We start from the raw sequence: 922,746 nt of genomic DNA, 5'->3' as shown, positions 1-922,746 counted from the left end.
TAAGAACAGGCTCTAATGTCAATCATAGATCCAAAAGAGGCGGATAGGCTTCGTGCAAAATTTTTTGGTCGCAAAAACTCCTTTTTCTTCCGGGATGCAGGCGTAATTATGCTTTTTTTCTTTGCTTTTTTTCTTCCCCTATATACAGTCGCCAGTAATTTCTTTTTGATCGTTTTCATGGTTGTTATGGTATACGGTATAATTGAGGGTGGAGTAAGAAACAGAAGTGACAATGTAGGCTGGAAGATGCTAGTCTTCACTCCTTTTACGTTTTTTATACTGCATATAATAGGTCTTGGCTATTCAGAAAGCCCTGTTCTTGGACTCTCTTACCTTGAGAGAAGCCTGTCATTTTTATTGGTGCCGCTTATATTGCTTTTCGCAACCCCAAAGGAGATATCATTTTTAAGAGTAGTTTTTTTAAAAGGGCTGATTTTAGGTACGTCTATTTCTTTATTAGTTTTAATTACTACAAACTTGTATCGTTACTTTAGTGCCCAGGAATCCTTTCATATAGGTCTTGATTTGTTTGATTACTATCATACATATCTCAAGTTTACCCAACCCCTTAATCAACACCCTACATATTTGGGTGTATATTATTTAACGGCAATAATTTTTGCTGATGAAATCTTACATAATAGACAACTTAAATATATGGTGGTAGGGTTGTTTGGTCTAGGCTTTCTGTTTTTGAATTCACGTATAATTTTTATAATGCTTTTGTTGTTGCTTTTTTTCTGTTTGGCAAGAGCAGTAAAGAAGATGATTTTAGGTAGGAAGCTTTTAAAGCTGATTGTTTTGTCTTTTGCTTTTTTACTTGGAATTACAATGAGTATTGACCTTATTTCTAAAAGTTATATTGGTTCTCGGATAAGAAGTATTTTTAAGTTTGAAATGTCTTCGCAGACTGAAGTCAAATTTAATTCTCATTCTAAATCGAACCCTCGCATGGCGCGATATATTTCAGCAACAGAATTAATCAAAAACAGACCTTTTTTTGGATACGGTACAACCGGAGAGAGAATCAACCTGAAAAGGCAGTTTACAAAGGATGGACTTAATTTTGCCGTGGATCAAAACTATAATAGCCATAATCAATTTTTAGGTTATGCTGTGCGTTATGGAGTTATAGGTTTGGGTGCTCTTTTTTTCTTTTTCGGCGGTAATTTTTATTTGGCTTGGTCGAAAAGAAACAAACACTATTTATTCGTAGTTCTCCTAATTGCCTACGTTTGTCTTGTTGAGAATTATTTTGACCGTAATTTTGGTATAACTTTTAGCGCCGTTTTTTTTACAATCTTTTCCTATCAAAGTTTAATAGGAAAAAGAGCAATATAGTGCTTTAATATAGTTTAGTGTCTATGGGTCTTTTCCTTGTTTCCAACATGTATCCTTCCGAATCGGGTTTGAGGTATGGTATTTTTGTAAAAAGATTTGAAGAGGCTGTTCAAGAAGACTTTGAAATTAAGCTAATTGTCCTCACGAAAAAATATACTTTGATCAACAAGGTATTTGGTTACATGAAGCTTTTTTTTGGAATAGTCAGGCTATATTTTGTCGCAAATGGGAAAGATGTTGTTTACGTTCATTTCCCAACTTATGTAGCTCCCCTTTTATACCCGTTTATATGGAAAGGGATACCCTTGGTTATTAATTTTCACGGCAGTGACGCCGTACCCGATTCATTTCTCAAGAAATTTTTAATTGCGATATTGGGGCCGATAGTCAGAAAATGCCCGCAAGTAGTAGTGCCCTCCGAATCGTACCGGACCAAGATATGTCGTATGTTTAGAGTTGCGGAAGTTAAGGTTTTTGTCTACCCATCAGGGGGTGTTGATGCACAGGTTTTCCATCCTTTGGAAAAAGGAACTGATAATTTTACCATTGGTTTTGTCTCCAATTTTATAGAACAAAAAGGGTGGTTAGTTTTTCTTGAGGCTCTTAGTATCTTAAATAATCATTACAAACAAGTTAATTACGAAGTTGTAATGGTTGGTGATGGTCCGGATTTACAGAAAATTAAAGAAGAAATCGCCCGAAGAGGCTTGAAGGTTAATCTAATGGAAGGAATGAATCAATTTGAACTCGTTAGAATTTATAATTCATTAGATGTTTTTATTTTTCCGACTTATAGAGAAAGTTTGGGTTTGGTTGGCCTTGAAGCAATGATGTGTGCCGTACCCGTGATAGCAAGTGATGTTCAAGGGCCTTCGGAATACGTTATCGATGGTTACAATGGTTTTCTTTTTAAGAAAGGTAATGGTGAGGAATTGGCAAGTAAGCTATATCGATTTTATTCGTTATCGTCATCTGAAATAACAAGAATGAAAGAAAATTGTATAGTTACTTCTATGAAATTTGAAAGAAATAATATTAACAGAGAACTATTAAGGCATCTAAACAAGTTGACAGACTAAATAGTTCCAATGTTATATGATAACTTTATCGATACTTTGGAGTGGTTGTATATTCATGTTTAAGCAAAAGAGGCTCAACATCCAATTGTGGAATATTTAAGTTTGTTTGTTCTTTAAAGCGAGTTTTTGATAAATTCTTTTGTTTGGTTGTTAATAGGGAGTATCGGAACAGGATTTTGTTCTAACTACCTAAAGAGTAAGAGTCTTGAGAGCATACGTTTTCCTTATATAATGTGAATTCACCCATTTATTAAGATAGTCTCATTTTTAATTACCTTTAGTGCTTAAAAATGTTATTTAAACAATAGAAGTTGTATTTTCTTGAAACTGCCATATTGATTTTTATAGGTTCATTCTTGCTTACCTATTTTACTATGCCGAAGATAATTTGGGTAGTTGAGCGCAAGCGGCTAATGGATAGTCCTGACGAGAGAAGCTCTCATAGTCTAAAGACTCCTACAATGGGAGGGGTTGCATTTTTCTATACCTTGATTTTTGCACTTTTTTTTATACGGGGTAGAGATGTATTCGATGAAGCTATGTATCTTATACCTGGCATCACCATTATGTTTATCATAGGGCTTAAAGATGATTTAATTGTCATAACCCCCGGGGCTAAAATGTTGGCCCAGGTTGCTGCCATCTCATTCATTTTAGTAAACCCTAGCTTTACCATTCATTCGCTCAACGGCTTTTTGAATATAAATGAAATACCCTATTATCTATATTTGACAATAGGCGGGTTTATGATGTTGACGATTATCAATTCATACAATCTTATTGATGGCATTGATGGTTTAGCCTCAGTAGTTGGTATGGTTATCATGGTAATTTATACAACCATTTTTTACTTGACTGAGGAGTACTTTTTTGCGCTATTAAGCATTACAATGAATGCTAGTTTAATGGCTTTTTTGGGCTTTAATCTTTCTTCCGATAAAAAGATATTTATGGGAGATACAGGTTCTTTGATAGTAGGGTTTACGATTAGTGTTCTTACACTCAAGTTTTTAGCTTTGAGGCCTGTTGTCTATACCGACTTACCTTTTCTATTGGAAAATGCACCATTGATCGCTATAAGTATTCTTATAGTACCCTTATTTGATACAGCTAGGGTATTTGCTATTAGAATAGCCAATAAAAAAGGGCCTTTTTCCCCTGACCGCAATCATACCCATCATGTCTTAATTGATTACTGGGGTCTTTCTCATAAGCAGGCAAGCTTTATAATTGGTTGCTTTAATCTACTCTTTGTAATGCTCTTCATTGTATTGGGCAGCACTGCCAAGAACTTAGGTATGGTTATCATGCTAGTATCAGTAGTTATTGCGCTCGGATATATTTTCTTTAAGTACAATTATAATTTTGCAACTCTAAAGCAAAAAATCCTTTTGAGGAGAAAAGTAGAGCGGATAAAATCAAGGGTCGAGGATAAAAGTGGTAAGAAAAAGAAAGTTAAACCAAATGGCTCTTTTGTGCCTTCTGAAAATAGAAAGTCAATAGAAGAAGATCAACCGTTGGAGTCTCGAAAAAATGAAGATATTACTTACTAGCGTATTACACGCGGCACTACACTTCATTCCGGTTAAAGAATACTAATCAGAAAGTGCTCAAGTCGCCTTTAGCTATTTAATATTTATTCTGTTTCTTTCCTTTAATCCTTTGTCAAAACGTATTTTTGCGAAAACCAAAAAAGATTATGAATATCCTCATTTTGGGCTCAGGTGGCCGTGAACATACCATTACTTGGAAGTTAAGTCAATCTACAAAAGATATTGAATTATTCGTGGCTCCGGGTAATGCGGGTACAGCCCAAATCGCCAAAAACATACCGATTGGTGTAAATGATTTCGAAGGAATAAAAAAGATAGTTCTTGATAATAAAATCGATTTGGTAGTCGTAGGTCCGGAAGATCCTTTGGTCAATGGTGTTCATGATTATTTTTTGAATAACCAAGAAATCAGTCACATACCTGTCATTGGCCCACAAAAAGCCGCGGCGGAGTTAGAGGGCAGCAAAGATTTTGCCAAGCAGTTTATGATGCGCCACAACATTCCGACTGCGGAATACAAAAGCTTTACAAAAGAGAGCCTGAATGAAGGTTTAAGTTTTTTAGAAAGCTTGAATCCACCTTATGTTCTAAAGGCGGATGGATTGGCAGCTGGAAAAGGAGTTCTAATCTTGAATGATTTAGATGAAGCTAAGTCAGAGTTGACCAAAATGATGGTTGATCACAAGTTTGGTGCTGCCTCAAGTACCGTAGTCATTGAGGAGTTTCTTTCAGGTATCGAACTGAGCGTCTTTGTTCTTACCGATGGTTCGGGATATAAAGTACTTCCGACAGCAAAAGACTATAAAAGAATTGGAGAAGGAGACACTGGTTTGAACACGGGCGGTATGGGGGCCATATCCCCGGTTCCTTTTGCTGATAAATCTTTTATGGCTAAGATACATGACAGAATAGTAAAACCGACCGTAGAGGGCCTTAAAAAGGATAATCTACCCTATAAGGGGTTTATATTTATTGGGTTGATTAAAGTTGGCGAAGATCCCAAAGTAATAGAGTACAATGTAAGAATGGGCGATCCGGAAACCGAAGTCGTCATTCCAAGGATTAAAAACGACTTGGTCGATGTCTTGAATGCGGTAGCTGAAGAGAGGCTTGATGAAATAGAACTAGAAATTGATAATCGCTCGGCGACTACGGTAATGTTGGTTTCCGGTGGTTATCCGGAGGCATATGAAAAGGGAAAAATAATGTCGGGTTATGATTCAATTGAGGACTCCCTAGTATTTCATGCGGGCACCAAACTGGAGAATGGACAAGTAGTAACCAGCGGCGGTAGGGTAATGGCCGTAACCTCCTTTGGAAAAGACTTTAAGGAGGCCCTGAATCAATCTTACAAAAACGTCGAAAAGATTTCCTTTGAAGGAATGAACTATAGAAAGGACCTAGGGTTCGACCTATAAAACCATTATCTAAAGAAAATCAGATAAGGCGGATTCTATCTTGGAAATCCGTTTTTTATAGATAGGAATGAGAACTGATAGACTTATCTTCCTCGTTATTGTCGTTGTAATTCTTTAGCTGCATCATCCAATAAGCGAATCCTGCAAAACCGACCAACATAAATATCCAATTTAAGAAGTTGGCACCCCACCAACTTTCCATAAAACGAAGTTGGTCTAAAGGGTAAAACAGATAGTTTACGAACAAATCCTCTATTCCTCTAAAAAATGAAGTCATCTTATTACCTATATTTACCTGCAAAAATATAAAAAGTCAGGATGATTTCCATCATTTTTGGCAAAACAAAGCCAATTAATTACATCATTGTGCTTTCGTTTTTGTTCGTTTTTTATTGGTCAGTTCATTTTGCCCTTTTCAATAAATTTTATGTGGCCGAAGAACTAGTGGGTCAGGTTTTAATACTTGCTTTATTGCTGTTCAGCATTTTTGTGGTCAATTTTATTGTCAAGAGAAACAAGATTACGGGCACCAACTCATTTCCCTTAATGTACTATGCGTTATTGACGGTAATCTTTCCTGAAACGTTAGCAGACTCGAACGCCATTTTTTCAAGCTTTTTTCTTCTGCTTGCGTCTAGGCGATTGTTGAGTATGCGCTCGCTCAAGAACATCAAGTTTAAGATATTTGATTCGACCTTATGGATATTGGTATCTACCCTGTTTTATGATTGGGCCGTATTGTTCTTACTATTGGTTTTCGCCGCCATCTATTTTTATCAGCCAAAGATCAAAAAAAACTGGTTGGTGCCCTTTGCCGCTGGATTCACTTTTTTCATGATTACCGAATGCGTCTTGGTTTTGGCCAACAGTCAAGATTTTCTGGCCAACCACTACCAATTTAAGTTCTACCCCAATATGGTCTATTTTTCATATTGGGGGCACAGTACAAAGTTGATATGCTATGTATTGGGTACATTTCTTGCGGGGCTCATTGCTTTTTTAAAATTGGGCAAGGGTAGTGTCGGCCAAGTGGTAACTATGAGATTGATAGCACTGTCGTTTATCATAGGAATTGTTTTAAATGTGCTTAAACTATCGGATAATGTTTATCCGATTATGGTCACATTTTTTCCCGCGGTAGTGTTTTTCACCAAATATATCGAATCGATCAGAAGGCCGAACATCAAAGAAATTATCTTAATGGTCAGTATAGCATTGCCATTTCTGGTGTTTGCAAGTAGCATGGCATTAAAATAACCGGTTCAACTTCATGAGCCAACAAGGTACAATTGATACCTTTGCAAAAATTATGAGTTATGTTCAGTGATTTAGCATTTAAGATTTTCGAAGAAAGTATTCAAAAATATCATATAAAAGATACTGTTGACCAACCCTTTGTGAACCCTTATGCCAAAGACGATATCGCCCGTTTGCTCTATCGAAAAAATTGGATAGATACCGTGCAGTGGCATTATGAAGATTTGATTCGAGACCCTGAAATCAATCCTAAGGAGGCGTTGGTATTGAAGAGAAAAATCGATGCAAGCAATCAAGACCGTACCGATTTGGTCGAGTATATCGACAGCTATTTTCTTGAGAAATACAAATCGGTAGAAGCAGATGATGACGCCACTATTAATACAGAAAGCCCTGCATGGGCTGTAGACCGACTGTCTATTTTGGCATTGAAAATCTACCACATGCAAGAAGAGGTGTCGCGCATAGATGCTTCGCCAGAGCATATTCAAAAATGTACTCAAAAATTGAGTGTATTGCTTGAGCAAAGAAAAGATCTTTCAACGGCCATTGATCAGCTAATAGCTGATATTGAATCTGGAAAAAAGTACATGAAGGTGTATCGCCAAATGAAAATGTACAATGACGATGAACTGAATCCCGTTCTTCGTGCCCAAAAATAAGAAACATCTTCTGGTCATAAGGCTTTCAGCCATGGGCGACGTTGCAATGACAGTGCCCGTACTAAAGGCGCTTCAGCAACGTTATCCTGATTTGGTGCTTACGGTATTGACCAGAAAATTCTTCGCTCCGATGTTTTTTCAACTATCAAATTTGAAGGTGTTTGAAGCTGATGTCAAAGGAAGACACAAAGGAGTCTTGGGTCTTTGGAAGCTGTACAAAGAGCTGAAATCGCAAAACCTTGACGGGGTGGCGGATCTACATAATGTTCTTAGAAGTAATATTCTAAAGAAATACTTTACTCTGACAACAATTCCTTTTAAGCAAATTAACAAAGGGAGAAGCGAAAAGAAGGCACTTACTTCGGGAGGAAAAGGAGCTTTTGTGCCTTTAAAAAGTACGCACGCAAGATATGCCAATGTATTTGCAAAGCTCGGCTATCCTTTCGAGTTGGAAGGAGATTTTTCTTTGGCCAGGGAAAAGTACCCTGAAGCAGCCACAAAAATAATAGGAGTAGAGGCCAAACCCTGGATTGGCATTGCCCCGTTCGCGGCATTTGAAGGGAAGATGTATCCTAAAGAACTGATGGAGCAAGTGATTCAACAATTGAGTTCAACCAATCGGTATAAAATTTTGTTGTTTGGTGGTGGCCAACATGAAAAGGAGATTTTGGCGCAATGGCAATTGAGATTTGATGATGTTTTTAGTATGGTGGGAATTCTTTCCTTTCAAGAAGAATTGGCACTTATATCAAATCTTGATATTATGTTGTCTATGGATAGTGGAAACGGGCACTTGGCGGCCATGTATGGTGTACCCGTAGTAACGTTGTGGGGCGTAACTCACCCCTATGCCGGTTTTGCCCCTTTTGGGCAAAATGAGGAAAACTCAATTCTTTCCGATAGAGAGAAATACCCTCTTATCCCAACCTCGGTTTATGGCAACAAAATGCCCGATGGTTATGATAAGGCCATGGAAAGTATTTCTCCCTCAAAAGTTGTCAATAAAGTAGAACAGATACTCTCAAAAGAGTAACTTTTTTAATTCGCAGACCCGTAAACAGTTTGATGGTTTAAGCTATTGTCCCTTTTCGGTTCCAAAGATTTAAAATACTGTCGTAGTTGCGACATGAACCTATATTTTCTTGCACTTGGGGCAATTTCGACCATCAGGGTTCTTACGCCAATATATGCGCTCATTAAGTAGACCGCTACACCTTCGCTATCTACATGCCTATCGATATATCCGTTAAATTTGCCGCGTTGAATGGCCGAAACAAGGTTGGCTTCCCAAATTCGTAGAATATCATTCAAATGCTTCATGATGCGCTCATTCTTTCCGTTGAATTCGTTGACGAAATTACTTAGCACGAAACCAAAATCCAATTCGTTATGAACAGCGGTTTCCAACGCTTCTTCAAAACAACTTGTAATAAGGTCTAAGGTATTTTCGTGTCCTTCAATGGGTTCAATCAGCATACTATACATCTTTCGAACCAATAGGTTCTCTATAATTTGAATAAAAAAATCTTCCTTTGATTCAAAGTGGTAATAGAAGGCTCCTTTTGATAGCGATAATTCTTTGAGAATATCGTCGACACTTGTATTGTAATAACCGTTTTTATAGAAAAGTTCCAATCCGGTTACTTGCATTCTTTGCATGGTCGCCATGCGTTTTAAAGTCTTGTCCATTTTAGTAAGATTTGGGTCTAACAGACTGCTAAGTCTCTAACAAAGAACCCAAGGAAAACGTTTTCGCTCAATCTAAATGGATAAACGGACCTATATTTTCGGTTAAATAACCAAACACCGACGAACTACACAATTTCTAAAAAAATAAACCGACTTGATAGTCGGTTTAAATGATACTATTGTAGGGTGAATAACCTTTAAGAATAGACGGACGGAACTATATTAGTTTAGGTGACCGTGCCTTGGCAGCTACTACCTGCTCCAGCAGTACAACCGTAGCAGTGCTGAGAAATAATAATATTGCGGTCATTTAAAACTTCCTCGTTATAATCTTTAATATGGTTGACCTTGCTGGCCACCTTAAGACCTAACATTTGATTAAAATCACAATCGAACAGCCAACCATCCCAACTAACGGAGATGGTATTGGTACACATAACGTTCGCTACCGCTGCCGGATTATAGGCTTCTACTAAAGAGTACATGTAATCTTCGTAATTGTCAGAAGCGATCAAGTAGTCTAAAAATCTAGATATGGGCAAGTTGGTAATCGCAAAGAGATTGTGAAATTCAATATTAAAATCTTCTTTTAGGGCTTTTTTAAAGTCACGTTCCATGGCAGCTTGGTCACTAGGTAGAAAGGCGCCTGATGGGTTGTAGACTAAGTCGAGTTTTAAAGGACTATCCGGCATTCCGTAACCCACTTCATTCAATTTTTTCAATGCCTGTATCGATTTGTCGAAAACTCCATCTCCACGTTGTTTATCGGTTTTTCCCCTAGTATAGTGAGGCATGGAAGATACTACATGAATATTGTACTCTTTAAAGAAGTCTGGCAGGTCATTATACTTCTTGTTGGCCATGATAATGGTCAAATTAGACCTAACGATAAAATCTTTTATACCGACCTTGGCGGCTTCTTCAACAAACCATCTAAAATTAGGATTCATTTCCGGCGCACCGCCGGTAAGGTCCAAGGTATGTGCACCTGTGTGTGAAATGACATCGAGACATTGTTGCATAGTTTCTTTGGTCATAATTTCCTTTCTATCAGGGCCGGCATCAACATGGCAGTGCTCACAGACCTGGTTGCACATATAGCCCACATTGATTTGGAAAATTTCTAATTTTTTAGGGCGTAAGGGATACTGCCCAATATTTGAGAGCTTATCCTTAAAACGGGGAAGTTCACCATCGGCGAACACGCCTCCACTAAGAATGTCTAATTGTTTATTTGTTTCAGCAAGTTCATTATGCCTTGCCTTGAGGGATTTTGTTGCCATAATAATGGTTTCGTTTTAGCCCAAAAAGAGCATTTTAGTGCAAACAAAGTTTTACATACTCAACTTGTTGTACTTGTTCATCATCTGTACGCCATGTACCAAAGTAGCCCCACTTTCAATGGCGGCACCGGCATGAACGGCCTCCATCATTTCTTCTTTGGTAATACCGCGCTGTAAGCCATCTTTAGTATAAGCATCTATACAGTAGGGGCATTTGACCACGTGGGCTACTGCAAGCGCTATGAGTGATTTTTCGCGGGCCGATAGTGCTCCTTCCTCAAATACTTTGCCATAGTAGTCGAAAAATTTTTCTCCTAACTCTTCGCTCCACTCGCTAATTTTTCCAAATTTTCTTAAATCCGCCGGGTCATAATAATTATTAGCCATCTTATTTTTTCTTTTTAGTGTTTGTGATTAATCCTATTATTCAATTAGTCTGTTTTTTGCTTGTGACCATACATTCGTATACGATTGTTCATCGTTTTTTCTCGTGCATTTAAAAGCAAGACTGATATTTTTTGTAAGAACTAAATGTCGCCAAAGTCTCTTCAAATTCTAACATGTTAATAAAGTTTACAAAATGTATAGGAAACACACGCATTTTTATAGATTTTTTAGCAAAAACACTCAACGTTTTGGCATAAGAATTGTTCAAATTGAAATCGTAATCAAGACTTATATAAATTGAATTTACTATGGATAATTTAACAGCTTTATTAATGATTGGGTGGCTTTTCGGAATCTTTGGTCTTATATATACAATTGGTCTGGCAAGAAAGAAGTCTACTAACGACAGGCCTGTTTTTGTACCTATTAAAGTGCAGAAAAGTTCCCGTCAAATTTTCAAGAGTAAAAATTAAAATTGATTTTCTCGACCCGTAAGTCGATTCTTAACTGAAAGTTTAATTAATATTCAAATCAAAATGACAAATAGAGCAAACACAACTTCGAGTTGGAAGGTTTACCTGTTTTCAGCCCTGATTGCCTTAGCGGTAAGTTTTGCCGTTATAAAAGGGTATCAAATGACTCAGAACGATGAAATTAAAATCACCCAAGTAAGTGGGGTTGATGGAAAACATGTACTGTACACGGCAGATGATGAAGGTAATATCAAGCCGCTTGACTTTACTGAGACCAGTGAGAAGGTATTAGATGCAGTAGTACATATTAAATCAATTCAAACCCGCCCTCAGAACAACATGAGCGGTGCCAGAGAATTGCCAGATCCTTTTAAAGAGTTTTTCGGTGATATGTTCAAAAACCAAATGCCAGAAGGTGGTATGCAGTCACAACCATTGATAGGTACCGGTTCCGGGGTTATCATAAATGAGAAGGGTTATATCGTTACCAACAATCATGTAATTGATAATGCTGACGAGGTAGAGGTGACCCTTTATAATAATGAATCTTATAAGGCAAAAGTAATTGGTGTTGACCCGACCACTGATTTGGCACTTTTACAAATAGACGCCGATGATTTGCGAACCATGGCGCTGGTAAATTCTGATGATGTAGAGGTAGGTGAATGGGTGTTGGCAGTTGGTAACCCACTGGGTCTGAATTCAACCGTAACGGCCGGCATCGTTAGTGCGAAAGCACGTAGTATCAATATAAATAAAGAAAAGTTTGCTGTTGAAAGCTTTATCCAGACCGATGCGGCCATTAACCCAGGAAACAGTGGTGGAGCTTTGGTCAATCTTGAAGGAAACCTAGTAGGTATTAATACGGCAATAGCCAGTAGAACGGGAAGTTATACCGGTTATGGTTTTGCGGTGCCTAGTAATATAGTTACCAAAGTTGTTGAAGACTTACTAAAATATGGTAGTGTACAGCGAGGTATGCTTGGTGTGAGCATTAGAACTATGGATGGATCTTTGGCCAAGGAGAAAAATGTAAGCTTCTCAAAAGGCGTTTGGGTAGAAAATGTGGGCGATCAGAGCGCTGCTGACAAAGCCGGTATTGAATCAGGTGATATTATTACGAAGGTTGATGGTGTGCTAGTTGGCACTTCCCCAAGACTACAAGAGATTATTGCCAGTAAAAGACCGGGTGACAAAGTGGCCGTTACCGTTAGACGTGATGGAAAAGAGAAGGAATTTGATGTGATTCTAGAGAACGCGAACGGAACAACTGAGATTGTAAAACACGAGAAAAAAGAGGTTCTTAATTTATTGGGTGCAGATTTTGAGACTTTAGATGCCAAAATGGCCGAAAAGCTGAACATTGAAAGTGGTGTTCAGGTCACAAGGCTTTACCCTGGTAAAATACGTAAGCAAACCCAAATGCGTGAAGGGTTTATTATTACCCGAATCGATGGAAAACGTATAAAGGAGGTTGAAGATGTAGCAAAAGCCCTTGAAAACAAGTCAGGCGGCGTTATGATAGAAGGTGTTTACGAGGGTTCATCGGAGAAATATTATTACGCTTTTGGAATGGATTCTTAATATATCCGTTTCATTTTAAGTAATTTTAATGCCGCGGTGCCTTTCACGCACCGCGGCATTATTTTTTCACCAAAATGAGAGATTTAAGAGATGTTGCATCATTAGGTCTAATTCTGTCGGGCGGTGGTGTTCGGGGTATGGCCCATATAGGTGTAATTAAGGCATTAAATGAATATGGCATATCGGCAAACATTGTAAGCGGAAGTAGTGTCGGTGCGTTGGTGGGTGCTCTTTATGCTAACGGTAATACGGTTTCTGAAATGCTTTCTTTCTTTAAAGAAACCCCTCTCTTTAAATATAACTTCTTGACTATAGTAAAGCCAGGCTTTATTGATACCGATAGGTATTTTGATGTTTTTCGCGTCTATTTTCCAGACGATAATTTCGAATCTTTGCAAAGAGAGTTGCATGTAGTGGCTACGAATTTGCAAAATGGTGATTTAGGATATTTTTCTTCTGGAGAGCTCATCGCGCCTCTTTTGGCCTCCGCTGCTCTTCCACCGGTATTTAGTCCTGTTGAAATAGGGGGTGAACTCTTTGCCGATGGCGGTATAATGAACAATTTTCCTTTGGAACCAATTGAAGGTAAGGTCGACTTTATACTAGGAAGCAATGTTTCTGTGATAGGGCATCTGGAGAAAAACGCGTTAAAGAATTCCATACAGCTGACAGGTAGGGTAACAGGACTAATGATTTACGCCATCAATAGGCAAAAATTGGAAGCATGCGACCTGTTGTTGGAGTTCAAAGATTTGGAGCATATTGGCGTACTTGACAGAAAAGGAATTGAAAAGGCATATGCCATAGGTTATGACCACACCCGAGAAATTCTTGACATAGTACTTTCAAATTAGAACATACTGCTTAAAAGAAGGGTGGCGACTATCCATAGAACTACTGAGATAATACCCCCAATGACCAAGAAATGTTTAAAGCGATAGATACCCATACTAAAAATGAGCGCATTGGTCTGATAGCCCAGCGGTGTGAAAAAGCTGAAGTTAGCCGCAAACATCACTGATAAAATAAAGGGCTTGACATCAAGTTCCAGCCCATTGGCCAGCGAAATACCTATAGGGGCCATAATTATGGCCGTCGCATTATTAGAAACAACACTGCTTAATAACATGGTGGTCAAAAATAGAATTCCAATAACGATCATAGGTTGTTGTCCGCTCATATATTCAAGCAAGACTTGGGTTATCCACTTATCGGCCTCGGCATTGCTCATGGCAATTCCTAAGGGAATCATTCCTGCCAACAGAAATATAATCTGCCAGTTGATTTTTTCATAGATTCGGTTGAGTTCAACACATTTGAACAAAAGCATTGCAAGCGTTCCCGTTATAACGCTGGTCATTACCTCAAACACGCCTGTAGCAGCCAAAGCAACTGTACCGAGTAGTATTAAAATTGACAGGTTACGTTTTATAACAGTTGAGGGCGGTCGACCTTCAAACTGATTGAGTACCGCTAGATTATTACTGTTCTCAAAATTCGGAACATAATCGGGGTCGGTCTGTATCAAAAGCCTATCACCAACGCGAAGCCTAGTAAACTCTCGATTGCTCTGATAAAGCCTTCTCTGAAGACTTGTTAATTTTTTTCGTTTGTTGACGGCCAAAGGTATGGCCCTCGGTACAATCATTCTTTTAAGCTCTGCTAACGTGCGGCCAACAAAACGTGAACCAGGTAACAGTAGTAGTTCGAGCAATACGGCATCCTTTTCTTTTTCAGTTTCTTGGGTATCCGGATCATCTTTCTTTTTTCGCTTTCCGCCCACCCTCTTTATTTGGGTGCTTGAACCAGGCTTGATTTGGTCTAAATGCTCGACATCAACTTCAAAATAACCTTGGCCGCGCATCCATTGAAGGTTTTCAAGACTACAATGAAGAAGTATCACATCATTGGCATGAATTTCCATCTCTTTATTGAGCAGATTTTGATCTAATCGATTTCTCGTAATTCTTAGAACGGTAATATCCGACTCTTTGAACATGAAAGAATCCCCTAGCTTTTTACCGACCAACGAAGATTCTGGGTCAACGGTTAAGGTCAATAAATAGCGGTCGAGATCATACTTATCCGATAATCCGGCGGCATTTTTTGGCAAAAAGCGGTAAAATAAGGCGATTATTAGTACAGAAATACCCAAGAAGGTGATACCCATTAAACTGAATTCGAAAAAACCTAAACGTTCACCTGTATACCGAGAAGAGATGTTGTTGACCAAAAGGTTGGTCGATGTACCCATCAATGTACAGCTTCCACCTAAAATACTGGCAAAAGAGATGGGTAATAACAATTTGCCGGGCGGCATTTGATACTTCTGTTTGAGCTCGGCGACTATTTTGATGAATACGATAACGACAGCTGTAGAGCTGACAAATGCTGAAATACTGCCAGCAATGAGCATTACCGCGACCATGGCCAAGACCATCGGCCAACTTTTCAAGACCTTTAAACCTTTGGCCAACCATGAAATAGCACCGTTTTCCTCAAGACCTATAGCCAATATCATCAGACAGAGTATGGTGATGACCGCCTTATTCGAAAAACCACTGACCGCTTCCTCAGGTGTCACAAGACCGGTCAGCAAAAGAGCGGCAATTATGCAGAATGAAATTTTATCGATGGGAAACACCTCAAAGGCGAACAAGACAATGGTTGCGCCAATGATGAGAAAAACCAGAATGATTTCCCATGTCATATCGAAGAGCATTAGATATTCTTGCAAAGGTATTCTAAGCCTTGGCAGGTTGTACCCCAATCGCAATAATTGCGAGTGCTAATGCTTTTACAATATACTCGCCAAAAAATATACCGATATATATTTTTAACTGTTGTTTCTATACATCGTCGTAATCAACGGTAAGGCTAGGGGTAATCGGCAGCGCTTGGCAAGTTAGAATAAAGCCTTCTTCAATTTCACCGTCGGTCAAAATCTGATTTTTGACCATTTCCGCTTTACCTTCGGTAACTCTGGCGATGCAGCTACTGCAAACCCCACCTTGACATGAATATGGGGCATCGATATTTTCTTTGAGAACCGCATCAAGTACGCGGTCTTTCTTATCCATAGTCAAAGAAAACTCCTCATCGTCCAGAATAATCTTTAGTTGGGTCTGACCTTCGGCATCAACGGGCATATCATCAAGAATTTCAGTAGTGGTGAAAAGTTCAAAGTGTATTTTGTCTTTAGGTATGTCGTTTTCTTGAAGCATATCTGATACAAGATTAATCATACCTTCAGGTCCGCAAAGATAAAAGGCATCAAATTCAGTGTCTTTGTGCTTGTTCTTTAAAGCGTAATTGACCGTTGAGCTATCGATTCTACCAAACAACGAATTGTCTTCCTGTGTTTGACTGGTAATGAAGTAGGCAAAAAACCTGTCAGGATAATCAAGCTCTAATTTGGCCAATTCAGTATAGAACATGGTCTCTTTGTGAGACTTGTTACCATATACAAGAACAAATTTATTTTTCGAATTGCTAGAAAGCACGGTCTTAACAATGCTCATTATAGGTGTTATACCGCTACCTGCGGCAAAGGCAGCAATATTTTTCTGCTTTTCGGAAGGAGAAAAAGTAAAGCGCCCCTCTGGTGGCATAACCTCTAAAACATCACCAACGGAAAGTTTGGTGTTGGCAAAATCAGAAAAACCGCCGCGGTCTACTTTTTTTACACCGATGGTGAAACAATCACTTTTCGGTGAAGAACAGATCGAGTAAGCCCTTCTCAACTCTTTTCCCTTCAATTCTTTTTTGACGGTTATGTATTGACCAGGGGTAAAATCAAAAGTTTGAATTAGTTCTTTTGGCACAGCAAATGTGATGGCTACTGAACTTGGTGTCAAGGGTTTGATGTGTTTTACCGTAAGCGGATGAAATTGGGCCATGTTAATCTGTTTAGTACAAATGGAAAGGCAAAATTAAGCATTGGCCCTACTATTTGAAACGTATTGGCAAAAAAATAGTTTCTAGGTGTAACAATTAGTATCTTTCGTACACTCATTCTTCATAGCAATAGTTCTTTTGATGATCAAGCACTTCACTAACCTTCAATGGAAATCTTTCTTTCGCTCTTCTTCATTCGGAAAAGGGTTGGCAATGAAGATTTTTATGGGTTTTTTGGGTGTTTATCTATTGGTTTCGTTGGCAATGGCCGGTGTGGGCATGTATTTTGCCCTAGAGAAAATTTTCCCGGATGATGACCCTTTTTTGATGGTCAACCGATTCATCATTTATTCATTTCTTTTAGAAATTTTTGTCCGTTATTTTTTTCAGAAGCTTCCAGTGATGGATGTAAAGCCCTTTCTGACCCTGCCGGTCAAGAAAAGTGCCATTACCCATTATATTTTAGGGCGTTCCGCTTTGTCGTTTTACAACTTCATGTCCCTCATTTTTTTTCTTCCCTTTTGCGTAGTTCTCATAACGAAAGGCTATGACAGGCTCAATGTGATTGTTTGGCTGCTGGCGATATTGGCTATCGTTCTTCTTATTAACTACATAAATTTTCTTGTAAATAAGAGTGACAAGGTGCTTCTGGTAGTAGCAAGTATCTTGATAGGCTGTTTTGCTTTTGAGTATTTTGATGTACTGCCCTTAACGGTCTATTTCGGTCAACTTTTTTATTCTTTATATGAGCAACCTTATTGGCTGTTCGTGCCAGTGCTATTATTGGTGTTTGCTTATTACGCTAACTACAGTTTTTTAAAAAGAAAATTGTTTTTAGACACCACCTTGCGCAAGAAAACCAAACACGTGGTGACATCAGACATGACATGGACACGTCATTTTGGCCACATTGCGCCCTTCTTGAAACTTGACTTAAAGCTTATATGGCGTAACAAGCGTACTAAAACACAGGTCTTTATTTCTTTGGCCATGATTTTCTATGGCTTGATATTTTATACCATGGGTGATTTTGGCCCTAATTCACCCATGATGGTCTTTGTAGGCATTTTTATGACCGGTGTTTTTTTGATGAACTTTGGCCAATTCATACCATCTTGGGATAGTGAGTATTACAGCATGATGATGTCGCAGAATATTCCCTTGCGGAATTACTTAGAGTCAAAGGCCAAGCTTATTTACGTAAGTGTAGCCGTTATGTTTCTGTTGTCCATTCCGTACATTTATTTTGGTTGGGAAGCCTTGGCCATCAATTTGGCGTGCGCACTTTATAATTTGGGTGTTAATACGCCAGTGGTTTTGCTCTTTGGGTCGCTGAACAAAAAGAGAATTGATTTGGCGAAAAGTGCAGTGGGCAATATGCAAGGCGTAAGTGCAGCACAATTTCTTGTGGGTATACCCCTATTCGGGCTGCCGATGGTTCTCTACAGCGTATTGTATTATTCGGCCTCGTTTCAGGTGGCAATTGTGGCCATGGGTTTGGTCGGTCTGATTGGTTTTTTATGCAGAAAGCAATTGATCGATATGACCACCAAAGCATATCGCAATAAAAAATATAGAATGATTGCCGGTTTCAAAGAAAAGAACAGTTAATCCAATAGTTCCAATTTATGATTGAAGTAGAAAACCTTAGCAAGACGTACAACGGAAAGACTGTTTTGAATATTCCTCAATTGAATATCACCAAGGGACAAAGTTTTGGTTTAGTAGGTAACAATGGCGCAGGTAAAACTACATTTTTTAGCCTTTTGCTAGATTTGATCCAGCCAACCACAGGTCATATTGTTACAAATAATGTTCGGGTAGATCAAAGCGAAGATTGGAAACCTTTTACATCATCTTTCATTGATGAATCTTTTTTGATAGGATACCTTACCCCTGAAGAATATTTCTATTTTATCGGGGAACTTCGTCATCAGAACACAGCCGATGTCGATGCATTATTGGCCAACTTCCAAGAATTTTTTCACGGAGAAATATTGGGTCAGAACAAATATTTAAGAGACCTTTCTAAGGGTAATCAGAAAAAGGCGGGTATTGTTGCCAGCTTTATCGGTCAGCCAGAAGTGGTGATTTTAGATGAACCCTTCGCTAATTTAGACCCATCCACCCAAATCAGGCTCAAGGGAATCATAAAAGAATTGGCTGCGCAAAAGGGGGTAACCGTTTTGGTTTCCAGCCACGATTTAATTCATGTAACTGAAGTTTGTGAACGAATAGTTGTATTGAATAAGGGTGAGGTGGTGAAAGATATTGAGACCTCCGCTGAAACTTTAAGAGAATTAGAAGCGTTTTTCTCTGGATCTTCTTTTTCGGCCCCTGGCGAAACCATCATTTCTTAGTGGGTGAATGGTATATTCTTTTTGAAATGAAATTTATGAAAACCGACCATTGGGTCGGTATCAGCGTTGGGGTTTAAGAGGCCTTGTACCTGATTCATCGATAAACTACTCCTTCTTTTCTTTAAACTGTATAAAAACAGCCATAAAATGTTCCGGCCACTTATTCACTGACCTGTCGGTCGGTTAAGTTCAGTTCTTTTTTTAATGTAGGGGGCTTGTTTCGAAAGGTTTTATTGGTATTAAAGTCGCTATTTTAGAGATTATTTATGTTCTAAAGTCCTGCTGGTACAATTTCCGAGGCTTTATCGCTTCAACGGCTTTGATTAAAATATTTTATCGATGAAATACATAATAATCCCGTTCTTTTTTAGTTAGAGTTACGTACACAGATTTACAATTTTGAAGCTATATAAAAAACTGGTCTTGATTTCGGTTCTGGGGGGCATCGCGATATCGTCTTGCTCTACCAAGAAAGATACGTTCGTAAACCGAAATTGGCATGCGCTCAACACCAAATACAACACTCTGTATAATGGCAATATTGCCTTTGAAGAGGGGCGCACAGAGCTAAACAATACTTACCATGATGATTACTGGGAGGTGCTTCCGGTAGAGCGCCTAGAGGTTACCGACGAAATCAAACTAGACTCTGAAGATAACAACCCTAACTTCATAATTGCTGAAGAGAAGGCCACGAAAGCCATACAAAAACATAGTATGGATATTAAAGATGTCGAGCGAAACCCACAAACTGATGAAGCTTTTTTATTGTTGGGCAAGGCCAGGTATTTTGACCAAAGGTATATTCCCGCATTAGAGGCTTTTAACTACATCATCAACAAATATGATTTTAGCGACAAGATTGCTGAGGCACGTATCTGGCGTGAGAAGGTAAATATTAGACTTGAGAATGAAGAGTTGGCCATTAAAAATTTGAAGTGGCTAATGAAATACGAAGATTTGAAAGAGCAAGAATATGCCGATGCACGCGCTATGATGGCTCAGGCATATATTAATCTTGGGGTTATCGATACAGCTGTTCAGCAACTGAAGATTGCATCTTATTATACCAAGAAAAACTCTGAGAAGGGTCGTTATTATTACATAATAGGCCAGCTATTTAACCAATTAGGGCATAAAGACAGCGCCAACTACGCGTTTGATAAGGTAATTGACCTAAATCGAAAATCACCAAGGGTTTATATGGTGAATGCAGAAATAGAGAAGATTAAGAATACCGATGTTACTTCTGAAAATCAGGAGCTGATGCTTGAGTATCTCACCAAAATGGAGGAGAATCGTGAAAACAGACCCTTTTTACATCTAATTTATCGTCAAGTCGCCGAGTATCACTTGAATCAAGAGAACGATAGCTTGGCATTGCTATACTTCAACAAGTCGCTAAGGGCCACCCAAAATGAGCCTAAATTAAATGCTCTGAATTATGAGAACCTGGCAGTTTATAATTTTGATAGAAACATATATAAGTTGGCAGGTGCCTATTATGACAGTGTTCTGACCAACTTAAATGAGAATACTAAAAAATACCGCTCTACCAAGAAGAAACTTGATAACCTTGAAGATGTAATCAAATATGAAGACATCGTTCATCACGCCGATAGTGTAATCACTGTATACGAAATGCCCCAAGAAAAAAAGGTGGCCTATTTTGAAGAGCACATTGCTAGTTTGAAAAAGGCACAGGAAGCGGCGGCGAAAAAAGAAGAGAACAGAATGAATGCGGGCTTTGCTCAATTTGCCCAAAGCAAAGGGGGTAAAGAGAATAAAGGCAAGTTCTATTTTTATAATTTGACCAGTTTAGGTTACGGCAAAAATGATTTCGCCCAACGATGGGGCAAAAGAGAACTGGCAGATAACTGGCGTTGGAGCGATAAAAGTCGTTCTTTGCCGGCAGAAGCGACTAACGCTGTTGCGGCAAACGACCAACAAGGTTTGGGTGAAGAAGCTGCTGATGACCGCATGTCCGTCGATTTTTATCTTAACCAGATTCCTCAGGAAGAGAGTACTATTGATAGCCTCCGCACTGAAAAAAACTTTGCCAACTATCAGCTGGGGTTGATTTATAAAGAGAAATTCAAAGAGAACGTTTTGGCTGCCGAAAAGCTTGAAGATGTTCTTGCCTCCAATCCTGAAGAAAGACTGGTATTGCCTTCTAAGTATAATTTGTATAAGATATATGAAGAAGAGGGTAGTCCGTTATTGGCTTCGATGAAGGCCGATATACTTAAAAACCATGGTGATTCTCGTTACGCCGAAATCATTTTGAACCCTAGGGCCGTTCTTGAGGGCGATGAAGATAGCCCGGCTGCACGTTATGCCGCCCTCTACAGACTTTACGAGCAGCAAGAGTTCTTGCGCACGATTACTGGTGCTGAAGAGAACATTGAAAAATTCACGGGTGACCCAATCGTTCCGAAATTCGAGATGTTAAAAGCGAACGCCATAGGCAGGCTCAATGGTTTTGAACCGTTCGAAGAGGCCTTGAACTACGTCGCACTTACCTACCCTAATTCCCCCGAAGGCAAAAAGGCAGAACAAATAGTGTCAGAGGAATTACCAAAATTGGCCGTTACCGAATTCTCTGCAGAAGAAGGCTCTACAGGTACCGATAACTGGAAAGTTGTTTTTCCTTTCAGAAGAAGCAATAATCAGATTGCTTTGAGAGTTATGAAAGAGCTAGAAGACGCAATCATAGATTTAAGATACAAGAATAGGGTGTCAAAAGACATTTATACGCTGGAAGAGCAATTCGTAGTAGTACACGGTTTTAAATCGAAGGACTACGCTCTAGGGTTCGCAGAACTTATAAAATTTAACAAGGATTACCTTATTGACAATGAGAATTTTGTAATTTTATCTAGCAACTACAAGACGGTACAAGTTCATAAAAACCTACAAGATTATAAGAATCAGATTTTAACCCCAAAACCATAACAAATGTTTTCCGATAACAAAAAACCTAGAACTATGAACGAAATAGGAGCACAACCGAACAGAATTTCTAAGCACACTAAAATCAAAGGAGATATCATCTCAGAAGCCGATTTTAGAATCGATGGTAAATTAGATGGAAATGTAAAAACCACCGGTAAGGTAGTTATCGGTAAAGACGGCTACATTCACGGAAAGGTAGAATGCGTCAACGCAGATATCGAAGGAAGCTTCAACGGTGAGCTTTTAGTTTCTGATTTATTGTCGTTAAAATCTTCAGCGGTAATCGAGGGTACGGTTTCCGTATCTAAATTGGCGGTAGAGCCAGGGGCCACTTTTAATGCTTCTTGTACTATGAAGGGCAAAGGTGCTTCGTCAAGCAGTAGCAGCAATTTTAAAACAACTATAGGTACAGCTGCCAATGAGCCAGCAAAAGCCTCGTGATAATTCGCGCTTGATCCGAAACGCGGCTAGCCTGTCGGGCATAGCCATACAAATGGGGGCGACCATTTATTTGGGGAATCTTCTAGGGGCGTGGTTGGATGAAAAGTTTGAAAAAACATATTTAGAGGATACAATTACCCTTATTGCTGTATTTTTGTCGATGTACCTAGTCATAAAAAAGGTCATCAACTTGAACAAATAATAGGGTCTAGTGGTAAAAACAATTTTGTTATACATAGTCGTGTTCACTTTTGTGGGCGCGACTTCTTTCTTTCTGCACGAATGGTTTTTGGGTGAAGAATATGATGAGCTGAAAGTTTTACTGAAGAAGGCCTATGTTTTTCATGGCATTTTCTCTTTATCGATTATAATTGTCTTTCGACTGGTGGCCAAAATCAAGTCGGTTTTCCCGCAACTGGGTTTTATTTATATGGGCCTTTTGGTTTTTAAAATCATGGTTTTCACGATGATGTTTTATCCCCAACTCATGGGAGATCAGATTATATCGAGGTTTTACAGGGGATCTATTTTAATACCCATTGCTATTTTTCTAATATTGGAAGTTGTTTTTGTTACAAAAATATTGCGCGGTAAATAATCCCAGAATTTTATATAAAAAATATGGTTTGATTTACGTTAAGAATAACTACTTTTGCGCCAAATTTTAGGAGCTTAATTTTTTGATAAAGAACCCATGAAGGAAGTATCAAGATCGGTCGGAACTCTATTACTACTTTTTGCACTTTGCTTTTCACTCCAAGGTTTTGCGTCTTCAGAATCAGACGATAAGGCTGATGGCGCTGTAAGTACTAAAGAAGAAGTCGAGGCGTATATTCAACACCATATTAAAGACTCACACGATTTTCATTTGTTCTCTTACACTAACGGTGCTGGTGAGCGAAAGCATGTCGGTTTTCCACTTCCGGTCATTGTTTGGTCAAGTAATGGTTTGGCCAGTTTTATGTCATCTGCTTTTCATCATGATGATTCAGGCGAGGTAATCGTTGAAAAAAATGGTTCTCGGTTTGTTAAGCTTCATAGTAAAATTTATGAATTGGATGGTGGTGCTAATGAGGTGAAGTTCGATGAGGCGCATCACCCTACAAACGCCCATAAGGTTTTAGATTTTTCTATGACTAAAAGTGTTGTCGGTATTCTTTTGGTCGGTCTATTGATGCTTTGGGGCTTTTCTAGTTTGGCCAAACAATACAAGACAAAAAAGGTGCCAACGGGTTTTGGTCGTGTGCTTGAGCCTTTGGTAATCTATGTTAGAGATGAGATTGCCAAACCGAACATCGGTGAAAAGAAGTATAGAAAATTTACAGGCTATCTATTAACCGTTTTCTTTTTTATATGGATTTTGAATCTTTTAGGTCTTACTCCTTTAGGTTTCAACGTAACCGGGCAATTGGCCGTAACTGCGGCATTGGCTATTTTCACCTTGATTATTTATACGGTTAGCGGAAATAAAGATTATTGGATGCACATGCTCTGGATGCCAGGTGTGCCGGTTCTTATTCGTCCCGTTTTGGCCATCATCGAATTGGCAGGAGCGTTTTTGATTAAGCCTTTCTCGTTATTGGTTCGTTTGTTTGCGAATATTTCAGCAGGTCATATTGTTGTCATGAGTCTTATCGCTATCATGTTTACCCTAAAGAATAGTTTGGGTGTAGCGGGCGCTACTGGGTTGTCATTGGTTTTATCATTTTTTATCACTTTGATCGAAGTTTTGGTGGCTTTTCTACAAGCATATATTTTCACAATGCTTTCTGCTTTGTTTATTGGAATGGCAGTAGCGGAACACGATCATGAGCATGAACATGACGCACATGGTCATGAGGTGGCCGACGCAGAAGACGTTCGAGAGAATTTTATTTAGAATTGAGTTTTTTATTTAATATATAAATCATTTACTATGTACAACTTAATTGGAGCAGGTTTAATCGTAATCGGAGCCGGTATCGGACTTGGTCAAATCGGTGGTAAAGCAATGGAAGGTATTGCTCGTCAACCAGAAGCGACTGGAAAAATCCAAACTGCAATGATTATCATCGCTGCACTTTTAGAAGGTTTGGCATTTGGTGCCTTGTTCTTAGGAAAATAAGAATAGAAAAACCTAAAAGCATTTTCCTGTAACGGTTGGTTGCAGGAAATGCTTTTCATCAAACATTAGCTATTAAGATATTATATATGGACATTTTAATAAACGATTTTTCACCAGGCCTTTTTATTGTACAGACCATTCTTTTGTTAGGTCTGATTTTTCTATTGGTGAAGTTTGCATGGAAACCTATATTAACGTCTCTTAATGAAAGAGAAGAAGGTATTCAGGGCGCTTTAGAGGCAGCCGAACAGGCCAGAAAAGAAATGCAAAATCTTCAGGCCGACAATGACAAGCTTTTGAAAGAAGCTCGTGCCGAGCGTGAGGCTATGTTGAAAGAAGCTAGAGAGATAAAAGATAAGATGATTGCCGACTCAAAAGAGCAGGCTCAAGTAGAGGCAGACAAATTGATTAAACAAGCTCAGGCAGCCATCGAGAGCGAAAAGAAGGCCGCTGTTGCTGATATCAAGAATCAAGTAGCCGAACTTTCGGTAGAAATAGCTGAAAAAGTGCTTAAAGAGCAATTGGCCAACAAAGACAAGCAACTAAAGTTGGTTGAAAGTATGTTGGGCGACGTTAAGTTGAATTAATCGATATTCTTTAAGTTAACTACCAAATAAGAAACAAATGAGCGATTCTAGAGCAGCCTTAAGATATGCAAAAGCCGTTTTAAACTTTGCAGTTGAAAAAAAAGCGGCAAATGCGGTCGAAGATGATATGCGTTCTATAGTAGCTACCATTTCAGAAAGCAAAGAGCTTCGCAATATGTTGCAGAGCCCTGTTATCAAAGAGGAAACAAAAAAAGAATCCTTGGCGGCCATATTTGCAGGTAGCAACGAAATAACTTTAGGTCTTTTAGGTACTTTGGCAGGTAATAAGAGAGTATCTCTTTTAAACGAAGTTGCCTTAAAGTATATTATTTTAAACGAAGATTTAAAAGGTGAAGGTGTGGCATATGTAACCACAGCCGTTCCATTGACGCCAGAGCTTGAAAAGAAAGTTTTGAAGCAAGTGGCCCAGCTTACCGGTAACGAGGTAAGCATTCAGAATAAAATCGATGAGAGTATCATCGGAGGTTTTATTCTAAGGGTCGGCGATTTGCAGTACGATGCGAGTATTGCGAATAAATTGAATAATTTAAAAAGAGAATTTACCAATAGTCTATAAATAACAACAACCTTTGAAATTAGAGGTCTCGTTCTATTTTCGCAGGTATAATGTCTAAACAAATGGCAGGAGTAAAAGCCGCTGAAGTATCAGCAATATTAAAGAAACAGTTATCAGGATTTGAAGCTACCGCTACTTTGGATGAAGTAGGAACCGTATTGCAGGTTGGTGATGGTATCGCCCGTGTTTACGGACTTTCCAATGCTCAATATGGAGAATTGGTGGAGTTTGAAGGTGGATTGGAAGGTATTGTTCTTAACCTCGAGGAAGACAACGTTGGTGTCGTACTTTTAGGCCCTTCTAAAGAAGTTCTTGAAGGTGCTACCGTAAAACGTACCCAAAGAATTGCTTCCATTAAGGTAGGTGAAGGTATTGTTGGGCGTGTGGTTGATACTTTGGGTAACCCTATCGATGGTAAGGGTCCTATCGCCGGTGATACCTACGAAATGCCATTGGAGCGAAAGGCGCCTGGTGTTATTTATAGAGAGCCCGTAACCGAACCTATGCAATCAGGTATTAAGGCTATTGATGCTATGATTCCTGTAGGTAGAGGTCAAAGGGAGTTGGTTATCGGTGACCGTCAAACAGGTAAGACAACTGTTTGTATCGATACCATTTTGAATCAAAAGGAATTCTACGATGCCGGTGAGCCAGTTTACTGTATCTACGTTGCCGTAGGTCAGAAAGCTTCTACCGTTGCCGCAATTGCCAAGACCTTGGAAGAAAAAGGCGCTTTGGCCTATACAACCATTGTAGCGGCCAACGCATCAGATCCTGCGCCAATGCAGGTATATGCTCCATTTGCTGGGGCTTCTATCGGTGAATATTTCCGTGATACAGGTCGCCCTGCATTGATTATCTACGATGATTTATCAAAGCAGGCGGTAGCTTATCGTGAGGTGTCTCTTCTTTTAAGAAGACCACCAGGACGTGAGGCCTACCCTGGAGACGTTTTCTACCTTCACTCAAGATTGTTGGAGCGTGCCGCAAAAGTGATAAACGATGATAAGATTGCGCAAAGCATGAACGATTTACCAGAGGTATTAAAACCAATGGTAAAAGGTGGAGGTTCTCTAACGGCTCTTCCGATTATTGAGACACAAGCAGGTGACGTTTCCGCTTATATTCCTACCAACGTAATCTCCATTACCGATGGTCAGATATTCTTAGAGCAAGATTTGTTCAACCAAGGGGTGCGTCCTGCGATTAACGTTGGTATTTCGGTATCGCGTGTGGGGGGTAGTGCGCAGATTAAATCGATGAAGAAAGTTGCCGGTACCTTAAAACTAGATCAGGCACAGTTCCGTGAATTGGAAGCTTTTGCCAAGTTCGGTTCCGATCTAGATGCAGCTACTTTGAACGTAATTGAAAAAGGTCGTCGTAACGTTGAAATCTTGAAGCAGGCACAGAATGACCCTTACACTGTAGAAGATCAGGTAGCTATTATCTACGCAGGTTCTAAAAACTTGTTGAGAGATGTTCCGGTAGAAAAGGTAAAGGAGTTTGAAAGAGATTACTTAGAATTCTTGAATGCGAAACACAGAGGTGTACTTGATACGCTAAAAGCGGGTAAATTAACCGATGAGGTAATCGATACGCTAACAACGGTAGCTAAAGAACTTTCAAGCAAGTACAGAGGTTAAGAGTACTAGGTATGGAGGTTAGGTTATACTATTAACCAACCACTATTAACTAATTACTATAAGAAAAATGGCCAATTTAAAGGAAATACGAAATAGGATTTCATCGGTGTCTTCAACCATGCAGATTACGAGTGCCATGAAAATGGTATCCGCTGCAAAATTGAAAAAAGCCCAAGACGCCATTACGGCAATGCGCCCATATTCAGATAAACTTACCGAGCTTTTACAAAGCTTAAGTGCAAGTTTAGATGGTGATTCCGGTAGCAAGTATGCCGATAACCGTGAAGTGAAGAAGGTGTTGATAGTGGCAATAACTTCGAACAGAGGTTTGGCAGGTGCATTTAATTCGAATATTCTTAAGCAAGTCACTTTATTGGCCAATGAAACCTATGCTGGTAAGCAAGTAGATTACATTGCTTTAGGTAAGAAGGCCAATGATTTCTTATCAAAAAAGTCTACGGTGGTCAGCAATCATAGCCCAGTGTTTGATGATTTGACTTTCGACAACGTATCTACTATTGCTGAAGAGCTTATGGAATTGTTCGTAGAAGGCAAGTACGATAAAATCGATATCGTATATAACAAATTCAAGAATGCCGCCACTCAATTGGTTATTACCGAGCAATTTTTGCCGATAGTTCCAGCTGAGGAAGGAGAGACTGCCGCAGCTGATTATAAATTCGAGCCATCAAAGGCTGAGATTGTTGAGCAATTAATCCCTAAGTCTTTAAAGACGCAGCTTTATAAAGCCGTAAGAGATTCTTTTGCCAGTGAGCACGGTGCTCGTATGACTGCAATGCACAAGGCAACCGATAATGCCAAAGAATTGAGAGATCAGTTGAAATTGACCTATAATAAGGCGCGACAAGCGGCAATTACCAATGAAATATTGGAAATTGTGGGTGGTGCTGAAGCTTTGAACGGCTAAATTCAATAGCAACAAAATCATACAAACCCCACAATTGTGGGGTTTTTTATTGCTCTAATTTATATTGCCGCTATCGCTAGGCGCTCACTAAATTTTATTCGACTTTTGTCGGCATTATGAAGTCAAAAAAAACCGCCCTTCTTTTCATCTTTGTAACCATTCTAGTGGATGTAATTGGTATTGGTATTATCATTCCGATTATTCCTGATTTGATTATGGAATTGACGGGAGAGGGCACTCACATGGCCGTTATATACGGTATGTGGTTGACTACCGCCTTTGCTGGCATGCAATTTCTTTTTTCCCCAGTTCTAGGAGAAATTTCGGATCAATATGGGCGCCGCCCCATTCTTTTATTGGCTCTTTTAGGGCTTAGCGTTGATTATTTGATCCATGCTTGGGCACCATCTATTTCATGGTTGTTTCTGGGTCGTTTTCTCGCTGGGGTTACAGGTGCCAGCTTTACCGTGGCATCGGCCTACATAGCGGATGTCAGTACAAAGGAGAATAAGGCTAAAAATTTTGGTTTGATCGGTGCCGCTTTTGGTCTGGGCTTTATAATTGGCCCCGGAGTGGGAGGTTTTTTCGGTGAAATAGATATACGACTCCCATTTTACATTGCAGCAGGCCTCACCTTTGCCAATTTTATTTTCGGATGGCTTTTCGTGCCCGAATCCCTTCAGAAAGAAAATAGAAGGCCTATAGAGGTAAAAAAAATGATACCAGGGGTTTCATTGATAAGCTTGCGAAATTATAAGGGCGTACTTGCGTTGATATTTGCTTTTTTCTTGGCTAACCTGGCAGGTCAGGCGCTTCCCGCTACATGGTCTTACTATGGTATTGAACGTTACGAATGGAGCCCCAAAGAGATTGGGGTTTCTTTAATGGTTGTGGGGCTTTTAGTGGCATTGGTACAAGGTGTTTTGGTAGGTGTGCTCGTTAAGAAATTCGGCCGTCAAAAAGTGGTGGTGATAGGTTTTTTATTATGGACCCTCGGCATGTTTTTATTTGCATTGGCTACCGAACCTTGGATGTTGTATGCCTTTCTAATACCCTATGCTCTTGGTGGAGTCGCCGGCCCTACGGTACAAGGGGTGATTTCTAATCAGGTCTCTGAAAAAGAGCAGGGCAATCTCCAGGGGGCTATCACCGGGCTTCTAAGTATTACGTCAATTCTTGGCCAACTCATTTTCTCCCCTGTTTTTTACTTTTTCATACGGCCAGAAGGCGCCATTTACTTTCCAGGGGCTCCATATACCTTGGCAGCCTGTTTTCTCCTTACAGCCCTACTTTTTGCCTCATGGGCCATGAAGGGTATTGATATGGAAGAAGCCTAAGATTGCTGTAAATAGTCCCTATAGTCAATTCGCTCGTATCTAAGGTGTAAAATAATAGACCGAGAAAGATATGAGATTTTTGACAGGAGCAATATTGGTTATAGGTTTTATAATTTCAGGATGTTCTTCAACCAAAAAAATTGAAACAACCGCCCCATTTAGTCTGGGAGAACCGTATGCGCAAAAGTGGACTCTAGAAAATGATTCTGCAAAAGAGGGTCATGAGGTAGTGATACCCATCTTGAGCCTCGAGAAAGACAGGGCCGAGCTGAAAAATTTATACTATATGGGCAAGCGTGCACCACTTCAAATTAAGTTGACTTCTATAGGTAATGTGGCAGTGGCGGAATTCGGAGATATCGCAAATGAATTAGTTGAGACCAGTCAAGAAGATGAGCCCTTCCCTTTTCAATTGTCCGAAACTCAGGCAGTAGTGAGTTATGTGAACAATGAAAAAGTGAAGTATTTTCAGATTAATGGAATTCAGAGGAATTTGGCCATCATCTATCCCAATTTAGAAGCCAAAAATTCACAATAACCCGTTAAAAACGAGGTAGGGGCCTATTTCATCTCTTTGTTACATCCCTTTAAATAGGTACTTTTGAGCACTAAACCACGCTATTGAATCCGCTTAAAAAACTATTTCAACAAACAGCGATATATGGGCTCGCTACGGTACTTCCGCGGATGATGTCTTTCTTGCTGTTGCCACTGTATACCGGGGTGTTGGCGACTTCTGGCTACGGAGAGGTTTCCGTAATTTTTGCGTGGTTTGCCATATTCAATGTGCTTTTGGCTTATGGTATGGAAACTGCATTCTTTCGGTTTTACAACGGTGCCGACGACAAACGAACCGTAGTTTCGACTTCGCTAATTTCTATTTTGGCGAGCACCACCTGTTTTACCATACTGGCTCTTTTGATGCAGGGTAGTCTTGCCTCAGCCACAGGTATCGATACCGATTTTATACGCTATACCATTTTTATTATTGCGTTAGATGCGCTCGTGATTATTCCTTTTGCATGGCTCAGGGCGAATGAGAAGCCTATGCGATATGCAGTGATCAAGATTTTAAATGTTGGGGTCAATCTGGGTTTGAACGTTTTCTTTTTAGTGATGCTACCAAAAATGGCTGCCGATGGTACGGAAGGTTTGGGCTGGTTGTACCGACCGAATTTTGAGATATCCTATATTTTTATTTCTAATTTGGTTTCTAGCGGACTAACCCTTCTTTTGATGTTAGGCCTTTATCTCAGAAGAGACTATACCTTTGATTTTGAACTGTGGAAACGAATGATGCGGTATGCTTGGCCCGTACTGGTAGCCGGTATCGCATTTACCATTAACGAGGTTTTTGATAGAATTTTATTGGAGCAATTACTTCCGGCAGAAATAGCGAAGAGTGAAGTGGGTAAGTATTCGGCCTGTTATAAGTTAGGCATGTTCATGACCCTATTCGCTACCGCTTTCAGAATGGGTATTGAGCCTTTTTTCTTTAGTCATGCGGGTACCGAAAATCCTCAGAAAGCATACGCACAGATTACCAATTACTTTGTTGTATTAGGAAGTATTATATTATTGGCCGTTATCGTATTTTCAGATTGGCTTAAGGTTCTTTTTGTTCAAGATGAAGCTTATTGGGAAGCTATGAATATTGTACCGCTGATAATTTTGGCCAGTTTTTTTCTGGGTATCTATCACAATCTTTCGGTCTGGTACAAAGTTACCGACCGCACCCGATACGGAGCATTTATATCACTGATCGGCGCTTTTGTAACAATCGGTATAAACTATTTTTTCATTCCGGCAATCGGCTATATGGCTTCTGCTATCGCTACGGTTCTGGCCTATGGCACCATGATGTGCTTGTCGTATTATTTAGGAAAATCAAGATACCCCGTTCCATATAACTTCAGAAAGATTATATTCTATTTGGGTATATCCATTTTATTCTCGGCATTGTCATTCTATGTTTTCAATAGAAATATTTTAATCGGTAGTGTATTGCTGATATTATTTTTGGGCTTGGTTTACAGGTTGGAGAACGATAAATTGAAGCAAATTTTCCTAAAAAAATCCTCGAAAGCATAGTCGAATTTTTTGGCCGTAGCTAGCAAGTAATAGATATAAATAACAAATACTATAATGCAGATAAAGATAATCAACAAATCATCGCACCAACTACCACACTATGAGACCGAAGCATCGGCAGGAATGGATTTAAGAGCCAATATTTCTGAACCGATTACGTTAAAACCTTTAGAGCGTTCCATTGTTAAAACAGGACTTTTTATCGAGCTTCCTGTTGGGTACGAGGCCCAAGTTAGGCCTAGAAGTGGGTTGGCTGCCAAAAAGGGAATTACCGTATTAAATGCACCGGGCACAATTGATGCGGACTATCGTGGTGAAATAGGCGTAATACTTGTTAACTTATCTAACGAGTCATTTACAGTTGAAAATGGCGAGCGTGTTGCGCAATTGGTAATTGCAAAGCATGAAAGGGCCGAATGGAATGAAGTAGAAGAATTATCGGAAACCGACCGTGGGGCTGGGGGTTTTGGAAGTACGGGTGTAAAATAGCCTGATATATTTTGATTGAAAGGTATGAACGGATTGATAAAGATAGCAGCGTATAGTATGGCCATTGGCCTACTTGTGAATCCGTTATATGCCCAAGAGCCGGAAGAAGAATTTAATGAGCAAAAGAGTGCAGAGCTTTTTCTTGAAAACTATTCTGACGAGTTTCAAGAGAATTTTTTTGAGGCGCTGAAACAAAAGGGAATCGAGAACTATGATAAGGCAATCAACCTACTTCTTAAATGTAAGAATATAGATCCCGGTAAATTGGTGGTCGACCATGAGTTGGCCAAAGTATATTTAAAAGAAAAGGAATATCCCCTTGCGGAAGACTATGCTTTTGAAGCCCTACAAAACGAGCCCGATAACCTTTGGTATGCCGATACCTTTGTTGAAGCATTGAGAAAGCAAGGAAAGGAATTTGATAACGCAAAGAATCAGCTACCTAACCATCAAAAGCTGAATGAGAATTTGGCTTTGGCTTATTTCAAAAAGAGGGATTATGAAACTGCTTTAAGCATTCTTAAAAATGCCGATAAATCGGATTTTGCGGCAGCGCTAGCCGTAAAAATAAATGACTCTTTAGAGAAAAGAAAAGACGAAATAACAAGCACTTCGTTCTCGGTTTCAAGCGAGAACAATGCCGAGGTCAACACATTCAACCAGTATAAGGTTCAAATCGACAATTTTCTCAGAACAGATAACCTTATCATGTTAGAAAAGATTTCAAGTGAGGCCCTAGAGAGTTTTCCTTCTCAACCCTTGCTGTATTACGCCCAAGGGCGTGCCCTAAATAAAAAAGGCAAGCACCGAGAGGCGATAGAACTACTTGAAACGGGTCTAGATTATTTGATTGGCGATATTTCCCTAGGTAATAAGTTCTATCAAGAACTTTCCGATGCTTATAATTCCATTAACAATTCAGTCAGGGCAAATATGTATCTTCGTAAGATAAAACCTGGTTTTTAGAGCCTTAAAGGCGGCTAAATGCTAGCTTTTAATTGTTGCTTTTATGAAGAAGATTTTTTTTAGGTCTGCATCAAGACTTAGCTCTCTATTGATATTGGCCGTATTGGCTTTTTCCTGTAAATCTAAGCAAGCCTTGGGCGATACCAACGTAAAGCCGGGTATCACAGCCAAGTCGGTCATTAGAAACCATTACCAAAATGCCTTGGATTTCAAGACACTTAGTGGAAAAATGAGAATCGATTATTCTGATGGCGAATCTTCACAAGGTGTTTCTGTTACCTTAAGAATGGAAAAGGATAAAGCTATTTGGATAAGTGCACCTTTTGGCATGGTGAAGGCCTACATTACACCGGGAAGGGTTTCTTTCTACAACAAACTTCAGAACGAATATTTTGATGGTGATTTTGCCTACCTGAGCGAGTTTTTGGGTACCGAATTAGACTTTGAACAGGTTCAGAACCTGCTTCTGGGAGAGGCTATTTTCGACTTGAACAATGCTAAGTACGATGTAGAGCTTGTCAACAAGAGCTACCAGCTTAAACCAAAAAAGCCTATGGAGCTCTTCAAGGTGCTTTTTATGGTAGACCCTACCAATTTCAAGATGGCTTCACAGCAACTTTCGCAACCTTTGAAAAAGCGTCTGCTTCAAATCAATTATAACAGTTACCAGAGTATCAACAAATGGGTGTTACCGAACGATATTGCCATTGCGGCTATCGATGGTAACGAGAGAAATACTGTGGATATCGAATATCGAAATATGGAGTTCAATCAGCCGTTGAACTTCCCCTATAATATACCAAAAGGTTTTAAAGAGATTGTTTTAGAGGATGAGGCCAAATAGAAGCCGCTTTGTTTTACTACTTATTTTTCTTTTCTTCTCGTTAGCGCCTGTAATGACCTTTGCCCAAGGTGGCGAACAGGAAGAGCTGGAGGCAAAAAGGGAGCAATTGCAGAAGGAAATTGAGCAAATCAACCATCTGTTGTTCGCCCAAAAGGAGAAGAAGGGCTCAGTGCTTGACCGTATGGAAGCTCTGGATCAAAAAATTAAAGTAAGGCAACGATTGATTAATGTTACCAACGAACAATCAAATTTGCTCAGCCGAAAAATCAATACGAACATTAATGCTATATCAGATTTGAAAAAGGAGCTGAACGAGCTTAAAGATGATTACGCCACTATGATTCAGAAGGGGTATCAAAGCAAGATCCAGCAAAGCAAACTGATGTTTTTATTGTCTTCCGAAAATTTCTTTCAAGCATTTAAACGTGTACAGTATATCAAGCAGTATACTGATTTTCGCCGCCAACAAGGTGAAAAGATTGTGGTAAAGACCAATGAATTGACAGAGCTGAACCAAAAGCTCACAGTCCAACGAAAAGAAAAGGACCGATTGGTTGCGGCCAATGTCAAAGAAAAGAATTCGTTGACTTCAGAAAAGAAAGCACAACAAGATTTACTTCTGTCCATTAGAAAAGATGAGACCAAGTATGCTGCCGAGATTCGCGACAAACAGAATCAAGCCAAGCAAATCGATAGGGAGATAGAACGGTTGGTGAAAGAGGCCATTGCCAATGCCAACAGAGAGGCGGGTAAAGCAGATGATGACCCCAGTAAGTTTTTATTGACCCCTGAGGCCGCTATTATAGCCAATAGCTTTTCTGCCAATAAGGGCCGCTTGATTTGGCCCGTAGAGAAGGGTTTTAAAAGCCAAGGGTTTGGTGTTTACAGCGATGCCATCTATCCTGGAATCAAACATCAAAGCAATGGTGTGATTATCACTACGGATGAAGGTGCAAAGGCGAGAGCTATTTTTAGGGGCGAAGTAATTGCTATTCTTTCGATTCCCGGGGGTAATAAAGCGGTGCAGTTAAAACATGGTAACTATATCAGCACCTACTATAATCTCACGAACCTCTATGTGAAAAAGGGTGATCAGGTGGAGGCAAAAACGGAACTTGGCGATATTTATACCAATCGGTCTAACGGTCAGACAAGACTAAAGTTTTATCTGCACCAGAACACCGCAAAACTTAATCCTGAAGAATGGGTTTACCAACTTTAGGTCATTTTAAGAACCGAATAAAACATATACGATTATGAGTAAAATCACGGATATACAAGGAACCTTTAAACTGCACAATGGTGTTGATATGCCTTATTTTGGCTTAGGTACCTATTTAGCTGATAATGACGAAGAGGTAATCGATGCTGTCAAATTTGCATTACAAAGTGGTTATCGCCATATAGATACCGCAGCGGCATATAAGAATGAAGAAGGCGTGGGTAAGGGAATTGTCGATTCTGGCGTAGCAAGAGAAGATGTTTTTCTTACTACGAAGGTGTGGAATAGTGATCAAGGTTATGAAAGCACCTTGAAGGCGTTCGAGGCTAGCGTAAAAAGGCTAGGAACTGATTACGTTGATTTGTATTTGGTTCATTGGCCAGTCGCCGGTAAATACAAAGATACCTGGCGCGCTTTGGAAAAATTATATAAAGAAGGCCGTATCAAAGCGATAGGGGTAAGCAATTTTCTAAAGCACCACCTTGAAGATTTATTGGGTTCGGCTGAGATAGTGCCTATGGTCAATCAAATGGAATTTCACCCGCATTTGGTACAGCAAGAACTACTTGATTTTTGCAATACCAATAAAATACAGTACGAGGCCTGGTCTCCATTCATGCAGGGTAAGCTTTTTGAGCTTGATATCACCAAAGAGCTTGAAGATAAGTATGGTAAATCGACGGCACAGATTGTTCTGCGATGGAATTTACAAAAAGGCGTAGTCACCATACCTAAATCAGTGCACAAAAACAGAATAGTATCGAACTCTGAAATTTTTGATTTTGAGCTGGCACCGAACGAAGTAGCGTATCTAGATAGTTTGCATAAGGGCGAACGAAGTGGCCCGGATCCGGACAACTTCGATTTCTAAACCTGATTGCCCAAGAAAAGCGCCTTTAATTCAGTGGCGTCGTTAGGTTTCATTTTACCTGCAAGAACCAAGCTTAACTGCTTGCGGCGCAGGGCGCCATCAAAACGCTGTGTTTCTAGTTCCGTTTCAGGAATAAGAGGCGGAACTTCGGTTGGGCGGCCCGTATCGTCAACAGCTACGAATGTATAAATAGCTTCGTTGGCCTTGGTGCGTTCGCCGCTGAAACGGTCTTCCATCCAAACGTCGATATAGACTTCCATAGAGGTGTTGAAAGCTCTGGAAACCGCTGCTTCTACAGTTAGAACGCTTCCTACAGGCACCGATTGGTTGAAGGCTACATGGTTAACAGATGCGGTTACGGTTATTCTACGACTATGTCTTCTAGCGGCAATACTGGCCGCACGGTCCATCCGAGCTAAAAGTTCACCGCCAAAAAGATTATTCAGTGGGTTGGTCTCGCTAGGGAGAACCATGTCGGTCATGGTCGTTCTAGAATCTTTCGGGTTTTTGCCCTGCATATCTTAATTTTTCGGCAAAGATACGTTCTTAAGCCGTAAGAAGGCCGGGCAAATCAAAATCTCGATGGTGAAAGGTAATTTACTTTACCGATTTTAACCAAGCGTCTTTTTGGGTGCGCTTAATTTGATGCAGTGCATTAAGGGCCTCATCGGCATCGGTATAACTGTCATAAGCCACCATATAAAGTCCGAAAGGATTGGTGCCTATATACGATGGGTTGTAACCTTGCTTTTTCAGCTGAGTGATTTTTCTATCGGCATTGGTGCGATATCTAAAGGCTCCGGCTATAATATGATGAACTTTTTGCCCCTTTTCGGCAATAGGTTGTTCCTCTATATTTTTAGAAGTTTTCAAGGTAATGGCGGGTAGCTCTAAAGGTGCCGTGTCGAAGAAAGTAGCCTCTTGAATACGCTTTGATACCTGTTCTTGGGCATCTTCACGGGCCAGTTGCAAATTGGCCTCGTTGGTTTGATAGTACTTGTAACCGGCAAACCCAGCTGTAAGGGCAACTAAGACGACCGCAGCATACTTCAAATAAGGCCTTACTGTAAGAGTCTCCCTTTTCTCAGGCGTAAAAGCGATAGGAATGCGCTCTTCCATTTGAGAGACTTCCGTTTTTATTGTTTCCCTGGTAATAGGGGAAGAAACAAAAGAATTCATTCCAAAGGAAGAAGTTAGATAATTCACGCTAGAAGCGGGTTGAAATTGCATCTTTCCTTCGGGGCCGTTCCATAGTGAACCTATGTCTGACAACCTTAAATGTTCTCCACCGTTCAATTTCTTTTGCCATTGGGCCACCTCTTCATTGACCTGTTTTAACATCTCTTCAAATGAAATTTTCTGTGCTTCGGCTGCGTAAGAAACCAATAAGCCATCATTTGAAACCAGTTGCTGATTAAAAGAAACGGTCTTTGTAGGAGGATAAAAAGTATTGGTGCTATCTTGTATGATGGCAGATTTCTCTTGGGTGAGAAACGCGCCAAAACCAGGAATTACCACACAGTTGTAACGATAGAGTAAGTCTTTTATATAGTGTTCTAAGCCCATACACCGCAAATTTTATAAAAAATTGAGTGCTTATCCAAGGCTGCCATAACTTTTTATTAACATTATATTTTGTGTATTTTGTGGATAACTTTGATTCGGTTTTAAATGACTACGAATGAATTACTTGCCCTTTTAAGGCTTCAGCATGTACCAAATGTTGGTGATGTAACCGCTAAAAAGTTAATTGCTTTTTGTAAGAGTCCTGAAGAAATCTTCAAGACCAAAAGGCAACATTTGCTCTCCATCGAAGGTATTGGCACCCATGCGATCAAATCACTTTATGATATAGAGCATCTAGAAGCAGCTGAGGCCGAACTCAATACGATAACGAAAAATGATTGGGAATATTCCTATTTTATGGATGAGGACTACCCCAATTACTTAAAGCACTGTATTGACGGCCCGATACTTCTATTCAAAAAGGGAAATATTGATTTAAGTAGTAGAAGGGTTATAAGTGTTGTGGGCACGCGTAATATTACCAGCTATGGGCAGGCCTTTTGTGAAAAATTCATTGAAGATTTAGCTCCACTCGACCCTATAATTGTAAGTGGGTTCGCCTACGGAGTCGACATTACGGTGCAGCGGGCTGCCTTGAAGAATAAATTACAGACTATCGGATGCTTGGCACACGGCCTGAATCAAATTTACCCCAAGGTTCATTCAAAGTATGTGATGGAAGTGGAAAAGAATGGAGGCTTCTACACTGAATTTTGGAGCACAAGCAAGCCGGACCGTGAGAATTTTTTGAAGCGCAATCGCATTATTGCCGGTATGAGCGAGGCCACTATTGTCATTGAATCTGCCGAGAGGGGCGGAAGTTTGGTTACGGCAGATATAGCAAATAGCTACCATCGTGATGTTTTTGCCGTACCCGGCCGTACCGACGATAAATATAGCAGCGGATGCAATAACCTTATCAAACAGCAAAAGGCACATATGCTCACTTCTGCCGCAGATTTAGTTTACCTGCTGAATTGGGAAATAGCTAAAAAAGCGCAACCGGTTCAAAAGCAACTTTTCGTAGAATTAGACGGCATTGAAAAAGCGATTTATGATTATCTTCAAAAAGAAGGCAAACAAATGCTAGACAGTATTGCCCTTGAATGCAAGCAACCGGTATTCAAGATATCGTCTACCCTTTTGAATATGGAAATGAAAGGTGTCATTCGCCCCTTGCCGGGCAAACTTTTTGAGGCCATTTAGTCAAATGAATGGGGGATTATGATTAGATAGTTGACTACAAAACCAACTGTACGGTCGGTAATTATAAGTATCTTCCTTGAAATATTGCATTTGGTGCGGTTCATCGATAAATTACCGATAGCTGTCAGAGATACATTCGTTTTATTTCTAACGTAGTAAAAGGTGAACCGACCGACTAGTTTAAAACCAATTTTTCACCACAGAAGCGCATGCAAGCTTTTTCATCTATCAAAAATCTGTACCTACCTGTTCAGCCAACGGTAAAACAGTCGGGTACGAATGTGCTTTATAGAGAGGTGGTGCCTGCCGATTTGTTGCGTAACTGTATTTATTGCTATTGGGAGCTAAAAACCATAAAACGGCTTCAAGAGAATTTTGTCTATAGGGTGGTTTCAGATGGTTGTATCGATATATTTTTCGAGTTGACCATGCCTTCTGAAAGCTTTGTAGTGGGCTTTTGCAAAAAGTTTACTGAATTCACTCTTGATACGACTTTTCACTATGTGGGTATTCGCTTTCTTCCGACGATGTTTCCGCAGGTCTTTAAAATTGATGCTTCTGAACTTAGCAATAGATATGTTGACCTAGATGATATTCACCGTCATACCTCGGCATTTTTGAGGGATAGAATGGAAGATAATTTGAGTTTCGAACAGATAAAAGAACTGTTCGATTCTTATTTCTTTGACTTGGTTAATAACTCTGATTTCAACGCGGATCCTAGGTTGTATAGGTCTCTTGACATGATTTTAAAAAAGAGAGGAGTACTGCAAGTAAATGAAGAACTTGATTTTGGTATAAGTCAAAGACAATTAAGGCGGTTGTTTAATTATTATATAGGTGATACTCCTAAAACCTTCAGTAAAGTCGTTCGGTTTCAAAATATTCTTCGTGCAAAACCGTCGGTACAGAGCCTAAAGAAAAATAAACTTTTTTACGATGTGGGGTATTACGACCAAGCACATTTCATAAAGGAGTTTAGAAACCATTATGGGGTCACCCCGACCAAAGCCTTTGGCCGATAACTTTGGCCGTTTTTTACAATTGTTTCCAATCTGTTAGCTGCAAATTTGTAATAGAATAGAAGCGTATGAAAACTATTGTAAATTGGATATGTCTGATGGGTACGATGGCAACTATTTCTGCACAAACCCCAGTAATCATAAAAGAAATTGTTACTATGAAACTAAACGCAGGTATCGTTACCGAAAAAATGGCTGAAAGCAAAGAGTTTTATTCAGGCCTCTTGGGGTTCGGTGTTACTTTTGAAAATGAATTTTATCTTTTGATGCATACCCCGAATAAAAGTGCCGAGTTGGCTTTTCTATTGCCCAATCATCCTTCGCAACAACCGCTTTTTCACCATAAATTCGAAGGTAGAGGTATGTTTTTGACCATTGAGGTAGACAACGTTGATCAATTGTACGAAGTAGTCAAAAACAAAGGGGTGGAAATAAAAATACCTATTCGAGATGAACCTTGGGGAGACAGACATTTTGCCATAGAAGACCCTAATGGTATCGGAATCGATGTTGTAACGTATTCCGCTCCTGAAGAATGATTCTTAATCCTGAGGAATAAACCCCATAGGATAGTCTTTCGAGGCTATTTTGAAAAGGGTATCGAAAATGTAATCACAGACCTTTTTTTCACCTTCTAGATTGATCAGTTCAATTGTATCCTCAGGCGTGTGGTATTGATCATGACCTCCTGTATGCATGCCGAGAACGGAGATATTCTTTTTGTAAAAAGAGACATGGTCTGAGCCGCCGATCGATCCCGCATGTACTACGGGGTTCAAACCTGCTTTCTTGCCTAGCGTCGCCATTAATTCTTGACCTCCCGGGAAGGTACCAGCGCCTCCCATATAGACTTGCTTCTGCTAATTCAACCGGCCCACCATATCCATATTGATCATGAGTTTGATCTGTTCCAAAAAAACAGGCGGGTTATTGACAAAATAGGTGCTTCCCAATAGACCCTGTTCTTCAGCACCAAAGGCAATGACAATGACGCTTCTTTTCAATTCACTTTGGTGAGCTGCCAATCGCTCTGATATTTCAAGTAGAGCCGAGGTGCCGCTAGCGTTATCATCGGCACCGGGGTGAACGGTATTCAACTTATCTGACTTGGAACTCGGTCCGCCATGGCCCAAATGGTCATAATGGGCTCCGAGAACAAGGTATTCATTCTTTAAAACAGGGTGATTCCCTTCTAAAACAGCGACTACGTTGTACGTTTTTACCTTAGGCTTCTTTTTAGTTTTATCGGAAACCCTTAGTTCTGCCTTGAACTTCTGAAGATAGTTTTTTGACAATGGTTTTAGTCCTGAATTCTCGAAATCGGAAGCGATATAGTCTACTAAAACCTGATTGATCTTCCCTCCAGGATATCTTCCTTGATTTTCTTTTGAGGTCAAAAATTCAATATGGTCATGAAGTTCTTCGGTGGTCACTTCTGCCTGCGAATAACCGCTTGCGGAAATGAGAAGAAGAAGAAAAGCCCAAAAATAGTCTTGCATAGATTAGTACCCTACTTTTGTTCGAACACGAGCCAATACTTCATCGGCCACTTTTTTGGCTTTTTCCGCGCCTTTATAGAGCGCCTCGTCAACCTCGTCAAAATGATTGATGTAATAATCGTACTTTTCCCTTGCTTCCCCGAATTTTTGTACAATTACTTCATATAGGGCTTGCTTGGCATGGCCATAGCCATAGTTTCCGGCGAGATAATTAGCGCTCATTTCCTCTATTTGTTCTTGCGACGCCAAAAGTTTATATAGGGCAAAAACATTGTCGGTAGCCGGATCTTTCGGGTCTTCCATGGGAGTGCTATCCGTCTTGATTCCCATGATCTGTTTTCTTAGTTTTTTATCGGGTTGAAACAGATTGATGAGGTTTCCACGACTTTTGCTCATTTTTTCTCCATCGGTACCGGGCACATACATGGTCTGCTCTTGAACCTTAGCTTCTGGCATAACAAAAGTCTCCCCCATTTTGGTATGAAACCTTGAGGCAACATCACGGGTCATTTCTATATGCTGAAGCTGATCTTTGCCAACGGGCACGATATGGGCATCGTAAAGCAATATATCGGCGGCCATAAGCATAGGGTAGGTAAATAGGCCGGCATTTACGTCTTCCAGTCTGTCTGCCTTATCCTTAAAAGAATGTGCCAGGGTCAAACGTTGATAAGGAAAGAAACAACTTAAATACCAAGAAAGCTCAGTCACTTGAGGAACATCACTTTGCCTGTAAAAAACCGTTTTTTCGATGTCAAGGCCAAAAGCAAGCCAAGTTGAGGCTATGGCATAAGTGTTTTGCCTTAAGATTGCGGCATCTTTTATCTGGGTAAGCGAATGCATATCCGCTATAAATAGAAACGATTCGTTTTTGGGATCTTGTGCCATGCGAATGGCCGGCATTATTGCCCCTAAAATATTACCAAGGTGGGGGGTTCCTGTACTTTGAATTCCTGTTAGTATTCTTGCCATGTGTACTGTTTCAAAGAGGCCAAAGATAAAGAAATCAGTAAAAGCAGGGGTAATTTGTTACTTTTGATTTCATGTTTGTAATCCTTAAAAAAGCGGGTTATACGGTTTACCGCATTTGGTTCTATATTTTGGTAACTGTGCCGATTCTCGTTTTTTTTCCGCTGTTATTGGTAACTACATTTTCGGAAAAATGGTATCCTCAATTTTTTTGGCTGGCCAGAAACTTGTGGGCGAGACCAATTTTATACGGTATGGGCTGCCCGCCTCGGGTCGTATGGGAAGAGCGTTTGGCAAAGGGCAAAAGTTATATGCTGGTGGCCAATCATACCAGTATGCTTGATATCATGCTGATGCTTCATATTAGCAAAAACCCTTTTGTATTTGTTGGTAAGAAAGAATTAGTGAAAATACCCATTTTCGGTTTCTTTTATAAAAGGGTTTGTATCATGGTCGACCGCTCAGACACAAAGAGTAGAACCGGGGTTTACCGCCGGGCCCAGAAAAGACTCAATCAAGGCCTTAGCATATGCATCTTTCCAGAGGGTGGTGTTCCGGACGATGAATCGGTCGTTCTAGATGAATTTAAAGACGGGGCTTTTAAAATGGCCATAGCGCACAAGATACCTGTAGTGCCAATGTCGTTTCTTGACAATAAGAAGAGATTCTCTTTTTCATTTTTCAGTGGTCGCCCGGGGCCTATTCGAGCGAAGGTACATTCATTTTTTTCAACCTGTCATTTAAAGGAAGAAGATAAGTCGACACTGCGTGATGCCGTACGACTGATTATTCTTAGAGATTTAGAGAATCAATAATTTAGGCCTTAAGAATTGATTTTTTCAACTGTAGCTAACAGGTTCTATAGAGATTATCGATACCAGAATAATTTAAATCAAAACTATAGGGGTTACAAGCCATGTCGATTTTTGGTACTTTTAAAGGAACCTTAAAACGATAAACATCATGGATAGTAATTCAAGTTCTCACGGAGAAGCGTGGGACGTAAACGAGTCGAACGCTGGCCAGTGTCCTTTTTTGAACGGAAGCCTCAATCAAGTAGCTGGCGGCGGTACAACGAACAAAGATTGGTGGCCCAATCAACTCAATTTGAACATTCTAAGGCAACACTCTTCTTTATCGGATCCGATGGATAAAGATTTTAACTATGCCGAAGAATTTAAAAAATTAGACTTACAGGCAGTCAAACAAGACTTATATGATTTAATGACCGATAGTAAAGAATGGTGGCCTGCCGATTATGGGCATTATGGCCCGTTTTTTATTAGAATGGCCTGGCACAGTGCTGGCACCTATCGTATTGCCGATGGTAGAGGCGGCGGAGGTTCGGGATCTCAACGTTTTGCTCCTTTAAATAGCTGGCCCGATAATGCCAATTTAGACAAAGCTAGATTGTTGCTATGGCCTATAAAAAAGAAATACGGTAAGAAATTGTCATGGGCCGATCTTTTGATTTTGGCAGGCAACTGTGCCCATGAATCGATGGGTTTAAAAATGTTCGGTTTTGGTGGAGGCCGTGAAGATATTTGGCAGCCAGAAGAAGATATTTACTGGGGTTCTGAAGGCGAATGGTTGGGTAATAAAGAACGCTATGCAAATGACAACCAATTAGAAAACCCTCTTGGTGCCGCTCACATGGGATTAATCTATGTGAACCCTGAAGGGCATAATGCTAATCCTGACCCTGTTGAAGCGGCCCACTATATTCGTGAGACCTTTGGTCGTATGGCAATGAACGATTATGAAACGGTCGCTTTGATTGCCGGAGGCCACACCTTTGGTAAAACCCACGGCGCAGCCAGCCCTGATGATTATGTAGAGGCCGAACCGGCCGGTGCAGGAATTTTGGAGCAAAGTATGGGATGGAAAAACAACTTCGAAAGCGGTAAAGGTGAACATACGATTACCAGCGGTCTTGAAGGAGCTTGGACTAATACGCCTACCCAATGGAGCCATAAGTATTTTGAGAATCTTTTCGGCTATGAATGGGAGTTAACGAAAAGTCCGGCAGGTGCATGGCAGTTTAAACCGAAAGACGGTGCGGGTGCAGATACAGTGCCTGATGCGCACAATCCGGATAAAAAGCATGCTCCTTTTATGTTGGTAACCGATATGTCTTTGCGTATGGATCCTACATATGAAAAGATTTCAAGGCACTTTTTAGAGAATCCTGAAGAGTTTCAAGATGCCTATGCCCGTGCTTGGTTCAAACTTACACATAGAGACATGGGCCCAGTTGATCGTTACCTGGGTCCTGAAGTACCTAATGAAGAGTTGATTTGGCAAGACCCCGTACCTGCAGTTGACCATGATTTAGTTGACGAGGGTGATATTGAAGCGTTAAAGTCAAATATTTTGGCCTCGGGCCTTTCGGTTTCCGAATTGGTTTCAGCTGCTTGGGCTTCAGCCTCGACATTTAGAGGTTCCGATAAAAGAGGAGGTGCCAATGGTGCTCGCGTTAGGCTAGCTCCGCAAAATGGTTGGGAAGTAAATAATCCCGAGCAATTGGCCAAGGTATTGGATACTTTAGGCAGAATTCAAAAGGAATTTAATGATGGTCAATCAGGAAACAAAAAGGTTTCATTGGCCGATTTAATTGTACTTGGTGGATCGGCTGCCATTGAAAAAGCCGCTGAAAAGGCAGGTAAAAATGTAAAAATACCCTTCTCACCGGGCAGAACCGATGCTTCCGAAGAACAAACCGATGCAGAAGCATTTGATGCATTGCAGCCAAGAGGAGACGGTTTTAGAAATTATGTTAGGGATAAATACAATGTTTCCGCTGAAGAATTATTGGTAGACAAGGCACAACTAATGACCTTGACTGCGCCCGAAATGACTGTATTGTTAGGAGGTATGCGGGTTTTAGGAACCAATTATAATGGTTCGAACCATGGTGTATTAACCGATAAGCCGGGAGAATTGACCAATGATTTCTTTGCGAATTTATTGGATTTGGATATCGTATGGAGCTCTGCTTCAGAAAATGAAACCGTATTCGAGGCTAAAAAACGCGGTTCCGATGAAGTAGTTTGGACAGGAACAAGGGTAGACCTTATTTTTGGATCTAACACAGAACTAAGAGCGATTGCCGAGGTTTATGCCTCTGAAGACGCCCATGATAAGTTTGTGAGCGACTTTGTTGCTGCATGGACGAAGGTGATGAATTTAGATCGGTATGATTTGGTATAGCCGTAAAGAGTGATTTCTTATGGTGTAAAAAAGGGGTGGCACTGCAAAGTGCCGCCCCTTTAATTTTATCGCTCTAAATAATTAGTCGTTAAAACTTAAAGTTAAGACCGCTATAAATACCTACACTATAAGGCCTAAAATCACCGGAAACTTCTGAAAAAGTGTTCAATTGATATTTAAACATGGGTTCAATATTCATTTGAATCATGGGAGTGAACTTATAGTTGACACCAAAACCGATATTGGTGCTAAAGTTAAGGTCATTAATGTTATTTGCTTCCCCGACTTCGGTAATCAATGATCCCGAAGTGAGCGTCACCGAATTATCCAATAAGAACAACGAACTGATGCCACCTACGATGTTGAGGCCAAACTTTCGGTCTATAACGGCATAATCGACCTCTAAAGGAACCTCAATATAGCCCAGTTGCTGACCCATAGCACCTGTACGTGCATTTTCGTCAACCCCTCCCACTTCAAGGGCCAATTCGTTTAATGGTGATGATAAGCTTGAGAAAGTTGCAGTTTCACTATCAACAATAAGGTTTTTGGCCGTAGGGGTATAGTTAATGTTCTTGATTTTTTCGGATGAAGACACATCTAATGTTGAGGTAAAAGCAACATCATCGGTCTCATAACCATAATTGACCTTATGAACACCGGAACGCACTTTAAATTTTTTGTTGACTTGATAGGCAACTGAAAGGCCATAACTCAAACTGGTGTTTCCTGATTTCGTGTTTTGGTTGAATGCTGAATGAATCGGTGACCCCTGACCTACTGCATCAAAATAAACCGGAGCAATGTTCGGGCCTAAAGACCAACGACCTTCGTAAGAATCGGCGACTACTTCCTCTTCTTCATTTTGTTCATCGATGGCATCATAAATAGAAATTTTATTGTCGTTCTCATCCTTGGTTTTGTTTTCCTCCGTTTGAGTTTGTGCCAAGGCAGAGTTTTGACCATCACCTGTATTTATGTCATCACTGAAATCTGAGCGGGTTTTGGTAGGGTCAACCTCTTCCTTTTGCTGGTTACCTGCCAAAGCAGTGTTAGAAAAATTTGGTTGATTTCTATCTTCGCTCGTTAGAGAGTCATTGCCATCGATACGCTCGGTCACCTCGTTGTTACGGGTGATTTGTGAATCAGTTTTGTCGTTTCGTGTAGCTAAACCTTGGTTTAAACTTTTTGTGGCGTCTTGTCCCTTTTTAGTTTGAAACGCTTCTTTTGAATTGGTAATCTCAGTATCATTTTGATGACCACTTTCGTTGCCGCTGCTCTCTACAAGCCCGTTTTCTTGACCACCAATTTGCTTTTTATTTAATTGATCGGAGGCACTATTGTCTGACCGGGTAATGCTATTATCCGTGTCTTTTTCAAAAGAATTGTTATTCTCTGTTTCGTTTTCTAATCGACGTAAACCTTCAGAGTCTTCACTATTTGTAACACTTGGTATATTATCTTCAAAACCGTTAGATGATGGACCAAATACCAATAGTGCCAATGCTAAAACAGCGGCAGCCCCGCCTACCTTCCACCAAAGTGGAATGACTCGCTTTTTTTGTCTCTTGTTCAAAGAAGCTTCAATAGCCTGCCAGACTCGTTGGTCTGGAACCTCTTCAAAGTCCTTGAACTTCTCTTGAAAGAGCTTATCCAGGTTGTTTTTACTCATTTTAAATGTCTTTGGTATCTTATTTTGCTTTTGATGTTTTTCATCATACCCATAGTTCTATAAAAAAGAACAAGAGTACTCCGATGATGGCCTTGTTTTGTGTTGTTTCAATCCTTTCTTTTAGAATTTGCCTTGCCCTTGCCAAATTTGATTTTGACGTTCCAGGTGACGTACCTAATAATTCTCCAATTTCTTTATGCGTATGGCCATCGAGCACATAAAGGTTGAAGGTCATTCGGTACTTGTTCGGCAAATCTTGAATATAAGATAGCAATGTGCTCAGACCAATATCGGCATAACCGCTATCTACCTCAGTTTCCTCTTCGGTATTTTCGGAAACCACCGTCATATATTCCTCCTTACGGTATTTTTGTAATACTGTATTAATGGTCACTCTTTTCAGCCAACCCTCAAAAGAACCTTTTGATTTGAATTGACCTATTTTGTCATATATGACCATAAAACTATCGTGCAGATTGTCTTCTGCTTCCGACTTGTTGCGGGAGTACTTCAGACAAATGCCGAACAGGGTCTTCGAATAGGTTTTATACAACTGTTCTTGTGCCTGTCTATTACCCTTTTTACAGTTTTTTATGAGTTCTTCTAGACTCAAAATTTTGGTTAGATTTATGTTTGGGAATGCTAATAACTATTTGACGGGTACTTGTACTTCTATAAATTCGGCATCACCGTTTTCATTGTTCCCAGAATAAAATTTAAAAATATAAGGTTCGGTATAAATTACTTCAAATTGAAATGAATCACTAATTTCTTCCGCCACTTCGGCACATTCATCTTTTTCCAAAACAATACCAATGTGCGATACGGTTCTGATATTGGTAGAATCGGTAGCTGAGCGTCTGACATCAAACCTATCTGCCAAGGTACAATTGTCGGGCCTCAAAAGGTCGACATTAATGGTATAAACCCTTCCGAATTCAAAAGTATCAGGTACTTGTGCATTCACTATCTGTAAGGGGGTGTAGTGAAAATTGGCACCATCGTCATCTAAACTACATGATTCAAAACCAAGTACGATAGCTACCGAAGATACTAGATAAAACAATCGTTTCATAATTACATCAATTTTTTACATAAGATGAAAAAAAGGCGTAAGGGTTGCGTTTATCTATCGGCAATGGTTATAAAATAAACACCCTCGAACAGGGCGTTCGAGGGTGTAAATAACAAATATCTTTTACGGTAATCTATTCTGACAATACTTTTATGGCATCGCGAATTTTACCATCAAGTTCTTCGAAAAGTTCAGGGTTGTCCAATAATAGAGATTTAACCGCATCGCGACCTTGCCCCAACTTGGTGTCACCATAGCTGAACCATGAACCGCTCTTTTTGACAATTTCGTATTGTACGCCCAAATCGATAATCTCGCCAACCTTTGAAATTCCTTCACCATACATGATGTCGAACTCTGTGGTTCTAAATGGAGGCGCTACTTTGTTTTTAACGACTTTTACACGGGTCTTGTTACCCTGTACGTCACCATCGGTATTTTTTATCTGCGTAGACCTTCTGATATCAAGTCTTACCGATGCATAAAATTTAAGGGCATTACCTCCGGTAGTTGTTTCCGGGTTTCCGAACATGACCCCGATTTTTTCACGAAGTTGGTTGATAAATATAACGGTACAATGAGTTTTGCTAATAGAACCGGTTAGCTTACGAAGAGCTTGGGACATCAATCGGGCATGAAGACCCACTTTTGAATCACCCATCTCACCTTCAATCTCGCTTTTCGGTGTCAAAGCTGCAACAGAGTCAATAACGACAATATCGATGGCACCCGAACGAATTAGGTTATCTGCAATTTCTAAGGCCTGTTCACCATTGTCGGGCTGTGAGATAATCAGGTTATCGATGTCTACCCCCAACTTTTGGGCATAAAAACGGTCGAAGGCATGCTCGGCATCAATAAATGCGGCAATACCACCTTGTTTTTGAGCTTCGGCCATTGCATGTAACGTCAGGGTTGTTTTACCTGAAGATTCTGGCCCATAAATTTCAATGATACGCCCACGAGGATAGCCTCCAACACCTAAGGCGATGTCAAGACCCAACGACCCTGAAGGTATGACCTCAACATCTTCAACTACGCTGTCGCCCATTTTCATGACCGCACCTTTACCGTAGGTCTTGTCCAGTTTATCAAGTGTTAATTTTAATGCCTTTAGTTTGGCGTCTTTCTCCGAGCTCATAATGATTAAAAATTAGGAATGCTAAATTACCATTTCTTTTGTACAATACCAGTTGCCTTTTGCAAATTGTAACAAGGTGTTATGAACAGTCTTTAGTTCTTAAATATGGCATGCTGTTACCTTTGGTCGAATTTTACGATTAACAAAAAATGAAAAATTTAATCTCGCACGCAACCCTTTTTAAATAATCGCATCTAACGTACAAAGCACTATTCCGATTTATCGGGAACTAACTCAAACATTATTCTCTGCTGAGGTGGAGAGCTATAACGGCCATTCCTTTTAGTGTTTTCGAAAGAATGCTATGAAGAAGATCAATCGGAAGGGCCACTGAAGAGCCTTGATTTATTGTCGAGGCTCTTTTTTATTGCCCTGAACGCCGATTTTCTTTAATTTTGCCCTCCAGAAATAAATCCTTTTAACTTAAAGCGTTGGTATAGCATGCAACTGTACAATACATTAAGTGCAAAGGAAAGAGCCGCCCTTATTGAAGAGGCCGGGCAAGAGCGCCTGACCATCTCTTTCTATCAATATGCACACATCGGTAATCCGAAAATTTTAAGAAACCATCTTTTCTTGGCTTGGAACGAGTTAGATGTTCTAGGTAGAATCTATGTGGCCTACGAAGGCATAAACGCCCAACTTTCAGTACCAGCTGAGAACTTTGTGGCGTTTAAAGAACATTTAGACAGCATTTCGTTTTTAGAAAATGTTCGGTTGAACATAGCCATTGAGCAAGACAACCTTTCGTTCTTAAAGTTGAAGGTGAAGGTGCGTAACAAGATTGTTGCCGATGGCCTTCACGACCATACTTTCGATGTTACGAACAAAGGTGTTCATGTGAGCGCCGAAGAATTCAATGCATTAATTGAAGACCCCGATACCGTGTTGGTAGACATGCGTAACCACTACGAAAGTGAAATCGGCCATTTTAAAAATGCCATCACCCCCGATGTCGATACGTTTCGTGATTCACTCGACATTATCGAAAATGACCTCAAAGAACATAAAGAGGATAAAAAACTGGTAATGTACTGTACGGGAGGTATTCGTTGTGAAAAAGCCAGTGCATACTATAAGCACAAAGGTTTTAAGAATGTTTACCAATTAGAAGGCGGTATTATTGACTATACCCGTCAAGTGCAGAATAAAAATCTTGAAAATAAATTTATTGGTAAGAACTTTGTTTTTGACCATCGCCGAAGTGAGCGCATTTCTGATGATGTCATTGCCCAGTGCCACCAGTGCGGTCAACCTTGCGATACGCATGTGAACTGTGCCAACGAGGCATGCCATTTACTATTTATTCAATGTGATGAATGCGCCGCTAAGATGAAAAATTGCTGTTCGGATCATTGTAAGAACATCAATGCTTTGCCTTTTGAAGAGCAAAAAAAGCTTAGAAAAGGTAAAGGGGCTAGCAACAAAATTTTCAAGAAGGGCCGCTCCGAGGTTTTAAAGTTTAAGCGTTAACGCTATATCAGTAGCTTTACATCGCATTAAAATTTCATTACCTTTACGATTAAGATTAATATGAACCCCATCCCCATTGAGCTTTAGGTTGAATGAGGGACCAAGATATAAAATATGGGCTGTAGCAGTTGTTCGACCGCTAAGGACGGACAACCTCGAGGATGCAAGAACAACGGAACTTGTGGTACCGATGGTTGTAATAAATTAACGGTCTTTGATTGGCTTTCCAATATGTCGCTTCCGAGCGGTGAAAAACCATTCGATTGTGTGGAAGTCCGTTTCAAGAACAGTAGAAAAGAATTTTTTAGAAATACCGAAAACCTTTCCCTTTCCATTGGTGATGTAGTGGCCACTCAGGCACAATCAGGGCATGATATAGGCATGGTAACCCTGGTCGGTGAGTTGGTCAAAGTGCAGATGAAGCGCAAAAAAGTTGATGCTCAAGATAAATCACTCGCCAAGGTCTATAGAAAAGCTACTCAGAACGACATTGATAAATGGCAAAAATGTCGTGACCGCGAAGAAGAAATAAAGAAAAGGGCGCGGGAAATCGCCATTATACTGAAGCTTCAAATGAAGATTTCAGATGTCGAGTTTCAAGGTGATGGGTCAAAAGCGACCTTTTACTATACGGCAGAAGAACGGGTAGATTTCAGACAACTTATTAAAGACATGGCCAAAGCCTTTGGCATTCGTATAGAAATGCGTCAAATAGGCTACAGGCAAGAAGCGCAGAGATTGGGAGGCATCGGTTCTTGCGGACGAGAATTGTGTTGCTCGACCTGGTTGACAGATTTTAGATCGGTTTCTACTTCTGCAGCACGTTACCAACAATTGTCGCTTAATCCACAGAAATTGGCAGGGCAATGTGGTAAGTTGAAATGTTGCCTGAATTATGAGTTGGACATGTATTTGGAAGCCTTAAAAGATTTTCCATCAACAGACACCAAACTCTTTACCGAAAAAGGATTGGCTTACTGCCAAAAGACCGATATTTTCAAAGAACTTCTATGGTTTTCTTATAAAGAAGACCCCTCTAACTGGCATGTTCTAACTAAAGAGCAGGTACACGAAATTCTTGAAAAGAATAAAAAGAAAGAAAAAGTTTCGAGCTTAGAGGAATATACCGCTGATAACTTCGTTAAAGAAGAGAAGGTTTTTGAGAACGTGGTGGGGCAAGATAGTCTTACTAGGTTCGATAGGCCTAAAAAATCTAGAAACCGTAAGCGTAACCGTAATCGCAAGAACAAATCAGGTAACGCCAAGGTGCAGACACAGCCTAATAACCAGAACAACCAAAATAAAGGCAACCAAACCAAAAACAAACGCAGAAACAATAAAAAAAGGCGACAGAAAAATGGTTAAATATTGGGGCCTCCCTTGCTTGATTGCCTTGCTCTTCTCGTGCAACGATAATTTGGTAAAATCAGAGTTTCAGGCGACTAAAAATGGCGCTTGGAATAAAGACAGTACATTTCAGTTTACCTTTTCTGAGATAGATACATTACAAAAGCACGATATGTTCATTAATGTGCGTAATGACGCCTCCTTTCCTTACAATAATTTATTTCTAATCGCTGAACTTGAATTTCCTAGCGGAGAAACGGTTAAAGATACTTTGGAGTATGAAATGGCTTTGCCAGACGGTACTTGGCTAGGCAAAGGTTATGGCAGCATTAAAGAAAATAAATTGTGGTACAAAGAGAACATCGTTTTTCCCGAATCGGGCGTATATAATCTAAGTTTATCGCATGCGATGAGAAAAAACGGCAGTGTCGATGGTGTTGTAAGCCTAAAGGGCATTACCGATGTTGGTTTTGAAATAGAAAAAAGTAATCCATAAGATATGGCCAAGGTTACAAAAAAGAAGAAGCCCAATACTACAGGGTTTTTTAAATATGTTAAATGGTTTTGGATCCTGTTTGCTTCCGGGGTACTATGTGTAGCCTTGATTTTCTTGTTGGCATCATGGGGCCTTTTGGGTATCGATATGCCCGAGTATGAGTATCTCGAAAACCCTCAGACGAATTTGGCTACCGAAATCATTTCTTCCGATGGCAAGACCTTAGGTAAATTTTATCTAGATGATAACCGTACTCCGGTACCATATGACAGCTTGCCCAGTAATTTGGTCAATGCCCTTATCGCAACCGAAGATGCCCGGTTTTATGACCATTCAGGCATTGATGCTTTTGGTTTTATGCGGGCACTTGCTTATTTAGGTAAAAAAGGAGGGGCGAGTACTATAACCCAGCAATTGGCAAGGCAGTTATTTGTAGGGGTGCGTTCTAAGAACAAAGTAGAGGCGATTCGCCAAAAAATAATGGAGTGGGTTCTCGCAACCCGATTGGAAAGGCAGTATACCAAAGAAGAAATTATTGCCATGTACCTTAACCAATATGATTTCTTGAACAATGCCGATGGCATTCGTTCGGCATCGAAGATTTACTTTGGTAAAGAACCTCAAGAGCTGAAGACCGAAGAATCAGCTGTTTTGGTGGGGATGCTTAAAAATTCATCCTATTTCAACCCGATTCGAAGAGAAGAATTGGTGACTAATAGAAGAAATACCGTTTTGGGCCAAATGGCAAAATATGGATATATCTCTGAAAAGGAGAAAGATTCTTTGCAGGCCTTAAAGATGGATATTAATTATAACCCTGAGTCTCATAAAGAAGGTTTGGCCACCTACTTTCGAATGTATTTACAGGGCTTTATGAACGATTGGATTCAAAAGAACCCAAAACCTGCAATCGATGGGGCTAGGGATAAATGGAGCCTTTGGTTAGATGGCCTTAAGATTTATACAACCATCGATTCGAGAATGCAGGCAAATGCCGAAGACGCTGTACGGCAACACATGGCCAAGTTACAGGCCGAGTTTTTTCATCAGAATACTCCTGACAGAAACCCTACAGCACCCTTTCTAGATTTAGACAAGACCGAAATCGACCGAATCATGGAGAGAGCGATGCGTACTTCTGATAGGTGGCGAATAATGAAAGATGAGGGAAAATCAGAAAAACAGATAAGAGAGTCCTTTACCAAAAAAACGGAAATGACGGTTTTTGACTGGAATAGCGACGGCCGAGAACGGGATACCATTATGACTCCTTTGGACTCTATTAGATATTATAAGACTTTTTTGAGAGCAGCTATGATGTCTATGGAGCCTCAAACGGGCCACGTAAAGGCTTGGGTAGGGGGTATAGATTATAGGCATTTTCAGTATGATAATGTGTATCAAGGTTCTAGGCAAGCAGGCTCTACATTTAAACCATTTGTATATGCAGCTGCCATTGATCAGCTGAGGTTGTCTCCCTGTGATGAATATCCGGATATATTGTATTGTATCGAGGCCAACAAACATGGAAATTTAGAGCCTTGGTGTCCTAAAAATGCAGATGGCAAGTATTCCGGTAAAGATTTTACGCTTAAGGCGGCCTTGGCCAATTCGGTTAATACGGTAACGGCCCAATTAATTGATAGGGTAGGCCCACGTTCGGTTGTGTCTATCGTCAAGAACTTAGGATTGGACAAAGAAATTCTCGAAGTACCGGCAATTGCCTTGGGTACTCCTGAATTCAACGTTTACGAAATGGTGGGGGCCTATGGCACATTCGCCAATCAAGGGGTTTATGTAAAGCCTGTAATGGTTACCCGCATTGAGGATAAAAACGGAACCGTATTATTTGAATACGTGCCAGAAACCAAAGATGTGCTTAGTAAAGATGTGGCCTACACAATGGTGAATTTAATGGAAGGGGTGACCCAAGGTGGTTCAGGTACTAGGTTACGCCATAGCTATAAAAAGAACGCCACCGAGTACAAAGAAATTATCACAGGATACCCTTATGGCTTTACCAATCCCATAGCCGGTAAGACAGGAACCACCCAGAACCAAAGTGATGGTTGGTTTATGGGTATGGTGCCGAATTTAGTGACCGGTGTTTGGGTCGGCGGTGAAGAAAGGTCGGTTCATTTTAAAAGTATCACATATGGCCAAGGTGCCGCTATGGCGCTACCCATTTGGGGGATGTATATGAAGAAAAATTACGATAATAAAGATTTAGGTATCTCCGATGGCGAATTCGAGAAACCTGAAAACCTATCGATTCGGGTCGATTGTTCAGAACCCGCTGAAGAACAACAAGACGATTTAGAAATTGAAGAAGATTTAGAAGACCTCGACTTTTAAAACAATCTTTTTAACACACATAAATACCCTTGCCTTTTAACGAAAGGCCAAGGGTTTTTTTATTGATAAAGTTGTAAATTGAACAATACGCAAAATAATAACTTATAATTATATGATTCTTAAAAAAGTGTCCGATGTGAGACAAGCTCTTAAAGGGGTAGAAAATGATATGACCTTCATGTTGGGCGGTTTTGGGCTTTGTGGTATACCGGAAAACGCCATTTCTGAACTAGTAAGGTTGGGTGTAAAAGACATTACCTGTATATCGAATAATGCCGGGGTCGATGATTTCGGTTTGGGACTTCTTTTACAGAAACATCAAATAAAAAAAATGATTTCGTCGTATGTTGGCGAAAATGATGAGTTTGAGCGGCAGATGTTAAGTGGCGAGCTTGAGGTAGAACTGACCCCCCAAGGTACCCTGGCAGAAAAGTGTCGTGCGGCCCAGGCAGGTTTCCCAGCGTTTTATACACCTGCTGGTTATGGTACGGAAGTCGCTATGGGTAAAGAGACTAGAGAGTTCAATGGTAAGATGTATGTGTTGGAAGAAGCGTATAAAGCAGACTTTGCTTTTGTAAAAGCGTGGAAAGGAGACGAAGCTGGCAACTTGATTTTCAAGGGTACCGCTAGAAATTTTAATCCGTGTATGTGTGGGGCGGCGAAAATAACCGTTGCCGAAGTAGAAGAACTGGTACCTGCAGGCGAGTTAGACCCTAATCAAATTCACGTGCCCGGAATATTTGTACAGCGCATATTTCAAGGAAAGGAATATGAGAAAAGAATTGAACAACGTACGATAAGAAAAAAGTAGTCTACAATTTTAAATCTTCACATCTTCAAATTAATAAGAATGCTAGATAAAAACGGAATCGCAAAACGAATTGCCAAAGAGGTAAAAGACGGTTATTATGTCAATTTGGGGATTGGTATTCCCACCCTTGTGGCCAATTTTGTGAGAGATGATATAAGTGTTGAGTTTCAAAGTGAAAACGGCGTTTTGGGTATGGGTCCTTTTCCTTTTGAAGGCGAAGAAGATGCCGATGTCATCAACGCGGGAAAACAAACGATAACCACCTTGCCAGGGGCTTCATTTTTTGATTCGGCTACGAGTTTTGGCATGATTCGGGGCCAACACGTCGACCTCACTATTTTGGGCGCCATGGAGGTAGCCGAAAACGGAGATATAGCCAATTGGAAAATACCGGGTAAAATGGTAAAAGGCATGGGCGGCGCTATGGATTTGGTCGCATCGGCAGAAAATATCATTGTGGCCATGATGCATACTAATCGTGCCGGCGAATCGAAGCTTTTAAAAAAATGTACGTTACCATTAACGGGCGTTGGCTGTGTTACTAAAATAGTTACGAATCTCGCGGTGCTAGAAGTTACTGAGGAGGGCTTCAGCTTATTAGAAAGGGCACCTGGGGTTTCCGTAGAAGAAATAAAGAAAGCTACGGAGGGTACTTTAAAAATAGAAGGAGAAATTCCTGAAATGGCTGTTTAAGAGATGGTTTAAAGTGGTCCTTTCCGCTTCAAGGGAGAATGCATTTCATCGAACTTTTTGAACCTTGCTTTTTTTCACAACATTTTACGGTAGGTTCACAACATCTATTTTTTAAACTTATAATGGTAAGCTACATTTACATTGTTATTAATTGCAAGTGTTGCTAATACCAAAACCCTTACCAAGTCTTAATTTTTTTGAACTAAACCTACAGTCTATGGAAGCCCAAATGAACCAAACCCGTGAAGACATTCAAGTCTACAAATATGAATTCTTGAGTGGTATCGTACTTCTAACCAAAAAGTTGTTTATGCTATAAGACTTTTTGAATAAAAAATTTAAAAGAGCAACTTCCCCAAAGGTTGCTCTTTTTTTTATGCATTTTTTTAAATTAGTGAAATGGACGCAAACAATTCACTAGCTATTCAAAAGTGCGAAGAGCATGATCTTGAATTACTCATCTCTATTTCAAGACAAACATTTAAAGACGCCTTCGAACATCAAAATAATCCTGAAGATTTTAAGACGTATCTTAATTCTTCTTTTTCAAAGGAAAAGCTCTCCCTAGAGCTACAGAACCCCGATTCAGAGTTCTATTTTGTGTTTGTAAATGATAAAATCGCAGGGTATTTTAAAGTTAATCAACATGGGGCGCAAACCGATGTGAAGGACGCGGACACCATAGAACTGGAGCGTATCTATGTTCTCAATGAGTTTCAAGGAAAAGGAATAGGAAAAGAACTCATGAATGCAGTTAAGGAGATTGCTTTGGAAGCAGAGAAGAAATTTCTGTGGCTGGGTGTTTGGGAGAAGAATGAAGGTGCCATACGTTTTTATCAAAAAAATGGGTTTTCAAAGTTCGGAACCCATCCTTACCCCATAGGAGACGATGTACAGACCGATTGGCTCATGCGGTTCGATTTGTCGTAGTCGAATTTCCAAAAGATTATTAGAGTCCACATAAGATTTCCGCAGCTTTCTCTAGGGTCTCATTCTTTTTTGCAAAGCAAAAACGCAGCACACCGTCTTGTCTCCGATTTAGGTTGAACGAGGAGATTGGTATACAGGCGATACCAAATTCTATGATAAGTCTACGGGCGAAAGCTTCATCATTTTCATTGGTAATTTGAGAGTAATTCAAGAGTTGAAAGTAGGTTCCTTCGCATGGTGAATAAGTAAACCTAGAAGAATTTAAAGCGTTAAGAAAGAAATCTCTCTTTTTCTGATAAAAACTCTTTAGTCCCAGATAGAGTGACTCATCCTGCAAATATGTGTTCATGGCCTTTTGCGTAGGGTGGTCGACACAGAAAACAGCGAATTGATGAACTTTTCTAAATTCTTTCATTAATTCGCTCGGGGCTGCACAATAGCCCACTTTCCAACCGGTTACATGAAAAGTCTTACCGAAAGAAGCACAAATAAAGCTCCTGTTTGCCAATCCTTCAATTTGAGAAAGGCTAATATGTTCGTTTTCATCAAAGACAATATGCTCGTAGACTTCATCACTTACCACAATGATATCCGTCGGCTCTAAAATAGTCTCAAGCTTTTGTAATTCGTTTTTACTGAACACCTTTCCACTTGGGTTATGAGGTGTGTTGAGCACAAGCATTTTCGTCTTCGGGGTTATGGCATTTTTCAGCGCATCCCAATCGATAGCATAGTCATTTAAGCCCATTTGAATAGGTACGGGTATACCCCCGTTCAACTCGATAGCCGGTTCATAACAATCATAGGCAGGTTTGAGAATAATAACTTCGTCTCCGGGCGAAATAAAGGCCGCAATAGCTGTGAATATGGCCTGCGTTGCACCGACCGTAACCGTTATTTCCATTTCAGGATGATAGACCGTACCATGTAACTTCTCTATTTTATTTGCAATGGTTTCCCTAAGAGAATAGTCTCCTTGCATCGGTGCATACTGATTGTACCCTTCATGCATTACCTTGTTTACCAGTTCGAAAAGTCTAGGATCAGCTTCAAAATTTGGAAAGCCTTGTGAAAGATCAATAGCTCGATGCTGTTTGGCCAAAATACCAACGGTAGTGAAAATGGTAGTGCCAACATTTGGCAGTTTTGAACGGCCTGGGTTCTTAAAAGCTTGCATAGTCAAGAATGAATTTTGCACTAAAATAGCAGATACTTTTCATCGCAAAGACAATCTTTAATTGAATCGATTATATTTATGGGACAAAATATAATCATGGGAACACTTGGGAAATTTTGGGTGCTATTAGCCGCTCTGATGATAGGCGTTACTGCGACCTCTCAATCCAAATCGGATATGAAAACCAAAGAAATAAGAACATTAATAGTAGATGGGCAAAACAACCATGAGCATTGGCCCAAAATAAGCTATATGTTAAAGACCGAGATGGAAAAGACGGGGCTTTTCACAGTAGATGTTGCCCGTTCGGCTTTTACTTGGCAAGGTGATGATTTGATAAGCGAGTATAAAATTGAAGGACTGCCGGAAACGCAGGCCTTGAAAGAACCCAAGGCAGACCCTAATTATAATCCCGATTTCTCAAAGTACGATTTAGTGGTCTGTAATTTTGGTTGGAATGCCGCCCCATGGCCTGAGAAAACTAAAAAAGCCTTTGAAAAGTTTATAAAAAAAGGGGGCGGATTAGTTGTATTTCACGCTGCCGATAATAGCTTTCCCGATTGGGAGGCCTATAATCAAATGATTGGAATAGGTGGTTGGGGAGACCGAACAGAGAAAGACGGCCCTTATGTCTATTATAATGATGCAGGTGAACTTATCAGGGATACTTCACCAGGAAAAGCGGGGGCCCATGGCCCGCAGCATGAGTATACTATTGAAATTCGCAATACGGAACATCCGATTACTAAAGGACTGCCAGCAAAATGGTTGCATGTAAAAGACGAACTTTATGATCGGTTGCGGGGCCCGGCAGAAAATATGGAGGTACTCGCAACAGCCTACTCATCGGCTGAATTTAAAGGAACCGAACGTCACGAGCCCGCCCTTATGGTTTTGGAGTATGGCAAAGGAAGAATATTTCATAATATAATGGGGCATGCCGATTACTCGGTTGAAGGCGTCGGGTTTCTAACTAGCATGCTTCGTGGGGCCGAATGGGCGGCTACCGGTGAAGTAACCCAAAAGATTCCTGAAAATTTCCCAAGCGAGAACGAGACCAGCTCTGAAAAGTTTCAAAGATAAATGGAGTTGACATTAAGTATTCCGGCATTATTATTCCCGGCCATTTCGTTGACTATGTTGGCCTATAATGCGAGATATTTGGCAATTGCGGCCTTGATAAGACAACTACATCAAAAATACCAAGAAACAGAATCGGCTGCGTTGGCACTGCAGGTAAAACAATTGCGTAAACGATTGGGCATTATCAAGAATATGCAGGCCACTGCGATTTTCAGTTTTTTGCTGGCGGTTATAACTATGTCGATGATATATATTGAACAACCCATATGGGCCAACCTGATTTTTGGCGTTAGCCTCTTAGCTCTAATGATAAGTTTAATTCTTTCCCTGATTGAAGTGCAACTTTCTACGAAAGCACTGTCCATACAATTAGAAAATATGGAAAAATAAAATTAGCGACACGGTTTTGGAGGATTAGACTGCCTAGTCCGTTTTCATTTGAACATTCTACTTTTCTTTTGAGTTCAATGCGGTTGTATTACAAAATGCAGCGGTCAATGATTCATTGATGACCGCTATTTCTTCTTTCTGCAATGTTCACCGACCAAACGGTCGTTTTTTAGGCCTAATAAAAGTGATGTTACATATGTCCTATAAGCTGTTACACCTGTGGTATTCATTGTAAAATGGCAATTCTAACTTTGGCAGTATCACCCACTAATGCATTGCCATGAATCTATTAAGTATAATTATCCCTATATGTGTACTTGTGTTTATAATGGTCTTAATTCTTTTGCTTTTCAAGAAAGCAAATCGATTTAAAACCATTAAAAATCAAACTAGCAACGAAGTACAGGCGATTGGTGAAGAGGGTAGGTTTTTTGTGGAGGGATTAAAAGATATTTTTCAGGCCACTGAGTTGGTAAAGGATAAGAACAATTATGAACTTGCCTCTGTTCTCGGTTATTTCGCTACCTCTCTATTCGACAAGAATAGTTCAGAAGCGGTTCTTTGGGATATTTCCCAAAACTGTATTTCTCAATTAGGGTTAGAAGACTGTGTCATCTATCTTTTAAATGAAAAAGACCAATCGCTAGAACAGAAAGCAGCCTTTGGCAATAAGCATAAGGGGCAAAAACAAATTTTGAGTCCTATCAAAATCCCCATGGGAAAAGGGATAGTTGGGGAAGTAGCTGCAAGTGAACAACCCATTATGGTATCTGACACTTCTTTGGACAAAAGATACATTCTTGATGACAAAAGGAGGTATTCAGAATTGGCCGTTCCAATTATAGATGATGGGGTCATGTTAGGGGTACTTGATTCTGAGCATAGCACCAAAGGGTTCTTTACCTCTAGGCACTTGGCCCTATTTAGGTTAATTGCCAAATTAACAGCGATTAAACTTCAAAGAATCGAGAAAAAAAGCAACCTACCCTTGACCAATGGCAATGCCTATTATAAAGAGTTCAGGCGCCTTTTGATTGTAGAAAAAATATATCGCAATCCCGATGTCAGTCTTACCTCGGTATCTGAAGTATTGAACATCAGCGCTACTTATCTATCACAATTGGTTAATAAGCTCGAAAATCAAAGTTTTACCGATTCAATCAACCGTTTTAGGGTTTCCGATGCCGAAGACATGCTAGCTGATAGTGATTTTAATGGCTACACCGTCGTGTCGGTGGGGCTTGAGGCCGGTTTTAACTCTAAATCCTCCTTTTATTTGGCCTTTAAAAAATACTGTGGTATGACCCCAACCGAGTTTCGCAAACAGGCTCGTTCTAGAAAAGTGGCTTTTTCCTAAAGCTAACGATTTCCTTTCCTTTCTCTTTCAATATTAACGAGTAGAACTTTTACTCTAAACTACTAAAAAAATAGAATTTTCTTGCTTTTTGTATAGATGGTAGAATTAGCTGTACGCTTTGTAGGTCTTGTTGTATAAAGTTACATTTTTAATATGTAAATAATTGATAATCAGTGTTTTGAAATAGTCCTAATTTTTTTAACCTTAATGATTTCGGACATTTTGAATTTTCAACCAAGCTAGTTTTGGTCATTATTAATTCTAAAATATTTGACTATGAAAACTAGATTGAAAAGTAACTTATTGATTGTTCTGTTAGCAGTTATAAGTGTAGTAGCATGTTCTAAAGATGGTGAAGATGGTGCCGTCGGTCCTCAAGGCCCACAAGGAGAACAAGGTCCGACAGGGCCGCAGGGCGATGCAGGAGCGGATGGAGCCCAAGGAGAACAAGGTGTTGAAGGCGAACAAGGCGAGCAAGGAGACCCTGGAACCGCTAATGTGATTTATTCCGATTGGATAGAATCTCCAATTGTCGATAATGATAACAATATTGAAGCACCAACAGCCAATGGTTCACTAAATGTTGCCGGTCTAAGTCAAGACATTGTCGAAATGGGCAACGTATTGGTCTTTGGTAAAATAGAGTCAAATGGTAATGTTTACGCCTTACCGTATATGGGTAATCAAGGTGTTTCTTACTACTACTACTTCAACATTGAAGAAATTAATATAAGGTTGACCACTACAGATGGATCGAACATAGGTACTCCTCTTTTTACCACCTATCGATACGTGCTTATTCCTGGAGGGGTTGAAGCTAGTAATGGAATCGGAGGCGTGTCATCTAAAGCAGGTTCTCAAGATTTTTCTAAAATGTCTTATGAAGAGGTGGTAGACTACTTCAATATTCCCCATTAATTCTATGGCAGTGAGGTTGAAAGCGGCCTAGTGATTCTTTCACGGGCCGTATTCTCTTACTAAAAAAGTAGATAAGACATTTATAATGAAAGCAAAAAACAAAACAATGCCCTATTCGCCGTATTGACCAGTTGTCTAATTGCATGCTCAAAAGGCATTGCAGATGGAGAGATTGGCCCAAAAGGTGAACAAGGTATTAAGTAGAAAATGACCTACTGGACTATCGATGACCTTCAGCTATTGAACAATTGAACTTTTGATTAGATGCTCCAAATTATTTCAGCGATTACCGGCGATTAGGGTCAGTACTCTTATATAATTTCAAGTAAAGATTTTTCGCACTAATAAAATTATCATGATAAAAATGAAGAACATTTCTTTCGTTTTAAAGGCAGCATTGCTGGTATTATTAATTGGTTGTTCGAATGATGATAATCAAGGTCAGATTGAACAGCAACCAGAAGAAGAGGTGTCAAATTTACCGAAACAAATTCAAATAAATTTCAGCGAAGTACATAATGCTAGCTACGAGTTTGCCTATAATGCAAATAAACAGATAAGAAGCATTGACTTGCAACGTAATTCAGATGGAGATTTATATCATGTATTTTCTGAATTTCTGTATTCTACCGATGACAATCTTACAGCAGTGTCTACTGATGATGTTTTGAATGGGGTTGGTAGAAATGTCTTTTTTACTTATTTGAGTAATGGCGACCTGGCTGATGTCGCTATGGTTTCAAATGGATCAAAGAAAGATTCTGAACTAAGCTATGATGTGCCCAATCGAACCTATTATCTGGATTATCAAACAGGACCTTTAACCGAAATACTTTTTGATTCCGATGGTAATTTAGAAGAAATAGATTTCAATGGTACTAGATGGCAACTAGCACACGATAATTTCGAAAAAGGCCTTTTTCACGAGGCCAAAATACCTTCTCCGATGCTATTGTGGTTCGGAATGAATTATTATTACAACCCTAGTGAGATTTACTTTTTAAGCATGAAAAATATAGGCTCTTTTTCTTCAGCAGGTGCTAACTTTTCAATTGATGAGGTTCAAAGATCGGAATCTGGACACCTTGAAAAGTTCACTATTTCAAGTGATGATGCTAGTTATTCTGCTGATTATACTATAACCTATTAATGTGTAATCAAAATCAACTATAAAATCAATTACCGACCTATGAGTTGGTTTTCGGTTGTCTTGAAATAGGGATTACACATAGAAAAGCAGATAATCGTAAACAATCCATCGGTCACCGGTAAGAACGGTGTATATTCGACTAGGCTTAAAAATGATGAATGAACTATTCGGTCTGTTATTTTTTGGCACCTACATGAAAAAGAGCATCCCCTTGGTTGACTACAGCTTGGTGGTTGATGCAGAAAACGAGTCCGTCATAGGGGGCTTTGATTTTCTTGGTGCGTTTGGCAAAAGTGTCGGAAACCGTGCCAATTACTTGCCCTTTAATAAAATCTTTTCCATTGGAAATTTTTGGTATGAACATTCCCGCTGTGGGTGCCCTTAACCATTTTCTGTTTTCAAGTTCTACGGAAGGTTCCTTTGAGTTTTCAGGAATTTCTTTAGAAGAAATGAGGCCATAATGATGTAGAATATTTAATACGCCCTTAATTCCTGTGGAAATCGAAAAATCATCGAACCGCATACTTTCGCCTGCTTCATATACAACCATTGGTTTTTTGAGATTAAATGCAGTATTTCTAAAAGAACCTTTGATCAAGCTCGACGGGAAACTGATAGGGGCGTTGAAAATAGCTGCAAGGCGGGCACTGGCAGTATCATTTTCCGTAAAGCGCACTTGGGGGTAATTATGGCGTTGGCCACCACCTGTATGTAAATCGATGCCTAAATCGATATGGGGTAATATTTCTTTTGTATAGTAGTAAGCAATACGGCTGGCCATTGATCCCGATTTGGTTCCAGGAAAGCTACGATTCACATCCTTGCCATCAGGGACATCTCTAGAGAAATGAATAAAACCGAAGATATTGAGAATTGGCACGGCTATGACCGCTCCTTTCAAAAGATTGAACTGCTTTTCGGCAATCATGCGTCTAACCACCTCTATACCGTTTATTTCATCGCCATGTAAACCGGCCTGAATTAATACGGTAGGCCCAGGTGCTCTTGAATTGAAAACATAAACAGGAATATCAATAAGAGTTCCTGTAGGCAATCGGTCAATATTAATGTGAACAAGCTTGTTTTGACCAGGTTTAACAGTTGTGCCACCGATGGTAATATTCTTATTCTTTTTTATCTCCATTTGTTGTTCCTAAAGTTCTTTTCGACATATAAAATGATTTCTTTCGCTACATTAATTCCGGTAACTGCCTCGATGCCACGTAAACCAGGAGATGCATTTACCTCTAATAATAGCGGGCCTCTTTTAGACCTGATAAGGTCTATGCCGGCTACACCTAGACCTAAATGTTTAGCGGCATCGATGGCCATGCTTTCTTCCTTTTTTGAGAGCTTCACCTTTTCGGTTTGACCACCTCTATGAACATTCGACCGAAAATCTTCAAGAGTGCTCATTCGTTTCATGCTCGCCACTACCTTATGGCCAACAACAAATATGCGCAAATCTTCTCCGTTGCTCTCCTCGATATATTCTTGCAGTAATATGCCCGAATCCATTTTGTAGAAAGTATCGATTATCGATTTTGCCGATTTAAGGCTTTCTGCCAAAATGACCCCTAGACCATGGGTGCCCTCTTGAATTTTAATGATTAAAGGTGGCCCGCCCAACATTTGTATCTGTTGCTCGATATTTTCCGGGTCAATGGCGAAAAGAGTCTGGGGTATAGCAATTTGGTTCTGCGAAAGTAATTGCAGGGTTCTCACCTTATTTCTCGCTCTGGCAATACTTAGCGAGCGTGCCGCACTGAAAACCCTGTTTAATTCGAATTGTTTAACGATAGCGACCCCATGGTTTGTAACCTTTGTACCTATTCTTGGAATAATAGCATCAAACTCATCTATGATGTCTTCTTCTTGATAGAGAACCTGTGGCTTTGAACCTCCTAATTTTACGGTACACTTAGTGTGGTCGATTTGTTCAATATAATGACCCAAGTATCTGGCCTCTTCGGCAATACGCTGTGTTGAATACACATTATTGCTCACTGAGAGCAGGCCAATATCCATAGAAATCGCTTTAAACAATTTGAATATAAAAATACAATTTGAAACGTAGTCACATCCACTTGTGGTAAAACGAAAAATATCCATGTACATAATTCAGTGGTATAGATGGGTACAATTGCTTCATCTTTTGGTTAAGTTTTAGAGGTTTTAAGCCACATTATCGAACAGCTTGAAAGGCTTGATTATAATGGGTCTAAATAACATTGGTATAGGCTTGCAAAGTTTGTTAAAGCCGCGTCTATGACCTACTTTTGTAGACGGTCTAAAAACTAATTGAAACTTTATAATGAGCGGATTGGTAAAATCTTCGATAGCCCGAAAAGTCGTCATGGCCTTATCGGGTCTTTTTTTGGTCTTCTTTTTGGCCCAGCACTTTACAATTAACATTACTTCGGTCTTGGCACCGGACACTTTTAATGAGTGGTCTCACTTTATGGGATACAATGGTGTCGTACAATTTATTCTGCAACCTATTCTTATTGCAGGGGTAATCGTCCACTTTGTGATGGGTATCGGGCTTGAGATAAGAAACAATAAAGCAAGAGCGGTCAAGTATAAAAAGTATAATGGGGGTGCCAATGCTTCGTGGATGTCTAGAAACATGATTATTACCGGCTTGGTAGTATTGGCCTTTTTAGGACTTCATTTCTATGATTTCTGGATTCATGAAATGGACTATAAATACATTGCAGGAAATGCTGAAGATCCTACTCGATATTACGCCGAGACAGTTGAGAAGTTCGAACCCTTCTGGCGTACGGTCATTTACGTAATATCATTTGTTCTTTTAGCCCTTCACCTGTGGCATGGTTTTGCCTCATCGTTTCAGAGTATGGGGGTAAATAACAAGTACTCTCCGGCCATTCAAACGTTCACCAAAATATACGCGATAGTAATTCCGCTAGGTTTTATTTTTATAGCACTTTACCATCATTTTAACCCAATAACACATTAAACATGGGCATATTGGATTCTAAAGTTCCATCAGGGCCTTTGGCCGATAAATGGACTGAACATAAAAACAAAATTAATCTGGTCAACCCGGCCAACAAACGTAATATAGACGTTATTGTTGTAGGTACCGGATTGGCAGGTGGTTCTGCTGCGGCAACGCTGGCAGAGCTCGGTTATAACGTAAAGACATTCTGTTATCAAGATTCACCGCGCAGGGCACACTCCATTGCCGCCCAAGGCGGTATTAATGCCGCTAAGAACTATCAAGGTGATGGTGACAGCGCCTACCGTCTTTTTTATGACACGATTAAAGGAGGTGATTACCGTTCTCGTGAGGCCAATGTTTATCGATTGGCAGAAGAATCTGCAAATATAATAGACCAGTGTGTGGCCCAAGGTGTACCTTTTGCCCGTGACTATGGTGGGTTATTAGACAACCGATCTTTTGGTGGGGTATTGGTTTCAAGAACTTTCTATGCCAAAGGGCAGACAGGCCAACAATTGCTTCTAGGTGCGTATTCGGCGATGAACCGTCAAATCAATAGGGGTAAGATAAAGCCTTTTAACCGTCATGAGATGATGGATTTGGTCTTGGTAAACGGTAAAGCCAGAGGAATCATTGCCAGAGACCTTAAAACGGGAGAGATTGAGCGTCACTCGGCTCATGCGGTAGTTTTGGCTACCGGGGGTTACGGAAATGTTTTCTTTCTTTCTACCAATGCCATGGGCAGTAATGTTATGGCCGCTTGGAGGGCACACAGAAGAGGTGCTTTCTTTGCCAACCCTTGTTTTACCCAAATTCACCCGACCTGTATTCCAGTATCTGGTGACCATCAATCGAAACTGACCTTGATGTCAGAGTCGTTGAGAAATGACGGTCGTATTTGGGTTCCTAAAAGAATCGAAGATGCCCAAGCAATACGTGAAGGCAAGATGAAGCCGACACAACTTAAAGAAGAAGATAGAGATTACTACTTAGAGAGAAGATACCCTGCGTTTGGTAACCTTGTACCTAGAGACGTGGCTTCAAGAGCGGCAAAAGAACGTTGCGATGCCGGTTTCGGTGTCAATAAAACAGGTGAGGCCGTTTATCTTGATTTTGCTTCAGCAATCCAACGCTACGGAAAAGAAGCTGCTCTGACCAGTGGTATGAAAGATGCCGATGATAAAACCATTACCCAACTGGGTAAAGATGTTATCGAGGCCAAGTACGGTAACTTGTTTCAGATGTACGAGAAAATCGTAGATGAGAATCCGTATGAGACTCCTATGATGATTTATCCTGCAGTTCACTACACAATGGGTGGCCTTTGGGTAGATTATAACTTGCAGACGACCATTGAAGGTTGCTACTGCGCGGGCGAAGCCAACTTTAGTGATCATGGCGCCAACAGATTAGGTGCTTCAGCCTTGATGCAAGGGCTTGCAGATGGTTATTTCGTACTGCCTTATACCATCGGTGATTACCTTTCCCACGACATTAGAACCGGAAAAATACCGACGGATAGCCCAGAGTTTGACAAGGCAGAGTCCGAGGTTAAAGATCGTATCAATAAACTAATGTCAGGTACAGGTGAGCATTCCGTAGATTACTACCATAAGAAATTGGGTAAAATCATGTGGAACAAATGCGGTATGGCCCGTAACGAACAAGGTTTAAAAGAAGCGATCGAAGAAATTTCTGCCTTACGAACCGATTTCTGGAAGAACGTGAAAGTGACCGGAGTTGCTGACGGCATGAACGCTGAGCTTGAAAAGGCAGGTCGAGTTGCTGATTTCTTAGAGCTTGGCGAGCTTTTTGCCAAAGACGCATTGACCAGAAATGAATCTTGTGGAGGTCATTTCCGTGAAGAGTATCAGACCGAAGAAGGTGAAGCTTTAAGGGATGATGAAAACTTTAAGTTCGTTTCTGCATGGGAATATAAGGGTGAGCCTAAAGATGCCGTTCTTCACAAAGAAGATTTGGTCTACGAAAATATTGAATTGAAAACAAGAAGTTATAAATAGTTTATAGTTGAGAGCTGACGGGATTAATGTCCGAAGGCAATCAACCCCAAGGTAAAACAAATACTATGAGGTTAAACTTAAAAATATGGCGTCAAAAAGATGCCAACTCTAAAGGGCAAATGGTAGACTATACCATTAAAGGTGTAGAAGGCGATATGTCGTTTTTAGAGATGTTAGATGTGCTCAATGAAGAATTGATCAACAAAGGTGAAGAGCCAGTTCATTTTGACCACGATTGCCGTGAAGGTATTTGTGGCGCCTGCTCTTTGCAGATCAATGGTGAGCCCCACGGCCCCGATCGATTGGTAACTACTTGCCAATTGCACATGAGAAAGTTCAATGATGGTGATACCATCGTTATTGAACCTTTTAGGGCTACAGCTTTTCCGGTCATCAAAGATTTGGTCGTAGACCGTTCAGCTTTCGATAGAATTCAACAGGCAGGTGGCTATATATCTGTAAATACTTCGGGTAACACGGTAGATGCCAATGCTACACCAATTGAAAAGGAAAAGGCCGATGATTCTTTCTATGCCGCTACCTGTATCGGATGTGGGGCATGCGTTGCCGCTTGTAAAAATGCGAGCGCCATGCTATTTACTTCTGCCAAGGTTTCTCAGTTCGCTTTATTGCCCCAAGGTAGAGTAGAAGCTACCGAAAGGGTACAGAACATGGTGCGACAAATGGATTTGGAAGGTTTTGGTAACTGTACCAATACAGGAGCATGCGAGGTTGAGTGCCCCAAAGGAATTTCTTTGGAGAACATTGCCCGCATGAACCGAGAGTATCTTAACGCCACAGTAAAAGGATAATCTATTTCTGTTGAACGCAGTTTAAAGCAGTCAACTTTTTTAGAAATCAAGATAAAATGAATCCCAAGCTTCAATCATTGGAGTTTGGGATTTTTGTATTTTGATAAAATGTCAAAAGACTATCCTGAAGAACGTATCAAAGTACCTCGCTTTAATGAGGAGTCTGGTTTTTACACCACCCCAAAACGCTCAAAAATAATGAGCAAGATTAGGGGGAAGAATACAAAGCCCGAACTTGCCTTTAGAAAAGCTCTTTACGCTGCAGGTTATCGCTATAGGGTAGATTATAAAAAGTTGATAGGTAAGCCTGACATCCTTTTAAAAAAATATAAAACAGCCATATTTATCGACGGTGAATACTGGCATGGGCATAACTGGCAAGAGCGCAAGCCTAAAATTAAGACCAATCGAGATTTTTGGGTTGCCAAAATTGAACGGAACATGCAACGTGACCGCGAGGTCAATCAAGAATTAGAGCGATTGGGCTACAAAGTATTCCGGTTTTGGGAAACCGAAATCAAAAAAGAATTAGATAGATGTCTAACGGAAGTACTATTGCATTTAGCGGCTCAGTAATAGAGCAAAAAACATCTCTTTTCCCGTCAACCACCTTAGGTTATTGCCTGTATATTGTAAGTGAAATTAATTAATAATCTAAAACAATATACACATGAAGAGGATAGCCATATTAGCTACTAATGGATTTGAAGAAAGTGAATTGAAATCACCTAAAGAAGCCATGGAGAAAGCAGGGTTTACGGTAGAAATCGTGAGTCCCGAATCGGGTGAGATTAAAGGTTGGTCAGGCGGTAACTGGTCAAACAGTTACAAGGTAGATAAAACATTGAATCAGGTAAAAGCATCAGATTATAATGCTCTTATGCTGCCAGGTGGAGTTATCAACCCAGACCAATTGAGAAGAAACGAAGACGCCCTAGTTTTTGTTCGTGATTTCTTTAAGCAAGAAAAACCGGTTGCGGCCATTTGCCATGCACCACAGATTTTGATTAGTGCAGATGTCGTGAAAGGTAGAAAATTGACTTCTTTCATTTCAATTAAAGATGATCTGATCAATGCCGGAGCCAATTGGGTAGACCAAGAGGTGGTCGTTGACCAAGGGTTTGTAACGAGTAGAAACCCAAATGATTTACCTGCCTTCAACAATAAGTTGATTGAGGAGATCAAAGAAGGTAAGCATGAAGAACAACATGCATAATAAGTAAATTTCCAAATCTGATAAATCCCGGCCCCCCGCCGGGATTTTTTTATGTCTTTAAGAGTCAAAAGCCAACCGTTTATCGAAGAAATTGACAGTTGATTGTTTTCACAACAACTAGGGGCTACTTCACAACAATAATTTAGAAACCCGAATTAAGCGCCGTAGATTTACATTGTAATTAAGTGATAGTGTTGACCCCAAATCGCCCCTTGAACTTAACCGAAATAGTTACGATCCCCAATCGAAACTAGAACCTACAAAAAATTATCCGACCCCAATCGGAAAACCAAAAAACAGTGTACCTACTTAACAAAAAGAGCCCTTTTCGAAGGGCTTTTTTGTTTTTAACCGGTTTGCGAAACAGCTTCTATTTAATCTGAAAGACCTGTTCACTATCAGAAGCTATCTTTTTTAGAATGACCTTATAAGACCCTTTGGGCAGATAGGTTTTGCCATTTTTTGCTTCTGTGAGCTTAGTTTTGTTCTTCTTTAAAAATGCTTTCTTACCCTCTTCGGTGAAGGCGACATCAAACGACAGAATGTTCAGACCTTTATCGGCTATGAATTCAGTTGAACTGATGCTGACACTCTTTAAAGTTTGAATTTCTGCTTTAACAGTGCCTTCAGACTTGCTATAAAAGGCGATATCTAGGCCGGGGGTTGATGCCCTGCTCCATGGGCTTGGTGAATTACCCCAATCTGAGGAATGCGAAATAGTATCCAAATCAAAAACAAAGAGGTCTTTAGACAGAACTTCTGGCGTCATTTGTTGAATGTGTCCGATGTCGGCCAGATAGATGCTTCTGCCATGTGTGCCGACCAATAAATGTTTAGCTTTCGGCTGAATCACCAAATCATGAATTGCGACGGGAGGCAGACCTTTTTGTAATGCTTCCCATCGATTACCTTGGTCAAACGAAATGTAAAGACCATTATCAGATCCTGCATAAACAATAGAATCGTTGATAGGGTCTTCAATAATAACATTCATGGGCGCATCGGGTATATTTGATGAAATATCTTCCCAAGTCGCACCGTAATCATCACTTTTATAAAGATATGCGGTAAAGTCATCCCACCTATAGCCATTCAATGCTACATAAACGCGGTCTTTTTGGTGTTGCGATGCTATGACCCTACTTACCCATAAATCTTTTGTTAACTTGTCGGAAATCTGAAGCCAATCTCCTCCGCCATTTTTACTGACATGTATAAGTCCATCATCACTCCCCGTGTAAATGAGTCCGAACTGTAAGGGCGACTCGGAAATAGTAGTAAGTGTGCCATATGCGACATTACCTTTTTTTCCGCCTTGCGTTAAGTCTCCAGAAATAGTTTCCCAATTATCGCCTTGATCAAGCGAACGGTGCAGTTTATTGCTTCCTAAATACAAGATATCTTGGTTATGGGCAGAAAGTTGAATGGGGGTCTGCCAGTTGAAGCGATAGGGCGATTCTCCTAATTCATGCTTAGGTTGTATGTAGGTTCGCTTATCATTTTTTCGGTCGATGCGGTAATAATTTCCGAATTGGTACCCGGTGTAGACTATATCAGAATTTCTTTTATCAATTTCTATCTGCATTCCGTCGCCACCCATAAGCGATTGCCAGGCATAACGACCCGATTGATGCCAGCCGGTATCTTCTTTAGCATTATGTGGCCCGGCCCATACCCCGTTGTCCTGTAATCCTCCATAGACGTAATAAGGCTCTTGATTGTCTACATTTATGGCATAGAACTGACCTACACTAGCTGAGTTGTTTTTGATCCAGTTTTCACCATCATCGTAGGTGATGTTGACGCCCCCATCATTACCATTGATCAAATGGCCCGGTTGTTTTGGGTCGACCCATAATGCTTGGTGATCCGCGTGTACATTTTCTTTGCTAATCGATGAAAAGGTTTTTCCGCCATCGGATGATTTTAAAAGCGGTACGCCGCCGATATAAATTTTATTGAGGTCGTTTGGGTCGACCCTAATTTCACCGAAATAGTAGCCATAACTGTAATAGAAATCATCAATATAGTCTTCATTTTGCTTTTTCCAGCTGCGCCCACCGTCATCACTTCGGTAGACTTCGGCGCCAATGACAGGAGTGTCAAACATCATGGCATTGGCATTTTCAAGATATTTGGTCAAATCTTTAGGTTGGGCAACACCGCTTCGAACAAGTTGCTTTACGTTTTCGGCACGGTACTTTTCTTGAAAGCCATTGGCTTTTAAAAAGGCATTGAGTTTTTTGTCGCCGAGCTCTAAAAAGGCCTCTTTTGACATGCCCTTAAAATCAGTTGCCGTTAGTTTGTCGGCATCTGGCTTTTCAGAATCAGATTTTTCTCGGTGCCCTTGATTATCCAAAAGGGCGTAAATGGTATTTTGGTCAAAAACCGCCAGGCCGATTCGGCCCACATTCATATCGGTTGGAAATCCGCTGCCTTCCACAGAAATCTTCTGCCAAGTGTCGCCGGCATCAGTACTTTTATAAATGCCAGAATTTGATCCGTTACCCAAAAAATCCCACGCTTTTCGGTCTTTTTCCCAAGCTGCGGCATATAAAACATTAGAATTGCCTGGCACTTGTTCCAAATCAATTATACCAGTTTGATCGTTGAGATACAAAGTTTGAGACCAAGTCTTACCAGCATCTTTGGTTTTATAAACACCTCGCTCTTTATTCGGCGAGTATAGATGGCCCAATACTCCCACGGTTACTTCATTTGGATTTTCAGGATTCAAAAGAATTCTACCAATGTGATGGGCGTCGGAGAAACCCATATGATGCCAAGTTTTCCCCTTATCGGTTGATTTTAATATGCCTATTCCTGCATAAGAAGACCGAGAAGAATTGTTTTCGCCTGTGCCGGCCCATATAGTTCCTGTTTTCCAGTCGACAGCAATATCGCCTAGGTTTTGGGTTTCGGCATTGTCCATCACTGGCGTAAACGATGTACCATTGTTGTTGGTGTACCAAAGTCCGCCAGAGGCATATGCCACATAAAATTCAATGGAATTTTTAGGGTTGACATCTAAGTCTACCACACGGCCACTCATTACAGTGGGACCAATATTTTTTAATGGCAGGTTTTTCACCAATGATTCTTTCTGCAAAATTTGTCTATTCTCAATAGACTCAATAATAAGCTCTGCAGATGTTGCAGGAACTTGAGCCATGGCAGAGCAGAAAAAGAAGGATAATAGAAAAATTAGTAAGCTTTTCATAAGTATTTGATAACGAGTTATTTTAGAAACAACAGATTTAATTTGTCAATGTTTGCCGCTTAAAATTAACAGCGACAGAATTGCGCAACAACTTAATATTTTGTTAATTTATGCCAAACTAGCATTAAACTCACTCAAACTAGAAGAATAACATAACCAACTTTAATTGAAGAAGAGGCCTATGAATTAGGTCTCTTTTTTTATGCACTTAAGCTCTGTAATGAGCTACTTGTCTCAATAAAAACACCAGACATTATAAACTTCTTAACTGCCCAATCGTTGTCAATTTGCTACTTTTGAAAAATTGATAAAAAGCGAGTTAAATGTATCCAGATATACCTCTGACAGTAGGGGATATTTTCTAAGGACAAATTACATCTAACCGATTAAAAAATTAAAATTACGCCAATGAAATACGAACAAATCAGTAATTCATTATTCATCAAAAATCGAAAGAAATTCATGGCCGAAATGCGCCCAAAAAGCATTGCGGTCTTTAATTCAAATGATATTTATCCTATAGGTGCCGACAGCGTGCTACCTTTTGAACAACATAGAGACCTTTTCTATTTATGTGGTGCAGACCAAGAAGAAACCAAGTTGTTGCTTTTTCCCGATGCTATGGATAAAAGTCACAGGGAAATTCTGTTTGTTCGTGAGACCAATGCGCACATTGCTGTTTGGGAAGGTGAAAAATTAACCAAGGAAAAGGCGACCGAAGTATCAGGTATCGAAACCGTTTACTGGCTTCAAGATTTTGATCGGGTATTTTTTGATTTGATGACGGAGGCCGATACTATTTACTTTAATACCAATGAGCATTACCGCCAGGCCGTTGAGACCGAGACCCGAGAGGATCGTTTTATTCAAGAATGTAAAAGAAAGTTTCCGGCGCATCAAGTGGCGAAGAGCAACCCGATACTTCAAAAGATTAGAGGCGTTAAAGAACCGGAAGAAATCGAACTCATGCAAACGGCCTGTAATATTACCGAAAAAGGTTTTCGCCGTGTATTGCAGTTTGTCGAGCCAGGTGTTTGGGAGTATGAGATTGAGGCCGAGCTTTTACATGAATTCGTTCGAAACCGTTCTAAAGGGTTTGCCTATCCGCCTATAATTGCGGCTGGAAATAATGCAAACGTACTTCATTACCTTGAGAATAATAAAAGATGTCTGTCGGGCGATATGATTTTGATGGATACGGCGGCCGAGTACGCCAATTATTCAAGTGATTTGACCAGAACCATACCTGTCGACGGTAAATTTACCAAACGCCAAAAAGAGGTGTATGAGGCGGTACTGCGGGTTAAGAACGAGGCTACTAAAATGTTGGTGCCGGGCACAATTTGGAAGGATTATCATGTTGAATGCGGAAAACTCATGACTTCTGAGCTGTTAGGCCTCGGTTTGTTGGATAAGGCCGATGTACAGAACGAGAACCCACAATGGCCGGCTTACAAGAAATATTTCATGCACGGTACGAGCCATCATATCGGGTTGAACACCCATGATTATGGTGAACTGAAAACTCCCATGCAGGCCAATATGGTGTTTACCGTCGAGCCCGGTATTTATATTCCCGATGAGAAGCTGGGGGTTCGCCTTGAAGATGACGTCGTCATTCAAGAAAACGGAGAGCCGTTCAATTTAATGGCCGGTATTCCTATTGAAGTAGAGGAAATTGAAGATTTGATGAACAAATAGTATTGGTAGAAATTAGCTAAAAACAAGGTAAATGAAAATAGTTTCTTGGAATGTAAACGGAATACGAGCCTCGATGAAAAAAGGCTTTGATGAAGTGGTCTCTAATTTTGATGCAGATGTTTTTTGTATTCAAGAGACCAAGGCGCAAGACGACCAAGTATCCGAAGCATTAAAAGAAATTTCCGGGTATAAGCTATTTAGTAATAGTGCCGAAAGAAAGGGGTATTCAGGAACGGGTATTCTATCTAAAGAAAAACCCCTTTCATTTTTACCCAACATAGGTGCTGAAGTACATGATCTTGAAGGAAGGGTTACGTGCGCGGAATACGAGTCATTTTATTTGATAAACGTGTATGTGCCCAATAGCGGTAACGGACTCAAACGATTGGATTATCGTTCGGAATGGGATAGAGATTTCACCCAGTACCTTATGAACCTTCAACAAAAGAAACCGATCATTGTTACTGGAGATTTTAATGTGGCCCATACGGCCAATGATTTGGCGAACCCAAAATCTAACTACAACAAGACTTCAGGTTTTACACAGGTAGAGATCGATGGTTTTGACCATATGCTCGGTACCCTGAAATTGGTCGATAGTTACAGAACCCTACACCCGAATACGTATGATAAGTACACTTTTTGGAGTCAAAGAGGAGGGGCGAGAAGTAGAAACGTTGGGTGGCGTATCGATTACTTCTTAGTGAGTGAATCGCTTTGGCCAAAAGTCAATTCTTGCGAAATTCATGACCAAATCATGGGTAGCGATCACTGCCCAATTAGTTTAGATATCAACCTCTAAAGGGATGAATTATTTATGGGATGCTTTTTCCTCGTGAGATTGAATAGAACAAAAACAATCATCGCAGGTAAAATCCATCCCATACTATACCGGCTTAAGGGAATTATTTCCTGAAGGGCACTAATTGAAGCTCCCCAACCTAAGCTGCCGATAAAATCCGGTATACTAAAAATTATGGTAGTTGTTACAACTGCCCTGAATACCTTTGGCGATGCCCACTTATTGGGTATGGCATTTAACAAAATCAAAACGATGGTAATGGGGTATATAAACATTAGGGCAGGTAGGGCCACTGCAATAATATAGGCCACATTGAACTGCCCGATTAAAACACCTAAAAGGCAACCTGCAATAACTGTAATCAAATAGGCCTTTTTACTGTTTTTGAAGCGTGATTGTATAAAGTCAGATGTGCCGGTAACAATACCAACCGCTGTGGTAAAGCAGGCAAGACTCACCAAAACGCTGAGAAATACTTGTCCGTTTCTTCCTAAGGTCAAATGGCTTATGCCATTTAAAAGAGCGGTACGGGTTATTTCGGTATCAAAATCTGCCTGTACCAAAGCCCCGGTATAAATAAGCCCGGTATATAAAAGAAGTAAGGCAGAACCGGCCAAAATGCCGGCACGACGGATCAAGGTTTTCTTCTCTTGATACGAAGCTTCTTTTTTCTTCAAGTTAACTGAAATGATGATTACGCCACCAACGACGACCGCTCCAATAGCATCAAAGGTCTGGTACCCTTCCAAGATGCCATTGGCAAAAGGGGAGCTTAGGGTAATGGGCCCAACAGGCTGGTCGGTAGAAAATAGAGAGATACCTATAATCAACAATAAAATGATAATGATAGTTGGGGTCAATATTTTACCAAGAACATTCAACAATTTAGACCGGTTGACCACAAACAGGAAAACGAGTGAAAAGTAAACGGTGCCAGTTAGCCAAGAGGGAACATCAAAAAATGGCTGTATAGCCATTTCATGGGTTACAGAGGCCGTTCTTGGGGAAGGTAAACTTATAGAGATGACATAAATCAAAAAAGAATATACTAATGAAAAGCCCTTAGAAACCTTCTTGCCGAAATCAAAAATAGTTCCCTGCAACTTGGCGTGTGCCATAATGCCTAGAATAGGAACTAAAACAGCCGAGAGACAAAACCCCAGAGAGACCAACCACCATAAATGGCCCGAAGTAAAACCCAAGAGAGGCGGAAGTATCAAGTTACCTGCTCCAAAAAACAATGAGAACAGGGCAAAGGCGGTAACTAAAGTTTCTTTGGCCGTATGTAACTTGACGGAGTTCATTTTTTGAAAGACACCTGTGGTTTTAACAGGCTGCAAGATACCCTAATATTGGCTGACGGCAAGCAGTGCAGTATGTCGGAAAAATCTTTCTATTTTAAATAGAATGGTGTATTTCATCGAAAAATCGGACAATCTCAAGGCTATTGTCCAATAAAAAAAGAAAGGAGGGCGTTGAGATAGAAAGTGTTTGAACGCACTGAAAATTTCACCCAAATTTTGAACTAGCACCTGGCGGTTTGCCCCAATGAACCAACGATGCGTTTTTTAAACCTACGACCATGAAACGATTTTTTTGCAGCCTTTTTGGCCACCATTACTCAGTATCGAAAAAAGTGACATTACATATTAAGGAATATAAATGCATTCATTGTGGTAAACAGGTAACTACCGATGTAAGCGGTAATCTTTCGACCCTTACACCAGAGCTAGAAGATATTAATAAGACCTTGGAAAATATTTTTCAGAAAAGACATAGGGCAGCAAAACACGCTGCCTAACCTGAACTTGATTCAGCGTTACCTATGCTTTGGCACCCAAATCCTGAGCCTTAAGGTTTCAGGATTTTTATAAAATATTCCCGAAAAAATAGTAGCAACCTCGTTCTCCACTGTCGTTCGCCCCACAACAGTATGTTAGGTTTGCCTTTTTCGGGAATTCTTTTTTTATAGTTATTCCTCCTCAGAATTAGAGAACGAGTTCCAGCCCTGTGCGGTCAGCGGTATTTTATGATTACCCCTTGTAACTAAATGAGTCCCTTCATTGGCCTCCGTCATATAGCCGATAACCGTAAGGTTTGGGTTGCCTTTGATCTTTTCGTAGTCTTCTTGTTTTACCGTGAACAATAGCTCATAATCCTCACCTCCGCTTAAAGCGACCAACGTGCTATCCATTTTGAATTCTTCGCAGGCCGAAATAACGGTTGGGTCTAAGGGAATTTTATCTTCAAAAAGATTGCACCCTACCCCACTACTTTTACTCAAGTGCATTATTTCTGAAGAAAGGCCATCGCTTATATCGATCATTGAAGTTGGTTTCACTTCAAGTTTGGCCAACAATTCAACAATATCTTTTCTTGCCTCAGGTTTTAATTGACGTTCAACAATGTATGAGTAGGGTGAAAGGTCGGGTTGGCTGTTCGGGTTTACTTTGTAGACCTCTTTTTCACGCTCCAGAACTTGCAGCCCCATGTAAGCTCCGCCCAAATCTCCGCTCACGACCAAAAGGTCGTTTGGCCGGGCCCCATTGCGGTAAGAAATTTGCTCTTCGTTAACTTGCCCCAAAGCGGTAACGCTAATTAACATTCCTTTTTGCGATGAAGTGGTATCACCTCCTATCAAATCAACATTGTACATTTTACAGGCAAGGGCGATTCCGTCGTAAAGCTCCTCCAAAGCTTCTAGGGGAAACCGATTTGATACGGCCAGTGAAACCGTAATCTGTGTCGCCTTTGCATTCATGGCGTAAACATCTGAAAGGTTCACCATAACGGCTTTATAACCCAAGTGTTTTAGTGGCATGTAGCTGAGGTCGAAATGAACACCTTCAACCAATAAATCAGTAGTTAAAACCGTTTTGTATTCAGTACTATCGAGCACTGCGGCATCATCACCAATACCCTTGATGCTTGATGCATGGTTGAGCTCAAAATTCTGTGTCAAATGTTCAATTAGGCCGAATTCACCCAACCGCTCAAGAGATGTCCTTTTTTGTTCTTTGTCTTCTAGCATGTGGCAAAAATAAGGGTAAATTATGGTATTGATAAAGGGGAATGATTATTGCTTTCATTTAGTATGGCAACAAATAGCAAGAAGAGCTAAAACAATAGGGCGTTAAATAATATATTTATATAAAAATGAACGGTTTATGAAAAATTGGGCAAGGTGTTTTATGCTTATATCTACCCTAGGCCTCTTGGGGTCGGGTTGTTCTTCAGATGACAATAATGAGCCTACGGCGGATGTACCTATGAATTACGAACCCTGTTCAAACGGTATGGCAGGTCAATACCCATGCAATGGCTATGATTTACTAGCGACGAAGTCATTATCTTTTTTTAGTGCACAATCGGCCAATGACATTTGGGGTTGGGAAGACCCCGACACGGGTAAAGAATATGCGCTATTGGGTTTGGATAACGGTACGGCCTTCATTGATATTTCAGACACTGAGAACTTGGTCTACGTTGGTAAACTGCCCACCGCTACAGAACCGAGCCTATGGCGTGATATCAAGGTATATCAAAACCATGCCTTTATCGTTTCTGAGGCTGCGGGGCATGGCATGCAGGTATTTGACCTTACGAATCTTCGTGAAGCATCTGAGCAACCGAAGGTATTTGAAGCGGATGTACTTTATACCGGCTTTGGTAATGCGCATAATGTCGTTATCAATGAAGAAACGGGTATGGCCTATGCTGTGGGTACGGCTCGAAATGATGAATATGCTGGGGGTGCCCATTTTATTGATATTTCAGAGCCCAAGAACCCCAAAGGAGTTGGCGGTTATGCCGATAACGGATATTCACATGACGCACAAGTGGTGACCTATTCAGGGCCTGATGTCGATTATCAGGGGAGGGAAATTTTTATTGGCGCTAATGAATCACAAGTGGTAATAGTTGATGTGACCGACAAAAATGCATCTTTTGAAATTAGTACGGTATTATACCCGAACATAGCTTATACGCACCAAGGTTGGTTTACCGATGATCAGCGATTCTTTATTTTAGGCGATGAGCTAGACGAACAGAATTTGGGCTTTAAATCAAGAACCTTGATTTTTGATTTCAATGATTTAGATAATCCTGAATTATATGACACTTATTTAGGGCCGACCGATGCCATCGATCATAATGGCTATGTCAACGGGAATGAATATTTTCTCTCAAACTACACCGCAGGCTTGAGAGTTCTGGATATAACGAATATTGAAAATCAAAACTTGGTAGAGTCTGGTTATTTTGACACCTACCCGAATAATGATAATGCTGCATTTGATGGGGTGTGGAGCAACTACCCTTATTTTCAAAGTGGTAAAGTCTTGGTAAGCGATATGAGCTCAGGGTTGTTTGTCATCCAAAAAAGTAATTGATATTTTACGCAAGGGGGATGTTTTAATGAGGATGGTAGACTACATTTTTGGTTCGGTCAAAAGGCGATTGTTCGTTACAGTATTGAGTGTTTTGGTTGGTGCCTGTTCAAAGAACGATGACGACAAACCCAGTCCGTTACCGGAACCAGCGGAAATTCAAGTGGAAACAGCAACCTTTGGTGGAAGTTTGAATGATAGCGGAAAGGCTCTCGTAAAGACTACTGACAGGGGGTTTGCGATTTTGGGGCATACCCAAAGTAATGATGGTGATGTATCAGATAAAGATGCCGAAGATTTTGATTTTTGGTTAATGAAATTTGATGCTCAATCTAGCTTAGAATGGACAAAAAGTTACGGGGGTTCTGAAAATGATCGCGGTAGCGATTTGGTTCAAACCGCCGATGGCGGTTTTGCTTTATTGGGCTTCAGTGAAAGTTCGAACGGAGATGTCTCCGAAAATGGAGGCTCTCTTGATTATTGGTTGGCTAAAACCGATTCTAATGGAAATTTGCTTTGGCAGAAAAGCTTTGGTTACAAAGGCAGGGATGAGGGCATCTCGTTGATAGAGACTAAAGACCAAGGTTACCTTCTAGTGGGCGTTCTTGATGTAACGGCATCCGAGGGGCAGGGCAATCAAACAGCAAGAAATCACGCAGGTGGAGATTATTGGGCCGTTAAGATAAATTCTAGTGGTGATATTGAATGGAGTCAATATTATGGAGGCACATTTACCGACACGGCCTATGACGTAGTAGAACTGAATAAAGGTGGGTATTTGATTGTGGGTTCATCCGATAGTTTTGATGTAGACATTTCAGATAACAAGGGCACTTACGATTTCTGGGTAGTTCGCATAACCGATGTAGGAGAACTACTTTGGGAAAAGAATTTTGGCGGAAGCGAAATAGACGAGGCAAAGGCTATTGTTCCCACGGCCGATGGTAATTTTTTAATTGTGGGAGATACGCGTAGCAACGACCAAGATGTAAGTACCAATAAAGGGGCGGCTGATATTTGGGTCGTTAAGATAGATGGTGCGGGCGAATTGGTTTGGGAGCGGACGTACGGAGGTAGTGGTTTTGATGCCGCCTCATCTGTAGTAGCGACATCTGACGGAGGGTATTTGATAGCCGGCAACTCACGTTCTGGTGATGGTGATTTACAAAGTAACCAAGGTCAGAACGATGCTTGGGTTTTAAAAATTAATGATGAAGGTATCATAGTCTGGCAGCGAAGTGTAGGAGGTTCTCAAATTGATTTGGCAGCTGCAGTTATTGAACTTAACGGCGAAAAAGTGTTTGCTGTCGGAGAATCAGCAAGCGATGATTTTGATGTAAATCAGAATAAAGGCTTTACAGATGTATTTTTGTTAGCGTTTTCATTTTAAAATATACTGAATGTTATATAAAATTGTGAGTAAACTTTTTCTATGGATAGGTGCTGTCTGTATTGTGGTTATTTCCGGTTGTAGCACTGATCAAGAAATAGACCGTAATCCAGAAACAACCTCTCTCAAACTTAGATTTTCACATAGTTGGGATGCTCAGCAGGTGTCAAAAGATGATTTCAATAGTTTAAAATACACAAATGCCCATCAAGAAGAAATGAGCATTGAACTGTTAAGGTACTTGATAAGTAACGTAAGCCTTGAGAACGAAGAAGGAGAGGTCATAACAATTGAAGATTATCATCTAATCGATTTACAAGACGATTCGAGCCTTATGTATCGTTCCGCGGATAGTATTCCCATAGGCACCTACAAAAACCTAAGGTTTACTTTTGGCTTTGACAATGATGACAATCGGAGTGGTGTCTATGCCGATTTAAATACCGCCCTTTGGAATGTACCAGAAATGATGGGCGGTGGTTATCATTACATGCAATTGGAAGGTAAGTTTCTTGATTCTACACAAACGGAGACAGGTTATCAATTTCACGCCATACGTGCCGTTGACAATTCTAGCGACAATCCAGTTTTTGAAGACACTTTTTTTAAGGTGAGCTTAGGTCGGGTCACCATTGATAAATCTTCGGAGTTACAAATTGATATGAATATTGCCGAATGGTTCAAGAACCCTAATGAATGGAACTTAAATGATTTGCATTCGATGCTAATGCCCAATTTTGATGCACAGGTAATGATGTATGAAAACGGGAAAGATGTTTTTAAGCTGAAAAGTGATTAAAATTCAAGGCTTCATAAGAGAGTTTAGGTTCGTCGTATGGGTTTTGCTATTGGCTGCCTGTTCTAATGATGAGCCAACTAGTGTATTGGATGATGAAACATACCAACCTACACCGGTAGAGTTGAATATCCCTGCTTTTTTTAAAAGTTCGATTATTGATCCTGTTATTCCTATTTCGAACCCGTTGACAGAAGAGGGGATTGTATTGGGTAAGAAATTGTTCTTTGATCCCGTGTTATCTGTAGACCATTCCATATCCTGCGCTGACTGCCATATGCCCCATTCTGCGTTTACAGATACCAATGTATTGAGCGAAGGTGTGAATGGTGCTTTAGGTAGCAGAAATGCTATGCCGCTGTTCAATTTGGCTTGGAATTTCGATGAGCTATTTTTTTGGGATGGTTCGGCCAGCAGTTTGGAAAACCAAGTTTTTCATCCCGTTCCCGATAGTTCTGAAATGGCGAATACTTGGGAAAAAGTAGTGAGCGACCTTGAGTCAGATAGCGAATATCCCGATTTATTTTTTGCCGCTTTTGCTGAAGAAGGTATCGATAGTTTAAAAGTGGCAAAAGCGATTGCCCAGTTTGAAAGAACACTTATTTCCGGAAGTTCAAAGTTTGACAAATACTTGGCAAATGAAGTTGAATTGACCGATGAAGAGCAAAACGGGTTAGCTGTTTTTCTTGATGAGACTCGGGGCGACTGTTTTCATTGCCACGGAAATCCTAATAATCCGTTATGGACGGATAATATTTTTCATAACAATGGTTTGGACAGTTCTTTTGCAGATTTGGGTCTGGGTAAAATTACCGGAGACCCAGCTGACAATGGTAAGTTCAAGACTCCATCTTTACGAAATTTGGCTTTCACAGCACCGTATATGCACGACGGACGCTTCTCTACCTTAGAAGAGGTTATAGATCACTACAGTGAAGGATTGCAAAATTCTGCTACCATTGACCCGCTTATGAAAAAAGTAGCTGATGGCGGCGTTAGATTGACAGATAAAGACAAGGCTAATTTGAAGGCTTTTTTATTGACATTGTCCGACGAAGACTTTGTGAATGACCCAAGTTTTCGATAGTAACTATTGAAAACGAAGATAATTCTCTTGCCCAGAAAGCTGAGCATATTTCTCCAACACCAAAAAGCAGATAAGGTCCTCCATCTTTTTGTTTTTGAAAGATGCAATATGTTCATGTGCGTTCTTGATAATCTCCTTGGCCTGACTAGGATTCTTTGAATAATACTCCATTTTTTCCTCCATATCCGAGAAATCGGCCTCCACTTCTACATAATGTACCCTAGCCTTTAATGTTCCTTCCATGAACCAGGTCTCACAAGTCGGTTTTGGCATGATGCAAAGCGAATTGCTGCTCATGGCCCATTTTAGGTTCGTGGCCACATCATAACCTTCGATGCAGGCAATGAATTGATGTTCTAGTTGAGCGTTAATATCCATAAACCCGCGATGCAATGGTAAGTCGTTTTGTTTGGGTGTGATTAAGCCAACATCAAATGATGGGTGGTTCCAAAACTTCTCCACAAAATCTCTACGTTGCTTTTGATGGGCCCTGCCACGCCAAACTACTTTTTTCTTTTTGTCCTCAAATCCAAGGGCATCTTTGACCCATTTAAAATGCCTTCTTTTGTTTAGTTTGAACAAAACAGAGTTGGCATTATCCACATAAAGCGGTCGTGCTTTAAAAAGGGTCGGCTGAGGGTTGATGTGTGTTTCATCTCCAAAATGGTAAGCAAAGCGAACGTGCGGCGAAAAGTAATGCAAGAACTCTTTTAGGTCTAGATAGTAGCCTGTTCCCTTTGTGCGCTTGAAGTCTTTTACGGCGACAGAGTTTTGGGGTAGCTCAAAAGGTTGATTGTGTTTTAGGTAGTAGTCGACCCTGTAATTCAAATAGGTGGGGTCACAAGTTTTCTTAAAGTTCATTAATTGACGGTAACGATGCCTAAAATAAAATTTCGGGAGAGCGTTCTTTCCGAAATTTTTGGCATAATAAAAGGCATTGATATCGTCGAAATCCATATTCAGAGACCCTTGGCCAGGTTGTAAAATTTAACTGATGCACCCAAAGTTAATGAATCCGTGTCTTTCCGAAGCGCACTTTGAATAGGCATATGATTTGTGAGGGGTTCTATAGAAATGGGCTATCGGGGCATTCGTTATAATAATGTTAGTTCTTATGGTAAAACCCTACTAATGACGTATATTTGTGAACTATTTAGAATAAAGTAAAATGCAATGATACAGGTATCTGAATCAGCCAGAAAAAAGGTTATTGACCTAATGTCTGAAGGAGGGTTTGACTCTTCTAAAGATTATGTGCGTGTGGGTGTTAAGAGTGGCGGTTGTAGCGGACTTTCCTATGAATTAGATTTTGATAATAAAGTCGGCGATACCGATAAGGTTTTTGAAGATAACAACGTACGCATCATTGTAGATAAAAAAAGCTTTCTTTATCTAGTTGGTACGACTCTGGAGTATTCCGGTGGACTTAACGGAAAGGGGTTTGTTTTCAACAACCCGAACGCACAGCGAACCTGCGGTTGCGGAGAGAGTTTTTCATTGTAAAAAGAAACTATGGCATATACTGAGGAAGAGTTAAAAAAAGAGCTCGAGACCAAAGAGTATGAGTACGGGTTTTATACCGATATAGAATCTGACACGCTGCCCGTTGGTCTGAACGAGGATATTATTATCGCTATCTCCAAGAAGAAGGAAGAGCCGGAGTGGATGACCCTTTGGCGTTTAGAGGCCTTCAAATATTGGAAGGAAATGGAAGAGCCGGAGTGGGCGAACGTACATTATAAGAAACCCGATTTCCAATCTATTTCATACTACTCGGCTCCTAATAAAAAACCCAAATACAATAGTTTGGATGAGGTGGATCCTGAATTATTGGAAACCTTTAAAAAACTGGGTATTTCTGTTGATGAACAGAAGAAATTGGCTGGCGTAGCGGTAGATATTGTTATGGACTCCGTGTCGGTAGCCACTACTTTTAAAAAGACCTTGGCAGAAAAGGGAATTATTTTCTGTTCAATATCCGAAGCGATAAAAGAACATCCGGAGCTGGTTAAAAAATACATCGGTTCTGTAGTTCCGAAAAGAGATAACTTTTACGCAGCATTAAATTCCGCTGTTTTTTCAGATGGGTCGTTCTGTTATATACCGAAAGGTGTAAAATGCCCTATGGAGCTTTCTACTTATTTCAGGATCAACCAAGCAGGTACAGGTCAGTTCGAACGTACGCTTGTTATTGCCGATGAAGGTAGTTATGTGAGTTATCTAGAAGGGTGTACGGCGCCATCTCGTGATGAGAATCAGTTACATGCTGCCGTTGTAGAGTTGATTGCTCTGGATGACGCAGAAATAAAATACTCTACGGTACAAAACTGGTTTCCCGGTGATAAAGAAGGAAAAGGAGGTGTTTATAATTTCGTTACCAAAAGAGGTTTGTGCGAGAAAAACGCCAAAATTTCTTGGACGCAGGTAGAGACTGGTTCTGCCGTTACTTGGAAATATCCTTCCTGTATTCTAAAAGGCGATAATTCTATTGGCGAATTCTATTCCATCGCCGTAACCAATAATTTTCAGCAGGCCGATACGGGTACCAAAATGATTCATTTGGGTAAGAACACTCGTAGTACCATTATTTCCAAGGGTATCTCTGCCGGAAAATCACAGAACAGTTATCGAGGCTTGGTACAAGTGAACAGTCGCGCAGAAAATGCCCGTAACTTTTCACAGTGCGACTCCCTTTTAATGGGTAATGAATGCGGCGCGCACACTTTCCCCTATATCGAGGCAAAAAACAAGACCGCTCAAATCGAACATGAGGCGACAACCAGTAAAATTGGTGAAGACCAAATATTCTATTGCAACCAAAGGGGTATTGATACCGAAAAGGCGATAGCGCTGATTGTTAACGGTTTTAGCAAAGAGGTGTTGAACAAGTTGCCAATGGAGTTTGCAGTTGAAGCGCAAAAACTTTTGGAAATAAGTTTAGAGGGCTCGGTAGGATAAGCGATACAATCAAAAAATACTTTAAGGAGGCGAAAGGCCTTTAATCTTAGAAGTTAAGAAGAGAATTTATGTTAAAGATTACAGATTTACATGCCGGTATTGAGGATAAAGAAATATTAAAAGGCATTAACCTTGAGGTAAATGCTGGCGAGGTTCACGCAATTATGGGCCCCAATGGCTCCGGAAAGAGTACACTTTCTGCGGTTATTGCCGGTAAAGAAGAATTTGAGGTAACCAAAGGTTCGGTAGAGTTGAACGGTGAGGATTTAGATGAGGTTTCCCCTGAGGAAAGAGCTCATAAAGGGGTTTTCCTTTCTTTCCAATATCCGGTAGAAATTCCTGGGGTTTCCGTTACCAACTTCATTAAGACTGCTATCAATGAGTCTAGAAAAGCACGCGGTCTAGAGGAAATGCCAGCAAACAAAATGTTGAAGCTGATCAGAGAAAAATCTGAGCTTCTTGATATTGACCGAAGATTTCTTTCCCGCTCTTTGAACGAAGGTTTTTCAGGAGGTGAAAAGAAGCGAAACGAAATTTTTCAGATGGCCATGCTTGAGCCTAAATTGGCCATTTTAGATGAGACAGATTCCGGTTTGGATATCGACGCTCTTCGTATCGTTGCCAATGGGGTGAATAAATTGAAGAGTAAAGACAATGCCGTCATCGTAATTACCCACTACCAAAGACTTTTGGAATATATCGTACCTGATTTTGTGCATGTATTGCACAATGGTAAGATTGTAAAATCTGGTGGAAAAGAATTGGCGTTAGAGCTAGAGGAAAAAGGATACGATTGGTTGAAGAATGAAGCAGTAGTCTAAACCGCCTCAGGTTTCGCTCAGTAGTGAAGCCATTATTGCAATTACATTACACTATGGATTTAAAAGATAAACTGATATCATCTTTCATGGCCTTTGAGAGTAACGTAGATATTGAGCACCCCGTGCACGATCTTCGTACAGAGGCAATGAAAAATTTTGAATTGAAAGGTTTTCCCAGTAAAAAGGAGGAAGCTTGGAAATACACTTCGTTAAACAGTCTTCAAAAGATTGATTTTAGCATTTTTCCTAAAGAGGAGAATGCCCTCGAGTATAAAGAGGTTAAGAAGTATTTCTTGCATGAGATAGATTCTTATAAGATTGTTTTCATTGATGGTATTTACTCTTCTTATCTTTCCGAAACTACGCACGATGGGGTCGACATCTGTTTGATGAGCTCGGCGCTAACCAAGCCCATGTACCGCCCTGTAATTGATGTATATTTCAACAAAATTGCATCGAAAGATGAGTCGTTAACTACCCTGAATACGGCGTTTAGTAGAGAAGGAGCCTATATCTACATTCCTAAGAACAAGATGCCTAAAAAGCCGGTGGAAATTATCCACTTCTCAACGGGTAACGAGGCTTCTTTGCTATTGCAACCAAGAAATTTGATTATTGCCGAAGAAAACGCTGAATTACAGGTAATCGAGCGTCATCAGAGCTTGACTTCAAACGAGGTCTTGACGAACAGTGTTACCGAAATTTTCGCTGCCGATAACGCTATTGTCGATTACTATAAGATTCAAAATGATGCCGAAAATGCATCACTGATCGACAATACCTATATAGATCAGAAAAGTAAGAGTGCCGTTAGCGTGCACACCTTTTCGTTTGGGGGCAAATTGACTCGAAACAATCTTAACTTCTATCAGAACGGTCAGCATGTCGACTCTACTATGAAGGGTGTGACCATTTTGGGTAACAAACAACATGTCGACCATCATACGTTAGTGCACCATATTGAGCCGAATTGTGAGAGCCACCAAGATTATAAAGGTATTTATGGTGAAAACGCGACGGGTGTTTTTAACGGTAAGATTATAGTAGATAAGATTGCCCAAAAAACCAATGCCTTTCAGCAGAACAATAACCTTTTGGTAAGCGATAAGGCAACTATAAACACCAAGCCTCAATTAGAAATCTTTGCTGATGACGTGAAGTGTTCGCACGGCTGTACTATTGGTCAACTAGACGAAGATGCCCTTTTCTATCTTCAATCGCGAGGAATTCCTAAGAAAGAAGCCCGAGCATTATTGATGTATGCTTTTGCCAATAACGTTCTGGCCAGTGTTCGTATACCTGAGGTGAAGGCGCGAATCAATAAGTTGATTGCTAAGAAATTAGGAGTTAACCTAGGGTTTGACCTCTAAAAATCCACTTTAAGTTTTTTGTGAATTGCCGATATTTTTTGGCAGTTTGTTGGCTATGTATTAACAAGTCGTTAGATTTTCCTACATCTGAATTCATCTAATTTGGTCGAAAACAATTTCAACCTAAAACATTTCAGATGAATTCAAAATTACTTTTTTGCGCCCTATTTTTTGCTTCGATCGGTCTTTGTGCCCAAGATAAAAAATGGAGTGTAGAGGCCAATTATCCAATCATAGACGAAGACGGATTAAACGGGGTTATCGACTTAGGTGTCAAATACAGATTTGTGAATCTTGGTATTATTCAGCTCGGTGCAGGCTTAAACGGTTCTTTTTTTGCCGACCGCCAGCACTTTTATTTTGATGACAATTTGGAATTCGATAACAAATGGAAACGTTTGTTGCTTCAGCCAACTGTTTTTGGTGAATTAAACTTGCCAGGAATAAGCAGGTTAAAACCGAGCGTTGGTGTTGGTTATTCCGTTCTTTTAGATGAATACGACCGTAAGATAGTTGATTCAGGATATAACGAATCGGACAGCTGGGGTGCTTTTAATGCTAATCTGGGGTTGAGTTATGATTTGACTAATAGGTTCTTTGTAAAAATTCAATACGACTACCTCAATCATCGTCAAAAATGGTTGGCAGAAGCAGATTATGAAAACAATGTCTACCGATACGAGACTAGAGGTAAAAGTTTAAATGTTTTTAAGGCCGGTATTGGGTTCAGGTTCTGAATCATTTGCCAGGCTCAAAAGAAGTGTTTGAAGCTGTATTTCCTTCTGAAACCAATATCTTTGCAGTTCAATAAGAATGCTATGTTAAATGCGCAAAAAATCCGTAAGGATTTCCCCATATTAAGTAGAGAAGTCAACGGAAAACCATTGGTTTATCTTGATAATGCGGCTACTTCCCAAACGCCACAGCAGGTAATCGAGGTGATTGTGGATTACTACTCTTCCTACAATGCGAACATTCATCGCGGAGTGCATTTTTTATCGCAGGAAGCAACGGACAAATACGAACAGGCGAGACAAAAGATTCAAAGGCATTTCAACGCCTCGAAGGCAAAAGAAATCATCTTTACGTCGGGTACGACCCACGGTATTAATTTGGTGGCCAACGGTTTTTCATCATTGCTTCAAAAAGGAGATGAAATTTTGGTTTCTGCGATGGAGCACCACAGTAATATTGTGCCTTGGCAGATGCTGGCAGAAAGAACGGGAGCGATTCTTAAGGTGATTCCAATGAACGAACAGGGAGAGCTCATGATGAATGAATATAGAAATCTGTTGAGTAGCAATACTAAACTGGTTTTCTGCAATCACGTTTCGAATGCTTTGGGTACCATCAATCCGATAGCTACTATTATCGATGAGGCTCATAAAGTTGGTGCTGCTGTGCTAATCGACGGTGCTCAGGCGGCACCGCATATCAAAGCTGACGTACAGGCATTAAATGTTGATTTTTACACGGTGTCGGCACATAAGATGTGTGGTCCTACCGGGGTGGGTGTACTTTATGGTAAGGAAGAATGGTTGAATAAGTTACCACCTTATCAAGGTGGCGGTGAAATGATTGCCGAAGTTACCTTTGAAAAAACGACCTATGCCGATTTGCCACATAAGTTTGAGGCTGGTACGCCCAACATCTGTGGTGGTATTGCTTTTGGTGCGGCTTTGGATTATTTGAATTCTATTGGTTTTAGTGAGATGGAGGCCTATGAGCATGAACTTCTTGATTACGCTACCAATAAATTGCTCGAGATTGAAGGCTTAAAGATTTACGGTACCGCTCAAGAAAAGACGTCGGTCATCTCTTTTAATATTGAAGGAGTCCATCCCTATGACATCGGAACAATTCTTGACAAACTGGGTATTGCTGTAAGAACGGGGCATCACTGCGCCCAGCCCATTATGGATTTTTATAAAATACCGGGCACTGTAAGGGCAAGCTTTAGTTTTTACAATACGAAGGAAGAGGTCGATATTTTGGTCGAAGGTGTCAAACGGGCAAAAAACATGCTTTTATAGGCCAATATTCATCTTTGTGCCAAAGAATTGATAGGCATTGATACTTATCGTATTTTTACATAAAATTCATTGAATGGATATTAAAGAGATTCAAGAAGAGATAGTTGACGAGTTTTCTATGTTCGATGACTGGATGCAGCGATATGAATATATGATCGAACTGGGCAAGTCGCTTCCGTTGATTGACGAGAAATACAAAACAGAGGATAATATTATAAAAGGTTGTCAGAGCAAAGTATGGGTACATGCTGAACTAGAAGAAGATAAGCTAGTTTTTACGGCCGATAGTGATGCAATTATAACAAAAGGTATAATTGCTATTTTAATCAGGGCTTTTAGCAACCAGAAGCCGCAAGACATTATTGATGCGGATACGGAGTTTATTGATGAAATTGGTCTAAAGGAGCATCTCTCGCCTACAAGGGCCAATGGTCTGGTAAGTATGATCAAGCAGCTGAAATTGTATGCGGTGGCCTATCAAACTCAATTGAATTAGAAGGCATTTCTAGTTTCTAAAAAAGTTAAAAATGAGCGAAGAAATAACTACAGTAGACACAGGTGAATTAGGTGAAAAAATAGTGAAGGTTCTTAAAACCATCTATGATCCCGAGATACCTGTTGATATATATGAACTAGGACTTATTTATGATGTTCTGGTCAACGAAGATAATGAGGTTCGTATTCTTATGACCTTAACCTCACCCAATTGCCCTGTGGCGGAATCTTTGCCTGTAGAGGTCGAGGAGAAAATCAAGTCTTTAGATTTGGTTAAGGATGCCGAGGTTGAAATTACCTTTGACCCACCATGGACTCAGGACCTTATGAGCGAGGAAGCCAAATTAGAATTAGGCCTACTATAGAAAATTGAATCAAATGTCCGATAACGCTGAACCTATTTTAAACAGGGTCGCCCAGAGTAAGTTGATTACATTCGACCTAGAGGATTATTACCCGAAAGGTACGCGAATAGCATTGGATATTTCTGATTGGCTTTTCGAGGGAATTATCCTTAGGGAAAAAGATTTTAGAGCTGCTATCGAGTCTCATGATTGGTCTCAATACCAAGATGCTTTTGTAGCGGTACACTGTTCGACCGATGCCATTGTGCCCGGTTGGGCCTTTATGCTTTTGGCGGCCAAACTGGCTCCCTTTGCGAAAAAAGTCGTTCAGGGCGATTTAGAATTACTGGAGACCTCTCTCTACGAATCGGTTATAGAAAATTTAGATCTGAGTACTTTTAAAGACCAATTGGTTATCGTTAAGGGCTGTAGCAGAAAGCCTGTTCCTCCAAACGCTTACTTGTTGATAACCCAGCGCTTACAGCCTATCGTAAAGTCCCTCATGTACGGTGAGGCTTGCTCTTCAGTACCTCTGTTCAAGAGAAAATAATCGTTGATAAACTTGTTTATTAAATGTTGGCATCGTTAACTTTGTTGTTAATAAACACGTATTCACTAACATTAACATTATGAAGAGATTAGTAATTTCTTGTATCGCAATTCTGGCTTTTTCGGCGGGTTTTGCGCAAACAATCGATGAGTTGAAGGCCGAGCAAGCGGTCAAGAAAGACTCCATCAAAGCTATTCAGGGTAGGGTCAATGCCCTACAGTCTAAAATCGATGCTTTTCCTGGTTGGAAGACGGGAGCTTTCGGTACCATTGGTGCCAATCTTTCAAAATTCAATAACTGGTATTCGCAAGGTGTGCCTAACAACTCATCAGGTAATATCGGTGTTACCGTTAACGGTTTTGCCAATTTGGATAAGGAAAAATTCTTCTGGAGAAACTCAGGGGTAGTTAACCTACAATGGGTAAAAATCGACGATAAAGATGATCCGACCGATGAAGAAGGCTTTACTGGTACTACCGATGTATTTACGATCACATCACTGTACGGTTATAAACTGAACTCAAAATTTGCCATCTCGGCTTTGGGCGAATACCGTACCTCAATCATCAATAATTTTAACGACCCTGGTTACCTTGACCTTGGTGTTGGTGCTACTTGGACGCCGATTAAAGACATGGTAGTGGTTATTCATCCGTTGAACTATAACTTTGTGTTTGCCGATAATGATACCGCTTACGAATCTTCTGCTGGTGCCAAAATCGTAGTCGACTATACAAAACAGTTAGGTGCCATTAGCTTTAAGACCAACTTCTCTACTTTTCAAAGTTATAAGGATGGTGACCTGTCTAATTGGACCTGGATCAACTCATTTGGTTATACCCTTTGGAAAAATATTGGTGTAGGTTTTGAATTCGGATTAAGAGGCAACAAGCAAGAGGCTTTGGCCAATGCATTGTCAGTTGAGCCCCTACCGACCCCAACCCCTACATTTGAGAATATTGACAACGACTTACAGAGTTATTACCTGTTAGGTCTTAACTATTCGTTCTAAGATAACGCGATACAAAAAGAAATGCCGCAACCATTGGTTGCGGCATTTTTTGTTAAGTAGGGTCGGTAATTTGGTACAGTCAATAAAAAATCAAACCTAGGTCAAGTGTTTTAATTTGGGACGTAACACTAAATTTCAAATACATTACGAATTTACCATTAGTGCTTTTCTTTTAGAAAGTTTTGTTGCGAACAGCTCTTATCCTGTGGTGAAATACGTTAAAGCGTTCATTTTTTCGATGAACGGATACAATAAACTGTTTTTCATGAAACGAAATGTAAAATTGAGACATAAAAAAACCCTCTAAAAGAGGGTGATTTTATTGTAGGTATGAGTAGGTAGTTTAAGTTCCGATTTGGGATTCGTTACTTCATAATCTAGGTTAAGTTCAAGGTGCGATTTGGGGTTGCTCTATCACTTAATTACAATGTAAAACTACGGCTGTCTTACCTGTTTTCTAAATTATTGTTGTGTAGCTAGGTAGTTGTGTTGTGAAAAATACCACCTGCTTTGTTTGATCGATGAACGACCTCAAACATCGAACTTTAACCAGACTAATACTCGTCTAAATTCTCAGGATACAAGAAATTGTTATAAGGAAACCTGGTTACATGAATGTCCCTCACTTCATTGTAAACCCTCTTTCTGAACTCGTCAAGGTTTTCTTTGTTTAGGGCGGAAATAAAGAGTGCCTTATCGCCGACACGTTGCATCCACGTTCTTTTCCATTCTTCAATGGTAAAGTGTCTTTCAGTTCTTTCCGTAACTAGGTCGTCTTCATCGATTTCGGCATGTTTGTATTGGTCGATTTTGTTGAAGACCATAATGGTATTTTTATCGGCACTATCAATTTCATCTAAAATTTGATTGACCGATTCAATGTGTTCTTCAAATTGAGGGTGAGAGATATCCACAACGTGTAAAAGCAAGTCTGCTTCTCTAACCTCATCAAGTGTGCTTTTAAAGCTTTCTACCAATTGGGTAGGCAGTTTGCGAATAAAACCGACGGTATCACTTAAAAGAAACGGTAGATTGCCTATGACTACCTTTCTCACGGTAGTGTCCAAGGTGGCGAATAACTTGTTTTCTGCAAAGACTTCACTCTTGCTTATAACGTTCATTAGCGTCGACTTACCTACATTGGTGTAACCGACCAAAGCAACACGAACCAAGGCACCTCTATTGCCGCGCTGCGTTTCCATTTGCTTGTCTATTTTTTCAAGCTTCTTTTTGAGCAATGTGATGCGATCCCTAACAATTCGCCTATCCGTTTCAATTTCAGTTTCTCCAGGTCCGCGCATACCGATACCCCCGCGTTGTCTCTCTAAGTGCGTCCATAAACCTGTAAGTCTTGGCAATAAATACTCATATTGTGCGAGTTCTACCTGAGTTCGAGCATAACTGGTTTGGGCCCTTTGCGCAAAGATGTCCAGAATGAGACTGGTTCGATCTACAATTTTACAGCGAAGTTGCTTTTCGATATTACGTTGCTGTGCCGGTGTCAGCTCGTCATCAAAGATGACCGACCCTACCTTATTTTCTTTTACGAACGACTCGACCTCTTCCATTTTACCACTACCAATAAGTGTTTTGGGGTTGGGCACGTCTACTCGCTGTACAAATCTCTTAACAACTTCTCCACCGGCCGTGTAGGTCAGAAATTCTAGCTCATCTAAGAACTCGGTTACTTTTTCTTCGTTTTGCTCACGGTTGATTACCCCGATCAAAACGGCCTTTTCATGTTCAATGGTATTCTTTTCTATCATACATGTTGCAAAATGCAAATTTAAAAAATACTTGCCGACCTATTTTCGTTATTTTAATAGACCAATAAGGTAGTACTATGAATTTTTCATTGACGAAAAGACCGAAAAACAAACACTTATACACCATTGCCTTCTATAATCTGGAGAATTTGTTCGATACCGCTGATGATATTCGAACCTTAGATGATGACTTCACACCGAAAGGTTTTAAAAAGTGGACTCATAAACGATATAAAAAGAAACTGAACAAATTATCTAAGACCATTGCCAAACTGGGGCATTACGAAACTGATTTACCCCCGACCCTAGTAGGTGTTTCGGAGGTCGAAAACCATCATGTTGTAAAGGATTTGTTGGCCAGCGGGCCGCTAAGGAATTTTGATTATAGCTATGTACATTTTAATTCGCCAGATGAAAGAGGTATAGATTGTGCGCTTATATATGATCGGAAGCACTTTGAAGTTGAATTTTCAGAACCTATTCAGGTACTGGTCTTTGAAGAGAACGGCATTAGGGACACAACCCGTGATATTCTTTATGTAAAGGGAAAGTTGAAAAATGAAACCGTTCACATTTTTGTCAACCATTGGCCTTCCCGAAGGGATGGAGATTCAAAAACCGCCCATAAAAGGATAACGGCTGCCAAAACCATCAATGACTTTATGATGGGTATCGAAACTTCTGAAGCGAACCCTAATTATATAGTTATGGGTGATTTTAACGATGACCCGCAGTCAGAAAGTGTGAAGTTTTTGACGGAGACCAAGGGTCTCTATAATCCGATGGAAAAATTGATTACCCCGACCCGAGGCAGTGCGAGCTACCGACTTTCATGGATGCTTTTTGATCAAATAATCGTATCCCATACTTTTTTAAATTATGAAAAGGGCACCCATAGTTTTGCGCATGCCAATATATTCGACAAGCATTTCTTGAAAGAGTTTAAGGGAAAATACAAGGGTTCACCTTTTCGAACCTATGTTGGGCGCAAGTATTTAGGTGGGTATAGCGACCATTTTCCGGTGTACATTCAGTTGAAGTACAATTCTTAGTTTAGGCCTTAATTGGTACTGATCAAATTCACATCAAAAATCAATACCGAGCCTCCTGGAATTCCCAAATAATCGTAGCTGCCATAAGCGAGATGCGAGGGTACCAATAACATGCCGCTACCACCTTCTTTGAAATAGGCAATACCTTCCGTCCAACCCGGGATCACTTGCTGTAGGTTAAAGGTTGCCCCTTCTTCGCCACTTTCGTCAAATACCGAACCATTCAAAAAATAACCCTTGTAAGCTACCGTAACATCTGACGTTGCGGTAGGCTGGTTGCCATCACCCGGTTCTTCAATGATATAATAAAGGCCGGTTTCACTTCTTTGCGCGGTCAACTCGTTTTCTTCAATATAAAGTTTGATATCTTCTTCGTTTTGAGCCCTGTAATCAATAGGTTCGGGTGCAGGGTTTGAAGAGTTGTCATCTAAACACGAGGCTAGACTTAAGAACAAAAGGGGGAGTAGTAGGTATTTCATGATTCTGTTTGGCCGTAAAAATATAGAAAAGAAGCTAAATCGGCTATACTTTTTTGATTTCACTTTCCTCTAATAAATCATCGCCCCTAAGCCGTAAGAACACCTGTGCAGTGGTCACTACATCCAATTCACAGTAATTAATAATTCGGTCGATATCTTTTTCTTCGTAATACACCTGTCGAACCATACTACCGTCGATATCTTGTTTTGGTGAGGGAATACCTAGTATATGGGCTAGTAGTTTTAAGGATGTAAAATGTTTGTAGTCTCCAAATTTCCATAACTCCATAGTGTCGAGGTGCGGAACCTCCCATGGTTTTTTGCCAAAAAGATTCAGCTTATACGGAAGTTCAATTCGATGAATAATCATTCTACGGGCGATGTAAGGAAAATCAAACTCCTTGGCATTGTGGCCACACAAAAGGTATTTCGAGGCGCTAAAATGGCCATTCAATAAATTCTTGAATTCTTTTAGAAGCGCTGCTTCCTCACCGTGAAATGTAGTAGTGCGAAAGGTTCGGTTTTCGCCCTTAAGATGAAAATATCCTACCGAGATACAAATGATTTTTCCGAACTCTGCCCATATACCCGCACGCTCGTAGAATTCTTCAGCCGTAAAATCCTCTTTTCGTTGGTATTGAGATTTTTGTTCCCATAGCTCTTTCTTATCATCGGTTATAGATGAATAGTCTTCATATTCCGGAACGGTTTCAATATCTAAAAAGAGAATATGTTCTAAACTAATCTTGTTGAGCATTTTCGTTCGTTTTTATGAGCAGATAAGCAGAAGCATTATGAATATTTAATGAGTCTTTTGGAAAAACAGTATAGGATAAATTGGTAAAAATCACTTTTGCTTTTAATTCTTCGTTTTCTAAAAATAAGCTCCTTTTTTCAATGGGCATACCGCTTAAATCTGTACCGTTTTTGCCTATATCCTTTAGAAAATCACTTAGCTTAAACTCTACCATACTACTGTCGTTCTTCTTGTTCAGAAGTTTTAAAGAATGGTCTTCGGTTTGATAATCTAGCTCAAACCTTTCCGTCAAAAGCTGTTTATGGAGGTAATCGCCAAAATGAATCTCTGAAAAATAAGAAAATTCTGAAATATCATGCAGTTGAAGTTGCTCTTGGTTCTGGTACAAAGAATAATGGACACCATAGCTCGACGGACTTTTATTTGAATCAGGGTCCACCGTAATGTCTAGGGAGTCCATAACGGCGCGGGTGTCTACATAGGTATATTTTTTCCATCTGCTGTGAACGGTGTCTTGCATCGCTTCTTTCATTGCGATTCCTGTAATTTCATCCAATTCAGAAATGGCATTTCGTTTTTCGAGATAGTCGATGATAGAGGTCAACTGATCAAATTCATCGGCCGTCGCCATTTTTCCGTTTAAACTGACTTGGTCATAAACTTTTTTGAATTGGTTGGTTTGGCTCGTTTTCGAAACGTAGAAGGCACTCCAAGGGCCGAAAGATGATAGTATGGCCAACCCGAATAAAGACAGCGGTAGTACGATTAATTTGTTGTTTCTGCTGATGAGTAGGTAAAGCGCCATGCCCAAAATCCAAAAAGCAATGACGAGAACGAAATACCGGTTTTCGGTAATTCCATAGTCCGCCACTCTTCTAAAAATGGCTACAAAAAGTAATACAATCAATGGCAGAAGGGCGTAATAAAACCAAGGGTAAAAGTTTCGAATGGTCCATGCCTTTGCATTTTTCTGAATGGGGTTGATAATCACTTGTACTAAAAAGCCCAATAGTGCCAAAGCCGTAACCAAGTAGGAAACCCACCCTTTTGGTAACTGCCATTGTAATAATATTTTGCCGCCGTATGCGTACAGAATAACCACATACAAAATGACCAATGGTATTAATATGAATTTGACAAAAACCTCTAACGCTCTCTCAAAGTATATTTCTCTTTGATGGCGTACCTGTTTAGGGAAATCTGATAAATAGATCCATGTGTTCACAACGCCCAAACAGAAAACGAACAGTTGACCGTACCTCTCACCTTTAATATTGGCCTCGAAAAGCGCATCTATTGCCAATAAGGCAAGTACAAGGCCTAGGTAGAGCACTCCAGAGAAAAGAGCGCTGCGTACAATTGCCAGCCCAACTGATTTGAGGTAGTTCCAAAAAGCGGTTTTGTTCCAGAATTTTATGAAGGGGGCAAACAGCACAAAAAGATGACCGCCAATGAAGTATAAAAAAAAGCGGATGGAATATACAGGGTTGTTGTCTAGGTCTTTGGTACCGGGCAAATGCCAGTAGAACAAAAAGAGCAGCACAATGATTAGCCCCTTAAGCCAAAGCCATTTATTAGGTTGCCTTTGCTGTTCTATAAAAAATTGGCTTCCGATATGCCAGCATATACCTAAAATTAGGGTCAATATGATATCGAGTTTTTCCTCTAGTTTATTACCACTATCGAAATCTATAAGATACATGATGTAAAAGCTGCCAATAATGGCCCAAGTAAGCGTAACCGGAAATCGCTTAAAAGCATTCTGGGCCTTGTCGGTTATCTCTTTGATGGATGGTAGTTGCATGAAAGTGGTATTAACATTCAAACAAATGTATACTTAAACGGAGCTATTTTAATCCCTGAAAATAGTGATTTCTGTCAAGTGTCGATAAACACTATGATATAGGTGAAAACCGACTCATCGGTTGGTATCAAGCAAAATAGATTTTTTATAACCTCTATGAACGGATAGTTTCTATCTGCGAATAGGCATTATTGTCATTCTGGGGGAAGGATTATTCAAGAAAAAGACCGTACAGTCTGTAAATTTTAAAACAGACTTTGTTGTTTAACCGGGCTCTCATGCTCTAAAAGCCACTTTTTTCGATGTAGACCCCCGGCGTAACCGGTCAATGAACCATCGCTGCCAATAACCCGGTGGCAAGGAACGACAATCCACAATGGGTTTTTTCCGTTGGCGGAGGCAACGGCCCTAATCGCTTTTACATCACCAAGTTCTTTTGAAAGATCGAGATAGGATACCGTTTTTCCAAAAGGGATTTCGACCAATGCATTCCACACTTTCTTTTGAAAATCTGTTCCTTTGGGGTTCAAAAGTAGGCTGAATTGATAGCGGTCACCATTAAAATATTCATTTAGCTGATTGGCGGCCTCCTTCAAAGAGTCGGGCAAGATACCTGTAGGAGAAACCTCTTCATCAAGCACCGTTATTGAAGAAATTCCGTTTCCGTCACCTTCTAGTTTCGCAGGCCCTAAAGGAGTTGCTATGTAGGCCGTATCCACGTTATTTTTTATTGAGCTTACTCTCTAGAATTCCGGCACGCTGTGCCCTGTTTTCCCAGTTTTTTCGCGCCAAATCTTGCAAATCGGCCACGTTATCACTTTCGTCCATAATTTCAAGACCTAAAAGAGTCTCTATAACATCTTCCATAGTGACCAGACCGCTTACCGAACCATATTCATCGACTACGAGTGCAATGTGTTCTCTTTTGGCAATCAAGGTCTCGAATAGTTTGGGTATAGGCGTTCTTCTCTCGGTAACAAGTATTTCCCTTTTTATTTCCGAAAGAGGAATGTCGCCATTTTCGTTGACCATTTCTTCCAGAATATTGTCCTTAAGAACAAAACCATCAATATGGTCCATTTTTTCCCCGTAAACGGGTATTCTCGAAAACCTCATTTTCGGGTTATCCTCAAAAAACTCTCGAATCGTTTTCTTTTCGGAAGCAATTTTCATAACGGCCCGTGGTGTCATAATATCTTTGACAAAGACTTCATCAAAGCGAAGTAAGTTCTTTATGATAGTCGATTCAGATTTCTCAAATACGCCCTCTTCTTGCGCAATGTCGGTCATGGCCGTAAAATCTTCTCGACTCAATACGCTGCCTTCGTGCCCTTTACCGCCCACCAATCGGGTGAAAAGCTGTAATAACCATAACAACCCAGTGTATTTTAGAGCCAGAACCATTATTCTCAAGGTCTTTGAGGTAAAATTGGCGAGCGACTTCCAGTAGGTAGCGCCGATAGTTTTCGGAATAATCTCAGAAGCCACCAAAATCAAAATAGTCATGAGGGTAGAAACCACCCCTACCATTAAATCTTCGGTAAATGGTACACCAAAAACAGTTCTTTGGGCGCTGCCATACATTTGGGCATAGGCTGCTTTCGCCTGAACACCTACCAAGATCGCACCCACGGTATGGGCCACGGTGTTGAGTGTAAGAATGGCAATTAGAGGCTTATCAACATCTTGCTTTAACTGCTCAAGCTCTAATGCATAAGCCTTGCCCTCTTTCTTTTTAACGTTGATGAACGTAGGGGTTATACTTAATAGAACCGCTTCGAGTACCGAGCAGAGAAACGAGAAAAAAATGGATATTAGCGCGTAGAATATCAGCAGACCCATAGTTAGATTGTTTGCCGACGAAGATACCAATATTTATGTAACCTTATGCTCTTAATCGGTTGATAGAGTGGCTTGATAGAATACTTGTTGAACCGCCGAGCGAATGTTTAAACTGTACAGGTTTCGATGGTCTCTTGAAGGATTTACTCGATTGCTTAGAAAAATATATACCAATTGGTTTTCTGGGTCGGCCCAAACGAACGTTCCGGTGAAGCCCGAGTGACCAAAACTGCTTTTGTCTACTTCAGGGGCCGGATAAGCATCATCTAGACTTAATTCGGAGTTATTGAGCAGAGGCTTGTCAAAACCAAGTCCTCTTCGGTTATCATTTTCAGGATATTGCACTTTGATGAATTCCTTCACGGTTGCTTCCGAAAAGTACCTTTTTCCATCATAAACACCGTATTGCATGTACATCTGCATGAGTTTGGCCAAATCGGTAGCCTTGGCAAAAAGGCCGGCATTACCCGATACACCGCCCAAGAGTGAGGCATTTTCGTCATGTACCCAACCTTGGGTGAGGGTGTGGCGAAACAGGGTGTCAACTTCCGTGGGCACAATGGCATTTGAGAAACCTTTCTTTTTGGGTGTAAAGCCCATTGTAGGGGTATTTAGTGGTAAATAGAAGTTTTTCTCTAGATAATAATCATATGAGCTGTCGGTGATTTGCTGTATAAGTTCTGGGAAAATGAGAAAGGTCAACCCGGAATAGACATATTTTTTATCGGTGGACACCTCAGATTTGTCTATTAGACGATACATCTTTTTATTGAAGTTGTTTTTGATGAAAATGTCATCATAAACTTGATTGGAGAATCTTTTGTTGGAGTTCTGGTGGATGTATTTAGACTTGATACCGCCCTTGTCATCTATCACTTCGTTCAAGAAAATGATATAGGGTACTAGACCCGCTTGATGTGATAAAATTTCTCTTAGGGTTATGTCTTTCTTGTTGTCCTCTTTTTTCCAACGGGTCCAATAATCACTAAAGGGCTTGTCAAGTTCTAATTTTCCTTCATCTACCAATTTCATGACGGCCGGTAATGCCGCCGTAATCTTGGTAACCGAAGCTAGGTCATAAATATCATTGGTTTTGACGGGCTGGTTTTTGTTGTAAGTATGGTAACCATATGCTTCGTGAAAAATGATTTTACCGTTTTTGGCGACTAACACCTGTGCCCCAGGAAAAGCCTCTTGTTCGATTCCGTTTGTGATAATAGAATCCACCCGTTGGTGAATCAGTTCAGAATCGAGCCCCACTTCTTCAGGAGTGCCATAACTTAATACGTCACTATTCTGGGAAAGACCAGTAACGCTATAGAACACAAGTATTATTCCGAGTAGTATATTTTTTTTCATTGGTGGATGGTTGGGTTGGTATAAAGGTTTAGCTTAGCAGTTTCACCGCATCTTTGGCAAAATACGAGGCGATAATATTGGCACCGGCTCTTTTGATGGCATAGAGTTGTTCTAACATAACGGCATCATGGTCTAGCCACCCTTTTTCTGCAGCGGCCTTTAGCATGGCGTACTCACCAGAAACTTGGTAAACAGCTACAGGAACATCAACGTCGTTTCGAATTTCCCTTACGATATCTAGATAACAAAGCCCTGGTTTGACCATAACAATATCTGCCCCCTCATCAATATCCATTTCGGTTTCCTTAATGGCTTCGTACCGATTGGCATAATCCATTTGATAAGTCTTTTTATCCTTCGGAATATCTTGAATATCAACGGGAGCCGAGTCAAGCGCATCCCTAAAAGGACCGTAAAAGGCACTTGCATATTTAGCGCTGTAACTCATAATGGCCGTATTATAAAAGCCCTCGTCTTCAAGAGCCTCTCGAATAGTCAAAATACGACCATCCATCATATCGCTCGGGGCCACCACATCGGCACCGGCTTCGGCGTGGGAGACGCTCATTTCAGCTAAAACCTCAGAAGTTTTGTCATTCAAAACTCTGCCGTTTTCAATAATTCCATCATGTCCGAAAGATGAAAAGGGGTCTAAAGCTACATCGGTCATTACCAACATTTCAGGGCATACATCTTTTACGGTTTTAATGGCTCTTTGCATAAGCCCGTTGGGATTCAAGGCTTCTGTTCCTTTATTATCTTTTAAATCATCGGCCACTTTTACGAAAAGTAAAACGGACTTTAACCCCATTCCCCATAATTCCTTCACTTCTATTGCCAAGTTATCTAAGCTCAAACGATAATAATCGGGCATCGAAGCTATTTCTTCCTTTATGTTTTTACCTTCAACCACAAAAAGGGGCACCAAAAAGTCATTGGGAGACAAAACGGTTTCGCGCACTAAATGACGCATGCTTTCCGATACTCTTAATCTGCGATTTCTTCGAAGTGGGTACATATATTGGTATTTTAAAAAAGCTATTTTTAGGATTCGAAAATTACCCTGACTGTCGGTAATATCAAAGTTTTAAGGGCTAAAAGTGAAGCAATAAACCTATGGAGAGTCTTCTTTGCACCTAAGTATTCTTTTAAAGGAGTCGCAATAACCATATGCTGCCCAAAGTGCCGAATCTTTTTTGATTTCAAGTACATTCTGTCCTGAATCTATGTACTCTTTTGTCGACTCGACCAAAGGATGGTCATAATCTCCTATCTTAATAATCGATTTGTCCCCTGGTATGGTGACTTTGTTTTCATAGTCATAGCAAAAAACGAGAACCTTATCACTAACTTTCAGGTCTAGTTGATGAAAACTGTCCATAGTTACATAGCGCTGGGATGCATACTTACCTTCAATTTCGTCATTTATGTAAAGTACCTTTTCAAGTTGAATGACTCCTTTTTGAGAGGTATAAAGCGGACCTGCCTTTTCATCTGCAGCTTCGAGATGTGTAAGAACCCCGGTAAAGACCAAGCTGTAGGGTTCGCCGCAATAACCAATAAAGGGTCCGGCTTCATCCCACCAATACGTATAAGGGATTTGTAGTGTGTCTTGGGTAAACACAATTTCAATATCACTTTTGGCCGTCTTCTTTTTACATGAAAATATGTATGCCACAGCAAGTAGGCAAAAGACATATTTGCACTTTATGCCCACTCTTGAGGGTTTTGGAGAACTTGCAACAACTTTTCTTCTTCACTGTCCTTCGTTGGGTGATGGTCATACCTCCACTGCACATGAGGTGGCAAACTCATCAGAATGCTTTCTATTCTCCCATTGGTTCTAAGGCCGAAAAGCGTACCCTTGTCGTGTACTAGATTGAATTCTACATAGCGTCCTCTACGTATTTCTTGCCAATCACGCTGCTCTTTGGTGTAGTGCAAATCTTTTCGTTTTATAACGATTGGTATGTAGGAGTTTAAAAAGCTATTACCTACACCGGTAACAAAGTTGTACCAGTCCTCCATAGTAAAATCCTCCTGTGCTTTACAGTAGTCGAAAAAGAGTCCGCCAACCCCACGGGCCTCGTTTCTATGGGCATTCCAGAAATATTCGTCACATTTCTTCTTGTAGGTGGAATAGAATTCTGGTTGATGCGCATCGCATACCTGCTTGCAGACTTCATGAAAATGCCGAGCATCCTCTTCAAAAAGATAATAGGGCGTAAGATCTTGACCGCCTCCGAACCATTGATCTACAATGTCCCCATTTTGATCGTACATCTCAAAATAACGCCAATTTGCGTGAACCGTTGGTACCATGGGATTCTTGGGGTGCAATACCAAACTCAATCCGCAGGCAAAGAAATCGGCATCTTTTACCCCAAAATATTTTTGCATGCTATCAGGTAGCTTGCCGTGAACTTTTGAAATGTTGACACCGCCCTTTTCAAATACCTCTCCATCTTCAATGACCCTGGTGCGACCACCGCCGCCTTCTTCTCGAATCCATTGATCTTCATGAAATTTGCCAACGCCATCAACCTCCTCTAATTTCGAGGTAATGGTATCTTGAAGATTTTGAATGTAGTTGAAAAACGTTTCTTTCATGAAGTTATCGACTTTGAGCTTGTTTTAGGGGCAAAAGTACGCTTTAAAAGTAAAGCCTCGATAAGGGCCAGACCGCAATAGTAGAACACGCCAAATGCCATAGCGGAGTGGGGCAGGTCGACAAATGCGCCTTCATACTTTAAATCTTTACCATAGCCGCTTAAACGTATAAATTCTTCGGTAAGGCCTAGCTTCGGAATATAATCAGCGCCGAAAACAAAGATAAAAATCATAAAAAAGTACATCATAGCTGCCATCACCGACTTATAAAAAGCCCTGTTTCTAATTTCTATAGAAACATCTGAAAAGGCAAATCGCATTCGGTTGAAAACAACCATGAGATAAATGTACATGACCGTATTGTCGTCTAGGGCATTATTCATAGCCCAAGCAAAGACGCCATAGAAAGGTATGAGTACAAAAAGAGATATTTTTTTGGGCATAACGGCCATAAAGACCCCTGAATGTACCATGATGAACTCAAATATCATGAGTAAAGAAAGGGTGCCCAACTGAGGAAGGTCATCCATAGTCGGGTGATGCCAAATAGAGAAAAATTGATAGGCGATGACTACATCCATTAGTACACCGGCATATTCAAACTGCCTATCGTATCTTTCAATAATCCTCATCATCGATTAGCGTAGAGTTCGAATAACATCATATCCAATGCATTTTCATTTGGCGGAGTATGAGCCTCTTTGAGAATCTTTACGTAACTAAAACCACAATTCATGGCTACCCCGATGCTGGCCTTATTCGTATGATGAACAATTATTTGCAAGGTTTTGAGTCCGACCTTCGTAAAAGCAAAGTTTACCGTTTGCTTGATGGCTTGGCTCGTCCAACCCCTGCCTTCATATTCACTATCAATACAATAAGCGAGCTCACCTTGCCAAAGGTCTCTGTCGATATTTTTCAGAATGACCAGCCCAATTACCGATTTAGTCTCTTGCTCCCTGATGGCAAAAGTGAATTCAGATTGATAGTCGAATTCAACGTTTTTCAGCAAAATAAATGCTTTTGAAGCCTCTTCTGTTAAGTTTTGGGCCAATGTCATTGGAAAAAACCTTTCAAACCTCTCACTATTCTTCACCATAAGTCGTGATAGTGCCGCTGCATCATCGGCAGAGAGTTGATCTAATAAAAAGCCAAGGTTTTTGTGGTTCATATTAAACGGCAATATCGTCTCTTAAAGCCTTTTTTTCATCGGTTTGCAGCTGTTTTGCCCAAAGGGCAAGACCAAAAGTAAGTACCCCTAACCGACCGATAAACATAAGAACGATGATAATAAGCTTACCTAAGCTGCCCAAATCACCCGTAATACCTGTGCTGAGCCCCACGGTTCCTAAGGCCGAGGCGACTTCAAATAACAAGTCTTCAAATCTAAAATCTTCAATGAATGAGAGTGCAAAGGTTCCTAGAGCAATTATACTAGTGTAAAAAATAAAAGAGGAGGTGGCTACGTACAATCGTTCGTAAGGTATGGCCCTACCGAAGAACGTAATTCTAGTATGGTTTCGAAGCCTACTTTTCATAATGGCGATCACTGCTGTCAGGGTGGTTATTTTCATACCTCCGGCCGTACCGGAAGGAGATGCACCCACGTACATCAGAAATATGGTCACTAAAAGCATGGGAAGTACAAAAGCCCCATAATCAACCGTGTTGAAACCCACGGTGGTCATGGCAGACATACTTTGGAAGAATGCCGCCCAAATACGTTCGCTACCATTCAACTCACTAATGGTCGGTTCGTAGATGTAGAAAAAGAGAAAGCCCATGGTCAGTAAGGTCAAAGATCCCATGAGAATAATTTTGGTCGTAAAGCTGAGCTGATGGTTTTTTTCCTTAAGAAAAAGCACGAAATCGGTAACTACGATAAACCCTAAAGAACCAGCAATCGCTAAGAAAGAAGTGGTGCTATTGACCAGTAAATGGTCGGTATAAGTGGTTAAACCCGATTCAAAAAGACTAAAACCGGCGGTGCAAAAAGCGCTTATACTGTGAAAAAGTGCATTCCAGAAGGTCTGCCAGAAACCTAGGCCTAAGGGATTGAAAGAAATATAGTAGAGAACCGTTCCGATAGCTTCCATTATCAAGGTAAAAAAGATGACCGACTTAAGAAAATCACTTATCTGGATAGTTCTGGGAAGTGTAAATTCCGTCTTAAGAATATTTTGATGCCATCGGGTCATCTTTCTAGAGGTGGAAAGAATCATAAAGGTGGTAAAGGTAAGATACCCTATGCCCCCAAGTTGGATCAAGCCCAAAATGACCAGTTGGCCAAAAAAATTATAAGAATGGATGACCGATACCGTTGCGAGACCCGTTGTAGAAACTGCAGAGGTAGCAACAAACAAGTTGTCAAGAAATGACACGGGCACTTTTTGAAGCCAAGGTATGCACAAGAAGAGCGTGCCAAAGACGACATAACTCAAAAAGCCATAAAAGAGGTTTTGCTGCGGACTCAGACCTAGCTTAAACCTTAAGTACCTTCCTGAAATTACCTTTAAAAGGCTCATGTACAGCTCTAGTTAGCTTATTGGCCGTATTCTTTCACGGCGTCTATAAATGCCTTGGCATTGTCCAATGGTATGTTCGGTAAAATGCCGTGACCGAGATTAACAATGTATTTGTTCTTACCAAATTCGTTGATCATCTGGGTCACCATTTTTTTGATTTCCGAGGGAGGTGATAACAATCTGGCTGGGTCAAAATTGCCTTGTAAAGTGATGTTGCCACCACTGAGGTAACGTGCATTTTTGGCAGAACAGGTCCAGTCGACCCCAAGGGCAGAAGCACCCGATTTTGCCATTTCTCCCAAAGCGAACCAACAACCTTTTCCGAAAACGATTACGGGAGCCTCTTCTTTTAGGGCATCGATAATCTGTTGTATGTATTGCCAGGAAAACTCTTGATAGTCGACAGGAGAAAGCATTCCTCCCCAAGAATCAAAAACCTGTACGGCATTTACGCCAGCCTTCACTTTTGCTTTCAGATACGCTATAGTAGTGTCGGTAATTTTCTGAAGCATGGCATGTGCAGCATGCGGTTGGGTAAAGCAGAATTCCTTCGCTTTGTCAAAACTTTTGCTGCCCTGGCCTTGTACACAATAGCAAAGGATGGTCCAAGGTGAGCCGGCAAAACCGATTAACGGAATTTCATCGTTTAGTTTCTCTTTGGTAGCCTTGATAGCTTGCATCACATAATTCAAAGCATCGTTTACATCAGGAACGATTACTTCATCAACATCTTTCGGGGTGCGAACCGGGTTTGGTAAGTAGGGACCAAAATTGGTCTTCATCTGTACCTCGATATTCATGGCTTGAGGGATTACCAAGATATCTGAAAATAGAATGGCCGCATCCATACCGTATCTACGAATGGGCTGTACCGTTATTTCAGAGGCTAGTTCGGGAGTTTGGCAACGAGTGAAAAAATCATATTTTTTCTTTATTTCCATGAACTCGGGCAAATACCTGCCGGCCTGCCTCATCATCCATACCGGTGGTCTCTCGACCGTTTCTCCGTTCAGGGCCCGTAGGAATAAATCGTTTTTTATCATTTTCTTAATTCAATGTTCTTAGTAATCAGTTAGAATTTGATGACTATTTGATGAAAGTTATTTGTTGTTGATTGCCGCCATATCAAAAGTCGCGAATGTTACTTTAACTTTCGGCTAATAATCGCCATTCACCAATTCAATTACACTTTCAGCCGTCGGTATCTTCGCTACCTTCACCTCCTTAAAATGTTTTCTCGCTTCTTGCGCTGTAGATTCCCCAATGCAATAAGCTATTTTATCTGAACTGTTCTTTAATATGTAGCTTTCGACCGTACTTGGGCTGAAGAACATAACGCCCTCTACCTCTTCACCAATTTCAGATGGAGATAATTTGGTCGCGTAGGTTTCCACCTCGTTCACCGTTATATTGTTTTTGCCCAAAATCTTCGGTAATTCATCCATTCGAATGTTGCTACAGAAGTAGGTAACTTCTAAACCCTCCATATACTCCACCAAATATTCCGCCAACTGTTGGGCATTTTTGGCTTGATGCTTGACAGGACCTATACGGTTTTCGATGAGCCGTTTGGTCTTTCGGCCCACACAATAGATATTTTTAAATTTTAATTCGCCGGAACTTTGGGTAAATAAGGTTTCTACGGCATTTTTGCTCGTAATGATTACATTTTCATGTGGTTGATTGAGCAATGTTTTTGGCAAACGGTTGGGGCTGATTTTGATAAAATCTTCACTTTTGACCGTTAGACCTTCCTTGAATAATTGTTGTTGGTCTTGTGAGAGATTTTTGGTCGAAAAGACCTGTGTCTTGAGGACTCCTACGCTTGATTGGTTGACTAGCACCTTTCCGCCGCGGGCTAGAATGCTATTGGCACAATCCTTTGCCAAATTTTGATGCTTTCCTAACGGAGCTGAAAAGTCTGCCTCCAGCTTTTTTTGTCCGTCATAAGAGAGCAATACCCCTTTTAACGTTACCTGCTCATTTTTGTCTATTGATGCGTGTGCGCCGATAGGGGCCGTACATCCACCTTCCAAAATTCTTAGAAATTCTCGTTCAAGCTGGGTGCATAGAGCAGTAGGTTCATGATTCAGAGCGGCACAGGCTTCTCTAATTTCTGGGTCGTTTTCCATAGCCACTACTACAATGGCACCTTGGGCAGGTGCGGGCACCATCCATGTCAAGCCGATGGTGTTTTCTGGCTTCAGCCCAATTCTTTGGAGACCTGCACCGGCAAATATGGCGCCGTTCCAATCATTGGTCTTGAGTTTTTCAAGCCTGCTGTTCACATTGCCCCGCAAATCGACTACCGTGTGAGTTGGGTAACGATTGAGCCACTGTGCTTTTCTACGTAAACTGCCTGTTGCTATTGTGGCATCGCGCTCGGCCAAGAATTCTTCGTTATTCTTATAGGCTAGAATATCGTAGTGGTTGCCTCTTTCTAGAACGGCCGCCTGAACAATACCCTTTGGTAACGCCGTAGGAACATCTTTCATGCTATGAACCGCAATATCGATATCGCCATTGAGCATTGCAATGTCTAACGTTTTGGTGAAAATTCCGGTAATGCCAAGTTCGTAGAGAGGTTTGTCAAGTACAAGGTCGCCGGTCGATTTTACGGGTACTAACCTTGTTTCATGACCCAGCGCCTCAAGCTTGTCCTTTACGGTATTTGCCTGCCATAACGCCAATTCGCTATCGCGGGTACCGATTCGGATGACTTTGCTCATGGGGTTTCTATTTCGAGTTGAAAAACTTTTTGAATAAGTTCAAGACTGATATCCGCATCGACATCATCGTCTTTTAGATGGTTGGCGAACTGCTTGGTGATTTTTTGAATAATTCGGTTAGAGATGACATCGGCATGGTGCTCATTGAAATCGTTGAGCTTTTTTGATTGGTAATCCATCTCTTCATCTTTCATGGTCTTAAGCTTCTTTTTAAGTGCTTTGATGACCGGTGCGAATTTGCGGGTCTCTAACCATTGAATGAAATCATGCTTTACCTCTTCGATGATTTCCTCGGCATGCGGAATGTACTTCTTTCTGCGTTCGAGCGTATCATCGGTAATCTGCGAAAGATGATCTAAATGAACCAAGGTGACATTGTCCAAATCCGTAACATTATCCGACACATTTTTTGGAATCGATAGGTCAAGAATGAGCAATGGTTTTTTGGTGTAGATCAGTTCTTTTGAAATGGTAGGTGATTGAGCACTGGTAGCAACTATCAATACATCGGTATTTCTAATTTCGGTCTGCAGGTCACCGTAATCTTTTACCAGAAGATTGAACTTTCCAGCTATTTTTTCAGCCTTATCTTTGGTTCTATTGATAAGGGTTATGTGATTGTTTTTGGTGTGCTTGATAAGGTTTTCACAAGTATTTCGGCCAATTTTGCCTGTACCGAAAAGCAAAATGTTCTTCTCCGATACTTCAGGAACATTTTCAATTATATAGCGTACCGAAGCAAAAGCTACAGAGGTAGCCCCTGAAGAAATCTCTGTTTCGTTCTTAATACGTTTGCTCGCCTGAATTACCGAATTGCACAAGCGCTCAATAAAAGGGTTCGCAATACCAAACTTTTTCGAACGGGCGAAGCTCTGCTTGATTTGGCTAATGATTTCAAAATCACCCAATATCTGACTATCCAGACCGGTACCCACCCTGAAAAGGTGCCCAATTGCCTCGTTGTTTTTGTAAACATAGGCCACATCTTGAAATTCTTCAACAGAACCCATGGTGTTGTCACAAAGCAATTTGATAAGCTGAAAAGGGTGTTGGGCAAAGCCGTGTAGTTCGGTGCGGTTACAAGTAGAGGTCACCAATAGCCCATCGATACCCTGTGCCTTGGCCTGCATTAAAATGCGGTCAATAGAACTAGGGTCTAAACTGAATTTGCCCCGAACCTCTGCATCTGCCTTCTGGTAACTCAGCCCTATGGTGTAAAACGAACTATGTCTTGAAATATGGTAATCTTTCATGAATGCTTACAAAGCGGCAACAAAAATAAGGGGCTATCTTCTATAAAAATAACGCTAGAGGTACAATAAGTGTCGATTCGGGTTTTTTTGGTCAAAATGAAAGGTAAATACGCTGAAAACCAATATTTTTGTAGTAAATACACTGTCTGGCAATCATTCTATTTAGAACGTTTCTAAATAGACGGGAATTAAATTCATGATTTTAATATGGAAAAAAATGTCGCTGTAGGTTCGTTTCAAGAGGTACTTATCGAAGATGGATTTTACGTTCTAAAAATTCAGAACGATGGTCTTGATATGCAAAAGGTAACCCGAGATATCAAAAGTAGTTTTATACAGTTTCACTTTTGTTTGAAGGGCAGTGCCAAGTTTATATTTAATGATGGGCGGTATGCCCTAGAGGTTTCCGAAGAAAATTCATTATTGCTTTACAACACGCAAATGGATTTGCCCATGAACCTGGAATTGAACCCTAATTCGTGGATGGTATCGGTGGTGATGACCATACGTAAATTCCATTCCTTGTTTTCAAAAGAGGCCGATTATATACCTTTTTTAAGTGCAGAGAATAAAGATAAAAAGTATTATTCTCAAGAGGGCGTAAGCCCGGCCATTGCCGTTGTCTTGAGCCAGATAATGAACTACAACCTACACCCGTCTGTAAAGGAACTTTATATCAAAGGCAAGGTGTACGAGCTCATTTCGCTCTATTTCAACAAGAGCGATGATGCCGATATTGAACAATGTCCGTTTTTGGTCGATGAAGACAATGTTCGACGCATAAGAAAGGCGAAAGAAATTATAATTTCAAGAATGGCCGAACCCCCGACCTTAAATGAGCTGTCAGATGAAATCGGACTCTCATTAAAAAAGTTGAAGGAAGGTTTTAAGCAGATTTATGGAGATTCGGTTTATAGTTTTCTATTTGACTACAAAATGGAGTACGCTCGCAAAATGCTGGAAACTGGTCAGCACAATGTTAATGAGGTAGGCCTAAAAGTAGGTTACAGCACGGCCAGTCACTTTATAGCCGCTTTTAAAAAGAAGTATGGCACTACGCCTAAAAAGTATTTAATGGCTTTGGCCACGAATTAATCATAAATTCACATTTTGCTGTTTATAAATAGGGGTTAAAATTATAATCATCAAACTTTAAGACGAAAAAATAAGTTTTTTTCAAAAAAAATGCGGAAGGGTTAATTTTTTTCAATCAAATTTAGAACTTTGTATTCCGAGAAACTATAGCTTGGTATTTACCCTAAATCCTTCCCTCGAAAATGAAAGAAAGACCACTGTTTGGCCTGCTTTCCCTTACAATTATTTTATTATCCCTTATTATTGTCGCTTGTCAAAAAGACGAAGAGCAACCTACTGAGGAAATGATATTACCGGATATAGCACTTCCGGAGCCTCCTAAAAGATTGACCGCAAACACAGTTACAGATTCTTCGGCCGTTGTGACGTGGGAGAAGTCTTCGAACCACGAAAAGGTCGCCTATTATGTGGTCTATCAAGATAGTATTGAGGTCTTTAGAGATACTGTTACCCAATATTGGGCCAAAAGTTTAAAACCCGAGACTTCCTATCAATTTTTAGTTAGAACAACCGACAAAACTGGTAACCAGTCTACCTTCAGTGAGGAATTACTAGTAGTAACCAAAGCTATGGATTCTGTGCCTCGTGATTCTGTCAATATAGATAGCCTTAATCCTTTCAGTGTTTTGTTGTTGACGCCGAAGCTGAAAATAGATAGTATAATGCCTACGAGCGTTCAACTAAGTTGGAGCACAGATTCTAACCTTTCATCAGTAAAAGAGTTTAAACTGTTTCAAGATTCTACTGAGGTCATTGCCTTAAAAGAAACGAAGTATACCGTTCGGGATTTATTGCCTGAAAGCGAGTACTCTTACTATGTAGTGGCCATAGATGGGCAAGAAAAAAGCACAAGGCCTAGTAACATAGTTGAAATAATTACCAAGCCAGCAGAGGCAGTGGTAGATACTTTACCTCCACCTGCGCCTGTAGGTTTGCGAAGCACCAATACAACTTCTAATTCGATTGATTTGTCATGGAATTCTATGGCGGATAGTCTACAAATTACCGCATTTAGGGTTTATCAAGACTCGATATTGCTAGGTGTTGTAAAAGATAATCTTTATCAAGTAAAAGATTTACAGCCCCAAAATGCCTATGGTTTTGCAGTAACTGCTTGGGATAACGAAGAAAGAGAATCGCCTTTTTCAGAAATTTTGCGTGTAACAACTTTGGAGGATGAGGTAAAGGATAGTGTTTCAACCTTGCCTTTACCACCTGACAATTTACGAGTCATTGAAGTAGGCTCTGAATCTCTCTCTTTTGAATGGAGCCAACCTTCCGATACTTTGTCGGTGCAAGAATTTCGCGTGTTTCAAGATGATGTACTCATTGGGTCTACATCAAACACTTCTTTTGAGGTAAATTCCCTTTCTCCAAAAACTACTTACAGCTTTACCGTATCGTTAGTGGTTGAAGATGGACGAGAGTCCCCCAAAAGTGAAAATTTATCCCTGACCACAGAAGAAGAAAGTAGCTCGCCAGAAGAAAGTGCACCGCCTGTTCCAACCAGTTTATCGATTTCCAATATTTCTAGCAGTTCAATGGAATTGCACTGGGAAATTACAAAGGACAGCGCGATTAGTGTATTTAAGGTGTATCAAGACGGTATATTCAAAGCAAATACAGAGAAAAGCCCCCTGAACATTATAGATTTAGAAGCTGAGACCACCTACAGATTTTCGGTCACTTCCATTGGTGAAAATGAGCAAGAATCGGATCAAAGTGTTACCGTAGAGGCCACTACTTTGGCTGAGGTAACTTCACCCAATGATGAAGAGCCTCCGACAGCACCTGCCAATTTATCTTCGGGCCAAATTTCTGAAAATTCGATTACTCTAACTTGGGAAGCTTCATCCGATAATACAACTGTAGCGAGTTATCTGGTCTATCAAAATGGCACTAATATTACTTCGGTTACTTCGACATCTTATCAAGTTACCAATCTAGAAGCTGGTACAGAGTATGGTTTTCAAATAAGGGCAATGGATGAGGCCGAAAACATGTCTGAACCCAGTGCCGAATTGAGGGTGTCGACCCAACCTACAGTAGTAGAAGACACTACTCCGCCTTCTGTACCCCAGAATTTAACAGCTACAGAAACAGCAACAACCACCGTTGATTTATCGTGGGGAAGCTCAAGCGATGATACTGAGGTGATGGGCTATTACATTTATCAAGACAACGAACAAGTAACCTCTGCGACCACTACATCTACTAAAATTACCGGTCTAACACCTTCCACTACATATAGGTTTGAAATTTCCGCCTACGATGCAAAAGGCAATGAATCGGGAAAAAGTTTAGGTATTTCGGTTTTAACCCTTCAGGAGGAAGAGCCTGAGACAGATAAAGTTTTGATTTTTACGAAGACTGTTGAGTTTAGACATTCATCCATTGAAAAAGGGGTAGCCACTTTTCAAGCGTTGGGGCAATCCAATGATTTTGAAGTAGTACAGACCGAAAATAGTGGAGATTTCAATACGACCAATCTGGCACAATATAAAGTAGTGGTTTTTCTTAATACCACGGGGGATGTTCTAAATAGTACCCAACAGACCGCCTTTGAAAACTATATTCGATCAGGAGGTAGTTTTATGGGCGTACACGCTGCTACCGACACCGAGTACGATTGGTCTTGGTACGGGCAATTGGTAGGTGCTTATTTTAATGGCCACCCCAATATTCAGGAGGCCAATTTAGAAGTAGTGAACTCAAGTCATTCTTCGACTGTGCATTTACCCAGTATTTGGACGCGCACTGAAGAATGGTATAATTTTAAAGATATCTACTCAGGAATCAACCCCTTGATTATGCTCGATGAGAGCTCTTACCAGGGTGGAACCAACGGAAATTACCATCCGTTTTCGTGGTATCAAGAATATGATGGTGGTCGAGTGTTTTATACTGCTGGTGGGCACTCCAATGCGGCTTACGATGAGCCTAATTTTAGGCAACATCTTCTAGGTGGCCTTTTTTATTGTTTGGAGAGGTAATTTGGTTAATGATTTTATAAAACCGACCATTGGGTTGGTTTTGTAATTTTAGTAATAGGAAGATTGACTTCAATACTCAGACTAAATACCTTATGAAGCCGGTAAGCCACTAATACTATAGCTTATTCAGTAGTTGTTTTACGTGTTAAAGACTGACTGGTTTGTTGAATAGCTCTTATTGCGGTCGGGCAACCATAATACCCGTGTTTTTTTTGATGCCTTTTAAATATTCCGCTAATGGTTTTTTAGAAACTTTTACTTCCATAGACCCTGTAGAGGCATGTAACAAATGAATGCGTCCATCCTTTTCTCTGGTGGCAAAACCGGTATGGGTAATATCCAACCCGTTAATAGAGGTAGTAAGCGCGATAATATCTCCGCTTTTGATAAGATGTTCGTTTGCTTCAATTTGGTCTTGAGGCAGCATACAAATGCTCTGGTTATTTAAATAATTTTCGGAGGCCTTTATCTTTTCAAAGTTGGTGTCGTCGGATAGAAATGGATATAGGCCTCTATGGGTACTCATAAAGTTGATATCCTTTTTAATTTCTGTTCCTCCTATTTCAGAGGTGATATCCTTGATGATGCCTTTTTTTTCGTTGTTGGCGATCCATTCTGAAAAGTAATGAAGTCGGGAAGCATACCCTGTCAACTCTCCGTCTTTATACCGAATGGTTTCAAGGGTTTCTGTAAAGTCATCAAAATTCGATTTGCCTTGTTTTAAGAGTGTTCCAAATGCCAATACGTTTTCTACGTAAGTGGTACAGTCCAACCCCTGTAAGTTAACGACTAAAGTTTCGGTATCACCTATTTCGAGAGTTTTGGCAACGTAGGGCGTCTTTAGAAAGGTCTTTCCGATATTAATGAGGGTCTTGCCAAAATCGTCTTCCAGAAGGCCCTCAATTTCGACCAATTTATCTTCTACAGCTTGTTTATCCGCTGGGGAGCATGTGATTTGTTGACAATTGGCCAAATTCCAACAGAAAAATAAATAGACGGCTAAGAGGCTTTGGTTAATCTTCATTCAACCAAAGTTAAGAATTACATCTTATTTGTCTGCATACATTGTAATGTGCTGGTACATTGGTTTTGTTTCGTATTCCTCCATATCAAACAAGTGTTTGACTCTTTCAGAATAAGTAGCTCCTTGAGTAGTCAAAGTTGTTTGACTGTAGTTTAATTTTTCTAATTCTAGATTAGGGTGTTTGGCTAATATTTCTTCAGGTAAATGACCAATAATTGGTTTTTCTTTATTTGATCCTTCTATGGTCCAGGCAGTAATGTAATAGGGCTGATTTAATTCATCAACCTCATGTTTCCAATAAGAAGTATAAGCTATATAAGAAATATCTGTCGTGTATTCTAGATGATGAAGGTCATTGTTTACCATTTCGAAATTTGGTTTGGAAATGAAAGGTAAATCTTGCTCTTGTGGAATAGAGTTAAAGTTACCCGTTATGCCATACCCCCATGTATCATCTACCTTTAAGCTTAAAATTGCTCTATAGTCTGGCATTCCTTCTATGAAGCCGAATCGAGCAGTAGATTTTTCACCATAGCTTGTTACTCTTCCCGTGGTCATGTAGCCATTAGGGCTGTTAAGGTCTTCTCTAAATTTGACGAGATAACGTAATTCTTGATGTTCAGGAAGATTTATATCCACGAATTGATCAAATTTGCTAAAATCATTAAAGTCTAAAATAATATCTGAGTCTAGTTGTGGGGTTTTGAAATAGGTGTACCTATAATTTCCAGAGAAATCTTCAATGTAAATAAAGTATTCTTCGTCTCTCTTGAAATTTCTATTTGCTAATACATAAGTATCCGTATCAATATCGAGGTCAAATACGCCATAATCTCCGTGGTTATTGGAAACAGCCATTTGAGATACTCCATCAACATTGTGAACATATATACTATAATTGCCTCGTTCACTATTGTTCTTAGAAACTCTTTGGTAGAGCTTATCCCCTGACTTTATCTCTAGGCTGTTAGTTTCCTCGCTTGAGTCTTTCTCGTTCGTATTAGTATGTAGAATCAGACCTTTTTCTATTCCTGTGAAGCTGTTGATTACGTTAAAGGTCCCATATTCCTGATTCGAATTCATTCTTGCTAATGTGACGGTTATGCTGCTTACATCTACAAGAGCAGAATCCAGTTTTTCAAAGACAAAGGTTTCATTGTTCTCAAAAGCTTTGTAATCAAGTAGTTTTCCGTTCTGATCATGCAATATTATATAATTGTCATTATCTTCTGAACTATACATTTCACCAGAATTAAAAGTCAAATAAGTAATCAGTTCGGGTTCGATTGCTTCTTCCGGTTCTTCAGTTTCTTGTTCTTCTTCTATTTCTTCACTAGGTTCTTGAACCTGTTCGAAATCTGTGACTTCTTCGATAACCTCCGGTTCCTCACAATTAATAAATACCAATAAGGAAAAAAATAATAGGCAACAGTGTCTAATATTCATGAGCTAGGGTTTAAGCTTGGTGAAAGTAGACAATCTCGAAAACGTTGTAGGAAAAATTCGTTTAAAAGCTTTTAAACGGGTCAAATATTCATCTTTTCGCCAAAGCCTAATCTTTGCTATTTAATTGTTCAACGGCCAAAGAACTTTCAAAACTGACCCGGGTACGGGCCAAACTTTCCGGATAGTTTTCCTGTAAAAAGAGAATCAATTTTTCCCTGACATGTACTCGTAAATCCCAAGCGGTAGGTGAATTTTTAGCGCTCATCAAGGCCCTTGTCTCCACATAATTGGCCTTTGAATCGGTTACCTGAAGTACATTTACCTCTCCATCCCACAAATCGGTATTGTTGAGAACTCTGGTTAGCTCTTTTCGAAGTGCATCTATTGGAACTTTATAGTCGGTATACAGAAATACGGTGCCTAGAATATCAGCAGAAGACTTCGTCCAATTTTGAAAGGGTTTTTCTATAAAATAAGTGGTCGGTACAATGAGCCGTCGCTTGTCCCAAATCTTAACGACTACATAAGTGAGCATAATTTTCTCTATCCAGCCCCATTCACCTTCAACGATGACTACATCATCAATTTTAATTGGCTGGGCGATTGCGATTTGAATTCCGGCCAAAATGGTGCCTATCATTTTTTGGGCTGAAAAGCCGATGATGATACCTGCTACACCTGCGGAGGCAAAAATACTCACCCCGATTTCACGTATGCCCTCAAAACTCATAAGGGCAATACCGACGGCGAGAATAATAATGATGAAAACTACGATACGTTCTAAAATATTAAACTGGGTAGTTACTTTTCGGGCGCGGTAATTGTCGGTCGCCTGCATATCGTATTTACCCACAATATGATGCTTGACAATTTTAATGGCACTTAAAATTAGCCATGTAAAAGCCAGTATAAAGAGTAGGGTGCTTGCTTTTCTAAAGTAGTACGCGTAATCTTCTAATTGAAGAATTTTTCTTAGTGATTCCAATCGAAGAAATATAGAAAATAAGATCAGCCCTATGGGTGCACTAACTTTTTTTACCGTTTCAAGAGGTAATAAGTACTTAGGGTCATTGCCCAACCTTCGAATGATAAAAAGTAAGATAAAATAGGCGATAAAAAGTGCCGCTAGCGCACCTAAGAGAATGAAGAAAGAACGACTGTTCAAATCGATGAATTCATTGATCATAGCAATAGATTTTAGTATTCTTATGATACTAAAAACCGACTGAGTAGGGTGTGCAAATGGTGCTAAAATTGATGTAAACTATAGTATTATCAAAAAGTATTTCTTTAAACTGACAATATGCTCAAAATCAACCCTTATTTTTGCATCTGAAAATCTACGGCCCAAGAGAAATCTCTTTATAAAATGAAAATAAGGCCGATAATGAAAATTTGAATGAAAGGAGTTTTACTCGTTAATCTAGGTTCGCCAGATAGCCCTACCCCGAAGGATGTTAAGCCCTACTTAGATGAATTTTTGATGGATGAGCGTGTTATTGATGTCAATAAAGTATGGCGCAATATCTTGGTTAGGGGCATTATACTACAGACCAGACCTAAAAAATCAGCGGAAGCCTATTCAAAAATTTGGTGGGAAGAAGGGTCTCCGCTTATAGTTATTTCCGAAAGGTTTGCCGAAAAATTGAAGAAGCAAACTAAAATGCCGGTGGCACTCGGTATGCGTTACGGATCAATGACCATTAAAAAAGCGATGGATGAGTTGAGGCAACAGGGTGTCGATGAGGTACTCTTGGTGCCCCTTTATCCGCATTACGCTATGTCTTCGTTTGAAACGGTAGTGGTAAAGGTTATGGAAGTTCAAAAAGAGTTTTTCCCCAATGTCAAACTGACCACATTACCCGCATTTTATAAAAATCCTGATTATATCAAAGTCCTATCTGCCTCAATAGCAGATTCATTAAAAGATTTTGAGTACGATCATATCCTGTTTTCATATCACGGTATTCCTGAAAGGCATGTAAAGAAGTCTGATCCTACCAAATACCATTGTAAGATTGATGGTAGCTGCTGTTTTACCAATTCCGTAGCACACAATACATGCTACAGACATCAGGTTTACGATACGACCGAATTGGTGAAGGCAGAGCTGAATTTACCGGAAGAGAAAGTAAGCTCGTCTTTTCAATCAAGATTGGCGGGCGACCCATGGTTAAAGCCTTATACCGATTACGAATTTGAGCGATTCCCAAAAGAAGGCAAAAAGCGTTTGGCGGTTATAACCCCCGCTTTTGTAGCCGATTGCCTGGAAACGCTTGAGGAGATTGCCATGGAAGGTAAAAATCAATTTCTAGAAGCGGGTGGAACCGATTACAAGCACATACCTTGCTTGAACGATGATGATGCTTGGGTGTCTCTAATGGCTCAATGGGCCAATAATTGGGAAGAAACGGGCAATTTGCCCCATTAAATGAATAGGTCTTAAAGGGCCTGAAAGCATAAGATTTTGTTTTTAAATGACTAAAGTTTCAGCGGAACAGCTTGGCTCGGAACCCATCGGAACACTACTGGTGAAACAAGCGGTACCGGCTTCCATCGGAATTTTGGTCATGTCACTCAATATTCTGGTCGATTCCATTTTTGTAGGAAATTGGATTGGGGCCATTGCCATTGCTGCCATCAATGTAGTATTGCCAGTATCCTTTTTTATTGGGGCTTTAGGTATGGCCATCGGTATAGGAGGCTCGAGCATAATCTCTAGAGCTCTCGGGGCCAATAACCACAAGAAAGCTGTTCAAACTTTTGGTAACCAGATAACCCTTACTTTTTTTATTACGGTTAGCATGGCTCTTTTAGGGCTGTACTATGTTGATGAACTGATACCGGCATTTGGTGGAAAGGGCGCCATTTTCGAACCTGCCAAGGTGTATTATATCATTGTTCTCTACGGTATACCGTTTTTGGCATTCAGTATGATGGGCAATACCGTTATACGTGCGGAGGGTAAACCTAAGTTCGCTATGATAGCGATGATTATTCCCTCCATTGCCAATTTGGTTTTTGATTACGTTTTCATCTATATTTTTGACTGGGGAATGCACGGTGCAGCATGGGCGACGACGGCAGGCTATATCTTTTGCTTTCTCTATATCACCTACTTTTTTATATCTAAAAATTCAGAACTGCGACTCACATGGTCCAGTTTGGTGCCCGACCCAATGATTATTAAAGAAATTGGTTCTTTAGGGGTGGTGACCTTGGCGAGACAGGCGACAACAAGTATTGTTTATCTTTTAATGAATAATATTCTATTCGGTTTTGGAGGGGAGCCATTGGTGGCCGTTTACGGTATAATAGGGCGAATGCAAATGTTCGCCTTGTTCCCAGTTTTCGGGGTGACACAAGGCTTCTTGCCAATTGCTGGATTCAACTACGGTGCTAAAAAATACCAAAGGGTACGAGAGTCGATTAATACTGCCATTCGATATGCTTCTCTCTTGGCAGCACTGGTATTCATCTTTTTAATGGTATTTCCACAAGAAATCGCATCGATGTTTCTGAGTGATCGACCGGATCAGTCCGCAGAAAGTCTGGCTGCCAATTCATTTGTTTTAGAAAACATTACCCTGGCCATGCGATTGGTTTTCGGCGCTACCCCGATTATCGCGTTACAACTCATTGGCGCGGCCTACTTTCAAGCTATAGGTAAGGCCATTCCTGCTCTGTTGCTGACTTTAACACGGCAAGGCTTCTTTTTTATACCGCTCATTTTAATTTTGCCATTATATCTTGATGAGCTCGGGGTTTGGCTATCCTTTTTATTCGCTGATGTTTTGGCTACTGTGGTTACGGGTATCTATCTACGAAGAGAAATAAAGAGCACTTTGGTAATTCAGTAAACTGGCATTTCAAAAGCCAGCCAATTTTTAACTGGCTAATTTGGCTAAGGTGAATATAGAATGCTTTAATCTATATAGTTAGACCTTCGTAGCTTTTACGAACAAGCGATTCGCCATATTTTCTTTCTAGTCTGCGAATACTAAAATGGGCCTGGGCCATATTCTGAAAGTGTTGAATAAAAGCGAGGTTGATAGAGGCACCACCTACCGCTCCGACAACGGGAATTGCTTGGGCCACAAATTTTTCTGAAACCTGAATGCTAAATCTCGAGGCCACAATTGATATAAGTTTAAGAAGTGGACTGCTAGAAGTGACCAACAGGCTTTCAATTAGTTTGGTCGAAGACCCTTTAACAGCTGCGTTTAAGGCAATTCTTGTAGCAAAATACCCCGTATCGAGGCTATTATCATGTTTCGTTTTTCCGCCTAGGGCGAAAACTTGTAGGCAAGCAAGTTGCGTGTCCAATTCACCAAGGTTCTCACCTTCACTCCGGGCAATATCCATTATCGAACGCATCATCAACTTGGTAGTAAGACCTAAGTCCACGGCAAATGCTGTTATTCCAAAAGCACCCCCCACAGCTCCCGAAGTGGTGACCATAGCTTTGTAAGCCATATTTAGCGGCACTTTCTTAGGTTGGTCATTCTTCATAGACAGAAGGTTGGCCCTTACCACATTGTAAAGAACTTTGTACGACACCTTTTGCAGCCACTGCTGTTGTTTTTTTGGAAGCAATTCAAGTCGTTTCTCGATTAAATTTCCCACTTGGTTGAGACCTTGCATGGCCCAGCCGACCTGTTCCATTCTTTGTTTGGCAAGCAACAGGGTCGCTTGGTCTTCGGCAGTAATCTTGTCTGAATGTATTTTACTTTCTGCAATTGTCATGGCACAACTATTTTCTTATTGGTAAGATAGCAAGGGCTTTTGTTACGGTCATGTTTTGCAGGTCTTTTTTTTAACTCCATCAAATAGTTCGAATTAGATGTCGGAGGTAATGTATGGTACTGACTACCAAAACAAAAAATTATGTACTTTTAAAAAACTTGAGGTATTGATTTTGAACGCATGAAAGCCTTAAAATTCTTCTTCGTTTTTCTCTCTTTTTCGGTAACCCACCTAATTGTGGGTCAGAAATATTTTCAAATCGATGACGCTTTGGTTGATGAGCCTACATTTAACCGAGGTTTGGCGCAAATTGCGCAAGAATATAATCCTCAAATAGTCACTTATAAAACCTTCGAGCGTTTCATTGCCAAAGATTCCGTTATTGAGAACATTGCTATAGTGGTCATGCAAGAAGAGGAAGATAACGAGGTATACCGAGTGTTTGATTTTTTGGAAAAGCCTTTGCCCGATTTTGAATTTGAAGATGGTAGTGGCAGAAAGGTGTCTAAACAAGGTATCTTAGGTAAATATAGCTTAGTCGGCCTTTATAAAGATGTTTCGCAGGTAAAGGGTAACCACCTAAAAGCCATGAACAAATTGGTCAAAAGCGGCAATTACAATGCGCTGGCGTTGATAGCGAAACAAGGCAATACCACAGTAGTTGCAAAAAAGGCAGAATTTCCGGTGCTGAATGAGTGTATCTCGTGGTATATCAAGAATATTTCGGTTCCCGAAGACCCAAAGTTCTTAGTGTTGGATAAAAATGGAAATTTGAAGTACATCTTTCAGCAATTTCCTGATAAGAAAAGTACAACCTTGCCATTGGATCCGGTCAATTATCAGATTTATGAAATGCTCAAGTGATGTCAGTTTAAAATAGCATCGTTTCGCTACCTTTGGGCGAAAATTGGTCCAAACGATTTGAATTATTACAATTATATAAAGGCGCTTCACCTCATTTTCGTAATCACTTGGTTTGCGGGGCTTTTCTATATTCCCAGACTGTTTATCTATCACATCGAGGCATCTAAAAAAGGCTCTCCCGAAAAAGAGATACTTACCAAACAATTTCAACTAATGACGAAACGGCTTTGGTATATTATAACATGGCCCTCCGCCGTACTCGCCATTTTATTCGCCATCTGGTTATTAATACTTTCCCCAGTGCTTCTTCAGCAGGGCTGGATGCACATTAAATTGGGGTTTGTTCTTCTGCTGATCGGTTATCATTTAAGAAACCACGTTATTTTTAAACAGCTACAGCGAAACGAGATTCGTTATTCCTCTAACTACATGCGTGTTTGGAACGAAGGGGCGACCCTCATTCTTTTTGCGATTGTCTTTTTGGTTATCTTGAAAAGTACCATCAACTGGATTTTTGGGGTGGTCGGCATCATCGTGCTAGGAGTTTTGTTGATGTTGGGAATCAAGCTCTACAAGCGAATTCGGCAGAAGAATCCGGACGCTTAGTTCTTATCCATTTATTTCTAGGTCAATTGCTTTTGGGCGTTGGTCATGCTTACATCAGACCTTATTTTTTGGTTTGATATTTGCTACCTTTGATAGCAAACCCTAGCCTTTTGCTCACTAAATTATCGTTAAGGTCACGTATATTCTTTTCTATGATCCTATTGGTGGTCATAGCTTCTGTATTGATTGCCGGTGTTACGGTATTTCAGTATAACGAGCAATCAAAAGATTATCATGTGGGTCGGTTAGAGCGAAAAGAAGAACAGGTTCGGCAAAGTGTCGACTATGTGCTTAGGGAAACTACCTATCCCGTTACTACTGAAAATTTGCACCTTATTTTTCAAATGGAAATTTATCGCATTGCAAATGTTCAAAACCAACGTCTCAATATTTATGATTTGGAGGGCCAGCTTCTAAAAAGTTCACGGCCCAAATTCGAGGTAGATTCGGTCTCCAATTGTCTCGATGCACAAGTATTGAACAGTCTTGAGGCCAGCCCTACCAAAAGATACGTAGAAGAAAAGGCATTGGCAGGCGATAATTATCAAGCCTCCTATACCTATATAAATGACAAAAGTTTCAAACCGATTGGTATATTGAACTTGCCCTACTATGAAGATGATTCCTTTAATAATATGGAGTTAAGGGAGTTCTTGGGTCGTTTGGGCGCGGTCTACTTACTAATGCTTTTTATAGCCATTGGTTTGGCATATTTCATTTCTACCTTCATTACCAGGTCTTTGCAGACGGTTTCAGATATGTTGGGCCGTACCCATTTGACCAAACGAAATGAAAAGATTTTGATAGAAAACCCTAGTGAAGAAATCAAAAAATTGATTACCTCTTACAATGCGATGATCGATGAATTGGAGCAAAGTGCGGTAAAATTGGCACGTAGTGAGAGAGAGCAGGCGTGGAGGGAAATGGCCAAACAGGTAGCGCATGAGATTAAAAACCCGTTGACACCCATGCGATTGACCGTACAAAGTTTTGAAAGAAAGTTTGACCCGAACGATGCTGAAATTGGCAAAAAAGTTGAAGAGTTTTCGAAAACCTTGATTCAACAAATCGACACCATGAGCAGCATCGCTTCGGCATTTTCAAATTTTGCCGAAATGCCCGCTCAACAGAACGAAACCCTTAATGTGGTCAAAATCGTTAAGCTGGCCCTCGATATATTTAATGAAGAATACATTCACTTCATATCAGATGAAGATGAGATTATAGCCAAGATGGACCGAACACAATTGATTCGTGTGGTGACCAATTTGGTGAAGAATGCCATTCAGGCAGTACCTGAAGTAGAATCTCCAAAAATACTGGTGTCGGTTACAGCGGATAATGATTTCGTGAAAATATGTGTTGCTGATAATGGTGTCGGTATTGAAGACGAGAACCGCGATAAAATCTTTGAACCGAAATTTACCACAAAGACCAGCGGAATGGGTCTTGGTTTGGGTATGGTCAAGAATATTGTTGAAACCTATAAGGGAACCATTGAGTTTACATCGCAGATTGGAAAGGGCACGGTTTTCAGCGTAAAACTACCGAAGGCCGGCGCATAACATTAATACACTTAATATAGATATATGAACTTCAATAATCTTTTAATTACTTATAACGGGGCTATTGGTCAAGTGGTCATTAACAGACCGAAAAAATTAAATGCCCTTAATAAAGAAACACTGCAAGAACTTCACGAGGCATTTTCTGCCTTAGAGGAAGATGACGAGGTCAAAACAATTATTCTTACCGGAAGCGGAGAGAAGGCTTTTGTGGCCGGTGCCGACATCTCTGAATTTGCACATTTTTCGGAAGAGGAGGGTGGCCGATTGGCCGCTGAAGGTCAAGAAACGGTCTTTAACTACATCGAAAATTTACGAAAGCCTGTCATTGCAGCAATTAATGGCTTTGCTTTGGGGGGTGGTCTTGAATTGGCCATGGCCTGCCATTTTAGGGTAGCAAGCCACAATGCCAGAATGGGTTTGCCCGAGGTTTCTCTAGGTGTTATCCCCGGTTATGGGGGTACCCAGCGCCTTCCGCAATTAATCGGTAAGGGCAGGGCATTAGAGTTGATTATGACAGCTAGTATGATCGATGTCGACCGTGCTTTGAGTTACGGTTTGGTCAATCATGTGGTATCTCAAGAAGAATTGATCGAGTTTTGTGAGAAGTTGGCCGACAAGATATCGAATAATTCCTCCGTGGCCATTAGCCATGCAATAAAAGCGGTAAATGCTGGTTTTAAGAATAGTAACGGATATGCTGCCGAAATCGAAGCCTTCGGCGCCTGCTTTGGCACAGAAGACTTTAAAGAAGGAACCACTGCATTTTTAGAAAAAAGAAAAGCAGATTTTCCCGGTAGGTAGCGTAAAGCGAAAAACCTACTTATGCGCACAAAAATTATATTGTCGACCTTCCTTTTCTGGTCGGCTTTGACTGCTTTTGCTCAAGAAATCCCCGTAAATTATCAACTTGGCGAAAATTATTCCGACAGGTATAAATATTCGACGGTTTTATCAATCGAAAGCTCCACAGCCGGTGAAACCGTTTTGGTGCGCACGTATTATGGTGGTTTTCCACTTAGGCCCAAAGGTTACTTTATCGAGGTTTATGACGAAAACCTTAATCTAAAGGTCGATTTTAACTATAAACATTCAGGTGCCCATATGGTCGACGGTTTTGTAAAAAACGGGCAGCTTTATTTATTGGAACTCACTTACGATATTGATGCCGAAGCATACACTTACATGGTGCATCAAACACCCTTGAGTGATTTTTACTTTACAGAACGTAAATTATTGTCCGTTCCCTCTAAAGAAGTTATCAATCCGCTAGCGGTAAATAAATACAATAGAAATTTTGGTAACGGTTTTTCCACAGCTACCCATTTCAATGATGAGCGTTCGGCTTTTGCTATCACGGTGCACTATAGGGAAGGCCGTGACCAGAAATATAAAATATTGTTGTACGGTACCGATTTGAACAAAAGATTGGAGTACGACTTCACTCAGGCAATCGAAGAGAAGAATTATGCTTTTGAGAACATTGAGGTCTCTAAAGACCTTTCGTCACTTTATATGATGGGAAAGGCCTACTTCAAGAAAAGAAGATCCGACTTAAAAGAACGCCGTTTTCAGTATGAGCTGGTAAAGGTCTCCGCTGCGGGTCATACCGTTCAAGAGTTTACCGATGCCGGTAGGTTTCCTGAATCGTTAAAGCCAATTCTAGTCGATAATGAATTGAAAGTGGTAGGTTTTTATGCAGATAGAAAAGACAATCGCTACAATGGACTGGTCTATTTTAATTTGGACAAAGGTTCATTGAACATTTCTTCGAAGCAATACAATCCGTTTTCCGAACAATTTATGATCGATAAGTTCGGTCGCGAAGTTGACGCCGAAATAAAGAACCTCATCTTTAAAAGTGTGCATATCACTCCAGAGAAAAATATTCTTTTCAGTGCAGAGGAATATTTTGTGACGAAAGGAGAAGATATCAGCTCAGGAGGTACCCAAATTACCGAGCGCTATCATTACAACGATATTGTATTGGCAAAACTTGACGCTAACGGTAAGATGCTTTGGGCCAGAAATATCAACAAGGCCGAAGTAACCCAGGGCGATGCTTCTTATGCCTCATATACGGCTTATGGGCATGGTGAGGATATGTACTTCTTTATCAACTCTGGTGAGAACCCCCAAAAAATAAGTAAAGAACGAATTTTGTTTAAACAAGGTTTTAGTAGAAACCCGAATATGTTCGTGATCAAAGTAGATGCTTCCGGAGACCTTTCCTATAAAAAACTGGTTGATGATAAAGAGGTTCGCCTTCCTATTATGGTATCGAGACCACTGATCAATAACGGTACCGATACCCTACTATTTTATGCTAAAAGAGGTTCTAAAAAACAAATGGTTCAAGTAACTGTTAATTGATTTAATTCATTTATTGAAATTGGATTTATTCCATAAATTTGGAATAAATCCTAAATAAGTGAATGATAAGAATTACGTTAAAGGCAGGGGGGCTCAAAAGAAAATGCCTAACCGCTTTCTTGAACATATATATGAAACCCGAGACGATTTTCTTGAGTTTTGCCGTATAGAAGGGGAAGAAGCCGATAAGAATAAGACCAGTTATATTCCCATATTTCCGAAAACTATAGTCAATAAAGTCACCAGTCCTGATGTGGGAATGACCTTTTCAATGAACCCTTACCAAGGTTGTGAGCACGGATGTATTTATTGCTACGCCCGTAATTCGCATGAGTTCTGGGGTTACGGTGCCGGTCTAGATTTTGAGCGTAATATTCTTATCAAAAAAGCGGCTGCCTCTTTATTGGAACAAAAACTAAAAACCAAGTCGTGGAGGGCCCAAACTATTGTTCTTTCCGGCAATACAGATTGCTACCAGCCGGCCGAGAAGAAATTTAAATTGACAAGGGCCTGTTTGGGCATCTTTCTGAAATACCGTCATCCGGTCGGTATCATTACCAAGAATGCCTTGGTGCTTAGAGACCTTGATTTACTAAAAGAATTGGCCCACCATAATCTAATAGGCGTAAACGTATCAGTAACCTCTCTTCAAGAAGAAACCAGAAGAATTCTAGAGCCTAGAACGACCACTATAAAAAAAAGATTGGAAACTATTCGCGTTCTGTCGGAGAATGGCATTCCCGTCAATGCCATGCTGGCTCCTATTATACCGGGCATCAATAGCCATGAGATTATGAAATTGGCAAAAGCCGTTTCAGATAATGGGGCACTTTCTTTTGGTTTTACGGTAGTTCGATTGAACGGGGCAATCGGTCAGATTTTTGAAGATTGGATTAAAAAGGCCCTGCCGGATAGGGCCGATAAAGTCTTACACCAAATTCAAGAGTGCCACGGAGGTACCTTGAACGATAGCCGCTTTGGAATTAGGAATAGAGGGGAAGGTACGATTGCAACGCAGATTCATGATTTGGTCAATCTCGCTAAACGAACCTATTTTAAAAATAAGGCTTTTCCGAAACTGAACACTGATCTGCATGAACAGTTCAAAGAGGGGCAGTTAAAACTTTTTTAGGAATTTTTTTCATGTGAACGTTAACCTTTTGGTTAGAAAGTCACCAATAGGAAACAATCAAATACTATTTACACATGAAAAATCTATTATTCGTATTCTTTCTAACAATTGGTTCCTTTTGTTCAAGTGCCCAAGATTTTGGTTTTGGGGTGAAGGCCGGAGTCAATATTTCTAATCTCGGGGGCGACTATTATGTAGGTGTAGGAAATTTGGGGTCTAGAGTTGCCTTTCATTTAGGAGGTGTTGTAGAGGTGCCCATCACCGATAAAATCTCTGTGCAGCCCGAACTATTATATTCCTCGCAGGGTAGCAACTGGGATTATGGGAGTAATGGTGATAATCTAAAGCTGGATTATGTTAACCTGCCCATTTTAGGTAAGTACCATATTCTACAGGGATTGAGCGCGGAAGCAGGTCCTGTGGTAGGTTTTTTGGTGTCTTCTAACGCAGATGACGACCAATTCAAAAATCTAGATATCGGTTTTGGTATTGGCGCATCCTACAAGCTAGCCAACAATATTTTCTTCAGTCTACGGTATAACAAGGGTATTGCTAATGTCAAGGGAGAAAACTATTCCGGTAGCAGCCAGAATAATATTATTCAAATCTCTGCGGGCTACGCATTTTAAAAAAGTTAGTGTTGGTGAAAGCTAAAGGCGGCGAAGAGCTTTAAAGTTCATAAGCCGCCTTTGGTATTTTGAAGTGGTATGTTTTATTAAGATAGTTCCCAACCTATACGTGGAATGATTTAATCAGAATTAATGTTTTCTACGAACACTCGAGTACAGTTTTGGGATTACGTTTAGATATGCTCATTACTGTTCAAAGTCAAGGTAATAATCAAAGAAAGGTAGCATCTGTTGCGGAATTCGACCATCTTTGGTATAGATATTATTGGTATGTGTGCCAATATATTCTTCGGAAAAATGAGTAATACCAACATTTTCCAATCGTTGACTGAACATTTTACATTGTATGGTGAAACGTTCGCCGGCATTTCGTCCCCAATCTAATTTGATGGCCCTAAGTTTCTTCAGGTTTTCCAAATAAACATCAATCATATGAACGGGCATTTGAGCGTACCATTTTTCAAGTACCTCTGGATTGGCAACAAGTTCTTGATTCTTATATTCAAAGGGCAGGTCAAAATAAAAAGGAGGTTTGCTAGGGTTGGGCGACCAAGACCTGCCAAAAGCCATGATTACCTTCCCGAAATAAGATTTAGATAGGTCTTCGATGGTTTTCATTTTAGAAAATTCTACATAAGTATCACTGTTCGGCCCATATTCCCTAACTATTGTCAGGGCACCGGGACTTAAGGCATATACGGTTTCAAAAATGTCAGGGTGTTTCATGGCTATTTTTAATGCTCCATACCCTCCCATGCTATGTCCCGTAATGCCACGGCTTCCAGCTTTGGCCAAAGTTCTATAGTTCTTGTCCATATGAGAGACCAGATCTAAGGCCGTAAAATCTTCCCAGTTGCCAAACACACCGGTATTGGAATAAAAGCTACCATCATAGGTGGTTTTTTGATCAGGCACTACCAAAATAAAAGGATTTATTTTTTTCTCGGCAATGGCATAATCAAACAGGTCTTTCATGTAATTCATGAGGCTGTTGTCATTTAAAAAGCCATGCAAGAAATAAATAACAGGATACCGGGTATCTGACTGGTCGTAATTTGGTGGCAGATATATAGATACTGCTCTTGTCGGGTTTTCGTTGAAATCATTCTCCAAATTTTTGGAGTAAATAGAGTCGATGAGAACTTTTCCTTGTATTACCTCTTGGGCAATAAGGTTTCCTGTAACGACAAAGCAAAGAAGTATTAAAGTCTTTTTCATGAGCATATTTTTTAAAGAGGGATATCTAATAAGTAGGCGCCCAATGTTTTTCCGTGTTTATCCAATGCCGTTGATGAGGTGACGCCACCACTAAGCGCATCATGCATTACAAAGTTAAAGGCTCCAAGTTGCGGTAAATCATATCTTTTCACTTCACCTAAAACTTGAGCTCCGTACCAATTTTTAACGAATTCCGGAGTTAATTTATCGCGTACCAAATTAAAATCTTTTGTATCATATACGGTGACCGATACATTACTGATATTCCCTTTGTCGCCCGTTCTAACATGGGCAATTTGCCATAACTTCATAACTATATTTTTATGTAGTGAACATCGATTTTAAAATCTTCTTTTGGAATTAAAATGGATGCGATGGATATAATCTCATCTACCTTTTTGGTCGCTCCACCACCACCATAGGGCCCATTGGTGTACAAGGTTTCAACTTCATTGGCAATCTGTTGAGCTTCTTCTTTTGTTTGGGTTTTCCCGGCTACACGAAGACGAACCTCATTGAGTTGGTCGGGCATTTTATTTTGATTCAATAGAGAATTAATGCCAATCAACTCACACCGCAATTCCGAAATATCAAAAGGTAATTTTTCTAATCGTTTTTCAACAATTTCTTTGGCAAGAAGTGCTCTTGCGATACAATTTGGGCCACCGTAACTCATCTGGCCCTCGCCTATAAATCCGTTGAGGTAACCCACACTGACTTTATAGGTATGGGAGGCCTTTTTTCCCGATGCGCCTTCAAATTTAACTTTGTCTTGCGCTATTTCCTTAAAAATTACTTTTGAAAAATTCGCAATACAATCTGGAGTGATATAATTTTCGGGGGCGTGAATTTCATAGAGTAATTGTTCCGTACAGGTGGCCGTTGTCACCATTCCACCACTTTCCTTCAATTTGGTAATAAAACCTTCCCCTAGTGCATCGACCTCTACATATGGAAAACCAAGATTCCATAGGTTTGGCACATCCTTTATTCCAGGGTCGGCATAATACCCGCCAGTTACCTGTCCGGCACATTCCAATAAATGCCCGATCAATGTGCCTTTGCCTTTTTTTTCCCAATCCGATTTTTCCCAGCCAAACTCGTAAACCATCGGGGCTAAAAAAAGCGAAGGATCGGCAACCCTTCCTGTAATTATGATATCGGCGTCATTTTTTAAAGCTTCTACAATACCTTCAATCCCCAAATAGGCATTTGCCGAAAGCAACTCTTTTTTTATTTCGTATAAAGGCTCACCGGTTTCAATTACATTTTCGCCATTATACTCCTCAATTTTGTGTGAAATGTCATCCCCTAAAACCGCGGCAATTTTTAAGTTTTCCAGCACCAGATGTTTCGCTAATTTGGCAATGTCTTCCATAGCTGCCTTGGGGTTGGCGGCTCCCATATTGGTAATTACCTTAGTTTTGTTCTGATGAAGTAGGGGTAAAATCTTTTCCATGCGATATAGAAGCAGCTCGTTATATCCTTTTTTTGGGTCCGCTTTCTTGTTCTTTTGAGCCAACGCAATGGTTCTTTCGGCAAGTCCTTCAAAGCATATATAATCCAGGTTAGCATACTTTAATAAATCCAAAGCAGGCTCTAGGCGATCACCTGCATATCCTGCTCCACTACCTATTCTGATTGTTTTCATTTTACCAACTTATTGCTCCTATGAATAACGATAACACTAAGATTACTATCGTGACCAAAAAGGCCAAGGGAATTGTCTTTTTTTGATGGTCGCCCAATTCAATTCCCGTCAAACCGATAAGTAGATAGGTAGAACCCGTGAGTGGACTTACAGGAAAACCGGTTGTCATTTGGCCCATTATCGCTGCTCTCCCCACTTCAATTGCATCCACATCAAAATGAGAAGCCGTGGTTGATAGTAATGGCAAGATTCCAAAATAAAAAGAATCCGGGTCAAACAACAGACTTGCTGGCATGGACAATACGCCTGTAATTATCGCCAAGTGATTTCCTATGGAGTCGGGAATATAGGCAACTGCACCTTCGGCCATAGCATTAATCATTCCTGAACCTTTTAGAATTCCTGTAAAACATCCTGCGGCAAAAAGTATGCTAGCCATTAAAAGTGCTGCCTTGGCATGCGCGTTGATGCGTTCGCCCTGATCTTTTGGATTTGGATAGTTTATCATTAGGGAAATAGCAAATGCTACCATAAAAATGAGATGTGGTGGAGCAATGCCACTAATCAAGGTTGCTACCGCTATCAAAACTAGGGCAATATTGAAATAATAGAGTTTTGGTCTTTCTAAGTCGGTGTTTGGCTGTTCACTTTGAACCTCTATTTCTACTTGTGAAGTTTTAAACTTTTTTTCTTTTCTTCCTAATAAATAGGCTATGACCAATACCGTTAAAAGTCCACCAATTACTGGAATCAATAAAGGATTAAACAATTCCGTTACATTAACCTCCAAAGCCGTAGCCGCCCGAATTGTAGGTCCTCCCCAAGGTAGAATGTTCATTGTACCCGCGGACAGCGCCGCAATGGTAGCCAATGTTGTTCTTTTCATTTGAAGCGAATCGTACAAGGGCAAAAGAGCTGGGATGGTGACCAAGAATGTTACGGCTCCGGAGCCATCCAAATGGACTGCCATGGCCAGTAATGCAGTCGCAACGGCCACGCGCGATGGGTCGTTTCCGGCAAAACTAAGCAAGCTTCTTATCAGAGGTTTAAAGGTTCCGGCATCGGTCAGTATTCCAAAAAATAAAATGGCAAAAATGAACATGACACCTGTGGGAGCAATGGATTTTAATCCGTCGGTCACAAAAGTTATGATTTCAGTGGTAAAGCCACCTAGAAGAGCGGTTACTATGGGAACTAGTATTAAGGCGACCACAGCGGCCATCTTTTTGCTCATGACCAAAAATAGCAATGCGCAAATGGTCAATAGTCCGAGCCAAGCTAACATTTTATAGCAGTATTATAGTTATTTGAGCTTTTTAAAGATAAGAATATGATATAAATGCAAAAAGCCGAAAAATCATTCCGGCTTTTTCTTTTGTGATGCAATTATGGGTTAGCTAAGCTCCCAACCTTTGCGGTAGCTACCTTTTACCCACTCATTGGCAAGATCCCAATTGGTGACCTTCATGTTTTCACCATCCCAAAGAATCTTTCTTCTTCCGGGGTATTCAAAAGGCTCCCAATCACCTAGTTTTTTTCCTGGTTTAAGTTTTTTGTACTGAAATGCCTTAATGGCCAGGTTGCCCATAAGAACGGCTTCGGTCAACGGACCTGATCTCTGAAAATCTGAAGAAGTCTCGACCCCGTTCAAACAGCCCTCTACAAAGTTTGCCTGATGACCTTCTACATCACCATCGATCCTTTTTAGGTAGGGTTCGGGAGCATTGAACATTTTCATGTTTTTGCTCGGCAACAATCGGGCGTTTCGGCTATAGGTGTCAGCCACCAAAATTCCTTTGGTACCGTAGAAGACAGAACCGCCACCACCATCGCCAATGGTTTCGCCATCGGCAAGTTCGTCCGGTAGGTCGGGCATAAGTCCACCATCATACCAGTTCAAGGCAATATCGCCATGTTCTTCTGTGTTGAATTTTAATCGAACGATAGATGAAGCAGGGCACGATTCGCTATAATCCGCTTCCACAAAATCACCCACCCAGTTGGTAGTACAACTTGCTTCCGCCTCGGTTGGGTAACCAAGACCTAGAACGCTAAAAGGTGTTTCCATGATATGGCATCCCATATCGCCGAGCGCGCCTGTTCCGAAATCCCAAAATCCCCTCCATTTAAACGGTAGGTAAGCATCGTTGTAGTCTCTCATTGCAGCGGTTCCCAACCATAAATCCCAATCAAGACCTTTTGGGATACGGTCCTTTTCCGTTGGTACCGGAACACCTTGAGGCCATACCGGTCTGTTGGTCCAGCAATCAACTTTTTGCACCTTTCCAATAATTCCGGAATCGATCCACTCTTTAGCTTCTCGGCTACCGTCACTAGATGCCCCTTGGTTGCCCATTTGAGTGACGATGCCATTTTCTTTGGCCACTTGAGTCATCAATCGGGCTTCGTTAATATTATGTGTTAAGGGCTTTTCGACATAGGCATGTTTTTTCGCCCTCATAAAAGGCAATGCTATCGATGCGTGCATATGGTCTGGGGTAGCCACCATAATAGCGTCGATTTCTTTAAGATGCTTATCATAAACCTCTCTAAAATCTTTGTATCGTTTGGCCTTTGGGTATTTTTTATACGTATCTGCGGCCCTTCGGTCGTCTACATCGCAGAGGGTAACAAATTTGACCTTGCCTGTATCGTTAAGGCCGTTCATGACCCCGGCACCTCTGCCTCCTACTCCAAAAGCACCGATATAAAGAGTGTCGCTGGGGGCGACATGGTTTTTGCCCATTACAAAACTGGGTACGATGGAAAAGGCGGTAGATGCGGCGGCCGCATTCTTGATAAACTTTCGTCTTTGCATAGTTTTAAGTGAGTTTAGATTGAGCTATGGAAGGTACGAAAATTATTAACTTACCTGATATCTACTAAGGGTTAGATGTATTGATGGATGCAGGCACGAGCGGATTCCATTCTTTATAAAACTGCTCTAAATAACCCAACATGTAGTCATGTCGTTCTTCTGCCAATCGCTTGCCTGTTTGCGTATTCATTCGGTCTTTAAGCAAAAGGAGCTTTTCGTAGAAGTGGTTAATGGTAGGGGCCTTCGATTTCTTATATTGCTCTTTGGTCATGCGTAGATCTGGGGCAATTTCCGGATTATAGAGTTCTCTGTTCTTGAACCCGCCATAATTAAAAGCCCTGGCAATGCCTATGGCCCCAAGGGCATCTAAACGGTCGGCGTCTTGCACCACTTGTAGTTCTTTAGAATTGAAAGGCCTACCACGCTTCTTCTTTAGGCTATTTTTAAAAGAGATATTTTCAATGATTTTAATAACGTGATTGATGGTCTTTTTTTTGACCTTCAGCTCGTCCAAGAAAGTAGATGCCATTTGAGGGCCTATACTTTCATCACCACCATGAAACTTGGCGTCTGCAATATCGTGGAGCAATGCACCTAAACTTACTACAAGAATGTCTACCTTTTCTTCTTTGGCTATCAGCAGGGTATTTTTGAATACACGCTGAATATGAAACCAATCATGACCTCCTTCGGCACCTTGCAAGGTCTCTTTTACAAAGGCAATGGTCTGTTCTACAATTTCGGCGTCGTTCATTCTATTTCTTGAAAAGAGGTGAGGGCCGATGTTACGGCTTTTTCTGTTTCGGCCAAAACCTCATCGAAATTATCTTTGACTTCAATGGGCCTATGAACGGTAAAAGTGATGTGGTTTCCCAAACCGTTCGGAAATTTACCGTACCTGAGCATTTTCCACGAGTTATCGATGGTAAGGGGTACAATTAGCGCCGAAGGTGAATTTCTCATCAATATTTTGAGTCCGGTCGCCTTGAATGGCTTGGCGTGGCCGGTTCTGCTGCGTGTTCCTTCCGGAAATATTACCGCACTTCGATGATGCTTCTCGATATATTTACCGAGTTTGCCGATTTCTAAAAGCGATTGACGGCTATCTTTTCTGTCGATGAGCACCGAGCCACCGTGTCTTAGGTTGTACGAAACACTGGGTATGCCTTTTCCCAATTCTTTTTTACTCACGAATTTTGGGTGGTACTTTCGCATAAACCATATAATCGGCGGAATGTCGTGCATGCTCTGATGATTGGGTACGATAATCAGTGGTCTATCGGTGGGTATGTCATGCTCGTTTTTGAATGAGTAGGTCGTTCCCAAGATATGGGTGCAACGCATCAACGATAGGTTGAGAAAGCTGACACTCGCCTTATGGGCCCGATACCCGAAAATATTTAAACAGACCCATTGTATCGGATGAAACACCAACAGGGTCAAGCCGAAAAATAGCTGATAGAGAATGGTAAGTGGGTATGCCAATAGCTTTTGCATGCAGCAAAAATAAAGGTAAAAGTAGATAATGCATAAGAAAACGGACCCCCTAATTTTAGGAGATCCGTTTTAAATCTTGTTGTTTCAGTGGTTTTAAGACCCTTTTTTAGCAGAACTCTTCGTAAGCACCGATCAAGTTTTCGGCAATTAGCTCAGCTGGTCTACCTTCAATATGGTGGCGTTCGATCATATGAACCAACTCTCCGTTTTTGAACAGTGCCATGCTTGGTGAAGACGGTGGAAAAGGAATCATCAAATTTCTTGCAGCGTTGACCGCCTCGGTGTCTACACCGGCGAAAACGGTAACGGCATGGTCTGGCTTTTTGGTATTTTGAAGACTCAGTTTAGCAGCCGGTCTGGCGTTGGCAGCCGCACAGCCACAGACCGAATTTACCACCACTAAAGTGGTACCTTCTTGGTTGATGGCCTTTTCAACTGCTTCGGCCGTATATAGTTCTTCAAACCCGGCAGAAGCCAAGTCTTGTCTCATAGGTTTTACCAATTCTTCAGGATACATAAATATCAATTTAATTTAGGTGAACAAAGATACTTAATTTGTCGCATTTTGTTGACGGACTTAACATTACCTTATGCCCAGATTTTAAAGTGGAGTTACTATCTTGTAAAGAATAATGGAAGGTTGAAAAGGAAAAAGGCTTCCCTAAGGTTACTTTTAATCATGAATGCGAATAATCTCAAAGAAATATTTGATAAAAGTGAACTAACTCAAAAAGAGTTCGCAGATAAAATAGGAAAGAGCGTTAGAACCTTTCAAAATTATTTAAGCGGTGAAACTTCTCCTACATCAAAAGTTGTTGAAGATATTATTGCTATTGCCAATGAATTGAATATTGATTTTGATGGCACCAATAAAAAAGGGTTAGATAACCTTTCTGACTTCTCAGATCTTGAAATAACCGAATATATCGCTCAAAACTTAGGTCGTTTTAAGGCCTTGGCAACGTTCAGAAAAGTAGTGGGCCTTAAAGATTGAGCGATGTGCCTAAAACATATAGTACTACCCAACTTTTCTAAGACCTTTTAATATCTTTGCCAAAATTTTTTCAAAGACATGATCAAGTGGTTTGCTGCCATTTTGGGGTATTATCTTTATCGATTTCCAGGAGCCATTCTAGGTTTTCTTTTGGGCAGTTTTATAGATAATTTGAGTGGTGGAGGCAAAAATGCCCAAACCATATTTCAAGACATGACCCGGCAAAATGTGTCCCCTGCCGATTTTGAGTTGAATCTTTTATCATTATGTTCAATAGTAATCAAGGCCGATGGTAGCGTAAGTCAGCGTGAACTGGATTATGTCAGACAATATTTTGTAAGTACCTACGGTAAAGACAGGGCCAATGCTATTTTTAGAACCTTTAATGAAATCAATAAGAAGCATGAGATATCGGCACAGCGCATCTGTAGTTATCTGAATCAACGTACCCGTTACGAGGTTCGGTTACAATTGCTTCACTTTTTGTTCGGTATCGCACAGGCCGATGGTTCGGTTAGTACCCCAGAAGTAAATAAAATTAGGGAGATAGCCGGTTATTTACGGGTAGCTCTACGAGATTTTGAAAGCATCAAGGCCATGTTCATAAAATCGGCCGATAATGCTTACAAGATTCTTGAAATCGACAAATCGGCCACCAATGATGAAGTGAAAAAGGCCTATAGGGCCATGGCCAAGAAGTATCACCCTGATAGGGTCAATACCGAAAACGAGGCCATTAAAAAAGGTGCCGAAGAAAAGTTTAAGCAGGTACAAAAGGCATATGAAGAAATACAGGCTGAAAGAGGTATCGCCTAAACAGCTTTAAGGCCCTTTTGGGAAGATAATAATTTAACGAACTATCATGCAAGATTTTCTATTTTATCTGGAACTAGGGCTCGGCCATGTGTTGGATATCAATGCTTATGACCATATACTTTTTTTAACGGCTTTGGCATTGCCCTTTACCTTTAAAAGTTGGAAGAACGTGGTTCTTTTGGCTACGGTATTTACTATCACTCACTGCCTTTCTTTGGCATTAAGCACCTACGAGGTTTTAACGGTCGATGTGGGGCTCATCGAATTCTTGATACCTGTTACCATTGCCTTCACGGCAGTTTTCAACCTTCTATTTACCAATATGCCAACAGGTCGAAAGAACATAGGCCTTCATGCATTGGCCACTGCTTTTTTCGGTCTTATTCATGGTTTTGGGTTTAGCAATTACTTTAAAATGCTCATGGCAGAACAAGATAATAAAGTGGTGCCTCTTTTGGGCTTTGCTGCCGGTATTGAGGTATCGCAGGTGTTAATTGTACTGACCGTATTGCTGTTGGCCTATTTGTTGTTGAATATTCTTAAAGTAGAACAAAAATGGTTCATCAGGGTGGGTTCTATTTTGATTATATTGATTACAATACCCATGCTTATTGATACGTTTCCTTTATAACACAGAGGGCTTTCACTTAAAATTAACCACCAAAAATTGTTGAGGTTGGTGAAAGCAGGTATCTTAGTGGTTTTCTAAATTGATGAAAGACAGCAAACAAGAAAAATATGATAGGGCTTATTTGAGAATGGCCCAAGAGTGGGGAAAGCTTTCTTACTGCAAGCGCAAACAGGTGGGCGCCATCATCGTTAAAGACCGAATGATTATAAGCGATGGTTACAATGGTACTCCGACCGGATTCGAAAATTTCTGTGAAGACGAAGAGGGTTATACAAAATGGTATGTTCTGCATGCCGAGGCGAACGCCATTTTAAAAGTGGCCTCTTCTACACAGTCGTGCGAAGATGCTACGCTCTATATTACCTTGTCTCCGTGTCGTGAGTGCAGTAAGCTCATTCATCAATCTGGCATAAAACGTGTAGTGTACCAAACTGCATACAAAGATGATTCAGGGTTGCAATTTCTTGATCGCGCAGGCGTTGAGCTTATTCACATGCCTGTGATCGAAGAACTCGTTTGAAATCGTATGAGGGGAAAATACAGTTATATATGGCCGACCATAATTGCCGCAGCACTAGCGCTGGGTATTTTTGTTGGTGGCAAGCTGCATTTTGATGATACCCCCGAAAAACTTTTCTCTACCAATTCAAAAAAGGACAAGCTCAACCGACTGATCGATTACATCGATTACGAATATGTTGACGAGATAGATACCGACAGTATCGTTGATGTAACGGTCAATCAAATACTCGAGAAATTAGACCCTCACTCCGTTTATATTCCCAAGAACGAAATGGAACGTGTTTCAGAAAACATGAAAGGTGATTTTGTGGGTATTGGTATTAATTTTTATGCCTACAACGATACAATTGCCGTTATTAAAACCATTCCTGATGGGCCAAGTGATATAAAGGGTATCAAGGCTGGTGATCGAATATTAATGGCCGGAGGTGATACATTGTTCGGTAAATCCCTTAGAAACGATGCCATAGTTCAGAAGTTGAAGGGAGAAGAAGGTAGCACGGTCAACCTTAAAGTATATCGAAAGGAAGAGGATAAAACCTTTAATGTAAACGTCAAACGCGACATCATCCCCATAAAAAGCGTCGAGGCGTACTACATGCTTACGAACGATTTGGGTTACATTAAGGTCAATCGCTTTGCCGAAACCACTTTTAAAGAATTCAAGAAGGCCTTGAAAGATTTGAAAAAGCAAGGTGCCACAAAGTTGGCGCTCGATCTTCGTGACAACCCTGGGGGTTATTTAGGGGTAGCAGAGCAGATGGCTGATGAGTTTCTTGAAGATGGCAAGCTGATTCTTTTCACCAAGAATAAAAAGGGCAAAATAGACAAGACTTTCGCAACTAGCAAGGGTACTTTTGAAGATAAGCAAGTGTACGTTCTGATCAATGAGCGATCGGCATCCGCCAGTGAAATCGTTGCGGGGGCTTTGCAAGATAATGACATTGGTACCATTGTAGGGAGGCGTTCTTTCGGAAAGGGATTGGTACAACGAGAAATGGCCTTGGGCGATGGTTCGGCCGTTCGCCTGACCGTATCAAGATATTACACGCCGACCGGTAGAAGCATTCAAAAGACCTATGCCAACGGCACTAAAGATTACTATAAGAAATTTACCGAGCGCTACCATAGCGGTGAATTGGTTTCGGTCGATAGCATTAAAGTAGCCGATTCGTTAAAGTTCACCACCCCGAAGGGAAAAGTGGTTTATGGTGGCGGGGGTATTATTCCTGATGTTTTTGTACCCATTGGTACCAATGAAGAAGAAGCTGTTAAAAGTATGGATAGCTACGGATGGCTTTCCTATTTTATATTCGAACATCTCGATGCCGACAGAAAAAAATACAAAGAATATAGTGTAGAAGATTTTGTAAAGAACTTCAGGGTAGATGATATACTTTTTCAAGAATTCGTTGATTACTCACTTTCACGAAGCTTGAAAATGGATTTTTACGCACATGAAAATAGTATTAAGACGTATTTAAAGGCCGCATTGGCAGAACAACTCTTTGGAGCCAACCTTCATGCAAAAATAAAGAGTGTTGAAGATACAATGCTACAGGAAGTAATCGAACTTGACAGCCCTTTGGTCAAACAGGGCGAAGAAGAACAGATTCAGGGCCAAAATTAACGCCCCTTGACCTTCTCTTGAATTTTTTTACTGGTACGATAGATGAGAATCAATAAAATAGCGCATAATGGAGCTATGATTCCGATAACCGCCACACTACTATCATCCTTTAGCGGGTTTTCAAAATCGATCATGGTAGCGTTGTAGGCCATAAGGGCCACTGCGATTACTAATAATATGATGGTGACTGCTTTGTTCATAATCTATTTTTTTAGAATAATTGGTTCACGTTGGCTGCAAATAGCTTCACGGCAATGGCCAAAAGAATGACCCCAAAAACCTTACGTATTATGTTGAGTCCGTTTTTACCAAGTACCTTCTCTATTTTTTTTGATGACTTAAGTACAAGGTATACAAAAATAGTATTTATGAGAATGGCCACAATAATGTTCTCAACGTAGTACTCGGCCCTTAAAGATAGAAGTGCTGTGAGCGTACCGGCACCAGCAATCAAAGGAAAAGCAATGGGCACTATCGATGCACTCTCCGGTTCATCTTCGCGATAAAGGGTAATGCCCAAAATCATTTCTAAAGCCAAAAAGAAAATGATGAACGAACCGGCAACGGCAAACGAATAAACATCGATACCGATGAGGTTCAAAATTTCCTCACCAACGAATAAAAAAGCAACCATAATGGCCGATGATACAATCGATGCCTTTTCAGATTCGATGTGCCCCACCTTTTTACGTAAACCTATGATAATAGGTACGCTACCGAGTATATCGATTACTGCAAAAAGTACCATAGTGGCCGTTGCTATTTCCCTAAAATCGAAGTTGAATTCCATGGGTCCAAATTTTCGGCAAAAGTACATTTAATCGTACACCTTGACATATAGATTTTATGAAAATTACTGTTAAATCATAGCTAATTGAAGGTATCTTTGCGCTCATAAATTGATGCCATGTTTCAGCTAGGTAAAACCATAGTATCCGAAGAAATCATCGAGAATGATTTTGTCTGCAACCTTACCGCTTGTAAGGGGGCTTGTTGTGTTGATGGTAATGCAGGAGCTCCTGTAGAAGATGAAGAGACTGAGATCTTGGTAGACATCTACAGCAAGGTTAAGCCCTTTCTTAGGCCAGAAGGCATTCAGGCGATTGAAGAACAAGGCGCTTTCGTTAAAGGTGATGACGGAGATTGGGAAACACCATTAGTGAACGGAAGCGAATGTGCCTATGTTATTTTTTCCAAAAACGGAACTGCCATGTGCGGAATAGAGGAGGCGTACAATCAAGGGGCGGTTGATTGGAAAAAGCCGGTTTCATGCCATATGTATCCGGTTAGGGTTCGTGAGTATACTCAATTGACGGCTGTCAACTACCATAGATGGGAGATTTGCGACCCAGCATGCTCTTTGGGAGAAGAATTGAAAGTACCTATTTATAAATTTGTCAAGGAAGCCTTGATTCGAAAGTTCGGCGAAAAATGGTATAAAGAACTAGAAGAGGTCGCTCAACAACACCTTAAGCAGTAGGTATGTGTAAGATGACACGGGTACCCATAGAATTTCCCTCGTCATCGTAGAGGTCGACCATTTCAACTTCAAAGGTGTTCAAATAGTCTTTTGAAAAGTTAGCAAGTCTTTCCTTGGTAATTTCTATCCCTACCGATTTACGTTTTAATACTTTGTTCTCCTTTATTTTTTCGGCAGCTTGTCGGCCTATTCCGTTATCGGTTATTGAGATGTCTATAAAGTCTTTAACGTTTTTCGTTATGTGTAAATCTATTTTTTTCTCACCTAACTTTGATGAAAGACCGTGCCAAAGGGCATTTTCTAAAAAGGGCTGTAATATCAAAGAGGGTATGCGAACCGTATGGGTGTCAATATTCTCATCTACACGAATTTGAAAATCGATTTCATTAGAGAATCGAATATTTTCGATATTCATATAGAGTTCAACAGTTTCAAGCTCCTCGGCAAGCGGAATCTCACGCATTGAAGACGACTCCAATATCTTGCGAACAAGTTTCGAGAATTTGTTCAAATAATGAACAGCGTTTTTCTGCTCATTATTGATGATATAAAGCTTAATCGAATTCAATGAGTTGAAAAGAAAATGAGGGTTCATTTGACTTCTGAGCATGCTCTGTTCAAGGGTCAAAAGCTTTTTATCGTTCTTTAATTGGTATTGCCTGTAGAGTATGTAGAAGATACCGGATAGAAGTGCCAATACGATACCGGAGACCAAGAGACGAGTGTTGTTCTTTCGTAGCTGTTGGTTAATGCTTGAAACCCGTTCTTCATTGTCTTTTTTAATGATTGAACTATAAACATAGCGAACGTTTTTGTCGTTCTTGGTTTGGGCCTCTACAGAAAGCGACGTCTTAAAATATTTTAAAGCTTTTTGGTAATCTCCTTTTTTGGCCCATAGGTCTGAAAGAAGGTCATAAGCGTCAGACCTTAATCGTAAGAAATTATAGGCGCTGGCCATCTCTAGACCTTGGCGAAGATGGTTTTCGGCTTCGTCGAAATTTTCCATTTCGGCATAGGCCCAACCCAAGGTAAGTTCAACTGCGGCAATCAGTGCATGTTCCCCCAAGTTATTGGCATCTTCCAAAGATTTGGTGAGCATTTCTTTCGCTTCCAAAGCTTTACCTTGATGAACGTACACGTGTGCAATACCGTTTTCACAAAGTATCTTTCCTCGAGGGTTGTTCAATACAAGGTTGATTTCCATTGCTTTGTCGTAAGCTTCAAGGGCGTCGACGAGCCTGCCCTGAGCTTCAAGACATTCCCCTATGTTTTGATAATTGACGGCAAGGCCTAGCTTATTATCCAGTTCTTTTTCGAGCTCCATAGCCTTCTTGAACTGCTCGATGGCAAGATCATACTGCCCCAGAATTCTATTGATCTGACCAATGTTGTTATAGGAAAGGTTAATCGATTGTTGAAGGGCAATACTAGGGTTTTTCACCGCCTGAGCCTTTTCAATTGCCAAATAAGTATGGTCTAAAGCGGCGGTAATAGCATCTATGCGACGATAGAGAACACCCAACATATTGAGCGTGTATACTTCGAGTTCTACATTTTCTAAAGCACTGGCCATTTCTAGTGCCTCTTTCTGCCGTTCTAATGCCAAGTTGAATTTTGATAGTTGACGGTAGCGTATGGCCAATTTGTTCAAGGCCATTACTTGCCCCTCTCTAAAATTCTTTTTCGCTGCTGATTTCAGAAAATAATCGAGTTGAAGGGTGTCTTGGTCAAATAGCTCGATGACAGATTCCATTTCGACCAGACTTTTGGGTTTGGCCGCAATCAGGCTATCAATGGTTTCTTTAAAATCAATGGTTGCAGTTTGCGCCGAGCTTAGTGAGATACTAAAAAAGAAAAGTAAGGATATGTTGAAACGCACCGAGCACCAGAAAGGCGTAAGTGGGAAACATTTAATGTATGTAATTCGGGACTGCATTTAAAGCTTAGAGCATATCCAAAAAGTCGGATTTTTTCTGACGTGATACAGGAATTTTGTGATTAGACTCTAGTATGACGTACCCGTCAGTCTTCAAAAACTCCTTGATTTTATTTAGGTTGATAATGTACGAATTGTGTATTCTAAAAAAAGAATTGCTCGGTAAAAGTTCGTTTACTTCCTTTAATTTTTTTGTTAGAACAATTTTCTGCCCATCGGTTAGAAATATTGTACTGTAGTTACCGTCAGACTCGGCATAGAGAATTTCTTCACTATTTAAAAAAACTAGTTTACCGTCGGTGTTGAAGGTTATTTTTTTGTGATTGGCCTTATCGTTAAAGCTCAGCAATATTTTTTCTAACCTCTCGGCCGTATAATTCTTGGCGTTGAATTTTCTGATCTTGACGATGGTGTCTTTTAGATCATCGGTGTCGATAGGTTTTAAAAGGTAGTCTATGGCTTCGTTTTTCAATGCCTTAATGGCGTATTGATTGTAAGCGGTGGTAATAACAACCGGAAAGTTTTTATTGGTAAGCTTTTGAATGAATTGAAAACCATCCATCGTAGGCATTTCAATATCAAGAAAAAGACAGTCTGGGGTGTTTTTCTCTAAATAGGTCAATGCCTCAAAGGGATCCGTAAACGATGCATTCACATTGATCTCATCACTAAAGTTGGTCAATTCCCAAGATAGGCTTTGCAACGCCTTGATTTCATCATCAACTATAACTGCGTCTAACATAACGATAAGCTTTAATGTAAATTAATCAAATTTAGGGCTATACATATTAAAGGTATAAAAAAGATGTGCCGATGGACTGATTTACCGTGTAAATGGTAAAAAATGCTTCAATTTTGATTTTGAAAGTAAAAGACTAAATTAAAAATAAGAAAAATATTACAAAAATTAAGTATTTCTTTCGAACCCAATAATTACCTCAGCTTTACCTCTGCCGATTATACAAAAAAAGGAACCATTTATACATATGGCCCAAGAGGTGGCCCTTTCTGCCATTACTTTAGATTTGAATTTATTGATTGCGCTACGCGAATTTTACCATTAACTAGAATGCGTCACTATTAGAGTAGAACTAAAAATTTAATGATGAAAAAGTGTGCTTTTATGTTCGGTTTGTTGGTTCTGACCATGGCTCTTGAAGTTTTAACGAACGAGCAGGAACCTCTTGAAATGGTTAACGACTTCATTCTAACAAATGAGAGTGAAGACAACATGGCTTTTAGCAGCGATATGAAAATAGATTCTTTGAGCGTAGCTCAGATAACTGAATAGGAAATATGGATCTACTAATAAAAACGGCCAAAATCGGTATCTGGCTTATTTTGCCTCTCTTCATCTTGAATGGCAAAGGATACGATGTACGCTCAGCTTACGTGCCACTAGTTGAAAAGGGGGCGTATGCATTCAAGACTTCGGGCTTCTTGCCTAGCCATATAAAGGGTGCAGCCAACTGTCATTTGGTTCCAGGCAGTCAAAAATCTAAAGGAAAATATTCAACTATTGAATTAAGTTTTGATCAGGTAGATAACAATCTTATCTACAAAATGGGATTAGTTCTCTCTTCCCTTGGTCCGGATAAGGAAACCGCTTTGGGCGTCTATAGGGTTAGCAATCAAACTCTTGGCTTCGAACCGAGTAAAGAAGGTGTTTTTGGTTATGCCGATGTGAACGTTTTAGGAGAACAACCCTTTTATACACATAAAGGAAAGGTCAAGATAACCCGTGAAGAGGCCAACTATTTATATGGTGATGTTGATCTTGAACTTAAAAATTTTATGGGCAAAACAATTCATATTGAAGGTAAGTTTAGTGCAAGCAGAACGGATTTTGACCGTAAATCAAGAAAAAAGGGGCACTGATTAAATGAACTTTGCACATAAATTTTAATAGTAAGCCTATTTAATATTGATAGTGAGAGTGGTCGTTTTCAAGAAAATAATTATTTTTACGGCCCCCCGAACGGTTCTGGCGAAGTTGAAGAGCCTTAACCGATTAGCTGAACATTTTAAGTAGCGTAAAATTAAATATTGTTAGCATCCCATGGGGATCATATCTAAAATCTTATGAAACTGCCAACCCATTAGGTACGGCTCTTGGCAATGTGCTTCTAAGCTACGTTGCCTGTTCGATGTAACCTTGAGGGCACCTTACCGACTCGTTCGAATTTGGTGAATTGCTCGATTGCTAGGTTTCGGGGGAACTACCTAAATCAGCATCCTTCTGGTAAAATCGATTTTGATACATCGAGAGTCGTACGGTTTGGCGGTATCATAGTTAATTCTAAATGTGGGATTACGCCGGAAGTTATCTTCCGGCTTTTTCTTTGATATTCGTAACTTTTACTATTGAAAATTAGCCCAACTTTTTAATGAGCCTTATGTGAAAGTCAACTATTTCACTTCCTATTTCACCCTGCTTTATTTTGTCGGATGTTTGGTTTCGACCGCCCACCTGTACGCTCAATCTCAAATTAGTTTTAGACAGCTTTCGGTCAAAGAAGGTCTCTCGCAGAATAGTGCCATAGCCATTGGGCAAGATAGTACAGGGTATTTATATGTTGCCACGCAAGACGGTCTTAATAAGTATGATGGTCGTTCTTTTGAGGTTTTTCCCTATAACTTTATAGATGTTACCAAACCTGACTATAGTCATTTGGGCAAGGTTTATAGAGACCGACAAGAGAACCTCTGGATTATCCCAATCGATGGCATTCCACGAAAATTGAATTATAAAACAGGCGGTTTTGAAAGGCAAATGGGGGTTGAAAATGCCAGTGTCGTATTCCAAGATGTAAATCAAAATGTATGGTTCGGTACCTTCTCTGACGGCCTCTATAAATTAGATGGTCAAAACCAATCAATTTCACATGCAGTAGACTCGGCACGGTTAAAAGGCACCATCTATAATATAGCTGAAGATAACTCAGGTCATTTATTGATAGCCACCGATTCTAGTTTGGTTGAATATCATATTCAAGAAGATAGAATGGCAAAAGTTCAACCGACAGATGCTGATGGTCAAACGGTTGAGGTCAATATTAGTGATGTGGTCATTGATAGAGATAAAAAGCAGTGGGTCGGCACCTTCGGTAAAGGGCTGTTTCACAGAAAAACTACAGGTGCCCCACTGGTAAGTGCTTCAAATACTTCTTTTCCGGGCAATTTGCCCAACGACTTGAATATTACCGATTTGTTTCTAGATAGTAAAGATAGACTTTGGGTCGCTACCTATGGTGATGGGGTTTATCTTGTTGATATTCCATCAAAAAGAATAAATCATTTTAAAGCTCAAAAGCATGATCCGAAAGCGCTCCATTACGATGATATCTTAAATATTTACGAAGATGCTAGCGGTACCATTTGGTTCGGCACCGATGGTGCAGGTCTAAGTTTTTATGATGAGTTTCTAGAAAAGTTCAACTCTATCACCAACCTTCAAACGCCCGACAACGTTAATGTTGATGTAGTGCGTGCTCTTGCCGTATCAAAAGATAGTACGGTTTTTATAGGTACCTCCGGAAAGGGTCTAACAGAATATCGCCCTAAAACCGGTCTATGGAGAACCTATGAAGTTGGAAATTTCGTTTCCGATCAGTTAAGCTCTGACAGAATTATGAGTTTGTATACGGATGCTGATGATGATTTATGGATTGGCACCCAGGGTGGCGGGCTTACTATTCTCGACAAAAGGGGCGAGTTCAAAATTTTTGATAAAAACAGTCAGCCGGCTCTCTCCGTCAATACGATATGGTGCATTTTTGAAGATAGCAAACGAAATGTGTGGTTAGGTACTCGTGAACAAGGTTTGATTCTTTTCGATAAAAAGGAAGGCGTAAAAAAAAGGTATACTTCTGAAAATTTTAAAATTTCAAGCAATAACATTCGGGCTATTACTTCTGATGCTAATGATAATTTATGGATAGGCACAGAATCTGATGGTGTGATCTTTTATGACAGCGCCAAAGATGACTTTAAATCGTATCAATCAAGTAATAGCGACTTATCCAACGATAATATTAAGTCGCTTTATTTTGATCCAAAAGGAATATTATGGATTGGAACCAATGGAGGGGGCTTAAATGCATTGGATATTGATACGGCAGATTTCACCCAATTTACGGTCTCAGATGGCCTTGCCAACAACGTTATTTATGGTATTCTTCCGGACGAAGAAAACAATCTTTGGTTGAGTTCAAACAAGGGCATCACCCGATTCGCTCCTAGTGAGAATTTAAACCAGTCTCCTGAAATCATCAATTATACGAATTACGATGGTTTAGCAACCGAGTTCAATACAGGTGCTTATTATAAGCATGCTGATGGCACTCTTTATTTTGGAGGTCTCGATGGTTTCTACTGGTTCAAGCCTAGTGAAATCACCCTAAATCAAGTTTTGCCCAAAACAACGATTACCCAGCTAGAAGTATTGGATGAGTATCACCCGATGAGTACAGACAATGAATTTGCATACGATCAAAATACGTTTTCCTTTACTTTTTCAAGTTTACAGTTTTCACTTCCTGAAAAGAACCAATACCGTTATCGATTGCTGAATTTTGACGAAGATTGGGTCGAATCAAAAAGCAAGAATTTTGCAAGATACACGCGTCTTCCTCCGGGCAAATATACTTTTCAGGTAGTTTCAAGTAATTATGACGGTCTTTGGAACGATGATCCGGCGAGTTTCGACTTTACCATTTTATCACCTTGGTACCTCACCTCTTTTGCTAAGTTTATTTACATTCTGTTCATTATCATTTCTATTATAACTGTTTATAAGTATATGGCGTGGCGGTTACGAATGAAAATGAATCTTCAAAGAAAGGAAGAAGAGGCTGATTATTTGAAAAAGTTGAACGAGTTAAAGTCTAAACTGTATACCGATATCTCTCATGAGTTCAGAACACCTCTGACCCTTATTGCGGGTCCTGTTGATGAGAAGCTAGACCAAGAAGGTTTGTCACCTACCGACCATGCCCGCTTCTCTATGATTAAAAGAAATGCCAATCGAATGCTGCAATTGGTAGAGCAGCTGTTGCAATTATCAAAAATAGAAGAGGGAAACTTAAAACTGGTGCATAAAAAGGGTGAGCTTTCCCCATTTCTAAATATGGTTGCATCTTCTTTCGAATATCAAGCAGATAAAAAGGGAATGGATTATAAAATAGAAATTGATCAGTTGGGCGCGGTTTATTATGACGAGGATGCCTTGGAGAAAATTGTCACCAACTTACTCTCCAATGCGTTCAAATATGGTGAATCTGAAGGTGTTTGCATATTTAAGGCCACTAAGAAATCGACTAATTTGCACCTTCAAGTTCGTAATTCGATTACAAAAGAGTTGGTGTTAGAAACCGATAAGTGGTTTGAGCGCTTTTTTCAAAAAGATCATTTTTCCGAAGGTGCTGGTGTCGGTCTTTCACTTGTTAAAGAATTGGTGAATCTGTATAAGGGAGATATAACAGTTAATCGACCTGATGAAGATATGATTGAGTTTGAAGTTGCGTTACCAATTTTCTCTTCAGAAATCGAGAAAAGCGATACTGCCGAGCTGTCAAATACTCAAAAAATAGGACAAGAGTTACAATGCGGCATAGAGCAAATGCAAGCTGAAAGCCCCGTACTTCTAATCGCTGAAGACCAAAATGAGGTAAGGCGTTATATCGCTTCTTTATTCGAAAATGATTTCAACGTCTATGAGGCCAATAATGGTGATCAAGCCTTTGAATTATCATTGAAGTATATTCCGGATATTATAATTTCTGATGTGAGAATGCCTGTTGCCAGTGGGCTGGAATTGTGTAATCGAATCAAAGCAGATGAAAGAACAAGCCATATTCCTATTGTACTTCTAACGGCGGGGGTCAGTGAAGAGGAGGAATTAAGAGGACTAGGGTCTGGTGCAGATGATTTCATCTCGAAACCCTTCAATTATAAGATTTTAAACAGACGGGTTTTGAACTTGATTCAATCAAGAAGGTTGGTGCAAGAAAAATTCAAAAGGCAAAATTCTTTGGATGTCAAAGGATTGGCCCTTACCAGTACCGATGAAAATTTCTTAAAAAAAGCTCATGAACTTTTGAAAGAGCTGATTTCCGACCCGGAATTTAATGCGGGTAAGTTTGCGCAAGAAATGGGAATGAGTCGCATGCAGCTGCACCGAAAGTTACAGACTTACACAGGCTTTAGTACTACAGAGTTTATTCGCTCTCAGCGATTGCGCATGGCCGCTCAACTATTAACAGATTATAAAGTAACGGTGAACGAAGTTGCCTACTCTGTCGGGTTTAATACACCTTCTTATTTTATCAAATGCTTTAAAGATGCCTATGGCAAAACGCCTGCCGAATACCTTTCCTAATACCACAATAGAACTACTTGTAGATCCAATACCTACAACATTTTTTCAAAATTATTACAATCAAATGTTTACCTCTCTCTTTAATAGGTACTAACCTGTATAAAGGTAAAGAGCTTAAATCATGGGTGTTACATACCTTTTATAAAAGGTTACATATGTGGCATCAACTGATTGGGCAAAAAATTAAATTCAAAGTGAATAACAACCATTAAAGTGTAAGGTCATGAAAACTAAAGTTTTAAAATTGGTAGCTGCTTATTTATTTATCAGCTTTTGCTTAAATGCATGTTCTAAAGAGCAGGAATTATTTGTTGATTGCCTGTATGGATTAGATTGTCCATACGAGGATGAAGATTCCATCAAAGGAGAAAATTCTATTGAGGATACCACTAGTACCGATTTTGATCAATCGAAAGAGAACGGTCAGTGATTTATCAAAAGGTTTAGAGATGATAAAAGAGACCGATTTTCAGGAAGAAGTGTATATCGCCTTGATATTACTGGCCATGTTTTTAGTAGCGTCAAATCTGGTCGTAGCGGCCATTATATATTAAAAACACGGAATACTTAGAAGCACATTAGCCTTCTATACAGCATACGAAGCATTTTATACAAGAAATATTGTATGGTAGGCTTTATAAATCGAATTTCAATATTTATGCACAATCTAACCTTAAATACAACCTGTCCAATAAAATGAAAATGATGAAAACTATGACTATATCTGTAATTGTAATATTTCTGACTTTCGCCATCGCCTGTTCGAAAGATGATGTTGCCGAAGTAGCCAATGATGAGTTGGTCGCTGTCAATTTGACTTATAGCTCTGTTCAAGAAACCAATTATTTAAATGGAGCAGAATTATTTAAACATGCTGCCATTGCTGAACAGCTAAAGGTTCGTAATCAAATTGCCTCATTGACCGAGGCTATTCGCGCTGGCAAAAAGCATCTTTTGCCACAATTAGAGGCGGCCCAAAAGAAAGAGGCATCAATTGAAGCTTCTAAAGAAGGCATTAGTATGATCAGACTTCCCAAAGTTCCGTATCCTCCAAGACCACCAAGAGGCTGTTTTGAAGACCCTCAAACGAATTGTGGAGTTCCTAAAATAAACCTTTCGGAATACGGGGGCATTCAAATAACCGATGAAATGGAATCTACTCGAATAGAGATTTTAGATAGTAAGAACAAAATCGTTGGGAAGAGTGCGGGTATTTCCTCTACAAAAGGAGGAATGAAGGTCTTATTACTAAAATCTGAATTGAAGGGTAAAGGAACACTTCGAATAAGACCCGATGGACGAATTGCCGATAAAAGTCTATATTTAGATTTGCCGGTTTTCAAAGAGTAATTGTTTAACCACACCAAAAAACTGGAAGTCCTGAAGAGCATATCTTCAGGACTTTTGTGCATGAGAAAAATTAAGTTCGCCATATTACTTCTTTCGGTTCTGACCATGGCCCTATCTCAAGCTCAAAGTCTTGAAAAGGCTTTTGAGAAGGCCCTTCAATTTCATTATACCCAAAAAGATAGTGCCTATCATTACTATGAAATCGTCATAGCCTTGGCCAAACAGCAAAATGACAAAGAAGCCGAAATTTTGGGTCTCACCTATTTGCTAAATGCCAATAACAATTATTATGATTTGGAAGGTCAAAGCCAAAACATACGCCGTGCCGATTCGTTGGTCAAGAATACTCCAGATATCGATAGCATTTCTATGGGGCCCTATTTTAAAGACAATTTGTTTTTCGAAAAAGGCTCATACCAATATAAGTTGAAAAACTATGGTCTGGCTGAAAGCAACTTTTACGATTATTACGAGAAACTAAAGTCTATACCCGATGCTGAACTAACTCGAGTTGAAATCGATATGATATCGGCATTATTAAGCTATTTGGGCCTTTGTTATCGCCATTCGGGCAAGTATGAAGAGGCCGAAATTTATTTTAAAAAAGATATCGATTGGGTGCGAACATACCAAGACAGTATTCCCGAATGGCAATCGACGGTTTTCAATACCAAAAAACTATTGTCTCAGGTTTATGAAGTGCAGGGGAGGTATGAATGGGCCAATCAATTATTAAAAGAGGCTTTAAAGTTCTACCGTTCTAGATTAGAAGACCCGCAACAGAAGAATAATTTTACTTCCACTTTTATACTGCTTTCCGAAAATTTGATAGAGCAACATCAATATGCGGAGGCTCTTGAAGTGTTGAATTCAAATCAAGGCTTAATAGAAGGCGAAAATACTTTTTCAAAAGAAGTAAGTGTACTTTATGGGGATGTCTACACAGGATTGAAAGACTACAATAAAGCTGAGGAATTTTACCAAAAGGCCTTAAATGGTTTCAAAACTTATCGGAGTAACAAACCCCATGAAGACGTCGCCGGTGTGCTGGCAAAAATGGCAAAAATGGCCTTAAAGCAGGGTGATTATGAACAAGGTTTGAATATAATCGTTGATGCCTATAAGTCTGCAGGCAGCCATCTTCAAGATTTGGACCCGAATGCTAATCCGGATCCGACATTGGTTTTCAATAAAATTCAGTACTTAGAACTTCTCGATATAAAACTTCAATTATTGAACTTAGGGTACAAAATCTCTAATGATGATGTTTATTTAGAGTTGGCCTTGAGAACGAATTACAAAATATTGGAAACCTTTGATTTACTGAAGAATGAATTTGATAGCAAACTTGACAAACAGCTGTTGATCGAAAGGGTTTATCCCATGTTTGATAGAATGCTTGAGGTCACTTATGGGGCTTATTCGATTAGCCCATCACCTGAATATTTTGAACTGGCACTGACCATTACTGAAAAGAATAAAGATTTTGTACTGCTGGAAGCTCTTAGAGGGGCCCAAGCTACCGCCTATGGTGAAGTGCCAAAAAATATTATTGAAAAGGAAACCAGGTTGAGAGCAGAGATAGGTCAAATTGAGAAAAATTTCTTTGAGACTAATGATGAATCGGTTTATTCAGAACGTTTGTTTCAGGCAAAACAAGAGTACTTCCGTTTCTTAGATTCATTAAAAATCAAACATCCTAAATACCATCGTTTAAAATACAATAATGAAACGACTACCCTGAAAGATATTAGAGAGCGATTATATAAAGGTCATCAAACCCTTATTTCGTATACCCTTGCCGAAGATTTCGCATATATACTGATTTTCACAAAGAATGAAGAGCGGTTTTTAAAACTTCCATTTACGCAAGAGAGCAGAAGCAAGGTGCTGGAGTTCTATGAGCTTATTTCAAAACCTGAGCTGAACAGTGGCCTAAAGGATATTAAGGTTCTCGGGGAGCACTTATATCAGTCGTTGCTTGAAAAGCCGCTTCAAGATATTACTTCTACCGACCTAACGGTTATCCGCGATGCAGAATTACATTATTTACCATTTGATTTACTCGTGAAAAATGGGGAGTATTTGGTATATGAAAAAAGCATCTCTTATGGCAATTCGATAACGTCTTTGATAGAGTTAGAGGCAAAGAGTGGAGAGGTTAAAAACGAGCTTTTGGCTTTTGCACCTTCTTTTGAAACTGATGGCGAGCCTACTGATAGCAGACAATTTGGTCAATTGCTCTACAATGATGATGAGGTTCATAAAATACAAACTTATTTTAAGGCCAATGCCGTAACGAACGAATCCGCTACGTTAAATAATTTCATATCTCAAGCCTCAGACTATCGTTTCATACATTTGGCTACCCACGCCTCTGCCAATGATGCTTACCCTGATTATTCCTATTTGGCTTTCACACAAAATGACACGCTGAACAGTAACATATTGTACGTCAAAGACCTTTATGATGCCCATATTCCGGCAGAAATGGTAACGTTAAGTGCTTGCCAAACAGGTATTGGGAAACTTCAAAAAGGGCAAGGTATGTTGAGCTTATCAAAAGGGTTCTACTATGCCGGAGCGAAATCACTAGTGAATACCTTATGGAAAATCAATGACCGAAGCAGCATAGCGATTATGGGCGCTTTTTATGAGGAATTAAGTGAAGGCAAATCAAAGAGTGAGGCGTTGCGGCAGGCCAAAGTCAAATATTTAAAATCTCTTGATGATGATTACCTAAAACACCCCTATTATTGGGGAGCTTTCACTGTTTCGGGCAATAATTCACCAGTTGTCAATCCTATCAATTATTGGGTATGGGCTGTAATGGCAGTATTGATAGTTTTTGGTACTTTCTTGGTACTCAAAAAAACGAGGAAGTCATGATAGTTTAATTGCCTCAGTGGATTATTCAAGTTCGGCGATTAACTTTTTGGCCGTTTTAGCTTTAAAACCACCCTTCGTAATTAGTTCTTTTAAAAGCAACTTGCTTTTCGCGGTTTCGTTCAAACGTAGATAGCACAATGCCAAATACCACTGGGCACGGTCTTTCAGTTCTCCGTTCGTTGAAATATAATTTGAGAATAAATCGGCGGCCTCTTCATGTTTCTCAAGTTTCATTAACGAAATGGCTTCGTAGAAATTTAGGTAGGTGTCATTGCTTTTGTCATGTAATTCTTTAAAAAGCATCAGGGCCTTTTCGTAGTCTTGATTTTCATAGGCAATGAAAGCCTGGGTTCTTAGGTCTTCTAACTGTTGGCCGCGTTCAATGGGGTGAACCACATTTTCATAAGGGGCAAAATAGTCTTGATATAATTCGTCATGGTTTCTGCTCCCATTGTTGAAAATGACCAACCATGAACTAATACCGACTAATAACGCAACGGATGCGGCCATTAGCCAAGGTCGCATTTTTATGGTCTTTGATTCTTTGGTCGAAAGAGGGTTTTCATCCGATAATTCAGAAAAAAGTGACTTCAGTTCTTGTCGTTCTTCTTTTTTAAGAGACAATTTCAATTCCTTTTCAAAATCGAACTGTTCGGCAAATTCCTTGTTGGATGAATACAATTGTTCCAATTCCGAAAGTTCTTCCGGGGTGAGCGAATTTTCAAAATAACGGTTGATCAGTTCTTCCTTATCCATCTTTACGCTGAATTAAGTCTTTCAAAGATTTGAGGCACCTTGATTTCTGACTTTTTACGACATTTTTATTTTCATATCCCTGCACGGCCATGATTTCTTCAATCTTGAGCCCTTGTAAATAAAACAGTTCTAGAATCCGCCTACATTTTTCACCTAGCTTTTTAAAATTGGCGACTAGCCACTTTTGCCTATCATTGGGCCCTTCATCTTCTAAAATTTCCTGCATGACTGACTTTTCTCTTTGATCAAAAACATAGTCGTCGTCTACATTAATTTCTTTAGAATCCCTGAATTTTTTAAAAAGCATAAACTTACCGATACTGAACAAGTATGTTTTCAAACTGCTTTTAATCGTGTCAAGTTTTCCGTTCTGTGCGTTTTCATAAAGTGCAATCAGTGCATCTTGAAAAATATCTTCGAGCGTACTCTGGTCAGTTTCGTAGCGATTGGCAAACTTAAAGAACTCCCTTCTATAGTCATTATATACTTCCTTCAAAGCATTCCTGTCCCGATTCTTTAACTGTTTGATTAGTTGCTTATCGCTCATTAGTACCTTGGTATTCAATAGGTAAACATCTTAAATGTAAAAAAATTTATGGGCCAGATGTTTACCTCTTTCAAATTTCGGAACAAAAGAGTGTAAAACCTTTAAAAACATAAGATTATGAAAACGAAAAATGTAATGTATATCTCACTTGTTACGCTATTGATAATGGCTTGTTCTAAAAGTGAACTTGAGAACCAGACCCCAATTGATATGGAGAGTACACCTCAGGAAGAGGAAACGGTAGAACTAATCTCTATTGACAGTTTGATTGGCACCTGGGTAAGAATTGCAAGCAATAACCCTACAAATGACGGCATGTTGATAGAAGTTGATGGCAACAAGGGTACCATAATTGATAAACGCGGAACTGATTTTGAAAATGGTGAGGTGAAATGGAATGAAATTACTCCGTATGATTTTGAAAGTTATAACTATGAAGAGCTTGGTAGCGATAGAAACTATTACAACGCAGTAATCACATTTAAACAAGATGATACTCTGCGTATAAATGTAGGTTCGTCTGGCGCCGGTAATGAACAAAAATGGGTTCGTGAGGGTCAATATAAGCCCGAAGAGCCGGGGGTCAGTGAAAAAACCCAGGTTTTGGCATGCGATATAACCGAAACAACTACTTTAGTAAATGGCCCAGCTGAAATTGATTACCTAGTAGAATGTGTGGTAGATATTACCGCTGCTCTTACCATTGAACCGGGCGTGGTTATCGCCTTTAAAGAAAATGCAGGTTTAGGGGTCTATGATGAAGGAATTATAACGGCGGTAGGTAGAGATACCAACCCGATTACCTTTACAGGCACAAGCCATATTCAGGGTTGGTGGCGTGGAGTACATATTGAAACCCGCTCCGTTAACAATAAGTTAGAATACATTAACATTGAAGATGCCGCTTCCAATTACGTTTACTGCTGCAATCAAGCGGCCAGTATATTTCTGAAAGGGGCAAAAGTGTCTTTAAAAAACCTTCAACTTTCAAACGGGGGCGGTTCGGGTATTTATATAAATTCTAGTACGGTACTAGACGCATATAGTAATATAAGAATTGAAGGTCATCTAGATTATCCCGTAAAGTTGGCTCCAGAATCCGTAGGGTATTTAGATAGTACGGGTTCCGATTACAGTGGCAATACAAATGATTTTGTTTTTATAGAAAATGGAGATTTAAAGACAAATACCATATGGCAAAAACTAAATGTTCCTTATTTAATTGAGAATGGTGTTTTAGATGTGACTGCTGGCCTGACCATTGAACCGGGAGTAGAAATTGCCTTTGAAGAAGGTAGTGGTATTGGGGTTTACGATAGTGGGTGGTTAAAAGTAAGTGGACTGGATAACAACCCAGTAATTATGAGAGGTTTGTCTTCGGTACGTGGGTCTTGGAGGGGCCTTCATTTAGAAACGTACAGTGAGAATAATCAAATCAATTACTTAAACATTTCCGATGCTGGTGGTGATTATGTTTACTGCTGCAATGAAAAAGCCTCCATTCTATTAAAGTCAGGCAATGCCAGTTTTACGAATACCAACATAAGCAATGGAAAAGGCTTTGGTATTGTTGCCCTACAAAATTTCACTTTTGATGCTTTTCATGCCAATACAATAACCACTCATTCAGAGGCTCCGGTCAAAATTAGCTCGAAGTTTTTAAATGATTTCGATGGTGAAAACTCCTCTTATACAGGTAACGATAAGGATTACGTGTTGTTGGTTTCTGATGGAATTACTGAAACTACCACGGTCAGGGCTCTAGATGTACCGTATAGAATAGAATCTAACAAAGTGCTTGACATTACCGCTCCATTGAACATTTTGGCCGGTACCGTCTTCGAATTCGAGAGTAACGCAGGGCTCGGGGTTTATGATAATGGTTATTTAAATGCCACAGGCACCTCCGAAAAAAAGATTCTTTTTATGGGGCTAGACGATTCAGCAGGAACTTGGCGGGGTATTCATGTAGAGACCAACAGTTCGAATAACCGATTGATATATAATGAAGTAAGTGGCGCAGGATCCAACTATGTGTATTGCTGTAGTGATAAAACTGCCGTTTACCTCAAATCAGGAAAACTCAGGGTTGAAAACAGCCTCATTGAAAAGAGTGGAGGTTGTGGTATCTCAGTCAGAGCTGGTGCTGATCTTACTCAGAATAATATAGCCTTTAATGAAAATACAGAGGGAAATATCTGTGAATAAAACAGCACAAATCTTAAATGAAATAATATGAAAACGCTACTAATTAAAAACCAACTACTGGTTGCATGTGTATTAATGAGCCTTGTCTTTTTATTTTCTTGTGATAAAGACAGCCCACTGAACCCTGCAGGTGCCTGTTTCGGTGGCAATTGGTCACTTCAATATGCCGATGAGCTGGAGACATGGTCGAATGCCGCCCAAGCATATGCCGATGACCCAACACCATCCAATTGTGCCAATTATAAAAGCGCAGCTAAAGATTATTATGATGCGCTGAACGATGTTTATGATTGCGTTCCTACCGCTAGTAGACAAGAAATCGATCAAGCTATTAAAGAGGCCAAGGCTGAAATTGATGCGCAAGATTGTAATCAGCAATAAAAAAGCTAAGAAAATGAGACAAATAGCAATACCGCTTATACTGGCCATTTTGAGCATTTCATGTATGGGTGAGGCCAAAGAAAAACTACAGAAGGCCAAAACAGGCTTTTCGAATGCCACATCAATAGTTAAAGATGTGAGTAGTATGGAATCTAAAATAGAAGAACTAAAAGAGGCCACACCTTTGACCCATGAGCAACTAAAGAGTTGGTTGCCGCATGAACTGGATGATATGAAAAGAACGGCCTTTAAAACGGGGCAAGCAGGTATGTACAAGGTCAATTCTGTAGAAGGTGTTTATAAGAACGAAGATAATGGTCGAGAGGTCAAGATTACCATTGTTGATGGTGCTGGACCTACAGGAAGTATGATGGCAGCAGGATATGGAATGTTGGGCAATCTTGATATGGAGGAGGAAGATGAACAAAAGCACCGGAAAGTTGTTGAGGTTGGAGGTGTTAAGGCCCAGCAGACCCACTATAAAAAAAGGAATAATACTCAACTGATGTTCTCGTACAGAAATCGATTTCTGGCAACTTTTTTTGGTAATGAAATAGGCCCGGAGGAATCTTGGAAGCTAGTGAAACAATTAAAACTAGAAGCTTTAGTAGAACTGGCAGAGTAAAAAATTTGAAATAATATAAATGATAAAAAATGGAAACAATAGAAACAGAATTCAACGAAGAAAAAGCAAGTGATAGGGTGAATGAAGATGCCAAAAGAATAGCAATTATAAGTTACATCACTGTAATCGGTCTAGTGATAGCCTTTGTAATGAACAATGAGAAAAAGCATTCTTATGCTCATTACCACATACGACAGTCCATCGGTCTTTGCCTTACCGGATTTGCCTTGGCCATTGTCGGTGTCATACCTATTATCGGGTGGCTTATCAACATTGTCGGCATATTTTTTCTTTTTTATATGTGGGTTATTGCCTTGGTGAATGCCATAAGCGGTAAAGAAAACCCCGCTCCTCTCTTAGGGAGGAAATATGAAGAATGGTTCAAGACCATTTAAGATAGTGGTTTAAAAAAACCTAAGGCGCTCATTAAATGAGCGCCTTTTTCTTTTGTTGTGGAAGGTGGCGATGCATAAAGGGCGAAAAATGTAATCCCTACAAGAAGTACGCCCAGCTATACAAATTTACTTCGCTAATTGCCAACTTAGACTAACTTAATGTCGATATAAAAATCTTATAATCAGCATTATAAGTAAGTACTACCTCTTTGCTTTTTATAAGGTGTCCAATGGCATCCTTTGATGTGCAAAGAATTTTTTGTCTAACAATAACTTTAAAACCAACTATATGAAAACTTCGTTAGTTCTAATGCTCGCTATTTTTTTGAATACGGCATTCATTTTTGCCGAGCCCGTTTTAGCCTTTGTTCAAACTTTCAATCCTGTAGTACTTTTTATTCTTGAAGGTATTTTGATTTTGGGGTACAGCATCAACAGATTTTTAGGAGACTTTTCAAAAGCGGTAGAGATAAGCTTTGATTCTATTGAATTGTTCGTCTATAAAAAGAAAAGGTCTCACCGACGTTAACCTATATCGATTTTCGCCATTAAAGATAAAACATGATAAAGATGAAAGCACTTATTACATGCATGGCTCTTACTGTTTCAGTATTTCACTTCATATGTGCCCAGTCTATAGAAAGAAGTGTCATAGGCAGCGCGGGAGAACTTCTTTCGTTTGGCGGTCAAAGTCTTAATTACACCCTGGGCGAAAGCGTTGTAGGCTATATAGCTGGCCCCACGTCTATCGACCAAGGTTTTTGGGTCGGTAAGGGTATTTTGGTTATTCCCCTTCCAGTCGAAAATGAAGAAAATATACAGATACGTGTATATCCAAATCCGGTAATCGATCATATAACAATCTATACTGGAGAAGAAGAAATTCTTGCCATGCAGGTTTTTGGGGTTAACGCGCAAAGGGTACTACATCAATCTGTAGAGAGTCGGCAAGTAGAACAAAAGCTTGATTTGAGTCACCTTTCAAAGGGGGTCTATATACTTCAATTATTGGTAAAGGGTAAAAGTTTAAAGGAATACAAAATTATAAAGAACTGAAGATTATGAAAAAGAATTACTTCTTGTGGTTGGTGGCCATTTTTCTTTTTGTTTCAATGAAATCGTATGGCCAAGAGATTCAAAAAAATTACATCAATTATCAAGGTATTGCTAGAGGTGCAGATGGTAATCTTTTGGAAGAAGAAAATATTGAGATTGGAATCGCCCTTCGTTTCGGTAGTTCGGCGGCAACGGTGGTTTATGAAGAGGCACACCAATTAGAGACCGATGCTAACGGGGTCTTTAATCTTCAAATTGGAGATGGAAACCTAATTAATGGAAGTTACGCCAGTCTACCTTGGGGCAATGCGGCCTTTATGACAGTGTCGATGAACGGAGTAGAGGTAGGTACAACCGAACTGATGGCTGTGCCCTATGCCATTGCTTCGGGTGACAAGCAATGGGTGGTCAATGGTTCTGATATTGAAAACAAGAACGAAGGGGAGGTTGCCATTCAGAATAATTTGCGGGTCAAAGGAGGGTTTAACCTGAGCACCGGTAATCAAGTAAACGAGATTTCAGATAATGGAACTCTTTCAGAGAACAGCAATGGTATACTGCCAACACAAAGAGCGGTAAAGACCTATGTAGACAATCGATTCTTTGCCGGTGGGGGAGTTGAACAGAATGCGGGTGAAGTACCCTATGACAACACAGTATCTGGATTGACCGCTGTTAATGCTCAAGATGCGATAGATGAATTGGCTTCGGCAGGGGGAGGAGCCGATGCGGATGCAGACCCAACAAATGAACTACAGAATTTAACTCTTACCGGTACGAACTTAGAGATATCAGACGGTACCGGTGTTGACCTTTCAGGAATCATTCCTCCAGGAGGAACCGATGACCAAACGGCAGCAGAGGTTCCTTTCAACAATACAGGTACGGGTCTGGTGGCTACCGATACGCAATCGGCCTTGGAAGAGCTTGCTGCGGGGGGCTTGGTAGACACCGATAATCAAGATTTATCGCTTTCAGGAACTGTTTTGAATATTACAGACGGTACCGGCGTTGACCTTTCAGGGATTATCCCTCCAGGGGGAACCGATGACCAAACAGCAGCAGAGGTTCCTTTCAACAATACAGGTACGGGTTTGGCGGCAACTGATGCGCAGGCGGCTTTGGAAGAACTGGCAGCGGGAGGTCTGGTAGATACCGATGATCAAGGTTTGATTTTGATTGGTGATGTACTGAGCATCGAAGATGGTGCTGGTTCAGTTGATTTAAGTAATTACATAGATGTTACCGGAGAAAGCGGACTGCTAGTGGGAGATGGCGCTAATATTTCCGGTTTGGAAGGAACTGCTGATGGCCAGGTGGCCAAGTGGAATGCTGCTTTGGGCCAGTGGATTGCTGGAACCGATGAAATTAGTGGAGGAGGTAGTTCTCTTTGGGAAGAAAATGGCAGTGATATTTATTTTGATAGCGGAAGTGTTGGTGTCGGAAATAGTGCTCCAGGAGTAGAGAGTGGAGCAAGTACTTATTTAACGGTTGCTACCGGTACTAGCCCTGGAGATAACGCCTTGGCTTCCGTCGAAATACAGGGCGGGCAAGGTTCTACCAACCAACCCATAGGAAGGCTAGATTTTATTTCTAATTCTTCCCCAGGAAATTCTGCTATAACAAGAATTGAGACCAAAACGGCCGGCGGCGCTCAGTTTAGGGGTGATTTAGGCTTTTTTACCAAAGATGGCGCCGCATACGGAAGTAGCACCTTGCAGGAAAGATTGACTATAAAATATAATGGTAATATAGGTGTCGGGGTTACGAACCCAACAGAAAAACTAGATGTTGATGGTACCATCAAGTCAAGAGATTTGGCGGGTGCTGGTCAAAGAAACGTGGTAGCCGACGCCAATGGAAATCTTGTAATCGGGGGTTCGGGTGCAGGCAGTTCTTTGTGGTCTGTGAACGGTACTAATATTCACTTTAATACCGGAAATGTAGGTATCGGTACAGCGACGCCAAGTTCGCCAATTGAAATAGTATCCATTAATGATAGTCCCATCTTAATTGAATCAACGCGCGCTGATGGCAATGGTTGGATCCGCTTTAACAAGCCATCCGGTAGAATCGGATATGTAGGCATGTATAGTAATAACGGGGTAAATGATATTGAAATGGGTACTACGGGAAATAATACCTCCGGTAGGTTGCACCTAACCTCAAGAGGTAATCCAAGACTTACTGTAGATGATAACAATGTTGGTGTAGGTACAACTTCACCTTCTGCCAAACTACATATTAATCAAGGTGGACAAGCAGTTGGTACAGGCCTGCGGTTTAGTGACGGAATCAATGATGACTGGGATATAACCCATGGTTTTGGATTAAGGTTTCATTATGGAGGAGTTTTGCGTGGGTTTATAAATGCAAACAATGGAGCTTACGTTCAAAGTTCTGATAAACGTTTAAAATCAGAAATTGAACCTTTAGAGAACGTTTTGGGCAAAGTCAAAGAATTAAGGCCCAGTACCTATTATTACAAATCCGATATCAATAGAAATAGAACTATAGGTCTTATAGCACAAGAAGTACAGGGTCTTTTTCCTGAACTCGTATCTTCTAACAATGAAGATGGCATGCTGGGGTTAGACTATAGTGTCTTTGCGGTTATTGCGATTAAGGCCATTCAAGAACAGCAAACCTTAATTGAGACTCAATCCGAACGTATAATGGCCTTAGAGGCAAGACTCGTAAGATTAGAAAAAAATCTGTCAAAATAGGGTTAGTTGAGTTTAGTTGCTTATAAACCAAAAAGTATGTTTTCAATATACTTTTTGGTTTAATTTTTTATTCGACTTTTATCTAGTGAACCCCCGTATTCTCTAAGGGCAATGTATATCACCTGTCAAGGTACATTTCAACAATTTGTGTTAAAAACTTTATAAGAGAAATAGCCGCCAGCGCCCTTGAAAGCAGCGGTTTTTTTTCATCTTTGTTAACCCATCACGAGGGAAACCGTTCATCCCATCACACAATTTTTTTAAAAAATTTAAATATGTCCACCGCTGTAGAGCCTATTCTGGAAGAAAATGACGACCGCTTTGTAATCTTTCCTATTCAACATCATGATCTTTGGGAATGGTACAAAAAATGTGAGGCCTGTTTTTGGACAGCGGAAGAAATCGATCTTCATGAAGATTTGAACGACTGGAACAATAAGTTAAATGAAGATGAACATTATTTCATTAAACATATCTTGGCGTTTTTTGCTGCCTCAGATGGTATAGTGAACGAAAATTTGGCCGAAAACTTCGTAAGCGAGGTGCAGTATCCCGAAGCCAAATTTTTCTACGGCTTTCAGATTATGATGGAGAATATTCATTCTGAAACGTATTCACTCTTAATCGATACTTATGTAAAGGATGAGAAAGAAAAGAATGTGTTGTTCAAGGCCATTGAAAACTTTCCCGCTATCAAGAAAAAAGCCGATTGGGCGTTGAACTGGATAGAGTCTCCAAGCTTTGCAGAGCGCTTAATAGCTTTTGCTGCCGTTGAAGGTATTTTCTTTTCTGGGGCTTTTTGCTCTATTTTCTGGTTGAAAAAGAGAGGCTTGATGCCAGGTCTTACCTTTTCGAACGAATTGATTTCAAGAGATGAGGGTATGCACTGTGATTTTGCCGTACATCTTCATAACAAGCACCTGATCAATAAGGTTCCTAAAGAGCGAATTACTCAGATTCTAACGAATGCTTTGACCATAGAAAGAGAGTTTATTACCGAATCTTTGCCAGTGAGCTTAATCGGTATGAACGCAAAATTGATGACTCAATATTTAGAATTTGTTACCGATAGGTTGTTGGTCGAACTGGGTTGCGATAAGGTGTATAATGTCACCAACCCTTTTGATTTTATGGATATGATTTCCCTACAGGGAAAGACCAACTTCTTTGAAAAAAGGGTTTCAGAGTACCAGAAGGCAGGTGTTCTTAACAAAGACAAAGACGAAGATTCTCAAAAAATCAGCTTCGACGCAGATTTTTAGACCCATTATAAAATTATTGCATGCGCCCCTTTGAGAAAAGGGGTTTTTGCGCCCGAAATATAAATTGTTAAAAAATTTAACAGAAAAAGACCCATTAATTTAGTTTCATCTTTAAAAAGTAGCCAAAATGTACGTAGTTAAAAGAGACGGAAGAAAAGAAATGGTCATGTTCGATAAGATCACGGCCAGAGTTAGAAAATTGTGTTATGGCCTTAACAGCCTTGTCGACCCCTTGAAGGTCGCGATGCGGGTAATCGAAGGTCTGTATGATGGTGTAACCACTTCTGAATTAGATAATTTAGCGGCTGAGATCGCTGCTACGATGACTACGACGCACCCTGATTATGCCAAATTGGCTGCGAGAATCTCTGTGTCTAACTTGCATAAGAATACCAAGAAATCTTTCTCGGCTACCATGAAAGATTTGTACGAGTATGTCAATCCGCGTACGAATAGAAAGGCACCGTTACTTTCCGATGAGGTGTACAATGTTATTTCAGAGCATAGCGACAGACTAGATTCAACGATTATTTACAACCGAGATTTTGGCTACGACTATTTTGGTTTTAAGACTTTAGAAAGATCGTACCTGTTAAAGATAAACGGTAAAATCGCCGAACGCCCTCAACATATGTTGATGAGGGTTTCTGTGGGTATTCACCTGAACGATATTGAAGCGGCCATCGAGACCTATGAGTTGATGTCTAAAAAATACTTCACCCATGCTACGCCCACTTTGTTCAATTCAGGAACGCCAAAACCACAAATGTCTTCCTGTTTTTTATTGGCAATGCAAGATGACAGTATCGATGGCATCTACGACACATTAAAGCAAACAGCTAAAATTAGCCAATCTGCCGGGGGCATCGGTCTCTCTATACACAATATTAGAGCTACGGGTTCTTATATAGCCGGCACAAACGGTACTTCGAACGGTATTGTGCCCATGCTAAAAGTTTTCAACGATACCGCCCGTTACGTGGATCAGGGTGGTGGAAAAAGAAAAGGAAGCTTTGCTATTTATATGGAGCCTTGGCATGCTGATATCTATGATTTTCTTGATTTGAAGAAAAATCATGGTAAGGAAGAAATGAGGGCTAGAGACCTTTTTTATGCAATGTGGATTTCCGACCTGTTCATGAAAAGGGTAGAGGCCAATGAAGAGTGGACGTTGATGTGCCCCAATGAATGCCCCGGTCTTTTTACTACACACAGTGAAGAATTCGAAGCGCTTTATACCCAATATGAGAAAGAGGGCAAAGGGCGTAAAACGGTGAAGGCCCGTGATTTGTGGGAAAAGATTCTTGAGTCTCAAATTGAGACCGGTACCCCTTACATGTTGTACAAAGATGCGGCCAACCGAAAAAGCAATCAGAAGAATTTAGGTACCATTCGTTCTTCCAACCTATGTACAGAAATTTTAGAATATACAGCGCCGGATGAGGTAGCCGTATGCAACTTGGCTTCCATAGCCTTACCTATGTTCGTTAAGAACGGTGCCTTTGATCATAAAGAACTGTTTAAAGTAACCAAAAGGGTGACCAGGAACTTGAACAGGGTAATCGATAGAAATTATTATCCGGTTCCGGAGGCTAAAAACTCGAACATGCGTCATCGTCCTGTAGGGCTTGGGGTTCAAGGTTTGGCCGATACCTTTATTATGCTCCGTTTGCCTTTTACAAGCGATGAAGCCAAAAATTTGAACCAAGAAATATTTGAAACGCTATACTATGCGTCGGTTACTGCTTCTATGGAGTTGGCAAAAGAAGAGGGCACGTACTCTTCATACGAAGGGTCGCCCATTTCCCAGGGTGAGTTTCAGCACAATCTATGGGGTATAAAAGACGAAGAACTATCCGGAAGATGGGATTGGGCAAAACTTAGAAAAGACGTTCAGAAGAACGGTGTTCGTAACTCTTTGTTGGTGGCACCGATGCCTACCGCTTCCACATCTCAAATTTTAGGAAACAATGAGTGCTTCGAACCATATACCTCGAATATTTATACCAGAAGGGTACTTTCTGGTGAGTTTATCGTAGTCAACAAGCACCTTCTTGAAGACCTTGTTGAGTTGGGCTTATGGAATGAGAACATGAAGCAAGAGCTAATGCGTGCCAACGGATCGATTCAGCATATTGAGACCATTCCTCAAGAAATAAGAGATCTTTATAAAACAGTATGGGAGCTGAGCATGAAAGATATCATTGATATGAGCCGTCAAAGAGGTTATTTCATTGATCAAAGCCAATCATTGAACCTGTTCATGGAAAATGCCAACTATGCTAAGCTTACATCAATGCATTTTTATGCGTGGAAAAGCGGATTGAAAACAGGTATGTACTACCTGCGTACAAAAGCTGCGGTAGATGCCATTAAATTTACTTTGGATAATAGTAAGAAGAAAGCCGCTCCGGTCAGTGTAGCGGCCGCAGCAGAAGCAGAAGCGGTGGCTCCATCGGCGGAGGCAGCCGTTGCAATGGAAGTCAAATCAACACCTGAGCCTCAGCAAGAAGTTGATGTACAACCTTTGACACCTGAAGAAATGAGAGAAATGATAGCTAGGGCTAAAGAAGGGCAGGCCGATGACGACTGCTTAATGTGTGGTTCTTGATTAACAAACTGTAAAAGCATTCAAACCCTAGATTAAGTTCTAGGGTTTTTTTGTGCATTATGCTCTTGTTTTTATCTGGTAAGGGGGAAGGTGTATGAGTTATTCCTATTTTTCAATATACGGTCGCGCTATGGCAGAAAAGAGATATGCCAATATATAAATGATCAGTATTGTTACGTATTTATCCATCGCCCCGAATTGTATCGTATATACGTGACAAATATACCTAAAGGATGATGTCAAGTATCTTAAAATGAACATTTTGACATAATTTTAGCACAATGTGACGCTGTTCGCTCTTGCTCAATCATTTATTTAGATTTTTTTCACAAAAAACTTCTCTTTTTTAATCCAATAACTAAGAACTTGCTGTCATCCGATGCAGTTGTTTTATATCTTTAAAGAGATACATCAATTCTGCACTTCATGAAGACAAGAAAATTCACCCTTTCCGAAAACGAAATACCCGAAAATTGGTACAATATTGTGGCAGATATGCCCAATAAACCATTGCCTCCTTTGCATCCCGGAACATTGCAGCCGATTGGTCCCGATGCATTGGCCCCACTTTTTCCAATGGCGCTGATCGAACAAGAGGTAAGCACCGAAAAATGGATTACCATTCCCGATGAAGTAAGAAATATTTATTCCCTATGGAGACCAACACCTCTGTATCGGGCGTATGGTTTAGAAAAAGCGCTGGATACCCCTGCCAAGATTTATTACAAGTACGAAGGTGTAAGCCCTTCAGGCTCGCATAAACCGAACACGGCCGTTCCGCAAGCCTACTATAACAAGTTAGAAGGTGTAAAACGCATTACCACCGAGACGGGTGCTGGGCAATGGGGAAGCGCTCTTAGTTTTGCCTGCCAGCACTTCAATATTGAGTGCGATGTCTATATGGTTAAGCTATCATATCATCACAAGCCCTATAGAAAATCAATGATGAATGCTTGGGGAGCCAATGTGTTTGCATCGCCGACCGACTTGACCGAGGCGGGTAGAAAAATCTTGGCAGAGAATCCTGATAGTCCGGGTTCACTGGGTATCGCCATTAGTGAAGCGGTAGAGATGGCCGCACAACGCGATGATACCAAATATGCCTTGGGAAGTGTTCTTAATCATGTGAAACTGCACCAAACCGTAATAGGCCAGGAAGCCATCAAACAAATGGAAAAGGCTGGCGATATGCCAGATATAGTGGTGGCCCCATTTGGAGGAGGGTCTAATTTCGCCGGATTGGCTTTTCCATTTTTACGGCTGAATCTAGAGGAGGGCAAAAAGATTCGCTGCATCGCTAGCGAACCCACGTCATGCCCTAAATTGACCAGAGGTGTGTTTCGTTATGATTTTGGTGATACAGGAGGGATGACACCCTTGCTGCCCATGTATACATTGGGTCATGATTTCGTTCCGGCACCGATCCATGCAGGTGGATTAAGATATCATGGCGCGGGGGTCATTGTAAGCCAATTGCTAAAGGATAATTTAATCGAGGCTGTGGCCCATGATAATATAGAAGTTTTTGAAGCCGGTGTTCTTTTTGCAAGAACAGAAGGTATTATACCTGCACCTGAAGCCACTCACGGTATTGCCACAGTAGTGGCAGAGGCCAAAAAATGTAAAGAAGAAGGGGTTTCTAAAACCATTCTCTTTAATCTGTGCGGTCATGGTAATTTTGATATGAAGGCTTATGATGATTATTTTGAGGGAAAGATTGTTCGTCACGAACTTTCCCAAGAAGAAATAAATGCTTCTATTGCCCGATTGAATACGCCCGAGATTCCGGCATAATTAAAAAATCAATGGTCTACGACCTTAACCAATGCTGTTGAGGTCGTTGCTTTTTGATTCCTGCTTAGATACTAGTTGACACTAAACTTCTCCCTATACTCTTTTGGGCTTATCCCTTCTTTCTTTTTAAAGATACGAGAGAAATATTGAGGATATTCAAACCCAAGTTTATAAGCGGTTTCTGAAATGCTCATGTTCGGTGATAAAAGCAGGTTCTTTGCCCGATCCACCAAAAAGAGGTTGATTTGGTCAATGGCTGTTTTTCCGGTCTCCGCCTTAATCGTATCGCTCATGTACCGATGGCTTACCCCTAATTGCTCGGCCAGAAATTCTACGGATGGAATGCCCTTTTTCTCAAAATGATTATCATCGTAGTAAGTCTCAAGAATATAGGTGAAACGGCTAAATAGAGCCTTATTAATATCTTCTCGGTTTAAAAACTGTCTTTTGTAAAACCGGTCGGCATACTTTAAAAGTGTATCTAAATGCGACAGAATTATTTCTTTACTGAATTCGTCTTGATTATTATGGTACTCTAACTGAATGCTCTTGAAAATTGATTTCATCAATTCCTCCTCCTTGGGTGAAAGATGAAGCGCTTCGTTTACATAGTAATTGAAATAATTGTACTGCTTAATTTTGTCTAAGAGTACGCTACCGTTCAAATAGTCTTTATGAAATGCAATGTGATAACTTTCTGAACTTGCCACCAAATCTTTATAAGTAATAGTTTGTTCCGGGGCGGTGAACAGTAAAGTGCCTTTACTACAATCGTATTTGGTGCGGCCGTAGATGAGTTCGCCAGAAATGATATTTTTAAGTCCGATGGTATAAAAGTTGGCTGTTATACTTACGGGTTCTTCCAGTGGGGCGGTGTCGCAGTTGACCGTTTCGTTTGAGAACACTCTGTGCGCAATACTAAATAGCGGGTTTTCTGGTTCTGGTAGGCCAAAATGATTGTGAAACCCAGAAATACTATTAAAGGTATGATGAGTCATATTCTTAATTGAGACGACCTAAAGTTACCGATTCGCTGTTTGCCACCAAGTATTTAAGATAGGCTGGTTTTGAGGGACAACGGTTGGCACCCCAATTTGCGGTGTTATGATGGATACATTCAATTCTTTAGCCTTTTTGACTGCCCTTTCTACAGGGTCTACCCAAGAGTGTTGTGCCAACTTAAAAGCACCCCAATGAATGGGCATAATCGTTTTGGCATTAATATCTAGGCCTACTTGGGCCGTTTGCTCGGGAAACATATGTATTTCTGACCAAAGCTCGTTGTATTGCCCACATTCAATCATTGCAAAATCAAAACCGCCAAATTTTTCGCCGATGGTTTTAAAATGCGGTCCGTAGCCGCTATCGCCGCTAAAGAAGATTTTCTCGCCTTTGGCTTGAATTACCCAAGAACTCCAAAGGGTTTTATCTCTATCGGAAAAACCTCTTCCAGAGAAGTGTTGTGCAGGAGTACTGGTGAAGGTGAATTCTTGGGTCGTAACCTCTTGCCACCAATCCAGCTCGGTAATATTATCTTCGGTAACGCCCCATTTCTTTAGATGGTTGCCTACGCCCAATGGGGTATAAAAGTGCCCCACCTTATCTTTCAATTTTCTGATGGACCCATAATCGAGATGGTCATAATGGTCGTGTGAAAGTATGACCACATCTATTTTAGGGAGTTTTTCTATGGCTATAGGAAGTCCATCGCTAAATCTTTTAGTACCTAGCAAAGGATGTGGAGAAGGAACATCACCGAACATAGGGTCTAACAATATATTCTTGCCGTTCATCTGTAATAAAAAGGCGGAGTGACCAAACCAAATGAATCGAGTTTCACCCTTGTAGTTGACAATAGCGCTAGAGTCTATTGGTTTTACAGGAAGCGGTTTTGCCGGCAGGGCATTGGGTATCTTTTTGAACATGCCGCCTATCGCTTTGGCCATATCGCCCGCACTCATATCGGTCTTTACATTGCCCAAGTTGAAAAACTTGCCCTCTTTATAGTTCGCAGATTTGGCATATTTTGCCAATTGCGCTTCAGTAGGTTTACCGCCGAATTCAGGGCTCAAATTCATAAAGAGAACACCGATTAATACTATTATACCCACGAGTATGCCTAAGATTGCCAACATTCTTTTTATTATTTTAAAAATTCTTTTCATCCAATTAAAAACGGGTCAACTAAGAGTTAGAAATGGTTGAATTTTTCTCTCATAACTCTACTTTTTGCCGATGGAATATTTATCCCAACTAAAAACACAAAATTAATGGAATGCCCTCTCTTCAGGTTTAAACAAAATCACATAATACGTATACATTTTGGTAATACTTGAAATCAAATAAAAAGAGCGACCTAGAAAGGGTCGCTCTTATATAACATATGTAAATAATAGTTACATAAAACTATCTACTTCTTTGTAGGCATCGATAACGGCTTGTTCACCTGCTTTTCCAGATTTTGAGTTGCCATGTTCCATACCTAGAACACCATCGAATCCCTTTTCGTGAATCCACTTGAAGACATTTTTATAGTTAATTTCTCCTGTGGTGGGTTCTTTTCGCCCTGGGTTATCACCGATTTGAATGTAGGCGATTTCATCCCAAGTTAAATCCATGTTGTGAATCAAATGACCTTCGGTCTTTTGAAGATGGTATATGTCATATAGTATTTTGCACGAAGGGCTATCGACGCCTTTACAAATCATATAGGTCTGATCCGAGTTTTGTAAATAGAGGTCGGGAGAATCGCTTAAGGGTTCTAAGACCATCACTAGGCCATGAGGTTCTAATATTTCAGCACCGCGTTTAAGGGCCTCTATGACATTGCCATCCTGTACGCCAATAGGTAATCTTCTTTCGTACCCACCAGGCACCACGGTCATCCATTTAGCATTGACCCTTTTGGCCACTTCTACGGCTCTTTTACAACCATCTAAGAAAATATCGAGATGTTCTTGTTTGCCAGCGGCCAAAGTGTTGGCCATGTTGCCGCCTTTATCAACAACAAAAACGCCCATGGTCATACCTCTTTTGGCCAAGGTTTCGCCCATTTTGGTCTGCATGGCCACATCTCTGCCCATCATTCCGTTGTCTTCAAACGCGGTAAAGCCTTGGTCGGCCATAAAATTGATTTGATCGATGATGTCTTCCCCGGCCAGTTCCTTAAACATACCCAAGTGAGGGGCATATTTAAGATTGAATTTATGAGGGGCGGCATTTTCGACGAGGCTATTGCTAGCGTATGCCAACGAGCTTCCCATGGTAAGTGCGCTTCCCGTCAATGCTGTTTTTTGAATAAAATTTCTTCTTTTCATTTAAGTATAAGTTTGGTTCTCTTGTTGAATTAAGTTGTTGTTAAAAAGGGTCAAGGATATTGATTGCAACACCCTTGACCCTTGTGATATCTATCTAATTAAAATTTATAAAGACCATGCCTTGCCGCCGGTCAATTCCTGTACATCTCCACAGGCAATGTATTCCCCGGGTACCGGTAGATAAGCCATTAACTGCTCGCCTACATATTCGGAAGTTTTATAGGCCATAATAGTAAGCCCCCTTAAATTATTGGCAAAGGCAAATCTGGAAATGCCATCATCTAACAAAGGTTCCTTTCCTTCGGCAATGGCCTCATGGTATTGCTGAATGGCCTTAAAATTTTGAGCTTCATCGGCCTTCGTAACTTTGAGGGCTTCCGCAAGTACCGGCTCTAATTCTTCAGCTGTCAACTCACCTGCCTTTTCTTTTCCAGAGTCGGCAAGCGCTTTTTCCATAAACCGGCCCATCGACATTTTTATGAAATTTTGCTGCTTCTCGTCCATCACCTCTACCGCAAAACGGTCAATAAATAGATGAACTTGGTTTTCAGAGGCAGAAGGGGTATCGGTTTTAGGCAAAATGATATCTACCAATTTGGTAAGTACCGCACCTTCATCTTTTGCAAAGAAATCAGGAGTCCATTCGAAAACTGTCTCTTGTTTACAGCTTTGTACGATACTGATCAATGTAGGAGTGGCAACGGTATAACCGAGTGCCAAACCCATATTTTTGAGTGCTTTTCTCCTATCCATTATATATTTCCTTTTTTAAGTTCTTTAACCGCATGGTCTACCGCTCTAGCAGTAAAGGCCATGTAGGTCAATGATGGGTTGACACAACTTGCAGAAGTCATGAAAGAACCATCGGTTACATAAACATTGGGTACATCGTGAATCTGGTTGTTACCGTTCAGAACAGATGTTTTTTTGCTTCTTCCCATTCGGGCCGTTCCCATTTCGTGAATTCCAAGACCTAGAGCGCCAGGGTTGTCATAAGCCTCGACATCTCTCATGCCCGCTGCTTCTAACATATCTACGGCTGATTGCTTCATGTCTTCACGCATTTTCCATTCGTTTTCTTTGAATTCGGCATCAAAGGTGACTGTAGGTAAGCCCCATTGGTCAAGCTTTTCGTAGTCAAGCGTAAACCTGTTATCCTCATAAGGTAGAACTTCGCCAAAACCGGTCATTCCAAACGACCAGCCACCTGGTTTTAAGATAGCATCTTTTAAGTCGGCACCATAAGAAAGCTCTGCTACTGTATCTTCCCAATTACCTCTAGAGGCACCACCTTGATAGCCAAAGCCACGTTTGTATTCGCGATTTGAATCACCTCCTAAGTTTCTGAACCTAGGAATGTAAAAGCCACTTGGTTTTCTTCCTTTATAATATTTGTTTTCAAAACCGTCAAAATTTCCACGTGCACCTACACCTAAATGGTGGTCCATAATATTTCTACCCAATTGGTCGGAGTCATTACCCAATCCGTTAGGAAAGCGATCCGACTTCGATTGCATCAAAATAGAGGTAGAGGCGATTGCCGATGCACAAAGGAATATGACTTTGGCCTTGAACTCGTAATGCTCTTTGGTAACCCTATCGATTATTTTTACTCCAGTGGCACGCTTCGTATCCGGGTCGTAAATTACTTCGTGAACTATAGAATCTGGCCTTAGCGTTAAATTACCAGTGGCCTCGGCCGCAGGCAGCGTTGATGAAAGGCTGCTGAAATAGGCGCCAAAAGGACACCCTCTGATACAGCGGTTTCTAAATTGACATTTGGTTCTTCCTTCAAAAGCCTTGTCGCCTGTTATGTGCGCGGTTCTACCAGGGGTAACGACACGACCGCCGAATTTGTCGGCTACCTGCTCACGAAAATGTTGCTCAACACAGTTCAGCTCCATCGGAGGCAAAAAGTTACTGTCAGGAAGTTGCTCAAGGTTCAACGCCTCACCACTTACTCCGATAAAATCTTCGACCTTGGCGTACCAAGGCGCGATATCTTTATATCGCACGGGCCAATCGATTGAAACTCCTTCTCTGGCATTGGCTCCGAAATCAATATCACTCCAACGATAGCTTTGTCTACCCCATTGAAGAGAACGACCACCTACATGGTAACCACGCATCCAGTCGAAACGCTTGGTCTCGTTATATGGGTGTTCTAAATCGTTTACGAACCACATGTGGCTGGCCTGGCTTGTAGTATAGCCAGTTCTGTGCTGTTTCGGCTGTTGTTCGATAATCTCTTTGGTGGCGACACCGCCATTGGGGAAATCCCAGGGGTCTTTATTGGCGGTCTCATAATCTTCAACGTGTTTTACCATTCTCCCACGTTCTAGAACCAACGTTTTGAGTCCGCTCTCGCAAAGTTCTTTTGCGGCCCAGCCTCCACTGATTCCAGTACCTACTACAATGGCATCGTAAGATTCTTGCTCTTCGTTGTAATAAAATTTGCTCATTTACGAAATTGTTTAGTCCCTAAATTTATTAAATATTAAATTAATTTTCTACATTTATTCGCTGTATACCTTAATAGTTTCGCATATTCGATGGCGAACAAGCTCCAAATCCTTCAAATACAATTATCTAATCCTAACAAATGAAAAGACGTAAGTTTATCTTAAACAGCTCAAGGGCTGGTGCAGCACTTTCTATCATGGGCATTTATGCTTGTAAAGAAACCAAGAAAAAAGAAGAGGGCACCGAAGAAGCCATTACTACCGAGAATGAGGCGGCTGCACCGTTTTTTAAACTGTCATTGGCACAATGGTCAATACATAAAATGATTCGTGAAGACAAGGTGGATCCGTACACATTTGCCGAAAAGGCTAAGAACTGGGGCTTTACCGGTTTAGAATACGTGAGCCAATTGTATAATCCTGAACTTGAAGAAGCAGGATATTCAGAAGAGGCCATGGCGGCTTTCGTTGAAAAATCGAATGCAGAGGCAGAAAAATACGGGCTCGAGAACGTACTTATCATGATAGATGGGCAAGGTAATTTGGCCGTGAGCGATGAGAATGAGCGAAACGAGACCATAGAAAAACATAAAAAATGGGTCGATGCTGCTGCTGCGATGGGCTGCCATGCGGTTAGGGTAAACTTGAACGGTAGTAATGACCCAGATGAGTGGATTCAGAACTCAGTAGATGGTCTTACCAAATTGAGCACTTATGCAAAAACAAAAAACATCAATGTTCTGGTCGAAAACCATGGTGGACTATCATCTAATGGAGCACTGCATGCCGAGGTGATGAAAAAGGTGGATATGGACAATTGTGGAACGCTGCCTGATTTTGGCAATTTCTGTATCAAGCGCAAAGAAGGCACTTGGGATTGTGAAGAGATGTACGACATTTATAAAGGTGTTGAAGAATTAATGCCATATGCAAAGGCCGTAAGCGCAAAATCACATAACTTTGATGAAGACGGCAATGAGACCGAAATAGATTATGCCAAGATGTTGAAAATTGTAAAAGATCATGGCTATACAGGTTTTATCGGTGTTGAATATGAAGGCAGCGAACTAGATGAAGAGGCAGGTATCTTGGCTACCAAAGAGCTGCTTTTAGAGGCTGCCAAAAAATTAGGTTAAAAAGCAGAAAACCAATCGACCATACCTAAGTGAAATCATTTTTTAACCAGCTTTTCGATTACAATTACTTTTGTAACAAGAAGTTAATTGAATATTGCGATACTCTAGATACAGTACCGGAGAAGAGTATCGGTCTATTCAGTCATGTGCTTAACGCCCACCATATTTGGAACGCAAGATTGCGCCAAGAGAAAAGTCTGTATACCGTTTTTCAAGTGCACGAAATTTCGAATTGGAGCGAAATTCACTATGAGAACCAACGTGCATCTTTCGATATAACCTCTGAAACAGAGAATTTCGAAAAGCGAATTGACTATGAGAATTCAGAAGGCAGGTTGTTCACCAATACCATTCAAGACGTTCTTTTTCACATTATAAATCATTCGGCACATCATAGAGGGCAGATAGCCATGGATTTTAGGCAGAACGGAATCGAGCCCTTGGTATCTGATTATATTTTTTACAAACGATAATTGATGGGTACGAAAATTCGAGTTCAACTTTCGGTAATGATGTTTCTTGAATTTTTCGTTTGGGGCAGTTGGTTCGTTACCCTAGGTATTTATTTGCCCAACACATTGGGCTCTAATGGCGGTGAGATTGCTATGGCCTATTCGACACAATCGTGGGGCGCTATACTTTCACCGTTTATTATAGGTTTGATAGCCGATAGGTTTTTTAATGCTGAGCGAATTCTGGGCTTTCTACACTTATTGGGCGCCGTTTTAATGTACTTGCTTTACCAGGCCACTGATTTTGGAAGTTTTTTTCCCTACTTATTGGCCTACATGGTTATGTATATGTCAACCTTGGCTTTGGTCAATTCGGTATCGTTCGGGCAAATGAAAGACCCGGCGAAAGAGTTTTCTTTCGTTCGTGTATTCGGTACTGCCGGATGGATAGTCGCAGGTATTCTGATCAGTATTCTAAATTGGGATTCACAAACTGGTATTTCAGAGGGGCTTTTGAGAAATACATTTTTAATGGCTTCTATTTCATCCGCCATCTTGGGTGTTTTTAGTTTTACATTGCCTAAAACACCACCGAAGGCGAACAAATCGGAAAAAGTCTCCGTGACACAAATGTTGGGGTTGGATGCACTTTCGTTATTAAAAGATAGAAACTTTCTTGTTTTCTTTTTGGCATCGGTTCTTATATGCATACCCTTGGCTTTTTATTACCAGCATGCCGGTCAGTTTTTAGGGGAGATAGGTGTTTCGAATCCTGCGGGTAAAATGACGGTAGGCCAAGTATCGGAAGTCTTGTTTTTACTGCTGTTACCCTATTTCTTCAAACGATTTGGCTTCAAGATGACCATAATGGTCGCTATGCTTGCCTGGGCATTGCGGTACATGTTTTTTGCTATCGCAAGCGGAGGGGAGGAAACCTATATTCTTTTATTAGGCATTGCCCTGCACGGTATTTGTTATGATTTCTTCTTTGTTTCTGGCCAAATTTACACTGATAGTAAAGCTGGGGCAGCCTACAAAAGTGCTGCGCAAGGTCTCATTACCCTGGCCACTTATGGTTGTGGAATGCTTATTGGTTTTTGGGTAGCCGGAAAGATAACCGATTTCTTTATTCTTGAGGAAACCGGTCACGATTGGCAAACCATTTGGACCTACCCTGCGGCATTCGCTTTCTTGGTCATGGTTTTGTTTCTTTTGCTGTTCAAAAATGAAAAAATAGCCTATAAATCGTAGCTATTTTAGTAAATTGTTACCCTTAATTCAAAATTCACTTTTCAATTATTTAAATAGGATTACAATGCCAAAGAAAATCAGATTAGGAATACTTGGAGGCGGCGGTGATTCCCTTATCGGGGTTTTACACCGTGTAGCTTCTCACATAAATGACAACTACCAAATTGTAGGGGCAGTTTTTAACCCCGACTTTGAACAGAATATGGCCTTTGCCAAAGAAATTGATGTTCCTACCGACCGTATCTACAAAGATTTTGATACGATGGTGGAAGAAGAATTGAAATTGCCTGAGGATGAGAGAATACAGGTCTGTTCGGTTCTTACGCCCAATTTCTTGCATTTTCCTATGGCTAAAAAATTGTTGGACAATGGTTTTCATGTGATTTGCGAGAAGCCGATGACTACCACGCTAGAAGAAGCGAAAGTCTTGCAAGAGGCGCATCAAAAATCAGGGGCAGTTTTTGCTTTGACCCATACCTATACTGGCTACCCAATGGTTCGTCAGATGAGAGAAATGATAAAGGCGGGTGCTTTGGGTAAAATACACAAGGTAGATGCTCGCTATTACCAAGGTTGGATCAATCCAATCATTCATGACAAAGAAAAAAGATCTAGTGTATGGCGACTTGACCCTAAGAAAGCTGGTATCAGTTCTTGTATGGGCGACATAGGGGTTCACGCCTTCAACTTAGTAGAATACACTACTGGTCTAGAGGTTAAATCGTTATTATGCGATTTCAACTACTTGTATGAAGACAATCAAATGGATGTTGATGGTACTGTTCTTATTAGAATGGGAGACCATGTAAAAGGTGTGATCAGAGGTAGTCAAGTTGCAACCGGAGAAGAGAATGGCCTTGCCATTGCCATTTATGGTGAAAAGGCATCTTTTAGATGGGAGCAAGAGAAGCCAAATTTCCTTTACATGATGAGCGATACCGAGCCTACCAAGATATATAAGCCAGGGCATGCCTATAATAGTGAGTTTTCGCTAGACGGCACTAAGTTGCCGGCAGGTCACCCAGAAGGTATCTTTGATTCGATGGCCAATATCTACTTAGGTGTGGCACGTGCCATTCGTGGGGAAGAGCAAAACAATGGTGGTTACCCAACCATGAAAGATGGTGTTAGGGGTATGAACTTCATTGAGGCTACCGTAGAATCGAATAAAAATGGCAATACTTGGGTAGAACTTGAGAACTAGTTTTTACTCTTAAAAATTTGAAATTTGTAAATCCCTGAAACCGAAAGGTTTTGGGGATTTTTTCTTGGCACACTCCTACTTCCTTAAATTCTTGGCAAAATATTACAAGGTTCTCGGCCGTTATGTTACCCTAATATTTCATTATGCGTAAACTTCCCCTGCTTCTTGTTCTAGCCGTATTTTTCGTTTCATGTTCTAAAGATGATGCACCTTCCGGTAATGAAAACCCAAAGGAACAACATGACCCCGATCCGGTTGTAGAAGAAGAACCGCAAATTGGCCTTCAATTCTTCGGTAATGAGAAAGAGTACGATATGGGGGTCAGTCTACATACTACCAGTGAAGGTTTTATAGGCTTTGAGAAGATTAATGAAACCATCGACCGTCTCGAAAACGACCTGGCCATACGCAAGTTGAGCCCTGAACTCGAATTAATAGAGGAGATAATAGTTGAAATTGAAGGAGGGTTCGACGTATCTCAGGTGGTATCCTTGCCTGATGGTACCTTTTTATTGGTCGGTAGGCGTTTCGTGATGGGAGGTTCTTTTCCTGTTATTCAAAACATGAATGATAAGGGAGAGGTGTTGAAAAGTTACCTTTTTGGCGGCTATATGGAGATTCTCGATTTAAATGGCAGAGCGACCTCTGTTACGGTCACTGATGCCGCCCTTTATGTTACCATCGATTTTTTTGGCAATCAAACCACTATAGCGGCGATAGATTACAATTTTGAAGAAATTTGGCACCGAACGTTCAACTCTTCACGTAATTCGAAGGGGTATTGGAGTGGTGATAGCCTGTATTTCACCAACACTACTAAAGAGGGTGATAGTAACTTACACGATACTTTAAATGTATTCAATCTTGGTGCCGAGAATGGGCAGACTCTATGGGAACAGAAATTTGAAAACATAAAAGCAGATTTTTCAGCGAATCATTACATTAATAAAATGATGCATGTAGGTGATGAACTGCTTCTATTCGGTTGTATAGGAAGGGAAGAAAGTGCTAGTACTGGTCAAGTACCCCAAGGGCTATTTATGAAATTGAAACAGGAAGACGGAGAGCAAGTAGAGCGATTGCTGTTCGATGATTATTGGGCCGTCGTAGATGCCATTGTAGTAGATAACGATATCATCATCGGTGGCTACAGTGTTAGAAGTGAATTGGCAATATCAAGAGTAAATAGTGATGATACTATGAACTGGGATTATTTCTACGGGCCAAGAAGCAACGAAAATTTGACCAGCTTTCAAATGGTTAACGGCCAGATAGTTTTTATAGGTAGCGTTCAGGCTACTCCGGAAAATGATGATAGAGATGCGGTTTATGGAATTTTAGATGCAGAAACGGGCCAACTTCAATAACTAACGGTCGAAAACCTTCTCGAATTCTTGGCATACCACAATCATGCTCTCATTTGGCTTTCTGCCATATTCCGATAACTCTTTGGTATAGTAATCCCAATGAACCTTGCGCCAATACGCTAGACTTTGATCACCCTCACCTTCAATACGGGCATAGGCTTCATCAATACTAAAGAATGGTCTAAGGCGTACAGAAGTGGTTCTCACAAGACATTGAGCTTGACCTTCCCAATCGGTTACAATCATAAAATCGCCAATTTTAGGTAAGGCTTCCTTTCTATATTGAAGGCCTAAAAGAGAGGGCGATGTCGCTTTCTTAATTCCTTTTTTCACTAAAGATGCACATTCATTGGCATCTAATTGGTTATGGCAGAAGTGTACCACCTTGGGGGCTTCGTTGAAGGCGTACTCCAAATGCTTGTCTAAATAATCGCCCCAAAGATTTCGTGCCGAAGCATTTTCCATAGAATGCAAAATTAAATATAACCGTGTAAGGCTATCAAAACAATTTACGTTTTAAAGCTTAATAAATATCGGTTTATAGATGAATCGAAAGTTTTTTTAGTTACGTGGCCCAAAGGGCTTTATTTGAGGCGTATGTAAACAACTCATATAAAGACTTTTATTTTACCACCTCTTATCATGGCTTGTAAGCCCTAATTGACATTAGACCATTCATAGGCATAATTCTATGTATATACTCTCGGATTCCCTATATTTATAACTTCCCAATTTTTGTAAAAAAATAGGCGAAATACAGAATTAAATATAGGGCTTATTATCAAACTTTCAATGGGTTGAGGTAAGTCGACAGAATAGAACAAATACACTAGAAAATGAAAACAATCAAAGGACCGGCCGTGTTTTTGGCCCAATTCGTAGACAGTAAGGCACCGTTCAATACGTTGGATGGTATGTGCAAGTGGGCCTCAGATTTAGGCTATAAAGGTATACAGATACCTACTTGGGAGAAATTTCTTATCGATATCGATAAGGCAGCAGAAAGCCAAGATTACTGTGATGAACTAAAGGGAAAAGTAAACTCTTACGGTCTTGAGATTACAGAACTTTCAACACACTTACAAGGTCAGTTGGTTGCCGTTCATCCGGCGTACGACCTTATGTTCGATAATTTTGCACCTGATTCGGTAAAGAACAACCCTAAGGCGAGAACAGAATGGGCGGTTGACGTGGTCAAAAAGGCGGCGACTGCAAGTAGAAGATTGGGCCTTAAGGCGCACGCCACCTTTTCTGGAGCATTACTTTGGCATACATGGCACCCATGGCCGCAGCGACCTGCCGGTTTGGTAGAAATGGGTTTTGAAGAACTTGCCAAAAGATGGATGCCCATATTGAACCATTTTGATGAAGAAGGTGTTGATGTTTGTTATGAAATACACCCAGGTGAAGATTTACATGATGGCGATACTTTTGAGCGGTTTTTAGAGGCCACGGGTAATCACAAAAGAGTGAACATTCTTTATGATCCAAGTCACTTCGTACTTCAGCAGCTAGATTATATTACTTATATCGACCATTATCACGAGTTCATTAAATCTTTTCATGTAAAGGATTCAGAATTCAACCCAACGGGTAAAAAAGGTGCATTCGGTGGCTATAACGATTGGGGGCAGAGAGCCGGTAGATATCGTTCGCTTGGCGACGGCCAGATAGACTTTAAGACTATATTTTCAAAGTTGACCCAATATGGCTGCGATGTTTGGGCCGTAATGGAATGGGAATGTTGTATTAAGAGCCCGGAGCAAGGGGCGAGGGAAGGCGCAAAATTCATACAAGATCATATCATCGAAGCGACCGAAAAGACTTTTGATGATTTTGCGGGTGCCGAAATCGACAAAGGCATGCTCAAAAAAATATTGGGATCGTAAAGTTGGGGGCTGCTAAAGCCCCTTAATTATTCAAGTATATTCAAACAACAAATAAATCCAAAAACTCTAATGAGAAAACTAACCCTAATGGCATGTTGTGCATTAATGGCATTTGCATGTAAAGAAAAAGCCGAGAAAACTGTCGCAGAAGAAACACCGACCATGGCAGAGGCAAAAACAGAGACTTCAGAATCAGAATGGACTGTTCTATTCGATGGAAAGTCATTCGACGGATGGAAAGAATACATGAAAGATGATATTTCAGACAACTGGAAGATCGAAGATGGTGCTATGGTGTTTTATCCACCAGAAAAAAGGGAACGAGGCCAAATATTCGACTTGGTTACCGAAAAGGAATACACCGATTTTGTTCTTTCTTTAGATTGGAAAATTTCTGAAGGAGGCAATAGCGGCGTTTTCTGGGGAATCAATGAAGAAGCAGGATTAGGGAAGCCCTATGAGTCAGGTCCTGAGGTTCAGGTAATCGATAATGAGAAGCACCCAGATGCTAAGAACGGGCTTTCTCATCAAGCAGGAGCTTTGTACGATATGGTCGATCCAACCGAAGATGTAACAAACCCTGCGGGAGAATGGAATACGATGGTGATTACCGTAAACCATAAAGAACAAAAAGGTAGCGTTGAGCTTAACGGTAAGAAAACAGTCGAGTTTCCTGTTGGAAACGAAATGTGGAATGTAATGGTTTCTAAATCGAAATTCGCGAATTGGGAACATTTCGGGAAATACGTTTCAGGAAAAATTGGCGTTCAAGACCATGGTAACCAGGTTGCCTTTAAAAATATTAAGATACGCGAACTTTAAAAATTAGGTTCGAGAAAAGCCGCTGAATATTCAGCGGCTTTTTTTATGTAAAAATGTTTCCTAAATCTTCTTTCTGGGCTCATTCTTTCACATATGGGCGACTTCCCGTATTTTCAGTTACCTTTGGCAAAATTTTATATTTCCTATGATTCAATCGATGACCGGTTTTGGTAAGCATGTAATCCAACTTCCAACCAAGAAAATTACGGTAGAATTAAAATCGCTGAACAGCAAAAGTCTTGACCTTAACGCCCGAATGCCATCCGCATATCGAGAAAAGGAACTAGAGCTACGAAAAACGATTGCCAGTTCGCTTTCAAGGGGTAAGGTCGATTTTGGTTTGTATGTTGAGTTTACAGGTGATGAAACATCTGCTGAAGTCAATGAGCTGGCCGTTATAAACTACATGAACCAATTAAGGTCGATTGCCGGGGGAGACGAGCTTAAATTATTGGATATGGCGCTACGAATGCCCGATGCCCTAAAAACCGAAAGAGAAGATATCGATGAAGAAGAGTTCGGTCATATTCAGACGGCAGTTTCAGAAGCTTTAAAGGAAATCAATAAATTTAGAACCGAAGAAGGTGGGGTTCTTGAGCGTGATTTTTTGATGAGAATCGAAAACTTACAAAACCTTTTGAAAAGAGTTGAGACCATGGACCCAGATCGCCAAAAAGAGGTCAGGGAAAGGTTGAACAAAGCTGTTTCTGACATCAAGGCCGATGTCGATGCGAATAGATTCGAGCAAGAATTGATCTATTATCTTGAAAAGTACGATATAACTGAAGAAAAGGTGCGCTTAGCGAACCACTTGAAATATTTCTCGGAAACGTTAGGGTCTTCTGATTCAAACGGAAAAAAATTAGGGTTCATTTCTCAAGAGATAGGAAGGGAAATCAATACCATAGGCTCAAAGGCCAACTATGCGCCTATGCAGCAATTGGTGGTGCAAATGAAAGACGAGCTCGAAAAAATCAAAGAACAAATGCTTAACGTACTGTAGGTACACCAACTTATTGACTGATGGAAGGAGGTAAACTAATTATTTTCTCGGCACCTTCGGGTAGTGGTAAAACAACAATAGTAAGGCACTTGCTGGGCAAGCCGGAACTTAACCTTGCGTTTTCGGTATCGGCGACCTCAAGGCCGCGAAGGGTGAAAGAGAAGCATGGCGAGCATTATTATTTCATGTCTATCTCCGAATTTAAAAACCATATCAGAAATGATGATTTTTTAGAGTGGGAAGAGGTGTATCGTGATAATTTTTATGGCACCCTTAAAACAGAAATCGAACGATTGTGGGCCGAAGGTAAAAATGTGATTTTTGATATCGACGTGGCAGGTGGGTTACGCATCAAAAGAAAGTTTCCTGAGGTTACCTTAGCGGTTTTTGTAAAACCTCCGAGTGTTGATGAACTAAAGATTCGCCTAAAGAAAAGAAGTACTGAGAGCGATGACAAAATCAACATGAGAATAGCCAAAGCGTCGGTAGAGTTGGCGACGGCGCCGCAGTTCGATAAAATCATAAAAAACTATGATTTAGATACCGCGTTGCAAGAGGCGTATGAATTAGTGACTGATTTTATCAAAGATCAACCAGAATAACATATTCAATGAAAAAGGTTGGCCTCTACTTCGGAACATTCAACCCTATTCATATCGGGCATTTGGTTATTGCCAACCATATGGCAGAATATAGCGACCTCGACGAGATTTGGTTTGTGGTAACTCCTGTGAGTCCATTTAAAAAGAAAAAGAACCTACTTGCCAATAACCATCGGTATGAGATGGTTTACCTCGCAACAAAAGATTATCCGAAGTTGCAACCTAGCAAGATTGAGTTTGATTTGCCCGAACCAAATTATACGATTAATACACTAGTTCATTTAGACGAGAAGTACGGTGATGGGTACTCCTTTAGTTTAATAATGGGAGAAGATAACCTTAAGGGATTTCACAAGTGGAAAAACTACGAGGTTATTCTTGAGAACCATGAAATATTTGTTTACCCACGCCTATCGGAAGGTAAGATAGAGCACCAGTTTGAGAGTCACCCTAAAATACATAGGGTGAACGCACCTATCATGGAAATTTCTTCAACCTTTATTAGAAAAGCGCATAACGAGGGTAAAAATATAAGACCTATGTTACCCGAACCGGTTTGGGTTTATTTAGACGAAATGAATTTTTACCGTTAGTTAGCTGTTGGGTCGAATAAGATGACTTCATAATCGAAATCTTGATTCACCCCATTGATTCCAACAGAACGCACAGTAACTTCAACAACCGTATCTTCCACTAAAGTGTTGGTGTTGATGTTGGGTACCCAAACAATAGTTGCATCCCCATAATTACTATCTAATTCTTCTTGTTGTACACTAATTGATTCGCCATTTTTGTACCTCATGCTTATCTCGGTATTATTAAAATCAGCGGAAGCAATAGAAAACGACCATCTTGGGTAAACGACCTGCTTGGGTATAAAACCTTCTGGAGGCCATGCAATAAACTCTGGGGTGTCTTGTGGCCTTGGCCCTGGGTTTCCAATGACCCAAAGAGCATTGTATTGACTGGTATTGCCAATGCCTATTTCGTTAAGCCTTGGCCATAGCAGCCATCTTCTATGGCCGACCGGGCCGTTCGCCGCGCCGTGGTCTCTTATATAGGATACAACCGCCGCCGCCCCTTGTGCAGAGGTAAGCAAAGAGTTGGCCGCTGCCGTGCTACCGTCTTCGGTATAGCAGCTCCAATTAGAAGGTGGAAAATGGTTTAAAGAGTTATTGGCATGCATCATTAATGCCGCCTGTTGGGCCTGGCCGCTTTTATCGGTATTTACATTCTCTAAAGGAGGTAACCCTACCGCATGTCGGTAATAGTTGATTCGCTGAAGAATTTTAGTTTGGGTCTCTTGTGGTACCGTGCCAGGAGTACATGATGACACATTTCCTGTCCACGCAACATCGTTGGTATCGTTCGTGGAAGCCACATAAAAATCATTGTACAACTGTAGTGCACCACTTTTGGCACTACTATCTAAGTTTGTAGAAAGTTCTTCGTTTTCCGGTTCGGGCTGGTCTTTTTCACATGCCGAAAAGATGAGTATACATCCAGTAAATAGGATGCTACAGATTGAATTACGCATTACGGTAAGATTTTGGTCTTACTTTGTAACGTTTGTCAAGCTGTAAAACTTGTATTTTTTTCGACGAACGGTTCTGGAGTTAAAAAAATTACTACTTATATGAATTTCATCGAGTAGTTAGCTGAAATTTAAACCTTTACATTGGCATGTTGATCGTACGTTTCCAAAAGATTCATGGTAGCCACTAATAAATCTTTGGTTTCTAGCAGCAGACTGAAGTAAAGAGCAGTGTTTTTCGGACTCGATTCATCGGCTCTCGTTCTCTCTACCTGCTTTTGAATCTTAAGATCCAACTTTTGAAAAAGCTCTTGCTTGGTAACGATGAGCTCGGTAAGCTTTAAAAAATCTTTGGTTTCAAAAATCTTTTTGATTTCACTAAAAAGGTCTTCGATGTAACCATCGGTTTCCTTTAGGTCTTTGATTTGATTGAAACGTAGTTTCTTATGGTTGTTATGAACGTGTTTATACCCGGCCTTCGCAATGTACTCTAACGACTGGGTCATATCTTGTAAATAGCTTAGTACGGTGATGTAGAAGTTACTGGTGCCAACACTTGACTCATCTAAATTTTTGATAAAATAGAATATGTTGTCACGTAGGCCTTCAACTTCTTTGTCCAATTTGGCAATGCCTTTCTTGCTCTTCTTTAGGGTGTCGATATCATGCTTCGCCAGACCATCGATACTTTGAGTGTATATTTTATTGGCTCTGTTAATGGCCAAAGCTATATTGGTCGAGCTTTCTTCAATAACGCCGATAATGGAATTACTTTCAGCTTTTTCAAGCTTTTCTTCCAATTTGGTTTCCTTCATCTTTTTGGAATGGGAGAGGTAGTTTTTCCCAATCAATAAGAATGCTATAATCAGAAGAGCTCCTGTTGCCCAAATACCACCAAGATGAATAATGTAGGCAATTAAGGCGGCGGCCGTAAAGGCGCTAATAGCGGTGAAAAACCATCCTCCTATAACATTTAGAACGCCAGCGACCCTATAAACGGCACTTTCGGGGCCCCAAGCCCGGTCGGCCAAAGAGCTTCCCATAGCAACCATAAAGGTTACGTATGTAGTAGAAAGCGGCAATTTCATTGATGTGGCCATCGATATCAATACACTGGCAACCATAAGGTTTACCGCTGCACGAACATAATCGAACGCAGGCAAGTCTTGAATACGGCTCTTGGGTACGTACACATATGGTTTTTCAAACTGAGTGTCCATTTTCTTTAAAACAGAAGCAGGAATTAGGGAAACCACGTTTTCGGATGCTTTAATGGTAAACTTCACGATTTGGCGCGATAGAAAGTTCGGTTGAAATCGTTCATCACCCTCATCTTGTCTAGAAAGGTCGACGCTGGTTTTAACCACATTTCTGGCTTTTGAAGAAAACCAAAGCGTTACTACCATTACGATACCCGAAAAGAGTAAAAGATAGGTTGGTGTCTGCACGGCGGTGGCAAGACCTTCCATAGTATATTCAGAGGCAGGAATACCACTTTCGCTCCATGATTTGTAAGAGGCCAATGCAGCCAATGGAACACCAATGAAATTCACCAAATCGTTTCCTGCAAAAGCCATGGCAAGAGCAAAGGTTCCAAGAACGATAACAATCACATAAATATTCCAGTTGAACAACGACGATACTATCAACGACAAGACCGTCCATACCACAAAGTTCATGGCTAGAAATAGTTCAGGATTTTGTCCTATAAAGGCCAATGTTTCAGGGCTAAAAATGGCAGCACTTTTTAAGCCTTTAACCAGTATGAAGTATATAATCGAGGTAATGGCAAATCCGCCAAATATCGCGCCTACCCACTTCGGTTTTTTGTCAAATTTAAAAGATATCAGCAATCTGGTGATAAACTGAACCAAAGCACCAATAGAAAAGGCAATCACTACAGATAATAGTATGCCCAGAATTATTTCGGTGGCTTTTTCAGTATTGATATAAGAACCAAGTGCAGAAAGCGAGTTATCGTTTTGGAAGATTTTAATGACCGATATGGCAACGGCGGCTCCCAAAAGTTCAAATACTATGGATACCGTAGTAGAAGTAGGCATGCCCAACGTATTGAAAAAATCGAGTAACAAGATATCGGTAATCATGACTGCCATAAAGACAATCATAATCTCGGCGAAAACGAACTCCGAAGGATTAAAAATACCTTTTCGGGCTACCTCCATCATGCCACTTGAAGACATGGCCCCGAAGGCTATTCCCACACTGGCGACAATCATAATCGTTCTGAAAGAAATAGCCTTAGAACCGATTGCCGAATTCAAAAAGTTAACAGCATCATTACTAACTCCAACCACCAAATCTGTAATGGCGAGCACAGCAAGTGCCACAATCATAAACAGGTATAAATTCTCGCCCATCAATTTTAAATAAGCACAAAAATGCGGTTATAATTTATGAATTAAGTTAATATAAGGTTATGAAGTCATTATTTAGGTATGTTAAGGTAATTTATGGCTAAAAATGAACCTCTTGTCGAGAGTCGGAAAAAGTTAACTGATGACAGTGATAAGATGTTTTTAAATTTATGGTGTATATGAATGAAAATCAACGTTATATAATTCGAAATTCCTAATTATCTACTATCGGTCGCAATATTTTTTTTGGCTAGATGAACAATATTATCTACTCAAATTCGTTTTCAATGTAAATTTAATGTTAAGTAATCGTGTTTTAAACGTAAATTTTTTGTAATTTTGATAACATAAAACGTTGAGACTATGAAAAATATAATGCTATTAGCGGTTTTAGCGCTAACTTTTAACTTAGGGTATGGGCAAAAAGAAAAGGAAGTTAAGTTAAACAAAGAGACCAACCTTATTGAAGCCACTTATTTTCACGATAATGGTGCAATCAGCCAACAAGGTACATTTGACCTAGATGGAAAATTACATGGTGATTGGCTTAAATATAATGAGCAAGGTGATTTGATTTCTGAAGGTACCTATACCAAAGGAGTAAGAACAGGTAAGTGGAAATTTATAAGTGACGGTGTTGTTAAAGAAGTAGAATTCGACAACAATGTCATTGCCAGTGTTACCGATAAAGGAAACAAGTCTTCTTTGGTTTCTAAAGACTAGATTTTTAAAAACAGTATTAGAAGGGCCGCACAATTAATTGTGCGGCCCTTTTTCTTTTTCTATAATTCTATTGTCCGGTAAAAGCCGTAGACTTATGTAAGGTGGTTACCGGCACATCTTCAAGACTTATTGTCTTTGCATGAAGGCCTTTCTCAACTTGTACTATATTATTTGCCGTGACCTCTACTGAAACCGTTAAGGTCTCATACCCCAAGGATTCTATTTTTAGAACGTATGATCCGGGAATGATATGAGGTAATTCAAAATTGCCGTGAAAGTTTGTTTCTGTATGCCAAGCAGTATCTTCCAATGAAACTTGTGCAAACATCATTGGCTCGCCGCCCATCTCCATATCGGTAATGGTACCTTTGACGATACCTTCTGATTGCGCACTCAATCGTACCAATGAAAACAAGCACAATAAGAGAAGTAGATTTTTCATTTTTTTTCTTTGCGCAAAGAAAAAAACACAATGTTAAGTTTTGGTTACGTGGACATTAAAACAAGGTGTTCTAAAGGTTAAATTATTCAAGCTGGCGACCGATGATTGAGTTGCTTTCTAAATGATGTATCTTGGTCGGGCAAATATCAATGTGACTATGGATTGGGAAAATCTTCTTTCTTTAAAACGGCAGGGAGACAAGCTGAAAAGATTACGTAAAGAACAAGATGAAACCCGCCTGGGTTTTGAAGTCGATTATGACCGGATAATATTTTCAAGTGCTTTTCGAAGTCTGCAAGACAAGACACAGGTAATTCCGTTATCAAATACCGATTTTGTTCACACAAGACTTACCCATAGTCTGGAGGTTTCGGTAGTAGGCCGTAGTTTGGGCCGGGTGGCCGGTAAAAAAATTATAGAGAAGCACCCGTACCTTAAAGAAGTACATGGTTATCAATACAATGATTTTGGTGCTATTGTGGCAGGTGCGGCCCTTGCCCATGATATCGGTAACCCACCTTTTGGCCACAGCGGTGAAAAGGCCATAGGAGAGTTTTTTGTCAATGGCATGGGTTCAAAATACCAATCGGTTTTAACTGAGAAAGAATTTCAAGATTTGGTCGATTTTGAGGGTAATGCCAATGGATTTAGGCTTCTCAGCAAATCAAAAGAAGGGGTAGAAGGTGGTCTAAGGTTAAGTTATGCGACCTTAGGGGCTTTTATGAAATACCCCAAAGAATCATTGCCTAAGAAGCCAAGTAAGCATATTGCCGATAAAAAGTTCGGCTTTTTTCAATCTGATAAAGAAAACTTTGTAGAAATCGCCGAGGAATTAGGACTTATATCTACAGGTAAAGGTGGTGCGGTATCTTTTTCAAGACATCCGTTAACATATCTGGTCGAAGCCGCTGACGATATTTGCTACACGATTATCGACTTTGAAGACGGGATCAACTTAGGGCTGATATCTGAAGATTATGCCCTTGAATACTTAATCAAACTGGTTAAGGACAATATAAATACCAAAAAGTATAATTCTTTGGCCTTTAAAGAAGACCGCTTGAGTTATCTACGCGCATTGGCCATCAGCACTTTGATAACGGATGCAGTAGATGTGTTCGTTCAAAATGAAGAAGCCATTCTTAACGGTAATTTTGGCGTTTCGCTTTTAGACAAAAGTAAATACGAAGCACAGGTCACCGATATTATTTCGCTGAGCGTAGATAAGGTTTACCGCTCCCAAGAGGTAATAGAGAAAGAGATAGCTGGCTACAAGATAATCTCGGATATTCTTGAGGTATATACCCAGGCGCTTTTAAGACATCGCGAAGGTAAAGCTTCCAATTATGATAAACTGATGATTCGAACCTTGCCCCAACTATACAGAAATACGGAAGCATCCGTTTATGAGATACTGTTGAATACCTGTTGCTATGTGGCCAGTCTTTCAGACCGATCGGCGGTTCACATTCATAACAAGATTATGGGCAAGCAATTATAATCCCGTGCTTTATTAAAATTCGTACGAAACACCTACACCCAGCAGTTGTTTGAATTGAATTCGGGGTTCACCGGCGTCGGTTACCACCCCCTGTTCGTTTGTTTGCTCATCAAAGAGAATATCATCATCGTAAATGACATGGGTTCCTATAGAGGTTAGAATGTATTTATTAACACGCAGGTCAATGTTCAATTCCCAGTCAACATCTACATTACCGAACTGCCGTAGGTAGTCTGTATACAAACTCAGTCGCTGTTTTAGAACTGTATTGGTCATCAGTACCGTTTCCCATTGATTCGTGACCAAGAAACCAAATTCAAGAAAGACATTTTTTCCTTCTTCTATAATATTTCCTTCGGTATCATAAACAGCTTTCTGTACCCCAAAGGCACCGCGGTTTGCCAAATCATCGTCTAGAACAAAAGTTACCTTTTGCGTTATAGGTGAAATGTACAAGTTGAATTTTTGGTCTTTGGTAATGTAAGATGTTCCCGCACCCAAGAATGAGTATCCTGGTGCCATGAATCTTGATATCGGGTTTTCCCTATCTGGGTATTTATAACCGTTCGAGAATTGAGTATTGAAGTTGGCTCTTGCCGAATAGTACCAGTTGCTGATGGTGTCTCTTTGAAAACCAAAAGTTGAACTTACCCGGAAAGAATCATCGGTTTTACGTAGCTTTTGGTTCTCTTGCACGTTGAGGCCATAGCTCATTTCCATGTAATTATCCCATTGAATATACCGAAACTTATAATTTCTTTCAAAACGGGCTTTTCCTAGGGCAGATATTGAATTGTTACCACCTGCGTTCCAGTTAACAAAAGCAACTTCGCTAAAATTCACTCCCAATTTATTGATGTTGGTCCAAAAGGAAGGAACCTTGAAATTGTTCGGCTTGTCTCCCAACGCTTTTGTACGCTTGAAGGAAACGACCGGGTTCATCAAATCAACGCTACGCGGTACGTTCTTGATTTTTTCCTGGGTTTTTCGAATGACTACGGTGTCTACAACTGTGGTATCAATAACAATGCTATCAACTTCTTGCGTTGGAGGGATGGTATCTCTTACTTGGGCTTTGGAGCCCAGTGAGTAAAAACAACAAAGTAAACAACAAATGGCAATTTTAAGAAGATGGTTGTTGTGCATGAATTAAACTATTTATTTGGTTTTTAATGGTGGTTACGTCTATTTCGGCTTTTTGTTTTAACTGCTCTACCGTACCATGCCCGATAATGGTATCATCGACCCCTAGAATTTTTACTCTTTTTGAAAACCCCTTCTCATTCGCATATTCAAGAACAGCACTACCAAAACCTCCCATTTTACAACCATCTTCCACGGTTAGAATATGGGGGTATTCTTCAAAGATTTTTGTAAGAAGAGAGTGGTCAAGGGGTTTTACGAATCGCATGTTAAAATGCCCAACCTTATTCGGTTGATCAATTTCTTTAATGGCCTCAACTACTGAATTTCCAATATGACCTATAGACAGCACAGCAACATCTGTGCCTTCTTGAAGGGTTTCGGAAGACCCGATTTCTATTTGCTCGAAAGGCTGCCTCCATTCGGTAAGAACCCCTCGACCGCGGGGGTATCTTATGGCTATGGGATGAGACAACCCAAACTGGGCAGTGTACATTATGTTTCGTAACTCTTGCTCATTCATGGGCGCGAAGATAATAAGGTTCGGAATGCACCTTAAATATGCTATATCATACAGCCCATGATGTGTCGCCCCATCTTCTCCTACCAGACCTGAACGATCCAAGCAAAAAATAACAGGAAGGTTTTGCAGAGCTACGTCGTGTATTACTTGATCGTAGGCTCTTTGGAGAAAAGTGGAATAAATATTACAAAATACGCTGAAACCCTCAATGGTCATACCTGCCGCTAGCGTGACCGCATGCTGCTCGGCAATACCGACATCGAATGCACGCTGGGGCAACTCTTTCATCATATATTTCAGGGAACTGCCTGTTGGCATGGCCGGGGTAATACCCACAATTTTATCATTGTTCTTGGCAAGTTCAACAATGGTATGCCCAAATACATCTTGATATTTTGCCGGGAACTGTTCAGCTGAATTTTTTTCCCTTTCTCCGGTCAGTTTATTAAACCTTCCAGGGGCGTGATAGGTTACCTGATCTTCCTCCGCCTTTTTTAAACCCTTTCCTTTAGTGGTTATCACATGAAGCAATTTAGGGCCAGAATGTTCTTTAAGGCTGTTGAGTTCAGTTACCAGCGCAGGTAAATCGTGACCGTCGATAGGCCCGGAATACTTGAAATTTAAACATTCAAAAATATTCTCCTCTTTTGCGGTGCCTTTTTTAACATTGGTCAAGTACTTTTTGAGCGCTCCGACACTTGGGTCAATGCCGATAGCGTTGTCGTTAAGTACAATCAAAATATTACAATCGGTAACTCCGCCATGGTTAAGGCCTTCAAACGCCATTCCGCTGGCAATTGAAGCATCGCCGATAACAGCAATGTGATGGCGATCGGGCATATTTTTTAATTGAGCGGCAATCGCCATGCCCAAAATGGCCGATATGGAAGTAGAACTATGGCCTGTGCCAAAGTCATCATACTTACTTTCATCACGTTTGGGGAAACCGCTGACACCACCTAGCTGCCGATTGGTATGAAAATTCCCTTTCCGTCCCGTTAGAATCTTATGACCATAGGCTTGGTGGCCGACATCCCAAATCAATTTATCTTCAGGGGTGTTAAAAACATAGTGAAGGGCCAAGGTAAGTTCTACTACACCGAGACTTGCCCCTAGATGCCCCTCTTTTGTAGAAACAACATCAATTATGAATTCACGTAATTCACGAGCAACCTCAGGTAAGTCGTCAACTTTGAGTTGACGTAGATCGTGGGGATATTTAATTCGGTCTAGTTGGCTCATGTTCGGGCGTAAAAGTACATCAAAACAGTTTTCGGTTTCCTTAAACAAATGTCAAAAATTGTACATTTGGCCCATGCTGCAACCTTTTGATGATAACTACTTTATGAAAAAGGCACTTCAGGAGGCTGAAATGGCCTTTGAGAAGGGTGAAGTTCCGGTCGGTGCGGTAATTGTGGTGAAGAACAGAATTATTGCAAGGGCCCATAATCTAACTGAAAAATTACATGACGTTACGGCCCATGCCGAAATGCAGGCCATAACTGCCGCAGCAAATTTCATTGGCGGTAAGTATTTGAAAGATTGTACGCTTTATGTTACCCTTGAACCATGTCAAATGTGTGCTGGGGCTCTGTATTGGAGCCAAATTTCAAGAATAGTTTACGGAGCCTCCGATCCGCAAAGGGGCTACGTTGCGTTAGGCACACAAATACACCCGAAAACAGTGGTGGAAAAAGGAGTTCTTGAGAACGAGGCGGGCGAATTATTGAAAAGATTCTTTATTCAAAAAAGAAACCTGAATTAGTTGAAAATTAAAAACCCCTGCAATTTTGCAAGGGTTCATGGTTTCATAGGGGGCGATAGGTTATCCCACAACGTGTATTTGGGCGGCCACCATGCCTTTTCTACCTTCTTCTTCCACATATTCAACTTTGTCGCCTTCATTGAGGGCCATTCCTTTGAGGGCGGTTGCGTGAACGAAAATGTCTTTTCCCGTATTGTCGTTGGTTATGAACCCGTATCCTTTGGATTCATTAAAAAATTTTACAGTACCAGTCATGCCAATAATATTAGTTGATAAATTGTTTGTTCCCTCTAAAGTATGAATTTTTTGAACAGTCTGTACTTAAAATTGGCTTTTAATTGAATTGAATTTTATTGATTTTCAGGCTTTTCGGAAGAATCCATTCGCATTTTTTTGATATTTTCCTCCGTTAGCATATAATCTTTCATTTTTTTGCCTCTGCTATGCTTTATCAAAAAGAGGGGCATGGCTACCAGAAATAACCCAACGGTTCCAAAACCGATACATTTATTTCCCATTACCAAATCTTCTTCTTGTACATAGAAGCCATAGCCTATCAAAGCGAAGGACAGAAGCGTTATCAGGATTATTACATATTTCATATTTGATTTTTTTGAATTTGAGGCTAGAAAAAGATTATCGGGTAAAGTTAATCAACTCCCTACGATAGGCTGTGAGCAATTTTGACTTCGAAACAAACCCGATGTACTTTCCATCTTTAATTACAGGAAGATTCCATGCGCCACTATTTTGAAATTTCTGCATGACCGTTTTCATGCTATCCTTTCCATAAAATATATGTTCGGGAGCATTGTGCATAAAGGTTTCGACCTTGGTATTCTCGTAAAGAGAGGTGTCGAACATAAACTCCCTTATATCGTCGAGAAGTACGATACCCACCAAGGCTTGATCTTTGTTTACTACGGGAAAAATATTTCTGGTAGATTTGGCTACCGAGCGATGTAGCATTTCACCCAAAGTCATGCTTGGTTGTACGACCTTAAAATTGGTCTCCAGTACATCGTCAAGGCGCATCAAAGTTAATACCGATTGGTCCTTATTGTGGGTCAAAAGTGCTCCGCTTTTGGCTAACTCTCTGGTATATATGGTGTAATCAATGGCGTTTCTTGTGATTAAAAAAGAGATGGATGCAGTAATCATCAATGGTACAAACAGCTCGTAGCCTCCGGTAATCTCAGCAATCAAGAATATGGCCGTCAACGGAGCATGAAGTACGCCGGCTATAAGACCTGCCATACCGATAAGGGTAAAATTACTTTCTGATACCGCAAAACCCAACCCTGAATTATTAATGACCTTAGCCATAACATTGCCCAGTGCACTGCCCATTACCATTGTAGGAATAAATATGCCACCGGCACCACCAGCTGCCAAGGTTGTGGTCATTGCGACTGCCTTAAAAATGGTGATGCCGAACAAGAGGGCAATAACCACCCAAATGTTTGAAATAAACTTGTCAAACGGTGTTTTACCCAAGGCTTTTATATGATTTCCTTCCAAAAGATTATTTATGAAACCAAAACCTTCCCCGTATAAAGGGGGAATGAAATAAAGCATAATGCCTATTGCCAGACCGCCAACCAAGAGTTTATATTTTGGGCTTTTCAGGGGTTCAAAAAGCTTTAAGATGCCGAAATACATTTTGGTAAAGTAGATAGAGGCAAAAGCCGTACCTACACCAAGAACAATATAAAATACAGTATCCTTTACTTCGAAATTTTGTGTGATAGTGAATTTAAAAAGTACCTCGTTCCCTAAAAAAAAATAGGAGGTAAGCACCCCAGAAATAGATGCCAATAATAGCGGCAATGCCGATAGCATGGTGAAATCAAGGCTAAATACCTCTAATGCGAAGACTATTGCCGCAATCGGCGATTGAAAGATAGAGGCTATGGCACCGGCAGATGCACATGCGATCAGAAGTGACCTAGTCTTCGAATTGATATGAAATAACCTTCCCAAGTTAGAACTTATCGCTGCACCCGAGGCCACAGCAGGACCTAAAAGCCCTGTCGAGCCCCCAAAACCAATAGTCAAAGGGGCCGCAATCAACTGTGTGTAAATGTGCTTTGGTTCAATGACTCCCTTTTTCTTGCTCAGGGAAAAGAGAATAGAGCTTACCGCATGGTTCAGTTTTTCTTTATGAATGAATTTTACATAGAGAAACACTAGAGTGAGCCCAATTATAGGAAGGATAAAGTAGATGCCGTTATTGGAAATAAGCACTCCCTTTTCAAGAGAGGTCTCTATAAAATAAACGATGTTTTTAAGGGTTACCGATGCCAGACCTGCCAACAGACCTACCAAAACGCTCATTATGTGCGTAAAGGTTTTGTTGGAGATGTTTTTATATCGCCATTTTAAAAATTTGGTTGAAAGATGTTTTAACTGGCTGGGCATTTAAACTATTGACCTAATTAAAGGTATGAAAATCCCCGAATGAACCATCTATTCGGTTACCTCAATATTGTTGAGCTTTAAGTTCAATTCATCTAATTGTTCTTGGTCGATAGGGGCGGGAGCATCAATCATTACATCGCGACCGCTATTATTTTTAGGAAACGCGATAAAATCGCGAATGGTTTCCTGTCCGCCAAGAATCGCTACCAATCGGTCTAGTCCGAAAGCGATACCTCCATGGGGCGGGGCGCCATATTGAAAGGCATCCATTAGAAAACCGAATTGGGCCTTTGCTTCTTCCGGGGTGAACCCTAAATGTTTGAACATAGTTTCTTGTACGCCCTTATCATGTATACGTATAGAACCACCGCCAATCTCGTTTCCATTGAGTACCAAGTCGTATGCATTGGCTCTTACCGCACCGGGGTCAGTATCCAATAACTCTAGTTGGCCGGGTTTGGGTGAGGTAAAAGGGTGGTGCATGGCGTGGTAATTACCTGTTTCTTCATCAAGTTCCAGTAAAGGGAAATCAACCACCCATAAAGGGGCGAATTCATTTGGTTTTCTTAGGCCCAAACGCGAGGCTAGCTCCATTCTTAGTGCACTAAGTTGAGTTCTGGTCTTGTTCATTTCACCTGAGAGAACGCAAATTAAGTCGCCGGGCTTGGCTTCCGTTGCTTCTGCCCATTTGGCCAAATCTTCTTGGTCATAAAACTTATCTACTGAAGACTTATAGCTGCCATCCTCATTATATTTAACATACACCATGCCTTTGGCACCGATTTGAGGCCGTTTGACCCAATCAATTAGTGCATCAATTTCTTTTCGGGTGTAAGAAGCTGCACCAGGAACGGCTATCGCTACGACCAGTTCGGAAGAATTAAAAACATTGAAATCTTTGTGTTGAGCGACATCGTTAAGTTCAGCGAATTCCATTCCGAAACGAATGTCAGGCTTGTCATTACCATAGATGCGCATGGCATCGTCGTAGGTAATTCTAGGAAAAGCTGATATCTCTACCCCATTGATTTCTTTCAGTAGGTGGCGGGTCAAACCTTCAAATACATTGAGAATGTCCTCTTGTTCAACAAAGGCCATTTCACAATCGATTTGGGTAAATTCAGGCTGTCTATCGGCCCGTAGGTCTTCATCCCTAAAGCATTTGACAATCTGAAAATACTTATCCATGCCAGCTACCATGAGTAACTGTTTAAATGTCTGAGGTGACTGCGGAAGGGCATAAAACTGTCCTTCGTTCATACGGCTCGGAACTACGAAATCTCTGGCCCCTTCTGGTGTAGATTTTATAAGATAAGGTGTTTCTACCTCGATGAAGCTTTTTTCGGCTAAATATTTCCTTACTTCCATGGTTACCTTACTTCGAAAAATAAGGTTGTTCTTGACCGGATTTCTTCGAATGTCCAAGTATCGGAATTTCATTCGTAAATCTTCACCGCCATCAGTTTCGTTCTCTATGGTAAAAGGCGGTGTCTTTGAACTATTAAGTACCGTTAGGTTTTCGACAAGAACTTCAATGTTGCCTGTGGGGATGTTGGCATTTTTAGAAGCTCTCTCAATAACCTCGCCCTCTACTTGAACTACGAATTCTCGTCCGAGCGATCGAGCTTGGTCCAACAACGCCGAAGCAGTACGGTCTTCATCAAATACCAATTGGGTTATTCCGTACCTGTCCCGTAAATCTACCCAGACTACAAATCCTTTATCACGGGTTTTTTGTACCCACCCAGATAGGGTTACCTTCTGATTTATATGTGATTCACGTAATTCTCCGCAAGTATGGCTTCTAAACATCTACTGTCAAATTAAAGCCACAAATGTAAGAAGATATCAGCGTTTCGTCTAACGATTTGACTGTATTCATATATCTCATAATTAGTTAAAAATAATTAATGGAAATATCAAAATTTAACAATAAATTCACCTTTGTGATATTTGTTGTGTAACTTGTCTTACAATTAGCTAAATAATCAACTCATGAAAATGAAACAAACATTGTTTAGAGGGGCCCTTCTTTTGGCGTTTCTCACAGTTCCGATTTTTGCTTTCTCACAAGAAGTGGTTCAGGGCACCATTACCGATGATAATAATCTTCCGGTGCCAGGTGCGAACATAGTTGTGAAAGGCACTACGAACGGAACAACTTCAGATTTTGACGGTAATTATCAGATAACCGTAGATGATTTTCCCGCCACATTGGTGTTTTCTTCTTTAGGCTACGCCTCGAAGGAATTGCAAGTGAACGGGGGCTCTAATTTAGACGTAACCCTTGAAGAATCTGTGATGGGTCTTGAAGAGGTAGTCGTATCGGGTCTCGCTTCTTCGGTAAAGAGAAGGAACCTGGCAAATGCCGTTGCAACGGTATCGGCCGCAGAGCTAGCAGGTGTTACACCGCCAAAAACACTTGACGGAGCATTGGCCGGTAAATTCACTGGGGCGGTAGTTAGTGCCAACTCGGGAGCACCCGGTGGAGGTATGTCAATTAAATTCAGGGGGGTGACCTCCATTAACGGTAACTCTCAACCATTATATATAGTTGATGGTGTCTATGTTGATAACAGTAGTATTTCCTCTGGAGGACTCAACGCCGTTTCACAGGCATCTGGAGGGGGTAATGCCTCGACACAGGATAATGCCACCAATAGAATTGCCGATATCAACCCAGACGATATTGCGAACATTGAAATACTCAAAGGAGCATCCGCTGCAGCCATATATGGTTCTAGGGGTGCTGCGGGGGTTGTGATTATTACTACTAAAAAGGGTAAAGCCGGTAAAACAAAGGTTAATCTTTCGCAGGGTTTTGGGTTCAATCAAATCATTCGACTACAGGGCCAACGTAATTGGAGCGAGGCACTTGCCGAAAGTCAATTTGGGGAAGGAGACCTTTATGCCGCAGCGCTTGAGGCCGGTCGTCTACGCGATTATGAAGAGGAGATATTTGGAGAGGAAGGCCTTATCAGTAATACCAATTTGAGCGCCTCAGGAGGTAATGAAAAAACAACCTTTTTTGCGGGAATCACAAATAACGATGAAAACGGTATTGTGAAAAATACCGGATATAAAAAGACGTCTTTTCGATTGAATGTTGAACATAATTTCAATACGAATATCAAGCTTTCCCTTAATTCAAATTATATCAGTTCTTCTGCTGATAGGGGGTTCTTCAACAATGATAATAGTGGTACTACCATTGGGGTGGCATTGACCAGTACAAGGCCTTGGGATTATTTGCTGCCTGACGCAAACGGCAACTACCCTGATCACCCTAATAACTCATCGAACCCTTTGCAAACAAGAGATTTGATGACCAATAATGAAAGGGTCAACCGCTTCATTTTAGGAGGAACCTTAGATGTCAACCTTTACAGCAACCAGAACTCTAATCTTAAATTAGTAGCAAGGTCCGGTGTTGATACTTATAATATGGAGGCGAAGGTCATCTTTCCTAAAGAACTACAGTTTCAAAGAGAAGACCAAGGTGGTGTAAACGGTGTTTCGGCCATTACCAACACCAATAATAAAAATGCCAACTACTCCGCTTTCTTGGTACACAACTATTTTACCGACAATGAAATCTCTTTTAATACACAGGTGGGTGCTACCAACGAACAATTCAGTAGAAATACGGTCAGCGTAGTTGCTTCTGATTTGATCGCTTCTGAAACCAATGTAGATCAAGGCGCCAACCAGAATGTAAATCAAAATCGATTAGAGCAAGAAGACATGGGCTTTTTTGTTCAAGAGACCGTCAACTATCAAGACAAGCTAATCGGTACTTTAGGTCTTCGAGGAGATAAGTCGACCAATAACGGTGATATCAACCAATTCTTTTACTACCCAAAAGCTTCTTTGGCCGCCAATCTTAACAATTTTGATTTTTGGAATGAAGAAAGCTTCTTAAACCGACTCAAGTTGAGAGCAGCGTATGGTGAGGCCGGTACGTTTGCAGCCTTCGGATCACTTTACACGGTATACCAGAGTACATTGGTCGATGGCAGTGTAGGTATTGTTGTGCCTATTACCCAAGGTAATCCGGAAATTACTCCCGAACGTCAGAAAGAACTGGAGGTCGGTTTTGATCTTGGTATACTAGATGAACGTTTAGGCCTTGAATTTACATGGTACCAAAAAAGGGTAGATGATTTACTTTTATTGGCAAATACCGAGCCATCGTCAGGGTTTACCACCAAATGGGAGAATGCCGGAGAATTACAAAATAGAGGGGTCGAGATAGCTTTGAACGCTGCCATAATCAATAAAGAAGATTTTTCTTGGGATGCTACCCTGAACTGGTGGAAAAACACCTCTGAAATGTTACGAATGGATATTCCTGCGTACAACACCGGTGGTTTTGGTACTAGTTTAGGAACCTTCCGAATTGAAGAAGGAAAAAGTGTTACCCAAATAGTCGGAAATAATGTGGATGGTGATTTAGTTCAATTGGGTGATGCAGAACCAGACTTTCAGACATCATTAATGAACAATATCAATTATAAAGATTTCTCACTTTCATTTCTTTGGCATTGGAAAAAAGGGGGTGATAACGTCAATTTGACCAAGTTGCTTTCTGATTTCGGAGGAACCAGTGCAGATTATGATGAAATTTCAATTGACCCCGATGGACAAATTCCGAATGGGGAGTATCGTGTTAACAACGGTATTTTTGCCGGTAACGCCACCCCTTTTGTAGAAGATGCTTCTTATCTGAGGTTGCGTGAAATCGGTTTGTACTACACAGTACCATCTAAACATTTGACTGATTGGTTCGGCAACGTTATTTCCGATGTAAAGGTGGGCTTTTCAGGTAATAACATAATCAATGTTTTTGATTACAATAGTTACGACCCTGAGGTTTCGAATTTCGGGGGTAACGGTCTTTCGACCGGTGTTGAGGTAACTCCATTTCCATCATCCAAAAGATACATGATGCACATATCAGTGCAGTTCTAACCATAAAAACTTGCAAAATGAAAATGATTAAAAGCATAAAGATCATATTAGTGATGCTCGCCCTCATTCTCGCTTCTTGCGAATTGGACGGTGGAGAAAGTTTGAACGGGGCCAGTACCTCGTCAATTTCCGATGATATATCTCGAGGTGAGCTGACCCAAGCTATTTCTGGGGTGCTTTCAGATATGAGGGTCGGTATATCGACCCATACCGATGTGCAAAGCATATTTGGTAGAGAGTATTATTACTTTACATCTTCTGATCCTCGTTATGAAGGTGATGTTGTGGTAGGTAATTTAGATAACAATACTTTTTACGTGACAACCCCATGGGGGGCTAGATATGCTACGATAAAAGATATAAATCTTATTCTTGAAGGACTCGATAATACTACAGCAGATTTTTCTCCTGCGGAAATAGCCGCAGCCAGAGGTGTGTTGAATACCTTAAAGGCCCATGAGTTATTGATGCTTACCGACAATCAGTACGACAATGGTATTCGTGTCGATGTTGCAGATTCTGAAAACTTAGGTGCTTTTGTAGATAACTCAGCTGCTTTAACGGCTATCGCCGATTTACTGAATACGGCGGCCGGTGAGCTTGGTAATGGAGGTGGAGCATTTTCTTTTGGCCTAACTGTCGGTTACGCAGGTTTTGATACTCCGCAGACATTTTTACAGTTCAATAGGGCCCTATTGGCCAGGGTTGAAGCCTATCGTGGAAACTATGATGCTGTTTTGACCGCTTTAGACGCTTCGTTTTTTGATTTGAACGGAGATTTGAATGCTGGAATTTACCATACATTTTCTTTAAGTGGTCAAGATATTGCCAACCCTTTGTTCATCGCTTTGAACCAAACAGCGAATGTTCGCGTAGCGCACTCCAGTTTCGTTACTGATGTACAAGATGGTGACAACCGTTTAAATAAGGTAGTTTTAAGAGACGAACCTCGAGAGGCAACTGGCTTGGTAGGTACCCACGACGTAGCGTTGTATTCGACGAACATTGATAATGTGCCGGTAATGCGTAATGAAGAACTTATTCTTCTTTATGCAGAGGCAAACATGCAATCAAACCCTACAGAGGCGGTCGCCGCGCTAGATGTATTACGAACCGCAGCTGGGCTGCCGGCATATGGTGGTGCAACCACCCCTGCTGCCTTAGAGGATGAATTGCTGTACAACCGCAGGTATTCCCTGTTTGGTGAAGGACATCGATGGATCGATATGCGGCGTTTCGACAGGTTAAGCGAATTGCCAAACGATAGGTCGACCGATAACGTGCCATCGGCCATACCGGTACCTGCAAATGAAAATAAGTAGTTAATTCACAATGTGTTAAATTAGATGAAAGGCCTGATGTTATTATCAGGCCTTTCTAATTTTTTAAAGGAAATCATAACAAAGCGGGGCATTTCATAAGAAATGCTAAAAAATAAATAAAACATAACATTTACGGCATTTGTTTCGTTGTCTTATATGAAGGATTCCATTTAATTTTGATTCCTGATTAAAAAAACGCTATGCCATTTACTGGTTCACATCCGGCTTTGATCATTCCTTTGTTGAAAAGTAGATACTTTTCGGCTTCGGGGCTCATTATGGGCAGTATGGTGCCCGACTTTGAGTTCATTCTTCTTATGAAGGCCCATGTGATTTTCGGACATAGTCTTTTGCCCATGCTCTGGCTGAATTTACCACTGTCAATTGTCTTGATATTTCTATATCACAATGTTATACGAAAAGCCCTGATATTGAACCTGCCACCTTATTTTGAAAAGAGGTTAAGACCATTTTTGAACTTTGATTGGAACGATTACTTTAAACGTAATGTCTTGAAGGTGATTATTTCTATAATTCTTGGCAATTTGGGTCATTTGTTTTGGGATGCCTTTACGCACAAGCACGGTATTTTTGTTGAATGGATGCCTTTCTTGGAAATTCCTTTTAAAGGCATGCCTTTGTACTTCGTACTTCAATATGGTTTTAGTCTTCTTGGGGCTTTAGCTTTGTTACTATTTTTTCACAAGCTACCTTTTAGAAAATATTTTCCCTCAAACCGAAGAAAGGAGATTTATTGGCTATGCATTATGATGGTCGCTTCCGGAATTATGTATTTAAGGTTTAATGGAGCGACCCGAATAAGCTTTGATGATTGGATAGTTTCTTCTCTTTGCGCCTTTATGGGCGGATTATTATTAGCTTCTATTTTTGACTGGCTATACTACCCGAACGAGCCTCGATTAAATCGAATGAAACCTATTAATGTGGAAGTTGACCGTTCTTCCAAACAACAACGAAAGAAATAAAAAAAGCCCCGGATAATTAATCTAGGGCTTTTTAAAACTTGGGGTTAAGTTTATGCAATAACTTCTGCCGTTGGTGTTTCTACCTTTTCAGTTTTCTTATTAGTTCCCCTTACCCAGATCTTTATTCTATATACAATATTGAATAAAACAGGTACAATTATTAATGTAAGAAAGGTTGCTACCAATAATCCGAAGATAACTGTCCATGCCAGTGGACCCCAGAATACCACGTTGTCACCGCCCACATAGATTTTCGGGTTGAATTCTGAGAACAATGAGAAGAAATCTATGTTCAGACCAATGGCCAACGGTATAAGACCAAGTACGGTGGTGATTGCTGTAAGTATTACAGGTCTCAACCTCGCTTTTCCACCTTGAACTATGGCTGAGGTAGCATCTTTTAAAGTTAACAAGTCACTATCGTCCATACCCAATTTCACCTTTTTCCGGTCTACTAAAATTTGAGTGTAATCCAAGAGTACCACCCCGTTGTTGACCACAATACCTGCAAGCGAGATAATACCCATCATGGTCATCATTATTACGAATGACCATCCTGTAAGCATCAATCCACCAAACACCCCGATAAAGCTTAAGAATATGGCAATCATGATAATCAAAGGCTTGGAGATACCGCCAAACTGGAAAATCAAAATAAGCATGATCAGCCCGAGTCCGGAGAAGAAAGCCCCGATCAAAAACATTTGTTGCTTGTTCTGCTCTTCAAGTTGCCCAGTGTAATCAATTTTGATATCCTCAGGCACACCTTTGAAATCTTCCATTTCTTTTTGAATCTCGGCAACAATGGCACCGGCATCTGTAAACCCTGGTTTAAGACCTGAGTAAACAGTTACCACCCTTTCACCATCTCTGTGCTTAATGGCGCTAAATGCAGAGGTATTCTTTTCTTTTGCTACTGCAGAGATAGGTATTTCTTTGATTTGCCCGCTTGCAGCATCCCTAAAAATGATATTTTGATTAAACAGAGCACTTTTGTTATACCGTAAATCTTCGTTGAAGCGCACATTGATATCATAATCTTCACCTTCTTCTTTGAAAACTCCTGCTTTCTCTCCGAACAGCGACCTTCTCAACTGATTACCTACTTGACCTACGGCAACACCTAGTTCACCGGCTTTTTCCCTATCTACAATAACCTGCATTGAGGGTTTGCCCTTGTTTACATCAATCTTTAGCTCTTCAATACCACCGATATTCTTGGTGTTGATAAAGTTTCTAATGTCTTCGGCTGTATTGATTAATTGGTCATAATCCTTCCCTTCAAGTTCGATGTTGATAGGGTAGCCTGCTGGTGGGCCATTGGCATCTTTTTCAACGGAAATAGCAACACCGGGGTAGATGCCTTCAAGAGCAGATTGAACCCTTGCCCTAATATCTTCGGTGTTAATACCGTTTCTGAACTTGTATTCGCTAAAGTTAACGGTTACCTTACCTTTATGAGGCATTTCGGCAGATGATCCACCATCCGTGAGCGGGTTTCCTGCTCCTTCGCCAACAACCGATACTGCAGAGGCAACCATAAAATTTTCACCGTCTTTCTTGTATTCCGAATTGTCCAATACCTCGTAGACCCTATTCTCTATATCTTGGGTAATTTCATTGGTCTTTTCTATGGCGGTTCCTTGCGGATATTCTATGTACACATAGATTTCGTTAGGCTTATTGTCAGGGAAGAACTCTACTTTCGTTCTGCCACTGCCCAATGAAGCGCCGAATAGCATAAATACACCAATTAACATCAAAAAGGTAATGCTGAAGTACCAATATACATTGCGGCCCCTTAAAGCATGCTTTAACCTCTTTTCATACCAATTCTCGAAGCGTGACATGGTTTTCTTCTGAAAATTGACCGCTGCTCCTTTAATGGCATATTTATATACCCAGAACATAAGAGCTGTTAAAATCAATACCGACCCTAGACCTCTCAGCGCACCACCGAATATCAGGAATAGAAGTCCGAAGCCACCTAAAATCAAGGTGAGTCTGATCAGCTGTTTTCTTGTCAATTCTTTTTCATCGGTACTCATAAATTGTGATACCAACATAGAGTTCATGAATATGGCCACGAAGAGCGAAGAACCCAATACCACCGATAACGTAATCGGGAAGTAAATCATAAACTGGCCAAAGATACCTGGCCAAAGACCTAACGGAACAAACGCTGCCACGGTGGTCGCTGTTGATATGATAATAGGAAAAGCGATCTCACCAATACCCTTTTTCGCAGCTTCGGTGCGAGACATGCCCTCATCCATTAAGCGATAAACGTTTTCAACCACCACAATACCGTTGTCAACCAGCATACCAAGGCCCATGATCATACCGAACAGTATCATTGTGTTCAAGGTGTAGCCAAGCAGGTTTAAGATGACGAATGACATAAACATTGACATAGGTATCGCAAAGCCTACGAAAAGCGCATTTCTAAAGCCCAAGAAGAACATCAGTACGGTTACTACTAAGATAATTCCGAAGATGATATTGTTAACCAAATCATCTACTTGGTTCAATGTTCTGGTAGATGAATCGTTCGCGATAGAAATGTGTAAGTCCGGCGGATAGTAATTAGCCAACTCTTCTTTAACTATTTCCTTGATCTGGTCGGCCGCTGAAATGGCATTTCTACCGGCACGTTTCTTTACATCCAACATAACCACATTATCACCGAACTCACGAGCAAATGTGGTTTTGTCTTGCTCCTCAAAACTTATGGCTGCAATATCCTTTAAGTAAACGGCACCGTTTTCTGATTTTACTACAAAATTCTCCAGTTCTTTGGGCTTGTCGATTTCCCCAAGGATTCTGATGGTTCTACGTTGGCCGCTCGTTTTGAGGTTACCGGCAGACATGGTCATGTTACCGTTAGAAATGGCATTAAGTACATCTTGAAAGCTCACCTTCGCAGCCATCATTTTATAAATATCAACGGCCACCTCTACCTCTTTCTCTTGTGCACCTCTAATATCGGCCTTCTTTATTTCAGGAAGGTCTTCAATTTCATCTTGTAGGTGCTCTGCGAACTCCTTAAGTTTTTCTACGGTATAATCACCTGTGAAATTGATGTTCATTATGGGTACTTCTTCAGAGAAGTTCAGGTCGAACACATTCGGTTCTACTTTGGCGCCGTTAAAAGTAGGCCAATCTTCACTCGCCTTTTCCCCGTCTACTTCATCTTTGACCTTTTGCTTGGCCTGTTCAACGGTGATTTCCTCATCAAATTCAACCGTTATGATTGCATAATCTTCTTGTGAGGTCGAGGTAATTTCAACTACGTTACTGACGTTTTTTAATCGATCTTCAAGAGGGTCGGTAATCAGTCTTTCAATATCCTCTGCCGTGTTCCCAGGGTAGGGAGTACTAATGTAGATTTTGGTCTCAACGATTTCAGGGAAATCTTCCCTGGGCATAGCCATATAGGCCGAAAACCCTAGCCAAAGGAAAATACCGATCATTACATAGATAACCGAAGGATTATCGATGGCCCATGACGATAATTTAAATTCCTTATCGGCGTTCTTTTTTATTTTGCTCATCGATGTCTAGTTTTTGATTTTTACTTTCTGACCATCTTTAACGCTTCTGGCGCCTTCTTTGATAATATGGTCTCCGTTATTTAGACCGGTAAGAACTTCTACCTGTCCGTTCTGGGTTTTACCGGTAGTAATGATAGTTCTGCTTACCACGGCCTCTTCATCTTCGTTTGGCTCAGCAGCTACGTAAACATACTGCTCACCTTCAGCGTTCTCCGATATTATACTGGATGGTATAAGAATCGCTCCTTCGCTTGTATAATCGTTTAAACTAACCTTTGCCGTGAGGTTGGGCTTGATGGTTCCGTTTTTGTTCGGTACGGGAATTTCGACACTAAATGAACGGTTCGAAGGGTTGATGAAATTACCAGTTTGACGCACCTTAGTGGTTATGCTGTCACCGAGAACCGGAAAATAGACCAGTGCTTGCTTACCTTCAGATACAGCGCCTAAATAGGTCTCAGGAACATCAACTTTGATGTACATGTCTGAAAGGTTAACAATTCTAAACACCTCTGAACCTGGGCCGGGAGTAACAACCGTACCTTGGTCTTTGATGACATCGTCAATAATACCTGAGAAAGGAGCTCTTATCGTTGATTTACCTAATTGGCTCTCCGATTGTTTAATGGCATCTTGGGCCGCTTCGTATTCTGTTTTGGCTGACAGGTACTCAATTTCTGAACCTATTTTTTGATCCCAAAGTCTTTTTCTTCTTTCGTATGTGGTCTTGGCCAATTCGGCTTGGGTTTTAAGTTGAGACAACTGGCTTCCCATACCGCCGTCATCGATAACAGCCAAGGTTTGACCTTTGTTGACTCTCTGGCCTTCTTTTACATAAACTCTTTGAAGCGTTCCGGACATTTCAGGATAGATGAGCACATTTTGCTTGGTGCTAACATCACCTTGAAGTTCTAAATAATGATTGAACTTCTGTGCTTCCGCTTCAATGGTATTCACCAACGGAAGCTTTTCACTGCCAGATTTGAGGGCAATGGCGGAATCCAATCTTCTTATTTGAGATTCGATTTGCTTTTGCTGCTCAGAAATTTCTGATTTTTTAGCCCTTAGGGCGGCAAGGTCACCTTGCGAAATAAGACTCTCTAAAGATTGTTCTTTGCTGCCACATGCAACCGCGACTAGCAGAATGGTTAATAAGTATATTGCTTTTTTCATCTTAAAAAGGGTTGTTGTTTTTAGAGTTGTTTTTCTGGGTCATTCAAGATGAGCTCCAATTCAGTTTTTTTGTTGATTACTTCGACCATTGACTGCAAGTAACCTGATTGAGCATCATAAAGTTGGGTTTGTGCTTGCCTCAAATCGAAACTGCTTGCCAAGCCCTCGGTATATTTTATTTGGTTCTTGTTTTCAATACGTTCGGCAAGACCTAAGTTTTCTTTGGCCGTGTTATACTCCTCAATGGAAAGTATGTAATTACTTTTGGCTTGTTCGAGTTGAAGACGTATTTGCTCTTCGGCCTCTGAAAGCTGGGTTTTTGCTTTTTCTAGAGCAATTTTCGCCCTTGCGGTACTCGCGCTTCTTTTTCCTGAACTGAACAAGGGTATGCTTAAATCAAACCCTAGAACCGAAGAGTCGAACCAATCTTGATCACTACTGAAAAAATCAAATTTATCGGCAAACGAAGAGCTTCCATAATTTACAAATGAACTTAGCGTGGGCAGAGCACGGCTACGGGCCAATTTCCACTCAAAGAAGCGCTGCTCAGTCAAATTTATGGCCATCTTGTAATCAACATTGTTTTCAATGTTGAATTCAGTTTCCATCAATTCAAAATCGATTTGTTTTACAGCAAGGGCATCAAGGTCTTCCTCTAATTGAGTAGGGGCGTCGATAGCGATACCCATTACGAGGTTGAGCATCTGAAGGGTAATATTCTCTAATCTTACTGCATTTTTCAATTGGTTGTCTACAGATGATAATGTTATCTGCAGTTGTTCAACACTCTCTTCATCGCTAAGCCCGTTTTCGAAAAGTTTTTGCGTTTCAAAAAGATTGTTCTCTAGAGTACCTTTGTTCTTTTCGAAAATCGCAACACTTTCTTTTGCCAGAAGCACGTTGCCATAAGCCTCAACAACGGCCTTGCGAACATCTTGGTCAGTTTTTTCATTATTATTGGCGCTATAACTCAAAAATGACTTGGTGGCCTGTACGCCAACGATGTACGAGCCGTCAAATATTTTTTGTGTGAGGGTCGCTGTGGCCGTCATTTGTTGGGGTTGACCAAAAACCACGGGAATAAAAGTTCCGGGTTCGCCGCCCGCCAGTTCGGCAGGTAGTAACGAAACAGGCTGCTTTAGCTGGTTTTGATAACTGACCGAACCATTGATCTGTGGTAAACCGTCAGCAATAGTTTCCCATTTTTGTTTACGGGCGTCAACCAAATCTCTATCTGAATTGATGGCGCTGTAATTGTTTTCTAAGGCAAACTCGATAGCCTCTTCCAGAGTGAAGCTATAAGTCTTTAATTCTGGTTCTTGGGCCAAAGCCGTCACCGATAAGAAAAGTATGAATAGGTTTAGAATATACTTTTGCATTCTATTCTTGATTAGAGTTGATTATTGTATTTAGTATCTTTCTTCCTTTAGGTGTTACAATTCCGCGTAAATGATATTCCAAAAAATCATCCATAAGTTGTGCATGCGAGAACTTATCGGGTGGAAAAAGCGCGTGATCCTTAATGATTACACCACCTGCATAATAGATTCGTGAGATAAATTCAACGTTAAGGTTTTCCCTATAAAAACCCTGGTCTAAACCTCTCTGAATATTGTCTACCACGCAAGTTTTCATTTTGCAGTATTGGTTCTCTCGCATTTCAGAATAAATCTTGGGATAATATTTTTGCAATTGGTACTGCGGTGATGATTTTTCATCTTTCAAGAATTGCATTACATATTTTTTGATCTCATAAAGTTCTTCTATGGGATTTTTATTAAGGGCGCAAATACCATCGATGCCACCAGAAATAACTTCGAAGAGGTGGTGGGTACAGGCCGCAACCAATTTGGTCTTATTTTCAAAATGGGTATAAATCGTCTTTTTAGATATGCCCATTTGTTGAGCAAGGTCATCCATCGTAACGCTCTTGAAACCAAGTGTCAAGAACATATCTCCCGCTTTTTCTAGAATCTTTTCTTTCATAATGAGCGGCAAATATACTCTAGGAAACTTTAAAAACATAAAAAGTTTCTTAGGTTTTACAATTTTTTAACGCGAACGCTCAGTTGGTGTCGTTATTCTCTTGGGTTTTACGGGCTACAAAGTCGTTGTAAGCCTGTTCGCCCTCTTCTTGCCAAAAGCTGTCATAGTGTTTCCATTTAGAGAAATCGCTCTTTAACTTCATTTTTCGTCCCGGGCCACATTTTTTTCTAGATGGTTTGCCCTTTCCTGATTTGCGTCCGCTAAAACCACCGAACAATATTTTGGCCAAGACCAAAATACCGACTGCCTGCCAATAGGTTATAGTCTTAAGGCCGAATATATCTGGCATGAGCCAATTCCATAGGTACATAAACCCGTACCCGAACAATAAAAGAAAGAGAAAGACCAAGATGCAGATACATATGATCTTGAAAACCTTTTTTACTACCCTTTCAAACTTTGACTTTACTTGATGTTCAACATAATCTTTCATGATTTTATATTTAATAAGTTCTGTTCTTTTTATTTTCAAGTGCTCGGTACAGCAATGACAGGGCCCTGTGCCTTCTTGACATCAAGGTGCCTTCAGGTATACCTGTCTGCGCAGCTATTTCTCTATAACTATAATCTTCGAAATCAATGGCGATAATAATATCTCGGTAAGGTTCTTTAAGCTCCTGAATGGCTTTTTTGAGATCGGAAGTCATTTCTTCTGAAAACAATTCGTCACTCTCGCCATATAATTCTTCACCAAGTTGGTTCAGTTGGCGTTCTGCCTCATCTTCATCTTCTAAGCTTATTTTTCTAGTTCGCATAATGTCGACAATCTTATTTCGTATTGACCGGTACACAAAACCGGCAATATTTTCAATGGGTACCGAGCTATCGGCACGCGAAAATATGTTCAACGCCACATCTTGAACAATGTCCTCGGCATCTCTATCGGTCGTATTGTCTATACGAGATTGCGCATACGCCCTTAGCGAACGATATTCTTCGCTAAAAAAAGTGGTCAATTTGTTATAACTGTCTACTTCGGTACTCATTGAGGGCATATCATCATGCTATCTTCATCTCTATAGACGAAGCTTTTCAAATCTATTGCATTTTTAGACCGATTTTTTTCTATGGAAGTGCAAAGTCGTACCCAGTTTCGGTAAAATGGACTTATTTTTGGCAAAAAATCACTGCATGCAGTCTATCGAGTTTTATCGTTCAGAGTTCTTAAGTTATTTAAAGGAATATACCATCGATAAAGAGCCGGTCAATCTTTATGAGCCGGTCAACTATATATTGAACTTAGGCGGTAAAAGGCTTCGCCCCGTTCTTACATTGCTTTCAGCGGAATTATTTGGTGGAGACTATAGAAAAGCTCTTAATGCTGCATTGGCAATAGAGGTATTTCATAATTTCTCTTTGGTTCATGACGATATTATGGATGATGCACCCTTGCGCAGGGGCAAGACCACGGTACATGAAAAGTGGAATGTAAATACGGGTATTCTTTCTGGAGATGCCATGTTGATAAGTGCCTATCGGGTTTTGGAAGGTTATGAACCCTTAATTTTTCAGAAATTGTCTAGACTGTTCAGTGAAACGGCCTTAAAAGTCTGTGAGGGGCAGCAATACGACATCGATTTTGAAACTAGGGAAGATGTAACCATTCCCGAATATTTACAAATGATTGAATATAAAACGGCGGTATTAATTGGTGCTGCACTTCAGATGGGCGCTATTACGGCAGGCCAACCGGAAAATGTTCAGTCTGATATATATCGGTTTGGCCTTCATTTGGGAATAGCATTTCAATTGCAAGACGATTATTTAGATGCTTTTGGCAATCCTGAAACTTTCGGGAAGCAGATTGGGGGCGATATCATAGAAAATAAAAAAACCTATTTATATCTTAAAACGCTTGAAGGCGGTACCGATATTCAGAAGAAAGAACTACTGGATCTCTATTCTATTCAGCCAGTCGACCCTACCGCCAAAATTCAGACCATAAAAGAACTGTTTGTTGAGTGCGGTTCGGCCGATGCCACATCTGAAGCAATTAGAGAGTATTCTAATAGTGCGTTTGCTATTTTAGAAAAGCTGCCTGTTTCTAAGGAAAAGAAAGATGTACTTAGACAATTTGGAGAGAGTTTGATGGTTAGAAAGGTCTAACGAATACCGAAAATCTCTAAAGCATCATCGTTTTTGGCAAATACCACCTTTTTGTCTCCATTTACCCTTATCAGTTGAACGCCCTTGACGGTTCCTTTTGTCATTAATCCGCTATCTCCTGCTGCTAATGGTTCAAATTGGCCATTTCCTAGACCTTTCAAAAATAAAGATAATAGTGCATCGTTTCTAGGTGTTTCTACCTCGGAAGCATAAAGGTTACCGGCCATTAATAGGTCTAAGTGACCGTCATCGTCAAAGTCATCGGCTATTATTTCATTTACCGACGATAGTTGGGTCTCTACTGGCATCTTACTGACCTCAAATTTTCCTCCATTGTTCCCAAGATAAGAGGTTGCAAAGGTATAAGCCTTTAGGTTGAGTGAACTTTCCAATTGATTTTTATTGAAAATGTCATCTATCGCAGCTTTTCCAAAGGAATCATACGTTGGAAATTTCTTTTTTATGAAGGGCATTTGGTTCGAAGAACATTCGCGACCACGCAATGGTACTAAATTCTCATCGTCGTAATAACTTAGTACGATGTCATTGGAACCTGATGTGTCGAAATCATCGGCAAAAACTTCAAAAGGAGCCTTGTTGGTGGCTTTGTATTTATAATTAAGACCAAGGTTGCCACCAATAATGTCTATATCACCATCTTTATCAAAATCTTTTGCTATCAGACTGTACCACCAACCATTGGTATTGGTAAGGCCATATTGATCGGTCTTTTCCTCAAGGTTCTTACCTTGAATGTTCTCAAAAATTCGAATGGGCATCCATTCGCCACACACAACCAAATCAGAAAAGCCATCTCCATTTATATCGGTCCAAACGGCATCGGTCACCATGCCTAAAACATTCCATACCTCATTTTCCGTAAAATCACTTACCGTGAATTTAATATAATCTTTAGAACTTTGGTTGATTAATACGTAACTCTTCGCCGGAGCTGGGTATTTCCCCGGAATTTGTCGGCCTCCAATAAAAAGATCAAGGTCACCATCTTTATCGAAATCAACAGGCTTAACACAGGAGTTACTATTTGAGATAACTGGTAGGGCATTTTTATTTAATTTGAATTGACCCTTGCCGTCGTTTATGTACAACCTGTCTTCAAGATAGGGTGAGCCTTCTGAATATTCATTACCTCCGCTAGTAACATACAGGTCAAGATCTCCGTCTTGATCGGCATCGAAAAGTAACGAAGAAACATCTTCATACATAGAGGTGTCTTCAAAGACTGTAGTTAAGGCTTTGGTAAAACTGCCATCGGAATTTTGCTTGAAAAGTGCACTAGCCTGACCTATCGCCCCACCGACGAAAACATCTTCCAGACCGTCGCCATTGATATCTCCTACTGACAGAGCAGGCCCTTCATTTGACATTTTGTGAGGAAGCAAGCTCTCTCGTTTAAAATCATCGAATGAATTTTCTACGTGGTTGTATTCAAGGCCTTCTATGTTTTGTTTGGTAAAGAGTGTTGAGTCGGCCGATTTTTCTTCAGAGCCTGTCTGGGCTGTCGAATTTTTATAATCAACTACCAATGTTTCGTCAATCTTGACATTTGGGTATACCTGTTTGGTATTATCTGGCCAAAGAATTTCTACTGATGCCGTTTCATCGATTCCAAGTCCAAAATGAAGCTCTCTATCCTTTGCCGACATAAAACCTTTTGAAAAATATAATTCCTGGGTTTGCTTTCCTGCCGAGGAATGAACGGTTACCCTGGTGCCAATTCCATCTCGATTACCATCTGGCCCATTGAAGGCAATAGTCAAATAGTGCGCAAGGCCAAGCTCTCTTGAATTGTTTTTAAGAATATAGGCCGGGTCATCTGTATTGTTGACGATGAGTTCTAAATCGCCATCATTGTCAAGGTCAGCATATATTGTACCATTGGAACTGGTCTCTACACTGTCGCCCCATACCTTGTTCATTTGGGTAAACTCTAAATTGCCTGAGTTTCTAAAAAAATAGTTCTCTTTTTTTCTAGTAGGCATTTTTAGCATCACATCGGAGATATAATCTTTAACATCCATGCTTTTGGCTTGGCGTATAGAGTCTTGCTTTTTGTTGACGTAGTTTACAAAATCGTTGTTTCTAAAGTCTCTTTTGATACCGTTCGAGACAAAAAGGTCTTTATGTCCATCATTATCCATATCAAAAAACAGGGGAGCCCAGCTCCAATCTGTATTCGATACCCCAGTCAATTGAGCAATGTCTGAGAAAATTGGCACCCCATTTTCTTGAAGGTAGCCCGAGTTAAGTTGTAGGGTGTTGTACATGTATTGATAATGTTGCCCTGAATTTACCGTTTCGTAGAAACGTGCGGGGTTCATACCGCTCATACTGGTTTTAATGTCATAATTGTTAGCGCCCATCATGTCTACCACCATCATATCCATCCAACCATCATTATTGATGTCGGCAATATCATTACCCATTGAGAAAAAGGATATATGATTTGTGGCCTCGTTTATTCTTTCGACAAAAGTGCCATCTTGATTATTTATGTAGAGCAAGTCTTTACCCGTAAAATCATTGGCTATATAAATGTCTGGCCAGGTGTCGTTGTTGATGTCGCCTATTGAGATTCCTAACCCGTAAGACAAGCGGTTCTGTATGATGCCTGCTTCATGGCTAATATCTGTAAAACGTCCGTTATCGTTTCTGTAGAGGCGGTTGTTGGCGACTCCTCCATCTGTTTGAGATAACTCAAGCAAAGATTTATCTTCTGGGTAAGGGCTGGGGCTGTGGTTGAGAAGAAACATGTCAAGGTCACCATCTTTATCATAATCAAAAAAAGAGGCTTGGGTAGAACAATCTGAACTGTCAAGGCCGTAATTTTTAGCTTCCTCTTTAAAAACAGGTATCCCTTCATTATTCTTGGCCCCTGTATTTATGAATAGCCTATTTCTTCTGGTTTCTGGATTTTTAAATTTTCCCGAATTGGATAAGTAGATATCCATCCAACCATCATTATTGATGTCAACAACAGTGACGCCTGTGGAGAAGTGCTGTTGATTAAGAATGCCGGTCATGTGGGATACATCTTCAAATTTTAAATCCCCTTTATTCAAGAACAATTTATGCTGGTTAATGGTCGAAACAAAGAATATATCTTTTAACCCATCATTATTGAAATCAGACACGGCTACACCCCCACCATTATAAAAATATTCATACTGTAGGCCATTATATCGAATGTCTTCGTCTAAAAGATTTGAAAAATCAATTCCTGTCTCGTTTGAATTAAGCTTGGTAAAAATTCGTTCAGAAGAAGCATTTTTTCCAGAGAGCTCATAAGTTTTCTCACAACTAGTCATTAAAAAGATTAGTAAAAAAGAGATGTAGAGGGTGAATCGATATGATTCACAAATTTTAGATATGTTTCGATTAATTGACTTCATCAACAGGTGCTCTTGAAAGTAATAAGGTAAATCTACAAAAAGAGAAGAGGCATTAAAAAAACGACCCTATGTTCAATGAACTAGGGCCGTAATTATATACTATTAACTAAAATTAATCATAACCAGGATTCTGAATCAAAGCGGTATTGGCATTTAATTCGGCTATTCTGATTGGTACGTAATATGTTTTATCTAACCACAAGCGATTTTCAAAACCTGGGTCAACAGTTGTTGGCACGTATGAGTAGTCATAGTTCGCTGGGTCGTATTTATAGATTGATACCGTAGCCCCGGGCTTTAGTTCTCCAGTAATTTGAATACCAACTGCAGGTGCACCTAAAGTGCTTTCGGCAATCATCCATCTTCTTGCATCGTGATACCTATGTTCTTCGTAGGCCAGTTCTACTCTTCTTTCGTTTCTATAAACATCTACAAGCTCGTCTCCGGTAGCTGTTATTGCAGGAAGCCCGACTCTGAATCTGATTTTATTTAACCAATTTGTTGCTTCTGCTTCATCACCAGTTTCCAAAAGGGTTTCAACATAATTTAAGACTAACTCAGTTTCTCTAAAGAAGGGCCAAGGAATTGTCTGAAAATCAGTTTGGTCGACAAAAGCAGGATCTGGGTTGATAAACTTTTTGGTATAGTAACCGGTACGGGTACCGTTCCAGTCTTCAACCGGACTTTGACGGGTGTCTAGACCGAAATGCGTTTCAACACTTCCTGATCCATTGATCTCATATTGACCAGTTTGAATTTGATCGGCCGGGTCTCTTTCGGTAACATCAGAAGGTCTAGGCTTCCAATCGGCACCATCATAAAGTATGGTAGCATAAAACCTAGCCTCTCTGTTTTCATAAGGAGCACTGGCATGATCTGGATTGTCCCAATCAAATTCGGAACCATCGCTCATGGCATAATCATCGACCAAGTTTTGTAAGGGAGCATTTCCTGCCCAGTTATGGTAGCCATTTGGGCCATTAAACAGACCGATTTGTCTACCGGGACCACTAATTTCAACATATTGCCGCTCCCAAATAATATCATTTTCACCACCATTGCTGGCCAGATAGATATCAGTATAATTTTGTTGGCCTTCCTCTAATGAAACAGGTGAGGTCAAATCTAATTTATACCCGGTGGTTGAGTAATCCAATGCTTCCTTAACGGCATCCCTTGCCTGGATCCATCTTTGCTGCTGGTCACCTGAAGTATATGCGATAAGTTCAGGATTAGAATAACCTGATAACAAAGATGAGTTTGCTGATGCAGTTGAATAATCATGAAGGTCGCTGGCGGCATAGAGTAAAATACGAGCCTTCAGGGCCAAAGCCACTGTAGGGTTAGCTCTTCCTGACTCCATTTCACGACCATCAAGTAAGTCAAATGCTCTTTCGCAGTCAGCTACAATGAAGTTCACACATTCTTCAAAAGAATTTCTAGGAATATCATAATCAGAATCTAATTGCAGGGGCTCGTCTATTAAAGGTACGCCGCCATAAAATCGAAGTAGTTGGTGGTAGTAATAAGCCCTAAGAAAATAGGACTCACCTAATAGTCTATTTACCAAATCATTATCTTCAATTTGACCGGTGCTTAGATTAGTGATAGCTAGATTTGTATCTCTAATGTAGCCGTACATGTTATTCCAATCCCATGTATTATTTACCCATCCAGGATCGGCAGAATTCGTACGCGATTCGTTTATAGTGTTGATGCTTCTTCCTGTGTGGGTAAATATGGCCTCATCTGTCAATGACGCTAACATCTGTTCATCCAAACCCCCTGCACCAAGGCCATTATAGGCTCCGGTGACAGTAGCTTCGGCCAAACCGGCATCAGACCAAACACTTTGTTCTGAGACTTCGCTTAAAGGAGTGATACTCGTAAAATCATCGTTACAGCCAAGTGTAACAATGGCCAAAGGTAAAACCACTCTCCATCCTTTGATTGCATTTATAATTTTCATAGTATAATTTTTTAGAATGAAATGGAAAAACCTGCACTTAATATTTTTGAAACTGGGTAGTCTCTACCACTTGTGTTCAAACCTTCTGGATCAAAAATGGCATCCGTCCATGTGAATAAGTTAGAACCATTTAGATAAAATCTCAAATTGCTTAGACCAATTTGACCAATAATTTCTTGAGGAAAATTGTACCCAAGTTCAAAATTCTTAAGTCGCATGTAGTCAGTGTCTTGTCTCCAATAGGTATTGCCATTACTATAGTACTGATCAGCGCGGTTGGTGATACGTGGGTGTACAGTACTCGGGTTGTTGACCGACCATCTATTGTTATAGTCTCTTTCCAGATAATTACCGATGGTACCTGCTTCACTGAAGTTAAAGAACAATTCTCCGCCCCATGCACCTTGAAATAGCATGCTGATATCAAAATTCTTATAGCTAGCGGTTAAATTGACACCCCCTTGTAGGGTAGGGTAGATGTTTCGATCAGTTCGGTAACGATCATCGGGGGTTATTCTACCATCCCCGTCATAATCGACTAACTTCATGTCACCAGGTCTTAGGTTGTTTACTAATGCTGAATAATCTAAAGTTTCTGAATCGATATCTGCTTGAGTGGCGAAAATTCCGTCATATCCATAGACTAGCTGAGCACCAATCGTACGCCCTGTAACTCGTTGCCATTCAGGGGAACCTTCTGCTTCATCGTTAAATAGAATTTTGTTTTTGGCATACCCAGCATTAATGGTGATACCATAACTGAAATCTTCACCTACATAGTCGTTCCAACCCAAGATAAAGTCAAAACCTTTGTTTTCAACCTCCCCGAAATTTTGACGTGGTGGCGAAATACCTGATAAGGCTGGTAGAGAAGCCGAAGGAGTGGTAAGGATGTCGGTACGTTTGTTTAAGAACCAATCAAATTCTAGATTCAACTTATTCTTTATGAAACGAGCATCAAGACCTACGTTTATGTTGGTTGCAACCTCCCAAGTTATTCCAGTATTAGGAACTCTCGATTCGCTAAGGGTTGTGACCAATGAGTTGTTGACCACATAATTACCAAACCCGTAAGTTGCCAAAAACTGATTGGCCGGAAATTCGCTATCGTCAAATTTATCATTACCTAACTGACCCCAAGAAGCCCTCAATTTTAGATGGTTGAAATAAGAGTCGCTGGTCATATTCTCGAACCATTTTTCTTTGGTTACCACCCAGCCTGCGGTAAAACCAGGGAAGAAACCATATCTTGTTTCCTCAGGGAAAAGGTACGACCCGTCATATCTCCATAAAAACTCCATCAGGTATTTCTCCTGAAAATCATAGGATACCCTACCGAAATAGTTTAACCTAGAAGCTCGGTCAGATGAGCCATTAATATTCTGCTCATTGGTGCCTCCTGCAAAAAGATCTTGAATCACAGGTGAGATAAAATATCTTCTAAATGCATCGAAGCCTTCATATGTTTTGGTCTCTTTGTTGGTACCTGCAAGAACTAAAAGATTGTGGTCGCCAAAAGCCTTTTGGTACTGAAGATTGGCACCCAAAAGAATATTTAACCTATTTTGAGCATATTGGGTTAATCTAGGCTCGGCAGGACCCCTTTGAACGGGTGTTAATCCTGATTCATTTTCGTTTACTCCATCCCAAGTGTAAAGTTGCCAAGGAGTTCTCCATACTTTTCTGTTGTTAAAGCTTTTGTCAATTGCAGCAGTTGTTTGAAGTTTTAAACCTTCCACCCAAGGAATATCGATATCTAAAGTAGCATTTGACTGAAAGAAATCTCGAGTGTCTCGGTCATAACCGGTAGCATTGGTTGTAATAACCACTGGTTGTTGACCGTTTTCAATGTCAGGACCAGGGAAACCGTTTGGCCAGTAAGCCGGTTCGGTAGGGCGACCTCGGGTCAACATTCTAAAAATGGCCCCAGCTGATTCAGTAGGGAAATACCTTTTTTCCTCTCTGCCTAATACCCCTATTTTAAACTGAATGCCTTCACTTATTTTAGCGTCCAAATTGATACGTAAATCATATTGCTCATAGCCAGTAGCCGATTGCTTATAGTATGCATCTTGTTTTAAGTATCCTAGCGAACTAAAGTAATTGAAGTTTTCGCTACCGCCAGTAAGTTGCATTGTGTGTTTTTCTTGTGAAGCTCCCCTCTTAAAGGTTTCACCGAACCAGTCAGTGTCGGGATGCCCCCATTGATCCGTACCGTTTCTGAACAATTCAATATCTTCAGGTGTATAAATGGCATCTCTTTGAGAACCGTCTGGCCTTGTATAGGTGCCGGTCGAGTTGAAAGCGTTGGTAGCGGCTTGCCATTCTTCAACAGGCAAATTATAGACCTCAAGCTCATTTCTTAGTTCGGCATATTGCGGTGAATTGGCCATGTCCGGAATGACTGTTGGCGTAGCCCAGCCTTGCATTGAAGAATAAGTTATTTTAGGTTTTCCTGATTTCCCGCGTTTAGTGGTTACAAGAATAACTCCGTTCGCAGCCCTTGCCCCATATATAGCGGCGGAGGCATCTTTCAAAACAGATATACTTTCGATATCAGCCGGGTTGATACGAGCTAAACCTCCATCTCTATCGGGAATTCCATCAACAACTACAAGTGCCCCTGTATTGTTGTAAGTATTTGTTCCCCGAATTCTTATGGTAGCATTGTCATAACCTGGTTCTGCACTTGGCTGGTTGACAAATAAACCTGCTACTCGACCAGAAAGGGAGTTGGTCAGGTTAACGGTAGGAGATTTAGTTAGTTCTTCACCTTTTACAGAGGCGACAGATCCGGACACGGTAGCTCTTTTTTGAGTACCGTAACCAACAACGACAACTTCTTCAAGATTTGAAACGTCTTCTTGCATTTGAATGTCGATGCTTGAGCGGCCATCGGTCGAAATCGTTTGAGAAACAAACCCGATGTATGAGAAAATCAAGACTGCATCTGAGCTTTCTACATCAATTGAATAGTTTCCGTCAAAATCTGTTGATACACCTTGTGTAGTGCCATCGATTACAACACTCACACCGGGCAAAGGGGTTCCTGCTGCATCTGTAACAGTACCTTCGATGGTTGATTGAGCTAGGGCGATGGAGAATTTTGTTCCTCCAAGAAATAATAGGAGGGTGAAAAAGTGGCGTAAAAAACGCACATACCTTTCCCTACTAAGGTTAGGTTGGTAGTTCATATTAGTTAAGTTTCTAGAGTTAAATCGATGCTAAAAGTAGCCAATATTCGTTAAAAACAATAAATTTTTGTTAAAAACTGTATTTAACCCTTGTGATTTTGGCTTGATTGATTTTAGCTATGATTTTTTACTAATATGCTATTCTCTTTATTAAAGTTCTGATAAATTGATATTTAGGGCAACTGAAAATTAGGTATATCTCTTCTGGAAATGAGGTTTTTTCGCTTAGAAATTTAAACAACAATTGGGGGTCTCTTTTCTCAAAAATAGACTGAAAGAGGTAATGTCCGAGATGGTTTTTCTGGGCTAAAACGTCTAGCAAAAGCAAATCATAGTACCAAAATCTGTTTTTACGGTTAAGGTTTGAAAGAGGTATATTCGCTTTCAAATGATGGACCAGTTTCGGAATCATATTAGCAGTACTCATAAAGGCATAACCAGTACTAGGTTTGGCCCAGCCACCGGCGGTACCAATATTAAATATATGCCTACTGTTATTTTTTGAAAAATCATAGCAGGTCATAGGTATGCTACCATACTCTTTTTCGACTATGGTATAGCTTTTCAGTCCAAAATTTTCCTTTAGGTATTCTTCCAGGGCGTCTGAGTATTCTTTTTCGGGTAATTTATTTTGGCTGAATAGGGTATACTCGATTAAAGCTTCGCGTTCGGAAAATGGCAAAACATACATAAACCTTGTATTCCCCTTTTGAGGAATGGAAAAGTCCATATAAGTGGCTCTTTTCGGATTAAATACCGATTGGTCTGTTTTAATGTGCCATCCCAAGAAATGCTGCTCTAAAACTGGATATTTCGATTGTTTTTTCGCCTGTTCGTACGAGAAAATACTATTAAATACTTGCTTGCTTTCATACTGACAATTCAGGGTATTTATGACTGCACCATCTTCTTTTTCGATGATTTGGACTACTTCCTCGATTTTAAAATGAATATTTTCTTTTGAAGATAAAAGGGTGAGAGAATCCTTATAAAAATCCAGACCTTTAACCATCTTATAGGTGTATGGATTGATATTATAGTCCTTAGAAAATTGCTTTCCGGTGAAATTTATTTGACTCCATTCATAACTTACGATATGGTCGAACTGTCCATCACCTTTTTCCCAAAAGCACCAGGTTCTATCGTTTACATTTTTTGGATCCTTATCTAGAACCAGAATTTTTGAGTGGTCAAAAAAGGAGTCTTGTGCCATGGCCGTTGCAAGCATTAGGCCGGCCGCTCCGGCCCCCACAATAATATAGTCGTAATGGTTATTGGTCTCAGTCATTAATCATAAGTAACGACCTTAAAAATAAATATATAATTAGAATGTATTTGCTTAATCGAGTCTATACCTTAATCCGAAAAATGCTCTAATACCTTGGTTGGGTCCATACACATAGGAGGGGTCAAAGGTTAGCGCATAGGGATTATCATCGGTAGCTGCCACATTACCGTTTGCCTCATAAGTAACATTTCTGTCAAAAGGGTCGTTTGCACGTGCAATAAGAAACGGGACACCATTATTAGGGGTCCAATTCAACAGATTTTTAATCCCCCCATAGAATTCAAAATTTTCAAGCCCTTTATAGGTGAACTGTATGTTTTGAATACTCCAAGTTGGGCTGTACTCCGGTCTGGGGTCTTGTTCGCCCAAAATAGGCAGTCGCATGGGGCCGTAAATGTTTCCTGTATAATCGATGCTCAGCTTAGGGGACCTAATATCATAGGATAAACCCCAAGTTCCCGTAAATCTCTCTGTAAGAATTTGTCTTTGCTTAGAACCGTCTTCGGTTTGACTTACATCTTGAAACGTGGCTCCGACCATTATTTTAAAGCTACTCGGAAAGACCAAATCGACATTCGCACTTACCCCTTGAGAGACGGAAGTTCCGTCTAAATTGTCATAAATAATTTGGTTGGGGTCTGAATCGTAGTCAGGCAAAATGGCGTTGCTGAAAGAGGTGTAGAATGCGGAAGCATCTAAACTCATAAACGTACCATTGTCGCTATAGATTTTTTTAAGGTAATTGAGATTGAAATTGATCGACCTTTCGGGCTTGAGCTCTTCGGTAACCAAAACGTCTCTTGCTCCTGTAAGGGCAGCATGTTCCTCGGTGAATAAATTAACCACTCGAAAGCCGGTACCTGCGTTAAACCTAAAAATATCATTGTCGCCCAATTTCCAGCGGTAAGCAAGTCTAGGCGTCAAAATGTTTCCGTGCCTTTTATCATAGTCATAGCGCATGCCCAACAAAAGGGAGTGTTTCTGTGCTAATTGCATTTCATCTTGCAAAAAAAGACTAGGTATGGTCACTTCATCAGCCGTTACCGTAGCCGTCGTATTATCATCGTAGTACTTATATCTGACGGCAGTACCAAACAAGAGGTCGTGCCACTCAATTTTTTTGTCCCACGTCAATTGGGCAAAACCAATTCGTTGATCAGCAATGTAGGGGGTATCGCCATAGACCGAATTCTGTTTGTGGTCATTATAGGAAAAGGAAAGCAACATTTTTTCATGTATAGGTAACTGATATTTCCCCAATATCTCCCATCTGGTTGTGTAAATACTCTCACCATAAATTTCATTACCGCCCCTAAATTCGGGGGTCCATTGTAATTCACCTCCCCAGCGGTCTTCGTAAAAGAACCTTCCTGCCAAAGAAAAAATACGGGATTTCTCTCTTTTAAAATTCCATTTCTGAAAAATAGAAATCCGATTCTGTAAAGTAAGGTCGGTGAAATTGTCGTCGTTATTGTCAATCAATTGGTCATAGTTAAAGTAGTTAACACCTAATAGCATATCGGTCTTTTTACCGACAGAAATTTTAGCCCCAATATCCAAGTTATATTCTCCCCAACCTGTTGCAAAGGCATCTGCAAAGAAATCAGGGGCTTCTAGACTATTTTTGGTAATAATGTTGATCAGACCTCCAACGGCTTCGCTTCCGTACAGTGAAGAAGCAGGCCCTTTTACAATTTCAATTTGTTCGATCAATGAGTTGGGTATACCGGATAGCCCGTATACCGAACCCAATCCGCTTACAATCGGCATTCCATCTATCAAAACCAAGGTATAGGGGCCTTCCAGACCATTGATATGAATATCACCAGTATTGCAAACATTGCAATTGATTTGGGGTCGAACCCCGTTGACATTTTGAAGCGCCTCGAAAATATTGGCCGTGGGGTTCTTTTTTAGGAAAGTAGGGCTATAAACTTCCACGGGAACGGGGCTTTCAGACCGGCTAACGGCTTTTAAGGTGCCCGTTACCACGGTTTCTTCTAATTGTTCAGATGATTCTTGTAGAACGATATCAAGTTTAGTCGATTTTCCCGAGACGACCTTGATGGGGGTTGAAAAAGATTGATAGCCCAGCACTTTGACCTTTAAATGGTAACTTCCTTCCGGAACATCGGTAATTGCGAAATTACCATTCTCGTCAGAAGCAGTGCCAATATCACTTCCGTTTAGAAAAACATTGGCATAAGCCACTCCGTAATCACCATCCGTAACTGTTCCTTCAATAGTTCCTTGTTGTGCATAAACAGAATGCATTAGAAAGAAAAGACTTAAGAATTTGATATATGTAGTTATATGGTTTGTCGAAATAATTATTTAATTGTGTATAAATTTAAATTTAGACAAAACTAAAAATTTGTTTTTAGTAATAAAAATGTATTTTTACATAATTAAAAATAAAGATGACCCTTTCAGAGGAAGATTACATAAAGGCGATATATCATTTAGGAAAAGGGGAAAACACCACCGTTTCAACAAATGCGGTCGCGGAGCAAATGGATACCAAGCCGTCTTCGGTCACCGATATGGTCAAGAAACTGTCGGAAAAAGGGCTGCTGAACTATCGACCTTATAAGGGGGTCAGTTTAACGGAACATGGCCAGAAAACTGCTTTGACCTTGGTTCGAAAGCATCGTCTTTGGGAGGTTTTTTTGGTTGAGAAGCTGGGTTTTTCTTGGGATGAAGTTCATGAAGTCGCCGAACAACTGGAACATATTAAAAGTGAAAAGCTGATAGATAGCTTAGACAAACTTCTGGATTACCCTGAAGTGGATCCCCACGGCGACCCTATTCCTTCTAAAAAAGGCGAGTTTAAAAAAGCGATTAAAAAATTATTGAGCGAAGTACCTATTGGTAAAAGCGGTATTTGTGTGGGAGTGAAAGATTCTTCGGCCCCTTTCTTAAAGTTTCTTGACAAGAACAATATTGCTTTGGGCGATTCGGTGAAGGTTTTGGACAAAGAGGAATTCGATGGTTCGCTGCATGTTAGAATTTCAAATAAAGACATTCATATCTCTCAGCAAATTGCATCGAACCTATATTTAAAAATTACGGAATAATGATTCGACAGGTTATTGATTATTTTGAGTCTATAGACCCCGTTCTGGCAGCATTTTATGCTACCGTTTTTACTTGGGGTCTAACCGCTTTGGGGGCATCATTGGTCTTTTTGTTCAAGACCATGAACCGGGCGGTTCTTGATGGCATGTTAGGTTTTACCGGTGGGGTAATGGTAGCTGCCAGTTTTTGGAGTCTTTTGGCCCCGGGTATCGAAATGAGCCCTGGCGAGGGTTTTGTAAAAGTAATTCCTGCAGCAGTGGGCTTCTTGTTGGGTGCCGCCTTTATTTTCGGGCTTGACAAAATCTTACCGCATTTACACATCAACTTCAAGGAAAGCGAGGCGGAAGGTGTCAAAACACCGTGGAGGCGTACCACCCTTTTAACGTTGGCCATTACGCTACATAACATTCCCGAGGGGTTGGCCGTAGGTGTACTTTTTGGTGGTGTCGCAGCTGGTTTTGAAGGTGCTTCCATTGGTGGGGCAGTTGCCTTGGCTTTGGGCATTGGTTTACAAAATTTTCCGGAAGGTTTTGCGGTAGCCATGCCATTGCGCAGACATGGTCTAAGCCGTACCAAAAGCTTTATGTACGGTCAGGCCTCCGCAATCGTGGAGCCATTGGCAGGCGTATTGGGTGCGTGGGCAGTCCTGACTTTTGAACCAATTTTACCTTATGCCCTCTCTTTTGCGGCAGGGGCCATGCTTTTTGTAGTAGTAGAAGAAGTGATACCCGAAACACAGCAAGATAAATATACCGATATTGCCACAATGGGCTTCGTAGGCGGATTTATCATTATGATGACCCTAGATGTTGGTTTAGGTTAAAGCGACACCCAAAGGGAACTCACAATTTTTTTATTTCATTCCCCTATCAAATTAAAAGCACCGCTTATTAAATATTGTGATGAGGTGTCTATTTTTTGCTCTTCTTCTAAAGAAATGAAGTTATCAAATACATCTCCAGTTTTCAATTCAATCTGCTTAAAGTAATAAATGTCTTCTTCCTTTTTTTCAAGAGCTAGAGCGTACTCTTTTGTGTCAAAAAGCACTAAGGCCGGCGAAGGAAGGGCTTTTTTTTCAACAGTGCCCACAACAATTTTGGCATTAACGAACATACCGGTCAAAAATTGATGTTTTGCTTCATTCTTAAGGTGTGCGTGAACCTTTATAGTTCTATTCTCATTTATTGAAGTTCCGATAAGGTAGACTTGAGCGTAGAATATAGAATCGGATGCTTCTGGTATCTTAAATTGAATTTCTTGTCCCTTTTTAATTTTCATGATATCTTTTTCAAATACAGAAAGTTCAAGATGAATGTGATTGTTGTCTATAATCTCTAGAATTGACGACGCAGGAGATACATAAGAGCCCTTGCTTACATGGATATCGGTAATACTACCGCTAATCGGGGCAAATATCGAAGTGACACTTGAAATATTTCCTTTTTCGACTTCTGAAGGAGAAATATGAATCATCACCAATTGCTTTCGAAGACTGGCGTAGCGGGCATGGGTGGTTTTGTACTCACTTTCAGCTCGTAGAAAGTTCTTCTGAGAAGTAATGTTTTCCTTTTTCATCAAAATTTGCCTTTCGTATTCTGATTTTAAATAAGTCAATTGTTCTTTGGCTTCTAAGTATTCTTGTTGGAGGGTGATAAATTCAGGGTTTTCAATGGTCACCAATAATTGGCCTTTTTTAACTTGATCACCTACCAATAGAGGTGTACTCATTATATAGCCGCCCATGGTGGCGTTTACGATAGCCTTTTTTTCTGGTGGAACATCGATACTACCATTGGTATCTATGGTTTCAAGAAAAGCTTTGTTTTCAATGCTTCCCAGACGCATTTCTCCCTTTTCAAACTGATTTTTGGTAACGGCAATCAAATCGTTAGAAAAGCTTTTGTCTTTCTGGCTGTTATCATAGGTATTTACAGTGTTGTCTCCGCAAGATGCTAGTATAATGACTATGAGTATGTGATATAAATTTTTCATAATAAATATTCTTTTTACTAAAGGTTTAGGTAGTTGATTTCAAGTATAACTTGATTATAAAGGTTCAGGTTCTCTAAATACTCTAATTGTATTTCATAAGCATTTTCCAAGCTTTGTATGTACTGAAAAAAGTCGATTTCGCCATTTTTGAAGGAAATAATAGCAGTCTTTAAAATCTGATCTGAAAGGTGGGTTCCTTCTTCTTGAAAGTAAGCTAGCGTCTTGCTATATTTTTTCTGTTCTTTCAGAAGCTGACTGTACTTGATCGAAAGGTTCTTTTGATATTCTTTTGATTCTTCCAGTATTTTTAATTCAGAAATTTTTAGAGCTTTAATTCTTGATGAATTACCTGAAAAAAATAGCGGAATCTTAACTCCCACTTGATAGCCAAAAAGATTGCCGTTGACTGCACTGTTGGTGCCCTGAAAGTAATTGAGGGTTATATCAGGTAGCATTTTGTGGGTTTCGAGTAGTTTTTCTGCATGAGCCACGCCAATCAGCGATTCATAATAGCCCGCCTCTATAGTTTCTCTGGGATTGACTTCATTTAAGCTTAGCTCTTTTAAAGGAATGATATCTATTCTTACCGAATCGGATAATTGAATAAGGCCAAGAATTTCTGAATAGGCTAGAGATACATCATTTTTAGCTTTATCAAGAGCTATCTGAATGCGCCTGTGTTTAGAGGATGCCGTTATTTTCTCTAAATAATTGGTTTCGCCAAGTTCAAATCGTCGTTGTGCTATTCGGGCAAAGTCTGTATATAGGCTATCCAGTGTTTCATAGATTTCTTCTTTCTTCATTTGGTGAAGAAATGTGAAATATGCTGATGAAACTTCTTTGGTCAAAAGCTTTTTCTTTATTTCATAATTTTTTTCGGAAACCTTCAAATGCTTTTGGTTTACAGATTTTTTACTGAAGTAGACTGTCGGAAATAAAAAGTCTTGTTGAATTCCCCAAACGTTTAGTGGTAAATCACCCCTACTTAGATTGTTTTGATCGTATTGGTAATAAACTTGGGTTTTGTCGAAGTTAAAGGCATTGCCTACAAGTGCCGCCGCTTTATTTTTTTCCAATTCGGCTGATTTCAGGCCAGAATTGTTCTTAACAGCTGTATTGATTAGATTTTCTAAATTCATTGAAGTTTCCTGCGAATAAGACGATAAAGCTGAAACTAAACATAATAGAAGAAAACCGATTTTACTCTTGAATGTAGTTTTAAAATGGATTTTCTTTCCGCTAATTAAGATCGAATAAAGAACAGGAAGTACCAAAAGGGTCAAGAGTGTAGAACTAACAAGGCCACCTATAACTACTGTGGCTAAGGGTCTTTGCACCTCTGCCCCGGCGTTTGTAGATACTGCCATTGGCAAAAAGCCCAAGGCAGCAGCAGCAGCGGTAAGCAGTACTGCCCGTAGCCGGTCTTGCGCACCCTTTTTAATTATTGTTTCAATATTCTCAGCGCTTTGCTTCTGCAGTTCTTTAAAATGCTCTATCAAAACAATGCCATTCAGTACGGCAATACCAAAGAGTGCGATAAAGCCGACCGCGGCCGAAATACTGAAAGGCATACCCCTCATCCATAAAAATAGAATTCCGCCAACTGCTGCAAGTGGAATCGCTGAATAAATTAAAAGGGCTTCTTTGACCGATTTAAATGCAAAGTAGAGCAGAATGAAAATGAGTACAAGGGCGATAGGCACGGCAATCAGTAATCTCGACTTGGCACTTTGAAGATTTTCAAACTGACCGCCGTACGTTATATAATAGCCTGTTGGTAGTTCAAGATTGTTTTCGATAAGTGTTTGAACATCATCGACCACAGATTGAAGATCTCTGTCCCTAACATTGATGCCTACTACAATTCTTCTTCGAGTATTATCACGAGAAATTTTTGCCGCCCCTTTTTGATAGCTGATATCCGCTAATTCGCTTAAAGGCACCTTATTACCACTTGGGGTGTCTACATAGAGGTTTCTTAAGTTATTTAAGCCGGTTCTTTTTTCGGCATCAAGACGTACTACCAAGTCGAACATTTTTTCACCCTCGAACATATTTCCTACGATTCTTCCGGCAAAGCCCATTGATATCATATTATTAAGGTCTTCGATATTAAGGCCGTAGCGAGCAATTTTTCTTCGATTGTATTTGACGTTCATTTGTGGTAGGCCTACTATTTTCTCAACAGTAATATCGGCCGCACCCCTAACGTCTTTTATGAGGTTTTTGATTTCATTGCCCTTTTTGCTTAACAGATCAAGATTTTCTCCAAAGATTTTGACTGCTATATCAGAACGTACACCCGTTATTAACTCATTAAAGCGCATTTCAATGGGTTGGGTAAATTCAACACCTATTCCGGGAATCACTGAAAGTGCTTGCTTGAATTTATCGGCTAATTCATCTTTAGTTTCGGCAGACGTCCATTCTCCTTTAGGTTTTAAAGTGATAATTACATCGCTTTCCTCCATAGACATTGGGTCTGTAGGAACTTCCGCCGCCCCGATCCGTGTGACCACCTGCTTAACTTCTGGGAATTTTTCCAGTAGTATACCTTCCATTTGAGTAGTCGTTTCTATGGTTTTCCCAAGAGAGGTTCCCGTTTTAAGAACGGGTTGTATAACAAAGTCTCCCTCATCAAGGGTCGGAACGAACTCACCTCCCATTTTTGAGAAAATGAAAATACTGAATACTAATAGAATCAATGCTAAGGCAAGCACCAGCTTTTTACTCTTTAATGCCCAGTCTATTATTGGTTCGTATGTTCTGTTTAACCAACCGACCAATCTAGAGGAAATGCCTTTCTTACGATGTGGGATACCCTCCGATAAACGTTTGGAAGGTTTTAGAATAAGGGATGCCACAGCTGGAACATATGTGAAACAGAAGACCATGGCCCCAAGAAGTGCAAAGCTAAAAGTGAGTGCCATTGGCTTGAACATTTTACCTTCTACACCGCTTAACGATAGAATTGGAATGAAAACTATGAGAATGATGAGCTGACCAAAAATGGCCGAGTTCATCATTTTTGCTGCACTTTGAATAGTAATAGCATCTTTGCGGGCTTTAAGTTCATTTTTAGATAGTTTCGACAATTCCGAACTTTTAGAGGCAATCTGAAAGGCAATGAACTCGACTATTATCACTGCTCCGTCAATGATAATACCAAAATCGATGGCCCCTAAGCTCATTAGGTTAGCGTCTACACCAAAAATATACATTAAGGAAAGTGCGAAGAGTAAGCATAGCGGAATTACCGAAGCCACTACCAGCCCTGACCTAAAATTCCCTAGAAGCAAGACCACTATGAAAATAACAATGAGAAAACCAAGTACTAGGTTTTCAGTTATGGTAAAAGTTGTTTTTGCAATAAGCTCACTTCTATCTAAAACAGGATTGATATAAACCCCCTTAGGCAAAAGTTCTGAAATTTCTTCTACCCTTTGGTTTACGGCGTCTATTACTTTCTTAGAGTTCGCATTTTTTAGCATCATAATTTGACCTAACACCTTTTCTCCCTCACCATTGCCTGTTATGGCGCCGAAACGGGTGGCACTACCATAACCTACCTTTGCCACATCTTTGATATAAACAGGAAGACCATCTTTAACCGTTACCACAATATTTCGAATATCTTCAAGATTCTCGGTGAGACCTTCCCCCCTTATAAAGTAGGCTTGGTTCTCTTTTTCAATGTAGCCGCCGCCTGCCACATTGTTGTTTTTCTCCAGAGCCATGAAAACGTCTTGAGTAGAAATGTTCATGGCATTCAATTTTTCGGTTTTAATGGCCACCTCGTATTGTTTTAAAAAACCTCCCCAAGTATTGACCTCAATGACTCCTGGTATACCGGATAGTTGTCTCCTTACCACCCAATCTTGAATAGTTCTTAGTTCAGTGACATCATACTCGTCTTTATAAGCCGAGTCAACATCTAAAACATATTGGTATATTTCACCTAAACCGGTAGTGATTGGGCCCATGTCCGGTGTTCCGAAACCATTTGGTATCTTTTCTGAAGCAGATTTTATTTTCTCGGCAATGAGTTGTCTAGGCAGAAAAGTGCCCATGTCTTCTTCAAATACGATGGTCACAACAGAAAGTCCGAATTTGGTAACTGATCGTATTTCTTCAACTCCGGGTAGATTAGACATTTCAAGTTCTACGGGATAGGTAATGAACTGTTCCATATCTTGAGTAGAAAGATTTCTGGAGGTGGTTATTACCTGAACTTGGTTGTTAGTTATATCGGGCACTGCTCCGATAGGTATTTTGGTTAGTGCATAAATTCCGTAGCCGGCTATGAAAAAGGTGAATAGTATCACAATAAGTTTATTGCGAACACTAAAATTTACTATTGATGTAAGCATAATTAAGCATAATCCGATTAATAAAAATAGGTCAAGAACCCATGGGGCAATTGAACAATTTGATGTCAGAATGGAATTATGCTAAGCGAGGCGGTTGAAAAGGTGCGCCGAGGGTTAGTGAATGATAAGAGTTGATGTAGAAAAAATTATCATCTTCCCCTGCAATAGGTTGCTGTTCTCGAGCGTCATAATTTTCAAAATCGGCAGTGATAACAGAGGGTAAGTTGTTGAATTGACTGTGCTGTTGAAAAGGAAGCTTTTCGTGGTCTTTTTGTTCTTCTTGATGTTTTTGACTGTGCTCACTTTTTAATTCGCCATAATGCTTGGAGAGGAACACGAAAAAGTTGTCACCATACGCTTCCGCATGGAATTTAGCATGGGTGATTAATTCATCTAATACCACAAGATCATTGGCGTGAAAGCCGAAACTCTGGATTAGAACCAGGGCAGAAATCGTTATGGATACAAACTTGGCCATACTTGGCACTAAAGTTACTACATTTTAAAATGGTCGAATGTAAATTTATTGAGAGTAATGCAGTTGCACACATAATTTAGAGCAAATCTAAATTTTATCAAGGAGTTATAATCGATACAAAATATAATTAGGTAATGCCACAAATAAAGGTATATACCACAAACTTTTAACGATTAATCTCTTCAATTAAATTGGCTACAAGGGCAGTCCACCCGGTTTGATGAGATGCGCCTACCCCTCGGCCATTATTGCCGTCAAAGTATTCATAGAACAAAATCAAGTCTTTAAAATACTTATCAGTATATATCTTATCATATAAGGCGTTCACCGGCCTTTTACCATCTTCGTTGGTCTTAAAAATTGCAATGAGCCTTTTACTGATTTCAAAAGCAATTTCCTTTAGATTCAAATAATTATCACTGCCCGATGGGTATGCAAATTTTAAATTATCATCAAAGTGGTTGTGGTATTCTTTAAAGGTACTTATGAACAAATAGTTCATAGGCATCCAGATAGGTCCACGCCAATTTGAATTTCCTCCAAACAAATCTGTGGTCGATTCTGCGCATTCGTAATTAATACTATAGTTGGCCCCATTAATGTTCACGTTATAAGGTTCTTCGTGTAGTTTAGATAATGACCGTATGCCGAATTCCCCCAAAAACTCCGATTCATCTAAAACACTTTCCATCAAAACGTTCAAGCGTTCTCTGGGCACAAGCGATAATAGTACGTCTTTATCAGGTTCATATTCCTCTATCACCTGATATTTATTATTTTCCATACGGTATTTGCGGTACCATGCCATACTCGACTTAAACCTTGGTAGTTGATCCAGAGATTCTTTTCGAATGTTCAGTACGGCAGCTAACGATAACAAACCTGAAATAGAGCGCACCTTAATGGGTATGCGTTCAGTGTTCGGTAGAATAAGGGTGTCGTAAAAGAAACCATCTTGCTCGTCCCAAGAGCCTGCAGACCCTTCCGAGATTTTGTTCAGCGCCTCGGTGATAAAGCAAAAGTGGCCGAAATACTTGATGCACATATCTTCAAAACTGTGGTCTACCTTCGCTATTTCAATGGCCATTTCCAACATATTGAGGCAATAAAGTGCCATCCAAGAAGTACCGTCTACTTGTTCTAGAACGCCTCCACCGGGCACACCGTTGCTACGGTCAAAAACCCCGATATTGTCCAATCCCAAAAAACCGCCTTCAAATACATTATTATTAAGGCTGTCTTCTCGGTTGACCCACCATGTGAAGTTCAAAGCGAGTTTATTGAACATGCGTTTTAAAAAATCGATGTCACGATTTCCCGTTTTTCGCTGTTCCATTTGATAGATTTGAATGGCTGCCCAAGCCTGCACCGGGGGGTTTACATCGCTAAAATTCCATTCGTAGGCAGGTATTTGTCCGTTAGCGGCCATGTACCATTCTTTGGTGAAAAGCAATAGCTGTTTCTTGGCAAACTCGTGGTCGACCATTGAGAACGTTACACAGTGAAAGGCAGAATCCCAAGCCGCGAACCAAGGGTATTCCCAAGCATCGGGCATTGAAAGTATATCGTGGTTACGAAAAGTTTTCCAACTACTGTTGCGCCCATACTTTCGCTCATGAGGTGGTGAACTTTCAGGGTCGCCGTTTATCCACTGTTCTACCTCATAATTATAATATTGCTTTGTCCATAGTAGGCCAGCAAAAGCCTGCTTTTGAATTTCTCGTTGCTCAGGGGTGGAATTCTCGGTTAAATCGTTTAAAAACTCACTTGATTCATTGATTCTCGAATTGAAAATATCATCAAAAGAATTGTCAAAAGGCGATTCAATAGGTGAGCTTGACAAACGCAGTTTAAGTGTTACGGTTTCGCCGGCACCGATTTCCAACTGATATAAAGGCGAAAACTTTGTACCGTGGTTACGTTCAATGGCCTTCGAAAAATCATGCGTTGTCACCGCCTGATGAAAAAGGTCTTTTTTATAGGGGTGATCATTTTTATCGTTGTAGACCAATTCACGATTGGTTTCGTTTTCGGTAAAAAGGCATTGGTTGGGTTCTTCAAAATAAAGATGGTATTTGCCAACGTATTCATGTTCAATAAAAACGGAATTGGCGTCTTTTTCATCTTTTTTGATAATTGGTTTTTGTTGCATGCCCGTGAAACTCCAAAAGTTGCGGATCCATAGTGTGGGTAATACGGCGATGGCCGATTTTTTTGGGCCTCGGTTGCTTACGGATATTTTTATCAACAGGTCTTCTTCATCGCCTTTGGCATATTCGGTGTAGACATCGAAATACTCATTGTTGTCAAAAATACCTGTATCTAAAAGTTCATACTCCTTATCAGTTTTTGACTTTTTCCTGTTTTCCGCGACCAATTTATCATAAGGATATTCGTTTTGGGGGTATTTGTACAAATGCTTCATGTACGAATGTGAAGGGGTATTTTCGAGGTAGTAGTACAATTCTTTTACATCTTCACCATGATTGCCTTCCGGGCCGGTAAGCCCGAACATTCGTTCTTTTAGTATGGGGTCTTTACCATTCCAGAGAGCGACGGCAAAGCAGATATTGCAATACCTGTCAGATATTCCGGCTATGCCGTCTTCGCCCCATCGGTAAGTGCGACTTCTTGAGTGGTCATGGGGGAAATAGTTCCAGGCGTCACCATTTGCGCTATAATCTTCACGAACCGTTCCCCATTGGCGCTCACTAAGGTACGGCCCCCATTTAAGCCAATCTTTTTTCTTGGTGTAGTGCTCTTCAAGTCTATTATTTTCCGCATTGTTCATGTCCTTCTTACCTTTTATAAATGGTACGCTGAAGATAAAGAATGATTTTCGGGCTATTCGTATGTTTTAACTTTAATAAATGCCCCGATTGGTTCTATTTTCAACCAGAGGTAATATTTGTTTGACGGTGAAAAATTTTAAGTGCTTTTGTACGTTTGTATTAATAGAATCGAGAATACAAGAAAGTAAAGAGTTATGGAGAAAAACCGAGGCTGGTTTTGGAATGTTTTGGCCATTATAACTGTTATCATATGCCTTTTCACGTTCGTTTTACATTTCAAAAACTGGACTTCAACTGACAGTGAGGGTTTTAGAGTAGTTTCGGGCTTCTACTACCAAAAGATTAAATACTCTGAATTGGATAGCGTAATAATGGAGGAAAGAATTCCGCCGATGGAACGTTTAAATGGTTTCTCCGCCTTGGAAAAAGAGAAAGGCGTCTTTCGTGAGTTTAAAGACTCTCTCACGGATAAAAAGGTATATGTATTCGCTGATAATATTGAGCATTCAAAAATAAAACTCGTCCATCACGATTCAATAAAGCTGTTTGTCAACCTTAAAGACTCGCTAGAAACAGACCAATTGTTTCAGTTACTTTCTTCAAAAATACCTGTTGAACCCAACTGATTGCGTCAGCCCCGATTTTCCATTTTAAAATAACTTTAAATTTGGTGTTACAGTGTTGTGCCTAAATAGGGTATAGCGTAACTTGTTGTGGCAACTAATTAAATAATGTTATATGAAAACGAGTGAGATTGCCTCAAAACTGGTTTCTTGGTGTAAAGAAGGAGATTTTGTAAAACCTTATGAAGAATTATACAGCGATAAAATCGTAAGTATTGAAAACGACGGAAAAGGAGAAGGCGGGTATGTTGAAGGTCTTGAAGGAATCAAAAAGAAAGGCGAATGGTGGGAAGCCAACTTTGAAGTTCATGATAGCGAAGTATCAGACCCTCTCGTGGCAGATAATTGGTTCTCGGTAAAGTTTGATCTAGACACTACCCATAAGCCATCAGGGCAACGTTCTAAAATGTCTGAAATTGCAGTTTACGAAGTAAAGGACGGTAAGATCATAAAAGAGCAATTTTTCTACGACGAGTAAGAAGCTGTTCAAAAATTAAAGGCCACCTAGAAAACAAGGTGGCCTTACCAATAGGTTGTTATCTTTGCCAAAAAAGATGGTTCTATTCGCGCAGGTTTTTGGTTCACTATTTGGTTTGTTAGCTGTTGTTTTCGGTGCTTTTGGTGCCCATGCCCTAAAGAAAACCTTTACCGATGACCAATTGAAAAGTTTTGAAACAGGTGTGAAATACCAAATGTACCATGCTTTGGTATTACTTATGCTGGGGTTCAATTTCAACCTTGATACCGGCTATCAAAAAGCAATGATCTATTGCTTTGTAATAGGTGTATTTTTATTCTCTTTTAGTATTTACGGATTGACCTTAACGGGGTCTAGAGGCAACAAATGGAAGTTTTTGGGGCCTATTACTCCACTTGGCGGACTTCTATTGGTAGGCGGTTGGGCACTTCTAATTTATAATTTAGTAGGTAATTTCATTTAATCGCCCAACTCTACTTCTGATGTGAATTCTTTGATAGCCTTGTTGGGCTCGATAATATTATAACCTTTCCAAAACTCAGGGTCGTAGTTGGGCATATATTCGGGCAGTACATTATTATTCTCCTTGAAATAATCAAATTGTTCAGAATTGATCGGATTCTCGTCAAAAACAACTAGCTCATAACTATTGATGTTGCCAAAAGAAGCATCTATCTTCAGCTTTAATTCATTTTGTTTTCTTCTGCCCTTTACATTTTTGTTTTTTTCAATGATGGCTAAAGGTCTATTGAACCCGGCTTGCACCCCTTTGATTATATTATAATATCTCAAATGGTATTTTTGGTCGATTCCCTTAGCGAAAATAATGCTTCCTTTTGCCAAGTATTCTTTGAAAGACACCCCTAGTAAACTAAAGTCTCTAAGTGGTTCTGTGTTTTCAAAATCCATACGAATAAGAGCAAAATCGTCTGAATTGATATATAACGTTCCTTGAAATTCAGGTGAACCATCGGGTTCAAAGTTGATAACATATACCGATTGGTCTCCGATATAGGTGAAGTTCTCAAGCGACAAGTTATACCTTCGAGGCTTGAATAAGACATTGTAATCGGTATCATCGAAAATAGGGAGATTGGCGAATAGGTTTCCTAGAGTTTCCCGTTTGTATTTCAAGAAAAATTTTCGGCGGTCTTCTTTCTGTTTTCTTTCTTGCTCGAGCTTTTCGTTAAGTGCCGCAGCATCTGACGAATCGATTTCTTCCTCAAAAAGGTCGCCCATATCTTCCGGGTCTATTTTCGTGCCAAAGAGACCGGATTTCACTTTGAAATAAGAATCAGTCTTTATATTCTTTTTGACAATCTGATTGAATTTTTCCTCCAGTTTTTCTAAATCAATATCCTTGTTTTTGTCATAAAGCTCTGAAGCTTTGATCAGGTCTAGTTTTTGCTCATCGGCATCATCACCTCCGTATAAATCGCCCAACATTTCGGTGTAGTACGTATTCTCTTTGGGCACGGTGCTTACAACGCTATCCAGAAAATTACGGTTAAAGGCATCTATAGATGATTTCTTTATCTCATAGTTGGTCTTTAGAACCCTATTTTGATAGGTCTCGCGAAGAAATACGCGTTTCTTGGTGAGCTGGGTATAGTAGTTTTTTTTCAAGTTATCTTCGACCAGTTCAATTATTTCTTTTGGCGTATAGTTTTTGTTCGATACGATAACCTCTTTTAATTCAATAGCCTTAGGTTTTATGAAGATAAGACTGTCGGTAAACTGTTCAAGTGGTTTGCCAATGCTTTCATACCCGATACAGGAAATAAACAGAGAATCGGTAGGTTTTATGCTCTCATCCAAAGAAAATTTGAAACGACCTTCTTCGTTGGTTATCATGCCCCGGTTGTTCAATTGTACCGTTACGTAGGGGATGGGTTTAAGGGTAGAAGAATCGACGACTACAGAAGAAAGTGATTGCGCATTTGAACAGGCAATCGCCAGTAAAATAAAAAGCGTAAATAGTTGCTTCACAGTTCGCTTTGCGGTTTTGGTCATTCAAAAGAAATAATTGACCACGAACCTACCGCCTTTTTTTGATTTCGTTAATAGCGATTTATTCTTTTTTTAACTCATAAACTACTAACGCTGTGGTGTTCATTGGCAGTATAGACGTCTGTCAATCACAACCACAATCTGTAGAGCCACAAGCTTTTTTCTTCTTTTTACCGCTTAAAAAAGAAATGGGATAGATGAATTTATGAACCAAGTAAAGTACGGCGAAGCCTAGAATAATAAAGGCGATTATCTCTTGTATCATATTATTTCAATGTTTGATAGGCTACCAAAGCCATGAGGTAGGCGATGATACTCATAGAAATTAACTGATATGCAGGCCATTTCCAAGAATTTGTCTCCCTTTTAACAATTGCCAAAGTGCTCATACATTGCATTGCAAAGGCATAGAACAACATAAGCGATATTCCCGTTGCTAGATTAAAGACCGGTTTTCCACTAGGTCTTACTTCAGCGGCCATTCTATTCTTGATTGTTTCTTCTTCATCGCTTCCTACACTATAAATGGTGGCCAAAGTACCAACAAATACTTCTCTGGCTGCGAAAGAAGTGATAACGCCTATACCTATTTTCCAATCATAGCCCAGAGGGGCCACAATGGGTTCAATGGCTTTTCCGGCATAACCAATAAATGAATTTTCAAGTTGAAAACTGGCTATTTCCTGCTCAACGGCAGTATTGTATAAATCTTCGTTTTCGTCTTTGATAAGTTGTCGGGTCGACTTTAAATCAAAATTCAAATCAATAGCCTCTCCCTCCCCACTTTCTTCACTATTTAGGTTCTTGGCGATAAACGTTTTGGTAAACGGAGTGAACCCTTCTTCTTCGATTCTGTTGGTTACAATTTCTTCCGCATTATAAAACTCTTTGGTAAAACCGTAGGAACCCAAAAACCATAACACAATTGAAATTGCCAGTATGATTTTACCTGCACCTAAAACGAAACTTTTGGTTTTCTCAACAACGGTATAAAGAACGTTTTTAAAGAGAGGCCAACGATAAACAGGCATTTCTACCATAAAAATCGATTTACCTTTGATCTTTAAAAACTTGTTCAGAACCATGGCCGAAAGCACGGAAGCTGCGAAGCCAATCAAGTAAAGCGACATAAGGGTCAGGGCCTGATAGCTAAAACCCAAAACAGCCCCTTCTGGAATGACCAGCGCAATCAAGATCAGATACACCGGTAACCTAGCGGAGCAGGTGGTAAAGGGCACCACCAGAATGGTAATCAACCTTTCTTTCCAGCTATCAATGGTTCTGGCTGCCATTACAGCAGGAATGGCACAGGCCGTACCCGACATAAGCGGCACTACACTCTTACCGGTAAGACCGAAAGGTCGCATAACCCTATCCATCAAGAATACAACACGGCTCATATACCCGGACTCTTCCAAAAGAGCCATAAAAAGGAAGAGAAAGGCAATTTGAGGAATGAAAATAACGACACCCCCTATGCCCGCGATAATTCCCTCTGCAAGCAAATCGGTCAATATGCCGGGGGGAAGGTTGTTGGATGTCCATTCCGCCATAGCGGCAAAACTTTCGTCAATCAGATCCATAGGGTAACCGCTCCACTCATAAATAGCTTGAAAAATAAGCATGAGTATCGCTATGAAAATAACATAGCCCCATATCTTATGGGTAAGGATTTTGTCGAGGTCGGCCCGAGGCCCTTTGGCGTTTCTAAAATCTATCTTATAGCTCTCTTTAAGCGTACCATTGATAAATTGATATCTAAGAACCGTTTCTTTGTGCTGAAGGCGCTTCAGGTCTGCCTTTGATTTTGACTTTAGGTTATCAAACTCGCTTGGATCTTTCTTGGTTAAAGGCGAGAAATTCACATCTTGAGTCACCAGCAGCCATAGTTTGTAGGCCTCATAGTCGGGAAACAACTTCTCTAAATGCGAAAAATAGGTCGGTTCAATAATCCTGCAATCTATACTCGGCTCATCTGAGAGCTCTTTGTAATTGTGAATGAGTTCTTTTAACCTCTCAATACCCTCTTTTTTTCTTGTGCTTACCAAAGCTACTTTGGTATTCAATTTTTCCTCCATAAGGGGAATGTCCAATGTAATGCCCTTTCGAGACATTCGATCCGACATATTGATTACCAATATGGTGGGTATTTGTAAATCTTTGATTTGGGTGAAGAGGAGCAGGTTTCTTTTAAGATTTTCTACATCGCACACCACTACGGCCACATCAGGATAATCTTTATTGGTATTATCCATCAAAATTTCAGCAACAACACTTTCGTCGGCGGAAGTAGTATTGAGACTATAGGTGCCCGGTAAATCTAAAATATGAGCTTTCGTGCCGCGAGGCAATTTGCAAATACCTTCTTTTTTCTCGACAGTGATGCCAGGGTAATTACCAACTTTCTGATTAAGGCCGGTTAATTGATTGAAAACGGAAGTTTTTCCGGTATTAGGATTGCCGATGAGGGCAACGTTAATGTTTTTACTCATTGTTGGTGGTCCGCTTCAATAAGGTCTAGCTCAATCTTTTGGGCCAAATCTGTTCTAATGGCAATGTGCGAACCGTTAACATTAATATAGATGGGGTCGTTCAAGGGTGCTCGCTGCACCAGTTCTACCGTATTGCCCGGCAAACAGCCAAGCTCGAGAAGTTTAATGGGCAGGTCGTTATCGGTAAAATCTTTGATGACTCCTTTTTGTCCTTTCTTTAATGTGGCTACAGTAATTGACAAACCTTATTTAGATTTATTAAAAGTAAGAGCAAAAATAAGGTAATTTATCTATCTGCACGTGCGAATTAGTTATTATATGAATTCTTTAGTATCCTTAGGTCATTCATTAGCTCGTCAACATCCTCACTCTTAGTGCCATCGTAGAAGCCCCTGATGCGTTTTTCCTTATCTACCAGAATAAAATTCTCAGTATGTATCATGTCGTAGGGTCCGCCATCACCATCGGTCTTTACTGCGAGGTACGATTTTCTGGCAAGCTCATAGATTTGTTTTTTATCTCCTGTAACCAAGTTCCACTTCGAATCATCGACCCCTTTTTCCAAAGCATATTTCTTCAGTTGTGCCACCGAATCTATTTGGGGGGTTACCGAATGAGATAAGAGCATTACATCACCTTGGTCTTTGATCCGCCTTTGTATATCGGCCATATTTTTGGTCATAATGGGGCATATGGTAGGGCATGTGGTAAAGAAAAAATCGGCAATGTAGATTTTCTGGTCGTAGTCTCTTTGCGTAATGGTATCACCATTTTGGTTGATGAGTTCAAAATCGGAGATGGTATGGTACTTTTTTCTGAATTGAACGGTACTGTCGACCAATTCTGAGTTGACCATTGATGGTTGATAGATGGTCAACATTTTTTTAGGCTGTAATGCGTCATAAAAAAGATAAATAATAACGGCAGATAGTATCACTAGAACGATACCGAACAGTTTAAACTGTGCCAAAAACGAACGCATAATCTTTTTGACAAAGATACGTTAGTACAGTGAAGCATTCAAGGTATGAACACTATAGGCGTACTAAATGTTTCTTAAAAACTATTTGCACATCAACTTTCCTTTTTTTTTAGAGGTGGTAAAACCTTACTTTTGTGCGTTTAATTTTAGAAAATATAGATGGATCCCATATTGATCAAGACCATTCAATTCTTTTTAAGTCTTTCGCTTTTAATCGTACTTCATGAATTGGGTCATTTTATTCCAGCTAAGCTTTTCAAGACCAGAGTAGAGAAATTCTACTTGTTTTTCGATATCAAGTTTTCCCTTTTTAAAAAGAAAATAGGAGAGACCGTTTACGGTATTGGGTGGCTACCTTTAGGTGGTTATGTGAAAATCGCGGGTATGATCGATGAGAGCATGGATACCGAAGCTCTTAAAGAAGAACCGAAAGAATGGGAGTTCAGGAGTAAACCGGCTTGGCAGCGCCTAATTATTATGATTGGCGGGGTTACCGTTAATTTTATACTGGCCTTTATTATTTATATAGGATTGGCCTATACGTATGGTGAGCAAATCATACCGGCCGATAGCCTTAAAGATGGGGTAAGGGTCGTTGAGCAAGAGATTGGCGACCAATTGGGTATAAAGACAGGCGATAAGATTTTAGCGGTCGATGGTAACAAGATTGAGGATTTCAATACTGTTTTCATGGAAATCATCAACGGTAACTCCATTACTATTGAGCGTGACGGTCAAGTGATGGAAAAAGAGATACCCGTAGATTTTATTTCTACATTGATAGATGATAAGGATAAGGCCAGGTTTCTTAGCTTTCGTCAGCCCTTTATCGTTCAGGAAATAGCTCCTGATTCGCCCAATAAAGGTGCTGACCTTCAAAAGAATGATGTGCTGGTGGCCATAAATTCGCAACCAGCCACTTATATGGATGAGGTCGTTCCTATTTTGGAGGCCAATAAAGGAAAAAAAGTTACCCTTACCATTAAAAGAGAGAATGGTGCGACCAAAAAGGTCGATGCCCAAGTTAGCGACGATGCCAAAATAGGCGTAGCTATTGCTACGACCATGAAAGAGTATGAGCGTATGGGTTATTTCAGAATCGAGACCCGTAAGTATTCTTTTATGCAGGCTATTCCTGCTGGTATCGATCGTGGTGTAGGTACCGTAACGGGGTATCTGAAGCAATTAAAGAAAATTTTCAACCCAGATACCGGTGCTTATAAGGGAGTAGGTGGTTTTGCGGCTATTGGCGGACTTTTTCCTGATTCTTGGGATTGGGAGATTTTTTGGAGTACCACAGCCTTCTTATCAATTATGTTGGCCGTTTTAAACCTTTTGCCGATACCAGCTTTGGATGGTGGACATGTCATGTTCCTTCTTTATGAAATAGTTACAGGCCGTAAACCGAGCGATAAATTTTTAGAGTACGCGCAAATGATCGGGTTCTTTTTATTGTTAGCGCTTATTCTCTTCGCCAATGGTAATGATTTGTATCGTTGGTTGACCGATAAATAGATTAAAAAATTTGTTGGGCACAAATAAAAAAACATTTATATTTGCACCCGCTTTAAGAGATTAAAGCATCATATTTTCCTCCTTAGCTCAGTTGGTTAGAGCATCTGACTGTTAATCAGAGGGTCCTTGGTTCGAGCCCAAGAGGGGGAGCTTAATTATAGAAAGCCTTTCGAGAAATCGAGAGGCTTTTTTTTACTAACTAAGTCTATAAAGCCCATGAACTGAAACTATTATATTTCATATCTTCCATACGCAATAAAACCAAGGTTATAATCCTTCACAATTTTTTCCATGCGTATACTTCTATTAATAGTGCTATCAGGGTTTATCTTTCTTTCATGCAATTCCGGTAAAAAAAATCGCGACGCTCAAAACCAAGAAAAAGTGGAACGAGTTGAAAAGCCAAACGTTATTTACATTCTAGCCGATGATTTGGGTTACGGAGATTTGGGTTGCTACGGCCAAACAAAGTTCGCTACTCCGAATATTGATAAATTGGCCCAGAAAGGAATGCTATTTACCCAACACTATTCGGGTAGTACCGTTTGCGCCCCTTCTAGATCGGCTTTGATGACCGGTATGCACACAGGCCATACCGTTGTTAGGGGCAATAAAGAGGTAAGGCCCGAGGGGCAACATCCGATTCCTGATAGCACCTACACCTTGGCTGAAGCATTTAAAAGCGCGGGGTATCAAACGGGAGCCTTTGGTAAGTGGGGTTTGGGGTATCCCGGATCGGAAGGTGACCCGACAAAACAAGGTTTTGATACTTTTTTCGGATACAATTGTCAACGTTTAGGCCATAATTATTATCCGAGACATTTATGGTCTAATAATGATTCCTTAATTCTGGAGGGCAACCACGGTACCAAAAAGGAGGTCTACGCCCCTAATTTGATTCATGAAAAGACCCTTGCTTTTATAGATGAGAATAAAGAGAATCCATTTTTTCTATATGTTCCGTCTATAATTCCACATGCAGAGTTAGTGGCCCCTGATAGTATTATGAACGCTTTTCGGGGTAAATACGACCCTGAACATCAATTTCAGGGAGTTGATGAAGGACCGGATTATAGAAATGGGCCGTACGGAAGTCAAAAGGAAAGCCATGCCGCCTTTGCCGCTATGGTTTCGTTGTTAGATTTGCAAGTAGGGGAAATTATGGATAAGGTAGAAGAACTTGGTTTGACAGATAATACCATCATTGTCTTTACATCCGATAACGGGCCGCATCAAGAAGGTGGTGCTGACCCTGATTATTTTGACAGTAACGGGCCTCTAAAAGGGTATAAGAGAGATTTATACGAAGGTGGTATTCGGGTGCCTATGATTGTCAGTTGGCCGGGCGTGATTGATGAAGGAAGCAAAACCGATCACATTTCAGCTTTTTGGGATGTTTTTCCAACCTTGACCGAGATCTTGAAAATTGACTCCCCTAATAATATCGACGGAATTTCCTTTTTGTCTACCCTAAATGGGGATAGTGAAAGCCAGAAAGAACATGAATACCTGTATTGGGAGTTTCATGAAAAAGGAGGTAGACAGGCCGTTCGTATGGGAACTTGGAAAGCCGTTAAATACGATGTTTTCAAGGGAAAGGAATCTAAAATTGAACTTTACGATCTGGAAAACGATTTACAAGAAGAGAATAATGTGGCTGCTGATCATCCGGAAATTATAAAAGAGATGCAAATGATTTTAGACTCAGCCAGAACCCCATCTTCAGTGTATCAGTTTTCGCAAACGGGTTATTTAAATCCTTAGTAATTTCTTTCTTTATCCTATGAATATTTAGAGAAGATTTTCTTGCCAATGAGTATCACTCCCTCCCCAACTTTTCCACAACACTTTGAGGTACTTTTAAAACGGTGCCGTGGCGGGTACCTTCCGGAAAGCTGATTTGGTCGCTGATATCTTCCCATTCTTTTAAATCTTTAGAGCGTACCGCACCGTATTGGTGGTCTATGTATTTGTCAAAATACACTACCCAATGCCCGTCTACCATGGCAGCGGTGGGGCCTTCTGCCCAATAATTTCCAGTTATGGGTTTGCTAGCAGCACTATAAGGGCCTGTAAGCTTATTGGCATAGGCAATTTTTATGTTCTTTTCCGCAGGCTCTCGGGTTTCATCCTTTAAAAACATCACGAATTGGTCCCCATGCTTTTTAATGCTGGAATCAATGACATTAAAACCGGGTTCATACAGGAGTTGGGTATCGCTAAAATTTTTAAAATCTTTTGTGGTTACATAGTACATGCGATGGTTATAGCCGCTTTCTTCTTTTGATTGGGTTTCCGGAAATTTCCCTTCAATGGTACTGGCCCAATAAATCATATATGTTTTGGTGTCGGAATCATAAGTAATTTCCGGAGCCCATGTATTTCTGGCTTTAGGTTCATGGGCCATCACGGGAATGAACTGCTGCTCAGACCAATTGATCAAATCATCTGAATGAGCATAGCCAATTCCACGGTCCGTCCAACTAACTGTCCAGACCATGTGGTACTTATTGTCCCCTCCTTTAATTATACAAGGATCTCGCATTAGGGAATCTTTACCTACTAAAGGTGTTAAGAACGATTGGTCGTTCTTTAGCGTTTTCCACTTAAGGCCGTCGTCACTTTGCGCAAAATGGAGACCGTCTTCTCCATTTCCCTTAAAATAAGAGAATAGGTAGATTTCCTTTTTGACAATATATTCATGGGCCCGAAGCCAATGCTCCAAATCGTCAGGCCAATACTGGTTGGTACCCACAACGCCAAGACCCATACCGTGCCTTCCTTTTTCATATAGGTGCATTTCGGCATCCACTTCATTGTTTTTAAGAGCCAAATAGTAGTTAATACTGTTCTCTACCGGCACCGCTTTATCGACCGTGGTATGAATTAGAAATGTGGGTGGTGTTTGTTTATTTACCTGTTTCTCGTTCGAATACTTCTGAAGGTCTTCTGCATTGGCATTTTCTCCCAATAGATTGGTACGAGAACCCATGTGGGTGATGTTCTCATCCATGGAAATGACAGGGTAAACCAAGATAGAGAAGTCAGGTCGGGCACTTGCCGTATAGTTTGAAGTATATACCTGGTCGTTGTAGTGGGTGGATAGAGTGGAAGCCAAATGACCTCCTGCAGAAAAGCCCATAATGCCTATTCTATCTGGCTTGATTTTCCATTCTTTTTCTTTCGAACGTACCATTCTCATAGCTTCTTGTGCATCTTGCAGCGGACCGACCGATTTATTTTTCATCGTTCGATCGTTAGGCATGCGGTATTTAAGAACAAATGCCGAAATACCTAAGGTATTGAACCAACGTGCTACTTTATGACCTTCTTTTTCGATGGCCAAATGTGAATAGCCACCACCGGGGCAGATAATGACAGCTGTACCAGAATTATTTTGCTCATCTGCCAGATAGATACTTAACTCGGGTTTAGAAATTTTGCTGTAACCCCGAATCTTACCTTGACTATCGTACTGCACTTCTTCTTTAAAGGAAGTGTCTTCAATAGCGTCAGGTGCTCCTTTAGGCCAAAGATTAATAGTCTCTTGGGCTTTGACGTTTAACAAAAGGAGTATCGCTAAGAAGGGTAATGTGTGACGGAGCTTTTTCATAGTTCTCGGTTCAAGTTTGTGGTATAGGTGGAAATGAGAGCGGAAACTCATACAGTTCTAAATCGAAAAATGGCAGTGCAGACATCAAATGATCAAAAATATCGGCCATAATGTATTCATAATTCTCCCAGCGTTTGTCGCTGCTAAAGACATATATTTCTAAAGGAATACCCTGTGTCGTAGGTGCCAATTGGCGCACCATAAGGGTCATGCCTTTGTTGACCGCCGGGTGGTTTTGAAGATAGTCATTTACATACTTTCTAAAAACACCAATGTTGGTAAGAGTTCTTCCGTTGATTGCCAAGCTTTTGTCGATGTTGTTCGAATCGTTGTGCGCGTTTATCTGTTCACTTCGGGTGTTGAGGTAGGGTTCTATAAGTTGAATCTTCTTCAAGGCTTCTATGTCTTCACTAGTTAAGAAGCGAATGCTTTTCTGGCTGATGATCAGGGCCCTCTTAATTCGCCTGCCTCCCGATTCTTGCATGCCGCGCCAATTTTTGAACGAATCCGATATCAATGAATAGGTAGGAATGGTGGTTATAGTCTTGTCGAAATTTTGAACCTTTACCGTAGCAAGGGTTATTTCAATTACATCTCCGTCGGCCCCATATTTTTCAAAAGTAATCCAGTCGCCGATTCGAACCATATCATTGATACTAACTTGTATACTCGCCACCAAACCAAGAATGGAATCTTTAAAAATTAAAAGTATAACAGCAGAACCCGCACCCAATGCGGTGAAGAATTTGATAAACTCTACTTCTGTTATAATGGCTATAATGGTGAGCACACCTACAAACCAGGCGAAAATCATAAAAACCTGTATGTAGCTATCCATCGGTTTATCACGAAACCTAGGCTTTGTTTTCAAGTAGTCGTTGATACTTCTAAATATGCTTTTGACGGTAAAGAGTGTTAGAAATACAAAGAGTATGCGCAACAATTTGAAGACGATAGTGCCTGCATATTCAAAATCGACCATAGCAAAAGGCACGATTTCAAATAGTATGGCCAAGGGTAAAATATGTGCTACATATCTGGGTACTTTATTGGCGACTAAAAAGTTATCGAAATTGGTCTTTGATTTTCGGGCCAACCTTAAAGAAACGGAACGCAGAAGCTTCCAGATAACCATGTCTAAAAACCATGCAAGAATCAGGGCCGCCAATAATAACACGAACATGTTCAGGTAGGCGGCAGAACTTTCGTTCATACCCATTTCCAAAAAATACTTATAAAGCAAACGCGGTAATCCGTTATCCATCAGGAAAATTTTAATCTTGAGGGAACAAAAATACATCTAGAAAAGCAATGCAAGTTTTTTAAGGGCGGGTATAACAAAAATTTAAATATTCGAATCGGACAAAGATTCTACTTCATTTTATAGATTTCACTACCGGCCAAAAGAAAACACCCGAGACCGTAATCTTCAAAATCGGGTACCTTGTCATAAGATAGTGGCTGACCATCTTTGGGCTCTTTTCCGGTGGACTGTAAATAACCCAGAAAGCCGTTGTTGTGAAGCCCGTCTTTTATCATGGCCTCCCATGCTTTTTTAATGACCGGCAGGTAGGTGTCCCTATCCAGAATTTCATTATTTACGCCGTAGGCCATGGCAAAGGTGAAAAGTGCCGTGCCCGACAGTTCTTTGCCACCAAAGTTTTTAGGGTCATGCAAGCTTACGTTCCAAAAACCGTCTTTTCTTTGAATGGGAATCAGTGCCTTGGCCATAGTTTTAAAGTCATCGATGTACTGGTCTCTATGAGGAGCGCTTTCCGGTATAATGCTCAATACCTTTGCTAAAGCGCCAATTACCCATCCGTTACCGCGGCTCCAATACGAATCTTCACCGTTAGGTTCGGTATAAGGTGGGTCAAAATCTGCATCACGCCACCATAGACCGTCCTCAGCATTAAAAAGCCCTTTCTCGCCATGCTCGTTTCTCGTGAACATATACATTTCATACATTTTTTCATAGTACCGCTCGTCGTTCTCAAGAACACCCATTTTGGCAAATACGGGCATACCCATTTGTATGGCATCTATCCACCACCAATCATCAACTTGCGGGGTGTTTAAAAGCATATTTAGCGTGGATCTGGTGGCCTTTAATTTTTTCGAATCGGGCTCTAGGTTATAGAGGTCTATGTAGGTTTGGGCGGCGCAGTAATCATCGGCATTTCGGTTGGCCGTGCCATAGCGAAAGCTCCAGTTATGAAATTCGGCCCAGTCGTATGCGTATTGGTAATACTCTTCCTTTGGCCAGATTCCGTAAAGTGCCATTAGCCCTTCGTAGTAAACGGCGCGCGTCCATATATTACTCGGACGTTCTTTGTTCGTAACAATGGTCTTGCCCACATCTGGCCATTTTTGCATGAAATAGGCATTGGCCAATTCCATGTTTTTAAGAACTTGTTCACGGTCAAAAGTTTGTGCTTGAACCATTGCTAATGCAAATAAGGCCAGTAGTGATGATAATACTCTTTTCATTATGCTATAGTTAGTTGTTATCGAGTTGTAAGGGTTGTAAGGTTGGTGTGTTCAAAAGGCCCGACGGCATTGGTTGCCACTTTGTGGCATCGAACTCTTTATAATCTTTGTTGACCATGTTGATTTCGTGAAAAATTTTCCATTCTTCTCCTCGAAGTTCCTTTGCACGAATTCTATTTGCCGGAAGATTGGTCACTTCTATCTTAATGGAATTTCTCCCTTTTTTAAGAGTGTCAATATCTATTTGAAAGGGGTTAGACCAAAGCGCGCCCAAATATTCTTCATTGAGCCAAACTTTGGCACTTTCCCGAACATCGCCGAGATGAAGTCTCCAATGATTTATCTGTTCGTCGGGGTTTTCAAAATCTATCTCATATTTCGCGGTACCAGAAAAGTACTCGGCTTCCTTTGAGAGTACTGTCCATGATTTCAATTGATTAATTTTCGTTGTCTTGGGCAGCTGCGGTCCTCCGCTAATAAATGACAAAGTCCATTCGCCTTCTAACGGATATTCAGTTTCGATGGGTTTCGAATAATTCCACGTGGGCATATTACTTTCCTTCCCCGATTTTAAAAATAGCGACCCCCCTGACGGTATCTGAACTTTTACCAAGGTCTGTTCACCTTGCTTTTGAGTGGCTGCTTTTCCAAAAGTCTTTGTAAGTGGGTCTAGAATAATGACTTCTTTTGCCTCCGCTGTAATGGGAATGTAGTCATCAATATTTTGGGCAGTATGGTTCACCAAAAAGTACAGTTGCTCACCCTCAACTTTTCGTTTGATAAATTTGAGTCCTGATTTTACCAAGTTTTCGTGTTTGACCCCTGCCATTTTTAAATCTTCCCAAAGATCGGTGGTTGGTTTCAGTTTATTTTCGGACATCAAGGCTTTTAGCATTTCACATCTTTTTTCAAACTCGAAAAAACCCGGAACGGTCGACGGCAAATCTTGAAAAATAATCGAGGCCCCTTCTTCTTTTAGCGAAATCAACTTTTCGAGTGTAGCAAAAGGCATATGTTCAATAGGAGGTACCACAAGGCTCTTATAGGTTCCTCCTGGAAGCACGATTTCTCCATTTATGACTTTAGCTTCTTCTATAAATCGATCGCTGATAAAATCGGTTGAAATCCCTTTTTTTATAAACTCTTGATTGGTTTGGTAAAATGGGGTTTTCAATAACCATTCATCTAACGAGTGTATTTTGAATTGAAAAAAGAGGGACCCGTTGTGGAACTCATGCCAAACATCATGTATCGGCCAATAAAGCAAAACATCATTATCAGGTTGCCCCGATTGTAAAAGACTTTGGCAGTTCGCGATATAAGAGAATAATTCAGAAGCGTCTTGCCAAATAGTATTATTCGGGTTAAAGTTGACCGAGGCATAGAATTTCCAACCGGGCCATTCGGCTCGATCTGGTGAATAAGTAGCACCGTGAAGAAAGATATGGTTGATACCATTTAAAAGTAAATCTTCGGCTTCTGGTTTAGTTTGTGATAAAGCAGTTTTAAAATGGTCTCGTAACCAGGTAAATGTTTCTGACGAGGTTAGCTGTTTACCTGAAATGTGGGCGGCTGAAGAAGAAAATTTGAGCATGACCGCATCAGCATCGCCCTGCCTTATATCTTCTTCCTCCCTTCGTAAACCCTCAATTTCATAGGGCATTGAACCAAAAGTTTCACATTCGGGTATATCGGCCGACGCGTACATGTCGATGAGATTGCCCGGAGAGCCATGAGCCTGTAAACGCGTAAGAAAACCTTTTTCATTGGCCCATTCGGTCCATGGCCGGTCAAATTGCGTCAATAGTAAGTCTGATAATGTCTCTCGGTAATCGCTACGCAGTCTATTCGCGGTTTCGTTATTACCACTCAAAAGTTGCTGAATATAAGGTCTTAAATCGTAGCCTCTACGTTCTTGAAACTCCTTAAAAAATCTAGGAGTAAAATCGGTACCATACACCTCATAACTATCATTGAAAATGGTGCGAAGGTTTTTGCCATGCGTTGAGAAAGCTTCATTAAAAGGTTTCACATAATTTTGAAAGGCCAATTTTGAGTAGTGGTCTACGGTCAAGCCAGCTCCACCAGGGGCGGCACGCTTTACTTGTTGCCCCGTTTTTGCTTCGTAGAACAGGTAAAGCTTGTAATCCTTGCGTTTGGTTTTCCATTTCAAATGGCCGTCTTTAGCCAAGGATGTCAGATTTTCATAATGGCCCGAATTATCAAAAGCTAAGATTTCAATGGGACGAGAGGCACCTCTATCTTTTTCATTTTTGGGAAGAAGTTCCATATCGATTTTTTCACCTTTAGAAAGATGCAAGGTGTCGATAATTAATTTGGTCGCTGCGTCTTCTTGCGTTACTTGAGGGCCGCCATAGGGCCATCCAGTACCAAGCGTCATATCCACTCCCATGTTGTTCTCTCCTGCAGTTTTGATGGTGTAATCCAGGGCGTTTAACCATTCGGAAGACAGATACTTCAAATAGTTTTTTTCTTCCCCTTTGACTCCGTAAATAGGCTGAATTTCCACCCCGCCTAGCCCGGCCTTTGACATTTCTTCGAGTTGGGCTTTAATATTGGGTTCATCAACTGCATTGCCCATCCACCACCAGCGAGTCCAAGGTTTGTGTGTTCGGGTAAGCTCGGGCCACGGTTCTGTAGATTGATTTTGGGCAATGGCGGAGGAAGACATGAATAGTATACATCCAAATAAAGTAATCGATTGCGCAAATAATCTGTTCAATTTATGTTCTTGCATGGTGTTTTCCCGCTATTTGATAAATGAGAGTGCCCTAAAATAAGACCGGTATTTTTCACCACCATCCTGTGCTGTACTGCAAGCCCCTAAAATAGGGCAGTATACTACAGGATGCCGCACCCTTGTTCTATTGCTATTTTTGAATTTCGATTTGAAAATATACAAAGGATTTCTACAAGACTACAAATTTGATGAGCTCGGTTTTTGAGCTTTTTAGATTTCAATGAAGATGCGGGAACATCGGTAATGTAGTAAAACAGTTATATGAGAATGTTACGATTGGGTCTTTTTATGGCCCTTTTAATGAACATCGTTCAAGCCCACGCCCAAACGGGCTTGGGGAATTTTCAGAAGGTTGATTCCGAAAATGGGAATAAGATAGTCTTCGCCACGGATGAAGCTAAAGTACAGTTAGAATTTTGTACCCCAAGTTTGGTCAGAATAAGGTCAAGTTGGGATGGTGATTTCTCCGAGAATGAACCATGGATGGTGGTGAAGTACGACTGGCCCGAAGTCATATATACTGCCAAAGAATCAGAAGCGACTATCAGTTATAGCACTGATAGTTTAAACATTTTAGTACATAAAACCCCCTTTTTCGTAACTATTAGTGACAAAGAAGGCAAGGTTTTGACCAGCGAAGCGGAACAAGACAAAATCTTCGGTTCCTCTAAGAATAAAGACACGGTGAACGTCACAAAAAAGCTTTTTCCTGATGAGCACTTCTTCGGTTTTGGAGAACGGATGGATTTTTTGGATAGACGGGGTAAAGCGCTGCGACTGAATGTTGGCCGCGGTCAAGGTAGGCCTCATATTGTGGGCGCCTATGATGTGTTACAGGCCAATTATTCACCCGTACCCTTTTTTATGAGTACCCGTGGTTACGGCATTTTTCTTCATAATGCCAACCCTACAAATTGGAATATGGGCCATAGTAACCCAGAAACCTACTCCTTTTCAGCTGAAGGGGGCGAGCTAGACTACTATTTTATGTACGGGCCAGACTTCAGTTCTATTTTAGATGCGTATACAGACATCACTGGTAAAGCCCCAATGTTACCCAAGTTTGCGATGGGGCTGCATGTGGGTACTTATAGTGGGGGCACATGGGGTCATGAAGAAGAAACCTCTACCGATTATGTGGTTGCTTTGGCTCAAAAATTTAGGGATTTGAACATACCGCTAGACGTATTACATCTAGATTCAACTTGGCGAATTTTCGGAGAAAATGGAGGTACGGGCGCTACATCATTCGAATGGAGGGAAACGTTTAAAAATCCGGAGGAAATGTTCAATGACCTCTATGCGCTAAATCTTAATATGGTAGGTCTTCATTTACGACCGAGATTTGACAATGGTAAGGAATTAAGGTTGCTCGATGAGGCCCGGCGTAAAGGGTACGTTTATCCTGAGCCGAACAACCTAGGCGAGTTCGTTAATTTCTTTGATGAGAAATCAGTTGATTGGTGGTGGAAGAACGGCGTGAAAAGAGTGGCCGATCAAGGTGCGATGTTCTTGAAGACCGATGAAGGCAGTGCTTTTGGGCATAAGGCAAATGAAAGCGAAAAAACTGGTCCGCAAGGGAAGGAGATAAATGCGCTGCATAATCTTTTTCCTATTGCTTATGCAAAGGCACCCTATGAAAAATTTGCCGAACATAACAAGATGAGGGGCATGAACCAAACACGCGAAGGTTATGCCGGTATTCAGCGTTACCCCTACATTTTCGCTGGTGATTGGCCTAGTGAATGGCAATATTTTGAACCCGTAATTAAGGCTGGCTTGAATATTGGTCTTTCAGGAGTGGGTAATTGGGCCCATTGTATGGGAGGTTTTGAACATGTCGCCGACCCTGAACTTTATATTCGTTGGTGCCAATTCGGTTTAATGAGCCCCATCGCGCATTTGTTCGGTATGGAGCACCCCAACTATAAAGAACCATGGAACTACGGGGAAGAAGCGCAAAGCATATTTAAGAAATACGATGAACTCAGGTATGAGTTGATGCCTTATTTATATAGTACTTTGTATCAAAATCATTCAACAGGCCAACCCCTCATGAGGGCCTTGGTTCTAGATTACCAAAAGGACCCCAATGTCTACGAAATTACCGACCAGTATATGCTTGGTGACAATCTTATGGTCTGCCCTGTAACTACTAAGGGAGCGCAAACTAGAACGGTCTATTTGCCCGAAGGCAATTGGGTCGATTATTGGACAGGGAACACCTTTTCGGGCAAAAAGTTTATAAGCGTTCTCTGCCCTTTGGATAAAATGCCTCTCTTTGTTAAAGCTGGTGGAATATTGCCAAAACAAGAACTGATAAATTATGTAGGGGAAAAAGAAATCAACTCTTATGATTTGGAAGTTTTTATCGGAGGTGATAGTGCTTTCGAGCTTTATCATGACGATGGAAAAAGCATGAAATATACCGAAGGTGATTTTGCCACTACTTTAATTAAAGCAGAAAGTAAGCAAGACCGTACAGTTATTCAAATTGACCCTTCCGAAGGTAAGTTTGATACAAGTGACATCACCTATAATGTAAAGGTACATTTGAATGAAAAGCCAAAAACGGTGATGGTGAATAATGAAAAATTAGTGGTTTCCGATACAGAAAATGAAAATAACCCATATTATTGTAATCGATTACTCTACATTCCTAATTTGGACAATTCACATACTTTGAATGTAGAGGTTATCCAATAAAAATTTTCTCAACAAAACTCACTACTGCAATTCATGAAAAATTACATTGAATCCTGCTTTAAGGGCCCAAAGATTAGAACGTGCTTATCAATATTAGCAATGGGCACCATTTTATTAATATCTCAAGAGGTAAGCGCACAGCAGCCCGCCAATGATATGACGGCTCCTTTACATTTAATGCAACCAGACTATGAAACCCCGTACGATGTGCCGTCCAAAGAAGGGATAGTTGAAGTCATCGACCGAATTTATGATTATCTGAATTCGGTTACCCCGCCGGCCCTGATCGATAAGAATAGCGGAGAGGTAATAACCAACTATAAAAAAATAAAGAAGGATCAAGAAACCGCTTTTCAAACAGGTGATTTTCGCTTAACGAGTTATGAGTGGGGGGTTACCTATGCGGGTATGTTATTGGCAAGTGAGGTTACCGAAGAATCTAAATATGCCGATTATACCAATGAACGTCTTAAGTTTTTGGCTGACATACGGCCCTTTTTTGAAGATTTAGAAACTAAGAACGCCGAGTTAAAACATCCCATGAAGCGAGTTTTACACCCGCACGCGTTAGATGATTCTGGTGCCGTATGCGCGGCCATGATCAAAGCCAAAACCAATGGCTCGGAGGCGAATTTAGACCCTTTGATCCGAAATTTTATGGATTACATTTCTAATGGTCAATATAGATTGTCAGACGGTACATTGGCACGAAATAGACCTATGAAAAACTCCCTTTGGCTCGATGATCTTTTTATGAGCGTGCCGGCCTTGGCGCAAATGGGCAGTTATTCGAAAGACCCAAAATACTTTGATGATGCCGTTAAACAAGTGCTACAATTCGCTCAACGCATGTTCAATGAAGAAAAAGGGTTGTTTATGCATGCCTATATCGTAGACTCTGAGCAGCACCCAGAGTTTTATTGGGGCCGCGCCAATGGGTGGGCCATTATGACCATGGTCGAACTTTTAGAGGTTCTGCCAGAAAACCATAAGGGTAGGTCTGAGGTTCTCGATTTGCTGAAAAAACATATCGAAGGGTTGACCCGATTACAATCAGGTAAAGGGTTGTGGCATCAGTTGCTCGACCGCAATGATTCATATCTTGAAACTTCGGCAAGCGCTATTTATACCTATGCCATTGCCAGATCTATCAATAGAGGTTATGTTGATGGTAAAGCTTATGGGCCTTCGGTAACGTTGGCCTGGAATGCAATTACTGAAAAAGTGAACGGTAAGGGGCAGGTTGAAGGTACTTGTGTTGGTACCGGTATGGGCTTTGATCCCGCTTTTTATTATTATAGGCCGGTAAACGTTTATGCGGCCCATGGCTACGGGCCGGTTCTGTTAGCAGGAGCCGAAATGATTGCGCTTCTTCAAAACAGTTATCCTAAATTGAATGATAGTGCCATTCAATTTTATGACAGCGAAATCAAAACTGATGGACCCATATTCGGGGAGAAGTAAGAGTCGATTTTAGTTTTTTAAAACATCAAGGCAAGAGTACTTGATCATAGCTGTTGGGTGCTTTTGCCTTCATTTTTTAATATAAAAAAGGTGTCAAATGATTAGAAACGCTTTTACCATGAAATTGAAGCCAGGGTTCGAGGCCGAATACAAAAAAAGACATGACGAGATTTGGCCTGAGTTATCAAAGTTATTGTCAGATTCGGGTATTCATGAATACTCGATATTTCTTGATGAACAGACCTTGACTTTGTTCGCCTTTCAAAAATTGGAAGATGGTTTCGAGCCGTCGAAAATTCCTAACGACCCCATTGTTAAAAAATGGTGGGCTTATATGGCAGATATTATGGAGACCAATGATGACAATTCTCCTGTGGAAACCTCGTTAAGGGAAGTCTTTTTTATGGAGTAATCCTGAGTCTTTATCCTAATAAAAAATATAATCTCTGAGACCTGAACCCTTATAATTCTTTAAGGCCTCTGCCGCGACCTGGGCATTGAAAAGGGCGCCATCTAAATTCGTATGGGTGTGGTCTTTAGGAAAGAACTTCTGAACATTTTCCTCACCGAGTTCTTCATATTTCTTCGCAATCTGATTACTAAGGTCTATAAAGGGTACTTCTTCTTCAGTAGCTATTTCTTCAGACCATTTAATGTAGGTTTCTTGTCTTTGTTCTACTTGCCCATCGGGCCATTCATTTCTAGGGGTCAGGCTTAGAATAATTGGTAATGCACCTTTTTCTTTTGTTTCAATAACCATTTTTCTCAGATATTGGCCGAATGTATGCACCGTTTCGGTTAGGGTATCGTTACGAACGACGTCTTGGGTTTCAAACCCTGTTCCGCTAAGTGAGCCACGGTATTTTTCTTTATCGATATTTCCGGCATCATTGTGCCCGAACTGAATGAGTACGTAATCTTCAGGCTGAAGTTTTTGAAGTATCTCGTTCCAGTGTCCTTCGGTAATAAAAGTTCGGCTGCTTCTTCCGCCAAGGGCACTATTAAAATAGTTCAATCTTGTAGTGTCGATAAACCTAGTAAAAGGTATGCCCCAACCTACGGCATTTTCATTGCCATTATCGGCCATGGTCGAATCACCGATAAGAAAAAGGTTTTTCTTTTTGGGAAGTGTTATTTGGGGGTAGTCGATTAGATAATCTTCAAGACCTGAATCTTCATTTCTTATTTCATTGACTATAATCGAAGCAGCCAGAACTGCACCTCTGGCCGAGGTATGGGTATGGTCCCTTTCGAAAAAATGGTTGCCAGTGGTGCCTTGCTCCCCAATTTCTTCCATTTTTAGGGCCATTTGGTCGTTCAAGTCGATAAATGTAGCGCCTTCCTGTTCGGCCACCTGCTTGGCCCAAAGGCCATACGATTGGTCGTTTCTAAGTACTTTTTGGTTTTCCCACTTATTTCTGGGAATAGGAGAAAGCACAATCGGCACGGCCCCTTTGCTTTTGGCATCTTTGATCAATCGACGAATGTACCATCCATAGCTGCGAACGGTTTCATGCTTTCCTGTGAGAATATTATCGATTTCCTCAGATTCTTCACCAATACCTTTGATGGTGCCCCGTGCCCTAAAGTCGTCATTGATAGGGCCATTATCGTTGTGGCCAAATTGTATAAGAACAAAGTCACCTTTGTTCAATTTGTTGTAAACCGAATCCCAAAGGCCTTTGTCTTGATATGTTCTGCTACTTGTGCCACCCAAGGCGTGATTTTCAACCTTTATTTTGGTACTGTCCAAAAATTGATTAATAAATTCTCCCCATCCCCAAAGCCCTCCGGCTCCATCGCCTTGGCCATTTTTTACCGTAGAATCTCCCACGGCATATAGAACAGGTTTTTTATTCGAATTGGTAGAACAGGAAAAGGTAAATAGTCCGGCAAGCAGAATTACCGGAAGTATGCGTAATCTCATTGTGTGGGGTTAGGAGTGCTAAAAATACAATGTTCTCCTTAACGGACAAGCGTGACAATCAATTTTTTACACCGAATTTCGTTCTATGTAACGAAACACATTTTTAACCCGCTCTTTCTTATTTTTTAGCACCATATATGCGGCAGTTTCTCCCATTGCATTAAAATCGGTACTAATGACCGTTATACCAAGAAGTTCTTTTAAAGGGGTTTCATTGTAGGATATGATGCCAATATCTTCACCTAGGGTTAGGTTTTTCTTTCGCACCTGCCGAACCAAATTTACTAAGTCAGACTCTTCGATGATCACGTAGGCATCTCGACTTTGAAGCTCCATGTCTTCATAGATTTCTCCTAAGATTTCAAATTCGAAACCTTGTTCGCCACAGAACTTTTGAAAGCCCCTTAGAATTCTACGCGGATACGGGTATACCTTTTTTTCAGGGTACACCAATATCAGTTTATCATATTTCTTTAGACGCTCTCTCCCTTCCAACAAGGCTTCATAAATGTCATTTTCAAAGTCTTGATAAAGAGCAGCGTATTCACCCTTGATTTCAATCTGTGAATTGTCTAAAACAATCAGTTTGTTCTTAGGAATTTTATTTAAAACATCCTTGACTTTATCGGTGGCCGAGGCGTGGTTCAGATTTTCATCTTTAAAATGGGGCATTATTACATAATAATCATAAGCCCCTAGGTTACGCTCTATGTAATGGGTGAAAAGTGATTCTTCGCAATGGTAAATGAACAGATTCACATGGCCATTCACCCCGAGGCCGTTTACAAAAGAATTGTAGATACGCATTTTATAAGAACTGGGCTTATTCACCAGAAAGAAGACATTGATCTTCGAGATTAAATCGGTCTTTGCAATGTAATAGCCCTTGCCCTTAACGGCGGTAATGGTCTTTTGAACCTTGAGTTGGCGGTAGGCCTTTTCAATGGTGTCCCTCGATAAAAGAAGGTCTTCACTAAGTTCGTTGATAGATGGTATTTTACTGCCAATGGGAAGATCGCCCATAGCAATATTATCCATTATCGAATCGACTACCTGCATGTATTTCGGTATACGTGAGGCTTCGTTTATTTTTATGTTCAGGGTTTTTGACATCGGGTCTTCAAAAACTAAGTTTATAGGCGAGGGTTCAACGTTTTAAACCCCCTGAATGTTTATAAACGGCTTTCATTTTTGTAGGTTCTAAAAGTAATCAAAATTTGAGGCAAGGCCATAAGTTTATGGCCTCTTTTAATTTTTTTGAAGCTAACAGGGCAGCACAGGATACTCACAGGAAATGTAATATGTATTTTTGGTCAAAGTGTTAAAACAATAAGTAACTACAAGACACACGATATGCAAAAGACATTTCAACACGTAAACTATCTATGGGACGAAAAAAAGGCTATAGAGCTGGGCGATGATCAAGTGGCCCTTTTTCTTTACAGATCCAACATTCTTGGTGCCGATTTGCGCATTACGAATTATGGGGGCGGTAACACCAGTTGTAAGACCATAGAGAAAGACCCGTTGACCAACGAAGAGGTCGAGGTTATGTGGATCAAAGGATCTGGTGGCGACATCGGTACCTTAACAAGAGCCGGTATCGCAGGCCTTTATACAGAGAGGCTGCGTAACCTTAAAAATGTCTATGAAGGTTTGCACGATGAAGATCGTATGGTCGGTCTTTTTAACCATTGTATCTACGACCTTGATAGTAGGGCTCCCTCCATCGACACTCCTTTGCACGGTTTATTGCCATTCAAGCATATCGACCACTTGCATCCTGATGCACTTATTGCAGTAGCAGCTGCGAAGGATAGTGAAAAGGTGACCAAAGAAATTTGGGGAGATACCATGGGCTGGGTGCCATGGCAAAGACCTGGGTTTGATTTAGGTCTTCAGTTGGAGAAATGTTTGAACGATAATCCAGGTATTCGCGGTATTGTCTTAGGAAGCCACGGTCTTTTTACTTGGGGCGATACCTCGTATGAGTGCTACATCAATAGCTTGGAAGTAATTGAGAAGGCATCGGATTACATTGCCAAAAAAATTAAGGAACAAGGTCAGGTTTTTGGTGGGCAGAAGGTAGAAAGTCTTCCTGCCGATGAACGTAAAGAAAAGGCTGCACGGTTAATGCCTTTATTGAGGGGCTTGTGTTCTTCTGAAAATAGAATGATAGGTCACTTTAGTGATACCGATGTGGTAATGGAATATATTAATAGTAATGATTTGGAAAGGTTGGCACCTATGGGCACATCTTGCCCTGACCATTTCTTGCGTACAAAAATTCAGCCATTGGTACTTACGCTTGATACCTCTGAAGACCTTTCCGATTCGGAAGCGGTTCTTAAAAAGTTAGAACCTGCCTTTGAACAATATAGAAAAGAATATGCCGACTATTATGAGTCTTGTAAAAGGGACAATAGTCCGGCTATGAGAGACCCCAACCCTGTAATTATAATCTACCCAGGTGTCGGTATGTTCAGCTTTGCCAAAAACAAGCAGACCACTAGGGTGGCCAGCGAATTTTATATCAACGCCATCAATGTAATGAGAGGTGCCGAAGCAATTACGGAATATACCTCGCTGCCAAGACAAGAGGCTTTCGATATTGAATACTGGTTACTGGAGGAAGCAAAATTGCAACGTATGCCGAAAGAGCAGCCCCTTTCAAGAAAAGTAGCCTTGGTTACCGGAGGCGGCGGAGGTATCGGAAAAGCGATTGCCGACAAGTTGGCTGCGGAAGGTGCCAATGTTGTTTTGACAGACATTGCCGAAGAACGCTTGAAAGAAGGGGTAGCAACTTATAAATCCGATACGGCCGCCTATGCTGTTTGCGATGTTACCAAATCAGAGTCGATTGAAGAAGCGTATAAAAAGGCTTGTTTAGAATTCGGAGGTGTTGATATCGTGGTTCATAGTGCCGGATTGGCTATTTCAAAACCATTGACCGAAACCACGGAAAAAGATTGGGACATTCTTCAAGACGTATTGGTCAAAGGGCAATTCGAACTGGCCAAACAAGCCGTGAAAATTATGCGTACTCAAGGTTTGGGCGGTGATTTCATTAGTATCGCCAGTAAAAATGGTTTGGTATCCGGTCCGAACAACGTAGGTTATGGTACCGCTAAGGCGGCACAGCAACACATGTCTCGATTATTGGCCGCTGAACTCGGTGGTGAAAAAATTAGGGTGAATACCGTAAACCCTGACGGGGTAATCGTTGGTAGTAAGATTTGGGAAGGTGATTGGGCCGAAGGTCGTGCCAAAGCCTATGGTATTTCTGTAGAAGAACTACCGGCCCATTATGCCAAAAGAAACCTGATGAACGAAATTATCTATCCTTCCGACATCGCAGATGGTGTTTTTGCTTTCGTTGGTTTGTTGAACAAGAGTACAGGGAACATTATCAATGTAGATGGCGGAATGGCCAATGCCTTTGTTAGATAAAATAGAAGTGCGAAAATGAAGATCAATAAAGAAAACATAGAATCGGTCAATAAGAAGGTTGCCGAAAATCACCTGAACCAGTTTGATTTTCTCGCCAATAGTCTTGATCAAAAGAATATTGATGTTGACAAATTGGTCAGTGAACTGTCCGACTTTCAGGTAGCGATACCCAGTTGGGCACTTGGTGCGGGCGGAACGCGTTTTGGCAGGTTTTCGTTTTATGGTGAACCTTCTTCATTGGAGCAGAAAATCGAAGATGTTGGGGTCATTCATAGTTTGACCCAAACGGCCGGTGCAATTTCGCTTCATATTCCGTGGGATGTTCCTGAGGACTATAATGCTATTAAAGAGCTGGCTGCAGAAAACGACCTTATATTCGACGCGGTAAATTCAAATACTTTTCAAGACCAGAAGAATGCGAAAGAGAGCTATAAGTTCGGTTCTTTAAGCAATGTAAATAAACCTCCTCGAGAGCAAGCAATTGCCCATAACATAGAGGTTGTCGAAATTGGAAAGAAACTCGGTTCTAAAAGTTTGACCGTTTGGTTGGCCGATGGGTCGAACTTTCCGGGCCAAAATAATTTTCAGACAGCGCTTAAGCATACAGAAGATAGTCTCAAGGAGATTTATAAAAATCTGCCCGAAGACTGGAAGATGTTCATAGAATACAAACCCTATGAACCTAATTTTTACAGTACGGTCATACAAGATTGGGGCACTTCTTTTATGCTTGCCAATGCTTGTGGTGAAAAAGCATACACCTTGGTCGACTTGGGCCATCATTTGCCCAACACTAATATTGAGCAGATAGTTTCGACCTTGATGTTAAAGGGTAAGTTAGGAGGTTTCCATTTTAACGATAGTAAGTACGGCGATGACGATAGTACCGTAGGTAGCGTGAAACCTTACTCACTTTTCTTGATTTTCAATGAATTGGTCTATGGCATGAGAAATAATCCTCAGAACCCATATCCAGCTTGGATGATCGATGCGAGCCACAATGTGAAAGATCCACTTGAAGATTTGGTTCAATCACTAGAGGCTATTCAAGAAGCCTATGCCAAAGCACTATTGGTGAACCAAGACGAATTGAAACAAGCACAGCTGAACAACGATGTGGTGTTGGCTCAAGAACTATTGCAAGATGCCTACCGTACCGATGTGAGGCCTCTATTGGCGCAAGCTCGGCTAGCTAGAGGTGGGGCCTTGAACCCTATTCAGGCATATAGGTCATTAGATGTTAGAAGAAGTTTGATAGAAGAAAGAGGCAGGCATACCGTAGCTTCTGGTTTGTAGTAAATTCAAGTAAGTAGATGAGTATTAAGGTAACCGCAATATTTGATATTGGTAGAACCAATAAGAAGTTTTTTCTCTTCAACGAAGACTTTAAAGAGATCTATAGGGAATATGCCCGATTTGATGAGATAGAAGATGAGGATGGATATCCTACCGAAGACTTAAAAGCTTTGGAAAATTGGGCAAAGGAAACCTTTGACAAAATGCTTGCCAACCCTGAGTACGACATTCGTTCATTGAACTTCTCGTGTTATGGGGCCAGTTTGGTGCATATGAATAGTGAGGGAAGGGTAATTGCTCCCCTTTATAACTACATGAAACCCATCAAAGAGCAGATTATCGAGGAGTTCTATGGTAAGTATGGGCCTATAGATGAATTCTCGAGGGTATCGGGCTCTTTGAGTATGGGAATGCTCAATACCGGAATGCACCTTTATTGGTTAAAAAAAGAACGGCCGGAGGTTTTTAAAGAAATCAAGTATTCCCTTCATTTACCGCAATATTTAAGTTATCTGTTTACGGGTATACCTGTTAGTGAATACACCAGCATAGGATGCCATACCAATTTATGGGATTTTGAACGTAACGAATACCACCATTGGGTACTCAAAGAGAAGGTAGACAAACTTTTACCTCCATTAGTGGCAAGTAACAAGACAGTTTCGGTCGATTTTGATGGGCAGAAAATTTTGGTAGGTCCTGGTATTCACGATAGCTCTTCGGCCCTTTTGCCCTATGTAAGAAGCTTGACCAATCCTTTTTTGTTGGTCTCAACCGGTACTTGGAGCATATCTATCAATCCGTTTGTAGAAGGGGCGCTAACTATGGCGGATATCGAACGAGAAAGTTTGTACAATATGAGAATAGACGGTAGCCCGGTTAAAGTGGCACGCCTGTTCTTGGGCAATGAATACAAACTTCAGGTAAAAGAGCTTACAGAATATTTTGGGGTAGCTGCCGATTTTCACAGAACTGTCAAGTTTGATGAAGAGACCTTTTTTGAAATCAACAAAGATTTCGAGCCTATGTTCAAATGGAAGAGCATCGTGGGCAAGAATGAACCCAATACTACCTCAATACCATACGATCAATTTGAACATGCCTATCATCAATTGATGCTGGAATTGGTCTTGCTACAAGTCGATAGCATTGCCTCTGCAATTGGTGAACAAAATATCGAAGACCTTTATATAGACGGCGGGTTTAGCGATAATGATGTGTACATAAAACTATTATCTTATTACCTTCGAAGCATGAAATTACGAACTACCGATGCCTCGTTGGGTTCCGCTCTAGGAGCGGCCATCGTTATCTCACAAACTGAATTAGACCCTGCATTTTTGGCCCATAATTATGGGTTGAAAGATTTTAGTCCCGTTAAATCCGAATCTTATGAAAAGTGAAATCAATTCTGAGTACCCATCAGTAGAGGCTTTGCGTGAAAAAGCCAAGGAAAGGGTTCCGAATTTTGCCTTTGAATATTTGGATGGAGGTTGCAATGAAGATGTAAATATCGTAAGAAATACCGCGGAGATTCGTGATGTTCAATTACAGCCACGATACCTTCAGAACTATGGTGTGAGCTCGACCAAGACCAAGGTTTTAGGTATGGAGTTCGACGCTCCTTTTGGTATTTCCCCAGTTGGTCTTCAAGGACTCATGTGGCCCAATTCCCCTGAAATTTTGGCCAGGGCCGCTCACAAACATAACGTTCCTTTTATATTAAGCACGGTTACCACCATGAATATTGAGCGGGCAAGTGAGCTTACCGAAGGTAAGGCTTGGTTTCAGCTCTATAATCCGGTTGAAGATCATGTGAGAAACGATATTATCGATCGCGCACATGCGGCCGGGTGTCCTGTTTTGGTCTTGCTTTGCGATGTGCCCACATTTGGGTATCGGCCTAGGGACATTCGTAACGGACTTGCCTTACCACCGAAAATGTCGGCTAGAAATATTATGCAGATTTTGGGTAAGCCGTCTTGGGCCTTTAATACCTTGAAACATGGTCAACCAACCTTCGAGACATTAAAACCTTATACTCCCGAGGGGCTTAATCTAAAGCAATTGGGCCAGTTCATGGATAAGACCTTCTCAGGAAAATTGAATGCTGAAAAGATAAAGCCCATTCGAGACAGGTGGAAAGGTAAATTGGTCTTAAAAGGTGTTGCCAGTCAACAAGATACCGAAGATGCCATTAAAATGGGATTTGACGGAATTATCGTTTCTAACCACGGTGGGCGGCAATTAGACGCCGGTCAATCAACGATTGCATCTCTGCAAGATATCGTTCCTGATTATGGTGACAAAATTGAGGTTATGATCGATAGCGGATTACGATCAGGGCCAGATATTGCGCGTGCGATGGCCAGTGGTGCAAAATTTACATTTATGGGGCGATCTTTTATGTACGGTGCTGCTGCTTTGGGTAATAATGGTGGCAATCATACAATCGCTATGTTGAAGCGCCAGTTTCAACAGGTGATGGATCAGCTTTGTTGCGAAAAAGTAGAAGACCTTCCCCAGCATTTGATAACCAACCAAACCTAGTTTTTATGACACTTTACAGTCAAGAAGAGGAAGCGATAGAGGAGATTGTCGGGGAAGAATTCGAGAGACAACCGGTACCTCAATCAAGACTTAAAAGCTGGAAAAGCTTTTTAGGTATGTATGCCGGCGAGCATGCTGCGGGTACCGAATTCGTTATCGGACCTCTTTTTTTAACGACTGGTGTAAGTGCTTTTGATTTGATTATCGGGCTTTTGATAGGCAACTTGTTGGCGGTTTTAAGCTGGCGGTTTTTAACCGCTGAGATAGCTGTTAAGTATAGATTGACGCTGTATTATCAATTGGAGAAAATCTGTGGTAAAAAGCTGGTAATTGCCTATAACCTCGCCAACGGAATACTTTTTTGTTTTCTGGCAGGATCAATGATTACTATTTCGGCTACGGCTGTGGGTATACCTTTCGATATGGAAATGCCTAAGCTGACCGATACCATGCCCAATGGAATTACTTGGGTAGTTATAGTTATTGCCATCGGTGCAGTTATCTCCGTGATTGCCGCAAGGGGTTTCAACACTGTATCCAAGGCTGCCAATTGGATGTCTCCCGTAATTGTATTGGCATTTTTGGCCTGTGCCGTGGTTTCTTTACAAGAATTGAACGTATCTAGTTTTTCAGATTTTTGGAATATATGGGGCAATGGTTCCGAACCTTTTCCTGGGCAAATTAAATATACTTTCTGGCACATAGTATTGTGGTCATGGTTTGCCAATGCGGCTATGCACGTGGGTATGTCCGATCTTTCGGTTTTTAGGTTTGCCAAAAAAGCCAGCTCTGGGTGGACGACTGCTGCAGGCATGTATGTAGGTCACTATATGGCTTGGATCGCGGCCGCACTTTTGTATGCGGTCTATCTTCAGACTCCGGAGGCGCAAGTTTTATTAGGTAATGGGGAAGCACCACCTGTTGCTCCCGGTCCATTGGCCTACAGGGCGTTGGGCTTTTTCGGTATTCTTGCGGTGGTATTGGCCGGGTGGACGACCGCTAACCCGACCATCTATCGGGCAGGCTTGGCCTTTCAGGCGGTATTGCCCAAGACCTCTACCTTTTGGGTGACCATAATTGCAGGGGCCGTTGCGACGATAGCGGGTCTATTTCCTGCTTTTGCCATGAAATTACTTGATTTTGTGGCCCTTTACGGGTTCATTCTGGCACCTGTGGGCGCAGTAATTGTTTTTGAGCACTTTTTTGCGGAGAAAATGGGTGTGATTACGAACTATGCCGAGAAGAGTAATATCAGCTTTAATCGGGCCGTATTGTTTGCCTGGGCCATCAGCTTTGGCCTGTTTTACTTTATCTCTTTGCAGTTTGATGTCTTTCTATCATTCGTAACACTTCCTGCATGGCTTTTATGCGGTGTTCTATTTTTGGTAATTAGTAAATCCATTCAAAAAAAGGCTTTGGCCTAACTGCAGATTAAGTAGATTATTGGTCGATGACTACCTTTTCTAAGGTATCAATGATCTAATAGCTTTAAATTTTGCATTCTTAGGTAAAAACCTGTAATATGCAAATGGATTATTAATAAATGTTTAAAATCAAAAGATTATCCTTGCGGATTCATAAAAATCCTTAATTTCGCGTAATCGATTACATAATATTTTAAATAATGACAAACTACGAGTTTAGATATGCCTCTCACCCCGAGGATGCCAAAAAATACGGGACCGATGAATTAAGAGACCATTTTCTGATAGACACCTTATTTCAAGATGATACCATCAACTTGACTTATTCTATGTACGATCGGTATATAGTAGGTGGCGCAAAGCCAGTTGGTAAAGATTTGGTACTAGAGACCATACCCTATTTGAAGTCGGAGAATTTTTTAGACCGTCGGGAGCTAGGTATCGTAAATGTAGGCGACAAAGGTCAGGTATCGGTTGACGGTACCCTTTATGATTTAGATAAAAAGGAAGCCCTATATGTAGGTAAAGGTGCTAAAGAGGTTGTTTTTAAATCTGGCGGTTCTCCTCTTTTCTATATCAATTCAGCTCCTGCCCATCAAAGTTTTCCAACGAAGAAAGTGGGTAAGGAGAATGCAGAGGTGATACAATTGGGAGATAGCAAATATGCAAATAAGCGGGTTCTCAATAAATTGATAGTAAATAGTATTGTTGAAACTTGCCAATTACAAATGGGAATTACCGAATTGGTAGAGGGTAATGTTTGGAATACCATGCCGGCCCACACCCATGAGCGACGTATGGAGGCTTATTTTTATTTTGATTTGGAAGAAGGCCAAACCGTATGCCATTTTATGGGCCAACCCCAGCATACGAGACATATCTTCATGAAAGGTAACCAAGCTGTACTATCGCCTGAATGGTCGATTCACTCTGGATCAGGCACAAGTAACTACTCTTTTATATGGGGTATGGCAGGTGAGAATTTAGACTACGGCGATATGGACGTTTGTCCGCCGGACGAACTCAAGTAAGCCTAGCGATTTCGATTAGCATGCTCTTTCCCAGGCATTTGAAACTTATTTTAACAGTGCACAAAAATATCAACTCAATTAATCAATGAAAAAAGTAGTAACCTTCGGTGAGATAATGTTGCGTTTGGCACCTCCCGGATTTTTAAGATTTTCTCAAGCGAATAGCTTTGATGTGGTTTATGGTGGTGGCGAATCGAATGTAGCCGTGTCATTGGCCAATTACGGCGTGCCGGTAGATTTTGTAACCCGATTGCCCAAAAATGATATTGGTGATTGCGCCATGATGGAGATGCGAAAAAGAGGGGTAGGGGTAGACAAGATAATCTACGGTGGTGATCGTTTAGGTATTTACTTTTTAGAAACGGGTGCCGTTAGCCGAGGTAGTAAAGTGGTCTATGACCGTTCACATTCGGCTATTGCTGAAATCAAGCCAGGTATGATTGATTGGAACGATGTTTTTAAAGATTGTCAATGGTTTCACTGGACGGGCATAACTCCTGCAATCTCACAAGGTGCAGCCGATGCCTGTTTGGAAGCGGTGAAAGCTGCCAGTGAGAAGGGAATCACCATATCGACCGATTTAAATTACCGAGCTAAGTTATGGCAATATGGTGGCAATAGAGATGCTATTATGACTGAACTGACCTCGTATTGCGATATTATTTTGGGTAATGAGGAAGATGCAGAAAAACACTTCGGTATTCATCCTGAAGGTCTTGACGTGCATAAACATGGTCACGACGTAAAGGCCGAGGCCTTCTTGTCGGTATGTAAGCAAATGATGAAGAAATTTCCAAAAGCGAAAAAAGTCATTACCACTTTGAGAGGGTCTATCAGTGCCTCGCACAATACGTGGGCAGGAGTTTTATACGATGGGTCTGATATGTACGAATCTCCACAGTATCAAATTACCGACATTGTTGATCGCGTAGGCGGTGGCGATTCTTTTATGGGTGGGTTGATATATGGGTTGCTTAAGTATCCGGAAGATGATCAAAATGCCTTGAATTTCGCAGTGGCCGCCTCTTGTTTGAAACATACGATTATGGGTGATGCCAACCTTGTTTCCGTAGATGAGGTTGAAAAGTTGATGGGTGGCGATGCCTCAGGTAGGGTTGCCAGGTAATCAAGTGGCTAGCTGCTATCGCTTGCTTAAAACAAACCCGTAGTAGATACCTATAAAAAGAATCAACTTGCCTTTTTCGCCTGAAAAGTAGGCCTTATTAAATACGAACAAATGAGAAAGTTAAATAGAACCAATCTATCACTGACCGAGACATTACCCATCAAAGTAGTGCAATTCGGTGAGGGTAATTTTTTAAGAGCCTTTGTGGCCTTGGCGTTTCAAAGACTGAATCAAGAAGCCAATTTCAACGGTGGTATTGCCGTGGTTCAACCGATTTCGAGGGGAATGGTTTCTATGCTTAATGAGCAAGAGGGGCTGTATACATTGTTCACCAAAGGGATTAAAGAAGGTAAAGAGGTAGAGGAAAACGAATTGATTAGCAACATTGTTCGCGGAATCAACCCTTATGAGCACTTTGAAGATTTTTTAAGGCTTGCTGAAGAAGAAGAACTACAGTTTATTATTTCAAACACTACTGAAGCGGGTATAGCATACGAAGAGAGTGATACGCTCGATATGACGCCTCCATCCTCTTTTCCGGCTAAGCTGACAGCTTTGTTGTATCATAGATATTCCCATTTTGAGGGCGATAAGAAGAAAGGTCTGACCATAATACCATGCGAGCTAATTAATTACAATGCCGATACATTAAAGAAAGTTGTATTGAGCTATGTGGACATATGGAACCTTCCTGAAGGATTTGAAACTTGGCTTACCGAATCTTGTTCATGGCACAACACCTTGGTCGACCGTATTGTGCCAGGGTATCCTAAAGACGAAATAGAGGCGTACAACAAGCAGCTTGATTATGCCGATAATCTCATTGTAAGTGCAGAAACCTTCTTTTTATGGGTAATCGAGGGCGATGAAGAGCTTAAGCAAAAGCTGCCTTTTCAAAAAACAGACCTTGATGTGAAGATAGTTGCCGATATGCAACCTTTTAGAACCCGAAAAGTGCGCATATTGAACGGGGCACATACCGCAATGGTTCCCTTTTCTCTTCTTTATGGCAATGAAACGGTGAAAGAGAGCGTTGATGAAAGTTTCACGGGCCCCTTTATTCGTTCGGTTGTTTTTGAGGAAATCATTCCTACGTTGGATATGGAACTTAATGAACTCGAAGCCTTTGCCGAGGCTGTATTCGACCGGTTTAGAAACCCGTTTATTAAGCACAAATTGGCCAGTATCGCCTTAAATACTGTCTCTAAGTTTAAAGTGCGGGTATTGCCGAGTTTGCTGGAGTATGTCTCTAGAAAAGAGAGCTTGCCGATTCATATGGTGTTCTCCTTTGCCTGCCTCATCCGATTCTATAAAGGAACTTTTGAGGGTAGGGATATGCCTGTAAATGATGATGAGGCCATAGTTTCTGACTTTGCTCGTATTTGGCAATCTTCACCGGTTGAAGAAGTCAGTAAGCAGGTACTTGCAAAATCGAATTATTGGGGTAGCGATTTAAACGAAATTCCTAATTTGACTTCAGCTATCACGGTTGCTTTAAAATCTATTGAAGAAAAGGGCATCAAAGAAGGTTTTGCTAAATTTGAAAGTGAACTAAAGGCTAAAAGTTATGCAAACTAAACTGATCAAAGTACAGCCAGACGATAATGTGGCCATTGCGCTAGTAGATTTGGTGCAGGGTGATAGGACTTCTTTAGATAATGAAGAGCTTATTATATTATCTGACGTAAAGGCAAAGCATAAAATTACTTTGACAGACTTGAATGTTGATGATGAAATTATCATGTACGGCGTTCTAGTAGGAAAAGCTGTTACCGAAATCAAAAAGGGCGATGCCTTAACAGTTGATAATGTAAGACACGAAAGTAGTCCCGTAGAAAAAAGAACAGCAAGGTTCACCTGGTCGCCACCGGATATTTCTAAATGGAAAGACCGCACGTTTATGGGCTATCATAGACCTGATGGCCAGGTAGGCACGACGAACGTATGGTTATTTTTTCCCTTGGTTTTTTGTGAAAACAGAAATATCGAAATTCTAAAGGATGTTTTCGAGAAAGAACTCTCCATTGGCAAAGTAAGCAGACAAAGGCGACTACTTCGAAATCTAATCAGCGGTAACCCTTCTTCCGTAGCGGATGGCGAGGAAGAAGAGGGCCAACAGACATTCGATAACGTTGAGGTCAGGTTCATAACACACCAAGGCGGTTGCGGGGGCATAAGGCAAGATTCCGAGACCTTGGCACGACTGCTGGCGGGTTATATAAAAAATCCCAATGTTGCCGGTGCTACCGTACTCAGTTTAGGTTGTCAAAATTTACAGATAGAGATATTAAAGAATGCCATCAATACTATAGACCCCAATTTAGAGAAGCCGGTTCTTATTTATGAGCAGCAGCAAATGGGTACAGTTGATGACATGCTCAATACTATTATCAAAGAATCTTTTGATGGTATTAAAAAAGCGAACCAAATTCAACGTCAACCGGCCCCGATTTCTAAATTGAAACTCGGATTGGAATGTGGGGGGTCTGACGGATTTTCGGGTATTTCGGCCAACCCTTCTTTGGGGTATGCCTCCGACCTATTGGCAGCGGTAGGGGGTTCACCAATTTTATCAGAATTTCCTGAGCTTTGCGGTGTGGAACAAGAGTTGGTCAATCGTTGCGTGAATGACGAAGATGCCGAACGTTTCATGCAATTGATGAAAGCCTACGAGCTGGCGGCAGAAGCTGCTGGATCAGGATTTGATATGAATCCTTCACCGGGTAATATCAAAGACGGACTGATAACCGATGCTATGAAGTCTGCAGGTGCGGCCAAGAAGGGAGGCACCTCGCCAATCGAGGCCATTTTAGATTATGGCGAGTATGTAGTAAAACCTGGTCTCAATCTTCTTTGTACCCCGGGGAACGATGTCGAAAGTACAACGGGTATGGTAGGCTCTGGCGCTAACATAGTTGTATTTACTACAGGATTGGGTACACCCACGGGAAACCCGATAGCACCAGTTCTAAAAGTTTCGTCTAATACTGCATTGGCCCAAAGAATGTCAGACATCATCGATATCGATACAGGTGCAGTGATAAGGGGAGAAAAGTCAATACCTGAGATGGGCGAAGAAATATTGGACTATGTAATCAAAGTCGCCAGTGGTGAAATTACCGCTAAAGCTGACGCCCTTAATCAGAATGATTTTATTCCTTGGAAAAGAGGGGTGTCGCTTTAGCAAAAGCAACTATTTGCCTTTTTTCAGTGATGATTTTCTTATCTCTAAAGTAGGATTGAGAACCACGTTCTTTTCAATCTTCACTCCTTCTGAATCCATTTGCTCCAAGAACACCTTTGCGGCAGTTTTGCCCATGGTCAAAGGGGCTTGATCAACTGAGGTAATGGGTAGTTCCATAAATTGGGTAAAGGGTTCGTTACTGAAGCCGACTACACAGAAATCATCGGGAATTTTTAATCCTATTTCCTTCAGATATTGAATGGCACCTAAAGCCCCAAGATCGGTTGAAGAAAAAATTGCATCTGGCGGTTCTGGCAATTCCATCAGTTTTTGCGCGGCATCTTTACCGGCCACTATCTCGCTCTGCAAGCCTATTACATATTCCGGCTTGAATGTCATGCCATGGTCGGTAAGGGCCTTTTTATAACCCGCCAAACGGTTTTGGTAAATTAATAGTGAAAGGTCAATGGTCATGTGGGCTATCTTCTGGCAACCTTGCTCTATTAAATGCTTGGTCGCTTGATAGGCACCATCAAAGTCGTCTAAAGTCACCGAGCTACCACCTTTGATTTCCTTTTTTCTATCAAAAAATATTAAGGGAACATTCTTTTCCAGAACCTGAACAAAATGTTCATCGCTACTGGTCTGCCTTGATATAGATATGAGAATACCATCTACTTGGGCATTTAGTAGATTCTGGACAATATCAATTTCTTTATTGGCTTTCTCATGCGTTTGTGAAATGATTACATGATACCCCTTCGGATTGAGCTCTTCTTCGATTCCACGAATGATATTCGAAAAAAAGTTTCTATTGATGTAAGGTACAACCACCCCCACATTGTTGCTCTTGCCGCTCTTTAAGGCTTGAGCGACACGGTTTTGTTTATAGTTCAGCCGTTGGGCCGTTTCTTGCACTAATTTCTTGGTATCTTCACTTATTCTTGGGTTGTTATTTAGGGCCCGAGAAACTGTTGCCGCAGTTATGTTTAGTTCTTTGGCAATGTCATAGATTGTAGTTTTTTTCATCTACACTGGTTTATGGGTAGAAAGCGGTTTGGCTGAAAATTCACAAATTCTGTATTGTTGGTTTGGCCATTAAAACTGATTATTACGCCATTTTAAGCTTCACTAAAGGCAAAAATGCAACAACTAAAACAATTTTAGGGTGTATTTGTGAAAATCCGTTCAATTTAAGTAAAAAGAATTTAATTGGCGAAACCCTCAAGGTCAATCGCCTTTACTCAAATTATTTGGTCAAAAACTGTACGGTAAATTGGTCTTAGTCTAGAAAATTACGAAGGGCAACCCAATCTCTGCTCGACTAAACTAAATACGGGAACATCTAATTTATTTTTTGAGATTATGCTGGTTGCCCTTCGAATCCAAACTAACTTAAAACTAATCCTAAAGAATCAATCCCTATCAAATCTTAGATTCCAACTCTAAAAAAGAAAAGAAATCAAATTCAATATGTAATCGATTGCATAAATTTAGAATAAAATTTAATAATATCAAGACTTTCATAGAAAAATCTGACAAACTTATAATTGATGATGGAATCGAATTGTGAATTTAGGTCGTAAAAACTTCTCTCACTCACAAAAAGTATAATCAATATTTAGGAAGTTGTTATTATATTTTTATTTTCGTAATCGATTACATTTAAGATAAAAGGTGATTTGATGCGCCTAATTAATTGAAGTTAAAGTCCTTGAAAATTTCCTATCTAGTAAACATTATTGATATTTTTAAAATATGAAGTTATTTGTGCCCTTAGCAGCCCTATTGTTGGTTGCCGTCAGTTCATGCAAAGAAAGCCCTAAGAAGCAATCTGATTCTATTGAAGCGTCTGCCGAAGTTTCAGAAAACGCTTCAAAGACATATGCCGAAATCTCTGTCAAGGAAGGAGGCGAGTGGCAGGGAACCAAATATGTAGGAGATAATCTCACATTCAAGAATGTTGAATTTTTGCAGGCCCCCGATAGTTTAACGGATCATTCATATTACATCCGTTATGAAGGGCCAGGTTGGGAGAGTAATAAGGTGGGGTACCGTTTGTATTTCGACTGGAGAAATGCCATCGATATTTTTGGTAAAAAGGTAGATACCATGGTGCTGTCAAAAGTCGGTGTAAATAATTATGACTCTTACCACGAAGATAGTTCTTGGGGTATGGATGTGCTTAAAGCCGGTAGCTCTCTTGGGATCGGTTCTTATGGCAGGTTTGATGGCGAATCGACCGTAGAACATTTTAAAAATGTTGAGGCACGCGATGTAGCTGTCAGCAATTCTGAGGCAGGTTCTGGAGTGACCCTGAACTATAAAGGCTGGACAGCCTTTGACGAAAAGGTAGATTTAAAGACCGAACTTTTTATCGAACCAGATTCGCGCATTACCAAAGCGACTTTAACCCCTTCGAAGGCCATTGATGGCCTATGTACCGGTATCGTAAAGTTTGAGGGTATTGAACTAATGGAAAAGGTCAGTGAGGATGGTGAATGGGCTTATATAGCTACCTATGGTGAGCAAACATTGGTTCCCGATCAGTTGGGAATGGTCCTTTTTTATAAAAAAGACGACGTTGCAATGGTCACCGAAGCAACCGATGATCATTTGGTTGTTTTCAAACCGACCGAAACACCGATTACCTATCATTTTGCCGCCGCTTGGGAAAAAGAAAAAGACGGTATCAAAACGAAAGAAGGTTTTGTAACATATATTGATGAGGTGCTGAATCAACTTTAAATTGCCTCGATAAACTCAACTACTACAAATGAAGACCGTTATAACATCAATAGTTGGTATTGCAATGCTAACATTGACTCTTGTGAACTGCAAGTCTGAAAAAAAGAAGGAAGAAGTTCCTACAACAAAAACAGAACAAAAGGTAGTTCCGGAGAATCTTAAATGGTCGGAACGTATGGCCCTTTCCGAGGTTCATCGTTTTCCTGACCCGACGCTTCTCGATTTTCAAGATAAATCAAGATGGAGCTATACGAACGGATTGGTGCTTCAAGGCATGAGTCGTATTCAAGGTAGCACTCCACATGATGAGCTTGCCGATTATATCTATGAGTATGCAGATAGAATGGTCAACAAAGATGGCAGTATCGAAACATATGACATAAGCAATTACAACCTTGACATGATCAAGTCAGGTGATGTGCTTTTCTATCTCTATCAACAAGAAAAAGAACCAAGATTTAAAATGGCTATGGATACCCTGCACCAGCAATTGGTAGACCAGCCTACTGTTTCAGAAGGGGGCTACTGGCACAAACAACGGTATCCCTATCAAATGTGGTTGGATGGGGTGTATATGGCAGAGCCTTTTCATGCCAAGTACGCCAGCACTTTTATGGAAGGAGAAGCGGCCAAGAAAACTTTCGATAAAATCGTATTGCAGTTCGACCTGATTGAAAAGCACAGCCGTGACCCAAAAACGGGATTGTATTTTCATGGTTGGGATGAAAGTAAAGAGCAACGTTGGGCAAATAAAGATACCGGACTGTCACAACATTTTTGGTCGCGAGGTATGGGTTGGTACGGTATGGCCTTGGTTGATATCATCGAGCTTTTACCGGAAGGCCATTCCGGTAGGCAAAAAATAAAGGGCTATCTAAATCGATATGCGGAAGCCATTGTGAAATATCAAGACGCTACCGGTGCCTGGTACCAAGTATTGGATTTGCCGGAAAGAGAGGGTAATTATCTAGAAGCCACGGGCACTTGCATGTTCACCTATACTTTGGCCAAAGGAGTGAACAAAGGTTATCTTCCCGAAAAATTCATGGAGAACGCAAAAAAAGGTTACGAAGGTATATTGACCGAATTTATCACTGTAGAAGATAATGGCGTGGTCAACCTTAACAGATGCTGTGGTGTGGCAGGTTTAGGCGGTGATCCATACCGAGACGGCTCTTTTGACTACTATGTAAACGAAATTATTCGATCTAATGATCCCAAGGGAACCGGACCTTTTATGATGGCTTCTTTAGAAATGGGAAAATAAAAATTCTTGATGGATTCGCTGCTCATTATTTTAATAGGTACCGCAACAGTTCTGTTCTGTATCGTTAGATTAAAATTGCATGCGGCGGTTTCATTGCTTCTTGCGGCGCTGGTTACCGCACTTTTAACATCGCCCGAACAGATTGCACAATTTGCCGCAAGTCAAGGTATGGCAGAAAGCCAAGTAAATTCCTTGGTAAATATGAGCTTGGGAAAACGTTTGGCGACCGCTTTTGGTAACACGAGTGGTAAAATTGGTATTCTTATAGCTTTAGCTTCCATTATAGGTACGGCCTTAATGAGAAGTGGTGGCGCAGAAAGAATTATTAGGGCGCTGTTGTCGCTTTTTGGAAAAAAAAGAACATCCATTGCTTTATTATCGGGTAGTTTCACATTGGCCATTCCTGTTTTTTTTGATACCGTTTTCTATCTGATGATTCCTTTGGTCAAATCCATTGGTGTGCGTAATCCCAAGCAATTTTCACTTTATCTAATGACCATTATTGCCGGGGGTGTTATGGCGCATTCTTTAATTCCGCCCACACCCGGTCCTCTTTTTGTAGCTGAGGAAATGGGAATAGATTTAGGAGCCATGATTATTGGCGGATTGGTGGTAGGGTTGGTAACCATTATTTGCGGTTATTTTTATGCCCTGTGGGCGAATAAAAAATGGGATTTGCCCATGCGCGATACGCCTGATATTTCCATTAACGATTTAAAGCAATTTTCTGAAAAGGAGGTAGCAGAATTACCTTCACTTTGGCTATCGCTTCTGCCAGTTGTACTGCCCATTATTTTAATAACCGGGAATACCTTTTCACAAATGGCACTAGAGTCCACAGGTGAAAACGCTTCGGTTTTTCAGGTAAAGTTGGCACAGTTTTTTGCTGCGGTAGGCGATGCGAACATTGCATTAATGATATCGACCCTCATTGTCATGTATCTTTTGTGGGTACGTCTTAAAAATGTGGAAACCTTTAAAAAGTTCATTTTTGAAGCATTGAGCAGTGCGGGAATGATTATTCTTATTACTTCTTGTGGAGGGGCATTCGGTCAGATGTTGCAACAAACGGGCATTGGTATTCGGGTTGGTGAAATGGCCGCCAACTACCAAATGGCCATTCTTCCTTTGGCGTTTTTTATTTCAGCCGGGGTGCGAACGGCCCAAGGCTCTGCTACGGTAGCGATGGTCACCGCTATTGGGGTAATAGGTGGTATGGCACAGGCAGATTTGGCATTTCATCCCGTTTATATTGCTTTGGCCATCGGTTGCGGCTCCAAAGTTTTTGCATGGATGAACGATAGTGCCTTTTGGATCATTACTAAAATGAGCGGGATGGAAGAAAAAGAGACCATAAGGCATTTTAGTCTCTTATTATTGGTTATGGGCTTTTCGGGGCTTTTGGCAGTGATGGTTTTATCTAAATTGGCACCCTTTGTCTGATGAAAACGGAATATGAAATCCTCATAAAGACTTCAGAGAATGACAATGTAGGTATTGTTATCAATCCCGCTGGAATAAAAACGGGAAGCGTAACCCAAAATGGCATTGAATTAAATGAGTTTGTACCTATGGGCCATAAGGTGGCGTTGACCGATTTAAAAGAAGGAGATGCGGTTATCAGGTACGGACAAACCATCGGCTATGCTTCTAAGACAATATCCCTAGGTTCTTGGGTAAACGAGACCAATATTACGCTGCCGGAACCACCCAAACTGGATTTGATAACTATAAAGGAGAATCATCTTCCTGAACCAGAAAAACTGGAGGGCTACACTTTTGAGGGTTATGTAAACGCTGATGGCACTGTGGGTACCAAAAACGTTTTGGCCATCACCACCAGCGTACAATGTGTGTCCGGAATGGTAGATTTTGTAGTAAAGCGAATAAAGTCAGAGCTTCTACCTAATTTTCCCAATGTAGATGATGTGGTAGGGCTTAACCATACCTATGGGTGTGGCGTGGCCATTAATGCACCAACTGCTATTGTTCCTATCAGAACCATTCAGAACATTACCAAAAACCCCAATTTTGGGGGAGAAGTGATGGTAATTGGTCTTGGATGCGAAAAATTACGCCCAGAAGTACTTGTTCCCGAAAACGGGGAAGAGAGCGATATACTCTACTTGCAAGACCCAAAGTTCAAGGGCTTTTCTGAAATGGTAGAAGGGGCTTTGAATTTGGCCGAAAAGCACCTAAGAAAATTAAATGCGAGAAAACGAAGCGTTTGCCCGGCTTCGGAATTGGTGGTGGGGATGCAGTGCGGCGGCAGCGACGCTTTTTCGGGTATTACGGCGAACCCTGTGGCAGGTTATGCCTCCGACTTAATTGTAAGGGCAGGTGGCAGTGTGTTTTTTTCGGAAGTAACCGAAGTGCGTGATGCCGTTCATTTGCTAATGCCCCGTACGGCCTCTGAACAGGTGGGTAAAGATTTGCTGAACGAGATGGAATGGTATGATGCTTATTTGGAGACCGGAAAAGTAGACCGTAGTGAAAATACGTCACCAGGAAACAAAAAGGGCGGATTGAGTACTATTGTGGAGAAATCGTTGGGTTCCATTGCCAAATCGGGCACAAGCCCTATTGTAGGCGTTATTCCCCCGGGAGAACGGATCAAGAAAAAGGGACTCCATTTTGCCGCCACTCCTGCGGGCGATTTCGTATGCGGAACATTGCAATTGGCAGCTGGAATGAACGTGCATATTTTTATGACGGGTAGGGGTACGCCCTACGGCTTGTCGATGGTGCCGGTTATAAAGGTGTCCAGCAATACTGAGTTAAGCAACCGCTGGCATGATTTAATAGATTTTGACGCCGGTAGGGTGGCGACGGGAAATGCAACGGTGGAAGAATTGGGTTGGGAACTGTTTCATCTTATTTTAGAAGTGGCCAGTGGTAAAACCAAAGTGGCCTGTGACCAATTAGGTATTCATAATGACCTGGTACTATTTAATCCAGGGCCATTGACATAATTTTAAAACACGACACTATGCAATTTGAAAGAGTAAAAAAAGCCTTGGGAGACGGCCTCTTATCATTTCCCATTACCGATATGGATGCTGATGGGCGTTTTAATGCCGATAGCTATGCCCAACGAATCGATTGGTTTTTAGAGCATGATATTTCCTCCATTTTTGTAGCGGGTGGTACGGGAGAATTCTTTTCCCTTTCAAAGGAAGAATATCAACAGATTATACAAATTGCAGTAAAGGAAAATAAGGGAAGGGTACCTGTTATTTCCAGTGTGGGGCGGAGTATTCCCGAAGCCTTGGAATTTGCGAAAATGGCTGAGGAGGCAGGTGTAGATGGGTTGCTTTTAATGCCGCCCTATCTAACAGGTTGTCCGCAAGATGGACTCATTGAATACGCAAAGACCATTATCAATGGCACCAAGCTTCCGGTAGTGTATTACAATCGTTCCAACGGAATTTTATCTGCCAATGCCATACTTCAATTGGCAAATGAGTGCCCTAATCTAGTAGGTTTAAAAGATGGAACGGGAAATATGCAAGATTTGAACGACACTATTAAAACGGTAGGGGATAGATTGACCTATATTGGAGGTGTGCCCACGGCAGAAATTATTTCAGAAGCTTACCTTTCCATAGGGGTAAATACCTACTCTTCGGCGGTTTTCAATTTTGTACCCGAGTTGGCACTAGCCTACTACAAAGCTTTAAGAAAAGGCGATTCAGATAAAGTAAAGTCTATTTTAAAGGAGTTCTTTATCCCTTTTGTGCGCCTCAGGAGTAAAAAGGCGGGTTATGCCGTAAGTCTCATTAAGTCAGGTGCCGATATCATTGGAAAACCGGCCGGGTCGGTTAGGGCGCCGTTGGTAATGCCTTCGGAAGAAGAAAAGAATGAGCTTCAATTTTTAATTGATAAGGCGAAAACTTTGATGGTATGAACAGTTTCGTGAAGTCTATTGTATGTAGCCTATTTTGCTTTCTGTTTCTTATTCTCGGCTCGGAGGTCACCGCCCAGAATAATCCCGAGAAAAAAGTTGACATCTATAATATGACCGTGGCCCAAGACGGGTCGGGAGATTTTACATCGATTCAAGAAGCAATCAATAGTGCCAAAGGCTTCCCTGATAAAAGGGTGATCATCAAAATAAAAAACGGGATTTATCGAGAGAAGATTGAAGTTTATGAATGGAACAATCGCATGAGCCTTATTGGTGAAGACCGCGAAAAGACCATAATTACTTATGACGATTATTTCAATAAACTGAATTTGGGTAGAAATAGCACCTTTCATACCCCAACAGTTTTGGTTCAGGGCAATGATTTCTATGCGGCGAACCTTACCATAGAAAATACGGCAGGTGAAGTGGGCCAAGCGGTGGCGCTGGCAGTGAATGCTGATCGAGTGTTGGTTGAAAACTGTACCATTACTGGAAATCAGGATACGCTGTATGTTACAGGTGAAGGTTTTCAGCAGTACTTCAAAAATTGCTACATAGAAGGTACTACGGATTTTATTTTCGGTCAGGCAACGGTGTTGTTTCAAGATTGTACCATCCACAGTAAATCAAATTCTTTTATCACTGCGGCTTCTACCCCAAAAGGAGAACCTTTCGGTTATGTATTTAAGAACTGTAATTTGACCGCCGCTGAAGAAGCGAATGAAGTATATCTTGGTCGACCTTGGCGTACCTACGCCAAGACCGTTTTTATACAATGTTCGATGGGTGACCATATATTGCCAAAAGGATGGGATAATTGGTCTAATAAAGAAGCTGAAAAGGAAGCTCTTTATGCCGAATACGAGTGTAACGGCCCAGGTTTTAATCCAAAGGAACGAGTGGCTTGGGCCAAGCAATTAACCGCTGCCGAGGCGTCTGAATATACAATCGAAAATATTTTAGGAAACGAGAAACATCCTTCGTGGTATGAAAAATTTTAAAATGTCAAAATCGGTTTTGGCCGGTATAATGTTTATGGTGGGCCTAATGGTCAATGCGCAAGAGGTTACTGTGTATTGTATTGGCGACTCGACGATGGCCGATAAGAAAGAACCGGAAAAAAATCCTGAACATGGTTGGGCGCAGGTGCTGCAAACTTTTTTTACAGATGAGGTTAAGGTCGATAATAGAGCTGTTAACGGCAGAAGTTCAAAAAGTTTTATTTCCGAGAATAGGTGGGACTCTGTTTTGACCACCTTAAAAAGTGGTGATTATGTGTTTATCCAATTTGGGCACAACGACCAAAAATTTAAAGACTCCAGCAGGTTTACCAATCCGCATACTACGTATAGGCATAATTTAATGCGCTTTGTAAAGGAAACCAGGGCAAAAGGAGCTACTCCCATACTTTTTACCAGTATCGTGAGAAGGAATTTTAATGAGTTCGGTTCTCTGATTGATACCCACGGCGAATACCCGGTTGTAACTAGAATGGTTTCTAATGAAATGAGCGTTCCGCTTATCGATTTGCAATATCTGACGGAAGTTCTCGAAACGACTTACGGCCCAGAGAACTCAAAAAAATTACACTTACATTTCAAACCTGGTGAAGAGCCTTATTATCCCGAAGGTATTGCAGATAATACCCATCTCTCTGAAAAAGGGGCATTATTGGTGGCCGGCTTGGCAGTTGAAGAAATGCAATCGTTACAACTTCCGCTTACCAATTTTTTACAAAAATGAGAAACGGTCCATTGATATTCTTTTTTCTCTTTTTGGCCACCAATATAGGGTTGGCACAAATTAAAATTGATCAAGATTCGGCCATTGCGGCCATTGAGAACAGAATTCGATTACCTAAAATTCCTGATTATTCGGTTTCAGTGGTCAAATTCGGGGCGAAAGGTGATGGCGTTTTTGATTGCAGAAGGGCGTTTGAGAAAGCTATCAGGCATTTAAGCCGAAAAAAAGGTGGACAGTTGGTTGTTCCATCGGGTATTTACCTTTTAAACGGTCCCATACATTTAGAAAGCAACATCAATTTACATCTAGAAAAAGGAGCGGTACTCAGGTTCAATGACCGGCCCGAAAGTTATTTGCCAGTGGTAGAGACCAGCTGGGAAGGTACTATGCTTTATAATTACAGTCCGCTTGTATATGCCAACGGTAAGACCAATATTTCTATAACTGGCGAAGGCGTTATCGATGGCGAAGGTCATGGCGAGTGGGCAACATGGAAAGCCAAAGAAAATGAAGACAAACAGCTTAGCAGGAAGATGAACCATGAACAAATTCCTGTTAAAGAGCGAACGTTCGGTAGTGGGCATTTCTTAAGGCCTCAGTTGGTTCAATTTCTTGATTGCGAAAATATATTGGTAGAAGGCGTCAAGTTTGAAGACGCCCCCTTCTGGTGTGTTCACTTTCTCAAATCTAAAAATATTACGGTGAGGGGCATTTCCTATGACGCGCACAATAAGAACAATGATGGTATAGATTTGGAATATGCCAGTGATGTTCTAATTGAAAATGTACAGTTCAATAATGCCGATGATAATATCGTCATCAAGGCGGGTAGAGACGTAGAAGGAAGATCTAACAGCCATATACCTTCAGAAAATATTATCGCCCGAAACAACTTTTTTAAAGGTTTGCATGCGGTGGTAATCGGAAGTGAAATGTCTGCTGGCGTAAAAAACGTTTTTATAGAAAACAATAAGGCCAGTGGCTATTTAAAACGTGGAATTTATTTTAAGACGAATTCCGACAGGGGAGGGTATATCAAGAATATTTATATCTCTAACCTTACTTTGGGTGAAACGGAGGACACTATTTTTATGACGGCCAATTATCATGGGGAGGGAAGTGGTGAACATCCCTCTAAAATATCTGATGTGACCATCAAAAATGTCTACTGCAAGAGCGCTAGTAATACGGGCATTGTAATCGAGGGCTTTCCGACCAAGAAAGTAGAAAATGTGGTTCTTGACCAGATAACGATTGAAAAGGCGACCAACGGACTGACCCTTACCAATACAAAAAATGTGAGTATGAACGAAGTGGTTATCGGTGAAAAGGCGGGAACCCCTAGTTCGGTCAAATAGCTGAAAAATGATTCTAAAAAAACTAGTTCCGGTTGTTCTTTTTTTGCTTGTTGCCTGTAACGGATGGTGCCAATCGATGAAGGGCGTTACGGGTTTTAAAGACACTTCGTATACTACTTCTTTTGCTTATCAAAACGATGTAAAGAACTATCCGCAGATTGAGGTCGTTATAGAGATTAAGAATGTAGGTATTAAAGAAAAAAGAGATGTTGTCTACCGGGAAATGGGCGATAGAAAGCTTTTGTTAGATGTTTTTCAACCCGCCGACTCGAAGAGTAAAAACGGAATGGCCGTCATTGTTATCCACGGGGGCGGATGGAGGTCTGGTGACCGTTCGCAACATTATCCTATGGCCCAAAAGCTGGCCGGGTTGGGCTATGTTTGTTTTACCCCTGAGTATCGATTATCTACGGAAGCCTTATTTCCCGCAGCCGTATATGATTTAAAGGAAACTATAAGGTGGGTTCGCTCCAGAGCACGAGAATTCGGTTTTGATTCCGATAAAATTGCGGTGGCAGGTTTTTCTGCCGGAGGAGAACTGGCTGCATTTTTAGGAGTTACCCAAAATATGCCTTTGTTTGAAGGTCGTGCAAATTCAACAAAGGTGAATACATCGGTCAATGCCATCATTGATATGGATGGAACTTTGTCTTTCGTGCATCCGGAAAGTGGAGAAGGAGATGATAGCAATGGTACTTCAGCAGCGACCTATTGGTTTGGTTATGCCAAGAAAGAGAATCCGATGCTTTGGGAGGCTGCATCCCCACTAGGTTATGCCAGTTCAGATACACCGCCAACGTTATTTATAAATAGTTCAGTAGAGCGAATGCATGCCGGGAGAGATGATTTTCGAAAGGCGCTGTTCTTAAATGATATTTATAGCGAAGTAGTGGCATTTGATGATGCCCCACACTCCTTTGTGTTGTACCACCCATGGTTTGAGCCTACCGTTAAGGCTATGGATAGTTTTCTAAAAAAGGTTTTGAAATAGGAAGGCCATTATTCAAACCACTTCCACCTTTCGGCCCAGTCCATTAAAAAAGCTTTCCGATGTTTGGCCACCGTTTTGGCTCCCTGTTGCACATCGATAAACTGCTCGGGGTCCTTTTTATCACCGTACCAGTTGGGCCCCAGTTGAAAATCGGTTTTAGAAGGTCTGTGCGGCCAAGGCGTTATACTGGTGTACGAACCTGTGAGACCATCCAGTTCAGAAATGTTACTTGTGGTTCTAAAAGTGCCTGTTTCTGGCTTTTTTGGTGAATATCGGGCTCCGTAAGTACCATTGCCCAAATAGTATCCATTCCAAACTTGTTCCCAAATTTCAAATTGAAAACAAACGGAATCTTGAGGAACTTCCTTCTCAGGGCCTTTAAAGTGCCATTCAATAATATCGTAGGCAGCTATCGTATCGGTTTTCGCACTTATTTCGTTAAAAACAGCTCTTGAACTGCGATTAATGGGCTCAAAACTTCCGCCCCAGCTCTCACCTGTTGGGTCATTGGGATCCCCGTTCAGAATATAGGCCAAAGAAGGTGTGTCTCCCATCTTTATTTCTCCGTTGTAGTAATTCACAAAGTCTTTGCCCATGTGGCCTTTGCCCTTGATATAGTTTTTATAGAAATTTTTAGAACTAATGTCTTCAGGAGAGTCCTCGTCCATAAACCAACCGCGATAGGTAGCATTGGCTTCTATCATCCAGAGATCCGGATGGTTTTCAGCAATGTAGGAATAGGCATAGGCACCCCATTTTTTGTTGGGCCCACCAATCCAATATACTTTTATTCTTTCCTTTATTTCCGGGGCGTCATGTAAGGCTTGCGCCACATCTTCCAAGCCGCCCCATACCAATACCCATAAGGGTTGGTCATCATCCTTTTTTGCACATTTAATAATCCAATCCGAGCCTTCGGTAGCCTCACGGAATCCTTTAAAAGGAGCAAGTTCTGTTTCCCCTTGTTTGGTGATATTACGCAGCGAATCCGGGTGAGGAAAGCTTTCGGAGTGTTTCTTGAGTTTGGGCAGGTCTTTTTCATATAGGTCGATGATATCCAAAAAATCCTTTTTTCTCCCCGGTCCATAAGGGGAAGAAACCAGCCCTTCTATGGAAACCTCATTGGCATACATCAACAAGTGAATCATCGATTGAAAATCGTCCGGGTCGGTACCGCCAATATCGCTGCTGATTAAAATTCTAGGCAACTCCTTTTTTGTTGGTGGTTCGGTGCAACCTTGAAATGAAATTATTGGGAAACAAATGGCCACATAAAAAATGAAAAGGGGTGATTTGATAAAGGTCTGTACAGTTCGTAAAAGCAAGGGTAGGCTCATTGGGTTAATGGTAAGGCAGATTACCCAAAAGTTTAATTCTTTGGGCAAACAATTTTTAGTAATTTTTAAAAGCGAATAAAAGATAAGAATAACTCACCAGAATACACCTTTATGGCAACATTAGGCATTGGAATGGTAGGTGCGCGATACGGTGCGCGCATGCATTATGAAAATTATAGTAAGCTAGCCCATGGGCTAGTTGAAATTAGAGGGGTTTGTGCATTGACCAAAGAGAGTGCCCAAAACTATGCAGCCGCTTATCAAGTTCCTATGGCGACCGATAGTTTGGAAGAACTTCTGGCCAATCCCGCCATTGACATTATCGATATATGTACCCCTCCGGCTTCTCACCATGAAATAGCGATTAAGGCAGCGAATGCGGGTAAGCATATTATCATGGAAAAACCATTAACGGGTTATTTTGGCGAGCCCGATGATGAGCAACCTATCGGTAAGCATGTTTCTCGTGATAAAATGAGAAGGGGCGCTTCAAAAAATGCCGAAGCTGTTCGTGAAGCCGTTACGTCTAACAGGGTGAAGTTTTGTTATGCCGAGAACTGGGTATACTCCCCGCCTATTCTTAAAATGCAGAAATTAATCAGAGCTTCAAAAGGTTCTATATTGGAGTTGAGGGCTGAGGAAAACCATTCAGGTTCAAATTCTTTTTTCTCAAAGGAATGGAGGTTTATGGGCGGAGGGTCTTTATTGCGTATGGGCGCCCATTCGGTAGGTGCCTGTATCTATTTAAAACAATTTGAAGGCTATGAGCGGTTAGGTCGGCCCATAAGGCCCATCTCGGTCATTGCCGATACTGCCGATTTAATGCATTCCGATGCATCTAACCGTGCCAAGGTGGTCAATGCACACGAATGGATAAGTTCAAATCCAGTTGATGTAGAAAATTGGGCAAATGTGGTAATCCGTTTTGAAGATGGGTCCAGGGCCACGGTAATGGTCAGCGATGTGGGTCTTGGGGGGCTGAACACCAGGGTGACCGCATACATGACCGATGGCGTTATCAAGGCCAATATGACGCTGAACGATGCTGTTGAGACCTATTCGGTAGACCCCAACACTTTTGCAAATGAATATTATACCGAAAAACTGGAGACCAAAGCGGGTTGGAACCGCCCTAGCTGCGATGAAGATTGGTTCAGGGGTTTTTCTCAAGAAATTTCAGATTTCATTTATGCAATAAAAGAAGATAGACAGCCTCTCTCGGGTATCGATTTGGCGGTAGATTGTGTACACGTGATTTATGCCGCTTACCAATCTGCAGAAGAAGGGCGAAGAATTGATTTGTAAAATCACAGGGTCTAAAGAATATGAACAGGAAAAAATTTATAACCGCATCTGGCTTAGTAGCTATGGCTTTCTTTTTTCCTTCTCAAATAAGAGCTATGCAAAAGACACCAAAAAAGTTACTTTTTAAAGATGATGGTCAAATACCGAACAGTAAATTTCCGCTATTGATTTACAAAAATGCTTTTGAAGAACGCAACAGTGCGGGAGCAGAATGGATCGAATCAAGATTTTTAAAGAACGGATGGAGCAATTCGTGGCGTAATGGTATTTATTCCTTCCACCATTACCACAGTACATCACATGAAGTACTCGGCGTTTATTCCGGTAAGGCATTGGTCCATCTAGGCGGTGAGGACGGCGAAAAAGTTCAAATAGATGCTGGTGATGTGATTATCATTCCCGCGGGGGTAGGTCATAAAAATTTGAAAAGTGAAAATTTAGGTATTGTAGGCGCATATCCTGAAGGTCGCTCTTGGGATTTATTGAAAGGAGAACCGGGCGAAAGGCCTGAAGCGGACAAAAACATTGCTGCCCTTCCCATACCAAAAGCAGATCCACTTCTTGGAGAAACAGAGGGCCTGATTCAACTATGGGTCTAAGAATGTAATTTCTTGCTCTTCGCCTTACTTCATCGACTGGCCGTTGATTGTTACATTTTCGAATTGAATAGGCTCTGAGTTTTCCACTAATATAGGCGTTTCCGCACCTTTGATTTCTACATTTTTCAAAGTGATGTTCTTGACGGGCCGTTCTTCTCGTCCTTGAACTAGAATGCCGTATTTTCCACCTTTGGCAACCGTTACGTTTTCTAGGTGAATGTTCTGTATGGTCGGTATATGTTCGCCTTCTTGGTTATCATAAATACCATAGTAAGTGTTGATTTTCAATACGGCCTCCTTCACTTGGCCTACTTGAATGTTCTTTACAAACACATTCTCAACAAAACCACCTCGAAGTGTATTTGTCTTTATGCGAATAGCCCTATCGAGTTCAGGGCTATCCATACGACAGTTTCTAACGAATACGTTACGAACTCCGGCCGATATTTCACTTCCCATGACCACCCCGCCATGCCCGTCTTTCATTCGGCAATCTTCTACCACGATATTTTCACTGGGAATGTTGACCCGCCGCCCCTCATCGTTTCTACCTGATTTGATGGCAATACAGTCGTCACCAGTATCAAAAACACAGTTTTTAATGTGTACATTTTTCGAATATTCGGGGTCGCAACCGTCATTATTTGGCCCGTGGCTACTAACGATAACACCATCAACGGTTACATTCGTTGATTTAATCGGATGCATTACCCAAAACGGGGCATTCGTGAAAGTAACCCCTTGTACGAGCACATTTTCACATCCGAAAGGTTGAAAGAAAGCAGGTCGTAATTGATGTCCTTCCCCAAAAACACGATCTTGATAGGGTACAGCTTCTTCGTTCATTTTTCGCAATCGGGGCAAGTTGTGGTCGTCTCTTTGTTGAGCCTCTCCTTTTTTGTGACCATAACGTTCAGCTCCACACCATGGCCACCAATTGGTCTCGTTTGCTTGACCGTTCAAGGTACCCCTGCCGGTAAGCGCAATGTTCTTTTTCTGGTAGGCATATACCAAGGGAGAATAATTCATAAGTTCTACACCTTCATAAGAAGTGTGAACTACTGGTAAATACTCAGACTTGTTGGTGGAAAATAGAATTTCAGAACCTTCTGAAAGATGCAGGTTTACATTATCTAACAGGTGAATTGGGCCTGTTAGAAATGTGCCTGAGGGCACCAACACCTTACCGCCACCAGCTTGGTTGCAGGCTTCAATCGCTTTTTTAAAAGCCTCTGTGCTATTGGTTTCTCCGTCATTAATGGCACCGAAATCGGTAATATCAAATGTTTTGTCGGGAAATGTGGGTACCTTGATAGACCTGATGATAGAATCGGCTTGGGCAAATGGATCAGCAGTAGCTATATCTTTCTTCGTTTGTTTTGTCTCGTCTTTACATGAAGTAATAAGTAGGAGAAAAACTAAAAATAAATTACTGTATAGGGTTGGGTTGAGTTTCATAACAGCTAATAAAGTAATCGATTACATTTTGAGGATAAAGATAGACATTTATCTTCTTATCCTCAGGAAAGGCTATTTTATAAGTGCCATTTCATCCATCGTTAAAACCTTCTTTTTCATTATATTAGTAAGGGTGCTAGAGATAGGGCCTCAAATCAACTTAACTATACAATCATGAAAACATTGGTAACTGGCATGCTCATACTATTCTCTTTAATATCAAATGCTCAAATGGAACCTATAAAAGAAGGACTTTACGCGTGGGACGAATTTCCGGTAAAAAAATCTGATTTAAAGGAAGGTCGCGCCATTCTTGAGGGCACTTCACCACATTTAGAATACATTGAAATGCATGCAACCACCCAGAAACCGGGCGCAACTCCTGGCCCTGCACATGCAAATGAAGATATTGAGGAATGTATTATCGTTCGAGAAGGCACCATGAAAATTACCATTGAGGGCGAAAGTAAAATTTTAGGTCCTGAGGGTGTTATTTTACTGATGCCCCAACAGATGCACCAAATGGAAAACGTGGGCGATACCGATTTGACCTATTATGTGATTCGGTACCGATCTAAAAAGCCGATGAATATTGAGCGGGGTACAAAAGCGGGAGGCTCTTTAATGATCAATGCCGATTCGCTCACCTATAAGCCAAGTTCGAGAGGGGGAGGTGTACCCTATTTCGATAGGGAAACGGCCATGTGCGAGCGTTACGAAATGCATGTAACCCAACTGGATAAATTAGGCCCCAGTCACGAGCCGCATACCCACAATGAAACGGAAATTATTTTAATGATGGCCGGTAATACCGAGATGACCATTGCAGGTAAAACGTATCAGGCAGGCCCCGGTGATTTTTACTTGGCGAAATCAGGCTCTTTACACGGCATCAAAAATCTTGGGGAAGGTTCTTGTCGTTACTTCGCCTTTAAATGGAACTAATCTTTTTTTAACTCGAATGGAGAAACGGGCAAACCTTCTTTTGAAAACAGATTGGCTTTTGCGGGGTTGTTAGACCATGCATAGCGTACTGCAACCGGGTTTTTGATTCCTTTTTGGTGTACAATTACCTTGTCACCTTCAAGCCTTGCTTGTGCCATTTGAAATGTTTTGCCATCGCCGGAAACCTCAAAAGTTTGCAAGGGCTTTTCATTCTTCGACATTAATCCTTCTTTCAAATAATTGAATTCTATTTCAACACGATTGGTTAGAAAATCAGCGTTCTTGGGTACCGGGCTGGTCAATGCATTTTCATCTTTGTACGCTAATCCAAAAGAAAGTTGGGCCAAACGTTTACCTACATCTCTTTTATTCAAAGGGTGGATGTCATTCCACTCACCAATATCTGTAATGACTGCCATTCCGGTATTCGGAAGGTCTAAAGTTTGTAACTGGGCCTGCCTTAATTGTGCCCAATCACTTTCTACCGGTTCGTGGGTTTCCTCCATAAAATTGGCCAATTGAACAAATAGAAAAGGGAAATCGCCCATATCCCATTTAGCCCTCCAGTTTTTAATAAGTGCCGGAAAGGTTTTAAAATAACTATTGGGGTCATTGGTGTTAGACTCCCCTTGATACCAGATGGCACCCTTGATTTTATAGTTTAACAAAGGCGCAATCATCTTGTTGTAGAGTCCGCCAGGTTTCCAACGTATAAAAGTAGGCCCTTGTAAAGGTTCCATTTTAGTGCCCAATCTATACTTCCAATCTCCTTTCAAATCGAGGGTGTCCTTCCCGTTAGTTAGAAAATAAGGCTTGTCTTTGATAAAACCTCCTTTTCCGCTTTCGCTGATGAGTCTAACGGTAATTACATTGTCACCTTCGTTTAATAGGGAGTCAGGGACCTTATATTTTCTGGGCGGATATTGGTAACCTGTAGTACCAACAAAATGTCCATTAACATAGACATGGTCTTGATCCACCATTCTGCCCAGCCACAGTTTATTATTTTCGGCAGACCATTTTTTTGGTAGATTGATGTGCTTCCTAAACCAAACTACGCCGTTGGTATTTTTTAATCCTAGCTCATCCCAGAAATTGGGCAATTTCATGGTTTTCCATGGGGAGTCATCTAGATTTTTTTGAAACCATTCTTTTCCGGTTTGAAAGCCTTGGTCCTCCGTGTTTAATTTCTGATACCATGCCTTTTGACGGGATTGGTCTTTTTCTTCAGTAGAGGCAATAAGGTCATCATTTTTATACCTTTGCATTTCTTCATAGGCTTTAGGGAATTCTCTTAGGGCATCTTCGCTCATCCATGCTTCTACGGGTGAGCCGCCCAAAGCGGAATTAATCAAGCCTACCGGAACATCGTATTTTTCGTAAATATCTTTGGCAAAGAAGTAGGCAACTCCGGAAAAATTCATAAGACTTTCAGGGTTGGCTTCCTTCCATTCGCCTGAATCAAAATCGGAATGCGCCTCTTTAAAATCGTATTTATCGGCCACCAAAAACTGCCTGATCTGTGAATTTTTAGAGTTGGCTATAACTTCCGGATAAGTGTCACGTAACCGGTTCATGGTCAGTTCCATGTTCGATTGTCCTGAACATACCCAAACCTCCCCGAACAGGATGTTGCTTAGGGTAATTTCATTGCTTCCCTTAAATATAAATTGATGAGGCCCACCTGCTTTTTGAGGGGGTAGTATAAGCTCCCATTCCCCTTGACTGTTAGTGGTGGCGGTAAAAATATCGCCTTTAAATGTTAATTCTATTTTTTCTTGCGGAGAGGCCCATCCCCAAATTTTAAGTTCAGTATCCCGCTGAAAGATGGCACCATTACTTATTAACTTGGGTAGCTTAATCTGAGCAAAAAGACTGCTGCTACCAACAAAGAGAAAGAGGGTACTTAAATAAAATGAGCGCCAGGTGAAATACTTCATTACAAGGTGGTTTATTGAACTTTAAATTGGATGACCGACTTCGCTGGTATTTCTATCTCTAACTTAGCTTTTTTCTTTTTGAATGCATCGAAGGAAGCAATCTTCACCTGCTCTTCTTTGCCAAAATCATTAAAGGAGTTCATTTTGTCCGCTGAAATAATGGAGGCCGAAACGTTGTTCAGTTTATCCAACCCCTGTAGGTCCAAGGTGGTTTTTAAATCGGCACGAGGATGTACATTTGCAATGGAAATGTGAATTTCACCTTTGCCGTTCTTGGATGCCGAAACCGATACCGAAGGAATTTCCCCTTGCTCTGTTTTATACGTTTTTCCTTGAAAATCACTTGGTAGTTGCACCGCATCTTGGTGCTCTTTATACATTTTGAACAGATAAAATGTAGGTGTTTTTACCATTTGCTCTTTTTTGGTAAGAATCATGGCCTGAAGTACATTTACAGTCTGTGCTATATTGGCCATTTTTATTCGCCGGGCATTATTATTAAAAATGTTGAGGCCCAAGGCTGCCACCAAGGCATCCCTCAGCGTGTTTTGTTGGTATAGAAAACCAGGATTGGTACCTTCTTCCACATCATACCAAGTTCCCCACTCATCCGCAATAAGTGCAATTTTGTTGTCAGGGTCATGCTCGTCCATAATGGCGATATGGTCTTTGAGGTTGTCTTCCATTTTCATGGTCTGGTCCATACTTCTAAACCATTCCTCTTCAACAAAATTTGTAGCAGATCCTTTCACCGCCCAATCATTAGCGATGGTATAGTAGTGGTACGACATTCCATGGGCAATATCAATAAAATTGGGTACTTCTTTTATTTTGGTCATGAAGGTTCGGGTCCAGTCAAGGTCGTCCCACTCACCTCCGCTTGCAATTTTATATTCGGCATTGCAATAGGTACTGTACCGTTTAAAAACGTTGGTGTAATAATTGGCATCCATACTGCCGCCACAGCCCCAATTTTCATTCCCTATTCCCCAAAACTTTACATCCCAAGGTTCTTCTCGACCGTTTTGCTTCCGCAATCTGGTTACTTCACTATCCTTATCAGAGGTTACATATTCAATCCACTGGCTGGCATCTTTTACGGTTCCACTAGCAATATTTACAGCAATGTAAGGTTCGGTATCGAGCATTTCACAGAGTTCCAAAAACTCATGTGTGCCAAAGGAATTATCCTCGGTAACGCCTCCCCAAAAAGTATTGACCACCAAGGGGCGTTCATCTACAGGGCCAATTCCGTCTCGCCATTGGTACTGCTCGGCAAAACATCCACCGGGCCAACGCAAAACCGGAATTTGTAGCTCTCTAAGCGCTTCTACCACATCGGTTCTAATTCCATTGGTATTGGGAATTTTCGAATCCTTTCCCACATAAAAACCATCATAGATTCCTCGGCCCAAGTGCTCTGCAAAATGGCCATAAATATGTTTGCTTATGGTGTCTTGGGGTTCGTTTACCTTAACGGTTATAATATTTTCCTGGGCTTGTATGTTAACGCAGAAGAAAAGAAAAGTTAAGGAGGTGTATAGATATTTCATGTATAATAGGATGATTATAAGTTGTCTTTACCAGCGCGGCCTAATACCAGGTGCAAAAGGAAATTTTAAAGATTTGTAGTATTCTAAGTCGTGCTCCGGTTTTTCTACACCTACGGGCAATTCTTGTTTGGAAAAGGTCTGGAAATAGAGCAAACAGGCATCGCGCCACCATTTAGCTTCTTTATGCTGAATAGTGAGCAGCATGTTAACTTCTTTGTGTTGCTCTGCACTCACATAAGGTTTGATTTGGTTCCAAGTTTTTTGCATTTTAGCCACTTGGTTCACGCCTTCTTGATACTTCCTTGCCAATCCGTTCCAGAGTGTCTCCCCGTTCTTTAGTTGATAATCCCAAGGCAGGTGATGGAACCAAAGTAAATACTCCTCGGGGCAGGTCTTGGGGTCGTTGAACATTTCTGCCACAGGCTGGGCATATTGAGCGGTTGCATTACTCCCTGAAGGAGTACGGTCAAAACCAATTCCGTTTTCATCTGCTTGATGGTAATAAACAGGATTCCATTCCGGTCTGCTGAGTTCACTTACCCAAGGCCCGGGGCCATAGTGGTGGCCCGTATCAAAAATGTGATGGAGACCCAGAGGATTCATGTAATTGACTACCGCTTCTCGGGAAGTAACCATCATCTCTTTGATAGGTTCTACAAACTTTTCATCGTTGCTAAAGGTCATTCGCAGCCATTCGTCGGCAATCTTTTCGGAGTCTAGATAAGGATTCCATGCCTGCCTACCAAAGCCATACCAATCTGCTTGCCCAAAAGGATGCCCCGTCCAGTTAAGGTCATTTCCTATATTGGCCACCCCTGCCATTCCCGTAATTTGTTGACCTTGCAACGAACCGTCCAAGACCTTGGCTACTGTAGACCCTTTCCCTTCTTGATAGGTGTCGGCTTCCAATACTTCTTCGTACAATTTGGGTAGGTATACCAAATGTGTGCTAAACCCCAGATACTCTTTGGTAATCTGAAACTCCATCATAATGGGCGTTTTGGACATGGCGCCGAACATGGGGTGAAAAGGCTCCCGAGGCTGAAAGTCGATGGCTCCATTTTTAACCTGAACCAAAACATTGGGAAGAAATTGACCGTCGTAGGGTACGAACTCTGAATAAGCTTGTTTAGCTCGGTCATCGGCATCGTGTTCGGAATACACAAAAGCCCTCCAGATAACATTCCCTTTGTGGGGGGCGAGCGCTTTCGCCATCATATTGGCGCCGTCTACATGGTTACGGTCATAATTTTGCGGTCCTGGTTGTCCCTCGGAATTAGCCTTCACTAGAAATCCGCCAAAATCAGGTATCAAATCATAAATTTCATCCGCTTTGGCCTGCCACCATTCAATCACCTTTTGATTAAGTGGATCCGCCGATTCCAATCCGCCAATTTCAATGGGAGCGGAAAACCGTGCTGTTAAATAAACTTTTATGCCGTAAGGGCGAAAGGTTTCGGCCAAGGCCTTTACCTTTTCTAAATACATGGGAGTTAAAATAAGGGCATTTGCGTTCACATTGGTGAGTGAAACGGCATTGATGCCTACCGATGCATTGGCACGTGCATAATCGACATAGCGCTGGTCTATAAATTCAGGTAGTTTTTGCCAATTCCAAAGCGAAAATCCGGCGTAGCCCCTCTCAACGGTACGGTCTAGATTATCCCAATGATTAAGCATACGAATATCTATTTTAGGGGTGTCCACTAGATTTATATTAGTAAGGTCGCTGTGCTGTTGCATCAGTGCCAACAACCTAAAAGTGCCGTAAAGCAGGCCGATTTCGGAATTGGCAGTCACTATTACTTTTTGTGCTTTTTTTGTGTTTAAAGACTTAAGGGTAAAACCTTCATTGCCAAAACTTTCATCATCAAGCTCAATTTGTTTTTTAATGTTTTGAGGCAGCTGGGCCCAAGTGGCAATTATCATACTTGATTTTTCACCGACCTCTTTTTTGATTTCAAATTGGCTTCCCAACATTTGCGGCAGGGCCAATAGTAATTCATTCTTAATCACTTGAATGGTTTCCCCTTCACCTAAAACAGTTACTTCGTTGGCGATGTTTGAATATTGCGAAGACAAACTAGGCATTTCGACTTTTTTATAATCCATCCATAGTTCATAACCGGCTGGGGTTTGTGAAAGCAGAAGATTATAGGCGAAAAAGACTAGAACAAGAAAGAATCTGTTTAGAAGCATTTTGAGTTGGAGTTAGTTGAGATAAGCCATGAACTTTACCTCTAAAAATACGAATTCACCAATACATTAAGTGTTCAATGTACATGAATTAACGTATGCAAATTTTAAAAAAGGGTCACCTCTTTACTAAAAACTATGTGTCCATTTATACAACATTTGAAGCATGCCTACTTTTAATGATTGTTACAAGTGATTTATATTGAGGCAAATAAGTTCTTCGTGTTTCAACCAAGAAAACTGTTAATGAAGGCTCTAATGCGAGATTGTTAACTCTAAATAACTATTTTTAAGGCTCAGCAAAATTTACGCAATCGAATTAAAAGAACCTTAGGTTCAAAGCGGGATTATAATGAAATCGTTAAAGTGGCTTTTCAAATTAACAGCTCTATTTTTGGGCCTTGTTCAAGTTGGTTATTCCCAAAATAACGAAGTTGAATATTCATTTGTTGATATTGATAAAAACATTACTCAAAAGGCAATATCTACCATTGTTCAAGATCAGAATGGTATAATATGGATAGGAGCCTACGGGGCGGGTATATATAAGAATTATAGCGCTGACCTAATTTCGTATCGTCAAGAATTTCAAAACCCGAATTCGCTGAACAGTTCTTTGGTTCAAAAGGCGTTCGTTGATAGTAATAACAGGGTTTGGGTAGGAACCGAAGTGGGACTCAATGTTTATGATGAAAACCATGATCATTTTAATAGGGTCATTTTTTATGAAGGGGAAAAGGCACTTGAAAAAGTGGTTGTACGGGCTATTGCGGAGACAGATGGCGGTAAAATTTTGGTCGGAACCAGTTCTCATGGGCTATATGAAGTCGATCCCAAAAATCTGACCGGAAAATCGGTTGCCATTGATCCCCGACCATCTGATCCCATTCGAATTCGATGCCTAACAAAAAGACCCGATGGTAAAATACTTATGGGCACCAGTAATGGTTTGTATGAATACGACGGTAATCAGGCTAAATCAGTGGTTTTAAAAGGCGCAGTCACGGACAATGGTGCACCCTTTGGTATTGAGACTATATTAATCGATGACTCAGGATCATTATGGATGGGGACTTTCTCCGATGGCTTACTAAAAGTAGAGTCGGGGGCGATGAATACCTATTCTGCTACTAGGTTTCGAATTACCGATGTTCGAATCTTCACTATGGTGCAGGCTCCCGATGGAAAAATTTTGTGTGGTACCGAGAACGATGGGCTATTCGTTCTTGCTAAAGACGGCTCAGTCGTAAAAAATTACCGTTATGATAAGTTTGAGGTAAACGGTATACAGTCGAATTCGATTTGGTCTTTGTTTGTAGATGATCAAGATAGAATATGGATGGGCTCGTATAATGCTGGTGTAAGTGTCTATGATAAGCAGTACGATAAGTTCAAAGATTTAGAGAGCATACAGAACGTTCATAATTCGTTGCAATCTTCTTCTGTTACGAGTATAATCAAAGACAAGAAAAATAGATTGTGGATCGGTATGGATGGTGGTGGTATCGATGTATATGATCTTGAAAGAAAAAAATTTCATCATCTGATTGACCCGAACAACCAAATTGCCCAAGGGTTGACCGGGCTTGATGTACAGAACTTATTTCTTGATAGCGGGGGTAACTTATGGGTGGCCACTTGGAATTCAGGAATGTACTACTTGCCCCAAGGAAGCAAGACCTTTAAGCATTTTGAAATAACGAATGTCGAAGGAAGGTTACGGTCGTATCGGGTTATGTCTTTTGCCGAAGACATTGACGGGGTAGTCTGGATAGGTACAAGCTCAAGTGGTTTGCATTATTTTGACACAAAAACAGATGAATTCGGGTATGTTCCGGATAATTTGTTCAAATGTGAGGCTGAAATTAGAAAAGTACTGGTTGATAGAGAGAATACTGTTTGGGTAGCAACCAATAGGGGGCTTCTAAAAAGAGAGCATAACTCCAATAAGCCGTTCTCAAAGCTTGATTTGGTAGCCGAAGAGAAAGGTATTCCTGCGGAGAAGGCCATGATCGATATGATTGTTTCTTTATTTGAAGATCGGTACGGCAATTTGTGGATTGGTACCGATGGGGCCGGATTGTGGAAATATGATACCAGAAGCCATAAAATAGATTGGTATAACAGTTCTTCGGCCAACCTGAAGCAAGAAACGATTTCTAACATTATCGAAAGTGACGATGGCACCTTATGGGTCGGCGGTAATAATGGCTTGTCTTATTTGGATAAAGACAGTGGGCGATTTGTGAATTTTGACACCAATGATGGGTTGCTTTCAGATGATTTCAATTTTAATGCCGCCTTTAAAGATGAAGGTGGCACTTTGTATTTTGGAAACTATAAGGGTATCAACATTGTTGAACCTGACCAAATAGCAATCAATGAGAGTCGTCCGCCCATATATTTTACAAACTTTAAAGTTTATAATAAGGCTTCAAACGATATCAACGAGACGTCTCCGTTCAAAGAAGCCATTGGTAAGTCGCAACATGTAACCTTGAACCACAAACAGTCGGTTTTTACAGTTGAATATGCGGGGGTTAATTATACAAGGCCCGAAAAAAATCAATACGCTTATTACTTAGAGGGGCTTGAAGAAACCTGGAATTTTGTCGGAAATACTACCAGTGCCCATTATACCAATCTTTCACCGGGTGATTATACCTTTATGGTCAAGGCTTCGAATAATGACGGGGTGTGGAACGAAGATGTGAAGGCCTTAAAAATAACCGTACTGCCCCCTTGGTGGAAAACCAACTGGGCTATATGCACTTATATCTTATTACTTGGGTTGTTCTCATTTCTTGGTTATCGTTTGATTCGAGAAAGAGTTCGAGAAAAAAGAATGATTCAGTTCGAAAGGGCAAAAAGACTTCAAGAAGAGGAATTGAATAATAGAAAGATTCAATTTTTCACCAATATCTCGCATGAGTTTAGAACACCACTGACCTTGATTTTGAATCCATTGGAGTCGATTATGACGAGTAATGAGATTAAACTTCCGAAGAATATTAAAGAGAAGTTGCATACGGTACGAAAGAATACTGGTAGGCTTAAGCGATTAATTGATGAATTAATGGATTTCAGGAAGCTGCAACTAAATAAATTTTCTTTGAAAGTTTCTAAGTTCGACGGTGTGGCTTTTACTAAAGAGATTACCGACCATTTTAATGAAGAGGCGGCCTTAAAAAATATTGCCTTGCTCTTTGATACCGAGGAAACGGATATAGAACTATGGAGCGATCAAGGTATGCTCGAAAAAGTATTGTTCAACATTCTATCCAACGCTTTTAAAATAACTCCTGATAATGGTACTATCACCGTGGGTGTAACCATTTGTAAAGATGGAAAAAAGTTTCCCTTAATTGATGAAAACCAGGTAATCAAGGCAATCGAAATCAGTATTGAAGATACGGGTAGTGGCATAAGTCAAGAAGAGGTAAAAAGTGTTTTTGAGCGCTTTTATCAGGTTAAGAATATGAATAGTCAATATTATGGCGGAACAGGAATTGGCTTAGAGGTGGTAAAAAGTTTTGTTGACCTGCTAAAAGGTATTGTTGTTGTTGAAAGTGAAGAAACCGTTGGCACCAAATTCAGGGTGTTTTTGCCTTTGGGTAAAGATCATTTCAATGATGATGAGTTTATGCGCAGAGAAAGTGTAGCAACTAATGGAGAATTTTCAGTACCAGAGGCTGCTACAGAATTATTAGGTACGTTTAAAGATGTAGGTAGTAAAAAGACAGTTTTGGTAGTTGAAGACAATACCGAACTTAGGGCTTATCTTAAACAAGAACTAAAGTCTGACTATCATATAATAGAGGCCGCAAACGGGCAAATGGGTCTAGATGCGGCAAACAAGCGCCTACCCGACTTAATAATAACCGATGTCGTAATGCCGGAAATGAATGGTTTCGAGTTTTCTGAAGCATTAAAGTCCGATTTGAAAACGAGTCACATTCCCCTATTAATGTTAACTGCCAAAACCATGAACGAAGATTGGGTTATGGGTATCGACTCAGGTGCGGATGTCTATTTAAGCAAGCCTTTTGATATGACCGTGCTGCGCTCGCAGCTCAAGAGGTTATTGAAAAGTAGACAAATACTTCTGGATAAGTTGGGTAATGACACCAATAACGTGAAGATACCTGAAAACACGACTACACTGGACAAAAACTTCATCGCAAGGGTCATTGATTATATAGTTGAGAATGTGGCGGATGAAAACCTCAATGTAGAGCTATTGGCTGAGGAATTAAATTTGAGCCGTAGTCAACTATACAGAAAAATCAAGGCTTTGACCGGATTTACTGCGAATGAATTTTTAAGAAAAATTCGATTGGAAAAAGCGAAGGAAATGATTGAAAATGGGGATGCATCTATAAGTGAAGTGTGTTTTAAAGTAGGCTTTTCATCCCCATCGTATTTTACTAAATGCTTTAAAACTCACTTCGGTATGCTTCCTACCGAGCTCAAACAAGGCTAATTAAAGCCATAATGTTCCTATTCTTAAACATTGTGGGCGCATGCCACATCTGTACTATTTGTTGCTTCAAAACTAATAGGCAATCCACTTCATAAGAGCGATTTTTACATAGTTGCTAAAATACAGGTCTGTTGTTTGTCGATTTCGAAATTGAGCAAACAGGGTGCCTACTTTCTAATCAAGAATTAATTATCACAAAAGCGGCATTATGATACAACTGTCAAGGTTTCTTATATTCTTTTTTATCATAGTTTTTTGGTTACTGCTTGGTTGTAAAAATTCAGAAAAAGTAAATGCTGAGGTTGACGAGAGTAAAGCAATGGGTCTTTCAGATGCGTTCGTCGATGATTTTTACATGGGTGTTGCTGTCAACGGTCGACTGATTGATGGAGTTGATTCGCTAGGCACGAGCCTGCTCAAACGTGAATTTAATAGCATAACTCCTGAAAACATAATGAAGTGGATGTACATTCATCCGGAAGAAGATGGTTTTGACTTTCAAATGAGCGACAAGTATGTTGCTATGGGCCAGAGAGACAGCTCGTTTATTGTGGGGCACACGTTGGTTTGGCATAGTCAATTGGCCGATTGGGTGGAAGAGGTAAGCGACAGTACAGAAATGGTCGAGGTTTTAAGACACCATATCAATGCCATCATGGGAAGATATAAAGGGAAAATACAATCTTGGGATGTTGTTAATGAAGCACTAAATGAAGACGGAACACTTCGCGAATCCGTCTTTCTGAAAACGATAGGTCCGCAATATTTGGATTTAGCGTTTCGGTTGGCATCGGAGGTCGACCCTGACGCCCAACTAACTTACAATGATTATAACCTTACAGCCGCCGATAAGCGAAAAGGAGCAATTTCAATTGTAAAAAATTTAAAATCTAGGGGAATCAAAATAGATGTTGTGGGTATGCAGGGGCATTGGAACCTGAAGGGGCCTACTTTAGAAGAAATAGAACAAAGTATAGTCGATTATTACAATGCCGGTGTAAAGGTAGCCATAACAGAACTGGACATTACGGTTTTACCGAACCCTTGGGATTTAGAAGGTGCCGAAGTAAGCCAAAATTTTGAAGGTGATGAAAAGATGAACCCTTTTCCGCAATCGCTGCCCGATTCAGTAGAGCAACAGCTTGCTTCTCGTTATAAAAGCATTTTCCAATTATTTCTAAAGCACCGTGAAAAAATCGACAGGGTAACTTTTTGGGGAATACAAGATGGGGCTTCATGGCTCAACGGTTGGCCCATCAGAAACAGAACCAACTACCCGCTGCTATTTGATAGAAATTATAGTCCAAAAGCTGCTTATCATGAGGTTATGGGGCTGAAGAAATAGTATTGGAATAACTCAACTCAACTATGACAACCAAAACTCAGAAACTTTCCGTAAAGGAAAAAATTGGCTATAGCCTAGGAGATCTAGCGGCCAATTTGGTCTTTCAGACGCTCATAACCTATTTGGCTTTTTTCTACACCGATATTTATGGTCTTTCCCCCAAAGATTCATCGGCCATAATGCTTACCGTGGGCCTTATAGCCGCTTTCGTGTTTAACCCCTTGATTGGGGCGCTGGCCGATAGAACACATACTAAATGGGGTAAATTTAGGCCTTGGGTTATTTTTACCGCGATACCTTTAGGGGCCGTTGCTCTTTTCGCCTTTACCACTCCCGATTTCTCGTATAAGGGAAAAGTGGTTTACGCCATAGTAACCTATACCTTACTTCTTCTATTGTATGCCGCTAATAACTTGCCTTATTCTGCATTAAGTGGGGTAATTACCGGTGATATGGGCGAACGAAACAGTCTTTCTTCCTATCGTTTTGTAGCGGTGATGTTCGCACAATTCTTTGTTCAGGTCTTTATGTTGGGAATTATCAAAAGTGCTGGTGGCGGAGACATGTCCGTAGGTATTGAAAAGGTAATGACCGCTTTGGCCATTGTAGGCACCTTAATGCTTATTATCACTTTTTTTACCACTAAAGAAAGAATAGTGCCCAAGCCGGAGCAGAAATCAAGCCTGAAAGATGATTTGAGCGATTTGGTCAAAAACAGGCCGTGGGTGATCATGCTTACTTTGACTACGCTGGTATTCATAACCCTGGCAATGAAAGGGGGGGCTTATGTATATTACTTCGAAAATTATGTAGAAGAAACACGCCTGGCCGAATTTATAGCCCCCATTCTTCATGCTTTATCGGCCATCGGGTTGAACCAGTTCGGTCAAGATCCAGTGTCGGCAGGTTTTGGGCTATTTAATGCTGGGGGCATTATTTTTATGATAGTCGGTATTACACTTTCAAAAAGTTTGGCCGATAAATTTGGTAAACGTGATGTCTTTGGTCTCTTTTTGTTCATATCGGCGCTGTTCATATTGTTTTTTTATCTACTTCCGCCCGATGCCGTCGGCCTAATGTTTCTAGCTCAAATATTACATGGTTTCTTTTACGGTATAACCATACCTATTCTTTGGGCAATGATTGCCGATGTGGCCGATTATTCCGATTGGAAGAACAATCGCAGAGCTACAGCTATTATCTTTTCTGCCATGATGGTCGGTCTAAAGGCCGGACTCAGTATTGGTGGAGCCATAACCACTTGGGTGTTGGGGGTTTTTGATTATGTGCCGAATGCAGAATTACAAACCGATAGTGCCGTAGAGGGCATCAAACTACTGGTGAGTATCTTCCCCGCCATTCCCTTTGTTGTAGGCGCCGCTCTATTGTTTCTCTATGAAATAAATAAAGCTATGGAAGTACAGATTGAAGCTGATCTAAATAAAAGGCGTATTAATCCTTAAAAAATAAAAAATTAATAAAGATGCCTGAAGATTCTATTGATCATATAGATTTTGAACACCTTAACAAAGTAGCCCTGTCCCAGCCGTTGGTAAGCCACATCTACACGGCAGACCCATCCGCACACGTATTCAATGGTAAAATATATATTTATCCTTCACATGATATTGATGCAGGCGAGGCCTTTGATGACTTAGGAAGTCATTTTGCTATGGAAGATTATCATGTCATATCTATGGAGGGAGTTGATTCTGAAGCTATAGACAATGGCGTTGCCTTGCATGTTGATGATGTACCGTGGGCGGAAAGGCAAATGTGGGCACCCGATGCAGCCTATAAGAACGGAAAGTATTATCTCTATTTTCCTGCAAAAGATTACAATGGCGTATTTCGCATCGGTGTAGCGGTAGCCGATTCACCGGTTGGGCCATTTAAGGCCCAACCTAATGCCATCAAGAATAGCTTTAGTATTGATCCTGCGGTCTTTGAAGATGAAGACGGTAGTTATTATATGTATTTCGGGGGATTATGGGGAGGTCAATTGCAGCGATGGCGTACAGGTCATTTCAATCCGGATTTTCCTGAAAGCCCAACAGCACATATTCCGAATGATGAAGAACCGGCCTTACTACCTTTCGTCGCTAAACTAACCGATAACATGTTAGAGTTTGCCGAGAAGCCCAAAGAGATTGAAATTGTAGACGAAAAAGGAAATTTATTGCTCTCGGGAGACAATGAGAGGCGGTTTTTTGAAGCTGCCTGGATGCACAAATATAACGGTAAGTATTACTTTTCATACTCTACAGGAGATACCCATTTTATATGCTATGCCATTGGAGATAACCCGTACGGCCCATTTACCTACTCTGGCAGAATATTAAACCCTGTTGTAGGGTGGACGTCGCATCATTCTATTTGCGAGGTAAATGGCAAATGGTACCTTTTCTATCATGACTCAAGCCTATCGAAAGGCGTTACGCATTTGAGGTCGATTAAAGTCGCGCAAATCAATTACCGGGCAGATAGTACTATTGAAACCTTAAACCCATACGGGGCCTAATTTAGCTTAATGGCCTGCAGAAAATCATTGTTCTTTGCTGCCAAAATATAGTCGCCGTTCTTTGTTTTGATGGGTTGCATATCCTTCACGTCCCCGGGTACAAAAAAGCCACTTTTAGAGGCGCTAACGCTTTGGAAATTGCCTTGGCCATCACCCTTTAGAAGCAAACCATGACCTGCATCATTTCTGGGGGTTTCAATTTCAGAAGCAAAGAGGTTTCCGGCGATTAATACATCGAGATTGCCATCATTGTCATAATCATCGACCAAGAATTGATTGATACTCGATAATTGCGCCTCTACGGGCAACTTTCTGGCAACCAACTTCCCATTTTGATTTTCAAGATAAATACTTGCAAAAGATTTGATCTGGTAGTGTAGGGCGGTATTCAATGATTCTTCTGTATAGACATCGGCTAGAGTAGCATCTGCAAAGCTGGCATAGTTTTCAAATTTCTGCTTAATACCCGGAATCTGTTGGGAAGAGCACTCTCTACCCCTTAAAGGATATTGCTTTCCTTCGTTGTAATAGCTAAGAACGATATCTTGCCTATTGTTTTCGTCAAAATCGTTTACGTAAATATCAAAAGTCTCCTCTTCTGACGCCTTATACTTATAATTAAGTCCGTTGTTGCCTACCACATAGTCCATATCGCCGTCATTGTCAAAATCACCTTGGGCTATGCTCCACCACCAACCTGTGGTATTTTTATCTAGACCTAGATTGGTTGATGCTTCCTTGAATCCATTTGCGTTATTCTCAAAGGCCCTGATGGGCATCCATTCGCCAACGACTATAATATCAGGTCGTTTGTCATTGTTAAGGTCGGTAATGACCGCACTAGTGGCCATTCCTAAATCACCAAACTCCTCTGGTTGAAGGCTTGTGTCAATTTCAAACCGGACCTGGCCGTTGGTGCTATTATTCGATAAAATGAAAGAACTGGCAGGCGATGGATATTTACCGGGAACCTGCCTCCCCAAAACCAATAAATCGTCATCTCCATCAAGATCAAAATCAGAAGTGTACACCTTTGAACCGCTTACCCACATTTTAGGAAGCGAGTTTTGTGCTTTGGCGAAATGGCCTTTTCCATCATTCAAATAGAGACGATCTTGCATCAACTCAGAATCCGATGGAAACTCATATCCGCCACTAACCACATACAGGTCTAAATCATCATCACCGTCGGCATCAAAAAATAGGGCGCCCACGTCTTCGCTTCTTGCATCATCCTTTAAAAAGGAGCTGTCTACTGCTTGAAAACCTTCATCGTTTTGAACAAAAAGTCGGCCTAAATTATTGGCGGCACCCCCTACAAAATAGTCGTCTAAACCGTCTTTATTAATATCTCCTATGGCCAAAGCAGGGCCAAATGACGACATTTTGTGGGGTAACAATACCTGCTTGTCAAAATCATCGTAATCGTTCTCTTTGTGTTTGAAAGATGGAAATGGAGTTGTGTTGGTCGAAGTAAAAAGGGTTTTGTCAATCAATTCAGATTCGTTGCTGTCGGTTGCATCGGAGTAGTTTAAAACTAACTTTTGGTTAACATCAACATTTTCAAGTTGTTGAACTTTTCCATCGGGCCATACTACCTTTAGTTGTTCTACTTTTTCAAGTTGGTCCAAACCAAAGTGCATTTCAGGTGCGACCGAAGACTGAAAACCTCGGGTCATTGTTAATTCTTGTAGTTGTTGCATGCCGTTATTGGTTAGATAAACCCGGCTACCCAAACCTAGACGATTGCCTTCTTTACCCTTAAAAGCAACCTGCAAAAAGTTCTTGTTGTCAGAACTGGAATTTTTAAAAATGGAGGCAACATCGTCGATATTATTGGTCACTACCTCAAGGTCACCATCATTATCGAGATCGGCATATACCACACCATTTGAAAATCCTTCAAATTCAATTCCCCATTCTTTATTCGTTCTTTCAAAGCCCAAATCACCTTTGTTTTTGAACATGAAATTGTCGATTTTTTCGGAAGGAATCTGCAAACTTAGCAGCAATAAGGTGTCCGATTCTAGCTCAACCTTTTTCAACCGGTTGAAATAATCGTTGTTATTGATTTCTCGCCGCGTGCCATTGCTTACGAATAAATCTTTATGGCCGTCGTTATCAAAATCTGCGAAAAGAGGCCCCCAGCTCCAATCGGTCGATGAGGTTCCGGTAATTCGGGAAACATTCGAAAAATGAGGTATGCCTTCAGGGCCAAAAACGCCAGAATTCAATTGCATGCAATTGTGCATGTATTGGTAGTGAAAACCAGCATTGACCACATCCCAAAAGAGTTGGGGGTTCATACTGGCCATATTGGCCTTTTTTCTGCGGTTGGTTTTGGCATCCATATCCACTTGAAAAATATCAAGAAAACCATCGTTGTTCATATCGGCGATATCGGTGCCCATACCATAGAAGGCCGTATGTGAGGTGGCCTGTTTGACTACCTCCTTGAATGTTCCGTCTTGATTGTTCAGGTAAAGAAAATCGGGGGAGTTGAAATCACTTGACACATAAATGTCGGGCCAACCATCGTTATTTAAGTCACCAACGGTGGCGCTTAGAGAAAGACCATAAACCAAAAGCCCGGCTTCTTCTGTCACATCGGTAAAACTACCGCCATCATTTCGGTATAGGTGATCGCTCTCTTCGGGTTTGACATTTTGCATTTTATAGGTATACACGAAAGTAGGGGAGTCGAATTTGGTAGGCGGGTAATTCGCTACGTATAAATCAAGGTCACCATCTTTGTCGTAATCGAAAAAGGTGGCTTGCACACTGTTTCCAATATCGTTCAAGCCATATTCCTTCGCTTTTTCCGAAAATGTGCCATCGCCATTGTTGACGAACAGTTGATTTTCACGTGGCTCAAACTTACCTCCAACAGAGCAATAAATATCCAATAGGCCATCCCCATTAATATCGCCCATCGTCACGCCTGTATACCACCTGTAGTCGCCAGCTACACCCGCCTTGTCGCTTACATCTTCGAATTGCAGGTTGCCTTTGTTCAGATATAACTTATTGGGTACTTGGTTACCTGTGAAATAAAGGTCTAAAAGTCCGTCGCCGTTCACATCACCAGTAGCTACCCCACCACCCATGTATAGGTATGAGTAAGTGAAGTAATTAAGGCTATCATTTTCGGTCAAGGTATTTTCAAAATGAACACCACTTTTTGCAGCACTCAAGGCAGAAAATATCTTTTGTTCCTCTGTTGGGGCGGGTCTCGTTTCTTTTTGACAACCTATTATAAAAAGGCTACCTAGAATTAACAATGAGCATATGTTGATAACCTTCTTTTTCACCTGTTTGATTTTACTTCGATTGCACTGTAAAAATGATAGTAAAAAAACAGCGTGCTACCTACACGCTGTTTTCTGAAAAAACTAAACTAACTTAAAGAAACTATTCTGAAAAAATAACTAATATCCTGGGTTTTGATCAGCAGAAGTCAAGTTGATGTTAGCATCAATTTCTGCTTGTGGAATGGGTAATAATTCATGTTTGCCCGCTTGAAAATTGGTTCCTGCCAATTCGGTATCAGACACGCCCCAGCGTATAATGTCATTAAATCTACACTGCTCACCGGCCAATTCCACTTTTCGCTCATGAATCAAGGCATCGAATACTTGGGTTTGAGATAAACCGGTTGGTAAAGGGTCTAGACCTGCCCGTTCACGAACTTGGTTGATGAGCCCTACTGCGGTATCTTGGTCACCCCCCGGTCTCATGCTCTCACATTCGGCCATCATCAATAGAACGTCGGCATATCTCATGTATTTAAAGTTGATACCCGAAGTTTGATCCTCGTTGGCATCTTTGTAGTAGTTATTGTATTTTGACCAACCCGCGTTACCTCCGGCGTTACTCGGAAAGTGGTCGACGGTCAAAGTGCTGTCAGGGCCAAAAGTATCACCGTTGACATAGAACGATTGCTCAAAGCGAATATCACCTTCTTCGTATTCGTTCAAAAGATCGTCAGACGGAAAAACGTTAAACCAATCATTAAAACCGTATTCTTGACCTCTAAAAGTGGCCTCGTTAGGTCCTTCACCTGAACGGTCTGAATTCCATTGGGCACTAAAACCAAGGTCGTCATCGTATTGAATTTCGAAAATAGACTCTGGCCCGAATTCTGTCTCTTCCTTAAAGTTGTTGAAGTAGTCGTCTTCCAATGAATAACCATTAAGGGCATTAAATTGGGTTAGGGCATCGTCATAGCGCTCTAAGAAAAGATATACTTTGCCTAACAATCCTTGGGCAGCACCCTTGGTGGCACGACCATTTTCTTCTTCACCTTTTAATTTTAGAGTCGGAATAGCTTCTTGCAGGTCTTGAATGATTTGAGCATAAATTTCTTCTGCACTACTCTTGGGAAAACCAACTCCGTCATCAGGAGGCAAAGTGGTAATCAAGGGAGCATCACCAAATCGGGTCACTATTAGAAAATAGAACAGCGCTCTTAAAAACTTCGCTTCGCCCATCGCCTTTTGCTTGTCTTCGGTGCTCATGACCGATGGCAAAATAGCGTTGATGGTCTCTGCATTTTCGATTACAAAATTGGCCTTATTAATACCTCGGTAGCAACTTTCCCAATACGCACCAATAGCACCGTGACTCGAATCGAAAGAGAAATCGAGATATTGCCTTTTATCGGCCTCCAATTGGGTGTTTCCTCCGTTTTCATGGGCCATGTTATCCATCATAAAGAACATGTGCCTACTATAAAGACCTTGTGTTTGAAGGTTCGAATACACTGCATTGACTGCCGATTGCACCTGTACAGGGTTTTGAAAGAAGGTATCCGGTGACAGTTCATTGGGGTTGGTCAGCTCTAAGGAATCTTCATTACAGCTAAATACCAAGCCTAAACTGGCAAGAATCGTTAAGATGATCTTATTGTTTTTCATGGTAATTTTTTTTAGAATGATAATTGTACTCCGAGTAAGATTGATTTTGGCTGAGGATAGTTACCTCTATCAATACCCAATTCATACTGTCTGCCACCACCATCATTGGTCAATGGGTTACCCACTTCGGGGTCTAATCCGGAATAGTCGGTTAGGGTAATCAAGTTCTGCCCGCTCACATATATTCTACATTTAGAGAAATATTGGTCAAGTGCCGAACTACCTTGCAAGGTGTACCCTAGGGTTATATTTTTCAAACGTGTATAAGAACCGTCTTCGACAAAACGATCTGAAATCGAATTGAAGTTCTGTGGGCTACCATCGGCTCGTGGTACCGAGTTGGAAGTATTAGGTCCTGTCCATCGGTTGAGCACATTGGTGCCAGCGTTGAAGAGACGGGGCATTCCTTCCAAATCATAAATATTGGTATTGTAAACGTCAACACCGGCAACCCCTGAAATGAATAGATTTAGGTCGAGTTGTTTGTAGTTGGCATTCAGATTGAGACCGTATGTTAAATCTGGATACGGATTACCAATTTTCATCCTGTCATCAGCATTGATTTGTTGATCACCATTTTGGTCTACGAAACGTATGTCACCCGGCAACTTGTCTGAATCTGCACCTAAATGTGCCGTTACTTCTTGTTCTGATTGATAGAGGCCATCGGTTTCTAGACCAAAGAAGAAGAACAGAGGTTCACCGACTTCTACACGTGAAATATCCTGGGCCTCGAAGGTACCACCCGAGAGCGATTCATTGGCACCCAAAGATTTTACTTCGTTTTTCGAGGTGCCCAGGTTCAGGTTGGCCGACCATGTAAAGTCGCCTTCAAAATCGTTGTAGCCTAGGCTTACTTCAAAACCACTGGTTTCGACACTACCCACGTTTTCAGTTACCGAACCGGAATGAATACCAAGCGAACCTGGCAGAGGCCTGCTCATCAAGAGGTCATCGCTAGTGTTGTTATAGTACTCAATGGCACCGGTAAACTGACCTCCAAAAAGGCCAAAATCCAACCCGATATTTTTCATGGTAGTTTCCTCCCATTTCAAATCAGGATTGGCAAGACCACCAGCTGTGGTTCCTGTGGCCAGGCCATTTCCGATAGGGTAGAAAAAGTTCGCCAATAAAGTGGCACTGTATTGGTAATCACCGATTCTGTCATTACCGGTAACACCCCAGCTGCCTCTTAATTTTAAGGTGCTTATAGAGGTGTCGGCCAAGAAGTTCTCTTTCGCGATATTCCAACCCAAGGCTACCGACGGAAAGGTACCCCATCTATTATTGGAACCGAAACGGGAAGAAGCATCACGCCTTACAGAGGCCGCGAAAATGTACTTTTGGTCAAAGTTGTAGTTCAACCTTGCCAAATAACCGATACGATTATACTCAAATGATTGTGATTGTAAAAATGACTGTTCGTTAGATACTTGATTGAGGTCGTCAGTGATCGGGTTCTGACTATTGGAGTTGAGTAAGTCGTCAGTTCTATCTTGTTTTTCCGCCAATAGCAACACCTCGAAGTTATGAACGTCGTTGAACGACTTCGTGTAGTTTAAACTATTGGTCAAAATAATCGATTTTCTTAGGCTCGAGTTTTTTGTTATGGCGGCGAAGTTAGAGGCATGGGTAGCACCTTCGCTATCATCGTTATATGAAGGCCTAAAAATGTCGGTATTCGAGTTACGGTATTCAAGACCTGCTTGGCTTTTGAAGGTCAAACCATTCAGAATCTCAAATTCACCAAAAATACTTCCGATAATGGCCGAAGATTTGTTTACGTGTTCGCCCAAGGTCTGTACCCTAACCGGGTTTTCGGCATCTTGCCCATCCAACCCAGAGCTTGGCCCTTGAAAACCTCCAAGGTTGTTAGGGTTGTAAACGGGCAGATACGGTGGAATTTTTATAGCATGTTCCAATAAAGAACGTGCACCGAGGTTTCTTTCAGGGTTTTGGGTGTTAAATGAAACCGACATAGTTTCCCCAAACTTAAATTTACCTATGCTAAAATTACTGTTGGCGCGAAAAGAGAAACGTTCGAAACCTGTTTCAATGATGGCACCTTCTTGGTCCATATATCCTGCGGAAAACCTAAAATCACCATTTTCCGTTCCTCCCGAAATACCCAAATCAACCTTTTGCATAACGCCGGTTCTAAAAATGGCATCTTGAAAGTCGGTGTCGTTATTAGACTGTGATAGAGGTGATGTCGGTGTAAAACCAAAACCTTCTTGTGCAAATTGTCTGTATTGCTCGGCATCAAGTATATCGTAACGCTGGTCGGAGTATTGAATACCGGTATAAGAGTCAAGGTTAATTACCGTCTTACCGGTTCTACGCCCTTTTTTGGTAGTGACCATTACAACGCCGTTCGACCCTAGCGAACCATAAATAGCAGTTGTAGAAGCATCTTTTAAGACGTTGATCGATTCGATGTCATTAGGGTTCAAATCACCTAGACCTCCAGCAATAACTCCGTCTATTACATATAACGGGTCGTTGTTGTTCATCGTTCCTAAACCACGGATACGAACTACCGGAGCGGTTCCGGGGGAACCTGTGTTCAAGACCGTTACCCCAGCTGCTCTACCTTGTAAAGCTTGGTCGGCCGTAGCGACCGGCAAGGCGGTCAGCTCTTCTGAGCCAACGGTAGTAATGGCACCGGTGACCTCAGCCCTTGATTGAGTGCCGTATCCCACAACCACAACCTCATCCAAGGTCTGAAGGTCTTCTGCCAATGTTACGTTAATGGTCGTTCTACTGTTGACCGGTACCTGCTGGGTTAAATAACCGATATAACTTACGGTCAAGTTTCCATTGGGCGGTACATCTGAAATGGTATAATTACCGTCAAAATCGGTTTGGGTACCGTTGGTCGTACCAGCCACCACAATTGAGGCTCCGGGCAAGGGTACCCCGGATTCGTCAGACACTACACCGCTCACTGTAGTTTGCGAAAAGGCAAAGTGCCCGAACATTACAAAAAGAGTAATGCACGCTAATTTGAGTTTGATCATAATGTTGAGTTTAAGTTAAGTTGTCTCGGCCTCTTCAAACTTATAAGGCAATCGAGCAAGACAAATATATTTTTGAGGTAGGCGATACGATAAAACTCTTGAAGCGTATGCTAGTATATTTGTTGCATCATTTGTAAATATGGGGTTTCAGCCGGCTTTATATTAGCAATTCAACAACTTTTAATGCGCTTAGGTATGCTATTCTTAGGAAGAAAAGGCATTAGTTGTCAGAACTATAATTTAAAAAAGAAGTTAAGGGGCCTTTACGCTAAGAGAGGAAATAGACCGGAATTTTTTATGTTCCGGTCTATTTTATAGAGAATTAAAGATGAACAATGCCTTCATTGTTACTGAACCTGGCGATAACGCCCCAACCATAGAAATAATTGGTAAGGCCGATAAGAATTTCGTTTTCTCCTTCTTGTAAAGGAATGTCTATTGAAGAATTTTCTAGCGTACATCTTCCTTTGGGCTCTTTCATGCCGGGAGAACCGTAATAATTTTTGTCAATGTAAAGGGGTTGGCCGTTAATAAAAAGCCACACTTCGTCGCTAAAACCAAAGTCTAAACGTTTGCTTATGGCTGTTTTGGCATTTATGGTTGTTTTAAGCCAAGTGAGTCTTCTTGAACCACTTTCGGTCTGCCCGAAATTGTAGGTCAGGTTGACCAGCCCTCGTCTGGAAGCTTTCACATCTTGCCATGTCGCAGTACTGTCCCATAAATCGTCACGTATGGCAACACCTGGGCTGTAGGGTATACCTTTAAGAAGGTCTTCCCCAAAAGGAAAGTCAATGGGTTCGGTCACTTGCCAATTGCGAAGATATCGAGAATCACTGGCAGTAGGGTCGTAGCCTTCATCGGCCGGGATACCTTCGGTAGCATCTGGGGTAATCTGCATATTGGCAAAGACTACGTTACCCGATAACGAAATGGCGCCCGATGAGGTGATTCCTTCCATAGCGGGAATATAAAGGGAAGGCTTTTTCATATTGTTTACATAAACCCGCATCTGTTTGCCGTTGATAACCATTTTAATATGGTTCCATTGGTTTTCCAATAAGCTCGATGCCGCTTGGTATTCATCGGTAAGGTCCCATAGGTTTACTTTGTCGACTATTGCCGCATATTGCATGGTAGTTCGTAGCATAGGGTCAGGATCTCCAAAATGTCGCAGATAGAAGATTTCACCATTTAGACTGTCTTTGTCAATTCGAAAGGTGATTCCCGGAAACCCCATTCCCTTTAATTCGACATCAAATTCGATGATGCCATTGGCGAACTCAACATCTTTGAGCATAATTTGAAAGGGTTTGTCATTGGTGCTGCTAGCTGCGGACACTCCTTTATAATCGTCAAAACTGACATTGTCGGTCAGGGTAGCCCAATTCTTTGAGTTCAATGCATAATTAATAGGTTTTTGCTTCTTACCCTGACCCCAAAGAGTCGAAAAGCATAATAAGCTCAAAAGCAGAAACGGTGATAGAGGTGTTCTCGATTTCATAGTTGTACAGATTTTATATTAAAAAGGTAAATTTGATAGTGTTAAAGGTATTTGTGCTCCGGTACCCAAGGCCTGTTCAATCTGTTCAATCATGTTTAATCCTGTTCATGGCTTAAAATAGACCTGTGACTGAGTAGTTTTATGGAAAATTCAAACACATATATGATCCGACTTTTGGTCACCCAAATCGAAACCCATTTGGGTTGGGGTAGTGGCAGCACATGGAGTAATAGTGATTTTGAGGCCTTGAGCGAACGAATATTGGAAGCGACCAAAAAACGGCTGAGCGTCACAACACTCAAACGCATTTGGGGCCGTGCCGAAAGAGTTGCCAACCCGAGCGCTGCAACACTGAACATTCTTTCACAATTTATCGGGTTTACCGACTGGCGAGAATTTAAAAAGACTCAAACCGCGGTAGATAGTAAAGAGTTTAAGAGAGAGGTTCCTTGGCAAAAAATTTTAGCCGTGATAGGGGTGTTAACAATTGCCATCGCCATACTATCACTCAATTGGCCGCAAAAGGAGGATGTACACACAAGTTCGGTTAGCTATAACGAGACTGATTTTTATTTGAAGAGTAGAACGATAGCGAAAGGGCTTCCTAATTCGGTAGTATTTGAATACAAAGCTTCCGCAGCTAATGATGGGGCCGAAATAGAAATTCAACAAGATTGGGACCCCGGAAAGCGTATTGAGGTCGAAAGAGGCGACAGTGTGGCAACCTGTATCTACCATCGACCTGGGTTCTTTAATGCCAAATTAATGGTCGATGAATCAGTAGTAGCACGAGAAGATGTATTTATACCTACCGATGGTTGGTTGGGGGTGATTGAACGTGATTCAATCCCGCTGTATTTAGACGAGAATGTTATTCTAAAGGATGGACTTCTTGGGGTCGATAGTACAGTTTTGAAGAGCTATCGGTTAGACCCAAGAACGAGCGATGTTTCGATTGGTTTTTATCAAATGAATGATTTCGGACCCATCAGTATCCAAGACTTTAATTTTTCAATAGATTTACAAAATACCACGCCACAGAATTCGAGCGGTTGTCACCGTGCTCAAGTCTATTTAATTTATGAAGGTGGGGCCGTGGGGGTTCCGTTATCTAACCAAGGTTGTGTGGCTACATTGAACATGATGGCCTTTGGGCAATACATCGATGGTAAGAAGACTGACCTTTCAGGTTTTGGGGTCGATTTTGAACGTCCTGTCAATTTAGGGTTACAATCAAGAAACGGACGAATGCAGATTCTGGTAAATGGGCAAATGGCCTATCAAATGCCCGTGCCCGATGAATCTGCTCTCATAAAAGGTTTTTCCATCCATTTTGAGGGAACTGGGGTCGTTCAAAGAGTGCAGCTACGGGACAATGACCAAACTTCTTTTCTCTTTCCTTGATAAAATTTTTTTCTGATTTTTTGAGGCAAGGTAAAATTCTTTTTAGGCAACCTTAGATTGGGGCATTTGCTAAGTTGCGCCGCATTAGTGTCTTCTAGACAGCCAAAACCAATTTTCATGCGAGCATTTTTTTGTATAGGTATTACTTTCTTCCTGTTTCAATCGCTATTCTCACAAACAAGTGATGAACTAGACAAAGAAGTTTCCCATACCTTTTATATCACTTCCCATTTGGGCGATGTATCCTTTCAAGACGCGAAAGGGATGCTGGAAGCTATCAACACGGCCTCCAAAAAAGATGAGAATGCTACGCTGCTACTTCTAGGCAATGTTGTTGATAAAAATGGGTTTCCTTCTAAAGAAGAAAAGCAAGAAAGCGCAAAGGCCTATTTAAAACCTTTAATGCAGGTTTGGGACGATTTTAACGGTAATGTCATCTTAACCCCAGGCAAAAATGAATGGTTGACCGATGCACCCCAGAGTATTGATGACCTTGAATCTTATTTGCAAGATAATAGCAAGGCCAAGTTTTGGCCCAATGATGGGTGTCCGCTAGAACGTGAAGACATCAACGATGAGGTGGTTTTAGAGATGGTAGATTCGCAATGGTTTTTAGAAGATTGGGATGAACACCCCTACATTAATGAAAAGTGTGAATACAAGACCAGAAGTGAATTCTGGGCAGAGTTCAAAGACGATTTAAAAGATAGCCAAGGCAAAACGGTAATTGTGGCCGTGTACCAGCCTGTCATGAGCAATTCAAAAATTTCAGCAATTGACAAAATGGGGGGCTTTACGTCGCAATCTTATCAGAACGCACAAAATAGACAACTACGCGGTCGAATGGAAACTCTAGCCAGTCAGTTTGAAGATGTCATATTCGTGTCGGGAAAAGATAGAAACCTTCAATACCTAGAAGATGATGGTATTCCGCAAATTATCAGTGGTGCTATAGGTAAAACGGAAAAAGCTCGGGCACGTAAAGAAGAACATTTTGAAAGCGATAAGCAAGGGTATGCTAAGCTGACCGTTTTTAAGAATGGAAGTTCTAAAGTAGATTTCTTTGAAATCGAAAACGAGGATGCAAAACCAAAATTTACCCAACAAATTAAAAGAGACCGTCTTTACGAAGATGAGATATCTTATGCTGACAAAAATATTGGGTCGTCGGTAAAGGCATCAATTTATACCAAAGAAGAAACCGAAAAAGGGGGCTTCTATAAATGGTTATGGGGAGACCATTACAGAAGTATCTACAGTAAAAAAATTGAAGCGCCTGTATTGCAAATAGACCGGTTACCGCATAATGTCAGACCAATTTCAGAGGGCGGAGGTAACCAATCGAGGTCGCTTAGGCTTATTGATGATAATGAGAACGAATATACCTTACGGGCCTTACGAAAAAGTGCACTTAGATTCTTGCAGACCAATGCCATTACTACGCACTACGTCATCGATTATTTAGATAACACAGTAGCCGAGAGATATGTGCTTGACTTTTACACTACCGCGCACCCTTATGCGCCTTTTGCGATGAATGAGTTGTCAGAGACCTTAGAAGTACTTCATGCCAACCCCGAAATTTATTATGTACCCAAACAAAGGGGATTGGGAATTTTTAATGAAGATTACGGCGATGCCCTTTTTATGTTAGAGGAACATGCCGGCGACGAAAACAAAAATTTTGAAACCTTCGGTAAACCAGATGATATTCTAAGCACGCACGACCTGCGCTTCAAATTGAGGGAATCTAAAGATGCTTTTGTCGATGAAGCTAGTTTTATTCGTGCCCGTTTATTCGATATGTTGGTGGGCAATTGGGATCGGCATCAAGATCAATGGCGCTGGGCAGAATTTGAGACTGAAGATGGTAGAAAGCGCTATGAAGCGATTCCTAGAGATTGGGATCAGGCTTTTCCTAAGTATGACGGACCTATTATCTCCCTTTTAAAATTTTCATTTCCAAGACTTCGTAGAATGGAAAGCTATGATGTTGATGTTAAAAGTGAAAAGTGGTTCAATCTTTCGGGATACCCTATGGATAAAACTTTTATAAAGCTCGCCACATGGGAAGATTGGAAAGTCCAGGTCGATTTTATTCAACAACAACTGACTGACGAGGAAATTGAAAAAGCCTTTGTGTCATTGCCCCAAGAGGCGCAAGACGAAAGTATTGACACCATTAAGAAATACTTGAAGGCCCGACGTGATGGTTTGGCCACTATTGCCCAATCTTATTATGACTATTTGAAACGGTTTGAGGTGGTTATTGGTACCGAAGAAGATGATGGATTTTTGATTGCCAGAAAGCCCAATGGCGAAACACATATTACCATAACCCAAGATTCGGTTGTTTTTGAGAATTCGTACTATGCCGACCAGACCAAAGAAATTTGGGTCTACGGTTTAGATGGTAATGATACGTTCGAGGTTACAGGTGATGGCAACAAGCCTATTAATATCAAAGTAATTGGTGGAAAGAAAAATGATACCTACGACTTTAAATCCGTCAAAAAAGTAAAGCTCTACGATTATGAGAGCAAAGACAATACGATTGTCAACCCTAAGTCGAGAAAATGGTTGACAGATTCTTATTCGGTCAATACCTATGATTATCTTAAGAGAAAATACCATGAGAATATTCTGTACCCTAGCGGCGGTTATGATGGCGATACAGGTTTTAGAATAGGGCTAAAAGACCGTTTTACGACCTACGGCTTGGCTAACAATCCGTTTCAGGCGCAACATACCCTGGGTGCAGAATACTATTTTGCCACCAACGGATTTTCGGTCGATTACAATGGTGAATTCGCAAACGTATTTCATGAATGGAACCTAGGGCTCGACCTGCGATATACCAGCCCTAACTTCACCATGAATTACTTTGGTGCGGGCAATAACAGCCCGTACGATACCAGTTTAGATCGCGATTACAATCGGGTGCGTATACGTCAATGGCAAATTTCGCCTTATTTATTGCATGGTAGTGGCGGCAGCCAACTATACCTTCGACCCGGTCTGGAATCTTATGACGTATCAAATGATGACGACCGATATGTAGGTCAGGTATTTGCTTCTGATAATGATGTTTACGAACCGCAATTATATGCCTCTGCAGAGGCCGGTTATTCTTATAAAAATATGAACGACCCTGCATTTCCTAACAGGGCCATGAATTTTGATATGGCTATCGGATATAAATCGAATATCAGCGGGCAAGACAACCATTTTGGGTATGTTAAACCTTCTTTGTCACTTATCTACCCCTTACACCCCAGCGGTATCGCAGTCATTGCTACCAAAGTAGCAGGTGAGACCGTTTTAGGCGATAACTATGAGTTTTACCACGGTGCTCTTTTAGGGGGCAACAAAAGTCTGAGGGCTTACAGAAACGAACGTTTTAACGGTAAATCGGCCTTTTATCAGTCGACCGATTTAAGAGTGGGCGTTTCGAGGTTCCGTACTGATTTTGTGCCTTTACAAATCGGTGTAAGCGCCGGTTTTGACTATGGCCGCGTATGGTTGGCCGACGATGGTTCTTCCAAATGGAAAAACAATTTCGGCGGTTCCGTGTGGGTAACGGGCTTTAGTGCCTTTACAGGCAACCTCGGTTTATACCATGGTGATGAAGGCAGCCGACTGTTGTTTAGCTTTGGGTTTAATTTCTAACTACTTCTCTTTACCCTACCACCTGTTTTTCGGTTATAAAAGGTTGGTGATAGTGTCTCGTACCGGTAGCTTTATACAGAGCGTTGGCCAATGCGCCCATAATGGGAGGGAAAGGCGGTTCGCCCAGTCCCGTAGGATCGATGCCGTTTTCAACAAAATAAGTTTCTATTTCTTTAGGTGCCTCACTATGACGAATCAATCGGTATTTGTCAAAATTACTCTGTTCGGGCGCTCCGTCTTTAAAGGTCAGTCCGCTGTACATGGCATGGCCAATACCATCAACCGCACCGCCTTCGGCCAAATTTTTTGCCGCATCGGGGTTGACGACTATTCCGCAATCGATGGCAGCGGTAACTTTTTCAACGGTTGGCTTATCATCCTTCATAGTTATATCCAGTACTTGGGCTACATACGAGTTATGACAGAAATAGGCAGAAACCCCGCGGTGCATACCGGCTTTCTCCTGGCCCCAATTGGCTTTGTCACGAACCAGTTCTAACACTCCGGCGTAGCGATCGGCCTCGTAATCGTTGTTTTCACCCACGGGCTTTTCTTGTGCTTTTTTCAATAGCTCCAATCGAAAATCGATAGGGTCTTTTCCGGCAGCTTCGGCCACCTCGTCTAAAAATGATTGTTCTGCGCCGGCGATAAAGTTTGATCGCGGCGCTCTGAACGCCCCTACCGTAATATTGGAATCGACTGTCCAGTTCTCTGCAAGATAGTGGTCTACAGCTCCGGCAGGAAAACGGTTGGCTGCTAATGGGCTTTCCGGAATACCACCGGCCCGAACATGAAACGCAATTAGATTGTTGTTGGCATCTAAAGCTGCGCGGTAATAGGCGTGATAGGCCGGGCGATAGACCCCCATACTCATATCATCTTCGCGTGTATAGACCAATTTAATGGGCGATTTCATCTTTTGTGAAATTACTCCGGCCTCGGTCAAAAAGTGTCCGTACAGTCTACGTCCAAAACCACCGCCCATACGGGTCATCTGAATATCTATTTTTTCTAGGGGGAGACCCAATCGCGCAGAAACGCTTTGCTCCATAATTTCTGGAGTTTGAATGGGGCCAATAAGGGTAGCCTCATCAGCTTTTACATCTGCAAAGAAGTTCATGGGCTCCATACAGTTGTGTGCCAAAAACGGACAAGAATAACTGCGCTCGATAATCTTGGCAGCTTTCTTGAACATGGCTTCTGGGTCGCCATCTTTACGGGCTACTTCCTGCGTAATTTTACCTTGTTGGGCCAAAGTTTCGTTATGACCTTCGGTGCCTTCTAGACCTTCTGGAAAACGAACGTTCATTTCACGACCGAAAATCTGCATTTTTGCTTCCTGGGTAGGAGATTGTTCCCACTCAACTTTCAGTGCTTTTTTAGCCTGCATCACCTGCCAAGTAGTTTCCCCGACAACAACGACCAAATTTTTGAACGCGGTATTGTCAAAGGCGCTCATGTTATAGTCGTCTTCAAAGGTTTTCATCTGAAAAACATCTTTGATACCGGGCATTGATTTGGCCTCTTCTGCATCGAACGATTTTAATTGCATGCCAAAAGCGGGCGGATGCGCTATCATGGCGATAAGCATTCCCTCTTTTTGAACATCAAGACCGTATAAAGGTTGGCCGGTAACTATCTTTTTGCCGTCAACATTCTTTCTTGACGTACCGATAATGGTAAAGTCTTTATGTTCTTTCAATTTGACTTCCTCAGGTACGGTCAATTGAGCGGCTGCGGAAGCCATCTCGCCAAAATGGGCCCTTTTTCCAGAAGCCTTATGTGAAATTTCGCCATTGCTAACGGTTATTTCACTGGCCGGAACTTGCCACTCTTGCGCTGCGGCCGCGACCAGCATATGCTTTGCGGTAGCACCTGCCATTCGAAGGCTTTCCCATCCTTGGCGGATACTCTGGCTACCTCCTGCCAACTGACGTGAAAAAATTTCGGTGTTCAGTGGTGCTTGTTTAACAATAACATCTTTCCAGTCAACATCAAGTTCTTCGGCAACTATCATAGGCATCGATGTCTTTACATTTTGCCCAATTTCCGGGTTAGGAGACATGATGGTGACCATGCCATTATCGCCGATTTTCAGATAGCCGTTCAGGTCGAACCATTCTTTGGGCATTTCAGCAACTTGTTGCTGTTGTACTTCTGGTTTGCACGAGGCCAGCCAACTAAAACCTAATACCAATCCGCCACCTGCCATGGTGGTCGTTTTTAAAAATGAACGTCTGTTATAAGATGTTTTTACCAGTGTCATGATGTTGCTTTTAGGGAGTTTGAAGGATTAGGATTGGTCAGGATTCGCAGCCATTTTTACGGCTTTCTTAATCCGTGTGTAAGTACCGCAACGGCAAATGTTTCCGTTCATAGCCGATTCGATCTCTGCATCGCTCGGGTTCGGATTGGATTTCAAAAAGGCCGAAGCTGTCATGATCTGACCCGCTTGGCAATAACCACATTGGGGTACATCTACCTCTAACCAAGCCTTTTGAACCGGATGGTCGCCGTTCTCTGACAATCCCTCGATTGTTGTTACTTCCTGTTCACCTACTGCAGATACGGGCAATTGACAAGAACGAACCGCATTATCGCCCAAGTGAATGGTACAAGCACCGCATTGTGCTATACCGCAACCGTATTTGGTACCTACCAATTGAAAATGGTCGCGCAAGACCCATAGCATTGGTGTGCTGGGATCTACCTCGATCTCTTGGGTTTTTCCATTGATTTTTAAGTTGAATGTAGCCATGATAGTAAAGATTTGTTTGAAATTATGAATTTTTGATGGTATGTGACTTACAAAAATCAAATAGTATTTTTACTTCACTGTTAAAATTTGATTAATTATAAGAATTGATAATCAGAATTTTAGGTCCATATTAGAATCCATCTACTATAACTGGTCATTTTCTAAGATGAAGGGCTGTTTAGGAACAAAAGGGGGCGCTAATATATGTTCTTGCTCAAATAATTGTTTTTGAACTTGCCATTAGGGTCGTAGCTTTTGGCCAAAACGAGAAAATCGGCATGCTTTTGATATCTACCTTGTAATGTCTTTGGGTCGATGGTAAAAAGCTTTCCCCAGTGTGGTTTGGCATTGAAAGGCGCTAAGGCTTCCTCTATTTTGGGCAATAGGGCCATGACTTCTTTTGGTTTTTGCTGCCATGTAGTGTGTATGGTGATACAGTCTTGTTGAAAGCAAGGACTTATCCAGTAACCGTCGGCGGCAATAGACCTGATTTCAGAGATTAGAATGTGGGGGAAAATCTCGTCTTTCATTTTTTCAATGGCCAAAATGGCATCAACCGCATGTTCTCGCGGTACAAAATATTCCGATTGTAATTCTTCACCGGCACTTGGGGTAAAACCCATCTTAAAATGTGGAAGTCTATCGTACCATGGCCCTGGAACCCCCATTTGATCGGTACAGTTGATTGCATCTAGCGCGACTATCGGGTGAATATTCTTTGTGGCAGGTGTGGCACCGTAAAAGTGGGTTCCCAAATCGGTCATTTCTTTGCTCACTTTTCGCTTCACCCAGACTTCGCTCACTTTTTTATCCATCCAATCAGTGAAGAGACTTACGCTATAACCGCTCGACATAATATCATCAAAGTTCGATTTGACCGATTCTAGGGGTAAATCTAAAAACACATCTTGCCGAACATCAAAAGTATCCTGAAGCATCAAGGTGACCTTAGTGATAATACCAAAGGCGCCTAGGCCTACGACTACGGCACCAAAGTCTGGATGTTCCCTATTCAAGGTGACAAGGCTGCCATCCGGTTTGACCAATTCTAAGGAAACAACTTGCCCTGCTAAGTTCTTATTGTTGACACCTGAGCCATGTGTGGCCGTGGCACATGCGCCGGCAACCGATATATGCGGTAATGAAGCCAAATTGTGCAATGCAAAGCCTTCTTTGTGCAGCATTTCGGCAAAATCGCCATATCGGGCTCCTGCTTCTACCGTCAAGGTTTTATTCTCTTTATTGAGTTGAACTACTTTGTTCAGTTTTTTGGTCGAAATCTGGTTTTTTGGGCTATCGGCAATATCATTGAAACAATGGGTAGAACCCAATGCTTTCTGCGAATCTAGTTTTTTAACGAGTTGTTGAACTTCTTCCACAGAGCTAGGTTCATAAATATTTTCGGCTTGATAGGTATAATTACCGGCCCAGTTTTTTCTATCGGGCACTGGTTCAGCCTCAATTGGCGCCTTTTTTTCAGTTTTACAAGAAGATAATGGGTTCAGCATGGTGCCTACCACCGCGACAGAGGTGGTCTGAATGAAATGTTTGCGTTTCATGGTGGTTACTTTAAGTTGAGTTTCAAGACAAGATACTAAACTCATTTGAAAAGTGCCCATCTTTAAATAAATGCTCAAATAGCACTTATCATGGTGAGGTAGAGATTGGCCGAATAACCGCAATAAATGAGAAGTTCTGCTAGCTCGATATTAAAATTGGGCCGTACTGATTCTATGGAGTAATCATAACTTGTTTTCAACCATTTATTGCTTGAAACCATGGTCAACAACCGCTTGTCATCTTGATTGAATAATTCAAACTTTAGATGAAACACTCCTTTATTTCGTAAAATATAAAAATGTTCTTTTTGAGTTTTGTCTCTAATACAGATAACTATTTCTGCCTTCAGATTAAAGGTAATATCGCCAATAATCGCCCCGTCTTTGGTAATAATCACTTTGCTCGTCCATATATTTTTAGGGCTTAACTCAATGGTGTGACCTTTGAAAACCGTAGTGGCCTTGCTAGAAAACCAGTTTTGATAGGTTACTTCACAAACCTCTTTTTGGGCGTCTGTTACCTTATAGTTTCCTTTGCTAGAACTTGAGATTATTTTCATTTTTCGTCTAATTGAGTTGATCAATCTTCTTCATCTTGTACGCTGGATTTGACAAAACTCAGGTAAGCTAGTATAATGCCCACCAATAGAAACCCAGTAGACATGAGCCAAGGTATTTGAGCGGGGTTGTCACCGGACTGCAAGATGAGTTCAGGAATGGTTATCAAGAAAATTCCCTTCAAGAGAAACAGACAACCCAATAATGAAACTGCAATTTCGAGAAAAGACTTCCAAACGAAATGATAAGCGATAATGGTCATACCGATAAAGAAATGCACCATTCCGGACAAATTAATAAGAATCGGGTCTGTTCCTGTATGGGCTATCAACTGAGTATAAAAATCAGGTGATATACCAAACCCTGCCCCGGTAATAATTAGGTAGACAGACAGTATTCTGGCTATGCGAACGGTAGTGTTCATTTACCTTATTGTGTTGAGTTCTCCTATAAAGTTAAACTAATTACCTCATAATAAGGTACATTCAAAAGGGTTTAATAAGCCGTTTGATATGATTATCTTCGTAACGGTGAAAACGACAACAGGTATTATCGCCTAGCATTCTTGATCGGATAAACATATGCAAATTCAGAACAAAGTTTTTTTGATTACCGGTGGGGCTTCGGGCCTTGGTCTGGCAGTGGCCAAAATGATTTTAAAAAATGGAGGCCAAGCCGTTCTGGCCGATATCAATGAGGGAGCAGGTGAAAAAGTAGTAAATGAACTAGGTGCTGATGCCTTGTTTTGCAAGACAGACGTCACCGATGAGGAGGTCGTCAAGTTGGCCCTTGAGAAGGCGCTGAATAAATTCGGCAGGCTCAATGGGGTAATCAATTGTGCGGGTATAGGCCCCGGAGAGCGGGTTTTAGGTAGAAGTGGGATCCATCAACTTGCTACTTTTAAAAAAGTTGTTGAAATCAACCTGATCGGAACATTTAATGTGTTGCGATTGGCGGCAGATGTTATGCACCAGAATGTACCGGAAGACGATGGCGAGCGTGGTATTATCATCAACACCGCATCGGTAGCGGCTTATGAAGGACAAATAGGCCAAGCCGCTTATTCGGCCTCAAAAGGAGGCATCATTTCAATGATGCTGCCCATAGCTCGAGAATTGGCCCGTTTTGGTATTCGTGTGATGACCATTGCCCCTGGAACTTTCGAGACTCCTTTGCTTATGGGTTTTTCCGAAGAAGTTAAAGAATCATTGGGGCAACAGGTACCATTCCCTTCCCGATTGGGTAAACCAGAAGAATTCGCTCAATTGGCACAGCATATAATAGAGAACCAAATGCTCAACGGTGAGACCATTCGTTTAGATGGTGCCATTAGAATGGCCGCAAAATAAATTAAACTAAAACTGTTGACGCAACAAGACACTCCGTATTTAGAGGTTCCGACCATATCCATTGACATTGATAGGCAAATGCGTGCCGATGGCACTATTTTGCTCCGCTCGAAAATTGCTTTGGAAGATTTCCCGCAGAAGGTCACCGAACGCCTTCGTTATTGGTATGAACAAACGCCAGATAGTGTCTTACTTGCCCAAAGAAACAAAAGTGGTGACTGGCTGAAATTTACCTATGCTGAAGTATGGCACAAAATTCAGAACATCGGTCAGTTCTTGCTTAACAATAAGAATGGCGAGGCGAAACCAATTGTTGTGCTCTCGGGTAACAGTTGGCAACATGGCTTATTGGCCCTTGCTGCACAACATGTAGGTGTCGTTTTTTCGGCAATTAGTCCGGCCTATTCCCTAAAATCCACCGATTTTAGAAAGCTTAAGCATTGTATTGAATTGCTTGACCCAGGTCTAATTTTTGTTCAGGATGGCCAACAATATGCAAGTGCCTTGAATAGTCTAGAAACTTCTGCTACACTTGTGGTAGTGGAAAACCCTGTGCAAAATGCCCTATTGTTTCAAGATGTTTTGGAAACGCCAGTGACAAAAGCTGTTTTACAGGCGCATCAAAAAATTAAAGGGAATTCAATTGCAAAAATTCTTTTTACTTCCGGCTCTACCGGAATGCCTAAAGGGGTTATGAATACCCAAGCCAACCTAACGAGTAATTTACAACAGATTACCCAGACCTATCCGTTTATGAAAAATGGCGGACTTACCTTAATCGATTGGCTTCCTTGGAGCCATACTTTTGGGGGTAACCATAATTTCGGTCTCGCTTTTTATAATGGCGGTACACTTTATATAGATGAAGGAAACCCTACTCCTGAAGGTACTCTGGTGACGATAAAAAATCTAAGGGAGATCCCGCCTACGGTCTATTTCAATGTTCCCAAGGGGTTTGAAGAATTGGTCGGGGTGTTGCAGAAAGATAACAATCTTTGCGAAACATTTTTTAGCCAACTTAAAATGCTCTTTTTCGGTGGTGCCAGTTTATCCCAGCATGTTCGTGATTGTTTAGATGCTTTGGCCTTAAGAACTACCGGAAAACGTGTGTTGATTTCTTCCGGATATGGTATGACCGAAGCTTGCCCATCGACCATGTTCAATACAAGTTATGAGCAAAGGGCCGGAAATTTAGGAGTTCCTGTTCCAGGAATGACAACAAAATTAGTGCCCTTTGGTGATGCCTTTGAAGTACGCTTTAAGGGCCCTAATCTTACACCTGGTTATTGGAACGATGATTGGCAGACATCCAATGCTTTTGATGAAGAAGGTTTTTTTAAAAGTGGAGATGCGTTAAAATTTGAAGATGTCGACAACCCGAGTGCAGGATTGATTTACGACGGAAGAATTACCGAGAACTTTAAGCTTAATTCCGGTACTTGGGTCAATGTAGGGCTTCTTCGGGCCCAGTTGATTGCCGAAAGTAACGGGCTTATTCGAGATGCAGTGCTTACAGGGCATGATAAAGATTTTGTCGGAGCCCTGCTATTTTTAAATCCTGATCATTCGTTCGATCATCTGAAAAAAGTTGTTGTGGAGCATGATAGGAAGCAAAAAATAGAGGAGAGCATTCTAGGGGCACTTAGAAATTTAGCCAAAAAAAACACGGGCGCCACAACTGTGGTAAGACGAGCGATGATTGCTAGGTTCGAGTTGAGTATCAAAAATGGAGAGGTTACCGACAAGGGGTCCATTAACCAGCGAGCCGTACTTTTGAATAGGAAAGAATGGATAAGCCTGTTGCATGACAGCAATTTAGGTGAAGATGTCTTGGAGATATAGGAATTCGATTTTCATGTCATTCTTTTGTCTGACATCAGACCTACATTATTTTTTACCGCTTGGCTTTATTTTTATCTTGAGGATATATGTAAAATCGATACTTTTATAAGGTGTTGATAAATAGTTTAGTAGCTATATTCTATTTGTGGTAATTCATTAATTGCATTTTAAGTTGGGCAAATACATCGCGGCAGCATTCATTTTCATTTATTCATTCTCAATGGCACAGACCGATACGGAACAAAAATCTATAGTTGTAAAGCAAATTGTACTTGAGGAAGAAGCTGATCTTGAAACCGTTTCAAGATTATTGGAAGCGGAAACAGAGATTAATAATATTTCACTTTTGAACTGGGATGTCTACTCTTATTTGCCAAAGGTTCATTTTAGAATTGCCAGAAACAAGAATGATATTTGGCTGAAGTTCTATGTTTCCGAAGAGAACGTGCTTGCCCAATTTAGCGAACCGAACTCTTCAACACATCGCGATAGCTGCGTCGAGTTTTTTATCGATCCCCTGCAAGATGGTAATTATTACAATTTTGAATTCAATTGTATTGGCACTACGCATTTGGCCTATGGCCCAGGTAGAGGTAAGCGTACCTTTATTGACAAGGATATCATAAAACAATATATAAAAGTAAGGTCAAGTCTGGGGAATATTCCTTTTGAAGAAAAGGGTGGAGGACATGACTGGGAGATGACCGTTGTGATATCTGAGGAAGTTTGGACGTATTCCAAAGATTTCGAATTAAAAGGATTAAAGTCAAAAGCGAATTTCTACAAATGTGGTGATGATACGTCTAAGCCGCACTACGTTTCGTGGAATGCCATCGATACCGAAAGGCCTGATTTTCATCGTCCAGAATTTTTCGGAAGCTTGACTTTCGAATAGAAAATTCGCAACGTTTCTTTGAGATTACTGTAAATAGAACAATCTTTTTATATCATTCTTGAAAAAATTGGTGTGCTCGAGCACATTTTATGTTTAATTTTTTGGCGGGTATGTAAAAGTGCACTACTTTAAGACTGTTATTTACCAAGAATAACAAAATACCAAACCAAACTAACCTGAAATTATGTATCCCAATTTCCCTCGAAAGAGTCCTTTACTAGTACTCGGGGCCACTGCCATTATGTTGCAGTGTGCCCCCGAGGAAAAGGGGGGAGATCTCTATCTTCCCGATGGTTTCACTTCATCTGTGGTTATCGAACAGGTCGACGAGACCGTAAGACACCTAGCAGTTTCAGACGAGCATGTGGTCTATGCCAAATTAAGAAATGCAGAGCCCGATAAGGCCGTAATGGCATTACTCGATACCAATGGTGATGACTATGCCGATGAGACCGCCAAATTTGGGGGCACTGAAAAAGGTTCACGTTGGAGCTATGCAACGGCAATGAGGGTTTATAACGGCTATATATATTATAGTTCGGATCTTGTTGTTTATAGACAAAAATTAAAGCCAGGTTCGCTTACCCCTGAGGGAGAGGTGCAGGTAGTCGTGACCGACGACCATGAACATGGTAAGCACGAACATATAGGTAAGCCCATTGCTTTTGATGATGAAGGGTATATGTACGTTCCTTTTGGGGCTCCCTCTAACGCTTGCCAAGAACCAAAGCGTACACCAGGCGCACCGGGTCTCGACCCATGTCCGCAACTTGAAGATCATGCCGGGGTTTGGCGTTTTGATGCCAACAAATTAGGACAAACGCAAAAAGACGGATATAAATATGCATCGGGTATTAGAAGCTTGGTCGCTATGAACTGGAATCCGGTAGATGGAGAACTGTACGGTGTTGTTCACGGCCGCGATGATCTTTTGAGGTTATGGCCCAACTTATATGATTCACATCAAAGTGCTTTATTGCCTTCGGAAGAATTTATCAAAATCGAGGAAGGTACCCATTTCGGATGGCCCTATTGCTATTACGATCAAATGCAAGGTAAAAAGGTGCTGGCCCCTGAATATGGGGGTGATGGTAAGATAGTAGGTCGTTGCGATCAATACGATGATCCGATAATAGGTTTCCCGGGTCATTGGGCCCCTAACGATTTGGTTTTTTACGAGGGTGATCAATTTCCCGAAAGGTACAAGCATGGCGCTTTTATTACCTTTCACGGTTCTACCAATAGAGCACCTTATCCGCAGTCAGGTTATTTCGTGGGCTTCGTACCTTTCAAAGACGGCAAGCCTAGTGGAGAATTTGAGGTTTTTGCAGATGGCTTTGCCAAGGTAGACCCTATAGTCAATACCAAAGATGCTGCCCATAGGCCCATGGGTTTAGCGATAGGCCCCGATGGAGAGCTATATATCTCCGACTCGGTAAAAGGGAAAATATGGAAGGTGGTCTATAACGGCGATAAGAACGATTTTGGTGCGGAGCAATTGGCTTCGATGGAAGAGCACAAAAAATTATCCCATATAAGAACCCCAGATTTTGAGAAAGATAACCTAATGCCTAAAAATTTGGTGGGCGGGGCAAAAATCTATCAGCAGTATTGCAGCGCTTGCCATCAAATGAACGGTAGAGGAGCTTCTGGGCGCTTTCCACCATTGGTGGAGACCGATTGGGTTACTGGTGATCAAGAGCGGTTGGTGAAAGTTTTGCTAAACGGTATGGAAGGTAGCCTTAAAGTTGGTGATGAGGTATATAACGGGGTTATGCCACAACATCGTTTTCTAAGCGACAAAGAAATTGCCCAAGTGTTGACTTTCGTACGCTCCAGCTTCGGTAACGAGGCGTCTGAGATTGAAGAAACACTGGTGGCTGACCTAAGAAAAGAGCAAGAAGAGAGTGGCGAGCCTATCGAGCCTATAAAAGTCGTTACCGAGTAAAACCAAACCATTGAAAATGAAAAAGAAAAAGTTATACCGATTATGGCACTTAGCCGCCTTAATGTTCGGCACGTTCGTAGTAAGCGCCCAAGAATATGACATTTTAATTGACAACGGGCATGTTGTCGATGCTAAAAACAAAATAGATAAGGTGATGGATGTGGCCATCAAAGATGGAAAAATTGCCAAGGTCGCTTCTTCTATTTCCAGTAAATCCGCTACCGTTGTTATCGATGCCAAGGATTTATACGTAAGCCCTGGACTTATAGATATTCATAGCCATAATTTTCACGGTACCGAACCACATTCCTATTTGAGCAATAGCTTCACGGCCCTACCACCTGACGGATTCAGTTTTCGTACCGGGGTAACGACGGTCGTTGATGCCGGGGGAGCAGGATGGCGTAATTTTCAATTGTTTAAAGAACAAGTAATCGATCGTTCAAAAACAAGGGTGCTGGCTTTTATGAACATTGTAGGTTCGGGTATGAAAGGGGGCGCCATAGAGCAAAATTTGGCCGATATGGATGCCAAGCTAACTGCTATGGTGGCAAGGCAGAACAAAGAGCATGTGGTGGGCATCAAATTGGCTCACTTTAGTGGTTTTGATTGGAAACCGGCAGAAAGTGCTGTTGAAGCGGGAAAGTTGGCCGATATTCCTGTGATGATCGATTTCGGGGGTAGTGAGCCAGAGCTTTCGCTGAACACTTTGTTTATGGAAAAATTACGTCCCGGAGATATATTTACCCACGCTTATGCCCATGTGAATGGAAGAACGCCGTTGGTTGGCCCTGATGGAAAAGTGGCCGATTTTGCTTGGAAGGCCCAAGAGCGCGGAATCATTTTTGACGTTGGTCATGGTGGTGGCAGTTTTCTTTTTGAACAAGTTGTTCCGGCGATGAAACAAAATTTCAAGCCCAATACGATCAGTACCGATTTGCACACGGGTAGCATGAATGCGGGCATGAAAGACGTAGTAAATATTATGTCGAAGTTTTTGAATTTAGAAATGCCGGTGGCCGAGGTTATTGAGGCTACCACATGGAATTCGGCAAAGGCCATTAAAAGAGAAGAGTTGGGCCATTTGTCTGAAGGTGCCGTTGCCGACGTAACCATCTTAAACCTTCACAACGGCAATTTTGGTTTTATAGACTCAAAAGGAAAGAAAATGAGCGGCGAGCAGAAGCTTGAGTGCGAGGTGACCATAAGAGAAGGTAAGGTAGTCTATGACTTGAATGGATTGGCCGCAACATTTTGGAACGAATAGCAAACAATTTAAACACTTAATAATAAATCAATTCAATTTTACTATGGAAGATAAAACAACAAGAAGGGCATCCTTTAAAAAGCTTGGAATGGGCCTTGCGGCCATTTTTGGTGTAGGTACGGTAAATGCCATGTCTAAAAAATCGGAAGAAAAATCAGCGAAGCCTAAAAAAGAGGTCGTTGGCGAAATCGTTACCGATCAAGATATTCCGCTTTTCTCGGGAGCCGTAAAGCACGGCAACACGCTATACATTGCCGGTAAAGGGGCGCATACTGAACCTTTTGAGATTAAGGCGCACACCGAAATTGTACTAAAAGAATTGGAAAGAGAGCTAAAGGCAAATGGTTCATCGATGGAACAGGTTCTTAAAGTGAACGTATATTTGGCCGATTTGGGTGATTATAAAGCCATGAACGAGGTGTTTAGAGGCCGGTTTGGTAAGAATCCTCCTGTACGTACTACCGTGGCAACATATGGTGGTGTACCCGGCGATTCTTTGGTGGAAATGGATTGTATAGCCGCATTGGATTAATAAACTAATAAAAAGAAATAATTATGAGCAGCAGAAGAAAAGTACTAAAATCAATAACGGCCCTCCCGCTAGTAGGGGGAATCATGGGGCCGAGTTTAATAAGTGCCAAAGCCACCGAAGAGTTAGTGCTAAAGCCTGCTGCTCGTGATTATTTCAAAGAGCTAGGTTTGCGTACGTTTATCAATGCGGCCGGCACCTATACTTCGATGACGGGCTCATTGATGCAGAAAGAAGTGACCGAGGCCATTACGTATGGCGCCACTGAATACGTTAATCTAGACGAATTGCACGACAAAGTGGGCGAGCGCATAGCTGAACTTTTAGAATGTGAATACGCCACCGTATCTTCAGGTGCTTTTGGTGCCATGACCATTGGTTTGGCCGGTGTCATTTGTGGTATGGATACTAAAAAAGTTAGTCAATTACCTGACACGACCGGGCTAAAGAATGAGGTTATAGTGCAAGAGGCCCATGATATTGCCTATACCCATGCCCTAATTAATACTGGGGCTAAGATAGTTAGTGTGAAAAGTGCCAAAGATTTGGAAAAGGCTATTAATAAGAATACTGCCATGTTGTGGTATTTAAATGCCAATACCGATCTGGGCGAGATTTCAAGAGAGGACTTTGTCGCACTGGGGAAAAAGCACGGCATACCCACATTTATCGATTGTGCCGCTGATGTTCCACCGGTTGAAAACCTATTTAAGTTTACCAAAATGGGCTTTGACTTAGTAGCTTTTTCAGGTGGAAAAGGTATTCGCGGACCTCAGAGTGCCGGACTTCTTTTAGGGAAACGAAAATACATAGAAGCTGCCCGTTTACATACACCGCCTAGGGGTACCACCATTGCCCGGGGTATGAAAGTAAATAAGGAAGAAGTTTTGGGTATGTTGGTAGCCTTGGAACTGTACCTTGGCCGAGACCACGAAAAAGAATGGGAGCTTTGGGAAAATCAAATCAAATTGATCAGTGATAGTGCCAAATCGGTAAAAGGTGTCGAAACTGAAATACATGTACCTCCGCACGCGAACCATGTGCCTAGTTTAAAGATTAAGTGGGATGAAAGTATAGTCAAAATATCAAAAGATGATATGCGAAAGGCACTTAGAGATGGGCATCCATCCATAGAAACAGTGGGCAACAAAGAAGAGGTCGGTATCACCACTTGGATGATGGATCCGGGTCAGGAGCGAATTGTTGCGAGACGCGTAAAAGAAATACTTGAAAACGCATAATCAACCTATATTTCCTTACATGAAAAACTATTTGATAGCCTTAGGGTTTCTATGTTTCATCGCTTGTAACACTGAAAAAGAACCTACAACTATAGAGCAAAAACCTCAAAGTGCTGTAATAGATCCAGATTACGATCCCGAAGCCAAACTAAAAGAATTGGGTATAGAATTAACAGCACCTTCATCCCCTGTGGCGAACTACGTAAATGCAGTGCGCACCGGCAATTTGATTTTTTTGGCCGGTAAAGGTCCATTAAAGGCAGATGGTGAAAACATAACAGGAAAAGTAGGTTCAGACCTTACTATTGAAGAGGGCTATGAGGCAGCCCGGGTAACCGGTATTAACCAATTATCTGTTCTAAAGGCCGAATTGGGCAATCTAAATAAGGTCAAGAGAGTGGTAAAGGTAAAGGGCATGGTCAATTGTGACCCTGATTTCGGAGACCAACCCAAAGTGGTCAATGGCTATTCCGATTTAATGGTAGCCGTTTTCGGCGAAAGGGGAAAGCACGCCCGAGCGGCCGTTGGTATGGGCTCTTTACCTGATAATATCGCTATCGAGGTAGAAATGGTTGTGGAGGTTTACGAATAGCATTCGCTTTTACATTTCATAAGGCCTATCATATTTAGGTATTTTCGTAGTTTCACCGTAGAAACTAATAGAACATGGCCGATATGAAATTATGGTTGTTTATTTTGCTGCTGAGTGTTAGTAGTGGTTTTGCCCAAATCACCTACGAGCTAAAAGAAAATATACCTTACTACGATACTGAATCTCAAAAATCAGACGCCTATTTAAAAGAGCGCTGCAAACTCGATGTCTATTTTCCAAAAGATACCTCCAATGTGGTCACAGTAGTTTGGTTTCATGGCGGTGGACTTGAAGGAGGCAATAAACATATTCCGGAAGGATTGTTGGAACAGGGGGTGGCTGTTGTGACCGTTAATTACCGCTTGCACCCAAAGGTAAAACACCCTGTTTATATAGAAGATGCAGCCGCCGCCGTTGCGTGGACGTTCAATCATATAAAGGAATATGGGGGAAGCCCCGACAAAATTTTTGTTACGGGGCATAGTGCTGGCGGCTATCTTGCCAGTATGGTAGGCCTAGATAAAGAATACCTGAAGAAATTCAATATAGATGCCGATAAAATTGCGGGATTGATTCCGCTTAGCGGCCATAGCATCACGCACTTTACCATACGCAAAGAAATGGGTATTGCGGGTACGCAGCCCATCGTTGATAAATATGCTCCTTTATTTCATGTTAGAAAAGATGCTCCTCCCATTTTATTGATAACGGGCAATCGTGAAAAGGAAATGTTAGGACGATATGAAGAAGTTGCCTATTTATACCGAATGTTCAAAGTAGTGGGGCACGAAGATGTCGAGTTGATGGAGATGGATGGCTACGGGCATAACATGGTATACCCTGCGATACCTCCATTGCTTGATTTTGTTCGGGCAAGAATAGAATAGATTTCCGTCGATTTAAGATAAATAAAAAGGCCCTGTTTCGCAGGGCCTTTCTTTATTTGCTGGAATTACCAGCTACTTATTTCCTCTTTCAATTCTTCTTTCGTTTTACCGGTACGTTCTTGTAAACGGCCTAACATCTCGTCAAATTTACCTTCGGCAAATGTGGTGTCGTCATCGGTGACGGTACCGTACTTCTGTTTGAACTTACCTTTTATTTGTTTCCATTTGCCTTCTAACTGATCTTTATTCATAATGCTCATTTTTAAGTTAATAATAGACTCTCCTTTCAAAAGTTGAAAGCCATACATCTAAGTTAGAACGACGGCATTAGTGGTCTTGACTTGAAAGCACCTAAAAATAGCCGAATTGATACTTAAGAAAATTCCACTATTCCCTAAATTTTATATCCTTCAGATAAAAAATCGATAAACGGAATCGGTTTACGATGAATATACTCTATTGATCGATGAGATAATCAGTTAGAATCCATTACCTCAATTTCATCGAATAATCTACAGATTGACAGCATGTTAATGCTTATTTTGAGTAAGTTTGAAGAAAATACCTACTTATGGATAACTACATTGTCCTTTTTTGTTTTTTTGCAATTTGCTTTGTGATAGCTTGCTTGTTTATAGTTTTTTCAACTGGGAAACACTAATAATTAGTACATCAAGATTGCATTTCATTTCTGATAGGTTTGGGGAAGTCTTTACCCTTACGCTAGTAAGGTTACTTCTTGCTATTATTCATAAATAGCTGCAAAAAACTACGAAAAACCCCTATACAGGTTAATATTCTTTAGCAATTCGATAAATTTTTAGAAAAAGATATTCTATTAATTGTTAACTTACGAAGCCTTAAGTCGGCTCTTTTTGCGTATTCGATTGCACAACATTGAAAAAGCATAAAGAGATAGACTGAAATACAACTTTACTAAAACCAAATAGATTGAAAATGAAATCATCAAGAAGATCCTTTATCAAAAAAACAGCAGTAGCCGGAACAGGCGTGATTGCAGCTCCTACCATTGTTTCCGCAAACGTTTTCGGCGCAAATGATCGAATTAACGCAGCAGTTCTCGGAGTGAACGGAAGGGGGAAATCTCACATTCAAGGCTTCATGGCCCAGGACAATGTTCGCGTTACTACTTTGTGCGACCCTGATATGAACGTGCTTAAAGAGCGCCAAGCCGAGTTTAAGGAAAAATATGACCAAAAGGTATCTCTTGAACAAGATTTGAGAAACGTATTCGATGATAAAGATATTGATGTAGTCAGTATAGCAACACCGAACCATTGGCACGCCCTCTCAGTGATTTGGGCTTGTCAGGCGGGTAAAGATGTTTATGTTGAAAAACCAGGTTCCCATAACATTTGGGAAGGGCGAAAGATGGTCGAGGCCGCCAATAAATACGACCGAATAGTACAGCATGGGGTTCAGTTAAGAAGTTCCCCGGCAATTAATGAGGCCATTCAATTAATGAGAGACGGTTATATCGGTAGGGTTTATATGTCTCGAGGCTTGGTATTCAGATGGAGGCCCGATATAGGTGACAAAGGTCAATCTTCAGTGCCTCAAGGCCTGGATTATGATTTATGGACAGGCCCTGCTCAAAAGGTACCTTTTACTGAAAACCTGGTTCACTACAACTGGCATTGGCACTGGGATTATGGTAATGGAGATGTCGGTAATCAAGGTATTCACGAAACCGATCTTTGTATGTGGGGCCTAGATGTTGGGCTACCATCAAAAATTACGGCCATGGGAGGTAAGTTTCTTTGGGATGATAGCAAAGAAACACCAGAGGTGCTTACATCGGTTTACCATTATCCAGAAGAAAATAAAATTATACAGTTTGAAGTACGCCCATGGTGTACCAATACCGAAGACGGTGCTACCGTAGGTAATATATTCTATGGGGATAAGGGCATTCTTGTCGTGGATGGCTACGATAAATACAAAACGTATTTGGGTAAAGATAGAACCCCTGGAAAATCAGGAAGTGACGGTGGAGATTCCGGTACTGGTATGGATCGTGGAGCTGGTGGAACCGATGGTCACTTTGCGAACTTTATTGAGGCGGTAAGAAAGCACGACAAATCAATTTTGAACGGACCCGTAGAAACTGCACATCTTTCATCTGGTTTGGCCCATTTAGGTAATATAGCCTATAGAACCGGACGTGTCTTAGACTTTGACCCAAAAACGGAACGTTTCATCAATGATCCTGAGGCTGATAAATATTTAACTAGGGATTATCGTCAAGGTTTTGAAGTGCCTGAGAACGTATAAACCTAAATAATCAACGGCTTTTTATTATGTTTCGCATGGGTCTTTTGGCCCATGCTTTTTTTATCCCTAGGTTTTTGATGCTTTTTAAAGAACATTATTTTTCTATTGAAGTAGAGAATATGACCATTGCCCTGAAAATAGAGAGGTACATAAAACGAATGAAGAGTAGAGTCTATATTCAGAATTTGATTAAATATCCTGAGATTAGTATGAAACTACTTGAAAAGTATTCTTAATTTTGCACCCTTTGGCCCCGTAGTTCAATGGATAGCCTCGATAGCTATCGGGGGAAGTTTCCTAAATTTACCACATGCCTTTCGTTTATGTGGTTCAATCCAAGACAACCGATAGATTTTATGTAGGAGTTACCGCCGATTTGAAAGAGCGGTTAATTTGGCATATCGACTATAATAAGAATGAAGGTTTTACCAAAAAAGGAATTCCATGGGAATATTATTTTACTCTTGAAGTAGAGAATATGACTATTGCCCTGAAAATAGAGAGGCACATAAAACGAATGAAGAGTAGGGTCTATATTCAGAATTTGGTTAAATATCCTGAGATTAGTATGAAACTACTTGAAAAGTATTCTTAATTTTGCACCCTTTGGCCCCGTAGTTCAATGGATAGAATAGAAGTTTCCTAAACTTTAGATGCAAGTTCGATTCTTGCCGGGGCTACTTTCTTTTTTATCATGCGATTCATTTATTTAGTATTATTTACTTGCAATAAAAGAATCCTAGCTTTTACTTATCTGTGATAGACGGGGGTTTTGGGGACATTTCTAGTTTAAGAACGCCACCTCTGGTTAGATTTTCATGACTTAAGAGGAAGTCCTCAACCACTTGACCATTAAACTGGGCTTTTTTAATATAAACGTTCTGATCATTACTATTGTTTGCCTTAATAACCAGTTTCCCACCTTTATAGAAGTCTTTATTTAATTCAATTTCAATTTGGTCGAAGAGTGGACCCGTAATCTGATAGGTCGGATTGAGCTCTACACCACCTGTCATTTGAAACAACCCTATTTTCATAAGTACAGCTAGGGATCCCATTAAGCCTTGGTCTTCATCCCCATTATAACCGCGGGCAGGAGTTAATCCTTGGTACACGGTGTTTACAACTTCCCTTGTCCAATATTGTGTAAGATCAGGCCTACCCAAATGTTGAAAAATGTAAGCCGTCTGTATTGAAGGTTGGTTTCCGTAGTTTATTGGTATTCGTGAATACTCCGGGTGTTCTTCTTGCGAATGTGAATTACCTGAAGTAAACCCTAATTTTTTGGCTTCTTCGAACTGGCCATTAAGTTTGGCAACCGCCTTAGCATTTCCCCCCATTAATTCCGCAAGTCCCTTTAAATCATGAGGCACAAACCAAGTATTCTGAGCTCCATTCGCTTCAGAAAACCCCTTTCCATGATAATAAGGGTCATAAGGTTCTAACCATTCACCCCCATAGTTTTTTGGACGCATCCAACCTGAACTTGAGTCAAAAACGTTTTCATAATTTTTAGACCGCCCCATAAAGTGAGTATAATCTTCTGATTGGTCAAGCACTTTTGCAAACTGGGCAAGACACCAATCTTGATAGGCATATTCCATAGTAAGCGATGGTCCGTTCTGATGGTATCCAAATTCTCCTTCCGGTACTGGATAGGGCACAAAACCTTCTTTGATATAGTAGTTCAAGCCACCACCAGAGAAAGTGCTGTGTTCATATCCGGCCTTGGTCATAATTCCGCCAGGCATATGGTTTTTTTTAAGTGCTTGGTAGGCCAAATTGAAATCGAAACCACGAATGCCCTTCTGATAGGCACCCACAATAAATGGAGTACTGCTGGCCCCCGTCATAACATAGGTGTAGTTTCCGCCTGCAGGACCTCTAGGCACCATGCCACCATCCTTATAATATTGAAGAAGTGAGTTAACAAAAGATTCCGCTATTTCTGGATAGACCAGCTGCCATAGGGTATTGATTGTCCATTGTGCTCCCCAAAATGAATCAGAATTAAAATGGTTGAACAAAGGTTTCCCTTCTTTGGAAAGTGGAAGTCGCTTTACTTTAAAGCTATCACCCGTATGGTCAGGGTAGTAGCCATTGGCATCGTTTATTATTCTACGCCCCTGTAGTGCATGCCATAAATCGGTATAAAATCTGCGTTGCTGTTGATCTGAACCACCCTTAACCTTTATCCTGCCCAATAGTTGATTCCATTCCATTCGAGAATCTTCCACTATTTTCTGAAAATTCCAGTGGGGTAATTCATAATCAAGATTAAATTTTGCATTCTCCAAGGAAGTATATGATAGAGCGACTTTCATTTTTGCTTCCTTTTCTCCGTTCTTAATCTTCAATAAATATTTACCGAAATCGGTGGAACCTGAAACCTTTTCGACATCTCGGTCTAAAACAATTCTGAAATATACTTTGAATGGTTTTGGCCTTCGTATTGTTGGTGCGTTGGTAAGTTCTCCTTCAAAATCCCTTGGCCCAACCTGCTTTAATGAACCATTTGTAATGGTAGAAGGACCTAGTTGACCGCTTAGATTAATCAATATGGCACTGTTGTTTGTTTTAAAACGATATTGATGAAACCCTACTCTTTTGGTGCTCGTCAATTCTACCTCAATGCCATATCTTTCTAGATAAAGTTTGTGATAGCCAGGTACGATAGTCTCTTTCTCATGATTAAATGATGAAGATGCGTCTTCAAAAACCGATTTTTCATTTGTTGAAAGCAGGTCTATTGGAAGAACGGAAGGTCCTGAAAGTTGCCAAGCATGAATATGGCTGAGGCCCCTAACCGTATCATTTTTATAGCGATAACCACTGCCCCAAGCACCATCAACCTCCGTGTCCGGACTCAAGTTGACCATTCCAAAAGGTCTACTGGCAGAAGAGAAGAAAAACCATCTTGAATTCTCGGTGTCAAGCTGGGGGTAGACCAAATCAACTAGCGATTTCTCCTCATTATTTTGACCTTTAAGACTGAGAACAGAAATAAGAAAACAGCTTAGAATAAAAATTCTCGCAGCCGATTTGAAAATACCCAAAATATACATTTTAAAAAACAGATTTTGTAATCACAACTTCAATTGAGGAAGTTGTAAAATAATGATTCGTGTGAGTAGTCAAGCGCCTCCGTACCAACTAAATACGTTTTTAGCTTCCCATTTACCCATTTAGTAGGTTGGTAGTGCCTTTTATTTAATTCGTTATTTGTCTGAGTAAAACCCTTGACCAAAATTAGAATGCTATTGAAAGATAAAGACAAACTTTGTTTCTTCAAATCGTTTATTTGAACATTCACTTTTTAGGCCACCACCCACCCTGCTTTTTTATATAAATAATTTGTTTTGTGTGATAAGTAGTACGGGCTTGGATATTAGCAATTTATTTACTCCATTCTGTAATTGTTTTTGGAACCAGATCAATAATATTTTGTCTAATTAGGCTTAAGCTAACTAACAAATTTTCAAGACCTTTTATGAAACTTAAATCAAAAACTAAGTTTGATAAGATCCACTTGCTAAATTCGGGAAAAGATTTGTGGGAAGGCCTTTTGATTCGCTGTTTGGATAAGTTATGGCTTGGAGGGAAATATGAAATATTTTTCTTCAAATATATCGGATCATATGCTTTACTTTTTGCTTTCGAATTATTAGGTCGTTTAGGTGTATAAATTTAAACCATAAAAAATTTATCTTCTCAAATCAACTCTTTAGCCAGTGCAATTGATTTTTAAAGGATTAGTTAATTGAATGTATTCAATTAATTGTTTGTATGACTATGTGGTTAAGACATTCAAATATTTTTCAGCAATACCCTTTTTATTCAATTCCTATTCAAACCAAAATTTCAAGTCTTTATGAAAAAAGGTCTCTTTTCTTGATCGATAATTTACCGGAAATAAACCAGGGCGGAATATTTTCCGCCCTTTCTTAACTAACTAACAACTCAACAATTAAGCTATAACTATTTATTCATTTCATCTCTTACCGATTTAAGCCACACGTCGTGCAATTGTAAGAGTTCGTTTAATTTTTGTGGATTAGTTTCGGCTAGATTATTTTGCTCTCCTATATCCTCATCTAAATTCACCAAAAAGAGTTCGGGGATTTGCTTTTGTTTCATTTCTCCTAGTGGTTCATTTACGTTGCCAATAAGTTTCCAAGGTCCTTTCCGTACAACCCATTGTGCGGTGGTATCATCATAACCGCCCAACTGCCAGTAAACTGTTTCATGTTGCGAACCATCTTTAGCATTTTTAATAATAGGCATTAAGCTTTTTCCGTCCACTTTTAATCCGGTGATGTCAATGTTGGCCAAGTCGGCAACTGTACTGAACCAATCCGTTTCCATGGCCAGTTGCTCACGTACCTCATTGGCAGGAATTTCTTTAGGATATCTAATAATGGCCGGAACTCGAATCCCACCTTCGAACATGCTGAATTTACTTCCACGATATGGGCCTGCATTTCCACCACCATAGAAAGCTCTAGCTTCCTTCGAGTGGCCATGATCTGATTGAAAAATCACGATGGTATTTTCAGTAAGACCATTTTCATCTAGGTAAGTCAAAACTTTACCAATCTGTTCGTCTGTATTCGATAAAAATGATGCGTACTCCTTTCTCGGAGTTGGAAGGTCTTTATAATGATCTAGCCATTTTGGAGTGCCCTGATATGGATAATGTGGGGCATTAAATGCCCAATAGATAAAAAATGGTTTTTCGCTTTGATTATTTATAAAGCCCTTTATCTCATCAACCATTAAATCTGAAAAATGCTCCCCAGGATAATAGACTTCCTCCTCATTTCTGTATAAGTCATGTTTATTGGGGCCATCCCAAAAAAAGAAATGTGAATAATTGTCAATACACCCTCGTTGATGTCCAAAAAAATAATCAAAACCTTGACCATTTGGTAGGTTTTGAGGGCGATGCCCTAGATGCCATTTTCCAATTAATGCGGTGCTATAACCATTATCCTTTAACATCTCCGCCATAGTGATTTCCTCTGTTGGAAGTCCGTATTGACCTGTCTCCTCAGCCCTTTCTGGAATAGGTACGTTATTGGGGAGTCCTGCCCTTAAGTTGGTTTTGCCTGTCAACAGTACGGCCCTTGATGGAGAGCAAACAGGAGCTCCGGCATAGAATTGGGTAAATCTTACGCCTTCTTTTGCCAACCTGTCCATGTTTGGCGTATATAAATCAGTAGCTCCATATGCGTTCAAGTCAATCGAGCCCTGGTCATCCGTAAGTATTACAATTACATTAGGTGCCTTTTTTGAATTTTGTTGAGACCAAGCTAAAAAAGGAGCTATCAGCCAGCATAAATAAATTAAATGGTTGTTACTTATTTTCATATGCTTATTTTATATTTTCTAGTACCCTGGGTTTTGCTCTAAATTTGAGTTTAACAAGATTTCCCTATCGGGTAATGGCCATAGGTAATCCCTGTCAGGGTTGAAACTTCTACTTTCAATTACATTACCATTTTGGTCTAGGCCATCTTCGTTCATTACTACTTCAGCAGTACGCCATCTTACTATGTCCTTGTAGTAAAGCCCTTCTCCGGCGAATTCCACTCTTCGTTCTAAACGTAATGCTTCCCTAAACTCTGCTTGTGAAAGTCCGGCCATAACGTTGGGCATGTCTACTGATGGCCTGTTCCTAACTTCGTTTATGGCATCATATGCTCTAGAAGTTGGGCCATTCAATTCATTTTCTGCTTCTGCGATGGTCAATAATATTTCGGCATATCTAAATAGAATCGGGTTAATCTCCGATTGGTTCGGCTGTGGAGCCGTTCTTGATTCATTATCAGTAAAGTAGGTGTACTTTTTATAGGCATAACCCGTTAAATCGGCGAACAGCTCATCTCCTGTGACTAATTGACCATTGAACATCGATCCAATAGTGATTAAGGTTTGGTTTAAACGTGGGTCTCTATTTTCAAAAGGGCTTTCCGGATTATAAAGATTCGATTCTTCAATGCTTTGACCGTCTGTCATTAAATATGCATCGACCAAACTTTTAAAAACATTCCCCTGTTGGAAAAGTTCATGATAGTTATTGGTGATTTCAGGAAACTGAAATCCCACATCAAAGATTACCTCACTATTTCGTTCATTTTCTAACAAGAATAGTCCTCGGTAGTCTGGAAAGAGGCCGTACTCATTCAAATCAACTACGGCTTGCGCAGCCTCAAGAGCTTCCGACCATCTTTCATTATATAAGGCCGACCTTGCCTTTAATGCTAATGCAGTACCTCGAGTGGCTCTTCCTTGGTCTGTACTGGAATACGATACGGGTAATATATTGATTGCGGCATCTAGATCAGAATAGATAACCTCCAGAATTTCCTGTTTTGAGTTTCTAGGTAATTGACCTTGAGTGTTATTATTGGGAGGGTCCAAAATCAAAGGTACCCCACCGTAGTACTCTATGAGATTGTGATAGTAAAAAGCTCTTAAGAAGCGAGCCTCTCCGATGTATCTTGCTCTAAGGTTTTCATCCATAGGAACCGCATCAATATTTGCCAAAAAAGTATTGGTTCTTCCGATGCCTTCGTAGGCAATTTGGTATCTGGAATTAATCAGGGGTAGTGTCGGATTATTGTCTCCACGAGCTATGGAGGAGGCGCCACTTCCATCATCAATTTCAAAGGCATTTGGGGTGATATCCTCCAACTTTAGCAACCATGATCCTTCGCCATAGTAAGGCCCTAATAAGGGCTCATAGCAACCAGTGAGGGCTGCAGCTGCATTATCTTCGGAATTCCAATAGGTTTCAATCGAACTTTGATCGGCTGGTTCAAGTTCTAAGAGTTCCTTGGAACAACTGATAGACATTGAAATACAGATAAAGAATATATATAGGGATTTAAATCTTTTCATGATATTTTTATTAGAATGAGACGTTAAGACCAATGGTGTAAATTTTGGTCGAAGGGTAATCAAAGAAGTTGTTCCCAATTAAATCGGTCTCAGGGTCAAAATCCTTTAATGGGGTAAATGTCAAAAGATTCTGGGCGTTGCAGAATATTGACAATTTTGTCATTCCAATGCTTTCAAGCACCTCGGCATTAAAATCATAGGCCAATTGGATATTTTTCAACCTTAAATAGGAAGCATCTAGCAACCAATAGTCACTTGGTCTAAATAAGGTTGCTTGAGTATCTTGGTATCTGGTCAGAATAGGAAAACTTGCATCCCTGTTTTCAGGAGTCCAAGAATCATTCGCCCAACCCACAGGTAACGAGGTTCCGAACCAAAATGGCACCCCGGAAACATGTTTGTTATAAGTCTGCACTCCCTCAACACCTTGCCAAAAAGTATTTAAGGAAAAGTTTTTATAACCAAAATTGAGATTGAAGGAATAGGTGTATTTTGGAATGGTATTACCTTCGGCCTGTCTGTCATTTAAATCGATAACGCCATTGTTATCAAGGTCTTTATATTTAATATAGCCAGGTTGAGTATCTGTACCTTGAAATGCATGAGCATCAATTTCTTCTTGAGATTGAAACAGTCCATCGGCCTGATACAGTAAGAATTGGTTTATTGGATTTCCCTCTTGCGTAATATTGAAAGGTCCCCTACCGTCGGTTGAATTGTCCTCCAATATGATTTCACCATTAAGGTCGACCACTTTATTGGTAATATATGTTACACTTCCTGAAAGATTGTATCTGAAATTTCCAAAATACTCTCTATGTCCGAGTGAAAATTCTATCCCGTCGTTTTCTATAGCACCAATGTTGCGAATGGGTCCTCCTAGGGAACCTACCTGAGAAGGGATGCCGACAGGTCTTAAAACGTCTTCGGTAGTTTTATCAAAGTATTCAAAACTAGTGGTAAGTTTTCCGCCGAAAAAACTTGCATCAACACCAATGTTGGAAATCGTTGTGGTTTCCCAAGAAATTCCATCATCATTATCAACTAATACTGCTGTACCTGGATTAATGACATTGCCAAAGGTGTAATCCTGTCCAGGGGAAATTAAATCAAGATATCTAAAAAATCCGATTCTTTCATTACCCAATTGTCCCCAAGAGGCTCTTACTTTTAGTTGACCTAGCCAATCAATATCTTTTAGAAAGTTTTCTTCATTAATTCTCCAGCCGGCAGACATAGACGGGAAAAACCCCCACTTGTTACCTGGAGCAAATCTAGATGAGCCGTCATATCTAAAATTGGCCTCAAACAAATATTTACTATTTAAAACAAAATTTGCCCGACCAAAGTAGGATACAAGACTGGACTCAGTGGATGTGCCACTTACGATAGGGTTGGTGCTCCCCGCATTGAGTTCGTAAAGATTATTACTTAAGTACCCTTCGTTGGAGGCCGTGAAAAAACTGTCATCAAATTTTTCGTAACTCGTACCTAATAAAATACTTAAATCAGTTCTGTCCGTGAAAGATTTATCCCATTTAAGGGTGTTGAAAACGGTCCAGTTGAAAGATTTATCATCCCTTTGATCAACGCCGCGTTGCTGTCCGGCAAAAGTTACGTATGGGTTACCACCCGCTTGTATTTGTGTAGGTTCTTTGGTTTTAGCATCGTAAAGTGTTATTTGAGGTGTAAAGATTTTACGACGTTCATTTTCACTGGTCAAACCAATGTTCAATTTGTAAACAATGTTGAGGGGTAATTTGATTTCCGCAAAAGTATTTAGGAATAGTTTTATGTTGCGGATATCCGTGTCTCCCTCGTCCGTTAAGGCTAGTGGACTACGAAATCGACGGTGACCTGGGATGTCGAAAAAGTTCATTCCATAATTTCCGTCTTCCAATTTTGTAGGATGATAAGACTGTGCCTTGAAAATCATTTCCATGACTTCTGGTATGCCTACCACTGGTTCATCTCTCGTCTTATACGAGAAGTTGAAAGTACCTCCAATGGAAACAAATTTGTTCAAGTCTGAATTGACCGTGAAATTAGTGTTGTATCGTTCAGAATCGGTGCTTCTCAAAACACCATTTTGATCAAGAATTCCCAAAGAAAGTGCATAGGTCGATTTAGAACTGCCTCCCGTAAACCTTAAATTGTGCTGTTGTATAAAAGCAGGGTCGAACATGATATCATACCAATCATTATTAGGATAAGTAAATGGATCGGTCTGCATACCTTGACGATATTCTTCAATTAGGCTTTGTGGAAATACTAACGCATCCTCGCTAGTACCAAAATTCAATTGAGCTTGGGAATATAACTCCATCCATCGAATCGGGTCTTTCACTACTCGAGGTAAAGAGATAACCTCTTGTAGACCGACCGAGTTGCTATAGGATATTTGAGATTGTTCGGAACCTTTTTTTGTTGTTACGAGTACAACACCGTTCGCAGCTCTCGAACCATATATAGCGGCTGAAGCGGCATCCTTTAAAACCGTTACACTTTCAATATCGTTAGGATTTAAATCGTTGATGGGGAACTCGATACCATTGACAAGAACTAAGGGGTTATTGTTGTTTAAAGTACCCACGCCTCTAATTCTGATGGTGGCTCCATCATTTCCGGGTTGTCCGCCCACTTGATTGATATACACCCCTTGAATACCCTGTAAGGCCTGACTTGAACTGGTAATAGGTCTGTTCTGCAAATCTTCACTATCAATGGCACTTACGGCGCCTGTCAAGTTCAGTTTTTTTTGCGTGCCAAAACCAACCACTACTACCTCTTCCAACCCGGCAGCACTTTCTTCCAGGGTAATGTTGACCGAATTTTGACCATTCACAGGAACTTCTTTTGTGGCAAAACCGATATACGAAATGACTAAAGTAGCGCTAGATGAAGAAAGACTTAGGGAGAAGTTTCCGTCAAAATCTGTTTGTGTACCATTGGTTGTTCCTTGTTCAAGGACATTTGCACCTGGGAGGGGTTCTCCGTTGGAATCTATAATCGTTCCTGAAATTAAAAAGCTTTGAGGCTTTATGCCATTGTTTATTTTTAATAATGGAGTATCTGACAATTTAATAATTGTCACCTGTCTGTCGTTGACATTAAAGCCAAGATTAAATCTATTTAAAACTGGTTTTAAAATAGATTCCAATGTAGCATCTTCTTTGGCTACCGATACCTTTTCTCCTTTCGGTAATATATCATCCCTATAGAAAAAGATGAATTTGCTGTTTCTCTGTATCTCATTGAGCAAGTTTTCAAGTGAAACTTGTTCCACTTTAATATTCATTCGAGTTTGGGAAAAGGTATCATTTGCCATCACCGTAGTCAACCCGAACGTTAAAAGTAGTACGATGGTTCTCATAACTGATTTGATAATGTGCTTCGCAGTAATATTACCCGATTGAGAGGCACATCTTGGGTATTTATTCATAATTTTGTTATTCAATTAGTTAATTATTGTTAGTAGCGATAATTCTAATATCAGCCAGTAAGTGTTGGCGCACTTGCTGGTTTTTTATTTGACTATTACTTCATAAGCATTTGAGTATTTGGTTTATCTGGTTAATATAATTTTATCCTTTTCTATATTGACCTTCACTTTGGTGGTCATCTTAATATTCTCAAGTACCTTGCTGATATTGTCCTTTAAATCCAACTTCCCTGAAAAGGTCTCCTTAGATAATTGCTCATCGGCAATTAGTATTTCTACGTTGTAGTATCTAGATAATTTTGAAACAATGTGGTCCAACGGTTCCCGTTTAAGACTTAAATAACCCTCTCTCCATCCAAAATAATCATCAACATCAACTTGATATTTGTCAATCTGAAAAGTTGTAACATTTAGGCTTGACAGTGTTCCAGGTTGAATTACAAATGATTTTGATTCATCCTTCAGATAAGTAAGCTTGATTCTTCCACTTTTTAGAACAGTCTCTAAATGTTCGTCTTCCAAGTATGCGGAAACATTGAAAACAGTACCAAGAACCTCGATTTCTTGATTTTCAGAAAGCACCTTAAATGGTTTTTGGGTATTATGAGCTACATCAAAAATCGCCTCTCCTTCCAAATAAACTTCTCTATACCTATCGTTTTCATTAAATTGAGCAGGATAAATTAATTTAGAACCGGAATTGATCCATACATGAGTGCCATCCGATAAAATCACATCTAAACGTTCTCCATACGGAACTAGGATTGTATTATAAATAGATTTTTTATTAACTACAGCTCTTTGATTATAAACCTTTCCCTTTCCAAAATCTACATAAGAACCATTGGGCGAATATTGAACCGTACTCGTACTATCGATAGCAATATTCTCACCTGCCCCTAAGACGACAGTTGTTTTATCAAGCGATTTTATATCAACTCTGGGAGTTTTATCCACAAAATCTTGTAAACCTTTTTCTGCCTTATTGTGGTTGCCTAAAAACAATCCTAAGAGAAGTATAACACTTGCTGCGGTACCGAAAAGAATGTAATATCGATTACGTTTTCTTTTCCTATTCAAATTCGTTGCTGAATTCATTAAACGGCGACGCAATGCTCTTTTTTCCTTGTCAGTTAGTGAATTGTCTTTGTCAGTTTTCATCTATATAAGTTCCTTATAATCTGCCCTATTTGCAGAATCAAGTTGACCGGTCTATTAATAAGAGTCTAAAACTCTATCGTTATAGACACATAAATGAAAAAAAATTAAAAGAGCAGAGATAGAGAAGTGTTGCGGAGGGTTTTTATTGCCCTATATAATAAAGTGCGGGCCGAAGAGACCGATAAATTTAATAATTTGGCAATTTCCTCATACGACCTATTTTCTTGGAAGCGCATTTCTAGAACACTTTTTTGATGGTCTGTTAGTTTGGAAAACTTTCGCTCTAATTTGTAATTGCGCTCTATCTGTAGTTCAGAATTGATAATATTTTCCTCATGGGAGGAAACTAACTTCAAGTCGTTGGCAATTTTATTGGCTTTACTGTCCCAGATAACATTTACATGTTTGACCTTTAAATTATTGTGTTTGTAAAGTCGCCTTTTAAAACAAGTGATTACATAGCCCTGCACATTGGTAACATCTGAGAGGTTCTCATGAGATTTATAAAAGTCTAAAAACAAATCGTGAATTTGATCTTGTACGATATTTCGATCGTTAATAATCTTGATCCCTATATAAAAAAGTTTGTCGACATATAAATCATATAGCTCACCCAAAGAATTCAAATCGCCTTGCTGCAAACCCTTCCAGGCCTCTTGGTCAGCTAAACTTTCGTAGTGATTTATTTGCTCAATTTTAACCATATGAGGAATCAATGTTGCAATTCTAAATAATTCTGATTGTTAATTAACTATTTTAACCATTGATTTTTTACAACAAAGACATCAAATATATGATTTTTTTATATATGTAATAATTTAGGGTTTGTGTGATATGCCTTTTCAATAAGAAGAATTTCTACCTGTGCGTACTAAAAAGAACCTTCTTTTTTTATTCATAGGAGCCAAAGACTATTTTGGGTAGCAGTAATTATTTGTAAAACTAGGATGGCAATTGACGAGAAATATGTCTCAAATTAAAATGAATGAGAATGGTTCTTGATTTCAATCGTTGTTTCTATAACTTATAATTCTTCAAGCCTTTTTTGGAGTTATTACGTTTTCCATTTTTGTTTCAATTCATTTGAATAGCACTCACTATTTGCAGACGAATTATTACATTATTGCGGTTAATGACTTTTAACTATGGCTCTTATTTCTTTTTGAAAAATCTCGTTCTCCAAACCAATTGAAAAAAGTGAATTTTTAGTGATTATACGTGTTTTTATAGCTTTTTCCATTATTGGAATGGTGCATGAATTTGTCATGGAGTATAAAAATTAGTGCAATACCAAACCACATTAAAATTACCTACATTAGTAGGTCTAAGGATACACCTATGAAGTTAAACTATTTAATTCTCTTAACGGGTATTTCAATTAGTCTTAGCTCCTGCAAAGATGCAGTTGAAAAAAAGGAAATACCGGCGAAGCCCAATATCATTTTTATTATGAGTGATGACCATGCCTATCAAGCAATAAGTGCTTATGGTGGGCCTATGGCTAAATTGGCACCCACACCCAATATAGACCGTATTGTCGAAGCAGGTATGCGATTTAACAATTGCTTGGTGACGAACTCTATATGCGGACCATCTAGGGCCACCATTCTTACCGGAAAATACAGTCACCTAAATGGATTTATTGACAACACGATTGGTTCGCAGTTTGATTTCGATCAGCAATCGTATGCCAAGGTTCTTCAGAAAACTGGCTATAAAACAGCTACAATTGGAAAACTGCATTTGGGAGGGACGCCCACTGGTTTCGACTACTATGACATTTTACCCGGACAAGGGCTATACTACAATCCAGTTTTTATAAATCAGGAAGGGGAATATACCGAAGAGGGCTATGCTACGGAAATCATAACCGAGAAGTCATTGGATTGGCTTGATTCGGTCAAAAATGACGAACAACCGTTTATGCTGATGATGTGGCATAAAGCACCCCACCGTGGATGGCAGCCGGGCCCCAACGAACTTGGTATGTACGAAGATGTGACCTTCCCCGAACCGCCCACCCTCTTTGATGAATACGAAGGCCGAAGAGAAGCGGCCGCAGCGAATTATATGTCCATTGCCGATGCGATGAGATTGGAGGACGATTTGAAGCTAAGTGAAAATCCTCCTGGCAATATGAATGAAGCACAGAAGGCACAATGGAAAGAAATATATGATCCGATTCTTGAAGATTTCAGAAAAACCAATCCGCAAGGAAAAGAACTCGTTAGCTATAAGTATCAGCGATACATGCGTGATTATATGGCCTGTATATCGGCAGTAGATAAGAGTGTTGGTGCATTGCTTGACTACTTGAAGGAGTCAGGTTTGGATAAGAACACGATAGTCGTATATTCTTCCGATCAAGGATTTTATTTAGGCGAGCATGGTTGGTTCGATAAACGATGGATGTACGACCAGTCTCTGAAAACCCCGTTGTTGGTTAGCTGGCCGGGAGTTACGGAAGCCGGTTCGGTCAATAATGAATTAGTATCGAATCTGGATTTTGCTGAGACTTTTATTGATATAGCCGGAGGGGAATTTCCGTCTGAGATGCAGGGGAGAAGTCTGGTGCCTGTATTGAAGGGTGAAACACCAGATGATTGGAGGGAAGCTCATTATTACCACTATTACGAGCACCCATCGGAGCACGTCGTACAAAGACATTATGGAATAACCACCGACCGATATAAGCTTATCCATTTCTACTATGAGATGGACCTTTGGGAATTGTATGATTTAAAGAAAGATCCTCAAGAAATGAACAATGTGTATGATCAAAAGGCCTATGCCGATGTACAGGCCAAGTTGCATAAAGAACTCGAAACCCTCCGAGGTCAATACGGCGACAGTGATTCTCTAAATCAACAATTCATTGAGGAGTACCATAAAAAGGTAGAGAAGAACCCCTATATCGAGTATTGGAAGTTTCCTAGGGAAGAATTGATGAAAATATTTGGGAGCCAGTCAGAAGAAAAGAATGAATCAAAAGAATAGCGATTGCTATTTTCAATTTATCTGGAATGATAAAAATCGATTGACTTAATTCAACGCTTTATTTTTCAAAAATGATCTCTAAGATTTTGAGTATGAATTATACAAGACGCTTTTTCCATATGAATTGCAGATTTCGATTCGTTTAATTGGTGCCACCGTGATTTGTTGGTGGAATAATTTAGTGAAGCTATGAGACCAACAGCTACATTTTTAGCAAAATTACGGGATAATGAGTTTGAAGAACGTTAATGATGTTTTAGCCCATTTTAATTTTGCTAATTATATTTAAGATCTCTAATCTTTTTTCCGCTAACCTTTTTGATAAATTTATATAGGTGGCTTTCATCAACAAATCCAAAATCGTATGCCAGTTGCTTATTGTTGGATTGCCCATTTTCCAACCGCTGTTTTAGTAAAGCATATCTATACTCCTGGGTATATTTTTTAAGGGATGTTTCCATTTTTTCTTTAAAATATATCCCCACGTAGTTAGGGGAAAGGTTGAAATACTCTGCAATCTTTTTATGCGTTAGCATTTTTGGGTCGTAAATGTTCAACTCGATATATTCCAGAATCTTTTCTATTTTACTCCCCATATTATCTCTAACACGTTTAGATTCAAATTCAACTAGATTTCTTTTCAGGATAACCACTAAAGCCTTAAAGAATTGAAAAATGATTTTACGGCTTAGTATAACATTCCTATTATACTCCGAAACGATCAGATATAATAGATTTTGAATAAGGTTTTCATCTTCTGGGTGTTTAATTAGATTTCCTTTATTACGTTGTTCGGAATTTAATAATATATCGACATCCTTATTCCATAAGGCTGGGTTATCAACATCATCAGTATCCAGATAAAACTTCGTGAATTTAAAATAGATGAACCTTGTTTTTTCATGTACCTTAAATTCATGTTCGTCCTCTGGCCCCAAGAGATATAAGTGCCCAGTTTTATAAGGTATCGCTTTATGGTTTAGATAATGCACTCCAGTACCTTTTGCTATAAATATTATTTCGAAATGGTTGTGGTTGTGAGCGGGATGGTTCCATACATCGGTATAGAAATCATTGACTACTAATTTGTTAAATTGTTTATAACGTTTCATGATTGAAAAGTACAATAAATCAATAGAAAAGTACAATCGAGGTAACTTGATAAATGGTTTACTTTGAAAAAAGAATAAAGTGCAAAAAGAGACGACAGCTTACACTTTGGCTCGTTTACCAATAGCGGTAAGTTTTATAGGGCATGGAATTGTGAGAATACCAAAAATCAATCAATTTTCAGAAGGGATGGTTCAAGGGTTTTCTGAAACTGTACTACCCTTATATATTGTTGAACCATTTTCGATTGTTCTGCCTTTTATTGAATTCTTACTTGGGTTGACTTTACTTTTAGGATTACGGATCAAGCTCATTTCAATGGCAGGAACGATCCTAATATGTATACTCATTTTTGGTTCTTCGTTACAGGGAAATTGGTCGGCAGTGGGTACACAAATGTTCTATGGACTTTACCTTACGGGTTTGTTTCTTTTTGCTGATTATAATAATTCATTTCTTGAAAAGATAAATCGACCATTAAGTAATATTAAGGGCTTGTAGGGTACTAATTGCAGAACATAATCTAGGCAATAACTGAATCGTTAGCCATGAAAGATTGCTTTGATATTGTAAAGGAAGAAAAAGCAAAAATCTTGGAAATGGATATTTTCAAAAAGAGTGTAGGTGTAAATGTTCTGGTTCTGGTAAAATTGAGCAATCTATCTATAGGATAATTATTTTAGCCTCATTTATATCTGGTGACTCGCTGAGAGTTAATAGGGGTGTACAAATGAAATTGATTAACCATTTTTGATGATATGAAAAAGTTGGTATTTCTACTGGTATTGGTTTCCGGAATTCTAGAAGCGCAAGTGTACAATACTGTTAAGGTGAATGATGACTTATATATGGTTGGTGACAGGACATTTTCAGTATTTTATGTCACAGATTCTTCCGTAGTGGTGATAGATCCCATCAATAAAAATCATGCTGAGGCGACCCAGAAGGCTATTCGTGAGATTACAGATTTACCTATAAGTCACGTGTTCTATAGCCATAATCACTGGGACCATATAAGTGGGGCGGCTATATTCAAATCGGCAGGTACGAAGATTATTAGTCATGAAATGGCAGCTAAGAATATTACTCCAAATTCGGTAGTATTAAAACCCGATGAAACCTGGACCGGAATGAAAAATGAAATTATAATCGGAAATAAAGAATTGGAACTTTATTTCTATGGAAGAAATCATGGTGACGGAATGACGGTTTTCAGATTTGCAGAAGAAAATATTGTTTTTACCATAGATCTTGTTGTTCCAGACAGAGTGCTCTACGCCTATTTACCTGATGCTGATCCTCAAAATTGGGTATCCTCTCTTGAAAAAATTGATGAATTGGAGTTTGATAAATTGCTTATGTCTCATGTTAGAGCTATAGGTACCAGAAAGGATCTGCATTTGGTCCAAGAATATTTTAAAGATCTATATGAGGCTGTTCAGCTGGAATTGGATAAAGGAACAGCTTTTTTTGAAATACCGGAAACCGTTAAACTTCCAAAATATAAAGAATGGAAGAACTATGATGAATGGCTGCCTATGAATGTTTGGCGCATCCTAATGGAAAAATCAATTGGAAAATAATAAAAGATATGGCTATGAAAAAGTTACAAATTGGAAATACTGACCTTCATGTTGCACCAATTAATTTGGGAGGAAACGTTTTTGGATGGACTTTGGATGAGAAAGAATCCTTTAAAATTTTAGATGCATTTGTAGAAAGAGGATACAACTTTTTAGACACCGCGGATATGTATTCGTATTGGGTTAAAAATGACGAAGGGGGTCAGTCTGAGACCATAATTGGTAAATGGATGAAAGAAAGAGGGAATAGAGAAAATATTGTGCTTGCTACGAAAGTAGGTGGTGAAACTGGAATACACCCAGTGGATACTAGCAAAAAACATATTTTAAAGTCAGTAGATAAGTCTTTGGAGCGTTTAAAGACAGATTATATAGACCTTTACTATACACATTTTGATGATGAAGAAACGCCAGTCGTTGATACACTGGAGGCCTATGACGAACTGGTAAAGGCAGGTAAGGTCAGATATATTGCGGCTTCAAACCTATCTCCTCAAAGACTTGAGGAGTCTTTAAAATCCTCAGAAGAACATGAATTACCTCGATATCAAGCATTACAACCACATTATAATCTTTTGGAGAGAGAAAATTATGAAACGAAATATGCACCCTTAGCAGAAAAATATGGTTTGAGCGTATTTCCATACTGGTCTTTGGCCTCGGGATTTTTAACAGGAAAATATCGATCAGAAAAGGATTTGGGCAAAAGTGTTCGAGGGGAAAGTGTCAGGAAATATCTTAATCCGAAAGGATTTAAGACATTAAGGGCTCTAGATGAAGTTTCTCAAAAACATAATACTTCGCAAGCCACTGTTTCACTTGCTTGGTTATTAGCACAACCCAATCTTGGAGCTCCAGTGGCTAGCGCTACTAAAAAGAGCCATTTAGAAACATTATTTGCGGCTTCAGATATTCAATTAACAAATGAAGATTTGCAATTATTAAATGATGCTAGCACATATTAAATAGATAGTTATTAGCACTAGGAGTGCGTATCATAAAAAACCTGTTCAGAGCTTTTAATGAAGTAACGTGAGAGCTATGGACAGGTTTTTTATTATATCCAACCAACAATCTTTTTCCATTCCTCGATTTCTTTTTTTCTTCGTTTAAAATCTGTAGGTGGCGATTGCTGGTTCTTTTTAGCCTGTTTCCTGATGAGTTCAGTTTGTTCTTCAATTGAATTAAGACCGATAGATTTTCGCCTTTGATTCACCATTTTCAAGTCATCAAAAAGATTAGGGCTCAATTCTCCATTTTCGTCCCAATCAAATTGAGTTCCATAAAGTTGTGGTTTATTCGCACAAACCGCTATTCGGTCGGTCAAGTAAGCCAAATTTTTAGAATTGGCTTTATTTTGTTTAACCGCTATATCCAATAGTTGTACGCACTTTTTCATAAAGTTAGGTTGGCCAATAGAATGTTGTATTATTAACCAAGCTGCTTCATTTGCTTCTTTGCCAACTTTGTCAACTGTAGGATAGCCTATTTTGTCAATTATTTCATTGAGAGTTTTTGCATTTTTGTTGTGGATTTCAGCCATTTCTTGATTATAGCCATCGCCAAGTTTTCCACTTTCAATTAGCTTTTCACGAAATTCCAAATCAGAATTTTTCAGTTCGATTATATTTTCTGCAATCTCGTTGTAATTCACATTTATTATAGGCTTTCCAAAGAATATCAGAGTGCTTTACGGAATTTTCCGATTTCAAAATATCGCATGGAACATAAATCCTTTTCTTAATTACATTTTGTTTTTCAGCAAATTCCATTTTCCAACAGCCGTATAAATCAAATTCCGAAAAAGTATGGTTCTGTCCGAAAATAGAACTTACGGCTAATAGTAAAATGGCTAGCAAGTGGTATATACTTTTCATATTGGTCTTAGCCTCAAATATTGCTCCAAAATTACGATCAACGTTTGCGTAAAACCGTCAGTTACGGGTAATTATTCGTTGGTTTTCGATTTAGAACTGCCATTAGCAATTCCGAGAGGATTTGGACTTAGTCGAATCCGCCTAATTGCGGTTATACAATCTTTTGCATAGTGCTTCTTTCTATTTTCTTAAAGAACGATTTTAAGTCGGATGCCAAAAGTTCAGGTTGTTCCAAAGCGGCAAAATGTCCACCTTTTGGCATATCCGTCCAATGTACGATGTTCAGTCCCTTTTCTATATACTTTCTCGGTGGAACAGGTAATTCTTTTGGGAATTTCGCAAAACCTATCGGAACATTTACATAATCTTTTTCTTTAAAAACCAAAGGACTTAAACTTATGCCATGATAAATTTTCATCGAGGAATAGATTGTCTTCGTAAACCAATAGAGACTGATATTTGCAATCAATTCATCCTTTGAAAAACAGTTTTCGATGTTTCCATTATGATCACTCCAAGCATTGAACTTTTCGACTATCCATGCACAGAGTCCAATAGGTGAATCGTTAAGTCCGTATGACAATGTCAAAGGTTTTGTACTTTGCATAATTGCATATGCCCCTTCTTTTTCATTCCAGTTTTTCAAGTATTCCTGATACTCTTTGACTTCATTGTCCTTTTCGTCTACTGAATAGGGTTTGTAGGAGTCGGAAATATAGTTAAGGTGCAGCCCTATGATATTTTCAGGGTGTTTCTGTGCCAATCGGATACTAATTCCAGCTCCCAAATCCCCGCCTTGCAATCCGTAGTTTTGATAGCCGAGTTCAAGCATTAATTTATGCCAAATTTCGGCTACAAAACCATAGTCGACATCATTTTTTATTTTGTTTTCTGAAAATCCAAATCCGATGATTGACGGAATGACCAAATCAAATTCGTCTGTTAAAAACGGTATTATTTTTAGCATTTCTAAAAACGAACCGGGCCACCCGTGGGTAATCAAAAGAGGTATTGCATTTTCTCGGTTACTTTTGATATGAAGAAAATGAACTTTTAAATGGTCAATTTCGATTATAAAATTTGGGAAGGAATTGATGTTGTTCTCGATTTGTCTCCAATCAAATTTTTGTTCCCAGTAATCGGAAAGTTCTTTGAGATAAGTCGTTTCAGTTCCTAATGCCCAGTTGGAACTTTCGGTTTCCTCTGACCATCTCGTTTTCCTAATCCTTTCCTTTAAATCGTCTATTTCGGATTGCGGTATGTTTACTTTAAATTCTTTTTTCATCTTTGCTTTTCCGCATTATGCACAACATTGTAATATAAATCATATGATCTATATATCATTTATATTTGGAACTTAATAGTAATTCTTCCCATCATCGCAAAGAACTATGGCTAGTTGGCCAAACAAATCTTTTTATAATTTAAGATAGTGTTTAATCGCTTTATAATAAGTGTTTTACAAAAGTATAATGCTTACATTTAGCTATGGTTAAAAGACTTTTCGCAATAATGCTGTTTGTTTCGGTTTTTGGCCATTCACAGTCAAAAATCGATAGTCTACAACAACGGCTAGGTTCTGAAAAAGTAGATTCCACCAAGGTGACCTTGCTCTTGGCCCTTTCAAGTGCTTATCGATATGAAAACCCAGAAAAGTCAGAAGAATACCTTCAAAGTGCACTTACCCTCGCTTCCCGCATTCGTGATAAAAAATACGAGGTTAGGGCCTTAAATGCTTACGCCGGTTTACTAAACGGTCGCTCCCAAAACGATTCTTCCATCACGTTTTACAAAAAAGCCTTGTCACTAGCCGAAGATATTGAAGACAATTCTGGAAAAGGCATTGCATTGATAGGATTGGGCACTACCTATACGGCTAAAGGTGATTTGGAGCTGGGCGAACAGTACCATGTTCAAAATCTTACTTTTTCTAAAAAGCTAGAGGATTTGGAGGGAATTGCCAGCTCGTATAACAATTTGGGTAATATTCATAATGAAAAGGGGGAATACAAAAAGGCCATGCAAGCCTATACCGATGCCGCCAAAATCAATACCGAAATTGGTAATGTAAAAAATGCAGGAATCAACATGGCGAACATCGCGATGATCAGTCAAAAACTGAATGACAGTGAAAAGGCCATCAACTATTATGAGCAAAGTGATAGCATTTTTAAAAAAGTGGATTTTCTTCCTGGTCGGGCCTTTGTTCTAAAGGGCATGGGAATGATATATCGAAATCAAGAGAATCACGATAAAGCACTTGACAAGTACCAGCAGGCACTGGAAAGTTATAAAACGATGGACCTGAAACGAGAAATGTGTCAAGTCTATCAAAACATTGGAAACATTTTTTCCGACCAAAAAAAATCGCAACTCGCCATACATAATTATCATAGATCATTGACTATTGCCCATGCCATTGCAGACTCTATAAACATAGCTATGACCAGTCAGTCTTTGGGTCAAGAATTTTTTTACGAAAAGCAGTTGGATAGTGCAGCATTATATTCAGGGAGCGCGGTAAAGTTGGCCCAAGCCTTGGGAATTGATCTTACGGTAATGGATGGCTACAAAACGCTTTCTGAGGTAAAATATGCCGATGCGGATTATAAAGGGGCTTACGACTACAGAATTCAATATCAAACCATGCGAGATAGCCTTTACAATATTGAAAAGCGAGACCTTGCCGCTGATATTGAGGCCAATTATCAAAATGAACAAAAGACCAAAGAAATTGCCTTGTTGGCATCGGAAAAAGAGGTGCAGACCTTACAATTGGGCAAAAGAAAAAACGAGCGCAATGGCTTGATAGTATTGGCCCTATTTATTTTGCTTTTGGCTGCTTTGTTGTACAATCAATTTCGCATCAAACAAAAAGCCAACAAAGAACTACAGCAACTTGACCAATTGAAGTCCAATTTTTTTGCCAACATTTCACACGAATTCAGAACGCCGCTTACCTTAATCAAAGGTCCGATTGAGAGGTTGGAGCAAAACCCCGATGAAAATCTTGATCGGGAAGAAGTAAAAATGATTCGAAGAAACACCAATAAAGTTTTAGGACTGGTGAATCAGCTGTTGGACCTTTCGAAGATTGACGAAGGAAAATCCAAAATAAAATCTACCGAAGGCGATGTTTTTAAGTGCTTGCGAACAGCAGCCAGTTCATTTAATTCGCATGCTGCGCAACGTAAAATTGATTATCGGGTGAACGTTCCAAACGAAACCTTCTGGGCATCTTTCGATAGAGATAAACTAGAAAAGATAGTGTACAATCTTTTAAGCAATGCCTTCAAGTTCAGTGAATATGGCGAGCATGTTTCTTTCAAGGCTTTTTATGCCAATAATGAGTTGATTATACAGGTTTCGGATTCGGGTCGTGGTATTTCTGAGGAGAAACTTCCGTTTATCTTTGACCGTTTTTACCAAGTGGATAACAGTCTTACCAAAGAGACGGAAGGTTCGGGCATAGGTTTGTCCCTTTCCAAAGATTTGGTAGAGCTGATGGACGGAACCATTACGGTTTCAAGCGAGGTGGGAAAGGGCACTTTTTTTACGGTTCATATTCCCATGGAAAAAATTAAGGCACCGCAACCTTCAACTAGTCCACCCATTAAAGACGTGAGGTTGACGACCGATTTGCCTACATCTTTTGAATTGCCAAATAAAGATGCACGTAATCTTCCTGAAATATTACTTATTGAAGATAACGACGATATGCGGCATTACATCAAGAACCAACTTCTAAATGACTATCGTGTCGTTGAAGCGACAAATGGCGATTTAGGACTTAAAAAGGCATCTTCAAGTTCTCCCGACTTAATCATTACAGATTTGATGATGCCAAAAATGGATGGAATGGCACTCTGTAAAAAATTGAAGACCAATATTGAAACAAGCCATATTCCTATTATTATGTTGACCGCCAGAGCTGGTGTGGAAAACAAGATTGAGGGTTTGGAAACGGGGGCCGACGATTACCTTACCAAACCATTTGAAGCCAAGGAATTGATGGCGAGGGTCAAGAATTTAATTGGGCAGCGGCAGCGTTTACGATCTTATTATCGGGAAAATGAAAATACCGTTCATCCTGAAAAGATTACCACAACTTCGTTGGATAGAAAATTTCTTGAAAAGGTTTTGAACCTTTTACAAAAGGAATATGCCAATCCAGATTTCGGAGTACCTCAAATGCAACAAGCCCTTGCAATGAGCAAAACGCAGTTGCACCGAAAAATTAAAGTACTTACCAATGAATCTCCAGGGGAGTTGCTGCGTAATTTTAGATTGAAACGTGCAGCCCAATTATTATCACAAAAGGCAGATACTGTAACTCAGGTTGCCTATCAAGTTGGCTTTAACAACTTATCTTATTTCGCTAAATGCTTCAAGGCGCTCTACGGTGTCTCCCCATCTTCGTATTAATTATTGAAAGTTAGAACAGTATTTGGAACCATAGTGTCACTTTTTGGTCTTATGCTGTCAGTATCGATTCACGACGCAACCTAGTTTTGGTGTCATTCCAAACGTTTCCCCACTGTTTTTAAAAAGGACTCAATTATGGAAAAATCAAACGTAAAAGCGCAAAGTAGTTTAATACTGCAAATCGTAAGCTGCATTATCCTATTTGTGGTAATAGGATGTAGTAAAAGTGGTGACGATAACTCTGGGGATGATGACCCACAAGTGATGGTGCCTACGATATCAAGCATCTCACCAACATCAGGTACAATTGGTACAGAGGTGACGATTTCTGGTAACAATTTTAGTGGAACCAGCAATGAAAATGAGGTTTCTTTTAATGGAACGGCTGCCAATGTAAAATCGGCTACAAGTACCCAATTGGTAGTTAATGTTCCGGATAATGCAACCTCAGGTGCGGTTTCATTAGTGGTTGATGGTGAGACCGCCACTGGGCCTTCATTTACCGTTATTGAAGCCAATGCTTCTTTATGTGACACTAATGAAATCTTTGATAATACAACTTGGCCAGATATCGCTCCGGGCAATGAAATTGACTATGTGGTGCAATGTGCCATTTCGGTGAAGGGCAATGCGCTTTTGACCATTGAACCAGGGGTAATAATAGCTTTTGAAGGTGAAGAAAGTGGAATTTACACTAGTGAGGGGGGTGGATTAAAGGCCATTGGAACTTCAAATGACCCTATTATATTTAAGGGTACTTCAGAAAACAAGGGTGTCTGGAAGGGTGTTTACTTTGGTTCCAACCATCCTGAAAATCGTTTGGAATATGTATCTGTGATGCATGCTGGACGAACAGCCTCTGGCCAATCGGGTGAAAAAGGCGCCGTCCAACTTTCGAGGGATGAGGACTCAAGTGCCGAAATAGTCAATTGTACCATTGAAAATAATGACGGATATGGATTATTTATAACTGATGAGAGTGAACTAAAAGAATTTTCAGAAAATACCATAACGAATAATGAAGATGCTCCGGTAGGCTTGTTCTTCAATCAATTGGGTGCTTTGGATGGCGCTTCTGATTATCAAGGCAACGGCAAGGATTATATTGAGGTTTGGGAAAATGTAATCGAAGATGATGAAGTGAGCATGGCATTAGTAAATGTACCGTATCGATTTGTTCAAAGTACACGCTATGATATCAAGAATAATTTGAATATCGAGCCAGGGAATATTTTAGAGTTTACTTCGGGTGCAGGATTCAGATTGGGAGAAGCAGCTTCGGATTGTTCAAACGCTTCTGGTTCCCTTAATGCTACAGGAAACATGGCAAACCCAATAACTTTTAGGGGAGTAACATCAGGTATTGGCACATGGTTGGGTATTGGGTTCAATTCGTCAAGCCCAAACAACAAACTCATCTATTGCCAAATCTCAGGGGGTGGCAGCGATGGCATCTATAATGCCTCTACTTTCGCAGCTAATATCACTTTGCAATGCGATAGCCGAGTAACCATTCAAAACACTACAATTTCGGAAAGTGGCGAATTTGGTATTTATGTTTTAGATGATGATGCCGAGCTCGAAGATTTTCAAGAAAATACCTTGTCCGATAACGAATTGGCCCCTGTTTGGCTGCATTTGCCGCAAGTAAATCAGTTAGATCCCGCAACCTCTTATGCCAATGGCAACGGTAGAACCTATATTCAAGTGGAAGGTGATGCTGTGACCGATGCCGATTTGGTCATTAAAAAACTGGATGTTCCCTATCGAATAGATACAGACCTATCAGGTCGCGAAACCTATGTGGAAAAAGCAATTACTATTGAAGCGGGTACAATCTTAGAGTTTGAAACAGGTGCCGGATTGGTTTTGGGAAGTCCCGGAGTGGACTGTATTCCAACCACAGGGTCATTGAATGCTCAGGGCACTATGGAAGAGTCTATCATATTTCGAGGAGCTTCAGAAGGTCAAGGTACGTGGCTAGGTATAGGAATCAATTCCAGTAGCAGTGAAAACCTTTTTACCTATTGCGAAATAATTGGAGGAGGAGCAGAACAAATGTACAATGCTGGGGGGCAGGGTAACATTGTAATGACATGCGGTGCAAATTTGACGCTACAAAACAGTTCTGTTAAAGACAGTGGTGGCTGGGGTATTGATTTTGTTCAGGGTAGCAATAATCTATCCCAATCGGGCAATACATATGCCAACAATGCATCGGGTAATATTGCGTCGAACTAGACAAGCGTGGTCGAGACGGAGATATTGAAGTCTCTCTTTCGGTATTTCTTCTTGACCTTTACTAATAGTTTCGAGCTATATGTATAAATTCAGCGTTGGTGCTGATTGAACAGTTTTTCTATGACGGCACAGAAATTATTGGTGATTTTTGTGGTCAGTTCCCTTATGACCGGAATTTCCCGCTTTTTGACTCATGCTTGTTTACGTTTGCATAGGGTGCTGTTATTCGCTGGTCAAATTATCTTCTTTTGTTTCTTTTGAACATGACTTTAGGGTGGCTTACCATAAAGATTAAAAAAAACTTGTTATAACTAACGTGAAAAGTAAATCAGAACATATTTTTTTCAAGGTTTCAGCCATCTGTTATGCACTGATTGTATTTTGGGGTTTTGCCCCGTCTTTTTATCTATCCAGGTTTTTTGATGATTTTGAACCATTGCCGTTACCGTTGATACTTCATGGTATTGTATTTACCATTTGGATGATGCTGTATATAGTTCAGGTAATTCTGATTGGTTCCAAAAAATATACACTGCACAAACGTTTAGGGATTTTTGGTGTTTTCGTGATGATTTTGATGATTCCAACTGGGCTATTTCCAGTTTTATATAAATACGAAGCTGGACTGAATGATATTACTCTTACGGGACATAATGTTTTCAGATTGTTTAGCGGTTATGCCCTATTTGTATTGGCCGTCTGGCATCGTAAAAATAGCTTTTTCCATAAGCGTTTGATGCTAGGTTGTATGGTCATGCTTATGAGTGCGGCCATTTTCAGAATATCTATGGATCTTGGTCTGGGATCCAGCCAAATTTTCAATAAGGGAATTCAGGTTTTACCGGCCATATGCCTTTTAATTTTAGATATGGTCAATTACAAAAGAGTGGTTTGCGTAGATTTGATTTCCGTTGTAGCTGTTTTTGCCATTTTCTTCTTAGCTGATTATTTTTGGCTAATGCCTTTTGGTGAGGTATTTGCAAACTTTTTGCTTTCCATTTTTGTCGAACCTTTTATATGAAAATTATGCTATCAAAATTCATTAGTCTTGGACCATATGATAGAAATTAAAACACCATTACTTCAACTTTAAAAAAAGTCATTACCTGTGATGTCCTTATATACATACTCGTTTCGCCAGTCATAATCAACAAGATTTAATAATTCCCATACACAATTCCAGAGAAGTCATGGAAATAATAGAGCAAATTTATCAAATGATAGCTCTGAAAAGAGAAAGGTTTTCAAATTTTGAAATAATATAAGGTTATCGGATAGACGGGTTGTTAGAAATTGTTTGGTTCGAGTCCAAGAGCTGGATGTTAATAATCAAATAGTTATGAAAAGAGTATTTGCCTTTTTTGTTTAGTTGTGCCTTTTTTTATTGATATTAAATCCATCTGTAACCTTCTAAATCTCTAGAGGATTGAATTCTGAGAACAGGGCATTAGCCTCTTCAACCGACCCGATAGGAATATATTGGCACACTTCGGCATACGCTGACCACATTTTATTCATTGTTGGATTGGAATGAGCCTCCTCCATAGCTTGTTTTGATTTCCAACCAAAAACCTCGATAACAGTTTTGTCTTTCGCTTGCATGAGAATTGGTCTTCGGTCTGAGACCAAACCCAAATCATGTAGTGTTTTCCAATGTGATGTGGAGAGCTCCATCAATTGATTTTCCTTGCCTTTAAAGGGTTTATATGCGACTATTACGATTCTTTCCATGTTGCCCTATATTCACTTTCCAGTATTGACATCACAATCAAGTTTACATATTTACCATCAACCCAAACACTTTCCCTTAAAATTCCTTCCTCTACAAAACCTTCGGATTTATACAATTGTCTTGCCCTTTCATTGGTTTCAAGAACATCCAGCCACAGCCTGTGACAATTGTGTTCCTTAAAGCAACGCTTTCTTATTTGTTTAATCGTTTTTCTTCCGAAGCCTTTTCCTTTTTGATTGATAACAATTCTTCGTAGCTCAATACTGCGGTTTCGATTCTCTAGACCTGCTAGGATAACATAGCCTACGATGTTATTGACGTTAGTTTTTAAGGTTAAATGGGCAAAATCGTTATTGCTTATAAGGCCTATATGTTCTGTTTTTGAATTAGGGAATATAAATTGAGAATTTTCAGTATTGTTTTCGATAGCAATAATCAGGTCAATTTCTGATTTTGAAGTACTATGGATGGTCAACTTTTCCAAAGGAGTTCTTAGCTTTTTTAGAGTCACAATTTAATAAGAATCAAGTGGTTGCTATAGAAAGATTGGCGTTTATTATTCAATTATTTCATCTTCTTTATGAGAAAGTAACCTTTCGGACATAATGATGCAAAGCTTTTTGTTTACGCTTGAAAGCTCTTCACGTTCTTTGATGCCATAAACCAAGTTTGGAAAGTTGGCCTCTTTTTGAATGGCCCATATTTTATCATGTTCCGAAGAGGGGAATTTTTGCATGGGGTCACCTACCGCTACCCAACCAATCGGCAATACGCCATTCTTTGGAAAGACGGTTTTTAAGTGCACCACGCCATTAATTTGAACTTCGGCACCTTCTTTAATAAGTGCTCTATGAAAAATGGAAGCTCCTGTGGCAATGAATACGTTGTTTTCCAACATGCAACTTACCAAATGCGAATTGGGGCCAATAAGGCAATTATCCCCAATGCTAACATTGGATGCCTGTGCTCCCCTTATTACGGCATTTTCAAGCACAATGCAATTGTCTCCAATTACGATTGGGTTGCTTTCTGCGATGAGTTGTGCTCCGAACATGATTCGTGTGTTGGCACCGATGGTAACATCTCCGCAAATGGTTGCATTGGGTGCGACATATGCCGATTCGTGTATTGTTGGTCTTTTGCCCAAATGTTCAAGTATCATGGTCTATTCTTTATCGATTAATCGTCTATGATAATTTATTTGCCCTAAGTGATAGTTTAAATGCGAGAGAAGGTGAACAAGTGTCCATTCCATTTCAGTTGGCTTCTCCCAAATCAATACAGGAAAATCATCTTTCATTTTTTCCATAGTTAAGCTATCCAACCCTTTTTCAATGACTTGAATGGTGGCCTCAATCTTTTCTAGCAATTCTCTTTTTGGTACGTTTTTCAACGAAAATTCTAAATCTCGTTGGCGTTTGTATCCCGTTTTTGCCAGTCCCACACCAATATAGGCGTTTAGATTGCCTATGAGATGAAGACAAAGATTCCCTCCTGAATTGGCTATGTTTTTGTCTATTATCCAAAGGTTTTTTTCGTCTTGGTAGAGCTCTATTTCGGTATGTAGGTTCTGTAAGTCCCTTTTATATAAATGTTTAAATGTTTCAGTGATCATGGATGAAATTTTAAATGTTGATTTGTCCTTCCAATACAATCTGTGCGCGGCTCTTGACCTCTAAAGTTCTGTCTTCTATAATGTTCAAGTGTAGGTAACCCCCACGTTCAGAGGCCTGAAATGCTTTCATAGTGGTTTTTCGCAGTTTTTTGCCCCAGTATTTGGCCAAAATGGAATGTGCTGCACCTGTTACGGGGTCTTCGTTTATGCCTATCCATGGGCAGAAGCACCTGGAATAGAAATCATATTCTTCGTCACTCGATTTCGTAGTGACAATTACATTGTTCAATAAATTAGTTGTAGCTACAGCTTTTGAAAAATCAGGGGCTAAGCTTTTTAAGGTGTTTAAACTGTCAACTTCAACCAGCAACATTTTTAGCTCTTTGCAAAAGGCAACATATAGTGAATCACGAATACCAAAAGCTTCAAGCAGATCTGGAATTGGTCGAATCTCAACTGTATCGTACAATGGAAACCTCATAGCTATATAATCCTCCTTTGTTTCGGCGTAGAGGCTTAATCCGTTTTCTGTGGAAAAACTGACATTGTTCTGGCGAAGATGGTTCAAAACAAGTGTCGAGGCGGCCAAGGTAGCGTGCCCGCAAAACGGTATTTCCACAGTGGGCGTGAAATACCGAATAAAAAAATTATAGTCTGAACTCCCTTTTCTCAAAATGAAGGCTGTTTCGGACAGGTTTAACTCATTGGCAATAGACTGCATGATACTTTTGTCAATTTCGGTAGCGAGCAAACAGACTCCAGCTGGATTACCCTTAAATTTGCTGTTGGTAAAAGCGTCAATTATAAATGTTTTAATTTTCATCATATGTTAGGTTGTGCCTAAGATAGCCTAAGAATCAGAGTCTTAAAAGGAATTGGCTTATTATGAGTAACTAATAAAAAAGTGAGTATGGGATTACGTAAGGAAAGCTCTAGTAATTTTTTGAATGAAGCTTATTTGGAGGAAAAGTGTACCCTTAACAAGGTACTTAAACTTATGGGCAAAAGATAGGTGTCTGAAATTCTATTTCTTATTGAAAAAGACATTTGCCGATTCAGTGAAATAAAAGAAAACCTAGAGGGCATTTCAGACAATGTGCTTTCAAAAAACCTGAACATACTTTCCGCTGCAGGGATATTGGATAAGAAAATATTCAACCAAGTGCCACTAAAAGTTGAGTATTCGCTTACTCAAAGTGGAGAACAACTTGTGGAATTACTACATGAACTTTGCAGTTGGGGAAAATTGAACGGCCTAAAGAACAAATTGAATTTTAAATAGGAATCTACAATGTAAATTAAACTTAGAAGATTTTTATAAAAAGATAATTTTTTACGATATAATTTCTGAATCTCAGTATTTAAATAAAATAAAATCACCTTCCTCAGATTGCCCCTCCGAAATAGATTCCCAACCATTCTTGAGGTAAAAATTTAGGGCTCCGTGATTGTTTTTTAGACATTTCAAGGTTAAGTCAGCGCTGGAATTTTCAATAATGTGATTTAATAATCGTGTTCCGATACCCAAGCCTTGAAATTTATTTGAAACATACAAGTGGTGAAGAAAGTTGTCTTGTGACCAAATGGAAGCAAAACCCACAATTTCATTGTTCACTTTGGCCACCAAAATAGATTCCCCTTCAGTGTCTTTGTCAAATGATGACAGCTTTAAAAACTCCTCTGGCAACCACGTAAAATTGGTTTTTCGAACCTCATAGTAAATATGTCTTAGTGGTTCTCGGTCTTCTTCTGAAAAATCGGTGATTTCTATTTTCACATTTCTGGCGGATTGTCAAAACCCGCTTCTCTGATAAAACTATAGCCGTATCTCATAATTGTTTCAATTCTAAAGCTAGCGGACATTTCCAACGGAAAATGCCCGCCTGGGATTAAAGATAATCGATTGCAGGAATTTACATGCGGAAATCCGACTGCAATTAATCATACACCGTGTTGTGCTTAGGTTTTTTTTACTGCGAAGGAGTTTCGACCTACCCAAATTAGATTCCAACTAGTGGGTAATCCATCTGTGTTACTTTTTAACTTTACTTTTTTCAGATTTGAGTCCCAAGAAAAAGTTCCGCTGATATTTTTCGGTCTCCACCTTCGATTCTCATTTCCACATCTTTTGATAGTGCCCCGATTTTCTTTTAAATTAAACAGTCCATTTGATTTAAACTGTATAACAGTTCCTTTTTGATTGAAGGTACAGCGCTTATAAATTTTTGTTTCATTATCTGCTCCCGGGTGGAATCGGTCAATTGCCCAATATCCAACTAAGTCCGACTTAGAGATTTTGTTTTCCTGACTAAGAACTATTGAAACAAAAAAGAATAAAGAAATTGAGATTATTTTTTTCATATGAAAGTTGAAACAAGAATCATTCCGACTTAAGCCCAACGGTTAGTGTATGATTAGTTGCGGACTTTTCCAACGGAAAATGTCCGCCTGGTTTTAAAGATAATTGATTGCAGGATTCTCCCTCTAGGAAATCCGCAAGCAATGAACTTTAAGTATTGTTGTACACAGGCTTTTTATACCTTATTATTCAGTACCATATATTTCTTCATTGTAAAATGGCTGAATAAGCGTATCAACATTTTTCCATTCTCCAAATATGACCTTTCTTCGTCTATACCGGATATTCGAGAATCCTCCATTAGTTCATAATTGGTTTCTTCAAGCTTAGCTTCAAAAAGCTTGGTCTGTTTTCCATTTGTGAGCATGGCCATAATCGAATTGTACCATACATTTTTATCATTAGTGGATCCGGAGGAAAATTGATCTATCAAAGTGTCCTTTTCGTATTGGTTGTATTCAAGAAATAGGAATTGAATATCATTGAAGTTCAGGTTTTTCCTGCCAAATGGCGTTTTTATATCCATTAGTTTTTTATCCTTGCTTAAATGTAGGATCACGTTATTTTTAAAGAATACATCAATGCTTTTTTCATTGATGCTAATACGCTTATCCAAAAAGTTCAATTTTCTTGGATAATCTAAATCCGTCGGCACGTCCTCAAGTCTTGCCTTTTGTAGAATTTTTTTCCTTTCGATGACTTTCTTGATATGTTTGATTAAATCATAACAGAAATAGATAAATAATCCTACTAGAAGCCACTCTAACAAACTAAATTTTTCGAGGATATTGTCAAGGGTAATTTTATTGTAATGGGCTATAAAAATGAAGAGTCCAACTATTGGTACAAAGCGGAATAGAAGTCGATTTATTATTACTCTAGTTATGTTCATTTAGCTTGTGTACAACGGTTTGGCTATGGTGCGTGTCCCGCAGGGCATGCACTATAGCCGTTGTTGCCGCATCGTTTTTTTTCAATTTATCATTTTCACTTTTCGAGCCAAGGACTCATTATCTGTGACGATCAAGTTGTCCAATAGTCCCATAACTTCCTTGTCATCTTCATTTAGAAATCCTGCTGCACTCATAAAGATTGACTTATCATTTGAAAAATCAATTCTCAAATCCTGAGGATAGGTGAACTTGTCTGACTTACCCGTCTTGTCTTCATACATAATTACTTCTTCCCAAGTCAGCTTAACATTCGCAATCTTTTGTTCAATAAATTTCCCCCATAAGTCATCGGTTGAAACATCCCATTTTTGTCCTGTCGCAGTTTCAGTTTTTTCATTAAATCTTACTCCAATTCCATACTGGTAAAATTGTCCGTCCCAATAAAATTCAATTTTGCCCTTGTCGGTGTGCAATATTATTGAGAAGTCAATCGAGTCGATTTCGTGAAATTTCGATTTGTAATATGGTTTTGGGTGATCTGATTCATAGTTAATCTCAAGGTATTGAACTTTAAGAAGTGTCAGTCCAACTATTCGCTGGATTTTGTTTTCAAAGTCCATATGTTCCTGGCTCAGATTCATTTTTTAAATGTGCGGTAACAATTGAATATAGATCATATGGTCTATATATGTTTTATGTGCAGAACTAAGATAAGAGATTCCTTATGTTACTTACTAAGGTTTCTACCACATGGGCAGACATTTTCGTTTTTGGGGTAGAGCCATGTACAATAAAAGTTGAATACGTCTAATATTGAAGCCATCTTTCAAAAGACGAGTAGCGAAACTACGCTTGGGCAGACGTGATTTAGATAACAACTGAATGTTCATCTTTTAAGACTCTCTGAAAATACTTTCTGGTCTGATATTCACTAATATTTTTTTGGCTCTGAATTTTTTTTGGGTTAATAAAGCAATCGAATATTTGCTCAAAAGTCTTGTTGGTGTTTTCCTGAACATTTTTTAATACTTAGAATTTTAATGGTTCAGTTTTAGACTTGGCTAAAATCGAATTTTAAGTAGGAGATTTTTCTATTTCTCCAATACCATTGACAACATATAGTTCGATTTGAGTACATTCGCATTGACTGAAGAAAAATCATCAAAAAAGTTCACAAATCGTCAACATTTCAAATTAGTAATCTCTTGAAGCCTGTTATGACGGGGCTTCGGTAAAAATGTTCGATTCTTGCCGGGGCTACTTTCTTTTTTATCATGCGATTCGTTTATTTAGTATTATTTACCTGTTTCTCCAATTTTCTTGTAGCACAAGAAGCATTCACCTTTTTTGACCAAGTAATCAATCCGGGCACCAAAAAGGAAGTCATTATTCCGATAAACGATGGGAGGGATAGTACATATATACCGGTTACCGTTCTGCATGGCGCGCGTAAAGGCCCTGTATTGGGTGTCACAGCGGGGGTGCATGGTTATGAATATCCACCGATTTTGGCAGCACAAAAAATAGCTTCAAAAGTGGACGTTGCTCAACTTAAAGGAACTATTATATTGGTGCAATTGGCGAACGTTGCCGGTTTTTTGGGTAGAAGTCCGTTTGTAAACCCAATCGACGGGAAGAATTTAAATCGTTCGTTTCCGGGTAAGAAAGATGGTACGATTACCGAGAAGATTGCTCATGCGATTACGAAACATGTAATTTCGAAATCTGACTTTTTCGTTGATATGCATGCCGGTGATTCTCCTGAAGACCTAATGCCCTATAATGCTTGGTACAGTTCTGAGGCCTTTCCTGAGGCTTCGCGAAAAGGAAAAGAAATGGCATTATCTATGGGCTATGATTACGCTGTGATTTTTCAAATTCCTGAAGAACGCATTTCCAAACCAAGTATTTACTGTTCGCAAGAAGCTTTCCATAGAAAAATTCCGACCATAGATATTGAATGCGGTCGGCTAGGTATACCCGGCACTGAGGAGACCGATAAAATAGTTTCATCTATTTTCAGGTTATTGTCTCATCTAAATATGACGTCCAAAACAATTGCAAACGAACCGAAAGCACCTGTCATTATCGAAAAGCGGGCGAGCATTAAAAGTAACCATTCTGGAATCTTTTATTCTTCATACAAGTCGGGAGATAGGGTTAAGAATAAAGAGGTTTTAGGTTATATAACAGATTTTTTTGGAAACAAACTGGAAGATATAGTGGCCCCTGAAAGTGGCATACTTCTTTACAAAATAGGTACCCCGCCGATTAATAAAGGAGAAACACTTTTCAGTATAGGTATTATAGAAGACTAAGGCCTGTTTGAAAATGAGATAAGCTCACCTATCTCTTGGCCCAAATCTCGTACATGGGTTCTCCCTTGCTATTTTTGCCGGTATGGTGCCAGTCGTTACCTTTTAGTTCGTAATTGAATTCGAGGGTGGCCCCTACGCGGGAGTTGTCTCTTGAGAAATATTCTATATTCTCTGTGTATATTCCGTCTTTAGAGGTGTATGCTCCGCCACCAGTACCATGAAATTCAAAACTGTCGGTATTGTAGGCTATCCATTGAAATCGACCATCTAGCAAAAATTTTAAGGTTTTTCGCGGGTTTTCATCGCCCCTTCGTTCTTGACCGGTATCTGGACCTCTGGTGGCGAATAACCACAGGCCGTCTAGTTCTTGTGTTTTGTCATCGGCTTTCTGAAATGTGAGTTTTTCGTTGATAATAATTTGATTCATCGAAAAACGAACGGGGTGCGAAACTTCTTTAACCCCATCTAACGCATAATCGGAGTTGAATTCTAAATTAACGAATAATTTTTCGCCGTCTACCGTATAAAAACCACCTAAAGTCTTGATAAACTTTGCTGGAGATTCTGCGTAAACGGACCAAGTGAGATAATCTCCACTTATCTTCAGCTCATGCTTTTGACCATCAGAGTTTGCCAAATAGACCCCATCTTCGATTTGTGCCGATAAGGCTTGAGGGTTGTAAGTGCCTATGGCAATTGTTAACAGTATAATAATGTAGTTTACAGAAGGGTATAAGTTCATTGGGAAAAATATTTTATTTAAAATATGAAAATAAATACTTTGAAATGAGATGTTTATGATAATTTTAGATTATTGGTCGACCTAGTGAAATCTAATTTTTACTATTTATCGTAATTTCAGCCTTAACGCTTGTTTTTTGAGATATTTTGTTTTCATTTGTCAAACTGTTTTAACACAGGTAAACTTTATTTTATATTGTAGGGATTGAACAAACTATCGTGCTTTTTGTGTTACTCATTTTTTGGTAATCCCCCTATTTTCCACTCGCTAATGCAATCATCATTTAAATGAACACTAAATACATTGATCTTATCGATCAAACCTATTATTTTCCTCAAGAAGAATTTAATCTTGATGGCGAATTTTTACAGTTTCACGGCATTCCTCTCAATGATTTGGTAGAGAAGTACGGCAGCCCTTTGAAATTTACGTATTTGCCAAAAATTTCGCAGAACATAAACTTGGCAAAAAAGTGGTTCGCCTCGGCAATTGATAAACACGGTTACAAGGGTAAATATCACTACTGCTATTGTACCAAAAGCTCACACTTTAATCACGTTTTGAACGAGGTGCTGAACAATGAGGTGCATATTGAAACTTCATCGGCTTTCGACATCAATATTGTCGAAAAACTGAAGAAATCAGGAAAAATAAAAAACAACACCTACGTTATCTGCAACGGCTTTAAACGTGAGCAGTATATTGAAAACATAGGTAGGTTGATCAATGAGGGGCACCAAAACTGCATACCCATTATCGATAATTATGAAGAGCTTGATTTGCTGTCAGATGTTATCAATGACGATTTTCAGGTTGGTATACGTATCGCATCTGAAGAAGAACCTAAATTCGAGTTCTATACCTCTCGATTAGGTATCGGTTATAAAAACATTGTTCCCTTTTATGAAAACCAGATAAAGGATAATGACAAGGTAGAGTTAAAAATGCTCCACTTTTTTATCAATACCGGTATTAGGGACAACTCATATTATTGGAACGAACTTCTCAAATGCTTAAAGGTGTACGTGCGACTTCGAAAAATATGTCCGTCGTTAGATAGCCTTAATATTGGAGGAGGTTTCCCTATTAAAAACTCATTGGCTTTTGATTATGATTATCAATATATGATCGATGAGATTATCAACCAGATCAATATCGCTTGTAAAGAAGCCGATGTGCCAGTGCCCAATATTTTTACCGAGTTCGGTAGTTTTACCGTTGGGGAAAGTGGGGGCGCCATATATGAAATTCTATATCAAAAGCAACAGAACGATAGAGAGAAGTGGAATATGATCGATTCGTCGTTCATCACTACGCTGCCCGATACATGGGCTATTAACAAACGGTTTATTCTGTTACCCATCAACCGATGGAAAGATGAGTATGAGCGTGTGCTATTGGGGGGTCTCACCTGCGACAGCGATGATTATTACAATAGCGAGCAGAACATGAACGCGATTTACCTGCCAAAATTTAAGAGAGATAGACCTTTGTATATAGGCTTCTTTAATACAGGTGCCTATCAAGAAACGATCGGTGGTTTTGGAGGTCTGCAACACTGTTTGATTCCGCAGCCCAAACATATTCTTATTGATAGGGATGCCAATGGAGAATTGACCTATGAACTTTTCAGCGACCAGCAAACAGCCGATGACCTTCTGGGTATTTTAGGTTACAATGGCTCAGAACAGGCTTCGAAAAAAACAAAGAAAAAAGTGACTTTAGACCAAGAGTAGCTAAAGACATTATATTTATAATTGATTATTAAAACAACAGATTTAATTTAATACTAATGAGTGCAAAAAAGAATTACGCCGGTATTTCCGACGAATTCGCCCAATTGGAAACGGCCAAAATTATTTTGATACCTGTGCCGTATGACGGAACCAGTACTTGGGGTAAAGGTGCCGATAAAGGCCCCCAAGCTTTCTTAGAAGCTTCTGATAATATGGAGCTTTATGACATCGAGACAGATACCGAAGCTTTCGAGCAAGGTATATACCTGTCTGAACCTATTAAAGAAAATAGTTCTCCTGAGGCAATGGTGAACGCCGTTCACAAGGTTACCAAAGATTTTATCAAACGTAACAAATTTGTGACTTTGGTCGGTGGTGAGCATTCCATTTCAATTGGTACCATTCGTGCCTTTAACGAATGTTTCGACAACCTCAGTGTGCTTCATATCGATGCCCATGCCGATTTGCGACAATCGTATAACGGCAGTAATTACAACCATGCTTGTGCAGTGCATGAGGCAAGTCAAACAACCAACTTGGTTCAAGTCGGTATTCGTTCTATGGATGTTATCGAAAAGACATTTCTAGATGAAGAAAAGACGTTTTTTGCGCATGATATGGCCAATGATGAGTATTGGACGGATAAAGTGGTCGATTTGTTGACCGATAACGTGTTTATCACTTTCGACCTTGATGCCCTTGACCCATCGATTATGCCTTCTACCGGTACGCCGGAGCCAGGAGGTCTGTTTTGGTACGAAACCCTTGATTTCTTAAAACAGGTCTTTGAAGAAAAGAACGTAGTCGGTTTTGACTTGGTTGAATTGTGCCCGAACCCGAACGATAAAACTTCCGATTTTCTAGCTGCAAAATTGTATTACAAAATGTTATCCTATAAATTTATGGGTGAGGCGGCTGATGACGATTATGACAATACTTATGATGTCGACCGCAAAGCGGGAGGCGGCAACTTAAAATTTGATGATGACGAAGACTAAAGGAGAAATATCAAAATTTATTGAAAAATATTATTTGCATTTTAATGCCGCTGCTCTAGTTGATGCCGCGAAAGGTTATGAAGATCAACTGAATGGCGGGGCCAAGATGTTGGTTTCTTTGGCTGGCGCTATGAGTACGGCTGAATTAGGAAAGATTTTTGCCGAAATCATTCGCCAAGATAAGGTTCATATTATTTCATGTACAGGTGCCAACCTAGAAGAAGACATTATGAACTTGGTGGCCCATTCGCATTACAAAAGAGTACCGAATTATCGTGATTTGACCCCACAACAAGAGTGGGATTTGCTTGAAAAAGGATTGAACCGGGTTACCGATACTTGTATTCCTGAAGAAGAAGCTTTTAGAAGGTTGCAAGAGCATATTTTTAAGATTTGGAAGGATGCCGAAGAAAAGGGTGAGCGCTATTTTCCTCATGAGTTCATGTACAAAATGCTTTTATCCGGTGTTTTGGAAGAACATTATGAAATCGACTTAAAAGACTCGTGGATGTATGCCGCTGCCGAAAAGAACTTGCCGATTGTCTGCCCTGGTTGGGAAGACAGTACTATGGGCAATATTTTCGCTTCATACGTCTTGAAAGGTGAATTGAAAGCGAGCACCATGAAATCGGGTATAGAGTACATGACCTTTTTGGCCGATTGGTACACCGATAATTCAGAGAACGGTATCGGGTTCTTTCAAATTGGTGGAGGTATTGCAGGCGATTTTCCTATCTGTGTAGTGCCGATGCTGTACCAAGATATGGAGCGAACCGACACGCCTTTTTGGAGCTATTTCTGCCAAATAAGCGACTCAACGACCAGTTACGGTTCTTATTCGGGGGCCGTGCCCAACGAAAAGATCACATGGGGAAAACTTGATATAGACACCCCGAAATTTATCATTGAAAGTGATGCGACCATTGTTGCACCCTTAATTTTTGCCTATCTTTTAGACCTATGAGCAACAGAAAAGACCAGTCGAACCTAAAACGCGTAATCGTAGACTTTAAAAAGCTTACGCCAGAAGTTCTAAAGCTTTTGGTAGAGCGATATCCAGATGGTTACGATGACCGTAATATCATTTCATTCAAGAATGCCCAAGGTGAGCGTATCGAGGCAGTCGAAGTTCTTACCGAAGACACGAAGTATTTGGTGAAGATCAGTGCCAAGCTTGAATATACCATGGAGAATTACGATGAAGATGATTACGAAGATTACGATGATGATGATCCAGATGCTATAGCAGACCCAGACCCAGAGGCAATGGGCGATGTTGACGACGATGACGATTAATGGATCTAACTTTATCAAAATTGCTATAAGTGCCTAGCTTATCCTCAAGCTATTAGTGCCATATGATTTCAAAAGACATAGAAAATGTTGAGCTTAAGTTTTTAGGCCTGAAAGATTATCAGGAGCTAAAAATGGCCATGAAAGAGGTATATCAAAATATGCCCGATTCTTATTGGAACGAAAAACAGATCAGGTCCCTGATTAAGCTTTTTCCCGAGGGTCAGGTGGTCATTAAGGTCAACGGTCAATTGGCGGGGTGCTCCCTTTCAATTATCGTTGACTACGATAACTTCGAAGATAACCATACTTTTCAAGAAATTACGGGTCAAGAAACCTTTAGTACCCATACCGAAGATGGCGATATTCTATATGGTATCGATGTTTTTATAAAACCCGAATTTCGTGGTCTTCGATTAGGAAGACGCCTTTACGATTATCGAAAAGAGTTGTGCGAAAAACTGAACCTGAAAGGAATTGCCTTTGGGGGGCGTATACCGAATTACCATCAGTTTGCCACCAAAATGACTCCGAAAGAGTATATCGATAAGGTTCGTCGTAAAGAAATTCATGATCCGGTATTAAGCTTTCAGATCAATAACGATTTTCATCCTGCTAAAATCTTAAAAGGCTATTTGGAAGGTGATCAGGCTTCAAAAGAGTTTGCCGTTTTGATGGAGTGGGACAATATCTATTACGAAAAGCCCACGAAAAAGGCGGCCACTAAGAAAAAAGTAGTTCGCCTAGGCCTCATTCAATGGCAAATGCGACCCTATGATGGTCTAGAAGACCTTTTGCAGCAAGCCGAGTTCTTTATTGATTCGGTGTCGGGTTATCGATCCGATTTTGCCCTTTTTCCCGAATTTTTCAATGCTCCTTTGATGGCAGAGAACAATCATCTGTCTGAACCGGAAGCAATTCGAGAACTTGCCAAGCATACCGATGCCATAGTGCAGAAGTTCTCCGAGTATTCGATATCCTACAACATCAATATCATTACGGGCAGTATGCCCGAAATCAAAGAAGACCGGCTTTACAATGTTGGTTATTTGTGCAAAAGGGATGGTTCTATCGAACGTTACGAAAAGCTGCATGTTACCCCCGACGAATCAAAAGTTTGGGGTATGCAAGGGGGCAGTCGTTTAAAGACTTTCGATACCGATTGTGGTAAAATAGGTATTCTTATATGCTATGATGTCGAGTTCCCGGAATTAGGAAGACTTTTGGCCGATGAGGGAATGGATATTCTTTTTGTTCCTTTTTTGACCGATACGCAAAACGGATTTTCAAGGGTAAGAAACTGTGCGCAATCGAGAGCGATTGAGAACGAATGTTATGTAGCAATTGCCGGGAGTGTGGGTAATTTGCCAAAGGTTCATAATATGGATATTCAGTTTGCGCAAAGTATGGTGTTCACGCCGTGCGACTTCTCCTTTCCTACTAACGGAATCAAGGCAGAAGCGACACCTAACGCAGAAATGATATTGATTGCCGATGTAGATATCGACCTTTTAAGGGAGCTTAACCAATTCGGGGCGGTAAGAAATTTGAAGGATAGAAGAACTGACATATTTAAACTCACAAAAAAGAGAAATTGACAGACTTAAAAATTATTGGAAGCGAAGAATGGTGCGTATTTGAATCTTTGGGCATACCGGCCATCAAGGCTAGGGTAGACTCAGGGGCCAAAACGTCATCGATTCAAGCGACGAATATAAAAGTAGTGAACCGAGGTGCCCAAGAATGGGTGAAGTTTGAGGTGAATCCGCTTCAAGAGAATCGAAGTATCACCATACCGTGCGAGGCCAAACTGGTCGATCGTCGTATGGTCAAAAGTTCATCAGGAATTTCGGAAGAACGCTTGGTGGTCAAAACTTCTGTCGTCATGGGTGACGAAAAGTTCGATATCGAACTGACCTTGGCCAATCGCGATACCATGGAGTTTCGAATGCTATTGGGCCGAGAAGCGATTATTGACCGTTTTGTGGTCAACCCGGCGGTCAGCTTTCAAGTGCAGTCTTTCTCCGAAGAGGAAATTAACCAAAAGTATGCACCGTATTATAAGGAAAAGAGCGGACTTAAAATTGCATTGCTGGCCAGCAATCCGCAATTGTATAGCAACAAACGTATTATTGAGGCGGCAGAGGCGAGAGGGCATGAGATTGTTTTTTTGAATGTCGAGCTTGCCTATATGAAGTTAGACGCCCATTCCCCGGAAATCCGCTATCGTGGGGGTAATATTTTAAAAGAGTTTGATGCCGTTATACCAAGAATAAAGCCGTCCGTTACTTTTTACGGTTGTGCTTTAATCCGTCAATTCAATAACCTTGGGGTTTATTGTCAGAATTCGGCCGAGGCTATCTCTCAATCTAGAGATAAACTCTTCGCATCGCAATTGTTCTCAAAAAATGACATTCATATACCGATAACAGGCTTTGCCAAGTCTCCGATGGATACCAAAGATCTGATAAAAATGGTAAACGGTGCGCCGTTGATTATAAAACTGTTGGAAAGCACACAAGGTAAAGGGGTGGTACTTGCCGAAACCAATAAGGCAGCAGAGAGTGTAATCAATGCCTTTAAAAGCGTGAATACCAATATCTTGGTGCAAGAATTTATCAAAGAGGCCAATGGGCAAGATATACGCTGCTTTGTCATCAATGGAAAGGTAGTGGCGTCTATGCAACGACAGGCCGAAAAAGGTGAATTCAGAGCCAATATTCACCAAGGGGGCAAGGCATCCATAATAAAGATTACTTCTGAGGAACGTAAATTGGCCCAGAAGGCGGCTAAGGTACTTAACTTGGCGGTTGCCGGTGTTGACATCATACGTTCCAACAAAGGTCCGTTATTGCTGGAAGTGAACTCTTCCCCAGGTCTTGAGGGAATTGAAAATGCAACAGGTAAAGATTTGGCCAATGCCATGATTATGGCCATTGAGCGCAAGTTACGATTTCATAAGTAGCGGCTAATTATTTCTAGCCAAGCTTTTCTAGCATTTCAGAAGTAGTTCTTTCTAGGTCGAATTCTGGCTGCCAGCCCCATTCGGTTTGGGCAGATGAATCATCGATACTGCTTGGCCAAGTGTCGGCTATCGCTTGCCTAAAGTCAGGTTCATAGCTAATTTCAAATTCTGGAATGTGAGACTTTATGCTATCTGCAATTTGGGCGGGGGTAAAGCTCATGGCAGAAAGGTTATATGCAGAACGTACTTTTATATCTTCCGCCGGAGCATCCATCAATTCCAAGGTGGCCCTAATGGCATCATCCATAAACATCATGGGCAACTCGGTATCTTCCCGAAGAAAACAGGTATATTTTTTCTCTGAAAGCGCCTTATGATATATTTCTACGGCATAATCGGTCGTTCCGCCACCTGGCATGGTTTTCCAGCTTATGAGTCCAGGGTATCTAATACTGCGAACATCTACATGAAACTTGTTATGGTAGTAGTTGCACCACCGTTCACCGGACTGCTTGCTTATGCCATAAACTGTAGACGGCTCCATAATGGTACTTTGCGGAGTTAAAGTATCGGGTGTATTCGCTCCAAAAACCGCTATGCTTGACGGCCAAAAAACTTTGTCGATCTTCTTTTCTTTCGCCAAGTTCAAAACATTGAACAAAGAATTCATGTTAAGGTTCCAGGCACGCATAGGAAATTTTTCTGCCGTTGCGCTCAACATGGCCGCCATGAGATACACCTCACTGATTTCGTAATAGGCAACCACTTCTTCCAAAGCGTCATAATCGGTAGCGTCAAGAATTTCGAACGGACCGGATTCCATAAGGCTCTCGTTTCCTTCGCGTATGTCACTGGCAATCACTTTGTCGTTGCCATATCTTTGACGAAGCGTCAAGGTCAATTCGGTTCCTATCTGGCCACAAGCGCCAATAATGAGTATGTATTTTTGCATTAAATGGAAGTTAAAATGGGGTTTGGCGCAAATATAACTGTTTGCAAAATTTGTACATTCGCCATATGAAAAGAATGTTCTTTTTTGCTTTCGTTGCTTTCTCCCTTTTTTCATGTAAAAATGAAAACAACAATGAGGAAACTTCAAGTGCCTCAAGCTACGAACTTAATGTTGAAAGTTGGCCTAAGAAATTGGTCATCAATCAAACGGCTTTAGATATTTTACAGGATTGGACAGCCTATCAAGCCTTAGAGACCGCTTTTGATGCGCTTTATAAAGTTGAGAATAAAGAAGATTTGGCACTCACCATTGACGACCTGATTGAAAAGCAAAAGGAATTGGTCGCATCGGAATACCCTGAAAAATTTGATATTCCGCAGATTAAGAGCAGACAAAAGGTTTTCAGAACCTATATTCTAAAGATTAAAGGTGATCTTTACTATTATCAAAACCCTGAAGAGTCGATAATGCAAATGTTTGAGGCATATAATGCATTTCGCAATCAGTTCAACGTGGTAGTCAACAATACGTTGGATACCAATTTGATATTGGAATAAAAAAAACGGCACTCTGTAAATAAAGCGCCGTCTATCAAATTCTTTGTAAGAAACTATTCTTTTTTCTCTTCTGCGGCTGCCGCAGGAGGGTTCTTTCTAGACTCTAAAGCCTGTTTGCTCAAACTGGCAAGATTGAAATTAGGATCTAAGGCCAATGCTTGGTCTATCAGAGCAATCGCACCATCGATATCATCTTTGTTCTTGTTATACTGAGTAAGTGCCTTTAGATGTAGAAATGCAGCTTTTAAGGGCACTTCGTATGGTTGTTGTCTCTCGTAAAAGGCATATTTCATATCATCTTTAGCATTCGCTACGCCATATTCGATATTTGATATAGCCCCGTCGTTATCTCCCGTTTGTATTTTAAGATCGGCAATTTCGTACGCGAGATAAGGATTTTCGTTTCTTTTGAAAAGCTCTTCAAAATGTTCTAAAGCTCTTTTAGGTTGATTGAGGGCTTTTAATGAAATCGCTTTCACCTGAACCGCCATATCAGAATCGTTTTCCTCTTTTTCAATACCAATGGTATTCAAGGCTTGCATGTGCTGATTGTTGTTGGCATAAACATACGCCAAGGTATCTCTACGCTCTTTAGAGGGTGCAAGTACATTCAAGTGGGTAAGGGCATTGATGACACCTGTAACGTCACCCTGTAACCTCATTTCTTGGTAAAATTCTTCGTAGTGCTTTTGAAGTTCACTTTTTGTTTGTGCCTGGGCGGTAAAGCCGAACCCAAGAAGCACCAAAAAGGCCATTTTTCTCATGAAATCGTGTTTAGTGATTGAAAATCTTCTGGTTTTGGTGGGCAAAAATACTAATATTATTGCTATCGTTCTGTTAATAAGACAATAATAGAAATGGGTAAATGTAAAAAGGATGCCAAAAGACATCCTTTTTAAAAATGTTAGTCTGGGTAATGCGTTATTGAAGCGCCATTCTTTTTTCGTTACCTTGGTAGGCCCTGAGCAAAGTGGCATAGAAGGCAATGCTTTTAGGATCTTTTTCCAGGCACGATTTCATAAAATCATACAAGTTTCTAAACCAGAGATTGGTGTGAAGGGTAGGTAAAGTAAGGTTGATCTTTTTCGGGTCGTAATCGCCATCGTTCATCACAATGGCCAGTTCTACTCTTCTTCTATGGTAATCTATTGAAACTTCTGCTGCGTTATAATGTTTTTTTAAAAGGTCTTTATGTAAGTTTTCTAATTTCTGGGGAACTTTTTGCTTGGGTACTTCACGGGCGAGTAAATTTTCCATCTCCATCAAAATACGCCCGCGTAATTTTGAATTTTCCATGGCAAATAGTTTTTATTTACCTCAAAGTTAGACCTTAATCGATGAAATGCAGCCTATCTTAACAACTATCGCCCAACTTTGTTGTGAACCTGCCCTTTAGTGTTGTGAAAACAAACTATAACGTTGTAGTGAATTCGAATCCTTTAACAGTTATTAAATTATAGGATATAATTGTTTTACCTTCCTCTTTTTTAGAAGGTTCATAATCAGGTTTTTGCAAGTTTCTTCTTTCAGCTTCTCCCGTGTAGTAGTCTTCCTTAGATGGGTGATAGGGGTAAACCGCATTGAAAATCATATTCCACCAACCTTGCTGTAAGATTTCTTCAATAACTCTGATGCAATCGGTAAGATGAATAAGATTAATGGGATGATGCCCATTCTTTAAATTCTTTCTTTTCGAAAGCATGGTAACGGGATGCCTATTTGGGCCTATTAACCCCCCGAAACGAATAACGGTAGTCTCATAATTTTTTTCTACCCTAAAAATATTTTCAGAAAGTAACAATTGCTTACCTGATTCGGTGCTGGGAAGGGTAGGGGTCTCCTCGGTAACATCGCCAGAAGCGTCCCCATAAACAGAAGTGCTGCTGACAAAAATGACCTTAGGTATTTTTGCTTCTAAAATAGCGGTATTTAAAAACGACATTTTAACTACATAATTCTCTCGTGAACCCCCTCGTAATTTCGGGGGTACGTTGATGATAACTACAGCTGCGTTATTTAATAGCGTTTCAATGTTTCCGTCAATGCCTTCTTCTGAAAGTGTTATTAGAAAAGGAGAAATACCGTTTTCTCTTAATTGGGATAGTTTTTCTACAGAGGTAGTGCTACCTGCTACTTGATAGCCCTTTTTGAGTAGAGACTTTGCTAAGGGCAATCCGAGCCATCCGCATCCTATAAGGGCAATTTTGTTATTCATAACTAACGGTGGTAATATTTATAATGGCATCATTTACAACAAAGGGCATTGGCATTTGGTGTTCAGGTCTTTCTTCGATATTTAATTCTTGATTAGTTAATAGGTCGTTAGAAGACTCAAAAAATGTCAATTTTGGCTTTTGATTTTTGGCCATGCTCAATTGCAGTTCTGTATACTCATCGGGGGTTAAATAATGGGTAAAAAGCCTACCGGAAGAGTTTTTGGGTAAATCGTATGTAGATAGTTCTTGTCCGTTAACATTGGCGGTCAGCAAATCGGCTCCATCTAAATACACATCCAATCGGTTCACAACGCGCTGCGGGGTCAAACATACTTCAATGATTCTTTTTTCGCCAATTATCGTGTCTTTTAAAGTTTCAATTTTAGGTTTTTCCAGATTTATTTTTGGGGCCTCCGATACCTGTTGAAAGGCTGTGCCATATTTACTGGACAGTATTTTAGATTTCAACCTCAGGGGCATACTGTCTTGATTGATGAAATAATCCTCGTTCCATTCGGTCAAAACGTTATCATAGCTTCCCCAATATGCTTTTTTTGAATCATTATCCGATACATAAACCAAGCTGCTGGGTCTTTTTCTGTCCTCATCAAACCCCGAATCAATATGGGCGACTATCAGACAAATGAAAAATCCTGTGAAAAACACTTTCGACCATCCTTTAGAAAATCGATAAGAAGCCAAAACAGGTGAAATCAGAAAAAATGTCAACGTAAGCATAAGTGTCGATGCTACTAGCATTTTTAACCCTAGACCTACCGCAAAACCTTTGATAAATGGGGTGTAAAGCCAAAGGGCAGGTAGCGCTAAAAACAGCAACAAAAGGGTATGTGGGTCTTTCTGATTGATTAGCGTTAGCCACATGGCCAGTAAGCAGAAAACCGGAACTATAAAGAAGCTTGCTCCTGGCAAATAAATCGCGACAAGGGTACAGATAACAAGCCATAGCACCAGAGGTGCCACTAACAGATTACGTATACCAATTTCATGATAACGGTGGTAGACGAACATGCAAATGGCGAGAGAAAATAGGGCGAAGGCCAATATGTAGAGGTAGCCATTATATGTAAAACCATGCAAGATGTCGTTATAAGACGGGTATACCCACTTTAAAAAAGGCCATGCGAAATAGCCTACTAAACCATTCAATAAAAGTGTCACTAATAGGGGTATGAAACCTAAGAGCGATTTTTTTAAACTAAGCGATTTCTTCTGTATTCCACGGATCAATAGGGCAACGAAGAATAGTATGGCTATAAAAAGCAAAGGCATGATCCAATCAAAAGGGTAGGTAACCACATGAAAAAAGGGCATGTTGAAATACACATGGTCATTTAAACTTTTCAACTGATTGAGATTGGCTTGGCTAAAATGTTCCAATAACGGCATCAGATAACTACCTTGGTGCGCTAAACTTGTTCGGTCTAATCTTTCAAAAGAATCTTGAGCTGTGTGATAATCGAAATGGTCATCAATAAAAGCGAAATTAAAACCATCGATATCAAGATTCTCTCGAAATACCGTAAGGTCTGTATCGTTGGGCAACATTTTGTAAATGCTGTAATAAAGTGAGTTGGCCATGGGATGCTCGGGACGAGCAGCTATAAATTCGGAAATCAGGTTTTGGTTTCCCCTGTTCGTTTCAATAAACGTATAGCTGGGCCCACCACTACCGCGTGCTTCAAAGTTTAACACTAAACCGATATTCTTGGCCCAAGGGTGTTGGTTGGCAAACAGTTCTGCACCATTGAGCCCGAGTTCTTCAGAATCGGTAAAGAGAATAATAATATCATTGGTTGGTCGAATTTTTTTGGATAAAAACGCCCTAACTCCCTCTAAAATAGTTGCCACTCCACTGGCCGCGTCGCTGGCACCAAGAGACGAATGCGGATTACTGTCATAATGGCTCAAGACTAAAAGTGACTTACCTTGTTCGGTACCCTCGATTTTAGCTATGATGTTAGTCGGTTTACTAAGGTTGTTGCCTTTGCCCAAAGCATAGCCGGTTTGTGTAACGGGCGAAAGCCCCATTTTATTCAACTGGTCAAAAACATACATTTTTGCAGATTGGTGAGCCGGAAAACCTAGCGCATGAGGTTCTTTAGACAATTGCTGAACATGTGCCAGCGCCCTGTCTACCGAAAACTCATTTAGGGTCGATTCTGTATCGGGATCATAACTTGGGGTCGATGTGTAGAACCCCCAATAAATGGCTGCGGCCATTAAAATTATAATGATATAGGAAGGAGTTTTTTTCATGGGGGCGATTGCTGAAATAAAAATATAAATTTCCCCAAATAATGAAGACAAATATTATAGCCGATGCTTAAAAAGATTGATTGTTTTTTAAGGGGTTTGTTGCGAATTCAACAGTCAACAAGCTGAAAAATAGCAGAATGTATTGTTTTTTTAAGTATCTTTAGTAATTAACCTTCTGCAATACCTTGCAGAATTAAACCAAATCGTTATGGGAATTAAGAGTTTTATGGGCCCTAGGGCCAAGGCTGTAGCAAAGAAGGAGTACGATGCCCCTATTTTGGTGTCGGACTATATGACCCAGAACCTGATTACGTTCAGAACGGATCAGTCGATTCTAGAGGTTATGGAATTATTTACCAAACACAATATCTCTGGGGGGCCTGTTTTGGATGACAATGGGTTTTTGGTAGGAATCATATCGGAAGCGGATTGTATGAAGCAGATTTCTGAAAGTAGATATTTCAATCAACCGATTTTAGATAAGAGTGTCGAGAAATTTATGACCAAGGAAGTTGAAACGATACCGCACGACATTTCTATTTTTGATGCTGCCGGTATTTTCGATAAGCACAACCGTAGAAGGCTACCCGTTATGCGAGACGGCATACTTGTAGGCCAGATTAGTAGAAAGGATATTGTAGTTGCTGCGCTGAAATTGAACGGCCACAACTGGAAGTAACTCTTTTATCTGAATTATATGAATTTGAAAAGCACCCTGAGGTGCTTTTTTCATTTAGGAGGCTTTTGCGTCATTCGCGCTTAACAATCATGATGAAATCGTTGTCTAGAGGTAGATACCCTAAGTCGTATACAAAATAGTAAACGGTGCCTTTTTTGGTCGTGTAGATACTAGTTATATGCTCGAAATCGAAGCCTTTATCAGTCAGTTTGGTTTTTGGGGTAGTCGTCTTACCATCCTTCAGCGAAAAGCTTTCCAAAATTCGGTAGTTTTTTCGTAGTCTGTTATTTGTGTTTCGAATAAGATTGTTGGTGTCTTTGTTAAGTTTGTTATGATATGCGTTTCGACAGTAATCGGAACAGAACTTTTTGTCTGTTCTGCCAATAATTTCCCGACCGCACTCCTCACACTTTTTCTTCAAACTACAAAGGCTTAAAATTAAACTGAACTTCTTCGCTTCCGCCTTCTTCATTTCCTATGGCCGCGTAGATGTTCACTTCTTTATCACTTATTTTCTCAAAAGTAAAACCTTCAAAATACACCCTGTTCTTCTCAAGTTTTAACAATCGAAATTGCTGAACCTCGTCTTTCGTTTCCCATCCTTTTAAATCAGAATTGAAATGTTTGAGTTCGTATATCAAAGTTCCATCAACTTCTCTAATGTGGCCTAGTTCGTAGAAAGAAACGGTGCCATCAACGATTAACCGAAAAGAGAACATCATCGAACCGCCCAAAGGGGGAGCCCAAATTTCTTCTGTAACACCTCCAAAAGCGGTGCCCCGCCAATGGCCTGCCATCCATTCTATAGAATTTAATGATGCTTTTGGCGAACTGGCATTATCGGGCATAGTGAGGGTGTTTTGCCCAAGAGCAGCATATGATATTAAAAGCGTAATGAAAAGAAGGTGGCGCATAGAAGTTATATACACACCAATATACAAAATATCATAATCAGTAAGTCTTAAGAAGAAAGGGCCCTAAACAATAGTAATCTCGTATTTGTGCAGCAGGCCCTTTATTTCGTTTAGAGAAAACTTGGCTTTTTTTAGTTTGTTTCTTTCGGGGTCGATTGAGTAGTTCTTCGCGCTTGTAAAGTCAGATTTTTCCAAATCTGTATTGTTGAATACTGCATTTAGCATATTACAATTTTGAAAGCTGACTTCTTTTAATTGGGCGGATGAAAAGTCAGTGCTAGTGAGATTACAGTTTAAGAATTTCTGTTTGTTCAGAGTCATCTCATAAAACGAAGAATAGCTGAGGTCACATCCCGAAAAGAGGAATTCGATTAGAAACGTATTACAGGTCTCGAACCTAAGCCCCATCATTTTGCAGAGATTAAAATCTACTTCTTTAAACGTGGTGTTGACAATATTGGCATTGCTCAAATTGCATTCAACAAATTGACACTCCATGAAATTTTGGTTGTCTAGAAAGCCACGAGAAAAATTACAGCCTTCGAACCTACAGTTCTCATATTCGCCTTGAGGTAGCCTTGTTACGCTAAAATCCTGTCCTTTAAAAGTTTTATCGGCAATAAACGGTTTTTGCATGTTTCGTTCAATAGATTGATGAGCCAATAAATTTAAAGAATCTAGTGAAACATAGGTTTCGTTTGTCAACCGAAGTATCGACTATAGCTGGTTAAGCCAAGATGATTAACTTCAAAAATAATCCGTCTTATTGATGATTAGAGTCGGCCGATAGAGAAATTGACCAGCTCTAATGAAATCATCGTTTATAGTCAAAAGAAATATAATCGGCATGACCGATGTTATTCAGTGGCTTATCAGTGTTTTTATAAACTAAGTAAATATTAGCCTTTTCAGATTGGGTCAAAATAGGTATATCAAAATAGGACGTTTTCTCCGGTCCGAAATAATCTATTTTTTGCGTTCCGATTATGGGGCCGTCGATAGCTCCTTCGTGAATTTCGAGAAGACCTTTGAACTCATAGTCTGAATTAAAGAAGGTGGCATATTTGAGAGTTTTAAGATTTTTCAAGATGATATTATCAAATCTCAAAAAGCTTTTGTCGACCATACCGCCGACTACCCTTGAATAATTGGTTCTCCAGCTATTGATTCCTTCACTTATTTCGTTGGCCTCTTCGGCTTGTATTTTTTGGCTATTGAAAACGAATTGCTCGGTGGCCGTCAATTCTGATTCAGGCTGGTCTGGGTTGCCCTTATCGCGGTAAGAGGCCATTAATATATAGCTTCCTTCTCCCGGGGAACCTTCATGTTGGTCGAACGTCAAAGTACCCTCTAATGGTAAGTATTTTTGTTCTGACTCATCACTGGGCTTCAACGATAAAATATAATCGACGATTTTTGTAACCTCTTCTACATTCAGTTGCGGGTGGGCCGACATGGATCCTTCTCCCCATACGCCACCACCGCCTTTGATGATTTTTGAGACCAGATAACCAGTATCTTCCGCATTGTATTTTTTGGCAACCTCCAAATAGCTAGGGCCATTCACTTTCTCGTCAATGGCATGACAGGCTTTGCAATCGGAGTTGTCTATTATTTTTCTTCCTTCAGGAACTATGTTTCTTTGGTGGCCAATAGTAGCCTTTACCATGTCTTTTCCTTCGGGTATATAATCAAAAGTAACTTTTACATCTTTTGAATCTAGGGTGCCTTCTTCAGTGCTCCCATCTTGTCTGTCCTTGACCAGAATACGGTAGTTGACTTTTTTGTTCGTCCAATAAATAGAATCATTGTTCTCGATTTCCATAATCAATTCAGGAGGGTCGTTGCCCACCATGATCTTCGAATTGGCTATTGAAGTATTGCCTTTTTCATCGGTCACTTTTAATTTGACATCATAAATGCCCTCTTTTTCAAAAGTGTGTACGGGGTTCTTTTCGTTGGATTGTGAATTGCTTCCTTCAAAAAACCATTCGTAAGATAGAGGGTCATTGTCATAATCTAGCGAAGAATCTGCTGAGAAATTAATGGTTAAAGGAGCGGCCCCTACCGATTTGTCGTGAACGAATTTGGCGATCGGGGCTCTATTTCCTGGCAGGTAGCTGATGCTACTGAGCCTTGCATCCAGATTTTGGGCGTTCCATTTTTGGCCATATTCGAGAACGTACATTTTACCATCCGAGCCAAAAATCATATCCATAGGATGCGAAAATTCAGTATTTGGCATAAACGCGTCTGCCTTTACATAATCTTGGTTTTCGTCTAGGGTAATGACATAGATCCAGTCGCGCATCCACTCGTATAAGAATAATTTGTTCTCAAAGTATTCGGAAGGAAAGGCGTTTTCAGCATCTGGGTAGTCACTAGCATGATAGACAGGTCCGGCCATTGGGTTGATGCCGCCAGCGCCCATCCAAGGAAACTCTTCAGATCTATAATAGGTCATCGGAATCATTGAGGGTTGCGCCGGGGGCAATTCTTGTAGGCCTGTATTGTGGCGAGAGTCGTTGATGATATTTTCTGGGTCGAATTTCGGGCCCGAGGTGTTGCTCTCAAAATCGTAATCATTGTAAGGTTCGTTGTAGCCACGCGTATATGGCCAGCCCCAGAAACCGGCTTTGCGTGCTTGGTCGTATTCGCCCATGCCGCTGGGCCCCCTGTCTGGATCGGCTTTTCCGGCGTCAGGCCCGATGTCGCCCCAATATAGATAGCCTGTTTTGCTATCGATTGAAGGACGAAAGGGGTTTCTATTACCCATTATGTAGATTTCGGGTCTAGTTTTTTCAGTGCCTTCTGGAAATAGGTTTCCTTCGGGGATGGAGTACGAGCCATCATCCTCAGGTTTTATTCTTAGTATTTTACCGCGCAGGTCATTGGTGTTGGAAGCGGATTTCTGAGCGTCCCATGCCTCACGACCTTCGCGCTCATCAATAGGTGCAAAACCGGAAGATTCAAACGGATTCGTATTATCCCCGACAGCGATAAATAAATTTCCGTTAGGTCCGAATTCCAACGCCCCACCACTATGACAGCATTGTCTTGACGTAGGTATTTCAAGAAGAATTTTTTCGGTACTTAGGTCTACTTTCTTATCTGAAACCATAAACCTAGAGATACGTTGCTTAGATACTTCGCCGGGGGCGGTGTAAAACAGATAAATCCAGTGGTTTTTCATATAGTTTGGGTCAACGGCAATACCTAAAAGACCATCTTCATTACCATAGAAGAGATCTAACTGGGCCATAAGTTCTGTTTTTTCCTTATCGAAATCAAAGAGTTTGACAGCGCCTCTGCGCTCAACGAAAATGATGCCCTCTCCTGGCAATTCGTCAAGTTCCATAGGTTCGTTCAAATTGAAATCGAGTATTTTTTTTGCAAAACGGTCTTCGGGCGGTACCCTTTGTGTCTTCGCCTTATCGTAATCGAGACTATTTTTTCCTACGGCATAATTGATTCCCCCGAGCAGGTGACTTAAAAATTGAGGATTTGAATAGGTCTCATCTGTATGCCCCAATTCGGTGTAGAAGGCCCTTCCTCCGTCATATTCATGAAACCAAGAAATGGGGTGTTCATCTCCATTGGTGCCCCCTTCGTAGCTGGTTTCATCGACGCTTACCAAAACCTGAATGTCCGGATTAATGTTTACAAAATTGTACCACTCGTCACTTTTCGTCCAAATCGAATCTGTGAACATGTTGGTGGCATTGTGCTCTTTGTTCTCAATTCTTAGAGTGGCTTCTTGAATTTTAGGGTGGCTGTCAAAAACAGCACCGACCAGTTTATTGTACCAAGGCCAATCATATTCGGTATCGGTTGCCGCATGTATACCGACAAAGCCGCCACCAGCTTGAATATATCGTTCAAAATCGGCTTGTTGAACATCGTTCAGTATATCTCTGGTAGTGTTTAGGAAAACGACCGCGGAATAATTTTGTAGGGAATCTTCATTAAAGTATGCCGAGTCTTCGGTGGTAGTAATCTTATAACCGTTTTCTTCTCCCAATTTCTTGAGTGCTTGTGCCCCCGTCTCTATCGAACCATGACGGAAGCCCTCCGTTTTACTAAAAACCAATAGTTCTTTTGGCTGGGGCTGGCATGCCGAAAGGGCTATGGTCAACACCAAAATAATGAAGTGACAACTCTTGAAAGAAGGTAACAAGTGAATGCTTTTGTTAAAGACTGTATGGGTACTCATGGTCGTTGGTTTTGGTAATATGGTCAGGCGCCGAAAACAGATATGGTCGACCTTTAGGTCGACCATTGCTGAACTCAACTAATCATGAAACTAACATAATTATTTTAATCTATATCCCAGAATATTTTAGCATCTAAATTATCGTCTGCGCTAACCGCACTATAATTGTCTGCATTAAATGTTCTTTCTGCCGACGGGTATATAAATCTATTCGGGGGAGTGGTTTGAGCGGAAGAATTATCGTTGACAAACTCTAGGTCTGGTAAATCTAAACGGCGTATTTCGGCCCAATTCTCGTACATCTGTACCATATTTAAATGAACCCATTTTTGTTTTGCTAGCAAACCTAGTTTTTCTTGATCGCTAGTGGCTGAATCCCAAGAGATTTCTCCTTCCAATAGATAGTTATCTATTTCGGACGGATTAAGAGCTTCAATTTCTGGTGAATCATCAAAGTTGATTGCCAAATCTCTCGCTGAATAATAAAAGTTTACAGACTCTCTTATGCCTTTCTCATAGTGTTCTTTAGCCATCGCGTCATTTGAACCCAAGTAATATTCAGCGAGATAAAAGTCAACATCGGAGGCTGAAATTAACAAGCCAGGAAAATTACGATTGTTCTTGAAAGTCCAATTATTGTAGATGCTTACAACCCCAGAGTTGACTAGAGCTGTTTGCGCACTTTCGGCCATATTGGGGTCAAGACCTAGATATTCATTTTCTTCAGCTTCGCTGCCGGGTTGAAACATGCAACGCAATCTCGGGTCAGTGTTTTCTACCATGTAATCAATCATAGCCTTACTAGCAACGTTAGAGTTCCATCCATCACCTTCTACGAAGGTACTCTGGAAATTAGCCTCTAGACCCATTCCTTCTCCCAAAGATTCTATTTGAATATTTTCCTCATTGCTATTTACAATAGGGTAGGTTGAAGGATTGCTTAAAATTTCGCCTATTTGGCTTTGTGCAATACCTGAAAATTCGCTGTTTAAAGAAGCTCTGGTCAACAACCGGAGTCTTAAAGAATTACAGTACTTTTTCCAAGTATTGATATCACCTCCATTAACAAAATCTTGAACTGTAAAGTAATCTTTTACTGCCGTTGTGAGATTGATAGTATTTAATTCTAAGGCAATAGACTGTAATTCATCTATCATCATGGTATAAAGACTTTCAGCAGAGTCAAAAGAAGCGTAAGAAGATTCGTAGTCACCTTCATTCTGACTTATTTTACCAGCCTCGGTAAAAGGTATATCTCCAAAAAGGTCTATCATTTTTTGGGTGTAATCATATAGATAGATTTTACCTGTTATGATAAAAATGCGGTATTCATTTTGTTCTTCAGGTGTCAACTGGTCGTAAATCCTCTCCATTTCACGAAACTGGAATAGAGTGGCGTAAAACCTGTTGTAAATTGGGTCGATAGGAGCATCACCAGGCGTATATCTACCAATACTATTTTCGAATCCTCGAGTTTGTGTATATACCATTAAAGTGGGCCGACCCGTTACAAAGTATGTAGAGTAAGATGGCATGATATCTTCTTTATTGCTTTGCAAGAAGCCCGCATACTGCTTTTCAACTGTTGTTTCTGCAATGGTTGAAGGGTCGGAGTAGTAATCTTTGAAATCATCATCCTGACAGGAGACCAACAAAATGGCCATGGTCAGAAAGGTTGTTACGAATATTTTTAAATTCTTCATGAATATGATTATAACGTTAAACGAAATACTTAAAATCTAGCTCTAAGTTGTAATCCAACGGTTTTGCTGGTCCAACCATTAGCACCGTTGTACCAGTTTTCTTGCCAGTCTGTTCCCACAGTTACACCTTCGCCGTCAACTTCTTTAATGCTTCTGTATAAATAGAATAGGTTTCTGCCAAACACAGATAAATTGATTGAGGATAAGCCTGTTTTTTCAACTACCTCTTTTGGTATACTATAGCCAATCGATATTTCACGCATTTTTAGGTAGTTGTTCTCTCTTACAAAAAGATCGTATCTAGTATTAGGGCTGTATGCTGGACCACCCCAGTTATAAACGGTCCAAAAATATTCTGGGTTTGAAACCACTATATCGTTAGGAGTTCCATCGGCCTTTACACCATCTAAAATGATACCGTCGTTATAGACCCTTTCTCCAGCCGGTCCTTGTGCTGCGTTGGTCTGTATCAATTGTACGTTATCGCCATCTTGAGATGGGTAATAACTTAAACCTCCTCTAGCCGAATCGCTCCAAGCTAAACTTTCTTCTGTTAAGCCACGTCCGACCATCCAATAGTATCCCTTAGGCATGATGTCTCCTCCCCAGCTATAATCTATACTGAAATCTAATGTGAAGTTTTTAATGGAGAGATTAGACCAAATACCCCCAATAAAATCAGGATTGACATTACCTGCTTTGACCCATTGATCAGCATCTACCAGATAAAGACCGTTATCGGATACAACATTGTTACCGTTCGCATCGGTTAATAATGGGTGAACCATAATATCGCCCATTGCCTCGCCGACTTGTGAAACCAATTGTACAGCGCTACCATCTTGGTCTTTATGAACCAATTTGTCTGAATCACCTGTTAGCTTTTTAACGGTATTTTTGTTTCTCGAGAAGTTAATTCCGACATTCCAATCGATATCTGACGTTCTTATGGGAGTTCCGTTCAATCCTACTTCTAGACCTTTATTCCCCAAGACACCTATATTGGCAAGAACAGACTGTGCACCAGTACTTCGAGGTAAAGTATATTGTAGAATTTGATCTCTAATTTCTGCATCATAGTATGATACATCTAAACCTAATCTGTTTTTGAACATTCTCAATTCAAGACCGAATTCAATCTCATGCTTCTCTTCAGGTCTAATTTTATCATTACCATACTGAGTGGGCAGTGTGGTATATATGGTTTCAGAACCACTAAGACCAAGTTGGGTATAGGCAATATTTGCTTGGTATAACCCAGGAGCGTTACCTACTACACCCCAAGAGCCCCTAACCTTGAACAAATCAATTGATTGAGGCAGTTCAAAAGCTTCTGATACAACAAAACTACCATTTACCGAAGGATACGTAAAGCCATTGTATTCGGCAGGTACGGTTGAAATTCTATCTTTTCTAATAGTACCTTCAAGATATAGCATGCCCTTATAATCGAGATTTAGAGTTCCGAAAACACCGTCTCTTAAATAGTTATCGCGATTGTTCCAGTTTTTTAGGTCAGCAATAGTAGGCTGCAATCTTGAGGCGCTCATATCGTACCAATTTTCAACGGTAAGACCGCCCACCGTCTGTAACTGGGTCAACCTATTGGTTCTTTCTTCGGCATTGTATCCAAGTCGAGCGAGAACTGAAAAATCATCATTAATGGCTTTGTTGTAGGTTAAAAGAAGTTCACCGTATTTTACATTGTCCTTTTTTTGACGCATTCTGAACATACCTGTAGTATTGTTGTATACCAATGGTATTTCAGTGGGGTTTTTGTCTTCTGTATATTCGGAAGTGAAATCATGTGATGCTCTTGCCCTGAAATTAAAATCTTTCAAAAAGTCATACTCTAAGGTTACAGCTGCAATAACACGGTCAGAAGCTTCTTCGTACTGATGTCTATTGATTCTCCAGTAATAGTCTAAAATATCACCTCTATACCCTGGAATGGTAAGATTTTCATTAGGCGTAAAACTCTGGGCAGAACCCAATACGTAACGATAGCCCAAACTGGTCTGATAGTGATCGGTGTACCAATCGGCATTGTCGAAACGGTTCATCATTCCGCCAAAATTGTTTACAATCCTGTCAATCTTATAAGGTCGGTTGTAAACTTTTTTGTTGTAGTAGTCTACAACAACCTGAGTTCTAAAGTTATCGGTCCAATCGATATTTGAATTCAAACTAAAAGTGTTGTTGTAATTACTAGAATTTGGAGTTACCGCCTGATTGTCCAGTCTTGTGAAAGAAAATCTAGTATTTGCCTTTTCTCCAACATGAGAAAGGCCAAAGTTAAATCGGGTGTTGTGGGCGGTTTTGAATAAACCTTCATAGCTGTTCTGAGCGGTATAAGGTCTAACATTACCATCCCAAGCAAGAATAGGTTGGCCGTCAAATCTTGGCCCATAGTTGAGGTTAGTTCCAATTACCCCTTTTGTATCAGGAGTTCCATCCCCATTAGTATCATAATATTGAAAACCATCTGCATCGACATCATCTCCCCAAGCCGAAACAAACCAAGGATATCCTGGGCCTCTTTCGTTTTGCCATTTAGGCATATACGCAACATTATCGAAGCTGTAGACTGAATTGAATTCTCCACTCCATCCTTTGCCTTTACCCTTTTTAGTAGTAATCAGTAATACCCCGTTAACAGCTTCCGAACCGTAGAGGGCAGCTGCTGAGGCTCCTTTCAAGATTGAAATGTTTTCTATATCTTCTGGGTTAATGTCTAATAGACCATTTCCTTCTACACGTTGGTTGCTCCAATAATCGGCGTTAGAAACATCTTGGTTTCTGATTGGAACACCGTCTTTTATTATTAATGGTTGATTGCTTCCGTTAATAGAGTTTAAACCTCTAATATTAATATTTACAGCACTAGTGTTTCCACCAGGAGTGGCCGCTATCTGTACACCAGGGGCTTTACCATAAAGAGCGGTAGCAAAATTGGTAGGGGCCGCGTCTACTAATGCATCAGCCTCTACAGTGGCAACGGCATAACCCAGTGCTTTTTTCGCACGAGTAATACCTAGACCGGTAACAACAACTTCTTCTAGTTCACTAGCATTTTCCGCTAAAACTACATTGATTGTGGTTTGCCCGTTCACGGAAACTCTTTTTGTGGCATACCCCATATATGATATTTCCAAAATGGGATTATCTCCTGTAATGGTAATGGAATAGTTCCCATCAAAATCGGTCGATACTCCATTGGAGGTGCCAACTTCTACTACGGTAGCTCCGGGAAGCGGAAAACCGGTTTCGTCACTAACCGTGCCCGTAATAGTTTCTTGAGTGCTTAATATATCAGTGGTTACGAGCACACTTGAAAAAGCTGAAGACCTATTTAAAGTGATAATCATCAAGAACAGTAGAAGGACTGTCTTAAAGTCAAATTTGGGAATTATCCCTTCGGAAATCCCCAATTTCTGTCGTTTTTGCATAATTGCTGAGAGTGTTAGTTAAACTTAGTTTTGAGTTTGTTAGTTACTGTTCTAATTCTTTGAAGGTTATATCAGAATTACAAATTGATGCCTACACCTATTTTTAATTAAGATTTAACAATTTGCTAAACTTTGGGCTCAAAATTATATGGCCTATATGTTAATATCTACTAAAAATTATGCTTATAAATGTATTTTTTTTGCCGTATTGATGTAAAATTGCTTTTTTTGAATGTAATTGTATCTAAATGTGTTAAATCTATGTTTAGAAAACCCTAACTGATGAAATTACATTTAATAGACAGAGCAAGCGCTCAGCATAGCTCTTTTACTGTAAGTAGACATCATTATGCGCATTTTTTGAAAATTTGGCACCATCACCCCGAATTGGAGTTAGTGGCTATTAAAAAAAGCACCGGCACCCGTTTTATAGGTGATAGTATCGAAAAGTTCGAAGAGGGTGAAGTAGTACTTATAGGTAAGCATCTGCCTCATATGTGGTTGAACGATGATAGTTATTTTGAAGATGGTTCGCAGAAAGTGGCCGAGGCGCTGGCGGTTCATTTTACCCAAGATTTTTTGGGACAGGGGTGGTTGTCAAAACCTGAAATGCAGTCGATATCCAAACTTTTCGACTTGGCCGAACAGGGTGTGAAATTTATTGGCTTACCCCCTAGAACTATCGATGAGATAGAAGGTTTATTGGACCTGAACGGTTTTGATAAAGCGCTTGGGTTCCTCAAGATTCTCAATAGACTGTCCAGACATCCTTCGTATAGGCTGCTTTCGAGTTCCGGATTCGTGAACTCTTTTCGAAAGTCCGATAATGAGAATCTTGATCGTATTTATGAATATATCTTCAAGAATTTTAATACACCCATACATTCTAAAGATGTGGCTGAAGTAGCCCACATGAACGCCTCTGCTTTTAGCCGTTTTTTTAAACGCGTTCACAGAAAGACCTTTACCCGCTACTTGAATGAAATTAGGGTAGGTTATGCTTGCAAGCTTCTTATGGAGAACAAAAATTCGGTTTCTTCAGTTTGCTACGAATCTGGGTTTAATAACATCTCAAATTTTAACCGTCAATTCAAGTCCATTGTTGGCATGTCTCCCAGTGATTATGTTAGATTGCATACTTGAATTATGGTTTTTACAAATTTTGGGCAAAAAAAGTATTGTCAAAGGTCATTTTTGAGGTAGTTTTCACCGCGTTCAAGAATTAGATTTGTTTACTAATTTTTCTTTTTAATGAACGAGAATGTGATTATCACAGGAATAGAGGTAAAAGATGTACGCTTTCCGACGAGCAAATCTTTAGATGGTTCCGATGCGATGAACCCAGACCCCGACTATTCCGCCGCATATGTAATTTTGAAATCCAATCACACTCAAGGTTTAGAGGGTCACGGACTCACATTTACAATTGGCAGGGGAAATGAGCTTTGCGTGGCTGCCATTCAGTCGTTGGCTCCTTTGGTAGTTGGTAAAAGCCTAAAATCCTTTACGGATAAAATGTCCGGTTTCTATAAAATGATAACCGGAGATAGCCAGTTACGTTGGCTTGGTCCCGAGAAGGGCGTGATTCATTTGGCCACGGGCGCTTTGGTAAATGCCGTTTGGGACCTGTATGCGAAAACTGAAGGGAAGCCTTTATGGAAGTTGTTGGCAGACATGTCTCCTGAAGAACTGGTTGACTGTATCGATTTTACTTACATTACTGACGCCATTACTCCTTCAGAAGCACTGGAAATACTTAAAAAGCAAGAATCTACTAAGCAAAAAAGAACTGATGATTTGCTTAAAAAAGGATACCCCGCTTACACTACTTCAGCCGGTTGGTTAGGCTACTCCGATGAGAAAATGCGAAAGTTATGTCGCGAAGCCAAGGCCAAAGGTTTCGACCATATAAAAATCAAAGTCGGTTCAGACCTTAATGATGATATGAGGCGTGCCGGTATCATTCGGGAAGAAATAGGTCCCGATTTAAGGTTGATGATGGATGCCAATCAAAAGTGGGATGTTGATGAAGCAATAGCAAACATGGCCGAGTTGGCTAAATACAATCCGTATTGGATTGAAGAGCCTACCAGCCCTGATGACGTATTGGGCCATGCAAAAATTGCAGAGGCAGTGGCGCCCATAAAAGTCGCTACCGGAGAGCATTGCCAGAACCGTGTTGTATTCAAGCAACTGATGCAAGCCAATGCAATCGGAATCTGTCAAATTGATAGTTGCAGGGTCGGTGGAGTGAACGAAATACTGGCTATTTTATTGATGGCTGCCAAATTTAACGTACCGGTTTGCCCCCATGCAGGTGGTGTTGGGCTTTGTGAATATGTTCAACATCTCTCTATGATTGACTATATTGCAATCAGTGGTTCAATGGAGAATCGCATTATTGAATACGTTGATCATTTGCACGAACATTTTCATGATCCGGTCATAATTAAGAACGGTGCCTATCAGGCACCGCAACTTCCAGGTTTTAGTATTACGATGAAAGATGAGTCTATTCGAGACCATCTTTTTCCTAACGGACCGGTATGGCAAGAAATAAATAAAGCAGTTTAGTGTGCGTGTTTAATGTTTTCATCATTTACACAACTTAAAACTATAGTAAGAAAATGAAACTACTACGTTACGGAATCGCAGGGGAAGAAACACCAGGCGTTCAGCTTGAAGACGGAACTAAAATTGATGTTTCTGCCTTTGGCGAAGATTTCAATGAAGATTTTTTTGGTGATGGCGGTATCGAAAGACTCGAAAATTGGTTGAAAATCAATCAGGAAAAATGCGAAAAGATAGCTGATGATGTTCGGTTAGGACCTCCTTTGACCAGACCTTCAAAATTGGTTTGTGTAGGCCTGAACTACGCCAAGCATGCGGCTGAAGGGGGTATGGCGGTGCCTAAAGAACCCGTGTTGTTCTTTAAAGCGACCTCTGCCATTGTAGGCCCCAATGATGATGTTATCATTCCGAAAGGAAGCAAAAAAACTGATTGGGAAGTTGAGCTTGCCATAGTTATCGGTAAGAAAGCATCGTATGTTTCTGAAGAAAATGCTTTTGACCATATAGCCGGTTATGTTCTTCATAATGACTATAGCGAACGTGCTTTTCAAATAGAGAAAGAAGGGCAGTGGTGCAAGGGAAAAGGGTGCGATACTTTTGCTCCTCTCGGCCCTTTCATTGCTACTAAAGATGAAATAGAGAATCCTAATAACCTGAACCTGTGGTTAAAGCTAAATGGTGAAAAAATACAGGACAGTTCTACCTCCGATTTTATTTTCAATGTTCAGCAAGTGGTAAGTTATATCAGTCAGTTTATGACCTTGCTTCCCGGTGATGTGATTTCTACGGGAACCCCTTCGGGTGTCGGTTTAGGCTTTAAGCCACCTAAGTACTTGAAGCCGGGTGACGTGGTAGAATTGGGTATTGAAGGCTTAGGAAAGTCTCAGCAGACGGCAAAAGCCTATAAAGAATAACAAATTGAGTATATGAGATTGATTGCCCCCCTAGCATTAGGCATATTTTTTCTGGTGCAGTTATCAGCGGCCCAAGCTATTTATGAAGACGAGAGATATGTGCCCGAAACCGACCAGTTGGTATTGGATAAACTGGATAAATGGCAAGACATAAAATTCGGACTTTTAATGCACTGGGGGCCCTATTCTCAATGGGGGGTGGTAGAATCGTGGTCTATTTGTCCTGAAGAATACGGTTGGTGTGAACGTAAGAAGGGCTCTAATCCTCAAAACTATAACGCCTATAAACAGGAATATGAAGGTTTACAGACTACTTTCAATCCGGTGGAATTTAACCCTGAAAAATGGGCCAAAGCGGCCAAAAATGCCGGGATGAAGTATGTGGTGTTTACAACAAAACATCATGATGGTTTCTCAATGTTCGATACCGAGTACACCGATTATAAGATAACCGACGCTAAAACGCCTTTTAGCTCGAACCCTAAGGCAAATATTACAAAAGAGATTTTTGATGCTTTTAGAAGTGAGGGGCTTTGGGCAGGCGCCTATTTTTCAAAACCTGATTGGCATGTTGATTCATATTGGGATCCCTATTACCCGCCTAGAGACCGTAATGTAAATTATAGTCCAGAAGAAAACCCTGAGAAATGGCAAGAGTTTACCGATTTTACGCATAATCAAATTCTAGAATTGCTTACCGACTACGGTAAAGTAGATATTCTTTGGCTGGATGGTGGCTGGGTGGCGAAAACCCCTAAATCTGAAATTACAAGTTGGTATGATGCCCAGTTAAAGGACAATGAAAGCGGTTACCTCAAGAACCGAATTGTCAATCAAGATATAAAAATGGACGAGCTGGTCGATAAGGCCAGAGAAAAGCAACCAGGTTTGATAGTGGTCGACAGGGCCGTTCATGGTAAAAATCAAAATTATCTTACACCTGAAAACCGGGTGCCCGAAAAGCCATTGCCTTACCCATGGGAATCATGCATCATAGCTGGTGGCGGATGGTCGTATTCACCAAATGCCAAATACATGAGTGGGCGAGAGGCAGTTCATACCTTGGTCGATATTGTGGCAAAAGGGGGCAATCTCTTACTGAACATCGCCCCAAGCCCTAAGGGTGAATGGGATGAAGGCGCGTATCGCCTGCTTGAAGAGATAGGCGCATGGATGAAAGTGAACGACGAGGCCATTTATGGCACCGAAGCCATGGCACCCTATAAGTATGAGAATATTTGCGTAACCTCTAAACCATCAGGGGAGGTCTACCTTATTTATATGGTCGATAAAGACCAAAAAGAAGTTCCCTCTGAAATCTATTTTGAAGGTTTAGCTCCTAAAGGAGGTAAGGCTCAGCTTTTAGGCTCAAAAAAGAGGTTGAAATGGAAAAAGAAGGAGAAAGGAATCTCGATTGAAATTCCTGAGGAAGTAAAAGCGGAGCTATTAAAAACAGAAGCTTTCACCATTAAGTTCGGATAAGGGCATGAGATGTAAAAATACATGTCAGGTATTATTAGCGATTATGGTGCTCTTTGCTTGTAGAAGTGCTTATGGTCAGGATTCCATAGCCGATAAAAGCACAAAAATGCAGTGGTTCAAAGATGCCAAACTAGGGGTCTTTATTCATTGGGGGCTTTATTCCGTAAACGGTATCGATGAGTCTTGGTCATTCTATAATGGGTATATTTCCCATAATAACTATGTGAAGCAAACGAAGGGCTTTACGGCAAAGAATTACCATCCTGAAAAGTGGGTCGAACTGATTAAGAATTCGGGAGCTAAATACACGGTCATAACTTCAAAACACCATGAGGGTTTTGCGCTCTGGAACAGTAAATACGGCAACTTTAATTCGGTTGAAAGTGCTGCAGCCAAAAAAGATGTATTGACACTTTTCGTTGAAGAAGTTCGAAAAGAAGGGTTGAAACTGGGTATCTATTATTCATTGCCAGATTGGTCATACCCAGATTATACTCATTTTACACGTGACTCGGTAAGGTATAAGGCGAACGATGAGCCCAAAAGATGGAACAAGTTCTTAAACCTATATCAAGGTCAGTTAAAAGAGTTGTCAGATAACTATAACCCCGACCTTTATTGGTTTGATGGTGATTGGGAGCATAGCTCGGAAGAATGGCAAGTGCCAAAGGTGAAATCAATGCTTCAAGAAAGAAACCCTAACGCCATTATCAATTCGCGTTTAAAGGAAGATGGTGATTATGATACTCCCGAACAGGGCATGCCAATTACAAGGCCTACCAACCCGTATTGGGAGCTGTGCATGACCATGAACAATTCATGGGGCTATCAGAAGAATGACCATGATTATAAGACTGCCGATCAAATTATCGGCATTTTTACCGATGTCATCTCCAATGGAGGAAACTTGCTTTTAGATATAGGCCCTAAAGGTGATGGTACTATTCCCCAAGAACAAGTTGAAATCTTAGAGGGACTAGGTAGGTGGACGAACAAGCATAAAGAGGCCATTTACGAAACGGTTGCAGGCATACCGAAAGAGCATTTCTATGGGGCCACCACATTGTCAAAAGATAGAAGAACTTTATACCTTTTCGTCAAGAGCAACGCAAACGGTGAAATCGTTCTAAGAGGTCTCAAAAACAATATCAATCGCATCTATGTGGTAGGCGAAGGAACCAAACTTAGCCATCAAGAAGTTGGTAAGGTGTACTGGAGCCACTATCCCGGTATAAAATACATTAAGCTTCCCGAGCATGTTTTAGACCAAAATATGACTGTATTGGCAGTGATGCTAGATGGTGAAGTAGACCTGTATAGAGAAAAAGGGTCGGTAATAGAAAGCAATTAACTCTAACCAAATGACAAAAACCAAACTATTCCTAATCGCAATTATTTGTTTGTTATCTTCCTGTAAAGAGGTGGCACCACCAAAGCCGGTAGGTCCTTTGCCTTCTGAAAGGCAGTTGGCGTGGCACGAGCTTGAGTACTATGCTTTTATCCATTTCAACATGAATACGTTTACCGATATGGAGTGGGGTTTGGGTGGAGAGTCTCCTGATACTTTCAATCCGTCGGAGTTGGACACCCGTCAATGGGCTAAAGTAGCTAAGGATGCCGGAATGAAGGGAATTATTATCACCGCCAAACATCATGATGGGTTTTGCCTTTGGCCAACAAAAACAACTGAGCATTCAGTGAAAAACTCGCCTTGGAAAGATGGCAACGGCGATTTGATAAAAGATCTTTCGGAAGCCTGTAAAGAATTCGGATTGAAATTTGGGGTATACCTTTCTCCTTGGGATAGAAATGATGCCGATTATGGTAAACCGGCCTATGTAGCGCGATACCACGAACAGCTTCGAGAACTCCTTACCAATTACGGTGAAGTCTTTGAAGTTTGGTTCGATGGGGCCAATGGTGGTACCGGTTACTATGGTGGGGCCAATGAAGAACGTAAAATTGATAATAAAACCTATTATGAATGGGATAGGGTGACCGAAATCGTTCGTGAGCTTCAGCCTAATGCGGTCATTTTCAGTGATGGCGGCCCTGATATAAGATGGGTAGGTACAGAAGAAGGTTTTGCCAATGAGACCAACTGGAGCATTATGCGTAGAGATGAAATTTACCCAGGATGGCCGAGATACAAAGAGCTTCGCTCGGGGCATCAAGATGGTACACACTGGTTACCTGCCGAAGTAAATACATCTATCAGACCGGGTTGGTATTATCACCCCCGTGAAGATCACCAAGTTAAAAGTTTGGCTCGATTGGTTCAAACGTATTACGAATCTATAGGGCGAAATGGCAATTTTTTACTGAACCTTCCGGTAGATACTAGGGGCTTGGTTCATGAAACCGACGTAAAGCAGTTGTTGGCACTAAAAAACCAAATCGATAAAGATTTTGCCCATGAATTGGCAGAAGGCATTAAGGTGCAAGCTTCAAACGTGCGCGGTGAAAATGGCCAATATGCTGCCAATCAAGTCAACGATGGTGATGTCGAAACCTATTGGGCAACAGATGATAAGGTTACTACGGCTTCGTTAACCTTTGAATTTGATAAGCCGACTGAAGTGAACCGGATTTTATTGCAAGAGTACATTCCGTTGGGGCAGAGGGTAATCAGATTCTCTGTAGAAGCGGAGGTAGATGGCAGTTGGAAAAAAATTGATGAGCAAACCACAATTGGCAATAAAAGAATTTTAAGGTTCGAAACCGTTAAGGCTTCAAAGGTTCGGGTCAATTTTCTAGAATCAAAAGGTCCGTTGGTAATTTCGAATATAGAGCTTTATAGGGCACCTAATTTTCTTACGACCCCATTCGTTAGTAGAGCCCGTAACGGCGAGGTGACTTTAACGGTAGCCGATGATGAGGTCGATATATATTATACTTTGGATGGAAGCGAACCTACCAACAAAAGCGACAAGTACGAAAAGCCTTTTTTAGTTTCGGAGGCCACTACCTTAAAATCAATCGGCTACGATGCGGAAACTGGAGAGCAATCGGAAACCCAATTGACCTATATTGATATACCAAAGTCAGATTGGAAGGTGGTAAAAGTATCATCAGGAAAAATAGAGGATGCCGGTAAAATGATAGACGAAAACCCTGATTCCTCTTGGGCTACCGAAAGAGGGGTTAAATCACCTCAAGAAGTAACGATAGATTTAGGTAAGAAGCATATGTTAACAGGCTTTACCTATTTGCCCATACAAGATCGATATCCTTTTGGTATCATTACCGACTATGAATTTTCGGTAAGTGTTGATGGTAAGAGTTTTAGAACGGTCTCCAAGGGTGAATTTGGCAACGTTGTCAATAATCGAATTCTACAGACGGTCAATTTTAAGCCGGTTAGCGCTCGGTATATTCGGCTCAAGGGAAGTATGGTCGATGGTGATGATCATACCACTTCGTTTGCTGAGGTAGGCGTTATTACAAAACAATGATGAGCTAGGGGTTTAGCGCATTGCTTGACCCCTTAATTTTTTAAATTGTTCGTATGCCTTTTCTACCTTATCGGGTGCGGCTGTTTCAAATTCTTTTTCGGTCACGGAATAGGCCTTTTGAACGCTAACCAGTTTTTGTTTCATATGGGCTATAATCGATTGGTAACCCCTATCATTGATTAAGTTCTTTACTTCTAATGAATCTTTCTTAAGGTCATAAAATTCCCATTCGTCAATATCATCGTAGAAGTGCATGAGCTTATAGCGCTTGGTTCTGATGCCATAATGTTTTTTGACCATATGAAAGGCAGGGTAGTCGTAATAATGGTAGTAGATAACATCTCTAAAATCATCATCTGATGTAGTACCATTTAGAAGTCCTCTAAAGGAACGGCCTTGCATATGCTTGGCCATTTGTTCGTTTCCCGTCAAGTCTAAAATGGTTGGCGCAAAATCTAAGTTCTGTACGAGTCCTTCAATTTTTTTACCGGCTTCTATTTCGGTGGGCAATTGCATTAAAAGGGGAGTGCCAAATGATTCTTCGTACATGAAACGTTTGTCGAACCAGCCTTTTTCACCCAGATAGAAACCTTGATCTGAGGTGTAGACCACTAAAGTATTTTCTGTTAGATTGTGTTCATCTAGATAATCCAGTAATTTGCCTACTCCTTCATCTACCGCTGCGATGGTGGCCATATAATCTTGTAGGTACCGTTGTCCCTTCCATTCGGCCAAGTCTTGACCGTGAAGGTCTGCCTCGTGAAAAGAATTGTTTTTGGGGAGGTAGGCGGCGTCCCAAGTGTCGCGCTGTTCAGGGCTCATTCTTTCAAAATCGGTTGTCCAAGGGTTGTGGGCCAATTCGGTCGAACCATACTCCTTACTTATTTTTAGGTCGTGCCCTTCATACATATCTTCGTAAATGGTCTGCAATTGTTCTTTTGCCGCTTGTTGTTCCTTAAAGTTGGGGCAGTACGTTTCAGGCAACGGAAAGTTGACCGAATCATACTTGTTTACGTGACGCAAGGCGGGCATCCAATTACGATGCGGAGCCTTATGATGAACCATCAGAAAAAACGGAAGCGAATCGTTTCTTTTGTTTTCCAAGAAATCAAGTGCGTCATTGGTGATTAGGTCGGTAGCATACCCTTCAATTCGTGTTGTATCTCCATTTTCGATAAAATCGGGGTTGTAATAATTACCTTGATCTACAATTATTTTCCAATGGTCAAACCCTTGTGGGTAACCGTGTAAATGCCATTTGCCCACAATGGCAGTTTCATACCCCGCTTGTTTAAGCATTTTGGGCAAGGTAGGCTGGCTACCGTCAAAATGGTCGCCATTTTGCCTAAAACCGTTTATGTGGCTATGCTTTCCCGTGAGAATAACGGCCCGGCTTGGTCCGCAAATGGAATTGGTCACATAGCTATGTGTGAATAAAGCTCCTTTTTTTGCCAAGCGGTCTATGTTAGGTGTTGGTGCCAATTGGCTCACTGGGTGGCCATAAGCACTTATCGCTTGAATGGCGTGGTCGTCTGCCATAATAAAAACGATGTTCGGTCTTTTGCTTTCGGCTTGAATCTTTTCGGCCTGCTGTTTGCAACTAATCAGGGAGAAGAAAGCTATTAGGGCTAGCAACGAAACATTTTTCAAAATAGAATAAATTATGGGTTGTTGGTGATCCATTTTTTGCATTCTTCAGTTTAGATAATTATTCTAACTCGAATTCAGCTTTTAATGAGGCGTTGGAATCGGTACCTACAAAGACTTCAAAATCTCCGGGTTCGGCAACATGTTGCAGTTCGCTATTATAAAATTTGAGGTCGTCGGTATGCAGGGTTATCTGAACAGTTCTGGTCTCACCCTTCTTTAAATATACTTTTTTAAAGCCCTTCAGTTGTCTTTTTGGCGGTGTAATGGTTCGCACCACATCTCGTAAATACAATTGAACGGTTTCTTCTCCATCAAATTCGCCTGTATTCGACACATCTACCGATACCTCCACCGATTCGTCACTTTTGATCTTTGTTTTGTGGAGGTGTAGATTTTTGTATTCAAACGAGGTATAACTCAACCCATATCCGAAAGGAAAAAGAGGACTGTTATCAACGTCTAGATAGTTCGATTTGAACTTTTGATAATTGTTCTCTTTCGGAGCTGGCCTTCCTGTAAACTTAGTGCTGTGGTAAATGGGTATCTGTCCCACATTGCGAGGCCAGGTAGCGGTGAGTTTTCCGGATGGGTTATAATCACCATAAATGACCTCGGCTACAGCATTTCCAGCTTCGATACCAGAGTGCCATACCTGTAAAATACTTGCAGGTAGTTCATTTTCCTCTTCTAGGGTCATAGGTCTACCGCTCATAAGTACTATGACCATTGGCTTGCCCAGTTTTGCCAATTCCCTCAATAAGTTTTTTTGGCTTTTAGGAAGTGAGATATCTGTTCTGCTTGCGGCTTCGCCACTAAACTCACTAGCTTCACCCACGACCGCAACAATAACTTCTGCCGATTTTGCCGTTTTTAGGGCCTCATCTAAAAGGGTTTCGGGGGAACTAGGGTCTATTTCTACACGAGTGCCGAAAACATTGGCAAGGGTTGCCAATTCTTTGTCGTCGGTAATATTGGCACCTTTTGAATAAGTTATGGCGCCAGATGCGATATTTTTAAAGCCATCTAAGACCGGAATAGATAATTGGGGGTCTCCCGTGGGCGCCCATGTACCGAGCATGTTGTTTTTGTTGTTTGCCAAAGGCCCTATTAAAGCTATTTTGGCCGACTTTTTTAAGGGCAGTGTCTGTTGGTGGTTTTTAAGCAGAACAAACGATTTTTTAGCGGCTTCCCTAGCTAAAAGCTTATTTTCTTCGGTAAGGATGTCTTTTTTTGGCCTTTCATCATCCGAATATCTGTAAGGGTCATTAAGCAGGCCGAGTTGATACTTGGTCGTTAGAACTCTTCGACAGGCATTTGTTATCTGTTCTTCACTTACCTTACCTTCCTCCACCGATTTTTTTAGGGTAGCTAGAAAACCCTCTCCGACCATATCCATATCAAGTCCGGCGTTAATGGCCAGGGCCGAAACATCTTGTAGGTTTCCCAGACCATGGGCCGTCATTTCATTCACGGAAGTATAATCGGAAACAACCATGCCCTTAAAACCCCATTGTTTTCTCAAAAGATCGGTAATCAACCATTTGTTTCCCGAGGCGGGAATACCATCAATATCATTAAACGATGTCATAGCTGTGCCTACCCCAGCGTCTACGGCAGCTTTGTAAACGGGCAGGTATTGATTATACATTTTTGTTCGGCTCATGTCTACCGAATTGTAGTCTTTGCCCGCTTCGACAGCACCGTAAAGTGCCAAATGTTTTACACAAGCCATCATGGTCGCTGAATTTGTTAGATCATTGCCTTGATAACCTTCAATCATGGCTTTTGCAATGGCGCTGCCAAGAAAAGGGTCTTCACCAGCACTTTCGGCAATACGACCCCATCGCGGGTCTCTCGAAATATCGACCATGGGCGAAAAATTCCAATTGATACCATCGGCCGTGGCCTCTTTGGCAGCAGTCTGTGCCATTCTTTTAATAAGTTCCATATCCCAACTGGAGGATGTACCCAGAGGAATGGGGAAAGTAGTTTTATAACCGTGAATTATGTCCGAACCTATCAACAAGGGTATTTTCAATCGCGAATGATTTAGGGCGATTTCTTGCGCTTTTCTGACCTTATCAGGGCCAGATACCCCGAACAGCCCGCCTACTTGACCTGCTTTGATTTTCGCCTCGACATTCTCACTGACTACCGAGCCGGTTGCGATACCACCACCTGGTGTTAAAAGATTGAGTTGGCCTATTTTCTCATCTAGGGTCATTTTGGACAATAACGCTTCAACCTCTGGAATCTTCGTTTGTGCCGTAGCCTGAAAAAGAATGAAAAATATTAGATACTTTAAGTTCTTCGCTATTAAATTCATCCTTCAGTTTTATTCGACCAATTGCACTTTTGATTTCTCTCCCACCCCGTTCTCATTGAATGCCTCAACAGCAAAATAGTAGGCTTGATCGGTATTCAAAGATTTCAATTCGAGAGAATCAATATCGTAAACCAACCACGAGCTATAGAGTTTATCCGGGGCAATTCCCCATAAAACATTGTATCCTTGGGCTTCCTTTACGGCATTCCATTTGACAATGGCACCTCTTCGCTTATCATTACGCTCGATGGTCATCTTTCCGACCTTTTTAGGTTCTTTTCCGTAGCCTTTACCGAATATGCGTAGGTCTGAGATGGATAGGTAGGGTGTGGGTACATGAATATTCTTAAATCTCACGTATCTCGCCTTTGAAGGTTCGTTCAATACTGCATAATCGTTGGGCACATCTTTTTTGTTAGTACTTCGGTCGACTATGGTGTTCCAATTTTTACCATCGATGGAAGCTTCTATTACATATTGATGATATAGTCCGGGTATTTTACCGTACATATCAGATTTATAGTCGTTGTAGTTGACCTGAACGGCCCGAATTTCAGAAGGCTTCATTAAATCAATTTCAATCCATTGGTTTTCGTCGTTCTTCTCCGCAAGCCAAAATGTTTTGACGTTTTCGTCTACCAAATGATCGGCACCGTACTCTTCTTTTATGGAAGAAGTTTTTACTGGTTTTTTATAGGATAGTAGCATCCATCCGGTAAAGCCTCCTTCTTTATCGGTTTCCGATGGTGCGAAATGAGGATAATCGCCGAAACGGGTGTTGCTGTATAGCAATCCCTCATCATCTATAAAAGTGGGGAAGATACCAATGCGTCTTTCCCAACCGATATTGACATTCACGGCCATGGAAGAGGCATGCCAATATTGACCTCCAGGACCTTTTACCGTACTACCATGTCCCGCTCCGTTAATAAAGCCACCAGGTTTATATGAAAACGGATTGTTCGGTGCATATTTAAATGGTCCCAGAGGCGAATCACCGATATATACACCATCTCCGTATACATTAAATTCTGTGCCGGGGGCTGCATATTGTAAGTAATATCGATTTTCGAATTTGTTCATCCATGGGCCTTCGATATATCCCGTTAGAACGGTATCTGCATGGTTTTCTCCAAACCTTTCCCAACCATGTTTCTCAGGTTCGAGATTGAATAGTTCATGAATTTCTTCAGAGGGCCTGAACCGTTTTTTCATATCAAGTTTTCGTGCCCTAACCGGAAATTTGTTCGAGGACCCCCAGTAGATAAAAGCATCGTCATTATCATCGATAAACAATGCAGGGTCTTGTAGATTGTGTAGTATGGAGGGGGTGGCTTCCCATTCCCCTTCTTTTGGTCGGTCGGTAAATAAGACGCTCATCGAGCCTGAAGGGTCGCCCGCTACATAGAGCAGTGAATCTTTATAATTGAATGCCGCAGGGGCGTTCGAGCCTTGAAAGTACCATTGTTTGGGTTTTATAAACTTCCATTCGTTCATGTCTTTTGAGTGCCAATAACCCATAGAGCGGGTCACGAATAAATAGTATTCGTCTTTAAACCTTACCAAAGCGGGGTCGGCGCCCGATCGATACGACAGGTCATTATGTGCATTATAGATCATGTAGGTATAATCTATATTGATGGGATTGCAATAAGTTTTCGGATTGGCTTGCCCAAAAGAGAAGAGCGTGCCAAAAAAGGCCGAAATGGCCAAATAGTAATATAAAGGTGAATTAAAGTTAATTCTCATAGTAGTGTTCTATTCATAAGTGAATCCTAACCGGTCCAGACCCTTTTGAACATCTTCATTTTGCATAAAAAGATTCCATAGCAATCCGGTTCTGTAATTCTCAATCATAATGATGATCGGGCCTTGGTCGATAGCCAAATAGGCTTCAGCTACCCAAAAGTCGTTCTGCGGACTAAAAGCATCGTAAAAGCCCGCTGGGCCCAGAAGTTGGTCTTTATGGGAGTAGAAATATCTCAAGGCTTCCAGGGATTCATCCGGAGTATAGGGCATTGAGCTTAGGGCTGCCGTTGGTGATAGCACACCAATGTCGTTACTCGGGCTATGGGCATTATAGCCTAGACTGCCGTCGTTGTTTCTTGAGTAACTGGCCGTAAGACCCCATCCTCCTTCGTCATAACCAACAAAATTCTTCGGGTTCTCTGAACAATACCGGTAATTGATTTTAGAATGGTTCACATTGACATTCCAATAATTGACAAACCCGTCGGATAGATAGGTCGGGTTCAAACCCAAATAGGAGTAGTGCGCCCAAAAAAGGGGGCCGCCCCTAGGGGAGTCACCTGCGTGATCTACCAAAAGAGGAATATCATATGCGGTGGCCGTACTCGTAAGACCACCGTTCGAAGCCCAGCCGTTTTCATAAACTTCTTTTGAAATGCCAAATTCTTCAGAAGAGGCTGCCATCACATAGGTGATCAGCGTTTCGTTATAGCCTTTTAATTCAAGACCGATATCAAATTTGAAATCGGGGCTCCAATGCCAGTACAGGGTGTTCTGGTTTTGGGTATACCAATTCCATTCGACCCCTTTCCATAAACCGTTTGCTTGATTTGATATGGATTTTTCTTGGTCGGAACCATTTTTAAAATACTCTACCACACATACCAGGCCTTGGGCCAAAAATGCCGTTTCGACCAAATCGCCACCATTATCTTTTTCACTAAATGGCCTGACCGCCCCGGTCGTACCATCTAACCAATGGGGCCAAGCACCATGAAAGCGATCGGCAGATTCTAAAAAATCGAGTATTTGGGTAATTCGTGAAGACCCTTCATCTCTAGAGATATAACCCCTTTCAATACCGGTCAAAATGGCCATTAAACCAAATCCGGTACCGCCAATGGTTACAGTATTGGGGTCGTTAGAGGGTTCGTTGGGGTGATACCTTTCTCGAGCGGCTCCAGAATCGGTTTGGGCAAAATCCCAAAAGTATTTGAAGGTAGATTCTTGGGTTATATCGAGAAGCTCTTCATCTGTAATTGCAGTTTGATCCGTCTCTTCTTCCTCTTCCTGTTCTTCCTCATTTTCTTCAGGGGGAGTTTCAGATGGTTGTTCCGGAAGTTCTGACACACCAATAGGACCCTGCGTATCATCAGATGAACATGCAGATAAAAGGCATAGCAAGCAAAAAATGGAAAAGTATTTAGTCATCCATTTTAATTTTGTAATTGAAGCCAAGTCTCTCAAGCCCTTTTTTAAGGTCTTCGTTTTGCATGAACAGCTTCCAAAAAAGACCTGTTCTATAGTTTTCTATCATGACGGGTATAGGGCCTTGATCGATTGCCAAATAACGGGGTAAATACCAGTTTTTCTCAATGCTGAAGGCATCGTATGGGCCATATTTGCCGATCAAAGTATCTTGCTCGGTATACATATACCTCAAAAAATCTAAGCTGTGTTCCGGAGCATAGGGCATTGACGATAAAGCTGCTGTCGGCGAAATAACTCCTAGATCTTCATCAGGTCGATGGCCGGCATACCCTTTTATCGAATAGCTTGAGGTGAGGCCCCAGAGGTTTTTTCCGTACCCCTTAAAGTTACCGGGATTTTCAACGGCATGCCTATATTGAATCAAGGTATGGTTCACGTTCAATTTCCAATAATCCGCATATTGGTCGGTCAGACCGTTGGGGTTGAGACCCAAGTAGGAGTAGTGCGCCCAAAACATAGGCCCAACGGGTGAATCGTCGTGCTCGTAATGATCTAATTCTGTTTCGAGCCCATAAAAGACGGTATCATTGGCAATCGCCCCTTTTCTTGCCCAACCTTCTTCATACACTTTTTTGTCGATAGGATGGGTAGGGGAAGCCGCCGCCAAAACATACATAATCAATGCCTCATTGTAACCTCCTACCGGAAAATTCATTTCCCATTTGTATTCTGGAGACCAGTGCCAATACAATACATTTTCACCTTTCGTGTACCAACTCCACTCCACCTCCTCCCAGAGTTTTTGAATTCGCTCGGTTAGCTCTTGTTCTCTAGTAGTGCCCTGCTTAAAATATTCTCTTACGGTCAGTAAACCTTGTATTAGAAAAGCTGTTTCAACCAAATCTCCACCATTGTCTTTTTTACTGAAGGGCGTCATTTTGCCTTCGGATGTCAGCCAGTGGGGCCAGGCCCCATGAAATCGGTCTGCTTTTTCAAGAAATGATACTATTTTTTCATAACGTTCCAATGCCTGTTCCCTCGTAATGAAATCTCTTTCGACGCCGACCAAAATGGCCATAAGGCCAAAGCCGGAACCACCTATTGTAATGATGTCTTTGTCGTGGGCCGGATAAACATTATCCATATGAATACGCTCACGAGCCAACCCAGAATTGGGTTCGGCACCTTCCCAGAAGTAATCAAAGGTCTGTTTTTGAACAGAATCCATCAATTGGTCATCGGTAAGGATAACTTTAGATGGCTCTAAACCTTCTTTCTTTTCTTTTTTTGAAGAATGGCCACCGCAACCAACTAACAACGAAGCAATGGCCATTGCAAAACTAAATAACCTCATAAAGATGTTACTTAAGTGATTTAACTAACAAAAGCTAACTAATCAACTATTTTATAAATCGTAATTTCTAATTTCTTGTACTTCTTCCTCCGTTAAGGCTTTATTATAAAACCTTAGTTCGTCGATAAAGCTGTTATCGGAAAGGTGTCCCCATTCGGTAAACCTAGGTGCGCCTGACCCAATAGAAAACATATCGCATCCTGACCAATCAATGCCGGCAGGCAAGGAGTTAGTAGCAACTGCTACGCCATCAAAATATATGGTGGCAGTGTCTGCGGATATGGTGATGGCCATATGCACCCATTCAGAACCCGATGGGTCAAATGCGGCTGCATCGCCCCCATCAACCCATGCTTCAGCGTCTCCGGTACCTACGTTAAGCTTGAAAATTTGCCTCGTTGCGTCTCCTTCCCTAAAAAAGCGGAAACCATTTGTTCTAAGGTTTTGGGTTTCAGGATATCCGGCATTTTCAGAGTCTTCAGGTCCCGCTACCAATATTCCGGCACTCGATGGTTCTGCATTTACCTTGTACCAAAATGTGGCGCTGAACTCATCGGATGTAAGACCATTGGTAGGAAAACTCAAATAAGAATCGGTGGCGCCGGCATAGGCATTATCTCCGGACACACTTTCACCGGCGAAGTCGGGTGAGCCTATAATGGTTGCTTCTGTATCGGTGAAAAGATTCATATAATCTTCATCAAATGGCATATAGAAAACTTCACCATTAAATGTCGGTGGATAATCTGAAACAACGATTCCCGAATCATCTTGAATAATCTGTTTTATCTCGTCTTGGCTTATGGCTTTGTTGAAAATTCTCAACTCGTCCATTAGACTTTGATCGGATAAATGATTCCATCCTGAAAAATTAGGGACACCGCTCATTATCGACATGATATTTACGTCCGTCCAATCAATACCGGTCAATGCTCCTTGAGATACGATTTGCCCGTCAATGTAGACAATCGCTTCTGTTCCGGAAATTGTGAAAGCCATATTGACCCACTCATCGGTACCAGGGTCAATATCGGCGGCTTCAGCACCATCGAACCAAGAATTACCAGCTCCGGTTCCCACATTGAGCTTGAACCTTTGTTTGCCACCAGCATTTTCCCTAAAAAACCTAAAGCCACTTGTCAAAACGTTACCGCCTGCATCATCTAAAGGCGGGCTCATGGTCAAAATTCCGGCACGATCGGGAACCGCATTTACTTTCAACCAGAAAATGGCACTGAATTCAGCGTTTTTAAATCTTTCGGGGTCGAGGGTCAGATAGGCATTTTCAGCACCTGCATAGGCACCATCGCCGGCCAGGCTTTCTTCACTGATAGTTGGGTTACCGTATTGCTCTGCTTCTTCGAAACTCAATAAATCGACAAAACCGCCTTCGAACGGCATGTATAGAATCTCCCCATCATATTTTGCAACATAGGCAGGTTCTTTTGAAAAGTTGACCATTTCAGTAGTCGATTTGCCATCAAGATCATTAGCAATGATGGATAACTCATGTTGACCATCTGCCAATTTATTGTATACTAAATCATCTACGATAAGCCTTCTGTAATCTTTAAAAGTGGTGTAATTGCTTAATCGTGAACCGTCTAACCACACTTCTACAGAACCTAATTCGATATCGTCTTGAGCTTCGAACTTTATGGTGATTGTTGCCAATTCTTCATTCACCTTTACGGCTAGACCTTCTGTAGGTGAATTAATAGTAATGCTAGGGGCCGAGGCATCAGCACCTGGGTCTACTTCTGTAAGGGAGTCGATACCCTCATCGCAGCTGTACAAAACAGCTCCAATAATTGCCAATAAGCAGAGTTGATATATAGTTTTCATTTTGTTTCGTTTTTAGTTAGCTATCTCACCTAGTATGGGAAATTCATCAATTTGGTCTTGATGATAGGTCACAAACTTCTTGTCAGCAGTAAAGGTTCTACCATCGTAACTGAGGTCGTCGTATCTCTCAAGTCTTACCATGTCGAAAAAGCGTTTGCCCCATTCCATTGACAACTCTGCATATTTTTCATCGACTACTTGATCTAAAGTTACACCGCTAAGGGGGTCCATTCCGGCTCTCTGTCTCACTATATTGACCGCTTCGTCGGCTGTCATTACTGAATTAGATGCTCCTTGAAGCAATGCTTCTGCGTACATGAGAAGGGTTTCGGCATAGCGAAATACAATATAATTCTTATTACTGCCGTATTCAGTTCTGCCCGTAATCAACTGATTGCTAGGTAAATAATGCTTGCCGCTCGAGAAAATGGCCCTTACATCAGAAGTGTTCGTATCTCCATCCCTAGTTGTCGGGCTTACGAAAGCCGGAAGATCTGCAGTAGTATAAGAAGTAGTGCTCACCAAGCTATCAATACCTTTCTGGGTAAAAAATACCGAAGTTTCAAGGCGTTCTGTCTCCCCTCTATCCAACATGAATTCTACGAATTTCATACTAGGTTCGAAAAAGCCCCATCCATTGGAAGAACCATCAACAGAGGGTGTCCATGAATTGGGACCGTAAGGTGCATACAAATGGCTTACCCTTTCGCCTTGACCTGAACCGAAATCGGAGTATTGAAACTCAAAAAGATTTTCATCACTAAGTTTGCCAGGAGTTTTGAACAGCTCGTAAAAGTCGGGATATAGACTAAACTTGCCAGAACTAATAATTTGTCCCGCTGCGTCGGCTACTACTTGATAATTTTTGAGCTCTTGATTCGCTACTGCTTTAACCATAAGAGCGGTATATCTCGTAACACCTCCAGGAAGGTCGGTACGCTCGTTAGGCCTTAGGTTTGGCAATAACGGAATCGCTTCATCCATCTGATCTGATATGTGTTGCATCACCTCTTCTTTTGTTGGTACCGATGTTACATCTGAAAAGGCATTTAAATCAGATGACTCTGGAATAAACACGGCGCCATATACCTGCGAAAGCTGAAAAAGTAGAATAGAGCGCAATACCTTGATTTCGGCAATATATCTGTTCCCCTGGGCGATACCTTCGTCATCGGCCAGCTCCATATACCTTTCAATTTGCTCCATGGCCGTATGAGCCCCAATAATATCGCCGTAATAGGTTTCCCAAAGGGTACGAGAGCCAAAGAAAGAGTTGTCATAAACATATCTGTCTTGGTTTTTCAAACCTTGCTGGTCACCGGCGGCGTTCACATCATCTCCCCTTGTGGAGACGACCAAAGGTTGCTCCCAACCTCTATCACTTACGGCTTGGTAAGTTCCGATCAATGAGAAAATCATGTCATCGGTTTTTGAGAAGTCGGTTCCTCCCGCAAAATTATTGTTCAATTCTGGCTGATCTAGTTCATCTGAACAGCTTGTGAGCGTTAACCCTATCGAGGTTGCCAGCACCACAAATTTTATTGATATCTTATATAGTTGAGTCATAGCTAATCTTTTAAATCTTAATGTTTACGCCAAGAGTGTATACACCGGGAATCGGATAGGTCTGATTGTCACGACCGTTGGCAACTTCAGGAGTGAAACCGTTGTATTCAAACAATGTGAGTGGTCTTTCCGCGGTTAGGTAGAATCTAATATCAGGATTGAATTTACCTTTCAATTGGGGTAGGGTATAACCCAAAGTAACGTTTTGAAGTCTTACAAAATCACCCTTTTCCACAAAGAAACTGTTCAGGAATTGATTGCTCCAAGGGTTGCGAATTCCACGGGCACTCGGGTAACTGTTCGATGTACCCGGACCATTCCATCTATTGATGGCGAAGTCTCTATCAATATTGGGGTCGGGTGTCTGTCGAATCGCAAAACGCTTTTGGTTGGCAATAACGTTGCCACCTTGACCGATAACGTTCAATGACAGGTCAAAAGCCTTATAGTTCATACCAAAGTTGAAACCGAAATTATAGGTTGGTAAATAAGAACCTAAATCGACACGGTCTTGCGCATCAATGATGCCATCGCCATTGTAATCTACGAACCTAAAATCTCCGGGTTCGACCACAAGTCCATCGGCAATCGCCGCTTGTGCGGCTGGATCAGATGAAATCTCTTCAGGAGTTTGATACACCCCATCAACTTCAAGACCGAAGAAAGGTGTTATAGTACCGCCGACTACGGTACGTTGAGCAGTATCGCCCCCTGTAGTCAAGTTTTCTTGATCGGCAAGGTCTAACACCTCATTATCCAAGGTAGAAAAATTAGCTCCGATATTGTATCGGAAGTTTTCAGAAACCTGTTTTTCCCAATTCAGCACAAATTCGAAACCGGTGTTTCTAATGCGACCAACGTTCTGTCTGGTCTCACCAGGTACCAATAGTCTTGAAACGGGTATAACGGCATCCCTGGTTTCCCTGTTAAAATAATCAGCCTCTAATGTCAACTGATTATCGAACATACGGGCCGATATACCTGCATTGGTTTCGGCCGTTACCTCCCATTTAAGGGCCTCAAAATCACTACTGGTAACGATACCGGCGTAACTTGTGTCTCCGAATGCGGCTACCACCTCATCAGATGTAATGCCTCCCGTACTGGCGGCCACATTGGCGTTACCCAATTCACCCCAGCTACCTCTCAATTTTAAGAAATTAAGAAAACCAACATTTTGCATGAAGGACTCTTCAGAGATAACCCATCCGGCACCAACCGTTGGAAAATAGCCCCATTTTTCTTGGTATTTACTTGTGCCGTCAGCCCTAAAGGTTCCGTAGAGTAAATATTTGTTGGCATAGTTATAGGCCAATCGGCTGAAGTAAGAAAAGAAATATTGTCTTGTACCATCATCACCGGTTACCCTTACTTTGCCGCTATCGGTACTGGTATCGATGGTATCGGCCAAATCGATATAGTATGATTCATCACCGATACCGGGGCCATTGGGGAAGTTAAGTGCTTTTACCTCTAGAAGTTCAAAAGAGCGATCTCTAAAAGAAGTACCCCCTAGAATGGTCAGGTTGTGGTCTCCGAAACTGTCGTTGTAGGTAAGTGTATTGTCCCACGTCTGTTCGGAGAAAGTTTCATTTCTCTTGATCAGTTCGGCATTTTCCCTAAAAGCATTACCATTACCGTAGAAGTAAGGTAACCGTACTTCTCGAACATCTAAAGTTTCAAAGTTATGATAGTACGCCGTCTTAAAAGTCAATTTATCGGGCACTAACTCATAATTGACATCAAATGTCATAAGCGTATTTCGAGTCTTGTTACGGTTTTCGGTATTATCCATCAAAGGAAACGGGTTCTGTGTACCACGATAACCCAAATCTTGCGCGTTGGCATAAGGTCTCGGATATGCATCGGTTTTCGACGGGTCTAATACCGGCATGGTAGGTACGGCGAAATAAGCAGAGGCAAATGCACCATCTTCTGGGCGATACCTAGTAGCGTTACTCATTAAGGCAGATACACCGACATTCAGGCGGTCGCTTATATCGAAGTTGAGTTTAGTACGAATATTAAATCGCTCATAGTCGTTCTTCATTTTCAAAAGACCTTCTTGCTCAAAAAAGCTAAGGCCGACCGAATAGGTGGTCGACTCGGTACCACCTGTTACCCCTAAACTGTGGTTTTGTTGTAAGGCGTGTCTCAAAATTAAATCGTACCAATCGGTATTTACATCTGGAACGTTCGGATTGATTCTGCTTCGCCCATATCTTTGAATGGCATTGTCTATGAATTGGGCTTCTGCCGCAGAACCGGATTCCCTCGCCAGCGTGGCAAATTGCTCAGAGTTCGATAGTTTGACCACGTTATGTGCTATCTGTACACCTTGATAACCGTTGTAGGTCACCTGTGGTTTTTGATTGGCCTTACCAGATTTTGTTTCTATCAGAACAACACCATTGGCGGCACGTACACCGTAAATGGCCGATGCCGATGCATCTTTTAAAACAGATATTGTTTCTATATCTTCATTGTTAAGAAAATCGATATCATCGTAAAAAGTACCATCTACTACATATAAAGGATTGGATGCGCCGTCAACATACGATCCAATACCACGAACTCTAATGGTGGGTCCGGTACCTGGCGCACCACTACTTACCACTTGTAAACCCGCCACTTTACCTTGAAGCGCTTGCATAGCCGCGCCAGAGGGAGTTCTCGTTATATCTTCTGATTTTACCGTAGTAATGGATCCGGTAAGGTCGGCTTTCTTTTGCGTACCATAACCGACAACTACCACTTCTTCGAGTGCTTGGGTGTCTTCTTCTAAAGTAACATCGATGGTTTCTTGACCATTAACGGCCACTTCTTTGCTCGTAAAACCTATATAGCTAACTGAAAGAGTTCCGTCTGAAGGAACATTATCTAGGGTGTAGTTGCCATCAAAATCGGTTTGGGTACCCGTTGTCGTACCTGATACCACGATGCTGGCTCCAGGAAGCGGAGAACCTTGAGCATCGCTCACCGTACCCGAAACCGTTATACCATCCTGCCCAAACATAGCTAAATGTAGCATCAAAAAGCAGATAGGTAAAAAATAGCTTCTTAATTTCATAATAGTTCAAAAATTGAGTTGATATTTTAATGAGTTGTTAATCTGTTGCAAGATATTAAAAGAGTGTAGTGTGAAATTTTAACACCTCTACATAAAAACTACATCACCGTAAATAGGCCTTCAAACAGCCTTCTTTCAAGTATTTTGCAGTAGTTTGCTGAGTTAACAAATCATTAATTTTAACACCTTGATGTAGTGATGATGTAATATCGTAAAAAGGTGAATATGAGCATTATGTGCTCTATCAATATAGAAAACGTACTATTTGAACTTTATCAGAAAATTTGAAAGGTTTTGAGAACTGTCGATACCTAGTTTTTTTCGAAGGCGATAGCGATGTATTTCTACTCCTCTTACCGTTATGGCCATAAGGGGTGCTATCTCCTTTGTTGATAGATTCATTTTAAGGTAGGCGCAGAGTTTTAAGTCTTTTGGAGTTAATCTTGGGTATTGCCTTAAAAGATTTTCGAAGAAGTCGTTGTGTAGTTCTTTAAAATTGACCTCAAATTGTTTCCAATCTTCATCCTCGTTGATTGAACTATCCAGTTTCTTGGTCAGGGATCTATAGCGCTGTTTATTTGAAAATGCATCTTTGTTCAATACCATCAAATCCTTTAATTCCAATATCAATTCATTTTTTTTGGCTACACTCATAGTAGTGCGCGCGAGTTCGTTTTGTTTGCCCTTAATTTCTTTTTCGAGCTTCTCTTTTTCTAATTGGGCGACTCGCTCGTCTTGTTCGTGTTGCAACTTCACCTTCAAAGCTTCGTGCTTTCTTTTTAATTTTCTTCGATTGTACCAACGCACTATGAAAATGGTGCTTATTAGTAGCAATAGGTAAAATAGAAGGCTCCATTTGGTCAAATACCATGGCGGAGCTATTTCAAATGCCAATATTTTTGGCCTAGATTTCTTATTGTCCATACTCACAGTGGAAACTTTTAGTTCGTAAAGTCCGTGAGGTAAATTTTGAAAAGTCAGTTCTCCATCTTCACTATAGCTGGATCGCGTTACTTCACCCGAGAGCTCATAATAATATCTTGGGTTGACGAGACTTGGCGATGCCACCTGTAGCGTAATATCGTTTGCATGCCGATTCGGTACATCAAAAATGGTATCTGTAACCGAATAGCGTTTCTCGGTATCTTGAAAATGGGTTAACTCCGGAGTCTCCGTAATGGCGTTGGTCAATGACTTCTCTAATTGGGTCAAGTTGATTTTTGCAAACCCGTCGCTTAGGGTGAGCAAGTAGGTAGAGTCGGTTTGCTTTATGATACGCTCCATATCGGGAACCAAGCGTTCGTTTAATTGCGACTTGGCGATATAGATTGTTTTGCCCTTGAGGTCGGTATACACCAATTCTTTATCCGGTTTGTTATCAATAAACCAAAAATTGTCGCCGTCGGCATATATCAACGATTTGCCACTATAACTAACAAATTCTTCAAAGGCATCTATCTCACCGACTATTGGATCATATTTGAACCATTGGCCATCACTTTGCAGTATAATTTGATTTTTTATCTGGTAGAGCTTAACCTGATAGTTATTGGGAATGTCACTAGGACCAAACTCTTTGCTTTCTATGACTTTTTCTAAATTTTCATCTAACTTAAATCTATAAAGACCCTTGTAAGAATGGGCAACCCACAAAGTATGCGCATCTTCAAAACACAATTGCTTTACTGGAAAACTGATTCCCGAAATCTCTGAGACCGACCATTGGTTATCACTTTTTACAAATTTGGCAACCCCGGTATATGTTCCCTGTAAATAAGTGTTATTACTCTCTGGAACCTTTGCAAATTCATATCCACCTGATATTGAAGAGACCCTATTAATATTATTGCCCTCAATCTTAAATGTGGCCGTATTGTGGCCAGCCAAAATGTTGTTCTCTATCGTTTCAAGGTCCCAAACATGACCTTGCGAACCTTCTACGAAAGAGAGGGATTCTTTATTGAGCAGGTAAATGCCTGTATTACTGCCCAAGTAAGTAGTACTTTCATTTTGCGCTATATCGTGGGTTGTACCCAAGATGCCCGAATAGTCAGTGTAATAGGTGATGGGGGAATTGACACCTATTCTGTCGAGGCCATTTTCAAGTCCGGCCCAAAATTGATTATGGAACCTAGCCATTGAAAGAACCGTATTGTTCTGCAAGCCCGTACCCCTATTGAGGTTTTTAATCGATTTGGTCGAGGTATTGTAAAGGTAGATTCCGTTTTTAATGGTGCCGAAAGCAATTTCATTCTTTGAAACGGATAAAATTTTGTTTAGTTGATCGCGCTTGAGCAATTCGTTGATTTCTTTATCGAAACCTACGTAATTGCCGTCTTGGTATACGAAGCAACCTTTAAGTTGAGTGCCGATGAGAAGGCCATTTTTAAAAGATTCTATGCTTATAATTGTTGCGTTCTGAAACTCATCAAATGATGGTAACGAAACCATTTTATTATCCTGAAGTTCAAAAAGGCCGTTGCTTTTAGAGGCAACTATCAACTGGTTATTCTGAACAGCAATGTTCGTGATTACTTGTTCAGGATTAAAAATGGTAATTTGATCATCTTCGTAGATGTAAATGGTAGAGAAAGAACGAAATACAATTTTGTTTTCAAAAGGGATAATCTGCCAGAACTCTTCATTAGTAAAGGTGTGGTCTTGAATCAGATGGGTCAAAGAGGTATAATTGAGTAAACCGGTTTCATCTTTTTCCCAATACCCAAACTCTTCATAGGAACCCGTATAGATACGCTGGCCATCGGCGTAAACCGACCTGATGATGGTAGAATTAGGCAATTTGTTTAAAACCCATTCCTCACCATTAAAGTATAAAAGCCCCTTATCATTGGCGCTGAAAAGTTCACCTTTTTCACTTACCGAAAGGCCCCAATTTTGGCCGGCAGCATTGTATTCGAAAACCCGATAATTATAAATGGGAGGTAGTAGGTTTTGAGCCCCGATTATACAAGGCCATATGAATATTGTGAAGATGAGTAATCGAGTTAACTTCCCCTGCATTCTAAATTTTTAACAATTGAAGAGTGGTAATAACCTTAAGTTACGAAAAACAAAGATGTTGCTTTTCGAAAATCTATCCTAAATGAAGATTGTTTAAGCTCAAAAATTAATCGATTAGCATCACTTGAAGCATAAATTCTATTGTTTCTTGCCCAATTAAACTTTTATTGGGCAAATATAAATTTCATTGGTCATGATGCCGATTCATAAGTTTACTTTTACAAACCCAATCCTATAATGGTTGCACTCATTTGAATAAGAAAAAACCATATCGATTTCTTAGAATTCTAGGTCGCATATTGCTGGCCCTACTTTTAATTTTCGTAGCGTTAGTTCTTTTTATTAGAAGCCCGTGGGGTCAAGATATTATAGTGAATAAGGTAACCAAATACGTTTCTGATAAAACGGGAACTACTGTTGAAATCGACCGTCTGTTCTTGACCTTTTCAGGAAATATCTATTTAGAGGGGCTTTATCTTCAAGATCAAAACAATGATACGCTGGTATATTCTCGAGAGCTAGAGGCCAACCTGCCAATTTCCCCGATTGTTTTTAACAACGAAGTAAATCTCAAATCTTTGCAATGGTCAGGTCTTAAGGCTCGAGTGAAAAGATTGGAAAATTCTGAAGCTTTTAATTTTAGTTTCTTAATCGATGCGTTTGCACCTGCAGATACCGTAACAGTACCCCCGGCTGAGACAGAGCCAATGACTTTCGATTTGGGCTCTGTCGATTTTAATGATTTTGACCTTCAGTATGAAGATGGCTTTCTCGGTATCGACACAAAATTGCTTTTAGGGCGACTTTTTGTTGACGCAAATACTATTGATTTGGATGAAATGAGATTTGAGCTTGACGATTTAGAATTGTCAGACGTTCAAGGACATTACCTTCAGACAAAGCCCTTTGAAGAGACCCAAGATACTACGGAAACCCAGCTTCCCTTTTTGGTGGTCGATCAATTGAAAATTTCGAATGTTCAATTGCAATACAAATCAGAACCGGACAACACGAAATTTGATGCCGACATTCAAGAATTTCTTTTAGAGCTTCCTAAGGCAGATTTGGCCAATAATGAATTTGAGGTAGATCTTGTTTCACTCTACAAATCAAAAATTTTGGCTGAGATCCTTACACCTGTGGGTGCCGTAAACGACTCCATAAGCTCCAGTAATACAGAAGAGTTTAAATGGCCCGACTTTTTGGTCGAAGTAGAGAAAATTGACCTTCAAGACAATCAAATCGTTTACGGCGGAGCGCCCGATACATTGGCCCAACAGCAGTTTGACCCACAAAACCTTTCTTTTTCTGGTTTTGATTTGAATGTCGCAAACATCTCTTATCGGCCAGCGCAGATTAGTTTATCGTTGAATCAACTGGCATTTAAAGAGGGCAGTGGTCTTGAAATAAGAAATGCCCGGTTTAAAAGTAATCTTGATGATAAGGGGCTCGATCTTTCGAATCTAACCCTTTCTACAGCCAATAGTTCGCTGTCAGGTAAGGTTACCGTTCAATACGACGAGTTCGAGAGTCTAATGGCCCAGCCTGATAATTCAGAATTGGAGGTCAATTTAGACCAAGTAGAAATCGGATTGTCCGATCTGTATTATTTTCAGCCTTCATTGAAAGAAAACGAATATTTGAGCAAAGCTTCGGAGCTTCCTATTAGAGGTCGACTTCAAGCAGACGGCACCTTGGCAAATGTTGATGTGGCAGATTTTATGCTAAATTGGGGAGAGAATACTTCACTCTCGGCGCAGGGTAATTTAAAACGTCTCACAGAACCGGACTCCCTATCATTCAATTTTGATAAGATTTCATTATCCACCAAAAGAAAAGATTTACAAAGGCTGGTCAATGAAGATTCATTAGGTGTTGCCCTTCCGACACAAATTGATTTAGATGGCAAAGCAAGCGGAAAATTTGACGATATAGTGGCCCATGCGAACTTACGTATGCCCGAGGGACGAATTCAGTTGGATGGTAACTATAAAAATTCTAAAAGCATTGGCTTTAAAGGTGATTTAAAAGTGGATACCCTGCAATTGAACAAATTGTTCAAGAACGAACAGTTGGGGGCTGTTTCATTTGCTATGAAGGCAGAGGGAAGCGGTAATGACTTAAACTCCCTCAACGCCTCATTAAATTCAGATTTTACCCAATTGATGATTAAAGGGTATGACTTTTCTAACCTAAAGTTAGACGGTCAAATGAGTGATGGTTTAGGTACGGTAGCCATGAAATTTAAAGATGATAATCTGAATTTTGATTCTACTACCAAAATTCAATTAGATTCAGTTAATACCAACATCGAAACCAATTTAGATGTCATAGGGGCCGACCTGTATGCCCTGGGTGTAACCCGAGACAATATTAAGGCTGGGGTGAAACTCAAAGCAGATTATATTGGTACTCCTGAAAATTATAAAGTGAATGCCCTCTTCTCAGAGGGTATAGCGGTATATGAGAACGATCAATATCAGATGGGAGACTTTCAAATTAATGCGGCCATAGGGGAAACCGATACTGATGTAAGTATTGAAAGTGAATTTTTGAACGGTATTGTAAAGTCGAATTCGTCACCAGATGCCGTTATAGCCAGTATTAAAAAACAATTTGAAGGTTACTTTACGAGTACGGTTGATAATGATACCATAAATAGAAATGTCAAGTTAGATGTGAACTTGGCCTTATCTCCCGTTCCGATACTCACCAAGGTTTTCCTTAAAGGGGTTGAAAGGCTCGACTCGGTAAATATTCGGGCTAATTACGATGCCTTCTCGAAAAATTTGAAGGCAGGCGTGCATTTACCCACAATCGTGTATAATGGTAATTCCCTAGATAGTTTAGAAGTTTCGGTCAACGGTAGTGCTACCGACTTAAATTTTTCGGCGGGTTTCGCTGGGCTTTTGGCCGGACCTATAAATATTAAAAAGACCTTTCTCAACGGGAACTTAAATAACAGAGAGCTATTGCTTGACTTTAACTCGTACGATGATCAAGAACGGTTAATGCATATGGCCTCTGAATTAGTTCTTCAAAAAGACACCATAAGCGTTCATATCAATCCCTCAGAATTGATTTTTAATAAGAAAGATTGGTCGGTGCCCCAAGAGAACAAGGTAACCATTGCCGAAAATTATTTAGGACTTCAGAATGTGAAATTCAGTAGAAACTCTCAAGAATTGACCTTGAGCAACGCTATCTCAGATATAGAAAAAGACCATTTGGGTATTTTGTTCAATAATTTCAGGTTACAGACCTTTTTAAGTCTTCTGAATCCTGATGAGGCATTGGCATCAGGTCAGGTAGCAGGAGAGTTGATTATAGAAAACCCGTTTGAAGCGCCCGGTCTGATAGCCAACTTTAAGGTTAATGGGCTCGAATTGATGCAGAATGCTTTGGGTAATTTATCATTGAACGCCTCCTCGAAAGGTCAGGGTGATTATGATTTCGATTTAGCACTGAAAGATGGGGGTGTCGATTTGAATCTTGTTGGAGATTATGCCGCAGCCGAAACAGGGGCAAGACTGAATCTTGACCTCGATTTGAACAAAATTGATATGGCCGTTGTCGAGGGATTGTCAGAGGGAGCCTTAAAAGAATCAAAGGGGTACATTACCGGAAGTATACAGGTGAACGGAACTACGGTAGAGCCCAAGTACAATGGCAATTTGACCTTCAATGAAACCGAATTCAATATAGCCGATTTCAATTCTTTGTTCAAGGTTAATAACGAAACATTGAAAATTGATGAGACCGGCCTTTTCTTTGATTCTTTTGAAATTAAAGATGCCAACAACGGTCAATTCGTCTTGGATGGAGATATTACGACGGAAGAACTTACCAACCCTGGTTTTGACCTCAGTTTAAAAGCGGAAGAGTTTCGGGTGCTCAATTCTACTAAAGAAGACAATGAACTTTATTATGGTACGGCTAGCATAGATGCCGATTTGACCGTAAAGGGAGACTTAGAATTGCCTCAAATAGACGGTAAACTCAGAGTTCGCAACGTAACCGATGTAACTTATGTGGTTGCTGAAGAACAGTTAGATGTAGAAGAACGTGACGGTGTGGTCATCTTTGTGAATAAAGAAGACCCAGATGCCATTCTAACACGGCAAGATCAAGAAGAGACTCCGGCTTTGTTCCAAGGGTTCGACTTAAGTGCCATATTGGAGATTGCCGACGATGCCGTTTTTCATATCATTATCGATGAACGTACCGGAGACAATCTTCAAGTTTCTGGCGATGCGGAGCTCAGTCTGAACATGTCGCCTAATGGCCGAATTAATTTAACGGGCCGGTATGAACTAAATTCTGGACATTATGAGACAAGTCTGTACAATTTGGTCAACAGACGGTTTACCATCAAACCGGGGGGTAGCATTACATGGCGGGGAGACCCAACCGATGCGGCTCTCGATGTTACCGCTATTTATGAGGTAGAGACTTCCGCGGCACCTTTGATGGCGGCCGTAACTTCTGGCCAAGATGTAAGTGTCACTGGTAAGTACCAGCAAGTACTGCCTTTTCTGGTCTATTTGAATGTGGAAGGTGAGCTTTTGCAACCCCAATTATCGTTCGATTTAGATATGCCCGAAGATGAGCAAGGGTCTCTTGGTGGGGCTGTTTATGGTAGGGTGCAGCAGTTGAACGAACAAGAGGCAGCGTTGAACAAGCAGGTTTTTTCTTTATTGGCGCTTAACAGATTTTTCCCCGATACGGGTAGTGACGGAAGTGCGGGTGGTACTGTGGCCCTAGCTCGGGATAACGTGAATAAAGTGCTTTCCGGACAGCTAAACGCATTTTCAGATAAGGTTTTCGGAAAAAGCGGCTTTGAAGTCGATTTTGATCTAGATAGCTTTACCGACTACCAAGGCGATAGTCCGCAAGACAGAACGCAGTTGAACATCAACGCCAAGAAGAAATTATTTGATGACCGCTTAGTGGTCACCGCAGGTAGTGCCGTAGATGTAGAGGGTAGTTCACAAGCCACTCAGGGTCAAACTCCACTCATCGGAAACGTTAGCTTAGAGTATCTGTTAACAGAAGATGGTAGGTATCGCTTAAAGGGCTACCGAAAAAACGAATATGAGAATGTTATTGACGGACAATTAATCGTAACCGGTTTGGCCTTGATTTTCAATAGGGAATTTAATCGGTTCAGTCAATTGTTCAATCCGTTGAAAGAAGATGCTAATACGGAAGAAGCAAAATCAGAAGAGTAAATATGCACGAACAGGTTGGTAGATATGGTATGGGTAGGGGGTCATTTCTTTTAATGATGGCACTGCTATTTTCATTTTCGTGTAGTGTTGAAAAGTACATTCCTGAAGGAGAGGTGTTGTATACAGGTGCAGAACTCGAAACAAACTTACTGACAGAAGAGAAAGTTCAAGATATTAAAAAGGTAAAGGCAGAATTGCAAACTCTCTTGCAGCCCCAACCGAATTCATCTGTATTGGGCATGCGATTAGGCCTGTATTATCATTATAAGGCCCAAAGGGAAAAACCTGGTTTTCTGAATAAATGGTTGAACAAGAAGTTTGGCGAAGAACCTGTTTATTTATCTCAGGCAAATCCTGAGCGGGTAGAAGAGTTAATACTGAATAGACTTGATAATAAGGGTTTCTTCTACAGCAGGGTGTCTTCTGAGGTAGACAGTAGTGCCAAAAAAGCGGCGATAAGGTATTCTGCTGAATTGCCTAGGCCCTATACCATGCAAACATTTCAACTAGAAAAAGACTCTTTGCCCATTTATTCTGCGATTGAAGATGCGCTTACTGACAGCCAAATTCAAAACGGACAAAGGTTTGATTTGAGTTTGATGAAATTTGAGCGAGAACGAATCGATAATGAATTAAAAAAGAAAGGATATTATAATTTCAATCCTGATTTTCTAATTTTTGAGGCCGATACGAACAGGTATGATAACCGAAAGTTCGATTTGTTTCTCAGGTTAAAATCTCAAGTGCCCGAACGCTCGATTATTCCTTATGAGATAGATTCCATCACTGTTTATCCAAATTACACATTAGGTGATAGCGTCGAAGTTACAAGTCCGAAAATGGTCAACGGTCTGGCTTTTGTGCAAAATGAGGAATATTTCAAGCCCGAACAGCTAGAACCCTACATTCTATTTGAAAAGGGTCAACCTTACAATGCCTATACGGCTCAACTAACCAGCAATCGACTCTCTAATATCGGTAGTTACAAGTTCGTGAACATTCAGTTTACTGAGACAGATACTACGGCCAATAAAGATGGTGCGGGGTCGCTGCACTCAGAAATTTTTCTATCTCCTTTAACCAAGCGTTCGATTAGGGCAGAACTTCAAGCTGTGACTAAATCTAACGGGTTTGCGGGCCCTGGTATTTCAGTGGCCTATAGCAATCGAAACCTGTTTAAAGGAGGTGAAACGCTTAGCATCATTGGTAACTTTCAGTATGCTACTCAAATTTCCGGTGGCGATAATCAGAACCTCAGTAGTATCGGGGGTGGATTAAAAACCGATTTGACCATACCCCGTTTGGTACCATTTTCACCCAGTAGGTTTAAATATGCTGTTCCAAAAACCAAAATCAGTTTGGGCGGCGATTTTTTGAATAGAAGTAAACTCTATAGTTTAACATCTTTCAATACCTCTTTTGGGTATACATGGAATGCCAATAGATATGTATTTCACGCCTTGAACCCTATCAGTGTAAACTACGTGAATTTGACCAATACAACCGAAGAGTTTGAAGCTATTTTAGATAAAAATCCATTTTTACGTAGAAGCTTTGAACAGCAGTTCATTGCCGGGTTGACCTATACTTTTACGTATAACGAACTGGTCGACGAAGATAAGTCGAACCCGATTTTCGTGTCGACCAATATTGATTTAGCAGGTAACCTGTTGAGTCTTGTTAGCGGAAATGAGACCATTTTTGGCTTAGAATTCGCACAATATGCCAAGGCCGATGTCGATTTCAGGTATTATTTTCGCTGGGCCAAAGAGCGAACATTGATTGCTAGATTATATGGTGGTTGGGGCGTGCCTTATGGTAATTCAACAACGCTGCCCTTTGTGAAGCAATTCTTTTCTGGCGGACCGTACAGTGTTCGTGCTTTTAAGATTCGTTCATTGGGCCCAGGTACATTCACCTCAACTGACGATTCAACGACCAGTTTCTTCGATCAATCTGGAAACTTAAGTTTGGAGGCCAATCTAGAATACCGTTTTCCTATTTGGTCTTATTTAAAAGGGGCATTTTTTGCCGATGCCGGAAACGTTTGGTTGACTACCGAAGCAGAACTTTTAGATGGAGAGTCCGAAGAGGCCATAGCCTTTAATGAGCGTTTGCAGACCGAAGGTAAATTTGGTAAAGATTGGACAAAAGAGTTGGGCGTAGGCGTAGGTTTCGGATTAAGGGTAGACATCCAGAGTTTTGTAATAAGACTCGATTTGGCCTCCCCGGTACGTGTGCCTTACTTGCCTGAAGGTGAAAGAAGCAGAATACCCTTTTTCGAAGGTGGCGATGACAACCTGATTTTCAATTTTGCCATCGGTTATCCATTTTAAAACCGTAAATCAATTGGAAGCCATACATCTTGATTCCGCTATCTCTTCCATTATTTCAGCAAAAAGACGATAGGAATTTATTCTTGCTATTGGGTCATAAATATGAGAGGCGACCATGATTTCATTGACTCCGGTGTCCTCTAAAAACTTAACGGTTTTTTCCTTGACCGTCTCTTTATTACCTATAAAAGAAAATTTCATCATGCGCTGTAAGGCGGGATCCACAGCTATTTGTTTGAGCTGTGGTGTCATCTCGGTAGGAGGCTGTAAATAATCAATTTGTCCGGTGAGAACACCTACAATCATTCTTATGCTTGAAGTAGACATGCGTTCAGCTTCCTCTTCGGTATCGGCGGCAAGAACATTTACACATGCCATAGTATAAGGTTCTTCAAGGTATGCCGAAGGCTGAAAGTTATTGTTGTAAATAGTAAGGGCCTTGAATAGGTGTGTAGGGGCAAAATGACTGGCAAACACATAAGGTAGGCCTTCTTTTGCGGCCAAATAGGCACTATCGGTACTTGATCCCAGAATATAAATAGGTAAATCTACGCCCTCGGCAATGGGCACCCTCACTTTATTGTTTTTATTTTCTGCAGAAAAATACTGTTGAATAGAACGAAGCTCTTCAGGAAAACGGTAGACGGCTTGCATACGGTCGGGCCTAATGGCCTGAGCAGTGGTCTGATCGGTGCCTGGGGCCCTTCCTAAACCGAGGTCGATGCGATCAGGGTAAAGAGCACTGAGTGTGGCAAATTGCTCCGCAATCAGCATAGACGAATGGTTGGGTAGCATAATACCACCGGAACCGACTCTCAATTGATTGGTACCACCGGCAATATGACCTATCAATACAGAAGTGGCGGCACTGGCGATACTCACCATGTTATGGTGCTCTGCCAACCAAAAGCGATTATAGCCGAAAGACTCCGCTTTTTGTGCCAAATTCAAACTATTCTTAAAAACCTCAGAAACTGAGAAGCCCGAACCAATGGTAGCGAGCTCCAGTATTGAGTAAGGAATAAAATCTTTTCTATGCTGCTTCATGTTCACCAACTGTTTTGAATAACAAAATTAATCAATAATAGACCGGTGACACGGTGTTCTCCGTTAAGGAGATGATAAAGTTTACTACAACATAGTTGTCTTTATAAAGCTGATAAACTATTGTCTTGATGAATTTCTATTTCCAGATTCGATTTCAGCTTTTGCCATTCATTATTAAGTTCTTCCGCCTGAGATTGAAGAATGGCATTGGTGGTATTGGGCAAATCGGTGTAGGCCAAAAGCTCTTGATATTTTAAAATCAGTTTTTTTTCAGCTTTAACGATTAGTTCATCCACTTCGGTGCCAGTCAAAGGCCTTTCCAGTAGCGAATTTTCTAAATCATTAAAAATCAACCTGTCAGTTTTTGGTACATCAGGCGATGCTACTTGATCGGTTACGGCCAATATTTCGTGCTTTAAGATGGCTGCAAAAGAGCTGTACTGAAAGTATCTGTGTTTGAAATAATCCCTTTTACTAGGGTGTCTATCAGAAGTTACGAGAGTGCCGTAGACCCTTTCAGCCGAAAAGAGTTGGGCAAATAGGGCTTCCAAGCGATTGAAAATGCTTTGGTTATCAGAATTATGCATAATTTTTTATTTAAATTAAAAGAATTGGAAGTCGCCGTACTATCGGGTACAATTGGCACCCCAAGTTTCACCACCTTCGATAAAAGCAATAATTAATTCACCTTCATCAATTTTTATGGTTCCTGAGCTGTTCACCAAGATATTCTGGTTTTTTTCCATAGTTACACCATTGATACTTGGTATTCCATTGGAAAAGTCAAATCGATAATTGTCGCCTACTTTCACAACCGTCACTCGGCCATCATCAGTTGAAATCTCAGTTTCGGTATCCGGTTCGGAATAGCTAACGCTACCATTGTAGGTGCCAACAAAAAGATTGTCGTCTGTAGGGTCGTTGTCTTTACTACAAGAAACCGCCACCAAGGTAAGGCAGATTAAAAGACCCATATGCTTTGCAATTTTTTTCATGTTTTAAAATTTAGGATTTTATGTTTCAAACAAAGGTATAGGGTGTCATACGCCATCCTAACTTCGTTAAGGAAGCTTTAAGACATAAAAATTCTAATGAGTTAAAGATATAGTTGATACAGACGAAGGGGCCCTATACCGGAGGTTCACCTAAATAAAAAGCAAGGGTTATTTAATTTTTTGGGACAATGGTCGCGTTGATTGTATCGCTCATAAATGCAAAATGAGCCAACGCTTTTTCGGTGAAATTCAAAAGGCTAAGACTACGGTCAAGGTTTTGGTTTTTATAGGCCACTTTATAATATACGTCGCCGTTCAAGTAGTCGGTGAGGGCTCTTAGGCCGTGAAGAAATGGCATTAAAACGGCACCCCATGGTAAGGTTTCAACTTCCTTTTGGCTCAAAAATGGTCCATTGGCTGCCAGCCCTTTTACAAAGGAAGAGAAGAGCTCCTTTTCAAAAACAATTTGGTCATGATCTATCTCATCTTCGGGGGCGGTGTTAACGATGGTTCGCACGGCATCCCCAAAATCGTACATAAATTTACCCTTCATTAACGTGTCTAAATCAATTAGACAAAGTGCCTTTTTTGTTTCCTTGGAAAAAAGGATGTTGTTCAATTTAGTATCGTTATGGCAAATGCGGTCAGGAAGTTCGGCCACATTTACATCTCGTAATTTTTCGATGACTTTATGCGAGAACGAAATGGCATTTGCGGCCATCGATAGTTTTTCTTTAGGCGCATGTTCTAAAGCTTCTTGGAATTGAGAGGTCCGCAGCTTTAAATCATGAAATTGAGGTATGGTATCAACATATTTGTCTAACTGGGCGCTGAGTAGAAGCATATTAAATTTAGCAATAACCTTACCTGCTTCAAAAGCTATTTCAGACTCCGTAGTAGTGTTGTAGGCAGTGCTGCCATCAATGTACGTCATCACCCGCCAATATGCCTTCTCCTTATCTTCGGTAGAAAGATAACTCTCTCCGGTTAAAGTTTTGACAAGGGTTATCTGTTGGTAATGGTCATCGTTCAAATGTTCAAAAGCATCTTGAACATTGTTCATTAACTCGGCTACGTTGGTGAAGACTTTATGGTTGATCCGCTGTAAGATATAGAGCGGAGTTCGATTTTCAGAAACTAAATAAGTATCGTTGATCAAGCCGTCGGTCAACGGCTTGAATCGATAGGGCTTCTCGGGTACCGAGAATTTTGTTAATAAGTTATTGAGTTGCTCTTCTTTATAATTACTCATTCGTTAGGCCAAAGCGGCGAACTGTATTTTCCGGCGTTGGTCTTTTTTTGTAAATAAGATACAGCGGTCTCACGGTCGCTGGCATAGGTAACACCGAACCAATCGCCACCCGAAGGAACCACTTTAACCTTAATTTCACCGGCCTGTAGCATATCTTGAATAATCTTTGGTATGTAAAGCTCGCTTTTGGCACCCAAATCTTTACTGTTCAAGAAAGCCCTAAAATCATTTTCAATTTTTTCGAAGATACTAGGCTTGCAAACCCAAAAGTTCATGCTTACATGCTCTTCTCCGGTATATTCGTTGCCAGAATCTTCATCTATAACTTTACCATCTTTTGCCTCTAGTTTTAAACGCTCATCAACTGAAATAAGGTTGTCGCCATCAACTTGACAAACACCTCGAGAAACGGAACCATGTTCTGATAAGGTGTTTTTTAAGGTATAGCCCACGAGGGCATAGGTATTGTCGTCTTTATGCGCCCGCATAAAATTAGCGGCGTTTTCGTATGCCGGCTGACCATAGAAGTCATCTGCGTTCAAAACAGCAAAAGGACCGTTGATAACGTCTCTGGCCGTCCAGACCGCATGGGCGGTACCCCAAGGTTTTTGGCGTTCTCCTTCAAAAGTACAGCCATCTGGCAAATCAGTAATTTCTTGGGCCAGAACATCCAATTTAATATTGGCCGGCAAACGGTTTCTCAAATGATCTTCTAAAAACGAGACATTGTCTTTTTTGGTAATAAGTACAATATGGTCAAAACCATTTTTCAAGGCATCGGAGATACCGAATTCCATAAGGAATTCACCATTCGGACCTAAATCATCGAATTGCTTTAGTTTGCCATATCGGCTTCCGCTTCCAGCAGCCATCAAAAGTAAAGTCATGTTTCTGTAGATTTTATTGAGTTCGGGCAAAAATATGACTTTATAAAGAAAGAGACGGTGAAATGCTAGTATAGGTAACATTTTTTTGACATCTCGATAAATTTTGCTCCTATAATTTTTCTACTTTACTATCAAATTCATCTAGCCTTCTCGTTTCTTTAATATTGTAGTAAATGAAATTTTTTCTTCTTTCGGTTTTTATAAGTTTTTCGGTATTTCTTCATTCCCAAGAAAACTCCAGACCGAATATTCTTGTCATTATTTTCGATGATGCCGGACTGGACATGAGCGCCTACGGAAGTACCTACGTGAATACCCCTGGTTTTGATGCCATTGCTAAAAATGGAGTGCTTTTCAACCGAGCGTATACACCTAATGCCAAATGCGCCCCTTCTCGCGCTTCACTTATGACCGGAAGAAATTCATGGCAGCTCGATGCTGCAGCGAACCACGTTATCTATTTTCCGCCCAAGTTTAAAACTTATCAAGAAGTACTTCAAGAAAACGGGTATACCATCGGTTTTACGGGAAAAGGTTACGCGCCTGCCATTACCTTGACCGCCGATGGAAAAGAGCGTGAAGTTCTTGGCCCAGCTTATAACACTGAGATATTAGAACCTTTGACCAGTGGCATTTCAAGCAATGACTACAGTGCCAATTTTGATAATTTCCTTCAGAGAGCCCCAAAAGATGCTCCTTGGAGCTTTTGGGTCGGTAGTTTAGAACCACATCGGGGTTATGAATATGGTTCCGGAAAGCGTATTGGAGGAAAGACCGAGGATATGATCAAAGATTTCCCTCCTTATTGGCCCGATAATGAGGTGACACGTACCGACTTGTTAGATTATGCCCTTGAAATTGAAAATTTTGATGAGCATATCGTCAAAATTATGAATTCTCTTGAAAGATCAGGGCAATTGAACAATACGTTGGTAGTGGTAACCTCCGATCACGGAATGCCATTTCCAAGGGTCAAAGGCGACCAATATGAAAATGCCAATCATGTGCCCATGGCCATTCAATGGCCAAAAGCCATGAATAAAAAGAACAGAAAGGTAGAAGATTACATTAGTTTTATTGATTTGGCCCCGACTTTTTTAGAAGCCGCTGGTATCGATTGGCAAACCTCAGGAATGCACCCTCCGGCAGGCAAGAGCCTCTTGAATATATTGGGCTCTTCAAAATCGGGACAGATTGATGATTGGCGTAATTTCGTTTTGGTGGGGAAGGAAAGACATGACACTGGGCGACCGCGTGATGTGGGTTATCCTATTCGCGGGATACATAAGAATAATATGCTCTACATTAAGAATTACGAAATTGATCGTTGGCCCAAAGGAAATCCGGAGACCGGTTATTTGAATACAGATGGTAGCCCGACCAAAACCGAAATATTGAAATTGAGAAGAAACGGAAATTCCCGTTACTGGCGATTGAATTTCGGAAAGAGAGTAGAAGAAGAGTTATATGATTTAAATGATGACCCTTTTTGCATGAACAACTTGGCAAGCGACTTAAGTTATGCCGATGAAAAATCAGACTTGCGTTTTGAGATGGAGATGAAACTAAAAGAACAGGACGATTTGAGAATGCAAGGTTACGGTCATTTGTACGAACAGGCCCCTTTCGTCAATGGCCGAGATTTTTATCATGATTTTATGGCCGGCAAACAACCCAAAGCTGGTTGGGTAAATGATTCCGATTTTGAACCTTTTGTGCTTGATGGTGATGGAAACGAACTGGAACCGGTAAAGATTAATCTCAAAAATTAGATTAAAAAAGCAACCTCATCAAGTCGGTCTTTACGGTTCGGTTACCTGATGAATGGCTAGAGAGCTTGAGGTTTCACTGAAAAAGTATGACTTGTCCAGAATGTCGCAATCAACCCTTTGAATTGGCGTAATGCACCTATTTGAAGCAGCTTTGTGCAACTTATCTTTGAAAGAGTGCTAATTAGATTTGCTCCCCAAGGGAATACTGACGGGGTGGGTGTATGTCTGCGGATGAGAAGATTTTGCTAGTTATCTATGGAGAGAATTGTTCATAATTATACCTAGGATGCCTCATAACTTAAATAGAACCAAAATGGTGAAAATAACTGCACCGGCAGATTGCGATAATGCCCCAAAGAAGAAATTTCTAAAAGAATTTAATGTGGCTTTTGCCGAAGCCGATGTCGACTACTTTCATGATAAGCTGACCGATGATGTGGTGTGGGATATGGTCGGTGACAAAATTATTGAAGGAAAGGAGAATTTTATAGCCGCCTTATTGAAAATGAAAGAATATACCGCCAAAGAGTTAAAAATAGAGAGCATAATTACTCATGGCAGGTCTGCGGCAGTCAATGGTACCATGGTAATGAACAAGGGTAATGTTTTTGCCTTCGCCGACTTTTATGAATTTAGAGGGGCCAAAGGTAGTCTGGTCAAAAAGCTTACTTCTTATGTGGTCGAAAAATAAAGAGTAGAAACATACTTAACTATAAAACGTAAATGAGATGAAAGTTAATCCGTATTTGAATTTTGATGGGCAAGCTGAAGAGGCCTTCAAATTTTACAAGTCAGTCTTTGGCGGCGAATTCACTGCCAATATGAAAATGTCTGATGCTCCGGGAACGGAGAATCTACCCTCATCGGAGCAGAGTAGAACCATGCACATTTCGTTGCCTCTCGACGGTGGTACCGTTTTAATGGGGTCTGATATCATGCCTTCGGCGGGGCACCAGCTGAATAAAGGTAATACCAACTATATTTCGCTGCATCCCAAAAGTAAAGATGAGGCCGATAGAATTTTTGAAGGTCTTTCAAAAGGCGGTGAAATTGAGATGCCCATGGCCGATCAATTTTGGGGAGACTATTTTGGCAGCTTTATAGATAAGTACGGTATTCACTGGATGATTAATTATAACGCAGAATTTAATTGATAACAGATGAAGATGATAACTATTGGTACGACCGTTGAGGTTGATAAAGAAAAGGTTTGGCAGTTTTGGACCCAACCTGAGCATATTATCCATTGGAATTCTGCATCCGATGATTGGCATACTCCAAAGGCTGAAAGTGATCTGCGAACCGGTGGTCGCTTTACTTCTCGAATGGAAGCTAAAAATGGCAGTATGGGATTTGATTTTGGCGGGACCTTTGATGAAGTCAATCCGCCTGAACTGTTGAATTATACCTTAGATGATGGCAGAAAAGTGTCTGTTAAATTCGAGGAAAATGAAGGTGTTACTAAGGTCACCGAGAGCTTTGAACCCGAAGATCAAAATCCTCTAGAAATGCAAGAGCAGGGATGGCAGGCTATATTGAACAACTTCAAAAAGTACGCGGAGTCGATAGCTTGACACCACATTCCTATGATTTTAATTTATAAATCATTCGTTCATGAAATCAAAAGAAGATAAAAAGCCCACCACCGTTGAAGAATACCTGAAAAGTTTTCAGGGGGAGGTTCATAGTGCTTTAGGCCAAATAAGAGGCTTGATCAAGCAGGAAGTTCCTGATGCTGAAGAATCGATGGCTTACGGCATGCCGGCATATAAATTGTTTGGAAAACCTCTTGTTTATTTTGCAGGCTATAAGAATCATATCGGGTTCTACGCCACCCCAACAGGCCACGAAGCATTTGCTGACGAACTTTCAATTTATAAGCAAGGTAAGGGCTCGGTGCAATTTCCTTTAGATGCAGAGATGCCTTATGACCTGATCCGCAAAATTGTGCGGTTTAGGGCAAATGAGAACGAAAAGAAGTTTGGTCCGAAGTAATGATTAAGGCCAGAGAAGATTTCTTTTGAGTCATTAATACTGAGAATTGTCATGTTTTTTGGTAACGAGTATGGTTAACTTTGGTAAAACAAGCTAATGATTAGCTCAAAATTCTAAGGTTATGAAAAAAATAATAGTTCCTGTAGATTTTTCCCAGCAATCGGAATATGCTATGAAAGTAGCTGTTTCGTTGGCTAAAAAACATGGTTTTGAAATATTGGCATTGCATATGCTAGAACTCAATCAGGCAATGATTACTTCCACCGAAGATTATCATCCCGAACAAACTGTGTTTCTAATTAAAATGGCTGAAAAAAGGTTTGATGAATTTTTGAAAAAACCTTTTTTAAACGAGGTAAAGGTCACTCCAATCATTAAGCACTATAAAGTGTTCAGCGAGGTGAACGAGATTGCCAAAGAACACGAGGTGGGCCTCGTGGTAATGGGCTCTCATGGTGCCGATGGTCTTACAGAGATATTTATTGGGTCAAACGCCGAAAAAGTGGTGCGAACATCAGACATACCAGTCATTGTCGTGAAAGGAGAAATGGAAGATTTTAACATCAAAAGGTTTGTTTTTGCCTGCGACTTTAGCCTTGAAAATCTGACTGCCTTTAGTCAGGCAAAGGCTTTTGCCTCGATGTTATCGGCTGAATTGAATTTGGTTTATGTAAATACTCCGGGTGATAGCTTTTTGAGCACTTCTGATTGTTACGAAAGAATCAATAAGTTCTTACATGAGGCAAAAAGTGCCGAAGAAGTAACCATTTACAATGATTATACGGTAGAAAAGGGCGTTCTTGGCTTTAGTGAGGTGAACGGTGCCGATGCCATAGGCATACCCACCCATGGCCGGAGAGGTCTTGCACATTTTTTCATGGGAAGCATTGGCGAAGATATTGCCAATCATTCAAAAATACCTGTCATTACCTTTAAAATCAATGATTGATAGACAGTAACATAAAATAACTAAGGCGCCTGATGGCGCCTTTTATTTTTCAATCAATTTTGTGACTAAGGATTGATAGGTACCTCTAAAATCTTTCCCGCCAGCATATCAGGTAATAATAGACGACCGTTTTCTTCCTCAAGAAGAAAATCGGCTGCAGATTGCAAATTTTCAATTAAAATAGTGGCTTCCTCTGTCTTGCCATCTATTTTCCAAACTTTGGCCTGTGCCCAACTGCTTACGTAATAGTTGCCTTTACTATCTTGTTCAACGGCATCGGCACCTCTGAAAGTTCCCTTTAAAGGGGTTAATTTTCCGTTTCGGGTTACTAAAAAGTTGCCGGTGAAAAAGGCACCTACCATGATATTGCCCTGGTTATCTACACCGACCCCGTTTGGGTTTAGCATCAAGGGCGAGCCGTCTTGCACAATAGATATTTTTCCATCTAACGTAATATGATAGATTCGGCCTACTTGCGGAATCTTCTTGGCTTCCTCACTATCTAAAGGCCATAAATCGTTATTGGCATCACGCATGTATTGCGTGGCACCCATATCGGCCACATAAATTCCTTTTTTTTCGGAGTCTACGGCTACATCGTTTAAATAGAGCGCTTCCTTCGGAAAATCTTCTTTTTTGATAAAAACCGTAGCCTTTCCGTTTTGGTCAACTTTCCAGACTCTATTCAGGTCTGAGAGGTAGAGGTGGCCATCTAAAAAAACGATTCCTTTGGGCTCATCGAAGCCATTAGAGAAGATTTTTACCCCTTCTTCTGAGATTTCTGCGATTTGTCCATCGCCCTCCTCCTTGCCGTTCATCAGGGTTACGTAATAATTGTCGTTGAACCCTTTGGTAAGACTCTCCGGTTTCATTCCTACTTCTACCGGGAACTTTATTTGCGCTTGTGTGATAGTGGCCCATAACATAAGACACATGCAAATCGTACCTTGAATTGACCGGAAAGCGCGACTTTTGGCGCAGGGTGCTGATTTTTTCATTTTTGAGACGTTTTTTAGTAATAAGCATTTTGTTGAAGTATTTGGGTTATATAATTTTCATTTCCGTTGGATTCCAGTCCACCGGTTTTTTTGAATAATAGCTGTCGTTGGCCAAAAGGGCAGCGCCTGCGGCGCGTAAACCGAAGGTAGGGTCTTGAATTACTTTTCCGTTTCCACGAATGGCTTCAAAGAAGTTGGAAAAATGATCATGTCTACCACCTTTGTAATCGCTGGGCGCTTTCCAAGTGGTAGTACCCGTACTCAATGAAGAAGCCCTTGATTCTAGGTTCTGCTCTTCATAACCTTTTTTGATTTTTTTCTGCATTTCTTCGGTGAAGGCCACCATCGAATACCCTGCCGGTACCAAGCCTAACTTTGACCTTTTTAGGGTGACCGAGTTTTGGCCGACTTCCATCTCACCTTCTGTGCCTATCAGTTTAAAACCACCGCCACCGCCACTTCCGGCGATAAAATTAATACGAAAGGCTGCGTTAAAAGCAGCATGGGTTTCCGTTTTTGGATAGTCGTAAAGAGTGATGCTTACATCGGGTACATCGCGCCCATCTTTCCAATATCGAAGTCCGCCCGTTGCTAATGCGCGATTGGGTCCGTGAGAACTGATAACGTGGTTTAGGGTAGAAAAGGCGTGTACAAAAAGGTCACCTGCAACCCCGGTACCGTAATCCCTGTAATTTCGCCATCTAAAAAAACGCTTGGGTTCAAATGGCACTTTCGGGGCATTGCCCAAAAAGGTGTCAAAGTCAACGGTCTGCTTATTGGCGTCAGGTGGTATCGGATATTGCCAAGCACCCTCGGCAGAGTAACGATCATTATAGAAATCGAGCATTACGATGTCGCCAATGGCACCTTTCTCATATAGTTGTTTGGCCTTTTCATTGCCCAAAGAAGCCATACCCTGACTACCGATTTGGCAAAGCTTTCCCGACGATTTTTGTGCATCTATGATAGCTTGCCCTTCTTCCCATTTTTGAACCATCGGCTTTTCGCAGTATACATGTTTGCCCGCCTTTAGAGCATCAATGGTTATTTGTTTATGCCAATGGTCGGGAGTAGCCACAATAACGGCATCGATATTTTTTTGGTTCAATAACGCCCTATAATCCCTAGTGGTGAAAATATCATTTCCCCATAATTCTTTGGCGCGGTCTAACCTACCGGTGTAAAGATCACAGGCGGCAACCACTTTTGAGCCATTAACGGTCAGGGCGTCGTTGGCGTCGTAAATACCTTGAATGCCCACGCCGATTACACCAAGATTAATTTGGTCATTGGCAGAATAGTTGTTTTCACGATGTTGTCTTTGCAGCCAAATAGTCTCATCTCTTGATGAGGCTAAAATAGTGGGCGCCGAGGTAATGGCGGCCGATCCTAAGGCAGCCTTTTTTAAGAAAGACCTTCTGTTTGAATTTTGTTTCATTTTGGTATGCTTTTGATAAGCTGGTTTGGATAAAAAGCAGAGGAATTTACATCTTTTGGCCTGCAATGCCAAAAGTTTAACCCTTGCTCTAAATCGGTTATCGACTGATTCACTCTCAAGACATAATCCGCGTTAATTTATAGAAGCGCTGGTATTCATCAGGTATGTCTGAAAGCTTTAAAAGACAGCCTTCTTGCATATACGGATATATTTCATCGTAAGTCGCTACCTTGTACATACTTACCCGCTTGCTGATATGTTCCCTTCGAAGATCCTGAGGGCCGTCTAGTCCTGCAGCGGCAACCAATTCAAGGAAACTATGAATGGTGGCCTCATGGTAATTCTTGACCCTTACCGATTTATCACTGACTACCAGCCCTTTCATAAGTGATTTGTTCTGGGTAGCGACCCCTACCGGGCACGTATTGGTGTTGCATTGCAGTGCTTGTATGCAACCTACCGCCAACATCATGGCCCGGGCGCTATTACAACCATCTGCGCCTAGCGCAATGGCCCTTGCCATGTGAAACCCTGAGATGATTTTGCCCGCAACGATTACCTTAATTTCTTTTCGAAGGCCGAAGCCGACCAGAGTGTCGTGTACAAATACCAAACCTTCGCGTGAAGGCATGCCCATGGTGTTCGAGAACTCTACCGGGGCCGCACCTGTACCACCTTCACCACCATCAACGGTTATAAAATCAGGTGTGATACCTGTATAGATCATGGCCTCACAAAAATCCATGAATTCTTGTTTTCTGCCAACACATAGTTTAAAACCTATAGGCTTGCCATCTGATAGGTCACGCAGTTTTTTAATGAAGTGCATGAATTGAATGGGATTGGAAAATGCAGAATGCGATGGAGGCGAATGAACCGCAATACCGGGTTTAATGTGTCTGATCTTAGCAATTTCTTCTGTGTTTTTTACCGCAGGAAGTATCCCGCCATGACCAGGTTTCGCCCCTTGCGATAATTTTATTTCAATCATTTTTACCGCTGGGCGAAGGGCATTTTCCCTGAAGGTGGTTTCGTTGAAAGTGCCATCATCGTTGCGACATCCGAAATACCCCGTTCCGATTTGCCAAATGAGGTCTCCACCTCCTTCCAGATGATAATCACTGATTCCACCTTCACCAGTGTTATGCGCAAAATTTCCCATTTGCGCACCTTTGTTCATGGCCAAGACGGCATTTTTGCTCAAAGATCCAAAACTCATTGCCGATATATTTAAAAGGCTTGATGAATAGGGTTGCTTGCAATCTTTGCCACCAATAGTAAGCCGTGGAAATCGCCCAATTTCTTTTGGATTGTTCTTTGCGTACATCGAATGTTCCATCCACTCATATCCGGCACGATAAAGGTCCATTTGCGTTCCGAACGGTTCGGTATCATTGGCACCTTTGGCTCTACGATAAATAAGGGAGCGAAGAATACGGTTAAGCGGTCTACCTTCCGTATCGGTTTCTACAAAATATTGCATGATCTCAGGTCTGATTGACTCCAGCAGATACCTGAACCTGCCAATGACCGGAAAGTTTCTTCTTATGGTATGTCTCTTTTGGGTGATGTCAACAATACCCATTAAAATAAGGGGGGCGACGAGAATGAAAACCCAAAGAATCGGTTTCCAAAAAAAGGAAATACCTAGGATAAGCGCTACCAGAATAAATGAAATCAAAAGAAACTTTTCACGAACTTTCATGCTGACTAATTTGTGCCCGAATTTATGAAAATAAGGTCGAAAAGCCTGTCTAATTATCGTGGCATTAGCATCGAATATCTAGTCAAGTTTTGTGCTGTCATGGCGGGCCTTGAATATTTCAATGTATAACATCGTGCTCATTTTTTGAGCCCTGTTTTTGGCGATAAATGCAGTTTCTCCTTCAAAAAGTTCGTCAATAGTTTCGAACCATAGGTTCAGCCATTGCCCAAAATGTTCTGATTGAACGGTGTGTCCCACTTTTTTATCTACATGAATATGCGCCTGTATGGGATTGCCGAAGTATTGTCTCTTCAAAAATAATTGTGCTTCCCAAAAATGGGTAAGTATTTCAAAGTGCTCTTCCCAATCAAGAATGATTTTATTGAAAATCGGACCTAAGGTGGCATGTTTTCTAACCTTGCCGTAAAAGGTTCTGACCAGCAAGTCTATGTGGCTCCGATTACCGATATCAGTCTTTACCACAACCGGAAGTTTAATTGCCTAAATGGTCATTGTAAAAATCCCAAGCGGCAGAAGCAACATCTCTGCCCAATTCGAGCCCGGCAACATTGTCCGCCTGAATATGGTAACCACCCATTACCCTTGAAATACCCGCCATATTGGCCGTTTCGGTAAATGTTGGAAACTCTAAGGTGACTTGTTTGCCAAAAAACTTTTTGTCCGTTTCGGTATAGGAGCCTGGTGTCAATGTAACTTTCTCGCCAAAGAAATCGCTACCTGTAAAGAGCCTCAATACTTCTGCACAGGCACCGCTAATCGTGCTGTGGCCCGAAGTATAGCTGGGAAAAGGGGGGCATAAAAAGACATCTGGCGAATAGGGCCGCCACTCTTGCCCTTTCATTTCAATGACTCCTTTTCCTGGGCCTCCCCAAGCTTTGATAACTTGGTTTTGATAATAGTCATGTACCAGGGCGTAGGGTCTAGCGTAGTCGTAAAACATTTTAGAATCCCAAGATGCGATAAAGGCATCCATAGCGGCTATCTCCGTTAGAAAATACATTTTTACATCTTCATCTAAGGTATGGTTGTCACGTCTTGAAACATCTTGAGCAAACTTCAACCAGTGGCCCGCTTGTTGTACCGATTGAGGCCCATCTCGCATGAACTCGACTAAAGCTTTGTCTTCGTCGCTAAGGTTGGCTTGTAAATCGATTACTTCTTTTACTTCGTTCTTCAGTTGTTCGGAACCGACCATGGGCGGAGGGCCTGGTCTAAATTGGTCAGCCGTCTTTAGGGTCATCGGCTTAACATTTTGCCAGAAGGGGGTAAGACACCCAGGGGCATATTGTCCGCCTTTTCCATCGGAAAAGTATTTTGGCTGCCAACGATTGATATCGGTATTTTCGTCCGCTGTATTAATAGGAGCGTAGTTGGTATAGTCAAAATAAGGTTTTCCATTTGATCCCTTTTCTTCACCATATTGATTACTTCCGTCGTTTTTTCTGGCTTCTATTACGGCTTTTGCCGCCAGATTGCCAATGCCCTCGGGCGTGTTGGGGTCTAATGATGTATTCTTAGGGTCTAGGCCTAATTTTTTCATCAATTTCTCAAACATTTTGGTGTCGGAATAATAGTATTCTTTCATAGCACCGAAAGCTGCGTAACTGATGGCTATTTCTTTATTTTCTAGCGTTTGTTCATTAGCAGGCCTCCTATCGATTTCAGTAAGATAAACGGGCTCGGCAGAAGAATCGTACCGAGACCAAGCATCGAAAATAGAGGTGAAAATAAGACCTAAATAACGGGATGTTATGGTGGGTCTGGGCTTGAATCTTTCAGTATCCGAGGCAGTGGCATCTAGAGCCATTTTGCCCCATTGGTAAGCAACGTTCTCGGTTCCTTTCGGTTCGTCCGATACTTTCTTTTGAGCTTTAAGGGTACTTGTGCTACAAGCTATAAACAGTAATACAGCGAAACTTAATCTTGTCATTGGTTGGGTTGAGCGATTAAATAAGCGCTAAATATATAAAGTACGTTCGGTTATCAAATAGATTATCTGTTAAAACCTTAAAGACAGGGCAAGGTAAGGGCAAGTTTCATGTTCATTATTAGAGTTATTATTTCCCGTTAAAAATGCCAATAACTCTTTCTTCGAGGTGTAAATTTGTATAAAAAATCATATGAACCTACCCCAAACCGACAAAAAACGTTTAGTAATTATAGGGGGCGGATTTGCAGGTATATCATTGGCCAAAAAACTGAAAGATTTAAACGTTCAGTTGGTAATGATCGATAAGCATAACTACCATACCTTTCAGCCTCTTCTTTATCAGGTATCCACCAGCGGATTAGAGCCCGACTCAATCGCTTACCCTATTCGTAAAGTTCTTAAAAGGTTGAGCAATTTTCACTTTCGCTTGGCAGAGGTCGAACGTATTGATGCCGATATGCAAAAGGTATATACTTCAATTGGTGATTTGACCTATGACTATTTGGTTATCGCCACGGGTACCAAGACCAATTTTTTTGGAAACCAAGATTTGGCCAAAAACGCCATGCCTATGAAGAACGTGCCTCAGGCGTTAAACATTCGAAGCCTGATGTTACAAAATTTTGAAAAAGCAGATGATTGTGAGAGATTAGAAGAAAGAAAGGCCCTTCTTAATTTTTGTATAGTGGGAGGTGGGCCAACCGGCGTTGAGCTTTCAGGTGCTTTGGCCGAACTGAAACGCAACGTGTTCCCTAAAGATTACCGTCATTTGAATGTAGAGGAAATGCAGATTCATCTTTTCGAAGGCGCCGAAAGAATTCTTCCGCCTATGAGTGAGCATGCCTCTAAAAAGGCATCTGATTTTCTACAAGAACTGGGGGTGCAGATTCATTTAAAGACCTTAGTGAAAGATTATGATGGTGAAACGGTTACTTTGAATGATGATACGACCATGAGATGTAAAAACTTGGTTTGGGCAGCTGGGGTGACCGGGGCATCGATACCAGGTTTAAGCGGTCAGGCCTTGGTGGAAAAATTAAACCGATTCAAGGTTGATAGGTACAATCGTATTGAGGGGTATCCCAATATTTTTGCAATCGGCGATATTGCTTATATGGAAACTGATGCTTTCAAAAAAGGGCACCCGCAGGTAGCGCAACCAGCTATTCAACAAGGTGAGCATTTGGCCAAAAACCTGTATCGATTGTTGGAAGGTAAAAATCTTGAGCCCTTTACTTATAATGATAAGGGTACCATGGCTACTGTTGGCAGAAACCGTGCTGTAGTCGATTTAAGCAAGGTGAAATTTTCAGGATTTCTGGCTTGGTTCGTTTGGATGTTCGTTCATCTAATGGCTTTGGTCGGCTTTCGAAACAGGGTTATCGTATTTTTTAACTGGGCCTACAATTATATCAATTATGATAAGGCTGCGAGGTTAATTGTCAGGCCGTTCAATCACAAAACTTAGTTTGCAAGCCGTAGTCGCTCAAAAATTAAAAAGCTTTATTATATTTGTTCCGTTGTGTTGTGACCCAAAACCTTTTTAGGTATGGGCCAATGAAAGGCTTTCCAAATCGGAAGGCTTTTTTTGTTTTTAGAAGATGCCCGTTGCGGTTATGCTTGAGCCACCAGAACCAATGCGGCAGCAATTAAAATTGATATAAAAACGACGGCTGTGGTTCTCCAAGAGAACTTTTTCTTCGTTTTTTCGGTTTTGGAACTAGAAGTTGATTTTCTCTGATGTACTGTTCTTGTAATAGTACTTGTTGCTGTGGTATTAGATTCTGTTCTTTTCATAGTCATTCATTTCTTTCATACAGAATAATTTCACTTATAATCTGGTTAGCCCTTTTTTACTTTCCTTGATTGCGATTTTTCAAGACCGTTCTTGCTTTCGCCACCCTGGCTGTATAGCTTGCTTTTTTTGTCCATCAGATTTTTGGTACCTACTAAATTCTTGTTTTTGTATGAAGTGGTCTTGCTGTTAGTAAAGTCTAACCGTTCCCCTTTTACCAAGAACAGACGATTTTCATCACTATTTTCTGATGGCGATTTATTATCGGTTTTTTGTTCGTTGATTTTCTTGGAATTCACTTCATTTTCATTTTTCATACAGCGGCAAATTAATGCTAGATACTTCAAACACCGTACGTTAACCGATCATTTGTTGATTCAAAAAGTATATGGGCAATGTTCAGGGCTTTCCCAGAAAGGAAGAATGAAAATTGTCGTATTTTTAAAGAACTCACTTAAAACTACATTATGCCCCTTTATCATCGCTTGGGATCTATACCCAAAAAACGGCACACTCAATTTAAAAAGGCTGACGGCAGCTTACATTACGAACAGTTGTTCGGAACTATAGGTTTTGATGGCATGTCATCTCTTCTCTATCATCTGCACCGACCCACGCAGGTAAAAGAAGTACTTAAGACGCTAGATGTAGCACCTCGAGCTGCTGTTGATTATAACATAAAATCGAGATTGTTAAAGGGGCTTGAGGTAAGACCGGAGAATGATTATCTAGATAGCAGAAAGACCGTTCTATACAATAACGATGTTCACATCGTATTGGCGGCCCCAAAAAAATCGATGACCGATTATTTTTATAAGAATGCTGATGCCGATGAGTTGATTTTTATTCATGAAGGAAGCGGCACTTTAAAAACCCTTATGGGTGAAATAGTCTTTGAATATGGCGATTATTTGTTGATACCGAGGGGAATGATTTATCAAATTCATTTTGATGGCGAAGACAACCGATTGCTCATTACCGAAAGCTACCACCCGATCTATACACCCAAGAGATACCGCAATTGGTTCGGGCAGCATTTAGAACATTCTCCATTCTGCGAGCGGGATTTTAAACTTCCGCAGAACTTGAATACGCATGATGAGAAGGGCGATTTTTTAATGAAGGTTAAGAAACAGGGCCAGTTACACTATATGGTTTACGCTACACACCCGTTCGATGTGGTCGGTTGGGACGGATACAACTTTCCATACGGCTTTTCCATACACAATTTTGAGCCCATAACCGGTAGGGTGCATCAACCGCCTCCAGTGCATCAGACCTTTGAAACATCGGCTTTCGTGGTTTGTTCATTTTGCCCAAGATTGTACGATTATCATCCGGAAGCTATTCCGGCACCTTACAATCATTCCAATATCGACTCCGATGAAGTACTCTATTATGTTGATGGTGATTTTATGAGTAGAAAAGGTATTGATAAGGGGTATATTTCATTACATCCGGCAGGCATCCCCCATGGTCCGCATCCGGGAACCTATGAAGCAAGTATTGGTAAAAAAGGTACGGAGGAGCTGGCCGTTATGGTAGACACCTTTAAACCTCTCAAACTTACCCAAGCGGCCTTAGACATCGACGATGGCAAATACTACCAAAGTTGGTTAGAGTAAGGTTATAGTCAGCTGTTATCTTTTTGCCAAAACCATGCCCACAATCGTTCGATTGGGTATTTTTGAAAAAATAAAGCAATCAAGTGATATTAGATTTAATAAGAAAAAGACGTTCTGTCTTTCCCGTACAGTACAATGACAAGCCTATTGCGAAGGCAGATATAGAGAAGGTTCTAGAAGCGGCCAATTGGGCACCGAACCACAAAAGAACCGAGCCATGGCGTTTTAAGGTGATGACTGGCGAGACAAAAGAAAAATTGGGGCTGTTTCTCTCTTATAAATATATGGAGCATGAAGAGCGACCCAAACAGATGAAAGCCAAAAAGCTTATCGAAAACCCGAAAATGGCCGGTGCGATTATCGCTATTTGCATGCAGCGAGATCCAAAGGAAAGCCTTCCGGAATGGGAAGAAGTTGCAGCAACGGCCATGGCGGTACAGAACATGTGGTTGTGTTGCACCGAAATGGGAATAGGAAGTTATTGGAGCTCGCCCGGACTGATCAAATTTATGGACGAGTTTTTTGAAATGGAAGAAGGCGAAAAGTGCCTTGGCTTTTTCTACATGGGGCACTACGATGAAGAATTACCTGAAGGTACTCGCGGGCCAATTGAAGATAAGGTAGTATGGGCCGATTGAGCTATTCTATCTGGTAATTATAGGTAGCACCACCTTGCTTTAAAACCATTGATTTTGAAGAAGGTTCGAATTCCATACGAACCCCTGCCTGATTGAATTCGAAAACATCTTTTTCGACGGCTTCAAGTAGAAACGAGGGCTGCCCTGTCGCTTGGGCCATCAATCCGTTTTCGCTTTGCGTAATGGTGATTTTAAGAGGTATTTGTTCACTTGAATAAGTGCCAACATAAAGTGCTAGCGCTTCAGGTTGAACGACGAAGCTTTTAAAGCTGGGTAAATCGAAGGGTTTATCGAAATAAGCGCTAAGTGCAGCGACCATGATGTCATTATTGTTGACCCTTGAGCCGTTAGAAGTAAGCGAGAAGGCCAGCTTATCTTCAGGTAAATAACCTAGCATTGAGGTGAAACCGTCAATTCCGCCATTATGTCCGTATCCTTTTTTGTCATAGAAGGGCATTTGAAAAATGCCCATTCCGTAACCATCTGAGATGGTCTTCATGGTGTTTAACGATTCTTTTTCAATAAGCTTTTCAGAAAAAAGAGCGGTTATGAATCTGTTGAGGTCCGTAGGAGTTGAAATTAATGCTCCCGCACCTAAGGGTATGGACATGTCTGTTTCTTTTTCCTCAATCCAAGAATCCGTAAATCTATAGGATAAGGCTTCGTTTTCGGAAGTCTTGATATGCTTGCCAATTTGGGTGCGACCTAATTTTAGCGGTTGAACAATCTTAGTATCGACCAAATCAGTATAAGATGTTTTAAAAACATCCTCTAAAATAAAGGTGAGTAGAATATAGTTTGAGTTGCTATACTCTGCCTTGCTATTGGGTTCGAAAATAGATTCTTTTTCACTTATTAGATGTACAAGTTCTTTTCTTGATTTGGGTTCGGTATGCCATTCAAGATAATCTTCACTGCTTGTAAAATTGAATATACCGCTTCGGTGACTTAACAGATGGCCAATGGTTATCTTACCTGCATTTTCAATTTCCGGAAAAAATGTTTCAATGGTCCGGTCAAGTGAAAGCAAACCTTCTTCTATTGCCATAAATGTGAGGGTAGAGGTGAACATCTTGGTAATAGATCCAACACGATATTTCGTATGGTTGTCGGCTTTTTGTTGATTTTCTGTATCGGCAAAGCCTAGCGACTTTTCATAAACGGTTGTTCCGTCATGACTCATGCTAAAACTACCCATCCAACGGTTGTTGCTTTCTAAAATGGTAAATAGGCTGTCAAGTTTTTCAAATTGCCTTTCTTGGGCAAGCAATATATTTTGAAAAAGAAGGAAGGATATAAGGGCCAGGCCAATTTTCTTCATGCTGCTTTTGTTAGATTATTTTATAAAAGGAAATAGACCATAGCGATATTCCCATGCTTTTGAAACGAAAAGTCCGAGATAGACCACGGCTACTACAAATTTGATAAAAGTTCCTGTAAGAAAACCAAGAAAAGACCCAAAGGCTGCCTTCGTGGCCGTTTTTTTATCGGCTTTGTTCAATAGTTCACCTACCAAGGCCCCGACAAAAGGCCAAATTATAATACCTAACGGACCCAAAAAAGGAAAAATTAGGGCAATGACGAGCCCCAAAGTAGTACCGATCATACCTGCCCTGGTACCTCCGAATTTTTTAGTTCCGATAGCGGGTATAATGTAATCTAGGGCGAAAACAACAAGGGCAACGGCCGCCGTTATGCCCAAAAACCACCAATCTTGAGGTATGGCAATAGTCAGGTGAAGCAGCAAAAGGCCCAACCAGCTTAGAGGAGGACCGGGCAAAACCGGTAAGAAACTACCAAGTATGCCAATAATAGTAAAGACGAAACCAACTATAAGTAGGGCAATATCCATCAAAATCGATTTGTGTATATGACTATGTGGTTTTGAAAATGTTACACATCTCTATGGCAATCTTTCATTTTTTTCAACTAAAAAAATAGTTTAAACTAAAAATTTAGTTATATTTGATTGTTATTAAACTAAAATATTAGTTGAATGAAGCAATTGACCAAGGCAGAAGAAGAAGTAATGCAAGTATTATGGCAGTTACAAAAATGCAATGTGGCCTCCATCATAGAAGAATTGCCCGAACCTAAACCTGCGTACAATACCGTTTCTACCATTGTGCGAATTTTAGAGGGAAAAGGCTTCGTGGATCACGAGAAACAGGGGAAGGGCTATCTGTACTTCCCAGTGGTTAAAATGGCAGATTACAGCAACCAAAGCATCAATAAGTTGGTAGATGGTTACTTTCAAGGTTCTTTTAAAAGTATGGTTTCCTTTTTTATGAAGAAGAACGACATGAGCCTAAAAGAGCTGGAATCCATCCTTCAGGAAATAAAAAAGGGAGACGACACGACCTCCAAGAAATAAATAGAAAACTAAAAATCAGTTCTAATGATACAGTACATTTTAGAATGCATCGCCTTTCAGTTGGTTTTTTTGTTGGTGTACGACCTCTTCTTGAAAAAAGAAACCTTTTTTCAATGGAATCGAGCTTATCTTATTGGAACCTATCTCATTTCTTTGGTGCTACCATGGGTGAAGATTGAAGCCCTGAAAACGCAGGTGCCGGAACGATTGTACGCATACCCCGAAGAATGGTGGAATATGAACAATACTCCGGAAGTGGCGGTAGTCGCTCGAGATACCTCACTGAATTTGAGTTGGCCCGCAATCGTTTTCGTGGTGGGAATTATCGTTTCCTTGGTTTTGTTTACCTATAAATTAGGCCAATTATATGCCCTTCGAAAGAGTGGTGAGGTGCAGTACTTTACCCATTTCACCAAGGTGGTATTAAAGAATAGTGATGCGGCCTTTTCCTTTTTTAAGTCCATTTTTTTGGGCGATAGGGTAATACAAAAAGACCACCAGAACATCATTGAACACGAGCTTGTACATATTCGACAAAAACACACCTACGATTTACTGTTCTTTGAGCTAATGCGAATCTTTTCGTGGTTCAACCCGTTAGTATATGTCTACCAAAATAGGCTGTCTGAACTGCACGAGTTCATCGCCGACGCCGAGGTAGCGAAGCATGAGAGAACAAAGCATTGTGAGCTCCTACTCTCCCAAGCTTTTCAATCACAAAATATTTCATTCATCAATCAATTTTTTAAATCATCATTAATCAAAAAACGAATAGTCATGTTACAAAAAGCAAAATCGAAAAAAATCTGGAAATTAAAATATTTGGCTTTGGTGCCGATGTTGTTCGGTATCCTGTTTTATACCTCTTGTGAACGCGATTTAGACGAAACCAACTCTGCCAATACAATTGAAGTGAGTAATGTAGAAAGCCTGTCAGCTGAGGAAGAACAGAATTTTTATGTTCGCTTGTTGGATTTGTCAAAACAGGGTGGAGAGTGGAATTTGGTACTCAAAGACGGTAACTCTACTATCACCTTTACCCATCCCGTAAATGAATACTCCTATATTTCCGGGCCCAATGGAGTGCCTATTAAGGCTGCCATGCAAATAAACTCTAAGGTGCTGGCCAGTGATTTTGACATTTTTGAACAAGACCTTAAGAGTGTAATAATTAATGGTAATGGGGTTGATGTACCTTTCACAGTTGTTGATGAAGTACCAATTTTTCCCGGTTGTGAAAATGCTTCGGATCCGAGGGCCTGTTTTCAGCAAAGTATTCAAAAACATATCAGCAAGAATTTTAGATATCCAGAGCAGGCCCAAACGCAGGGTATAGAAGGCAGGGTGTCCGTAATGTTTACCATCGCGGAAGATGGAAGTATTGTCAATATCAGAAAACGTGGGCCGCACCAACTTTTAGAGGAGGAAACCGAAAGAATCATCGCTCGGTTGCCTCAAATGAAGCCAGGAAAACAAAAAGGTCAAGCGGTACGGGTTCCTTTTTCGATACCCATCACTTTTAAATTGTCTCAAACCAACGCCTTAGGGGCAAATGTGGAAATGTCAACCAACAACCCCCAGCGCATGTCTATGGATGAGGTAATGGCAAATATTAATGTTATGCCCTTTGCTACAGTAGAGAAAGCACCCGTTTTTCCCGGATGTGAAAATGCTTCAGATTCTAAGGAATGCTTTAAGCAAAGCTTATATAAACATGTTGGTAAACATTTTAGGTATCCAGAAGATGCTCAGGCAAGGGGTATTCAGGGCAGGGTGGCTCTAATGTTTACCATAGCAGAAGACGGAAGCATTCAAAGTATCCGATATAGGGGTCCGGATGCCTCCTTAGAGGAGGAAGCTCTAAGAATTATCAAGAAGTTACCGCAGATGCAACCGGCCCAAAATGGTGGTAAAAATGTAGCGGTAGCCTATTCGATACCAATAAATTTTAAATTACAATAGAATTGAGAACCGTATTGAAGGGAGCAATTCTTATGGTTTTTGTAAAAGCCGAGGCTCAAACTTCGGCTTTGGCCGTTGCCGATAGTCTTTTCTCTACGGGTGATTTTACAAAGGCCATTAACCATTATGCCCAATCAAATGACCAAAATGCGAGCCTTCAAATTGCACGCTCTTATAACGCTTTGGGCAGATATGATAAGGCCATCGCGCAATATGAAGATGTTGTTGCAAAGCAGCCGGAAGCACAAATAGCAGGTTTTGAATTGGCCAAACTGTACTTGAAGACCAAGTCTTATGAAGAAGGGCGTAAACTATTTTCAAAATTGATTGCTTCCAATGATTCGAATCCTGAATATCATTATTATCTCGGTGAAATTTTTACAGAATTGAATCAACCGGCCAGTAGCTTAAATTCCTATAAGAAGGCTATTGAAAAAGACAGTCAGCATTTAAAGAGTTTATTTCGTTTAGGGAAGTTTTTTGTAATAAAGAGAGAAAAAGAAGCGGCGCTGAGGTATTTGAATCAGGGATTAAATGTGTATCCGGATGATGTGTCTCTCATCAACCTAAAGGCTTTGGGGTATTTTAATAACAACGAATACCAAAAGGCACTTCCCTTGTTCGAAAGATTGGTAGCGTTGGGCGAAACCCAAGAATTTATTCTATCAAAATTGGCCTATTGTTATTTTAAAAGTTGGGAGTTTGAAGAGGCGAAATCAACCTATAAACAAGTGCTCTTTTTTAATGATCAAAATTCTGATGCCTATTACAATTTAGGCCTTGTTCATTTAAAGGAACAACAGTTAGATAGCGCCCAGATATTTATTCAAAAATCAATAGAGGTGCAAACCCCTGTTTTGACACAAGAATATGAGGCTTTGGCCAGAATTGAGCGGTTGAGGAAAAACCCTAAAATGGCATTGAAGTACTATCAAATGGCGCATGAAGAGGCGCCCGAGGTTTCTATGCTGTTTCATAATGTTTGTACTCTGGCCGATCAAGTTTATGACAACCCCGAAAAGGTGCTGCCTTATTATGAAGAATATCTTGAACGTTACGGTCATGAAGACGGGTATAGCATCGAGATGGTCAAAAAAAGGGTCTCGCAATTAAAGGAGGAGATATATTTTGGCAAAAAGTAGGTTCTTCTTAAAAAATCGTAATTTCCGCCTAGATTAGAGGGTAATGCGATATCTCACTTTATTAATTATTTTATTGGTCGGTTCCAGTTGTAACTGGACAGCCTCTCGGGAAAAGAAAACTCGAGAACTGGTCAATGAAGAGATTCAGAATATCGACTGGGCAGAGGTAGATAAATATCCCCTTTTTGAAGATTGTGACGAGACGGCGAGCAAAGAAGAGCAGAAGAACTGTTTTGCGAAAGTTTTAATATCCCATTTCTCCGGTTATTTTGATGAAACATATATTTCATCCATAGAAAATACCTCAGATACTATTTACATCGATTTACTCATGAAAGAGACAGGCCAACTCGAATTGATGGATGTAATCAATGGTGAAATACTAGAAGATAATTTACCCCAATTTAAAGAGCAGTTAGCGAAAAGTTTAGATAGTCTTCCTATGGTGAAGCCGGCTTTAAAGAGAGGCATTCCCGTAAAGGCCAAATTTAGAATTCCTATAGTTTTGAGTCCGCAGTGATTGGCTTATAGATGGAAGTTCATTATTAAAAATTGTTAGTCTATTGCCGTCAACCCTCACCCCAAGCGTTTGAAAACAGAAAAAATCATATTAGGTATTGATCCAGGAACCACCATCATGGGGTTTGGTCTTATAAAAGTTGTAAACAAGAAGATGGAGTTCATTCAAATGAACGAATTATTGCTTCAGAAGTATAACGATCCTTACGTAAAACTGAAATTGATTTTCGAACGCACCATAGAACTTATCGACACCTACCACCCTGATGAAATTGCTATTGAGGCTCCTTTCTACGGAAAAAATGTGCAGTCGATGCTCAAGTTGGGTAGGGCGCAGGGGGTGGCCATGGCCGCCGGTTTATCGCGACAAATACCTATCACCGAATATCTGCCCAAGAAAATAAAAATGGCCATCACCGGAAACGGAAATGCCAGTAAAGAACAGGTGGCCAAAATGCTTCAGGGTATGCTCAAATTAAAATCGTTGCCCAAAAACTTGGACAGTACCGATGGTTTGGCCGCAGCCGTTTGTCATTTTTATAATGAGGGTAGGGTTGAAGTGGGTAAAAGCTATACAGGTTGGGAAGCTTTTGTTAAGCAGAATGCTAAAAGGGTGAAGAAGGGGTGATTCAGTTTGACAATAAACAATTGTCAATTAGCAATAATCAAAATTTAATACACGTAAACATTTATAAATGGCTCAACTCAACAATCCTTTGGCAGAAAAATCATACGCCTTTGCATTGGAGGTTGTCAAGGTGTATAAGTTTTTGAAAGAAGATAGAAAAGAATTTATTCTTTCAAAGCAATTGTTAAGGTCCGGAACTTCCATTGGGGCGAACATTGCAGAAGCAAATGGTGCTATTTCTACTGCAGATTTTTCTTCAAAAATTTCTATTGCCTATAAAGAAAGCCTTGAAACTAAATATTGGCTAAACTTGTTAAACGAATCCGGTTATTTAACTTCAGAAACATCGAAGGTATTAATCGAGAAGGCCGATGAACTTTCACGTATAATGTTCTCCATTTTAAAATCAACTAGGATTAAAAAATGAGCCCTACTCCCAACTTATAAAGTAACATTGCAAATTGATTAGTGTTAATTGTATATTGAGAAAATGAGCGGCATCTACATACATATTCCCTTTTGTAAGCAGGCTTGTCATTATTGCGATTTTCATTTTTCTACTTCGATGGGGAAGAAAGATGCGATGGTCAAGGCATTGCAAAAAGAGTTGAAAATGAGGAGGGCTGAGTTGGAAAATGATACTGTGGAGACCATTTATTTCGGTGGAGGTACTCCCAGCGTGCTTTCCAGTGAGGAAATAAATTCTCTTATTCAAGCCGTTTATGATGAATATGAAGTATGTCAAAATCCGGAAGTCACCTTAGAGGCCAACCCTGATGACCTGTCCGAAGAAAAGATAAAAGAATTGGCCCAGAGCCCTATCAACCGCTTGAGTGTCGGTGTTCAATCATTTTACGATGAAGACCTCAAGCTGATGAATAGGGCACATTCGGCAAAAGAGGCGCTACAATCGTTAAAATTGGCAACGGAGTATTTCGAAAATATTTCCCTCGATTTGATTTACGGTATTCCCGATATGAGTAATGAGCGATGGCTCAAGAATATAGAAATGGCTTTGTCATTAGAGGTTCCGCATATCTCAAGTTATGCTTTGACCGTAGAACCTCAAACGACATTGGCAAGTTTTATTAAAAAGGGATTGGTAAAGAATGTAGATGATGAGGTAGCGCAGGAGCACTTCCATATTTTGGTAGATAGGTTGCAAGAGGAGGGGTTTGTTAATTACGAGATTTCAAATTTTGGAAAACCGGGTTTCTTTTCCCAAAATAACACCGCCTACTGGAAACAAAAAAAGTACTTAGGTATCGGTCCCTCGGCCCATTCTTTTGATGGTATCAGCAGGGGGTGGAACATCAATAACAATCCGAAATATTTAAAGTCTATTGAAAATGGTAAGCTTCCTCTAGAAACCGAGGTTCTTTCGCTTACAGATAGATATAACGAGTATGTGATGACTGGGCTGCGGACAATTTGGGGCGTTTCTTTGGATAAGATTACAAAGGATTTTGGAGAAAATTTCAAAAAGTATGCCCTGCAACAAGCCCAGAAGCATATTACTCAGCACTTACTTTTTTTAGATGGTGACATCCTCTTAACCACCAAAAAAGGAAAATTTCTAGCCGACGGCCTCGCCGCCGATTTATTTATGCTTAATTTATCGGATAGTTAGTTAAACCTTAATTGACTTTTAAATGAAAGCAGAAATCAACCATGAAGGCTCAAAGTATTCGATTGATTTTTCCAAGCCGTTAGATATTTCGATTCCGCTAAGAGGTGATGCCCAAAATGTAAATACTTGGTATTTGGGCCACCCTAGAATCGAACCGCACGAAGAGGCAGACTTTGTTGGAAAGGTCTCTTTGGGTAGCTCGGTAAATTTTAATGATATCTGGTTCAACCCCCATGCACATGGTACGCACACCGAGTGCGTAGGCCATATCACCGAAGAGTTCTATTCAGTGAACCAACACCTGAACCGCTTCTTTTTTCTTGCTGAATTGGTTACCGTTGTTCCGGAACTTCAAGGCGATGATTGGGTAATTTCAAAACATATTCTAGAGGTCGTGTTACCAAAAAAAGAAATACAGGCCTTGGTTATTAGAACCTCGCCCAACGATAGAGATAAGCTTTCGAGACAATATTCGAATACCAACCCACCCTATCTTTTAGAAGACGCGGTTGATTATATTTTGAGTAAAGGTGTTGAACATTTGTTGATCGACCTTCCGTCGGTAGATAAAGAGAAAGACGATGGGGCCTTAAAAGCGCATAAGGCATTTTGGAATTATCATGGGCAGCTACGAAAACAGGCCACAATCACCGAGTTTATTTATGTGCCAGATGCCATTGAAGATGGCCCCTATTTTTTAAACTTACAGATGGCCCCTTTTGAGAATGACGCTAGCCCGAGCCGCCCCGTGCTCTATGAAATTCAAGATGTTTAATATACGTTTGATGAAAACAATTCTAAAACTTGAAGAACTGGCACAGATGATATTGGGTATTTACCTCTTCTACCTGTTACCTTTCAGTTGGTGGTGGTTCATTGCCCTCATTTTGGCTCCCGATATCGGTTTTCTGGGGTACGCTTTTGGCAATAAGGTCGGAGCGATTGTGTACAATATTTTTCATCACAAGGGCATAGCCATTGCAATTTACCTTTTGGGAAGCTATCTTTCGGAGCCCATTGTTCAGTTGATCGGGGTGATATTATTTTCCCATTCGGCTATGGACCGATTTTTCGGTTACGGACTTAAATTGGATAAGGGTTTTAAGTTCACCCATTTGGGAGAGATAGGTAAATAAGATGGATACTATTTTCGACTCATTTTTAGGTCTTGTACTCGGTGCTATTTTAATGTACTGGGTATACTCTTTCTTTCGTACCAAACAGACCAAAGAACAGACCGAACATCAATCACAAGTATTGTTAGAGAAAATAAGAAGTGTTTGTAAACTTGTTTCGGTAGAGGGTGATTTTGCTGAAATTTATAGGTATGAGAATATAAAGGAACATTTCATGAGTTTGGTGACTAGCAAGAAGAAAGCCCTTATGGTCATTAATGCAAAGGCTCAGATAGGCTACGACCTTAAAAAGGTGGAAATACGGGCCGATAATGCCAACAAGAAAATAATTTTGACCAATTTTCCCGAGCCGGAAATTCTATCGATTGAACCTGATATTCAATTTTATGACATTCAAAGCGGAATGTTTAATTTTTTTTCGCCGGATGATCTAACCTTATTGAACAAAGAGGCGAAGCAGCACATTCGTGAAAAAATACCCCAAAGCGGTTTGATGGAAACCGCTCGAAAAGAAGCTGTTCAGGCAGTTATGTTAATTGAGAAAATAGTTGAAACCATTGGCTGGAAACTTGATTACTCTGCTTTGGAAGTTTCTGAAAAGCAAAAGAAAATATTAGAAGAATAGAGCATTCAACAAATGCCCTGAATAATTGAAATAATAATTAAGGTCGTGCATGGGCACGGCCCAAACATCAAATGTAGAAATGAGAGAATTTGACCCTAATTTTGCGCACACTGTATACTTTTGGCTGAAAAATCCGGATAGCGAACAAGACAGAAAGGCATTTGAAAAATCTTTGCAGAAGTTTTTAGACAATTCTGCCTATGCTAAAACCTGCTTCATCGGTAAACCGCCCAAAGCGAGCCGAGATGTGGTTGATGGTTCGTTTACCTATTCCTTAATTGTATCTTTTGATTCTGCCGACTCACAGCAGAAATATCAAGACGAACCACCCCATAAACTGTTTATTGAAGAGTCTGCCGAATTATGGACAAAGGTTATTGTTTATGATTCGATGACCGTTCAAGAGTAGGTAATGATTGATTTTCAAAAGGCTACCCTAGCCGATGCCGAAGCTATTGCTGCCTTACATGCGTTAAGCTGGCAACAGAACTATCGAGGTTCGTTTAGCGACCATTTTTTAGATGTAGAGGTAGCCGACGAGCGTCGAGGTGTTTGGTCTCAAAGGCTTGAGTACCCAAAGGATAATCAAAGTACTTGGGTGGCCCGATCGAATGGAAAGTTAGCAGGTTTTATCTGTACTTTTTTAAAGGATGACCAGCGTTATGGCTCATTGGTAGATAACTTGCATGTATCCCCGGAGTTTAAAGGGAAGGGTATTGGGACTAGGCTTTTAGGAGTGGCCGCCGAGGAAATTGAAAATTTGTACCCTGGTTCAGGATTCTATCTCTGGGTGCTTGAAAAGAACCTTGGGGCACATCCTTTCTATAAATCGTTGGGAGGTCAGGTCATAGAAACTATTAAAGGCAACGATATTGGCGATATAGAAATCATGAAGGTTCGCTACTATTGGCCAAAAGCCAAAGACCTGGTCGCTCTGGTCAATTCTAGAAAACAATCCACATGAATATAGAAGCCTTTAGAGAATACTGTCTTTCAAAAAAAGGAGTTACCGAAGAGTTGCCTTTTGGCCCTGATGCTTTGGTATTTAAGGTCATGGGCAAAATGTTCGCCCTAAGTGCGCTTGAAAGGCTTCCTACGCAGGTCAACTTGAAGTGCGACCCGGAAAGAGCCTTGCAACTAAGAGAGGAATTCGATGGTGCGATAGTTCCCGGATATCATATGAGCAAAGTTCACTGGAATACGATTATGATCAACGAAGTTCCTCCTAAACTGTTGGTCGGTCTAATCGACCATTCGTACGATTTGGTGGTCTCTAAACTTCCAAAAAAGGTTAAAGCTGAATTAGAGGGTCTAGACTGAGATCATGAGCAATGTTCAAGTACTTCGGATAGTTGAAAAACTGGAAACCTGTTTCTCAGGTGAACCTTGGTACGGGCATTCCGTTTTGGCTAAATTGAGCGGGGTAAGCGCGCCTATTGCAGGGCAGTATTTGCCCAACTATTCAAAAAACGTGGCTGAATTGGTGATACATCTGATAGCTTGGCGAGAGTTTGCATTAAGAAAACTTATGGGTGACGCCGAGTTCAAGATTGAACTTAATAGTGATGCCGATTGGCCCAAGGCAAAATCGCTTTCAGATCAGGCTTGGAATAATTTAATGGCCGATTTGAAAAGAACCCAATCCGACCTTTTGAAAGTCCTTTCCGAAAGAGACGATTTGTTTTTAAAATCAAAGGTTCCCGGAGAGCGTTATACTTTTGAATATTTACTCACCGGCATTACCGAGCACGATACATATCATTTGGGCCAAATAGCAATGATTCTGTCCATTTTAAAATAGAGCAGTGCATCGGCTCTAGCTTAAAGTTTATCTTTGAGTGCGAAAACTAGAATAAGCTATATGCAAAAATTAGAGTCGTTCTTCCAAAATGAAATTTCCCGACATCAGACCAGTTTGAATCAAGTAAAAGGGCAACTTTTCACATCAAGTATGGTGCGTCTAGCCCTTTTTTGTGCGGCTATCTTCGGGGTTTATATGGTCTACGGAGATTTTAAGTGGGTCATTGCCATAATACTGTTGACCATTGCTCTTTTTCTTGTGTTGGTGAACAGGCATGCCGACCTTCAGTACCGTAAGAATTTACTGTTGGCGCTCATTGATATCAACGAGATAGAGATAAAGGTTCTGAAAAGGGATTTTCATGATTTACCGGAGGGGAATGAATTTAAAGATGGGCTTCACCATTACAGTCAAGATATTGACTTGTTCGGTAGGGGTTCTTTCTATCAATATGCCAATCGAACGGCTCTTAAAGAAGGGGCTGAAGTCTTTGCCGATTTGTTAACGGAAAATCGCACAGATCAAATAGTGGATAGGCAGAAAGCTATCAAAGAACTTTCAGAAATACCGGAATGGAGACAGCATTTTTCAGCAACCGCTTCATTGGCAAGAATGGGCTCTGATAGCAAAAACATTGCTGAATGGCTAAAATCGTACAAAGGCTTTGTTCCATCCTATATGAAGTTTTTGCCAGCGGTTTTTTCCGTTATGTCAATAGTGATTTTTGGGTTATATTTTTTTGAAATCGTTCCGGAATCGGTATTTATTATTTGGTATGTAATAGGCTTGGGAATTAGTGGTGCATTTGCTAAAAAATTGATGCCTTTGATAGAAGGTATTTCCAAGACCAAAAACACGTTCGATCAGTATCAAAAACTGTTATTGATAATTGAAAAAAAGGAATTCTCCTCAATATACCTTCAAAATTTTAAAAGAAAGGTGACCGAGGGGGAACATAGTGCCTCCAAACTGATTGCAAAGTTTTCGGCTTCTTTGAACAGTCTTGACAGGAACAATAATTTGGTCTATGCGATAATTGCGAATGGGTTTTTTCTGAGGTCGTTACACCATTGTTATAATTTAGAACGTTGGATTGCCAGTTATGGCCGTTATGTTGAAAATTGGTTTGGGGCGGTAGCGCTTTTTGATGCCTATAATAGTATGGGAAATTTCACCTATAACCACCCCAAGTATGTTTTTCCCCAGATAAATGGGCAATCCTCAAAAGCTTTAAAATCCGAAAATGCCGGGCATCCGTTAATAGACCCAAAAAAAATGGTCCTTAACGATATTGAAATCGAGAAAGAACATTTCTTTATCATTACGGGGGCCAATATGGCCGGTAAGAGTACTTTTTTGCGCACAATTTCTCTTCAGATCGTAATGGCAAATACAGGGCTGCCCGTTTGCGCCGAAAAAATGGTGTACAGCCCCATCAAACTGATTACAAGTATGCGTACAAGTGATTCTCTAACTGATGACGAATCTTATTTTTTCTCCGAACTTAAACGCTTAAAGTTTATAGTTAACGAAGTTCAGGGCGGTAACTATTTTATAGTGCTTGATGAGATTTTGAAGGGCACCAATAGTACCGATAAGGCAGAGGGTAGTCGAAAATTTGTGCAAAGATTGGTTGGTTCAAAAGCGACCGGCATCATTGCCACCCATGATTTGAGCTTATGCAATATGGCCCAAGAACTACCCGAAGTGACCAATTATTATTTTGATGCTGAAATTATTAATGACGAACTACATTTTGATTATCGTTTCAAGAACGGAATTTGTCAGAATATGAATGCCTCATTTTTACTTAAAAAGATGGATATAGTTGATTAGATGGATTCACTGACACAAATCGTTCTAGGGGCCTCGGTAGGTGAGGCCGTGTTAGGAAAGAAAGTGGGCAATAAGGCTATGCTGTATGGGGCCATTGCCGGTACCATACCCGACCTTGATGTATTGTCAAGTAATTTTGTTAACACGGTTACTGCAATCGAGTGGCATCGGGGGTTTACCCACTCTATCTTTTTCTCCGTGTTGTTCGCGCCCATCTTTGGTTGGGTAGTGTGCAAAATAGAAAAAGGGTCTAATGCTACGTTTGAAGATTGGTCATGGCTTATGTTCTGGGGGTTATTGACCCACCCCATTTTAGATGCTTTTACTACATGGGGCACGCAGCTTTTTTGGCCATTTGATTGGCGGGTCGCCTTTCAGACTATTTTTGTTGTCGATCCCCTTTATACATTGCCCTTTTTAGGATTTGTAGTGCTGGCCATGCTTCAAAGTCGTGACTCGCCTAAAAGAAAACTGTACAATCAATGGGGCTTGACCATAAGTAGCTTTTACCTCGTGTTAACTGTGGCTTCAAAAGGATTAAGCTTTAATAAATTCAAGTCGGCACTAGCTGATGAAGGTATTGAATATGTGAACCTAAATACCCGGCCTACACCTTTCAATACGTTGTTGTGGTCTGCCAATGTAGATGTTGGCGATGCCTACTTAGTAGGAAATTATTCGTTTTTAGATAGTGAGAACATCAGTTTTCAGCAATACCCCAAGAACCATACTTTGATAGGAGATCTAAAAACCAACGATGATTTTAATCGTCTTGTTAAAATAACCCAAGGCTGGTACACTTTAAGTGAAAGAGAAGGAACTCTTTTTCTTAATGATTTACGGTTTGGTTTGATTAGTCTTGACCCCGATGAAACACGGTTTGCCTTTAGTTATCGCCTTGAACAGGAAGGTGATAAGTTGATAATCAGTGAAGAACCTCGCCGCCGTGATGATGCAAAAGGGCTTTTAAAGGCATTGTGGAATCGTATTTGGGGCAATTAGGTTAGTTTTGAGACCATGCTTTCTACGCCATGATAAAAATGATTGCTTCAATATCAGGTATTTTGGGTGCAGCTGTCTTTGTAGTCGCAAGCATATGGTCAGGCTTATATGTTGGGCACTATGACCCAGTAAGCCAATTTATAAGTGAAGGTTATGCGAGAGGTATGCCATATGCGTCCATTCTTCAGTTAGGTTTCATTGTAAGCGGAGTTCTTCTAAGTGTATTTGGTTGGGCATTGGTTTTTCATTTTCGCAATGTTAAAACAATTCAATATCTATTCATTGTTTTTACTGTTTTTTACGGATTTGGTACTGTCGTTACTGGTATTTTCCCGTGTGATATGGGTTGTGTGCCCGATGAACATAATCCTAGCGTGTCTCAATATATTCATAACTTGTCCGGGGGAATTACATATCTCACTATTCCCTTAACCTTGCTTCTAATGGCCAGGTCTTTCAAGAGACGAGGTTACCATCCGCCTTTATACAGATATACCCGAATTTGCGGGTTGGTCTCCATAGCTTTTGTAACTATTCTTTTCTTACAACCCGAATCACATTTTAAAGGGCTTTATCAACGGATAATCGAGATAGCCATACTTAGTTGGATACTTGTAATGAGTACTTTTCTGCAATCGGGCAGGGTTGATTAATTAGCTAGCTCCATAAATCTAAAATTAAATTTAGGTCTTAAAAAATTGTTGGATAGCGGCTTACCATCCGAGGGATTCAAGGTGCGCAATAATGTAATTTTTGCCCCGTTATTTTAATCCTTGGGCAATTGGCCACATTTTTAAAGAGACATACCAATTGAAATAAACATTTTCACAACAAAATCTTAAAATTAAGTAGTATAATTCTTACCTTTGTTAAGTTCGCATTTGATGATAGACAGTTTTACGGGTAATGCGGATACTCAATTATGGACTCGACAGAAGATTTTTTAAAGGAAAAGCCGAACCTTGATTACGTAGTAGAACTCGTAGGTACGCAAGATTTTGAATTTCAGGCGAAGTTTGTCGCCATTATGAAAACCGAATTCACCTGTGATTTAGGCAGGTACCTCTATCATATTAAAATAGATGAACCGAGAACTGCAGCCGAAATAGTTCATAAATTGAAATATAAGTTCAGCGTTCTCGGCATGGAAAAGACTTTCGCCTTCGCCGAGGCCCATAAAGAAAAACTTGAAAAGGGTGATGCGGCCCTTGATGAAGATTTTAAGTCGGTACTGAAAAAAGTTTCTAACTTTTTAGACAATGCTTAACTAAAGACTCTTCAGTTCTCCCTTTTGAAAGGCATCTGCCTGTAATTTCAGTAGTTCTTCCGCTTTCTGCTTTTTATAGGCGTAAACCGCTTCCTCTTCAACAATTTCACTATAAATCTTTTCGTTCAATTGTGTGTCGGTAGCTAGAATATTAGACCTTTGCATGACTTTTTGGCTAACCCATGTTTCTAGACTGGTTTCCTGATCTTCCAGTTTTAAATCGTACTCACCTTTTGGAGCTAGAAGTTTGGCGATTATGGGGGAGGTTTCAATAGCTAAGAATAACAGAAAAATAAAGAAAGAAGGCAACCAAGGTAATTTTTCCAAAGCATTGATACGTGCCATGAGTCCATCAAAACCGTCAATAATAGGTTGCGTATTTTCTACTGTTTGTGCGTACTCTGCGTTTAATTGGGCAATTTGTTCTTCTTTTCCTAGAATTTTTTCTCTATTGGTTTTCTTGAGTTCTTGTAGTTCGGCCAATGCGGCATCATGCTTTTCCCTTTTCTCTGTATAAACCGGGCCTTTTCCTAAAAGGCCGGTTCCTGCAGTGCCTTCGGCCTCAGAAATATAAGTGTCATAAAGCGTATTGGTTTCGGTTTCCTTTTCAAGAATCTCATTTTTTAAAGCAGCAATCTCTTCATTAAGAAGCGCTATTGTTGGTGTGTATTGTTCGGCAAGTTGTTGTTTGTTGGCCAAGGTCATCTCGTTCTTCTCTTCTAGAAGTACCTGATTGATTTCTTTTTCAAAAATTTTCATCTCCAGTGGTTTTGAAATCACCACTGCAATTATAATGGCCAGAACAATTCTCGGAATCGCTTGAGCAGCTTCCGCCCATCGGTTATTCCTTTTTTTGATAGTGGAGACAATGAACCGGTCAAGATTAAAGATTAGTAGACCCCAGATAAACCCAAAAAATATTGAAGAAAATAAGTTGTCAAAAACAGTATATAGGGCATAGCTGCAGGCAATGGTAGCCATTAGGGCCGTAAAGAAAACTGTAGCCCCAATACCGGCAAATTTATTGCGCTCTCCTTGAGAGCATGAACTAAGAATTTCGGTGTCCGCTCCTGAGCAGAGAATAAAGAATCGCTGTAACATGATGATGATTTTGATTGATGAATTTTAATGAAACCTAGCTTAAAATAGCAAGGGCCTCATAATGGGTAACTTGATTTTGATGATGGTTAGTATGTGATAGTGGTTATTTATTACAAAAAAGCCTTCAGAAAGAAGGCTTTGGCTTATTAAGTGCTGATTCTTAATCTATTTCTACAGGTTCAGAGAATAGTTACAACTTCTTTCTCACCTTTTTTACTCCAACTCATCTAATGTCATTGATGGAACATCGTGTGGTGTTTCGTGCGTTACCAATTGCACATTCGTATGTTTCTTTAATAGTTGAAGCCCTTCATCCTTTGAGATAATTTTACCTTTGTGCCATATTCTAGAGCCGTTCAGAAGCATTTTTTCAAATATGGCTGTCGGATTAGCTTTCTCTGTTTGCGGCCCTAAATATGGCGGGTCGAAAAGTGTCATCTTTAGGGTGGGATTGCCGATATTTTTAGTTTTTTCAGCCTTAATTTCTTTTTCTTCGTTGGGAGATAGCGAACCTTTTTTACCCCTCATAGGTGAGGCTAGTGGAGCCGCTTGAGAACCCTCATTGATCGGTTTTGTAATTTTCTCTGGTTTACCAACTTGTGGGGGCATTAAACCTTCTTTTATCGCCAAACTATGATAGGTGTTGTAAAGGGACATTAACTCAATGTGCAATTTGTACAATTCTGTAATGGTACCCTCTTTAGTTTCCCTATAAACCTCTTCCTTTTTGTTGTACTCATCAGCTTTTTGAATAAAATTATCATAGACCTCAAGAAGTTCTTCTGAGTATTCATCTTTTTTATTCGGTATTTTATAAGGTGGTGGTGGCGGAGGCAATGTTTCCTGAATCTTAATTTGAGTATGTAGCAGTTTAGACTTGTAAACGTTGGGAGTTACAATGTTTTTTTCATTAGAAGTAACGATATAAAGGTTTCCATTAACAACGTCATAAGGATCTTGCCTCTCAATGATTTTTTTTATTTGGTAGTTGGCGTACTCCATATCAGAGGAGTTCCTTTTCAAGAGTACCTCTTCTATCAAATTTTCATTGATTTCCTCAACTACTTCTACATCTTCTTCCATTTCCAAAGCTTCATCTGGAGGTAATGGTGTCTTTGGCTGTTTCGGTTGAACTTGTTTTTCAGGAGGACTAGGGGGTAACGGTGGCGCTGGTGGCTCAGGCAATTCAGGAAAAGGCTCTGCATCTACCCGTTGTTCTTCAGACATACTGTTGAAGAGATATTCCATTCGGTCAACGTCTTTTTTTAGAATGCGTATACCCTCGTCTTTTTCCAACATCTTATTGTACTTCTTTGCCAAAGAATTATATTCTTTTACCTCTTTGGCCGAGATGGTAGTTTGTTGGGCGTAGGCCTTATGTTCCATGATATTTACAGTAGCCGCTCCAAAATCGGAAATAATGGTATCGATTTTCTCCAGAACTTTTTGAGGTGCACCTTTCTCCGCATTGATTACAACTCTTAAGTTTTGTTCTCTTTCTTCAAATGTGTTTGGCGTATCAAGACTTTCTAAATGCTGAGATAAATTTTCAAGGGTAACTACGTTGGTATTAATCAAAAGACGGCCTTTTTTGTTAACGTATATTTCTATAAACTCTACTGTTTCTTGAGCAATTACATTTGATGTATTGCATTCAGGAAAAGGTAAAGATTCGTTTTTCTGTCTAGAGGACATCTTACGATAGACGCCTTCCAAGATGGCCAATTCTTCTAGCGGAATTACTCTGTCTTTTTTAGGTACTGAATTATATTTTTCGGCCAGTTGATTGAACTGTTGCATTTCGGCACTGCTGGCACCTTGCTGCATCTCAATCACGGGCGAAATGGGTTTCGGCATTGTAATCTGTTCGCTGAAACCCGCTAACAAAACGGCAATTAAAGGTATGGCCGCACAACTTCTTAGTACTACCGAGGTAGTAGAACTTCTTTTTTTCATGACTGTAAAACGTTTTTTTACCTGCCCAAATGAACTGTTGAATTTTAAGGTCTTGCCAAATAAGGTCAGGTTGATTGATGAATAATTGATGGCATTTGCCAAACTTGACTGATTATCTTGATGGTTTGTTGATGAGACAAACGCTAATAAGGTTTGTTGATAGTGCGAAAGAGAAATACCCTGTTGAATTACGGCACGGTCGGCCAAAAATTCATGGTTCAGTTTGATCCAGTTCTTTAAGATGTAAATAAGGGGGTTGAACCAAAACACAATTTGAAGTAATTCCATTATCAAAACATCCACACTATGTTTCTGGCTGGCATGTGCGTTCTCATGTAAAAGTACTTCATGGGGTATTTTCTTCGCTTCAAATTTCTGTTTGTTCAAAAAAATGTAATTGAAAAACGTGTGGGGTACCACAAGGTCATTTAATAAAACATGAACCCATGAACGTACTTTTAGTTTAGGGTTCTTTCGAATGTTTTTTATCAAATCCGAAAGATTCTTTAGAAAACGAAAGAGAAATACTGATAAGCCGAAAATATAAATTGTTAGTAAAATAGGTAGCCAATCGAACTCCTCTTTAGGCGCTTCATTGGCCAGCTCGGTTACGGCAAAAGTATTGATGGGGTCAAAGGGCGCAGTAATGGTTTCAACCTCAACATAGTTGACGAAGGTTATTAACGGAATAATAAATGATAGCACTACGGATCCCAAAAGATAAAATCGTTTTAAAACGTGCATTTGCTCGTTTTCCAACAACAATTTATAAAGCGCCATGAATGCGGCTAAACATGCTCCCGATTTTAAGAGGTAGAGTAACATGGTTATCTTTTTTTGATTTCGCTATCGATGAGCTTTTTTAAGTTTTCAAGCTCCTCTATACTAAGATTCGTTTCTTGGGTGAAGAACGACGCAAACTGTCCGGGACTATTATTAAAAAAGTTGCGTATAAGCCCATTCACGTGTTTTGAAAAATAATCTTTCTTTTTTACCAAGGGGTAATATTCCCTAGAACGCCCTTGCATGACATAGGCAACAAAACCTTTTTCCGTCATTCTTTTTAGAAGTGTGGCAACGGTAGTACTTGCCGGCTTAGGTTCCGGGTAGGCCTCTAACAAATCTTTCATAAAAGCTTTTTTCTGCTTCCACAAAAGGTTCATTAATTCTTCTTCTGTTTTAGATAATTGCATTACATACCATTTATTGTTCTACAAACATAGAACAATAAATCTAATTCTACAAATGTAGAATTAATATTTTCCTAATGTAGCAAAAGGGAAATCGTAATTTAAGAGGAATAGTGTCATTAATAGAGCAATGACGACGATACAAGCTGCAAGTAAGAAAAGAGAGTTCTTTTTATTTTGGAGAGCTTCTTGCCTAATGGTCAACTTAATTTTTTGAAGTTCATCTGGTGTTGGCTGCGCAAAGTCGTAATTCACCTCAGAAGGTTCGATATAAAGCATACTTCTGTTGTCCCCCTGAAATTTTTTTCTCTGGGGGATTTTATTCTGACGAATACGGTTGACCATATCGATAATATGTCCGCTCATAACAAAACCTCAAATGATTAATGTAAAATAATGATTTTTTTTGGATTTTGACAGACACTACTGGTACCCTCCATAAATGGTTTATTTTTGTCAAATAACCTTTTCAGTATGGATGTTTTAGAAAGATTGAAAGAGCGAAGCGACACGAAATGTGAGTTGTGTAGTTCAGGAAAAAGTTTATCGGTGTATGAAGTGCCACCTGTCTCTACAGGGGGAATTGATGGAAGTATTTTAGTCTGTTCAGATTGTCTGTCACAAATAGATGGAAACAATAAAATGGAACCCAATCATTGGCGCTGTTTGAACGATAGTATGTGGAGCGAACATGAAGCGGTAAAGGTTGTTGCATGGCGTATGCTGTCTCGATTGAAAGATGAAGGTTGGCCAAAAGACCTGTTGGATATGATGTATTTGGAAGAAGAAACGCTGAATTGGGCCAAGGCTACAGGTGAAGGACTCTCTGAAGCCGAAAAAATCGTTCATAGAGATGCCAATGGGGCCGTTCTAGAAAATGGGGATAATGTGGTGCTCATAAAAGACCTTAAAGTAAAGGGATCCAGTATGGTGGCAAAACAGGGTACTGCCGTACGTCGAATTTCATTAGACCGTGAAAATGCGGAGTACATCGAAGGCAAGGTAGATGGTCAGCAAATCGTGATTATTACCAAATATGTGAAGAAAAGTTAGTTGTGGTTTGTCCGTATCAACCTAACTGGGATGGTCCGTTGCCAGTTGCTATTTTTCGTTTACAATTGAATGGTCATTAATCTTAAGTCTTGAGTCTTAAGTCAATTTTCCAAATCCATGCTCATTTCCGTAAAGTATTTATAGAAATACGGTATGGTCTCAATTCCCTTTAAATAGTTCCATATCCCAAAATGTTCATTCGGTGAATGAATGGCATCACTATCTAAACCGAAGCCCATTAGTATGGTCTTGCTTTTCAGTTCCTTTTCAAATAAAGAAACAATAGGTATACTACCACCGCTTCGTTGAGGTATGGGTACTTTTCCGAATGTAGTTTCATAAGCTTTAGAGGCCGCTTGATAGGCAGTATTGTCTATAGGTGTCACATAGCCTTGACCCCCATGGTGAGGTTTTACTTTGACCTTCACCCCCTCTGGGGCTATTGCCTCAAAATGCCTCTTAAAAATTTCCGTTATTTCTTGCCAATCTTGGTTAGGTACCAATCGCATACTAATTTTAGCATATGCCTTGCTAGGAATGACCGTCTTTGCACCCTCACCCGTATAGCCTCCCCACATTCCGTTGACATCTAAAGTAGGCCTGATGGAGTTTCTTTCGTTGGTTGAAAAACCGGCTTCACCGCGAACATCATTGATAGAAAGGGCGTTTTTGTATTTCTCGAGGCTAAAAGGAGCTTTGGCCATTTGGGCGCGTTCTTCTTCAGAAAGTTCTTGAACCTTGTCATAGAATCCAGGTATAGTAATTCGATTGTCTTCGTCGTGCAATGAGGCGATCATTTTTGCTAAAATATTATTTGGGTTAGCCACCGCACCGCCGTAAAGACCGGAGTGCAAATCGCGATTTGGGCCGGTTACTTCTACCTCTACATAACTCAGGCCTCTTAGTCCTGTGGTTATTGAAGGCACATCTTTGGCAATCATACCTGTATCTGAAATTAAGATGACATCGTTTGTCAATTTCTCTTTGTTATTGGCCACGAAAACACTCAGATTACGGCTGCCCACTTCTTCTTCGCCCTCAATCATGAATTTGACATTGCAGGGCAATTGATGGGTGTTTACCATAAACTCAAGTGCCTTTACATGCATGTACATCTGCCCCTTATCATCGCAAGCACCTCTGGCATAGATAGCCCCTTCGGGATGCAAATCGGTCTTTTTGATTTCAGGTTGAAAAGGAGGGGAGTTCCACAAGTCGACCGGGTCAGGGGGTTGAACATCGTAATGCCCGTAGACCAATACGGTCGGCAATTTTGGGTCTAGAATTTTTTCTGCGTAAACAATGGGATAGCCATCCGTTTCACATATTTCTACTTTATCGCAACCAGCCTTTTGCAAGGCGTTTTTAACCGCCTCGGCAGTATCTAGTACATCTTGGGAGAAAGCAGAATCTGCACTAATAGAAGGTATTTTAAGCAGTTCTATAAGTTCTTTTAAAAATCGATCCTGGTTTTTTTTCAGGTATTCCTCTACATTTTGCATAGGACGAAATTAGGGTAGTTTTTAAAATTACAAAAAACTAAGTTTTCATGTTTTAAAATTTAGAGATTTGATTTTTTGCTTTATATTTGCATCCCAATTTGATTTTGGAGTTGCAGGCGTGGTGGTCCCGATAGCTATCGGGAGGTAGACACAGTTAAATTTTCAAAGTCATAATTTAAATCAAGAATGTAAAGAAATTGAAGTTCTTGATACGAAAATATTGATGCAGGCGTGGTGGAATTGGTAGACACGCTAGACTTAGGATTTATCCAAATAAAAAGTGTTAATTTGCACTTTATGCGGGTGTGGTGGAATTGGTAGACACGTCAGACTTAGGATCTGATGCCGCAAGGTGTGGGGGTTCGAGTCCCTTCACCCGCACTAAAAGCCGAAGAGAAATCTTCGGCTTTTTTACTTTGAAAATTGACCAAAAAAAAGCACGGGTACAACATAGGTACAACATTTGACCTATTTTCAAGATAAACTTTGATTTAGTGTCATATACTTCCATTTGATATTAACCACTATGTCAATCAATATAAATTCATAGAATTTAGGTTTTCTCGACTCTTGTTCTTCGATTGGGGGTTTATTATCATACAATATTCCCGAAAGTTAAACTCGTAAAATCCTTCCATCAAAAGACTACGGCATAAAGCCAACGCTTCTACCCCTACCTATTTATTCCGTTTCCTTTTGAGCCAAGATTTTATCTTCCGTTTGGTTCACTACTCAAATATTGTTTAATCTAAAATTTGAGTATTATGACAACAAAAGCGAGTACTACAAGAAAGCGCAGAAGAACTTCGACTACTGCGAAAAAAGAAGTGAACGGAAAGAAAGTTCCGGTACTTCAAATCGAGAACATTCCCATTGGCAAAATCAAGCCTGACCCTAAGCAACCGAGAAAAACCTTTGATGAGAAACAGCTACAACAGCTTTCGGATAGCATCAAGGAATTTGGTGTATTGCAACCAATAACGGTTCGCAAATCGGGGAAGGACTTTATCATCGTTATGGGCGAAAGACGGTTTCGCGCAAGCAAAATAGCGAACAAGAAAACGATTCCCTGTATCGTAAGAACCTATGAAAACGACGAAGTGCTTGAAGTTCAAATCATCGAAAACCTGCAACGGAAGGACGTAGGGCCTACTGAAGAAGCCGAAGCGATAGCTTATCTGAGTGACAAGTATCAACCCTCTGAAATCGCGAAGCGTTTGGGAAGAACCGACAACTTCATCAGACAACGTTTGAAATTAGCTGGATTGATTGACGGTTTCAAACATTTTGTGCGTAGTGGTGAAATGACCATTTCGTTAGGTGTTGGTGTTGCGCTCTTTGAACCAGAGGAACAACAGATGATGCTGGAAACGATGGGCGAAGAATTCAACGCACATCAGATAAACCGAATGATAAACAACCGAACCTATGATTTGGAAAAAGCGCCCTTTGATGTTGAGGACAAGGGATTAGTCGCTAAAGCGGGTTCCTGTGTAGAATGTCCGTTCAATGCTGCGAATCAAGGCAATCTGTTTGGCGAAGGCAAAATGGTCTGTACCAAATCAGCCTGTTTTGAGACGAAAAAGACAAAATCGTTCTTAAAACTGATTGATAAATCTAAGAAAGACAACATACTGCTCATTCCAGAAATACTACAGTATTGGGCGGATGAAGAAAAAAATCAGCTCATTATTTCCCAACTGGAAAATAATGGGTTGAAGGTCTATCTGCTTGATGATGTTGAAATCATTGAAAATCCTATTAAGCCAACAATAGAGGCCATCAAAATAGAATATCAACATTACGATTATTTTGAAGACGAATTGAAAGCTGAGCTTAAGGAAGCCATTCAGAACTACGAAGAAGAATTAAAAAATTACAATTCAGCAACTGACAATGGATTTGTAAACGGCATCGTGTTCCATCCTGAGACCTACCAAAACAAAAAAGTGTTTGTCAAGGTAATTGAAAAGTCAAAAGATAAATCCACAGAATATGCAGCACCATTGGCCAACAGAAAAATGGCAGATTGTACACCGGAAGAACAAATCATAAAAATCAATGAGCGTGAAATCCGCAAGCAACAGATTGAGAACAACAAGCAGTTTGAGGAAGTTGTAAATATGATTCGTGAGACGGATTATATCGATATGAAAAAAACACTTTCGGTAGATGAGATGGTTGCTTTTTCCATTTCACTGTTTGAAAACAATGTGGATTACACTACTCAACAAAAGTGTTTTTCAAAATTCTTAGGTGATACATCAAAAATGAACACAGCAGAAACCGTAGCGCATTTCAAGAAGCATTTCAAAAAAGAAATTTTCCACAAATTGATTCGCTATATCCTCACGAAACAAGTCCATTTTGGCGAAAGCAATCACGTCAATAATCTCACAAACATTTCGTTCTACAATGCGATGCAGGGATATTACAAATCCAAAATTGCAGACATTGAGAAGAGCTATGCTGAGAAACGAAACAAACGTGAAGCACGTTTGAAAGAGCGTATCGAAGTTCTTGAAAAGAAAATTCAGGAACTCAACGATTAGCTTTTGTTGTTTTGAAGAAGGGTAGGCATTCGTGTCGGCCCTTTTTCTTTTTATGATACCCTGCAAGGATTTAAAGGAAAGACATCCATCTATACCAGCGCAAAGGTAAACTCGTAAAATACACCCATCAAAAGACTACGGCATAAAGCCGTTGCGCGCATTCCACTTCTCATTTATTCCGTTTCCTTTTGAGCTGTGATTTTAGCTTCCGTTTGTTCGATGCTCAAATATTGTTTAACTAAAATTTCAACATTATGTCAACAAAAGCGAAGATTTCGGTCGAAGAAGCCGAGGCACATTATGAATCCAGTAGGGAAAATTACACGATTGAAGGTGCCGAAAGCCATCTGGCCTATTACCGAGAAAAGCATCCAGAGTATTACGCTCTATTATCACAAAATGTTTAACCAAAAATTCAGAAGCTATGTATTTACAAAATTTGCAACAAGATGAGATTTTCGTTTCCAATGAAATGAAATCCTTGAAAAGTTTGACCCAGATGGAATCCCGTCGTGGGCTTGAAAACGCCATCATCTCGAATGGTAAAATAGTCAACGTGGTATCAAAAAGCTACGGACACATTCCAAACCAACTGTTCTTCAAAAAAGCAGAATTAATGCTGGTTGATGCTGGACTTAACTATCATAAGCGAACCATCAACAAGAACGATAGGTCGTTTATCACCGACTTTATCATTGACGACAAAAGCCAATTTACGGTTAAGAATGATAAGGATTTGATACTGCCAATGCTTCGGTTCAAAAATTCGTATGATGGTAGTGAAAAGACCTCTGGCCATTTCGGGTTCTATCGAAAGGTGTGTTCCAACGGGCTACACGTTTCACAGGCTGAAATCGAGTTTTCGATTAAGCACAGTAGGAATAACACAGACCTTATAATGCCAAGGTTAAACAACCTGTTTGATAAATTCTTGGACAACGAGTTCTACACCATTACCAAGAAATTTGACAAGATGAAGGAATTTAAAATCATCGATACCAAGGAATTTGTGAAAGCTATTCTTGACAGAACGAAACTGTTCTGCTATGAATGTAGCGATAAGAACAGCGACCCATCTAAAAAGTCTCGTGAAGTTCTTGAAATTCTCAATTACGAAGCCTTGTTGCTCAATGAGGAACCGAATCTTTGGATAGGTTATAATGCCTTTAATTCGGTATTGCACAATGTACTGAAAAAGAGCTTTGGCCAACAGGAACGACTTGATATAAAGTTGTTCGATGAAGTGTATGCCCTGGCATAGCTTTAAAAGGTTTATCCAGTGCCTTAAACTGGATTTTTTAATGAAACCCTGACATTTGATTAAAAAAAGACTGAAGCTAAAAATTTAACATTTTCAGAATGTTTGTATATTTGCAATCGATGCAAAAAGCAAATAAAATAGCAGCAGTTTTCTTCTTGGGCCTGTTTGGCCTTATGGTGCTGCATCAAGCATTTCCGCATCTGCATCATCAGCACCAGGATTCGCATTCCCATTCCCATTCGGATGTTGCCCATACGGGCGAACACCACCATCACGATAATGGTTCGCACGAAGACGAAGAATCACCATATGGCTTTTTTGGGTTCTTTATGGATATGCACGTCCATTCCACGGTTTCAACCGATATTATTGTCGAAAGACAAATCGTTGAACACCGTACCGATACGAATGAGAATGTTGTAAAAACCTATTCTGGTTTTCAAGAACTATATTTTATTGATAAGAGGCGAAACAACGACCCGCCGCTTTATCATCCGCCCAATCACTATTTTAATCCTTTCCTTTCATCCCTCGATTTACGGGGGCCACCATCTTTAGGTTAATCGTTTGGGATTATCTATCTATTAGGTAGAAATCCTATTGAATTTCAGGCCTGTCTCTTATCAGGCAAGATTAAACCTAAATTTTCAAACAATGAATACATACATCGTGTCCGCGATATGCGGATGCCTGTTCTTCGTTACTGGTTTCTCTCAAGATAGAAATATAGGGGAGCTACTCAACGAAATAGAACAGAACAATATAGAGCTGAAGGCCTATCAATCTCTTATCGATGGCCAAAAGCTTCAAAACAAGAGCGGCAACAACCTGCCCGACCCACAGCTTTCAGGATACTATCTGCCTTTTGGCGACCATCAAACCGATGACTATACCGAGTTCGAAATCTCACAATCCTTTGAATTTCCTTCGGTATATGCAGCCCGTAACAAGTGGAACAACCTAAAAGCAGAACAGTTGCAGGCAGCCTATGGCGAAAAACGCCAGGAAATACTGCTAAAGGCAAAAAAATGGTTAATAGATTTCTTTATACTTCAAAAGCGAAAAACCATTGAAGATGAAAGAAAGAAACAAAGCCAAGAGGTGTATGAACAAATGCAAGAGCTTTTTAACAGAGAGCAAGTCGGCATTTTAGACCTCAACAAAGCTAAGGTAGCTTGGATTCAGGAGCAATTTGTGGTGGAACAACTGGAAGCGGAAATCCAAAATCAAAAAACAGCTTTGCAGGCTTTAAATGGAAATCAACCGCTTGGGTTGGACAATCTGCAATTGAATATTCCATTTCAGATACAAACTGTAGCCGATTTATGGAATGAGAAATTGGCCAAAGATCCGAAGATTTTGGAGCTCAAAGCTTATGAAGCCGCAGCACAACAAAACGTGAAGTTGGAAAAAACCAAAATACTGCCAGACCTTTCATTGGGTTACAATTACCAAGGGGTCAACGGCAACAACTATTCGGGTGTTTATGGAGGGTTGACCATTCCTTTGTGGAACAGTAAAAACAAAGTAAAAGCGGCAGAAGCCAATTACAAATACCAGCAGTCCAACACACAAGTTGTACAACAAATGCTGTATGCCCAATTACAACAAGAGTACAATCAGTACCAATTATTGCTCGAGAAGTACACCGAATATCAGGACACCATAGAAACCCTAAATAGTGAGGAATTGCTCTTTAAAGCTTATAGCTTGGGAGAATACTCGTTTTTGGAATACTATATGGAAGTGCAATTCTATCGGGACGCCACCGATAGAATTTTGCAAATGGAAAAACAGTTGCAGCTTTTACAAGCACAATTATTAATACATCAGTTATAACAATTTTAAAAATTAAAAAGATGAAACATTTATCAAAAATACTAATGGCACTAATGGTAATGGCAGCAATCAGCCTTACAGGATGCCGGGAAACAAAAAAGGAAGAAGCCCAAGATGACCACGGTCACGAGCATAACCCGGACGGCTCTCATATGGAACAGGAGGACTTGAAGCAGGAAGAATTTACGGTAGGTCAGGACACCCTTCAAAAGGAAGAACACGGCCATAGTCACGATGACGACCACGGACATTCCCACGATGATGACGGACACCAACATTAATAAAAGAAAAAGATGAAAAAGTATTTAATAATTGTGCTTGCCTTTATGGCAGTAGCTTGTAAACAGAATCACGAAGATGAACACGCCCACAACGCTGACGGGAGCCACGTAGGCGAGGAGACCCCGAGATTGGATTATACATTGTGGACGGACAATACCGAACTCTTTGTTGAGTTCCCGGCATTGATTGTCGGGCAACCCAGCAGGTTTGCCGCACACTTTACAGTTTTGGATAACCACCAACCCGTACGCGAAGGCTCGGTAATAGTCAGCTTGATAAAAGGAGACAATGGTTTGCGTACCACAGCAGATGACCCTTCTTCCCCAGGAATTTTTTCACCCACCATCCAACCGAAGGAAGCGGGTGTACACCAATTGGTTTTCGACCTTTCCACACCGCAATACAGTGACAACATCGTGATTAAAGACGTGATGGTCTATCCCAATTTGGAGGAAGCCCAAAAAGCGATAGGCAATGCAGGTGAAGAGGCACCCATTTCCTTTTTGAAGGAACAGGCCTGGAAAATCGACTTTCAAACGGCGCAGGTCACAAAAGGGGAAATTTACGATGTCATCATTTCATCGGGTGTTTGGCAACCTGCTCAAGGTTCTGTAAAAACGATGGTAGCCACGGCCAACGGGACGGTCAATTTTACCACGACCAACCTGACCGAAGGTATGGAAGTCAGACAGGGACAATTGTTGTTGAACGTGAGCAGTCAGGGATTGGCGAACAACAATCTGAGTGCCGAGGTCGCTTCCGCGAAAGCGAAATTTGAACAAGCCCAATCAGAATACAACCGTAAAAAGGAACTCTACGAGAGCAAAATCATCCCAAAATCCGAGTTTGAAAAGGTGGAGAGCAACTATGCGATTGCCAAATCACAATATCAGTCCATCGCTTCGGGCGTTTCGGGTGGTAGCAAGCAAATCCGTGCACCCTTTAATGGTTTTATCAGAACGGTGAATGTATCCAATGGCGACTATGTGGACCAAGGCGCTGTCTTGATAAGTGTAGCTACTGATGAGTCCAAAGTGTTGAAATCACAGGTGGCACCCACCTATGGCCTGACGATGCAAAACATCAAAGGAATGTGGTACCAGACCGAAAAAGGTGATTGGAAAAACATTTCAGATTCCGAAGGCGAAATATTGTCCATTTCAAAAGATGTAGAAAGGGAAAGTCCGTTGATATCCGTGTTTGCCAAGGTAAACGATGTTATAAATGTTCCCGACGGCAGCTTGACCCAGGTTCAGATTGCAATGGGCGATGGAGAGCAAACCACGCTGGTACCCGAGTCGGCACTTTTGGAAGATTATGGGAATTACTCGGTAGTTCTGCAGCTCGGTGGCGAAAGTTTTGAAAGACGACCCATAACCATCGGGAAACGCAACGGTAAAAACGTGGAAGTCTTAAAAGGATTGGAAGTTGGCGATGTGGTAGTCACTACAGGAGCCTATCAGGTAAAAATGGCATCAATGTCCGGTACCACACCGGCACACGGACACGACCACTAAAAAGGAGATTTATGTTGACTAAAATATTAAAATTTTCCCTTCATAATCGTTTGATGATTTTGTTGGGAGCAATCGTATTGAGCGTATTGGGAATTTACTACGCCAAAACGATGAATGTCGATGTGTTCCCGGACCTTACCGCACCAACCGTAACCATCTTAACGGAAGCCCACGGAATGGAATCGGAAGAAGTGGAAAAATTGGTCACCTACCAATTGGAAACAGCTATGAACGGGTCGCCCAATGTAAGGCGTATCCGCTCATCATCCGCCGCAGGGATTTCCATTGTTTGGGTAGAATTTGAATGGGGTACGGACATCTACAGAGCTCGACAAATCGTGAGTGAGCGTATCCCGATGGTGCGTGAAAACTTGCCCGAAGGTATTGGGGCACCCACAATGGCACCCATTTCATCCATTATGGGAGAGATTATGCTATTGGGCGTAACGTCCGATAGTCTGTCGCCTATGGAACTGCGAACGCTGTCCGATTGGACTATCCGCCCGCGTATCAAAGCCATTGGTGGCATTGCCAACGTGGTGGTCATAGGTGGCGACTACAAACAGTATCAGGTATTTGCCAATCCTGAAAAATTGAAGCACTACAACGTGAGCTTGCAAGAATTGGTAGAGCACGTAAAGGAAGCCAATGTAAACGCACCAGGGGGTATTGTGAACCAATACGGAAATCAATACATCATTAAAGGAAGCGGTAGGGCCTACATTTTGGAGGATTTACAGGAAGCCGTGATAAAACAAATCAATGGGCAGACTATTAAAATCAAGGATGTGGCAACCGTTCAAATCGGTGCGTCCGATAAAATTGGCGATGGCTCATTGAACGGCAATAAATCAGTTATCCTCACCATTTCAAAACAACCAGATGTCAACACTCTAAAATTAACTGAGGATTTGGACATCGCCATTTCCGATTTAGAAAAAACCTTACCGGAAACTGTAGAAATCAAAAGTCAAATCTTCAGGTCGTCGGATTTCATCAATGCGTCAATCAGCAACTTGAATTGGACACTAATGGAAGGGGCATTCTTTGTCGTAATAATTTTGTTTATCTTTTTGATGAACTGGCGCACCACGGTCATTTCATTATTGGCCATTCCCATATCCCTGTTGGTCTCTATAATTATTTTACAATGGATGGGCTATACCATCAACACGATGAGTCTGGGCGGTATGGCAATTGCAATTGGCGCATTGGTCGATGATGCCATTATCGATGTGGAAAATGTCTATAAGCGCTTGCGCGAAAACAGCCGACTGCCAAAAGCAGAGCGGAAATCGATGATTACAGTCGTTCGAGATGGTTCGGTGGAAATTCGGAGTTCCATCATCATTGCGACATTAATCATCATTGTGTCTTTTGTTCCCTTATTCTTTTTAAGCGGAATGGAAGGTCGATTGTTGCAACCTCTCGGGATTGCCTTTGTAACCTCTGTATTGACCTCATTGGTCGTGGCCGTTACGGTAACACCCGTATTGTGCTCGTATTTATTGAACAAGGAAAAACTGCTCAAAAAACAAGCCGAAGGCACCAAAGTAGAACAATGGTTGCAAAAACACTATGCTTCCACTTTGGATAGGTTTATTAAAATACCAAAAACCGTGATTGCGGTAACGGTCGTTGCATTCCTGTTAAGTTTGGTCGTGGCAACCCAATTGGGACGAAGTTTTTTACCCGAATTCAATGAAGGTTCGCTGGTGATAGCCGTGGTTGGACCACCGGGAATGTCGCTGGAAGAAAGCAATAAGGCAGGCAAGCAAATAGAAAATCTACTGCTGGAGATGCCTGAAGTCGATGTGGTAACCCGAAGAACGGGACGTGCCGAATTGGACGAACACGCCCAAGGCGTAAACGCAGGCGAAATCGATGTACCGTTTACTTTGGAAGACAAATCAAAAGAAGAATTTTTTGAGGAGGTCCGCACCAAGTTGAGCGTCGTTCCTGGTGTAAATATCACGCTTGGCCAACCCATCGCGCACCGTATCGACCATATGCTTTCTGGAACACGAGCCAATATTGCCATCAAGATTTTTGGTTCGGATTTACAACGATTGTTCGAGTTGGGGAAACAGGTAGAACAGAACATCAAATCCATCGATGGACTGGCCGATGTGGCGGTTGACCAACAAATTGAAGTGCCACAAATCCGCATCAAACCCAAGCGTCCCATTTTGTCAGCGTATGGTATGACCGTCGGTGATTTAATGGAACAGGTAGATATTGCCTTTGCAGGTGAAGAAGCAGGTGAGATTTATGAAGGACAGCGCTATTTCGATTTGGTGGTACGCTATGAAAAACCCTTTCGTGACAACGTGGAAAACTTTAAAAACATCTTGATTAGCCTGCCAAATGGTGGGCAGACCGTGTTGGGCGAACTGGCAATGATTCAATCGGTCAGCAGTCCAAATACCATCAGCCGTGAAGATGTACAACGGAAGATCGTGGTAGCGGCCAATGTTCAGGGAAGGGATTTGCGAAGTGCCGTGAACGAGATTGAGGATGTGGTGAATTCCACCATCGATTTTCCCGAGGGGTACCGCGTACAATATGGCGGGCAATTTGAAAGTGAATCCAAAGCCTCGCAACTGTTATTGATTACCGCTATTTTGGCAATTGGTGTCATATTCCTGTTACTTTATTATGAGTTCAAAAATGTAAAACTGGCCTTTGTAGTGCTCATTAATCTTCCCTTGGCATTGATTGGTGGTATTCTCATTGTGTACTTTACATCAGGAATCGTAAGCATCGCGGCGACCATAGGATTTATCAGTCTCTTTGGTATTGCCACAAGAAACGGTATCCTTTTGGTTTCCCGTTACGAAGATTTGCGAGAGGAAGGTAAGACAGGTATAGAACTGGTTAAAGCTGGTGCCTTGGATAGATTGAACCCAATTCTGATGACCGCCTTTACCACAGGATTGGCATTGATTCCGCTTGCGCTAAAAGGCGGGCAGCCGGGAAGTGAAATTCAAAGCCCGATGGCGGTGGTCATTTTGGGTGGATTATTGTCAGCCACTTTACTCAATTTGATAGTCATACCGTGTGTGTATGAGTTGGTAATTAAAAAATCCGAATAGCTTAAAATGTTTTGATTAACTAAAAATCCTGTCCGTACTAATAACTAAAAGGACAGGATTTTTACGATGAAATAATTTCTAACCACACCTTGTTCATACTGCATGCTACTCTGTAGCTACAACCTTCCCTTGCTGGTCGAAGTAGATTTCCAGATGTTTATCGTCCGGGCTCTCCAGTTCTAATTCATATAAAGTTCCCTTGTCGGTTTCAACTTTTTCTACTTCTTCTATTTCCCAGTCCTTGTATTCTGAGCTCTCAAAGGCAGTCTGTACAGACGCCGGTAAGTCAGCATATTCAATTTCCTCTTCGCTGATTTCTTTAAAATTGTGGTTCTTGTTTTCGCAGCTTACTGTTACAGCCACGAATAACAAACAAGGTATTACAAAGCATACATTTTTAAATCGCATAATAATCTTTTTTTATTTCTTACTAAAACCCATTTCAATGATACAAACCGATTCTGTAGAAATTCGGGATTACAAGGAGAAGATTTATTGTCTCATCTGTGTTGCGAACTTACTTGAATTAACTATTTCAAATAAAATCAATTACCTACATTGTACCACATTAAACAGGTATCTGGTAGTTTTCTTTTTAAATCACAAATCTCCATATCAGTTTGCCCAAAATAGTTGTTCTTTCAAGTGTCCAGCTATTTCCCGAAGTGTCGTAAGCTTGGTTGACGATGAAAAAGAAATCAGCTCCGATAATTGGAATCCATTGCAAACGGAAATTCAGAAGTACTTCTTCATCTTCACTGTTCCACTGGGAAAACAGGGAGCCGAATAGATTCGGGTTTACGGCATACTCTATACGGTTACCGATCAGGTCTGTATCAAAGCTTCCTTCCGGCAAGTCAATCCAGTTTTTTTCGTAGTTAGCAGCGATCTTTAGATAACGGCTTGTTCTCCATGATAGCTCAAAAGCACTTTGGGTACTCTTTCCTTTAAAAAAGTTTCCCCAGTTAAAATACGTATCGAGTGCAAAGTTTCGACCGCTGAAAGTAGCGGCTTGTATTTCCATACGGTTGTACCAATACTCTCCTTCAGGAATGACAATTCCTTCCGTAATCTCAAATGGTTCTCGCAGACCTTCCGCTCTCCTTTGGAGGTTAAACTCAAAGGATTCCCCACTACGTGTTTCAAAGCCTAATGGTCTGATTTCGTAGAAAAATGATTGCAGTTCACCTGTGTCGTCAAAAATGAAGTAATTCATGTCCAACCCTTTAAAACTGAACTGTCGTATCCATTTGAAATGGTTTTTAGGTCGGGGTTTCCATTCAAGTTCAGTATAAAACTCCTGGAAATTTTCCCTGCGCAGAAAACCCACTTCCGGATTGAAGGGGGTGGCACTTCTTTGCCAAGCCATATCAAACTCAACTTTATCGTTGGGATAGCTCAGGTAAATACGGTGAGCATTGGCCCTGGCATCAAAATCATCAGAGTTAATGTTTTGTGTGAATGATGCACCAATATTCAGGTTTTTGTCACCAAATAATTCGGACATACTGTAAAGCCCATATCCTCCGGTTGTGCTATGCCATCGTCCATTTTCGTATTTATTGGCAGATAAAATGCCTATGGAAGATTGTTTCAAGACATCCTGCCTCCAGCTTACAACTGTATAATTGGTAGAGGGTATGCTGTCCCTACTGGCTGTCTGCATGGACAAAGCACCCAACGTAGTATTTCCCATTTTACCCAATACCCTTGCCCCTGCGATTATTGGAACCGTAGAGCGATCTTCGGCTAATCCGATCCGCCTGCTATAAAAAGGGATTATGCGGTTTCCCATACCCATATCAAAATAGTCTTGTCCCTCAAGGAAAAATTCCCTTCGTTCAGGGAAAAACAGTGGAAATCGGGTAAGGTTGATCTGCTGTCTGTCGGCTTCAACCTGTGCAAAATCTGTATTAATGGTCAGATTCATACGGAGGGTAGGTGTGATAAGGTAATTGATGTCGCCACCGGCATTCAGTTGTCCCTCAGACTTTTCTGGTGTTAATTCCGCACCCCCGATTGAATAAGGCTTGATTTCAATAAAAGTTTTACTTTTGATATTGTCGAGATCGGTCAAAGTACCAGCCCTGTTCACCAGCTCTAGTTCGGAATCACGAGACCAGCCCTGCCATAGTAATTGTTCCCTTTTTCTGCGAATATTGCGCTCAAAATTGATACCCCAGACCTGCTGATCTAAATTCGTTTTAAACTTCAGGGTAGAAAAAGGAATGGCTATTTCCGCGAACCAACCTTCGTTCGTTATCGCTGTTCTGGTATCCCATACACCATTCCAAAATTTGTTAAAAGACCTACCGTTGTTTAAAATCTGCGCATCGGCACGGGCACCATTAGGATTGATTACAAACAGAAATCCGTTTCTGTCGTCATCGTAAGTGTCTATGATGACCTCAAAGTTGTCTTCTACACCCCAGTTGAAATCCCGTTTCATTTCGCGGGCTACAAGATTATCCGGCTCCCTATCGAAACCCCAAAATCCGATGTATAGGGTATTGGCCGTATAGACAATGGCCACTTCCGTTTTTTCAGTTGCCGGCTCCCCAACATTCAGTTCGCGTTGGGTAAAATTGCTTATGCGAACAGCATTTTCCCAAACAGGTTCATCTAATCTTCCATCAAGCTGAATTGCATCATCTGTATACTTTGCATAAATCGTGTTTGGTAAACTTACCTGGGCCATGCTGCATTCTACAATCATCAGTAAACCTATGACAAAGAATAGTCCTTTCATATTTTCCTAAAATAGAAACCGATTCTGTAGAAATGTGGGAACTAGTTTACAGGCAGACCTTCGGACATCTCCTCATTGGGCTGCAGAAGGATTTGATCCCCTTCATCAAGTGCGCCAAAAATCTCAACCATATCTTCATCTTTCATGCCTGTGCTGACTTCTACCCATTTTAGTTTGCCATCCGCTACTTTTCCCACAGCTTTTCTTCGGAGGGTGGTCAAGACCGCACTATGAGGTACCCACAGACTTCCATCCGGACGTTTGATGCTTAATTGAGCTTCCGCAAAAAGTCCAGCATTCAAATTACCCTTTTGATTATCCACAAGAAATTCCCACATCTCTGTACGGGTGTCCGGATCTATACTTTTGGCTCGCCTGTAATAATCTGCCTTAAATACTTTTCCGGGAAATGGTTCTACACTAAATGAAGTAGAATCCTCTGCTATGGAACTTCCGGTCAAGGCCTCAGGAACTGGTAGCTTCAAACGCAATTTTTGGTTGTTTTCGATTATCAGTAAAGGTTGGTTATCTATATCTCCCACAAGATTTCCGGGATCTGTATTTCTTTGCGTTACAACCCCAGTAAATGGCGCCCTAATTGTGAGATAATTAAGGAGTTGCCGTTTAGCTCTGGCGGTAAAATCCAATGCTTTTAGCCGAGTGCTGTCCGACATGGCTTTGTTTTTTGCTTTAATCAGTTCGGATTCTGAGACCGTACCTTGTATTTCGGAAGCTTTTAGCAATCGGGTATACGTATCCTCACTACTCATATAGTCCGCTCTGGCTGACTCTACATCGCTCTGCGCTTCTGAATAGGCTGCCTGAATTTCTGGTGCTTCTATCCTGATCAGGACTGCTCCTTTCATTACTTTATCTCCAATGTCTACCCGCACTTCGGTAACATACCCCTGTACTTTGGCATTCAGACCAGCTTTTTCAAAAGCCAATAATTCCGCAGGAAGCATCAGGGTATGTCTGGAGTTATCAAAGCTTAACTTTATGGTTTCTACTTTTTTTGACGACTCGTTTTTGCTTTCCATCTTATTGTTTTCAACACTACTTGAACAGGCTGAAACGATGGCTGCATATAAAATCGGTATTATATATTTTCTCATTATTCTTAAATTTTACTCTTTTCAGGTTTGAAGTTATTGCTGTTCAAAGTATGTACTCTGCTCATCATCTGGATCAAGTGACGGGCTCTTATAAAGTCTTCTTCCGGAAACCTGCCAATAGACGGACGGCAAGATGAATACGGTTGCAAACACGGAGAACAACAATCCGCCTATCACTGCAATTCCAAGCGGGGCTGTTTGTTCGCCGCCTTCACCCAGCCCTAGCGCCATCGGTAGCATCCCTGCTATCATGGCTATGCTGGTCATGAGTATGGGCCTCAGGCGATCCTTTATCCCTTCCAGGTGAGGGTTTTGTTTTTGTTCTTTCCGATAATGCTCTGCTATGGTAACAAATAATATGGCATTGGCCACTGCCACACCTATAGCCATGATACTGCCCATAAAAGATTGAATGTTGAGCGTGTTCCCGCTTATCCAAATCAGAAGGAACGAACCAGCAACTACGGCAGGAATAGTGGATAGCACTGCGAAGGAAAGCCGGAATGACTGAAAGTTGGCTGCCAGCAGCAGAAATATCACGGCTACTGCCAGTAAAAGGCCGGTACTCAATTCATCAAAGGTTTGAGAGAGCGGTTCAGCAAGTCCTCTGAATTTAACACTCATCCCTTCGGGTGGTTCACCCATAGCATTTACTTCATCTTTAAGCGTTTTAATGGCACTTCCCAGGTCTTTATTATGCAGGTTCCCGGTGATGGTAATGAACCGTTGTTGGTTCAGACGGTCGTATTCCCCAATCATGGTAGAAGGTTCCCATTTACTCACATCGCCCACATAGACGGTTTTCCCGTTTTCCGACTTTAATGGAACTTTTTCGACATCATCGGGTTGATCCACCATATATTGAGGAAATTCTACCTGGACCTGGTATGCATTGCCCGATCCGGCATCCAACCAATAATTGGGCTGGGTGAAACGACTGGAAGAGGTGGAGGCTGTTACAGAGCGGCTAATGTCTTCAATTGTTAGGCCTAACTGGCCTGCCCGGACACGGTCATATTGTAAATCTATGGATGGATAGTTAAGTGGAATACCAAATTGCACATCACGCATAAACGATACGGTTTGTACCCTGTCCTTTATTTCTTGGGCATATTTACGTGATTCCGAAAGGTTTTTGCCCTGAACAGCTATCTCTACTGATGTGTTGGCTCCCTGGCTCATTACTTGGTCAACCAGGTCAGCCGGTTCAAAAGAGAGCTGCATTTCAGGTATGATTTCTGTTACCTTTTTTCTGATATTTTCTTTAATTTCATCAAGGGGCTTTCCTGTCTGCTGTAGCTTGATCTTTATAACAGCTTCATGTGGCCCACCTGTCCAGAGAAAGATAGTATTGACCGGGTAGCTGGGTGGTTGGATACCGACAAATGCCGATGTAATCTCAACATTTTCTTTACCAACCACTTCGTTTACCACTTCCAGAAACTGCTTTGTTTTCCTTTCCGTATTTTCAATGCGGGTTCCGTCAGGCATTCTTAAACGAACTTGCAACTGCCCGGAATTGACTTTTGGAAATATCTCCGTACCAGTAGACTGCCAGAGTACCGCAAGCATGGCAATAGTGGTTATCAGGTAAATACCGATGGCCCACTTGCTCCTGTTTGTAATACCCTTTGTATATCCTACAACCCGGTTTCTAAACTGTTGGAATTTTCCTTCTTTATTTTGAGTAATATGGTCTTTCAGAAACCAATTGGAAAGAATAGGAACCATTGTTTGAGAAAGTAGAAATGAAGCAATCATGGCAAAACCTACAGCCAATGTAAGCGGTAAGAACATGGCCCTGGGAGTGCCAGTCATAAAAAAGGAAGGAACAAACACGGCAAGAATGCTGGTCAGGATAAGAAGTTTGGGCAATGCAATTTCTTTGCAGGCATCCAGAATGGCACGGCCCTTTTTCTTGCCCATTTCCTGATGTCGGTGGATATTCTCTATTGTCACGGTCGATTCATCCACGAGAATACCTATTGCCAGCGCCAGTCCGCCCAATGTCATGATATTGATCGACTGTCCAGCCAGATAAAGGCACACTACTGCCGATAATATGGCAAGTGGTATGGTAAGAATTACAATTAGCGCGCTTCGTCTGTCACCAAGAAACAGCAGTACCATAAGGCCAGTAAGCACTGCTCCAAGAGCTCCCTCAAAGGACAGGTTTTTCAGGGAATTGATTACATAGCCCGACTGATCAAATTCATAGCTCACTTTAATATCGTCCGGCACAGCAGCCTGCATTTCCGGCAGGCTTGCCTTGATGCGTTTCACCACATCCCAGGTTGATGCGCTGGCTCGTTTGGTTACAGGAATGTACACTGAGCGGCTGCCATTGATCAGGGCATATCCTGATGCAACATCAGACCCATTTTGTACTTCAGCTACATCCTTTACATATACCGAGGGCCCGGAGCCCATCTTTAAGGGAATATTGGCCAGTTCCTGGATATTGCTGACCACCGTATTTTGGTTAGCAATCAAAAGTTTGTCCGCAGTTCGGATATTTCCGGCAGGCGAAATGGTATTGTTCTTGGCAATAGCCATGACGAGTTCATCCGGACTGATATTATAACTGCGCAGTTTGGAAGGGTCTGCCTTAATCAGTACAGTACGCTGGTTTCCTCCAAAAGGGGGGGGGGCTGACACACCCGGTATTGAAGCAAATTTTGGACGTACCTTAAAGAGTGCAAGATCTTGTATTTCACCCAATGACCTGGTTTCACTGCTAAAAACAAGTTGGCCTACTGGTGCACCCCCTCCGTCAAAACGCGTGATGAACGGAGGTACTGTCCCCGGAGGCATAAAGGCCCTGGATCTGTTGACCTGGGCTACCACTTCCGCCAAAGCCTGAGACATGTCGGTGCCCTCATGAAAAATGAGCTTCATCAAGGATACGCCCTGAATAGTTTTGCTTTCCACTTCCTTTATCCCATTGATATACAGAAAATGGTACTCGTAATAAGAAGTCATAAATCCTTCGATTTGATTAGGAGCAAGACCACCGTATGTTTGGGCCACATAAATAGTGGGGGTGCCTAGTTTTGGGAATATATCAACTGACATATTCCGGATTGACAATACCGCAAAAAACACGATGGCCAAAAGGGTTACCATGACGGTTATGGGTTTTCGCAGTGCAGATATTATTAGTTTGATCATCTCCTATAATTGATTTAAGAATATTTCCAGATTACCATTGACAGCAGCTGTATACAATAGTGCTTTCCAGGCTTCCCAATAGGATTTTCGTAGTTCTATTTCCGCAGTAATCAGTTCGTTTTGGGATTCAATCAGTTCCGTAAAGCTCATCAACCCGGCCTGGTATCGGGATTGTGCGGCTTCGTAAGCATAAAGAGCATCCTCAACCTGGTACGGAGTCTCTCTTGCAATAGCCATTGCTGTTTCTAAGGCCTTATCAGCTATGGTTTTTTGTTTATTGAGGGTCAGTCTCACTTCTTCAAGTTGCTGTTTATAAGCTTCAGTTTCCCATTCCTTGGCTTTCCATTGGGTTTTGTATCGGCTGATTTGGGTCAGCGGCATAGTCAATTGTAAACCCAGGCCATAATTGAACCGGGTCAGATTAAATCCATCAGTAGGATTATTGACAAAACTGTTACCGTTGTTGTCAAGCTGAACCCCCGAACCTCTGCCATAAGCGGTGCCCCATACACTTAAAGTAGGTAACCAGCTTAATTTTTCAGCTTTAAATTGGTATTGTGCGGCATTCCATTGGGCTATGGCCAGGTTTTCCTTTGGATGAATCACCCCTGAAACTTCTGGCAACCTGGGAAGTACTTTAAGAAAGGTAGAATCCGCCAGGTTTTCTGGCAAATCAGCCGCAATTAACTCAGACAGTTTCTCTTTATATTCATGAATGGTATTTTGTTGTTGCAGTATATTGATTTTCACCTTGGAAAGCTCCGTCCTAAATCGTGCAGTATCCACCCCTGAAACCAGCCCTGAATTAGCCAGGACCACAGCCTGTTCGTAATTTGATCTCGATCTTTCCTGATCACTTTCCAGTAGATCAAGAATTTGCATAGCAAGTAGATAATCCAGATAGGTACTCGATAGTTGAACGCTATGCTCTAAAAGTGTAAGATCCTTTATGGAAGTGCTGGCCTCATGGGTGCTTTCCGCTGCCTTTATCTCATTATTTCTTCTTCCGAAAGTGTAGGGTTCCCATTTCATGAGCAGACCGGCAGCTGACCCCCAAACCATATCATTTAGATTCCTGGCAGATGGAGGCCCACTTACAGGTAGAAAATATTCGGGGAAAAACATTCCGGTAATGTTGTTATAAGTAACATAATTAATGTAGGTGGAGGCGGAAACTTCTGGAACCAACAATCGTCTGGTGGATTTTACCTTCTCTTCAGATGCCCGCTCAAGAGACGCTGAGGCAAGAATTGCCGGATAATTTTTCTTGGCAGTGTCCAGTAATTGTACAATTGTCGGTTGTGTTTGAGACCGTACATTTGTCCAAGAAACAGCAAGAATAGATGCCAACAGGATAAGCTTGAATTTTCGGATCATATTCAATTATTAATGTAATTCGTTACAAAATTATGACCCGATTCTGTAGAAATATGGGAACGAGAGTATTCTGCTATTTTAAAAAAATGAAATGATAAAGGATGCCGCATATCACACTAATGAGTATGGTTTTAAGCATGTTCCATTTGAGGATGAAGTAGGCAAAGGCGGCTATCAATCCGATCACCAATGAAGGAATGTTTATAGTCTCCCATTCCGGGATTAACCATCTTATTCCAAGTGAATGGCTTTCGTTCACTTTCCCAAACAGTGTGTGGATGGTAAACCAAACACCAAGGTTGAGTACTACACCTACAACAGCAGCCGTAATTCCTGATAAGGCAGTCGTCAGGCTTTTATTTCCTCTGAGGTATTCAATATAGGGAGCACCAGTAAATATGAACAAGAAGCAGGGAATAAAGGTAGTCCAGGTTACCAGTAAGGAAGCTAAGATTCCGGCCAGTAGAGGATCCATAGTGCCAGCAAAGCGGTAAGCTCCCATAAACCCTACAAATTGCACGACCTGTATGAGTGGACCCGGTGTGGTTTCTGCCATACCTAAACCATCCAGCATTTCTCCGCTTTTCAGCCAGCCGTAATCTTCCACTGCTTTTTGAGCTATGTAGGCAAGAACCGAGTAGGCTCCTCCAAACGTAACCACTGCGGTTTTGCTAAAAAATATTCCTTCGCTAAAGAAGATGGAATCAACGCCAACCCATAATGCGATTAAAATTAACGGCAATGCCCACAAAGAGAGGTACAATAAAATCGTTTGGAGGGTCTTCTTGAATGAGGGTTTGACTTGTTGAATATGGCTGTCAATTAAATAATCATTTTCCTGTTCTGTTTTATCCGCATGGCCTTTAATGACATGAAATTTCTCCTCCCAGAATTTGCCTCCAAGAAAGCCTGTTATCCCTGCCGCAAGTACAATGTAAGGAAAGTCCATCTCAAAAAAGAAGATGGCAACAAATGCCAAGGCAGCCATAATTACCATGACTTCATTTTTAAGGGCTTTCTTGCCAATTTTTATAACCGCACCAATTACAATGGCCAGCACTGCTGGCTTAATACCAAAAAATATGGCGTCAACGATAGCCACATCCCGATAAGCTGCATAAAGAATGCTCAAGATCAGTATGGATATAAATCCAGGCAATATAAAAAGTAGTCCGGCAACCAATCCGCCCTTTTTTTTATGAAGCAGCCAACCTATGTATGTGGCCAGTTGTTGTGCTTCGGGACCTGGCAACAACATGCAATAATTCAGCGCATGCAAAAAGCGGTTTTCGCTGATCCATTTCTTTTCTTCCACCAAAAATTTGTGCATGACCGCAATTTGGCCTGCCGGGCCACCAAAACTATGGATGGCTACTTTTACCCAAACTTTTAACGCCTCGCTGAATGGTAACACCTGGTTTTTAGAGGGATTTGATACACTGGACATTGCCTTTGACGATAATTAGTTCTTAGTTAATCTTTTTAGCATTCGCAAAACGTTGTGCTACGTTATCCCAATTTATGATTTCCATTATAGTATCAACAAAATCACCTCTCTTGTTTTTATGTTTTAAATAATACGCGTGTTCCCAAACGTCTATGACCAATATGGGAATAACGCCCCACTGGGTAAGCTTTTGATGATTTTCACACTGGAGAAGTGTGAGGGATTGTGAATAAGGCTGGTAACCTAAAATTCCCCAACCACTGCCTTCTACACTTTTAGAAACTTTTGCTATGTAGGACTTGAGTTTATCAAATGAACCAAAGTCCTTTTCTATTTGCTTTAGAAGCTCTGCCTTGGGCTCGCTTTTCTTGTTTGTGAGATTTGTCCAAAAAATAGTGTGTAGTACGTGGCTTGAAAAATGATAGGACAATTTCCTGGTCCACAAATCGACACTATCCATTTCACCGGAGTCGAGATTTTTCTTGATATTTTCCAAATCCTTATTGGCACCTTTGACTGCACCACCGTGGTGAAATTCATAATGCAAGTGCAAGGTCTCTTCGTCCATATAAGGCTCTAAAAAGGTCTTCTTATATGGTAACGGCTTTTGGATAAAGTTTCCGTTGCTGTCTACCAGTTTGTCAATACTTGCTTCATTAACACTTTGGGAAAAAACATTGTTTATAGGAAGAATGGTTGCTCCTCCAAGAATTGCTGAATTTTTTATAAATTCTTTTCTGTCCATTTTTCTGATTTTTTTATTTAAACTCGTTACTTTCAATTGTAAGATGCCGAATAAGAAAGGCAAATGAAACCGGTGCCGGTGTAAATTTATTCCGCATTAATTACTCCCGTTTTGTCCAAAGCCTCTCTTAATCCTATTGCTAATTTTTCGGCTGATCCAATTCCCCAATAATGAAGAAAGAAAATTCTTGGATCCTCGTGCACCATGTGATTATGTACCGCTACCACTTCAATGTCATTCTCAATAAGTGCTTTGATAACCGGAGCTACTTCATCTGACAGCATAGTAAAATCACCGGCTACTGCTGCTTTTTCAGGTGTGCCCTGCCAACTTGCCCAAGTGTTGAACCCCATGAATGTGCTAACAGGAGCTCCGTGTTCCGTCAGCTTTACATCGGGTCGGCCAATGGTGATTTTATACACCCCATTGGTCATAGTCCCGCTATGCCCTAAGATGCTGTCAATCCTTTTGGTGTCCAGCGTGTTCTCCACCGACGACATTTCTACGGCGGACGGGTCTGCTCCCCTAATTTCCGTTACCTTATCAAAAATAGCTTTTAAACTTTTGGCCAATTTTTCTTCGCTTCCCATACCACCGATATGCATGTACATTACATCTGGCTCGTTCCTTACAAAATGGTTGTGGATCGCCGTAACCGTCAATCCCTGTTGGATTATTTCCTGTTGTACCGGTTTCAGGTCTTTTTCCGTAACCACTATATCGCCCATAACCATAGTTTGTGCCGAGGTTGGTGCAAAAGCAGCCCAACTGCCCAATCCCATCGGGGGAATAATCTTAAAACCATCAACCTTTACATTCAGGTCGTTTTGCGGAATGGTAACTTTAAATTGCCCACCTTCTTCCTTTCCTTCCATCCCAAGTCCGGATTTTAAGGTTCCAATATCCATCGCCTTTAATTCATTATTGTTTTTTAAAGGTTTTTCAGCCGATTCTTTTGAATCATCTTTCTTGTTAGGTTGCTCACAACCAAAAGAAATTAGCATCAACGCTAATACAAAAATCCATATTTTTTTCATAGTTCAGTTTTTGTAAAATATATATTCAGTTATTTTCAATTCTATAGTTTAGTTTCAAAATAAGATACCAAATTGAAAAGCAAATGAGACTGATGTTGCCAATTTATTACCAAAACGGACAGGAATGCGGGTAACAAGAAAATACGTACCTTTCTTTGCCTGATTACGGATCATGAAATAATAGCCCATTAACCTTTGACGCACCATCTTCCGCACGAAGAAAAGGAACGAACTCAAGGCTAAACCAATTTTTCCCATTAACATTAAAAAATTGGGAGATGCACAAGTCCAAAATCATTCTTTCTGGCATCTCCCAACTTATATGATCATTAAAAAATCAACTAGACTATCTTCATCCAAATTTTATCGATGATCGTCATCGCCGTCCGAGTGGCTTTCCTCCCTTTTAAGCACAAGTTCTCCTTTGGGGCTAAAATAGAGTTCATAATACGTCTCATCCTCGTTCTCGACCTCAAGTTCATACATAGTTCCCTTATCGGTCTCGACCTTTTCCACCTCTTCAATTTCCCATTTGGCATAATCGGAATTCTTAAAGGCATCCTGTACGGCCTTTGGAAGATTGGAGAACTCAATGGCCTCTTCACTTAGCTCTTTTATTTCGGATTGTGCCGTAGCCGTGAACATTCCGCCACCAATAAATAGTAGGGATAACAGCAAAATGCGAAAAAATTTCTTATTTGTATTCATAGCATTAAAATTTAAAGATTAACATTTAACTCATACCAAATGTAAAAACTGAATCTGTAGAAATTTGGGATTGTCAAAAATCGACGGTGAATGTGTGAAGCGCATTTTTGTGACTGTACGTTAACCTCCAATTGCCCTTATCGGCAATCTTGTGTGCAATGGCCAACCCAAGGCCCCACGAATCTGGATTGTTGGAAGATTTATAGAACCGTTGGAACAATTTTTCCTTGTCAACCCCCTTTTCGCTACCGGTGTTGGTAATAACCAATCGTTTCCCGTCCAGGTTTATGATTACTTTTCCATCTTTCACGTTGTGCAGGAAGGCGTTTTTGAGCAGGTTTTGGATGAGAATCTCGATAAGCAACCTGTTTCCCTGGACAATTGCCTCATTCCTGATATCGATCTCTGTCCTAATGTTTAAGGCTTCCTTCTGCTCCTCATAAAATTCCAGCGACCTACCTATTATTCCATCAACATTTACCTCTTCCGTTGTTAGGAACTGGTCATTCTCTATTTTCGCAAGCAGCAACAGGGTTTTGTTCAGTTTTTTCAGCCTTTGTGTGGAACCGATGATACCTTCCAGGATGTCAGACTGCTTTTCGGAGAGCTGTGTTTGGCCTATAAGTGCTTCCAGTTTTGACTGGATTATGGACAGAGGGGTCTGCATTTCGTGGGAAGCGTCCCCGACAAACTGTTTTTGGTTATCAAAGACCTCCTTGTTTTTCCGAGTCAGTTCGGTCATCACATTATTTAATAGCTGAAATTCTTCAATTTTGGAATTTGGGAATACTGGTGTATTTGCATTGCCAAGATTATAATTTTTGAGCTTGTCAAGCATAGTATAAAAGGGCTGCCATATTCTTCGAGAAAGCATTCTGTTTGAGAGGTAAAAACAGAAAGCAAGTCCAAAAAATAGCCCTCCTAGCGTAATAGCAATCGTACCAATGATTTCAGTTGCTTCCAGGTGAGGCTTCACAATTTCCAGTTTGTAATAGCTGTCGTTTAATTCCACAAATGTTATCAGCTTCCGGTACTCATCTAATTCGGCATCTATCGGTTCATAGATCAATGTGTCGGCATAGCTTTCTTTTCCGTCTTGAAACGTATTTATATCAATAGGGTAAAATGTAAAATCGTCCAGAGGGTAATCCTTCGCTATGGATATTTCCGGGTGCTTTTCGAGATAGGCAAGCAAGTTCATCTTACGGTTATACAAAACCTCATCTATGTTTTGAAGTACATTCCAGCTTAGCACCAGATAAAACAAGGTCGAGAATATCCCAAACAGTAAAAGGAATGCGAATAATTGGATTCGGGTCGTATAAGAAAGCAGCTTCATATTGTTTTTATTTGGTATCCCACACCGTAAATATTGGTTATTTCCACGTTGGCACCTGCTTCCTTTAGCTTGCGTCTCAAATTTCTGATTTGTGAAAACAAAAAATCAAAACTCTGTACCTCATCTACGTAATCGCCCCAGATATATTCTGCCAAAGAAACCTTGGTGATCACCCGTTTGTGATTGTTGATCAAGTGGGTAAGGATAGCATATTCTTTCTTTGTTAGAGAAAGTGGGCTTTCGAGATTATCAATTCCAACTATGTACTGATCTGGTTCTATTACCAGATTAGCATAGTGAACCAATCTATTTGTCTTGAATTGTTTTCTCCTTATAATTGCCTTTATACGGGCATTCAACTCGGAAAAGTAAAATGGTTTGGTCAGGTAATCATCAGCTCCTAACCCCAAGCCTTTTAATTTATCGTCCAGGGAATTACGGGCAGAAAGGATGATTACCCCATCGGACTTATCATCCTTATGGAGAACCTCTAGCAAATGGAAACCATTACCATCTGGAAGATTAATGTCCAAAATAATACAGTCATAATCATAAAGACCGATGCGCTCCAGACCTTCGGAGAGATTACAGGCGACATCACAAAAATACCCCTCTTCCGCGGCGAATTCTTCGAGGCTTTTTAGCATTTCAGGTTCATCTTCTATAATGAGCAATTTCATAATAGCAAAATAAGGAATTAATTCTGTAGAAATTTTGTAATGAATTCTTTCGAACTTTTGGATTTAGGAAAAATGGGGCATTTTTGGTAATTAGATTCAACCCGAAGGTTTTTAAGGGTATGATCAGTTCTTAATTATAATTAACTTCGCTGTAGAGAAAATAATACAGATCTTATTGGATGGAATTTGTCTGGCACTAAAAAGATGTTCAACCCAAATGTGAAACTCAAACCCCGATGGCTGTGGTCATTTTGGGTGGGTTACTATCGGCAACCATCTTGAATTTGATTCCTTGTGTGTATCAAATAGTTATCAATAGCCGAGAATGACGAAAAAATATTCAGTTTAAGGCCTTCTTATTAAATAGGAAGGCTTTTTTTCACAACACCGCTCAGCACATTCCCCTACATTTCGCGAAAAGCTGCATTCCGGGAAAAGAGCTTCACTACAACTACCTTGGACACAATCCCCAATTTTAGCTTTCCATTCCGCTCACCCTTCCCGCTTAGGCTGGGAAGGAACGCTACATTCCATAGCCAAAATTGTGAATTAAGTCCGCCTTACCAAATCGGAAGGCCAGCCCCTTGGTTTTCTTAACAGAATTTACGGCAAGAACTTCTTGAGCCCTTACTCGAAAATCCCTAAAAACCAGGGTGCTGTCCCACACATTTTAAGGGGTTTATAATGGATGAAGCCTTGAATGTTTTTCGGGGCATCGAAAAACAGGCAGTGCATAACCAATTCTAAATTAAACCCAATCGCTCACCTCGCTTAACTTCCCGTACGCTCGGGTCGCAACTGGCTTTAAAAGAATTGCTAATGCCCTTATGGAACTTGTCAAGACCGTGGCAAGTTTCAGCGAAAAATAAGGTATCTACTTCCTTGAAATCCAATGCCTGCTTTTCAGCAGGCAGGATTCACTACGTCGCAGACACACCTGATTTATTCCCCGAAAGTCTTGACAAAACCCACGTCACCCATTGTGCTACGCACGAAAGAAATCAAACAAACACCCCTTAAAATTTCATCTCAATTGAATTAAACAGGGAATTATTAATCTTTAAATTTTTAGTTATGAGTACTTTAAGAAATCACGTACAATTGATTGGAAACGTTGGACAAGAGCCAACCATCACGAACCTTGAAAGCGGAAGCAAAGTAGCCCGCTTTTCACTCGCCACAAATGAATATTACAAGAACAAGAAAGGCGAGAAAGAGCAAAGCACCGAATGGCATACCGTGGTTGCCTGGGGCAAGACTGCTAAAATTGTTGAACAGTATGTAGTCAAAGGAAAAGAGGTAGGCGTAAGCGGAAAACTGAAATCCCGAAGCTATGAGGACAAAGATGGTATCAAAAGATACGTAACAGAAATCGAAGCCAACGAAATCCTATTGTTGGGTACAAAAAACGGTAACGGTTCTAACGAATAGACTTAAAAGAAAGAGGGCGTACCCGTCGAAAAGATGCGCCCTCTTTTCATTATCCATTTAAAAGTATAAGACAATGAAAGCACAAGTTAACGAAATAGAACAGAACTTACAACAATTCACGGGCACGGAAATGTACTATTACATTCCCATTCTTAGAACCCGATTTACGGATGGTTTGAAATATCTTGCAAACGTAGCGGACTGTTATTGGCTCATTACGGATGCTTCGGTAATTGCCAAAAGTTTGAAGAACCGAAGCAAATGGGTAACGATTGACTTCAAAAGAATGTCAGAAGAAAAACAGGATTACACAGGCTACGAAGCTGAAATTATTTACAGCGATGGAAACGATAACATTTTGGAAACCCACCGTTACAATGCTACCGATTTTCCACTGGACGAATTGCGGATGTTCTTTGTGAACGATACGCTGATGTTATCAAGCGAATACTAAAATCGGGAAGCTATGATTTATCTTAATTTTACCGATTTGAGTGAGGAAGCGCAAGAGCGATTAATTGCAAATTCCAAAGAAGATGTCAAGAAAAAATATGGCAAGGATTTGATGGACTATGCTACTAAGCATCACACCAATTTGGACCAAATGCTTGACGAGGAAGCGTTACGGAATTTATATTCCTATACCTATGTATTTAATATATGATTGATAATTTTAAAAGAAATGCACCCCTGAAATTTCAGGGGTGTTTTCATTTTTAGTGCATTTATAATCACGAAAAAATCGTATCTTTATTTCGCTGAAATACAGCACACAATTTAAGTACAGTTATCCACTTTTTGACTTTCGCCGATAACCGTACCCACCGAAAATTAACATATCGGAAATTTCATTTCCTCGAAAATGGCAATCATCCGCCGTAGGTCGGATGGATTGTATGGATTTTTGTCCCGCGAGCGGAACGAAAAGGAATAGCAAGAGGGTAACACGCTGCGCGGTGTTACATATTCCTGTTCGTTGTCAAAGCATTGAAAATCAGTTGTTTAAAATCATTTTAATTCTTTGGTTTTCAGCAATTTGCGACAAATGCCCTCAAAACGCCCATTTTTCGGGAAGGATTTGCGACAAATCGGCGAAATATGGACACATTTATCGGCATTAGATTCAAAAAGGAAACAGCAAAACGTTTTCAGGAATTCTCACGTAAACACTTCAAGACTCATACCGAGGCAATGGAAGCCATCCTTGATTTTTTCTTCTATAACGAGATTTCACCAAAGGAAAATTTAGGACCAACTGGGCGCACCATTGAAGCCAAATTATTAAAGCGCATCAATGCGGTCATTGCAATTATGCGTGATGTGGAAAAGACACAAACCAAACCTACAGTTGCAATGTTACAATCCCTTTTTGAAATGGATGAACCCAAAAAGAAACCCTTGATTTTGGAAAAGAAATATGCTGAGGAAAAGAAGGAAGTCCGCTTTCGCGAAAAGCGAAATAACCAGAATCAACTTTAAAATTCTAACCTATGTATATAAACATCACCGCACAAAAATTAGGAACGAATTACAGTCAGAGCTCAGCGGATTTTGTGGACTATTTGGAAAAGGAAAACGAGGGTCTGGAAAAAGAAGAGATGGAACATTTTTTCAACCAATATGGCGATGAGATTTCAGCAAAGGAAGTGGTCAAAGAAATTGATGGTAACACTGCCAAGCTGAAAAAGAAAGAACCAAAATTCTATTCCGTCACGGTCAGTCCATCCAAATACGAATTGCGAAAACTTCAAAACAGTAGCGAAGATTTAAAACGATATACCCGAGAGCTGATGAAGGATTATGCAGCCAGTTTCAACCGGGAAATCAATGGACGAAAAGTAGGTGTTAATGATATTAAATACTTCGCCAAAATTGAACACCAACGAACATTCAAAGGCACGGATTTTCAGGTGCGAGAAAACCAACCTTTTGCTACCAAGATTCTTGAATTGAAACAAGAAGTCCGGAAAATCCAACAAGGTGAGGCAAAAGGGAACATCGATAGGTTAAAGCTAAAAATTGCCAAACTCGAACGAGAAGCACCGCACCAACAAAATGGTAAGCGTATTGTCCAGGGAATGAAAAAGGCAGGCAACCAAAGCCACATTCATATTATCGTCAGCCGAAAGGATGCATCCAATTCCTTCAGTCTTTCCCCAGGAAGCAAGCACAAAGCATCCGAAGTTGAGATGCACGGAAAGAAAGTGAAACGTGGTTTTGACCGTGACCAGTTTTTTGAACGTGCCGAAAAGACCTTTGATAAGACATTTGGCTATAAACGCAACTATGCTGAGACCTATAAGGCCAAAAAGGATTTTGTCAAAAACCCAAAACTCTATTTCGCAGCTTTAATGAAATTACCAGCCAATGAAAAAGCAATGGCCTTTAAAATTATGGGTAAGTCTGGCATTCCATTAATCCCAAATATCCCGACCAGTAAAGCACAATTAGCACTTCGGGTTTTTAAGCGACTTAGGAAAGGTGCAGAAATCACAGTCAAATCAAGCTCTATTGGGATATGAGTTGGTCATTGGTAGAAATAATGATATATGTTGTTGTGCCTGTTCTTTCGGTAGCCATACTTCTCTATGCTTTTTACGATAGTGAACTAACGGGAAAAACAGATAAACGATATCAGGTAAAGTTCCTGACAAAATCGGGAAGATTTCAGATAGACAACATAAAGCGTGGTGCATCCGTCATCGGTTCTGCAGGAAGTGGGAAGACCGAAAGCGTTGTCTATGGCTTCTTAAAACACTTTCGTGAAAATGGTTTTTGTGGAATCATTCACGACTACAAAGACTTTGAGCTGACCGAAATGGCGTATCCGCTTTTTAAAGAAAACGAAATTCCAATGAAGGTCATTTCATTTGATAGGATTATCCATCGGGTAAATCCCATTGCACCGAGGTATTTAGAGAATGAAGAAAGCGTAAATGAAGTGTCGAGGGTTTTGATTGAAAACCTCTTGGAACAACGAGAATCGGGAACCACCGGAACAACCAAATTCTTCAACGATGCTGCTGAAGGATTAATTGGCGGATTGATTTGGAAATTGAAATCCGATTATCCGCAATTTTGCACCTTGCCCCATTTGATTGCCATTTATCAAATGCTCGATACCGATAGCCTGATCCAGTTTCTTGAAACCAATACCACATCGAGAGCAATGGCAGATGCTTTCATTAGCGGAAAGGATTCCGAGCGTCAAACAGCTGGTGTAAAAAGTACCTTGGCCAATGCGTTAAAACGCATCAGCACCAAACGTATTTTTATGGCATTGTCTGCGGATGAAGTGCCTTTGAACGTAAATGATGAAGAAAATCCAGCCGTGATTTCGGTGGTGAACAATCCCAAATTTGAAACCTCTTATTCGCCAGTAATCGCTACCATCATCCACACCATCACCAAACAGATGAGTGTGCGTAATTCCAAACCTTCATTTCTATTAATGGAAGAAGCACCGACCATTCGCTTACTCAATATGCACCGCATTCCAGCGACACTGCGAAGCTATGATATCGCCACCATTTATGTAATGCAGGACAAAATCCAAAACGATATGATGTATGGCGATAAGGCCAGCAAAGCTATTTTGAGTAACCTATCCTATCAATTCTTTGGCAAGGTCAATGACCCAGACACGGCAAAGTATTACGAACGTTTTTTTGAAATTATCAAAAACCCAACAAAAAGCATAAGTAAGGCCGCCAACATCTTTAAAACCGACACCCGAATAACAAAAGGCGAAAGAGAGGTTTCCAAAAGAAGAGCAGATATTTTCTTTAGGCTCAAACAAGGTGAGTTCGTCACCTTTGCAGACGGGAAGGATAAGAAAGTACGGTTCAAATTATCAAAAATCGAAAGACAACTTCCACAGGATACCAAGCGATATTCGGAAGCAGATTTGAGAGCGAATTTTGAAAGGATTTATGATGAGGCGAGGTCGATTTTTAGAGGATAACAACTAAGCAAGTTTCTCAATCGATTACCCCAAAATATTTAAGTATAGCACTGATGAAAAGTAAAAATTAGAAAAGTTCTAACAATTAGTTTTCCGTACTTTTTATGAAACCACCACATTCTGAGGTCATTTTTTTATAGTTATCCATTAAAAGCCATATTTATCTTTTCTAAGCCTGAACGCCTTTTCGCCACCTTCCATTACAGATGTAATTTCGTTTTTAATCTCTTTGGTGTCAATAGCACCTTCTGCTTTGATAATCCCTCTTGTTTGTGAGCTGGCATCTTTATAGTCGCAGCAAATCACTAATTCGGCATCGCCGTTAACTACCAAATTGGCATTATGGCTCGTAAAAACCAATTGCCTTTTCTTTTTGGCATTCCAGATATTTTGGATTATTGCATCAATAGCTCTATTGTCAATGTCATCTTCGGGTTGGTCGATTAGTAAAGGTATTCCGGGCTGGTTGAGTAATACTGTAAGTAGTGCCGTAGCCTGCTGCCCAGCAGATGCATCTCGAAAGGGAATTTCATCGCCAAGTTCATTATTTGTTGTATAAAAGAATTCAGGGTCAAATTCTAATTCTGTTGCTGTCAATTGTAACCAGTCATCGGTTGTGATTTTGGATTGCATCTTTAATTTGTGGTCTTCGCTGAATCCGGTTGAGTCCAAGATTGGTGTAGATGGCAATTCTTCTGGATTCTCTTCATCAAGTTTAAATTCTGCCAATAATCTTAATTCTTCAGAGATCGCTATAAATTCAGAAATTGGGTCATCTTTGCTGCGGATATGTGCTATTAATGCATCTATTCGCTCTTCTCTGATTCTCGTTCCTTCAAGAATAGAACGTAATTTTTCCTTGAAATTAGCAAGATTGATATTTTTGGTAACTACTGCTTTAATAAGGTTATTTGATAAATCGGTGAAATTTGTTGCTTGGTCATTTAATACCTGAACTTTTTCCAAGTGCAGTTCCTTCCATTCTTCTTTATAGGCGTTATAGTCGTTTTCTGGATTTCCAAGCTCTTTTAATACTGATTTCCTATCGGCAACTAAACTATTAATCTCTGCCAGACGGTCTTCAAGTTTTTTAATATTCGTTAGTTGTTCTTGACTTGCTATGGACTTCCCCTTGGCAGCCTCATATTCACTATCGAACTGCGCTTGCTTTTTCCCCCATTCTTCTACAATTTCGGTGTACTGCTTTAATCCGCTCTCATTAAAAATATCCTTCAGATTTTGAACAGCTTCGTTGATATTTTTGAATTTTGTTTTGACCTCTGTATTAAGATTTTCTATCAAATCCTTGTTCTCTATGTTGTCAATGTGAGGCTCAATAGGTTCTGGGTATAATTTCAAAAGCTCAAGAAGCTCATCAGCTTTAGACTCAAAAAGCGATAGTTCAGATTCAGTATTTTCTATAATTGTCTTCTCTAACTCAAATTTTGATTTTTTGTTAATTGTTTTTTGGTCAGCTTCCGAAATCCCTTTTAAAGACTCTCTAATACCTTTAACTTGCCCCTTTATAGAACTACCTTCAATATTGAAATTTGCTATCTCATTCTGCACTTTCTTTTTGCGTACTAATTGATTGTACGCATTTTTGAGTTTTAGATTTGTTTCGTCTAAATTGTAAGAAGTACGCTCTAAGCTGCTCTTAATAGGTTGTTCTATAAACCGCTTTAGTTCTTCTGTCTTTACACCAACATCACTAAGTTGTTTTTGGCTATAGGATTGTATTGGCAGTACTTTTCGAATATCTTCTTCACTAACTTTTTGAAATTCACCATCACCAATTTTCAAAAGTATTTCCCTGCTGGCAGAATTTCTTTTAACGATGTGGCGAACATCATTTTTCACCATTGTAATTCTCACTTCACCATCAACGGCTGTCAACGTTTTCCTTATTAGCGTATCTCTTCGGTTCTGAATAATATCCAATTCTTGATAGTTGCCTATTTTAACCGTTTGGTCACACAGTCCCCATCTTATGTATTCTAAAATAGTTGACTTGCCAGTTCCTCTTCCACCAATCAAGGCGTTATATTGCTGATTGAAGTTGATATTGAAACCACCCAGAAATTTAGAGTTTGTAACATCCAGCGATTCAATAAATATTTGAGGCATTTCTGGCTCATTCTGAGAAATTCTGGATTCTTTGGCCAAACAGGCCTGCCGAATAGCTTCTGCAGTTGGTTCTGCCCATTTAACCCAAGTAGAATATTTTCCAAACTCACGACCGTCCTCGTACCTATTATCTGAAGTAGATACAAGACCTATGCTCTTGTTTCCGTAGTTGACATCCCCACCGTTAATTTTATTTTGATAACCGGATTCCTGTGATATGTCCTTATCAACATAACCGCCAACGCAAGGCATTTTAATGTAGTGCTCTTGGAAGCCTTGACGTATTATGGAATGTTGGCCACCTTTCCCAACATTAGGAAGTACAATGTACCTACCTTTACAATAGCTAACTTCATCTAAAATTTTATGAAGCTGGGGAAGGTTGTTGATTACCTCTTGGGAAATTCTCTGGGTTTGTACCGTTTGTCTGTCATAGGGGTCTGTAGGTTGTATGCCAAGAAAATTAAGGACAGAGTTGAGATGGGTATCCTCGAAATCTGCATCAAAAATAATAATAGTCTGGCTTGCAGGATTGGAAAGGCTGAGTTCAATGCCTGGGAAAACCGTAACTTTTTTCTCTGGCTCGCCCATTATGTCGTGTATCTCATTCTGCTCTATGGCGACCCTTCGTAAGTGTTGGACAAAAACCACATCGTGATGGTCTGTCATAGCGATGGCGTTAATTCCTGCACTGCTTATTTTGTCTAAATATTCCTTACAAAATTGATTTCGGTTATCATCAATTTGCTGTTTGTCCTCTTGAGTTAAACCTTCTACTTGCTCTGGATTTACACCATAACGTGCACCTGTCCAAGCAATATCGCGAGGGCTGTGTACCTGAAAATCACATCGATAAAATTTTGCGCCTTTATTCATGAAAAAATAGTGATATTAAAATCGATAAAGTTAATTAACATTTTATGGATTTTAACATTTCACAACAGTTTAGTTTTAACAAATGTTTTCTTGCAGATTGAATCATCGTAATCTTATTATATCTGTTTTTTGCTAAAACCCACAATTTAATATCACTATCTTTATCCCCTAATTTACCTTGATGAATGCCAGAAACAAACCGTATAGAATACAAACGAGAACTGTCCGATGGGCTTGAAAAAGAGGTCATTGCTTTTTTGAACTATCGCGAGGGTGGTATTCTCTATATCGGTATTGACAAAAACGAGAATGTTTACGGTTTGGCGGATTCGGATGGCGACCAACTTAAGATTAAGGATAGGCTAAAGAACAACATCCGACCTTTCGCATTGGGTCTGTTTGACATCGTGAGCGAGGAACGGGATGGTAAAGACATCCTTAAAATTATTGTCGCCAGCGGTCCTGAAAAACTGTATCATCTTAGAAAGTATGGGATGAGCGAAAAGGGGTGTTTTATCCGTATGGGTTCATCTGCAGAGCCAATGTCCCAAAAGATGATAGACGAGCTCTTTGCTAAGCGCACACGAAATTCCATCAGCAAAATTAAATCTGGACGACAGGACCTGAGCTTTGGACAGTTGAAAATCTATTACGAAGAAGCTGGCTATAATTTGGGGAAAGCCTTTACAAAGAACCTGGAATTGCTTACCGAAGATGGCGCATTCAATTACGCAGGCTATCTTTTAGCTGACAAGAACAATACCTCTATTAAAGTGGCCAAGTATTCAGGCAAGACCCGAACAGATCTCATTGAAAGTAACGAATATGGTCACGAATGCTTGGTAAAAGCGACCAAGCAGGTCATTGATAAGATTGCCGTCGAGAACAGAACAGCCACAAAAATTACCGCAAAGGAACGACAACAGGCCAATCTTTGGAATCCCATCGCCTTACGGGAAGCTATTATCAATGCATTTGTGCATTACGACTATACCAACGAGATTACCCCAAAGTTTGAAATCTTTTCGGACAGGATAGAAATTACATCAGCTGGTGGTCTGCCCGAAGGTTTGAGCAAAAAGGAATTTTTTGAGGGCTTTTCAGTCCCACGGAATAAAGAACTGATGCGAATTTTTAAGGATTTAGAACTGGTGGAACAATTAGGTTCTGGCATCCCTCGTATTTTGGAACACTATGGCAAAGAGAGTTTTAGTTTTTCTGATAACTTTCTTAGAATGACATTTGAGGCTAAAGAAACTACTGTTGATGAAGGTGGTGCAAAAGGTGGTCTAAAAGGTGGTCAAATAGGTGGTCAAATCGAAAAGGATATTGGTGCCATTTCTGAATTAACACATAGACAAAAAGAAGTTCTGAAGTTAATTGCTCAAGATAATCGAATAAGTCGTTCCGGTATTGCAGAAGTATTACATATCAATGAATCTGCAATTCAAAAACACCTCAATAATTTAAAGGATGCTGGATATATAGAGCGTGTGGGCGGAACAAGAGGCTATTGGGAAATCAATCTCGATAAAAATAAATAAATACGTTTTTCAAAAAGGCGATTTATCTTTTGAACCTCTGGCATCTGCCAGCCACTTACCGTTTTGCTTAACCAGTTTGAAAAGGCCGGGTGTTTTATCGTAAGCTGTTGTATATTTTACCCAAGCCACATCACCCATAATCGTGTCCTGCAAAACACTAAAATTGGAATCATCTTTTGGTGTAGCGTTGAACATATTTATGGTATTCATATAGTTAGAATAAGCCTGTGGTGTTGAGTTGGCTTTTAAGGTTTCTTCATCCTTTTCATAAAAGCTTTCGATAACAACTTGGGCTGTAGCACTTGGTCCTGAAACTTTAGTTGTGGAATCTGCACACGAAAGGAACAGCAATACGAGCGTGAAAACGATACTATTTTTCATAATGACTTTAATTTGGGTTATTGATATATCTGTACGATAGTTTCATTTCAATATTTCGTTCACCATCCTTTTCATTCAGTTCTAAAATTGCCCTACGGTCATTGGATAATGAAAATTTTGGCAATACATAAACGAACCGTACCGTTTCACCTTCTGCAATTTTTGAAGGCAGATTATGTTTGTAAATCGGCTCTTGATACAAACGTTGTAATGATTTCCTTTTTCCTTTTTGTCGTGTTTCAATCGAAAGGTTCAAGAAATTCAAATCGTAATCCAAGGTAGAATTATTCTCAATCTGGATGACGAAGTACAGTTCTTCTTTATCGAAAACGATATTCTCAACACGTAAAACAATACCTTCATTTCGCTTTTTGATTCGACCAATGCGCTGTTTCCTATTGAGAAGGTATGCGCAGAATTTTTGGTAATGGTACGTTCTGTTATCTACACGCTCTTCAGAAGATTCAGCAAGAATTGAATCGGTTACAATCGGTTTTTCATTTCCGATACTACTTGATATCGGAATAAAATAATTGAGCTTAGAAAGCTGTTTTTTATACCTTACAATATACGAAAAAATCGAGCCATTTCGGTTGATTACCAGCAAATTACTTTCCTTTCCAGGCTTGGCTTGCAACAGTCCAAAATATTGTTCTTTTTCACGATTGTAGGTAAAGACAAAATTATCTGAACCGGTTATACCTTGCCGAATAGGTTCTGGGAAGAATAGTGCCACATTTTTAGTGTCATTTGCATAAATGGTATCAAGTAAGTGGGTGGTTTGTGCGTTCGCTTTCGCGAAAGCGAAAACAAATACCATTATGAATATATAATTATATCGTCTCATAGTTTTGGTTTTAGGATTAATCTGTAATTGTTCAGGACGGTTACTTTTACCCTGCGGTTAGAACGCCTAAATACTTGTGTAAGTCCGCCAACTTGCGGTACGCTGGGAATATTAATATCGCCAATAACATCATCAAATACCTCTCTGGTTACCTCTTCCCTAAAGTTGTTTTCGACATAGATACCCTCACTACCGTCTTGCAAATCGAAGGCTTTTAGTTTAGTGGGATGGTGTTTAATATTCTCAATTTCAATTAAAGCACGATTGGGCTGGAAACTGATAAAGCCAAAAACAGGCGTGTTCTTTGGCATAAGTTTACCATTGATAGTAGCCGATTTGGTTAGGCGCATCCGTAATCGGGTATTTGCTTGAACAACCTGGTCACCATCTACGACTACGTAAATCGTTTCATCAGTATTGCCGATAATTGAAACTTCATTGGGCTTGGGCGAGGCCGCAAAGAACAGTTGATGTTCCAGGCCCAATTCTTCGGCTTCAATTTTTTGTTCTCTTTTAACTTCAGCAGAATCCACCTTTGGTGTTGTTTGTTGAACAACTCGCTTTTGTCCCAAATTTTGATAGCGTTTTTCGGAATACTTAATCTTGCCAGCCTTGTAAATACTATCCACAATGCGTTGCTTTTTTTGTTCTGGCAAATCAGGATTGTACAGTCCCGTAGAATCCAAGAGCTTTTCATCGTAGATGCTCGGTGCGGTGCTTTCACGCACTTCCTTGAGGTCGTTTATGGCATCGAGTTTGGAATCGTATTCCTTTTGGTCATCTTCCAGTTCAGGAACAAGCGTCTGTTGCAAGGTGTCTTCATCATTGTCCTCATCTTCCATAAGCATTACTGAATACGAGATAAGGAAGAGGAAAATGATGGCGAGTACACCAGCAAAAATGATTTTATTCTTTTCTACTTTCATAATCTATTTTTCTTAAAGTGTTTTCGAAATAATTGGTAATCAACAATCCGTGTGGATTGTTGGGAAAGTTTCGGTCTACCATAATCAAGTTTCCTGTAGATACCAATTCGTAAGTGTCAATGACTGAACCTCTATTGATTTCAAAAATGGTTACTGTCCTGAAGACGTAGCTTCCGTTTTGCTGCTCTACTTGCGAATCGATGCTCAGCACTCTTTGAACAAGGGAATACTGAAGCAATCGATTATAGACACCATCAGCCTTTTTCTGACGGTAGAGATTATCCACCGAGCTGTTGGCCAGCCAAAGAGCCTTTTCCAGATTGCGTTCGTAGTTGCTGGCATCGATGTTATAGAAGTAGTTATGGAACAGTTCTAAGTGAGCCAGAGCTTCGACCCTGAAATTTTCCTTTTGAGTTACGAGCTTTAACGGAATGATACTGCCATCGGTATTGATAGCAAAGGCACTATTGAGAGCAGTTTTGTTCATATTATAAACCATTAAAAGCGAAAAGCTGCTGGATAGCAACGCACAGATGACTACTGCCAAAACAATAAGCCGATTCAGTTTCAATATTTTGTATATGTTCTTGTAAGGTGTTTTCATTCTGAATGGAATTAGTTGGTAAATAATCTGAGGGTAAACGAGGTTGCACGTCTATACAATTTGAATTTTAGAAAAACGATAAAGCCAACTGAGCCCAGTTGAACTACAGGCGCAAAAAAGCCCTGACCTGTATCGGTTCCGAACAGGTTAACCCAGAAATTGGTATTTATTTCCGTGTAAATGGCATTGATAAACACATTGACCAGAAAGAATGCTGGTACGAGCATATAAACGGCAGCGTACAGTTTAAAGAAGGTATAGGCGAGCGAACGGAATTTTTCAAAAACTGCCAAACTAATGACCAATGGAAAAAACGCCTGCATTATTCCCAAGAGGAAAAAGCGTTCTGCTAAAAACAGCGGATAGATAAACAAATCCAATATCCAAAGTATGGTGCTTAGGATAAAGGCCAATATCTTGAACCCATATAATGGTGTTACCAATGCCTCATACAAAAGCGTCATTGCCGAGCTTGCGGCATCAAAAAGGCTGACATCTTCCTCTAATGGTATATCCTGCATTTGCAATGGAAGTAACGCAGGTGCCGTGCCCCTATATTGTTCCTCGATGGCTACCAATATCCCATCAAAGAATCCTAACACCTGCGTTGAAAATATGACCAATAGGACAATGGCAAAATTCTTTGCCAATTCGCCCGGACTCAACCCCCAAGTGTAACCGTCCTTGTCAGCAATACCTTCGTTGTATTTTTTAAGGATGTTGACCAAGAAAAATAGGACAGCAAGTGTTTTCATTCCGGCAATAGTGTATTGCGAAAAGTCGCTGGCCTGTATGGTCTGGAACACCGTATCGATGTATTCCAAGCCAATTCCTAAAATGATGGTCGCAGTCATTGTTAATATCCTATTTCTCGATTATTGACTTTATCCTGCATCTTTCTGAATGAAATAATATCACGATAGCGTTTTGTTTTCATAGTGATGCTGGAAACCATCTGCTTCGATTCCAGTTCCTTGGTTTTCAGGACTTCGGCGCGTTCGGCATCACTCATTTTTAGATAATCACTTGAGAGAACTTCGTCTATAAAATCCACCGTGTCCAAGGAATTTTGTACAATGGTTTCGAAAGAACCCATAACCTTGTCAATTTCCTCGGGTTTGATGTAGGGGGAATTGAGAATATCCTGAAGGTCATTTTGCATTACATCAATAAGGCGCTGATTGTTCTGTGCGATTTCCTCAACTGCCCTAAGCTGTTGGACAACGCTTGAAACTTTTTCAATAGCTTCTTTGGCATCCTTGAGAAATTTTACGGACTTAATCATTTCTGCGGTCTGTTTACCCGATTCCAATAGCTGTTTAACCAAACTGATGAAGTTGGTATTGTCATAGACTGGCATTCCCTGGCACGCAGCGCGTGCAGGCAATAAAAAGATGAATGCCGTTGCGATAATCAAGATTTTTGTTTTCATAACATTATGTTTTAGATGTGAATTGAATTATTGCTTTTTCCATATCCTGATGCTCATTGTAGAGCTTCATTATTTCCTCATTTTCCTTTCCATCCGTTAAGTAGGCGGCATAAACTTCCTTTGGAACTTCCAACCGGAAGATGTTGCTTTCCTTCCCGATTTTGATGAACATTTCGGTGTACTTCCGTGGTCCGGAAAGATTGTTCTTGATGGACTTTAACTGATTCAGGTCGTGGCTGGAAAGATTAAGGCGTTTGACCAGTTCATCATAACCCTTTTCATTGTTTAAGCTGTAAATGACCTGTGTATTTTCAAGAATACTGGCCGATGTAGAATTGTTGGGTAACTGATTGATGGATTGTAAAATAATACCGATAGCACCGTTTTGCTTTCTGATGGCTTGGTAGTAGAATTCCACACTTTCCAGTACATTATCAAACTTCAGTTGCTTCGCAAACTCATCGAACAGGATGATGCCCTTTTCGGCACGATTGCGCCAGATGGTTCTTTGGATGGCCGACTTGATGAGCTTGAGCATTACGGACAAGATTTCCTTATTGTCCTTCACTTCATCCAGTTCAAAAACAATCAATCGTTTGTCCTCAATTTTATAGGTTTGGTCCTCGCTAACTTCAAAGAGAAAACTATATAGACCATCGCCGACATACTCGGATATCACGTGCAGAAAGCTCGTTACATTAAAGTAGTCGGGATGGATTTTTAGGTCGCTCAGAATATCTTTTTGATGCCTTTCTATAAAATTGTAGAAGCCTTCCAGAGAATGGTTTTCAGAAGTGCTATCGTAATAATGACGCAGTATTTTTTTGATCGAAACGGATTGTGCTTTCGTCACTTTTAAATCAGAAGCAAACAATTCAAAAAGGAACACCGATAAATCTTCAAGCCGTTCCGGTGTTAGGTCATTTTTATCGCTAATAAAGAATGGGTTAATACCAAGGTTCTTTCCGCTCTCATAGCGAAGCACGGTGTACTTTTCGGGATAGAGCTTGGCAAATTTGGTGTAGGATCCACCCAAGTCAATAATGACCAAGCGGACACCTTTTTCAAAATACTGGCGCAGTATGTTATTGGCAAGGAACGATTTGCCTTCGCCCGTTGGGGCGAAAATGGCAAAGTTTCGTGCTTTGATACGCTTCTTTCGTTCATCCCAAACATCTTTAAGAACTGGAATGTTATGCTCTCGGTCATTAAAGATGATTCCGGTATCGTCAGATTTGTAGTTGGTATTGTTAATGGACAGGCAAAGTGCTTGTTTCAAATCTGTTACATACAAATCATTGTTCGAGAAGTTGGATGAAAAACAGCAATAGCTGTTCAGGATGTAATTCTTGCGTTCTTCACCTCTTGGATAATATGGGATGATATCCAGTTCCTTGAACTCGGTCTTGATTTTTGAAGTAATGGAATCCAGACTTTTTTTGTCCTTTGCCCAATAGACCACATTCAAATGACCTCGGATAATCCGTGCATTGTCATCGGCATTGATTTGGTCAAGGATGTGCTGGATTTTACCAAGAACCACCTTATTCTGCGAACCGAAATTGGAACTTTTGTTAAGCTCTTCTATTTTCTTGTCGAGCAGCTTTCGCCATTTCTGTTTATCATCCAAATACAAAATTTGGTTTACGATATGGTTCTCGTTCAACGTAAGCCCTAAGCCATCAATAAACCCTTGATGAAATACAAAATCGTCAGAAGTGAATTTCTCATTGGTCTTGCTACTTTGTACACTTTCGCCAAAGCACAGTTCGCTGTTGACGGCCAGGGCATCAAAATGATTGTCACCGATGGTGACGTTTTTCTTTTCCAGTAGGATGTCGGTATCAAATCCTTCACTAAATCCATTGAAGTATGAGCTGGTCAAGTCTTCTATTTCTTTCGCTTGAAGCGGAATAAAACGCATCTTTCTACTATTGTTGATGAAGGACACCGAATCGCTGACCGCATTGGCAAATACCTTAATGTTGTCATCCATTTGCTGGACAATCCCCTTAGAAACCTTCCGGAACGGATTGACATATTTAGAATTGTTGAGTGCCTTGTTTTTAGTCAGGATAAAGAACAGATAGCATTGGTGCTCTATATAACCAAGTCCCTTAAAATGGTTGTGGGTGGCCTTTTCAAGAAAAGATGTGTTGGGCAATTGTTCTGAAGAGTAGGACTTCTTTAAATAGATATCCTGTTTATGAACCACCGTTCCAACAGGTAGTGACTTCAAGGCTTGGAACCACGCACCGTGTATATCCTCAAAGTCCTTTTCAGAAAGCGAATAGATTTCTGGCAGATTCCCTTTATAGCACAACACCACATTGCCATTATTGGCAAAGACGATATTATCCTGAATATCTGCAATGGGTTGATATGCTGAGAGGTTCATCTTATTCATATTCAAAACCTGAGTTACGCTTGTTGCTGATGATTTTTGGAAAAGGATTACCCATTTGGAAAAGCTGCGGATTGTTGGCTATTCGAGTCAAGGCAATATAAAGTCCACCATTAAAGACCATTAGCCCGATGATGATGCCAAAGCTGAAGGAAAAAATGATGATGAGCAGTGATGCCAAAATAGATACCATCATCAAGGCAAATAGCGAAATGGGCAGGCCAAATATGACCGCCCGTTTCCGCATATTTCTATAGACTTCAAACTTCTTCACTACACTACGATGCCTATGAGATAGGTGAAGATTCCAACTACCGCGCCTGCGATTAAAACAAATACCAAGACTCGCGTGATTCCTTTTTTGAGGTCTGCGTTTTCACCAAAGAAATGACCTGCATTAAAAAGGAATCCAATAAGGAATATGACCCCTAAGATGATTGGGAAAATGGCTCTGATGGTATCGGAAACATCGTTGACCGAATCTTCAATACCACCAATCTGTGCAAAAAGCGATGTGGATAAGAGCGAAAGAAAGCCCGCCAAATAATATGTTTTTTTCATAACGAATGGGTTTAAATTTTTGGTTCATTTTCGTTATGTGAAATTTACATATATTTGAATATAAATAACTGAAAATCAAATATTTGTGAATAAAATATTATTTGATATTATTTAGTTTTCGATGTTATTATTTGACATCAAATTCTATGAAATTTTGAAGTGGAACTGTTAATAAGAGAAAAATTGAAAATGAAAAAGTGGCTCAAAAACGTCAGTTTTATGATTTTGCTTCTCAAAAGTTGCATCTTTTTGGGTCAGGATTTGGATGAGAAAAAAATCATCGTAATTGACCCTGGCCACGGCGGAAATGATTCCGGTGCAATTGGGGTAAATAACTTAAAGGAAAAGAGTATAACCTTGGAAATAGCAAGGTTGATTTCAGAATTGGCCGAGAAAAACCACAATAAAACTGTGGAAATTTATCAAACACGTTATAGCGATACCTTAATTTCTTTAAGTGATAGGGGCAAGCTGGCCAAAGTTCTAAATGCAGATTTGTTCCTGTCCTTGCATTGCAATCATTCGGATAATCCTAATGCTCGTGGTGTAGAAATCTATGTGTTCAATCAAAGGTCGAAGTTTTTGGATGAAGCAACTTGGTTGGCGTTTCAATTACAAGCTGATTTGAATGACAAGTTGGGATTTGAAAGTAGAGGCGTAAAGTTTTCCAATTTTCAGGTGCTTCGGGAAACGAAGGACTTTATGCCATCCGTTCTATTGGAATTGGGGTTTTTAAGTCATCCTAAAGAGGAAAAATATCTTGTAGTCACAAAGAATATTACACTCTTGGCGAACATCATATTAAAATCAATAAACAATTAATCAATGAAAGAACTATCTCAAAAAATTTTACATAGTCTTAAAGCAATTTCAAAAACGACATAGAAGTAATAATTTCTTATATCAAAATGTCTATTTGATTGAGAACGGGATTATATAGGTCAACCGTATTGTCTGGTGATTCAATAGATAGAATTAAACTGTACCTGACTTGACTATTGTAACGCAACAATTTTTTTCTGGTACGCCACCAACCATTGACAGGATAAATGGCAACTTTATTTCTGGTAGCTAAGTCGGCAGCGGTGCCTTTCCAAATATCTTTATGCACAGAGCCCTTATCCCGAACTTTATTTCCGATAATCCAACTTTCTCCGGAATACGAACCATTTTGGTCTTCTAATCTAGCTTCGCGATTTACTCTTTCCCGAAAATGTTCAATAGTTTCACCCGAATCAATCATTTTAAACCGCAGACCGTGAGATTGATAGTAATATGATTTACTGTATTGCTTGTTGCCGGGGTTTGGTTCTATAAAATAACATAATGTGGCCGTAAGGGTTACTTCGCTATCAAATAATCCCGTTAGAACATCGGTAGGCCAAGGTAAACTGTGTAAATGCATTTGATTTGTTTTAACCGTACCATCATCAAGTATAAAAGGACTCAAAGATTCTTGCGCAATAAAGGTAAGTGAATTGTTTGCGCTTCTTACAGCTTTTTGAAAATCGGGAACGCCGTACCCAAAAGTTCTTAGAAGCCTGATTTGTTCTGTGTTGTTCAATTCCTGTATAGCCCTGTTACCAAGCATTTCATTTGTCCAATCGGCCGAATGAACAAGAAGGCCCTTTATGGTTTCTGGCCATAATGTGGGATATTGCGAAGTTAGCATTGCTGCATACCTAGAGGCCAAAGCTGTAGCTCCACTGGTATCACCAAAGCTGGAAAGAGGTTCGGTTCTAAAATTTTTTCCAACGGAAAGTACTCTTAGTGAATCTGGGTCGATTATACCTCCGTTATGAATACCATAATTGCCACCTTCCATAACCAGTTCTGGCTTTAGAGCCCAATTGTTTTCCCACATTACTGAAGTGCTATTGCTTGGTGACATACCACCTGCAGGTACTAAAGGTGTTGCTCCATTAAATTGACCTTGGTCTATGACGGTTTTTTGGGTAAATGAACCAATGGTAAGTGCATTGAAGGCCTGTGCAGGGTCGTGTATAGATTCTTCAAAATTCTTTTGTGGATATTCCGAAATATTAAATATCACGGTATTTCCGCTTGAGACACAGAACAGTGATTTGTCATCAGTTGTACCTTCCTCTCCAAAAGCAATTTTATCTACGGAGCTTGACCACGATGATGGTTTACCTTTGTCACGTCCATCAGTAGCAGTTACCGCCATTGCTAATACTCGCTTGTTGGTAGGGTTTAGAATTATTGCCCTGGCAATGGCTTCTTCCGTTACTGCACCATATAATTCAGGTTGATGCGGGTTGTTGGGATGAATTAATTTGATAGATTCAAGCCGATGGAATATTTCAATATTTGAGTTGTCCTGCAATAAATCGGTAAGGTCTCCATAAAGTGCAATTCCTGCCATTGGTGTTCCGTGGCCGTGGGGATGTGTGTCGGCATTTCCCCATTCAGGGTTTACGGAATCCATATTGTCTTCTGGGATAAAACCCTGTAGCAAGGAATGACCTCGGTTTACACCTGTGTCCAATAAGCAGATTATAACGGAATCATCAGTGGTTCTATCAATCGTTCTATTTCTTAGGTCCTCAACCCAATCGTTGGCATCATCGTTATTTAATCCTGTGAAAAAATCAGCAGCTTCTTTGGGTTTTCTTAATTCTGCTAGTTTATCAGTATATAACAGAGTAGTTGATAGTTCTCTTGCTGTACCTCGAATCATTCGAACAATGTGCTCTGGGAACAACAATCTCCGTTCAGCAACCACAATTACATTATCTAAGAGCATATTTATCATCTCCTCATCTTCACGGATGTCGTTTTGTGAGTTGTCTCGTCGTAACCAAACTTCCCACCAAACTTCTTCATCGAGACCAGGAAAATCGATTTCATCCTCTTGCCAAAAACTTGCCAAAGTAGCCTGCTGTATATTAGCAATATTATTGAGCAGCTTAGTGTTTCTAGGGTTACCGGAATCACTGTCCTTCTCGGGATCTAGATAAGCTTCGATTTTTCTCAGGAATTTGGATATTCCATTGGTGTTTAAAAACACACAAGCCCTGTAGCGTTCGTGTTCCTGACCGTCAATTATGACTTTTTCCAATTTTGACGATACAAAACGATGGTCGCCACTTCTACCATCTTCAAAACTATCAAAGGCCAAAAGGCAATCCTTTTCAGAAATAAACTCCAGATATACAAAATCCATATCTGTATTTTGCCTAAAGGCCATTTCAGCCATTTGAAGCTGGTTGCGCAACGCATTTCCGTGAGTGTTTCTATTTCTCCCAATTGGAGTTACTCTATCCCGTCCTGTGCTTGGGCTTGTATAAGACTCGGTAGATGCATACCCAGAAAGAATTATGTGTTCTAAGTTTCTAGGCATTTATAAATTAAAACTTGGTCTTTTTATTTTGGATAAATTTAAAAAGAGTAGCGGAAGACACTTTTTCTGTGTTTTGTACAATCATCTCCTTAATTGCATCCTTACAAGCATTGGAAACGTCCGCAAAACTAAGTCCTACAGCCTCTTTGGCAAGTGCATTCACGGTTTTGCCTTTGGCAAGCGAGTACCCCTTTAACTGAACTTTGATGAGTTCGGCAATTTCCTTGCTGCTTGGTAAAGGATATTGTATAATGTCATCGAATCTCCTGAATAACGCCTTATCAAGAGATTCAGGAATATTGGTAGCGGCAATCAACAAACTATTCGATTGGTCTTTCTCAATATTCATTAAAAAACTGTTTAGAACACGCTTGATTTCCCCGACATCGTTACCATAGCTGCGATTTGAACCTATGGAATCAAATTCATCAAACAGGTAAACCGCTCTATGTTGGTACATCGAATCAAATATCAATTTAAGCTTTGCTATAGACTCACCCATATAGCGACTAATCAATCCATCCAAACGGATAATGAACAATGGAATTTCCAAGTCGCCAGCAATTGCTTTGGCCGTCATTGTTTTTCCACAACCAGGAGGGCCAACTAGCATTAATTTTCGCCTTGGTTCTAAATTATGCTGTAAGAGCTGATCAAATTTCAGTTGTTCTGAGAGAATACGTTCAATAGCTTCCGAAACTTGTTCGGTCAAAACCATATCCTTGGTTTTGATATGTGGTCTATAAACTTCTAGTAAATCCTTTAACTCTCTTTGGGCTTCATTTACAGGAAGAATTCTTGTTTTTGAAACTGAATCGACTTTTCGCTTTGACTTGATTTTTTCAATCAAGACCTTCAATTCCTCAGCAAGTTTTGTATGCCCTTTTTTGGCTTCAGAAGCGGCAATTTGCATTGCGGTGGTGTAAAAACGATTATCGTCTTCGTCACCAAAACTTTGTAATAATGCCTTTATTTTTTCTGCCGCTGCCAAATTATTTTTAACAAAAATAGTAAAATGAAAATTTTAATTCTCTAGCAATTGCATATTTATTTTCTCTTATCCCCAGCCGCCTTATCAAAAGCAATCAAATTAAAGAGTTCACGCATCCGGCTTCGGACACGATTGCCGTAGCGTTCTTCCAGTTCTTCGGCGTTAAGGTTAGTGGTGGCGTGGGTCTTGATTTTTCGCTTGGTGGAAAGGTAAAGCTCGTAGCGTGATAAAAGTACTTCGCCCATTACGTTCAAGTCCTTGCCATAAAATCGGCCAGCAGGTTCAACTCCCAAATCGTCAAAACAATAGAATTTGGTATTGCCATATTCCTCGACCGTTTTAAAGCCCAAATGGTTAAACCCAAAGGTTACGTTTCGGCAGGGAATCACTTCATACGGACGTTGTAAGGGTACGATATGCCGTAATAATTTCATCAGGCTTGTTTTTCCGCATCCCACAGGGCCGGAAAGCAGTATGCCCTTGTCAATATCAATGCCATTTGCGTTGCAATATTCCTTGTCTTTGATAAAGTAGGAACAGAGCTTCAAGAGAATATCTCTGTCCTCATCATAAATCCTAAACTTTTTGCCGAACAACAGCTTTCCTTTGGCATTCAGGTAAATTATGATTTTAGGAAAATCGTACACTATGCTTTTCCCGTCGAATGTTCCGATCGAATATTCCACGCTACCTTCTGTGATTTTAGAGGGGTTGTCCATAGTCTTTTGTTTTAGTGGTACGCAGGTTGTCCTTGATTTGGGATGCTTGTTTTTTGTTTGGTTTGTTTTCGGTGTCGAACAGTTCGGTACGGTCCATCCAGTTGATGGCCACCGCACGCCAGTCACGAATCGGTTCCCCATCGCCTGTTTGCCAATTTCGATCAGTATAGTGCTGATAGAATTTTTCCGCTTCATCGGCATCAAAATTCTTTTCCTCAAAAAAATCAGTGACGGCCTGACAGTCCTTTGGCTGTTTTATATAGTTTTCCTCTTTGGTATTGTTTGTATTAGATACCAATGCTTGTCCGCTGGTGGGACGGTGCGGGTTCACTACCTGTCCGTTTTTGGGATGGTTGTGTCCTCCAAGCGGTACACCTCTGGGATAGTACTGTTCCGCAAGCTGTTCTAAAATGGGATTGTACTGTCCCGCATCCGGTTCATCACTTGTCCCGATAATGGACATCTTCACTTTGCTGCCCTTGTACGGATTGTTTGAAGGAAAATAGGAGAGGTATTGCCAACCGTCCAAATCGACGATGCATCTGTGGTAGGTAGATTTTGAGCCAATCTTGGCCACACGCATCAGCTCTCGGCGGTTCACGTAGAACTCTTCGGCAAAACGGTTGCTGTTCCATTCCTGGAACAGGGCCATATACAGGCTGATATGGGTCGGGTTTAGGCGGTCATCAAAATAGAACTTTTCAAAAGCCGCATTGAGTAGCTTTATGTAGTTCATCGTTTACGGATTTAGACCGTGGTGCACACGGTTAGCATCCATAACCTTTTGAATTTCCTCGGCATCGTAGTAGATTATTCCACCAACCTTTGTATAGGGCAATGTGCCATTGATGCGTAGGTTTTGAAGTGTTCCCGGACTGACTTGAAGTAAGTCCATAACCTCGGATGATTTAAGGTATTTCTTGAGCCTGCCCTTCGATTGTTTGGCAAGCAGGTTTTTGATGTCATCGAGCAATTCCATTTTGAACTCCCGAAGGTCGTCTGTGGTTATAATACTTGTTGGCATAATAGAACGGTTTAAAAGAAAGGGACTGCCGCTTTGCTTTCAACTAATTTGACAGGCCCTGACCCAATTTGACTTTCGTTCTACAAATTTGATATGGATTATTGGATTTTCTTCCCCAGTACGACCGTACTACGGTCAAAATTTAACATCTTGAAATTTGGTATGCTTTGGTGCGGTTTGATATAGTTGATGCCGAAATTTATACTTAAATCGAACTGAATTTTATGGACATTCGCTGAAAACCAAAACACCGTAGTTCAACCGTAGTACGGTAATTTTTTAACATTTAGATTTGATAAGAAAACAGCTGGAAAATGATATTATTTCTCGCTTTTATCCATTTCGGAAAGAAGGGAAGTGGATAGCTCATCGAGGAAAAGGGTTCGGCTTTTTTTCCTGTATTTGATGTCTTGATAAGTTTTGTAGATGTCTTTCGGCTCAACATCAAAAATCTGGCTTAAGTAATCTGAAATTTTAACAATACTCAGATTGTTTTTAGCGCCAAGCCCTTTAGCGTGAAGCGCATAAATGAGTTCCACATAGTCTGTATTGCTGAACGGCCAATGCATTTTTTCGGTGTGAGATAATGAAATCTCATTTCCATTCAACCCATTCTTCAATTTATTTTGCTTGTCCACTAAATATTTGGTTAGGGACTTGTAGGCATTGTATTTGCCGAGCAACATATCTCTTGCTGTACAGAATTCTGGGTCTTGAAAATAGAATTTTGAAAGTGTGATATGATACCCATTGAGATAATCACGAGTGTAATACTCTTTATCAAAATGCGTCTGCCCTGATTCGATGTATCTTCCGAAGTCCAGATTATAGAGAAAGAATCGATTGAGTTTGTTGCTTTTCTTTTTGACGGATTTGAGCTGCCTTTTTAAGTCGATTTTCGGGAACTGAATTTCAAACGAATGGATTTCGGAATAGTAGATTAACTCAACGAGAGGGACTTGTTTGGTTACTTTAAAAAAATGGATTTCGTCTTGAATGGATTTGAAGCCTTGCGACAGAACCTCTTTTTTAAGCAAGCTTAATGAATCACGGCAGAGCCCAATGGAACGGTGTGCCCTTTCAAGGATGCTCTCGTTTTGAAGTTTTATATCATCAAGTTCTTTTTTTAGTCGCTGTGTTAATAATTGAAAGTCCATAAGCAGGTGTATTTTGATATGAAACCATAGAAATGGGATTTAGTTGATGCGGTTGGTTAGATGATATCATAGTCCTGCAAAATGATATAAATGAACGCCACAGGTCATTAAATTTGTGGCTCATTGGTGTATTTTATGGAACTCTCACTAAAATAATTTTACTTCATAAACGTACAAGGAAAACTTGCCGTATTTAATTACGGAACGAGCCGTATTTTTCTACGGAAACTCTGAGAGACAATGAATATGCTTAGGTCTTAAGAGAGGTAATTTAATTATCTTTTTTTGCGAAACCGCTTTAAAAATTCACGACGGTTCTTCACACCGGTTTTCTTGAAGATATTTGAGGCGTGTTTTGATACGGTGCTTTCGGCAATGAAAAGTTCCTCGGCAATTTTCTTATAACTAAGATTGCTAAGAATGGATAACGCAACTTCAATTTCCCTTCTCGTTAAATCCTCATAGATTATCTTGCGCTCTACAGATTCTTCGCGTTGTTTTTTCTTCAGGGCAAACACTTCATACATTCGGGTATTGTTTTCCAAAAAGTATAGATACCTATCTACCTCAATGGCTGTAATGGCAAAGAAGGCCAAGTTCATTACGGTAAAAGTTATCCATTGATAATCGCCTATCACGGTGCAAATTGGCAACAGAGCTATACTCGCTACGCTCACCATAGACAATTTGTTTCGCCTTAAAATAAACGCATTCGGATTGCTCGGATTTGAAATACGTCTATAGAAAATGATGAGAAATATAAACGCTATTAAGGATATGGGAATAGTAAAAAGAAAGCGAGCCGCATCCAAAGAGTCTGTCAAAAAATAAGGCATCAAAAAAAGGACAACATAGCTGCCACTCGCTAAAAATGCGAGATTTTTAATGGATGAGTTGAATTTCAATACGACGATGTCATATTCTTTATAGAGGTAGTAAACGATATATACGCATAACGCAATGGCCACGCCATACGTAATGATATATTGAAGGATGAATGGCCCTGGAAAGTTCTCTATGGGTAAAAATCCGCCCGTAGCATTGTACGTTATGAAAAGGATGCCGAGATATAAAAACCGTCGAAGGCTACTTCGTGCATTTCTTCTCGAAAAGTAAAATGTGAGCAATACAATGACCGTATCTATTAAAAGATAAAAGAAAGTTGTCCAATGTATTGACGTGCCAAACATTTACTTTACTGGTCATTGCGCTCAAATTTGTTGGTTTCTAAATTTTTTGAAACATTGTTCCAATTGAAAATCTGTCCGTTCATAGCAATATAAACATCCGGTTTTAGAAGCTGTAATGAGCTCAGTGCATAGCCTAAATTAAATGGTGCATCTGTCTCTGCAGATGAACCTAAAATGAAAGACCCAACCAGTACGATGGTTTTATTCAGGTTGAGTTTTCCGATATATTTTGCGGTATCTTCCATTGTGAAAGTACCGTGAGTTATCAAAATTTTTGTCGCAGCAGATTCATTTATCTTGCAAACCAACTGCGCTCTGTCCTCATCTGTGATGGCCCTGCTATCCTTTTTGAACACACTTTTGATGGTGTAATCAAAATCAATATTGGCACTCTCAAGAAAACTTTGAATCGTGACATTTGATTGGGTGATTCCTTTACCATCTACATAATCCAGTCCTTCTATGGTGCCGCCGGTTGTAAGAATATGTATCATAAAATAGGACTTGTTGTGACCTATAAAGATAATGGAATTTGAGATACTGTAATTTGAAGTATTACCTTCTCAGAAGTTAATTACATTTTCCAAAGCATCATCTGCATCTTTATGAATGAAATTAGCTTGATAGTTAATGGTGGTTTTCAAATCCGTATGGCGATATAATTTTTGAAGCATAAGCGGGTGAATGTTGTCGCCTGCAATATTGCCAAAAGAGTGTCGAGCAATGTGCATCGTAACTTTTTTCTGGATGCCTGCTCTTTTCGCAATCTTTTTAAGGTGGTCATTGAATTTTTTGTTCGCTACTTTTTTCTTTCGATATATGTCTTTCGCATCAGATAAGTCGGCTTTTTTCATTTCGGAGAAAACAAAGTCATCATCATTTACTCTTTCCTCAACATACTGTAATAAGATTTTTTCAACTTTAGCTGGAATTTTAAGCGACAGTAACTTTGAATTTTTTCCCATTCTATAATTCAATCGCCCATCATAAATCTCGGACCATCTTATAAACAACACATCTGAAACACGCATTCCAGCAAAATAGAAACTGAACAACCAAACATTTAATGAGTGTCTTTCCATATCAGTTAGTTCAGTAACACTTTCAAGGGCTTTTATTTCTTTACTTGAAAGCCCTGTTTTTGTGGTTTCGGGAAATTTGATTTTAAACTTATCCTTTCCAAAGGGATATATTTCCTTGCTAACAACCTTATCTCGAATAGCTCTATTAAATAGTAATCGTATCAAGACCATTACATTCATTGCAGTAGTTTCAGTTAATGAGCAAGAACCTTTTAAATGAATCTTAAATTTTTTGAGAAAGCGCTCATCGATTTCTTGAAAAGTCAAATGTCGGCCAGAGCAATATTTTTCTATATAGCTTACCCAAGCTGAATCTGTAGAATGGCGATTGATTTTCTTTTCGGCCTCTAAGGCTTCAAGATGCTCGTCAGCAAAATCAAAAAATGTTAAGCTCGAAGTTGGCTTGTATATTTCTTTTTTGATTTGTCGAGCAGAAGCAGCTTTATTATCCGTCTGTAGTGCAATAAGCCCTTTTCTGGCTTCGGATAGTTTGGAAGCTATCAAATTGTTTAGACTTTCAGCTTCAGAATGCGATTTTTTTACCTTTAGGTTTTTAGAGTCCCAATCCTCTAATTCAATATAATGACCTATATGTTTGTAAGTTGAACGACGGTCTTTGGTTATCCTTATCGCAAGCGGAAAAAGCCCTTTTGCGTTAGGCTTTTTGCGAAGTATTATTTTTGCACTCGTTGACATTTTGAACCTGTTTTAGATACGAAAGCCAAATCAGGTACAACATTTTGTCAAAAATTCACTCTAAAGATACGTCTTTACTACGAATTTTGGGTACAACATAGGTACAACAAATGTTGATATTAACTGATATTAATTGACTTTAAATAAAATGATGAAAAACATAAACAATTGAAAATGAGTTTATTTATGCTTTATTGGTGCAATATATACCAGACTTAGGATCTAGTGCCGCAAGGTGTGAGAGTTCGAGTCTCTCCGCCTGTACAAACAGAAAAGCCTTTCGATATCGAAAGGCTTTTTTTGTTTTTCTAAAGTTTGAAAAATTATGAATCGAACTTTATTGATAGATTCGTACATAGTCTATTTCAAAAGTATCTTGAGAGAACGATTCGGGAACTTCACCTCCGAGATTTCCGCCCATAGCAACATTCAATATCAAGTAGTGATCATGGTTGAAAGGCTTGTTCTCAGAATTCGTAAGCTCGTAAACCATGGTGTCGTCAACGAACGTTTTAATAGAATCGGCCGACCATTCCATTACGTAAACATGGTATTCACTTGAAGCATTTGAAACTGGGGCAGTTCCTCCTTCGTTTTTATATTCCTCAGTATTTAAATCACCCCAATGAAAGTGAGATATGATACTGTTTTTATCACCACCTGTCTGTTCCATTATGTCAATTTCGCCACTAAGGGGCCAGCCAACTGCACCGAACTGATCACCGAAATAATTGCCCGTTTCGTTAACATCTACCCCTAAGGTCCAAATAGCCGGCCAAGTTCCCCCACTTTCGGGCAGTTTGGCGCGTACTTCAACACGACCGTAGGTGAAGGCAAATTTAGAATTAAGTCTGGCCGAAGTATATTCTTTGGTAGAGCCACTTGTTGTATACTGTTCTTTGAATACATTGATTTTCAACGTTCCGTCTTCAACTGATGAATTTTCGGGCCTTTCGGTATAATGCTGAAGCTCGCCATTATGCCAATTACCATTGTCTGGCGGTATTGTTTGGTGATGCCATTTTTCAGGGTTCGGAGCTCCTTCGTATTCAAACTCATCTTCAAACACCAAAGTCGTAAATTGTTCGTCTGATTTAAAGACTTCTACCGTAAGGGTTTCAGTGGTAAAACTCCCGTTTTCAGAATAAGCCCAGGCAACTATGGAATAGGAGTGCGTACCTGTTTGAGTAAATGTATATTCCATAGTGCCCGATGGGCTATCAATCTGGTCTCCGTTTTCGAAGCGAAAGGCATATCTCACGGCATTTTCTGCTGCGGCCTTTACTTGAACTCTTCCTGAGCCATCGCCGTTGGGGTTACTGTCACTAGATCCGATTAAGGTAATATTCAAATCAAGCGCTGAAGGACTGTCATTTGTGTCGTTGTCACCTGAACTACAAGAAAGAACTAGGGTGAGTGCCATCAAGGCGATATTCAATAGATTCATTTTAAAGATTTGATGAAAATTCATATTGTTCATAGCAAATTAACTTCGGAAATTGCCCCGGACCATGACCGGGGCCTTTCCTTTGATTTAACTAACTGCAACCTACCAACTTGTCATGGTAGTTTTTTATAAAGAGACTATTTGTGAAAATATACGTTGTCAATAAAAATGGTCGAGTTTGCGGCCGGTCTTCCAACGTATATGAGTTGGGCAATATTGGCTTTGGTGGTCAATCCCGTAAAATCTGATAAGGGAATATCTAACGAAAGCCATGTGTTTTGCTCAGGATTTGCAATCGTTATTTCATGTTCAACGTCGTCTCCCGCGCCATCGTAAGCACCATTGGCCCCGAAGTCTACCAATTTTATTCTAATCTCCGTAGCATCGGCAGTCCATACATCGGTATGAAAATGCGTCATGTCGGAAGCGTCTATTTGGTTGTTGACCGTTTCTATACCAACAAAATCCAGACCACTATACTTCTTAACATCGTTACCCCCAACCAGAATATCTTCAAGGGTAGCGACCGACCAATCGGTCCTCCAAGTATCTACAGGTACGTTACTATAAGTACCACTGAACAGTGAAATAACATCGCCATTGGGTAGGGTGGGTTCTACTGCAGCTGTTGTAGGTTCGGTAATAGGTGGATTGTAGAAATAAATGTTATCAAAGAAGATGGTACCATTACCATCAAATTTTAACTGAATGACCTCTGATAAGTCTACAACCCCAGAAAATACGGTTAGGGGAATGTCAACACTGACCCATTCACCATTCGTGATGTCAAAGGAGTAAGGTGTTTCAGCAGGCCCGGGACTAATGAGATAACCATTTAATTCCGACGAATCGGACGTCCAATAATCAATGTGCAGCATGGTCATTGCCGATACGTCTATTGACGATTCAAACTGAGTGCCCTGATAGTTTAGATTTTCATACTTTAGGGTGTTATTACCGGCAACATCAACTTGTGAAACAACGGTTGACTGACCCCAAGGTGGATTGAAATCGGTACCAGCTACATTGGTAAATGTATCACTGAAAATAGAAATCACATTACTTTCGTCTGAGGTCGGTACTGGGGCACCCATTATGGGCTGATTAGACACTCCGGCTTCATTGTAAAAGTAAACATTGTCTATGTAAACGGTATTTTGTTTTGATGGTGCGCCCACATATATCAACTGCGAAATGTTGGCCTTTGTGGTTAAACCTGTAAAATCGCTCAACGGTAAATCGATTGACATCCACTCTTTTTGGGTGAGATTTTCAATGATAAGCTCGTGTTCGGTATCATCACCGCCATCAAAAGCTCCATCGGTCCCAAAGTCTACCAATTTTATTCTTAACTCCGTGGCATCTCCTGTCCAAATATCGGTATGAAAATGTGTCATATCGGTAGCGTCAATCTGGTTGGTCACCGTTTCAATGCCAACAAAGCTAAGTGCACTATATTTTTTGACGGTATTATCGTTAATAGCAAGTTCTTCCAAGGTGGCATCTGACCAATCGGTACGCCAAGTATCAACCATTACATCGTCATATAAATCGCTAAATAACGAAATCACTTCCATAGGGTCTACGGTCGGGTCTGCAGCGGGAGTCGTTGGTTCCGAGCTTTCTTCGGGTTCTTCGACCTCGCCTCCTTCGGTCATTGTAATATCATCGAAATAATGGGTAGAAGGCGCACTTTTTTCCCCATTAAAATCAAAGAACAATACAAGTCTGTCAAACTTGTCTGAATCACTGGGTGAAAATACAAAAGACAACTCTTCCCACTCATTGGCGACGGTTGTGGTGGTTTGAACTTCTTTGGATATAGAGCCATCGGTACTATCTTCAAACTTCAATAATACTATTTGATCTGCGGTAGGAGCATATACCTTAACGTTTACGGTCTGATTGACCGAGAAATCAACCTTACTGGCCAAATCAAAGAAGAAGCCGGCCCAAGGTTCGACCCCATCTGTCTGGTCGTATTGTACCACTTTTTTTGATGTATTGATACCTGAAGAATCTGGATTTTCAACATATTCTAGGGTAAAAGAACCATCCTTTTCGCCAAAAAAGGTAACCTCAGGTCCGCCACATTCAAAATCGATGCCTTCAGCAATTTCTGGGGTCATTGTTGAGAACGTGCAATCAGAACCCGGTTCAGGTTCTGGTTGTGGTTCTGGAGCTACGTATGCAGAGGGTGGTGGCGTATCGTCTTCTTGCTCGCAGGATATCAAAGTAACTACAAACCCGAAAGCAACTAGTAACGAAATAACGGGAAGTCGGGTGCCAACTTGCTTGCGATTGTTTCTAAACTTCTTCATTGTTTAATTTTTTAAATGTGCTTTTGGATAATCGATTAATTATAACCATCGTTTTGAGGATAGCTGGGCCCCAAAAGATCCATTTGTTGTTGAGGAATTGGCCAGTTCTTCATGTATTCCCTCAGTAGGGTTTTAGGATTTCCTTCCGGGTACGATTCGTTCATATTGTCATTGTTCATATGATCGGAAAGGTATTCGAACAATTTTCCAGTTCTTTTAAGTGTAAACCACCTTTGTCCCTCAAAAGCCAATTCACGAGCCCTTTCTTCTAAAATTGTTTCTAAATCGATAGATGCTATCGGTTCGGTATTGGCTCTTTCTCTAACTGCATTGATATATTCAAGTGCCTTACTGGTATTGTTGAGCATCATATGTGCTTCGGCACCTATCAGATAAGTTTCTGCCGAGCGATAAATCATGATGTTCTTAAAATGGTTACGATCGGTAGGCTCAACGTTTTCGTCAAAGAATTTTAGAATACCTGGGTTCTGTCTTCTGTAGTAAAGCATGAACTCATTTTGGTCGGTATCGCTATTTTCATAAAGGTCGAGCGGTTCACCTATTTGTTTGCCTGCCGGTATACCTGGCTCATCATTGTAGGCGTATTCAAAAATGTAATAGGTGTTGTTCTTTCTGTTATCGTTAGGGTCTTCATTCAATAGGTCGATGGTGTACTGGTTCAAAGAAATGAAGCCGGCACCGGCACCACCATTTTCTACCGATTGAATAAGACCGGGGGCATCTGAGTAAGCAGAAATCATGTTCCAATTCATTATATGAGGGTTGCCACCCCCAATAGTTTCCCTTTCAAAATTGATAGCTAAAAGGGTTTCTGAATGGTTCAATTCATCGGCAAATACATCTTCGGTTGCCACTAAAGCGTGATTGCCGCTAGTAATTATTGCATCGGTTTGTGCTGCAGCTTCCGTCCAATCTTCTTCCCACATGGCCACTTTGGCACGAAGGTGTCTTGCTGCCCCTTGTCCCCATCTTCCAAACTGTTCAGGGTTGTAATCAAGGTTTTCGATGGCAAAATCCAAATCGGACCTAAGCAAAGCGAAAATTTCTTCAACAGATGATTTGTCTTGTGGAACATCAAACGCGTTCTCAGGGGTTGTTGGTTCTGTGGTAATGAAAATATTGTTGAACAGCCTGTAAAGCGTAAAATAAGAATTGGCCCTCATAGCCTTGGCCTCCGCCAGAATTTGGTTTTTTCTTCCAACCTCTAAATCGGTGATAGTTTCAGCACTCTTGATAATGGCGTTACAACGATCCACAATTCTGTAGTGGTGTACCCAATGAGCATTTATGCCCGAGGTGGTGCCATAATCGCCTAAACTAGCGCCCCAAAGTAGCCTGCTGTATAGAGAGACTTCACCGGTAATACCAACTCCTAAATCTCCCTTTGCCTGCAATATTAATGGATAGGTACCATTAAGGCTCAAGTCTTGATAGATTTCGCGGTTGAGGCTATAAAGGCCTACAACGGCCGACTCCAAACCTTCAGGGGTAGAGTAAAGAAAGTCAACAGAGGTGTCTGAGCGTAACTTATCCCCAAGAAAATCATCCTCACAAGAAGAAAATAATACAAGGGTCAGCAGCAGTGTAAACCACCTTTTGTTCAGTAAATAAACGTTTATATTTTTCATATCAATTTTATTAAAATCCGAGTTTGACACCTACCGTAATGTTTCTGGTCTCCGGGAATGCCGAGGCATTTTGATCATTGTTGTTTAAGGGAGTTTGCTCAGGGCTATAACTTCTAAAGTCTGTAAATGTGAGCAAGTTGGTTCCGGTCAAATAGACCCTGCTTTGGCGTATGCCCATTTTTGAAAATGTCTTTTGCGGAATGTTATAACCCAAAGACAAGGTTCTTAACCTCACATAAGAGGCATCGCGAACCGCAAAAGAATAGAGATGCAGGTGCGTATCGGGTTTGGGTCTTGGATAATCGGTCGATGGGTATTCAGGGGTGTAATATTTTGCCCGTATACCATTGATGGCCCCTTTCCAAAGTTCTCCGTTGGCCAAAACGGGATTTAATCGAGTGGCACCTTGAACCATATAGATATCCGCAAAGAGGTCAAAATTCTTATAGCTAAAGGTATTAGTGATAGACCCGTACCAATCCGGATCGGTATTGGTGAATACATTATCTCTATCATCAATTTGGCCATTACCGTCTTGATCCACTACCCTTACATCTCCGGGTTGGGCCAATGGGTTGCCTGAACTGGCAATATCATCACCTTCTTGATAAATACCATCGTACTGTGGTAACCATATATTATTGATCGATTGGCCAATCGAAAGGCGTCGGCCAGAGCTATCGGTAATATCTATCTGGTTACCATTGTCATCAAGTTCACCTGTGAGCGATATGACCTCATTCTGGTTTCTCGAAAAAACAAGGCCTAAAGACCATCTGAAATTTTCTGTCCTTATGAAATGGGATGTAAGTGATGCTTCTATACCTTGATTTTCCAACTCGCCCACGTTAAACCGTATCACATTAAAACCGGTGGTGCCGGCAATAGATCGGTCGAGGAGTAAATCGGTCGTATTAGCCTTGTAGTATTCGAAAGTACCCTCGAACAAGTTGTCAAAAAGCCTAAAGTCTAGCCCCGTATTTAGGGTAGTCGTTGTTTCCCATTTGAGGTCAGGATTGGGCAGTCGCGATGAAGCTGTAGCCCCGGCCACGGTTTGGTCTCCGAAGACATAGGGTCGGTCGTCTGCCACACCTAACGATTCCAAAGGATTGATTCCCTGATTACCTGTCGCACCATAGCTGACCCTTAGTTTCATTTCATTGATGGCACTTATATCCTGGAGAAAGGTTTCGTTGTGCATTTTCCAAGCTAGGGATACTGCCGGGAAGAAACCCCATTTGTTATTTTCGGCGAAAACCGAAGCCCCATCTGCCCTGGCGGTGGCTTCCAAAAGGTATTTGTCAAGATATCCGTAGCGAACCCTTCCTAAAAAAGAAAGAAGTCTCCGTTGCGAAACATCCCTAGGGTTGTTGAGTAGGGTAGTGGCATTGCCATTGTATCCCAGGGCGTCATTGGTAAAACCTGATTTATCGATTTGGGTATATTCGTTACTTTGTTCGTCAAAGGCCTGCACAGCAGTAATATTCAAGCTGTGATTTTCATTTAATTGAGGTTCGTAGTTGACGATGTTTTCTACCAAAACCTGTTTGAAAAGTGTGTTCGATAGCACCCCAAGCCCATCATTACCCTCGTCGCCGGCGGAGTGTAAAGAAGTGCGATAGACCCCTTGGTTCGTGTTTCTATTTCTTAAGAAGGTTTTTAAAGTATAGCTGAGGTTAGGAGTGAAGTTGTAGACCAAACTCAGGTTGATGTCCGTTAAATTGATTTTGGTCTCATCAGTTGATTCCCTTTGATCCCATAATGGGTTGACGGCCGTATTGGCGGAACCTAGGTAAAACTTTATCAGTTCACCGTTTTCGTCGAAGGGCTTCGCTAGAGGAGTAATGGTTGTAAAGTTTAGCCCACCTGTTTCCCTATTTTGTTTCGCGTTTTGGTAGTTGATAATCCCCCTGAACAGTAATTTATCGTTCAGTTGCTGTTCAATATTAAGTTTGAAGGTACCTCTGTCAAAACCAGAATTCGGAATGATACCTTCTTGACTAAAATAATTTAAACTCGAAAAAACTTTCGTTTTTTCACTACCGGCAGAAAAACTGAGGGCATGGCTCTGTATTACGGCGTCATTTAAGACCAAATCTTCCCAATCGACAAAATTGCGATTTTGGATGGCCTCTAACTCAAATGGGGAGAAGATATTTTCATCATTGAGATAAGCACCCGTAAAACGATTGCGATTTGCCTCCCTTCTTAGGTCGATAAACTGTTGGCCATCGTATTGATTGAAGTTTTTGGTTAATGTTTGTATAGTGGTGTAGCCGTGATAATCTATGGTAGCCTTACCTACCTTACCCGTTTTGGTAGTGACCAAAATAACCCCGTTAGACGCTCTTGAGCCGTAGATGGCCGTCGAAGAGGCATCTTTTAGTATTTCAATATTGGCGATATCGTCGGGTGCCACGTCATTAAGGTTATCAAAAGGCAATCCGTCAACGATAATTAAGGGTGAGTTGCCATTTGGTGCTACCGAAACATTACCACGAATTACAATATTGGAAGCGCCACCAGGTCTGGCGTCGCCCAAATTGACTTGAACACCTGCAGCCCGGCCCCTTAGCATTTCAGAGACGTTGGTAGTGGGTACTGTAGTAGACTCTTCAACATCAACACTGGTGACCGACCCGACCACATTGCTTTTCTTTTGTGTACCATAACCAACTACGATTACCTCTTCTAAAGCTTGAGTATCTTCTTCTAAGTTAATATTCAGATTCTCTTGACCGGCAACGGGTACTTCTTGTGTTTTATAACCGAGATAACTGAATACCAAAACAGCATCGTCAGGTACGTTCATAAGGGTGAATTCTCCATCAAAATCTGTTACGACCCCATTCGTAGTGCCTTTGACCAAGACATTGACCCCAGGTATGGGGCCTGAGGTATCGGAAACCGTTCCGGTAATAGTTTTCGTTTGGGAAAAACCAAAATAGGTACAAAACAGTACCATCAACATTGTAATGCCATATCTCATTCTAGAGCGATTTTGTTTGATGGTAAAGTAAAGGGCTTAACGAATTCTTAACAAAGAAGAGACCTCTATATAAAATCTACATTATTAAAATAAAGGGTTTAAAAATGAATATTATTTACTTTAGCACCTCAAATTATGCGGATTTACAAATAGTTTGGGCTTTTGTTGAATACTAGGGAATATGACTCTTTTTGTAAACAATACTAGCAAAGTAGAGTTAATGTAGAGGTATAATGTGGTACTGTAGAGTAAATGAACTGAGAGGTAGAGTTTTAAAAATTCAAAATATAGTCGGTAAGATTGTCTTGATGAGGAAGATTGAATTTTTTTCGAAGGCGATAGCGTTTCATTTCAACACTCTTGACAGAGATATTGATTAACGGGGCTATTTCTTTAGAGGATAGGTTCAATCGTAGGTAAGCGCATAATCTCAAATCGTTATTGGTAAGACCTTCATGTTTCTGTTTTATTCTCCTTAGAAAGTCTTTGTCTGCATTGTTAAAGGCATCTTCGAAGAATTTCCAATCATCTTCGCTATTTATATTTTTGTCAATGTCTTTAATGACCGATTTGATGTTTCTATCCTTCTCGGATACACTGTTTAGTTTTGATTTGATGTGGAACAAGAATTTATTCTTTTTCAGAATACTCATTGTCGAAATCGCCAACTCACGGTTCTTGTTTTCAATTTCATCTTGAAGTTTCTCGTTCATCAGTTGGGCTATGCGCTCTTTTTCTTGAAGTTTTCTTCGCTCAAGTTCTTTCTCGTTCTTTACTATGAGCGATTCTTGCTTCTTTTTATAATAAAGTTTATAAATTCTGTGAATGACCACGAATAGCAGTATGATTAAAAGAAGATAAATTAATAGAGCCCAATTGGAAAGAAACCAAGGCCTTAATACTTTAAAGTTGTAGGAGGCCATGTTCTTTGTTAGCTCATTACCTACTTTGGCGCGTACATTAAAGGAGTAATCGCCGAAGGGTAAATTGGTGAATGTTATTTCGGAATTGTTAGACCATTCGCTCCACTCGTCATAAATACCACTTAGGTTATACTGGTAGCGCACTTCGGTGTACTTGTCGTACTCAGGTACACTATAGTCAAACGTTATATTATTATTTGTATGCTCGAATTTCCCAGATTCTTCAAGAGAAGCCTTGGAAGCTATTTTGGTGTAATCTCCAAAACCGATATGATTGATTACTATCTGATGGTCTTGAGATGAAACCTTGTTTAAATTAAGAGATACATACCCGTTTGAACTACCGATAAGATATCTATCGTTTTTAACTCTTGATATATTCTCAAAGCCCGATACGCCAAGATTGCTAGTTAGACTGGTGGGCATAGAAATATTGGTAGTGCTAAGCTTACCGCTTAGTGTACTTTGAGTAATATACTTAACCCCGTTTTTGGTGAAAAACCATAGTTTTTGGTCAACTGAGTCAGGTATAATTATACTTATCGGCGCTTCATCCTTTGTAAAGATCATGTCTGTCAAAGCACTGTCGATAACTACATTTTCTAGATGATTGTCTACAGTATAGATACCAGTGAATGTCTTGTAAAATAACTGTTCTTTGAATCTGAATAAGTTAGAGCTATGATTTAGAGGTTCTTTATTCTTAAGTTCTTCTACCCGCTGCATTGCCGAATCTAAGGTAAGATGGTACAGCCCTTTCTGTTCATGGTTAATGATAATATTTACAGAATCAATCACTTCAAAAAACCGACTGGAGATTGAGAAGTCTTCGATTACATTTCGTAAAGCCCATGAATCACCTTTCTTTTCTAAGATGCTGAGGCCATTATGGTTGCCTTGCAAAATGAGTTTACCGGATTTTCCTAAAGGATGAAGTCGCCACGTACCAGGAAAACTGGAAATCAAAGACGCTCTATTATTCTTAATTACGAAGGTTCCGCTATTATGCCCGCAAAAGATGGTTTGGTCTATGACCTGAAGATTCCAAACTTGGCCTTCCGTTCCGGGGATTAGCTTAAAATTTTCAGTTGAATCGATTTTCCTAAAAAAGAGGCCCTGATTGGTTCCTAAATACAAAAATCCATCATGGTTGAGAGCCGAATATACCAAACCTATATTACCTAATTTGTCGACATATTCGCTAAAAGGAGAGTTCAGATTAAGAACGCTCACGCCATTATCTAACCCCAGCCAAAGATTGCCTTCAAAATCTTCAAACAATGAGAGAACGGTATTGTTATTTAGGCCTTTGGCCTGGTTGATGTTCCTGATAAGAATGCCCTCCGGCGAAAGGTGGTAGAGACCGTTCGAGATACTGCCCAACATAAAGCTACCATCGCTCAAACGAAGGCTGTTGTAAAGTTTTGCATTAATGGTATCCATATCTGTTGGCCAAGTGGTAAGAGCTTCTGAATCATGCTGATAAAACTTACCTTCTTCGGTCAATATGAGTAGTTGATTTTTTCTTTGGTATATGCCTATAAGCGGCTGGTTGGCCAAAATTTCATGGTTGTTGACAAGTACGGGTTCTCCATTCTCAATGGTAAACAAACCTTCCCCTATTTTTTGGAAATAAACCTTGTTGTTTACCAAATGAAGTTTTGCCTTGGCCGAGTTCGCTTCTATTATTTTAAAGCTTTGGTCTTGTTGGTCGTAAATATAGAGGCGGTCTAAAGAAAGAAAGATGACCCAATTGTCCATGATAAGAATATCCCAAAATTCTTCATCTTCCGAGAGTGGGTCTTTTAATTTTTCGGAAAGTGAGGTGTACTGTAGTTCGCCCGTCACATCTTTAGTCCAAAAGCCGAACTCTCTATAAGAACCGGTATAGATTTTTTCACCAGAGACTTTTACAGATCTTATTATTGACGGATTGGGGAGTTTGTAATTGTACCATTTGCTTCCATCAAACTCCAAGAGCGTGCTGTGGTTGGCAACGTATATCTTTTTCGTTATCGATTGGGAGATGGCCCAGTTCTGATATTCACCATTATAATCTTTGGGTGTGAAATTTTGAATAGGGGGCAACTCTTGGGCAAAGAGGCTAAAGTGAACGGTTACAATAAAGAGAGCAAGTAGTAATCTCAACTTTTTATTTTTAGTTTATTGTTGACCATAAAAATCAATAAGGGATTCAGTGACATTTACTATAATTATCAACGATACTATCGGTAAAACTTAACTATGTTATTTCAAATATAAAAATGAATCGAGCGAATGCCATTCAATTTTAACATCTCACCTTAAGACTATATTAACATGCTTTTTGGTTTGTTTTAGTAAGTTTGCGAGCAATATGGTCAACGGAAGACTTAAAAATTGTATCTCATACTTGTTGTTGCTGCTTTTTCTTTCTGTGAAAATGGCAGGCCTACACGTTTTGTCGCATTCCGATGATAATGACCACGCACTTCAATGCGCCGTTTGTGATCATACGACGGCCCATAATTTGATTCCGGCATTAACGCCAGATCTAGTTAGTGTAACTCTCAAAAATCTTGAGGGTATTACAAATGACGAGGTCAAGGTTCTTTACGCATTTATTAGCAACAGAAACCTTGACTCTAATCAGCTTTTCTCCAGGCCTCCTCCATTCACCCTATAAGTTTACCTGTATTTTATTCTGCTTTCAATGATTGCGTGACCACTTCTATGTGGGATACTGTCTCGTTGACTAAGTCTAGGTTATAACCTTTAGATAATTCTATAGGTAATTGAACCTTGACTAGACTGCATTATTTCTTTACAGGTTTTTGAAAAGCCATTCTTGGCAACGTATATCAAAACTTATAGTTCCCGTAATTCGCATGATTTTTAAAATATTGCGTGTATGCCTTCTTTTAGGTGTATGCACTTTAGCCTATGGCCAGAACACCTTCACGGTTGAGGGTGCCGTTCTAGACGCCATTACCTTAAAACCATTAAAGGATGTCAACATTCTTAATGCTTCTTTTAACGCTGTTTCCGATAGAAATGGAAAGTTTTTCCTTCAGAATGTTCCACTTGGTTCACATCAGATTAAAGTGACCCATGTGGGGTATGGCAATCAGATTGTTACAATTGATGTAGATGACGATTCGATGCCTTTGACCATTTTAATGAAGGAAAAAGTGACGAGTCTTGAAGAGGTAGAATTAATAGCCAAGACTGACCGAAGAAAGGCCCAAGAACTTTCAACCATATCGGTAGCTATTTCTGAAGACTTTCTCGAAAGCAATAGGGAAAATAGCCTTATGCAAACCTTGAAGAAAGTGCCTGGAGTCAGTACGATTACCATTGGGTCAGGGCAATCTAAACCTGTTATAAGAGGGCTGGGTTTTAATAGGGTAAGTGTCGTTCAGAACGGTATTAAGCACGAGGCACAGCAATGGGGCAATGACCATGGCCTTGAAATTGACCAGTACGGTATTGATAACATACAGATTATCAAAGGCCCGGCCTCTTTATTGTATGGGTCAGATGCTATAGCGGGAGTGGTCGATATTGAGCCTCCAAAAATTCCTGAAGTGGGTTCTTTTGAAGGTGAAGTAAACCTTTTAGGAGAAACCAATAATGACCTTTTCGGGGTATCTGCAGGTGCCCAAGCTAGAAAGCAAGATTGGTATTACCGAGGAAGACTGACATATAGAGACTATGCGGACTATAAAGTGCCCACAGATAGAATCAGGTACGAGAGCTACATTTTCGATTTGCATGAAAATAATCTGCGCAATACGGCAGGCACTGAAGCGAACGCTAGTGTGAGTGTGGGGTATGTTGGTGGCAAAATGAAGTCTGAGACGTTTATTAGTAATGTGAATGCCAAAAACGGATTTTTCGCCAATGCCCATGGTCTAGAAGTGAGAACGTCTTCTATAGACTATGATGAATCTAACAGAGACGTAGACCTACCTTATCACAAGGTCAATCACTTTAAAGTGACAAATAACACTACTTTCTTTTTGGATGAGCATACCGTGCGGGTAGATGTCGGTTTTCAAAACAATCAAAGAGAAGAGCACTCAGAACCCGTACCTCATGGATACATGCCAAAGCCTACTGATAGTAAGGAGCGTGTGTTTACAAAAAATACACTATCGGCAAATGCAAAAACTACTTTTAGGCCCAATTCGGCCCATGATATGGTCTTTGGCATCAATACCGAGCTTCAGAACAATAATATAGGAGGTTGGGGTTTTTTGATACCGGAGTATAAGCGCTATTCGGCCGGGGCTTTCGCTTTCGACCACTACAGGGTTAGTGATAATTTTCACATTCAAGGAGGATTGCGATATGACTGGGGACTAATGCAAACGGAAAGTTACACCGATTGGTTCCAATCTCGCATAGCGAATTCCGACGGCACCGTTTCCAATGTGTTTCTTCAAAGAGCCCAAAATAAGAACTTGACATTTCAGAATGTCAATGGTTCTGTAGGTATAAGTTATCTAAGAAACAAGACTACCTACAAAGTCAATATGGGCAAGAGCTTTAGAATGCCTTTGCCTAATGAACTTGCTTCCGATGGTGTCAACTATCACATGTATAGATACGAGAGGGGAAATATAGATTTGAATCCTGAACAGTCGTACCAGATAGATGCAGATGTAGACCACAGGGGCAAAGGTTATTATTTAGGGGCCAGTCCGTTTGTTAACTTCTTTGAGAATTTTATTTATCTAAACCCTACTTCCGATTACTACGAGACTTTACAAGTTTATGAATATGTACAGAGTAAAGTGTTCAGGTTCGGAGGTGAATTGCGAGCAGGAGTTGATATAACCAGTTCTTTTCATGCAGATGCCTCTCTAGAGTATGTCTATTCAAGACAGACCAGTGGCCCCAAAAAGAACTTTACGTTGCCATTTTCGCCCCCCCTTTCAGCATTGTTCTCTTTAAACTATGAGTTCGAAAATATCTGGTTGCTAAACAAACCGGTATTCAGTGCTGACTTAAGGGTAACCGCCAGACAAGATGATATTGTGCCGCCTGAGGAGGAAACCGAGGGGTATCAGGTATTACATCTTTCAGCAATGGCAGGTGTGCGGCTATTTGAGCAATTACCGCCGGCCCAAATTAGGGTGAAGCTCAATAATGTATTCCATACGGAGTACTATGACCATACCAGTTTTTACAGGCTCATAGATGTGCCAGAGGCTGGTAGAAATTTATCGGTCTCATTGACCTTTCCATTTTAAAAACTAAAAAAGTAAAACACCAAAAAACAAACAAAAAATGAAATCAAATTTTAAATTATTAGTACTCTTTACCCTTGTAGGCTTAGTATTTCAATCTTGTAGCGATGATGATGGTGACATTCAATTATCTGCCCCTACCATTTCAAATTTTGAATATGGGGAGGGAAGCGAACATTCAACTGAGCAGGTTGCCTATAAGGGTTCAGACATTCACTTGGAAGCTGAAATTACTGCCGAAGCAACCGTAAGTAGTATTTCAATAGACATTCATGCACATAATCTTGAAGTAGGTGAAGGTGAGGTTGAATGGGACTTTGAGCAGACATATACTGATGCCGACTATTTGGTTATCAACCCGACATTTCATGAGCATATCGATATTCCTTCCGATATTCCGGCAGGCGAATATCACATTTTATTGACTGTTACCGATGAACTTGGTAATAGCACCGAAGCAGAAGGGCATATTGAAATTTTAGATCCGATTTCTATAAGTGGTTTTGATATGGATGAGAGTGTCGTTAGGGGAGAAGATTTTCATGTGGAGTTCATGATAGCCGCCTTAAATGGAATTCATGATGTGACCGTCGATGTTCATGCCCACGGTCTTGAAGTAGGTGAAGGTGAAGTCGAGTGGGATTTTGAACAATCCTATAGCGAAAAGTATCATGAACAAAGTGAAGTAGAATTTCACGAACATATCGATGTGCCAGCTACAGCCCCTGCTGGCGAATATCATATTCTCTTTAGTATAGAAGATGAGGAAGGAAACACTTATGAGTATGACACCCATATTGATGTGACCGCATCTTAATAAACTAAGTATTGTTGCGCGGCCCAGGCCGCGCAACATCATTAAAAAATTGTACTATGAAATTAATGAAAAGAGCTTTTTATTTTATGCCGCTGGCGGTTTTACTGATGGCTTCATGTTCTAGTGACGAAGACAGCGATATCGATGAGCAAAAACCCACTATTAGTCTAAACTCAGGGTTTCCACAATCGTGTGAAGAGTTAAAAAGAGGCGAGACTTACACCTTTAGGGCCGCCGCTGCCGATAATCTTGAACTTGCATCCTATAGTTTGAACATTCACCACAATTTTGACCATCATACACATGACGACCAAGGATCCAGTTGCGAGCTAAATGCCATAAAGGCTTCTGAAAACCCCATGATTTTTATGGAGAACTATTCCCTTGAAGAAGGTTTGACCTCGTATGAAATCAATTTAGTAATCGAGATACCCAACGATGTTGATACGGGAGATTACCACTGTGCCTATTCGGTTACAGATGTTACCGGTTGGCAGGCACGTACCTCTGTAGATATTAAAATAGTTGAGTAATGTTGGAAAAAGACAAAGCCGACGTTATCGTCGGCTTTGATTGAACAGATACCGACCAAGGCATCCAAGTTGAACTACACAACTATCACAAAACTTTTTATTTAGGTCTTTCTGCCACCAAGGGCCAGTCTACGCTCTTGCCATCTTCTCTTTTGAACAAATTTGGTCACCTGTAATTTTGAGAAATCATACAGAAGAACCACACAAAGAATCAACCCGATTACGAGAAATGTCGCATTTTCTACCCTGTAGTAAAGCAAGCCAGAAACGACACCTCCCGACATATACGATAACATAATGGTCAACAGCAGTTGAGCCTTTTGTATCAGCGCCTTGTCATTTCTATATTCCTTTTTGGTAAACATAGAGAAAATAATACCCAAATCGGTCGTAAGTCCGGTAAGGTGGGTCGTTTTTACCTTTGCATTAGATATACTCGCCACCAGACCGTTCTGTAGGCCCATGGCAAATAAAAGTGCGGCTACCAATATTTCGGTTTCCTGTAGGCTTTCCGTATAAAAATATTGAAGGTAAAAGCCAACGAACATAAGACAGGCCATTTCTAAAAACACGGGTACGGCATGTGCAAGGTAACGGCCGGTAGGGGTATTGTTATGTATTACCAAGCAATTCGACACAAAATTACCGGCGAAGAATAAAAATATCCATATAAGTACTACAGCACCTTGATACCAGTTGCCTTTGGCAATTTCTTGGGCCAATATGGCATAGTGTCCGGTTACGTTACTGGTAAACGAAAAGAAAACAATTACCGAAATAACGTTGACCATACCAGCTGTAAAGGCCGTTAACCCACCCAAACGTACATTGTCGGCAAAGTTTCTATAGTTACTAAATTTTCTGAGCATATTGTTTATTTGGTATTCTTTTAAAAGTCATTCGTACGATACCCCTTATTTGCAAATCAAAATTGAATTGCACTATCAGTTCGTCTCGTGTTACATCGACCACTTGATAATCTTCAATGATTGAATTTTGGTGTTTTAGTTCTAAAACATGCCCTCGACCTTTAATGTTCCACTTTAAATCTTCCTTGATTTTACCGTTCTCAAGAAACTCTAACTTTTTATTTGGTGAGAACCTCCAGGTTTCGGCCTCGTGAATGATTAGGTTTTTGCAGATTTCTTCCTTTTGGTAATCATTAATGTCAAATGCAATTTTATTATCGTGGTTAACCTTTTCGTATTTCCATGAAACCTCCTTCCAGTCCCCCAAAATTAAGGTCTCTGTACTTTGTTCTTTGGTTATGGCCCCAATACTCAAAAAGAGCAAAAGGCCAAAAAAGGAATATATGGGCCATAATTTCATTTGTTTTACTTTAAGTTCGACAATAGCACATTGGCCAAAGACCGCTTGCTGTAATTGTTGAGGTTTTCGGTCTGATTTTCAAAATTGACTATCTGGCAGGGCAGACCACAATTTTTGAGAAGAGCGATGGTATCGATTCCTTGAACTTTTTTAAAGTTCAAAAACCCTTCGTTGGGTACGATGGTATGGGTAATCTTATTGCCTTCCAGATAATTCTTGAAATAAGACTCGTTATTGGAAGTAATGATATCTACCGTCAGCGAGTTTAACTTAGAATCATATTTGTTTTTCAAAACTTTACAAGCTTCTACAAAATCTTCAGACTGTAACTGATTGATAATTCTTGTCTTTGAAAAGAACAACATATCGGTTATCGAGAGGGAAGGGTAGCAACCATGTACCAGAACAATTTGCAATGGACGGTCAGAAGATGCCTCAAGAGTTTGTTGTACCAACTCTAAGGATTGAGTCGTGAAATCGGTTGGGATGAGAATTTTTTTTGCTTCCATGATTTAATTTTTCTCAAATCTACCATGGAAGCCATTAAGCGAAATTTAGAACCGCATTAGAAAATGCTTAAAATTCTAAGCTCACATTAGAATGACATTAAAGTGGCTGGTTCCATATCGGAATATTGATCTTGACCGTCGTACCCTCATTTTCTACCGATGATACTTTTATCGTTCCCTCATGAAGCAGTACGATGTTTCTGCTTAGTGGTAGACCAATACCATAGCCTGCAAAGTCCGTTGTATTTGAGGCCCTGAAATAGGGGTCGTAGATATAGGGCATTTCATTTTTCGGAATTCCGATTCCAGAATCTTTTATGATGATAAGCACATGTGTGTCAGATGCACCTAAGGCTACATACACCGGTTCTCCGTTAGAATATTTACAGCCATTGACCACTATATTGGTGAGTGCCAAGTGCAGCAGATGAAAATTACCCCGAATTTTTAATTTTTCATGATTCTCTGGCAGTAAACTAAAGTCAAGGCAAACCTTGAATTTTGAGTTGAGCTTTTGAACTGTTTCCTTCACATCTAATATAAGCTGGTCGGAGCGTAGCCTTACCAGTTTTTGCGATTTTCCATCAAAACCGGTTTGTGCCAGTAACAATAGGGCCTTGGTCTTTTGTTCAAGCTTTTCGGCTTCACCGAGAATGTTTCCCAACGATTTTTTGTATTCCTCGCTGTCTCGCTCTTTAGACAGGGCATAATCGGCCTCGCCGATAATGGTCGTTAGTGGGGTGTTCAACTCATGCGATGCATTGCTCACAAAGTTCTTTTGAGTTTCGAAAGTTGTCTCCAATCTGTTGAGCAAATCATTAAATGTCAATGCCAGTTTTCGAATGGAGTCTTTTGATTTGGGCGGTTGCAGCCTTAGATGCAGATTTTCGGAACTTACTTTTTTTACTTCACTGATAATGTTCTGGACTGGTCGTACCAAGGTTCGTGAAATAAGCATGCTCACTAGGGCGATAAGTAAAAGGGCGTACAATAAAGACGTAACCAACAAACTTCTCAAGTAGGCTATGTGGTGCGAAAAAAAGTAATTTTCAGCCGAAACAATGACGATATAGTCTTTGCCCTTGATGGTTTTGTATCGAATACCTGAATAAAAAATACTTCCATCTCTGTAACTGCCCGCGCCATCTTCAATAAGCTTTTCGACGAAGTCTTTTGAAAACTTGAGGGTATCATCAGTGGCTTGGGCGGTCAAGGTTTCAACCGGATATAAGTATTCTTTTTGATGGGGTAACTTCTCTAGATATTCTTGCCTCATTTCCATTATGATAGAAGCATCATCCGGATTGTCAAGCTGAATTTTTGCTGTCGTGGCAGCCCTGATCTCAAGTCGCTTATAAAAATCGGTGAATGAATAATTGGAGATGGAATAATAGATGAAGCCACAGAAGAGTAGGGTGTACAGAAAGAACACCGAAATCAACAGATAAATGATTCTGTAATGAATTTTCATCTATAGTCTTTTAAAGCATAACCCATACCCACGACGGTATGTATTACCCTAGGTAGACCGTCTACCTCCAACTTTTTTCGAATATAATTGACATAAACATCGACTACATTTGTGCCTATATCGAAATTGATTCCCCAAACTTCGTCCAAGAGATCGGTTCGGGTAAGTACCTTGTTAGGATTCTTCATAAACATAAGCAACAGGCGATATTCGGTCGAGGTCAAATTAATGGTCTTGTTATCTCTTGTTACGGTTTTAGTGTAGTCATCAATATGAATATCGTTAAAAGAGTAATGGTCGCCATTCTTGAATTTGGCATTGTCTAAAAGGTCGGTTCTTCTTAGCAGGGTTCTGAGCCTTGCCTTTAGTTCTATTAGTTTGAAAGGTTTTGCCAAATAGTCGTCGGCACCGTTATCAAGGCCTAAAACTACATTTTCAACACTACCCAGGGCAGTAAGCATGAGAATGGGTATTTCGTTGTAACCCAATTCACGAATTTTTTTACAAACATCAAGGCCGTTCATGCCCGGTAACAGTATGTCAAGAATTACTAAGTTGGCCGATGTTTTTCCTAAGGTTTCAATACCCTTTCTTCCATCGGTTTCATGAACCACGGCATACCCATCTTCTTCAAGGCCTTTTTTTATTATATCGGCAACTTTCTGTTCATCTTCAATCAATAATATGGTGCTCATAGGCCTTGAGGGTAAAATGAGCAAAATTAAAGCCTAACCCCTTAATTTATAGGGGTGAGATGATTAAAATTTCATTAAAATATGCGGTTTTTCTGTCTTGCTGGAACGGACTTGAGAAAGTTTTCTTAAAACTTACAATGGAAGCGTAATGCTTGTCTTACCCGTTATTTACTACCGTTCAATTTTTTAGTTTTATAATGTGCTTACCGCAGGCCCAGTCTTGACAGAAAGTTGGCCTTGTAGCTTTCACCGATAGGTATTCGTATATCATCAATAACCACACGGTTTCTTTGTATTGAACCAATGTGGTTCACATTGATAAGAAACGATTTATGGGCCCTTTCAAACTGATTTTGGGGTAATCGCTCGTAGAGTTCTTTAAAACTCATTAAGGTCAGTATAGGTTTATTACAGGTATCAATATGAATTTTTAAGTAGTCTTTGAGGCCTTGCACATATTTAATACTGTCAATCTTTATTTTGATATTCTCATATTCAGCCTTCACGAAAATGAAGTTATCGGTGTTTTCAAAGCTGCCACTTGAAGAGAATATATGGGCATCGTTTGCTTCTTCGCGTTTGCTGATCAGGCCTTGCGCCCGAGATACCGCTTTGACAAATCGCCCATATCTAATTGGTTTTACCAAGTAGTCAACGGCGTTGAGTTCAAAGCCATCAACGGCATAATGAGGGTAGGCCGTGGTGAAAATAAATAAGGGCCTGTTTTCTAGAGAGTCGATAAAATCGATACCGTTCATTTGTGGCATTTCAATATCACAAAAAATGAGGTCGATGTTGGTTCTCTTGATGACCGGTATAGAATCTAAAGGGTTGGTAAAAGTACCTTCAAGCTCTAAAAAGTCAACTTTGTTACAATAGTCTTTTAAAACATCTACGGCCAAGGGCTCGTCATCGATAATAATACATTTCATGCTAACTAATTCAAATTAAGAAATAAGTGAACTCTATAATATTTTCCATCATCTTCGATAGTTAGTTCATGGGTTTTGGGGTAAAGAAGCTTCAGCCTATTTTTAACATTTTCAATGCCTACTCCAGAACTACCTTCCTTCCCGACATACGCCCCGATTATGTTAGCTACATATAAGCTTATAGACTTTTCTTTTATCTCAAGGTTTATTTCTATATCAGTGTTGCCTTGAAAATCGGTACCGTACTTGAAAGCATTTTCTATAAAAGCTATGAAGAGTAGGGGGGCTATTAGTTTACCGTACGTATCGCCATTGATTTTTAGTTTTACACTCTCGCCTTCCGGTAATCGTAATCGTTGTAATTGAACGTAATTTTTAAGGTAATTGATTTCTTTTTCTAAGGGCACTTTTTCGCGGTTGGCCTCATACAGCATATAGCGCATCAATTCAGAAATGTTGAGAATTGCTTCCGATGTATCGGAAGAATTCTTGACCGATAGCGAATAGATGGTATTAAGGGAATTGAATAAAAAATGGGGGTTCAGCTGTGTTTTCAAAAACTGTAGTTCTGAATTGATTTTTTCCTTTTCAGTAACTTTTCTTAAATCATCATTGCTTTTCCATTCTCCATATACTTTTAAAATGGTGCTTACCACAAAAGGAACACAGAAGAGCAAAATGAAAATTAAAGGCTGTCTAAAACCCTCTGGTTTCGGACCGCGCGGTATTCTTGGTAGGTGGTCAATGAACTGGGGCCTGAAAAAAGTTTCTGAAACATATGTGGTTATGAACAATAGCAATATGGAAAGCGATATGTAGAGAAATGTTTTTTTCTTTAGCAAGAAATGGGGAACCAGTAAAAAGTAATTGACATAAAACAGGGCAATGGTTAGGCACAGTTTTGCCGGTATATCGCTAGGGGTCCGCCTTCCTTCGGTAATGCTAGGGTATAAAAGAAAGAGCGTAAAGCAACCCCAAACGGCCACATGCGCTAATATTGACTTGATAGAGAATTTTTCTAAAGCCATTATTGATTTGCCACAAGATTGGGGGTTGTTACCTCTAAGTTTTCAAGATCTCTTAGCGTGATTTCCGGATTCTTACCGTGATTCAGTCTGTGCACGATTAGGTCGCCTACCCTTAAGGCATCGTTTACATTTTGAAAGGTGACATGACCCTGTAGACCCGGAATATTCTCTTGCCTTATCAAAACGTCTTCACCATACCAAACTTGATAACCATAGCCATCGCCAACCGCAATCGTTTCCGTCTTTAGTTGTTTGGAAGTATTGTTGTTTTTTTTGGCCGGAACTAAATAATCGACAGTTAGAAATAGAGCCACTGTTACTAATGTCAATAGCGCAATAGCTTTCCAATGGTGCAGAACAGTATTTAGGAATGTTCGGCTAATCTTCATCATCATATTCTTCAAAAGGAAAGAATTCGTCTAGGTCGTCAAGATATAAGGTGCCTGAGCGGCCTAGGCCGACCAATGCCCGTGATCCGTTTGAGAAGGCAATGGCATCTTGCCGAGTTGTGCCTTCAAAGCTGGTCTTCATTTCCCAAGTGTCGTTCGTTGGGTTGTATTCCCAAACGGTGCCGAGCGCTCCACTTGAAGCCCCACAGGCGATATAGCCATATCCGTTCAGGGCAAATGCAACAGCGTTACTCCGTACGATGCTGTAGTCATCTTCCTCGTCAAGGTCTAATTTTTTCGTCCAGCTTTCGCTGGCCGAATCAAATTCCCAAAAATCATCAAGATATATTCCATTGGAAACTCCAGTGCCTAAATATACTTTGTCTCCTATGGTAAAAGTGACCGCTTCTCGCCTTTTGTCGCCACCAAAACCGACCAATTCAGACCAGCTGTCAGTGTTTGGGTTATATTTCCAAAAATCTTTACGATCGTTGTCGCCATCGAAGCCGGTGCCGAAATAACCGAAGCCGTTGATACCAAAAGCTATAGCACTTCTTCGCGAACTGTTAGGTAATGATGCTATTTGCTGCCAAGTATTGCTGCTAGGTTCATAACTATAAAAATCATTTAGTTCGTTAAGTCCGTCATACCCTGACCCTATATAGCCTTTGCCGTCTACATCGAACCCAACAGCCGCATTTCTTGCACTACCAGGAAAATCGGCTTTCTGTGACCAATAGTCTCCATCAATATTATAGGCCCAAAATGAATTCAAGTAATCATCACCATCATAGCCCACACCTACGTAGCCGATGTTGTCAATGGTGAAACCCGATACACTACTTCTAGGGCTTCCGTCAAAAACAGAGCGGTCTATCCAGTTGCCTAGGTCATCGTCATCGTCATCGCTTGAACAGCCTATAAAAAGCAATCCGCAGAAAACGGTTATACCAAGAAATTTAAAATCGTAACGGTTCATATCATTGAGATTTAATTTTTGGTCAAAACTAAACTCAATGTGCCGCCCAATAAACTCAAATAGATGAAGCCCTTCTTTTAAGGTACGAACAAGGTGATTTTATCGGCGAAAAATTAATAGCTCTTTGGTAGATCATATTCATAGATAGGTCTTGTAATAAAACAAGTTTATCTATTAGGGTTTTTACAAGTAAGCACGCCAACTACTTTAGCCCTAAAATAAAACGAATGATAAGACTTTCTTTAGCCAGTCTTTTAATTCTCATTATAGTATTGGCCTGTAGTACCGAAGGGGTCAACGAATCAAATTTTGAGGCAGGCGATACCTTTACCAGTAGCAATATCAGGGTTGTTCAATTAGATACCGCAACGGTTTTAATGTCGACCATTAAATACGACAGTATCATCACTTCTGAGACTACCCGAATTCTCGTCGGCCGTTATGAAGATCCTGTTTTCGGAGTGGTGGAGAGCTCAAGTTACCTTGAACTTTTGCCTGATGGTTATACGATCGATAGTGAGGCTGTTTTTGATAGTTTGGTATTCTACCTAAAACACGACGGGTATTTTTATAACGATACGCTAACATCTTTAACCATAAGCTTTGAAGAGCTTTCTCAGAAGCTCTCTCCTAGCGATGATGGTTTTTACAATAGCTCCAATATAACGACCAAAGGCGAGTCTTTAGGTGTTATTTCTTTTTACCCGCGCCCAAACGATGCTGATTCATTGAGTGTTAAGTTAAATGATAGTTTGGGTGTTGGGTTATTTGAAAACTTTCAAAGTAAATCAATTGTCAATTCAGATGAGTTGAAAGAATACTTCAAGGGATTCAGAATTAGTGCCGAAAATAATAATGGCCCGGTGATGGGTTATTCGCTTAGCGGAAGCGGCATGAGACTTTTTTTCAGCGTAGCCGAGGAAAATGATGTAGTTCAAGATTATATCGATTTTTCGATAAATCAAGCCACTTCTCCGCCCCCATTCTTTAATGAGATAATAGCGAAAGAACCTATAGAGGCTTTACGTTCTTTCACTAGCCAAGAAGAGAACAGGTATAGCCGACTTACCGGTAACCAAAGCTATATACAATCTGGGGTCGGCATTGCAACTCGTATAGAATTCCCGCATATACAAACAATACATGACATTGGCGGCGAAGGTACCTTATTAGGGGCGGTTCTGAAGGTTAGGCCAACGGTGGCCTCTTACAATGATCTATTAATGTTAAGAGATACTCTGTTGGTCTTTTTGGTCGACCAGAACAACGATATAACAGAACAGTTGTCAATTGAAGACATAGCTTCTGTACAAGGAATACTGAACCGAAACGACGAGGAGTTCAATAATATTTACTATGAGATACCAATTAGTAGTTATGTCGAAGAACTGCTATTGGGAATGAGAGATGAAAAGGAAGCTCTTTTATTGATACCAAATGATTTTAATACATCGGTCGATAGATATGTGCTGACAGATGGTTCCAACAATGAATCGAGAACCTCCCTCGAAATAACTTATGCGGTTTATGGTGAAGATGAATAAGTTTAATTTGTTTTTTCTGGCACTAATGGTAGTTGGTACGGTGTTCTCCCAGTCTGAAGGCCTTACAAGTTCACCCTATTCTCTCTATGGCCTTGGGGTCGTCAACCAAACAGGTATTGGTAGAACCAACGGAATGGGTTACAGCGGTATAGCATTGAGGGAAGAAGGTGAGATAAACAATTTGAATGCCGCAAGCTTTGCCCTTATGCCTGAAAACAGTTTTATATATGACGTAGGTTTAAAGGGACAATACAATACCTACAGTAATCGGTCGGACCAAGAAAATAGAACCACGTTGAACTTTTCTAACTTGGCCATGGCCTTTCGAATTTTTGAAGGATTAGGAGCCGGAATTGCCATGGTTCCCTATAGTGATGTAGGATATTCTTTGGTAGGTATAAAATCCAATATCGAGGGTACCAATGAGGTTTTTGAAAGTAATGTGAGGGGCATCGGTGGGTTGAGCGACCTAAGACTTAATCTAGGTTATCGCATAACCGATGGTTTGAGATTCGGTTTAAGTACCTCTTTGTTGTTTGGAAACGTTGAAGAGGAAGAAAGCTTTCAGATCAGCACAAGTTCGTTTAACCTATCGGAAGAGACCAATTATACAGGTCTACGCCTGGGTACTGCTATGCAGTTCGATTTGACCGATAACATTACCATAGGTGGTACCATGCAATTTCCCACCTCGTTAAAAGGTAATCTTAAGCGTTCGGTACTTAAAAATATTGATGATACCGAAATCGTGGTCGACTCAGATGATTCAGATGCTATCGACGATTTTAAGTTGCCTTTAGAGGTAGGGGTAGGTATTAGTGTCAAAACATTTAACTCGCTTGTTTTATCTTTTGATTACAAGAATAATTTTTGGAGTAAGACCGGTCAAACCGAGAATCTAGGTCATTATGTAGATCAGAGCATATTTGCATTTGGTGCTGAATATGTTTCTAAGCAAGATAGCTATAAATATGCTGACCGGATTAGGTATCGAATGGGGTATAATTACGATACGGGCTATCTGTCGGTAAATAATTCTAAGATAGCGGGTCATGCATTAACGGCAGGTATCGGACTACCTATTGGGCAAGGGCATACCTCGATGTTGAATCTATCGTACAGTTATGGTTCTCAAGGTCAAATACAGAATATTTTGGTGGAAGAGAATTTTCAGGTGTTGACACTTAATTTAAGCTTAAGGGATGTGTGGTTTCAAAAGCGAAAAATATATTGACCGTCTTTTCTGCATGAAATAGTTCAGTTAGTTGATTAGGTAGTTGTAACACCCCAAAAGATTAGTTTGTTGATTACTATCATTTTGGGGTGTTTGAATTTTAGAATTAGAATTTAGACTCAGGAACGAACTCATCTGAAGCCGGAATCAACCTAGCACTTAAGTCAGGTGGCATCAAGTGCGTATCGAAAGGAAACATGGGTCTGTTGATTCTCTTATAATCTAAACTCTCTATATCTTGGTCAACACCGCCAGGGGTCAAAGCCATGATCCAATCTTGTCTCATGTTATAAAGGTCGGGCACTAGATATCCCATTTTAACCACGATAATATCTGTTTTTAACGGGTCTAAACCCAATTCATCAAAACCGGTTTTACGGTTACGATCGCTCGATACAATGATTCTCAAACTGCCAACACGAACTACGGTGGCTCGATCGCTCAAACCTTCAATCGTACCCTTGATTTCAAGGGGAGGGGCGAAGCGACCATCTATTTTACCACCCACATGTCCGCTAATCTCCTGGCCTATGCCCAATTTTTGTGCCTCTTGAAAAAGTTCTGGCCCTGGTATGGAAGCATAAATGAGCGAAGGGCCATTTTTGGGCTTAAATTCAGGTCTCTCCAATAATTTCTGCAACGTCCAAGTTACGTCACCGGCACCACCTGCCGTTGGGTTGTCTCCAGAATCACTGATGAAAAAGGGATGTTTTTTACTTTTCAAGGCCTTTTTAAGGCTTCCTGCAAGTGAGTCTACCGGGGCCACAAAACCGAATTGCGACCGAACATCCCAAAAACTGTTGGCCAATTTTTCGGCAGCGCTACTTACCTGTTGTCTGTCATCACCGGTAACCATGACCACCCCATGATTTCTTGGCTCATCGGCCCAGGCATAACCGATCCAAATAGCTGCATCTATTACACCCGATTGTTCAGTTACCGCGGGTATTTTATCATATAAACTTTTGGCCGGCTCAACTCTCGTACTCGTCTTTTCGCCAGGCAAAAGAATTGGTACGGGTACCCATGCTTTATAGGCGGGCTTGCCCTTACCGTTTTCAAGCCTGTCGAGGAGATTTTCTACGGCTCTTTTTTTGGTTTCCCAACGGTCTTCGTGCGGTGCCATTCGAAAACAGGTTATCAAATCGGTATGTTTTGCCAGACGCCATGAAACGTTGCCATGAAGGTCCATTGAAGTAGATATAAGGGTTTCGGTGCCGACTACTTCCCGAATTCGAACCAACATGTCACCTTCGGGGTCATCAAGCCCGACCACACTCATGGCACCATGAATGTCATAGTATAGGCCATCGTAAGGGCCATTTTTTCTTAATGAATCTAGGGTTTCTTCAACAAGCGATTCATAAGCTTCACGTGTTACCGCGCCTCCCGGAGAAGCTCCTGCAACCAATGCGGGTAGCCATTCAGCTCGTGATACTACCATTGAATCGGGAACCATAAACGGATAGGTTTCCAAAACCGCTTTGCCTTTTCTAATTCTAAAAGCATCTCTTGCTGCCAAAGCAGGTGAAAACGTACTCGACTCGGTAGCAAGACCGGCAATGGCAATCTTTGGTAATTTCTTGGTTTGCGAAAGGGCCTTATTCGTTCCAATGGTAAAAATTAGAATGAGTAATAAGGCGAGGGAACTATTCTTCATGAGGGTACGTTTTATTTGAGTGGTTACTGATCTCATTGGTATGTGTTTAATCTAATTCTTGTATTTTAATATTCTTCCAACGCACTTTTATGCCTCCTCCACTATGAATTTGTAGTGCAACAGACCCTCTGCCTTCCCCGATTTTGGTATCTTCAAGTTCTACCATTTTCTTGCCGTTCAACCAACTGGTGACCATATCTCCTTTGGCTTCTATTCGCATATGGTTCCAGTCGGTGGGGTTGAGGTTTTTTTCATCTTTCGGGTCGGGCTTTATGATCCAACCCCTTCCGCCCGGTGTAGATTCATAAATACCACCGGTATGAAGATCAGGAGGGGCTACTTCAACTTGCCATCCTGAAATAGTGGTGCCGTCATTGCCGCCCACATGCGAACGAATGAATATACCACTGTTGCCATTGGCCTCTAGCTTGAAATCGAGATTCAAGATAAAATTTTTGTAGGGCTTGTTGGTCGATAAATACCCGTATTTTTCTTCCGGGCCACTTTCACAAATCAATTCACCATCGTCAACATACCAGTATTCGGTACCGTGTTTGGTCCAACCTGATAGGTCTTTTCCGTTAAAAATAGACTTTTCTTTCTGGGCATGAGTGTTAATGGAACTCATGGCCAGTATTGCTATAAAAAATAATTTTTTCATTTTAATTTTTGGTTTTTGATTAATCGAGAAGGGGTGCTATCTGATTTGATGAGGTAACGCTTGGGGGTAGCTCGGTAACCCTTAGATTTCGAAACTGAATTTCTGCCCCTTCCGACTCTAAACAGAGATAACCCTTCTTTTGGGAAACTTTGGCGATACCGTTTACAAACTTGCCATTGACCGAAAGTTTGGCGACACCATCTACACAAACTACATCGTAGGTATTCCAGATGCCTTTTCCTTTAGCCCTGTTTTCTATTGATTTGCTTCTTTCGCCCCTAGGGTTGTCAGGTATCGTGGTCACGCCACCGACACCAAAAAGTTCACCATGAACATAAGCTATGGCCGGTTTTTCGCCATTGCGCGTGTTGAGGTTGACCCAATCAAGTTCAAGCATTTGAATTTCAAGTCCGTCAGGTAGGTTCTTGCCTTCTTCGGGGTTGGCATTGCTCCAGGCAAAGATTCCTGAATTTCCACCGGGCTCCATGTGCCTCCATTCTACATGTAAGATAAAGTTCTCGTATTGTTTGCTTGAACGAACCACACCAATTGGCAAACCTTGACAAACCAATATGCCGTTTTTATCAACAGACCACGTGTTCTTCTCGGTATTTACGTTAACCCATTTGATTGAACCCAGTCCGGATGGGGTCTCGGAATAGAGGTTGTCCATTGTGGTTACCGTGCCGAACTCAAACCCAAAGTTCTCGTTTTGCGCTTCAACTTTTGTGATTATTAGGGCGTAAAGTGCAATGGCCCAACTTTTGGCCAAGGTTGCTGTTGATTTCATTTGGATCGTTTTAGGTGGCAAATCTGGGTTAAACATTTAGGGAAGAAGGTGGTAAGCCAACCTATGGTTTGGTATAGGATCTCAAAGAACTAACCAAGCTTTGAGTACTTCCCTAAATGAACTAACTACTTCACTACAACAATTTATTCTTATTTGAATTTTGTCTTTCCGGGTATGGCTATTTCAGGGCCTTCAAACTTGATATCCCAGTCATAAGACTCAGGCCCTAGTATCTCGGTAGAGTTCAGGGCATCGTTCCAGGTAATGGTTTGGCCGGTATAGGCGGCCATTCGGCCCATGATTCCCATTAGGGAACTATTGGCACTAAGCTCACCATCGTTAATACCCGCCTCTTCACGTATCGATTTGAATAGGGCATCATGTTCAGACTGGTACATGTCATTCACTTCCCCATCGTATTTCCAAGGGTTTTTACCGGTTATCTCATGTCGGGTTCCCTCATAATAGGCATTGCCCAGCGAGCCGTTGATTTCCACAGCGTTCTTTGTAGAGCCACCTTCTTGCTGTCTTGTGAAACAGTACCCCTTGACACCATTGTCGTAATTGAACTCAATAGCAAAGTGATCGAAGATGTTACCATACTTTTTATCGGTACGCCATTGCCTACCGCCTGTAGCTGTGGCTGAGGCAGGCATTTTCTCTCCCATTGCCCAGGCTATCATATCTAGGCTGTGAACGAACATTTCAACTATAAAATCACCTGAAAGCCAATTCTGGTAATACCAATTGCGTACTTGATATTCAGTATCCGTCCATTCTGGTTTTCGGTCTTTGAACCAAAGTTCGCCACCATTACGGGTAGAGGCTATAGACCTGATGTCCCCTATGGCTCCATCGAGTACTTTTTGATAAAGTGCCTTTTTTTGTAGGTCATAGCGAAAGCAGAAGCCAGAGACCATCGAAAGATTCTTCTCTTTGGCCATCTTGGCAGCTTCCAAAACCTTTCTTACTCCGGGTGCATCGACCGCTACAGGCTTTTCATAAAAAACATGTTTGTTGGCATCGATAGCTGCTGAAAGATGTTTGGGCCTAAAACCCGGAGGACTCGCTAATAATACGACGTCGACTCCGGATTCAATCAGATCTTGGTAGGCATCAAAACCTACGAATTGTCTGCTTTTGGCCACTTGTACACGCTGGTCATGTGTTTCTTTCAATAGTTTGAGAGAACTTGTCAATCTATCTTCGAAGACATCGGCCATAGCCCAGAGTACCACATTTGAATCTGCCTGCAGAGCTTGTGCCGCAGCACCGGTACCACGGCCTCCACAGCCGACTAGACCTACCTTCAATTGGGTTTGGGCCTTTGATGACAAAGGTTTTGCAAAACCGATAGGCAGATTAAAGGATCCTGCACTAAAGATGGCCGCAGCACCTGCATTTTTAATGAACTCTCGCCGAGTCTTTTCTTGATTGAACTTTTTTTCTCCCATGACTATTTAGTTTGTATAACCCGGATTTTGGGTGATTACATCGTTGATATCCATTTCTTTTTGAGGAACAGGCCAGCAATAATCCCTATCAGGGTTAAATCGGGCAACTTGGCCGTAATTCATTACTTCCCATTCTCCAGAACTTTCATTTATGTAATACATGCCTTCTAATAGACCGACTTTTTCTTCACCCAACTGCCATCTGTTCAGATCGAAAAGGCGTAGCCCCTCAAAGGCCAGTTCTTTAACCCTTTCGTCCCTTATAATTTCCCTCAGTTCTGCTTGGGTCTTTCCTTCGGTTATTTCGGGCATTTCAACTGTTGGTCTTTGTCTGATATCGTTGATAGCATCGTAAACCGAAGCGTCTATTTCATTGAGCTCGGTTTTTGCTTCTGCGTACATGAGCAACACGTCGGCATATCTGATCAAGATCATGTTTACATCTCCTAGACTCGGATTTTCGACAAAGGTTTCATAGTCGACCCATTTTTTTAGGTTATACCCGTAAAGTGTTGCCCATTCGCTGCCGCTTACGCGGTCAGGAGTACTACTATTGGGCCATGAATTATAGGTGTTGTTACCGATGGGCTGACCGGTGTAATATACATTATAGTCCCACCTTGGATCTTTGTTTTCATAGGGGTCGTCAGGATTGACCGGGCCGATGTATTCATACTTCTCAAAGAGTTCCATCATCGGTTCTACGGTGGAGTTTCCGCCGATGGAAGCGGCAGAATAGCCGAAATTGTTATAGGTATTGCCACCTACTGCGTATTGTCTATCAAAGATAACCTCTGTTGAATTTTGGCCTGCCGCTTGGAAAAGTTCTTGATAGTCAGGATAAAGGCTGTAGATGCCAAGATTCATAACCGCCAAAGAAGCGTCGCGGGCCAGTTCATATCTATTGTTGCGAATGGCGACCCTAGCTTTGGTGGCCAACGCCGCCCCATGGGTGACACGACCGACGTTGTCAGCGTTGTAACTTTGGGGCAATGCCTCGCTATTGATTATGGCATCTAACTCTGAGATGACAAAGTCTACGATCTCTTCTTTCGAATTGGTAGGCCGTTGGTCATTTACATCTAAGGGCTCTAAGATCAGAGGCACATTGCACCAAAGGCTTGCCAGCTGCATGTAATAATAGGCACGTAAAAAACGGGCTTCGGCAGTTAGTCGGGCCATCGTTGCTGCATTACCATCTTCAACACGATCAATATTGGCAAGTACGCCGTTAGCTTTACCAATGCCTCGATAGTATCTTTCCCAAATAGCGGTTATGGTAGCATTTGAGGGGTCAATTTCTCCTAAGCGCACATCGTTAAATGTCGGTACGTTAGAAGCAGATCTAAAACCTATGTCTGTAATACCGTCAAGCTCAATTACTGACTGGGTGCCATCCAGTTCATTGTAAATGGCATTCACCGCTAAAATGGCGTCTCTTTCCGAAGACCAATAAACTGTTTCGGATACTGCACCTGTTGGTTCTAAATCAAGGCCCTCGTCTAACCCATCGGCACAGCCGAAGAATAGCGATATGGCCGATAAAACCAATACTTTAGTTATATATACTTTTTTCATAATAATCTTCATTTTCTTAAAACATTACATTTAGGCCAACACTCATTGTTTTGGTATGGGGGAAGAATTGACTTCTACCTCTAGGAGTCTCCGGGTCAAATAATTTTTGAGCCGTAATGGTCAACATGTTTTCGCCCGAAACGTAGAGCCTTAACTTTGAAAATATATCCTGTTTGAAGGTGTAGCCCAATTGAAAGTTTTTCAATCGTGCATATTTGCTATCGATCAGCCAAAAGTCTGATTTGACGATGTTCCATGAGTTACCTGCAGTTACCAAAGGCCAGTCGCCATTAGGGTTTCTTTCAGGATGGTACGATCTTTCGGCCATTTCTTTATGGATGAAATTTTGGAAGGCTGGCCCCTCGGGAATGGCCCCGTCCAATAGATGTTGCTTTTTAAGAACACCTTGCCAAAACATTGAAAAATCAAACCCTTTGTAGGAAGCGTCGAACCTAAGACCGAATTCATATCGAGGGTCTTCATTACCGATAATGACTTGGTCACCACCGGGTGCGATTGATTGGGTTATTTGTCCGTCACCATTTACATCCTCATAAATAATATCACCAATACCTACACTAGGGTGAATGGTGGCAGGATAGTTGGCCAAATCTTCATCGGTTCTATACAGACCAGGAGAGGTAAGACCTCTTAAAGAGTTGATGGAGTGACCTTCCGTCCAAATAGAGAAGTTGTCGGGAAAGAAAGGCCCTGCGCCGTTCAGATCTTCAATTTTGTTAATGACATCGGTAAAATTGAACCCAATCGAGTAATTAAACTCGTCGTCTGGTCTATACGCACCTTGGTAATTGATGCCAATTTCATATCCGTTATTCGAAACAGCGGCGGCATTTTGAACCGGAGGGTTTACACCGATGGTGGTAGAGATAGGAAGGTCTAAAAGAATGTCATCGGTATATTTCCAGAAATATTCTGCAACCAATGAAATTCTATTGTTCAAGAAAGTGGCGTCTACACCGATGTTGGTCATGGTGGAGGTTTCCCAAGTGATGTCTGGGTTTCCTGCTTGAACTATGGCAGAACCCGAAACTACGTTGCCACCAAATTGATAACCTTGATCAAGGTCGTAGGTGCTTCTAAAACGATTGAGACCTATGTTCTGATTTCCTAACTGCCCCCAAGAGGCTCTAAGTTTAATGTTATTGACGAAAGAATCTTCAATAAGATCTTCCATAAAAGCTTCGTTGGTTATATTCCACCCGGCCGATACTGATGGGAAAACCCCCCATCGGTTACCATCGCCAAAGCGTGATGATCCGTCGTATCTAATATTACCCTGAATCAGGTACCTGTCATCAAAAGAATAGTTCAGCCTACCGAAGAACGATCGTAGCCTCCAATCTTGATTATAACCACTGATGTTTTGATTATCTACCGCCCCCGCATTTAAATCGCGCAGGTCATTATTGAAGAAGTTTTGTCGACTTGCCGCAACATTTTTGAACTTGTTGTAAATTTCTTCGTACCCAACCAGTGCGTCGAAAGAATGGCTGCCAAAGGTTTTATCATAATTTAAATATAGTCTCTGGCTCAGTTCTCTGGTGGTGTTTTCGGTTTCGGTAAGTTCATTGGTCGCGAACCAACCTGAGACGGCCACAGGCTCACCAGTTACATAGTTTCTCATACCCGCAAGGCTGTTCATGAACCTTGAAGTGTTTTGATTCGTCAATTTGTAAGTGACATTACCTTCTAGAGAGAAGTTTTCGTTGATGTTGTATTCAAAGCCTCCTTGGGTAAAAACATCATCGGTAATTCTGCTAGTTTCACCTTCGTTAGCCATGGCATGGGGGTTCCAATAACCCGATACAAGGTCGTATGTACCATCGGGATAAGCCATGACCACATTACGGTTAATGTGTAAGAGACCTTGAACGATTTGTTGCCCTGCAACGCCTGAGCCATTGATGGCATGTCCCGGTCCGGAGAAATTGCCGTTTCGGTACATAAGTCCGACTTTGAAAGTCAACTTATCGTTGGCATAGAGATCGGCATTTACACGGGCCGTGGTTCTTTTGTTATTGAAGTTTTGAAGAATGCCATCTGAATCGTTGTAGTTTAAAGAGGCAAAAATTCTACCCTTATCGCTTCCACTTGAAATTGAAAAGGAGTGTTGCTGCATTAAAGCACTTTTGTTGAAGATACCATCTTCCCAATTGGCCCATGGAAATTCATACGGGTTGGTTCCCGCTACGGCATTTTGAATATATTCTTCAGAATAGGTCGGCGTTCCTCCGGCATTAACCTGGGCTTCATTTTCCAATCTTAACCAAGATTCGGTATCTGCCTTTTCAGGAAAAAAACTAGGATTTTGAACCCCCACAAAAGCATTATAGTTTAGAATAGTACCTTCTGAGGCGCCTCTTTTGGTAGTTACCAAGATAACCCCATTGGCGGCGCGTGAACCATAAATGGCCGAAGAAGCCGCATCTTTAAGAATTGAAATTGATTCAATATTCTGTGCTTCTACGGTGCTCAGTGATTGTTCGATACCATCAATCAAAACAAGCGGGTTCGAATTGTTCAGGGTACCGATACCCCTAATTCTTATGCCCACATCTTCAACACCTGGTGAACCACCATTGTTTTGAATAGTCAGACCGGGAGACTGCCCTTGTAAGGCTGTGGCGGCACTGGTAACAGGTCTTTGGGTCAAACCCTCGCTATCAACCGTACTAATGGCACCGGTAACTTTGGCCCTGCTTTGTGTGCCGTAACCCACGAGAACCACCTCTTCTAGACTTGCGGCATTTTCGGTCATGGTTACCGTCATTTCTGTCTGGTCACCGACCTCTATCTCGGCGGTTGAAAAACCTATGTATGAGAATACCAAGGTAGCATCACTACCAACATTAATAGAGAAGTTGCCATCAAAATCGGTTTGAGTACCATTGGTCGTTCCCTTCTCTAAAATATTAGCACCTGGTAAAGGAACTCCATCTGAATCTAACACGACACCCGAAACAGTTTGTTGTACTTCTTTTTTATTGGTTCCGGAGACTACAGCATTTTCTGTAGTATCGTTTTTGGTCTCTTCTAAGGTGGTGATGATGATTTGTCGATTGACCGTTTTATAGGTAATGTTGGTATCATCGAAGAGTATTTGTAAAATGGGATCTATTTTAAACTTTTTAACGTGTATGGAAACTTTTTTCTGAAGGTCGATTTGACCACTTTCATACATGAACCTAAATTCTGAATTGGCTTCAATCTCTTTGAAAACGTCTATGATACTTACATTTTCTAAATCTAGTGAGAGCTCGGTATTTTGGCTGTAGGTACTAGCTTGCAAATTAATGACGGCAAGTAGTGAAATTATTAAGGTGAACAGAAAGGGACGCAAATCGCCTCTGCGCCTACACCACGTTAATAACTTATTCGAAAGGTTTTTTTTCATGGTTGGGTAATTATTTGGTTAAATGTTGTTCCGTTAGTTAGTAGTTTTCGATTGGGTACAACTGAGGTTTTTCTGAGGTCTTACATAGGCATTAAAGTTTTAAAGGGTTGACATTATTCAATGGTTATTTTATTATTAGAGATGTGATACGTGAAAGGTTGAAGTTGGTTGAGAGATTGAAGTATGTCATCAATGCTTTCTACATTAACATTGAAACTGGCATTTAGCACTTTTGAGTTGAGTGATTTATTTCTGTTCTCGATTGATACATTGTAGCGCCTTTCTAGCTTCTTTGCCATTAGATGGAAAGGGGTATTGCGGAAGACGACTTCTCCGGTGATCCAGCCAGTAAAAGTTTCGGTATCGACCTCGTCAAGAAGGGTCGTATGGTAGGTCTTTCCCCATCGGGCTCTATGTCCAGGTTTTAAAATCGTACTTTGGTCCGGTGTGTAGGTGTTGGTCATGTTTACGGATCCCTCGACCAACACGGTGGTAATATTCTTTTCGTCGGGGTAGGATGAAAGGTTGAATTCGGTACCCAAAACCTTTACTGCGACTTCATCTGCATTTACTATAAATGGGTGTTCAGTGTCTTTAGCTACTTTAAAATAAGCTTCCCCTTCGATAAAAACCTCTCTATTTTGGCCTTTGATAAATTTGATGGGGTACTTAAATTTTGTTCCGGAGTTCAAGTGAACCAATGTTCCGTCGGAGAGCAATACGTTGAAAATCTTTCCATATGGAATTTGAACTTCGCTATAAACGAGCTCTTCAATTTCTGAATCGGCACTATAGCTTAAAACATTGCCTTTTTGATTGGCAATGACTTTGCCATTTGAGCCTACTATTTTTTGATTTCCTTTCTCTTCGATAACTTCAATAGCATTTTCTCCTGTTCTAAGGGTAATAGCTTCTGGATCGGGCTGCACCGTTTCAAATGTTGTTTCATTTCTTTCAAGTAGAAATAATGTAGAGATTGCCAGACCTACGAAGATGGCCGCATAGCGAACCACTGTTTTCCAAAGAGGTATCGCTTTTGGAACATGCGGATTGATTTTGTTTTTAATGACAGTCCACTCGTCTTCAGTTCCATTTACATCAAGCAATTCAATAGACTCGTCTAAAAGGCCAGAACTGTTCAAATCTTTGATTAACTCTATTTCTTCTTTGGTCAGATGCTTGAAAGCTTCTTGATCAATTCTACCTGTTTGTTGTACGAGCTTAAGAACTTTTTTGAACTGCTCAATATTTGCCATTTTGCAAAGTTTGTTTCCTGTATGTTTCCTATTTTCTAATTTGGGGTGACAGATTATTTGTTTTTTAACAAAAAGGATTGAAAATTCTCCGTAACTGAGTATAATTCTATATAATTGAATTGCAGAAAAGCGAAAAAGATTGAATAAATTTAAGTGTGTAAGTAGCTTTTTGAACAACCAACCATGCAAAAGCCGCCTTTGACCATAGAAGAGTTAGAATTGTTCTTTAAGAGCAATCACGCTTTTTTATGTTTGGTGGCTTTATCTATTGTAAAGGATAAAGATGTCGCAAAAGATATCGTTCAAGATTTCTTTATTTCTTATTGGGAAAGAAGAAAGAATGTACAATTTACCGTTTCCTTTAAGGCCTACGCAGTAAGGGCTATAAAGAACCTAAGTCTTCAGCACGTACAGAAAGTAAAAAAAGAACAGAGTTTGGTAAACCAATTGGTGGCCAACATAAAGGTAGATGAAGAAAAACCTCAAAAAATCGGCAATAAGAAACGCATACAAGAATTGATTGACAGACTACCCGAAAGTCGCAGAAAGATTTTTATCTCTTACGTCATATATGGTCAGTCGTATTCTGAAATTGCCGAAAACAACGGAGTTTCAGTTAATACGGTTAAAACTCAGATGAAGCGAGCCTATCGATTTCTTAGGTCTGAAGCGAACCCAGATTTGCTCTATTTCTGTTTGGTAATGTTCGAAATATTCTAGATAACAACTAGCCGCTATTTCGGAATAGTTCGTTATTTGTTCTCGACCAAGCTGAACAGTTCTTTGTCTAATTGCGGTTTTACCTCGCAAGAAGTATCAAAATGCATGGTAGCCGTATTTTTACTATTGTATTCTGGCCAAGTTGGCAAACCTTCATGATTAGGATTGCCTGTTTTAGCAAAACTGATCCATGCCTGACTCATTTTGGTTGCAAGAACTTGGGCTTCTTCACCGCCCCCCGTCATATTTTGTGCCCTTTGAATATTGTCAAAAACAAAAGGTAGTTCCATACAATGCAACGATTTGTATTTACCATTAAACACAGGTGATTGCCAAGTGAAAAGATACATGAATACCGAAGCACCGTTTTGTAGTGAAGATTTTTCATTCGCCTGAACAACTGCCCCTGGTCTGAACATAGTATCGACATCTAGCAAGTCTTTTGTGTCTGTATCGTTCGGATAGGCTTTTTTGACTGCCTGTATATAGTCATCTGACTTATCTTTCCATTCATTCTTGATATGAGCATATATCTCTTCGTCGGTAGCATCTATAAATCTCATGTTCGCAAAAGGGGCGAACTCATTTTTAGTGGTTCCGATAAGAAGCGGAATGTCTTTCGATAGTTCGAAAGCCTTTTTAGAGAATAATTGATAGGGTAAATCTTCACCATCTCTGCTAGGCCCCCAGTTCAGACCAAAGCCTATTACGGGTTTGCCTGCCGCCTTCATTTTTTCCGCTACATTTTTTAGTGCTTGGGTACTTGCTGCACTTAGTTTATCGAAGGGTACATTTTGTATGCTGTCTACCTGGTTAGGTTCTATACCAAGTAATGACAAAACTTCGGCCCCGATGGCTTGGGTATCTTCTTTTTCGAGAATGTTGGTTCTAAACGAACCACTTTGGTTGATGGCTTTGTGAAAAAGACCTTTAGCCTTCGGCATAGCCATCAGCGTGTTGACTTTTGCACCACCTCCGGATTGGCCAAAAATTGTAATATTATTAGGGTCTCCGCCAAAATTGGCAATATTTGATTTTACCCAATTTAAAGCCGCCACCATGTCAAGAATGCTGTTATTGGCCGAATGTTTGTATTTGTCTCCGTAGGCAGACAAATCTAAAAAGCCAAGAACATTTAATCTATGGTTGATTGAAACTACTACGACATCACCTTTTTTACTCAAATTTTCACCGTCATAAGAGGGTAGCTCTTGACTGGAGCCTGCTGTGAATCCTCCTCCATGGATCCAGAAAAGAACAGGTCTTTTTTTGTTGTCGTCAATACTTGGGGTCCAAACATTAACTCGAAGGCAGTCTTCACTTGTATAACCCCAATCGTGATCAAATACAAATTCGGGTTCATCGGTAACTTCAGTTGTCGGGGTCATGAGTGGAGCCACTGGGCCATAGGTTGTTGAACTTCTTACGCCTTCCCAAGGTGTTGTTTTTTGAGCTGCTTCAAATCGATTGGCTTGGGCATAGGGTATGCCTTTATAGATATATGTTCCATCATGAATATAGCCCCTAACTTTCCCTGATTCGGTATTTGTAACGGCCACGTTTTTTCCAGTTACCAATTTTTGTGCGTTGTTGATTTGAAAAAATAACAAAAAGACAACTGGCAAGATTGTGTGGATGATTTTCATGATAGCGGTTTTATAGTTGAGTAAAGTCTTTTAAAGTATTAGCAGAAAGAGATAGTTTAAATTGATAATTTGACCGATTTATGAGTTTGTTTTTCAAAAGAAATATAAATCTATCATATTTCAAAGTATTAATGTAACAAAGTGAGACAATAGAAGTTTTTTGTTGGTTGGTGGGCCGGGCGAACTGTTGTAAATTAGAGGGGTGAAAGAAAATGCAATCATTATGGAAAGAAACCAACTGTATCCAATATTTTTGAAGGTATCCGAATTGAATATATTAATTGTTGGTGGCGGTAATGTGGCACTGGAGAAGTTGACGTTCCTCCTGAAGTCAAGTCCGAATGCCAAAGTTGAAATGGTTGCTCCTATGTTTAGAAAGGATACTATCGACCTTGCCGGTAAGAATAATGTTACCATGTATACAGACGAGTACAATGACTCGCATCTTGCAAATAAGCATATTGTAATTGCAACGACCGATAACCCTCAAGTTAATCTTACTGTGTATGAAGATTGTAGGAAGAAAAGTCTCTTGGTCAATGTGGCAGACAATCCACCCCTTTGCGATTTTTATATGGGAGGTATAGTAACAAAAGGAAACGTCAAAATAGCTATATCTACCAATGGAAAATCGCCAACTACGGCAAAGAGGCTCCGTCAGTTTTTTGAAGACGTTCTTCCTGATAATATTGATGATTTGGTTCAGAACTTAAATGAATATCGCAAAACCATCAAAGGAGATTTTGAGAAAAAGGTGGAGGTTCTCAATGAATTTACCAAGGGATTGGTCAGGCGTAATCCTCAATAAGTCCCTCTCCCTGTAGTACTTTTCCTGTTTATTTTATTTTGTAGGATAAAAAAACAAAAAAAATATTTTTGTTAAATTTTTTGGCAATTGTGTAACCGATTGCAGTAATCGATTGCGCTTCCAATTATCCTATTTCTCTTTCAAAGATTTTTAAAAAACTTTTTAAGTCTTTCAGAAGCCCGATAAATGGGGCTTTTACAGAGGTTATGCCGATTTGGCTAAATGGTTGAAACTCAATTTTCGTTAAAAACAAACAATTTTGGTTTTTTAGTAAAAAAATTATTGATAATTAAAATTATAGGTAAAATTAGTGCTAAATCAGTGCTAATGGGGCTTTAAAAATGATATTTTGATTTGCTTAAATCAAAACGTAAGCCTATTTTCGTCTATGACGGTATGCAGAATTATTGATTATTACATAGTCATATGGAAGTACACCGTTTTGGCAACCAAGAGAAAATTAATTCTAACAACTACAAAAATTGACACTATGAAATGAACTATCTAACTACACATTTTATGCCCAAAAAGGGCTAGATTGATTTCGATTTAAACTATTAAGTAACTAACAATTTTTAACTAACTACAACATGAAAAACACTACAAAATTTGTAGGTACAGGCTCTGTTGTGTTCAAATCACAGTTTTTGGGCGCATTCTTCATGATTTTACTTGTTGTACCTACCTTAGGTCATGCCAACGAAATTATCGTTGCTGATCGTATCCATGCTTTTGATGTTCCTTTTCAATCAACCGTTTCAGGTACGGTAACTGATGAGAATGGGGTTCCCTTGGCCGGGGCAAGTGTGGTGGTCAGAGGAACCACTAGGGGTACAACGACTGACTTTGATGGTAATTTCTCCATTCAAGCAGAAGGTAACGCTGTTTTGGGCGTAAGCTATATTGGCTACAAAACAGCACAAATTTCAATTAACAATCGATCTACTTTAAGTATAACCCTTGAAGAAGATTCGGCACTCTTAGATGAAGTGGTGGTGGTAGGTTATGGTACCCAAAAGAAGGGTGAAGTAACCGCTGCAATTGCATCCGTAGATGCCGAGCAAATTGGTATTGTGCAAACTTCAAGTACAATAGATGCGGTTAAGGGACAGATTTCAGGGGTTGATATTCAGGCCGGGGGCGGTCGCCCAGGTCAAACTTCTACTGTACGTATTAGGGGTAGAAGATCGGTAACGGCTTCTAACGATCCTTTATATGTAGTTGATGGAATTCCATTGATCGATGGCTCTGAATCAATGTCTGATATTAACCCACAAGACATTGCTTCTATGCAAGTCTTGAAAGATGCCGCAGCTACGGCCGTTTATGGGTCAAGAGGTGCTAACGGTGTTATATTGGTGACTACCAACCGTGGAAAGGTCGGTGAAACACAGGTAAGATATAGTAGCCAATATGGTATAACTTCGGCATCACGCCTTGTGGATATGATGAATGGTCCGGAGTATGCGGCTATGAAAAGGGAGGCCCGACGCTCTTCTTGGGATGGTACCATCCCAGCTGATACAGACGTTTTCTTCGATCCTATTGAATTAGAATCATTGGATCAAGGGCGGTCGACCGACTATTTAGATTTGGTACTTGGATCAGGTTATCAGACCAATCACCAATTAGGAGTTAGTGGAGGTTCAGAGAATACAACTTTCAACTCTTCTATAGGGTATTTCAAAGAGCAGGGTATTATTAGTAATATGGACTATGAGCGTTTCTCAGGAAGGTTGAATGTTGATCATCGTATCAATGATACTTTCAAAATCGGGGCGTCGTTTCTTATTGCACACTCTATTCAGAACTGGGGTTCTAATGCAACAATGGGTGAAGCCTTGGCAAACAACCCTTTAGGTGTGCCATTTGATGAAAATGGTGAGTTGCGATTTTTACCTACCAATGACGGTATTCGAACAAACCCTTTAAACGAATTGGTTGATGGTGCATTTGTTGATGAGAGAAAATGGACCCGTATTTTTGCTCCCATCTCATTAGATATAAACATTACCGAAGGGCTTCAATGGAAAACTCTTTTTGGGCCTGATATTCGTTTAGGTAGACGAGGTGAATTTAGAGGCAGCTTGACGAACGACAATCGTGGAGGTCCTGGAGATGCGGCTATCACTCACTCAGACAACTTTGCCTATACAATAGAGAACTTATTGACTTTTGATAAAGAGGTGTTTAGTGATCAAAATCTTAAAGTAACACTTCTTCAGAGTGTTCAAAGTTCACGTACAGAAATAGCTCAGGCTTCGACCACTGGTATACCTTATGAGTCCCAGAAATTTTTTAATCTAGGTTCTGCAGCCAACAGAAATGTAGCCTCAAGATTAACCGAATGGACCTTGGCTTCATTTATGGGGAGGTTGAATTATGATATTGGAGGTAAATACCTATTTCAAGCTTCGTTAAGGGCTGATGGGTCTTCAAGGTTGGCCGAAGGAAATAAATGGAATTACTTTCCTGGCGCCTCCATTGGATGGCGTATGTCAGAAGAGCAGTTCTTGGCCGATACTTCGGTATCACAATTGATGTTAAGGGCCTCTTACGGTGAAGTTGGAAATACCTCGGTTAACCCTTATCAAACAGCAGGAAGATTGGGTTCTATACCATATGCTTGGGGTGAAGATGGTGTTCTTGGCTTTGGCCTCTCTGAAATACCGAATACCAACTTGGGCTGGGAAGTTTCAAAAACGGTCGACGTTGGTCTTGATTTTGGTTTGTTCAATGGTCGCGTAAGCGGTACTGTGGATTGGTTTAGAACAAATACTGTAGATATTCTTTTAAATAGGAGCTTACCACCTACATCAGGTTATGGTAGCATTTTGCAGAATATAGGTTCTACACGTACCCAAGGTCTTGAATTTGCGGTCAGCACTAAGATTTTCGATAACCCGGACGCTTTTTCATGGAAATTAGACTTTAATATAGCCGGTTATCGTGAACAAATCACCGAGTTGGCCTTGAAGGATGAAAATGGTAATCCTATCGATGATGTGGGTAACTCTTGGTTTATCGGTGAGCCTATTCAAGTTTTTTATGACTACGAAAAGATAGGTATTTATCAATCGAACGAAGTCGATTTGGCCAATTCAATGGAGCAGAAGGTGCCAGGTGAAATAAAATTAAGAGACACAAATAATAATGGTGTCATTGATCCTGATGACCGAAAGATACTAGGTACTGATACCCCAGACTATTATGGTGGTTTGACCAATAGATTTTCGTACAAAGGGCTTGAACTTGGATTGTTCTTCTATTTCCGTCAGGGGCAAACAATTCAATCGGGATTCCATGCAGGGAACAATTCACTATTCGCAAGATATAATAATCTTGATGTGGACTATTGGACTATTGACAATCCTACAAATGCCAATCCAAGACCGAACGAAAACCAAGAAAGTCCGAGAAACGGTTCAACCTTGACTTATTTTGATGGTAGTTTCATCAAACTAAGAAATATATCGCTTTCATACGCTTTGCCAAATTCGGTTACCGATAAATTGGGTATGGATAGCTTGAAATTTACATTATCAGGACAGAATCTGTGGTTCATCACCGATTATGAAACATTTGATCCAGAGGTCGGAGAGTCCGACGATAATGCAGGCCCATTTAGAGTTGATCCTCCAGGTGAAGCCAACGGAGCAAGTTCTTTGGGGTCTGGTATTATTCCAAGTAATAAGATGTACTCTTTAACCTTAAGTGCTACATTCTAATCATGGAGACCATAAAAAAAAATAATATAGATATTATGAAAAGAACAATATATACAGTTTGGTTACTAGCTTTTGGCTTTGTAATCAGTGCGTGTGAGGACTATCTTGAAGAGGAGTTGGTGACAGACGTATCCGCTGCCTCGTATTATACAACTGAAGATGGTCTTAAAGATGCGGTTACCGCTACTTATGGTCTTTTGAAACCGTTTTACGGTCAAGAGATGGGTGCCGCCATGACCACTTTCGGTACAGACATCTGGACCAACGGTGCTGACGGGGGTCATAAATACTTTAATTTTTATGATACCAGTTTGAACTCGGCTTCCTCTTATATTCGCGACGCATGGAATACTTGGTATCGAGGTGTCAATCAGGCCAATGGTGTGATTAATCGGTCAGCTGATGTTGAGATGGATGAGGGTGAGAAAACAACTCTTTTGGCCGAAGTTCGATTTCTTAGGGCTCTTTATTACTTTAATATTGTGACCACTTACGGTGATGCGCACATAAGTTTAGAGGAAACCACAGATATTGAGGTTGAAGCCAATAAAACTTCTCAATCTGAAATCTACGCACAGGCTATAATACCAGATTTAGAGTTTGCGATTGCCAATTTAGGAGAAGAGCCTTTTAATGGTGATTATGGTAGGGCGACCAAACCCGCAGCAGAGTTTTTGTTAGCAAAAGTGTTACTTACCAGAAGTTACACCGGTTTTGCAGAAGGTAACGATGCAGCAAGGGCAGAAACCCTATTCGGCAATGTTATAAACAACTACGGTTTTTCTCTTTTAGATGATTATGCATCCTTATGGGATATAGCTAACCAAGAAAACAGTGAAGTTGTTTTCGCGGTACCGAATTCAAAAGCGCAGGTTGATAGTGATATAGATCCTTACGGTCATAGGTGGCACCTTTATTTTTTAATGGAGTATGATGTACGTAGGGGTATGACTAGGGATATTGCCAATGGTAGGCCATGGAAAAGGCACCGTCCAACAGAGTTTATGTTGTCTTTGTGGGATAGGGATATTGATTCAAGATATGACAAGTCTTTTAAACATGTTTTCTATGCCAACAAAGAAGAGCCAGCCACCGACGCGGTAGGAGATGAACCGGCAAGAGCACCTTTAGCTGTTGGCGACACCGCTATATTTATTCCTGGGCCAATGCGAAATGAACTTTGGCCACAATCGAGACAGGATCAAGTACCTTATATGGTGATTACAGATGATGAGTATTCTGAAAGGTTGTTTCCGCCAATGAACAAATGGATTGACGACACGAGACCTGACAGGCAAAAGGTGAACGGTCAAAGAGACTTTATCCTTATGAGATTAGGTGATGCCTATTTGCTGCGCGCGGAAGCTAGGTTGCAACAAAACAACGCCTCTGGAGCCGCAGCCGATATCAACGTTATTCGCACAAGGGCTGCTTGGCCGGGCCAAGAAGCAGCGCTTCAAGTTGCCGCTGGCGATGTTGACCTTGATTTTCTTTTAGATGAAAGGGCACGTGAACTAGCTGGTGAAGGTTATAGATGGTGGGATCTTACAAGAACCGGTACATTGGTCGATAGAGTTAAAGCGTATAACCCTCAAGGGGCGGCCAATATTCAAGATTATCATACGGTTAGGCCTATTCCTCAAGACCAGATTGATAGAACATTGGGAGGATATCCTCAGAATCCTGGGTATCCCCAATAATTATGTTGTTTGAGTTAGTCAAAAGCCAGCGTTTTTACGCTGGCTTTTTAGTTGCTAACGTTGTATTTCACACATTTTTCTTAAAAAAGGTATAGCGGCAAAAAGCTATATAAAAATTCATATCTTGAAGCAAAATCCAAAATACATATTAAAAAAATGAATATAATTAAATCAAGCAGAGCAAAAATTGTGAATGGCTTGGCACTTACAGCATTAATTCTTTTAGGTTCATGTGGTGAAACGGCTAAAGATGACACTCCATGGGTTGAGATTTTTGATGGGAAAACCTTCAATGGTTGGAGCCAGAAAGGAGGAAAAGCAAACTATGAAGTTCGTGACGGAATCATTGTAGGTAGTACGGTTCATGATACCCCTAATTCTTTCATGACTTCAGACAAAATGTATGGGGATTTTATTTTGGAACTTGATTATAAAGTAGATTCTACAATGAATTCTGGTATCCAAATAAGAAGTAATAGCTATCCGAATTACATGAACGGTAGAGTTCATGGGTACCAGATTGAAATCGACCCTTCAGAAAGGGCTTGGAGTGCCGGAATCTATGATGAGGCCAGAAGAGGTTGGCTCAACCCAATGACCGATAACCCTGAAGCACAAAAGGCCTTTAAACAGAACGATTGGAATCATTATCGTATCGAGGCAATAGGTGACACTTTGCAGACTTGGATCAACGGCGTGCCAGCCGCAAACTTAATTGATGATAAAACTGCTAGCGGCTTTATCGGATTACAGGTGCACAGTATTCGGAAGGAAAGTAAAGAGGGTACTGAAATAATGTGGAGAAATATTAAGATTTTGACCGATAGTCTTTCAAAATATAATAGACCGCACCCAGTAGAGCCCATTATTACGAAAAATAACTTGACCAAATCGGAAAAAGAAGGTGGTTGGGAAATGCTTTGGGATGGTAAGACAACCAATGGTTGGCGTGGTGCAAGATTGGATGAATTCCCTGATAAGGGGTGGAAGATTGAAGACGGTGTCTTAAGCGTACTTTCTTCGGGTGGCGCCGAATCTGCTGCTGGGGGTGATATTGTCACCAAAGAGCTATATGGTGATTTTGAGCTGAAGGTAGATTTTAAACTTACCGAGGGTGCCAATAGCGGTATTAAATATTATGTCAATACCGATATCAATAAAGGTCCTGGTTCTTCTATCGGATTGGAATATCAGATTTTAGACGACGATAAGCATCCTGATGCAAAAATGGGTAGGGACGGTAATCGCACGGTTTCTTCTCTTTATGATTTGATTACTGCTGATGAAAACAAGCCAATCAACCCAATTGGAGAATGGAATACTGCCCACATCATTTCTAAAGATAATCATGTTGAACACAGATTAAACGGAATTAAAGTATTGGAATACGAGCGTAAAAGTGCTGACTACCGAAAATTAGTCGCTGAAAGCAAGTATGAAAAATGGCCCAATTTTGGTGAGGCTGACAAAGGGCACATTTTGTTACAAGACCATGGTGACTTGGTGTCGTTCAAAAACATCAAAATTAAAGACTTGAGTAAATAAACTTTGCTTTCTGGTTGTGGTCAAACCATACCGGTTACTAAACTTAAACTAAAGAATATGAGTTCTAACAGAAGAAACTTTATCAAAAAAGCCTCGGTAGGTGCGGCGGGAATAGCCTTCAGTGGTAGTATAAATGCAATGTCGGCTTCGGAATATTCTCGGATTTTGGGAGCAAACGATAAAATCAACTGTGCCATCATAGGTGTGCGTAGCAGGGCAAAAGCACATATTAAGGCTATTCATACCGATTCGAATGCCAAAATTATCTATAGTTGCGATGTAGATGATAAGATTATTGAAGAACATAATGAATGGTGTAAAAAGAATATAGGGTATGTTCCGAAAGTCGAAAAAGACTTTAGAAAAGTTTTGGAAGACAAAAAGGTAGATGCCGTTTTTATTGCGACACCTGAACATTGGCATGCACCAATGGCCATTTTGGCCCTTCAGGCAGGTAAACACGTGTACGTTGAAAAGCCATGTAGCCATAACCCTTATGAGAATACTTTACTGGTAGAGGCACAAAAGAAATATGGTAAGAAGGTGCAAATGGGTAACCAGCAACGATCGGCCAAATCTTCGGCGCTGGCAGTAAAGGAAATCAATGAGGGTATTATAGGAGATGTCTTCAAGGGAGAAGCCTATTATTCCAACAACAGAGATTCTATTGGAACGGGTAAAAAAATTCCGGTACCTTCAACGCTGGATTGGGAAATGTGGCAAGGGCCAGCAATACGTGAAGATTACAGAGATAATATTCACCCTTATAACTGGCACTGGTTTAAAAATTGGGGTACTGGTGAGGTGCATAACAATGGTACCCATGAAATTGATATTTGTAGATGGGCATTAGGGGTTGATTTGCCCGATAGTGTAACCTCTTACGGAGGAAAGTACGCCTATGATGATGATTGGGAATTTGTAGATAACCAGCAGGTTACTTATAAGTTCGGGGATGATAAATTTATAACTTGGACAGGTCATAGTAGGGGTCTTATAATGCCTAATCAACCAGGTAGAGGTATTACCATTTATGGTAGCAAAGGTATCATCACTCTTAGTAGGGGAGGTTACCAACTATATGATTTGGGAGGGAACCAAATTAAAGATGTAAAGGAAGATGGAGACCAAAGCACCGGAACCAATACTAGGGGAGAAGGTGTTTTAGATGTCAACCACGTAAGCAATTTCTTTGCAGGAATTCGTGAGGATAAATCATTGAACTCCGACATTAAAGATGCCAGCATTACCACCATGCTTTGCCACTTGGGCAATATGGCTCAAGATGCCGGGGAAACCATAAAGATTGATACAACCACTGGTAAAGTCTTGAATAATGATAAAGTGATGAAAGACTGGTGGAAAAGAGAATACGCCTCAGGTTGGGAGCCAAAACTATAAGCAATTCTTTGTAATCTTAGCCTCTGATTTTTCAGGGGCTTTTTTTATGCTGAAGAAGCACCTTTCAAAAGGTACTTCAGTTTGTCAAGTCGAAAGCGCTTACCTAAGATATCTTTGTCTCTTAGGTGTTGTTTTACTCTAAGTTTATAGGCAGTTGTTATCATTTTACTCCATGAAATCAGATTATTTTTTCTGTAAAACAGATGAAAGTATAGATGATAAGGGTAGTTGCACCATTTGATTTTATAATCCGTAGTTCCCATTGATAAATCGATGGTCTTAACACCTATATTGAAGAATAGTTCCAGTCTTTTTAACATGCCTATATCGCCCATATTGTAGTCGGAATATGCAATATCATAGGTTTGAATATAACTGAAAACGGTATCCTCCAAATGAAAGTGAAGGGCAATGTTTATGGGCTGTTCCTTATTATAAATCACAAAAAGAGAGGCTCTCTTTTTAAGCAAAAGGGGGTATACTAGTTCTTGATAATAATGCCAATTATGTAAGTTGTTGTTGTGTACTCTTTTTTCGTCGAACCTCTTTTGAAGAAGAGCTGCGAACTGAGAAAAGAGCTTATCGTAGGCGGCCCTTTCCATTTTGCCATAAAAGAAACAGTACTCTATTTTGTTTTCAGCTTCCAGTTTTTTCTTTTTTGACCTAAGCTTTTTTCTATTGCGTGCACTTAGCTGTTTCAAAATGTAATCGTCTACACTTTTTGAAGCTGTAAGATCTATTAAGAAACCTTTATATTGGCGTATTTTTCTTCGAGAAATATTCTTGCTTAAGGGGGCTTCAGGCACATCTAAATACTCGGGAATATCCCAAACGGAGGTGAACCCTAAATCATCAAATCCGTCAAAATGGTTTGAATTTGCAAGAAGATTCGAGTTGGTAAGACTGTTATTTATGGGGGTATTATAGAATGGAGGTATCTTACCTTTCATGAAAAGGTCAAAGAAAAACCGGTATTTGATGTCAATAGCCAACTCGAAACGATAAATATGTATCTCTGGGGGAATTGGTCGTAAAAATTCGACATTCCTAAAGATAAAATTTATTTATCGTTCGGTAGTAAGGTAATCAGCTATGGTTTTGGCAATTATATCTCGACCATGTTCGTTCCAGTGATGGTCGTAAATTAAGGTCGTCGATTTTTTTGATGCCTTAAAATTGGGTGCAAAATCTAATACCTCAATATTTTCGGCTTTACAGTATCTTAAAAAGCTATCGGCCGTTTTTCTTGAGTCTAGCAGAATAACCGTTTTTTCTTTGTCGAAACCGTAAAGAGAAACTAGGCTTTTGAAATTGTTGAGTCGTTTTAATTCTTGTGCGTCTATTTCTTCTTGCGACAGCGTTACCTCGTTTTCTTGATAGCCGTTCTGGGGCTCTCTAAAAGCTTTGCCCTGAGCAAGTCTTTTAAAGGGTTCGAGAATACCAATTTTTGAACCGTAGGCCAAAAGTTTGATGTTATCACGAATCTTAAAAAGCGTGGAATTCAGCATTTTGATCCTCGCATAATTAGGGCTGTACTCTCCTCTTGAAAGGTCGCTTTCATAATTGAGGTAGATGATTATCTTATCAATTAATTCAAATTGATCTTTATAAGCGTGTATCAAATGCATTTGATTCGCCAAGTCATAGCCGGCATAACCATATTCATATACGCTAATATCTTTTGTTTGTTCTTCGACTTTCTCGCCGGTAGAAATGTAGTAATCTTGATGAAAGCCTTCTATAAATGAATCTCCTATTAAAGCTACTTCATAATCTTCCTCGGTGGGGTTGAATTCATTTTTGGAGTTAAAACCTTCTTCATTGATCCTGAACTCTGAAAAATTCTGATTTCTGTTTCCGGTCACGGCGTATCCTGAACTACCGGGCACACGCTTTTCTACACCATACTCATCAATGTATCTCGGTGGGTCTTCGGTGTACAGGTGTAAAAGCCTTACCAACCCTTCTAAGGTCAGTAAAATCAGAAATACGTATACCAAGCATTTTAATATAAACTTCTTCATCCCTTAGAATTGGAAATAAATAAACGATCTATTGACACCATCATCATAGAATAGCAACATAAGTAATATGAGAACAGAGTATACAAAAAACCTCACATATCTAGATTCAAACTTGAACGGGTTTCTCTCGTCTTTTCTAATTAGATATTCATAAAAGGTAAATAGGGCTATCAAAACATAAAAATCGATCATTCGGTAACCCATCGGATGAACGTAGGGAGCGTAACTGAAATCTTCGATAATCTTATTGATGTAGGCAAAAGAATCGGTTAAGGTGGGAGACCTGAAAAAGATTCTGGAGAAAGTGACCAAAGCAAAGGTCAATAATACCTGGCCAATTTCCTTTAGTGATGGTAACCAACTATTTTCTGCTATTACATTGTCGGCATAGATTCGGTTTCTGCCCATCAAGAATACGGGAATATAAAAAAGCGCATGCAACGCTCCCCAGAAAATAAAGGTCCAATTCGCACCGTGCCAAAAGCCACTAACCACGAAAATTATGGTAATATTTCTTATGGATAAAAGTTTGCCGACCCGATTACCACCCAAGGGAATATAAAGATAGTGTCTGAACCATGTCGATAACGAGATGTGCCAACGTTGCCAATATTCGGCCACGTTACGCGAGAAGTTAGGAAACTTAAAGTTCGACATAAGTTCGACCCCTAAAAGCTTGGCGGTTCCTAAGGCGATATCTGTATATCCGCTAAAATCGCCATACACCTGAAAACTAAAAAGACAAACACCCAAAATGAGCGTGGAAGCTGGGTAGTCGGCATAATTCTGGAATATGTCATCAACAATTGGGGCCAAAGCATCGGCAATCACCAGTTTTTTGAAGAAACCCCAAAGCATAAGTTTAATTCCGCTAGAGGCTTGGTCAAAATTGAAAATTCTTTTATTCGAAATCTGATGTAACAAATTGGAAGCCCTTTCAATGGGCCCAGCGACCAATTGGGGAAAGAAGGCTACGAATGCCGTAAATGCCACCAAATCATTGGTAGGTTTCAGCTTTTTGTAATAAATGTCAAATGAGTAAGACATTGTTTGAAAGGTGTAAAATGAAATACCCACGGGTAGAATGACCCTTAGCGTCCATGTACTTTTCATATCGTACCCAAAAATCGACCACATATCGATGAATGAGTCGACAAAAAAGTTGAAGTATTTGAAAAAACCTAAGAGACCCAAGTTAAAAGCCATGCTTACCCATAGCCAGTATCTTGCCTTTTTTTGATCTAGGTTTTTAAATATTTCTTGCCCCACATAAAAGTCTACCAGTGTACTGAGCATTATCAGTAAAAGAAAACGCCAATCCCACCAGCCATAAAAGATATAACTGGCTACTATAATCAAAATGTTTTGGGCCTTTAGGTTTTTTTTGAAAACCGTCCAATACAAGATGAATACCAGGGGTAGAAAGAATAGAAATTCTATTGAATTAAATAGCAATAGGGTAAGGTTTTAGGTTAGGCTTGTTGTTTTGACATTTGCACTCCTGTCTGTTTAAGATTGCCAACGAACAAATAGTCCATTTCATTATGTTCCACCTTAAATATTTTAAGGTTTTTCATGCATTCATTATTCAGATACAAAAATTCGAAAGCGATTGTCTTAAGGTAGTTGTTCTCTTGCTTTTCAAGGGTGATTAAATCAAGATTGTCAGTAGAGACCGTATTTTCAAGTTCGATAAAGGTATAGCCCGGAGTGCTTGGTTTATCCTTCTTTTGGTTCTTTAGACCATAGGTTAATTTGTGAAGTCTTTCGTTCAGGTTCTTTTCGCGCAAATTTTGTTTAAGGTCGAAAAATTTCTTGACGCTGTTGGCGGTTAGCTTTGATTTTATAGACTTCCTGTTGAAATAAATGTGATATTCGAAATCATAGGTTCTGGTAGCCCATCTTGTTTTATATTCGAAATGACCCTTAGAAAAATCGAATATTTTAAAGTTGTTTTCCAACCCCCATTCTATAAGTTTCATAATGGTTACGGAACCTAAATGAAACTTGGCATAATCGATGTCAAAAACCGTAATGGCATCGAAAATAATCTCCTTTGAAAAATAGTTGAGGGTTACCCCAATAGGTATGTTTTGGTCATAAATAACATAAAGCGCCGCTTTTTTATCTAAAAGTAGGGGGTAGGCGACTTCTTTGTAAAAGTTCCATTCAGTAGCATCAAGGTTATTATTGTATACTTCTTTATCGTCAAAACGTTTTTCCAGAAGATTTCTGAATGACTCGAATAGTTCATCGTACTCTTTCTTTTCAACATCGCCCCATACCATCTTATAACTAATGTCAAAACACTCTTCCAGCCTTCTCTTGTATTTGTTGAGTTTATAACGACTGCTTTTGCTAAAAGTTTTTTGCATAAACTGCTGAAAGTCTGTAAACGTATCGAGATCTATAAGATATCCAGGATATTGCTTACTACTTAAAAAACCGATTTGGTTCGATTCTGATTTTTCAACATTAAAATAGCTAGGAACGTCAAAAATCAGGTAGGTGTCATTGATTTCGTTGGGTCGGTTACCTAAGTTCACTTGGTAATCGATACCTTTTGTCAACGTACTTCCCATATTGTGCCACACGGGTAACGAAGGGTGCTTTGCAAAGGTAAGGGGTGCAAGAAATTCGGGTTTCTTTACCTTTCCATTTGTATAAAAATGTTTTTTCCAAACACCGCTGAAGGTGTCAGATAAAAAGGGATTGCCTTTAATCATGGTTAATTGGATATTTGGGGAAGTATTCTATACGCAGGAAAGTACTCTAGGTCTTTGTCTGTCATAGAATTGCGTAAACGCTTTAATTCTTGCTCTATCAGCTTGTCATAAATTTTTTGGTCGACAATGAACTTCCATAGTTTAAAAGGCATCAAATCTTTCGAAAAACTCGATTTAAAGGCCATAAGCGAATCTTCTCTATTTGCTCTACCTCCTCCGAGATTAAAGAATTTATAGTTCATGTCATTAGCTCGAAGGCGCATCTCGTCTATAATCAATTTAATTCCGCCCAAACTTAAATGCTCGGTTTTGGCCCCGGAAAGATGGTATTGTACGATGTCGTCGGTTAATATAAAAATGGCACCGGCAATTATTTCATCGGTCTCGTCAATTTTACAAAGCAACAACTCGGTTTCGTACTCAGAACTTAGCAAAAGTTTGTAAAAATACCGCTCATCGAAAAAGTAACTCTCATTGGCGTTCACTCGATCCATGTTTTCATGATAAATCGTAATGAATTCTTGAATATCATCCTCGGTAGTGCCCTTATATACAGAACAGGTCTTTCGAGCCTTGTTCAAATACGTTTTTAACCGACTACCATAATTTTGCCTTTGAATATCGATGGGTTGGGTGAGGTCAATATTGACCACAAAACCTGGATTGGTTATTTCGCCAAGTCCCTCTAGAACTTCGTCTTGATGTTCTATAAAAGGATGCAATCTGGAAAAAATAGTAATGATATGGTTTTGCATTAAAAAAGCAATCAACTCTTCTTTGAATTTTTTATTGTTAAAAGAAGGTTTCAGTTTCATCACCAGCGGGCCAGCGTAGCCATAAACGGAGGTAGCATCTTTATAAGGCGTACCAATGATCGGTCTTACCAATAAGGGTAAGGCTACCAAGCCTTGCGGTTCTTCGTAAGAAATAAGAATTGGTTCCTCATCCTGCTTTCTAGAAAGCTCGTGGTAAGAATAAGTATGGTAAAAATCGTGATGTGGAAAGGTGTTGATACATCTTTTCCATTCTTTTTTCTCCCTAATAACCTGTATCATTCCAGATTTTACTTGTTCTTCTAATGTTGTGTCAAAAATACAGTTCAAACGTAAAGAATTTCTTAAAAACGAAAACGTTTAGTAAAATGTTTTAGTTAAAAATTTAGTTTAAAAGTTGATTTAGACGTTTACTGAAATCTTACCCAATAAAAAAGCCCCTGATTTATGGGGCCCAATTATAAATTATTTGAAATAAGATTAAGAAATAATGTTGGCTGTGATTTCAGCTTTTGTTAATCAAAAATGCCAATAATGTCTAAAATAAGAGCGACAGGAATAGCGGCAAGAATAAAAACCAAGCAGCCGACCATAATTCTCAGAAAGAGATTAAGCATTTTAACTCCGATGGGTAGTTCTTGTTCCATAATAGTTGATGTTTACTTAAAGTTAACAAATATTATGTTACAAAACTGTTTTTGAGGAAGTTATTTGTTTACGCCCTGGGTCCTTGTGAATCGTAAAAACGTTTTTTAGTCGATTTTAAAATTAAGGAAGGTTTCTTTTTTAGGGCTTTTTCCCACTTAGTGTTTTGCTTAGCTCCTCTAAAGAAACACCCTTGGTTTCGGGCATCATGAATTTGACAAATAACAATTGCAACACCATCATGAATGCAAAAAAGGCGAATACCGGTCCTGGTCCGACCTTTGTAAAGAGAAAAGGAACCATCGAGGGTATGATTGCCGCTAGTACCCAATGGGTAGAACTGCCAAAAGACTGACCAGCACCTCTTAAATGATTAGGGAAAACTTCTGAAATAAATACCCAAATAACAGAGCCTTGACCAATAGCGTGCGAGGCGATGAATATAAACAGGAAGATAGGCACGGCCATTCCTTGCCATTCTAGAATGAAAGCTGCTGCAACTAAAGATAATGATATAATATAGCCTGCAGACCCAATGTACATCAATTGCCTTCTTCCCAACTTGTCGATCAAGAAGATACCGACCAACGTAAAGATTAAATTGGTGATGCCTATACCGATGCTGCTAAGAAGTGCAGTGCTTTCGCCAAGGCCTGCTGCCTCAAAAATTCGCGGTGCATAATAGAGAAAGGCATTAATACCCGAAAACTGATTGAAAAAGGCTATTAAGAATGCCAATATCAGTGGAAAGCGATATTTCGACATAAAAATACTTTCAGAGGCCTTCTCTTTGCCTATGTCGTCGGCCATTTCTTCCTTGATGGTTTCCAGTGTCAGTTCCGGACTTACTGAATTTAAAATCTCTCTTGCCTCGGCATCTCTGTTTTTGGTTAGCAGCCATCTAGGGCTTTTTGGTACCGTAATAACAAACAAAGTATAGATTATTGCCGGAAAGGCTTCTACGCCGACCATCCATCGCCAATCGTTCTCACCTACATTGCTCAAAGCAGCATTGGAGACAAAGGCAAGTAGTATACCCAATACCAGCATGAATTGATAAAAGCCTACAAGTCTGCCTCGGTCTTTTGCGGGGGCAATTTCAGAGATATATGCAGGTGCTGCGACCGTTGAAGCCCCAACGCCCAAACCGCCAATGAAACGAGCTACGGCAAAGGTGTAAGGGTCATTGGCAAAGGCCGAACCGATGGCCGAGACGGAATAAAGAATACCAATCCAAATCAAGGTGTTCTTGCGACCTATTTTGTTGGTCGGTATGCCGCCGAAAATAGCTCCGATAACCGTACCCCACAAGGCCATACCAATGACCACCGAGCCATGAAAAGCATCGGAAGAGTTCCATAAAAGTTGAAGTTTTTTTTCAGCACCTGAGATGACAACGGTGTCAAAGCCGAATAAAAAGCCGGCCAAGGCAGCTATAAGGGAAATCCTTAAAATTTTAGAATTCATAGTTAAGTTTTGTTGGTGGCAATAAAGCTAACAAAAAAATAACAGTGAAATTAAGAATTTGATAGTGTAGCCTTCCTATAAAGAAAATCCGCTTTATCGATTATCAGAAGATAGTTGGGAGGAGATATAATTCATTATTTGATGACTAGCTCCTTTATTTTTAGAGATGTAATTTGAATTAATGGCCCCAGTTCTAAGTCGATACTCGTTGTTTTCCAAAAGTTTTTTCATGGTTTCCCCGAATGTCCATTTGTCGTTTATGGTAAGAATTCCTTTTTGGGCGACTAGGTCTTCCGCCTCGTTGAAACCCTTAAAATGAGGGCCAATAATTACCGGAATGCCAAACACAGCTGGTTCGAGAGTATTATGAAGGCCTGTGGCAAATCCTCCCCCCACATAGGCAATATCGGCATAGCTGTAAATTTTGGTAAGTAAGCCAATATGGTCGACAATAAGAACCTCGTAGTCGCCAAGATTGTTGTTTTCCATTTTAGAGTAGAGGATGGTTTTCTTTGAAAGAGCTCCCGCCAAGCCTAAAATTTTATCGCTTTTGATGGTATGTGGTGCTAATACATACTTAATATTTCTAGGGGTGTGGTTGATATAATCAATAATGATGTTTTCGTCTTCGGGCCATGTGCTGCCTGCTATGAAACATAACTTGTCCTTTTTAAATGATTTCATAAAATCGAGCGAGTTGTCGCGTTCTAAAATTTCGGAAACCCTATCAAGGCGCGTATCCCCGCTCACTGTGCAGTTGCTGATGCCGATGCTTTTTAGTAATTCTTTTGAGGCAGGGTCTTGAACAAAATAGTGTGAGAAGCTTTTGAGGGCTTTTCTCATGAATGAGCCATGGGATTTAAAATAAATCTGATTTTCATTGAAGATGGCAGAAATTAAAATGGAAGGAACCTGATGGTCTCGCAGAATTTTCAGGTAATTCGGCCATATTTCATATTTGACAAAAATTGCCAGTCGGGGGTTCACTTTTTTTATGAAAGAGGATGCTTTTTCATTTGTGTCTATTGGTAAATAACAAATGACATCTGCAACTGATGAATTTTTTTTGACCTCGTAACCTGAGGGGGAGAAGAACGTAACCACAACTTTGTGATCGGGGTGGTCACTTTTTATTTTTTCAATTATGGGTAGGCCTTGCTCGAACTCTCCGAGTGACGCGACATGAATCCAGATATTCTTGTCATTTGGGCCAAGCTTATTTTCCAGAATGGTCGAGGTGTTCTTTCTTCCCTCAACAAATAATTTGATTTTAGGGTTGAAAAGGGCAACAATCTTCAGAAAGTGCCAAGACAGTTGGGCGAATACATTATAGATAAAATGCACAGGTCTATATTTTAGGCTAAATTACATTTCTTGTAAGAATTTGTTAGTTCTTGGTTTCGTATTTTTGTGGCTGCATTCATAATAGGTTTACATGAAGAAAATACAAATGGTCGACCTCGGAGGTCAGTATCAAGGCATAAAAGATCAGATTAATCAATCTATAGAGACGATTCTAGAAACTTCGGCTTTTATCAACGGGCCTGATGTGCATGCCTTTTCGAGGGAGTTGGAAGATTATTTGGGCGTGAAACATGTTATACCTTGTGCCAATGGTACCGATGCTTTACAGATTGCTATGATGGGTCTTGGGCTCAAACCTGGTGATGAGGTGATTACTGCCGATTTTACTTTTGCGGCGACCGTTGAGGTAATAGCCTTGCTGCAGTTGACTCCCGTGCTAGTCGATGTTTACCCGGATACTTTCAATATTGATGTAGAGGCCATAGAAAGGGCCATTACTCCAAAAACAAAGGCTATTGTTCCCGTTCATCTTTTCGGTCAATGCGCTAATATGGATGCCATCATGGGGTTGGCCAAAAAACATAATCTTTTGGTCATCGAAGATAATGCCCAAGCCATTGGTGCCGATTATATTTTTGACAATGGAGATAAGCAAAAGGCAGGTACGATTGGTCATGTTGGGGCTACCTCCTTTTTCCCATCAAAGAATCTGGGAGCTTATGGCGATGGGGGCGCTATTTTTACAAACGATGATGATTTGGCGCATACTTTAAGAGGTATTGTCAATCATGGTATGTACGAGAGATATCATCATGATGTGGTCGGTGTCAACTCGCGTTTAGATTCTATTCAGGCGGCGGTTTTGAGAGCGAAACTACCCCATTTAGATGCATATTGTTCAAGGCGGAGAAATGCCGCCGAAAAATATTCCCAAGCCTTTAATGGTGTCAATGATGTGATTGTTCCTCAAGTGGTTTCTAAATGTGACTGCGAACTAGGTTCGTGCAGTTGCCATGTTTTTCATCAATACACTTTGAGAATTACAAATGGCAAACGCGATGCATTGGCGGCTCACCTTTCCGAAAAGGGAATTCCTTTTGGTATTTACTATCCTATACCTTTGCATAAGCAAAAGGCTTATATAGACGAGAGATACAATAAAGGTGATTTTAAGGTCACCAACCAATTGGTCGATGAAGTCATTTCTTTACCGATGCATACCGAACTAGATGACGAACAAATTGAATACATTGTCCAAACAATCATAAAGTTTCTAAGTAAATAATATACATTTCCTCAAAAAATAGCTTCGCCAAATAATACTCATATGAAAATACTTGTTACCGGGGGATTAGGTTTTATTGGATCCCATACCGTCGTAGAATTACAAAACGATGGTTTTGATGTCGTGATTATTGATGACTGTTCCAATTCTTCCGAAGATGTTCTTAAAGGAATAACCGATATTACCGGTAAGAAGCCTTTGTTCGAAAAAATTGATTTAAAGGAAAAAGAGAAGGTAGAAGACTTTTTTAAACGGCATGAAGATATTGGAGGGGTCATTCATTTTGCCGCATCGAAGGCCGTTGGGGAAAGTGTTGAGAAACCTCTTTTGTATTATGAAAACAATATAGGTACGTTGGTTTATCTGCTGAAAGAGCTTTCTAAAAAGAACAATTCGAATTTTATTTTTAGTTCTTCCTGTACCGTTTATGGTCAGGCTGATCAAATGCCAATTACGGAAGATGCACCCGTTAAAGCGGCCGAATCGCCGTATGGCAATACCAAACAGATAGGTGAAGAGATTATTAGTGAAACATGTAAAGTAACACCTGAATTAAATGCAATAGCCCTTCGCTATTTTAATCCTATGGGTGCGCACCCTAGTGCTAAAATCGGAGAACTTCCCATGGGGGTCCCCCAAAATTTAGTTCCTTTTATTACGCAAACCGGGGTTGGAATCAGAAAAGAGCTTTCGGTTTTTGGAGATGATTATCCAACGGAAGACGGCACCTGCGTTCGTGATTATATATATGTAGTCGATTTGGCCAAAGCGCACGTTCAAGCCTTGAAAAGATTGTTGAACAAGAAGAACGAAAAGAATTACGAGGTGTTCAATCTAGGTACGGGCAAAGGTAGTTCTGTTCTTGAGGTGATTCATAGTTTTGAAAGGGTTTCGGGCGAAAAGCTCAATTATAAGATTGTGGGTCGTAGACCGGGAGATATTACCGAAGCCTACGCCGATACCAAAAAAGCGAACGAGGTTCTGGGATGGAAAGCTCAATATTCTTTAGATCAGGCCATGAAGTCGGCTTGGGACTGGGAACAAAAAATTAGGTCTTAAGTCCACCTTATTATCTTTGGTCAAAATCTTACGGCTTTTGTTAAAAACCGTATGCCTTGCATTTTCGTAGATTGGTTATGGCGATAGATTATTCAAAATCTCTTGAGCTCTTGCAAAAAACAGTTCACGAGGCTTTATACGACGAGTTGGTGGCCCAACTTCAGAAAGATTTTGTTTTGGCCAATATCAATGTTGATTTGATGGTCGGTATTGATCCTTCCGACCTTTGCAAGGTACTTCATGAAAAAGTTTACTATTTGATTATGGAACGCTTCTCGGAGTATCTGAATCTTTTGTATGTTATCGATGTGCCTGAGCGCGATTTCAAGAAAATCAATGTTACCGATGTGGTCGATGTGGCAGAACAAGTAACCCATTTAATTCTTGAAAGAGAGCATCAAAAAGTGTGGCTAAAAAGTCATTATAGCTGAACGGATTGAAAATTAGGTTTCATTGTTCTTGTCAAGCTTCACTTTAGCTTTCGATTAACACAATTTTTTTACGTTTTCAACAATCGGGTAGTTTTTTGATCGTTATCTTTGTTTTTTATTAATGAGTGTTCATAATATCTCCCAAATATGGGAAATATTGTATTTTTGTATGAGCTTATCTTTGGTTTTATACAACACCAAGATTTTTTGACATGTTTCACAATATCAATGCTTTTGGTTCGCTTTTGCGATAGCATTTTCGAACCGTGGGCTGTTGAAAAGTCAGATCTTGTTAAGTATTCGGTCAAGGGCAGGTTCTAATTTTATTTGCACGACAGATATCTTTTATGGATAAATATTCCTTTCTAAATGCCGCACACACTGCATTTTTTGCGGATTTATATGACAAGTACCTTAAAGCCCCCGATAGTGTAGAGCCCAGTTGGAGGGCCTTTTTTCAGGGTTTCGACTTTGGGTCTGAACTCGCTTTGGAAGATTTTGATGTATCTGAACTGGTTAATGGTTCGGTATCTCAAAATGGGCAAGCGGTTGAAGTTCCTAATTCTTTACAAAAAGAGTTTCAGGTAATTAGATTGATTGATGGTTATAGAAGCCGCGGACATCTATTTACCAAAACCAATCCGGTTCGAGAGAGAAGAAAGTATGAGCCAACCCTCGAAATTGAGAATTTCGGACTTTCCCAAAGCGATATGTCCACTGTTTTCAATGCTGGTGAGATAATTGGTATTGGCGCCAGTACTTTGGCCGATATAATCGATCATTTGCAGCGTATCTATTGCGATGCCATTGGGGTTGAATACATGTACATTAGAAACCCGGAACGCATTGAGTGGATTCAGCAATGGTTGAATGTTAATGATAATCACCCAAAGTTTGATGTAGAGCACAAAAAGAGAATCCTCAAAAAACTGAATCAAGCAGTTTCTTTTGAAGGGTTTTTGCACACAAAATATGTTGGTCAGAAGCGCTTTTCGTTAGAAGGTAACGAATCGTTAATACCTGCTTTGGATGCTGTTGTAGAAAGAGCGGCTGAGTTGGGTGTCGAGCAATTTGTTATGGGTATGGCCCACAGGGGACGTCTTAATGTTCTGACGAATATTTTTGGTAAAGCCGCCAAAGATATTTTTAGCGAGTTCGACGGTAAAGATTACGAGCAAGAGATATTTGATGGTGATGTTAAATACCATTTGGGATGGACATCCGAAAGAAAAACCGATAACGGTAGACGAATTAAAATGAATATCGCTCCGAACCCATCACACCTAGAAACTGTAGGTGCTGTGGTTGAGGGTATTACAAGGGCTAAACAAGACACTCATTTTCCTGAAGATTTTTCTAAAGTATTGCCTATTGTTGTTCACGGCGATGCTGCCATTGCAGGTCAAGGTCTGGTCTATGAGGTTGTTCAAATGGCGACCTTGGATGGTTACAAAACAAACGGAACGATTCACATCGTTGTAAATAACCAAATCGGTTTTACTACCAACTATCTAGACGCGCGAACTTCTACCTATTGCACCGATGTTGGTAAGGTCACTCTAAGCCCGGTACTACATGTGAATGCTGATGATGCCGAGGCGGTTGTACACGCCTCATTGTTTGCGCTTGAATATAGAATGCGTTACAATAGAGATGTCTTTTTAGATTTATTGGGCTATCGAAAATATGGGCATAACGAAGGTGATGAACCGCGATTTACGCAGCCAAAACTATATAAGGCTATTGCCAAGCACTCTAATCCCAGAGATATTTACGCCGAGAAATTGATTCAAGAGGGCGTAATCGAAGAGGGATATGTGAAGAAACTGGAAGAAGAATATAAGGCGTCTTTAGAAGAAGAGCTGGAAGATTCCAGAAAAGAGGACAAAACGAAGATTACCCCATTTATGGCCGACGAATGGAAAGGTTTTTCCAATGTGCGCGAATGGGAGATGATGGACAAGGTCGACACCAGTTTTGAAGAATCAAAACTTACTGAAATAGCCAAGGTGATTACTGAGTTGCCAGAGGGTAAAAAATTTCTGCGTAAGGTTGAAAAATTGGTAAGAGATCGTAAAAAAATGTATTTCGAAACCCAAACTTTAGATTGGGCCATGGGTGAATTGTTGGCCTACGGCACATTGCTTTCTGAAGGTTACGGGGTTCGAATGTCAGGTCAAGATGTTGAGCGCGGTACCTTTTCGCACCGTCATGCGGTAATGAAGGTTGAAGAGAGTGAAGAAGAGGTGATGCTCTTAAACCACATTTCTGAAGACCAAGGTAAGTTTCAAATTTATAATTCGTTACTCTCCGAATATGGTGTAGTTGGTTTTGATTATGGCTATGCCATGGCGAGCCCGAATACTTTGACAATTTGGGAAGCCCAATTTGGCGATTTCAGCAATGGTGCCCAAATCATGATTGATCAGTATATTTCTGCTGCAGAAGATAAATGGAAGCTACAGAACGGTCTCGTAATGTTATTGCCACATGGTTACGAGGGTCAGGGGGCCGAGCACTCTTCGGCCCGTATGGAGAGATATCTGCAGCTATGTGCTCGCGATAACATGTACATTGCCGATGTGAGTACTCCTGCCCAAATGTTCCATATTTTGAGAAGGCAGATGAAGGTGAACTTTAGAAAACCACTGATCATTTTTACGCCAAAAAGTCTTTTACGTCATCCGAAGGCTGTTTCATCGGTAGATGAATTGGCGAACGGAAGTTTCCAAGAGGTAATAGATGATACGAATGTGAAGGCAAAAGAGGTTAAAACACTTGTTTTCTGTACCGGTAAATTCTACTATGATTTGTTGGCAGCAAAAGAAGAGCATTCAAGAAATGATGTGGCCTTGGTTCGTGTTGAGCAGTTGTTTCCGTTACCGACGGAACAGATGAAAGAGATTATTTCGAAATACGAAAATGCCGATGATATTGTGTGGGCGCAAGAAGAACCTCGCAATATGGGCGCTTGGAGCCATTTGATGATGCATTTTCCGGAGTCGCAACAATTTAGGGTAGCTTCCAGAAGATTCTACGCTTCCCCTGCTGCCGGTAGTGCCGTAAGGTCAAAAATGAGGCATCAGCAAGTAATTGACTATGTTTTCGATAAATCAAAAGACAATATGTCGAAACCCACCCCAAAACCAAAAGAGGAGGCGAAAGCCTAATTATAGCTTTTCCTCTAAAAGAATAGTAACTAAAATAACACAGCAAATAAGAATAGCATGATATTAGAAATGAAAGTTCCATCTCCGGGCGAATCGATTACCGAGGTTGAGATAGCCGAATGGTTGGTCGAAGACGGTGATTATGTCGAAAAGGACCAGGCCATTGCCGAAGTGGACTCTGATAAAGCAACTCTTGAACTTCCGGCAGAAGAGAGTGGAATCATTACTTTGAAGGCCGAAGTAGGCGATGCAGTAGCTGTTGGCGAAGTGGTTTGCCTAATTGATACCGATGCCGCCAAACCAGAAGGAGCAAGTGATGGAGCGGACAGTACCATGGGCGGAGGCGATGAAGGTTCGGGTGCTAAGGCTGAGAAAGACTTGGCAAAAGAGCAAGAAGCCTCTTCGAAAAGCGAGGGGGAAAAAGCTCCTCAGCCTGCGCAGGCTAAGGAAACATATGCTTCTGGTGTAGCTTCACCGGCGGCAAAGAAAATTTTAAGCGAAAAAGGCATTGAAGCTTCTTCTGTTAAAGGAAGTGGTAAAGATGGTCGAATAACTAAGGACGATGCCGTGAAGGCGGTACCGTCTATGGGCAGCCCATCGGGTGCGAGTAGAGGTGAGACCCGTTCGAAACTTTCGATGTTGAGAAGAAAGGTTGCCGAGCGTTTGGTTTCCGTTAAGAATGATACAGCGATGTTGACCACCTTTAACGAGGTCGATATGTCACCTATTTTTGATTTACGTTCTAAGTATAAAGAAGATTTTAAATCAAAGCACGGGGTGAGCCTTGGTTTTATGTCGTTTTTCACTTTGGCCGTAGTTCGTGCCCTGAAAGAATTTCCTGCTGTAAATTCTATGATAGATGGCAAAGAAATGATTTCGTATGATTTCTGTGATATTAGTATTGCTGTTTCCGGGCCTAAAGGTTTGATGGTGCCTGTTATAAGAAATGCCGAGAACTTAAGTTTTAGGGGTGTCGAGGCCGAAGTTAAGCGTTTGGCCATTCGTGCTCGAGAAGGCGAGATAACTGTTGATGAGATGACCGGAGGTACTTTTACTATTACCAATGGTGGGGTTTTTGGATCAATGCTTTCAACGCCGATTATCAACCCGCCTCAGAGTGCTATTTTAGGTATGCATAATATTGTAGAGCGCCCAATCGTTCGAGATGGCGCTATTGCGATTGCTCCTATTATGTACGTGGCTTTGTCCTATGACCATAGAATTATTGATGGTAAGGAATCCGTTGGATTCTTGGTTGCTGTTAAAGAAGCACTTGAAAATCCGGAGGAGCTATTGATGAGCGGTAATTTAGAAAGAGCCTTAGAGCTTTAAGATATAGATTCATTAAAAAAGGCCGGGCCGCACATGTGCGGCCCGGCCTTTTTATTTTTAGTGAGAAGAATTATTTCTTCCTTAGATACACACAAGATTTATCATAGTCAATAATGGCCTTTGCTTTTTTAAGCACATCTGCCCCGATAATACCATCTACTGGTAAAACATTGTGAGCGGTAAGGGCCTCGTTGACATGAACTAGGTCGAAAAGTACAATTTTGGTTTTCCTTTTCTTCCACTCGCCGATTTCTATCTTGTTTTTTAGGGAAATAAGTGTTTTTAGGTTGGTGCCTCCTGCTCCCGCTGCTTTGATTTCCGATTCTTCAGAGCTTAGTTTAAAATGCTCGACCTTATCAAATCCGATACAGGTATTAGAGGCGCCCGTATCAAGAATGAACCTGCCCAATATGCCATTAATTTTCGCGGTAATTTCAAAATGGTTCGTCTCGGTTACTTCGAGTTTTATTCGGGAATAATCCTTCTTAGTTAAAAAACTTTTTAATGATGCCATAGCCTAGCTAAGTATATTGATGCAACTTATTTAAAAAGAAGCAAAGATAGGTTAAAGGCTTGACGGCCGTGTCATATGGGCCATAAAATGAGATATAGTTTCTAGATACTAAAGATAAGGCTATTTTTGCGCCATGAATTTGACAGATACACATACTCATTTGTATAGTGAGCAATTTGATGAAGACCGGGATAAGATGATACAAAGGGCCTTTGAACGTGGTATCGAACGTTTTTTCATACCTGCTATAGATTCGACATATACCGATGCTATGTTGAAATTGGAGGCCGAGTACCCAGAGAATATGTTCTTGATGATGGGTTTGCATCCCACCCATGTTAAGGATAATTATGAAAATGAATTGTCTCATGTAGAGGAGATGCTCGCTAAGCGCAAGTTTTATGCTGTAGGTGAAATAGGTATCGATCTTTATTGGGATAAAAGCTATTTGCAACAACAGCAAGATGCTTTTAAAAGGCAGATCGAGTTGGCCAAAAGTTATCATCTGCCGATTGTTATACACTGTAGGGAAGCTTTTGATGAGATATTTGAAATTCTGGAAGAGTGTCATGATGACGAACTTCACGGTATCTTTCATTGTTTTACGGGTAGCGTTGATCAAGCCATGAAAGCATTGTCTTATAATATGAAGTTGGGAATAGGTGGGGTGGTCACTTTTAAAAATGGTAAAATAGATAGGTTTTTGAATGAAATACCTATTTCTGAGATTGTTTTGGAGACAGATGCTCCTTACCTCGCCCCAACACCTTTTAGGGGCAAAAGAAACGAAAGTGCTTATTTGGTTAACGTGGCCGAAAAACTTTCGCATATATATAAGGTGTCGATTGAGGAAGTAGCGAACGTAACTACAGAAAACTCCAAAACTGTTTTTGGAATTTAAGGATGATGTTTTGAGCGGAGCAACTAAAATTTTGTTGATTTATACGGGCGGTACCATTGGTATGGTCAAAGATTACAAAACAGGTGCATTAAAGGCATTTGACTTTAGTGAGTTGTTGAAGCGAATACCCGAGTTGAATCAGCTTGATTGTAAAATCGATACGGTATCTTTTGATAAGCCTATTGATTCTTCTAATATGAACGCTCGGCACTGGATTCATCTCGCCAGTTTGATCGAGGCACATTATGATGAATATGATGGTTTTGTAGTTCTGCATGGTAGTGATACCATGAGTTATACTTCTTCCGCGTTAAGCTTTATGCTAGAAAATTTGGCAAAGCCGGTAATATTTACTGGCTCACAACTTCCAATAGGTGACCTAAGAACCGATGCCAAAGAGAATCTTATAACTTCAGTGCAAATTGCCGCCCTGACCGAGAACGGTCAGCCGGTTGTTCAAGAAGTAGGGCTTTATTTTGAATATAAGCTTTACCGGGCCAACAGAACTACCAAGATTAATGCAGAGCATTTTCAGGCCTTCGCATCGTTAAACCACCCGCCCTTGATTGAGTCGGGGGTGCATTTGAAAGTATACCGTGATAATTTATTGGGTAACTCGGGTAGTAAAAAGTTCAAGGTGCATAAAATAATGAGCGATGATGTGGCTATTTTGAAACTGTTTCCCAATATGTCTGAGAAGGTAATGAGGAGTGTTTTGGATATTCCGGGTTTAAAGGCCCTAGTAATGGAAACCTACGGTTCAGGAAATGCCCCTACAGAGCCTTGGTTGAGTAACGCCCTGAATTTGGCCGCAGAAAGAGGTGTGCAGGTTGTGAACGTTACGCAATGCTCTGGAGGTTCTGTGGTGATGGGAAGATATGAGACAAGCAAACACCTTCAAAGTGCCCAAGTTATCAATGGTAAAGATATAACGACCGAGGCCGCCATTACCAAGCTGATGTACCTTCTGGGGAGCGAGATTTCCCCAAAATTGTTCAAAACCGTATTTGAAACTTCCCTTCGTGGTGAAATGCGATAAAAGTTCTTGTTTAATTTCATCAACTAATATTTTTTTTGTTATTTGGCCAACCCGAATTAGGTGAGCCTATCTCGTCTTGGATAACATGAAAGGGCAGGGGCGTTTTAGAGAGGTGGCCGAGTGGTCGAAGGCGCACGCCTGGAAAGTGTGTATACACCAAAAGTGTATCGAGGGTTCGAATCCCTTCCTCTCTGCAAGTGCAAAAAGATTTTTCGAGCCAATACTGGAAACCGGGAAATATTTGTAAGTTTAGTTTTATTAGCAAAAGGGAGGCCGTGAGTAGCGGTTTGTGATTGGGTTAGAGACACTTGAATGTGTGTCGAGGCCTAGTTAAAACGGTGTTTGACGCTTCTTGTATGCTTTGAAGTTTTACTTTTTTTGTTACGATTTTTTTTTATCTTTAACCCTATTAAATAACTAATCTAAGTTTGAAAAAATGAAAAAATTATCCTCTATCCTAGCCGTTGGCGGGTTGTTTGTATTGAGCACAAATACTGTAAATGCAATGGCTACTGCTGCAACTATGTTACAAGACGCCCCCGCTGAAGCAGAAAAAGGTTTTACCCAAGTTTTAAAAGAAATGTTTATTCAGGGTGGTGCCGGTTTCATGGGTATTGTACTTTTATGTTTGATTTTAGGTTTGGCAGTTGCTATCGAAAGAATCATATACTTGAACATGGCTACTACCAACACAACTAAATTGAAGCAGCAAGTAGAAGATGCCTTGGCTTCTGGAGGTGTTGAAGCTGCTAAAGAAGTTTGTAGAAATACAAAAGGTCCTGTTGCTTCTATTTACTATCAAGGTTTGGATAGAGCAGGAGAAAGTGTTGAATCTGCTGAAAAGGCTGTTGTTGCCTACGGTGGTGTTCAAATGGGTCAATTAGAGAAAAACGTTTCTTGGTTGTCTCTTTTCATCGCTATTGCTCCGATGCTTGGGTTCATGGGTACGGTAATCGGTATGATTCAGGCCTTCCAGAAAATTAGTGCTGTTGGTAACTTGAGTGCCTCTCTTATTGCAGGTGATATCCAGGTTGCACTTTTGACTACGGTATTCGGTCTTATCACCGCTATTATCCTTCAGATTTTCTACAACTACATCATCGCTAAAATTGATAGCATTGTTAACGATATGGAAGATTCTTCTATCGTTTTGATCGATTTGTTGGTAGATCACAAAAAGTAAATCGCACACCTTTAAAACCTTAAAATTATGCATAAGATTATAAAAATTGCGCTCATTGCAATCGGTTTGATAGGTGCTGTGCTTTGGTTCTTGTTACCAGAGTCTGAGATGCCTGCTGCCGAAGCAGCAAGTAGTGGTGCGCTAAATACCATGTTTGTCATTACCTATGTATTGTTGGGTGTGGCTATATTTTTCAGTTTGATTTTCTCTATCAAGAATTTGTTCGCTAATCCGGCAAGTCTTAAAAAGAGCCTTTTTGTTGTTGTAGGTTTCTTATTGGTAGTTGGTATCGGTTATGTAATGGCCGATGGTACCGATGTAAGCCTTCAAGAAATGGCCGATAGGGGAGTTGCGACCACTGAAAGTGAAGTAAAACAAATTGGTGCAGGTATCAATGTGTTTTTTATATTGACCATTATCGCCATCGCTTCCATGATTTGGGGCGGTGTTAGAAAGATGACTAAATAATTAAAAAGTTTAAATTATGCCAAAAAGAGGAGCACCAGCAGAGGTAAATGCGGGATCTATGGCAGACATCGCGTTCTTGTTACTTATTTTCTTTCTAGTAACAACAACGATTGAAACAGATGCTGGCCTTGACCGTATGTTACCGCCTATAGAACCGCCCGAGAATGATGTTGTTATTAAGCAGAAGAATATCTTCGAAGTGAATATCAACAAAAACGGTCAGCTATTGGTAGAGGATGAGTTGACTGATATAAAGAATTTGAGGGAAAGAGCTATTGCCTTTTTGGATAATGGCGGCGATGGAACCTGTACTTACTGTAAAGGAGCCAAGAACACAGAATCATCTGATAACCCGACAAAAGCTATTATTTCTTTAAAGAACGATAGGGAAACTAAATACAGTACCTATATTACTGTTCAGAACGAATTGGTAGGGGCTTACAACGATCTAAGAAATCGTGAGGCTCAGCGTCTGTTTAAAAGAGATTTCGTTGATATGGAGGCGGAATATCTGAATCCGGAGACCGAATCTAGCACAAAAGACGATTTGAAGGAAAAAGTTAAAAGAGTACAAGACTTGTTCCCTCAAAAACTGTCGGAAGCTGAAACCAGTGCAAACTAACAATAACAGTTAAACAAAGAATACTATGTCAAAATTTGCAAAGAAAAAAGATGAAGGTTTGCCAGCGGTAAACACGGCTGCCTTACCTGACATTGTTTTCATGCTGTTATTTTTCTTCATGACCGTAACGGTAATGAAAGATAGTACCTTGAAGGTAGAAAATACCCTGCCTAATGCCAGTGAAACAAAGAAACTGGAAAAGAAAGATAGGGTTATTTATATCTACGTGGGTGCACCAACTTCGCAGTATGCTTCACAGTTCGGTAAAGAACCTAAGATTCAATTGAACGATAAATTTGCCGACCCATCTTCAGTAGGAGATTATATTTTGCAAGAGCGAGCCAAAAAAGCTCAAGAATTGCAGAATGTATTGACCACTGCACTTAAAGTCGACAAAAATGCTAATATGGGTCTCATCTCTGACATTAAGCAAGAACTACGTAAGGTTAATGCATTAAAAGTAAATTACACCACTTACGAAGGTGATGCTTTTAATAACCTTCAGTAGAATCTATTCTTAGTTCAGTAGATAATAATATTTTTAAGCGCCTTGAATTTAATTCAAGGCGTTTTTTATTTGTCTAAATTAGTAGCATGAGATTTCTATCAGCACTTTCCTTTTTGTTCTTGGTGTGTACTGTACAGGCACAGATTATTCAAGATTCAGTAGAGGTTGATGATAAATATTTAGAAGATCAATTTTATTTAGGTCTCACTTACAACTTTCTCTTAGATAAGCCAGATCCTGTCAATCAAAGTAATCTGTCTTACGGCCTTCAAGGTGGATTAATAAAGGATTTGCCCTTGAACCTTAGAAGAAATGTTGCCCTCGGTATCGGTTTGGGGTATGGTTACTACTCTTACTACTCCAATCTTTTAAGTACTGAATTAGACGAGGGTTTTGAATATTCCATATTAGAGGATGAGGATGTTTTTAAGCGAAATAAGATTGAAACCCATATGCTTGAAATGCCCCTGCAATTTCGTTGGCGGAATTCTACCGCTGAATCACATAAGTTTTGGCGTATCTATGCAGGTGTTAAGTTAGGGTATTTAGTAGGTGGCCGGTCTAAGTATGTACCCAGAGAAGGGCCTAAAGAGACTTTTTACAATGGTGATATTCGTAAATTTCAATACGGACTCACCTTTAATTTTGGCTACAATACCTTCAACCTGCACGCTTATTATGGGTTGAATAACTTGTTTAATGATGGCGTTTTGTTGAATGGCTCTCCGTTTACCATTCGCCCCTTACGTTTGGGGTTGATTTTTTATATACTATAGCTTCCTTTAGAGCCAGTACCTAATCGTGATTAATTGGGAAATCATCCCTATAAAAAAACCTATTAAAAGTTCAGGTTTTGAGTGGGCTTTTAAATATAGTCTAGAGGTAGCAACCAGACCGGAGGCTAACGTTACCAAGCTTACTGCAATAGTAATGTTCTTTTCAAAGTGAATGCTTAAGCATACCAAGAACATAAAAAGACTGCCCATACCCATGAGGTGCATACTTACTTTTAGCTTAAAGAACAACAATAACAAGGTGGTCATTGAAGCGGCAATCAGCCCTAAAAAGTAGAAATGTAGCTCAGCAATAAAATTGTTGAAAATCACTTTATAGACTACTAAGAAAAGTAGAATAAGATTAATGTATAATGGGTATTTGCGCTCTCTTAATTGCGGTACAAAAATGTTACTTGCCAGACCGATATTTTTGAGGATAAAGAATGTGATAATAGGTATGATTACCGTTAGGATAAAAACGGGAAGCAAAATGGGATTCCGGATTTCTGGAGGGCTGTATTTTGGAGTGATTAAAAAATAGGATATACAACCCGCAATAGGAATGAAAATTGGGTGGAATAGGTAAGATATTGCTTTTAGAAAGACCCTCATTAAATCTGTTTGCGCAATCGGGCAACGGGTATATCCAGCTGCTCTCGATATTTGGCGACCGTTCTACGGGCAATAGGGTAGCCCTTTTCTTTTAAAATAGCGGCCAATTTATCATCCGTTAAGGGTTTTTTCTTCGATTCTTCACCGATAACGGTTTCCAATATTTTCTTTATTTCCTTGGTCGACACATCTTCCCCTTGGTCGTTTTTCATTGATTCAGAGAAGAATTCTTTGATGAGTTTAGTGCCATAAGGGGTATCAACATATTTGCTGTTGGCTACCCTTGAAACGGTCGAAACATCCATTTCAATTTCATCGGCAATATCCTTTAAGATCATCGGGCGCAAGTTTCGCTCGTCTCCAGTAAGAAAATATTCTTCTTGGTAGTTCATAATAGAATTCATGGTAACGAATAGCGTCTGTTGCCTTTGGCGAATGGCATCTATAAACCATTTGGCGGCATCGAGCTTTTGCTTGATAAAAAGAATAGTATCTTTTTGCGATTTCGACTTGTTTTTGGCATCCTTATATCCCTTCAACATATTACTGTATTCTTTTGATACATGTAATTCTGGGGCATTACGGCCGTTCAATGAAAGTTCGAGTTCGCCCTCTACGATTCGTATGGAAAAATCGGGAACCACGTGCTCTACCATACGGTTATTGCCTGAATATGACCCACCCGGTTTCGGATTCAACTTTTCAATTTCCGAAATGGCATCCTTTAATTGCTCTTCCGTAATGTTATGTTTCTGTAGAAGTTTTTTATAATGCTTCTTGGTAAACTGCTCAAAAGACTTTTCAAGTACTGTTATGGCCAGTTCTACCGGCGGAGAGGCTTCTTTTCTTTTGAGTTGAATAATTAGGCATTCTTCTAGAGAACGTGCCGCTACGCCCGGCGGATCAAGTTTCTGAACTATTTTAAGAACTTTCTCAATAGTCTCTTCATCCGTATAAATATTTTGGGTAAAAGCTAGGTCGTCTAATATGTCCGTTAGTGGCCGACGAATGTATCCGCTTTCATCAACACTTCCCACCAAAAACTCGGCAATACCCCACTCTTCGTCACTGAGATAAACGGTATTTAGTTGGTTCAACAAAAATTGATTGAAAGATACCCCTGCGGCATAGGGAACGTTTTTTTCCTCATCGTCAGAACTGTAATTGTTCGCTTTTGTTCTGTAATCAGGTATCTCGTCATCACTCAAATAATCATCAATATTGATATCGTCGGTATTGATGGTCTCGGCATCGGTATCGGCATTGTCATAATTGTCGGCAAATTCGTCTTCATAGGTGTCGACCTCTTCTTTGCCACCTTCCAATGCGGGATTTTCTTCCAGTTCTTGTTTAAGTCGCTGCTCAAATGCCTGGGTAGGCAATTGAATCAACTTCATCAGCTGTATCTGCTGAGGAGATAATTTTTGCGATAATTTAAACTGTAAGTGTTGTTTAAGCATTGAATTCAGGGATTGCCTAGTTCTATAAAGTTAACTATTTCCGATTAAAACTCTGCATTTTGTGGTGTTCTAGGAAACGGAATCACATCTCTGATATTGCCCATTCCGGTCGTAAAAAGAACCAATCTTTCAAACCCGAGGCCGAACCCACTATGTACTGCAGAACCGAATTTTCTTAAATCTAGATACCACCAAAGTTCTTCTTCCGGTATGTTTAGATCGGCCATTTTATCTTTAAGTACATCAAGTCGCTCTTCCCTTTGCGAACCGCCAACAATTTCACCAATTCCGGGGAAAAGAATATCCATGGCCCTAACGGTTTTGCCATCTTCATTCAATCTCATGTAGAACGCTTTTATTTTGGCAGGATAATCGAATAAAATCACGGGGCATTTGAAATGCTTTTCCACCAAGTAGCGTTCGTGCTCACTTTGAAGGTCGGCACCCCACTCATCTATGGCATATTGGAACTTTTTCTTCTTGTTGGGCTTGCTGTTTCTAAGTATGTCGATGGCCTCGGTATAACTAACCCTTTTAAAACCGTTTTCTGTAACGAACTTTAATTTTTCGATCAAAGCCATTTCACTTCTTTCGGCCTGTGGTTTTGTTTTTTCTTCATCAAGAAGACGTTTCTCTAAAAACTGAAGATCATCGGCACAGTTTTCAAGTACATAACCAATAACATTTTTAATAAAGTCTTCGGCTAGGTCCATATTCGCATCAAGGTCGTAAAAGGCCATTTCTGGCTCTATCATCCAGAACTCGGCCAAGTGCCTTGAAGTATTTGAATTTTCAGCCCTAAAGGTTGGGCCAAACGTATATACCTTGCCCAAAGCCATAGCATAAGCTTCAGCTTCTAATTGGCCAGAAACGGTTAGATTCGTTTCCTTGCCAAAAAAATCTTCTTTATAATCAACATTACCCTGGTCATTCAGCTTTGGATTTTTATCGCTCAAAGTAGTAACGCGGAACATTTCACCTGCACCTTCGGCATCTGATCCGGTAATTATTGGCGCATGAAAATAGTAAAATCCGTTTTGCCTGAAATACTGGTGAATGGCGAAAGAGAGAGCCGAACGTACGCGCATAATTGCGGCAAAAGTATTGGTGCGTACCCGTAAATGAGCTTTTTCCCTTAAAAACTCCAACGAATGCTTTTTAGGTTGAATAGGGTAGGCCTCTGGGTCGGCACCACCATGTACGAAAATTTCCTCTACCTGAATCTCAAAGCTTTGTCCGCGTCCTTGGCTTTCTGTTAGGGTGCCGGAAACCTTTAGGGCAGCGCCTGTGTTGATCTGTCTAAGAGTTTCTTGGTCAAAGTTCTCAAAATCTACTACACACTGTATATTGGCTAATGTAGATCCGTCGTTCAATGCGATAAAACGATTGCTTCTGAAAGTTTTAACCCACCCGTTTACGGTTACTTCCTGTAATAATAGATTTCCTTCTAGCAATTCTTTTACGCTGTATGCTTTCATGTTTTGGTCACTTGAAAATTGAAGCGCAAAGATAACTTTTTGCTTAGAAAGTATAGAGGTTGCTAGCGGTTAAATCAGTTTAGATTTTAGCTCAATTGTCTTCGTCTTTCTTTGGTAGGATGTCGATTTGGGGCTTTTTAAGTATTTTTTTGCTTGCGATATTCCTTTCCAAAGAAAGCAATAACGAGGGGAGAAGTATTAGGTTGGCAAGCATGGCGAACATTAGTGTAGCAGAGACCAATGCGCCTAAAGCTACCGTGCCACCAAAATTTGAAATGATGAATACCGAAAACCCAAAAAATAGAACGATAGAAGTGTAGAACATGCTTACCCCCGTTTCCCTTAACGCAGCATAGACCGACTTTTTAATCTGCCAACGATTGGCAATTAATTCTTGACGATATTTTGCCAAAAAGTGAATCGTATCGTCTACGGAAATACCAAAAGCGATACTGAATACTAGAATGGTCGAAGGCTTTATGGGTACGCCAACATAGCCCATAACCCCAGCGGTTATTACTAGTGGCAGCAAATTGGGAATCAATGAAATAATGATCATTCTAAATGACCTGAAAAGATAGGCCATAAATAGAGCGATTAGAAATATGGCGAAGGCCAATGATAAAATAAGGTTTTTGACCAAATACTTCGTCCCTTTCAAGAAAATAAGAGCGCTACCGGTCATGTATACGTTGTATCGGTCTGGCGGAAAAAACTTAGCGATATTTTCGTTTAGTCTTTCTTCAATCTGCTCCATCCGATCAGTCTTCACATCTTGCATGAAGGTCGTTATTCGAGCTGTCTGTCCGGTACTGTCAACAAAGCTCTTAAGCAAGTTTTCGTTACCCGAAGATTTTTGAGCAATCGACATGATGAAATTGCTCTCTTGTGAGGTAGGCAATTGATAATATTTCGGTAGCCCGTTATAGAAAGCCTGTTTTGAATATTTTACCAGGTTAACGACTGAGATGGGGCGTGATAGCTCAGGTATATCGGTAATCACCTCGCTAAGTTGGTCAATACGTTTAAGATTGGTCGAGCGCAATACGCCTTTGGGCCTTTTAGTATCGACCACAATCTCAACGGGCATAATTCCGTCGAATTCTTGTTCAAAAAAACGGATATCCTTGAAGAACTGGGCGCTTTTGGGCATGTCTTCTATAGGGCTTCCGGATATTTCTATTTGATAAATTCCAATAATACTCGTTATCAAAAGCACTAAGGAAACAATATAGACGGTAATTCTTCTTTCCCTCACAATTCTCTCCATCCAATTGACAAAGGCATCCACCCAATGTTTGTTCAAATGCTTGAGGTGGCGTGTTTTAGGTAGGGATAGAAAACTATAGATAATCGGTATGATCAATAAAGAAAGAATAAATATCCCGATGATATTAATAGAAGCTACGATACCGAACTCTTTTAACAACTTGCTATCGGTGATGATGAAAGTTGCAAAGCCGGAAGCGGTGGTCATATTCGTCATTAAGGTGGCATTACCTATTTTAGAGATGACACGCTGCAACGAAAGGGCTTGATTGCCATGCTTTTTAACCTCTTGCTGATATTTGTTGATTAAAAATATGCAGTTCGGAATGCCGATGACAATAATCAACGGTGGTATCAATGCCGTTAATACCGTAATTTCATATTGAAGAAGCCCGAGTATACCAAAGGCCCACATCACGCCTATGATTACAATACACATTGAGATGAGGGTGGCACGAAAACTTCTGAAGAAAAAGAAAAATATAAGCGATGTTACACCCAAGGCTGCCAATATGAACTTGCCGATTTCATCGATTATGTTTTGAGAGTTCATGGTTCGTATGTAGGGCATACCCGAAACATGAACGTTTAAACCGGTTTCTTCCTCGAAATTTTCGACCAAATTGGTCAGGTCTTTAAGCACAAAGTCTTTTCTAACAGTAGTGTTGACAATATCTTTGTCCATATTCACTACAGTACGAATGGTCGAACTTTCTTTATTGTATAGAAGCTTGTCGTAAAAAGGTAAATCGTTAAAGAGATGGTTCTTTATACTATCAACTTCTTGCTTTGTCTTCAACTGACCTTCAATAAGTGGCTTTAGTTGAAACTCTTGTTTTTCATTGTCCTTAATAAGCTCTTGCAGATTATCAAGGGATAGCACAAAGTCGACCTCGGGAAAGGCTACTAGTTGTTTGCTGAACTTGTTCCATCTATTGATGTTCTCAGGGGTGAAAAGAGCAGAGTCGCGAACCGCAAAAACGATAGCATTACCCTCTTCACCAAATTGTTTAAGAAAAGAACGATATTCTAAATTTACAGGGTGGTCATCGGGCAAAAGATTGGCCTGGGAATTGCTAAAGCGCATATTTTCCCACTGCATACCTAAAAAAACGGTAAATGCTGCAATTAGGCAAAGAATCAAAATTCGATTACGAAGAATGATTCGAGCGGTCGTTTCCCAAAAACCTTTCATGAATTTAGTAGCCATGGTAAAATTTTACCGAGCGCAAAGGTATAGAATGATTGTCTGTGTTCCTAAGAATCAACGTTTATAATAATCTTCTATCTCATTTGAGCTAAAAATAAAAGCGACCCATTAGGTCGCTTTTTGTCTTGTGATGTTTTATGATTAAACAGTCATAATTTCCTTCTCTTTAACGGCTAAGAAGGCGTCTGTTTTTTTGATGTATTTATCGGTCAGCTCTTGAATATCGACCTCTGCATTTTTTTGTAAGTCTTCTGATACATCTAGGTCACGTATCTCTTTGTTGGCGTCTTGACGGGCACTACGAATACTTACCTTACAATCCTCGGCCTCGGCTTTGGCTTGCTTGGTCAGTTGAATACGTCTTTCTTCGGTAAGTGGAGGAACGTTTATGATGATTAATTCGCCATTGTTCATTGGGTTGAACCCTAAATTTGAATTGATGATGGCCTTTTCAATTTCACCAAGTAAATTCTTTTCCCAAGGTTGAACCGATATGGTGCGTCCATCAGGTGTGTTGATGTTAGATACCTGTGAAAGTGGGGTCTGAGACCCATAATATTCTACCAATACCGAAGACAACATTGCCGGACTGGCCTTTCCGGCACGAATTTTTACAAATTCTTTTTCCAAATGCCTAAGGGCTGCCTCCATGCCTTCTTGAGCAGAATCAAGTATAAACTGTACCTCTTCGTTCATAGTTCAAAAATAATTAAGCGTATTGAATGTGTCTGTTTAAAGGTTGACAACGGTACCTATATTTTCGCCTTCTACCAATTTGGTGAGGTTGCCTTTTTTGTTCATATCGAAAACTACAATGGGCAATTCGTTCTCTTGGCTCAGGGTGAAGGCTGTGGTGTCCATCACTTTGAGTCCTTTTAAAAGCACGTCTGCAAAAGAAATAGAATCGAATTTTGTCGCGTTTTTATCTTTCTCCGGGTCTGAGGTATAAATGCCATCTACCCTCGTTCCTTTTAAGATTACATCGGCTTCAATTTCAATAGCTCTAAGAACTGCAGCAGAATCCGTTGTGAAATAAGGGTTACCAGTTCCACCACCGAAGATAACCACACGCCCTTTCTCAAGATGCCTCATGGCGCGCCTTCTGATGAAAGGCTCGGCTACCTCATTAATGTGAATTGCTGATTGCAGTCGGGTCTGTACCCCTTCGGTTTCCAGAGCGCTCTGCAACGCCAGGCCATTTATAACGGTCGCCAGCATACCCATGTGGTCACCTTGAACACGGTCCATACCCATGGCCGCTCCGGTAAGTCCTCTAAAGATATTTCCGCCACCGATAACAATTGCAATCTCTACACCTTTCTCACTAACATTTTTTATCTCCTGCGCATATTCGGCGAGTCTTTCGGAATCGATTCCGTATTGCTTTTTTCCCATTAAAGCCTCACCACTCAGCTTTAAAAGAATTCTTTTGTATTGCATGCGTTACGATTAAGTTGCAGCAAAAATAATCAAAAAATATTAGGGTTTACTCTTCGAAATGTAGTAATAGGTAACCTTAATTATTTCCTAATAATGCTCTTGGTATCTGTTAAATTTTATAACCTTGTAGCATTTTACTGAAGTATATTGACAAAGAATTGAATACGAGATTTATGAAGAAAATTTTTATATCGGTTTGGGCAATTGCTGTGCTATACTCATGTGGTTCAAGTAAATCACTGATTATGGCTGATAAGGCCACCATTATGGCATCGTTAGACTTAAATAATGTTGTAGATGATCAAGTTTCTGTTAGCGTTGACCCGGGTGCATTTACCCAAGAAGAAGTGTTTTTCTATATACCGAAAACGGTTCCCGGTACCTATAGTGAAGACAACTACGGGAAGTATGTGGATGGCTTTAAGGCTATGGATTATGATGGCAAAGAGCTGACTTTTGAGAAAATCGATGACAATACCTGGAAGATAAATAATGGTAAATCTCTTGATAAGGTTACCTATCTGGTAAATGACACCTATGATATTGAGGCCGAGATGAGCGATAAGGTTTTTTCACCATCAGGTACAAATATTTTGGCAGGTGAGAACTTTATGCTGAACCTTCATGGTTTTGTTGGATATTTTAAGGGGCTAAAAGAAGTGCCTTATGAAATACAAATTAGCCATCCTAATGATTTAAAGGCAACGACCAGCCTTAAAAATAAGGTGGTCGAGGGAGCTGCGGAAGGTGTCGATACCTTTTTGGCCTCAAGGTATTTTGAAGTGATCGATAACCCTATTCAATATGCCAAACCGAACACCGAGACTTTTCAAATTAACGATATCACGGTGACCTTAAGTATCTATTCGCCTACAGGTGTTTATAAGGCATCAAGTTTAAAGGCTAGAATGGAAGAAATGATGGGTGCCCAAAAGGCTTTTCTGGGCGATATTGATGGAACAAAGGAATATAACATCCTTCTGTATTTATCAACGATGGATGGAGCCGATGCCTCAGGTTTTGGTGCGTTGGAGCACCATACGTCTACTGTAGTGGTGTTGCCAGAGGCGATGCCCAAGGAGAGATTGGAGCAGGCGATGGTTGACGTGGTCTCTCATGAATTCTTTCATATAGTCACGCCTTTAAACGTGCACTCTGAAGAAATACAGTATTTCGACTTTAACGATCCTAAAATGTCGCAGCATCTTTGGATGTATGAAGGCACTACCGAATATTTCGCCAATCTTTTTCAGATTCAGCAAGGTCTAATCGATGAGACGGAATTTTATAAGCGAATTATGGACAAGATTAATAATGCCAAAGCATATGATGATTCTATGTCGTTTACAGAGATGAGCAAGAATATCTTAGAAGAACCTTATGAAAAGAACTATGCCAATGTCTACGAAAAGGGCGCGTTGATCAATATGGCTTTGGATATTGAGCTTCGTAGTCTGAGTAACGGTGAAAAGGGCGTGCTTTGGCTGATGAAAGAATTATCTAAGAAATATGGAAACCATACTCCATTTCAAGATGCCGACCTAATTGATGAGATTGTGGCTATGACCTATCCTGAAATAAGAACTTTCTTTGATACACACGTGATAGGTGATACACCGATTAATTACAACGACTATTTGGCCAAAGTAGGTTTACAAACGGAGACGGTAGAAAAACAGACAGGTTTCTTTTTAGATGGTGACAATCCCTTTATCGATGTGAGTAAAGAAAATGATGATGAGATTTTTATCCGTAAGGGAATAGAACAAAATAGCTTTTTTAACGATTTAGGTGCTGAAGGGGGCGATGTTATAAAAAGTATAGACGGAACGAAAATCGATCTTAATGCTATGCGGGATGTTATAGCCAGAAGTTTTACTTGGTCTGCAGACAAAGAAATTGAAATGGTTGTGCGAAGAGGGGAGGAGGAAATAACCTTAGATGGTAAAGCTGGAATACCGATTTTACAAGTTGAAACCATTGTGCCCGTACAAGGTGTTAGCTCAACTGAATCGAAGCTGCGTGAAAGTTGGTTAAAGGGATAATAAACTAATTGTTTATCAATAAAAAAACCCGCCTTTCAAGGCGGGTTTTTTTATGAAATATCTCTTTCAGATTAACCTAGGGCAACTCTTTTAAAGTTTGTTACCTCTAAATTCGAATCTACCGATTTAACGTAGTCTGAAACGCTTTGCTTGCTATCTTTAATGAAAGCTTGATTTACTAAAGTGTTGTCTTTGAAGAAACGGTTCAGTTTACCTTTTGCAATATTATCAAGCATAGCCTCTGGCTTACCTTCTTGACGAAGCTGGTCTTTTGCAATTTCTATTTCTTTATCGATAACAGATTGGTCAACACCTTCTTCGTTCAAAGCTACTGGGTTCATAGCGGCTGCTTGCATAGAAACGTCTTTTGCTACAGTATCGGCTCCTTCCACAGCGGCAGAAAGACCTGTAAGAACGGCAATCTTGTTGCCGGCGTGAATATAGCTTCCGACAAATGGTGCGCTCAATTTTTCAAAACCACCGATTTCGATTTTTTCACCGATAACACCTGTTTGCTCGGTAAGCTTATCTTGAACGCTCATACCTTTGTAATCAGCAGCAAGGAATGAATCTTTGCTATCATACCCTAAGGCAAGTTCGGCCAATTCGTTCGCTAGAGTAACAAAACTGTCGTTTTTGGCAACGAAATCTGTTTCGCAGTTAAGCGAGATAATTACACCTTCGGTGTTTTCTGAATTTACTTTTGCAATTGCAGCACCTTCAGATGATTCTCTGTCAGCTCTTTTGGCAGCAACTTTTTGACCTTTCTTACGAAGGATCTCTATTGCTTTATCAAAATCACCTTCTGCTTCGACCAAGGCTTTTTTGCAGTCCATCATACCTGCACCTGTAGTCTTTCTTAATTTATTTACTTCTGCGGCTGTAATTTTTGCCATTTTATGTTCTTTTTTACAATTGGCCTGAAGGTAGAAATGTTTGAGACAAGTTAACTTCGGGCCAATGTTATGTTATTTTTAATTTTCTGAAGTGAAGATTATTCTTCTACGCCACCTTTAACGCTATCTTGCCATTCTTTAAGCTCGTCCCATTTTCCGTCAGCAGCCATTTGAGCTTGCTTTGGCCATGAAGTTGGGTCAAGATGCGCCATTCTTGAGCTGGCTTCGGTCAAAATTTCCTTTACGTTTTCAGGGTCGGCTTTTGCAAGGTCGCTGTAACTAGCAATACCTGCTTTTACTAAAGCTTCTGCCGCTTTTGGGCCAATGCCTTCAACTTTTGTTAGGTCATCTGAAGAATCATTATTGTCATCTGTCTCTGACTTAGGGGCCGACTCTACTTTTTTAGATTCTTTCTTTGCCTTTTTTGGTTCGTCGTTACCTTCTTTGTCAGCTTGTTTTTCTGATTTTCTATCAGCCAAACCTTCTGCAATTGCATCGGTAACCTCAGACATGATGATGTTGATCGATTTAGAAGCATCATCGTTGGCAGGAATTAAATAGTCGACATCTCTTGGGTCAGAGTTGGTATCGACCATGGCAAAGATTGGAATGTTCAATTTTTGCGCTTCCTTAACGGCAATATGCTCACGCATAGTATCTACTACAAACAGAGCACCGGGCAAACGGGTCATGTCGGCAATAGAACCAAGGTTTTTCTCCAATTTTGCACGTAAACGATCTACTTGAAGTCTTTCTTTTTTAGAAAGGGTGTTGAAAGTACCGTCTTTCTTCATACGATCGATAGAAGCCATTTTCTTAACCGCTTTTCGTATGGTTACAAAGTTAGTCAACATACCACCTGGCCATCTCTCGGTGATGTAAGGCATGTTTACATTGGCTACTTTTTCGGCAACAATGTCCTTTGCTTGTTTTTTAGTGGCAACGAAAAGAATCTTACGACCTGAAGCAGCTATCTTTTTAAGTGCTTCTTTAGATTCTTCTAGTTTTGCAACTGTTTTGTAAAGGTTGATAACGTGAATACCGTTTCGCTCCATGTAGATGTAAGGAGCCATGTTCGGGTTCCACTTTCGTGTTAGGTGGCCAAAATGCACACCAGCTTCCAATAATTCTTTTACTTCGACTTTCGCCATTTTAATTTAGTTTACGTTCTTTTGATAGGCAATGACAGAGTGGTACTTCAAGTGAAGAGCCTCCCTCATTTAGATGCTAAACTAACGGTGCCCAAAAGATTAAGAGTCTTGTTGGGTCTCCCGGTAACCATTACATTATGCAGTAATAGTATTTTAATTTATCCGCCAAGCGGCGAACTTTCAATGAACTTGGGTTAAAAATATAAAAAAGGGCACCCGCCAAAATTGGAAGGTGCCTGATAATTTCTCGTATTAACGTTTTGAGAACTGGAACTTCTTACGGGCTTTCTTTTGACCGTATTTCTTACGCTCCACCATTCTTGGATCACGTGTTAGCAAACCTTCTGGCTTAAGAACTGAACGATGCTCAACGTCTAATTCGCACATAGCTCTTGATAAAGCCAAACGAACCGCTTCTGCCTGACCGGTGATTCCACCGCCATAAACATTCACTTTTACATCGTAGCTTTCTTCACTGTTGGTCAATGAAAAAGGCTGTTTAACTTTGTACTGAAGTGTTGCAGTAGGGAAATAGTCATTCAACTCCCTTTGGTTAACTGTAATGCTTCCGTTTCCTTGAGAAAGGTAAACACGCGCTACAGCTGTTTTTCTTCTTCCGATTTTATGAATGGTCTCCATTACTTGAATTCTTTTAAGTTGATAACCGTTGGTTTTTGTGCCTCTTGGTTGTGCTCAGAACCCACATAAACCTTAAGGTTTCTGAACAAGTCTGCACCCAATCTGTTTTTTGGAAGCATACCCTTCACCGCTTTTTCAACTATTTGAGCCGGATTTTTGGCCAATAGTTCTTTAGCGGAAGTAGAACGTTGTCCACCTGGGTAACCAGTATATCTTAAATAGACTTTGTCATTCCACTTATTGCCGCTCATTTCAATCTTCTCGGCATTGATGATAACTACATTATCACCACAATCAACATGAGGAGTGTAGCTTGGCTTATGTTTACCTCTAAGCATTTTGGCTACTTTGGAGGCTAGACGCCCTAGAGCTTCCCCTTCAGCATCAACCAATACCCACTGCTTGTCTACGGTAGATTTATTGGCAGAAACGGTCTTATAACTTAATGTATCCACTACGGTTACTTTTTAATTAAACACTTCAATCCCGATAAACGGGCTGCAAATGTACACTAATTCTTCTGAATAACAAATGGTTATTTGAGAATATTTTTCTATTTTTTGAGGTCCTTAAAATAGATATAACGTTCAATGGCTTATGGGCCATATAGTTTACTATTTGCTCAACCTTAGAAAGCAGATAAATAGGTAGACAAAAGTATTACTTTTTGTAAAACTTGGTGCGTACCTGTTGTTCATCTGAGTGAATGGTGATGATATAGGCACCCGGTTCTAGCGAAGATATAGGAATATTGATGGCGTTTCTTCGAATCTCCCACTTGCGAATAAAAACGTTGTTGCCATAAATGTCGTAGATAGCGATTTCGGCTTTAGAGGTATTCTTTAATCCTAGTATATTGACAACGCTAGTGGCAGGATTAGGAAATACTTTTAGTTTTTGTTCGGTCTTTTCCTGATTTTCAGGCATAGAGGCGTCCTGGGCATAATTACATGTGCCTATAATTAGGAAGAAAAAAACTAAAACGTATGTTTTCATTTGTTCAAGCCGGCTCTATTATAAGAACGCAACAAAAACAAATTTATGATGGGTGTTCGCGGTTATCTAATTAATGTTGTGAAACCTGCTTTATTTGAGGTTAATGTGCTGCCAACCAATTATCTCCCAAGCCTATTTCGACATCTAGGGGTACAGCTATTTTATAGGCATTCTCCATTTCCGATTTAATAAGCGGCTTTATTTTTTCCAACTCTGGGCGATAAACATCGAATACCAATTCATCATGTACCTGTAATAGCATTTTACTTTTGAAGTTGTCTTTCTTTAATTTCTTGTGGATGTTGATCATGGCTATTTTGATAATGTCGGCGGCACTACCTTGAATAGGCGCATTGACAGCATTACGCTCGGCAGCACCTCGAACGACGGCATTGTTTCCATTGATGTCCTTTAAATAGCGCCTTCTTCCTAAAACGGTTTGCACATAGCCATGGTCTCTTGCGAAATCAATTTGCTCACTAATGTAGTTTCTCAGTTTAGGATAGGTTTTGTAATAGGTGTCGATCAGGTCTTTCGCTTCCGATCGTGAAAGATCGGTCTGATTGCTTAGACCAAATGCGGAAACACCATAAATAATACCGAAGTTCACCGTTTTTGCATTGCTTCGTTGTTCCCGTGTAACTTCATCGATAGGTACGTTGAAAACTTTTGAGGCGGTTGAGGCGTGAATATCCTCACCGTTTTTAAAAGCTTCTATCATAGTGGTCTCTTCGCTCAAGGCGGCTATGATGCGCAATTCGATTTGGGAATAATCGGCAGCTAATAAGGTGTAGTCATCATCTTTGGGAATGAATGCCTTTCTAACTTCCCGACCACGTTCGGTTCGAACAGGTATGTTCTGTAAATTAGGGTTGTTGCTACTCAAGCGACCCGTGGCAGCGACCGTTTGCATATAATCGGTATGAACACGGCCCGTGCTGCTTTCGACCTGTTCAGGAAGTGCATCTACATAAGTGCTCTTTAACTTGGTAAGCCCGCGGTAATCCAATACATGTTGTATGATATCATGGTCTTTTGCCAAATAGGAAAGTACGTCTTCAGAAGTGGAATATTGCCCCGTTTTGGTCTTTTTGGGTTTGTCGACCAGTTTCATTTTGTCAAAAAGAATCTCTCCCAGTTGTTTGGGCGACCCAATGTTAAACTCTTCTCCGGCGGTATCGTAAATTTTCTCCTCTAGATTCTTAATATCGTTCGTGAGGTCTTTAGAAAGTGATTTTAGAAATTCCTCATCTAGATTAACTCCTTCTAATTCCATATCGGCAAGAACCCGTAGAAGCGGAACTTCGATCGTATTAAAAAGGTCTTCGGTTTTCGCCTCGGCGAGTTCCGGTCTAAAATGCTGTGCCAGCTGAAAAGTAATATCGGCATCCTCCACTGCATATTCCGTTTGTTTTTCTAAAGGAACTTCTCGCATGGTTAGTTGATTCTTTCCTTTTTTTCCGATGAGTTCGGTAATCGAAATAGGGGTGTAGTTCAAATAGGTTTCCGATAAAACATCCATATTATGGCGCATATCAGGATTGATAAGGTAATGGGCCAGCATGGTGTCAAAAAGCTTTCCGTTTACCTGAACCTTATATTTGTCAAGTACCTTAATATCGTACTTTAGGTTTTGACCGATTTTCTCAATGCTTTCCGATTCGAAAAACGGGCGAAGCTGTTCGATAAGTTCTTGTGCTTCTTCCTTTTTTTCGGGAAAGGGAATGTAGTACCCTTTAGTTGCTTCCCAAGAAAAGGCAATGCCGACTAGTTCAGCTTCCAATGGATTAATGGAGGTTGTCTCGGTATCAAAACAAACCGAGGGTTGTTTCATAAGGTTTTGAACAAATAGTTTCATAGCCATGCCCGGTGCGACGCTCTGATATACATGCGCCACCTCTTTAATCGTTAGGCGGCTTGAGCTATCTTTGATTGTCGCCGGTGCAGAAGCATCGCCTCCAAAAAGTGAGAATTGTCCACTTCCGGCTGTCGCTTGCGCCTGCTTTTTAGCAGTTTCGGTACTGGTTACCTGGGTCTGGGTTTCATTGACTTCGCCCGAGAATATTTTAATAAATTGGTCTTTTAACCTTCTAAACTCAAGTTCTTCGAAGATTTCTTGAACCTTATCACTATCGGGCATTGAGAGTTCGTAGTCTTCGGCATTGAACTTTACATCGCAATCAATACAAATGGTGGCCAATTTTTTTGAAAGAAGCCCCAATTCTTTGTTCTCTTCGACTTTCTCTTTCATCTTGCCCTTCAATTGGTCGATGTTTTCGAAGAGGCCTTCCATAGAGCCAAACTGGGCGATAAACTTTTTGGCGGTCTTGTCTCCAACACCGGGTAGTCCGGGAATGTTATCACTAGCATCACCCATCATGCCCAAATAATCGATCACTTGTTCGGGCCTTTCAACCCCAAATCTTTTTTGTACCTCGGGAATACCCCAAATCTCAATTCCGTTGCCCATTCTCGCCGGGCGATACATAAAAATATTTTCGGTTACGAGTTGGCCAAAATCTTTATCAGGGGTTACCATATATACTTTGTAGCCCTCTTTCTCCGCTTGTTTTGATAGGGTACCGATAATATCGTCAGCTTCCCAGCCCTCTAAAACCACACTTGGTATGTGCATTGCTTTAAGAATGTCTTGTATGTAAGGCACCGCAACTTGAATCGCATCAGGTGTTTCATCCCTATTGGCCTTATATTCTGGAAAAAGTTCTGTACGTTCGGCACTTCCGCCCTTGTCAAAACAAACCGCTAAGTGGTCAGGCTTTTCCCTTTTGATAACATCGAACAACGAGTTCATAAAACCCATGATGGCGCTAGTGTCCATTCCCTTAGAGTTGATTCTTGGGTTTTTTATAAGCGCATAATAACCACGAAAAATAAGGGCATAAGCATCTAAAAGGAAAAGTCTCTTTTGTTCTGACATGGGTTTTTTTATTTGTATTGCGAAGTTAGAAAATCAAGATAGGAAAATGATTTAATTTAACCGTTACTTGATAGGGGTGGGAGCGGCCAAATGTCCGCTCCCTTATTGTTTGATTTTATTTCTTCTGATAAAAACTGGAAACAGGAACATTTTCGTGACCATCTTCGGTATATTGGCGATAGGTAAAACCGGGATGCACGCAATAACCTCCGGTTTCTCCTTTTTTATTGATAGCCAAAAATCCTATCTGAAAATCTTTCCGGTCTTTATTTTTGGCCATAATTCTTTTTACTCCTTCCTCACAAGCCTCTTGCGGACTTTTGCCCTGTCGCATTAGTTCAACAATCAAAAAACTACCTACGGTTCGAATGACCTCTTCGCCAACTCCGGTAGCAGTGGCCCCGCCGACTTCGTTATCCACGAAAAGGCCTGCGCCGATGATTGGGCTGTCGCCTACGCGACCTGCAACTTTGTAGGCCATGCCGCTAGTCGTACATGCCCCGGCAATATCTCCATTTTTATCGATGGCAAGCATACCAATGGTATCGTGGTTTTCGATGTTTATGATAGTTTCGTATTTAGAGCTTTTTTTCCACTCTTCATATTGCTTTCGCGTGCTTTCGGTAAATAGGTCTTCTTTTTCAAAACCTTTTTCATACGCGAACTGCTCGGCGCCCCTGCCTGCTAAAATGATATGTGGGGTTTCTTCCATTACTTTTCTTGCCACCGAAACAGGGTGGGCTATGTTTTGAAGATATACTACCGAACCACAATTACCATCTTTATCCATTATACAGGCGTCAAGGGTTACGTTGCCGTCGCGATCGGGCCTGCCTCCCTTACCTACGGTTTCGTTGGTAACATCTGCCTCTTCAACGCGAACACCTTGTTCAACAGCATCTAGGGAAGATCCTCCGTTTTTGAGAACCTCCCATGATTTGGCCGTGGCATTCTCAAAATTCCAAGTGCAAACCGTAATTGGTCGAATGTCCGGTTTTGAGTCTTCTATTTTTTTGGGCTGGTTATTACGCTCTTGGTAAGAGGCCATCACGGGGGCCGATAAGGCTCCTGCTGCCGTGAGACTTGAATTTTTCAAGAATTTTCTCCTTTTCATCTTGGGTTGTTTAATTTAGTCGGCTAAAGATAATGATATGCTTGTAGAAGTCTGTGCCAATTCATTGCAATCTGCTATAAATGCTGAGCTGGCAGGCGCTGATAGAATTGAATTGTGTTCAGAATTGGCGGTCGGAGGTATTACTCCCTCTTATGGATTGCTAAAACTTGTTAGGGAAAAAGTAAATATTCCTATAAATGTTTTGATTCGCCCGAGAAGTGGTGATTTTACCTATTCTGATGATGAGTTTCAAATCATGAAAAGCAACGTTAAGTTATGTAAGGATCTAGGTTTTAACGGGATAGTTTCAGGTGTCTTGTTAGATGATTTTACCATTGATTTGAAGCGTACCGAAGAACTAAGAAATCTTACGGAAGGTCTGAACTTTACCTTTCATAGGGCCTTTGATTGGCTGTCTGTGCCTGAAAAGTCATTAGGGGAGCTTGAATCTATTGGTGTCGACACCATTTTAACCTCGGGTCAGGCTTCCTCAGCAACGGAGGGTTTGTCATTGTTAAAATCACTCCTTGAAAAAACTGAGAATTGTACCATAATGCCTGGTGGAGGAGTGAAGCCAACTAATGTAACGGAGTTCAAGACAGGCGGTTTCAAAGCGGTTCATCTATCAGGTACCCAATTCATCCAGACTTTGAATACATCTCCAAAAGTTTCAATGAATTCCCTTTCCTTTTTGAAGGATGATCAATTGGCCGTTTCCAATGTAGATACCATTCAAAAAGTGGTGAAAGCGGTTAAATAAGATCTAAATGGGGCAACTGCGTTGGTAAGAACAAATATCTTTGTTCTTATGCTACGTTGGATTCTATTCGTCATTTTTTACTTGGCCTTAGGGGCCTATACTCTTCAGGCGCTTAAAACTGCAACCCGTTACCCCTGGGTCTATTACCTTTTCATGGCCATCTCGCTGCTGGTTCTTGGTAATTTTATCTATCAATTTACTTGGGGCGAAACGCAAGGGCGTGTTTTGAGCAGACCTAAAAGTTATGCTTTTGGTCTTTTGCTTACTGTTCTGGCTTTTCAGGCCATAACTATTCTGTTCTTGTTCAGTGAAGATATTTTTAGGTTGATTGCTGGTGGTTATCAAAGATTTTTCGGTGGTTCAAAAACCTTTAGCTTGCCAGAAAGACGTAGGTTTTTAAGTCTTTTAGGTTTAGGATTGGCATCTATACCATTTGGGGCCTTGCTTTACGGAATGTATAAGGGTAAATACAATTTTCAAGTACTCAAATATAATTTGGAATTTGATGATCTGCCGGAAGCTTTTGATGGCTACCAGATTACTCAGATTTCAGATGTTCATAGTGGTAGTTTTGATGATAGAAAGAAAATTGAATATGCCATAAATCTGGTCAATCAGCAAGAGAGCGATGTTATCTTGTTTACTGGTGATATGGTGAACAATAAGAGTGAAGAAATGGTGCCGTGGGCCGAGCTGTTTTCTACCTTAAAAGCTAAAGATGGTAAGTTTTCGGTGTTGGGCAATCACGATTATGGCGATTACATTCAATGGGAAACGGCCGAATTGAAAAGCCAAAACCTTGAGAACCTCAAAAATATGCAACGTGAAATGGGGTTTGATCTGTTGTTGAATGAACATAGATATCTTAAGAAAGGGGTTGATCAAATCGCTTTGGTAGGTGTTGAGAACTGGGGCCGAGGCGGATTTAAGAAAGCGGGTGACCTTAAGAGGGCATCTTCTGAAATCAATAGTGCCGATTTTAAAATATTAATGAGCCATGATCCATCTCATTGGGAAGACGTGGTTCTTAAAGACGACTATCACTATCACTTGACTTTAAGCGGACACACGCACGGTATGCAATTCGGAATCGAGATTCCCGGATGGGTTAAATGGAGCCCCGTTAAGTGGCGTTACAAGTATTGGGCCGGTATTTATAAAGAATTGGGCCAGTTTATTAATGTTAATCGAGGTTTTGGGTTTTTAGGCTACCCGGGGCGGGTAGGTATTTGGCCAGAAATCAGTGTGATAACTTTGAAGCGAAAGCCCTTAACATGATTTTAACGCCATCGCTCAACCATAAAATATTAGGGGGTCAATCAGGTTTAACATTTTTTACTACATTTGGCCTTTAACCCAATGATTTACGTATGTCAAAGTTTGGAGAACTTATAGATTTGAAGGTCCCCGTATTGTTGGATTTTTATGCTGAATGGAATGAGCAATCTACTTCCATGCATGCAGTCTTGCGCGATGTAGCCGCCGCTTTAGGTGATCGTGGCAAGGTGATAAAAATCGACGTTGACAAAAATAAAGAGCTTTCTCAAGCCTTGCGTGTGAAGGGTTTGCCTACCTTGATGATTTACAAAAAAGGAGAGATGGTTTGGAGGCAAAGCGGTGAGCAAGATGCCAACACTCTTATCGGCATACTTAACGAGTATATTTAGCATCTAAATTTTCGCACTTTTCAGCAGCACTACTTTTATGTTAGATTTGGTGCTGGGTATTTTTAAATAAAAAGCGAGGGCCACTTGATCAAGTGGCCCTCGCTTTATGTTGAAATGTGGTCTTCTATTGAACCGGAATCGTATCCAATACTTCTTCTTCAGTTGTAGTGGCGTCGATAACGGTGGTATCGGAAATTGGCATTGAATCTTCCAGATCAGGATTTTCGCCTGGTATCGGAGGTTCTTCCTCCAAAATATTATCCCTGTAAAAATGCTGGAACTTATCTATGTACTCGTTGAAGATAAGTGTTTCTTTTTCTGCGCGTTCACGGTCATTGTTGCTGATCAATATGTCGATGTTTCTTCGATAACCCTCCATGTCGGCAATAATTTCATCTATTTTATCGTACTGCTCTTCTAAGGGTACTTCAGCGTAATACTCGAGACGGTCTTGATAAATGTATTTCAATTTTTCAAAAAGTTCATGGGCCTTATTGGTTTCGCCTACCTTATAATAGCCATCTACAAAAGGCTCGACGAAAGTGTAATACTCAAAGTACTCTACTGGAATATTCTTCATCGCTAGGTCTATTATGTCCTTTGCCTTTTCAATCTTGTTTTCCTCTAACAATTGTTCGACCAAACGGGCCAGATTACTACGATAGGAAAGTCCTTGAATTCTAGTTTGGGGGTCGTGATAGATGTCAGGGCTTCCAGAATTGCCCCAATACCAATTAGTGGCGATGTCATACATTAAATCACTGTCTATCCTTCCCATTTCGTAAGAACTTCTTCTTTCGGTCTTGATGGGAACGAGTTTGTAGGCCATGCCATCTAACTGCAGATAATCTTTCATCCATATAAATTCGGCATCGTCAAAACTACCTCCCGAAAAGTAAATAGGGCGCTTCCAATCATTATTGGCCAAAATGTCAAGCATCATCATGCTTTTCTTGGTGATGGCGCTTCTAGGAAGGTCGATATCTATATAATCAACGATTAGGGCGCTGTCTTTTTCTTTAACAAGGCCACTTTCCAATACGTTCTTTTTATTGACAGGAATACGTAGTTTGTTGGTGGGGTAATAGACAATATTTTGAGCACTTTCTGAATAAGCGTCCATATCAATATTCTCTTGTCTCTCTAAAATATACTTTAGTTTGGTCTTCGGCTCATCGCTGTCTACCCACTTAATAAAATCTTGAATCGACCATCTGCTCTCTGATATTTGCTTATTAAAGAGAGGGTCAACAGTTTGAAAATAAAGTACGTCACGCGAGCCCCAGCGATATTTATCGTGGGCTATTTGTGAAGGTATAGCTTCGCTCTCATAGGCTTTTCGTTTCATCTGGTCGATGTACCAATCTGTTTCAAAAAGGCTGGTGCAGACGATGCGAACGTCGGTTCTGTACCCTTCAATTTCTTGGGCATACCATAGGGGAAAAGTATCATTGTCACCAATTGTAAACAATATGGCGCCAGCATCTTCTTGACAAGAATCTAGGTAGGCCTTGGCCGAAGCGTTCGCTGTAAAACGGTTCGAGCGGTCATGGTCGTCCCAATTCTGGAATGCCATAACCGTTGGCACAGCCAAAAAGCATACCACTGTCAGGGCTGGGGCCAAAATCTTTGGCGTCAGATACTTTTTAAACTCTTCGAACAAGCCATATACGCCAAGTCCGATCCAAATAGCGAAAATATAAAATGAACCTACGAGCGAGTAATCCCGCTCCCTTGGCTGAAAAATGTACGGATTGGTGTAGAACTGAATCGCCAAGCCTGTAAAAAGGAAGAATATAAGCAACACCCAAAATTGTTTCGGGTTTTTGGCGATTTGAAACAGGATACCTACGATTCCTAAAATTAACGGTAATAGAAAATAAGTATTTCTGGCTTTGTCGTTTTCAATCTCGTCAGGTAGGTTATTCTGGCTTCCTAAACGCATACTGTCAATGAAGCCAATGCCACTGATCCACTCGCCGTTGCCGTTGTACCGGCCTTGAACATCATTATTTTTTCCGGAAAAATTCCACATAAAATAACGCCAATACATATAACCGAATTGAAATTGGGCCATGTACTTGATGTTCTGCCAAAGCGAAGGAGGCTCGACCTCTAGATAATCGCCAAAGCGTCTTAGAAAACTTATATATTGTTCTGCATCGATTTCTCCATTGGCAAAACCGTCTTTTACTTGTTTTACAGCCCTACGAAGCTCTTCGTTCGATTGCTTCATCTTAAAATCCAACGGCCCGAAGTAGCGCATGTAGTTTTCTGCATGCTGTCCGCTCCACATTCTGGGTAGTAGACCTACATGTTTAGGGTCGTCTCCGGGTACGGCACCTTTGTAGTAGTTAACGATTACGTATTTGCCCAGTTTTTCATCTTTCTCATACTTGGGCGCTTCATCTTTATCCTCTCCGGCATTTCCGAAAGTACTTGAATAAAAGGCCCCGTAAATAGGGCTGTCAACTCCTGGGTATTGTTCCCGATTGTAATAGGCTAGAAGGGCACGGGCGTCTTCAGGATTGTTCTCATTGATGACCACTCTTGCATTCGCCCGGATGGGTAGCATGAGCCAGGTTGAGAACCCTAGAAAAACGAACATCATGCAAAGTACAATGGTATTGGCTGTGCGATAATCGTTTTTTCTTGTAAATGAAAGGCCGAAATAAAAGGCGGCGACGAAAACCAAGCCCATAATGATAGAACCTGAATTAAAAGGTAGGCCTATGCTATTGATAAAGAAAACCTCACTCCAACCAAACAACATTAAAACATAGGTGAGTGAAAATTTATAAACCAACATGAGTACGGCAATTACCGCAATATTGGCCAAAAGAAAATTTTTGACCGTTGTGGTTTTATACGTCTTGAAATAATAGAGTAGACCTATAGAAGGTATAGCCAAAAAGCCCATAAATTGAACCCCAAAGGTAAGGCCGATTACAAAACTGATCAGTATCAACCATCTGTTACCTCTTGGGTCGTCAAGGCTATCCGTCCATTTTAGCCCTAGCCATAGCTGAAGTGCCATGATAAGGCTGGCCATGGCGTAAACCTCTGTTTCAACGGCGTTGAACCAGAAACTATCTGAAAATGTGAATGCGAGAGAACCGATTAGACCACTGCCCAAAACTGCTATAGCTTTGCTGTTGGTCATAATCTCGTCTTTTTTGAACACCAATTTCTGGGCGAGATTGGTAATGGTCCAAAACATGAACAGAATGGTAAACGCGCTCGACACACCTGACACATAGTTGACCATTCTTGCCACTTGATCCGGCTCAAAGGCGAACATGGCAAAGAAAGCACCGATCATTTGTTGAAGTGGTGCTCCCGGTGGGTGACCGACTTGTAACTTGGCGGATGTGGCGATGTACTCACCTGCATCCCAAAAACTATTGGTGGGCTCTACCGTAATTGCGTATGTAATAAGGGCAATAAAAAAGACGGCCCACCCCAAAAGGGTGTCCCATTTGTTGAAGTTTTTTGCAAACATTTACTAAGTGGTTTAACCAATGCGGCGAATTTACTAATTTATATAGATATGCAACCTCCATTTTCATAAAGGTTTAACAGCGTTTTACAGAGGGTCAAGCATTGAAATTCATGATTCTAAATAGTCTTGACGGTTCGTTGTATGTTTTCAAAAGAAAAAATGAAAGCGCAAATTTCAAGTTTCAAAGCTTTTGAAAAATCAGGATTTCAATTATTCTGATCTAAAATGTTTGTGCAGATCAAACTTTGTTTTAAATTTGCACGCTCTAATACGGAACTGGTTTTCGTTTTTAGAAAAGGTACTGGCCTATGGTGTAATTGGCAACACTACTGGTTTTGGTCCAGTCATTCTAGGTTCGAGTCCTAGTAGGCCAACAAAAGGTTCTAAGGTTAATAGCTTTAGAACCTTTTTTATTCCCTCAGATTTTATAGGTCTCTTTCGTTCGGTTCTGATTTTTCTTCCAAATGGTTAGTGTCGTCTAGAGGGGTATTGTCTTCGGCTTCAACTTCGCTATCTATTTGATTTCTTTCGTCATATTCTTGGTCAATTTCATCTAGAAGAGTAGCCATCGGCTTTTTGTCTCGAATCATAGCCCAAGTCATTATAAGGCTAGTGGCAATTATAACGAAAAGTAATATTCCGGATTCAAAACCGGGAACCTCTGCCTCTGCCGGAATGGCGTAGAAAAGCAAAATGGTAATTAATCCTCTGGGGGCGATAAAAACTTGAGGTAGAATATCCTTCCCAACAAAAATTTTCAATATCAAAAACCTGATAACGTAGATTGAAATGATAATCAGAATGCTCACCATGGCAACGTTCAAGCTCAATAGCGATGAAAGCACTATCGTAATGCCGAATATTACAAAGAAAAAAGTACGTACGACAAAGGCGGTTTCAAGTGTTATGATGTGTAATTCATGAAAAATGCGGTGCATTTTTTCTTCCTCAAGAAAAACTGATGTTCTTCCAGGGAAAAACAGTTTAACATTGGCTATCACCAAGCCGAATATGAGTATAATGATTAAAGAAGATAGGTGCAGTTTCTTGCCAATGGCATAGAGCAAGAGTAGAACGGCTATCAATAGAAATTGTTTGGCCTGGCTCTTGATTTTTTGAAAGATAAGAACGAGAGCATAACTGGCTATTATAGCGATGACAATAGTTAAAACGATATTCAGGGCGAAACCGGTGGCGCCTGATTGGTTTTCAGGATCGAGGGCGCCCGTTAGAAAATAGAACATCATGATGCCCATGATGTCTGAAAAGGTGCTTTCGTAAATATGAAATTCTTTTTTTATTTCTTTTAGACCTTTTACACTAGGAATGATAATTGCACTTGATAATATTGATAAGGGTGTTGCATAAAGCCAAGCATTTTGCATGCTCATGCCCTCAATAAACTGGGTCATGATAAAAGCCGCTACCCAGGCCGAACTAACAAGGCCGATTAGGGCGATAGCCATTGATTTAAGAATAGGGGGGAGTTTTTCAGGTTTCAGTTCCAGTTCCAAGGCGGCTTCAAGAACAATCATTATTAAACCGATAGTTCCTATGATTTCTAAGGTTCCACGAAGGCTCTTCTCAAAATCGACTTCTTGCCCAAGTACATATTTGAGCCCGAATTGCAGAAGAATTCCCAATACGATTAACATGAGCACTGATGGTATGTTCGTTTTTTTTGAAATACCATTGAACCAAAAAGAAATGATTACGATTGCCGAGGCTCCAATGATGAGATTATAAGAAGTGAATATTTCCATGATTTGCAGTTAGGTATGCAAAAATTATAGGCAAAGGCACGCCTTTTTGGTTAACTCTGTCATTTAAAACGAGATAAGTCTGCATGCTATTGCGAGAACCAAAAAAATTGTATATTTGCGCCACTGAAAGGATATAAAAGTATTCATGAGGGGACAATAGAGTCCTCTTTTTTATTTCTAAATGTTATGTTGAAGGATAGGGTCGCGTCACTTTTAGAGGAAGCTTTGGAAGCGGATAAATCATTATTTTTAATCGATTTTTCTGTAGCTCTCGATAACTCTATAAAAGTGGTTATAGATGGAGACCAGGGGGTGAGTTTGAAAGATTGCATGAAGATAAGTAGGGCTATCGAGCATAACCTGGATCGTGAAGAAGAAGATTTTTCGCTGGAGGTTACCTCTGCAGGGGCTGCTTCACCGATGGTTTTGCCCAGGCAGTATGCCAAAAATGTTGGCAGAAAGCTTAAGGTAGTGACCGAAACGAATACTTTCGAAGGTAATTTGACCGCAACTACTGAGAACGGAATTGTTCTTGAGTGGAAAGCGAGGGAACCCAAACCCGTTGGAAAAGGGAAGATAACGGTTCAGAAAAAAGAAGAAATTGATTTTTCTGATATAAAAGAAGCAAAAGTCATAATAACATTTTAATGTCAACAGAGTAATGGAAAATATTGCGTTAATTGAGTCTTTTTCAGAGTTTAAAGATGATAAGTTCATAGACAGGGTAACGCTTATGGCTATTCTTGAAGACGTTTTTAGAAGCGCTCTCAAGAAAAAATTTGGGTCTGACGATAATTTCGATATCATTATCAACCCTGATAAAGGAGATTTGGAGATTTGGAGGAACCGAGTGGTCGTTGAAGATGGTGAAGTTGAAGAACCGAACGAAGAGATTTCTCTGACCGACGCTCGCAAAATCGAACCTGATTTTGAGGTAGGTGAAGATGTGTCTGAAGAGGTTAAGTTGATTGATTTGGGGAGAAGGGCCATTTTGGCGTTGCGCCAAAACCTGATTTCTAAAATTCACGAGCACGATAACACCACTATCTACAAGCAGTTTAAAGACTTGGAGGGTGAAATTTATACCGCCGAGGTTCATCATATCAGACACAAGGCCATTATTTTGTTAGATGATGAGGGTAATGAGATCATACTTCCTAAAGACCGTCAAATACCGTCCGATTTCTTCAGAAAGGGAGATAATGTTAGAGGTATTATAGAAAGCGTAGAGCTGAAAGGAAGCAAGCCGACCATCATTATGTCGAGAAGCTCCCCTAAGTTTTTGGAGCAATTATTTTTTCAAGAGATACCAGAAGTTTACGATGGTTTGATTACCATCAAAAAAGCGGTGCGTATACCCGGTGAAAAGGCGAAGGTCGCTGTTGATTCTTACGATGATCGTATTGATCCAGTAGGTGCTTGTGTAGGTATGAAAGGTTCTCGAATTCATGGCATCGTTCGTGAGTTGGGTAATGAGAATATCGATGTAATCAACTGGACCGCCAACCCTCAGCTTATGGTGACCAGGGCTTTGAGTCCGGCAAGGGTTTCATCTGTAAAATTAGATGACGAGAAAATGACCGCTCAGGTTTATTTAAGACCGGAAGAGGTGTCGAAAGCTATTGGTCGTGGTGGGCACAACATACGTTTAGCTGGTCAGTTGACTGGTTATGAGATAGATGTGTTCCGTGAAGGTGTCGAAGAAGATGTTGAATTGACCGAATTCGCAGATGAAATTGATGGTTGGATTATTGAAGAATTCAGTAAAATTGGTCTTGATACGGCCAGAAGTATATTAGAGCAAGATGTTGATGATCTTGTAAAACGTACAGATTTAGAGGAGGAAACAATTTTGGAAGTTGTACGTATACTCAAAGAAGAATTGGAAGATTAGCTATATATTAGCAGCAGTTTAAAAGAATTAGGAGAAGATATTTATGGCAGACGTTGCAAAAATAAGACTCAATAAAGTCCTCAAGGAGTTTAATATTTCTTTGGATAGGGCGGTAGATTTTTTGGCCTCTAAGGGTCATGAGATCGAAGCGCGGCCTACGACAAAGATTTCCGATGAGGTCTATGAGGTGCTTCAAGGAGAATTTCAAACCGACAAGAGCAAAAAAGTTGCTTCTAAAAAGGTCGGCGAGGAAAAGCGTGAGGAGAAAGAAGCTTTACGTCTGCAATTGGAGCAAGAACAAGAAGAAAAACGGTTGGCGCGAGAAAAACGTGCTGCAGCCGAAAAACCCCTTGTGGGCAAGGTAGAGCTCACTGGTCCTAAGACTGTTGGTAAAATTGATTTGAATCCTAAGAAAAAGGAGGAGAAGAAAGAAGAGCCTAAAAAAGAGGAGAAGCCTGTAGAGCCGGTGAAAGAAAAAGAGCCGGTGCAAGAGGCTAAACCGAAAGAGCCGGAAGTTAAGAAAGAACCGAAAAAAGAGCCTGAGCCCGAGGTTAAGCCAGAGCCAAAAGAAGGTGATGACGTACTGGCGACAAAATATAAAAAACTTACAGGTCCTAAAATTACCGATAAAATAGATTTATCGAAATTCGATAAGCCCAAGAAAAAGAAGGAAGACAACAAGTCTTCCGATGGTAATGATAGAAAGAAGCGCAGAAAGCGTATTGTAAGCAAGCCTGGGTCGGGTAATACCGGCGGAGGACCTAGAGATAGGAACAACAACAGAGGCGGCGGCCCAAGAAAAGGTGGCGGAAATAGATTCAACGCACCCAAAGTTGAGCCTAGCGAGGAAGATGTACAAAAGCAAATTCGAGAGACCCTTGAAAAACTTCAGGGTAAATCGAAGAAAGGAAAAGGGGCGAAGTATAGAAGAGATAAAAGAGATCAGCACCGTCAGCAAACTGAGCGTAATCTTGAGCAACAAGAGCTGGAAAGCAAGGTGTTGAAGGTAACCGAGTTTGTCACGGTGGGCGAAGTCGCTACTATGATGGATGTTACTACAACAGATATTATCTCGGCCTGTATGTCGCTAGGTATCATGGTTACCATGAACCAACGTCTCGATGCTGAAACGTTATCTATTGTGGCCGATGAATTTGGTTATGAGGTAGAGTTTGTTACTGCTGAACTTGAAGAATCTATTGAGGTTCAAGCAGATGCTCCGGAAGATTTGAAATCTAGAGCGCCTATCGTAACGGTAATGGGGCATGTTGACCACGGTAAAACATCGCTTCTTGATTATGTAAGGGAAGCCAATGTAATCGCCGGCGAAAGTGGTGGTATTACCCAGCATATTGGTGCCTATGGTGTAACACTGGATGACGGACAGAAAATTACCTTCTTGGATACTCCTGGTCACGAGGCGTTTACCGCTATGCGTGCGAGAGGTGCACAGGTAACCGATATTGCCGTAATCGTTATTGCTGCTGATGATGATATCATGCCGCAGACGAAAGAGGCTATTAGCCACGCACAAGCTGCTGGCGTTCCTATCGTATTTGCGATAAACAAGGTAGATAAACCCACTGCAAATCCTGATAAGATTAAAGAAGGATTGGCCCAGATGAACTTATTGGTAGAAGATTGGGGAGGTAAAATTCAATCTCACGACATTTCCGCTAAAACAGGGCAAGGGGTAAAAGAACTTTTGGAAAAAGTACTTTTAGAAGCTGAGCTTCTAGAGTTGAAAGCGAACCCTGATAAGGGCGCCAATGGTACTGTTGTAGAAGCATTCTTGGATAAAGGTCGCGGTTACGTTTCGACAATTTTGGTTGAAGGTGGTACCCTGCAGATTGGAGATTATGTTTTGGCCGGTACGCACAGTGGTAAGGTCAAGGCTATGCACGATGAACGTGGCAAATCTGTTAAGAAGGCCGGTCCTGCAACTCCAGTATCAATTTTAGGTTTAGACGGTGCTCCTCAGGCGGGTGATAAGTTTCATGTTTTAGAAGATGAGCGCGAGGCCAAGCAAATAGCGGCCAAAAGGTCTCAGCTTCAACGTGAGCAGTCCGTTAGAACACAACGTCACATTACTCTTGATGAGATTGGAAGACGAATTGCACTGGGTGATTTCAAAGAGCTTAATATTATTTTGAAAGGTGATGTGGATGGTTCTGTAGAGGCATTGACCGATTCGTTCCAGAAACTTTCTACCGAAGAGATACAGGTAAATATCATACATAAAGGTGTTGGTGCCATTACTGAATCAGATGTTCTTTTGGCGTCTGCTTCCGATGCGATTATTATCGGATTTAATGTACGACCTATGGGTAATGCCCGTGATGTTGCCGATAAAGAGGAAATCGATATCAGAATGTACTCCATTATCTATGATGCGATCAATGACTTGAAAGATGCGATGGAAGGTATGCTTTCCCCAGAAATCAAGGAAGAGATTACAGGTACTGCCGAAATCAGGGAAACCTTCAAGATTTCTAAAGTCGGTACCATTGCAGGTTGTATGGTAACCAATGGTAAGATTTTGAGAAATGCCGGTATACGTTTGATACGTGATGGCGTGGTGGTCTTTACCGGTGAATTGGCTTCGTTGAAGCGATTTAAAGACGACGTTAAAGAAGTTTCAAAAGGGTACGATTGTGGTCTTCAGGTGAAGAATTATAATGATATCAAAGAAGGTGATATAGTAGAGGCCTTCCAAGAAGTAGCTGTCAAGAAAAAGTTGAAAATCAAATAAGGTTTTCTTTGCTAAAGTCAGTTATAAGAATAAAAAAAATCGACCTTAACGGGTCGATTTTTTTGGTTGTAGCAACATCGCATCGGGATATTTTTGCCGCACTTCGGCAAACTTTCTTTCCGCTGTCAGCTTGTCTTTAAACCGACCTATTCTAACTCTATAGGTAGGTGAATCAAATTCAATTTTTGACGCAAGGTCAGGAAAATCTTCGTCGACCTTGGTTTGAATGTCTTGCGCCTTCGCGTAAGATCCAAAACCGACCTGAATTCTATAATAGTCGGTACTTTCGTTAGAGGTTTTATAAATATCTAACAGTTCTGTTATTTTTTCGTCTTGGGCAATGCTGATATTTCCTTGTTGGGAGTAGCCGATAGCAACCGAAAAAATGGTGAGAAAAGATATAAAAGTTGTTTTCATCGAAGGGAAATTATTGGGTCTTACGGTTTTATACAAAAGTAGATTTTTATAGAACAAACAAAGGCTGTCCGCGATTATTTAGAATAATTATAAATTATCAATTATCAATCCTTTAACATTTTCAAAATAAAGTCTATGTCGTATTTTTGCCATCAATTTTAGCACCGATAAAACAAAGCACATTTAAGTACATCCGAAATTATCGTGCCAAGATTTGATAGAAATAAAATCCATATGAAAAAGGTTCCGTACCGCCATCCAATTTCTAAGATTCTAGGTGTAACTGTATTATTTTTCCTACTACTTTCTACTTCTATCTTTGCTCAAGAAGATGCTTCTGCCGAGGCTGATTCTGGTTCTGGGCAAACCGAAGCTGCGGCCGAAACGGATGGTGATCCGGCGGCCGGTAAGGCTCTGTTCAATCAGAATTGTGCCGCTTGTCATGCCTTGAACCGCAAAATGACAGGTCCTGCTCTTGCGAATGTAGAGTCTAGATTGGCCGAGGATGAAGGGTTGGATAGAGAATGGCTTTACAGATGGATCAAGAATAGCCCTGGCATGATATCATCAGGTGATGCTTATGCCAACAAGGTTTATAATGAATTCAATCAGGCGGCCATGACCGCTTTCCCAACGCTTTCCAATGCTGATATTGATAATATATTGGCTTATACCGCTGCGCCTCCTTCGACGCCAAAGCCTGACGAAGCTTCGGCTACTGGTGGTGGTCAGTCAGCTGGTGGTGGAAGTGGTTCTGGAGTTTCCAACGAACTTATTTTGGGCGCTTTGGTTTTGGTTTTTGGCCTGTTGGTGGTAATGTTGATATTGGTCAATAGAACTTTGCGTCGCATCGCTGAAGCCAATGGGGTTGTGTTGGAAAAAGAAGTTGGTGAGAAACGTAAGCCGTTATGGAAGGCGTTTGTTGACAATCAGTTCTTAGTGCTTGTTTCGGTGATATTTTTATTGTTGGGCAGTGCTTACTTCGCTTACGGTTGGATGATGCAGGTTGGTGTTGATCAAGGTTATGAGCCGATTCAGCCTATTCACTATTCACACCGAATTCACGCTGGTGATAACAAAATAGAATGTAAATACTGTCACTCTTCCGCTAGGGTTTCCAAAACTTCAGGAATTCCCTCGTTGAATGTTTGTATGAACTGTCATAAATCTATATACCAGGTATCCGATGAAACATTGGCCGAAGGTAAACAAGAGTATGGTGTAGATTACAACCAGGAGATTAAAAAGCTTTATGCTGCTGTTGGTTGGGATGATCAGAATCAAAAATATACAGGTGATACGAAGCCAGTTGAGTGGGTGAGAATTCACAATCTGCCAGACTTCGCTTACTTCAACCACTCGCAGCACGTTAGCGTTGCCGGTATTCAGTGTCAAGAGTGTCACGGGCCTGTTGAAGAAATGGAAATTATGTCTCAATATTCGCCTTTGACCATGGGTTGGTGTATTAACTGCCACCGCGAAACAAATGTGAAAGTTGAGGGTAACGAATACTATGAAAAGATTCATGAAGAGCTTTCCAAGAAATATGGGGTTGAGCAATTGACCGCTGCGCAAATGGGCGGTCTTGAGTGTGGAAAGTGTCACTATTAATCGAATAAGAAAGAGTAGCTAATTACATAGAAACGTATGGCATCAAACAAAATATATTGGAAAAACGAGGCGGAGTTAAATCCTAACGATTCCATTGTTGAGACGCTAAAACAAAACGAATTTGTTGAAAGTATTCCTGTTGATGATTTCTTAGGAGATAAGGAAAATCTTTCTTCAACCAATACTAATAGAAGAGACTTTCTTAAGTATGTTGGCTTTAGTACAGCTGCCGCTTCTTTGGCTGCCTGTCAAGGGCCGGTTCATAAGTCGATACCTTATGTGGTTCAGCCGGAGAATATCGTTCCCGGTGTGGCCAATTATTATGCTACGTCTATAGCGAATGGTTTCGATTTTGCCAGTATTTTGATAAAAACCCGAGAGGGTAGGCCTATCAAGGTTGAAAATAATAAAGATGCCAAAGTAGGCGGAGGCGCGAATGCTAGAGTTCAGGCCTCTGTTCTTTCTCTATATGATAGTACAAGACTTCAAGGTCCGTTGGCTAACGGTGAGCCTGTAGATTGGAGTGCTTTGGATGCTGCGGTTAAGGCTAAATTAGGTTCTCTAAGCGGTTCAGGGCAGCAAATCGCTCTTTTGACCCAGACCTATGCGAGTCCTTCGACCGAAAGATTGATAGCGGAATTCAAGGCCAGATATGGTAATGTGAATCATGTGGTTTACGATGCTATTGCCGATGATGCCGCTTTGGAGGCTTTTAGTGCAAAATATGGCGAGCGAGCGCTTGCTGATTACGATTTTGAAAAAGCATCGTTGATAGTTTCTTTTGGTGCTGATTTTCTAGGAGATTGGCAAGGTGGTGGATTTGATTCCGGTTATGCGAAAGGAAGAATCCCTAAAGAAGGAAAGATGTCTCGTCACGTGCAGTTTGAGGCGAACATGACTCTTTCTGGAGCCAATGCGGATAAGCGTATTCCTTTAACGCCAATGCAGCAAAAGATTGCCCTTGCGAAATTATATGCCAAACTTAATGGAACAAGTGCGGGTGGCGAGCTTTCTGAAAATGTGGAAAAAGCGATAGATAGCGTTGCTTCGCAAATACGTAGTAATGGTGGTGATGCCGTTGTGGTAACTGGTTTAGATGATGTAAATGCACAATCAGTTGTTCTTGCGATTAACGAAATGTTAGGTAGTAAGGCATTCGATTCGTCTGCACCACGATATGTGAGACAGGGTAGTTCAAAAGCTGTGTCTCAATTGGTGGCTGATATGAATGCCGGTAAGGTGGGTGTTTTGTTGATGGACGGTGTTAACCCGATGTACACGCTACCAAATGCTGCTGAATTTAAGGCAGGCGTTGAAAAAGTGGGTCTTTCCGTTGCTTTCTCTAATAACTGGAACGAGACTACTGAGATAACACAATATGCCGGCGCATCTAACCACTTCTTGGAATCTTGGGGTGATCTTCAGATAAAGAAGGGTCATTATAGCTTGATGCAGCCTACTATCAGAGAACTTTTTGATACAAGACAATTTCAGTCTGCCATGTTAAAATGGTTGGGCTCCGACAAGAATTACTATGATTATGTAAAGGAAACCTGGACTGCAGGTATACTTAGTGGTTCTGACTGGAACAAGGCGCTGCACGATGGTGTCTTTGTTGGAGGTGCTGTCAATATGATAAATGCGGACCCTGTAGATGCTACCGATTCTGCTGAAGATAAAGAAGCTCCAGTTGCTGCCGATACGCCAAGCGTATCTTCTAGCGCAGTTTCTATTTCGTCTGCCATCAGTAGTTTGGCAGGTGCAACCAGCGGTGGAGGTATGGAGCTGACCTTGTATCCTAAAACAGGTATGGGTGCAGGCCAACAGGCCAGTAACCCTTGGTTGCAAGAATTTCCTGATCCAATCACTAGGGTTTCATGGGATAATTATGTAACTGTGTCCAAGGCTGATGCCGAAAGACTAGGTTTGGAGAATTACCATGTGGCCAATGGCGGTCTTGATGGTAGCTACGCTAACATTACTGTTAATGGCGTTACTGTGAACAATGTTCCTGTAATCATTCAGCCAGGTCAGGCTATCGGTTCTATCGGTCTTTCATTCGGATACGGTAAGAAAGTCGGTATGAAGTCTGAAATGCAGACAGGTGTTAATGCGTATCCTTTATACCAAGATTTTAGTTCTACACAATCCGCTACCATTGAAAAGGCATCTGGTACACATGAATTTGCTTGTGTTCAGTTGCATAAAACCTTAATGGGAAGGGGTGATATTATAAAAGAAACAACACTTGAGATTTTTAACACGAAAGACCATGCCGAGTGGAACCACGTGCCTCAAGTTTCGTTGAACCACCAAGAAGTTCCTGCGACTTCTGTTGATTTATGGGATAGTTTTGATCGTACCGTAGGTCACCATTTTAATATGTCTATCGACCTTAACGCTTGTACCGGTTGTGGTGCTTGTGTGATAGCATGTCATGCAGAAAACAACGTTCCTGTTGTTGGTAAGGAAGAAGTAAGAAAGAGTCGAGATATGCACTGGTTGCGTATCGATAGATATTATTCATCAGAAGATACTTTTGAGGCTGACAACGTCAAGAAAGATGAATTTGATGGTCTTAGTGGTGATAACGGTTCGTTAGGTGGTTTTGGAGAGTTGGAAGACCCTGCGGCTAACCCTCAGGTGGCTTTTCAACCTGTAATGTGCCAGCATTGTAACCATGCGCCATGCGAAACTGTATGTCCTGTTGCTGCAACATCTCACAGCCGTCAAGGTCAAAACCATATGGCTTATAACCGTTGTGTGGGTACGCGTTATTGTGCGAACAACTGTCCGTATAAAGTACGTCGCTTCAACTGGTTCCTTTACAATAATAACGACGAGTTTGATTTCCATATGAATAACGATTTGGGTAAAATGGTATTGAACCCAGATGTAAATGTTCGTTCTCGTGGTGTTATTGAGAAATGTTCACTTTGTATTCAGATGACTCAAAAGACGATTCTTGATGCCAAGAGAGAAGGTAGGCCAGTTAAAGATGGTGAGTTCCAAACAGCGTGTTCAGCAGCTTGTAGTAGCGGAGCGATTATATTTGGTGATGTCAACGATAAAGAAAGTGAAGTTTCTAAGTTGGCTGAGAGCGATCGTATGTACCACTTATTGGAGCATGTAGGAACTAAGCCAAATGTATTCTATCACGTAAAAGTTAGAAACACCAACGAAGCATAACCTGTATTTAAGTAAACAACTATAACAGAATTATATGGCGTCTCATTACGAAGCACCTATACGAAAGCCCCTAGTAATAGGGGATAAAGGTTACCACGATGTAAGTGTGGATATTGCCGCTCCTGTAGAAGGAAGGGCCAATAAACACTGGTGGATTGTTTTTTCCATATCCTTGGTGGCTTTTCTTTGGGGTATCGGTTGCATTATCTATACGATTTCTACGGGTATCGGTACTTGGGGTCTGAACAAGACCGTTAACTGGGCCTGGGACATCACCAACTTCGTTTGGTGGGTAGGTATTGGTCACGCAGGTACATTGATTTCGGCGGTATTGTTATTGTTCCGTCAAAAATGGAGAATGGCCATTAACCGTTCGGCTGAGGCGATGACTATCTTCTCGGTGGTTCAGGCCGGACTTTTTCCGATTATTCACATGGGTAGACCATGGTTGGCGTATTGGGTACTGCCGATTCCGAACCAGTTCGGGTCTTTATGGGTGAACTTTAACTCACCTCTTCTTTGGGATGTTTTTGCGATTTCAACTTATTTATCGGTTTCATTGGTTTTCTGGTGGACAGGTTTGTTGCCTGACTTTGCAATGATCCGTGATAGGGCGGTGCTTCCTTTTCAAAAGAAGATATATAGTCTTTTAAGTTTTGGATGGAGCGGTCGTGCGAAAGACTGGCAGCGCTTTGAGGAAGTTTCTTTGGTTTTGGCCGGTTTGGCAACACCTTTGGTACTTTCGGTTCACACCATTGTATCTTTTGACTTTGCTACTTCGGTAATACCAGGTTGGCATACCACGATATTCCCTCCTTACTTTGTTGCTGGGGCTATTTTCTCTGGTTTTGCCATGGTGAACACTCTTTTGATTATCATGAGAAAAGTGTGTAGTCTAGAGGCCTATATTACAGTGCAGCATATTGAATTGATGAATATCGTGATTATGATTACGGGTTCTATCGTTGGGTGTGCATACATCACAGAGCTTTTCGTAGCATGGTATTCTGGTGTTGAGTACGAACAATATGCTTTCTTGAACAGAGCTACCGGACCTTACTGGTGGGCATACTGGTCAATGATGACTTGTAACGTTTTCTCTCCGCAGTTTATGTGGTTCAAGAAATTAAGAACTAGCATCATGTTCTCTTTCTTTATTTCGATTGTAGTGAACATAGGTATGTGGTTCGAACGATTTGTAATTATTGTTACTTCGTTGCATAGAGATTATCTTCCTTCTTCTTGGACGATGTTCTCGCCGACCTTTGTCGATATAGGAATCTTTATAGGAACTATCGGTTTCTTCTTTGTGCTCTTCCTTCTGTACTCACGTACATTCCCAGTAATTGCTCAGGCAGAGGTTAAGTCGATTTTAAAGTCTTCCGGTGACCGATACAAGAAGTTGCGTGATGCTGGAAAGCCTTTGTATAAGATTGAAAGAATGCAGCCTGTTGCTACAAAGCAAGAAAAAGTGACCGATGATGTATTGATGGGTGAGCCTGCACCGACTGTAGGTGATAAAACAGGAGTGAATGATTTGTTAAGTTCTATCGGAACTTTTGATCCGGCAACTCAAACACCTGATGATTTGAAGCAGATTAAGGGTATTGGTCCTCAAATGGAAGCTACCTTGAACGAAATAGGTATTTATACTTTTGCCCAAGTGGGTAGAATGACTGAAAGGGAATATGACCTTTTAGATTCTATTACCGGTTCCTTTCCAGGACGGGCACAACGTGACGATTGGGCCGGTCAGGCAATTTTATTAAACAATAAGAAATAGCTATGGCATCTAAAACAATACATGCATATTACAATGATGATGATGTCTTGATGCATGCGGTGAAGAAAGTAAAAGCCGCGAAACATCACATCGAAGAGGTTTATTGTCCTTTTCCCGTACACGGTTTAGATAAGGCCATGGGCTTGGCTCCGACACGTATTGCTATTACTTCTTTTATGTATGGCTGCGTAGGTCTAACGGTTGCTATTACGATGATGAACTTTATCATGATAGAAGATTGGCCGCAGGATATCGGAGGGAAACCAAGTTTTAGTTTTCTTGAGAACATGCCGGCTTTTGTCCCGATTATGTTCGAGCTTACCGTATTTTTTGCAGCGCACTTGATGGTAATCACTTTTTATATGAGAAGTAGATTATGGCCATTTAAGAAAGCGGAAAACCCCGATGTTAGAACTACCGATGACCATTTTCTAATGGAAATCGATGTTCACGGTGATGAAAAAGAACTTACCGAATTGTTGATGGATACAGGTGCGGTTGAGATTAATGTAATGGAAAAAAACAGTCATTAAATATGAACAGTTTTAGTAAAATATCGATTGTCTTTGCTAGCATGTTTTTGTTGGTTTCCTGTTGGGGAGACAAACAAGAACCGAATTATCAATACATGCCCAACATGTATGAGGCGGCAGGTTATGAAGCTTATAGTGAAGTAGATTTTCTTCCTAATGGGCAAGAAGCCATGGTGCCACCTGATCATACTGTTCCGAGAGGTTGGTTGCCTTATCCTTACGAAAATACTATCGAGGGCAAAGAGATGGCTCGTGTGATGAAAAGTCCGTTAGATTCTTTGAACAGCGAAAAGAACTTGGCAGAGGGTGCTCAGTTATATACCATTTATTGTGCGATATGTCACGGGGATAAGGGTGACGGTCAAGGTACTTTGGTAAAAAGAGAAAAGATTTTAGGTGTGCCAAGCTATGCAGATGCCGCAAGAAATGTTACAGTGGGTACTGCCATGCATACCATTCAATACGGTCTGAATTCAATGGGCTCATATGCCTCGCAAATGAATACCGAAGAAATGTGGCAGGTGTCGGAGTACGTGATGACATTGAAACAAGATTTAACGAAATAATACCTAGAGAGACGATATGTACACGGTTTCAAACAAATTAAAAATAGGTTCCTTTATTTTAATGGCGGTAGGTCTTTTAGGTATCGCAATTGGTTTTATTGGTGCGCCTGGAACTGTTGAGGAAGCAAAGGCCATTGTAGCCAGTCATGACGATGGTCATGGTGGAGGGCATGGTGCTGCTGACGCACACGCCCCAGCCGCAGGTCACGGTGATGCTGCAGATGCGCACGGTGAGGCACACGACGCTTCACATGACGAACACTTATTGCACCAATTGCAAAACAAGCCTTGGGCTGCCCTTTATGTGGGAGCTTTCTTTTTCTTTATGATTTCATTGGGGGTCTTGGCTTTTTATGCCATTCAACGTGCTGCACAAGCTGGTTGGTCGCCCCTTCTTTTCAGGGTAATGGAAGGTATTACCTCTTATCTTGTTCCTGGTGGAATCATTGTTTTTGTAATATTGGTTTTGTCGGTCATGCATATGAACCACCTATTTGTTTGGATGGATGCCGATGTGGTAGCCCACGACGAGTTGATTCAAGGTAAGGTAGGTTATTTGAACCCAACATTCTTCTTGATAAGAGCGGCTATATTTCTAGGAGGCTGGATTTTTTATAGAGAATATTCAAGAAAACTATCCTTGAGACAAGATGAATCAGATGACAATTCAAACTTTAAGTTGAACTTTAGATGGTCTGCCGGTTTCTTGGTATTCTATTTGGTATCTGAGTCTATGATGTCTTGGGATTGGATTATGAGTGTTGATCCTCACTGGTTCAGTACACTTTTTGGCTGGTATGTATTTGCTAGTATGTTGGTTTCGGGAATTACCGTTATTGCAATGGTAACCATTTACTTGAAATCAAAAGGCCTTTTACCTGATGTTAACAACAGCCACATTCACGATTTGGCAAAATTCATGTTCGGTATCAGTATTTTCTGGACGTACCTTTGGTTCTCTCAATTTATGTTGATATGGTATTCAAACATACCTGAAGAGGTGACCTACTACGTAACTCGTATCGAAGACTTTAGATTGCCTTTCTTTGGCATGGTAGCAATGAACTTCTTGTTTCCTGTTTTATTATTGATGAACAGTGATTATAAACGAATCAATTGGTTTGTAGTCTTAGCTGGAATCGTAATTCTTTCAGGTCACTATTTAGATATTTTCAATATGATTATGCCGGCAACGGTGGGTGATCAATGGTCGATTGGTATTCCTGAGATTGGGGCTGTACTTTTCTTCGCAGGTTTGTTCATCTTTTGGGTGTTCAAGGCATTGGCAACAGTTCCTTTACAGCCTAAGAGAAACCCTTTTATCGAAGAGAGCAGACATTTTCATTATTAGAGAGTAATTTTAACGAATAATAGTAGAGCATACGATGACTACAGTATTGATTTTAGCGGTTTTGGTATTAGTGGCAATTGCTATCTGGCAAATGACCAAGATATTTGAATTGTCACAGTTGAAGGCTGAAACCTCGCAAATTGCTAACGATTCAGATAACAAGACCAATGGTTATCTATTGTTCGCTTTCTTGATCTTCATTTACGGTATTACCATATTCAGTTTTTGGAAATATTCTAAGTTTTTGTTGCCAGAAGCAGCTTCCGGACACGGTGAAGATTATGATTACTTGATGTTGATTTCGTTTGTAATCATTTTTATAGTTCAAACCTTAACTCAAGCCTTATTGCACTATTTTGGTTACAAGTATCGTGGTGAAGAAGGTAAAAAAGCTTTATTCTATGCCGATAATGACCGTTTAGAGTTCATCTGGACCATTATTCCGGTAATTGTTTTGGCAGGTTTGATTTTATGGGGTCTTTACACGTGGACGACAATTATGGATGTGAATGATGAAGATGACCCAATCGTTGTAGAGCTTTATGCTCAACAGTTTAATTGGACAGCGCGTTATGCAGGCGAGGATAATGTTTTGGGTGATGCCAACGTGAGAATGATCGATATAAATAAAGCCAATATATTAGGTCTTGATGAATCAGATTCTTATGCGGCCGATGATATCGTTGTGAAAGAGCTTCATCTTCCTGTTGGCAGAAAAGTGAATTTCAAAATGAGATCACAAGATGTTTTGCACTCAGCCTATATGCCTCACTTTAGGGCGCAGATGAACTGTGTTCCTGGTATGATTACCGAATTCTCTTTTACACCCATTTATACTACATCAGAAATGCGTCAGAATGCTGATGTTAGAGATAAGGTTAAGAGAACAAATGAGATCAGAGCGGAGAGGGCGGCTAACGGTGAAGAGAACTCGGATCCTTGGCAGTTCGATTATATTTTGCTCTGCAACAAAATATGTGGTAAATCTCATTACAACATGCAAATGAAGATTATAGTTGAAACTCAAGAAGAATATGATTCTTGGTTGGCTGAGCAAGGTACATTTGCAGAAACAGTTTTAAAACAAGATAGTTCTGAGACTGCAATGAACATGCAGTAGAATTGAGGTGAAGTTGGTATAGTTGAAGCTATAAAAGAAAATTATAAAATTAAGATTTTATGTCCGTTACAGCACATGCACACGTAGATGACCATGCACATGATGACCATGGGCACCATCACAAAGAGACTTTTGTAACCAAGTACATATTCAGTCAAGACCATAAGATGATTGCCAAGCAATACTTTATAACAGGGGTATTGATTATGGGCTTCTTAGGTATAGCGATGTCATTGCTTTTCCGTATGCAATTGGCGTGGCCAGGTGAGTCGTTTGCTATTTTTGAAGCTGTTCTAGGTAAATGGGCTCCTGAAGGGGTCATGGATGCTGATATCTATTTGGCATTGGTAACCATTCATGGTACATTGATGGTTTTCTTTGTATTGACGCAAGGGTTAAGTGGTACGTTCAGTAACCTTTTGATTCCTTTGCAAATTGGCGCGCGTGATATGGCATCCGGATTCATGAACATGCTTTCTTTCTGGATGTTCTTTGTCTCTTGTGTGGTCATGGTTGCTTCCCTATTTATTGAAGCAGGACCCGCGGCGGCAGGATGGACCATTTATCCGCCGTTAAGTGCCCTACCGATGGCGCAGCCAGGTTCTGGTTTGGGTATGACGTTATGGTTGGTTTCAATGGCTATTTTTATCGCATCATCCTTATTAGGGTCTCTTAACTATGTAGTTACAGTAATTAATCTACGTACCAAAGGTATGTCTATGACAAGGCTTCCTTTGACTATTTGGGCATTCTTTGTAACCGCAATTATCGGTATCATTTCGTTCCCTGTTCTTTTATCAGCTGCTTTATTGCTGATTATGGATAGAAGTTTCGGTACCTCATTTTTCTTAAGTGATATTTTTATCCAAGGTGAGGTATTGCACTATCAAGGTGGTTCACCAGTATTATTCGAACACTTGTTTTGGTTCTTGGGTCACCCTGAAGTATATATCGTTTTGCTTCCTGCATTGGGTATTACTTCAGAAATCATGTCGACCAATGCGCGCAAGCCAATCTTTGGTTACCGTGCAATGATTGCATCCATTTTAGCTATCGCATTTCTTTCAACCATAGTATGGGGGCACCATATGTTCATCTCAGGAATGAATCCATTCCTAGGTTCGGTATTTACATTTACCACATTATTGATTGCGATTCCTTCCGCAGTTAAAGCATTTAACTACATTACTACGCTTTGGAAAGGTAACTTGCAGTTGAACCCAGCCATGTTATTTTCAATTGGTTTGGTGTCAACCTTCATTACAGGTGGTCTAACGGGAATTATATTAGGTGATAGTACATTGGATATCAATGTTCATGATACTTATTTCGTAGTGGCCCACTTTCACCTGGTAATGGGTATATCTGCACTTTACGGAATGTTCGCAGGGGTGTATCACTGGTTCCCTAAAATGTTCGAAGGCAAAATGATGAACAAGAATCTAGGTTATGTGCATTTTTGGGTTACCGCGATTTGTGCCTATGGGGTATTCTTCCCAATGCACTTCGTTGGTATGGCCGGTGTTCCTAGAAGATACTACCAGAATACGGCGTTCCCAATGTTTGATGAATTGACGGACGTACAAGTTCTTATGACGGTTTTCGCGCTTATTGCGGGTCTAGCTCAGTTAGTATTTGTATACAACTTTATCAGCAGTGTTTTCTACGGAAAAGTCGGACCGCAAAACCCATGGAAATCGAATACTTTGGAATGGACAACAGGAACCAAGCACATACACGGTAACTGGGAAGGCGCTATACCAGAAGTACACAGATGGGCTTACGACTACAGCAAAGTAGACGAGAACGGAGAATATATTATACCAGGACAAGATTTTGTTCCGCAAACGGTACCCCTTCAGAAAGATGAAGAGGAACTACAGCACTAGAAATAGGCTAACTCAAATAAAAATGCCCGGCTATTATAGTTGGGTATTTTTTTTGATATATTAGATAGTAACTCCTATTGGGTATAAAATTTTACATATGAGATATTTTATCTTGCTATTGACTTTATTGGTTGTAGGCCAGATTTCGGCACAGAGAAAACCAAAAATAAAGGGCAATAAAAACGTTGTTGATGTACAGGAAACCTTACCTGCTTTTAGTGCAATTGAATTGAATGACGACTTGGAAATTCATCTACAGTATAGTTCTGAAGAAGGATATGAGATTACCGCGGATGATAACTTAATCGACGTTTTGAAATTCAGGGTGGAAGATAGCACATTGGTCATTAGTTCGTTTTACAATATCACCGGGAAAAAGAAACTGGATATCACCATTCAATACAATTACGTAAACGCCATTACAGTGAATGACGGAAAAATTATTCTGGATGGCGTACTCAATTCAAATGAGCTATATGTGAATACTTTTGGGTCTTCGAAAATTGAACTTACGGCCGATTCGCAATTAATAAATGTGAATATGGAGGGTAGCAGCTCCGGTGAATTTAGTCTTACCGGTGGTGAAATGAGTTTTGTACTAAAAGATAAGTCCGACGCCCGTATATATACGGTAAGTGATTTGAACAATGTGAAGATGTATAAGAATGCCGGTGCCAAAATGGAGGGTACTGCCAACGAGCTTTTTGCAGATTTGATGGAAAATTCTAGTCTAAAAGGAGAGAGGTTGGAAGCTGAGAAAGTTTTTCTCAATCTACAACATTCCTCCTCTGCCGAAGTCAACGCCATTAATTCTTTGGAATTGACTTCAAATGGTTCGTCAAAAACCCATTTGTACGGCTCACCAGCAATAACTATTCTAGAGTTTGCCGATACATCTGAATTACATAAGGAGAAATAGTTAATGTGCTATCGGAGCCGTTAAACAATGCTCTGGAATTCCGAAGCCGTCGACCAACGAACCGATATGGGGTCGTAGCTCTGTGCAGAGGCGTTCAACCCTTTGGCGTATGGCCTTTGATTTAGTGCTTCCGATATAGCCCTGTTCCAAGTACCATTCCGCATCCTTTCTTATTTCATGCAGGGCAAAAAGGGTACCTTGCTTGAAAAGCAAAGCTTTGTTCTTGTCTTCTGAAAGCTGCTCTATCTTTCCAATAAAGGTATTGTACGCCAATTCGGTACTGTACGCCTTGCCTAAAGTAAGCAAATGGGTCTGTACTTTTAAGAATGCTTGATATGATGGCATACCTTGTTTGATATAGTTTCGTATGCGCATAGCCAAGGTGTAGGTGAGGCGTCTTGTTCTATAGTTGAAGGCGTGCTTATGAAATTTGATATTGTAAAGGTGCTCTTTATCGACTTTGTTGGAATATACCGGATTGATGGTTGTAAGTGTGTTATTGAGTTGCATACCCAATATTTTCAATACTGAAGTAAAGCCTGCACTATTGAACTCCGCTTTAAAATCACTTAGAACGCCCTTGGCCGCCAAAAGAAGTAAAACGGTGTTATCTCCCTCAAATGTGGTAAAAATGTCTACATCTCCCTTTAAATCGGCAATTCGGTTCTCTAGCAAATAACCTTTGCCCCCGCACGCTTCGCGACACTCTTGAATACTATTATTGGCATACCAAGTGATGATAGATTTGAGCCCAGCCACTTGGGTTTCAATAACCCGCTTGTCGGGTTGTTTTTCATCACAATAAGACTCCATCATTTGGTCTAATGCAAAGTGATAAACATAGGCACTCGCGACCAACGGTGTCAATCTTAATTGATGGGAAGGATAGTCAATCAACAAATCTTCCTGAACCTTAATGCTATCATTGAATTGGCGACGTTTTAGAGCATGTTTGACGGCTACGGTCAAAGCAAACTTGGCACCGGCCAGCCCGGCTCTAGCCACACAAATACGTCCACCGACCAAAGTACCCAACATGGTAAAAAAGCGTTTGTTGGCATTTTTTATTTCAGAGCGGTACTTTCCGTCATCTGTAATTTCCCCATATTTATTTAGCAGATTTTTTCTTGGTACGGCAACTTGATCAAACCATATTTTTCCGTTGTCGACACCGTTTAAGCCCAGCTTATAGCCATTATCCTTAACGGTAACTCCGGGCAACAGTTCATGGTTCTCATCCCGTAACGGAACCAATATGGCATGAACACCCTCATTTTTTCCGTTAACGATCAGTTGGGCAAACACCGATGCCATTTTAGAATGAAGTGCATTGCCGATGTACTCTTTGTTGTCATTCTTACCGGGGGTGTGAATGATAATCTGGTCGGTGGCCTTATCGTAAGTGGCCGTGGTCTTTATTCCCCTGACATTAGACCCATGACCCGTCTCGGTCATGGCAAAACACCCTAACAGTGATGTTTTACCTGTGTCTGTCAAATATTTGTCATGATGCTCTTTAGTGCCCAATTTTTGAATACTGCCACCAAACAGGCCGAATTGCACCCCGAATTTTATGGTAAGACTACCGTCAACGTACATCATGTTCTCAAACATGTGGGCATAACCCTCCATATCATTGTTTCCGCCGTAAGCTTCGGGATAGGCCATTGCCCCATATCCTTTACCGGCCAAGAATTTTACTTGATCTAGTACAATGTTTCTAAAGTCTTCTTTGTCTCGGTGAATGTCCCACTTGAAAATGGAATGGTTCAGAGTTTCCCTAAAGGCATCGATTAGATTGGCATGTTTGCCTTTTAGTATTTGGTCTAGTTCTTTTGGATTATAGTAAGTAGAGGTAGACGCATGTTTGACCTCTACATCGAACAAGTGATTGTAATGATTGGGTTGAATTCCTAAATTGATTTCGATGTGTTTCAGACTTTCATTAAAATCCACCGGGCCGTGGTAATGAGAAGCAACCCTATTGCTAAACGAAGTCAACGGGTAGGTTTCACTTTCAATCAGTCGTTCGTTTGAATTACTGATAGTGTGTTTCCATTGTTTCATCTCGCTATCTCGTGGTGGTTTATCTGGATTGAGCCAGGACAATAGAGTGTCTTTCTCTTCTCTTGAAAGTGTTTGGTCTTTTTCGATGGTGTTCTGAACTACATTTATTTCAGAAATGGTAACCAAGTCATCTGACCAGATTACATAAAAAAACGGAATGTACTGAAGTAGCTGTTGCGTAAAAGTCATTGTTTGCATGAAATGAATTTACAATTTTTTCTGACTTTATGAGGATATGATTTTTTCGATTGATAGCTATTTGAAGGTTGTAGATTTGACTGATATCGAATATTGAGACTATTTACTTGTGGCTGCTTTACCTTATATTTGTTATCGTATGAATGAATATCTAGACCCCACCGGCGAGCATTTTTCTTCTGAGGAAATTGATATTGAAAAGGCACTTAGGCCGGTAACGTTTGACGACTTTACAGGTCAGCAGCAGGTATTGGAAAATCTTAAGATTTTTGTACAGGCGGCCAACCAAAGGGATGAAGCCTTAGACCATACGCTATTTCATGGCCCTCCGGGTTTGGGTAAAACTACCTTGGCCCATATTCTGGCCAATGAATTGGGTGTAGGTATAAAGGTTACTTCGGGCCCCGTTCTCGATAAACCAGGTGATTTGGCAGGTCTACTTACCAATCTTGACGAAAGAGATGTTCTTTTTATAGATGAGATTCATAGGTTGAGCCCCATTGTTGAAGAATATTTATACTCGGCGATGGAAGATTATAAGATTGATATTATGATCGAAACAGGCCCAAATGCACGTACCGTGCAGATTAACCTCAATCCGTTTACATTGATTGGGGCCACTACACGTTCGGGTTTGCTCACGGCACCCATGCGTGCCAGGTTTGGCATCTCTAGCCGATTACAGTATTATGATACAGAGCTTCTTTCGACCATAGTACAGCGTAGTGCCGATATTCTTCGAGTTCCTATCAGTACCGAGGCATCCATTGAAATAGCGGGTCGCAGCCGTGGTACTCCCAGAATTTGTAATGCCCTTTTAAGAAGGGTTCGCGATTTTGCTCAGATAAAGGGTAACGGAACTATTGATATAGAGATTTCAAAGTTTGGATTAAAAGCTTTGAACGTTGATGCTCACGGCCTCGATGAAATGGATAATAAGATACTTTCTACCATTATTGACAAGTTTAAAGGGGGCCCTGTCGGTATTACAACACTGGCCACTGCGGTTTCAGAGAGCGCCGAAACGATTGAAGAGGTTTATGAACCATTTTTGATTCAGCAAGGTTTCATCATGCGTACACCACGAGGTAGAGAAGTGACCGAATTGGCATATAAGCACTTGGGAAAAACTAAGCCAGGTACCCAGCAAGGATTGTTTTAGAATGATGGTTTTTTTATGAAGAAGAGTGATGACTTGGTGACTATTTCCCAGGTTGAAGTTTTCAAAAACCGAAAACGGATACTTAAAAACCCTTTACCCTTTCATCAAGAAAACTTCGAAAAATTCGGTGATACCTTCAAAGTAAATATTGGCATAGGCGGTAGAGTCGTGTTTACGCGTGATGCGGAAACTATCAAATACATTCTCCAAAAAAACCACAAGAATTATTACAAGTCTTCTTTACAGACCAAAGATTTGGCCAAATACATCGGTAACGGTCTACTGACTTCGAATGGTGATTTCTGGCGTGCCCATCGTAGAATGGTCCAGCCGGCTTTTCATAAAAGAAAGTTGCAGGGTCTATTGTCAATTATGCTTTCAAGTATAGAGCAAGAACTTGAAAGATTAAACCAAGCTGATACTATTGACATATTTCCCATTATGGGTGATATAGCTTTTCAAGTGGTTGCGCAGTCTTTATTCAGCGCCGACAATCTGCGAAAGCGAATGCGCAAGTTGCAGCATATCACGGAAACCAACCAAGAAATGTTGATCAAAGAAATGAGGCAACCCTACCTTAAATGGTGGTTTCAACTTTCCGGAAAAACAAATCGGCATTTGGCCAAGGCTGAAGAAGCTAGAAATCTCTTGAACGAGATTATCGAAGAGCGGGTCGATTTGGCCGAAGAAAAAGATGACCTTCTTGATATGCTGTTGAAAGCAAGGTATGAAGATGGTTCGCCCATGTCTAGAAGACAATTGATAGATGAAGTTTTGATCCTGTTTACTGCAGGCCATGAAACAACGGCAAATGCACTGAGTTTCACCCTGTTTTTATTGGCAAAACACCCTCAATGGCAAGAAGATATTTTTGATGAAATAAAAGAGTTGAATTTTTCAGAGGATATCATGTCGGCCATAGGGCAGGCTCAATTGGTCAAAAACTGTATTGAAGAAGCAATGCGCTTGTATCCTCCTGTGTATGTCATAGACCGGGTAAGTTTAGGAGATGATACCATTAAAAACAGAAGTTTTGAAAAGGGAACCGTTTGGTTGATGAGTATGTACGAGTTGCACAGAAGTAAGAAGTTTTGGCGTGAACCCGAAGCTTTTGATCCTACCCGATTTAATGAGTTGAATAGTAAGGATTATAGTGATTTCTATTATCCTTTTGGGGCAGGGCCGAGAATGTGTGTCGGTAATAATTTTGCCATGTTCGAAATGATTATGGTAATTAGTACGATTCTTAAAGATTATAGAGTGAGCGCTGCTTCCGAGAAAGTAGAAATAAATCCACTTATTTCCCTTAAACCTCAAAACGTTTTTCTTAAACTTGAAAAGAGGTAAGCTCCTAACTTGGTTCAAATACGATTAACCTCTCGGTAAACCATCCATTATTGTGTACAACAAATCTCGCTATAGTGAACTCATAAAACAAGAAGCTGCGCGATTAGGCTTTTTGTCCTGTGGTATTTCCAAGGCCGAGTTTCTTGAAGCGGAAGCCCCTCGATTAGAGAAGTGGCTCAACAACCAAATGCATGGCGAGATGGGGTATATGGCAAATCATTTTGATAAGCGGCTAGACCCACGTTTACTGGTAGATGGGGCGAAGTCGGTCATATCTTTACTCCTAAATTATTATCCTGAAGAGGAGCAGAAATCCAGCACATATAAAATTTCGAAGTACGCCTATGGCCAAGATTACCATCATGTAATCAAGAGCAAGCTGCGAGAACTGCATAATTTTATCGTGGAGGAAATAGGAGAAGTAAACGGTCGTGCCTTTGTCGACTCGGCGCCTGTTCTTGATAAGGCTTGGGCGGCAAAAAGTGGTTTGGGGTGGATTGGGAAAAACAGTAATCTATTGACCCAACAAGTAGGCTCTTTCTACTTTATTGCCGAATTGATTGTCGACTTAGAACTTGATTATGATACACCCGTCACCGACCATTGTGGTACCTGTACGGCCTGTATCGATGCCTGTCCGACCAATGCCATAGTAGAACCTTATGTGGTAGACGGTAGTAAATGTATTTCTTACTTTACCATAGAGCTAAAAAATGAAATTCCAGATGAATTTCAGGGCAAGTTTGATGATTGGGCTTTTGGTTGTGATTTGTGCCAAGATGTTTGCCCTTGGAACCGATTCTCAAAACCTCATAGAGAGCTGCTCTTCGACCCGCATCCTGACCTGTTGAACATGTCAAAAAAAGATTGGGAGGAAATGACCGAAGATGTTTTCAAAAAGGTATTCAAAAAGTCAGCGGTTAAGAGAACAAAATTTTCAGGATTAAAAAGAAATATTGATTTTTTAAAAAAATAAAAGCCCTGATTGTAGGCTTACATCAGGTGGAAAAACTGGCTCTATTGATGATTTTTTGACCTTTTAGATAGCCTTTTAAAAACTTTTTTCATCCTCTAACGTTTTCGGTTGATATCTTATTTTTGATTGTTGCCTAAATGGGTCTGAGTTTTCTATCTTGCTTGAAAGTAATTGAAAATTAAGGGAGTTTGCATTTTTTCAAGAGCTATTTATCTTAACTTAAACTTAGAATTTACTCAATCAACTTATGCAGAACAAAGTGCAATTGATCACTTATGTTGATCGTTTGGGATGCAAAAATATTACCGAATTGTCTCACCTTTTTGAAACTCGCTTCAAAGGTCTTTTCGGTGGGGTGCACATACTTCCTTTTTTTAACCCCATCGATGGTGAAGATGCCGGTTTTGACCCCATCGATCATACGCAAATAGATCCGAGATTAGGTGATTGGTCAGATTTAAATAAGTTAAGTGGTCAGATAGAGATAATGGCAGATTTGATTGTCAATCATATCTCGGCCAAATCGAAACAATTCGCAGATTATTTAAAGAAGGGGGATGACTCTGAATATGCAGAATTGATACTGACCGAAGATAAAGTCTTTCCAAACGGTATTACTGAAGAAGAGATTAAGAAGATTTATAGGCCAAGGCCGGGATTGCCCTTCACCAATTTTCAACTGGAAAATGGAGAACAGAAAAACGTTTGGACGACCTTCACGGCTAATCAGATAGATATTGATGTTACGTCTAAAAAGGGAGTCCAATATCTAGAATCGATATTGAATACCTTTCAAAAGGCCGGTGTTTCAATGATTCGACTTGATGCTGCCGGTTATGCCATTAAAAAGGCCGGCACCTCTTGTTTTATGATTGATGAAACTTTTGACTTTATCTCATCGATTACTGAAAAGGCAAGGTTAAGGGGTATGTCGGTATTGGTTGAAATACACTCCTTCTATAAAACTCAAATTGAGATTGCCAGTAGGGTTGATTATGTCTACGATTTTGCCCTGCCCGTTTTGGTATTGGATACCCTATTCAATAAAACATCAAAGAATCTGAAGAAGTGGCTTGAAATAGCACCTAGAAACGTGATCACTGTTCTAGATACCCATGATGGAATAGGGATTGTTGACGTAGCTTCAGATGAGGGCGAACCGGGTTTGGTAGAAGACGAGGTGCTTAGCGAAATAGTTGAGCAAATGCACATTAATAGTGATGGCACTAGTCGAAAGGCTACGGGCGCCGCTGCTTCCAACCTTGATTTGTACCAAGTCAATTGTACGTATTTCGAAGCTTTGGGCAAAGACGAAAAGCTTTACTTGATAGCTCGAAGTATACAATTTTTTGTTCCGGGAATACCTCAGATTTATTACGTGGGCCTTTTGGCGGGTGAAAACGATATGCAATTGTTGAAAGAGACCAATGTAGGTAGAGATATCAACAGGCATTATTTCACTAAAGAGGAAATTAGGCGTAAAGTACATACCGAGTTCTTTGAGCAATTCAGTGAGCTGATTTTTCTTAGAAACACGCATGCTTCTTTTCAAGGTATTTTTGAAATAGTTGATGGTGATGATGAGGTGTTGCATCTAAAATGGAACAACGGTAGGGCTTGGTCAGAATTGATAGTAGATTTAGAAGTTATGGATGTAAGCATAGCTTATAGCCATGATACCGGGTCAAAACAATTGACTTTTATGGATTGATTAGCAAGCCGCTTCTTTTTACGAAGTGGGCTTGAGAATTGACTTTTTGATTAATCATATTGCATTTAGTAAATGCCCTGTTAAAACGCTATCTTGTTTAGTGTATAACCTGAGCAAATTGAAAGATCATGAAAATTAAAAGGCCAGCTTTAAGTTTTTGGCAGATATGGAATATGAATGTCGGTTTCTTCGGCATTCAGTTCAGTTTTGGCCTGCAGCAAACTGCTGTCAATCCAATTTTTTCATTTCTTGGAGCACATCATGAAGAACTTCCTTTATTAAACCTGGCCGGGCCGGTAACTGGTCTTTTGATTCAGCCTATAATCGGGGCCATTTCCGATAAAACATGGTCGCCCAGATGGGGTAGAAGAAAACCTTTCTTTTTAATTGGGGCCATAACGGCAAGTCTTTGTCTTTTTGCCTTTCCTTTTAGTTCTGAACTTTGGTTCGCGGTAGGATTACTTTGGATTTTAGATGCCGCAAATAATACCGCAATGGAGCCTTATCGGGCTTTTGTAGGCGATAAATTACCGGATGACCAACTAACCTATGGTTTTCAGATGCAAAGTCTGTTTGTGGGAGCTGGCATTACCTTGGCCAATTTTTCTTTGTTCTTGTTTCAAGATTGGTTCAGTGTTCCGACGGAAGCGGGTACCCTATGTTCGACTACCACAGAAGTTGTTTCCATAATTCCCAAGTGGGTATATTATTCTTTCTTTTTAGGGGCAATTGCCTCATTGGCGACCATTCTTTGGTCGGTTTATAAGACACCTGAGATACCACCATCCCCAGAAGAGATAAAGCATATTGAAGAGCATTCCCGAAAACCTTTGGTTTCAAGATTAGTGGCGCCTTTTGTTGAAATATTCAACGCTATCGGCCACATGCCTAAATTAATGTGGAGATTGGCCGGGGTCTATCTATTTCAATGGTACGCTCTTTTTGTTTATTGGCAGTTTATTACGCCCATGCTGCGCACGAGTATGTTCGGTATATCCGATGGTGATAACGAAAAGTTTGAATCTATTATGGCCGCATGCAATTCAGGTGGTGTAATTGGCACGGGCGATGTGGCCTTCGCACAAAATATCCAATCCTTATCGGAACAGGCGTTGGCCCAAACTGGTCTTATGAACGGTGCCTATAATCTTGTTACGATGGTGGTGGCACTTTTATTGGTGCCCATTGCTAGAAAATATAGTTCAAAAATGGTATATGTTCTCAGCTTGGTCTTAACGGGAATAGCCATGCTGAGCATGCCTTTCATCAATGATCAATATGCGCTTTTACTGCCAATGGTACTTTTCGGTATTGGGTGGGCGGCAATGATGGGTATACCTTATGCTATGGTTTCGAAGGTCATTCCCGAAGACAGAAGAGGAGTTTATATGGGCATCGTGAATATGATGATTGTAATTCCTATGTTGATTCAAACCGTTTCTTTTGGTTTTATAATAAAAAATATACTGGGCAATAATGCTGTGAACGCCATTCTTTTCGGTGGCGTCTTCTTCATCATTGCAGCGTTGCTGGCCCTGCGTCTTCATATTTCCAAAGAAGACGAGAAAATAGTTGTTTAGAGTTAAGTTGTTTGTTTAGAGCGGGATACAGAAATGTGCCCGCTCTTATTTTTTTGGGATGTTTAAGTGGTTGAATGTCTTTTTAAAGAGTGATAAAACTAACCCTCAGTGTCTAGAATGTGTTAGCTCTCAATCTTTTTCTATGTTATACGAAGAATACTATTAAATTTGAAGCCCAAAGGAGAACACGATGAGCAAACAGAAACAAAGGCGAGAAGCCTTGATTTACCACGCCAAACCTCAACCCGGTAAGATTAAAATAGTGCCCACCAAACCGTACGCCACTCAACGAGATTTGGCGTTAGCTTATTCTCCTGGTGTGGCCGAGCCTTGCTTGGAAATTGCGAAAGACAAAGCAAATGTCTACAAATACACGTCAAAAGGAAACTTGGTAGCGGTTATTTCAAACGGTACCGCCGTTTTGGGCTTGGGAAATATTGGTCCTGAGGCGTCTAAACCCGTTATGGAGGGTAAAGGACTTCTCTTTAAGATTTTTGCAGATATTGACGGTATCGATATTGAAGTAGATACCGAAAATGTAGACGATTTTGTTCAAACGGTTAAAAACATCGCCCCGACCTTTGGTGGAATCAACCTTGAAGATATCAAGGCTCCTGAAGCTTTCGAGATAGAACGGAGATTAAAAGAGGAACTCGATATACCCGTGATGCATGATGATCAGCATGGTACGGCCATTATTTCTGCGGCGGCTCTTTTAAATGCTTTGGAATTGGCCGGCAAGAAGATGGAAGATGTTCAAATTGTGATCAGCGGGGCTGGTGCGGCAGCTGTGTCCTGTACTAAATTATATAAGGCATTCGGCGCCAAGGCAGAGAATATTGTGATGCTTGATAGTAAGGGCGTTATTAGAAAAGATGCCGAGAATCTATCTCCTGCTAAAATGGAATTTGCCACCGATAAAGATATCAATACGCTTGAGGAAGCAATGGTAGCTAGTGATGTTTTTATCGGTCTATCGATTGCCAATATTGTGTCCCCTGAAATGCTTCTTTCCATGGCAGAAAACCCGATTGTTTTTGCGATGGCGAATCCGAACCCTGAAATAGATTATAATCTGGCCTGTGAGACTCGAAAAGATATCATTATGGCAACGGGGCGATCGGATCACCCTAATCAGGTGAACAACGTGCTAGGTTTTCCTTTTATTTTTAGAGGCGCTCTCGATGTTAGGGCAACAGGTATCAACGAAGAAATGAAAATGGCCGCTGTAAAAGCATTGGCTGAATTGGCCAAGCAACCGGTGCCTGAGCAGGTGAATATAGCCTACGGTGAAACACGACTGACCTTTAATCGTGAATACATCATTCCTAAACCTTTTGATCCGAGATTGATTTCTGAAATACCCCCAGCGGTAGCAAAAGCCGCAATGGATAGTGGTATTGCACAACAGCCCATTGATGATTGGGAAAAGTATAAGGAGGAATTGATGCAGCGGTCGGGTAATGATAACAAGGTGGTTCGTCTGCTTCACAATAGGGCCAAATTGAATAGAAAACGTATAGTTTTTGCCGAAGCGGATCATCTAGACGTTTTAAAGGCGGCGCAGATTGTGTATGAAGAAGGTATAGCCGATCCTATATTATTAGGTAAGAAAGAAATCGTTCTTGAGCTTAAGAAAGAGTTAGAATTTGATGCCGACATTCCTATTTTAGATCCAACCTCAGAAGAATTTGACGAGAAGCATATTCGTTACGCTACCAAATTTTGGGAAAGTAGAAAGCGTAGCGGTACCACTTTATATAGCGCAAAGATAAAAATGCGCGAGCGTAACTATTTTGGTGCCATGATGGTTCTTGAAGGTGATGCCGACGGAATGGTGTCTGGCTATTCTAGAGCTTATCCTACAGTGGTGAAGCCTATTTTTGAAGTGATTGGTAGAGCATCCAACGTCAAAAAAGTAGCAACAGTCAATATAATGATTACCGACATGGGGCCTCTCTTTTTGGCGGATACTTCTATAAATATTGATCCAACTGCAGAAGAACTAGCTGAAATTGCGCAGAATACGGCAAATGTGGCTACTACGTTCGGTTTTGATCCTGTTTTGGCCTTGTTGAGTTATGCGAATTACGGTTCTTCTACTCACCCGCATGCCAAAAAAGTGCGTGAGGCTGTTCGCATTCTTCATGAATCAAACCCTAAGCTGGTGGTCGATGGTGAAATTCAAACAGATTTTGCCCTGAACAAAGAGCTTCTACAAAGCCAGTTTCCTTTTTCAAAATTAGCCGGTAAAAAAGTAAATACCCTTATTTTTCCGAATTTAGAATCGGCGAATATTACCTATAAGCTATTGAAAGAATTGAACAAGGCAGACTCCATTGGTCCGATCATGGTAGGGTTGCGTCGTTCAGTACATATACTTCAATTAGGGGCCAGTGTTGACGAAATGGTCAACATGACTGCTGTGGCTGTTATTGATGCCCAAGAACGTGAAAAAAGAAGAAAAGCGAAATCGGCCCATTAGATAAAGCATGATTCATCATCTTAAAGGTAAATTGGTAGAGAAAACCCCAACCTATGTCGTTATAGAATGCGGTGGTGTTGGCTATTTTGTGAACATTTCTCTACACACCTTTTCGAAGATTAGCGATTCAGAAAGCATCAATTTATTTACCCATCTACAAATAAAGGAAGATGCGCACACATTGTTCGGTTTTGCCGAGCGTTCTGAGCGCGAAATTTTTAGATTACTTCTATCCGTTTCGGGCATAGGTTCAAGTATAGCAAGAACCATGCTCTCATCGATGAACCCCACACAAATTAGAGATGCCATTGCCAATGGGGATGTTACCTCAATACAGTCTATAAAAGGGATAGGGGCAAAGACAGCACAACGGGTTATTCTAGACCTTAAAGACAAAATTCTTAAAGTTTACGATATTGGTGAAGTTTCGGCACCAACAAACAATACAAATAAAGAAGAAGCGTTATCTGCATTAGAGGTTCTTGGCTTTGCAAGACGACCTGCTGAAAAGGTGGTCGATAAAGTGCTCGGACAGGATCCTTCTCTTAGCGTGGAGAACATTATTAAACTTGCGCTTAAAAATTTGTAACAAGTTTGAAAACAGGGGCCGAACTAATTCTTAAATTACCATTTAAGCTTACTCTCCTATTCTCAATTTTCATGGTTTCAACGGGTGTTTTTTATGCTCAAGAAACTGAAGGTGAGAATACTGAGGAGCAACAGGTAGATTCCGTCAAGACCGGTTATTCTTTGGGTAGACTCCGAATGGAGAACCCAGAAAGTATTGTTTCCAAATATATTTACGACCCACAACTTAAAATGTACATCTACTCTGAAAAAGTAGGTGACTTCGATATAGGATATCCTATTATTTTAACGCCCGAACAGTACTACGAGCTTGTTGAAAAAGAAGGAATAAAAGATTACTTCAAAGAAAAATCCGATGCCTTTTCCGGAAAAAAAGAAGGTAGCGAAGAAGCACGTAAAAACCTGTTGCCTAATTTCTATGTCAATAACAATTTCTTTCAATCTGTCTTTGGTGGGAACACGATAGAGGTCATACCTCAGGGGTCGGTCGCTATGGATCTTGGTGTCATATGGCAAAAGAATGATAACCCTTCCTTATCCCCAAGAAACCGTACAAATACCTCTTTCGATTTTGATCAGCGGATCAGTCTTAGTATGCTCGGTAAAATTGGAGAAAGACTTCAGGTAAGTGCCAACTATGATACAGAGGCCACGTTTGATTTTCAGAATATAGTAAAGCTTGATTATACACCTACTGAAGATGACATAATCAGGTCAATAGAAGTCGGTAATATATCTATGCCGTTGAATAGTTCCCTAATTCAAGGTTCACAAAGTTTGTTTGGTGTCAAGACCCAATTGCAATTCGGTAAAACGACGGTGACGGCGGTTTTCTCTCAGCAACAATCTCAAAATAATACGGTGGTAGCGCAAGGTGGTGGTACCGTAAGTGAGTTCTCAGTTACGGCATTGGATTATGACGAGGATCGTCATTTTTTCTTGGCACAATATTTTAGGGATAATTACGATCAGGCACTTACCAACTATCCATATATACGTAGTCAAGTTCAGATTACGCGTTTAGAAGTTTGGGTGACCAATAGAAGTCAACAAACATTGAATGTTCGAAATATTGTCGGTATTCAAGATTTAGGAGAATTTGATCCATTGACGAGTGATCCAGATGATAAAAAGACTCGGATCTATTCTAATGCTCCGGCTAACTTCTTTAGAATGAATACTGGTGGGCAACCAAACTCTTTACCAAGAAACAACGCTAACTTATATGACCCTGCCCTTATCGATAGAGGAGGTGTTCTTAATGGAAATATTAGGGATGTGGCCACGGTCGAACAAGGTTTCAATGCGGGTGGTTACCAGCCTAATCAGGGTTTTGATTACGCCTTTTTAGAAAATGCAAGAAAGTTGGAGCAGGGTAGGGATTTTCAATTCAACTCTCAATTGGGTTACATCTCTTTGAACCAAAGGTTGAGTAATGATGAAGTTCTGGCGGTAGCTTTTCAATATACCTACAACGGTAATGTTTATCAGGTGGGTGAGTTTGCTAATGGTGGTCTTGATGCTACAACAGTTTCTGGGGCCATCGAGAATCAGGTGATAAATAACAATACTCTGGTTCTAAAACTTTTGAAAAGTAATATTACCAATGTGTCTGATCCTATATGGGATTTGATGATGAAAAACATCTATGCTACGGGAGCGTTCCGTTTGAGTCAGGATGACTTCAAGATGAACATTTTGTATAGCAATCCTACACCGAGAAACTATATTACCCCAATTGATGATGCTACTTGGCCTGATGGTCTACAAGATAGAATACTTTTAAATGTATTCAATTTTGACCGCTTGAATGTGTACAATGATGTACAGCCCGGAGGTGACGGTTTCTTTGATTTCATACCAGGATTGACCGTAGATACCCAAAATGGACAAATCATATTTACCAAGGTAGAGCCTTTTGGTGAATACCTCTTTGAACAGCTTGGGGGTGGAGATTATAATAATGCAAATGGCTATAACCCCAATCAAGAAAGATACGTTTTTAGAGATATGTATGAGCTGACCAAATCGGCGGCATTACAGGATCCTGAAAAAAACAAATTCTTGATGAAAGGCCGGTACAAGTCAGAAGGCAGTAACGGTATTCCGATAGGTGCTTTTAACGTGCCAAGAGGTTCGGTTCGGGTAACCGCTGGCGGGCGTACATTGCAAGAAGGAATTGATTATACGGTGAATTATCAGGCCGGTACTGTGCAAATATTGGACCCAAGTCTAGAAGCTTCTAACGTTCCTATTAATATTTCTGTAGAGAACAATGCCGTTTTCGGTCAACAAACAAGACGATTTACCGGGGTAAATGTAGAGCATCAATTCAACAAGAACTTTGTTCTGGGTGCTACCATGCTTAATTTGAACGAAAGGCCTTTGACGCAAAAATCGAATTTCGGGGTCGAGCCGGTCAACAATACTATATTCGGTGTTAATGGTAACTTTTCTACTGAATTGCCCTTTCTAACAAGGTGGGTGAACAAACTACCTAATATAGATACTGATGTTCCTTCAAACTTGTCTGTAAGGGGAGAAGTGGCATGGTTAAAGCCCAATTCACCAAAGAATGCAGACTTTCAAGGTGAGACAACTACATATTTAGATGATTTTGAAGGCTCTCAATCGCTTATTGATGTGAGATCTGCTTTGGGCTGGGCGATGGCCAGTACACCTTTAGAGTTTTTAGATAGTCCTACCCAAAAAGGTTTGGAGACTGGTTTCAATAGGGCAAAGTTGGCCTGGTATACTATAGATCCTGTATTCTATACCAACCAACGGCCAGCAGGAATGAGCGATAGTGATATCTCTTCTAACAGCACTCGAAGAATATTTGTTGATGAGGTGTTCCCGAAGGTAGAAATCGCGCAAGGGCAAACCAGGCAGCAAACGACTCTCGATTTGGCCTATTACCCAAGTTTAAAAGGTCCTTATAATGCCAATGAGAATTTTGAAAGTACCACCCCAGATCAAAAATGGGCGGGTATCATGCGTTCATTGAGCAGTACCAATTTTGAACAGGCGAATGTAGAGTTTGTGCAATTTTGGGTAATGGATCCGTACGTTGATGGTACGGCCACGAGTACGGGTGAACTAGTTATTAACTTTGGTAATATATCCGAAGACATTCTGGCCGACGGCTTAAAGCAATATGAGAATGGCCTTCCTGTGAACGGAGAAGGTAGTACAAAACCTGCTAATCCTATTTGGGGTCCGGTACCTGCAACTCAGGCCTTAGTTTATGCATTTGATGTGAACGAGGGGGCTCGTGAACAACAAGATTTAGGTTTTGATGGCTTAAATGATACCGATGAATCGCAAATCTATGGTGATAGCAACGGGGCCGACCCCGCTCTCGATAATTACCAGTACTTCTTACAGCGAGATGGAGGGGTGTTAAACCGATACCTTAATTTCAACAACCCGCAAGGTAACTCCCCAGTACAGGTGACCAATACCAATCGAGGTTCAACAACTCTACCCGATGTAGAGGATATTGATCGCGATTTGACCATGAATACAGTCAATAGTTACTACGAGTATCGAGTTCCTATCAGGCCAAATACGACCATTAATGATCTTTACGTCACCGATATTAGAGATTCATTGGTGTTGTCTGGTAACCGAATTCCTGATGGAAGTACGGTGAGAACAAGGTGGATTCAATACAAAATTCCGTTAAGCGATTTTACCGATGCCGTTGGTGGTATTACCGATTTTCGCTCTATCAGTTCAATGAGAATGTACATGACCGGATTTAATAGTGATGTGGTTCTGCGCTTTGCTACTTTAGACTTGGTTAGGGGTGATTGGCGAACTTATGTAAAGAGCTTAGATCCCGATGATCCAAATGTCGGTGATGATGCAACTACTATGGATGTTAATGCGGTGAACATTCAAGAAAATGAAAATCGATCACCTATACCTTATGTTTTGCCACCAGGTGTTAGAAGAGAACAATTAAATAATAACAATACCATCATTCAGCAGAATGAGCAGTCGCTCTCGCTAGTGGTCGAAAATCTAGAGTCTCAAGATTCTAGAGGGGTGTTCAAGAACCTTAATATAGATGTTAGGCAGTATGAAAAACTGAAAATGTTCATGCATGCCGAAAAGATTTTAGAAAGTGATAGCTACGAAATCGAGAGCCCGTTGGTAGGCTTCTTGAGAATTGGTACCGACTTTTCCGAGAACTTCTACCAGTTAGAACTTCCTTTAGAGTTTACCCCTTTTAATGTGGCTTCCGAAGAAGGTGTCTGGCCTGAGAATAACGAGATGGAAATTATCCTTTCCGATTTGAACAAGGTGAAGTCGGTATGGATTGCCGGTAGCGACTTAAGTGAGATACGGTTTTTTGAGGTCATTGGTGGCGAGGTGGTTCCTGTTGATGAGTTTGCTCCGAGAACTCCGGGAACGCTTAGAATTGGTATAAAAGGTAACCCGTCATTAGGAAGCATTAGAAGCATGATGGTCGGTGTCAAGAACGTAAGCGGTTTCCCGGCACGCGGTGAGGTTTGGTTCAATGAGCTTCGTTTGGCAGGCCTTGATAATAATGGGGGTTGGGCAGCTATCGCGGCGGTTGATGCGAACATTGCCGATTTTGCCAATGTTAGTGCTACGGGTAGTACCAGTACTTCCGGTTTTGGGTCAATTGATCAAATGCCGAATGAAAGAGCCAGGGAAGATGCCATTTCCTACGATTTGGTCACCAATGTTAATGTAGGTCAATTGCTTCCGAAAGATTGGAATATACAAATACCATTTAATTATGGTATTTCCGAATCGGTAATTACACCTGAGTTCGATCCTGTATACGATGACCTTAAGTTAGATGACCGTATAGCGGCAGCCGAAGATGAAGAATCGGCTGAAGCCATCAGAACACAGGCCGAAGACTACACTAAGCGAACGAGTGTGAATCTTATCGGTGTTCGAAAAGATAGGGGTGAAGAGGCCGAGGCCAATTTCTACGATGTTGAAAACTTTACTTTCAATTATTCCTACAACGAAACCAATCACAGAGATTTTGAAATAGCCGCGCTAGAAGATAAGAGTGTTGCCGCGGGTATGTTGTACAACCACAATTTCGAACCCATCGAGGTGGCGCCTTTTGCCAAAAATGATTCGTTGTTTACTGGCAGATACCTACAATGGTTAAAAGAACTAAACCTTAACTTATTACCGACCAGCGTGTCTGTCAACTCAAATTTTGATAGACAATTCAATCAGCAACGTTTTAGAGATGTTGTTGAGGAAGGTGTCGATAAATTAGAGCTTCCGACCTTGCGTCAGCGCAATTACTTGTTCAATTGGCAATATGCGGTCAATTATAGTTTGACTAAGTCGTTGCGATTAAATATGTCGGCTAGCAATAACCACATTGTTAGAAATTATTTGGACGATCCGACTGACCCTAACTCTGAAATTGATCAAACCTTAGGTCTTTGGGATGGTTTCTGGGATTTGGGGCAACCCAATCGCCATGCTCAACAACTTGAGGTAAATTATGAATTGCCTTTTAGTAAAATACCTGTTTTGGACTTTATCAATGCCCAATATAGCTATACCAGTAACTTTGACTGGCAACGAGGAGGAGACGCCCTTAATTTGGCCATTGCGGATCAACGGAACTCCCAAGGTATCGTTTCGGTAAATACCGTTCAAAATGCCAGTACTCATAATTTGACGGCCAACCTGAACATGCAGAAGTTTTATGATATGTTAGGTCTAAAAAAGAGGGAGGGAAAAGCAAATGCGAGCGCAGCCCCGGTTCGTAGGGATAAGGCAGGTAATCCGGCTTCAGATAGTGAAAAAACTTCTAAAAAAACTAGCGGACTTTTCAATACTGCGGTAGATGTTTTGACTATGGTGAAACGATTGAATGTTAACTATAACGAAAGCAGCGGTAAGGTACTTCCAGGTTATACTCAGTCGGTAGGTTTTATCGGGTCGTTAAGGCCGTCTTTAGGGTTTGTTTTTGGTAGCCAGTCAGATGTTCGGTTCGAAGCTGCAAGAAAGGGTTGGCTCATAGACTTCAATGAATTCAATGAGCAGTATATCGAAAATGTAAACAAGCAATTGAATATAACTGCTACGGCTCAGCCGGCGAGAGATTTGACTATTGACCTTTCAGCGGATCGTCAATTCTCCAATAGCTATCAAGAAAATTATGATGTAGACCTTTGGTCGCAGAATCAAAACCCTTTGGGTAACGAATACGGAAATTTCAGTATTTCGACCCTTATGATCGGAACTGTCTTTGGAAGAAGTGATGAATTCGATTCTGAAACCTTTCAGCAATTCAAAGAAAATAGATTAACCATTGCTAACAGGCTGGTCGCCAATAGGGGTGAAGCGGTAGGAGAACTAGATGAAGATGGATTCCCGGAACGGTACGGAAAAACACAGCAAGATGTATTGTTGCCCGCTTTCTTTGCGGCCTATACGGGACAAGATGCCGAACGTGTAAATCTAGATGCGTTCAGACAGATACCTATTCCCAATTGGAACATTAAGTATACAGGTCTGATGAGGAACAAATGGTTTAAAAAGAAATTTCAACGTTTCTCTTTAAGTCACGGGTATAGGGCCGCTTATAGCATCAATTCTTTTCAGACCAATTTAGAAAAGGTGCAATTGGGCAATGATGGGTTGTCTCAAACCGATCCTGATACAGGTGACGTTATGCCTGATTTAATTCTCAACAACGTTGTGTTGAACGATGAGTTCAATCCTTTAATGAGAGTCGATTTTGAAATGAAGAATTCGGTAAGCGTATTGGCCGAAATGCGTACGAGCAGAATAATGGCCTTAAGCTTCGATAATAACCTAATGACGGAGACCAATGGAAGTGAGTATACGGTAGGGCTTGGTTATAGGTTTAAAGATGTCAAGTTTGTCACTAACATTGGCGGTAACAAAACAAGGTTGAAAGGAGACTTGAACTTGAAAGCCGATATGACTTTGCGTGATAACGTAACTATTATTCGAAACCTGGATATCGATAATAATCAAGTAACCTCGGGCCAAAACCTTCTTTCGGTCAAGTTTACCGCTGATTATGCTTTAACGAAGAATCTGAACGCATTGTTCTTCTATGATCATTCGTTTTCTAAGTTCGCCGTTTCCACAGCTTTTCCTCAAACCACTATAAATTCTGGTTTCACGCTTCGCTATAACTTTGGAAACTAGAAGATTAACTAAATATTTGATGGGTTGATAGGGTGTTCGGCTTATTTTTTTGAAAACCTTTAGGGAATATTTTACATTTGCGACAAACAAAAAGGCATATGAATATTCCAGCTGAACTAAAATATACCAAAGACCACGAGTGGGTAAAGATCGAAGGCGATACAGCTACGGTAGGTATAACCGATTTCGCTCAGGGCGAATTAGGTGACATCGTTTACGTTGAAGTTGAGACTTTAGATGAGACATTGGATAAAGAAGAGGTTTTCGGAACTGTTGAAGCGGTCAAGACCGTCTCTGATTTATTCCTACCGTTGAGTGGTGAAATAATTGAATTTAATGAAGCCTTGGAAGACGCTCCTGAAAGCGTAAACTCAGATCCTTATGGCGAAGGTTGGATGATTAAAATAAAAATGAGCGATGCCTCTGAGGTAAACGGCTTGATGTCTGCTGAAGATTATAAAGCGCTTATTGGTGCTTAAGAATTATAGGTACACTTTGGTCTTCCTTGCTTGGATGACATTTGTTACTTATGCTAGCTTATCTTCTTTTGATCAAGATAATGCGCCCACTTTTAACTTGCCCCATTTAGATAAGGCCGTTCATTTTACATTTTACTTTGTAGCTGCGTTTTTGGCTGCTTTTTTACTTAGAGAGCGAACTTTAGGCAAAGTTGGGTTGAGAAAGGCGCTGCTTTTTTCAGTAGTGTTTGCGGTTGGGTTTGGTATAATTATTGAGGTATTACAATATACCTTAACAGTTGATAGACAAGGTGATGTGTTAGATGCAATGGCCAATACGATTGGGGCCTTGCTCGGAGCGTTTGCGATTAAACTCCTGTTTTCAGGCCGAACACGGTTAAAATGGGAAATTTAGTTGCTATTTAACAGAATATTTAATTAAATTAGCGAACATTAAAATCGAGAATTATGGAACCGAAAAAGAATCCGAAAGCAGATATTGGTCGTAACATCGGCTTGTATTTTGTTATAGGACTGGCCCTTACCATGGCATTGGTATATGGTGCATTAGAATGGAAAACGTATGATGAGGTAAATGATTACGATATTTCCATGAATGTTGATGACGACTTGGACGAGGAAGTTCCGATGACTGAGCAAATAAAGACTCCACCGCCTCCACCGCCTCCAGCTGCTCCTGAAATCATCGAAGTTGTTGAAGATGAAGAGGAAGTTGAAGAAACCGTAATCGAGTCTACCGAAACCAGCCAAGAAGAAGAAATTATCGAGGTAGAAGATGTTGAGGTTGAAGAAGAGGTAGAAGATGTTGACGTTCCTTTCGCGGTTATTGAAGATGTACCTGTATTCCCAGGTTGTGAGAACGAATCGAACAAAAGGGCTTGTTTTCAGCAAATGATGCAGAAGCATATTAGCAAAAACTTCCGTTACCCAGAAATTGCCCAAGAAATGGGTATTCAAGGTAGGGTAAGTGTAATGTTCACCATTCAAAAAGATGGTTCCATTGGTAATGTTAGAATGCGTGGTCCAGACAAAAACTTAGAAAAAGAAGCTGCTCGTATTATCGGTAAGCTTCCTAAAATGACACCAGGTAAGCAAAGGGGTAGACCGGTAAGGGTTCCATTTAGTATTCCAATTACCTTTAAGTTACAGTAATTAGCAACCATATCGCTATTCTGTGATTGGTTTCAAGATACAATCCCATTCCTAATTGGAATGGGATTTTTTTGTTCGGTAGTCCAGGTATTTGCATGAAATATTAAAGATCTTCAATTCGTTGCAAGAAACGGACTATCGAATTATCTTTGCAGTTCGAAAAAAGAGGAATGAAAACTGCTGTAAATACGGCCATTAACCGCTCAATGACATTGTCTGTTGCCGATTTTAAGGAGATTACCAAGGCTAGGCTGGCAATAAGTGTGGTATTTTCATCATTGGCGGGTTACCTTCTTGGTGCGCACCAAATAAATGTTATTTCTCTTTTGCTCCTTGCCTTTGGCGGGTATTGCATGGTCGGAGCTTCAAATGCATATAATCAGATCATCGAGAAAGACTTGGATGCTTTAATGAAGCGTACTAAAAATAGACCGATTCCTTCAGGTCGAATGACGGTACGCCACGCTTTGATTATTGCTGTTATATTGACGGTTCTAGGTGTTGCTTCATTGTATGTGTTGAATCCTAAGACGGCCATGTTCGGCGCAATTTCCATTTTTCTTTATACCAGTGTTTATACGCCGCTAAAGACGATAACACCTTTGGCAGTTTTTGTAGGTGCTTTTCCTGGTGCTATTCCCTTTATGCTAGGTTGGGTTGCCGCTACCAACGAATTCGGCATAGAGCCGGGTACGTTGTTTATGATTCAGTTTTTTTGGCAATTTCCTCATTTTTGGGCATTAGGGTGGATGTTGGATGATGACTACAAACAAGGTGGTTTTAAAATGTTGCCTACTGGAAAAAAAGATAAGGGCACGGCCCTTCAGATCATCATGTATACGATTTGGATGTTGGTTATTTCGATAGTGCCTGTTTTTGGTATTACGGGTAGGTTGATATTATCGATACCCGCGGCCATTGTAATTTTTATGATGGGAATGGTCATGTTGGTCTTTGCTTTCAAATTATATGAAAAACGCGATAATGTAACGGCACGTAAACTAATGCTTGCAAGTGTCAGTTACATTACACTAATGCAAATCGTTTACGTAGTAGATAAGTTTATTTAAGTTGATGGATTTAACTCAAGGAACAAGTAAAGAAAAGAATGACCGAGCCAAGAAAATGATGCTTTGGTTCGGTATCGTAAGCCTGATTATGGGCTTTGCCGGATGGACGAGTGCTTACATAGTTAGTAGCTCAAGGGAAGACTGGGTGACCGAGCTGAACCTTCCAAGTTCTTTTTTCATCAGTACGGCCATAATTATAGTTAGTAGCCTCACCTATATTCTGGCAAAAAAATCGGTTCAAGAAGGTAATGGAAAAATGGCCACAAAATGGTTGTGGGCCACCTTGGGCTTGGGCTTTGTGTTTATCATAATGCAGTTCAATGGCTTTTCGCAAATGGTGGCCGAGGGTTATTATTTTACCGGGCCGACCAGTAATATAAAAATGTCTTATATTTTTCTGATTGCGGCGGTTCATATTGCGCATGTGGTGGCGGGTATCATATCTCTGTTGGTGGTTTTGTTTAACCAAACAAAGGGTAAGTACTCTCCATCGGAGTATTTAGGTATTTCCCTTGGGGCCACTTTTTGGCATTTTTTAGACCTCTTATGGGTTTATTTGATGGGCTTTATGTATTTCGTTGGATAATAAAATAAAATATTGTTGGTTTTCCTTAACGTTCGGCTTTCGTTTCAGGTAAGAAAACTATAAATTTGTGCAAATTTTAACCATACTTTGAATTAAATGGAATCTACGGTAACAACTGGTACTGCTACGGAAAACGTCTGGGGAGGCGGAAATAAGCCCCTTGGTGCGAGTTATGGCAAGATGATGATGTGGTTTTTCATCGTTTCCGATGCATTGACCTTTTCTGGTTTTTTGGCCGCTTACGGCTTTTCTAGGTTTAAATTTATTGAGACTTGGCCGATAGCCGATGAGGTATTTACCCACGTACCGTTTTTTCATGGTAATTACCCTATGATTTACGTGGCGTTCATGACCTTTATTCTGATCATGTCGTCAGTAACCATGGTGCTTGCAGTAGATGCGGGGCACAAAATGAAACAGAATGCCGTTATCTGGTATATGTTTTTGACCATTATTGGGGGTGCCATCTTCGTTGGTTCACAAGCTTGGGAATGGGCAACCTTTATCAAAGGTGATTTTGGCGCGGTCGAAACCAAAGGGGGGCGAATTCTACAGTTTATAGATGCTGAGACCGGCGAGCGTGCTGCTCTTAGTGATTTTGCCAAGATTATTCCTAGTGAGCGAGCAAATCACGAGAGAAAGAATGGTGTTTGGTTTTATGATGAAGGCTACAGACCGACTTTTTCGATGAATGAGGTAACGGAAGGCTTTTTGGCCAACCCAAATATTCTAATCCGTACCGAGGCCATTCATCAAGAAGGAGAGAAGGAAGGCGAGAAAACACTCCTTACTAGAGAAGAGTCTTTAGAGAAAATTAAAGACGGAAAATTAGTGGTTGAAGGAGCTAACTTGGTTCGCAATGAATACGGTAGCCGTTTGTTTGCTGACTTCTTTTTCTTTATCACCGGTTTTCACGGTTTCCATGTATTCTCCGGTGTTGTAATCAATATCATCATATTCTTCAATGTAATTTTAGGTACTTACGAAAGAAGAGGACATTATGAGATGGTCGAGAAAGTAGGTCTTTACTGGCACTTTGTTGACTTGGTATGGGTATTCGTCTTTACATTCTTCTACTTAGTATAATTTGGCCTTTTAGTCATAAGAAATAGCATAATAAAATGGCACACGCACACAAACTTGAAATTTTTAGAGGTCTTTTAAAATTTAAGAACAACACCCAAAAAATTTGGGGAGTTTTGATTTTCTTATCCATAGTAACTGCCGTTGAGGTTTTGCTAGGTATTTACAAGCCACGTGTTTTGACCCATTCATATTTTCTGGGTATGAAGTTGTTGAACTGGATTTTCATAGTTCTAACATTGGTAAAGGCTTATTACATTGCTTGGGACTTTATGCACTTAAGAGATGAAAAGACGGCTTTGAGAAGGGCTATAGTTTGGACACCGATTTTTCTTGTGTCTTACTTGGTTTTCATTTTGTTGTTCGAGGCAGATTATGTTTACAATGTTTATAAGGAAGGTTTCATTAAATGGAACTTTTAATCCTTATATTATCATAAATTAACAGCATACTAAGACGGTTTAACGACCGTCTTTTTTAATTTTGTATCCGTTTGTAATTACCGGTGCATCCCGTAAAATCATGAAAAAAACGGCCGTTCTTATCACTCTGTTCATACTGCCTATCGTGGCGTATCTTTTTTTTGCGTCTGGGGTAAACAATTTCGGCAGATTACCAGTATTGACCGATACGATTGATGTGAAGTCGCTCAGTGCAAATGATATCGCCTTAGAGAACAAGATCACCATTTTGGGGTTTTTAGGTTCCGATATCGCTTCACGAAGGGGGAATATGTTCAACTTAAACCAAAAAATTTATAAGCGATTTCATGAGTTTCAAGATTTTCAGTTTGTCATGGTCGTTTCTGAAGGCTTGCAAGACCAAGTAGATGACCTAAAGAAGGAGATTGGGCATTTAGGTGGTACCGAGAAATGGAATTTCGCCTTCATGACAGAGAATATGATAACTGAATTGTTCAATTCGTTGAAAACTGATATTACTTTAAACGAAAACCAATCAACCCCATTTGTTTTTATTGTTGATAAGGAAGCAAAACTGAGAGGGAGAAATAAAGACGAAGAGGATGGTGTTGTTTTCGGTTTTGATACTTCTTCTGTAGCTGAGCTGAACAATAAAATGGTGGATGATGTAAAGATTATTCTAGCAGAGTATCGGTTGGCGCTCAAGAAAAACAATGCAGATAGATAGGATGTTTTATGGCGGCTAAAAAGAATAAATACACATACGTTTGGGTTTCATTGATTGTTTTGGTCTTTGGTATCATCTTTATTCCAAAAATCGTCAACCGCCTCAAATCTGGAACAGTCGTAGAGGCCGACCGAATGAATGTGAAAGATAATTCTGGAGAGTTGGCGTATGTATTGGCGAATGGTAAAAAGAGAAGGGTGCCTTCTTTTGAGTTTATCAATCAAGATAGTTTGGTTGTCAGTGATAATGACTATAGGGGCAAAGTATTCGTTGTTGATTTTTTCTTCACGAGTTGCCCATCGATTTGCCCGATTATGACCAAGAATTTGGTAAGCTTACAAAATGAATACGAGGGCCGGGCAGATTTTGGTATAGCTTCATTTTCAATAACGCCTGAACATGACACCCCAACTGTATTAAAAACGTATGCCGAGAAATACGGTATTACCGATTTAGACTGGCACCTTATGACAGGCGATCAAAAGAAAATTTATAAGTTGGCCAACGAGGGTTTTAACATATTTGCGGCAGAAATGCCAGATGCACCAGGAGGTTTTGAGCATTCAGGGTTGTTTGCATTGGTCGATAAAAACGGGTTTTTACGTTCTAGGGTAGATGAGTTTGGTAACCCCATAGTCTACTATCGTGGTACTATCACCGAAGGGCAAGGCGCGAACGATCATGGCGAGCAAGAGCAAATCTCTATTCTTAGAGAGGATATAAAAAAATTACTGGAAGAATGAGCGACGTAGTTGTTAGGGAAAAGCGTTTCAATAAATTGATAACCATAGTTTCAATTGTAGTACCCGTTGTTGTGGCATTGCTTTTTGGTGTGAAACTGCCCAATGTAGAACGTCTAGGCTTTTTGCCTCCTATTTATGCGACTATTAACGGGGTTACGGCCTTATTGCTATGTGCAGCAGTGATGGCTATTATGAGGGGTAATAGAAGAATTCACCAAACGCTGATCAATATTTGTATTGCGCTGTCCCTTCTATTTTTAGTCATGTATATCGGGTACCATATGACTTCTGATTCTACGACTTACGGAGGCAAAGGAGTTATGAGGTACGTTTACTATTTTATCTTGATATCGCATATTATATTATCCATTGCTATAATCCCCCTCGTTCTTAAAACCTATTCTTTTGCTTATCTCAATAAGTTTGATAAACATAGAAAATGGGCTTCTTTTACATTTCCACTTTGGCTATATGTTGCGGTCACAGGGGTTATTGTGTATTTGATGATATCACCATATTACCCCATTTAATTATTCAATTAATCTGATATGAAGTTTAAAGCTGCCATCATTTTTATTGCTCTAGCTCTCTGTCTTCCTTCTCAAATGGAAGCTCAATGTGCCATGTGCCGTGCAGTTTTGGAAAGTAATGGAAATACCGATGTGGCAGAAGGGGTCAACAACGGTATTGTGTATCTAATGGCCATACCTTATGTATTGGTAGCAGTGCTCTTCTATTTCGTTTATAAAAAGATGAAATCGAGCCCTGTAAGTTAATTTAACATTTCTTTTGGCGATTTGATGTAACAATGAGACTTTCAGGTAGTCTTATAAGTGCATGCTTTTTAAAGTGTGTTCATCAATCAATACATCAATCACATGTTAGATATCGAAAGGTGGCAAGAAATCTTTGATACCATACGTAAAAATAAGCTACGCACTTTTCTTACCGGTCTTTCCGTAGCGTCTGGTATATTTATACTTGTCATATTATTGGGTTTTGGCGAAGGTTTCAAAAATGGAATTGAAAATGAATTCGCTCAGGATGCTGCGACCAGTGTTTGGGTATGGCCGGGTACTACCACCAAAGAATTTAAGGGGCTGAACCCCGGTCGAGTAATCGAATTGAGAAATTCTGATTATGAATACTCTTCGCAACTTTTGAACGACCAAATCGAATTAAGCTCCCCTCGTATTTTCGTGAGAAACGTTTCTGTTAATTATGGTAATGAAGCCTTGGTTTACGGGGTGCAGGGCGTTTCATATCAATTTCAGCGCATCGAGAATGCGACAATGTCCGATGGTCGTTTTCTTAACTATCAAGACGAGCAGAATACGGCCAAGGTGGCCGTTATTGGCAATAAAATCGCTAAGGATGTGTTTCACGAAGTTGATACGCCAATTGGTGAGTTTATAGATATTTCGGGCATTCCCTTTAAAATTGTGGGGCTCTTTGGCGAAACCGAGGATCGTGAAGAAGAACGGATATTTATACCTATCACTACCGCACAGCGCGTATTCAATGGTGGCGATAAGGTAAATAATCTAGCGTATACTTTACCCATGGCCAATGATTTTGATGAGGCCGTGGCCAACTCGGTGAAATTTAAAAGTACGCTATTAAGAAACCTTCAACTAGCACATACGATAGCTCCCGATGATACCAACGCCGTTTTTGTATGGAGTGCCCTTGAAGAGGCCAAGAGGTTTTATAGCCTGACCGATAACATTAAATTATTTTTTTGGTTCGTAGGCGTTTGTACCATTATCGCAGGTGTAGTCGGTGTGAGCAATATCATGTTGATTGTAGTGCGCGAGAGAACAAAAGAGATTGGTATTCGAAAAGCTCTGGGCGCCAAGCCTTGGTCGATAGTTGGCATGATACTTCACGAGTCGGTTTTTATCACCGCCATTTCAGGTTTTGCCGGGTTGATTTTAAGCATGGGGCTGTTAGAAATATTAGGTCCGCATATCGAGGTAGATTATGTGTTGAATCCTTCGGTCAATTTTCAAGTGGCCGTTTCAACCGTGTTCGTATTGATTTTTGCGGGGGCCGTTGCCGGTTTTTTTCCAGCGTGGAGGGCCGCTAACATTCACACCATAGATGCGTTGCGAGATGAATAGTTGGGTAAAAGGAAATTTAAGAAGCTATGTTCAATAAAGATCGGTGGAAAGAAATTCTAGAGGTTCTCACCAGTAATTGGTTTAGAACCGTTTTGACGGCTTTCGGGGTCTTTTGGGGTATATTCATACTTATAATTCTGCTTTCGGCCGGCAAAGGCCTTGAAAACGGGATTATGAAAGACTTTGGTGATATAGCTACAAACACAATGTTCATGTGGTCGAGAGCTACTACAAAATCGTACAAAGGGCTTCCCAAGGGAAGAAGTTTTATTTTCAAGACAGATGATGTTTCCTCCATTCGCGAAAACGTTCCAGATTTACGCTTTATATCTCCTCGCAATCAATTGGGCGGTTTTGGTGGAGCCAACAACGTGGTTCGAGGACTTAGAACCGGCGCCTATAATGTGTACGGTGATTATCCGGAGATAATTCGACAAGATCCTATGAGTATTACTGCAGGGCGATTTTTGAACTACAGCGATATTGAAGAGAAAAGAAAGGTGGCCGTAATCGGTGAGGGAGTGGTCGGTGGATTGTATGATAAGGGCGAAGAAGTACTGGGGACCTACATCAAGGTGCAAGGGGTGAATTTCATGGTGGTCGGTACCTATAAAAAGAAAAGCAATGGTGGGGACGGTGAAGAAGGGCAAAAAGAAATTTTTGTTCCTTTTACCTCTTTTTCACAGGCTTTTAATAGAGGTAATGATGTCGGGTGGATGGCCATTACTGCCAATGATGGTACATCGATTACCGAGATAAAGAACAATATTATGGCCGTCGTTAAAGAGAATCATAAAGTACACCCTGATGACCAAAGGGCGGTAGGTCATTTCGACTTGTATGAGCAATTTCAAAGGGTGCAAAGCTTGTTCGGGGCTTTGCGTTTTGTAGCCTATTTCGTGGGGATTTTGGTGCTGCTCTCCGGGGTGATCGGAGTTAGTAATATCATGTTGATCGTAGTGAAAGAGCGTACCAAAGAAATTGGTATTAGAAGGGCTTTGGGTGAAGACCCGTGGTCGATTAAATTGCAAATACTGATGGAGTCTATTTTCTTGACCATTATTTCCGGAATGGCAGGAATTTCCTTTGGAGCACTTTTCATTTATCTGATTAATACCATTCTCGATATGAACGGGCCGGTAGATATGTTCGCCAACCCTAGCGTTAGTTTAGGTGTGGTCATTGGAGCATTGATTATTCTTATCGTTTCTGGTCTTCTTGCGGGGTTTATTCCCGCCCAGAGCGCCATAAAGGTTCGGCCTATAGAAGCATTGCGTACCGAATAAATCAAATAATATAAAATATATAATAGTATCTAACATCAATCAAAAATGAAAAAGACAGTAACCCGAATAATCCTGCTCCTCATTGTGTTAACCTTCGGGGGAGCCATGTACTACTTGTACCAAAAGAATGCCGAGGATCCTGTAACCTACGAAACCGAGCAGGCTTCCAAGAAAACAATCGTTAAAAAAACGGTTGCGACCGGCAGTATTTTACCCCTGGAAGAGGTATTGATCAAACCCAATATTTCAGGGGTTATCGAAGAAATATTTGTAGAAGGTGGCGACTACGTTAAATCGGGTGACCTGATATGTAGAATTAAGGTGGTACCTAATTTGGCAGCCTTGAACGATGCGCGAAATGGTATCGATGAGGCAAAAATTAATCTCGATGACCAACTGCGAAACTTAGATAGGCAAAAGAGCCTGTTTGGCAAGGGAGTTATTTCTCAAGTTGACCTAGAACGTGCACAAGTGGCGTACGATCAGGCAAAACAGACCTACGCAGCCGCTAATAAGAGATTTGAAATTGTTAAGACGGGTACCGCCAAAGGTTTCGGTAATGCCGCTAATACCCAGATTCGAGCTACTGTAAGCGGTATGGTACTAGAAGTGCCTGTAGAAGTGGGTAACCAGGTAATCGAGAGCAATAACTTCAACGAAGGAACAACCATTGCCGCTATCGCCGATGTCGATAAAATGATATTTGAAGGAAAGGTCGATGAAAGCGAGGTAGGAAAAATTAAAGAAAACCTTCCCCTTGAAATCACCGTGGGCGCACTGGAAGGGCGCATTTTTGATGCGGTATTGGATTATATCGCCCCCAAAGGCAATGAGGAGAACGGCGCCGTGCAGTTTGAGATAAAGGGTACCTTAAAGAAGCAAGACTCAGTATTCATTCGGGCGGGCCTAAGTGCTAATGCCTCTGTCATTCTGGCGAAGGCTGATAGTGTGCTGGCCATTAAAGAGGCGCTGGTACAATACGATAATGACTCTAAGAAACCATTTGTTGAAATTGCGAACGGTGAACAAATATTCGAGAGAAAAGATATAGAGCTGGGTGTTAGTGATGGTATATATGTCGAGGTTAAATCAGGAGTTACCGAGCAAGATAAAATCAAGGTTTGGAACGCCATTGTGAAAGAGGAAAACATGTAAGAAAAATATTTAACAGAAAATTTTGACAATATCACGTAACAATTTAACAACTTGAGTGTCATATTGCTGCTGGCCCTCAAAAAGCATAACAACTAACGTAACCACAAATGATAGAAATAAATAATCTGCATAAATCCTATAAGATGGGGGCCAATTCCCTTCACGTTCTAAAAGGATTGAACTTTAGCATTAAAGAAGGAGAGTTGGTAGCAATTATGGGTTCTTCAGGTTCCGGAAAATCGACATTGCTCAATATTTTAGGAATGTTAGATGAGGCAGATTCCGGAGAGTATACCCTAGATGGTGTACCCATTAAAAACTTGAACGAAACAAAGGCTGCCAAATACCGTAACAAATTTCTTGGCTTCATTTTCCAGTCGTTTAATCTCATTAACTATAAAAGCGCAATGGAAAATGTGGCTCTTCCCCTATATTATCAAAAGGTTCCTCGAAAACAAAGAGAAGAGAAAGCTATTAAATACCTTTCTCAGGTAGGTTTAAAAGAATGGGCGCACCATTTACCCAATGAACTTTCCGGTGGACAAAAACAGCGGGTTGCTATTGCAAGGGCAATGGCAGCCGAGCCAAAGGTTCTCTTGGCTGATGAGCCGACCGGGGCATTGGATAGTAAGACTTCTTATGAAGTTATGGACCTTATTCAGAAAATCAACGACGATGGCAATACCATATTGGTGGTAACTCACGAAGAAGATATTGCCCATATGTGCAAGCGCATAGTTCATCTAAAAGATGGTGTTATAGTCGAGGATAAAAAGGTAGATCAAGTTAGGGCATCACAATATGTTTAGTAGGGATATTTGGAAGGAAATTTTCGAGACTATTCAAAAGAATAAGCTGCGTACCTTTCTGTCGGGTTTTACCGTGGCTTTGGGTATTTTGATATTCGTTGTGCTCTTCGGTTTCGGCAATGGCCTTATTAATACTTTCAATGAGTTCTTTTCAAATGATGCGACCAATGTTTTCATGGTATTCAGGGGCAGGACGACAATGCCCTATAAAGGTTATAAAGCTAATAGAACGGTAGAGTTCGACAATAGCGATTTAGAAGATGTTGAAAAGAATTTTCCCTTATTCCTTGAATACTTAAGTCCTAGAATTACCCGACAAGATACTGTAAGCTACAAGAACGAGAGTAATAGCTATTCGAATTGGGGCGTAGGGCCCGCGCATCAGTATGCCGAAATGAACATTATAATGAAAGGTCGTTACATCAATGTGATGGACATTAAGAACAAGACCAAGAACGCCGTCATAGGTAGGTTGGTAGAACAAGACCTTTTCGGATCTAAAAATGCAGTTGGTAAGTATATCGATGTGGGCGGAAGCTCTTTTAAGGTAATCGGCGTATTTCAAGATGATGGGGGTGATAATGAAGAGCGAAATATATTCGTGCCCTATACGACCATGCAGCTCATCGAAAAGAATACCGATAAAATAGACGCTATGGTAATCGGCTTTAAGCCTGAAATTGGCTATGCCGGGGCAATGGCTTTTGAGAAAAGTCTCGACAAATTTATTCGGGAAAAGAAATACATACATCCGCAAGACCGAAACGGAATTTTTATACGCAATGTAGCGGACCAACTTAGGCAAAACCAGCAATTTGCCCGGGTACTGCAGATTATTGTCGGTTTTGTAGCCTTTGGTACCATCATCGCGGGCATCATCGGTATTAGTAACATTATGGTTTTTGTGGTGAAAGAACGCACCAAAGAACTGGGTATTCGAAAGGCGTTAGGTGCTACACCTAAATCGGTAATAGGCACCATTCTTTTAGAGTCGGTTTTCATTACAACGGTCTCTGGTTTTATAGGTATGCTTTTGGGCGTAGGTATCTTGAGTTCGATGGGTGAACGGTTAGAAGATTTCTTCATTACCAACCCTTATATCGATATGCCCATGGCCATTATTGCGACCGTTGTTCTTATCATATTTGGAGGAATAGCAGGTTACGTACCCGCACGTAGGGCGGCGCGTATTAAACCAATTGTAGCATTAAGAGACGAATAGGATGCGATTTATACTAGATAGAAATACGTGGCAAGAAATCTTTGGTTCTATCAGCAAGAACAAGATTAGAACCGTCATTACCGTCATAGGTGTTCTATGGGGCATCTTTATCTATATAGCCCTTTCTGGAGCTGCAAAAGGTATGGACAATGGTTTTGAAAGTATGTTCGAGATCATAGCCAAGAACAGTATGTTCGTTTGGGCACAAAACACAAGTATGCCCCACGAAGGATTTAAAACAGGTAGGCAGATGCAGTTGAGGCTCGGAGACGCTACCATGATCGAAAACAGAATACCTGAGGTAGAATTTATTGCCCCAAGAAATGTTCGCGGCTTCTTCGGTTCGACCCCTCCGAGTATCGGCCGGGGCAACAAATCGGGTAGCTATCCCCTTTTTGGCGATTTTCCGGCATTTACAAAAATAGCACCTAAAAAAATTTATGACGGAGGGCGTTTTCTCAACGATGAAGACATTGCCCAAGCTAGAAAGGTGGCGGTAATCGGTGAGCGTGCGCAGCGAGAGCTTTTTGATAAGGGCGAAGAACCTATTGGGGGGTACATTAAAATCGATAACGTTTATTTTCAGGTCGTTGGCGTACACAAATTTGACCAAAGTGGAGGTTTTGGTGGTGATGGTGATATTTTTATTCCATTCTCAACCTTTAGAAAGCTCTATAACACGGGCGATGAGGTAGGTTGGTTTTCAATAGCTGCTTATGATGACGCCGATGTGGTGAAAGTAGAAGAGAACATTATCAATTTGTTGAAAAACATACATCAAGTACATCCCGATGATGATCGTGCTTTTGGCTCTTTCAACTTGGGCGAGCAGTTTAACAAGATTGTCGGCTTTGCCAACGGAATCACTTTTTTATCCTTAATTGTTGGTATCGCGACCATACTGGCAGGGGTTATAGGTATCGGAAATATTCTTTTGATATCAGTGAAGGAAAGAACCAAAGAACTGGGCGTTAGGCGTGCCTTGGGGGCTACACCCGCCGAGGTGCGTAACCAGATTATTCTTGAATCTGTTTTTCTAACGGTTATTGCTGGCATTATGGGCATCATACTGGGTGCGGCGACCCTCGCATTAATCAACAACTTAACTCAGAATATCGATTTCCCTTATACGAATCCAACAGTTCCAATTCCCTATGTAATCGGGGCTCTGGTCATCATGGTGGTATTAGGAACATTAATCGGGTTGATTCCTGCTCAACGAGCGGTAAGTATTAAACCTATCGATGCGCTAAGGGAAGAATAACACGAATACAACGTAACAAAAACGAGAACAACTATACCAATAGACAACAAACACAACTACAATGAACAAGATTTTAAAGTATGTATTAATCGGGGTGTTGGTGCTGGGTGCCCTATGGGCCGCTGCCTTCTTTATTAAATCGAACAGTAAAGAGGCGATTACCTACGAAACTCAGCATCCTTTTATATCGAACATCGAGAAAAAGACGGTCGCTACCGGTACGGTTATACCTGAAGACGAAATCGAAATAAAACCTCAGATTTCTGGAATCATTCAAAAGATATTCTTGGAAGAAGGCCAAAAGGTCAAATCAGGAGATTTGATTGCAACCATTAAGGTAGTACCCAACGAACAGTCTTTGAACCAGGCCAGGGGTAGGGTCAGAAATGCAGAGTTGGCGCTCAATAATACAAAAATCGAATATGACCGTAATAAATCACTCTTTGATAAAGGGGTGATATCAAGTCAAGATTTCAATAACCTTCAACTTCAATACGATCAGGCGGTTCAAGAACTTGAGAACTCCAAAGCAGACTATCAAATTATTAGAGTAGGTTCAGCAGGAGGTTCTACCAGTGCCAATACAAATATCAGGGCAACGGTTGACGGTACCATTCTTGAAATACCGGTAGAGGAAGGGGACCAAGTGATACAGAGTAATAACTTCAACGACGGTACAACGATAGCTACCATTGCCGATCTGGGTAAAATGGTTTTTGAGGGAAAAGTTGATGAGGGCGAGGTAGCGAAGTTAGAAGTCGGTACTCCCCTAAAAATAAGCTTGGGTGCTGTTGAAGGTAAAGAGCTTGATGCCAAGCTTCGATTTATAGCACCTAAAGGTATCGAGGAAACTGGCGCCGTGCAGTTCAAGATTGAGGGTGATGTAGATGTTCAAGATGATATATTCATTCGAGCTGGTTATAGTGCCAATGCATCTTTGGTGCTTGAGAAAAAAGATGATATTCTAGTGATACCGGAAGCATTATTACAGTTCGATAGTAAAACTGACAAGCCCTATGTGGAGGTTTCGACCGGTGAACAACAATTTGAGCGTCGCGATATTGAAATCGGAATTTCAGATGGGGTCAACGTCGAAATAGTTTCTGGCCTTTCAGAATCGGACAATGTCAAAATTTGGAACAAGACCGAACCTATTAAGAGAGGAGAGGAAGAAGGCACTGAGGAAGCAGAAGAGTAACATTCATCAATCATAATCAAAAAATCAAAAAATGAACTTAAAACTAATCGTTTTAGTGTTCTTCATTGCTATTGGCAGTAGTACTGCGCAAAGCAAAAAATGGACATTAGAAGAGTGTGTGGCATACGCAGTAGAACATAACTTAAGTATTGAGCAATTCGAACTGGATTTAGAAAATGCCAAAATCGATAGGTCCGATGCGTTAGGAGCGCTTATGCCCAATGTTAACAGCTCGATATCGACTTCAGGTAATACAGGTCTTTCCTTTGACCCGACAACCAATCAACCGGTAACAACAACTATTCTTACGGCCAATGGTGGGGTGACCTCTTCGTTGACCTTGTTCGATGGGTTGAGAAATTTCAATCGCCTGAACAGGGCAAAAATGAATGCAATCGCCAACCAATATCGTTTAGATGATTTAAAGGATGATATTCGTTTGAACGTCGCCAATGCCTATTTACAAATACTTTCAAATAAAGAGACTTTAAAAGTTTTAAGGGCGCAATACGCAGTTACCGAACAAGACTTAAAGCGTACCAAAGAATTGATACAGGCAGGTGCTTTACCTGAAGGAGATTTGTTAGAGATTGAGGCGACAGCCGCCGGCTTGGAGCAACAAATTGTAAATACCGAAAACTTGGTTTTGATTTCGAGAATCAATTTGGCCCAGTTACTTCAAATTACCGATTATGAAAATTTTGATGTTGTAGATGTTGATTACGAGGTACCTCCTTCTGATATCCTGAACAAAAATCCGAAGGAAATTTTTGCTGAATCGCTTACTTTTAGAAATGATATCAAGTTCTCTGAGTCAAATATTGATTTGGCAAAAGAGGATTTAAAAATTACAAAGGGAGCGTTGTATCCGACACTATCCGCCTTTTTTAACTATAATACAAGATATTCCGATCAAGGTGGCTTCGATAGTAGTACAGGTACTTTTGTGCCCGCTGAAAGTTTCGGAAATCAATTATGGATCAATGATGGTATATCTTATGGCGCTCAATTGAATATACCTGTTTTCAATGGTTTTAGTACCAGAAATAATATTAAGAGGGCAGAAATTACCGTTAAAAAAGCCGAGTTGCAACTAGAGCAAGATAAGCTTGATTTAGAGACCAATATCAACCAAGCTTATGTTGACGTAACCAGTTTTGCCAAAGCATATGAAGCAGCGCAAAAGACATTAGAGGCTCGACAACTGGCATATAATTACTCAAAAGAAAGGTATGATGTAGGACTTATGAATGCCTTCGATTTTAGTCAAGCACAATCAAGGGTCGATAATGCCGCTGCTGAGGTAGTAAGAACCAAGTATGATTATATTTTTAGAATTAAAGTTCTTGAGTTTTACTTCGGATTACCAATCGATTTAGAATAACCCTATTTTGGGGTAGTTAAATGGTCCGCTATTGCTTTAGCTTTAGCGGATTTTTTTATGTATTAAGATTATATTTGCAGCCTTATGGCGTTGATACTTAATTTAGAGACGGCTACCACTAATTGTTCGGTGAGTTTGGCCAGAGATGGGCAGTTAATAGCATTAAAAGAACATAATTCCCCTAATTATTCCCATTCAGAACAGCTACATGTATTTATCGACGAGGTCGTCAAGCAAGCCAGTTTGCGATTGTCCGATCTGGATGCTATCGCTATAAGTAAAGGCCCCGGGTCATACACCGGCTTGCGAATAGGGGTTTCGGCAGCCAAAGGCCTATGTTATGCTTTGGAAATTCCGTTGATATCGATAGCCACACTTGAAAGTATGGCGAGTCAAGCTGACCCACAGGCGGTTGATTTTATAGTTCCCCTTTTAGATGCCCGTAGAATGGAGGTGTATTCTGCAGTTTTTGATAAAGACTTGAAACAGGTTAGGGATACTCGTGCTGAGATTGTCTCTGAATCCTCTTTCGAAGTGTTTTGGCAAAAAGGGAAGGTGCTCTTATTGGGCTCAGGAGCTGAAAAATGTAAGGAAGTATTATGTCACGACCATATCTCTTTTGATGAAGGGGTGGTTCCTTCTTCTAGCCAAATGGCCCACTTGGCGTACGAAAAATATAAATCTTCTGAGTTCGAAGATGTAGCTTATTTTGAACCTTACTATCTAAAGGACTTTATACTTCAGCAAAAGAAAAAATAGCCTTTGTCAATTTTTTGGAAAATGAGAGGCTTTTAGTTTTAACCTTTGCCCTGTTTCGCAACCGGTTTTATCGATTTTAAAGAATCATAATAGCTTAACAAGCGAATAACATCAGCCTCTTTTTTTAAGTTGAGGTTGTTGGTGTTCATAAAGTTTGAAACCTCGATGAATTTGTCGCTTAGTGCCCTTAATATGTTGCTTTTATTTAATTCTATTAGCTGTGCAAGGGCTTTGTCATGCTTAATATAATAGGAAGAATTCTCAATATAATTTGCGATTGCTACTTTTGTAGAACTTCCGTATGCGGTATGGCTCGAAGGAGCACTAATGGTCTGATATTTTCCAGGTTTGAGTAAAAAAGAAATATGGTTTCCTATGAATAGAGGGTTGAAATACCCTAATTGGGTTTGGTTATTGGGTAATTCAAATTCGAAAATTTTATAGGTTTTACCATTAAAGGTGGCACTAAACTCAGGTCTTCTAAGAACTTCTCGAACGGTGCTATTTTCATCCTTGAACTCTATAACTTGTTTTATAGAATTAAACCTCATTGGTGCAACTAGAATTTCTTTACCGTTAAAGTTTAGATTTCCATTATTAAATTCTTCCGATTCATAGGGAGAGCCTTCATTCACGTAGGTTATTTCTTTTGTTTCGTTCATAAAGAAAGGATAATTAAATCCTGACTTTTGCATAGAAGATGACATTAGGGAGCCACTTTGGGAGAATCCCACAAAAGGAAGAATCAAAAGCAACAAAGCATTTTTCATAAAAGTAAATTTTAAGTTTGTATTATGTTGCGGGGGATTCTGAAAATAATGACCAAAAATCATTCCATAATAAGAATTTTACTACATTTTTTATCCTACAGCAGTAGAATTAAAATCAATCAATCTTTCTGTAGTCTTATTAATTGAATTATAGTATTGAATTAGCCTGATGGCATGGGTTTCTTTTTTGAGGTCTAGCGAATGTTTTTTGATAAACTTTTTAAGTAAGGCCTCTTGGTCATTGAGAGCCTTCAACAGGCCTTTCTTATTTAGTTTGATCATTGTTGCAGATTGATCCCCTTTCCTTATAAAATAAGCCGAGATATCTTTGTAGACGGGAGGGTCGTAATCGTCATAACCATTTTCAGGCTTTTCGGCCTGAACAAATTTTTTCTTAGGCTTGAATAAGAGCTGGGTGTGGCCTTGGTTCAACGAATTGAAATAACCCATTTTAACCTGCTTGCCCTCTTTATATTCGAGTACCTCGTATGTTTTTCCATCAAAAACAGCTTTAATACTAGGACGTCGTAGCAACTTTCGTGCTTTACGGTTTTCATCAAGAATTTCCACTGCATCGTGGTAGGCGTCGTATCTCATCAGCGCTGATGTTCTTGACTTACCGTTAATAATTGTTTCCCCTTTCTTGTATACCTCATTTAGGTAGGGCGATCCTTGAATATCCACTTCTCGCATAACAATTCCGGCTTGTATATCGGTAGATATTCCATCACCATTGCCGATGGTTTGTGCCCAGGCCGTTCCTATTATATGGAATACTAGCAAGTAAATAAGATTTTTCATAGTCGAAAAAATTAAGATGAGATACTTAATTTAAAAAATAATACTATGAAAAACAAGAGGTTAGCTATCAATTATAGCTAACCTCTAAACAATTTTTATAGGGCTAATGTATTAGCTTGTTGGCTCTTTTTCGGTAGTCTTTTGAGCCAAGCTGTGCACCACTCTTTGTGGGAAAGGTATCTCAATGCCAGATTCATCAAAACGTCTTTTAGTTTCTTCCATTACGTGAAAGTGGGCTTTCCAGAAAACGCCGTTCTCTGCCCAAAAACGTAAACTTAGGTTGACCGAACTATCAGCCAGGGCATCTACATAGACCTCAGGTGCTGGCTCTTTTAAAATGTTCTCGTCTTCGGCACATATTTGAAGCATAATGTCTTTTGCCTGTTTGATATTACTGCCGTAACCAATACCGATTTTGATGTTATCTCTACGGGTGGGCATGGCATTGTAATTAATAACATTGTTATTGGAAAGTTGGCCATTAGGTATTATGGCCACTTGGTTACCAAATGTATTTAGCTTCGTGTAGAAAATAGTAATCTCTTTTACCGAACCATCTACGCCTTGGGCCGATATCCAATCACCTACACGAAAAGGTTTAAAAAGCAAAATCAACACGCCTCCGGCAAAGTTTGACAATGAACCCTGTAAGGCTAGACCAATAGCCAGACCAGCGGCACCGATCATGGCGACGAGAGAAGACGATTGCACGCCCAATTGGGTCACTACCAGAACAAAAAGAATAACTTTGAGGGCTATGCTTATGAAACTCTGCAAAAAGCTTTCTAAAGCCAAATCATATTCCTTGCGTTCAAAAAACTTCTTGACCATTTTGTTCAAGAACCTGATAATGTACAGGCCAACGACCAATATGATAAGTGCCAAAATAATATTGGGCAAAATCTCCCAAGCAAAATCGATGGCTTTTTGTATGTGCTCTTCGATGTTTGTGAATTCTTTCATATATAGATTAGTTTTTTAGGAGCGCCAACCTATAAAAAATAGTGGCCTTTTTCAAACTTATGCCATTAAACTATTGTTAATGCAGGGCGCTTTGGCGCAATTGAGTTAAAACTTCTTTTGAACGGGAACGGGGCAACTGGCACTGGCCTTTTTCACACAAGTAAATTAGGGTGTCGGGGCTTTCAAAACGATGCTTTAAAATTGGGAGATTCGATTTCTTTTCGGCTCCTGAGATAAGGGCGTTTGGTATATAAGATCTTTGTAATTCGTTTAATTTCTCATGAACTTCAGATCCCGTAATGGCAATTTCATAAAAAGGTTGGTTGAAGTATAAGGCAAGCTGCATCCAATTGGCATAGCTTTGCGCATTTCTTCTAATTTCATTCTGAACATTTTTCAACTGTTGATGTGTTATTTTTTCGAAATTTTCTTCATTAAAGAATCGCGAAAGCCTAAAAAGATTCTTTGCCATTATCGAATTTGATGATGGAATCACATTATCATAGGTTTCAACAGTTCTGCGAATGACATAGGTATCTTTTTTTGAGGTGAAATAGAACATACCGTTATCGGCATCGTAAAAATTTGAAATGACATGGTTGGTCAGTTTCATTGCGGTTTCGATCCATGTTTCCTCAAGGGTGACTTCATAGAGCGCCGTAAACGCATCTATTACCGAAGCGTAATCTTCTAGGTAGCCATTAATCGAGCTTTTACCGTCTTTGTGGTTATGATAAAGTCCGCCATCGGTTGTGGTGAGATGTTGAAGAATAAACTGGGCATTCTTAAGGGCTAAACTCAAATACTCCCCTTTACCCAAATATTTATAGGCGTCGATAATACCTTTGAGCATAAGGCCGTTCCACGAAGTCAGAACCTTATCATCTAATCTTGGCGCAGGACGTTTTTGACGAGTTATTTTCAATATCGATAAAGACTCTGTGATGATTTCTTGAAGTTGAGATTCGGAAAGTTCGTGGTCGAGGGCTACCTGCTTAAAGGATCGGTTTCGTATAAGAACATAGTTTTTATCTTCCCAATAACCATACTCGTTGATATTGAAGTATGAGGCAAAAATCTCGAACTTATCTTCTAAAAGTTGTACGAGTTCCTCTTTTTCCCAAACATAAAAAGCTCCTTCTTGCAATTTTCCTGACTTATCAAGGCTATCGGCATCCAACGAAGAATAAAAGCCAAAGTCTTGGTTTGTAAGTTCTTTAGATACAAATTCTATAATTCCCTCGACCACTTCTTTAAAAAGCTCTTTTCCGGTAGCAGCATAAGCTTGGGCGTAAAGACTCGCCAGCTGCCCGTTGTCATAAAGCATTTTTTCAAAGTGCGGAACATGCCATTTTGCATCGACAGAATATCTTGAAAAACCGCCACCGACTTGGTCGTAAACACCGCCCCAAGCCATCTTGGTCAATGAAACATCAACATAATCCAATATGGCTTCGTCATGTTGTAAAGTAGCATAATGCAGCAGAAAATTCAGGTTGACCGGCATCATGAACTTAGGTGCACGATTATAGCCTCCCATTTCGAGGTCAAAATACTTTGACCAGTTTTTAACAGAAGTAGAAAGCTCATCGATATCGATCAGGTCTTTTTGATTATTAAGTTCAACCAAGTTAATGGCCTTGATGCCATCTTCCATGTTTTGAGCGTACTCGACTACCCTTTTCTTATCGCTATTGTACAAGCTTGCCAATTGGGTCAATACCTCCATCCAATCATTTTTCTTGACATAGGTTGCTCCCCAAAAAGGACGGCCATCGGGTAATGCCACTATGTTTAAGGGCCACCCGCCGCTACCCGTCATCATTTGTAGCGCATCCATATAAATATGATCAATATCGGGTCTTTCTTCACGGTCAACCTTAATATTAATAAAATGGGAATTCATGATTTCGGCAACGCTCGGGTCTTCAAAACATTCATGCTCCATAACGTGGCACCAATGACAAGCGGCATATCCTATACTGATCAAAAGGGGCTTGTTCGACTCTCGGGCCAATTTTAAGATGTCTTCGCTCCATCCCACCCAATTTACGGGGTTGTGGGCATGCTGTTGCAGATAGGGGCTGCTTTCATGAACGAGTGCATTGGTGTAGGTGTTGCTCATAACAAGGGTATAATAAGAACGCCCCGAAATAGGGGCGTTTCATTATTTTAAGATTTTTGTGTCTATTTAACCTCAAAGGTAATTTTAGCGTTGACTCTAAAATTATCCATTTTTCCATCTTTCACGGTAGCACTTTGTTCGTTAATGTAAACTGAACGTATGTTTTTAACGGATTTTGAGGCTTCAGAAACCGCATTGTTAGCGGCATCTTCCCAACTCTTGTCTGAGTTTGCCAATATTTCTATCACTTTTAAAACTGCCATAATATTTTGTTTTTAAATTTTCTTTAATATAAGAAATATGGCAGCGAAAATTGATGGAAACCCGTTAAAGATGAATGCATTAGCCATTTAGGGCAACTACCTCATTAACCTTATCGCCCATCATGTTTTTGAGCATGGTCTCAATACCGTTCTTAAGGGTGAAAGTAGATGAAGGACAACCGCTACAGGCCCCCTGTAGAATGACGTTTACAGTCTTACTGTCTTTTTCGTACGATTGAAACAATATGTTACCTCCGTCACTGGCGACGGCCGGTTTGACATACTCCTCAAGAATATCGACAATCTGTTGAGAGGTATCGTCCAGTTCAGGAGAGGCTACGTTAGCCTTACTGCCTGTAGTTTCCGTAGTTTTTGAAACGGCATTTTCAGAAACGACCTCATTTCCGTCAGCTAAATAATCACGAACCAATTCTCGCACGGTCATGGTCACTTCGTCCCACTCGGCAACATCGTATTTGGTGACCGAAACATAGTTGAGATCAAAGAAAACCTCTTTTACAAACGGAAACTGAAATAGCTTTTGGGCCAAACCTGAATCTTTGGCCTCATCAATATTTTTGTATTCAAAAATTCCGGGAACTATTCGCTTATTTGCAACGAATTTCATTACAGAAGGGTTGGGCGTTACTTCGGCATAGACGGTAACCGCAACCTTCTGCTTGGTATGTTCTTCATGAACGATGGGTTCCCCGGCATTCAGGTACTCAACCAATTGTTGTGCAACTTCGTCTTTCACATCATCCCATTCAACAATATCAAACCTTTCAAGCCCAATAAAATTACCTGATATATATACCGTCTTTATAAAAGGAAGGTAAAACAGTTGTTGCGCTAATGGCGATATTTTGGCCTCGTCGATGTTCTTGAACTCGTAATTTTTGCCTTGGGTAAGCAAATGATTCGTTTCAAACTTGAGTATCTTCGGGTTATTGGTTTTTTCAACCGTTATATTGTATTCTTTCATTACAAGATCTTTGCCGCAAAAATACGATATAAATATGAGCTTATAATGACCATAATCTTGGTAAAGATGTACGGGCATTCTTTAAATGGAGTTTTACAATGTAGTTGGAAATAGCGATTTTACCGGAAGCTATCTTCCTGTAGAATAATATTGTAGCATTTCATCCGTTATACCATATATTTAGTCGATTCTCAACGCAGTCCGCTTTAACCATTTAAATGAAACATCGTTTATTTTGGCTTCTGGCCTCCATAATCATAAGCTATCAGAGCTATTCACAAGAAGGAATACCTGTGTACTTCGACTACCTCTCAGACAATTATTATTTAGTCTACCCGTCAATGGCCGGTATAAGTGAAGGCGGTAAGATTAGGGCAACTGCAAGAATGCAATGGTTTAGCGTAGAAGACGCCCCCAACTTACAGACCTTGAATGCCAATTTTAGATTGGGAGAAGGCAACAGCGGAGTGGGAGCCATATTCTTCAATGATGCCAATGGCTATCATGCTCAAACGGGGTTAAAGTTGACCTATGCCCATCATTTGAAATTAGGTGGTGATGCGAGATATCTCAACCAATTGTCATTTGGTTTGAGCCCGACTTATTTACAAAGTAGCCTTGATGAATCGGAGTTTCAGTCGGTATTGCCTGATGACGCCATAACGGGTTCTCGGTTGAGCGAAAGTTATTTTAATGTTGACTTGGGTGTTTCTTATAGTATTATGGAATTTTATGCCCACTTTGCCATTAATAACCTTTTAAGCAGTCAACGTAACCTCTATCGTTATGGTAAAGCGAACGACAATGTTCCTGTTATTGATAATTTAAGGAGATACTTGGTTTCTGCGGGGTATATCTTTGGAAAGCAGGAATGGCAGTTTGAGCCTTCCGTGCTATTTCAAATGACCGATTTTACTGAAGAGAAAACCATAGATTTAAACGCCAAGGTTTACAAAGATGTCGACTTTGGTCGAATTTGGGGCGGACTCTCGTACCGAAGAAGTATGGACGGTACACCCTTTGCCACCAGTGATGGCTTTGGTGAACAAAGACTTCAACTTTTTACACCTATCGTAGGGGCCAACATTAAAAACTTTATGGTCTCTTATAACTATTCATATCAATCAGGCGATATCAGGTTTGATAGCGGAGGTTTTCATCAGATTACCTTAGGCTATGATTTTGGCCAATCTGAAAGAAAGTACGACTGTTACTGCCCTGCCGCACAATAAAAACGTCCCGAAAACTGTTTTCGAGACGCTTGTGTTTTTATCCGTTTACTCCCATTTATAATTTTTCTTTGCCGCCTGTTTTACTATGGCACTAAATAGAGCATTTTCTAGTTCACCTGTTTCTTCATGAGTTTTTTCGGCAATGTAGGCTTCCCTTTTTTGGTTAAGTGCATTAATTTCTTTTTGTATTTCGACTCGCTCCATTCTTTTTTGGTCAAGATAAGTCTCGATTTCTTTATTGGATTTTGCTTTAAGCTCATTAGGTAAATGCTCTTTTTCAACGCTTTCGATATCAAAATCTGCTTCGTTGGACGCATCTACTAGATCCCAAGATTTATTGTTGTAAAGACGTGAACTTTTACTCACGGCTCTTTTGACAACTACTACTTCTTCTAACAACTCGGCATTCATGTCTTGTGTATGTTGTTTTTCCTTTTTTGACCTGCCTAAGTTACCATAGCCAATATAGGTGGTGTTTAGCTTAGTATTCAACTGAATAATGAGGTCGTCGTAGGGCGTTGATATATGTACCATTTTTTCGTTATGGTCTATGGCCATATAATCGCCCCCTGAAAGAATGGCACCTTCTTTCCATTTGGTTTGAATGCCTTGTTGGTAATCTCCACAAAAAATGGTGTTTACAATGACTTCTTTTTCCTTGGCGTTGGTGGTGGCGTCTTTATAATTGAGCTTGCCTTGGTCAAAAGGTTCGTTACCCGCAATAAAAATCATTTTTAGGTTATCCGGATTCTTGCCCCAATCCAACTGCTTGAGCGATTGCTGAATAACGGCACCACAGTATTCTTCCCCGCCATTCGTCGTAAGGGAAAACAATTTTTCCGAGATTTCGTCTAGGTCGCTGGTAAAGTTCAATACCTGCTGTACATACCCCTCGCGGTAAGAGAGCTCATCGTTTCCATATTGATATAGGGCAATTTGAAGCTCAGGTCGGGTGTCGTTGCCGCACTTGGCATGGGTGAATTTATTCACAACATCCCATAATTGTGCCTTGGCCTGGTTAATAAGCCCATCCATGCTATTACTGGTGTCCAACAGCAAAGCTATTTTTACGGTATTGTTTTTAGGTTCGGTCGACTTACTTGGTTCTTCTACTTTTTGCAGTAGTGCCAAGTCGTTGCTTTTTGTCTTTTTATTTGAAGTATCGCACCCATAGGCTGTTAAAGCAAAGGTGCTTAATGTGACCGTAATGATTAAATGTTTTGTTTTCATAATTTTTCGTTTTATTCCTTTAAATAACAGTCGAAATCGTAACCGGTAAGAATGATTTTGTAGGCTATTGATTTTTGATTAAAAGTAGATTGGTAATTCTTCGAAAAAAACCAGGAATGAGTGAAAGTGCCCTTTGAGTGAGTAATGCTTGCTGGTTAATTCGTTAACCCATCAAAAGTGTTGTTGTAAAGCTTCTCAGAGGTCTGCCATCATTTTTTTGAGTCGTTTATTAGCATTAAGTTTACTTGAATATTCCTCAAATGATAAGGGTTTCTTACATATGGATAATGCTGCTATTTACAGGGGCCTTGGCTTACGGGCAAACTCGTGGCGAACGGTTATCTCGGCACCAATCGTACTTAGATTCAGCTAGTTTTTATAAGGCTACCGATATTGAGAAGAGTATTGATTTTATAGCTCATTCCATTTCAGAACTTGGCGATAGCGGTAACAAAAGAGAATTGGCCCTTTCCTTATCTTTTTTAGGGGAAATATATCAATACTACCAGCAATATGATTTGGCAATCACCAATTACCGGGAATCTTTAGAAACTAACAAAACTTCAAAAACAACACTGCTTTTAGGGGAAGCATTGGTTCTAAATGGTGAGTATAATGAGGCGGAGACAATTTTACGGCCTTTACTAAAAATAAATGGCCTCATTCCCTATCAAAAGACTACACTCTACGAGCACCTGGGCGATGCATACAGAGGGCTGGGTGATATCGAAAAGTCAGTGGCTTTTTATCAAGAGGGTATCAAGATTGCCAATCAGAATCAAATAACTCCGAAACTGGCAGATTTAAATTCCAAGATTGCCGATGCTTACGCAGAAGATGATAAGTTGATCGAGGCCGATGCCTTTTATGATAGCTCTTTAGAATTATCAAAACAGTTGCCCCCAGAACGGGCAGTTCAGGAAAAGGATAAGGTGGCAGATTTTTACAATCAAAAAAATGAGTACGGGGCAGAAATTCAACTTAGAAAAGAAAGCTTGGGAGAGTTGAACAGTTTGCCGCGAAAGAAGGCTGCTAGGTTAGTCGGCCTGACCAATGCCGATTCTATAACCTCACAGCGTATCAATTATAAAATCGCCAACGCCTACATTGCACAAGACAAATACGACGAAGCCATTCCATATTTACAGGAGAGTATCGAACAGGCAGCTGTTGACGATGACATAGTGGTGAGAAAGGATGCGACCAGAAAGCTTTCGGAAGTGTTCGAATACAAGGGAGAGTATACCAAGGCCTTTGAAACGTATAGAAACTATGTAGCATTGGTCGATACCCTTTACTCTCGCAAAGAGCAAGAAATTTCCAGGGCCGCCCGCTTTAATCGTGAGATAGCGGCAAAGCAAAGCAGAATTACAGGGCTTGAGCAAGAGCGTGAGCTTTCTCAAAGTAAGTTTGATTTGGCGAAGACTGAAAAGCAATTGGTAGAGGAGACCAATAAGCGCCAGAAATGGGTTATTTATTCGCTTTTATTGGGGATATTGCTTTTAGGGCTGGCTACCTTCTTTTTCTATAGAAGCAATCAACAGCAGAAACTGGCGAACCATCTATTGGCCCTCAAATCTCTTAGGTCACAAATGAACCCACATTTTATTTTCAACGCCCTTAATTCGGTGAACAATTATATAGCCAAGAGTGATGAGCGTAGTGCCAATAGGTATCTGAGTGAATTTTCAACTTTGATGCGGTCTGTTCTTGAAAATTCTGAGGAAGATTTTATACCCCTATCCAAAGAGTTAGAGCTGCTTCAGCTATATGTGAAATTAGAGCACTCACGATTTCCTGAAAAATTCGATTATGAAATCAAAATAGATGGATCGGCCGATATCGAATCGTTTCAAATACCACCTATGTTATTACAGCCTTATATTGAAAATGCTATTTGGCACGGACTTCGTTATAAAAAGGAAAAAGGCCAATTGAATATAGCGTTGGAAAAGGTCGGCTCAGATAAGATCTTGGTGACCATTAGTGATAATGGAATTGGCCGCCAAAAATCGGCGGAGTTGAAGACCCTAAATCAGAGAAAGCAAAAATCAAAAGGAATGGGTAATATCAAGAAACGCATCGCCATATTAAACGATATGTATAAAAATAAGTTGGACGTAAAGATTTCTGACCTGAATGCAGATGGCTCGGGAACTTGTGTTGTCTTTACCCTAAGAAAAAGTTAGCCGATGAATCTGAAAGCCGTTATCATTGAAGATGAATTGAACAGTAGGGAAATCTTACGAAATTACCTTGCCAAGTATTGCCCAGAGGTGACAGTGCTGGGCGAAGCTGATTCCATTCAAAAGGGCTTAAAACTATTGACTGACCACAATCCAGATTTGTTGTTTTTAGATGTAGAAATGCCGTATGGCAATGCTTTTGACCTGTTAGATCAACTTCCCGACAGAAACTTTGAAACTGTATTTGTTACAGCCTATGATCATTATGCTATTGATGCCATTAACCATCATGCCGCCTATTATTTAATGAAACCCATCAATATCGATGAGCTCATAAAAGCGGTAGAATATGTTCAAGAAGTTAGGCAAAAAGAAAAGGTGTTAGAAGATGGCGTTCTACAGCCAAAGGTATCGTCTCTAAATGGCAAGATTACCATTCCGCAACAAGACGGTTTTCAGGTTTTGAACGTGTGCGACATTTTATATTGTCAGGCTGATGATAATTATACCGAAATATACTTGTCCAGTTCCAAAATATTGGTGAGCAAAACTTTAAAGTATTTTGAAGATATTTTACAGACATACTCCTTTGCTAGAATACACAAGTCTTATTTGGTAAATGTCAATGAAATAGTCAAGTACAGAAAGGGAAAAGGTGGCAGTGTAGTCATTTCAAACGGAAAAGAGCTACTGGTCTCGGCCTCCAAGAAGAAAGATTTGTTGGCCTATTTTTAAACTAAAAAAAATTAAGAATGATAAAATCGGTAAGAGGTAAAGAACCTAAGATAGGCGAAGATTGTTTTGTTGCCGAAAATGCCGTAATAGTAGGCGAGGTAGAAATGGGCAATCAATGTAGCGTATGGTTCAATTCCGTCATACGTGGCGATGTGCATTTTATTAAAATGGGCGATAAAGTAAATGTACAGGACGGGGCCGTAATACACTGTACCTATCAAAAATCACCTACGGTAATTGGTAACAATGTTTCAATAGGTCATAATGCTATAGTACATGGCTGCACCATACAAGACAATGTACTTATTGGTATGGGTAGTATTGTTATGGATGATTGTGTTGTAGAAAGTAACAGCATTATAGCGGCTGGCGCCGTAGTTACCAAAGGCACCCATGTGCCATCGGGAAGTATTTTTGCTGGTATGCCTGCCAAAAAGATCAAAGATATTAGCCCAGAGCTTAGTTCTGGCGAGATAGACCGGATAGCCAATAACTATGTAACCTATTCAGGTTGGTTCAAAGAATAGATTGTCTATCGGCTCTTAAAACTTTTTCAAAAGGTATTACTTTGTGATAGCGCCATGCTACTGCTAACTATTTTCCTATTTTTGTGCCCACTTAAAGACGAACACAATGAATGCATATATCTTTCCTGGGCAAGGGGCCCAATTTGTAGGTATGGGTTTAGAGCTCTACGAAAAATACCCTATCGCACAAGAACTTTTTGAAAAGGCTAATGAAATATTGGGCTTCTCTATCACCGATATAATGTTTGAAGGTTCTGCCGAAGATTTAAAAGAGACCAAAGTTACCCAACCCGCCATTTTTCTTCACTCGGTCATTTTGAGTAAAGTTTTGGGCGATAATTTTAAGCCTGATATGGTGGCCGGGCATTCTTTGGGTGAATTTTCCGCTTTGGTGGCCAATGGTACATTAAATTTTGAAGACGGACTAAAATTAGTTTCCCAAAGAGCCTTAGCGATGCAGAAGGCCTGCGAATTGAAACCGAGCACAATGGCCGCGGTTCTGGGGTTAGATGATGAGGTGGTAGAAAGGTTGTGTGAAGAAACTTCTGGTATCGTAGTGGCGGCAAATTATAATTGTCCAGGTCAATTAGTGATTTCGGGTGAGGTAGAGGCTATTGAATCGGCTTGTGAAAAAATGAAGGAGGCCGGCGCTAGAAGAGCCTTGGTATTGCCTGTTGGGGGTGCTTTTCATTCACCTTTAATGGAACCTGCAAGAGAAGAATTGGCATCGGCAATCGAGAATACTAAATTTAGTGAACCTAAATGCCCAGTTTATCAAAATGTAACCACCGTCGCAGTAAATGATGCGGCCGAAATCAAGAAAAACCTAATTTCACAATTGACTGCACCTGTCAAATGGACGCAAAGCGTTGAAAACATGGTGAAAGATGGAGCCACTCAATTTATTGAAGTAGGCCCTGGGAAGGTGTTGCAAGGTCTAGTAAGAAAGATAGCCAAAGACGTAGAAAGCCGTTCCGCCGAAATCGCAGAGTAGGGTTTTTTACGTATAAATTGTATTTAATCTATACAAACCCTTATTTAACCCCAGATTTACGGCCCTATTTTATTTTTTTAGTATTATTGAGGCCCATTTTACGAGAACCTACTTAAAGTGCTGTGTATTGAATTTCAATTGAATTCAAAGGACAGTTTATGAAAATGAAAAAGAAAAGAACTCGCTTTGCCGCTGCCATTACTGGTCTTGGTAAGGCATTTTTATTATTGCTTCTGTTTTGTTACGGACAAACGGCTTTTGGGCAAACAGTTTCTATTACCTCTTCAGATTTAGATGCCGCTGAAAGTGATGGTATTGCTAATCCTGCAAGTTTTCTTATATCAAGAAGTGAGGCCAATATATTTCCTACTACTGTAAACTATAGCCTAACAGGTACTTCAGATGATGGAAGCGATTACACAGGCCCGACAGGTTCTGTTACTCTAAACAATGGCAATGGCGGTCAAGCTTTAGTGACAGTCGATATTGTAGACGATAACTTGGTAGAGGGGCCGGAAACCTTAATAGTAACGCTTACTTCTGCTGTTTTCGGAACTATTGATACCAATGCAAATACGATTACCATCAACATTGCTGACAATGACACTGGTAACTTCACTTTAGAAATGTTAGATGGTGACGCCTCTGAAACCGAAGCGGCAGAGGTTGCCAACCCTGGGCAGTATGTTTTGCGCCTCGATAAAGCTAATGGTACAGGCGCACCTATTACTATACCATATAATTTCAACAACGGTACTGCGACGAGAGGTACCGATTTTGAAGTGAGAAATGATCCAAATATTGCCCAGAACCAAATATCTTTTCCTGCAGGGGTGAATCAGGTCAATATCTTTATAGATGTTCTTGATGATACCACACCGGAAACAGAGGAAACTGTTATCTTAAATTTAGGCCAACCAAGTAATACGGCACTTTTTTCGTTTACACAAGTGCCCGCGGCTGATAGAACTGTTACGATTACTGATAACGATTGTATTGCAGGCGATGTAGCCCCGACAATCAACAACAATCCGAAGGAATTTTGCAGCCCCCCAAACAATTCGGTCAATCTTAATACATTTATTCAGGGTAATGCACCTGCCGGTTCCTCTGTTCGTTGGAGTCTGCAGGCCAACCCCTCGACCGCAGGACAATTATTGCCTGCTAACCCCGCTGCTACCGAAAGTGGTACGTATTATGCTGTTTTTTGGGCCAATGACAATTCCTGTGCTAGTCCATCCTCAGCGGTTGAAGTAACTTTTACCGAGCAGCCTTCAGCTGGTACTGTAACCAATGCTACAGCATGTAACAATCCTACCAATGAATTTGGTCCTGTGCGAATCGATTTGGATGACCTTATCGAAGACGAAGATGCAGGAAGCTGGTCGCAGACAGGAGGCCCAGACATTACTATTCCGAATAATAATAATTTAGATTTTAGGGGACAGCCCTCAGGAAATTATGAGTTTACATATACTACCAATACAGTAGGGCCTTGTGGCCCGAATACTTCCGTAGTAACGATTTCGGTTGATGATTGTGATCCTTGTGTTGCCGGCGATGATGCACCTACGCTTAACAATACGGTTCCTACTACTTTTTGTGATGAAATCGATGATGACATTACATTAAATGATTATGCTCCAAACAACGGTCCGAACGGAACCTTTCTGAGATGGGCGAGCGATGCGGCCGACCCAACCGGAAGTTTTGTGCCTCAAAACAGAATAACCAATCCATTGCCAGGAACATACTACGGGTTTTATTATGATGCTACTAACGATTGTACAAGCCCGTTGCTAACTATCAATTTGGCAGTTACCGCCTCTCCTCAATTACAAAGTAGCGCCGGTGCTGAGAGATGTGGCCCAGGTACGTTGACCTTGACGGCTACTGCCAGTGCAAATGCGACAATTCTCTGGTACACACAACCAACTGGAGGTACTTCTGTTGGTAGTGGAGCAAATTTCACGACTCCTAACTTAAACCAGTCTATTACTTATTATGTAGAAGCCTCTTCTAATAATTGCGCCACAGAAAGAGTAGCAGTAGAAGCCGTAGTTTCTGCGCCAGTGTTCACCGGAAGTCCTCAAAACGCTTCTTCTTGTAATGTCACTCAATATGGCAATACAATTTTAGATTTAGATGATTTGTTTACTCAGATACCAAGTGATGGGGAATGGGCTTTTGTTGATGGCCCGTCAGCGGCTACACCTAATGCAAGTAATATTCTTGATTTTCAAGGTTTCCCTAATGGTAACTATATATTTTCATATACGACTACAGGCGCCGAGGCTCCTTGCGAAAATCAGACCGCTCAAGTTATTATCTCAGTGAGTAGTTGTGATACCGATGATGATAATGACGGTCTTTTGGGGGGGATTGAAGCTTCTTTGGGAACAGACCCTAATAATCCCGATACGGATGGTGACGGAATTTTAGATGGGGAAGAAGTAGGTGACGACCCCAATAACCCGATTGATACCGATGGAGATGGTATTATTGATGCCCTCGATTCAAATATCCTTGACACTGATAATGACGGAACTTTAGACCATTTAGACCCCGGAAACAACAACCCTTGTGTGCCCGATAATTCAGTAGGTCTTTGTGATACCGATGAAGATGGTATTTCTGATGGTGATGAAGAAGTTGCTGGCAGTGATCCTTTCGATGCCTGTAGCCCTAATATCAATCATGAGAATTGTGATCCTACGCCCATTGATTTAGAGATTGTCAAAACGTTGGATAAGCCCGATGCGGTGGTCGGTGATGAGGTTATGTTCACCGTCTCGGTTAACAACTTGTCAGCACGAACAGCACGGAACGTTATAGTAGGCGATTTGCTCGAGACCGGTTTTGCGTACAAAAACCATAATACCTCCATAGGCACTTATAACCAGCTTGATGGTATGTGGACGATTTTTGAAATACCTGCTAGTGGTACTGCTACCTTGACGGTTACGGTAGATGTAATCGAGGGCGGACCATATACCAATGTTGCAGAACTGTTGCAGTCATTTCCTGATGACGATAATGAAGCCAACAACGTAGCCGAGGTTTCCTTGAACGTAGATTTGCCAGAAGGCATTGATTTGGTAATGGAGAAGTTGGCAAGAATAGTAGATTCTAATGACACTTTGAACATTTCTAATAATCGTAATCTTTCAGAAGTAAACCCTTTAGTGGGGCAAGAGGTGATTTTCACCCTTCGCGTCACCAATAAGTCGAGGGAAAACGCGGTTTCTAATATTCAGGTTCTTGATACTATTTCCGAAGGGTTTCAATATATCTCCCACGAAGCGCTTTTAGGAACATTTAATTTACAGACTGGCCTTTGGGTAATTCCTGAACTTTTAAGAAATGAGGTAGCCGAATTGCAAATTAGGGTGGCCGTTCCTACGGTTGGAACATTTACTAATAGAGCTGAGATAGTGAGGTCTTCACCTTTAGATAGTGAAGGTAAATATGATAACAACGTTGATGAGGTGACCGTGAATGTTTCGGAACGCACCCAAGCCGATTTTGGAATTATTTTTAATCAATTTTCCCCAAATAACGACGGTGTCAATGATGATTTAAAAATTAATCGCACCTTGGTGAATGAAAATGGTACGCAGAGAGAGATCGATATTCTTTACGACATTAAAATTTTTAATAGATACGGTAGTGTGGTCTTCGAAGGGGCCGATATGAGCGGTGATATTATTTGGGATGGCAGTCGCGAAGGAAAAGAGGTTCCTGACGGCACCTATTTTTATGTCTTGAATGTTGCCTTGCAGGAAGAGGTTGAAGGGGTTGAAACTAACACCACTAAAAAAGGCTGGATCCAGCTAATAAGATAATGCTGATAATGGTATATAGAAAATTCAAGTTGGCTTATACACCTGTAATTGTATTCTTTGGTTTATTGTTTTGCACCTTAGGCCTACAGGCACAAAAAGAACCCCATTACACCCAGTATATGTACAATATAGGCAGCTTTAACCCAGCCTATGTCGGTACCGTTCAAGATCCTGAAATTGCTGGTTTGTACAGAGCCCAATGGGTTGATGTTCCGGGGTCTCCAAGAACTATTCGTTTGGGCACCAATATACCCTTGGCCAATGAAAAAATGGGGGTTGGGCTCAATATCATTAATGATGAAATGGGGCCTTCTACACAAACGTATGTTGAGTTGGCATATTCATACCAATTCAATGTTTCAGAAAAGGCAAAGCTTTCTTTTGGTATGGATGTTGGGGGATCGTTTTTGAATGTTGATTTTTCGAAAGGTACTTTTGAAAACCCGGGGGAACCTATTTTGGACAGGGAAACTATTAAAAAATTCTACCCAACGGTAGGGGCAGGTCTTTTTCTATATGAAGATGAGATTTGGTATTTAGGGGTTTCTATTCCTAATTTTCTTACCGATGGTATTTATAACGATGATGTAGCGACCATCATAGAAGATAAAATTCAGTTCAATTTTATTGGGGGTTACGTTTTCGATTTATCGGAAACCCTCAAGTTTAAACCGGCTTTCTTGTTGAACTATATCAATGGGGCGCCGTTGAATACGAATCTGTCTACCAACTTTTTGTTCAATGATAGATTTACGCTTGGGGCATCTTATCGTTTCGGTAATTCGGTGAGTGCATTGGCAGGGTTTCAAATTACCAGCGGCACTTATATTGGTTATGCCTATGATTACAATACCCAGCCTCTAGGAGAATTTAGTAGTGGTTCTCACGAAGTGATACTGAAGTTCTATCTAGGAAAGAGTGATGGTACCAATACCAACGATAAAAACCTGAAAGGAAAACCGAAGCAAATAGATACGCCAAGATTTTTCTAATCGATTATGATGAAACTTAAACTTTTCATATCCATTTTTGTACTTGGGGTTACTACTGTTTTGGCCCAAGAATTTACCTCGAAGGGGGATCGCTACTTTTATAGCTATGCCTATGAAGATGCCATTAGGGAATATCATAAGCAAATGGCAGATGGTAAAATCATGACCAATCACCAATTATTAAATCTGGCTGATTCCTATTTCAGAACAAGACAATATGATAAAGCTACGAAGCTCTATTTAGATGTGAACAAGAATGATTCTATCATGTCTGACCATCAATTTAACAAGATGCTTCAAAGTTTGGCCAAAACATCTGAAAAGGAACGCGTGAAGGCTTTTTTAAAGTCAAATGAAAAGTTGGCGGGCGAACTCTCTGAAAATGCAGATTTCAATTATCGTATGTTGGAAAGCAGTAGTGATCCCGCATCAGGTTTTTTTATTTTTAATATTGGCGCCAATACGGCACAGGCCGATTTTTCACCAAGTTTTTATAACGACAAACTGTTATTTAGCAGTAGTCGAAAATCAAAATCAAAGAAAGTTTATGGTCCGTCGGGTGAGTCTTACCTAGATATTTATGTGGCCGATAGAGATAATAGCGGTAACCTTAAAAATGTACAGGTTTTTGGTGGTATACCCGATTCACCGTACCATAAGTCGACCCCCTACTATTCGGCAAGAAATGGCAGTATCTATTACGTTCTTTCGAATACCGAAGGTAAGAACTTGGCCTTTGATGAAAAGGGCAAGAATGCCTTATCCATTGGTATGGCCTATGATAACGGCTTTTTTAGGTTTCTCCTAAAAGATTTGAGTACATCTTTTTACTATCCGTATTATGATGAAAAGGCTGAGCGTCTTTATTTTTCTGCCAATTTTGATGATAGTTATGGTGGTACCGATATTTATTATGTGGTAACTAATAACGGACAGGTTATGTCTCAACCCATTAATCTGGGCCCGAGAATCAATACCCCTGGTAACGAAATAGCACCATTTGTCTTTGATAACAGCTTGTATTTTTCTTCGGATGTTTTCTATGGAGTCGGTGGAATGGACATTTACAGAAGCAACATTCTTTCTGACCAAAGCTTTAGCATTCCTGTCAATTTAGGAACCGGAATCAATACCAAATATGACGAATTTGGTTTTATCATTAAAGAAGACCAAACTGATGGTTTTATCGGGTATTTTTCTTCAAACCGTTCAGGAGGTAAAGGTGACGATGACATATATGGCTTTAAGGTAAATGCCAAACCTGGGCTAAAAACATTGATTTTTAGGGGCAAAGTGATGCAGCCGCCCTACGATGAAGCGATTGCTGATGTAAATGTAACCATCAAGGGTGCCAACAATGAAGTGCTAAAACAGGTAACGACCGATAATTTTGGCAATTATCATATTGAGATACCGTATACTGATGTAGCGAGTATTCATATTGCCAAGAATAGTTTTGCTTCCTTTGAGGAGACTTATGACCCGAAGACTTTAGAAGAGATGCAAAAGGCTCCTCTACAGGTTCGGCTAGAGTCAATGAACGATGTTTTAAAGGACCGTGAGGGTAAAAAAGTACTCGATGTAAACGATTTCTATTTTGCCAGCGGAAAGAGCACTTTAACTCCCGATATTACTTTTGTTCTAGATGATGTTGTCAAAAAAGTGGCCATGTTTCCTGAAATGATTATTTCAATAGAGACACATACTGATAGTAGAGGTGGTAAATCATCCAACCAAAAAATATCTCAGGCTAGGTCGAATGCTATTAAAGACTATCTGCTGCAGAACGGTTTGTCAAACTCTAACATAAAAAGTGCCAAAGGCTTTGGGGAAGAGTATATATTAAACAACTGTAAAGATGGTGTTTATTGCCTCGATTTCTTACACAAGCAGAACTTGCGAACGCTTTTTGTAGTGGAAAACTATGCCGACCTAGTAAAGTAGGTTAATGGGCTATTCGACAGTCTTCGCAAGATTTTACTTTACCGTAATAAGTTTTTCGATAGATATGCAAGGTCTTTAGTGGAATACCTAAAAAGGCCTTTTTTACGTAGGTGACATTCGTGTAGAGCATGCCCATCTTCTCGGTAAATCTCTTTTCTGCGACTGTATTTCTTTTTATGTGGATGAACTTCATTAAGTTGTTTTACAAGTAATTCTACAAAGCTTACAAAAAGTACAGCCAATCGCAACCTGAGAATGTTAAGATTGTTTAACCTAGGATTACTTTACGTCAGAACACCATTATCCAGAAGTAGTAAAGTGAAAACAGCGATAAAAATATAATTCCGGCGTAGGTTAATGTTTGCAGCCAAATTCTAGGTTGTGCCCTCGCCGGTATTTCTTCGCTCATCACATTTTTAAGGTTCATGTAACCAATAATAGGTGCTACGACGAAAGACACAAATGTTGCCAAAGCTACCAATTGGCCCATATTGGCACTGAAAAAAGAAACGACCATATAGTTTATGAGGGCCAAGGTTAGAATGCCCATGGCAAAGAAGTATTTTTTTGATGGGAAAAGGCTTTTGGGAAAAAGCAGTTTCAATACATCAATGCTTACACGGGCGATAGCATCATGGGCCGTCATACAGGTACTGAACATAGTGGCAAAGGCAGATATGGCTATAAAAATGTAAGCCCACGAACCGATATGCACGGTGAAGAGTTGAACAACTTGATCAGCAAAGGTTACGGCATTACCACTTAATTCGGTTTGGGTGCCGTAAAGCGTTGCCCAACCAATGATCAAGAAGAAAACAGCAAGAATGGCAGTCATTAAATACCCCATGTTAAACTCCCGTAATGACTCGCTCAAAGTGGGTTTTTCCCCTTCGCCCTTCCATTTTTCAATACTCCATAAACTGACCCAACTTGATGCTTCAACGGTTGTGGGCATCCAACCCATAAGACTTATCAAGAATAAAATTCCCGCATCATTAAATAGGGGAGGAGGAGCAAAATTGCTTGTATCTGAAACGTTGCCTTTTATCAAAACCATGAAGGTTGTAACCAATAGGGCAATGAAAAGAATAGAAACAACGAATTTCAGCGAGGTTTCCATGAACTTATATCGACCAATTATCAAAACCAAACTGATAAATACAAATAGGCCCAGAGCTACCGTCGATATTGAGACATCGGAAACTTTAAAAAGATTGATGAAAAGGCCTGCTGTAACCGTATAGAGCGCTGCTAAGATGGTGAAAGTAGAAATTAGGGTTATGATGGCATAAAACCATAAATACCCTTTTCCACGGTTGAGGTACCCTTCGATTAGTGTTTTTTCGGTGACGTTGGTATACCGAACCCCGAATTCAAAAAAAGGGTATTTAAAAAGGTTGGCTAAAATGATAGGTATAATCATCACCCATCCATACTGCGCACCGGCCTTAGTAGATAGTACTAAATGAGAGGTTCCGATTGCCATACTGGCAAATAAAAGACCGGGACCAAGATTTCTTACTAGCGTTTTGAATGTGGACATGAAAGGTTGTTTCAATATCCTAAAATAAGGCATTTTCAACTATGATGAAGGTTATTTTATTTCAATACGGTCACCATAGAATTTGGGCTGCGTATTAAAAACAAGATCAACAAATACCTTTACACGTGCCAAATATTCCCGAAGTTGAACCTTAAGGCCTTCTTTACCGGCTACGGTTTCCGCATTGAAACCAATAGCTTTGAGACCTTTTTTCTCGGCCAAGTATATCGCCCTCTGGTTATGAAATTCTTGAGAGATAACGGTAACGCTGTCGAGGCCGAAAATTTCTTTTGCCCTGACCATAGAATCTAAAGTGCGGAAACCGGCAAAATCAAGAAAAATTTTATCGGCAGGTATACCTCCTTTGATCAGATCCTTTTTAATGGTATTGGGTTCGTTATAATAGCGAGTGCCATTATCACCGCTTACAAGTACAAAATCGATTTTATCCGCTTTGTACAATTCTACGGTGGCCGTAATTCTATGGGTGTAATAAGGGTTCGGTAGCCCCCCAATTAATTTCTTCGAGGTGCCCAGAACCAAGCCTACGCGGTTCTTGTAGATTTCGTTCGGCTCGGAAAATGTCTTGCCGCTAGCAGCATTTGTAATGATGGTATTGCACAAAAAGATAAGTAACAAGAGGGCAGCAACAAATAGCCCAATAATCTTAAAGTGCTTGCGTTTCATTTGGTTTGGTATAGGTCGTATAAAGATAAGGAAAAAGGTTTCCTTTAGACCGAATTTATGAAATGAGGCTTGAGAGCTCCTGTTCTAAACTATTGATTTTAGTGTCAATTTTCTGGTAATTAAAAGACACGTTGTTAGCTTCATTGAAATTCAGCATCTGATTCACTTGATATAAAGTAGCGCTTAGTTCAATGTTGAAATCACGGGCCATATCATATTTTCGACAGCCAGAAAGCTTATAGTATTTTCTTTCAAATTTCGCCTTGAGCTTATAAAGTTTAGACGCCATGTTTTTTAACGTACTGTCTTGATAATGAAACGGGTTGGCCTTGTTGCCAAAATCTGATCTTGTAGAAGCCATGCTCTTAAATTTTAGATTGTTGCGGCGGGGAGCCTAACGCACAATAATTAAACAGTAATTATTTTGGTACCTACAAGAACGGTAGAACATGAACTCTTATTGTCATTTTTTCGACGAAACGCAAGAAGCATTAGATGGTAGGCAACGTATCAAAGCTGAAGAATAATGTATACTTCGAAATCTAAAATCGTATCAATCTTTTTTATTCATGTATTCGGTAGGGCTCATCTCAAACTGTTTCTGGAAATTACGCCCGAAGCTCGTTGCAGAATTATAACCTACTATCTCAGCTACCTCAAATACCCTATAATTGCCTGTTTTTAATAGTTCTGCCGACTTTTTTAAGCGAGCAATATTTATGAGTTCGTTGGGGCTTAGGTTTGATATATCTTTTATTTTTCGATAGAGTGTAGAGCGGCTCATATGCATGATTTCCGCCAAAGTTTCAACATTTAAGTCAGGATCGGCCATATTCTGAATGATCACTTCATCTAGTTTCTTGATAAAGGTATCATCGGTCTTAGTGCTGGCAATGCTTCTAATATGAGCTAAAGGCGAACTTGCGTAATGCTCCATTACGTGCCTTCTGTTCTCTATAAGATTGGCTATATGTACTTTTAAGTGCTTGACTGAAAATGGCTTTTCTATATAGGCGTCCGCACCGGATTCAAGTCCTTCCATTTTTGCGGACATGGCACTTTTAGAGGTAAGAAGAATGACCGGAATATGGCTTGTTTCAAGATTGGTCTTTATCTTTTTACATAAGGTAAATCCATTCATGCCCGGCATCATCACATCGCTAATAATTAGTTGAATGTTTTCTTCATGAAGAAGTTTTAATGCTTTTTCACCATCCGTAGCCTTTAAAACATAATAGTCTTCCCGAAGTTCTTTGGCCACAAAATCGAGAAGTTCAATACTGTCTTCGACCAATAATACCGTATTTTCATTGCTTTGTGTTGCCGGTTGGTCAGCGATAGGTTCTTCTATATCTTCTTGTTCAACAGCTTTAGGCCTGAGCATGAACTCTTTCTCTTGGTTGATGGGCAGTTTTAGCACAAAGCTGTTCAAAGAACCATCGGAGGTGTCTAGGCTCAAGCTACCGCCGTGCATTTCGGTAAGCGATTGTGCCAAGGCCAGACCGATACCGGTTCCGGTTTGGTTTTCTGAACCCGAAACGCGATAAAATGGCTCAAAAATCTTTTCCTTTAGATGACCGGGAATTAAATCTCCATCATTTTTAATGGTCAGTTCAATCGTCGATTCATTCCTCTTTAAATCAACCAATACTTTTGAATCGGCATATTTAATGGCATTGCCATAAAGGTTGCTTAAAATCTTCTTGAGAGCTTCGCTATCGACCGAGGCGTAAATATCCTCATCTTCCGAATTCAATCGGAAATCGACTTCCTTATCGCGAATGGCCTCGCTGAACCTCTCATAGGTTGACTGTATGAGTTTGGTGATATTCGTTCTCACGAAAGTTAAATCGACCCTTTCGATCTCCGTTTTTCTAAAATCCAACAGCTGATTGACCAAATCAAGAAGGCGATTGGTATTTCTTTTGACTATGGCGAGATTCTCTTTTACCCCAGGTATCTCATGGGACCTTCTAAGAGCTTTTTCCAGGGGACTTTTGATGAGTGTCAATGGTGTTCTGATCTCATGTGAGATATTAGTGAAGAACTCAATTTTGGCCTCATAAATTTCTTTCTCTTTTCTACTGTTCAATTGCCGTATTTTTCGGTCGTTCTTGAACTTGATGCGCTGGTGATAGGTTCTAAAGCTTAGAAAAATAAGCAATAGTGTCAGCAAGGTATAAAGTAAGTAGGCTAGATTGCTTTTGTAAAAGGGAGGTAGCACCTTTATTTGAAGACCGGATGTTTCCATGCCCCATACACCACTACTGTTCATTGATTTTACGAAGAAATTATAATTGCCCGGTGCCAACTCGGTAAAATAGACCTTATGGTCTTTCTGTAGATGCACCCAGTCATTGTTAAGCCCATCCATCTTGTACCAATATTCTGTATTCTCTGGCGCATTGAAACTTAAAGCGGCGAATTCGAGACTGAATGATGATTGCGACGGTTTTAGCGTTAGTTTTTTTAGCGATGTAATTGATTCTTCAATTGGTGAATCTTCTTGGTTTACAAAAACGTCTTGGTTGTCTATCTGTAAGGCGGTGATATAAGTTGGTGCACTGTAATTGTTCTTTTTGAAATTTTTGGGGTTAAAACTGACCATGCCGTTGACACTTCCGAAATACATGGTGCCATCATCGGCTTTATGGGCGGCCATATAATTAAATTGATCACTCTGTAGCCCATCCGCCTTTGAATATATCTTTTTATTGCCGGTTATGGCATTGAATTCGACCAACCCGTTAGAGGTACTCATCCAAAGATTGCCACTGTCATCTTCTAATGTGGCATAAAACACATTGGTAGGGAAACCATCTTTGAGTCCGTAGCGTTTAAACGCTTTGGTTTCTTCAAGAAAGAGATTCAGTCCATTTTCGGTATTCACCCAAATGTTATTTCTACTATCTTGAAATATTGAGTTGATGTGGTTGTTCGAGATACTGTTCTGTGTAGAACTATTATATCTATAAGCTTCTTTTTCTCCAGTTGCCGGATTATATGAATAAAGCCCATCGAACGTGGTGCCTGCCCATAAAATGCCTGATTTGTCTTCTAAAAAACTGGTGTAGTGTAAATTGTCAGGAAACCCTTCAAACAATTCAAATTTTTCTGTGGTCGGGTTAAAGGTCTGTACTCCAAAGGTCGATAGAAAGAAGATTTCGCCTGACCGTGTCTGGTTGATTGCGAATACAAAATTACTCCGCAGGCCATGAGCCATATCGGTGCCGTAGTGCTTGATAATCTTATTCGTATTGATGTCCATAATATCAATACCATTGTCGAACATACCGATCCAAAGTTTATTGTCAATAGGAAGCAGACCGTGAACGTTGTAATGCGCTAGAATACCATCTTTCTGTTTTTCAATAGATGTAAAATTTGTGAAACTATCTTTTTTTGGGTTGTATTTATTGAGCCCGCCATCTTCTGTGCCAATCCAAAGGTTTCCATATTTATCGGCAGTGATTTCACGAATGGCGTTTCCGTTAAGTGAGTTCTGGGCTGACTTTGGAAAGTATTTTTTGAATGGCGAATATTGTTTTGATTGGTAGTTGATGCCCCCAAAATAGGTTCCGGCCCAAACACCTCCCTCTTTATCTACGGTCAAACTATAGACGGCATTATCGGAAAGGGCATAAGGGTCGTCGTAATTCTTCTTAAGATTACTGTATTTCTTGGTTATCAGGTTGAAAATATGCAATCCGGATTCAGTAGCTACCCAAAGTTCGTCATTGCTACGCAGGGCAAAGTCGCGAACATATTGCTTGCCAGAAGTAAGAAAGCCGATTTCCTGTAGTCTTTCCGAAATAATATCAAATGCAAGCACGCCATGATTTTGAGTGCCCAACAAAATGGTTCGGTCATCAAGCGAGAAAAGTTCGTTAATGCCAAAAGGGCTACTGGGGCTTGCTTCGACATCTAGGGCATGTCTGGTAAATTTGTTGGTAATCTTATCGTATTTATATAAGGTATTTGTTGAACAGGCCCATAACCCATCTTTGGTGTTGATAACATCGGAGGCGTAGAAATTTTCGCTTGCCTCGAACTTAGTACTCTCCTTTTTGTTGGGGTCATATTTAATAAGACTACTTTCTGCGATGTACCAGAGATTACCATCTGAGTCGCCACTCATATCAATGATCTGGTTGTTCTCGGTACCTTCTACAAAATCAAAATTTTCCAGTTTTTCGTTATAGGAAAGAAGCCCGTTATCGGTACCTACCCAAATAGTACCGTTTAATTCAAAAAGACTTTCTACATAGTTGCTTCGTAAGCTTTTTGGGTCGTCTTCATTTTTTTGAAATAGCCTAAAATTATATCCGTCAAAACGATTTAGGCCACTTTTAGTACCGAACCACAAAAATCCTTTTTCATCTTGAATAGAGCTGAGAACCGTATTGTGAGAAAGGCCATCTTCAACTTTATAGTGCTCGAAATAAAATTCTTGCCCGCAAAGTATTGAGGCGTGAAGTAAAAGTAGGGGTAATAAGGTCTTCATTCTCATCAAAATCGGCCGAATATCGTTAAAAGTTAATGAAAAATTCACAACAAAATGTTTCATACACCATACGAAACAGTTCAAATTTAATTATAGGTATCAACATCGGTGATTTTGAACAATTTGTACGAAATAAAGAAACGGGCGTGTATTGCATCTTTTCTTTCAAATTGGTTTCTTTAGAGAATAGTTGTAAAATAATTCATTTGATAACCGCCATGAGACACTCTATTCTTGCCTTTCAAAATGTGAAAAAACTTATTCTTGCCATTTTTACTTTGGCTTTTCTAACGACCAATGCGCAATGGAAGCCGGCCGGCGATAAAATTAAAACCAAATGGGCCGAAAGTTTAGATGCAGAAAATGTTCTTCCTGAATATCCCAGACCGATAATGGAGCGTTCAGAATGGAAAAACTTAAACGGTTTGTGGGATTATAGCATCTTGAAAAAGGGTGCTCCACTTCCTGAAAGTTTTGATGGAAAAATTTTGGTTCCTTTTGCGGCCGAATCTAGCTTGTCAGGCGTGATGAAAGAAGTAGGGTCATCAAATGAGCTTTGGTACCGCACAAAATTCAATATTCCGGAAGGGTGGAGCGGACAGAATATCCTGTTACACTTTGGGGCGGTCGATTGGAAAGCTGATATCTGGATCAATGACGTAAAAGTAGGTTCGCATACGGGCGGTTATACTCCTTTTTCGTTTGATATAACTCCATTCATACAAAGTTCAGAGCAGGTTTTGACCGTGAAAGTTTGGGATCCGACTGACGAAGGTCCTCAACCTCGCGGCAAACAGGTGAAAAAGCCTGAAGGTATCTGGTATACTCCCGTAACAGGTATTTGGCAAACCGTGTGGATAGAACCTGTGAATACCAAAAGCATTGTTAGTTTAAAGACAGTTCCTGACATTGATAATAATACGGTAAGCATAAAAGTTGAAACAGAAGGTACCTCTTACGGCGATATAGTTGAGATTTTAGCTTTTGACGGTGAAACTGAAATTACGACCGCAAAGGCAAATGTGGATCAAGAAACTGTTTTAAGTATTCCAAATGCTAAACTGTGGTCGCCGGAATCTCCCTTTCTCTATGATATACAGGTGAGATTGCATAGCCAAAATAATCAGGTTGACGAGGTCAAAAGCTATTTCGGAATGCGAAAAATATCCATGAAAAAAGATGACTACGGTATTGTGCGCATGCAGCTGAACAATAAAGATTACTTTCAATTTGGCCCCTTGGATCAAGGTTGGTGGCCCGATGGTTTGTATACGGCACCTACCGATGAAGCCCTGAAATACGACATTGTCAAGACCAAAGAACTGGGCTTTAATATGATTAGAAAGCATGTTAAGGTTGAGCCCGCTAGGTGGTATGCCCATTGCGATAGACTCGGTATATTGGTTTGGCAAGATATGCCTAGCGGAGATAAAAGTCCTCAGTGGCAGAATCACAACTATTTCACCGGTACGGAATTAAAAAGATCTGCAGAATCTGAAGAAATCTATCGTAAGGAATGGAAGGGTATTATGGATTATCTCTATTCCCAACCTAGTATCGTGGTTTGGGTTCCTTTCAATGAGGCGTGGGGTCAGTTCAAAACAGAAGAGATAACGGAATGGACAAAGGCTTATGATCAAAGTAGACTTGTAAACTCCGCCAGTGGGGGTAATTTTTATCGTACAGGTGATATTGTCGACTTACATAATTATCCTGGGCCGGCCATGTACTTATATGATGCGCAAAGGGTAAATGTCTTAGGTGAGTATGGAGGAATCGGCTTGCCCTTAAAAGGCCATTTATGGAAACCGGATAATAACTGGGGCTACATAAAGTTCAAAAACTCAAAAGAAACTACCGATGAATACATCAAGTATGCGAAAGAGCTCAAGAACTTGGTCAAAGCAGGTTTCTCAGGAGCGGTATATACACAGACGACCGATGTAGAAGGTGAAGTTAATGGTTTTATGACCTATGATAGAAAGGTAGACAAAATGAACATCAAAGAAGTCAAGAAAATTAATCAAGAAATCATCGATACTTTAAATTAATCCTTTGTTAAACGTAACAATCATTTTTTACAACTAGAATCTTATGAGAGAGGTTTTGCCCTTAGTGTTGCTGTTATTGTTTTTCTCTTGTAAGGAAACCGAAAAGGAAGCTGCTGAAAATTCAAAAACTGATCTTGTTCAAGAAGATGAAAAATCACTCAGCTATTTCACAAACCCGCTATTAGATAGTGGTGCGGATCCTTGGACCATCTATTACGAAGGAAATTTTTATTACATAAAATCTGGCGGTAACGCTATCACTTTGATGCGAACTGCAGATATTACTGATTTAAGAAATGCAGAGTCGAAGGTAATTTGGCGCGCACCTGAAACCGGCGATCATTCTAGAAATATCTGGGCCCCTGAAATTCATAATATTAATGGGCACTGGTACATTTATGTGGCGGCAGATGATGGTGATAATCGAAATCACCGCATGTTCGTTATAGATAATAGCTCTCCTGACCCGTTCAAAGGTGAGTTTAAAGTAAAGTCTAAACTAAAGACTGACAAAAATGATAATTGGGCCATTGATGGAAGTATTTTTGAGCACCAAAGCCAACTCTACTTTATTTGGTCTGGTTGGGAAAATCCCAAGGTCGATGGAGGTGAGGAGATGCAGAATATTTATATAGCTAAAATGTCTAACCCATATACGATAAGTTCTGATCGTGTATTGATAAGTACTCCAGAACATGATTGGGAAAGAAACTGGCATTACCCTGGGGTTTGGAAACCGGATGCCCCTGTTTACGTTAATGAAGGGCCTCAAATGTTAGCTCATGGTGATAAGGTGCATATTGTTTATTCCGCAAGCGGATGCTGGACTCCCTATTATGCACTTGGCCTTTTGACGATGAATAAGAATGATGATCCTATGGAAAAATCATCATGGTCTAAATCGGAAGACCCTATTTTTCAACAGGCGAAAGAGAAATCTGTGTTCGGAACTGGACATAACTCCTTTTTCAAAAGCCCGGATGGTACCGAAGACTGGATATTGTACCATGCAAATGACACTCCTGTCGATGGTTGCGGGAACAAAAGGTCTCCTAGGGCCCAGAAAATTTCTTGGTCTTCAGATAATATGCCTATTCTTGGCGAGCCTATTGAAACCTCTGAGAAATTGGTCAAACCTTCAGGATTATAAATAAGAAAATAGTAAGAGTCAAATTTGGATTGTTTAGAGTTTAAGCACGATGCCACCCTTGGATTGGGGTGGCATTTTTTATGTACCAGTTCTAACATCTCCTTCTTTGAACTTTCTCAATTTAAACAATACTTCAAGTCAGGTAATTACTTGGATGGATTTGATTCTTGTCATCCTTTCAGGATAGGAGACTTCTTTAGTCATCTCGCGAGACGTTTTAAACCAACCTGAAATGGCAACTTCAGCACAGATTGTTCTGATTTCACTTTTATTGATACGATTTGACTTGTTCCATATGGTTATTAAACCATTTGAAAATCAATTATTTAAATCTTTGTTAATTGATTGGTATACAATCTGTCTCAAACCGCAACAATTTGTATCAATAAAGACTCTTCTCTTAACCTTCTCTTAAAATTTGAACGATTTGTATGATAGAATGATACAATCCACAGAGTAATAGGATTCTGAATTCATTTTATTTGATCATTGGCAATTTGTCAATTTTAAAGCTCTATCTCAAATAAATACTCAACTAAAACAACTTAAAATGAAATTATGACACAAACACCTTTCTCAATTTAAGAATCTATCAATTTACTCAACTAGCAAACTAATCTCTAAGCAATCATTCAAAAATGAGAAACAATGAAAAAACCAAAGACTAACATTATCGAGAAGATTCTTGTGTCTGTTTTTCTGGTGTGTGCAGTTATGTACCAAGGATACGGACAAGATGCACCTTCGGTGACGGGTACGGTTACAGCTGCCAGTGATGGCGCTCCGTTACCAGGGGTTTCGATTATTATTAAAAATACAACTACAGGGGTGACCACTGATTTTGATGGTAATTATACTGTCAATGCCCCGGCTGATGCAACTTTGATTTTCAGCTATATCGGTTTTCAAAGATTGGAAGTGCCTGTTAATGGTCAAGCAACGGTCGATGTTCAAATGAACGAAGATGTTGCCGCCCTTGACGAAGTGGTAGTAACGGGTTACTCTACCCAAGACAAAAAGTCTATTACGGCTGCAATATCTACTGTTACCAGTGAAGATTTAGAGAATGTGCACGCAGGTGCATCGGTAAGCTCTGGTCTGGCCGGTAAAATTTCTGGTGTAACGTTTAAAATGCCCGATGGTAGACCTGGTGCTACTGCAACCGTTCAAATACGTAATATGGGTAACCCTCTTTACATTATAGATGGTATTCAATCTGACGTAGGGCAATTTAATAATATTTCTCCAGGCGATATCGAAAGCATTTCGGTACTGAAAGATGCTGCTGCTGCTATTTACGGGGTAAGGGCCGCCAACGGGGTTGTGGTTGTAACAACCAAAAGAGGTAAGAAGAACTCTAAAAACGTTGTGAATGTCAATGCCTATTACGGTGGTCAGAATTGGTCGCGTTTCCCTGATGTTGTGAACGACTCTTATACCTATATGAGCAAAAAGGCCGAAGCGGATTTGAACGAGTTTGGTGAGACACAAATTACTCCCGAAGAATTGGAGCGCTATAGAGTTGGTACAGAACCAGGCTATCAGTCGTTCAATTGGAAGGATTTTATCATTAAGAAAAATGCACCATTGTACAGTGTAAACGTAAGTACAACAGGGGGTTCTGAAAAAATCAACTACTACATATCTGGAACCCATCTTAAACAGGAGGCGGTCTTGGGTCCTGAATTTAATTTTGAAAGAACAAATATTCAAAACAACCTCGACGCAAATATTACCGATCGTTTAAAGGTTGGCATGCAAATCAGCGGTCGTATAGAAACTACCGATAACCCCGGTATTCCAGGGGCCGATGATTATTGGTTGCCAAGGTTCGCCATTTTGCGTAACCGCCCATTTGAGCGTCCTTATGCTAACGATAACCCTGATTATCTGAATGATATAGGGCATAACGAAACCAACTGGGCGCTGCACAATAAAGAAATTGGAGGTTATTCAACCAACATCTTAAGAACTATGCAATCGAACTTTAACGGTGAATACCAATTTGGCGGGGTGTTAGAAGGTCTATCGGTGAGAGGTATGTACTCGTACTATATTCAAGATCAAGTATTGAACGGTCACGAATATACCTATGAAGCATATACCTATGATGCTGAAAATGACGCTTACAACGTGACAGGTGGCAGTACCAACCCATGGCGTGAAAGAAGAAATCGCAAAATTGTTAAAAATGTCTATCAAGGGCAGGCTCAGTATAAAAAGGCTTTTGGTAGTGAGCAAGAGCACAATGTAGAAGGCCTTTTCTTGGTAGAAAGACAAGAAGAGCGTGATCAAAACCAATGGATGCGTTCGGTTCCTGAAAACAATATTCTTCCGTTAATGTACTTTGCCAACTTGGTCGAATTCAATGATTTCGATGGTGAGTTAGCCCGAATCGGTTATATCGGTAAGTTCAATTATAACTACAAGCAGAAATATTTCTTGGAGATTTCCGGTCGTCAAGATAAGTCTTGGAAGTTTGCCCCATCAAAAAGAACCGGTTTCTTCCCTTCTGGTTCCATCGGTTGGAGGATGACCGAAGAAGATTGGTATGAGACTATCGCTGGAGAAGATGCTTGGTTGACAGAATTTAAGTTAAGAGCTTCTTACGGTATTTTAGGTGATGATGATATCGGAATCGGTGCTTATGATTATTTGCCAGGTTATAACTACAACGTGGGTACTGCCATTTTAAACGGAGAACCTGTAGTAAGTGCCAGAGATAAAGGTCAGATTGTAGATAACCTTACTTGGTTCAAAAGTAAGATAACCGATATCGGTATTGATTTCGCTCTATTTGATGGCAAGGTAACAGGTTCTTATGATTGGTTCTACCGTTTACGTACCGGTCTTAGAGGCTTTAAGTATGATATACTTATACCAAGTGAATTGGGTTACACCTTACCTGACGAGAACGTAAATAGTGATTCGCAGGCAGGTTTCGAGGGCGCATTGACCTACAATGATAGTTTTGGTGATTTCAATGTTTCGGTTTCCGCCAACGGATCCTATTCAAGAGGAAAATTTATCGAATCCTATAAACCAAGATTTTCTAATTCATGGCAAGAATACAGAGCTTCAAGTGAAGGCAGGTATAATGATATGCGTTGGGGTTATAATGTAATTGGAGAGTTTCAAACACAAGAGGAAATCAATAACTACACCGTAGATATTGATGGCCAAGGTAACCGCACGCTTCTTCCAGGTGATTTGATTTATGAAGATATCAATGGTGACGGGCGTATTAATGGTTATGACGAGAAGCCTATTGGGTATTCGTTCGGTAAACAACCGAATATCAACTTCGGCTTGAACATTAGACTTTCTTATAAAGGTGTCGATATGACAGCAGATTTTTCTGGAGGTTCTGGCTATTCTTGGATTCAGAACTGGGAAACCCGTTGGGCTTTCCAAAACCAAGGGGCACTTAATAAGATATTCTTGGATAGTTGGTCAAGACAGGATCCTGCAAACCCCAACAGTACTTGGGTTCCAGGAAAGTATCCAGCACTTAGATACAATGCAGGTTATCATAGCAATTACAGGGTTTCTACCTATTGGATGCATAATGTAACTTATTTGCGTGCACGTACTTTAGAACTGGGCTATTCGTTACCAAAACCTTGGTTGGATAAAGTCGGTTTTCAAAAGGCTAGATTTTATGTAAACGGTTACAATCTCTTCTCGTTTGACAATCTTAAGAAATTCGGAATTGACCCAGAGGTAAATGAAGAGAACGGATTGCAGTATCCGCAGAACAAATTTGTTAACGTAGGGGTTAACCTTTCTATCTAAAATTGATCGAAAAATGAAAAAGCATATTTATTTACTACTAATTGCGAGTGTAGCAATATGGAGTTGCTCTAAGAATGACGAAGAGTTTTTAGATCGGCCGTCTACCTCGATTTTAACACAAGAACAGATATTCTCTGATCCAAAAACCACACTTTCGGTATTGGCAGACCTGTATAATAGGTATTATGATTTTGGTACGGTTGAAGACTGGGCTTCTCTAGCCGGCTTTAATGTCGCCTATTGGTCTGAAGCGGGTAGATACCCTGAATTTCAAAACGATGGTTGGGGCTACGGAGCTTGGGGCACTTGGGACTATGCGTATATAAGGGAAATCAATTTGTTTCTTGAACGTTGCTCCGAGGCTACCGAACTGACCGAGGAAGACAAGACCAGATTCTTGGCAGAGGCTAGATTCTTGAGAGCTTCCTATTATTTTGAAATGGTAAAAAGAATGGGTGGGGTTCCGCTTATTCTTGAATCGGAAACGTACGATTTCAGCGGTGATGCTTCTTATTTGCAGCATCCACGTGAAACAGAGGCCGCTATTTATGATTTTGTGATCAGTGAAGCTGAAGCATTGAAAGATATATTGCCAAACGACGCCAATACCAAATCAAGGGCTACCAAAGGTGCCGTTCTGGCCATGCAGGCCAGAGCTGCACTATATGCCGCTTCGATTGCCAAGTACGGTGCTACAACACCACAAGTTTCATTGCCTGGCGGTGAGGTGGGTATACCGGCCTCAAGAGCCAACGAATATTACACAAAAGCCTTGGAAGCTTCCGAAGCAATCATCAATGGCGAAGCAGGTGGCTACGGTCTTTATACCAAGAAGCCTGATCTTTCTGAAAACTTCTCCAGCATCTTTTACGATAAGGCGAACAACCCAGAAGCTATTTTTGTTGAAGATTATCTAGTAGGTGGAGGTAAAACCCATGGTTATACCATTGTGAACCAACCAAGATTCGGAGCCGAAGAAGAAGAAGGTGGGCGTATCAATCCAAGTCTACAGTTTGTTCAATCATTTGAATTGTTGGATGGTACTTACGCACCACTTGAAAATGAAATCGGCGGTGCTCCGGTATATTTTGATAATATCGGAGATATCTTTCAAGGTAGGGATGCCCGCCTGGCAGGAACGGTTATTCTTCCAGGAAGCAAGTTCAAGTCTACCGATGTTGATATTTGGGCCGGTGTAGTTTTGGCAGATGGTTCTGTTGTTAGCGGTGATTCAAGAGGTCAACAAAAAGAACTTCCTGGAATGACCGGACAAGTGCAGGTGGTAGGTTTCGATGGGCCAATCGATGGACTCGAGTTCACGGCACAGACAGGTTTTTACATTAGAAAATACCAAGATCCGGCAACTGGATCAGGTAGAAGAGGTACTCAAAGTGATGTTTGGTTCATCAGGTATCGTTATGCAGAGGTGTTATTGAACGCTGCTGAAGCTGCTTTTGAGCTTAACCAACCAGATTTGGCTGCTGATTATTTGAACGATGTTCGCGAAAGGGCAGGTCTTACTGTGCCATTGACCGCTGCTGATGTTACCTTCGATAAAATAGTACATGAGAGATATGTTGAATTAGCTTTTGAGGGTCTTCATTTCTTTGATTTGAAAAGATGGAGACTTGCTCATGTCATTTTGGATGGTAACCCGATTTCCCCCGAAGAGGTTACCGAGAACATCGGTGTTGCCACCAAAAGAGAAACACAGCCGTACAACATCTGGCCTTACAAGTACTATAATCCAGGTGACGCTAATGATGGCAAATGGTTGTACAGAATCAATAGACTTTCCCGAATTACTGGATCCGATAGGTTCCGCTTAGGAAACTATTACTCTGAAATCGGTCAGGGATTGATTAACAATAATCCGAAGCTGGTCAGAAATCCTAATCAATAAAACTAGAAAACTAAAGAACATGAAAGTAAAATTCTATATACTGGCCTTACTTGTACTAGCGGTTTCTGCCTCATGTGAATTGGATAACTTCAATGAACCTGATGCCGACTTTACTGGAAATATTGTATATGAGGGTCAAGCGATACCAGTTGCGAGAAACCAGGTAAGGTTTGAATTATGGCAATCGGGCTATGGCAGCCCAGCGCCTATTGACGTAGCTATAGCTCAAGACGGAAGCTTTAGCAGCAGACTTTTTTCCGGAGACTATAAATTGATTTTTCTACCGGGTGAAGGTCCATTTAGAGCTTCCTCCGATACTCTGTATTTTAATCTAAGCGGAAACAAAACTATGGACCTCAATGTTACTCCTTATTATATGATCCGTGGGGCTCAGTTTTCGCAATCTTCCGGAACGGTAAGCGGCACTTGCGGTGTTGATCAAATAATTACTGGTGCAAATGGCAGGGCCGTTGAACGTGTTACCTTGGTAATCAACAGAACCCAGTTTGTCGATACCAACAGTGGGGGTGAAGGAAGCATTGCCCAGGTCGATGCCGATTTAAGTGATTTGAGCAACCTTTCAATGTCGGTAGATATACCCGAGGATGCCAAAAAACCGGATCAAGACTACATTTTTGCCCGTATCGGGGTAAAGGTAGAGGGTATTGAAGATATGATTTATACACCTGTTGAAAAGTTAAACTTGTAATACATTGCTTTTCCCTGTAATGAAGCGAGAGATGGTGCAGATGAATAAAGGGAAGAGTATCTTAATGATTGGCTAATGTTGAGTTGTTAGTAGTTACTTATCTTGAGGTTTTACCGGGCTTCCGTGGTACGGAGCCCGGTATTTCAATAAAAGACTAGGCTATAAACAATGAATGCCTAACTTAAAGGCAAAAATATAATGATAGATTTTAGAGCTTCTACATATAGAACTTTCTTTTTGGGCATTTGTATGTCAACCGTCTTATTCTGTTCGTGTAAGGAGAAGGTTGAAAAAAAACAAGTTAAAGAAGTAGCTGTTGAAACGTTTTCTAACCCGATAGATGTTGAATTTGGGGATCCATTTGTGTTGGATAATGGCGATCGCACTTTTTATATGTATGGAACAGGCCAAGTTGAAAATGGCTTTGCTACCTATTCATCAAATGATTTGGTGAACTGGAAGTTCGAAGGCCGTATTTATGAAGGAAATACCGAAGCATCTTGGACTCAGAAGAACTTTTGGGCGCCCGAAGTGTACAAATTTGAAAATCAGTATTTCTTGTTTTTCAGTGCCGATTATAAGGATAATCCCAACAATGAACTTGAAAATTTCAAGATTGGGGTGGCTATTTCCGATAGTCCTAAAGGTCCTTTTAAAGATTTGACCGACCAACCTTTATTTGATCCCGGGTATCCTATTATAGACGCGAATGTCTTTAAAGATGACGATGGTAAATTTTACCTTTATTATTCGAGGGTTTGCTACAAACATCCTGTAGAGAGTGAGATTTCTGAATGGGCCAAAAAAGAAGGTCTGTATGACGAAATTGAAGAAAGTTGGGTCTATGGGGTAGAATTGGCAGCTGATTTTAAAAGTGTTATCGGCGAACCCCAATTACTACTTAGGCCACCGCTTGAAATGAACGACCGTAATGCCGAATGGGAAAGTCGTTCGGTTACTTCGAAAGAAGTAAATAGAAGATGGACAGAAGGTTCTTTTACCTTTAAAAATAACGGCACTTATTACATGATGTATTCGGCAAACCACTACGCAGGCCCAAATTATGCGGTGGGTTATGCCACATCTAATTCGCCATTAGGTCCTTATCAAAAGGCAGATAACAACCCTGTTTTACAGAAGAATATAGATAAGGGCGGCAATGTTACCGGAACCGGTCATAACATGGTCTTATTTCTAGATGGTGGAAAAAAAATGTACACTGTTTACCATGGTCGTACACAGGCAACAGGAGAAAATAGAGTTGTTTTTATTGACCAGATGAATATTGAAGAAGACGGCACTTTGGTGGTCGATGGCCCAACCACGGAACCGATTCCAAGACCATTGCAGAATTAAAAAATACAATCCGAAAGGCAAAAAACTAGTGTTAAAAATTGCAACCTACATATCGATAGTTTTATCAAGCCTTTTGGTCATTACCTTTTTCTCGATTGGTAGTGATGCTAAGTCGCAAACATATAAAGTTCAACCTAAGAAAGACGATAGGCCAAATATTGTAATCATAATGGCCGATGATCTCGGTTTTTCAGATTTAGGTTGTTACGGGGGCGAAATAAATACACCGAACCTAGACCGTCTGGCTGCGACAGGTATAAGGTCTACTTCATTTTATAATACTTCCCGCTGTTGCCCCACGAGGGCTTCTTTGCTCACTGGGTTATATCCACACCAAGCGGGTCTGGGTAGAATGACAATGGATGCAGGTCTGCCGGGTTATCAAGGTACATTGAACGAAAATACTGTTACTATTGCCGAGGTACTGAAAAAAGAAGGGTATCAAACGGGTATGGTAGGTAAATGGCATGTTTCTGAAACGAATGATTTAGGAGGTGAGAAACAACTCAAATGGTTGGCTCATCAAGAAAACTACGGCCCGTTTTCCGATTTAAAAACATACCCTACCGCAAGAGGATTCGATAAATTCTATGGCAATATCTGGGGTGTGGTCGATTATTTTGATCCATTTAGTTTGGTCAATGGCAACCAGCAGGTAGAAAAGGTACCCGAAGATTATTATCATACGCAAGCTATAGGAGATTCGGCTGTTGCCTATGTAAACGAGTTTTCTAAAAAAGAAAATCCATTTTTCTTGTACGTGGCCCATTGTGCCCCCCATTGGCCCCTTCAAGCCCCTGATAGTATAATTCAAAAGTATGTTGATAAATACGAGAAGGGCTGGCAAGCTATTAGGGAAGAACGACATAAAAATTTGGTAGAAAAGGGATTGATATCTGAAGATACTAAATTGCCAGAATTTATGTTTCCCGAATTAAATTGGGAAAATAATTCCGATAAAGAATGGGATGTACGCGCTATGGCCGTACATGCTGCTATGGTCGATGTTATGGATAGAACCATTGGCGAGTTGATGAACAAACTCGAAGAGACCGGCGAACTAGAAAATACGTTGGTACTCTTTCTCTCCGATAACGGGGCGAGTTCAGAAAGACCCTCTAACTATGGCCCTGGTTTCGACAGGGCAGGAAGTACACGAAATGGCCAACAGGTTCAATTTCCTGTTAATAAAGAAGTGCTTCCCGGGCCTCAAACGGTTCTTTCAGGTATCGGTCCGCAGTGGGCCCATACCGTAAATACCCCCTTTCGGTTTTGGAAGGCCAAAGTCTTCGAAGGTGGTATCAATACTCCGTTTATAGCGTCGTGGCCAAAAGAACTAAAGAATAATGGGGAGGTTAGAACAGTGCCGGCCCACGTGAGTGATATTATGGCAACCTGTGTAGAAGTCTCTGGCGGTACTTATCCAACAGAATTTGATGGAAGGTCAATAACCCCAACTCCTGGTAGCAGTTTGATTCCTTTATTAAATGGCAGTTCCAGTCGACCCACACAAGAAACTTTTTTTTGGGAACATTTCGGTTCTCAAGCACTACGTAAAGGAGATTTAAAATTGGTAAGGTTAGATGCTGGACAACCGTGGGAACTATATAACCTATCGAACGATAAAACGGAACAGGTCAATTTGGCCGCTACCCATCATAAAGAAGTAAAAGAATTAGCGAAAGAATGGGAAGAACTGGCTGGCAAATACCAAGTTTACCCTGCTCCAAATTAAAAAAAGTATGATTATGAAACTGAAATTATTTGCTTTAAGCATTTTGCTAACGGTAGTTTTTTCATGCAAACAAGAAAAGAAGCAGGGTCAACCGCAACAAGAAGAGGCCACTGAGGTTATGGAGACCAGAGCCAAAAATCTTAATGCCGGGGCTTTTGATACGATTGTCGATGGTAATCAAGTAAAACTCTATTGGCTTAAAAATGATGATATTGAAGTAGCTATCACCAATTATGGTGGAAGAATAGTGGGCCTGTTTACGCCAGATACCAAAGGCGAATGGGTAGATGTGGTTATTGGGCGTGGCAGTGTCAAAGAATATATCGATGGTCCGGAATCTTATTTCGGAGCTTTGATAGGAAGGGTGGGCAATCGAATCGCAGGAGGTAAATTCAGCATAGATGGCAAGAACTATTCGGTAGAGACCAATAATGGTGAAAATGCCTTGCATGGGGGGCCGAACGGTTTTCAAGATAAAGTTTGGAAAGTAGAGTCTAGTAATGATACTACGTTGGTATTGAATTATTTGTCGGAAGATATGGAAGAAGGTTTTCCTGGGGCTCTAGATGCGAAGGTAACTTACCATTTGATAAAGCCTAACACCCTAAGAATTGAATACGATGCGGTAACCGACAAGCCGACCATTGTTAACCTTACCAATCACGCTTATTTCAATTTGAATGGAGAGGGCAGTGGTAACATTTTAGACCATGAAATGATATTGTATGCCGATAAGTTTACCCCGGTCGATGAAACCTTGATTCCTACGGGAGAGTTAAAAGCGGTAAAGAACACTCCTTTTGATTTTACAGAACCTCATAGAATAGGGGAGCGAATTGAAGCGGAAGATACTCAAATTAAATATGGAGGTGGCTACGATCATAATTTCGTTCTTAGCGATGAAACGAACAATTCTTTAAAGCAGGCCGCTACGGTAGTAGGCGACAAATCAGGTGTGGTTATGGAAGTCTTCACGACCGAACCCGGCGTGCAATTCTATAGTGGTAATTTCATGAATGCAGAGAATAAGTTAAAGTCGGGCGCACGCGATGAACATCGATCCGCTTTCTGTCTTGAAACCCAACATTACCCAGATTCGCCCAACCAAAAGAATTTTCCGACCATTAGATTAAACCCGGGAGAAGAGTATCATACGATGACTGAATACCGTTTTTCCACAAAATAAAGTACCTACCAATGAGATATAGTATTTCTTTTCTATCCATTTTTATCGGCATTCTTTTTAGCAGTTATGGTCAAGATTCCTCGGCAAATCCTTTGTTGGCCGATCCGACTATTTTTCAAGAAGATGGTACATATTATTTATATGGAACCACCGGAGATCCAAAAATGGGAAAGGATAAAGGTTTCTTGGTCTATACTTCCAAAGATTTAGTTGACTGGCAAGGTCCCTCTGGCCCGTCAAAAGGGTTGGCCATGAGAAAGGGAGATGCATTTGGTACAAAGGGCTTTTGGGCTCCACAAATATTTAAGTACGACTCTAAATATTATATGGCCTATACTGCCGATGAGCACATCGCATTGGCTACTTCGAGCCATCCTTCCGGTCCTTTTAAGAATAAAGAAAAGAAAGACTTGCAGGCTCCCGTAAGGCAGATAGATCCCTTTATTTATTTTGATGATGACGATAAAAAATACCTTTACCATGTAAGGTTGACGGAGGGTAACCGAATTTTTGTAGCTGAACTTGAAGACTCGTTAGAGACCATAAAACCTGAGACGTTAAAAGAATGTATTTCTGGCGAATTGCCTTGGGAAAATACGTGGGATAGCGAATGGCCCGTAACCGAAGGGCCTACTATTTTGAAGAGAAACGGAATTTATTACATGATTTATTCCGCGAATGATTTTCGTAATCCTGATTATGCCGTTGGCTATGCCACTAGCAATCATCCTTTAGGTCCTTGGACCAAATCTAAAAACGGACCTTTTATTACCAAAGAGATTTTAGGAATCAACGGAACAGGCCACGGAGATATTCTAGAGCATGAAGACGGTTCTTTGTATTATGTCTTTCATACCCATTTTGATGATTCAAAGGTACAGCCGAGACGCACTGCAATTGTCAAATTAGTATTTAGCGACGGTGACGAAGGGCACGAAGAAATAAGCATTGATAAAAACACATTTAGGTTTTTGCAACTTGAGGGCAAAAAATGATTAATAAGCATATGAGTGAAAAGACTAAGGTGGCGATGGTGGGCTGTTTTGATACCAAAGCAGAAGATTTCGCCTACCTACATAGTTGTTTAACAAAAGGAGGTGCTGAGGTAGTTTCCATTAATACGGGTGTTTTAGGCAGTACCGACCGGTTTGCTGTAAATTTTGAGGCTGATAAGGTTGCTGAGGCTGCAGAACTAAACATCGCAGCATTGAGGGAGGCGAACGATAGAGGAGAAGCGCTTATTGTCATGGGTAAAGGAGCAGGACAAATTCTGGCAAACCTTTTCCAAAAGAATGAGATAAATGCAGTTATCGGAATGGGCGGTGGCGGTGGTACCTTTGTTGCTATAGAAGCTATGAAAACCCTACCATTCGGTGTGCCAAAACTGTGTTTGAGTACCTTGGCCACTAAAGATTTATCAGAAAAGATTGAGGATAAAGATATTGTTCTGATGCCTTCAATTGTTGATGTAGCGGGTCTTAATCGCATAAGTAGGGTGTTGATCAATCAAGCCGCAGGTGCCATTTTAGGAATGGCCAATATCGTGCCTTTGAAAGATAGCGATACCAAAGGCAGTATAGCCCTTAGTGTATTTGGTAACACCACCGTATGTGCGAATAGGGCTTCTGAAATCTTAAAGTCAAAAGGATACGATGTTCTGGCTTTTCATGCCGTAGGTACCGGAGGCAAAACGATGGAGTCTTTAATGGAAGAAGGTGTTTTTGACGCCGTACTTGACCTTACGACCACTGAATTGGCTGATGAGCTGTGCGGGGGTATCTGTAGCGCTGGTCCCCATAGATTAAAATCTGCCTCAAAAATGGGCCTTCCGCAAGTGGTGGTTCCCGGGTGTATTGATATGGTGAATTTTGCCGCGAAAAGTACGGTTCCTGAAAAATACCAAGACAGGCATTTGTTCTCATGGGCCCCCGACGTAACCCTTATGAGAACGAATAAAGAAGAGAACGATATACTGGGCAGGCAAATTGCTGAAAGGTTGAACAGTTCAAAGAACGCCGTTACCGTTGTTCTTCCCTTGAACGGATTATCTAAAATAGGGGCTAAAGGTGAGGTGTTTTATGACGCAGAGGCCGATAAGCAACTTTTTAAGTCTCTATGTGAGCATCTAGACCCGAAGATAAAAGTAGTTGAGGTAGATGTAAACGTAAACACTCCGGAATTAGCCGAAGTGATAACCGAAGAGTTGTTGCTGTTATTGGATAAATAAAATTGAAAGTAATTCAAACAAAATATAAGTATAACCAAAATTAAATATTGAAGTATGCCTAACAAATGGACGGGAATAGGTAACCCTTATACCAAACAAGAAGTAAGAGACCGTTTAAAAAAGGTTTTAGATCAAAACAAAGCTATTATCGGTGCAGGAGCGGGAACTGGTATCAGTGCCAAATTCATTGAAAAAGGTGGCGCCGACCTTATCATTATTTACAATTCTGGTCGATTTAGAATGAGCGGGCATGGTTCTACCGCAGGTATGATGGCCTACGGCGACGCCAATGCCGTAGCTATGGAAATCGGTGAGTTCGAGGTATTGCCGGTAGTCGAAGAAGTGCCGGTTATCTGTGGGGTTCACGGTAGTGATCCAAGAAGAAGAATGTGGCATTTTCTTGGTCAAGTGAAAGACATGGGCTTTTCCGGAGTCAATAACTTTCCTACCCACTCAATTATCGATGGCCATTTTAGAAACGTTCTGGAAGAAACAGGAATGGGTTTTAAAAAGGAGGTAGCCATGGTCGACTTGGCTACTAGAATGGATATGTTCTCTGTGGTCTATGTGGCCAAACCCGAAGAAGCGGTTCAAATGGCCGAAGCAGGTGCAGATGCCATTATTGCCCACGTAGGTACTACTGTCGGTGGTTCGATTGGTGTAACCGATGCAACCGTTTCTATGGATGCTGCTCTTGAACGTACCCAAGAAATAGTAGATGCTGTTAAAAAAGCTAATCACGATACATTCTTTTTAGCGCACGGTGGCCCAATTAACACTCCTTCTGATGTTAGGTATGCCTTAGACCACGTTGACGGTTTACACGGTTTTGTGGGCGCTTCCTCTTTGGAAAGAATGGGGGTTGAAGCTTCATTGACCAATTTGACCAAAGAGTTCAAATCGTTAACCCTTTAGAAAATAGAACATGTCCGATCAATGGAAATTTGTTAAGGAAGAAGATTTAATGTTCGAGGAAACCGTTGGCAGGCTCCATTATTGGCATTACCACCCTGAAACCATGGCAGGCGCACAGTCTTATATGGTCAAGGTGGTAGTGCCCGAGGGCATGGGCCACGATTTTCACAGGCACCCCAATATGCACGAAATACTGTACATACTTAAGGGTAGGGCCGAACAATGGATCGAAGATGAAATGCAATATCTAGAGGTGGGTGATTCTATCTATATAGATAAAGATGTGGTGCATGGCACTTTTAATGCAGGTAAGGGTGATCTTGAGTTTTTGGCCGTATTATCGCCACCAGAGGGCTGGGAAGCTGGTACACTTGATGTGAGCCAACAAGAACCCTACGCCAGTTACCGAAAAAAATAGACCAAGGGCCTACCTGAATGGCCTACTTACTAATCAAGAATATAGAAGAATGATAAAATTTAAATCTGGCCTTTTTTTGGCCATTTTGGGTATGGGGCTCTATTCCTGTACCGAAACAAAAGAACCGCCACCGCCTCTTACCTACACGGGGGAAAACCCTAAGGTACAAGATCCACTGAGTCCTGAAGATTCACAAAAGCACATTCAGTTACCGGAAGGCTTTAGCGCACATCTTTTTGCGGCCGAACCGAATATTATCAACCCGATAGCCTTTACTTGGGATGAGAAAGGAAGGCTATGGGTAGTGCAGTCAAAAGATTATCCCCACGACTTGGCGAATGATGTGGGCGGTGACCGCATTACCATATGTGAGGATACCGATGGTGACGGCAAGGCGGATAAGTTTACCGACTTTGCTACCGAACAAAGTTTGACCACCGGAATTGTTTTGGTCAAGGGGGGAGCTATTGTTTCCCAAGCTCCTGAAATGGTCTTTTTAGAAGATACAGATGGGGATGATAAAATGGACAAGCGCACCGTTCTTTTTGATGGCTTCGGTACGTTTGATACGCATGCAGGCCCGTCAAGTTTAAGATATGGTCTTGATAATAACTTATGGGGTGCTGTTGGATATTCTGGATTTGAGAACACCTTCGGCGATAAGAATGTCAAGTTTGAAAGAGGTGTTTATCGCTTTGGTCAAGATGGTTCTTTTTTAGAACCAGTGGGTCAATTCGATAATAATACATGGGGAATGGGCTATAACGAGAATTTCGAAATTTTCGGTTCTACCGCCAATAATAACCATGCTTGCTATGTGGGCATTCCTTTAAAGCACTATGAATATTTGGAGAAACTTCCTTCTTGGGCTTTAAATGCCGATTTTATTCAAGGCCACTACGAAATTTCTCCCGTTACCGACATCCCCCTGCAACAGGTCGATGTTCGTGGTGGTTTTACCGCGGCTTCCGGGGCTAACTTTTATACGGCAGGCAACTATCCAAAAGAATATAGAAATCAAATGTATGTAGCAGAGCCTACCGGACATTTGGTTCACATTGCCAAAATTGTAAAAGATGGGGCAGGTTATAAAGAGGTCGATGGCGGAAATATTTTTGCCAGTACCGATGCTTGGACAGCCCCTGTATTCGCTGAAACCGGGCCCGATGGTAACCTTTGGGTTGCAGATTGGTACAACCCCGTTATTCAGCACAACCCCGATAAAAGGGGAATGGACAATCAAATATGGAATGCCGACAAGGGTGAGGGCAATGCTCACATCAATAAATTAAGAGACTATGGTCATGGTCGTATCTACATTGTAAAATACGATGATAAGACAGATGATGCCATAACATCTTTAGATGCAGGTGATAACGAAGCTCTTCTGGCCGCTTTAAAAAGTGATAATCTTTTCTGGCGAATCACGGCGCAACGCTTGATTGTTGAAGAAGGTAAAAAAGAGCTCGTTGGTGAATTAATTGCAATGGCCGAAGAAGGTTTAGGGCAGAATGATGAAATCAATGCTCCTGTTCTGCATGCTTTGTGGACCTTGGATGGTTTGGAAGCTTTTGATGGAGAAGATGCCAAAACGCTAGATCTTTTAAAAAAGGCACTTGAAAACGGAAGCTTTGCCGTGAAGAGAGCAGCTATGGCCTTGTTGCCAAACGATACCGCAGGTAGTGAATTACTTGCCGGGTCCAAATTATTGACCGATTCGAATGCCCAAGTGAGGTTGGCGGCGATAGTTAGGGCCTCTGAACTTCCTGAATCATCAGGACTTTATACTGCCATGGAAAAGTTGGCAGGTGATGCTTCCAATAGTTCTGATAAGTGGTTGAATGCAGCTACCAAGGTATACTTTAGAGAACTGAATTATGAAACTGTTGATCCTGCCGTGGTAGAAATGATAGTTCCTTCTGCAGAAGACCGTGCTTCGCAATGGTTGTATACCACTTCAGATCCTGGAGATGATTGGGCATCGGAGCAGTTCGATACCTCTAGCTGGAAAAAGGGAGATGCCTTCTTTGGGGGTAAGGCCATTGAAAAAGCTAAATCACTTTGGGATTCAAATGACATCTGGTTAAGAAAAGAGTTTCAATTGAATGAAGCAATTGAAGAGCCGGTCTTGAAGATTGCCCATGACGATGACTACGAAGTTTTCATCAATGGTGAGAAGTTGATGGCTGAATCGGGCGCCAGTGGTCAGGCCTATAAGTTCATCAAACTTGATGAGGCCAAAAGCCAATTGTTCAAGAAAGGCAAGAATGTAATAGCACTGCACTGTATAAATACGGGAGGTGATCAATACATCGATATGGGTATCGGTAAAGTAGGTGAGACCAAGGCCGATGTGGTCTTTGATCTTAAAACGGTTCCTCAAGAGATGGCTTTTGACCAAACCGAACTATTTGCCAAGGCCGGTCAAACCATAGAAATCAAATTGAAGAACATGGATCAGATGCCGCATAACTTGGTGGTTGTAAGACCTGAAAGCCTTGATGCTTTTGGACCTCTAGTAGACGAGTTTGTGGCTACGCCGGAAGCGGAAAAAATGGGTTACGTTCCTAATTCACGTTATGTCTTGGGTGCGACCACTATGCTTGCCCCGAATGAAAGTGATTCCATAATCATCAACTTGCCGAACAAGCCGGGCCGATATCCTTTTGTGTGTACATTTCCTGGGCACTGGAGGTTTATGCAAGGGGTCATTATTGTAACACCCAATGGCGAAAAAGAGGTTCAGGTCACAGGGGCATAACCATGTGAGAGTGATATATAAACAGAAATAAAACAGAAAATGAGAAACATACTATTAGGTCTTGCTACATTAACGATGGCCGTCGGTTGTAAGACGCAAGAACTGCCAAAAGAATATGCTACTGATGCTGCAAAGGGGCATTACATAGCCAATAATAAAAAGGCTAGTAAAATTGCAATTACCGGAGGAGGCGGATCCCATGATTTTTTAAAGTTCTTCGGAAAAGCTGATGGAAAAATCTTGAGTGAAAATGGTAGCAATACGGTGGTCTATTCAGAAGATATGGAAGAAATAGCTTCTTTGGTTCCAGTTGTTGACGTGCTTATGTTGACCAACAATAAACCGTTAAGTGCCGAGGTTAAGGAATCCATTTTTTCCAATGTAGAAAGTGGTAAGCTTGATATGCTTATTTACCACCCGAGCACATGGTACAATTGGGAAGATTGGCCCAAATACAATAAAGAGTTGGTAGGTGGTGGATCACGCTCGCACGAAGAACTGCAAGAGTTTGAGGTGATTGTTACCAGACCGGAACATCCTATTATGAAAGACGTTCCAGCTACTTTTAGAATTGTAGATGAACTTTACCGTTGGGAAAAAGACCCTGCCGGAACAGATGTCGAGGTCTTGGCCATTGGTAAAGGTTTAGAGTCAGGTGAAGAATTTCCTGTGGTTTGGGTAGTGAAACATCCAAAGGCAAAAATTGTTGGTAATACGTTAGGGCATGATGAAAGGGCCCACGATTTACAGGCGTATCAAACTTTATTGAAGAATAGCCTTAATTGGTTGAATAAGTAAAATAGGTTATAATGGTAATGTTGGTTAAAAAGTTCATATGCTTGAGTATTTGTTGGATGGTATTTTCAATGCATGCCCAAATACAAATTCAATTGCCGAAAAATCAAGAGGCGAATAAGACCGATGTTACCAGAACAAAAGAAGGCTTGTTGTTATCATGGCCATTGAAAAATGGCTCGATTGCAGAACTGAATCTGAATTTCGATAATGACAAGCCTTTATTCAGTGAACTTTCCATTCTAGACAGCGGAAAGAGGACTAGTATCGCCAAATTGGCAGACCCTATATTTCTGCTCAATGAGGGGAGCCGAACGCTTAAACCAGAAAATGGTTGGACTATTTTTTTCGATAAGGTACATACCCGCCCCTATGAATCTCATGTGCTTAAATTAAACAAGAAGAGTGTTGAGGTATCAAAAAATGCTAATAGAACTGTTGTTTCTATTTCTGAGATAACCTCACCGTCTTTTAGCGGAAAGCTCGAGTTGACCATCTACAATGGTATTCCACTTTTTAATATAGCTGCCGTAATTTCTACCGATGAGAATGCAAAGGCTATTTTGTACGATGCGGGTTTAACATTTGACAGTGCAACCAACGTTTCTTATCTCGATAATGCAAATTCAAGATTTGAAACAGCAGAGGTTCAAGCCGACTCTGCCACCAATAAGGCGGTCAAATTTAGAACTGCTCTTGCACATGGCGAAAAAGGAGCGCTAGCCATTTTTCCACCACCACATCAGTATTTCTATCCCTTAGATGAGGCCTTTAATCTCAAATCGGTCTGGTATGGTAAAAATTATAGAGATATGGTGGGTAAGTTTGGTGTCGGTATCAGGCACGAACCTGATGGAGACAATAGGTTTGTACCTTGGTTCAATGCGCCCCCGAAGTCAGAACAACGACTCAATTTCTTTGGCTACCTAGGTTCTGAATCTCCCGAAACGGTCTTGGAAGAAATCAAGAAATTCACGAATGGCGATACCTATCGACCATTGGAAAATCATAAGACCCTTTCAAGCCATTTTCACAATGAGTTTATTATGAACGTAGTTAGGGCTGGCAAAGAAGTTCCTGAGAAACCCGAATTTGTTGATGTCTTTAAACATATGGGGGTTGATATCGTTCACTTGGGCGAATTTCATTACACGGCACATCCACAGGGGCCCGATAGTTTGAGATTGCAGGAACTAAAGGCTTTGTTCGATATGGGAGAAAGATGGTCGGATGATGAGTTTTTGCTGCTGCCAGGTGAAGAACCGAACGAGTTTTTAGGAGGACATTACATGGCTTTTTTTCCCAAACCGGTCTATTGGATCATGGCTAGAAATGAAGACCAGCCTTTCGTAAGTGAAATGCCAGATTTTGGAAAGGTCTACCGAATCGGCAATAGTGACGAAATGTTGAAGTTATTGGAATTGGAAAACGGATTGGTCTGGACGGCTCATCCAAGAATAAAGGGCTCAACGGGTTACCCCGATGCATACAAAAACGAAACTTTTTTTAAATCGGATCGCTTTTTGGGAGGTGCTTGGAAAGCCATGCCCGCAGATTTGTCGAAACCCAAACTTGGTTTACGCGTGCTTGACCTTTTAGATGATATGAACAATTGGGGACACCAAAAAAAGGTGTTGGCGGAAGCCGATTTGTTCACTATATCATTTGAGAACGAAATGTATGCCCATATGAATGTCAACTATCTTAAGATACCAGATTTACCTAGTTTCTCGGAAGGATGGGGCAATGTGCTGGACCAACTTAGTCAGGGCAGTTTCTTTTCTACAACGGGAGAGATTCGCATACCTACCTTCAAGGTAGATGGAAAAGAATCGGGAGAGTCTTTACAATTAAAGAATGGGAAAGCTAAAATAGATTTGGAGTTGGATTGGACTTTCCCTCTAAACTTCATTGAGGTTATCTCAGGTGATGGCAATTCGGTTTTTAGGGAGCGTATTGATGTGAACCACACTAATGCCTTCGGAACTGATAAATTCAGCTTTGAGGCAGAACTCAAAAATAGGAAATGGGTTCGTGTTGAGGTTTGGGACGTAGCTGCCAACGGCGCTTTTACCCAAACGGTTTATTTAAAGAACTAGATAGGTTTGCCTGAGCCGTTAAGAATTATTCCCTGACTTTTTTCTTGGTGGTAAACCAACCAATTACTTTGTTCGAAAGTTCCGCTGCTATTTCAGGATGCTTTTTTATAATAGTAGCGTTTCGTTTCTGTCGTCAGAATAAGGTCATGAATTCGTGATTTTCTAGAATTTTCCAATTGCGATTACGATGAAGGAGAAGAAATTGAACATAAGAAGAGTTCACTTCTTTTTTTGGATGACGTTATCTTTTAAAACCTGCTCCATGACCGATTTTCGGTAGTTCCTACCTATAGGTATGGCTTGCTGGTTGTTCAACAATAGTTGATGGTTTTCTACGGTGACTATTTTGTTTGAAGGAACGATGTACGATTTGTGTACGCGTAGAAACTTATCGGAATCTAGATACTCTTCAATTGTTTTTAATGGCATCAAGGTCATGTGGCTTTTACTTTCCGTCTGTAGGATGACATAGTTTTCCAATGACTTTATGAACACCAATTCATCCAATAGTATTTTCTGGTATTTGCCATCGCATTTCACAAAAAAATAATTGGATTCTGCGGAGATTTCTTGTTGCGAAGGATTGGTTTTGCCTTGATAATGACTAGCCTTTCCAATGGCTTTAAAAAAGCGGTTGAAGGTGATAGGTTTTAAAAGATAATCTATGACATCAAACGCAAAACTGTCCAATGCGTAATTGGGATAGGCCGTGGTAATGATAACCATGGGCAGATTGGAGCGCGACTTTAAAAATTCCATTCCTGTTAAATAGGGCATTTGAATGTCCAGGAATATTAAATCGACCTGGTTTTTTAAAAGAAACTGATCCAATTCCAGAGCATTATCCAAGGTCGCCAATAGATCTAAATGTTCGAGAACGACGATATATTCTGCCAGCACTTCCCGTGCCAACGGTTCGTCATCAACGATTACGCAGTTTAGTTTGGGCTCCATAACAGCTTAAATTCTACTTTAAAAACGTCTTCCAGCTCCTCAATTTTAAGGGAGTGGGAATTGGAGTACACCAAATTCAACCTGCGTTTGATGTTTTGAAGGCCTATTCCTTTTTCCGAGTTGTCCAATGTTTTAATATCCTTGGTGTTTTCCATGGTGAAATGCAGCTGCTCGTTGGTGGCCAAAAGGTTCATCTTTATAAAGTTCTTCCTTTTTTTTCCTTTGGAAACATGTTTAAAGGCATTTTCTACAAATGGAAGCAACACAAACGGACTCAATTCCTTTTTTTTGGTCGTTTGATTGTCAATTTTATAGGAAGTGCTTACCTGCTCCGCATCCAATCGAAGCGATTCCAAATCAATAAAATTTTGGATGAACTCCAACTCCTTTTCCAAGGGAATTTTATCATCATCACAGTCATACAATTGATGGCGCAGCATATCAGAAAAACTGGCTAACGATTCCGAAGCCAAATCTGGATTTTTATGAATCAAGGCAAAGATGGAGTTGATGGTGTTGAACAAAAAATGCGGATTTATTTGCGACTTTAAATATTTAAGTTCCGTCTCCAAACTGTCTTTCTCTACTTGTAATCGCTTATTCTCGGACTGCAACCAGTTTTTGCCCAGTTTTATGCTCATGCCCAAGGTCATACTGGCCACGGTGGTGGGTAATGCCCACACAAAGAAAATTTTAAAAAATTCATTGGTGCCAACCCCATACATTTCTTCAAAAGTTATGGGCGAAAGCCAGTCCGCAACATAATAACCACTGGTGATTATGGCATTGCAAGCCAAAATAGTGGCAACTACCAAAAGTAAGTAGAGTGCGAACCGCCTGCGGTATAGAAATTTTGGAATGAGGTAGTAGAGGTTAAAATAGACCCCAAGCATTTGAAAAATGAGATAGAAGTAAAACTTAATCGAACTATCGGTAAAGTATAGGTAATCATACACCCCTTTGAGGCTTCCAAAATTGATGATGAGCCATACCAAATGATAGACAATCCAAAACGGAATATGGTGCAATTTGTACCTGAAAATAAATCGGACTAAGGGCGATTGCTGCATACGATGACATACTTCAACCCTACAAATTATTCAATTTAGGCGAGCTTCAAAAGCAAATTGACCAACGGTTACATATACATGACGAATGAGTTACTTTGCCTTATTTTTTGAGAAAATGCTATTCTTCAATTTTTGACTGTTTTTGGTCAACAACATTCTTTTCAGAAAAGCTTGATGTTTTCATTTGGCGACAAATTCATCTTTATGAAATATTCGGCTTCTCACTTTTCGTTGTTGTTTTCTTTGTTTTTAGGATATTCCGTTCAGTCCCAAATTACAGGTACGGTGGTGGACCAAAATGAAAATCCAGTGCCTTATGTGAATGTGGTGCTGTATCAAGCTTCGGATAACAAATTGCTCACGGGAGCAGTTACTAACGAAGACGGAATTTTTTCTTTTGTTTTTGATATAGGAGGAAGTTTTAGATTGGGATTGAGCAGTTTAGGATTTGAGGATTACTCCTCCGATGTTTTTGAAATGGAAATAAACAGCCAAAAGGATTTTGGAAGAATAACGCTTCTTGAAAATGCCAGCCAATTGGATGAGGTAGTACTGTCCGCACGAAAAAACTTGGTTCAGAATACCAGTTTTGGCAAGGTCATTAACGTACAGAGCAGTATTATGACCCAAGGAAGCAATGCGTTGCAGGTGCTTGAGCGTTTACCAGGAATTTTTGTAGATAGAAACAACAATCAATTCAACCTAAATGGGCAAACTGGCGTAACCATTTTGTTCAATGGGCGAAGAATGCCTTTGTCAGTTGAAGAAGTTATGGAGCTGCTTTCGAGTACTTCCACCGAGAATATTGAAAAAGTGGAAATCATAACTTCACCTAGCGCAAAATATGATGCTGACGGTGGGGCAGGGGTATTGAACATTATTTTTAAAAAGAACGAATACGAAGGGGAACAACTCAACTTAAACGCTTCGGTCGGGGTTGGAATCAAACCAAAGGCCAATACTTCATTACAATATGCCTTGGGCAAGGGCAGTTTTGCATTCAATGCCTCGTACAGTTTTATGCACAATCAAGGGAAGAATGGCTTTGAGGGCGAGGGAACCCAGAACATGGCCTTTTTGGGTGGACAAAATTTTGCTGAATTCGCGACTTACTTCAATTTCACCAACAATACCCACAACCTGAATACCGCCTTGAATTACCACCTCAATACGTCCACTGAAATTGGAGCTGATTTCTCGTTTATGCATGGCAACAACAATACGGTTTCCAATATCAACAATCGACGGCAAATTGAGGGTGAGGAGCCTTTTAGCTCCAAATTGACCAACATCGGCAATAGTGACAAAAACAATTTCATTACTTCGGTTTATATGGCAAGCCAGCTTTCCGAGAAATCAAAATTGAATGTGGATGCCAGTCTTTTGTCTTACGGAAATGACAATCCAGCCTTGACCATCAGTCGCTATTTTGATGCCAATGGAAATCCCATAAATCCAGATAACGAAATTTTTACCGAAGGTAACCGTGGGCAAAGCAAATCAAGCATTGGCCTTGGTGCCATAAAAGCAGATTACGCGCTGGATTTGAATGAGAATCTACAATTGGAAATTGGAGCAAAGGCAAGTTATGCCAAAAATGAAAACGATAGCAGTATTGAAACCAATGTCGATGGAGAATGGCAGGTGGACCCACGTTCGCAAAGTGTCATTTCAAGTGATGAAAAACTATGGGCAGTTTATTCGCAAGTAGCAGTGTCCTTAAACGAGAAAGCTACGTTGTATGCTGGACTACGCTTTGAAAGTTGGCACAGGACCATCCATAATGCCACGAGTGACTTTAAAATCAATCAGTTATTTCCCTCGCTATCGTATGACCGCAAAATTGGGGAAAATAGCTCCTTGGTTCTGGCGTATCACAGACGAATTTCACGACCAGCATACAACGATTTGGTGACCAGTTTGTATTACAATGACCCAACGGCCATCTTTACGGGTAACCCGTTGCTCAATCCCTCATTTTCAAACATGCTTCGAACAGACTATACCACCCGAAACTTTAGTGTTGGTTTTTCGCTGCAAGATGAAAAAGACCCGATTTTAAGAAACCAGTTCAGTTCTACGGCTGCCAACGATATTTTGATTATTTCCCCTCAAAATGCTGAATATCAAAAAAGTGTCAATCTGTTTGCAAGCACAAATTTTTCTTGGGCCAATTGGGCAAGATTTACACTATCAAGCACCACTTCCTATCGAAAATACAAACTCGTGCATGTTCCGAGTCCTCTTGAGAATTCTTATCTATTTCAAAGCCTAAATTTTAGCCAGACCGTTGATTTACCCCAAGAATGGAATATAGAACTTTCGGGCTGGTACAATTTCCCTTCCTTTAACGGGTCACACAAAACGCAAGGTTTCGGAATGGCCAACTTCGGGTTGTCAAAAACCTTCAAAAACAATGGGGGCACATTGAAATTTATGGTGACCGATATTTTTCAATCCTTCAAAATAAACACGCACAATGGGTCCCTTCAACCCATAATTTTTGATATCGATACCAAGTCGGTCTATCGGGATGAATCCGCTTTTTCACGAATTTTTATGTTAGGCTATTCCAGAACTTTTGGCCAAATGAGTGGACGGAAAACTCGCGAAACGAAGGTTAAAGAAGAATTGGAGCGGGTTGATTAAGAAGTCAATTTTTTAAGGCATAGAAAGTCGACTAGAAAGCAATCTGTGAATCCTTTCGAGGAATGATGAGCTTTCCAGAGCTAATATTGGTTATTCCCTGACTTTTTTCTTGGTGGTAAACCAACCAATTACTTTGCTTGAAAGTTCCTCTGCTATTTCAGGATGTTTTTTTGCAATATTGGTTGTTTCGTTTCTATCGTCACCCAAATGAAACAATTCTTTCTTGGAGCCATCTGAATTGACCAAAAGTTTCCAAGGGCCTCGTCGAATGGCCAAGTGTTGGCTTTGATGATGTGGTTGTTTAGGTCGGTTGAAGTGTTTGTTGCGGCCAAAATCCCACATCAAATCGGTAGTTCTCTTTTGTGGTTTATTTCCTAAAAGCGCTTTACTCATATTCTCGCCACTGCCCTTATAGTTTTGAGGTATTTCGGCCCCTGTAATGTAGCTGATGGTGGGCAGTAAATCTACGGAGCTTAACACAGTTTCACTGTCTACTGTACCTGCTTCGATTTCATTAGGCCAATGAGCCAAAAAAGGCATTCGCACACCTCCTTCATACAAACTGTTTTTGGCTCCTCTCTGGCTGTTGGTCCTAATTTGTTCAAAAGTAGGGTAGGCACCGTTATCGCTAGTGAAAATGATGAGGGTATTATCGAATATTTCTAAATCTTTTAAGCCTTTGATCAATCGGCCGATTTGTTTGTCGTATTCCTTTAATACCTGAACGAAGGCCTCTTTGCCCGTCCATGCTTGTTTGTCATCATAATAGTTCTCGCTAGGTATCCAGGGGTCATGCATATCATCTGGCCATAGATTCACAAAGCAGGGCGATTTTTGGTTTCTGGAAAGAAAGTCCAAAGTTTTGTCTACAAAGTACCCTGTTCTTTCCCAACGTTTGATACTGTCTTGTTCACTCCATATCCAATTCGATGCAGTTATCAACTTATCCGGGTCAGGACCTTCATAGGTAGTTACATACTCATCAAAGCCGTACTCGGTAATTTGTGGGGCATCGTCTACATCTCTTCCTCCGCCCAAATGCCATTTACCAATGTGTCCTGTTTTGTAACCCGAATTTTGGAGCATTCTCGCCATTGAAGGCCATTGTGGGTCTAAAAAATCGTATTGCTCGTGTTTTTTGTTCCCTTCTCGGCTATGTAAGTATGTGTTGATGCCAAGCTCCGTTGGAAAAATACCTGTTGTGATAGCAGCCCTGGAGGGGGAGCATACAGGCGATGCGCTGTAATAGTTATTGAACTTGACACCCCCGGCGGCCAGAGAATCGATATGCGGTGTGGTTACCCAACCACTGTTGTAGCATGATAGATCGCCGATGCCCATGTCATCGGTATAAATAATTATGATGTGGGGCCTGTTCGACTGCGCAATAGTTTGATTCCGTAATAGAAAAGAAAATATCAGAACAAGCGAACAAAGTATGTTTTTAGGTTTGATCAAGCGATTGGTTTTTATGGTAATTGAACTTATCTTCTAGTCTTAAGTTTATTCGAATAATACTCACCAATGGCAAAACCTTCATCTTGACCGTTGGCGATAGCTGGCATGTAATGGATACCTCCATAAAAACGACTGATGGCTGCCTCGTTAGCGGCATCCCTAAACGATTTAAAATGACGTGTAGGCAGGCCGAACTCTTCTTCTGTAGAATCTGCAAACTCAAAATTCTCCCCGAAAAGTTTGGTCAAAATAATAGCCGCTCCAGAAGACACTACACTGTGACCGCTAGTATACTCAGGAAATGGAGGAGTTTGGAGTACCGGTAACCAGTTCGGGTCGATATATTGATTGATATAAGTTTCTGGCCTAATGACCGAACTGCGGTATTTTTCATCCCAGCAGCTGATGAAGCAATCGGCTAGGGTGACCGCCAATGAAGCATAGGCTTCCGCTGATTCTACGGCAGAGGCCTTGGCTTTTTTGCAGACCAAAGAGGTGATGTTCATCCAATGTCCGTTAGGTGATATCTTTTTGGTGGCGAACATAACATGCCCGCGAACGTTCATTTTGAAAGGGTTACAGTCCCAAAAATTAGCAATCTCATTCTCTTCGGGCGTATTGTTTTTCACTTGCTCATAAACATCAATGACATCCTTGTAAAACAAACTGGTACTGTCACGTGAAAAATCTGGGGGAGCTACAGGCTTAAATTGCTCTGCAGAGTCGATCATAAAGGTTCTAAGTTTGTTCCAGTTGGGTTCAATGGCCTTCATATAAGCAGGAGGCGTAGGTTTCCAGTAGCCTTCGCCACTTTTGACACTATAATCGGGCATTGACCTGATTTGGGAATATTTGTCTTTTGCGGACCATTGGAGAACGTGCTTTGCTACCATGTCTCCGTAAGCAATGGAATTATCGAATATTTTCTGGGGAATACCATTCTCTTTGATTTCCGCTAACAATTCCTTTTCAAAAGTATCAATGCGTTCTTCGGAGATGACAAAGGCCTTACCTGTGGTAAGAACGGCGTGAATGGCTGCTAAGGTAAGGTCGTATTTTTTATCCTTATCCAAAGAAGGGAAGGCTTCAAGACCATGAAGTTGGCCGGCCATTGATATATATTTTTTATTACCCTGAATAAGGGTTTCATAGGCAGCTACCGAAACATAAGCATACGTTCTGCTGGTCACGGGGGGCGAATATATATCGTACACCATTACATCGGTAACCTGCTTAACGGCCCGATGCAAATAATCGGCTTCTTCACTGGCAGAAAGTTTCTTATAATTGACCGGATGTTTCGAAGAAACGGTCAGCATCATTAAAATTGCCAATAAACTTAATCTTTTCATTTGTGGGGTTTTGTCTTTAAAACCGCCTTAGCGGTGAAACTAGTTCTTTAAAATTGGGTTAGTAAGAATTCCGACTATAGGGCCTCTCTTTTCTCTCCTTTAAAATTGGTGATGGTAATTTTGGTAGCACCTTCTTCTAAAGGAAGCGTTCTTGAAGACTGAGAAAGGTAGCTAGATCCATATTGAAATTCTACCCTTCTGCGACGGCCATCTTTAAACCAAATATCGGCAGAAAAATCGTCGGGTTGAATATGTACCCACTTCTTGGTTTTATTTGAATCTTTTTGCAGTACAATAAGTTCATCTTGGTTTTGGGTGGCAATATAAAGGTCTTTCTGGTCGGCTATGTGTACCCTGGCCAACCCCTTGGCATCACCCTCTACATAAAATCCGGAGTTTTGTAACTGCATGGGTTGAAATCCTGAATTTTTAGAACCTAATAGACATAGCCCATTAAAGGCATCGTGGCGACCGCTGTAGGGATCCATTCCGTAATCGTTGCCAACCATGAGTATATCTAAATAACCATCTTCATTGATATCTTCGGCCATCATACCATAAATTGGGGCCGCTTGTGCTTCATTGGGCAAGGGAGACATGGTGAATTGACCATTGCCCTTGTTTTCAATAAAGGAGGTTCTCATTTCGTTGGCCTCTAAAATGATGGCTCCTTCTTTTTGGGCTTCCGTCCATAGTTGATCCATGTCGGCCATACCGTATGAGGTATAGGTAGGAAATTTTTTTCTCATGCTGACTACCTGGCCTACCAAATCGTCACGTGATGGTATCGGATAAGGTTTGCGTATTCCATCGTCGCCCATCATATAACAAAAAACGGTTCCATCAAAAGATCCATTTTTATCCATGTCTTTGGCAATGATGGTCATCGGTTCTTCTGGGGTAGCTTCATAATTTGTGTTGAGCCCTAAGTTTCCGGCTACATAATCCATGTCACCGTCATTATCAAAATCGCCGGCTACTAAGCTGTTCCACCAACCTTTGCGGTTTTCGACGCCCGTTTTTATTTCGACCAGCGAGTCTCCGGTGTTTTTGAAAAAGGTAATGGGCATCCACTCACCGGCCAAGATAAGGTCTGGTTTTCCATCCATATCAAAATCGCTCCAAAGAGCATCCGTAACCATTCCAATGCGTTTCAATTTAGGGCTATAAGTCTCGGTAACATCAACAAATTGACCGTTGTCGTTACGGAATAAGAAGCTTTCCGGAGCTTGCGGATAGGCTGCTGAAACTACTCTACCACCTACAAAAAGATCAAGGTCGCCATCCCCATCAAAATCAGCGGCTTTTACACAAGACCCATTGGTGAAATCTTTAGGAAGGTTGTTGGCCCGTGTAAAGTAACCTTTACCATCATTTAGAAAAAAGCGGTCATTGCTGATTTCGTGCCTAGCAGGTATTTCATAGCTGCCACTAACTAGGTAAAGGTCTAGGTCGTTGTCGTTGTCGGCGTCGAAAAAAAGTACGCCCATATCTTCATAAAGAATGTCTTCTTTTTGGGAGAAACGATTGGCATCTTTTTTAAATGTACCGTCACTATTTTGCATAAAGAACACTCCTGGGTTATCGGAAGAGCCACTAATATATAGGTCATCATGACCATTACCATCAATATCGCCCACGGCAATGCCCGGCCCATATTGACTTAATTTATGCGGAATGGTTGGCTGAATATTGAAGTCTGAAAAGTCTGTTTCTTTTGGGGTGTAAACCAATTGATGTTCGGAAGAAGCGTCGGAGAAAATGGAGTTGTCAAAAGAAGGCTTACTTTCTTTAACGGATGTCGCATTCGAATAATTAACTGAAATCTGGTTTTCAACGATGTTGCTTAAAAGTTGCGATTTTCCATCGGGCCACTGTACCCGCAAAGAATCAACCTGGGCCGCGTTGCCGATACCTAAATGAATTCTGGAATCATTGGTGGACAGATAACCTCTGATGGGGTAATGCTCAAAATATTGCATTTTACCGTTGGAGTATACCTTTATGGATGCCCCATAACCATCAGGATTTTTGGCTGGGCCTTTAATGGATACCGATACATGCCTGTCCGGAACGTTCAGGGTATTTTCATAGACAAATGCGGTGTCATTTATATTGTTTACTAAAACGTCAAGATCACCATCATTGTCAAGGTCGGCATAGACCCCGCCATTAGAAAATGACTTTTGATCTATCCCCCATTTTTTAGAAGTATTTTTAAATCTGGAACCATCGATATTTTTAAAGGAGTAATTAGCCAATTTAACCACCGGTAAGCGGTCGGTCATTTCAAGAGTGTAACTCTGTGCTCCTGCTGTTTGCCCACTTTCATAAGCTATGTAATCCAAATCAGTAACGTCTTTAGGCAAACCATTGGTAATGATGAGGTCTTTATAACCGTCATTATCAAAATCCGCAGCAAGCGGGCACCAACTCCAATCGGTTTGGTAAATACCTGACATAAATGCCTGATCGGTAAATACAGGGTGGCCGTTAGGGGTAGGCCCGCTGCTCAACTGAAGCACATTACGAACATATTGGTGGTTGTAGCTGTACTGTTGGTTGTTGATGTAATTGTAATACTCATTACCACTCAGCATTCGTTTTTTTCGAAGATTGTTCTCAGGAAGCATCTCCAACGAAATAACATCGGGAAAACCGTCATTGTTAAAATCGACTACGTCGGTACCCATGGCGTTCCATGCCGTGTGCTTGAAATAGTTGTCTAACTGATTGGTAAAAGTGCCATCTTGATTGTTAATATAAAGCAGGTCGTTTGATACAAAATCGTTCGCGACATAAATATCGGGCCACCCGTCGCCGTTAAAATCACTGATGTTAGCGGCATGTCCCCATCCCTCTATAGTGATTCCTGCATTTTCTGAGACATTGGTGAACGTATGGTCTCCGTTGTTTCGGTAAAGGCGGTCTGTATTTTTTGCAGAACCGTCGGTCAATTTCGCCCGATAGCGAATGGGGGTGCGAGAATCATAAATTTCATTGGTGACGAGATACATGTCCAGATCACCATCTTGATCGTAGTCAAAAAAATAGCCTTGTGTACTATATCCATCATCGGCCAACCCATACGATTTGGCCGACTCTTCAAAAATGGGAATTCCCTTTTTGTTGGTTCCTTTATTGATATACAAGAGGTTGGTTCTGCGTTCGGAGTCATTTCTAAATGAAGCCGCGACATAGATGTCTAGCCAGCCATCGGCATTAATGTCGACTACAGAAATTCCCGTACTCCAATGTCCTTGCCCATCAACGATTGCCTCTTTAGTAACATCTTTGAAATTAAAATTTCCTTGGTTGAGGTAGAGTTTGTTTGAGACCATGTTGCCGGCAAAATAGGCATCAATAAGTCCGTCATTATTAAAATCGCCCATGCCGATTCCCCCTCCATTATAAATATTGGCCTGGTTGAGAATATTGAGGGTATCGCTTTCTGTCAATAAATTATTGAATTCAATTCCGGTACGGCTTGCCGGATGCAGTTTGAAAAGTGTGTTGCTGTCTTGACACCAAATAAAAAATGGGGCCAGCAACAAGAGCATTAGTAGTCTGAGTTGATAGTTAGTTTTCATTAGTTTGAGTTTTCTTGTCAATAACAGGCGGATATAAAAAATCCTGAATTGGCAAAAATTGGTAGTTAAATTGAGAAAAATAAAAATAGCTTTTGGCATCAATAGGTACTTTACAAATTGATTCTATTCCTCAACAATTTGATTCAACATAATAAAAATGGGCTTTTTCGTGTCATTTTACGGGTGAGTCCATAGCTAGTTACTGCCAAAAGGAGTGATTCTGACAAAGAATTAAAAATTTTATTGAAAACCCAATATGGGCTTCCGACGTCTATGCTATATAGGTTGGGGAGCACATCGATACCCCTAGTTTACACTTAAAATGATAGCTTTCACATTATTTTAACATTTAAGACCAAACCGTCCTACCAATCCCTCGTAGGTATTAGTGTATTAACCTTAAAAACAGATTGCCATATGAAAAAAAATATAGTTAGGGTAGAACCTATTGGTAAATCAACAAATCGCCGACGATTTCTGAAATTGGGAGGTTTAGGCGTTGTTGGAGCGGGGCTTTTGGTAGCCTGTAGTGATGATGATAATGGTATGGGTATGATGCCTGATCCAGACCCGGAACCGGATCCAGATCCGGACCCAGACAAAATTTTTGATTTAGGGGAAGGAGATTTAGGCGTTCTTAATTATGCTTACGCATTGGAGCAGCTCGAAGCCGATTTTTACACAAAGGTTGTGAATTCGTTCTATGGCAATATTTCTGATGAGGAAAGACAAGTACTTACCGATTTATATTACCATGAGGTAAACCACAGAGATTTCTTCAAGGCGGCTATTACAGCTGCTGTTGATGGTAATACCGATTTGGTGCTTCCTACTTTGGAATTCGATTATGGTAACCTCGATTTTGGAAATAGAGAGCAGGTATTAACTACGGCCAGTGTTCTTGAAGATACCGGTGTTGCCGCTTATAATGGGGCAGGCCGTTTGATTGCTGACCCAAATTATCTGTTAATTGCAGGTAAGATTGTTTCGGTAGAGGCTAGACATGCTTCGGCCATACGTACGCTATTGAATCCGGGGTCGGCAGACTTCGCCGGTGACGATTATGTAACCGCAAGTAACGGACTCAGTGCTGCTCTTGACCCTTCAGCCATATTGGCTGCCGTGGGCGATACAGGTTTCATTACCACGAAGTTCACAGCTAACAATTTACCTTAAACACTAAAAGAAGAAAATTATGAATATTATAAAATTTTTAGATGGATTTACGAACGAATCCCTCCTCAATAAAAAGGCTAGTAGACGAGATATGTTTGGTTCTCTCGGCTCTATGGGTAAGAAGGCAGCCCTTGCGGCAATCCCATTTGGTATGGCTGCAATGCCCAAAAGAACATTTGCTCAAGAGTCAGGCAATGACCCGGTCAGTGCCCTACAATTGGCGTTAACTCTTGAATATTTAGAAGACGAGTTTTACGATTTGGCTTTGCAATCAGGAGTTTTGCCTAGCGGTAGACCAGAAACGGTGTACATGCAGATTTCTAAACATGAGCAGGCCCACGTAGATTTTCTGATCAGCGGATTGGAAGGCGCAGGAGTAACCCCAGTTGAAAAACCGACTTTCGATTTTACGGCAGGTGGCGCCTTTGACCCGTTCAACGAATATGGCGTAGGGCAAGAAACCGCCTACGCACAATTATTGGCATTGGCGCAAGCTTTTGAAGACACAGGTGTAAGAGCCTATAAAGGGCAAGCCGGTAACCTGCTTGGTTCTGATTTTCTAACTGCCGCATTGCAAATACACGCCGTTGAGGCCATGCACGCTTCGGAAGTTAGAAGGTTGAGAGGTCTTAAAGGATGGATTACCAATAATGAAAGAGGCGACGGAATGCCAGAAGCGACCCAAGCGGTTTACAATGGTGAGGAAAACGTTACTCAAGGTGGGGTAGATGTTACTACACTTGGTAGTGATGCCGCTTTCAGTATGGAAGCATCGACCGAAGCATACGATGAGCCACTTTCAGGTGATGATGCGGTTGCAATAGCAAGCCTTTTCATCGTAGAATAACGAAGAATATAAAGCAGCTCCTTTTATAGAACCCTCTCTCGTTTCGAGAGAGGGTTTTTTAATTGCTGCCCACCAGGTATTTTCATTTAGCTTGAGTCATATTTCTGATTAACTGGAACATAGAAAGTAGCAGTACGTCGTATAATTCTAAAGTTGTAAAAATCTTCTTTTTGGGATAGGACCCAAGAAGATTTAAAAAAATTGTGTAGAATTACATTCTATTAACAAGTTGCTCCCACTTAGATGCTATCTGAATATTCAAGAATTTGTAAAGCGACTAAATAATTGACATTCAATCACAAATGATGTAATTATTTCAGATTTTGCTTCGTAATAGGAAAGACGAGAACCACTTTTGAATAATCCTCCAAATTAAATACCCAACTAACTCACGAATAACAGACTAACGCTACTTATTACCGCTTCAGCTATTTTATTTCAAACGTTTTCGTGCAAAAATCAAAAGGAAAAACCAGTACAGGAAGAAACAAAGGAAATCGCTTCTGTCGAAGAGCAACTTTACCGGCCTAATTTCCATTTCACTCCAAAAATCGGTTGGATGAACGACCCAAATGGTATGTTTTATCTTAACGGAAAGTACCATTTGTTTTATCAACATTACCCAGACGATAATATTTGGGGGCCTATGCATTGGGGCCACGCCATTAGTACCGATTTGATTAAATGGGAACACCTTCCAATAGCCTTATATCCCGATGAGTTAGGGTATATTTTTTCGGGTAGCGCTGTGGTCGATTATGAAAATACCTCTGGGCTTGCCAAAAATGGAGAGATACCCATTGTTGCCATGTATACGTATCATGATCCCAAAAAGGGTGATGAAGGCAAGATTGATGCGCAGACCCAAGCGATTGCTTACTCTTTAGATGAAGGGAAATCATGGACGAAGTACGATGGAAACCCGGTAATTGAAAATCCTGGCATTAGAGATTATAGGGATCCAAAGGTTACTTGGGATGAAGAACGCCAACAATGGGCCATGATATTGGCTGCAGACAGCGAGATGATGATTTATACCTCAAAAAATTTAATCGATTGGACGCTAACGGACCGATTTGGTAAGGATGTGGGCAGTCATGACGGCGTCTGGGAGTGTCCTGATTTATTTCCGATGACAATCGAAGGAACCGATGAGGTGAAATGGGTGATGTTGGGCAGCATCAGTGGGGGAGCACCAAACGGAGGAAACGGAACTCAATACTTTATCGGTGATTTTGATGGCGAAAAATTCACTTTAGACGACTCGTTTAAAACAGCACTCGCCGAAAAGCATGACTTTTGGATTGATTTTGGAAAAGATAATTATGCCGGGGTAACCTGGTCAAATGTTCCAGAGGAAGATGGGCGTAAAATATTTATAGGTTGGATGGTCGATGGTCATTATGCCAATCAAGTACCGACCACCACTTGGCGAAGTAGTCAGAGCATACCTCGCACACTTCGGTTGATTTCCGAGAACGGAGTGCCCATGCTTAGGTCTGAACCTGTTGACGAGGTTCGGAACTTTATTGATAAGGGTTTGGAAGAAGGAACGGTTTCGATAAAAGAAGGTGAAGAGAAGATTTTAGGAGGTGAAGATATTGATTACTCCAAGGCCCGTATTGCCTATACTCTGCCCTCAATCGATGAAATATCATACACATTTAAATTATCTAACGAGAAAGGGGAAGAGTTGCTTTTTGGTTATAACTCCGATGACAAACAATTTTTTGTCGACCGAAGAAAATCGGGGATAGTAGATTTTCACGATGAATTCGCCGAAAAAATATCAGTGGCGCCAAGGTTATCGGAGAAATCAGTTCATGATGCCGAAATTCTTTTGGATAAAACGTCCATTGAATTGTTTTTTGATGGGGGTTCTACGCCTATAACAGAAATTTTCTTTCCAACGACGCCTTACGACCAGTTATCCGTAATATCAGAGAATGGAGAATTGATTTTGGAAGATTTAAAAATCGACCAGTTGAAATTTGATTGAAACAAAAAACCCCTCATAAAGAGGGGTCTTCTGTGATCGCGGAAGGATTCGAACCTTCGACCGTCTGCTTAGAAGCCGCTTTAATACCAAATCTTCCAAAAACCAAAATCGATATAATTTATTGCATGTCAATGTGTTACATTTATTTTGACCTCATTTGGAATCAATTGGAATCAATCATTTGTTTGCAAATTGTTTGCAAATTTTTTTGCTAACTTGAAGTAAATGAGAACATATTTGACCCTTTTACTGGATACAAGAAGAGCAAAAAAAGATGGCACCTACCCTATAATTTTTCGCCTCACCCATTTGCGAAAAACAACATCCATCGCAACTGGTTTTTCAATATCCGAAATATTTTGGGATCATCAAAAATGTTCCATTAAAAGAAACTTCCCTCGCACGGAATCCATTGCCCGATTGAATACGCTTTTATTAAAAGAAGAAGCTCGTGCAAATGACATTCTCAACAAACTTTCTGATCAAGGTAATTTAAACTATTTGTCAATTGTTGAAGTGAAAAATCGAATCACAAGAAACAGCACCTATGAATCCTTTTTTGAATTTGGGAATTCTGTAGTTGAGGATTTAAAGGCGGCACACAGATATGGGACGGCCAGACATTATAAAGGCATTTTATCGGTCTTGAAGACCTTCAATAAGGGCAAAGATCTTAAGTTTAATGAAGTGAATTACTCCTTCATCAAACGCTTTGAAAAATATCATTTAGCAAAGGGAAATAGTTGGAATGGATTATCTACTTACTTACGCGGCTTACGAGCACTCTTCAATAAGGGTATAAAAGCGGGATTAATTGAAAAGGAAGCCTATCCTTTTATGAATTATACCATAAGACAAATTCCAACCGAAAAACGAGCTTTGGAAATTGAAGATATTAGAAAGATTCTAGAATTGGAAATTCCAGAGGATCAAGCATTGTTTAGATATCGAAACTATTTCATTTGTTCCTTTTTTCTCTATGGTATGAACTTCACGGACATGGCCTACCTCCAAGTAAGCAATATAGTGAACGGTCGTATTAAATTTCGCAGAAAGAAAACGGGAAAACTATATGACATAAAAATAACCGGACAACTTTCAGAAATCTTGAACAGTTATTTGAAAGGAAAGAAAGCGGCGGATTACATATTTCCTGTAATAAAACGAGAAAATCCTGCTAAACAGGAACGAGAGATTAATTGGGAAAGGCAGCGTTATAATCGTGGGTTAAAAACAATTCAGGAGTTATGTGGAATTGAGCAGAAGCTTACAACCTACGTTAGCAGACATAGCTTTGCTACACAAGCTATGCTTCACAACATTCCTTTGGAGGCCATTTCTGCCATGCTTGGACATAGTAAGCTGAATACAACTCAAATCTATCTCAAATCCTTGCCGACTACTATCCTGGATGACTACAACGAGAAATTAATTGAAGCTATCTAAAGTTATTCACGACAATTTAAGGGAGGTCGTCATGACTGGAAGTAAGCAGTAATAACAACTAACTAAAAATCAACACTTGACACTTTGTTTCGATACTGATTAACCGAACTCTAAACTGTCTGTAAAACAGGACATTCACCGCTAAATTATATGAATATTCTGCATTATAAAAATAAGTATAATTATGTAATTCTTCCACCAATTCCGGTTTGCTCAGAATAAATGGTTAATGATTCTACTTCCTTCCTCTGGCTTTCTACAGTGTCATTGCCACAATTCCCAAAATTGGAAAATAGGAATCTCGACTGTTCTCATAGAATCTATAGTGCTTTTCACAAAATGGTTTCTCTAATCTTCGGTAACTCACTACGCGAATCAATCAATAGCTACTAAAAGTGGTCTTTACAGAAGAGCCTTCTCTTGTAATAGGTATTTTAAAAATCTATGACTTATATCAGTACAGTTCTATCTTCTGAATGGTGTTTAATATTATTAGTATTTTCAACTATACCTTAGGCAAAGGCAGCAGTGACATTTTGAAAGACCACAGTATATTCCTCATTATAATATCGAATATTTTACTGATTAACTCTTATGTCAGAAATATGCCCAAACGCCACGGGGAACAACAAGTTCATCTTGCCAACTTTTTTATATCTAAATATGGAAATCAAGACCATATCAGTCACTAGATAAAAGTGTTTTTAAAAATGTAAACTCCTAAAATTAAGGTCTAATTGAATTTTGCAATGTACCTGTAGCCTTACCCTTTTTAGGACAACTCTAAATTCAGTATTTTTTGATTAAATGATTCTGGTTTTTCATTGAAATCATCTATTGATCTCGCTAAAAATTCCTTTGGTGATTTATCTCCTAGGGATTGATGCGGATGATTGTTATTATAATCTATCTTCCATTTGTTGGATAAGGATTTTAACTGGTATAGATCATTAAACCAGTAAGCATCTAGGACATCTTCCCTCTGAAATCTATTAAGTCTTTCAATAGAGCCATTTTGCATTGGTTTTCCTGGCTGAATAAACTTGATCTCGATTCTTTTTCTTTTACACCACTGGTTAAAGGTCTTGGAGAGAAACTCCGGTCCATTGTCACAGCGTATAGTTTTTGGAAGGCAAATCTCTTCCTCCAGTTGTTCCAGGGTTTCAACAACCTTTCTGGCTGGATAATTCAGCGCAGGATCCACAGCCAGGGCTTCCCGGTTACCATCATCCATTACGTTCAAAATACGCACCTTCCTGCCATCGGATAATGTGTCTGCCATAAAATCCATACTCCAGCATTCGTTGAGATGCAACGGAACTTCCAGTGCCTGTTTGACCCTGGAAATCATCCGCTTTTTATGCTTGCGTCTAAATTTGAGCTTCATGCTCCGGTAAACCCTTAAGACACGTTTACGGTTCCACTGAAGGCCTTCGCGACGGATACGCTTGTAATACTCATCAAATCCACGGGTGGGTAAGGCTGCTGCCAGCCCGGAGAGCTTGTCAATTACCTCCTTGTCATCCTTTTTGCTGCGGTAATACCACATTGAGCGTGTCAGGCTTAACACCCAACAGGCCCGCTTTACCGATACCTCCTACTGTTTTATGAGATAACTTGCGCGATGTTGTTTGTCGGAAGGCCCTAGAACTTTTTTGAGAGGACATCTTTGAGCATTCTGATATCCAGACCGGCATCGGCATAAATCTGTTTGAGCTTGCAATTTTCTTCCTCCAGCTCTTTGAGACGTTTTAAATGGCTGGTCTCCATCCCGCCATACTTCTTTCGCCAGTAATAAAAAGTGCTCTTGTCTATGCCCAGTTCCCGGGCAATTTCCGCAGTACTTCTTCCTTGATCATTTTCCTTTAAAGCCTTGATGATCTGGCTCTCTGTAAACTTGGTTTTTTTCATGTGACAGTTAAAATTTAAAGTTAGAAAATCTGAATTTTAAACTGTCCTATTTTTAGGGAAGGCTACAGTGCGATATGAATTTTAAAATCGCCAAGACTAGATATCAATAATAAATAATTGTACATTATCTACATCCTCGCCGAACCTAAAAACCTTCTCATTTTTGGTTTGGTTCGGTAGACCATAATTGTTGTAAGATGTGGCTTTTATATATATAAATGGAGAAAAGGTATTATTTTTAAGATTCTTTATATTAACAATCCATTTACCCCCCGTTTCTACATCAAAGAAAAAATCTTGATATAAATATCCGTTTTTGTTCATCTCGGGATTATCAAAATTTGACCAATCATCATAACCCCCTAAATCGTTCTTGAATTGAAATGTTAGATCAATTTTGGAAACATTCCATTCAAGGACCAATCTTCTTACTTGGTTGTCTGAACTTACTGACTTTACGTGGTTATTTATATTAAGCCCCTTCCATTTTGACATTATTTTCTCAACTTCCATTTCGAATGGGTAATCTGCCCCTAAGCTCTCCACTTCATTTTCGGGTAAAACTTTAAGCATATTTTTATACCTCACATAGTAATATACCGCAACACGGTAATTTCCGATTTCGGCATAGCAATTGACCAAATCCCTATATGACTGGGCCATCTTTGGTTGAAGGCGCAAAACTTTGCAATATGCGGAAATGGCCCTTTTATAAGCATTAAACTCTTCATAATAAAATGCCACTGCTCGCAGGACAGGAAGGTTTTTTGAAAAATCAGTCTCGACACGTCCTAAAATTTCGGTAGCTATATCCAAATCTCCCCATTTGTCATAAAAGTATCTGGAAGACTCTAGAAAATAGTATGGATTGTCCACGTTCTCGGCAATTTTCAATTGGTATAGTTCTATGGCCATGTCTTTCGAGTCAGCCCGTTCAAATCCACAGATAACGTTTGGTAGAGTATTTCTATACATAGAGACTGTATTGACCGCACTTATTAAACTGTCCTTTAAGGTTTCATTATTATATCTCCTATCTACGCCCATGTCATCTATCTTTGCCTGGCCTTTCGTATTAACAATAATAACACCCTGAGAACCTTGCGGACCGTATCTTGCGGCGGCGGCACCTCTAACCAGCACAGCAATCCTTTCTATATCATTGGCATGAAGATACGTGGGTGCTGTTTCCTGTATAATTCCATCGACATCGAAAATTGCTGCATTTTTTGGCTCACTGTAACTTAATTTTTGTAAAAATACCTTGACATGTCCATCTTCCCTTACAACCTCCATTCTAGGATAGAAAGATTTGAGGGAATACAAAAAATCAGGCCCTGCAGTAATTAAGTCCGAACCTTGAATTATTTGAATCGGATAAGACATTCTGTCCTTATCAATAATGCCCAATCTTGTCTTTATAAGATTTGGATTTAACATATAATTTTCGAGCATGGACTTTTGAGAATGAGATTTTTTCTTTTCCAAAACCACCTCATCAAGTTCAGTAGTACCAATTTCCATTTGAATATTCAGGTCTTGGGTCTCAGCTTCAACCAATTTTTCTAAGTTTTCATATCCAATATGCGAAAACAACAACACCTCCCTACGGTTAATTTCAATTCGATATCGTCCATTACTATCGGTTTGTGTACCACTTGGAGTTCCTTTTATCTTAATATTGACGTTAGCCATAGGTTCACCTATAGTATTCCTAACTATGCCTTTAACCGAGAAATTTTGCGTTTGCGAGTAACTAAATCCCGTAATCATGAAACAAACAATCGAAAACAATATATGCCTAAGTAAATGTTTAGATATTGCTTTTAAAGCCATCAACTAAAAAATTAAAAGATTATATATATTTAAATCAATTTTGTATAACTACACATCACCTAATGTAAGAAAATTCTATTAGATTCTTTTTTCCAAAATTTTACTCGTTAATTTTCCTATTATCAATTATTATTGGATGCTCCAATTCATCCCATTCAACTGGGTTTGCTCGGTATAGTAAAATCTTACATGAGCAATATCCTATGTAAGCATTTCTCCAAATGGGAAATCAATCCTTCTTAAAAGTAGAAAGGATTCATATTTTAAACTTTTTAAAAAATGCTTATTAGATTCAGAAATTATAAAAATTGATAGCTCCTCCTTTACTCAGTTATCTCTAACCTGGCACCCCAACAGTAAAGAAATATATTTTCAAGAGTTTAATCCAAAATCATTGCTTTTTCATTTATATAAAGTCAACTTGGAAACGCTTCTAAAATCCGAGGTAGAACTACCACCTTCCAATAGTGCGATTCCCCCGTTGGAATGGTCAATATCGGGGAAATATCTAAGTTACTTAGGTTCTAATCGAAAATCATATTTATATGTATATGATAATGACATTAAGAAAATTGTTCGGAAAATTCAAGTTAAGTCTCCTTACGCAAAATTTAAATGGGCTGAAAGTATTTATCTGAGGGGTTTCAAGCCAAGTAATGGAAAAAAATTATCCGACACAGATTTAGTAGAATATGTCGAACTACTAAAATCTAATAAAGTAAAATACGTTTACCTCTTTGCCGGACCTTATAAGAGGAATGGTCATTTGCCAAAATATCCATTTTCAAAAACTGCTCAAGAGAGCATAAAAAGCTTCAAAAATATTATCCTCAAATCGTCATTCTTCCATGGTTAGGTGGGGTACAAAATAAAACTGTCTTTCTTCAAGACTCTATTTGGGTAAATAAGGCGCTTAAGGACACTGAAAAATTAGTTTCCTTCCTCGGAACACCGAGAATTCACCTTGACTTTGAGTGTATTATAAAATGAAATCCTTATTTGGATGCAAATATTCAAGAAGAAGAGTTAGACGACAAAATCAAATATGCCAAAAAATGTAAACAATTTCCATAAACAGTTACGTAGTTTATTACCTGATGCATTTATTTTAACTGTTGTAGTTGCAACTTCCCCAGACACCAAGCCATGGAAACGCAAAACCACAATCAAAGAACTTACGATATTAATAAAATACATTGACCAACTTTCATTTTTGTTTTATGACACCCATATAAACTCTCAGAATATTTTTGAAAATAATTGTGTGAGTCAAATAAAAGATATCGAAGAACTAAAAAACCAGAACTCCAGCACCCAATTTTTAGTATCGATAGGAACATTTGTAAACCGTCCTGAATTAAGGGAATTTCGTAATCTTAAAATTGAAAATATCCCAAATACACTTCAAACAATTAAAAAAAGTATTTTAATTGTAAATGACTCAATCAAATTAGTGGATGGCATTTCTATTTATTATGATTGGCAGACTGAAAAAAGTGAGTGGAAACAATTTAGAGAACACTGGGCAAATTGAATAATAAAGCTATTAAAGCGAACGAAGCCATGTTTAGCGATGTAAGCGTCCCAAATCTTACCCCCAACTTTTGCGCATGGATCCTATCGGGTTTTTGTAGTGGTCCGGTAGATAAGCGTAAAGCAAAAACCCGATAGGGCGCAACCTACCTCTTGGATTTCAGTAACCCATATCCTCACCCGTACCCCTAGCCTTGTCAATACCTCTTCCAAGGGCCTTTATGATCTTGGCCGCCATCTGTACTTTATTGGTCGGTATACTGGGAGCCTTGACCCCCATTGTTTTTAGTAGTTTGAAGGCCATGTCCTTTTCCTTGGTGGGCAGTCCCATCACCTTGGCAAAGAACTTCCCCGGTTCCTTGGCATGAGCCTTTCTCCCAACATAGGATTCCACATAGTTCCTCTTGAACCCTGTTGTCCTGTCAAAGGTCCTTTCGGCCGATTGGTAAAAACTGTCCCTATCAAATCCCCTCCTGACCGTCCTTCCGTTCAGTTCCACTTCGGATGCTTTGTGCTTCGCCATTGGGGAAAGCGTATAGGTGTTCGTCACGTCCCTTCTACTGACTATGATATGGATATGGGTTTGTGGCCCCTCTTTTTGCATTCCGCCAGCCACCATTTGTCCGTTCTGTTTATGTGGGGCCAATCTTTCTTGCTCTTTGATCCTCTTTTCAAGCTCATTGACATTCCCGATGGTTTCGCCCCGTTCCACTTTCCGTATCTCGTTCCTGAGCCTTGCTATCTCCCCTCGGTAGGGTGCATTTTCCTGTACCTGTTTGTCAAAGCCCCGATAGGTGCGTTCATGCTCTATCTTGGCATAATATTTCAGATTCTCGGCCTTGACCTCTTGGTTACGATGGAAACTCTTGGCATAGTCCTCCATGAGCTTTCTTGTGTATTCCCTTAGCAGGTTTGGGTCATTTCCAATAGCCTGTAATTCCCTTTTATTGGGACTGACCACTATGGAGTAGAATTTTGGGTCTTTCTGCCTAAGCTTGGCCGTATTGGCATCTATTTCATCGATGACCGTTTGAGGGCTTAAGCTGTCGTTCTCTTGGTCAAAGAACTCTTCCCTTTGTTCGGGCAATCTATCCTCGTTTTCCTTTTCCAGATAGTCCACATAGTTCCCTACACTGGAGTTGTAGGTACTTCCCATTTTCTGTGCTGAGATGGTTAGGTACATGAGCGTTATCTTAATTGATATTTCAGGCTTTCAAAATCACCAATGCCCATATTTATTTTCAAGTACGGCTTTCCCATCATTGGCTCCACCTTTTCCACATTATCGATGATTTCAGTACAACGCTTTTTGTATTCTTTGAATTCTTGCAACATTCTATCATGCTCTGTTTTCGGAACAGTGTTTCTAGGCTCCAAAAAATCCTTTCGCTCTTCTTGTATCTTGACGGGTTCCCGTCTCGCTTTCCTCCCAATTTTTACATAGGCCTCATAAAGTATCAGTATCATTTCATAGGTGGGCCGGATACTGGTCTTTTCCATGTTCTTGATAATGGCGATGAGCCTATCGATTTTTTTCATCATTTGACGCTCCAATTTTTTGATACTGTCAACAATAATCTTTGTTCCCTCCCCAAAAGGTTCAAGGTTGTTCTCCTTGAAGTAGTGTACCATTCCATCCAATACCTCGCTATGGGATTTGCTGAACTTTTTGGAATAGGTCCGAAAACGTGTGGCCGTTTCTTTCCTAATTGTGATATTGGAATAACCACCGGTTCCTTTATTTGCTCTATCATTGTTTTTTTGCTTTTCCATAGGTGCGATTTTGTTTTTTAGTGAAATTGCGTCAATTTTTTCGTCAAAAATCTTCAGTGTTTACAGGGCTTCCCAAAGGGTTTACTGTAGATTTTGGAAAAGTCTACTGTAGCCCCTGATTTTGCGCAGTATTCCAAAATCCATTCAATCAACTGGTTTTCAACTTGTTGAATACCTGAAAACAACCGTGATGGCGCAATCTGCGCATCACCCTCTTGCTATTCCTTCGTCCCGCAAGCGGGACCGAATAAATACAGCTTGATTGAAAATCAGCTGCCACATAAATATTCTTTGGTTTGTACGGACTTTTGGAAAGTCAAATCAAATAATCAATGCCGTACTATTTGTGTTCCAAGACACTTTATAAATATATTCAATTTTATTCATTTTCTTGTTGTCCAACAACCAAGGTAGATTTTACATATGAATGAGGCTTGGTATCCTCTTTGACAGAAATGGGAACATAACGGAAAAGACAATTATAATACGGAAGCTTTGTTCTCCTAATCTAATTTAGTCTCGGTAATAACTTTTGTCTTGGCAAGAGAATCATGAAATTTATATCCTTTTCTTTCAAAGAAAAAGGATATTTATAGAGCCCCCCTATTTTACATCAAAGGAAACCCTAAAACTCTTCTTGAAGTTGATGGTATTTCCTATCCCATAAACTTTAAAACGTGTATATTATCCAATATAGGGAATGTATCTACGGATAAAAAGGGGCTTAAGGGAAAATCCTATAGAATCACTAAATCAGTTAGTCTTTTTGATTTGGGTTCAAAGGACAAGGATTCTATAAATCAATACAGAGAAAAACAGTTGTTGAATTTAAAAGGAGAACATCGTGTGGTTGATTTTTATTTTGATAATAAAATCAACAATGTGAACCTTCAAGAATTATTATACCAAAATGGTGACACATTACTTTTAAAGGCAAAAATACAGGATGGGAAACTCGTTCCATTATTCTAAATTAAAAGTACTTCCCTAGAAATTTTGATTCAACTTTTTCAACAAGAACCTTCAACTTGAGACAAATACCTACAATTTTTGTTAAAAACGTTAAAATTTATCCCTGTTTGCAAATTGTTTGCAAAAAAATAAGCCTCAGAAAGTAAAACTCTCCGAGGCCCTATGATTACTGGTGATCGCGGAAGGATTCGAACCTTCGACCGTCTGCTTAGAAGGCAGATGCTCTATCCAGCTGAGCTACGCGACCGAATATTGTAATGGTCTGAATGTTTGTTTTAAAGTGAAAAATGACTCATTAAAGACCGTTTTTCAAATGTGCGTGCAAACTTACTAAAAAATATAGATTTGGAAAGGGCAAAAAAGCCAAACTTTTTGAATCGCCTGTTAAAATGGATGAAGTGCTTGATTTTTAGCTGTTACGGATCAATTGTTCTAAAACTTCGATGGCTGCATCTGCAATTTTGGTTCCTGGCCCAAAAATGGAATCGACACCCGCCTCGAACAAGAAGTCATGATCTTGTTTGGGGATAATTCCGCCAACCACTACTAAAATATCCGCTCTGTCAACAGAGTAAAGTTCTTCAATTAATTGAGGCACCAATGTCTTATGGCCACCGGCCAATGAGGAAATGCCTATTACATGAACATCGTTTTGCATTGCCTGTTTCGCAACTTCTTTCGGAGTTTGAAAAAGAGGGGCGATATCTACGTCAAAGCCTAAGTCTGCATATCCGGAGGCAACTACTCGTGCGCCCCTGTCATGACCGTCCTGACCCATTTTCGCTATGAGAATGCGAGGTCTTCGGCCATCTAATTCAGCAAATTGGTCTGATAGGCTTGCCGCCTTCTTATAATTCTCGTCGTTTTCCGTCTGTTTTTTATACACTCCCATTACTGATTGATTTTGGGCAGTATGTCTTCCAAATACATCTTCTAAAGCTTTGCTTATCTCACCAAGAGTAGCCCTAGCTCTGGCCGCCTTTACTGCTAAAGCTAGCAAATTTTCATTTTCGTCGATTGGGCTCTTCTCCTCATTTATTCGATGTATTGATTTTTTTGCGGCTCGAGTCAGGTTCTGTAGCGCTTCCTCAACATCTTTGGTGTTCCTGGTTGATTTAATTTGTTCGAGCCTTGTTATTTGGTTCTCTCGAACCTTGCCATTGTCTATTTCAAGAATTTCTATCTCCTTGGCACTATCTGTTTGAAACTTGTTGACTCCTACAATAATCTCTTGACCGCTATCTATCAAACCTTGTTTTTTCGCTGCAGCTTCCTCAATCCTCATTTTTGGAATTCCGGCTTCTATGGCTTTGGTCATTCCTCCTAAATCTTCAATTTCCTCAATTAAAGTCCAAGCTTTTGTTGCAAGCTCAAGGGTCAATCCTTCCACATAATGACTGCCCGCCCAAGGATCCACTGTCTTTGCAATTTTTGTTTCATGCAATAGAAAAAGCTGTGTGTCTCGAGCAATGCGGGCGGAGAAATCGGTGGGTAGGGCAATAGCCTCATCTAAGGCGTTGGTATGTAGACTTTGGGTACCGCCCAGAACGGCCGCTGCCGCTTCGATTGTAGTTCTCGTTATATTATTGAAGGGGTCTTGTTCGGTTAAGCTCCATCCGCTTGTCTGGCAATGGGTTCTCAACGCCATTGATCTTTCATTCTTAGGGTCAAACTGTTTGACAAGCTTGGCCCAAAGCATTCTACCCGCCCTCATTTTTGCAATTTCAGTAAAATGGTCCATTCCAATTCCCCAAAAGAAAGATAATGTAGGAGCAAAAGAATCTAGTTTCAGACCTGCTTTTAGACCGGTTCTCAAATATTCCAGTCCATTGGCCAAAGTATAGGCAAGTTCCAATTCAGCCGTGGCACCTGCCTCGTGCATGTGATAGCCAGAGATGCTTATCCCATTAAATTTGGGCATTTGTTGATTGACATAACTGAAAATATGTGAAATAATCTGCATGCTCGGTTCTGGAGGATAAATGTAGGTATTGCGAACCATGAACTCTTTTAAAATATCGTTCTGAATGGTTCCTCTCAACGCCGATATGGTTGCGCCCTGCTCTTCGGCAGCTACGATGTAAAATGCCATAATAGGCAAAACGGCACCGTTCATGGTCATTGAGACGGAAATATCATCTAGGGGAATATCCTTAAATAGAATTTTCATGTCCTCAACCGTATCGATGGCCACGCCGGCTTTGCCCACATCACCGATGACACGTTCGTGGTCGCTATCGTAACCCCTGTGAGTGGCAAGGTCGAAAGCCACCGAGAGCCCTTTTTGACCGGCTTGTAAATTTCGCTTATAAAACTCATTGCTTTCTTCAGCGGTAGAAAATCCGGCGTATTGTCTAATTGTCCACGGACGGTTAACATACATGGTAGTATACGGGCCACGAAGAAAAGGAGGAAACCCTGCTGCAAAATTAACATGCTCAAAAGCTTGTTTGGTCTCTTTCTGATTTCCCTTATCAGCTAGTAGTTGGTCTAAATTTAGATGTTGTATGTCTTTTCTAGGTTTCAATATTTTTAGGCAAATTGTAAAAGAGAAGTTAGTTGCGCTCTGTATGAATAATTTTCTTTTCCATTTTTTCTGACAACCGATATTCAATAATTGGTTCAATCAGGGTTTTAATATTTCTTTTTTCCCGAAACGGATTTTTATCAACCTGTAAGTTCATGGGTTCCGACTCAGAGTAAAAGGCGTTCGAGCCGACAAGTATTTCTTCTTGCCTGTCAAAAGCCAATTGTTCCTTTTCTGCACTTTCCTTAATTTTTTTCTGGATGAGCCCTTTTTTTAAATGCTCGAGAAAGCCGCCTGATTTTTCTATTTGCTTAAAAAGTAATAGTGCCTTTTGGGTGAATTGTTCGGTCAGACTTTGTATGTAATACGAACCATCAACCGGGTCGTTCTTTCCGGTAAGGTGACTTTCATCTCTTAAGATAAACAATTGATTACGGGCAATGCGCTCGGCGTCTGTATCAAATCTTTGATTGAAATGATTATAGGTCTGGGTGCATATGGTATTGGCACCACCTAAAATGGCAGCCATTGATTCGGAAGTAGTACGTAATAAATTATTGTTTTGGGCAAATAATGTCTTGTTTCTTTTTGAGGATGTTGCGACAATTTGGCAATTTTCTTCAACCTCAAATTCTTTGGCGAGAAGAGACCAAAGTAGTCGTAGTGATTTTATTTTGGCTATCTCGAAAAAATAGTTCCCTACTAAAGAAACTCTAAATGTTGGTTTGCTGAAATACTCTTTCGGTATTAAATTCAAGTATTCGGTCGTGTGAGCTAGTGAATACGCCAATTGTTGAACAATAGTTGCACCAGCGTTTTTGTACAATGAGGTGTCTATCGAAAGGTGATGTGATAGTTCTGAGTCATGTGAGTTTACCAGAAGTTCTGAAAACTGATTTAAACAATTTAGATTGCCTTCGGGCCAATTGCCGGTTTGGGCCAAAACAGAAATAGGGTCTAAGTGGATAAGTATTTGCTCATGGTTGGGCAAGCGTTTAATTTTTTCTAGAGCCGATAGTGAAAAGCTGGATAGTTGGAGATGAATTTTTGTTTTAGAGATTTTAATGTCGGCTAATAGATTTTCTAAATCTTCATACTTTTTGATGTTCTGAATCCATATACTATCTATTTCGCTCTCTAGCGCTGCAAGTATCGACTGTTTAGCTTGATCTACATTTTCACCATCGATTGTTTGACAGGTATTCCATTTTTTAGGTTTTAGCTCAATTTTGTATTTCTGATATGCGGTACTGTCTTGATGATAAAATGGCTTGACCATAATGCCTTCCCGAGACTCCCAAACCATATTTTTATTGTAATCGGCTCCCTCAAGCTCATATTGAATTTTTTGTTTCCATTGTTTTTCAGAGATGGGAGGGAATTCTTTGAACATGATACCTTTTTTATGTTTCGATTAGGGATTTAGGTCAGTTGGTTGTTTATAGAGAAAATAAACCGATTTAGAGTCATATTCTGGAGTAATTAATTACCGCAATTTTCCTTTGTTCTATACAATTGAACGCTTAATCTAGAAAATTAATAATATTTAGTCCGCTGAAATACAATAATTTAAATTTGATAGAAATATGAACAAAAATGTGATTGAGCAATTTCTAATAAAGCTAACGAATATGGATATAAGCAGGTGTTTTTATATCATAAAATCAAAATAATATACTTTTTTTTAAAGAATAATTTCATCTTTTTTTCCTTAGCCTATATATCTTCGTACCGGTTAAGGCTATCATTTCGGAAAAAGAAATTTAGCCAAAAATCTTAAATCTAAGCCTTTGCTTATGAGAATTATGAACGTTCAATTGCTAACAATTAAAGAAAATCGATTAAACGGTAAAATGAACGAATTGGTTGTGTTCTTTTCAATGAATTTGTTTCAATCTAGATTTTTTTGATTTAAGCGGAATAGTTGTATAAAAATAAGTCATTATGGCTATCAAGCGTTCAGCATTAATTATACCGGCCTCCATTCTCATACATTTGTTAATAGTGAATGGAACCCTTTTCTTGTTTACTCCCGATACCTACCTTCAGGGGTTGAATGCTCTATATTACAACTTTTCTTGGCTTTTGATAACCAGTGCTCTTGATTTTTACCCCACCAAGCGAAAAGAGAACTTCTTTACGAACATCCATAAGATGTTCAACCTTTATACCTTATTTGGACTATGCTATTTTGCGATTTTTGGCTTTGGTACCACGGTTGCGATATCAGTAGTATATCATATTAAGATATTATTGATAATCTTTCTCCTCTTAACTATATATAGAGTCTTCTTTTATTGGGCTTTAAGAAAATACCGATTTATGGGGGGGAACTATGTGAACGTATTAGCTATTGGACGAGATAAAAATTTAAAGAAAATTAGAAGGGTTTTTGACGATCCCTACCTAGGCTATCGATATAAAGGTTTTTTTGATGATAGCCCATCGGTGAGTCCAACCTATTTAGGAGAAATATCAAAGTGCTTTGACTATATTACAAAAAATGATATAGATGAAGTGTATTGTCTTGCATCTAAATTTTCCCAATCTGAACTTCAACGTCTTATAGATTTTGCCGATAACAACTTGATAAAGCTTAAGATTATTCCCGATAATAAAGAAGTTTTTACTCGCTCGATGAGCTTGGAAATGTATGACGGAATACCGGTGCTTAACATTCGTAGGGTCCCCCTCGATACGGACTATTCACGAGTAATTAAGCGTATTTTTGATTTGATTTTTTCTTCTTTGGTCATGATATTTGTGTTGTCATGGTTGGTGCCTTTGATGTACATATTAATCAAATCCGAATCACGAGGCCCTTTGTTCTTTAAGCAAAAGCGGCATGGATATAAAAAGCGCGTTTTTTGGTGCTATAAGTTTCGTTCGATGGCGAATAATTCGGAATCTGATTCCAAAATGGCCACCAAGAATGACATGCGCGTAACCAAGGTCGGTAAGTTTATTAGAAAAACCAGTATCGACGAACTACCACAATTTATTAATGTGTTTTTAGGTGATATGAGCGTAGTAGGCCCTCGACCTCATATGGAATTGCACACAGAAGGCTATCAAACCTCCGTAGATAAATATTTAGTTCGACATTTTGTGAAACCTGGCATTACGGGTTTGGCACAAATTAGAGGCTATAGGGGAGAGGTTGAAAAAAAGAGCGATATCTTAAATCGAATCCGTTTAGACGTACTTTATGTAGAAAAATGGACTTTGGGATTGGATTTAAGAATTATCTACATGACAGCATATAATGTCTTTGCCGGAGAGGAAAAGGCCTATTAGTAGTGTAAAGTAGTAATTTATTATGACAGAATTTGACAAAGGTTTTAGTGAACGAGAGGAAAAGAATCTTGGAAAAATATTTTTCAAATATTTGAAATATTGGCCTTGGTTTTCCTTAGGGGTTGTTCTCTGTTTATTAGCAGTTTTTCTATATCTACGCTATGCGGCCCAGACACAATTTGAGGTAACCAGTACCATATTGGTAAAGAATAAAGACCAAGGGCAAGGCGCGGTAGAGAATGAAAGTATAAAGAGTCTGGGTTTAATCAAAAACAATTATAATGTAGCTGACGAGATTGGAATTTTAAGCTCGTCCGGTTTGATGGAAAAGGTGGTCAATCAAATGGGGCTTGATGTCAGCTTTTTCATTGAGGGCAATATTCGCGACGTAGAAGTGTATGGTGACGATGTGCCTCTAAAGATCTTGGTAGATAAGACTGAATCAAAAGTGATATATGATGAGCCCATATATATATCTATTGTAGATGAAAGTAATTATGAGATTAAGGCCTCACTAGAGGGAGTTGACTATAATGAAACGCATGTTTTTGGCGATTTGGTTAATGCTCCATTTGCAACTTTTACAATTAACCTTAAACCAGAAGTAGAGTTTGAGCATTCAGATAAGCCATTATATTTTGTACTTCGAAATACTGATATAGTAGTAAATGAATTCTTGGAAAGTTTAAGTGTAAATAGGGTAAATGAAACTGGAGATCTTCTTGGACTGTCTTTTTTGAGTAATAATAAGGTTAAGGGAGAAGATATCGTTGCCGGTCTGATAGAGGCTTATGTGCAGGAAATGATCAAACATGAGAATGAATTGGCCGAAAACACTATTAAAATGATAGATGATCGCATTAAACTCTTATCTGGAGAAATAAGTGGTGTTGAGAGAACGGTTGAAGAATTTAAGACCAGAAATGATTTGACCAATGTGAGTAGTAATGCAGACGTTTACATAGAACAGGCGAACGATTATAAAAGAATGATTGCCGACTACCAAACACAAATTAATGTTATGGAGTCGATTGAAGAGTATCTGTCAAGGGGCAATTCCGACACTCCAATTCCTGGTGCTTTAAGTTCTAATGATCCTGCTCTGGTCAGCATTATAGAACAATATAATCAGACTCTTTTCGAAAAGAAGCAACTGTCTCAATCAGCGTCAAGCAGCAACCCCTTAATTTTGAATATGAACCGTAACCTCCAAGAATTAAGCTCGGCTATTTTAGAGAATGTTCGAAGCGCAAAAAACGGTTTGATAATTGCTATGCGAAATTTACAATCGAATGCCAATAAGTATGATGCTCAAATTGCCAAAGTGCCAGCAATGGAGCGTCAATTGTTAGATATCAGTAGGGAACAAAGTACTAAAGAAGGCCTGTATCTTTATCTTCTACGAAAAAGAGAAGAAGAGGTTCTTTCTCTTGCCGCCCCTGTTTCATCTACGAGAATTGTGAGCCTTCCAAAGGCAAGTATGTATCCTGTAGCGCCAAATAAAACGGCTCTTTATCTAGGTGGTTTTTTACTAGGGTTGTTTCTTCCTTTCTCAATTATTTATGCGAAGGATATATTGAGTAATAAGGTGACTAACGTTGAAGAATTAGAAGCATTAGTGTCGGCCCCTGTTTTAGGTGAAATCTCGAAAAACCCTAAAAAAGGTTTGATTGACTTTTCTCAAGACTCTAGAACGCCTACAGCAGAGTTATTTCAGCTTCTACGGTTTAATTTGGAATATTTTAACAAAACTGATAAGAATCAAGTGGTATTAGTAACCTCATCGATTAAAGGTGAGGGTAAGACTTTTATTGCCTCCAATCTTGCGGTCACACTTGCATTCAATGGCGAGAAGGTTGCAGTTTTATCATTTGACCTGCGTGAGCCTCAGTTAATCGAAAACTTAATGATGAATAAGCGGTCTCCTGGTATCACGGATTTTATCCTTAATCGTGAATATGAAGTGGACGACATTGTTCAGAAACATAAGACCATTGAAAACCTTTATGTGATACCTCCGGGAGAGTCGGTTCAATATGTTGGAAGGCTTATGTTAAGTGAAAAGGTGGGTCAATTGATTAATCATTTGAGAAATGAATTTGATAGAATAATAATCGATACGCCTCCCGTTGGCTTGATTTCCGATGCTTATGCGTTAAACAAGTTTATTGATAGTACTCTTTATATCGTGAGAAAAGATTATACAGGTAAGGATCATTTAAAAATCTTGGAGAGAATTTCTCATATGAAAAAATTAAAGAATACAATGGTTGTATTGAATGGAACGGAGACGTTAAGTGCCTATGGATATCAATCAGGAGTCTAATAATTCTTAATTCTAGGAAATGACTGTTAAGAAGAGGATGTTTCAAAATGGTTTAGCCTCGGTGTTTCAAAAAGGCGTAAGAGTTTTAGAACAGCTTTTTTTAGTTCCTTTTTTTATCAGCTCTTGGGGTGCGGCCTATTATGGCGAGTGGTTGACCTTAACCATTGTTCCTACTGTTATTGCTTTTTCGGATTTTGGTTTTGGCTCTGCAGCAGCTAATAGTTTTGTTTTGAAATATGCGGCTAATAAAAAGCAAGAGGCAGCAGATATCAATAAGACAGGGATTTACGTTATAAGCCTAACCATTCTCTTAGCCTTATTGTTAAGTTTTTTAGTGTTGTATTTATTGAATTATTTTGATGTGTTCAGTAAATCACTTATTGATTCCCAAGAAGCGATTATAGCAGTATCTATTTTAATTTTCACACAATTACTTTCTTTTTACAGGCAATTGATAGAGGCTTACTACAGGGCGGCCGAAAGAGCTTCTTTAAGTATCAATTTGGTATCCTTTAAGGCTTTAGCCAACGTATTGGCGGGACTATTGGTATTGCTTTTGGGTTATGGAATAGTTGAGTTTGCCTTGTCTCAATTAATGGTGATGATAATTTTTATTATTGGTTACTGGTTGAAAGGTCAATCTGTTATCGGTTTATTCAAGTCGCATAAAGGACGTAGAGATAATTTAATCCTAAAAGATATAACGACTAAAGGTTTGAGCTATCTAATGTTGCCGCTCTGGCAAATAATATATTTTCAAGGCTCCACATTCGTAGTGCGAATAGTTTTAGGTGCTGAGTCGGTTGCTGTTTTTAACACGGTAAGAACATTAAGTCGATCTTTCAATCAGATTCTGTATTTGGTCGAGCCGACAGTTTTTCCTGAATTGATAAATCAAATTGGCAAGAACGCCTGGGGGGTGGCACAAAGAATATTTAGGGTTGCCATCATCAGTGTTTTTGGCCTTTCGGTAATCGGTTTTATTTTTTTATCTCTTTTTGGTCTTTGGTTTTATAAAGTTTGGACCAATAATGAATTGGAAGTGCCTAGCGCGATGTGGTACATTTTTGTGTCCGGAATGCTTTTAAACGCTTTATGGTATACAGCGGAGATGGTTTTTAGAGCTGTTAACAAACCAAGGAAAATGGGGTTGTATGGGTTGACTGGAGCCATAATTTCGGTCGGGACGATTTATGTGATGGCCGAAAAAATTGGACTTGTGGGCGCCGCCATAGGAACAATTACACTAGATATTATTTTATTGTTTTTAGTGCTCCCTGAAGCCTGTAAACTAATGAGAATGAACATTTATGATTTGTTTAGCGGAGGACTGGGAGATTTACGGAACTTTATCTTTAGAATTAAAAAGAGCCTTCTGACATAATTTATATAGTTTTAAAAGAAAGCTGGATTTAATTAATACTTAATCATGATTTTAATCAAAGCTCTTTCGTTTATATTATTGTTTCCATCTTTTTTTGTAGTTAAGAAGGTTATTAGAAAAGAGGATTTGAACTTTTTTGATTTATTAGTACTTTTTAGCACCCTTTTTTTTGTTGTTATTCCCTTGAAATCAGATGAGAAGGTATTTAATGCTATAGGGATACTTACTACGGAAACATCCATTTACGTCTTTTTTTATTTGTTATTCTTTCTAATAGGCAGCTTAATTGCAAGTTCATTGATAGTTCCAGATAATAATAGCCCTATTAATATCACTTACTTCATAAAGAAATATCCAAAAATCAAAATAAGTGTTTTTTTTAAGGTTTTACTGATATTACTTCCCGTCGTTTCTTTAGTATATTATATACCTCAAACTTCTTTTATAACTGCATTCGATACGATTCAAAATGAAAGCTCTAAAGCAACATATGAGCAATCTTCCTTAATAAAGTTTTTTTCAACCATTTTCAGATTTGGTGTAATAATACCAATTTTACTGCTGTGTCAAAATTTGAAGAATAAAAAAATTGACATACTACTATTGATTTCCTTATCTCTTTTTTTGATAAACTTTTTGATGCTTTCAAGAAGAGATTTACTTGAATTCTTCCTATTTGGATTTGTTGTTTTTTACTCTATCAATCGGCAAGTCATAAATCGAAAATTTATATCCTATTCCCTGATTTTTGGGGCTCTTATATATTTCATCTATTTTCCTTTTTATAATGTTATCAGGACCACTTCTGTAGAATTTAAGATAGAAGAACCATTTACTTCAGTACAAAAAATTTATGAATACGGGATTGATAATTACAGTAAAACTAGTAATAGTGCATCAGACCTCACAGACACTAGGGCTATAAATCTTTATAGAGCAATTTACTGGATAGCGAGAAATGATAGTGATAGGGATATAACTTGGGGAGGTATAACATTATCTGCGATTGATCATGCAATTCCTAAATTTATTAATCCAGGTAAGGGACTTGGCTCAGAAATAGTCTTACAAGATAGACAGCATATAAGTTATGATTCAGCTGATTCTTTTTTATTGTTGGCTCTTGCTGATTATTCAACCCTAGGGGCTTTAATTACTATATTTTTCTATTTGTTTATATATAAATTGTGGAAATTCATAACAGCGGTTAATAAATTCATTTTTGGCAACTCAATAGTTGCCTTGTATGTTGTCTACTCACTATTTAGTCTTAGTTTTTCCATTGAAACTAAGCTTGATGCAATTCTAGCGGATACCGTTGCATTCTTGATTATGGTTGTAATTATTGATGTTATCCATAGTACTAATTTTATAACTATAAAATCAAATAAAGTCACTAATAGAGAATATTTTAAATCATCCGAATTACAGGGTGTTGAATGATTTTTGGTTTGTGTATATATGAAAATAGTTCTTTTAAATCACCATCAGCATTTTACAGGTTACAGCATGAAAAGGTATGTTTCCTTCTTGAAGAATGGTTTAGTTGAAAAGGGGCATAATGTCGAGGTATGGTTTCCGAAACCATATTTTTCTAATAAAAATCTACCATTTAAGTTCAATAAATGGCTGCGTTATATTGATCAGTTTATTCTATTTCCGATAGTTCTGCTCTTTAGAACCCAAAGACTATCTAAAGACACCCTTTATGTGTTAATAGACCAAGCCTTGGGTATGTGGATGCCGATTTTGAAAAACAAATATCATATTGTTCATTGTCATGACTTTACCGCACTAAAATCTTCAATAGGGCAAATAGCTCAAAACCCTACAGGAAGAACAGGTAAAATTTATCAGAAATTAATTTTGAAAGGGGTTTCACAGGCTCAAAATTTTATATCCGTATCAAAACGGACACAACAAGAACTAGTCACTTTTTTAAAAAGGTCACCAACTATTAATAATCAAATCTATAATGCTATCGATCCCATATTTAGTCTAGGGAATATTGATGTGGCTAGAAAGGAGGTTGGTATGAGCTTGGGTGAAAATTTTGATAAGGGATATATTTTACATGTCGGAGGCAATGATTTTTATAAGAACCGAGTAGGGGTCATCTTGCTTTATACAGAATGGAGAAAACAAACTAAGAAAGATTTTCCTTTGATTATGGTGGGGTACGAGCCAAATCAAGAGATATATAGGGCCTATGATTCTTCCTCATTCAAAGAGGATATTTATTTCTTCAAGAATATAAGTAATGACATGCTCGTAAAATGTTATCGTGGTGCCTTATTATTTTTATTCCCTTCGCTTTATGAGGGGTTCGGTTGGCCTGTGGCAGAGGCCATGGCTTGCGGTTGTCCAGTAATTACAACTGATGACGCTCCTATGAACGAGGTTGGCGGTGATGCGGCGTGGTATATTAGCAATAGCGTTAATTATGGTGACCTGACAGTATGGGCAAAGACCGAAGCAAAAGCGATTGATAGTTTATTGAATTTGGACGAAAGCGATAGGGAAGGATACATATTTAAAAGTAAGGAAAATGCCAAACGCTTTACCGGAAAAGTGATTTTAGACGAAATAGAGAAGACGTATTTAGAGGTGCTTGACTCAGTGCAAGACTAATGAATAGATAATCTTAATAAGGTAAATCTCGTTTTTAAAAAAAGGATGTATCCCGAGGATAAAAAATATGAATAGAAATTTTAGTAAACGTTTACTTTTTATAGGATATAACTTTGCACCAGAATTGACCGGTATTGGTAAGTATTCTGGGGAGATGATGCATTGGTTGGCAGAGCGTGGTCATGATTGTACAGTACTAACAGCTTACCCTTACTACCCTGATTGGAAGGTACAGGAGCCTTATAGAAGCTCTAGGTTTTGGTACAAAAAAGAGCTTCATCAATTTAGTTCTGGTGGACGACTAAGAGTTATTAGATGTCCAATGTACGTGCCTAAAGAACCTAGTGGTGTAAAAAGAATGATGTTAGACACAACATTTTCGATTTCGGTATTATTTCGTATGTTACCCCTATTGTTAGAAGAGAAATTTGAATGGGTGATCAGTATAGCCCCCTCCTTTCAATCTGGCATTTTAGGAGTTCTTTATAAAAAATTTAGACGTTCTAGGCATCTGTATCATATTCAAGATTTACAGATTGAAGCTGCCCAAGATCTTGGGTTGATTAAATCTTCCTTTCTATTAAAAGTATTGTTTGGTACCGAGAGATTTATATTTAGAAATACAGATATCATTAGCAGTATTTCAGAGGGTATGATATCACGGATAGAAAGAAAAGCTAAGAAACAGTTACTGTTTTTTCCTAATTGGACAGATACCAAAAGTTTCTATCCCCTATTAAAATCGAAGACTAGTTTAAAAGAAAAATTTGGCTTTAATACAGATGATTGGGTAGTGTTGTACTCTGGTGCTATCGGTGAAAAACAGGGCCTAGATGCTCTATTACATTCAGCTAAAAAGCTGAAGTCATTCACAAGAATTCAATTTGCAATTTGCGGAACGGGACCTTACAAAGAAATATTGGAGACCATGGCTCAGAATATGAATTTGAATAATGTTCGTTTCTTGCCATTACAGCCAAAAGAAGAATTCAATTCTTTTTTGAATATGGCCGATTTACATTTGGTCATACAGAAAGAAAATGCAAGTGATCTTGTTATGCCATCGAAATTGACCACCATTTTGTCGGTCGGCGGTCTGGCTTTGATTACGGCAAATAAAGGATCAAGCTTATACAAGGTCGTACAAAATCATCAAATAGGTGTTTTGGTCAAAGCTGAAAATCAAGAGGCATTGAATAATGGAATTTTGAGTATTTACGAAGACGACGGCCAGGCAATTTTGAGAAGAAATGCTAGAACATATGCCGAACGATATTTGGCTTTGGACGAAGTGATGGGTGCTTTTGAAAAGAAACTACTTAACTATCAATAATAAGACAATTTAATAGACGTTCAATTATATCTATAGAAAATTTAGTTAGCTTATAAACTCATAGTCAATAAATTTATTTTTTATAGTTTATAATGATATAAACCTAAGAAAATCTGGTTTTTTATGATGAATAGCTTAGCACGAATAATCTTTTTGGCCAAAACAAAGATTGCCATGTCTAAGTTGAATAAGCAGTATTTAGAAGCGGAATATGATTTGAAAAATCGGGATGTTTCTAAATTAAACTTTGAGAGAAGAAAAAGCCTGATTGATCATGCAATCCAAAATTCGGACTTCTATAAAGAAAAATACAAAAATCACCTTAGTCTTGGTAAAGGAATTATTGATGAAAAAGACTTTTGCCAGCTACCTGTACTTACAAGGACTGATTTAATAGGCAACTTTAATAAGATTAAATCGGTGGGGCTTAAATCGCCTGATTACAGAAGAGCTAGTTCCTCAGGAAGTACAGGAAGCCCAGTGACAGTTTTGCACGATCAACGACGACCGGAAACACCTACAAGATGGAGAATTTTAAACTGGTGGGGGGTAAAGCCATGGGAGAATCAAGCCTTTATTTATAGATACGAAAGACCTATTGAGAAAAGGTTCTTTAATTCTATTATTTGGTGGCCGACAAGGCGAATATTCTTTGCCGCGGCAGATTTCAATGAGAAAAAGATTGAAAAGTTTATTAGACGATTCAATCGGATCAAACCTGCCTTGGTACAAGGTTATGTAGATGTAGTGTTTGAATTTGCTCTTTACCTATTGGATCATAATATAGAAATAGAGGCTCCGAAAATGGTTTGGGTTACTTCAGCACCTTTGTTTGAAGAACAAAGGGAAATTATAGAAAAAGCTTTTGGAGCGCCAGTCTGTGATCAATATGGTAATACCGAAATTCTACTTATCGCAGCAGAATGCAGGTCTCAAAACGGTCTTCATATAATGCAAGACAAAGTTCACGTAGAGTTTGTTGATGAGAATAATAAACCCTTGCCGCCCAATAAAACTGGAAAGATTTTACTGACCGATTTAACGAACTATGCTTTTCCATTAATAAGATATGAGATTGGGGATGAAGGCAAGGCACTAGATTTTAGTTGTAGTTGCGGAGTGCGATTACCATTGATGGAGAACGTGAAAGGTAGGCAAACCAAAAATATTAAAACCCCCTCCGGACTTCTAATAAGGGGTGAACATATAATGGCAATGTTTAATGGGTATATGAAGTTTTTTAAGGAAATACAGCTGTATCAGAAGTCTGATTATTCCGTTTGCCTTTATTACGTTTCCCGAAAAGCGAGTTATGGAGCAGAGGAAGCTTCTAAAATGATTGAGCTACTTAGAAAAAGAACTAGATATGAAATTCAACTTGAGCACAAAAGGGTGAAAAAAATTAAAAGATATAATGTGAAAACACCTTTGATTGTCAATGAATTTACTTAATCATATTTAGATGCAAAATAAATGAATTTCAAGCTGTGTGTAAAAAAAATTGGTGAATCATTAATAAATGAAAGGTACCATTACTTTTCTAATAAACGCGCCAATGAAATACTCTTCTCCATTAAAAAGGTAAATGGTCTTGCCGACAAGAAGCAATTAAGAAATGCAGAAGAATATGCAAAAGATGTTTTTGGAAGTGTCAGATTCGCTCCTTGGTTAAAGGTATACACGTCAGTGAGAGGTGAGTTTTTAGAAGGATGGATCCCAGATAATTTTTATGGGAGAAATGTGATTACTAGAATTCAAGGGGACTATGGAAAGACTTCGTTCTTAAAGTCTCTTAGCCATAAATTATTTGATGAGCGCGTTTGCCCAGACTTGGCTTATTATATAAATGGAAGTTGGTTTGATCAAAATTATTATTGGGTACAAAATCAACATGTAGCCGATTTAATTTTTTCAAACGATGATAAGGTAGTCTGTAAACTTGACGATACCGCCCAGGGCAAGGGTATATTTTTCATGGGTAGAAATGAATTTGATCTTGAAAGGTTACAAGGCTTCGGTAATTTTACGATTCAAAGGCCCATTGTTCAAAACTCTTTCTTCGAAAAATTTAATTCGAATTCTGTGGCAACCATTAGATTAACGACCGTTCTAGATTTAATGGGTGAAGTTCAGTTGCGGGCAAGTTACTTAAGGTTAGGACGTGTCATGGATACACATGTTCAATCCTCTTCACATATTCGAATACCTATAGATATGAATACAGGTTTACTCTCGAACGAAGGGTATCTGCCTAACTGGCATCGAATAGAAAAACACCCTGATAGCAGTGTCGGCTTCGCGAACAAATACCTTCCTAATTTTGAGGATTGTGTAAATATGGTCATTAGATTACACAATAGAATGCTGATGGTCGGTAGCATTGGTTGGGACGTAATCGTTGATAGTAGCAGTAAACCGGTTTTGATAGAATGGAACGGCTATAGTAATGATATTAAATTTTCAGAAGCCACCCAAGGGCCTTGTTTTCATGATTTAAACTGGCACCAGTATTCCTGAAAAACTGAGTTGAGACTATAAATGAATATCGTAATTTTTGCTAATAAAAGCTTTGATTTGGCCGGGATTGTTTCCACATTCCTTTTTTATCTCATAAATTTTTGCATCAACAAGAGTTCTATACCACCAACCTTGAAGAAAATGCCATAAGAACCCTTCTTTTCCTTGGGTGAACCCTAGTTTAATGATGTAGCGATACAAAAAATAAATAAAGGCCCTTACAAATAATGGCATGTTGGCGTATTTTTTTTTCTTTTCCCTCTTAGATTCGGCATCTTCTGATAATTTCTTGCCGTATGCCCCTTTAGATTTATCATCTAAAAAATTAAGCTCAAGATTTAAAAGATCAACCGCTTCTCTAATGGAATAGCCATTATGTTTCTGTGTCCACCAACCTAAAGAGTTCAAGTTATGATCTACAAAATAATTGTCAAATAGTATGCTTTCCCCATTCGTTAATATAATGTGCTCGTCCATCCATCTTTCTTCACAAAAACCCTGTTGATATTTAAATAAGCGTAACATATTCATTTGAAGCATGCCCTTGGTCATGAGTTTATTTAGAAAGAACATTTTTCGTTCAAATACCACGCCTGAGATGTTTGAGCTTAAATGTGACACTTTTGAATGAATTTCTTCAACCAACTCGTTGGTTAAATATTCATCGGCATCTAACCGAAAGACCCATGTTGTTTCAATCGGAAGATTGTTCAATCCCCAATTAAATTGTTTGGCATAATTATTTTCCCATTTATTTTGATAGACTTTTGCACCCATAGACTCAGCTATTTCGACGGTTCTATCGTTTGAAAAAGAATCTACTAAAAATATTTCATCAGAAAACTTTTGAGCATTGAGTATACATCGCTCAATATGCTTTTCTTCATTATAGGTAAGAATGATTGTTGAAATAGATAGCATATCAGTTTTTTAGTTCTCTGTTTTTTATAAATTTAGCAGGGTTTCCACCTACCACTTCCCAAGGTGCCACATCTTTAAATACCACTGCTCTGGCCCCCACGATTGCCCCCTCGCCAATGGTGACTCCGGGCCCTATGAAAGATTCGGCTGCGACCCATGCCATGGGGCCTATGTTAATGGGTCTAGTATAAAGTGGATGGCCTTTTAAGGTATAATCATGAGTTCCGGTACATAGATAGGCCCGTTGCGAGATAATAGCCCTATAGCCGAGAGTAATGATACCTTGCGAGTAAAGGTCGACGCCGTCTGCAACTCCGACTTCATCATGAATAATTAGATTCCAAGGTGCCCAAATCTTTACTTTTGGATAGATGTGTACCCCTCTGCCAATTTTGCCTCCAAAAACACGAAGAAGAAATGAGCGCCAAGAGTGTAGAGGACGAGGTGAATACTTAAACAGAAGCGTATATACAAAATTCCAGACGAGCCTTGATAATCGATTTTTTAGGGAGAATGAGGCTCCTGTATAAGTGTCCGTATTATGCATTTTCAATTTGATTGATGAAATTTTGGGCAGCTCTAGTTATTGTGAAATGATCTGAAAAAACTTGATAGGCATTCTTTTTCATCTCTTTTTTTTCCTTCAATGATAAATTAAGCCATTGGTCTATCATTTCGTAGGTCTCTTTATAATTGTCGTTACTAACGATTCCTCCTTTCCCTTTTTGAATTTCTCTCCAAATATTCACTTTGTCACTTATTAATACGGGTATTGCGCATGCCAATGATTCGACGACCGCAATACCAAAGTTCTCTTGATGGCTTGGTAGTATAAATACCTCACTCTCATAAAAGGCCCCCCACTTAGCTAATCCACCAAGCATTCCGGCAAAAATGATGTTATCAGAAGGTTGGGCCAGTTTCATCATGTCATTGGCGTACTTGCTTTCATTCGGTCCAGCGATAATCAATTGTGGTAAATGGCTATGTTTTTTTTCTAATTGGCAATAGGCATTTATTAGTAAGTCAATTCCTTTTTTAGGGTGAATTCTACTTAAAAACAGCAAGAATGGTTTTCCATTCCATTTTGGTACTTTACTTTTAAATTCAATTTTCATTTCCTCGGAATATTTAGGGGGCTCCTGTATTCCGTAGCCGACATTTATTTCTGAGTGAGGCTTGTAGTTTGGAAAAGTGGTACGGGCCAATAGAAGTTCTTCCTCGCAGGTGAATAATACCCCATCGGCTTTGTTCACAACGTCATTTTCAAAAAATTTCCAATAAAGTCTATTTCTTAAAGCCTTGATGCGTCTTTCTTTAGCTCTCTGAAAATAAGGGTCTAGCATACCATGCGGCATAACGAAAACCTTAGGTCCCTTGTGATGTTTTCGCCTGAATTCAATTATGGTATTAACACTGGCTTGACTATGATATAGCCATAATGCATGAATGATTATAAAATCATAGCTCGATAAGTTATTCTCAAGCCAAGGAACAAGCTTGTCATTATATTTCCAAGGAGTTTTACTTTCTCCTAGAGCATGTATTTGAAATGAATCATCTTTTATAAAATCAGCTTGAGGATTATCGAAAGAAACTACCTCGTTAACAATTCCCATTTCCGCCATTTTTGGAATAGCATTTCTAATACCTTGGCAAGGTCCTCCTTGCTTAGGATTCATGCTTGGAATTATTCGAAGTATTTTCATTTTCCTAATTTTAAATTATAAATCTTGTTTTACGGTGAAAATACTTTGCAGAAGAATCTATCTCCTTGATTTTGAGAGTCGGCACACCAGCATATAGAGAAAACTCTTCAATAAATTTTTTATTCAATAATGACTTTGCACCTAAAACAGAATTATTGGGAAGTGCAGCTCCACCAAGAATAGTACAATTGGTTCCTACGAAGCAGTAATCTCCAATAGTTATTGGTAAGCTGTCTTGTCTGTTTTCATAAATATTTACACTGTGTGTTAATAATTGAGAATGGTATCCTGCTATGGTAGTGTAGTTGCCAATACTTATTTGATTTGTACAATCTAAATGATGTTTTTTAGTTATCGACGCTTCTTTTCCTAAAACTAAACTACTTTTTCTATCAGATTGATGATTGAAATGCTGTGATTTTGTTAGAGTAGGAAAGCCCGTTATCCAATTCGAGCGATTAATTGATGAATTTCGCCCCATTATTATTGAGTCTAAATGAATAGCAATATTAAAATGTTCTATTTTACTACCCTCTTCCATTATTAGATGTCTGGGATAGACATATGCTAAGCCAATCTTGGCAGAAGGGTGAATGTCGTAATTCCATATTTTTAGTAAAAAGTAACGTCGTAAACCCCAAGGCAAAAATATAATTAAGACTGAAAATATTTTTTTCATGATATAAAACACTCATTATATACCGATTGATATTGTTGGGCAATTCGACCTAACTTAAATCGTTCAACATTTATCAAACCGTCGGTTACAACTTTATTTCTAAACTCATCATTTTCGATCAGGTTTTTATAAGCTTCTCTTATTTCAAGAACACTTTTTGGGTCTACGGTCAATCCTCCTTCCCCAGCAACATCCTTCATTGGAGGAATATTTGAAGTGACAACTGGCCTTCCTATTGCTTGCCCTTCAATTATCGGCATACCAAACCCTTCGAGTAGTGAAGGGAAATTTACAATGTCGCAATTAATATATTCATTAATAACCTCTTCATTAGTAAGATTTTGAGCAACTGAATAACTGATATTATACTTATTCAATAAATTAATATTAGCAGAGCTTAATTTACCTATGATTCTGAGTCTACACTTTAAATTCTGAATAGCTTCAATTGTTCTGCCCAGATTTTTTCTTTCCAAATGACCATTAATGTGAAGAATTGTTGGGTTTTTTTTGTCAAAATTTTTCGGATGATGAGCGAATTCAGGAGGAATTGGGTTTGGGATTATTGTAAATTTTTCACCAGGTAAGAAAACTTCCTTCAAAACTTGATTTTTTGCAAAATCTGAAATAAAAATAATTTTTTTTGCCCTTTTTAATGAAACTACGTATAATATTTTCCAAACTACTCTTTTTAATCCGCTCAGATAAGATAAATACATAATATCATGAACTGTAATGATTGAGCTATTCTTTTTTAAAAAGTATAACAGGTAGTGTGCATCGCCGGTAATATGTATATTCTTCGAAGAGCTTTTTTTTAGGGCCCGGCCATTTTTTAAGATTGATTTTATGTCAGATCTAGGATTAGGCAAAAAGAACTCAGAAACATTCATTTCGTTGTTCTCCTTTATACCTTGAATAATTGTTTGAAAAACTCTTTGAATGGAGTATCCTACATTTGGATGTCTAAAAATATATGTCAATCTCATCTAAAGAATGTTGTTCTAAATATTCAGCCAGTTTAATAGAATCTTCCTTATAGTTGAGCCTTACTAAATCTTCTTTTTCAACCTAATATAAGGGATGTAAAGGTGAAGGAAATAAGCTATAAATTCAAATATTTGAATTCTAAATTGAGGTTTTTGTTTTTTTTTTGCAGTATCTATATTTAATAAGGTGTGTGGTTAAATAATTAATTAAGCTAGTGCAGAATTGTTGATGTCTTTATCAATTAGCAACAATTCTTTTTAACTGAATCGAAATATTAATATTTCCACTACTGGTATTCATTTTGTTGGATTTAAGATAAACACCTTGATTAAGCTTAAATGGACCTAGGTCTAAATTCTTATTTAGTTCCATTCTACCCGGGGGAATCTCAGCAATCAACACTTCCCCGTCTGACGAATCGGCAATTAGGTTCCAAGACTTGTTAAGATCATTCGAGCTGCCTTTAACTAATTTGACGCTGGTTACGGAAAAGGAATTAGGTATTTTTGTGTTAAGTAGCACCCCATTCTTATCCAAAATTTTTGTTGATTCACTTTGGGACCAATAATCAGTTCTTTTTCCATTTAAAACTTCCGAAATATAGTTGTTGGTCTCATCAATAACTTTACCATAATTTGAATTAATATTTGGGTTGGATTTGTCTTGAATAATTAACTTTATACATTTTCCGGATACGAAATAATCAGTCAATTTTCTCCAACCTTTAACAGTTATTTCGTAACGATTGTTATATCCTTTAAGTCTAGTTTCTGTGTCAATTGCTATTACACCAAGATGCTCGTTTGAGCTACTGTGTTTTGATATATGTAATCCAGAATTTATTACTTGATTATTTGAGCCATAGATGCCAAATGGCCCGTCTTCTGTTGTGTTCAAATCGTTCACATAAATCTGAACGTTGTCCATTATAACTTGATTGCCATGCGTAACGTCCCAAGGAAATATCTGTGATGTTTCAGACACATCCTTGACAGTTATGTTTTGAAACAAACAATTATTTAACTCTCCTAAGAACCTTGCAGCTTGAAACTTCCAAGAATCATCAAATATTTCGGATGTGCTTTCTGAATAAATGTTTTTAAATTCAGAATTGGTTAAATTTCCCAAATCCCATAGGCCGTCCCTTCGATAGCTCTTATAATTCGAAACTTTTGCATTCGTTATGTTGTCTACTAATTTTAGCGAATGGCAATAACCATGTGATCCTCTAACTTTTTCGCTCCCTACATATATGCCGTAATCTGTTGTGTTGTTAATAATGATATTTTTACTTTCTAAAATTGGAGAGTCATCACTATTTAAATAAATCAAATGCGGAGGGTGCATCCAATATTGTCCGCCAGTACCACTTCCTCCAATACTATTGCCATTAGCATCTTGGACATCAGAATATCTGTACGATTGTAAACCAGAGGATTTAAAGTCGCTTACTATCCCTTGGATGCCCATAATAACCCCGTCAAGAGTAACATTTTTTAACTCGATGTTTTTAGGTGTTTTGGTCTCACCTCTATTTTTAGCAATTATCACCTGATTAGGCTTATATTCCTCTTTAAGCTTAATAGCCCATTGGATAAACTGATTTGCTTTTGAGCCTTTGGCCTTGATAGTAACATTCTCAAGCAATACATCTTCGGGCGCATCCATAAAAATCACGGACCTCCACGAAATCGGAGACTTGGTAATAGGTGTGCTAGATTCAAATTTCAAGTTGTGGTTTTCAGTGAGATAATTTGCCAAAAATACCGTATTGGTACTATGGATCTTCTCATTCCATCCGAAATTGGCTTCATAACTTTGGTCATATAAAAATGTTAGATTTTTAATAGTGACATCTTTAGTTAATGCTATAAAAAATGCTGGAGAAAATAAGTTATTAATTATTATGTTAGGACTATTTTTTCCTTCTAACCAAGAATTATTATCTAGAAAAATAGATTTATTGCCTGTTGTTTCTAAATCAAGAAAAATATCATATTCTATAAGGACTTTAGCTTTTATAGATGTTGCTTGCTTGAGAGTTTCAACCAGTTCCAGTCTATCATCTCGAATTCCATCCATTATGGCGCCAAACCAATAAGGCTTTAGATATTCCGATTTAAATGTACCCGCTAATTCTAAATCCGCAAATATCTGCGATTTGTCTGATGTCTCGATTTCTGTATTATCGCCACGGAGTTCTCCATTTTGTAAAATACCTCCTTTGAATCTTATTAATACGTTTTTTGGTAAAACTACAGTTTGTCCTTTAAGGTCGAAATTATGTTCGATTTCCCAAATGGTATTTTGCAATTCGTTCGGAATTACTGACCAATTGAAGTCGCTGGGTACAATAAAAATTTCTCTTTCAGGTAGATTTTCGCTAACTGGCTCTATTTCTTCTTGAACAGTTTTTGGTTTTTTTTCTTCCAATCCGTAACTATAGTTTTGCGCTTGAGCAGTTACGGCAAGTATGATGAAAAGGTATTTCAAGTAGTTCATTGTAGTAAGCTCTAGATCTTAAAAAGTAATACGCAATATCAAAAATAATATTGTATCAGCAACTTAACAATTAGGTAGTATTTTAAAATAACTACTTAATTTAAAGTATGGCTACATGAAATGCCTTGAATAAACTGTTTGGTAGACTTTTCTACGGTAAAGAAATTTGAATAGGCTTTGTGGGCGTTCTGCGCTAGATTTTTTCTATGACTATCTGAAAAACTAAGCCAGTCTTTTAAGGAATCGAGTATAGATTCTTCAGAATTGTCAATGATCACCCCGGCTTCTGAACTATGAATAACATCCCAAATGTTCACTTTTTTGGTTATTAGTACCGGAGTGCTGCAAGCCAATGCTTCCACTACGGCAATCCCGAAGTTTTCTTGGTGACTAGGTAAAATGAAAACGCCACTTTCGTAAAAAGCACCCCATTTAGAGTGCCCAGATAATGAGCCGGGAAATAAAATTTTCGAAGAAGATGATGCCAGATTTTTGACGTTTCGCCCGTATGAATGATCGGCAGGTCCCGCTATAACGAGCTGAGGTAAATCGGGTAACGTTTGCTCAAGGCTCAGATATGCCCTAATTAATTGTTCGATCCCTTTTTTAGGATTGATTCTACCTAAAAAAAGAAAAAATGGCCTTTCATCCCATTCAGGAACGGCTACTTTTAAAGCTGTCTTCATTTCTGAAGACCTCAAAGGGGGTTCTTGAATGCCATAGCCAACATTAATTTCTTTTTTAGGGTTATAAGCGGGAAAAGTGTCTCGCGCCAGTAACAATTCTTCTTGGCAAGTAAACAACAGGCCATCGGCCTCATTTACCACTTTTTTTTCTACTAGATTCCAATATACATTATTTCGAAACGCTTTAAACCGTCGTTCTTTGGCCTTTTGAAAATAGGGGTCGAGCATGCCATGAGGCATAACATATATACGGGGTTGTTTATTGTTTAAGCGACGATACTTTAAAAACGATTTCATACTTGCATAGCTGTGATAAAGCCATAACGCATTTATGATGACGATGTCAAACCGTTCAAGATTTTTTGTCAGCCAGGGGATCAGTTTCTTGTTATATTGCCAGAGCGAACGGCCCGCGCCAAGAGCATGAACCTTGAATTTGTCAAGTTTTAGATAAGGGGCGTTACTTTCATCAAAACTTAATACCTCACAATGAATCCCATTCTTCTTCATCTCAGGAATAGAATTTCGAATACCTTGGCAAACGCCACCATGATCTGGGTTCATGCTTGGTACAATATGAAGAACATTCATCTGTCTTGTACGGTTATATGAAGTTGTCTGGTATTTATAAAAAATTCGTAGACAACACTTCTCTAGTTTGTTTGGTCTTTGATGTAAATGGGGGGAATTTAAAATGGTAAAATAAGACTGAATTAATAGGGAAACTATTTGTTGAACGTTAACGATTGGTTATCAGCTATTAAAGTTCAATATAATAATTTGATACGGCTATAACCGTTCAAATCAATTCAGAAATAAAAATCACCCCGATTTGAGGGCTAAGATGAGAAAAAAAATGGACGGAAAAGTAAATCGTTCTGTAAACTACAGAAAAAACAAGTCAAGCGACTGTTGTATGTTTTATTTATTGCCCAGAAATAATATAGGAGTTTGCTTTGCTTTTTCTCAATAGACCAAAACGTACATTGCCACTCTCACTTTCAAAAGTAGCTTTGCCGCCATCGGTATAGTTAATATGAACTCCTGGGTCTGCCTGTATGGTTAGAACTGCACCGTTATGTGCTTCTAGGTTCAGGGTTTCGCCAACTTGCATTTTAGAGAAGTTTAGTGGTAAAGTAAGAACACCTGATTTGGTACAGGCAATAGTATTATTGACATCTTGCTCTTCTATTGGTCTTGAAGTAATAAAATCAATAATAGTTGCGATTTTTGGTTCGGAGGTTGTGTTCGGTGCGCTGCCGGTGACATTTTCGGCATATTTAGCGTAAAGTGCATAAGGTACACTCAAAAGTTGGCTTACGCCTATTATTGAATAATTGGTTCCTCCATTAGGATCGACCTGCGTTTCAATAAAAAAAGGACCGTTTTCCCATTTTATTTGATTAAATGCACCATTTGTTCGGTCTCCAGACCCAATTTCTATGCTAACTAGGCCATTGGCATTCGTCTTGGCAGAATGCGTTTCTTCATAAGCTGTGGCTCCATTTACGTTACCTTGCCTTATGATAAGGCGAAGACTTACTGGTGAATCGGCTACCAGGCTGTTGTCAGAAGCTCTTACAATGGCTTGGTAGCTTATTTTTTCAGGAGCTTGGGCGACTGCCCCTAGGCAGAAAAACAAAAAAGCTAATACTATTAATTTATTCATTTCTTTATTTTTTCAGGAGCTTGAATGACCGGTATCCCACTGGTTGTATAAATATTCTGAGTAAATACGTGCCAGCGCTTAAATATCCTAGTGGAACATTGGTCAGACTGCTTTCAATTGATTTTTTCAGAATCATTTGTCCTTGTAAGTCATATAGTTCTAACCAAGTCAGTTGCTCGTTATAATTTATTATTTTGATTTTTACGTATTCAGTGACTGGATTTGGATAGGTAACGATTTCAAGCTGCTCGATATTGTCTTGTAAGTCATTATTTGTATCGTAAATATGGTCTCTGGCGATGAGTATTTTTTGATTGGCATCGTCTACATTATTCCAGCCATCATCAAGGATGAAATTATTTTCTTGGATAGTATCTGATTCTGAAATGTCCGATAGTGGGTTTTCGTTAAGTTCTTCGTTCGTATCGGGGTTAATTTCAATCGGTTCTGGGGATTCATCGGAAATAAGGTAATCGTCCTCTTCTTCGGGATTACCACTACTATTTTGAGGGTCAATTATAAAATTGTTTCCGATTGTGTTTGATGGTGGTAATGACGGATCGATATTTTCTTCAATGTTATCTTGACGTTCAATAGTATCTATATTATTCGAAGAGGGGAGGTGATAGATTTGATTATTGCCGTCTTGACTTGGTAACAGAACATCAGGCACCTCATTCTGCGCGTTTTCTCGAACTTCTAATTCATCCTTTTCGTCCGTATTCGTATCCAAGGAAATATTTTCTTCCCAGGTTTCTGCGTCCATTTCATTAAACTGTAAATCAACATCAACAGAACTGTATTCCGAGTCTATCATCTGTTCTTCTTCATTTTGGGAATTAGAATTGTTATCACTAAGTGAGCGGGTTTCTGCTCGACTTTCTTCTGTAGTTTCGATGTTGTCATCTTGACCAAGTTCTAGTTCTGCCTCTTGCTCCGAAGATGCTATAGAATCTACGTTGTCCTGAATAGGGGTGTTTTCAGAATTTATTATGGGCTCTACCTCATTATGAGAATCAGAAGTAATTTCAGTGATAGAATGAGTTTCCGGTGTAAGTTCGTCTGGAGTTTCGATTTGGTTGTCACGGTTATGTAGGTCTTGTTCTACTTCTTCTCCAGAAGATATATCAGTGTTATGTACATCGCTCTCCATATTATCATGAATTTCACTTTCATTGTTGCCGGTTTCTAGCCCTTCATCTTCTTCGGTATTTACAGAATCAAGTTGATTCTCATGTTCTTGAATACCTTCATTTAGTTCAATGTCTCCATCATCTCCTACTGGGGTTGCCGCATTAATATCTTCAGCATTTTCTTGAATAACCTCTTCGATAGATTCTTCTGAAATTTCTTCGGTAAGAAGTTCTCCTGTGGCTTGTTGAACACTTTCATTGAATTGTATTTCATTGGAAGAGAGCGAAGCATAGAAAATAGACCCTAAAGAGTAAGCAACTGAACCTGTTTGAGATACGGCGTCACCACCTGAAGTGTTCACTGTGTCTAAATCGGGCAAAACTGTTGCCGATTGGGAAAAAACGGTCATGAAGGGTAGCCATAGGGAAACTAGCCCAATAAATAGGTTTCTCATAAGTAGCGTTCAGTTTGGGAAACAAAGCGCGTTGTGTATACGAATGAGAACTGCTAGATGGATGACTTAAAACACTGAAAAGTTATTCTTTTAAGACTTGTAGAATTTCACCTTTATTAGAATGTGAAATGATAAAAAATTTAACAAGAAAAAGACTTATAAATCTTATTCAAATAAACTCGATAGTTGATATTATAATTTTATGATTTGCAATGTCTGTTCAAAACTATTCAATACCGTAATTTTTAATAGATAGTAAGATTTTTTTAGATGAGCCATGGGAATTTTGGTCGTAGCTGTTTCTATTAAACCGTTATCTAGCAATCTTCCCGCATAATCGAATAATTGATACTGGGCATTTTCAAGGTCAAAATCTGTGATGTCGACAAGAATGTAATCAGTTGTCGGATTAGGGTAGGCCAATACTTCAGCAGGTTCGATAGAAACATTCTTTGTAGAGGTCTTTGCCGTAAGATTAATATCGTTTGATTGATTGGATGCAATTAAATTCCCGGAAACTAAGAGTGAGCCTATAGAGTAGGAAATTGAGCCTTTACTCGTAAGCGCAGTTCCGCCAGACGTATTAATTTGATTATCAAGAACGGTGGGAGCTTTTGATTCTGGCAATTCCTGTGCTCTTGACACATAAAAAGCCGCTATAAAGAATAAAATAGGTAAGATTCGGTTCATTTTTTTCAAACGAGCCGATGGGCCTACTAGTATAATTGCATAAATCTGACGCTATTTTTTCGATTAACGGTAGCTAAAGTTGCGTTTGGTCGAAGAAATGGGAGTGTGAAATTTAAACCTTAAATATATTTGACGAGTAGAAATTCTTTAGGTAAGATGGTCTCAACAAGCGCTAAAATATCGAATCATAATTTGCTTTTAGCTCCTATGAAACAAAACAGGAAGTCATCAGATTCTAGCTTTTTATAAGATTCGTGCCAAATTTTTAAGTTGGCTTTTTTTAATAAGGTAGGGTAGTTATGTGAGAATGAATGTTCAGGGCCATAGATTTCTGAATTTTGATTGGTGTTAAAGTCATGATTGATTCCCTTAGGCTCACTGATTACAAGAAACGATAAGCGGAATTCCGATATCCTTTCAAAGACATGTTCTAATTGATTTTGAGTGAAATACTCCAACACCCCCAGCGATGTCACGAATATCATACAATCTTTTGCATTATTCATGACCCAATTAAAGCCATCTGTCGAAATAAAATTCAATTTCTTGTTTGTAGAGAATTTCTTCTTATTGATTTCAATCTGTTCTTTACTTAAATCTATGCCTGTTAGATTTTTTATTTGTGGAAACTTTTCGCTTAAATACTCCAAAACACGACCGTTTCCCGTACCGATTTCAATTAAATGAAAATCTTGATTTGCATGTTGATTCAATTCAGTCTCTAAATGTTCGAAGATAAATGCGCAATCTTTGATAAAGGTGTCTTCAAACCTATGCTGTGTCGTTTCGAAAAAAGCTTTTCCTTGACTTATCCAGAAATCTTTTTGATAACGGGCAAGGGTTTCAAAATCTTCTTTTTTTTCAGCCTCTTTGAGTAAGTGTGCTCTGATCAGAAGATCAATTTTCTTCCACTTTTTGTTTGTGACAATAGTCATTCCTTCTTTTGAAATGGTCGATGCTCTCTCAGGCATTAAGAATGTCAAAGATTTACCACTCCACAATTTCAAGGTTTGCTTAAGGCTAAATGATTGTTTCATCGATTGAACGGTTGGTTGGGTACTTAAAAACTAATCCTTATCAAAAAGAGTAAATTACAATTTAAAGAAATATTCTTTTTCATATTGTTGGTAAATAGTTGATTAAAAAATAGTAAAGCCTTAAAGGTTTGAAGATTGTTTCAAAAATGGTTTGATCTAACCAGACATTTTCTAGAGTTGATATGAAATAGATTTCTTGATGCAATCATCTATTTTCTGCCGTTAATCGACCAAATACTTATTTCATCGATTAATGAAAATGGTCTGAAAATTAGATTTTCAAAAAAATGTTAATTAAATAAGTATTGTATAGCGACTCCTTAACTTTTTTAACAAATAATCGAATTTATGCTCCTGTTGCCCAGTCCTCTTAGTATTGGTTATAAGATTGCTTATTTTCGTTAAGCATACAGATTCCGTTGGTTGCCCCCAGACTATAGGCTGATAATTTGGACTCTGTATATGATTTGTTGATTGATAAAAGTGGATGGAGTTTAAATTTCCTTCACAATTAAATTCAAGATTTATGAATTTCTCGATTCTAGGGGCAAAAATTGAATATCCCAACTTTACCTTACATGAGCTTTTTGATGAGATAGCTTTACGGTTCTCTGACAATATAGCACTCGAAGACCGAGGTAAGCAAACAACCTATTCAGAGTTAAGAGTGTCTGTCAACAAAATGGCAAACTTTCTCAGTGAGAAAGGGGTTAGCGCTGGAGATATAGTGGCAATTTCTATGAATCGCTCTCCGGAACTCGTTGTATCACTTTTGGCAGTGATGCAGTGTGGTGCGGCATATGTTCCCATTGAAGCAACCTATCCTCAGTCGAGAAAGGATTTTATGGTAACGGACTCTGGCGCTAGGTTCTATATTACCGATAATTCAGAAGGTTATGTTCCCTCTAATACGACACCGGTTTTTTATAAACACTTTTTAAGTTGTGAGCAGAGTTTAAAAAACCAAAAGTTAGGGTTGAAAGTATCAAACTTAACTTGTGCTTACATTATTTATACCTCTGGTTCAACGGGTGTGCCCAAAGGAGTTCAGATAGCTCACAAAGGTTTAGCGAACCTTATTTATTCTGCCGGTAAACAGCTTGACGTTAATCCAAGCGATAAGTTTTTTTCGTTGACCACAATTTCTTTTGATCCGATGGTAATGGAATTATATGTGCCCTTGTTACATGGGGCATGTATTGACTTTGTGGATGAGGAAACCCGTCTGGATGGCAGGTTGCTTTTGGAAAAGGCGAGAAGAGATAAGGTTACCGCTATCAACGGCACTCCTAGTATATGGCAGTCTCTATTGGATGCCGGTTGGGAAGAACCTCTTGATATTAAGATATTGTGTGGCGGGGAGGCTTTGACGAAGTCACTATCCCTAGAACTTCTAAAGAAATGTAGAAGACTTTTTAATCTATACGGGCCTACAGAAATTACGGTATGTTGTTTCATGACTGAAATTTTCGGGAATGAAGAAACCATAAGTATTGGTAGGCCATTGGCAAATGTTCAAGGCTACTTTTTAGATGAAAATAAGCAGCAAGTTGAACAGGGGATGGTCGGAGAAATAGCCATAGGTGGCGATGGTGTGGCCATTGGTTACTTGAACAGGCCGGAATTGAATGAACAAAAATTTTTAAAAGATGAATTCTCAAACATTGAGAATGCCAAGCTTTACTTTACAGGTGACTTGGGCAGATTGCTTGCTGATGGAAATGTTGAATTTATAGGAAGAAAAGACAGTCAGGTAAAAATAAGGGGGCATAGAATTGAGTTAGGGGAGGTAGAGGTGGCCATTTCCCAGTTGAGAGAGATAAGTAAAGCTCATGTTATAGTTCAAGAGTATCAAAACGAACTTAGATTAATAGCATACATTCAGTCGAGTAATGAAATACAAGATTCTTCGAAAGTTCGTCTGAAATTGCAAAATGAACTGCCCGATTTTCTTATACCATCTCTTTTTATATGGGTAGATGATTTTCCTCGAACTATAAATGGTAAGATTGACCAAGAGAAGTTACCTTCTGTGCAATACCAAAGGCCTGTTGATGCTCCAATATTGAGAAAGCCTAAGACCATACTTGAAAAGCAAATTTGTAAGGTTTGGTGTGAAAATTTGGGTTTTGAAGAGATAGGTATTGATGATAATTTTTTTGACTTGGGTGGCACTTCTCTAATTGCTCAAAAAACTATTGTTCAATTGCGTAAGGTGTTGAATAGTGATGTTGCGGTAATCAAATTATACCAGTTTCCAACAATTGCCCAAATTTCTCTGCATTTACAGGATAAAGTAGTGCAATCTTCCAAGGAAGATGTGACATGGTCACAGGATAACCAAAAAAAGCTAACAACCGATGTAGCCATTATTGGTATGGCAGGTAGATTCCCTGGGGCTGAATCCATTGACGACTTATGGGAAATACTTCAAAATGGGAAAGAGACCATTTCCTTCTTTTCAAAAGAGGAGTTAGATTTTTCGATACCATCGACTGTCGCAAATGATGAAAGATATGTTCCCGCAAGAGGTATCGTGCCATCAGCTAAATTTTTTGATTATAACTTTTTTGGACTTAATCCTAAATTGGCTGAAACAATGGATCCCCAATTGAGACTTCTTTTGGAGGTCTGTTGGGAAGCTCTTGAACATGCCGGTGTAAACGGTGATTCTGAAAAAAGTATAGGAATATATGGCGGCGTCGGGTCTAACAGTTATTATAGAAATAACATACTGCCCAACAAAGAGCTGTTGACCAACCTGGGTATGACCAATGTAGAAATGGTCAATGACAAAGATTATGTGGCAACACGAACGGCTTATCATCTCAATCTAGAAGGTCCGGCGGTAAGTGTTCATTCAGCATGTTCAACCTCTTTGCTAGCCATTTCTCAAGCGGTGGATGCTATCAGAAACGGGCATTGTAAGATGGCCTTGGCCGGAGGGTCAAGTGTCACGGCACCTATGAATAGCGGTCACCTGTATCAAGAAGGGGCTATGTTTAGCTCTGATGGTCATTGCAAACCATTTGATGCAAAGAGTACAGGTACTATGTTCAGTGATGGTGCAGGTGTGGTTCTCCTAAAAAGTTTGGAAGAGGCCAAAAGGGATGGAGATTTCATTCATGCAGTCATTAAAGGGGTGGGTGTCAATAATGACGGCAGCAACAAAGCAAGTTTTACGGCCCCCAGTGTTGAGGGGCAGGCCAGAGCTATAAAAAGTGCGTTAAAAGACGCAAATCTTAAACCGGAAGAAATAAGTTATATAGAGGCTCACGGTACTGCCACGCCCTTAGGTGACCCTATTGAGTTTGAGGGACTTCAAACAGCCTTCCGTTCAACAAGTGAAAAGGGGTACTGCGCTATCGGGTCCATCAAAAGTAACATGGGGCATTTGACTGCTGCTGCCGGAGTCGCCGGAGTGATAAAAACCGTTTTAGCTTTAAAAAACCAAAAAATACCGCCTTCATTAGGGTTTGAAAAGTCCAACCCTGCTATCAATTTTGAAAGCAGTCCGTTCTTCTTGAACAATCAACTAATGGAATGGAACTCCAATGGTGTCAGAAGAGCAGGCGTAAGTTCATTTGGTGTGGGCGGTACGAATGTTCATACCATTTTAGAGGAATATATAGAGGATAAGGTTACTGCCACCGATGAGGGAAGACCTTTTCAAATACTGACTTGGTCGGCCAAATCAGAATATAGCCAAACAAAATATGGCGAGACTTTAGAAAGATATTTTTCAGACAAAACAAATGAAAAGATAGCCGATATTGCTTATTCATTAAATAGTTTTAAAAATGACTTTGCGTACAGGTCTTTTATTGTTGACAGTAATGAAGGTTTCAAAAATTCATTCGGGAATGGAAAGCTGGCTTTCCGCAAAACAAATCATCTAAAGCAAGTTGGTGATGAAATGATTTTTCTTTTTCCGGGCCAAGGGGCACAATTTCTTGGTATGGGCCAAATTTTATATCAAAACGAGCCTGAATTTAAGAAGGCGGTAGACAAATGCTCCCATATATTACAGGAAAATGCAGGAATCAATATTCTTGAGATACTGTATCCAGAAACTTTAACCGAAGAAGGGCAGGAGCGTCTTAATAACACTCGTTATGCGCAACCCGCTTTATTTGTTATTGAATATGCCCTAAGTCAACTGTGGAAAAGTTGGGGTATAGAACCGACGGTAGTCTGTGGTCACAGCGTAGGCGAATTTGTGGCTGCCCATTTGGCGGGAATTTTCACCTTGGAAGATGCACTTAAATTAGTAGCGATAAGAGGAAAGCTAGTAAGCGAGTTACCTAGAGGCTCGATGCTGTCGGTAAGGTTATCTGCCTCCGAACTCAAAGAATTATTGCCGGATAGTTTGAATATAGGTGCCTCCAATTCCAATAAGTTGAGCGTGGTCTCGAGCAGTCTTTCCGATATTGAAGCGTTTGCTGGTCTATTATCTTCAAAGGGAATCGCCCATAAGGTTTTGCCTACCAGCCATGCCTTTCATTCTCATATGATGGATCCGATTGTACCGCAGTTTAAAAAGTATATCTCAACTATTCATCTTACGCCTCCCCAATTGAAAATGGTTTCAACTGTTACCGGTGAAATTCTGTCCGATGAAGAGGCTATAAGTCCTGATTATTGGGCAGATCATTTGCGTGAAACAGTACATTTTGATGAAGCCTCCGCAGTATTGCTTTCTATTCAGGGCGCAGTCATGCTAGAGATGGGCCCAGGTCAGGCGTTAACTTCTTTTGTCAAGCAGCAAAAGGCGAAGTTTTCAGAAGTGTTCCCTGTGCTTTCGCCGACCGATGACCAAACTCAGGTTTACAGACAATTGCTTTCCGCTTTGGGCAACGTGTGGTTGTCTGGTTTTGAAATTGACTGGAAAACCTTTTACAAGGGGCAAGAGAGAAAAAAAGTGCCGCTCCCGACCTATGTTTTCGATAGAAAACCTTGCTGGATTGAGCCTCTACAGTCTACAGCAAACCAATCTTCCGGCACAGCAGCGACCAATGAATCATTAAAAGAGCCAAGAGGTTTACAAACAACCAAACCAATGAGAAAAAATATCCTTTTCGATAAACTGAAAGAAATAGTTAACAATACGGCCGGTATAGAGATAGAAGCTGATGAACGGGAATCCTCTTTTTTGGAGCTGGGTCTCGATTCTTTAATACTTACCCAAGTAGCTCTAGCCTGTAAGAATGAATTTCAAGTTCCGTTGACCTTTCGTCAATTGAATGAAGAGTGTGCATCACCCGTGCTTCTTATTAAATATTTGGACGAGCATTTGCCAGAAGGAGCTTTTCAGCCAAAAATAGAACAAGTGATGCCTAGTCAAATAGAGCTTGACACAGTTGGCACAGGCACTTTGGCGGCACCCTCTAATTCTAATCAGCAAACAGCATTAAGTTTAATCGCACAGCAGCTTCAATTATTGGGGCAACAAATTAATCTTCTGCAAGGAAATGCCGTACAAGATAATACCAGACCGGTCGAAAAAAATGTTCAGTCCAGTCATAATGACATAGGGCATACCATTTTAAATGGTTCAAATCTGGTAGAGGATGATCGCACCGAGGAAGAAAAAAAGGAGCATGCCAAGCCTTTTGGGGCTTCTCCAAAAATTGAGAGAAAAATAAATGGTGCGGAAAATAAACATCAAAGTTTTCTAGACGATCTAATTCAGCGCTATGTTCGAAAAACAGCAAAGAGTAAGGCATATACTCAAAAGCATCGTGGGCATATGTCAGATCCTAGGGTGGTTTCAGGTTTTAAACCTGAGACGAAAGAGATCACCTATTCCTTGGTTGTGAACAAATCAAAAGGAAGCAGGTTGTGGGATATTGATGGGAACGAGTACTTAGATGCTTTAAACGGTTTTGGGTCATGTTATTTCGGGCATCAACCCGATTTTATTGCGGAAGCATTAAAAGACCAAATCGATGCAGGTTATGAGGTAGGGCCTCAGCATCCGCTAGCAGGCGAGGTTTCACAACTTTTATGTGAGCTTACCGGGCATGAAAGGGCGGCACTTTGCAATACGGGTTCCGAAGCGGTTTTAGGTGCCATGCGCATTTCTCGAACTGTAACCGGTAGGTCGTTGATCGTTGCTTTCTCCCGATCCTATCATGGTATAAATGACGAGGGAATTGTTAGGGGTACGAAAAAGTTAAAGACTTTTCCAGCTGCGGCCGGTATAATGCCGAATACGGTAGAGAATATGCTCATCTTGGATTATGGTACCGAGGAAAGTTTACAGATTATTAAAGAACGCGCCCATGAATTAGCCGCTGTATTGGTAGAACCTGTACAAAGTCGTAGACCTGAATTTAGGCCTATTATTTTTTTAAAGGAAGTACGAAAAGTGACCCAAGAATCGGGTGCCGTACTGATTTTTGATGAGGTAATAACCGGATTCCGTTCGCACTTGGGTGGGGCCCAGGCATTATTTGGTATAAAGGCTGATCTGGCAACCTACGGTAAAGTTATCGGAGGTGGTATGTCGGTAGGTGCAATTGTTGGAAAGCGTTCGTATATGGATGCCTTGGATGGCGGTTACTGGAGTTATGGGGATGATTCCTTTCCAGAGGTCGGGGTTACCTACTTCGCCGGTACATTTGTGCGTCATCCGCTGGCCTTGGCCGCTTGTAAAGCCTCCTTAGCCTATTTAAAACAAAAAGGGCCGGCTTTGCAAGAGGAGATGAACAAAAAGACCGATCAATTTGTTTTTAACCTAAATGAACGGTTTACATCGTTGGGCCTCCCTATCACCATCCATCATTTTAGCTCTCTTTGGAGGTTGACCTTTACCGAAGAAATACCTTTTTCCGAGCTTTTATTTGTCTTGTTAAGAGAAAAAGGAATTCATATTTGGGACGGATTTCCTTGCTTTTTAACCGAAGCATATGCTGAAAATGATATTAAGAAATTGACTAATGCTATCCTTGATAGTGTCAATGAATTAATAGAAGAAGGTATTTTAAGTAGTTCTGGCAATTTAAAAGATTCAAAAGAAACCAAACTGAAGGATATCGATAATTTAAATTCTCCTCCTATTACAGGAGCTAGATTAGGTAGGGATGAAAAAGGTAATCCAGCATGGTATGTTCCTAGTGATGATAAAGAGGGAGAATACGTCAAAATTGAAATTTGAGAAGAGTAAATTAAAGTATCCCATTTTTTCCTTCTGACTTTACCTAATCAAAAGTGACCAACCAATGAGTGAGCAGATAACTCTTTTTAAAGAATCAAAAAGCCACAACCCTTTTGAGGGACCTGAAATTGAACGTATTGCCTATACGACTCCAGCTCAAGAAGAAATTTGGGCTTCTTGTCAAATAGGTTCAGACGATGCGAATAGGGCCTACAACGAATCTATTTCAATCAAATTAACAGGAGATGTTGAAGTCTCTGCATTGGAGAGTGCATTTCAAACTATTCTTGCGCGACATGAATCTTTACGATCGGTTTTCAGTACCGACGGTCGGTACATGAGTGTTTTAAAGAATATTGAAACAGAGGTAGTTAATCATGACCTTACCTCACTCGATTCACTTGAAAAAGACGAGGCTTTTAAAAAAATATTAAAAGCCGAAGCCCATTATCTTTTTGATTTGAATAAAGGGCCTTTGGTAAAGGCTAGTTTAGTAAGACTGTCTCAAAATCAATATTTCTTCAACCTCATGGCCCACCATATTATTTGCGATGGCTGGTCATTTGGTATCTTAATTCAAGAATTGGGCTCATTCTATTCGGCTTTGGTCGAAGAAAGAGGAGCACAACTACCTTTAGCGGAAAGTTTTGTCGATTATGCCCACGAGCAGAGAAAAAGAATGCTGAAAGGGGAATATGACCAAGATTTTAGCTTTTGGCTGAATGAATATAAACAGTCTATTCCTGATTTTTCGTTACCCATTGATTTTGACGCTCAGAAGCTAAGAACCTACGAAAGTAAGAGAGCGGATTTCCATTTTGACCAAGAGGTTTTAAACGCCATAAAGAATACGGGTTTAAAGGTAGGGTCCAGTTTGGTGAGCACACTTTTGGCAACCTTTGAGATTTTCCTCTTTAAAGAAACGGGTCATGAAAATATAGCGGTAGGTTTGCCTACGGCGGGGCAGCCTGCTGTAGGAAAGAATCGGCTGGTAGGTCATTGTGTCAATGCGCTGCCAATTCGAAGTAATCCAAGACCCAATGTTAGTTTTGAAGAATATCTCAAAGAACGTAAAACTCAACTTTTTGATGCTTACGATCATCAGCAATTGAGTTTTGGCCAACTTCTTCAAAAGCTCAATATAGCTAGAGATCCTGCAAGAGTACCCCTCATACCAATAATGTTCAATATCGATTTGGGAATGGCAGAGGGTGTTGCATTTTCCGGTCTCCAATTTGAAATTGTGAGTAACCCTAGAGCGTTTGAGACTTTTGAGCTCTTTTTGAATTTGACGGGTTCAGATAAAGGTATCGTCTTTGAATGGTCTTATAATGTAAATCTGTTCAAGTCATCTAGTATTGAGCGTATGATGGCCGCCTTTGAAACTTTGGCAAGACAATTGGCCGAAAATCCGAAAACTGAGCTAGGTGAAATTATCGGGTTGAAAACAAGGGAAGTGTATGAAAGACTCAATGAGACCAGAGTTCCCTTTCAAAAGTTACCTCTTCATAAATTGGTATTCCATACTATTGAAGAACATTTGAATAACGAGGCCATTCGTTTTAAAGAACAGTCGATAAATTATGAAAGTCTCCAAAAAGAGGTAAACCAAACAGCACATTATTTACAGAAAGTGGGTATAAGGCCTTGTGATGTGGTGGGGGTCGCTCTAAGCCAATCAATAGAACTGGTAACGGTGTTGTTGGCAATTTCTCAATGTGGTGCTGCCTACCTTCCTTTAGATGCTAGTTATCCCATGGCCAGAAAGCAATACATGTTATCTGATTCAGGCGCTAGGTTTTTGATAATGGATGATTACAAAACTTTTCCGGAAGATTTAGATGTCAAAGTCTTACAACTACAAGTAATTCAGGAGGAAAGAAAACAACAATCGATTCTTCCTTTAGAGCAAGATGTTGAAATGTCCTCGATGATATACCTGCTCTATACCTCCGGTTCTACGGGTAGGCCAAAGGGGGTTTCTATCAGCCATCAAAATTTAGCCAATCTTTTATGCAGTATAGCTGAAAAGCCCGGAATGAATTCTAATGACCGGTTATTGTCGGTTACCAATATATCATTTGATATAGCTCAGCTCGAACTCTTTCTCCCATTAATGGTGGGAGGTCTTCTCGTTTTAACGGACCAAGATACCGCAAAGGATGGCAGACTTTTGATCGAGTTGATAGAAGAAGAATCCATAACCATCTTACAGGCAACTCCTGCTAGGTGGCAAATGTTGCTGGATTCAGGTTGGGAAAAACCATTGCCCTTGAAGGCCTTTTGCGGGGGGGAGCCCCTGTCAAAGAATTTGGCGAACAACCTGTTGGAAAGGTGTTCCGAGGTATGGAATATGTATGGCCCTACCGAAACGACTATTTACAGTCTTATTAAGCAAGTAGAAGACGAAGATAATGTCATTACAATCGGTAGACCTGTTCAAAATACCCAAGTTTATATACTGGGTCAAAACGGAGGTCTGGCATTGCCCGGCCATATCGGTGAAATTGCCATAGGAGGTGATGGTGTTTCTGTGGGCTATTGGGGTCGGCCTGAACTGACTGAAGAAAAGTTCATATCTAATGGTTACTCAGCGCTGCAAGACGCTACGCTATACAAAACGGGAGACTTAGGGCGATTGTTGCCAAATGGAGAGATAGAATGCCTAGGCCGCGTTGACGATCAGATTAAGGTACGTGGGTATCGTATCGAGCCTGGAGAAATAGAATATGAACTATCGAAGTTTTCTGAGGTAAAAACCGCTGTAGTATTAGGTGTTGATAATCGATTGGTAGCATACTTACTGATTAAAGAAGGCCATGCTGAAGAGGTAGTTAAAGAAAAATGGCGTCAAGGGTTAGCTAAACAACTGCCCGCCCATTTTGTTCCGCATGAGTTTATGGTGTTGAGCGAAATGCCCAAAACCCTTAATGGAAAAATTGATAAAAAGGCGTTACAGCAATTGGTGCTTGACCAACCTTCTCACGTTTCGAATTCTTTCACTGCCCCTCGCACTGAAGAGGAGATTATGGTTGCGGAGGTATGGCAAGAATGTTTGCAATTAGAGGCCATAGATATTCATGCTAATTTCTTTGAATTGGGCGGTCATTCTTTGACCGCTGTAAAAGTAATGGCGCTTTTAGAACAACGTTCAGGAAAACGATTGCCGCTATCATCATTGTTAGAATACTCAACAATATCAAAATTTGCAACCTTATTTGAGTCCCGTTCGAGTGCTGAAAATGCCTCCTGGAAGTCTTTGGTTCCTATTAAGGCGAGCGGATCAAGGCCGCCGTTATATATAGTGCATGGTGGGGGGCTCAATGTTTTGATATTCAACGCACTAGGTAAGTATTTAGATGTAGACCAACCAGTTTATGGCTTACAGGCCAAAGGCCTTAATGGTATTGATGAACCATTGGGAAGCGTTGAGGAAATGGCCAGTCATTATTTGTCCGAAATCATGGAGGCCAATGCTTCAGGGCCTTATCTTTTGGCAGGATACTCTTTTGGGGGTATCATAGCTTACGAAATGGCGAAACAACTTTTGGCGCAGAAGAAGACCGTAGCTATGTTGGGGCTTTTTGATACCTATGTATTTCCACCGTATTACCATAAAACTGCTCTCAAAAGAAAATGGGCCATTGCCAAATATACCTTTGGAAAATTCTTTTATGTATTGCATAAAGTTGTGACCGATAAAGAGGCACTTTTGGAAAGAATTAACGGAAGGGCGGAAGATATTAAACAGCTTCTTCGCAATGACGGAAGCAGTAAGGAAGAACAGCACCAAATAAGATACCAACAACCTTTAAAGTTAGATCAGAAAAACAACGAGGCCATGAGTAAATATCATATCGTGCCGATAGATATTGAAGTAGATTTATTTAGGGTTGAAAAAGACACCTTTTATGTACATGACAAAAAGTACATGGGGTGGAACGAATTGGCCAAAAAGGGAGTAAAAGTTCATAGCATTCCTGGTGATCATACTTTGATTTTTTCTCCCCCGCATGATAAAAAATCTGCAGAAATCTTGCAGAAGGTACTTAGGTTAAAATAGCCTTCGACTAACCTAGACAGATAAAACTAATCATTTTTGCCATTATCGAACTGTCTAATAATCTGCACAGTATTTTGAATGTTTCTTTTTGATGATGCTCCAAAAAGAATTGATTGAATATTCGGCAAATCACAGACATACTCTAGTGCTTCCTTAGGATGAATAGCTCCCCCGCCTAAAACCTGCATTGCAATACCCCTAAACTTTTTTGATTTAAGAGTCTCAGTATAAATTTCTTTACCACCGGACATTCTAAAGTTAGCACTATTGATTGAGGTGCAAATTATAGGATTTTCAATGCCTAATGACTCTAACTTCTCTACCATTTTAGGAAGGTTCATAGTAATGAATCCCGGTTCAGAATTATATTTTTTAATTACATAGTCATGAAAACCTTTTAAGACATCATCCATTCCCAAACCTAGAAGCAAATCTGTAATAACATTTTGAAGAAAAATGACTGGGGTATTTACACCTTTAAACATTTTCATTTCAGAATCAATCAATAACTCCATAATTGAGATATAATCTTGAGATACTAGGGCCTTACCTCCTTTAAACATTGATCCAAAGAAATTACCTGGCATGTACTGCTTCAAGGTACCTTGTATGCCAAGTTCAGTAACGGCATTGGCATATTTATGGGCATAGGGCATACAGGGATAGATATTGAAGTCTTTATATTTTTCCGGATTTTCTCTGATGGTTTCGCAAACAAATGATATACGGTCGTGTGTTGTACACATGAATGTATTGATGCCAGAATTGATAGCGTCGTCAATTGTATTCATAATGACCTTATTGTCCTTGAATTTTATAGATTGTTCAAGCGACTTTACGTCTGAGATGTGGTTAACTGCAAAAAATTGATTGTCTCCGTATAGTATTCTTTCCATTATAGTTTTGTTAGATGGTTTGTCTTAATTAATGAAATGGCATTGTTCGTATTGACAGCACTTTGAAAACTGTTTATACTGTGTGGCCCCTTATTTTTTATGGCTTTGATAAAATAATCGATCTGGGCCGAATATTCCTCTCCCCGAAGGTAGAAGTCTACAGGTGAAGCTAGTTCCGTAATGTATTTTATATTCCATCCTTTTTCATATCCTGCCAAATTTGTATTGTCTTGAACGAAGAGTCGAAGTTCACTGGCGTTGGAAGTGATTTTACCTTTGGTGCCCCAAATACTTATTGAAGTTGACATCTTACGATAGGTTTCGTCACTCCAGTTCACTGATAGTACGCCACTTATATTGTTTTCTAGTTGTAAAACCGAGTATACCGCATCGTCAACATTTTCAGAATATATAGACTTTAGAATAGTTCCGTCTGCCTTTTTAATAGGGGCTAGAATGTTATTTATTAAATCTATGACATGTGCGGCATAGTCCATGAGGCAGCCACCTCCTTCATCAGGTTTTGACCTCCAAGTCTTGTCTTTTTTCTTGGTAACTACTGGTCCGTACGCCTCACCAGCAAAGTGATAGATTTCACCGAGTACCCCTGATTCAACTATTTTTTTTACTTCCCTAAAGGTTCCAATAAAATGATTATGATAGCCGACTTGATTGATTAAGCCTTTTTCTTTGGCAATCTTAGCCAATTCTTTGGATTGTGCAGGCTCTATGCAAAATGGTTTTTCACAAAAAACATGTATTTCATGATTTAAAAGTTGCTTTATCATTTCATAATGATACTTAGTTGGAACCGCCACAAAAGCAGCATCGGGCCTTTGTTCGTTAAGCATTTTAGAAACTTTCTTATAACATGGAAATTGTGTATATTTTTTCAATGCTCCAAGCACTATTGAAGATGTATCACATACACCGACTACTTCAACATCTTTATGTGCTCCAAGAATTGACAAATGTGATATTCCCATTTTTCCTGCACCTATTAACGCTACCTTTACCATAATTTTTTATTTGATTTTTTTTATATATAAGACATGAAGTATCACATCCTTGAAAAATTTCATTTGATTTTTAGTATTTCTTTTAAATATTTCTGGTCTTAGAAAAATGCGAATAAACCATTCAAGTCTAAGTTTAATCCATATTTTAGAGGGGCGCTTACTGTTTCCTGCATACCAATCAAAAACATTTCCTATAGTACTTATTATTCTGGCATTTACTAAATCTCTATGGAAGTAAGCCCATTTTTCTTGTTTAGGTGCAGTAAGTCCAACAAACAAAACATCGGGTTCGAAATCGTTTATTGACTGTACGATAATGTCATTATCTTCAAGAGTGAATTCACTTTTGAAGGGAGGAGAATAAAATTCGACTGTAATGTTCGAATACTCTCTAATAGCTCGACTTTTAATTTTTTTTAAGGTTTCTTCGGAAGAGCCCATGAAAAAGATTCTCCACCTATTTTGATCGGCCAATTTCATAAAGTGATTAAAGCAGTCTTCCCCAGCAATTTTTTTGATGTTCTTTCCATTGATCAAAATTGACCCGATAGCTATACCCATGCCATCTAAAACAAGTACATCAGTCTTCTTTAAAGCTTCCTCAAATAAATAATCGGATTTGGCCAAACCATAAGAATTTGGGCTAAAAGTGTTAATAAGTACTTTGTCTATATTAGGTTTTATTACATCTAAGGAAGAAGAGAAGACTTCATACCCAAGCACATTAGTATTCGAAAAGGATGGAAGGTTTGATTTCATATAGTCAGGTTTATCATTTTTCACAAGCTTTAATCAAAATATCAGATAGCCTTTCCTCAAATTTTTCAATTGTGAAAAGTTCCTCGAATCTTTGTTTTCCTGCTATGCCCATTTCTTTTCTAATATCTGGTCGATCTGCAAGAAGTTTCATTCTTTCTGCCAGTTGCTGTGAGTCTTTCTTCGGGACTAAGAAGCCTGTTTTCTCATTAACTACTATATCAGGAATACCACCTTCTGGGGTTGAGATAATGGGTAGGCAATGTTGCATCGCTTCTAAATTGACAATACCAAATGTTTCGTAGTGGTAAAATGTAGGAAAGATGAATACATCTGACTTTAAATAAAAAGACTCTTTCTCTTTATTATATTTTGGTCCATGAGCAGATGCTACATCGCTGATGTTATTAAGTTTTAAGTAATTATCAAATTTTATAGGGGTAATATCTGACCAACCACCTACGAAATGGCAATGGAAATTAACCTTATCATTCTTTAATTTTTTTATAGCATCTAACAGGATATAAACACCTTTTTCTTCAATCATATTTGAGAGAAAAAGAAAATTGCAGATCTTGTTTTGTTTCTCTACTTTTTTGGAGCAATCATTCTCGGATATTGGGATGCCATAAGGGCAATAAAATACGTTTGTTTCGCTTACATAACGACTGACATCCTTATACAAATGTGGTGAAAGCAAAATGGACCACGTGTCTTTGAAGGCATATTTGTAGAGCCAATTATTCAATCTATTTTGACTTGCCGCTGCAACACCTTTGTTGTGAAAATGGTAAATGATCTTGGTTTTACGTCTCTTTAGCAAGTAAACTAATACCAGGTCTTTGTAAAAGCCCGGTCCACTAGCGGTTAAAGACATGTGACAAAGTTGATAATTACATTTTTTGAGTGTAAGCAAGACATTTTTAATGATGGCAAAAAAGGTTACTATTTTTTTAAAATTTCCTTTGCCCGATAGATTGAGTTCTTTATTGGTTGCCAGGTTTATATAGGTGCCATCTATTTTATTGTTGATTCGATTACTGTTTTTAATATAATTTCCTGCCATTGCAGCACCATGAACAGGGGGAGGGAGATGCATTAAAAACAGAACTTTTGGTCTATATGTGTCATTAATTGTCATATATAAATAAGTTTTACGTTGGATTGGAATAATCAGTAATTAAGTAGGGTATAGGATAATTTCTCAAATATCAAATATTCATTTACTTAATAATCAAACTAACATGCTTTAGTTTTTAAGGGCAAATTCCACAGATTCTATAATACCTTGGGCAGCCATTTCATGATTATACTCTTTCACCAAATTGATAGCGTTCCGAGAGAACTCGCTTAACTTGTTTTCATCTTCTAATAATAGACATACTTCAGTTGCCCAGATATCAGTGTTTACTGGTAGAATAAGGCCATTAACACCATGTAAGATTAAATCGTTGGCGACGCCAGCAACTTCTGTTGTAACCACGGGGGTTCCGCTTGCACATGCTTCATTCGCCACGATACCCCAAGGGTCATTAAGAGTGGGGAACAGAAAAACCTTGGAATCCGCATAGTAAGCAGGTAAACAGTTTTGATCAAGAAACCCTTTAAAATCATAATCGATTTTTGCTTTATCAAGTTCGTTCAACATCTCATTCTTTAAATCTCCGTCTCCTAAAATCAACACCTTCAAAGAAGGTATTTGACGGCGTATTTTTTTTGCTACTTCTACAAATAGCAGAGGTAATTTTCTTGCAATAATTTGCCCTGAAAACAAAAGATCATATTTCCTATCCTTCATTTTTTTACCATTAAATCTTGAGTTATCGATACAAAGGCAGCTTTTAAACATTTTTTTGTCAGATACGCCATAACTTCTGTACAAATCAAAAGCCCCTTTACCCGGCCCTACGAAAGCCTGCGTTCTTTTGAAAACTTGCTTTCTTATTAACTTTTGGATTTTAGAAAAGTCTTTTTCCGATTCTAAAGTGCCATCGTTATAAACTACCACCTTTCTTTTTTTAAGAATACACCAAAACACTGCATAAAGCATTGTTGGTTTAAAGGCAGTTATTATTAGCACATCAGGGTCAAGATTGTTCAGTAATTTCCAAACTTGGGGATTGTTATGTCTATAGGTCTTTGATCTGTCCGCTAGAAAAAATTTTTCATAATTCTCAAGTTCAAGGTTCCATGTTCTATTTGGTTCTAATCTCGCACAATAGATCACTGAATATTGGTATGAATTTTCGATTCCGAGCTTGAGGTGCATTTTTTCCCTATAAGGGCCAGGAACTTGTGTGAGATATGTGATTTTCGGTTTGGCATAAATCATTTAGTTGGTTTTGAAGTTTTCGTATATGAAAGGGAATAATGTCTTTAACCAAAGCTTAAGCATAGCAGAGGGTAAATGCAGGGGGAAGTGACGTTTAATAAAAGTTAAGTATTCATTATATGCAAGGCCTTTCGGACTATATAGATATTGGATTCTTTCAGATAATTTGCTGCTTGATGGTTTCCAGTTCTTTCCATGATCATCAACACAACTGCCTAAAACGCCAGGAGCTACTACTACAGCGAAACCATTTCTTTTTGCATTTAAAGTATAATCGTAATCTGCAATTCCGTGAGTATAGCTTTCTGATAAAATGCCAATTTTTTCCTCAATTTCTTTAGGTACTAACATAATGTTGGCATTTCCTAAATCACAAGGCATGGGTGAAATTTCATTATATACAGCTTTGCTTTTTGGACCGAATTTATTTTTTAGTTTCCAACCTCCATATGAGATTTTACCTTTGTCATCTATAGTGCTTCCTATGATTATAGCTTGCTTTTCTCTTCTGTTTAGCCAATCTTTATGTGTGTCGATTAATGTTCTTACCGCATCCTTTTTTAGAATTGTATCATCATTGAGCAAAAAGTAAAAGGTCGGTTTAGATACCTTCGCTTTATTCCAAGTGTAACGCATTCCACCCGCCCAAAACAGTTCTCCAGTGCCTTTAAATAAATGTACTTTTGGGAAATTAGATTTTATGTGATTTGAAGTGCCATCCTCAGAATTATCATCAGTCAAGAAGATATGCAACTCTACTCCAAGAGGTAATAGTTGCTCATAAATACTCTTGAGGCATGCAGAGGTTTTATCCTTTCTATTATATGAAGTAATTAAAATGGCTATTCTCATTTACTTATGTGTAATTGTTTGTCTTCATAATTTTTATTGCGGAAATAAATATTGCTAGAAGAAGCAATACGAGCATAAAATAATTTACATCTCGTATAAATTGAATTTTCAATTGATTAACCAGAAAGAATGAGAACATAATGGTAAAGCCTAAAATTAAGTCTACTACAAATGAGCCATGTTCTTTAAATTTCCAATAGGTGACAAGACCATTATATATTGCGTAAAAAAACAGTATTGTTAGGCAAAAAGAACCTACACTTCCCCAAAGAACATAAGAACTTAAATAAATATTATGGTAATCTGCGATTCCATCACCTATGTTGTCAACTGGAAAATGATTCGATCTATACTCATCAATGGTGCTAAAATACCCACGGCCAATTAAAGTGTTAGCTTCTTTGACTTCATTCCAAGCATAATCAAAGACATCTCCTCGATTCATCTCCTCACCACTTATAAGTTTCGAGATAGTTAGGCGTTCGAAGTCAATACTCTTTGATCTTTCCAAAAAAACAGAGAAATCGATTACATGAAATGTACTGTTAAGTAAGAGAAGAATTAGTATAAACATAGAGAATCGAAAAAGAACAAGAGTCTTTACTCTACGACCTAAAATAACTAAGGCAGTTAATAAAATGAAGGGTAAAAGTAGCATTGAAGACCTAGTTGCGGTTAGCACCATTGAATAAACAGAAATTGGCATGGCAATGAGCACCAATACGTATAGCTTTTTACTTTGAGCGTATAGAGAACCACTGATGAAAGAAGGAAAAAGAATGGCAATGAAAGAGACGCAAAATTCGGCATAAGCTTCAAAATTTCCTAGGGTAGCTGAACTACGAATGATTCCAAGTTCGTAATCAACATTGTCAGGATTCAAAGGAAGGAACGGCAAGTCATAATTGATGAAAATATAACGTTGATTTACAGATACGAGAAATAAGTAGTAAAAGAATAAGGTAAGAGCAATGAAGATGGTAGTTAATTTGTTGGCCGTGAGATTAATTTTTGATGTGAAATAAAAAAGATAAAGAAGTAAAGAAAAAGCCAGGATTGATTGCACTTTAAATGTCAAAGGAAACTCGTTACCCGCCCAAACACCTAATAATTGAAGGAGCCACCACAGAAACAGTACTTTCAAGAGTGAACTCTTTAAAGAACTTGGCCCTAGCGTAGTAAATTTACCTTTTGCTAAATAGACCACTAAAATTGCTAGCGACGCCGAAATATTAAAATTACCACCATACTTGGCACCAAAAATGAAAAAATTTCCAATGACTAGTTGAATCAAAAAGGAGGTATAGTCTTCTCTCTCAAGCCAAAAAATGAATAATATTATCAATGTCGCCAAAGCCACAATATTGACAAAAACAGGGTAAGTTGCATCGGTCAGACAACCAAATAAAGTCATCAAAATGATACTCAAGGTTAATAACCATGTAGGAGACGAGTGGTCTCTAACCTGTATAATTTTTAAGCTATTTGTCTGTAGTATCATTCAAGTTTTTTCTTTTAAGACAACTGTCGAACAAGACTATTGTATAAAGCAATATATTTATCCGTTTGTAGAGTAAGTTGAAATTTTAATCGTGCATTTTCAGCTATTTTTTGGCCATATTTCGCCATCCCGATTTCATCGCAATTCAAAAGAGCTTTTTTGAGACCATCCACAGTTATCTCTTTGCTTAAAAACCCATTCTCACCGTTTGTAATGGTCTCTTTAATTCCGCCCACTTCAAACCCTACTACTGGAGTGCCACAACAGAGACTTTCTATCATTGTATTCGGCAAATTATCTTCAATGCTTGGGAGTATAAAAAAATCGGCAGCATTATAAACTTTGCTCATCTGAACTTCATCGCTGATTCTTCCTAAAAATGTGATATCTTTTGTTGCTCTAGAATTTTGAACTTCCCCAACTGCGACAAAGTGATATTTAAGAAGCAAATTGGGGTCTTTTACAAGGTCTAAAACAAGATTAAACCCTTTTCTCTTATTTCGAAGGCTCTCTGCAACAAAAAGGACTATAGGTTTATTTGTAGACATCTCTAAACTTTTTGCACATTCTTTTTTGTTTAATGGCTTAAATATTTCGGTGTCTATACCATTTGAAATATGAAAATGCGAGAATTTTCTCAGGAGTTGTGAATCTTTTGATTTTTGATACATCCAAAATGATGGCGTTACAATGGTCAATAAATTCTTAGATAATGGTTTGAAAGCCCTTCTTTTAAAGTCATATTGCTCGTCGTCAAGACCATTGAGTTGAAAAGCATAAGCTTTTTCATCTAGTTTGTAGTGAAAACCGCCTTGAAAGGGGTTCATGTCATGTAAGGTCCAAACAATGGGCTTTTTAATGTTCTTAAAAAAACTAGGCACATCAATAAAATTGGCTACAAAGTGCAGGTTTATAATATCGCAGTGCTGAATAGCCTCATGGTTGGGTAGATCAATATAAGAAGTGTTGGCAAATGAAAAATATTCAAATTTTTTCTTGAATCTCCTAATCTTAAAGTCATTCGACTGCTCAAGATTAGGAGGTAAGCCCATTTTCTTTAATATTCGAGCTGCCAAGTCAATTAAGTATAGCTTTTTAGAATATTTAATTTCATATTTACTTTCAGACCCTTTTTCAAGAAACAAAAATCTACTGTCATGACCATCTTTCTTCATTTGGTCATGAATTCTTTTTGCCGCTTTTGCCGCCCCACCACTGCCGAATGTTGAGATATGAGTAATTTTCATGTAAAAAGGAATCTTTCTTTTAAAGTTTTCTAGTCATATATTGTCAGACTTCATTGGATTTTTTTCATTATGGCCTAGCAATTGTTCTTCTGACTTTATCTCTAATTCGTTTACTTAATGGAGGTTTTTTCATAAATCTTTTTCTCATATGATATTTCTCATACTCCATATTAACCTTGATATTAACAAAGATGTCAGGTTGTTCTTCCCATGAAAAAGTCTCTTGAAAATGATGTTCTGTTGCTTCTCCTTGATAATGAACACCTTGAGTGCCTATGTTTGAGGTTAGATTTACAGCAGGTACTACCGCAAGCCCTTCATTAAAAAATATGCTAAATTGCCACTGATAGTCCCAAGTTTTTTTATTTGGCATATTAACCGAGTGAAAATTTTTGAGCCAAAATTTACTTATTGATTTACTTTGATATAATTTTTGTAATGATTTGTCTTTTTCAAACTGAGGTAAATCTTTAAGGTCGTAATCATATTTTTTCCAAGCCCGTTTCCAAGTAGCCCAACCCCAAATATGTCCTATAAGGCTGAAGAAATGGTCTCCTTTCCCAACTTCGAACTCAGGGTTCCACCTGGTTCCAGAGATGTGCATAACTTTATGGTTATCTCTATATTGATTTAGCATTTTGCTGCAAAAAGTAAAGAAAGAAGGATGCGGAATTACATCATCCTCAAGAATAATCAATTCGTCAACAAGCTCAAATGATTTGGTAATTGAGTCTGACACTGCAAGCGCACAGCCTTTATTTTCATCATAATAGAGGCGCTTAACTTCGCAATCCCAGTCAATATTCTCTTTTTTAAACATTTCTCTGCAGGTCATTACCTTTTCAAATTCACCTTCAACATAATTCCTTGGCCCATCTGAAGAGATAAAGAGTTTTTTCGGCTTAAGATTTTTTATTTTTTCGAAAACCTTCGCCGTTGTATCCGGGCGATTGAATGTTATGAAGAGTAAAGGTGTTTTCATATTTTTTTTTGAGTGGTAAAAAATTTTTCAGGTATGAATAGTAAAGCTTGTGCTCTAACACCAAAAACCCATCTTTCTTTGGGAATTAGAAAACCCAATAATATAACCGAAAATTCTGCAAAAACTGTAGCAATTGCAGCTCCGAGTATCCCGTAGCGAGGTATAAGAAAAAGATTGACGAGGATATTTAATCCTGCTAAAGTTGCTTGTCTTATTAATACCATTTTATTAAAGTTCTTGGTCTGTAGGATTGCAATGGTGATTAAATTGAGATATACGAAAGGGATTGTCCAAATCAAAATGTCAAGAACATTTGAACTGGGATAATAATTAGGACCGTACAAAAGATTTACTATAAATTGAGACAAAGTGTTAACAACTAGTCCCAAAATTATTAGTGCGAAAAAAACGTATCGAATTAGTAGAACAAGTACTTTTCTATCGGAATTAAAATTCATGCCTACAATTTTTGGAAATACCGATTGGACAATAAGAACAGGAATGAAATTAAATACTTCTGCTAGTTTTACCCCTACCGAATAATAGCCAACACTTTCTTCATTTATTAATGTTTTTAACATAACTTGATCAATACGCATTCCAATAGAGACTGCAATACTTGATAGAATAAGAGGCCAGCTATCCCTTAATAACTTTTTTGCAATGAGTTTTCTGAATTTCCAATTTTTAATATTGTTTTTTTGAAGTTTATAAAATAAGAATAGCCCTAGGGCAAGTATAATACTCTCAACAAGAAAAACCATTGCGAAATACTGTAAAGGGGCTTTTGTAACTATTAATATAACCTTAAGAAGGCTAGCTACCCCTAAAACAATAAAGTTGGTATAGACGACGAACTTGGATTTTACTTTAGCCTGAAAATAGAAATCGATTACATTGAAACTTTGAAAGATAGTTGAAGAAGCAATGATAAACACTAAGATTGATGTAAGTTTATCGCCATCTATCAACACAATAGAAACCCATAAAATACAGATGGTAATAGCCGCCCCAATTATTTTTAAGAAAAATGCAGTGCCCAAGAGTATGTTGACATCTTTCTCTTTGCTTTTTACAATATCCCTAATGACAACACTATTTAGGCCAAGAGTAGCTATAGCTCCGAAAAGGCCCACTAAGCTATAGGCGTAGTTTAAAAGGCCAAACTTTGAAGGCCCAAGATACCTTGCGACCCATACACCAACAAGAAGACCCACGACCATTCTAATAATCTGTTCGCTAAATAGCCAAGAAGTGTTAAATGCATATTTTTTAACACCTTCATTCATGCTTAAAGCTTTTATCTTATTTAATAGAAAGTTTTGTCTTTTTTCGTGCATGTATATAAAAGCTCCATTGAGCTTAAATCAAAATTGTTGGCTATTTTCTATGTTGCAATGTCATCGAGAAATTTTCAATTTCATTAATGATTGTAATATGCTATCTTACTCGGTACTTGGCCATAATTGTCTCCATAGCCTAGAGTTTTATACCCTCTATTTTTTAAACCATTAAAAACAATGAAGACCTTGTTTATCATTTGCAGATTTTTACTGCTGTCAAGTATTCCTACCAATTCTTTTGGCGTATATGCGTGTTTGACAACAAATAAAGTAAGGTCGCAATGGTTTGCAAGAACATAGGAATCAGTAGCAAAACCTATAGGCGGGGTGTCAATAATAATATAATCAAATTTATTTTCTAGATACCCGAAAAGATTATTTAAATCGAAGCCCAATAGCAAATCTGAAATTTTGGTGTTGGCATTATTAGCACCACTACCTATAATGAATAGATTGTTAATATTCGTTTCTTGAGGCAATTCTTGCACTTGTGTTTTGCCGTAAATAAAGCCACATATGCCTTCGGATTTGTATTTTTTAAATAAAGGGGATGACTGTTTTTTGTGAAGGTCGAAGTCTATTAGAACTACTTTGTTGCCCGATGATGCTAAACTGAGAGCAAGATTCTTGGAAAGAAAACTCTTTCCTTCGCCTTCAATGCTTGAGGTTACGGTAATTTTCTTGATGTCTTTGGAAGTTCCATATAAACCCAATGCTAACCTAAGATCTCGAAACTGATTAAGATTATGTTCATTGTATGCTATTGCAGCTTTACTTTCTTTTTCATATTGATGCGTGATTTCGGCAATAATTGGAATTTGAGTCAATTTTTCAATTTCATGTCTAAAAAGAATCTTATTATTTAGTCCTTCTTTTATGACGATAAAGCCCATCGCCAAGCATAATGATATTAGAATGCCCATTGCATAAACCATTTTAGGATTTGGGCTGACAGGTAGAGGCGATGCCTCGGCTTTATCTACAATTCTTGTGTCTTCTAGAGTGGGGGCATAGGCTAAAGCCGTTTCTTCTCTTTTCTGTAGTAGATATGAGAAGAGGTCTTTCTTAATTTCTTCTCTTCTTTTAATTTCTAAAAGAGCACGTTCTTGTTCGGGTAACGTTTTTAGGGCCGAATTGAATTTTCCTGAATTTCTATTTAAATTTCCTAAACTCGCATTCAGATTGACCTGTTGATTTTTGATATTTTCTAGTATACTTGGCCGAATCTTTTCAATTTCATTAGTAATTGAAAGTAAAATCGGGTTGTTTTCAGCAGTAGTCTTTTTTAGCCGCTCGTATCGAATTTCTGAATCGTAAAGTTTCTCCAATAGTTGACTTAAAATAGGGTCCTCAATGCCCAAGGTAGAGGGCACAAGGCCACCTAATTTATTTTTAGATAAAACATAATCTTCAACTTGGTCTAAAACAGCCATTTGCAGACGAATGTTTTCAATTTTTCGATCATTTTGTCCGGCATCTTGTAAATATAGTTTTCCCTGTTCGCTTAAATCTACTGCACCTGTCGATGATTTGAATTTCTGAACTTCGGCCTCTAAAGAGTTCAGGTCGTTTTCAACACTGGTCATTCTATCTTCAATAAAAGCCAATGTGCTTTTGGCCAAATAATTTCTATCAGCTAGGGCTTTCTGGTTGTATGCTTTGATTATCTCATTTAAAATAGTCTCACCTCTTTGAGGTATTGCGTCTCTTATAGTGAGATTGACAACAGTAGAAACTTTATCGGTTGTATTTACTTCTAGATTTTCAATGATATTATTAGTTACATTTTTTACGTTACTAATAGTGAAGTATATAGGGTTTACTGTTTTTTCTATTTGAGAGTTACTGGCGGTGAAAATTAATTCCCCCAACGGTATTCTTACCCATTTGTTCAATGGGTAAGTTTTGTTCTCAATAGATACCGTCTTTTGTTCGGTATCAAATTGAAAGAATATTTTTTGTTCAATTTTTGGGTCTATTTTAATGCTATCTGAATGTCTAAACCTGATTTGAATAGGTGAGGAGTGGTATGCCGACTTATCAAAAAATCCAGTCTCTTCAAATTGCGATATGTACAGGGATAAACTATCAACAACATTACTTATTACCTCTCTCGACCTGATTATTTCAATTTCGTTTTCTAATATCTTTTTAGAATCAAATAAATTTATTGCTTCTATTATTTCTGAATCATCGACCCCTTTTCTTTCGTCTTTTATCATCATTGCGGCAGAAATTTCGAAAAGTGGCTTTTCGAATTGCAAGTAGCTCCAGCACAAAATCATACAGAAAACAAAGAGCATTATAAAAATTGGCCAAAAGGGCAGGTACTTGCCCAAGAGGGCCAAGAACAAGTTGTCTTTGGTTTTCATTGAGTTTGCATCGGTCATTGGGTGATTATTCATTATCTGAAACTTGAAATAGAGATTACCATTAATGACAGAGCACTAATGACCACAGGTAGCCACTGAGTTGCACGTGAGGTTGTAGCAACTTTTGACTTGCTAGGTTGTACATAAATAATATCGTTTGATTTTAAATAATAGAAAGGTGATGTAAATAATTCATTGGTTGTAAGATCAATTCTTCTTGTCTTTTTAATACCTCCTTCTTCACGAATTAACAAGACATTATCTCGCTTAGCATATATGGTCATATCGCCTGCTAGTCCAAGCGCCTCTAATAAGGTCACCTTTTCATTTGGGATACTTAGAACTGAAGGGTCGTTAACTTCACCCAGGACTGAAACCTTGAAATTTAGATATCTTACATCAACAATTGGTTCTAATAGTAATTTTCTATCAACTAATTGTTGAGTTATGTATTCGCGTAAAGCCTTTTTACTTATTCCTGCCGCTTCTATTTTTCCTAAAAAAGGAAAACTTATAAACCCATCTTGGTCGATGAGATAACCTGAGGCTTGTGTCGTTTTACCTTCAGAAGAAGAGCTTTGGGTTGCGGTTAGATTAGATACATTGAACATTTCAGCAGCTTCGGGATTAAGACTGCTAACTGAAATACTTAGAATGTCATTCTTCTTAAGAATTGGTTCTTGAACCTCGAACTCATCTAAGAATTCCAAATTGCCAACATTATTAAAATAAGTCGCTTTTTTAACATTGACACAAGAACAAAGTGCGGCAAGGGATAAGCAGATAGCCAGAGAATTAAAACTACATCGTTCTCGAAATTTTGTCAATAGCGATGATAGGAAGGTTTCCTCGATAAATTTCATGAGTATAAAAAGTTTGGTGGGGGAAGTGGTATTATGATGGCCAAAGTAAGATTAAATTTTTTATTGAAAGTACATATCTTAAAAGTATAGACAAAACACCTTAAATGTGGATGAAATGAATAAAAATGGTATTAAACTTTCAAATTGAAATTTTTTAATATTTATAGTATCAAATTAAAAATCTCTTTACAAGTTTTACTGTTTCAAGATGAAGAAATCATTAATTGCTTCTTTTTCCTATAAAATATTTCTTGATGGTTTTTTATGGAGCGGTTTTATTGCTAATTGTACATTTTAATTTTGGAATTAACATTGAATTTTATTTAGCAATAATTGTGATTCTAATTCTTGAGATAGAAAAAAATAAGGTTTTAACTTTTTAAGATTTGACACTTTTTTAGAAAGGCCTCAGTAAAAAGTTCGTTTTTATTTGTGAAGATAAATAGGGCTATAATACTATGGCTAGTGGAAATTTCTAATCTTTTATTCAAGCGAAGTTTAGCTGATTCATTCAACATTCATACTTATGATTTGAAATTTTTTTCCCTTAAATTCGGGCATGAACTCCATCCTAATTCTTTTTGCCCATCCCAAATTCGAGCAAAGCCGAACCAATAAAATGTTGGTAGGCGAAATAGAGAAAATGAAAGGCGTGACCTTTCATGATCTTTACGAGCACTATCCCGATTTTCATATCAATATTTCTTTTGAAAAAGAGCTGTTGGCGCAGCACGATATTGTCGTTTGGCACCATCCGATGTATTGGTACAGTTGTCCGCCATTGATGAAGCAGTGGATAGACCTCGTTTTAGAGTATAATTGGGCCTACGGGCCGGATGGTAAGGCCCTTTTGAACAAAAAGTGCCTCAATGTAATCACTACGGGAGGCTCTCGTGAACTCTATTGCTCGGAGGGTAGCAACCACTATTCCGTCAATGAATTTTTAAGACCCTTTGAGCAGACCGCACGACTTTGTGGTATGCAATACTTGCCCCCGTTTGCCATTATGGGAACGCACCGCCTTTCTGACGATGAACTTCTTGACATGGGCAGGCAATACGCTCAAATGCTGCAGTTTTTGCAAGATGACTGCTCCCCACAAGCAATGAAGGATTGTTCTATGTTGAACGATTTGGAACAACTTAATACCTAGTTTCATGACGGGAAGTATTCTTTTTGAGGCTATCGTTTTTTTGGCAGGGGCCTTGATATGTGTTCCTTTGGCCAAACGGCTCGGGCTTAGTTCGGTTTTGGGCTATCTCATGGCGGGTATATTGATTGGCCCTTATGTACTGGGTTTTGTCGGAGAGGAAGGGGAAGATATTCTCCATTTTGCGGAGTTCGGAGTGGTTATGATGCTTTTTCTCATAGGATTGGAAATCGAACCCAAGAACTTCTGGAACATGCGTAAGACCATTTTGGGCATGGGGGGCGCGCAGGTACTAGCTACCATGCTGGTGGCGTACTTTCTATTTGATATGATGGGATACTCGTATGAGGTTTCCCTAACTTTTTCAATGGCGGTGGCCCTGTCTTCTACGGCCATTACACTCCAAACACTTAAAGAGAAGAATCTTTTTGAAACCACCTACGGGGCATCTTCTTTTTCCATCTTGTTGTTTCAAGATATCATCGTTATTTTCATGTTGGGCGTTATTCCGTTGTTGTCTTCTATGGATACAGCTACCTTACCTGCAGAGGAGCATAGCGACCACGCCAATCTTCTGGAGAATTTACCGTTGGGTTTACAGACATTGGCCATTATCGTATCAGTTGTTTTAATAGTCGTTGCGGGCCGATACCTTTTTGTACCCATGCTGCGGAAAGTGGCCATGACCAGGGTTCGGGAATTATTGACGGCTTCTGCCTTACTCATCGTTTTTGGGATATCGTTTTTGATGGAATTGGTAGGATTGAGTCCTGCACTGGGTGCCTTTCTAGGCGGGGTGGTTTTAGCTACGAGTGAATTTAAGCACGAGCTGGAAAGTACTCTCGAGCCTTTCAAAGACCTATTGTTGGGTCTGTTTTTTATTGCGGTGGGGGCATCCATCAATTTTATTGTCATCAAAGAAAATCCATGGGGTATTGGCGGACTCCTCTTTTCCATCATTCTTTTAAAAGCATTGGTATTATACGCTGTAGGAGCGCTTTTTAAACTCAAGTTAGATCAACGATTGCTTCTGACCATAGGCCTAGCACAAATTGGTGAATTTGCTTTTGTTCTGCTTTCGTTTGCTTTTCAACTGAACATATTGAGTGGTGAGCAGATGGATACCATGTTAGTGGTAACGGCATTGACCATGGCCTTGACGCCTATATTGGCAATGATGAACGAACGGCTTATTTTGCCTAATATAGGTACTCGGGAAACGGAGAAAAGGCCTATCGACCATATTGCCAAACAGCATAAGGTTATTTTGGTGGGATTTGGTCATTTCGGAAGCACCATTGGGCGTTTTCTGCGTTCGCATGGTATTGAGGCGACCATTCTTGATTTTGACTCCAACCGGGTCGATTTTCTAAGAAAAATGGGTTTTGAAGTCCACTATGGTGACGCCACACGCATCGATTTGTTGGAATCTGCGGGTATTGCCGATGCCCAAGTGCTGATAAGCGCATTGGATCACCCTGCCACTACGCGCAAATTGATTGAAATAGTCAAAAAGAAATACCCAAATGTTGACATGATGGTCAGGGCGAAAAATAGGTACGAGGCCTATGAACTTTTGAATATGGGGGTAGAGAATATTTACCGTGAATCGCTCGATACTTCGGTAAAAATGGCCAGCGACGTACTCAGTAAAATGGGTTTTCGCAAATATACGCTCTATCGTCAGGCACAGAATTTTATTAAGTTAGACGAAGAAAGCCTTCGCCGCTTGGCTGCTGAACGGCCCAAAGATGAAAAGGAATATATTTTTAAGGCTCGCGAAGAAATGGCCCAACAAGAAAAGGTAATGGACCAAGACTGGCAACGGGGCATTTACCAGAACGACAATCATTGGGACAGTGAGCAAATGCGTATGGCCGCTGCTGCCGCTAATCGAAAGAAGTCTAACAAACCATGAAATGAATTTAGACCGAAACAAAAAAGCCGCTATCGATTTTTATCGAACCGCTTACGAAGGTAATCCGAAGAAGGCGATAGAAATTTATGTGGGAGAACAGTACATACAACACAACCCTCATGTGGCCGACGGTAAAGAAGGTTTTATCGACTATTTTGAAAGAATGCAAAAGGAATATCCTTATAAAACCATAGAGTTTGTTCGCTGTATTGCGGAAGGTGATTTAGTGGCTCTGCATACTCGCCAAATCTGGCCAGGCAACGACCAATACGTTACAATGGATTTTTTCCGGTTTGATACCGAAGGCAAAATCTGCGAACATTGGGACAGTATTCAACAGATTCCCGAGACTTCTGAAAATCCTAATACCATGTATTAGGTCACTTCTGACTAATAACTTCGGTCAGCCAAAATACCGTAATGTTAACTTTCCATTATCGGCTACCGTGCGCTGTGTTACCAAAACATTAAATGCGCTGATTTTTCATTTTCAATTTACGTGTACGAGCGCTTTTATGTGTCCTCTTAATAGGAACATATAATAGTTGAATTTGAAAACTAATGAATTTATAAAGCTTCTCGAGAAGCATCAGGCCGGTCTCACCTCACCTGAAGAAGACCTTTTGGTGCAAAAGTACTTTAAGGCTAAACTAAAAGATAGCGCCTCGGTACTTAGTTCTTCTAGTGATGCTGCCAAAGACCGAGTCAATATCCGACTTCAATCTTCCCTGTTCGGGGCTAAGCAACAAAAATCTACCTTCCGTATTCCTCCTGTATGGGCCGTAGCAGCTAGCATTGCTCTGCTATTCGGCCTTTTTATGGTTTTCAACGGCAGTAGCGACCCAGAAATTCAATGGGTGCAGACTGAGTATGGTCAGAAGAAAGAAATCATTTTGCCAGATGGTTCTAAGGTACTACTGAACTCAGGCAGCCGCATTGAATTTCCAACATATTTTAAAGGTGAAAAGCGCGAAGTGAATCTCGTTGGGGAAGCTTTCTTCGATGTACATCGCGACACCCTGCATCCCTTTGTAATCTCGACGGAAGGTGTAAAAACCCAAGTGCTAGGTACTTCTTTTAACGTAAACGCATTTCCTGAAAACGATAGTATTTCTGTAAGTGTGGCCACAGGAAAAGTAAGGGTCTCAAACCAGAAAGGTGTCAACGAAATATTACTGCCCGACCAACAATTGCATTACCATAAAAATACCCATGCCTTTAGAAAGGCACAAAAAAATGCCATGGTAGACCGGGCATGGACGCTTAACACCATCCACCTTGATAATAAAACAGTTAAGGAAGCAGTGCAGATCATCGAGCGCTGGTTCAACATTAAAATAGAAATGCCCGAAGGTGACCTTGCCGATAGAAAAATCATGGGCAAGTACCAGAACCCCGAACTGCAGCAAACCTTTGAAAGCCTCAGTTTTCTACTGCAAGCAAAATTTGAAGAAATAACCCCTGAAACCTATCGAATAGTTCCTTAACAACCATAGCCTATGTAACATCAACCCACAAAAAAGCCTTTTCTACGCCAATAGAAAAGGCCGAAGATTTCACTAAAAGCCTGAAAAACTAATAGAAAACCTAAAATGAAAATAAAAATACTAAAAATAAGAGTGAAGCCTAAAATGTTGGCTTACCTGCTTCTTTGGTTCAGTTTAAAATCGCTGGCCAGTCCTTTCGATGTGCCCTTCGAAAAATCGAAAGATGATATCAAGATTACGCTTTCGGAAAAAAGTAGGACCCTAATAGAACTTTTCGATGATATCGAATCATCATCTGAAGTGTCTTTTGTTTATAATAAAAATGTAATGGAGCTAGGCCAAAAGCGCAGTATCGATTTTAATGACACCCCTTTGCCTTCCGTTATGCATGAAATCTCCCAAAGCTTTCCTATTCAATATAAAATCATCGCAAATACGGTAACCGTAACATTAAAAAGTATCAATCAAGACCGTATCAAAGTTTCTGGTCAGGTACTAGATGGTGAGGGAAATGCCCTTATGGGGGCCAGCATCATGGAAATGGGCTCTCAAAATGGCGTAATCTCCGATTTTGATGGAATGTTTACTATCAATTTACAACGCGGCGGCACCTTGGCATTTTCGTATTTGGGCATGGTGACCCAAACCTTGGATATTTCCGAGCCACAATCAAATTTGGTCGTTCAGCTCAAGTCTGATGAGCAAATGCTTGAAGAGGTGGTCGTTGTGGGTTACGGAAGCAAAAGCAAGGAAAAGCTGATCGATGCGGTTACAAAGGTAGATGTTTCGACCATTGAGAACCGACCGCTTTCAAATGCCGCCAATGCGCTGCAAGGGGTAAGCCCAGGCCTGAACATTTCGCAAACCAGTGGCAAACCTGGTGAATCGCCAAGAATCAATATTCGCGGCTTTACATCGATCAATGGTGGTTCTCCCTTGGTTATTGTCGATGGGGTAGAGGGCAACATCAATAACCTGAACCCCGATGATATTGAATCAATAAGTGTTCTGAAAGATGCAGGTGCTTCTGCCATTTATGGGGCGCGTGGTGCTTTCGGGGTGGTTTTGGTAACTACCAAAAGGGCAAAAGAAGGCAATATTACGGTGAACGTAAGCAACACTACGGCTTTCAGCTCCCCAACGATGAATACCGATTTTTTGACCGATCCTTATAAATCGACTATGTTGGTCGATGAAGCTTTTAGAACAGCTGTTGGGCGGTCGTATACGGGGTATAGCGAGCAAGATTATGCCGCTTTGCTTGAAGTTTCTCAAGACCCTTCATTGGCCAGGGTCGTAATCGACAATAGAAACGGTAGGGATCAATATGTTCATTACGGCGCTACCGATTGGTGGAACACCTTTTTTAGAAAGAACGCTCCATCTAACATAACCAACGTTTCCTTATCAGGAGGTTCCGAAAAAGTACGGACTTTCTTTTCGTACCGCAATTACCAATCGACCGGAATCTTAAAGGTGCAAGATGACATTTTTAAACAATACAACCTTCGTGGTAAATTGGAGGTAGATGCCAATGATTGGATTACGTTTACCAATAACATGCAATACAACCGCTCGAGCGACCTGCAGCATGGCGGTAGCCAGTATGGTGATTTTGCCAACCCATGGGGTAGCTTATTGTGGGTACATGCGCTTCCGGCGTACATGCCGACGAACCCAGATGGTAATGCTCTTTGGCGAACCGAATTGAACAATTATACTGTCGGTGATGGTGTGTATGCTGCACTTCTGCATGGTAAATCTAAACAGGAAACCGATAATCAAGAGTTTTCCAATATCGCCACTGCGGTTATTAGTCCGTTTGACGGTTTTGATATCACGGCCAGTTACGCCCTGAGAAAGCAGACCTATAACAGGTATCAACGTTCAACAAGAATTCCGTATTCCATATTTGTGGGTGAGGTCGGTACCATGGGTGCCGATAGGTTGAGAGAATACAATACGCAGTCAAGCTATAATGCCTTTAATATATATGGGGAATATAAAAAGCAACTGGGCAACCACTTTTTAAGCGGTATGGTCGGGTTCAATCAAGAATCGTACGAAACAAAAAGTATCGAGGCCACCAAAATGAACAGCATCAGTGACGATTTGAATTCTTTAGGGTTGGCCACCTCCAATGCCGAAGCCAACGGGAGTGCTTCCGCATGGGCGTTGCAAGGTGTTTTCTATCGCTTGTCCTACGACTTTAAAAAGAAATATTTATTGGAAGTAAATGGAAGGTATGACGGATCTTCAAGATTTCCCTCCGATTACCGCTGGGGTTTCTTTCCATCAGTTTCTGCGGGTTGGGTAGTATCAAACGAAGATTTTTTGAAGGATATCAATGAAATCAGCCAGGTGAAATTACGTGCCTCTTACGGGTCTTTAGGTAATCAGAATATTGCTGATTATGCCTACATCCCCACTTTAAATAAAGATATCGATACCGGTTACGCCATTGACGGTTCTACTTTAGACTATATCGAATCGCCTAACTTGAACCCTCGGGCCATTACTTGGGAAGAGGTAAAAACCCTCAATTTAGGTACAGACCTCTCTTTCTTCAAAAATAGGCTGTCGGTCAATTTTGACTGGTTTCAGCGTGATACCGAAGGCATGCTGACCAAGGGGGCTACTTTGCCAAGTGTATTGGGTGCACCTTCACCACAGGAAAACGCGGCAGATTTACAGACGAGAGGTTTCGAGCTTTCATTGGGTTACAATGATTATTTCGATTTGGGCAACGATACCTTCGATTTCTCGATTGTTGCCAACCTATCTAATTCAAAAACCAAGATTACCAGATTCGATAACCCGAATAACAGCTTGTTGGATTTTTATGAAGGAATGACCATTGGTGAGCTTTGGGGCTATAATGTGGACGGTCTTTTTCAGACAGAGGAAGAAGTTGCGGCCCATGCCGACCAAACACGTGTCTCTAACCGAATTGTTGCTGCTGGAGGGCTTCAACCCGGTGATGTCAAGTACAACGACCTCAATAATGACGGGGTGATCGACGAAGGCGAGAATACGGCCGAAAATTCAGGAGACCGCCGTATTATTGGAAACACCGCTCCTCAATATTTGTACAGCTTTAAGGTGAATGCAGGTTATAAGGGATTTGATTTTTCCGCTTTCTTTCAAGGGGTGGGCAAGCAAGATTGGTATCCGAATACCGATTCAAGGCTTTTTTGGGCCATGTACAACAGACCGTACGATTCTTTCATTAGAAAAGATATGGTCGATGATATTTGGACACCTGAAAACACCGATGCCTATTTTCCAAGATTATTCGGTTACATAGCCCTTTCTGATAACGATGCACTTGGTGCCGTCAACAATAGGTATCTGCAAAACGTCGCATACCTAAGAATGAAGAACGTTACCCTTGGCTATACTTTGCCCAGCAGTATATCCGATAGGCTTCCGTTCAATAAACTACGGGTGTATTTCAGCGGTGAAAACTTATTGACCTTCAGTAAGCTCACCGATTATATCGATCCCGAAGCGGCGAGTAATTCGGTAAACTTCAATGCCCCATCTACTTCGACCAATAGAAGTACGGCGCAGACGATACCCTTTTCTAAAATTTACTCTTTAGGTATTTCATTACAATTTTAAAGTCTCTAATTATGAAATTTAATTTTACAATAATAGTATGCTTTTTACTGCTGTTCAGCTGTAGCGACGACTTTCTTGATAAAGAACCATTATCCGATGTAACAGAGAATAATTTCTTTCTTAAGGCAAGTGATTTGCAGCTGTATACCAACGGCTTCTACAGAATGTTCCCCAGCACCTCAATTTATAATGGTGATGCGATGGCCGACAATATTATCTCTACCACGTTAAGTGATGAAATGCGTGGCGCAAGAACTATTCCTACCACCGGTGGTGGATGGGATTGGGGCTATCTAAGGGATATCAATTATTTATTGGAAAATTATGAGCGTTGCGAAGATGAAGCGGCCAAGCGGCATTTTAGCGGAGTAGCCTATTTTTTCAGGGCGTATTTCTATTTTCAAAAGTTGAAGCGCTTTGGTGAGGTTCCTTTTTATGAAACTACCCTGAGTGCCGATGATATGGAAAGTCTTCAAGCCCCTAGGGAAACTAGGCAGTTCATTACCGATAGAATTTTGGAGGATTTGGATAGGGCCATCACCAATCTTAATGAGGAAGTACAGGCCTATCGCATCACTAAGTACAGTGCGCTCGCCCTTAAATCGAGGGTAGGCCTTTATGAGGGTACTTTTGAGAAATACCGTGATATTTCAGGATATGAAACCTATCTGAATGCAAGTGTCGATGCTTCATTGCAACTGATGCAAAATTCACCCTATTCCGTTTATAGTACGGGGAACATCGAGATGGATTATATGGAACTTTTTAATTCTCATGATGCCCAAACAAGTGAGATGATTTTAAGTCGACAGTTCACTCAGACGGTCGCCGTTGACCATAATGTTAATTATTATACAACGACATCCTCGTATGGTAGACCCGGAATGCCAAAAGATTTGGTCAACAGCTATCTGATGGTTGATGGTTCGCGATTTACAGATATACTCAATTACAACCAAGTATTGTTTGCCGATGAGGTTGCAAATAGAGATCCTCGATTGTCCCAAACAATTAGGACCCCTGGTTACATGCGAAAGGGTGAAGCGATGACCTTGGCGCCCAATTTGGGTGCGACCATGACGGGCTATCAATTGACCAAATATGTGACTGAGCCTGTATATGATACCAATGATGAATCGATTACCGATTTACCGATTTTAAGATTCGGTGAGGTGCTTTTGAATTTTGCCGAGGCGAAGGCAGAACTAGGTACTTTGACACAGGCTGATCTTGATGCATCCATTCAATTGTTGAGAAATAGGGTAGGCATGCCCCCGATGGATCTAACGGAATCCAATAATTCGCCTGATAGCTTTATCGAAGCACAATACCCAACTCTGGCCGGTGCTAACAAAGGTATTATTCTAGAATTGAGAAGAGAGCGCCGAATCGAACTGTATATGGAAGACCACCGATGGGATGACATTGTAAGATGGAAATCGGGACAGACCCTTACGCAGCCCTTGCGCGGGCTCTATTTTCCAGGAGCAGGTGAATACGATATGGATCAAGACGGTACTATCGATGTGGTTTTATACGATGGTACAGAACCTGCGGGACAAACCCAAGGAGTACAGTATATCAAGATCAATTCAGACATTTTCTTTGATGAGAATAACTTGATTGACCCACAACCGGATTTTAATAATAGAACATTCGACGAAGAGCGTGATTATCTATATCCGCTGCCAAGGGTAGAATTACAATTGAACCCGAATTTAGAACAAAACCCAGGTTGGGAATAACACGAAAATGAGAAGAATAATCATAACACTTTTGCTGGTAGCCCCGATGTTTGTTTCGGGGCAATCGGTAAATTCAATAAAGGCGATGACCTTTAACGTTCGATACGCCAATCCTAAAGACGGAATCAATATTTGGGAAAATAGAAGGGATTGGGTAGCGGAGAGTATCAATTTCTTTGAGGTGGATGTTTTTGGTGCCCAAGAAGTGATTGAAAGCCAATTAAAAGATTTAGTCGAAAGGCTTCCCGATTATACCCATGTGGGTATCGGTAGAAATGGAGGTTCTGAAGGCGAATTTTGTCCTGTTTTTTACCGAAAGGAAATTTTTGAGTTATTGGAGAGCGATACGTTTTGGCTTTCTGAAACACCGGAAAAGACCAATTCAAAAGGGTGGGACGCCGCATTGCCCAGAATCGTAACTTGGGTTAAACTACGACATAAAGCTAATGGGCATGAATTTTATTTTTTCAATACCCATTTTGATCATAGAGGGGAGAAGGCACAATTCGAGAGTGCTAAATTGCTTCGTAAGCAAATTGCCAAGATTGCAGGTGACATACCCTTTTTGGTGACTGGTGATTTCAATATTCCACCTTCGAATGGTGCCTATAAAGAGCTGGTTGACACGAATACTGGAGCAATTGGTATCAACGATACTCACGAAGTGGCCCAAAAAACTTACGGCCCTACCTATACGTTTAACGGGTTCGCTTTAGAGCCCGACCAAACACGAGAAAGAATCGATTATATATTTTGTAGTGATAAGGTTGAGGTGAAAAAGCACCACACCCTTGACGGACAAAGGGGAGGTGATTTCATATCAGATCACTTTCCGATAATGGCAATTGTTAGTTTGCGTTAGTTTCATTTTTCTGATGTCGCCCCATTTAGGGGCGACATCTATTTTAATAGGTCTAACCATTTCATAACCTATTTATAAAATCTAAATGGCCATATACGAATTAGGTACTTGTAATTTAGATGGCCAATACCACCCATTAGATGAACAGCCAAATTTCTGATAGACAACTGATAGACGGAATTAAGCGGGGAGACAATGTTTCTTTTCAAATGGTCTACAACAAATATTTTGACCGATTATATAGGTATTCACAGGCAATGATAACTGACGGCCAACTGAGTGAAGATATTATTCAAGAACTCTTTACCACTCTTTGGATGAAGCGAAGTCATTTGAATATCGTCAACTTAGAGGCTTATTTAGTAACGGCTCTTCGACATAAAATCATCAATGTTTATCGCAATAATAGATACGTCGATTTAGATGAGACCATCATTGAAGCATTGCCAGGGGTCAATGAAATTGAAGAAAAGCAAAAGGAGACCGATTTAGAATCAGAGTTTAAAAATCTATTAAGCCGTTTGCCGCGAAAATGTAGAAACGTTTTCTATTTAAGTCGAATAAAGAATTACCGTAACAAAGAAATTGCCGAAGAACTCGACATTTCTATACGTACCGTTGAAACGCATATTAGCAATGCCCTTCAATATTTTAAGGTGTATTAGAAGAGTACAGATTTAGACGAACCAAAGGTACAGAAATAAAAAAACCACCAACGAAAGTTGGTGGTTTTTACATAAGTGGCCGTTTGGTTAATAGCCGTTGTTATCGCTTCCTAAACTAGGATTTCTCTGTAGTTCAGGCCCTGGTAAGGGTAATAACATGTGTTTTTGTTGAATTTGTTTTCCGTTTTCAGTGGTGTGTCCAACAGCAGCCACGAAAGAGATGGTTCCAGGAGCATCAGCTACAGGAAATTGACCTGTACGAACGATGTCGAACCAGTTTCTAAATTCGAAAACCAATTCTCTATGTCTTTCCTTCCAAACCTCTTCAACGAAAGCATCGGTACCCAAACCTGACAATTCAGAAGTAATAGTGGTCGCATCGGTCGTCCAATAAGCTCTACCACGTACTTGTGCCAAATAATCAACTGCATTCGCGTTTACACCACTTGACATGGCAATCGCTTCGGCAGCGATCAACAATACATCTGAGTAGCTATACACTGCGAAATCTTTGCCTGAGTTGGCAGTTTCAAAAATTGCGGTGTCATCGTGCCATACGAAAGGAGCAGTTTCGAAAGTCTGACCTGTTGGTAGGTAAGTACTGTGAAAGAACTGTCTTTCTTGCGCCCTAAGATCAATATCGGAATTATAGAAATTCAAGAATTGATCAGAAGGTTGGTAGGCACCGTTGGTAATATCGTACAATACTTCTGAAGCCAAAGCTACAGGATAAGAGTATCTTGGATATACGGCCGTACCGATTTCTGGATCGTACTCTTTGATGTAAATATGCTCGCTAGCAGATGCATCTGACTTTCTGATCTTGTTATAAGCAGAATTCTCAAAGTCTATAGCTCCATCAACTTCATCGTGCTGAACCAATGCATAAGAACCATATTCACCATTGATAATGTCTTGCGCCAAGCCAGCTGCATCGGCATACCTATCAACGTTCAAAGGATTACCGCTCATAGTCAAATAAACGTCAGCAAGTAACGTGGCCACGGCACCTGCAGTTACCCTTTTACCGTTATCGACCATGGTTGTTTTGGGTAAGTTACCTTGCTCCAAAGCATCGGTAAGATCAGACTCTATCAAACCGTAAACATCGGCGATAGGGCTTCTTTCCAAATAAAGACCATCCAACGATTCGTAAGGCTCGGTAGTCAAAGGCACTGGCCCAAACCATCTTACCAAATAGTAATAAGCAAAAGCTCTAAAGAATTTGGCTTCGGCAATTAGTTGGTTACGCTGAGCATCCGTTAGGTCTGGAGTCTCAGGAATGTATTTAATGGCGTTATTGGCCCTTGAGATACCTAGATAAAGTTCTCTCCACCTATCCTGCAAATAACCTCCGATGTTATCACCGTTCAGGGTCAATTGTTGCGTGTTGCTTACATGTAATTCTTGACCTGCGTACTCATTGGTGAAGAAACCGCTCATATAAGCGCCCAACATTAATGGGGTACCACTATATACACCACCATCGGTAAGGTTAGGTGCGCCGTTTCTGTATAAGGAGTTAACTGCACTATAGGCCTGATCGGGCTCAGAAAAGAACTGGTCAGAGCTCAATTCGCTTAGCGGTTCCTCTTCAAGGAAATCGTCACATGACCCCAATAAAACGAGTCCTATTAAACAAGCTATATATTTAATTTTCATGATGTTTTCTTTTTTAAGCATTAAAATTTAAGGCTACAACCCAAGGTGAAAGTTCTTGGTTTTGGGTACTGGAAGAAAAAAATATTCTGTCCCCACTGGTTATTGTCCCAAGAAGAAGCTTCCGGATCATATCCTTGGAAGTCTTTTGAATGGATTACAAAAGCATTCTCCAAACTTGCGTAAACCCTAAGGCTATTGAAACCGAATAGATCTAAGAATTGCTGATCGAAATTGTAACCTAAAGAGAAAAGGTTACCTCTAATGTAAGACCCGTCAACTACCCATCTGCTGTCAACCTGGCTGTTCTGCCCGGCGTAAGCTTGGTTTCTGATTTCCTGAACCATGGTGTTCTGATTGTCCTCGGTCCATCCGTCATAAAGAATACTTGCCAAACCGTTGGCGATACCTGAACGGTCTTCAGTAGAGTGGTAGTACTGCTGCATGATTTCAACACCGGCAACAAATTGAATATCGGCCGTGAAGTCAAAATTCTTATATCTAAAGTTGTTGATAAAGCTACCGGTAACATCAGGTAAACCTTTACCAAGAATTCTCTTATCAGCAGAACGCTTAGCTTCACCAGGTACTGCACCCACTTCAGCAGCTTCAGCTACTTCGTCGGTTCCCCAAGTGCCCAATCGCTCATAGCCATAGAATGAACTTAGAGATTCACCTACACGAAGGATTGTCTGGCTACCTGATACCCAAAACGGACCTGGCTCGATATCCTCATCATTTTCACCCAAACTCTCGATGGTGTTCTTGTTGTAGTTCATGTTGAATGAAGATTCCCATCCGAAATCGGTACCACGAATAATTTCTCCAGAAACCATGGCCTCGATACCTTTGTTGGAAACAGAACCGATATTATCTCTTACAGAGGTAAACCCTGAAGTATAAGGTACCGGTCTATCTAACAATAGATCTTTGGTCAATTTGTCGTAGTAATCGAATTCAAAACGTAAACGGTAATTGAAGGCCGCTAAATCAAGACCTATATCAAACTGGCTTGTCTTTTCCCATTCCAAACCTGGGTTGGCCAATCTGTTAACAGAACTAGAGCTAACACGGGTACCGTTCAACAAAACAGTTCCGGCAGAAACGGTTGCCAAAGAGCTGTAAGGAGGAATTTCAGTGTTACCGGTGATACCGTAACTACCACGTAATTTCAAACGGTTGATGAACTCAAGGTTCTCCATGAACGATTCTTCATTGATATTCCAACCAGCACCGATGGATGGGAAGAAACCATACTTGTTGTCTTTACCGAACCTTGAAGAACCATCGGCCCTTGCGGTCAAAGTAATCAGATATTTGTCATCAAAAGTATAACCGGCCCTTACGAAGTACGAGTTCAATGCCCATTCTTCAGTAGCAGATTCGGGTGCGCTAGGGTTACTGGCAGAACCGATATTGTTGTACTTGAAGAAATCATCGCTAAACCCTCTTGCGAAGATAGTAGAAGACTCGTACTGACGCTCTTGCCAGCTTAAACCTAACATGGTGTTGATTCTGTGCTTACCAAAATCATTGGTGTATGTCAAGTAATTTTCTTGCTGCCAGTAGGTGCTTTTTTCGTTGAATATTCTACCAAAGCCATCAGGTGCTGAAATGTTGACCAAATCTCTTGGAGAGTATTCTTTTTTATTTCTGATGTTCTTATCAAAACCGAATTGGGTTCTGAAGTCAAGACCAGGTAGAATGTTGAAGTTAACGTAGAAGTTACCGAACAACTGGTTTCTTTCCCAGAAACGTTCTTGTGTTTCCAATACGTGAACAGGGTTGGCCATAGACTCCAAGTTATAGGCATCTGAAATCATTTGGCTATTGCTCCATGTTCCATCAGGGAATTTTACCGGAAAGATAGGAGGCATCTCGATCATCGTTCTACGTGGTACTTGACCACCGCCACCTTCTTCGAATTCAGTATCCTTCACATCGTTCACCATAAGGTTTACACCGATTTTCAACCAATCTTTAGGTGTAACATCATAGGCAATCTTACCGCTGATACGGTCTAACTTGTTGTTCAACATGATACCTTCAACGTGAGAATAGTTAAGGAAAACCCCCACAGAAGATTTCTCGTTACCCTGCTGAACCGATAATTGGTGGTTGGTTGAAAAGGCAGTTCTAGTAGCCTCATCTTGCCAATCGGTATCATATAATGGGTTGCCATTAGCATCAAATAGATTCGGATCGTTCGTAGTAAATACCGGAGCTGGAGAATCAGGACGGTATTTTGGAGTGTTCTCCATACCTGTTCTAACAACCTCTAGCCACTCATCTGCATTTAAAAGGTCCATCTTTTTACGAATGCTTCCAACGCTGATAAAGCCATCATAACCAATGGTTACTTTTCCTTCTTGACCACCTCTTTTGGTAGTGATCAAAACAACACCGTTGGCACCACGCGCACCATAAATAGAAGCAGAGGAAGCATCTTTAAGAACCTCCATACGCTCAATATCGTTAGGGTTGATGAACTTAATATCATCCATTACAACACCATCCACTACATAAAGAGGGTCAGATGAAGAGTTGATGGTTCCCACACCACGAATTACGATTCTTGGTGATCCCGTAGGAGAACCAGAGTTCAAGAACACATTCACACCGGCAACCTTACCTCTCATACCTTGAAGGGCGTTATTTACCGGAGCTTTTAAAAGATCTTCGCTGCTTACCGCGCTTACGGCACCAGTAAGGTCAGATTTTCTTTGAGTACCATAACCGACTACGACAACCTCTTCAAGGGCGTCAACGTTTTCCTCAAGGGTAACATTGATGGTCTGCTCGCTTTGAACCTCAACTTCTTTGGTAGTAAAGCCGATGTAACTGAAAGAAAGAACATCACCGGTATCTGCCATGATACTATAATTACCATCAAAATCGGTAGCAGTACCTTTTGAAGTGCCTTTCACCACAACGGAAACACCCGGTATTGGGGTACCCGCATTATCGGTAACAACCCCTTGAACAGTAAATTGTACATTGGTCTGAATGAGCTCGTTGATTTTTTGCGGGCTCAAGACCGAAGGCAGTTTATCTACTTGCCCGTTCAATAGGTTTTCGATTTTTTCTTTTATTTCCGGGCTGTCTTTAGGAAATAAAATGATTTGATCACGAACGAAACTAAAATCAATGTTCGAATCTTCGAAAAGAGCTTCCAGTACTTCTGAAAGATTCTTGTTCTCGACATTCAAAGACTGCTTTTTGTAGACGTCAATGATACTGTTGTTGTAAAAAAAGCTGAATTCGCTTTTGCGCTCGATTTCGTTGAGTATCTTCTTTAGCCTTACGTTGTTTAACTCTAACGAGATGTTTTGGGCATTGACCTCAGAAGCAAATAATTTGCCCAGAGTAATGGCCACTAAGACGACGTAGATTTTCATTATCCTGATAATAGGGACCTTTGAAAAAAAATGATCCTTTTTTTCCATAATTTTGAATAGTTTAAGTTGTTTAATTACTAGGTAGTTAAATAATTTTCCAAAGAGGAGGGTGTTGCCGCACTTTCCTCTTCTTTTTTTGTTAGTTTCTATTTATTCATATACAAGGTGATTTTATTATTGTTCTTTTTATAAAGTATGGGTGATGAAACCTCAAAGAGGTCCATAATCTGTTCTATAGAAAGGTTGTCGAAAGTTCCCGTGTACTCATAATTCATTATTTCGGGTGATTCGACCGAAATCGATATGCTGAACCTTCTCTGTAAATCACGTATGACCTGATGAATCGGGGTTTCGTCGTAGACCAATTTTCCCAATCGCCAAGCGGTCAAGTTTTCCGTTTCTACTTTGTCGACAATCAACTTGTCTTCGTTCTTGTCATAGGTGGCCCTTTGCGAAGGGTTAAGCACTACGGTCTTATGGTCTTTTTCTTCTACTACCCTGACCTTCCCGGAAACCAAGGTGGTTTCTACATTTTGGTCTTCAGGGTACGACTTTACGTTGAAAGTAGTGCCCAATACCTGAATTTTCATTCCGTTATCGGTTGAAACAATAAAAGGCCTGTCGGAATCATGGGTAACATCAAAGAAAGCTTCGCCGCTTAGGCTTACTTCTCGAATCGTATCTGAAAACGTCTGAGGAAATGATAAGGAAGTGTTCGCGTTCAGTGTTATTTTAGATCCGTCGGGTAATTCAATCGTTCTATTCTCACCAATGGCCGTAGCGGTTTGTACTATTTGCGGTATGGTGACCTCACTAGGTTTCTCTGATGGCAAGAATAAAAAGGATAGTGAGAAAAGCACTAATACTACAGCTGCATAGCCAAGTAATTGGTATAAATTATTTCTCCTGCGTTTTGCGGTATTTAGGGAATCGGGTTCGGAAGACCTCAAAAGCCGAGCAACATGTTCAGCTTTCATTTTGTTGTAACGTTGCTGTTGCTGCGGATTTTTCAGGAGCCATTTTATGACTTCCTGCTTTCGGTTGCCCGAAAGTTTTCCTTCAATTAAGGCTTTAATATCCCTTTTGTTCATTTTGGTCAGAGGTCAGTGTTCATTAACTAGACGCAATAATCAATGATACCCCCTAGTCGAAAAAAGAAAATTTAGAATAAAAATAGAGGAAGGTACTCCTTTAAGGCAGTTTTGAGCTCTCGTAAGGCCTTGGTGATATGGTTTTCTACCGTTTTTGTAGAAATCTCCATTTCTTTTGAAATCTGCTTATGTGCCAAACCATCTATTCTACTTTTTTGAAATACTCTTTTGCATTTCTCGGGTAGGTCTTGAATGGTATTATCGACCAGATGTTGAAGCTCGTCTGCTATAATATTGGATGCTGCATCATCGGCAAGGGCCGAGTAGTTGAGCCAATACTCTTGCTGGTCTGCACTTAATTCTTTTGATAGCTTGTTTTTGCGCGCTCTTAGGTAATCTAGACAGGCATTGCGCGTCATGCTATAGACATAGGCGGTAAAGTTAGACTTTACGTTTAGCTTGTCTTTTTTCTCCCAAAGTTTGATCAATACATCGTGAACAATCTCTTCTACGTCTTCTTTTGAAGAGATGTAGCTGTTCGCGATAACAAACAATTTGGGTTTATAGAATTTGTACATAGTGTTAAAATCGTCTTCACCACTATGAGGAGAGGAAGTTTTGATTTTAACATTCTGCGAATATTCTGGCATCATATTTTTCGGATACGAAACAATTTGCGGCGGCAATTTACAAATTCTTAATTAACGAGAAGATTACTTTCTGTGAGGTTTCTTATGAGTCGCATTTTTAAGTGTTAAAATTGTGTGTTGCGTCTGGGGAGGAGAGGAATGAATTATTCTAAAATAGAATATGAAGGATTAAGTGCAGGTTCCTTCAAATCAATGTCTAAAAGGTGTTTTCAGCTTTTTTGATTTGTAATTCTCTAGGTGTGTTGAATAAAGAAGCCTATTTTAGTCACCAATACCAACCCTACCAAAGTTATTTAGTCATGACCTCCATTTTTGATAAATCGTATTTATTCTGTTTACTCTTTCTATCCGCCAGCTATTACGCCTGCGCCCAAAAGGCAGAACCTACTAAACCTAATGTGATAGTCATTTTAACCGATGACCAAGGTTCGATAGACCTAAACTCTTATGGAGCAAAAGACCTATACACCCCGAATATGGACAGGCTTGCCAAAGAAGGTGTGCGATTTACACAATTTTATGCCGGAGCCCCCGTCTGCTCACCGTCGAGGGCGGCATTGCTGACAGGAAAAACTAATTTACGTGCAGGTCTCCCAAATAATGTGCCGATTCCGGAGAAGGCTGAAGCGACCGGTCAATATGGTTTGCCGACTGAAGAGATTACCATGGCAGAAATACTAAAAGATAATGGTTACCGCACGGCATTGATTGGTAAGTGGCATTTGGGGCATAGACCTCAGAATCTGCCCAACGGACAAGGGTTTGATTATTTTTTTGGTCATCAGAGGGGTTGTATCGATAACTTTTCCCATTTCTTTTTTTGGGATGGCCCGAACAAACATGACCTTTACCGAAATTCGGAAGAAGTATATTATTCCGGCCAGCATTTTTCCGACTTGATGGTTGATGAAATAAAAGGTTTCATTGGTCAAGAAAATAAAGAGCCATTTTTTATTTATTGGGCTTTTAATGCGCCCCATTATCCCTACCAAGGAAACAAAAAATGGTTAGATCATTACAGTAATCTTACAACACCGAGAAAGGAATATGCCGCTTTTGTGTCCAGCACCGATGAGAAAATTGGTGAAGTACTCGATTATTTGGATGAGGAAGAGATGACCCAAAATACGATTGTAATCTTTCAATCGGATCATGGGCATTCCCTTGAAGAAAGAGCTTTTTGGGGAGGTGGTAATTCAGGGCCTTATCGGGGAAGTAAGTTTAGTATGTTTGAAGGTGGTATACGAGTCCCGGCTATCATTAGATATCCTCAAATGATTCCGGCGGGTGAGGTAAGAAACCAACTCGCCATGGAAATGGATTGGTTTAGTACCGTGGCCGAACTCACTGGCTCAAAAATAGAAGAGAAGGTTGATGGCAAAAGTTTGATGCCCATCATTAAAAATGAAAAGCTAGAAACGGCACACGAGACGGTGCATTGGCAGTTGGGCAGCTATGACGATAAGAATGCGCAATGGGTCGTGAGAAAGGGACCATGGAAGCTCATTGGTAATGTTAACGAACCGATGGGGAAGGAAAAAAGCGTCAAATTACCCGAGCTTTATTTGGTGAATCTTGATGATGATATTTCTGAGAGAAACAATCTGGTAGACTCTAAGCCTGAAATAGTAAATGAGCTTTTAAAATTGCACAGCGATTGGATTGCTTCGGTACGAGAGGAGAGGGGTAAATGAAAGTTTATCTTGAGAGCTAAGATCGAGCTTCATAATCTTCTTTAACGGTTTTTGCCTAGAAATTAAAAGAGGAGATTGCCCTCAACCTTTGTTTAAAATACTTAGGAGAATCTTTTTTACTTCTTTGGCTAGAAAATCTAAACTAGGCTTTATCGGTAAGTTGATTACCAAAAATTAAGAGCATAATACTGGTATATTGTTCCCCAAGGCGATTTTTGAGAATTACAAATGCCTTGGTCATTTGGGCTTCGACTGTTTTTATTGAAATGTTTAGATAGCTAGCGATTTCGCTGTTTGTCAGTCCTTCTTTTTTACTCAAAATGAAAACTTTTTGGCATTTTGGTGGAAGTTTTTTTATCTCGTTATTAACCAAATCGATCATTTTGGCAATAACATTGTCATCACTCTCTTCAATAGTTTGATGGGTAAATTCCAAGTATTTTTGATGGAGTAAAAAGACGGCTTTGTTTTTTTGATAATGGTTTAGAAACTCGTTGTAAACACATTTATAAAGAAAACTTCTAATAGAAAATTCTGCATTCAGCTTTTTTCTTGATTTCCAAGTTTTTAAAAATACATTTTGAACGATGTCCTGGGCACTGGAAGGTTCGTGTGTCAACGAAATGGCATAAGCGTTAAGCTGTCTATGATATTTTTTAAGCAAGAACATATAGGCTTTTTCATTGCCTTCAATTAATGCTTTTACTAAAGTACTGTTGTCCTCAAAATTCATTTGTTGTGGGTATTTCACAAATAAACAATAAAAATTATGCGATTATGAAAAAAAAAACAAAAATATGTTAGGGTATTGTAAATGTCACTTGTAGTATTAAAAAGACTAGTTGATAAATGCTGCCTCCGAATATTGAAAATAGCATCATAAAGTATTTCGCTCAATCTGCCGATGTCGATGATTTAGACCTATTGAACAATTGGTTGAAAGATGAAAACAATCAAAAGGTATTTAAGGAGTACGTTAAGACCAATTTTGCAATCACTATAGCAATGCACGACCCAAATCTTGATAAGATAAAAGATGAGCTTTTAAAACAGATAAAAATTGATTCGAAACCTGTTTATAGGGTGCGATTCAATGAATATTTAAAGTATGCTGCCATAGCTATCGTTTTTCTGGCACTTGGCTTTTTACTGAAAAAAGATGTTTTCGTAAGTGTAGAAGAACCAGTAGTTGTACCAAGAGAAAATGCGATTACTTTAAAATTAGGTAATGGTCAAGTTCGTGTTCTAGCCGAAAAAGATAGTTCACAAGTCATTGATAAAAACGGAACGGTAGTAGGACATCAAAAAGGAAATGAAATCACCTATGAAGAAAAGGGTTACCCTGCTATAGAAAAAAATACGCTATCCGTTCCAAACGGAAAGAAGTTCTCCATTACGCTATCAGATGGGACAAAAGTTCATTTGAATGCGGGTAGTTCACTAACATATCCCACCGGTTTTCAATCTAGTGAGAATCGAAAGGTTGATTTGATAGGTGAAGCTTTTTTTGAGGTAGCTCATGACAGTTCTAGAAAGTTTATGGTGAATTCTCAAGAACTTAGTGTTAGCGTTTATGGTACCAGGTTTAATGTATCTAACTATCCTGAAGATGAAAAATACGAAGTTGTGCTTGTAGATGGTTCGGTTAGTGTTGCTAGTACAGATTCTACAAATGCCAATAATGGCCTAGAAGAGTTTTTAGAACCGGGCTTTATGGCTACGATAGAGAAAAGTGATAACGCCTACCAATCTCGAAAAGTGAATACAGAACTATATACTTCATGGATGCAGGGTAATCTTGTTTTTAGGGATGAGACTTTCGAAAACATCATCAGAAAATTAGAAAGGCACTATAATGTAGTGGTCATTAATAATAATACATCAATCTCAAAAGAGACTTTCAATGCTACGGTTGAGACCGAGTATGAAACCATAGAACAGGTCTTTACCTATTTCAAAAAAGTCTATGATGTTGATTTTACCATAATTGAGAATAAAATAATAATTAACCAAAATTGAGAACATGCGAATAGAACATAAATGACCGACCATATAAAGGCATCTTTACTTAAGTGCCTAAACTAAAAATCGGAAAATGCTGCAACATTTCCCGATTTAGTGAATGATCACTTTACGTAATCACAAATAAACATTCAAAATTATGAAAAAACCACCAAAGTCGGGAGGTAACGTACCTCTTTGGCGAATTAATTATGAACTAAAAATGAAGTTTTCGCTTCTGTTTTTTCTTACCATAAGTTTTTTAGTTCAGGCAAATTCTTCTTATGCCCAGAGAACTAAAATTTCATTGGACAAAGAGAACACAACCTTAAGAGAAGTTCTTGATGCAATTGAATCCAAGACCGAGTTTAAATTTTTTTACCATACTGATGCAGTCAATCTAGCCCGAAGGGTCACTATAAAAACAAAAAAAGCCACTATAGGCGAGGTTTTAAGAAAATTGTTCAAGGGAGAAGAAACAAGTTATGAACTGGATGATCGTAAAATTCTCTTAAGGAGAAATGAAAAATCGGCGGACCCTGAAAGAAAGGTGTTTGTTTTGCCGGATGAGCAAGAACCTGTTACCGGAAAGGTCACCGATGAAAGTGGTCTGCCCCTTGCAGGCGCCAATATTGTTGAGAAAGGAACTGTTAATGGTACCCAAACCGATTTTGATGGTAATTTTTCGATCATACTCAATGACCCTAGTGCAGAATTAACGGTTTCTTACATTGGTTTTGAAACTCAAGATGTACCTGTAAATGGTCAAAAATCACTAGCTGTAATATTACAGGAAAGTGCAGCAGGTTTAGAAGAAGTGGTAGTAATCGGTTATGGAACTCAAACGAAGAAAGATTTAACCGGTTCTGTTAGTGTTATTGACGGAGCGGCCGTCGAGTCGAGAAGTGTAACCAATGTGTCGAATGCCTTACAGGGTGCTGTAGCTGGTGTTAGTGTTACTAGAAGTGGTTCGGCGCCCGGGTCCGGAAGTAATATTTTGATTCGTGGTGTAACCACTCTTCAAGGAGCCAGTGCCCCTTTGGTTTTAGTTGACAATGTTCCTGTTTCAAATATAGATGATGTGAATCCCGACCAAATCGAAAGCATTTCAATTTTAAAGGACGGAGCTGCTGCGTCTATTTATGGCTCCCGAGCAGCTGCAGGTGTTGTCATTATAACTACAAAAAGAGCCAAGTCGGGCGTCTTTAGTTTAGGCTATAGCGGTGAATATATGGTTAACACACCAACCGAACTTAGAGGTACTGTAAGTGCAATTCCTTATATGCGAATGGATAATGAAAAATCATGGAACGATAATGGGAATGGTGAGAATGAATTTCCCTTGTGGCCTCAAGATTTGATAGAGAATTATCCCGCTCTTAATGCACAAAATCCTGATCAATACCCAGACTTTGATTGGAGGAGTTTGATACTTAGAAAATCTTCATCGGGTTATAGACATAATATTACCATGAGTGGCGGAACTGAAAAACTCAAGACCAATATCAATGTAGGATACGAATTTCAGGACGCCCTATATAATCATCGAGATTGGAAGCGTTATACGGCTAGGGTAAACAACGATATAAAAATCTCAGAAAAGTTTGGTGGTAATGTAGATTTCGCCTTAAAAATCACCAAGGATGATCAACCTGTAATAGATCCTACTTCAAGAGCGATTCAATCAGGTCCGATATATGCGCCAATATGGCAAGATGGAAGAATAGCAGAAAGCAAGTCTGGCGATAATACTTACGCTAGGCTTGTTGATGGAGGATTTTCCTCTAGCGATTCTTATCTGATTTATGGTATGGCAAGTGTTTGGTATAAGCCAATTGAAGAACTTAAGATTTCGGTCAACTTGGCGCCAAATTTTGAATTTAACAAATATAAGTCCTTTAATCGGGCAATACCTTATTGGGCAGCTACAGACCCCGAACAACTGGCCGCCCCGGGTTATATTTCCAATCATAATGAAGCCCAAAGAAGGTTGACCGAACGAAGGGCCAATACCAACACCTTGACGACACAGGCTTTGGTAAATTACGATAAGTCTTTTGGCAATAACAACATTAGTGGTGTTATAGGTTATGAAGAGTTCTCAAATAAATTTGAAAGACTTTCGGTTCAAGGTAATGAATTTGTAAGCAACGATTATCCGTTTTTGAACCAAGCTCCTATAGACAAGGTCTTTAATGAAACTGGCGGTAGCGGAACATCTTTTTCCGAAAATGCCTATTCCTCTTATTTTGGTAGGCTTGAGTATAATTATGATAATACTTATTATTTACAGGGTACGGTGCGAAGAGATGGTTCTTCAAGATTTGGAAAAGACTATCGATGGGGTACTTTCCCATCAGTTTCTTTGGGGTGGGTAATTTCCAATGAAGGTTTCATGCAATCATTAGACCCAGCAATTTCTTTTTTGAAATTCAGGACGTCTTATGGAAGTTTAGGTAACGACAGATTGGGCAATTACCTTTATCAATCGGTTTTGCAATTTAGCGACGTTCTACTCGCCAATGGATCAAATGTTGAAGCCGTTAGGGCTGCTGCGCAACGCTTTCTGGCAATCGAGGATGTAACTTGGGAAACAACTACCTCTTTAAATTTTGGTATCGATCTTAACATGTTCAATAGTAGGTTGTCTTTAACTGCAGATTATTTCAAAAAAGAGACTACAGATATGCTTCTTGATTTAAGTATACCGTCTTTGAGCGGATACGATGATCCAACTGTAAATGTAGGTAGTATGGATTCTGATGGTTGGGAAATCGCCTTGGGATGGAAGGATCAAATAGGAGATTGGAGATATTCTATAACTACGAATTTTTTCGATTCGCAATCGATTATTGGTGATGTTAGGGGAAAAAGAATTTTTGAATATGATGATAGGTTGCTCTCCGAAACTGGTGTTGAATACCAGTCTTGGTATGGCTATCAATCAGATGGGTTGTTTCAAACCCAAGATGAAGTCGATGCTTCACCTGTCACCAGCGATGCTGTTGGTCCAGGTGATATAAAGTATAAAGATATTAGTGGTCCCGAAGGTGTTCCTGATGGCGTTATAAACGAATTGGATCGAACAGTTCTTGATGGTTCTCTACCCCGTTACCAATATGGGGGAACGTTCAACTTGAATTATAAAAATTTTGACTTAGGACTTACTTTTCAGGGTGTAGGAAAGCAGAGTTTTTACTTGGCTCAAAATTATATAAGGCCTTTTCTTGAAACGTGGTTGTCTCCATCTTTTGAGTATGCCGATAGTTACTGGAGTGTTTATAATTCTGCATCGCAAAACCAAAGCGTGAAATACCCTAGGTTGTCTGAAAATGCGTCAAGTAACAACTATCGTTTCTCGGATTATTGGTTGGTAGATGGGTCTTACTTAAGAATAAAGAACCTCACTTTTGGCTATACCCTTCCATCTGATATTTTTGGAGATTCCGGATTCTCAAAATTGAGAATTTACATATCAGGCAATGACATTTTTACATTTGATAACCTTATCGATGGTATCGACCCAGAGCAAAATTTGCGCTTTTCAGGGTATTTAATAAATAAATCTTTCCTGTTAGGGGTCAAAGCTAATTTTTAAGAAACAGATCATGACTACATATATAAAAAAAATAATTTTTGGCCTTTACATGGCCATGTTGGCATTGTCTTGTACCGAATTAGACCTTGCCCAAGAAGATGCTGCCAGTTCTGCAACGTGGTATCAGACAAAAGAACAGTTTAGACAATCCCTTAATGAAGGTTATCGAGAAGTTTTCTGGCCTTTGGACAAGCCTTCAAGTGCAAATAGCATTGGTATCAATGGTTGGACCGATGACTTTCAAAGAAGGGACGCCTTAGACCCCATTAAAGCAGGAACGGTTTCTTCTGAATATGGTGCTGCATCGACGCAATGGGCCAATTTGTACAAGGCGATTACCAGAATGTTGGTGGTTCTCGAGCAAGTAGAAAATCAATCAGGTGTGTTGACAGATGATGAGGTAAGCCAATATAGGGCTGAGGTCAATTATCTAAGGGCGTCTTATTATTCATATTTAATTGCGCATTTTGGCGATGTGCCATTTTATGAGCAAGAACTTACCGTAGATGAATCTTTTGAGTTGCCCAGAACCGATAAAAATGAGATACTACAAAAAATTTACGGGTACTACGATGACGCTGCCTTGAACTTACCGGTAAGGTGGGATGGTGTTAAATATGCCACTAAAGGAGCTGCCTATGCCATGAAGGCCAGAATCGCATTGTATATGGGTGATTATGCAACAGCAGCCGAGGCTGCCGAAGATTGTATGGATTTGGGAGAATATGAATTACATCCTGATTTTGCCGAGTTGTTTGAATCAACCACCAAAAATTCTATCGAAACCATATTTCATATACCTAGAAGTGAGGCGCTTAATACATTTGACCCTGACGATGAACAAGATTATCTGCCGCGTAACCATGGTGGTTGGGGTGCCAGACAACCTACCTGGGAATTGTTGGCAAGTTTTGAATGTACAGATGGCCTTCCCATAGATGAATCACCTCTTTTTGACCCCCAAAATCCGTTTAAGAACAGAGATCCTCGGTGTGCAATGACCATAGTGCCTTTTGGGCAATTAGAAGATGGGGATGGAAGAGAACCTAGTGATGGTACCAATTTTATGGGTATTGAATATACCCCTCACCCGGCTTCAAAGCAAGTATTGAACTTTTCATCTAATGAGTTGATTTTAAATAATGATACTCGTTCAATTGCACGATTTGCATCATTCAACGGTCTAGCTTGGAAAAAGGGCATTACTGAAGATTGGAAAGACTTTCAAACAGATAGTGATAGAATAGTTATACGATATGCCGATGTTCTATTGATGTATGCCGAGTCCAAGATTGAATTAAATCAAATCGATCAAAGTGTTCTCGACGCCATTAACGAAGTTAGAAATAGGGCCTATGCAAATTCAGGTTTAGATACTCCATTGATTACATCGACCGATCAATCGGTCCTGAGATTAAAGATAAGGCAAGAGCGTCGTTCAGAACTTGCTTTTGAAGGTATGCGTTATATGGATTTGATTCGATGGCGTCTCGCCGAAAAAGCCCTGAACGGAGTATTGTATGGAATGCTCGATGTAGCTAGTGATGGTGATGTGAGCATACCGCCCAGTGGGCCTTTGGTTGATGATGTGGTTACTCCTGGTTTATGGTTTTGGGGTATAGTGCCAGAAATCGATGAAGATGGATTACCTGATTTTTCACCGCTATTGGAAGCAGGCTTGTGCAGGGCATTGAATACTACCAGTTTTCCGGAGCGCCAATATTTATGGCCAATACCTGCAGAAGAGAGGTTGTTAAACTCCAATTTGACCCAAAACGAAGGATACTAGTTAGTTATGTTAGTTTGACTGAGAAGGAGCTTCCCTGAATTGAGTTTCAGGGAGCCCTTTTTATGACATTATCAACGATTATCAAAACAAACAATCAAACAATGTTTAAAAAGATAGTATTAGGTTTTGCTTTCCTAGTAACGATAGCATCCTGTAAAAAACAAATAAGTTCTTCAGAGGGGCAAACGAAGGTTTTAACCAAGAATGGAGAAATAAAGTCTATCAGTGGTACACGCCAGATAAGTGGTGTTTATCCCCATCTAACAACTTATGCCCATGGTCGTGAAAATGGCGTTTATGGCTATGGTAATGAATGTGGTATTGGAGCTTTGGCCGAATGGAATGATAAACTTTATATGATCAACTATGCTGCACATCAGCCCAAAGGAAGTGAGCACAAACTCTATATTATTGATGAAAATCTTAATATGGAGGTTTTCGAGGGCAGTATAGGTGGTACACCAACTGCTAGAATGGTACATCAAGAATCCAACCAACTATTGATAGGTCCATATGTTATTGATAGTACCGGACAAATAAGGGTAGTTCCCTACAGCAAAATGGAAGGAAGGCTTAATGCCTATGCAAGACATTTGAAAGATCCTGAAAATTGGGTCTATATGTATGATATGGAGGGTATGCTTTACGAACTTAATGTAAATGACTTAAGTGTTAATAAGTTGTATCAGGATCCGCTTCCAGGATGGCACGGAAAAGGCGGTTATACAAGTCAAGGCCGTTTGGTTATATCAAATAATGGCGAGCACGCTAGCGAAGGTAGGGTGACTCATGACACGCAAGACTGGGATAACAATGATTTTCAATGGGAAGAGAGTTGGAAAGTTGATAAAGAAAATATTTTCGGTCATGATAAACTGGGGATATTGGCCGAATTCGACGGTAAGAATTTTAAAGTAGTAGAAAGAAAACAGTATACCGATATTACCACCAAAAATGGTATTTATGCCATACCGAATGATGATTCGCCGCTTTGGGCGATAGGTTGGGATGCGAAGTCTGTGCGATTGAAAGTACTGGATGCGGGAAAATGGTATACCTATCTTTTGCCAAAGGCAACCTACAACAATGACCCACCTCATGGTTGGTTTACCGAATGGCCAAGAATAAGGTCGATCGGTAATGATAAAATGATGATGGATATGCACGGAATGTTTTTCGATTTTCCTAAAACTTTCTCAGCTTCGAACACGAGTGGTATAAGGCCAATAGGCTCTCATCTAAGATATATACCCGATTTTATAAATTGGAACGGCCAATTAATTTTGGCAACCGATGAAACCAGTATTCAGGGTAACCCCTTAGCTGGTCAGCCGCAGTCGAACCTATGGTTCGGTAGTTATTCGCAACTATCTGAATGGGGCCCTTCATCCGCTTATGGCGCTATTTGGCTTAAAGAAGATGTACAGAAAAACAAACCCTCTGATCCGTTTCTAATTTCTGGTTTTGATAACCGAATGATTCATTTTAGAAATTACGGCAATACTTCGGTAGAACTTATCATTGAGATTGACATAAAAGGTAATAACGCTTGGGAAGAATTGAAGGTTTTAACGATTCCTGCTGACGGTTATGTTGCTGATATTTTCGATGAGGGACTGGATGGTGAATGGATCCGTTTAAAGTCTGATATCGATGCCCAATTGACAGCTTCTATTCACTTAACTGATGATGATTTGAATGATGGGGTTGAAGGTAGGTCCCTTTTTAGAGATTTGGTAGATATTGATGATGATAGTGAAGTAAACCATGCGAAATTATACAGCAATAAGACAAATTTTAACCTAAGTATTTTTAATGGTGCTATTGTTGAAGGCAAGTTTGAGCCCGGTAATGAATGGGAGTTTAGCAAGTTCGATTTTAAGTTTCAACCAGGTATTCAGGATACCACCGCTCGAGAGGCCTTGGTTTTGGAAACTATAGGGAAGCAAGTGAGCTTTGATAACAAGAAAGAAGAATCTGAAGAGAACTCCAATTCAAGTTTACCCGTTTGGTCTGAAGACGCAGCCTCAATAATAATTAATGCAAAGGAATATAAATTAAGACTACCAAAGGGTAAGTCTGATTATAAGTCTATTTTACCCGCCGGAACGGCTCGCTTCAGAAGAGAGGTAGAATCAGAAAGAGAGCTTGCAAACGTAGGGGGTACTTTCTATGAACTGCCCCTATTTAAAGTGGGTCAAGAACCTAGGTATAAAATGATGCGACCCGTCTCAACGCATAACAAACAAATTACTGATTTTAATACTTGGAATGGCCTTTTGGTACTAAGCGGAGTAAAAAAAGGAGCTCTTAAATCAGAACATGTTTATACGAATGAAGATAATTCGGCAAGTATATGGCTCGGCGGAATCGATGATTTGTGGAAGTATGGAAAGCCGGTAGGTGAAGGTGGCCCTTGGAAAGATTCAAAGGTTATTGCGGGTGAAATGAGCGATTTATACCTAATGACCGGGTACGATAAGAAGACCCTCGAATTACAAGCTGATAAGAAAACGAAAGTTACACTCTATGTTCATGTCAACCACTATCTCGATGAAGCGATTCCCTACAAAACTTTTGAACTTCAACCGAACAAAAAAATAACATATGAATTTCCTGACGGTTTTAGTGCTCACTGGGCTCAACTAAAATCAGATGAAGATTGTAAGATAACTTCTTGGTTTATCTATGAATAATGAATTTAAAATAAATAATATGAATATGCTTTTTCGATTGGTACTCATTATTACTAGTTGTGTGCAAATCAGTGCAGCACAAGAACTTCTTGTCGAGGCCGAGAGTTTTGATCAGCCTGGCGGGTGGGTAGTTGACCCTCAATTTGTTGAACAAATGGGTTCACCTTATTTAATGGCTCACGGCATGGGTGAACCTGTTGCCAATGCAGTAACCTCTGTTGAGTTTCCTAAAAAGGGAGAATACCACGTATGGGTTCGTACCATGAATTGGGCTCCTGGAGATTGGGAAGCTCCGGGCAGATTCGGGCTTACAATCAATGGTCACGCCTTTGAAAATGAACTCGGTAAACGTTCCGGATGGGGTTGGGAATATGTAGGTTCAATAAATTTAGATACTAAAACGGCAAAGCTTGAATTGATTGATTTTACTGGATTCAATGGTCGGTGTGATGCTGTATATTTTTCTAGTAAAAAAATCTCACCGCCCTCATCTCCTAAAAACCTGGCAGAATGGAGGGCCAAAATAGCTCAAGAACCGAACAAGCCTGCTAAATCGGAAGATTATGATTTGGTTGTAACAGGAGGTGGCATTGCAGGTTGTGCGGCTGCCATTGCAGCTGCAGAACAGGGAATGAAAGTAGCCTTGATTCATGATAGACCAGTGTTGGGAGGTAACGCCAGTAGTGAAATAAGAGTTCATACGCTGGGAATTTACGGGCATTTCGAGCGTATTCTTAAAAAGTTGGATACCGAACATTACCCAAATGGCTCAGCCGATGCTAAGATTGACCAGAAAAAAAGGGATGATAATGTCAAAAGTTATAAGAATATTCATCTTTATCTTAATTGGAGGGCCTACGATGCAGTGACTGAGGAAGAAACTATAAAATATGTTGATGCACGTCAAACAAAGACAGGAGAGAGAAAAAGATTTTCGGCCCCATATTTCGTTGATTCGACGGGCGACGGATGGATAGGCTATTGGGCGGGAGCAGAATTTTCATACGGGAGGGAGAGCGTTGATAAGTATGGAGAAGATTGGGAAGAGTGGGGCGAACTATGGAGCCCGGAAGAGGCTGACAACGCTGTAATGGGCTCTTCGGTATTATGGGGGTCAAAAGAGACCGAACAAGAACAGCAATTTCCTGAGGTGCCTTGGGCAATGACTGTAGCCAAAAAATATCAAGAAATAAACGGTGAATGGCAATGGGAGTTCAGTAGAAACGATTTGAATCAGATTGATGATGCAGAAGAAATCAGAGACCACATGTTAATGGCAATATATGGTTCTTTCGCTAATGCCAAAAAAGACCCTAAAAATGCCAATAGAAAATTAGAATGGGTGTCATATCTGGTGGGTAAAAGAGAGTCAAGAAGGTTGGTAGGCGACCATATTTTCACCTTTAACGATGCCAAAGCTGGCACAAAATTTCCTGATGCGGTGGTGGAAGAAACAAGGGAAGTAGACGTACATTATCAAACTGTTTTGGAAAATGAGAAGAATCCTGATTTCATTTCTGAGGCTTTGTTCTTTAAAACACCAAAATATTACATCCCCTACAGAAGCCTTTATTCAAAGAATATTACTAATCTATTTATGGCGGGTAGAAATTTTAGTACCTCACATGTGGGGCTCGGCGGCCCGAGGGTTATGCGTACCACAGGTCAAATGGGTGCAGCTGTAGGCCTAGCCGCATCGCTTTGTAAAAAATACGATGTAAACCCGCGAGATGTTTATGTTGGGTATCTCAATGAGTACTTGAAATTGATAGAAGATCAAAAGTATCTGAAAATTCCAGCTTCAAAACAATGAAACTAATTGCGGTCATATTCTTTTTTGCCGTGCACATGTCATGGTCGCAGTTTGATAGGGTCAATTCGTTTTCAAATAATAAGTGGGCTGGTGGCCAACAACTTGAAAAGCCACAATTTTTTATTTTACCCTGGCAACCGGGAACTCAACTTGTTGAAAAGGAAACCAATTTGAGTATTAAGGTCGACTCTTTAGGTTTAAAACCTGTCAAGGCACTACAAGATAGTTCAGGTACAATAATTATTTATGTTTCAGATATCTCTACACCGGTTTGTGCAGATGGTGATTGTCGCTTAATGGACATTCGGTTTTATTGGACCTTACTTGGAGGATATGCAGGTTTTGATAGTTATCAACAGAGTCCACTTACAAAACACGACCATGATGAGTTTGTGTATGCCGATTACCTTAAGCTACATCAACTTTTGTTGGATGATAACTCGATTCTAAAACGTAGAAAAGTTGATGAACTTGTCAAAAAGCCGCAAGTTTCAGAAAATGAGAATGTTGATGCTGTCGCAGGTGCAACGATAAAAGAAGTTAAGGAATCCGTCGTTTCAGGAGCATTATATTCTTGCTATACGGCATGGCACATAGTGCATGGCGTCGTTAAGAACCAAATACGAGAACTTACGGTTAAGGGTTTGAGCGAGGATCAGTTGGTTTCTATGTTATCAGTAGATAATCCAGACTATCAGATATTTGTACTTAAAAGATTCTCAAAGGCTCAATATGAAAAGAACTATAAGCAGATTGCCGCCATATTTAAAGACGGAATACCTCTGGTAAGAAGTTACATAGTTAAAAATGTACCAAGCTCATTTTGGGAAAATGAAACCTTACAAACACCTTTTTGGAATTGTTTCTCTGATTTAGACATCAACTCGAGGAGTTTGTTGCTTGAAAAAATAGCAATGGCTCCTTTGACTATTATCTATGAGTTGTCCAAAAATCTTGGGGTAATGACCAAAAACCAATTGAAGCAATATTTAAATCATTTGTCAAATACTAAGGGTATCGATAAAGTTCTAATTGAATCTCTAAAATCATTTGCCGATGACCCCAATGAGACTTATAACTATTTGGTTGATAATTTTTTAGAAGATTATGTTGAATGAGAAAAGTTCTAAAGCCGTAGAGCTTTTCTATTATAATTAATCATGGTTTCTCTTATTATTTCCATTTTAGCCTTAATTGCCGGCTATTTTTTATACGGCAGGTTTGTAGAAAGGGTATTTGGCCTCAAGGATAATAAAACTCCTGCTCACAGGCTGCGCGATAATGTAGATTACCTACCCTTGCCTACTTGGAAGGTATTTTTGATTCAATTTTTAAATATTGCAGGTCTGGGTCCCATATTTGGAGCCATATCTGGTGCAATGTTCGGGCCATCTGCTTTTCTTTGGATCGTTTTGGGAAGCATTTTTGCGGGTGCTGTACACGATTATATGTCAGGCATGCTTTCAGTAAGGCACGATGGGTTGAGCATAAGTGAAATTGTGGGTATTTATCTTGGATCGGGTGCCAAATACTTGATGCGCATTTTTACCGTGATTCTTTTGATTTTTGTGGGAACTGTTTTTCTCGTTGGTCCGGCAAAAATATTAAATGGTATGGTGCCAGATTCGATAGGTGTATGGCTATGGGTTGGCTTTATTTTAGTGTACTATATTCTCTCAACAGTTTTACCTATAGATAAATTAATAAGTAAGTTCTATCCAATATTCGGAATAGCAATGCTATTCATGGCCGTTGGCCTGTTAATAGCACTTTTTTTAGGTGATTATGAGGTTCCTGAACTGGTGGTGTCCAATTTGTATAATATGAGTTCAGATCCTGAAACGACGCCTTTGTTTCCTATCTTGTTTGTGACTATAGCTTGTGGTGCTATTTCAGGTTTTCATGCTACACAATCCCCCTTAATGGCTCGCTGCATAAAGAATGAACGCCTCGGCAAGAAAGTATTCTTTGGTACCATGATAACAGAAGGTGTGGTAGCATTGATATGGGCTGCTGCAGCAATGGCTTTTTTTGGAGATGTTGATGGGCTAAATAGTTCTATGCGCGCAAATAACAATAATGCAGCCTGGGCGGCGAATGAAATTTCTTTGAATATGTTAGGCGGCATAGGAGGTATTTTGGCGTTGTTGGGCATAGTTGCCGCTCCAATAACATCAGGAGATACTGCGTTCAGGTCTGCTCGTCTGATACTAAGTGATGTTTTTAAATTCAATCAGGGTAAGGTGAAAAACAGACTTTTAATTAGTGGTCCGTTATTTGTCATTGCCTTTCTCTTGACCCAAATAGATTTCGGAATTATTTGGAGGTATTTCGCTTGGAGTAATCAAGCTTTGGCAACGGTCGTTCTTTGGACGGTAACCACTTATTTGGTTTATGAGAACAAACTTTTTTTGATTTCCTTTTTACCTGCATTATTTATGACGATGGTCACGACGACCTATATTCTTGTTGCACCCGAGGGGCTCGGGTTACCGATTAATTGGGGCTATTGTGGTGGAACAATTGCGACCGCAATGGTTTCTGTCGCATTTTGGCATCACATCATTCAAAGAAAGAAAATGACTTTAAAACTATGAGTAAATTTTATGTTGTTTTTGTTGTAGGTATGGCCCTACTGATGAACTCTTGCGGTGATAATAGCTCATCAGAAGAGCTACTCAAAAGTATAGACATTAATAAGCCCATCTATCGAATATTGACTTATGAGGATACCGGATTGAATTTTATGAATAAAATTCAAGAGACCACTACTATGAACGGATTTTATTATGAATATTACTATAACGGGGGAGGTGTTGCGGTAGCCGATTTTAATAATGACGGTCTAGAAGATGTTTACTTCATTAGTAACCTAAGAACCAACAAGCTTTATTTGAATCAAGGAAAGTTGAAATTTAAAAACGTAAGTGTTCAATCAAATACCCAAGGAAGAGGAGGTTTTCCTACAGGTGTATCCGTAATTGATATCAATAATGATGGTTTAAAAGATATTTATATTCTAAAATCGGGGAGGTTTGAAGACGATGAGCTATTGAAAAATGAACTATTAATAAATCAAGGTGTAAACAGCAACGGCTTACCGATGTTTAAGGAAGATGCAGCTTCCTACGGATTAGATTTACCGCATTACTCCACACAGGCCAGTTTTTTCGATTATGATAAAGATGGTGATTTAGATATGTTTCTGGTCAATCATAATATCGAGACGTATGACCTTGAAAATATTGAGGAAATACAAAAAGAGAGTTCAGATAGAATTGGCGAAAAACTTTTTCGAAACGATAATGGTTTTTTTATAGATGTAACAGCAAACACCGGTATTGTAAGTAATAATCTAGGGTTCGGTCTCGCCGTTGCCATTGGAGATGTCAATAATGATGAATGGCCTGATGTTTACACGAGTAATGATTACTACGAAAAAGACCATTTATATCTAAACAATAAAAATGGAACTTTTTCAGAAGTTTCGTTGAAAGCGTTTAACCACATATCTACTTTTTCAATGGGTAGCGACATGGCAGACATCAACAACGATGGCCTGCTTGATATAATGACTTTAGATATGATGGCCGAAGATAATTATACGCAGAAGACCAGTATGAGCGGTATGAACGTGGCCAATTTTTATAAGGTAGAAGATTTAGGTTTGCATAGTCAATATATGTACAATGCCCTTCAGCTGAACAATGGGGCTTTACTTGAAGAAAGTATTCCTATTTTTTCTGATGTAGCGCAAATTGCGGGAGTATCTAGCACTGATTGGAGTTGGGCACCACTACTTTTTGATATGGACAATGATGGAAATAGAGATTTGTTCATTACGAATGGTATAAAAAGAGATTTTAGAAATAATGATTTTGTGAATTATTTCGAGGAAAAATACCAAGAGGGAAAACGAAAGAAGAAAATTGACCTGGTCGAACATATCGATGATTTATTGGATAGGTTACCTGAAAGGGCAAAGCAAAATTACCTCTATCGTAACTTAGGGAATCTTAATTTTCAAAAATTGAATATGGAACAGCCCGAAACTTTTGCAAGTGGTGCCGCCTACGCAGATTTTGATAATGACGGAGACCTTGATGTAGTGGTTAACAATACTGACGATTTTGCCCACCTATACGAAAATATCGCTGATAGTAATAACTACATTGACATTTCACTTAAGGGATATCCGAAAAATTTGGATGCTCTGGGAGCACGAGTAAACATTTATACGAAAGGTCATGTAAGTATGGCTGAAAATTTTTTCACAAGAGGTTTTCAATCTTCAATGGCCGGGCCTATGCACTTTGGGTTGAAAGATAATGCCATGATCGATTCTATTGTTGTATTATGGCCAAATGGTAAATACCAAGTATTGAATGAAATAGTCTCTAACCAAAAGTTAGAAATAGTATATGATCCAAACAAAGAATATCCCTCTCAGAATGATTTAAACCCAATATTTAAGGAAAACACTTTAGGTCGTGGTGTTGATTTCACCCATGCAGAAAATGACTATAACGATTTTGAGCTTGAGACCCTTTTACCTCACAAAATGTCTCAATTTGGGCCTGCCCTGAGCGTAGCAGATGTAAACGGAGATGGTTTGGAGGATTTTTATATTGGGGGAGCAAAAGGACAAAAAGGGGTTTTGTATCTGCAAAACGAAAATTCCAGTTTTCACCCTCTTAAAATTTCAGACTTTGAAAAAGATAAAAATCACGAAGATACGAGCGCTTTGTTTTTTGATGCCGATGGTGACGGAGATAAGGACCTTTATGTGGTAAGCGGAGGTAATGAAGAAGAAGCCGATAGTGATTATTATCAGGATCGCCTGTACCTGAATGGAGGAAAAGGTGATTTTCATAATGTATCTTCGGCCTTGCCTACTCTTACGGCCAGCGGAATGTCAGTTGATGCTCACGATTACGATCAAGATGGTGATCTTGATTTGTTTGTTGGTTCCAGGTTACTTCCAAAAAAATACGGGTTGCCGGCAAAAAGCTATCTGTTGGAAAACAAGTCAGAATCCGAAGAAATCAGATTTGAGGATGTTACTTCTGAATTGATTCCCGAAATGTTGAAATTTGGGATGGTCACAGATGCCATTTGGATAGATATTGATGGGGATACTATAAAGGAACTGCTTATTTCAGAAGAGTGGGGCGGCATATCCATATTTAAATATGAAGATGGTCGATTTTCAAATAAATCAGAATTATGGGGGTTAAAAAATCAAATTGGCTGGTGGAATACTATTGTGCCCAGTGATATCGACGATGATGGAGATATAGATATTCTTGCAGGTAATTTGGGGCTTAATTACAAGTATAAGGCTTCTCATGACGCTCCGTTTCATTTGTATGTAAATGATTTTGATAAGAATAGTACCAGCGATATTGTATTGGGCTTCCAGCAAAGTGACAAACAATATCCTTTAAGAGGTAGAGAGTGTACATCAAATCAAATGCCTTTTGTTAAAAAGAAATTTGAGACCTATGACGCTTTCGCAAAGGCAAGTTTACAAGAAGTTTATGGTGATGGGCTAACAAATAGTATTCATAGGAAAGCAACTAACTTTGCCAGTGGAATATTTGAAAATGTAGATAATAAGCGTTTTGAATTTCGTCATCTGCCAAACGAAATTCAAATTTCCTCGATTAACAGAATTCTCCCTCATTATAATGATGATAGTAATCGAACGGATTTAGTTCTTTTAGGTAATTTATATGCGTCAGAGGTAGAAACTCCTAGAAACGACGCAAGTTTTGGGCATTACCTTCGTAATATTGGAGCATTTGATTTTGAAGTAGTTCCTTCTAAATCATCAGGTCTAGTTGTTAGGGGTGATGTGAGGGGGGCATCATTTATATCTTTAGGACACAAAGGGGATGAAGCAATTTTAGTGGCAAGAAATGATGATAGGCTGCTTTTGCTCGAAATCAATGAATAGGTAATGCTGAAAAAAGCCATTTTATATTTTCTTTTTTTTGGAATTTTCCCTTTTGAATTAATGTCAATCGGCATAAATCCAACATTTGATACCATACCACCCAATATCATCGTATTCATAGCAGACGATATTAGCTGGAACGACTTCGGATGCTATGGTAACAAAGATGTTCAAACACCAAATATTGATGGGTTGGCCGAGGGAGGTCTTAGATTTGATAATGCCATTTTAACAACTAGTTCCTGTAGTCCTAGTAGAATTAGTATCATGACTGGTCGATATCCTCATAATACAGGTGCTGCAGAACTACATACGGAACCAAAAAGAAATTTTAGTTCGATTGCCTCACAATTGAAAAATAAAGGCTACCACACAGGCCAGGCAGGTAAATGGCACATGGGAGATCTTTTGCGAAACGGTTTCGATGTAATTCATGATAATGGAAAGGCAAATGGAGATGGGGGAGAGGACATGTGGTTACCTGCACTTAAAGACCGAGATAAAAGCCGACCATTTTTCTTTTGGTTCGCATCCATGGATGCTCACAGGCCGTGGGGTGCTAATAATTTTTCTGGAACTCATTTACCGGAGACTGTTGAGGTGCCAAAAACCTTGGTGAATGATGGACCTACAAAAATTGATATAGCCCGATACTATGATGAGATCAAACGGTTTGACCACCATATAGGTCAAGTGGTGACTTTGTTAAAAAAAGAAGGGCAATATGATAATACCCTTATTCTTATTATGGCGGATAACGGGAGACCGTTTCCAAGAGATAAAACCAGAATGTATGATTCAGGTCTAAAGACACCTTTTATTGCTCACTGGCCGAATAAGATTAAAAAGGGTGTTAGTAAAGCTTTAATTAGTATAATGGATTTGGCTCCAACAATTCTGGAAGTTTGTGGTGCAGAAACCCCAAAAAGTTTTCAAGGCAGAAGCTTCAAAAAATTATTGACAAATCCTGCGGCAAGTTTTAGAAACTATGCTTTTGGTGAACATAATTGGCATGACCATGAAGCACATGAAAGGGTTATTAGAACATCAGAATACTTATATATTCTTAATTCAAGACCCAAGTACGCTAATCAGGGGCCGGCAGACGCCTTGAAGAGCCCATCATTTCAAGCCTTAAAACAAGAAAAAATAGATGGAAGCCTTACGGAGGCGCAAAATGATGTTTTTCTGAAACCACGGTCAATGGAAGAGCTCTTTAAATTATCGACTGATACAAATCAGTATGACAATTTGTTAGGAAATAACACTTATCAAGACATTCATATAACTCTTAGAACGATTTTAGAAAAGTGGATGATAGAAACAGGTGATTCTATACCCGATAATCTTACAGGAGACTGGTACACTCGAGACGATGGAAGCCGAATTGAAGAAGGTTTTCAAACTCGCGGGGTTATGCCCGGATTAAAACATAAGGCTGATTTAATTGATGCTAGCGGACCCTTTTAGATGAAGGAAAAATAGTCTTTATGCACCTAATTGGTCCATAGGAAAAGTATGGTGTCGCACATTTAAAAAGGGTTGTAAAGTTTTTAAAATATTTGTTTAATGGCGATGTCTTCGAGAGCTTTAAGCTTTGCTTTCTCACATTTGTGTGCCAATTAGACCTAATCCCTATTCTTCATCAGAGTATTCTAAGATATCGCCCGGCTGGCAATCTAAGGCTTGACAGATTGCTTCCAACGTACTGAAACGTACGGCTTTGGCTTTGCCCGTCTTTAGAATTGATAGGTTTGATAAGGTAAGACCCACTCTATCTGAAAGTTCGTTGAGAGAAATCTTCTGTTGCGCCATAACGACATCTAAGTTTACGATAATTGGCATAATTATATGGTCATTTCGTTTTCTGATTTCATGTCAATAGCGTTCTGCAAGATTCTTTCTAAAACATTTATCGCAACAGCCACTGATATGGATGCAAATGAGGATACTATACACATAGCCAGAAACCCAGCAGGGTCATCATCTTTATGATGAAATATCCGTACATAAATGGCCGCAAGAGCAATAGCGATACTGACAATAATCGCACAATGCTTAATACTTTTTAAGGTTCTCAATGAGGTGAGGGAAAACAGTCGATTTTGACCAATATATCCTAGAAGTTTGATAGCCTTATACAAAGCCACAAAAAATGCTATGGATGCTAGATATCCATATAAAATTAAGGGGTCCATATAAATATGTAATAAGTCTAAATTCTCGGCTCTGCCTTCGAGCATCGGAAATCGAATCAATATGATAAGGGTGACGATGGCCAGAAGAACAACGCCCGACTGAAGAAACCTGATAGAAGTTTTTTTCATAACTACACTTAGAATAAAATCTAAGACAAGATTACAATTTTTTATTGATATTCAATAAAAATAATTTGTATTTCAATAAAATTGAAAATGATTCTTAGTAAGAAATTTGAAAAATGGTTTTTACTATAATCCTTTTAAATAGTAAGGGCATAAGGAGCCTTTAGTGTGCTACCTCAACCACTACGTTCCCTTTTTTTCTTCCTTGATCAACATACTCATGGGCAGCTACTATTTCAGAAATTGAAAAGCACCGGTCTATATAGGGTTTGATTTTTTCTTCTTTGGTAAGTTCAAGTAGGCGGTTCAAATGTTCTTGTTTGGGGTTCGTGATGGCGTTGATTGAAACGAAGCTACCATTCAGCTTCAATACTTTCTTTGCCTGCGATTTGGTTATCTTGCCGACCGCATCAAAAACGATGTCAAACCTCTCGTTGATCAGTGTGAAATCATTTTGGTGATAGTCAATAGCACTGTCGGCTCCGAGAGATTGTACCATTTCGAAATTAGAGCCACTGCAAACGGCCACAACTTTGGCGCCTTGGCTTTCGGCAATTTGCACGGCAAAGCTACCCACGCTACCTGATGCACCATAAACCAAAACATTTTGTCCTTTACTAAGGCCAGCTTTGTCAAGAAGGAATAGGGCCGTCATACCCCCTACAGGTAGAGCGGCTGCTTCGTTAAAATCTAAATTTTTCGGTTTTTTGCCAAGCACCCCCTTTTTTCTTACTACCGGTACACTTATATATTCGGTATACGAACCGGTCGAAAGAGTGGTTGGGGTGCCAAGAACTTCGTCTCCGATTTTATATAAAGTAACATCTTTACCTACCGCTTCTACAACTCCGGAAAATTCATGCCCTAAAATTTCTTTTTTAGGTTTGAACAGCCCGTAGATCAAGCGAACGAATAACCATGCTATAGGGGGAAAGTTACTGGCGCGTAATCTGGTATCGCCTGAAGTAACGGTGGTAGAATAAATCTTTACCAGAATTTCATTTTTTTTGACTGTTGGTTTTTCGATATCCATCAATATCAAAACATGGGGCGGGCCATATTGTTTGTATACAACTGCTTTCATAATCAAATATTCGACTAAGCCTTTAAAGGCCATATGTTAAAGGGGCTACAAAGAATCTTGGCAAAATGAAAAGGGGGAGGTAAATTTGGCTTTGACATTTTCTCGTCAAAGCGCAGGCCAAGTTTCTAAGTTATGGCTAGTAAAGTACAAAAATTGCAATTAGGAAGTGATAGACTTAAAATCATTATGGTAATTCACTTTTTCCTATAAACCGCAGTATTAGAAAAAAGAAAAGCCATCAACAAAGATTGATGGCTTTTGGCTTTGTAGCGGGGACTGGACTCGAACCAGCGACCTTCGGGTTATGAGCCCGACGAGCTACCTACTGCTCTACCCCGCGATGTGGGTTTCTTCTCTCTTGCAATTACTACTGCAGTTCATGACACTGCCGAGAAGAGCGCTACTATTCGTAACGGGCGACAAATATACAACTGTTTTATGGTATTATCAAAACTTGTTGCAGAATCTTTTTTAACTACCTTCATAAATACTTAAAATGCATACCTTCGAGACTTGCTATACATTTTATGGAGATAATCAACGACTTTATTGCAAGGGCCTTACCATTCACCGAGTGGCCCATGTTTATACTTTTAATTGGTGGCGGACTTTTCTTGGTCGCGTACTCTAAATTTTTGCCCTATCGTTTTTTTGGCCACGCCATTGCTATTACAGCCGGTAAATACGATGATAAATCGGCGCAAGGCGATGTGAGCTCATTTCAGGCTCTTTCTGCTGCAGTGGCCGCGACCGTTGGTCTTGGTAATATATCTGGGGTCGCCATTGCCATTCATGATGGTGGGCCTGGCGTTGTTTTTTGGATATGGGTTACCGCCTTGATCGGCATGTGTATCAAGTTCTATTCCTGTAGTCTTGCGGTTATGTACCGATCTTCAGACGCCGATGGAAAACTGCAGGGCGGGCCGATGTATTATATAACCAAAGGTTTGGGAGAAAAGGCAAAACCTTTGGCCGTATTCTTTGCGATTTGTGGACTCTTTGGTTTTTTAGGTGTCTTTACGGCCAATCAGTTTACCGAGACTTTTATGAGCGTGGTTGAGCCAAATGAATCTATTGCCAATTTTGGCGATTTTAATTGGCAATTGGGCATAGGTGTCGTTTTGGCCATTATTACTTCATTTGTGATTTTCGGTGGACTTACAAAAATTGCTAAAGTGGCTTCTGCTATTGTGCCATTTATGGTATTGGTCTATCTCATTGCCGTCGTGGTGGTTATGTCGCTCAATGCATCTCAAATTATTCCCTCTCTTAAAATGATATTTGCCGAAGCTTGGAATTTTAAGACTGTGGTAACCGGCGGATTTTGGGGGCTGGTCATTATCGGTATACGCAGGGCCATGTTTTCTAACGAGGCCGGTCTTGGTAGTGCGCCCATGTATCACGGGCAGTCGAAAACTGATAGCCCTATCAAAGAGGGTTTGGTGGCCATGTTAGGCCCCTTTATAGATACTATTTTGGTTTGCACCTTTACGGCGGTCGTGATTATTCTAAGTGGCGCTTATTTAGAAGATAGTAGCGGAATTGTTATGACACTTTCCGCATTTGAAAAGACATTGTTCGGTTATGGCGATGACCTGTTGATGCTAATTGTTACTGCGTTTGCTCTATCTACACTATTCACCTATTCTTACTATGGGGTAAAGTGCCTATCGTTTTTAACGAATCCCAAAATCGGTAAACTGTATAACTGGTACTTCGTAATTATGATTGTTTTTGCGGCCGTGGCATCTTTAGAACTGGTTAAAAATCTCATCGATCTTTCTTATGCATTAATGGTCATACCCAATATGATTGCCGTACTTTTGTTGGCGCCTAAAGTGAATAAAGAGGCAAAGAAATATTTTCAGAGGTTGAAAGGTGAGCACTGATAATTTTGAACATGAGTTTTTTGGGATTGGCATTCAGAACGGAAAAACACCCGAGAACTTAGGGGTGCTATGGCGCACGGCCCAAAATCTTGGCGCAAGCTTTATTTTTACCATAGGAAACAGGTATGCTAAGCAATCTAGTGATACGCATCACGCGGTTAAGGCAATGCCGTATTTTCATTATGAGACTTTTGATGATTTTTACGCCAATTTACCTAAAGGTGCCATGTTGGTGGGGGTTGAAATGAAAGATGGATCCGTTGATTTAGAATCTTTTAATCACCCCAGAAGATGTGTTTATTTATTAGGAGCTGAAGATCACGGTCTATCGAATAGAGCCTGTGAAAAATCACATCATTTGGTCCAATTCAAATCGACCAAAAGCTTGAATGTTGCCGTTGCAGGAAGCATTGTTATGTACGATAGAAATCTACCAAAACCACGAATGCGCTAATAGAATTAATCATGGGAGAACATAAATCAGGGTTTGTAAATATTATCGGCAACCCTAATGTAGGCAAGTCAACTTTGATGAATGCCTTTGTGGGTGAGAAGCTTTCGATAATAACCTCAAAGGCACAGACTACAAGACACCGTATTTTGGGTATTGTAAATGGAGATGATTTTCAGGTGATATTGTCTGATACACCAGGCATTATTAAACCCGCTTACGAGCTTCAAACATCTATGATGAACTTCGTAAAGACTGCTTTTGAAGATGCAGATGTATTGATTTATATGGTAGAAATAGGGGAGAAAGCTCTAAAGGACGAAGCTTTTTTCGAAAAAATAAAAAATAGCAAAATACCCGTACTTCTTCTATTGAACAAAGTAGATACGGCCACCCAAGAATTGTTGGAAGAGCAGGTACAGTACTGGCAAGAGTTGCTTCCTACGGTTGAATTGCATCCTATCTCGGCCTTGAGTAATTTCAATATCAAAAATGTATTTGAGCGCATCATCGAATTGCTTCCCGAGGGGCCTGCCTACTACCCTAAAGACCAATTGACCGATAGGCCTGAAAGGTTTTTTGTGAATGAGACCATTCGTGAAAAAATTCTTCTTCACTACAAAAAAGAGATTCCTTATGCGGTAGAAATAGAAACGGAAGAGTTTCTTGAAGATGATGATATTATTCGAATGCGAGCAGTCATTATGGTAGAGCGTGATTCCCAAAAAGGCATCATTATAGGTCACAAAGGGGCTGCCCTAAAGAAAGTAGGGGTAGAGGCGCGTAAAGATCTAGAGCAGTTTTTCGGTAAGCAAGTTCATATCGAGCTTTATGTAAAAGTGAACAAAAACTGGCGAAGCGATATGAGGCAACTCAAGCGCTTCGGTTACAATCAAAATTGATTCATAACTATAGCTTATAGATAAGATTACGTTCTGGTTACGATGGTTTTTCATTTTCGTAAAAGTTAAATAACACCACTGAAAATGAAAAAACCACTAGTAATTGCGCTCATGGCGGGCGTTTTTCTTTCCTCATGTATTAAAGATTACATAGGGCACCCTGGCGAAGAGCCTGATAAAGGATTGTCGGGGCTTAAATTCACTAAAATCGGCACTTTTATAAACGGAACCGGCGATGAAGGCTTTGCCGAGATTAGCGCTTATGATGATAAGACCAAAAGGTTGTTTATCGTTAATCCGAACGACGGAGAAGTCTCCGTATGGGATATCTCCAATCCTTCTTCAGCAGTTAAGCAATCAGGTATTTCTCTAACGGGAACACCGAATAGTGTTGATGTGCATGAGGGTGTATTGGCGGTGGCCGTAGAGAACCCGAACAAGCAGGCCAACGGGTCGATAGCTCTTTATGATACCGAATCGTTGCAATTGTTGGAAACTTACACTGCTGGTGCGTTGCCAGATATGGTTACCTTTTCCCCTAATGGTAAATATATCGTTGCTGCCAATGAAGGTGAACCTAATGATGATTATACGGTTGATCCCGAAGGGTCTATAACCGTGATCGATTTGAAAAAGAAAGAAATCGGCACCTTGTTTTTTACCAACTTTACGAAAGAGGGCATTGGCAACGATTTTAGGGTTTTTGGCCCTGGAGCCAACTTGGCCCAAGATATCGAACCTGAATATGTGGCTATTTCAGATGATAGTAAATATGCCTATGTAACCCTGCAAGAGAATAACGGAATGGCAGTGGTCGATTTAAAATCAATGGTCATTAAAGAAGTGTATGGGCTTGGTGTAAAAGACCATTCGCTTCCTGAAAACCAATTAGATGCCAGCAATGATGACGGTATCGTAGGTAACTTTCAGAATTGGCCCGTCTACGGTTTTTATATGCCTGATGCCATCACATTTGCAAAGATAAAAGGAACCAATTATCTAATTACGGCCAATGAAGGAGATGCTCGGGATTATGATGGATATTCAGAAGAGGCAAGGGTAAAAGACCTAGAGCTTGATGCCACTGTATTCCCGAATGCCGAAGAGCTTCAAGAAGATGAGAATTTAGGAAGGCTAAAAACGACTTTGGCCAATGGTGATATAGATGGTGATGGAGACTATGATAAAATCTATTCGTACGGTGCCCGTTCGTTCTCTATTTGGGATACCTATGGTACTTTGGTTTACGATAGTGGCGACGATATAGGGCGCCAAACCTTTGAGATTGCCCCTGCATTTTTTAATGCAGATGAAGGGGAGGCAGATGGCCGAAGCGATGATAAAGGAGCGGAACCTGAAGCCGTAACTACGCTGAAAGTAGGTGGGTCGACCTTACTATTTGTCGGGCTAGAGCGTACAGGTGGTGTTTTGGTATATGATATAACCAACCCAACGGCGCCTGAATTTTTGAATTGGATTTTTGATGCCCAAGACATTGCTCCAGAAGGGCTGCTAGTGGTGCCAGCAGAGAAGAGCCCAACGAAAGAAGATTTGTTGATCATTACCAATGAAGTCTCGAATACGGTTTCGATTTACGAAATCAACTCTTAATTTTTAGTACATTTTTGGGTTACCCTTGCGGAATTTTCCGTGAGGGTTTCTTTTTTCATAAGTACCCTTATCGAGAAATATAGGCAAAAGAACCTGCAAATAATTGGTATGTAGTATTTTTGCGCCAAATTTAACGTGGTATGGGCGCGATTGTTGCTATTGTAGGAAGGCCGAATGTGGGTAAATCCACCTTTTTTAATAGACTTATTCAAAGAAGGGAAGCTATTGTCGATGCGGTAAGCGGGGTTACCCGTGACCGCCATTACGGCAAGAGTGATTGGAACGGAAAGGAATTTTCGCTCATAGATACCGGAGGTTATGTATTGGGAAGCGATGACGTTTTTGAACAAGAGATAGACCGTCAGGTAGAATTGGCTATTGATGAGGCCGACGCGATTATTTTTATGGTCGACGTTGAAACCGGTGTTACGGGAATGGATGAAGATGTCGCTAAGCTCTTGCGCAGGGTTGAGAAGCCAGTTTTCTTGGCCATTAACAAAGTTGACAATGCGCAACGTGCCGAAGATGCTGTTGAGTTTTACGCTCTGGGATTGGGCGAATATTATACTTTGTCAAGTATCAACGGAAGCGGAACAGGCGAATTACTGGACGCTTTGGTCGAGGTGCTTCCTGAAAAAGATGATGAAGAGGCCGATTTGCCAAGGTTTGCCGTGGTCGGTAGACCCAATGCAGGTAAATCAAGCTTTATCAATGCCCTTATCGGTGAAGATAGGTATATCGTTACCGATATTGCCGGTACGACCCGTGATAGTATCGATACCAAATACAACCGTTTTGGGTTTGAATTTAATCTGGTCGATACAGCAGGAATCCGTCGAAAAAGAAAGGTCAAAGAAGATCTAGAGTTCTATTCTGTGATGAGGTCCGTTAGAGCTATTGAACATAGCGATGTTTGTTTGTTGTTGTTTGATGCTACAAGAGGTTTTGATGGGCAGGTAGAAAATATATTTTGGCTGGCGCAACGCAACAACAAGGGCGTGGTTATTTTGGTCAATAAATGGGATTTGGTAGAAGATAAAGAGACCAATACTGTTAAACAGTATACCAAGCAAATCAAAAAGGCTATCGAGCCATTTGTCGACGTACCTATTATTTTTATTTCGGCGCTGACCAAGCAACGAATTTACAAGGCCATCGAAACTGCTGTCGATGTCTATAAGAACCGTTCGAAAAAAATCAAGACCCGTCAGTTGAATGATGTAATGCTTCCTATCATTGAACGAACACCACCACCGGCGTACAAAGACAAATACGTAAAAATTAAGTTCATCACGCAGTTACCTACGCCATACCCGCAGTTTGCGTTTTTCTGTAATTTACCGCAGTACATTAGAGACCCTTACAGACGCTTTTTGGAAAACAAGCTTAGAGAGAACTTTGATTTCACCGGAGTGCCGGTTTCCATATTCATGCGTAAAAAATAATCTAACCGGTTAGATTCTAACATTTTGTTATAAAGCACAAACTTTTGTTAAGGGAAGCAGGTCTTCTTTTGACTTCGGTTACTTTTGGTTTGGACCAAAATTTTCAAACCACTAAACCAAAATTTCATGCACAAAGCCTTCAAAGCTTTTGTACTGTGCATTTTTTTTACCCCCATTTTATCGGCACAAGAGTTTAAAATTACCGGAACTGTCAAAGATTCCGATTCGCAATTACCATTAGAGTCTACGACCGTTTATGCAGAATCTCCTAGAGACAGCAGCTTGGTAGCCTATACCATATCTGACGTCAATGGTTTTTTTGAACTGGAAGATCGCACCTCTTTAAAATCTGTCAATCTTTTCTTTTCATATAATGGATACAAGACTTTGGTCATGAAAATTGACCTGAAACCGGAAACCAAACTCGGTACGGTTCAACTAGAGGCGCAAGCCCAACAGTTAGAAGGGGTGAACGTAGTTGGTGAACGGGTGCCGATAACCGTTAAAAAAGATACTTTGGAGTTTAACGCCGATTCTTTCAAAACAAGGCCCGATGCCAATGTTGAAGACATGCTGAAAAAGCTTCCGGGGGTCGATGTCGATAGTGACGGAAAAATTACGGTGAATGGTAAAGAAGTGAGCCAGGTTTTGGTCAATGGACAAGTGTTCTTTAGTAACGACCCCAAAGTGGCTGCCAAAAGTCTCCCAAAAGAAGTAATCGATAAAATACAGATTACCGATACCAAGACAAAAACACAAGAATTTACCGGAGAAGAAGGCGATGGTGAAAGCAAAACAATTAACCTTACCATAAAAAAAGACAAGAATAAAGGTATCATGGGGCGCGTTTCCGCAGGTTATGGTACCGACGAACGCTACCAATTGAACGGGCTCGTGAATTACTTTAACGATACTGAAAGGGTGAGCTTTATAGCCAGTTCGAACAACATCAATAATTCTGGGTTTTCTTTTGATGAAATTTATGATATGGTCGGAAGAACGAGAGGAGGTTATGATGGTGCACGTGAGAGTGGGTTGTTGAATAATTTTGGTAACGGAATTACCACTAGTTCGAATGCGGGGGCCAGTTACGCCAATGCCGAAAAGGGCAAATACGAAATAGATGGTAATTATTTCTTCGGATACAGCGATTCTTTTAACGACCAGATGACAAGCCGAGAAAACATATTGCCAGATGGTAGGTTTTATTCAGATAGCGAGAGCAATTTTAGCGGTACCTCGAATTCGAATAGAGGTTCGGCCAACCTTGAATTTGATATTGATGAGACGCTTCGTATTTCTTTACAGCCTTCAATGAGCGTTAACCGAACGGAAAGCTATAATTTAAACAGTTCCGTAACAACAGATGAAGCGGGCAATATGATTAATAGTAACAACCGAACGACCACCGATGATGGTTTTCAGAGAAATTTTTCAAACCGATTGAACATTATCAAGAAGCTAGATACCTTGGGTCGTTTTGTGAGTTTCGGTTTTTCTAATACGAATAACGAAGATCGTAATGTTTCTAACCTTAATTCTTTAAGAGAGGTATTTGGCGAGAATGCTAATATTCAAGAGTTGGATCAACTCTCTGAAGTCAGTAATAAAAGAGATGGGTATGAACTTCAAGGGGAATACCGCCATCCCATTTCGGAAAAGAACTTTCTTGATTTTGAATATCAGTACAGTCATGATAATCGGGTGAACAGTAAACTGGTTAATGATTTTGATGAAGAAGTTGGTGAGTACAGCCTTTTTAACGAAGAATTGAGTTCCAACTTTAATTTTAAGAACATTCAGCAGACGCCGTCCATCGGATTTAGAAGGAACGGGGAAAAACTGAACTTTCGAGTGGCGGCCGAATATCAGTTCACCAAACTGAGCAACGAAGATTTTTTACAAGATTCCAATTTTTCTAAATCGTATAAAAACCTTTTGTTCAACGCCAGATTACGCTACTCGTTTGGTAGTAACAAGCGTTTGTTCGCCAGATACCGCTCTAATTTGAATTTGCCTTCGGTCAATCAACTTCAACCCATTCCGAATGTAAGTAACCCGTTAAATATCGTCATCGGTAACCCTGGTCTATCTCCTGGAATAAATCATAATATCAATATCAATTACAATGACTTTAATTGGAAAGAACGTACAGGGGTCTATGCCTATGCTCAAGTAGAATTTCAAAATGACCGCGTTTCAGCCATTTCAACCACTGATGAAAACTTTTTGAGAACCACCCGTTTTGCCAATATTGACGGTAATTATAATGGTTGGGCCGGTTTCGGTTACTCCAAAGAGGTCAAAAAAGACAGTGTCTTTAGTGCCAAGTTCAACCTTCGCCCAGGAATGAATTTTAGTAGACAGGTAAGTTTGACGAACAATGTTCGGTTAGAAGCAAAAAGCCTAGATGTTTCTCCCTATTTATCAACCACAATCAATTACAAAGAGATGGTCGAGTTTGAACCTGGGTATGGTATTTCGTTCAATAATACCAAGTACAATCTCGATAATGTAGAAGATGTCAAATTTACTTCTCAAAATGCCTCTTTAAGGTTGACCACCTATTGGCCAAAGAACGTGATTTTTGGTAACGATATTCGCTACTCTTATAATGGCAACGTAGGACCGGGTTTTAGAAAAGACGCGGTTTTTTGGAATATGAGTTTAGGTCTCGAGATACTAAAGAAAAAGGCTACGGTTAAAATACTGGCTTATGACCTTCTAGATCAGAACATCAATACGCGTAGAACAACGGGTGAAGATTTCATCCAAGATTTTCAGGGTACCGTTCTCAAACGTTATTTTATGGGAAGTTTTACTTATAAGTTCGATCAATTCGGTGGTGCAAAACCTTCTAGAGGGGGCCGGTTCAGAAGCTTGTAAGTTCATTTGACCATTACGGTCAAAATAGGATAGTATTCGCCAGTGCTAAGAAGGGTATCATTTAAATAAAGCGCTTCAATATACAGTAGATTGCTACAGCAACCCATTTTACCGGTTTTTGCCAAGGTAAATCGTATTTGGGCAGGTTCATTTTCACCAACTTTGAGTGTGAGGTCATAATTGGCCAAACCCCATTCTTTTTGAGTGATGGCCAGCACTTCTTCTTCTAGAACCGACTGAGTTTCGAGGCTATAAGCAATATCACTTGAAATGGAAATATCATCAAGGGAATAGATGTCATCACTTAAAACATTTTTATCGGAGGTTTCCTGAATCAATTTGATATAAAGGTGAGTGAAGTTGGCTATGCAATCGGCAGCAAGACAGTTATCGACTGAGTCATCATCTGAAGAACAGAATGCCAATAAAAACATGGGAATTAAAACAACATACTTCATCATGAACTTTTATTTGGTGGATGCCGAAAACTGAAAAAGGTTGCTCATAGTTTCCCTATTTTCGGTAAAAGCTTGATCTAGAATTTCCAAGCTTTAAAACAAGAGAAGGACATGCTTCTAAGAAACATGTCCTTCCGACACATAATTAACTAAAACTTGTTTTATTCGGTCAACTTTAAAAGTACATTTTCAAAATGTTCACGAATAAATTTTATATGCATTATCTGATATTAAATTGTGATTAATAACCAGGATTTTGCATATTCTCTTTTTCCTCTGGGGTCAAAGTACGTCCTTCTGTATAAACGCCGTCTAAAAAGGTTTGCGGTATAGGTCGCAATACATGAAAGTCTTGAATGTTAGAAGATGCGTTAGGGTTATAAGCTCTTACCCTGTCTACCAAGGTTAAAGTTCTGCTTAAATCTTCCCAACGGTGCCATTCGCCGCACAGCTCTCTGGAACGCTCATTTAAGAGTAAACACATCATACGGTCATAATCTCCTGCATAACCCAAAGTGGCAATAATCGCTTCATCTTCCTCAGGTAAACTGGCAGTACTGGTAATAGTCAAATCAGTTGCATCTGTTGTCACCGGAATGTTATTCGACTCGTAATACGAGTTTTCAAGCATGAATGAATTATCAGTAATGGGCTGTGTAAATTCAGAAGTCGGATACGCGGCTGCGCCATCAGTATAAAAGCTTCGGTCTTCACCGCTTTTGTAAGCGGCACGGTTTCTAACCGCATTGATATACGATAACGCCTCTGCAAAAGCATTCTGTCTAATTTTGGCTTCTGCCGCCATTAGATAGGTATCTGCTGAGCGGGCCAATATTTCATCACGTAGGCCCCTGTTGTCGTTGATAGAGGTTCTGGCTGCATCAAAGTGCTTGCTAAGTGACGGAAACCTAGGGTTTGCCATTAGGCCCACTCCATCTGCTGCATAGGCAACGAATACATGAGGTATGGTCTTGCCATTATATAGAATGCTTGGGTCGTTGTTGTTGATGGTCTTTGAGAACCTGTTATCATCAGGTGAGTTAATGACGTACATGATACCTAAATCTTCTCCTGCCACATAATTGACACCATCAAAAGTACCACCACTGTTGACACGGTGTTTGGTTCTGAATGTCTTCCAAAAACGGGAATCATTTATGTGGTCGTAAACGTCATAAGTGAAGTAGGTAGCTGCCAACCGACTGTAAGGGCGCATGCCGGTCAAGTCTCTTTTCATCATCTGAAGATCATCATAACGGGAGGTAAAAGGTACCGTGCTAAAGTTTGATGTTTCTAAAGATTTATCCCTGCCAAATTGAGCAGAAAGAATAAGCTCCGGTAAAAATTCATTATCGCCATCGGGCTCTGTATAATCCCAAAGTTGTTGAAAATTTGTAGCCAAGGGATGATTAGCAATAACCTCGTCACATAGATCTACTACCTGATCTAAATCTGCAGCTTTGGTAGAAGAGTTCCAAGAATCGTTGATTTCGCTAGCTCTTGTCAAATAAGCCTTTGCCAAGTAATGAGCTGCAGCATCTTTGGTAATGCGGGCAGGTGCACCGCCATTATCCAACAAATTATACGCATTGGTTAAATCGTCGATTACCTGCGCCAATACCTCTTCTGCCGAAGCTCTGGTAAATTCGAGCTCTACAGTTGTACTTACATCGAGCTTTAAGGGCACACCACCATATTGTCTAACGAGCTTCAAATAATTATAAGCGCGAAGAAAGTATCCTTCACCTAAAGCGGTTCTTTTTATTTCTGGATTGTCCGATTCTATTTCGGTGGCCGATTTGATAAGTTGATTGGTCAGACCGATACCCACATAAAAATTGTCCCAAGGCTCTTCTGCCGTTGTTCTCGTTGTGGGAATGATAGAATTGAACCTACTGTCATAATTGTTCCATTGGCTGTTCGTATCGTCACCCCCAACATGAAATTCATCGGTACCATAGTTGGTGGTGCCAAATTGTTGTTCGGATGAAAATGTAGAAGCCAAAACGCGGTAATACGCTCCGATGGCCAATTGTTGAATACCCTGCTCTGTAGTGTAAAATTCATTACTTCTCTGGGTAGTGAGTTCCTCGTCCAGAAAATCGTCATTACACGAACTTGCCAAGTATAGCAGCGCCAAGACCAAATATCTAGATGCTTTTGATTTTATTATATTTTTCATTTTGTACTTTTTTATTTCGTTGTGATTTGCGGGTTTAGAATCCCAAATTCATACCTAGAGTGAAACCTCTATTAACAGCTGAGTTACCCAAACTGTACCCATTATCATTATTGGCCGGCCTCGTAACATCTAAATCGATCCAATCTACTTTCGAGAATAACATACCCGGGTTGGTTGCCTGTGCATAAAATCTGAAGGTAGAGAGCCCTAATTTTTCGGTCAACTTGTTAGGTAAATTGTATCCTAATGAGATGTTTCTCACTTTTAGAAAAGACCCACTTCTATAACCAAGTGTCTCATAATATTGATCTCCGTAACCGGCAGAGTAAATAGGTTTTTGGTATTCTGAGTTGGTATCGGCAACGGTATAATAATCTACCTTTCTTGAATTGTACCTACCCACTAAACCTTCACCACCGGTGTTGTAGGTGTAGCCCATTCTTCCGAAAAGAAAAATCGATAATTCAACACCTTTATAGTTGAACGTATTGGTGAGACCCACAATATATTTGGGAATCTGGCTACCAATGATGACTCTATCATTGTTGGCATCGATTACATAATCGCCATTTTGGTCAACCGGTCTAGCGTTACCTGCAGTAAAAGTATGTCCATTGGCATTGAATCGTGCCATTTCTTCGGCGTCCGATTCTTGCCAGATGCCATTAGAGGCATAGTTATAAATAACACTTTGTGATTCACCAATGAACCATTCGTTGACTAAATCGTCTTCATTACCATTGGCCAGGGTTACAATCTCATTGTCTTGCCATGACCCACTAAAGTTGGTAGACCATTCAAAACTATCGGTCTGAACATTGACCGTATTCAATGTTAAATCGATACCTTTTGAGTTGGTTTCGCCCACATTGGCAAAGGTATCTCTATATCCGGTAACGGTAGGTACCGATTTTCTTAACAATAGGTCGGTCGTATTGGAGTGATAGTAATCTAGACCACCTGACAACCTGCCTGCAAAGAAAGAAAAGTCAAGACCGTAGTTGTACTGTGTTGTTTGTTCCCAACCTAAGTCTTGATTGGCCAGAGTTTCTGCATTCTCTATACCTGCAGTCGTTGTGTTACCCACAGGGTAGAAGAGAGGTATAAGACCTCCTTGGGTCGAATAAGGGTCAATTGCAGAGTTACCGGTAACCCCAACACCAAAACGGAGCTTTAATTGATCCACCCAATTGCTTTCGGCCAAAAAGTTCTCCTTATCCAAACTCCAACCTAGAGCCGCACTGGGGAAAAACGCCCATTTGTTGCCATCGGCCAACTGTGACGCACCATCATAACGACCGGAAAGTGTCAATAAGTATTTATTATCATAACCATAATTCACACGTGCCATATAAGATAGTAATTGCCTTTCCACTAAATCCGATTCCCAGTTGGCTAAGGCTACGTTGTCACTACTTAACGCGTTCCATTTTTGACTGGCAAAAGGTACGTTGTCAGCTGACATTAGGTTTGATTCGGCCCTATATTGGGTTTGACTTTGTAATAAGGTCAGACCCAAAGTGTGTTTGTTTAGTACCTTATCATAGTAAATAAGGTTGTCCAAGGTATAGGATAGTCTTTGTTCTTTTGCAAGGGAGGCGAAACTAGAACCATTCCTGGCTACTGAAAGTCCGTCTAAATATGATCCGTTTCGAACAGTTTGAATGTCAGGTCCGAAATTGGTACGGAACCGCAATCCGTCCAATCCGGAAATCATTTTTCCTAGATTGAGCTCTCCGTAGAAACTTCCAAAGGCACGGACGGTCACTCTTTGATCTTGAGAATACTTTACCTCATCAATGATTGTTTTTACGGCAATGTCGCCACCTGGAAACTCTATTCTGTTTCCGGCACTGTCATAGGGCAAGGTGTACTGAAAGATGCTACGCGCACTTTGGTAAAGACCACTTTGCAAAGACACCCCGGCTCCACCTGCTGTTGACTGCCCGTATTCCTGAGTACTGAAAGCCGCATTGATGTTTCCACCTAAGGTAAACCAATCGGTAGCTTCAATGTCTACGCTTACATTGGTATTATAACGTTCAAAACTTTGACCCACAACGGTACCCGTATTGTTCATGTACCCAAAAGAACCATAAGCCTTCATACGCTCGGTACCTCCACTGGCACTTAAGGTATTCATAGTGGTCACTCCGGTACGGGTCACAAAGTCCGTCCAATCGGTGGTTATAAGTTTCGAACCATCCCAGGTGCCACCTTCCCAGCCTCTAAGAATGTTATTGAAAGCTGTGTCGTCACCTGAAAAAATAGCGGCGTCATTGGCTTGTGTTGGCTGGTCTCCCCTTGGGTAGGTTTCAGAGTTTTCATAATATTTGGCCCAACGACGGTAATCAACGTATTCACCGGCATTAAATTGAGCGGCCATCTCATCAAGATTTTCAACGGTTACCGAAGTATTGTAGTTTAAGTTAAAACGACCTGTTTTACCTTTTTTGGTGGTTACAATGACCACCCCGTTAGCACCTCGCGAACCGAAGATTGCCGTAGCGGATGCATCTTTTAGAATGTTGATCGATTCGATGTCGGTCGGGTTAATGTTCTCAATTCCCCCAGAAGTCAAGGGAATACCATCCAATACATAAAGAGGAGAGTTCGATGCTGAAAGAGAACGCACCCCTCGAATGGTTATGCTACCGACACTACCGGGTCGTTCGTTAGATGAAATATCTACACCTGCAGCCTTACCTTGCATGGCCTCGACCGCATTATTTACTGGCCGAGAGCTGATTTCTTCAGAGCTTACACCCACGATGGCACCTGTAACATCGGCTTTACTAGTTGAGCCGTAGCCGACGACCACTACTTCTTCCAAAAGGGCACTGTCTTCCTCCATCTGCACGTCAATGGTCGTAGATTGGCCAACAGTTCTTTCAACTGTTTTAAAACCAATGGAAGAGAACACCAAAATTTGCCCGGGACTTACGCTAATGGTGTAGTTACCGTCAAAGTCGGAAGCGGTACCTGTCTGTGTGCCTTGAATGATAACGTTGGCCCCCGGGATGGGAATGCCCCCGGTATCGGAAACCGTTCCCGACACCTCAATTTCTTGCGCTCCAGCACCTATTGTAAAGGCGAACACAAGTAGCGCAAGTGCTTTGTGTAGTAGTTTAAGAGTCATTTTCATAATTAAGTTGTTAAAGTTGAGTAATCGATTACATTGATTATACAATTGTAGACGGCAATTTCTAATTTCGCATCCTGTACTGTGCTGCTCTTGAAAAAGTGAGGGACTCATTTTCTTCGTATAGTCCCACTCTCATTGGCCTTTAACATTTGCCAGTATTTTGAAGATTTTTTTTAATTTAAGAGCCATAAACTCATATCATGGCTCGACTTCGATATATCTATGTGTCCGTACTTGCTTTAATAATGACGGCTTGTAAAAGTGACGTAAAAGTGAAAGAATTAGCTCCGGTTAAACAAGTCGAACTTGGTTTTAGATCGGTGAACGTTTTGACCGAGGATGAGCTAGATTTTAAAGACCTAAATAAAGATGGAGTACTCAACCCATACGAAGATTGGCGCTTATCTGTAGAGCAGCGAAGTGCAGATCTTCTATCTCGAATGAGTTTGGAGGAGAAAGCCGGTTTTATGCTTATCAGCACCACCAGATTAGAAAACGATTGGTCGTTTAGTAGGCCCCAGAATAATGAGCCGATAACAAGTGGTTTTAATGAAGTGGACCAAGTAAATGAAACTAATATCTTTACGCGAAAGCCTTTGCCGTACCCGACCATATCAGCTGCCGGTACTACGAAAGACGTAACCGAGTTTCACAAAAGGCATTTTATTTTACGTGCGAACCCTTCCGTCGAAATCTTGGCAGAGTATACCAATAACCTACAAGAATTGTGTGAGGCCCATACACATGGCATCCCGGCAATCATTACCTCTAATCCTAGAAATCATATTGCTATAGATGCCTCTATAGGCCTAACAGTAGGTAAAACCCCGTTTACACAATGGCCGGGAGAGTTGGGGCTAGCCGCTATGAGAGATTTTGAACTCACCCGTGAATTTGCCGATATATCAAGAACCGAATGGCTTTCGGTCGGTTTGAGAAAGGGCTACATGTATATGGCAGACCTGGCCACAGATCCGCGTTGGCAAAGGGTAGAGGGTACTTTTGGCGAGGATGCCGATTTGGCCGCCCGAATGATTCGAGAAGTGGTTTTGGGCTTTCAAGGTGATAGTCTCAACGCTACATCGGTAGCGCTTACGACAAAGCATTTTCCTGGTGGTGGAGCCACCGAAGGTGGGCAAGATCCCCATTTCGATTGGGGGAAAAGAGAGGTTTTTGAAGCTGATATGTTTCAAAATAATTTAATTCCTTTTAAAGCTGCCATTGAGGCCGGTACTTCTTCCATTATGCCCTATTATTCCTATCCGGTGCATACGCCTTTTCCGGAAGTTGGTTACGCTTTTAATAAAGAAGTGCTTCAAGATGTACTTCGAAAAGAGCTAGGTTATGAAGGTATTATCAATTCAGACACAGGCCCAATTGAAATGATGCCTTGGGGGGTTGAAAGTTTGAGCATTACGGAGCGGTATAAAATGGCCTTGGAGGCCGGCGTCAATCTTTTTTCAGGTACAGCAGACCCTAGTAAGTTGATAGAAACCCTAAAAGCCAATCCAGATTTAATAAAGCAGGTCGATCATTCGGTTAGCTTGCTATTGAATGAAAAATTTCGATTGGGGTTATTTGAAAATCCGTATGTAGATGTTGATAATGCCGTGAAGGTGGTAGGAAACGATCTTTTTGCAGAACAAGCGGCTTTGGCAATGAGAAAGTCGATTGTGCTGTTGAGAAATCAAGGCGGAGAGAATGAGAAAAGCCTTCCTTTAAAGGAAAAGACCAAAGTATATTTTGAAACTTATATTCCCGTCAGAGATGGCAAGAACAGTAATGTCTACCTGCCGGAAGGCTATGAGGGAAGCGTTGAATTGGTTTCCGACCCTTCTAAGGCAGATATGGTCTTGTTATGGTTGGTGCCCAAAGGAAAGTCACTCTTTGAATCCGATGGTAGCTCCTTGCATGTGAATCTTTCTGAAAACGGAATTGATAATGACTATGTCAACTCTTTGATTGCAAAGAAACCAACGATTTTAGCCGTGAATTTTACCAATCCTTGGGCGATTGATGAAATTTATTCAGATTCTCGGCCTAATAATATAAAGGCGGTACTGGCCACTTTTGGCACTACTCCCGAAGCATTATTGGATATCGTTGCCGGAGAGTTCTCGCCGACCGGCAAAATGCCTTTTACCACCCCAGTGAGCGATGAAATGGCTTCAAAACAAAAGTCTGATTTGCCGGGCTCAATGGAAGAAGAGGGCTATGCCCTGTTTCATTTTGATGAGGGACTCACCTATAAGGAGTGAGATTTTATGTTTTTAATCGTATGTAGGGGATAATCACTGTACTTTTAAGAATCAAAAAAATCAAATGACAGAATCACACGAATATTTCATGAAGAGGGCCATTTCAATGGCTGAAAAAGGAATGAACTCGAATGCCGGCGGTCCTTTTGGGGCAGTTATTGTCAAGAAGGGTCAGATAATTGCTGAGGGTCATAACCAAGTAACTTCTACAAATGACCCTACCGCTCATGCCGAAATGGTTGTTATTAGAGATGCTTGTAAAAAACTTAACTCTTTTCAATTAGATGAATGCATACTTTATACCTCGTGCGAACCATGCCCAATGTGTTTGGGTGCCATTTATTGGGCAAGACCTAAAGAGGTCTATTTTGCCTGTACAAAAGAAGACGCCAAAGCTATCAATTTTGATGATCGTTTTATTTATGACGAATTGGATAAAGAGATGGGAGAACGTCAAATTGCCTTTATTCAACTATTAAGAAAGGAGGTGTTGCCTGTTTTTAATGCCTGGGATACCAAAACGGACAAAACAAAGTACTAGGGATGCCGGGTACCTAAGAAAAGTGCTTTAAATACTACTATACAAAAGTAATATGATAACTATGCCCATTGGTCAATAGTTATTTCTCCATTCATGACTCAAATTATTAACACTCTTAGCTATGGAAAGCTCAAAAGAAGCAACCGCTGCTCCAACACCCTTTAAGCAAACCTATTTTCATGGAAGCAAGGCAGACCTTATGTTAGGAGATTTGATAGAGGTGGGCTATAGCTCAAACTTCGGTAAGCGAAAAAGTGCAAAATATATTCTTCTCTCCGCTACTTTAGACGCAGCTATCTGGGGGGCAGAATTAGCCCTAGGCGAAGGTGAGGAGCGAATTTATTTAGTGGAACCGACCGGTGAAATTGAAGATGATCCAGATTTGACAGATAAAAAATTTCCGGGCAATCCCACGAAATCATATCGTTCGGTACATCCCTTTAGGGTAGTAGGGGAGGTTTCCCTTTGGAAAGGCCACCCGCTCGACCAAGTAAATCAGATGAAAGAACATCTTAAGAAGTTACGTGATGAGGGGATCGATTCTCTAAACGATTAATTTTTATTTCGGAATATTATTGTCATCCTATTTATTTAAACCATTAGTTACGCAACAAAAGTCATTTTTATGCATCTATAGTTAAAACGGGTTGAGTGAAAAGACTAATTTTTATTCTGGTTATTGGTTTCGGTTGGGCATCTTGTAGTTCAGACGATAAGTACGAAGCAGAAAAAGGTGATTTAATCGGTAACTGGGTGTTGGCTGAGACGCTTATCAGCGCCGGAGGACCTCATTATTGGGTCGATGTTGATAACGGTAATCAATTGCAATTTCAAGAAGACGGAAAATTCAATTCTGATAGGTTTAAGGAGTGCTCTGAAGGCCTCTTTAGAATAAATGGCAATGAGTTGTTGCTACAATACACCTGTGATGACTTTAAACCTAAAAATGAAAACGATGATGGTTTCATTTCATACCATATAGAATACAAATCCGACCATTTTATACTAAAGCCCACTAGTGGCCCTATATGCATTGAGGGCTGTAGTTATAAATATCGAAGGCAATAATGTAAGTCATTGCGGTTGTATTTTCTTATCGAGTTGTCTTCCAAAGCAAACTTATATCTTTATAGAAAATGTCTTCAATTTACCGCATATGAAAGATAATTTTTCCTCTCAATCTGATAAGTATGCGAAATACCGGCCTACATATCCGCCAACATTTTTTTCATATTTAGATGAGTTGTTAGAGAAAAAAGACTGTGCTTGGGATTGTGGCACGGGCAATGGTCAGGTTGCTTATAAATTGGCAAAATCTTTTAAAAAGATAATGGCAACAGATATTAGTAAGCAGCAGATTAACAATGCAGCAAAGGCTAATAACATATTTTATAGTATTCAGCCTGCTGAGCAGACCCTTTTTGAGGATGATTTATTTGATTTTATAGTAGTGGCTCAAGCAGTACATTGGTTTGATTTTGAAAAATTTTACGCTGAAGTAAGACGCACGGCCAAGAAGGATGCATTACTTTGCATCGTGGGTTATGGTATTATTTCTGTGTCTCCAACGGTAGATGCTTTAATATCTGATTTCTATACAAACACTATCGGTAGCTTTTGGGACAAAGAAAGGCTCTATATCGATGAGGGTTATCGAACTATTCCTTTTCCATTTGAAGAAATTTCAACTCCGCAATTTGAGAATAGACACTTATGGAGTTTAGACCATTTGGTAGGGTACCTAAACACTTGGTCGGCAGTCAAACATTTTGTTCGGCGGAAAGGTTACAACCCCGTTGAAGAACTGAAAGAGAAACTGAAAACATACTGGCAAGCCAATGAACGTAAAGAGGTAGTTTTTCCCATACTGCTTAGAATAGGAAAGCTCAACGAAGGGTAACTTTATTAATACCTAAGACTTTTTCCTTTAGAGCGTTTTAGGTGGTTTTTAATTGATGAAATATGAGAAAAGTAATTGCCGCTATCAATATGACCCTTGATGGGTTTTGTGACCATACTTCGGCCATTGCCGATGAACAACTTCACCAACATTTTGCCGATGTTTTGGCCAATGCAGATATCGTTCTTTATGGAAGGGTTACCTATCAATTAATGGAATACTGGCCTACTGTAGTTAAAAACCCGACGGGGGATGTTGCTACCGATGAATTTGCCAAAAGAATCGATAGTATAAAAAAGATAGTGTTTTCAAGAACTTTAAAGAAATTAGATTGGCATTCTGCCGAATTGGCCCAAAACAGCCCCGAGGAAGAAATTGCAAAATTGAAACAACTTTCCGGGAAGAATATTTTGATAGGTAGCCCAAGCTTGATTGTTTTATTGACACAATTAAAGCTTATCGATGAATATCAACTATGCGTACATCCGATAATAGCTGGTGCGGGATTGCCTTTGTTCAAAAATATTAGCGATAGGGTCGATCTAAAGTTGATAAAGACAACAGCTTTTAAGAGTGGTACAGTAACTTCCTATTATGAACCGCAATGGTAAACATAACTCAAGATTTCTTAACACACGAGCGGCGGCCGAAATTTTCAGGTTTCATTTAACTATTATCGCTATAATCTTTGTATTCTCTTCGTTTATAAGTCTAAATGCCCAAGAACTGGAAGCATACCGCTGGAATAATCGCATACTTATTGTAAAAGCTGAGGACGCCCAATCTACCGAATACATCAAGCAAATAGATGAGTTAACCAACGCCGATGAAAACATGGAAGATAGAAAACTCATCCTTTATCAGATTGAAGGAACCGATTTTAAGTTTACCGACTTTAAGAAACCTAAGAAAAAAGAAGTCGGTGTGGTAACCGAAGGCTTTTCTGAGAAATACCTTCATACTAAGAACACATTCGAGGTCATACTTATAGGTCTCGATGGAGGTGTTAAGTTAAGGCAAGATGAGTTTCTTGATAAAGAAAGCCTTTTCAGGCTCATTGATTCGATGCCCATGCGAATGAACGAAATGAAAAAAGGGAAATTAGAATAGGGTAGGTTGCCTACCAACCACCGGAAGCACCGCCTCCGCCAAAACCTCCGCCTCCGAAGCCACCGCCGAAACCACCACCAAAACCTCCTCCTGAGCCGCCTCCAAAGCCTCCGGAACCACTACTGCGTCCCATATTGCTTAGAATAATCATATCCCAAATATCAAGTCCGCCAGAGCGTCGGCCACCATTTCTTCCTCCGCCACGTTTATTTCTATTGGCAAGAATGATGATGATAATAACAAAGATGATAAATGGTAGGAAAGAGCTAAATGGAAATCCACCACCATCATTGAAAGTACGTTCTTCTTTGAATTCTCCGGTCAATACCTGAAATATGGCATCCGCCCCTTGGTCAAGGCCGCCGTAGAAATCTGAATTTTTAAACTGGGGAACGATAATATTTTCGATGATGCGTCGAGACATGGCATCGGTGAGGCTGCCCTCGACCCCATAGCCCGTGTTGATGACAATACGTCTATCGTCTTTGGCGAGAAGCACCAGAACACCGTTATCTTTTCCAGACTGCCCAATACCCCATTTTTGGCCCCATTGCGCCCCTAGGTAATTAATGTTTTCACCTTCGGTGCTGCTGATAATAGCAACAACAATCTGTGTTGAGGTACTGTCGGAGTAGCGAATTAACTTTTGCTCCAAGGCCTTTTCTTGCCCTTGAGGGAGAAGGTCTATATAATCATAGACACTCGTTTCTTTGGCTGGCTTTTCAGGAATTTCGAACTGCGCCTGAACCCAAGCAAAGCAAAAGAGAAAAATTAAAAATACGCTACCCTTTTGAAATCTCATTGCTTAGTTCGTTTGTATCGTCTTGTTGCCAAGGAAAATGTGTTTTTAATTCTTCGCCGGCTTTCAGAATGCCATCGATAAGGCCTTGCTTGAAATCACCTTTTTTAAAGTGTTTTTGAATAATGTCTTTTGTAGAGTTCCAGAAATCTTTGGGTACTACTTGGTCGATACCTTTATCACCGCAGATAGCGAATTTACGGTCGTTCACAGCTACATAGATCAGCACGCCATTGTTTTCTTTGGTATTGTCCATTTTAAGAACATGAAACAATTCCTTGGCCCGCTCCATAGTATCCATGCGCGTATGTGGCTCTAAATGTACCCTGATTTCGCCCGATGTATTTTTTTCTGCCTTTAGAATAGCATCGACGACCTCTTGTTCTTCGGCTGCAGAAAGAAAATCTTCAACTCTTGACATTGCTTTTAGTTGAACTCAAAATTCACATCCGGAGCATTTTCTGAGCCGGCGTCCGCTTTATAGCGAGCCATTTCCTCAAAACCGAAAAGACCTGCCAATAATTTTCCAGGAAATTTGGTGGTATGGATGTCGTAGTCGTTTACCTTTTCGTTAAAGCGGTCACGGGCTACATTAATACGATTTTCTGTTCCTTCTAACTGCGATTGTAGTTCTAAGAAATTTTGGTTGGCCTTAAGTTCCGGATACCTTTCTACAACGACCATAAGTTTGCTTAGGGCACTGGTAAGTCCGCTTTGGGCATCTTGAAAAGCCTGAATATTATCAGCTGTCAAGTTGTTGGCGTCAATATTGGTAGAAGTGGCCTTGGCTCTTGCTTCAATAACATCCTTTAAAGTTCCTCTTTCAAAATCGGCTGCGCCTTGTACGGTTTTTACCAGATTGCCTATTAGGTCGTTTCTTCTCTGATAAGCACTTTCTACATTAGACCAGGCAGTCTTGGCATCGGCCTCTAACTCAACTGCTTTATTGTTAAAACCAACTGCCCAATTATAAAGTACAAAGGCCAATAGACCCAATACAATAAGTACAATCAATCCTTTTTTCATGATTACTGTGTTTTAGTTATATAGTTAATAGTGTACGTGATGAATTTGTGTTCTTCACCGATATGACGCAAGTAGTAGTGATAAGTTACAATTGCTCTTTGATTTTTATGAGCTCAGATTTAATACGCTCTAATTTATCGATGATTTCGTAGTTGTCGAGAGTTTTCTGGCGGTTTTCTTTCAGATGTGTTTTGGCACCGTCAAGCGTAAAGCCCCGTTCTTTCACCAAATGGTAGATAAGCTTTAGGTTATCGATGTCTTGAGGAGTGAATTTACGATTGCCCTTGGCGTTTTTCTTGGGCTTTAAGGCGTCGAATTCTTTCTCCCAAAAACGAATAAGTGAAGTGTTTACGCCAAAAGCCTTGGCTACTTCACCAATGCCATAATATCTTTTTTCAGGTAGCTCTATCTGCATTAATCGAGAGATTGATTTTCTTGTGCGGCGTATTTGAGCATGTTCTCAAACTCTTTGGCCGTTAAACTTCCGTAATAGAAATTGATGGGGTTGATTCGCTCTTCCTCTTTCCATACCTCATAGTGTAGGTGTGGTGCTTCCGAGCGACCGGTATTACCAACAAAACCGATGAGGTCTCCACGCTTCACTTTTTGACCCCTATCTACATTGTATTTACTTAAATGACCATAAAGGGTTTTGTAGCCGTAGCCATGGTCAATACGAATATGCTTACCGTATCCCGAAGAACCATTGTCGGCCCTTATAACTTTACCATCACCAGTTGCATAAACCGGAGTGCCCTTAGGTGCTGAAAAATCCATTCCACGATGCATTTTTCGAGCCTTCGTAAAAGGATCCGAACGCCACCCATAACCGGAAGCCATACGTTTCAGGTCTTCGTTTTTTACGGGTTGAATGGCTGGTATGGCCATGAGCAACTTTTCTTTTTCTTCGGCCAGTTTAGTGATTTCATCTAAAGACTTAGACTGTATGGCCATTTGCTTTTTTATGATATCGAGCCTCTTGGTAGTCGCCTTGATCATTTCTGAGTTGTTAAAGCCTTCTAACGATTTGTAGCGATTGACCCCGCCGAAACCGGCCCTGCGCTGCTCTTCGGGTATTGGGTTGGCCTCAAAATACAGACGATAGATATTGTTATCTCTGTCTTCAATATTGGCCAAAACCTCTTCTATCTGACCCATTTTACGGTTCAGAAGGTCGAATTGAAGCTCATAGTTTTTTACTTCACGCTGAAGTGAAAGCTCGCGAGGTGTATTGATGAGATTGGTGTTCATCAAAAGCACCAGTGATAAAAGTCCGAATAGAAAGGAGCCTAGAATAAATAAAGCGATATTACGGTAGCGCCGTGATTTTTTGGGCTCTATTTTCCGGTACGACAGTGTATCGGGATCGTAATAGTACTTTACCTTAGACATGAATGTATTTTATCCTATTTTTGTGGCGTTTTGACGTAACAAACAAATATAAAAATTGTTTTGTTTATAACGTTAAAATTAAAAAAACCTTATAATTTTCTATGACTTCCAAAGAGACCCGTAAGCAATTTCTTGATTTTTTCGCCGACAAACAGCATAAAATAGTACCATCGGCGCCTATGGTAATCAAAGATGACCCTACACTTTTGTTTACCAATGCGGGTATGAACCAATTTAAAGAATTCTTTTTGGGAAATACCGTCGCTAAAAACTCTCGAGTGGTAGACACTCAAAAATGTCTGCGAGTGAGTGGTAAGCATAATGATTTGGAAGAAGTAGGCAAAGATACCTATCACCATACCATGTTCGAAATGTTGGGCAATTGGAGCTTTGGTGATTATTTTAAGCCTGAGGCCATTCAATGGTCGTGGCAGCTCTTGACAGAGGTCTTTAAAATTGATAAAAATAGCCTTTACGTTTCTGTTTTCGAGGGGAGTAAAGAGGATGGTCTTGATTTGGATCAAGAAGCATATGATTTGTGGAAAGCCATTGTGCCAGAAGACCGGATCATTATGGGTAATAAGAAGGATAACTTTTGGGAAATGGGCGACCAAGGCCCCTGTGGCCCATGTTCTGAAATACACGTAGATATCAGGTCTGCCGACGAGAAAGCAAAGGTTTCTGGAGCTTCACTGGTCAATGCTGACCATCCGCAAGTAGTGGAAATCTGGAACTTGGTATTCATGCAGTACAATCGAAAGGCCGATGGCCAATTGGAAGCGCTACCTGCAAAGCATGTAGATACCGGTATGGGGTTCGAGCGTCTTTGTATGGTTTTACAAGGAGTGCAATCCAATTACGATACCGATGTGTTCAAGCCAATTATTCGCGAGATAGAAACCATTACCCATCAAAAGTACGGCAAAAGCGAAAAGACAGATATTGCCATTCGTGTAATTGCCGACCATATTCGGGCGGTCTCATTTTCAATAGCAGACGGACAATTGCCGAGCAATACAGGTGCTGGGTACGTTATTCGTAGAATTTTGAGAAGGGCCATTCGGTACGGCTTTACATTTTTAGATACCAAAGGTCCGTTTATGTTCCGGTTGGTAAATGTACTTACCGATACCATGGGCGATGCTTTTCCTGAATTAAAAGAGCAGAAGCAATTAATAGAAAACGTAATTAAAGAAGAAGAGCATTCTTTCTTGAATACTTTAGAGCAGGGGTTGGTGCTTCTTGACCAAGTAATTGCTGGCACAAAAGGTAATGAAGTTGATGGGCGAAAAGCGTTTGAACTGTATGATACGTATGGTTTCCCCATAGATTTGACTGCCTTGATTCTTTCCGAGAAAGGATACTCTTTAGATGAGGCTGGTTTCGATAAAGCAATGCAAGAACAAAAGAGCCGATCAAAATCTGCTTCTGAAATATCAAAAGAAGACTGGGTAATGCTTGCAAATGATGTGGAACAGGAGTTTGTCGGTTATGACCGATTAGAGGCCGATGTACGTGTGGTCAAATACCGTAAGGTGACTTCAAAAAAGCAGGGTGAGCAGTATCAATTGGTATTTAACCTGACCCCATTTTATGCTGAAGGAGGAGGGCAAGTAGGGGACAAGGGTTATTTAGAAGAACCGAATGGCGACGTGGTATACATTATCGATACCAAAAAAGAGAATAATGAGATAGTTCATTTCAGTAAGACTTTGCCCAAACATGTCAACGAATCTTTGAAGGCGGTAGTCGACAAAAAGCAACGTCAACGAACTGAAGCCAACCATACGGCTACGCATTTATTGCATCAGGCACTGCGAGAAATTCTTGGTACGCATGTAGAGCAAAAGGGCTCTGCGGTGCATTCAAAATACTTACGATTTGATTTTTCTCATTTTTCAAAATTGACCAGCGATGAGTTACGTGCAGTAGAAAATTTTGTAAACGCCCGTATCGATGGTCAGTTGCCTTTTGAAGAGCGCCGAAATGTACCCATGAAAGAAGCAATTGAAGAAGGTGCAATGGCACTTTTTGGTGAAAAATATGGTGATACCGTCCGTACGGTAAGATTTGGCCAATCGATGGAACTATGTGGGGGTACCCACGTAAAGAATACGGCGGATATCTGGCATTTTAAAATCAGGTCGGAGGGTGCCGTGGCTGCAGGTATTCGTAGAATTGAAGCCATCACTTCTGATGCAGTTAAAGACTTCTATGCAGAAAACCACCAAGTACTTTCTGAGATAAAAGAGTTACTGAACAACGCTCAAGATCCGGTCAAGACGGTCTCTTATTTACAAGAAGAAAATTCGCAGTTAAAAAAGGAAGTAGAGCAACTGCTCAAGGAAAAGGCCAAGAATTTAAAAGGCGATTTGCAAAGTGAGCTTACCGAGATTAATGGAGTTCGGTTTCTCGCCAAGAAAGTTGATTTAGATGCTGCAGGTATCAAAGACCTATCTTTTGAGATGGGAAGCAATGAAGACAACCTCTTTTTGCTCTTCGGAACGGAACAAAAAGGTAAAGCCTTATTATCTTGCTATATATCGAAAAAGTTGGTTGCCGAAAAATCGTTGAATGCAGGTAACATTGTACGCGAGTTGGGCAAATTCATTCAAGGTGGTGGAGGCGGTCAGCCCTTTTTCGCAACCGCTGGCGGTAAAAACCCGGCTGGTATAGAAGAGGCACTTAGCAAAGCTAAAGAGTATATTTCCTAAAGAAATGAAAGCGATGATGAAAAAACTAATAGTACTTTTCTTGGTTTTTTCTTCATGCGCCGATAAGAACCCTGAAAATGTCTTGCCAAAAAGAGACAGTCAATTGGCGAGAGTGGATATTACCGCTGCTGACAAAATTAAAATTGATAGTCTCTGGAAACGAGCTAACCGCGTATGGCTCTATTCATTAGAAAGGCAACTGATTTTAGATTCCATTCTTGAAATTAAACCCGATTCAGCTTATTTCTGGCAACAAAAAGCAATGCCATTATATAAGGCTAGAAAGTACTCTCTCGGCAAACCGTTTTTAGCGAAGGCTGTAGAGTATGACTCCGCAAGGTATCTTCCCTATAGTGCTTTTATGAAATGTTTATTTTCCAAGGAGTACCAAGAATCAATCGAGGAATTTATGAAGGTAAAAGAAAAGTATGGCGATAGCTACGTAATGGACCATACCTACAACTTTTATCTTGGTTTAGACTACTTGCAATTGAACGAGTTTGAAAAGGCAAAGGAGTTTCTAGAGAAAAGTAAGGAACAACAATTTAAAGATTTTCCTGATGACCCACCGCATGAAGCCTGCCATTATATGGACTGGTTTTATTTGGGAATAGTTCTTATGGAGCTTCATGATTATGGCAAAGCAATTGAATGTTTTGACAACTCACTCAAGGTTTATGAGGACTTTGCAGATGCAATGTTTTACAAAGCATCGTGTTATTACGCCCTTGGTGATTTGCAACTGGCCAAAGAATTGGTAGAGAAGGCCAAAACTGAATCGGATAATACCATCAATGAGGATCAAGTGGTTTATGAAATATATCCTTATCAAGTATTTCATAGATTAAGCCCTTACTCAAAATTGCACTTAGAAAAATAAATGGAGCTTCAAACACAAATTCCGCTTAAAAAGGAGGTTTCGACAATTGATTACAAAAGTCAAATCTTACTTTTAGGCTCTTGCTTTTCAGAGAACATAGGTAAAAAAATCGGTTATTATAAATTCTCAAATCTAATCAATCCCTTTGGGATACTTTTCCATCCTCTTGCCATAGAAAATCTGGTGCAAAGGTCTGTTGAGAAACGCCCATATAACCAAAAGGAAATTTTTCATCATAACGGACTTTGGCATAGTTACGATGCCCATTCAGATTTGAGTGATCTTGATCCTGATGAATTACTGAAACGACTCAACAAGTCATTAGATGTAACTTCAGATTTTTTGAAGACCGCCACCCACGTAATCATTACATTAGGTACTTCTTGGGTTTACAAAGAAAGAAATTCTGAAAATATTGTGGCGAATTGCCATAAAGTGCCTCAAAAGCAATTTATTAAAGAATTACTTTCGATAGGTGAAATTGAGGAAAGTCTACTTAATACGATTAACAAGGTTAAATCCGCCAATAAAAATATGAATATCATTTTTACCATTTCACCTGTTAGACACCTCAAAGATGGGTTTGTGGAAAATCAAAGGAGCAAGGCCCATTTGATATCGGCAGTGCATTCAATGGTCGATAGGGGCCATTCTTATTTTCCTTCGTATGAATTGCAGATGGATGAGCTTAGAGACTATCGGTTTTATAAAGAAGATATGGTTCACCCAAATAAGCTAGCCATAGATTATATCTGGAACAAGTTCAAAATGGTATGGATATCAGAAGGAGCTTATCAAGTGATGGATGAAATTGAAACAGTTCAAAAAGGTCTGGCACACAAACCATTTCAGCCAAAATCGGAAGCACATCAACAGTTTTTAAAAAATCTTCAGACCAAGATTAAAGAGTTGCAAGACTCGCATCCTCATATAAAGTTTGGGGGGTAAGAAACTGAGATTCCTACTACTTCATAAATCAATTTGGTACATATATTGTTTCTTTAGAAATGAGATGTATTGTAATTTCATGATATGAAAAAATTGATTTTAGGAGTTATTATCACTTTGGTTGTCGTTTTGCTCGTTCGTTCTTGCTATGACAATGGAGAAGAGAAATCGATTCTTCAAGAAAACTCGATGCTTATTCAGCAACAGATAGAGAATGTGTCTAAGTTGATTGTCACCGAAGGTCATTTTGCAGAAGTATATAATTACAAAGATTCTAAAATGCTCTTCGGGCCTTTGATTTCAGCGCAAAAGAAGGCTCTTGTCGTAGTAAATGCCGATGTAACCGTAGCGTATGACTTAAGTCAGATTACTTTCGAAATTGATCAAGAACAAAAAGTCTTGCATATAAAGAGTATACCCGAGCCAGAGATAAAGGTCAACCCTGATTTTGAGTATTATGATGTTACCTCTGATTACTTGAATATGTTCGATGCTTCCGATTATAACAAAATCAAAAAGAACGTTACAGCATCATTGATGAAAAAAGTTGAGGCCTCATCTTTACGCAAAAATGCCCAAAACAGATTGCTCAGCGAACTGCAGAAGTTTTATATACTCACAAATTCTATGGGCTGGACATTGGCCTATGAAGATGAGGTTGTAGACCAGAACTTTACCGATTTAATTCTGAAGGATTGACCTCCTTATTGAATAAAAGCTTTTGCCCAAGTAATATATTGCTCCCAATCATAATCGGTGACATCATGCTTGCCGGTACGCACATGATAGGCCACGGTATGCTGTAAAGGTTGGTTGACTTCTGGTATCTGTTCGGTGGCGATACCTTCCTTTTCGTAAAGTTCATAAACCATAGAGGCATAATGCGCCGATAAAAATTCACCTTTCGGATCCGCCCAACGGTCATCAAAAGCACTGGCAACATATAAAGGCCTAGGCGCAATTAAGGCCAATAATTGGTGTTGGTCGACCGGTAAGGTTTTTTCGTTATCATTATACTTCAAAAAACTATCGGCAAACCAATGCGGAAAGGCGGTGTTGATTTTACCCACTGTTTCGCCAAATTTTCTTTTGCTGAGTGCCGCACCTCCACACCCTGAATTATTACTGATAACCCCCGCAAATCGCTTGTCGGTGGCACCTGCCCAAAGAGCCGCTTTGCCTAGGCGTGAATGACCAAAGACCACTACATTGGAGATATTACCATCGTTTTCAAGATAGTCCATAGCCTTGCTTAGGCCAAACGCCCAACCTGCAATACTACCCCATTCATTGGTCTTGGGCTTGGTTTGGTCTTCCGTATAAAAGAGTTCGTGAACACCATCCGAAAAATCGTTTTTATCGGGGTCAACCTCTCCATAATAAATCGTGGCCAGACCAAAACCGTTATCCAACATTTTTTCAATGGCCCATCGGTGTTGGCGCACCCCTCTTGACCCTTCGGTCGCTTTGTTGTCTTTTATACCGAAAGATTCATTATTAGGTACCCATGCCTTCGTTAAAGGTACTTTTGGGTCAGAAGTAACGGTATGGTTACCATAAAAATTGTATCCTAGAAATACGGGGGCTGTTGGGTTTCCTTTCGGTAGGTATATGAGCATATTGTAGGTAATGCTCTTTTTATTCTTTTTAAGGCTTATGGCCACCTGTTTTCTGCGAGCCTTGCCACCGTAGGCATCGTTGCTTTCTTCAATTAGCTTAAAACTGTATTCATCTAAACGCCCGGGCACCTTTCCATATACTTGTCTTTCGAAGAATTGAAATATTTCGAATCTTCTATCAGCTTCCCATTGAACATGGTCTGAAATATTATTTCCGCTAAAAGTTACCAATGCATCTGGCAAGGTAAATTTAGGAACCTTGGTTTCATCATAATTAGCTTCAGATTGGGCAAAACTCATTGCGGAAAAAAGTAAGATGGTAGCAATAATGCGAATATTCATAATTTAATAAGGGTAAGGTTGGTACAGGTAATTGGCATCTATATTTTTTGGGTCTTAAATTTTTTGTCGACCAATTCAAGGCCATCATCTATTAGATGACCTAATTTAGGTCTGTTTTGTTTTACACTTTCTAAATGGTGGGCTATATCTTTTGCGAAATCGGTGTCACCATTGGTTTTGGCCAGCTCGTATAATTCTACCGAAAGTAGCCAGTCTTCGGGATAATTTTCTTTGATAACATCAAAAACCTTATGTCTTGAAATGGTCCGATTTTTTCCTTCGCGAAAGTGCCTGACTTCTTCGTAAAATTTTTCAAGTTGCGTTTGCTCAGGGCTTTCGGTCTTTTTTGCCGGGGTAGCCGACAACGTGTGACTGGTTAGGTCGAAACTATTCAAATCGGCAATACCATGATATGCCGCAACTACTTTTTGACCTACCGCCATACTGTAAAGCTCATCATTCGATTGAAAGAGAACCTTGTCTTGATGTTTAACAACACAATTTTTAAAGGTAACTAGAATGATTTCACCTTGTAAGTTTCGGGTTCCTGTAATGATTTCCCCAGATATTTTAATATGGCCTTCAAATTCTAAAGTTACATTCTGACCCTCATATATATTGTAGGCTTTTAAATCTCGAGGCCCCATATCTTCAATGGCGATGTTTATGCCTTTTAATTTTCCTAAAGGAGAACCAAAACCATTGTAATGACGATGGGTGCTATGGCCAACAAGTTCCTTTTCACGAAAGGCTAGGGCGGTTTTTCCCTCTGTCTGCACATAAACCGGTTTCCCGTTGTGCTCAATGACAGATTGAAAATTGCCCGATATTTGAAGACCGGTACTTAACTCGATAGTGCCTAGTTCTTTTGAGGCGATAAGCTTCTTAATACCGCTTAAGCCTCCAGTTCGTAAAGCCATCGTATTGGCAAAATCTTCAAGAACCTGGCTTAGGAAAGCAAAATCAGGAGTTACGAAGAGTTGAGGTTGGGGTTGGGTAATGTCAAACGATGTGTAGGCCGCTTCAATCGAATAAGGTACTTTTTTTACATTTTCGGTCATACACCATGCGCTCTCTCCTATAGAGGATAGAAGCCCTGCCCCATAAATTTTTGGGTCATCGATGGTGCCTATGAGTCCGTATTCAACCGTCCACCAATGCAGGTTGCGTATGAGGGCCATTTCACTGGGCTCACCCATGTTTTGTTGTAAATCTTCTATTCGTTTTTCAGCTAGGGCAATTTCTTCTTCGGGAGTTCCTTTGGCTTCCTTGATTATAGAAAGGTGTCTTACCGCTTCATAAAGCTCGAAGTCTTTACCGCTTGAAATGGCCTTGCAACCTATTTCGCCAAACCTTCTGAGGTATTCTGAATATTCTGGGTTAGCTATAATGGGGGCGTGGCCTGCTCCCTCATGAATGATGTCGGGAGCGGGGGTATATTCGATATGTTCCAATTGGCGAATGTCGGAAGCGATGACCAGCACATTATAGGCCTGAAATTCCATGAACGCAGCCGGAGGAATAAAACCATCCACGGCAACTGCGGCCCACCCAATTTCTTTCAAAATGCGGTTCATGCCGTACATATTTGGAATATTCTCAATGGAAATACCTGTTTTCTTCAATCCTTGGAGATAACTATCATGAGCCACTTTGCTCAAATAGTCAACATTCTTTCTCATGACATAGCGCCACACGGCTTGGTCAATGGCCGAATAATGCTCATAGTCTTGGGGTTTAATGTATTGCCTAAGATGTTGAGGTAGTTTGTCAAGAACAGGATTGCTTTCGTACGACATGGCAAAACGACTTTCTACAAAGTTACAAAATGAAGAATTAGTGCTTTAAAAAATGATATTTACTGATATACAATTGCAAAAAAATGCCCTCGAATTTCGAGGGCATTTCAATTGAATAAAACTCCAAAATATTATCTAGCTGCAACAGTATTAGGTGGGTATTGCATCAATATTTCAGCTACAAACTCTCTGATTCGAGCTTCTTTCTTCTCGATATTGGCAATGTTGCCCAAGTTTCCTACACCTTTGCCTTGCCAGACCAATTCTTTAGTGTTGGAATCTATAAGGTCGATGTATAAGGATCCTTCGGTACGGGTGCTTACGTTGTTGCCTCCCCAGCCAGGGCCCCAACCGGCACCCCAATAGTAAGGGCTCCAGCCCCATCCAAAGGCGCCTCCCCAGTAATTGTTATAAATGTCTACTTGTTCTTTTTCTTTGGTGAAAATGCTCACCAGAATATCCGGATTTTGAGATTTTACAAAACCGCGTTTTGACATTTCGTTTTCGATGGCGCGCAAAATTCTTTTTTTATCCAAATCAGAAATTTGGGCCTTATCGATGCCTGTTTTATAAAAAGCATAGGATTTATAAGTGTTGAAATCGGCCTCTCTATCGTAGTCTGATAAAACCTGTACCGAAGAACAGGAGCTGAAGAACAAAACGACCAACAAAGGAACCGCTAAAAATTTAATCTTTTTCATATCATTAAATATTTGGAGTTATGAGTATAATTCTAGCATAAAATTCACAAAAATCATGCCGAAGAGTTACTTCTAATTTCTGTAACCCTTCTTTTTTTCAAAGTCGTAAGGGCAATGCCTGCAACCACTTTCGCAACAATAACCACGTCGAAGAAGATACTTTTCGGTAAAAACTCGATAACCTTCTTCTGATAGGTAAAAGTCACCATCTTCTAAGGGAATAATTTTTTTCATTTCTCTTAAGCTATAAAATCATTTTTCAATAGCGCCGTCAAAAATAGCTGTTATAAGATATTTAAGAAGATACATAATTTTATACGTACACATCAAATTTAAAATGAAAAGTGGGCCTTTCATCTGTATTTAAGTTGCTTTTAACGGAGATGTGCAATGCCATGCGTTACATTTGTGTTATCGAAAAGAGCAATGCGGTTACAATTAACTTGTTAAGTCTCCGTTTTAACATTCGATTATGATCTTAGTCTTTAAACATTTTTTCTATAAGAATTATGTAGGTCTTTCACTTTGGCCTTTCATTTTTCTTAAGCATAATGGCTTAAGGGAAGACTTAGTTCTCATCAACCACGAGCGCATTCATTTACGACAGCAGCAAGAATTACTCATAGTATTTTTCTACCTTTTTTATATTACTGAATGGCTTTTTAGAACTATTGCCTATCTTGATAGCTACAAGGCTTACCAGAATATAAGCTTTGAGCGTGAAGCTTATGAGAACGAGAAAAACTTGAACTATATTTCAGAGAGAAAAGCGTTCAGTTTTATTAAATATCTTTGGGTGTCGCAAATACACCCTGAGTGAAAGCTCGAAACCAAGAAATAAAACTTCCATTTTTAGAACAAAAAGAGATTTCCTTATTTATTAAAAGGGAAGATGAACTGCATCCTCGAATCTCGGGCAATAAGTACAGAAAATTAAAGTACAATCTTATTGAAGCCCAAAAATCAGGGTATTCGAATTTACTCACCTTTGGTGGTGCCTTTTCCAACCACATTGCAGCTACAGCCTATGCAGGAAAGCAGCACGGCCTTCAAACTATTGGGGTAATAAGGGGGGAAGAACTTCTGGCCAAATGGCATTTAAATCCGACCCTTGCATTCGCTCACGAGAACGGAATGCACTTCAAATTCATATCTAGAGCAAGTTATAGAAGCAAGGAGAATCTGGAATTGCTCAAGGTTCTTAAAGGTGAATTCGGGGCTTTCTACCACCTTCCTGAAGGAGGCACTAACGCCCTTGCCATAAAAGGGTGCGAAGAAATATTGAGCGAAAATGATAAAGATTTCGATTATGTGTCTGTTGCCGTTGGTACGGGCGGAACAATAAGTGGCATTATTAATGCTTCTATTCAAAAGCAGACGGTTCTTGGGTTTCCTGCATTGAAGGGTGATTTTTTGAAAGAAGATATTTGTAAATTTGCCGAGAAAGAAAATTGGCAACTGATTCTAGATTACCATTTTGGGGGCTATGCCAAGGTGAATACCCATTTGATTGAATTCATTAATGACTTCAAAAAAAATACAGGTATTCCTTTAGACCCTATCTATACCGGAAAGATGATGTACGGACTTTTGGATATGGTAAAAAAAGGGAAATTCAAAAAGGGAACAAAAATTTTGGCCATACATACCGGTGGTCTACAAGGCATTTTAGGTATGAACGAGAACTTGAAAAAGAAAAACCTTCCATTGATATGCGTGTAACACGTAGATTGCTTTTACTGGCCTTATTGGGCATTATTTTTATTGGATGTAAAACAAAGCGAACGGTATCTGGCAACAGCGATAGAGGTCGTTATAAAAGTCCGCCAAAAGTTGCCGAGGTTAAGAAAGAGGAGAAGAAAAAAGATGATGGACTTTACGTTATGCCAGAGGATACAGGTAAATTCATTCTCTTTCAAATAGATTCGCCGGAAGAATACATCAAAACATTTTCTGAGATAGCCCAAATGGAAATGAAAGCCTATGGTATACCCGCCAGTATTACCCTTGCCCAAGGTTTGCTGGAAAGCGGCTTCGGAAAAGGTGAACTCGCCAAGAAAACCAATAACCATTTCGGAATCAAGTGCCATACTGGTTGGCAGGGCGATTACGATTTTCATGATGATGATGAAAAAGGGGAATGCTTTCGAAAATATAACCATCCCATGTATTCTTATCGAGACCACAGTATTTTTCTGAAAAACCGTTCCCGCTATGCATTTCTCTTCGATTATCCTATCGACGATTATAAAAGATGGGCCAAAGGTCTGCGACAAGCCGGTTACGCGACCGATAAGAGATATCCTCAAAAATTAATCGCCCTTATAGAGCGTCATCAACTGCATAGATATGACGTAGATGTAGTGGGTGAGGGGTATGGTAAACAGCGTGCCGATGCGGTTATCGCAAAAGCAGAAACTGATTTTCATGTCGTACAACCTGGCGATACACTTTACTCACTTTCAAAGCGATATGCCGTAACTGTCGATGAGCTTATGCGTTGGAACTACATGTACGATACCAATTTGTCGGTAGGTCAAAAGCTTACGGTAAAAACTGATAATTACAATAAATAGTAAATCTTTTTCTGTAAAGGTTTTATCAATTTCTATTCAAAAAACAATTCATGATTTATAAAAGAAGTAGTGCCCTTTTTGCAGAGGCCCAACAATACATACCAGGCGGAGTGAATTCTCCCGTGAGAGCATTTAAAGCTGTTGGTGGAGACCCGATTTTTGTAAAGGAAGCAAAAGGAGCCTATCTCTACGATGAAGATGGCAATAAATTAATCGATTATATCGCTTCATGGGGGCCGCTAATTCTGGGGCATGCCTATGAACCTGTGATCAAGGCCGTAATTGATAAGGCAAAAAAGGGTACCTCATTCGGTATGCCCACCGAAATTGAGACCGATTTGGCCAAGTTGGCCGTCTCCATGGTGCCGAATATCGACAAAATAAGGTTTGTTAATAGTGGTACCGAGGCGTGTATGAGTGCCGTGCGATTGGCGAGAGGTTATACCGGTAAGGATAAAATAATCAAGTTTGCCGGTTGTTACCACGGCCATTCCGATTCTTTTTTGATTCAAGCAGGTAGTGGCGCGGTTACTTTTGGTAGCCCGAATAGCCCTGGGGTCACCCAAGGTACCGCAAAAGACACACTATTGGCAAAGTATAATGATTTAGCTGATGTTCAAGGTTTGGTAAATGCGAACAAAGGTGAGATAGCCGCTATCATTATTGAACCGGTTGCCGGTAATATGGGTTGTATCATTCCGACCAAAGAATTTATGACTGGCCTAAAAAAGCTGTGTGCCGATCAGGGAATACTTTTAATTTTCGATGAAGTAATGACCGGTTTTAGGTTGGGAAAAGGAGGAGCTCAAGAAGCATTGGCTATAGATGCCGATATTCTTTGTTTTGGAAAGGTCATTGGTGGAGGATTACCGGTGGGGGCATTCGCTGCAAGAGCCGAAATAATGTCGCATTTGGCCCCCGAAGGCCTTGTCTATCAAGCTGGTACATTAAGTGGAAACCCATTGGCCATGGCAGCAGGATTGGCCATGTTGACCGAACTTAACGACCGACCGGAAGTTTTTGAAAGTCTTGCAAATAAAACGGAATATTTGCACAAAGGGTTTGATACGGTTTTGCAAGAAAAGGGAATCCCCTATCAAATTAACCGTTTTGGAAGTATGATTTCCGTGCATTTTACTGAGGAACCAGTGATAGATTTTGAGTCTTCGGCAAAAGGCAATAACAATTCATTTAAAAAGTACTTTCACGGTATGCTTCAGCAGGGCATTTACTTGCCGCCAAGTGCTTTTGAAAGTTATTTCTTGAACGATGCCTTAAGCTATGAAGATTTGGATAAGACCATAGAGGCGGCTTCAAAAGTTGAGCTGAATTAGGGTGCGATTTTTAAATAATCCATAACTGCTTCATTGCCTTGAAGGGCATTTGCCGGCATTGGGTTTTCATCGGTAAAGACTTTTAATTTTTCTATAGGAAGTATGGTGACAAAATCTTCTTGATAACCATCATCATAAGGCACGTTGCCCATACTCAAACCTAGATGGTGCCCGAAAAAGTTGTAAGCGGCCGCTCGTTTAGAATAGCCATAATCATGCTTTTCTAATGGAAGATGCACATTTTCAGCTTTGTGCTCTGCATCGTACAGAGCATATACTTTCTGAATATAGGGGAACTCGACACGAGGAGTATTGCGGGTCCAGTCCGCTCCATCTGAAACAACCAATAGGGGGCGGGGCGCGCACAATGCGGCTATTTCTACATTGCTGGTTTGGAGTTCTTTGGTTTTATGAATGGGCATGCCACTTTCACAGACGCAGCCGCCAAAGAAATGTGCCGATACCTGAACAACTGGAGCCGAAACCTTAATGCGTTCATCAATGGCGGTAAGAACAAATGTTTGGGTTCCCCCGCCAGACCCTCCTGTCATTCCAATACGCTCTGGGTCGATATCAAGTCTAGAAAGCAAATAATCCAATACCCTTTTACTGTTATAGGTTTGTAAAAGTAGGGCAATCGGCATTTTATGCTCTACTTGGTGGCTTTCTCCATAACCAACCATATCATAAGCAAAAACAATGGCTCCCATCCGGGCAAGAACCGCTGCTCTTTTTTGTATATAGTGTGTAAATCTCTTATCGGCCAAGTGGCCATGCGGAGAAAGAATACCGGCATATTTGTTTTTTTCGATAACAGGGCGATAGAGATTGCCCGTTATATAAAACCCTGGAAAGCTTTCAATGGCCACGTTTTCAACCGTGTAACCGTCCATCTCTTTTTTGTCGCGTATAATAACATTTAAGTTACTTTCGGTCTGTGGCATTTTGGCCCACTGCAAACCTTCCAATATGCCCTCTTTTATTTTAGAAGCCCTAGACTCCCATGTGTTAAGGTCGTTCCATTCCTTGGCGAAATCTTTCAGCATTAGGTTGCCCTCGTCCTCGGTCCAGTAACGCCCCACGCAAAGCATGTTTTCTTGTGCGTTAAGAGAGGCAAAAAAGCTAAATAAGAACAAAAAAGTAATTTGAATTGAGCGCATAACTTGTTTTTAGTCAATTAAGGTATTGCTAACGAAGGCGATATGTTTTCCGTCGGGTGACCAACTAGGAACGTTTATGGTGCCTTGCCCGCCGTATAAATAGGCTACCACCTTAATGGGGCCGCCGTTAATCGGCATTGTTCTCAAATAAACCTGTTTGTAAAATGGATGGTCAGCAGCCGGTACTTCCGGTAAGTACGATATGAATACCATAGATTTCCCGTCTGGGGATATATGCGGAAACCAGTTTTGAAGAGAGTCGTTGGTCAATTGCTCCTGTTCGGTTCCATCAGGACGCATCCGCCAAATTTCCATAGAACCTGTACGTGCAGAATTGAAGTAAATGTATTTTCCATCGGGTGTATATTCCGATCCATCGTCCAAGGTAGGTTGGTCGGTAAGCTTGATTTCCTTTCCTTTTCCATCAGAAGCTATTTTATAAATGTCGTAGACCCCATTTCTACCTCCGGTATAGGTTAACCATTTTCCATCGGGAGACCAGCCATGCAAATAACTAGGGCCTGTAGGGGTAATTCTTTTAGGCACACCCCCAGCAACGGGTACGGTATAAACGAGCGATCCATATTCTTCTTCACCACTGGCGCTACTTATGCCCAGCATTTTACCGCCAAAGGAAAGTACGTGATCGTTGTTATTGTTTTTTACGAAATCGGTAGGCAATTGAGATACTTTATTGGAGTTCAAATCATAATTAAAAAGGAGCCCCTCGCTATTGAAGATAAGAGTTTCTCCATCTGGGGTCCAATTTGGGGCTTGAATCGAATTATCAACGGTGTACAGTATTTTTCGATTACCCGTATCTATAGACATACGCTCTAAATGGCTGCCTAAATATTCCTGATAGGGTACCAGTTCTGCAGGGGCTGGCAATACAATACGGGTGTTTTTGAACTCGGCCTTTTCTTTAACATCGGCATTATGGGCGCACACAAAAAGTCCGGTCAATAGTTCTTCGGGAAATTCAAAATGAGGTACTTCTACAGACCAAAATAAATCACCGTATTTGGCAACGCTCAAAAAGAAGCTGCCGCCCCTTCTTTCTAGTTGAATTACATCGGGCGCTTTTATCGGAGCTATTACTTCCTCTATTTGCTCACCTTTTTTCTTTCGATATTGAATAGAGGTCAAACCATCGCCATGAACGGTTGCGCAAACCATGGGAGCATCGGTAGCGCTGTCCGTCCTTACCATCCACCCCAACTTTCTATGGGCATCAACACCTTCGCCGATGAACTTGGCATGAGTTCTCAGGATAAAGTTGCCCGTTGTTTTCTTGTGCGCAAAATGGAACTCGTCTTTATCGAACCAAATGTTGGCCCCAGAACCCGTAAGTTGGTAAGTCTGTGTTTCTGGGTCGTAAGTGGTAGTACCTTGATGTTTTACGTCTCCGATATCGGATTGTAGATTAAAAATACCCAAATCATTTTGGGCATGGGTGTTTGCTATAAAAGCCAAGAGAAGAACGAAAACAATAGTAGTACTTTTCATTTTGGTCAAGTTGGATTAATTAGAAGATTGTAAATTGAAAAACGAAACAACTAAAGATACTAAATGCCTATTAAGTTTCTACTTGCTAGGAAGTTATTAGTGCGGCTTTCAATTTATTTCTTTTCCAAGTATTCTCTTTATTCCAAAAATTGGTTCACAGGTACCAAATTCAGAAGCGGTGAATCTTTGACCAATTGACTGAGAATTTTACAATGACCTTGACCATAAATGACCAAGACTCTTTCATTCTGATGGGTAGTACTTACAGTTCTTATGTTTTCAAAAATCTTAAGATTCGAAGTGTACCAACCACCTACCACCTCTGCGCCTATCTGTAATGAATCGTTGCCAATTTGACAGAGCAATTGATAGCCTAGATGATTTTGATTTATAGCTTCTGGTGTATTGATGTATGTAATCGCCTTAACTAAACCTGAGCTATTGGCGATACTATCATAGTCAGACGCCAGCCCTTGCGCATTTGCGTAAATGGTATTGACCAATTCTTCTTGTCCGTTAGTTTTTGCAAAGGTGATGGCTTTTTCAAAATCAAAATTTACTTGGCTATAAACCAGGTATAACTTTTCATGACCGAGCTCTTTGGCCAACCTAAAGGCAATTTGGTCTGTTTCTTCATCGCTAAGCTGATATTCTCCTTTGAGGTAAGATTGATAGGCCTCGTTCAGTTCTATATTTGATTTGTACGGTCTTTCGACAGCAATTTTCGTCGGGCGAAATTTTTTAAGTCTTTGTACAAGATCTTTAATTTCTTTTTGGCTTTTCGGGTCTTGAACCGAGGTATATTTCTGGCTAACACTATTGTTTTTTGATACAAAGTGGAGTACACCCATAATGCAGACTTCCGATAACGACTGATTTTTGATGACATCCGATTCTACGGAAGCCTGTCCAGTTATTGCATTCTGAAAAAGCAGAAATGAAATTGAAAATAGCAATAGGTACTTCTTCATGATAACTAAATAGGCAAAGTTGAATTCGTTAAAACCTATCTAAATATACGCAACTTAGGCTACGGGCTGAAGAAGGATTCAGTTTAATAGCTTTCGGTAAGATTTTTTTGAAAATACCTCCTTCTAAGCCAAAAGGCAACCTTGACCAAAAGAATAAGAGCCGGTACCTCTACTAAGGGGCCGATAACCCCGGTAAATGCTTGGCCCGAATTGAGGCCGAAAACAGCGATAGCAACGGCAATCGCTAATTCAAAATTGTTTCCGGCGGCTGTAAAGGCTACTGATGTGGTCTTATCGTAATTAGCGCCAGATGCCTTAGTGACAAAAAAGCCGATGATAAACATTAGAATGAAATAGATGACCAAGGGTATGGCAATGATAACGACATCCATAGGAATTTCAACAATCAGTTCGCCTTTTAAAGAAAACATGATAACTATGGTAAACAGTAATGCATAAAGGGTAATGGGGGAAATTGCGGGAATGAATTTATTTGAATACCAATCTTCTCCTTTTAATCTAATGAAAAAGAACCTAGAAGCAATGCCCAATACAAACGGTATACCCAGATAAATCACCACACTTTCGGCTATAGTGGCAATCGAGATGTCAACAATGGCACCATCAAAACCAAAATAGGGTGGAAGTACAGTAATAAAAATATAGGCATAAAAACTATACGCGAATACTTGAAAAATACTGTTGAGAGCCACTAAGCCAGCACCGTATTCGCTACTACCTTCCGCCAAATCGTTCCATACCAATACCATGGCTATACATCTTGCCAAACCGATAAGGATAAGACCCACCATATATTCAGGGTAATCGGAAAGAAAGGTCAATGCCAGAACGAACATTAGAATACGGCCTACCACCCAATTAAGGATGAGGGATATCGAAAGTATTTTGATGTTTCTAAAGACTTTTGGTAATAGCGTATAATTCACTTTTGCCAAAGGAGGATACATCATTAAGATGAGACCGATAGCAATTGGAATATTGGTCGAACCTTTATTGAAAGCGTTTACAAAATCCGGAAAGTTTGGAAATCCGTGCCCAACTCCTACACCTAGGGCCATAGCAATAAAGATCCATAAGGTGAGGTTCCGATCAAGAAAGCCTAGTTTTTTACTTGCCATTTACTGCTGTATTTGAGAAAGCACATAATACATTTCAGAAGCTATCTGCTCGCTACGTTCTTTGTATTTCTCTGCTTGAAGTGGGGAATTATCAAATGCCTTCGGATCTTCAAAAGTGATGGGTATTCGTTTTTCGGCACCGGCAACAAAAGGGCAACCCTCATCAGCTTGTGAACAGGTCATGACGGCCGCGAAAGAATCTTTCGGATTAAAATCACTGTCCAGTCTTTTAGAAAAACCAATGATTGGGTGTTCGTTGTCGGCATACTTTATGCTGTAAATAGGATTTTCGGTTTTTGAAATCGTTTCAATTTCAAAACCAGCATTGATCAAGGTCTTAATGACCATCGGAAAAACTGCGGTACTTTCAGTTCCTCCGGAATAGCAGATAATATTGTTCAAACCAAAATGATATGCTAAGGTCTGCATCCATATTTGAGAAAGATGGCTTCTTCTTGAATTATGGGTGCATATAAAATTGATGCGAACTGGTTTTTTCTGTTCTACCTGCCCTTGAATATAGTCAATCAAAGGTTGCAGTATCAGTTTTCTGTCTTCTGAAATAGTTAGGTTTTTCAGCGTAGAGACTTGCTCGGAAAGGGTTTTTAGTAACGACATAAATCTAATTTTCGGTTATGGTGTTAGCAACAGCCGCCACCTGGGGTGCAAGAATTACCGGTTTGTAGCTCTGAAAAGTTTAACTTGGGTTTCTTCTCAGGTATTCCACAGTTTTCTTTAGCCAAACAGTCGGTTTGTTTTGATGTTAGTAGAAAATTACTACCATCAAATTCGAGAGCGAATTTTTCTATAGTTCGGCCTTGGTATTCTACTTCGATTTCAAGGTCACCAATGCCCAATTTTTCTTCTGAGAGTTCAATAATATGAGTGAGTTTCTCTGGGTGCAAGCGGTGATTATAATCATCGGCATTCCATAATTGAAAATTTACGACTACCTCATTTCTTACCGTTCCTCCACAATCAATAAAGTGTTTAGTGATTTTGCCCACCTCTGTTACGTGAAAATGACTGGGTACCAATTCTCCGTTAGGCAATAGAAAAGCTATTTGGTCAAGGCTTTTTAAGTGCTTCTTTATTTCTGAGAGCTTCATATTTTATTTGTTTATTGCGATTTTACGATTAAATGATTCAAATTTTTTTAACAGCAGTCTGATTGTAAGGTTATATCTTGATTCAAAAATTGTAACATTGTGTTCTTCATTTCAGACCAGTTTTGTTTGTCGATACAATAGCACACGCTTGTACCTTCAACATTACCCTTGATCAAACCTAAATTTTTAAGTTCTTTCAAATGTTGGGAAATCGTGGGTTGAGCCAAGCCAATTTCTTCTACTAGGTCACCACAAATGCAGGTGTCCAGTTTAAAAAGTTGTTGCAATATGGCAACACGAGCAGGATGCCCAAATACTTTGGCGAATAAGGCTATTTGATTTTGTTCGTCAGTGAATATTTCTGTTTTAGCTAGTCCCATTATTTAATTTGTATATTGCAATATTACGATTAAATGAAATGGAAAGAAAATTATTTTAGAAAATTTATTTTAAAACCTTTGTGCTTTGATTTCACTCTTTGAGAAGTAGCTGTAAAAAATTGAGGTCGAGCCATTTATCAAATTTATACCCGACCTGCTTGAAAATGCCGACTTCTTTAAAACCAAACTTTTTGTGAAAAGCCACGCTGGCTTCATTAGAGGCGTCAACTCCTGCCAGCATTGTATGGTATCCTTCTTGTTTGGCTCTCTTAATCAATTCAGACATTAAAACCTTACCGACCCCTTTGCCTTGAGAATCTTTGTGTACATAAATAGAATGTTCTACGCTAAATTGATAGGCCGCCCAGGGCCTGAAGGTGCCATAAGAGCCAAAACCGATGATACCACTTTCGTCTTCGGCAACTAGTACAGGAAAGTTTGATTTCTTTTTATCCTTGAACCATTCTAATTGTTGATTCAAAGTTCTAGGTTCATAATGGTAAAGTGCCGTAGTATTCAAAATCTCAAAATTTATAATTTCAAGAATTGACCGTATATCTTTCTCTTGGGCATCTCTTATCTGCATGTAATCAATTTAAAATGGCTTATTTTCTGAAGACTCACATAACCTAGGCTCAAGGTAAATTATATTTTTCAAAGTCTATCTGAAGTTTTTCAAAAGAAAAACCGACTGCCAAAAGTTGGCAGCCGGTTTTTGTATTAATGGCCTGGTTCCCAAATTAATCTAAGAAAAGAACTAAAACGTTCATTTTCGCGGCTTACCGGTACGCCAACAACAATACCGACCATTAGGTGGTCGGCAATGCCCACGCGCATTTGTGGTCTCATGGTCATATCAAAATCTTTCTCGTCAAAGCTTTTGTTAAATTCGATACCAATAAAATTTCTAGTTCCACTGATCATGTAATGCACATTGGTGTTCACTTCAAAGGTAGTGTGTACGATACCTGAACTAAGGGAGTGCTCTAATTTCGGGCCGGTATAGACCAATGAATGAAAATTGGAGCCCCAACGTTTAGCCATAACCAAGAACGGATTATAAACATTGGCGTTTATTAATGGATTTCCAAAATTTTCAAAATCGGAGAGTTCAAATTCATTGATGTAGCCTATGGCCATTGATAGGGCTTTTGCTTCGTTGACAAGAAAAGTCCATTGGGCTGCCACCTTTAGACTGTTCAATCTGTTGGCAGGTACTTCTAATCGTTCGGTTCCGTTCAATCTCGAATAAAAAGTGAAGGGTAACTCAACCTCTAGACCAAGTCGGTCAATAGGTGCCCATTCATATTCTACAAGAGCCTCATAAGAATCAAATTTAAGGTTGTCGGTAAGGCCGAGACCAATATTCCATTCTTTCTCTCCCTTCCTTGCCCCTAAATCCCTTATTAAATCGATGTAAAGAGGTTCGGCATGCAACACCTTCGCAGGTGGATTTTTTGCCGATTCAATTTCATTTATATATAAGCTGTCTTTCGTAGAATTTTCAATTTGGGCATGTATAGTATAGCTCAATGGCAGCAATAAAGTCGCCATCAATATTAGTTTAATATTCATGTTTAATCTTTTAAGTAAAAAATAGTATGTTGGCCCATTCGGTACGAACAGGCGTTTAATAGGGCCTAGAAAAGATTAAACTTCGGGCGGAGGGGATTCTACTTTGAAAAAATCTTGCGGAAAAAGTTTTTTAGTCGATTTGAGAATGATTTTATGCCTAAGTGAAATATGAAGCAAGGTCTTGGAGGTAGATTGAACGAAAAACTTGACCTTCAGCTGCGCATTCGACTCTGAATTATGGTCGTCACTGTCGTTATCATCATATTCTTCAAAGGCATTCTCGAAACCCAATAATTGTTCGACTACAATCTCGACAATACTTTCTTGGTCATTGATGGAAAGGTTTTCAGGAATATGATTTGGATGCGGGTCTGCCGCATCAATACTAATGTTAAGAAGGTATAGGCCCATGATGGCCCACAAGAACTTAACTAAACCATTATTTCTTAACCTTGAGAGCATCAACAATATTCAAGTTCGACGGTAAGAGTATTATTTGCTAGCTTTTTTAAAACGCATCATGGCGATGTCGCCTTGGATCAATTCTAATTTACCTTCTTCTGTAAAACGGTATGAATCAATCTGCTTTATAGTATTTAAGAAGACTTTTTCCCCTTCGCCACAGTACATCATGGTTGTTGGGCCAGGCGCTCCAAATTTCAAAGATTTACCATCTATGCTGAAATCTGCTGAATAGCCATTGCAACTGTTGGTTCCACTTGCTTTTCCTTCTTCCTTATCGAAAGTTATTTGCGGTTTCTTATCAGGATAAAGCCCTTCAAATGCAATTCTAGGTCCTGTTATATATTCCAATTCCCAGGCCGAAGCGTACAACTGTTCAGACGCTATTTGCTTTTGCGGCCCGCAGGAACTTACCATAATCATAGAACAAGCAATCAATAATCGATATAGTGATTTCATATATTTTTTTTAATCTCTTTTTTGAAGTAGCCACCTACCAACATTCAAGAGTAGTGCAAAAATAGTTAAAGTGACCGCTACAATTATGGTCACATTCAGAAGAACTCTGGTATAGCCCAAATTATCAACATTTAGAAACGGGTAAGGGTAAAAATTGGTAAAACGACCGCGTATTAGGGTATAAACAAGAAATATGATAGGATACCAGAGCCAAGACAGAAGCGCTTTGATCACCAAATCTTTTTTCTCTACAAAGAGAATCCAGTAGACCAAGACAAATAAAGGATTGATGGTGTGTAAAAGCTCATCGACCAATTGTTGCAACCCGGTCGGTTCCCAAATGGAACGCAATACCGTTTGATACACCAGACCTACAATTAAAATAAATGATGTAATGGCTGTCAAAGCGCCTGGTGACCATAAAAAAAGGAAAGGTTTCTTCTTAAAACCGGTCAATCTTACAGTGAAGAAGATGGTTGCCAGTAAATTTGTAAGTATGGTAAAATAACTGAAAAATCGAATGATAGACTCTAAAACCTCGGCTTGCCTGTTCTGTATCATTAAAAGGAATTGCGCAATTATGGCAAACCACCCCAGAAGCAATCCTAAAATATCTGCTCTTTTTTGCATTAGCCGTTATTTCTCCAGTGCACACTAAAATTAAGAGTTCAATTGATTTTGACAACTTTTAATTAATTGTTTTAGCTGAACGGTATGCATTTTATAGAAATAGTACTGAAACTAACTCGGCTTAGTAACCGGATATAAAAAAACCGCCTAAGTCGGCGGTAGTTGATAATGTGGTCTATCTTTTAGAATGGCGTTCTTTTCGGTCTCCTATTCGCTTCTTCATTCTTTTGCCTTTATGTTGCATCATTTTTTCCCACCTTTGGTATTGCTCAGCAGAAAGAATATTTTTCATCTCTGCCTTATGGGCAATCATCTTATCAAGACGTTCGTTTTGCATGGCGTATCTTTCTTCTGCAGTGGGTTTTTTAGATTCGCCTGATTCTCTGGCCGCTTTGCGTTCTTCCATCTTAGCCTTTCTTGATTGGGCCTGTTCCAAGTTGATAGCTTTTATTTTGGACTGTTGTTTTTCATCCAAATCAAGCGCCAAGGTCATTCTTTTGGTTTGAAGGGTCGCCATCTGTTCTGGGGTAAGGTCTTTGAAAGTATCTCGATGTGAGTTTTCGCCTCTTTGAGCTATAGCGCTCAAGCCCATGAAGCACATTACAATTAAAATTGCTCTTTTCATTAGTCTAATTTTTAAAGTTAACGATGATAAGACATTGCAAAACTCCGTAGGTTTAATCATTCAACTCTTTTTATTACTTGTTTAACAGGCTTTAAGAAATTTTGGGTACAAAAAAAGGGTGTGAAAATCACACCCTTGAATAAGTAGGTCGTTCTTGCTATATGTCTTAATCTACCACTTCGGCATTTGAGACTTGTTCTATATCGGCTGAAGCCATTTGGGTAGCTTCAGGTGCCTGTTCGGCATTGGTTTCGTTATAATAAATTATAGATGCTAAGATAAAGGCGGCTAAGTACAGGGAACTTTTTAATCTTTCAGACATGGGATGTGTTTTTTAATTCTGGTACTAAATTAGGCAAAACAAGAGCGCAAAAATTTGAGTTGTTGCGTAGGGGGTGGTTTGTGTTGTCAAATACCTTGAAAATGTGGTTAGGGTATTTCCTACATCGATGAGATAGGTATTTCATCGATATTTTACAATTTTAAGTAGGGTTGTTTGTGGTATAATTGAAAAAGCTACCTGTGAAGTTTGTTCACAGGTAGCTTTGTTTTTAATCAATTTAGTAAAGAATCTATTCGGGGTTCAGAATCAAATCTATTCTTCGCTCAACATCTTGTAAATGATATTTGCTCATACTATCGCCCGTTCTGTTGATAGCACTTTTGGCCATTCGTTGCAGATAGGCCAGTTCGGCCCTGGCGATGGAACGAATATCAGACTGACTGGTGTTGACAATGGTAGATTTTTGATATCCTCCGAAATCAGGTTGCTTGCCCTGGTTTTCAGCAGTCATTAAATAGGCTAGCCTATCAACATAGGCCTTTTGTAAATTTCGTCTATATGTATCAATAGTCTTTCCATTTCTTAATTCTGACCAAATACTGGATCGTAAATCGCTCATTAGGGTTATAAGGTCATAGGCCTCGGCACCATTTGCCGTTTCATTTTCTATTATCCTTTGTATTTTACCCAAACTAAGAATGGTATTCAAGGTGCGCACTTGCATCGTACGAACGTCGTTTAAATAGCCCGAATATTGTACTTTGTTAAAAATGTTTTGGTCGAGTAGCCACGTTGGGGTTTTGAAAAGTTCTTTATTGAGAAAAGCAATACAATTGGCTTGGTGTTCTTTACTGACGGGCGTGTAGACCGCTCCGTCTTGATCATATGTTTTGTGGTGTTCATAGACCCCGCCAATATTGTTGGATACATGACCCATGTATCGATTGAATTGGGCAATTACTTGGCCGTAAAGTTTGTCAAGGTCTTCATAGGTTTTACCTTCTTCTTTTGTCCATGTGATAAGATTAGGAACAATTCTTTTCAAATTTTCAATTCCGTAGGCGCTAGCCTTAATGGCATCATCACCCAAGTCTTCAGTTTGTGAGCTAGGGTCAACGATATCGCCCACTTGTTGATGTCCGAACCGATAAAGAGGGTCGCCGGCATGCGCTAATATCCATTGATCCAAAATTTTATTTTCTTCTTCTTTCGTTTTGTCAAGAATCGGCCTATAGCCCCATTTAATGGCATATTTGTCATAAATACCAATATCGGGCATGAGGGCAACATCGCCATCTTCTGGCTGCGCTATGTAATTGAAACGGGCATAATCCATAATAGAAGGAGCCGTTCCATATTTTTTTGTAAAAGAAGGGGAGCGAAGTGAGTCTACCGGGTAGGCAACACTACTACCCATGTTATGGGGCAGACCTAAGGTGTGACCCACTTCATGAGCCGATACAAATCGTATCAACCGACCCATGATTTCATCTTTAAAGGCGACACTTCTCGCATTATCATTTATGGCCGCAGTTTGCACGAAGTACCAATTACGAAGCAGGGTCATTACATTATGGTACCAATTAATGTCCGACTCCAAAATTTCGCCACTGCGCGGGTCACTTACGTGTGGGCCGTTGGCATTTGGAATCGGTGATGCCAGATAGCGCACCACGGAATATCTTACATCTTCTGGAGACCATTCGGGATCCTCTTCGGTAGATGGAGGGTCTTTGGCAATAATCGCATTTTTGAAACCGGCTTCTTCAAATGCTTTTTGCCAATCTTCAATACCTTGCTTGATAAAAGGAACCCATTTTTTTGGCGTCGCCCTGTCTACATAGTAAACGATTTGCTTTTTGGGCTCTACCAGTTCGCCCTGCTTGAATTTTTCCAAGTCTTCTTCTTTTACCTCTAAACGCCACCGGTCTAAAAAGGTTACGGTTTTACTTTCTTGAACGTCTAGACCATAATCGGTCTGTCCGCTAGTGAACCAACCTACACGTTCATCAAAATACCTTCTTCTCATCGGTTTTTCAGGTAGAAGAATCATCGAATTGTTAATCTCGATCGAGATGGAACCCAAACTTCCATTGCTGGGCGGCTCTTTTGCCAAATAAGTTTTGACGTGACGGGCCTCAACGTTGAGAGGGTAGCTCTTAATTGTTTCAATGTAGCTTCTCGGTTCATCTAAGCGGGAAACTTTATAATTTTCTCGGTAGCCATCGGGCATTCCAATGGCCGGAACATCCTTTTCAAGAAATTCATTGACCTGTATGACCGTAGCAGGGTTGGCCGAATCTTTCTTTATTGCCTTAATGTCGAAAGCGAATAGTACGGGTTCAAAGTTAGAATTGACCACTGCCTCATGAATGGGCAATGAGTCGGCGGCATAAATATTATGGCTAACTACTCGCAACAGTACTTTTTTAGGCTTTTTCTCCCACCTTAAGACCTGCGTATTTATTTTACCTCCGCCAAAACCGATGCCCGTTGCTGTTTTTGAAATTCGGCTGACCATCAACATTTCTTTATTGAAAAGGGAGTCGGGTATTTCGTAGAAGTGTTCGTCTTTTACAACGTGTATGTTAAAGAGCCCTTGGTCGGTGACGGCGTCTTTAGTAATCACCTTATCGTAAGGTTTTATTTTCTCGTCTTTATCCTCTTCTTTTTTTTCAGACTTGTCTGACTTCTTCTTAAAAATTTGAGCTTCTAGCGGTGCGGCAGAAAGGGCCGTAATTAACAATAGAAAGGCGGTGATACTTTTTCTTAGCATGTAAATAAAGAGTTTGGTCAATATTATTGAGTAGTAGCGTCAAATAACCGAAAAAATAATTTAAGTCTTTGTTAACTAAATCATAAGCTCAACATTTCAGTATTCTGATATTTGAGGTAGATTATTTCCGTTTTAAGCGACGAGTTTTGTAACATTTTGTTTGAAAATGAGTCTTGTAGATAGATAATTATCATTTTAATTATTTGGATTAGTCGGGGATAAAGCCATCGCAAAGCGGTGGCTTTATTTATTAAGGACCTGATGAAAACTTAAAAATATCGATAAATGACTGCTAAACAATAACTTGTTTTCTAAAAACGTTGAAAATTCTTAAAAAAAGTGAAATAAAAATAGAGAACTATTTATGCGGAAAGCTTAAAAACTTCAAGGACAAAATATGATGTTCGCTATATACACGCTATTATTTTAACAAATTCACTTTTAGGCAGATTCTAGCCGGATTACCCAAAAACGGATAGTGCAATAAAGGGAAACTGAGGCGTTATATAAACTCATACAACAAACCTACAATGTTATGAACAGCAAGAAATTAAAAATAAGTCTGTTAATGGGTATTAGTTTGGTAAGTGCAGCATTTGCCAACAACCCGGTTAGTGAGAGAGATGAATTAGTAATCAGCTCTGTCGATTATATTGAAGAAGATACCGATTTTGAATTGGGCTTTGATACTGCCGAATATTTGCCAGAAGATTTTAATCCTTATAAAATGTATGTTGATTTGAAATCGGTTGTTTATATAGAAGAGGAAGAGGCCTTGAAGTTGAATACTAAAAAGTACTTACCAAAAAAGTTTGATGCCTATGCATTTCCTTCAAATGTCTTTGATTTCAACTACATCGACGCGAATGATGAAATAAGTTTAAATTTTGACACCCAAGAACATCTACCGGAGGGTTTTAATCCGTATATAAAGAGATAATTCGCCTCCTTATTTGAATAAGCTATTAAACCCCTGCCCGAAAAGGCAGGGGTTTTCTTTTTTGGAAGTCAAAATACCAACGGTAGCACAAACTGAAACATAATCACAAGAATAGAAATAGCGATAAGGTTCAACACCACCCCCACACGGGCCATTTCGCTTACTTTTACATAGCCGCTTGCAAATACAATGGCATTCGGCGGTGTCGCCATGGGCAGCATAAAAGCGCAGCTACTTGCAATGGTAACCGGAATGAGCAAATAAAGAATAGGAAGGTCTAAACCTATGGCAATACCTGCAACCACAGGCGCTAGTACGGCGATAAGGGCTACATTGCTCATGAGCTCTGTCATAAAAAGCATAAGGGTTATCAAAAGTACAGCGGTCAAGAAGATGCTTATATCGCTTTCACCAATGGCCGCTGACACCATATCAACAATACCGCTTACCGACATTCCTTTTGCAAGGGCCAAGCCACCACCGAACAAGATTAGAATACCCCATGCCAGTTTTGAAGTATCTTTCCACTCGATGATAAAATCCCCTTTTTTAAGATTATAGGGAATAGAGAACATGGCGATGGCCGCAGTAATGCTGATCATGGTATCATTCAGTTTTAAAACAGGAAATATACCATTAATGACGGTTCTGAAAATCCATAGAAAAACGGTTACCCCAAAGATGCCGAGTACCATCTTTTCTTTTCCGCTCATCGGTCCCAATTTTCTCAATTCTTGATCAATAACTTCCCTTGAAGCAGTGAATTTGAGTTGTTTGTTGGGATACATCCATTTGACCAATACCAAATAACTGATCCAAATCATCAGCGCTGAAAACGGTACGCCTATAATCATCCATTTTAGAAAAGAGATTTCAATGTTGTACTCGTTTTCAAGAAGCCCGATCATGACCGAATTGGGTGGTGTTCCAATAACGGTCGCCACTCCACCGGCATTGGCTGAAAAAGCAATACCCAGCATAACGCTCAAGGCGAAGTTTCTGTCATCTTTGGTAAATCCATCTTCATCATTCACTAAAAGACCGATTACCGACATGGCTATGGGTAGCATCACGACCGTCGTGGCGGTGTTACTGATCCACATACTTAGAGAAGCGGTGGCAATCATAAAACCAAGAACCACTTTGTTAGGCGTAGTACCAGTAATTCTTATGATATTTAGGGCGATTCGTTTATGAAGATTAACTTTCTCAAGGGCCAAAGCGAGTACGAAGCCACCAAAAAATAGAAAGATGATGGGGCTTCCGTAGTTGGCGCCTACATCATCGATTTCCATGATTTTTAGAATCGGGAAAAACAGTAGGGGCAACAGGGCGGTGACTGAAATGCTTACGGCTTCGGTAATCCACCAAGTAACCATCCAAACGGCAACGGCGATTACCATGTCTCCGTTTTCAGAAATCATTTCAAACGGAAGGCCTAAAATGATGAAAAATAGGATGGGCCCAGTAAAAAGCCCTATTCTTTTGCTTAAGTCCATAGTTGGTTGTTAATGCCCCTAAGCTATGTTTTTTCTTTTGCTTTTAAAAGCTTGATTTTTAATAGATGATAGAATCTGAGGGAATTGTAGGTAACTGGTAATTACCGTATTCTAAAACAAGTCGTCCGTCATTTAAACTTTTAGGTCCGTTCTGGTCAACTTCTGTCTTATACAGGTATACCCTTTCTAAATTCTTAAAAGAAGAAAACAACTGTACATCTCGATTGAAATTACTGCCTGTAAGGTTAATTGAGCGGAGGTGATTAAGCACATTCAATTGGTCAATTTGCGAACCCGTAATTTTTGTGTCGTCTAGCTTTAAAATTGATAGATTCGGAAGTTGTGCCAATTGAGTAAAAATGGCGTCGCTCACTTCGGTACCGCCCAAGTCAAGTTGCGCAATCTGTTGTTTTATGGAAAGTAATCGCTCAAAATCAGAATCTTTAAAAGTGGGCTTGTTAATACAGGAAACACTTAAAAAGTGGGTCGATTCACTGATAGGGTCCACATAAATTCCATAATCTTCAATCTTTTGAATGCTGTCTTTTGAAGCTTCGGCAATTTCCATTTCTGGGTGTCCCGTGTATGTTTTTGTTGGAAAGAAGGAGGTGAATAAGTCTTTTTTAAGTTTATTTTCTTTGACCGTACCTTTCATGGGGTGCCCGACATCCATCCAAGCTGCAATAAGTTTAATTTCTTCTTTGGTAGGCTGCTTTTTCCCTTCCGGTGGCATATGGCCATCATCATCCATAGGTAGCACCATACGGTTGTAAAGTTCACTTTCATCGCTATGCATGGCCAGTACATCACCGCTTTCACCCCCCTTTAGAATACCTTCCTTTGAATGCAATAATAGTTCTCCTTTTGTTTTTTTAGGATTATGGCAACTAACGCATTTACTATTTAAAATAGGTTGTATGACATCTTCATACACAAGCGCCTCTTCCCAATTATCTTCGGTAAGAACCAGTTCTTTTTCTTCGATGACTTCATAACCCAATAACGATTTCACCGAGTTGGGTAGAGGCCCAATCAAATAATCTTCGCCATGGGTAATGTTACCACCTTGGTGCCCCGTAAAGGAAATCAATAGAAAAGCCACGATACCCAAGATTGACAAAGGTGCTTTTGCCATAAAACCGGAAAAATTCTTGGGCGCTAATCTGAGGTGCATGACAAAACAGAAAAGAGCCGTTACTATTCCCGACCATAAATGCCATTTAACTGAATCAAAAGAATAACCTTCGCCTTGATATTGTAAATAGCCTGTTATACATGCCAAAACGGCTGTTACGCCAGCCCAAAAATAGATGAGAGAAAGAAGCTTTGACCACTCTTTTTGTTTGCGGTCGTACCATTGCAGCAGAAGGGCCAACATGATGAAGCCAATGGGCAAATGTACTATTAGAGGGTGTAGGCGACCGAGCAGTTGTTGTATCATTTCCATAAAGAAACTACTCTAGGTTTAATCGTTTTTTCAATGCTTGCATCATGTACACATTGGCCTGCCATTGGTCTGTTACGGGCAAATGTGAATAGGGCAGGGTGGGCATATAATCAGGTGGCCCAAATTCGGTGGTGACCGTAAAATAGTCTTGGTTCTGCCATTTTTTGCGTATAATTTCTTCCCAGATATTCAAATGTCTTTCTACCGCCTTTTTCCATTCTGGAGCCTGTGGGTCACTCACCTGTGGACCTTCGGCATGCCCTACCCGGGCATGAATATGATACGAACGGTCGATAATTTCTTTTAATTCTTCTTGCTGCGCTTCTAAAAGCGATTCGTGAACGACCATCCAATGACTAACATCTAAGTTTAGTTTTAAATCAGGAATTGCTTTCACGTATTTTTTGGTGTCTACAAGGTTGAAGCTGAACCTGCCCCGATGTGTTTCGTGATAGATAGGAATGTCATATTTTTTTGAGGCCTCATTGGCAGCCTTTATATAAGCACTGTTCTGTTCAAAAGTTAAAAAATCTCCACCGGTATGGCAGTTGATGTAGCTGGGTTTCCATGCCGCTATTTTTTCAAAATTATCGGTATAAGCTTTTAAACTTTCTTCAAAGAAAAGAGACTTGTTGGTGCCATTGAGAAAGCCTACCAACAAATCATGTTTTAGTAAAGCTGCCTTGAGTTCTTGAGCATCTTTTTCATTTGTCGGAAACCAGGTTTCCAACCCATCATAGCCTGCGGCTTTGGTCTTTTCACAAAAGGCATCCCAAGAAATGGAGCGCCCCCAATCGGTTTGAAAGAATAAGACTTTTTTCTTTTTTTGCGAAACTGAAGATGAGGTAATAAAAACCAGCAATAGTGCCAGTGCTAATTTCTTGAACATGTTTGGTCGGTTTGGTGTCAATTGAACTTTAAGCCAATATCTCTTTGATAATTTCCCCTTCTACATCGGTAAGCCTAAAAGGCCTGCCCTGAAATTCATAGGTGAACTCTTCATGGTTGAAGCCCAATAAATGTAGAATAGTGGCATGTACATCATGAACCGATACCCTACCATCGATACCGGAAAAGCCAATATCGTCGGTTGCACCATGGGAAGCTCCTTTTTTAATGCCCCCACCGGCCATCCACATCGTAAAGGCATCGCCATGATGGTCTCTACCTTTATAGGCCATTTCTTTGTTTCCCCGGTTTTCCTGCATGGGCGTACGGCCAAATTCACCTCCCCAGACGATTAAAGTGTCGTCTAAAAGGCCTCTTTGTTTTAAATCCATAATAAGGGCTGTCATAGGCCTATCGATTTCACGGCATTTATTTCTCAGTCCCATATCAATGGAACCCTCTCGAACATTTCCGTGAGTGTCCCATCCCCAATCAAAAAGCTGAACAAAACGGACGCCGTCTTCAACCAGTTTTCGGGCCAAGAGGCAGTTGTTGGCAAAAGACTCTTTGCCCGGTTCTACCCCGTACATTTGTTTGATATGCTCTGGCTCGTTGTTGATATTCATCACCTCAGGAACCGCAATTTGCATTCGATAGGCCATTTCGTATTGGTTGATTCGGGCCAAAATTTCAGGATCTGCGTACTTGGCGTACTCTTCTTTGTTGATTTTGTTGATGGCATCAATCGTGTTTTTCTTTAGGTTTCTAGAAATACCATCTGGGTCATCGATATAAAGTACAGGGTCACCTTTTGAACGACATTGTACGCCTTGATAGACCGAGGGCAGAAAACCGCTTCCCCAAACACTTTTACCGGCATCGGGGGTGTTGCCCCCAGAAGTGAGCACTACAAAACCAGGTAGGTTTTGATTCTCTGAGCCTAGACCATAGGTGGCCCATGCCCCAATACTAGGTCTGCCCAATCGCGGACTACCCGTGTGCATAAACAATTGCGCGGGGCCGTGATTGAACTGATCGGTATGTACAGCCTTGAGAAAGGCAACTTCATCGACGACATTTTTAAAGTGGGGAAGAAAATTAGAAACCCAATTGCCCGATTCACCCTCTTGTTTAAATTCTGCCTGAGGGCCCATCAATTTAGGTGTACCTTTAATAAAAGCAAATTTCTTGCCTTCTAACAACGATTGCGGACAATCTTGACCATCATATTTATGAAGTTCCGGTTTGTAATCGAACATCTCCAGTTGTGACGGTGCCCCTGCCATGTGTAGATAAATAACCGATTTTACTTTAGGTCCATAGTGGGGAGCCAAAGTCGATAGCGGGTTTAAATCGCGTTCAGAAAAACTGTTCTGGGCCAACGGTTTAGGCTTTGATAAAGGGTCGCAACCCATGAAAATGGAGCTTAAAGCGAGCCCGCCCATGCCTTGGGCGCAACTTTTTATGAAATGGCGTCTTGTTGTTGCCTGCGTTTCACGCTCCAGTTTTTCCCTGAGTAATCTGTTGACTATATCTGAATGATGTTTCACTTCTCTGGTTTTAGGCTTTGGTTAAAAATTCATCCAAGTTCATTATGGCATTGGCAACGACCGTAAGCGCACTTAGCTCAGGAGTGGGCCTTTCTTCAAAATGAAGAAAGATTTCAGATGCCGTATCATCCGTTTTAAACTCTAGCAATGAGCTTTCATAAAGCTCTTGAAGCGCATCTAATTTCTGTGGCTCTATTTTGGTAAATGTCGCTTTTTCGTAGGCCTTGGCTATACTCTTTTCAACATCGTTACTATCCATACTATTTTTTGCCAAATAATAGGAGGCTTCTAGATACACGGGATCGTTAAGGGTGACCAATGCTTGCAATGGCGTATTGGTAACCGTTCTTCTAATAGTACATACTTCTCTTGAACCGGCATCAAAAGTTAAAAAGGAAGGGTAGGGGCTTGTGCGTTTTAAGTAGGTGTAGACGCCTCTTCGATAGCGGTCTTCACCTTTGCTTTCTACCCATTTAGCACCATTGTACACTGTTTGCCAAACTCCATCCGGTTGAGGGGGCATAACGCCCGGACCATACATCTTGTCGCTTAAAATTCCTGATACGGCAAGGGCCTGGTCTCTAATCTGTTCCGCACCCAGTCGAATTCTAGGCCCGCGGGCATACAACTCGTTTTCGGGATCGATTCGGTACATTTCCTGATTGCTTTCAGAGCTTTGTCGATAGGTGCCTGAAACGACTATTTCTTTGATAAGAGCTTTAAGGCTCCAATTCATCTCGTTCATAAAACGTAGCGCCAACCAATCTAAAAGTGCTGGATGGGAAGGAGGCTCCGATTGCGAACCAATATCTTCTACCGTTGAAACAATACCGCGACCATAAATTTGATGCCATACTCTATTTACCAAAGTTCTGGCCGTGAGCGGATTCTTTTTATCGACCATCCATTTTGATAGCCCCAACCGGTTATCGGGCCAGTCGCTGTTCCAATCGTTCAGACTTTCAGGAACCCCCGGCTCTACCGTGTCTGTTTTTGTTAACCAGCTTCCCCTATCGAACAATTGGGTGGTTCGTTTCATATACTCGGGGTTTTCTGCCATTATAGGAACCGTCGGTGGATTGGTGTTAAGCAGTTCCATAAAGTCGGAATTCACCTTTTTCCATCCTGCTTGTTCCTTCCCCGGTAGGTCAGTTATAAACCCTACCCAGTATAGGTTCAAGATATTCACTTCTTTCGCAACAGAATTATTTTGCGTTTCAATGTAGATATCCGTTTTTTCGGATATGGGTTTGATTGGAAATTGCGAGGTCGTATTATTCTTTGATTTGTTAATGATGAACTGTCCAAGAATAGGGCCGTTGGCATCCCCTTTTCTGATGGTCATTTGGGTGCCATCATAATGAGAACGGTAATTAAGGTAAACGTAACTTGATTCCTCGGTATATCCGTTCTCGATGATGGTACTTCCATCATCCCAATAAACCACAGAGGCATGGTCATCATAAACGCTGTTCTTGAAATCTTTAAAAAAGTGTGACTTGTAAACAGGCTCAGTGAATTGTAGAAAGTCTTTGTATTTTTTTCTGATTGATTCACTACCATATTTCGAGACCCATTCAAGCACTTCGTTCACCTTCATTTGTTGTTCAGGGGTGTACATTTTCAAAATGGGAGATTCACTCGGCACATCTTCATCCCTAGAATTGTTGAAGAATGCCATTAAGTTGAAATACTCTTTATGCTTAAAAGGGTCGTAGGGGTGACTGTGGCATTGAACACATTCCATAGTGGTACTTTGCCAGACCGAAAAAGTGGTATTGATGCGATCGATGACCGCTGCCACACGAAACTCTTCATCGTCGGTGCCGCCTTCGTCATTGTTCATGGTATTTCTGTGAAAAGCTGTAGCGATTAATTGGTCGACGGATGGTTCGGGCAATAAATCACCGGCCAATTGCTCAATGGTAAATTGGTCATAGGGCATGTCTGAATTAAAAGCATCGATGACCCAATCGCGGTATTTCCAAATTTCTCGGCCCATGTCTTTTTCATAACCCTTTGAATCTGCGTATCGTGCTAGGTCTAACCACCAGGTGGCCCATTTTTCGCCATATTCCTTATCGTTCAAAAGAGTGTCGACCATAGCTTCATAGGTGATAGAGCCAGATTCAAATTGCTGCAACAAACTTTGGGAGGGAGGGAGGCCCACGATATCTAAAGCAGCCCTTCGGGCAATAATATTCTTTGCAGCGGGCATGTTGGGCGAAATCTCTTTATCCGATAACTTCGCCAAAATAAAATGGTCGATACTGTTTTTTAGAAAACTTGTTTCGTCTTCTGATATAAAACTTGCTTCGGAATTAAAGGAAGGTACCTCTACCTTTTCGGGAAGAGAGTACGCCCAATGTTCACCCCATTTGGCACCTTGGTCAATCCATTTGGTGAGAAGTTCAATTTCTTCAGCAGGTAATTTTTTGGCCTCGTAGGGCATTCTAAGTTCTGGGTCGTCTGAATGCAGTCTTTTGATCATTTCACTGGCGGAGGCGTTACCCTTTATAATAGCAGGTTCTCCAGATTCAGTTGCCGCAAAAGCTTCCTCTTCGAATAATAAACTAAACCCACCACTTTTCTTAACTCCCCCGTGGCAAGAGATACATCTTTTGTTAAGTATGGGTTTAATTTGGGCATTAAAATCTACAATTTCCTTTGTTTGACAGGATTGTATGACTATCGAAAACAAAAGCAACCAACAATAAAATGGTATTTTACGTATATCAATTTTCATTTTCAGAAATGAAGTTTTTGCCCATCAGAGAAGGCAATAAGTAATGCTTTGGTTAATGAGGCTTAAAATTAAAGTCAAGCAAAAGAATTGTAATGGACAATACTTTTTTAGGTATGGATATTACAACAAAATGAGCTGGAATTTACGAAAATTATAGTCGTTTTCAGTTTTGATTAAGGAAAAGGAAAACTCCGGAGAGTAGCGAAAAAGGAAATACAGGATTTAAACTTCTTCCCGATATTCACTAGGTGATTGACCAATGGTTTTTTTGAAAATACGTGAAAAGTAGAAAGGGTCTTGAAAGCCAAGTCTATAGCTGATTTCTTTGATACTTAAGTCGCTGTATTTTAAATATTCACAGGCCTTTTGCATCTTTTTTAGATTAAAAAACTGAATGATAGAATATCCAGTGTGCTTTTTAAAGAGTGTTAATAAATACGAAGCGGAATAATTGAACTTTTGGGCAATGTCTTCCGTCTTTAAAGTACGGTCAATATTTTTATCTAAATAAGATGTTATACTGTCTATAAGGTTCTTCTTGTTATGTGTTTTCAACCCGTTTACGGAAATGTAGACAAAGGAAGATATAAAATGAAGGCCTAGCAGATTCGCAAATTCTAAATGGTCTATAGTGTACTCGGAAGAGAGCATTTCAAAAATTTGGGAGAACTGCCCAATTCTGCTATTCTCAAAAGGTATCTTGTTGGGGGTTTTATTGACCTTAAGATGTCTTTGATACAAAGCTGCGCATAGTTCACCTCTAAAATGCATCCAATAAATACTCCAAGGGTCCACTTTACTAGCTTGATAAGAGTGGGGTGTGTTAATTGGTACGATACAATAGGTATGTGGTTGTAGTTGAATGGTCATATTTTCAAAACTTACAGAACCTTGGCCTTCTATGCTGTAAATAAAAATATATTCCTTTGAACCTTTTTTTCTATTAACGAAATGCCCATCTGCCCTCGGATAAAAGCCGATATCGGTAATATAGAATTGTTTGGTTATGGTGTTTTTTTGAAGTCGTTGCTGAATGGAATTAGGCAGCACAATCATTTTTTGACCTAAAAACCCATGATTTGAAGTCTTTTTTTCCATTTTTACTACAGTTCGCTTTGCTCTAATTTTTATTAGAATAATCGAATTTCGGTTGGTTAAAATTTAAAAGAAATCGACAAACATATAATTTACTTTGAAGAAAGAGCCATCAGTTCCTAGAAATTAGTCTTTCAGTTTTAGGATTATCGCTCTCTTGGAAATTGATAACCAATGGCCTTCCATTCGAAATAAGGCTCCCACATTTCTTTTAATTTTATGATATGGATAGTGGGTACTTTGATTAGGTCTATGTGTAAATATAAGAAAACTGGTAAGGTGAATTATTCGATTACGTCGTGAATGAAAAATTCCTTTAAGAAACAGAAAAGCCCCAAAAAGGGGCTTTTTATAGTGTGAGTCATTTAAATTATTTTATGACTTCAATAGAACCGTTTTATCGGAGCCATTCACCGTTACATTTACCAGTCCGTTTTTAGACAAGGCCTTCATCGACTTATCCCATTTCTTTCCGCTTAATCCTGCTTTTGACTTCAACTCGTTGAGGTCCATTTGACCTATAGGTTTTAAAATTTCGATAATAGTCTTTTCCTCTTGGCTCAATTCTACCTGTTTTTTCTCAGGTTTCATTTGCGGGAAAAAGAGTACCTCCTGAATAGAGGAATTATTCGTCATCAACATCACCAAACGGTCGATACCGATACCGATGCCTGAGGTTGGTGGCATGCCGTATTCCAACGCACGTAAGAAGTCTTGATCGATGAACATGGCCTCATCATCACCTTTTTCTGATAATTTCAATTGCTCCTCAAAACGTTCACGTTGATCGATAGGGTCGTTCAACTCAGAATAGGCATTGGCCAATTCTTTACCGTTGGCCATAAGCTCAAAACGCTCTGTCAAGGCAGGGTTATCTCTGTGCTCTTTAGTCAACGGGCTCATTTCTTTTGGGTAGTCGGTGATAAAGGTGGGCTGTATGTAATGATGCTCACATTTCTCACCGAATATTTCATCGATAAGCTTGCCAACCCCCATGGTCTCATCAACGTCGATATCAAGTTTCAGGGCAGTCTCACGAAGCTCTTCCTCACCCATGCCCGACACATCAATGCCCGTGTGCGTTTTGATGGCTTCAAGAATCGGTACACGCGGGTACGGGGCCTTGAATTCAATTTCGTTCTTACCTACGGTAACCTTCGTGCTTCCGTTGGCCTCCACGGCTATCTTTTCCAAAAGTTGTTCCGTGGTATCCATCATCCAATGGTAATCTTTGTAGGCTACATAGAGTTCCATCACCGTAAATTCCGGATTATGGGTGCGATCCATTCCTTCATTTCTAAAGTCTTTGGAAAACTCATAAACACCATCAAACCCGCCAACTATCAATCTCTTCAGATAGAGCTCGTTGGCAATTCTTAGGTATAGGGGAATATTCAATGCATTGTGATGGGTTAAAAAAGGTCTTGCAGCAGCACCGCCCGGTATGGGCTGTAAGATAGGGGTCTCAACCTCTAAATAGCCTTTTTCATTATAAAATTGACGAATGGTGTTCGTGATTTTGGTACGTTTGATAAATGTTTCCTTTACTTTAGGATTCACCACCAAATCAACATATCGTTGACGGTACCGTTGCTCTGGGTCATTGAATTCATCGAAAACATGGCCTTCGGCATCTTTCTTGGGCAATGGCAAAGGGCGTAGCGATTTACTCAAGAGAGAGAATTTTTTGACCATCACGGTTTTTTCCCCGACTTGGGTTGTGAAAAGTTCCCCTTCTACACCTATAATATCACCAATGTCCAACAATTTCTTGTAGACGTCATTGTACAACGTCTTGTCTTCTCCGGCACATATTTCATCCCTGTTAAAATATACCTGAATACGACCGGTACTGTCTTGAAGTTCTGCAAAAGATGCCTTGCCCTGAATTCGGCGCGACATCAACCTCCCGGAAATAATCACTTTTTGCCCCTCTGTATAATTGGCCTTTATGCTTTTTGAAGTGGCATTTACGGGGTATAAAGCTGCCGGATATGGGTCAATACCCATTTCCCTTAATTTTAACAATTTGTCCCTTCTAATCTGTTCTTGTTCCGAAAGTTGCATATGCATATCAATTGAGGGCGCAAATATAGCTACAATACACTAATTTTTCAATGAAGAAACAATAATCGGCAGCATACGGTCAACAAATAATCGATAAGCTTCTTTTGAAGGGTGCAAGCCATCATCGGCGACCAAATTTTCATTGGTCAAACCCTCTCTGGTGATATCGGTTATGTTAATAAACTTCACTCCATTTTCTAAGGCTGTCTCTTCGGCAAAAGCATTGTATTCATTTATTTGTTCTGTAATCTTTTCGCTGTCCCAACCCTGCCCATATGGGGTATAGCCCCAGTCAGGTATAGAAATAACGAATACATTGTTAGAATGGCCATCGGCATATTGAATGGCACTTTTCAATAATTCTTTGAACTCTCTACGGTACTTTGAAAATGGCTCCCCTTGGTACTGGTTGTTAACACCGATTAGAAGGGTGACCAGATCCTGATGATTATCAATTTTTTCATTATCGAGGGCTTTTAAAAGTTCATCGGTACGCCATCCGGCCTTGGCCACGATTTTATAATCAACTTTTGCGCTGAGCTGGTTCTCAATGGCGGAGCTTAATTGAGATGGATAATTGTCTTCGAGTTCTACACTGGTGCCGATGGTGTAGCTATCGCCTAAAGCCAAATAATTCAGGTTTTGAGAGTTGTCGTTGACTTTGTTAGGCGATTCTTCTGTTTCGTAGTCAGCTTGGGGCGATAGACTTCTTTTGCTGCAACCAAGAGTTATAACGAGGATAAAAAGTAAAAGTGCGGGAGCTGTCGTTAAATTTCTCATATCTATAATTACGAAAAAATTAATTAGTGGTTCTATTGCCGCACTATAATAGCTAAAAATGTAACATTGTGCAGATTATTACGTCTTATAGATATATCGGAACCTAGTTTCGAATTCATCAATCAATAACAAAATCGACATGAGTTTTTTTAGAGTTTTATTGGCCATTATCTTTCCTCCTCTTTCGGTCATCGGAAAAGGTTGCGGCTCATTTTTAATTGTTCTACTTTTGACCTTCTGTGGTTGGGTTCCAGGGGTGATTGCCGCCCTTGTGATTTTGAACAACCCGAACTAGAAATTGATAACATGAAAATAATTAAAATCATGGCTGTGGCATTGGTCACGGCCCTTTTTATTGCCTGCAATTTTACCGAAGAAATACACTTTGAGGAAAATGGTAGCGGAAAACTGAGTATTCGTCTAGATGGCAGTGAAATGATGCAAATGATGCCCGAATCTGATTCAACCCTTACGGAAGAGAAGATAGATTCAACATTGGTTTTTAAAGATTTACTGAGGGAAAAGAAGGATAGTATAGCATTGTTATCCCCCGAAGAACAAGCTGAACTGAAACGGCTTGAGCCGTTTAGTATTCATATGCTGATGAATCCTGAAAAGGGCGTCATGAATTTTGATATGTTTACCGATTTTAAAGATGTTTCCGAGGTCAACGACGCTTTTAGCGCATTTCAAAATGCTAGTGCCATGGGGCCTAATAACGGTACTTCGCAGATGGGTAATGGCCCATCTGGGCAGGGTACTGAAGTCACCTATAGTTTTAAGGGCAATAAGTTCAGTAGAATTATCAACATTACAGATCAAGAATTATTTCAACAAAGTATTGATAGTTTGGCCAGTGCCGAAATGTTTTTGGCCAGTTCTACCTATACTTTTAAGTACCATTTTCCAAAGCGGGTAAAATCAACAAATCTTGATAACGCTACTTTTTCTATGGATGGCAAGACCTTGATTTATGAAGTCAATTTTTTAGAAATGTCAAAAGCCCCTGAATCGGTGGTCATCGAGGTCGAATTAGAAAAATAGGTGGGGCTTTTCGTATCTTTGTACGATGAACAAAATGGTATTTTTAGAAGACTTAGGCCTAAAGGATTATAAAGAAACTTGGGATTATCAAGAGAGACTTTTTAAGCAGACCGTAGACTTAAAAATTAACAATCGCCGACAGGGCGAAAATTTACCCACGCCCAACCATTTTCTGTTCGTCGAGCATCCACATGTATATACTTTGGGAAAGAGCGGCGATCTCTCTAATCTATTGGTCGGTGAAGAAGAGCTTGCCTCAAAAAATGCAAAATTCTACAAAATAAATAGGGGAGGAGATATCACTTATCACGGCCCTGGCCAAATTGTGGGCTATCCCATTTTAGACCTCGATAATTTTTTTACCGATATTCATAAATACCTCCGTTTGCTGGAAGAAATGGTGATTCTCACCTTGGCCGAATACGGACTCAAAGCCCAACGGTCAGAAGGCGAAACCGGGGTTTGGTTAGATGTAGGCACCCCTTTTGCCCGGAAAATTTGTGCGATGGGCGTACGTGCAAGCCGATGGGTGACCATGCACGGTTTTGCTTTGAACGTAAATGCTGATTTAGGGTATTTTGATTTAATGATTCCCTGCGGTATCAAGGATAAGGCGGTTACTTCATTAAATGTGGAGATGGGCAAAAAAGAGATAGACACGAGTGAAGTGAAAAAAAAGCTTTTGAAACATTTTACCCATCTTTTTGAGGCTAAGTTAATAACAGAGGCACCCATTGCATAAAGCCACAGGTGTCTCTTAAAGCCGAAGTCTCAATCGGGAAGGTTATAAAAAGCTTTTACGGCTTCATAATTCGAAAAATTCAATTTAGCGGTCGATGCATTTGCCGGTACTAGTACATATCGAAATCTGTTGCCGCGGGATCCTGAGTACTGATATTCGGTTAAATCAGTCCCGTCCGTAGTAGTTAGTCTTATCAAAATACCTTGACAGCATGCCGAATTGTCACCAAAGGTAAACTCATATTCCACGTTCGTCCATCGACCCGAGCAATTCATTGCATATATAGAACTTGTTCCAAATTGTCTAAAATAAACATACACCAAGGTGTTGTTCCTTAAATCGTAAAGATCAATCTCATTGACATCGATTTGCATCATCTTTCGCCTTGGTTCATCGGTAATATTCCAGTTTGCTTCCATCCAATTGGAATAAATTACGTTAGCGTTACCGTCTTGCCCATCTTCCCCATTTTCACCCGCTGTTCCTTGCTCCCCCTGAGGCCCCTGTTCCCCTTGAATACCCTGCTCTCCTTGGATACCTTGTTCGCCTTCAATACCCTGTTCACCTTGAGGTCCTTCTGGCCCAATGGGGCCCACATCTCCGTCTTTAGAGCAAGAGGTATTTACTAAAATGATACTTAGAAGTAGAAAGATTGAATTTTTAAGAATGGTTTTCATAATAGAAATTTTAAGTTTCTCTTTAATGTTAGGGGAGATAGAAGGTTAACATTAAGTCATAAAAAACCTCAGTAGTTACTGAGGTTAAAAAACTCTTCAAGTGCGTGTAATTCTAATTTATTTAAAGAATGTAACTGTTAGAAGTATTTAATCTCGGTGGCATGGTCACCAGAGTAAACATTTAAAGAAGCACTTGTTACATTGGAGCTACCTTCACTACCTCCATAATCGGTTAAATAAAAAGTTATGGGGGAGGATACGGAATCTCCCTCTGCAACAAAGGTTCCGTTTAGCAGGGTGCCTGTTAATGGTGATGACGCATTACCGGTCCAGTAAAGCATATCGGTAAGTGTACTTAGGCTAGTGTGTACCCAATTTCCACTCAGATTGGGGTTCATTTGAATATGATCTGGGGCAAAATACACCTCAAATCTTTTAAGCCCTCCGGTGTCACCACCAGAAATAAGAAAGGTATATTCCGAACCTTCTCGTAAGTTCAATTCAAAGCTATCAAAATCGGTGTCTTGGTCAAAAGTTTCATTAAATCCGTCTCCAGTTATTTTAATGGAAAACGTGGGCGGGTCAACATCGGTTTCAGGTATTTCTGTTTCACAGGCCTGGGCTATCATCATTAACGACAAAGCCAAAAGAATTTGAATTGTTTTCATTAGTTCTTCTGATTAAATTAATACTAGGTATTATATTTCAATGAAAGTAGACTCTTAATACCCTTTTAAGAAAAGGGCTTTCTTTTCTAAATGGTTAGGTCAATTTTTATGAGTTTCCCCTCATTATTTTGTTCGCCATAGACCCAAAAATTAGAACCGTCGTAGGCTACACCATATATCTGAACATTTGGTATGCTATATGAATTGACCACCTGTAACCCATCGCTAACATCACATTTGAACAGTTTGTTATTGGCGCATACATAAAGATGACCGTCTTGATAGTCAAGTCCGTTAGGTCTTGTATCTAGTTCAATGGTCTGTTCAATGGTATGGGTATTGTAGTTATAGAGGTAAAGAGATCTTTCATTTCCGCTAGCGGCCCATATTCTCCTTTCATCAATAGAAGCTAAGCCATAAATCCAAGCCCCCATGTCTAAAGACTCCTCTAGGTAGGTGTTGTCGGATTCTTGGTAGATATAGAATTTGGCTGAGCCGTTACTACTTTGAAAAAGATATTTACTGGGGTCATCAAATTTCTCGATCTCTACGGCAAAGGCACTTCTTGTGGTGGTAATCGTGCCATCCAAAGCAAAGGTTTCAGGGTTTACTACACCAATATTATCAGCTTCATATCCATTGCCGACCAAAATTTGGCTACCGTTCCAGGCAATATCAACACTATCTGTCCATGGGGCATCGCCTTCCACCAAAATGGTGAGTTCTTCTAACCATTGGTTATCAGCAATCGTTTCATTTTTGTTTAAGGTTACCGTACCGTCAGGAAAACTTAATACTAATTCATCCTCAGTCAAAGTGTAATTGGCCAAGGAAGAGCCAAAACCAAAATTGATCGTAATTTGACTGTTTTCTTCATCATGGGTGTAATTGGCATTGTTTAGATCCCGAAAGCCCATTTCGTCTTCGTCAAGTATAGTTAATGTATTGTCTGGGTTGATGATGAAGTAGCTGCTGTTTTGGTATTCGTAAAAGTCTGCTGAACTAACGGCCCAAGTGCCATCAATTTTGAGAAGTTCTTCTTCAGGGGTCTCTTCAGGCGTTTCTTGCGGAGGCGTATTTTCAATTGCCGGTTGTGGTGAATCATCATCCTTTTTACAATTTGTAAACATCGTAGAAGCAAAAAGGATAATCGCGATAAAAAAAACTGAATTTTTCATAATGCTATTTTATTGTTACAGCACTTAATGGTAGAAAAATAAAAAGGTTAACACCTAGATGGTTTTTTATAGAAACCCTAAGATTTAAAGAAGAATTTCATGAGACAAAGTAAGAACTACAACTAAAGCAACAATCAGCAACCACTTAATAATCTCCAACCGTTCATATGTTTCCATCATTTTCAATTTTTAGGGTTCCCTCATTTATGTGGAATAGTACAGGAGGTTAACATTTTGATAAAAAAATTGAGAGATTAGATTGTAGTTAGTTTACTATAAAGCCCCGTGGTTGCCGCCATTAGGCTTAAACAAGTATACAATGCCACCCAAAAAATGCTATTTTAGCTAAATAGCCTGTTAACCTTCTCATTAGATATACATTAAATGGAAAATGAACTGGTAGAGATTTCTTTAGAACAATTACGAAAAGGTGCGGATAAAGACCTTAAGAAAATCTACGAAGACAACAAATTCAAGTTTGTAAACTTTGCCCGACGCTATCAGTTGCCTGAAGATGATATAATAGATTTTTATCAAGATGCTTACATCATCTTCTATAATAATGTGATGTCCGGTAAATTGGAGCATTTGAGTAGTAGTATTTCTACTTATCTGATTTCTATCGGAAAACATTTAATCTTTGATCGAATGAGAAAAAATAAGAAATCGGTTTCAGAAAAGTTCGACCTGAGCAGAGTTGGTGATACTGATGAGCAGATAAGTTCCTTTGAATTGGAAGCTCCCGACCTAAGCCATGAACAGCGACTTTTACAGCAACATTTTAAAAGTTTGGGCGAAAAATGCCAGCAATTACTGACCCTATTCTATTATCGTGGCTTAACCATCCAAGAAATAATGGAAGCTGAAAACTACAATAGTGAAAATGTAGTGAAGGCTGCCAAATCGCGATGTATGAAAACATTGAAGGAAAAAATCAAATCAAATACCTACTAGCCATGGATAAAGAAACTTTGCTTTATCAATATTTTTCAAATCAATTGACGTCAGAAGAGCAGGAAGCTTTTGACGAGCTTTTGAAAAATGACCGGGAATTCAAAGAGCAGTACGATTTTGAAAAGAATTTACAAAAGGTGATTCAGGAGGAGAAGTCAACGGAGCTAAAAGAGAAATTACAGCTTTTTGAAAGTGAGATCAAAGATGAGAAAGTAGTGCAGCTAGAACCTGAAAGCCGGTTTTCGGTCTATAGAAAATGGATGGTAGCCGCCTCTATTGCTCTTTTAATAGGGCTGGGTTATCTAGGTTACAACAATTTTTCCGGACCGAATTACAACCAACTTTATGAAGATAATTTTCAGAATTACCCTAATACGGTCTTTGAAATATCCAGGGGAGAATCGGTTGAGAGTATAGAAAGAAATGCCTTCTCACAATACGAGTTAGATAATTATGCAGAGGCCATAACGAATTTTGAAAAAATACCTTTGGCCGATAGAAACGACTATATCGATTTTTATATGGGTATGTCTTATTTGAATTTAAAACAGTATGACAAGGCCCAAGAGTTTCTTCAAAAGGCCGCCGAAAGCGAAACGCAACTTAAAGCTGAAGCATATTGGTATCTTGCCATGGTTGCCTTGAAAACTAAGGATAAACAAAAAGCCCTACAATGGTTAGAAATTCTTGTCGATATGTACGATTATAAAAAAGAGAGGGCACAAGAACTAATTGATGCCTTGAATTGAGGTTGCTTTAAAACGTTTAAAGTATAAGTATACGATAAGTAACAGCAATAAAAGGCCAATGCCAGCATACCAGACCCATGGTTCGATAACGGATGTTTTTAAGGGTGTCGTATTGCCAGTAATAATGTATCCGGCCCAATAATATGGGTGCGCCCTTGCATTGTCTGCATTATTTTGCAAAAAATGTAGTTTGGCTTGTCTAAGGGCTTCGTCTTTACTTTTTCCCAGTGATAGTTCTTTGTAGAATTGGTTCATAATGTCAGATGATGCCGCATCGTTTATCTTCCAGAGTGTGCTACTAATACTTTGGGCACCTCCATAGAAAAAGGCGCGTGAGAGGCCGAGAAATCCTTCGCCCTTTTTCAGAGGTCCGATATTGGTTTCACAAGCGCTCAATGTAATCAGGTTAGCTTTGGTTCTCAGGTTGTATAAATCTGCTGTAAAAAGAAGATTGTTGTTTATTTCGTCACCAGACTGGGTAAAGGCCAAATAGGAATATTCAGGAAAAGCATCATCAAAAACGGCGTGTGTAGCAAGATGTAAGAGCCCGTAGTCATTCAATTCTTCTTTGAAATGTTGAAGGGTGGCCTCTTGATCAACAAACCTTTTTCCTTCAAAAGATTGAAGAATTTTGTTGACCTCTGTTTTATTATGTGGTAGGGGAAGTAATTCTGAGCGCTCTACATCTACCTTCGAATTACCATCAAAAGTAGGGGCAAAGGCCAAAAGCTTTGAGTTTTCTATAGAATCGTCACTGAGCTGATGAAGTAAAGTTGCGGAGTTGATATAACTAATAGAAACATCTTCTATTAAATAGGAGTTTGAAGATTCATCGATCAGTGCCCCAAAAGGTATGTAGTTTAGAGGCCCATCGGGTATGATAATTAGTTTTTCCAATTCTTCATTCTTAGAAAGGATTGGTTTTAAAATTTGTCGGTGAAGTGATTTTGCCAGCTGTTGAACTTTATTCAGTTCTGACTTAGAATTGGCTATAAGATTTTTAAATTCAAGAATCTCTTCAAATAAATCTTCGGTAATCGGTATACGACCAAAAAATTTCGTATCCCTCGTAAAGAACAATGCGTAGATAGATTCATCTCCATAAAAATAGCTAATAAGGGCTTCTTTTGTAGCTAATAATTGCTGTACTTCCGGTAATTCAATTACTTCAGAATTATATTTTAAGTCGTAATATTTTGGATAATCTTTTTCAATCTTTGATATCAGGTTCCTGTGATTGTTTTTCAGGGTGAATAATCGATTCTGAAGTGTAGAATTTTCTTGGCCTAGGTTCAATTGTTTTTCTACTTGTGTAATTTCTGCCTTCAGCTGTTTTTCGTCATTGAGTAATTCGGGAGGTATTTGGGCAAACTCAGTGGCTTTAGACGCCAATAGTGTCTCCATTAATAACACGGATTTACTTTTCTCAAAATACTGGAAAGCCCGTTCTATATAAATGTCATTTTTTGTTTCATTAAACAATGAAAAAGTGGCTTTTAGGCCAGATTCAAATAACGGAAATACTTCTTCAATCAATAACAACTTGTCTGAATTGGTTTTAAAAGTGGGCTTTAGGCTATCTAGCAAAGCCATACCCATTTCAACACTTTTCAGGGTCGCGGCACTTTGGTTGCCCATTTTATTCAGAGCTGATGATTTGTTATTTAAGATTTGTATGATTTTATGCTTGTTGATTTCCGTGGGTCGGTCCAAAATTTCTTCAAGAGCTAGATCGTAGGCCTCAATTGCTTTTCTGCTTTGCTTAAAACGACTGTGCAATAGCCCTATCTTATTTAAAATATGAGCAGTTTCCCAATTTTTGTCTCGTTCCCATTTCTCTTCTGAATATTGAAGGGCCTTTTCATAATCGTTTAAGGCTTTCTCGTATTCGTTTTTGTGTTGATGTGTCTCTGCACTTACTTGATAATAACTCGAGAGAGAAGGAGAGTTTTGCTTTAAAAGGTTTTTAGCCATGTTCAAATAGATTTCCGCACTATCTATTTGTGCCAATTGCGTATGGTTTTGAACAATGTTCAGAATTTTCGGGATTGCAAATTCTTCCTGATGTTGAAGAACGTAGTCCAAGTCTTTTAAGAGGTAAGCGTTAGCTTCTTTGTATAGCTTTTTTCTTTTAAGTACTTCGGCCAGTAAGTCATAGTTTTCATAAAGGGAGATTTTGTCATCGGAAAGATTATGCTTCAAAAACCGGATGTTACGTTCATAATAGTTGGTAGCTAGGTTAAGCTTTCCCTCGTCGGCATACATTTTTGCCAGATAACTATAGGCTGTTGAGATGAATTTTAACTTTTCGCCAGAATATTCAGAATTATCAGGCTCAATGTTGATTTCCAGAATCTTATTGAATTCGATGCGGGCTTTTTCAAAATCATTGATTAGAAAATAATACTGGCCTTTGTGATAGAATAAATCATTTTTATAAAGGATATATTCTGGCAAACTTTCAAAATAGCTCGTTTGAGTAGTAAATAAAGAGTCTATTACAGCGAGGTTTTTGTTAAGTGCCCGTAAGTCGTTTTCGTATTCTGCCAACCAGTTTTTCCCGGTTAAGGCATCGGCAACAGATGACCAATCTTCTTCTGAAACAGCGAGGGTGTGAATCTTTTCAAAGTAAAAAAGCGCAGAATCTTTGTTGGAATATAAATGCTCATAACCTTTGTTGAATAAATAATCCATGCGGTTCTCATAGCTATCATTTTGACCAATCAGGAATATTGGTAAAAGGAGGCTACTTAATAAAACAAAAGTTCTTACCATAAAAAGGCCTTTGAGAGTGGATTAAATCTCAAAGGCCAATTTACTAAAATATGCTGAGCATGTTTTATAAGCCTATTTTAAGGCCTGTATAGAATAGCTGTCCGCTTGATTAAGTTTGTTTAATCTTTTAATCTTAATTACAGCTCCTTCTGAAATCGCATTGGTAATATTTACTTTTTTATACATTAACATATTGTTTGTGCCAACTATCTCATAAAGAATACCTTCTGATTGGGCCAATTCTGCCCCGTTTTCATCATTTATTTGAAGATTGACATCTTCTAAATTGTACACAATTATATACTCAAGATTAATAGGAATAACACCTGGTCTAGGAGGTCTTGGGCCTATAGGGTTTCTTCTGCCTAGCCTATCTGCTAGGTCTTCAAACACTACAATGCTTTCAGCAATTTCGGCTGTATTTGCTAGATTAGCAGTTGTTTCTTCAAAATCTTTTTCAATATCAGGGGTTCCCTGATTGTTGCCTATGATTTCTTTTAGATATGCTGCACGGTCTTCCAATGAATCAATTCTGATTTCAAGTGCATATTTGTATAAATCACCTTCGAATACATAATTCGATTCTGTAAGTTTAATTTCATCTTTTTTATCGTCATCGTTCCAGTACCATAGTTTCGAACAAGATGTCATGGCAATGGCTATCACTAACGCCAATGTGATTTTCGTTTTCATATTATTAAATTTTAATGTTGGTAAATTATTTACTTGTTGTATTGGGTCAATTGCATGCTACTCATCAAATCTCCATTTTTCTTATAGGTCTCTTGCTTGATCATGCCTACACCTTCGGCTAACCATAGACGGCTAGGAAAGGTTTGGCTAGCACCCATGGTTTTTGATTCGGTATCGGTATAGATGACATAGCAGTCGTAGTTTCCTGCTGGGGTGCTTACACTCTCTTTTTTCTCTACCTTTCTATTGATCATTTGTACGCTTACTTCCATATTCATGCCGGCCATGCTAATGGCCATATCAACATTGGCATCGTTCAACTCTTGACCTACTTCTAAATTATTCGGAACTTCTATATCCGTTCCCGTAATTTCATATTCCATATCACCAAATTGCTCGAGCATCTTTTGGGGCATAATAGAGTTGTAATCGATTTTAACGCCATTACCGGTACAGGTGAATTTATAGTCAGATTCAAAAACTACTTTTCCTTTTTTGTCGGTAAGCCGCATTTGCATCGTGGCATGTGTCGTTCCACCATCATTGGTAATATCTACTATTTTATAATCGGTGTTGCCGTCCTCTTTTCCCTTTTTGTCATAAATGGTATATTGAAAAGAGGTTCCCTCATTCATAGGGTAGTACTTGCTGCAATTGCTCTGTGACCATGCGAGGTTAGTAATGAGTACAAGTACGAAAAGTGCGATTATTTTGTTGTTCATGATGTTTTTATTCTTTAGTAAAGTTCCTTTTAAATTCTAATAAATTCGACCCTTCTGTTCTGGGCCTTTCCTTCTGGGGTTCCGTTATCTTCTAAAGGTTCATCTTCCCCCTTACCTTCTGTAGTCAATCGGTCAGCAGAAACGTTATAAACAGAGGTCAGTGCATTTTTAACGGCAGCAGCCCTTTTTTCCGACAGGTTCTTATTATTGTTAGCATCACCATCGCTATCGGTATGCCCGACTATTTTTAGTTTTAGAGAACTATCCTGTTCAAGCACCTGGTATATTTGCCTGATAACGCCCATTGACCTGGGTTGTATATTGGCCGATCCACTATCGAAAAGAATTCCGTTAGTCGATATTTTACCATCCGCCAGCAATTTTCTTCTTAGGTCTACACCACCTTTCGCTATTTTAAAATTACTCATGTAGATTGCCTCTTTGTTTGAATCGGTACCTCTAAGATTGAATTTTAATGCTGTCATGCCAGGGGTTTCGGGCAGTAGTCTGGGTACATCGATATATTTTTGTTCGTCGATCCAAAAGCGAAACCTTTGTTTGTTAACAGCAATCGAGATATGGTGTTGGTTCACTACCGTTTTTCGCAGGTCGGCCTGCACCTCGTTTCTAATGACCCTTTTGCCATTGATATGGTTTTCAACAAGAACCCCTTGGTCGATATATTGGCAGAAAGAATAGGAGACAGATGCCCAGTTGGCCCCTTTTTCGAAAGAGTTGTTGTCACTGGCGAGAATAGTGAGGTAAGCCTGTGAAGACGTTTTATTGTCTAAGCCTTGGGTGATGACGTCGAATTCCAAGGTAAATTCTTCCGGTAAATCGGTAAGGTTCGGAATGAAGTAGCTATTGCTACCGGGCATTATTTTCATCCACTTTTCATCAAAACCGTCGATGGTTACTAATTCGGCACTTCCGTTCGTATTCCATTTAGATGGAAAGTCGCCCACAAAATCTCTTGAAAAATCATCTAGAAATAAGGTTTCGTCCCCCGGTACAAAATCAAACTTACTGTATACGTTTATAGATGTATCTGAGGGGTCAGAACTATTGGGCGAAGTACTTTTCTGGCCAGATGAAGGGTCATTTTTAATTGTAGGATCGTCACCGGTTGACTCCGGTCGTTTCGAAACTTGTTTTTCTTTTCTTGAACTGCCAGGTTCGAAAATACTGTCAAGTGCCTGGTCTGTTTTCTCTGAAGTTTCTTTTTCAACTCTTCTTTCAACTGTTCTCTCTGCAGCTCTTTCGGCGGCTTTTCCTAATTTTTTGAGAAGTTGGCCGTTGGCATCGGGTACTGATAGTAGAAATAGACCGATGAACAAGATGGGGGGTAGGTAATGTTTTGAACGTTTCATTGTTGCATGATTTTAGTGTTGTGCGAATTATACGGAGGATTGATAAATAAGCTCTTCGCCATTTATTTGCTCTCACTACGTTAATGAACAATAAACCCTGAAGGTTAACATCAAAACTAAATTTTCTTAGAACGTTGCAATAAAATCTTGTGCTACTGGCATTTAAAAAATGTATAAGTGGTATGAAATTATGTGTGATTGGTTCATTATCACCGTTTTGACGCTGTAAGAAAAACCATTAAAACCTCAATTCTAACTGCTCTGGTAGTAACCGAAAACTTTTTCTGTGGTATTTGGTAATACCGAATTCTTTAATGGCCGCCCTATGCTCTTTGGTCGGGTAGCCTTTATTCTTCTTCCAATTGTACATCGGAAATTCTTCATGAATAGCATCCATATAGGCATCTCTAGAAGTCTTTGCCAAAACCGAGGCGGCAGCTATGCTCATATACTTGCCATCTCCCTTTACGATACATTCAAAAGGTATGTTTTTGTAAGCTTTAAACCTGTTTCCGTCTACAATAATGTGATTGGGAATTATAGAAAGCTGGTCTATGGCGTGATGCATGGCCAATATTGATGCATTTAATATGTTTATTTTATCTATTTCTTCAGGAAATATATGCGCCACACCAAAACACGCACAACCATTTTCTAAAATGGGTCTAAGCGAAGTTCGTTTGTGGTGAGAAAGTAATTTAGAGTCATTTAGAATATCATTGGTAAAGTCTTTGGGAAGAATTATGGCCGCCGCCGTAACCGGACCGGCCAAGCAACCTCTGCCGGCTTCGTCGGTACCCACTTCTTTCTCTTCCGATAAATGATACGCTTTCAACATAAACCATAAACTTAATATGTGGGCAACTTAGCAAAAACTATCTGTTATTTAAAGTTTGAAAAAGGGCAAATAAACTTTCACATTTAATTACGAACTAAAAAAATTAACTTTACGGCCGTAATTCGAATAGATGAGGCAAATTCTGATTATTCTTTTAATTTTTGGCTATTGTGTTATAGGTAATGCACAAAATAGGCCTCTTTCCCCACCAAATGAAAATGATTCTACCAGAACCGCCCGCCCGAGAAGAGATATCGGGCAAAAAGCAGCGGCTTTAGATTCGACCGCCAAACAAATCACCATAGAGAACTATAAGATTGTCACCTATCAAAGAGACACTACGTTTTTAGATACTACTTTGACCATTCAAAAAGAATATAAGTATAACTACCTAAGACGTGATGATTTTGAACTGATGCCATTTGCCAATGTTGGCCAACCCTATAATAAATTGGGGGTTGATCTCGGGCGCAAACACTTTTATCCTGATATCGGGGCAAAAGGTCTTCATTACAATTATATGGAAGTTGAAGACATTGATTACTATAATGTCGCGACCCCAATGTCCGATTTATTTTTTAAGACTACGTTTGAGCAAGGTCAATTGCTAGATGCCAACTTAACGTTCAACACTTCAAGAAGGCTCAATTTTTCAGTGGCCTACAAAGGTTTTCGGTCATTAGGTAAATATCAATATAATCAGGCTGAATCAGGTAATTTTAGAACTACGACCAACTATGTTACCGAGAACGGTAGATACAGTCTTCGGGCGCACATAGCCGCTCAGAATATAGACATACAGGCCAATGGGGGGCTGATAAATGCAGAAGAACAGTTTGAAAGTAAAGATCCCGATTTTTCAAATAGGGTGAAAATCGATGTGCGGTTCAATGATGCTGTCAATAGAATTTTGGGTAAACGGTATTATTTGGATCACCTCTATAAACTGGTTAAGAAAGATGCCGATTCAAGTAGGGCAGAAAAAACTTCACTGGGTATCGGCCATGAGTTTAATTACGAAACCAAATATTACAGCTTTAATAAGACAGCGGCAAGTCCATACTTCGGTGAAGATTTAGTTACCCCTATTGGCGATAGGGCCAATCTTAAGACGATGTATAACCAGGTCAATGCCGAGTTTTATAATGCCACCTTGGGTAGATTGCAGGGTAACATATCCCTTTATAATTACAATTACTTTTTCAACAGTATTCTAATCGAAGAAGATGGAAGCATCATACCTAGCCGTTTGAAAGGCGATGAGATTGCATTGGGTGCCAAATACGAAAAGCGTATCAAGGGTTTTGATTTTAGGGCTTCAGGAAAATATAACTTGGCCGGCGAACTGGGCGGAAGTTATTTACAAGCTAATGCCAAGTATGTTTATAAAGATAAGTATAGAATAACGATCGGCGGGCGAATGTCTGCCCAAATGCCAGATTTCAATTACCTATTATACCAAAGCGATTTCAGTAATTACAATTGGTTGAATCTAGATATTTTCGAAAAAGAGAAGCTTTATTCTTTCAATTTTGGTTTGGGGTCTGATATTTGGGGCTCCTTGACGTTGAATTACACAACGATGGATAATTATACCTATTTCGGTATAGACCAAGAAGCGACGGCCGCCTCAACCCAAGAAACATCCATAGTCAGGCCGGTTCAAGAAAACAATGTGCTCAATCATACCAAGATCAAGTACATGAAAGAATTTAGGCTAGGTAAGTTTGCCTTGAACAACACGGTCATGTACCAAAATGTATCGCAAGCGAATCAGGTACTGAATGTTCCTCAAGTAGTAACCCGTAATACCCTTTATTTTTCCTCTGATGTCTTTAAGAAGGCCATGTACCTGCAGACGGGGGTTACTCTTAAGTACTTTACGAAGTATTATATGGATGCCTATAACCCATTGTTAGGTGAATTCTATATTCAGAATGATGAAGAATTCGGCGGGTACCCTATGTTAGACTTCTTTATAAATGCCAAAGTGCAGCAAACGCGTATCTATTTAAAGGCCGAGCATTTTAATTCTTCGTTTGGAAATCCTAGCCAGTTTTACTCGGCTCCGAATTATCCGTACCGAGATTTTGTCATTCGTTTCGGCTTAGTTTGGAATTTCTTTTCATAATCTAATTTTTTTTGATGGCAAAATACTGTTAATCAGCAACCTTTGTTTTAGTTGAAAAAAACCTTTGAAAAAAAGCTTGCAGAATTAAAAATCGGCCGTACATTTGCAGCCCGAAAAACAACAAACGAGTTGTTTTAGGGAATAGCGAAAGTTCTTTGATAGACTGTTTTTTAAGCGATATTTTTCGAAAAATTTTTTTTCAGAAAAACTGTTGTGGATTTAAAAAACAGTGTTACATTTGCAGCCCCGAAACGAGATGGTCTCGTTGGGGCGAGGGTTCCTTTACATACTGGGTTTTTGATGCGGGAGAGGTTTCGAAAAAAAAATTTC

At 40.2% G+C, this 922,746-nt stretch carries 734 protein-coding genes, 7 tRNA genes and 1 pseudogene; 395 read left to right on the top strand and 347 right to left on the bottom strand.

Annotation, left to right across the window (positions count from 1 at the left end; all coding sequences use genetic code 11):
• The first annotated feature begins 15 nt into the window (after positions 1 to 15).
• The 4 genes from IL356_RS03700 (at position 16) to purD (ending at position 5,391) form a co-directional block, all read left to right on the top strand.
• Positions 16 to 1,341, top strand: coding sequence for an O-antigen ligase family protein (locus IL356_RS03700; protein ID WP_121847148.1), 1,326 nt, complete (start codon positions 16 to 18; stop codon positions 1,339 to 1,341).
• A 23-nt stretch (positions 1,342 to 1,364) separates the two neighbouring features.
• A complete protein-coding gene (locus tag IL356_RS03695) occupies positions 1,365 to 2,420 on the top strand; it encodes a glycosyltransferase family 4 protein (protein WP_121847149.1) in 1,056 nt (351 codons plus the stop codon).
• Positions 2,421 to 2,794: 374 nt separating this feature from the next.
• Positions 2,795 to 3,973, top strand: coding sequence for an MraY family glycosyltransferase (locus IL356_RS03690; RefSeq protein ID WP_225621376.1), 1,179 nt, complete (start codon positions 2,795 to 2,797; stop codon positions 3,971 to 3,973).
• A gap of 146 nt (positions 3,974 to 4,119) precedes the next feature.
• Positions 4,120 to 5,391: a phosphoribosylamine--glycine ligase gene (gene purD, locus IL356_RS03685; protein WP_121847151.1), complete on the top strand. Its 1,272-nt coding sequence runs from the start codon at positions 4,120 to 4,122 to the stop codon at positions 5,389 to 5,391.
• A gap of 55 nt (positions 5,392 to 5,446) precedes the next feature.
• Here purD and IL356_RS03680 read toward each other — a convergent pair whose 3' ends face one another.
• Complete coding sequence (locus IL356_RS03680; protein WP_121847152.1) at positions 5,447 to 5,668, bottom strand: DUF6341 family protein; 222 nt, start codon at positions 5,666 to 5,668, stop codon at positions 5,447 to 5,449.
• Positions 5,669 to 5,709: 41 nt separating this feature from the next.
• On the opposite strand from IL356_RS03680, the gene IL356_RS03675 reads away from it, so the two are divergent.
• Genes IL356_RS03675 through IL356_RS03665 form a run of 3 tightly spaced genes read left to right on the top strand, consistent with a single transcriptional unit; the run spans position 5,710 to position 8,343 of the window.
• Entirely contained in the window at positions 5,710 to 6,648 is a 939-nt protein-coding gene (locus IL356_RS03675; protein WP_121847153.1) for a hypothetical protein, read from the top strand.
• Positions 6,649 to 6,707: 59 nt separating this feature from the next.
• Positions 6,708 to 7,310, top strand: a complete 603-nt coding sequence (locus IL356_RS03670) for a DUF4254 domain-containing protein (RefSeq protein WP_121847154.1) — start codon at positions 6,708 to 6,710, stop codon at positions 7,308 to 7,310.
• On the top strand, positions 7,297 to 8,343 hold the full coding sequence (locus IL356_RS03665) for a glycosyltransferase family 9 protein (protein WP_317125488.1): 1,047 nt from the start codon (positions 7,297 to 7,299) through the stop codon (positions 8,341 to 8,343). The genes IL356_RS03670 and IL356_RS03665 overlap by 14 nt, the downstream gene beginning before the upstream one ends.
• Before the next feature lie 5 nt (positions 8,344 to 8,348).
• On the opposite strand, the gene IL356_RS03660 is transcribed toward IL356_RS03665, so the two are convergent.
• The 3 genes from IL356_RS03660 to IL356_RS03650 form a co-directional block, all read right to left on the bottom strand.
• Positions 8,349 to 8,999, bottom strand: a complete 651-nt coding sequence (locus tag IL356_RS03660) for a TetR/AcrR family transcriptional regulator (RefSeq protein ID WP_121847156.1) — start codon at positions 8,997 to 8,999, stop codon at positions 8,349 to 8,351.
• A 227-nt stretch (positions 9,000 to 9,226) separates the two neighbouring features.
• Positions 9,227 to 10,282, bottom strand: coding sequence for an arsenosugar biosynthesis radical SAM (seleno)protein ArsS (gene arsS, locus IL356_RS03655; RefSeq protein ID WP_121847157.1), 1,056 nt, complete (start codon positions 10,280 to 10,282; stop codon positions 9,227 to 9,229).
• Positions 10,283 to 10,333: 51 nt separating this feature from the next.
• Positions 10,334 to 10,669 (bottom strand): arsenosugar biosynthesis-associated peroxidase-like protein, encoded by a 336-nt coding sequence (locus IL356_RS03650; protein WP_121847158.1) that lies wholly within the window; start codon positions 10,667 to 10,669, stop codon positions 10,334 to 10,336.
• Positions 10,670 to 11,205: 536 nt separating this feature from the next.
• Between IL356_RS03650 and IL356_RS03645 the strand changes: the two genes are divergently transcribed.
• Both IL356_RS03645 and IL356_RS03640 read left to right on the top strand, forming a co-directional pair.
• Positions 11,206 to 12,726 (top strand): Do family serine endopeptidase, encoded by a 1,521-nt coding sequence (locus tag IL356_RS03645; protein ID WP_121847159.1) that lies wholly within the window; start codon positions 11,206 to 11,208, stop codon positions 12,724 to 12,726.
• Positions 12,727 to 12,800: 74 nt separating this feature from the next.
• Entirely contained in the window at positions 12,801 to 13,580 is a 780-nt protein-coding gene (locus IL356_RS03640; protein WP_121847160.1) for a patatin-like phospholipase family protein, read from the top strand.
• On the opposite strand, the gene IL356_RS03635 is transcribed toward IL356_RS03640, so the two are convergent.
• Together IL356_RS03635 and IL356_RS03630 are read right to left on the bottom strand one after the other, a co-directional pair.
• Entirely contained in the window at positions 13,577 to 15,436 is a 1,860-nt protein-coding gene (locus tag IL356_RS03635; RefSeq protein ID WP_121850550.1) for an SLC13 family permease, read from the bottom strand. The two genes, IL356_RS03640 and IL356_RS03635, sit on opposite strands and share 4 nt — an antisense overlap.
• Positions 15,437 to 15,575: 139 nt before the next feature.
• Positions 15,576 to 16,625, bottom strand: coding sequence for a ferredoxin--NADP reductase (locus tag IL356_RS03630; protein WP_121847161.1), 1,050 nt, complete (start codon positions 16,623 to 16,625; stop codon positions 15,576 to 15,578).
• 139 nt (positions 16,626 to 16,764) lie between these two features.
• On the opposite strand from IL356_RS03630, the gene IL356_RS03625 reads away from it, so the two are divergent.
• From IL356_RS03625 to IL356_RS03530, 20 genes are all read left to right on the top strand, one after another.
• Positions 16,765 to 18,234, top strand: coding sequence for a DUF5687 family protein (locus IL356_RS03625; RefSeq protein WP_121847162.1), 1,470 nt, complete (start codon positions 16,765 to 16,767; stop codon positions 18,232 to 18,234).
• Positions 18,235 to 18,251: 17 nt separating this feature from the next.
• On the top strand, positions 18,252 to 18,983 hold the full coding sequence (locus IL356_RS03620; protein ID WP_121847163.1) for an ABC transporter ATP-binding protein: 732 nt from the start codon (positions 18,252 to 18,254) through the stop codon (positions 18,981 to 18,983).
• 399 nt (positions 18,984 to 19,382) lie between these two features.
• The gene (porW, locus tag IL356_RS03615; protein WP_121847164.1) at positions 19,383 to 21,938 is read left to right on the top strand and encodes a type IX secretion system periplasmic lipoprotein PorW/SprE; all 2,556 of its coding nucleotides are present in this window, start codon (positions 19,383 to 19,385) and stop codon (positions 21,936 to 21,938) included.
• 3 nt (positions 21,939 to 21,941) lie between these two features.
• Positions 21,942 to 22,379, top strand: coding sequence for a bactofilin family protein (locus tag IL356_RS03610; protein ID WP_121847165.1), 438 nt, complete (start codon positions 21,942 to 21,944; stop codon positions 22,377 to 22,379).
• Positions 22,357 to 22,581, top strand: coding sequence for an AtpZ/AtpI family protein (locus IL356_RS03605; protein WP_121847166.1), 225 nt, complete (start codon positions 22,357 to 22,359; stop codon positions 22,579 to 22,581). The genes IL356_RS03610 and IL356_RS03605 overlap by 23 nt, the downstream gene beginning before the upstream one ends.
• A gap of 9 nt (positions 22,582 to 22,590) precedes the next feature.
• The gene (locus IL356_RS03600; protein ID WP_162987771.1) at positions 22,591 to 22,977 is read left to right on the top strand and encodes a DUF6168 family protein; all 387 of its coding nucleotides are present in this window, start codon (positions 22,591 to 22,593) and stop codon (positions 22,975 to 22,977) included.
• Positions 22,978 to 23,073: 96 nt separating this feature from the next.
• Entirely contained in the window at positions 23,074 to 24,258 is a 1,185-nt protein-coding gene (atpB, locus tag IL356_RS03595; RefSeq protein ID WP_121847168.1) for a F0F1 ATP synthase subunit A, read from the top strand.
• A gap of 36 nt (positions 24,259 to 24,294) precedes the next feature.
• Positions 24,295 to 24,483, top strand: a complete 189-nt coding sequence (gene atpE / locus IL356_RS03590) for an ATP synthase F0 subunit C (RefSeq protein WP_013993139.1) — start codon at positions 24,295 to 24,297, stop codon at positions 24,481 to 24,483.
• Between the two features lie 86 nt (positions 24,484 to 24,569).
• Positions 24,570 to 25,070 (top strand): F0F1 ATP synthase subunit B, encoded by a 501-nt coding sequence (locus IL356_RS03585; RefSeq protein WP_121847169.1) that lies wholly within the window; start codon positions 24,570 to 24,572, stop codon positions 25,068 to 25,070.
• Positions 25,071 to 25,107: 37 nt separating this feature from the next.
• Positions 25,108 to 25,647, top strand: coding sequence for an ATP synthase F1 subunit delta (gene atpH / locus IL356_RS03580; RefSeq protein ID WP_121847170.1), 540 nt, complete (start codon positions 25,108 to 25,110; stop codon positions 25,645 to 25,647).
• A gap of 62 nt (positions 25,648 to 25,709) precedes the next feature.
• Positions 25,710 to 27,290, top strand: coding sequence for a F0F1 ATP synthase subunit alpha (gene atpA, locus IL356_RS03575; RefSeq protein ID WP_121850551.1), 1,581 nt, complete (start codon positions 25,710 to 25,712; stop codon positions 27,288 to 27,290).
• A 67-nt stretch (positions 27,291 to 27,357) separates the two neighbouring features.
• Positions 27,358 to 28,218 (top strand): ATP synthase F1 subunit gamma, encoded by an 861-nt coding sequence (gene atpG / locus IL356_RS03570; protein ID WP_121847171.1) that lies wholly within the window; start codon positions 27,358 to 27,360, stop codon positions 28,216 to 28,218.
• A 116-nt stretch (positions 28,219 to 28,334) separates the two neighbouring features.
• A complete protein-coding gene (locus tag IL356_RS03565; protein WP_121847172.1) occupies positions 28,335 to 29,555 on the top strand; it encodes a TCR/Tet family MFS transporter in 1,221 nt (406 codons plus the stop codon).
• A gap of 70 nt (positions 29,556 to 29,625) precedes the next feature.
• Entirely contained in the window at positions 29,626 to 30,093 is a 468-nt protein-coding gene (locus IL356_RS03560; RefSeq protein WP_162987772.1) for a hypothetical protein, read from the top strand.
• Between the two features lie 83 nt (positions 30,094 to 30,176).
• Positions 30,177 to 31,646, top strand: coding sequence for a lipopolysaccharide biosynthesis protein (locus tag IL356_RS03555; protein WP_121847174.1), 1,470 nt, complete (start codon positions 30,177 to 30,179; stop codon positions 31,644 to 31,646).
• Positions 31,647 to 31,700: 54 nt separating this feature from the next.
• Positions 31,701 to 32,135: a dUTP diphosphatase gene (dut, locus tag IL356_RS03550; protein WP_121847175.1), complete on the top strand. Its 435-nt coding sequence runs from the start codon at positions 31,701 to 31,703 to the stop codon at positions 32,133 to 32,135.
• Positions 32,136 to 32,159: 24 nt separating this feature from the next.
• Positions 32,160 to 33,101, top strand: a complete 942-nt coding sequence (locus tag IL356_RS03545; protein ID WP_121847176.1) for a tetratricopeptide repeat protein — start codon at positions 32,160 to 32,162, stop codon at positions 33,099 to 33,101.
• 43 nt (positions 33,102 to 33,144) lie between these two features.
• Positions 33,145 to 33,945 (top strand): DUF4292 domain-containing protein, encoded by an 801-nt coding sequence (locus IL356_RS03540; RefSeq protein ID WP_121847177.1) that lies wholly within the window; start codon positions 33,145 to 33,147, stop codon positions 33,943 to 33,945.
• A 52-nt stretch (positions 33,946 to 33,997) separates the two neighbouring features.
• Positions 33,998 to 35,167, top strand: coding sequence for a murein hydrolase activator EnvC family protein (locus tag IL356_RS03535; protein WP_225621375.1), 1,170 nt, complete (start codon positions 33,998 to 34,000; stop codon positions 35,165 to 35,167).
• Positions 35,168 to 35,201: 34 nt separating this feature from the next.
• The gene (locus tag IL356_RS03530; protein WP_121847179.1) at positions 35,202 to 36,038 is read left to right on the top strand and encodes an aldo/keto reductase; all 837 of its coding nucleotides are present in this window, start codon (positions 35,202 to 35,204) and stop codon (positions 36,036 to 36,038) included.
• Here IL356_RS03530 and IL356_RS03525 read toward each other — a convergent pair.
• Positions 36,035 to 36,556 (bottom strand): acyl-CoA thioesterase, encoded by a 522-nt coding sequence (locus IL356_RS03525; RefSeq protein ID WP_121847180.1) that lies wholly within the window; start codon positions 36,554 to 36,556, stop codon positions 36,035 to 36,037. The genes IL356_RS03530 and IL356_RS03525 overlap by 4 nt on opposite strands.
• A 79-nt stretch (positions 36,557 to 36,635) precedes the next feature.
• Positions 36,636 to 37,604: an HU domain-containing protein gene (locus tag IL356_RS03520; protein WP_121847181.1), complete on the bottom strand. Its 969-nt coding sequence runs from the start codon at positions 37,602 to 37,604 to the stop codon at positions 36,636 to 36,638.
• A 105-nt stretch (positions 37,605 to 37,709) separates the two neighbouring features.
• Here IL356_RS03520 and dprA point away from each other — a divergent pair, with 105 nt between their 5' ends.
• From dprA to IL356_RS03505, 3 genes are all read left to right on the top strand, one after another.
• Entirely contained in the window at positions 37,710 to 38,810 is a 1,101-nt protein-coding gene (dprA, locus tag IL356_RS03515) for a DNA-processing protein DprA (RefSeq protein WP_121847182.1), read from the top strand.
• A gap of 209 nt (positions 38,811 to 39,019) precedes the next feature.
• The gene (locus IL356_RS03510; protein WP_121847183.1) at positions 39,020 to 39,835 is read left to right on the top strand and encodes an AraC family transcriptional regulator; all 816 of its coding nucleotides are present in this window, start codon (positions 39,020 to 39,022) and stop codon (positions 39,833 to 39,835) included.
• A 155-nt stretch (positions 39,836 to 39,990) separates the two neighbouring features.
• Positions 39,991 to 40,371, top strand: a complete 381-nt coding sequence (locus tag IL356_RS03505; RefSeq protein ID WP_121850552.1) for a VOC family protein — start codon at positions 39,991 to 39,993, stop codon at positions 40,369 to 40,371.
• 3 nt (positions 40,372 to 40,374) lie between these two features.
• On the opposite strand, the pseudogene IL356_RS03500 reads toward IL356_RS03505, so the two are convergent.
• Together IL356_RS03500 and trpS are read right to left on the bottom strand one after the other, a co-directional pair.
• Positions 40,375 to 41,331 (bottom strand): annotated as a pseudogene (locus IL356_RS03500) (M28 family metallopeptidase).
• A gap of 3 nt (positions 41,332 to 41,334) precedes the next feature.
• A complete protein-coding gene (trpS, locus tag IL356_RS03495) occupies positions 41,335 to 42,303 on the bottom strand; it encodes a tryptophan--tRNA ligase (protein WP_121847184.1) in 969 nt (322 codons plus the stop codon).
• Positions 42,304 to 42,374: 71 nt separating this feature from the next.
• Between trpS and IL356_RS03490 the strand changes: the two genes are divergently transcribed.
• Positions 42,375 to 43,115 (top strand): lysophospholipid acyltransferase family protein, encoded by a 741-nt coding sequence (locus tag IL356_RS03490; protein WP_121847185.1) that lies wholly within the window; start codon positions 42,375 to 42,377, stop codon positions 43,113 to 43,115.
• 148 nt (positions 43,116 to 43,263) lie between these two features.
• Complete coding sequence (gene katG, locus IL356_RS03485; RefSeq protein WP_121847186.1) at positions 43,264 to 45,510, top strand: catalase/peroxidase HPI; 2,247 nt, start codon at positions 43,264 to 43,266, stop codon at positions 45,508 to 45,510.
• Between the two features lie 88 nt (positions 45,511 to 45,598).
• Here katG and IL356_RS03480 read toward each other — a convergent pair whose 3' ends face one another.
• From IL356_RS03480 to recA, 4 genes are all read right to left on the bottom strand, one after another.
• Positions 45,599 to 47,182, bottom strand: coding sequence for an outer membrane beta-barrel protein (locus IL356_RS03480; protein ID WP_121847187.1), 1,584 nt, complete (start codon positions 47,180 to 47,182; stop codon positions 45,599 to 45,601).
• A 43-nt stretch (positions 47,183 to 47,225) separates the two neighbouring features.
• The gene (locus IL356_RS03475) at positions 47,226 to 47,795 is read right to left on the bottom strand and encodes an RNA polymerase sigma factor (protein WP_121847188.1); all 570 of its coding nucleotides are present in this window, start codon (positions 47,793 to 47,795) and stop codon (positions 47,226 to 47,228) included.
• Between the two features lie 36 nt (positions 47,796 to 47,831).
• Positions 47,832 to 48,257: a hypothetical protein gene (locus tag IL356_RS03470; RefSeq protein WP_121847189.1), complete on the bottom strand. Its 426-nt coding sequence runs from the start codon at positions 48,255 to 48,257 to the stop codon at positions 47,832 to 47,834.
• Between the two features lie 133 nt (positions 48,258 to 48,390).
• On the bottom strand, positions 48,391 to 49,398 hold the full coding sequence (gene recA / locus IL356_RS03465) for a recombinase RecA (RefSeq protein WP_121847190.1): 1,008 nt from the start codon (positions 49,396 to 49,398) through the stop codon (positions 48,391 to 48,393).
• A 441-nt stretch (positions 49,399 to 49,839) separates the two neighbouring features.
• On the opposite strand from recA, the gene trhO reads away from it, so the two are divergent.
• From trhO to IL356_RS03430, 7 genes are all read left to right on the top strand, one after another.
• Positions 49,840 to 50,871 carry an oxygen-dependent tRNA uridine(34) hydroxylase TrhO gene (gene trhO / locus IL356_RS03460; RefSeq protein ID WP_121847191.1) on the top strand — a complete coding sequence of 344 codons (1,032 nt, stop codon included), beginning with the start codon at positions 49,840 to 49,842 and terminating at the stop codon, positions 50,869 to 50,871.
• A 114-nt stretch (positions 50,872 to 50,985) separates the two neighbouring features.
• Positions 50,986 to 52,236 (top strand): PSP1 domain-containing protein, encoded by a 1,251-nt coding sequence (locus tag IL356_RS03455; protein WP_121847192.1) that lies wholly within the window; start codon positions 50,986 to 50,988, stop codon positions 52,234 to 52,236.
• A complete protein-coding gene (locus IL356_RS03450; RefSeq protein WP_121847193.1) occupies positions 52,229 to 52,714 on the top strand; it encodes a gliding motility lipoprotein GldH in 486 nt (161 codons plus the stop codon). The genes IL356_RS03455 and IL356_RS03450 overlap by 8 nt, the downstream gene beginning before the upstream one ends.
• Before the next feature lie 3 nt (positions 52,715 to 52,717).
• Positions 52,718 to 55,069, top strand: a complete 2,352-nt coding sequence (locus tag IL356_RS03445) for a penicillin-binding protein 1A (protein ID WP_121847194.1) — start codon at positions 52,718 to 52,720, stop codon at positions 55,067 to 55,069.
• Positions 55,070 to 55,181: 112 nt separating this feature from the next.
• The gene (locus IL356_RS03440; RefSeq protein ID WP_121847195.1) at positions 55,182 to 55,880 is read left to right on the top strand and encodes a CoA transferase subunit A; all 699 of its coding nucleotides are present in this window, start codon (positions 55,182 to 55,184) and stop codon (positions 55,878 to 55,880) included.
• Between the two features lie 39 nt (positions 55,881 to 55,919).
• Positions 55,920 to 56,573 (top strand): CoA transferase subunit B, encoded by a 654-nt coding sequence (locus tag IL356_RS03435; protein ID WP_121847196.1) that lies wholly within the window; start codon positions 55,920 to 55,922, stop codon positions 56,571 to 56,573.
• A gap of 399 nt (positions 56,574 to 56,972) precedes the next feature.
• Positions 56,973 to 57,503 carry a GNAT family N-acetyltransferase gene (locus tag IL356_RS03430; RefSeq protein ID WP_121847197.1) on the top strand — a complete coding sequence of 177 codons (531 nt, stop codon included), beginning with the start codon at positions 56,973 to 56,975 and terminating at the stop codon, positions 57,501 to 57,503.
• Positions 57,504 to 57,522: 19 nt separating this feature from the next.
• Here the strand turns inward: IL356_RS03430 and IL356_RS03425 are convergent, their stop codons facing one another.
• Positions 57,523 to 58,680: a methionine aminotransferase gene (locus tag IL356_RS03425; protein WP_121847198.1), complete on the bottom strand. Its 1,158-nt coding sequence runs from the start codon at positions 58,678 to 58,680 to the stop codon at positions 57,523 to 57,525.
• Between the two features lie 78 nt (positions 58,681 to 58,758).
• On the opposite strand from IL356_RS03425, the gene IL356_RS03420 reads away from it, so the two are divergent.
• From IL356_RS03420 to IL356_RS03400, 5 genes are all read left to right on the top strand, one after another.
• Complete coding sequence (locus tag IL356_RS03420; protein ID WP_225621374.1) at positions 58,759 to 59,763, top strand: ThuA domain-containing protein; 1,005 nt, start codon at positions 58,759 to 58,761, stop codon at positions 59,761 to 59,763.
• Positions 59,764 to 60,153, top strand: coding sequence for a DUF2721 domain-containing protein (locus tag IL356_RS03415; RefSeq protein WP_121847199.1), 390 nt, complete (start codon positions 59,764 to 59,766; stop codon positions 60,151 to 60,153).
• Positions 60,154 to 60,481: 328 nt separating this feature from the next.
• Positions 60,482 to 61,510 (top strand): helix-turn-helix domain-containing protein, encoded by a 1,029-nt coding sequence (locus IL356_RS03410; RefSeq protein WP_162987773.1) that lies wholly within the window; start codon positions 60,482 to 60,484, stop codon positions 61,508 to 61,510.
• Positions 61,511 to 61,786: 276 nt separating this feature from the next.
• Positions 61,787 to 62,428, top strand: a complete 642-nt coding sequence (locus tag IL356_RS03405; RefSeq protein WP_162987774.1) for a collagen-like protein — start codon at positions 61,787 to 61,789, stop codon at positions 62,426 to 62,428.
• 364 nt (positions 62,429 to 62,792) lie between these two features.
• Positions 62,793 to 63,578 (top strand): hypothetical protein, encoded by a 786-nt coding sequence (locus IL356_RS03400; protein ID WP_162987775.1) that lies wholly within the window; start codon positions 62,793 to 62,795, stop codon positions 63,576 to 63,578.
• A gap of 175 nt (positions 63,579 to 63,753) precedes the next feature.
• Here IL356_RS03400 and IL356_RS03395 read toward each other — a convergent pair whose 3' ends face one another.
• Positions 63,754 to 64,722 carry a succinylglutamate desuccinylase/aspartoacylase family protein gene (locus tag IL356_RS03395; protein WP_121847202.1) on the bottom strand — a complete coding sequence of 323 codons (969 nt, stop codon included), beginning with the start codon at positions 64,720 to 64,722 and terminating at the stop codon, positions 63,754 to 63,756.
• Complete coding sequence (locus IL356_RS03390) at positions 64,713 to 65,606, bottom strand: RimK family alpha-L-glutamate ligase (protein WP_121847203.1); 894 nt, start codon at positions 65,604 to 65,606, stop codon at positions 64,713 to 64,715. The genes IL356_RS03395 and IL356_RS03390 overlap by 10 nt, the downstream gene beginning before the upstream one ends.
• 286 nt (positions 65,607 to 65,892) lie before the next feature.
• Between IL356_RS03390 and IL356_RS03385 the strand changes: the two genes are divergently transcribed.
• The 5 genes from IL356_RS03385 (at position 65,893) to IL356_RS03365 (ending at position 70,595) form a co-directional block, all read left to right on the top strand.
• Positions 65,893 to 66,561: a succinate dehydrogenase cytochrome b subunit gene (locus IL356_RS03385; protein WP_121847204.1), complete on the top strand. Its 669-nt coding sequence runs from the start codon at positions 65,893 to 65,895 to the stop codon at positions 66,559 to 66,561.
• A gap of 2 nt (positions 66,562 to 66,563) precedes the next feature.
• Positions 66,564 to 68,567: a fumarate reductase/succinate dehydrogenase flavoprotein subunit gene (locus IL356_RS03380; RefSeq protein ID WP_121847205.1), complete on the top strand. Its 2,004-nt coding sequence runs from the start codon at positions 66,564 to 66,566 to the stop codon at positions 68,565 to 68,567.
• 65 nt (positions 68,568 to 68,632) lie between these two features.
• The gene (locus tag IL356_RS03375; protein WP_121850554.1) at positions 68,633 to 69,379 is read left to right on the top strand and encodes a succinate dehydrogenase/fumarate reductase iron-sulfur subunit; all 747 of its coding nucleotides are present in this window, start codon (positions 68,633 to 68,635) and stop codon (positions 69,377 to 69,379) included.
• A gap of 108 nt (positions 69,380 to 69,487) precedes the next feature.
• Positions 69,488 to 69,955: a very short patch repair endonuclease gene (locus IL356_RS03370; protein WP_121847206.1), complete on the top strand. Its 468-nt coding sequence runs from the start codon at positions 69,488 to 69,490 to the stop codon at positions 69,953 to 69,955.
• A gap of 94 nt (positions 69,956 to 70,049) precedes the next feature.
• Positions 70,050 to 70,595, top strand: coding sequence for a type 1 glutamine amidotransferase domain-containing protein (locus IL356_RS03365; protein ID WP_121847207.1), 546 nt, complete (start codon positions 70,050 to 70,052; stop codon positions 70,593 to 70,595).
• Positions 70,596 to 70,965: 370 nt separating this feature from the next.
• On the opposite strand, the gene IL356_RS03360 is transcribed toward IL356_RS03365, so the two are convergent.
• Positions 70,966 to 73,815, bottom strand: a complete 2,850-nt coding sequence (locus tag IL356_RS03360) for a beta propeller repeat protein (protein WP_121847208.1) — start codon at positions 73,813 to 73,815, stop codon at positions 70,966 to 70,968.
• Between the two features lie 408 nt (positions 73,816 to 74,223).
• Here IL356_RS03360 and IL356_RS03355 point away from each other — a divergent pair, with 408 nt between their 5' ends.
• Together IL356_RS03355 and IL356_RS03350 are read left to right on the top strand one after the other, a co-directional pair.
• A complete protein-coding gene (locus tag IL356_RS03355) occupies positions 74,224 to 75,516 on the top strand; it encodes an aminopeptidase P family protein (protein WP_121847209.1) in 1,293 nt (430 codons plus the stop codon).
• Positions 75,517 to 75,547: 31 nt separating this feature from the next.
• Positions 75,548 to 76,318, top strand: a complete 771-nt coding sequence (locus IL356_RS03350; RefSeq protein ID WP_121847210.1) for an exodeoxyribonuclease III — start codon at positions 75,548 to 75,550, stop codon at positions 76,316 to 76,318.
• Here the strand turns inward: IL356_RS03350 and brnQ are convergent.
• Complete coding sequence (gene brnQ, locus IL356_RS03345; RefSeq protein WP_121847211.1) at positions 76,315 to 77,622, bottom strand: branched-chain amino acid transport system II carrier protein; 1,308 nt, start codon at positions 77,620 to 77,622, stop codon at positions 76,315 to 76,317. The two genes, IL356_RS03350 and brnQ, sit on opposite strands and share 4 nt — an antisense overlap.
• Positions 77,623 to 77,900: 278 nt before the next feature.
• Between brnQ and IL356_RS03340 the strand changes: the two genes are divergently transcribed.
• On the top strand, positions 77,901 to 78,119 hold the full coding sequence (locus IL356_RS03340; RefSeq protein ID WP_121847212.1) for a hypothetical protein: 219 nt from the start codon (positions 77,901 to 77,903) through the stop codon (positions 78,117 to 78,119).
• Between the two features lie 171 nt (positions 78,120 to 78,290).
• On the opposite strand, the gene thiL is transcribed toward IL356_RS03340, so the two are convergent.
• On the bottom strand, positions 78,291 to 79,349 hold the full coding sequence (gene thiL, locus IL356_RS03335; RefSeq protein WP_121847213.1) for a thiamine-phosphate kinase: 1,059 nt from the start codon (positions 79,347 to 79,349) through the stop codon (positions 78,291 to 78,293).
• A gap of 136 nt (positions 79,350 to 79,485) precedes the next feature.
• On the opposite strand from thiL, the gene IL356_RS03330 reads away from it, so the two are divergent.
• The 4 genes from IL356_RS03330 to IL356_RS03315 are packed head-to-tail and all read left to right on the top strand — an operon-like array spanning position 79,486 to position 83,982.
• Complete coding sequence (locus IL356_RS03330; RefSeq protein WP_121847214.1) at positions 79,486 to 80,712, top strand: choice-of-anchor B family protein; 1,227 nt, start codon at positions 79,486 to 79,488, stop codon at positions 80,710 to 80,712.
• 31 nt (positions 80,713 to 80,743) lie between these two features.
• Positions 80,744 to 82,099 carry a hypothetical protein gene (locus tag IL356_RS03325; RefSeq protein WP_121847215.1) on the top strand — a complete coding sequence of 452 codons (1,356 nt, stop codon included), beginning with the start codon at positions 80,744 to 80,746 and terminating at the stop codon, positions 82,097 to 82,099.
• Between the two features lie 10 nt (positions 82,100 to 82,109).
• Positions 82,110 to 82,898, top strand: coding sequence for an MbnP family protein (locus IL356_RS03320; RefSeq protein WP_121847216.1), 789 nt, complete (start codon positions 82,110 to 82,112; stop codon positions 82,896 to 82,898).
• Positions 82,891 to 83,982 carry a cytochrome-c peroxidase gene (locus IL356_RS03315; protein WP_317125489.1) on the top strand — a complete coding sequence of 364 codons (1,092 nt, stop codon included), beginning with the start codon at positions 82,891 to 82,893 and terminating at the stop codon, positions 83,980 to 83,982. The genes IL356_RS03320 and IL356_RS03315 overlap by 8 nt, the downstream gene beginning before the upstream one ends.
• Before the next feature lie 3 nt (positions 83,983 to 83,985).
• On the opposite strand, the gene IL356_RS03310 is transcribed toward IL356_RS03315, so the two are convergent.
• Positions 83,986 to 84,939, bottom strand: a complete 954-nt coding sequence (locus tag IL356_RS03310) for a glycosyltransferase family 90 protein (RefSeq protein WP_225621373.1) — start codon at positions 84,937 to 84,939, stop codon at positions 83,986 to 83,988.
• Between the two features lie 216 nt (positions 84,940 to 85,155).
• Between IL356_RS03310 and IL356_RS03305 the strand changes: the two genes are divergently transcribed.
• The 10 genes from IL356_RS03305 (at position 85,156) to IL356_RS03260 (ending at position 93,565) form a co-directional block, all read left to right on the top strand.
• A complete protein-coding gene (locus tag IL356_RS03305) occupies positions 85,156 to 85,485 on the top strand; it encodes a HesB/IscA family protein (protein WP_121847217.1) in 330 nt (109 codons plus the stop codon).
• A gap of 9 nt (positions 85,486 to 85,494) precedes the next feature.
• Positions 85,495 to 86,940, top strand: a complete 1,446-nt coding sequence (gene sufB, locus IL356_RS03300) for a Fe-S cluster assembly protein SufB (RefSeq protein ID WP_121847218.1) — start codon at positions 85,495 to 85,497, stop codon at positions 86,938 to 86,940.
• 68 nt (positions 86,941 to 87,008) lie between these two features.
• Positions 87,009 to 87,761 carry a Fe-S cluster assembly ATPase SufC gene (sufC, locus tag IL356_RS03295; RefSeq protein ID WP_121847219.1) on the top strand — a complete coding sequence of 251 codons (753 nt, stop codon included), beginning with the start codon at positions 87,009 to 87,011 and terminating at the stop codon, positions 87,759 to 87,761.
• A 53-nt stretch (positions 87,762 to 87,814) separates the two neighbouring features.
• The gene (gene sufD, locus IL356_RS03290) at positions 87,815 to 89,131 is read left to right on the top strand and encodes a Fe-S cluster assembly protein SufD (RefSeq protein WP_121847220.1); all 1,317 of its coding nucleotides are present in this window, start codon (positions 87,815 to 87,817) and stop codon (positions 89,129 to 89,131) included.
• Between the two features lie 137 nt (positions 89,132 to 89,268).
• On the top strand, positions 89,269 to 89,868 hold the full coding sequence (locus IL356_RS03285) for an outer membrane protein (RefSeq protein WP_121847221.1): 600 nt from the start codon (positions 89,269 to 89,271) through the stop codon (positions 89,866 to 89,868).
• Between the two features lie 81 nt (positions 89,869 to 89,949).
• On the top strand, positions 89,950 to 91,164 hold the full coding sequence (locus tag IL356_RS03280; protein ID WP_121847222.1) for an aminotransferase class V-fold PLP-dependent enzyme: 1,215 nt from the start codon (positions 89,950 to 89,952) through the stop codon (positions 91,162 to 91,164).
• A 73-nt stretch (positions 91,165 to 91,237) separates the two neighbouring features.
• The gene (locus IL356_RS03275) at positions 91,238 to 91,660 is read left to right on the top strand and encodes a SufE family protein (RefSeq protein WP_121847223.1); all 423 of its coding nucleotides are present in this window, start codon (positions 91,238 to 91,240) and stop codon (positions 91,658 to 91,660) included.
• Between the two features lie 31 nt (positions 91,661 to 91,691).
• Positions 91,692 to 92,024 (top strand): DUF59 domain-containing protein, encoded by a 333-nt coding sequence (locus tag IL356_RS03270; protein ID WP_121847224.1) that lies wholly within the window; start codon positions 91,692 to 91,694, stop codon positions 92,022 to 92,024.
• 13 nt (positions 92,025 to 92,037) lie between these two features.
• Positions 92,038 to 92,553 (top strand): DUF2480 family protein, encoded by a 516-nt coding sequence (locus IL356_RS03265; protein ID WP_121847225.1) that lies wholly within the window; start codon positions 92,038 to 92,040, stop codon positions 92,551 to 92,553.
• Positions 92,554 to 92,632: 79 nt separating this feature from the next.
• Positions 92,633 to 93,565: a DUF3078 domain-containing protein gene (locus IL356_RS03260; RefSeq protein WP_121847226.1), complete on the top strand. Its 933-nt coding sequence runs from the start codon at positions 92,633 to 92,635 to the stop codon at positions 93,563 to 93,565.
• 554 nt (positions 93,566 to 94,119) lie between these two features.
• On the opposite strand, the gene hflX is transcribed toward IL356_RS03260, so the two are convergent.
• Positions 94,120 to 95,331 (bottom strand): GTPase HflX, encoded by a 1,212-nt coding sequence (gene hflX / locus IL356_RS03255; protein WP_121847227.1) that lies wholly within the window; start codon positions 95,329 to 95,331, stop codon positions 94,120 to 94,122.
• A gap of 77 nt (positions 95,332 to 95,408) precedes the next feature.
• Between hflX and IL356_RS03250 the strand changes: the two genes are divergently transcribed.
• A complete protein-coding gene (locus IL356_RS03250) occupies positions 95,409 to 96,383 on the top strand; it encodes an endonuclease/exonuclease/phosphatase family protein (RefSeq protein WP_121847228.1) in 975 nt (324 codons plus the stop codon).
• A gap of 8 nt (positions 96,384 to 96,391) precedes the next feature.
• Here IL356_RS03250 and IL356_RS03245 read toward each other — a convergent pair whose 3' ends face one another.
• From IL356_RS03245 to hemA, 15 genes are all read right to left on the bottom strand, one after another.
• Positions 96,392 to 96,862 (bottom strand): FKBP-type peptidyl-prolyl cis-trans isomerase, encoded by a 471-nt coding sequence (locus IL356_RS03245; protein ID WP_121847229.1) that lies wholly within the window; start codon positions 96,860 to 96,862, stop codon positions 96,392 to 96,394.
• 43 nt (positions 96,863 to 96,905) lie between these two features.
• Positions 96,906 to 97,619: a 3'-5' exonuclease gene (locus IL356_RS03240; protein WP_121847230.1), complete on the bottom strand. Its 714-nt coding sequence runs from the start codon at positions 97,617 to 97,619 to the stop codon at positions 96,906 to 96,908.
• On the bottom strand, positions 97,603 to 99,423 hold the full coding sequence (locus IL356_RS03235) for a DUF4153 domain-containing protein (RefSeq protein ID WP_121847231.1): 1,821 nt from the start codon (positions 99,421 to 99,423) through the stop codon (positions 97,603 to 97,605). Before IL356_RS03235 ends, IL356_RS03240 begins: the two co-directional genes overlap by 17 nt.
• A gap of 245 nt (positions 99,424 to 99,668) precedes the next feature.
• The gene (locus tag IL356_RS03230; protein WP_121847232.1) at positions 99,669 to 100,142 is read right to left on the bottom strand and encodes a methylated-DNA--[protein]-cysteine S-methyltransferase; all 474 of its coding nucleotides are present in this window, start codon (positions 100,140 to 100,142) and stop codon (positions 99,669 to 99,671) included.
• A gap of 1 nt (position 100,143) precedes the next feature.
• Entirely contained in the window at positions 100,144 to 101,265 is a 1,122-nt protein-coding gene (locus IL356_RS03225; RefSeq protein ID WP_121847233.1) for a CNNM domain-containing protein, read from the bottom strand.
• Positions 101,266 to 101,316: 51 nt separating this feature from the next.
• Positions 101,317 to 102,624 carry a serine hydrolase domain-containing protein gene (locus IL356_RS03220; protein ID WP_121847234.1) on the bottom strand — a complete coding sequence of 436 codons (1,308 nt, stop codon included), beginning with the start codon at positions 102,622 to 102,624 and terminating at the stop codon, positions 101,317 to 101,319.
• Positions 102,625 to 102,652: 28 nt separating this feature from the next.
• On the bottom strand, positions 102,653 to 103,642 hold the full coding sequence (gene hemB, locus IL356_RS03215; RefSeq protein WP_121847235.1) for a porphobilinogen synthase: 990 nt from the start codon (positions 103,640 to 103,642) through the stop codon (positions 102,653 to 102,655).
• A gap of 96 nt (positions 103,643 to 103,738) precedes the next feature.
• On the bottom strand, positions 103,739 to 104,341 hold the full coding sequence (locus IL356_RS03210) for a hypothetical protein (protein ID WP_162987776.1): 603 nt from the start codon (positions 104,339 to 104,341) through the stop codon (positions 103,739 to 103,741).
• Positions 104,332 to 105,234, bottom strand: a complete 903-nt coding sequence (gene hemF, locus IL356_RS03205) for an oxygen-dependent coproporphyrinogen oxidase (protein WP_121847237.1) — start codon at positions 105,232 to 105,234, stop codon at positions 104,332 to 104,334. The genes IL356_RS03210 and hemF overlap by 10 nt, the downstream gene beginning before the upstream one ends.
• Positions 105,231 to 105,869: a hypothetical protein gene (locus IL356_RS03200; protein ID WP_121847238.1), complete on the bottom strand. Its 639-nt coding sequence runs from the start codon at positions 105,867 to 105,869 to the stop codon at positions 105,231 to 105,233. The genes hemF and IL356_RS03200 overlap by 4 nt, the downstream gene beginning before the upstream one ends.
• Positions 105,866 to 106,405, bottom strand: coding sequence for a GNAT family N-acetyltransferase (locus IL356_RS03195; RefSeq protein ID WP_121847239.1), 540 nt, complete (start codon positions 106,403 to 106,405; stop codon positions 105,866 to 105,868). Before IL356_RS03195 ends, IL356_RS03200 begins: the two co-directional genes overlap by 4 nt.
• Position 106,406: 1 nt before the next feature.
• Positions 106,407 to 107,759 carry a TrkH family potassium uptake protein gene (locus IL356_RS03190; protein ID WP_121847240.1) on the bottom strand — a complete coding sequence of 451 codons (1,353 nt, stop codon included), beginning with the start codon at positions 107,757 to 107,759 and terminating at the stop codon, positions 106,407 to 106,409.
• A 17-nt stretch (positions 107,760 to 107,776) separates the two neighbouring features.
• On the bottom strand, positions 107,777 to 108,802 hold the full coding sequence (gene hemE, locus IL356_RS03185; protein WP_121847241.1) for a uroporphyrinogen decarboxylase: 1,026 nt from the start codon (positions 108,800 to 108,802) through the stop codon (positions 107,777 to 107,779).
• A gap of 114 nt (positions 108,803 to 108,916) precedes the next feature.
• Positions 108,917 to 110,488 (bottom strand): hydroxymethylbilane synthase, encoded by a 1,572-nt coding sequence (gene hemC, locus IL356_RS03180; protein WP_121847242.1) that lies wholly within the window; start codon positions 110,486 to 110,488, stop codon positions 108,917 to 108,919.
• Entirely contained in the window at positions 110,485 to 111,741 is a 1,257-nt protein-coding gene (gene hemA, locus IL356_RS03175; protein ID WP_121847243.1) for a glutamyl-tRNA reductase, read from the bottom strand. The genes hemC and hemA overlap by 4 nt, the downstream gene beginning before the upstream one ends.
• Positions 111,742 to 111,948: 207 nt before the next feature.
• Between hemA and IL356_RS03170 the strand changes: the two genes are divergently transcribed.
• Both IL356_RS03170 and IL356_RS03165 read left to right on the top strand, forming a co-directional pair.
• Positions 111,949 to 112,836 carry an AraC family transcriptional regulator gene (locus IL356_RS03170; protein ID WP_121847244.1) on the top strand — a complete coding sequence of 296 codons (888 nt, stop codon included), beginning with the start codon at positions 111,949 to 111,951 and terminating at the stop codon, positions 112,834 to 112,836.
• A 182-nt stretch (positions 112,837 to 113,018) separates the two neighbouring features.
• Positions 113,019 to 115,829 carry a ThuA domain-containing protein gene (locus IL356_RS03165; protein ID WP_121847245.1) on the top strand — a complete coding sequence of 937 codons (2,811 nt, stop codon included), beginning with the start codon at positions 113,019 to 113,021 and terminating at the stop codon, positions 115,827 to 115,829.
• A 175-nt stretch (positions 115,830 to 116,004) separates the two neighbouring features.
• Here the strand turns inward: IL356_RS03165 and IL356_RS03160 are convergent, their stop codons facing one another.
• From IL356_RS03160 to IL356_RS03150, 3 genes are all read right to left on the bottom strand, one after another.
• Entirely contained in the window at positions 116,005 to 116,853 is an 849-nt protein-coding gene (locus IL356_RS03160) for an N-acetylmuramoyl-L-alanine amidase-like domain-containing protein (RefSeq protein ID WP_121847246.1), read from the bottom strand.
• A gap of 24 nt (positions 116,854 to 116,877) precedes the next feature.
• A complete protein-coding gene (locus tag IL356_RS03155; protein ID WP_162987777.1) occupies positions 116,878 to 118,299 on the bottom strand; it encodes a hypothetical protein in 1,422 nt (473 codons plus the stop codon).
• Between the two features lie 106 nt (positions 118,300 to 118,405).
• On the bottom strand, positions 118,406 to 119,485 hold the full coding sequence (locus tag IL356_RS03150) for a mechanosensitive ion channel family protein (RefSeq protein ID WP_121847248.1): 1,080 nt from the start codon (positions 119,483 to 119,485) through the stop codon (positions 118,406 to 118,408).
• A 213-nt stretch (positions 119,486 to 119,698) separates the two neighbouring features.
• Between IL356_RS03150 and hemH the strand changes: the two genes are divergently transcribed.
• Together hemH and IL356_RS03140 are read left to right on the top strand one after the other, a co-directional pair.
• The gene (gene hemH, locus IL356_RS03145) at positions 119,699 to 120,730 is read left to right on the top strand and encodes a ferrochelatase (protein WP_121847249.1); all 1,032 of its coding nucleotides are present in this window, start codon (positions 119,699 to 119,701) and stop codon (positions 120,728 to 120,730) included.
• 46 nt (positions 120,731 to 120,776) lie between these two features.
• Positions 120,777 to 122,159, top strand: a complete 1,383-nt coding sequence (locus IL356_RS03140) for an MATE family efflux transporter (RefSeq protein ID WP_121847250.1) — start codon at positions 120,777 to 120,779, stop codon at positions 122,157 to 122,159.
• 70 nt (positions 122,160 to 122,229) lie between these two features.
• Here IL356_RS03140 and IL356_RS03135 read toward each other — a convergent pair whose 3' ends face one another.
• Positions 122,230 to 123,045 (bottom strand): EcsC family protein, encoded by an 816-nt coding sequence (locus tag IL356_RS03135; RefSeq protein WP_121847251.1) that lies wholly within the window; start codon positions 123,043 to 123,045, stop codon positions 122,230 to 122,232.
• A gap of 180 nt (positions 123,046 to 123,225) precedes the next feature.
• Here IL356_RS03135 and IL356_RS03130 point away from each other — a divergent pair, with 180 nt between their 5' ends.
• The 7 genes from IL356_RS03130 (at position 123,226) to IL356_RS03100 (ending at position 130,214) form a co-directional block, all read left to right on the top strand.
• The gene (locus tag IL356_RS03130; RefSeq protein WP_121847252.1) at positions 123,226 to 123,909 is read left to right on the top strand and encodes a hypothetical protein; all 684 of its coding nucleotides are present in this window, start codon (positions 123,226 to 123,228) and stop codon (positions 123,907 to 123,909) included.
• 57 nt (positions 123,910 to 123,966) lie between these two features.
• Positions 123,967 to 124,515 carry a CopD family protein gene (locus IL356_RS03125; RefSeq protein WP_121847253.1) on the top strand — a complete coding sequence of 183 codons (549 nt, stop codon included), beginning with the start codon at positions 123,967 to 123,969 and terminating at the stop codon, positions 124,513 to 124,515.
• A 152-nt stretch (positions 124,516 to 124,667) separates the two neighbouring features.
• A complete protein-coding gene (locus IL356_RS03120; RefSeq protein ID WP_121847254.1) occupies positions 124,668 to 126,080 on the top strand; it encodes a sensor histidine kinase in 1,413 nt (470 codons plus the stop codon).
• Between the two features lie 24 nt (positions 126,081 to 126,104).
• Positions 126,105 to 126,884: an enoyl-CoA hydratase/isomerase family protein gene (locus tag IL356_RS03115; protein ID WP_121847255.1), complete on the top strand. Its 780-nt coding sequence runs from the start codon at positions 126,105 to 126,107 to the stop codon at positions 126,882 to 126,884.
• A 21-nt stretch (positions 126,885 to 126,905) separates the two neighbouring features.
• Complete coding sequence (locus IL356_RS03110; protein ID WP_121847256.1) at positions 126,906 to 128,453, top strand: hypothetical protein; 1,548 nt, start codon at positions 126,906 to 126,908, stop codon at positions 128,451 to 128,453.
• Between the two features lie 58 nt (positions 128,454 to 128,511).
• A complete protein-coding gene (locus IL356_RS03105) occupies positions 128,512 to 129,585 on the top strand; it encodes a PA0069 family radical SAM protein (protein ID WP_121847257.1) in 1,074 nt (357 codons plus the stop codon).
• A 74-nt stretch (positions 129,586 to 129,659) separates the two neighbouring features.
• Positions 129,660 to 130,214: a porin family protein gene (locus IL356_RS03100; protein WP_121847258.1), complete on the top strand. Its 555-nt coding sequence runs from the start codon at positions 129,660 to 129,662 to the stop codon at positions 130,212 to 130,214.
• A gap of 186 nt (positions 130,215 to 130,400) precedes the next feature.
• Here IL356_RS03100 and IL356_RS03095 read toward each other — a convergent pair whose 3' ends face one another.
• From IL356_RS03095 to IL356_RS03060, 8 genes are all read right to left on the bottom strand, one after another.
• Positions 130,401 to 131,432 (bottom strand): alpha/beta hydrolase, encoded by a 1,032-nt coding sequence (locus IL356_RS03095; RefSeq protein WP_121847259.1) that lies wholly within the window; start codon positions 131,430 to 131,432, stop codon positions 130,401 to 130,403.
• Between the two features lie 11 nt (positions 131,433 to 131,443).
• Entirely contained in the window at positions 131,444 to 131,743 is a 300-nt protein-coding gene (locus IL356_RS03090) for an AtuA-related protein (RefSeq protein WP_121847260.1), read from the bottom strand.
• Positions 131,744 to 131,745: 2 nt separating this feature from the next.
• Positions 131,746 to 133,083: an acyclic terpene utilization AtuA family protein gene (locus tag IL356_RS03085; protein ID WP_121847261.1), complete on the bottom strand. Its 1,338-nt coding sequence runs from the start codon at positions 133,081 to 133,083 to the stop codon at positions 131,746 to 131,748.
• A 1-nt stretch (position 133,084) separates the two neighbouring features.
• A complete protein-coding gene (locus tag IL356_RS03080) occupies positions 133,085 to 134,368 on the bottom strand; it encodes a CitMHS family transporter (RefSeq protein ID WP_121847262.1) in 1,284 nt (427 codons plus the stop codon).
• A gap of 108 nt (positions 134,369 to 134,476) precedes the next feature.
• Entirely contained in the window at positions 134,477 to 135,901 is a 1,425-nt protein-coding gene (locus IL356_RS03075) for a Gfo/Idh/MocA family protein (protein WP_121847263.1), read from the bottom strand.
• A 64-nt stretch (positions 135,902 to 135,965) separates the two neighbouring features.
• On the bottom strand, positions 135,966 to 136,655 hold the full coding sequence (locus tag IL356_RS03070; RefSeq protein WP_121847264.1) for an HD domain-containing protein: 690 nt from the start codon (positions 136,653 to 136,655) through the stop codon (positions 135,966 to 135,968).
• Positions 136,652 to 137,398, bottom strand: a complete 747-nt coding sequence (locus tag IL356_RS03065) for a lysophospholipid acyltransferase family protein (RefSeq protein ID WP_121847265.1) — start codon at positions 137,396 to 137,398, stop codon at positions 136,652 to 136,654. The genes IL356_RS03070 and IL356_RS03065 overlap by 4 nt, the downstream gene beginning before the upstream one ends.
• Before the next feature lie 106 nt (positions 137,399 to 137,504).
• Positions 137,505 to 137,915: a BrxA/BrxB family bacilliredoxin gene (locus tag IL356_RS03060; RefSeq protein WP_121847266.1), complete on the bottom strand. Its 411-nt coding sequence runs from the start codon at positions 137,913 to 137,915 to the stop codon at positions 137,505 to 137,507.
• 162 nt (positions 137,916 to 138,077) lie between these two features.
• Between IL356_RS03060 and IL356_RS03055 the strand changes: the two genes are divergently transcribed.
• From IL356_RS03055 to IL356_RS03035, 5 genes are all read left to right on the top strand, one after another.
• The gene (locus IL356_RS03055) at positions 138,078 to 138,392 is read left to right on the top strand and encodes a helix-turn-helix domain-containing protein (RefSeq protein WP_162987778.1); all 315 of its coding nucleotides are present in this window, start codon (positions 138,078 to 138,080) and stop codon (positions 138,390 to 138,392) included.
• 78 nt (positions 138,393 to 138,470) lie between these two features.
• Entirely contained in the window at positions 138,471 to 139,208 is a 738-nt protein-coding gene (locus tag IL356_RS03050; RefSeq protein ID WP_121847268.1) for a tellurite resistance TerB family protein, read from the top strand.
• Between the two features lie 46 nt (positions 139,209 to 139,254).
• Entirely contained in the window at positions 139,255 to 139,839 is a 585-nt protein-coding gene (locus IL356_RS03045; RefSeq protein ID WP_121847269.1) for a HupE/UreJ family protein, read from the top strand.
• Between the two features lie 82 nt (positions 139,840 to 139,921).
• On the top strand, positions 139,922 to 140,359 hold the full coding sequence (locus IL356_RS03040; RefSeq protein ID WP_121847270.1) for a deoxycytidylate deaminase: 438 nt from the start codon (positions 139,922 to 139,924) through the stop codon (positions 140,357 to 140,359).
• Positions 140,360 to 140,365: 6 nt separating this feature from the next.
• Positions 140,366 to 141,991 (top strand): S41 family peptidase, encoded by a 1,626-nt coding sequence (locus tag IL356_RS03035; protein ID WP_121847271.1) that lies wholly within the window; start codon positions 140,366 to 140,368, stop codon positions 141,989 to 141,991.
• Here IL356_RS03035 and IL356_RS03030 read toward each other — a convergent pair.
• Both IL356_RS03030 and IL356_RS03025 read right to left on the bottom strand, forming a co-directional pair.
• The gene (locus IL356_RS03030) at positions 141,988 to 142,191 is read right to left on the bottom strand and encodes a hypothetical protein (protein WP_121847272.1); all 204 of its coding nucleotides are present in this window, start codon (positions 142,189 to 142,191) and stop codon (positions 141,988 to 141,990) included. The genes IL356_RS03035 and IL356_RS03030 overlap by 4 nt on opposite strands.
• A gap of 11 nt (positions 142,192 to 142,202) precedes the next feature.
• Entirely contained in the window at positions 142,203 to 142,781 is a 579-nt protein-coding gene (locus tag IL356_RS03025) for a MarC family protein (RefSeq protein ID WP_121847273.1), read from the bottom strand.
• A 117-nt stretch (positions 142,782 to 142,898) separates the two neighbouring features.
• Here IL356_RS03025 and IL356_RS03020 point away from each other — a divergent pair, with 117 nt between their 5' ends.
• A complete protein-coding gene (locus tag IL356_RS03020; protein WP_121847274.1) occupies positions 142,899 to 143,471 on the top strand; it encodes a DUF3109 family protein in 573 nt (190 codons plus the stop codon).
• On the opposite strand, the gene IL356_RS03015 is transcribed toward IL356_RS03020, so the two are convergent.
• Positions 143,461 to 145,350, bottom strand: coding sequence for a tetratricopeptide repeat protein (locus tag IL356_RS03015; RefSeq protein ID WP_240467926.1), 1,890 nt, complete (start codon positions 145,348 to 145,350; stop codon positions 143,461 to 143,463). The two genes, IL356_RS03020 and IL356_RS03015, sit on opposite strands and share 11 nt — an antisense overlap.
• Before the next feature lie 64 nt (positions 145,351 to 145,414).
• Positions 145,415 to 146,149 carry a LytR/AlgR family response regulator transcription factor gene (locus IL356_RS03010; protein WP_121847276.1) on the bottom strand — a complete coding sequence of 245 codons (735 nt, stop codon included), beginning with the start codon at positions 146,147 to 146,149 and terminating at the stop codon, positions 145,415 to 145,417.
• Positions 146,150 to 146,512: 363 nt separating this feature from the next.
• On the opposite strand from IL356_RS03010, the gene IL356_RS03005 reads away from it, so the two are divergent.
• The 6 genes from IL356_RS03005 to IL356_RS02980 all read left to right on the top strand — a co-directional run bounded on the left by IL356_RS03005 (position 146,513) and on the right by IL356_RS02980 (position 156,025).
• Positions 146,513 to 146,698 carry a hypothetical protein gene (locus IL356_RS03005; RefSeq protein ID WP_192466529.1) on the top strand — a complete coding sequence of 62 codons (186 nt, stop codon included), beginning with the start codon at positions 146,513 to 146,515 and terminating at the stop codon, positions 146,696 to 146,698.
• A 5-nt stretch (positions 146,699 to 146,703) separates the two neighbouring features.
• Positions 146,704 to 147,285 carry a hypothetical protein gene (locus tag IL356_RS03000; RefSeq protein ID WP_121847277.1) on the top strand — a complete coding sequence of 194 codons (582 nt, stop codon included), beginning with the start codon at positions 146,704 to 146,706 and terminating at the stop codon, positions 147,283 to 147,285.
• A gap of 520 nt (positions 147,286 to 147,805) precedes the next feature.
• Positions 147,806 to 151,786 (top strand): hybrid sensor histidine kinase/response regulator transcription factor, encoded by a 3,981-nt coding sequence (locus IL356_RS02995; protein ID WP_121847278.1) that lies wholly within the window; start codon positions 147,806 to 147,808, stop codon positions 151,784 to 151,786.
• A gap of 223 nt (positions 151,787 to 152,009) precedes the next feature.
• Positions 152,010 to 152,216: a hypothetical protein gene (locus IL356_RS02990; RefSeq protein WP_121847279.1), complete on the top strand. Its 207-nt coding sequence runs from the start codon at positions 152,010 to 152,012 to the stop codon at positions 152,214 to 152,216.
• Positions 152,217 to 152,488: 272 nt separating this feature from the next.
• Positions 152,489 to 153,136: a hypothetical protein gene (locus tag IL356_RS02985; protein WP_192466528.1), complete on the top strand. Its 648-nt coding sequence runs from the start codon at positions 152,489 to 152,491 to the stop codon at positions 153,134 to 153,136.
• A gap of 60 nt (positions 153,137 to 153,196) precedes the next feature.
• A complete protein-coding gene (locus IL356_RS02980) occupies positions 153,197 to 156,025 on the top strand; it encodes a CHAT domain-containing protein (RefSeq protein WP_121847281.1) in 2,829 nt (942 codons plus the stop codon).
• Positions 156,026 to 156,046: 21 nt separating this feature from the next.
• Here the strand turns inward: IL356_RS02980 and IL356_RS02975 are convergent, their stop codons facing one another.
• Together IL356_RS02975 and IL356_RS02970 are read right to left on the bottom strand one after the other, a co-directional pair.
• Positions 156,047 to 156,781 (bottom strand): tetratricopeptide repeat protein, encoded by a 735-nt coding sequence (locus IL356_RS02975; protein ID WP_121847282.1) that lies wholly within the window; start codon positions 156,779 to 156,781, stop codon positions 156,047 to 156,049.
• Positions 156,774 to 157,328 (bottom strand): RNA polymerase sigma factor, encoded by a 555-nt coding sequence (locus IL356_RS02970; protein ID WP_121847283.1) that lies wholly within the window; start codon positions 157,326 to 157,328, stop codon positions 156,774 to 156,776. Before IL356_RS02970 ends, IL356_RS02975 begins: the two co-directional genes overlap by 8 nt.
• A 117-nt stretch (positions 157,329 to 157,445) precedes the next feature.
• Here IL356_RS02970 and IL356_RS02965 point away from each other — a divergent pair, with 117 nt between their 5' ends.
• From IL356_RS02965 to IL356_RS02920, 10 genes are all read left to right on the top strand, one after another.
• Positions 157,446 to 159,536 (top strand): hypothetical protein, encoded by a 2,091-nt coding sequence (locus tag IL356_RS02965; RefSeq protein WP_121847284.1) that lies wholly within the window; start codon positions 157,446 to 157,448, stop codon positions 159,534 to 159,536.
• 27 nt (positions 159,537 to 159,563) lie between these two features.
• Positions 159,564 to 159,917 (top strand): hypothetical protein, encoded by a 354-nt coding sequence (locus IL356_RS02960; protein WP_162987781.1) that lies wholly within the window; start codon positions 159,564 to 159,566, stop codon positions 159,915 to 159,917.
• A gap of 13 nt (positions 159,918 to 159,930) precedes the next feature.
• Positions 159,931 to 160,542 (top strand): hypothetical protein, encoded by a 612-nt coding sequence (locus tag IL356_RS02955; RefSeq protein ID WP_162987782.1) that lies wholly within the window; start codon positions 159,931 to 159,933, stop codon positions 160,540 to 160,542.
• 29 nt (positions 160,543 to 160,571) lie between these two features.
• On the top strand, positions 160,572 to 160,937 hold the full coding sequence (locus IL356_RS02950; RefSeq protein ID WP_121847287.1) for a DUF4870 domain-containing protein: 366 nt from the start codon (positions 160,572 to 160,574) through the stop codon (positions 160,935 to 160,937).
• A gap of 289 nt (positions 160,938 to 161,226) precedes the next feature.
• On the top strand, positions 161,227 to 161,466 hold the full coding sequence (locus IL356_RS02945) for a hypothetical protein (protein ID WP_121847288.1): 240 nt from the start codon (positions 161,227 to 161,229) through the stop codon (positions 161,464 to 161,466).
• A 41-nt stretch (positions 161,467 to 161,507) separates the two neighbouring features.
• The gene (locus IL356_RS02940; protein WP_162987783.1) at positions 161,508 to 161,993 is read left to right on the top strand and encodes a T9SS type A sorting domain-containing protein; all 486 of its coding nucleotides are present in this window, start codon (positions 161,508 to 161,510) and stop codon (positions 161,991 to 161,993) included.
• 5 nt (positions 161,994 to 161,998) lie between these two features.
• Positions 161,999 to 164,719, top strand: coding sequence for a tail fiber domain-containing protein (locus IL356_RS02935; protein ID WP_121847290.1), 2,721 nt, complete (start codon positions 161,999 to 162,001; stop codon positions 164,717 to 164,719).
• Between the two features lie 275 nt (positions 164,720 to 164,994).
• Complete coding sequence (locus IL356_RS02930) at positions 164,995 to 165,981, top strand: ribonucleotide-diphosphate reductase subunit beta (RefSeq protein ID WP_121847291.1); 987 nt, start codon at positions 164,995 to 164,997, stop codon at positions 165,979 to 165,981.
• A 127-nt stretch (positions 165,982 to 166,108) separates the two neighbouring features.
• Positions 166,109 to 168,592, top strand: a complete 2,484-nt coding sequence (locus IL356_RS02925) for a ribonucleoside-diphosphate reductase subunit alpha (RefSeq protein ID WP_121847292.1) — start codon at positions 166,109 to 166,111, stop codon at positions 168,590 to 168,592.
• Between the two features lie 426 nt (positions 168,593 to 169,018).
• Positions 169,019 to 170,386, top strand: coding sequence for a TrpB-like pyridoxal phosphate-dependent enzyme (locus tag IL356_RS02920; protein WP_121847293.1), 1,368 nt, complete (start codon positions 169,019 to 169,021; stop codon positions 170,384 to 170,386).
• Between the two features lie 71 nt (positions 170,387 to 170,457).
• Here the strand turns inward: IL356_RS02920 and IL356_RS02915 are convergent, their stop codons facing one another.
• From IL356_RS02915 to IL356_RS02895, 5 genes are all read right to left on the bottom strand, one after another.
• Positions 170,458 to 171,384, bottom strand: coding sequence for a helix-turn-helix domain-containing protein (locus tag IL356_RS02915; RefSeq protein WP_121847294.1), 927 nt, complete (start codon positions 171,382 to 171,384; stop codon positions 170,458 to 170,460).
• A 24-nt stretch (positions 171,385 to 171,408) separates the two neighbouring features.
• On the bottom strand, positions 171,409 to 172,521 hold the full coding sequence (locus IL356_RS02910; protein ID WP_121850557.1) for an MBL fold metallo-hydrolase: 1,113 nt from the start codon (positions 172,519 to 172,521) through the stop codon (positions 171,409 to 171,411).
• 261 nt (positions 172,522 to 172,782) lie between these two features.
• Positions 172,783 to 173,703 carry a hydroxypyruvate isomerase family protein gene (locus IL356_RS02905; RefSeq protein WP_121847295.1) on the bottom strand — a complete coding sequence of 307 codons (921 nt, stop codon included), beginning with the start codon at positions 173,701 to 173,703 and terminating at the stop codon, positions 172,783 to 172,785.
• Between the two features lie 105 nt (positions 173,704 to 173,808).
• Positions 173,809 to 174,456: a gluconate 2-dehydrogenase subunit 3 family protein gene (locus IL356_RS02900; RefSeq protein ID WP_121847296.1), complete on the bottom strand. Its 648-nt coding sequence runs from the start codon at positions 174,454 to 174,456 to the stop codon at positions 173,809 to 173,811.
• Positions 174,456 to 176,165, bottom strand: a complete 1,710-nt coding sequence (locus IL356_RS02895) for a GMC oxidoreductase (RefSeq protein WP_121847297.1) — start codon at positions 176,163 to 176,165, stop codon at positions 174,456 to 174,458. Before IL356_RS02895 ends, IL356_RS02900 begins: the two co-directional genes overlap by 1 nt.
• A 140-nt stretch (positions 176,166 to 176,305) precedes the next feature.
• Between IL356_RS02895 and IL356_RS02890 the strand changes: the two genes are divergently transcribed.
• From IL356_RS02890 to IL356_RS02870, 5 genes are all read left to right on the top strand, one after another.
• Positions 176,306 to 177,301, top strand: coding sequence for a sugar phosphate isomerase/epimerase family protein (locus tag IL356_RS02890; RefSeq protein ID WP_121847298.1), 996 nt, complete (start codon positions 176,306 to 176,308; stop codon positions 177,299 to 177,301).
• Between the two features lie 29 nt (positions 177,302 to 177,330).
• Positions 177,331 to 177,774, top strand: a complete 444-nt coding sequence (locus IL356_RS02885) for a DinB family protein (RefSeq protein ID WP_121847299.1) — start codon at positions 177,331 to 177,333, stop codon at positions 177,772 to 177,774.
• 3 nt (positions 177,775 to 177,777) lie between these two features.
• Positions 177,778 to 179,004, top strand: a complete 1,227-nt coding sequence (locus IL356_RS02880; RefSeq protein WP_121847300.1) for a nucleoside permease — start codon at positions 177,778 to 177,780, stop codon at positions 179,002 to 179,004.
• A 64-nt stretch (positions 179,005 to 179,068) separates the two neighbouring features.
• The gene (locus IL356_RS02875; RefSeq protein ID WP_121847301.1) at positions 179,069 to 180,208 is read left to right on the top strand and encodes a Gfo/Idh/MocA family protein; all 1,140 of its coding nucleotides are present in this window, start codon (positions 179,069 to 179,071) and stop codon (positions 180,206 to 180,208) included.
• Between the two features lie 143 nt (positions 180,209 to 180,351).
• Complete coding sequence (locus IL356_RS02870; protein WP_121847302.1) at positions 180,352 to 181,575, top strand: PQQ-binding-like beta-propeller repeat protein; 1,224 nt, start codon at positions 180,352 to 180,354, stop codon at positions 181,573 to 181,575.
• Here the strand turns inward: IL356_RS02870 and IL356_RS02865 are convergent, their stop codons facing one another.
• Positions 181,576 to 182,040 carry an ASCH domain-containing protein gene (locus IL356_RS02865; protein ID WP_121847303.1) on the bottom strand — a complete coding sequence of 155 codons (465 nt, stop codon included), beginning with the start codon at positions 182,038 to 182,040 and terminating at the stop codon, positions 181,576 to 181,578.
• Positions 182,041 to 182,411: 371 nt separating this feature from the next.
• Between IL356_RS02865 and IL356_RS02860 the strand changes: the two genes are divergently transcribed.
• The 5 genes from IL356_RS02860 (at position 182,412) to nadD (ending at position 186,484) form a co-directional block, all read left to right on the top strand.
• Positions 182,412 to 183,464, top strand: coding sequence for a sugar phosphate isomerase/epimerase family protein (locus IL356_RS02860; protein WP_121847304.1), 1,053 nt, complete (start codon positions 182,412 to 182,414; stop codon positions 183,462 to 183,464).
• Between the two features lie 69 nt (positions 183,465 to 183,533).
• Entirely contained in the window at positions 183,534 to 184,286 is a 753-nt protein-coding gene (locus tag IL356_RS02855) for a 3-keto-disaccharide hydrolase (RefSeq protein WP_121847305.1), read from the top strand.
• Positions 184,287 to 184,431: 145 nt separating this feature from the next.
• Positions 184,432 to 185,289 carry a YicC/YloC family endoribonuclease gene (locus tag IL356_RS02850; RefSeq protein ID WP_121847306.1) on the top strand — a complete coding sequence of 286 codons (858 nt, stop codon included), beginning with the start codon at positions 184,432 to 184,434 and terminating at the stop codon, positions 185,287 to 185,289.
• Between the two features lie 20 nt (positions 185,290 to 185,309).
• Positions 185,310 to 185,891 carry a guanylate kinase gene (gene gmk / locus IL356_RS02845; protein ID WP_121847307.1) on the top strand — a complete coding sequence of 194 codons (582 nt, stop codon included), beginning with the start codon at positions 185,310 to 185,312 and terminating at the stop codon, positions 185,889 to 185,891.
• An 8-nt stretch (positions 185,892 to 185,899) separates the two neighbouring features.
• The gene (nadD, locus tag IL356_RS02840; protein WP_121847308.1) at positions 185,900 to 186,484 is read left to right on the top strand and encodes a nicotinate (nicotinamide) nucleotide adenylyltransferase; all 585 of its coding nucleotides are present in this window, start codon (positions 185,900 to 185,902) and stop codon (positions 186,482 to 186,484) included.
• Here the strand turns inward: nadD and IL356_RS02835 are convergent.
• Together IL356_RS02835 and IL356_RS02830 are read right to left on the bottom strand one after the other, a co-directional pair.
• The gene (locus IL356_RS02835) at positions 186,481 to 187,428 is read right to left on the bottom strand and encodes a CAP domain-containing protein (protein WP_121847309.1); all 948 of its coding nucleotides are present in this window, start codon (positions 187,426 to 187,428) and stop codon (positions 186,481 to 186,483) included. The genes nadD and IL356_RS02835 overlap by 4 nt on opposite strands.
• 128 nt (positions 187,429 to 187,556) lie before the next feature.
• The gene (locus IL356_RS02830; protein ID WP_121847310.1) at positions 187,557 to 189,806 is read right to left on the bottom strand and encodes an inorganic phosphate transporter; all 2,250 of its coding nucleotides are present in this window, start codon (positions 189,804 to 189,806) and stop codon (positions 187,557 to 187,559) included.
• A 360-nt stretch (positions 189,807 to 190,166) separates the two neighbouring features.
• On the opposite strand from IL356_RS02830, the gene IL356_RS02825 reads away from it, so the two are divergent.
• Positions 190,167 to 190,526 carry a toxin-antitoxin system YwqK family antitoxin gene (locus IL356_RS02825; protein WP_121847311.1) on the top strand — a complete coding sequence of 120 codons (360 nt, stop codon included), beginning with the start codon at positions 190,167 to 190,169 and terminating at the stop codon, positions 190,524 to 190,526.
• A 67-nt stretch (positions 190,527 to 190,593) separates the two neighbouring features.
• Here the strand turns inward: IL356_RS02825 and IL356_RS02820 are convergent, their stop codons facing one another.
• Positions 190,594 to 190,968 carry a carboxypeptidase-like regulatory domain-containing protein gene (locus tag IL356_RS02820; RefSeq protein WP_121847312.1) on the bottom strand — a complete coding sequence of 125 codons (375 nt, stop codon included), beginning with the start codon at positions 190,966 to 190,968 and terminating at the stop codon, positions 190,594 to 190,596.
• A gap of 157 nt (positions 190,969 to 191,125) precedes the next feature.
• Here IL356_RS02820 and dgt point away from each other — a divergent pair, with 157 nt between their 5' ends.
• Positions 191,126 to 192,469, top strand: coding sequence for a dGTP triphosphohydrolase (gene dgt / locus IL356_RS02815; protein ID WP_121850558.1), 1,344 nt, complete (start codon positions 191,126 to 191,128; stop codon positions 192,467 to 192,469).
• Positions 192,470 to 192,481: 12 nt separating this feature from the next.
• Here the strand turns inward: dgt and IL356_RS02810 are convergent, their stop codons facing one another.
• Both IL356_RS02810 and IL356_RS02805 read right to left on the bottom strand, forming a co-directional pair.
• Positions 192,482 to 193,615, bottom strand: a complete 1,134-nt coding sequence (locus IL356_RS02810) for a DUF3078 domain-containing protein (protein WP_121847313.1) — start codon at positions 193,613 to 193,615, stop codon at positions 192,482 to 192,484.
• Entirely contained in the window at positions 193,593 to 195,377 is a 1,785-nt protein-coding gene (locus IL356_RS02805; protein ID WP_121847314.1) for a 1-deoxy-D-xylulose-5-phosphate synthase, read from the bottom strand. Before IL356_RS02805 ends, IL356_RS02810 begins: the two co-directional genes overlap by 23 nt.
• A gap of 73 nt (positions 195,378 to 195,450) precedes the next feature.
• Between IL356_RS02805 and IL356_RS02800 the strand changes: the two genes are divergently transcribed.
• On the top strand, positions 195,451 to 195,900 hold the full coding sequence (locus IL356_RS02800) for a nucleoside deaminase (protein WP_121850559.1): 450 nt from the start codon (positions 195,451 to 195,453) through the stop codon (positions 195,898 to 195,900).
• Between the two features lie 60 nt (positions 195,901 to 195,960).
• Here the strand turns inward: IL356_RS02800 and IL356_RS02795 are convergent, their stop codons facing one another.
• The 4 genes from IL356_RS02795 to aspS all read right to left on the bottom strand — a co-directional run bounded on the left by IL356_RS02795 (position 195,961) and on the right by aspS (position 200,133).
• The gene (locus tag IL356_RS02795) at positions 195,961 to 196,155 is read right to left on the bottom strand and encodes a cold-shock protein (RefSeq protein ID WP_121847315.1); all 195 of its coding nucleotides are present in this window, start codon (positions 196,153 to 196,155) and stop codon (positions 195,961 to 195,963) included.
• A gap of 95 nt (positions 196,156 to 196,250) precedes the next feature.
• On the bottom strand, positions 196,251 to 196,502 hold the full coding sequence (locus tag IL356_RS02790) for a hypothetical protein (RefSeq protein WP_121847316.1): 252 nt from the start codon (positions 196,500 to 196,502) through the stop codon (positions 196,251 to 196,253).
• Positions 196,503 to 196,536: 34 nt separating this feature from the next.
• Positions 196,537 to 198,321, bottom strand: a complete 1,785-nt coding sequence (locus IL356_RS02785) for a chloride channel protein (protein WP_121847317.1) — start codon at positions 198,319 to 198,321, stop codon at positions 196,537 to 196,539.
• A 48-nt stretch (positions 198,322 to 198,369) separates the two neighbouring features.
• Positions 198,370 to 200,133: an aspartate--tRNA ligase gene (aspS, locus tag IL356_RS02780; RefSeq protein ID WP_121847318.1), complete on the bottom strand. Its 1,764-nt coding sequence runs from the start codon at positions 200,131 to 200,133 to the stop codon at positions 198,370 to 198,372.
• 183 nt (positions 200,134 to 200,316) lie between these two features.
• On the opposite strand from aspS, the gene IL356_RS02775 reads away from it, so the two are divergent.
• The 3 genes from IL356_RS02775 (at position 200,317) to IL356_RS02765 (ending at position 205,600) form a co-directional block, all read left to right on the top strand.
• Positions 200,317 to 203,292, top strand: coding sequence for a SusC/RagA family TonB-linked outer membrane protein (locus IL356_RS02775; protein ID WP_121847319.1), 2,976 nt, complete (start codon positions 200,317 to 200,319; stop codon positions 203,290 to 203,292).
• 17 nt (positions 203,293 to 203,309) lie between these two features.
• Positions 203,310 to 204,614, top strand: a complete 1,305-nt coding sequence (locus IL356_RS02770; protein ID WP_121847320.1) for a RagB/SusD family nutrient uptake outer membrane protein — start codon at positions 203,310 to 203,312, stop codon at positions 204,612 to 204,614.
• Between the two features lie 200 nt (positions 204,615 to 204,814).
• Positions 204,815 to 205,600, top strand: coding sequence for a DUF4184 family protein (locus IL356_RS02765; protein WP_121847321.1), 786 nt, complete (start codon positions 204,815 to 204,817; stop codon positions 205,598 to 205,600).
• 50 nt (positions 205,601 to 205,650) lie between these two features.
• On the opposite strand, the gene IL356_RS02760 is transcribed toward IL356_RS02765, so the two are convergent.
• From IL356_RS02760 to IL356_RS02735, 6 genes are all read right to left on the bottom strand, one after another.
• Complete coding sequence (locus IL356_RS02760) at positions 205,651 to 209,154, bottom strand: efflux RND transporter permease subunit (protein WP_121847322.1); 3,504 nt, start codon at positions 209,152 to 209,154, stop codon at positions 205,651 to 205,653.
• Positions 209,155 to 209,160: 6 nt separating this feature from the next.
• The gene (locus IL356_RS02755; protein ID WP_121847323.1) at positions 209,161 to 210,327 is read right to left on the bottom strand and encodes an efflux RND transporter periplasmic adaptor subunit; all 1,167 of its coding nucleotides are present in this window, start codon (positions 210,325 to 210,327) and stop codon (positions 209,161 to 209,163) included.
• Between the two features lie 20 nt (positions 210,328 to 210,347).
• Positions 210,348 to 211,706: a TolC family protein gene (locus IL356_RS02750; protein WP_121847324.1), complete on the bottom strand. Its 1,359-nt coding sequence runs from the start codon at positions 211,704 to 211,706 to the stop codon at positions 210,348 to 210,350.
• A gap of 1 nt (position 211,707) precedes the next feature.
• Entirely contained in the window at positions 211,708 to 212,313 is a 606-nt protein-coding gene (locus tag IL356_RS02745; protein ID WP_121847325.1) for a TetR/AcrR family transcriptional regulator, read from the bottom strand.
• Positions 212,314 to 212,392: 79 nt separating this feature from the next.
• Positions 212,393 to 212,806: a hypothetical protein gene (locus IL356_RS02740; RefSeq protein ID WP_225621372.1), complete on the bottom strand. Its 414-nt coding sequence runs from the start codon at positions 212,804 to 212,806 to the stop codon at positions 212,393 to 212,395.
• Between the two features lie 10 nt (positions 212,807 to 212,816).
• Positions 212,817 to 213,359 carry an RNA polymerase sigma factor gene (locus IL356_RS02735; RefSeq protein ID WP_121850561.1) on the bottom strand — a complete coding sequence of 181 codons (543 nt, stop codon included), beginning with the start codon at positions 213,357 to 213,359 and terminating at the stop codon, positions 212,817 to 212,819.
• Between the two features lie 145 nt (positions 213,360 to 213,504).
• On the opposite strand from IL356_RS02735, the gene IL356_RS02730 reads away from it, so the two are divergent.
• On the top strand, positions 213,505 to 214,479 hold the full coding sequence (locus tag IL356_RS02730; protein WP_121847326.1) for a polyprenyl synthetase family protein: 975 nt from the start codon (positions 213,505 to 213,507) through the stop codon (positions 214,477 to 214,479).
• On the opposite strand, the gene IL356_RS02725 is transcribed toward IL356_RS02730, so the two are convergent.
• The 5 genes from IL356_RS02725 to IL356_RS02705 all read right to left on the bottom strand — a co-directional run bounded on the left by IL356_RS02725 (position 214,476) and on the right by IL356_RS02705 (position 226,617).
• Complete coding sequence (locus tag IL356_RS02725) at positions 214,476 to 217,808, bottom strand: VCBS repeat-containing protein (protein WP_162987784.1); 3,333 nt, start codon at positions 217,806 to 217,808, stop codon at positions 214,476 to 214,478. The two genes, IL356_RS02730 and IL356_RS02725, sit on opposite strands and share 4 nt — an antisense overlap.
• Positions 217,809 to 218,004: 196 nt before the next feature.
• Positions 218,005 to 219,861, bottom strand: a complete 1,857-nt coding sequence (locus IL356_RS02720; RefSeq protein WP_121847328.1) for a RagB/SusD family nutrient uptake outer membrane protein — start codon at positions 219,859 to 219,861, stop codon at positions 218,005 to 218,007.
• An 11-nt stretch (positions 219,862 to 219,872) separates the two neighbouring features.
• The gene (locus IL356_RS02715; RefSeq protein WP_121847329.1) at positions 219,873 to 223,055 is read right to left on the bottom strand and encodes a SusC/RagA family TonB-linked outer membrane protein; all 3,183 of its coding nucleotides are present in this window, start codon (positions 223,053 to 223,055) and stop codon (positions 219,873 to 219,875) included.
• 130 nt (positions 223,056 to 223,185) lie between these two features.
• Complete coding sequence (locus IL356_RS02710) at positions 223,186 to 224,343, bottom strand: lycopene cyclase family protein (RefSeq protein ID WP_121847330.1); 1,158 nt, start codon at positions 224,341 to 224,343, stop codon at positions 223,186 to 223,188.
• 51 nt (positions 224,344 to 224,394) lie between these two features.
• Positions 224,395 to 226,617 carry a TonB-dependent receptor gene (locus IL356_RS02705; RefSeq protein ID WP_121847331.1) on the bottom strand — a complete coding sequence of 741 codons (2,223 nt, stop codon included), beginning with the start codon at positions 226,615 to 226,617 and terminating at the stop codon, positions 224,395 to 224,397.
• Positions 226,618 to 226,763: 146 nt separating this feature from the next.
• Here IL356_RS02705 and IL356_RS02700 point away from each other — a divergent pair, with 146 nt between their 5' ends.
• Positions 226,764 to 227,420: a metal-dependent transcriptional regulator gene (locus IL356_RS02700; protein ID WP_121847332.1), complete on the top strand. Its 657-nt coding sequence runs from the start codon at positions 226,764 to 226,766 to the stop codon at positions 227,418 to 227,420.
• Positions 227,420 to 228,244: a ZIP family metal transporter gene (locus IL356_RS02695; RefSeq protein WP_225621371.1), complete on the top strand. Its 825-nt coding sequence runs from the start codon at positions 227,420 to 227,422 to the stop codon at positions 228,242 to 228,244. The genes IL356_RS02700 and IL356_RS02695 overlap by 1 nt, the downstream gene beginning before the upstream one ends.
• Positions 228,245 to 228,279: 35 nt before the next feature.
• Here the strand turns inward: IL356_RS02695 and IL356_RS02690 are convergent, their stop codons facing one another.
• From IL356_RS02690 to IL356_RS02675, 4 genes are all read right to left on the bottom strand, one after another.
• Positions 228,280 to 229,413, bottom strand: a complete 1,134-nt coding sequence (locus IL356_RS02690; RefSeq protein ID WP_225621370.1) for an efflux RND transporter periplasmic adaptor subunit — start codon at positions 229,411 to 229,413, stop codon at positions 228,280 to 228,282.
• 17 nt (positions 229,414 to 229,430) lie between these two features.
• Complete coding sequence (locus IL356_RS02685) at positions 229,431 to 233,783, bottom strand: CusA/CzcA family heavy metal efflux RND transporter (protein WP_121847334.1); 4,353 nt, start codon at positions 233,781 to 233,783, stop codon at positions 229,431 to 229,433.
• A 76-nt stretch (positions 233,784 to 233,859) separates the two neighbouring features.
• Entirely contained in the window at positions 233,860 to 234,261 is a 402-nt protein-coding gene (locus IL356_RS02680) for a hypothetical protein (protein WP_121847335.1), read from the bottom strand.
• Between the two features lie 166 nt (positions 234,262 to 234,427).
• Entirely contained in the window at positions 234,428 to 237,052 is a 2,625-nt protein-coding gene (locus IL356_RS02675; RefSeq protein ID WP_121847336.1) for an MGH1-like glycoside hydrolase domain-containing protein, read from the bottom strand.
• A 195-nt stretch (positions 237,053 to 237,247) separates the two neighbouring features.
• Here IL356_RS02675 and IL356_RS02670 point away from each other — a divergent pair, with 195 nt between their 5' ends.
• The 3 genes from IL356_RS02670 to IL356_RS02660 all read left to right on the top strand — a co-directional run bounded on the left by IL356_RS02670 (position 237,248) and on the right by IL356_RS02660 (position 238,617).
• On the top strand, positions 237,248 to 237,679 hold the full coding sequence (locus tag IL356_RS02670) for a hypothetical protein (protein WP_121847337.1): 432 nt from the start codon (positions 237,248 to 237,250) through the stop codon (positions 237,677 to 237,679).
• A 112-nt stretch (positions 237,680 to 237,791) separates the two neighbouring features.
• Positions 237,792 to 238,154, top strand: a complete 363-nt coding sequence (locus IL356_RS02665) for a nuclear transport factor 2 family protein (RefSeq protein WP_121847338.1) — start codon at positions 237,792 to 237,794, stop codon at positions 238,152 to 238,154.
• Positions 238,155 to 238,230: 76 nt separating this feature from the next.
• Entirely contained in the window at positions 238,231 to 238,617 is a 387-nt protein-coding gene (locus tag IL356_RS02660) for a DUF423 domain-containing protein (RefSeq protein WP_121847339.1), read from the top strand.
• Here the strand turns inward: IL356_RS02660 and IL356_RS02655 are convergent.
• From IL356_RS02655 to IL356_RS02635, 5 genes are all read right to left on the bottom strand, one after another.
• The gene (locus tag IL356_RS02655) at positions 238,614 to 240,167 is read right to left on the bottom strand and encodes a carboxypeptidase-like regulatory domain-containing protein (protein ID WP_121847340.1); all 1,554 of its coding nucleotides are present in this window, start codon (positions 240,165 to 240,167) and stop codon (positions 238,614 to 238,616) included. The genes IL356_RS02660 and IL356_RS02655 overlap by 4 nt on opposite strands.
• A gap of 121 nt (positions 240,168 to 240,288) precedes the next feature.
• Positions 240,289 to 240,429 (bottom strand): hypothetical protein, encoded by a 141-nt coding sequence (locus IL356_RS02650; protein WP_162987785.1) that lies wholly within the window; start codon positions 240,427 to 240,429, stop codon positions 240,289 to 240,291.
• A 1-nt stretch (position 240,430) separates the two neighbouring features.
• Positions 240,431 to 242,656 (bottom strand): ferrous iron transport protein B, encoded by a 2,226-nt coding sequence (feoB, locus tag IL356_RS02645; protein ID WP_121847341.1) that lies wholly within the window; start codon positions 242,654 to 242,656, stop codon positions 240,431 to 240,433.
• On the bottom strand, positions 242,653 to 242,898 hold the full coding sequence (locus IL356_RS02640) for a FeoA family protein (protein WP_121847342.1): 246 nt from the start codon (positions 242,896 to 242,898) through the stop codon (positions 242,653 to 242,655). The genes feoB and IL356_RS02640 overlap by 4 nt, the downstream gene beginning before the upstream one ends.
• Before the next feature lie 65 nt (positions 242,899 to 242,963).
• Complete coding sequence (locus IL356_RS02635; protein ID WP_121847343.1) at positions 242,964 to 243,638, bottom strand: SCO family protein; 675 nt, start codon at positions 243,636 to 243,638, stop codon at positions 242,964 to 242,966.
• 159 nt (positions 243,639 to 243,797) lie between these two features.
• On the opposite strand from IL356_RS02635, the gene rseP reads away from it, so the two are divergent.
• From rseP to IL356_RS02620, 3 genes are all read left to right on the top strand, one after another.
• The gene (gene rseP, locus IL356_RS02630) at positions 243,798 to 245,153 is read left to right on the top strand and encodes an RIP metalloprotease RseP (protein ID WP_121847344.1); all 1,356 of its coding nucleotides are present in this window, start codon (positions 243,798 to 243,800) and stop codon (positions 245,151 to 245,153) included.
• A gap of 76 nt (positions 245,154 to 245,229) precedes the next feature.
• Positions 245,230 to 245,303, top strand: a tRNA-Asn gene (locus IL356_RS02625).
• A gap of 234 nt (positions 245,304 to 245,537) precedes the next feature.
• Entirely contained in the window at positions 245,538 to 246,917 is a 1,380-nt protein-coding gene (locus tag IL356_RS02620) for an arylsulfatase (protein ID WP_240467927.1), read from the top strand.
• 55 nt (positions 246,918 to 246,972) lie between these two features.
• Here the strand turns inward: IL356_RS02620 and IL356_RS02615 are convergent, their stop codons facing one another.
• The 4 genes from IL356_RS02615 to IL356_RS02600 all read right to left on the bottom strand — a co-directional run bounded on the left by IL356_RS02615 (position 246,973) and on the right by IL356_RS02600 (position 254,014).
• Positions 246,973 to 248,766, bottom strand: coding sequence for a prolyl oligopeptidase family serine peptidase (locus IL356_RS02615; RefSeq protein ID WP_121847346.1), 1,794 nt, complete (start codon positions 248,764 to 248,766; stop codon positions 246,973 to 246,975).
• Between the two features lie 10 nt (positions 248,767 to 248,776).
• On the bottom strand, positions 248,777 to 250,030 hold the full coding sequence (locus IL356_RS02610; RefSeq protein ID WP_121847347.1) for a mechanosensitive ion channel family protein: 1,254 nt from the start codon (positions 250,028 to 250,030) through the stop codon (positions 248,777 to 248,779).
• Between the two features lie 107 nt (positions 250,031 to 250,137).
• The gene (locus IL356_RS02605; protein ID WP_121847348.1) at positions 250,138 to 251,256 is read right to left on the bottom strand and encodes a glycoside hydrolase family 88/105 protein; all 1,119 of its coding nucleotides are present in this window, start codon (positions 251,254 to 251,256) and stop codon (positions 250,138 to 250,140) included.
• A 10-nt stretch (positions 251,257 to 251,266) separates the two neighbouring features.
• Complete coding sequence (locus IL356_RS02600) at positions 251,267 to 254,014, bottom strand: glycosyl hydrolase (protein ID WP_121847349.1); 2,748 nt, start codon at positions 254,012 to 254,014, stop codon at positions 251,267 to 251,269.
• Between the two features lie 264 nt (positions 254,015 to 254,278).
• Between IL356_RS02600 and IL356_RS02595 the strand changes: the two genes are divergently transcribed.
• The 3 genes from IL356_RS02595 to rhaM all read left to right on the top strand — a co-directional run bounded on the left by IL356_RS02595 (position 254,279) and on the right by rhaM (position 258,599).
• Positions 254,279 to 256,723 carry a glycoside hydrolase family 31 protein gene (locus IL356_RS02595; RefSeq protein WP_121847350.1) on the top strand — a complete coding sequence of 815 codons (2,445 nt, stop codon included), beginning with the start codon at positions 254,279 to 254,281 and terminating at the stop codon, positions 256,721 to 256,723.
• A gap of 99 nt (positions 256,724 to 256,822) precedes the next feature.
• Positions 256,823 to 258,187 (top strand): glycoside hydrolase family 88/105 protein, encoded by a 1,365-nt coding sequence (locus IL356_RS02590; RefSeq protein ID WP_121847351.1) that lies wholly within the window; start codon positions 256,823 to 256,825, stop codon positions 258,185 to 258,187.
• A gap of 97 nt (positions 258,188 to 258,284) precedes the next feature.
• Positions 258,285 to 258,599: an L-rhamnose mutarotase gene (gene rhaM / locus IL356_RS02585; protein ID WP_121847352.1), complete on the top strand. Its 315-nt coding sequence runs from the start codon at positions 258,285 to 258,287 to the stop codon at positions 258,597 to 258,599.
• 15 nt (positions 258,600 to 258,614) lie between these two features.
• On the opposite strand, the gene IL356_RS02580 is transcribed toward rhaM, so the two are convergent.
• The gene (locus tag IL356_RS02580) at positions 258,615 to 260,114 is read right to left on the bottom strand and encodes a rhamnogalacturonan acetylesterase (RefSeq protein WP_121847353.1); all 1,500 of its coding nucleotides are present in this window, start codon (positions 260,112 to 260,114) and stop codon (positions 258,615 to 258,617) included.
• Positions 260,115 to 260,180: 66 nt separating this feature from the next.
• Positions 260,181 to 261,227, bottom strand: a complete 1,047-nt coding sequence (locus IL356_RS02575; RefSeq protein ID WP_121847354.1) for a GntR family transcriptional regulator — start codon at positions 261,225 to 261,227, stop codon at positions 260,181 to 260,183.
• 240 nt (positions 261,228 to 261,467) lie between these two features.
• On the opposite strand from IL356_RS02575, the gene IL356_RS02570 reads away from it, so the two are divergent.
• From IL356_RS02570 to IL356_RS02530, 9 genes are all read left to right on the top strand, one after another.
• Positions 261,468 to 263,564 (top strand): bifunctional aldolase/short-chain dehydrogenase, encoded by a 2,097-nt coding sequence (locus IL356_RS02570; protein ID WP_121847355.1) that lies wholly within the window; start codon positions 261,468 to 261,470, stop codon positions 263,562 to 263,564.
• 15 nt (positions 263,565 to 263,579) lie between these two features.
• Positions 263,580 to 264,860, top strand: a complete 1,281-nt coding sequence (locus tag IL356_RS02565) for a sugar isomerase (protein WP_121847356.1) — start codon at positions 263,580 to 263,582, stop codon at positions 264,858 to 264,860.
• Between the two features lie 17 nt (positions 264,861 to 264,877).
• A complete protein-coding gene (locus tag IL356_RS02560; protein WP_121847357.1) occupies positions 264,878 to 266,263 on the top strand; it encodes an FGGY-family carbohydrate kinase in 1,386 nt (461 codons plus the stop codon).
• Positions 266,253 to 267,410 (top strand): alpha-hydroxy acid oxidase, encoded by a 1,158-nt coding sequence (locus tag IL356_RS02555; RefSeq protein ID WP_121847358.1) that lies wholly within the window; start codon positions 266,253 to 266,255, stop codon positions 267,408 to 267,410. Before IL356_RS02560 ends, IL356_RS02555 begins: the two co-directional genes overlap by 11 nt.
• Positions 267,411 to 267,415: 5 nt before the next feature.
• The gene (locus IL356_RS02550; protein ID WP_121847359.1) at positions 267,416 to 268,834 is read left to right on the top strand and encodes a purine-cytosine permease family protein; all 1,419 of its coding nucleotides are present in this window, start codon (positions 267,416 to 267,418) and stop codon (positions 268,832 to 268,834) included.
• A 200-nt stretch (positions 268,835 to 269,034) separates the two neighbouring features.
• Positions 269,035 to 269,865 carry a 5-dehydro-4-deoxy-D-glucuronate isomerase gene (gene kduI, locus IL356_RS02545; protein WP_121847360.1) on the top strand — a complete coding sequence of 277 codons (831 nt, stop codon included), beginning with the start codon at positions 269,035 to 269,037 and terminating at the stop codon, positions 269,863 to 269,865.
• Positions 269,866 to 269,950: 85 nt separating this feature from the next.
• The gene (locus IL356_RS02540) at positions 269,951 to 270,991 is read left to right on the top strand and encodes a sugar kinase (protein WP_121847361.1); all 1,041 of its coding nucleotides are present in this window, start codon (positions 269,951 to 269,953) and stop codon (positions 270,989 to 270,991) included.
• A gap of 111 nt (positions 270,992 to 271,102) precedes the next feature.
• A complete protein-coding gene (locus IL356_RS02535) occupies positions 271,103 to 272,569 on the top strand; it encodes a tagaturonate reductase (RefSeq protein ID WP_121847362.1) in 1,467 nt (488 codons plus the stop codon).
• Positions 272,559 to 274,175: a UxaA family hydrolase gene (locus IL356_RS02530; RefSeq protein ID WP_121847363.1), complete on the top strand. Its 1,617-nt coding sequence runs from the start codon at positions 272,559 to 272,561 to the stop codon at positions 274,173 to 274,175. The genes IL356_RS02535 and IL356_RS02530 overlap by 11 nt, the downstream gene beginning before the upstream one ends.
• Before the next feature lie 9 nt (positions 274,176 to 274,184).
• Here the strand turns inward: IL356_RS02530 and IL356_RS02525 are convergent, their stop codons facing one another.
• The gene (locus tag IL356_RS02525; protein ID WP_121847364.1) at positions 274,185 to 275,204 is read right to left on the bottom strand and encodes a LacI family DNA-binding transcriptional regulator; all 1,020 of its coding nucleotides are present in this window, start codon (positions 275,202 to 275,204) and stop codon (positions 274,185 to 274,187) included.
• Between the two features lie 729 nt (positions 275,205 to 275,933).
• Here IL356_RS02525 and IL356_RS02520 point away from each other — a divergent pair.
• Genes IL356_RS02520 through IL356_RS02480 form a run of 9 tightly spaced genes read left to right on the top strand, consistent with a single transcriptional unit; the run spans position 275,934 to position 286,189 of the window.
• Complete coding sequence (locus tag IL356_RS02520; RefSeq protein WP_121847365.1) at positions 275,934 to 276,923, top strand: DUF4861 family protein; 990 nt, start codon at positions 275,934 to 275,936, stop codon at positions 276,921 to 276,923.
• A gap of 28 nt (positions 276,924 to 276,951) precedes the next feature.
• Positions 276,952 to 278,190: a glycoside hydrolase family 88/105 protein gene (locus IL356_RS02515; protein WP_121847366.1), complete on the top strand. Its 1,239-nt coding sequence runs from the start codon at positions 276,952 to 276,954 to the stop codon at positions 278,188 to 278,190.
• Between the two features lie 9 nt (positions 278,191 to 278,199).
• Positions 278,200 to 279,633, top strand: a complete 1,434-nt coding sequence (locus IL356_RS02510; protein WP_121847367.1) for a GntP family permease — start codon at positions 278,200 to 278,202, stop codon at positions 279,631 to 279,633.
• Positions 279,633 to 281,162 carry a galactarate dehydratase gene (garD, locus tag IL356_RS02505; RefSeq protein ID WP_121847368.1) on the top strand — a complete coding sequence of 510 codons (1,530 nt, stop codon included), beginning with the start codon at positions 279,633 to 279,635 and terminating at the stop codon, positions 281,160 to 281,162. Before IL356_RS02510 ends, garD begins: the two co-directional genes overlap by 1 nt.
• A 17-nt stretch (positions 281,163 to 281,179) precedes the next feature.
• On the top strand, positions 281,180 to 282,097 hold the full coding sequence (gene kdgD, locus IL356_RS02500; RefSeq protein WP_121847369.1) for a 5-dehydro-4-deoxyglucarate dehydratase: 918 nt from the start codon (positions 281,180 to 281,182) through the stop codon (positions 282,095 to 282,097).
• On the top strand, positions 282,094 to 283,098 hold the full coding sequence (locus IL356_RS02495) for a pectinesterase family protein (protein ID WP_121847370.1): 1,005 nt from the start codon (positions 282,094 to 282,096) through the stop codon (positions 283,096 to 283,098). The genes kdgD and IL356_RS02495 overlap by 4 nt, the downstream gene beginning before the upstream one ends.
• A 1-nt stretch (position 283,099) precedes the next feature.
• Positions 283,100 to 283,840, top strand: a complete 741-nt coding sequence (locus tag IL356_RS02490; protein ID WP_121850563.1) for a rhamnogalacturonan acetylesterase — start codon at positions 283,100 to 283,102, stop codon at positions 283,838 to 283,840.
• Entirely contained in the window at positions 283,837 to 285,198 is a 1,362-nt protein-coding gene (locus IL356_RS02485; protein ID WP_121847371.1) for a glycoside hydrolase family 28 protein, read from the top strand. Before IL356_RS02490 ends, IL356_RS02485 begins: the two co-directional genes overlap by 4 nt.
• A 7-nt stretch (positions 285,199 to 285,205) precedes the next feature.
• Entirely contained in the window at positions 285,206 to 286,189 is a 984-nt protein-coding gene (locus tag IL356_RS02480; RefSeq protein WP_121847372.1) for an alpha/beta hydrolase, read from the top strand.
• An 8-nt stretch (positions 286,190 to 286,197) separates the two neighbouring features.
• Here IL356_RS02480 and IL356_RS02475 read toward each other — a convergent pair whose 3' ends face one another.
• On the bottom strand, positions 286,198 to 287,397 hold the full coding sequence (locus IL356_RS02475; RefSeq protein ID WP_205601265.1) for a nucleoside hydrolase-like domain-containing protein: 1,200 nt from the start codon (positions 287,395 to 287,397) through the stop codon (positions 286,198 to 286,200).
• A gap of 240 nt (positions 287,398 to 287,637) precedes the next feature.
• Between IL356_RS02475 and IL356_RS02470 the strand changes: the two genes are divergently transcribed.
• Both IL356_RS02470 and IL356_RS02465 read left to right on the top strand, forming a co-directional pair.
• Positions 287,638 to 288,831, top strand: a complete 1,194-nt coding sequence (locus tag IL356_RS02470; RefSeq protein ID WP_121847374.1) for a Gfo/Idh/MocA family protein — start codon at positions 287,638 to 287,640, stop codon at positions 288,829 to 288,831.
• Positions 288,832 to 288,926: 95 nt separating this feature from the next.
• Positions 288,927 to 289,430 carry a cupin domain-containing protein gene (locus IL356_RS02465; RefSeq protein ID WP_205601266.1) on the top strand — a complete coding sequence of 168 codons (504 nt, stop codon included), beginning with the start codon at positions 288,927 to 288,929 and terminating at the stop codon, positions 289,428 to 289,430.
• A 24-nt stretch (positions 289,431 to 289,454) separates the two neighbouring features.
• Here IL356_RS02465 and IL356_RS02460 read toward each other — a convergent pair whose 3' ends face one another.
• Positions 289,455 to 290,888, bottom strand: coding sequence for a glycoside hydrolase family 28 protein (locus tag IL356_RS02460; RefSeq protein ID WP_121847376.1), 1,434 nt, complete (start codon positions 290,886 to 290,888; stop codon positions 289,455 to 289,457).
• 174 nt (positions 290,889 to 291,062) lie between these two features.
• On the opposite strand from IL356_RS02460, the gene IL356_RS02455 reads away from it, so the two are divergent.
• A complete protein-coding gene (locus IL356_RS02455) occupies positions 291,063 to 291,833 on the top strand; it encodes a cupin domain-containing protein (RefSeq protein ID WP_121847377.1) in 771 nt (256 codons plus the stop codon).
• Here IL356_RS02455 and IL356_RS02450 read toward each other — a convergent pair.
• The 3 genes from IL356_RS02450 to IL356_RS02440 are packed head-to-tail and all read right to left on the bottom strand — an operon-like array spanning position 291,830 to position 297,525.
• Positions 291,830 to 293,773: a sialate O-acetylesterase gene (locus IL356_RS02450; protein WP_121847378.1), complete on the bottom strand. Its 1,944-nt coding sequence runs from the start codon at positions 293,771 to 293,773 to the stop codon at positions 291,830 to 291,832. The genes IL356_RS02455 and IL356_RS02450 overlap by 4 nt on opposite strands.
• Before the next feature lie 11 nt (positions 293,774 to 293,784).
• Positions 293,785 to 295,326 (bottom strand): alpha-N-arabinofuranosidase, encoded by a 1,542-nt coding sequence (locus tag IL356_RS02445; protein WP_121847379.1) that lies wholly within the window; start codon positions 295,324 to 295,326, stop codon positions 293,785 to 293,787.
• A 27-nt stretch (positions 295,327 to 295,353) separates the two neighbouring features.
• The gene (locus IL356_RS02440; protein WP_121847380.1) at positions 295,354 to 297,525 is read right to left on the bottom strand and encodes an alpha-glucuronidase family glycosyl hydrolase; all 2,172 of its coding nucleotides are present in this window, start codon (positions 297,523 to 297,525) and stop codon (positions 295,354 to 295,356) included.
• A gap of 349 nt (positions 297,526 to 297,874) precedes the next feature.
• Between IL356_RS02440 and IL356_RS02435 the strand changes: the two genes are divergently transcribed.
• The 4 genes from IL356_RS02435 (at position 297,875) to IL356_RS02420 (ending at position 305,871) form a co-directional block, all read left to right on the top strand.
• Complete coding sequence (locus IL356_RS02435; protein WP_121847381.1) at positions 297,875 to 302,005, top strand: two-component regulator propeller domain-containing protein; 4,131 nt, start codon at positions 297,875 to 297,877, stop codon at positions 302,003 to 302,005.
• A 208-nt stretch (positions 302,006 to 302,213) separates the two neighbouring features.
• On the top strand, positions 302,214 to 303,350 hold the full coding sequence (locus tag IL356_RS02430; RefSeq protein WP_121847382.1) for an endo-1,4-beta-xylanase: 1,137 nt from the start codon (positions 302,214 to 302,216) through the stop codon (positions 303,348 to 303,350).
• 23 nt (positions 303,351 to 303,373) lie between these two features.
• Entirely contained in the window at positions 303,374 to 304,813 is a 1,440-nt protein-coding gene (locus IL356_RS02425) for an MFS transporter (RefSeq protein ID WP_121847383.1), read from the top strand.
• A gap of 20 nt (positions 304,814 to 304,833) precedes the next feature.
• Positions 304,834 to 305,871, top strand: coding sequence for a glycoside hydrolase family 43 protein (locus IL356_RS02420; RefSeq protein ID WP_121847384.1), 1,038 nt, complete (start codon positions 304,834 to 304,836; stop codon positions 305,869 to 305,871).
• Here the strand turns inward: IL356_RS02420 and IL356_RS02415 are convergent.
• The 4 genes from IL356_RS02415 to IL356_RS02400 form a co-directional block, all read right to left on the bottom strand.
• Positions 305,868 to 309,182, bottom strand: coding sequence for a VCBS repeat-containing protein (locus IL356_RS02415; RefSeq protein ID WP_121847385.1), 3,315 nt, complete (start codon positions 309,180 to 309,182; stop codon positions 305,868 to 305,870). The genes IL356_RS02420 and IL356_RS02415 overlap by 4 nt on opposite strands.
• 117 nt (positions 309,183 to 309,299) lie before the next feature.
• Complete coding sequence (locus tag IL356_RS02410; RefSeq protein WP_121847386.1) at positions 309,300 to 310,787, bottom strand: RagB/SusD family nutrient uptake outer membrane protein; 1,488 nt, start codon at positions 310,785 to 310,787, stop codon at positions 309,300 to 309,302.
• 11 nt (positions 310,788 to 310,798) lie between these two features.
• Positions 310,799 to 313,807, bottom strand: a complete 3,009-nt coding sequence (locus IL356_RS02405) for a SusC/RagA family TonB-linked outer membrane protein (protein ID WP_121847387.1) — start codon at positions 313,805 to 313,807, stop codon at positions 310,799 to 310,801.
• A 322-nt stretch (positions 313,808 to 314,129) separates the two neighbouring features.
• Entirely contained in the window at positions 314,130 to 315,308 is a 1,179-nt protein-coding gene (locus IL356_RS02400) for a hypothetical protein (protein ID WP_121847388.1), read from the bottom strand.
• 141 nt (positions 315,309 to 315,449) lie between these two features.
• On the opposite strand from IL356_RS02400, the gene IL356_RS02395 reads away from it, so the two are divergent.
• The gene (locus tag IL356_RS02395) at positions 315,450 to 316,712 is read left to right on the top strand and encodes a hypothetical protein (protein ID WP_192466527.1); all 1,263 of its coding nucleotides are present in this window, start codon (positions 315,450 to 315,452) and stop codon (positions 316,710 to 316,712) included.
• A 117-nt stretch (positions 316,713 to 316,829) separates the two neighbouring features.
• Positions 316,830 to 320,381, top strand: a complete 3,552-nt coding sequence (locus tag IL356_RS02390; protein ID WP_121847390.1) for a BamA/TamA family outer membrane protein — start codon at positions 316,830 to 316,832, stop codon at positions 320,379 to 320,381.
• A gap of 10 nt (positions 320,382 to 320,391) precedes the next feature.
• Here the strand turns inward: IL356_RS02390 and IL356_RS02385 are convergent, their stop codons facing one another.
• From IL356_RS02385 to IL356_RS02365, 5 genes are all read right to left on the bottom strand, one after another.
• Complete coding sequence (locus tag IL356_RS02385) at positions 320,392 to 322,647, bottom strand: xanthine dehydrogenase family protein molybdopterin-binding subunit (protein WP_121847391.1); 2,256 nt, start codon at positions 322,645 to 322,647, stop codon at positions 320,392 to 320,394.
• Positions 322,648 to 322,674: 27 nt separating this feature from the next.
• Complete coding sequence (locus IL356_RS02380; RefSeq protein WP_121847392.1) at positions 322,675 to 323,139, bottom strand: (2Fe-2S)-binding protein; 465 nt, start codon at positions 323,137 to 323,139, stop codon at positions 322,675 to 322,677.
• A 197-nt stretch (positions 323,140 to 323,336) separates the two neighbouring features.
• Positions 323,337 to 324,698, bottom strand: a complete 1,362-nt coding sequence (locus IL356_RS02375) for an FAD-binding protein (protein WP_121850564.1) — start codon at positions 324,696 to 324,698, stop codon at positions 323,337 to 323,339.
• A gap of 74 nt (positions 324,699 to 324,772) precedes the next feature.
• Positions 324,773 to 325,258, bottom strand: a complete 486-nt coding sequence (locus IL356_RS02370) for an aminotransferase (protein ID WP_121850565.1) — start codon at positions 325,256 to 325,258, stop codon at positions 324,773 to 324,775.
• A 20-nt stretch (positions 325,259 to 325,278) separates the two neighbouring features.
• Positions 325,279 to 325,680, bottom strand: coding sequence for a hypothetical protein (locus tag IL356_RS02365; RefSeq protein WP_121847393.1), 402 nt, complete (start codon positions 325,678 to 325,680; stop codon positions 325,279 to 325,281).
• Positions 325,681 to 325,837: 157 nt separating this feature from the next.
• On the opposite strand from IL356_RS02365, the gene IL356_RS02360 reads away from it, so the two are divergent.
• From IL356_RS02360 to IL356_RS02320, 9 genes are all read left to right on the top strand, one after another.
• Positions 325,838 to 326,605, top strand: coding sequence for a 3-hydroxyacyl-CoA dehydrogenase (locus IL356_RS02360; RefSeq protein ID WP_121847394.1), 768 nt, complete (start codon positions 325,838 to 325,840; stop codon positions 326,603 to 326,605).
• 15 nt (positions 326,606 to 326,620) lie between these two features.
• The gene (locus IL356_RS02355; protein WP_205601267.1) at positions 326,621 to 328,447 is read left to right on the top strand and encodes a feruloyl-CoA synthase; all 1,827 of its coding nucleotides are present in this window, start codon (positions 326,621 to 326,623) and stop codon (positions 328,445 to 328,447) included.
• A 172-nt stretch (positions 328,448 to 328,619) separates the two neighbouring features.
• Entirely contained in the window at positions 328,620 to 329,342 is a 723-nt protein-coding gene (locus tag IL356_RS02350; RefSeq protein WP_121847396.1) for a carbohydrate-binding family 9-like protein, read from the top strand.
• Positions 329,343 to 329,526: 184 nt separating this feature from the next.
• A complete protein-coding gene (locus IL356_RS02345) occupies positions 329,527 to 331,290 on the top strand; it encodes a PQQ-dependent sugar dehydrogenase (RefSeq protein ID WP_121847397.1) in 1,764 nt (587 codons plus the stop codon).
• 16 nt (positions 331,291 to 331,306) lie between these two features.
• Positions 331,307 to 332,557 (top strand): amidohydrolase/deacetylase family metallohydrolase, encoded by a 1,251-nt coding sequence (locus IL356_RS02340; protein WP_121847398.1) that lies wholly within the window; start codon positions 331,307 to 331,309, stop codon positions 332,555 to 332,557.
• A gap of 43 nt (positions 332,558 to 332,600) precedes the next feature.
• A complete protein-coding gene (locus tag IL356_RS02335) occupies positions 332,601 to 333,089 on the top strand; it encodes a RidA family protein (RefSeq protein WP_121847399.1) in 489 nt (162 codons plus the stop codon).
• 23 nt (positions 333,090 to 333,112) lie between these two features.
• Positions 333,113 to 334,327 carry an aminotransferase class V-fold PLP-dependent enzyme gene (locus tag IL356_RS02330; protein WP_162987786.1) on the top strand — a complete coding sequence of 405 codons (1,215 nt, stop codon included), beginning with the start codon at positions 333,113 to 333,115 and terminating at the stop codon, positions 334,325 to 334,327.
• A gap of 19 nt (positions 334,328 to 334,346) precedes the next feature.
• Positions 334,347 to 334,919: a RidA family protein gene (locus IL356_RS02325; protein ID WP_121847400.1), complete on the top strand. Its 573-nt coding sequence runs from the start codon at positions 334,347 to 334,349 to the stop codon at positions 334,917 to 334,919.
• A 74-nt stretch (positions 334,920 to 334,993) separates the two neighbouring features.
• Complete coding sequence (locus tag IL356_RS02320; RefSeq protein WP_225621369.1) at positions 334,994 to 335,806, top strand: alpha/beta hydrolase; 813 nt, start codon at positions 334,994 to 334,996, stop codon at positions 335,804 to 335,806.
• Positions 335,807 to 335,871: 65 nt separating this feature from the next.
• Here IL356_RS02320 and IL356_RS02315 read toward each other — a convergent pair whose 3' ends face one another.
• Positions 335,872 to 336,057, bottom strand: a complete 186-nt coding sequence (locus IL356_RS02315) for a CsbD family protein (RefSeq protein WP_121850568.1) — start codon at positions 336,055 to 336,057, stop codon at positions 335,872 to 335,874.
• A gap of 706 nt (positions 336,058 to 336,763) precedes the next feature.
• Between IL356_RS02315 and IL356_RS02310 the strand changes: the two genes are divergently transcribed.
• The 3 genes from IL356_RS02310 to IL356_RS02300 all read left to right on the top strand — a co-directional run bounded on the left by IL356_RS02310 (position 336,764) and on the right by IL356_RS02300 (position 338,781).
• Positions 336,764 to 338,101, top strand: a complete 1,338-nt coding sequence (locus IL356_RS02310; RefSeq protein WP_121847401.1) for a Gfo/Idh/MocA family protein — start codon at positions 336,764 to 336,766, stop codon at positions 338,099 to 338,101.
• A 310-nt stretch (positions 338,102 to 338,411) separates the two neighbouring features.
• Positions 338,412 to 338,696 (top strand): GIY-YIG nuclease family protein, encoded by a 285-nt coding sequence (locus tag IL356_RS02305; protein ID WP_121847402.1) that lies wholly within the window; start codon positions 338,412 to 338,414, stop codon positions 338,694 to 338,696.
• A 13-nt stretch (positions 338,697 to 338,709) separates the two neighbouring features.
• Positions 338,710 to 338,781: transfer RNA gene (locus IL356_RS02300), tRNA-Arg, on the top strand.
• A 66-nt stretch (positions 338,782 to 338,847) separates the two neighbouring features.
• On the opposite strand, the gene IL356_RS02295 is transcribed toward IL356_RS02300, so the two are convergent.
• From IL356_RS02295 to IL356_RS02270, 6 genes are all read right to left on the bottom strand, one after another.
• Positions 338,848 to 341,166 carry a GH92 family glycosyl hydrolase gene (locus tag IL356_RS02295; RefSeq protein WP_121847403.1) on the bottom strand — a complete coding sequence of 773 codons (2,319 nt, stop codon included), beginning with the start codon at positions 341,164 to 341,166 and terminating at the stop codon, positions 338,848 to 338,850.
• 913 nt (positions 341,167 to 342,079) lie between these two features.
• Positions 342,080 to 343,471 (bottom strand): sulfatase family protein, encoded by a 1,392-nt coding sequence (locus IL356_RS02290; protein WP_121847406.1) that lies wholly within the window; start codon positions 343,469 to 343,471, stop codon positions 342,080 to 342,082.
• Positions 343,472 to 343,489: 18 nt separating this feature from the next.
• Positions 343,490 to 345,004: a RagB/SusD family nutrient uptake outer membrane protein gene (locus IL356_RS02285; RefSeq protein ID WP_121847407.1), complete on the bottom strand. Its 1,515-nt coding sequence runs from the start codon at positions 345,002 to 345,004 to the stop codon at positions 343,490 to 343,492.
• Positions 345,005 to 345,014: 10 nt separating this feature from the next.
• Positions 345,015 to 348,446 carry a SusC/RagA family TonB-linked outer membrane protein gene (locus IL356_RS02280; RefSeq protein WP_121847408.1) on the bottom strand — a complete coding sequence of 1,144 codons (3,432 nt, stop codon included), beginning with the start codon at positions 348,444 to 348,446 and terminating at the stop codon, positions 345,015 to 345,017.
• A 123-nt stretch (positions 348,447 to 348,569) separates the two neighbouring features.
• On the bottom strand, positions 348,570 to 349,607 hold the full coding sequence (locus tag IL356_RS02275) for a FecR family protein (protein WP_121847409.1): 1,038 nt from the start codon (positions 349,605 to 349,607) through the stop codon (positions 348,570 to 348,572).
• Positions 349,608 to 349,711: 104 nt separating this feature from the next.
• Positions 349,712 to 350,311 (bottom strand): RNA polymerase sigma factor, encoded by a 600-nt coding sequence (locus IL356_RS02270; protein WP_121847410.1) that lies wholly within the window; start codon positions 350,309 to 350,311, stop codon positions 349,712 to 349,714.
• A 634-nt stretch (positions 350,312 to 350,945) separates the two neighbouring features.
• On the opposite strand from IL356_RS02270, the gene IL356_RS02265 reads away from it, so the two are divergent.
• Positions 350,946 to 352,604, top strand: a complete 1,659-nt coding sequence (locus IL356_RS02265; protein WP_121850569.1) for a sulfatase family protein — start codon at positions 350,946 to 350,948, stop codon at positions 352,602 to 352,604.
• 275 nt (positions 352,605 to 352,879) lie between these two features.
• Here IL356_RS02265 and IL356_RS02260 read toward each other — a convergent pair whose 3' ends face one another.
• Complete coding sequence (locus IL356_RS02260) at positions 352,880 to 353,716, bottom strand: AraC family transcriptional regulator (protein WP_121847411.1); 837 nt, start codon at positions 353,714 to 353,716, stop codon at positions 352,880 to 352,882.
• Between the two features lie 79 nt (positions 353,717 to 353,795).
• Here IL356_RS02260 and IL356_RS02255 point away from each other — a divergent pair, with 79 nt between their 5' ends.
• The 4 genes from IL356_RS02255 to IL356_RS02245 all read left to right on the top strand — a co-directional run bounded on the left by IL356_RS02255 (position 353,796) and on the right by IL356_RS02245 (position 356,262).
• Entirely contained in the window at positions 353,796 to 354,215 is a 420-nt protein-coding gene (locus IL356_RS02255) for a DoxX family membrane protein (protein WP_121847412.1), read from the top strand.
• 47 nt (positions 354,216 to 354,262) lie between these two features.
• A complete protein-coding gene (locus IL356_RS20230) occupies positions 354,263 to 354,388 on the top strand; it encodes a hypothetical protein (protein WP_262688823.1) in 126 nt (41 codons plus the stop codon).
• 84 nt (positions 354,389 to 354,472) lie between these two features.
• A complete protein-coding gene (locus tag IL356_RS02250) occupies positions 354,473 to 355,297 on the top strand; it encodes an MBL fold metallo-hydrolase (RefSeq protein WP_121847413.1) in 825 nt (274 codons plus the stop codon).
• Positions 355,243 to 356,262, top strand: a complete 1,020-nt coding sequence (locus IL356_RS02245; protein ID WP_317125490.1) for an aldo/keto reductase — start codon at positions 355,243 to 355,245, stop codon at positions 356,260 to 356,262. Before IL356_RS02250 ends, IL356_RS02245 begins: the two co-directional genes overlap by 55 nt.
• A 92-nt stretch (positions 356,263 to 356,354) precedes the next feature.
• On the opposite strand, the gene IL356_RS02240 is transcribed toward IL356_RS02245, so the two are convergent.
• Together IL356_RS02240 and IL356_RS02235 are read right to left on the bottom strand one after the other, a co-directional pair.
• Positions 356,355 to 356,951: a DUF6624 domain-containing protein gene (locus IL356_RS02240; RefSeq protein ID WP_121847414.1), complete on the bottom strand. Its 597-nt coding sequence runs from the start codon at positions 356,949 to 356,951 to the stop codon at positions 356,355 to 356,357.
• A 374-nt stretch (positions 356,952 to 357,325) separates the two neighbouring features.
• On the bottom strand, positions 357,326 to 358,459 hold the full coding sequence (locus tag IL356_RS02235) for an epoxide hydrolase family protein (RefSeq protein WP_121847416.1): 1,134 nt from the start codon (positions 358,457 to 358,459) through the stop codon (positions 357,326 to 357,328).
• Positions 358,460 to 358,662: 203 nt separating this feature from the next.
• Between IL356_RS02235 and IL356_RS02230 the strand changes: the two genes are divergently transcribed.
• From IL356_RS02230 to IL356_RS02220, 3 genes are all read left to right on the top strand, one after another.
• Positions 358,663 to 361,599 (top strand): hybrid sensor histidine kinase/response regulator transcription factor, encoded by a 2,937-nt coding sequence (locus tag IL356_RS02230; protein WP_121847417.1) that lies wholly within the window; start codon positions 358,663 to 358,665, stop codon positions 361,597 to 361,599.
• A 135-nt stretch (positions 361,600 to 361,734) separates the two neighbouring features.
• Complete coding sequence (locus IL356_RS02225) at positions 361,735 to 363,840, top strand: IPT/TIG domain-containing protein (protein ID WP_121847418.1); 2,106 nt, start codon at positions 361,735 to 361,737, stop codon at positions 363,838 to 363,840.
• A gap of 316 nt (positions 363,841 to 364,156) precedes the next feature.
• Positions 364,157 to 364,861, top strand: a complete 705-nt coding sequence (locus IL356_RS02220) for a hypothetical protein (RefSeq protein WP_121847419.1) — start codon at positions 364,157 to 364,159, stop codon at positions 364,859 to 364,861.
• A gap of 389 nt (positions 364,862 to 365,250) precedes the next feature.
• Here the strand turns inward: IL356_RS02220 and IL356_RS02215 are convergent, their stop codons facing one another.
• Genes IL356_RS02215 through IL356_RS02195 form a run of 5 tightly spaced genes read right to left on the bottom strand, consistent with a single transcriptional unit; the run spans position 365,251 to position 368,013 of the window.
• Positions 365,251 to 365,571, bottom strand: a complete 321-nt coding sequence (locus IL356_RS02215; protein ID WP_121847420.1) for a hypothetical protein — start codon at positions 365,569 to 365,571, stop codon at positions 365,251 to 365,253.
• Positions 365,556 to 366,083: a GNAT family N-acetyltransferase gene (locus IL356_RS02210; protein ID WP_162987787.1), complete on the bottom strand. Its 528-nt coding sequence runs from the start codon at positions 366,081 to 366,083 to the stop codon at positions 365,556 to 365,558. Before IL356_RS02210 ends, IL356_RS02215 begins: the two co-directional genes overlap by 16 nt.
• A gap of 45 nt (positions 366,084 to 366,128) precedes the next feature.
• On the bottom strand, positions 366,129 to 366,734 hold the full coding sequence (locus tag IL356_RS02205; RefSeq protein ID WP_121847422.1) for a gamma carbonic anhydrase family protein: 606 nt from the start codon (positions 366,732 to 366,734) through the stop codon (positions 366,129 to 366,131).
• Positions 366,735 to 366,737: 3 nt separating this feature from the next.
• A complete protein-coding gene (locus IL356_RS02200) occupies positions 366,738 to 367,187 on the bottom strand; it encodes a DUF1572 family protein (protein ID WP_121847423.1) in 450 nt (149 codons plus the stop codon).
• A 10-nt stretch (positions 367,188 to 367,197) separates the two neighbouring features.
• Positions 367,198 to 368,013: a PhzF family phenazine biosynthesis protein gene (locus IL356_RS02195; RefSeq protein ID WP_121847424.1), complete on the bottom strand. Its 816-nt coding sequence runs from the start codon at positions 368,011 to 368,013 to the stop codon at positions 367,198 to 367,200.
• A 186-nt stretch (positions 368,014 to 368,199) separates the two neighbouring features.
• On the opposite strand from IL356_RS02195, the gene IL356_RS02190 reads away from it, so the two are divergent.
• Entirely contained in the window at positions 368,200 to 368,469 is a 270-nt protein-coding gene (locus IL356_RS02190) for a winged helix-turn-helix transcriptional regulator (RefSeq protein ID WP_121847425.1), read from the top strand.
• A gap of 72 nt (positions 368,470 to 368,541) precedes the next feature.
• On the opposite strand, the gene IL356_RS02185 is transcribed toward IL356_RS02190, so the two are convergent.
• The 3 genes from IL356_RS02185 to IL356_RS02175 all read right to left on the bottom strand — a co-directional run bounded on the left by IL356_RS02185 (position 368,542) and on the right by IL356_RS02175 (position 371,080).
• Positions 368,542 to 368,964: a GNAT family N-acetyltransferase gene (locus tag IL356_RS02185; RefSeq protein ID WP_121847426.1), complete on the bottom strand. Its 423-nt coding sequence runs from the start codon at positions 368,962 to 368,964 to the stop codon at positions 368,542 to 368,544.
• Positions 368,965 to 369,721: 757 nt separating this feature from the next.
• Positions 369,722 to 370,315: a hypothetical protein gene (locus IL356_RS02180; RefSeq protein ID WP_162987788.1), complete on the bottom strand. Its 594-nt coding sequence runs from the start codon at positions 370,313 to 370,315 to the stop codon at positions 369,722 to 369,724.
• A gap of 204 nt (positions 370,316 to 370,519) precedes the next feature.
• Positions 370,520 to 371,080: a hypothetical protein gene (locus IL356_RS02175; protein WP_121847429.1), complete on the bottom strand. Its 561-nt coding sequence runs from the start codon at positions 371,078 to 371,080 to the stop codon at positions 370,520 to 370,522.
• 633 nt (positions 371,081 to 371,713) lie between these two features.
• Between IL356_RS02175 and IL356_RS02170 the strand changes: the two genes are divergently transcribed.
• Positions 371,714 to 372,757, top strand: coding sequence for a succinylglutamate desuccinylase/aspartoacylase family protein (locus tag IL356_RS02170; protein WP_121847430.1), 1,044 nt, complete (start codon positions 371,714 to 371,716; stop codon positions 372,755 to 372,757).
• 28 nt (positions 372,758 to 372,785) lie between these two features.
• Here IL356_RS02170 and IL356_RS02165 read toward each other — a convergent pair whose 3' ends face one another.
• A complete protein-coding gene (locus tag IL356_RS02165; RefSeq protein WP_225621368.1) occupies positions 372,786 to 373,499 on the bottom strand; it encodes a hypothetical protein in 714 nt (237 codons plus the stop codon).
• 287 nt (positions 373,500 to 373,786) lie between these two features.
• Here IL356_RS02165 and IL356_RS02160 point away from each other — a divergent pair, with 287 nt between their 5' ends.
• The 6 genes from IL356_RS02160 to rimK all read left to right on the top strand — a co-directional run bounded on the left by IL356_RS02160 (position 373,787) and on the right by rimK (position 380,491).
• Positions 373,787 to 375,235 (top strand): arginine decarboxylase, encoded by a 1,449-nt coding sequence (locus IL356_RS02160; RefSeq protein WP_121847431.1) that lies wholly within the window; start codon positions 373,787 to 373,789, stop codon positions 375,233 to 375,235.
• A gap of 56 nt (positions 375,236 to 375,291) precedes the next feature.
• A complete protein-coding gene (gene speB, locus IL356_RS02155; RefSeq protein WP_121847432.1) occupies positions 375,292 to 376,233 on the top strand; it encodes an agmatinase in 942 nt (313 codons plus the stop codon).
• Entirely contained in the window at positions 376,220 to 377,197 is a 978-nt protein-coding gene (locus IL356_RS02150) for a deoxyhypusine synthase family protein (RefSeq protein ID WP_121847433.1), read from the top strand. The genes speB and IL356_RS02150 overlap by 14 nt, the downstream gene beginning before the upstream one ends.
• On the top strand, positions 377,194 to 377,529 hold the full coding sequence (locus IL356_RS02145) for a hypothetical protein (protein ID WP_121847434.1): 336 nt from the start codon (positions 377,194 to 377,196) through the stop codon (positions 377,527 to 377,529). The genes IL356_RS02150 and IL356_RS02145 overlap by 4 nt, the downstream gene beginning before the upstream one ends.
• A gap of 62 nt (positions 377,530 to 377,591) precedes the next feature.
• Positions 377,592 to 379,124 (top strand): bifunctional GNAT family N-acetyltransferase/carbon-nitrogen hydrolase family protein, encoded by a 1,533-nt coding sequence (locus IL356_RS02140; RefSeq protein WP_121847435.1) that lies wholly within the window; start codon positions 377,592 to 377,594, stop codon positions 379,122 to 379,124.
• A complete protein-coding gene (gene rimK / locus IL356_RS02135) occupies positions 379,121 to 380,491 on the top strand; it encodes a 30S ribosomal protein S6--L-glutamate ligase (RefSeq protein WP_121847436.1) in 1,371 nt (456 codons plus the stop codon). The genes IL356_RS02140 and rimK overlap by 4 nt, the downstream gene beginning before the upstream one ends.
• Before the next feature lie 13 nt (positions 380,492 to 380,504).
• On the opposite strand, the gene IL356_RS02130 is transcribed toward rimK, so the two are convergent.
• On the bottom strand, positions 380,505 to 381,443 hold the full coding sequence (locus IL356_RS02130) for an NAD-dependent epimerase/dehydratase family protein (RefSeq protein ID WP_121847437.1): 939 nt from the start codon (positions 381,441 to 381,443) through the stop codon (positions 380,505 to 380,507).
• Positions 381,444 to 381,508: 65 nt separating this feature from the next.
• On the opposite strand from IL356_RS02130, the gene IL356_RS02125 reads away from it, so the two are divergent.
• Positions 381,509 to 382,000 (top strand): hypothetical protein, encoded by a 492-nt coding sequence (locus IL356_RS02125; protein WP_121847438.1) that lies wholly within the window; start codon positions 381,509 to 381,511, stop codon positions 381,998 to 382,000.
• A 53-nt stretch (positions 382,001 to 382,053) separates the two neighbouring features.
• Here IL356_RS02125 and IL356_RS02120 read toward each other — a convergent pair whose 3' ends face one another.
• From IL356_RS02120 to IL356_RS02105, 4 genes are all read right to left on the bottom strand, one after another.
• Positions 382,054 to 382,764, bottom strand: coding sequence for a hypothetical protein (locus IL356_RS02120; RefSeq protein WP_121850572.1), 711 nt, complete (start codon positions 382,762 to 382,764; stop codon positions 382,054 to 382,056).
• Positions 382,765 to 382,921: 157 nt separating this feature from the next.
• Positions 382,922 to 383,296 (bottom strand): hypothetical protein, encoded by a 375-nt coding sequence (locus tag IL356_RS02115; RefSeq protein ID WP_121847439.1) that lies wholly within the window; start codon positions 383,294 to 383,296, stop codon positions 382,922 to 382,924.
• Between the two features lie 115 nt (positions 383,297 to 383,411).
• The gene (locus IL356_RS02110; RefSeq protein WP_121847440.1) at positions 383,412 to 384,215 is read right to left on the bottom strand and encodes an SDR family oxidoreductase; all 804 of its coding nucleotides are present in this window, start codon (positions 384,213 to 384,215) and stop codon (positions 383,412 to 383,414) included.
• Positions 384,208 to 386,493: a M28 family peptidase gene (locus tag IL356_RS02105; RefSeq protein ID WP_121847441.1), complete on the bottom strand. Its 2,286-nt coding sequence runs from the start codon at positions 386,491 to 386,493 to the stop codon at positions 384,208 to 384,210. The genes IL356_RS02110 and IL356_RS02105 overlap by 8 nt, the downstream gene beginning before the upstream one ends.
• Before the next feature lie 208 nt (positions 386,494 to 386,701).
• Here IL356_RS02105 and IL356_RS02100 point away from each other — a divergent pair, with 208 nt between their 5' ends.
• Entirely contained in the window at positions 386,702 to 387,172 is a 471-nt protein-coding gene (locus tag IL356_RS02100; protein WP_121847442.1) for a CBS domain-containing protein, read from the top strand.
• A 70-nt stretch (positions 387,173 to 387,242) separates the two neighbouring features.
• On the opposite strand, the gene IL356_RS02095 is transcribed toward IL356_RS02100, so the two are convergent.
• The 6 genes from IL356_RS02095 to IL356_RS02070 all read right to left on the bottom strand — a co-directional run bounded on the left by IL356_RS02095 (position 387,243) and on the right by IL356_RS02070 (position 397,451).
• Positions 387,243 to 387,593: a hypothetical protein gene (locus tag IL356_RS02095; protein ID WP_121847443.1), complete on the bottom strand. Its 351-nt coding sequence runs from the start codon at positions 387,591 to 387,593 to the stop codon at positions 387,243 to 387,245.
• Position 387,594: 1 nt separating this feature from the next.
• Positions 387,595 to 388,086 carry a DUF6265 family protein gene (locus IL356_RS02090; RefSeq protein ID WP_121847444.1) on the bottom strand — a complete coding sequence of 164 codons (492 nt, stop codon included), beginning with the start codon at positions 388,084 to 388,086 and terminating at the stop codon, positions 387,595 to 387,597.
• A gap of 63 nt (positions 388,087 to 388,149) precedes the next feature.
• Positions 388,150 to 388,722, bottom strand: coding sequence for a pentapeptide repeat-containing protein (locus IL356_RS02085; protein WP_121847445.1), 573 nt, complete (start codon positions 388,720 to 388,722; stop codon positions 388,150 to 388,152).
• Between the two features lie 178 nt (positions 388,723 to 388,900).
• Positions 388,901 to 392,299 carry a ThuA domain-containing protein gene (locus tag IL356_RS02080; RefSeq protein ID WP_162987789.1) on the bottom strand — a complete coding sequence of 1,133 codons (3,399 nt, stop codon included), beginning with the start codon at positions 392,297 to 392,299 and terminating at the stop codon, positions 388,901 to 388,903.
• A gap of 104 nt (positions 392,300 to 392,403) precedes the next feature.
• A complete protein-coding gene (locus IL356_RS02075; RefSeq protein ID WP_121847447.1) occupies positions 392,404 to 394,002 on the bottom strand; it encodes a SusD/RagB family nutrient-binding outer membrane lipoprotein in 1,599 nt (532 codons plus the stop codon).
• 29 nt (positions 394,003 to 394,031) lie between these two features.
• Entirely contained in the window at positions 394,032 to 397,451 is a 3,420-nt protein-coding gene (locus IL356_RS02070; RefSeq protein ID WP_121847448.1) for a SusC/RagA family TonB-linked outer membrane protein, read from the bottom strand.
• Positions 397,452 to 397,733: 282 nt separating this feature from the next.
• Here IL356_RS02070 and IL356_RS02065 point away from each other — a divergent pair, with 282 nt between their 5' ends.
• From IL356_RS02065 to IL356_RS02040, 6 genes are all read left to right on the top strand, one after another.
• Positions 397,734 to 398,594: an AraC family transcriptional regulator gene (locus IL356_RS02065; protein ID WP_121847449.1), complete on the top strand. Its 861-nt coding sequence runs from the start codon at positions 397,734 to 397,736 to the stop codon at positions 398,592 to 398,594.
• 108 nt (positions 398,595 to 398,702) lie between these two features.
• Positions 398,703 to 400,025 carry an L-fuconate dehydratase gene (locus IL356_RS02060; protein ID WP_121847450.1) on the top strand — a complete coding sequence of 441 codons (1,323 nt, stop codon included), beginning with the start codon at positions 398,703 to 398,705 and terminating at the stop codon, positions 400,023 to 400,025.
• A 53-nt stretch (positions 400,026 to 400,078) separates the two neighbouring features.
• Positions 400,079 to 400,936, top strand: a complete 858-nt coding sequence (locus tag IL356_RS02055; protein WP_121847451.1) for a fumarylacetoacetate hydrolase family protein — start codon at positions 400,079 to 400,081, stop codon at positions 400,934 to 400,936.
• Between the two features lie 12 nt (positions 400,937 to 400,948).
• On the top strand, positions 400,949 to 402,418 hold the full coding sequence (locus IL356_RS02050; RefSeq protein ID WP_121847452.1) for an alpha-L-fucosidase: 1,470 nt from the start codon (positions 400,949 to 400,951) through the stop codon (positions 402,416 to 402,418).
• 4 nt (positions 402,419 to 402,422) lie between these two features.
• Positions 402,423 to 403,769, top strand: a complete 1,347-nt coding sequence (locus IL356_RS02045) for an alpha-L-fucosidase (protein ID WP_121847453.1) — start codon at positions 402,423 to 402,425, stop codon at positions 403,767 to 403,769.
• Between the two features lie 10 nt (positions 403,770 to 403,779).
• Positions 403,780 to 405,873 carry an alpha-L-fucosidase gene (locus IL356_RS02040; RefSeq protein ID WP_121847454.1) on the top strand — a complete coding sequence of 698 codons (2,094 nt, stop codon included), beginning with the start codon at positions 403,780 to 403,782 and terminating at the stop codon, positions 405,871 to 405,873.
• A gap of 12 nt (positions 405,874 to 405,885) precedes the next feature.
• Here the strand turns inward: IL356_RS02040 and IL356_RS02035 are convergent, their stop codons facing one another.
• The 9 genes from IL356_RS02035 to IL356_RS01995 all read right to left on the bottom strand — a co-directional run bounded on the left by IL356_RS02035 (position 405,886) and on the right by IL356_RS01995 (position 423,885).
• On the bottom strand, positions 405,886 to 407,556 hold the full coding sequence (locus tag IL356_RS02035; RefSeq protein ID WP_121850573.1) for a sulfatase family protein: 1,671 nt from the start codon (positions 407,554 to 407,556) through the stop codon (positions 405,886 to 405,888).
• A 25-nt stretch (positions 407,557 to 407,581) separates the two neighbouring features.
• Positions 407,582 to 409,849 (bottom strand): beta-glucosidase BglX, encoded by a 2,268-nt coding sequence (gene bglX, locus IL356_RS02030; RefSeq protein WP_121847455.1) that lies wholly within the window; start codon positions 409,847 to 409,849, stop codon positions 407,582 to 407,584.
• A 9-nt stretch (positions 409,850 to 409,858) separates the two neighbouring features.
• Positions 409,859 to 411,598, bottom strand: a complete 1,740-nt coding sequence (locus tag IL356_RS02025; protein ID WP_121847456.1) for a family 43 glycosylhydrolase — start codon at positions 411,596 to 411,598, stop codon at positions 409,859 to 409,861.
• A 9-nt stretch (positions 411,599 to 411,607) separates the two neighbouring features.
• The gene (locus IL356_RS02020) at positions 411,608 to 413,029 is read right to left on the bottom strand and encodes a glucoamylase family protein (protein ID WP_121847457.1); all 1,422 of its coding nucleotides are present in this window, start codon (positions 413,027 to 413,029) and stop codon (positions 411,608 to 411,610) included.
• A complete protein-coding gene (locus tag IL356_RS02015; RefSeq protein WP_121847458.1) occupies positions 413,022 to 414,383 on the bottom strand; it encodes a glucoamylase family protein in 1,362 nt (453 codons plus the stop codon). The genes IL356_RS02020 and IL356_RS02015 overlap by 8 nt, the downstream gene beginning before the upstream one ends.
• Before the next feature lie 51 nt (positions 414,384 to 414,434).
• Positions 414,435 to 416,228 (bottom strand): LamG-like jellyroll fold domain-containing protein, encoded by a 1,794-nt coding sequence (locus IL356_RS02010; RefSeq protein WP_121847459.1) that lies wholly within the window; start codon positions 416,226 to 416,228, stop codon positions 414,435 to 414,437.
• A gap of 12 nt (positions 416,229 to 416,240) precedes the next feature.
• Positions 416,241 to 417,794: a RagB/SusD family nutrient uptake outer membrane protein gene (locus IL356_RS02005; protein ID WP_121847460.1), complete on the bottom strand. Its 1,554-nt coding sequence runs from the start codon at positions 417,792 to 417,794 to the stop codon at positions 416,241 to 416,243.
• A 10-nt stretch (positions 417,795 to 417,804) separates the two neighbouring features.
• Entirely contained in the window at positions 417,805 to 420,825 is a 3,021-nt protein-coding gene (locus IL356_RS02000; RefSeq protein ID WP_225621367.1) for a SusC/RagA family TonB-linked outer membrane protein, read from the bottom strand.
• A 300-nt stretch (positions 420,826 to 421,125) separates the two neighbouring features.
• Positions 421,126 to 423,885 (bottom strand): helix-turn-helix and ligand-binding sensor domain-containing protein, encoded by a 2,760-nt coding sequence (locus IL356_RS01995; RefSeq protein ID WP_121847462.1) that lies wholly within the window; start codon positions 423,883 to 423,885, stop codon positions 421,126 to 421,128.
• Between the two features lie 371 nt (positions 423,886 to 424,256).
• On the opposite strand from IL356_RS01995, the gene IL356_RS20280 reads away from it, so the two are divergent.
• Complete coding sequence (locus IL356_RS20280) at positions 424,257 to 429,116, top strand: translocation/assembly module TamB domain-containing protein (RefSeq protein ID WP_162987790.1); 4,860 nt, start codon at positions 424,257 to 424,259, stop codon at positions 429,114 to 429,116.
• A gap of 2 nt (positions 429,117 to 429,118) precedes the next feature.
• Positions 429,119 to 431,452, top strand: a complete 2,334-nt coding sequence (tamL, locus tag IL356_RS01985; protein ID WP_225621366.1) for a translocation and assembly module lipoprotein TamL — start codon at positions 429,119 to 429,121, stop codon at positions 431,450 to 431,452.
• 9 nt (positions 431,453 to 431,461) lie between these two features.
• On the opposite strand, the gene IL356_RS01980 is transcribed toward tamL, so the two are convergent.
• The 5 genes from IL356_RS01980 to IL356_RS01960 form a co-directional block, all read right to left on the bottom strand.
• Positions 431,462 to 432,499 carry an LLM class flavin-dependent oxidoreductase gene (locus IL356_RS01980; RefSeq protein ID WP_121847465.1) on the bottom strand — a complete coding sequence of 346 codons (1,038 nt, stop codon included), beginning with the start codon at positions 432,497 to 432,499 and terminating at the stop codon, positions 431,462 to 431,464.
• A gap of 101 nt (positions 432,500 to 432,600) precedes the next feature.
• Positions 432,601 to 433,086, bottom strand: coding sequence for a hypothetical protein (locus IL356_RS01975; RefSeq protein WP_121847466.1), 486 nt, complete (start codon positions 433,084 to 433,086; stop codon positions 432,601 to 432,603).
• A gap of 39 nt (positions 433,087 to 433,125) precedes the next feature.
• On the bottom strand, positions 433,126 to 433,494 hold the full coding sequence (locus tag IL356_RS01970) for a hypothetical protein (RefSeq protein WP_121847467.1): 369 nt from the start codon (positions 433,492 to 433,494) through the stop codon (positions 433,126 to 433,128).
• Positions 433,495 to 433,666: 172 nt separating this feature from the next.
• Positions 433,667 to 434,746 carry a phosphotransferase enzyme family protein gene (locus IL356_RS01965; protein WP_121847468.1) on the bottom strand — a complete coding sequence of 360 codons (1,080 nt, stop codon included), beginning with the start codon at positions 434,744 to 434,746 and terminating at the stop codon, positions 433,667 to 433,669.
• On the bottom strand, positions 434,743 to 435,633 hold the full coding sequence (locus IL356_RS01960) for a nucleotidyltransferase family protein (protein WP_121850574.1): 891 nt from the start codon (positions 435,631 to 435,633) through the stop codon (positions 434,743 to 434,745). The genes IL356_RS01965 and IL356_RS01960 overlap by 4 nt, the downstream gene beginning before the upstream one ends.
• Before the next feature lie 173 nt (positions 435,634 to 435,806).
• Here IL356_RS01960 and IL356_RS01955 point away from each other — a divergent pair, with 173 nt between their 5' ends.
• The 6 genes from IL356_RS01955 (at position 435,807) to IL356_RS01930 (ending at position 440,349) form a co-directional block, all read left to right on the top strand.
• Positions 435,807 to 437,405: a sulfatase family protein gene (locus IL356_RS01955; RefSeq protein WP_121847469.1), complete on the top strand. Its 1,599-nt coding sequence runs from the start codon at positions 435,807 to 435,809 to the stop codon at positions 437,403 to 437,405.
• A 313-nt stretch (positions 437,406 to 437,718) separates the two neighbouring features.
• Positions 437,719 to 438,096, top strand: a complete 378-nt coding sequence (locus IL356_RS01950) for a nuclear transport factor 2 family protein (RefSeq protein ID WP_121850575.1) — start codon at positions 437,719 to 437,721, stop codon at positions 438,094 to 438,096.
• Positions 438,097 to 438,133: 37 nt separating this feature from the next.
• Entirely contained in the window at positions 438,134 to 438,559 is a 426-nt protein-coding gene (locus tag IL356_RS01945) for a VOC family protein (protein WP_121847470.1), read from the top strand.
• Positions 438,560 to 438,565: 6 nt separating this feature from the next.
• On the top strand, positions 438,566 to 438,979 hold the full coding sequence (locus IL356_RS01940; protein WP_121847471.1) for an SRPBCC family protein: 414 nt from the start codon (positions 438,566 to 438,568) through the stop codon (positions 438,977 to 438,979).
• Between the two features lie 40 nt (positions 438,980 to 439,019).
• A complete protein-coding gene (locus IL356_RS01935) occupies positions 439,020 to 439,400 on the top strand; it encodes an iron chaperone (RefSeq protein ID WP_121847472.1) in 381 nt (126 codons plus the stop codon).
• Between the two features lie 121 nt (positions 439,401 to 439,521).
• Positions 439,522 to 440,349 carry a universal stress protein gene (locus tag IL356_RS01930; protein WP_121847473.1) on the top strand — a complete coding sequence of 276 codons (828 nt, stop codon included), beginning with the start codon at positions 439,522 to 439,524 and terminating at the stop codon, positions 440,347 to 440,349.
• 65 nt (positions 440,350 to 440,414) lie between these two features.
• Here the strand turns inward: IL356_RS01930 and IL356_RS01925 are convergent, their stop codons facing one another.
• The 5 genes from IL356_RS01925 to IL356_RS01905 form a co-directional block, all read right to left on the bottom strand.
• Entirely contained in the window at positions 440,415 to 441,347 is a 933-nt protein-coding gene (locus IL356_RS01925; protein WP_205601268.1) for an SMP-30/gluconolactonase/LRE family protein, read from the bottom strand.
• Between the two features lie 46 nt (positions 441,348 to 441,393).
• Positions 441,394 to 442,785, bottom strand: coding sequence for a Gfo/Idh/MocA family protein (locus tag IL356_RS01920; protein ID WP_121847474.1), 1,392 nt, complete (start codon positions 442,783 to 442,785; stop codon positions 441,394 to 441,396).
• Between the two features lie 115 nt (positions 442,786 to 442,900).
• Positions 442,901 to 444,490: an FMN-binding glutamate synthase family protein gene (locus IL356_RS01915; protein ID WP_121847475.1), complete on the bottom strand. Its 1,590-nt coding sequence runs from the start codon at positions 444,488 to 444,490 to the stop codon at positions 442,901 to 442,903.
• A gap of 78 nt (positions 444,491 to 444,568) precedes the next feature.
• Positions 444,569 to 444,973 (bottom strand): group III truncated hemoglobin, encoded by a 405-nt coding sequence (locus IL356_RS01910; protein WP_121847476.1) that lies wholly within the window; start codon positions 444,971 to 444,973, stop codon positions 444,569 to 444,571.
• Between the two features lie 10 nt (positions 444,974 to 444,983).
• Positions 444,984 to 446,441 (bottom strand): vanadium-dependent haloperoxidase, encoded by a 1,458-nt coding sequence (locus IL356_RS01905; protein ID WP_121847477.1) that lies wholly within the window; start codon positions 446,439 to 446,441, stop codon positions 444,984 to 444,986.
• 190 nt (positions 446,442 to 446,631) lie between these two features.
• Between IL356_RS01905 and IL356_RS01900 the strand changes: the two genes are divergently transcribed.
• A complete protein-coding gene (locus tag IL356_RS01900) occupies positions 446,632 to 447,909 on the top strand; it encodes an NAD(P)/FAD-dependent oxidoreductase (RefSeq protein WP_121847478.1) in 1,278 nt (425 codons plus the stop codon).
• Between the two features lie 146 nt (positions 447,910 to 448,055).
• On the opposite strand, the gene IL356_RS01895 is transcribed toward IL356_RS01900, so the two are convergent.
• Together IL356_RS01895 and IL356_RS01890 are read right to left on the bottom strand one after the other, a co-directional pair.
• Positions 448,056 to 448,238: a hypothetical protein gene (locus IL356_RS01895; protein ID WP_162987791.1), complete on the bottom strand. Its 183-nt coding sequence runs from the start codon at positions 448,236 to 448,238 to the stop codon at positions 448,056 to 448,058.
• A gap of 45 nt (positions 448,239 to 448,283) precedes the next feature.
• Positions 448,284 to 448,553, bottom strand: coding sequence for a hypothetical protein (locus IL356_RS01890; RefSeq protein WP_121847479.1), 270 nt, complete (start codon positions 448,551 to 448,553; stop codon positions 448,284 to 448,286).
• Positions 448,554 to 448,703: 150 nt separating this feature from the next.
• On the opposite strand from IL356_RS01890, the gene IL356_RS01885 reads away from it, so the two are divergent.
• Both IL356_RS01885 and IL356_RS01880 read left to right on the top strand, forming a co-directional pair.
• Positions 448,704 to 449,861 carry a homogentisate 1,2-dioxygenase gene (locus tag IL356_RS01885; RefSeq protein ID WP_121847480.1) on the top strand — a complete coding sequence of 386 codons (1,158 nt, stop codon included), beginning with the start codon at positions 448,704 to 448,706 and terminating at the stop codon, positions 449,859 to 449,861.
• Positions 449,862 to 449,944: 83 nt separating this feature from the next.
• Positions 449,945 to 450,499 (top strand): nitroreductase family protein, encoded by a 555-nt coding sequence (locus tag IL356_RS01880; protein ID WP_121847481.1) that lies wholly within the window; start codon positions 449,945 to 449,947, stop codon positions 450,497 to 450,499.
• Position 450,500: 1 nt separating this feature from the next.
• Here IL356_RS01880 and IL356_RS01875 read toward each other — a convergent pair whose 3' ends face one another.
• Entirely contained in the window at positions 450,501 to 451,820 is a 1,320-nt protein-coding gene (locus tag IL356_RS01875) for a serine hydrolase domain-containing protein (RefSeq protein WP_121847482.1), read from the bottom strand.
• Between the two features lie 15 nt (positions 451,821 to 451,835).
• Complete coding sequence (locus tag IL356_RS01870) at positions 451,836 to 452,351, bottom strand: DUF456 domain-containing protein (RefSeq protein ID WP_121847483.1); 516 nt, start codon at positions 452,349 to 452,351, stop codon at positions 451,836 to 451,838.
• Positions 452,352 to 452,495: 144 nt separating this feature from the next.
• Here IL356_RS01870 and IL356_RS01865 point away from each other — a divergent pair, with 144 nt between their 5' ends.
• From IL356_RS01865 to IL356_RS01780, 18 genes are all read left to right on the top strand, one after another.
• The gene (locus tag IL356_RS01865; protein WP_121847484.1) at positions 452,496 to 452,873 is read left to right on the top strand and encodes a BlaI/MecI/CopY family transcriptional regulator; all 378 of its coding nucleotides are present in this window, start codon (positions 452,496 to 452,498) and stop codon (positions 452,871 to 452,873) included.
• Positions 452,874 to 452,897: 24 nt separating this feature from the next.
• Positions 452,898 to 454,835, top strand: coding sequence for a M56 family metallopeptidase (locus tag IL356_RS01860; RefSeq protein ID WP_162987792.1), 1,938 nt, complete (start codon positions 452,898 to 452,900; stop codon positions 454,833 to 454,835).
• Between the two features lie 2 nt (positions 454,836 to 454,837).
• Entirely contained in the window at positions 454,838 to 455,977 is a 1,140-nt protein-coding gene (locus IL356_RS01855) for a tetratricopeptide repeat protein (RefSeq protein WP_121847485.1), read from the top strand.
• Between the two features lie 43 nt (positions 455,978 to 456,020).
• On the top strand, positions 456,021 to 456,497 hold the full coding sequence (locus IL356_RS01850; protein ID WP_121847486.1) for a hypothetical protein: 477 nt from the start codon (positions 456,021 to 456,023) through the stop codon (positions 456,495 to 456,497).
• 69 nt (positions 456,498 to 456,566) lie between these two features.
• Positions 456,567 to 457,124 (top strand): crossover junction endodeoxyribonuclease RuvC, encoded by a 558-nt coding sequence (gene ruvC, locus IL356_RS01845; protein ID WP_121847487.1) that lies wholly within the window; start codon positions 456,567 to 456,569, stop codon positions 457,122 to 457,124.
• Between the two features lie 67 nt (positions 457,125 to 457,191).
• Entirely contained in the window at positions 457,192 to 457,551 is a 360-nt protein-coding gene (locus tag IL356_RS01840; protein WP_121847488.1) for a four helix bundle protein, read from the top strand.
• 63 nt (positions 457,552 to 457,614) lie between these two features.
• Complete coding sequence (hemW, locus tag IL356_RS01835; protein ID WP_121847489.1) at positions 457,615 to 458,754, top strand: radical SAM family heme chaperone HemW; 1,140 nt, start codon at positions 457,615 to 457,617, stop codon at positions 458,752 to 458,754.
• A 22-nt stretch (positions 458,755 to 458,776) separates the two neighbouring features.
• Entirely contained in the window at positions 458,777 to 459,529 is a 753-nt protein-coding gene (locus tag IL356_RS01830) for a cyclase family protein (protein WP_121847490.1), read from the top strand.
• A 10-nt stretch (positions 459,530 to 459,539) separates the two neighbouring features.
• Positions 459,540 to 459,890: a DUF4260 domain-containing protein gene (locus IL356_RS01825; protein ID WP_121850577.1), complete on the top strand. Its 351-nt coding sequence runs from the start codon at positions 459,540 to 459,542 to the stop codon at positions 459,888 to 459,890.
• 1 nt (position 459,891) lies between these two features.
• The gene (locus IL356_RS01820) at positions 459,892 to 460,515 is read left to right on the top strand and encodes a DUF4230 domain-containing protein (protein WP_121847491.1); all 624 of its coding nucleotides are present in this window, start codon (positions 459,892 to 459,894) and stop codon (positions 460,513 to 460,515) included.
• A 49-nt stretch (positions 460,516 to 460,564) separates the two neighbouring features.
• Entirely contained in the window at positions 460,565 to 460,924 is a 360-nt protein-coding gene (locus IL356_RS01815; RefSeq protein ID WP_121847492.1) for a Dabb family protein, read from the top strand.
• Positions 460,925 to 460,927: 3 nt separating this feature from the next.
• On the top strand, positions 460,928 to 461,479 hold the full coding sequence (locus tag IL356_RS01810; protein WP_121847493.1) for a GNAT family N-acetyltransferase: 552 nt from the start codon (positions 460,928 to 460,930) through the stop codon (positions 461,477 to 461,479).
• A complete protein-coding gene (locus IL356_RS01805; protein ID WP_121847494.1) occupies positions 461,476 to 461,835 on the top strand; it encodes an MmcQ/YjbR family DNA-binding protein in 360 nt (119 codons plus the stop codon). The genes IL356_RS01810 and IL356_RS01805 overlap by 4 nt, the downstream gene beginning before the upstream one ends.
• Positions 461,836 to 461,839: 4 nt before the next feature.
• Positions 461,840 to 462,316 carry a DinB family protein gene (locus IL356_RS01800; protein ID WP_121847495.1) on the top strand — a complete coding sequence of 159 codons (477 nt, stop codon included), beginning with the start codon at positions 461,840 to 461,842 and terminating at the stop codon, positions 462,314 to 462,316.
• A gap of 60 nt (positions 462,317 to 462,376) precedes the next feature.
• Positions 462,377 to 464,152, top strand: coding sequence for a MutS-related protein (locus IL356_RS01795; RefSeq protein WP_121847496.1), 1,776 nt, complete (start codon positions 462,377 to 462,379; stop codon positions 464,150 to 464,152).
• Positions 464,153 to 465,154, top strand: coding sequence for a metal-dependent hydrolase (locus tag IL356_RS01790; RefSeq protein ID WP_121847497.1), 1,002 nt, complete (start codon positions 464,153 to 464,155; stop codon positions 465,152 to 465,154).
• 38 nt (positions 465,155 to 465,192) lie between these two features.
• Positions 465,193 to 465,807, top strand: a complete 615-nt coding sequence (locus tag IL356_RS01785) for a DUF998 domain-containing protein (RefSeq protein ID WP_162987793.1) — start codon at positions 465,193 to 465,195, stop codon at positions 465,805 to 465,807.
• Positions 465,808 to 466,076: 269 nt separating this feature from the next.
• Positions 466,077 to 466,421, top strand: coding sequence for an Hpt domain-containing protein (locus tag IL356_RS01780; RefSeq protein ID WP_121847499.1), 345 nt, complete (start codon positions 466,077 to 466,079; stop codon positions 466,419 to 466,421).
• Here IL356_RS01780 and IL356_RS01775 read toward each other — a convergent pair whose 3' ends face one another.
• The 4 genes from IL356_RS01775 to IL356_RS01760 all read right to left on the bottom strand — a co-directional run bounded on the left by IL356_RS01775 (position 466,422) and on the right by IL356_RS01760 (position 471,034).
• On the bottom strand, positions 466,422 to 467,522 hold the full coding sequence (locus IL356_RS01775; protein ID WP_121847500.1) for a DUF4407 domain-containing protein: 1,101 nt from the start codon (positions 467,520 to 467,522) through the stop codon (positions 466,422 to 466,424).
• Positions 467,523 to 467,735: 213 nt separating this feature from the next.
• Positions 467,736 to 470,303 carry a M56 family metallopeptidase gene (locus IL356_RS01770; RefSeq protein ID WP_121847501.1) on the bottom strand — a complete coding sequence of 856 codons (2,568 nt, stop codon included), beginning with the start codon at positions 470,301 to 470,303 and terminating at the stop codon, positions 467,736 to 467,738.
• Positions 470,304 to 470,305: 2 nt separating this feature from the next.
• Positions 470,306 to 470,671, bottom strand: a complete 366-nt coding sequence (locus IL356_RS01765) for a BlaI/MecI/CopY family transcriptional regulator (protein WP_121847502.1) — start codon at positions 470,669 to 470,671, stop codon at positions 470,306 to 470,308.
• A 60-nt stretch (positions 470,672 to 470,731) separates the two neighbouring features.
• The gene (locus IL356_RS01760; protein ID WP_121847503.1) at positions 470,732 to 471,034 is read right to left on the bottom strand and encodes a hypothetical protein; all 303 of its coding nucleotides are present in this window, start codon (positions 471,032 to 471,034) and stop codon (positions 470,732 to 470,734) included.
• Positions 471,035 to 471,142: 108 nt separating this feature from the next.
• Between IL356_RS01760 and IL356_RS01755 the strand changes: the two genes are divergently transcribed.
• On the top strand, positions 471,143 to 471,721 hold the full coding sequence (locus IL356_RS01755; RefSeq protein ID WP_121847504.1) for a PhnA domain-containing protein: 579 nt from the start codon (positions 471,143 to 471,145) through the stop codon (positions 471,719 to 471,721).
• 101 nt (positions 471,722 to 471,822) lie between these two features.
• Here IL356_RS01755 and IL356_RS01750 read toward each other — a convergent pair whose 3' ends face one another.
• Complete coding sequence (locus IL356_RS01750; RefSeq protein WP_121847505.1) at positions 471,823 to 473,223, bottom strand: dipeptidase; 1,401 nt, start codon at positions 473,221 to 473,223, stop codon at positions 471,823 to 471,825.
• A 299-nt stretch (positions 473,224 to 473,522) separates the two neighbouring features.
• Here IL356_RS01750 and IL356_RS01745 point away from each other — a divergent pair.
• From IL356_RS01745 to IL356_RS01705, 9 genes are all read left to right on the top strand, one after another.
• Positions 473,523 to 473,604 (top strand) — tRNA-Leu (locus tag IL356_RS01745).
• 383 nt (positions 473,605 to 473,987) lie between these two features.
• Entirely contained in the window at positions 473,988 to 475,775 is a 1,788-nt protein-coding gene (locus IL356_RS01740; protein ID WP_121847506.1) for a ParB/RepB/Spo0J family partition protein, read from the top strand.
• 254 nt (positions 475,776 to 476,029) lie between these two features.
• On the top strand, positions 476,030 to 476,182 hold the full coding sequence (locus IL356_RS01735) for a hypothetical protein (protein ID WP_162987794.1): 153 nt from the start codon (positions 476,030 to 476,032) through the stop codon (positions 476,180 to 476,182).
• A gap of 17 nt (positions 476,183 to 476,199) precedes the next feature.
• Complete coding sequence (locus tag IL356_RS01730; protein WP_121847507.1) at positions 476,200 to 477,036, top strand: DUF932 domain-containing protein; 837 nt, start codon at positions 476,200 to 476,202, stop codon at positions 477,034 to 477,036.
• 98 nt (positions 477,037 to 477,134) lie between these two features.
• A complete protein-coding gene (locus tag IL356_RS01725) occupies positions 477,135 to 477,599 on the top strand; it encodes a hypothetical protein (RefSeq protein WP_225621365.1) in 465 nt (154 codons plus the stop codon).
• Positions 477,600 to 477,690: 91 nt separating this feature from the next.
• Positions 477,691 to 478,875, top strand: a complete 1,185-nt coding sequence (locus IL356_RS01720; protein WP_121847508.1) for a TolC family protein — start codon at positions 477,691 to 477,693, stop codon at positions 478,873 to 478,875.
• A gap of 20 nt (positions 478,876 to 478,895) precedes the next feature.
• A complete protein-coding gene (locus IL356_RS01715) occupies positions 478,896 to 479,156 on the top strand; it encodes a hypothetical protein (RefSeq protein ID WP_121847509.1) in 261 nt (86 codons plus the stop codon).
• Positions 479,157 to 479,168: 12 nt separating this feature from the next.
• Positions 479,169 to 480,674 (top strand): efflux RND transporter periplasmic adaptor subunit, encoded by a 1,506-nt coding sequence (locus tag IL356_RS01710; protein WP_121847510.1) that lies wholly within the window; start codon positions 479,169 to 479,171, stop codon positions 480,672 to 480,674.
• An 11-nt stretch (positions 480,675 to 480,685) separates the two neighbouring features.
• Positions 480,686 to 483,769: an efflux RND transporter permease subunit gene (locus IL356_RS01705; protein ID WP_121847511.1), complete on the top strand. Its 3,084-nt coding sequence runs from the start codon at positions 480,686 to 480,688 to the stop codon at positions 483,767 to 483,769.
• Positions 483,770 to 483,874: 105 nt separating this feature from the next.
• Here IL356_RS01705 and IL356_RS01700 read toward each other — a convergent pair whose 3' ends face one another.
• The 11 genes from IL356_RS01700 to IL356_RS01650 form a co-directional block, all read right to left on the bottom strand.
• On the bottom strand, positions 483,875 to 484,177 hold the full coding sequence (locus IL356_RS01700) for a PepSY-like domain-containing protein (protein WP_121847512.1): 303 nt from the start codon (positions 484,175 to 484,177) through the stop codon (positions 483,875 to 483,877).
• A 187-nt stretch (positions 484,178 to 484,364) separates the two neighbouring features.
• The gene (locus IL356_RS01695; protein WP_121847513.1) at positions 484,365 to 486,518 is read right to left on the bottom strand and encodes a DUF5916 domain-containing protein; all 2,154 of its coding nucleotides are present in this window, start codon (positions 486,516 to 486,518) and stop codon (positions 484,365 to 484,367) included.
• Between the two features lie 41 nt (positions 486,519 to 486,559).
• A complete protein-coding gene (locus tag IL356_RS01690; RefSeq protein ID WP_121847514.1) occupies positions 486,560 to 487,633 on the bottom strand; it encodes an efflux RND transporter periplasmic adaptor subunit in 1,074 nt (357 codons plus the stop codon).
• 33 nt (positions 487,634 to 487,666) lie between these two features.
• Positions 487,667 to 490,804 (bottom strand): efflux RND transporter permease subunit, encoded by a 3,138-nt coding sequence (locus tag IL356_RS01685; protein WP_121847515.1) that lies wholly within the window; start codon positions 490,802 to 490,804, stop codon positions 487,667 to 487,669.
• A 3-nt stretch (positions 490,805 to 490,807) separates the two neighbouring features.
• A complete protein-coding gene (locus tag IL356_RS01680; protein ID WP_121847516.1) occupies positions 490,808 to 492,181 on the bottom strand; it encodes a TolC family protein in 1,374 nt (457 codons plus the stop codon).
• Between the two features lie 73 nt (positions 492,182 to 492,254).
• Positions 492,255 to 493,628 (bottom strand): chromate efflux transporter, encoded by a 1,374-nt coding sequence (gene chrA, locus IL356_RS01675; RefSeq protein ID WP_121847517.1) that lies wholly within the window; start codon positions 493,626 to 493,628, stop codon positions 492,255 to 492,257.
• A 22-nt stretch (positions 493,629 to 493,650) separates the two neighbouring features.
• A complete protein-coding gene (locus tag IL356_RS01670; RefSeq protein ID WP_121850579.1) occupies positions 493,651 to 494,373 on the bottom strand; it encodes a superoxide dismutase in 723 nt (240 codons plus the stop codon).
• Positions 494,374 to 494,459: 86 nt separating this feature from the next.
• Positions 494,460 to 495,410 (bottom strand): DUF1259 domain-containing protein, encoded by a 951-nt coding sequence (locus IL356_RS01665; RefSeq protein WP_121847518.1) that lies wholly within the window; start codon positions 495,408 to 495,410, stop codon positions 494,460 to 494,462.
• A 363-nt stretch (positions 495,411 to 495,773) separates the two neighbouring features.
• Positions 495,774 to 496,118 carry a PepSY-like domain-containing protein gene (locus IL356_RS01660; protein WP_121847520.1) on the bottom strand — a complete coding sequence of 115 codons (345 nt, stop codon included), beginning with the start codon at positions 496,116 to 496,118 and terminating at the stop codon, positions 495,774 to 495,776.
• A 73-nt stretch (positions 496,119 to 496,191) separates the two neighbouring features.
• Positions 496,192 to 497,457: a sensor histidine kinase gene (locus IL356_RS01655; protein WP_121847521.1), complete on the bottom strand. Its 1,266-nt coding sequence runs from the start codon at positions 497,455 to 497,457 to the stop codon at positions 496,192 to 496,194.
• Complete coding sequence (locus tag IL356_RS01650) at positions 497,454 to 498,137, bottom strand: response regulator transcription factor (RefSeq protein WP_121847522.1); 684 nt, start codon at positions 498,135 to 498,137, stop codon at positions 497,454 to 497,456. Before IL356_RS01650 ends, IL356_RS01655 begins: the two co-directional genes overlap by 4 nt.
• A 1,074-nt stretch (positions 498,138 to 499,211) precedes the next feature.
• Between IL356_RS01650 and IL356_RS01645 the strand changes: the two genes are divergently transcribed.
• The 6 genes from IL356_RS01645 (at position 499,212) to IL356_RS01620 (ending at position 503,532) form a co-directional block, all read left to right on the top strand.
• Positions 499,212 to 499,568, top strand: coding sequence for a single-stranded DNA-binding protein (locus IL356_RS01645; protein ID WP_121847523.1), 357 nt, complete (start codon positions 499,212 to 499,214; stop codon positions 499,566 to 499,568).
• 73 nt (positions 499,569 to 499,641) lie between these two features.
• Positions 499,642 to 500,022, top strand: a complete 381-nt coding sequence (locus IL356_RS01640) for a DUF6876 family protein (protein ID WP_121847524.1) — start codon at positions 499,642 to 499,644, stop codon at positions 500,020 to 500,022.
• Positions 500,023 to 500,034: 12 nt separating this feature from the next.
• Positions 500,035 to 500,232 (top strand): hypothetical protein, encoded by a 198-nt coding sequence (locus tag IL356_RS01635; protein WP_121847525.1) that lies wholly within the window; start codon positions 500,035 to 500,037, stop codon positions 500,230 to 500,232.
• Positions 500,233 to 500,666: 434 nt separating this feature from the next.
• A complete protein-coding gene (locus IL356_RS01630; protein WP_121847526.1) occupies positions 500,667 to 501,047 on the top strand; it encodes a BfmA/BtgA family mobilization protein in 381 nt (126 codons plus the stop codon).
• Between the two features lie 11 nt (positions 501,048 to 501,058).
• Complete coding sequence (gene mobB, locus IL356_RS01625) at positions 501,059 to 502,090, top strand: MobB family relaxase (protein ID WP_121847527.1); 1,032 nt, start codon at positions 501,059 to 501,061, stop codon at positions 502,088 to 502,090.
• Positions 502,087 to 503,532 carry a type IV secretory system conjugative DNA transfer family protein gene (locus IL356_RS01620; protein WP_121847528.1) on the top strand — a complete coding sequence of 482 codons (1,446 nt, stop codon included), beginning with the start codon at positions 502,087 to 502,089 and terminating at the stop codon, positions 503,530 to 503,532. Before mobB (IL356_RS01625) ends, IL356_RS01620 begins: the two co-directional genes overlap by 4 nt.
• 147 nt (positions 503,533 to 503,679) lie before the next feature.
• Here the strand turns inward: IL356_RS01620 and IL356_RS01615 are convergent, their stop codons facing one another.
• Positions 503,680 to 506,535, bottom strand: a complete 2,856-nt coding sequence (locus tag IL356_RS01615) for a TrlF family AAA-like ATPase (RefSeq protein ID WP_121847529.1) — start codon at positions 506,533 to 506,535, stop codon at positions 503,680 to 503,682.
• A 185-nt stretch (positions 506,536 to 506,720) separates the two neighbouring features.
• Here IL356_RS01615 and IL356_RS01610 point away from each other — a divergent pair, with 185 nt between their 5' ends.
• Complete coding sequence (locus IL356_RS01610) at positions 506,721 to 508,079, top strand: RNA-binding domain-containing protein (protein ID WP_121847530.1); 1,359 nt, start codon at positions 506,721 to 506,723, stop codon at positions 508,077 to 508,079.
• A 9-nt stretch (positions 508,080 to 508,088) separates the two neighbouring features.
• Here IL356_RS01610 and IL356_RS01605 read toward each other — a convergent pair whose 3' ends face one another.
• Genes IL356_RS01605 through IL356_RS01565 form a run of 9 tightly spaced genes read right to left on the bottom strand, consistent with a single transcriptional unit; the run spans position 508,089 to position 515,234 of the window.
• Entirely contained in the window at positions 508,089 to 508,460 is a 372-nt protein-coding gene (locus IL356_RS01605; protein ID WP_121847531.1) for a hypothetical protein, read from the bottom strand.
• 7 nt (positions 508,461 to 508,467) lie between these two features.
• Positions 508,468 to 509,307 (bottom strand): DUF4138 domain-containing protein, encoded by an 840-nt coding sequence (locus IL356_RS01600; RefSeq protein WP_121847532.1) that lies wholly within the window; start codon positions 509,305 to 509,307, stop codon positions 508,468 to 508,470.
• Entirely contained in the window at positions 509,304 to 510,233 is a 930-nt protein-coding gene (gene traM / locus IL356_RS01595) for a conjugative transposon protein TraM (protein ID WP_121847533.1), read from the bottom strand. Before traM ends, IL356_RS01600 begins: the two co-directional genes overlap by 4 nt.
• Positions 510,214 to 510,837, bottom strand: a complete 624-nt coding sequence (locus tag IL356_RS01590) for a conjugal transfer protein TraK (RefSeq protein WP_121847534.1) — start codon at positions 510,835 to 510,837, stop codon at positions 510,214 to 510,216. Before IL356_RS01590 ends, traM begins: the two co-directional genes overlap by 20 nt.
• 11 nt (positions 510,838 to 510,848) lie before the next feature.
• Positions 510,849 to 511,691 (bottom strand): hypothetical protein, encoded by an 843-nt coding sequence (locus IL356_RS01585; protein WP_121847535.1) that lies wholly within the window; start codon positions 511,689 to 511,691, stop codon positions 510,849 to 510,851.
• Between the two features lie 2 nt (positions 511,692 to 511,693).
• On the bottom strand, positions 511,694 to 512,269 hold the full coding sequence (locus tag IL356_RS01580) for a conjugal transfer protein (RefSeq protein WP_121847536.1): 576 nt from the start codon (positions 512,267 to 512,269) through the stop codon (positions 511,694 to 511,696).
• Between the two features lie 4 nt (positions 512,270 to 512,273).
• Positions 512,274 to 514,676, bottom strand: a complete 2,403-nt coding sequence (locus IL356_RS01575) for a TraG family conjugative transposon ATPase (protein WP_121847537.1) — start codon at positions 514,674 to 514,676, stop codon at positions 512,274 to 512,276.
• Positions 514,669 to 514,947, bottom strand: a complete 279-nt coding sequence (locus IL356_RS01570; protein WP_121847538.1) for a hypothetical protein — start codon at positions 514,945 to 514,947, stop codon at positions 514,669 to 514,671. Before IL356_RS01570 ends, IL356_RS01575 begins: the two co-directional genes overlap by 8 nt.
• Positions 514,947 to 515,234: a hypothetical protein gene (locus tag IL356_RS01565; RefSeq protein WP_121847539.1), complete on the bottom strand. Its 288-nt coding sequence runs from the start codon at positions 515,232 to 515,234 to the stop codon at positions 514,947 to 514,949. The genes IL356_RS01570 and IL356_RS01565 overlap by 1 nt, the downstream gene beginning before the upstream one ends.
• 189 nt (positions 515,235 to 515,423) lie before the next feature.
• Here IL356_RS01565 and IL356_RS01560 point away from each other — a divergent pair, with 189 nt between their 5' ends.
• A complete protein-coding gene (locus tag IL356_RS01560) occupies positions 515,424 to 516,056 on the top strand; it encodes an N-acetylmuramoyl-L-alanine amidase family protein (protein ID WP_121847540.1) in 633 nt (210 codons plus the stop codon).
• Positions 516,057 to 516,132: 76 nt separating this feature from the next.
• On the opposite strand, the gene IL356_RS01555 is transcribed toward IL356_RS01560, so the two are convergent.
• The 14 genes from IL356_RS01555 to IL356_RS01490 all read right to left on the bottom strand — a co-directional run bounded on the left by IL356_RS01555 (position 516,133) and on the right by IL356_RS01490 (position 536,934).
• The gene (locus IL356_RS01555; protein WP_121847541.1) at positions 516,133 to 518,598 is read right to left on the bottom strand and encodes a S8 family peptidase; all 2,466 of its coding nucleotides are present in this window, start codon (positions 518,596 to 518,598) and stop codon (positions 516,133 to 516,135) included.
• A gap of 7 nt (positions 518,599 to 518,605) precedes the next feature.
• A complete protein-coding gene (locus tag IL356_RS01550) occupies positions 518,606 to 519,589 on the bottom strand; it encodes an AAA family ATPase (protein ID WP_121847542.1) in 984 nt (327 codons plus the stop codon).
• A 56-nt stretch (positions 519,590 to 519,645) separates the two neighbouring features.
• Positions 519,646 to 520,308, bottom strand: coding sequence for a P-loop NTPase family protein (locus IL356_RS01545; protein WP_121847543.1), 663 nt, complete (start codon positions 520,306 to 520,308; stop codon positions 519,646 to 519,648).
• On the bottom strand, positions 520,292 to 521,044 hold the full coding sequence (locus IL356_RS01540; protein WP_121847544.1) for a hypothetical protein: 753 nt from the start codon (positions 521,042 to 521,044) through the stop codon (positions 520,292 to 520,294). The genes IL356_RS01545 and IL356_RS01540 overlap by 17 nt, the downstream gene beginning before the upstream one ends.
• 3 nt (positions 521,045 to 521,047) lie before the next feature.
• Entirely contained in the window at positions 521,048 to 521,332 is a 285-nt protein-coding gene (locus tag IL356_RS01535; protein WP_121847545.1) for a helix-turn-helix domain-containing protein, read from the bottom strand.
• 320 nt (positions 521,333 to 521,652) lie between these two features.
• On the bottom strand, positions 521,653 to 522,489 hold the full coding sequence (locus IL356_RS01530; protein WP_121847546.1) for an RteC domain-containing protein: 837 nt from the start codon (positions 522,487 to 522,489) through the stop codon (positions 521,653 to 521,655).
• Between the two features lie 275 nt (positions 522,490 to 522,764).
• Positions 522,765 to 523,679 (bottom strand): helix-turn-helix domain-containing protein, encoded by a 915-nt coding sequence (locus IL356_RS01525; RefSeq protein WP_121847547.1) that lies wholly within the window; start codon positions 523,677 to 523,679, stop codon positions 522,765 to 522,767.
• 5 nt (positions 523,680 to 523,684) lie between these two features.
• On the bottom strand, positions 523,685 to 524,173 hold the full coding sequence (locus IL356_RS01520; protein WP_121847548.1) for an asparaginase domain-containing protein: 489 nt from the start codon (positions 524,171 to 524,173) through the stop codon (positions 523,685 to 523,687).
• A gap of 69 nt (positions 524,174 to 524,242) precedes the next feature.
• Positions 524,243 to 525,457 (bottom strand): site-specific integrase, encoded by a 1,215-nt coding sequence (locus IL356_RS01515; protein ID WP_121847549.1) that lies wholly within the window; start codon positions 525,455 to 525,457, stop codon positions 524,243 to 524,245.
• 337 nt (positions 525,458 to 525,794) lie between these two features.
• The gene (locus IL356_RS01510; protein WP_121850580.1) at positions 525,795 to 526,904 is read right to left on the bottom strand and encodes a family 16 glycosylhydrolase; all 1,110 of its coding nucleotides are present in this window, start codon (positions 526,902 to 526,904) and stop codon (positions 525,795 to 525,797) included.
• 137 nt (positions 526,905 to 527,041) lie between these two features.
• A complete protein-coding gene (locus IL356_RS01505; RefSeq protein ID WP_121847550.1) occupies positions 527,042 to 529,225 on the bottom strand; it encodes a hypothetical protein in 2,184 nt (727 codons plus the stop codon).
• Between the two features lie 35 nt (positions 529,226 to 529,260).
• A complete protein-coding gene (locus IL356_RS01500) occupies positions 529,261 to 530,874 on the bottom strand; it encodes a RagB/SusD family nutrient uptake outer membrane protein (protein WP_121847551.1) in 1,614 nt (537 codons plus the stop codon).
• Between the two features lie 10 nt (positions 530,875 to 530,884).
• Positions 530,885 to 533,863: a SusC/RagA family TonB-linked outer membrane protein gene (locus IL356_RS01495; RefSeq protein WP_121847552.1), complete on the bottom strand. Its 2,979-nt coding sequence runs from the start codon at positions 533,861 to 533,863 to the stop codon at positions 530,885 to 530,887.
• Positions 533,864 to 534,135: 272 nt separating this feature from the next.
• Positions 534,136 to 536,934 (bottom strand): triple tyrosine motif-containing protein, encoded by a 2,799-nt coding sequence (locus IL356_RS01490; RefSeq protein ID WP_121847553.1) that lies wholly within the window; start codon positions 536,932 to 536,934, stop codon positions 534,136 to 534,138.
• Positions 536,935 to 537,142: 208 nt separating this feature from the next.
• Here IL356_RS01490 and IL356_RS01485 point away from each other — a divergent pair, with 208 nt between their 5' ends.
• From IL356_RS01485 to IL356_RS01470, 4 genes are all read left to right on the top strand, one after another.
• Positions 537,143 to 537,451 carry a hypothetical protein gene (locus tag IL356_RS01485; protein WP_121847554.1) on the top strand — a complete coding sequence of 103 codons (309 nt, stop codon included), beginning with the start codon at positions 537,143 to 537,145 and terminating at the stop codon, positions 537,449 to 537,451.
• Positions 537,452 to 537,653: 202 nt separating this feature from the next.
• Positions 537,654 to 540,023: a TonB-dependent receptor gene (locus tag IL356_RS01480; RefSeq protein WP_121847555.1), complete on the top strand. Its 2,370-nt coding sequence runs from the start codon at positions 537,654 to 537,656 to the stop codon at positions 540,021 to 540,023.
• Positions 540,024 to 540,060: 37 nt separating this feature from the next.
• Positions 540,061 to 540,837 (top strand): DUF4625 domain-containing protein, encoded by a 777-nt coding sequence (locus tag IL356_RS01475; protein ID WP_121847556.1) that lies wholly within the window; start codon positions 540,061 to 540,063, stop codon positions 540,835 to 540,837.
• A gap of 56 nt (positions 540,838 to 540,893) precedes the next feature.
• Positions 540,894 to 541,370, top strand: a complete 477-nt coding sequence (locus IL356_RS01470; protein ID WP_121847557.1) for a DUF4625 domain-containing protein — start codon at positions 540,894 to 540,896, stop codon at positions 541,368 to 541,370.
• Positions 541,371 to 541,471: 101 nt separating this feature from the next.
• On the opposite strand, the gene IL356_RS01465 is transcribed toward IL356_RS01470, so the two are convergent.
• The 9 genes from IL356_RS01465 to IL356_RS01425 form a co-directional block, all read right to left on the bottom strand.
• A complete protein-coding gene (locus IL356_RS01465; RefSeq protein WP_121847558.1) occupies positions 541,472 to 542,239 on the bottom strand; it encodes a YoaK family protein in 768 nt (255 codons plus the stop codon).
• A complete protein-coding gene (locus IL356_RS01460) occupies positions 542,223 to 542,699 on the bottom strand; it encodes a hypothetical protein (RefSeq protein ID WP_121847559.1) in 477 nt (158 codons plus the stop codon). The genes IL356_RS01465 and IL356_RS01460 overlap by 17 nt, the downstream gene beginning before the upstream one ends.
• Before the next feature lie 5 nt (positions 542,700 to 542,704).
• Positions 542,705 to 543,208: a hypothetical protein gene (locus IL356_RS01455; protein ID WP_121847560.1), complete on the bottom strand. Its 504-nt coding sequence runs from the start codon at positions 543,206 to 543,208 to the stop codon at positions 542,705 to 542,707.
• Positions 543,209 to 543,305: 97 nt separating this feature from the next.
• A complete protein-coding gene (locus IL356_RS01450; protein ID WP_121847561.1) occupies positions 543,306 to 544,679 on the bottom strand; it encodes a HAMP domain-containing sensor histidine kinase in 1,374 nt (457 codons plus the stop codon).
• Complete coding sequence (locus IL356_RS01445) at positions 544,676 to 545,374, bottom strand: response regulator transcription factor (protein WP_121847562.1); 699 nt, start codon at positions 545,372 to 545,374, stop codon at positions 544,676 to 544,678. The genes IL356_RS01450 and IL356_RS01445 overlap by 4 nt, the downstream gene beginning before the upstream one ends.
• A gap of 203 nt (positions 545,375 to 545,577) precedes the next feature.
• On the bottom strand, positions 545,578 to 546,306 hold the full coding sequence (locus IL356_RS01440; RefSeq protein WP_121847563.1) for a LytR/AlgR family response regulator transcription factor: 729 nt from the start codon (positions 546,304 to 546,306) through the stop codon (positions 545,578 to 545,580).
• A gap of 5 nt (positions 546,307 to 546,311) precedes the next feature.
• Entirely contained in the window at positions 546,312 to 547,334 is a 1,023-nt protein-coding gene (locus IL356_RS01435; RefSeq protein ID WP_121847564.1) for a sensor histidine kinase, read from the bottom strand.
• A complete protein-coding gene (locus tag IL356_RS01430) occupies positions 547,334 to 547,729 on the bottom strand; it encodes a DUF4907 domain-containing protein (RefSeq protein WP_121847565.1) in 396 nt (131 codons plus the stop codon). The genes IL356_RS01435 and IL356_RS01430 overlap by 1 nt, the downstream gene beginning before the upstream one ends.
• Positions 547,713 to 548,702: a Kelch repeat-containing protein gene (locus IL356_RS01425; protein WP_121847566.1), complete on the bottom strand. Its 990-nt coding sequence runs from the start codon at positions 548,700 to 548,702 to the stop codon at positions 547,713 to 547,715. Before IL356_RS01425 ends, IL356_RS01430 begins: the two co-directional genes overlap by 17 nt.
• A gap of 227 nt (positions 548,703 to 548,929) precedes the next feature.
• Between IL356_RS01425 and IL356_RS01420 the strand changes: the two genes are divergently transcribed.
• Positions 548,930 to 550,246 (top strand): DUF4270 family protein, encoded by a 1,317-nt coding sequence (locus IL356_RS01420; RefSeq protein ID WP_121847567.1) that lies wholly within the window; start codon positions 548,930 to 548,932, stop codon positions 550,244 to 550,246.
• Positions 550,239 to 551,480 carry an OmpP1/FadL family transporter gene (locus IL356_RS01415; protein ID WP_121847568.1) on the top strand — a complete coding sequence of 414 codons (1,242 nt, stop codon included), beginning with the start codon at positions 550,239 to 550,241 and terminating at the stop codon, positions 551,478 to 551,480. The genes IL356_RS01420 and IL356_RS01415 overlap by 8 nt, the downstream gene beginning before the upstream one ends.
• A 106-nt stretch (positions 551,481 to 551,586) precedes the next feature.
• Here the strand turns inward: IL356_RS01415 and IL356_RS01410 are convergent, their stop codons facing one another.
• The 7 genes from IL356_RS01410 to IL356_RS01380 all read right to left on the bottom strand — a co-directional run bounded on the left by IL356_RS01410 (position 551,587) and on the right by IL356_RS01380 (position 562,294).
• Complete coding sequence (locus IL356_RS01410; protein WP_121850581.1) at positions 551,587 to 553,140, bottom strand: M81 family metallopeptidase; 1,554 nt, start codon at positions 553,138 to 553,140, stop codon at positions 551,587 to 551,589.
• 46 nt (positions 553,141 to 553,186) lie between these two features.
• Complete coding sequence (locus IL356_RS01405) at positions 553,187 to 553,801, bottom strand: 3-keto-disaccharide hydrolase (RefSeq protein WP_121847569.1); 615 nt, start codon at positions 553,799 to 553,801, stop codon at positions 553,187 to 553,189.
• Between the two features lie 19 nt (positions 553,802 to 553,820).
• Entirely contained in the window at positions 553,821 to 554,591 is a 771-nt protein-coding gene (locus IL356_RS01400; RefSeq protein WP_121847570.1) for a 3-keto-disaccharide hydrolase, read from the bottom strand.
• Positions 554,592 to 554,740: 149 nt separating this feature from the next.
• Positions 554,741 to 556,045: a Gfo/Idh/MocA family protein gene (locus tag IL356_RS01395; protein ID WP_121847571.1), complete on the bottom strand. Its 1,305-nt coding sequence runs from the start codon at positions 556,043 to 556,045 to the stop codon at positions 554,741 to 554,743.
• 6 nt (positions 556,046 to 556,051) lie between these two features.
• Positions 556,052 to 557,623, bottom strand: a complete 1,572-nt coding sequence (locus tag IL356_RS01390) for a RagB/SusD family nutrient uptake outer membrane protein (RefSeq protein WP_205601269.1) — start codon at positions 557,621 to 557,623, stop codon at positions 556,052 to 556,054.
• 16 nt (positions 557,624 to 557,639) lie between these two features.
• The gene (locus IL356_RS01385) at positions 557,640 to 561,038 is read right to left on the bottom strand and encodes a TonB-dependent receptor (RefSeq protein ID WP_205601270.1); all 3,399 of its coding nucleotides are present in this window, start codon (positions 561,036 to 561,038) and stop codon (positions 557,640 to 557,642) included.
• 113 nt (positions 561,039 to 561,151) lie between these two features.
• Positions 561,152 to 562,294, bottom strand: a complete 1,143-nt coding sequence (locus IL356_RS01380) for a FecR family protein (protein ID WP_121847573.1) — start codon at positions 562,292 to 562,294, stop codon at positions 561,152 to 561,154.
• Positions 562,295 to 562,477: 183 nt separating this feature from the next.
• Here IL356_RS01380 and IL356_RS01375 point away from each other — a divergent pair, with 183 nt between their 5' ends.
• Positions 562,478 to 563,014 (top strand): RNA polymerase sigma-70 factor, encoded by a 537-nt coding sequence (locus IL356_RS01375; protein WP_121847574.1) that lies wholly within the window; start codon positions 562,478 to 562,480, stop codon positions 563,012 to 563,014.
• Positions 563,015 to 563,046: 32 nt separating this feature from the next.
• On the opposite strand, the gene IL356_RS01370 is transcribed toward IL356_RS01375, so the two are convergent.
• Complete coding sequence (locus tag IL356_RS01370; RefSeq protein ID WP_121847575.1) at positions 563,047 to 564,660, bottom strand: carboxylesterase/lipase family protein; 1,614 nt, start codon at positions 564,658 to 564,660, stop codon at positions 563,047 to 563,049.
• A 223-nt stretch (positions 564,661 to 564,883) separates the two neighbouring features.
• Between IL356_RS01370 and IL356_RS01365 the strand changes: the two genes are divergently transcribed.
• The 5 genes from IL356_RS01365 (at position 564,884) to IL356_RS01345 (ending at position 573,842) form a co-directional block, all read left to right on the top strand.
• Positions 564,884 to 565,468 (top strand): precorrin-2 dehydrogenase/sirohydrochlorin ferrochelatase family protein, encoded by a 585-nt coding sequence (locus IL356_RS01365; RefSeq protein WP_121847576.1) that lies wholly within the window; start codon positions 564,884 to 564,886, stop codon positions 565,466 to 565,468.
• A gap of 590 nt (positions 565,469 to 566,058) precedes the next feature.
• Entirely contained in the window at positions 566,059 to 569,196 is a 3,138-nt protein-coding gene (locus IL356_RS01360; RefSeq protein WP_121847577.1) for a SusC/RagA family TonB-linked outer membrane protein, read from the top strand.
• Between the two features lie 35 nt (positions 569,197 to 569,231).
• Positions 569,232 to 570,896, top strand: coding sequence for a RagB/SusD family nutrient uptake outer membrane protein (locus IL356_RS01355; protein WP_121850583.1), 1,665 nt, complete (start codon positions 569,232 to 569,234; stop codon positions 570,894 to 570,896).
• Positions 570,897 to 571,052: 156 nt separating this feature from the next.
• Positions 571,053 to 572,441: a 3-keto-disaccharide hydrolase gene (locus IL356_RS01350; protein WP_121847578.1), complete on the top strand. Its 1,389-nt coding sequence runs from the start codon at positions 571,053 to 571,055 to the stop codon at positions 572,439 to 572,441.
• A 57-nt stretch (positions 572,442 to 572,498) separates the two neighbouring features.
• The gene (locus IL356_RS01345; protein ID WP_121847579.1) at positions 572,499 to 573,842 is read left to right on the top strand and encodes a Gfo/Idh/MocA family protein; all 1,344 of its coding nucleotides are present in this window, start codon (positions 572,499 to 572,501) and stop codon (positions 573,840 to 573,842) included.
• Between the two features lie 44 nt (positions 573,843 to 573,886).
• Here IL356_RS01345 and IL356_RS01340 read toward each other — a convergent pair whose 3' ends face one another.
• The 8 genes from IL356_RS01340 to IL356_RS01310 form a co-directional block, all read right to left on the bottom strand.
• Complete coding sequence (locus IL356_RS01340; RefSeq protein WP_121847580.1) at positions 573,887 to 574,792, bottom strand: GNAT family N-acetyltransferase; 906 nt, start codon at positions 574,790 to 574,792, stop codon at positions 573,887 to 573,889.
• 114 nt (positions 574,793 to 574,906) lie between these two features.
• A complete protein-coding gene (locus IL356_RS01335; RefSeq protein WP_121847581.1) occupies positions 574,907 to 575,866 on the bottom strand; it encodes a hypothetical protein in 960 nt (319 codons plus the stop codon).
• 3 nt (positions 575,867 to 575,869) lie between these two features.
• The gene (locus IL356_RS01330; RefSeq protein WP_121847582.1) at positions 575,870 to 577,321 is read right to left on the bottom strand and encodes an MBOAT family O-acyltransferase; all 1,452 of its coding nucleotides are present in this window, start codon (positions 577,319 to 577,321) and stop codon (positions 575,870 to 575,872) included.
• Positions 577,322 to 577,338: 17 nt separating this feature from the next.
• The gene (locus IL356_RS01325; RefSeq protein ID WP_121847583.1) at positions 577,339 to 578,592 is read right to left on the bottom strand and encodes a GNAT family N-acetyltransferase; all 1,254 of its coding nucleotides are present in this window, start codon (positions 578,590 to 578,592) and stop codon (positions 577,339 to 577,341) included.
• A 2-nt stretch (positions 578,593 to 578,594) separates the two neighbouring features.
• Entirely contained in the window at positions 578,595 to 579,647 is a 1,053-nt protein-coding gene (locus tag IL356_RS01320) for a peptidoglycan bridge formation glycyltransferase FemA/FemB family protein (protein WP_121847584.1), read from the bottom strand.
• A gap of 233 nt (positions 579,648 to 579,880) precedes the next feature.
• A complete protein-coding gene (locus IL356_RS20225) occupies positions 579,881 to 580,012 on the bottom strand; it encodes a hypothetical protein (RefSeq protein WP_262688943.1) in 132 nt (43 codons plus the stop codon).
• 139 nt (positions 580,013 to 580,151) lie between these two features.
• Positions 580,152 to 581,477, bottom strand: a complete 1,326-nt coding sequence (locus IL356_RS01315; protein ID WP_121847585.1) for a sugar porter family MFS transporter — start codon at positions 581,475 to 581,477, stop codon at positions 580,152 to 580,154.
• Positions 581,478 to 581,570: 93 nt separating this feature from the next.
• Positions 581,571 to 582,821, bottom strand: a complete 1,251-nt coding sequence (locus tag IL356_RS01310) for a 3-deoxy-D-manno-octulosonic acid transferase (RefSeq protein ID WP_121847586.1) — start codon at positions 582,819 to 582,821, stop codon at positions 581,571 to 581,573.
• A 91-nt stretch (positions 582,822 to 582,912) separates the two neighbouring features.
• Here IL356_RS01310 and IL356_RS01305 point away from each other — a divergent pair, with 91 nt between their 5' ends.
• The 5 genes from IL356_RS01305 (at position 582,913) to odhB (ending at position 590,059) form a co-directional block, all read left to right on the top strand.
• A complete protein-coding gene (locus IL356_RS01305) occupies positions 582,913 to 584,067 on the top strand; it encodes a DegT/DnrJ/EryC1/StrS family aminotransferase (protein ID WP_121847587.1) in 1,155 nt (384 codons plus the stop codon).
• 42 nt (positions 584,068 to 584,109) lie between these two features.
• On the top strand, positions 584,110 to 585,126 hold the full coding sequence (gene galE / locus IL356_RS01300) for a UDP-glucose 4-epimerase GalE (RefSeq protein ID WP_121847588.1): 1,017 nt from the start codon (positions 584,110 to 584,112) through the stop codon (positions 585,124 to 585,126).
• 56 nt (positions 585,127 to 585,182) lie between these two features.
• Complete coding sequence (locus tag IL356_RS01295) at positions 585,183 to 585,557, top strand: hypothetical protein (protein WP_225621364.1); 375 nt, start codon at positions 585,183 to 585,185, stop codon at positions 585,555 to 585,557.
• 347 nt (positions 585,558 to 585,904) lie between these two features.
• Entirely contained in the window at positions 585,905 to 588,727 is a 2,823-nt protein-coding gene (locus IL356_RS01290; RefSeq protein WP_121847590.1) for a 2-oxoglutarate dehydrogenase E1 component, read from the top strand.
• Positions 588,728 to 588,784: 57 nt separating this feature from the next.
• A complete protein-coding gene (odhB, locus tag IL356_RS01285) occupies positions 588,785 to 590,059 on the top strand; it encodes a 2-oxoglutarate dehydrogenase complex dihydrolipoyllysine-residue succinyltransferase (protein WP_121847591.1) in 1,275 nt (424 codons plus the stop codon).
• Between the two features lie 70 nt (positions 590,060 to 590,129).
• On the opposite strand, the gene IL356_RS01280 is transcribed toward odhB, so the two are convergent.
• A complete protein-coding gene (locus tag IL356_RS01280) occupies positions 590,130 to 590,573 on the bottom strand; it encodes a retropepsin-like aspartic protease family protein (protein WP_121847592.1) in 444 nt (147 codons plus the stop codon).
• Between the two features lie 133 nt (positions 590,574 to 590,706).
• Between IL356_RS01280 and IL356_RS01275 the strand changes: the two genes are divergently transcribed.
• The 8 genes from IL356_RS01275 (at position 590,707) to IL356_RS01240 (ending at position 596,070) form a co-directional block, all read left to right on the top strand.
• Entirely contained in the window at positions 590,707 to 591,474 is a 768-nt protein-coding gene (locus IL356_RS01275) for a TatD family hydrolase (RefSeq protein WP_121847593.1), read from the top strand.
• A gap of 10 nt (positions 591,475 to 591,484) precedes the next feature.
• Entirely contained in the window at positions 591,485 to 592,513 is a 1,029-nt protein-coding gene (locus IL356_RS01270) for an asparaginase (RefSeq protein WP_121847594.1), read from the top strand.
• A gap of 106 nt (positions 592,514 to 592,619) precedes the next feature.
• A tRNA-Ser gene (locus IL356_RS01265) sits at positions 592,620 to 592,707 on the top strand.
• Between the two features lie 242 nt (positions 592,708 to 592,949).
• Complete coding sequence (locus IL356_RS01260; protein WP_121847595.1) at positions 592,950 to 593,696, top strand: MotA/TolQ/ExbB proton channel family protein; 747 nt, start codon at positions 592,950 to 592,952, stop codon at positions 593,694 to 593,696.
• A 27-nt stretch (positions 593,697 to 593,723) separates the two neighbouring features.
• Positions 593,724 to 594,164, top strand: coding sequence for a hypothetical protein (locus IL356_RS01255; RefSeq protein ID WP_162987795.1), 441 nt, complete (start codon positions 593,724 to 593,726; stop codon positions 594,162 to 594,164).
• A gap of 16 nt (positions 594,165 to 594,180) precedes the next feature.
• A complete protein-coding gene (locus tag IL356_RS01250) occupies positions 594,181 to 594,786 on the top strand; it encodes an ExbD/TolR family protein (protein WP_121847596.1) in 606 nt (201 codons plus the stop codon).
• 25 nt (positions 594,787 to 594,811) lie between these two features.
• The gene (locus IL356_RS01245) at positions 594,812 to 595,294 is read left to right on the top strand and encodes an ExbD/TolR family protein (RefSeq protein ID WP_121847597.1); all 483 of its coding nucleotides are present in this window, start codon (positions 594,812 to 594,814) and stop codon (positions 595,292 to 595,294) included.
• A gap of 86 nt (positions 595,295 to 595,380) precedes the next feature.
• Positions 595,381 to 596,070: a porin family protein gene (locus IL356_RS01240; protein ID WP_192466526.1), complete on the top strand. Its 690-nt coding sequence runs from the start codon at positions 595,381 to 595,383 to the stop codon at positions 596,068 to 596,070.
• A gap of 6 nt (positions 596,071 to 596,076) precedes the next feature.
• Here IL356_RS01240 and IL356_RS01235 read toward each other — a convergent pair whose 3' ends face one another.
• The 6 genes from IL356_RS01235 to pyrH all read right to left on the bottom strand — a co-directional run bounded on the left by IL356_RS01235 (position 596,077) and on the right by pyrH (position 603,539).
• On the bottom strand, positions 596,077 to 596,682 hold the full coding sequence (locus IL356_RS01235; RefSeq protein ID WP_121847599.1) for a hypothetical protein: 606 nt from the start codon (positions 596,680 to 596,682) through the stop codon (positions 596,077 to 596,079).
• The gene (rpoN, locus tag IL356_RS01230; RefSeq protein ID WP_121847600.1) at positions 596,682 to 598,142 is read right to left on the bottom strand and encodes an RNA polymerase factor sigma-54; all 1,461 of its coding nucleotides are present in this window, start codon (positions 598,140 to 598,142) and stop codon (positions 596,682 to 596,684) included. Before rpoN ends, IL356_RS01235 begins: the two co-directional genes overlap by 1 nt.
• A 44-nt stretch (positions 598,143 to 598,186) precedes the next feature.
• Positions 598,187 to 599,620, bottom strand: a complete 1,434-nt coding sequence (asnS, locus tag IL356_RS01225) for an asparagine--tRNA ligase (protein ID WP_121847601.1) — start codon at positions 599,618 to 599,620, stop codon at positions 598,187 to 598,189.
• Between the two features lie 91 nt (positions 599,621 to 599,711).
• Entirely contained in the window at positions 599,712 to 602,099 is a 2,388-nt protein-coding gene (locus tag IL356_RS01220) for an efflux RND transporter permease subunit (protein ID WP_121847602.1), read from the bottom strand.
• 141 nt (positions 602,100 to 602,240) lie between these two features.
• Entirely contained in the window at positions 602,241 to 602,795 is a 555-nt protein-coding gene (gene frr / locus IL356_RS01215) for a ribosome recycling factor (protein ID WP_121847603.1), read from the bottom strand.
• A 36-nt stretch (positions 602,796 to 602,831) separates the two neighbouring features.
• Positions 602,832 to 603,539, bottom strand: coding sequence for a UMP kinase (pyrH, locus tag IL356_RS01210; protein ID WP_121847604.1), 708 nt, complete (start codon positions 603,537 to 603,539; stop codon positions 602,832 to 602,834).
• Positions 603,540 to 603,712: 173 nt separating this feature from the next.
• Between pyrH and IL356_RS01205 the strand changes: the two genes are divergently transcribed.
• Positions 603,713 to 605,584, top strand: a complete 1,872-nt coding sequence (locus IL356_RS01205; RefSeq protein WP_121847605.1) for a M61 family metallopeptidase — start codon at positions 603,713 to 603,715, stop codon at positions 605,582 to 605,584.
• Between the two features lie 71 nt (positions 605,585 to 605,655).
• Here the strand turns inward: IL356_RS01205 and tsf are convergent, their stop codons facing one another.
• The 7 genes from tsf to IL356_RS01170 form a co-directional block, all read right to left on the bottom strand.
• Positions 605,656 to 606,480, bottom strand: coding sequence for a translation elongation factor Ts (tsf, locus tag IL356_RS01200; RefSeq protein ID WP_121847606.1), 825 nt, complete (start codon positions 606,478 to 606,480; stop codon positions 605,656 to 605,658).
• Between the two features lie 98 nt (positions 606,481 to 606,578).
• Positions 606,579 to 607,631 (bottom strand): 30S ribosomal protein S2, encoded by a 1,053-nt coding sequence (gene rpsB / locus IL356_RS01195; protein ID WP_121847607.1) that lies wholly within the window; start codon positions 607,629 to 607,631, stop codon positions 606,579 to 606,581.
• A 252-nt stretch (positions 607,632 to 607,883) separates the two neighbouring features.
• A complete protein-coding gene (gene rpsI / locus IL356_RS01190) occupies positions 607,884 to 608,270 on the bottom strand; it encodes a 30S ribosomal protein S9 (protein ID WP_121847608.1) in 387 nt (128 codons plus the stop codon).
• Positions 608,270 to 608,725: a 50S ribosomal protein L13 gene (gene rplM, locus IL356_RS01185; RefSeq protein WP_121847609.1), complete on the bottom strand. Its 456-nt coding sequence runs from the start codon at positions 608,723 to 608,725 to the stop codon at positions 608,270 to 608,272. Before rplM ends, rpsI begins: the two co-directional genes overlap by 1 nt.
• Before the next feature lie 205 nt (positions 608,726 to 608,930).
• On the bottom strand, positions 608,931 to 609,266 hold the full coding sequence (locus IL356_RS01180; protein WP_121847610.1) for a T9SS type A sorting domain-containing protein: 336 nt from the start codon (positions 609,264 to 609,266) through the stop codon (positions 608,931 to 608,933).
• Positions 609,267 to 609,366: 100 nt separating this feature from the next.
• Positions 609,367 to 612,204 carry a DNA polymerase I gene (gene polA, locus IL356_RS01175; RefSeq protein ID WP_121847611.1) on the bottom strand — a complete coding sequence of 946 codons (2,838 nt, stop codon included), beginning with the start codon at positions 612,202 to 612,204 and terminating at the stop codon, positions 609,367 to 609,369.
• Positions 612,205 to 612,319: 115 nt separating this feature from the next.
• Positions 612,320 to 613,318 (bottom strand): isoaspartyl peptidase/L-asparaginase family protein, encoded by a 999-nt coding sequence (locus IL356_RS01170; RefSeq protein WP_121847612.1) that lies wholly within the window; start codon positions 613,316 to 613,318, stop codon positions 612,320 to 612,322.
• 37 nt (positions 613,319 to 613,355) lie between these two features.
• Here IL356_RS01170 and IL356_RS01165 point away from each other — a divergent pair, with 37 nt between their 5' ends.
• The 3 genes from IL356_RS01165 (at position 613,356) to IL356_RS01155 (ending at position 615,745) form a co-directional block, all read left to right on the top strand.
• Positions 613,356 to 614,078 carry a copper homeostasis protein CutC gene (locus tag IL356_RS01165; RefSeq protein ID WP_121847613.1) on the top strand — a complete coding sequence of 241 codons (723 nt, stop codon included), beginning with the start codon at positions 613,356 to 613,358 and terminating at the stop codon, positions 614,076 to 614,078.
• A gap of 48 nt (positions 614,079 to 614,126) precedes the next feature.
• Entirely contained in the window at positions 614,127 to 615,356 is a 1,230-nt protein-coding gene (locus tag IL356_RS01160; RefSeq protein ID WP_121847614.1) for a metallophosphoesterase, read from the top strand.
• Positions 615,357 to 615,448: 92 nt separating this feature from the next.
• A complete protein-coding gene (locus IL356_RS01155) occupies positions 615,449 to 615,745 on the top strand; it encodes a thioredoxin family protein (protein ID WP_121847615.1) in 297 nt (98 codons plus the stop codon).
• A gap of 124 nt (positions 615,746 to 615,869) precedes the next feature.
• Here the strand turns inward: IL356_RS01155 and IL356_RS01150 are convergent, their stop codons facing one another.
• Positions 615,870 to 619,247: a protein O-mannosyl-transferase family gene (locus tag IL356_RS01150; protein ID WP_121847616.1), complete on the bottom strand. Its 3,378-nt coding sequence runs from the start codon at positions 619,245 to 619,247 to the stop codon at positions 615,870 to 615,872.
• Positions 619,248 to 619,549: 302 nt separating this feature from the next.
• Here IL356_RS01150 and IL356_RS01145 point away from each other — a divergent pair.
• A tRNA-Gln gene (locus IL356_RS01145) sits at positions 619,550 to 619,621 on the top strand.
• A 51-nt stretch (positions 619,622 to 619,672) separates the two neighbouring features.
• Here IL356_RS01145 and IL356_RS01140 read toward each other — a convergent pair.
• Positions 619,673 to 621,010 (bottom strand): cation:proton antiporter domain-containing protein, encoded by a 1,338-nt coding sequence (locus IL356_RS01140; RefSeq protein WP_121847617.1) that lies wholly within the window; start codon positions 621,008 to 621,010, stop codon positions 619,673 to 619,675.
• A 186-nt stretch (positions 621,011 to 621,196) separates the two neighbouring features.
• Here IL356_RS01140 and rimP point away from each other — a divergent pair, with 186 nt between their 5' ends.
• Genes rimP through infB form a run of 3 tightly spaced genes read left to right on the top strand, consistent with a single transcriptional unit; the run spans position 621,197 to position 625,656 of the window.
• On the top strand, positions 621,197 to 621,658 hold the full coding sequence (rimP, locus tag IL356_RS01135; RefSeq protein ID WP_121847618.1) for a ribosome assembly cofactor RimP: 462 nt from the start codon (positions 621,197 to 621,199) through the stop codon (positions 621,656 to 621,658).
• Between the two features lie 13 nt (positions 621,659 to 621,671).
• The gene (nusA, locus tag IL356_RS01130; protein ID WP_121847619.1) at positions 621,672 to 622,904 is read left to right on the top strand and encodes a transcription termination factor NusA; all 1,233 of its coding nucleotides are present in this window, start codon (positions 621,672 to 621,674) and stop codon (positions 622,902 to 622,904) included.
• A gap of 43 nt (positions 622,905 to 622,947) precedes the next feature.
• Positions 622,948 to 625,656, top strand: a complete 2,709-nt coding sequence (infB, locus tag IL356_RS01125) for a translation initiation factor IF-2 (protein ID WP_121847620.1) — start codon at positions 622,948 to 622,950, stop codon at positions 625,654 to 625,656.
• 45 nt (positions 625,657 to 625,701) lie between these two features.
• Here the strand turns inward: infB and IL356_RS01120 are convergent, their stop codons facing one another.
• On the bottom strand, positions 625,702 to 626,073 hold the full coding sequence (locus IL356_RS01120; RefSeq protein ID WP_121847621.1) for an SPOR domain-containing protein: 372 nt from the start codon (positions 626,071 to 626,073) through the stop codon (positions 625,702 to 625,704).
• Positions 626,074 to 626,307: 234 nt separating this feature from the next.
• Between IL356_RS01120 and IL356_RS01115 the strand changes: the two genes are divergently transcribed.
• From IL356_RS01115 to IL356_RS01075, 9 genes are all read left to right on the top strand, one after another.
• Positions 626,308 to 627,684 carry a cytochrome c3 family protein gene (locus IL356_RS01115; protein WP_121847622.1) on the top strand — a complete coding sequence of 459 codons (1,377 nt, stop codon included), beginning with the start codon at positions 626,308 to 626,310 and terminating at the stop codon, positions 627,682 to 627,684.
• Positions 627,685 to 627,720: 36 nt separating this feature from the next.
• Positions 627,721 to 630,873 carry a TAT-variant-translocated molybdopterin oxidoreductase gene (locus IL356_RS01110; protein ID WP_121847623.1) on the top strand — a complete coding sequence of 1,051 codons (3,153 nt, stop codon included), beginning with the start codon at positions 627,721 to 627,723 and terminating at the stop codon, positions 630,871 to 630,873.
• A gap of 34 nt (positions 630,874 to 630,907) precedes the next feature.
• Positions 630,908 to 632,656, top strand: coding sequence for an NrfD/PsrC family molybdoenzyme membrane anchor subunit (gene nrfD / locus IL356_RS01105; RefSeq protein ID WP_121847624.1), 1,749 nt, complete (start codon positions 630,908 to 630,910; stop codon positions 632,654 to 632,656).
• Positions 632,657 to 632,658: 2 nt separating this feature from the next.
• Entirely contained in the window at positions 632,659 to 633,189 is a 531-nt protein-coding gene (locus IL356_RS01100) for a DUF3341 domain-containing protein (protein ID WP_121847625.1), read from the top strand.
• Between the two features lie 2 nt (positions 633,190 to 633,191).
• Complete coding sequence (locus IL356_RS01095; protein ID WP_121847626.1) at positions 633,192 to 633,755, top strand: c-type cytochrome; 564 nt, start codon at positions 633,192 to 633,194, stop codon at positions 633,753 to 633,755.
• A 16-nt stretch (positions 633,756 to 633,771) separates the two neighbouring features.
• A complete protein-coding gene (locus tag IL356_RS01090) occupies positions 633,772 to 635,106 on the top strand; it encodes a quinol:cytochrome C oxidoreductase (protein ID WP_121847627.1) in 1,335 nt (444 codons plus the stop codon).
• A 34-nt stretch (positions 635,107 to 635,140) separates the two neighbouring features.
• Entirely contained in the window at positions 635,141 to 636,226 is a 1,086-nt protein-coding gene (locus IL356_RS01085) for a cytochrome c oxidase subunit II (protein ID WP_121847628.1), read from the top strand.
• A 59-nt stretch (positions 636,227 to 636,285) separates the two neighbouring features.
• Complete coding sequence (locus tag IL356_RS01080) at positions 636,286 to 638,115, top strand: cytochrome c oxidase subunit I (RefSeq protein WP_121847629.1); 1,830 nt, start codon at positions 636,286 to 636,288, stop codon at positions 638,113 to 638,115.
• 97 nt (positions 638,116 to 638,212) lie between these two features.
• A complete protein-coding gene (locus IL356_RS01075; RefSeq protein WP_121847630.1) occupies positions 638,213 to 639,034 on the top strand; it encodes a GIN domain-containing protein in 822 nt (273 codons plus the stop codon).
• On the opposite strand, the gene IL356_RS01070 is transcribed toward IL356_RS01075, so the two are convergent.
• Entirely contained in the window at positions 639,035 to 641,299 is a 2,265-nt protein-coding gene (locus tag IL356_RS01070; RefSeq protein ID WP_121847631.1) for an acyl-CoA dehydrogenase family protein, read from the bottom strand.
• A 139-nt stretch (positions 641,300 to 641,438) separates the two neighbouring features.
• Between IL356_RS01070 and ruvB the strand changes: the two genes are divergently transcribed.
• The 28 genes from ruvB to tsaB all read left to right on the top strand — a co-directional run bounded on the left by ruvB (position 641,439) and on the right by tsaB (position 675,807).
• Positions 641,439 to 642,461, top strand: a complete 1,023-nt coding sequence (gene ruvB, locus IL356_RS01065) for a Holliday junction branch migration DNA helicase RuvB (RefSeq protein ID WP_121847632.1) — start codon at positions 641,439 to 641,441, stop codon at positions 642,459 to 642,461.
• A gap of 15 nt (positions 642,462 to 642,476) precedes the next feature.
• The gene (locus IL356_RS01060; protein ID WP_121847633.1) at positions 642,477 to 643,808 is read left to right on the top strand and encodes a cytochrome P450; all 1,332 of its coding nucleotides are present in this window, start codon (positions 642,477 to 642,479) and stop codon (positions 643,806 to 643,808) included.
• A 52-nt stretch (positions 643,809 to 643,860) separates the two neighbouring features.
• A complete protein-coding gene (gene queG, locus IL356_RS01055) occupies positions 643,861 to 644,784 on the top strand; it encodes a tRNA epoxyqueuosine(34) reductase QueG (RefSeq protein ID WP_121847634.1) in 924 nt (307 codons plus the stop codon).
• 247 nt (positions 644,785 to 645,031) lie between these two features.
• On the top strand, positions 645,032 to 646,495 hold the full coding sequence (gene gtfA / locus IL356_RS01050; protein ID WP_121847635.1) for a sucrose phosphorylase: 1,464 nt from the start codon (positions 645,032 to 645,034) through the stop codon (positions 646,493 to 646,495).
• 128 nt (positions 646,496 to 646,623) lie between these two features.
• Positions 646,624 to 648,075, top strand: coding sequence for an MFS transporter (locus tag IL356_RS01045; RefSeq protein ID WP_121847636.1), 1,452 nt, complete (start codon positions 646,624 to 646,626; stop codon positions 648,073 to 648,075).
• A gap of 190 nt (positions 648,076 to 648,265) precedes the next feature.
• A complete protein-coding gene (locus tag IL356_RS01040; protein WP_121847637.1) occupies positions 648,266 to 650,560 on the top strand; it encodes an NADP-dependent malic enzyme in 2,295 nt (764 codons plus the stop codon).
• Between the two features lie 7 nt (positions 650,561 to 650,567).
• Positions 650,568 to 651,149 (top strand): Holliday junction branch migration protein RuvA, encoded by a 582-nt coding sequence (gene ruvA, locus IL356_RS01035; protein WP_121847638.1) that lies wholly within the window; start codon positions 650,568 to 650,570, stop codon positions 651,147 to 651,149.
• A 5-nt stretch (positions 651,150 to 651,154) separates the two neighbouring features.
• Complete coding sequence (gene sov, locus IL356_RS01030) at positions 651,155 to 658,345, top strand: T9SS outer membrane translocon Sov/SprA (RefSeq protein ID WP_380084708.1); 7,191 nt, start codon at positions 651,155 to 651,157, stop codon at positions 658,343 to 658,345.
• Positions 658,346 to 658,443: 98 nt separating this feature from the next.
• Complete coding sequence (gene gcvH, locus IL356_RS01025) at positions 658,444 to 658,824, top strand: glycine cleavage system protein GcvH (protein WP_121847640.1); 381 nt, start codon at positions 658,444 to 658,446, stop codon at positions 658,822 to 658,824.
• On the top strand, positions 658,817 to 659,218 hold the full coding sequence (locus IL356_RS01020; protein ID WP_162987796.1) for a VanZ family protein: 402 nt from the start codon (positions 658,817 to 658,819) through the stop codon (positions 659,216 to 659,218). Before gcvH ends, IL356_RS01020 begins: the two co-directional genes overlap by 8 nt.
• Positions 659,219 to 659,271: 53 nt before the next feature.
• Positions 659,272 to 659,976, top strand: coding sequence for an energy transducer TonB (locus IL356_RS01015; protein ID WP_121847642.1), 705 nt, complete (start codon positions 659,272 to 659,274; stop codon positions 659,974 to 659,976).
• A gap of 170 nt (positions 659,977 to 660,146) precedes the next feature.
• Positions 660,147 to 661,046, top strand: a complete 900-nt coding sequence (gene cyoE / locus IL356_RS01010; RefSeq protein ID WP_121847643.1) for a heme o synthase — start codon at positions 660,147 to 660,149, stop codon at positions 661,044 to 661,046.
• A gap of 4 nt (positions 661,047 to 661,050) precedes the next feature.
• Positions 661,051 to 661,632 (top strand): cytochrome c oxidase subunit 3, encoded by a 582-nt coding sequence (locus tag IL356_RS01005; protein WP_121847644.1) that lies wholly within the window; start codon positions 661,051 to 661,053, stop codon positions 661,630 to 661,632.
• 96 nt (positions 661,633 to 661,728) lie between these two features.
• Positions 661,729 to 662,718 carry a cytochrome c oxidase subunit 3 gene (locus IL356_RS01000; protein WP_121847645.1) on the top strand — a complete coding sequence of 330 codons (990 nt, stop codon included), beginning with the start codon at positions 661,729 to 661,731 and terminating at the stop codon, positions 662,716 to 662,718.
• A gap of 35 nt (positions 662,719 to 662,753) precedes the next feature.
• On the top strand, positions 662,754 to 663,137 hold the full coding sequence (locus IL356_RS00995) for a cytochrome C oxidase subunit IV family protein (protein ID WP_121847646.1): 384 nt from the start codon (positions 662,754 to 662,756) through the stop codon (positions 663,135 to 663,137).
• Between the two features lie 100 nt (positions 663,138 to 663,237).
• Positions 663,238 to 663,864 (top strand): hypothetical protein, encoded by a 627-nt coding sequence (locus IL356_RS00990; RefSeq protein WP_121850585.1) that lies wholly within the window; start codon positions 663,238 to 663,240, stop codon positions 663,862 to 663,864.
• 8 nt (positions 663,865 to 663,872) lie between these two features.
• A complete protein-coding gene (locus IL356_RS00985) occupies positions 663,873 to 664,607 on the top strand; it encodes an SCO family protein (RefSeq protein ID WP_121847647.1) in 735 nt (244 codons plus the stop codon).
• On the top strand, positions 664,604 to 665,137 hold the full coding sequence (locus IL356_RS00980; RefSeq protein ID WP_121847648.1) for a DUF420 domain-containing protein: 534 nt from the start codon (positions 664,604 to 664,606) through the stop codon (positions 665,135 to 665,137). Before IL356_RS00985 ends, IL356_RS00980 begins: the two co-directional genes overlap by 4 nt.
• 18 nt (positions 665,138 to 665,155) lie before the next feature.
• Positions 665,156 to 665,383, top strand: a complete 228-nt coding sequence (locus IL356_RS00975) for a hypothetical protein (RefSeq protein ID WP_121847649.1) — start codon at positions 665,156 to 665,158, stop codon at positions 665,381 to 665,383.
• Between the two features lie 102 nt (positions 665,384 to 665,485).
• Positions 665,486 to 666,730, top strand: coding sequence for an ABC transporter permease (locus IL356_RS00970; RefSeq protein WP_121847650.1), 1,245 nt, complete (start codon positions 665,486 to 665,488; stop codon positions 666,728 to 666,730).
• A 26-nt stretch (positions 666,731 to 666,756) separates the two neighbouring features.
• Positions 666,757 to 668,016: an ABC transporter permease gene (locus IL356_RS00965; protein WP_121847651.1), complete on the top strand. Its 1,260-nt coding sequence runs from the start codon at positions 666,757 to 666,759 to the stop codon at positions 668,014 to 668,016.
• Positions 668,017 to 668,061: 45 nt separating this feature from the next.
• Entirely contained in the window at positions 668,062 to 669,171 is a 1,110-nt protein-coding gene (locus IL356_RS00960) for an efflux RND transporter periplasmic adaptor subunit (protein WP_121847652.1), read from the top strand.
• Between the two features lie 107 nt (positions 669,172 to 669,278).
• Positions 669,279 to 669,980: an ABC transporter ATP-binding protein gene (locus IL356_RS00955; protein WP_121847653.1), complete on the top strand. Its 702-nt coding sequence runs from the start codon at positions 669,279 to 669,281 to the stop codon at positions 669,978 to 669,980.
• Positions 669,973 to 671,202 (top strand): ABC transporter permease, encoded by a 1,230-nt coding sequence (locus IL356_RS00950; protein WP_121847654.1) that lies wholly within the window; start codon positions 669,973 to 669,975, stop codon positions 671,200 to 671,202. The genes IL356_RS00955 and IL356_RS00950 overlap by 8 nt, the downstream gene beginning before the upstream one ends.
• A 1-nt stretch (position 671,203) precedes the next feature.
• Entirely contained in the window at positions 671,204 to 672,466 is a 1,263-nt protein-coding gene (locus IL356_RS00945) for an ABC transporter permease (RefSeq protein ID WP_121847655.1), read from the top strand.
• A 61-nt stretch (positions 672,467 to 672,527) separates the two neighbouring features.
• The gene (locus IL356_RS00940) at positions 672,528 to 673,664 is read left to right on the top strand and encodes an efflux RND transporter periplasmic adaptor subunit (RefSeq protein WP_121847656.1); all 1,137 of its coding nucleotides are present in this window, start codon (positions 672,528 to 672,530) and stop codon (positions 673,662 to 673,664) included.
• Between the two features lie 31 nt (positions 673,665 to 673,695).
• Positions 673,696 to 675,048, top strand: coding sequence for a TolC family protein (locus tag IL356_RS00935; RefSeq protein ID WP_121847657.1), 1,353 nt, complete (start codon positions 673,696 to 673,698; stop codon positions 675,046 to 675,048).
• An 84-nt stretch (positions 675,049 to 675,132) separates the two neighbouring features.
• Positions 675,133 to 675,807, top strand: a complete 675-nt coding sequence (gene tsaB, locus IL356_RS00930) for a tRNA (adenosine(37)-N6)-threonylcarbamoyltransferase complex dimerization subunit type 1 TsaB (protein WP_121847658.1) — start codon at positions 675,133 to 675,135, stop codon at positions 675,805 to 675,807.
• 38 nt (positions 675,808 to 675,845) lie between these two features.
• Here the strand turns inward: tsaB and IL356_RS00925 are convergent, their stop codons facing one another.
• From IL356_RS00925 to IL356_RS00900, 6 genes are all read right to left on the bottom strand, one after another.
• Positions 675,846 to 676,577, bottom strand: coding sequence for a hypothetical protein (locus IL356_RS00925; protein ID WP_121847659.1), 732 nt, complete (start codon positions 676,575 to 676,577; stop codon positions 675,846 to 675,848).
• A 90-nt stretch (positions 676,578 to 676,667) separates the two neighbouring features.
• The gene (locus IL356_RS00920) at positions 676,668 to 677,378 is read right to left on the bottom strand and encodes a hypothetical protein (protein ID WP_121847660.1); all 711 of its coding nucleotides are present in this window, start codon (positions 677,376 to 677,378) and stop codon (positions 676,668 to 676,670) included.
• 111 nt (positions 677,379 to 677,489) lie between these two features.
• Complete coding sequence (locus IL356_RS00915; RefSeq protein ID WP_121847661.1) at positions 677,490 to 678,341, bottom strand: mechanosensitive ion channel family protein; 852 nt, start codon at positions 678,339 to 678,341, stop codon at positions 677,490 to 677,492.
• A gap of 76 nt (positions 678,342 to 678,417) precedes the next feature.
• Entirely contained in the window at positions 678,418 to 680,466 is a 2,049-nt protein-coding gene (locus tag IL356_RS00910) for a thioredoxin domain-containing protein (RefSeq protein ID WP_121847662.1), read from the bottom strand.
• A gap of 62 nt (positions 680,467 to 680,528) precedes the next feature.
• Complete coding sequence (locus tag IL356_RS00905; RefSeq protein ID WP_121847663.1) at positions 680,529 to 680,729, bottom strand: dodecin family protein; 201 nt, start codon at positions 680,727 to 680,729, stop codon at positions 680,529 to 680,531.
• Positions 680,730 to 680,808: 79 nt separating this feature from the next.
• Positions 680,809 to 681,714: a NifU family protein gene (locus IL356_RS00900; protein WP_121850586.1), complete on the bottom strand. Its 906-nt coding sequence runs from the start codon at positions 681,712 to 681,714 to the stop codon at positions 680,809 to 680,811.
• A gap of 218 nt (positions 681,715 to 681,932) precedes the next feature.
• Here IL356_RS00900 and IL356_RS00895 point away from each other — a divergent pair, with 218 nt between their 5' ends.
• Positions 681,933 to 682,946, top strand: a complete 1,014-nt coding sequence (locus tag IL356_RS00895; RefSeq protein WP_121847664.1) for a PorP/SprF family type IX secretion system membrane protein — start codon at positions 681,933 to 681,935, stop codon at positions 682,944 to 682,946.
• 45 nt (positions 682,947 to 682,991) lie between these two features.
• Here IL356_RS00895 and IL356_RS00890 read toward each other — a convergent pair whose 3' ends face one another.
• A complete protein-coding gene (locus IL356_RS00890; RefSeq protein WP_121847665.1) occupies positions 682,992 to 684,176 on the bottom strand; it encodes a VWA domain-containing protein in 1,185 nt (394 codons plus the stop codon).
• Positions 684,177 to 684,463: 287 nt separating this feature from the next.
• Between IL356_RS00890 and IL356_RS00885 the strand changes: the two genes are divergently transcribed.
• The 7 genes from IL356_RS00885 (at position 684,464) to IL356_RS00855 (ending at position 695,399) form a co-directional block, all read left to right on the top strand.
• The gene (locus IL356_RS00885) at positions 684,464 to 686,365 is read left to right on the top strand and encodes a tetratricopeptide repeat-containing sensor histidine kinase (protein WP_225621363.1); all 1,902 of its coding nucleotides are present in this window, start codon (positions 684,464 to 684,466) and stop codon (positions 686,363 to 686,365) included.
• 3 nt (positions 686,366 to 686,368) lie between these two features.
• A complete protein-coding gene (locus IL356_RS00880; RefSeq protein WP_121847666.1) occupies positions 686,369 to 687,097 on the top strand; it encodes a LytR/AlgR family response regulator transcription factor in 729 nt (242 codons plus the stop codon).
• Positions 687,098 to 687,114: 17 nt separating this feature from the next.
• Positions 687,115 to 687,624, top strand: a complete 510-nt coding sequence (locus IL356_RS00875; protein WP_121847667.1) for a gamma carbonic anhydrase family protein — start codon at positions 687,115 to 687,117, stop codon at positions 687,622 to 687,624.
• A gap of 106 nt (positions 687,625 to 687,730) precedes the next feature.
• Complete coding sequence (gene fabD / locus IL356_RS00870; protein ID WP_121847668.1) at positions 687,731 to 688,618, top strand: ACP S-malonyltransferase; 888 nt, start codon at positions 687,731 to 687,733, stop codon at positions 688,616 to 688,618.
• Between the two features lie 158 nt (positions 688,619 to 688,776).
• Positions 688,777 to 692,463, top strand: coding sequence for an Ig-like domain-containing protein (locus IL356_RS00865; protein WP_121847669.1), 3,687 nt, complete (start codon positions 688,777 to 688,779; stop codon positions 692,461 to 692,463).
• A complete protein-coding gene (locus tag IL356_RS00860; protein ID WP_317125492.1) occupies positions 692,463 to 693,455 on the top strand; it encodes a PorP/SprF family type IX secretion system membrane protein in 993 nt (330 codons plus the stop codon). Before IL356_RS00865 ends, IL356_RS00860 begins: the two co-directional genes overlap by 1 nt.
• Positions 693,456 to 693,461: 6 nt before the next feature.
• Positions 693,462 to 695,399 carry an OmpA family protein gene (locus IL356_RS00855; protein WP_225621362.1) on the top strand — a complete coding sequence of 646 codons (1,938 nt, stop codon included), beginning with the start codon at positions 693,462 to 693,464 and terminating at the stop codon, positions 695,397 to 695,399.
• Between the two features lies 1 nt (position 695,400).
• On the opposite strand, the gene IL356_RS00850 is transcribed toward IL356_RS00855, so the two are convergent.
• From IL356_RS00850 to IL356_RS00830, 5 genes are all read right to left on the bottom strand, one after another.
• Complete coding sequence (locus tag IL356_RS00850) at positions 695,401 to 695,592, bottom strand: hypothetical protein (RefSeq protein WP_121847671.1); 192 nt, start codon at positions 695,590 to 695,592, stop codon at positions 695,401 to 695,403.
• Between the two features lie 96 nt (positions 695,593 to 695,688).
• The gene (locus tag IL356_RS00845; RefSeq protein ID WP_121847672.1) at positions 695,689 to 696,942 is read right to left on the bottom strand and encodes an NRAMP family divalent metal transporter; all 1,254 of its coding nucleotides are present in this window, start codon (positions 696,940 to 696,942) and stop codon (positions 695,689 to 695,691) included.
• Positions 696,943 to 696,993: 51 nt separating this feature from the next.
• Positions 696,994 to 697,629 carry a SanA/YdcF family protein gene (locus IL356_RS00840; RefSeq protein ID WP_121847673.1) on the bottom strand — a complete coding sequence of 212 codons (636 nt, stop codon included), beginning with the start codon at positions 697,627 to 697,629 and terminating at the stop codon, positions 696,994 to 696,996.
• A gap of 55 nt (positions 697,630 to 697,684) precedes the next feature.
• Positions 697,685 to 697,990, bottom strand: coding sequence for a hypothetical protein (locus IL356_RS00835; protein ID WP_121847674.1), 306 nt, complete (start codon positions 697,988 to 697,990; stop codon positions 697,685 to 697,687).
• Between the two features lie 192 nt (positions 697,991 to 698,182).
• On the bottom strand, positions 698,183 to 702,133 hold the full coding sequence (locus IL356_RS00830) for a hybrid sensor histidine kinase/response regulator (protein WP_225621361.1): 3,951 nt from the start codon (positions 702,131 to 702,133) through the stop codon (positions 698,183 to 698,185).
• A gap of 35 nt (positions 702,134 to 702,168) precedes the next feature.
• Between IL356_RS00830 and IL356_RS00825 the strand changes: the two genes are divergently transcribed.
• The 15 genes from IL356_RS00825 (at position 702,169) to IL356_RS00755 (ending at position 725,233) form a co-directional block, all read left to right on the top strand.
• Positions 702,169 to 704,184: a glycoside hydrolase family 2 protein gene (locus IL356_RS00825; protein ID WP_225621360.1), complete on the top strand. Its 2,016-nt coding sequence runs from the start codon at positions 702,169 to 702,171 to the stop codon at positions 704,182 to 704,184.
• A 43-nt stretch (positions 704,185 to 704,227) separates the two neighbouring features.
• The gene (locus IL356_RS00820) at positions 704,228 to 705,334 is read left to right on the top strand and encodes a glycoside hydrolase family 43 protein (RefSeq protein WP_121847675.1); all 1,107 of its coding nucleotides are present in this window, start codon (positions 704,228 to 704,230) and stop codon (positions 705,332 to 705,334) included.
• A 648-nt stretch (positions 705,335 to 705,982) separates the two neighbouring features.
• Positions 705,983 to 709,129, top strand: coding sequence for a SusC/RagA family TonB-linked outer membrane protein (locus IL356_RS00815; protein WP_121847676.1), 3,147 nt, complete (start codon positions 705,983 to 705,985; stop codon positions 709,127 to 709,129).
• Between the two features lie 13 nt (positions 709,130 to 709,142).
• Entirely contained in the window at positions 709,143 to 711,032 is a 1,890-nt protein-coding gene (locus IL356_RS00810) for a RagB/SusD family nutrient uptake outer membrane protein (RefSeq protein ID WP_121847677.1), read from the top strand.
• A 19-nt stretch (positions 711,033 to 711,051) separates the two neighbouring features.
• Positions 711,052 to 711,741 carry a DUF3823 domain-containing protein gene (locus tag IL356_RS00805; RefSeq protein ID WP_121847678.1) on the top strand — a complete coding sequence of 230 codons (690 nt, stop codon included), beginning with the start codon at positions 711,052 to 711,054 and terminating at the stop codon, positions 711,739 to 711,741.
• Positions 711,742 to 711,939: 198 nt separating this feature from the next.
• Positions 711,940 to 713,097, top strand: coding sequence for a glycoside hydrolase family 43 protein (locus tag IL356_RS00800; protein ID WP_205601271.1), 1,158 nt, complete (start codon positions 711,940 to 711,942; stop codon positions 713,095 to 713,097).
• Positions 713,027 to 714,832 (top strand): arylsulfatase, encoded by a 1,806-nt coding sequence (locus tag IL356_RS00795; protein WP_225621359.1) that lies wholly within the window; start codon positions 713,027 to 713,029, stop codon positions 714,830 to 714,832. The genes IL356_RS00800 and IL356_RS00795 overlap by 71 nt, the downstream gene beginning before the upstream one ends.
• Before the next feature lie 13 nt (positions 714,833 to 714,845).
• Complete coding sequence (locus tag IL356_RS00790; protein ID WP_121850591.1) at positions 714,846 to 716,018, top strand: aldose epimerase family protein; 1,173 nt, start codon at positions 714,846 to 714,848, stop codon at positions 716,016 to 716,018.
• Positions 716,019 to 716,029: 11 nt separating this feature from the next.
• A complete protein-coding gene (locus tag IL356_RS00785; RefSeq protein ID WP_121847681.1) occupies positions 716,030 to 717,013 on the top strand; it encodes a glycoside hydrolase family 43 protein in 984 nt (327 codons plus the stop codon).
• A gap of 11 nt (positions 717,014 to 717,024) precedes the next feature.
• Positions 717,025 to 718,245: a Tm-1-like ATP-binding domain-containing protein gene (locus IL356_RS00780; RefSeq protein ID WP_121850592.1), complete on the top strand. Its 1,221-nt coding sequence runs from the start codon at positions 717,025 to 717,027 to the stop codon at positions 718,243 to 718,245.
• 54 nt (positions 718,246 to 718,299) lie between these two features.
• A complete protein-coding gene (locus tag IL356_RS00775; protein WP_121847682.1) occupies positions 718,300 to 719,160 on the top strand; it encodes a phosphoenolpyruvate hydrolase family protein in 861 nt (286 codons plus the stop codon).
• 10 nt (positions 719,161 to 719,170) lie between these two features.
• Positions 719,171 to 719,578 carry a cupin domain-containing protein gene (locus IL356_RS00770; protein WP_121847683.1) on the top strand — a complete coding sequence of 136 codons (408 nt, stop codon included), beginning with the start codon at positions 719,171 to 719,173 and terminating at the stop codon, positions 719,576 to 719,578.
• A 49-nt stretch (positions 719,579 to 719,627) separates the two neighbouring features.
• A complete protein-coding gene (locus IL356_RS00765) occupies positions 719,628 to 722,339 on the top strand; it encodes a PVC-type heme-binding CxxCH protein (protein WP_121847684.1) in 2,712 nt (903 codons plus the stop codon).
• Positions 722,340 to 722,378: 39 nt separating this feature from the next.
• Positions 722,379 to 723,137, top strand: a complete 759-nt coding sequence (locus IL356_RS00760) for a ThuA domain-containing protein (protein WP_121847685.1) — start codon at positions 722,379 to 722,381, stop codon at positions 723,135 to 723,137.
• A gap of 92 nt (positions 723,138 to 723,229) precedes the next feature.
• A complete protein-coding gene (locus tag IL356_RS00755) occupies positions 723,230 to 725,233 on the top strand; it encodes a CehA/McbA family metallohydrolase domain-containing protein (RefSeq protein WP_205601272.1) in 2,004 nt (667 codons plus the stop codon).
• 219 nt (positions 725,234 to 725,452) lie between these two features.
• Here the strand turns inward: IL356_RS00755 and IL356_RS00750 are convergent, their stop codons facing one another.
• A complete protein-coding gene (locus IL356_RS00750; RefSeq protein ID WP_121847687.1) occupies positions 725,453 to 726,187 on the bottom strand; it encodes a LytR/AlgR family response regulator transcription factor in 735 nt (244 codons plus the stop codon).
• Positions 726,172 to 727,257, bottom strand: coding sequence for a sensor histidine kinase (locus IL356_RS00745; protein WP_121847688.1), 1,086 nt, complete (start codon positions 727,255 to 727,257; stop codon positions 726,172 to 726,174). The genes IL356_RS00750 and IL356_RS00745 overlap by 16 nt, the downstream gene beginning before the upstream one ends.
• A gap of 204 nt (positions 727,258 to 727,461) precedes the next feature.
• Here IL356_RS00745 and IL356_RS00740 point away from each other — a divergent pair, with 204 nt between their 5' ends.
• Positions 727,462 to 729,906: an outer membrane beta-barrel family protein gene (locus IL356_RS00740; protein WP_162987797.1), complete on the top strand. Its 2,445-nt coding sequence runs from the start codon at positions 727,462 to 727,464 to the stop codon at positions 729,904 to 729,906.
• Positions 729,907 to 729,996: 90 nt separating this feature from the next.
• Here the strand turns inward: IL356_RS00740 and IL356_RS00735 are convergent, their stop codons facing one another.
• The 3 genes from IL356_RS00735 to IL356_RS00725 form a co-directional block, all read right to left on the bottom strand.
• Positions 729,997 to 731,364, bottom strand: coding sequence for a sulfatase-like hydrolase/transferase (locus IL356_RS00735; protein WP_205601273.1), 1,368 nt, complete (start codon positions 731,362 to 731,364; stop codon positions 729,997 to 729,999).
• A 26-nt stretch (positions 731,365 to 731,390) separates the two neighbouring features.
• The gene (locus IL356_RS00730; protein ID WP_121847691.1) at positions 731,391 to 732,716 is read right to left on the bottom strand and encodes a vanadium-dependent haloperoxidase; all 1,326 of its coding nucleotides are present in this window, start codon (positions 732,714 to 732,716) and stop codon (positions 731,391 to 731,393) included.
• Positions 732,717 to 732,790: 74 nt separating this feature from the next.
• Positions 732,791 to 736,306 carry a VCBS repeat-containing protein gene (locus IL356_RS00725; protein ID WP_162987798.1) on the bottom strand — a complete coding sequence of 1,172 codons (3,516 nt, stop codon included), beginning with the start codon at positions 736,304 to 736,306 and terminating at the stop codon, positions 732,791 to 732,793.
• Positions 736,307 to 736,723: 417 nt separating this feature from the next.
• On the opposite strand from IL356_RS00725, the gene IL356_RS00720 reads away from it, so the two are divergent.
• The 4 genes from IL356_RS00720 to IL356_RS00705 all read left to right on the top strand — a co-directional run bounded on the left by IL356_RS00720 (position 736,724) and on the right by IL356_RS00705 (position 741,774).
• Positions 736,724 to 737,482, top strand: a complete 759-nt coding sequence (locus tag IL356_RS00720) for a ferritin-like domain-containing protein (protein WP_121847693.1) — start codon at positions 736,724 to 736,726, stop codon at positions 737,480 to 737,482.
• Between the two features lie 19 nt (positions 737,483 to 737,501).
• Complete coding sequence (locus tag IL356_RS00715) at positions 737,502 to 738,329, top strand: ferritin-like domain-containing protein (protein ID WP_121847694.1); 828 nt, start codon at positions 737,502 to 737,504, stop codon at positions 738,327 to 738,329.
• A gap of 415 nt (positions 738,330 to 738,744) precedes the next feature.
• Positions 738,745 to 740,328: a glycoside hydrolase family 32 protein gene (locus IL356_RS20275; RefSeq protein WP_121847695.1), complete on the top strand. Its 1,584-nt coding sequence runs from the start codon at positions 738,745 to 738,747 to the stop codon at positions 740,326 to 740,328.
• 225 nt (positions 740,329 to 740,553) lie between these two features.
• Positions 740,554 to 741,774: a site-specific integrase gene (locus IL356_RS00705; RefSeq protein WP_121847697.1), complete on the top strand. Its 1,221-nt coding sequence runs from the start codon at positions 740,554 to 740,556 to the stop codon at positions 741,772 to 741,774.
• Between the two features lie 772 nt (positions 741,775 to 742,546).
• Here the strand turns inward: IL356_RS00705 and IL356_RS00700 are convergent.
• The 3 genes from IL356_RS00700 to IL356_RS00690 form a co-directional block, all read right to left on the bottom strand.
• The gene (locus IL356_RS00700; protein WP_121847698.1) at positions 742,547 to 743,323 is read right to left on the bottom strand and encodes an IS3 family transposase; all 777 of its coding nucleotides are present in this window, start codon (positions 743,321 to 743,323) and stop codon (positions 742,547 to 742,549) included.
• Between the two features lie 95 nt (positions 743,324 to 743,418).
• Positions 743,419 to 743,685, bottom strand: coding sequence for a transposase (locus IL356_RS00695; RefSeq protein WP_121847699.1), 267 nt, complete (start codon positions 743,683 to 743,685; stop codon positions 743,419 to 743,421).
• Positions 743,686 to 743,781: 96 nt separating this feature from the next.
• Entirely contained in the window at positions 743,782 to 745,458 is a 1,677-nt protein-coding gene (locus IL356_RS00690; protein ID WP_225621357.1) for a tetratricopeptide repeat protein, read from the bottom strand.
• 1,108 nt (positions 745,459 to 746,566) lie between these two features.
• Here IL356_RS00690 and IL356_RS00685 point away from each other — a divergent pair.
• A complete protein-coding gene (locus IL356_RS00685) occupies positions 746,567 to 747,055 on the top strand; it encodes a hypothetical protein (RefSeq protein ID WP_121847702.1) in 489 nt (162 codons plus the stop codon).
• Between the two features lie 159 nt (positions 747,056 to 747,214).
• Here IL356_RS00685 and mobB (IL356_RS00680) read toward each other — a convergent pair whose 3' ends face one another.
• The 5 genes from mobB (IL356_RS00680) to IL356_RS00660 all read right to left on the bottom strand — a co-directional run bounded on the left by mobB (IL356_RS00680) (position 747,215) and on the right by IL356_RS00660 (position 753,719).
• Entirely contained in the window at positions 747,215 to 748,237 is a 1,023-nt protein-coding gene (gene mobB, locus IL356_RS00680) for a MobB family relaxase (RefSeq protein ID WP_121847703.1), read from the bottom strand.
• A 5-nt stretch (positions 748,238 to 748,242) separates the two neighbouring features.
• Positions 748,243 to 748,827: a BfmA/BtgA family mobilization protein gene (locus IL356_RS00675; protein ID WP_121847704.1), complete on the bottom strand. Its 585-nt coding sequence runs from the start codon at positions 748,825 to 748,827 to the stop codon at positions 748,243 to 748,245.
• A 1,142-nt stretch (positions 748,828 to 749,969) separates the two neighbouring features.
• A tRNA-Arg gene (locus IL356_RS00670) sits at positions 749,970 to 750,046 on the bottom strand.
• Between the two features lie 162 nt (positions 750,047 to 750,208).
• On the bottom strand, positions 750,209 to 752,326 hold the full coding sequence (scpA, locus tag IL356_RS00665; protein WP_225621356.1) for a methylmalonyl-CoA mutase: 2,118 nt from the start codon (positions 752,324 to 752,326) through the stop codon (positions 750,209 to 750,211).
• A gap of 28 nt (positions 752,327 to 752,354) precedes the next feature.
• Positions 752,355 to 753,719, bottom strand: a complete 1,365-nt coding sequence (locus IL356_RS00660; RefSeq protein ID WP_121847706.1) for a methylmalonyl-CoA mutase family protein — start codon at positions 753,717 to 753,719, stop codon at positions 752,355 to 752,357.
• Between the two features lie 551 nt (positions 753,720 to 754,270).
• Here IL356_RS00660 and IL356_RS00655 point away from each other — a divergent pair.
• From IL356_RS00655 to IL356_RS00620, 8 genes are all read left to right on the top strand, one after another.
• On the top strand, positions 754,271 to 755,623 hold the full coding sequence (locus tag IL356_RS00655) for an undecaprenyl-phosphate glucose phosphotransferase (RefSeq protein WP_225621355.1): 1,353 nt from the start codon (positions 754,271 to 754,273) through the stop codon (positions 755,621 to 755,623).
• Between the two features lie 22 nt (positions 755,624 to 755,645).
• The gene (locus tag IL356_RS00650) at positions 755,646 to 757,949 is read left to right on the top strand and encodes a GumC family protein (RefSeq protein WP_121847707.1); all 2,304 of its coding nucleotides are present in this window, start codon (positions 755,646 to 755,648) and stop codon (positions 757,947 to 757,949) included.
• A gap of 19 nt (positions 757,950 to 757,968) precedes the next feature.
• Positions 757,969 to 759,333, top strand: coding sequence for a lipopolysaccharide biosynthesis protein (locus IL356_RS00645; protein WP_162987801.1), 1,365 nt, complete (start codon positions 757,969 to 757,971; stop codon positions 759,331 to 759,333).
• A gap of 45 nt (positions 759,334 to 759,378) precedes the next feature.
• The gene (locus tag IL356_RS00640) at positions 759,379 to 760,776 is read left to right on the top strand and encodes an O-antigen polymerase (protein ID WP_121847709.1); all 1,398 of its coding nucleotides are present in this window, start codon (positions 759,379 to 759,381) and stop codon (positions 760,774 to 760,776) included.
• Between the two features lie 66 nt (positions 760,777 to 760,842).
• The gene (locus IL356_RS00635) at positions 760,843 to 761,964 is read left to right on the top strand and encodes a glycosyltransferase family 4 protein (protein WP_162987802.1); all 1,122 of its coding nucleotides are present in this window, start codon (positions 760,843 to 760,845) and stop codon (positions 761,962 to 761,964) included.
• 67 nt (positions 761,965 to 762,031) lie between these two features.
• The gene (locus IL356_RS00630; protein ID WP_121847711.1) at positions 762,032 to 763,297 is read left to right on the top strand and encodes a WcaI family glycosyltransferase; all 1,266 of its coding nucleotides are present in this window, start codon (positions 762,032 to 762,034) and stop codon (positions 763,295 to 763,297) included.
• A gap of 123 nt (positions 763,298 to 763,420) precedes the next feature.
• Complete coding sequence (locus IL356_RS00625) at positions 763,421 to 764,749, top strand: phenylacetate--CoA ligase family protein (RefSeq protein WP_162987803.1); 1,329 nt, start codon at positions 763,421 to 763,423, stop codon at positions 764,747 to 764,749.
• A gap of 21 nt (positions 764,750 to 764,770) precedes the next feature.
• Entirely contained in the window at positions 764,771 to 765,814 is a 1,044-nt protein-coding gene (locus IL356_RS00620; protein WP_121847713.1) for a sugar-transfer associated ATP-grasp domain-containing protein, read from the top strand.
• A 15-nt stretch (positions 765,815 to 765,829) separates the two neighbouring features.
• Here the strand turns inward: IL356_RS00620 and IL356_RS00615 are convergent, their stop codons facing one another.
• The 11 genes from IL356_RS00615 to IL356_RS00565 form a co-directional block, all read right to left on the bottom strand.
• Complete coding sequence (locus IL356_RS00615) at positions 765,830 to 766,735, bottom strand: glycosyltransferase family 2 protein (protein ID WP_121847714.1); 906 nt, start codon at positions 766,733 to 766,735, stop codon at positions 765,830 to 765,832.
• Position 766,736: 1 nt separating this feature from the next.
• Entirely contained in the window at positions 766,737 to 767,282 is a 546-nt protein-coding gene (locus IL356_RS20210) for an LbetaH domain-containing protein (RefSeq protein WP_121847715.1), read from the bottom strand.
• Entirely contained in the window at positions 767,275 to 768,444 is a 1,170-nt protein-coding gene (locus IL356_RS00605) for a glycosyltransferase (RefSeq protein WP_121847716.1), read from the bottom strand. The genes IL356_RS20210 and IL356_RS00605 overlap by 8 nt, the downstream gene beginning before the upstream one ends.
• Before the next feature lie 10 nt (positions 768,445 to 768,454).
• Positions 768,455 to 769,123: an acyltransferase gene (locus tag IL356_RS00600; protein ID WP_121847717.1), complete on the bottom strand. Its 669-nt coding sequence runs from the start codon at positions 769,121 to 769,123 to the stop codon at positions 768,455 to 768,457.
• Positions 769,120 to 770,112, bottom strand: a complete 993-nt coding sequence (locus IL356_RS00595; protein ID WP_121847718.1) for a glycosyltransferase family 4 protein — start codon at positions 770,110 to 770,112, stop codon at positions 769,120 to 769,122. Before IL356_RS00595 ends, IL356_RS00600 begins: the two co-directional genes overlap by 4 nt.
• Positions 770,113 to 770,350: 238 nt before the next feature.
• Positions 770,351 to 772,615 (bottom strand): hypothetical protein, encoded by a 2,265-nt coding sequence (locus IL356_RS00590; RefSeq protein ID WP_121847719.1) that lies wholly within the window; start codon positions 772,613 to 772,615, stop codon positions 770,351 to 770,353.
• Between the two features lie 95 nt (positions 772,616 to 772,710).
• Positions 772,711 to 773,865, bottom strand: a complete 1,155-nt coding sequence (locus IL356_RS00585; protein ID WP_225621354.1) for a glycosyltransferase — start codon at positions 773,863 to 773,865, stop codon at positions 772,711 to 772,713.
• A gap of 361 nt (positions 773,866 to 774,226) precedes the next feature.
• Positions 774,227 to 774,970 (bottom strand): hypothetical protein, encoded by a 744-nt coding sequence (locus tag IL356_RS00580; RefSeq protein WP_121847721.1) that lies wholly within the window; start codon positions 774,968 to 774,970, stop codon positions 774,227 to 774,229.
• Positions 774,971 to 774,974: 4 nt separating this feature from the next.
• Positions 774,975 to 776,558, bottom strand: a complete 1,584-nt coding sequence (locus IL356_RS00575; protein WP_121847722.1) for a T9SS type A sorting domain-containing protein — start codon at positions 776,556 to 776,558, stop codon at positions 774,975 to 774,977.
• A 192-nt stretch (positions 776,559 to 776,750) separates the two neighbouring features.
• A complete protein-coding gene (locus IL356_RS00570; RefSeq protein ID WP_162987804.1) occupies positions 776,751 to 777,248 on the bottom strand; it encodes a T9SS type A sorting domain-containing protein in 498 nt (165 codons plus the stop codon).
• Between the two features lie 185 nt (positions 777,249 to 777,433).
• Complete coding sequence (locus tag IL356_RS00565) at positions 777,434 to 778,285, bottom strand: class I SAM-dependent methyltransferase (RefSeq protein ID WP_121847724.1); 852 nt, start codon at positions 778,283 to 778,285, stop codon at positions 777,434 to 777,436.
• Between the two features lie 526 nt (positions 778,286 to 778,811).
• On the opposite strand from IL356_RS00565, the gene IL356_RS00560 reads away from it, so the two are divergent.
• Positions 778,812 to 785,444, top strand: a complete 6,633-nt coding sequence (locus IL356_RS00560) for a polyketide synthase (RefSeq protein ID WP_192466525.1) — start codon at positions 778,812 to 778,814, stop codon at positions 785,442 to 785,444.
• Positions 785,445 to 785,508: 64 nt separating this feature from the next.
• The gene (locus IL356_RS00555) at positions 785,509 to 789,507 is read left to right on the top strand and encodes a non-ribosomal peptide synthetase (protein WP_121847726.1); all 3,999 of its coding nucleotides are present in this window, start codon (positions 785,509 to 785,511) and stop codon (positions 789,505 to 789,507) included.
• Between the two features lie 26 nt (positions 789,508 to 789,533).
• Here the strand turns inward: IL356_RS00555 and IL356_RS00550 are convergent, their stop codons facing one another.
• The 12 genes from IL356_RS00550 to IL356_RS00495 all read right to left on the bottom strand — a co-directional run bounded on the left by IL356_RS00550 (position 789,534) and on the right by IL356_RS00495 (position 803,670).
• Positions 789,534 to 790,403 (bottom strand): aldo-keto reductase family protein, encoded by an 870-nt coding sequence (locus tag IL356_RS00550; protein WP_121847727.1) that lies wholly within the window; start codon positions 790,401 to 790,403, stop codon positions 789,534 to 789,536.
• Positions 790,403 to 791,422 carry a Gfo/Idh/MocA family protein gene (locus IL356_RS00545; RefSeq protein ID WP_121847728.1) on the bottom strand — a complete coding sequence of 340 codons (1,020 nt, stop codon included), beginning with the start codon at positions 791,420 to 791,422 and terminating at the stop codon, positions 790,403 to 790,405. The genes IL356_RS00550 and IL356_RS00545 overlap by 1 nt, the downstream gene beginning before the upstream one ends.
• Positions 791,423 to 791,428: 6 nt before the next feature.
• On the bottom strand, positions 791,429 to 792,205 hold the full coding sequence (locus tag IL356_RS00540; RefSeq protein ID WP_205601274.1) for a WecB/TagA/CpsF family glycosyltransferase: 777 nt from the start codon (positions 792,203 to 792,205) through the stop codon (positions 791,429 to 791,431).
• Positions 792,195 to 793,319: a glycosyltransferase family 4 protein gene (locus IL356_RS00535; protein ID WP_121847729.1), complete on the bottom strand. Its 1,125-nt coding sequence runs from the start codon at positions 793,317 to 793,319 to the stop codon at positions 792,195 to 792,197. Before IL356_RS00535 ends, IL356_RS00540 begins: the two co-directional genes overlap by 11 nt.
• 108 nt (positions 793,320 to 793,427) lie before the next feature.
• Positions 793,428 to 794,510 carry a glycosyltransferase family 4 protein gene (locus IL356_RS00530; protein ID WP_121847730.1) on the bottom strand — a complete coding sequence of 361 codons (1,083 nt, stop codon included), beginning with the start codon at positions 794,508 to 794,510 and terminating at the stop codon, positions 793,428 to 793,430.
• Positions 794,511 to 795,362 carry a glycosyltransferase family 2 protein gene (locus IL356_RS00525; RefSeq protein ID WP_121847731.1) on the bottom strand — a complete coding sequence of 284 codons (852 nt, stop codon included), beginning with the start codon at positions 795,360 to 795,362 and terminating at the stop codon, positions 794,511 to 794,513.
• Positions 795,363 to 795,366: 4 nt separating this feature from the next.
• Positions 795,367 to 796,863 (bottom strand): O-antigen ligase family protein, encoded by a 1,497-nt coding sequence (locus tag IL356_RS00520; RefSeq protein ID WP_121847732.1) that lies wholly within the window; start codon positions 796,861 to 796,863, stop codon positions 795,367 to 795,369.
• A gap of 14 nt (positions 796,864 to 796,877) precedes the next feature.
• Positions 796,878 to 798,038 carry a glycosyltransferase gene (locus IL356_RS00515; protein WP_192466524.1) on the bottom strand — a complete coding sequence of 387 codons (1,161 nt, stop codon included), beginning with the start codon at positions 798,036 to 798,038 and terminating at the stop codon, positions 796,878 to 796,880.
• Positions 798,039 to 798,177: 139 nt separating this feature from the next.
• Positions 798,178 to 799,092, bottom strand: a complete 915-nt coding sequence (locus IL356_RS00510) for a hypothetical protein (RefSeq protein WP_121847734.1) — start codon at positions 799,090 to 799,092, stop codon at positions 798,178 to 798,180.
• Positions 799,089 to 800,381: a flippase gene (locus tag IL356_RS00505; RefSeq protein ID WP_162987807.1), complete on the bottom strand. Its 1,293-nt coding sequence runs from the start codon at positions 800,379 to 800,381 to the stop codon at positions 799,089 to 799,091. Before IL356_RS00505 ends, IL356_RS00510 begins: the two co-directional genes overlap by 4 nt.
• A gap of 134 nt (positions 800,382 to 800,515) precedes the next feature.
• A complete protein-coding gene (locus IL356_RS00500; RefSeq protein ID WP_121847736.1) occupies positions 800,516 to 802,840 on the bottom strand; it encodes a GumC family protein in 2,325 nt (774 codons plus the stop codon).
• Positions 802,840 to 803,670 carry a polysaccharide biosynthesis/export family protein gene (locus IL356_RS00495; RefSeq protein WP_121847737.1) on the bottom strand — a complete coding sequence of 277 codons (831 nt, stop codon included), beginning with the start codon at positions 803,668 to 803,670 and terminating at the stop codon, positions 802,840 to 802,842. Before IL356_RS00495 ends, IL356_RS00500 begins: the two co-directional genes overlap by 1 nt.
• A gap of 559 nt (positions 803,671 to 804,229) precedes the next feature.
• On the opposite strand from IL356_RS00495, the gene kefF reads away from it, so the two are divergent.
• From kefF to IL356_RS00455, 8 genes are all read left to right on the top strand, one after another.
• Positions 804,230 to 804,823 (top strand): glutathione-regulated potassium-efflux system oxidoreductase KefF, encoded by a 594-nt coding sequence (kefF, locus tag IL356_RS00490; RefSeq protein WP_121847738.1) that lies wholly within the window; start codon positions 804,230 to 804,232, stop codon positions 804,821 to 804,823.
• A gap of 4 nt (positions 804,824 to 804,827) precedes the next feature.
• Positions 804,828 to 806,738: a monovalent cation:proton antiporter-2 (CPA2) family protein gene (locus tag IL356_RS00485; protein WP_121847739.1), complete on the top strand. Its 1,911-nt coding sequence runs from the start codon at positions 804,828 to 804,830 to the stop codon at positions 806,736 to 806,738.
• Between the two features lies 1 nt (position 806,739).
• Positions 806,740 to 807,117 (top strand): nuclear transport factor 2 family protein, encoded by a 378-nt coding sequence (locus IL356_RS00480; protein ID WP_121847740.1) that lies wholly within the window; start codon positions 806,740 to 806,742, stop codon positions 807,115 to 807,117.
• A gap of 172 nt (positions 807,118 to 807,289) precedes the next feature.
• The gene (locus IL356_RS00475) at positions 807,290 to 808,225 is read left to right on the top strand and encodes a FecR family protein (protein WP_162987808.1); all 936 of its coding nucleotides are present in this window, start codon (positions 807,290 to 807,292) and stop codon (positions 808,223 to 808,225) included.
• Between the two features lie 105 nt (positions 808,226 to 808,330).
• A complete protein-coding gene (locus tag IL356_RS00470; protein ID WP_121847742.1) occupies positions 808,331 to 811,849 on the top strand; it encodes a SusC/RagA family TonB-linked outer membrane protein in 3,519 nt (1,172 codons plus the stop codon).
• Between the two features lie 11 nt (positions 811,850 to 811,860).
• Positions 811,861 to 813,594, top strand: a complete 1,734-nt coding sequence (locus tag IL356_RS00465; RefSeq protein ID WP_121847743.1) for a RagB/SusD family nutrient uptake outer membrane protein — start codon at positions 811,861 to 811,863, stop codon at positions 813,592 to 813,594.
• Positions 813,595 to 813,601: 7 nt separating this feature from the next.
• The gene (locus IL356_RS00460; protein ID WP_121847744.1) at positions 813,602 to 814,456 is read left to right on the top strand and encodes an endonuclease/exonuclease/phosphatase family protein; all 855 of its coding nucleotides are present in this window, start codon (positions 813,602 to 813,604) and stop codon (positions 814,454 to 814,456) included.
• Between the two features lie 140 nt (positions 814,457 to 814,596).
• Complete coding sequence (locus tag IL356_RS00455) at positions 814,597 to 815,121, top strand: RNA polymerase sigma factor (protein WP_121847745.1); 525 nt, start codon at positions 814,597 to 814,599, stop codon at positions 815,119 to 815,121.
• Between the two features lie 87 nt (positions 815,122 to 815,208).
• On the opposite strand, the gene IL356_RS00450 is transcribed toward IL356_RS00455, so the two are convergent.
• The 4 genes from IL356_RS00450 to IL356_RS00435 form a co-directional block, all read right to left on the bottom strand.
• Positions 815,209 to 816,783, bottom strand: a complete 1,575-nt coding sequence (locus IL356_RS00450; RefSeq protein ID WP_121850596.1) for a RagB/SusD family nutrient uptake outer membrane protein — start codon at positions 816,781 to 816,783, stop codon at positions 815,209 to 815,211.
• Between the two features lie 20 nt (positions 816,784 to 816,803).
• Positions 816,804 to 820,178, bottom strand: a complete 3,375-nt coding sequence (locus IL356_RS00445) for a TonB-dependent receptor (RefSeq protein ID WP_225621353.1) — start codon at positions 820,176 to 820,178, stop codon at positions 816,804 to 816,806.
• Between the two features lie 146 nt (positions 820,179 to 820,324).
• Positions 820,325 to 821,269 carry a FecR family protein gene (locus IL356_RS00440; protein ID WP_121847746.1) on the bottom strand — a complete coding sequence of 315 codons (945 nt, stop codon included), beginning with the start codon at positions 821,267 to 821,269 and terminating at the stop codon, positions 820,325 to 820,327.
• Positions 821,270 to 821,340: 71 nt separating this feature from the next.
• Positions 821,341 to 821,922, bottom strand: a complete 582-nt coding sequence (locus IL356_RS00435) for an RNA polymerase sigma-70 factor (protein ID WP_162987809.1) — start codon at positions 821,920 to 821,922, stop codon at positions 821,341 to 821,343.
• A gap of 296 nt (positions 821,923 to 822,218) precedes the next feature.
• On the opposite strand from IL356_RS00435, the gene IL356_RS00430 reads away from it, so the two are divergent.
• Positions 822,219 to 823,613 (top strand): sulfatase family protein, encoded by a 1,395-nt coding sequence (locus tag IL356_RS00430; RefSeq protein ID WP_121850598.1) that lies wholly within the window; start codon positions 822,219 to 822,221, stop codon positions 823,611 to 823,613.
• A 142-nt stretch (positions 823,614 to 823,755) separates the two neighbouring features.
• Here the strand turns inward: IL356_RS00430 and IL356_RS00425 are convergent, their stop codons facing one another.
• Positions 823,756 to 824,346 (bottom strand): RNA polymerase sigma factor, encoded by a 591-nt coding sequence (locus IL356_RS00425; protein WP_121847748.1) that lies wholly within the window; start codon positions 824,344 to 824,346, stop codon positions 823,756 to 823,758.
• A 116-nt stretch (positions 824,347 to 824,462) separates the two neighbouring features.
• On the opposite strand from IL356_RS00425, the gene IL356_RS00420 reads away from it, so the two are divergent.
• The 9 genes from IL356_RS00420 (at position 824,463) to IL356_RS00380 (ending at position 842,939) form a co-directional block, all read left to right on the top strand.
• The gene (locus IL356_RS00420; protein WP_121847749.1) at positions 824,463 to 825,632 is read left to right on the top strand and encodes a FecR family protein; all 1,170 of its coding nucleotides are present in this window, start codon (positions 824,463 to 824,465) and stop codon (positions 825,630 to 825,632) included.
• Between the two features lie 142 nt (positions 825,633 to 825,774).
• On the top strand, positions 825,775 to 829,212 hold the full coding sequence (locus IL356_RS00415) for a TonB-dependent receptor (RefSeq protein WP_121847750.1): 3,438 nt from the start codon (positions 825,775 to 825,777) through the stop codon (positions 829,210 to 829,212).
• A gap of 10 nt (positions 829,213 to 829,222) precedes the next feature.
• Positions 829,223 to 831,001 carry a RagB/SusD family nutrient uptake outer membrane protein gene (locus tag IL356_RS00410; RefSeq protein WP_121847751.1) on the top strand — a complete coding sequence of 593 codons (1,779 nt, stop codon included), beginning with the start codon at positions 829,223 to 829,225 and terminating at the stop codon, positions 830,999 to 831,001.
• A 101-nt stretch (positions 831,002 to 831,102) separates the two neighbouring features.
• On the top strand, positions 831,103 to 833,697 hold the full coding sequence (locus IL356_RS00405) for a hypothetical protein (protein WP_121847752.1): 2,595 nt from the start codon (positions 831,103 to 831,105) through the stop codon (positions 833,695 to 833,697).
• A 19-nt stretch (positions 833,698 to 833,716) separates the two neighbouring features.
• Entirely contained in the window at positions 833,717 to 835,510 is a 1,794-nt protein-coding gene (locus IL356_RS00400) for an FAD-dependent oxidoreductase (RefSeq protein ID WP_121850599.1), read from the top strand.
• Positions 835,507 to 836,628, top strand: coding sequence for a hypothetical protein (locus IL356_RS00395; RefSeq protein ID WP_162987810.1), 1,122 nt, complete (start codon positions 835,507 to 835,509; stop codon positions 836,626 to 836,628). The genes IL356_RS00400 and IL356_RS00395 overlap by 4 nt, the downstream gene beginning before the upstream one ends.
• Before the next feature lie 42 nt (positions 836,629 to 836,670).
• Positions 836,671 to 838,107, top strand: a complete 1,437-nt coding sequence (locus IL356_RS00390; RefSeq protein ID WP_121847754.1) for a carbon starvation CstA family protein — start codon at positions 836,671 to 836,673, stop codon at positions 838,105 to 838,107.
• On the top strand, positions 838,104 to 841,469 hold the full coding sequence (locus tag IL356_RS00385) for a VCBS repeat-containing protein (protein WP_121847755.1): 3,366 nt from the start codon (positions 838,104 to 838,106) through the stop codon (positions 841,467 to 841,469). The genes IL356_RS00390 and IL356_RS00385 overlap by 4 nt, the downstream gene beginning before the upstream one ends.
• Positions 841,470 to 841,529: 60 nt before the next feature.
• On the top strand, positions 841,530 to 842,939 hold the full coding sequence (locus tag IL356_RS00380; RefSeq protein ID WP_121850600.1) for a sulfatase family protein: 1,410 nt from the start codon (positions 841,530 to 841,532) through the stop codon (positions 842,937 to 842,939).
• A 165-nt stretch (positions 842,940 to 843,104) separates the two neighbouring features.
• On the opposite strand, the gene IL356_RS00375 is transcribed toward IL356_RS00380, so the two are convergent.
• From IL356_RS00375 to IL356_RS00360, 4 genes are all read right to left on the bottom strand, one after another.
• On the bottom strand, positions 843,105 to 843,314 hold the full coding sequence (locus IL356_RS00375) for a helix-turn-helix domain-containing protein (protein ID WP_121847756.1): 210 nt from the start codon (positions 843,312 to 843,314) through the stop codon (positions 843,105 to 843,107).
• A gap of 2 nt (positions 843,315 to 843,316) precedes the next feature.
• The gene (locus IL356_RS00370; protein WP_121847757.1) at positions 843,317 to 843,796 is read right to left on the bottom strand and encodes a DUF2975 domain-containing protein; all 480 of its coding nucleotides are present in this window, start codon (positions 843,794 to 843,796) and stop codon (positions 843,317 to 843,319) included.
• A gap of 160 nt (positions 843,797 to 843,956) precedes the next feature.
• On the bottom strand, positions 843,957 to 844,877 hold the full coding sequence (locus tag IL356_RS00365) for an NAD(P)-dependent alcohol dehydrogenase (RefSeq protein WP_121850601.1): 921 nt from the start codon (positions 844,875 to 844,877) through the stop codon (positions 843,957 to 843,959).
• A 267-nt stretch (positions 844,878 to 845,144) separates the two neighbouring features.
• A tRNA-Met gene (locus IL356_RS00360) sits at positions 845,145 to 845,217 on the bottom strand.
• A gap of 187 nt (positions 845,218 to 845,404) precedes the next feature.
• On the opposite strand from IL356_RS00360, the gene IL356_RS00355 reads away from it, so the two are divergent.
• The 6 genes from IL356_RS00355 to IL356_RS00330 all read left to right on the top strand — a co-directional run bounded on the left by IL356_RS00355 (position 845,405) and on the right by IL356_RS00330 (position 854,061).
• Positions 845,405 to 846,766 (top strand): alanine/glycine:cation symporter family protein, encoded by a 1,362-nt coding sequence (locus tag IL356_RS00355; RefSeq protein ID WP_121847758.1) that lies wholly within the window; start codon positions 845,405 to 845,407, stop codon positions 846,764 to 846,766.
• Entirely contained in the window at positions 846,756 to 847,220 is a 465-nt protein-coding gene (locus IL356_RS00350) for an RNA methyltransferase (protein ID WP_121847759.1), read from the top strand. Before IL356_RS00355 ends, IL356_RS00350 begins: the two co-directional genes overlap by 11 nt.
• Before the next feature lie 11 nt (positions 847,221 to 847,231).
• Entirely contained in the window at positions 847,232 to 848,119 is an 888-nt protein-coding gene (gene era / locus IL356_RS00345) for a GTPase Era (RefSeq protein WP_121847760.1), read from the top strand.
• An 84-nt stretch (positions 848,120 to 848,203) separates the two neighbouring features.
• Positions 848,204 to 849,730 carry a choice-of-anchor I family protein gene (locus IL356_RS00340; protein WP_121847761.1) on the top strand — a complete coding sequence of 509 codons (1,527 nt, stop codon included), beginning with the start codon at positions 848,204 to 848,206 and terminating at the stop codon, positions 849,728 to 849,730.
• Positions 849,731 to 849,870: 140 nt separating this feature from the next.
• The gene (gene der / locus IL356_RS00335) at positions 849,871 to 851,175 is read left to right on the top strand and encodes a ribosome biogenesis GTPase Der (RefSeq protein WP_121847762.1); all 1,305 of its coding nucleotides are present in this window, start codon (positions 849,871 to 849,873) and stop codon (positions 851,173 to 851,175) included.
• Positions 851,176 to 851,301: 126 nt separating this feature from the next.
• The gene (locus tag IL356_RS00330) at positions 851,302 to 854,061 is read left to right on the top strand and encodes an outer membrane beta-barrel protein (protein ID WP_121850602.1); all 2,760 of its coding nucleotides are present in this window, start codon (positions 851,302 to 851,304) and stop codon (positions 854,059 to 854,061) included.
• A gap of 2 nt (positions 854,062 to 854,063) precedes the next feature.
• Here IL356_RS00330 and IL356_RS00325 read toward each other — a convergent pair whose 3' ends face one another.
• The 3 genes from IL356_RS00325 to IL356_RS00315 all read right to left on the bottom strand — a co-directional run bounded on the left by IL356_RS00325 (position 854,064) and on the right by IL356_RS00315 (position 859,846).
• Positions 854,064 to 854,522: a hypothetical protein gene (locus IL356_RS00325; RefSeq protein ID WP_121847763.1), complete on the bottom strand. Its 459-nt coding sequence runs from the start codon at positions 854,520 to 854,522 to the stop codon at positions 854,064 to 854,066.
• Positions 854,523 to 854,760: 238 nt separating this feature from the next.
• The gene (locus tag IL356_RS00320; RefSeq protein ID WP_121847764.1) at positions 854,761 to 856,701 is read right to left on the bottom strand and encodes a RagB/SusD family nutrient uptake outer membrane protein; all 1,941 of its coding nucleotides are present in this window, start codon (positions 856,699 to 856,701) and stop codon (positions 854,761 to 854,763) included.
• 34 nt (positions 856,702 to 856,735) lie between these two features.
• Positions 856,736 to 859,846 (bottom strand): SusC/RagA family TonB-linked outer membrane protein, encoded by a 3,111-nt coding sequence (locus IL356_RS00315; RefSeq protein ID WP_121847765.1) that lies wholly within the window; start codon positions 859,844 to 859,846, stop codon positions 856,736 to 856,738.
• 200 nt (positions 859,847 to 860,046) lie between these two features.
• Between IL356_RS00315 and IL356_RS00310 the strand changes: the two genes are divergently transcribed.
• From IL356_RS00310 to IL356_RS00280, 7 genes are all read left to right on the top strand, one after another.
• The gene (locus tag IL356_RS00310; RefSeq protein WP_205601275.1) at positions 860,047 to 862,104 is read left to right on the top strand and encodes a glycoside hydrolase family 3 protein; all 2,058 of its coding nucleotides are present in this window, start codon (positions 860,047 to 860,049) and stop codon (positions 862,102 to 862,104) included.
• A gap of 64 nt (positions 862,105 to 862,168) precedes the next feature.
• Positions 862,169 to 862,645, top strand: coding sequence for a nucleoside deaminase (locus IL356_RS00305; protein ID WP_121847767.1), 477 nt, complete (start codon positions 862,169 to 862,171; stop codon positions 862,643 to 862,645).
• A gap of 121 nt (positions 862,646 to 862,766) precedes the next feature.
• A complete protein-coding gene (arr, locus tag IL356_RS00300) occupies positions 862,767 to 863,201 on the top strand; it encodes an NAD(+)--rifampin ADP-ribosyltransferase (protein ID WP_121847768.1) in 435 nt (144 codons plus the stop codon).
• 95 nt (positions 863,202 to 863,296) lie between these two features.
• A complete protein-coding gene (locus tag IL356_RS00295) occupies positions 863,297 to 863,713 on the top strand; it encodes a hypothetical protein (RefSeq protein WP_121847769.1) in 417 nt (138 codons plus the stop codon).
• A gap of 88 nt (positions 863,714 to 863,801) precedes the next feature.
• Complete coding sequence (locus tag IL356_RS00290; RefSeq protein ID WP_121847770.1) at positions 863,802 to 864,545, top strand: class I SAM-dependent methyltransferase; 744 nt, start codon at positions 863,802 to 863,804, stop codon at positions 864,543 to 864,545.
• Positions 864,546 to 864,607: 62 nt separating this feature from the next.
• Positions 864,608 to 865,156 (top strand): dihydrofolate reductase family protein, encoded by a 549-nt coding sequence (locus tag IL356_RS00285; protein ID WP_121847771.1) that lies wholly within the window; start codon positions 864,608 to 864,610, stop codon positions 865,154 to 865,156.
• On the top strand, positions 865,140 to 865,655 hold the full coding sequence (locus IL356_RS00280) for a DUF4174 domain-containing protein (RefSeq protein ID WP_121847772.1): 516 nt from the start codon (positions 865,140 to 865,142) through the stop codon (positions 865,653 to 865,655). Before IL356_RS00285 ends, IL356_RS00280 begins: the two co-directional genes overlap by 17 nt.
• 10 nt (positions 865,656 to 865,665) lie before the next feature.
• Here IL356_RS00280 and IL356_RS00275 read toward each other — a convergent pair whose 3' ends face one another.
• From IL356_RS00275 to IL356_RS00255, 5 genes are all read right to left on the bottom strand, one after another.
• Positions 865,666 to 866,457 carry a TPM domain-containing protein gene (locus tag IL356_RS00275; RefSeq protein ID WP_121847773.1) on the bottom strand — a complete coding sequence of 264 codons (792 nt, stop codon included), beginning with the start codon at positions 866,455 to 866,457 and terminating at the stop codon, positions 865,666 to 865,668.
• Positions 866,438 to 866,875, bottom strand: coding sequence for a TPM domain-containing protein (locus IL356_RS00270; RefSeq protein WP_121847774.1), 438 nt, complete (start codon positions 866,873 to 866,875; stop codon positions 866,438 to 866,440). The genes IL356_RS00275 and IL356_RS00270 overlap by 20 nt, the downstream gene beginning before the upstream one ends.
• A gap of 5 nt (positions 866,876 to 866,880) precedes the next feature.
• On the bottom strand, positions 866,881 to 867,480 hold the full coding sequence (locus IL356_RS00265) for a LemA family protein (RefSeq protein ID WP_121847775.1): 600 nt from the start codon (positions 867,478 to 867,480) through the stop codon (positions 866,881 to 866,883).
• An 85-nt stretch (positions 867,481 to 867,565) separates the two neighbouring features.
• Positions 867,566 to 867,895, bottom strand: a complete 330-nt coding sequence (locus IL356_RS00260; protein WP_121847776.1) for a MerR family transcriptional regulator — start codon at positions 867,893 to 867,895, stop codon at positions 867,566 to 867,568.
• On the bottom strand, positions 867,895 to 868,872 hold the full coding sequence (locus tag IL356_RS00255) for a M23 family metallopeptidase (protein ID WP_121847777.1): 978 nt from the start codon (positions 868,870 to 868,872) through the stop codon (positions 867,895 to 867,897). The genes IL356_RS00260 and IL356_RS00255 overlap by 1 nt, the downstream gene beginning before the upstream one ends.
• A gap of 101 nt (positions 868,873 to 868,973) precedes the next feature.
• On the opposite strand from IL356_RS00255, the gene alaS reads away from it, so the two are divergent.
• From alaS to IL356_RS00235, 4 genes are all read left to right on the top strand, one after another.
• The gene (gene alaS / locus IL356_RS00250; RefSeq protein ID WP_121847778.1) at positions 868,974 to 871,586 is read left to right on the top strand and encodes an alanine--tRNA ligase; all 2,613 of its coding nucleotides are present in this window, start codon (positions 868,974 to 868,976) and stop codon (positions 871,584 to 871,586) included.
• Positions 871,587 to 871,599: 13 nt separating this feature from the next.
• Positions 871,600 to 872,466: a tetratricopeptide repeat protein gene (locus tag IL356_RS00245; protein ID WP_162987811.1), complete on the top strand. Its 867-nt coding sequence runs from the start codon at positions 871,600 to 871,602 to the stop codon at positions 872,464 to 872,466.
• On the top strand, positions 872,467 to 873,414 hold the full coding sequence (locus IL356_RS00240) for a GSCFA domain-containing protein (protein ID WP_121847780.1): 948 nt from the start codon (positions 872,467 to 872,469) through the stop codon (positions 873,412 to 873,414).
• A gap of 84 nt (positions 873,415 to 873,498) precedes the next feature.
• Complete coding sequence (locus IL356_RS00235) at positions 873,499 to 874,113, top strand: DUF4230 domain-containing protein (RefSeq protein ID WP_121847781.1); 615 nt, start codon at positions 873,499 to 873,501, stop codon at positions 874,111 to 874,113.
• Positions 874,114 to 874,118: 5 nt separating this feature from the next.
• Here IL356_RS00235 and IL356_RS00230 read toward each other — a convergent pair whose 3' ends face one another.
• The 4 genes from IL356_RS00230 to IL356_RS00215 all read right to left on the bottom strand — a co-directional run bounded on the left by IL356_RS00230 (position 874,119) and on the right by IL356_RS00215 (position 878,109).
• Positions 874,119 to 875,375, bottom strand: a complete 1,257-nt coding sequence (locus IL356_RS00230) for a glucuronyl esterase domain-containing protein (protein ID WP_225621352.1) — start codon at positions 875,373 to 875,375, stop codon at positions 874,119 to 874,121.
• Positions 875,376 to 875,413: 38 nt separating this feature from the next.
• Positions 875,414 to 877,174 (bottom strand): aromatic amino acid hydroxylase, encoded by a 1,761-nt coding sequence (locus tag IL356_RS00225; protein ID WP_121847782.1) that lies wholly within the window; start codon positions 877,172 to 877,174, stop codon positions 875,414 to 875,416.
• A gap of 131 nt (positions 877,175 to 877,305) precedes the next feature.
• Positions 877,306 to 877,875, bottom strand: a complete 570-nt coding sequence (locus IL356_RS00220) for a DUF4136 domain-containing protein (RefSeq protein WP_121847783.1) — start codon at positions 877,873 to 877,875, stop codon at positions 877,306 to 877,308.
• A gap of 72 nt (positions 877,876 to 877,947) precedes the next feature.
• Positions 877,948 to 878,109 carry a DUF5522 domain-containing protein gene (locus IL356_RS00215; protein WP_162987812.1) on the bottom strand — a complete coding sequence of 54 codons (162 nt, stop codon included), beginning with the start codon at positions 878,107 to 878,109 and terminating at the stop codon, positions 877,948 to 877,950.
• Positions 878,110 to 878,347: 238 nt separating this feature from the next.
• Between IL356_RS00215 and IL356_RS00210 the strand changes: the two genes are divergently transcribed.
• The 4 genes from IL356_RS00210 to hemL are packed head-to-tail and all read left to right on the top strand — an operon-like array spanning position 878,348 to position 881,785.
• Positions 878,348 to 878,695 (top strand): hypothetical protein, encoded by a 348-nt coding sequence (locus IL356_RS00210; protein ID WP_121847784.1) that lies wholly within the window; start codon positions 878,348 to 878,350, stop codon positions 878,693 to 878,695.
• Complete coding sequence (locus IL356_RS00205; protein ID WP_121847785.1) at positions 878,692 to 879,597, top strand: 1-aminocyclopropane-1-carboxylate deaminase/D-cysteine desulfhydrase; 906 nt, start codon at positions 878,692 to 878,694, stop codon at positions 879,595 to 879,597. Before IL356_RS00210 ends, IL356_RS00205 begins: the two co-directional genes overlap by 4 nt.
• The gene (locus IL356_RS00200; protein ID WP_121847786.1) at positions 879,588 to 880,451 is read left to right on the top strand and encodes a glucosaminidase domain-containing protein; all 864 of its coding nucleotides are present in this window, start codon (positions 879,588 to 879,590) and stop codon (positions 880,449 to 880,451) included. Before IL356_RS00205 ends, IL356_RS00200 begins: the two co-directional genes overlap by 10 nt.
• A gap of 50 nt (positions 880,452 to 880,501) precedes the next feature.
• Complete coding sequence (hemL, locus tag IL356_RS00195) at positions 880,502 to 881,785, top strand: glutamate-1-semialdehyde 2,1-aminomutase (RefSeq protein WP_121847787.1); 1,284 nt, start codon at positions 880,502 to 880,504, stop codon at positions 881,783 to 881,785.
• Here hemL and IL356_RS00190 read toward each other — a convergent pair.
• The 15 genes from IL356_RS00190 to IL356_RS00120 form a co-directional block, all read right to left on the bottom strand.
• Entirely contained in the window at positions 881,782 to 882,945 is a 1,164-nt protein-coding gene (locus IL356_RS00190) for an alpha/beta hydrolase (RefSeq protein WP_121847788.1), read from the bottom strand. The genes hemL and IL356_RS00190 overlap by 4 nt on opposite strands.
• A gap of 9 nt (positions 882,946 to 882,954) precedes the next feature.
• Positions 882,955 to 884,454, bottom strand: coding sequence for a TolB family protein (locus tag IL356_RS00185; protein ID WP_121847789.1), 1,500 nt, complete (start codon positions 884,452 to 884,454; stop codon positions 882,955 to 882,957).
• 137 nt (positions 884,455 to 884,591) lie between these two features.
• The gene (locus IL356_RS00180; protein ID WP_121847790.1) at positions 884,592 to 885,425 is read right to left on the bottom strand and encodes a DUF5694 domain-containing protein; all 834 of its coding nucleotides are present in this window, start codon (positions 885,423 to 885,425) and stop codon (positions 884,592 to 884,594) included.
• An 83-nt stretch (positions 885,426 to 885,508) separates the two neighbouring features.
• On the bottom strand, positions 885,509 to 886,564 hold the full coding sequence (gene arsB / locus IL356_RS00175) for an ACR3 family arsenite efflux transporter (protein ID WP_121847791.1): 1,056 nt from the start codon (positions 886,562 to 886,564) through the stop codon (positions 885,509 to 885,511).
• Complete coding sequence (locus IL356_RS00170) at positions 886,565 to 887,182, bottom strand: arsenate-mycothiol transferase ArsC (protein WP_121847792.1); 618 nt, start codon at positions 887,180 to 887,182, stop codon at positions 886,565 to 886,567. It lies immediately after the preceding gene.
• 23 nt (positions 887,183 to 887,205) lie between these two features.
• A complete protein-coding gene (locus IL356_RS00165; RefSeq protein ID WP_121847793.1) occupies positions 887,206 to 887,673 on the bottom strand; it encodes a DUF6428 family protein in 468 nt (155 codons plus the stop codon).
• A 47-nt stretch (positions 887,674 to 887,720) separates the two neighbouring features.
• Positions 887,721 to 888,053: an ArsR/SmtB family transcription factor gene (locus tag IL356_RS00160; protein WP_121847794.1), complete on the bottom strand. Its 333-nt coding sequence runs from the start codon at positions 888,051 to 888,053 to the stop codon at positions 887,721 to 887,723.
• A gap of 91 nt (positions 888,054 to 888,144) precedes the next feature.
• Positions 888,145 to 888,639 (bottom strand): GNAT family N-acetyltransferase, encoded by a 495-nt coding sequence (locus tag IL356_RS00155; RefSeq protein WP_192466522.1) that lies wholly within the window; start codon positions 888,637 to 888,639, stop codon positions 888,145 to 888,147.
• A gap of 134 nt (positions 888,640 to 888,773) precedes the next feature.
• A complete protein-coding gene (locus IL356_RS00150) occupies positions 888,774 to 889,628 on the bottom strand; it encodes an HAEPLYID family protein (protein WP_121847796.1) in 855 nt (284 codons plus the stop codon).
• A 75-nt stretch (positions 889,629 to 889,703) separates the two neighbouring features.
• Positions 889,704 to 890,090: a hypothetical protein gene (locus IL356_RS00145; RefSeq protein ID WP_192466521.1), complete on the bottom strand. Its 387-nt coding sequence runs from the start codon at positions 890,088 to 890,090 to the stop codon at positions 889,704 to 889,706.
• Between the two features lie 30 nt (positions 890,091 to 890,120).
• Positions 890,121 to 890,549, bottom strand: coding sequence for an META domain-containing protein (locus tag IL356_RS00140; protein WP_121847797.1), 429 nt, complete (start codon positions 890,547 to 890,549; stop codon positions 890,121 to 890,123).
• Positions 890,550 to 890,558: 9 nt separating this feature from the next.
• Positions 890,559 to 891,179 carry a Pr6Pr family membrane protein gene (locus IL356_RS00135; protein WP_121847798.1) on the bottom strand — a complete coding sequence of 207 codons (621 nt, stop codon included), beginning with the start codon at positions 891,177 to 891,179 and terminating at the stop codon, positions 890,559 to 890,561.
• Positions 891,180 to 891,354: 175 nt separating this feature from the next.
• Positions 891,355 to 891,804, bottom strand: a complete 450-nt coding sequence (locus tag IL356_RS00130) for a Spy/CpxP family protein refolding chaperone (RefSeq protein WP_121847799.1) — start codon at positions 891,802 to 891,804, stop codon at positions 891,355 to 891,357.
• A gap of 166 nt (positions 891,805 to 891,970) precedes the next feature.
• A complete protein-coding gene (locus tag IL356_RS00125) occupies positions 891,971 to 892,126 on the bottom strand; it encodes a hypothetical protein (protein WP_162987813.1) in 156 nt (51 codons plus the stop codon).
• Positions 892,127 to 892,376: 250 nt separating this feature from the next.
• Positions 892,377 to 894,863 (bottom strand): zinc-dependent metalloprotease, encoded by a 2,487-nt coding sequence (locus tag IL356_RS00120; RefSeq protein WP_121847800.1) that lies wholly within the window; start codon positions 894,861 to 894,863, stop codon positions 892,377 to 892,379.
• Between the two features lie 535 nt (positions 894,864 to 895,398).
• On the opposite strand from IL356_RS00120, the gene IL356_RS00115 reads away from it, so the two are divergent.
• The gene (locus IL356_RS00115; RefSeq protein WP_162987814.1) at positions 895,399 to 895,803 is read left to right on the top strand and encodes a hypothetical protein; all 405 of its coding nucleotides are present in this window, start codon (positions 895,399 to 895,401) and stop codon (positions 895,801 to 895,803) included.
• A 68-nt stretch (positions 895,804 to 895,871) separates the two neighbouring features.
• On the opposite strand, the gene IL356_RS00110 is transcribed toward IL356_RS00115, so the two are convergent.
• From IL356_RS00110 to IL356_RS00075, 8 genes are all read right to left on the bottom strand, one after another.
• Positions 895,872 to 897,302: an SLC13 family permease gene (locus tag IL356_RS00110; protein WP_121847802.1), complete on the bottom strand. Its 1,431-nt coding sequence runs from the start codon at positions 897,300 to 897,302 to the stop codon at positions 895,872 to 895,874.
• A gap of 58 nt (positions 897,303 to 897,360) precedes the next feature.
• Complete coding sequence (locus IL356_RS00105) at positions 897,361 to 898,749, bottom strand: c-type cytochrome domain-containing protein (RefSeq protein WP_121847803.1); 1,389 nt, start codon at positions 898,747 to 898,749, stop codon at positions 897,361 to 897,363.
• A 7-nt stretch (positions 898,750 to 898,756) separates the two neighbouring features.
• On the bottom strand, positions 898,757 to 899,638 hold the full coding sequence (locus tag IL356_RS00100; RefSeq protein ID WP_121847804.1) for a sugar phosphate isomerase/epimerase family protein: 882 nt from the start codon (positions 899,636 to 899,638) through the stop codon (positions 898,757 to 898,759).
• 28 nt (positions 899,639 to 899,666) lie between these two features.
• Positions 899,667 to 901,187, bottom strand: coding sequence for a DUF1501 domain-containing protein (locus IL356_RS00095; protein WP_240467929.1), 1,521 nt, complete (start codon positions 901,185 to 901,187; stop codon positions 899,667 to 899,669).
• Positions 901,188 to 901,197: 10 nt separating this feature from the next.
• A complete protein-coding gene (locus tag IL356_RS00090; RefSeq protein ID WP_121847805.1) occupies positions 901,198 to 903,933 on the bottom strand; it encodes a PSD1 and planctomycete cytochrome C domain-containing protein in 2,736 nt (911 codons plus the stop codon).
• 222 nt (positions 903,934 to 904,155) lie between these two features.
• Positions 904,156 to 905,031, bottom strand: a complete 876-nt coding sequence (locus tag IL356_RS00085; RefSeq protein WP_121847806.1) for an AraC family transcriptional regulator — start codon at positions 905,029 to 905,031, stop codon at positions 904,156 to 904,158.
• Positions 905,032 to 905,403: 372 nt separating this feature from the next.
• On the bottom strand, positions 905,404 to 907,095 hold the full coding sequence (lysS, locus tag IL356_RS00080; RefSeq protein WP_121847807.1) for a lysine--tRNA ligase: 1,692 nt from the start codon (positions 907,093 to 907,095) through the stop codon (positions 905,404 to 905,406).
• Between the two features lie 39 nt (positions 907,096 to 907,134).
• Positions 907,135 to 907,875 carry an SGNH/GDSL hydrolase family protein gene (locus IL356_RS00075; protein ID WP_121847808.1) on the bottom strand — a complete coding sequence of 247 codons (741 nt, stop codon included), beginning with the start codon at positions 907,873 to 907,875 and terminating at the stop codon, positions 907,135 to 907,137.
• A 139-nt stretch (positions 907,876 to 908,014) separates the two neighbouring features.
• Between IL356_RS00075 and IL356_RS00070 the strand changes: the two genes are divergently transcribed.
• From IL356_RS00070 to lipB, 3 genes are read left to right on the top strand one after another with little or no spacing between them, the layout of a single operon-like run.
• Positions 908,015 to 908,170, top strand: coding sequence for a YqaE/Pmp3 family membrane protein (locus tag IL356_RS00070; RefSeq protein WP_121847809.1), 156 nt, complete (start codon positions 908,015 to 908,017; stop codon positions 908,168 to 908,170).
• Between the two features lie 11 nt (positions 908,171 to 908,181).
• The gene (locus IL356_RS00065) at positions 908,182 to 908,919 is read left to right on the top strand and encodes a hypothetical protein (protein WP_121847810.1); all 738 of its coding nucleotides are present in this window, start codon (positions 908,182 to 908,184) and stop codon (positions 908,917 to 908,919) included.
• Between the two features lie 25 nt (positions 908,920 to 908,944).
• Entirely contained in the window at positions 908,945 to 909,661 is a 717-nt protein-coding gene (lipB, locus tag IL356_RS00060; protein WP_121847811.1) for a lipoyl(octanoyl) transferase LipB, read from the top strand.
• A 29-nt stretch (positions 909,662 to 909,690) separates the two neighbouring features.
• On the opposite strand, the gene IL356_RS00055 is transcribed toward lipB, so the two are convergent.
• From IL356_RS00055 to IL356_RS00045, 3 genes are all read right to left on the bottom strand, one after another.
• A complete protein-coding gene (locus IL356_RS00055) occupies positions 909,691 to 910,338 on the bottom strand; it encodes a collagen-like protein (RefSeq protein ID WP_121847812.1) in 648 nt (215 codons plus the stop codon).
• Positions 910,339 to 910,475: 137 nt separating this feature from the next.
• Positions 910,476 to 911,006, bottom strand: coding sequence for a hypothetical protein (locus tag IL356_RS00050; RefSeq protein ID WP_121847813.1), 531 nt, complete (start codon positions 911,004 to 911,006; stop codon positions 910,476 to 910,478).
• 86 nt (positions 911,007 to 911,092) lie between these two features.
• On the bottom strand, positions 911,093 to 912,184 hold the full coding sequence (locus tag IL356_RS00045; protein ID WP_121847814.1) for a YncE family protein: 1,092 nt from the start codon (positions 912,182 to 912,184) through the stop codon (positions 911,093 to 911,095).
• A 384-nt stretch (positions 912,185 to 912,568) separates the two neighbouring features.
• On the opposite strand from IL356_RS00045, the gene IL356_RS00040 reads away from it, so the two are divergent.
• Together IL356_RS00040 and IL356_RS00035 are read left to right on the top strand one after the other, a co-directional pair.
• Positions 912,569 to 913,138, top strand: a complete 570-nt coding sequence (locus IL356_RS00040) for an RNA polymerase sigma factor (protein ID WP_121847815.1) — start codon at positions 912,569 to 912,571, stop codon at positions 913,136 to 913,138.
• Positions 913,139 to 913,140: 2 nt separating this feature from the next.
• Positions 913,141 to 913,887: a tetratricopeptide repeat protein gene (locus IL356_RS00035; protein ID WP_162987815.1), complete on the top strand. Its 747-nt coding sequence runs from the start codon at positions 913,141 to 913,143 to the stop codon at positions 913,885 to 913,887.
• On the opposite strand, the gene IL356_RS00030 is transcribed toward IL356_RS00035, so the two are convergent.
• The 5 genes from IL356_RS00030 to IL356_RS00010 form a co-directional block, all read right to left on the bottom strand.
• On the bottom strand, positions 913,867 to 916,581 hold the full coding sequence (locus tag IL356_RS00030; protein WP_162987816.1) for a CHAT domain-containing protein: 2,715 nt from the start codon (positions 916,579 to 916,581) through the stop codon (positions 913,867 to 913,869). The genes IL356_RS00035 and IL356_RS00030 overlap by 21 nt on opposite strands.
• 153 nt (positions 916,582 to 916,734) lie before the next feature.
• Positions 916,735 to 917,355 carry a hypothetical protein gene (locus IL356_RS00025; RefSeq protein ID WP_121847818.1) on the bottom strand — a complete coding sequence of 207 codons (621 nt, stop codon included), beginning with the start codon at positions 917,353 to 917,355 and terminating at the stop codon, positions 916,735 to 916,737.
• Between the two features lie 29 nt (positions 917,356 to 917,384).
• Entirely contained in the window at positions 917,385 to 918,077 is a 693-nt protein-coding gene (locus IL356_RS00020; RefSeq protein ID WP_121847819.1) for a TapB family protein, read from the bottom strand.
• Positions 918,078 to 918,106: 29 nt separating this feature from the next.
• On the bottom strand, positions 918,107 to 919,447 hold the full coding sequence (locus tag IL356_RS00015) for an OmpA family protein (protein ID WP_121847820.1): 1,341 nt from the start codon (positions 919,445 to 919,447) through the stop codon (positions 918,107 to 918,109).
• 238 nt (positions 919,448 to 919,685) lie between these two features.
• The gene (locus IL356_RS00010; protein ID WP_121847821.1) at positions 919,686 to 920,285 is read right to left on the bottom strand and encodes a ribonuclease HII; all 600 of its coding nucleotides are present in this window, start codon (positions 920,283 to 920,285) and stop codon (positions 919,686 to 919,688) included.
• A 130-nt stretch (positions 920,286 to 920,415) separates the two neighbouring features.
• On the opposite strand from IL356_RS00010, the gene IL356_RS00005 reads away from it, so the two are divergent.
• Complete coding sequence (locus IL356_RS00005) at positions 920,416 to 922,416, top strand: putative porin (protein ID WP_121847822.1); 2,001 nt, start codon at positions 920,416 to 920,418, stop codon at positions 922,414 to 922,416.
• Positions 922,417 to 922,746: the final 330 nt, after the last annotated feature.

This window comes from Euzebyella marina (genome assembly GCF_014855515.1).
Classification (GTDB): domain Bacteria; phylum Bacteroidota; class Bacteroidia; order Flavobacteriales; family Flavobacteriaceae; genus Euzebyella; species Euzebyella marina.
This window is presented reverse-complemented; position numbering and strand designations above follow the sequence as displayed.

What these genes read in the sequence shown, in the direction of transcription:
- IL356_RS03700 (WP_121847148.1), top strand. Translation starts at nt 16, where the DNA reads ATGTCAATCATAGATCCAAAAGAGGCGGATAGGCTTCGTGCAAAATTT.
- IL356_RS03695 (WP_121847149.1), top strand. Translation starts at nt 1,365, where the DNA reads ATGGGTCTTTTCCTTGTTTCCAACATGTATCCTTCCGAATCGGGTTTG.
- IL356_RS03690 (WP_225621376.1), top strand. Translation starts at nt 2,795, where the DNA reads ATGCCGAAGATAATTTGGGTAGTTGAGCGCAAGCGGCTAATGGATAGT.
- purD (WP_121847151.1), top strand. Translation starts at nt 4,120, where the DNA reads ATGAATATCCTCATTTTGGGCTCAGGTGGCCGTGAACATACCATTACT.
- IL356_RS03680 (WP_121847152.1), bottom strand. Translation starts at nt 5,668, where the DNA reads ATGACTTCATTTTTTAGAGGAATAGAGGATTTGTTCGTAAACTATCTG.
- IL356_RS03675 (WP_121847153.1), top strand. Translation starts at nt 5,710, where the DNA reads ATGATTTCCATCATTTTTGGCAAAACAAAGCCAATTAATTACATCATT.
- IL356_RS03670 (WP_121847154.1), top strand. Translation starts at nt 6,708, where the DNA reads ATGTTCAGTGATTTAGCATTTAAGATTTTCGAAGAAAGTATTCAAAAA.
- IL356_RS03660 (WP_121847156.1), bottom strand. Translation starts at nt 8,999, where the DNA reads ATGGACAAGACTTTAAAACGCATGGCGACCATGCAAAGAATGCAAGTA.
- arsS (WP_121847157.1), bottom strand. Translation starts at nt 10,282, where the DNA reads ATGGCAACAAAATCCCTCAAGGCAAGGCATAATGAACTTGCTGAAACA.
- IL356_RS03650 (WP_121847158.1), bottom strand. Translation starts at nt 10,669, where the DNA reads ATGGCTAATAATTATTATGACCCGGCGGATTTAAGAAAATTTGGAAAA.
- IL356_RS03645 (WP_121847159.1), top strand. Translation starts at nt 11,206, where the DNA reads ATGACAAATAGAGCAAACACAACTTCGAGTTGGAAGGTTTACCTGTTT.
- IL356_RS03640 (WP_121847160.1), top strand. Translation starts at nt 12,801, where the DNA reads ATGAGAGATTTAAGAGATGTTGCATCATTAGGTCTAATTCTGTCGGGC.
- IL356_RS03635 (WP_121850550.1), bottom strand. Translation starts at nt 15,436, where the DNA reads ATGACATGGGAAATCATTCTGGTTTTTCTCATCATTGGCGCAACCATT.
- IL356_RS03630 (WP_121847161.1), bottom strand. Translation starts at nt 16,625, where the DNA reads ATGGCCCAATTTCATCCGCTTACGGTAAAACACATCAAACCCTTGACA.
- IL356_RS03625 (WP_121847162.1), top strand. Translation starts at nt 16,765, where the DNA reads ATGATCAAGCACTTCACTAACCTTCAATGGAAATCTTTCTTTCGCTCT.
- IL356_RS03620 (WP_121847163.1), top strand. Translation starts at nt 18,252, where the DNA reads ATGATTGAAGTAGAAAACCTTAGCAAGACGTACAACGGAAAGACTGTT.
- IL356_RS03610 (WP_121847165.1), top strand. Translation starts at nt 21,942, where the DNA reads ATGTTTTCCGATAACAAAAAACCTAGAACTATGAACGAAATAGGAGCA.
- IL356_RS03605 (WP_121847166.1), top strand. Translation starts at nt 22,357, where the DNA reads ATGAGCCAGCAAAAGCCTCGTGATAATTCGCGCTTGATCCGAAACGCG.
- atpB (WP_121847168.1), top strand. Translation starts at nt 23,074, where the DNA reads ATGAAGGAAGTATCAAGATCGGTCGGAACTCTATTACTACTTTTTGCA.
- atpE (WP_013993139.1), top strand. Translation starts at nt 24,295, where the DNA reads ATGTACAACTTAATTGGAGCAGGTTTAATCGTAATCGGAGCCGGTATC.
- IL356_RS03585 (WP_121847169.1), top strand. Translation starts at nt 24,570, where the DNA reads ATGGACATTTTAATAAACGATTTTTCACCAGGCCTTTTTATTGTACAG.
- atpH (WP_121847170.1), top strand. Translation starts at nt 25,108, where the DNA reads ATGAGCGATTCTAGAGCAGCCTTAAGATATGCAAAAGCCGTTTTAAAC.
- atpA (WP_121850551.1), top strand. Translation starts at nt 25,710, where the DNA reads ATGGCAGGAGTAAAAGCCGCTGAAGTATCAGCAATATTAAAGAAACAG.
- atpG (WP_121847171.1), top strand. Translation starts at nt 27,358, where the DNA reads ATGGCCAATTTAAAGGAAATACGAAATAGGATTTCATCGGTGTCTTCA.
- IL356_RS03565 (WP_121847172.1), top strand. Translation starts at nt 28,335, where the DNA reads ATGAAGTCAAAAAAAACCGCCCTTCTTTTCATCTTTGTAACCATTCTA.
- IL356_RS03560 (WP_162987772.1), top strand. Translation starts at nt 29,626, where the DNA reads ATGAGATTTTTGACAGGAGCAATATTGGTTATAGGTTTTATAATTTCA.
- dut (WP_121847175.1), top strand. Translation starts at nt 31,701, where the DNA reads ATGCAGATAAAGATAATCAACAAATCATCGCACCAACTACCACACTAT.
- IL356_RS03545 (WP_121847176.1), top strand. Translation starts at nt 32,160, where the DNA reads ATGAACGGATTGATAAAGATAGCAGCGTATAGTATGGCCATTGGCCTA.
- IL356_RS03540 (WP_121847177.1), top strand. Translation starts at nt 33,145, where the DNA reads ATGAAGAAGATTTTTTTTAGGTCTGCATCAAGACTTAGCTCTCTATTG.
- IL356_RS03535 (WP_225621375.1), top strand. Translation starts at nt 33,998, where the DNA reads ATGACCTTTGCCCAAGGTGGCGAACAGGAAGAGCTGGAGGCAAAAAGG.
- IL356_RS03530 (WP_121847179.1), top strand. Translation starts at nt 35,202, where the DNA reads ATGAGTAAAATCACGGATATACAAGGAACCTTTAAACTGCACAATGGT.
- IL356_RS03525 (WP_121847180.1), bottom strand. Translation starts at nt 36,556, where the DNA reads ATGCAGGGCAAAAACCCGAAAGATTCTAGAACGACCATGACCGACATG.
- IL356_RS03520 (WP_121847181.1), bottom strand. Translation starts at nt 37,604, where the DNA reads ATGGGCTTAGAACACTATATAAAAGACTTACTCTATCGTTACAACTGT.
- dprA (WP_121847182.1), top strand. Translation starts at nt 37,710, where the DNA reads ATGACTACGAATGAATTACTTGCCCTTTTAAGGCTTCAGCATGTACCA.
- IL356_RS03510 (WP_121847183.1), top strand. Translation starts at nt 39,020, where the DNA reads ATGCAAGCTTTTTCATCTATCAAAAATCTGTACCTACCTGTTCAGCCA.
- IL356_RS03505 (WP_121850552.1), top strand. Translation starts at nt 39,991, where the DNA reads ATGAAACTAAACGCAGGTATCGTTACCGAAAAAATGGCTGAAAGCAAA.
- trpS (WP_121847184.1), bottom strand. Translation starts at nt 42,303, where the DNA reads ATGGCAAGAATACTAACAGGAATTCAAAGTACAGGAACCCCCCACCTT.
- IL356_RS03490 (WP_121847185.1), top strand. Translation starts at nt 42,375, where the DNA reads ATGTTTGTAATCCTTAAAAAAGCGGGTTATACGGTTTACCGCATTTGG.
- katG (WP_121847186.1), top strand. Translation starts at nt 43,264, where the DNA reads ATGGATAGTAATTCAAGTTCTCACGGAGAAGCGTGGGACGTAAACGAG.
- IL356_RS03480 (WP_121847187.1), bottom strand. Translation starts at nt 47,182, where the DNA reads ATGAGTAAAAACAACCTGGATAAGCTCTTTCAAGAGAAGTTCAAGGAC.
- IL356_RS03470 (WP_121847189.1), bottom strand. Translation starts at nt 48,257, where the DNA reads ATGAAACGATTGTTTTATCTAGTATCTTCGGTAGCTATCGTACTTGGT.
- recA (WP_121847190.1), bottom strand. Translation starts at nt 49,398, where the DNA reads ATGAGCTCGGAGAAAGACGCCAAACTAAAGGCATTAAAATTAACACTT.
- trhO (WP_121847191.1), top strand. Translation starts at nt 49,840, where the DNA reads ATGCAACTGTACAATACATTAAGTGCAAAGGAAAGAGCCGCCCTTATT.
- IL356_RS03455 (WP_121847192.1), top strand. Translation starts at nt 50,986, where the DNA reads ATGGGCTGTAGCAGTTGTTCGACCGCTAAGGACGGACAACCTCGAGGA.
- IL356_RS03450 (WP_121847193.1), top strand. Translation starts at nt 52,229, where the DNA reads ATGGTTAAATATTGGGGCCTCCCTTGCTTGATTGCCTTGCTCTTCTCG.
- IL356_RS03445 (WP_121847194.1), top strand. Translation starts at nt 52,718, where the DNA reads ATGGCCAAGGTTACAAAAAAGAAGAAGCCCAATACTACAGGGTTTTTT.
- IL356_RS03440 (WP_121847195.1), top strand. Translation starts at nt 55,182, where the DNA reads ATGATTCTTAAAAAAGTGTCCGATGTGAGACAAGCTCTTAAAGGGGTA.
- IL356_RS03435 (WP_121847196.1), top strand. Translation starts at nt 55,920, where the DNA reads ATGCTAGATAAAAACGGAATCGCAAAACGAATTGCCAAAGAGGTAAAA.
- IL356_RS03430 (WP_121847197.1), top strand. Translation starts at nt 56,973, where the DNA reads ATGGACGCAAACAATTCACTAGCTATTCAAAAGTGCGAAGAGCATGAT.
- IL356_RS03425 (WP_121847198.1), bottom strand. Translation starts at nt 58,680, where the DNA reads ATGCAAGCTTTTAAGAACCCAGGCCGTTCAAAACTGCCAAATGTTGGC.
- IL356_RS03420 (WP_225621374.1), top strand. Translation starts at nt 58,759, where the DNA reads ATGGGACAAAATATAATCATGGGAACACTTGGGAAATTTTGGGTGCTA.
- IL356_RS03415 (WP_121847199.1), top strand. Translation starts at nt 59,764, where the DNA reads ATGGAGTTGACATTAAGTATTCCGGCATTATTATTCCCGGCCATTTCG.
- IL356_RS03410 (WP_162987773.1), top strand. Translation starts at nt 60,482, where the DNA reads ATGGTCTTAATTCTTTTGCTTTTCAAGAAAGCAAATCGATTTAAAACC.
- IL356_RS03405 (WP_162987774.1), top strand. Translation starts at nt 61,787, where the DNA reads ATGAAAACTAGATTGAAAAGTAACTTATTGATTGTTCTGTTAGCAGTT.
- IL356_RS03400 (WP_162987775.1), top strand. Translation starts at nt 62,793, where the DNA reads ATGAAGAACATTTCTTTCGTTTTAAAGGCAGCATTGCTGGTATTATTA.
- IL356_RS03395 (WP_121847202.1), bottom strand. Translation starts at nt 64,722, where the DNA reads ATGGAGATAAAAAAGAATAAGAATATTACCATCGGTGGCACAACTGTT.
- IL356_RS03390 (WP_121847203.1), bottom strand. Translation starts at nt 65,606, where the DNA reads ATGGATATTGGCCTGCTCTCAGTGAGCAATAATGTGTATTCAACACAG.
- IL356_RS03385 (WP_121847204.1), top strand. Translation starts at nt 65,893, where the DNA reads ATGAGCGGATTGGTAAAATCTTCGATAGCCCGAAAAGTCGTCATGGCC.
- IL356_RS03380 (WP_121847205.1), top strand. Translation starts at nt 66,564, where the DNA reads ATGGGCATATTGGATTCTAAAGTTCCATCAGGGCCTTTGGCCGATAAA.
- IL356_RS03375 (WP_121850554.1), top strand. Translation starts at nt 68,633, where the DNA reads ATGAGGTTAAACTTAAAAATATGGCGTCAAAAAGATGCCAACTCTAAA.
- IL356_RS03370 (WP_121847206.1), top strand. Translation starts at nt 69,488, where the DNA reads ATGTCAAAAGACTATCCTGAAGAACGTATCAAAGTACCTCGCTTTAAT.
- IL356_RS03365 (WP_121847207.1), top strand. Translation starts at nt 70,050, where the DNA reads ATGAAGAGGATAGCCATATTAGCTACTAATGGATTTGAAGAAAGTGAA.
- IL356_RS03360 (WP_121847208.1), bottom strand. Translation starts at nt 73,815, where the DNA reads ATGAAAAGCTTACTAATTTTTCTATTATCCTTCTTTTTCTGCTCTGCC.
- IL356_RS03355 (WP_121847209.1), top strand. Translation starts at nt 74,224, where the DNA reads ATGAAATACGAACAAATCAGTAATTCATTATTCATCAAAAATCGAAAG.
- IL356_RS03350 (WP_121847210.1), top strand. Translation starts at nt 75,548, where the DNA reads ATGAAAATAGTTTCTTGGAATGTAAACGGAATACGAGCCTCGATGAAA.
- brnQ (WP_121847211.1), bottom strand. Translation starts at nt 77,622, where the DNA reads ATGAACTCCGTCAAGTTACATACGGCCAAAGAAACTTTAGTTACCGCC.
- IL356_RS03340 (WP_121847212.1), top strand. Translation starts at nt 77,901, where the DNA reads ATGAAACGATTTTTTTGCAGCCTTTTTGGCCACCATTACTCAGTATCG.
- thiL (WP_121847213.1), bottom strand. Translation starts at nt 79,349, where the DNA reads ATGCTAGAAGACAAAGAACAAAAAAGGACATCTCTTGAGCGGTTGGGT.
- IL356_RS03330 (WP_121847214.1), top strand. Translation starts at nt 79,486, where the DNA reads ATGAAAAATTGGGCAAGGTGTTTTATGCTTATATCTACCCTAGGCCTC.
- IL356_RS03325 (WP_121847215.1), top strand. Translation starts at nt 80,744, where the DNA reads ATGGTAGACTACATTTTTGGTTCGGTCAAAAGGCGATTGTTCGTTACA.
- IL356_RS03320 (WP_121847216.1), top strand. Translation starts at nt 82,110, where the DNA reads ATGTTATATAAAATTGTGAGTAAACTTTTTCTATGGATAGGTGCTGTC.
- IL356_RS03310 (WP_225621373.1), bottom strand. Translation starts at nt 84,939, where the DNA reads ATGGATTTCGACGATATCAATGCCTTTTATTATGCCAAAAATTTCGGA.
- IL356_RS03305 (WP_121847217.1), top strand. Translation starts at nt 85,156, where the DNA reads ATGATACAGGTATCTGAATCAGCCAGAAAAAAGGTTATTGACCTAATG.
- sufB (WP_121847218.1), top strand. Translation starts at nt 85,495, where the DNA reads ATGGCATATACTGAGGAAGAGTTAAAAAAAGAGCTCGAGACCAAAGAG.
- sufC (WP_121847219.1), top strand. Translation starts at nt 87,009, where the DNA reads ATGTTAAAGATTACAGATTTACATGCCGGTATTGAGGATAAAGAAATA.
- sufD (WP_121847220.1), top strand. Translation starts at nt 87,815, where the DNA reads ATGGATTTAAAAGATAAACTGATATCATCTTTCATGGCCTTTGAGAGT.
- IL356_RS03285 (WP_121847221.1), top strand. Translation starts at nt 89,269, where the DNA reads ATGAATTCAAAATTACTTTTTTGCGCCCTATTTTTTGCTTCGATCGGT.
- IL356_RS03280 (WP_121847222.1), top strand. Translation starts at nt 89,950, where the DNA reads ATGTTAAATGCGCAAAAAATCCGTAAGGATTTCCCCATATTAAGTAGA.
- IL356_RS03275 (WP_121847223.1), top strand. Translation starts at nt 91,238, where the DNA reads ATGGATATTAAAGAGATTCAAGAAGAGATAGTTGACGAGTTTTCTATG.
- IL356_RS03270 (WP_121847224.1), top strand. Translation starts at nt 91,692, where the DNA reads ATGAGCGAAGAAATAACTACAGTAGACACAGGTGAATTAGGTGAAAAA.
- IL356_RS03265 (WP_121847225.1), top strand. Translation starts at nt 92,038, where the DNA reads ATGTCCGATAACGCTGAACCTATTTTAAACAGGGTCGCCCAGAGTAAG.
- IL356_RS03260 (WP_121847226.1), top strand. Translation starts at nt 92,633, where the DNA reads ATGAAGAGATTAGTAATTTCTTGTATCGCAATTCTGGCTTTTTCGGCG.
- hflX (WP_121847227.1), bottom strand. Translation starts at nt 95,331, where the DNA reads ATGATAGAAAAGAATACCATTGAACATGAAAAGGCCGTTTTGATCGGG.
- IL356_RS03250 (WP_121847228.1), top strand. Translation starts at nt 95,409, where the DNA reads ATGAATTTTTCATTGACGAAAAGACCGAAAAACAAACACTTATACACC.
- IL356_RS03245 (WP_121847229.1), bottom strand. Translation starts at nt 96,862, where the DNA reads ATGAAATACCTACTACTCCCCCTTTTGTTCTTAAGTCTAGCCTCGTGT.
- IL356_RS03240 (WP_121847230.1), bottom strand. Translation starts at nt 97,619, where the DNA reads ATGCTCAACAAGATTAGTTTAGAACATATTCTCTTTTTAGATATTGAA.
- IL356_RS03235 (WP_121847231.1), bottom strand. Translation starts at nt 99,423, where the DNA reads ATGCAACTACCATCCATCAAAGAGATAACCGACAAGGCCCAGAATGCT.
- IL356_RS03225 (WP_121847233.1), bottom strand. Translation starts at nt 101,265, where the DNA reads ATGGGTCTGCTGATATTCTACGCGCTAATATCCATTTTTTTCTCGTTT.
- IL356_RS03220 (WP_121847234.1), bottom strand. Translation starts at nt 102,624, where the DNA reads ATGAAAAAAAATATACTACTCGGAATAATACTTGTGTTCTATAGCGTT.
- hemB (WP_121847235.1), bottom strand. Translation starts at nt 103,642, where the DNA reads ATGTACCCACTTCGAAGAAATCGCAGATTAAGAGTATCGGAAAGCATG.
- hemF (WP_121847237.1), bottom strand. Translation starts at nt 105,234, where the DNA reads ATGAAAGAAACGTTTTTCAACTACATTCAAAATCTTCAAGATACCATT.
- IL356_RS03200 (WP_121847238.1), bottom strand. Translation starts at nt 105,869, where the DNA reads ATGATGAGGATTATTGAAAGATACGATAGGCAGTTTGAATATGCCGGT.
- IL356_RS03195 (WP_121847239.1), bottom strand. Translation starts at nt 106,405, where the DNA reads ATGAACCACAAAAACCTTGGCTTTTTATTAGATCAACTCTCTGCCGAT.
- IL356_RS03190 (WP_121847240.1), bottom strand. Translation starts at nt 107,759, where the DNA reads ATGAGCCTTTTAAAGGTAATTTCAGGAAGGTACTTAAGGTTTAAGCTA.
- hemE (WP_121847241.1), bottom strand. Translation starts at nt 108,802, where the DNA reads ATGATAAAAAACGATTTATTCCTACGGGCCCTGAACGGAGAAACGGTC.
- hemC (WP_121847242.1), bottom strand. Translation starts at nt 110,488, where the DNA reads ATGAGCAAAGTCATCCGAATCGGTACCCGCGATAGCGAATTGGCGTTA.
- hemA (WP_121847243.1), bottom strand. Translation starts at nt 111,741, where the DNA reads ATGAAAGATTACCATATTTCAAGACATAGTTCGTTTTACACCATAGGG.
- IL356_RS03170 (WP_121847244.1), top strand. Translation starts at nt 111,949, where the DNA reads ATGGAAAAAAATGTCGCTGTAGGTTCGTTTCAAGAGGTACTTATCGAA.
- IL356_RS03165 (WP_121847245.1), top strand. Translation starts at nt 113,019, where the DNA reads ATGAAAGAAAGACCACTGTTTGGCCTGCTTTCCCTTACAATTATTTTA.
- IL356_RS03160 (WP_121847246.1), bottom strand. Translation starts at nt 116,853, where the DNA reads ATGAAGATTAACCAAAGCCTCTTAGCCGTCTATTTATTTTTCTGTTGG.
- IL356_RS03155 (WP_162987777.1), bottom strand. Translation starts at nt 118,299, where the DNA reads ATGAATATTAGACACTGTTGCCTATTATTTTTTTCCTTATTGGTATTT.
- IL356_RS03150 (WP_121847248.1), bottom strand. Translation starts at nt 119,485, where the DNA reads ATGATCAATGAATTCATCGATTTGAACAGTCGTTCTTTCTTCATTCTC.
- hemH (WP_121847249.1), top strand. Translation starts at nt 119,699, where the DNA reads ATGAAAGGAGTTTTACTCGTTAATCTAGGTTCGCCAGATAGCCCTACC.
- IL356_RS03140 (WP_121847250.1), top strand. Translation starts at nt 120,777, where the DNA reads ATGACTAAAGTTTCAGCGGAACAGCTTGGCTCGGAACCCATCGGAACA.
- IL356_RS03135 (WP_121847251.1), bottom strand. Translation starts at nt 123,045, where the DNA reads ATGACAATTGCAGAAAGTAAAATACATTCAGACAAGATTACTGCCGAA.
- IL356_RS03130 (WP_121847252.1), top strand. Translation starts at nt 123,226, where the DNA reads ATGAAAGCCTTAAAATTCTTCTTCGTTTTTCTCTCTTTTTCGGTAACC.
- IL356_RS03120 (WP_121847254.1), top strand. Translation starts at nt 124,668, where the DNA reads ATGATCCTATTGGTGGTCATAGCTTCTGTATTGATTGCCGGTGTTACG.
- IL356_RS03115 (WP_121847255.1), top strand. Translation starts at nt 126,105, where the DNA reads ATGAACTTCAATAATCTTTTAATTACTTATAACGGGGCTATTGGTCAA.
- IL356_RS03110 (WP_121847256.1), top strand. Translation starts at nt 126,906, where the DNA reads ATGCGCACAAAAATTATATTGTCGACCTTCCTTTTCTGGTCGGCTTTG.
- IL356_RS03100 (WP_121847258.1), top strand. Translation starts at nt 129,660, where the DNA reads ATGAAAAATCTATTATTCGTATTCTTTCTAACAATTGGTTCCTTTTGT.
- IL356_RS03095 (WP_121847259.1), bottom strand. Translation starts at nt 131,432, where the DNA reads ATGAAAAAGACTTTAATACTTCTTTGCTTTGTCGTTACAGGAAACCTT.
- IL356_RS03090 (WP_121847260.1), bottom strand. Translation starts at nt 131,743, where the DNA reads ATGAAGTTATGGCAAATTGCCCATGTTAGAACGGGCGACAAAGGGAAT.
- IL356_RS03085 (WP_121847261.1), bottom strand. Translation starts at nt 133,083, where the DNA reads ATGAAAACAATCAGAATAGGTAGTGGAGCAGGATATGCAGGTGATCGC.
- IL356_RS03080 (WP_121847262.1), bottom strand. Translation starts at nt 134,368, where the DNA reads ATGTTAGCTTGGCTCGGACTATTGACCATTTGCGCATTGCTATTTTTG.
- IL356_RS03075 (WP_121847263.1), bottom strand. Translation starts at nt 135,901, where the DNA reads ATGCAAAGACGAAAGTTTATCAAGAATGCGGCCGCCGCATCTACCGCC.
- IL356_RS03070 (WP_121847264.1), bottom strand. Translation starts at nt 136,655, where the DNA reads ATGAACGACGCCGAAATTGTAGAACAGACCATTGCCTTTGTAAAAGAG.
- IL356_RS03065 (WP_121847265.1), bottom strand. Translation starts at nt 137,398, where the DNA reads ATGCAAAAGCTATTGGCATACCCACTTACCATTCTCTATCAGCTATTT.
- IL356_RS03060 (WP_121847266.1), bottom strand. Translation starts at nt 137,915, where the DNA reads ATGTATCCTGAAGAATTGGTAAAACCTATGAGACAAGACTTGGCTTCT.
- IL356_RS03055 (WP_162987778.1), top strand. Translation starts at nt 138,078, where the DNA reads ATGAATGCGAATAATCTCAAAGAAATATTTGATAAAAGTGAACTAACT.
- IL356_RS03050 (WP_121847268.1), top strand. Translation starts at nt 138,471, where the DNA reads ATGATCAAGTGGTTTGCTGCCATTTTGGGGTATTATCTTTATCGATTT.
- IL356_RS03045 (WP_121847269.1), top strand. Translation starts at nt 139,255, where the DNA reads ATGCAAGATTTTCTATTTTATCTGGAACTAGGGCTCGGCCATGTGTTG.
- IL356_RS03040 (WP_121847270.1), top strand. Translation starts at nt 139,922, where the DNA reads ATGAAAGACAGCAAACAAGAAAAATATGATAGGGCTTATTTGAGAATG.
- IL356_RS03035 (WP_121847271.1), top strand. Translation starts at nt 140,366, where the DNA reads ATGAGGGGAAAATACAGTTATATATGGCCGACCATAATTGCCGCAGCA.
- IL356_RS03030 (WP_121847272.1), bottom strand. Translation starts at nt 142,191, where the DNA reads ATGAACAAAGCAGTCACCATCATATTATTAGTAATCGCAGTGGCCCTT.
- IL356_RS03025 (WP_121847273.1), bottom strand. Translation starts at nt 142,781, where the DNA reads ATGGAATTCAACTTCGATTTTAGGGAAATAGCAACGGCCACTATGGTA.
- IL356_RS03020 (WP_121847274.1), top strand. Translation starts at nt 142,899, where the DNA reads ATGTTTCAGCTAGGTAAAACCATAGTATCCGAAGAAATCATCGAGAAT.
- IL356_RS03010 (WP_121847276.1), bottom strand. Translation starts at nt 146,149, where the DNA reads ATGTTAGACGCAGTTATAGTTGATGATGAAATCAAGGCGTTGCAAAGC.
- IL356_RS03005 (WP_192466529.1), top strand. Translation starts at nt 146,513, where the DNA reads ATGAAAAAGTGTGCTTTTATGTTCGGTTTGTTGGTTCTGACCATGGCT.
- IL356_RS03000 (WP_121847277.1), top strand. Translation starts at nt 146,704, where the DNA reads ATGGATCTACTAATAAAAACGGCCAAAATCGGTATCTGGCTTATTTTG.
- IL356_RS02990 (WP_121847279.1), top strand. Translation starts at nt 152,010, where the DNA reads ATGAAAACTAAAGTTTTAAAATTGGTAGCTGCTTATTTATTTATCAGC.
- IL356_RS02985 (WP_192466528.1), top strand. Translation starts at nt 152,489, where the DNA reads ATGATGAAAACTATGACTATATCTGTAATTGTAATATTTCTGACTTTC.
- IL356_RS02980 (WP_121847281.1), top strand. Translation starts at nt 153,197, where the DNA reads ATGAGAAAAATTAAGTTCGCCATATTACTTCTTTCGGTTCTGACCATG.
- IL356_RS02975 (WP_121847282.1), bottom strand. Translation starts at nt 156,781, where the DNA reads ATGGATAAGGAAGAACTGATCAACCGTTATTTTGAAAATTCGCTCACC.
- IL356_RS02970 (WP_121847283.1), bottom strand. Translation starts at nt 157,328, where the DNA reads ATGAGCGATAAGCAACTAATCAAACAGTTAAAGAATCGGGACAGGAAT.
- IL356_RS02965 (WP_121847284.1), top strand. Translation starts at nt 157,446, where the DNA reads ATGAAAACGAAAAATGTAATGTATATCTCACTTGTTACGCTATTGATA.
- IL356_RS02960 (WP_162987781.1), top strand. Translation starts at nt 159,564, where the DNA reads ATGAAAACGCTACTAATTAAAAACCAACTACTGGTTGCATGTGTATTA.
- IL356_RS02955 (WP_162987782.1), top strand. Translation starts at nt 159,931, where the DNA reads ATGAGACAAATAGCAATACCGCTTATACTGGCCATTTTGAGCATTTCA.
- IL356_RS02950 (WP_121847287.1), top strand. Translation starts at nt 160,572, where the DNA reads ATGGAAACAATAGAAACAGAATTCAACGAAGAAAAAGCAAGTGATAGG.
- IL356_RS02945 (WP_121847288.1), top strand. Translation starts at nt 161,227, where the DNA reads ATGAAAACTTCGTTAGTTCTAATGCTCGCTATTTTTTTGAATACGGCA.
- IL356_RS02940 (WP_162987783.1), top strand. Translation starts at nt 161,508, where the DNA reads ATGAAAGCACTTATTACATGCATGGCTCTTACTGTTTCAGTATTTCAC.
- IL356_RS02935 (WP_121847290.1), top strand. Translation starts at nt 161,999, where the DNA reads ATGAAAAAGAATTACTTCTTGTGGTTGGTGGCCATTTTTCTTTTTGTT.
- IL356_RS02930 (WP_121847291.1), top strand. Translation starts at nt 164,995, where the DNA reads ATGTCCACCGCTGTAGAGCCTATTCTGGAAGAAAATGACGACCGCTTT.
- IL356_RS02925 (WP_121847292.1), top strand. Translation starts at nt 166,109, where the DNA reads ATGTACGTAGTTAAAAGAGACGGAAGAAAAGAAATGGTCATGTTCGAT.
- IL356_RS02920 (WP_121847293.1), top strand. Translation starts at nt 169,019, where the DNA reads ATGAAGACAAGAAAATTCACCCTTTCCGAAAACGAAATACCCGAAAAT.
- IL356_RS02915 (WP_121847294.1), bottom strand. Translation starts at nt 171,384, where the DNA reads ATGACTCATCATACCTTTAATAGTATTTCTGGGTTTCACAATCATTTT.
- IL356_RS02910 (WP_121850557.1), bottom strand. Translation starts at nt 172,521, where the DNA reads ATGTTGGCAATCTTAGGCATACTCGTGGGTATAATAGTATTAATCGGT.
- IL356_RS02905 (WP_121847295.1), bottom strand. Translation starts at nt 173,703, where the DNA reads ATGAAAAGAAGAAATTTTATTCAAAAAACAGCATTGACGGGAAGCGCA.
- IL356_RS02900 (WP_121847296.1), bottom strand. Translation starts at nt 174,456, where the DNA reads ATGGATAGGAGAAAAGCACTCAAAAATATGGGTTTGGCACTCGGTTAT.
- IL356_RS02895 (WP_121847297.1), bottom strand. Translation starts at nt 176,165, where the DNA reads ATGAGCAAATTTTATTACAACGAAGAGCAAGAATCTTACGATGCCATT.
- IL356_RS02890 (WP_121847298.1), top strand. Translation starts at nt 176,306, where the DNA reads ATGAAAAGACGTAAGTTTATCTTAAACAGCTCAAGGGCTGGTGCAGCA.
- IL356_RS02880 (WP_121847300.1), top strand. Translation starts at nt 177,778, where the DNA reads ATGGGTACGAAAATTCGAGTTCAACTTTCGGTAATGATGTTTCTTGAA.
- IL356_RS02875 (WP_121847301.1), top strand. Translation starts at nt 179,069, where the DNA reads ATGCCAAAGAAAATCAGATTAGGAATACTTGGAGGCGGCGGTGATTCC.
- IL356_RS02870 (WP_121847302.1), top strand. Translation starts at nt 180,352, where the DNA reads ATGCGTAAACTTCCCCTGCTTCTTGTTCTAGCCGTATTTTTCGTTTCA.
- IL356_RS02865 (WP_121847303.1), bottom strand. Translation starts at nt 182,040, where the DNA reads ATGGAAAATGCTTCGGCACGAAATCTTTGGGGCGATTATTTAGACAAG.
- IL356_RS02860 (WP_121847304.1), top strand. Translation starts at nt 182,412, where the DNA reads ATGAAAACAATCAAAGGACCGGCCGTGTTTTTGGCCCAATTCGTAGAC.
- IL356_RS02855 (WP_121847305.1), top strand. Translation starts at nt 183,534, where the DNA reads ATGAGAAAACTAACCCTAATGGCATGTTGTGCATTAATGGCATTTGCA.
- IL356_RS02850 (WP_121847306.1), top strand. Translation starts at nt 184,432, where the DNA reads ATGATTCAATCGATGACCGGTTTTGGTAAGCATGTAATCCAACTTCCA.
- gmk (WP_121847307.1), top strand. Translation starts at nt 185,310, where the DNA reads ATGGAAGGAGGTAAACTAATTATTTTCTCGGCACCTTCGGGTAGTGGT.
- nadD (WP_121847308.1), top strand. Translation starts at nt 185,900, where the DNA reads ATGAAAAAGGTTGGCCTCTACTTCGGAACATTCAACCCTATTCATATC.
- IL356_RS02835 (WP_121847309.1), bottom strand. Translation starts at nt 187,428, where the DNA reads ATGCGTAATTCAATCTGTAGCATCCTATTTACTGGATGTATACTCATC.
- IL356_RS02830 (WP_121847310.1), bottom strand. Translation starts at nt 189,806, where the DNA reads ATGGGCGAGAATTTATACCTGTTTATGATTGTGGCACTTGCTGTGCTC.
- IL356_RS02825 (WP_121847311.1), top strand. Translation starts at nt 190,167, where the DNA reads ATGAAAAATATAATGCTATTAGCGGTTTTAGCGCTAACTTTTAACTTA.
- IL356_RS02820 (WP_121847312.1), bottom strand. Translation starts at nt 190,968, where the DNA reads ATGAAAAATCTACTTCTCTTATTGTGCTTGTTTTCATTGGTACGATTG.
- dgt (WP_121850558.1), top strand. Translation starts at nt 191,126, where the DNA reads ATGGATTGGGAAAATCTTCTTTCTTTAAAACGGCAGGGAGACAAGCTG.
- IL356_RS02810 (WP_121847313.1), bottom strand. Translation starts at nt 193,615, where the DNA reads ATGCACAACAACCATCTTCTTAAAATTGCCATTTGTTGTTTACTTTGT.
- IL356_RS02805 (WP_121847314.1), bottom strand. Translation starts at nt 195,377, where the DNA reads ATGAGCCAACTAGACCGAATTAAATATCCCCACGATCTACGTCAACTC.
- IL356_RS02800 (WP_121850559.1), top strand. Translation starts at nt 195,451, where the DNA reads ATGCTGCAACCTTTTGATGATAACTACTTTATGAAAAAGGCACTTCAG.
- IL356_RS02795 (WP_121847315.1), bottom strand. Translation starts at nt 196,155, where the DNA reads ATGACTGGTACTGTAAAATTTTTTAATGAATCCAAAGGATACGGGTTC.
- IL356_RS02790 (WP_121847316.1), bottom strand. Translation starts at nt 196,502, where the DNA reads ATGAAATATGTAATAATCCTGATAACGCTTCTGTCCTTCGCTTTGATA.
- IL356_RS02785 (WP_121847317.1), bottom strand. Translation starts at nt 198,321, where the DNA reads ATGCCCAGCCAGTTAAAACATCTTTCAACCAAATTTTTAAAATGGCGA.
- aspS (WP_121847318.1), bottom strand. Translation starts at nt 200,133, where the DNA reads ATGTTTAGAAGCCATACTTGCGGAGAATTACGTGAATCACATATAAAT.
- IL356_RS02775 (WP_121847319.1), top strand. Translation starts at nt 200,317, where the DNA reads ATGAAAATGAAACAAACATTGTTTAGAGGGGCCCTTCTTTTGGCGTTT.
- IL356_RS02770 (WP_121847320.1), top strand. Translation starts at nt 203,310, where the DNA reads ATGAAAATGATTAAAAGCATAAAGATCATATTAGTGATGCTCGCCCTC.
- IL356_RS02765 (WP_121847321.1), top strand. Translation starts at nt 204,815, where the DNA reads ATGCCATTTACTGGTTCACATCCGGCTTTGATCATTCCTTTGTTGAAA.
- IL356_RS02760 (WP_121847322.1), bottom strand. Translation starts at nt 209,154, where the DNA reads ATGAGCAAAATAAAAAAGAACGCCGATAAGGAATTTAAATTATCGTCA.
- IL356_RS02755 (WP_121847323.1), bottom strand. Translation starts at nt 210,327, where the DNA reads ATGAAAAAAGCAATATACTTATTAACCATTCTGCTAGTCGCGGTTGCA.
- IL356_RS02750 (WP_121847324.1), bottom strand. Translation starts at nt 211,706, where the DNA reads ATGCAAAAGTATATTCTAAACCTATTCATACTTTTCTTATCGGTGACG.
- IL356_RS02745 (WP_121847325.1), bottom strand. Translation starts at nt 212,313, where the DNA reads ATGAAAGAAAAGATTCTAGAAAAAGCGGGAGATATGTTCTTGACACTT.
- IL356_RS02740 (WP_225621372.1), bottom strand. Translation starts at nt 212,806, where the DNA reads ATGAAAGATTATGTTGAACATCAAGTAAAGTCAAAGTTTGAAAGGGTA.
- IL356_RS02735 (WP_121850561.1), bottom strand. Translation starts at nt 213,359, where the DNA reads ATGAGTACCGAAGTAGACAGTTATAACAAATTGACCACTTTTTTTAGC.
- IL356_RS02730 (WP_121847326.1), top strand. Translation starts at nt 213,505, where the DNA reads ATGCAGTCTATCGAGTTTTATCGTTCAGAGTTCTTAAGTTATTTAAAG.
- IL356_RS02725 (WP_162987784.1), bottom strand. Translation starts at nt 217,808, where the DNA reads ATGACTAGTTGTGAGAAAACTTATGAGCTCTCTGGAAAAAATGCTTCT.
- IL356_RS02720 (WP_121847328.1), bottom strand. Translation starts at nt 219,861, where the DNA reads ATGAAAATTATAAATGCAATCAAAGGATGGAGAGTGGTTTTACCTTTG.
- IL356_RS02715 (WP_121847329.1), bottom strand. Translation starts at nt 223,055, where the DNA reads ATGAACTACCAACCTAACCTTAGTAGGGAAAGGTATGTGCGTTTTTTA.
- IL356_RS02710 (WP_121847330.1), bottom strand. Translation starts at nt 224,343, where the DNA reads ATGACTGAGACCAATAACCATTACGACTATATTATTGTGGGGGCCGGA.
- IL356_RS02705 (WP_121847331.1), bottom strand. Translation starts at nt 226,617, where the DNA reads ATGCATTCTGTTTATGCACAACAAGGAACTATTGAAGGAACAGTTACG.
- IL356_RS02700 (WP_121847332.1), top strand. Translation starts at nt 226,764, where the DNA reads ATGACCCTTTCAGAGGAAGATTACATAAAGGCGATATATCATTTAGGA.
- IL356_RS02695 (WP_225621371.1), top strand. Translation starts at nt 227,420, where the DNA reads ATGATTCGACAGGTTATTGATTATTTTGAGTCTATAGACCCCGTTCTG.
- IL356_RS02690 (WP_225621370.1), bottom strand. Translation starts at nt 229,413, where the DNA reads ATGAAAAATTTATATCACATACTCATAGTCATTATACTAGCATCTTGC.
- IL356_RS02685 (WP_121847334.1), bottom strand. Translation starts at nt 233,783, where the DNA reads ATGCTTACATCAATAGTAAATTTTAGTGTTCGCAATAAACTTATTGTG.
- IL356_RS02680 (WP_121847335.1), bottom strand. Translation starts at nt 234,261, where the DNA reads ATGGCCAAGTTTGTATCCATAACGATTTCTGCCCTGGTTCTAATCCAG.
- IL356_RS02675 (WP_121847336.1), bottom strand. Translation starts at nt 237,052, where the DNA reads ATGAACAATGCGGAAAATAATAGACTTGAAGAGCACTACACCAAGAAA.
- IL356_RS02670 (WP_121847337.1), top strand. Translation starts at nt 237,248, where the DNA reads ATGGAGAAAAACCGAGGCTGGTTTTGGAATGTTTTGGCCATTATAACT.
- IL356_RS02665 (WP_121847338.1), top strand. Translation starts at nt 237,792, where the DNA reads ATGAAAACGAGTGAGATTGCCTCAAAACTGGTTTCTTGGTGTAAAGAA.
- IL356_RS02660 (WP_121847339.1), top strand. Translation starts at nt 238,231, where the DNA reads ATGGTTCTATTCGCGCAGGTTTTTGGTTCACTATTTGGTTTGTTAGCT.
- IL356_RS02655 (WP_121847340.1), bottom strand. Translation starts at nt 240,167, where the DNA reads ATGACCAAAACCGCAAAGCGAACTGTGAAGCAACTATTTACGCTTTTT.
- IL356_RS02650 (WP_162987785.1), bottom strand. Translation starts at nt 240,429, where the DNA reads ATGATACAAGAGATAATCGCCTTTATTATTCTAGGCTTCGCCGTACTT.
- feoB (WP_121847341.1), bottom strand. Translation starts at nt 242,656, where the DNA reads ATGAGTAAAAACATTAACGTTGCCCTCATCGGCAATCCTAATACCGGA.
- IL356_RS02635 (WP_121847343.1), bottom strand. Translation starts at nt 243,638, where the DNA reads ATGCGTTCGTTTTTGGCACAGTTTAAACTGTTCGGTATCGTTCTAGTG.
- rseP (WP_121847344.1), top strand. Translation starts at nt 243,798, where the DNA reads ATGGATCCCATATTGATCAAGACCATTCAATTCTTTTTAAGTCTTTCG.
- IL356_RS02615 (WP_121847346.1), bottom strand. Translation starts at nt 248,766, where the DNA reads ATGAAAAAGCTCCGTCACACATTACCCTTCTTAGCGATACTCCTTTTG.
- IL356_RS02610 (WP_121847347.1), bottom strand. Translation starts at nt 250,030, where the DNA reads ATGGATAACGGATTACCGCGTTTGCTTTATAAGTATTTTTTGGAAATG.
- IL356_RS02605 (WP_121847348.1), bottom strand. Translation starts at nt 251,256, where the DNA reads ATGAAAAGAGTATTATCATCACTACTGGCCTTATTTGCATTAGCAATG.
- IL356_RS02600 (WP_121847349.1), bottom strand. Translation starts at nt 254,014, where the DNA reads ATGCAAGAACATAAATTGAACAGATTATTTGCGCAATCGATTACTTTA.
- IL356_RS02595 (WP_121847350.1), top strand. Translation starts at nt 254,279, where the DNA reads ATGAGAATGTTACGATTGGGTCTTTTTATGGCCCTTTTAATGAACATC.
- IL356_RS02590 (WP_121847351.1), top strand. Translation starts at nt 256,823, where the DNA reads ATGGGCACCATTTTATTAATATCTCAAGAGGTAAGCGCACAGCAGCCC.
- rhaM (WP_121847352.1), top strand. Translation starts at nt 258,285, where the DNA reads ATGATTAGAAACGCTTTTACCATGAAATTGAAGCCAGGGTTCGAGGCC.
- IL356_RS02580 (WP_121847353.1), bottom strand. Translation starts at nt 260,114, where the DNA reads ATGAGATTACGCATACTTCCGGTAATTCTGCTTGCCGGACTATTTACC.
- IL356_RS02575 (WP_121847354.1), bottom strand. Translation starts at nt 261,227, where the DNA reads ATGTCAAAAACCCTGAACATAAAAATAAACGAAGCCTCACGTATACCG.
- IL356_RS02570 (WP_121847355.1), top strand. Translation starts at nt 261,468, where the DNA reads ATGCAAAAGACATTTCAACACGTAAACTATCTATGGGACGAAAAAAAG.
- IL356_RS02565 (WP_121847356.1), top strand. Translation starts at nt 263,580, where the DNA reads ATGAAGATCAATAAAGAAAACATAGAATCGGTCAATAAGAAGGTTGCC.
- IL356_RS02560 (WP_121847357.1), top strand. Translation starts at nt 264,878, where the DNA reads ATGAGTATTAAGGTAACCGCAATATTTGATATTGGTAGAACCAATAAG.
- IL356_RS02555 (WP_121847358.1), top strand. Translation starts at nt 266,253, where the DNA reads ATGAAAAGTGAAATCAATTCTGAGTACCCATCAGTAGAGGCTTTGCGT.
- IL356_RS02550 (WP_121847359.1), top strand. Translation starts at nt 267,416, where the DNA reads ATGACACTTTACAGTCAAGAAGAGGAAGCGATAGAGGAGATTGTCGGG.
- kduI (WP_121847360.1), top strand. Translation starts at nt 269,035, where the DNA reads ATGACAAACTACGAGTTTAGATATGCCTCTCACCCCGAGGATGCCAAA.
- IL356_RS02540 (WP_121847361.1), top strand. Translation starts at nt 269,951, where the DNA reads ATGAAAAAAGTAGTAACCTTCGGTGAGATAATGTTGCGTTTGGCACCT.
- IL356_RS02535 (WP_121847362.1), top strand. Translation starts at nt 271,103, where the DNA reads ATGAGAAAGTTAAATAGAACCAATCTATCACTGACCGAGACATTACCC.
- IL356_RS02530 (WP_121847363.1), top strand. Translation starts at nt 272,559, where the DNA reads ATGCAAACTAAACTGATCAAAGTACAGCCAGACGATAATGTGGCCATT.
- IL356_RS02525 (WP_121847364.1), bottom strand. Translation starts at nt 275,204, where the DNA reads ATGAAAAAAACTACAATCTATGACATTGCCAAAGAACTAAACATAACT.
- IL356_RS02520 (WP_121847365.1), top strand. Translation starts at nt 275,934, where the DNA reads ATGAAGTTATTTGTGCCCTTAGCAGCCCTATTGTTGGTTGCCGTCAGT.
- IL356_RS02515 (WP_121847366.1), top strand. Translation starts at nt 276,952, where the DNA reads ATGAAGACCGTTATAACATCAATAGTTGGTATTGCAATGCTAACATTG.
- IL356_RS02510 (WP_121847367.1), top strand. Translation starts at nt 278,200, where the DNA reads ATGGATTCGCTGCTCATTATTTTAATAGGTACCGCAACAGTTCTGTTC.
- garD (WP_121847368.1), top strand. Translation starts at nt 279,633, where the DNA reads ATGAAAACGGAATATGAAATCCTCATAAAGACTTCAGAGAATGACAAT.
- kdgD (WP_121847369.1), top strand. Translation starts at nt 281,180, where the DNA reads ATGCAATTTGAAAGAGTAAAAAAAGCCTTGGGAGACGGCCTCTTATCA.
- IL356_RS02495 (WP_121847370.1), top strand. Translation starts at nt 282,094, where the DNA reads ATGAACAGTTTCGTGAAGTCTATTGTATGTAGCCTATTTTGCTTTCTG.
- IL356_RS02490 (WP_121850563.1), top strand. Translation starts at nt 283,100, where the DNA reads ATGTCAAAATCGGTTTTGGCCGGTATAATGTTTATGGTGGGCCTAATG.
- IL356_RS02485 (WP_121847371.1), top strand. Translation starts at nt 283,837, where the DNA reads ATGAGAAACGGTCCATTGATATTCTTTTTTCTCTTTTTGGCCACCAAT.
- IL356_RS02480 (WP_121847372.1), top strand. Translation starts at nt 285,206, where the DNA reads ATGATTCTAAAAAAACTAGTTCCGGTTGTTCTTTTTTTGCTTGTTGCC.
- IL356_RS02470 (WP_121847374.1), top strand. Translation starts at nt 287,638, where the DNA reads ATGGCAACATTAGGCATTGGAATGGTAGGTGCGCGATACGGTGCGCGC.
- IL356_RS02465 (WP_205601266.1), top strand. Translation starts at nt 288,927, where the DNA reads ATGCAAAAGACACCAAAAAAGTTACTTTTTAAAGATGATGGTCAAATA.
- IL356_RS02460 (WP_121847376.1), bottom strand. Translation starts at nt 290,888, where the DNA reads ATGAAACTCAACCCAACCCTATACAGTAATTTATTTTTAGTTTTTCTC.
- IL356_RS02455 (WP_121847377.1), top strand. Translation starts at nt 291,063, where the DNA reads ATGAAAACATTGGTAACTGGCATGCTCATACTATTCTCTTTAATATCA.
- IL356_RS02450 (WP_121847378.1), bottom strand. Translation starts at nt 293,773, where the DNA reads ATGAAGTATTTCACCTGGCGCTCATTTTATTTAAGTACCCTCTTTCTC.
- IL356_RS02445 (WP_121847379.1), bottom strand. Translation starts at nt 295,326, where the DNA reads ATGAAATATCTATACACCTCCTTAACTTTTCTTTTCTTCTGCGTTAAC.
- IL356_RS02440 (WP_121847380.1), bottom strand. Translation starts at nt 297,525, where the DNA reads ATGCTTCTAAACAGATTCTTTCTTGTTCTAGTCTTTTTCGCCTATAAT.
- IL356_RS02435 (WP_121847381.1), top strand. Translation starts at nt 297,875, where the DNA reads ATGAAATCGTTAAAGTGGCTTTTCAAATTAACAGCTCTATTTTTGGGC.
- IL356_RS02430 (WP_121847382.1), top strand. Translation starts at nt 302,214, where the DNA reads ATGATACAACTGTCAAGGTTTCTTATATTCTTTTTTATCATAGTTTTT.
- IL356_RS02425 (WP_121847383.1), top strand. Translation starts at nt 303,374, where the DNA reads ATGACAACCAAAACTCAGAAACTTTCCGTAAAGGAAAAAATTGGCTAT.
- IL356_RS02420 (WP_121847384.1), top strand. Translation starts at nt 304,834, where the DNA reads ATGCCTGAAGATTCTATTGATCATATAGATTTTGAACACCTTAACAAA.
- IL356_RS02410 (WP_121847386.1), bottom strand. Translation starts at nt 310,787, where the DNA reads ATGAAAAACAATAAGATCATCTTAACGATTCTTGCCAGTTTAGGCTTG.
- IL356_RS02405 (WP_121847387.1), bottom strand. Translation starts at nt 313,807, where the DNA reads ATGATCAAACTCAAATTAGCGTGCATTACTCTTTTTGTAATGTTCGGG.
- IL356_RS02400 (WP_121847388.1), bottom strand. Translation starts at nt 315,308, where the DNA reads ATGAAATCGAGAACACCTCTATCACCGTTTCTGCTTTTGAGCTTATTA.
- IL356_RS02395 (WP_192466527.1), top strand. Translation starts at nt 315,450, where the DNA reads ATGGAAAATTCAAACACATATATGATCCGACTTTTGGTCACCCAAATC.
- IL356_RS02390 (WP_121847390.1), top strand. Translation starts at nt 316,830, where the DNA reads ATGCGAGCATTTTTTTGTATAGGTATTACTTTCTTCCTGTTTCAATCG.
- IL356_RS02385 (WP_121847391.1), bottom strand. Translation starts at nt 322,647, where the DNA reads ATGACACTGGTAAAAACATCTTATAACAGACGTTCATTTTTAAAAACG.
- IL356_RS02380 (WP_121847392.1), bottom strand. Translation starts at nt 323,139, where the DNA reads ATGGCTACATTCAACTTAAAAATCAATGGAAAAACCCAAGAGATCGAG.
- IL356_RS02375 (WP_121850564.1), bottom strand. Translation starts at nt 324,698, where the DNA reads ATGAAACGCAAACATTTCATTCAGACCACCTCTGTCGCGGTGGTAGGC.
- IL356_RS02370 (WP_121850565.1), bottom strand. Translation starts at nt 325,258, where the DNA reads ATGAAAATAATCTCAAGTTCTAGCAAAGGAAACTATAAGGTAACAGAC.
- IL356_RS02365 (WP_121847393.1), bottom strand. Translation starts at nt 325,680, where the DNA reads ATGAACACTACCGTTCGCATAGCCAGAATACTGTCTGTCTACCTAATT.
- IL356_RS02360 (WP_121847394.1), top strand. Translation starts at nt 325,838, where the DNA reads ATGCAAATTCAGAACAAAGTTTTTTTGATTACCGGTGGGGCTTCGGGC.
- IL356_RS02345 (WP_121847397.1), top strand. Translation starts at nt 329,527, where the DNA reads ATGTATCCCAATTTCCCTCGAAAGAGTCCTTTACTAGTACTCGGGGCC.
- IL356_RS02340 (WP_121847398.1), top strand. Translation starts at nt 331,307, where the DNA reads ATGAAAAAGAAAAAGTTATACCGATTATGGCACTTAGCCGCCTTAATG.
- IL356_RS02335 (WP_121847399.1), top strand. Translation starts at nt 332,601, where the DNA reads ATGGAAGATAAAACAACAAGAAGGGCATCCTTTAAAAAGCTTGGAATG.
- IL356_RS02330 (WP_162987786.1), top strand. Translation starts at nt 333,113, where the DNA reads ATGAGCAGCAGAAGAAAAGTACTAAAATCAATAACGGCCCTCCCGCTA.
- IL356_RS02325 (WP_121847400.1), top strand. Translation starts at nt 334,347, where the DNA reads ATGAAAAACTATTTGATAGCCTTAGGGTTTCTATGTTTCATCGCTTGT.
- IL356_RS02320 (WP_225621369.1), top strand. Translation starts at nt 334,994, where the DNA reads ATGGCCGATATGAAATTATGGTTGTTTATTTTGCTGCTGAGTGTTAGT.
- IL356_RS02315 (WP_121850568.1), bottom strand. Translation starts at nt 336,057, where the DNA reads ATGAATAAAGATCAGTTAGAAGGCAAATGGAAACAAATAAAAGGTAAG.
- IL356_RS02310 (WP_121847401.1), top strand. Translation starts at nt 336,764, where the DNA reads ATGAAATCATCAAGAAGATCCTTTATCAAAAAAACAGCAGTAGCCGGA.
- IL356_RS02305 (WP_121847402.1), top strand. Translation starts at nt 338,412, where the DNA reads ATGCCTTTCGTTTATGTGGTTCAATCCAAGACAACCGATAGATTTTAT.
- IL356_RS02295 (WP_121847403.1), bottom strand. Translation starts at nt 341,166, where the DNA reads ATGTATATTTTGGGTATTTTCAAATCGGCTGCGAGAATTTTTATTCTA.
- IL356_RS02290 (WP_121847406.1), bottom strand. Translation starts at nt 343,471, where the DNA reads ATGAAAATAAGTAACAACCATTTAATTTATTTATGCTGGCTGATAGCT.
- IL356_RS02285 (WP_121847407.1), bottom strand. Translation starts at nt 345,004, where the DNA reads ATGAAAAGATTTAAATCCCTATATATATTCTTTATCTGTATTTCAATG.
- IL356_RS02280 (WP_121847408.1), bottom strand. Translation starts at nt 348,446, where the DNA reads ATGAATAAATACCCAAGATGTGCCTCTCAATCGGGTAATATTACTGCG.
- IL356_RS02275 (WP_121847409.1), bottom strand. Translation starts at nt 349,607, where the DNA reads ATGAAAACTGACAAAGACAATTCACTAACTGACAAGGAAAAAAGAGCA.
- IL356_RS02270 (WP_121847410.1), bottom strand. Translation starts at nt 350,311, where the DNA reads ATGGTTAAAATTGAGCAAATAAATCACTACGAAAGTTTAGCTGACCAA.
- IL356_RS02265 (WP_121850569.1), top strand. Translation starts at nt 350,946, where the DNA reads ATGAAGTTAAACTATTTAATTCTCTTAACGGGTATTTCAATTAGTCTT.
- IL356_RS02260 (WP_121847411.1), bottom strand. Translation starts at nt 353,716, where the DNA reads ATGAAACGTTATAAACAATTTAACAAATTAGTAGTCAATGATTTCTAT.
- IL356_RS20230 (WP_262688823.1), top strand. Translation starts at nt 354,263, where the DNA reads ATGAAAGATTGCTTTGATATTGTAAAGGAAGAAAAAGCAAAAATCTTG.
- IL356_RS02250 (WP_121847413.1), top strand. Translation starts at nt 354,473, where the DNA reads ATGAAAAAGTTGGTATTTCTACTGGTATTGGTTTCCGGAATTCTAGAA.
- IL356_RS02245 (WP_317125490.1), top strand. Translation starts at nt 355,243, where the DNA reads ATGGCTGCCTATGAATGTTTGGCGCATCCTAATGGAAAAATCAATTGG.
- IL356_RS02235 (WP_121847416.1), bottom strand. Translation starts at nt 358,459, where the DNA reads ATGAAAAAAGAATTTAAAGTAAACATACCGCAATCCGAAATAGACGAT.
- IL356_RS02230 (WP_121847417.1), top strand. Translation starts at nt 358,663, where the DNA reads ATGGTTAAAAGACTTTTCGCAATAATGCTGTTTGTTTCGGTTTTTGGC.
- IL356_RS02225 (WP_121847418.1), top strand. Translation starts at nt 361,735, where the DNA reads ATGGAAAAATCAAACGTAAAAGCGCAAAGTAGTTTAATACTGCAAATC.
- IL356_RS02215 (WP_121847420.1), bottom strand. Translation starts at nt 365,571, where the DNA reads ATGGAAAGAATCGTAATAGTCGCATATAAACCCTTTAAAGGCAAGGAA.
- IL356_RS02205 (WP_121847422.1), bottom strand. Translation starts at nt 366,734, where the DNA reads ATGATACTTGAACATTTGGGCAAAAGACCAACAATACACGAATCGGCA.
- IL356_RS02200 (WP_121847423.1), bottom strand. Translation starts at nt 367,187, where the DNA reads ATGATCACTGAAACATTTAAACATTTATATAAAAGGGACTTACAGAAC.
- IL356_RS02195 (WP_121847424.1), bottom strand. Translation starts at nt 368,013, where the DNA reads ATGATGAAAATTAAAACATTTATAATTGACGCTTTTACCAACAGCAAA.
- IL356_RS02175 (WP_121847429.1), bottom strand. Translation starts at nt 371,080, where the DNA reads ATGAATCTGAGCCAGGAACATATGGACTTTGAAAACAAAATCCAGCGA.
- IL356_RS02170 (WP_121847430.1), top strand. Translation starts at nt 371,714, where the DNA reads ATGCGATTCGTTTATTTAGTATTATTTACCTGTTTCTCCAATTTTCTT.
- IL356_RS02165 (WP_225621368.1), bottom strand. Translation starts at nt 373,499, where the DNA reads ATGAACTTATACCCTTCTGTAAACTACATTATTATACTGTTAACAATT.
- IL356_RS02160 (WP_121847431.1), top strand. Translation starts at nt 373,787, where the DNA reads ATGAACACTAAATACATTGATCTTATCGATCAAACCTATTATTTTCCT.
- speB (WP_121847432.1), top strand. Translation starts at nt 375,292, where the DNA reads ATGAGTGCAAAAAAGAATTACGCCGGTATTTCCGACGAATTCGCCCAA.
- IL356_RS02150 (WP_121847433.1), top strand. Translation starts at nt 376,220, where the DNA reads ATGACGAAGACTAAAGGAGAAATATCAAAATTTATTGAAAAATATTAT.
- IL356_RS02145 (WP_121847434.1), top strand. Translation starts at nt 377,194, where the DNA reads ATGAGCAACAGAAAAGACCAGTCGAACCTAAAACGCGTAATCGTAGAC.
- IL356_RS02140 (WP_121847435.1), top strand. Translation starts at nt 377,592, where the DNA reads ATGATTTCAAAAGACATAGAAAATGTTGAGCTTAAGTTTTTAGGCCTG.
- IL356_RS02130 (WP_121847437.1), bottom strand. Translation starts at nt 381,443, where the DNA reads ATGCAAAAATACATACTCATTATTGGCGCTTGTGGCCAGATAGGAACC.
- IL356_RS02125 (WP_121847438.1), top strand. Translation starts at nt 381,509, where the DNA reads ATGAAAAGAATGTTCTTTTTTGCTTTCGTTGCTTTCTCCCTTTTTTCA.
- IL356_RS02120 (WP_121850572.1), bottom strand. Translation starts at nt 382,764, where the DNA reads ATGAGAAAAATGGCCTTTTTGGTGCTTCTTGGGTTCGGCTTTACCGCC.
- IL356_RS02115 (WP_121847439.1), bottom strand. Translation starts at nt 383,296, where the DNA reads ATGGAAAATTCAAAATTACGCGGGCGTATTTTGATGGAGATGGAAAAT.
- IL356_RS02110 (WP_121847440.1), bottom strand. Translation starts at nt 384,215, where the DNA reads ATGAATAACAAAATTGCCCTTATAGGATGCGGATGGCTCGGATTGCCC.
- IL356_RS02105 (WP_121847441.1), bottom strand. Translation starts at nt 386,493, where the DNA reads ATGAAAAAAACTCCTTCCTATATCATTATAATTTTAATGGCCGCAGCC.
- IL356_RS02100 (WP_121847442.1), top strand. Translation starts at nt 386,702, where the DNA reads ATGGGAATTAAGAGTTTTATGGGCCCTAGGGCCAAGGCTGTAGCAAAG.
- IL356_RS02090 (WP_121847444.1), bottom strand. Translation starts at nt 388,086, where the DNA reads ATGCGCCACCTTCTTTTCATTACGCTTTTAATATCATATGCTGCTCTT.
- IL356_RS02085 (WP_121847445.1), bottom strand. Translation starts at nt 388,722, where the DNA reads ATGCAAAAACCGTTTATTGCCGATAAAACTTTTAAAGGACAGGATTTT.
- IL356_RS02080 (WP_162987789.1), bottom strand. Translation starts at nt 392,299, where the DNA reads ATGAGTACCCATACAGTCTTTAACAAAAGCATTCACTTGTTACCTTCT.
- IL356_RS02075 (WP_121847447.1), bottom strand. Translation starts at nt 394,002, where the DNA reads ATGAAGAATTTAAAAATATTCGTAACAACCTTTCTGACCATGGCCATT.
- IL356_RS02070 (WP_121847448.1), bottom strand. Translation starts at nt 397,451, where the DNA reads ATGCAAAAACGACAGAAATTGGGGATTTCCGAAGGGATAATTCCCAAA.
- IL356_RS02065 (WP_121847449.1), top strand. Translation starts at nt 397,734, where the DNA reads ATGAAATTACATTTAATAGACAGAGCAAGCGCTCAGCATAGCTCTTTT.
- IL356_RS02060 (WP_121847450.1), top strand. Translation starts at nt 398,703, where the DNA reads ATGAACGAGAATGTGATTATCACAGGAATAGAGGTAAAAGATGTACGC.
- IL356_RS02055 (WP_121847451.1), top strand. Translation starts at nt 400,079, where the DNA reads ATGAAACTACTACGTTACGGAATCGCAGGGGAAGAAACACCAGGCGTT.
- IL356_RS02050 (WP_121847452.1), top strand. Translation starts at nt 400,949, where the DNA reads ATGAGATTGATTGCCCCCCTAGCATTAGGCATATTTTTTCTGGTGCAG.
- IL356_RS02045 (WP_121847453.1), top strand. Translation starts at nt 402,423, where the DNA reads ATGAGATGTAAAAATACATGTCAGGTATTATTAGCGATTATGGTGCTC.
- IL356_RS02040 (WP_121847454.1), top strand. Translation starts at nt 403,780, where the DNA reads ATGACAAAAACCAAACTATTCCTAATCGCAATTATTTGTTTGTTATCT.
- IL356_RS02035 (WP_121850573.1), bottom strand. Translation starts at nt 407,556, where the DNA reads ATGGATCACCAACAACCCATAATTTATTCTATTTTGAAAAATGTTTCG.
- bglX (WP_121847455.1), bottom strand. Translation starts at nt 409,849, where the DNA reads ATGAATTTAATAGCGAAGAACTTAAAGTATCTAATATTTTTCATTCTT.
- IL356_RS02025 (WP_121847456.1), bottom strand. Translation starts at nt 411,598, where the DNA reads ATGAGAATTAACTTTAATTCACCTTTATATTACTATTTGGCCATTTCG.
- IL356_RS02020 (WP_121847457.1), bottom strand. Translation starts at nt 413,029, where the DNA reads ATGACTAAATACTTTTCCATTTTTTGCTTGCTATGCCTTTTATCTGCA.
- IL356_RS02015 (WP_121847458.1), bottom strand. Translation starts at nt 414,383, where the DNA reads ATGAGGTTATTTAGTTTTGCAATGGCCATTGCTTCGTTGTTAGTTGGT.
- IL356_RS02010 (WP_121847459.1), bottom strand. Translation starts at nt 416,228, where the DNA reads ATGAAAACTATATATCAACTCTGCTTATTGGCAATTATTGGAGCTGTT.
- IL356_RS02005 (WP_121847460.1), bottom strand. Translation starts at nt 417,794, where the DNA reads ATGACTCAACTATATAAGATATCAATAAAATTTGTGGTGCTGGCAACC.
- IL356_RS02000 (WP_225621367.1), bottom strand. Translation starts at nt 420,825, where the DNA reads ATGCTACATTTAGCTATGTTTGGGCAGGATGGTATAACGGTTTCGGGT.
- IL356_RS01995 (WP_121847462.1), bottom strand. Translation starts at nt 423,885, where the DNA reads ATGCAGGGGAAGTTAACTCGATTACTCATCTTCACAATATTCATATGG.
- tamL (WP_225621366.1), top strand. Translation starts at nt 429,119, where the DNA reads ATGCACGAACAGGTTGGTAGATATGGTATGGGTAGGGGGTCATTTCTT.
- IL356_RS01980 (WP_121847465.1), bottom strand. Translation starts at nt 432,499, where the DNA reads ATGAAGCAGCATAGAAAAGATTTTATTCCTTACTCAATACTGGAGCTC.
- IL356_RS01975 (WP_121847466.1), bottom strand. Translation starts at nt 433,086, where the DNA reads ATGCATAATTCTGATAACCAAAGCATTTTCAATCGCTTGGAAGCCCTA.
- IL356_RS01970 (WP_121847467.1), bottom strand. Translation starts at nt 433,494, where the DNA reads ATGAAAAAAATTGCAAAGCATATGGGTCTTTTAATCTGCCTTACCTTG.
- IL356_RS01965 (WP_121847468.1), bottom strand. Translation starts at nt 434,746, where the DNA reads ATGAGTAATTATAAAGAAGAGCAACTCAATAACTTATTAACAAAATTC.
- IL356_RS01960 (WP_121850574.1), bottom strand. Translation starts at nt 435,633, where the DNA reads ATGACTTTACTTTTGATGGCTGCTGGAAGCGGAAGCCGATATGGCAAA.
- IL356_RS01955 (WP_121847469.1), top strand. Translation starts at nt 435,807, where the DNA reads ATGAAATTTTTTCTTCTTTCGGTTTTTATAAGTTTTTCGGTATTTCTT.
- IL356_RS01950 (WP_121850575.1), top strand. Translation starts at nt 437,719, where the DNA reads ATGGTGAAAATAACTGCACCGGCAGATTGCGATAATGCCCCAAAGAAG.
- IL356_RS01945 (WP_121847470.1), top strand. Translation starts at nt 438,134, where the DNA reads ATGAAAGTTAATCCGTATTTGAATTTTGATGGGCAAGCTGAAGAGGCC.
- IL356_RS01940 (WP_121847471.1), top strand. Translation starts at nt 438,566, where the DNA reads ATGAAGATGATAACTATTGGTACGACCGTTGAGGTTGATAAAGAAAAG.
- IL356_RS01935 (WP_121847472.1), top strand. Translation starts at nt 439,020, where the DNA reads ATGAAATCAAAAGAAGATAAAAAGCCCACCACCGTTGAAGAATACCTG.
- IL356_RS01930 (WP_121847473.1), top strand. Translation starts at nt 439,522, where the DNA reads ATGAAAAAAATAATAGTTCCTGTAGATTTTTCCCAGCAATCGGAATAT.
- IL356_RS01925 (WP_205601268.1), bottom strand. Translation starts at nt 441,347, where the DNA reads ATGAAAAAATCAGCACCCTGCGCCAAAAGTCGCGCTTTCCGGTCAATT.
- IL356_RS01920 (WP_121847474.1), bottom strand. Translation starts at nt 442,785, where the DNA reads ATGAAACAAAATTCAAACAGAAGGTCTTTCTTAAAAAAGGCTGCCTTA.
- IL356_RS01915 (WP_121847475.1), bottom strand. Translation starts at nt 444,490, where the DNA reads ATGAAAGTTCGTGAAAAGTTTCTTTTGATTTCATTTATTCTGGTAGCG.
- IL356_RS01905 (WP_121847477.1), bottom strand. Translation starts at nt 446,441, where the DNA reads ATGACAAGATTAAGTTTCGCTGTATTACTGTTTATAGCTTGTAGCACA.
- IL356_RS01900 (WP_121847478.1), top strand. Translation starts at nt 446,632, where the DNA reads ATGAACCTACCCCAAACCGACAAAAAACGTTTAGTAATTATAGGGGGC.
- IL356_RS01895 (WP_162987791.1), bottom strand. Translation starts at nt 448,238, where the DNA reads ATGAAAAGAACAGAATCTAATACCACAGCAACAAGTACTATTACAAGA.
- IL356_RS01890 (WP_121847479.1), bottom strand. Translation starts at nt 448,553, where the DNA reads ATGAAAAATGAAAATGAAGTGAATTCCAAGAAAATCAACGAACAAAAA.
- IL356_RS01885 (WP_121847480.1), top strand. Translation starts at nt 448,704, where the DNA reads ATGCCCCTTTATCATCGCTTGGGATCTATACCCAAAAAACGGCACACT.
- IL356_RS01875 (WP_121847482.1), bottom strand. Translation starts at nt 451,820, where the DNA reads ATGAAGAAAATTGGCCTGGCCCTTATATCCTTCCTTCTTTTTCAAAAT.
- IL356_RS01870 (WP_121847483.1), bottom strand. Translation starts at nt 452,351, where the DNA reads ATGGATATTGCCCTACTTATAGTTGGTTTCGTCTTTACTATTATTGGC.
- IL356_RS01865 (WP_121847484.1), top strand. Translation starts at nt 452,496, where the DNA reads ATGAAGCAATTGACCAAGGCAGAAGAAGAAGTAATGCAAGTATTATGG.
- IL356_RS01860 (WP_162987792.1), top strand. Translation starts at nt 452,898, where the DNA reads ATGATACAGTACATTTTAGAATGCATCGCCTTTCAGTTGGTTTTTTTG.
- IL356_RS01850 (WP_121847486.1), top strand. Translation starts at nt 456,021, where the DNA reads ATGCGATATCTCACTTTATTAATTATTTTATTGGTCGGTTCCAGTTGT.
- IL356_RS01840 (WP_121847488.1), top strand. Translation starts at nt 457,192, where the DNA reads ATGGCTCAACTCAACAATCCTTTGGCAGAAAAATCATACGCCTTTGCA.
- hemW (WP_121847489.1), top strand. Translation starts at nt 457,615, where the DNA reads ATGAGCGGCATCTACATACATATTCCCTTTTGTAAGCAGGCTTGTCAT.
- IL356_RS01830 (WP_121847490.1), top strand. Translation starts at nt 458,777, where the DNA reads ATGAAAGCAGAAATCAACCATGAAGGCTCAAAGTATTCGATTGATTTT.
- IL356_RS01825 (WP_121850577.1), top strand. Translation starts at nt 459,540, where the DNA reads ATGAAAACAATTCTAAAACTTGAAGAACTGGCACAGATGATATTGGGT.
- IL356_RS01820 (WP_121847491.1), top strand. Translation starts at nt 459,892, where the DNA reads ATGGATACTATTTTCGACTCATTTTTAGGTCTTGTACTCGGTGCTATT.
- IL356_RS01815 (WP_121847492.1), top strand. Translation starts at nt 460,565, where the DNA reads ATGGGCACGGCCCAAACATCAAATGTAGAAATGAGAGAATTTGACCCT.
- IL356_RS01810 (WP_121847493.1), top strand. Translation starts at nt 460,928, where the DNA reads ATGATTGATTTTCAAAAGGCTACCCTAGCCGATGCCGAAGCTATTGCT.
- IL356_RS01805 (WP_121847494.1), top strand. Translation starts at nt 461,476, where the DNA reads ATGAATATAGAAGCCTTTAGAGAATACTGTCTTTCAAAAAAAGGAGTT.
- IL356_RS01800 (WP_121847495.1), top strand. Translation starts at nt 461,840, where the DNA reads ATGAGCAATGTTCAAGTACTTCGGATAGTTGAAAAACTGGAAACCTGT.
- IL356_RS01795 (WP_121847496.1), top strand. Translation starts at nt 462,377, where the DNA reads ATGCAAAAATTAGAGTCGTTCTTCCAAAATGAAATTTCCCGACATCAG.
- IL356_RS01790 (WP_121847497.1), top strand. Translation starts at nt 464,153, where the DNA reads ATGGATTCACTGACACAAATCGTTCTAGGGGCCTCGGTAGGTGAGGCC.
- IL356_RS01785 (WP_162987793.1), top strand. Translation starts at nt 465,193, where the DNA reads ATGATTGCTTCAATATCAGGTATTTTGGGTGCAGCTGTCTTTGTAGTC.
- IL356_RS01780 (WP_121847499.1), top strand. Translation starts at nt 466,077, where the DNA reads ATGGACTCGACAGAAGATTTTTTAAAGGAAAAGCCGAACCTTGATTAC.
- IL356_RS01775 (WP_121847500.1), bottom strand. Translation starts at nt 467,522, where the DNA reads ATGTTACAGCGATTCTTTATTCTCTGCTCAGGAGCGGACACCGAAATT.
- IL356_RS01770 (WP_121847501.1), bottom strand. Translation starts at nt 470,303, where the DNA reads ATGTTACTCTACCTCTTAAAATCGGGAGCATGTTTAGCCGCATTCATG.
- IL356_RS01765 (WP_121847502.1), bottom strand. Translation starts at nt 470,671, where the DNA reads ATGCAATTATCTAAAACAGAAGAAGAATTAATGAACCTTTTGTGGAAG.
- IL356_RS01760 (WP_121847503.1), bottom strand. Translation starts at nt 471,034, where the DNA reads ATGAGCGGACATATTATCGATATGGTCAACCGTATTCGTCAGAATAAA.
- IL356_RS01755 (WP_121847504.1), top strand. Translation starts at nt 471,143, where the DNA reads ATGGATGTTTTAGAAAGATTGAAAGAGCGAAGCGACACGAAATGTGAG.
- IL356_RS01750 (WP_121847505.1), bottom strand. Translation starts at nt 473,223, where the DNA reads ATGCAAAATGTAGAGGAATACCTGAAAAAAAACCAGGATCGATTTTTA.
- IL356_RS01740 (WP_121847506.1), top strand. Translation starts at nt 473,988, where the DNA reads ATGACAACAAAAGCGAGTACTACAAGAAAGCGCAGAAGAACTTCGACT.
- IL356_RS01735 (WP_162987794.1), top strand. Translation starts at nt 476,030, where the DNA reads ATGTCAACAAAAGCGAAGATTTCGGTCGAAGAAGCCGAGGCACATTAT.
- IL356_RS01730 (WP_121847507.1), top strand. Translation starts at nt 476,200, where the DNA reads ATGTATTTACAAAATTTGCAACAAGATGAGATTTTCGTTTCCAATGAA.
- IL356_RS01725 (WP_225621365.1), top strand. Translation starts at nt 477,135, where the DNA reads ATGTTTGTATATTTGCAATCGATGCAAAAAGCAAATAAAATAGCAGCA.
- IL356_RS01720 (WP_121847508.1), top strand. Translation starts at nt 477,691, where the DNA reads ATGAATACATACATCGTGTCCGCGATATGCGGATGCCTGTTCTTCGTT.
- IL356_RS01715 (WP_121847509.1), top strand. Translation starts at nt 478,896, where the DNA reads ATGAAACATTTATCAAAAATACTAATGGCACTAATGGTAATGGCAGCA.
- IL356_RS01710 (WP_121847510.1), top strand. Translation starts at nt 479,169, where the DNA reads ATGAAAAAGTATTTAATAATTGTGCTTGCCTTTATGGCAGTAGCTTGT.
- IL356_RS01705 (WP_121847511.1), top strand. Translation starts at nt 480,686, where the DNA reads ATGTTGACTAAAATATTAAAATTTTCCCTTCATAATCGTTTGATGATT.
- IL356_RS01700 (WP_121847512.1), bottom strand. Translation starts at nt 484,177, where the DNA reads ATGCGATTTAAAAATGTATGCTTTGTAATACCTTGTTTGTTATTCGTG.
- IL356_RS01695 (WP_121847513.1), bottom strand. Translation starts at nt 486,518, where the DNA reads ATGAAAGGACTATTCTTTGTCATAGGTTTACTGATGATTGTAGAATGC.
- IL356_RS01690 (WP_121847514.1), bottom strand. Translation starts at nt 487,633, where the DNA reads ATGAGAAAATATATAATACCGATTTTATATGCAGCCATCGTTTCAGCC.
- IL356_RS01685 (WP_121847515.1), bottom strand. Translation starts at nt 490,804, where the DNA reads ATGATCAAACTAATAATATCTGCACTGCGAAAACCCATAACCGTCATG.
- IL356_RS01680 (WP_121847516.1), bottom strand. Translation starts at nt 492,181, where the DNA reads ATGATCCGAAAATTCAAGCTTATCCTGTTGGCATCTATTCTTGCTGTT.
- chrA (WP_121847517.1), bottom strand. Translation starts at nt 493,628, where the DNA reads ATGTCCAGTGTATCAAATCCCTCTAAAAACCAGGTGTTACCATTCAGC.
- IL356_RS01670 (WP_121850579.1), bottom strand. Translation starts at nt 494,373, where the DNA reads ATGGACAGAAAAGAATTTATAAAAAATTCAGCAATTCTTGGAGGAGCA.
- IL356_RS01665 (WP_121847518.1), bottom strand. Translation starts at nt 495,410, where the DNA reads ATGAAAAAAATATGGATTTTTGTATTAGCGTTGATGCTAATTTCTTTT.
- IL356_RS01660 (WP_121847520.1), bottom strand. Translation starts at nt 496,118, where the DNA reads ATGAATACAAATAAGAAATTTTTTCGCATTTTGCTGTTATCCCTACTA.
- IL356_RS01655 (WP_121847521.1), bottom strand. Translation starts at nt 497,457, where the DNA reads ATGAAGCTGCTTTCTTATACGACCCGAATCCAATTATTCGCATTCCTT.
- IL356_RS01650 (WP_121847522.1), bottom strand. Translation starts at nt 498,137, where the DNA reads ATGAAATTGCTCATTATAGAAGATGAACCTGAAATGCTAAAAAGCCTC.
- IL356_RS01645 (WP_121847523.1), top strand. Translation starts at nt 499,212, where the DNA reads ATGAGTACTTTAAGAAATCACGTACAATTGATTGGAAACGTTGGACAA.
- IL356_RS01640 (WP_121847524.1), top strand. Translation starts at nt 499,642, where the DNA reads ATGAAAGCACAAGTTAACGAAATAGAACAGAACTTACAACAATTCACG.
- IL356_RS01635 (WP_121847525.1), top strand. Translation starts at nt 500,035, where the DNA reads ATGATTTATCTTAATTTTACCGATTTGAGTGAGGAAGCGCAAGAGCGA.
- IL356_RS01630 (WP_121847526.1), top strand. Translation starts at nt 500,667, where the DNA reads ATGGACACATTTATCGGCATTAGATTCAAAAAGGAAACAGCAAAACGT.
- mobB (WP_121847527.1), top strand. Translation starts at nt 501,059, where the DNA reads ATGTATATAAACATCACCGCACAAAAATTAGGAACGAATTACAGTCAG.
- IL356_RS01620 (WP_121847528.1), top strand. Translation starts at nt 502,087, where the DNA reads ATGAGTTGGTCATTGGTAGAAATAATGATATATGTTGTTGTGCCTGTT.
- IL356_RS01615 (WP_121847529.1), bottom strand. Translation starts at nt 506,535, where the DNA reads ATGAATAAAGGCGCAAAATTTTATCGATGTGATTTTCAGGTACACAGC.
- IL356_RS01610 (WP_121847530.1), top strand. Translation starts at nt 506,721, where the DNA reads ATGCCAGAAACAAACCGTATAGAATACAAACGAGAACTGTCCGATGGG.
- IL356_RS01605 (WP_121847531.1), bottom strand. Translation starts at nt 508,460, where the DNA reads ATGAAAAATAGTATCGTTTTCACGCTCGTATTGCTGTTCCTTTCGTGT.
- IL356_RS01600 (WP_121847532.1), bottom strand. Translation starts at nt 509,307, where the DNA reads ATGAGACGATATAATTATATATTCATAATGGTATTTGTTTTCGCTTTC.
- traM (WP_121847533.1), bottom strand. Translation starts at nt 510,233, where the DNA reads ATGAAAGTAGAAAAGAATAAAATCATTTTTGCTGGTGTACTCGCCATC.
- IL356_RS01590 (WP_121847534.1), bottom strand. Translation starts at nt 510,837, where the DNA reads ATGAAAACACCTTACAAGAACATATACAAAATATTGAAACTGAATCGG.
- IL356_RS01585 (WP_121847535.1), bottom strand. Translation starts at nt 511,691, where the DNA reads ATGACTGCGACCATCATTTTAGGAATTGGCTTGGAATACATCGATACG.
- IL356_RS01580 (WP_121847536.1), bottom strand. Translation starts at nt 512,269, where the DNA reads ATGAAAACAAAAATCTTGATTATCGCAACGGCATTCATCTTTTTATTG.
- IL356_RS01575 (WP_121847537.1), bottom strand. Translation starts at nt 514,676, where the DNA reads ATGAATAAGATGAACCTCTCAGCATATCAACCCATTGCAGATATTCAG.
- IL356_RS01565 (WP_121847539.1), bottom strand. Translation starts at nt 515,234, where the DNA reads ATGAAAAAAACATATTATTTGGCGGGCTTTCTTTCGCTCTTATCCACA.
- IL356_RS01560 (WP_121847540.1), top strand. Translation starts at nt 515,424, where the DNA reads ATGAAAAAGTGGCTCAAAAACGTCAGTTTTATGATTTTGCTTCTCAAA.
- IL356_RS01555 (WP_121847541.1), bottom strand. Translation starts at nt 518,598, where the DNA reads ATGCCTAGAAACTTAGAACACATAATTCTTTCTGGGTATGCATCTACC.
- IL356_RS01545 (WP_121847543.1), bottom strand. Translation starts at nt 520,308, where the DNA reads ATGGACAACCCCTCTAAAATCACAGAAGGTAGCGTGGAATATTCGATC.
- IL356_RS01540 (WP_121847544.1), bottom strand. Translation starts at nt 521,044, where the DNA reads ATGAACTACATAAAGCTACTCAATGCGGCTTTTGAAAAGTTCTATTTT.
- IL356_RS01535 (WP_121847545.1), bottom strand. Translation starts at nt 521,332, where the DNA reads ATGCCAACAAGTATTATAACCACAGACGACCTTCGGGAGTTCAAAATG.
- IL356_RS01530 (WP_121847546.1), bottom strand. Translation starts at nt 522,489, where the DNA reads ATGGACTTTCAATTATTAACACAGCGACTAAAAAAAGAACTTGATGAT.
- IL356_RS01525 (WP_121847547.1), bottom strand. Translation starts at nt 523,679, where the DNA reads ATGTTTGGCACGTCAATACATTGGACAACTTTCTTTTATCTTTTAATA.
- IL356_RS01520 (WP_121847548.1), bottom strand. Translation starts at nt 524,173, where the DNA reads ATGATACATATTCTTACAACCGGCGGCACCATAGAAGGACTGGATTAT.
- IL356_RS01515 (WP_121847549.1), bottom strand. Translation starts at nt 525,457, where the DNA reads ATGTCAACGAGTGCAAAAATAATACTTCGCAAAAAGCCTAACGCAAAA.
- IL356_RS01510 (WP_121850580.1), bottom strand. Translation starts at nt 526,904, where the DNA reads ATGAATCTATTGAATATCGCCTTGATGGCACTCACCCTAGTTCTTTCT.
- IL356_RS01505 (WP_121847550.1), bottom strand. Translation starts at nt 529,225, where the DNA reads ATGAAGAAGTTTAGAAACAATCGCAAGCAAGTTGGCACCCGACTTCCC.
- IL356_RS01500 (WP_121847551.1), bottom strand. Translation starts at nt 530,874, where the DNA reads ATGAAAAATATAAACGTTTATTTACTGAACAAAAGGTGGTTTACACTG.
- IL356_RS01495 (WP_121847552.1), bottom strand. Translation starts at nt 533,863, where the DNA reads ATGAGATATGGCATTACAATGTTGATGGTACTGTTTTGTACCTATTTT.
- IL356_RS01485 (WP_121847554.1), top strand. Translation starts at nt 537,143, where the DNA reads ATGGTCAACGGAAGACTTAAAAATTGTATCTCATACTTGTTGTTGCTG.
- IL356_RS01480 (WP_121847555.1), top strand. Translation starts at nt 537,654, where the DNA reads ATGATTTTTAAAATATTGCGTGTATGCCTTCTTTTAGGTGTATGCACT.
- IL356_RS01475 (WP_121847556.1), top strand. Translation starts at nt 540,061, where the DNA reads ATGAAATCAAATTTTAAATTATTAGTACTCTTTACCCTTGTAGGCTTA.
- IL356_RS01470 (WP_121847557.1), top strand. Translation starts at nt 540,894, where the DNA reads ATGAAATTAATGAAAAGAGCTTTTTATTTTATGCCGCTGGCGGTTTTA.
- IL356_RS01465 (WP_121847558.1), bottom strand. Translation starts at nt 542,239, where the DNA reads ATGCTCAGAAAATTTAGTAACTATAGAAACTTTGCCGACAATGTACGT.
- IL356_RS01460 (WP_121847559.1), bottom strand. Translation starts at nt 542,699, where the DNA reads ATGAAATTATGGCCCATATATTCCTTTTTTGGCCTTTTGCTCTTTTTG.
- IL356_RS01455 (WP_121847560.1), bottom strand. Translation starts at nt 543,208, where the DNA reads ATGGAAGCAAAAAAAATTCTCATCCCAACCGATTTCACGACTCAATCC.
- IL356_RS01450 (WP_121847561.1), bottom strand. Translation starts at nt 544,679, where the DNA reads ATGAAAATTCATTACAGAATCATTTATCTGTTGATTTCGGTGTTCTTT.
- IL356_RS01445 (WP_121847562.1), bottom strand. Translation starts at nt 545,374, where the DNA reads ATGAGCACCATATTATTGATTGAAGATGAACAGAAAGTTGCCGATATA.
- IL356_RS01440 (WP_121847563.1), bottom strand. Translation starts at nt 546,306, where the DNA reads ATGAAATGTATTATTATCGATGACGAGCCCTTGGCCGTAGATGTTTTA.
- IL356_RS01435 (WP_121847564.1), bottom strand. Translation starts at nt 547,334, where the DNA reads ATGGCTTTAGAAAAATTCTCTATCAAGTCAATATTAGCGCATGTGGCC.
- IL356_RS01430 (WP_121847565.1), bottom strand. Translation starts at nt 547,729, where the DNA reads ATGATGATGAAGATTAGCCGAACATTCCTAAATACTGTTCTGCACCAT.
- IL356_RS01425 (WP_121847566.1), bottom strand. Translation starts at nt 548,702, where the DNA reads ATGAACCGTTACGATTTTAAATTTCTTGGTATAACCGTTTTCTGCGGA.
- IL356_RS01420 (WP_121847567.1), top strand. Translation starts at nt 548,930, where the DNA reads ATGATAAGACTTTCTTTAGCCAGTCTTTTAATTCTCATTATAGTATTG.
- IL356_RS01415 (WP_121847568.1), top strand. Translation starts at nt 550,239, where the DNA reads ATGAATAAGTTTAATTTGTTTTTTCTGGCACTAATGGTAGTTGGTACG.
- IL356_RS01410 (WP_121850581.1), bottom strand. Translation starts at nt 553,140, where the DNA reads ATGAAGAATAGTTCCCTCGCCTTATTACTCATTCTAATTTTTACCATT.
- IL356_RS01405 (WP_121847569.1), bottom strand. Translation starts at nt 553,801, where the DNA reads ATGAAAAAATTATTTTTTATAGCAATACTGGCCATGAGTTCCATTAAC.
- IL356_RS01400 (WP_121847570.1), bottom strand. Translation starts at nt 554,591, where the DNA reads ATGAAATCAACAGCAACCTTGGCCAAAAGTTGGGCCATTGCACTTTAC.
- IL356_RS01395 (WP_121847571.1), bottom strand. Translation starts at nt 556,045, where the DNA reads ATGGGAGAAAAAAAGTTCAATCAAGAAAAGACTCGGCGAGAGTTCATT.
- IL356_RS01390 (WP_205601269.1), bottom strand. Translation starts at nt 557,623, where the DNA reads ATGAAAAAAGTATATATAACTAAAGTATTGGTTTTATCGGCCATATCG.
- IL356_RS01385 (WP_205601270.1), bottom strand. Translation starts at nt 561,038, where the DNA reads ATGAAAAAAAACCTTTCGAATAAGTTATTAACGTGGTGTAGGCGCAGA.
- IL356_RS01380 (WP_121847573.1), bottom strand. Translation starts at nt 562,294, where the DNA reads ATGGCAAATATTGAGCAGTTCAAAAAAGTTCTTAAGCTCGTACAACAA.
- IL356_RS01375 (WP_121847574.1), top strand. Translation starts at nt 562,478, where the DNA reads ATGCAAAAGCCGCCTTTGACCATAGAAGAGTTAGAATTGTTCTTTAAG.
- IL356_RS01370 (WP_121847575.1), bottom strand. Translation starts at nt 564,660, where the DNA reads ATGAAAATCATCCACACAATCTTGCCAGTTGTCTTTTTGTTATTTTTT.
- IL356_RS01365 (WP_121847576.1), top strand. Translation starts at nt 564,884, where the DNA reads ATGGAAAGAAACCAACTGTATCCAATATTTTTGAAGGTATCCGAATTG.
- IL356_RS01360 (WP_121847577.1), top strand. Translation starts at nt 566,059, where the DNA reads ATGAAAAACACTACAAAATTTGTAGGTACAGGCTCTGTTGTGTTCAAA.
- IL356_RS01355 (WP_121850583.1), top strand. Translation starts at nt 569,232, where the DNA reads ATGAAAAGAACAATATATACAGTTTGGTTACTAGCTTTTGGCTTTGTA.
- IL356_RS01350 (WP_121847578.1), top strand. Translation starts at nt 571,053, where the DNA reads ATGAATATAATTAAATCAAGCAGAGCAAAAATTGTGAATGGCTTGGCA.
- IL356_RS01345 (WP_121847579.1), top strand. Translation starts at nt 572,499, where the DNA reads ATGAGTTCTAACAGAAGAAACTTTATCAAAAAAGCCTCGGTAGGTGCG.
- IL356_RS01340 (WP_121847580.1), bottom strand. Translation starts at nt 574,792, where the DNA reads ATGAAAGGTAAGATACCTCCATTCTATAATACCCCCATAAATAACAGT.
- IL356_RS01335 (WP_121847581.1), bottom strand. Translation starts at nt 575,866, where the DNA reads ATGAAGAAGTTTATATTAAAATGCTTGGTATACGTATTTCTGATTTTA.
- IL356_RS01325 (WP_121847583.1), bottom strand. Translation starts at nt 578,592, where the DNA reads ATGATTAAAGGCAATCCCTTTTTATCTGACACCTTCAGCGGTGTTTGG.
- IL356_RS01320 (WP_121847584.1), bottom strand. Translation starts at nt 579,647, where the DNA reads ATGATACAGGTTATTAGGGAGAAAAAAGAATGGAAAAGATGTATCAAC.
- IL356_RS20225 (WP_262688943.1), bottom strand. Translation starts at nt 580,012, where the DNA reads ATGGAACAAGAACTACCCATCGGAGTTAAAATGCTTAATCTCTTTCTG.
- IL356_RS01315 (WP_121847585.1), bottom strand. Translation starts at nt 581,477, where the DNA reads ATGAATTCTAAAATTTTAAGGATTTCCCTTATAGCTGCCTTGGCCGGC.
- IL356_RS01305 (WP_121847587.1), top strand. Translation starts at nt 582,913, where the DNA reads ATGAAGAAAATACAAATGGTCGACCTCGGAGGTCAGTATCAAGGCATA.
- galE (WP_121847588.1), top strand. Translation starts at nt 584,110, where the DNA reads ATGAAAATACTTGTTACCGGGGGATTAGGTTTTATTGGATCCCATACC.
- IL356_RS01290 (WP_121847590.1), top strand. Translation starts at nt 585,905, where the DNA reads ATGGATAAATATTCCTTTCTAAATGCCGCACACACTGCATTTTTTGCG.
- odhB (WP_121847591.1), top strand. Translation starts at nt 588,785, where the DNA reads ATGATATTAGAAATGAAAGTTCCATCTCCGGGCGAATCGATTACCGAG.
- IL356_RS01280 (WP_121847592.1), bottom strand. Translation starts at nt 590,573, where the DNA reads ATGGCATCATTAAAAAGTTTTTTAACTAAGAAGGATTATTCCCGAATA.
- IL356_RS01275 (WP_121847593.1), top strand. Translation starts at nt 590,707, where the DNA reads ATGAATTTGACAGATACACATACTCATTTGTATAGTGAGCAATTTGAT.
- IL356_RS01260 (WP_121847595.1), top strand. Translation starts at nt 592,950, where the DNA reads ATGAAAAAATTATCCTCTATCCTAGCCGTTGGCGGGTTGTTTGTATTG.
- IL356_RS01255 (WP_162987795.1), top strand. Translation starts at nt 593,724, where the DNA reads ATGCATAAGATTATAAAAATTGCGCTCATTGCAATCGGTTTGATAGGT.
- IL356_RS01250 (WP_121847596.1), top strand. Translation starts at nt 594,181, where the DNA reads ATGCCAAAAAGAGGAGCACCAGCAGAGGTAAATGCGGGATCTATGGCA.
- IL356_RS01245 (WP_121847597.1), top strand. Translation starts at nt 594,812, where the DNA reads ATGTCAAAATTTGCAAAGAAAAAAGATGAAGGTTTGCCAGCGGTAAAC.
- IL356_RS01240 (WP_192466526.1), top strand. Translation starts at nt 595,381, where the DNA reads ATGAGATTTCTATCAGCACTTTCCTTTTTGTTCTTGGTGTGTACTGTA.
- IL356_RS01235 (WP_121847599.1), bottom strand. Translation starts at nt 596,682, where the DNA reads ATGAGGGTCTTTCTAAAAGCAATATCTTACCTATTCCACCCAATTTTC.
- rpoN (WP_121847600.1), bottom strand. Translation starts at nt 598,142, where the DNA reads ATGCTTAAACAACACTTACAGTTTAAATTATCGCAAAAATTATCTCCT.
- asnS (WP_121847601.1), bottom strand. Translation starts at nt 599,620, where the DNA reads ATGAAAGCATACAGCGTAAAAGAATTGCTAGAAGGAAATCTATTATTA.
- IL356_RS01220 (WP_121847602.1), bottom strand. Translation starts at nt 602,099, where the DNA reads ATGGCTACTAAATTCATGAAAGGTTTTTGGGAAACGACCGCTCGAATC.
- frr (WP_121847603.1), bottom strand. Translation starts at nt 602,795, where the DNA reads ATGAACGAAGAGGTACAGTTTATACTTGATTCTGCTCAAGAAGGCATG.
- pyrH (WP_121847604.1), bottom strand. Translation starts at nt 603,539, where the DNA reads ATGCAATACAAAAGAATTCTTTTAAAGCTGAGTGGTGAGGCTTTAATG.
- IL356_RS01205 (WP_121847605.1), top strand. Translation starts at nt 603,713, where the DNA reads ATGAAGAAAATTTTTATATCGGTTTGGGCAATTGCTGTGCTATACTCA.
- tsf (WP_121847606.1), bottom strand. Translation starts at nt 606,480, where the DNA reads ATGGCAAAAATTACAGCCGCAGAAGTAAATAAATTAAGAAAGACTACA.
- rpsB (WP_121847607.1), bottom strand. Translation starts at nt 607,631, where the DNA reads ATGGCGAAAGTCGAAGTAAAAGAATTATTGGAAGCTGGTGTGCATTTT.
- rpsI (WP_121847608.1), bottom strand. Translation starts at nt 608,270, where the DNA reads ATGGAGACCATTCATAAAATCGGAAGAAGAAAAACAGCTGTAGCGCGT.
- IL356_RS01180 (WP_121847610.1), bottom strand. Translation starts at nt 609,266, where the DNA reads ATGAAAACATACGTTTTAGTTTTTTTCTTCCTAATTATAGGCACATGT.
- polA (WP_121847611.1), bottom strand. Translation starts at nt 612,204, where the DNA reads ATGTCAGAACAAAAGAGACTTTTCCTTTTAGATGCTTATGCCCTTATT.
- IL356_RS01170 (WP_121847612.1), bottom strand. Translation starts at nt 613,318, where the DNA reads ATGAAAAGGAGAAAATTCTTGAAAAATTCAAGTCTCACGGCAGCAGGA.
- IL356_RS01165 (WP_121847613.1), top strand. Translation starts at nt 613,356, where the DNA reads ATGCTTGTAGAAGTCTGTGCCAATTCATTGCAATCTGCTATAAATGCT.
- IL356_RS01160 (WP_121847614.1), top strand. Translation starts at nt 614,127, where the DNA reads ATGCTACGTTGGATTCTATTCGTCATTTTTTACTTGGCCTTAGGGGCC.
- IL356_RS01155 (WP_121847615.1), top strand. Translation starts at nt 615,449, where the DNA reads ATGTCAAAGTTTGGAGAACTTATAGATTTGAAGGTCCCCGTATTGTTG.
- IL356_RS01150 (WP_121847616.1), bottom strand. Translation starts at nt 619,247, where the DNA reads ATGTTTGCAAAAAACTTCAACAAATGGGACACCCTTTTGGGGTGGGCC.
- IL356_RS01140 (WP_121847617.1), bottom strand. Translation starts at nt 621,010, where the DNA reads ATGGAAATATTCACTTCTTATAATCTCATCATTGGAGCCTCGGCAATC.
- rimP (WP_121847618.1), top strand. Translation starts at nt 621,197, where the DNA reads ATGTTGAAGGATAGGGTCGCGTCACTTTTAGAGGAAGCTTTGGAAGCG.
- nusA (WP_121847619.1), top strand. Translation starts at nt 621,672, where the DNA reads ATGGAAAATATTGCGTTAATTGAGTCTTTTTCAGAGTTTAAAGATGAT.
- infB (WP_121847620.1), top strand. Translation starts at nt 622,948, where the DNA reads ATGGCAGACGTTGCAAAAATAAGACTCAATAAAGTCCTCAAGGAGTTT.
- IL356_RS01120 (WP_121847621.1), bottom strand. Translation starts at nt 626,073, where the DNA reads ATGAAAACAACTTTTATATCTTTTCTCACCATTTTTTCGGTTGCTATC.
- IL356_RS01115 (WP_121847622.1), top strand. Translation starts at nt 626,308, where the DNA reads ATGAAAAAGGTTCCGTACCGCCATCCAATTTCTAAGATTCTAGGTGTA.
- IL356_RS01110 (WP_121847623.1), top strand. Translation starts at nt 627,721, where the DNA reads ATGGCATCAAACAAAATATATTGGAAAAACGAGGCGGAGTTAAATCCT.
- nrfD (WP_121847624.1), top strand. Translation starts at nt 630,908, where the DNA reads ATGGCGTCTCATTACGAAGCACCTATACGAAAGCCCCTAGTAATAGGG.
- IL356_RS01100 (WP_121847625.1), top strand. Translation starts at nt 632,659, where the DNA reads ATGGCATCTAAAACAATACATGCATATTACAATGATGATGATGTCTTG.
- IL356_RS01095 (WP_121847626.1), top strand. Translation starts at nt 633,192, where the DNA reads ATGAACAGTTTTAGTAAAATATCGATTGTCTTTGCTAGCATGTTTTTG.
- IL356_RS01090 (WP_121847627.1), top strand. Translation starts at nt 633,772, where the DNA reads ATGTACACGGTTTCAAACAAATTAAAAATAGGTTCCTTTATTTTAATG.
- IL356_RS01085 (WP_121847628.1), top strand. Translation starts at nt 635,141, where the DNA reads ATGACTACAGTATTGATTTTAGCGGTTTTGGTATTAGTGGCAATTGCT.
- IL356_RS01080 (WP_121847629.1), top strand. Translation starts at nt 636,286, where the DNA reads ATGTCCGTTACAGCACATGCACACGTAGATGACCATGCACATGATGAC.
- IL356_RS01075 (WP_121847630.1), top strand. Translation starts at nt 638,213, where the DNA reads ATGAGATATTTTATCTTGCTATTGACTTTATTGGTTGTAGGCCAGATT.
- IL356_RS01070 (WP_121847631.1), bottom strand. Translation starts at nt 641,299, where the DNA reads ATGCAAACAATGACTTTTACGCAACAGCTACTTCAGTACATTCCGTTT.
- ruvB (WP_121847632.1), top strand. Translation starts at nt 641,439, where the DNA reads ATGAATGAATATCTAGACCCCACCGGCGAGCATTTTTCTTCTGAGGAA.
- IL356_RS01060 (WP_121847633.1), top strand. Translation starts at nt 642,477, where the DNA reads ATGAAGAAGAGTGATGACTTGGTGACTATTTCCCAGGTTGAAGTTTTC.
- gtfA (WP_121847635.1), top strand. Translation starts at nt 645,032, where the DNA reads ATGCAGAACAAAGTGCAATTGATCACTTATGTTGATCGTTTGGGATGC.
- IL356_RS01045 (WP_121847636.1), top strand. Translation starts at nt 646,624, where the DNA reads ATGAAAATTAAAAGGCCAGCTTTAAGTTTTTGGCAGATATGGAATATG.
- IL356_RS01040 (WP_121847637.1), top strand. Translation starts at nt 648,266, where the DNA reads ATGAGCAAACAGAAACAAAGGCGAGAAGCCTTGATTTACCACGCCAAA.
- ruvA (WP_121847638.1), top strand. Translation starts at nt 650,568, where the DNA reads ATGATTCATCATCTTAAAGGTAAATTGGTAGAGAAAACCCCAACCTAT.
- gcvH (WP_121847640.1), top strand. Translation starts at nt 658,444, where the DNA reads ATGAATATTCCAGCTGAACTAAAATATACCAAAGACCACGAGTGGGTA.
- IL356_RS01015 (WP_121847642.1), top strand. Translation starts at nt 659,272, where the DNA reads ATGGAACCGAAAAAGAATCCGAAAGCAGATATTGGTCGTAACATCGGC.
- cyoE (WP_121847643.1), top strand. Translation starts at nt 660,147, where the DNA reads ATGAAAACTGCTGTAAATACGGCCATTAACCGCTCAATGACATTGTCT.
- IL356_RS01005 (WP_121847644.1), top strand. Translation starts at nt 661,051, where the DNA reads ATGGATTTAACTCAAGGAACAAGTAAAGAAAAGAATGACCGAGCCAAG.
- IL356_RS01000 (WP_121847645.1), top strand. Translation starts at nt 661,729, where the DNA reads ATGGAATCTACGGTAACAACTGGTACTGCTACGGAAAACGTCTGGGGA.
- IL356_RS00995 (WP_121847646.1), top strand. Translation starts at nt 662,754, where the DNA reads ATGGCACACGCACACAAACTTGAAATTTTTAGAGGTCTTTTAAAATTT.
- IL356_RS00990 (WP_121850585.1), top strand. Translation starts at nt 663,238, where the DNA reads ATGAAAAAAACGGCCGTTCTTATCACTCTGTTCATACTGCCTATCGTG.
- IL356_RS00985 (WP_121847647.1), top strand. Translation starts at nt 663,873, where the DNA reads ATGGCGGCTAAAAAGAATAAATACACATACGTTTGGGTTTCATTGATT.
- IL356_RS00980 (WP_121847648.1), top strand. Translation starts at nt 664,604, where the DNA reads ATGAGCGACGTAGTTGTTAGGGAAAAGCGTTTCAATAAATTGATAACC.
- IL356_RS00975 (WP_121847649.1), top strand. Translation starts at nt 665,156, where the DNA reads ATGAAGTTTAAAGCTGCCATCATTTTTATTGCTCTAGCTCTCTGTCTT.
- IL356_RS00970 (WP_121847650.1), top strand. Translation starts at nt 665,486, where the DNA reads ATGTTAGATATCGAAAGGTGGCAAGAAATCTTTGATACCATACGTAAA.
- IL356_RS00965 (WP_121847651.1), top strand. Translation starts at nt 666,757, where the DNA reads ATGTTCAATAAAGATCGGTGGAAAGAAATTCTAGAGGTTCTCACCAGT.
- IL356_RS00960 (WP_121847652.1), top strand. Translation starts at nt 668,062, where the DNA reads ATGAAAAAGACAGTAACCCGAATAATCCTGCTCCTCATTGTGTTAACC.
- IL356_RS00955 (WP_121847653.1), top strand. Translation starts at nt 669,279, where the DNA reads ATGATAGAAATAAATAATCTGCATAAATCCTATAAGATGGGGGCCAAT.
- IL356_RS00950 (WP_121847654.1), top strand. Translation starts at nt 669,973, where the DNA reads ATGTTTAGTAGGGATATTTGGAAGGAAATTTTCGAGACTATTCAAAAG.
- IL356_RS00945 (WP_121847655.1), top strand. Translation starts at nt 671,204, where the DNA reads ATGCGATTTATACTAGATAGAAATACGTGGCAAGAAATCTTTGGTTCT.
- IL356_RS00940 (WP_121847656.1), top strand. Translation starts at nt 672,528, where the DNA reads ATGAACAAGATTTTAAAGTATGTATTAATCGGGGTGTTGGTGCTGGGT.
- IL356_RS00935 (WP_121847657.1), top strand. Translation starts at nt 673,696, where the DNA reads ATGAACTTAAAACTAATCGTTTTAGTGTTCTTCATTGCTATTGGCAGT.
- tsaB (WP_121847658.1), top strand. Translation starts at nt 675,133, where the DNA reads ATGGCGTTGATACTTAATTTAGAGACGGCTACCACTAATTGTTCGGTG.
- IL356_RS00925 (WP_121847659.1), bottom strand. Translation starts at nt 676,577, where the DNA reads ATGAAAAATGCTTTGTTGCTTTTGATTCTTCCTTTTGTGGGATTCTCC.
- IL356_RS00920 (WP_121847660.1), bottom strand. Translation starts at nt 677,378, where the DNA reads ATGAAAAATCTTATTTACTTGCTAGTATTCCATATAATAGGAACGGCC.
- IL356_RS00915 (WP_121847661.1), bottom strand. Translation starts at nt 678,341, where the DNA reads ATGAAAGAATTCACAAACATCGAAGAGCACATACAAAAAGCCATCGAT.
- IL356_RS00910 (WP_121847662.1), bottom strand. Translation starts at nt 680,466, where the DNA reads ATGAGCAACACCTACACCAATGCACTCGTTCATGAAAGCAGCCCCTAT.
- IL356_RS00905 (WP_121847663.1), bottom strand. Translation starts at nt 680,729, where the DNA reads ATGGCAGTTTTAAAAGTGATAGAAATATTGGCAAACTCAGACAAGAGT.
- IL356_RS00900 (WP_121850586.1), bottom strand. Translation starts at nt 681,714, where the DNA reads ATGAAAGAATACAATATAACGGTTGAAAAAACCAATAACCCGAAGATA.
- IL356_RS00895 (WP_121847664.1), top strand. Translation starts at nt 681,933, where the DNA reads ATGAAACATCGTTTATTTTGGCTTCTGGCCTCCATAATCATAAGCTAT.
- IL356_RS00890 (WP_121847665.1), bottom strand. Translation starts at nt 684,176, where the DNA reads ATGAAAACAAAACATTTAATCATTACGGTCACATTAAGCACCTTTGCT.
- IL356_RS00885 (WP_225621363.1), top strand. Translation starts at nt 684,464, where the DNA reads ATGCTGCTATTTACAGGGGCCTTGGCTTACGGGCAAACTCGTGGCGAA.
- IL356_RS00880 (WP_121847666.1), top strand. Translation starts at nt 686,369, where the DNA reads ATGAATCTGAAAGCCGTTATCATTGAAGATGAATTGAACAGTAGGGAA.
- IL356_RS00875 (WP_121847667.1), top strand. Translation starts at nt 687,115, where the DNA reads ATGATAAAATCGGTAAGAGGTAAAGAACCTAAGATAGGCGAAGATTGT.
- fabD (WP_121847668.1), top strand. Translation starts at nt 687,731, where the DNA reads ATGAATGCATATATCTTTCCTGGGCAAGGGGCCCAATTTGTAGGTATG.
- IL356_RS00865 (WP_121847669.1), top strand. Translation starts at nt 688,777, where the DNA reads ATGAAAATGAAAAAGAAAAGAACTCGCTTTGCCGCTGCCATTACTGGT.
- IL356_RS00860 (WP_317125492.1), top strand. Translation starts at nt 692,463, where the DNA reads ATGCTGATAATGGTATATAGAAAATTCAAGTTGGCTTATACACCTGTA.
- IL356_RS00855 (WP_225621362.1), top strand. Translation starts at nt 693,462, where the DNA reads ATGATGAAACTTAAACTTTTCATATCCATTTTTGTACTTGGGGTTACT.
- IL356_RS00850 (WP_121847671.1), bottom strand. Translation starts at nt 695,592, where the DNA reads ATGAAGTTCATCCACATAAAAAGAAATACAGTCGCAGAAAAGAGATTT.
- IL356_RS00845 (WP_121847672.1), bottom strand. Translation starts at nt 696,942, where the DNA reads ATGTCCACATTCAAAACGCTAGTAAGAAATCTTGGTCCCGGTCTTTTA.
- IL356_RS00840 (WP_121847673.1), bottom strand. Translation starts at nt 697,629, where the DNA reads ATGAAACGCAAGCACTTTAAGATTATTGGGCTATTTGTTGCTGCCCTC.
- IL356_RS00835 (WP_121847674.1), bottom strand. Translation starts at nt 697,990, where the DNA reads ATGGCTTCTACAAGATCAGATTTTGGCAACAAGGCCAACCCGTTTCAT.
- IL356_RS00830 (WP_225621361.1), bottom strand. Translation starts at nt 702,133, where the DNA reads ATGAAGACCTTATTACCCCTACTTTTACTTCACGCCTCAATACTTTGC.
- IL356_RS00825 (WP_225621360.1), top strand. Translation starts at nt 702,169, where the DNA reads ATGAAAAATTCACAACAAAATGTTTCATACACCATACGAAACAGTTCA.
- IL356_RS00820 (WP_121847675.1), top strand. Translation starts at nt 704,228, where the DNA reads ATGAGAGAGGTTTTGCCCTTAGTGTTGCTGTTATTGTTTTTCTCTTGT.
- IL356_RS00815 (WP_121847676.1), top strand. Translation starts at nt 705,983, where the DNA reads ATGAAAAAACCAAAGACTAACATTATCGAGAAGATTCTTGTGTCTGTT.
- IL356_RS00810 (WP_121847677.1), top strand. Translation starts at nt 709,143, where the DNA reads ATGAAAAAGCATATTTATTTACTACTAATTGCGAGTGTAGCAATATGG.
- IL356_RS00805 (WP_121847678.1), top strand. Translation starts at nt 711,052, where the DNA reads ATGAAAGTAAAATTCTATATACTGGCCTTACTTGTACTAGCGGTTTCT.
- IL356_RS00800 (WP_205601271.1), top strand. Translation starts at nt 711,940, where the DNA reads ATGATAGATTTTAGAGCTTCTACATATAGAACTTTCTTTTTGGGCATT.
- IL356_RS00790 (WP_121850591.1), top strand. Translation starts at nt 714,846, where the DNA reads ATGAAACTGAAATTATTTGCTTTAAGCATTTTGCTAACGGTAGTTTTT.
- IL356_RS00785 (WP_121847681.1), top strand. Translation starts at nt 716,030, where the DNA reads ATGAGATATAGTATTTCTTTTCTATCCATTTTTATCGGCATTCTTTTT.
- IL356_RS00780 (WP_121850592.1), top strand. Translation starts at nt 717,025, where the DNA reads ATGAGTGAAAAGACTAAGGTGGCGATGGTGGGCTGTTTTGATACCAAA.
- IL356_RS00775 (WP_121847682.1), top strand. Translation starts at nt 718,300, where the DNA reads ATGCCTAACAAATGGACGGGAATAGGTAACCCTTATACCAAACAAGAA.
- IL356_RS00770 (WP_121847683.1), top strand. Translation starts at nt 719,171, where the DNA reads ATGTCCGATCAATGGAAATTTGTTAAGGAAGAAGATTTAATGTTCGAG.
- IL356_RS00765 (WP_121847684.1), top strand. Translation starts at nt 719,628, where the DNA reads ATGATAAAATTTAAATCTGGCCTTTTTTTGGCCATTTTGGGTATGGGG.
- IL356_RS00760 (WP_121847685.1), top strand. Translation starts at nt 722,379, where the DNA reads ATGAGAAACATACTATTAGGTCTTGCTACATTAACGATGGCCGTCGGT.
- IL356_RS00750 (WP_121847687.1), bottom strand. Translation starts at nt 726,187, where the DNA reads ATGGAGCCCAAACTAAACTGCGTAATCGTTGATGACGAACCGTTGGCA.
- IL356_RS00745 (WP_121847688.1), bottom strand. Translation starts at nt 727,257, where the DNA reads ATGCAGCAATCGCCCTTAGTCCGATTTATTTTCAGGTACAAATTGCAC.
- IL356_RS00740 (WP_162987797.1), top strand. Translation starts at nt 727,462, where the DNA reads ATGAAATATTCGGCTTCTCACTTTTCGTTGTTGTTTTCTTTGTTTTTA.
- IL356_RS00730 (WP_121847691.1), bottom strand. Translation starts at nt 732,716, where the DNA reads ATGAAAAGATTAAGTTTATTGGCAATTTTAATGATGCTGACCGTTTCT.
- IL356_RS00725 (WP_162987798.1), bottom strand. Translation starts at nt 736,306, where the DNA reads ATGAAAACTAACTATCAACTCAGACTACTAATGCTCTTGTTGCTGGCC.
- IL356_RS00720 (WP_121847693.1), top strand. Translation starts at nt 736,724, where the DNA reads ATGAAAAAAAATATAGTTAGGGTAGAACCTATTGGTAAATCAACAAAT.
- IL356_RS00715 (WP_121847694.1), top strand. Translation starts at nt 737,502, where the DNA reads ATGAATATTATAAAATTTTTAGATGGATTTACGAACGAATCCCTCCTC.
- IL356_RS00705 (WP_121847697.1), top strand. Translation starts at nt 740,554, where the DNA reads ATGAGAACATATTTGACCCTTTTACTGGATACAAGAAGAGCAAAAAAA.
- IL356_RS00700 (WP_121847698.1), bottom strand. Translation starts at nt 743,323, where the DNA reads ATGTGGTATTACCGCAGCAAAAAGGATGACAAGGAGGTAATTGACAAG.
- IL356_RS00695 (WP_121847699.1), bottom strand. Translation starts at nt 743,685, where the DNA reads ATGAAAAAAACCAAGTTTACAGAGAGCCAGATCATCAAGGCTTTAAAG.
- IL356_RS00690 (WP_225621357.1), bottom strand. Translation starts at nt 745,458, where the DNA reads ATGATTACGGGATTTAGTTACTCGCAAACGCAAAATTTCTCGGTTAAA.
- IL356_RS00685 (WP_121847702.1), top strand. Translation starts at nt 746,567, where the DNA reads ATGCCAAAAAATGTAAACAATTTCCATAAACAGTTACGTAGTTTATTA.
- mobB (WP_121847703.1), bottom strand. Translation starts at nt 748,237, where the DNA reads ATGTACCTAACCATCTCAGCACAGAAAATGGGAAGTACCTACAACTCC.
- IL356_RS00675 (WP_121847704.1), bottom strand. Translation starts at nt 748,827, where the DNA reads ATGGAAAAGCAAAAAAACAATGATAGAGCAAATAAAGGAACCGGTGGT.
- IL356_RS00660 (WP_121847706.1), bottom strand. Translation starts at nt 753,719, where the DNA reads ATGTTCAAAGAATTCCCTCCCATCTCTGAAAAACAATGGAAACAAAAA.
- IL356_RS00655 (WP_225621355.1), top strand. Translation starts at nt 754,271, where the DNA reads ATGGCTATCAAGCGTTCAGCATTAATTATACCGGCCTCCATTCTCATA.
- IL356_RS00650 (WP_121847707.1), top strand. Translation starts at nt 755,646, where the DNA reads ATGACAGAATTTGACAAAGGTTTTAGTGAACGAGAGGAAAAGAATCTT.
- IL356_RS00645 (WP_162987801.1), top strand. Translation starts at nt 757,969, where the DNA reads ATGACTGTTAAGAAGAGGATGTTTCAAAATGGTTTAGCCTCGGTGTTT.
- IL356_RS00640 (WP_121847709.1), top strand. Translation starts at nt 759,379, where the DNA reads ATGATTTTAATCAAAGCTCTTTCGTTTATATTATTGTTTCCATCTTTT.
- IL356_RS00635 (WP_162987802.1), top strand. Translation starts at nt 760,843, where the DNA reads ATGAAAAGGTATGTTTCCTTCTTGAAGAATGGTTTAGTTGAAAAGGGG.
- IL356_RS00630 (WP_121847711.1), top strand. Translation starts at nt 762,032, where the DNA reads ATGAATAGAAATTTTAGTAAACGTTTACTTTTTATAGGATATAACTTT.
- IL356_RS00625 (WP_162987803.1), top strand. Translation starts at nt 763,421, where the DNA reads ATGATGAATAGCTTAGCACGAATAATCTTTTTGGCCAAAACAAAGATT.
- IL356_RS00620 (WP_121847713.1), top strand. Translation starts at nt 764,771, where the DNA reads ATGAATTTCAAGCTGTGTGTAAAAAAAATTGGTGAATCATTAATAAAT.
- IL356_RS00615 (WP_121847714.1), bottom strand. Translation starts at nt 766,735, where the DNA reads ATGCTATCTATTTCAACAATCATTCTTACCTATAATGAAGAAAAGCAT.
- IL356_RS20210 (WP_121847715.1), bottom strand. Translation starts at nt 767,282, where the DNA reads ATGCATAATACGGACACTTATACAGGAGCCTCATTCTCCCTAAAAAAT.
- IL356_RS00605 (WP_121847716.1), bottom strand. Translation starts at nt 768,444, where the DNA reads ATGAAAATACTTCGAATAATTCCAAGCATGAATCCTAAGCAAGGAGGA.
- IL356_RS00600 (WP_121847717.1), bottom strand. Translation starts at nt 769,123, where the DNA reads ATGAAAAAAATATTTTCAGTCTTAATTATATTTTTGCCTTGGGGTTTA.
- IL356_RS00595 (WP_121847718.1), bottom strand. Translation starts at nt 770,112, where the DNA reads ATGAGATTGACATATATTTTTAGACATCCAAATGTAGGATACTCCATT.
- IL356_RS00590 (WP_121847719.1), bottom strand. Translation starts at nt 772,615, where the DNA reads ATGAACTACTTGAAATACCTTTTCATCATACTTGCCGTAACTGCTCAA.
- IL356_RS00585 (WP_225621354.1), bottom strand. Translation starts at nt 773,865, where the DNA reads ATGAACCCAGATCATGGTGGCGTTTGCCAAGGTATTCGAAATTCTATT.
- IL356_RS00580 (WP_121847721.1), bottom strand. Translation starts at nt 774,970, where the DNA reads ATGAATAAATTAATAGTATTAGCTTTTTTGTTTTTCTGCCTAGGGGCA.
- IL356_RS00575 (WP_121847722.1), bottom strand. Translation starts at nt 776,558, where the DNA reads ATGAGAAACCTATTTATTGGGCTAGTTTCCCTATGGCTACCCTTCATG.
- IL356_RS00570 (WP_162987804.1), bottom strand. Translation starts at nt 777,248, where the DNA reads ATGAACCGAATCTTACCTATTTTATTCTTTATAGCGGCTTTTTATGTG.
- IL356_RS00565 (WP_121847724.1), bottom strand. Translation starts at nt 778,285, where the DNA reads ATGAAACAATCATTTAGCCTTAAGCAAACCTTGAAATTGTGGAGTGGT.
- IL356_RS00560 (WP_192466525.1), top strand. Translation starts at nt 778,812, where the DNA reads ATGAATTTCTCGATTCTAGGGGCAAAAATTGAATATCCCAACTTTACC.
- IL356_RS00555 (WP_121847726.1), top strand. Translation starts at nt 785,509, where the DNA reads ATGAGTGAGCAGATAACTCTTTTTAAAGAATCAAAAAGCCACAACCCT.
- IL356_RS00550 (WP_121847727.1), bottom strand. Translation starts at nt 790,403, where the DNA reads ATGGAAAGAATACTATACGGAGACAATCAATTTTTTGCAGTTAACCAC.
- IL356_RS00545 (WP_121847728.1), bottom strand. Translation starts at nt 791,422, where the DNA reads ATGGTAAAGGTAGCGTTAATAGGTGCAGGAAAAATGGGAATATCACAT.
- IL356_RS00535 (WP_121847729.1), bottom strand. Translation starts at nt 793,319, where the DNA reads ATGACAATTAATGACACATATAGACCAAAAGTTCTGTTTTTAATGCAT.
- IL356_RS00530 (WP_121847730.1), bottom strand. Translation starts at nt 794,510, where the DNA reads ATGATTTATGCCAAACCGAAAATCACATATCTCACACAAGTTCCTGGC.
- IL356_RS00525 (WP_121847731.1), bottom strand. Translation starts at nt 795,362, where the DNA reads ATGAGAATAGCCATTTTAATTACTTCATATAATAGAAAGGATAAAACC.
- IL356_RS00520 (WP_121847732.1), bottom strand. Translation starts at nt 796,863, where the DNA reads ATGATACTACAGACAAATAGCTTAAAAATTATACAGGTTAGAGACCAC.
- IL356_RS00515 (WP_192466524.1), bottom strand. Translation starts at nt 798,038, where the DNA reads ATGAAGAAAGATGGTCATGACAGTAGATTTTTGTTTCTTGAAAAAGGG.
- IL356_RS00510 (WP_121847734.1), bottom strand. Translation starts at nt 799,092, where the DNA reads ATGAAAACACCTTTACTCTTCATAACATTCAATCGCCCGGATACAACG.
- IL356_RS00505 (WP_162987807.1), bottom strand. Translation starts at nt 800,381, where the DNA reads ATGAATGAAGGTGTTAAAAAATATGCATTTAACACTTCTTGGCTATTT.
- IL356_RS00500 (WP_121847736.1), bottom strand. Translation starts at nt 802,840, where the DNA reads ATGAATAATCACCCAATGACCGATGCAAACTCAATGAAAACCAAAGAC.
- IL356_RS00495 (WP_121847737.1), bottom strand. Translation starts at nt 803,670, where the DNA reads ATGAAATTTATCGAGGAAACCTTCCTATCATCGCTATTGACAAAATTT.
- kefF (WP_121847738.1), top strand. Translation starts at nt 804,230, where the DNA reads ATGAACTCCATCCTAATTCTTTTTGCCCATCCCAAATTCGAGCAAAGC.
- IL356_RS00485 (WP_121847739.1), top strand. Translation starts at nt 804,828, where the DNA reads ATGACGGGAAGTATTCTTTTTGAGGCTATCGTTTTTTTGGCAGGGGCC.
- IL356_RS00480 (WP_121847740.1), top strand. Translation starts at nt 806,740, where the DNA reads ATGAATTTAGACCGAAACAAAAAAGCCGCTATCGATTTTTATCGAACC.
- IL356_RS00470 (WP_121847742.1), top strand. Translation starts at nt 808,331, where the DNA reads ATGAAAATAAAAATACTAAAAATAAGAGTGAAGCCTAAAATGTTGGCT.
- IL356_RS00465 (WP_121847743.1), top strand. Translation starts at nt 811,861, where the DNA reads ATGAAATTTAATTTTACAATAATAGTATGCTTTTTACTGCTGTTCAGC.
- IL356_RS00460 (WP_121847744.1), top strand. Translation starts at nt 813,602, where the DNA reads ATGAGAAGAATAATCATAACACTTTTGCTGGTAGCCCCGATGTTTGTT.
- IL356_RS00455 (WP_121847745.1), top strand. Translation starts at nt 814,597, where the DNA reads ATGAACAGCCAAATTTCTGATAGACAACTGATAGACGGAATTAAGCGG.
- IL356_RS00450 (WP_121850596.1), bottom strand. Translation starts at nt 816,783, where the DNA reads ATGAAAATTAAATATATAGCTTGTTTAATAGGACTCGTTTTATTGGGG.
- IL356_RS00445 (WP_225621353.1), bottom strand. Translation starts at nt 820,178, where the DNA reads ATGAAAATCTACGTCGTCTTAGTGGCCATTACTCTGGGCAAATTATTT.
- IL356_RS00440 (WP_121847746.1), bottom strand. Translation starts at nt 821,269, where the DNA reads ATGAACAAAAGGGATATTAAAGCCTTAATTGAAGGAAAACTTTCGGGC.
- IL356_RS00435 (WP_162987809.1), bottom strand. Translation starts at nt 821,922, where the DNA reads ATGATGCCAGAATATTCGCAGAATGTTAAAATCAAAACTTCCTCTCCT.
- IL356_RS00430 (WP_121850598.1), top strand. Translation starts at nt 822,219, where the DNA reads ATGACCTCCATTTTTGATAAATCGTATTTATTCTGTTTACTCTTTCTA.
- IL356_RS00425 (WP_121847748.1), bottom strand. Translation starts at nt 824,346, where the DNA reads ATGAATTTTGAGGACAACAGTACTTTAGTAAAAGCATTAATTGAAGGC.
- IL356_RS00420 (WP_121847749.1), top strand. Translation starts at nt 824,463, where the DNA reads ATGCTGCCTCCGAATATTGAAAATAGCATCATAAAGTATTTCGCTCAA.
- IL356_RS00415 (WP_121847750.1), top strand. Translation starts at nt 825,775, where the DNA reads ATGAAAAAACCACCAAAGTCGGGAGGTAACGTACCTCTTTGGCGAATT.
- IL356_RS00410 (WP_121847751.1), top strand. Translation starts at nt 829,223, where the DNA reads ATGACTACATATATAAAAAAAATAATTTTTGGCCTTTACATGGCCATG.
- IL356_RS00405 (WP_121847752.1), top strand. Translation starts at nt 831,103, where the DNA reads ATGTTTAAAAAGATAGTATTAGGTTTTGCTTTCCTAGTAACGATAGCA.
- IL356_RS00400 (WP_121850599.1), top strand. Translation starts at nt 833,717, where the DNA reads ATGAATATGCTTTTTCGATTGGTACTCATTATTACTAGTTGTGTGCAA.
- IL356_RS00395 (WP_162987810.1), top strand. Translation starts at nt 835,507, where the DNA reads ATGAAACTAATTGCGGTCATATTCTTTTTTGCCGTGCACATGTCATGG.
- IL356_RS00390 (WP_121847754.1), top strand. Translation starts at nt 836,671, where the DNA reads ATGGTTTCTCTTATTATTTCCATTTTAGCCTTAATTGCCGGCTATTTT.
- IL356_RS00385 (WP_121847755.1), top strand. Translation starts at nt 838,104, where the DNA reads ATGAGTAAATTTTATGTTGTTTTTGTTGTAGGTATGGCCCTACTGATG.
- IL356_RS00380 (WP_121850600.1), top strand. Translation starts at nt 841,530, where the DNA reads ATGTCAATCGGCATAAATCCAACATTTGATACCATACCACCCAATATC.
- IL356_RS00375 (WP_121847756.1), bottom strand. Translation starts at nt 843,314, where the DNA reads ATGCCAATTATCGTAAACTTAGATGTCGTTATGGCGCAACAGAAGATT.
- IL356_RS00370 (WP_121847757.1), bottom strand. Translation starts at nt 843,796, where the DNA reads ATGAAAAAAACTTCTATCAGGTTTCTTCAGTCGGGCGTTGTTCTTCTG.
- IL356_RS00365 (WP_121850601.1), bottom strand. Translation starts at nt 844,877, where the DNA reads ATGAAAGCAGTTGTATACAAACAATATGGCCCGCCCCATGTTTTGATA.
- IL356_RS00355 (WP_121847758.1), top strand. Translation starts at nt 845,405, where the DNA reads ATGGAGATAATCAACGACTTTATTGCAAGGGCCTTACCATTCACCGAG.
- era (WP_121847760.1), top strand. Translation starts at nt 847,232, where the DNA reads ATGGGAGAACATAAATCAGGGTTTGTAAATATTATCGGCAACCCTAAT.
- IL356_RS00340 (WP_121847761.1), top strand. Translation starts at nt 848,204, where the DNA reads ATGAAAAAACCACTAGTAATTGCGCTCATGGCGGGCGTTTTTCTTTCC.
- der (WP_121847762.1), top strand. Translation starts at nt 849,871, where the DNA reads ATGGGCGCGATTGTTGCTATTGTAGGAAGGCCGAATGTGGGTAAATCC.
- IL356_RS00330 (WP_121850602.1), top strand. Translation starts at nt 851,302, where the DNA reads ATGCACAAAGCCTTCAAAGCTTTTGTACTGTGCATTTTTTTTACCCCC.
- IL356_RS00325 (WP_121847763.1), bottom strand. Translation starts at nt 854,522, where the DNA reads ATGATGAAGTATGTTGTTTTAATTCCCATGTTTTTATTGGCATTCTGT.
- IL356_RS00320 (WP_121847764.1), bottom strand. Translation starts at nt 856,701, where the DNA reads ATGAAAAATATAATAAAATCAAAAGCATCTAGATATTTGGTCTTGGCG.
- IL356_RS00315 (WP_121847765.1), bottom strand. Translation starts at nt 859,846, where the DNA reads ATGAAAATGACTCTTAAACTACTACACAAAGCACTTGCGCTACTTGTG.
- IL356_RS00310 (WP_205601275.1), top strand. Translation starts at nt 860,047, where the DNA reads ATGGCTCGACTTCGATATATCTATGTGTCCGTACTTGCTTTAATAATG.
- IL356_RS00305 (WP_121847767.1), top strand. Translation starts at nt 862,169, where the DNA reads ATGACAGAATCACACGAATATTTCATGAAGAGGGCCATTTCAATGGCT.
- arr (WP_121847768.1), top strand. Translation starts at nt 862,767, where the DNA reads ATGGAAAGCTCAAAAGAAGCAACCGCTGCTCCAACACCCTTTAAGCAA.
- IL356_RS00290 (WP_121847770.1), top strand. Translation starts at nt 863,802, where the DNA reads ATGAAAGATAATTTTTCCTCTCAATCTGATAAGTATGCGAAATACCGG.
- IL356_RS00285 (WP_121847771.1), top strand. Translation starts at nt 864,608, where the DNA reads ATGAGAAAAGTAATTGCCGCTATCAATATGACCCTTGATGGGTTTTGT.
- IL356_RS00280 (WP_121847772.1), top strand. Translation starts at nt 865,140, where the DNA reads ATGAACCGCAATGGTAAACATAACTCAAGATTTCTTAACACACGAGCG.
- IL356_RS00275 (WP_121847773.1), bottom strand. Translation starts at nt 866,457, where the DNA reads ATGAGATTTCAAAAGGGTAGCGTATTTTTAATTTTTCTCTTTTGCTTT.
- IL356_RS00270 (WP_121847774.1), bottom strand. Translation starts at nt 866,875, where the DNA reads ATGTCAAGAGTTGAAGATTTTCTTTCTGCAGCCGAAGAACAAGAGGTC.
- IL356_RS00265 (WP_121847775.1), bottom strand. Translation starts at nt 867,480, where the DNA reads ATGAAAAAAGGATTGATTGTACTTATTGTATTGGGTCTATTGGCCTTT.
- IL356_RS00260 (WP_121847776.1), bottom strand. Translation starts at nt 867,895, where the DNA reads ATGCAGATAGAGCTACCTGAAAAAAGATATTATGGCATTGGTGAAGTA.
- IL356_RS00255 (WP_121847777.1), bottom strand. Translation starts at nt 868,872, where the DNA reads ATGTCTAAGGTAAAGTACTATTACGATCCCGATACACTGTCGTACCGG.
- alaS (WP_121847778.1), top strand. Translation starts at nt 868,974, where the DNA reads ATGACTTCCAAAGAGACCCGTAAGCAATTTCTTGATTTTTTCGCCGAC.
- IL356_RS00245 (WP_162987811.1), top strand. Translation starts at nt 871,600, where the DNA reads ATGATGAAAAAACTAATAGTACTTTTCTTGGTTTTTTCTTCATGCGCC.
- IL356_RS00240 (WP_121847780.1), top strand. Translation starts at nt 872,467, where the DNA reads ATGGAGCTTCAAACACAAATTCCGCTTAAAAAGGAGGTTTCGACAATT.
- IL356_RS00235 (WP_121847781.1), top strand. Translation starts at nt 873,499, where the DNA reads ATGAAAAAATTGATTTTAGGAGTTATTATCACTTTGGTTGTCGTTTTG.
- IL356_RS00230 (WP_225621352.1), bottom strand. Translation starts at nt 875,375, where the DNA reads ATGAATATTCGCATTATTGCTACCATCTTACTTTTTTCCGCAATGAGT.
- IL356_RS00225 (WP_121847782.1), bottom strand. Translation starts at nt 877,174, where the DNA reads ATGTCGTACGAAAGCAATCCTGTTCTTGACAAACTACCTCAACATCTT.
- IL356_RS00220 (WP_121847783.1), bottom strand. Translation starts at nt 877,875, where the DNA reads ATGAAAAAGATTAAATTTTTAGCGGTTCCTTTGTTGGTCGTTTTGTTC.
- IL356_RS00215 (WP_162987812.1), bottom strand. Translation starts at nt 878,109, where the DNA reads ATGAAAAAAATTATTCCCTTAGAAGATGGTGACTTTTACCTATCAGAA.
- IL356_RS00210 (WP_121847784.1), top strand. Translation starts at nt 878,348, where the DNA reads ATGATCTTAGTCTTTAAACATTTTTTCTATAAGAATTATGTAGGTCTT.
- IL356_RS00200 (WP_121847786.1), top strand. Translation starts at nt 879,588, where the DNA reads ATGCGTGTAACACGTAGATTGCTTTTACTGGCCTTATTGGGCATTATT.
- hemL (WP_121847787.1), top strand. Translation starts at nt 880,502, where the DNA reads ATGATTTATAAAAGAAGTAGTGCCCTTTTTGCAGAGGCCCAACAATAC.
- IL356_RS00190 (WP_121847788.1), bottom strand. Translation starts at nt 882,945, where the DNA reads ATGCGCTCAATTCAAATTACTTTTTTGTTCTTATTTAGCTTTTTTGCC.
- IL356_RS00185 (WP_121847789.1), bottom strand. Translation starts at nt 884,454, where the DNA reads ATGAAAAGTACTACTATTGTTTTCGTTCTTCTCTTGGCTTTTATAGCA.
- IL356_RS00180 (WP_121847790.1), bottom strand. Translation starts at nt 885,425, where the DNA reads ATGAAGAAGTACCTATTGCTATTTTCAATTTCATTTCTGCTTTTTCAG.
- arsB (WP_121847791.1), bottom strand. Translation starts at nt 886,564, where the DNA reads ATGGCAAGTAAAAAACTAGGCTTTCTTGATCGGAACCTCACCTTATGG.
- IL356_RS00170 (WP_121847792.1), bottom strand. Translation starts at nt 887,182, where the DNA reads ATGTCGTTACTAAAAACCCTTTCCGAGCAAGTCTCTACGCTGAAAAAC.
- IL356_RS00165 (WP_121847793.1), bottom strand. Translation starts at nt 887,673, where the DNA reads ATGAAGCTCTCAGAAATAAAGAAGCACTTAAAAAGCCTTGACCAAATA.
- IL356_RS00160 (WP_121847794.1), bottom strand. Translation starts at nt 888,053, where the DNA reads ATGGGACTAGCTAAAACAGAAATATTCACTGACGAACAAAATCAAATA.
- IL356_RS00155 (WP_192466522.1), bottom strand. Translation starts at nt 888,639, where the DNA reads ATGCAGATAAGAGATGCCCAAGAGAAAGATATACGGTCAATTCTTGAA.
- IL356_RS00150 (WP_121847796.1), bottom strand. Translation starts at nt 889,628, where the DNA reads ATGAATATTAAACTAATATTGATGGCGACTTTATTGCTGCCATTGAGC.
- IL356_RS00145 (WP_192466521.1), bottom strand. Translation starts at nt 890,090, where the DNA reads ATGCTCTCAAGGTTAAGAAATAATGGTTTAGTTAAGTTCTTGTGGGCC.
- IL356_RS00140 (WP_121847797.1), bottom strand. Translation starts at nt 890,549, where the DNA reads ATGAAATCACTATATCGATTATTGATTGCTTGTTCTATGATTATGGTA.
- IL356_RS00135 (WP_121847798.1), bottom strand. Translation starts at nt 891,179, where the DNA reads ATGCAAAAAAGAGCAGATATTTTAGGATTGCTTCTGGGGTGGTTTGCC.
- IL356_RS00130 (WP_121847799.1), bottom strand. Translation starts at nt 891,804, where the DNA reads ATGAAAAGAGCAATTTTAATTGTAATGTGCTTCATGGGCTTGAGCGCT.
- IL356_RS00125 (WP_162987813.1), bottom strand. Translation starts at nt 892,126, where the DNA reads ATGTCTGAAAGATTAAAAAGTTCCCTGTACTTAGCCGCCTTTATCTTA.
- IL356_RS00120 (WP_121847800.1), bottom strand. Translation starts at nt 894,863, where the DNA reads ATGCTAAGAAAAAGTATCACCGCCTTTCTATTGTTAATTACGGCCCTT.
- IL356_RS00115 (WP_162987814.1), top strand. Translation starts at nt 895,399, where the DNA reads ATGAACAGCAAGAAATTAAAAATAAGTCTGTTAATGGGTATTAGTTTG.
- IL356_RS00110 (WP_121847802.1), bottom strand. Translation starts at nt 897,302, where the DNA reads ATGGACTTAAGCAAAAGAATAGGGCTTTTTACTGGGCCCATCCTATTT.
- IL356_RS00105 (WP_121847803.1), bottom strand. Translation starts at nt 898,749, where the DNA reads ATGGAAATGATACAACAACTGCTCGGTCGCCTACACCCTCTAATAGTA.
- IL356_RS00100 (WP_121847804.1), bottom strand. Translation starts at nt 899,638, where the DNA reads ATGTTCAAGAAATTAGCACTGGCACTATTGCTGGTTTTTATTACCTCA.
- IL356_RS00090 (WP_121847805.1), bottom strand. Translation starts at nt 903,933, where the DNA reads ATGAAAATTGATATACGTAAAATACCATTTTATTGTTGGTTGCTTTTG.
- IL356_RS00085 (WP_121847806.1), bottom strand. Translation starts at nt 905,031, where the DNA reads ATGGAAAAAAAGACTTCAAATCATGGGTTTTTAGGTCAAAAAATGATT.
- lysS (WP_121847807.1), bottom strand. Translation starts at nt 907,095, where the DNA reads ATGCAACTTTCGGAACAAGAACAGATTAGAAGGGACAAATTGTTAAAA.
- IL356_RS00075 (WP_121847808.1), bottom strand. Translation starts at nt 907,875, where the DNA reads ATGAGAAATTTAACGACAGCTCCCGCACTTTTACTTTTTATCCTCGTT.
- IL356_RS00070 (WP_121847809.1), top strand. Translation starts at nt 908,015, where the DNA reads ATGAGTTTTTTTAGAGTTTTATTGGCCATTATCTTTCCTCCTCTTTCG.
- IL356_RS00065 (WP_121847810.1), top strand. Translation starts at nt 908,182, where the DNA reads ATGAAAATAATTAAAATCATGGCTGTGGCATTGGTCACGGCCCTTTTT.
- lipB (WP_121847811.1), top strand. Translation starts at nt 908,945, where the DNA reads ATGAACAAAATGGTATTTTTAGAAGACTTAGGCCTAAAGGATTATAAA.
- IL356_RS00055 (WP_121847812.1), bottom strand. Translation starts at nt 910,338, where the DNA reads ATGAAAACCATTCTTAAAAATTCAATCTTTCTACTTCTAAGTATCATT.
- IL356_RS00050 (WP_121847813.1), bottom strand. Translation starts at nt 911,006, where the DNA reads ATGAAAACAATTCAAATTCTTTTGGCTTTGTCGTTAATGATGATAGCC.
- IL356_RS00045 (WP_121847814.1), bottom strand. Translation starts at nt 912,184, where the DNA reads ATGAAAAATTCAGTTTTTTTTATCGCGATTATCCTTTTTGCTTCTACG.
- IL356_RS00040 (WP_121847815.1), top strand. Translation starts at nt 912,569, where the DNA reads ATGGAAAATGAACTGGTAGAGATTTCTTTAGAACAATTACGAAAAGGT.
- IL356_RS00035 (WP_162987815.1), top strand. Translation starts at nt 913,141, where the DNA reads ATGGATAAAGAAACTTTGCTTTATCAATATTTTTCAAATCAATTGACG.
- IL356_RS00030 (WP_162987816.1), bottom strand. Translation starts at nt 916,581, where the DNA reads ATGGATTATTTATTCAACAAAGGTTATGAGCATTTATATTCCAACAAA.
- IL356_RS00025 (WP_121847818.1), bottom strand. Translation starts at nt 917,355, where the DNA reads ATGAAAACGAAAATCACATTGGCGTTAGTGATAGCCATTGCCATGACA.
- IL356_RS00020 (WP_121847819.1), bottom strand. Translation starts at nt 918,077, where the DNA reads ATGAACAACAAAATAATCGCACTTTTCGTACTTGTACTCATTACTAAC.
- IL356_RS00015 (WP_121847820.1), bottom strand. Translation starts at nt 919,447, where the DNA reads ATGAAACGTTCAAAACATTACCTACCCCCCATCTTGTTCATCGGTCTA.
- IL356_RS00010 (WP_121847821.1), bottom strand. Translation starts at nt 920,285, where the DNA reads ATGTTGAAAGCGTATCATTTATCGGAAGAGAAAGAAGTGGGTACCGAC.
- IL356_RS00005 (WP_121847822.1), top strand. Translation starts at nt 920,416, where the DNA reads ATGAGGCAAATTCTGATTATTCTTTTAATTTTTGGCTATTGTGTTATA.